Source organism: Paenibacillus brasilensis (assembly GCF_009363115.1).
Taxonomy (GTDB): Bacteria; Bacillota; Bacilli; order Paenibacillales; family Paenibacillaceae; genus Paenibacillus; species Paenibacillus brasilensis.
Map to the genome: position 1 here is coordinate 3,443,530 of NZ_CP045298.1, position 922,746 is coordinate 4,366,275.

At 45.8% G+C, this 922,746-nt stretch carries 890 protein-coding genes, 12 tRNA genes, 1 other RNA gene, 37 pseudogenes, 3 CRISPR repeat arrays, 7 riboswitches and 2 other annotated features (2 of these 952 cut by a window edge); of the genes and pseudogenes, 699 read left to right on the top strand and 241 right to left on the bottom strand.

Features of this window, described 5'->3' with window-relative positions; translation table 11 throughout:
• Positions 1–217, top strand: the end of a protein-coding gene (locus GCU48_RS16145; RefSeq protein WP_152380682.1) for a TrmB family transcriptional regulator. It extends 635 nt beyond the left edge of the window; only the last 217 of its 852 coding nucleotides appear in the window; its start codon lies beyond the left edge, outside the window; its stop codon occupies positions 215–217.
• 100 nt (positions 218–317) lie between these two features.
• On the opposite strand, the pseudogene GCU48_RS16150 reads toward GCU48_RS16145, so the two are convergent.
• From GCU48_RS16150 to GCU48_RS16170, 4 genes and pseudogenes are all read right to left on the bottom strand, one after another.
• Positions 318–1,475, bottom strand: a pseudogene (locus GCU48_RS16150) (DUF1593 domain-containing protein); the annotation flags it as partial.
• 239 nt (positions 1,476–1,714) lie between these two features.
• Positions 1,715–2,797 (bottom strand): bifunctional 3-deoxy-7-phosphoheptulonate synthase/chorismate mutase, encoded by a 1,083-nt coding sequence (locus tag GCU48_RS16155; RefSeq protein ID WP_025716236.1) that lies wholly within the window; start codon positions 2,795–2,797, stop codon positions 1,715–1,717.
• A gap of 86 nt (positions 2,798–2,883) precedes the next feature.
• Positions 2,884–3,156 (bottom strand) — a binding site (T-box leader).
• Positions 3,157–3,551: 395 nt separating this feature from the next.
• Positions 3,552–3,740 (bottom strand): hypothetical protein, encoded by a 189-nt coding sequence (locus tag GCU48_RS16165; protein ID WP_152380683.1) that lies wholly within the window; start codon positions 3,738–3,740, stop codon positions 3,552–3,554.
• Between the two features lie 74 nt (positions 3,741–3,814).
• Positions 3,815–4,045: a hypothetical protein gene (locus tag GCU48_RS16170; RefSeq protein WP_152380684.1), complete on the bottom strand. Its 231-nt coding sequence runs from the start codon at positions 4,043–4,045 to the stop codon at positions 3,815–3,817.
• A 428-nt stretch (positions 4,046–4,473) separates the two neighbouring features.
• On the opposite strand from GCU48_RS16170, the gene GCU48_RS16175 reads away from it, so the two are divergent.
• The gene (locus GCU48_RS16175) at positions 4,474–6,363 is read left to right on the top strand and encodes a sensor histidine kinase (RefSeq protein ID WP_152380685.1); all 1,890 of its coding nucleotides are present in this window, start codon (positions 4,474–4,476) and stop codon (positions 6,361–6,363) included.
• A 98-nt stretch (positions 6,364–6,461) separates the two neighbouring features.
• Here the strand turns inward: GCU48_RS16175 and GCU48_RS16180 are convergent, their stop codons facing one another.
• The 3 genes and pseudogenes from GCU48_RS16180 to GCU48_RS28885 form a co-directional block, all read right to left on the bottom strand.
• Positions 6,462–6,698, bottom strand: a complete 237-nt coding sequence (locus GCU48_RS16180; protein WP_152380686.1) for an NHLP leader peptide family RiPP precursor — start codon at positions 6,696–6,698, stop codon at positions 6,462–6,464.
• A gap of 75 nt (positions 6,699–6,773) precedes the next feature.
• On the bottom strand, positions 6,774–7,709 hold the full coding sequence (locus GCU48_RS16185; protein ID WP_152380687.1) for a hypothetical protein: 936 nt from the start codon (positions 7,707–7,709) through the stop codon (positions 6,774–6,776).
• 142 nt (positions 7,710–7,851) lie between these two features.
• Positions 7,852–8,797 (bottom strand): annotated as a pseudogene (locus tag GCU48_RS28885) (glycoside hydrolase family 11 protein).
• Between the two features lie 328 nt (positions 8,798–9,125).
• On the opposite strand from GCU48_RS28885, the gene GCU48_RS16200 reads away from it, so the two are divergent.
• Positions 9,126–9,638: a hypothetical protein gene (locus GCU48_RS16200; RefSeq protein WP_152380688.1), complete on the top strand. Its 513-nt coding sequence runs from the start codon at positions 9,126–9,128 to the stop codon at positions 9,636–9,638.
• 663 nt (positions 9,639–10,301) lie between these two features.
• Here the strand turns inward: GCU48_RS16200 and GCU48_RS16205 are convergent.
• Positions 10,302–11,528, bottom strand: a complete 1,227-nt coding sequence (locus GCU48_RS16205) for an acyltransferase (protein WP_152380689.1) — start codon at positions 11,526–11,528, stop codon at positions 10,302–10,304.
• Between the two features lie 213 nt (positions 11,529–11,741).
• Between GCU48_RS16205 and GCU48_RS16210 the strand changes: the two genes are divergently transcribed.
• From GCU48_RS16210 to GCU48_RS16240, 7 genes are all read left to right on the top strand, one after another.
• Positions 11,742–12,749, top strand: coding sequence for a substrate-binding domain-containing protein (locus tag GCU48_RS16210; RefSeq protein WP_152380690.1), 1,008 nt, complete (start codon positions 11,742–11,744; stop codon positions 12,747–12,749).
• Positions 12,730–14,808, top strand: coding sequence for a cache domain-containing sensor histidine kinase (locus GCU48_RS16215; RefSeq protein ID WP_370881037.1), 2,079 nt, complete (start codon positions 12,730–12,732; stop codon positions 14,806–14,808). Before GCU48_RS16210 ends, GCU48_RS16215 begins: the two co-directional genes overlap by 20 nt.
• Positions 14,783–16,039, top strand: a complete 1,257-nt coding sequence (locus GCU48_RS16220; protein ID WP_244315729.1) for a response regulator — start codon at positions 14,783–14,785, stop codon at positions 16,037–16,039. The genes GCU48_RS16215 and GCU48_RS16220 overlap by 26 nt, the downstream gene beginning before the upstream one ends.
• Positions 16,040–16,135: 96 nt before the next feature.
• Positions 16,136–17,428 (top strand): hydroxylamine reductase, encoded by a 1,293-nt coding sequence (gene hcp / locus GCU48_RS16225; RefSeq protein WP_025716246.1) that lies wholly within the window; start codon positions 16,136–16,138, stop codon positions 17,426–17,428.
• A 217-nt stretch (positions 17,429–17,645) separates the two neighbouring features.
• Complete coding sequence (locus tag GCU48_RS16230) at positions 17,646–19,757, top strand: ATP-binding protein (RefSeq protein WP_152380692.1); 2,112 nt, start codon at positions 17,646–17,648, stop codon at positions 19,755–19,757.
• Between the two features lie 2 nt (positions 19,758–19,759).
• Positions 19,760–21,274: a hypothetical protein gene (locus GCU48_RS16235; protein WP_152380693.1), complete on the top strand. Its 1,515-nt coding sequence runs from the start codon at positions 19,760–19,762 to the stop codon at positions 21,272–21,274.
• A gap of 119 nt (positions 21,275–21,393) precedes the next feature.
• The gene (locus GCU48_RS16240) at positions 21,394–22,656 is read left to right on the top strand and encodes a DNA cytosine methyltransferase (RefSeq protein ID WP_152380694.1); all 1,263 of its coding nucleotides are present in this window, start codon (positions 21,394–21,396) and stop codon (positions 22,654–22,656) included.
• Positions 22,657–22,699: 43 nt separating this feature from the next.
• On the opposite strand, the gene GCU48_RS16245 is transcribed toward GCU48_RS16240, so the two are convergent.
• Positions 22,700–23,821, bottom strand: a complete 1,122-nt coding sequence (locus tag GCU48_RS16245; RefSeq protein WP_152380695.1) for an IS4 family transposase — start codon at positions 23,819–23,821, stop codon at positions 22,700–22,702.
• Between the two features lie 225 nt (positions 23,822–24,046).
• Between GCU48_RS16245 and GCU48_RS16250 the strand changes: the two genes are divergently transcribed.
• The 5 genes from GCU48_RS16250 to GCU48_RS29280 all read left to right on the top strand — a co-directional run bounded on the left by GCU48_RS16250 (position 24,047) and on the right by GCU48_RS29280 (position 25,230).
• On the top strand, positions 24,047–24,352 hold the full coding sequence (locus tag GCU48_RS16250; RefSeq protein WP_152380696.1) for a transposase: 306 nt from the start codon (positions 24,047–24,049) through the stop codon (positions 24,350–24,352).
• Positions 24,349–24,657, top strand: a complete 309-nt coding sequence (locus GCU48_RS16255) for an IS3 family transposase (RefSeq protein ID WP_167518710.1) — start codon at positions 24,349–24,351, stop codon at positions 24,655–24,657. The genes GCU48_RS16250 and GCU48_RS16255 overlap by 4 nt, the downstream gene beginning before the upstream one ends.
• Positions 24,658–24,726: 69 nt before the next feature.
• Positions 24,727–24,930 (top strand): DDE-type integrase/transposase/recombinase, encoded by a 204-nt coding sequence (locus GCU48_RS16260; protein ID WP_167518711.1) that lies wholly within the window; start codon positions 24,727–24,729, stop codon positions 24,928–24,930.
• A 125-nt stretch (positions 24,931–25,055) separates the two neighbouring features.
• The gene (locus GCU48_RS29275; protein ID WP_425280872.1) at positions 25,056–25,184 is read left to right on the top strand and encodes an IS3 family transposase; all 129 of its coding nucleotides are present in this window, start codon (positions 25,056–25,058) and stop codon (positions 25,182–25,184) included.
• Positions 25,174–25,230, top strand: coding sequence for a hypothetical protein (locus GCU48_RS29280; RefSeq protein ID WP_425280873.1), 57 nt, complete (start codon positions 25,174–25,176; stop codon positions 25,228–25,230). Before GCU48_RS29275 ends, GCU48_RS29280 begins: the two co-directional genes overlap by 11 nt.
• Positions 25,231–25,376: 146 nt before the next feature.
• Here the strand turns inward: GCU48_RS29280 and GCU48_RS16275 are convergent, their stop codons facing one another.
• Positions 25,377–25,724 (bottom strand): helix-turn-helix domain-containing protein, encoded by a 348-nt coding sequence (locus GCU48_RS16275; protein WP_152380700.1) that lies wholly within the window; start codon positions 25,722–25,724, stop codon positions 25,377–25,379.
• Positions 25,725–26,257: 533 nt separating this feature from the next.
• Between GCU48_RS16275 and GCU48_RS28100 the strand changes: the two genes are divergently transcribed.
• From GCU48_RS28100 to mmsB, 8 genes are all read left to right on the top strand, one after another.
• Positions 26,258–26,551 carry a hypothetical protein gene (locus GCU48_RS28100; RefSeq protein ID WP_244315731.1) on the top strand — a complete coding sequence of 98 codons (294 nt, stop codon included), beginning with the start codon at positions 26,258–26,260 and terminating at the stop codon, positions 26,549–26,551.
• A gap of 106 nt (positions 26,552–26,657) precedes the next feature.
• Complete coding sequence (locus tag GCU48_RS16285) at positions 26,658–26,987, top strand: nucleoside triphosphate pyrophosphohydrolase (RefSeq protein ID WP_152380701.1); 330 nt, start codon at positions 26,658–26,660, stop codon at positions 26,985–26,987.
• Positions 26,974–27,804, top strand: a complete 831-nt coding sequence (locus tag GCU48_RS16290; RefSeq protein WP_152382184.1) for an AraC family transcriptional regulator — start codon at positions 26,974–26,976, stop codon at positions 27,802–27,804. Before GCU48_RS16285 ends, GCU48_RS16290 begins: the two co-directional genes overlap by 14 nt.
• A gap of 106 nt (positions 27,805–27,910) precedes the next feature.
• Entirely contained in the window at positions 27,911–29,128 is a 1,218-nt protein-coding gene (locus tag GCU48_RS16295; RefSeq protein WP_152380702.1) for a multidrug efflux MFS transporter, read from the top strand.
• 19 nt (positions 29,129–29,147) lie between these two features.
• Complete coding sequence (locus GCU48_RS16300) at positions 29,148–29,744, top strand: hydrolase (RefSeq protein WP_152380703.1); 597 nt, start codon at positions 29,148–29,150, stop codon at positions 29,742–29,744.
• 315 nt (positions 29,745–30,059) lie between these two features.
• A complete protein-coding gene (gene chvE, locus GCU48_RS16305) occupies positions 30,060–31,145 on the top strand; it encodes a multiple monosaccharide ABC transporter substrate-binding protein (protein ID WP_152380704.1) in 1,086 nt (361 codons plus the stop codon).
• A 34-nt stretch (positions 31,146–31,179) separates the two neighbouring features.
• The gene (mmsA, locus tag GCU48_RS16310; protein ID WP_152380705.1) at positions 31,180–32,730 is read left to right on the top strand and encodes a multiple monosaccharide ABC transporter ATP-binding protein; all 1,551 of its coding nucleotides are present in this window, start codon (positions 31,180–31,182) and stop codon (positions 32,728–32,730) included.
• Complete coding sequence (gene mmsB, locus GCU48_RS16315; protein WP_152380706.1) at positions 32,714–33,877, top strand: multiple monosaccharide ABC transporter permease; 1,164 nt, start codon at positions 32,714–32,716, stop codon at positions 33,875–33,877. The genes mmsA and mmsB overlap by 17 nt, the downstream gene beginning before the upstream one ends.
• 93 nt (positions 33,878–33,970) lie before the next feature.
• On the opposite strand, the gene GCU48_RS16320 is transcribed toward mmsB, so the two are convergent.
• Both GCU48_RS16320 and GCU48_RS16325 read right to left on the bottom strand, forming a co-directional pair.
• Positions 33,971–34,870: an SDR family oxidoreductase gene (locus GCU48_RS16320; RefSeq protein WP_152380707.1), complete on the bottom strand. Its 900-nt coding sequence runs from the start codon at positions 34,868–34,870 to the stop codon at positions 33,971–33,973.
• A gap of 61 nt (positions 34,871–34,931) precedes the next feature.
• A complete protein-coding gene (locus tag GCU48_RS16325) occupies positions 34,932–35,684 on the bottom strand; it encodes an MBL fold metallo-hydrolase (RefSeq protein WP_152380708.1) in 753 nt (250 codons plus the stop codon).
• Between the two features lie 161 nt (positions 35,685–35,845).
• Between GCU48_RS16325 and GCU48_RS16335 the strand changes: the two genes are divergently transcribed.
• Complete coding sequence (locus GCU48_RS16335; protein ID WP_025716259.1) at positions 35,846–36,274, top strand: Lrp/AsnC family transcriptional regulator; 429 nt, start codon at positions 35,846–35,848, stop codon at positions 36,272–36,274.
• 56 nt (positions 36,275–36,330) lie between these two features.
• On the opposite strand, the gene GCU48_RS16340 is transcribed toward GCU48_RS16335, so the two are convergent.
• Complete coding sequence (locus GCU48_RS16340) at positions 36,331–36,849, bottom strand: GNAT family N-acetyltransferase (protein WP_152380709.1); 519 nt, start codon at positions 36,847–36,849, stop codon at positions 36,331–36,333.
• Positions 36,850–37,072: 223 nt separating this feature from the next.
• On the opposite strand from GCU48_RS16340, the pseudogene GCU48_RS28890 reads away from it, so the two are divergent.
• Positions 37,073–37,162: pseudogene (locus GCU48_RS28890) on the top strand (EcsC family protein); the annotation flags it as partial.
• A gap of 141 nt (positions 37,163–37,303) precedes the next feature.
• Here the strand turns inward: GCU48_RS28890 and GCU48_RS16350 are convergent.
• Positions 37,304–38,572, bottom strand: coding sequence for an MFS transporter (locus GCU48_RS16350; RefSeq protein WP_152380710.1), 1,269 nt, complete (start codon positions 38,570–38,572; stop codon positions 37,304–37,306).
• Positions 38,573–38,855: 283 nt separating this feature from the next.
• Here GCU48_RS16350 and GCU48_RS16355 point away from each other — a divergent pair.
• Positions 38,856–40,238 (top strand): annotated as a pseudogene (locus GCU48_RS16355) (acid phosphatase); the annotation flags it as partial.
• A 125-nt stretch (positions 40,239–40,363) separates the two neighbouring features.
• Here GCU48_RS16355 and queF read toward each other — a convergent pair.
• From queF to GCU48_RS16385, 6 genes are all read right to left on the bottom strand, one after another.
• Positions 40,364–40,861, bottom strand: coding sequence for a preQ(1) synthase (queF, locus tag GCU48_RS16360; RefSeq protein WP_007429143.1), 498 nt, complete (start codon positions 40,859–40,861; stop codon positions 40,364–40,366).
• A gap of 430 nt (positions 40,862–41,291) precedes the next feature.
• Positions 41,292–42,173: a 7-carboxy-7-deazaguanine synthase QueE gene (queE, locus tag GCU48_RS16365; RefSeq protein ID WP_152380711.1), complete on the bottom strand. Its 882-nt coding sequence runs from the start codon at positions 42,171–42,173 to the stop codon at positions 41,292–41,294.
• The gene (gene queD / locus GCU48_RS16370; RefSeq protein WP_025716263.1) at positions 42,166–42,657 is read right to left on the bottom strand and encodes a 6-carboxytetrahydropterin synthase QueD; all 492 of its coding nucleotides are present in this window, start codon (positions 42,655–42,657) and stop codon (positions 42,166–42,168) included. The genes queE and queD overlap by 8 nt, the downstream gene beginning before the upstream one ends.
• Positions 42,650–43,333, bottom strand: a complete 684-nt coding sequence (queC, locus tag GCU48_RS16375) for a 7-cyano-7-deazaguanine synthase QueC (protein WP_152380712.1) — start codon at positions 43,331–43,333, stop codon at positions 42,650–42,652. Before queC ends, queD begins: the two co-directional genes overlap by 8 nt.
• Positions 43,334–43,467: 134 nt before the next feature.
• A riboswitch (PreQ1 riboswitch) is annotated at positions 43,468–43,511 on the bottom strand.
• Positions 43,512–43,598: 87 nt separating this feature from the next.
• The gene (locus tag GCU48_RS16380) at positions 43,599–44,303 is read right to left on the bottom strand and encodes an AIM24 family protein (RefSeq protein WP_152380713.1); all 705 of its coding nucleotides are present in this window, start codon (positions 44,301–44,303) and stop codon (positions 43,599–43,601) included.
• Positions 44,304–44,328: 25 nt separating this feature from the next.
• Positions 44,329–44,769 (bottom strand): SH3 domain-containing protein, encoded by a 441-nt coding sequence (locus GCU48_RS16385; RefSeq protein ID WP_152380714.1) that lies wholly within the window; start codon positions 44,767–44,769, stop codon positions 44,329–44,331.
• A 314-nt stretch (positions 44,770–45,083) separates the two neighbouring features.
• Here GCU48_RS16385 and GCU48_RS27000 point away from each other — a divergent pair, with 314 nt between their 5' ends.
• The 3 genes from GCU48_RS27000 to GCU48_RS16395 all read left to right on the top strand — a co-directional run bounded on the left by GCU48_RS27000 (position 45,084) and on the right by GCU48_RS16395 (position 47,287).
• Entirely contained in the window at positions 45,084–45,239 is a 156-nt protein-coding gene (locus tag GCU48_RS27000) for a hypothetical protein (RefSeq protein ID WP_167518712.1), read from the top strand.
• 225 nt (positions 45,240–45,464) lie between these two features.
• A complete protein-coding gene (locus GCU48_RS16390) occupies positions 45,465–46,205 on the top strand; it encodes a hypothetical protein (RefSeq protein WP_152380715.1) in 741 nt (246 codons plus the stop codon).
• A gap of 98 nt (positions 46,206–46,303) precedes the next feature.
• On the top strand, positions 46,304–47,287 hold the full coding sequence (locus GCU48_RS16395; protein ID WP_152380716.1) for a helix-turn-helix transcriptional regulator: 984 nt from the start codon (positions 46,304–46,306) through the stop codon (positions 47,285–47,287).
• Between the two features lie 40 nt (positions 47,288–47,327).
• Here the strand turns inward: GCU48_RS16395 and GCU48_RS16400 are convergent, their stop codons facing one another.
• The 4 genes from GCU48_RS16400 to GCU48_RS16415 form a co-directional block, all read right to left on the bottom strand.
• Positions 47,328–47,999 (bottom strand): 3'-5' exonuclease, encoded by a 672-nt coding sequence (locus tag GCU48_RS16400; RefSeq protein ID WP_152380717.1) that lies wholly within the window; start codon positions 47,997–47,999, stop codon positions 47,328–47,330.
• A 199-nt stretch (positions 48,000–48,198) separates the two neighbouring features.
• Entirely contained in the window at positions 48,199–50,100 is a 1,902-nt protein-coding gene (locus GCU48_RS16405) for a 5'-nucleotidase C-terminal domain-containing protein (RefSeq protein WP_152380718.1), read from the bottom strand.
• 195 nt (positions 50,101–50,295) lie between these two features.
• A complete protein-coding gene (locus GCU48_RS16410) occupies positions 50,296–50,721 on the bottom strand; it encodes an ImmA/IrrE family metallo-endopeptidase (RefSeq protein ID WP_152380719.1) in 426 nt (141 codons plus the stop codon).
• A gap of 11 nt (positions 50,722–50,732) precedes the next feature.
• Positions 50,733–51,206 (bottom strand): helix-turn-helix domain-containing protein, encoded by a 474-nt coding sequence (locus GCU48_RS16415; RefSeq protein WP_152380720.1) that lies wholly within the window; start codon positions 51,204–51,206, stop codon positions 50,733–50,735.
• 278 nt (positions 51,207–51,484) lie between these two features.
• Here GCU48_RS16415 and GCU48_RS16420 point away from each other — a divergent pair, with 278 nt between their 5' ends.
• The 25 genes from GCU48_RS16420 to GCU48_RS16540 all read left to right on the top strand — a co-directional run bounded on the left by GCU48_RS16420 (position 51,485) and on the right by GCU48_RS16540 (position 76,561).
• Positions 51,485–51,961 carry an ArpU family phage packaging/lysis transcriptional regulator gene (locus GCU48_RS16420; RefSeq protein ID WP_007429156.1) on the top strand — a complete coding sequence of 159 codons (477 nt, stop codon included), beginning with the start codon at positions 51,485–51,487 and terminating at the stop codon, positions 51,959–51,961.
• A 190-nt stretch (positions 51,962–52,151) separates the two neighbouring features.
• Positions 52,152–53,015 carry an aminoglycoside 6-adenylyltransferase gene (ant(6), locus tag GCU48_RS16425; protein ID WP_152382185.1) on the top strand — a complete coding sequence of 288 codons (864 nt, stop codon included), beginning with the start codon at positions 52,152–52,154 and terminating at the stop codon, positions 53,013–53,015.
• A 334-nt stretch (positions 53,016–53,349) separates the two neighbouring features.
• Complete coding sequence (locus tag GCU48_RS16430; RefSeq protein ID WP_152380721.1) at positions 53,350–54,318, top strand: hypothetical protein; 969 nt, start codon at positions 53,350–53,352, stop codon at positions 54,316–54,318.
• Positions 54,319–54,328: 10 nt separating this feature from the next.
• Entirely contained in the window at positions 54,329–54,547 is a 219-nt protein-coding gene (locus GCU48_RS16435) for a YqzN/YkzM domain-containing protein (RefSeq protein WP_152380722.1), read from the top strand.
• A gap of 2 nt (positions 54,548–54,549) precedes the next feature.
• Entirely contained in the window at positions 54,550–56,016 is a 1,467-nt protein-coding gene (locus GCU48_RS16440; protein ID WP_152380723.1) for a phage tail sheath family protein, read from the top strand.
• Positions 56,017–56,138: 122 nt separating this feature from the next.
• Positions 56,139–56,546 carry a phage tail tube protein gene (locus GCU48_RS16445; RefSeq protein ID WP_007429163.1) on the top strand — a complete coding sequence of 136 codons (408 nt, stop codon included), beginning with the start codon at positions 56,139–56,141 and terminating at the stop codon, positions 56,544–56,546.
• 100 nt (positions 56,547–56,646) lie between these two features.
• Positions 56,647–57,081 carry a phage tail assembly chaperone gene (locus tag GCU48_RS16450; RefSeq protein ID WP_007429164.1) on the top strand — a complete coding sequence of 145 codons (435 nt, stop codon included), beginning with the start codon at positions 56,647–56,649 and terminating at the stop codon, positions 57,079–57,081.
• A gap of 176 nt (positions 57,082–57,257) precedes the next feature.
• Positions 57,258–59,000, top strand: a complete 1,743-nt coding sequence (locus GCU48_RS16455) for a hypothetical protein (RefSeq protein ID WP_152380724.1) — start codon at positions 57,258–57,260, stop codon at positions 58,998–59,000.
• A 36-nt stretch (positions 59,001–59,036) separates the two neighbouring features.
• Complete coding sequence (locus GCU48_RS16460; RefSeq protein WP_152380725.1) at positions 59,037–59,678, top strand: LysM peptidoglycan-binding domain-containing protein; 642 nt, start codon at positions 59,037–59,039, stop codon at positions 59,676–59,678.
• Positions 59,675–60,652, top strand: a complete 978-nt coding sequence (locus GCU48_RS16465; protein WP_152380726.1) for an XkdQ/YqbQ family protein — start codon at positions 59,675–59,677, stop codon at positions 60,650–60,652. Before GCU48_RS16460 ends, GCU48_RS16465 begins: the two co-directional genes overlap by 4 nt.
• Positions 60,645–61,052, top strand: a complete 408-nt coding sequence (locus GCU48_RS16470) for a hypothetical protein (protein WP_152380727.1) — start codon at positions 60,645–60,647, stop codon at positions 61,050–61,052. Before GCU48_RS16465 ends, GCU48_RS16470 begins: the two co-directional genes overlap by 8 nt.
• Positions 61,045–61,509: a DUF2634 domain-containing protein gene (locus tag GCU48_RS16475; RefSeq protein ID WP_025718321.1), complete on the top strand. Its 465-nt coding sequence runs from the start codon at positions 61,045–61,047 to the stop codon at positions 61,507–61,509. The genes GCU48_RS16470 and GCU48_RS16475 overlap by 8 nt, the downstream gene beginning before the upstream one ends.
• Positions 61,509–62,660, top strand: coding sequence for a baseplate J/gp47 family protein (locus tag GCU48_RS16480; RefSeq protein ID WP_152380728.1), 1,152 nt, complete (start codon positions 61,509–61,511; stop codon positions 62,658–62,660). The genes GCU48_RS16475 and GCU48_RS16480 overlap by 1 nt, the downstream gene beginning before the upstream one ends.
• 7 nt (positions 62,661–62,667) lie before the next feature.
• Positions 62,668–63,276 carry a YmfQ family protein gene (locus GCU48_RS16485; protein ID WP_370881011.1) on the top strand — a complete coding sequence of 203 codons (609 nt, stop codon included), beginning with the start codon at positions 62,668–62,670 and terminating at the stop codon, positions 63,274–63,276.
• A gap of 1 nt (position 63,277) precedes the next feature.
• A complete protein-coding gene (locus GCU48_RS16490) occupies positions 63,278–65,860 on the top strand; it encodes a hypothetical protein (RefSeq protein ID WP_152380729.1) in 2,583 nt (860 codons plus the stop codon).
• Between the two features lie 16 nt (positions 65,861–65,876).
• Positions 65,877–66,488 carry a hypothetical protein gene (locus GCU48_RS16495; RefSeq protein WP_152380730.1) on the top strand — a complete coding sequence of 204 codons (612 nt, stop codon included), beginning with the start codon at positions 65,877–65,879 and terminating at the stop codon, positions 66,486–66,488.
• Between the two features lie 61 nt (positions 66,489–66,549).
• Positions 66,550–66,819 (top strand): hypothetical protein, encoded by a 270-nt coding sequence (locus GCU48_RS16500; protein WP_152380731.1) that lies wholly within the window; start codon positions 66,550–66,552, stop codon positions 66,817–66,819.
• A gap of 158 nt (positions 66,820–66,977) precedes the next feature.
• A complete protein-coding gene (locus GCU48_RS16505) occupies positions 66,978–67,424 on the top strand; it encodes a phage holin family protein (RefSeq protein WP_152380732.1) in 447 nt (148 codons plus the stop codon).
• Positions 67,425–67,588: 164 nt separating this feature from the next.
• Positions 67,589–68,554: a glycoside hydrolase family 25 protein gene (locus GCU48_RS16510; protein WP_152380733.1), complete on the top strand. Its 966-nt coding sequence runs from the start codon at positions 67,589–67,591 to the stop codon at positions 68,552–68,554.
• A 551-nt stretch (positions 68,555–69,105) separates the two neighbouring features.
• Complete coding sequence (locus GCU48_RS16515; protein WP_152380734.1) at positions 69,106–70,761, top strand: ABC transporter substrate-binding protein; 1,656 nt, start codon at positions 69,106–69,108, stop codon at positions 70,759–70,761.
• Positions 70,762–70,790: 29 nt separating this feature from the next.
• Positions 70,791–71,795 carry an ABC transporter permease gene (locus tag GCU48_RS16520; RefSeq protein ID WP_152380735.1) on the top strand — a complete coding sequence of 335 codons (1,005 nt, stop codon included), beginning with the start codon at positions 70,791–70,793 and terminating at the stop codon, positions 71,793–71,795.
• Between the two features lie 35 nt (positions 71,796–71,830).
• Positions 71,831–72,742 carry a nickel transporter permease gene (gene nikC / locus GCU48_RS16525; RefSeq protein WP_152380736.1) on the top strand — a complete coding sequence of 304 codons (912 nt, stop codon included), beginning with the start codon at positions 71,831–71,833 and terminating at the stop codon, positions 72,740–72,742.
• A 378-nt stretch (positions 72,743–73,120) separates the two neighbouring features.
• The gene (locus GCU48_RS16530; RefSeq protein ID WP_152380737.1) at positions 73,121–74,536 is read left to right on the top strand and encodes a deoxyguanosinetriphosphate triphosphohydrolase family protein; all 1,416 of its coding nucleotides are present in this window, start codon (positions 73,121–73,123) and stop codon (positions 74,534–74,536) included.
• Between the two features lie 68 nt (positions 74,537–74,604).
• Positions 74,605–75,549: an MsnO8 family LLM class oxidoreductase gene (locus GCU48_RS16535; RefSeq protein WP_152380738.1), complete on the top strand. Its 945-nt coding sequence runs from the start codon at positions 74,605–74,607 to the stop codon at positions 75,547–75,549.
• Between the two features lie 13 nt (positions 75,550–75,562).
• Positions 75,563–76,561, top strand: a complete 999-nt coding sequence (locus GCU48_RS16540) for a TRM11 family SAM-dependent methyltransferase (protein ID WP_152380739.1) — start codon at positions 75,563–75,565, stop codon at positions 76,559–76,561.
• 10 nt (positions 76,562–76,571) lie between these two features.
• On the opposite strand, the gene GCU48_RS16545 is transcribed toward GCU48_RS16540, so the two are convergent.
• The gene (locus GCU48_RS16545) at positions 76,572–77,528 is read right to left on the bottom strand and encodes a D-2-hydroxyacid dehydrogenase (protein ID WP_152380740.1); all 957 of its coding nucleotides are present in this window, start codon (positions 77,526–77,528) and stop codon (positions 76,572–76,574) included.
• 237 nt (positions 77,529–77,765) lie between these two features.
• Here GCU48_RS16545 and thpR point away from each other — a divergent pair, with 237 nt between their 5' ends.
• The 24 genes from thpR to GCU48_RS16660 all read left to right on the top strand — a co-directional run bounded on the left by thpR (position 77,766) and on the right by GCU48_RS16660 (position 109,065).
• Positions 77,766–78,404: an RNA 2',3'-cyclic phosphodiesterase gene (gene thpR / locus GCU48_RS16550; protein WP_152380741.1), complete on the top strand. Its 639-nt coding sequence runs from the start codon at positions 77,766–77,768 to the stop codon at positions 78,402–78,404.
• Positions 78,405–78,515: 111 nt separating this feature from the next.
• Positions 78,516–79,328 (top strand): cell wall hydrolase, encoded by an 813-nt coding sequence (locus tag GCU48_RS16555; protein WP_152380742.1) that lies wholly within the window; start codon positions 78,516–78,518, stop codon positions 79,326–79,328.
• A 154-nt stretch (positions 79,329–79,482) separates the two neighbouring features.
• A complete protein-coding gene (locus GCU48_RS16560; protein ID WP_152380743.1) occupies positions 79,483–80,166 on the top strand; it encodes a metal-dependent hydrolase in 684 nt (227 codons plus the stop codon).
• Positions 80,167–80,634: 468 nt separating this feature from the next.
• Positions 80,635–85,233, top strand: coding sequence for a glutamate synthase large subunit (gene gltB, locus GCU48_RS16565; protein WP_152380744.1), 4,599 nt, complete (start codon positions 80,635–80,637; stop codon positions 85,231–85,233).
• A gap of 326 nt (positions 85,234–85,559) precedes the next feature.
• Entirely contained in the window at positions 85,560–87,197 is a 1,638-nt protein-coding gene (locus tag GCU48_RS16570; RefSeq protein WP_152380745.1) for a sensor histidine kinase, read from the top strand.
• Between the two features lie 116 nt (positions 87,198–87,313).
• Positions 87,314–87,958, top strand: a complete 645-nt coding sequence (locus GCU48_RS16575) for a response regulator (protein WP_152380746.1) — start codon at positions 87,314–87,316, stop codon at positions 87,956–87,958.
• 277 nt (positions 87,959–88,235) lie between these two features.
• Positions 88,236–88,979 (top strand): YveK family protein, encoded by a 744-nt coding sequence (locus GCU48_RS16580; protein ID WP_152380747.1) that lies wholly within the window; start codon positions 88,236–88,238, stop codon positions 88,977–88,979.
• Positions 88,963–89,601 carry a CpsD/CapB family tyrosine-protein kinase gene (locus tag GCU48_RS16585; protein ID WP_152380748.1) on the top strand — a complete coding sequence of 213 codons (639 nt, stop codon included), beginning with the start codon at positions 88,963–88,965 and terminating at the stop codon, positions 89,599–89,601. The genes GCU48_RS16580 and GCU48_RS16585 overlap by 17 nt, the downstream gene beginning before the upstream one ends.
• A 42-nt stretch (positions 89,602–89,643) precedes the next feature.
• Positions 89,644–90,534 carry a UTP--glucose-1-phosphate uridylyltransferase GalU gene (galU, locus tag GCU48_RS16590; protein ID WP_025720577.1) on the top strand — a complete coding sequence of 297 codons (891 nt, stop codon included), beginning with the start codon at positions 89,644–89,646 and terminating at the stop codon, positions 90,532–90,534.
• 16 nt (positions 90,535–90,550) lie between these two features.
• The gene (locus tag GCU48_RS16595) at positions 90,551–91,249 is read left to right on the top strand and encodes a sugar transferase (RefSeq protein ID WP_025720579.1); all 699 of its coding nucleotides are present in this window, start codon (positions 90,551–90,553) and stop codon (positions 91,247–91,249) included.
• A complete protein-coding gene (locus GCU48_RS16600) occupies positions 91,249–92,184 on the top strand; it encodes a glycosyltransferase (protein WP_025720581.1) in 936 nt (311 codons plus the stop codon). Before GCU48_RS16595 ends, GCU48_RS16600 begins: the two co-directional genes overlap by 1 nt.
• A 10-nt stretch (positions 92,185–92,194) precedes the next feature.
• The gene (locus tag GCU48_RS16605) at positions 92,195–93,532 is read left to right on the top strand and encodes an O-antigen ligase family protein (RefSeq protein WP_152380749.1); all 1,338 of its coding nucleotides are present in this window, start codon (positions 92,195–92,197) and stop codon (positions 93,530–93,532) included.
• A 4-nt stretch (positions 93,533–93,536) separates the two neighbouring features.
• The gene (locus tag GCU48_RS16610) at positions 93,537–94,307 is read left to right on the top strand and encodes a WecB/TagA/CpsF family glycosyltransferase (RefSeq protein WP_152380750.1); all 771 of its coding nucleotides are present in this window, start codon (positions 93,537–93,539) and stop codon (positions 94,305–94,307) included.
• A gap of 5 nt (positions 94,308–94,312) precedes the next feature.
• Positions 94,313–95,755 carry an O-antigen ligase family protein gene (locus GCU48_RS16615; RefSeq protein WP_152382187.1) on the top strand — a complete coding sequence of 481 codons (1,443 nt, stop codon included), beginning with the start codon at positions 94,313–94,315 and terminating at the stop codon, positions 95,753–95,755.
• 5 nt (positions 95,756–95,760) lie between these two features.
• Complete coding sequence (locus tag GCU48_RS16620; protein WP_152380751.1) at positions 95,761–97,140, top strand: lipopolysaccharide biosynthesis protein; 1,380 nt, start codon at positions 95,761–95,763, stop codon at positions 97,138–97,140.
• 22 nt (positions 97,141–97,162) lie between these two features.
• Positions 97,163–98,002, top strand: a complete 840-nt coding sequence (locus tag GCU48_RS16625; protein WP_025720590.1) for a glycosyltransferase family 2 protein — start codon at positions 97,163–97,165, stop codon at positions 98,000–98,002.
• On the top strand, positions 97,989–99,176 hold the full coding sequence (locus GCU48_RS16630) for a glycosyltransferase family 4 protein (RefSeq protein WP_152380752.1): 1,188 nt from the start codon (positions 97,989–97,991) through the stop codon (positions 99,174–99,176). Before GCU48_RS16625 ends, GCU48_RS16630 begins: the two co-directional genes overlap by 14 nt.
• Positions 99,173–100,321 carry a glycosyltransferase family 4 protein gene (locus GCU48_RS16635; RefSeq protein ID WP_152380753.1) on the top strand — a complete coding sequence of 383 codons (1,149 nt, stop codon included), beginning with the start codon at positions 99,173–99,175 and terminating at the stop codon, positions 100,319–100,321. The genes GCU48_RS16630 and GCU48_RS16635 overlap by 4 nt, the downstream gene beginning before the upstream one ends.
• Positions 100,322–100,349: 28 nt before the next feature.
• The gene (locus GCU48_RS16640) at positions 100,350–101,450 is read left to right on the top strand and encodes a glycosyltransferase (protein ID WP_152380754.1); all 1,101 of its coding nucleotides are present in this window, start codon (positions 100,350–100,352) and stop codon (positions 101,448–101,450) included.
• Between the two features lie 5 nt (positions 101,451–101,455).
• Positions 101,456–102,784 (top strand): UDP-glucose dehydrogenase family protein, encoded by a 1,329-nt coding sequence (locus GCU48_RS16645; protein WP_152380755.1) that lies wholly within the window; start codon positions 101,456–101,458, stop codon positions 102,782–102,784.
• Between the two features lie 243 nt (positions 102,785–103,027).
• Complete coding sequence (locus GCU48_RS27005; RefSeq protein ID WP_167518713.1) at positions 103,028–103,180, top strand: hypothetical protein; 153 nt, start codon at positions 103,028–103,030, stop codon at positions 103,178–103,180.
• Between the two features lie 309 nt (positions 103,181–103,489).
• Positions 103,490–104,866 (top strand): sugar phosphate nucleotidyltransferase, encoded by a 1,377-nt coding sequence (locus GCU48_RS16650; protein WP_025720600.1) that lies wholly within the window; start codon positions 103,490–103,492, stop codon positions 104,864–104,866.
• A 156-nt stretch (positions 104,867–105,022) separates the two neighbouring features.
• A riboswitch (cyclic di-GMP riboswitch) is annotated at positions 105,023–105,103 on the top strand.
• A gap of 14 nt (positions 105,104–105,117) precedes the next feature.
• Entirely contained in the window at positions 105,118–106,719 is a 1,602-nt protein-coding gene (locus GCU48_RS16655; RefSeq protein ID WP_152380756.1) for a glycosyl hydrolase, read from the top strand.
• A gap of 48 nt (positions 106,720–106,767) precedes the next feature.
• Positions 106,768–109,065, top strand: a complete 2,298-nt coding sequence (locus tag GCU48_RS16660) for a PD-(D/E)XK nuclease family protein (protein ID WP_152380757.1) — start codon at positions 106,768–106,770, stop codon at positions 109,063–109,065.
• A 548-nt stretch (positions 109,066–109,613) separates the two neighbouring features.
• On the opposite strand, the gene GCU48_RS16670 is transcribed toward GCU48_RS16660, so the two are convergent.
• Positions 109,614–109,982, bottom strand: a complete 369-nt coding sequence (locus GCU48_RS16670) for a helix-turn-helix domain-containing protein (protein WP_152380758.1) — start codon at positions 109,980–109,982, stop codon at positions 109,614–109,616.
• A 331-nt stretch (positions 109,983–110,313) separates the two neighbouring features.
• Between GCU48_RS16670 and GCU48_RS16675 the strand changes: the two genes are divergently transcribed.
• The 16 genes and pseudogenes from GCU48_RS16675 to GCU48_RS16750 all read left to right on the top strand — a co-directional run bounded on the left by GCU48_RS16675 (position 110,314) and on the right by GCU48_RS16750 (position 127,138).
• On the top strand, positions 110,314–111,063 hold the full coding sequence (locus tag GCU48_RS16675) for a YveK family protein (RefSeq protein ID WP_152380759.1): 750 nt from the start codon (positions 110,314–110,316) through the stop codon (positions 111,061–111,063).
• Positions 111,044–111,730 carry a CpsD/CapB family tyrosine-protein kinase gene (locus tag GCU48_RS16680; protein WP_152380760.1) on the top strand — a complete coding sequence of 229 codons (687 nt, stop codon included), beginning with the start codon at positions 111,044–111,046 and terminating at the stop codon, positions 111,728–111,730. The genes GCU48_RS16675 and GCU48_RS16680 overlap by 20 nt, the downstream gene beginning before the upstream one ends.
• A gap of 87 nt (positions 111,731–111,817) precedes the next feature.
• The gene (locus GCU48_RS16685) at positions 111,818–112,516 is read left to right on the top strand and encodes a sugar transferase (RefSeq protein ID WP_152380761.1); all 699 of its coding nucleotides are present in this window, start codon (positions 111,818–111,820) and stop codon (positions 112,514–112,516) included.
• A gap of 31 nt (positions 112,517–112,547) precedes the next feature.
• Positions 112,548–113,486 (top strand): GDP-L-fucose synthase, encoded by a 939-nt coding sequence (gene fcl, locus GCU48_RS16690; protein WP_152380762.1) that lies wholly within the window; start codon positions 112,548–112,550, stop codon positions 113,484–113,486.
• A 23-nt stretch (positions 113,487–113,509) separates the two neighbouring features.
• Entirely contained in the window at positions 113,510–114,499 is a 990-nt protein-coding gene (gmd, locus tag GCU48_RS16695) for a GDP-mannose 4,6-dehydratase (protein WP_152380763.1), read from the top strand.
• Between the two features lie 152 nt (positions 114,500–114,651).
• On the top strand, positions 114,652–115,995 hold the full coding sequence (locus GCU48_RS16700) for a flippase (RefSeq protein ID WP_152380764.1): 1,344 nt from the start codon (positions 114,652–114,654) through the stop codon (positions 115,993–115,995).
• Complete coding sequence (locus GCU48_RS16705) at positions 115,982–117,202, top strand: hypothetical protein (RefSeq protein WP_152380765.1); 1,221 nt, start codon at positions 115,982–115,984, stop codon at positions 117,200–117,202. Before GCU48_RS16700 ends, GCU48_RS16705 begins: the two co-directional genes overlap by 14 nt.
• Positions 117,203–117,973: 771 nt before the next feature.
• On the top strand, positions 117,974–119,209 hold the full coding sequence (locus GCU48_RS16710; protein ID WP_152382188.1) for a glycosyltransferase family 4 protein: 1,236 nt from the start codon (positions 117,974–117,976) through the stop codon (positions 119,207–119,209).
• On the top strand, positions 119,206–120,447 hold the full coding sequence (locus GCU48_RS16715) for a glycosyltransferase family 4 protein (RefSeq protein WP_152380766.1): 1,242 nt from the start codon (positions 119,206–119,208) through the stop codon (positions 120,445–120,447). The genes GCU48_RS16710 and GCU48_RS16715 overlap by 4 nt, the downstream gene beginning before the upstream one ends.
• Positions 120,422–121,234, top strand: a complete 813-nt coding sequence (locus GCU48_RS16720; RefSeq protein ID WP_152380767.1) for a WecB/TagA/CpsF family glycosyltransferase — start codon at positions 120,422–120,424, stop codon at positions 121,232–121,234. The genes GCU48_RS16715 and GCU48_RS16720 overlap by 26 nt, the downstream gene beginning before the upstream one ends.
• A gap of 51 nt (positions 121,235–121,285) precedes the next feature.
• A complete protein-coding gene (locus GCU48_RS16725) occupies positions 121,286–122,626 on the top strand; it encodes a UDP-glucose dehydrogenase family protein (RefSeq protein ID WP_152380768.1) in 1,341 nt (446 codons plus the stop codon).
• A 14-nt stretch (positions 122,627–122,640) separates the two neighbouring features.
• Positions 122,641–123,618, top strand: a pseudogene (locus tag GCU48_RS16730) (LCP family glycopolymer transferase).
• Positions 123,619–123,742: 124 nt separating this feature from the next.
• Positions 123,743–124,240: a hypothetical protein gene (locus tag GCU48_RS16735; RefSeq protein WP_152380769.1), complete on the top strand. Its 498-nt coding sequence runs from the start codon at positions 123,743–123,745 to the stop codon at positions 124,238–124,240.
• A gap of 108 nt (positions 124,241–124,348) precedes the next feature.
• Positions 124,349–125,269: an ABC transporter ATP-binding protein gene (locus GCU48_RS16740; protein ID WP_152380770.1), complete on the top strand. Its 921-nt coding sequence runs from the start codon at positions 124,349–124,351 to the stop codon at positions 125,267–125,269.
• Entirely contained in the window at positions 125,262–126,044 is a 783-nt protein-coding gene (locus GCU48_RS16745; protein ID WP_152380771.1) for an ABC transporter permease, read from the top strand. Before GCU48_RS16740 ends, GCU48_RS16745 begins: the two co-directional genes overlap by 8 nt.
• A 206-nt stretch (positions 126,045–126,250) precedes the next feature.
• The gene (locus tag GCU48_RS16750; RefSeq protein ID WP_244315733.1) at positions 126,251–127,138 is read left to right on the top strand and encodes an AI-2E family transporter; all 888 of its coding nucleotides are present in this window, start codon (positions 126,251–126,253) and stop codon (positions 127,136–127,138) included.
• Between the two features lie 39 nt (positions 127,139–127,177).
• Here GCU48_RS16750 and GCU48_RS16755 read toward each other — a convergent pair whose 3' ends face one another.
• Positions 127,178–127,639 carry a bactofilin family protein gene (locus tag GCU48_RS16755; protein ID WP_152380772.1) on the bottom strand — a complete coding sequence of 154 codons (462 nt, stop codon included), beginning with the start codon at positions 127,637–127,639 and terminating at the stop codon, positions 127,178–127,180.
• A gap of 19 nt (positions 127,640–127,658) precedes the next feature.
• On the bottom strand, positions 127,659–128,690 hold the full coding sequence (locus GCU48_RS16760; RefSeq protein WP_152380773.1) for a M23 family metallopeptidase: 1,032 nt from the start codon (positions 128,688–128,690) through the stop codon (positions 127,659–127,661).
• 124 nt (positions 128,691–128,814) lie between these two features.
• Between GCU48_RS16760 and cls the strand changes: the two genes are divergently transcribed.
• Positions 128,815–130,245, top strand: a complete 1,431-nt coding sequence (cls, locus tag GCU48_RS16765; protein ID WP_152380774.1) for a cardiolipin synthase — start codon at positions 128,815–128,817, stop codon at positions 130,243–130,245.
• Positions 130,246–130,437: 192 nt separating this feature from the next.
• Complete coding sequence (locus GCU48_RS16770; protein WP_152380775.1) at positions 130,438–131,382, top strand: YitT family protein; 945 nt, start codon at positions 130,438–130,440, stop codon at positions 131,380–131,382.
• A gap of 67 nt (positions 131,383–131,449) precedes the next feature.
• On the opposite strand, the gene ligD is transcribed toward GCU48_RS16770, so the two are convergent.
• Positions 131,450–132,352 (bottom strand): non-homologous end-joining DNA ligase, encoded by a 903-nt coding sequence (gene ligD / locus GCU48_RS16775; protein ID WP_152380776.1) that lies wholly within the window; start codon positions 132,350–132,352, stop codon positions 131,450–131,452.
• Between the two features lie 223 nt (positions 132,353–132,575).
• Between ligD and GCU48_RS16780 the strand changes: the two genes are divergently transcribed.
• From GCU48_RS16780 to GCU48_RS16815, 8 genes are all read left to right on the top strand, one after another.
• A complete protein-coding gene (locus GCU48_RS16780; RefSeq protein ID WP_152380777.1) occupies positions 132,576–133,862 on the top strand; it encodes a sulfotransferase family protein in 1,287 nt (428 codons plus the stop codon).
• Positions 133,859–135,784 carry an asparagine synthase-related protein gene (locus tag GCU48_RS16785; protein ID WP_152380778.1) on the top strand — a complete coding sequence of 642 codons (1,926 nt, stop codon included), beginning with the start codon at positions 133,859–133,861 and terminating at the stop codon, positions 135,782–135,784. The genes GCU48_RS16780 and GCU48_RS16785 overlap by 4 nt, the downstream gene beginning before the upstream one ends.
• A 54-nt stretch (positions 135,785–135,838) precedes the next feature.
• Positions 135,839–135,967, top strand: coding sequence for a paeninodin family lasso peptide (locus GCU48_RS16790; protein WP_152380779.1), 129 nt, complete (start codon positions 135,839–135,841; stop codon positions 135,965–135,967).
• Positions 135,968–136,113: 146 nt separating this feature from the next.
• The gene (locus GCU48_RS16795; RefSeq protein WP_152380780.1) at positions 136,114–137,157 is read left to right on the top strand and encodes a phosphoenolpyruvate carboxykinase (ATP); all 1,044 of its coding nucleotides are present in this window, start codon (positions 136,114–136,116) and stop codon (positions 137,155–137,157) included.
• Entirely contained in the window at positions 137,144–137,446 is a 303-nt protein-coding gene (locus tag GCU48_RS16800; protein ID WP_152380781.1) for a lasso peptide biosynthesis PqqD family chaperone, read from the top strand. Before GCU48_RS16795 ends, GCU48_RS16800 begins: the two co-directional genes overlap by 14 nt.
• A 1-nt stretch (position 137,447) precedes the next feature.
• Positions 137,448–137,978, top strand: a complete 531-nt coding sequence (locus tag GCU48_RS16805) for a lasso peptide biosynthesis B2 protein (protein ID WP_152380782.1) — start codon at positions 137,448–137,450, stop codon at positions 137,976–137,978.
• Between the two features lies 1 nt (position 137,979).
• A complete protein-coding gene (locus GCU48_RS16810) occupies positions 137,980–139,506 on the top strand; it encodes a nucleotidyltransferase family protein (protein ID WP_152380783.1) in 1,527 nt (508 codons plus the stop codon).
• Positions 139,507–139,526: 20 nt separating this feature from the next.
• Positions 139,527–141,395, top strand: coding sequence for an ABC transporter ATP-binding protein (locus GCU48_RS16815; protein ID WP_152380784.1), 1,869 nt, complete (start codon positions 139,527–139,529; stop codon positions 141,393–141,395).
• A gap of 31 nt (positions 141,396–141,426) precedes the next feature.
• Here GCU48_RS16815 and ku read toward each other — a convergent pair whose 3' ends face one another.
• Positions 141,427–142,362, bottom strand: coding sequence for a non-homologous end joining protein Ku (gene ku / locus GCU48_RS16820; RefSeq protein WP_152380785.1), 936 nt, complete (start codon positions 142,360–142,362; stop codon positions 141,427–141,429).
• Between the two features lie 210 nt (positions 142,363–142,572).
• Between ku and GCU48_RS16825 the strand changes: the two genes are divergently transcribed.
• Positions 142,573–142,812, top strand: a complete 240-nt coding sequence (locus GCU48_RS16825) for a hypothetical protein (protein WP_152380786.1) — start codon at positions 142,573–142,575, stop codon at positions 142,810–142,812.
• Positions 142,813–142,871: 59 nt separating this feature from the next.
• Entirely contained in the window at positions 142,872–143,051 is a 180-nt protein-coding gene (locus tag GCU48_RS16830; RefSeq protein ID WP_152380787.1) for an H-type small acid-soluble spore protein, read from the top strand.
• A gap of 405 nt (positions 143,052–143,456) precedes the next feature.
• Here the strand turns inward: GCU48_RS16830 and GCU48_RS16835 are convergent, their stop codons facing one another.
• Genes GCU48_RS16835 through GCU48_RS16850 form a run of 4 tightly spaced genes read right to left on the bottom strand, consistent with a single transcriptional unit; the run spans position 143,457 to position 146,793 of the window.
• The gene (locus tag GCU48_RS16835) at positions 143,457–144,113 is read right to left on the bottom strand and encodes a 3-oxoacid CoA-transferase subunit B (RefSeq protein WP_025717335.1); all 657 of its coding nucleotides are present in this window, start codon (positions 144,111–144,113) and stop codon (positions 143,457–143,459) included.
• Positions 144,110–144,775, bottom strand: a complete 666-nt coding sequence (locus GCU48_RS16840; RefSeq protein ID WP_152380788.1) for a CoA transferase subunit A — start codon at positions 144,773–144,775, stop codon at positions 144,110–144,112. Before GCU48_RS16840 ends, GCU48_RS16835 begins: the two co-directional genes overlap by 4 nt.
• 38 nt (positions 144,776–144,813) lie before the next feature.
• A complete protein-coding gene (locus GCU48_RS16845; RefSeq protein WP_152380789.1) occupies positions 144,814–145,554 on the bottom strand; it encodes an acetoacetate decarboxylase in 741 nt (246 codons plus the stop codon).
• 54 nt (positions 145,555–145,608) lie between these two features.
• Positions 145,609–146,793 (bottom strand): acetyl-CoA C-acetyltransferase, encoded by a 1,185-nt coding sequence (locus GCU48_RS16850; RefSeq protein ID WP_152380790.1) that lies wholly within the window; start codon positions 146,791–146,793, stop codon positions 145,609–145,611.
• A 533-nt stretch (positions 146,794–147,326) separates the two neighbouring features.
• Between GCU48_RS16850 and GCU48_RS16855 the strand changes: the two genes are divergently transcribed.
• Positions 147,327–147,944 carry a DJ-1/PfpI family protein gene (locus GCU48_RS16855; RefSeq protein ID WP_244315735.1) on the top strand — a complete coding sequence of 206 codons (618 nt, stop codon included), beginning with the start codon at positions 147,327–147,329 and terminating at the stop codon, positions 147,942–147,944.
• Between the two features lie 36 nt (positions 147,945–147,980).
• On the opposite strand, the gene GCU48_RS16860 is transcribed toward GCU48_RS16855, so the two are convergent.
• Complete coding sequence (locus GCU48_RS16860; RefSeq protein WP_152380791.1) at positions 147,981–148,280, bottom strand: hypothetical protein; 300 nt, start codon at positions 148,278–148,280, stop codon at positions 147,981–147,983.
• Positions 148,281–148,474: 194 nt separating this feature from the next.
• Between GCU48_RS16860 and GCU48_RS16865 the strand changes: the two genes are divergently transcribed.
• The gene (locus tag GCU48_RS16865; protein ID WP_049825134.1) at positions 148,475–148,708 is read left to right on the top strand and encodes a helix-turn-helix domain-containing protein; all 234 of its coding nucleotides are present in this window, start codon (positions 148,475–148,477) and stop codon (positions 148,706–148,708) included.
• Between the two features lie 143 nt (positions 148,709–148,851).
• Here GCU48_RS16865 and GCU48_RS16870 read toward each other — a convergent pair whose 3' ends face one another.
• Positions 148,852–149,382 (bottom strand): cysteine hydrolase family protein, encoded by a 531-nt coding sequence (locus GCU48_RS16870; RefSeq protein ID WP_152380792.1) that lies wholly within the window; start codon positions 149,380–149,382, stop codon positions 148,852–148,854.
• Between the two features lie 134 nt (positions 149,383–149,516).
• On the opposite strand from GCU48_RS16870, the gene tsaE reads away from it, so the two are divergent.
• From tsaE to tsaD, 4 genes are read left to right on the top strand one after another with little or no spacing between them, the layout of a single operon-like run.
• Positions 149,517–149,996: a tRNA (adenosine(37)-N6)-threonylcarbamoyltransferase complex ATPase subunit type 1 TsaE gene (tsaE, locus tag GCU48_RS16875; protein WP_152380793.1), complete on the top strand. Its 480-nt coding sequence runs from the start codon at positions 149,517–149,519 to the stop codon at positions 149,994–149,996.
• 3 nt (positions 149,997–149,999) lie between these two features.
• Complete coding sequence (tsaB, locus tag GCU48_RS16880) at positions 150,000–150,836, top strand: tRNA (adenosine(37)-N6)-threonylcarbamoyltransferase complex dimerization subunit type 1 TsaB (protein ID WP_152380794.1); 837 nt, start codon at positions 150,000–150,002, stop codon at positions 150,834–150,836.
• A gap of 17 nt (positions 150,837–150,853) precedes the next feature.
• Positions 150,854–151,369, top strand: coding sequence for a ribosomal protein S18-alanine N-acetyltransferase (gene rimI / locus GCU48_RS16885; RefSeq protein ID WP_152380795.1), 516 nt, complete (start codon positions 150,854–150,856; stop codon positions 151,367–151,369).
• Complete coding sequence (gene tsaD, locus GCU48_RS16890) at positions 151,366–152,430, top strand: tRNA (adenosine(37)-N6)-threonylcarbamoyltransferase complex transferase subunit TsaD (protein WP_152380796.1); 1,065 nt, start codon at positions 151,366–151,368, stop codon at positions 152,428–152,430. The genes rimI and tsaD overlap by 4 nt, the downstream gene beginning before the upstream one ends.
• A gap of 551 nt (positions 152,431–152,981) precedes the next feature.
• Here tsaD and GCU48_RS16895 read toward each other — a convergent pair.
• Complete coding sequence (locus tag GCU48_RS16895; RefSeq protein ID WP_152380797.1) at positions 152,982–154,946, bottom strand: ABC-F family ATP-binding cassette domain-containing protein; 1,965 nt, start codon at positions 154,944–154,946, stop codon at positions 152,982–152,984.
• A gap of 271 nt (positions 154,947–155,217) precedes the next feature.
• Here GCU48_RS16895 and GCU48_RS16900 point away from each other — a divergent pair, with 271 nt between their 5' ends.
• The 7 genes from GCU48_RS16900 (at position 155,218) to groL (ending at position 160,373) form a co-directional block, all read left to right on the top strand.
• Positions 155,218–155,853 (top strand): 5-formyltetrahydrofolate cyclo-ligase, encoded by a 636-nt coding sequence (locus GCU48_RS16900; protein ID WP_152380798.1) that lies wholly within the window; start codon positions 155,218–155,220, stop codon positions 155,851–155,853.
• A 57-nt stretch (positions 155,854–155,910) separates the two neighbouring features.
• Entirely contained in the window at positions 155,911–156,399 is a 489-nt protein-coding gene (gene moaC, locus GCU48_RS16905) for a cyclic pyranopterin monophosphate synthase MoaC (RefSeq protein WP_152380799.1), read from the top strand.
• Between the two features lie 113 nt (positions 156,400–156,512).
• Positions 156,513–156,995, top strand: a complete 483-nt coding sequence (locus GCU48_RS16910) for a MogA/MoaB family molybdenum cofactor biosynthesis protein (protein WP_013369877.1) — start codon at positions 156,513–156,515, stop codon at positions 156,993–156,995.
• Positions 156,996–157,053: 58 nt separating this feature from the next.
• A complete protein-coding gene (locus GCU48_RS16915) occupies positions 157,054–157,305 on the top strand; it encodes a twin-arginine translocase TatA/TatE family subunit (protein ID WP_152380800.1) in 252 nt (83 codons plus the stop codon).
• Positions 157,306–157,405: 100 nt separating this feature from the next.
• Positions 157,406–158,170 (top strand): twin-arginine translocase subunit TatC, encoded by a 765-nt coding sequence (gene tatC / locus GCU48_RS16920; RefSeq protein WP_152380801.1) that lies wholly within the window; start codon positions 157,406–157,408, stop codon positions 158,168–158,170.
• A gap of 220 nt (positions 158,171–158,390) precedes the next feature.
• Positions 158,391–158,672: a co-chaperone GroES gene (groES, locus tag GCU48_RS16925; RefSeq protein ID WP_025685233.1), complete on the top strand. Its 282-nt coding sequence runs from the start codon at positions 158,391–158,393 to the stop codon at positions 158,670–158,672.
• Positions 158,673–158,744: 72 nt separating this feature from the next.
• On the top strand, positions 158,745–160,373 hold the full coding sequence (gene groL, locus GCU48_RS16930) for a chaperonin GroEL (RefSeq protein WP_010349766.1): 1,629 nt from the start codon (positions 158,745–158,747) through the stop codon (positions 160,371–160,373).
• 66 nt (positions 160,374–160,439) lie between these two features.
• Here groL and GCU48_RS16935 read toward each other — a convergent pair whose 3' ends face one another.
• Both GCU48_RS16935 and GCU48_RS16940 read right to left on the bottom strand, forming a co-directional pair.
• On the bottom strand, positions 160,440–161,636 hold the full coding sequence (locus tag GCU48_RS16935) for a tyrosine-type recombinase/integrase (protein WP_152380802.1): 1,197 nt from the start codon (positions 161,634–161,636) through the stop codon (positions 160,440–160,442).
• A gap of 15 nt (positions 161,637–161,651) precedes the next feature.
• Positions 161,652–162,578 (bottom strand): helix-turn-helix domain-containing protein, encoded by a 927-nt coding sequence (locus GCU48_RS16940; RefSeq protein ID WP_152380803.1) that lies wholly within the window; start codon positions 162,576–162,578, stop codon positions 161,652–161,654.
• A 177-nt stretch (positions 162,579–162,755) separates the two neighbouring features.
• Between GCU48_RS16940 and GCU48_RS16945 the strand changes: the two genes are divergently transcribed.
• From GCU48_RS16945 to GCU48_RS17110, 36 genes and pseudogenes are all read left to right on the top strand, one after another.
• Positions 162,756–163,037, top strand: a complete 282-nt coding sequence (locus tag GCU48_RS16945) for a hypothetical protein (RefSeq protein ID WP_019686451.1) — start codon at positions 162,756–162,758, stop codon at positions 163,035–163,037.
• Between the two features lie 20 nt (positions 163,038–163,057).
• Entirely contained in the window at positions 163,058–163,291 is a 234-nt protein-coding gene (locus GCU48_RS16950) for a helix-turn-helix domain-containing protein (protein WP_152380804.1), read from the top strand.
• Between the two features lie 13 nt (positions 163,292–163,304).
• The gene (locus GCU48_RS16955) at positions 163,305–164,045 is read left to right on the top strand and encodes a phage antirepressor KilAC domain-containing protein (protein ID WP_152380805.1); all 741 of its coding nucleotides are present in this window, start codon (positions 163,305–163,307) and stop codon (positions 164,043–164,045) included.
• A gap of 2 nt (positions 164,046–164,047) precedes the next feature.
• Positions 164,048–164,314 (top strand): hypothetical protein, encoded by a 267-nt coding sequence (locus GCU48_RS16960; RefSeq protein WP_152380806.1) that lies wholly within the window; start codon positions 164,048–164,050, stop codon positions 164,312–164,314.
• 2 nt (positions 164,315–164,316) lie between these two features.
• Positions 164,317–164,505 carry a hypothetical protein gene (locus GCU48_RS16965; RefSeq protein ID WP_152380807.1) on the top strand — a complete coding sequence of 63 codons (189 nt, stop codon included), beginning with the start codon at positions 164,317–164,319 and terminating at the stop codon, positions 164,503–164,505.
• 154 nt (positions 164,506–164,659) lie between these two features.
• The gene (locus tag GCU48_RS16970; protein ID WP_152380808.1) at positions 164,660–164,854 is read left to right on the top strand and encodes a hypothetical protein; all 195 of its coding nucleotides are present in this window, start codon (positions 164,660–164,662) and stop codon (positions 164,852–164,854) included.
• 1 nt (position 164,855) lies between these two features.
• Complete coding sequence (locus tag GCU48_RS27015) at positions 164,856–165,008, top strand: hypothetical protein (protein WP_167518715.1); 153 nt, start codon at positions 164,856–164,858, stop codon at positions 165,006–165,008.
• Positions 165,009–165,154: 146 nt separating this feature from the next.
• On the top strand, positions 165,155–165,391 hold the full coding sequence (locus GCU48_RS16975; protein WP_152380809.1) for a hypothetical protein: 237 nt from the start codon (positions 165,155–165,157) through the stop codon (positions 165,389–165,391).
• A gap of 45 nt (positions 165,392–165,436) precedes the next feature.
• Positions 165,437–166,315 (top strand): hypothetical protein, encoded by an 879-nt coding sequence (locus tag GCU48_RS16980; RefSeq protein WP_152380810.1) that lies wholly within the window; start codon positions 165,437–165,439, stop codon positions 166,313–166,315.
• Entirely contained in the window at positions 166,302–167,102 is an 801-nt protein-coding gene (locus GCU48_RS16985; protein ID WP_152380811.1) for a PD-(D/E)XK nuclease-like domain-containing protein, read from the top strand. Before GCU48_RS16980 ends, GCU48_RS16985 begins: the two co-directional genes overlap by 14 nt.
• Before the next feature lie 14 nt (positions 167,103–167,116).
• Positions 167,117–167,542, top strand: a complete 426-nt coding sequence (gene ssb / locus GCU48_RS16990; RefSeq protein ID WP_152380812.1) for a single-stranded DNA-binding protein — start codon at positions 167,117–167,119, stop codon at positions 167,540–167,542.
• Positions 167,543–167,560: 18 nt separating this feature from the next.
• Positions 167,561–167,896 (top strand): hypothetical protein, encoded by a 336-nt coding sequence (locus GCU48_RS16995; RefSeq protein WP_152380813.1) that lies wholly within the window; start codon positions 167,561–167,563, stop codon positions 167,894–167,896.
• An 8-nt stretch (positions 167,897–167,904) separates the two neighbouring features.
• Positions 167,905–168,774 (top strand): hypothetical protein, encoded by an 870-nt coding sequence (locus tag GCU48_RS27375; RefSeq protein WP_208811847.1) that lies wholly within the window; start codon positions 167,905–167,907, stop codon positions 168,772–168,774.
• Positions 168,775–168,904: 130 nt separating this feature from the next.
• On the top strand, positions 168,905–169,555 hold the full coding sequence (locus GCU48_RS17005; RefSeq protein ID WP_167518716.1) for an ATP-binding protein: 651 nt from the start codon (positions 168,905–168,907) through the stop codon (positions 169,553–169,555).
• 25 nt (positions 169,556–169,580) lie between these two features.
• Positions 169,581–169,856 (top strand): hypothetical protein, encoded by a 276-nt coding sequence (locus GCU48_RS17010; protein ID WP_152380815.1) that lies wholly within the window; start codon positions 169,581–169,583, stop codon positions 169,854–169,856.
• Positions 169,853–170,203: a DUF551 domain-containing protein gene (locus GCU48_RS17015; RefSeq protein ID WP_152380816.1), complete on the top strand. Its 351-nt coding sequence runs from the start codon at positions 169,853–169,855 to the stop codon at positions 170,201–170,203. Before GCU48_RS17010 ends, GCU48_RS17015 begins: the two co-directional genes overlap by 4 nt.
• A gap of 35 nt (positions 170,204–170,238) precedes the next feature.
• The gene (locus tag GCU48_RS17020) at positions 170,239–170,631 is read left to right on the top strand and encodes a hypothetical protein (protein ID WP_152380817.1); all 393 of its coding nucleotides are present in this window, start codon (positions 170,239–170,241) and stop codon (positions 170,629–170,631) included.
• Positions 170,628–170,789, top strand: coding sequence for a hypothetical protein (locus GCU48_RS27020; protein ID WP_167518717.1), 162 nt, complete (start codon positions 170,628–170,630; stop codon positions 170,787–170,789). Before GCU48_RS17020 ends, GCU48_RS27020 begins: the two co-directional genes overlap by 4 nt.
• The gene (locus GCU48_RS17025) at positions 170,749–171,126 is read left to right on the top strand and encodes a RusA family crossover junction endodeoxyribonuclease (RefSeq protein ID WP_152380818.1); all 378 of its coding nucleotides are present in this window, start codon (positions 170,749–170,751) and stop codon (positions 171,124–171,126) included. The genes GCU48_RS27020 and GCU48_RS17025 overlap by 41 nt, the downstream gene beginning before the upstream one ends.
• Before the next feature lie 11 nt (positions 171,127–171,137).
• Positions 171,138–171,731, top strand: coding sequence for a sigma-70 family RNA polymerase sigma factor (locus GCU48_RS17030; protein WP_152380819.1), 594 nt, complete (start codon positions 171,138–171,140; stop codon positions 171,729–171,731).
• A 66-nt stretch (positions 171,732–171,797) separates the two neighbouring features.
• Positions 171,798–172,010 carry a hypothetical protein gene (locus tag GCU48_RS17035; protein WP_152380820.1) on the top strand — a complete coding sequence of 71 codons (213 nt, stop codon included), beginning with the start codon at positions 171,798–171,800 and terminating at the stop codon, positions 172,008–172,010.
• 19 nt (positions 172,011–172,029) lie between these two features.
• Positions 172,030–172,425 carry a hypothetical protein gene (locus tag GCU48_RS17040; protein ID WP_152380821.1) on the top strand — a complete coding sequence of 132 codons (396 nt, stop codon included), beginning with the start codon at positions 172,030–172,032 and terminating at the stop codon, positions 172,423–172,425.
• A gap of 62 nt (positions 172,426–172,487) precedes the next feature.
• Positions 172,488–173,348 carry a DNA cytosine methyltransferase gene (locus GCU48_RS17045; RefSeq protein ID WP_152380822.1) on the top strand — a complete coding sequence of 287 codons (861 nt, stop codon included), beginning with the start codon at positions 172,488–172,490 and terminating at the stop codon, positions 173,346–173,348.
• 65 nt (positions 173,349–173,413) lie between these two features.
• Entirely contained in the window at positions 173,414–173,623 is a 210-nt protein-coding gene (locus GCU48_RS17050; protein ID WP_152380823.1) for a hypothetical protein, read from the top strand.
• Between the two features lie 34 nt (positions 173,624–173,657).
• Positions 173,658–174,134, top strand: a complete 477-nt coding sequence (locus GCU48_RS17055; RefSeq protein WP_152380824.1) for a hypothetical protein — start codon at positions 173,658–173,660, stop codon at positions 174,132–174,134.
• A gap of 58 nt (positions 174,135–174,192) precedes the next feature.
• Positions 174,193–174,378, top strand: coding sequence for a hypothetical protein (locus GCU48_RS17060; RefSeq protein WP_152380825.1), 186 nt, complete (start codon positions 174,193–174,195; stop codon positions 174,376–174,378).
• Between the two features lie 34 nt (positions 174,379–174,412).
• Positions 174,413–174,658: a hypothetical protein gene (locus GCU48_RS17065; RefSeq protein ID WP_152380826.1), complete on the top strand. Its 246-nt coding sequence runs from the start codon at positions 174,413–174,415 to the stop codon at positions 174,656–174,658.
• 64 nt (positions 174,659–174,722) lie between these two features.
• The gene (locus GCU48_RS17070; protein WP_152380827.1) at positions 174,723–175,034 is read left to right on the top strand and encodes a hypothetical protein; all 312 of its coding nucleotides are present in this window, start codon (positions 174,723–174,725) and stop codon (positions 175,032–175,034) included.
• 132 nt (positions 175,035–175,166) lie between these two features.
• Entirely contained in the window at positions 175,167–175,571 is a 405-nt protein-coding gene (locus tag GCU48_RS17075) for a hypothetical protein (RefSeq protein ID WP_152380828.1), read from the top strand.
• Between the two features lie 41 nt (positions 175,572–175,612).
• Positions 175,613–175,957: a hypothetical protein gene (locus GCU48_RS17080; RefSeq protein WP_152380829.1), complete on the top strand. Its 345-nt coding sequence runs from the start codon at positions 175,613–175,615 to the stop codon at positions 175,955–175,957.
• 79 nt (positions 175,958–176,036) lie between these two features.
• Entirely contained in the window at positions 176,037–176,408 is a 372-nt protein-coding gene (locus GCU48_RS17085; RefSeq protein ID WP_152380830.1) for a hypothetical protein, read from the top strand.
• Positions 176,405–177,031, top strand: a complete 627-nt coding sequence (locus GCU48_RS17090) for a hypothetical protein (protein ID WP_152380831.1) — start codon at positions 176,405–176,407, stop codon at positions 177,029–177,031. Before GCU48_RS17085 ends, GCU48_RS17090 begins: the two co-directional genes overlap by 4 nt.
• Positions 177,032–177,142: 111 nt before the next feature.
• Positions 177,143–177,352, top strand: a complete 210-nt coding sequence (locus GCU48_RS17095) for a hypothetical protein (RefSeq protein ID WP_152380832.1) — start codon at positions 177,143–177,145, stop codon at positions 177,350–177,352.
• 11 nt (positions 177,353–177,363) lie between these two features.
• Entirely contained in the window at positions 177,364–177,885 is a 522-nt protein-coding gene (locus tag GCU48_RS17100) for a sigma factor-like helix-turn-helix DNA-binding protein (protein WP_152380833.1), read from the top strand.
• 159 nt (positions 177,886–178,044) lie between these two features.
• Positions 178,045–178,983 (top strand): annotated as a pseudogene (locus GCU48_RS17105) (glycosyl hydrolase); the annotation flags it as partial.
• 147 nt (positions 178,984–179,130) lie between these two features.
• On the top strand, positions 179,131–179,382 hold the full coding sequence (locus tag GCU48_RS17110; protein ID WP_152380835.1) for a hypothetical protein: 252 nt from the start codon (positions 179,131–179,133) through the stop codon (positions 179,380–179,382).
• Positions 179,383–179,481: 99 nt separating this feature from the next.
• Here the strand turns inward: GCU48_RS17110 and GCU48_RS17115 are convergent, their stop codons facing one another.
• On the bottom strand, positions 179,482–179,709 hold the full coding sequence (locus GCU48_RS17115) for a helix-turn-helix domain-containing protein (RefSeq protein WP_152380836.1): 228 nt from the start codon (positions 179,707–179,709) through the stop codon (positions 179,482–179,484).
• A 626-nt stretch (positions 179,710–180,335) separates the two neighbouring features.
• Here GCU48_RS17115 and GCU48_RS17120 point away from each other — a divergent pair.
• The 22 genes from GCU48_RS17120 to GCU48_RS17225 all read left to right on the top strand — a co-directional run bounded on the left by GCU48_RS17120 (position 180,336) and on the right by GCU48_RS17225 (position 197,073).
• On the top strand, positions 180,336–180,863 hold the full coding sequence (locus GCU48_RS17120; protein ID WP_152380837.1) for a hypothetical protein: 528 nt from the start codon (positions 180,336–180,338) through the stop codon (positions 180,861–180,863).
• Between the two features lie 42 nt (positions 180,864–180,905).
• Positions 180,906–181,355, top strand: a complete 450-nt coding sequence (locus GCU48_RS17125; protein ID WP_152380838.1) for a terminase small subunit — start codon at positions 180,906–180,908, stop codon at positions 181,353–181,355.
• Positions 181,336–182,595: a PBSX family phage terminase large subunit gene (locus GCU48_RS17130; RefSeq protein WP_152380839.1), complete on the top strand. Its 1,260-nt coding sequence runs from the start codon at positions 181,336–181,338 to the stop codon at positions 182,593–182,595. Before GCU48_RS17125 ends, GCU48_RS17130 begins: the two co-directional genes overlap by 20 nt.
• Before the next feature lie 14 nt (positions 182,596–182,609).
• On the top strand, positions 182,610–184,079 hold the full coding sequence (locus GCU48_RS17135) for a phage portal protein (RefSeq protein ID WP_152380840.1): 1,470 nt from the start codon (positions 182,610–182,612) through the stop codon (positions 184,077–184,079).
• The gene (locus GCU48_RS17140) at positions 184,076–185,785 is read left to right on the top strand and encodes a minor capsid protein (RefSeq protein WP_152380841.1); all 1,710 of its coding nucleotides are present in this window, start codon (positions 184,076–184,078) and stop codon (positions 185,783–185,785) included. Before GCU48_RS17135 ends, GCU48_RS17140 begins: the two co-directional genes overlap by 4 nt.
• Before the next feature lie 166 nt (positions 185,786–185,951).
• Complete coding sequence (locus GCU48_RS17145; protein ID WP_152380842.1) at positions 185,952–186,578, top strand: phage scaffolding protein; 627 nt, start codon at positions 185,952–185,954, stop codon at positions 186,576–186,578.
• A gap of 17 nt (positions 186,579–186,595) precedes the next feature.
• Complete coding sequence (locus GCU48_RS17150) at positions 186,596–186,964, top strand: hypothetical protein (protein WP_152380843.1); 369 nt, start codon at positions 186,596–186,598, stop codon at positions 186,962–186,964.
• 18 nt (positions 186,965–186,982) lie between these two features.
• Positions 186,983–188,029: a major capsid protein gene (locus tag GCU48_RS17155; protein ID WP_152380844.1), complete on the top strand. Its 1,047-nt coding sequence runs from the start codon at positions 186,983–186,985 to the stop codon at positions 188,027–188,029.
• A 45-nt stretch (positions 188,030–188,074) separates the two neighbouring features.
• The gene (locus GCU48_RS17160; protein ID WP_152380845.1) at positions 188,075–188,389 is read left to right on the top strand and encodes a Rho termination factor N-terminal domain-containing protein; all 315 of its coding nucleotides are present in this window, start codon (positions 188,075–188,077) and stop codon (positions 188,387–188,389) included.
• Complete coding sequence (locus GCU48_RS17165) at positions 188,349–188,723, top strand: phage head-tail connector protein (RefSeq protein ID WP_152380846.1); 375 nt, start codon at positions 188,349–188,351, stop codon at positions 188,721–188,723. The genes GCU48_RS17160 and GCU48_RS17165 overlap by 41 nt, the downstream gene beginning before the upstream one ends.
• A 2-nt stretch (positions 188,724–188,725) precedes the next feature.
• Positions 188,726–189,097, top strand: coding sequence for a hypothetical protein (locus tag GCU48_RS17170; RefSeq protein WP_152380847.1), 372 nt, complete (start codon positions 188,726–188,728; stop codon positions 189,095–189,097).
• On the top strand, positions 189,094–189,357 hold the full coding sequence (locus tag GCU48_RS17175) for an HK97 gp10 family phage protein (RefSeq protein ID WP_152380848.1): 264 nt from the start codon (positions 189,094–189,096) through the stop codon (positions 189,355–189,357). The genes GCU48_RS17170 and GCU48_RS17175 overlap by 4 nt, the downstream gene beginning before the upstream one ends.
• Positions 189,358–189,444: 87 nt before the next feature.
• Positions 189,445–190,260 carry a hypothetical protein gene (locus tag GCU48_RS17180; RefSeq protein ID WP_208811849.1) on the top strand — a complete coding sequence of 272 codons (816 nt, stop codon included), beginning with the start codon at positions 189,445–189,447 and terminating at the stop codon, positions 190,258–190,260.
• A 107-nt stretch (positions 190,261–190,367) separates the two neighbouring features.
• Positions 190,368–190,616 carry a hypothetical protein gene (locus GCU48_RS27380; protein ID WP_208811851.1) on the top strand — a complete coding sequence of 83 codons (249 nt, stop codon included), beginning with the start codon at positions 190,368–190,370 and terminating at the stop codon, positions 190,614–190,616.
• 4 nt (positions 190,617–190,620) lie between these two features.
• Positions 190,621–191,046 (top strand): phage tail terminator family protein, encoded by a 426-nt coding sequence (locus tag GCU48_RS17190; protein ID WP_152380849.1) that lies wholly within the window; start codon positions 190,621–190,623, stop codon positions 191,044–191,046.
• Positions 191,039–191,287: a hypothetical protein gene (locus GCU48_RS17195; protein ID WP_152380850.1), complete on the top strand. Its 249-nt coding sequence runs from the start codon at positions 191,039–191,041 to the stop codon at positions 191,285–191,287. The genes GCU48_RS17190 and GCU48_RS17195 overlap by 8 nt, the downstream gene beginning before the upstream one ends.
• Positions 191,287–192,609 (top strand): phage tail sheath family protein, encoded by a 1,323-nt coding sequence (locus GCU48_RS17200; RefSeq protein WP_307498979.1) that lies wholly within the window; start codon positions 191,287–191,289, stop codon positions 192,607–192,609. Before GCU48_RS17195 ends, GCU48_RS17200 begins: the two co-directional genes overlap by 1 nt.
• Before the next feature lies 1 nt (position 192,610).
• Positions 192,611–193,084, top strand: a complete 474-nt coding sequence (locus GCU48_RS17205; RefSeq protein ID WP_064795248.1) for a phage tail tube protein — start codon at positions 192,611–192,613, stop codon at positions 193,082–193,084.
• Positions 193,085–193,113: 29 nt separating this feature from the next.
• Positions 193,114–193,536 (top strand): phage tail assembly chaperone, encoded by a 423-nt coding sequence (locus GCU48_RS17210; protein ID WP_152380852.1) that lies wholly within the window; start codon positions 193,114–193,116, stop codon positions 193,534–193,536.
• A gap of 232 nt (positions 193,537–193,768) precedes the next feature.
• Positions 193,769–194,395 (top strand): hypothetical protein, encoded by a 627-nt coding sequence (locus GCU48_RS17215; RefSeq protein ID WP_152380853.1) that lies wholly within the window; start codon positions 193,769–193,771, stop codon positions 194,393–194,395.
• Positions 194,396–194,458: 63 nt separating this feature from the next.
• Entirely contained in the window at positions 194,459–196,819 is a 2,361-nt protein-coding gene (locus tag GCU48_RS17220; RefSeq protein WP_152380854.1) for a hypothetical protein, read from the top strand.
• Positions 196,820–196,839: 20 nt separating this feature from the next.
• Complete coding sequence (locus tag GCU48_RS17225; RefSeq protein WP_152380855.1) at positions 196,840–197,073, top strand: hypothetical protein; 234 nt, start codon at positions 196,840–196,842, stop codon at positions 197,071–197,073.
• Here GCU48_RS17225 and GCU48_RS17230 read toward each other — a convergent pair.
• Positions 197,051–197,317, bottom strand: a complete 267-nt coding sequence (locus GCU48_RS17230; RefSeq protein ID WP_152380856.1) for a hypothetical protein — start codon at positions 197,315–197,317, stop codon at positions 197,051–197,053. The genes GCU48_RS17225 and GCU48_RS17230 overlap by 23 nt on opposite strands.
• 93 nt (positions 197,318–197,410) lie before the next feature.
• On the opposite strand from GCU48_RS17230, the gene GCU48_RS17235 reads away from it, so the two are divergent.
• The 19 genes from GCU48_RS17235 (at position 197,411) to GCU48_RS17320 (ending at position 211,405) form a co-directional block, all read left to right on the top strand.
• Positions 197,411–198,124, top strand: coding sequence for a LysM peptidoglycan-binding domain-containing protein (locus tag GCU48_RS17235; protein ID WP_244315737.1), 714 nt, complete (start codon positions 197,411–197,413; stop codon positions 198,122–198,124).
• 4 nt (positions 198,125–198,128) lie between these two features.
• Positions 198,129–199,127 (top strand): XkdQ/YqbQ family protein, encoded by a 999-nt coding sequence (locus tag GCU48_RS17240; RefSeq protein ID WP_152380857.1) that lies wholly within the window; start codon positions 198,129–198,131, stop codon positions 199,125–199,127.
• 3 nt (positions 199,128–199,130) lie between these two features.
• Positions 199,131–199,490, top strand: coding sequence for a DUF2577 domain-containing protein (locus tag GCU48_RS17245; RefSeq protein ID WP_152380858.1), 360 nt, complete (start codon positions 199,131–199,133; stop codon positions 199,488–199,490).
• Positions 199,487–199,894, top strand: coding sequence for a DUF2634 domain-containing protein (locus GCU48_RS17250; RefSeq protein ID WP_152380859.1), 408 nt, complete (start codon positions 199,487–199,489; stop codon positions 199,892–199,894). Before GCU48_RS17245 ends, GCU48_RS17250 begins: the two co-directional genes overlap by 4 nt.
• A complete protein-coding gene (locus GCU48_RS17255; RefSeq protein WP_152380860.1) occupies positions 199,887–200,954 on the top strand; it encodes a baseplate J/gp47 family protein in 1,068 nt (355 codons plus the stop codon). Before GCU48_RS17250 ends, GCU48_RS17255 begins: the two co-directional genes overlap by 8 nt.
• Entirely contained in the window at positions 200,947–201,495 is a 549-nt protein-coding gene (locus tag GCU48_RS17260) for a YmfQ family protein (RefSeq protein WP_307498987.1), read from the top strand. Before GCU48_RS17255 ends, GCU48_RS17260 begins: the two co-directional genes overlap by 8 nt.
• Entirely contained in the window at positions 201,479–203,995 is a 2,517-nt protein-coding gene (locus GCU48_RS17265; protein WP_370880997.1) for a hypothetical protein, read from the top strand. Before GCU48_RS17260 ends, GCU48_RS17265 begins: the two co-directional genes overlap by 17 nt.
• Positions 203,996–204,009: 14 nt before the next feature.
• Positions 204,010–204,525: a hypothetical protein gene (locus GCU48_RS17270; protein ID WP_152380863.1), complete on the top strand. Its 516-nt coding sequence runs from the start codon at positions 204,010–204,012 to the stop codon at positions 204,523–204,525.
• Between the two features lie 5 nt (positions 204,526–204,530).
• Positions 204,531–204,677: a CD1375 family protein gene (locus GCU48_RS29285; protein ID WP_370880989.1), complete on the top strand. Its 147-nt coding sequence runs from the start codon at positions 204,531–204,533 to the stop codon at positions 204,675–204,677.
• A 78-nt stretch (positions 204,678–204,755) separates the two neighbouring features.
• Positions 204,756–205,253, top strand: a complete 498-nt coding sequence (locus GCU48_RS17275) for a phage holin family protein (RefSeq protein WP_152380864.1) — start codon at positions 204,756–204,758, stop codon at positions 205,251–205,253.
• Positions 205,210–205,983, top strand: a complete 774-nt coding sequence (locus GCU48_RS17280; protein ID WP_152380865.1) for a M15 family metallopeptidase — start codon at positions 205,210–205,212, stop codon at positions 205,981–205,983. The genes GCU48_RS17275 and GCU48_RS17280 overlap by 44 nt, the downstream gene beginning before the upstream one ends.
• Positions 205,984–205,985: 2 nt before the next feature.
• Complete coding sequence (locus GCU48_RS17285; RefSeq protein ID WP_152380866.1) at positions 205,986–206,546, top strand: phage holin, LLH family; 561 nt, start codon at positions 205,986–205,988, stop codon at positions 206,544–206,546.
• A 289-nt stretch (positions 206,547–206,835) separates the two neighbouring features.
• Positions 206,836–207,378: a Panacea domain-containing protein gene (locus tag GCU48_RS17290; protein ID WP_208811854.1), complete on the top strand. Its 543-nt coding sequence runs from the start codon at positions 206,836–206,838 to the stop codon at positions 207,376–207,378.
• A complete protein-coding gene (locus GCU48_RS17295; RefSeq protein ID WP_152380867.1) occupies positions 207,371–208,024 on the top strand; it encodes a hypothetical protein in 654 nt (217 codons plus the stop codon). The genes GCU48_RS17290 and GCU48_RS17295 overlap by 8 nt, the downstream gene beginning before the upstream one ends.
• An 81-nt stretch (positions 208,025–208,105) precedes the next feature.
• Positions 208,106–208,552 (top strand): NucA/NucB deoxyribonuclease domain-containing protein, encoded by a 447-nt coding sequence (locus tag GCU48_RS17300; RefSeq protein ID WP_152380868.1) that lies wholly within the window; start codon positions 208,106–208,108, stop codon positions 208,550–208,552.
• A 65-nt stretch (positions 208,553–208,617) separates the two neighbouring features.
• Positions 208,618–208,872 carry a hypothetical protein gene (locus tag GCU48_RS17305; RefSeq protein ID WP_152380869.1) on the top strand — a complete coding sequence of 85 codons (255 nt, stop codon included), beginning with the start codon at positions 208,618–208,620 and terminating at the stop codon, positions 208,870–208,872.
• Between the two features lie 99 nt (positions 208,873–208,971).
• Complete coding sequence (locus tag GCU48_RS17310) at positions 208,972–209,187, top strand: hypothetical protein (RefSeq protein ID WP_152380870.1); 216 nt, start codon at positions 208,972–208,974, stop codon at positions 209,185–209,187.
• Positions 209,188–209,250: 63 nt separating this feature from the next.
• Positions 209,251–209,439 (top strand): hypothetical protein, encoded by a 189-nt coding sequence (locus GCU48_RS28105; protein ID WP_244315739.1) that lies wholly within the window; start codon positions 209,251–209,253, stop codon positions 209,437–209,439.
• Between the two features lie 550 nt (positions 209,440–209,989).
• A complete protein-coding gene (locus GCU48_RS17320) occupies positions 209,990–211,405 on the top strand; it encodes a helix-turn-helix transcriptional regulator (RefSeq protein ID WP_152380871.1) in 1,416 nt (471 codons plus the stop codon).
• Between the two features lie 205 nt (positions 211,406–211,610).
• Here GCU48_RS17320 and GCU48_RS17325 read toward each other — a convergent pair whose 3' ends face one another.
• From GCU48_RS17325 to GCU48_RS17350, 6 genes are all read right to left on the bottom strand, one after another.
• The gene (locus GCU48_RS17325; RefSeq protein ID WP_152380872.1) at positions 211,611–211,799 is read right to left on the bottom strand and encodes a hypothetical protein; all 189 of its coding nucleotides are present in this window, start codon (positions 211,797–211,799) and stop codon (positions 211,611–211,613) included.
• A gap of 12 nt (positions 211,800–211,811) precedes the next feature.
• A complete protein-coding gene (locus GCU48_RS17330; RefSeq protein ID WP_152380873.1) occupies positions 211,812–212,015 on the bottom strand; it encodes a hypothetical protein in 204 nt (67 codons plus the stop codon).
• A complete protein-coding gene (locus GCU48_RS17335; protein WP_152380874.1) occupies positions 212,015–212,440 on the bottom strand; it encodes a type II toxin-antitoxin system HicB family antitoxin in 426 nt (141 codons plus the stop codon). Before GCU48_RS17335 ends, GCU48_RS17330 begins: the two co-directional genes overlap by 1 nt.
• Before the next feature lie 29 nt (positions 212,441–212,469).
• Positions 212,470–212,664 (bottom strand): type II toxin-antitoxin system HicA family toxin, encoded by a 195-nt coding sequence (locus GCU48_RS17340; protein WP_152380875.1) that lies wholly within the window; start codon positions 212,662–212,664, stop codon positions 212,470–212,472.
• 122 nt (positions 212,665–212,786) lie between these two features.
• Positions 212,787–213,677, bottom strand: a complete 891-nt coding sequence (locus GCU48_RS28110) for a DUF3862 domain-containing protein (RefSeq protein WP_244315741.1) — start codon at positions 213,675–213,677, stop codon at positions 212,787–212,789.
• Positions 213,678–213,761: 84 nt separating this feature from the next.
• Entirely contained in the window at positions 213,762–214,121 is a 360-nt protein-coding gene (locus tag GCU48_RS17350) for an aspartyl-phosphate phosphatase Spo0E family protein (RefSeq protein ID WP_208811855.1), read from the bottom strand.
• Between the two features lie 247 nt (positions 214,122–214,368).
• Between GCU48_RS17350 and GCU48_RS17355 the strand changes: the two genes are divergently transcribed.
• Both GCU48_RS17355 and GCU48_RS17360 read left to right on the top strand, forming a co-directional pair.
• On the top strand, positions 214,369–214,749 hold the full coding sequence (locus tag GCU48_RS17355) for a helix-turn-helix domain-containing protein (protein ID WP_152382193.1): 381 nt from the start codon (positions 214,369–214,371) through the stop codon (positions 214,747–214,749).
• Between the two features lie 271 nt (positions 214,750–215,020).
• Positions 215,021–215,260 (top strand): oxidoreductase, encoded by a 240-nt coding sequence (locus tag GCU48_RS17360; RefSeq protein WP_152380877.1) that lies wholly within the window; start codon positions 215,021–215,023, stop codon positions 215,258–215,260.
• 783 nt (positions 215,261–216,043) lie between these two features.
• Here GCU48_RS17360 and abc-f read toward each other — a convergent pair.
• Positions 216,044–217,531 (bottom strand): ribosomal protection-like ABC-F family protein, encoded by a 1,488-nt coding sequence (gene abc-f, locus GCU48_RS17370; RefSeq protein ID WP_152380878.1) that lies wholly within the window; start codon positions 217,529–217,531, stop codon positions 216,044–216,046.
• A gap of 495 nt (positions 217,532–218,026) precedes the next feature.
• Here abc-f and GCU48_RS28115 point away from each other — a divergent pair, with 495 nt between their 5' ends.
• The 3 genes from GCU48_RS28115 (at position 218,027) to GCU48_RS28120 (ending at position 219,518) form a co-directional block, all read left to right on the top strand.
• Positions 218,027–218,236, top strand: a complete 210-nt coding sequence (locus GCU48_RS28115) for a hypothetical protein (protein WP_025721674.1) — start codon at positions 218,027–218,029, stop codon at positions 218,234–218,236.
• Positions 218,237–218,381: 145 nt separating this feature from the next.
• Positions 218,382–219,263, top strand: coding sequence for a glycosyltransferase family 2 protein (locus GCU48_RS17380; protein ID WP_152380879.1), 882 nt, complete (start codon positions 218,382–218,384; stop codon positions 219,261–219,263).
• A gap of 147 nt (positions 219,264–219,410) precedes the next feature.
• Entirely contained in the window at positions 219,411–219,518 is a 108-nt protein-coding gene (locus GCU48_RS28120; protein ID WP_231503783.1) for a YjcZ family sporulation protein, read from the top strand.
• A gap of 248 nt (positions 219,519–219,766) precedes the next feature.
• Here the strand turns inward: GCU48_RS28120 and GCU48_RS17385 are convergent, their stop codons facing one another.
• Positions 219,767–220,057 (bottom strand): hypothetical protein, encoded by a 291-nt coding sequence (locus GCU48_RS17385; RefSeq protein ID WP_152380880.1) that lies wholly within the window; start codon positions 220,055–220,057, stop codon positions 219,767–219,769.
• A gap of 12 nt (positions 220,058–220,069) precedes the next feature.
• Positions 220,070–220,714, bottom strand: coding sequence for a hypothetical protein (locus GCU48_RS17390; RefSeq protein ID WP_152380881.1), 645 nt, complete (start codon positions 220,712–220,714; stop codon positions 220,070–220,072).
• 261 nt (positions 220,715–220,975) lie between these two features.
• Here GCU48_RS17390 and GCU48_RS17395 point away from each other — a divergent pair, with 261 nt between their 5' ends.
• Positions 220,976–222,274 carry a helix-turn-helix transcriptional regulator gene (locus GCU48_RS17395; RefSeq protein WP_152380882.1) on the top strand — a complete coding sequence of 433 codons (1,299 nt, stop codon included), beginning with the start codon at positions 220,976–220,978 and terminating at the stop codon, positions 222,272–222,274.
• 238 nt (positions 222,275–222,512) lie between these two features.
• Here GCU48_RS17395 and GCU48_RS29290 read toward each other — a convergent pair.
• The 4 pseudogenes from GCU48_RS29290 to GCU48_RS29500 form a co-directional block, all read right to left on the bottom strand.
• Positions 222,513–222,882 (bottom strand): annotated as a pseudogene (locus tag GCU48_RS29290) (DDE-type integrase/transposase/recombinase); the annotation flags it as partial.
• A 15-nt stretch (positions 222,883–222,897) separates the two neighbouring features.
• Positions 222,898–222,963 (bottom strand): annotated as a pseudogene (locus tag GCU48_RS29295) (hypothetical protein); the annotation flags it as partial.
• A pseudogene (locus GCU48_RS29300) lies at positions 222,963–223,184 on the bottom strand (IS3 family transposase); the annotation flags it as partial. The pseudogenes GCU48_RS29295 and GCU48_RS29300, both read right to left, overlap by 1 nt.
• Before the next feature lie 132 nt (positions 223,185–223,316).
• Positions 223,317–223,604 (bottom strand): annotated as a pseudogene (locus GCU48_RS29500) (transposase); the annotation flags it as partial.
• Positions 223,605–223,766: 162 nt separating this feature from the next.
• Here GCU48_RS29500 and GCU48_RS27025 point away from each other — a divergent pair.
• Together GCU48_RS27025 and GCU48_RS17415 are read left to right on the top strand one after the other, a co-directional pair.
• On the top strand, positions 223,767–224,003 hold the full coding sequence (locus GCU48_RS27025; protein ID WP_167518720.1) for a hypothetical protein: 237 nt from the start codon (positions 223,767–223,769) through the stop codon (positions 224,001–224,003).
• A gap of 8 nt (positions 224,004–224,011) precedes the next feature.
• Positions 224,012–224,183, top strand: a riboswitch (M-box (ykoK) riboswitch).
• 311 nt (positions 224,184–224,494) lie between these two features.
• Positions 224,495–225,052: a DUF1003 domain-containing protein gene (locus GCU48_RS17415; RefSeq protein WP_025717171.1), complete on the top strand. Its 558-nt coding sequence runs from the start codon at positions 224,495–224,497 to the stop codon at positions 225,050–225,052.
• A gap of 396 nt (positions 225,053–225,448) precedes the next feature.
• Here the strand turns inward: GCU48_RS17415 and GCU48_RS29305 are convergent, their stop codons facing one another.
• Positions 225,449–225,655 carry an SRPBCC family protein gene (locus GCU48_RS29305; RefSeq protein ID WP_370880994.1) on the bottom strand — a complete coding sequence of 69 codons (207 nt, stop codon included), beginning with the start codon at positions 225,653–225,655 and terminating at the stop codon, positions 225,449–225,451.
• Positions 225,656–226,170: 515 nt separating this feature from the next.
• Here GCU48_RS29305 and GCU48_RS17425 point away from each other — a divergent pair.
• Positions 226,171–226,776, top strand: a complete 606-nt coding sequence (locus tag GCU48_RS17425; RefSeq protein ID WP_152380886.1) for a helix-turn-helix transcriptional regulator — start codon at positions 226,171–226,173, stop codon at positions 226,774–226,776.
• A 293-nt stretch (positions 226,777–227,069) separates the two neighbouring features.
• Here GCU48_RS17425 and GCU48_RS17430 read toward each other — a convergent pair whose 3' ends face one another.
• The 7 genes from GCU48_RS17430 to GCU48_RS17460 form a co-directional block, all read right to left on the bottom strand.
• Positions 227,070–227,741: a LysE family translocator gene (locus GCU48_RS17430; protein WP_152380887.1), complete on the bottom strand. Its 672-nt coding sequence runs from the start codon at positions 227,739–227,741 to the stop codon at positions 227,070–227,072.
• Between the two features lie 20 nt (positions 227,742–227,761).
• A complete protein-coding gene (locus GCU48_RS17435) occupies positions 227,762–228,193 on the bottom strand; it encodes an Lrp/AsnC family transcriptional regulator (protein WP_152380888.1) in 432 nt (143 codons plus the stop codon).
• A gap of 257 nt (positions 228,194–228,450) precedes the next feature.
• The gene (locus GCU48_RS17440) at positions 228,451–229,239 is read right to left on the bottom strand and encodes an SDR family oxidoreductase (RefSeq protein WP_152380889.1); all 789 of its coding nucleotides are present in this window, start codon (positions 229,237–229,239) and stop codon (positions 228,451–228,453) included.
• A gap of 49 nt (positions 229,240–229,288) precedes the next feature.
• The gene (locus GCU48_RS17445) at positions 229,289–230,542 is read right to left on the bottom strand and encodes an MFS transporter (RefSeq protein WP_152380890.1); all 1,254 of its coding nucleotides are present in this window, start codon (positions 230,540–230,542) and stop codon (positions 229,289–229,291) included.
• Positions 230,539–242,274 carry a non-ribosomal peptide synthetase gene (locus GCU48_RS17450; protein ID WP_152380891.1) on the bottom strand — a complete coding sequence of 3,912 codons (11,736 nt, stop codon included), beginning with the start codon at positions 242,272–242,274 and terminating at the stop codon, positions 230,539–230,541. The genes GCU48_RS17445 and GCU48_RS17450 overlap by 4 nt, the downstream gene beginning before the upstream one ends.
• Positions 242,262–243,464: an aminotransferase-like domain-containing protein gene (locus GCU48_RS17455; protein ID WP_152380892.1), complete on the bottom strand. Its 1,203-nt coding sequence runs from the start codon at positions 243,462–243,464 to the stop codon at positions 242,262–242,264. The genes GCU48_RS17450 and GCU48_RS17455 overlap by 13 nt, the downstream gene beginning before the upstream one ends.
• Positions 243,448–243,804, bottom strand: coding sequence for a cupin domain-containing protein (locus tag GCU48_RS17460; protein ID WP_208811857.1), 357 nt, complete (start codon positions 243,802–243,804; stop codon positions 243,448–243,450). The genes GCU48_RS17455 and GCU48_RS17460 overlap by 17 nt, the downstream gene beginning before the upstream one ends.
• Before the next feature lie 294 nt (positions 243,805–244,098).
• Between GCU48_RS17460 and amrS the strand changes: the two genes are divergently transcribed.
• From amrS to GCU48_RS17475, 3 genes are all read left to right on the top strand, one after another.
• Entirely contained in the window at positions 244,099–245,238 is a 1,140-nt protein-coding gene (gene amrS / locus GCU48_RS17465; RefSeq protein ID WP_152380893.1) for an AmmeMemoRadiSam system radical SAM enzyme, read from the top strand.
• Positions 245,225–245,518, top strand: coding sequence for a hypothetical protein (locus GCU48_RS17470; protein WP_152380894.1), 294 nt, complete (start codon positions 245,225–245,227; stop codon positions 245,516–245,518). The genes amrS and GCU48_RS17470 overlap by 14 nt, the downstream gene beginning before the upstream one ends.
• Before the next feature lie 491 nt (positions 245,519–246,009).
• The gene (locus tag GCU48_RS17475; RefSeq protein WP_244315743.1) at positions 246,010–246,246 is read left to right on the top strand and encodes an SRPBCC domain-containing protein; all 237 of its coding nucleotides are present in this window, start codon (positions 246,010–246,012) and stop codon (positions 246,244–246,246) included.
• Positions 246,247–246,357: 111 nt separating this feature from the next.
• Here GCU48_RS17475 and GCU48_RS17480 read toward each other — a convergent pair whose 3' ends face one another.
• From GCU48_RS17480 to GCU48_RS17500, 5 genes are all read right to left on the bottom strand, one after another.
• Positions 246,358–247,860, bottom strand: coding sequence for an oligosaccharide flippase family protein (locus GCU48_RS17480; RefSeq protein ID WP_244315745.1), 1,503 nt, complete (start codon positions 247,858–247,860; stop codon positions 246,358–246,360).
• Between the two features lie 75 nt (positions 247,861–247,935).
• A complete protein-coding gene (locus GCU48_RS17485; RefSeq protein WP_152380896.1) occupies positions 247,936–249,060 on the bottom strand; it encodes an amidase domain-containing protein in 1,125 nt (374 codons plus the stop codon).
• Between the two features lie 6 nt (positions 249,061–249,066).
• The gene (locus GCU48_RS17490; protein WP_231503595.1) at positions 249,067–249,717 is read right to left on the bottom strand and encodes a class F sortase; all 651 of its coding nucleotides are present in this window, start codon (positions 249,715–249,717) and stop codon (positions 249,067–249,069) included.
• Between the two features lie 92 nt (positions 249,718–249,809).
• Positions 249,810–250,121: a hypothetical protein gene (locus GCU48_RS17495; RefSeq protein WP_152380898.1), complete on the bottom strand. Its 312-nt coding sequence runs from the start codon at positions 250,119–250,121 to the stop codon at positions 249,810–249,812.
• A gap of 112 nt (positions 250,122–250,233) precedes the next feature.
• The gene (locus tag GCU48_RS17500; RefSeq protein ID WP_152380899.1) at positions 250,234–251,025 is read right to left on the bottom strand and encodes a polysaccharide deacetylase family protein; all 792 of its coding nucleotides are present in this window, start codon (positions 251,023–251,025) and stop codon (positions 250,234–250,236) included.
• Positions 251,026–251,367: 342 nt separating this feature from the next.
• Between GCU48_RS17500 and GCU48_RS17505 the strand changes: the two genes are divergently transcribed.
• Positions 251,368–251,757: a hypothetical protein gene (locus GCU48_RS17505; protein ID WP_152380900.1), complete on the top strand. Its 390-nt coding sequence runs from the start codon at positions 251,368–251,370 to the stop codon at positions 251,755–251,757.
• Between the two features lie 116 nt (positions 251,758–251,873).
• On the opposite strand, the gene GCU48_RS17510 is transcribed toward GCU48_RS17505, so the two are convergent.
• The gene (locus tag GCU48_RS17510) at positions 251,874–252,194 is read right to left on the bottom strand and encodes a hypothetical protein (protein ID WP_025717179.1); all 321 of its coding nucleotides are present in this window, start codon (positions 252,192–252,194) and stop codon (positions 251,874–251,876) included.
• A gap of 194 nt (positions 252,195–252,388) precedes the next feature.
• Between GCU48_RS17510 and GCU48_RS17515 the strand changes: the two genes are divergently transcribed.
• The 6 genes from GCU48_RS17515 to GCU48_RS17540 all read left to right on the top strand — a co-directional run bounded on the left by GCU48_RS17515 (position 252,389) and on the right by GCU48_RS17540 (position 259,157).
• Positions 252,389–253,351: a carbohydrate ABC transporter permease gene (locus GCU48_RS17515; RefSeq protein WP_152380901.1), complete on the top strand. Its 963-nt coding sequence runs from the start codon at positions 252,389–252,391 to the stop codon at positions 253,349–253,351.
• Entirely contained in the window at positions 253,348–254,169 is an 822-nt protein-coding gene (locus GCU48_RS17520) for a carbohydrate ABC transporter permease (RefSeq protein WP_025717181.1), read from the top strand. The genes GCU48_RS17515 and GCU48_RS17520 overlap by 4 nt, the downstream gene beginning before the upstream one ends.
• Positions 254,170–254,324: 155 nt before the next feature.
• Positions 254,325–255,692, top strand: a complete 1,368-nt coding sequence (locus GCU48_RS17525; protein ID WP_152380902.1) for an ABC transporter substrate-binding protein — start codon at positions 254,325–254,327, stop codon at positions 255,690–255,692.
• Positions 255,693–255,958: 266 nt separating this feature from the next.
• Positions 255,959–256,543 (top strand): TetR/AcrR family transcriptional regulator, encoded by a 585-nt coding sequence (locus GCU48_RS17530; protein ID WP_152380903.1) that lies wholly within the window; start codon positions 255,959–255,961, stop codon positions 256,541–256,543.
• 24 nt (positions 256,544–256,567) lie between these two features.
• A complete protein-coding gene (locus tag GCU48_RS17535; RefSeq protein WP_152380904.1) occupies positions 256,568–257,932 on the top strand; it encodes an HlyD family secretion protein in 1,365 nt (454 codons plus the stop codon).
• A 1-nt stretch (position 257,933) separates the two neighbouring features.
• Complete coding sequence (locus GCU48_RS17540) at positions 257,934–259,157, top strand: ABC transporter permease (RefSeq protein ID WP_152380905.1); 1,224 nt, start codon at positions 257,934–257,936, stop codon at positions 259,155–259,157.
• 91 nt (positions 259,158–259,248) lie between these two features.
• Here the strand turns inward: GCU48_RS17540 and GCU48_RS17545 are convergent.
• Both GCU48_RS17545 and GCU48_RS17550 read right to left on the bottom strand, forming a co-directional pair.
• Positions 259,249–261,841: pseudogene (locus tag GCU48_RS17545) on the bottom strand (glycine betaine ABC transporter substrate-binding protein).
• Positions 261,816–263,039: a quaternary amine ABC transporter ATP-binding protein gene (locus tag GCU48_RS17550; protein WP_152380906.1), complete on the bottom strand. Its 1,224-nt coding sequence runs from the start codon at positions 263,037–263,039 to the stop codon at positions 261,816–261,818. Before GCU48_RS17550 ends, GCU48_RS17545 begins: the two are co-directional and overlap by 26 nt.
• 515 nt (positions 263,040–263,554) lie before the next feature.
• On the opposite strand from GCU48_RS17550, the gene GCU48_RS17555 reads away from it, so the two are divergent.
• Both GCU48_RS17555 and GCU48_RS17560 read left to right on the top strand, forming a co-directional pair.
• Entirely contained in the window at positions 263,555–264,118 is a 564-nt protein-coding gene (locus tag GCU48_RS17555) for a GbsR/MarR family transcriptional regulator (RefSeq protein WP_025721148.1), read from the top strand.
• A 196-nt stretch (positions 264,119–264,314) separates the two neighbouring features.
• Complete coding sequence (locus tag GCU48_RS17560) at positions 264,315–265,796, top strand: carboxylesterase/lipase family protein (protein ID WP_152382196.1); 1,482 nt, start codon at positions 264,315–264,317, stop codon at positions 265,794–265,796.
• 187 nt (positions 265,797–265,983) lie between these two features.
• Here the strand turns inward: GCU48_RS17560 and GCU48_RS17565 are convergent, their stop codons facing one another.
• The 6 genes from GCU48_RS17565 to GCU48_RS17590 form a co-directional block, all read right to left on the bottom strand.
• Positions 265,984–268,014 (bottom strand): methyl-accepting chemotaxis protein, encoded by a 2,031-nt coding sequence (locus GCU48_RS17565; RefSeq protein ID WP_152380907.1) that lies wholly within the window; start codon positions 268,012–268,014, stop codon positions 265,984–265,986.
• A 268-nt stretch (positions 268,015–268,282) separates the two neighbouring features.
• Positions 268,283–269,230: a DMT family transporter gene (locus GCU48_RS17570; protein ID WP_152380908.1), complete on the bottom strand. Its 948-nt coding sequence runs from the start codon at positions 269,228–269,230 to the stop codon at positions 268,283–268,285.
• 176 nt (positions 269,231–269,406) lie between these two features.
• Positions 269,407–269,551, bottom strand: a riboswitch (FMN riboswitch).
• A gap of 75 nt (positions 269,552–269,626) precedes the next feature.
• Positions 269,627–270,322: an ABC transporter permease gene (locus GCU48_RS17575; protein ID WP_152380909.1), complete on the bottom strand. Its 696-nt coding sequence runs from the start codon at positions 270,320–270,322 to the stop codon at positions 269,627–269,629.
• Entirely contained in the window at positions 270,315–271,238 is a 924-nt protein-coding gene (locus GCU48_RS17580; RefSeq protein ID WP_152380910.1) for an ABC transporter ATP-binding protein, read from the bottom strand. Before GCU48_RS17580 ends, GCU48_RS17575 begins: the two co-directional genes overlap by 8 nt.
• Positions 271,239–271,339: 101 nt before the next feature.
• A complete protein-coding gene (locus GCU48_RS17585) occupies positions 271,340–272,284 on the bottom strand; it encodes a sensor histidine kinase (protein ID WP_152380911.1) in 945 nt (314 codons plus the stop codon).
• Between the two features lies 1 nt (position 272,285).
• Positions 272,286–272,993: a response regulator transcription factor gene (locus GCU48_RS17590; protein ID WP_152380912.1), complete on the bottom strand. Its 708-nt coding sequence runs from the start codon at positions 272,991–272,993 to the stop codon at positions 272,286–272,288.
• A gap of 887 nt (positions 272,994–273,880) precedes the next feature.
• A CRISPR array of direct repeats spans positions 273,881–274,436; the repeat unit is 30 nt; unit sequence CTTTAACCACAACATGAGATGTATTGAAAT.
• Between the two features lie 167 nt (positions 274,437–274,603).
• Between GCU48_RS17590 and GCU48_RS17595 the strand changes: the two genes are divergently transcribed.
• The 10 genes from GCU48_RS17595 (at position 274,604) to GCU48_RS29310 (ending at position 287,072) form a co-directional block, all read left to right on the top strand.
• Positions 274,604–275,452 (top strand): DNA-binding protein, encoded by an 849-nt coding sequence (locus GCU48_RS17595; RefSeq protein WP_152380913.1) that lies wholly within the window; start codon positions 274,604–274,606, stop codon positions 275,450–275,452.
• Between the two features lie 780 nt (positions 275,453–276,232).
• Positions 276,233–276,657: direct repeats of the CRISPR family, unit length 30 nt; unit sequence CTTTAACCACAACATGAGATGTATTGAAAT.
• A 305-nt stretch (positions 276,658–276,962) separates the two neighbouring features.
• Complete coding sequence (locus GCU48_RS17600; RefSeq protein ID WP_244316308.1) at positions 276,963–277,676, top strand: CRISPR-associated protein Cas6; 714 nt, start codon at positions 276,963–276,965, stop codon at positions 277,674–277,676.
• A gap of 21 nt (positions 277,677–277,697) precedes the next feature.
• Positions 277,698–279,719 carry a hypothetical protein gene (locus tag GCU48_RS17605; protein ID WP_152380915.1) on the top strand — a complete coding sequence of 674 codons (2,022 nt, stop codon included), beginning with the start codon at positions 277,698–277,700 and terminating at the stop codon, positions 279,717–279,719.
• On the top strand, positions 279,703–280,707 hold the full coding sequence (locus GCU48_RS17610) for a type I CRISPR-associated protein Cas7 (protein ID WP_152380916.1): 1,005 nt from the start codon (positions 279,703–279,705) through the stop codon (positions 280,705–280,707). Before GCU48_RS17605 ends, GCU48_RS17610 begins: the two co-directional genes overlap by 17 nt.
• A 34-nt stretch (positions 280,708–280,741) precedes the next feature.
• A complete protein-coding gene (cas5b, locus tag GCU48_RS17615; RefSeq protein WP_152380917.1) occupies positions 280,742–281,542 on the top strand; it encodes a type I-B CRISPR-associated protein Cas5b in 801 nt (266 codons plus the stop codon).
• A gap of 27 nt (positions 281,543–281,569) precedes the next feature.
• Positions 281,570–284,380 (top strand): CRISPR-associated helicase Cas3', encoded by a 2,811-nt coding sequence (cas3, locus tag GCU48_RS17620; protein WP_244315748.1) that lies wholly within the window; start codon positions 281,570–281,572, stop codon positions 284,378–284,380.
• Positions 284,377–284,871 carry a CRISPR-associated protein Cas4 gene (locus GCU48_RS17625; RefSeq protein ID WP_007429323.1) on the top strand — a complete coding sequence of 165 codons (495 nt, stop codon included), beginning with the start codon at positions 284,377–284,379 and terminating at the stop codon, positions 284,869–284,871. The genes cas3 and GCU48_RS17625 overlap by 4 nt, the downstream gene beginning before the upstream one ends.
• Positions 284,872–284,889: 18 nt before the next feature.
• Positions 284,890–285,903 (top strand): type I-B CRISPR-associated endonuclease Cas1b, encoded by a 1,014-nt coding sequence (gene cas1b / locus GCU48_RS17635; RefSeq protein WP_152380918.1) that lies wholly within the window; start codon positions 284,890–284,892, stop codon positions 285,901–285,903.
• A gap of 6 nt (positions 285,904–285,909) precedes the next feature.
• Positions 285,910–286,191 (top strand): CRISPR-associated endonuclease Cas2, encoded by a 282-nt coding sequence (cas2, locus tag GCU48_RS17640; RefSeq protein ID WP_152380919.1) that lies wholly within the window; start codon positions 285,910–285,912, stop codon positions 286,189–286,191.
• 176 nt (positions 286,192–286,367) lie between these two features.
• A CRISPR array of direct repeats spans positions 286,368–286,789; the repeat unit is 30 nt; unit sequence CTTTAACCACAACATGAGATGTATTGAAAT.
• Positions 286,790–286,976: 187 nt separating this feature from the next.
• Positions 286,977–287,072, top strand: coding sequence for a helix-turn-helix domain-containing protein (locus GCU48_RS29310; RefSeq protein ID WP_152380920.1), 96 nt, complete (start codon positions 286,977–286,979; stop codon positions 287,070–287,072).
• A 452-nt stretch (positions 287,073–287,524) separates the two neighbouring features.
• On the opposite strand, the gene GCU48_RS17650 is transcribed toward GCU48_RS29310, so the two are convergent.
• The 3 genes from GCU48_RS17650 to GCU48_RS28140 form a co-directional block, all read right to left on the bottom strand.
• Positions 287,525–288,604, bottom strand: a complete 1,080-nt coding sequence (locus GCU48_RS17650; protein ID WP_152380921.1) for an alcohol dehydrogenase catalytic domain-containing protein — start codon at positions 288,602–288,604, stop codon at positions 287,525–287,527.
• Positions 288,605–288,729: 125 nt separating this feature from the next.
• Complete coding sequence (locus GCU48_RS17655) at positions 288,730–289,548, bottom strand: helix-turn-helix transcriptional regulator (RefSeq protein ID WP_152380922.1); 819 nt, start codon at positions 289,546–289,548, stop codon at positions 288,730–288,732.
• A gap of 273 nt (positions 289,549–289,821) precedes the next feature.
• On the bottom strand, positions 289,822–290,187 hold the full coding sequence (locus GCU48_RS28140; protein ID WP_341874666.1) for a tyrosine-type recombinase/integrase: 366 nt from the start codon (positions 290,185–290,187) through the stop codon (positions 289,822–289,824).
• 526 nt (positions 290,188–290,713) lie between these two features.
• On the opposite strand from GCU48_RS28140, the gene GCU48_RS17665 reads away from it, so the two are divergent.
• From GCU48_RS17665 to GCU48_RS17675, 3 genes and pseudogenes are all read left to right on the top strand, one after another.
• The gene (locus GCU48_RS17665; protein WP_025718655.1) at positions 290,714–291,217 is read left to right on the top strand and encodes a DUF6933 domain-containing protein; all 504 of its coding nucleotides are present in this window, start codon (positions 290,714–290,716) and stop codon (positions 291,215–291,217) included.
• A 106-nt stretch (positions 291,218–291,323) separates the two neighbouring features.
• Positions 291,324–291,632, top strand: a pseudogene (locus tag GCU48_RS17670) (hypothetical protein).
• Between the two features lie 209 nt (positions 291,633–291,841).
• Positions 291,842–293,473: a formate--tetrahydrofolate ligase gene (locus GCU48_RS17675; protein WP_152380923.1), complete on the top strand. Its 1,632-nt coding sequence runs from the start codon at positions 291,842–291,844 to the stop codon at positions 293,471–293,473.
• On the opposite strand, the gene GCU48_RS17680 is transcribed toward GCU48_RS17675, so the two are convergent.
• Positions 293,409–293,738, bottom strand: a complete 330-nt coding sequence (locus GCU48_RS17680) for a hypothetical protein (RefSeq protein ID WP_152380924.1) — start codon at positions 293,736–293,738, stop codon at positions 293,409–293,411. The two genes, GCU48_RS17675 and GCU48_RS17680, sit on opposite strands and share 65 nt — an antisense overlap.
• 469 nt (positions 293,739–294,207) lie before the next feature.
• On the opposite strand from GCU48_RS17680, the pseudogene GCU48_RS17685 reads away from it, so the two are divergent.
• The 6 genes and pseudogenes from GCU48_RS17685 to GCU48_RS17710 form a co-directional block, all read left to right on the top strand.
• A pseudogene (locus tag GCU48_RS17685) lies at positions 294,208–294,584 on the top strand (class II fructose-bisphosphate aldolase); the annotation flags it as partial.
• Positions 294,585–294,770: 186 nt separating this feature from the next.
• On the top strand, positions 294,771–296,045 hold the full coding sequence (locus tag GCU48_RS17690; protein WP_025718661.1) for an outer membrane lipoprotein-sorting protein: 1,275 nt from the start codon (positions 294,771–294,773) through the stop codon (positions 296,043–296,045).
• A gap of 270 nt (positions 296,046–296,315) precedes the next feature.
• Positions 296,316–297,512 (top strand): alanine racemase, encoded by a 1,197-nt coding sequence (alr, locus tag GCU48_RS17695; RefSeq protein WP_025718663.1) that lies wholly within the window; start codon positions 296,316–296,318, stop codon positions 297,510–297,512.
• Positions 297,513–297,805: 293 nt separating this feature from the next.
• A complete protein-coding gene (locus tag GCU48_RS17700) occupies positions 297,806–298,087 on the top strand; it encodes a CopG family ribbon-helix-helix protein (RefSeq protein ID WP_007429334.1) in 282 nt (93 codons plus the stop codon).
• A 6-nt stretch (positions 298,088–298,093) separates the two neighbouring features.
• Entirely contained in the window at positions 298,094–298,444 is a 351-nt protein-coding gene (locus tag GCU48_RS17705) for a type II toxin-antitoxin system PemK/MazF family toxin (RefSeq protein ID WP_007429335.1), read from the top strand.
• Positions 298,445–298,623: 179 nt separating this feature from the next.
• Positions 298,624–300,828, top strand: a complete 2,205-nt coding sequence (locus tag GCU48_RS17710; RefSeq protein ID WP_208811859.1) for a Tex family protein — start codon at positions 298,624–298,626, stop codon at positions 300,826–300,828.
• 119 nt (positions 300,829–300,947) lie between these two features.
• Here GCU48_RS17710 and cmpA read toward each other — a convergent pair whose 3' ends face one another.
• Positions 300,948–301,082, bottom strand: a complete 135-nt coding sequence (gene cmpA / locus GCU48_RS17715; protein ID WP_007429337.1) for a cortex morphogenetic protein CmpA — start codon at positions 301,080–301,082, stop codon at positions 300,948–300,950.
• 143 nt (positions 301,083–301,225) lie between these two features.
• On the opposite strand from cmpA, the gene GCU48_RS17720 reads away from it, so the two are divergent.
• The 3 genes from GCU48_RS17720 to GCU48_RS17730 all read left to right on the top strand — a co-directional run bounded on the left by GCU48_RS17720 (position 301,226) and on the right by GCU48_RS17730 (position 301,924).
• Positions 301,226–301,714 carry a SprT family protein gene (locus GCU48_RS17720; RefSeq protein WP_025718666.1) on the top strand — a complete coding sequence of 163 codons (489 nt, stop codon included), beginning with the start codon at positions 301,226–301,228 and terminating at the stop codon, positions 301,712–301,714.
• Positions 301,715–301,758: 44 nt separating this feature from the next.
• A tRNA-Asn gene (locus GCU48_RS17725) sits at positions 301,759–301,834 on the top strand.
• Between the two features lies 1 nt (position 301,835).
• Positions 301,836–301,924, top strand: a tRNA-Ser gene (locus GCU48_RS17730).
• Positions 301,925–302,024: 100 nt separating this feature from the next.
• On the opposite strand, the gene GCU48_RS17735 is transcribed toward GCU48_RS17730, so the two are convergent.
• Both GCU48_RS17735 and GCU48_RS17740 read right to left on the bottom strand, forming a co-directional pair.
• Positions 302,025–302,900, bottom strand: a complete 876-nt coding sequence (locus GCU48_RS17735; protein ID WP_152380926.1) for a Cof-type HAD-IIB family hydrolase — start codon at positions 302,898–302,900, stop codon at positions 302,025–302,027.
• 68 nt (positions 302,901–302,968) lie between these two features.
• On the bottom strand, positions 302,969–303,727 hold the full coding sequence (locus GCU48_RS17740; RefSeq protein ID WP_152380927.1) for a DeoR/GlpR family DNA-binding transcription regulator: 759 nt from the start codon (positions 303,725–303,727) through the stop codon (positions 302,969–302,971).
• A 244-nt stretch (positions 303,728–303,971) separates the two neighbouring features.
• Between GCU48_RS17740 and GCU48_RS17745 the strand changes: the two genes are divergently transcribed.
• The 6 genes from GCU48_RS17745 (at position 303,972) to GCU48_RS17770 (ending at position 305,932) form a co-directional block, all read left to right on the top strand.
• A tRNA-Glu gene (locus tag GCU48_RS17745) sits at positions 303,972–304,043 on the top strand.
• A gap of 87 nt (positions 304,044–304,130) precedes the next feature.
• Positions 304,131–304,206 (top strand) — tRNA-Lys (locus GCU48_RS17750).
• A gap of 15 nt (positions 304,207–304,221) precedes the next feature.
• Positions 304,222–304,304, top strand: a tRNA-Leu gene (locus GCU48_RS17755).
• A gap of 163 nt (positions 304,305–304,467) precedes the next feature.
• A complete protein-coding gene (locus GCU48_RS17760) occupies positions 304,468–304,923 on the top strand; it encodes a MarR family winged helix-turn-helix transcriptional regulator (RefSeq protein ID WP_025715641.1) in 456 nt (151 codons plus the stop codon).
• A gap of 185 nt (positions 304,924–305,108) precedes the next feature.
• Positions 305,109–305,483, top strand: a complete 375-nt coding sequence (locus GCU48_RS17765; RefSeq protein WP_025715643.1) for a helix-turn-helix domain-containing protein — start codon at positions 305,109–305,111, stop codon at positions 305,481–305,483.
• Positions 305,484–305,548: 65 nt separating this feature from the next.
• Positions 305,549–305,932 (top strand): helix-turn-helix domain-containing protein, encoded by a 384-nt coding sequence (locus tag GCU48_RS17770; RefSeq protein ID WP_025715645.1) that lies wholly within the window; start codon positions 305,549–305,551, stop codon positions 305,930–305,932.
• A 136-nt stretch (positions 305,933–306,068) separates the two neighbouring features.
• On the opposite strand, the gene GCU48_RS17775 is transcribed toward GCU48_RS17770, so the two are convergent.
• The gene (locus GCU48_RS17775; protein WP_152380928.1) at positions 306,069–306,290 is read right to left on the bottom strand and encodes an XRE family transcriptional regulator; all 222 of its coding nucleotides are present in this window, start codon (positions 306,288–306,290) and stop codon (positions 306,069–306,071) included.
• A gap of 313 nt (positions 306,291–306,603) precedes the next feature.
• Positions 306,604–307,251 (bottom strand): urease accessory UreF family protein, encoded by a 648-nt coding sequence (locus tag GCU48_RS17780; RefSeq protein WP_152382199.1) that lies wholly within the window; start codon positions 307,249–307,251, stop codon positions 306,604–306,606.
• Positions 307,252–307,615: 364 nt separating this feature from the next.
• Here GCU48_RS17780 and GCU48_RS17785 point away from each other — a divergent pair.
• From GCU48_RS17785 to kdpC, 6 genes are all read left to right on the top strand, one after another.
• Positions 307,616–307,698, top strand: a tRNA-Leu gene (locus GCU48_RS17785).
• A gap of 549 nt (positions 307,699–308,247) precedes the next feature.
• Positions 308,248–308,420, top strand: a riboswitch (cyclic di-AMP (ydaO/yuaA leader).
• 115 nt (positions 308,421–308,535) lie between these two features.
• A complete protein-coding gene (locus GCU48_RS17790) occupies positions 308,536–308,931 on the top strand; it encodes a hypothetical protein (RefSeq protein WP_025715648.1) in 396 nt (131 codons plus the stop codon).
• Positions 308,932–309,112: 181 nt separating this feature from the next.
• Positions 309,113–309,163 (top strand): K(+)-transporting ATPase subunit F, encoded by a 51-nt coding sequence (gene kdpF, locus GCU48_RS29315; protein WP_425280874.1) that lies wholly within the window; start codon positions 309,113–309,115, stop codon positions 309,161–309,163.
• A 149-nt stretch (positions 309,164–309,312) separates the two neighbouring features.
• On the top strand, positions 309,313–310,989 hold the full coding sequence (gene kdpA / locus GCU48_RS17800) for a potassium-transporting ATPase subunit KdpA (protein WP_152380929.1): 1,677 nt from the start codon (positions 309,313–309,315) through the stop codon (positions 310,987–310,989).
• Between the two features lie 52 nt (positions 310,990–311,041).
• The gene (gene kdpB, locus GCU48_RS17805) at positions 311,042–313,072 is read left to right on the top strand and encodes a potassium-transporting ATPase subunit KdpB (RefSeq protein ID WP_152380930.1); all 2,031 of its coding nucleotides are present in this window, start codon (positions 311,042–311,044) and stop codon (positions 313,070–313,072) included.
• A gap of 30 nt (positions 313,073–313,102) precedes the next feature.
• A complete protein-coding gene (gene kdpC, locus GCU48_RS17810) occupies positions 313,103–313,837 on the top strand; it encodes a potassium-transporting ATPase subunit KdpC (protein ID WP_152380931.1) in 735 nt (244 codons plus the stop codon).
• Positions 313,838–313,959: 122 nt separating this feature from the next.
• Here the strand turns inward: kdpC and GCU48_RS17815 are convergent, their stop codons facing one another.
• The 3 genes from GCU48_RS17815 to GCU48_RS17825 all read right to left on the bottom strand — a co-directional run bounded on the left by GCU48_RS17815 (position 313,960) and on the right by GCU48_RS17825 (position 317,247).
• The gene (locus tag GCU48_RS17815) at positions 313,960–315,153 is read right to left on the bottom strand and encodes an MFS transporter (RefSeq protein ID WP_152380932.1); all 1,194 of its coding nucleotides are present in this window, start codon (positions 315,151–315,153) and stop codon (positions 313,960–313,962) included.
• A 13-nt stretch (positions 315,154–315,166) separates the two neighbouring features.
• On the bottom strand, positions 315,167–315,709 hold the full coding sequence (locus GCU48_RS17820) for a PadR family transcriptional regulator (protein ID WP_025716185.1): 543 nt from the start codon (positions 315,707–315,709) through the stop codon (positions 315,167–315,169).
• Between the two features lie 218 nt (positions 315,710–315,927).
• A complete protein-coding gene (locus GCU48_RS17825; RefSeq protein ID WP_152380933.1) occupies positions 315,928–317,247 on the bottom strand; it encodes an Nramp family divalent metal transporter in 1,320 nt (439 codons plus the stop codon).
• Between the two features lie 249 nt (positions 317,248–317,496).
• On the opposite strand from GCU48_RS17825, the gene GCU48_RS17830 reads away from it, so the two are divergent.
• Both GCU48_RS17830 and GCU48_RS17835 read left to right on the top strand, forming a co-directional pair.
• Positions 317,497–317,823, top strand: coding sequence for a hypothetical protein (locus tag GCU48_RS17830; protein WP_152380934.1), 327 nt, complete (start codon positions 317,497–317,499; stop codon positions 317,821–317,823).
• A gap of 131 nt (positions 317,824–317,954) precedes the next feature.
• Entirely contained in the window at positions 317,955–318,374 is a 420-nt protein-coding gene (locus GCU48_RS17835; protein WP_370880998.1) for a thiol-disulfide oxidoreductase DCC family protein, read from the top strand.
• 12 nt (positions 318,375–318,386) lie between these two features.
• On the opposite strand, the gene GCU48_RS17840 is transcribed toward GCU48_RS17835, so the two are convergent.
• Positions 318,387–319,178, bottom strand: coding sequence for a DUF3153 domain-containing protein (locus tag GCU48_RS17840; RefSeq protein WP_152380936.1), 792 nt, complete (start codon positions 319,176–319,178; stop codon positions 318,387–318,389).
• Between the two features lie 235 nt (positions 319,179–319,413).
• Between GCU48_RS17840 and GCU48_RS17845 the strand changes: the two genes are divergently transcribed.
• From GCU48_RS17845 to GCU48_RS17925, 17 genes and pseudogenes are all read left to right on the top strand, one after another.
• Complete coding sequence (locus GCU48_RS17845) at positions 319,414–320,436, top strand: metal ABC transporter solute-binding protein, Zn/Mn family (RefSeq protein WP_152380937.1); 1,023 nt, start codon at positions 319,414–319,416, stop codon at positions 320,434–320,436.
• Positions 320,397–321,162, top strand: a pseudogene (locus GCU48_RS17850) (metal ABC transporter ATP-binding protein). Before GCU48_RS17845 ends, GCU48_RS17850 begins: the two are co-directional and overlap by 40 nt.
• Positions 321,163–321,208: 46 nt before the next feature.
• Positions 321,209–321,529, top strand: a pseudogene (locus GCU48_RS28145) (metal ABC transporter permease); the annotation flags it as partial.
• A gap of 21 nt (positions 321,530–321,550) precedes the next feature.
• Entirely contained in the window at positions 321,551–322,435 is an 885-nt protein-coding gene (locus GCU48_RS17855; protein WP_244316312.1) for a metal ABC transporter permease, read from the top strand.
• 219 nt (positions 322,436–322,654) lie between these two features.
• The gene (locus GCU48_RS17860) at positions 322,655–324,982 is read left to right on the top strand and encodes a histidine kinase (RefSeq protein WP_152382200.1); all 2,328 of its coding nucleotides are present in this window, start codon (positions 322,655–322,657) and stop codon (positions 324,980–324,982) included.
• Between the two features lie 534 nt (positions 324,983–325,516).
• Complete coding sequence (locus GCU48_RS17870; RefSeq protein WP_152380939.1) at positions 325,517–326,674, top strand: P-loop NTPase family protein; 1,158 nt, start codon at positions 325,517–325,519, stop codon at positions 326,672–326,674.
• 23 nt (positions 326,675–326,697) lie between these two features.
• Positions 326,698–327,951 carry a TadA family conjugal transfer-associated ATPase gene (locus GCU48_RS17875; RefSeq protein ID WP_025716195.1) on the top strand — a complete coding sequence of 418 codons (1,254 nt, stop codon included), beginning with the start codon at positions 326,698–326,700 and terminating at the stop codon, positions 327,949–327,951.
• A complete protein-coding gene (locus tag GCU48_RS17880) occupies positions 327,941–328,738 on the top strand; it encodes a type II secretion system F family protein (protein ID WP_152380940.1) in 798 nt (265 codons plus the stop codon). The genes GCU48_RS17875 and GCU48_RS17880 overlap by 11 nt, the downstream gene beginning before the upstream one ends.
• A 12-nt stretch (positions 328,739–328,750) precedes the next feature.
• Positions 328,751–329,629 (top strand): type II secretion system F family protein, encoded by an 879-nt coding sequence (locus GCU48_RS17885; protein ID WP_152380941.1) that lies wholly within the window; start codon positions 328,751–328,753, stop codon positions 329,627–329,629.
• A 13-nt stretch (positions 329,630–329,642) separates the two neighbouring features.
• Positions 329,643–329,834 (top strand): Flp1 family type IVb pilin, encoded by a 192-nt coding sequence (locus GCU48_RS17890; RefSeq protein WP_025716198.1) that lies wholly within the window; start codon positions 329,643–329,645, stop codon positions 329,832–329,834.
• Positions 329,834–330,502 carry a TadE family protein gene (locus tag GCU48_RS17895; RefSeq protein WP_152380942.1) on the top strand — a complete coding sequence of 223 codons (669 nt, stop codon included), beginning with the start codon at positions 329,834–329,836 and terminating at the stop codon, positions 330,500–330,502. The genes GCU48_RS17890 and GCU48_RS17895 overlap by 1 nt, the downstream gene beginning before the upstream one ends.
• Before the next feature lie 32 nt (positions 330,503–330,534).
• Entirely contained in the window at positions 330,535–332,751 is a 2,217-nt protein-coding gene (locus GCU48_RS17900; protein WP_152380943.1) for a hypothetical protein, read from the top strand.
• Positions 332,720–333,700, top strand: coding sequence for a TadE/TadG family type IV pilus assembly protein (locus GCU48_RS17905; protein WP_152380944.1), 981 nt, complete (start codon positions 332,720–332,722; stop codon positions 333,698–333,700). Before GCU48_RS17900 ends, GCU48_RS17905 begins: the two co-directional genes overlap by 32 nt.
• Positions 333,701–333,728: 28 nt before the next feature.
• Positions 333,729–334,241: an A24 family peptidase gene (locus GCU48_RS17910; RefSeq protein ID WP_152382201.1), complete on the top strand. Its 513-nt coding sequence runs from the start codon at positions 333,729–333,731 to the stop codon at positions 334,239–334,241.
• Between the two features lie 64 nt (positions 334,242–334,305).
• Positions 334,306–336,117, top strand: a complete 1,812-nt coding sequence (locus GCU48_RS17915; RefSeq protein ID WP_152380945.1) for a DUF6382 and FHA domain-containing protein — start codon at positions 334,306–334,308, stop codon at positions 336,115–336,117.
• A gap of 210 nt (positions 336,118–336,327) precedes the next feature.
• Positions 336,328–336,537 carry a hypothetical protein gene (locus GCU48_RS17920; protein ID WP_244315754.1) on the top strand — a complete coding sequence of 70 codons (210 nt, stop codon included), beginning with the start codon at positions 336,328–336,330 and terminating at the stop codon, positions 336,535–336,537.
• A 14-nt stretch (positions 336,538–336,551) separates the two neighbouring features.
• On the top strand, positions 336,552–336,902 hold the full coding sequence (locus tag GCU48_RS17925; RefSeq protein WP_025716205.1) for a hypothetical protein: 351 nt from the start codon (positions 336,552–336,554) through the stop codon (positions 336,900–336,902).
• Between the two features lie 180 nt (positions 336,903–337,082).
• Here GCU48_RS17925 and GCU48_RS17930 read toward each other — a convergent pair whose 3' ends face one another.
• The gene (locus GCU48_RS17930) at positions 337,083–337,997 is read right to left on the bottom strand and encodes a TIGR01777 family oxidoreductase (protein ID WP_152380946.1); all 915 of its coding nucleotides are present in this window, start codon (positions 337,995–337,997) and stop codon (positions 337,083–337,085) included.
• Between the two features lie 206 nt (positions 337,998–338,203).
• Here GCU48_RS17930 and GCU48_RS17935 point away from each other — a divergent pair, with 206 nt between their 5' ends.
• The 4 genes from GCU48_RS17935 to ppnP all read left to right on the top strand — a co-directional run bounded on the left by GCU48_RS17935 (position 338,204) and on the right by ppnP (position 343,178).
• Positions 338,204–339,331 carry a deoxyribonuclease IV gene (locus GCU48_RS17935; protein ID WP_152380947.1) on the top strand — a complete coding sequence of 376 codons (1,128 nt, stop codon included), beginning with the start codon at positions 338,204–338,206 and terminating at the stop codon, positions 339,329–339,331.
• 22 nt (positions 339,332–339,353) lie between these two features.
• Complete coding sequence (gene purU / locus GCU48_RS17940) at positions 339,354–340,250, top strand: formyltetrahydrofolate deformylase (RefSeq protein ID WP_152380948.1); 897 nt, start codon at positions 339,354–339,356, stop codon at positions 340,248–340,250.
• Positions 340,251–340,608: 358 nt separating this feature from the next.
• Complete coding sequence (tkt, locus tag GCU48_RS17945; protein ID WP_152380949.1) at positions 340,609–342,654, top strand: transketolase; 2,046 nt, start codon at positions 340,609–340,611, stop codon at positions 342,652–342,654.
• A 209-nt stretch (positions 342,655–342,863) separates the two neighbouring features.
• Complete coding sequence (gene ppnP, locus GCU48_RS17950) at positions 342,864–343,178, top strand: pyrimidine/purine nucleoside phosphorylase (RefSeq protein ID WP_152380950.1); 315 nt, start codon at positions 342,864–342,866, stop codon at positions 343,176–343,178.
• 86 nt (positions 343,179–343,264) lie between these two features.
• On the opposite strand, the gene GCU48_RS17955 is transcribed toward ppnP, so the two are convergent.
• Positions 343,265–344,164, bottom strand: coding sequence for an NAD(P)-dependent oxidoreductase (locus GCU48_RS17955; RefSeq protein ID WP_152380951.1), 900 nt, complete (start codon positions 344,162–344,164; stop codon positions 343,265–343,267).
• 249 nt (positions 344,165–344,413) lie between these two features.
• Between GCU48_RS17955 and GCU48_RS17960 the strand changes: the two genes are divergently transcribed.
• The 3 genes from GCU48_RS17960 to GCU48_RS17970 all read left to right on the top strand — a co-directional run bounded on the left by GCU48_RS17960 (position 344,414) and on the right by GCU48_RS17970 (position 347,137).
• On the top strand, positions 344,414–345,769 hold the full coding sequence (locus GCU48_RS17960) for a glucose-6-phosphate isomerase (protein WP_025716212.1): 1,356 nt from the start codon (positions 344,414–344,416) through the stop codon (positions 345,767–345,769).
• A 148-nt stretch (positions 345,770–345,917) separates the two neighbouring features.
• Positions 345,918–346,550, top strand: a complete 633-nt coding sequence (locus GCU48_RS17965) for a YigZ family protein (RefSeq protein WP_025716213.1) — start codon at positions 345,918–345,920, stop codon at positions 346,548–346,550.
• Between the two features lie 5 nt (positions 346,551–346,555).
• A complete protein-coding gene (locus GCU48_RS17970) occupies positions 346,556–347,137 on the top strand; it encodes a TetR/AcrR family transcriptional regulator (protein WP_152380952.1) in 582 nt (193 codons plus the stop codon).
• A gap of 168 nt (positions 347,138–347,305) precedes the next feature.
• Here GCU48_RS17970 and GCU48_RS17975 read toward each other — a convergent pair whose 3' ends face one another.
• On the bottom strand, positions 347,306–347,707 hold the full coding sequence (locus tag GCU48_RS17975; protein ID WP_152382202.1) for a secondary thiamine-phosphate synthase enzyme YjbQ: 402 nt from the start codon (positions 347,705–347,707) through the stop codon (positions 347,306–347,308).
• Positions 347,708–347,929: 222 nt separating this feature from the next.
• On the opposite strand from GCU48_RS17975, the gene GCU48_RS17980 reads away from it, so the two are divergent.
• Positions 347,930–348,991: a sulfate/molybdate ABC transporter ATP-binding protein gene (locus tag GCU48_RS17980; protein WP_025716216.1), complete on the top strand. Its 1,062-nt coding sequence runs from the start codon at positions 347,930–347,932 to the stop codon at positions 348,989–348,991.
• A 167-nt stretch (positions 348,992–349,158) separates the two neighbouring features.
• Positions 349,159–349,929: an MBL fold metallo-hydrolase gene (locus GCU48_RS17985; protein ID WP_025716217.1), complete on the top strand. Its 771-nt coding sequence runs from the start codon at positions 349,159–349,161 to the stop codon at positions 349,927–349,929.
• 9 nt (positions 349,930–349,938) lie between these two features.
• Here GCU48_RS17985 and GCU48_RS17990 read toward each other — a convergent pair whose 3' ends face one another.
• A complete protein-coding gene (locus GCU48_RS17990) occupies positions 349,939–351,435 on the bottom strand; it encodes an aminotransferase-like domain-containing protein (RefSeq protein WP_152380953.1) in 1,497 nt (498 codons plus the stop codon).
• 133 nt (positions 351,436–351,568) lie between these two features.
• Between GCU48_RS17990 and GCU48_RS17995 the strand changes: the two genes are divergently transcribed.
• A complete protein-coding gene (locus GCU48_RS17995; RefSeq protein ID WP_152380954.1) occupies positions 351,569–352,480 on the top strand; it encodes a DMT family transporter in 912 nt (303 codons plus the stop codon).
• A 138-nt stretch (positions 352,481–352,618) separates the two neighbouring features.
• Here GCU48_RS17995 and GCU48_RS18000 read toward each other — a convergent pair whose 3' ends face one another.
• The gene (locus tag GCU48_RS18000; RefSeq protein WP_025716220.1) at positions 352,619–353,419 is read right to left on the bottom strand and encodes a Cof-type HAD-IIB family hydrolase; all 801 of its coding nucleotides are present in this window, start codon (positions 353,417–353,419) and stop codon (positions 352,619–352,621) included.
• A gap of 161 nt (positions 353,420–353,580) precedes the next feature.
• On the bottom strand, positions 353,581–354,582 hold the full coding sequence (gene lplA / locus GCU48_RS18005) for a lipoate--protein ligase (RefSeq protein WP_152382203.1): 1,002 nt from the start codon (positions 354,580–354,582) through the stop codon (positions 353,581–353,583).
• 162 nt (positions 354,583–354,744) lie between these two features.
• Here lplA and cobD point away from each other — a divergent pair, with 162 nt between their 5' ends.
• The 10 genes from cobD (at position 354,745) to GCU48_RS18055 (ending at position 365,229) form a co-directional block, all read left to right on the top strand.
• Complete coding sequence (cobD, locus tag GCU48_RS18010; RefSeq protein ID WP_152380955.1) at positions 354,745–355,848, top strand: threonine-phosphate decarboxylase CobD; 1,104 nt, start codon at positions 354,745–354,747, stop codon at positions 355,846–355,848.
• On the top strand, positions 355,838–356,809 hold the full coding sequence (gene cbiB / locus GCU48_RS18015) for an adenosylcobinamide-phosphate synthase CbiB (protein WP_152380956.1): 972 nt from the start codon (positions 355,838–355,840) through the stop codon (positions 356,807–356,809). The genes cobD and cbiB overlap by 11 nt, the downstream gene beginning before the upstream one ends.
• Entirely contained in the window at positions 356,797–357,558 is a 762-nt protein-coding gene (locus GCU48_RS18020; RefSeq protein ID WP_152380957.1) for a histidine phosphatase family protein, read from the top strand. The genes cbiB and GCU48_RS18020 overlap by 13 nt, the downstream gene beginning before the upstream one ends.
• Before the next feature lie 78 nt (positions 357,559–357,636).
• Positions 357,637–357,846: riboswitch (cobalamin riboswitch) on the top strand.
• Positions 357,847–358,048: 202 nt separating this feature from the next.
• Positions 358,049–359,056, top strand: a complete 1,008-nt coding sequence (locus GCU48_RS18025; protein WP_152380958.1) for an ABC transporter substrate-binding protein — start codon at positions 358,049–358,051, stop codon at positions 359,054–359,056.
• On the top strand, positions 359,053–360,099 hold the full coding sequence (locus GCU48_RS18030; RefSeq protein ID WP_152380959.1) for a FecCD family ABC transporter permease: 1,047 nt from the start codon (positions 359,053–359,055) through the stop codon (positions 360,097–360,099). The genes GCU48_RS18025 and GCU48_RS18030 overlap by 4 nt, the downstream gene beginning before the upstream one ends.
• Complete coding sequence (locus GCU48_RS18035; RefSeq protein ID WP_152380960.1) at positions 360,096–360,929, top strand: ABC transporter ATP-binding protein; 834 nt, start codon at positions 360,096–360,098, stop codon at positions 360,927–360,929. Before GCU48_RS18030 ends, GCU48_RS18035 begins: the two co-directional genes overlap by 4 nt.
• Before the next feature lie 45 nt (positions 360,930–360,974).
• Positions 360,975–362,045 carry a nicotinate-nucleotide--dimethylbenzimidazole phosphoribosyltransferase gene (gene cobT, locus GCU48_RS18040; RefSeq protein ID WP_152380961.1) on the top strand — a complete coding sequence of 357 codons (1,071 nt, stop codon included), beginning with the start codon at positions 360,975–360,977 and terminating at the stop codon, positions 362,043–362,045.
• Complete coding sequence (locus GCU48_RS18045; RefSeq protein WP_152380962.1) at positions 362,042–362,677, top strand: bifunctional adenosylcobinamide kinase/adenosylcobinamide-phosphate guanylyltransferase; 636 nt, start codon at positions 362,042–362,044, stop codon at positions 362,675–362,677. Before cobT ends, GCU48_RS18045 begins: the two co-directional genes overlap by 4 nt.
• Positions 362,674–363,555 carry an adenosylcobinamide-GDP ribazoletransferase gene (cobS, locus tag GCU48_RS18050; RefSeq protein WP_152380963.1) on the top strand — a complete coding sequence of 294 codons (882 nt, stop codon included), beginning with the start codon at positions 362,674–362,676 and terminating at the stop codon, positions 363,553–363,555. Before GCU48_RS18045 ends, cobS begins: the two co-directional genes overlap by 4 nt.
• 42 nt (positions 363,556–363,597) lie before the next feature.
• Positions 363,598–365,229: a cobyric acid synthase gene (locus GCU48_RS18055; protein WP_152380964.1), complete on the top strand. Its 1,632-nt coding sequence runs from the start codon at positions 363,598–363,600 to the stop codon at positions 365,227–365,229.
• A 104-nt stretch (positions 365,230–365,333) separates the two neighbouring features.
• Here GCU48_RS18055 and GCU48_RS18060 read toward each other — a convergent pair.
• Positions 365,334–366,940, bottom strand: a pseudogene (locus tag GCU48_RS18060) (methyl-accepting chemotaxis protein).
• A gap of 501 nt (positions 366,941–367,441) precedes the next feature.
• Between GCU48_RS18060 and GCU48_RS18065 the strand changes: the two are divergent.
• The 4 genes and pseudogenes from GCU48_RS18065 (at position 367,442) to GCU48_RS18080 (ending at position 371,066) form a co-directional block, all read left to right on the top strand.
• Positions 367,442–368,689, top strand: coding sequence for a PTS transporter subunit EIIC (locus tag GCU48_RS18065; protein ID WP_152380965.1), 1,248 nt, complete (start codon positions 367,442–367,444; stop codon positions 368,687–368,689).
• A gap of 167 nt (positions 368,690–368,856) precedes the next feature.
• Positions 368,857–369,326: pseudogene (locus GCU48_RS18070) on the top strand (CAT RNA binding domain-containing protein); the annotation flags it as partial.
• Positions 369,319–370,119, top strand: a pseudogene (locus GCU48_RS18075) (cation:dicarboxylate symporter family transporter); the annotation flags it as partial. The pseudogenes GCU48_RS18070 and GCU48_RS18075, both read left to right, overlap by 8 nt.
• A gap of 248 nt (positions 370,120–370,367) precedes the next feature.
• Positions 370,368–371,066 carry a queuosine precursor transporter gene (locus GCU48_RS18080; RefSeq protein WP_152380966.1) on the top strand — a complete coding sequence of 233 codons (699 nt, stop codon included), beginning with the start codon at positions 370,368–370,370 and terminating at the stop codon, positions 371,064–371,066.
• 68 nt (positions 371,067–371,134) lie between these two features.
• On the opposite strand, the gene GCU48_RS18085 is transcribed toward GCU48_RS18080, so the two are convergent.
• Complete coding sequence (locus tag GCU48_RS18085) at positions 371,135–372,223, bottom strand: M24 family metallopeptidase (RefSeq protein WP_152380967.1); 1,089 nt, start codon at positions 372,221–372,223, stop codon at positions 371,135–371,137.
• Between the two features lie 70 nt (positions 372,224–372,293).
• Positions 372,294–373,022 (bottom strand): MBL fold metallo-hydrolase, encoded by a 729-nt coding sequence (locus GCU48_RS18090; protein ID WP_152380968.1) that lies wholly within the window; start codon positions 373,020–373,022, stop codon positions 372,294–372,296.
• Between the two features lie 205 nt (positions 373,023–373,227).
• Between GCU48_RS18090 and GCU48_RS18095 the strand changes: the two genes are divergently transcribed.
• Positions 373,228–373,749 (top strand): GNAT family N-acetyltransferase, encoded by a 522-nt coding sequence (locus GCU48_RS18095; RefSeq protein ID WP_025718152.1) that lies wholly within the window; start codon positions 373,228–373,230, stop codon positions 373,747–373,749.
• Between the two features lie 105 nt (positions 373,750–373,854).
• On the opposite strand, the gene GCU48_RS18100 is transcribed toward GCU48_RS18095, so the two are convergent.
• The 3 genes from GCU48_RS18100 to GCU48_RS18110 all read right to left on the bottom strand — a co-directional run bounded on the left by GCU48_RS18100 (position 373,855) and on the right by GCU48_RS18110 (position 376,031).
• Entirely contained in the window at positions 373,855–374,289 is a 435-nt protein-coding gene (locus GCU48_RS18100; RefSeq protein ID WP_152380969.1) for a threonine/serine exporter family protein, read from the bottom strand.
• 20 nt (positions 374,290–374,309) lie between these two features.
• The gene (locus GCU48_RS18105; RefSeq protein ID WP_152380970.1) at positions 374,310–375,065 is read right to left on the bottom strand and encodes a threonine/serine exporter family protein; all 756 of its coding nucleotides are present in this window, start codon (positions 375,063–375,065) and stop codon (positions 374,310–374,312) included.
• A 111-nt stretch (positions 375,066–375,176) separates the two neighbouring features.
• Positions 375,177–376,031, bottom strand: coding sequence for a hypothetical protein (locus GCU48_RS18110; RefSeq protein ID WP_152380971.1), 855 nt, complete (start codon positions 376,029–376,031; stop codon positions 375,177–375,179).
• Positions 376,032–376,406: 375 nt separating this feature from the next.
• Here GCU48_RS18110 and GCU48_RS18115 point away from each other — a divergent pair, with 375 nt between their 5' ends.
• Entirely contained in the window at positions 376,407–377,183 is a 777-nt protein-coding gene (locus GCU48_RS18115) for an HAD family hydrolase (protein WP_152380972.1), read from the top strand.
• Between the two features lie 94 nt (positions 377,184–377,277).
• Positions 377,278–377,958, top strand: a complete 681-nt coding sequence (locus GCU48_RS18120; protein WP_152380973.1) for a protein kinase family protein — start codon at positions 377,278–377,280, stop codon at positions 377,956–377,958.
• Between the two features lie 83 nt (positions 377,959–378,041).
• Here GCU48_RS18120 and GCU48_RS18125 read toward each other — a convergent pair whose 3' ends face one another.
• Both GCU48_RS18125 and speD read right to left on the bottom strand, forming a co-directional pair.
• Complete coding sequence (locus GCU48_RS18125) at positions 378,042–379,460, bottom strand: NAD-dependent malic enzyme (protein ID WP_152380974.1); 1,419 nt, start codon at positions 379,458–379,460, stop codon at positions 378,042–378,044.
• A 272-nt stretch (positions 379,461–379,732) separates the two neighbouring features.
• Positions 379,733–380,539 (bottom strand): adenosylmethionine decarboxylase, encoded by an 807-nt coding sequence (speD, locus tag GCU48_RS18130; protein WP_025721663.1) that lies wholly within the window; start codon positions 380,537–380,539, stop codon positions 379,733–379,735.
• 659 nt (positions 380,540–381,198) lie between these two features.
• On the opposite strand from speD, the gene GCU48_RS18135 reads away from it, so the two are divergent.
• Positions 381,199–382,035, top strand: coding sequence for a hypothetical protein (locus GCU48_RS18135; protein WP_152380975.1), 837 nt, complete (start codon positions 381,199–381,201; stop codon positions 382,033–382,035).
• A 94-nt stretch (positions 382,036–382,129) separates the two neighbouring features.
• Here the strand turns inward: GCU48_RS18135 and GCU48_RS18140 are convergent, their stop codons facing one another.
• On the bottom strand, positions 382,130–383,143 hold the full coding sequence (locus GCU48_RS18140; RefSeq protein ID WP_025721661.1) for an RluA family pseudouridine synthase: 1,014 nt from the start codon (positions 383,141–383,143) through the stop codon (positions 382,130–382,132).
• A gap of 218 nt (positions 383,144–383,361) precedes the next feature.
• Between GCU48_RS18140 and recQ the strand changes: the two genes are divergently transcribed.
• The 3 genes from recQ (at position 383,362) to GCU48_RS18155 (ending at position 388,707) form a co-directional block, all read left to right on the top strand.
• Positions 383,362–385,260, top strand: a complete 1,899-nt coding sequence (recQ, locus tag GCU48_RS18145; protein ID WP_025721660.1) for a DNA helicase RecQ — start codon at positions 383,362–383,364, stop codon at positions 385,258–385,260.
• Positions 385,261–385,310: 50 nt separating this feature from the next.
• The gene (locus GCU48_RS18150; RefSeq protein ID WP_025721659.1) at positions 385,311–387,221 is read left to right on the top strand and encodes a B12-binding domain-containing radical SAM protein; all 1,911 of its coding nucleotides are present in this window, start codon (positions 385,311–385,313) and stop codon (positions 387,219–387,221) included.
• Between the two features lie 175 nt (positions 387,222–387,396).
• A complete protein-coding gene (locus GCU48_RS18155; protein WP_152380976.1) occupies positions 387,397–388,707 on the top strand; it encodes an alkaline phosphatase in 1,311 nt (436 codons plus the stop codon).
• Between the two features lie 209 nt (positions 388,708–388,916).
• Here GCU48_RS18155 and GCU48_RS29320 read toward each other — a convergent pair whose 3' ends face one another.
• Both GCU48_RS29320 and GCU48_RS18160 read right to left on the bottom strand, forming a co-directional pair.
• Entirely contained in the window at positions 388,917–389,006 is a 90-nt protein-coding gene (locus GCU48_RS29320; protein WP_370880996.1) for a putative holin-like toxin, read from the bottom strand.
• A 174-nt stretch (positions 389,007–389,180) separates the two neighbouring features.
• A complete protein-coding gene (locus GCU48_RS18160) occupies positions 389,181–389,471 on the bottom strand; it encodes a hypothetical protein (RefSeq protein ID WP_152380977.1) in 291 nt (96 codons plus the stop codon).
• A gap of 377 nt (positions 389,472–389,848) precedes the next feature.
• Here GCU48_RS18160 and GCU48_RS27035 point away from each other — a divergent pair, with 377 nt between their 5' ends.
• Positions 389,849–390,013 carry a hypothetical protein gene (locus GCU48_RS27035; protein WP_208811861.1) on the top strand — a complete coding sequence of 55 codons (165 nt, stop codon included), beginning with the start codon at positions 389,849–389,851 and terminating at the stop codon, positions 390,011–390,013.
• A gap of 14 nt (positions 390,014–390,027) precedes the next feature.
• On the opposite strand, the gene GCU48_RS18165 is transcribed toward GCU48_RS27035, so the two are convergent.
• The gene (locus GCU48_RS18165; protein ID WP_025721657.1) at positions 390,028–390,633 is read right to left on the bottom strand and encodes a DedA family protein; all 606 of its coding nucleotides are present in this window, start codon (positions 390,631–390,633) and stop codon (positions 390,028–390,030) included.
• A gap of 19 nt (positions 390,634–390,652) precedes the next feature.
• Positions 390,653–391,228 carry a class I SAM-dependent methyltransferase gene (locus GCU48_RS18170; protein ID WP_025721656.1) on the bottom strand — a complete coding sequence of 192 codons (576 nt, stop codon included), beginning with the start codon at positions 391,226–391,228 and terminating at the stop codon, positions 390,653–390,655.
• A gap of 147 nt (positions 391,229–391,375) precedes the next feature.
• Here GCU48_RS18170 and GCU48_RS18175 point away from each other — a divergent pair, with 147 nt between their 5' ends.
• The 23 genes from GCU48_RS18175 (at position 391,376) to GCU48_RS18280 (ending at position 407,214) form a co-directional block, all read left to right on the top strand.
• Entirely contained in the window at positions 391,376–391,780 is a 405-nt protein-coding gene (locus tag GCU48_RS18175) for a hypothetical protein (protein WP_167518722.1), read from the top strand.
• Positions 391,743–392,063 (top strand): hypothetical protein, encoded by a 321-nt coding sequence (locus GCU48_RS18180; protein ID WP_152380979.1) that lies wholly within the window; start codon positions 391,743–391,745, stop codon positions 392,061–392,063. The genes GCU48_RS18175 and GCU48_RS18180 overlap by 38 nt, the downstream gene beginning before the upstream one ends.
• Positions 392,064–392,153: 90 nt before the next feature.
• On the top strand, positions 392,154–392,582 hold the full coding sequence (locus GCU48_RS18185; protein ID WP_152380980.1) for a GNAT family N-acetyltransferase: 429 nt from the start codon (positions 392,154–392,156) through the stop codon (positions 392,580–392,582).
• A 186-nt stretch (positions 392,583–392,768) separates the two neighbouring features.
• The gene (locus GCU48_RS18190) at positions 392,769–393,260 is read left to right on the top strand and encodes an 8-oxo-dGTP diphosphatase (RefSeq protein ID WP_025721653.1); all 492 of its coding nucleotides are present in this window, start codon (positions 392,769–392,771) and stop codon (positions 393,258–393,260) included.
• 2 nt (positions 393,261–393,262) lie between these two features.
• Positions 393,263–394,270 (top strand): phosphotransferase family protein, encoded by a 1,008-nt coding sequence (locus GCU48_RS18195; protein ID WP_152380981.1) that lies wholly within the window; start codon positions 393,263–393,265, stop codon positions 394,268–394,270.
• Positions 394,271–394,309: 39 nt separating this feature from the next.
• Positions 394,310–394,831 carry a GNAT family N-acetyltransferase gene (locus tag GCU48_RS18200; RefSeq protein ID WP_152380982.1) on the top strand — a complete coding sequence of 174 codons (522 nt, stop codon included), beginning with the start codon at positions 394,310–394,312 and terminating at the stop codon, positions 394,829–394,831.
• 62 nt (positions 394,832–394,893) lie between these two features.
• Positions 394,894–395,391, top strand: coding sequence for a DUF1572 family protein (locus tag GCU48_RS18205; RefSeq protein ID WP_152380983.1), 498 nt, complete (start codon positions 394,894–394,896; stop codon positions 395,389–395,391).
• A 114-nt stretch (positions 395,392–395,505) separates the two neighbouring features.
• A complete protein-coding gene (locus GCU48_RS18210) occupies positions 395,506–396,540 on the top strand; it encodes an NAD(P)/FAD-dependent oxidoreductase (protein WP_025721647.1) in 1,035 nt (344 codons plus the stop codon).
• A 148-nt stretch (positions 396,541–396,688) separates the two neighbouring features.
• Positions 396,689–397,354, top strand: a complete 666-nt coding sequence (locus tag GCU48_RS18215; protein ID WP_152380984.1) for an HD domain-containing protein — start codon at positions 396,689–396,691, stop codon at positions 397,352–397,354.
• Between the two features lie 175 nt (positions 397,355–397,529).
• The gene (locus GCU48_RS18220; RefSeq protein ID WP_152380985.1) at positions 397,530–398,591 is read left to right on the top strand and encodes an SPFH domain-containing protein; all 1,062 of its coding nucleotides are present in this window, start codon (positions 397,530–397,532) and stop codon (positions 398,589–398,591) included.
• Positions 398,588–399,589 carry a diacylglycerol kinase catalytic domain-containing protein gene (locus GCU48_RS18225; RefSeq protein ID WP_152380986.1) on the top strand — a complete coding sequence of 334 codons (1,002 nt, stop codon included), beginning with the start codon at positions 398,588–398,590 and terminating at the stop codon, positions 399,587–399,589. Before GCU48_RS18220 ends, GCU48_RS18225 begins: the two co-directional genes overlap by 4 nt.
• A gap of 75 nt (positions 399,590–399,664) precedes the next feature.
• Positions 399,665–399,844 carry a hypothetical protein gene (locus GCU48_RS18230; protein WP_025721641.1) on the top strand — a complete coding sequence of 60 codons (180 nt, stop codon included), beginning with the start codon at positions 399,665–399,667 and terminating at the stop codon, positions 399,842–399,844.
• A 182-nt stretch (positions 399,845–400,026) separates the two neighbouring features.
• Complete coding sequence (locus GCU48_RS27040) at positions 400,027–400,176, top strand: hypothetical protein (protein WP_155983956.1); 150 nt, start codon at positions 400,027–400,029, stop codon at positions 400,174–400,176.
• Between the two features lie 186 nt (positions 400,177–400,362).
• Positions 400,363–400,758, top strand: a complete 396-nt coding sequence (locus GCU48_RS18240; protein WP_025721638.1) for a hypothetical protein — start codon at positions 400,363–400,365, stop codon at positions 400,756–400,758.
• A 107-nt stretch (positions 400,759–400,865) separates the two neighbouring features.
• On the top strand, positions 400,866–401,075 hold the full coding sequence (locus tag GCU48_RS28150) for a hypothetical protein (RefSeq protein ID WP_244315756.1): 210 nt from the start codon (positions 400,866–400,868) through the stop codon (positions 401,073–401,075).
• Between the two features lie 82 nt (positions 401,076–401,157).
• Entirely contained in the window at positions 401,158–401,328 is a 171-nt protein-coding gene (locus GCU48_RS27045; RefSeq protein WP_167518723.1) for a hypothetical protein, read from the top strand.
• A 33-nt stretch (positions 401,329–401,361) separates the two neighbouring features.
• Positions 401,362–402,075 carry an HAD family hydrolase gene (locus GCU48_RS18250; RefSeq protein WP_152380987.1) on the top strand — a complete coding sequence of 238 codons (714 nt, stop codon included), beginning with the start codon at positions 401,362–401,364 and terminating at the stop codon, positions 402,073–402,075.
• The gene (locus tag GCU48_RS18255; protein WP_152380988.1) at positions 402,072–402,680 is read left to right on the top strand and encodes a GNAT family N-acetyltransferase; all 609 of its coding nucleotides are present in this window, start codon (positions 402,072–402,074) and stop codon (positions 402,678–402,680) included. The genes GCU48_RS18250 and GCU48_RS18255 overlap by 4 nt, the downstream gene beginning before the upstream one ends.
• Before the next feature lie 251 nt (positions 402,681–402,931).
• Positions 402,932–403,432 (top strand): ribosomal maturation YjgA family protein, encoded by a 501-nt coding sequence (locus GCU48_RS18260; protein WP_152380989.1) that lies wholly within the window; start codon positions 402,932–402,934, stop codon positions 403,430–403,432.
• 60 nt (positions 403,433–403,492) lie between these two features.
• Positions 403,493–404,704, top strand: coding sequence for a rhamnogalacturonan acetylesterase (locus tag GCU48_RS18265; RefSeq protein ID WP_152382204.1), 1,212 nt, complete (start codon positions 403,493–403,495; stop codon positions 404,702–404,704).
• A 131-nt stretch (positions 404,705–404,835) separates the two neighbouring features.
• Positions 404,836–405,780 (top strand): class I SAM-dependent methyltransferase, encoded by a 945-nt coding sequence (locus GCU48_RS18270; RefSeq protein ID WP_152380990.1) that lies wholly within the window; start codon positions 404,836–404,838, stop codon positions 405,778–405,780.
• Positions 405,781–406,068: 288 nt separating this feature from the next.
• Positions 406,069–406,626: a hypothetical protein gene (locus tag GCU48_RS18275; protein ID WP_152380991.1), complete on the top strand. Its 558-nt coding sequence runs from the start codon at positions 406,069–406,071 to the stop codon at positions 406,624–406,626.
• A 27-nt stretch (positions 406,627–406,653) separates the two neighbouring features.
• A complete protein-coding gene (locus tag GCU48_RS18280; RefSeq protein ID WP_152380992.1) occupies positions 406,654–407,214 on the top strand; it encodes a GNAT family N-acetyltransferase in 561 nt (186 codons plus the stop codon).
• Positions 407,215–407,217: 3 nt separating this feature from the next.
• On the opposite strand, the gene GCU48_RS18285 is transcribed toward GCU48_RS18280, so the two are convergent.
• The 3 genes from GCU48_RS18285 to GCU48_RS18300 form a co-directional block, all read right to left on the bottom strand.
• Positions 407,218–407,559 carry a GIY-YIG nuclease family protein gene (locus GCU48_RS18285; protein WP_025721626.1) on the bottom strand — a complete coding sequence of 114 codons (342 nt, stop codon included), beginning with the start codon at positions 407,557–407,559 and terminating at the stop codon, positions 407,218–407,220.
• 32 nt (positions 407,560–407,591) lie between these two features.
• Positions 407,592–408,350: a DUF2087 domain-containing protein gene (locus tag GCU48_RS18290; protein WP_152380993.1), complete on the bottom strand. Its 759-nt coding sequence runs from the start codon at positions 408,348–408,350 to the stop codon at positions 407,592–407,594.
• A 1,661-nt stretch (positions 408,351–410,011) separates the two neighbouring features.
• The gene (locus GCU48_RS18300; protein ID WP_244315758.1) at positions 410,012–410,923 is read right to left on the bottom strand and encodes an IS4 family transposase; all 912 of its coding nucleotides are present in this window, start codon (positions 410,921–410,923) and stop codon (positions 410,012–410,014) included.
• Between the two features lie 92 nt (positions 410,924–411,015).
• On the opposite strand from GCU48_RS18300, the gene GCU48_RS18305 reads away from it, so the two are divergent.
• Both GCU48_RS18305 and GCU48_RS18310 read left to right on the top strand, forming a co-directional pair.
• A complete protein-coding gene (locus tag GCU48_RS18305; RefSeq protein WP_152380994.1) occupies positions 411,016–411,474 on the top strand; it encodes a hypothetical protein in 459 nt (152 codons plus the stop codon).
• 210 nt (positions 411,475–411,684) lie between these two features.
• Entirely contained in the window at positions 411,685–412,242 is a 558-nt protein-coding gene (locus GCU48_RS18310; protein ID WP_152380995.1) for a hypothetical protein, read from the top strand.
• A 171-nt stretch (positions 412,243–412,413) separates the two neighbouring features.
• Here GCU48_RS18310 and GCU48_RS18315 read toward each other — a convergent pair whose 3' ends face one another.
• A complete protein-coding gene (locus tag GCU48_RS18315) occupies positions 412,414–412,626 on the bottom strand; it encodes a helix-turn-helix domain-containing protein (protein ID WP_152380996.1) in 213 nt (70 codons plus the stop codon).
• Between the two features lie 323 nt (positions 412,627–412,949).
• Here GCU48_RS18315 and GCU48_RS18320 point away from each other — a divergent pair, with 323 nt between their 5' ends.
• Positions 412,950–413,315, top strand: coding sequence for a hypothetical protein (locus GCU48_RS18320; protein WP_152380997.1), 366 nt, complete (start codon positions 412,950–412,952; stop codon positions 413,313–413,315).
• 80 nt (positions 413,316–413,395) lie between these two features.
• Here the strand turns inward: GCU48_RS18320 and GCU48_RS18325 are convergent, their stop codons facing one another.
• Entirely contained in the window at positions 413,396–413,701 is a 306-nt protein-coding gene (locus GCU48_RS18325; RefSeq protein ID WP_152380998.1) for a hypothetical protein, read from the bottom strand.
• 130 nt (positions 413,702–413,831) lie between these two features.
• Between GCU48_RS18325 and GCU48_RS18330 the strand changes: the two genes are divergently transcribed.
• A tRNA-Pro gene (locus GCU48_RS18330) sits at positions 413,832–413,905 on the top strand.
• A gap of 309 nt (positions 413,906–414,214) precedes the next feature.
• On the opposite strand, the gene GCU48_RS18335 is transcribed toward GCU48_RS18330, so the two are convergent.
• Together GCU48_RS18335 and GCU48_RS18340 are read right to left on the bottom strand one after the other, a co-directional pair.
• Positions 414,215–415,486 (bottom strand): MFS transporter, encoded by a 1,272-nt coding sequence (locus GCU48_RS18335; RefSeq protein ID WP_152380999.1) that lies wholly within the window; start codon positions 415,484–415,486, stop codon positions 414,215–414,217.
• A 193-nt stretch (positions 415,487–415,679) separates the two neighbouring features.
• Positions 415,680–416,189 carry a CAT RNA binding domain-containing protein gene (locus tag GCU48_RS18340; RefSeq protein ID WP_244315760.1) on the bottom strand — a complete coding sequence of 170 codons (510 nt, stop codon included), beginning with the start codon at positions 416,187–416,189 and terminating at the stop codon, positions 415,680–415,682.
• A gap of 433 nt (positions 416,190–416,622) precedes the next feature.
• Here GCU48_RS18340 and GCU48_RS18345 point away from each other — a divergent pair, with 433 nt between their 5' ends.
• The 3 genes from GCU48_RS18345 to GCU48_RS18355 all read left to right on the top strand — a co-directional run bounded on the left by GCU48_RS18345 (position 416,623) and on the right by GCU48_RS18355 (position 421,468).
• The gene (locus GCU48_RS18345; RefSeq protein WP_152381000.1) at positions 416,623–419,514 is read left to right on the top strand and encodes a 2-oxoglutarate dehydrogenase E1 component; all 2,892 of its coding nucleotides are present in this window, start codon (positions 416,623–416,625) and stop codon (positions 419,512–419,514) included.
• Between the two features lie 5 nt (positions 419,515–419,519).
• The gene (gene odhB / locus GCU48_RS18350; protein WP_152381001.1) at positions 419,520–420,812 is read left to right on the top strand and encodes a 2-oxoglutarate dehydrogenase complex dihydrolipoyllysine-residue succinyltransferase; all 1,293 of its coding nucleotides are present in this window, start codon (positions 419,520–419,522) and stop codon (positions 420,810–420,812) included.
• Between the two features lie 125 nt (positions 420,813–420,937).
• Positions 420,938–421,468, top strand: a complete 531-nt coding sequence (locus tag GCU48_RS18355; RefSeq protein ID WP_152381002.1) for a YfiT family bacillithiol transferase — start codon at positions 420,938–420,940, stop codon at positions 421,466–421,468.
• Positions 421,469–421,529: 61 nt separating this feature from the next.
• Here GCU48_RS18355 and GCU48_RS18360 read toward each other — a convergent pair whose 3' ends face one another.
• From GCU48_RS18360 to mnmL, 4 genes are all read right to left on the bottom strand, one after another.
• Positions 421,530–422,471: an alpha/beta fold hydrolase gene (locus GCU48_RS18360; protein WP_152381003.1), complete on the bottom strand. Its 942-nt coding sequence runs from the start codon at positions 422,469–422,471 to the stop codon at positions 421,530–421,532.
• A 25-nt stretch (positions 422,472–422,496) separates the two neighbouring features.
• Complete coding sequence (locus tag GCU48_RS18365; protein ID WP_152381004.1) at positions 422,497–423,471, bottom strand: type I phosphomannose isomerase catalytic subunit; 975 nt, start codon at positions 423,469–423,471, stop codon at positions 422,497–422,499.
• Positions 423,472–423,601: 130 nt separating this feature from the next.
• A complete protein-coding gene (gene mnmM / locus GCU48_RS18370; RefSeq protein ID WP_152381005.1) occupies positions 423,602–424,183 on the bottom strand; it encodes a tRNA 5-(aminomethyl)-2-thiouridylate-methyltransferase MnmM in 582 nt (193 codons plus the stop codon).
• Positions 424,184–425,137, bottom strand: a complete 954-nt coding sequence (gene mnmL / locus GCU48_RS18375) for a tRNA modification radical SAM protein MnmL/YtqA (protein ID WP_025717916.1) — start codon at positions 425,135–425,137, stop codon at positions 424,184–424,186.
• 307 nt (positions 425,138–425,444) lie between these two features.
• Between mnmL and GCU48_RS18380 the strand changes: the two genes are divergently transcribed.
• Positions 425,445–425,642 carry a hypothetical protein gene (locus GCU48_RS18380; RefSeq protein WP_025717917.1) on the top strand — a complete coding sequence of 66 codons (198 nt, stop codon included), beginning with the start codon at positions 425,445–425,447 and terminating at the stop codon, positions 425,640–425,642.
• Positions 425,643–425,746: 104 nt separating this feature from the next.
• The gene (gene trmB, locus GCU48_RS18385; protein ID WP_025717918.1) at positions 425,747–426,460 is read left to right on the top strand and encodes a tRNA (guanosine(46)-N7)-methyltransferase TrmB; all 714 of its coding nucleotides are present in this window, start codon (positions 425,747–425,749) and stop codon (positions 426,458–426,460) included.
• Positions 426,461–426,506: 46 nt separating this feature from the next.
• Here the strand turns inward: trmB and GCU48_RS18390 are convergent, their stop codons facing one another.
• Positions 426,507–427,640 (bottom strand): MGDG synthase family glycosyltransferase, encoded by a 1,134-nt coding sequence (locus tag GCU48_RS18390; RefSeq protein WP_425280853.1) that lies wholly within the window; start codon positions 427,638–427,640, stop codon positions 426,507–426,509.
• Positions 427,641–427,691: 51 nt separating this feature from the next.
• Positions 427,692–428,219 carry a phosphatase PAP2 family protein gene (locus GCU48_RS18395; RefSeq protein WP_025717920.1) on the bottom strand — a complete coding sequence of 176 codons (528 nt, stop codon included), beginning with the start codon at positions 428,217–428,219 and terminating at the stop codon, positions 427,692–427,694.
• 602 nt (positions 428,220–428,821) lie between these two features.
• On the opposite strand from GCU48_RS18395, the gene GCU48_RS18400 reads away from it, so the two are divergent.
• From GCU48_RS18400 to GCU48_RS18440, 9 genes are all read left to right on the top strand, one after another.
• Entirely contained in the window at positions 428,822–430,060 is a 1,239-nt protein-coding gene (locus GCU48_RS18400; RefSeq protein WP_152381007.1) for a glycosyltransferase family 2 protein, read from the top strand.
• A gap of 317 nt (positions 430,061–430,377) precedes the next feature.
• On the top strand, positions 430,378–430,875 hold the full coding sequence (infC, locus tag GCU48_RS18405; RefSeq protein ID WP_007429515.1) for a translation initiation factor IF-3: 498 nt from the start codon (positions 430,378–430,380) through the stop codon (positions 430,873–430,875).
• A gap of 20 nt (positions 430,876–430,895) precedes the next feature.
• Positions 430,896–431,096 carry a 50S ribosomal protein L35 gene (gene rpmI / locus GCU48_RS18410; protein WP_007429516.1) on the top strand — a complete coding sequence of 67 codons (201 nt, stop codon included), beginning with the start codon at positions 430,896–430,898 and terminating at the stop codon, positions 431,094–431,096.
• Positions 431,097–431,149: 53 nt separating this feature from the next.
• Entirely contained in the window at positions 431,150–431,509 is a 360-nt protein-coding gene (rplT, locus tag GCU48_RS18415) for a 50S ribosomal protein L20 (protein WP_007429517.1), read from the top strand.
• A 371-nt stretch (positions 431,510–431,880) separates the two neighbouring features.
• Positions 431,881–432,918 carry a BMP family lipoprotein gene (locus GCU48_RS18420; RefSeq protein WP_152381008.1) on the top strand — a complete coding sequence of 346 codons (1,038 nt, stop codon included), beginning with the start codon at positions 431,881–431,883 and terminating at the stop codon, positions 432,916–432,918.
• A 137-nt stretch (positions 432,919–433,055) separates the two neighbouring features.
• Positions 433,056–434,594 carry an ABC transporter ATP-binding protein gene (locus GCU48_RS18425; RefSeq protein ID WP_152381009.1) on the top strand — a complete coding sequence of 513 codons (1,539 nt, stop codon included), beginning with the start codon at positions 433,056–433,058 and terminating at the stop codon, positions 434,592–434,594.
• Positions 434,587–435,666: an ABC transporter permease gene (locus GCU48_RS18430; RefSeq protein WP_025717924.1), complete on the top strand. Its 1,080-nt coding sequence runs from the start codon at positions 434,587–434,589 to the stop codon at positions 435,664–435,666. The genes GCU48_RS18425 and GCU48_RS18430 overlap by 8 nt, the downstream gene beginning before the upstream one ends.
• A gap of 1 nt (position 435,667) precedes the next feature.
• A complete protein-coding gene (locus tag GCU48_RS18435) occupies positions 435,668–436,627 on the top strand; it encodes an ABC transporter permease (RefSeq protein ID WP_025717925.1) in 960 nt (319 codons plus the stop codon).
• 271 nt (positions 436,628–436,898) lie between these two features.
• Positions 436,899–437,234 carry a hypothetical protein gene (locus GCU48_RS18440; protein WP_152381010.1) on the top strand — a complete coding sequence of 112 codons (336 nt, stop codon included), beginning with the start codon at positions 436,899–436,901 and terminating at the stop codon, positions 437,232–437,234.
• Between the two features lie 33 nt (positions 437,235–437,267).
• Here the strand turns inward: GCU48_RS18440 and GCU48_RS18445 are convergent, their stop codons facing one another.
• Positions 437,268–437,708, bottom strand: a complete 441-nt coding sequence (locus GCU48_RS18445) for a GNAT family N-acetyltransferase (RefSeq protein WP_025717927.1) — start codon at positions 437,706–437,708, stop codon at positions 437,268–437,270.
• A 609-nt stretch (positions 437,709–438,317) separates the two neighbouring features.
• Here GCU48_RS18445 and ilvB point away from each other — a divergent pair.
• The 15 genes from ilvB to zapA all read left to right on the top strand — a co-directional run bounded on the left by ilvB (position 438,318) and on the right by zapA (position 459,090).
• Positions 438,318–440,063: a biosynthetic-type acetolactate synthase large subunit gene (gene ilvB, locus GCU48_RS18450; protein WP_152381011.1), complete on the top strand. Its 1,746-nt coding sequence runs from the start codon at positions 438,318–438,320 to the stop codon at positions 440,061–440,063.
• A gap of 1 nt (position 440,064) precedes the next feature.
• Positions 440,065–440,550, top strand: a complete 486-nt coding sequence (ilvN, locus tag GCU48_RS18455) for an acetolactate synthase small subunit (protein ID WP_025717929.1) — start codon at positions 440,065–440,067, stop codon at positions 440,548–440,550.
• Positions 440,551–440,713: 163 nt separating this feature from the next.
• Entirely contained in the window at positions 440,714–441,706 is a 993-nt protein-coding gene (gene ilvC / locus GCU48_RS18460; RefSeq protein ID WP_007429526.1) for a ketol-acid reductoisomerase, read from the top strand.
• Positions 441,707–441,832: 126 nt separating this feature from the next.
• Positions 441,833–443,374, top strand: a complete 1,542-nt coding sequence (locus tag GCU48_RS18465) for a 2-isopropylmalate synthase (RefSeq protein ID WP_025717930.1) — start codon at positions 441,833–441,835, stop codon at positions 443,372–443,374.
• A 194-nt stretch (positions 443,375–443,568) separates the two neighbouring features.
• Positions 443,569–444,645, top strand: coding sequence for a 3-isopropylmalate dehydrogenase (leuB, locus tag GCU48_RS18470; RefSeq protein ID WP_152381012.1), 1,077 nt, complete (start codon positions 443,569–443,571; stop codon positions 444,643–444,645).
• Between the two features lie 339 nt (positions 444,646–444,984).
• Positions 444,985–445,524: a peroxiredoxin gene (locus GCU48_RS18475; protein ID WP_007429529.1), complete on the top strand. Its 540-nt coding sequence runs from the start codon at positions 444,985–444,987 to the stop codon at positions 445,522–445,524.
• A 254-nt stretch (positions 445,525–445,778) separates the two neighbouring features.
• On the top strand, positions 445,779–446,195 hold the full coding sequence (locus tag GCU48_RS18480) for a hypothetical protein (RefSeq protein ID WP_007429530.1): 417 nt from the start codon (positions 445,779–445,781) through the stop codon (positions 446,193–446,195).
• Between the two features lie 338 nt (positions 446,196–446,533).
• Positions 446,534–447,637 carry an ATP-binding protein gene (locus tag GCU48_RS18485; RefSeq protein ID WP_152381013.1) on the top strand — a complete coding sequence of 368 codons (1,104 nt, stop codon included), beginning with the start codon at positions 446,534–446,536 and terminating at the stop codon, positions 447,635–447,637.
• Between the two features lie 340 nt (positions 447,638–447,977).
• A complete protein-coding gene (locus GCU48_RS18490; protein ID WP_152381014.1) occupies positions 447,978–450,119 on the top strand; it encodes a bifunctional diguanylate cyclase/phosphodiesterase in 2,142 nt (713 codons plus the stop codon).
• Positions 450,120–450,225: 106 nt separating this feature from the next.
• Positions 450,226–450,296, top strand: a tRNA-Gly gene (locus GCU48_RS18495).
• A gap of 306 nt (positions 450,297–450,602) precedes the next feature.
• The gene (locus GCU48_RS18500) at positions 450,603–451,604 is read left to right on the top strand and encodes a polysaccharide lyase family 1 protein (protein ID WP_244315763.1); all 1,002 of its coding nucleotides are present in this window, start codon (positions 450,603–450,605) and stop codon (positions 451,602–451,604) included.
• A gap of 366 nt (positions 451,605–451,970) precedes the next feature.
• Entirely contained in the window at positions 451,971–452,921 is a 951-nt protein-coding gene (locus tag GCU48_RS18505; protein ID WP_152381016.1) for an ATP-binding cassette domain-containing protein, read from the top strand.
• Between the two features lie 429 nt (positions 452,922–453,350).
• The gene (gene pheS, locus GCU48_RS18510; RefSeq protein ID WP_269320821.1) at positions 453,351–454,382 is read left to right on the top strand and encodes a phenylalanine--tRNA ligase subunit alpha; all 1,032 of its coding nucleotides are present in this window, start codon (positions 453,351–453,353) and stop codon (positions 454,380–454,382) included.
• Between the two features lie 28 nt (positions 454,383–454,410).
• Positions 454,411–456,858 carry a phenylalanine--tRNA ligase subunit beta gene (pheT, locus tag GCU48_RS18515; protein ID WP_152381017.1) on the top strand — a complete coding sequence of 816 codons (2,448 nt, stop codon included), beginning with the start codon at positions 454,411–454,413 and terminating at the stop codon, positions 456,856–456,858.
• A 207-nt stretch (positions 456,859–457,065) separates the two neighbouring features.
• Positions 457,066–459,090: a cell division protein ZapA gene (gene zapA / locus GCU48_RS18520; RefSeq protein WP_152381018.1), complete on the top strand. Its 2,025-nt coding sequence runs from the start codon at positions 457,066–457,068 to the stop codon at positions 459,088–459,090.
• Positions 459,091–459,243: 153 nt separating this feature from the next.
• On the opposite strand, the gene GCU48_RS18525 is transcribed toward zapA, so the two are convergent.
• Positions 459,244–459,603 carry a phage holin family protein gene (locus GCU48_RS18525; protein WP_025716146.1) on the bottom strand — a complete coding sequence of 120 codons (360 nt, stop codon included), beginning with the start codon at positions 459,601–459,603 and terminating at the stop codon, positions 459,244–459,246.
• Positions 459,604–459,756: 153 nt separating this feature from the next.
• Between GCU48_RS18525 and GCU48_RS18530 the strand changes: the two genes are divergently transcribed.
• The 4 genes from GCU48_RS18530 (at position 459,757) to GCU48_RS18545 (ending at position 464,746) form a co-directional block, all read left to right on the top strand.
• Entirely contained in the window at positions 459,757–462,126 is a 2,370-nt protein-coding gene (locus GCU48_RS18530; RefSeq protein WP_152381019.1) for an endonuclease MutS2, read from the top strand.
• Between the two features lie 58 nt (positions 462,127–462,184).
• Positions 462,185–462,598 carry a DUF350 domain-containing protein gene (locus tag GCU48_RS18535; RefSeq protein ID WP_007429540.1) on the top strand — a complete coding sequence of 138 codons (414 nt, stop codon included), beginning with the start codon at positions 462,185–462,187 and terminating at the stop codon, positions 462,596–462,598.
• A 54-nt stretch (positions 462,599–462,652) separates the two neighbouring features.
• Positions 462,653–463,372, top strand: coding sequence for a hypothetical protein (locus GCU48_RS18540; RefSeq protein ID WP_152381020.1), 720 nt, complete (start codon positions 462,653–462,655; stop codon positions 463,370–463,372).
• Positions 463,373–463,492: 120 nt separating this feature from the next.
• Positions 463,493–464,746: an MFS transporter gene (locus tag GCU48_RS18545; RefSeq protein ID WP_152381021.1), complete on the top strand. Its 1,254-nt coding sequence runs from the start codon at positions 463,493–463,495 to the stop codon at positions 464,744–464,746.
• A 72-nt stretch (positions 464,747–464,818) separates the two neighbouring features.
• On the opposite strand, the gene GCU48_RS18550 is transcribed toward GCU48_RS18545, so the two are convergent.
• Positions 464,819–466,057 (bottom strand): NAD(P)/FAD-dependent oxidoreductase, encoded by a 1,239-nt coding sequence (locus GCU48_RS18550; protein WP_152381022.1) that lies wholly within the window; start codon positions 466,055–466,057, stop codon positions 464,819–464,821.
• Positions 466,058–466,172: 115 nt separating this feature from the next.
• Here GCU48_RS18550 and GCU48_RS18555 point away from each other — a divergent pair, with 115 nt between their 5' ends.
• The 12 genes from GCU48_RS18555 (at position 466,173) to GCU48_RS18610 (ending at position 474,860) form a co-directional block, all read left to right on the top strand.
• Complete coding sequence (locus GCU48_RS18555) at positions 466,173–466,409, top strand: hypothetical protein (protein ID WP_007429544.1); 237 nt, start codon at positions 466,173–466,175, stop codon at positions 466,407–466,409.
• 32 nt (positions 466,410–466,441) lie between these two features.
• A complete protein-coding gene (locus tag GCU48_RS18560; protein WP_152381023.1) occupies positions 466,442–466,828 on the top strand; it encodes a spore coat protein in 387 nt (128 codons plus the stop codon).
• Between the two features lie 141 nt (positions 466,829–466,969).
• On the top strand, positions 466,970–467,470 hold the full coding sequence (locus GCU48_RS18565) for an Lrp/AsnC family transcriptional regulator (protein WP_025716153.1): 501 nt from the start codon (positions 466,970–466,972) through the stop codon (positions 467,468–467,470).
• A 12-nt stretch (positions 467,471–467,482) separates the two neighbouring features.
• Entirely contained in the window at positions 467,483–468,694 is a 1,212-nt protein-coding gene (locus GCU48_RS18570; RefSeq protein WP_152381024.1) for an aminotransferase class I/II-fold pyridoxal phosphate-dependent enzyme, read from the top strand.
• Positions 468,695–468,808: 114 nt separating this feature from the next.
• On the top strand, positions 468,809–469,015 hold the full coding sequence (locus GCU48_RS18575; RefSeq protein WP_025716155.1) for an aspartyl-phosphate phosphatase Spo0E family protein: 207 nt from the start codon (positions 468,809–468,811) through the stop codon (positions 469,013–469,015).
• Between the two features lie 100 nt (positions 469,016–469,115).
• Positions 469,116–469,685, top strand: coding sequence for a type 2 periplasmic-binding domain-containing protein (locus GCU48_RS18580; protein WP_152381025.1), 570 nt, complete (start codon positions 469,116–469,118; stop codon positions 469,683–469,685).
• An 18-nt stretch (positions 469,686–469,703) separates the two neighbouring features.
• Positions 469,704–470,267, top strand: a complete 564-nt coding sequence (locus GCU48_RS18585) for a cob(I)yrinic acid a,c-diamide adenosyltransferase (protein WP_152381026.1) — start codon at positions 469,704–469,706, stop codon at positions 470,265–470,267.
• A 21-nt stretch (positions 470,268–470,288) separates the two neighbouring features.
• Entirely contained in the window at positions 470,289–471,245 is a 957-nt protein-coding gene (locus GCU48_RS18590) for an RluA family pseudouridine synthase (protein ID WP_152382205.1), read from the top strand.
• 7 nt (positions 471,246–471,252) lie between these two features.
• Positions 471,253–471,618, top strand: a complete 366-nt coding sequence (locus GCU48_RS18595) for an arsenate reductase family protein (RefSeq protein WP_152381027.1) — start codon at positions 471,253–471,255, stop codon at positions 471,616–471,618.
• Positions 471,619–471,691: 73 nt separating this feature from the next.
• Entirely contained in the window at positions 471,692–472,588 is an 897-nt protein-coding gene (locus GCU48_RS18600; protein ID WP_152381028.1) for a 5'-3' exonuclease, read from the top strand.
• Positions 472,589–472,809: 221 nt separating this feature from the next.
• Positions 472,810–473,688 carry an ROK family protein gene (locus GCU48_RS18605; RefSeq protein ID WP_152381029.1) on the top strand — a complete coding sequence of 293 codons (879 nt, stop codon included), beginning with the start codon at positions 472,810–472,812 and terminating at the stop codon, positions 473,686–473,688.
• Positions 473,689–473,852: 164 nt separating this feature from the next.
• Positions 473,853–474,860: an HRDC domain-containing protein gene (locus GCU48_RS18610; RefSeq protein ID WP_152381030.1), complete on the top strand. Its 1,008-nt coding sequence runs from the start codon at positions 473,853–473,855 to the stop codon at positions 474,858–474,860.
• 346 nt (positions 474,861–475,206) lie between these two features.
• On the opposite strand, the gene GCU48_RS18615 is transcribed toward GCU48_RS18610, so the two are convergent.
• On the bottom strand, positions 475,207–475,542 hold the full coding sequence (locus tag GCU48_RS18615; protein WP_152381031.1) for a MerR family transcriptional regulator: 336 nt from the start codon (positions 475,540–475,542) through the stop codon (positions 475,207–475,209).
• 239 nt (positions 475,543–475,781) lie between these two features.
• On the opposite strand from GCU48_RS18615, the gene GCU48_RS18620 reads away from it, so the two are divergent.
• From GCU48_RS18620 to GCU48_RS18630, 3 genes are read left to right on the top strand one after another with little or no spacing between them, the layout of a single operon-like run.
• Positions 475,782–476,990 (top strand): MFS transporter, encoded by a 1,209-nt coding sequence (locus GCU48_RS18620; protein WP_152381032.1) that lies wholly within the window; start codon positions 475,782–475,784, stop codon positions 476,988–476,990.
• Positions 476,991–477,010: 20 nt separating this feature from the next.
• Positions 477,011–477,556: a hypothetical protein gene (locus tag GCU48_RS18625; protein ID WP_152381033.1), complete on the top strand. Its 546-nt coding sequence runs from the start codon at positions 477,011–477,013 to the stop codon at positions 477,554–477,556.
• A gap of 33 nt (positions 477,557–477,589) precedes the next feature.
• Positions 477,590–478,222: a cysteine hydrolase family protein gene (locus tag GCU48_RS18630; protein ID WP_152381034.1), complete on the top strand. Its 633-nt coding sequence runs from the start codon at positions 477,590–477,592 to the stop codon at positions 478,220–478,222.
• Between the two features lie 85 nt (positions 478,223–478,307).
• Here the strand turns inward: GCU48_RS18630 and corA are convergent, their stop codons facing one another.
• The gene (gene corA, locus GCU48_RS18635; RefSeq protein WP_152381035.1) at positions 478,308–479,243 is read right to left on the bottom strand and encodes a magnesium/cobalt transporter CorA; all 936 of its coding nucleotides are present in this window, start codon (positions 479,241–479,243) and stop codon (positions 478,308–478,310) included.
• 555 nt (positions 479,244–479,798) lie between these two features.
• A riboswitch (SAM riboswitch) is annotated at positions 479,799–479,925 on the top strand.
• A gap of 115 nt (positions 479,926–480,040) precedes the next feature.
• Between corA and metA the strand changes: the two genes are divergently transcribed.
• From metA to GCU48_RS18670, 7 genes are all read left to right on the top strand, one after another.
• Positions 480,041–480,958 (top strand): homoserine O-acetyltransferase MetA, encoded by a 918-nt coding sequence (metA, locus tag GCU48_RS18640; protein WP_152381036.1) that lies wholly within the window; start codon positions 480,041–480,043, stop codon positions 480,956–480,958.
• A gap of 125 nt (positions 480,959–481,083) precedes the next feature.
• Positions 481,084–482,262 carry a PLP-dependent transferase gene (locus GCU48_RS18645; protein ID WP_152381037.1) on the top strand — a complete coding sequence of 393 codons (1,179 nt, stop codon included), beginning with the start codon at positions 481,084–481,086 and terminating at the stop codon, positions 482,260–482,262.
• A gap of 2 nt (positions 482,263–482,264) precedes the next feature.
• Positions 482,265–483,443, top strand: a complete 1,179-nt coding sequence (locus tag GCU48_RS18650) for an aminotransferase class I/II-fold pyridoxal phosphate-dependent enzyme (protein ID WP_152381038.1) — start codon at positions 482,265–482,267, stop codon at positions 483,441–483,443.
• A gap of 369 nt (positions 483,444–483,812) precedes the next feature.
• Positions 483,813–484,946 (top strand): cyclic dehypoxanthinyl futalosine synthase, encoded by a 1,134-nt coding sequence (gene mqnC / locus GCU48_RS18655; RefSeq protein ID WP_152381039.1) that lies wholly within the window; start codon positions 483,813–483,815, stop codon positions 484,944–484,946.
• Between the two features lie 290 nt (positions 484,947–485,236).
• Positions 485,237–485,527 (top strand): ArsR/SmtB family transcription factor, encoded by a 291-nt coding sequence (locus GCU48_RS18660; protein WP_152381040.1) that lies wholly within the window; start codon positions 485,237–485,239, stop codon positions 485,525–485,527.
• Positions 485,528–485,599: 72 nt separating this feature from the next.
• Positions 485,600–486,781, top strand: coding sequence for an MFS transporter (locus tag GCU48_RS18665; protein WP_152381041.1), 1,182 nt, complete (start codon positions 485,600–485,602; stop codon positions 486,779–486,781).
• Between the two features lie 19 nt (positions 486,782–486,800).
• Positions 486,801–488,135, top strand: coding sequence for an ISL3 family transposase (locus GCU48_RS18670; RefSeq protein WP_152381042.1), 1,335 nt, complete (start codon positions 486,801–486,803; stop codon positions 488,133–488,135).
• Positions 488,136–488,220: 85 nt separating this feature from the next.
• On the opposite strand, the gene GCU48_RS18675 is transcribed toward GCU48_RS18670, so the two are convergent.
• Positions 488,221–488,616, bottom strand: coding sequence for a hypothetical protein (locus GCU48_RS18675; protein WP_152381043.1), 396 nt, complete (start codon positions 488,614–488,616; stop codon positions 488,221–488,223).
• A 195-nt stretch (positions 488,617–488,811) separates the two neighbouring features.
• Here GCU48_RS18675 and GCU48_RS18680 point away from each other — a divergent pair, with 195 nt between their 5' ends.
• The 12 genes from GCU48_RS18680 to GCU48_RS18735 all read left to right on the top strand — a co-directional run bounded on the left by GCU48_RS18680 (position 488,812) and on the right by GCU48_RS18735 (position 501,502).
• Positions 488,812–489,693, top strand: coding sequence for a putative sporulation protein YtxC (locus tag GCU48_RS18680; RefSeq protein WP_025720537.1), 882 nt, complete (start codon positions 488,812–488,814; stop codon positions 489,691–489,693).
• A 61-nt stretch (positions 489,694–489,754) separates the two neighbouring features.
• Positions 489,755–490,330 (top strand): 3D domain-containing protein, encoded by a 576-nt coding sequence (locus GCU48_RS18685; protein WP_152381044.1) that lies wholly within the window; start codon positions 489,755–489,757, stop codon positions 490,328–490,330.
• Positions 490,331–490,414: 84 nt separating this feature from the next.
• The gene (locus GCU48_RS18690) at positions 490,415–490,729 is read left to right on the top strand and encodes a hypothetical protein (protein WP_152381045.1); all 315 of its coding nucleotides are present in this window, start codon (positions 490,415–490,417) and stop codon (positions 490,727–490,729) included.
• A gap of 196 nt (positions 490,730–490,925) precedes the next feature.
• Entirely contained in the window at positions 490,926–492,512 is a 1,587-nt protein-coding gene (locus GCU48_RS18695; protein ID WP_152381046.1) for a S1C family serine protease, read from the top strand.
• Positions 492,513–492,659: 147 nt separating this feature from the next.
• A complete protein-coding gene (locus GCU48_RS18700; RefSeq protein ID WP_152381047.1) occupies positions 492,660–493,349 on the top strand; it encodes a response regulator transcription factor in 690 nt (229 codons plus the stop codon).
• Position 493,350: 1 nt separating this feature from the next.
• On the top strand, positions 493,351–494,829 hold the full coding sequence (locus tag GCU48_RS18705) for a sensor histidine kinase (protein ID WP_152381048.1): 1,479 nt from the start codon (positions 493,351–493,353) through the stop codon (positions 494,827–494,829).
• A 111-nt stretch (positions 494,830–494,940) separates the two neighbouring features.
• A complete protein-coding gene (locus tag GCU48_RS18710; RefSeq protein ID WP_152381049.1) occupies positions 494,941–495,897 on the top strand; it encodes a 4-hydroxy-3-methylbut-2-enyl diphosphate reductase in 957 nt (318 codons plus the stop codon).
• A gap of 231 nt (positions 495,898–496,128) precedes the next feature.
• On the top strand, positions 496,129–497,166 hold the full coding sequence (aroF, locus tag GCU48_RS18715) for a 3-deoxy-7-phosphoheptulonate synthase (protein WP_025720550.1): 1,038 nt from the start codon (positions 496,129–496,131) through the stop codon (positions 497,164–497,166).
• 270 nt (positions 497,167–497,436) lie between these two features.
• Positions 497,437–498,861, top strand: coding sequence for a type I glutamate--ammonia ligase (gene glnA / locus GCU48_RS18720; RefSeq protein WP_025720552.1), 1,425 nt, complete (start codon positions 497,437–497,439; stop codon positions 498,859–498,861).
• A 266-nt stretch (positions 498,862–499,127) separates the two neighbouring features.
• On the top strand, positions 499,128–500,219 hold the full coding sequence (gene serC / locus GCU48_RS18725) for a 3-phosphoserine/phosphohydroxythreonine transaminase (protein ID WP_025720554.1): 1,092 nt from the start codon (positions 499,128–499,130) through the stop codon (positions 500,217–500,219).
• Between the two features lie 206 nt (positions 500,220–500,425).
• Positions 500,426–500,890: a tRNA (uridine(34)/cytosine(34)/5-carboxymethylaminomethyluridine(34)-2'-O)-methyltransferase TrmL gene (gene trmL / locus GCU48_RS18730; protein WP_025720556.1), complete on the top strand. Its 465-nt coding sequence runs from the start codon at positions 500,426–500,428 to the stop codon at positions 500,888–500,890.
• 363 nt (positions 500,891–501,253) lie between these two features.
• Positions 501,254–501,502: an AbrB/MazE/SpoVT family DNA-binding domain-containing protein gene (locus GCU48_RS18735; RefSeq protein ID WP_025720558.1), complete on the top strand. Its 249-nt coding sequence runs from the start codon at positions 501,254–501,256 to the stop codon at positions 501,500–501,502.
• An 86-nt stretch (positions 501,503–501,588) separates the two neighbouring features.
• Here the strand turns inward: GCU48_RS18735 and GCU48_RS18740 are convergent, their stop codons facing one another.
• Both GCU48_RS18740 and GCU48_RS18745 read right to left on the bottom strand, forming a co-directional pair.
• Positions 501,589–502,656: a phosphodiester glycosidase family protein gene (locus tag GCU48_RS18740; protein ID WP_152381050.1), complete on the bottom strand. Its 1,068-nt coding sequence runs from the start codon at positions 502,654–502,656 to the stop codon at positions 501,589–501,591.
• On the bottom strand, positions 502,653–503,060 hold the full coding sequence (locus GCU48_RS18745) for a hypothetical protein (protein WP_152381051.1): 408 nt from the start codon (positions 503,058–503,060) through the stop codon (positions 502,653–502,655). Before GCU48_RS18745 ends, GCU48_RS18740 begins: the two co-directional genes overlap by 4 nt.
• A gap of 274 nt (positions 503,061–503,334) precedes the next feature.
• On the opposite strand from GCU48_RS18745, the gene GCU48_RS18750 reads away from it, so the two are divergent.
• Together GCU48_RS18750 and GCU48_RS18755 are read left to right on the top strand one after the other, a co-directional pair.
• Complete coding sequence (locus GCU48_RS18750; protein ID WP_152381052.1) at positions 503,335–503,988, top strand: response regulator transcription factor; 654 nt, start codon at positions 503,335–503,337, stop codon at positions 503,986–503,988.
• 49 nt (positions 503,989–504,037) lie between these two features.
• On the top strand, positions 504,038–505,291 hold the full coding sequence (locus GCU48_RS18755; protein ID WP_152381053.1) for an aminotransferase-like domain-containing protein: 1,254 nt from the start codon (positions 504,038–504,040) through the stop codon (positions 505,289–505,291).
• Positions 505,292–505,385: 94 nt separating this feature from the next.
• On the opposite strand, the gene GCU48_RS18760 is transcribed toward GCU48_RS18755, so the two are convergent.
• Positions 505,386–506,222 (bottom strand): DUF2161 family putative PD-(D/E)XK-type phosphodiesterase, encoded by an 837-nt coding sequence (locus tag GCU48_RS18760; RefSeq protein ID WP_152381054.1) that lies wholly within the window; start codon positions 506,220–506,222, stop codon positions 505,386–505,388.
• 241 nt (positions 506,223–506,463) lie between these two features.
• On the opposite strand from GCU48_RS18760, the gene GCU48_RS18765 reads away from it, so the two are divergent.
• Complete coding sequence (locus GCU48_RS18765; protein ID WP_152381055.1) at positions 506,464–508,359, top strand: PrkA family serine protein kinase; 1,896 nt, start codon at positions 506,464–506,466, stop codon at positions 508,357–508,359.
• Positions 508,360–508,755: 396 nt separating this feature from the next.
• Here GCU48_RS18765 and GCU48_RS18770 read toward each other — a convergent pair whose 3' ends face one another.
• From GCU48_RS18770 to GCU48_RS18780, 3 genes are all read right to left on the bottom strand, one after another.
• Complete coding sequence (locus tag GCU48_RS18770; protein ID WP_152381056.1) at positions 508,756–509,628, bottom strand: arylamine N-acetyltransferase family protein; 873 nt, start codon at positions 509,626–509,628, stop codon at positions 508,756–508,758.
• A 254-nt stretch (positions 509,629–509,882) separates the two neighbouring features.
• Complete coding sequence (locus GCU48_RS18775; RefSeq protein WP_152381057.1) at positions 509,883–510,779, bottom strand: phosphotransferase; 897 nt, start codon at positions 510,777–510,779, stop codon at positions 509,883–509,885.
• 18 nt (positions 510,780–510,797) lie between these two features.
• A complete protein-coding gene (locus GCU48_RS18780) occupies positions 510,798–511,805 on the bottom strand; it encodes an aminoglycoside phosphotransferase family protein (protein WP_152381058.1) in 1,008 nt (335 codons plus the stop codon).
• Between the two features lie 372 nt (positions 511,806–512,177).
• On the opposite strand from GCU48_RS18780, the pseudogene GCU48_RS18785 reads away from it, so the two are divergent.
• The 10 genes and pseudogenes from GCU48_RS18785 to GCU48_RS18830 all read left to right on the top strand — a co-directional run bounded on the left by GCU48_RS18785 (position 512,178) and on the right by GCU48_RS18830 (position 523,558).
• Positions 512,178–513,786, top strand: a pseudogene (locus tag GCU48_RS18785) (OPT/YSL family transporter).
• A gap of 10 nt (positions 513,787–513,796) precedes the next feature.
• Complete coding sequence (locus GCU48_RS18790) at positions 513,797–514,858, top strand: S-methyl thiohydantoin desulfurase family protein (RefSeq protein WP_152381059.1); 1,062 nt, start codon at positions 513,797–513,799, stop codon at positions 514,856–514,858.
• A gap of 22 nt (positions 514,859–514,880) precedes the next feature.
• Positions 514,881–515,828 carry a DUF1177 domain-containing protein gene (locus tag GCU48_RS18795; RefSeq protein ID WP_152381060.1) on the top strand — a complete coding sequence of 316 codons (948 nt, stop codon included), beginning with the start codon at positions 514,881–514,883 and terminating at the stop codon, positions 515,826–515,828.
• Positions 515,829–515,883: 55 nt separating this feature from the next.
• Positions 515,884–516,432 (top strand): AroM family protein, encoded by a 549-nt coding sequence (locus tag GCU48_RS18800; protein WP_152381061.1) that lies wholly within the window; start codon positions 515,884–515,886, stop codon positions 516,430–516,432.
• Between the two features lie 140 nt (positions 516,433–516,572).
• Positions 516,573–517,523, top strand: coding sequence for an aminopeptidase (locus GCU48_RS18805; RefSeq protein WP_152381062.1), 951 nt, complete (start codon positions 516,573–516,575; stop codon positions 517,521–517,523).
• Between the two features lie 14 nt (positions 517,524–517,537).
• Entirely contained in the window at positions 517,538–518,197 is a 660-nt protein-coding gene (locus GCU48_RS18810) for an aspartate/glutamate racemase family protein (protein WP_152381063.1), read from the top strand.
• A gap of 224 nt (positions 518,198–518,421) precedes the next feature.
• A pseudogene (locus GCU48_RS18815) lies at positions 518,422–519,956 on the top strand (PucR family transcriptional regulator).
• Positions 519,957–519,991: 35 nt separating this feature from the next.
• A complete protein-coding gene (locus tag GCU48_RS18820) occupies positions 519,992–520,678 on the top strand; it encodes a response regulator transcription factor (RefSeq protein WP_152381064.1) in 687 nt (228 codons plus the stop codon).
• Positions 520,675–522,249 carry a sensor histidine kinase gene (locus GCU48_RS18825; RefSeq protein WP_152381065.1) on the top strand — a complete coding sequence of 525 codons (1,575 nt, stop codon included), beginning with the start codon at positions 520,675–520,677 and terminating at the stop codon, positions 522,247–522,249. Before GCU48_RS18820 ends, GCU48_RS18825 begins: the two co-directional genes overlap by 4 nt.
• Positions 522,250–522,376: 127 nt before the next feature.
• Positions 522,377–523,558 (top strand): TolB-like translocation protein, encoded by a 1,182-nt coding sequence (locus tag GCU48_RS18830; protein WP_152381066.1) that lies wholly within the window; start codon positions 522,377–522,379, stop codon positions 523,556–523,558.
• Between the two features lie 63 nt (positions 523,559–523,621).
• Here the strand turns inward: GCU48_RS18830 and GCU48_RS18835 are convergent, their stop codons facing one another.
• Entirely contained in the window at positions 523,622–525,067 is a 1,446-nt protein-coding gene (locus tag GCU48_RS18835) for a SpoVR family protein (protein WP_152381067.1), read from the bottom strand.
• Complete coding sequence (gene yhbH, locus GCU48_RS18840; protein ID WP_025715925.1) at positions 525,064–526,230, bottom strand: sporulation protein YhbH; 1,167 nt, start codon at positions 526,228–526,230, stop codon at positions 525,064–525,066. Before yhbH ends, GCU48_RS18835 begins: the two co-directional genes overlap by 4 nt.
• Before the next feature lie 289 nt (positions 526,231–526,519).
• Between yhbH and GCU48_RS18845 the strand changes: the two genes are divergently transcribed.
• From GCU48_RS18845 to GCU48_RS18860, 4 genes are all read left to right on the top strand, one after another.
• Positions 526,520–527,212 (top strand): ABC transporter ATP-binding protein, encoded by a 693-nt coding sequence (locus GCU48_RS18845; RefSeq protein WP_152381068.1) that lies wholly within the window; start codon positions 526,520–526,522, stop codon positions 527,210–527,212.
• A 239-nt stretch (positions 527,213–527,451) separates the two neighbouring features.
• On the top strand, positions 527,452–528,522 hold the full coding sequence (locus tag GCU48_RS18850) for a radical SAM/SPASM domain-containing protein (protein ID WP_244316315.1): 1,071 nt from the start codon (positions 527,452–527,454) through the stop codon (positions 528,520–528,522).
• A gap of 152 nt (positions 528,523–528,674) precedes the next feature.
• Entirely contained in the window at positions 528,675–529,514 is an 840-nt protein-coding gene (locus GCU48_RS18855; protein WP_152381070.1) for a hypothetical protein, read from the top strand.
• A gap of 527 nt (positions 529,515–530,041) precedes the next feature.
• A complete protein-coding gene (locus GCU48_RS18860; RefSeq protein WP_208811867.1) occupies positions 530,042–531,412 on the top strand; it encodes an ABC transporter ATP-binding protein in 1,371 nt (456 codons plus the stop codon).
• A 35-nt stretch (positions 531,413–531,447) separates the two neighbouring features.
• On the opposite strand, the gene GCU48_RS18865 is transcribed toward GCU48_RS18860, so the two are convergent.
• Complete coding sequence (locus GCU48_RS18865; RefSeq protein ID WP_152381072.1) at positions 531,448–531,777, bottom strand: AzlD domain-containing protein; 330 nt, start codon at positions 531,775–531,777, stop codon at positions 531,448–531,450.
• Positions 531,774–532,499, bottom strand: a complete 726-nt coding sequence (locus GCU48_RS18870; protein ID WP_025715935.1) for an AzlC family ABC transporter permease — start codon at positions 532,497–532,499, stop codon at positions 531,774–531,776. The genes GCU48_RS18865 and GCU48_RS18870 overlap by 4 nt, the downstream gene beginning before the upstream one ends.
• Before the next feature lie 167 nt (positions 532,500–532,666).
• Here GCU48_RS18870 and GCU48_RS18875 point away from each other — a divergent pair, with 167 nt between their 5' ends.
• A complete protein-coding gene (locus tag GCU48_RS18875) occupies positions 532,667–533,215 on the top strand; it encodes a helix-turn-helix domain-containing protein (RefSeq protein ID WP_025715936.1) in 549 nt (182 codons plus the stop codon).
• Between the two features lie 78 nt (positions 533,216–533,293).
• Positions 533,294–533,809 (top strand): acyl-CoA thioesterase, encoded by a 516-nt coding sequence (locus GCU48_RS18880; RefSeq protein WP_025715937.1) that lies wholly within the window; start codon positions 533,294–533,296, stop codon positions 533,807–533,809.
• Between the two features lie 129 nt (positions 533,810–533,938).
• Here GCU48_RS18880 and GCU48_RS18885 read toward each other — a convergent pair whose 3' ends face one another.
• Positions 533,939–535,405, bottom strand: a complete 1,467-nt coding sequence (locus tag GCU48_RS18885) for an RICIN domain-containing protein (RefSeq protein ID WP_152381073.1) — start codon at positions 535,403–535,405, stop codon at positions 533,939–533,941.
• Between the two features lie 227 nt (positions 535,406–535,632).
• Between GCU48_RS18885 and GCU48_RS18890 the strand changes: the two genes are divergently transcribed.
• Together GCU48_RS18890 and GCU48_RS18895 are read left to right on the top strand one after the other, a co-directional pair.
• Positions 535,633–536,331: a 4'-phosphopantetheinyl transferase family protein gene (locus GCU48_RS18890; RefSeq protein ID WP_152381074.1), complete on the top strand. Its 699-nt coding sequence runs from the start codon at positions 535,633–535,635 to the stop codon at positions 536,329–536,331.
• Between the two features lie 45 nt (positions 536,332–536,376).
• A complete protein-coding gene (locus tag GCU48_RS18895; protein WP_152381075.1) occupies positions 536,377–537,966 on the top strand; it encodes an amidohydrolase in 1,590 nt (529 codons plus the stop codon).
• Positions 537,967–538,037: 71 nt separating this feature from the next.
• Here GCU48_RS18895 and GCU48_RS18900 read toward each other — a convergent pair whose 3' ends face one another.
• The 3 genes from GCU48_RS18900 to GCU48_RS18910 all read right to left on the bottom strand — a co-directional run bounded on the left by GCU48_RS18900 (position 538,038) and on the right by GCU48_RS18910 (position 541,177).
• Complete coding sequence (locus tag GCU48_RS18900) at positions 538,038–539,663, bottom strand: S-layer homology domain-containing protein (RefSeq protein WP_152381076.1); 1,626 nt, start codon at positions 539,661–539,663, stop codon at positions 538,038–538,040.
• A gap of 155 nt (positions 539,664–539,818) precedes the next feature.
• Complete coding sequence (locus tag GCU48_RS18905) at positions 539,819–540,670, bottom strand: DegV family protein (protein ID WP_152381077.1); 852 nt, start codon at positions 540,668–540,670, stop codon at positions 539,819–539,821.
• A 33-nt stretch (positions 540,671–540,703) separates the two neighbouring features.
• Positions 540,704–541,177 (bottom strand): hypothetical protein, encoded by a 474-nt coding sequence (locus GCU48_RS18910; RefSeq protein WP_152381078.1) that lies wholly within the window; start codon positions 541,175–541,177, stop codon positions 540,704–540,706.
• Between the two features lie 219 nt (positions 541,178–541,396).
• Here GCU48_RS18910 and GCU48_RS18915 point away from each other — a divergent pair, with 219 nt between their 5' ends.
• On the top strand, positions 541,397–541,780 hold the full coding sequence (locus tag GCU48_RS18915) for a DUF423 domain-containing protein (protein ID WP_025715944.1): 384 nt from the start codon (positions 541,397–541,399) through the stop codon (positions 541,778–541,780).
• A gap of 106 nt (positions 541,781–541,886) precedes the next feature.
• Here GCU48_RS18915 and GCU48_RS18920 read toward each other — a convergent pair whose 3' ends face one another.
• From GCU48_RS18920 to infC (GCU48_RS18925), 3 genes and pseudogenes are all read right to left on the bottom strand, one after another.
• Positions 541,887–542,435 carry a hypothetical protein gene (locus GCU48_RS18920; protein WP_152381079.1) on the bottom strand — a complete coding sequence of 183 codons (549 nt, stop codon included), beginning with the start codon at positions 542,433–542,435 and terminating at the stop codon, positions 541,887–541,889.
• 414 nt (positions 542,436–542,849) lie between these two features.
• Positions 542,850–542,945, bottom strand: a pseudogene (locus tag GCU48_RS29325) (nucleotidyltransferase family protein); the annotation flags it as partial.
• A 37-nt stretch (positions 542,946–542,982) separates the two neighbouring features.
• Positions 542,983–543,498, bottom strand: coding sequence for a translation initiation factor IF-3 (gene infC, locus GCU48_RS18925; protein WP_152381080.1), 516 nt, complete (start codon positions 543,496–543,498; stop codon positions 542,983–542,985).
• Positions 543,499–543,726: 228 nt separating this feature from the next.
• On the opposite strand from infC (GCU48_RS18925), the gene GCU48_RS18930 reads away from it, so the two are divergent.
• The 9 genes from GCU48_RS18930 (at position 543,727) to GCU48_RS18975 (ending at position 553,481) form a co-directional block, all read left to right on the top strand.
• Positions 543,727–544,722: an ABC transporter substrate-binding protein gene (locus tag GCU48_RS18930; protein WP_152381081.1), complete on the top strand. Its 996-nt coding sequence runs from the start codon at positions 543,727–543,729 to the stop codon at positions 544,720–544,722.
• The gene (locus tag GCU48_RS18935) at positions 544,719–546,767 is read left to right on the top strand and encodes an iron ABC transporter permease (protein WP_152381082.1); all 2,049 of its coding nucleotides are present in this window, start codon (positions 544,719–544,721) and stop codon (positions 546,765–546,767) included. Before GCU48_RS18930 ends, GCU48_RS18935 begins: the two co-directional genes overlap by 4 nt.
• Positions 546,768–546,898: 131 nt before the next feature.
• Positions 546,899–547,210, top strand: a complete 312-nt coding sequence (locus tag GCU48_RS18940) for an ArsR/SmtB family transcription factor (RefSeq protein ID WP_025715949.1) — start codon at positions 546,899–546,901, stop codon at positions 547,208–547,210.
• A 76-nt stretch (positions 547,211–547,286) separates the two neighbouring features.
• Positions 547,287–548,462, top strand: coding sequence for an MFS transporter (locus GCU48_RS18945; protein WP_152381083.1), 1,176 nt, complete (start codon positions 547,287–547,289; stop codon positions 548,460–548,462).
• A gap of 368 nt (positions 548,463–548,830) precedes the next feature.
• Entirely contained in the window at positions 548,831–549,514 is a 684-nt protein-coding gene (locus GCU48_RS18950; protein WP_244315765.1) for a VOC family protein, read from the top strand.
• Positions 549,515–549,674: 160 nt separating this feature from the next.
• Positions 549,675–550,130 carry a GNAT family N-acetyltransferase gene (locus tag GCU48_RS18960; protein WP_025715952.1) on the top strand — a complete coding sequence of 152 codons (456 nt, stop codon included), beginning with the start codon at positions 549,675–549,677 and terminating at the stop codon, positions 550,128–550,130.
• Between the two features lie 220 nt (positions 550,131–550,350).
• On the top strand, positions 550,351–551,709 hold the full coding sequence (locus tag GCU48_RS18965; RefSeq protein ID WP_370881012.1) for a helix-turn-helix domain-containing protein: 1,359 nt from the start codon (positions 550,351–550,353) through the stop codon (positions 551,707–551,709).
• 536 nt (positions 551,710–552,245) lie between these two features.
• Positions 552,246–552,824 (top strand): hypothetical protein, encoded by a 579-nt coding sequence (locus tag GCU48_RS18970; protein ID WP_244315766.1) that lies wholly within the window; start codon positions 552,246–552,248, stop codon positions 552,822–552,824.
• Between the two features lie 36 nt (positions 552,825–552,860).
• Entirely contained in the window at positions 552,861–553,481 is a 621-nt protein-coding gene (locus GCU48_RS18975; RefSeq protein WP_152381087.1) for a hypothetical protein, read from the top strand.
• A gap of 74 nt (positions 553,482–553,555) precedes the next feature.
• On the opposite strand, the gene GCU48_RS18980 is transcribed toward GCU48_RS18975, so the two are convergent.
• Positions 553,556–554,844, bottom strand: a protein-coding gene (locus GCU48_RS18980; protein ID WP_152382207.1) for an IS3 family transposase whose coding sequence is annotated in 2 segments (ribosomal slippage) — positions 553,556–554,517 and positions 554,517–554,844 — 1,290 coding nt in all. Because the reading frame shifts where the segments join, the coding sequence is not laid out codon by codon here.
• Between the two features lie 183 nt (positions 554,845–555,027).
• A complete protein-coding gene (locus GCU48_RS18985; RefSeq protein ID WP_152381088.1) occupies positions 555,028–555,474 on the bottom strand; it encodes a YhfM domain-containing protein in 447 nt (148 codons plus the stop codon).
• A gap of 228 nt (positions 555,475–555,702) precedes the next feature.
• On the opposite strand from GCU48_RS18985, the gene GCU48_RS18990 reads away from it, so the two are divergent.
• From GCU48_RS18990 to GCU48_RS19000, 3 genes are all read left to right on the top strand, one after another.
• Positions 555,703–557,076: a helix-turn-helix domain-containing protein gene (locus GCU48_RS18990; protein WP_152381089.1), complete on the top strand. Its 1,374-nt coding sequence runs from the start codon at positions 555,703–555,705 to the stop codon at positions 557,074–557,076.
• A 174-nt stretch (positions 557,077–557,250) separates the two neighbouring features.
• Complete coding sequence (locus tag GCU48_RS18995; RefSeq protein ID WP_152381090.1) at positions 557,251–558,030, top strand: TetR/AcrR family transcriptional regulator; 780 nt, start codon at positions 557,251–557,253, stop codon at positions 558,028–558,030.
• A gap of 57 nt (positions 558,031–558,087) precedes the next feature.
• Positions 558,088–559,251, top strand: coding sequence for a glycosyltransferase (locus GCU48_RS19000; RefSeq protein WP_025715957.1), 1,164 nt, complete (start codon positions 558,088–558,090; stop codon positions 559,249–559,251).
• 42 nt (positions 559,252–559,293) lie between these two features.
• Here GCU48_RS19000 and GCU48_RS19005 read toward each other — a convergent pair whose 3' ends face one another.
• Together GCU48_RS19005 and GCU48_RS19010 are read right to left on the bottom strand one after the other, a co-directional pair.
• Complete coding sequence (locus GCU48_RS19005; protein ID WP_152381091.1) at positions 559,294–560,415, bottom strand: IS4 family transposase; 1,122 nt, start codon at positions 560,413–560,415, stop codon at positions 559,294–559,296.
• A 538-nt stretch (positions 560,416–560,953) separates the two neighbouring features.
• Positions 560,954–561,367 (bottom strand): MerR family transcriptional regulator, encoded by a 414-nt coding sequence (locus tag GCU48_RS19010; protein WP_152381092.1) that lies wholly within the window; start codon positions 561,365–561,367, stop codon positions 560,954–560,956.
• A gap of 479 nt (positions 561,368–561,846) precedes the next feature.
• Between GCU48_RS19010 and GCU48_RS19015 the strand changes: the two genes are divergently transcribed.
• The 16 genes and pseudogenes from GCU48_RS19015 to GCU48_RS19090 all read left to right on the top strand — a co-directional run bounded on the left by GCU48_RS19015 (position 561,847) and on the right by GCU48_RS19090 (position 575,458).
• On the top strand, positions 561,847–562,791 hold the full coding sequence (locus GCU48_RS19015; RefSeq protein ID WP_167518724.1) for an MBL fold metallo-hydrolase: 945 nt from the start codon (positions 561,847–561,849) through the stop codon (positions 562,789–562,791).
• A gap of 52 nt (positions 562,792–562,843) precedes the next feature.
• Positions 562,844–563,821 carry an aldo/keto reductase gene (locus GCU48_RS19020; protein WP_152381094.1) on the top strand — a complete coding sequence of 326 codons (978 nt, stop codon included), beginning with the start codon at positions 562,844–562,846 and terminating at the stop codon, positions 563,819–563,821.
• A gap of 274 nt (positions 563,822–564,095) precedes the next feature.
• A complete protein-coding gene (locus tag GCU48_RS19025) occupies positions 564,096–564,950 on the top strand; it encodes a tyrosine-type recombinase/integrase (RefSeq protein ID WP_152381095.1) in 855 nt (284 codons plus the stop codon).
• A 740-nt stretch (positions 564,951–565,690) separates the two neighbouring features.
• Complete coding sequence (locus GCU48_RS19030; RefSeq protein WP_152381096.1) at positions 565,691–567,088, top strand: helix-turn-helix domain-containing protein; 1,398 nt, start codon at positions 565,691–565,693, stop codon at positions 567,086–567,088.
• Between the two features lie 291 nt (positions 567,089–567,379).
• Positions 567,380–567,616, top strand: a complete 237-nt coding sequence (locus GCU48_RS29505; protein ID WP_167518725.1) for a hypothetical protein — start codon at positions 567,380–567,382, stop codon at positions 567,614–567,616.
• A 173-nt stretch (positions 567,617–567,789) separates the two neighbouring features.
• Complete coding sequence (locus tag GCU48_RS19035; RefSeq protein ID WP_152381097.1) at positions 567,790–569,013, top strand: WXG100 family type VII secretion target; 1,224 nt, start codon at positions 567,790–567,792, stop codon at positions 569,011–569,013.
• A 16-nt stretch (positions 569,014–569,029) separates the two neighbouring features.
• Positions 569,030–569,314 carry a contact-dependent growth inhibition system immunity protein gene (locus GCU48_RS19040; protein ID WP_071558868.1) on the top strand — a complete coding sequence of 95 codons (285 nt, stop codon included), beginning with the start codon at positions 569,030–569,032 and terminating at the stop codon, positions 569,312–569,314.
• Positions 569,315–569,530: 216 nt separating this feature from the next.
• Positions 569,531–570,085 (top strand): stalk domain-containing protein, encoded by a 555-nt coding sequence (locus GCU48_RS19045; protein ID WP_152381098.1) that lies wholly within the window; start codon positions 569,531–569,533, stop codon positions 570,083–570,085.
• A gap of 946 nt (positions 570,086–571,031) precedes the next feature.
• Positions 571,032–571,730, top strand: coding sequence for a WXG100 family type VII secretion target (locus GCU48_RS19050; RefSeq protein WP_152381099.1), 699 nt, complete (start codon positions 571,032–571,034; stop codon positions 571,728–571,730).
• Between the two features lie 113 nt (positions 571,731–571,843).
• Positions 571,844–572,224 (top strand): annotated as a pseudogene (locus GCU48_RS28155) (zincin-like metallopeptidase toxin domain-containing protein).
• The gene (locus GCU48_RS19065; protein WP_152381101.1) at positions 572,224–572,574 is read left to right on the top strand and encodes a hypothetical protein; all 351 of its coding nucleotides are present in this window, start codon (positions 572,224–572,226) and stop codon (positions 572,572–572,574) included. The pseudogene GCU48_RS28155 and the gene GCU48_RS19065 overlap by 1 nt, the downstream one beginning before the upstream one ends.
• A 140-nt stretch (positions 572,575–572,714) precedes the next feature.
• Positions 572,715–572,834: pseudogene (locus GCU48_RS28895) on the top strand (YunC family protein); the annotation flags it as partial.
• A 441-nt stretch (positions 572,835–573,275) separates the two neighbouring features.
• Entirely contained in the window at positions 573,276–573,767 is a 492-nt protein-coding gene (locus tag GCU48_RS19075) for a stalk domain-containing protein (RefSeq protein ID WP_152381103.1), read from the top strand.
• Between the two features lie 45 nt (positions 573,768–573,812).
• Entirely contained in the window at positions 573,813–574,106 is a 294-nt protein-coding gene (locus tag GCU48_RS19080; protein ID WP_152381104.1) for a DUF7352 domain-containing protein, read from the top strand.
• 36 nt (positions 574,107–574,142) lie between these two features.
• Positions 574,143–575,042: a hypothetical protein gene (locus GCU48_RS19085; protein WP_152381105.1), complete on the top strand. Its 900-nt coding sequence runs from the start codon at positions 574,143–574,145 to the stop codon at positions 575,040–575,042.
• A gap of 50 nt (positions 575,043–575,092) precedes the next feature.
• Positions 575,093–575,458, top strand: coding sequence for a cyclic-phosphate processing receiver domain-containing protein (locus tag GCU48_RS19090; protein ID WP_152381106.1), 366 nt, complete (start codon positions 575,093–575,095; stop codon positions 575,456–575,458).
• Positions 575,459–576,331: 873 nt separating this feature from the next.
• Here GCU48_RS19090 and GCU48_RS19095 read toward each other — a convergent pair.
• The gene (locus GCU48_RS19095; RefSeq protein ID WP_152381107.1) at positions 576,332–576,568 is read right to left on the bottom strand and encodes a helix-turn-helix domain-containing protein; all 237 of its coding nucleotides are present in this window, start codon (positions 576,566–576,568) and stop codon (positions 576,332–576,334) included.
• A 185-nt stretch (positions 576,569–576,753) separates the two neighbouring features.
• Here GCU48_RS19095 and GCU48_RS28160 point away from each other — a divergent pair, with 185 nt between their 5' ends.
• From GCU48_RS28160 to GCU48_RS19185, 21 genes are all read left to right on the top strand, one after another.
• Positions 576,754–577,101: a hypothetical protein gene (locus GCU48_RS28160; protein ID WP_244315768.1), complete on the top strand. Its 348-nt coding sequence runs from the start codon at positions 576,754–576,756 to the stop codon at positions 577,099–577,101.
• Complete coding sequence (locus tag GCU48_RS28165; RefSeq protein WP_244315770.1) at positions 577,098–577,388, top strand: hypothetical protein; 291 nt, start codon at positions 577,098–577,100, stop codon at positions 577,386–577,388. The genes GCU48_RS28160 and GCU48_RS28165 overlap by 4 nt, the downstream gene beginning before the upstream one ends.
• Before the next feature lie 45 nt (positions 577,389–577,433).
• Positions 577,434–577,880: a hypothetical protein gene (locus GCU48_RS19105; RefSeq protein ID WP_152381108.1), complete on the top strand. Its 447-nt coding sequence runs from the start codon at positions 577,434–577,436 to the stop codon at positions 577,878–577,880.
• Positions 577,881–578,312: 432 nt separating this feature from the next.
• Positions 578,313–579,023, top strand: a complete 711-nt coding sequence (locus tag GCU48_RS19110; RefSeq protein WP_152381109.1) for a zinc-ribbon domain-containing protein — start codon at positions 578,313–578,315, stop codon at positions 579,021–579,023.
• Between the two features lie 101 nt (positions 579,024–579,124).
• Positions 579,125–579,238 (top strand): putative holin-like toxin, encoded by a 114-nt coding sequence (locus GCU48_RS28170; RefSeq protein ID WP_013370228.1) that lies wholly within the window; start codon positions 579,125–579,127, stop codon positions 579,236–579,238.
• A gap of 461 nt (positions 579,239–579,699) precedes the next feature.
• Positions 579,700–580,017, top strand: a complete 318-nt coding sequence (locus GCU48_RS19115; RefSeq protein WP_152381110.1) for a hypothetical protein — start codon at positions 579,700–579,702, stop codon at positions 580,015–580,017.
• Between the two features lie 30 nt (positions 580,018–580,047).
• Complete coding sequence (locus tag GCU48_RS19120) at positions 580,048–580,665, top strand: hypothetical protein (protein WP_244315772.1); 618 nt, start codon at positions 580,048–580,050, stop codon at positions 580,663–580,665.
• Between the two features lie 49 nt (positions 580,666–580,714).
• Complete coding sequence (locus tag GCU48_RS19125; protein WP_244315773.1) at positions 580,715–581,497, top strand: peptide arginase family protein; 783 nt, start codon at positions 580,715–580,717, stop codon at positions 581,495–581,497.
• 45 nt (positions 581,498–581,542) lie between these two features.
• Positions 581,543–581,707 carry a hypothetical protein gene (locus GCU48_RS27060; protein WP_019687609.1) on the top strand — a complete coding sequence of 55 codons (165 nt, stop codon included), beginning with the start codon at positions 581,543–581,545 and terminating at the stop codon, positions 581,705–581,707.
• A gap of 103 nt (positions 581,708–581,810) precedes the next feature.
• The gene (locus GCU48_RS19130; protein ID WP_152381111.1) at positions 581,811–582,527 is read left to right on the top strand and encodes a hypothetical protein; all 717 of its coding nucleotides are present in this window, start codon (positions 581,811–581,813) and stop codon (positions 582,525–582,527) included.
• A 52-nt stretch (positions 582,528–582,579) separates the two neighbouring features.
• Positions 582,580–582,894 carry a hypothetical protein gene (locus GCU48_RS19135; RefSeq protein ID WP_152381112.1) on the top strand — a complete coding sequence of 105 codons (315 nt, stop codon included), beginning with the start codon at positions 582,580–582,582 and terminating at the stop codon, positions 582,892–582,894.
• A 362-nt stretch (positions 582,895–583,256) separates the two neighbouring features.
• On the top strand, positions 583,257–583,730 hold the full coding sequence (locus GCU48_RS19140; RefSeq protein ID WP_152381113.1) for a hypothetical protein: 474 nt from the start codon (positions 583,257–583,259) through the stop codon (positions 583,728–583,730).
• A gap of 944 nt (positions 583,731–584,674) precedes the next feature.
• A complete protein-coding gene (locus GCU48_RS19145) occupies positions 584,675–585,352 on the top strand; it encodes a Crp/Fnr family transcriptional regulator (RefSeq protein ID WP_063208297.1) in 678 nt (225 codons plus the stop codon).
• Positions 585,353–585,411: 59 nt separating this feature from the next.
• Positions 585,412–585,609, top strand: coding sequence for a YgaP family membrane protein (locus GCU48_RS19150; protein WP_142613176.1), 198 nt, complete (start codon positions 585,412–585,414; stop codon positions 585,607–585,609).
• 16 nt (positions 585,610–585,625) lie between these two features.
• Complete coding sequence (locus GCU48_RS19155) at positions 585,626–586,006, top strand: carboxymuconolactone decarboxylase family protein (RefSeq protein ID WP_063208301.1); 381 nt, start codon at positions 585,626–585,628, stop codon at positions 586,004–586,006.
• 266 nt (positions 586,007–586,272) lie between these two features.
• The gene (locus GCU48_RS19160; RefSeq protein WP_152381114.1) at positions 586,273–586,983 is read left to right on the top strand and encodes an alpha/beta hydrolase; all 711 of its coding nucleotides are present in this window, start codon (positions 586,273–586,275) and stop codon (positions 586,981–586,983) included.
• A 5-nt stretch (positions 586,984–586,988) separates the two neighbouring features.
• On the top strand, positions 586,989–587,219 hold the full coding sequence (locus GCU48_RS29510; RefSeq protein ID WP_152382209.1) for a DUF3102 domain-containing protein: 231 nt from the start codon (positions 586,989–586,991) through the stop codon (positions 587,217–587,219).
• 696 nt (positions 587,220–587,915) lie between these two features.
• A complete protein-coding gene (locus GCU48_RS19170) occupies positions 587,916–588,533 on the top strand; it encodes a recombinase family protein (protein WP_025721418.1) in 618 nt (205 codons plus the stop codon).
• A gap of 743 nt (positions 588,534–589,276) precedes the next feature.
• Positions 589,277–590,647: a helix-turn-helix domain-containing protein gene (locus tag GCU48_RS19175; protein ID WP_152381115.1), complete on the top strand. Its 1,371-nt coding sequence runs from the start codon at positions 589,277–589,279 to the stop codon at positions 590,645–590,647.
• Positions 590,648–591,259: 612 nt separating this feature from the next.
• Complete coding sequence (locus GCU48_RS19180; protein ID WP_152381116.1) at positions 591,260–592,519, top strand: WXG100 family type VII secretion target; 1,260 nt, start codon at positions 591,260–591,262, stop codon at positions 592,517–592,519.
• A complete protein-coding gene (locus GCU48_RS19185) occupies positions 592,520–592,849 on the top strand; it encodes a hypothetical protein (protein ID WP_152381117.1) in 330 nt (109 codons plus the stop codon).
• Positions 592,850–592,986: 137 nt separating this feature from the next.
• On the opposite strand, the gene GCU48_RS19190 is transcribed toward GCU48_RS19185, so the two are convergent.
• Both GCU48_RS19190 and GCU48_RS19195 read right to left on the bottom strand, forming a co-directional pair.
• Positions 592,987–593,862: an IS3 family transposase gene (locus GCU48_RS19190; RefSeq protein WP_208811869.1), complete on the bottom strand. Its 876-nt coding sequence runs from the start codon at positions 593,860–593,862 to the stop codon at positions 592,987–592,989.
• 38 nt (positions 593,863–593,900) lie between these two features.
• Positions 593,901–594,212: a transposase gene (locus tag GCU48_RS19195; RefSeq protein ID WP_152378781.1), complete on the bottom strand. Its 312-nt coding sequence runs from the start codon at positions 594,210–594,212 to the stop codon at positions 593,901–593,903.
• Positions 594,213–594,462: 250 nt separating this feature from the next.
• Here GCU48_RS19195 and GCU48_RS19200 point away from each other — a divergent pair, with 250 nt between their 5' ends.
• From GCU48_RS19200 to GCU48_RS19240, 9 genes and pseudogenes are all read left to right on the top strand, one after another.
• Positions 594,463–595,860 (top strand): helix-turn-helix domain-containing protein, encoded by a 1,398-nt coding sequence (locus tag GCU48_RS19200; protein ID WP_152381119.1) that lies wholly within the window; start codon positions 594,463–594,465, stop codon positions 595,858–595,860.
• Between the two features lie 181 nt (positions 595,861–596,041).
• Positions 596,042–597,242 (top strand): annotated as a pseudogene (locus GCU48_RS19205) (WXG100 family type VII secretion target).
• Positions 597,235–597,588, top strand: a complete 354-nt coding sequence (locus GCU48_RS19210; RefSeq protein ID WP_152381120.1) for a hypothetical protein — start codon at positions 597,235–597,237, stop codon at positions 597,586–597,588. The pseudogene GCU48_RS19205 and the gene GCU48_RS19210 overlap by 8 nt, the downstream one beginning before the upstream one ends.
• 492 nt (positions 597,589–598,080) lie before the next feature.
• Positions 598,081–598,794 (top strand): helix-turn-helix domain-containing protein, encoded by a 714-nt coding sequence (locus GCU48_RS19215; protein WP_167518729.1) that lies wholly within the window; start codon positions 598,081–598,083, stop codon positions 598,792–598,794.
• Positions 598,795–598,882: 88 nt separating this feature from the next.
• Positions 598,883–600,787: a CHC2 zinc finger domain-containing protein gene (locus tag GCU48_RS19220; protein ID WP_152381122.1), complete on the top strand. Its 1,905-nt coding sequence runs from the start codon at positions 598,883–598,885 to the stop codon at positions 600,785–600,787.
• Between the two features lie 599 nt (positions 600,788–601,386).
• A complete protein-coding gene (locus tag GCU48_RS19225) occupies positions 601,387–602,193 on the top strand; it encodes a hypothetical protein (protein WP_152381123.1) in 807 nt (268 codons plus the stop codon).
• A gap of 440 nt (positions 602,194–602,633) precedes the next feature.
• The gene (locus GCU48_RS19230) at positions 602,634–602,819 is read left to right on the top strand and encodes a helix-turn-helix domain-containing protein (RefSeq protein WP_013309546.1); all 186 of its coding nucleotides are present in this window, start codon (positions 602,634–602,636) and stop codon (positions 602,817–602,819) included.
• A gap of 98 nt (positions 602,820–602,917) precedes the next feature.
• Complete coding sequence (locus GCU48_RS19235) at positions 602,918–604,045, top strand: site-specific integrase (RefSeq protein ID WP_152381124.1); 1,128 nt, start codon at positions 602,918–602,920, stop codon at positions 604,043–604,045.
• Between the two features lie 69 nt (positions 604,046–604,114).
• Positions 604,115–604,321: pseudogene (locus GCU48_RS19240) on the top strand (YunC family protein); the annotation flags it as partial.
• A 149-nt stretch (positions 604,322–604,470) separates the two neighbouring features.
• Here the strand turns inward: GCU48_RS19240 and mtnA are convergent.
• Entirely contained in the window at positions 604,471–605,580 is a 1,110-nt protein-coding gene (gene mtnA / locus GCU48_RS19245) for an S-methyl-5-thioribose-1-phosphate isomerase (RefSeq protein WP_152381125.1), read from the bottom strand.
• Positions 605,581–605,585: 5 nt separating this feature from the next.
• Positions 605,586–606,809 carry an S-methyl-5-thioribose kinase gene (gene mtnK, locus GCU48_RS19250; RefSeq protein WP_152381126.1) on the bottom strand — a complete coding sequence of 408 codons (1,224 nt, stop codon included), beginning with the start codon at positions 606,807–606,809 and terminating at the stop codon, positions 605,586–605,588.
• 285 nt (positions 606,810–607,094) lie between these two features.
• Between mtnK and GCU48_RS19255 the strand changes: the two genes are divergently transcribed.
• The 7 genes from GCU48_RS19255 to GCU48_RS19285 all read left to right on the top strand — a co-directional run bounded on the left by GCU48_RS19255 (position 607,095) and on the right by GCU48_RS19285 (position 613,890).
• A complete protein-coding gene (locus GCU48_RS19255) occupies positions 607,095–607,565 on the top strand; it encodes a Dps family protein (protein WP_152382210.1) in 471 nt (156 codons plus the stop codon).
• Positions 607,566–608,006: 441 nt separating this feature from the next.
• On the top strand, positions 608,007–608,789 hold the full coding sequence (gene sufC / locus GCU48_RS19260; protein ID WP_007429648.1) for a Fe-S cluster assembly ATPase SufC: 783 nt from the start codon (positions 608,007–608,009) through the stop codon (positions 608,787–608,789).
• Positions 608,790–608,812: 23 nt separating this feature from the next.
• Positions 608,813–610,117 (top strand): Fe-S cluster assembly protein SufD, encoded by a 1,305-nt coding sequence (gene sufD / locus GCU48_RS19265; RefSeq protein WP_152381127.1) that lies wholly within the window; start codon positions 608,813–608,815, stop codon positions 610,115–610,117.
• Positions 610,114–611,337, top strand: a complete 1,224-nt coding sequence (locus GCU48_RS19270) for a cysteine desulfurase (protein WP_152381128.1) — start codon at positions 610,114–610,116, stop codon at positions 611,335–611,337. Before sufD ends, GCU48_RS19270 begins: the two co-directional genes overlap by 4 nt.
• A complete protein-coding gene (sufU, locus tag GCU48_RS19275; protein ID WP_152381129.1) occupies positions 611,327–611,749 on the top strand; it encodes a Fe-S cluster assembly sulfur transfer protein SufU in 423 nt (140 codons plus the stop codon). The genes GCU48_RS19270 and sufU overlap by 11 nt, the downstream gene beginning before the upstream one ends.
• 30 nt (positions 611,750–611,779) lie before the next feature.
• A complete protein-coding gene (gene sufB / locus GCU48_RS19280; protein ID WP_025717668.1) occupies positions 611,780–613,177 on the top strand; it encodes a Fe-S cluster assembly protein SufB in 1,398 nt (465 codons plus the stop codon).
• A 332-nt stretch (positions 613,178–613,509) separates the two neighbouring features.
• Positions 613,510–613,890, top strand: a complete 381-nt coding sequence (locus GCU48_RS19285; RefSeq protein WP_152381130.1) for a YmaF family protein — start codon at positions 613,510–613,512, stop codon at positions 613,888–613,890.
• 211 nt (positions 613,891–614,101) lie between these two features.
• On the opposite strand, the gene GCU48_RS19290 is transcribed toward GCU48_RS19285, so the two are convergent.
• Positions 614,102–615,166: an HD-GYP domain-containing protein gene (locus tag GCU48_RS19290; RefSeq protein ID WP_025717666.1), complete on the bottom strand. Its 1,065-nt coding sequence runs from the start codon at positions 615,164–615,166 to the stop codon at positions 614,102–614,104.
• A gap of 312 nt (positions 615,167–615,478) precedes the next feature.
• Between GCU48_RS19290 and GCU48_RS19295 the strand changes: the two genes are divergently transcribed.
• From GCU48_RS19295 to GCU48_RS19325, 7 genes are all read left to right on the top strand, one after another.
• Positions 615,479–616,933, top strand: coding sequence for a bifunctional metallophosphatase/5'-nucleotidase (locus tag GCU48_RS19295; RefSeq protein WP_152381131.1), 1,455 nt, complete (start codon positions 615,479–615,481; stop codon positions 616,931–616,933).
• Positions 616,887–618,047 (top strand): HD-GYP domain-containing protein, encoded by a 1,161-nt coding sequence (locus tag GCU48_RS19300; protein WP_152381132.1) that lies wholly within the window; start codon positions 616,887–616,889, stop codon positions 618,045–618,047. The genes GCU48_RS19295 and GCU48_RS19300 overlap by 47 nt, the downstream gene beginning before the upstream one ends.
• Before the next feature lie 97 nt (positions 618,048–618,144).
• Positions 618,145–619,275: a radical SAM/CxCxxxxC motif protein YfkAB gene (gene yfkAB / locus GCU48_RS19305; protein ID WP_152381133.1), complete on the top strand. Its 1,131-nt coding sequence runs from the start codon at positions 618,145–618,147 to the stop codon at positions 619,273–619,275.
• Between the two features lie 135 nt (positions 619,276–619,410).
• Positions 619,411–620,766, top strand: coding sequence for a hemolysin family protein (locus tag GCU48_RS19310; RefSeq protein WP_152381134.1), 1,356 nt, complete (start codon positions 619,411–619,413; stop codon positions 620,764–620,766).
• 191 nt (positions 620,767–620,957) lie between these two features.
• Positions 620,958–621,182: a spore coat associated protein CotJA gene (locus tag GCU48_RS19315; protein WP_025717661.1), complete on the top strand. Its 225-nt coding sequence runs from the start codon at positions 620,958–620,960 to the stop codon at positions 621,180–621,182.
• 1 nt (position 621,183) lies between these two features.
• Positions 621,184–621,663, top strand: coding sequence for a spore coat protein CotJB (locus tag GCU48_RS28670; RefSeq protein ID WP_280116408.1), 480 nt, complete (start codon positions 621,184–621,186; stop codon positions 621,661–621,663).
• Positions 621,664–621,696: 33 nt separating this feature from the next.
• Positions 621,697–622,266, top strand: a complete 570-nt coding sequence (locus GCU48_RS19325; protein ID WP_025717659.1) for a manganese catalase family protein — start codon at positions 621,697–621,699, stop codon at positions 622,264–622,266.
• Positions 622,267–622,419: 153 nt separating this feature from the next.
• Here the strand turns inward: GCU48_RS19325 and GCU48_RS19330 are convergent, their stop codons facing one another.
• Complete coding sequence (locus tag GCU48_RS19330; RefSeq protein WP_152381135.1) at positions 622,420–623,496, bottom strand: glycosyltransferase; 1,077 nt, start codon at positions 623,494–623,496, stop codon at positions 622,420–622,422.
• Positions 623,497–623,847: 351 nt separating this feature from the next.
• Here GCU48_RS19330 and GCU48_RS19335 point away from each other — a divergent pair, with 351 nt between their 5' ends.
• From GCU48_RS19335 to GCU48_RS19345, 3 genes are all read left to right on the top strand, one after another.
• Complete coding sequence (locus GCU48_RS19335) at positions 623,848–626,661, top strand: methyltransferase domain-containing protein (RefSeq protein ID WP_152381136.1); 2,814 nt, start codon at positions 623,848–623,850, stop codon at positions 626,659–626,661.
• 22 nt (positions 626,662–626,683) lie between these two features.
• Entirely contained in the window at positions 626,684–627,346 is a 663-nt protein-coding gene (locus GCU48_RS19340; RefSeq protein WP_152381137.1) for a class I SAM-dependent methyltransferase, read from the top strand.
• A gap of 84 nt (positions 627,347–627,430) precedes the next feature.
• Positions 627,431–628,132: an HAD family hydrolase gene (locus GCU48_RS19345; RefSeq protein ID WP_025717655.1), complete on the top strand. Its 702-nt coding sequence runs from the start codon at positions 627,431–627,433 to the stop codon at positions 628,130–628,132.
• Positions 628,133–628,256: 124 nt separating this feature from the next.
• Here the strand turns inward: GCU48_RS19345 and GCU48_RS19350 are convergent, their stop codons facing one another.
• Genes GCU48_RS19350 through GCU48_RS19375 form a run of 6 tightly spaced genes read right to left on the bottom strand, consistent with a single transcriptional unit; the run spans position 628,257 to position 635,007 of the window.
• Positions 628,257–629,435, bottom strand: coding sequence for a YheC/YheD family endospore coat-associated protein (locus GCU48_RS19350; RefSeq protein WP_152381138.1), 1,179 nt, complete (start codon positions 629,433–629,435; stop codon positions 628,257–628,259).
• Positions 629,417–629,932 (bottom strand): GNAT family protein, encoded by a 516-nt coding sequence (locus GCU48_RS19355; RefSeq protein WP_152381139.1) that lies wholly within the window; start codon positions 629,930–629,932, stop codon positions 629,417–629,419. The genes GCU48_RS19350 and GCU48_RS19355 overlap by 19 nt, the downstream gene beginning before the upstream one ends.
• A 20-nt stretch (positions 629,933–629,952) precedes the next feature.
• Positions 629,953–631,059 carry a YheC/YheD family endospore coat-associated protein gene (locus GCU48_RS19360; protein WP_152381140.1) on the bottom strand — a complete coding sequence of 369 codons (1,107 nt, stop codon included), beginning with the start codon at positions 631,057–631,059 and terminating at the stop codon, positions 629,953–629,955.
• Positions 631,056–632,426, bottom strand: coding sequence for a YheC/YheD family endospore coat-associated protein (locus GCU48_RS19365; RefSeq protein WP_152381141.1), 1,371 nt, complete (start codon positions 632,424–632,426; stop codon positions 631,056–631,058). The genes GCU48_RS19360 and GCU48_RS19365 overlap by 4 nt, the downstream gene beginning before the upstream one ends.
• A gap of 12 nt (positions 632,427–632,438) precedes the next feature.
• A complete protein-coding gene (locus GCU48_RS19370) occupies positions 632,439–633,593 on the bottom strand; it encodes a YheC/YheD family endospore coat-associated protein (protein WP_152381142.1) in 1,155 nt (384 codons plus the stop codon).
• A 43-nt stretch (positions 633,594–633,636) separates the two neighbouring features.
• Entirely contained in the window at positions 633,637–635,007 is a 1,371-nt protein-coding gene (locus GCU48_RS19375; RefSeq protein WP_152381143.1) for a YheC/YheD family endospore coat-associated protein, read from the bottom strand.
• Between the two features lie 161 nt (positions 635,008–635,168).
• Between GCU48_RS19375 and GCU48_RS19380 the strand changes: the two genes are divergently transcribed.
• The 3 genes from GCU48_RS19380 (at position 635,169) to GCU48_RS19390 (ending at position 637,405) form a co-directional block, all read left to right on the top strand.
• On the top strand, positions 635,169–635,513 hold the full coding sequence (locus GCU48_RS19380; RefSeq protein WP_025717648.1) for a YlbF/YmcA family competence regulator: 345 nt from the start codon (positions 635,169–635,171) through the stop codon (positions 635,511–635,513).
• A gap of 72 nt (positions 635,514–635,585) precedes the next feature.
• The gene (locus GCU48_RS19385) at positions 635,586–635,870 is read left to right on the top strand and encodes a hypothetical protein (RefSeq protein ID WP_025717647.1); all 285 of its coding nucleotides are present in this window, start codon (positions 635,586–635,588) and stop codon (positions 635,868–635,870) included.
• Positions 635,871–636,070: 200 nt separating this feature from the next.
• Positions 636,071–637,405 (top strand): DRTGG domain-containing protein, encoded by a 1,335-nt coding sequence (locus GCU48_RS19390; RefSeq protein WP_152381144.1) that lies wholly within the window; start codon positions 636,071–636,073, stop codon positions 637,403–637,405.
• 44 nt (positions 637,406–637,449) lie between these two features.
• Here GCU48_RS19390 and GCU48_RS19395 read toward each other — a convergent pair whose 3' ends face one another.
• Positions 637,450–637,947 carry a sporulation membrane protein YtrI gene (locus GCU48_RS19395; RefSeq protein ID WP_152381145.1) on the bottom strand — a complete coding sequence of 166 codons (498 nt, stop codon included), beginning with the start codon at positions 637,945–637,947 and terminating at the stop codon, positions 637,450–637,452.
• Positions 637,948–637,959: 12 nt separating this feature from the next.
• A complete protein-coding gene (locus GCU48_RS19400; RefSeq protein WP_152381146.1) occupies positions 637,960–638,289 on the bottom strand; it encodes a YtrH family sporulation protein in 330 nt (109 codons plus the stop codon).
• 136 nt (positions 638,290–638,425) lie between these two features.
• Here GCU48_RS19400 and GCU48_RS19405 point away from each other — a divergent pair, with 136 nt between their 5' ends.
• The 6 genes from GCU48_RS19405 to pyk all read left to right on the top strand — a co-directional run bounded on the left by GCU48_RS19405 (position 638,426) and on the right by pyk (position 646,738).
• Positions 638,426–642,094, top strand: a complete 3,669-nt coding sequence (locus tag GCU48_RS19405; protein ID WP_152381147.1) for a DNA polymerase III subunit alpha — start codon at positions 638,426–638,428, stop codon at positions 642,092–642,094.
• 192 nt (positions 642,095–642,286) lie between these two features.
• Positions 642,287–642,784 (top strand): phosphatidylglycerophosphatase A family protein, encoded by a 498-nt coding sequence (locus GCU48_RS19410; RefSeq protein ID WP_152381148.1) that lies wholly within the window; start codon positions 642,287–642,289, stop codon positions 642,782–642,784.
• Positions 642,785–642,937: 153 nt separating this feature from the next.
• A complete protein-coding gene (locus tag GCU48_RS19415; protein WP_007429680.1) occupies positions 642,938–643,126 on the top strand; it encodes a hypothetical protein in 189 nt (62 codons plus the stop codon).
• Positions 643,127–643,306: 180 nt separating this feature from the next.
• Positions 643,307–644,200 carry an acetyl-CoA carboxylase, carboxyltransferase subunit beta gene (gene accD, locus GCU48_RS19420; protein WP_152381149.1) on the top strand — a complete coding sequence of 298 codons (894 nt, stop codon included), beginning with the start codon at positions 643,307–643,309 and terminating at the stop codon, positions 644,198–644,200.
• Positions 644,201–645,184: an acetyl-CoA carboxylase carboxyltransferase subunit alpha gene (locus tag GCU48_RS19425; RefSeq protein ID WP_152381150.1), complete on the top strand. Its 984-nt coding sequence runs from the start codon at positions 644,201–644,203 to the stop codon at positions 645,182–645,184.
• Positions 645,185–645,307: 123 nt separating this feature from the next.
• Positions 645,308–646,738, top strand: a complete 1,431-nt coding sequence (pyk, locus tag GCU48_RS19430) for a pyruvate kinase (RefSeq protein ID WP_152381151.1) — start codon at positions 645,308–645,310, stop codon at positions 646,736–646,738.
• 98 nt (positions 646,739–646,836) lie between these two features.
• Here the strand turns inward: pyk and GCU48_RS19435 are convergent, their stop codons facing one another.
• The gene (locus tag GCU48_RS19435; protein ID WP_152381152.1) at positions 646,837–647,733 is read right to left on the bottom strand and encodes a LysR family transcriptional regulator; all 897 of its coding nucleotides are present in this window, start codon (positions 647,731–647,733) and stop codon (positions 646,837–646,839) included.
• A 206-nt stretch (positions 647,734–647,939) separates the two neighbouring features.
• Here GCU48_RS19435 and GCU48_RS19440 point away from each other — a divergent pair, with 206 nt between their 5' ends.
• From GCU48_RS19440 to GCU48_RS19470, 7 genes are all read left to right on the top strand, one after another.
• On the top strand, positions 647,940–648,863 hold the full coding sequence (locus GCU48_RS19440) for a phosphate ABC transporter substrate-binding protein (RefSeq protein WP_025720295.1): 924 nt from the start codon (positions 647,940–647,942) through the stop codon (positions 648,861–648,863).
• A 106-nt stretch (positions 648,864–648,969) separates the two neighbouring features.
• Entirely contained in the window at positions 648,970–649,905 is a 936-nt protein-coding gene (pstC, locus tag GCU48_RS19445) for a phosphate ABC transporter permease subunit PstC (protein ID WP_025720293.1), read from the top strand.
• Positions 649,902–650,798, top strand: a complete 897-nt coding sequence (gene pstA, locus GCU48_RS19450; RefSeq protein ID WP_152381153.1) for a phosphate ABC transporter permease PstA — start codon at positions 649,902–649,904, stop codon at positions 650,796–650,798. Before pstC ends, pstA begins: the two co-directional genes overlap by 4 nt.
• Positions 650,799–650,814: 16 nt before the next feature.
• Positions 650,815–651,657 carry a phosphate ABC transporter ATP-binding protein PstB gene (gene pstB / locus GCU48_RS19455; protein ID WP_152381154.1) on the top strand — a complete coding sequence of 281 codons (843 nt, stop codon included), beginning with the start codon at positions 650,815–650,817 and terminating at the stop codon, positions 651,655–651,657.
• A gap of 109 nt (positions 651,658–651,766) precedes the next feature.
• On the top strand, positions 651,767–652,927 hold the full coding sequence (pelA, locus tag GCU48_RS19460; RefSeq protein WP_152381155.1) for a pectate lyase: 1,161 nt from the start codon (positions 651,767–651,769) through the stop codon (positions 652,925–652,927).
• A gap of 133 nt (positions 652,928–653,060) precedes the next feature.
• On the top strand, positions 653,061–653,579 hold the full coding sequence (locus GCU48_RS19465) for an acyl-CoA thioesterase (RefSeq protein ID WP_152381156.1): 519 nt from the start codon (positions 653,061–653,063) through the stop codon (positions 653,577–653,579).
• On the top strand, positions 653,576–653,974 hold the full coding sequence (locus GCU48_RS19470; protein ID WP_010349074.1) for an FxsA family protein: 399 nt from the start codon (positions 653,576–653,578) through the stop codon (positions 653,972–653,974). The genes GCU48_RS19465 and GCU48_RS19470 overlap by 4 nt, the downstream gene beginning before the upstream one ends.
• A 24-nt stretch (positions 653,975–653,998) precedes the next feature.
• On the opposite strand, the gene ytvI is transcribed toward GCU48_RS19470, so the two are convergent.
• Positions 653,999–655,117 (bottom strand): sporulation integral membrane protein YtvI, encoded by a 1,119-nt coding sequence (gene ytvI / locus GCU48_RS19475; RefSeq protein WP_152381157.1) that lies wholly within the window; start codon positions 655,115–655,117, stop codon positions 653,999–654,001.
• Between the two features lie 344 nt (positions 655,118–655,461).
• On the opposite strand from ytvI, the gene citZ reads away from it, so the two are divergent.
• The 4 genes from citZ to GCU48_RS19495 all read left to right on the top strand — a co-directional run bounded on the left by citZ (position 655,462) and on the right by GCU48_RS19495 (position 659,658).
• Positions 655,462–656,574: a citrate synthase gene (gene citZ / locus GCU48_RS19480; RefSeq protein WP_152381158.1), complete on the top strand. Its 1,113-nt coding sequence runs from the start codon at positions 655,462–655,464 to the stop codon at positions 656,572–656,574.
• A gap of 151 nt (positions 656,575–656,725) precedes the next feature.
• Positions 656,726–658,021: an NADP-dependent isocitrate dehydrogenase gene (icd, locus tag GCU48_RS19485; RefSeq protein WP_152381159.1), complete on the top strand. Its 1,296-nt coding sequence runs from the start codon at positions 656,726–656,728 to the stop codon at positions 658,019–658,021.
• Between the two features lie 16 nt (positions 658,022–658,037).
• Positions 658,038–658,979: a malate dehydrogenase gene (mdh, locus tag GCU48_RS19490; protein ID WP_152381160.1), complete on the top strand. Its 942-nt coding sequence runs from the start codon at positions 658,038–658,040 to the stop codon at positions 658,977–658,979.
• Positions 658,980–659,244: 265 nt separating this feature from the next.
• Positions 659,245–659,658 (top strand): hypothetical protein, encoded by a 414-nt coding sequence (locus tag GCU48_RS19495; RefSeq protein WP_152381161.1) that lies wholly within the window; start codon positions 659,245–659,247, stop codon positions 659,656–659,658.
• A 121-nt stretch (positions 659,659–659,779) separates the two neighbouring features.
• On the opposite strand, the gene GCU48_RS19500 is transcribed toward GCU48_RS19495, so the two are convergent.
• Positions 659,780–660,868, bottom strand: a complete 1,089-nt coding sequence (locus GCU48_RS19500; protein ID WP_152381162.1) for a low temperature requirement protein A — start codon at positions 660,866–660,868, stop codon at positions 659,780–659,782.
• Between the two features lie 235 nt (positions 660,869–661,103).
• On the opposite strand from GCU48_RS19500, the gene GCU48_RS19505 reads away from it, so the two are divergent.
• From GCU48_RS19505 to GCU48_RS19555, 11 genes are all read left to right on the top strand, one after another.
• Positions 661,104–661,973: an SDR family oxidoreductase gene (locus tag GCU48_RS19505; protein WP_167518731.1), complete on the top strand. Its 870-nt coding sequence runs from the start codon at positions 661,104–661,106 to the stop codon at positions 661,971–661,973.
• 110 nt (positions 661,974–662,083) lie between these two features.
• A complete protein-coding gene (gene pnpS / locus GCU48_RS19510) occupies positions 662,084–663,886 on the top strand; it encodes a two-component system histidine kinase PnpS (protein ID WP_152381164.1) in 1,803 nt (600 codons plus the stop codon).
• A 129-nt stretch (positions 663,887–664,015) separates the two neighbouring features.
• A complete protein-coding gene (locus GCU48_RS19515) occupies positions 664,016–664,747 on the top strand; it encodes a response regulator transcription factor (protein ID WP_010349065.1) in 732 nt (243 codons plus the stop codon).
• A gap of 132 nt (positions 664,748–664,879) precedes the next feature.
• Positions 664,880–666,004: a methyl-accepting chemotaxis protein gene (locus tag GCU48_RS19520; protein WP_152381165.1), complete on the top strand. Its 1,125-nt coding sequence runs from the start codon at positions 664,880–664,882 to the stop codon at positions 666,002–666,004.
• A gap of 127 nt (positions 666,005–666,131) precedes the next feature.
• Positions 666,132–666,890: a phosphate ABC transporter ATP-binding protein PstB gene (pstB, locus tag GCU48_RS19525; protein WP_152381166.1), complete on the top strand. Its 759-nt coding sequence runs from the start codon at positions 666,132–666,134 to the stop codon at positions 666,888–666,890.
• 38 nt (positions 666,891–666,928) lie between these two features.
• Positions 666,929–667,588: a phosphate signaling complex protein PhoU gene (gene phoU / locus GCU48_RS19530; RefSeq protein ID WP_152381167.1), complete on the top strand. Its 660-nt coding sequence runs from the start codon at positions 666,929–666,931 to the stop codon at positions 667,586–667,588.
• 177 nt (positions 667,589–667,765) lie between these two features.
• Entirely contained in the window at positions 667,766–670,420 is a 2,655-nt protein-coding gene (polA, locus tag GCU48_RS19535) for a DNA polymerase I (protein WP_152381168.1), read from the top strand.
• Between the two features lie 71 nt (positions 670,421–670,491).
• Positions 670,492–671,322, top strand: coding sequence for a DNA-formamidopyrimidine glycosylase (mutM, locus tag GCU48_RS19540; protein ID WP_152381169.1), 831 nt, complete (start codon positions 670,492–670,494; stop codon positions 671,320–671,322).
• A gap of 108 nt (positions 671,323–671,430) precedes the next feature.
• The gene (locus GCU48_RS19545; protein ID WP_152381170.1) at positions 671,431–672,156 is read left to right on the top strand and encodes an MntP/YtaF family protein; all 726 of its coding nucleotides are present in this window, start codon (positions 671,431–671,433) and stop codon (positions 672,154–672,156) included.
• A gap of 11 nt (positions 672,157–672,167) precedes the next feature.
• A complete protein-coding gene (coaE, locus tag GCU48_RS19550) occupies positions 672,168–672,764 on the top strand; it encodes a dephospho-CoA kinase (RefSeq protein WP_152381171.1) in 597 nt (198 codons plus the stop codon).
• A complete protein-coding gene (locus tag GCU48_RS19555) occupies positions 672,761–673,324 on the top strand; it encodes a lytic transglycosylase domain-containing protein (RefSeq protein WP_025716672.1) in 564 nt (187 codons plus the stop codon). Before coaE ends, GCU48_RS19555 begins: the two co-directional genes overlap by 4 nt.
• Positions 673,325–673,443: 119 nt before the next feature.
• Here the strand turns inward: GCU48_RS19555 and GCU48_RS19560 are convergent, their stop codons facing one another.
• Positions 673,444–673,668, bottom strand: coding sequence for an alpha/beta-type small acid-soluble spore protein (locus GCU48_RS19560; RefSeq protein ID WP_013309613.1), 225 nt, complete (start codon positions 673,666–673,668; stop codon positions 673,444–673,446).
• A gap of 105 nt (positions 673,669–673,773) precedes the next feature.
• Between GCU48_RS19560 and nrdR the strand changes: the two genes are divergently transcribed.
• From nrdR to GCU48_RS19585, 7 genes and pseudogenes are all read left to right on the top strand, one after another.
• The gene (gene nrdR / locus GCU48_RS19565) at positions 673,774–674,241 is read left to right on the top strand and encodes a transcriptional regulator NrdR (RefSeq protein ID WP_025716671.1); all 468 of its coding nucleotides are present in this window, start codon (positions 673,774–673,776) and stop codon (positions 674,239–674,241) included.
• A gap of 125 nt (positions 674,242–674,366) precedes the next feature.
• Positions 674,367–674,442, top strand: a tRNA-Ala gene (locus GCU48_RS19570).
• A gap of 13 nt (positions 674,443–674,455) precedes the next feature.
• A tRNA-Lys gene (locus GCU48_RS19575) sits at positions 674,456–674,528 on the top strand.
• A gap of 399 nt (positions 674,529–674,927) precedes the next feature.
• Positions 674,928–675,260, top strand: a complete 333-nt coding sequence (locus tag GCU48_RS28175; RefSeq protein ID WP_244315775.1) for an AraC family ligand binding domain-containing protein — start codon at positions 674,928–674,930, stop codon at positions 675,258–675,260.
• 17 nt (positions 675,261–675,277) lie between these two features.
• A complete protein-coding gene (locus GCU48_RS28180; RefSeq protein WP_244316317.1) occupies positions 675,278–675,649 on the top strand; it encodes a helix-turn-helix domain-containing protein in 372 nt (123 codons plus the stop codon).
• Positions 675,650–675,657: 8 nt separating this feature from the next.
• Positions 675,658–676,308, top strand: coding sequence for an ABC transporter substrate-binding protein (locus tag GCU48_RS28185; RefSeq protein ID WP_244315777.1), 651 nt, complete (start codon positions 675,658–675,660; stop codon positions 676,306–676,308).
• Positions 676,309–676,505: 197 nt separating this feature from the next.
• Positions 676,506–677,307 (top strand): annotated as a pseudogene (locus GCU48_RS19585) (ABC transporter substrate-binding protein); the annotation flags it as partial.
• Here the strand turns inward: GCU48_RS19585 and GCU48_RS19590 are convergent.
• On the bottom strand, positions 677,273–677,668 hold the full coding sequence (locus GCU48_RS19590; RefSeq protein WP_425280875.1) for a helix-turn-helix domain-containing protein: 396 nt from the start codon (positions 677,666–677,668) through the stop codon (positions 677,273–677,275). The pseudogene GCU48_RS19585 and the gene GCU48_RS19590 overlap by 35 nt on opposite strands.
• A gap of 242 nt (positions 677,669–677,910) precedes the next feature.
• Here GCU48_RS19590 and GCU48_RS19595 point away from each other — a divergent pair, with 242 nt between their 5' ends.
• Positions 677,911–678,789: a radical SAM/SPASM domain-containing protein gene (locus GCU48_RS19595; protein WP_152381172.1), complete on the top strand. Its 879-nt coding sequence runs from the start codon at positions 677,911–677,913 to the stop codon at positions 678,787–678,789.
• A 175-nt stretch (positions 678,790–678,964) separates the two neighbouring features.
• Here GCU48_RS19595 and GCU48_RS19600 read toward each other — a convergent pair whose 3' ends face one another.
• Entirely contained in the window at positions 678,965–679,531 is a 567-nt protein-coding gene (locus tag GCU48_RS19600; RefSeq protein ID WP_152381173.1) for a TetR/AcrR family transcriptional regulator, read from the bottom strand.
• A 194-nt stretch (positions 679,532–679,725) separates the two neighbouring features.
• Between GCU48_RS19600 and lpdA the strand changes: the two genes are divergently transcribed.
• Positions 679,726–681,111 carry a dihydrolipoyl dehydrogenase gene (gene lpdA, locus GCU48_RS19605; protein ID WP_152381174.1) on the top strand — a complete coding sequence of 462 codons (1,386 nt, stop codon included), beginning with the start codon at positions 679,726–679,728 and terminating at the stop codon, positions 681,109–681,111.
• Between the two features lie 657 nt (positions 681,112–681,768).
• On the top strand, positions 681,769–683,463 hold the full coding sequence (locus tag GCU48_RS19615; protein WP_152381175.1) for a methyl-accepting chemotaxis protein: 1,695 nt from the start codon (positions 681,769–681,771) through the stop codon (positions 683,461–683,463).
• Positions 683,464–683,710: 247 nt separating this feature from the next.
• Here GCU48_RS19615 and GCU48_RS28190 read toward each other — a convergent pair whose 3' ends face one another.
• The 5 genes from GCU48_RS28190 to GCU48_RS19640 all read right to left on the bottom strand — a co-directional run bounded on the left by GCU48_RS28190 (position 683,711) and on the right by GCU48_RS19640 (position 686,932).
• Positions 683,711–683,953: a DUF4183 domain-containing protein gene (locus GCU48_RS28190; RefSeq protein ID WP_244316319.1), complete on the bottom strand. Its 243-nt coding sequence runs from the start codon at positions 683,951–683,953 to the stop codon at positions 683,711–683,713.
• Positions 683,926–684,063 (bottom strand): hypothetical protein, encoded by a 138-nt coding sequence (locus GCU48_RS28195; RefSeq protein WP_231503486.1) that lies wholly within the window; start codon positions 684,061–684,063, stop codon positions 683,926–683,928. The genes GCU48_RS28190 and GCU48_RS28195 overlap by 28 nt, the downstream gene beginning before the upstream one ends.
• Positions 684,064–684,152: 89 nt before the next feature.
• Positions 684,153–684,965, bottom strand: a complete 813-nt coding sequence (locus GCU48_RS19625; protein ID WP_152382211.1) for a DNA alkylation repair protein — start codon at positions 684,963–684,965, stop codon at positions 684,153–684,155.
• Positions 684,966–685,053: 88 nt separating this feature from the next.
• Positions 685,054–685,704 carry a peroxiredoxin-like family protein gene (locus tag GCU48_RS19630; protein ID WP_152381176.1) on the bottom strand — a complete coding sequence of 217 codons (651 nt, stop codon included), beginning with the start codon at positions 685,702–685,704 and terminating at the stop codon, positions 685,054–685,056.
• A 532-nt stretch (positions 685,705–686,236) separates the two neighbouring features.
• Positions 686,237–686,932, bottom strand: coding sequence for a Crp/Fnr family transcriptional regulator (locus GCU48_RS19640; protein ID WP_152381177.1), 696 nt, complete (start codon positions 686,930–686,932; stop codon positions 686,237–686,239).
• 488 nt (positions 686,933–687,420) lie between these two features.
• Between GCU48_RS19640 and GCU48_RS19645 the strand changes: the two genes are divergently transcribed.
• The 3 genes from GCU48_RS19645 (at position 687,421) to GCU48_RS19655 (ending at position 691,078) form a co-directional block, all read left to right on the top strand.
• Entirely contained in the window at positions 687,421–688,167 is a 747-nt protein-coding gene (locus GCU48_RS19645) for a DeoR/GlpR family DNA-binding transcription regulator (RefSeq protein WP_152381178.1), read from the top strand.
• 2 nt (positions 688,168–688,169) lie between these two features.
• Positions 688,170–689,081: a 1-phosphofructokinase gene (gene pfkB / locus GCU48_RS19650; protein WP_152381179.1), complete on the top strand. Its 912-nt coding sequence runs from the start codon at positions 688,170–688,172 to the stop codon at positions 689,079–689,081.
• Positions 689,082–689,149: 68 nt separating this feature from the next.
• Positions 689,150–691,078: a PTS fructose transporter subunit IIABC gene (locus tag GCU48_RS19655; RefSeq protein WP_152381180.1), complete on the top strand. Its 1,929-nt coding sequence runs from the start codon at positions 689,150–689,152 to the stop codon at positions 691,076–691,078.
• 134 nt (positions 691,079–691,212) lie between these two features.
• On the opposite strand, the gene GCU48_RS19660 is transcribed toward GCU48_RS19655, so the two are convergent.
• Positions 691,213–692,103 (bottom strand): LysR family transcriptional regulator, encoded by an 891-nt coding sequence (locus GCU48_RS19660; protein WP_152381181.1) that lies wholly within the window; start codon positions 692,101–692,103, stop codon positions 691,213–691,215.
• A gap of 111 nt (positions 692,104–692,214) precedes the next feature.
• Here GCU48_RS19660 and GCU48_RS19665 point away from each other — a divergent pair, with 111 nt between their 5' ends.
• From GCU48_RS19665 to GCU48_RS19700, 8 genes are all read left to right on the top strand, one after another.
• Positions 692,215–692,601, top strand: a complete 387-nt coding sequence (locus GCU48_RS19665; RefSeq protein WP_152381182.1) for a tautomerase family protein — start codon at positions 692,215–692,217, stop codon at positions 692,599–692,601.
• A gap of 49 nt (positions 692,602–692,650) precedes the next feature.
• Positions 692,651–692,992 carry a carboxymuconolactone decarboxylase family protein gene (locus GCU48_RS19670; RefSeq protein WP_152381183.1) on the top strand — a complete coding sequence of 114 codons (342 nt, stop codon included), beginning with the start codon at positions 692,651–692,653 and terminating at the stop codon, positions 692,990–692,992.
• Positions 692,993–693,148: 156 nt separating this feature from the next.
• Positions 693,149–694,051 carry a LysR family transcriptional regulator gene (locus GCU48_RS19675; RefSeq protein WP_152381184.1) on the top strand — a complete coding sequence of 301 codons (903 nt, stop codon included), beginning with the start codon at positions 693,149–693,151 and terminating at the stop codon, positions 694,049–694,051.
• A 122-nt stretch (positions 694,052–694,173) separates the two neighbouring features.
• Complete coding sequence (locus tag GCU48_RS19680) at positions 694,174–695,313, top strand: 5-methyltetrahydropteroyltriglutamate--homocysteine S-methyltransferase (protein ID WP_152381185.1); 1,140 nt, start codon at positions 694,174–694,176, stop codon at positions 695,311–695,313.
• A 353-nt stretch (positions 695,314–695,666) separates the two neighbouring features.
• Complete coding sequence (locus GCU48_RS19685) at positions 695,667–696,290, top strand: GNAT family N-acetyltransferase (RefSeq protein ID WP_152381186.1); 624 nt, start codon at positions 695,667–695,669, stop codon at positions 696,288–696,290.
• A gap of 82 nt (positions 696,291–696,372) precedes the next feature.
• Positions 696,373–696,642 (top strand): YciI family protein, encoded by a 270-nt coding sequence (locus GCU48_RS19690; protein WP_370881008.1) that lies wholly within the window; start codon positions 696,373–696,375, stop codon positions 696,640–696,642.
• Positions 696,643–696,840: 198 nt separating this feature from the next.
• The gene (locus GCU48_RS19695) at positions 696,841–696,963 is read left to right on the top strand and encodes a nucleotidyltransferase family protein (protein WP_244316321.1); all 123 of its coding nucleotides are present in this window, start codon (positions 696,841–696,843) and stop codon (positions 696,961–696,963) included.
• Positions 696,964–697,251: 288 nt separating this feature from the next.
• Positions 697,252–697,422, top strand: a complete 171-nt coding sequence (locus GCU48_RS19700) for an RNA polymerase sigma factor (RefSeq protein WP_244315779.1) — start codon at positions 697,252–697,254, stop codon at positions 697,420–697,422.
• Between the two features lie 333 nt (positions 697,423–697,755).
• On the opposite strand, the gene GCU48_RS19705 is transcribed toward GCU48_RS19700, so the two are convergent.
• The gene (locus tag GCU48_RS19705; protein WP_152381187.1) at positions 697,756–698,613 is read right to left on the bottom strand and encodes an SDR family oxidoreductase; all 858 of its coding nucleotides are present in this window, start codon (positions 698,611–698,613) and stop codon (positions 697,756–697,758) included.
• Between the two features lie 358 nt (positions 698,614–698,971).
• Here GCU48_RS19705 and GCU48_RS19710 point away from each other — a divergent pair, with 358 nt between their 5' ends.
• On the top strand, positions 698,972–699,565 hold the full coding sequence (locus GCU48_RS19710; RefSeq protein ID WP_152381188.1) for a TetR family transcriptional regulator: 594 nt from the start codon (positions 698,972–698,974) through the stop codon (positions 699,563–699,565).
• Between the two features lie 361 nt (positions 699,566–699,926).
• Here GCU48_RS19710 and GCU48_RS19715 read toward each other — a convergent pair whose 3' ends face one another.
• Positions 699,927–700,865, bottom strand: coding sequence for a helix-turn-helix transcriptional regulator (locus GCU48_RS19715; protein WP_152381189.1), 939 nt, complete (start codon positions 700,863–700,865; stop codon positions 699,927–699,929).
• 129 nt (positions 700,866–700,994) lie between these two features.
• Here GCU48_RS19715 and GCU48_RS19720 point away from each other — a divergent pair, with 129 nt between their 5' ends.
• Positions 700,995–701,444 carry a VOC family protein gene (locus tag GCU48_RS19720; protein WP_152381190.1) on the top strand — a complete coding sequence of 150 codons (450 nt, stop codon included), beginning with the start codon at positions 700,995–700,997 and terminating at the stop codon, positions 701,442–701,444.
• A gap of 124 nt (positions 701,445–701,568) precedes the next feature.
• On the opposite strand, the pseudogene GCU48_RS19725 reads toward GCU48_RS19720, so the two are convergent.
• Positions 701,569–701,851: pseudogene (locus GCU48_RS19725) on the bottom strand (helix-turn-helix domain-containing protein).
• A gap of 507 nt (positions 701,852–702,358) precedes the next feature.
• Here GCU48_RS19725 and GCU48_RS27390 point away from each other — a divergent pair.
• Positions 702,359–702,463 (top strand): YjcZ family sporulation protein, encoded by a 105-nt coding sequence (locus tag GCU48_RS27390; protein ID WP_208811871.1) that lies wholly within the window; start codon positions 702,359–702,361, stop codon positions 702,461–702,463.
• Positions 702,464–702,728: 265 nt separating this feature from the next.
• Here GCU48_RS27390 and GCU48_RS19735 read toward each other — a convergent pair whose 3' ends face one another.
• Positions 702,729–703,859 (bottom strand): phosphodiester glycosidase family protein, encoded by a 1,131-nt coding sequence (locus GCU48_RS19735; RefSeq protein WP_152381191.1) that lies wholly within the window; start codon positions 703,857–703,859, stop codon positions 702,729–702,731.
• A gap of 290 nt (positions 703,860–704,149) precedes the next feature.
• On the opposite strand from GCU48_RS19735, the gene GCU48_RS19740 reads away from it, so the two are divergent.
• From GCU48_RS19740 to nspC, 4 genes are all read left to right on the top strand, one after another.
• Positions 704,150–704,773: an SMI1/KNR4 family protein gene (locus tag GCU48_RS19740; RefSeq protein ID WP_152381192.1), complete on the top strand. Its 624-nt coding sequence runs from the start codon at positions 704,150–704,152 to the stop codon at positions 704,771–704,773.
• Positions 704,774–704,954: 181 nt separating this feature from the next.
• A complete protein-coding gene (gene htpG, locus GCU48_RS19745; protein ID WP_152381193.1) occupies positions 704,955–706,835 on the top strand; it encodes a molecular chaperone HtpG in 1,881 nt (626 codons plus the stop codon).
• A 430-nt stretch (positions 706,836–707,265) separates the two neighbouring features.
• Entirely contained in the window at positions 707,266–708,465 is a 1,200-nt protein-coding gene (locus GCU48_RS19750) for a saccharopine dehydrogenase family protein (RefSeq protein WP_152381194.1), read from the top strand.
• Between the two features lie 8 nt (positions 708,466–708,473).
• Entirely contained in the window at positions 708,474–709,613 is a 1,140-nt protein-coding gene (gene nspC, locus GCU48_RS19755) for a carboxynorspermidine decarboxylase (protein WP_016819677.1), read from the top strand.
• A gap of 86 nt (positions 709,614–709,699) precedes the next feature.
• Here the strand turns inward: nspC and GCU48_RS19760 are convergent, their stop codons facing one another.
• The gene (locus GCU48_RS19760; protein ID WP_244315781.1) at positions 709,700–710,251 is read right to left on the bottom strand and encodes a hypothetical protein; all 552 of its coding nucleotides are present in this window, start codon (positions 710,249–710,251) and stop codon (positions 709,700–709,702) included.
• Positions 710,252–710,495: 244 nt separating this feature from the next.
• Here GCU48_RS19760 and GCU48_RS19765 point away from each other — a divergent pair, with 244 nt between their 5' ends.
• A complete protein-coding gene (locus tag GCU48_RS19765; RefSeq protein ID WP_152381195.1) occupies positions 710,496–711,011 on the top strand; it encodes a hypothetical protein in 516 nt (171 codons plus the stop codon).
• 31 nt (positions 711,012–711,042) lie between these two features.
• Positions 711,043–711,549: a GNAT family N-acetyltransferase gene (locus tag GCU48_RS19770; RefSeq protein ID WP_152381196.1), complete on the top strand. Its 507-nt coding sequence runs from the start codon at positions 711,043–711,045 to the stop codon at positions 711,547–711,549.
• A gap of 105 nt (positions 711,550–711,654) precedes the next feature.
• Here GCU48_RS19770 and GCU48_RS19775 read toward each other — a convergent pair whose 3' ends face one another.
• Positions 711,655–712,089 carry an N-acetyltransferase gene (locus tag GCU48_RS19775; protein WP_152381197.1) on the bottom strand — a complete coding sequence of 145 codons (435 nt, stop codon included), beginning with the start codon at positions 712,087–712,089 and terminating at the stop codon, positions 711,655–711,657.
• A 383-nt stretch (positions 712,090–712,472) separates the two neighbouring features.
• On the opposite strand from GCU48_RS19775, the gene GCU48_RS19780 reads away from it, so the two are divergent.
• From GCU48_RS19780 to fabV, 3 genes are all read left to right on the top strand, one after another.
• Positions 712,473–712,557: transfer RNA gene (locus GCU48_RS19780), tRNA-Leu, on the top strand.
• Positions 712,558–713,152: 595 nt separating this feature from the next.
• Positions 713,153–713,479: an MATE family efflux transporter gene (locus GCU48_RS29330; protein WP_425280876.1), complete on the top strand. Its 327-nt coding sequence runs from the start codon at positions 713,153–713,155 to the stop codon at positions 713,477–713,479.
• 182 nt (positions 713,480–713,661) lie between these two features.
• Complete coding sequence (gene fabV / locus GCU48_RS19790) at positions 713,662–714,837, top strand: enoyl-ACP reductase FabV (RefSeq protein ID WP_152381199.1); 1,176 nt, start codon at positions 713,662–713,664, stop codon at positions 714,835–714,837.
• Between the two features lie 76 nt (positions 714,838–714,913).
• Here fabV and GCU48_RS19795 read toward each other — a convergent pair whose 3' ends face one another.
• The gene (locus GCU48_RS19795; protein WP_152381200.1) at positions 714,914–715,114 is read right to left on the bottom strand and encodes a hypothetical protein; all 201 of its coding nucleotides are present in this window, start codon (positions 715,112–715,114) and stop codon (positions 714,914–714,916) included.
• Positions 715,115–715,279: 165 nt separating this feature from the next.
• On the opposite strand from GCU48_RS19795, the pseudogene GCU48_RS19800 reads away from it, so the two are divergent.
• The 4 genes and pseudogenes from GCU48_RS19800 to GCU48_RS19815 all read left to right on the top strand — a co-directional run bounded on the left by GCU48_RS19800 (position 715,280) and on the right by GCU48_RS19815 (position 720,462).
• Positions 715,280–716,431 (top strand): annotated as a pseudogene (locus GCU48_RS19800) (sn-glycerol-1-phosphate dehydrogenase).
• Between the two features lie 196 nt (positions 716,432–716,627).
• Positions 716,628–717,725: a GntR family transcriptional regulator gene (locus GCU48_RS19805; RefSeq protein ID WP_025717487.1), complete on the top strand. Its 1,098-nt coding sequence runs from the start codon at positions 716,628–716,630 to the stop codon at positions 717,723–717,725.
• Between the two features lie 332 nt (positions 717,726–718,057).
• Positions 718,058–718,768: an L-ribulose-5-phosphate 4-epimerase gene (gene araD, locus GCU48_RS19810; protein WP_152381201.1), complete on the top strand. Its 711-nt coding sequence runs from the start codon at positions 718,058–718,060 to the stop codon at positions 718,766–718,768.
• Positions 718,765–720,462: a ribulokinase gene (locus GCU48_RS19815; protein WP_152381202.1), complete on the top strand. Its 1,698-nt coding sequence runs from the start codon at positions 718,765–718,767 to the stop codon at positions 720,460–720,462. Before araD ends, GCU48_RS19815 begins: the two co-directional genes overlap by 4 nt.
• 207 nt (positions 720,463–720,669) lie before the next feature.
• Here GCU48_RS19815 and GCU48_RS19820 read toward each other — a convergent pair whose 3' ends face one another.
• Complete coding sequence (locus tag GCU48_RS19820; RefSeq protein WP_007429779.1) at positions 720,670–721,254, bottom strand: helix-turn-helix domain-containing protein; 585 nt, start codon at positions 721,252–721,254, stop codon at positions 720,670–720,672.
• 295 nt (positions 721,255–721,549) lie between these two features.
• On the opposite strand from GCU48_RS19820, the gene GCU48_RS27395 reads away from it, so the two are divergent.
• The 15 genes from GCU48_RS27395 (at position 721,550) to GCU48_RS19895 (ending at position 731,682) form a co-directional block, all read left to right on the top strand.
• Positions 721,550–721,840 (top strand): hypothetical protein, encoded by a 291-nt coding sequence (locus GCU48_RS27395; RefSeq protein ID WP_152381203.1) that lies wholly within the window; start codon positions 721,550–721,552, stop codon positions 721,838–721,840.
• Entirely contained in the window at positions 721,774–723,390 is a 1,617-nt protein-coding gene (locus GCU48_RS19830; protein WP_152381204.1) for a hypothetical protein, read from the top strand. The genes GCU48_RS27395 and GCU48_RS19830 overlap by 67 nt, the downstream gene beginning before the upstream one ends.
• 71 nt (positions 723,391–723,461) lie before the next feature.
• Positions 723,462–723,743, top strand: a complete 282-nt coding sequence (locus tag GCU48_RS19835; protein ID WP_152381205.1) for a hypothetical protein — start codon at positions 723,462–723,464, stop codon at positions 723,741–723,743.
• A gap of 330 nt (positions 723,744–724,073) precedes the next feature.
• The gene (locus tag GCU48_RS19840; RefSeq protein WP_152381206.1) at positions 724,074–725,201 is read left to right on the top strand and encodes a polysaccharide deacetylase family protein; all 1,128 of its coding nucleotides are present in this window, start codon (positions 724,074–724,076) and stop codon (positions 725,199–725,201) included.
• 225 nt (positions 725,202–725,426) lie between these two features.
• The gene (locus GCU48_RS19845) at positions 725,427–725,852 is read left to right on the top strand and encodes a phage holin family protein (protein ID WP_152381207.1); all 426 of its coding nucleotides are present in this window, start codon (positions 725,427–725,429) and stop codon (positions 725,850–725,852) included.
• A gap of 81 nt (positions 725,853–725,933) precedes the next feature.
• Entirely contained in the window at positions 725,934–726,221 is a 288-nt protein-coding gene (locus GCU48_RS19850; RefSeq protein WP_025717480.1) for a Dabb family protein, read from the top strand.
• A 24-nt stretch (positions 726,222–726,245) separates the two neighbouring features.
• Positions 726,246–726,686: a DUF86 domain-containing protein gene (locus GCU48_RS19855; protein ID WP_152381208.1), complete on the top strand. Its 441-nt coding sequence runs from the start codon at positions 726,246–726,248 to the stop codon at positions 726,684–726,686.
• A gap of 8 nt (positions 726,687–726,694) precedes the next feature.
• The gene (locus tag GCU48_RS19860) at positions 726,695–727,342 is read left to right on the top strand and encodes a helix-turn-helix transcriptional regulator (protein WP_025717478.1); all 648 of its coding nucleotides are present in this window, start codon (positions 726,695–726,697) and stop codon (positions 727,340–727,342) included.
• A 97-nt stretch (positions 727,343–727,439) separates the two neighbouring features.
• Positions 727,440–727,766, top strand: coding sequence for a YtxH domain-containing protein (locus GCU48_RS19865; RefSeq protein ID WP_152381209.1), 327 nt, complete (start codon positions 727,440–727,442; stop codon positions 727,764–727,766).
• A gap of 206 nt (positions 727,767–727,972) precedes the next feature.
• The gene (gene racE, locus GCU48_RS19870) at positions 727,973–728,782 is read left to right on the top strand and encodes a glutamate racemase (RefSeq protein ID WP_025717476.1); all 810 of its coding nucleotides are present in this window, start codon (positions 727,973–727,975) and stop codon (positions 728,780–728,782) included.
• Between the two features lie 118 nt (positions 728,783–728,900).
• On the top strand, positions 728,901–730,157 hold the full coding sequence (locus GCU48_RS19875) for a M14 family metallopeptidase (RefSeq protein WP_152381210.1): 1,257 nt from the start codon (positions 728,901–728,903) through the stop codon (positions 730,155–730,157).
• Positions 730,158–730,293: 136 nt separating this feature from the next.
• A complete protein-coding gene (locus GCU48_RS19880; RefSeq protein WP_025715845.1) occupies positions 730,294–730,560 on the top strand; it encodes a hypothetical protein in 267 nt (88 codons plus the stop codon).
• 210 nt (positions 730,561–730,770) lie between these two features.
• Positions 730,771–731,073, top strand: coding sequence for an iron-sulfur cluster assembly accessory protein (locus GCU48_RS19885; protein ID WP_152381211.1), 303 nt, complete (start codon positions 730,771–730,773; stop codon positions 731,071–731,073).
• 23 nt (positions 731,074–731,096) lie between these two features.
• A complete protein-coding gene (locus GCU48_RS19890) occupies positions 731,097–731,318 on the top strand; it encodes a YuzB family protein (RefSeq protein WP_007429791.1) in 222 nt (73 codons plus the stop codon).
• 94 nt (positions 731,319–731,412) lie between these two features.
• Positions 731,413–731,682, top strand: a complete 270-nt coding sequence (locus GCU48_RS19895) for a hypothetical protein (protein WP_152381212.1) — start codon at positions 731,413–731,415, stop codon at positions 731,680–731,682.
• A 102-nt stretch (positions 731,683–731,784) separates the two neighbouring features.
• On the opposite strand, the gene GCU48_RS19900 is transcribed toward GCU48_RS19895, so the two are convergent.
• The gene (locus GCU48_RS19900; protein ID WP_152381213.1) at positions 731,785–733,767 is read right to left on the bottom strand and encodes an LTA synthase family protein; all 1,983 of its coding nucleotides are present in this window, start codon (positions 733,765–733,767) and stop codon (positions 731,785–731,787) included.
• A 239-nt stretch (positions 733,768–734,006) separates the two neighbouring features.
• Positions 734,007–735,167, bottom strand: coding sequence for a THUMP domain-containing class I SAM-dependent RNA methyltransferase (locus GCU48_RS19905; RefSeq protein ID WP_152381214.1), 1,161 nt, complete (start codon positions 735,165–735,167; stop codon positions 734,007–734,009).
• 173 nt (positions 735,168–735,340) lie between these two features.
• On the opposite strand from GCU48_RS19905, the gene GCU48_RS19910 reads away from it, so the two are divergent.
• Positions 735,341–735,985 (top strand): O-methyltransferase, encoded by a 645-nt coding sequence (locus GCU48_RS19910; protein WP_152381215.1) that lies wholly within the window; start codon positions 735,341–735,343, stop codon positions 735,983–735,985.
• 109 nt (positions 735,986–736,094) lie between these two features.
• On the opposite strand, the gene GCU48_RS19915 is transcribed toward GCU48_RS19910, so the two are convergent.
• Complete coding sequence (locus GCU48_RS19915; protein ID WP_152381216.1) at positions 736,095–737,315, bottom strand: MFS transporter; 1,221 nt, start codon at positions 737,313–737,315, stop codon at positions 736,095–736,097.
• A 231-nt stretch (positions 737,316–737,546) separates the two neighbouring features.
• Here GCU48_RS19915 and hemE point away from each other — a divergent pair, with 231 nt between their 5' ends.
• The 9 genes from hemE (at position 737,547) to GCU48_RS19960 (ending at position 747,934) form a co-directional block, all read left to right on the top strand.
• Complete coding sequence (gene hemE / locus GCU48_RS19920) at positions 737,547–738,593, top strand: uroporphyrinogen decarboxylase (RefSeq protein WP_152381217.1); 1,047 nt, start codon at positions 737,547–737,549, stop codon at positions 738,591–738,593.
• A gap of 33 nt (positions 738,594–738,626) precedes the next feature.
• Positions 738,627–739,568 (top strand): ferrochelatase, encoded by a 942-nt coding sequence (gene hemH / locus GCU48_RS19925; protein WP_152381218.1) that lies wholly within the window; start codon positions 738,627–738,629, stop codon positions 739,566–739,568.
• 7 nt (positions 739,569–739,575) lie between these two features.
• Positions 739,576–741,021 carry a protoporphyrinogen oxidase gene (hemY, locus tag GCU48_RS19930; RefSeq protein WP_152381219.1) on the top strand — a complete coding sequence of 482 codons (1,446 nt, stop codon included), beginning with the start codon at positions 739,576–739,578 and terminating at the stop codon, positions 741,019–741,021.
• A gap of 136 nt (positions 741,022–741,157) precedes the next feature.
• Entirely contained in the window at positions 741,158–742,645 is a 1,488-nt protein-coding gene (locus GCU48_RS19935) for a CapA family protein (protein WP_152381220.1), read from the top strand.
• 79 nt (positions 742,646–742,724) lie between these two features.
• On the top strand, positions 742,725–743,495 hold the full coding sequence (locus GCU48_RS19940) for a glycerophosphodiester phosphodiesterase (RefSeq protein WP_025715834.1): 771 nt from the start codon (positions 742,725–742,727) through the stop codon (positions 743,493–743,495).
• 39 nt (positions 743,496–743,534) lie between these two features.
• Positions 743,535–744,158, top strand: a complete 624-nt coding sequence (locus GCU48_RS19945) for a fumarylacetoacetate hydrolase family protein (protein ID WP_152381221.1) — start codon at positions 743,535–743,537, stop codon at positions 744,156–744,158.
• A gap of 238 nt (positions 744,159–744,396) precedes the next feature.
• Entirely contained in the window at positions 744,397–745,203 is an 807-nt protein-coding gene (locus GCU48_RS19950; protein ID WP_152381222.1) for a DUF92 domain-containing protein, read from the top strand.
• Positions 745,204–745,285: 82 nt separating this feature from the next.
• A complete protein-coding gene (locus GCU48_RS19955; protein WP_152381223.1) occupies positions 745,286–745,858 on the top strand; it encodes a TetR/AcrR family transcriptional regulator in 573 nt (190 codons plus the stop codon).
• Positions 745,859–745,984: 126 nt separating this feature from the next.
• Positions 745,985–747,934: an ABC-F family ATP-binding cassette domain-containing protein gene (locus tag GCU48_RS19960; RefSeq protein WP_152381224.1), complete on the top strand. Its 1,950-nt coding sequence runs from the start codon at positions 745,985–745,987 to the stop codon at positions 747,932–747,934.
• Positions 747,935–748,108: 174 nt separating this feature from the next.
• Here the strand turns inward: GCU48_RS19960 and GCU48_RS19965 are convergent, their stop codons facing one another.
• The 5 genes from GCU48_RS19965 to GCU48_RS19985 form a co-directional block, all read right to left on the bottom strand.
• On the bottom strand, positions 748,109–749,146 hold the full coding sequence (locus GCU48_RS19965; RefSeq protein WP_152381225.1) for a M42 family metallopeptidase: 1,038 nt from the start codon (positions 749,144–749,146) through the stop codon (positions 748,109–748,111).
• Positions 749,147–749,160: 14 nt separating this feature from the next.
• Positions 749,161–749,541, bottom strand: coding sequence for a LapA family protein (locus tag GCU48_RS19970; protein ID WP_049825025.1), 381 nt, complete (start codon positions 749,539–749,541; stop codon positions 749,161–749,163).
• A 114-nt stretch (positions 749,542–749,655) separates the two neighbouring features.
• Positions 749,656–751,452, bottom strand: a complete 1,797-nt coding sequence (gene pepF / locus GCU48_RS19975) for an oligoendopeptidase F (protein WP_152381226.1) — start codon at positions 751,450–751,452, stop codon at positions 749,656–749,658.
• A 200-nt stretch (positions 751,453–751,652) separates the two neighbouring features.
• Positions 751,653–751,841 (bottom strand): hypothetical protein, encoded by a 189-nt coding sequence (locus tag GCU48_RS28205; RefSeq protein ID WP_007429808.1) that lies wholly within the window; start codon positions 751,839–751,841, stop codon positions 751,653–751,655.
• 7 nt (positions 751,842–751,848) lie between these two features.
• Positions 751,849–752,082 carry a hypothetical protein gene (locus GCU48_RS19985; protein WP_013309704.1) on the bottom strand — a complete coding sequence of 78 codons (234 nt, stop codon included), beginning with the start codon at positions 752,080–752,082 and terminating at the stop codon, positions 751,849–751,851.
• Between the two features lie 171 nt (positions 752,083–752,253).
• On the opposite strand from GCU48_RS19985, the gene GCU48_RS19990 reads away from it, so the two are divergent.
• From GCU48_RS19990 to GCU48_RS20010, 5 genes are all read left to right on the top strand, one after another.
• Positions 752,254–752,451 (top strand): cold shock domain-containing protein, encoded by a 198-nt coding sequence (locus GCU48_RS19990; RefSeq protein ID WP_007429810.1) that lies wholly within the window; start codon positions 752,254–752,256, stop codon positions 752,449–752,451.
• Positions 752,452–752,658: 207 nt separating this feature from the next.
• Positions 752,659–754,074 carry an MATE family efflux transporter gene (locus tag GCU48_RS19995; RefSeq protein ID WP_152381227.1) on the top strand — a complete coding sequence of 472 codons (1,416 nt, stop codon included), beginning with the start codon at positions 752,659–752,661 and terminating at the stop codon, positions 754,072–754,074.
• Between the two features lie 190 nt (positions 754,075–754,264).
• On the top strand, positions 754,265–755,344 hold the full coding sequence (locus GCU48_RS20000; protein WP_152381228.1) for a tetraprenyl-beta-curcumene synthase family protein: 1,080 nt from the start codon (positions 754,265–754,267) through the stop codon (positions 755,342–755,344).
• 23 nt (positions 755,345–755,367) lie between these two features.
• A complete protein-coding gene (pfkA, locus tag GCU48_RS20005; RefSeq protein WP_152381229.1) occupies positions 755,368–756,339 on the top strand; it encodes a 6-phosphofructokinase in 972 nt (323 codons plus the stop codon).
• A gap of 117 nt (positions 756,340–756,456) precedes the next feature.
• Positions 756,457–756,666 carry a DUF3906 family protein gene (locus tag GCU48_RS20010; RefSeq protein ID WP_025715823.1) on the top strand — a complete coding sequence of 70 codons (210 nt, stop codon included), beginning with the start codon at positions 756,457–756,459 and terminating at the stop codon, positions 756,664–756,666.
• Here GCU48_RS20010 and GCU48_RS20015 read toward each other — a convergent pair.
• The 4 genes from GCU48_RS20015 to GCU48_RS20030 all read right to left on the bottom strand — a co-directional run bounded on the left by GCU48_RS20015 (position 756,663) and on the right by GCU48_RS20030 (position 760,790).
• Complete coding sequence (locus tag GCU48_RS20015) at positions 756,663–758,033, bottom strand: MATE family efflux transporter (protein ID WP_025715822.1); 1,371 nt, start codon at positions 758,031–758,033, stop codon at positions 756,663–756,665. The two genes, GCU48_RS20010 and GCU48_RS20015, sit on opposite strands and share 4 nt — an antisense overlap.
• A 167-nt stretch (positions 758,034–758,200) precedes the next feature.
• Positions 758,201–759,379 carry a putative glycoside hydrolase gene (locus GCU48_RS20020; protein ID WP_152381230.1) on the bottom strand — a complete coding sequence of 393 codons (1,179 nt, stop codon included), beginning with the start codon at positions 759,377–759,379 and terminating at the stop codon, positions 758,201–758,203.
• Positions 759,380–759,607: 228 nt separating this feature from the next.
• Positions 759,608–759,796 carry a hypothetical protein gene (locus GCU48_RS20025; RefSeq protein ID WP_007429817.1) on the bottom strand — a complete coding sequence of 63 codons (189 nt, stop codon included), beginning with the start codon at positions 759,794–759,796 and terminating at the stop codon, positions 759,608–759,610.
• A gap of 172 nt (positions 759,797–759,968) precedes the next feature.
• Positions 759,969–760,790 carry a YitT family protein gene (locus GCU48_RS20030; protein ID WP_152381231.1) on the bottom strand — a complete coding sequence of 274 codons (822 nt, stop codon included), beginning with the start codon at positions 760,788–760,790 and terminating at the stop codon, positions 759,969–759,971.
• A gap of 323 nt (positions 760,791–761,113) precedes the next feature.
• Here GCU48_RS20030 and cshA point away from each other — a divergent pair, with 323 nt between their 5' ends.
• From cshA to GCU48_RS20050, 4 genes are all read left to right on the top strand, one after another.
• On the top strand, positions 761,114–762,694 hold the full coding sequence (gene cshA / locus GCU48_RS20035; protein ID WP_025715818.1) for a degradosome RNA helicase CshA: 1,581 nt from the start codon (positions 761,114–761,116) through the stop codon (positions 762,692–762,694).
• Between the two features lie 224 nt (positions 762,695–762,918).
• Complete coding sequence (locus tag GCU48_RS20040; RefSeq protein WP_152381232.1) at positions 762,919–763,680, top strand: YesL family protein; 762 nt, start codon at positions 762,919–762,921, stop codon at positions 763,678–763,680.
• A gap of 58 nt (positions 763,681–763,738) precedes the next feature.
• Positions 763,739–763,933, top strand: a non-coding RNA gene (gene ssrS / locus GCU48_RS20045) — 6S RNA.
• A 216-nt stretch (positions 763,934–764,149) separates the two neighbouring features.
• Positions 764,150–764,542 carry a DUF1499 domain-containing protein gene (locus GCU48_RS20050; RefSeq protein WP_152381233.1) on the top strand — a complete coding sequence of 131 codons (393 nt, stop codon included), beginning with the start codon at positions 764,150–764,152 and terminating at the stop codon, positions 764,540–764,542.
• Positions 764,543–764,631: 89 nt separating this feature from the next.
• Here the strand turns inward: GCU48_RS20050 and tpx are convergent, their stop codons facing one another.
• Positions 764,632–765,150 (bottom strand): thiol peroxidase, encoded by a 519-nt coding sequence (tpx, locus tag GCU48_RS20055; protein WP_152381234.1) that lies wholly within the window; start codon positions 765,148–765,150, stop codon positions 764,632–764,634.
• 120 nt (positions 765,151–765,270) lie between these two features.
• Between tpx and GCU48_RS20060 the strand changes: the two genes are divergently transcribed.
• Both GCU48_RS20060 and gltC read left to right on the top strand, forming a co-directional pair.
• Positions 765,271–765,894, top strand: a complete 624-nt coding sequence (locus GCU48_RS20060) for a rhomboid family intramembrane serine protease (protein ID WP_025715814.1) — start codon at positions 765,271–765,273, stop codon at positions 765,892–765,894.
• Positions 765,895–765,991: 97 nt separating this feature from the next.
• Positions 765,992–766,930, top strand: coding sequence for a glutamate biosynthesis transcriptional regulator GltC (gene gltC / locus GCU48_RS20065; RefSeq protein WP_152381235.1), 939 nt, complete (start codon positions 765,992–765,994; stop codon positions 766,928–766,930).
• 87 nt (positions 766,931–767,017) lie between these two features.
• Here the strand turns inward: gltC and GCU48_RS20070 are convergent, their stop codons facing one another.
• Both GCU48_RS20070 and GCU48_RS20075 read right to left on the bottom strand, forming a co-directional pair.
• Positions 767,018–767,689: a zinc metallopeptidase gene (locus GCU48_RS20070; RefSeq protein ID WP_010348918.1), complete on the bottom strand. Its 672-nt coding sequence runs from the start codon at positions 767,687–767,689 to the stop codon at positions 767,018–767,020.
• Positions 767,690–767,730: 41 nt separating this feature from the next.
• Positions 767,731–768,162: a MerR family transcriptional regulator gene (locus tag GCU48_RS20075; RefSeq protein WP_049825024.1), complete on the bottom strand. Its 432-nt coding sequence runs from the start codon at positions 768,160–768,162 to the stop codon at positions 767,731–767,733.
• A gap of 296 nt (positions 768,163–768,458) precedes the next feature.
• On the opposite strand from GCU48_RS20075, the gene GCU48_RS20085 reads away from it, so the two are divergent.
• The 6 genes from GCU48_RS20085 to GCU48_RS20110 all read left to right on the top strand — a co-directional run bounded on the left by GCU48_RS20085 (position 768,459) and on the right by GCU48_RS20110 (position 774,045).
• Entirely contained in the window at positions 768,459–769,862 is a 1,404-nt protein-coding gene (locus GCU48_RS20085; protein WP_152381237.1) for an ammonium transporter, read from the top strand.
• 46 nt (positions 769,863–769,908) lie between these two features.
• Positions 769,909–770,991: a DUF294 nucleotidyltransferase-like domain-containing protein gene (locus GCU48_RS20090; RefSeq protein WP_025715810.1), complete on the top strand. Its 1,083-nt coding sequence runs from the start codon at positions 769,909–769,911 to the stop codon at positions 770,989–770,991.
• Positions 770,988–771,725, top strand: coding sequence for an exonuclease domain-containing protein (locus tag GCU48_RS20095; protein WP_025715809.1), 738 nt, complete (start codon positions 770,988–770,990; stop codon positions 771,723–771,725). The genes GCU48_RS20090 and GCU48_RS20095 overlap by 4 nt, the downstream gene beginning before the upstream one ends.
• Positions 771,726–772,101: 376 nt before the next feature.
• Complete coding sequence (locus GCU48_RS20100) at positions 772,102–772,413, top strand: transposase (protein WP_152378781.1); 312 nt, start codon at positions 772,102–772,104, stop codon at positions 772,411–772,413.
• A gap of 38 nt (positions 772,414–772,451) precedes the next feature.
• Complete coding sequence (locus GCU48_RS20105) at positions 772,452–773,330, top strand: IS3 family transposase (protein ID WP_208811873.1); 879 nt, start codon at positions 772,452–772,454, stop codon at positions 773,328–773,330.
• Between the two features lie 67 nt (positions 773,331–773,397).
• Complete coding sequence (locus GCU48_RS20110) at positions 773,398–774,045, top strand: TlpA family protein disulfide reductase (protein ID WP_244315787.1); 648 nt, start codon at positions 773,398–773,400, stop codon at positions 774,043–774,045.
• Between the two features lie 38 nt (positions 774,046–774,083).
• On the opposite strand, the gene cimA is transcribed toward GCU48_RS20110, so the two are convergent.
• Positions 774,084–775,700: a citramalate synthase gene (cimA, locus tag GCU48_RS20115; protein ID WP_152381239.1), complete on the bottom strand. Its 1,617-nt coding sequence runs from the start codon at positions 775,698–775,700 to the stop codon at positions 774,084–774,086.
• Between the two features lie 303 nt (positions 775,701–776,003).
• On the opposite strand from cimA, the gene GCU48_RS20120 reads away from it, so the two are divergent.
• The 3 genes from GCU48_RS20120 (at position 776,004) to GCU48_RS20130 (ending at position 779,266) form a co-directional block, all read left to right on the top strand.
• Positions 776,004–777,284, top strand: a complete 1,281-nt coding sequence (locus tag GCU48_RS20120) for a DNA polymerase IV (protein WP_152381240.1) — start codon at positions 776,004–776,006, stop codon at positions 777,282–777,284.
• Positions 777,285–777,445: 161 nt separating this feature from the next.
• On the top strand, positions 777,446–777,688 hold the full coding sequence (locus tag GCU48_RS20125) for a ferredoxin (RefSeq protein WP_007429833.1): 243 nt from the start codon (positions 777,446–777,448) through the stop codon (positions 777,686–777,688).
• A 159-nt stretch (positions 777,689–777,847) separates the two neighbouring features.
• Complete coding sequence (locus GCU48_RS20130) at positions 777,848–779,266, top strand: L,D-transpeptidase (RefSeq protein ID WP_152381241.1); 1,419 nt, start codon at positions 777,848–777,850, stop codon at positions 779,264–779,266.
• A 28-nt stretch (positions 779,267–779,294) separates the two neighbouring features.
• On the opposite strand, the gene GCU48_RS20135 is transcribed toward GCU48_RS20130, so the two are convergent.
• Positions 779,295–779,516 (bottom strand): hypothetical protein, encoded by a 222-nt coding sequence (locus tag GCU48_RS20135; RefSeq protein ID WP_049825023.1) that lies wholly within the window; start codon positions 779,514–779,516, stop codon positions 779,295–779,297.
• Positions 779,517–779,661: 145 nt separating this feature from the next.
• Here GCU48_RS20135 and GCU48_RS20140 point away from each other — a divergent pair, with 145 nt between their 5' ends.
• From GCU48_RS20140 to GCU48_RS20150, 3 genes are read left to right on the top strand one after another with little or no spacing between them, the layout of a single operon-like run.
• Positions 779,662–780,756, top strand: coding sequence for a quinone-dependent dihydroorotate dehydrogenase (locus tag GCU48_RS20140; protein WP_152381242.1), 1,095 nt, complete (start codon positions 779,662–779,664; stop codon positions 780,754–780,756).
• Positions 780,757–780,791: 35 nt separating this feature from the next.
• Complete coding sequence (gene yjbM, locus GCU48_RS20145; RefSeq protein ID WP_152381243.1) at positions 780,792–781,604, top strand: GTP diphosphokinase; 813 nt, start codon at positions 780,792–780,794, stop codon at positions 781,602–781,604.
• 1 nt (position 781,605) lies between these two features.
• Entirely contained in the window at positions 781,606–782,175 is a 570-nt protein-coding gene (locus tag GCU48_RS20150) for a DUF309 domain-containing protein (protein WP_152382215.1), read from the top strand.
• Positions 782,176–782,260: 85 nt separating this feature from the next.
• Here GCU48_RS20150 and GCU48_RS20155 read toward each other — a convergent pair whose 3' ends face one another.
• Positions 782,261–782,788 (bottom strand): thioredoxin family protein, encoded by a 528-nt coding sequence (locus tag GCU48_RS20155; protein ID WP_025715801.1) that lies wholly within the window; start codon positions 782,786–782,788, stop codon positions 782,261–782,263.
• A 163-nt stretch (positions 782,789–782,951) separates the two neighbouring features.
• Here GCU48_RS20155 and GCU48_RS20160 point away from each other — a divergent pair, with 163 nt between their 5' ends.
• Positions 782,952–784,562, top strand: a complete 1,611-nt coding sequence (locus GCU48_RS20160; protein ID WP_152381244.1) for an RsmB/NOP family class I SAM-dependent RNA methyltransferase — start codon at positions 782,952–782,954, stop codon at positions 784,560–784,562.
• Entirely contained in the window at positions 784,559–785,341 is a 783-nt protein-coding gene (locus GCU48_RS20165) for a pseudouridine synthase (RefSeq protein ID WP_152381245.1), read from the top strand. Before GCU48_RS20160 ends, GCU48_RS20165 begins: the two co-directional genes overlap by 4 nt.
• 90 nt (positions 785,342–785,431) lie before the next feature.
• Here the strand turns inward: GCU48_RS20165 and GCU48_RS20170 are convergent, their stop codons facing one another.
• Positions 785,432–786,592: a diguanylate cyclase gene (locus tag GCU48_RS20170; RefSeq protein ID WP_167518795.1), complete on the bottom strand. Its 1,161-nt coding sequence runs from the start codon at positions 786,590–786,592 to the stop codon at positions 785,432–785,434.
• 227 nt (positions 786,593–786,819) lie between these two features.
• Here GCU48_RS20170 and GCU48_RS20175 point away from each other — a divergent pair, with 227 nt between their 5' ends.
• Positions 786,820–787,944: a glycosyltransferase family 4 protein gene (locus tag GCU48_RS20175; protein ID WP_025720814.1), complete on the top strand. Its 1,125-nt coding sequence runs from the start codon at positions 786,820–786,822 to the stop codon at positions 787,942–787,944.
• On the opposite strand, the gene GCU48_RS20180 is transcribed toward GCU48_RS20175, so the two are convergent.
• On the bottom strand, positions 787,941–789,047 hold the full coding sequence (locus GCU48_RS20180; protein ID WP_152381246.1) for a YkvI family membrane protein: 1,107 nt from the start codon (positions 789,045–789,047) through the stop codon (positions 787,941–787,943). The genes GCU48_RS20175 and GCU48_RS20180 overlap by 4 nt on opposite strands.
• A 140-nt stretch (positions 789,048–789,187) precedes the next feature.
• Here GCU48_RS20180 and GCU48_RS20185 point away from each other — a divergent pair, with 140 nt between their 5' ends.
• The 5 genes from GCU48_RS20185 to GCU48_RS20205 all read left to right on the top strand — a co-directional run bounded on the left by GCU48_RS20185 (position 789,188) and on the right by GCU48_RS20205 (position 791,711).
• Positions 789,188–789,793 (top strand): DedA family protein, encoded by a 606-nt coding sequence (locus GCU48_RS20185; RefSeq protein ID WP_025720802.1) that lies wholly within the window; start codon positions 789,188–789,190, stop codon positions 789,791–789,793.
• A gap of 86 nt (positions 789,794–789,879) precedes the next feature.
• Positions 789,880–790,452: a xanthine phosphoribosyltransferase gene (locus GCU48_RS20190; RefSeq protein WP_025720801.1), complete on the top strand. Its 573-nt coding sequence runs from the start codon at positions 789,880–789,882 to the stop codon at positions 790,450–790,452.
• 103 nt (positions 790,453–790,555) lie between these two features.
• Positions 790,556–790,900, top strand: a complete 345-nt coding sequence (locus GCU48_RS20195) for a hypothetical protein (protein ID WP_007429850.1) — start codon at positions 790,556–790,558, stop codon at positions 790,898–790,900.
• Between the two features lie 138 nt (positions 790,901–791,038).
• A complete protein-coding gene (locus GCU48_RS20200; protein ID WP_025720800.1) occupies positions 791,039–791,263 on the top strand; it encodes a hypothetical protein in 225 nt (74 codons plus the stop codon).
• Between the two features lie 118 nt (positions 791,264–791,381).
• A complete protein-coding gene (locus GCU48_RS20205) occupies positions 791,382–791,711 on the top strand; it encodes a carboxymuconolactone decarboxylase family protein (protein WP_025720799.1) in 330 nt (109 codons plus the stop codon).
• A 157-nt stretch (positions 791,712–791,868) separates the two neighbouring features.
• Here the strand turns inward: GCU48_RS20205 and GCU48_RS20210 are convergent, their stop codons facing one another.
• Positions 791,869–792,408 carry a YhjD family protein gene (locus tag GCU48_RS20210; protein WP_152381247.1) on the bottom strand — a complete coding sequence of 180 codons (540 nt, stop codon included), beginning with the start codon at positions 792,406–792,408 and terminating at the stop codon, positions 791,869–791,871.
• 205 nt (positions 792,409–792,613) lie between these two features.
• Between GCU48_RS20210 and GCU48_RS20215 the strand changes: the two genes are divergently transcribed.
• From GCU48_RS20215 to GCU48_RS20230, 4 genes and pseudogenes are all read left to right on the top strand, one after another.
• Positions 792,614–792,697: transfer RNA gene (locus GCU48_RS20215), tRNA-Leu, on the top strand.
• A gap of 264 nt (positions 792,698–792,961) precedes the next feature.
• Positions 792,962–794,857, top strand: coding sequence for a squalene--hopene cyclase (shc, locus tag GCU48_RS20220; RefSeq protein WP_152381248.1), 1,896 nt, complete (start codon positions 792,962–792,964; stop codon positions 794,855–794,857).
• 203 nt (positions 794,858–795,060) lie between these two features.
• A pseudogene (msrA, locus tag GCU48_RS20225) lies at positions 795,061–795,573 on the top strand (peptide-methionine (S)-S-oxide reductase MsrA).
• Positions 795,574–795,697: 124 nt separating this feature from the next.
• A complete protein-coding gene (locus tag GCU48_RS20230; RefSeq protein ID WP_152381249.1) occupies positions 795,698–796,648 on the top strand; it encodes a divergent polysaccharide deacetylase family protein in 951 nt (316 codons plus the stop codon).
• Here GCU48_RS20230 and GCU48_RS20235 read toward each other — a convergent pair.
• Entirely contained in the window at positions 796,623–797,384 is a 762-nt protein-coding gene (locus GCU48_RS20235) for an N-acetylmuramoyl-L-alanine amidase (protein ID WP_152381250.1), read from the bottom strand. The two genes, GCU48_RS20230 and GCU48_RS20235, sit on opposite strands and share 26 nt — an antisense overlap.
• A 246-nt stretch (positions 797,385–797,630) precedes the next feature.
• On the opposite strand from GCU48_RS20235, the gene GCU48_RS20240 reads away from it, so the two are divergent.
• The gene (locus tag GCU48_RS20240) at positions 797,631–797,822 is read left to right on the top strand and encodes a YqzE family protein (protein WP_025720789.1); all 192 of its coding nucleotides are present in this window, start codon (positions 797,631–797,633) and stop codon (positions 797,820–797,822) included.
• An 89-nt stretch (positions 797,823–797,911) separates the two neighbouring features.
• Here the strand turns inward: GCU48_RS20240 and GCU48_RS20245 are convergent, their stop codons facing one another.
• The 4 genes from GCU48_RS20245 to GCU48_RS20260 all read right to left on the bottom strand — a co-directional run bounded on the left by GCU48_RS20245 (position 797,912) and on the right by GCU48_RS20260 (position 802,991).
• Positions 797,912–798,949, bottom strand: a complete 1,038-nt coding sequence (locus GCU48_RS20245) for a hypothetical protein (RefSeq protein ID WP_152381251.1) — start codon at positions 798,947–798,949, stop codon at positions 797,912–797,914.
• Positions 798,950–799,206: 257 nt separating this feature from the next.
• Complete coding sequence (locus GCU48_RS20250; RefSeq protein ID WP_152381252.1) at positions 799,207–800,169, bottom strand: YqhG family protein; 963 nt, start codon at positions 800,167–800,169, stop codon at positions 799,207–799,209.
• Between the two features lie 2 nt (positions 800,170–800,171).
• Positions 800,172–802,016 (bottom strand): DEAD/DEAH box helicase, encoded by a 1,845-nt coding sequence (locus tag GCU48_RS20255; protein WP_025720784.1) that lies wholly within the window; start codon positions 802,014–802,016, stop codon positions 800,172–800,174.
• Between the two features lie 135 nt (positions 802,017–802,151).
• A complete protein-coding gene (locus GCU48_RS20260) occupies positions 802,152–802,991 on the bottom strand; it encodes a helix-turn-helix transcriptional regulator (RefSeq protein WP_152381253.1) in 840 nt (279 codons plus the stop codon).
• Positions 802,992–803,151: 160 nt separating this feature from the next.
• On the opposite strand from GCU48_RS20260, the gene fabF (GCU48_RS20265) reads away from it, so the two are divergent.
• The 3 genes from fabF (GCU48_RS20265) (at position 803,152) to GCU48_RS20280 (ending at position 806,443) form a co-directional block, all read left to right on the top strand.
• Positions 803,152–804,390, top strand: a complete 1,239-nt coding sequence (fabF, locus tag GCU48_RS20265) for a beta-ketoacyl-ACP synthase II (RefSeq protein WP_152381254.1) — start codon at positions 803,152–803,154, stop codon at positions 804,388–804,390.
• Positions 804,391–804,636: 246 nt separating this feature from the next.
• Positions 804,637–805,590, top strand: coding sequence for a helix-turn-helix transcriptional regulator (locus GCU48_RS20275; protein WP_152381255.1), 954 nt, complete (start codon positions 804,637–804,639; stop codon positions 805,588–805,590).
• Between the two features lie 112 nt (positions 805,591–805,702).
• The gene (locus GCU48_RS20280; RefSeq protein WP_152381256.1) at positions 805,703–806,443 is read left to right on the top strand and encodes a zinc ribbon domain-containing protein; all 741 of its coding nucleotides are present in this window, start codon (positions 805,703–805,705) and stop codon (positions 806,441–806,443) included.
• Between the two features lie 105 nt (positions 806,444–806,548).
• Here GCU48_RS20280 and GCU48_RS20285 read toward each other — a convergent pair whose 3' ends face one another.
• On the bottom strand, positions 806,549–807,751 hold the full coding sequence (locus GCU48_RS20285) for an MFS transporter (protein ID WP_152381257.1): 1,203 nt from the start codon (positions 807,749–807,751) through the stop codon (positions 806,549–806,551).
• 197 nt (positions 807,752–807,948) lie between these two features.
• On the opposite strand from GCU48_RS20285, the gene GCU48_RS20290 reads away from it, so the two are divergent.
• Together GCU48_RS20290 and GCU48_RS20295 are read left to right on the top strand one after the other, a co-directional pair.
• Positions 807,949–808,536: a TetR/AcrR family transcriptional regulator gene (locus GCU48_RS20290; RefSeq protein ID WP_152381258.1), complete on the top strand. Its 588-nt coding sequence runs from the start codon at positions 807,949–807,951 to the stop codon at positions 808,534–808,536.
• Positions 808,537–808,577: 41 nt separating this feature from the next.
• Complete coding sequence (locus GCU48_RS20295; RefSeq protein WP_025720774.1) at positions 808,578–808,817, top strand: hypothetical protein; 240 nt, start codon at positions 808,578–808,580, stop codon at positions 808,815–808,817.
• Here GCU48_RS20295 and GCU48_RS20300 read toward each other — a convergent pair whose 3' ends face one another.
• Positions 808,818–810,002 (bottom strand): aminotransferase class I/II-fold pyridoxal phosphate-dependent enzyme, encoded by a 1,185-nt coding sequence (locus tag GCU48_RS20300; protein WP_152381259.1) that lies wholly within the window; start codon positions 810,000–810,002, stop codon positions 808,818–808,820. It lies immediately after the preceding gene.
• Positions 810,003–810,044: 42 nt separating this feature from the next.
• Positions 810,045–810,283, bottom strand: a binding site (T-box leader).
• 111 nt (positions 810,284–810,394) lie between these two features.
• On the opposite strand from GCU48_RS20300, the gene GCU48_RS20305 reads away from it, so the two are divergent.
• A complete protein-coding gene (locus tag GCU48_RS20305) occupies positions 810,395–810,670 on the top strand; it encodes a DUF1361 domain-containing protein (RefSeq protein WP_244315791.1) in 276 nt (91 codons plus the stop codon).
• 54 nt (positions 810,671–810,724) lie between these two features.
• Here the strand turns inward: GCU48_RS20305 and GCU48_RS20310 are convergent, their stop codons facing one another.
• Positions 810,725–811,654 carry an ArsR/SmtB family transcription factor gene (locus GCU48_RS20310; RefSeq protein WP_152381260.1) on the bottom strand — a complete coding sequence of 310 codons (930 nt, stop codon included), beginning with the start codon at positions 811,652–811,654 and terminating at the stop codon, positions 810,725–810,727.
• A 501-nt stretch (positions 811,655–812,155) separates the two neighbouring features.
• On the opposite strand from GCU48_RS20310, the pseudogene GCU48_RS28900 reads away from it, so the two are divergent.
• The 8 genes and pseudogenes from GCU48_RS28900 to GCU48_RS20350 form a co-directional block, all read left to right on the top strand.
• Positions 812,156–812,377: pseudogene (locus GCU48_RS28900) on the top strand (sugar ABC transporter substrate-binding protein); the annotation flags it as partial.
• Positions 812,368–812,682 (top strand): annotated as a pseudogene (locus GCU48_RS20320) (ABC transporter permease subunit); the annotation flags it as partial. The pseudogenes GCU48_RS28900 and GCU48_RS20320, both read left to right, overlap by 10 nt.
• Positions 812,683–812,763: 81 nt before the next feature.
• A complete protein-coding gene (locus tag GCU48_RS20325) occupies positions 812,764–814,149 on the top strand; it encodes an arabinan endo-1,5-alpha-L-arabinosidase (RefSeq protein ID WP_152381261.1) in 1,386 nt (461 codons plus the stop codon).
• A gap of 235 nt (positions 814,150–814,384) precedes the next feature.
• Positions 814,385–815,356 (top strand): glycoside hydrolase family 43 protein, encoded by a 972-nt coding sequence (locus GCU48_RS20330; protein WP_152381262.1) that lies wholly within the window; start codon positions 814,385–814,387, stop codon positions 815,354–815,356.
• Between the two features lie 256 nt (positions 815,357–815,612).
• Positions 815,613–817,700, top strand: a complete 2,088-nt coding sequence (locus GCU48_RS20335) for a class I SAM-dependent methyltransferase (protein ID WP_152381263.1) — start codon at positions 815,613–815,615, stop codon at positions 817,698–817,700.
• Between the two features lie 119 nt (positions 817,701–817,819).
• Positions 817,820–818,341 carry a GrpB family protein gene (locus GCU48_RS20340; protein ID WP_025720767.1) on the top strand — a complete coding sequence of 174 codons (522 nt, stop codon included), beginning with the start codon at positions 817,820–817,822 and terminating at the stop codon, positions 818,339–818,341.
• 99 nt (positions 818,342–818,440) lie between these two features.
• Complete coding sequence (locus GCU48_RS20345; RefSeq protein ID WP_152381264.1) at positions 818,441–818,866, top strand: VOC family protein; 426 nt, start codon at positions 818,441–818,443, stop codon at positions 818,864–818,866.
• Positions 818,867–818,918: 52 nt separating this feature from the next.
• Positions 818,919–819,551 carry a hypothetical protein gene (locus tag GCU48_RS20350; protein WP_152381265.1) on the top strand — a complete coding sequence of 211 codons (633 nt, stop codon included), beginning with the start codon at positions 818,919–818,921 and terminating at the stop codon, positions 819,549–819,551.
• A gap of 32 nt (positions 819,552–819,583) precedes the next feature.
• Here GCU48_RS20350 and nrdF read toward each other — a convergent pair whose 3' ends face one another.
• The 3 genes from nrdF to nrdI all read right to left on the bottom strand — a co-directional run bounded on the left by nrdF (position 819,584) and on the right by nrdI (position 823,194).
• Positions 819,584–820,549 (bottom strand): class 1b ribonucleoside-diphosphate reductase subunit beta, encoded by a 966-nt coding sequence (gene nrdF / locus GCU48_RS20355; protein WP_025720764.1) that lies wholly within the window; start codon positions 820,547–820,549, stop codon positions 819,584–819,586.
• A gap of 214 nt (positions 820,550–820,763) precedes the next feature.
• A complete protein-coding gene (gene nrdE, locus GCU48_RS20360; protein WP_152381266.1) occupies positions 820,764–822,848 on the bottom strand; it encodes a class 1b ribonucleoside-diphosphate reductase subunit alpha in 2,085 nt (694 codons plus the stop codon).
• Positions 822,835–823,194 (bottom strand): class Ib ribonucleoside-diphosphate reductase assembly flavoprotein NrdI, encoded by a 360-nt coding sequence (gene nrdI, locus GCU48_RS20365; protein ID WP_025720761.1) that lies wholly within the window; start codon positions 823,192–823,194, stop codon positions 822,835–822,837. The genes nrdE and nrdI overlap by 14 nt, the downstream gene beginning before the upstream one ends.
• Positions 823,195–823,580: 386 nt before the next feature.
• On the opposite strand from nrdI, the gene GCU48_RS20370 reads away from it, so the two are divergent.
• Together GCU48_RS20370 and GCU48_RS20375 are read left to right on the top strand one after the other, a co-directional pair.
• Positions 823,581–823,931 carry a DUF2500 domain-containing protein gene (locus GCU48_RS20370; protein ID WP_244315797.1) on the top strand — a complete coding sequence of 117 codons (351 nt, stop codon included), beginning with the start codon at positions 823,581–823,583 and terminating at the stop codon, positions 823,929–823,931.
• A 58-nt stretch (positions 823,932–823,989) separates the two neighbouring features.
• On the top strand, positions 823,990–824,550 hold the full coding sequence (locus GCU48_RS20375; protein ID WP_025720757.1) for a GNAT family N-acetyltransferase: 561 nt from the start codon (positions 823,990–823,992) through the stop codon (positions 824,548–824,550).
• Between the two features lie 113 nt (positions 824,551–824,663).
• On the opposite strand, the gene ahlS is transcribed toward GCU48_RS20375, so the two are convergent.
• Complete coding sequence (gene ahlS / locus GCU48_RS20380; protein WP_152381268.1) at positions 824,664–825,512, bottom strand: AhlS family quorum-quenching N-acyl homoserine lactonase; 849 nt, start codon at positions 825,510–825,512, stop codon at positions 824,664–824,666.
• A 173-nt stretch (positions 825,513–825,685) separates the two neighbouring features.
• Here ahlS and GCU48_RS20385 point away from each other — a divergent pair, with 173 nt between their 5' ends.
• Positions 825,686–826,069, top strand: a complete 384-nt coding sequence (locus GCU48_RS20385; protein WP_025720753.1) for a winged helix-turn-helix transcriptional regulator — start codon at positions 825,686–825,688, stop codon at positions 826,067–826,069.
• 144 nt (positions 826,070–826,213) lie between these two features.
• Here GCU48_RS20385 and GCU48_RS20390 read toward each other — a convergent pair whose 3' ends face one another.
• Entirely contained in the window at positions 826,214–827,905 is a 1,692-nt protein-coding gene (locus GCU48_RS20390; RefSeq protein ID WP_152381269.1) for an ABC transporter substrate-binding protein, read from the bottom strand.
• A gap of 282 nt (positions 827,906–828,187) precedes the next feature.
• Between GCU48_RS20390 and GCU48_RS20395 the strand changes: the two genes are divergently transcribed.
• The 3 genes and pseudogenes from GCU48_RS20395 (at position 828,188) to GCU48_RS20405 (ending at position 833,845) form a co-directional block, all read left to right on the top strand.
• Complete coding sequence (locus GCU48_RS20395; RefSeq protein WP_152381270.1) at positions 828,188–829,255, top strand: LacI family DNA-binding transcriptional regulator; 1,068 nt, start codon at positions 828,188–828,190, stop codon at positions 829,253–829,255.
• 212 nt (positions 829,256–829,467) lie between these two features.
• Positions 829,468–832,016: pseudogene (locus GCU48_RS20400) on the top strand (beta-mannosidase).
• Positions 832,017–832,447: 431 nt separating this feature from the next.
• Positions 832,448–833,845: a helix-turn-helix domain-containing protein gene (locus GCU48_RS20405; protein ID WP_152381271.1), complete on the top strand. Its 1,398-nt coding sequence runs from the start codon at positions 832,448–832,450 to the stop codon at positions 833,843–833,845.
• Between the two features lie 303 nt (positions 833,846–834,148).
• On the opposite strand, the gene GCU48_RS29335 is transcribed toward GCU48_RS20405, so the two are convergent.
• From GCU48_RS29335 to GCU48_RS20415, 3 genes are all read right to left on the bottom strand, one after another.
• A complete protein-coding gene (locus GCU48_RS29335) occupies positions 834,149–834,334 on the bottom strand; it encodes a transposase (protein WP_152381272.1) in 186 nt (61 codons plus the stop codon).
• Positions 834,295–834,450, bottom strand: a complete 156-nt coding sequence (locus GCU48_RS27080) for a hypothetical protein (RefSeq protein WP_167518610.1) — start codon at positions 834,448–834,450, stop codon at positions 834,295–834,297. The genes GCU48_RS29335 and GCU48_RS27080 overlap by 40 nt, the downstream gene beginning before the upstream one ends.
• Before the next feature lie 118 nt (positions 834,451–834,568).
• On the bottom strand, positions 834,569–834,976 hold the full coding sequence (locus GCU48_RS20415) for a hypothetical protein (RefSeq protein WP_152381273.1): 408 nt from the start codon (positions 834,974–834,976) through the stop codon (positions 834,569–834,571).
• Positions 834,977–835,659: 683 nt separating this feature from the next.
• Here GCU48_RS20415 and GCU48_RS28215 point away from each other — a divergent pair.
• The 8 genes and pseudogenes from GCU48_RS28215 (at position 835,660) to GCU48_RS20450 (ending at position 841,819) form a co-directional block, all read left to right on the top strand.
• On the top strand, positions 835,660–836,502 hold the full coding sequence (locus tag GCU48_RS28215; protein WP_244315799.1) for a hypothetical protein: 843 nt from the start codon (positions 835,660–835,662) through the stop codon (positions 836,500–836,502).
• A 269-nt stretch (positions 836,503–836,771) separates the two neighbouring features.
• Entirely contained in the window at positions 836,772–837,500 is a 729-nt protein-coding gene (locus tag GCU48_RS28220) for a hypothetical protein (RefSeq protein WP_244316323.1), read from the top strand.
• Positions 837,485–837,781: pseudogene (locus GCU48_RS20425) on the top strand (ABC transporter permease); the annotation flags it as partial. The gene GCU48_RS28220 and the pseudogene GCU48_RS20425, both read left to right, overlap by 16 nt.
• The gene (locus GCU48_RS20430; RefSeq protein WP_152381274.1) at positions 837,778–838,740 is read left to right on the top strand and encodes a sugar phosphate isomerase/epimerase family protein; all 963 of its coding nucleotides are present in this window, start codon (positions 837,778–837,780) and stop codon (positions 838,738–838,740) included. The pseudogene GCU48_RS20425 and the gene GCU48_RS20430, both read left to right, overlap by 4 nt.
• 34 nt (positions 838,741–838,774) lie before the next feature.
• Entirely contained in the window at positions 838,775–839,947 is a 1,173-nt protein-coding gene (locus GCU48_RS20435) for a hypothetical protein (protein ID WP_152381275.1), read from the top strand.
• A 190-nt stretch (positions 839,948–840,137) separates the two neighbouring features.
• The gene (locus GCU48_RS20440) at positions 840,138–840,878 is read left to right on the top strand and encodes a DUF1361 domain-containing protein (protein ID WP_025717209.1); all 741 of its coding nucleotides are present in this window, start codon (positions 840,138–840,140) and stop codon (positions 840,876–840,878) included.
• Positions 840,879–840,953: 75 nt separating this feature from the next.
• Positions 840,954–841,157: a YwbE family protein gene (locus tag GCU48_RS20445; protein WP_025717208.1), complete on the top strand. Its 204-nt coding sequence runs from the start codon at positions 840,954–840,956 to the stop codon at positions 841,155–841,157.
• A 101-nt stretch (positions 841,158–841,258) separates the two neighbouring features.
• Positions 841,259–841,819: a DUF2238 domain-containing protein gene (locus GCU48_RS20450; RefSeq protein WP_231503604.1), complete on the top strand. Its 561-nt coding sequence runs from the start codon at positions 841,259–841,261 to the stop codon at positions 841,817–841,819.
• 51 nt (positions 841,820–841,870) lie between these two features.
• On the opposite strand, the gene GCU48_RS20455 is transcribed toward GCU48_RS20450, so the two are convergent.
• Positions 841,871–843,040, bottom strand: a complete 1,170-nt coding sequence (locus GCU48_RS20455) for a glycosyltransferase family 4 protein (protein WP_152381276.1) — start codon at positions 843,038–843,040, stop codon at positions 841,871–841,873.
• A 261-nt stretch (positions 843,041–843,301) separates the two neighbouring features.
• On the opposite strand from GCU48_RS20455, the gene GCU48_RS20460 reads away from it, so the two are divergent.
• The 6 genes from GCU48_RS20460 (at position 843,302) to brnQ (ending at position 851,929) form a co-directional block, all read left to right on the top strand.
• A complete protein-coding gene (locus GCU48_RS20460) occupies positions 843,302–844,327 on the top strand; it encodes an FUSC family protein (RefSeq protein WP_025717205.1) in 1,026 nt (341 codons plus the stop codon).
• Positions 844,328–844,703: 376 nt separating this feature from the next.
• Positions 844,704–847,067: an RNA polymerase recycling motor HelD gene (helD, locus tag GCU48_RS20465; RefSeq protein WP_152382217.1), complete on the top strand. Its 2,364-nt coding sequence runs from the start codon at positions 844,704–844,706 to the stop codon at positions 847,065–847,067.
• Positions 847,068–847,190: 123 nt separating this feature from the next.
• Entirely contained in the window at positions 847,191–849,032 is a 1,842-nt protein-coding gene (locus GCU48_RS20470) for an adenine deaminase (protein ID WP_152381277.1), read from the top strand.
• A gap of 114 nt (positions 849,033–849,146) precedes the next feature.
• Entirely contained in the window at positions 849,147–849,728 is a 582-nt protein-coding gene (locus tag GCU48_RS20475; RefSeq protein ID WP_152381278.1) for a Crp/Fnr family transcriptional regulator, read from the top strand.
• Positions 849,729–849,810: 82 nt separating this feature from the next.
• Positions 849,811–850,152 (top strand): darcynin family protein, encoded by a 342-nt coding sequence (locus tag GCU48_RS20480; RefSeq protein WP_025719616.1) that lies wholly within the window; start codon positions 849,811–849,813, stop codon positions 850,150–850,152.
• Between the two features lie 460 nt (positions 850,153–850,612).
• A complete protein-coding gene (brnQ, locus tag GCU48_RS20485) occupies positions 850,613–851,929 on the top strand; it encodes a branched-chain amino acid transport system II carrier protein (RefSeq protein WP_152381279.1) in 1,317 nt (438 codons plus the stop codon).
• Positions 851,930–852,022: 93 nt separating this feature from the next.
• Here the strand turns inward: brnQ and GCU48_RS20490 are convergent.
• Positions 852,023–852,942, bottom strand: a pseudogene (locus tag GCU48_RS20490) (helix-turn-helix domain-containing protein).
• A 181-nt stretch (positions 852,943–853,123) separates the two neighbouring features.
• On the opposite strand from GCU48_RS20490, the pseudogene yicI reads away from it, so the two are divergent.
• Positions 853,124–855,447 (top strand): annotated as a pseudogene (gene yicI / locus GCU48_RS20495) (alpha-xylosidase).
• A gap of 142 nt (positions 855,448–855,589) precedes the next feature.
• Here the strand turns inward: yicI and GCU48_RS20500 are convergent.
• Positions 855,590–856,555, bottom strand: a complete 966-nt coding sequence (locus GCU48_RS20500; RefSeq protein WP_152381280.1) for a serine hydrolase domain-containing protein — start codon at positions 856,553–856,555, stop codon at positions 855,590–855,592.
• A gap of 166 nt (positions 856,556–856,721) precedes the next feature.
• Here GCU48_RS20500 and GCU48_RS29340 point away from each other — a divergent pair.
• Positions 856,722–858,436: pseudogene (locus GCU48_RS29340) on the top strand (methyl-accepting chemotaxis protein).
• Positions 858,437–858,526: 90 nt separating this feature from the next.
• Positions 858,527–859,837, top strand: coding sequence for an MFS transporter (locus GCU48_RS20510; protein ID WP_152381281.1), 1,311 nt, complete (start codon positions 858,527–858,529; stop codon positions 859,835–859,837).
• Positions 859,838–859,903: 66 nt separating this feature from the next.
• Here GCU48_RS20510 and GCU48_RS20515 read toward each other — a convergent pair whose 3' ends face one another.
• The 3 genes from GCU48_RS20515 to fsa form a co-directional block, all read right to left on the bottom strand.
• Positions 859,904–861,103, bottom strand: a complete 1,200-nt coding sequence (locus GCU48_RS20515) for an MFS transporter (RefSeq protein WP_152381282.1) — start codon at positions 861,101–861,103, stop codon at positions 859,904–859,906.
• A gap of 1 nt (position 861,104) precedes the next feature.
• A complete protein-coding gene (locus tag GCU48_RS20520) occupies positions 861,105–861,560 on the bottom strand; it encodes a MarR family winged helix-turn-helix transcriptional regulator (RefSeq protein WP_152381283.1) in 456 nt (151 codons plus the stop codon).
• A gap of 184 nt (positions 861,561–861,744) precedes the next feature.
• Positions 861,745–862,392, bottom strand: a complete 648-nt coding sequence (gene fsa, locus GCU48_RS20525) for a fructose-6-phosphate aldolase (RefSeq protein ID WP_025719599.1) — start codon at positions 862,390–862,392, stop codon at positions 861,745–861,747.
• A 184-nt stretch (positions 862,393–862,576) separates the two neighbouring features.
• Between fsa and GCU48_RS20530 the strand changes: the two genes are divergently transcribed.
• The gene (locus GCU48_RS20530) at positions 862,577–863,287 is read left to right on the top strand and encodes a CBS domain-containing protein (RefSeq protein ID WP_152382218.1); all 711 of its coding nucleotides are present in this window, start codon (positions 862,577–862,579) and stop codon (positions 863,285–863,287) included.
• A 21-nt stretch (positions 863,288–863,308) separates the two neighbouring features.
• A complete protein-coding gene (locus tag GCU48_RS20535; RefSeq protein WP_152381284.1) occupies positions 863,309–863,935 on the top strand; it encodes a TraX family protein in 627 nt (208 codons plus the stop codon).
• Between the two features lie 91 nt (positions 863,936–864,026).
• Here the strand turns inward: GCU48_RS20535 and GCU48_RS20540 are convergent, their stop codons facing one another.
• From GCU48_RS20540 to GCU48_RS20550, 3 genes are all read right to left on the bottom strand, one after another.
• Positions 864,027–865,025: a polysaccharide deacetylase family protein gene (locus GCU48_RS20540; RefSeq protein WP_152381285.1), complete on the bottom strand. Its 999-nt coding sequence runs from the start codon at positions 865,023–865,025 to the stop codon at positions 864,027–864,029.
• Positions 865,026–865,138: 113 nt separating this feature from the next.
• Complete coding sequence (locus GCU48_RS20545) at positions 865,139–868,834, bottom strand: non-ribosomal peptide synthetase family protein (RefSeq protein ID WP_152381286.1); 3,696 nt, start codon at positions 868,832–868,834, stop codon at positions 865,139–865,141.
• 143 nt (positions 868,835–868,977) lie between these two features.
• Positions 868,978–870,747, bottom strand: coding sequence for a methyl-accepting chemotaxis protein (locus GCU48_RS20550; protein ID WP_152381287.1), 1,770 nt, complete (start codon positions 870,745–870,747; stop codon positions 868,978–868,980).
• 465 nt (positions 870,748–871,212) lie between these two features.
• Here GCU48_RS20550 and GCU48_RS20555 point away from each other — a divergent pair, with 465 nt between their 5' ends.
• The 9 genes from GCU48_RS20555 to GCU48_RS20595 all read left to right on the top strand — a co-directional run bounded on the left by GCU48_RS20555 (position 871,213) and on the right by GCU48_RS20595 (position 878,132).
• A complete protein-coding gene (locus GCU48_RS20555) occupies positions 871,213–871,683 on the top strand; it encodes a GNAT family N-acetyltransferase (RefSeq protein ID WP_025719591.1) in 471 nt (156 codons plus the stop codon).
• A gap of 61 nt (positions 871,684–871,744) precedes the next feature.
• Positions 871,745–872,413: a ribose-5-phosphate isomerase RpiA gene (gene rpiA / locus GCU48_RS20560; protein ID WP_152381288.1), complete on the top strand. Its 669-nt coding sequence runs from the start codon at positions 871,745–871,747 to the stop codon at positions 872,411–872,413.
• On the top strand, positions 872,413–872,862 hold the full coding sequence (locus tag GCU48_RS20565) for a VanZ family protein (protein WP_025719587.1): 450 nt from the start codon (positions 872,413–872,415) through the stop codon (positions 872,860–872,862). Before rpiA ends, GCU48_RS20565 begins: the two co-directional genes overlap by 1 nt.
• A 207-nt stretch (positions 872,863–873,069) precedes the next feature.
• Entirely contained in the window at positions 873,070–873,519 is a 450-nt protein-coding gene (locus GCU48_RS20570) for a MarR family winged helix-turn-helix transcriptional regulator (protein WP_025719585.1), read from the top strand.
• Between the two features lie 587 nt (positions 873,520–874,106).
• The gene (locus GCU48_RS20575) at positions 874,107–874,976 is read left to right on the top strand and encodes a response regulator (RefSeq protein WP_244315805.1); all 870 of its coding nucleotides are present in this window, start codon (positions 874,107–874,109) and stop codon (positions 874,974–874,976) included.
• Between the two features lie 110 nt (positions 874,977–875,086).
• Entirely contained in the window at positions 875,087–876,343 is a 1,257-nt protein-coding gene (locus GCU48_RS20580) for an MDR family MFS transporter (protein WP_152381289.1), read from the top strand.
• Between the two features lie 15 nt (positions 876,344–876,358).
• Positions 876,359–876,913 (top strand): nucleotidyltransferase family protein, encoded by a 555-nt coding sequence (locus GCU48_RS20585; protein WP_152381290.1) that lies wholly within the window; start codon positions 876,359–876,361, stop codon positions 876,911–876,913.
• A gap of 89 nt (positions 876,914–877,002) precedes the next feature.
• A complete protein-coding gene (locus GCU48_RS20590; RefSeq protein WP_152381291.1) occupies positions 877,003–877,425 on the top strand; it encodes a GNAT family N-acetyltransferase in 423 nt (140 codons plus the stop codon).
• 68 nt (positions 877,426–877,493) lie between these two features.
• Complete coding sequence (locus GCU48_RS20595) at positions 877,494–878,132, top strand: GDSL-type esterase/lipase family protein (RefSeq protein WP_152381292.1); 639 nt, start codon at positions 877,494–877,496, stop codon at positions 878,130–878,132.
• 105 nt (positions 878,133–878,237) lie between these two features.
• Here the strand turns inward: GCU48_RS20595 and GCU48_RS20600 are convergent, their stop codons facing one another.
• From GCU48_RS20600 to GCU48_RS20615, 4 genes are all read right to left on the bottom strand, one after another.
• Entirely contained in the window at positions 878,238–879,119 is an 882-nt protein-coding gene (locus tag GCU48_RS20600) for a TetR/AcrR family transcriptional regulator (protein ID WP_152381293.1), read from the bottom strand.
• The gene (locus GCU48_RS20605; protein WP_244315807.1) at positions 879,116–882,139 is read right to left on the bottom strand and encodes an efflux RND transporter permease subunit; all 3,024 of its coding nucleotides are present in this window, start codon (positions 882,137–882,139) and stop codon (positions 879,116–879,118) included. The genes GCU48_RS20600 and GCU48_RS20605 overlap by 4 nt, the downstream gene beginning before the upstream one ends.
• Positions 882,123–883,061: an efflux RND transporter periplasmic adaptor subunit gene (locus GCU48_RS20610; RefSeq protein WP_244315808.1), complete on the bottom strand. Its 939-nt coding sequence runs from the start codon at positions 883,059–883,061 to the stop codon at positions 882,123–882,125. Before GCU48_RS20610 ends, GCU48_RS20605 begins: the two co-directional genes overlap by 17 nt.
• A gap of 500 nt (positions 883,062–883,561) precedes the next feature.
• A complete protein-coding gene (locus GCU48_RS20615) occupies positions 883,562–884,239 on the bottom strand; it encodes a tetratricopeptide repeat protein (protein WP_025716904.1) in 678 nt (225 codons plus the stop codon).
• Positions 884,240–884,513: 274 nt separating this feature from the next.
• Between GCU48_RS20615 and GCU48_RS29345 the strand changes: the two genes are divergently transcribed.
• Positions 884,514–884,681: a transposase gene (locus tag GCU48_RS29345; RefSeq protein ID WP_081752116.1), complete on the top strand. Its 168-nt coding sequence runs from the start codon at positions 884,514–884,516 to the stop codon at positions 884,679–884,681.
• On the opposite strand, the gene GCU48_RS20625 is transcribed toward GCU48_RS29345, so the two are convergent.
• Positions 884,678–885,712 carry a C40 family peptidase gene (locus GCU48_RS20625; protein ID WP_152381294.1) on the bottom strand — a complete coding sequence of 345 codons (1,035 nt, stop codon included), beginning with the start codon at positions 885,710–885,712 and terminating at the stop codon, positions 884,678–884,680. The two genes, GCU48_RS29345 and GCU48_RS20625, sit on opposite strands and share 4 nt — an antisense overlap.
• 587 nt (positions 885,713–886,299) lie before the next feature.
• Here GCU48_RS20625 and GCU48_RS20630 point away from each other — a divergent pair.
• From GCU48_RS20630 to GCU48_RS20640, 3 genes are all read left to right on the top strand, one after another.
• A complete protein-coding gene (locus GCU48_RS20630) occupies positions 886,300–886,719 on the top strand; it encodes a MerR family transcriptional regulator (RefSeq protein ID WP_152381295.1) in 420 nt (139 codons plus the stop codon).
• Positions 886,720–886,840: 121 nt separating this feature from the next.
• Complete coding sequence (locus GCU48_RS20635) at positions 886,841–888,037, top strand: MFS transporter (RefSeq protein ID WP_025720870.1); 1,197 nt, start codon at positions 886,841–886,843, stop codon at positions 888,035–888,037.
• Positions 888,038–888,521: 484 nt separating this feature from the next.
• Entirely contained in the window at positions 888,522–889,343 is an 822-nt protein-coding gene (locus GCU48_RS20640; protein WP_152381296.1) for a DUF2785 domain-containing protein, read from the top strand.
• 401 nt (positions 889,344–889,744) lie between these two features.
• Here GCU48_RS20640 and GCU48_RS20645 read toward each other — a convergent pair whose 3' ends face one another.
• The gene (locus tag GCU48_RS20645; RefSeq protein ID WP_152381297.1) at positions 889,745–890,953 is read right to left on the bottom strand and encodes an IS110 family RNA-guided transposase; all 1,209 of its coding nucleotides are present in this window, start codon (positions 890,951–890,953) and stop codon (positions 889,745–889,747) included.
• Positions 890,954–891,409: 456 nt separating this feature from the next.
• Between GCU48_RS20645 and GCU48_RS20650 the strand changes: the two genes are divergently transcribed.
• Both GCU48_RS20650 and GCU48_RS20655 read left to right on the top strand, forming a co-directional pair.
• On the top strand, positions 891,410–891,892 hold the full coding sequence (locus GCU48_RS20650; protein WP_152381298.1) for a DUF2975 domain-containing protein: 483 nt from the start codon (positions 891,410–891,412) through the stop codon (positions 891,890–891,892).
• 10 nt (positions 891,893–891,902) lie between these two features.
• On the top strand, positions 891,903–892,121 hold the full coding sequence (locus GCU48_RS20655) for a helix-turn-helix domain-containing protein (RefSeq protein ID WP_025716897.1): 219 nt from the start codon (positions 891,903–891,905) through the stop codon (positions 892,119–892,121).
• 284 nt (positions 892,122–892,405) lie between these two features.
• Here GCU48_RS20655 and GCU48_RS20660 read toward each other — a convergent pair whose 3' ends face one another.
• Positions 892,406–893,626: an IS110 family RNA-guided transposase gene (locus GCU48_RS20660; RefSeq protein WP_152381299.1), complete on the bottom strand. Its 1,221-nt coding sequence runs from the start codon at positions 893,624–893,626 to the stop codon at positions 892,406–892,408.
• Between the two features lie 382 nt (positions 893,627–894,008).
• Here GCU48_RS20660 and GCU48_RS20665 point away from each other — a divergent pair, with 382 nt between their 5' ends.
• Together GCU48_RS20665 and GCU48_RS20670 are read left to right on the top strand one after the other, a co-directional pair.
• Positions 894,009–894,446: a MarR family winged helix-turn-helix transcriptional regulator gene (locus GCU48_RS20665; RefSeq protein ID WP_152381300.1), complete on the top strand. Its 438-nt coding sequence runs from the start codon at positions 894,009–894,011 to the stop codon at positions 894,444–894,446.
• A 21-nt stretch (positions 894,447–894,467) separates the two neighbouring features.
• Positions 894,468–895,301, top strand: coding sequence for a DegV family protein (locus GCU48_RS20670; RefSeq protein ID WP_152381301.1), 834 nt, complete (start codon positions 894,468–894,470; stop codon positions 895,299–895,301).
• Positions 895,302–895,383: 82 nt separating this feature from the next.
• Here GCU48_RS20670 and GCU48_RS20675 read toward each other — a convergent pair whose 3' ends face one another.
• The 3 genes from GCU48_RS20675 to GCU48_RS20685 form a co-directional block, all read right to left on the bottom strand.
• A complete protein-coding gene (locus GCU48_RS20675; protein WP_152381302.1) occupies positions 895,384–896,016 on the bottom strand; it encodes a hypothetical protein in 633 nt (210 codons plus the stop codon).
• A 209-nt stretch (positions 896,017–896,225) separates the two neighbouring features.
• The gene (locus GCU48_RS20680) at positions 896,226–897,449 is read right to left on the bottom strand and encodes an MFS transporter (protein WP_152381303.1); all 1,224 of its coding nucleotides are present in this window, start codon (positions 897,447–897,449) and stop codon (positions 896,226–896,228) included.
• 96 nt (positions 897,450–897,545) lie between these two features.
• Positions 897,546–899,573, bottom strand: a complete 2,028-nt coding sequence (locus GCU48_RS20685; protein ID WP_152381304.1) for a beta-galactosidase — start codon at positions 899,571–899,573, stop codon at positions 897,546–897,548.
• 137 nt (positions 899,574–899,710) lie between these two features.
• On the opposite strand from GCU48_RS20685, the gene GCU48_RS20690 reads away from it, so the two are divergent.
• The 9 genes and pseudogenes from GCU48_RS20690 (at position 899,711) to coaD (ending at position 906,951) form a co-directional block, all read left to right on the top strand.
• Positions 899,711–900,547 carry an AraC family transcriptional regulator gene (locus GCU48_RS20690; RefSeq protein ID WP_152381305.1) on the top strand — a complete coding sequence of 279 codons (837 nt, stop codon included), beginning with the start codon at positions 899,711–899,713 and terminating at the stop codon, positions 900,545–900,547.
• A 191-nt stretch (positions 900,548–900,738) separates the two neighbouring features.
• The gene (locus tag GCU48_RS20695; protein WP_152381306.1) at positions 900,739–902,556 is read left to right on the top strand and encodes an APC family permease; all 1,818 of its coding nucleotides are present in this window, start codon (positions 900,739–900,741) and stop codon (positions 902,554–902,556) included.
• 82 nt (positions 902,557–902,638) lie between these two features.
• Entirely contained in the window at positions 902,639–902,743 is a 105-nt protein-coding gene (locus tag GCU48_RS20700; protein WP_081752081.1) for a sporulation protein YjcZ, read from the top strand.
• A gap of 176 nt (positions 902,744–902,919) precedes the next feature.
• Positions 902,920–904,037, top strand: a pseudogene (locus GCU48_RS20705) (acyltransferase family protein).
• 171 nt (positions 904,038–904,208) lie between these two features.
• The gene (locus GCU48_RS20710; RefSeq protein ID WP_025716283.1) at positions 904,209–904,841 is read left to right on the top strand and encodes a hypothetical protein; all 633 of its coding nucleotides are present in this window, start codon (positions 904,209–904,211) and stop codon (positions 904,839–904,841) included.
• Positions 904,834–905,349 (top strand): accessory gene regulator ArgB-like protein, encoded by a 516-nt coding sequence (locus tag GCU48_RS20715; RefSeq protein ID WP_025716282.1) that lies wholly within the window; start codon positions 904,834–904,836, stop codon positions 905,347–905,349. Before GCU48_RS20710 ends, GCU48_RS20715 begins: the two co-directional genes overlap by 8 nt.
• 6 nt (positions 905,350–905,355) lie before the next feature.
• Positions 905,356–905,478, top strand: coding sequence for a cyclic lactone autoinducer peptide (locus tag GCU48_RS20720; RefSeq protein WP_081330746.1), 123 nt, complete (start codon positions 905,356–905,358; stop codon positions 905,476–905,478).
• Between the two features lie 317 nt (positions 905,479–905,795).
• A complete protein-coding gene (rsmD, locus tag GCU48_RS20725; RefSeq protein ID WP_152381307.1) occupies positions 905,796–906,437 on the top strand; it encodes a 16S rRNA (guanine(966)-N(2))-methyltransferase RsmD in 642 nt (213 codons plus the stop codon).
• Complete coding sequence (coaD, locus tag GCU48_RS20730; RefSeq protein ID WP_152381308.1) at positions 906,430–906,951, top strand: pantetheine-phosphate adenylyltransferase; 522 nt, start codon at positions 906,430–906,432, stop codon at positions 906,949–906,951. Before rsmD ends, coaD begins: the two co-directional genes overlap by 8 nt.
• Here the strand turns inward: coaD and GCU48_RS20735 are convergent.
• The gene (locus tag GCU48_RS20735) at positions 906,914–908,209 is read right to left on the bottom strand and encodes a nucleoside recognition protein (protein ID WP_244315813.1); all 1,296 of its coding nucleotides are present in this window, start codon (positions 908,207–908,209) and stop codon (positions 906,914–906,916) included. The two genes, coaD and GCU48_RS20735, sit on opposite strands and share 38 nt — an antisense overlap.
• A gap of 210 nt (positions 908,210–908,419) precedes the next feature.
• Here GCU48_RS20735 and GCU48_RS20740 point away from each other — a divergent pair, with 210 nt between their 5' ends.
• The gene (locus GCU48_RS20740) at positions 908,420–909,451 is read left to right on the top strand and encodes a SepM family pheromone-processing serine protease (RefSeq protein ID WP_152381310.1); all 1,032 of its coding nucleotides are present in this window, start codon (positions 908,420–908,422) and stop codon (positions 909,449–909,451) included.
• Here GCU48_RS20740 and GCU48_RS20745 read toward each other — a convergent pair.
• The gene (locus GCU48_RS20745) at positions 909,441–910,676 is read right to left on the bottom strand and encodes a nucleotidyltransferase (protein ID WP_152381311.1); all 1,236 of its coding nucleotides are present in this window, start codon (positions 910,674–910,676) and stop codon (positions 909,441–909,443) included. The genes GCU48_RS20740 and GCU48_RS20745 overlap by 11 nt on opposite strands.
• Before the next feature lie 284 nt (positions 910,677–910,960).
• Here GCU48_RS20745 and GCU48_RS20750 point away from each other — a divergent pair, with 284 nt between their 5' ends.
• The 11 genes from GCU48_RS20750 to smc all read left to right on the top strand — a co-directional run.
• Positions 910,961–911,479, top strand: coding sequence for a YceD family protein (locus GCU48_RS20750; protein WP_152381312.1), 519 nt, complete (start codon positions 910,961–910,963; stop codon positions 911,477–911,479).
• A 188-nt stretch (positions 911,480–911,667) separates the two neighbouring features.
• The gene (gene rpmF, locus GCU48_RS20755; protein WP_007429979.1) at positions 911,668–911,841 is read left to right on the top strand and encodes a 50S ribosomal protein L32; all 174 of its coding nucleotides are present in this window, start codon (positions 911,668–911,670) and stop codon (positions 911,839–911,841) included.
• Positions 911,842–912,118: 277 nt separating this feature from the next.
• Complete coding sequence (fapR, locus tag GCU48_RS20760; protein ID WP_025717237.1) at positions 912,119–912,715, top strand: transcription factor FapR; 597 nt, start codon at positions 912,119–912,121, stop codon at positions 912,713–912,715.
• The gene (plsX, locus tag GCU48_RS20765; protein ID WP_152381313.1) at positions 912,699–913,691 is read left to right on the top strand and encodes a phosphate acyltransferase PlsX; all 993 of its coding nucleotides are present in this window, start codon (positions 912,699–912,701) and stop codon (positions 913,689–913,691) included. Before fapR ends, plsX begins: the two co-directional genes overlap by 17 nt.
• A gap of 8 nt (positions 913,692–913,699) precedes the next feature.
• Entirely contained in the window at positions 913,700–914,689 is a 990-nt protein-coding gene (locus GCU48_RS20770) for a beta-ketoacyl-ACP synthase III (RefSeq protein ID WP_152381314.1), read from the top strand.
• An 81-nt stretch (positions 914,690–914,770) separates the two neighbouring features.
• Positions 914,771–915,712, top strand: coding sequence for an ACP S-malonyltransferase (fabD, locus tag GCU48_RS20775; protein WP_152381315.1), 942 nt, complete (start codon positions 914,771–914,773; stop codon positions 915,710–915,712).
• A 42-nt stretch (positions 915,713–915,754) separates the two neighbouring features.
• Positions 915,755–916,504 carry a 3-oxoacyl-[acyl-carrier-protein] reductase gene (gene fabG, locus GCU48_RS20780; RefSeq protein WP_152381316.1) on the top strand — a complete coding sequence of 250 codons (750 nt, stop codon included), beginning with the start codon at positions 915,755–915,757 and terminating at the stop codon, positions 916,502–916,504.
• 109 nt (positions 916,505–916,613) lie between these two features.
• Positions 916,614–916,847, top strand: coding sequence for an acyl carrier protein (locus GCU48_RS20785; RefSeq protein WP_007429985.1), 234 nt, complete (start codon positions 916,614–916,616; stop codon positions 916,845–916,847).
• A gap of 190 nt (positions 916,848–917,037) precedes the next feature.
• Positions 917,038–918,276 (top strand): beta-ketoacyl-ACP synthase II, encoded by a 1,239-nt coding sequence (gene fabF / locus GCU48_RS20790; RefSeq protein WP_152381317.1) that lies wholly within the window; start codon positions 917,038–917,040, stop codon positions 918,274–918,276.
• Between the two features lie 12 nt (positions 918,277–918,288).
• Positions 918,289–918,987: a ribonuclease III gene (gene rnc / locus GCU48_RS20795; RefSeq protein ID WP_013309856.1), complete on the top strand. Its 699-nt coding sequence runs from the start codon at positions 918,289–918,291 to the stop codon at positions 918,985–918,987.
• A gap of 271 nt (positions 918,988–919,258) precedes the next feature.
• Positions 919,259–922,746, top strand: partial view of a chromosome segregation protein SMC gene (gene smc, locus GCU48_RS20800; protein WP_152381318.1) — the 5' portion only. It continues 82 nt past the right edge of the window; only the first 3,488 of its 3,570 coding nucleotides appear in the window; the start codon lies at positions 919,259–919,261; its stop codon lies beyond the right edge, outside the window.

A 922,746-nucleotide genomic window follows, 5' to 3' on the forward strand; every position in this document is an offset into this window, starting at 1 on the left:
TGACGATAGCCGTGCTGCATGGTCGTTGCATCCTGGCCTTGTGATGCCAATTACGGAAGTGATTATTCATGATATTTATATCATGGAAATATTGTATGAATTCCGTGAAGAGCTGGAGGCCAAGTTCGGCCCTAATCTGATCCATCTTCGCAATAAATTCGCCATGGGCCCGAATGGTAAAGGATATTATGTGCCTATGACTGAGAAAAAGCCTTGAACGTGTTGAGCATACCCGCAGAATGATAATGATATGCATAAATAAAAGGCTCATGGAATGCTGTACTTCCCATGAGCCTTTGTATTGGACGTTCGGTCTGTTATTTTACGGTTACAATCACACGTTGATAATGTTTTAAAGTGTGTTTTCCATTGTCCTGCACTTCTGCAATGATATGAATCGTATTTCCTGATTTAGCATCTGCAGGAACGGTAAAGCTTACTGTATTCGTGTCACTACCTTGCAAGTCAATGGTGTTTAACTTCTCACCCTTCGCTACTTCTTGATGAATTCCGAGCTGCATGTTACCCGCCATTTCAGGTTTAACCTGTGCTGGCTTTACTTTAGAATCTTCATACGTATCTGCTTCAAAATATCTCCACCACTTATAGGTTAATGAATTACCATCCGGATCGGACCCTTCAGCATGCAGCGTGATTTTTTCCCCTGGTTTAGCAGTAAGATCCAATCCTTCTTTAATGGTCAACGTTGGATTGTGGTTCGCATCTTTGTAGTCGGACGCAATCGCCCAATCCGCACGAGCAGCGAAGTCATTTTGAATATCATCAAACCATCGCATCAGCGAATATTCTGCTTCGAATCTTTTCGTATATACATCGTAATCTAGTACCGTATTTCTAAATAATTTATCGTTAACGACACCAAAACGGCCTCCCCAGCCTCCATAGGTTGGGTTTTCCATACTCCGCAAGCCATTATCAAACAGATAGAAGAAGGACGGAGAATCCCCTTCCGAAATAAAATCATACTTGTCGTATTGAGGATTTTTCTTTAAGTAGGCTTCACTGCCTCTTTGTTCTTCATCCAGTTCACCTTTAATGATTTTTCCATCACCCATCAAGGCGTACATATTCAGCAGCTTGCCGTGACCATCCTGGATATTTTTGAAATTCCATTCTCCATGCAGCTTGCTGTTTACTTCCTCCGTATGCATTTTCCAGGCATAGGCGAGATGCCAGAAGTTAGATTGATCATTGATAATTCTAATGTCAGGCCAATTTTTTGCAATGTAGTTATTGTAGCTATCGTCTTGGTCCAAAATGATATACAGCACGAGCTTATCACTTACTTTTTTTTGAATCGTTTCCCATTGATCTGTATTTTTATATTCGTCTTCAATGGACTTTAGAGCTCTGGCTGTGGTATTGGTTCCACCCCAAGTTTGAACGTATAAATCTCTTTTATCATCATCTAGGAATAGTGTTTTAAGGAAATCGGAGCCTTCCGTTTCTTTCTCTCATTTCTGTTCCCCTCTCTGAGTTTCTACTTGATGTTTTTGAGGATGATAACCATGTAGGCATTCCTTTTATTCGTAATTTGGATATAAAAAAAACCTAAATACATATATGCTTCAGAAAAAATGGAGCATACATATATCTAGGTTTTGCCTGCATGATCAGTCACAATCCTGTTTAGATTCTACATCATAACCAGAGAAAATGAAAGCGGTTTATGAATCCTTGCATAAAATTAGTTTTATGCTTTGAATAAACCGGATTCTTTTACTTCCGACATGAATTTATTGAACTCAGGAATGTTCAGCTGTTGCTGTGCATCGGACAGAGCCACTGCCGGATTCGGATGAACTTCCACCATAATGCCGTCAGCTCCGGCAGCCAGTGCGGCTTTGGCGCAAGGGGCAAGAATGTCCTTACGTCCCGTGGAGTGAGTCACGTCTACCAGTACAGGCAGATGGCTTTCCTTTTTCAAAATCGGTACAGCGGAAATGTCCAGCGTGTTGCGGGTCCATTTTTCATACGTGCGAATACCGCGCTCAATCAGCATGACCTGCGTGTTGCCGCGAGAAACGATGTATTCCGCTGCATGAAGGAATTCTTCCATGGTAGCAGCCAGCCCGCGCTTGAGCAGAACGGGAGTTCTGGTTTCACCCGCAGCCTTGAGCAGCTCAAAGTTATGCATGTTGCGTGCACCGATTTGAATGATGTCGATGTATTGGATGGCTTCCTCCAAATGTCTTGGATCGACGATTTCACTAATCGTCGCCAGCCCGAACTCATCGCCTACGCGCTTGAGAATTTGCAGACCTTCAATGCCCAGCCCTTGGAAATCGTACGGAGACGTACGCGGCTTGAACGCACCGCCACGCAGAATCGGTACACCTGCCTCTTTGAGAGCCGCTCCCACTTCGCGAGTTTGCTGGTAGCTTTCCACAGAGCAGGGACCTGCAACCATGATGGAGGCTTTGCCGCCCACCAAGGTATCTTTGACCTTAATGACCGTGCTGTCCGGCTGATTTTTGCGGCTGACGATCAGATGCTTTTTGTGCTCTTCTTTTTGATAGTTCAGAGAAGCCTTGAAAATATCTTTGAACAATTGGCGAATCGTAGCATCGTCAAAAGGTCCACGGTTAGCCGCGATCAGCTTATCCAGCATTTGCTGCTCACGTACCGGATCAAAGTCGGGTACCCCTTGCGCTTCCTTCAATTTTCCGAGTTGTCCCGCCAGTTCAGCACGTTGGGACAGCAGCTCCAGCAATTGCAAGTTTGTAGCATCGAGCTGTTCCCGCAACAGCTCCAAAGAATTTTCATTGGTTGACATACAGTACACCCTTCCCGAATTTAAATTTGTTTTTTCTGTTAGCTCATAGGCTTTTTGGCAGAAAATAACACAAAAAGGCACTCGTCGCAAGGGACGAATGCCGTGGTACCACCCTAATTACAGAAGTGTACATACGAGTCGTCAACGTCAATTCAGGCGACGGCAGTACTTCTGAGCTTGATGCCCGTAACGGGGGCTTCCGGAAACCTCTAATGCGGACAAAGGAATGAATCCTTTTGTCGGTTCAAGGCTCGACTCGGGAGTGAATTTCAACGTGGGATTACGGTACGCTCTCAGCAATTCGTACCTTTCTGTGGGAATCCGGTTAGACGTTTACTTGTCTCCGTCCATGTCTTTGTTCATGGTATTCAAAAGATTTGAATCTTATTTTAAACAAAGTAGGTGCAGAAGGCAAGCCCTGTTTATCCGGTACAGTTTTCGCCCTTGATTTGAATCGGTTATAATGTGTACAGCAACGGCTCGGCATAGGACGTTTTCATTGGACACGTCCTGAGGCCGATCTGCACGCGCTTGCCCAGGTTGCGGGGATGTTTGCGGAAATTTATGACCCTTACTGTGGTAATGATCATACCAAATCTGCAGCATGGAATGAGATGGTAGAGAGATTGGAAGCGAAGTCGACGGTAGCGTTGCTGCCATTGTAATATACGAAGCTAAAAAGGGTGCCCCTCAAGCCAAGTATCATCTGTGTGGCTTGTGCAGCACCCTTTTTGCATTCCCTATCCGCTTTTTCTTATCTGCCTCGATCTCTGGGCACAGGCTTTGTCGATGCGACTCCTCGTGGGTTGTCTTCGGTAAAATCCTGCATAGGTTCAATCGTAGTCGTCTTGTCCGCAGACCTGCGATCGTCTTCTTCCACAGGATTTAAGGCTTTGTAACGTTGGTACTCCATATCGGCCTGAGACATTGGATTTTTATACATAGGGACCAGTCAACTTCTTCCAGTGTTTACTCTTTATTACCCGTTTAGGAGGGGAGGTAAACGTTATCCTGGATCTAATCCTCATCCCCGTCGCTACCGTTTAACAAATCTGTACCATGCAGGAATTCGGCAGGAGCGGAAGGGTCGACGGTACTGCCTGGTGTCAGTTCATCAGCGTCAGGGATATTTTCCAGTTGGGTATCCGGTCCTGCGGTCAGATTCTCCCAGTTGGTTTCCGCGTTTTGCAGGGAAGGCTCAAAATCATAGTCATGCAGCTCAGTGGTGCGATCGTCACGTTTGGCCATGTTGCTCAGCTCCTTTACTTTTGATGCTTATTTCGACCTTACCCAAACAGTAGAAAGGCTAAACCTTGAGTTAGTGTGTCTGTCAAAGGTTAAAATCATGCGAAAGGGAATATGGCATTCACGATAAACGTTTTTTTCGTAACCGCTGTGATATGATAAAGAGGAGAGGGAGGGATATGAATTGGAATGGTCATGTCCGGGCCGATGATTAGCCATGGGGCTCAGAAAGCAGATGGAGTGCCACGAGCAAGAAATGATTATTAACCAATATAAAGATTTTACAAATAATGAGTAAAAAGAACATGATACCCTTCTTTTGAAGAAGGTATGCACATCATCGTATAGAATAATATTATTTCAGGACGTTTAAAATTGTGAAAATGCATACAAATTTGTAAATCCTACTTTGTAACTTTGAGGTGCTTAACATGAGGCATGTGCCCAAAGCTGTCGTCGCTCTGCTGGCGGTCATTGTGATGCTAATGTCGCTCAGCCACCCCGTCTTTGCGGCAAAAACGACCCCGGAAAGAAAAAGCAAGATACTTTCATGGGATATGAGATGGGGAGTGGAAGGGGAGGATGGCTCCTTAGATGAGGTAAGGGACCCTAGCAAGACCTGGATGCATATTCAGGAAGATTCACAGTTGCCCAAGCAGCCTGGCAATATCGGCTCTGCCTGGATTCGTATTCGTCTGCCTTCACTTAATGATGAAACGCCAGCGGTGCTTTTTGAAAATATCTATGGCCGGCATATTACGCTGTATAAGGATGGCATCAATTTTTACGAATCCTACCGTGGGTACAATTATGAAAATAATCGTATTCTGATTCCGTTGAAACCGGAAGATAGCGGTAAAACATTATACATATGGACGGAAAGCAGCCATAATAGACTGGGTATTATCGGAAATGTGATCACTGGTGATTATCGTGAATTGCTGGGGACTTTGGTCAGAATGGATGTTTTGGATATCGTATTGGGCAGCACGTTCATATTCATGGCTCTTGTACTGTTGATCTGCTCTTTCTTTCTGTTCCGTCCGAGCATGGCCATGTGGCTGTCCCTCAGCGCAATTGTACTGTCCATTGGTTTGATGATTGTGACGTATTCGCCTTTTCTGTATACGTTCTATCGCAGCTATGGCAAGCTGTATTTACAGCTCTTTGATGTGGGAATGTTCATCTTGTTGCCTTCATTAGCGTATTTTTTTGAACAAAATATCAGTTCGATTCTACTGATTCGCAAGTTTCGAAAGGTTCTAACTGCTTACTCCTTGTTCTGCTTTACCATGATGATTGTGAATTTGGGTGCACAGGAGCGGTTAAACGATGTATATTATTTTTTCAGTGTAACCGTCCTGAGCGTATTGCTCGTGGCTTTACTTGCACTGCTAGTGTTTGCTTCGGTTCGTATGGCGCTTAAGGGAGATCATGAAGCGATTATTTTATCGGTAGGCTTTGCTTTTTTCGCTGTCATCTCCGTTGGTGAACTGACCTGGTTCTTCATCCGGGAAGGGCGCTATAATATGTTCCTGTGGAAATGGGGCGTGTTCGGCTTTGTGCTGGCGTTGATTGCGATTTTGGGTAGAAGACTGGCAGAAAAGCATAATCAGGTGGTTCGCTATTCCAGAGAGCTGGAGATGTTCAATAATGAGCTTCAACGTTCGGAGAAAATGGAGATCATCAGCGATCTGGCTGCATCTGTAGCGCATGAGGTACGTAATCCGCTTCAAGTGACTCGCGGATTTCTCCAGCTCATGAGTAAGCAGGAGGATGGCAAAAACAAAGATTATCTGCATATTGCGCTGGAGGAGCTGGATCGGGCTTCCGCGATTATTACCGATTTTCTAACCTTTGCCAAACCGGAATTTGAACAAACCAAAACGCTGACTATATTGGATGAATTCAAGCATATTGAAGGAATCATTAGTCCGATGGCTAATTTGCAGGGCGGTAAAATTTCGCTGGATATTCCCCAGGAAATCAAAGTACGCGGGAATTCCTCCAAGTTCAAGCAGGCGTTCATCAATATTATCAAAAACAGCATTGAAGCGCTGCGAGATCAGGGTCATATTCATATATGGGCTTATGTGGATAATGGAGAAGCTGTCATTCATATTCGGGATAATGGCGAAGGAATGGATGCTCAGACCTTATCCAGACTAGGTGAGCCTTATTTTTCGAATAAGACAAAAGGCACGGGTCTAGGGATGATGGTGACCTTTCGGATTATTGAAACGATGAATGGTAAAATATCTTTTACAAGTGCAAAAGGGGTGGGAACAGAAGCGACCATCCGCTTCCCCGTAGCCGGATAATATCCGGCTTTTTGCGTTCGGAGAAAACGAAAGGAAGCTTGCTGAACCCACCCGTGTGTGATTAATAATTGTAATACGAGTATGTTACGAAAACCAAATTACCACATCGAGCGAGGTTTCCGGGATGAAGCAAGTACGCCGGAAGGGTCTGGAGGGATGACCAGATAAAACTGATCAGGTGTTTCCTCTAACGTTTTGACTTGGATATGATCGGGGATCACGACCCCTAACACATCACGGATTGCAGATTTGGGATCTGTCATTAGTTTTTCTCTAAAACTGGCATCCTCCCAAGCTTTTTGAATGACTTGTGTTTGAAGAACTTCAGTAGCCATCAAAAATCACCCTCTCATTCAATTGGTTATATTTACCCAGTCAGTATACCACGAAAGGCTCATCAAAATCTAGAATTATTTCATATTTCTGGAGAGCCAAAAATCGAGTCCGCCTCTTCTCAAATGCGAGCGTCCGCTTTCAATTTCTACGGCTTCTTCGGCCAGTTCTTCCGCGATGGAACGTGCAAACATACGCAGGCCGGGGATGGGAGGCTCCATAGATTCCAACTGCTGGACTGCCTGATCAGCAATTCCTGCATAACTGGTAAGCATGCCACGTACATATATCGCTTCCTGAATCATTTCTGGATTCAATCCGTCACGATAAGCCTTCTTTTGCTCGGCACTGATATGGGACAATAGGCAATTGTAGCTATTTTCGTCCCAGTCTTCCGACCAATCAGCCCAATCATCCGACATTTGGAGCACAAGCAGTGCCGTATCCGTCATAGCTGTAATGGTCTGGACTAGGTCGCCACGGCCTGCCAGCAGTAAAGCGCCTGTTCCGGCCATTTTTAACGGACTTGCTTTCAGCGCCACCCGATGTCGATTCCCTTGAAAATGGTCCTCTGTTCCCTCGGATGTCACACCAACGGCCCATTCTCCGACATAGGTTTGGGCATGTGACCAAAAAGGAGAGGACGCGGGAAAAAGGTCCCGATAAATGCTTAGACATTCGGTATAAAATAGCTGGCTTAAGGCGAGTTGCGATTTACAGTTGTCTGCTGCTGTGTCCATCACGTCATCCTGAATTAAATAGTGAGCCATGACAAACACGTTGCCAAGTGAGAGCTTTCGGCATATTTCGGGAGACAGTCCGGTGATTTCTTGCAGCCAAAAGGGAAGCAAGTAGCATATGTAGTTCCGTGTGCTGTCTTCACGCAATGGATTAAAACGAGCCAGATAGTCAAGACCCTGATGCTGAAACGGAGCAGGAAACGCAGCTGTTCGCTCCTCCGCTTGGCGAAACACGTCCTCTAATTCCTGTTTGTACGCAAAATACCATTCCATCGCTATCACCTGCATCTCTTATGAATATATTTATAGCGATTTCTAGTTGTTAACTGCCATTGTATAACAGATTGCAATTTTCAAGATGTTGTTATTTTTACAATAAGGAGTATGCAAAAAATATATAAAGTGCTTCGGGATTTTAGTTGATCTCCAAATAATCAATGTAAGCATCCCATGTCCCGTTATCGGCTGTTACAACGAGCTCAATCTCTTGATTTCCGGTTCCATGGCTGACATTGTTTAGAGTATAGACCGCAGGACTGCTTCCGCCGAAGTAGAAGGTGCCCTTCGTCACTCCGCCGATTTTTAAGTCGACTCTGGCCATGTTGGAGTTATTTGAAGCACCACGGAGTGAAAAACTATGGGTACCGCTGGAGAAATTCTGCGTATATTTCACCGAATCATTGTTGGCGTATAAAGCGACTCCGTTGAACGACGAACTGATATTCCCGGTGTACTGACCATCTTTGGTCATACTCTCGGCTTCCACTTTCGTACCTGTGCTTGGAGGAGGAGTAGTTCCGCCGCCGGAGTTGCCGCCGATCGTAATTGTATTACAGTCACAGTAGCAGTTCCACTGCTTTGATATCCCTCTACCGTAAGCGAAACTTCATACATCTTACCTATTTCCACCCCCCCAGGTTTTACCACCCTTTGAAGTGTTCGCCAACAGATATGGTTCCGCTCGTGCGCTTTGACGTCCGGACACTCCAATACTGCTTAAAAGTTGTATTGCCTTTAATGGAAGGTTGGTTGACTCGAATGGTCTCATAGATGTCATATGTCCCCCCGTCAACGGCAATGGTGCCCTTTGACGTTGCTCCCGGCGGACGACAGCTGCCCCAGCTATCGACGATGTAATATTCTACGAGCGAGTCAACCGTCCACCCATAGACACATAAATACGAATTGCCGTTTGGTTGGTAGTCGGCACTGAACGTGCCACCACTATCGAGAGTCATACTTGTGGTCCCGGAATCCTTCCATAACTCATAGTAGTAGCCGTCTTGGATACCACTTTGATTTGAGGTGATCGTTGTTGCCGCCTGTGCAGTTACCGCTGGCAATGTAAGCAAGAAACAAATTTATGATGCTTTGCAGCCCGTAGCAAACCAAAATGCATCATTTACTTCCATAAATTCAATTGTAAGCTGTTACTAAAATATTTTATCATAGCTTCCTTAATATTTAACCTGCAAAAATTTAAGTTCTACTGTAAAAAGTTTAGTTATTTAATTCCTGCTCACTCTCCATGACAAGGAGCCAGAGTAGATTGAAGAAATGTAATCATGATAGAAATTTGCATGAGATCGTTTTTTACCGTTTTATGGTTACTTAACAGGCGTGAAAACGAATAAAAATAGCGGAAAGAGAAAATATTAGATGAAAAAGAATGAAAGAAGGGTATGCAACATGAAAAAACAATGGAAATTGATCGCTGCTACTCTGTATGGAGGAGTGATGATGTATGGTAGTGCGGGGACGGCCGGAGCTTCTAGTATAGAAACGGGTCTCCAGATGCAAGCTCTTACTCCCAACAACTTGATTCAAGGTAAGGCTGGTCAAGGGAACACGGAGCCACAGGACTGCCATCGACAAGGGCATGCTCACAAGCATGGGCATGGGAAACGGCCTGGGGGCTGGAATCATCACCTGAACGAAAAAGTAGCCAAGCTTTTGGGCATCACTCCTGCCCAGTTGGAAAATGAGCTGGGACAAGGGAAATCGTTGGCCGATATCGCTAAAAGCAAAGGAATCAAAGAGGAGCAGCTCATTGATAAGCTGAAAAATGAAATGACCGTCGATCTGAAACGACTCGTTAACCGTAAAGGCCCGATTACATTTGACCGTAAGTCCGGGTCTCCACATGAAGCTCAATTGAAACAGGAGTCAGGGACACCTTCAACCTCGGTTCACGAAAACTAGACTAAAAAAGGGATGTCTGGTAGGTTTGAGCTATGGTCAAGCATGTGAGGAAAATTGGCAAAAAAAGGTAGGCGTTTCTGGAGTAATCCGGAAACGCCCTTGTGAGCTGGCCAAGTAAGAAATATAAGAAATTATATGAAAGTACGGATTTTGGCGGCGCGCAAAAATGCTGTATCTACTAATGAAAAGTTGGGATAACCAGTCTCTTGAGATCAACGAGCGACTGGTTATTTAGTTTTGCTGGAATGTGAGTTGAGCGATACCTATAACAGCTTTTAAGCTGGGAAATACGCCCTTGGGATACACCGAGCTATTCAGCATATTCGCCTTGCTTGGCTGTTGGATACTCGCGCATAATTCTTTTTAGCTTCTCAGCCAAATGTTTTGAAGACGACCGATTAACTCCTTTTTCTTTGTGTGTAGGTTTCCCATCCCCCATTCCTTTTATGCAAAACTGTGACTTCTCCCACATAACGTTTATGATTATTGTATAAAATGACTTATTTTAAAATAAAACACATGTTCATGTCATAAAATGTTAATAAGCCGGGGGATGGCGTGTTAGACCAAGTCAACAAAAAAGCAGAGCTCCATAAGAGAGCCCTGCAAAAGTCTTGATTTTGATTGAATCAGAACTCCGAACTGGAAAACGGCCCTTTTAGATCAGCCAAGCTCCTTCGTGCCTTTGGAAGCACGTTTGGACGAAAGAAACTGGAACCGAGGCGAGCGCCAGTTCAACCGCTGGCGACCTTTGGAGCCGACAATCCAGTTGCCTCCCGGCAGATGGGCAAACAGCCAGCTGATACCCAGAGAAGTACTTGCCACGACAATAAAAGTGATCAGCGTGGCTGTAAAATGATGATCGCCCAGTGAAAGCGGGCGTGTGTAATAGGATATGAAAGACAGCACGAGTGCATGTACCAGATATCCTCCGAAGGAATAACGTCCGATCCAGTTTAGCATGCGGCGAAACGGCTCGGAGCGCTTGTCTTTTTGCAAATGGAGCAGTAGTCCGTACAGCAAAAGCAGCTGCGAGACAATCAGCACAAAGGTGCTTGGTTTAAGATAGGTGGAGATATTAAGATTAATCGTATCGCCTGACTGGATCAGCATGGTGTGACCCATGAGCATGAACAAGCCAATAAAAACAAATACATTCCAAGGTAACGTCTGTTGGGCCAGTCCCCGCCACGTGTCCGTCATATAGGCGCACACTGCGCCCAGCATAAAATAGAAAAAGTACATGACAAAGTTATAGGTCCGGTAATCTAGCAGGGCCTGCCAAAAGGAAGGCAACCGGGTACTCCATGCAGACATGTCATAGTAGGACCACTGTAACAGCAGTGCATAGGCCGCAGCGGCTACCAGCATGACAGCCAAAACAAGCTGCTTGCGTCTTTTCATGCTATAACGACGTAGAAACGCTTGCACCTGCCCGGTCGCTTTTGCAAATAAGGGAAACAAAATATAAAACTGAAAAATCATCACCACAAACCACAAATGATATCCGCTGACAGGTATAATCATTTCCTTTAACATGCCCTTGTAAAAATAAATATTTCCCCACTGCGCAGTCGACCAGTTCTGATTACATAGCCAATAAACGACCGTCCAGCAGAGAAATGGAACATAAATATCTCGAAACCGTCTGCCAATGTAACGGGAATAGCCAATCGGTTTGTTACCATTATAAAAAAGCAGCGCCGCAGACAGGAAAACGAACGTTGGTGTACCGAAGCGTGTCAAATGGTACAGCATTGCGAGCATAACGGAATCTGGCTGCTGAATGTCGCTGCGATAAATATATTCGCCAATGCAATGCTGAAGCACGACAGCGAGGTAGGCAAGACCCCGCAGTTCTGTCCACTCCGCGATACGCGGCTTGCTCATCCATATCACTCCTTTTCCAAAAGAATCGTATAGGGTCAATAACACAATTGTAGGTATTGTAACGCAGGAACATTAGTGCAGGATTAACGTTACCTAAAAGTTGGAAGAGTGGAAGAGTGGAAGTGGTTCCAATTTGAGTATGATTGCGTTTACAATCTAGTTGAAATCACAGAAAATTCACAACTTGAGGAACCGTACGGAAGAGGTGGGCAAATGAAAAAAACGCTGCTGGTATATATGCTGCTGATTGCGGCCTTTGCGCTCTATGTGTTCAGGTATGAACAATCGGGGCCCTTGAAGGGAGCTTGGGAGGAAAAAGGGCTCCGAGGCAATATCGGAGAAACCTATATGATGATTACGTTCAAGTCTGGCTTGGAGTATTGGAAAAGCGGTCTCAAGGGTTTTGAGGATGCCGGCGATGCCTTGGGGGTGACTGTGGAGTATCGAGGAGCTACCGGTTATGATGCTCAGGAACAGACGACTGTCATTGAACAGGCGATTGCCCGTAAGCCAGCAGGGATTGCGATTTCCGCGATTGATCCTCACTCCCTGATCCCGGCGATTAATAAGGTACTGGATGCGGGCATTCCTGTGGTGTTGTTTGATGCAGGAGCACCGGGCAGCCGGGCGTATTCTTTTTTGGGAACGGATAATTATAAGGCGGGCGTAACCGCAGCGGATAAAATGGCAGAGCTGTTGGGACGGGAAGGTGAAGTCGCCGTTCTGACCCTGCCTGGTCAGCAAAACCATGAGGAACGCTCGCGAGGCTTTCGTGATACCATTCAGCGGCAGTATCCTGCCATGAAGGTGGTAGAAGTAGCAGATGGTCACGCAGACGCGCTGGTATCCCGGAATGAGTCGCTTCGATTGATGAAGGCTTATCCGAAACTGGCGGGTATTTTTGTGACCGAGGCGACGGGAGCTACAGGGGTGGGGGAAGCGGTGCTCAGCCAAAAGAACCGCCATCCGCTAAAAATCATTTCTTTTGATACGAACAAGGCGACATTGGATATGATTCGTGGAGGAACAATCTCGGCGACAATTGCGCAGGGAACATGGAATATGGGGTATTGGTCGCTTCAATATCTATTCCATTTGCACCATCATTTGACGATTCCGGCCCCCTCCTCCTCCGGTGATAACGCCCCGCTGCCCGTGCGGGTGGATACAGGCATTTCCGTTGTTACAAGGAAGAATGTAGATGATTATTATGCGAAATGACGATCGACAGAAGAGGAAAAAGCAAAGCTTGATTTCTGAAATATGGAAGCGCATCCACACAGAAATGGGCAAAAGGATGCAGCAGCTGCGATTGCGCAATATGCCTTTACGATATCAGCTGATGCTGTTGTTTCTGTTGTTTGGCATCGTGCCTTCATTGGGATTAGGTCTGCTCGTCAACTGGACGGTAGAACGGATTATTGAGCGGCAGGTGGAAGACCATACGATGCAGTTGATTGGCAAGGTGAACGAGGCGTTAGATACCAAAATGGAAAATCTGCAGAACATGACGTATCTGATTGGTTTTAACCCGGATATTGGGGAGTTTTGGCAAGGCCAGACGCTGGCCGACGACCATGCAGGTCGTGTCGATCATACGAGTGCAGTAAAACCGGAAGAGCAGAGGGGACGGGCGCAGAACTCGGCTACCTTACCCAATCAGGCAGCAAGCTCTGTACAGGCACAGGATACGCTATATGAAATGAAACAATTTCTGCAGGGCTTTACTACCTTATATCCCGAGATTGCCGGGATTCTAATTGTGAACGAGAACGGTGACTATATCAGCAACGAAATGTATGCCCGAAGCAAGCGCAGCCTGACCGAAGAGGATTGGTACCAACAGGCAGCGCAGCATGCCGGTATCTTCACCGTGCTGGGGCAGCCGAGCCACCGTAATGTGACTACTCATGTCCGGTATAAGGACAGTGAAATTGTATCTGTCGTCCGTTCGGTCACGGATTCGGAGACGGGACGCGTGCTGGGCGTGGTTATGATTGATCTCAAGCTGCGGGCTGTGTCGCAGGCTGCCAGAGACGTGACCTTGGGCAAAACAGGGTATTTAATGGTAACAGATGCCGAGGGACGCAGCGTCTATATGCCGGATATGCCGCTGATTGAGCGTATTCCCCCGGAATGGTTCGGGTCAGGTGACAGCGGGATGTTTACCCGTCAAGCCGGAGGTCGGAAGCTGCTGTTCATGTTCCGTGCTTCCGAATTTACAGGCTGGAGAACGGTTGGGGTATTCCCGGCAGGGGAATCGACGCTGGAGGTGCGGCAAATTAAATTCTACGTCGTCTGTTTTGTTTTCATTGTATGTCTGTTTGGCTTAACGGCATCCTTGCGCTTATCGCGTTCTATTGCGCAGCCGATATTCCGGCTGATGTCCTATATGCGGACGGCAGAGACCGGAGATCTTACGGTTCGTCAGTGGAGCGATCGCGGGGATGAGATCGGATTGCTGGGCCGGAGCTTTAACCGGATGCTGGAGCAAATTCGCCGTCTCATGTCGCTCAGCGAGCTTCGGGAACGGCAAAAACGGGATGCCGAGCTGCGTAGTCTTCAAGAGCATATTAAGCCGCATTTTCTATACAATACGCTAGATACGATTCATTGGATGGCCCGAAAAAATGGGGCAGACGACGTATCCGACATGGTCGGGGCGCTGTCAAAATTGTTCCGCCTCGGACTGAGCAAGGGAGATGACTTTATTCCGCTTCGCTCCGAGATGGAGCATATTTCAAGCTATATGCAAATCCAGCGAACCCGGTATCGGGACAGACTTCGCTGGGAATTGATCGTATCCGAGGAGCTTGAGGAGCTGTTTGTGCTAAAGCTAATTCTTCAGCCTGTGGTGAAGAATGCCATTTATCACGGCATCAAGGCCAGACGCGGCCCCGGTACAATTCGTGTGGAAGCGAAAGCTAACGGCGACAAGCTGCTGCTGACGGTTCGTGACGATGGTGCAGGCATGACGGCAGAAAGGCTGCGTGAGCTGCAGAATTTGCTGGAAATGCCGCTGGAGGCGACGGAACAACAGCAGAAGAAAAGCAGATCCAATGTGAACGGCAGAAGCTACGGCATGCTGAATGTACAGGCGCGCATCCGATTATCCTTTGGCGAGGAATATGGAATTGTACTGGAGAGTGAAGTAGGAACAGGGACCTGCGTTACGATCATTCATCCGTTGCTGCGGGATATGGGACAACTGAGGAAGCCTCATGAAAAAGGAGAGGATCAGGATGACAAATTCAATGACTACAGAAACGGAACAACGTAACACGGAAAAACGTTACCGGGTACTTATTGCAGACGATGAGCCGATCATCCGTGAAGGGATACGGGATTGCGTAGACTGGGCGGCTCTCGGCATGGAGGTTGCAGATGAGGCGGAGGACGGTGAAGAAGCGCTGGAGCTGGCGGTTCGGCTTGGCATCGACATTTTGCTGGTCGATATGAATATGCCGATCATGGATGGGATTGAGCTGATTCGGCATCTGCGGGAAGAACGTCCGGATTGCCGCTGCCTGATCATCTCCGGGCATGATGAATTTGCTTATGCACAGGAGGCTGTGCGGCTTGGTGTAGAAGACTATATTTTGAAGCCGGTGGATGCGGAGCAGCTTCATACTGTATTGTCACGGCTCGGTCATCGGCTCGACGAAGATCGCAAGCGTGCCGCTTATGTAGAGCAAGCTGCCGAGCAGATACAGCGAAATATTCCGTTGCTGCGCCAGCGCTTTTGTCTGGAATGGCTGGAAGGGCAGCACACGGGGAAAGACGTCATGGAGCAGCTGGCGTTTTTACGTCTTCCATCCGAGGCGCCTGTTCAGATCGGTGTGGTGCGGTGGCCTGTTATAGAGACACGACAAGCGATTATGCGCGGAAATGATCGCCAGTTGTTTCTTTTTGCCGCAGAAAATATCATTGCCGAGCTGCTGGAGGACCGGCCACGTGTACTGTTTCGCGATGCGAACGGGCTGATTGGTATATGCCTGTGGCGGGAGGCACCCGAGACGATCGGCGCTTCCATAGAGCAGGCGATGGGGCGCTATCTGAATATAGCGGTTCATACGCATGTGGAGCCAAATGCCGGGGGGCTGGAAGGTGCGGTGGACGCGTTCCGGGTGTGCCGTGACTGTGTGTACGGCGAATCGCAGCTATCTCCACTGGTGCGCCGGGCGCGGCAGCTCATTCAGGAAGGGTATGCCGATCGGGAGCTGACGTTGGAGGCTCTGGCCTCGCGTCTACAGGTATCCGCTGTGTACCTCAGTCGTGTGCTCAAAAAGGAGCTTAACGATAGCTTCGTGACCCTCGTCACGCGCGCCCGTATCCGCAAAGCGGTGCAATTGCTGGACTCGACAACGCTGTCCATTTACGATATAGCAGAGCGCACCGGATACGACAGCCAGCACTATTTTAGCACCGCTTTTAAAAAGGCCATGGGTGTTTCCCCGGTGCAGTACCGCAAAGGTGGTGGAATCGGGGTCAGCGTGTCGGATCAGGAGTGACCTGAAAAATGTGTGTGTAATCACACCTTATCATTTGGGGCTCTGTTACGCTAAGCATAACGAATAAGTATCTATCAATATTTGGAGGAAAACGATATGTTTTGTTATCAGTGTGAACAGACGCCAAGTGGTGGGTGTACTGTCGTTGGGGTATGCGGTAAAAATGAAACCATAGCAAGCTTGCAGGATACGATGATTTTTGCATTAAAAGGCATTGCTGCTTATGCGACCCACGCCAGACAGCTAGGCTATAGCGACCCCGAGGTGGATCGTATCACGCACGAAGCGCTATATATGACCTTAACCAATTCTAACTTTAATGTACAAGAGCATTTGGAAATGGCAATGAAGGTCGGAAATGCGGCTGTACGGATCATGGATGTGCTGGATCGTGCGCATACGGATCGTTTTGGCATTCCACAGCCGATTACCGTCAGCCAGAATAAAATCGAAGGTCAATGCATTGTCGTAACCGGACATAATCTGTATGCGCTAGAGGAATTGCTGCGGCAGACTGAAGGAAAGGGTATCAACATCTATACCCACTCGGAAATGCTCCCGGCCCACGGTTATCCTGCGTTGAAGAAATATGCGCATCTCAAAGGCAATATCGGCAAGGCCTGGTACGATCAACGCAGATTGTTCGAGGAGTTCCCGGGTGCGATTCTTGCCACGACGAACTGTGTCATGCCGATCAAAGGCACGTATGCAGACCGCTTCTTCTCTTATGAAGTAGCCGGGCTGGAGGGTGTCGCCAAAATTGTGAATGATGATTTCTCTCCACTGATTGAGCGCGCGTTGGCCCTGCCAGCCGCAGATGTAGAGTCTGAACAGGTGCTTACGACAGGATACCATCATGAGACGGTCATCGGGCTAGCTCCCGAGATTATTCAAGCGGTTAAAGATGGACATATCCGCCGTTTCTTCGTCATTGCAGGCTGTGACGCACCAGGCAAAGGTGGCAATTATTATCGCGAGCTGGCCACATCCTTGCCGAACGATACGGTCATTCTGACCACATCCTGCGGTAAATTCCGCTTTAATGATGTGGATTACGGCACAGTTGGAGATACTGGCATTCCGCGTTATATTGATCTGGGACAATGCAACAATTCCGGTTCCACGGTGAAAATTGCTTTGGCGCTTGCTGATGCTTTTGGCTGTACAGTGAATGAGCTGCCGGTCAGCATCGTGTTGTCCTGGTTTGAGCAAAAGGCGGTGGCGATCCTGCTGGGCTTGTTCAGCCTTGGCATTCAGGACATCCGCATCGGACCCAAACCGCCCGAGTTTATCTCGTCGGGGGTGTTGGATGTACTTGTGGAGATGTTTGGCTTGAAGCTGATTACGACAGCGGAGGAAGATATGAAGGCGATGCTGGCGTTGTCGTAGGAGTGATAGAAAATAGCGATTTGTTTTGGAACTATTCGTCCGTAATTAATTGCTTTGTGAGAGGTCGTGTGATTGCACGGCTTCTTTTTCTTCTTATCTATTATAACTGAATTCCCTAACATAAAATTTGATTTTTTATTGCTTGCTCCTTTGTGGTTCTTATGTAAAAATACAAGTAGGATTTTCCAAAAAAAATATAGAGGATAGGTGCTAGTTAATGAAACAAGCTATTGTCTTTAAACCAAGAGCAAGGCTAATGTCCCAGTTAGGAGAGCAATTGATTAAAGATGAGACTATTGCCGTTCTCGAGCTTATCAAAAATTCTTATGATGCTGATGCTCAGAATGTTCAAATAACAATGAGTCATGTGGAAGATTCGGAATCTGCGATAATCACTATTGAGGATGATGGAGATGGGATGTCTTATGATGTAGTCAAAAACTATTGGATGGAACCTGGTACTGATCATAAAGAAAAAAAATTAAAGGAAATGCTTGAAAAGAACCTACGTAGTAAGTTGAACAGACTTCCTATGGGGGAAAAAGGGATTGGACGTTTTGGTGTACATAAATTAGGTAACAGAATTACATTGATAACTCGATCAGAAAATCATAGTGAGGTTTATCTCAATATAGATTGGTCTATTTTTAATTCAAATCAATATTTATCTGACGTACCTATTGATATTATAGAACGAGACCCTTCTTGTACTTTTTTAAATAATAGCCCTTCTGGAACAAAAATTATTATTGAGAAACTTAAAGTTCCTTGGACAAGAGGTAAGGTCAGAGACTTACAGCGGGCAATTACCTCATTAAATTCGCCTTTTGAAGCCTTGGATTCTTTTCAAGTTGACTTTAAAATTGATAAAGAAGAATGGCTAACAGGGTTAATGAAATATGATGAGATTAAAGACTATGCATTATTTAAAGCAACTATGACTCTGCAAGGCAACAAAATAAAAAATTATAAATATGATTTTTACCCATGGAATTCTTTGGATAAGTTAGAAATGAGAACGAATGCTATTGGGGAAATAGAAATGCGTAGAGAAGTTAAAACAAAAATTAAGGGAACTAGAGAGTTTATACCTATCGATTTGAGTGAATTTCAAATTGGAAGTGTTCAAGTTGAATTATTAAGTTTTGATTTAGACTCAAGTTTACTTAAATTTGGAGATGTATCTGATTCCTCGGGTCTCAAAAGGTATTTAAAATCAAATGGTGGTATATTTGTTTACCGAGATAATGTTAGAATCTATTCTTCTGGTGATGATGACTGGTTAGATTTAAATGCTAAGAGAGTCAACAGTCCTGCTGATAAAATCAGCACCAACTTGGTTTTAGGAAGCATTCAACTAAATCGACACGAAAGCTTCGATTTAAAGGAAAAAACTAATCGGGAAGGGTTTATTGAAGATTCGGCATACATTTGTTTCAGAGATGCGGTTCTTTTTGCTATAGAAAAATTTGAACATGATAGGGCTCAAGATAAGTATCTAATAAGAAAATACTATGGTGCTACTTCGAAATCGGAACCTGTAGTAGCAGAAGTAGCATCTCTTAGAGAAAGAATCGACAAGAAAATTTCGGATAAATCACTTAAAAAGGAATTGTTTGGGTGTTTAGACAATATTGAGCGTGATTACCAACATATAACGGAAGTGTATCAGAAAAGTTCAAGTATAGGAATAAGTATGACAGTGGTTTTACATGAGATAGAGAAAGTAATTTCTGAACTTGAGCACGCTACCAAAGCAGATCAGGCTTCACAACATGTTATGGGGTTAGTAAAGAGATTAAGTAGTTTAACAATGGGATACTCTTCTGTCGTTAAATCTAAAAACATAAAGAATTTCGAGTTTAAAAGGTTAATTAACCAATCCTTATTTTTGGTTGATTTTAGATTATCTGCTCATGAAATTACTGTTGAGAAAAAATATTTGAGTAATCAAGATGAGTTTATTGTCAAAGGGAATGAGAATCTAATTGCAAGCACAATTATTAATATTATAGATAATTCTATCTGGTGGTTAAACTATGCCAATATTTCGAATAAGAAAATCTACTTGGATATCACAAGAGAAATTCCAGGATATAAGAGCATTATCATTGCAGATAATGGTAAAGGGTTTACAATACCTACTGAGATGATAACTAAACCATTTATCACAGACAAAATGGGTGGGATGGGATTAGGCCTTCATCTAGCAAGTGAGATCATGAAGCAACATAAAGGAGATATTTTCTTTCCAGAGTTTGATGATCTGGAAATACCATACGAATATAAACATGGGGCTATAATAGCGTTATCATTTAAGGAGGAATAGTTTTGGAATCACCAGTTATTAATAAAGTAATTATTATAGATGACCAATTTGAAGAAGCTTTGCCCATTATAAAAGCCCTGTCTTCTAATGGAGTTTACTCTGTATATTGGGATGGGCATTATGAAAATCAGCCAATAAAGCCACTTAATGGGGTTCGGCTTGTGATATTAGACATGAGATTCTCAGACGTAACTGATCCTCACTTAATTAATACTAATCTTTTTAATTTATTGAGGAAATCTGTAAGTGTAAGTAATGGACCATATATCTTATGTGTGTGGAGTAAACATGATAATGAATACTTTGAAGCGTTCAAACTTGACCTTAAGGAACAAACCACTGTTCCCCAACCTTATCTGATTACTAATATTGAAAAAAATGATTTTGTAGAAATAACTTATGGAAACAAAGAGATGTATGATCAAATTGCTTCTACGCTTGATGGACAAATCGAAATGCCATTTAAACAAGAATTATTTGAAATCTTGGAACAATATAATCCTATTCAAGTTAAGTATAAGCAGGGTTCAATAGAAAAATTATTTAATCACTTAAATAAAAAATTAGAGGAAATTAATTCTTTATCAACTCTACTGATATGGGAAAATGTAGTATTACAAGCAGCGAATTGTTTAGTTAATGATATCGCTTCGTTATCTGATTCTGGTAATGACTGGGATGATAACATAAAAAATATTATTCAACGTTTAGCTGTTGCTAATGCAGGAAAATCACTAGGTAAAACAGCAAAAGATTATATCACAAATGCATTTGCTTCCTTAAATCATATGTTACCTGACGAATTATGGAATCAATTAGAGAGAGTTACAATAGATGAAAGGAAGTTTCTTTTTCTAAATGATTCTACTATTAAAAAAACAATAGATGAAGATGTTTACTCTATATTTAAAGATAAAAAATTTATTGTGAAAAAGAACAATGTGGATTGTTGCACTTTTAAATCTCCAGAAGAAATAAGGGATTGTTCTGATAAAGATCTTTTTGAATCTTTACATAGTCAATATTTACATGTCTTAGGGCATACGAATCTAAAGTTGCTTTGTGAGAGTGAGCCAAGGTTTGATAGTCAAAAGCCTGGGAAGTTGTACTACGTTGATAATCATGATCTTTTAATAGAAGTAGCCCAGTGTGTCTTTAATGATTCTGATTTCCAATTAGATTCTGAAAGCATATTAAGGTTAGTTAAACTAGATGTTTCCTCAGCTTGTGATTATGCACAAAATAAGCTAAAGAAAACACGTATATTATTTGGAATTTTGGTTGGTAGTAAATATTTTTCTAAAATTCACAAAAATAATTCTATCTACTGCACTCCGGAATTGAAAATAAAAGGGGAGTTAACTAAAGTTGTTTTTAGTCTACATCATATAACTAATGAGTCATCAGATCACTTAAAATTAGCTAATCCGTTTCTAGGATTTAGAGAGCTTCTTTTAACAGATATCAAGCAAAATCTAACAGCTTTTATATCACGAGTAGGTATTATAAATATCTAAAAATAATCCCCATTCTTTATTAATTTTGAAGAGTGGGGTGTTTTCAATTTACAATGTTGCATTAACCTGGTATGATTTTTCTAGAATTTTTATTTGAGCCTAAGCAAGGGAGCAATATTATGAACTTTTTGGATTTATTTGCAGGGGCGGGGGGACTTTCGGAAGGATTTTTAAGGGCTGGTTTTCAACCCATTGCACATATTGAACGAGATGCATATGCTTGTAAGACTTTAGAAACAAGGTCTATTTATTATTATTTAAAAAGAAATAATGCGTTACACTTTTATAGAAATTATCAATCAACTTATAATTCACCTGCAATAGAAAGAGAGCAAAGGAGAACTGAACTTTTAGAAGCTGTTCCGGTAAATCAATTGGAACCAATAATGAATATTGAAATTTCTGAAAATACGCTTCCGTTAATCTTCCAACGAATTGATGAAAGGTTGGTTCATTTACCAGATAATCAGATTGATGTCATTATAGGTGGGCCGCCATGCCAAGCTTATTCATTGGTAGGAAGAGCCAGAGATGAAAATAGCATGGAAGATGATCCTAGAAACTACCTCTATAAACTTTATGTTCGTTTCTTGACCAGATATCAACCAAAAGCATTTGTTTTTGAAAATGTTCCCGGCATATTAACGGCATTCAAAGGAACATTATTCAAAAATCTTCAGGCGTATATGAAGCGAGTAGGATACAATATTGAAGCTAGACAATTAAATGCCAAAGATTTTGGGATACTGCAGAACAGAAAGAGAATTATTATTGTCGGTTGGAGAAAAGATTTGGAATTTAGATATCCTGAAATTCCGGTGCAGGATACAGATCATATTGTTAATGATTTACTAATCGACCTTCCACCTATTTCTTCAGGTATAGCTCATAGAGGAATAGGGTATCGATTGCCTAATAGTCTATTACTAAAAAACATGAAAATTAGAGATGATGATGATATTGTAACTCATCATATTGCTAGATCACATACCCAAAGAGATTTAGATATTTACAAGGTTGTCGTTGAAAAGTGGAACGAAGAAGAAATGCGTATTAAGTATACTGATTTACCAAAAAAACTTATTACTCACCAAAATTTAACTTCATTTCTTGATCGCTTTAAGGTTATTGCAGGTAATGAAAAATATTCTCATACTATCGTTGCACACATTTCAAAAGATGGACATCATTACATTCATCCTGATATTAAGCAAAATAGATCGATTACTGTCCGTGAAGCTGCGAGAATTCAATCTTTTCCTGATAATTATTTTTTTGAAGGTCCTAGAACTGCAAATTTCGTTCAAATAGGAAATGCAGTGCCTCCTCTTATGGCAGAGAAATTAGCGTTTTGGTTCAAAATACAATTAGATGAACTATAATAATAAAAAAGTTCACGCCTGTTGAATAACCAAAATAAGTAACTCAATTCATGAAACAAGAGGTGCACTGAAGAAGAACGCGCTGAATCTGAATCAGCCATTCAACAGGTAAGTTTTGAAGAAGAAATAGACGAGAAAATCGCACAAAGGAAAGAACGGCATGTTGGGGCCATGAAGTCTGAGCAGCAACAAATAGCCAATTGAGCAGGACATAGACGATTAGAGCACAGAATAATTGCCCATAGACCGCATTTTCAGTCGTACCAAACAGCGTTGGGATATTCAAATGTTGCTTGATCCAACGAAAGAAGACTTCAATCTGCCATCGAGCCTTATAGATCTGTGCGATTTGTTCTGCGGTCACCTGCATTAAATCGGTAACCACCCGAATTTCCCGACCTTCAAAATCCCGAAACATCACCACACGATGACGTTGTGTGGAACGACACTGAGGGGTTCCCAACTGGCAAGTGATATCCCGAATGACGGATGAATCTGGCTTCGTAAGGCGGCGTAGCGCATGAGGCTTTTCCAAATGGACGTTGTCGCGAAGCCGAATGACAAACGATTGTCCATGGGTTTTGAAGTGATCCAGACGCTCCAGTTTCCCATAAGCACGGTCCATCACCAAAATGTAGTCCGGTTGAGCCAACGCTTCACTCATGGGGCCATCATGCTTGGAGCCCAGCGTTTCGACCACCTGAAGGGGTTGCCCATTTTCTGCTCGTAAAGCGACATGAAGTTTAATACCTGCACGCTCCCCGTGATAAGGAGCCCAAGGCAAACGCGTTTTTCCCACCGTCATCGTGGTTGAATCGATGAGTAATAATTCTTTTGGGAAAGTCAGTTTCCGACGTGCTTCCCGGTTACATTTGCAAACAAGTAGATGGAAAAGTTCCTTAAATACGGAAAACGGGACTTCGGCGGCTTTGGTTGAAAAGCGTGAGTAGTGGACGACAGGCAAGCCACAGAGAGCCGCATAATCTACGCTGGATCGATAGCTACCCCATTGTTCCAACGCAGCCATGCACCAGTATTGGAGTAAATGGTACACCGTAAACTTGCGGGCTTTGTCTTCATAACCTATTAACTTCACAACCCTTTGAACTTCTTCAGGAGTCAGCATGGATTGAAGGATAGATGTAATCGTGATAGAATTTTTCATGAGATCGTCTTCTTTCGGATTCGTTTGGATGGTACCAACGATTCTACAGAAAAGACGATCTTTTTTCTACCATTTTGTGGTTATTCAACAGGCGTGAAAAAAGTTCTAACTATATCTTAAGGGCGAAGTAGTTAGATTAAAAAAAGCCCCAAAGTGTTATTATCCCTTTTGAGTAGACAGTTAGGAATAAGCCCCTTACTGTATATACTCAGGAGGGATTTTTTCATGGGGAAAATTAAAAAGACATATAGTCAGGAATTCAAGTTGGAAATTGTGAAAATGTACTTGGAAGAGGGAAAAACATCCTATCAACTATCCAAAAATTTGAATCTGGATGCGAAGATGATTCGGCGCTGGGTTCATGCCTTTCGGGAAGAAGGGATTACAGCCCTCAGCGAGCGTAGAGGAGGCAAAACCGGTGCAGGAAAAGGACGTCCCCGGACGAAAGAATTGAGTCTGGAGGAGGAAGTCGCAAGACTTCGAATGGAGAATGCATTCTTAAAAAAGCTGCGGGAATTCCAAAGGAGGTGAGCAACCATCAAACCTATGTCGCTGTATATCAAACGATTCAATGCCTATCCCAAGAATACCCGATCCAGCATTTATGCAGATTGGCTCACGTGTCTCGAAGTGGTTACTATAAATGGTTGCGTCGTTCTCCGGAAAAATCAAGGAAGCAACAAGAAGACGAACAGATCTTGGATTGGTTGAAGGAGGGCTACCACGCCGTGAAAGGGATCTATGGTTATCCACGAATGACGGCTTGGCTTCGTCGTCAGTACGCCTGCAAGGTGAATCACAAGCGGGTCTACCGACTGTTGAAGCAAGCGGGTTAACAATCCCGGATACGCAGAAAGAAACGCTTCTTTAAACCTGTCTGTGAAGGGAATAAGGCGGAGAATACGTTGAACCGGAAGTTTACGGCAGAGCGTCCCAATCAGAAGTGGGTGACCGATATCACTTATCTTCCTTATCGAGGGACATTCCTGTACCTCTCAGCGATTAAAGATCTGTACAGTAAGGAGATTGTAGCGTACCAAATCAGTCATCGTAACGATCTGGATCTCGTCTTGAATACCCTGGACCAAGCCATAAAAAAGAGGGGGTAACCGGTACCTTGATTCATAGTGATCAAGGATTCCAGTATACCTCCCACAAATACAAAAACGTACTTCAAGAATACAGGATGATTCGTAGCATGTCCAGACGGGGCAATTGTCTGGACAATGCTTGTATGGAAAATTTCTTTGGGCATCTCAAAGCCGAATGCCTGAACATTCAAAAATTCGGGTCTGTAGAAGACCTTACTCAAGCGATTCATTCCCTACATTCGTTTTTACAACCAGGAACGCATCCAGCTTAACTTGAACAACAAGAGCCCGATTGAATACCGGACTCAAGCTGCTTAATTTAAGAGCATTTTCTTTACTGTCTATTTGACAGGGGTAAGTTCAATAGTGGGGGCTTTTTTTATCCACAATTATCAACTATCTTAAGGTGTCATGAAAAGATAGTATCAAAGATACGCCCTTTTTATCTTACTTCCCTTTAGTATTCATCGTTCATCGAATCTTATAAATATGTCCGTAAGAACTTTTAAGGCCATTTCCGTATCTTTGGCTTCGCGCGTTCTCAGCAGGGACAAAATATGTTTGATACTCAAATCTTCTTCGGTAAGCTCATCATTTTCCTTCACATATGTAAGTAATTGATTGACGCTCACGTTCAATGCCTTAGCTATTTTCTCCAAATTTTTCAAGGATATATTTCTCTCCGCACGCTCGACAAAACCGATATAACTCGAATTGAAGCCTGCTTTTTCGGCTAAAGCTTCCTGAGAAAGCCCTTTGGATTTCCGAATATCGCGAATGCGTGTACCGACTAATTCCAGAAGTTCAGACATGGTTACACCTCTCTTTAGTAAGGATTTTACAAAATTCGATTCCAGTCGCTCCAAAGCGCAATATATTGACGAACTAGACTACTTCGATCTTAGATATTGTTTATTGAAGCATTGGATTTTTGCAAAACCCTCTAGTTAGAAGTGTAGAGAAAGTATTACATGTAATTAATGACTTGTAGTAAGTAAATTGATTTTAAAACTACTATGTAGTAATATTTGTTATGAATATTTACCGATAGATAGAAAATTATACATTTTTATGGTTTAGAATTGTAGTACGTACTCATATTGTTTGTGAATATTTCATTCAGGAGTTGGTTCCCCATGAAAAATTACTCCTTATGCTCACGCTTACACAGTGATTCAGATTACACATTCCACACCTATAGCGAATCCAACGTACTGAATTGCGTGTTGGATTTTCAAAAGCTTGCCCAATATCAGATGAAGCTTGCCCAGCTCATGGCAACCATATGCAGCTTTATAACTGCCTCATTCTTTGTGATCGAGCGATGTTTTCTATGGGGAAGGCTATGTATGTTCATCGAAATCAAATCATTCCTTTATCCATTAGCTTATCCATGAATGATTTGCTTAGATTGATTCGCACGGATGCTGAGCCGTGTTTAGATATGGTGCTGTTTATGGGTACCGTGCATTATCTCGTTTCCGGAGAGGATGAGGCATCCAGGGAGACGATGAAGCCGGAGGAAGTAGACTTGCTGCTTAATAAAACAGACCATATTTTAAAGCGTCTATCACGAAGAATGGTAGCTCGTCCAACCGAGCAGTATCTATCTATTTTTAAAGAAAAACCACTCAATTAAATCGTTGTTGATTATTGCTGCTCCTATCTCCTCCAGTGATATAATGGCGAGAAGGGAGATATCGGCCACGGCTTAAAAGCTCCACAGCAGAAAGGGTGCATTTCATATGCGTACATATAACAAGCTGGTGCGTGATAAGATTCCTCACCTGATTACAGCTCAGGGCAAGGAATGCAGCACGCGCATTTTGGACCCAGCGGAATATAAACAGGCGCTTCGAACAAAGCTTCGTGAAGAAGCGGAGGAATATTTTGAAACGGAAAAGGATCAGGATGCGCTGGAAGAATTAGCGGATCTGCTGGAAGTCATCCAGGCGCTGGCAGAAGTACATGGAGCGAATGCGGTAAAACTGGACAAGCTAAGAGCAGACAAAGCCGAGGCACGAGGTGGCTTTCAGGAGCGGGTGTTTTTAATTGACGTCGATGAATATCAATAAGCTTTTCTTTCACATTCACTACTGCAATAGCAGTAAATTCAAAGAAACTGGAAGATACCCGAGAAAGTTCACGAGAACCCTCTCGCATCATGAGTTCGTCCTTGTTACCGAAGGGGCGGGTAATATCGTCATCGGGGGGAAAACCTATCCGCTCAAACAAGGAATGCTGTTCTACATTAGCCCGGGTGTAATGCATTCTTTGGACCCGGATACGAAGGATCCTCCCTGTTTCCTAACCGTACATTTTAGCTATGCGCAAGTGAATTTCAATGATGGCCAATGGGACATTACAGACGAGCCTCGAATGCTTCCCCTGCATGCTGCCCAAGAATTAAAGGATGCTTATTCTGTCCAGGATCTTTTTCATAAATTAGTGGACTGCTGGGATGGAAAGCTTCCAGGGTACGAACTCATGAGCAGAACCTTGCTTCAGCAATTAGGGATTGCCATTTTTCAAAGCGTAAGAAAGCAACAGTGGAGTGGCTCCAATTCTCGAAAAATGGAAAAAATCATCCAATATATGCATCAGCATGTAAGCAGTAAGATTACCTTAACCGAATTGTCGGAGATGGTACAATTATCACCTACTTATCTGTCCCGGACTTTTAAGGATACGACAGGGTATGCTGTCATTGAATTTTTTAATAAGATTAAAATAGATAAAGCCAAAGAACTGCTGATTGAAGGAGATAAAAAAGTAAAGGAAGTGGCACAGGCGCTTGGATTTACGGATGAATTTTATTTCAGCAGATTATTTAAAAGAATGGAAGGGATAAGCCCGTCAGAATATTACAGCAAAAATGTCCATGGAGTTTAATATTGTGCATGGTATAAGGCCAAACTGCAAGCTAATATAAGGGTGTTATTGTTCATGATTGTTGTACAAGGACACTTGCATATGGCAGAGGGGGGGGGCTTTATTCATGCCGATGTGGAGACGGAATTTAATCGTTTGCTGGTTCGGAATGTTTGTAACCGGGGTTGGAATGAGCCAGGTTGCACCGATATTGCCGCTTTATATCGAGCAGCTGGGAGTTCATAATACAGCCTTAATTGCACAACTTTCCGGAATTGCGTTTGGGATTACCTATATCGTTTCAGCTGTTTTCTCACCCATTTGGGGGCAGGCCGCTGACAGGTTCGGGCGCAAGCCTATGCTATTGCGGGCAAGTCTTGGGATGGCTGTAGTCATAGGCTGCATGGGCTTTGCACACAATGTATATGTATTGATCGGGCTTCGAATATTGCAGGGTGCTATTACCGGCTATGGCACAGCTTGTACCACGTTGATTGCAACCCAGACGGACAAGGAGCACGCAGGTTGGGCCTTGGGTACACTTTCAACTGCCAATATTGCCGGTTCTTTGCTTGGACCTACGATCGGCGGATTTGTAGCGGAGCACTTTGGATTACAAGATTCATTTTTTATCACAGGTGTGCTGCTGCTGGTTGCCTTTTTGACTACCCTTTTATTTGTAAAGGAAACGTTTGTCCGTGAGCACCAAAAAACGCTTGGTATTAAGGAAACATGGCGCATTGTTCCTGAAAAGAGTTTGACGCTTACGATGTTCGTCACTTTTTTTGTATTAACAGTGGCCTTATATTCGGTAGAACCTATTATAACCGTGTATATAACAGAATTATCTGGTAATACCGGTCATATTGCTTTGCTAGCTGGATTGGCCTTTTCGGCATCAGGACTGGCGAATATCATTTCAGCACCAAGACTTGGAAAGCTCTCTGACCAAATAGGGGCACATAAAGTGATATTAGCAGCCCTTATAGTGGCAGGACTCATTTTTATCCCGCAAGCCCTGGCACAAAATAGCTGGCAGTTTATAGGTTTTCGATTTTTATTTGGAATAGCAGCGGCCGGCTTGATTCCCTCCGTTAATATCCTGATCAAAAAGATTACACCGGATGCTCTGACAGGCAGAGTTTTTGGTTTTAACATGTCGGCAGGGTATTTGGGCGTATTCGCAGGCTCTATTTTAGGCGGGCAGGTGGCAGCCTGGTTTGGGATCCGAGCTGTATTTTGGATTACAAGTGTGTTGTTACTGGTCAGTGCGGTCTGGGTTTATTTTAAAGTATATCAAAAGCTTAATAACCATGAATTGGCGTTAGGCCAAAATGCAGACTAGATGAAGGGAGAAAACAAATATGGAACATGTAAAATCAACGGAGGCGGAAAAGCTAAACGCAGAAAAGACGGCACTGGTAGTTATAGACTTGCAAACCGGGATCGCAAACAGCAGTCGTTTGCTAGCCCCTTATACGGGGGAGCAGGTTGTTCAGAAAGCAAGCAAATTAATTGAAGCCTTCGCACAGAAAGGCGCATTTGTAGTTTTGGTGCGAGTTTCGTCGGTGGATGGGAAGGATATGTTAAAGCCAAATACAGATATGGAAATGAATCAGATGCAATGGCCTGAAGGCTGGGATCGTCTGGTTCCTGAAATAGCCGACACCCCAAATGCCCATATCATCACCAAGCGTCAATGGGGAGCATTTTTTGGTACTGATCTTGACTTGCAGTTGCGGCGTCGTGGAATTGACACCATTGTACTGTGTGGTATTTCTACCTCCATTGGCGTGGATACTACAGCAAGAGAGGCTTACCAGCATGGATATCATCAGATTTTTGTGGAGGATGCCATGACAGCTTCAACGAACGAGGAGCACGATTATGTTTGTAAATACATCTTTCCGAGAATCGGCCGGATTCGGTCAACTGAAGAAGTCACTTTGTCATTAAGATAAAATAGAAAAGGAAGGAATAAAGGAGCTTTACCAGATCTAACCTGGTAAAGCTCTTTTATTTGCCTGCATTCCATACCATACCATGGTCTACCCTAACCAATCCATCCCTTCTCATCCCACACAAAGGTTAAAATTTTATAAAAAAGGTTCAAAACCAGCAAAGACCTTTCCCGGGCTGGAATGATACCATGTGGTTGCACATAAGAAAAGGAGAGGCGTTCGTCGCCGCTCCATTGTAAGCGCTATCTAATCTCTACTCTAATCAGCACTTACCTTCAAAATGACCCGCATCACATGAGGAAAGGGGAGCTTCACATGAAAAAAGGAGCTGTCGCTATATGGCTTCTGGTTTTAGCCTTAATGCTTTCGGCCTGTAATTTGGCGGAGAGTGGAACGGGCAGCAAGGAAAAGGGCTATGTGGGTATTTCCATGCCGACCAAATCGTCCGAGCGTTGGGTAGGAGACGGGGAGAATATGGTCCGGCTGTTTCAGGAGCAAGGCTATAAAACGGATTTACAGTATGCGGAGGACGTGGTGGAAAACCAAATCTCTCAAATCGAAAACATGATCACCAAGGGTGTCAATGTCATGGTCATTGCTTCAGTGGACGGAAACACGCTGACGGACGTTATCCAGAAGGCACATGACCGGGGGATTCAGGTGATTTCCTATGACCGTCTGATTCGGAACACGCCGTATCTGACGTACTATGCAACCTTCGACAACTTTAAAGTGGGTGTGCTGCAGGCGGCGTATATTGAGCAGAAGCTGGGACTTAAGGAAGGCAAAGGCCCCTTCAATATAGAGCTGTTCGGTGGTTCGCCGGATGACAATAACGCCTATTTCTTCTTTAACGGCGCGATGTCGGTTCTCAAGCCGTACATTGATTCAGGCAAATTAGTCGTACGCAGCAAGCAAATGACGATGGCGCAGATCGCTACGCTGCGATGGGACGGAGCCTTGGCCCAGTCGCGGATGGATAATCTGCTGAGTGCCTACTATTCGGGAGCCAATCTGGATGCGGTGTTATCTCCTTATGACGGAATTAGCATCGGTATCATTTCATCCCTCAAAGGGGTTGGCTACGGATCAGCGAACAAACCGCTGCCGATCATTACAGGGCAGGATGCGGAGCTGGCTTCGATCAAGTCGATTGTGGCCGGAGAGCAGACGCAAACCATATTCAAGGATACTCGCAAGCTGGCAGAGCAGACGGTTGTGATGGCCAACAGCATTTTACAGGGCAAGCAAGCAGAAGTGAATGACACTAAATCATATAACAATGGGAAAAAGGTAGTTCCTGCTTATTTGCTTGATTCAATCTCGGTGGATCGTACGAATGTCGAAAAGGATATTGTCGGCAGCCATTATTACACCAAAGAGCAAATTGGACTGAAATAAGAGCAGGCCATCTAAAGCGAAAGGAGTGTATCCCATGACTGGAATCATATTGGAAATGAAGGGAATTACCAAAACCTTTCCTGGCGTGAAGGCATTGGAAAATGTAAATCTCAAGGTCAAGGAAGGCGAAATTCATTCCCTGTGCGGTGAGAACGGTGCTGGCAAATCGACGCTGATGAAGGTACTGAGCGGTGTATATCCGCATGGAACCTACGATGGGGATATTGTTTTCCAGGGAAAAACGTGTGAATTCAAGGATATCAAGCAAAGCGAGGAATTGGGGATCGTCATTATTCATCAGGAGCTAGCGCTCATCCCGTATCTCTCGATTGCGGAAAATATTTATCTCGGCAACGAACGCGCCAGCGGCGGCGTGATTGATTGGAAAGAGACTTTTGTCGGCACACGCGAGCTGCTGTCCAAGGTCGGTTTGAGTGAGAATCCGAATACCTTGGTTACGAATATCGGGGTCGGGAAGCAGCAACTGGTCGAAATTGCGAAAGCGCTCTCTAAAAAGGTAAAGCTGCTTATTCTCGATGAACCGACAGCGGCGTTGAATGAGGATGATAGTGAAAATCTGCTTAATTTGATGCTGGAATTTAAAAGACAGGGCATTTCCTGCATTCTCATCTCCCACAAGCTGAATGAGGTCGCTAAGGTGTCGGATTCGATTACGATTTTGCGGGACGGGAAGACGATTGAGACGCTGGATATGAAAAAGGATGAGGTCACCGAGGACCGGATTATTAGCGGGATGGTTGGACGCGATCTGACCAGCCGTTATCCAGAGCGACATGCTGAAATTGGCAAAGTCATTTTGGAAGTAAAGGATTGGACGGTCTATCACGAGCATCATGCGGAACGCAAGGTGCTGGATCAGGTGAATTTGAACATCCGGCGTGGTGAAATTGTCGGTATTGCCGGATTAATGGGGGCAGGACGGACGGAGCTGGCGATGAGCATTTTTGGCAAGTCGTACGGACGCAACATTTCCGGTCAACTGATTAAAGACGGCAAGCCGATCCAGAATAACACGGTTACGGACGCGATTAACAACGGATTCGCCTATGTGACGGAGGATCGCAAGGAGTACGGCCTCATTCTGATGGATGATATCAAGCGCAATATTTCGCTGACCGGCCTGAACAAGCTGACGAAGGGCGCTGTCGTCAATGAGCAGGAGGAAGTCGTCGTTGCCGAGGATATGAAAAAAAGCATGAACATCAAAGCGCCGAGCATTTTACAGAAAACGGGCAATCTGAGTGGTGGCAATCAGCAGAAGGTGGTACTTAGCAAATGGATTTTTGCCGGGCCGGATATTCTGATCCTTGATGAGCCGACACGCGGCATTGATGTGGGTGCCAAATATGAAATTTACACAATTATTCACCGGCTTGCCGCTGAAGGCAAGGGCGTGCTGGTCATTTCATCCGAGCTGCCAGAGGTACTGGGCTTGTGTGACCGGATTTACGTCATGAATGCCGGGCGAATCACCGGAGAGGTTAGCCGTGAAGACGCGTCGCAGGAGACGTTGATGAGATATATGACCAAGTCAGGGGGCGTGAAGCATGGAAACCATAACTAAATTATTTAAAAATAACATCCGCCAGTATGGCATGATGATTGCGCTGGTCGTGATTATGATCCTGTTCGAGGTGCTGACAGGCGGCCTGCTGTTGAAGCCGATTAATATTACGAATCTGATTCTGCAAAATAGCTACATTTTTGTGCTGGCCATCGGGATGGTGCTGGTTATCATCACGGGGCATATTGATTTGTCTGTCGGCTCAATAGCCGCTTTTGTTGGCGCGGTTTCAGCCATTATGATGGTCGATTGGCAGCTTCCAGCGTGGATCGCTGTGATTGCATCTTTGCTGGTCGGGGCGTTAATTGGCGCATGGCAAGGGTTTTGGGTCGCTTATGTACGGATTCCGGCATTTATCGTAACATTGGCGGGGATGCTGCTCTTTCGCGGATTAACGATGATTGTGTTGGAAGGCCAATCCATCTCTCCTTTTCCGGGAGGCTTCCAAAAAATCAGTTCAGGCTTCCTGCCGGATTTTGCATCCTCCGGTTATAATCTGGTATCCATCATTATCGGCATCGCGCTCACGGTTTGGTTTATCGTTAATGAGTTTCGCGAGCGCCGTTCCCAGCTTAAATACGGTTTTGAGGTTCCGTCACAGACTTTATTTGTACTCAAGCTGATTGTGGTGGCTGCTATCATCAATCTGTTCACCTTTATGCTCGCAAGCTATGCGGGAATTCCGAACATTCTCGTATTGCTGTTCATTCTGATTGTCGTCTACTCTTTCGTGATGAATCGTACGGTTATGGGTCGTCATGTGTATGCGCTGGGTGGGAATGAAAAGGCAGCGGGTCTGTCCGGTGTCAAAACGAAAAAAGTAACGTTTTGGGTATTCGTGAACATGGGCGTGCTGGCCGCCATTTCCGGTCTGATCTTCGCTGCACGTCTGAATGCGGCTACGCCAAGAGCAGGTACGAACTTTGAGCTGGATGCCATCGCAGCTTGCTTTATCGGCGGTGCTTCGGCATCCGGCGGGATCGGAACCGTTTTTGGAGCGATTATCGGGGGTCTGGTGATGGGCGTACTGAATAACGGCATGTCCCTGATCGGTCTGGGTATTGACTGGCAGCAAGGGATCAAGGGCTTGGTGCTGCTGTTGGCGGTTGCCTTCGATATTTACAACAAAAACAAAAGATCGGCTTAGCGTTCCATGTCTGGCTATCGCTAAAGCTCATATGTAAACAGATAAAAGGAACCTCCAGTCCCACTCGAAATGTGGATGCTGGAGGTTCCTTGTTTAGGTCGTTACCATTTGTCCGCCATTGACATGCAGCGTTTGGCCAGTAATAAAGGAGCCGTCATCCGAAGCCAGCAGCACATAAGCGGGGGCCAACTCATAAGGCTGCCCGGCACGCTTCATCGGTGTATTGGTGCCGAAGGTGCGAATCGCTTCCGGTGATTGTGTGGCGGCATTCAGCGGAGTCCAGATCGGACCGGGAGCAACGGCGTTCACGCGAATGCCCTGATCGACCAGATGATTAGCCAGAGCGCGGGTAAAACTCACAATCGCACCTTTGGTGGATGCATAGTCGATCAGATTCTTTTGCCCGACATACGCTGTAACCGAAGCCGTATTGACAATGCTGGCTCCAGCCCGCATATATGGCAGTGCTTCTGTGGTCATATGAAAGAAGGAAATAATGTTTGTGTCAAACGTATCACGAAGCTGCTGCTCGCTGATGTCCAGATATGATTCGCGCACAAACTGAACACCCATGTTATTAATGAGGATGTCAATACGGCCGAAGTTTTCCATCGTTTTTTGGACAACCAGGCAGCAGTTGCTTTTTAGCCTCAGATCGCCCGGAATTAACAAACAGCGTCTGCCAAGCCTGTGAATCACATCGCGGGTTTCCATCGCATCCCGATGTTCATCGAGATAGGCAATGACCAGATCGGCCCCTTCTTTGGCAAAGGCCACTGCAACCGCACGACCAATACCACTGTCACCGCCGCTAATAATAGCTACCCGATCCTGAAGCTTTCCCGTGCCGATATATTTTGGATTATCAAAAATAGGGCGTGGAACCATCAGGTACTCGAATCCCGGCTGTCTGTATTGATGCTGGGGAGGAAAAGTAATCGGTACTTCTTTACACTGGGTTTCTGTACCGTAATAAGGATATTGCAAATTCATTGTTGATCCCTTCTTTAGGCGTTTTGAAACCCAATATATTCGAAATGGGCGCAAACGGTGACTATCCTGAAATCGTCGCTCCATCCGCCGGAATATGGACACGCTGCCTCAAACCTTCACGGTTGATATGTTCCGAAAGCTCGGAGCGAGATAGCAGACAATGATTGATCGCTTCCATGTGAATAGCCACGATTTGTGTGTAAGGGGCGTGCTGCGCTACCATCGTCACATCCTGGGCAGTCATAATAATGGGGTCACCTACCGTAAATCGTGCTCCTCCAGCATTCACAATCGTCCAGTCAGGACGGTATTTGTCGAGTGTTTCCGCGACTTCACTGCACCAGATCGTATCTCCGGCCACATAGACGACAGGCTCACCTGGAGCTTGAAACACAAAGCCTGATACTTGGCCCATCTGTTCCCCGATTTCTCCAGTACCGTGATGTCCGGTTGTGCGGATAATCTTAATTTCCCCCATAGACCCAACCACCCAAATCGGATTCACCTGTGTAAAACCGTCAGCAGTAATTTGCTCTTCATTACCGGGCTGACAGAAGACGGGAATTTGCTTGTCCAGCCATTGTACAGCCGCAGGGTCCCAATGATCCGGGTGCAAATGCGTAACGATCACAACGTCTGGCTGTCCGAGCGTTTCCCATTGTGGAGGCAAAGGAACTAGCGGATTGCGACGTTCATTCTCCGTATTTGGAACAGGTGGATTTACACCAGGCTCGCTCAGCATCGGGTCGATCAGAAATTTTACCCCACCATATTCCAGCCATAGGGTTGCATTGCGGATCAGTGTGATTTTCATATATGGACAGCTCCTTTTGTATAATCGAAAGAATTTTTTAGCCGGATATATTCAGCAGTTCGTTCTTTCTGTTACAATCATATCTGACGTAAAAGATGCAGGCTATGGCCTGCTGAAAGGAAAACAAGCATTCTCGTTTCACGATGAAAGGAAAAATGGCTATGGAACTATTTGTGCCCGATGAGATCGACCTGCGCATTCTTCATCACCTAATTGAAGATAGCTCTTTATCGCACAAGGAGATTGGTCTGCTCGTTCATCTTACGGGTCAAGCGGTAGGAGCGCGTGTTCGAAAAATGCAAGACGCGGGCATCATCGAAGGCTATACTCTACGCTGGAATCCTGAAAAAATTGGGCAGACCATTCATGCTTTTATTACGGTATTTTTGAATTCAGGAACCGTTCATAGTGCTTTTCTGGCTTTTGCTCGGAAGCATCCCTCTATTGTTGAAATTCACCGGGTTAGTGGGGAGGGCTGTTACTGGATGCGCTTGCGCATGTCGTCACAGTCAGAGCTTAATACCATGCTGGATGAATTGACGCAGTACGGTAATTACAAGCTAAGCTTTTCGTTAGGAGAAATCGAATGATAAAAACTCCCGGTGCTAGCACCGAGAGTTTTTTGTTTGGTGAGGGCGCATAGAGGTTAGCGATGCAGACTCATTTTCAAAATATGCTGCAATCCGTGCAGCCCCATCCTGGTGTCCCCCTCATCTTGAAAGCCACACATGAGATAAAGCTTTTGAGCAGGCCGATTGCGGGTATTGACCCCCAGTACAACTTCACGAACATCTGGAAAGTGCTTGAGAATAAATTGGGGCAGCTGCAGCAGCCCATGTTTAGCGTACCCTTGTCCTTGATCTGCGTAATGAATAGAGAAAGCACGCAGCAGCAGAGACTCGGAAGTATTCGTATAATCCGCCAGATCGTCTCCATCGTATAAAATGAAAAATCCAACAGGTCTTCCGTTAGCCGTAATGACGACAGGATGACGGTGCGGGTCCTGCTTGGCCAGTGCCAGCATTTCATCCGGCATTCCCGTAAACTGTCGCTGTTCCTCAGGCAGATAAAACGTATGTAAAGTGGCATCATGCTTACAATGGTAAGGAACAAGCTCTACGTCAGTGGTAGAAGCAGCCTGTGAGGTGTATGTGGATTTATTCATGGTTACACTCCGATCCGTATAATTTTTAACATACTATAACATCTCATGGGTTATACAAGCTAAACTTAAAAAATGTACAAAAAGAGAAACCTGAACTCACTTTACTTATGTATAACCCATACATAAACAAGCATGGTTAAAAAGGAGACGTGTACTTCTATGAAGCGGGCTGAACCATATCGTGAAAGTCAGGATCTATTGCGTCATGAGCTGAAAACCATTGAGGCGCGCCATTCGTGACGTAGCTGAGGCGGGTAAAATGCTATACAAAAAGCGTCGTATTCTGATGCGTTTGGCGGAAAAAGAGAGCTGACTGGATTATTTGGGATACAAGAGAGTATGATCTTGGTTGCTTGGGGATTCAGGTTATGCGACTACGAAGGTGTGAAGCGGCCGGGATGGCCGCCACACGAATTCGCAGATGGTGATATACGTAGCAGCTTTCGCTTGCCTGTTACACTCCGGCTCCATTTTCTTCGGCCCAGCGGTTCAGGGTTTTATCTGTAGGAAGCAGAAAGGTCAAAATCCCGAGCAGCGGCAAAAAGCCACACAGGAACATGATATTCGTGATGCCTACTTTGTCGATCCAGTTCCCGAGCACGAGCGCACCTACCCCACCAAGGCCAAAAGCGAGGCCTGTGATCAGACCGGAGACGGTTCCGATTTTGCCGGGTACGAGCATTTGGGCATATACGACCGTAATTGAAAAGCTCGACAGCATAATAAATCCGATGATCGGCAACAGGATAGCAGTCCAGAATTGGTTGGCATAAGGCAGCAATAGTGCGAGAGGCGCGGCCAATACCATGGACAGGAAAATCATGTTGCGTTTACCAAAACGGTCCGCCAGAGGGCCACCAAAGAAGGTGCCTAGTGCACCAGCTCCGAGGAACAGGAAGATGTACAGCTGTGCATCAGCCAGTGGCATTTTAAACACTTCCATCAGGTAAAACGAATAGTAGCTTCCGACGGAGGTAGAGTACCACGAACGCACGAATACCAGCAGAATGAGAACAATCATGGCAAACATAATGCGTTTGCGTACTTCGGGCTTCATGCGGCGAGCTGCCGCTTTTTTGCGCGCATAGCCTTCTGTGCGCAGGACGTTACCATACCAGCGGGCGATGAATGACTGGACCACAATCCCGGCTGCAGCAATACCTGTGAACCAGATGGCGCCAAATTGTCCTAACGGGATAAAAATCCAGCTCGTAAGCATGGGTGCCAGCGACTGGCCCGCATTGCCGCCAACCTGGAAAATGGACTGAGCCAGCCCCCGACGTGGTCCAGCCGCCATATGAGATACTCGCGAGCCTTCCGGATGAAAGGCGGCTGATCCCAGACCGACGAAGATCACCGCGAGCAGCACCGCTTTATAATCGGCTGCATAGGCGAGCAGCAGCATGCCTGTCAGCGTAAAGCCCATGCCGATCGGAAGGATCGCGGGCGTAGGTCTCTTGTCTGAAAACAAGCCAATGACCGGCTGCATGATCGAAGCTGTAAAATTAATGGCGAATGAAATCCAGCCGATCTGCGTGTAGCTCAGGCTCATGGATTCTTTTAAGATCGGAAAGATCGCAGGAATGACCGATTGAATCGAGTCATTGAACAGATGAACGAAGCTGATCGCAATCAGAAGCGCAAAAACGGTGCCCTTCGCTTGGGGTCCCGGCAGAGGGAGCGATTGACCCGCTTCTTTTTTTGTAGCAGATTTAGTAGTCATGACAACCTCCGATTATGTATGTATATTTTAAGATATAGGAAGCGATCCGTTTGCAGCAAATGGCTGAAAGGGGGGTAAAACCTGCCTTTACTCGGTACTGCTAATCCATACTGCTATATACTCTTCATTACATGATTTTCCTGGAGGTCAATGTTGTATGAGGTAATGGCGCTTCCAAAGAGGGTGTCTCAAGAGTCGCATAATCGGCTTTTGAGATGCCTTTTTCGTTATCAGCTTATCTGAAACAACGGTTGCACCTTTGTTTTACAAAACAAAGCTCTACGGTCTGGGTTCGCTTACCGATGTATATCGAAAGAACGCGAGGGCAAATACAACAATCAACGACATACCGGCAGATGCCTTGACTAAAAAATACGAAGATGAGGGAACCAATGCAGGCAGTACAAGCTCCAGTCTTGGCAATATCGTGAATTTGGTAAATACCTTGCGTGGGGATTACTCTTCGACAAGCTCAGCTAAGGCGTACTTTAGCTACCCTCGTCCGTTTCGCTGGAGCGATAATTCAGTTGTAGTTCCGACTTTGCTGCCAGCTCAAAATCCGGACCCGAGCAAGGATGGCGGCTTTCCTAGTGGTCATACCAATGCTGCGTATCTCAGCGCTATCGCTATGGCCTATGCTGTACCAGAGCGTTACCAGGAACTGCTTACACGAGCTTCGGAGCTGGGCAACAATCGTATTGTTGCTGGTATGCATTCGCCATTTGATGTGATGGGAGGGCGTGTCATGGCAACGGCGACGGCGGCTGCCATCCTGTCTGATCCGGCCAATAACAGTTTGAAGAAAGCAGCTTATCAGGATGCTCACAGCAAATTGTTAACGCAAAAGGGTACAGCGCCTGACCGGTTCAACAATTACGCTGCCAACAAAAAGAGCTACACCGAGCGATTGACATACGGATTTAGCCAGATTAATCCGACGACTACGCCAATGACGGTGCCTAAGGGAGCGGAGGTGCTGCTGGAGACACGTCTGCCTTACCTTGACAGCACACAACGCCGCTGGGTTTTGGCTACTACAGGTCTTCCTTCCGGTTACCCCGTGCTTGACGATGCCGAGGGATGGGGACGGCTTAATCTGTTTTCCGCCGTGGACGGTTATGGTGCTTTTGCCAATCATGTTACCGTGACTATGGATTCCTCCAAAGGCGGCTTCAATGCATTGGATCGCTGGCGCAACAATATCTCCGGCGTTGGAAAGCTGACTAAAAAGGGAACAGGTACGCTGAAGCTCATGGGCAGCAATACGTATTCCGGCGGTACACAGCTCGAGCAAGGCATTCTGGAGGGGAACTCTGAAACGGCCTTCGGAAGGGGTGATGTTACGAATAATGGAGGCACTCTCCGTACCAATACTTCTGGCAAGCTCGTTATTGGCGGTAATTACAAGCAAACAGCCAAGGGATCACTTGAGCTCAACCTGGACAGTAAAAATGACGTGCTTTATATTAAGGGAACAGCCCAGCTTAACGGAAAATTACGTCTGAATTTCTCTAACAAATATGTACCGGCTAACGGTGCCACAATTTTAACCTATGGTAAAAGAAATGGAGCATTTTCTTCCATTGAAACAGTAGGTTTGCCAAGTAAATATAAAGTAAAGATTATCTATAAAGCGGACAGCACTCAGTTAAAAGTCACAAAATAACCAAACAGGACGATTAAAAAGTGCACCTTTGGAATACACCGGATCAACCATGAGGTTATCCAGCGTCTATTCTGGAGGTGCACTTCATTGTTTAATGATGAGTAAGTGTAGCGAGAATAAAAATCTTAACGGTTATCTACCGTCTCCGGGTACATATCATGATTCATCATGCGGTGCTCCGCCATTTGCTCATACTTGGTTCCCGGTTTGCCGTAGTTGGTATACGGGTCTATGGAAATACCGCCGCGTGGCGTAAACTTGCCCCACACTTCGATATAACGAGGGTCCATCAGCTTGATCAGGTCATTCATGATAATGTTGACGCAGTCCTCATGGAAATCGCCGTGGTTGCGGAAGCTGAACAGGTACAGCTTGAGGGATTTGCTTTCTACCATTTTAATATCAGGAATGTAGCTGATGTAGATGGTTGCAAAATCAGGCTGTCCTGTAATCGGGCACAGGCTGGTAAACTCCGGGCAATTGAACTTTACAAAATAATCGCGGTACGGGTGTTTATTATCAAAGCTTTCGAGAATGGCAGGATCATAGGCAAAGGTATATTGTGTGCCTTGGTTGCCAAGCAGGGTAACGTCGGTCATTTCTTCGGGTTTTCTTCCGGTCATGTTGGGTTAGGCTCCTTAAGAGTAGTTTAAGAAAACGAGATGGGAGTTATGGTGGTGGGGAGGTTCGTGTCGCTCCGCGTAGGATTTGAGCTTCCGATCGCTGTTGAAATGGGATTCTTTCTGATAATTGACAGATGTATAGGTTAGAATCCCATTTCAAAGGCGAACGCTAACGCTTCTCCAGCTTCAAATCCTCCGCTCCGCTTCCGACCGCCGTTACCACCCTAAAGTCCCTACTCGTTTGCATGTGGGATGGGCAGAAGTGAAAAGTTCGCTCCTTCATAGAAGGAGCTTCATCTTGTGAGAAAACCCGTCCTCACGGACGAGGGTTTCTCTTATTTTGTAGCTTGGATGTCAAATGTACGCTTTAACGAATTTGGCGTATTTGTGTATCACATACAGCTCATATGGAATATATTACATTTATGTGCTATACGCCGCGTTTGTTGCCCCATACAAGGGTGTGGAGCTGTGGGAGTACTCTTACGTCGCTAAGTTGGGAATCGTCCATGACACGGTCGATAAGCCACTCATAACGATGGAGTAGGGATTCCGCGATCTGTTCCGTGTTCTCTGTGTTCACGTCTGGATTGCCAGTCTGGAGGAACAGAGGAATGTGCGGGTAGCGCTCGTGAACGGTGCGTGCATATGCGAGATCGGTGTCATCAAATATGACGACCTTCAAGCTGCATGCTCCATGGTAGGTTCTCACAGATTCATTAGCGGCTTCCTCTGTGCATGCTGCGGTTGAGATGTGTGTCGTAGACCTGGACTCTCCAACCGTTTTCCCATCAGTCCTCTTCCGATTCGACAGACGGGCGACGATACCATCCAGCACGTCCCAGTTGGTCGACATGCCAGAGCTGGGCGGCTTGGGGGATAAGGTCACCTCGTCGATATCGTACAGCCATTCCTGCCAACGGGAGCCTTGTGTTTCGACGGCGGTGGCAATGCCTTGACTGCGCAGCAGGGCGACCAGCTCCCCAAGCTGTGGCAGCAGGGCAGGATTGCCTCCGGAAAGGGTCACATGCGAAAACCGTTCACCGCCGATGGCTTTCAGCTCCTGCCAAATGTCTGCGGCATGGAGACGACGAATTTGATCCTTGGCACTGCCGTCCCAGGTAAAGGCAGAGTCGCACCATGAGCAATGGTAGTCGCAGCCTGCGGTACGAACAAACATCGTTTTACGCCCAATGACCATGCCTTCGCCCTGAACGGTGGGACCAAACACCTCCAATACGGGGATGGGAGCTGTTTTGGTCACACGAGAGGGCGTTGTTGTTTGGTGAGCTGTCACGGTATGATTATTCATCCAGCATCCACTCCCGTCGGAATTCGGCGTAGCTGGTAGGTGTCTCGAACAGCCGCACAAATTCGGTGCGTCCACCTTCCACGCGGGAGCGGTATGCCTCCGAGGTCAAGGCGGACTCCATTTGTTCAAAGATCCAGACGACCATGTTTTCCGCCGTTGTATTCATTGGGGGCAGCGTCTCGTTCAGGTAACGGTGGTCTAAATAAGGCTCGATCCGTTCTTTCCAGATTGTTTTGATATCGCCAAAATCCAGCGTTAGGCCTGTTTCGCCCGGTATGCCGCTTATGCCAAAAACTACAATATAGGTATGTCCGTGCAGATTTTTGCATTTGCCTTCATAGCAGTGCAAATGATGTGCTGCATCAAACGTAAATTGTTTGCTGACCAGTACACGTTTGCGGTGATAGCGCAGCTGAGCGTGTTCAATATCTGTCCCGAACTGCTGGAGCTTGTCGACAATATGAAAGGTACCCGGTTCACGCATGGCCATCAGCTCCTTGGGATGAAGCTCCGCGAACCGCGAGATACTGCTCCAGTCCGGCGCGGCGAAGTTTGCAGGCAGGGCATTCGCCACAGCCATCCCCGATGACACCGTTATAGCATGTTAGTGTACGGGTTCTTACAAATTCAAAAGCTTCCAGCTCATCGGCCATTTTCCAGGTTTCAGCCTTATTCAACCACATGAGTGGGGTGTGAATCACAAAGGGATAGTCCATCGAAAGGTTGAGTGTGACGTTCAGTGATTTGATAAAAGAATCCCGGCAATCAGGATAACCGCTGAAATCCGTCTCGCAAACGCCAGTAATGATGTGGCGCGCTCCTTTTTGCTTGGCGAGTACTGCGGCGAAGCTTAGGAACAGCAGATTGCGACCGTCTACAAATGTACTAGGCAGTTCGCCATCCTCTTGCGTAATGTCAATGTCGGTGCGCGTGAGGGCATTAGGGGCTAGTTGATTGAGCAGGCTCATATCCAGCACCGTTTGCGGAACATCCAGCTTGTGAGCAATTCCGGCGGCTACTTCAATTTCCTGCTTGTGGCGTTGACCGTAATCGAACGTCACGGTTTCTACTTCGGCAAAATGTTTTTTTGCCCAAAATAAACAGGTTGTGCTGTCTTGACCGCCGCTGAATACGACGACCGCTTTTTCGTTTGCAAACATAAAAAAACCTCTCGATCTTCTTGGAATCGTGTAAGACGCAGAGTCTTGTCACTTGGAAGAAGGAGAGTTCTTGAACCGACTTCAACAAAAAACAGGCCTTGCCCCGCGAGTTCATTTTTCATGCGGAGGACAAAGCATCGTTAGTTTTTTATAGAGGGAGTTCGCGAACCTCTCCCATGCAAGATGCACGGATTTTCTTCATTATAGTGTTGGCCACAGGGACCGACTATTTTGCTAATAGCATTGCCATTATAGCATGGCAGGGCTATTTGATAAACACTCCGCCAAAGGGAATAACTTCCCTTAAAAATCGTTTGATGATGCCATCGTCGTTCATATCCTGCTGGAGACGTCGATGATGCTCCCCGGCGTGAAAAAGCACAGTACCCTGTCCAGTCATTTTAAAATGATAGTTCATATGCTGGCTGGCGAGATGGTTGCCGTACACGGTCAGCTCCAGATTGGCGTTTTCGGGATAGGCGATGACACTGCTCGCATCGACATAGATCGGCTCTGTCGGATGAAGCTGCTCCTGACATACCAAACCCTGAGTCAAAAGACCAATTTGACCCACACCGTCAAATTTCATTTTAATAACATCGCGGCTGAACAGCATGTTTTTCATACTCAGCAGTTTGGTACGCATATGGATTCCAGAGCTGTACCAGAACAAATTGCGAAAATCGTATAGCAGATCATCGCCTCCTTCAAGCTCAATCATTTTTAGGCTAAAGCCGGGCGGAAGTGCGGCAATCAAACGGCAAGCCCCTGTGAAATCGGCCTGAATCAGCTTGTGCTTGCGATACATGCCCTTTATATTCATCAGCTTGTCACTGCGACCTGAGCTGGGGCCACGGTAAGCGATAATTTGCTGCGGATGCAGAACGTGCATCTTTTCTCCTTCCGCTAGATTGAGCGTTACAACCGAACCGATGCTCTCATCATGGTAACGTCCTGCTTGTATGTCCATTCAGACGTTTCATCCTTTCAGGCAGCTAGTATCTTCCCGAACGTCGACGCATCCCGTAACGCAACAGGCGGATGCCTATAAAATAGCCAGCCAGCAGAATTACAGCCGTGATCAAAAGCATCTTATTTCGGTGTGAAGCCTGATCGCGCTGGGCTTGAAGGTTTTTTAGCTCAGTAACGGTGTCGGTCAGCTTACGATTTTGCTCCAGCAGTTGGGCGTTTTGCTCTTGATAGGCTTCTATACTGCCACGGGCCTTTTGCAGCTCTTCCTGCGTTTGCCGGTAGCCTTCCTTGAGCTGATATACATCGCCGGGCAGGCGGGAAAATTGCTCAAAGCCTTGATATACATCGTCCCAATAGGCAGCATATGCCCCGGGCACACGAGTTACCCCAAAAATAAACAGAAGCGCTATAGCCGTGCAAACAACACGGCGGTAGAAAGCAATGCGACAGGTTTGTCGTGTCAAAAGACGTTCCCCCTTCTGATACACCAAGATGTAAGATAGTACCCATCATTTACCCATATCTCATGGTTACGTACAGTATACGGATTAGGATGCAGATTTCAGAATAAACGGACGATCATTATGGAAAAATGTTCTCAAAAAAAGTCGATATATAGGTTAAGTGTACCTCAAAACGGGTATATCAAGAAAGCATCTGCATTCCGACATTTTTCCCGCCAAGCGTGCCGAAGCCTTCAATTACTGATCAGTGCCTAAAAATGAATATCTGAACCGAAAATATAGGAAGAGTAGATTTATAGAAGGAGAAATGAAAGATGAACGAGAGAGAGCAAGATTATAAAATTTTAAAGATCACGGTCAATGGAAAACCATTAGCAAAGGAACTCATAGTGGATAGCACTACGTTTGCACCTATACCCGAAAATTACAAAAAGACGAAAGTTTCTTTAACAGAAACTACAATTTCGTAAGATATAAAATATGGAAGCAGACTATAATGTAGCTCGGCATAAGTCGGGCTATTTTTGCGTTTTTATGCAATTTTAATGGCTTAAATTGTTATTTGTCGAAGCAGGTCCCCCTTCATAAAGATTACCATGTATAATTTTCACAAGCAAACGTACGTTCCCTGACAGTATAGTGTCAGATAACACTGTTAATTTAGAGTTACATGTTCTTTTAGGGGGAAATTACCAGTGGTAAAGTCAATGGTCAATGTAACGTACACATGGGAAAAAGAGTCTATATCAGCGAATGGGGCCGAACAAGTAAATCTACTGATAGAATGGGGCTATGGAGCTATTCGTAAAAGAAAAGGGAATCTAATCCTGAAAACAGCGGGGTGTGACCTTCAACTCCAGTTCATTCCCGAAAACGGGGTAAGTCTACTAAAAGTCGAAGGGGTGAGACTCGGTTTCAAACGCTCAGAAGACGGAGATCGCATGGTCATCCACTGTGGGGATGTGCGGCGGGGAAACTACAGACAGGCTGCCTTGACGTTCTCTGTACCGGCTCACTCATCCGGAAGACATACCATTGGATTGATGGAGTGGAGCTGGCGTAAGCCATCTCAGGAAAAGCGAACGCTGGTTAGGTCGGACCAAATCTACATCAATTACACGCATCATCTGGGCCTGCTGAGCGTTCCACCCCATCCGATGGTGGAAAAATACATAAAGCTGAATGAGACGTCCATGATTGTAAAAAAGGCATTGCGTATGTACGAGAAAGGTGATCATGAGCGAGGTGCGTTTATCCTTAACAGACAAGCAGACGAATTGCTAATACGAGCAGCAAGAACCGATGATATGGATTACCTGAAGGAAGCTGAGTTACTTCTAGCCATACGTAATAAATGGAATGGGACTTTTGAATCAAATCACTATCATAGTTCTAAAGTTCTTTTTGATCAATCGAATTCGGTAGTAAACGTTTAGTTAAACGAAATTAATATTATGAAATAGGTGATTATGCTAGTTTATTTGTGTAACGTAGTGAGTCTAATTTACTATTTTTTTGTAAAGGAGAGACTTCCTTGACTGATCGGTTGATACGTTTAATGCGGATTATTACTATTGTTCAGGCAAATCCGGGGATATTGGCAAGAGAGCTTGCGGAACGTTGCGAAACATCAGAACGTACCATCTACCGAGATATGGAGGCGCTTAGTGCTATGCATATTCCAATTACGAACATGGGGCATGGCAAAGGGTACATATTTATAAGCAATTTTGCTTTGTATCCTCTGAATTGGACGGAAGAAGAGGCAGAGGCTTTTGCCAAGCTGGGAGATATTATGGAAACGGTGAAGCCTCTTTTGCCGCCGGCTTTTGAAAGTGCGTATGAGAAAGTGATGGCCTCTAGTCAGAAAAAAAAGATAGACCAGACGAGCTTCGCGCAGGAGATGAAAAATATCATTCGGCTCGGCTCGACACTTGATCGGGAAAACCAGCCCTATCTGCTCAGGCTGATTGTTTTGGCAAGTCTTACGCAGCAGACGATTGAAGCGGAATACAGCTCACCTCAAAATGAAGATGTGTCACTGGTTCAAGTAGATCCTTATTGTTTGGTTCCGCAGGATCGGCGGTTTTATATGCTTGGTTTTTGTCATAAGCAATCCGCCATGAGAACCTTTCGGATCAGCCGCTTTCGGAATATGAGAATTTTGCCGTATACGTTTCAAAAGAATACGACAGAGATGGAAATGTTTTTTAAAGGGACCTGGTCGGTTACCAAAGGAAATCAAAATATTCGGTTTGTGGTTCGATTTTCTGCCGAGTCTGTATATCGGGTCAAAGAAGAGGAATTATTCATCAAGCCATTACTCAAGGATTTGCCGGATGGAAGCTTGTTGTTTGAGGTGACGGTCAATCATGACCGTGAATTTCTGGATTGGCTCACCTCGTATGGAGCAGAGGCTGAGATTCTGGAGCCTTTGCGGTACCGCAAGCGAATGCAGGAAATGCTGCAGACCTGGGGGGCATTTTATTTCGATAAAAAGGCAGGAAATCAAGAATAACAGGGGGAGATCCCCCGGAACGGGCCGGGGAGCTATCTGCTTAATGGTCCTTAAACAGGTTGGCGAGATTGCCAAATGGACTGTAATGCTCCTGTTCTTCCTCCGGCGAGGAGTATACGAGCTTTGAGCCTCGGTTTTCCTCATCGTCAGCAGCGTTATTCACTAATGAAATACGATCAAAAAGATGTATAAAAACCTGAGCGGTGTTAATGGCATCGTCCAGTGCACGGTGCTGCTGACCGTCAAAGTCAATGTGGCACAATTCCAGCGCCTGAGACAGACTCAGCTGACGGTATTTACCGCCCGAACCAAACAGACGGGAGATTTGCTTCTGTATATCATTCGTATTATGAATCCACCCAAGATCTACATGATGGGTACGACAATGGGATACCAGCTTTTGACGGTCATCCGGCCCCCATGCACACAAATAATAGGGTGAATCCGTACCGAGCCAGGCAACAAATTGCTTCACAGCTTCGGGAAAGAGCGGGGCGGCATCAATATCTCGTTGAGTAATGCCCGTGAACTGAACGGTATCCGTGGACAGTACAGGTCGATTTGAGGGTCTTACAAAACTGTGAAACGTATCTGCAACGTATAGACCGTCGTCTCCCTGAACGACTTTGACAGCACCGATATCAATGATTTCAGAGGAATATCTGGCGTTACGGCTAACGGTAAATTCAAGATCATAAATAATGTATTGCATTTCTGGACTCCTTCCACACACCTGACTGGTCCCGATCAATACCGGGATGAATGTTCTCTGCTTGAATATGGCTCTTCTCCATCATACCTCTCGGTCCACAACTTGTCAGCGGTTTAAAGGCTTGCTTTATAAAAAAATATGCGATGTCCAAATAAGCTTGGACTATCGCATACATTAAATCTTCTGACAAACTGTTGAATTAGGCCGGGAGGTTCAACTTTTGTCCCGGATAAATGCGGTGAGGATTTTTCAACTTGTTCAACCGCCCCAGCTGTTGCCAGGTGGTACCGTGTTTGCGGGAAATGTCATATAACGTATCCCCGGATTTCACAACATACACATGGCTATGAGCAGCCTGGGCAGAAACGGAGGCCTGCTGTGGCTTGGCTGGTTGCGTTTTTGTCGGTGCCGGCTTCGCTGGTGCTGGTTTCGCAGCCGGTGTAGAGACGGCTTGCGGTTTTTCCTGCACAGGTGCTGGTGCTGCGATTGGTGCAGCTGGCACAGGCTGTGTGGCAGGGACGGTGGCTTTCACGTCTGCCTTGGCTTCTTGAATGCGGCCGTCTGCTTGTACTTTCAGGCTGGCGGAGCCAATTTTTTGCATATAGCGGATTAACGCCTCGTCCAGCGATCCGAACATTCCTGCCTGCTGGTATTTAGCGAACATCGTATATTGGTCACCGCCTACAGCAGTAAAGTCATTGGTGGCCAATGTGTACGTTGCCTCAGGATCAAGCGCCTTGCCGCCGATCAGAACGGAATGAACACGGCTTCCTTTGGCTGCTGAGGTGTCTATTTTAAATGAGATACCTGATACCTGCGGAAAGCCTCCGCTTGGCTCCGGATAGGAGGCTGTGCCATTTTCAAGTGCTGCCTGAATGTCAGAGCCTTTCACCTTCAGGGTAACAATCTGGTTTCCAAAAGGCAGCACGGTGATGATGTCTCCTTTGGTTACCGTTCCTGTCTTGATGGAAGCCCGGATGCCGCCGCCGTTAGTTAAAGCTACGTCTGCACCCGAAACGTCACGCATGGCATCGGTGAGCAAATCGCCAAGATTGGTTTCGCTCGCACGTACCTTTTCACGCGCTCCTTCCAAATCTACACTCGTTTGCGTTACAACTTCTTTGAGGATAGGTTCCTGATCCTTCTGAATGGAGGCGATCAATGCAGCAATTTCAGCGTTGGGCTGAACATCGGCAGCTTGAGTCGAGTCAATCAGCTTGGCTTGCTTTTGGGTAACCTTGCCGCCGTCGACCCATAGATCCACAACACCCAGATACTTGGTGTATTCGCCTGCGCTAGCGATCAACGTGCCGTTGTCACCGACCAGCCCTTTTTCGAGTACGGTGTGGCTGTGTCCATCAATGAAAATATCAATGCCTGGCACTTCTTTAACGACCTTGAGGCTGGTGTCCGTGCTGGATGCATCCTGTCCCAAATGACCAAGAACGACGACGACGTCCACTTTGCTGCGGATTTCGTCTACAGCTGCTTTGGCTTCAGCCGCAGGATCGGTGAATTGAAACCCTTCCACATTTTTGGGATTGGTCTTATATGCTGTTTCAGGCGTAGTCAGACCGATAATGCCGATTTTAACGCCATCCACTTCCTTAATGACATACGGTTTGAACAAACGTGTTCCGTCTGTTTGCTTAATGTTGGCACTCAGCACGGGGAACTGAATTTCCTTACTCAGCTCAACCAGATGCTTCCAGCCATAATTAAACTCATGGTTGCCCGGAACCATTGCATCATAGCGCAGCTTGTTGATCACTTTCACAATACTCTCACCGTTAACCAAAGTAGCGAAGGTCGTTCCATGAACGGTATCCCCGGCATCCAGCAGCAAGGTATTGGGATTGGAAGCGCGATACTGGTCGATGATGCCCGCCAGCTTGGCGAAGCCCATTTCCTTGTCGTTTGCGACCACGTGGGCATGGGTATCATTCGTATGTAGGATGGTGATGTGCTTGCCGCTGACCGGAGCAGTAGCCGTATTCGCTGTTCCCGCATTGGCTGCCGGGTCTGCTGCCGCCGTACCAAGACATCCGAACAGAAGCGCAGCGGTCGTCAAGAGTGACGAGATTTTTTTCCATGAATTCATGTTGTTCCTTCAACCCCCTATAAAATGAATGAATTAGAGCAAACGCTTACGTCCACATTTTATCAGATGATTGTAAAAATAACTTCTATTTTATATCAAAGCACTAAAAATTTTTGATATATCGGTTGTTAAAGCCGTCGTCAAATCACCTATATTGAGGAGGAAGCAATAAACAGTAAATAATCGAGATAAGAACTAATGTTCTGTTTTGCGGTTAAAAAAAAGAGCAGTCTCTTTGGGCAGCCCAATCCGGGGCAAATAGTGCTCCAGCGTTTCGTCAGCCAGCGGCGGTTTTCCTTCACTCAGCAAAAGTACAGCAAAACGGTTGGCTTGCTGTTCAAATTTTCCTGGAGAAAAGTAGGAATGCTCCTCTATAAAAAAGCGGCTAATGCCTTTATGCAGTCGGTCATGCCCCAATTCATGCGCACAAACAAACCGTTTCCATTCCGGTGTAAGACCATCGTGGATGACGATAAATTTTCTGCGCAGCTTGTGGTAATACAGCCCTTTGGTTGTGGAGCCCAGATCGGAATAACGAATATGGATACCCAGTGCTTTTGCAATATCAAAGGGGCAGTTGGTACGGTATTTTCGGACGAGTTTGTGAATGAGTTCTTTCATACGATCACCTGCTATCCTTGATCTCTGCCCGCCCGGGGCTTTTGCGGCTTCTTATGCTTGTTCATTTGCTTGGCTTCCCAGAACAGACCTGTTAACACATCCTTGATGCGCTGACGGTCTGTCTCATCCAGCGGAATGCCGTCGAACATTAATTCGTCGTCTTCCTCCAGCATTTTCTTGAAATCCCGGCGATCCTTGGAGGTAGCCCATTCCGGCACAGTAGAACGATCAGGTTCGTGTGAATGTTGCTCTATTGAATCGTCGTCTCCCCAATAGCCGGCAACTTTCATCATTTCGGTATAGGATACGCCGAGTGCGTCCGCTATTTTGCGGAGAGTAGAGGGCTTGGGGATACCGCGCAGCCCATTTTCAATGCGGGAAATTTGCGAATTGCTAATGCCTGCGGCATCTGCCAATTGGTTGATGCTCCATTGCTTTTGTTCGCGCTGCTGCTTTAAGTAGGTTCCGAATGCTGGCTGTTCCACAAAGGAGGCTCCCTTCTGCAATAGAATCATAGATTAGTTCCATTATACCATTAGGTAAAGAGGAAAAGCACGTAATATGCCAAAAGGCATAGAAAAATAAAGCGAACATCCTGTTTTTGGGACCCTACCGCTTTTTTTGACGATGGATAGATATCCTAAATAATGCTATGTTATACTCAAGATGCGAACAAAACACGAACAAAATGTAAACGAAGAAATTGTGATCGCTAAAAATTAAATCATTGTCAAAAGGCATAAGATAAGGAGTGCTGCTGTAAATGAAAAATAACTTACCCGAATTGGATCGTCGCAAAACGCAGAATGCATTGGAGGGCGTGTTTGAGAAGTACCGGATTTATAAAACGATTACCTTTATGGATCGGGAAAGCTTTATTACGGCTGGCTATACGGATCGACCGAACGGACCAACGAATGTGACCAGCGATCCGACGGCCCGGACAGCCGTATATAATGTAGATGCTCCCGCCGCCCGCCTGGCCTACTGCGAAATGGTAGATGCTGTAGTTAGTCGCTTGAATGAACGCGAACAGCTGCTCATCCGTGAGCGTTATTTAAAGGATGACGATGTGTTTGATTACAAGGTTTACAATTATGTACTGGACCCGCCGGTCAGCAAGGATACGTATACGAAGCTTCGCACGCGTGCTTTTTACAAAATGGCGCTTGCGCTGGCAGACCAAGGCGTTTTGAATCTGGCAGGCTTGCAGAAGGGCGCGGATCGAAAGCTCGGTTAGTAAATAGTATGGCTTACAGTACGTCTCCTCTAAAAGGCTCTGATTTCCTGAAATTAGGGGTCATAGCCTTGATTCCATTAACTTGGACAGCAGGGAGTATGAAATACAACGACGAATAGGAATTGAACAAGAAAATGAGGCTCATGACTAAAGGCTGGAACGGAGGACTACTGCATTGAGAAATGAAGTCTTGAGAAGTGAACAAGAAATGATGAATATACTTGTAGATTTTGCCATGAATGACGATAGAATACGATTGGTTACTTTGGAAGGATCACGTACGAACAAAAATATTCCCCCCGATACATTCCAGGATTATGACATTTCTTACTTTGTAACAGATATGGATTCTTTCAAGGAAAGCGATCAATGGCTTCATATTTTTGGGAATAGGCTTATGATGCAAACACCCGAGGATATGGAGCTTTTCCCACCAGAACTAGGTAACTGGTTTTCATATATCATTCTTTTTGAGGATGGAAATAAATTAGATCTGACACTGATTCCAGTAAACGAGGTAGAGGATTATTTTAAGAATAGCGACGGTCTAGTTGAGGTTGTGCTTGATAAGGATGCTCTTGTCCAAAATGAAGTGATCGCAAACGACCATCAATATTGGATTAAAAAGCCAACGGCAAGGGAATTTGATGATTGCTGTAATGAGTTCTGGATGGTCTCAACCTACGTAGTCAAAGGATTGGCGAGAAGAGAAATCCTGTTTGCGATTGACCATTTACATGAGATTGCACGACCTAATTTGCTCAGAATGATGACCTGGCAAATTGGCTCAGAGCAAGGCTATACTTTTAGCGTAGGGAAGAATTACAAATTTATAAATCGTTATCTTCCCAAAGAGGATTGGGAAGTATTGCTATCCACCTACTCTGAAAATGGCTATCCGGAAATGTGGCAGTCTTTATTTGCTTGTTATGAATTGTTTAGAAAATACGCCAAGGCTGTGGCAAAAAGCTTCGAGTATAAGTATCCGAATTACGATGAAGCGATCACCAGGTATGCTGTACATATTTATTATTCATTGAAGAAAACTAATTGACCGCCTTTTTAGAGGGCGGTTATTTTTATGCAACACCAACCATTAGATAGATTTAACGCAGTTTCAACAATACGAACATCCGTTCGCAAAACACCGTCTAACTTCATCCCTAGTCTCTGCTTTTATCGTCCATTTCTTCGGCAGCGTATTCGTTATTAGGGTGTAAGATTATATCATCGGGAATCAAGACAAGAGAACATACCGAAGACACACACAGTCAAACGTTAGCCGGCCAATAGGGCCGGTTTTTTTATGCGGTGATCGTCTCTGTTGATTCCCGGGAATTCGTTGTACAGAAAGGAGGAGTCGTGTTGCCTAAGCAAGGGATGCTGCAATGCATGAGTATGAGGCTGCGCCGGCTGAGAACACGAACGTGGAAAAAAGCATGGCTAGGCAGCCACAGCATGCGAGTGCAGTATGCGCAAAGGCGGCATGCTGCAGGATGAGACAAGCCTTTAAGCAAAAGCTCATTGAAATTGTTCCGGCACTGCAAGGGCGTGTATACGATGTTCAGCCACCGTCGCAGACGGCAGAGGAGCCGTATGCTGTTATGGCGCTGGGCGAGGAAATCTGGAAGTCTTCCTGGGCTGGCTATCGGCAGGTTGTACGTATCAAGCTATACGCAGGACAAGCCGGGCTGGCGCAGGCCGATGTATGGGCGAATGCCCTGATTGCCGGGCTGCACCGGGAACCGGTGACAGGCCAAGGTGAGGATACGTCGGCTTTTACCGCCCACTATTTGGGCGTGCGAGATGCAGAAAAGCTGGACACCGTCACAGGCAAAGCGTATAGAACGCTGCGTTTTGGCGTGTATGTGCCTGAAACGGAAGGAAGTTCAGCTATTCCGGCAAGTGGCGCCGCCCAGCCGGATGAATGGCTGGCAGCCTTGACCCGCTGGACGCAGAAGCAACTGGGCGAATCGTGGTCAGTATATGCCGATGCATGGCCTGCACAGCCGGGACGACACGCGGTTCTATGGCGGCTGAGCGGCTGCGAAACCCGGATGGCGGGAGCCTCCATGTATGAGCTACGCAAACGGTTCATCGGGCATATTATTGCTCCAGACAGCGCTGAGGAGAACCGCGCAGCTTCCGCGCTGGTCGAGGGCTTTGCCGCTCAAATTCAGCTTCCACTGGATCAGGACAAAGGCCGTTATATGTCTACGGACGAAGCTTCGGCCGATTTGCAGGCGGATGCGATTTTAGACGGTCAGCTCCGGCTGACGCTGGTACAGCGACGTATGCGCCCGGCTGAGGAAGCGGCGTTGATTCGCAGAGTGGAAATTCATCCTGTTTTGAAATGAGGTGGTCTGAGTGACCTTTGAAAAAAATGAAAATTCCCCGATATATGCCGGGCAGGAAGTAGGCGGCCCCCGCTATACGCTGGAGGAGCTTAAGGAACACGCGGAACCATTGTTTTCCGTGAAGGAAGAGGTGCTGGCAGGCGCCTTTTTTGGTGAACAGGACAAGCTGTTCACGGTAGCAGAAGCACACACTAAAATCGAACAATTTATGAAAGCGAAGGTGGACTAATTATGGCAGGCGGAACATGGGAAAACACGAATAAACCGGTATTACCGGGTTTGTATATGAACTTTCAGGCAGCAGCAGCTTCAGCGATTCAAGGTGGCTCACGCGGTACGGTGGTTGTACCCGTCAAGGCGAATTGGGGACCTGTACGTGAGTTTGTAGAGATTGGCAGCGAAACGGCGATTAGTCAAATCTTCTCCGGCGACAGTGAGGACGGTGCGACAGCCTATTCCACACTCTATCTGGCTTTGCTGGGCGGTCCGAAAAAACTGCTCGCTTACCGTTTGGCAGATGACACGGCTGCTGAAGCATCCGTAACGCTGAAAAGCGGCGGCGCGACACCAACGGACGTGCTGCGTTTGCAGGCGTTGTACACAGGTAGCCGTGGTAATGGTTTTGCTGTAACTGTACAGCCGACTTTGGGTGACGAGCAGGCACGTGAAGTACGCCTTTATGAGGGGACCAAGCTGCTGGGTACGTACAAAGGCAGTGACGGAACGGCTGCTTCGATTGCCGAGGCCCTGAACAAGAACAGTGAAAACGTATGGGTGAAGGCCGAGGTTGTCGGCAATGGCGGCATTCCAGCGGATGTCAGCGGCGTACACCTCACTGGCGGCAACAGCGGTAATAGCAAGCTGGTGAATGCCGATTACATCGCCATGCAGGAAGCACTCGAAGGACAGGAATTTAACGTGCTGGCGCTGGATTATGCAGCCGATATGGCATTGCTGCAAAGCTTTGCCGCCTGGATCAAGCGTGTCCGGGGCGAGGGCAAAGGCGTAATTGCTGTATTCGGCGGTTCTGCGGCAGATGATGTGTCCAAAACGGCTGTCAGCGTGGCCTCTGCGCGTTCCCTGGCCTTGAACCATGAAGGCGTCGTGAACGTCGGTACGGGTGTACGTCTGGCAGGTACGGACTACAGCTCCGCCCAAACGGCTGCCTATGTAGCCGGACTGATTGCAGGCCAACGGCTGAACCAATCGGCGACGTATGCGGTTACGCCTTTTGAGGACGTGACCCGCCGCTGGACACGCTCCGAGCAGGAGCAGGCTGTCCGTAACGGGGTCTTCCTGTTGTTCTTCGACGGCCGTCAGGTCAAAGCGCTGCGCGGGATCAACAGCTTGGTGAACCCGGCTGCCGGTCAAAACAATGCATGGAAGAAAATTCGCTCCATCCGTGTCATGGACGCCATTAACGCTGACTTGCAGCGTGCAGCCGAGGAAACTTACATTGGCAAAATCAACAACACGGTGGAAGGTCGCCTGGCACTCATCGGTGCGATCAAAGAATATCTGGCACAGCTGTCTTTGAGCAACGTGATCGAGGCGGATGGCTACGACGTCATTCTCGATCCGGCATACTACGGCGATGCTCCAGTGATCAAACCGGAGCCAGATCAAGTGTTCCTGCAATGGAACGTGAAGCTGACCGACGTGATGGAGCAGCTGTTCGGCACATTTTACGTGCAATAAATAGGCATTTTACGCGCATAAGCATTGTGCGGCAATTCAGCAGGACTGAATTCGTTTTTTAACAGCAAGGATTTTGGTAAATCCCAAACTATATTATGGATTATTTTGAGGAGGAAAAAGAAATGTTGGATGCTTCAAGAGTCATTTTAGGTACGTATGGTCAGGCGCATGTGGACGGGGTGTGGCAGACGAATATCAATAAGCTGGAAGCCAGCGTGGAAATGGAAAAACGCGAGCTGAATCTCGTAGGCAATGAGTGGAAGGTGCACAAGCGTGGTATCAAAAAAGGGACGGGAACGATGAGTGGCTACAAGGTTACGTCCGATATGATTCGTCGTGGTTTTAACCGTTTTGAGATTATTACCAAACTGGATGATCCAGAAGCCTTCGGACATGAAAGTATTCGTCTCATCCGTTGCACTCCCGACAAAATCCAGCTTGCCAACTGGACAGCGGGCGAGGAAGTACAGGAAGAAACAACCTTCACCTTCGAAGGCTATGAGCTGCTTGATCCGATTGTAGCGAACTAAATTGAAAAACGGGGGATGGGGTGCTGTCAGGCATTCCGTTCCCCAAATACAAATAAGGATTTTGCAAAATCCTGAAATTAAAAATAAGGGAGAATGACTTATGAGCTTGAATGAAAATATGACAGAAGAACAAATTTTGGACAGCCTGTTTGAAGCTGCTGAAAAGCTGCCGGAGGAAACGGTCCGCATCAAGCGTCTCGATATGAAAATTGTGCTGCACGGCCTCACCTCCAGCAAAGTAGACAGTATTCGTGAACGCTGCACGATTCGCCGGACCGTGAAGGGTGCGGTGGATGAAAAGGTAGATACAGAGACCTTTAATGCCCTGTTGATTTCCGAAGCTACTGGCAAGCTGGAAGTGAAGGGCTTGTCCCTTAATGGATGGGGCGATCCCCGGATTACAAGCCGTTTGAAGCTGTCCGGTGGCGAGCAATCTGTCCGTCGTATGCTGCTGGCGGGTGAGCTGGATGCAGTAGGAGATAAGGTGCTCGAACTGTCCGGCTTTGGCGTTGAGATTGCTGATCTAAAAAACTAATCGGCTCCGGGGGAATGACGACGATGCTGTACCACTTGTGGGTCCGGCACCACCTCCGCCCCGGAGACTTTTGGCGGCTTCCCCGCGGTGAGCGCATGCTGCTGCTGGCGTTTGCCGAGCAGGAAATGGACAGCATGGCAGCTTCAAAGGCATAAACAAGGAGGTGAACATGATAGATGGCAGAAGCATTAAATTACCGCATGAACCTTGTAATAGATCCTAAAAACGTCATCAAGGCGAACAGAGAACTGCGCGCAATGGAACGTTATTTTGAGCGGATTCAAGGGCGTGTGTTGAAAATCGGCCGCACCCGTATGGCCCCGGAAATTGTACTGAACGATATGGCCTCCAAAGGCTTGGATAATCTGTTGAACAAGATTAACCGGGTCAAATCCCAGATTATTAACGCCTCGGGGAATGTAAATGTGAAGGTAAACTCCCAATCTGGCTCAGGCTCCCCGAAGACTGATAACAATCCAAGTATCGTTTTGCTAAGCACTGCGGTGCAATTGAATACTATTGCAGTGAATGCTAACACGACTGCTATTGCAGCTTTAGGCACCAATTTAGCTTCTCTAAAGCTAGGCGGTGAGAAAAAGGAAGAAGAGCCTAAAGGTCCTGTAGAAAGAATTAAAGATGGTCTTGTGGGAGTAAAAAAGTTTGGTGAGGGATTGAAAGGATTCTCTGAAATTGGGACAAAGTGGAAAGATTTGGGTAAAGCGTGGCGTGATGCTGGGCCAGTTGGGGGAACCACAAGAAGGCAAAAGTTGGTTAATGGAGCAAAAAAAATATGGAATCATAGAGGTGCTTTGGGTAAGGCGACTGGTGAACTTATAGAAAGTGCTGGCGGTACAGGAGATATGTTAGAAGGCGGCCTGGATATTTTTGGAGCTTTTAAGGGCGGTGGCGCTGCTGATGCTGCTTCTAGTGCAGCCTCCAGCATTGTAAACCCAAGTAGTGTTGCTGGTGCGGCTGAGGAAGCTGGGTCAGGCTTATTCAAAAACCTTTTAAAAGGCGGCGCTAAAAAACTGTTGGGGCCATTAAGCTATGGGATGGATATTATGAATATCGCTCAGGCTACCTCTGGTAAAGAACGGGCAGAAGCTATTGGTTCCACTGTAGGTGGGACCGCTGGTACTGCGATAGGTGGAGCTATAGGCTCATTTTTGCTTCCGGGTATTGGTACTATGGTTGGATCTCAACTTGGAAGCATGGCGGGAGACTTTGTTGGGGGTAAGATTGGCGGATTAGTCTCAGATTATGGTCCAGCGATTATGGATAAAGCAAAATCCGCTGGTAAATTTCTTGGAGAAAAAGCTTCCCAGGTCACAGGCTGGCTTTCGGATAAGGCTGGAGACTTTGGTAAAGGCTTTTCTGATTTCTTTTCTTTTGGTAAAAAAGATGAACCTAAGAAAGAGCCAGCTAAGCCACCTGAAGTTCCTAAACCTGCAATCCCACCTCAACCTGCTGTAGCCGTGGCTACCAAACCATTAACACCCATGCCGCCTTTCCCTGGAACTCCAGTGATCTATGGGCCTCCACAACCGGGGGCAAAAGGTGTCCCTAACCCTTACGGACCTATGGCTATTACCAATCAAGGCGTAAATCCAAGCCCGATGCTGAATACTGCGGCTCATACGAACAATGGAGCCAAAGCTAAAGGCAAAGCCAATGGTAATCCTACACCTCAAGTAGTACAGATCAGTCCTGAACAAATGGGGACACTGTCAGGCTTTTTGAAGGATTTTAAAACCGAAACCACCAACCAATTCAATCTTCCTGCGGGGGCTGTACAGGTCACTGTGCATGAGAACAAGCTGGATGTGGATGGGCTTATTACACAAATTGGTTACCGTCTGAAAGCTGAAATCTTGCGGGCAACCCAGAATACCAAGCCTGCGGGCGCTGGAGCTATGTAATGCAGTGGATGGTAGCTATAGGGGAGGAGGAAAGAAATGGATTTCAGTTTGACGGATGGAAAAGGATTTAAGTTTGTTTTTCCGGTGAATCCCGAGGAAGTGACGATCTCACGGCAAAAGGGATTTGATACAACGACGATTTTATCCTATGGGGAGTTTGATTTTCCGCAAGGGGAGAAGGTGAAGGAAATCTCCTTCTCTTCTTTTTTTCCCAAGGAGTATGATGAATCATATTGTAAATATCAGGATATTCCCGATCCGCAGGAGGCTATGAATACGCTAAATGGTTTCTTGTTGTCACAGAAGCCATTACGCTTCATTATTAGCGGGACATCCGTGAATGTGCCTGTTATTGTAGCCTCTCATAATTCGACCTTTCGCGGCGGTGAATCCGGGGATGTGAATTTTGATCTTTCGCTGCGGACCTGGAGGGAAATGAAGGTATCCAAAAAAGCTGGCAGCGGGTCAAAGTCCGCGACAGTCAACAAAAAGCCTCGCACAGATATGAAAGAAAAGAAAAAAACATATACGGTTAAGTCCGGGGATTCCTTGTCCAAAATTGCCAAGCTGGAGCTGGGGGACAGCTCGCAATGGAGTCGTATTTATCAGCTTAACAAAAAGGTCATTGGGCAAAATCCGAATGCGATTAAACCAGGACAAAAGCTGGTGCTGTCATGAGCTATAAAGTCATTTTACAGGACAAATATGATTTATCTCCGCTTGTGGAAAATATCAATTTGCGGGACTCACTGGAGCAAATCGCTTATCAGGGCACAGTTAATCTGGTTGTTACGTCCGATATGCCTGTCATTTCTCCAGGGATGTCAATCCGGGTTAGCGGGATTCCGTATGGCAAAAAAGACTATGTCCCTTTGTTGTCACCAGCGGTGATCTGGGAAGTAGAAACCTCCAACAGCGGGCTTAAGCGTATGACGCTGACGTTATATGATCGTACGGTGTATTTGGACAAGTCAGAGGATGAATATTTACTTCCTGCCAAGCAGACAGCTACCCAGCGTTTTCAGAAATACGCGAGGGATTGGAAGCTGAAAATCGCTTCTTTGCCGGATACGAAAAAGCCGCTCGGACGCGCGGTATACCGGACACAGTCCATTTATTCCATGATGCTGGGCGATCTGCGGGAAACGGCTAAGGCGGGCGGCAAGCTATATCATCCACGGATGATCTCTTCCGGCTTGGAGCTGTACGAGTTGGGTACAAACAAAGAGCTGTATGTGCTCGAGAGAGTCACGGATACAACACAATCCCGTACGCTGGAAGGCGCAGCCACCAGAGTAAAGGTGCTGGCTACGGCGGCCAGTGAAACAGGCAAAGAGGTTCCCTCCAAGGTGATGGCGATTCAGGAAAAGGATATTGCCAAATATGGAACCTTGCAGGTGATTGTGCAGGATGACGAAGTGAAGTCCGGTGCAGCCGCACGTGAGTTGGCGAAAAGTAAGCTGAGAGGCATACAGCAAACGATATCCGTGAATGCGCCGGACATGAACACGATTCGAGCAGGAGACGCGGTGCTGCTGGGTTCCATGAAGCTGCTGGTGATTTCCGTGAGCAGGGAATTGGGGAATCCCGGCAGCATGTCGCTGGAGCTGGGAACATATGACGATGTAAAAAGGAGGTTTTACCTTGAATAAGGACCCCTACGGGCATTTGGTCACCGCTCTGCAATCCTCATTTCACAAGCATACCAAGCAGGCGCTGAGCGGAGTAGGCGCGGTACTGGGCACGATTACCTCCACCGGACTCAAGCTGGACGATTTTAAACATGAGCTTCAGGATTATCTGGTCGCTGAGCTGCCGGGATTGCTGTCTGTACCCCGTCATATGTATAAAGGGACCTCGACCACGGTGGAATCGGAGAATTGGGAAGACAAAGAGCTGAAAACCTCCTTTTATATCGGGGAGGACGAGCTGGAGGATGTGAATCTGAGCCTGAACGAAGGACTTAAGCTGGGAGATCGTGTACTTGCGATTCGGGTGAATAGCGGTAACGATGTCGTTGTCGTATGCAAGGTGGTGAGTGGACGTGGCTAATTTATTTCCAGAAACAGATGATATGGTCTGGACAGATACAGATATGACCGACCCGGATGTTCTGGAGGATAATCGGGCTGTATTTGGGCGAAGCTGGCGGTTTGATTTTGAAGCAGGAGAGTTTGTCATGAGTCCCAGTCGTAAAATCGTGGTTACAGGTGAAAAGGAAGCGTGGGTGCAATGGTGTGAAAAAGCAATTCGCACCTCTCGCTACCGTCATGTGATCTATTCTCCTGACTATGGCAGCGAGCTGGAGGAGCTGATTGGCAGCAGCTATGGGCATGGAGTGCAGGAAAGTGAAATTAAACGCATGGTCACGGAAGCGCTGCTGGCAGATGCTCGCACGGCCAGTGTGGATCAGTTTACATTTCGCTGGGAAGGTGAGGCATGCCATTTTAGCTGCCAGATTACGAACGTGCGGGATGAAACGGAAATTGTGGAAAGTGTGGTGATCTGATGGCAGACTTGCCGGAATATTTGGTAGACCAGACGGAAGAGAACATTTTAAATCGGATGCTGGAAAAAGTGCCTTCGGATATTGATAAGTCCGAAGGCTCTTTTATTTGGGATGCGCAGGCTCCGGTCGCATTTATGCTATCTGAAGCGGCCATCTGGGCGCAGGAACTGCTGCGGCGTGGTTTTGCCAGCACGGCAGCCAGCGACAACCCGGATTTTCGCTCGCCAGAGCTGGATTTGCGAACAGCAGAGCATGGGGTGACACGGCGAGCAGCGGTCGCCGCCTCAGGTATAGTCACGTTTACAGGCACAGCGGGAACGACCGTCCCGGCCGGAACGCTGGTAGCGACTCCGGCAGATGATGTATCCGGGGAAGCATCCATTGAGTATGCGACCACGGCATCGGTTACGCTGGATGAGCAGGGGACAGCTGTTGCAGCGATTCGAGCCATTAATCCCGGACGCAGCGGCAACGTGCCTGCGGGTGTCATCCAAGTGATGGCGACCCCGATTAGCGGGATTTCCTCCGTGATCAATACGGAGGAGACGAAAAGCGGCACAGACATTGAGAGCGACCAGCTGTTGCTGGAACGTTTTTATGCCAAGGTGCGAAACCAGGGTACAAGCGGTAATAAAGCACAGTATACCCAGTGGGCGAGTGAAATTGCCGGAGTTGGCGGTGTGGAGGTTGTTCCACTCTGGAAAGGGCCGGGAACAGTGGCTTTATATGTGCTGGATAGCGACAAGCGAGCTGCCAGTCCGGATATCGTGGCTGCGGTGCAGAAATATATTGACCCGACGCAGGATGGACAAGGGGAAGGGCTGGCCCCAGCGGGCCCTGTGGTGACGATCATGCCAGCGACAGAGGTGGAAATTAACATCTCGGTCAAGGTACAGCGTACCAAGGAGAAGCCGTCTACACTGGATGAAATCAAAAAACTGATCGAAAGCGGTGTGCGAGCTTATTTGAGGCAGCTTGCTTTTTACAAGGAAGACCCGTTGGTTCGGTATACCCGAATTTCTGCTGTTCTGCTGGACATTCCGATCATTATTGATTTTTCTGAGCTCAAAATTAATGGGCAGAGCAATCAGAATATTGAGATTGGATCAGGTCAGGTGGCCGTGCTGGGGACGGTGAGTGTCAGTGAGTAATGATGAAATGAACCGTAGTGCCAGCGCGTCCTTTTCTGGTCGAGCTATGGGAGAGGATATCCAAATCAACAGCTTGCGGGGACGCGAGCTGTTTTCTTTTTTACCGTCTTATTATGAAACCTCACGAGTGATGCGTTCCGATATGGATGCGAAGGGCAGCGAATTGGACGCTTTGTATCTCGCAATGGACGCAACGGTAGGACAGTTTTTCGTGCGTACTGCTACTTGGGGATTGGAACGCTGGGAAATGGAGCTGGGTATCGAAACCGACCTTGCGAAGCCATTGGACCAACGGCGTGCGGTGGTGGAATCGAAGCTGCGAGGAGCAGGGACTTTTTCTGGACGGCTTGTCAAAAGTGTAGCCGAGGCGTATGACGGGGGTACGGTAGATGTTACTTTTCACCCCGCCGAATGGGGATTCACGGTCAAATTTATAGATACCATCGGGATTCCACCCAACGTGGAGGATCTAAAGGCAGCCATTGAGGAGATCAAGCCCGCTCACATGGCGGTTGAGTACAAATTACGCTACCTGACCATTGCCGAAGTCGAGTCTATGACCCTCTATGAAAACGAACATACAACACAGGATAGATATTTAGGAGGTGGCGCATAACATGGCAAGTGAGAAGACACCAAATCTTGGCTTAAATCAAATTGATCGCACGTCGCCCAAAACAACGTATTTTGATCTGGATAAGTATCTGGATCAAAACTGGCGCGCTGTAGACGATTTTGCGGGTGATGTAAATGATGGTGTGAATGAGATCAAGAAGCGTCTGGATACGACGGAGCGTAAGGCGGTAACTCTGGAACCCGGGGTGCAGATTGTTCATGCAGAAAAGGCTGCACCGTTTTCGCTGACGGGGTTGAGCGGGCGTATGTTAGTGAATTTGGCGGGTAGAGATTGGGGATCATCGAAAACCCTCTCAAGGTTTGGACGCTTTCAATCTACGTTGAATATTGAATTTACAAAAAGCATAGCAGGAGGGGGCTCTTTAAAAATAACCTCGGAGCTTGCGAATGCTATTGCTGACGGTTTTGGTAATACAACAACAACAATAAAAGCAGGCAAAAAGTATATTGCTCTTGGGAACTTGTACAATGAATCTGGTAGTAATATGCAAATTGTTATTCAGAAAACTAGTTTCTCAACTCCGCTGGTTACTTCCAAGAACAAGTGGGAGTTCACTTATGTAGCATTCTCGCCCTCAGTAGATGTTAATGACATCCAGGCAATGGCGCGACTCAATGTTACAGCAGTCGGTCAGGTTGGCTATGCAGATGCTCTTAGATTATATGAGATTTCCGATGTGGAATACACAGCACTTGCCAGCATGACACCAGAGCAAATAGCTTCGAAGTATCCTTTCGTGGACAGCGTAATACCTGTGCGGAATCCATACGCAATCAGATATGGTGAGAATCTTTTGCCAAGCTTTTACGAGTGGTCAGCAAAACAAGGGAGTCCCGTAATTTCGAACCTGCAAAGTGTTTTAGTTACATCGGACAATAAGTTAATACACAGTGTTTCTCCAGTAGTCTCCGGCAAGACATATACCCTGTCAGTTGAATCGTCCGATGCTAATGGTCGGATCACCGTCACCAATAGCGTAGAATCTACTGTGCTTGCAGATAAAACGGGTTCTGGACTATTGAGCGTTACATTTACCGTACCTGCAGGAGAAACCAGCATTAACGTTCGTTTGTTAGGGGCAGCCAAGACGTCAGTGACTATCTCTAACCCTATGCTCAACATCGGCAGCACAGCTAAGCCATTCAAGCCACGTGAGGATTCTATGTTTGCGCTGCAAACAGACCTGTATGCCGATCCAGTGACAGGCTCGAACGCGGATACAGTGTTCGTGCGTGACGGTCAATATTCTAAGTCTAAGAACTGGCAGAGCTTTAGGCTGGACGACACATTCGTTTGGTCATTACCAGGTAACTATACAGGTTATAAAGTTGTAGGGATATCCGGTCTGCCCTTAGCTCAGGCTTATAATTCGCTGTACGTCACTAAATTTGACGGAAAAATACTTACTAAAAATGCAGGAATGACCGCCGCAGATAATGCCTATTTCCGTAATCAGCCAATTAAGGATTCGTTTGATATTTCTATTTCAAGCGTAGACAGCGGGTGGGGAGACAGCTACACACCGACAGCTGACGAGATTAAAGCCTATTTTATGGGCTGGACAATGTTTAACGGTGAGACGGGGGGGACCACTCCTGACAATCCTAGCGGTAATGTGTACAACGGGGTTGGCAGGAAATACTGGGCGCGTCGAAGTGATGGCGTTAGTCGTAATTCTTGGTTGAACGGAACAGACACGTTACCGACGACACAAGCGTTAAACTGGACACCGTACCAACTCGTATACCAACTTGCAACGCCTACAGTAGATCCTATCGAATCCGAGGGTCAGCTAACCTTTACCGAGGGTGATAATCAGGTAGAAGTAGGCACGGGGATTGTGTTGCGCGAACGAAACGAAACCTATCAACAACCAGTAGAAAAATTGTGGAATATCAATAACGCAAACTACACCGCTACGGCGTGGCTTAAACAAAAAGCTTCGGATATTTTGGTGATCTATAAAAATGGAAAACAAGATTACACATGGATGATAACCAACAAAATGGTTACAAGTGTTGGAGCCCTGGCGCAGCAGTTTGACTACAACCATGACACTGGAGCGTCCTACAGCGTCACATACCTGACGCTTGACCGTTCGCCTGTCGTCCCATTCGTTGGTTTATATGCAGCTAACGAAAAAACACTATTGCTTGACTTGGTAGATAGAATGCAACAAGCAACATCGCGAGTGTCAGTGCTGGAAAACAAGAAGGCCGAAAAGGATAATCAGTCGTGGATTACACCAACATTGCTTAATGGAGTTACGGCAGAAACATCATCAGTGGACATGCAGCCTCAGTACCTTAAAATGTCAGATAATCTAATTAAGATGCATGGGTCAATAAAGGTACCGACTTCTAATGCAACTGTCACATTCTTTAAATTGCCAGAAGGGTACCGACCTAAAATACTAACGGTATTAAACTGTCCTGCATCCGATGCGGTGTCTTCCGACAAAATAGCCGTAATTGCTATATCCCCTGACGGACGTGTGGAGGTAGTAGGAAGAGGGGGTTACGGCTGGGTACGTTTAGATGCCGTTCAATTTATAGCTGAATAATAAAGGGGGATAACACATGAAAGCAGTACCTAAAGTAAATACAGACGGCCTCTATCTGGAGGACGAGTTGGTGGACGATGCCTTTTCAGGCGTCGTCCCTTTTTATACTCCATCTTCGCTCACGCTATCTAATACAGAACAGCAGCTAAACACCAATGAGCTTACTACCGATAGCTCAAGTGCCATGGGTGAAGCGAATTCGGAAACCATCCCTGCTGGCTATAACGTGGGTATTCCAGTGCCACAGGGCTTCTATCATCCTCGTTTTGACATTCAAGGCTGGCTGACCTATGAAGCAGAATATAACGAAAAGCTGATAGAGGCCCAGAAGACGTATGAGCAGCTCAGCAAGGAATCTCAAGCTTCATTTCAGAAGCAACATGATGAATGGCAAGGCAAGGTAGACAACGAACGTGGGGACGAACCTGTATATTTTGCTCAGACATTTACGGCTCCAGAACGAAGAGACCCGACAACATTTTGGGGTGAAGGATTAAGTGACGAAGCGATCAAGGAACTGACACGAAAAGCGGAGCAACAGCCAAGTGGGGAAGAACAATTGAAGCAGCGTATAGCCGATCTCGAAGTGACACTGACTCAGCTCATGTTCGGTAGTACAGGAAAATGACTTGTACTAACTACTATATACAGCAGTAAGAAATTTATATAAAAGAGGTGAAGTCATAACCATGGCAGCTTTAACAGAGGCTCAATTGCGTATTTGTGCTCAAGTTTGTATTACCCGCTATGATCGGGGAGATGGCGATTTAGCAACCATCCTTGGAAGCTACATTTTAGATGAAGAACAGCGTGAACAAGTGATGAAATTTGTTTTATCCAATCGTTCTGATCTGGTACCGGGTAACGTAGATGATTCGTCATCTGCCGATCTTATAAACACACAGGCAGAAACGGTTAAATGGTATAACTCCATTTTCCGTAAAATAGGAACAAAGTAATCAATTTTTCAGAAGGTAAGGTCAAGTAGCACACAAATTAAGCATAAACACAGATAAAAGTAACAGACACGCCTTCAAACAGAGCGTGTTTTTTTGAATGCCCTTGAACAACCCAAGGGCATTCACTTTACACCTTGGTTCAAAAGGGGGGAACAAATATGCATGAAAAAATCGATCAGATTTGGCTGGGGCTTTCCACGGGGACCCTGATCGGTTATTTTTTCGGAGGGTGGACGACGATGCTGACGTTGTTGTTATGGATGGTCATTATCGACTTTTTCACCGGCTGGGCTGCAGCCTGGATTAACGGAGAACTAAAAAGTCGAGACGGCTATTACGGTATTTTTCGCAAGGTTACGGTTTTTTTGATGATTACAGTAGCTCATCTGATCGACGGTATTCTGGGGGATGAACATTACTTCCGGGATGCCGTCGTTTTCTTTTATTTGGCGAACGAGTTGCTGTCCATTATTGAAAATGTGGGCAGAATGGGGGTGCCGATGCCGGATATTTTACGAAATGCGGTAGCTATTTTTGAATCCAAGTCGAGCGGGGAAAAGAAAAAGCCAGCAGACCCTTCTGACAAAGGGAATAAAGCTTTATAAAGTGTCATCCATAACTCAGTACAAGGGTAGCGGTGGCGGAATCCTCTTTGCCCTATTTTCGGCACAAGATGGAAAAGCCCGGACCGTTTCAGTGGTCCAAGCATATGGATAACCAAGACATAGTTGGGATACATGATCACAAATAGATAAGGAGGGAGCGCCTTATGCAAAATCGCAGTCCTAACGCTGCTGAGGGCATTGACGTGTCCCGTTACCAGGGAACGATTGATTGGAAACGTGTACGTGCCGATGGCAAATCGTTTGCCTTTATTAAAGCGAGTCAAGGACAGACCTACGTCGATCCGACATTTGTCACGAATGCAAAAGGGGCAAGAGCAGCCGGGATTCTGCTGGGAGCTTACCATTTTGTTGATGCGACCAGTGTAAACGCAGCACAAGCGGAAGCAAGGCATTTCGCTGAGGTGCTGAATCAGGTGGGTGGCGCACAAGCGCTGGACTTTCCAGCGGTGATGGATTATGAAAACAATCCGGGCGGGCTTAGCTCAGCCGCGATTCATGAGGTTGCGCTGGCATTTTTAACGGAGTTTGAACGGGTAAGTGGGCGCAGGCCGATGGTATATACGGGCAATGCCTTTGCTGCCTATTTTAAAGCTCCGCTCGGCAGCTATAAGCTGTGGATCGCGCGTTATAGCACGCGGGTGCCCAGTGATACCACGGCATGGAAGCACTGGGATTTCTGGCAATACAGCGATAGTGGACGGGTTGACGGGATTCAAGGACCTGTCGACCTGAATGTATACGCCGGAACAGAGGCCGAGCTACGTCAGGCATTTGCAGGAGAAGAGGAGGATGAGCCGATGACAGCAGAGGAAAAAGCGGCATTTCAGGCCTTGCAGCAGCAGGTCGCCGCGCTTGAAAATAGCAAAAATGTGCTCAAACAGACATTAAATGAACAGAGTGCATATATTAAAAAGGTAGACCAGCGAGTAGCTGAACTGGAGGCCCGTCAGGCTATGCCTGTACCGAGCTGGGCGAAGGAAGCCATGGCAGCCGCTGTAGCCTTGAATCCGGCAAGCCCGATTGTGGATGTGAAGCTGCCAAGCAGCTACGATTTTTATCGTTTACTTGTAGTGCTGAACCGTCTGGGTGTATTTAAAACAGCCAAATAATTTTTTTGATAAACTCATTCACAGACGATCTCATTTTATATGAGCCAGGCCATACGCCTGAAACATAATAGACAGGCGGTTCAAGGCAACCGCCTGCCCTTATTGTAAAGTATGCCTTGTGTAAGCTCATTTGTAATATTAATTAACATGATGGTTAAAAACTTATCGTAATGTATAAAAAACACCCTTGTCTGCTTCCAAATTTTATAGTAAAGTATCCATTAATCAACTTTGTTTCAACATAATATTCACTGCTTGTGAGTATATGTCACACTTTCACCACGATCTAATATACCCCTCTTCGTTTGAATTACATCTACTCATTTACTCTAAGCATCTCAGCCAATAGATTATGAAAGCTTCTGTGCCCGTATTTTTCAACAAAAACCTGTCCATAGAAACTACATACTTGCCCTGCTATTACACCTATTTGATGAACTCGGAACTTGGGACCACAGCTTGAGGACAAGCTTGTCATGCCAGCCCATAGGATTGGCTTCCATCCAGTATCAACGATTTAACAATATATAGGTGTGAAAGGGGTTTGCTGCATGAGCAAAAAGTACGTAAAACACAAAATCTGGACTGTACTTCTGGTGCTTGCGCTGGGTGCTGTTCTGGCGCTTTCCGGTTGTGGGGGATCAGGTGAAGGAGCGAAGCCAGAGGCAGGACAACCGCCGGGCGGAGCGGGAAAAGGTGTGCAGGATACGCTAATTTATGGGCGCGGTGGAGATTCCGTGGCCCTGGACCCTGCCATTGTGACTGAAAGTGAGTCGTTAAAAATCGGAATGCAAGTGTTCGACACACTGCTGGAATATAAGGAAAACACAACAGAGATTCAGCCGGGGCTCGCAGAGAGCTGGGAAATTTCACCGGACGGACTGGTCTATACATTCAAGCTGCGTCAGGGCGTAAAATTCCATGACGGAACTGACTTTAATGCAGAAGCGGTTGTATTTAACTTTGAGCGCTGGTCTGATCCCAAAAGTCCATACAAATTTGAAGGTGACTCGTTTGATTATTATGATTCAATGTTCGGACCTGAAGGAAGCAGGGTGATTAAGAAGGTCAAAGTGGTAGATACCAACACCGTCGAGTTTACATTGAACAAGCCGCAGGCGCCTTTTTTACAAAATATCGCTATGCCTTCCTTTAGTATTGCTAGTCCCAAGGCTATTCAGGAGAAAAAGGCTGATTTCAAGAGCAATCCAGTCGGCACGGGGCCCTTTGTATTTAAGGAATGGAAACGGAACGATACCATCACGTTGGAGAAAAATCCAAACTATTGGAAAGAGGGACAGCCGAAGCTGTCCAAGGTCATTGTTCGTTCCATACCTGACAATACCGCGCGATTTAATGCTCTGCAAAATGGAGAAATTGATCTGATGGAGGATTTGAATCCGGATGATGCGAAGCAGTTGGAAGGTAACAGTGAATTGGTGAAAATTGAACGCCCTTCCTTTAATGTGGCGTACATTGGCTTTAATTTAAAGAAAAAGACATTTGCTAATCCCAAGGTGCGGCAGGCGCTGAACCACGCGGTGAACAAGCAGGCCATCATTGATGCATTGTTTGCCGGGCAGGCCAAGCCTGCGGTCAATCCGATGCCACCTACGTTATGGGGATATAACGATAGCATTCAGGACTATGCCTATAATCTGAAGAAGGCCAAAGCTTTGCTGGCAGAAGCGGGTTACCCTAACGGGCTTCCTGAGCCGCTAACCTTCTATGCCATGCCTGTGTCTCGTCCGTACATGCCTGATGGCAAAAAGGTGGCAGAGGCCATTCAGGCCGATTTTGAAAAAATAGGTGTCAAAGTAAACATTCAATCCCCGGAATGGGCTACGTATCTGGATGATCTTAAGAGGGGAAAGAAGGACGACTTGTATATGCTGGGATGGAACGGGGACAATGGCGACCCGGATAACTTCCTGTACACATTGCTGGACAAGGATACGATTCCAGGCAATAACCGCAGTTTTTATGTGAACGAGGAACTTCACAACATATTGGTGAAGGCGCAGGTTGAGGTTGATCAGGATAAGCGTGCGGAACTGTATAAACAAGCACAAGAGATTATTAAAGAGGATGCGCCGTGGATTCCACTGGTACACAGCATACCGCTAATGGCGGGCAAAGCGAACCTCAAGGGGTTTGTACCTTCTCCAGCAGGTATTGAGTCGTACGGAAATATTTATTTTGAATAGTCCAAACGCAGGCAGGCGGTGAATCTGATATGAATGCATATATTGTCAAACGACTGGCCGTGTTGATTCCTGTATTGCTAGGCATGACCCTCATCGTATTTTCAATTATTCATGCTATTCCGGGTGATCCTGCGGAAACCATACTGGGAGACAAGGCCACAGAACAGTCCAAACAGGCGCTGCGCGAGCAGCTGGGACTGAATAAGCCATGGCTCCAGCAATATGGAACCTATCTGAGCGAGCTGGCACATGGAGATTTGGGAGATTCCATCCGCACCAGACAGCCGATTGCCCGGGAAATGGTTCCTTATCTGGCGGCTACCCTGGAGCTGACGGTGGCGAGTATGTTTTTTGCCGTTGTGGTCGGGATGAATGCGGGCATCGTGAGCGCCTGGAAGCGAAATTCCTGGTTTGATTATGTCAGCATGGTCATAGCGCTTGTCGGGGTGTCGATCCCGATTTTTTGGTTAGGCTTAATGGAGCAGTGGATATTTGCAAATAAGCTGCATTGGCTTCCTTCCATCGGACGCATGAATTCCCGTGATCCGGTGGAGGCTGTGACGCATTTGGCGATTGTTGATGCGATCATAGGGGGACGTATGGATCAGGTGTGGACCGTCATCAAGCATTTGATTCTGCCGAGTATTGCACTGGGAACCATCCCGATGGCGGTTATTGCCCGTATTACCCGTTCCAGCATGCTGGAGGTTATGGATGCGGACTATATCCGCACGGCTCGGGCGAAGGGGCTGGCATCTTTTCAAGTGGTGTACAAGCACGCACTTAAAAATGCCGCCATTCCCGTACTTACCGTCATCGGTCTTCAAACTGGCTCGCTACTGGGAGGTGCGGTGCTGACGGAAACTATTTTTGCATGGCCCGGCATCGGACGGTATATTTTTGAAGCGATCAGCTCGCGTGACTATCCGGTGATTCAAAGCGGAATTTTGATCATTGCGTTTCTGTTCGTCATCATCAATCTGATTGTCGATTTGCTGTACGCGGTTCTTGACCGACGTATCCATTACCAGTAATCAAGTCGTCAATTGCTCAAAGGGGAGCTTGTCCGATGTCACAATTTTCGTTGGAACCCAACAACTTATCGACGACACGCACGGTATTGACAACTTCCCCCGTCGTGTCCGGTCCTTGGAGAGACGCATTGAGGGCATTTCAGCATAATAAAATGACGTTCGTCGGCCTGAGTATTATTGTCTTCTTTATTATTATCGCTTTGATCGCACCGTGGATTGCTCCTTTTGATTATAAAGAGCAAAACCTGGTTAGCCGCTTGCAGTCTCCTTCGGCAGAGCATTGGTTTGGCACGGACGATCTCGGTCGAGATTTGCTGAGCCGTACGCTGTACGGGGCCAGAATTTCGTTGTGGGTCGGCTTTCTGTCCGTTATCGGATCAATGATCGTCGGGACAGCTTTAGGTCTAATCGCAGGATTCTATGGGAAATGGGCAGACATGATCATTTCGCGGCTGTTCGACATTTTACTGGCATTTCCGGGGATTTTGCTGGCCATAGCTATTGTGGCCATTTTAGGGCCTTCACTGGAAAATGCGCTTTACGCCATTGCGATCGTAAATGTACCAACATATGGACGATTGGTTCGCTCCAAGGTGCTCAGTGTCAAAACGGAGGAATATATTACGTCAGCCAGAGCGCTTGGGGCGAACAATGCACGTATTATACTGCGTTATATTTTGCCTAATAGCCTGACGCCCATCATCGTACAGGGAACATTGGGTATAGGGACAGCGATCATTGAAGCAGCAGCGCTTGGCTTTCTCGGCTTGGGCGCACAACCTCCTGAACCGGAGTGGGGCAAAATGTTGTCTGATTCGCGCCAATTTATCCAGAATGCGCCGTGGACAGTTATTTTCTCGGGAATATCCATTATGCTGACCGTATTGGGCTTTAACCTGATGGGTGACGGGCTGCGGGATGTGCTCGCTCCAAGGGCGAAGCGTTAGGGCAGACATGGGGAGGTATATAAACTGAACTTAAGAGTTACTATTAAAGAGTTACTTTTAGCACCATTGCATATTTTTTAAGTTTTACTTATATACTTCAATTTAAATACAAGAAAAGAGGTGTTCCCTGAATCTAATGGCGGGGGAACACCCTTTTTGTATGATATTTCTCGTGTTAGATTAGAATTGAATAAGTACATAGAAAACGGAGCAGGCGAAATGGTGTTGTACAAGCGAAGCGGTGGCGATGGGAAGCACCATCCGACTGCGCAGTTGCGCTAAAAGCAACTTTTACAGCAGCTAAAAGGCATGTAAGCTTTCCTGCAACGTGAAAAAAATGTATAATCACTCCAATTGAGTACGTAGGGAGTGAGCTTTATGACATGGCAAAACAAAAGAGAGCATCGGCAATTTGCGGAACAGACACGAAGCGACACTTCGCGGGCAGCGTATGAACGGGATTACTCCCGATTAATCCATTCACCAACCTTTCGTCGGCTACAGGGCAAATCACAGGTATTTGGTGCAGGCACGGGCGATTATTACCGCACACGCTTGACGCATTCTCTGGAGGTAGCACAAATTGCGCGCGAAGCAGCCCGCAGCTTGCTGCGCCGCCATCCTGAGGTAGAGTTGGAGCAGGCGGATAACGCCGGACTCATCATTGACTCCGAAGTGGTGGAATGTGCTTCGATTGCGCATGATTTTGGGCATCCGCCCTTCGGGCATAAGGGCGAAGAGGTGCTGGACGGGATTTTGGATCAGCTGATTGAGACGAAGGTGGAAAAAATAGCCGCTGCAGGAGGCTTCGCACCGGAGTCCAAGCAGGGGCTGCAAGCATATGCGCGCGAGCGCCAAATCTATGAGCATTTTGAAGGGAACGCACACAATTTTCGCCTAATTATGTTTTTGGAAAAGCGGGAGAATGTGGACGGGCTGAATTTGTCGGACGCTGTATTATTGGGGATTAACAAGTACCCGTATCCGGGGATATTGAATAAAAAAGGGATGTACCTGCATGAGTGGGAATACATTCGTTCCATTCGCCAGGATTGGGGAATCCCGGACGGTAAAAAAACGCTGGAAGCCCAGCTGATGGACCTGTGTGACGATATTGCTTATTCCGCGCATGATCTGGAGGATGGGATTAAGGCAGGCAAAATTGAGGTGCACGAGCATTTTTTATACGATCCGTATTTGATCCGTCTGATTACGGAGAAAATCACTACTTTAGACGATAGTTTCTGGCAAGGCTGGCAGCTGGCTGAGATTGAGCAGAAGGTGGCAGCTGTGCTGAGCGAGTTTTTGAAGGTATGGAATGGCAAGATGCCGATATGTGAACACGATTATTCCCGCACACGTCGAGAAGTAAAGGCATATTGGGTCAGCTTGTTTGTCAGCAGTCTGGGTGTAATTGATGACGATAATTGGAAAAAGGTGACCTTTGTGCGGGAAGGAAGCGAGGATTTGGATATGCTCCGTACGGTGAGTGTGTTGAAAAGCTTTGCCTGGGTCACGATGATTCGCGATCTGCGCGTACAGCGGCTGCAAAAACGAAGTGAATGGATGCTCAGACGGCTATGGTTGGCGTTTCTGGACCCTGAGACGTCCAAGTCCATTATTCCGACCGACTGGCTCCAGCGCTATGAGCGCGACCAGGCCAAGGCGAAACCGATTTGGACATGGGAGCATATGGTCATAGACTATATTGCAGGCATGACCGACACTTTTGCTGAAAAAATCTATAATGAGTTATATGGCCTGAAGGTGGGTTCCATTTACGATCTGGACTGACCTTTAATTTACCCCTATATAGTAGAAGGAACTGGTTTGTAATGGGTAGCAGGGAGGGAGGAATGTATATGCAATCTCAAACTTTATCTATAAAATCGTTGAATCTCGGTGTGCTCGATATGGTGCCGTTGCTGCCCGGCAACCGTCCCGGGCAGGCGGTTCAACGAGCTGGTGAACTGGCGAGACAGGCAGAAGCTTGGGGGTATACACGCTATTGGACCTCAGAGCACCATGATATAGAGGGGTTGGCTTCCTCCAGCCCGGAAGTGCTGCTGTCGCATATCGGGGCGGTGACGAACACAATCCAACTGGGTGCGGGTGCTATTTTGCTCCCGCATTATAGTCCAGTCAAGGTTGCGGAATGGTTCCACCTGCTGGCTGCTCTATATCCGGGCAGGATCGAGCTGGGCCTTGGGAGAGCGCCGGGTGGAGGACCTCATGCTTCGATGGCATTGAGCGGCAACTTTCTTCAGCATGTGGCAGAGCTGCCACAGAAGATGGAAGCTCTGCTGGCTTTGCTGGAAGGCACCTATGCGTATGAGCAGGCGCCTGTGTTTGCCCGGCCGATGCCTGAGCAGCCGCCAGCACTGTGGATGCTGGGTACGAATCGTAAAAGCGCCGAATATGCCGCCCGGTATTCAACGGGCTATGTGTTCGGTCAATTTATGAGTGAGCAGCAAACGGTAGACATGCTGAACATTTACCGTTCCGGCTTTCAGCCGTCCAAACGTATGGATAAGCCACGTACCATGGTTGCTGTAGGGGCGGTATGTGCCTCGACGAATGAACAGGCGCAGCAATGGGCTTCCCAGATTTCATTGGGTGATCCAGCGATGCGAGCGAGTTGGCTGGTGGGAACGCCATCGGATATTGTCGAACGCCTGCATAGTCTGCAGGTTAAATACGATAATGATGAGTTCCTGTTGGTCACACCGATTCCTGATTATGAACAACGGCTTGACTCCTACCGACTTATAGCAGAGGCCGTACATGCTAGTTGTCATTCTAAATGAAAAGAGATCTTACATGAACAAATATGAAATGAACACGAACGAAACGAAACTCGAAACGAAACCAAAGTACATATATACCTATGCTTGTCATGAAACGGAGCGAGAGCTTTGTCTTCTGGAATTAAAATGCTTGTTCGGTCAGCCGCCTGTGCATGACTCCATTCTGTTGTCCCAAAGACGACTGGAGCCGGGGACCAGCCCATTTATCCATCTCCGGCTGGATACAGCCGTGGATGCAGGTTCGCTCGAAGAGCTATGCGAAGCAGCCTCCACGCTGCTACTAGAAGAGGGAAAAACCTTCAAGGTACTGTGTCTCAAGGAAGGCGACAACGAAGCCGACTATGACGAGCGGCGCAGGATCGAACGCCGGATTGGTTCACGTATTCAGGGACAGGCGCAAATGAAGGAACCGGATATCACTTTGGGTGTGATCAGGGCAGGACAACGGTGGTTCCTGGGCCAATGCGTGTATAGTGACCGTTCCTGGCTGGAGCGCCGCCAGAAACCGCAGAACTATTCTACGGGATTGCCGGTGTTCGTAGCCAAGGCACTTGTTAATTTGGCAGTTGGTCATGCAGCTGTGCATGAGGCAGATGCTGACAGACTGAAGCTGCTGGACCCGTGCTGTGGCATGGGCAATGTGATGATTGAAGCATTAAGCATGGGGAAACATATTCGTGGTTATGATATCAACCCGTTGGCGGTACGGGGAGCACGCGTCAATTTATGTCATTTTGGCTATGAAGAGAATCTGGTGAAGCTCGGGGATATGAATATGCTGGAGGGCACATACGATGCGGCGATACTAGATATGCCCTATAACCTGTGCTCCGTGCTCCCTGCTGATGAACAAAAGCAGATGCTGCGCAGTTTAAGACGTCTGGCCGCAAGAGCGGTGATTGTGAGCACGGAGCCGATGGAAGCATTGCTATCCGAGTCAGGTTGGACCCTTACGGAGCAATGCAGCATACGCAAGACAGGTATGGTTCGGGAAATATGGGTCTGTGAGTAATGTTGTTTTGTTAATACTGAGCTTTGTAGTTTACCAGATTCAGCGGCGGCTCCTGCTTAGCGGCATAGGCTTTCAAGTTGGTAAGGAAAATATCTACCGCCCGTTCAGCGTACCGATCCGTGTCACCTGCAATATGCGGTGTGATCAGAACATGGTCCAGACTCCATAATGGATGCGACGCGGGCAGCGGTTCTTCCTCGAATACGTCCAGTCCGGCAAAGGCAATATGCTTTTGTTCCAGTGAGCGTACAAGCGCATCCGTATGGACGGTGCCGCCACGGCCTACATTAATGAAGAAAGCTCCCTTACGCATGGCTGCAAACGCTTTTTCGTCAAAGAAGTGACGGGTTTCCTCCGTGAATGGCAAAATGTTCACCACGATATCCGCAGCTCCCAACGCATCATGTAATTGTTCATTTGTGTACATACGCTCTACATGTGGAGCTTCCTTGTCGGAACGCCGGATCCCGATCACCCGCATGCCAAAGGCTTGTGCAAGCCGGGCCGTTTCACGGCCAATTTCGCCAACACCTGTAATCAGCATTGTTTTACCACGTAATTCCGTCAGTTGACCTTCCGGTTGCTGCCATGTTTTCTGACGCTGCAAGATAGCTGCTTGCTGTAAATAACGTGTATGCGACAGCAGCATGCCGAAAATCTGCTCCGTTATCGGAATTGCATGTACACCACTTGTATTCGTAAGTAAAATATTGCGCTTTTCCAGCTCGGTAAGAGGCAGCTTGTCAATTCCCGCCGACCAGGTTTGTATCCACTTCAGCTTGCTGCCCGGATGCAGTGCCTCCTCGGCAATATGCTTGGACCAGCCTAAAATAACCTCGGCCTGCCGGATCTGTTCAGCCTCCAATTGCTGGGCTTTGCCAATGGTCAACCCGTAGCCCGGAGCTGCTGCCCGAACTTGTTTTTCTTGTTCTTCGGTTAGCTGGTGTAAACTTAAGATGTTTCCCATGATTCATAGCCTCCTCGACTTTTGATTGAGCTTGAAGCTTCCAATATCTTCTGCGAACCATTCTTTCAAGGATAACAGATTGTCGGAAAAATTGCATAAAGAGGGGGAGAAACAAGCTTTCCGTGTCACTATAAATAACAACGTCACTATAAATAACAAGAAATGGCTTTACCCAAATATAGGACACCCCAAACAGCAACTTGTCGGGTTACATACAAAAAAAGGAGCTCGAAGTGGATGGAGAACGATAAATTATCAAACAGACCGATATCACCAAACAGACCGATATCACCAAACAGACCTATATCACCAAAAACGCAGGCACAAAGACTTTTTACGGCTATTGCCCTTCCAGATGGGCATAAGCAGAAGCTGCGTCAATGGGCGGAGCAGGATTTGGAAGAACTGCCCTTTCGAAAATGGAGTGATTTCAGAGACTACCACGTGACACTTCAGTTTTTGGGTGATGTAGCGACTTCGGATATATCTAAGCTGGAGCAGGCCTTAGTTCAAGCTGCAGCCGAGCACGCCCCGTTCATGCTCCGGATTGGAGAAGCAGGCTTTTTTGGCCGGGAACAATTTCCACGTGTATTGTGGAGGGGAGTTACCGGACAGCGAGAGTCACTGGATCAGTTGTATCATTCCATACTTCGAGCTACCGAGCCGCTCGGCTTTAAACCCGAGGAACGACCTTATCGGCCCCATATTACCGTAGCACGTTCATACACAGGAAAGGAGCCCGTTCCGGTGTCAGTTTGGCAGCCAAATGACCGGATTGCCGAGCCGTGGGAAGTGGGGGAATTTGTATTATATGCAACCCGAATGGGGCAAAAACCAATGTACCAAATAATACAAACCTTCCCATTATTAAGGTGAAACCCTTGATCTATCAGCGAATTTAGTGATATAGTGTTTCAGCGTTATTCAAAAAGCGCATTTTAGGTTACATATCTGAGGAATGTGCTTAAAGTTAACGGGAGGAACATTATGGAAATTGTTAAAGAATATCGTTGGTTTGCACCTCTTTTGAGTGTGCTGCTTGTTTGTATATTGGGGATAGGCCTCTACACTGAGGTTCAGCAAACACAGAAAAATCATAAAAATGCACCTATGCAATCTCTGAGCTGGTCAGGGAACTCTTCGACTCCTTCACATGGCGACAGGATGGGGACCCATTACGGGTCAAACAGGACAAGTCCCATCTTTATCGCTGCTCACGGGCAGCCAAGCTGGAAAGATATCATGCCGACTCCGTTGCCTGCTTCTCAGATGAAGCAAATGGAACAAGCACACAATAATGTTGCCACAGGCAAGAAAAAGCTTGAAGTCCAGCACAGCAAGTCCGCAATCCTAACCCCTCCTACAACCATCTACTTTACGAAGACAAAAATGCTCACTCAGGATGACAAGGCGTTGTCTACCTGGAGCTATGTTGTCTCCGCTAAAGAACTGCTACTGCTGCAAAAAATAGTGATGGCAGAAGCAGAAGGCGAACCGTACGAAGGCAAAGTGGCAGTTGCCAACGTTGTCTTAAACCGGCTGCGGTCAGCCTCATTTCCCGATACAATTCAGGCAGTCATTTATCAAAAAGCGCAATTTAGTCCGGTTGCGAACGGGCGTCTTCGTCGTGTCCAACCGAACCAGGACAGCATCCGTGCGGTTAACGCAGCTTTGAACGGCCATAAAGCCGTGCCTGATAACACCTGTTTTTTCCTGTCGCTTACGTTGGCTCAGGACCTTACGGTTCATCATTCGCGGACCAAGGTGAAAACAATCGGACACCATACCTTTTATAAATAAAGGCAGTCTTCTCAAATAACAGCCCTTTCTAAACAACAGGGTCCAGCTTTGTGAGCGTATTTTGCGTAGAGGTGAAGCTTGCATGCAAAAAGTGGTATAATGGATAAAGGAAAGTAACCTAAATAATGAAAGTGACAATGGAGGCGCAGACGATATGAAAATCACCTATTACGGACATTCAGTTGTTCTAGTGGAAGAAGAGGGAAAGCGGATTATTATTGATCCTTTTTTGACCGGTAATCCAAAGGCAACCATACAAGCTGAAGATATTCATGTGGATGCGGTGCTTTTGACACATGGTCATGCCGATCATTTTGGAGATGCTGTTGAAATTGCCAAGCGCAATGATTGCCCTGTGATTGCGGTGGCGGAGCTGGCTGACTATTGTTCATCCCTGGGGGCCAAGGCGCATGGTATGAACCTTGGCGGTGGTCACCAATTTGACGGCTTCCATGTAAAATTCACGCTTGCGTTCCACAGCTCCTCTTTGAACGTGGACGGACAAACGATATATATGGGAGAGCCAGCAGGAATTTTATTGACCATGGGAGGCAAAACATTTTTCCATGCAGGGGACACCGGCTTGTTTGGCGATATGCGTCTTATTGGAGAAACCAACTCCATTGACGCTGCGGTATTGCCTATTGGAGATGGGTATACGATGGGACCGGAGGACGCCTTGCTGGCAGCAAAATGGTTGCGTGCAAGCCGCGTGATACCAGTGCATTACAATACATTCCCGGTGATTGAGCAGGACGGAGACGCCTTCTGTGACCGTCTGCACAAAGAAGGAATTGAAGGGAAAGCCTTAAAGCCCGGTGAAAGTCTCGAATTTTAATTCGCATCGACTGAGTTCCTAGCATACGTCTGATGGTCAGCATCTCTATCAGATATCCTTTGTCAGCCTTTTCTGTTCCCTGGTGGAATGGAAGAGGCTGATTTTTTTTAAAAAATGAATATTTATACATAAAAATGATATCTTCTTGCATTGATACGTTGATGCTGTAATGTAAAAGATTTATTATCACAATTATAAAAACTTTGAATTGCTAACATGGTAGGTCAATGATAAAATGATAGAACTAATTAGATTCATCAGTGGAATCGACGTATTTTTCAAGTCAAGCCATTGCATAATTATTGAAAAGCATGTGCATTCGGCGGACCGTACCGCCTTGAATACGTCATATGTTTTGTCCCCCAATCCTCGTTTTTGTTCTTTGATTTACCTCTTGTTGCCACTGTCTTCTATTCGGCCGCCTGTATTTCAGGCCAGCATGACTTTATAACAGAAAGGTTGCGTTCCATGAGACAGACAGGTTTACCACCCAAACAGGGACTATATGATCCCCAATTCGAAAAAGACGCCTGCGGCATGGGCTTTGTTGCCCACATCAAGGGAAAACCATCGCACGATATTGTAAGTCAGGCTTTGACCATGCTCGTCAATATGGAGCATCGGGGCGGCCAGGGAAGTGAACCAAACTCCGGTGATGGAGCGGGGATTATGATTCAGGTGCCCCATCTGTTTTTTCAAGAGGAAGCGGAGCGATTGGGCTTCAAGCTGCCTAAAGCCGGACATTACGGCGTAGGTATGCTTTTTGTATCCAATGATCCAGAGGTCCGTGAGGCACATGAGCAGAAGCTAAGAGAGATTATCGTGGACGAAGGCCAAAATTGTTTGGGCTTCCGCGATGTACCGACTTATGACGAAATGCTGGGCAAATCGGCAAAAGCGGCTAAACCGGGCGTGCGTCAGGTGTTCATCGGCCGCAGTAGCCATTTGAAGGAAGAGCTGGATTTTGAACGGAAGCTGTATATCATTCGTAAGCGTGCAGAGCTTGCTATTCGTTATAACCAAGAGGAGCAGAACGGCGAATCGTTCTATATTCCGAGTTTGTCATGCCGCAAGGTTGTATACAAGGGAATGCTGACAACCGAGCAGGTAGGCAAATTTTATTTGGATTTGCAGGATGAGCGGGTGACATCGGCGATTGCGCTGATCCATTCCCGATTTAGTACGAATACGTTCCCGAGCTGGGATCGTGCGCATCCATACCGTTTTATGATTCACAACGGTGAAATTAACACCATGCGCGGCAATGTGAACTGGATGCATGCGCGTCAGGCACAGTTTGAAAGTGAAGCGTTTGGCGAAGACATCGCGAAGGTAAAACCAGTCATTAACCCGGATGGTTCAGATACAGCCATGTTTGATAACACACTGGAGTTTTTGTATCTGAGCGGACGTTCCTTGCCGCATGTGGCTATGATGATGGTGCCGGAGCCTTGGAACAAGCATGAGACGATGGACCCGAAAAAGCGGGCATTCTATGAATATCACAGTACCATGATGGAGCCGTGGGACGGCCCGGCTGCGATGGCGTTTACGGACGGTATCCAAATCGGGGCGATTCTGGATCGTAACGGCCTGCGTCCTGCGCGTTACTATGTGACCAAAGACGATCTGATTGCACTGTCCTCAGAGGCGGGTGTACTGGATATCGCTCCTGAAAATGTGCTGTATAAGGATCGTCTACGTCCGGGCCGGATGCTGCTGGTGGATACCCAGGAAGGCCGCATCGTTTCTGATGAAGAGCTGAAAGAACGCATCGCCTCCGAGGAGCCTTATCAGCAATGGCTGGATGAGCACTTGGTTGATCTGGATGAACTGCCGGAGGCATTGGAGCATCCAGAGCCGAAACACGAAAATGTTAATCAACTTCAGCTTGCTTTTGGATATACGTTTGAAGAACTGCGCAAGATTCTGGAGCCAATGGCGCTCACAGGAGCAGAGCCGATCGGCTCGATGGGGTACGATGCTCCACTTGCGGTGCTGTCTGATCGTCCGCAACGTTTGTACAATTATTTTAAACAAATGTTCGCACAAGTTACCAATCCGCCGATTGATGCCATTCGTGAGGAGATTGTAACATCTACGGCAACTACGATTGGGCCAGAGCGCAACTTGCTGCATCCGGAGCCGGAAAGCTGTCGTCAGATTCGTTTGGATTCACCGGTGCTGTCCAATGAGGAATTTGCTAAAATCCGCCATGTACACCGTCCAGGCTTCAAGTCGATGACGATTCCGATCTTTTTTGAAGCAAAGGAAGGCGCAGAAGGCTTGCGTAAGGCACTGGAAGGACTGTTTGAGGCAGCTGACCGTGTCATTGAAAAGGGCCACAACATTCTTATTCTGTCCGACCGTGGAGTGGATGCAGACAATGCGGCCATTCCAGCGTTGCTGGCTGTTTCCAGCCTGCATCACCATCTGATTAAACAGGGTACACGCACACGTGTAAGCATTTTGCTGGAGTCTGGAGAGCCAAGGGATGTCCACCATTATGCGGTGCTGCTGGGCTACGGCGTAAGCGCAGTTAACCCGTATCTGGCTTTTGAAACGCTGGATGTCATGATTCAGCAGGGCCTGCTGCGTGGCATCTCGCATGAAAAAGCAGTTAAAAATTATATTAAGGCAGCCACCAAGGGTGTCGTAAAAATATTGTCCAAAATGGGTATTTCCACGATTCAGTCGTACCGTGGAGCTCAAATTTTCGAGGCCGTAGGTCTGAAGCAGGATTTTGTTGACCGTTACTTTACCTGGACGCCTTCCCGCATTGGCGGTATTGGCCTGGAGGAAGTGACTATGGAAGCACTGGCCCACCACAACCGTGCTTTTACCGACAAGGATGGCAACGACAAGGTGCTGGATTCTGGCGGTGAATACCAATGGCGTAACGACGGGGAAGAGCATTTGTTTAACCCGCAAACGGTGCATTTGCTCCAGCAGTCGGTTCGCTCGGGAGATTACCAGCTTTACAAGAAATACACCAAGCTGGTGCAGGGTGAATCAGAGCAGCATTTGACGATCCGCTCCATGCTTCAATTGAAACCTGTCGGTGAGCCTGTGCCGCTGGATGAAGTAGAATCTGCTGCATCAATTATGCGCCGTTTCAAAACAGGAGCTATGTCTTTTGGCTCAATCAGTCAGGAAGCGCATGAAGATCTGGCAATTGCGATGAACCGTATCGGCGGCAAGAGCAACACCGGTGAGGGTGGAGAGAACCCTGCACGTTTTATACCGGATGCGAATGGTGATTCGCGCCGCAGTTCGATCAAGCAGGTGGCATCTGGCCGATTCGGTGTAACATCGAATTACTTGGTGAATGCCGACGAAATTCAGATCAAAATGGCACAAGGCGCGAAGCCGGGTGAAGGCGGACAGTTGCCGGGACGTAAGGTATATCCTTGGGTCGCTGAGGTACGCGGTTCTACGCCAGGTGTAGGCTTGATTTCGCCACCGCCGCATCACGATATTTATTCGATCGAGGATTTGGCAGAGCTGATCTACGATCTCAAAAACGCCAACCCGCGTGCTGATATTAACGTGAAGCTGGTGTCAGAGGTAGGTGTAGGCACGATTGCTACGGGTGTAGCTAAAGGCCGTGCTGACATTATTCTGGTCAGCGGCTACGATGGCGGTACAGGTGCTTCTCCGCAAGGCTCTATCCGTCATGCGGGTATGCCTTGGGAGCTGGGTCTGGCCGAGACGCATCAGACACTGATGCTGAACAACCTGCGTGATCGCGTGGTACTGGAAACAGACGGCAAGATGCTGTCTGGCCGTGATTTGGTGGTAGCTGCCCTGCTGGGTGCAGAAGAATACGGCTTCTCTACAGCGCCACTCGTGGCATTGGGCTGTATTATGATGCGGGTGTGCCAAATGGATACATGTCCGGTTGGTGTGGCTACGCAGAATCCGGAGCTGCGCAAAAATTATATGGGTGATCCTGCCCATGTGGTGAATTTTATGCGTTTTATCGCAGAAGATGTCCGTGAAATTATGGCGGAACTTGGTTTCCGCACAATTCAGGAAATGATCGGACGTACAGATTGTCTGGATACCGTGAACGCCGATTCACATTGGAAGAAGAAGGGCATCGACCTGAGCTTGCTGCTGCATGTTCCTGAGCTGGAAGATGGAAGCGTGCGGTACCGTGTACAACGTCAAAATCACGGTCTGGAAGAAACTCTTGATATGCAGAAGCTCGTACCGATGGCTGCGGAGGCGCTGGCGAACGGAACGCCTGTAGAGGGTACCCTGCCTATAACGAACGTGAATCGGGCGGTAGGTACAATTCTGGGCAGCGAGGTCACCCGTAAGTATGGCGCAGCGGGTCTGCCGGAAGATACCATTCGCTTTAACTTTATTGGATCGGCAGGTCAGAGCTTTGGAGCCTTTATTCCGAAAGGCATTACGCTGAGTGTGGAAGGCGACAGCAATGACTACGTTGGTAAAGGACTATCTGGCGGTAAGGTCATTGTGAGAAAATCTCACAAAGCGACCTTTAAAGCAGAAGAGAATATTATTATTGGAAATACAGCCTTATATGGAGCAACCAGCGGGGAAGCTTACATTAGCGGAATTGCTGGAGAGCGCTTTGCCGTTCGGAATTCCGGGGCACGTATTGTTGTCGAGGGTGTCGGCGATCATGGCTGCGAATATATGACGGGCGGGCGTGTAGTTGTACTGGGCGGAACCGGACGGAATTTTGGAGCCGGGATGTCTGGAGGAATTGCATATGTCTATGATCCTGAGGGAACGTTCCTGAACCGTTGTAATCTGGAAATGGTATTGCTGGAAGGTGTGGAAGACCCTGCGGAAGCAGCGGAGCTGCGTGGCTTGATTCAGCGCCATGTCACTTATACGGGCAGTGAGGCGGGACAACGTATTTTGGATGACTGGAAGACTGCGGTTCAGCAGTTTGTACGGGTTATACCAAAGGATTACAAGCGTATGCTTGAACAGATACAAAAAGAAGAAGCAACTGGTTTGAGCGGGGACGAAGCCCTGCTGGCAGCGTTTGAAGCCAATATGCGTGAATTGGCGCGTGCCGGGGGCTAATGAAGACCCACCCAGTTTATTAAAAAAGGACTTGCTGAATACCGCTGTTATAATCACAGTGGTACCAGCAAGTTCCTTTTTTAGTTTGATGAAAAAATGTGATTTATACCCTTGACAAACGTCATGAATTCTGACATTACCCCGAAAATGGTTTCCTGAAACGGTAAATATGTTATAAAAAGTACCAAATTTTTTTAGAATGTAACCGTTTACGTAAGAGTTTATGTCTTGTTATTTATTTTTGGATTGGTTATGATTTTTTTATAGTGCACAAATCAAACCCAATACGCCCATCGTCCCTTCAAAACACAGAATAGGGTGACAGGATGAAGTTGAAGAAGTCAGCAGAAGACAAAATGATTTTTTTGTACCGTTATGTATCACTATCTTTAACGTCACTTGTTTTTCTGTTCGAACAATCCAGATTAATCGTGTGGCAGAAGCTATTACTGATTGTGTTTCTATTTTTTTCTGTTACATTATTTACGTGGATTTATCGCAAGTTCAGGCTTCATAATATGGTCTTGAAGTGCTGCATTGCGTTAGAAACCGCAGGGATCATTTTATTGCTGTTCCCGACGGGAGGGATGGATAGTCCATTCAAATGGTATGTTATAACCCCTATGTTGGTGGCTTGTGCCCACCTTTCTATGAGGTATAGTTGGACCCTCCTCCTTTCTTATATCGGCTTGGTGCTCACATTTTGTTATATCTTTTTTACACCAGGTCAATATTTTTTATGGGATCTTGCACTGCAAAACATCAATTTGTTTTTAGTACTGATTGTGACTATGATGGCTATGCAGGTTGTCGGTGTCATGAAAGACGAACTGAAGGTGGCAAAGGAACAAGCCAATGAGACGATGGATCATATCAAGTCGATTTACCACATCATGGAGACGACCAGTCACAATGACGCATTGAATCTGGGGCAAGTCATCTCGGACTATACCGTTAAGCTGACGAAGCAGAGCCGTGCATTCTTCTGGTTAGATAGTCAGGAGGAGGATGCGCCGGCAAGCAGCCAGACAGGCTGGACGGTAGAGGAAGAGGAGCAGCTGTTCGAGGTTCTGGGGAATTATCGGGAGGAATTCAGGGAAGAGCGCGAACCATTTTTCAAACACCTGCCGGAATGGGGCGATTTTCTGATGATCACAGTACCGATGACGACCCGTTTTGTAGCGACTATCGGTCTCCAACTGGGGCCGGATCAAAGTCTGACAGGAAGACGTTGGCTTGTACAACAACTGATTTTCCTGGCCGAGCTGAGTGCTGTGTTTCTGGAGCGCTACGAGCTGGAGCGTATTGAAAACCAGCTGATTGTGACGAATGAGCAAAACCGGATTGCGAATGAAATGCATGATAATGTGTCACAAAGTTTGTTTGGCATTGTGTACGCAACGCATTCTCTCCGGCAAACCTGGTGTCATCAGCCTAAGGAACAGGTGGAGGAGCAAATCGAGCTAATTCAGCAATCTGCCAACCAAGCGGTCAGGGAGCTGAAGGGGGCAATTCATAGCCTAAGCTCAAAGAAAAGCGGAGGCTCAACTTGGTTAGGGACGGTGAAAAGCCATCTGCATACGCTCTCCAAGCTGAACCATGTACAAATCGACTTTGATATTCATGGGGATCATTATTCTCTTCCGTACTTGTACCAAAAGGCTTTGTTCCGCATCATTTCCGAGGCGGCGGGGAACGCAATCCGGCATGGATTGGCCAAACGAATTGATGTGAAGTTAAAATTGACGCCCCAAGTGATTAGACTGTCTATTCATGACGACGGAGTAGGGTTTGAGACGGCGAGAATGGTAGCAGGAGGTGAGGTGGTCAGTACAGGCGGGGGCCTGGGCATGATGAATATGGAATATTTAGCTCAATCGATGGGAGGCGAATTTGATATTTCTAGTCGAATCGGAGAGGGAACACAAATCCGATTGTCCATTCCGGTAAATGCTTATGAATAGGGATTTTGCAAAATCCTTGAATAAGATGTGTGAACATTCTGCAATACACAATCTGCGGTAACAATCGGATACATAGGGATTATGCAAATCCTGAACTGTAGACAGGAGGCCGAATCATGAAAATTGTCATTGTCGATGATCATCCTTTAGTACGGAAAGGACTTGCTGCTGTTATATCCATGCAGCCCAATGTTCAGTTTGCGGGAGAGGCCCAGAATCAACAGGAAGCGCTTGTAGTGATCGAGGAAACGGACCCGGACCTGGTGCTGCTGGATTTAAAGCTAGCGGACGAATCAGGTCTGGATATTATCAAGGTCGCGCGCGGGCGCGGGTTCAAAAGCAAATTTATTTTGCTGACCTCTTCTGCAACACGTGAAGATTTTCTGAAAGCGGAGGAAGCTTCCGTGGACGGTTATGTGCTTAAGGAGGCTTTGCCTGAGGAACTAATTTACGCGATTCACCTTGTCAACAAAGGACGCAAATATTATGATCCGGCTATTCTCGAAAACAAGCTGCGCGAGGATGCGGGCAATCTAACGGACGATCTGACACCGAAGGAAAAGGAAGTGTTGGTCGAGCTGGGGCAGGGCGCCTGCAATCGCGAAATTGCATCCCGGTTATTTATCAGTGAGTTTACTGTCAAAAAGCATGTTAGTCAGATTCTGGCCAAGCTGCGGCTGGCGGATCGCACGCAGGCAGCGTTGTATGCCAATGCAATTGGTCTGGCGAAGTACGAGCCAACCAATATGATAATGCGCTGACATCATAAGCTGCGATGCACTTCCATGTGCGAGCAGCAGAAAAAAAGCCTCAAAATCACCAATTCGGGTGGTTTTGGGGCTTTTTTTCGATTTTTTTTTTCGTAATCGACAAAGCATGGTACAAAAGTATACCATGCCGTAGCCAAAAGTATACAATCCCCTTCCCCTGTAGTGAGGGAGAAAGTGCCGTTCAGTTCCATGTCGTCCACAAAGCAAATTGTTACAATAAAGTCATACTTAAAATAAGAAGAGAAATTGTATAGGAGGGAGGATTTTTGTGGAGAAAACCATTTTGGATTACCTGGTCCTGATCAAAAAAAAATTGTGGCTGATTGCGATTTTTGTCATCCTCTCATGTGTAACGACTTATATTGTGAGCGACAATGTCGTGAAACCAGTCTACTCTGCTTCAAGCCAGTTGCTGGTTAATCATATCTCCGGCAAGCAAGGAAGCAACAATCTGAATGACGTCAACACAAGTCTTAATTTGGTGGAAAGCTACAAGCAAATTCTCACTTCACCTAAAATTATGGAGGCTGTCGTAGCGACTCATCCTGAGTTCGGTTTGACGCAGGAAAAGCTGGCAGAGAAGCTCCAGATTAAATCCTCGGATAAAAGTCAGGTTATCGGCTTGACATTTGAGGCCGGAAGCTATCCAGAGGCCGCAGCTATTGTCAACGCGGTAGCCCAGAAATTCGTGCAGACGGTTCCGGGATTGATGGGATTGAATAATGTGAAAATTTTGAATGAAGCGGACCCGCAGGCCAATCCTGCCCCGACTAATGGAAGTCCGCTCATGAATATTGCGATTAGCTTTCTCGTATCGCTGATGATTGCACTGGGCACGATTGTGTTCCTTGAGAGCATTAACGGCACGCTGCGGTCGGAAAAAGAGGCAGATACAGACATCGGTCTTCCGGTGATTGGATCTATACCGGTCATCCGCAAGAAGGACACCGACGGGCCCACCGGAAATTTTAAAGAACGGGTAGGGGAGCGTAAATATGCTGCGATTGAATGACATGTTGATTACAGAAAGCAATCCTTCATCGTATATCTCTGAATCATTTCGTTCCCTCCGTACATACATCCGGCAGCAGGTAATGGGGCACAAGGACCGCGGAACGGTTCTGCTGCTGACCTCGCCGGAAAGCGGAGCGGGCAAAACAACGCTGCTCGCCAACATCGGAGTCACTTTTGCACAAGAAGGCAAGAAAGTGGCTTTGGTGGATTGCAATCTGCACAAACCGGCACTGCACGAGATATTCGGAATGGAGAATACAGGAGGTTTGTCGGCTTATTTGCGCGGCGGCACTTCTTCCAAAGCGATCGTTAGACATGGCGGACTGGAGTTGTCTATTGTTCCCGGTGGAGACACCCTGTATAACGCAGCAGATTTGCTGGGGAGCGAACGCATGACAGATCTGCTGGAAGAGCTTAAACGTGAATATGACATGATCCTGCTCGATTCGGCTCCAGCGTTGAACTACACGGATGCGCGCCTGATTGCAGGCATGACGGATGGTGTGATTCTCGTTGCCAAACACGGCCGGACCAAACGTGATGATCTACGCAAAACAAAGCAACTCATGGAGCAGGCCAGTGCGACACTGGTTGGCATTGTGATGAATCAGGTGAAGTAAGCAACACCAAAATTCGATGCAGCAAGGAGAATGAGTGCGATGATGAAGAGAGTGAAAAAAGCCATTATTCCAGCAGCAGGGTTAGGTACACGCTTCCTCCCTGCCACAAAAGCAATGCCGAAGGAAATGCTTCCAATCATCAATAAGCCCACGATTCAATATATCGTTGAAGAAGCGATTGCTTCTGGTATTGAGGACATTATCATCGTTACGGGTAAAGGCAAACGTGCCATTGAGGATCATTTTGACAACGCATTTGAGCTGGAATCGAAGCTTTTGGAGGACGGCAAGCTGAAGCTTCTGGAGGAAGTACAGCGCTCTTCGGGAGTGGAAATTCACTACATTCGCCAGAAGGAGCCCAAAGGTCTTGGACATGCGGTATGGTGCGCTAGACGTTTTATCGGGGACGAGCCGTTCGGTGTATTGCTGGGCGATGATATCGTAACAGGTCAGAAGCCTTGCCTGCGCCAGTTGATGGACCAGTATGAGGAAACCCAAAATTCCGTGATCGGTGTACAGCGGGTTCCGCAGGAATTCACGAACCGCTATGGCATCATTGAGCCGGATCAGCAGGACGGACGATTGTATCGAGTGAACAATTTTATAGAAAAACCGGCTCCAGGCACAGCACCATCCGACTTGGCTATTATGGGTCGCTATGTGTTCTCACCGAAAATTTTCAAATATCTCGATCTTCAGGAAAAAGGAGCTGGCGGCGAAATTCAGTTGACGGATGCAATCCAAAAGCTGAATCAGAGCGAGCGCGTGTACGCCTATGACTTTGAAGGCACGCGTTATGACGTAGGTGAGCGTCTCGGATATATTCTGACCACACTTGAATTTGCACTCGCCAGCGATGATCTGAAGTATCCGGTTATGGAGGCCATGAATGAATGGTTAAAAAAGACCGAGAAAGCAACTACAGCAGGTTGAGAGGAGGTACGTCAGCATGAGCATGGAAAATTTACCGGAGGACGGCGAGGCTGTCATGTCAGGTAAAGCGTTTTACATGCCATACGGAAATACCCAAATTCAGGATAAAACGTCTTACCTGGTCACAAAGCGTCTCCTTGATATGCTGCTGTCCTTTGTGGGCTTGATCATCCTGCTTCCGCTTTTTGTGGTGGTGGGCGTGCTGATTAAGCTCGAAGATCCAAAGGGAAGCGTGTTTTTCAAGCAAATTCGGGTGGGCAAGAATGAGAAGCTGTTCAACATGTATAAATTCCGTTCCATGGTGTCCAATGCCGAGGAACTGAAAAAGGACTTAATGGAGCTGAATGAAGTGAGCGGCGCCATGTTCAAAATTAAAAATGACCCTCGGATTACGAAGATTGGCAGCTTTTTGCGCAAGACGAGTATTGATGAGATTCCGCAGCTGTGGAATGTATTGGTCGGGGACATGACGTTGGTGGGTCCTCGTCCTCCGCTGCCCAGCGAGGTCGAACAATACTCTGATTACGACAAACAACGCCTGATTGTAACACCGGGATGTACCGGATACTGGCAGGTAAGCGCACGTAACAGCGTAGGCTTCGAAGAAATGGTGCAAATGGATTTGAAGTATATTCATGCTCGCAATACGTGGCTCGACCTTAAAATCATCATGAAAACAGGCGTTAAAATGCTGTTCTCCAAGGATGCTTACTGATGGATTCATTCAAGCGATGTCCCGCAGTATCCGTCGTTATTTGCACCTATAACCGGGCGGACCTGCTGGAAAAAACGTTAATGTCCCTGTTGGAGCTGGAGGACCTTGCACTGGCCGAGATCATTGTGGTCGATAACCGATCCACCGATCATACAGCGGCAACGATCAAAAAATTTAGTGTTGCACATGGTCAGGATATTCACCTCCGATATCATTATGAGCGCGAACAAGGATTGTCTGCTGCTCGTAATGCGGGCATTACGTTATCAAGAGCAGAAGTCATTGCTTTTCTGGATGATGATGCGATCCCGTGTGCTACATGGCTGCAAACAATTATGTCGGCCTTCGGGAACAATCCCGAGCTGACGGCTATGGGTGGGAAAATTGAGCCTATGTTTGAGACGGAACGACCGGGTTGGCTAACAGGTCCGCTTGAGCTTCCCTATACGATTATTGATCTGGGGAAAGCGGTCCGCGAATATCCGGTGGGACTGAATCCGTTTGGAGCCAATATGGCCATGCGTAAAACGGCCTTTGCTGCGGTCATGTTCCCGCTTCACTTGGGCAGAAAGGGAGATATCCTTCTGTCTGGTGAAGAATCGTGGGTATTTGAGCAAATTCGTAAAAATGGTGGGACGATCATGTACCATCCTCACATGGCTGTGAAGCATTTTGTTCCGGCTACACGGTTAACGAAGGAATGGATCATGAATCGCTATTACTGTCAGGGCATATCTAACGCTGCTCAGGCTGTGGGATTGCTCGGCAACGTAATGCTGATGGCAAAGACGGCAGCCAAAGTGTTATACATCACGGTGGATTCTCTGCTGGCACGTACTGAGGGCAGGAAGCTGTTGAACCGGTGCAGATTTGAAAGTATTCGTGGGACGCTGGATACATTGCGCAACCGGAAAAGCGAGTCAGCTGCGGGGTGAAAGATTGAACATGAGTAATTATCCTTGGACTTCCAGAATAAACACCATACAGCATGTTTTTATTTTTCTGCTGGGCGCTCTAGCTGTAGGAGTTGCGGCTACTTATCAGCCGGTAGTCAGTATTGCTGCGGTATGCTTGCTGCTTCTACTGGTCGTTTCGATCCACCACCCGGAGCGCATCAGCTATGCGGTTTTGCTAAGTACAGCGGTATCGGTAGATTCCCTGTATCAGGGTGGCGTGTTCGGCATCGAGATTTTGTCATTGTATAAATTGGGCATTTTGGTTCTGCTGGTGCCTTGCATGCTCGTGTATGGCATTCGTCTCAAGTTCAGCTATCCGGTCTGGGCATTGGTGATTATGCTGGGGATTACATTTGGATTTTCAGCATGGCTGCCTTTACTGACGAACTCGATTGCAGTAAAGGCGTTCGTCGGATTATCGCTCCCCTTTATTTTTCTATTAATTCAATGGAAAAAGGATGTAGCGGATAAACATATCCGGCTGATCAGTCTATTGCCGATCATCAGTGTGGTCATTGGGTTGGGCTTGCAGGCCGTAGGGCTGCATTCGTTTACCGATGTGGAATTTACGGGCGCGGTGAGAATACAAGGAGCGAACATACCGCCGCATCTGGCGATGCTCTCCTTTCTCGGAATTGCCGTCTCTCTGATTGAGGTCAAACGCAAACCGAAGCAGGCTGCCTTTTATTACACTGTACTGGCCTTGAATTTCCTGATTTTGATCGCCACCGGTACTCGTGGACCGATTCTGGCATTGCTGCTGATGTTTGCTGTGTATCTGTTTGATATTGCCCGTCAGTACCTCAAGGGTAGAGTCAATTATTTGCTACCGCTGGCCGGATCGTTTTTGGTTGCTCTGGGGGCGGTGGCCCTGCAATGGAACAATTTAAAAAAACGCTCCTTCGAGCGGGAGACCGATACAGGCATTGACCTGTCGGGGCGCTCGGAGGCATGGGAATATTTTTTGAAAAAAGTACATGAATACCCGTGGTCAGGCAGAGGACTTGGTGCCGTGACGGTCGCGAACGACGGGACACTATTCAATGGCTTTGTTGTACCGCATAACGAGTATATACGATTTTATTTTGACACGGGATATATCGGCTGCGGGCTATTAATGCTTTCATTGCTGGTCGTGTTCGTTCTCATTTACCGGTCGCTTGCCAAATCAATCAAACCTTATTTTGCAAGCTTAATTGCGGGCTTTCTGATCTATTCATTTTCAGATAACACGTTGTCGACAGTTCAGATGATTATTCCGTTTTGCTGGTATTTGAACGCGTTATACCAGACATCTACTCAAACCGATTTTCGTAAAGAGAAGTGATACGATGAGCAGAGTGAACATGTTCGATGTCAACTTTGATAATTATGATTTTAACGATTTACTCGAATTTATAGATACTTCGATTGTACATCGGCGTCATTCCTACATTTTGACCTGTAATGTCGATCATGTAATCAAGCTTCGCAAGGACGATGAATTCCGCAAGGTATATTTGGACGCAGGAGCTGTAGTGGCCGATGGAATGCCTATCATATGGGCGTCCAAGCTGCTGAAAAAGCCCCTCAAGCAAAAGGTGTCGGGATCGGATTTGTTCACCCGGCTGGGAGAGGCATTTGAAGATCGCGGCTACCGACTGTTTTTTCTTGGGGCAGCTGATGGTATACCGGAGAAGGCCATGCGCAATCTTCAGGAATCGTATCCGAATATGAATGTGGTGGGCTGCTATTCTCCTTCCTATGGCTTTGAGAAAAATGAGGAAGAGAACAAACACATTGTCCGTTTGCTTCAAGAGGCTCGCCCGGATATCGTTTTTGTAGGCGTGGGTGCGCCTAAACAGGAAAAATGGATTTACAGATATTATGAGACTTATCGCGCTCCGATTTCGATTGGGGTGGGGGCAACCTTTGATTTTTTGTCTGGAAATGTGAAGAGGGCACCGAAGCTGATGCAGAAGACGGGATTTGAATGGTTTTGGCGGTTGTCTCAGGAGCCTAGACGTTTGTGGAAAAGATATTTGATTGAGGATTCCCAGTTTCTTATTCTGCTATTTAAGGAAATGTTCAAACAGGAGCGGATGAAGGGAGGTCAAGGGTGAGAAATATGAGTCGGTTGGCAGATCAACAGATTTCCATGTTGTTGGGGAATCGGCGTGGAATCGGCATGATCGGCGCGGGGTTGCTGGCTTGCATGCTGCCACTCGCCATCGGATTTGTCAGCGCCAAGCTGAATCCCACCATGAGCCAGCAGGGAGCCATATTGCTAGCACTCGTTTTTCCAGCCTTCCTGCTGGCGATCTTTCAATCACGGCTGCTGATTCCTTATACATTGCTGGTGTGGGCAGTGGGACCGGAAATCCGTCGCATTGTGGACTGGATGGAAGGGACGTATCATTCGGTCTCCTTGTTGAGCCTGGCACCACTGCTAGTGAGCAGCATGTTGATTATTCCTGTGCTGCGGGGCATTCATGAGGTGGAAAAACCCCTGACCCGGATTGCTGTGTTCTTTGGCATAGAATTGGGCTACGGAAGTGTCGTCGGGTTGTTTAAAAATGGCATTGTTTTTGCTTATGACTTAGCTAACTATATAATTCCTTTGCTCTTGCTTCCTTATCTTGCGATTAAACCCATGAAGGCAAAGGAGCTGGACCGGCTGCTGTATTCATATGCCAATATCGCTGTTCTTGTGGCGATTTACGGCATTATTCAGTATTTGACGGTTCCTCCCTGGGATGCCTTCTGGATGAATCATGTTGAAATGAATTCCATTGGCATACCAGAGCCGCTTCAAATTAGAGTTTTCTCTTCCATGAACTCGCCCGGTCCCTGCGCTATTTTCCTGGCGATGGCCCTTGTACCGATGCTGATGGAAAAACGGTGGCGCGGTACATTGGGATGGATTGGCATCTTGCTGACGGTTGTGTGTCTCTTGGTCACGCTCGTACGCTCGGCCTGGCTGATTGCATTCGTCATGCTGCTGGCTTACATTCTCAGTTCATCCTCCAAAGGAAAGTGGAAGACCTTGATTCAACTGGCTGTCGTCGGTCTTCTTCTCTATACTATTGTTCCCAAGCTCCCGGGAGCAGAGGGTCTGGTGGCCCGCATGCAGACTTTGACGGATATTCAACAGGATCATTCGTACAATGAGCGCTTGGATCTGCTAAATACGATGCTTCCGGCGATTGTGGGCAATCCGGTCGGACAGGGGATCGGGAGTGTAGGAATTGGAACCAAGCTGGATAACGGCGGCGATCTCGGTGAACTTGGGATTATGGATAATGGCTATATTGCTATTTTCCTCACCTTCGGTATTTTCGGAGCATTCTTTTTCTTCGGTGGCCTGTTCGTTATCATCAAGTGCCTCCTTGTCCGTATTGCCGAGCGAGATTCCACTCAGCCTTACATCAGATTGGCGCTGGCTACGTGGGCCGGAGCTGTAGCCAGTCTGATATCGGATAACGGTTTTCCCGGTATGCGCGGCTATCTAATTTGGATGATGATCGGAATAGGGCTGTGGGCGAAAGATGTAATCGCGGAAAGAAGGTAAAGGCTGTGCAAAACTTACAAACAATATCCACACCTGTCCGGACACTGTGGTCTACGGTGATCCGCTTTGCCAAAAGCAAGGATAACAGCTCGGCAGCAGTTAAAACGATGATATTCAGCATGCTGATTCTCGTCGTGAATATGCTGACTGGCGTACTGACGGCCCGATTCTTGGGTCCTACCGGACGCGGGGAACAAACCGCAATGGTGAATTGGTCCCAGTTCCTCGCCTTCTGCATGAGCTTCGGTGTACCGTCTGCCTTGATCTACAATGCGAAAAGAAAGCCGGAGGAAACGGGCAAGCTGTATGGACTCGCCTTGCTGCTGGCTACGATGTTCGGCGGCTTGGCCACACTCGTCGGAGTGTTTCTGATTCCTTACTGGCTGCGCTCCTTTTCCTCAACGGTCATACTGTTTGCACAATGCTCCATGATAATGTGTCCGCTCATTGCGATTTCACAAATCAATAATGCACTGCTGCAAGTTCGATCGGAATACAAGCAGTACAATTTGTTTCGTTATCTCGTACCGCTCTGTACGCTGCTGGGTCTGGTGATCCTGGTTCTCACAGGTCATATAAGTCCGTACACCTCAGCACTGGCCTATTTACTGCCAGGTTTGCCGATTTATATCGGTGTTACGCTTCGAATGATCCGGCTGTACAAACCAAAGATAAAGAACAGCTGGACACAATTCAAAAATCTCTTTACTTACGGTATGGGGTCATACGGAAACGATCTGATGGGGCAGGTTTCTATTTATATTGATCAGATTCTGATTGCAGGCCTGCTCAGACCAGCTGATCTCGGTTTATATGCGGTAGCAGTCAGCCTGGCCCGCATGGTAAATGTATTTTCAACTTCGATTATTGTCGTGCTCTTCCCCAAAGCCTCCGGGCTGAATAAGGATGAGGCGGTAGCAATCACGTTTCGGGCATTTCGCGTGACTTCGACATTAACCGTTCTGGCTGCTGGAATGCTGATGCTGATTGCTCCATTTGTATTTACATTGGTATATGGTTCAGAGTTTAAACAAGCACTTACGGTATTCCGGTTTCTGGTGCTTGAGGTTGCTATCAGTGGAGGAACTATGGTACTGGCACAACAATTTATGGCGCTGGGTAAGCCCAAGCTGGTGACCATTTTACAAGGGGTCGGATTGGCGCTCGTTATTCCATTGTTGTCCATACTTGTTCCAAGATACGGCTTGACGGGTGCAGGGATAGCTATGCTGTCCTCGGGGATTCTACGGTTCGTTTTCATTTTATGCAATGTTAGATTCGTTCTGAAAATGAAAATTCCAAGACTGGTTATTTCCAAACAAGATTTCCAATGGCTCCGATCAACAATGTCACATTACATCCGGAAAAAGCCAGTTAACGGTTAGATAAAGAAGGAGGCACCCGCTAATGAACCACATGTCTAGCGTTCCCGCGGACAATCGGATATCCGTAGTTATTATCGCTCAGGATGACGGCATTCGCATCTCAGCTGCGATTGAATCCTGCAAGCCCTTTGCGGACGATATCGTCGTTATTGACGGAGGGAGCAAGGACAATACGATTCAGGTAGCAGAATCATTGGGCTGTCGGGTGTTTTCCAACCCGTGGCCGGGCTATGCAAAGCAGCGTATGTTCGGCGTTGATAAGGCGGAATTTGATTGGATTTTTCTGATTGATACGGACGAAGTGGTGGACGCAGAGTTGCTTGGAGATTTACTGAAGGTGAAGGAAGCACTCCATGATCCGGCCAAAGCATATTCCGTGTTTCGGATTGGCGATTTTCTCGGCAAATGGATGAACAAAGGCGAGTACCTGGTTCGTCTGTACAATCGGCGTATTTATGGCATTACGAACAGTCTTGTTCATGAAATGCCGGATGTAGCTTCTTCCCAGATCGTCCATCTGGACGGGGTATTATGGCACTACGGCTTCCGCAGCATCAGCGATCATATGACCCGTTTTAACAAATATACGGATCTGGAAGCGGAGACGGCTTTTAACAAAGGCAAATCCTTTCGGATTACCCGGCTGCTGCTGCGTCCTCCTGCCCGCTTTGTGCAGAAGTATTTTGTTCAGGGCTTATATCGCAAGGGGTTGGCAGGTTTTGCCGTAGCGGTCTTCTGGGTAATGTATGAATTTCTCGCCTGCTTCAAGCATTATGAGTTGACCAAGCGGCGGAAAAAGATAGAGATTGTGGATGACGAACAGACTGAGCAGAAAGGAGAAACCAGCTATGTCGTACAATAACGGATTTCGCATTGCGGCAACGGGGCTTAGCTGGCCGTCCCTGCAGCCAGGTGGTCTAAACACGTATTTCAAATCCATCTGTGAGCAGCTGACGGCAGAGCACAATACGCTGGATGCTTTGATCTGTACTGACGAGCAACCGCAGGCCCAAGGCCGTATCCGAATTCATTCGATTGGGAGCAATCGGCAATCCCTTTGGAAGCGTAGAGATCTGATGCAAAAATATGCAGCAGAGCTGTTCGACAAACAGCCTGTGGATGTGCTTTATTCCCATTTTGCCCCCTATGGTGTCGGGCCGGCGTTGGAGGCAAAAAAACGTGGAATTCCCGTAGTTACTACCTTCCACGGTCCGTGGACAGAGGAAATGAAGATCGAAGGGCAGGGCCTTAAGCATCTGCTGAAGACGACATTGGCAAAATCTATTGAGAAGAAGGCCTATGGTTTGGCGGACAAATTTATAGTGCTGAGTGAGACCTTTCGGGATATTTTGCATGAGCACTATAAGGTTCCGCTTAGCAAAATCCATATCATTCCCGGTGCGGCGAATGTAGAAAGGTTCCATCCGGCAGAGGATCGGGGAGCGGTGCGGGAACGGCTGAATTTACCACAAAATGCGACGATTGTGCTGACCGTTCGCCGTCTTGTTAACCGAATGGGCTTGCTACAGCTGCTGGAAGCATGGCGACGGGTAACCGAGCGTCATCCTGATCATCTGCTGCTGATTGGGGGGAAGGGCCCCCTGATGGAGGAATTGGCTTCCAAGGTAGCGGAATACAATCTTCATAACCATGTAAGGCTGCTCGGTTATGTATCAGATGAGGAGCTTCCGTTGTATCATCAGGCTTCAAATCTATTCGTGGTGCCGACACAGGCACTGGAGGGCTTCGGCCTGATCACGGTGGAGGCGATGGCTTCAGGGCTGCCGGTAATGGCTACTCCTGTAGGCGGCAACAAGGAAATTTTAAGAGGATTCCATCCCGAGCTATTGTTCCAGGGAACAGACAGCGAGGCCATTACTCAGGGACTACTGCGTGCGCTGGATCATCCTGAGCTTCTTCCGAATGCAAGGGAGTGCCGGGACCATGTGCTGAGCAAATATACGTGGGGACATGTAGCGGAGCAGGTGGAAGATGTGTTCCGGCAGGTCCTTGACAGAAAGGCGGCAGCGAAATGATGAGAGTGGCTTATATTGACCATACGGCAAGATGGAGCGGCGGCGAGGTCGCGTTGTATAACATACTGACGAACATCGGGGAACATATCGACCCGCTTGTCATTTTGGCGGAGGAGGGCGATTTGGCAGATCGGCTTCGGCAGCGTGATATTGACGTGCGTATTGTTCCACTGGACGATTCGATTCGCAATCGGGGACGGAACGCCGTGAATCTGGGTGCGCCTGCGGCAGCCTATCGACTGCTGGCTTACGGTAGAAAACTTGCGCCTTTGCTCCGCGAGGAAAAGGTCGTGTGTGTTCACACCAACTCGCTCAAGTCTGCGTTGTATGGTGCAGTGGCTGCCAAGTCGGCAAAGCTTCCGTTGATTTGGCACATCCGTGACCATATTGGTCCGCCTTACCTGAAGCCGATCGTAGCCAAAGGTATTCGGCTGATGTCGCGTTTTTTGCCTAATGGAGTCATTGCCAATTCCAAATCCACGCTGAGTGCGTTGGAGCTGCCCCCGGACAAAAAGACGCTCGTCGTATACTCCGCTTTTGCGAAAGCCATCACAGCTCGTGATACATCTGCAAGCTCACGGAGCGATGACTCGTTTAACGTCGTACTGGTCGGCAGACTGGCGGAATGGAAGGGGCAGCATATTTTACTGGAAGCAGCCCGCTCCTTTTTACCGGATAAGCGGGTGAAATTCTGGCTGGCCGGAGATGCATTGTTCGGTGAAGAGGAATATAAAAGCCGCTTGGAATCCACGATGCGCGAATACGGGCTGGATAATGTCAATCTGCTGGGACACGTCGACGACATTCAAGGTTTGATGCAACGCTGTGATTTGCTGATTCATACCTCTATTACGCCGGAGCCATTCGGTCAGGTCATCATTGAGGGCATGGCGGCAGGACTGCCGGTGATTGCCTCAAATGAGGGTGGACCCAAGGAAACCGTGGTACCGGGCGAAACCGGACTACTTATTGAACCGGGCGACCCAGCCAAGCTGGAGACCTCCATCCGCTGGATGCTGGAGCATCCACAGGAGCGTCAGCAAATGGGTGAGAAAGGGATGGAACGGGTCAAGCAGCATTTTGTCATCGAGAACACGGTGAAGGATATAGTTCATTACTATAAGGGTTTGTTGGCAGGAGTCTGACCGACATTCGCGTTAAAGGATGATTCAGATGAAAATAGCGATAGCACACGATTACTTAATCCAAATGGGCGGGGCAGAAAGGGTGGTAGAGGTATTCCACGATATGTATCCGGAGGCTCCGATCTTCACAACGGTGTTCAGCGACGACCGCCTGTCGAGCAACTTGAAGGATGCAGATATTAGAGCCACCTGGCTGCAGAACATCCCGGGAGTGAAGGCCAATTTCAAAGGAGTGCTGCCGCTGTATCCCATCGCTATCCGTGATTTTGATTTTAGGGATTTCGACATCGTTTTAAGCTCCAGCAGCGCATTTATGAAAAGCATCCAGGTACCTAAACATACGTTTCACATTTGTTACTGTCACACACCGATGCGGTTTGCCTGGGATTACGATACATATATGGCCCGGCAGTCCAAATCCAACCTACTCAAAAGCATGCTAAAGCTGTACATGAATCGGTTGAAAACATGGGATGCCAAAACTTCTCGCAACGTAGACCAGTTTGTCGCCAACTCTTCGGTCGTCAAACGGAGAATTCTGCACTATTACCAACGGGAGGCGGATGTCATTTTCCCTCCTGTTAATACATCCCGTTTCAAACGTGCTACAAGCATCGGTGACTATTACCTGATCGTATCCCGCTTAGTCTCTTACAAGCGCGTTGACCTGGCGATTGAGGCATTCAAGCGCAATGGACTCAAGCTGCGGATTGTCGGTGAAGGACCGGATCGTAAAAGACTGGAAGGCATGGCCTCCCCGAACATTGAGTTTCTTGGCAGACTTGGAGACGAAGAGGTCAACAAGCTGATGGCAGAATGCCGGGCGCTCGTTTTTCCGGGTGAAGAGGACTTCGGTATTACGCCATTGGAGGCGAATGCAGCCGGACGGCCTGTTATCGCTTTTCAGGGCGGAGGCGCGCTGGATACCATTGTCCCTAATGTGAACGGTGTGTTTTTCCGCAAACATCAGGTGGACGATGTGCTGGAGGCAGTCGCTAGGGTCGAGCAGCATGCATGGAATGTGGATGACATCATCTCCCATGCCCGTAAATTTGATGAAAATACGTTCAAGGATCAATTGAAAAAGTATGTAGAGCAAGCCTATGTGAACTTTCTAAAAGGAGGATGAATGGAATGAAGCTGGCTGTAATCGGTACTGGATACGTTGGGCTCGTCTCGGGCGTGTGTTTTGCACATAAAGGTAATGAGGTGATTTGTGTCGATCTGGAGCAATATAAAATCGACATGCTGAACCGGGCAGAATCTCCGATTTATGAACCTGGCATTGAGGATTTGATCTCGCTGAATCTGGAAGCTGGTCGTTTGGAGTTCACTTCGGATTTGGCCGATGCGGTACGTCGGTCGGATATCGTCATTTTGGCGGTAGGTACGCCTTCCCTGGCTAACGGTGAGGCAAATCTGTCTTACATTGAGCAGGCTGCTGCCGATGTCGGAAAAGCGATGAACGGGTACAAGATTATTATGACCAAGAGTACCGTACCTGTTGGAACGAACGAAAAGATCAAAGGTGTGTTGGCTCAGCATACGAATTTGTCCTTCGACATCGTATCCGCGCCGGAATTTTTGAGAGAGGGCTCTGCCATTAACGATACACTCCACCCGGATCGTGTCATTATAGGTCTGGACAACGAAGGGCTGCGTGAAACGATGGTTACGCTGCACCAGGTGTTCACAGATAAAATCTATGTGACGGATATCCGCAGTGCTGAAATGATCAAATATGCATCCAATGCATTTCTGGCAACCAAAATTTCATTCATTAACGAAATTGCTAATATTTGCGAAAAAGTTGGCGCAGACGTTACCTGCGTGGCTGACGGTATGGGGATGGACAAACGGATTGGCTCCTCTTTCCTGCAAGCAGGTATCGGGTACGGAGGCTCCTGCTTCCCGAAAGATACCAATGCGCTTATCCAAATTGCGGGTAATGTAGATTATGAATTTAAATTGTTAAAATCAGTGGTCGAGGTTAACACTGACCAGCGCTTCATGATCGTATCCAAGCTGCGTGAATCGCTGGGTCAGCTGCATGGCGTGCCGATTGGTATTTGGGGCCTGGCTTTTAAACCGAATACAGACGACATTCGTGAGGCACCTGCTCTGGAAATCGTAGAAACGCTCATTCAGGCAGGCGCTATTGTGAAGCTGTATGATCCGATTGCGATGAATAAGTTCAAGGAGCGTGTGGATCACCCGAATATTGTATGGTGCTCATCCCCGCAGCAAGCCGCCGAAGGAAGCGATGCCGTATGCTTGCTGACGGATTGGGAAGAGTTCAAAAAAGTCGACCTCGTACAACTGGCTTCCCTTTTGCACAAGCCTGTTCTGATTGACGGTCGTAATATATTCACAGAGGATCAGATTCAAAGCTCCGGGCTGGAATACTACTCTGTGGGTCGTCCGCGGATGAGCGGGTGGAATCGGGATAAAGTAGAAGCTTAAAAAGTGACTGTGGCGGTGTTGGAGGCGCTACGCGTGCAGATTGTTCTTCCGATTGCTGTTACCCCCGGATTTTTTTGATTGTATAAAACATTCAAAGGTTAAAATCCGGGGATAAAGGCAAACGCTGACGCTTCTACAGAACAATTCTGCCCGCTCCGCTGTTTACCGCCATGGAGTCACGATTTTTAATCTCCCACCTTATGGGGTGGGAGTAGGAAGGGCGTATCGTAAGAAGCGGAACGATTGAAGCCGCTCCTTACGAGCAAAGGCCTCGCGGCTGTACCGCGCCGCCCATGCGGAGCAAGCCTACCATGCGGATACGCTATGCTGCTCCTGCGACGCAAAGGCGTCATTGCGGTTGCCGAAGGCAATTTGGGCATAGCATGGCAAGGCTGACAGCAAGCACGGCAGGCAAACGCCGAGCTCGAACATTAACAGGCTGACCGGACTTAATAATGTCCGGTCGTGCCTTTTGCAATAAACGGTATGATCGGCATGATGCATTTTTGAGTAGCGCAGGGATGGATTTGAATCTGGAGAAGCGGAGCGTTCGCCTTTGGACCGGGATTCAAACCTTTATACGATTTTATACAATCGAATGAATCCCGGTCCAACAGCGATCGTAAGATCAAATCCATACCGTAGCGGGTAGTCAACTCATCATCAGAACGATCACCCACACATTATAGAGAGGAAGTGAGAGTTATGAAGCTCGTACTTTTGTCTGGTGGTTCCGGTAAAAGATTATGGCCTTTGTCCAATGATTCCCGTTCCAAACAATTTTTGAAGGTTTTGGAGAGCCCGGAGGGGGTTTCGGAATCTATGGTACAACGAGTATGGAGACAGTTGGGGGACAACCAGTTATCCCATTCCTCGTTTATTGCGACAGGGAGAGCCCAAGTCGAAATGATCCAGAGTCAGGTCGGACAGAATACACGCATCATCGTTGAGCCTGAACGTAGAGATACCTTTCCTGCCATTGCGCTGACAGCGACTTATCTGTATTCCATCGCTGGTGTTTCGCCTGATGAGGTTATTGCTATATTGCCTGTAGATCCTTATGTAGAGGATGCTTTCTTTGCTACAGTTGCCCAGTTGGAGCATACCCTTCAAGAGAGTGAAGGCAAGCTTGCATTAATTGGGGTCGTCCCTTCCTATCCCTCTGAGAAATATGGTTATATTATTCCGAAAAACGATGCCACCCAAGGTAGCACAGGCTACCGCGAAGTGAGCCATTTTCAAGAGAAACCCGACCGTGAGCAGGCGGAGCGTCTAATTGAACGCAATGCTCTATGGAACTGCGGGGTTTTTGCATTCAAATTAAGCTATTTGCTTGATATTTTGGCAGCCAAGGGCTTGCCGCTGAACTATGAAGAAATGCAAAAGCAATACGCATCTCTGGAAAAAATCAGCTTTGACTATGAAGTAGTTGAGAAGGAGAAGGACATTGTGGTTCTTCCGTATGATGGATTCTGGAAGGACTTGGGTACCTGGAATACGCTCACTGAGGAAATGTCCCATCAGCAAGTGGGCAGAGGAGTAGTCACGGAGGATTGCGTCAACACCAGTCTCATTAACGAGCTGGACATTCCTGTGGCCATTATCGGGACCAATGATCTCATTGTTGCCGCCAGCCCGGACGGCATTCTTGTGACCAATAAGGCGGAAAGCCCGCGTATTAAGGAAGTGCTTAAGGCTCATGATCAGCGGCCGATGTACGAGGAGCGTCGTTGGGGGCAGTATCGGGTTGTGGATTATGTTAAGTATGATGAAGGCAACGAGGTGCTGACCAAACGAATCCGCGTGCGAAAAGGTAAAAATATCAGCTACCAGCTGCATTTCAAACGCAGTGAGATTTGGACCATTATTAGTGGTGAAGCGGAAATTATTTTGAATGAAAAGCTGCACAAAGTGAAGGCTGGTGATGTCGTGCGTATTCCTGAAGGAACGAAGCATAGCATCTTGGCCGTGACCGATGTGGATTTGATTGAGGTGCAGACGGGGTCTGAGCTGGTCGAGGAGGATATTGTACGTTTTTGCATGGATTGGAATGAAATTTCCCGTCACCAATTTATTTCATAAATTTTTTCGTGAAAATGGAAAAGAAACAAAACTAACGAACGTTCATAACCCGAAATGTCGAAAATGCGCGAAAAGCTGTAAATTCATGCACTTGACCTATTAAATTTTGGTAAAAAAAAGTCGATACTTAGGGTAAGAAGGAATCCAAACTCCTTCCAACGATAAACGCAGCCCTGTCGAAAGGCAGGTACGCAAAGCTAAAGGGCCTTCCGTAGGAATGGCAGCCTGGCTACCGAAAGGAAGAGCAAAAAGTGAGATTCAAATTTATTCCTCTGTATCGACTGATACGTCATGCACTCCCCGTAGTTATGCTTTTTTCTTTGTTGCCTGTCGGTTTTGGTGAATCTCTGTCAGTGGCAAATGCAACTGCATTGCAACCTGTTAATTCGGACGCTTCTACTCAGGCCCGTGAACTATACAGCTATTTACTTAGCATCTCGGGGGAAAAAATAATCACCGGTCAGCATGATTATTTGGAGAGTCCGGATGAATTAAGTAATAGGGTCCAGGAAATCAGTCATTCGTATGTGGGTGTGCACGGCTATGAGATGGGAGCCATCTCCGGCCAATCTGCCGCTACAGAAGCAGCACAACGTAAAAATGTTGTCGATAGTGCGATCCGCTGGAGCAGATCCGGTGGCATTGTGACGATGACTTTTCATGAAGCGCTGCCGGGTAGACCACTGACTTGGGCCAATGTGCAGGCGAAAGTAAGTCAGACGGAGTTCAATAAATACGTGACGCCAGGCACTGCGCAGTATAACCTCCTCATTGCCGATCTGGATAAGGTCGCTGTATCGCTGAAGCAGCTTCGTGATGCGGGTGTTCCGGTTTTATGGAGACCTTATCACGAAATGAACGGTGACTGGTTCTGGTGGGGAAACAAAAACAATTTCAATCAGTTATGGAATATAATGTATGACCGTATGGTAAACACACATCAATTGAACAATCTGCTGTGGGTATGGAGCCCGAATGCTCCTAATTCGTATACCTTCCCGTATACCCCTAAATACCCGGGGGATGACAAAGTGGACATTTTGGCTGTAGACATTTACAACAATGACTTTAAACAAAGTCATTATGAAGGATTGCTCGAATTGGCACAAAACAAGCCGATTGCCATTGGGGAACACGGTGAGATGCCCAGCTCCGAGGTATTACAGACTCAGCCCAAATGGGTGTATTCCATGACTTGGGGAAAGATGCTGACCGAGAATAACACAACGGATCAAATTCAGGAGTATATGGATGATTCGAGGAGCTTGAATCGGGATGATGTGAAAAATGGACTGGCAGCAGTTCAACAGCCGGGGGCAGATGTACCCACCCTACCGGACAAGGGGCAAAGCGAGCCTATCCCGGCTCCGCCAGTAGTGATCGTTCCCCCATCTCCGGCTCCTCCTTCTGTTCCGGATATGGTTTATGCGAATGGGCTGCGGGGTGAATATTTTAACAACATGAATCTGGAGGGTAGTGCTGCTTTGACCCGTACAGATAGCAAGCTGGACTATAACTGGCGTGCTGCCGCAGCTGACGTAAAGGTGAACGCTGATCGGTTCTCGGTTCGCTGGACAGGTAAAATAAAGCCACAATATAGTGAGACCTATACATTTACAACGATATCCGATGATGGAATCCGTGTATGGGTAGACGGCAAGCTGATTATTGATAGCTGGTTTAAGCAAAGCTGGACAGAGCGCAAGGGCAGTATCACCTTGCAAGCAGGTAAAATGGTGGATTTAAAAATTGAATACTATGATGAATATGGCGACGCGATGGCACGTCTGATGTGGGAAAGTCAGCATGAAGCGAAAGCGGTGGTTCCCGGTAACGCTTTGTTTCTTCCTTAATAGATTCTCTTTCCCGGTCAAAAATTTTGAGGAGAGAGGGTGGATCATATGATGAAAAAATGGTTGACCCACCGGTATACGCCAGTATTATCCGGGCTGCTGGGGGTCGTAGCTATAGCGCTGATCGCTTGGCTGATTTACTACACGCCTTCAAGGATCACAGAACAGCCGACAGATAAAGTAGCGGCATCCAGTCCAGTATGGAAGCTAGGTCAGAGGGATGATTCTTCAGCGGAATTTAAAGGAGTGGTTGGTAGAGACAATATCAACATTCCTACAGCCTCTGCTTCTACCGAGTCGTCGGCTAAAGGAGTATCGTCTGCAACGTCCATAGCAGAGAATACAACGGCCCCGGTATTGCTCAGCAGTGGAGATATTCCTCCCGGCTTGAATGCGTCCACGAATCCTGAACTGTCGCTCCAGTATAAACTGGATCAAGTTCCTCCCAATGGGGTAATATTCCGTGTACGGATTTTGGATGCGGGCAAAGCTGTTCCGCAAATGGCTGTATTTTCAAATCATCAGCTGTCCGGTATCATTCAAATCGCTGGGGTTTCCGGTACGGGCAGTGCATATAATTACAAAAGCAACTACGAGTTGTATATCCCCAAAGAGCAATTGCAAAGCGGTGTTAACGTACTCAAGCTAAAGACAGCGCGCTGCCTATACTGCTCATCTGCAGAAGATAAAAATGTGTGGTGGACTTGGGATGACTTGAGCTTGGAGACGTTAGCTTCACCTGCAACCGAGCCGATACACGGTAAATATATACTGACCGGAACGAATGTGAACAACAAAGAATTTTATTATGATCAGGGTGCGGTTAAGCATTTACCATATGTTCTCAAATGGCTGGGAATTGCTTATAGCGGCAATGTCATGAGGGTCACCTGTGCCAGTAATGTGAGCAAGGCATGTACAGACGTGGATGATTACTATCACACGCTGAAGCAGTATAATATGCAGTCATCCGCCTTGTACTTATATACGGGAGATATCAAGCTGCAAAAGGATGGTTCTCTGCCGGAGACAGCCAAGCAAAAATTGCGCGATTATGTAAAAAAATATGGTTCATACCTTCAATATTATGAAGTAGATAACGAACCCGGATTATTTAATCGCTCGAAGGCAGTCGATCTGGCTGTGGCTCAGTGGTTGAATACGGAAGGCAAGCAATTGGTACCGCATCTCAAAACCGTAGCGCCGGGGTGGGCCTATTGGCCTAAGTACTCCACAAAGGCGTGCAAAAATCAAGCCGGAGGTACGCATAAATGCGGTGACCCGGATGGATGGGAACGAGATCCGGCCCAGCGCAAGCAGCTGGAGGACGTTACTGATCTGACCAACGGACATGCCTATGGCGAATCCTACAACGAAGAGGGCGGAGGCAGCTTCGTTCAAAATCTGAAAACCTTTGGCGGTTCGAGCAACGGGCTGGCCAAGAAGATGCTGAACACGGAGTTCGGTACGAACGATACGCATCGGGACAACCCAGATTACGGGGCTAGTCAGCCTCAAGCAGCCGCTTTTGACCGGATTATGCGTTCGCAAATCGGGTTTGCTGATATATTTATCCAGCATGCTGCGTTTTATGAGGATTATACGCTGTTTAAAACCGGCTTTGATCTGCAAAACCACAACCCGGCAAGCACAGAAATCTATCCGTTTGGGCAAGGACAGGACAGTCGTGTAAAGATCATGAGACGCTTGAGTCTGGCTTATGCCACCCACGGTAAGCCGTTGACTTATACGGTGCTGAATCCAGAGGATACCAAGGACAAGCTGGTCTATGTTCGTGCAGTGGACACATCCAAGCTTAAACCGCTGGCAGGCAGCGGTGCCACCTCGAACAAATTGCTGGTGAATCTGGTGAATTTCGAGGATTCAGCACAGACCATTCGTGTACGAGTAACGATGCCGAAAGCTGGTGTGTACATCGGTGAGCGTTTTGGGGCCGGGGCTACCTACAGTCAGGCCCGGCGTTCCATATCAGGACTCAAGGCTTCACCTGCTCTTGATTTTGAAGAAAAGCTGGGTCCTGGGGAATCGGTACAATATATTTTGGAATTAAAGAGTACAGACCAGTCTACAGCTTCAGCTCCGACAGGGGTAGAAGCCTTCCCTGTTCAGGATGGGGCAGTAAAGATTGACTGGCTTCAGGCAGAAGGCGTATCCTCCTATGATATATTGCGTGCGGACGGGACAGACGGGGCATATCAGGTGATTGCCTCGCAAGTAGCGGGAAGCACCTATACGGATCGTACGGTGAAAGCCGGTAGCCACTATGCATACAAAGTCCGAGCGACCGGAGGCACGCAGGTTTCGAGGGCGGCCGAGGTCGCTTAATTACACCTCCAGGCAGGATAGGACCTTGACTGAGGAATATCTGTTTTGACGTCGCAAAAAAGCAAAAGAGAACCTATCAGGAAAAATAGGACCTGACAGGTTCTTTTTTTATTCGTAAATCGTACTGAATTGGCAATACATTACGTATAATGGAGAAAAAAACACGAAAATCCTTTAATATTCTCGCCATAAGACGACAACATTACAGGTACGTATTCATATATAATAGATTTGTTCATGACTATACATACATGGTTTGTAGGGAATCTCTTTCCAGTGACCAAGAATAATAAAGTGAGGTTAGTGCTGAATGAACAAGGAGACAGAATCAAGGGGAAACAGCCCTCTTCTTCGAAACAACGCACGGAGAGCAGACAAACCTGTCATCCACCTGGACATCCGTGACATCTTGCTCCAATGCGGCATCACGATGCCAGAATGTCTAGAGAGCGACCCAGCTAAAACCAAGTACCGGAAGGACAAGCGCGTGTAAATTCCTTCCGGCTGCAAGCACTATTGAAAAGACATGAAGTGGCTGGCAGCCATTCTTATTCCATCATTCGTTCCATACGGACAAACGCAATAAAGCGCTTAGCTTCTTCCTCAGACAAGGTCCGTCCGTCAATCGTCAGGTTGAAACGTTGCAGAATATCCTTATCGGACAGTTCCAGCTGATCCACAAACTCTCTCACATCTGAATCCAATATCGCTGTAGGCTGACTTGTGCGTCCTACCAAGTAATCAATCGTAACCCCGAAAATATCGGCAAGCTTGTTCAGGATCTCAAAGTCTGGTTTGCGTCTATTTTTTTCATAGTGAGAAAGAGCCGCTCGCGTAATTCCGAGGGATTGCGCTAGTTCCTCTTGTTTTAATCCCTTATGTTCTCGTAATTCAGCGATGCGGGTTCCATAATTCATCTGTTTTTCCTCCTGAATCCAAGGTTAAGAAAGTTGCAATTTTACGCTTGACAGGATACAATTTGTATCATAAATTAGGTTATATAAGTTACAAAAGTTACATAACGTATCTATATTTCGTATTTTTTCCGTAAAACATGGTTTATATACCTTAACAGGCCACCGACAATTAAGCAGTTGTGCTTATTCGCTGGCTGGACCTTCTATGCGCTATTATACAACATTTTACTATAGATTAGAGGCTCATGCACCGTTCTTTTCCCCGGTATGCAGAGGATCAGTACAAGCGTTATCACATCGAAAACAAGTCAATCAGGGGAGGTCTGATCTTGTGCAGTTGAAAGAGTATATCCGTGTGATCCGAAAAAGAATGTGGTTAATTGGTAGTATCGTGCTGCTGGTGTGTGCTGTAATGGGCATAAAAAATGTATATTTTACCCCTCAGGTTTATGAAGCGACCGCAAAGCTCATTATCAACCAGACGCCGCGACCAGATCGTGCAGGTGTCGTCGATTACAGTGTCGTGCAAACGAATATAGCCTTAACGAACTCCTATAAGCAAATTATGATCTCCTCGGCGATTATGGATCAGGTGGTCGCCAGCTTCCCCGATCTTAAGGTTACTCCGTCAGTTCTGGCACAAGAATTAAGAGTGAACACCGCCAGTGATTCACAGGTCATGGATGTGACAGTCCGCGACTTATCGTATACGAAGGCTGTGAAAACCGTCAATGCGATAGCCAAAGTATTCAAACGACAAATTCCCTCTATCATGAAAATGGACAATGTCACTATTCTGAGCGAAGCCAGCTTGACTGACCCGGCAATTCCTGTGAACAGTAATCCTGCTGTACAGATGTTTATTGCCTTTGCTACCTCCTTGTTGCTGGGTATAGGTTTGTCGTTTTTGCTGGAGGTACTGGATGACACCTTTAAGAATGAAGAGGATATTGAAAAAGAACTTGGTCTGCCTACTCTGTCCCTGATTACGAAAATGAAAAAAGAAGATAAACGCTCTGACAGCTCCACAACAACCCCTAAACAGGTAGGTGAAGGACAATATGCCGCGATTAATCAATAATCAGCTGGTCACATCCCTGCATGCCCAGTCTTCCGTTTCGGAGGAGTACCGTATGCTTCGCACAAACATCCAGTTTTCCTCTATAGACGAGCCGATTGAGGTTATGATGGTGGCGTCTGCCCAGGCAGGTGAAGGGAGGACGGTCACGATTAGCAATTTGGCTGTAACCTATGCACAAGAGGGGAAAAAGGTGCTGGTAATGGATATGGATTTGCGTCGCTCCTCCTTGCATCATATGTTTGGCTTGCCCAATCATACAGGGCTGACACGGGTGCTTGCCAATCAACAGGCGTGGCAGGATGTGGTTCAGGAAACCGGGATTGACCAACTGCATGCGATTACAGCCGGACCGAACCCGCCTAATCCTTCCGAGATGCTCAGTTCCCGTAGAATGAAGGCTCTACTGGTTGAGTTAAAAGAACATTATGATGTGATCCTGATGGATACGCCACCCTTGCTGTCTTTTCCGGATGGTCTCATTGTTAGCGCTATGTGTGATGGTGTCATTTTGGTAGTGCAGGCAGGGAAAGTCAAAAAGGATATCGTTAAGAAGGCGAAGGCAAATTTGGAAAGAATCAAGGCGCGTATTTTGGGCGTAGTGCTCAACAATGTAAAACGATCGAATACCCGCATGCAGCGTGGTATGGAGGAACGGAGCTTGACATAACTAAAAAGATGGAGAATGAAAATATATAAAATTCTCTTAACAATGTATAAACAAAATTTATAAATTAAGAGAGCGAGGTGATGAGACGTGTCTTCTTCCCGCTCAAACGAGGCCGAAGCTTTGGGCGCGTCAGTGGATGTATATCCAGTCGCTCATGGGCTTGAACGGCGACAGGGATTGGGCCTATATCCGTTTGTGAAGCGAAGCATGGACATTATATTGTCTTTCATCGGCATCATCGTGTTATGCCCGGTATTTCTGCTTGTCATTTTGCTGATTAAGCTGGAGGACCCGAAAGGGGGCGCGTTATTTTATCAAATTCGTATTGGTAAAAATGAGCGTCCGTTTCGCATGATCAAATTTCGTTCCATGGTATCGGATGCTGAGGAAAAATTGTCTGCATTGCTGCTGGAAAATGAAATAGAGGGTGCAATGTTCAAAATGCGGAACGATCCCCGAATTACCCGTGTGGGCCGATTCCTCCGCAGAACGAGCATTGACGAGCTGCCGCAGCTGTTCAATGTGCTGCGTGGGCAGATGAGTCTGGTAGGCCCCAGACCACCGCTGCCAAGAGAAGTCCATGATTATACAGTGAGGGATAAGCTGCGTCTGACGGTTACACCGGGCTGTACCGGGCTATGGCAGGTCAGTGGTCGCAATCATCTGAGCTTTAACGAGATGGTAGAACTGGATTTGGAATACATATCCAGACGCAGCTTACGCACGGATATGATTATCATGCTAAAAACATTTCGTGTACTGCTGGGCTCCAAGGATGCGTTTTAAAGTTCTTAATGAAGAAGGGTAGGGGATAAGGATGGATTTTTATTCCAATATATATGTAGCAGGGCACAACGGACTGGTGGGTTCCGCTATTGTCCGAGCGCTTCAGGGAGCAGGTTATCAACACATTATTACTCGGACCAGTCGTGAGCTGGATTTACGCAACAAGGAGGCCGTAGACCACTTTTTTGCAGCAGAGCCTGTGGATTATGTATTCCTGGCAGCGGCCAAGGTTGGGGGGATTTTGGCGAACAACGAATATCCGGCCGATTTTATCCGTGACAATCTACTTATACAAACGAATGTGATTGATGCGGCATACCGGGCCAATGTAAGCAAGCTGTTGTTCCTCGGCTCCACGTGCATTTATCCCAAATTTGCTCCGCAGCCCTTGCGGGAGGAGTATCTGCTTACCGGTGAGCTTGAGCCTACCAACGAGGCTTATGCTATTGCCAAAATTGCCGGAATTAAAATGTGTCAATCCTACAATCGTCAGTATGGAACCCGTTATATTTCAGTGATGCCGACGAATTTATACGGTCCGGGCGACAATTTTGACCTCCAGACCTCTCATGTGCTGCCTGCGCTTATCCGCAAATTTCATGAAGCCAAGCTGAATCAATCTCCAACTGTAGAAGTATGGGGCTCCGGCACGCCGCGTCGGGAATTCCTTCACTCTGATGATTTGGCGGATGCCTGCCTGTTCCTGATGAACAACTATGAAGGAAATGAAATTGTAAACATCGGCGTGGGTGAGGATATTTCCATCCGTGAGTTGGCTGAACGGGTGAAGAATGTGGTCGGTTATGAGGGTGAAATTACCTTTAATACCTCCGCTCCTGACGGAACGCCACGCAAATTGGTAGATGTATCTCGAATTTCCGGTCTGGGGTGGTCGGCGCGTATTTCGCTGGAAGAGGGATTAAGGTCCGTGTATCAGACATTTCAAGGATTCGATCTGGTTGAACAATAAAAAAAAACGGTGGAGGAATTGGAATGAAAAAAGCGCTGATCACAGGGATTACCGGACAAGACGGATCTTATCTGGCTGAGCTGCTGCTGTCCAAGGATTATGAGGTATACGGAGTACGCAGACGTACCAGCACGCCGAATTTTGAAAATGTAGCCCATATCCAAAATGATATCCACTGGATTTCCGGTGATATGACCGATCTGGCCTCCCTGATTGAAGCCGTCCGTCAATCCGTCCCAGATGAGGTCTACAACCTGGCTGCTCAATCCTTTGTAGCGGCTTCATGGCCGCAGCCTCTGGCTACAGGGCAGATCACAGCGCTATCCGTTACCAATATGCTGGAGGCGGTTCGGATTGCCAAGCCGGAAGCGCGGTTTTATCAGGCGTCGAGCAGTGAGATGTTCGGTAAGGTAGCGGAGACACCACAAACGGAAACAACACCGTTTTATCCGCGCAGTCCTTACGGTGTCGCCAAAGTATACGGTCACTGGATTACGGTGAACTACCGCGAAAGCTTTGATATGTTTGCTTGCTCCGGTATTTTGTTCAATCATGAATCGCCCCGTCGGGGACTGGAATTTGTAACACGCAAGGTATCGGATGCTGTAGCCCGTATCAAGCTGGGATTGCAGCAGGAGCTGCGTATGGGGAATTTGGATTCACTGCGGGACTGGGGGTTTGCAGGGGATTATGTAAAGGCCATGTGGCTGATGCTTCAGCAGGATCAACCGGATGACTACGTCATTTCCACAGGAGAGATGCATTCGGTACGCGAGTTGCTGCAAATTGCCTTTTCTCATGTAGGTTTAAATTATGAGGATTACGTCGTTATTGATCCGCAATTTGTCCGGCCAGCGGAGGTAGACCTGCTGCTCGGTGATTGTGCCAAGGCAAAGGAGAAGCTGGGCTGGCGATTGGAAGTAGGCTTCGAGCAGCTCATTCATATGATGGTGGATACAGACCTGGAGCGGGTAAAAAGGCAGGCTGCAGTCGAAGCTTCCGTCGTCGTGTAAGACATGGAGGGGCCACCCGTGTAGCCGGGGAGGTCTCTTCGTTGTACATGATTGCAGTTCATCGACAAGTAGGCATGCTGTAAAGCCGTACGCATAGTTATTTTTCAAGAGTTAATTTCTCAAGAGTTAATTTTCAAGATGGAGTAAAACTTATGACATTAGTCAAAAACCGCGCCAAACCGCGCAGAAGTTTGCTGGTGAATACATCCTGGCTGTTCGGTGACAAAATGATTCGCATGGTGTTCGGGCTGGCGGTCAGCATCATCATGGCAAGAGTGCTGGGACCGGAGGAGCTTGGGAAGTGGAATTATGCGGAATCCTTTTTTGGGATGTTCCTGATTTTCACGACCCTTGGTTTTGATTCCATATTGGTACGTGATCTCGTTAAAGATCCCAAGGATGAGCACGAGCTGTTGGGTACGGCGGTTCTGCTGAAACTATCAGGTACTTTGGTAGCCATCGCACTGTCCTATTCCTTCATTTCGCTGCTCAGGCCCGAAGACAGTTCGGTACGGTTGATCAATCTGATCCTGGCCACGGCCTCGGTGTTTCAGCTGTTTGATATCATCGACTACTGGTTCCGGGCGCAGATGTTGTCCAAATATACGGTCATTGCCAAAAATACAGCCTTTGTCCTCAGCTCGACCGCCAAAATCATTTTGTTGTTAACCGGTGTTCCGATTTGGGTGGTGGCGCTGTGCGCTCACGGCGAGTTCCTGCTGGGGAGCCTGCTGCTGCTGTATTTCTTCCGCAAGGAAGGACAGCGTATGAACATGTGGACGTTCCGCCTGACCATAGCCCGGCGGATCATGAGTCATAGCTGGCCGCTTATTTTGTCATCTTCAGCTGTATATGTACAGGCACGGATTGATCAGGTCATTATCGGTGAACTGTTGGGAAATGCGGCAGTCGGACAATACTCTGTTGCGCTCCGACTTATCGAAGTGCTGGGCTTTATTCCGGTCGTTCTTACGACGGCCTATGCACCGGTGGTGACCCGTTCCAAGCTGAAAGGAAACGACGAATACAGACAGACATTGTCTAATGTATATCGGCTGATGTTTATCTGTTTTCTCGTGACCTCGGTCCCGCTATTTTTTTTATCCCAATGGGTGGTGATTGTGCTCTACGGGAGGGAATTCACCGAAGCAGGCTCACTGCTGTCCCTGTTTGCGATTCGTCTGTTTTTCACCAATTTCAGTGTTGCCAAAAGCTTGTATATTACCAATGAAAATTTGTTCAAATACACGCTGCTGACCTCGCTGGTGGGCGCGGTCACGAATATAGCTTTCAATTATGCGCTGATCCCGTTGCTTGGTGTGCGAGGGTCGCTCGTGGCGACGATTTTGTCTTTTACATTATCTGTATTTCTATTGGATCTGTTGTTTAAAGAGGTCAAAGCCAATCTGGGTTGGATGATGAAGTCGATTCTGACCTTCTGGCGTGTTCATATTACAGTACCGAAAGTTGGAGAGAACGATCATGATACCCATTAAACCGTTTGTTCGTCATGAGGGCCAGTGCCCGCATTGTGGAGGTCAGGTACGCGGTGGAGAGGTACTGTGGCAGGGAATCCACGTATGTGTCAGCACTTGCTGTGAGGGCTGTGGACGTGAGTATATCGAGGATATGCGAGTCGGTCATGCTACATATTCACCTTATCGAGTGGAAATGCCGGATTATATCCTGACCGGTGAGGCGAAGTCGAGAAAATGGCTCGGAGAGCCTTTGCGGCAATCGTTGATGAATCCTTCCTATGATTTAACAGTCGGCATGACCGTCCATAAAATGAAGGCTTTCGAGCGCGTAATTATCGTCAACACGGTGGATTATTTGTATGGTCATGCTTTGCTCAAGCTGCTCAATGTGCAGCGAGAATACGAACAATCGCCGGAACTGGGGATCATCGTCATTGTGCAAAAGCCGCTGGAGTGGATGGTGCCTGCTTATGTGGCGGAAATCTGGACGGTCGATGTGCCGTTCAGCAAGGCACGAAATTTTCATCCTGTGCTGCATCATCGAATGATTGAGGAACTGATGCGATTTGAAGAGGTATATGTCAGCCCGGCATATTCACATCCTAATCAGTTTGATATTGAGCAGTTTACGGGGATTCCGCGCTATGACGAGGAGCGTGAGTCGGAGCCGCGCATTACCTTCGTGTGGAGGGAAGACCGCTTGTGGAGCGGCAGCCATCATATTGCAAGGGCGGTGCAGAAATTTCCGCAGCTCAAGCGTGGATTGAAGCCGCTGATTTATCATCAGCGCAGTAAAATCATCCGGTTGTTCCGCAGACTGCGGGAATCCTTTCCCGATCATCTATTTACAGTCGCCGGACTAGGGCGTACCGGACGCTTCCCGGCATGGATTGCCGACGAGCGTGTTGCACGTTTTGACCGCGAAAGCGAGCTGCGAGTATGCCAGGTATATGCAGCCAGCCGATTGGTTATTGGCATTCACGGCTCCAATATGCTGCTGCCCTCTGCACATGCCGGTATGACGATTGATCTGATGCCCAAGGATCGTTGGGGCAATTATGCGCAGGATATTTTATTTCACGAAACGGATCATCGGCTAACGACCTACAAATATCGCTTTGTGCCGATGGAAGCGAGCGTGACTTTGGTGGCGGATATGGCAGCCGCTCAGCTTAAAGGGGCAGACCACTTCCAAATGCAGATGATGGAGGAAAAGCAGCGGTAGGGGGAACATTCGGTTTGGAGAGGGGAGGCTGCTTCGGGACGGATTTGATCTTGGATCGACTATTGTGGATTGAAGCCCGCTGCGGGACGGATTTGATCTTCCGATACTGTTGACGAGGGATTCCCTGGATTGAATAGGCCCTGTAAGAGGGCGGAATCCCTCGTCAAAGGCGAACGCAGCCGCTTCTACAGATTCAAATCCTACCCTCCGCTACGTCCCACCGCCGCCAAAAAGAATTTCCCCCAGCCCATAGGGTGGGGGAAGGGAAGAGCCGTCCGGCGATAGCTGCGCCCTATCGCCGCGAATTTCTCGCCGGGCATGCAATGCCGGCGTAGTGAACACTCAGCACAGTTCTCTGTCAGGGGGACAGAGCTTGATGAATAGCACTCCCGGTAGGCAACAATCTGGCCGTAGATAGGAACATGTGAAATGGTTCATGTTAGTAAATTGCTTACCGGCTATTGCACCAGCATACAAGGTAACGCAGTCAACACCTGTGCGCATTCACCCGTGCAGCGGGGCATTTAATGCCAAAGCTCCCTTTTTAAAAATAGGGTGACTTTATGGATACGGCGGTCAGCAGCGGAGTGAATGGAATCGTTCTGAAGAAGCGATAGCGTTCGCCTTTATCCCCGGATTTTACCCTTTAAAGGGTCTATATAATCAGATGAAATCCGGGGGTAACAGCGATCGGAAGAATGATCCCTCCACGTAGCTCCCTCACCCCGCACACCATAACTCACCCAATATGTAATGGCAGGAGCACTGATGATGATTCAAAAAATATTGTATCTTCGCAACTTTGCCAGCAAGGTGAACGGAGCCTCATACAATCTGCAGGAAGTCGGCTTGGGTAAAGCGCTCGTTCGTAAAGGCTACGATTGCGATATTGTCTACTACAACGATCACAAGGAAACCCGTCTGGAACAGGTCTACCGTCATGGAGACTGCACCTTGCGCATCATCTGGCTTCACGGACTTAAGTTCCTGAGCAACAGCATCTATCGGGATGTCCTCAAGGATTCGTTTTTGGCTGCTTATGATTTGGTTATCACCACAGAATACAACCAGATGATGACCTATCTGCTTTCCCGCAAATGTCCCGAGAAGCTGGTGCTGTATCACGGCCCATATCAGGATCATACACATGCACTGATCCGCAAGCTGTACGATGCATTAATGCTGCCGAAGGTAGCAAGGTCTGTTCGCCGTATCTACGCCAAATCCGATCTCGCCAAGCATTATCTGGAGAATAAAGGCTTTGACAACGTGGTTGCGATTGGAGTCGGACTGGATCGCAGCCAAGTAGAGAGAGCGTTCAATAGTGCCAACCATGAGAATAGTGACCACGACGGAAGCGACGAACATGATGAAAACCGCGAGGTCGCGGATGAGCTGAGACGAATCGGGAATCGCCCTGTGCTGCTGTACGTCGGTGTACTGGAGGAACGAAGAAATATACGTTTTATGCTAAGCATGTTCAAACAGGTACTCCAAAAGCATCCCGATTGCCTTTTGTTAATCGTCGGGGATGGACGGAAGGCGGATACAAATCGCTACTGGACCTATGCACATGAGTTGGGGCTGACGGACAGCATTTTGCATTTTTCAAGAGTCGAGCAGCGTCATCTGTGGCAGATTTACGGTGCGGCTGACCTCATGCTATTTCCGACCCACTACGACATTTTTGGGATGGTACTGCTGGAAAGCATGCTGTTTCGCGTCCCGATTATTTCTTCGGTGAACGGTGGTTCGGTTACCTTGATTGAGGACGGAGTGAGCGGTGTGATGCTGAGGAGCTTTTCAGAAGAGGAATGGGCTGGCCGAATATCTGCTTTGCTGGACAACACTGAGCTGAGACGAAGCATGGCTGAGCAGGCGTTTCTTACCGTTGAGCGTATGTCGTGGGACCGGATTGCGGATGAAATATTAAGCCATCAGCCGATGAAGCCGATGGATTCTGGACGTCCCCTACAATCAACGCAGGAAAGAGGGGCAACTATGTGAGTGAACAGGTCAGCAGACGAAAGAATCCTCCTGTGAGCAAGGTGCTAATCATACACAACTTTTATCAGCAAAGCGGGGGAGAAGACAAGGTTGTTGAGCAAGAGTCGGCCATGCTGCGCTCCAGAGGCATAGAGACAGAGCATTATTATGTGCATAACGACAACATTCAGAGCAAAGGGCTGGCGAATATGGCAAAGCTGGCAGTGGAGGCGGCATGGTCCCTGCCGGAGTTCAAAAAAATCAAAAAGCTGCTGTTGCAGGTAAAGCCGGATGTAGTGCATGTGCACAATTTTTTTCCGGTCATTTCTCCTTCGGTCTATCATGCCTGTGAACGGCTGGGGATACCGGTTGTTCAGACGCTGCATAATTACAGGCTGATTTGTCCGGCGGCAACCTTTATGCGTGGGAATGAGGTTTGTGAAAAATGCCTGCATGGCACCCTGCTGAACTCCATTCGTCATGGATGCTACCGGGGCTCGCAGCTTCAGACGATTCCGGTGGCGGCGATGATTAAGTTCAACGAGTTGATCGGTACATGGCAGCACAAGGTAAGTCGCTACATTGCGCTGACGGAGTTTGCACGGGACAAATTTGCAGAAAGCGGCATTCCGCTGGACCGCATCGCAGTCAAGCCGAATTTTATCCACCCTAAAACAGTGAAAGCCAAGTATGACCCCAATGATCGTTATCTGTTGTTTGTAGGGCGGATCTCACGGGAAAAAGGGGTGCGCAATCTGCTGCAAGCCTGGTCAGAGATGGGAGATCGGGGTGGATTGAGACTGGTCATCATTGGGGACGGCCCGGAAAAGGCTGAACTGGCCGCCGCTTACCCGCTGGAGGATATTCGGTTTCTCGGCAAGCAGGACGGAGACACGGTGCTGGATTGCATGAGTCGGGCCATGTATGTCATGGTGCCATCCATTTGGTATGAAGGCTTTCCCATGACGATTGTAGAGTCCTATTCGGTCGGAACTCCGGTGCTGTGCAGCCGGATCGGCGCACTGGAGGAAGTGGTGGAGGATGGCGTGACGGGTTTCCATTTTCAACATGATGATCTGGAAAATATAAAAACCGTGATTCGCCGTGCAGCTGCCTATGAAAACTATGCAGCGATGAGACAGAAGGTATCGGACATATATACTGCACGCTATACGGAGGAAGTGAATGTTAAGCAGTTGATGGCAATATATAGCGAAGCTATGGAGGAGCGTAATGATGAAGCAGCCGCCTCAGTATAGAGTTGGAAGGATCGCGGACGCAGAAATCGCGGCGCTTACGTTTCAGGAGACGGTGCACACGCTGGAGCAATGGGCAGTCGGACGAAAGAATAGCTATGTCTGTATTTGCAACACGCATTCGATTGTCACGGCGGGGAATCAGTCTGAGTTCCACGAAGCGCTCACTCATGCAGATTTATGTACCCCGGATGGTATGCCGCTGGTATGGGCGCTAAAGCTGTACGGATTTGAGCGTCAGGATCGGGTGGATGGTCCCAGTCTGATGCTCAAGCTGTGCGAGCGTGCGCCACAGATGGAGGTGAGCGTATATTTTTACGGCAGTACGCCGGATACCCTGGATAGCTTACAGGAAAGGATGAAGCAGGATTACCCTGGAATCCGTATCGCAGGCAGCTTTTCACCGCCATTTCGGGAGCTTCAGCCGGATGAGGAGGAACGGGTCATTCATGAAATCAATGCGTCAGGCGCGCATATCATATTCGTCAGCTTGGGCTGTCCGAAGCAGGAAATATGGATGTATCGCAACAAGGATCGCGTTCGTGGTGTGATGATCGGGGTAGGAGCAGCCTTTGACTATATTACTGGAAAGGTTCGCAGACCGCCGCTAATGATACAAAGGCTGGGATTGGAATGGCTGTACCGTCTGATCTGTGAGCCAAAGCGTTTATGGAAGAGATACGCCTATAACAATCCGGTGTATATCTATCGTTTTCTCAAATCCTATCGGCAAAATAAACAGCTCACGCTCTATCATAATCAGCATTCAGGGAGAGGCATAGAGAAGTGAAGCCGGACAAAGCAGGAAGTTAATGAGACAGCATGTAAAGGGGGAATTGCTTTGAAGTTATGTGTAATCGGGGCAGGGTATGTCGGACTGGTGTCGGGGGTCTGTTTTGCTGCACTCGGCAATACCGTCGTCTGTATTGATCAGAATGAGGACAAGATTCGGCTGCTGCGTACAGGGGGAGTGCCGATTTATGAACCGGGATTAAAGGCCCTAATTAAAGATAATGTCGAGCAGGGCCGACTGAGCTTTACAACAGATACATCCGCTGCGGTGAAGGACGCGGAGATTGTTATTTTGGCGGTCGGTACACCTTCACTGCCGAACGGTGAAGCCAATCTGTCCTATATTGAAGGAGCTGCCTGTGAAGTGGCAGATGCCATGAATGGCTATAAGGTGATTGTTACCAAAAGCACGGTGCCTGTCGGAACAAACGAGCGTATTCAAAATTGGATTGCGAGTCGCACGAGCTATCCCTTTGGTATAGCCTCGGTGCCTGAATTTTTGCGTGAAGGCTCGGCAGTCATAGACACGCTGCAGCCGGATCGCATCGTCATCGGAGCTTCCGACCCGCATGTGGCCGCAGTGCTGACTGTGCTGCACGAGCCGCTCACCACCAATATCCTAACTACAGATATCCGTTCGGCGGAAATGATCAAGTACGCGTCGAATGCTTTTTTGGCGACCAAAATTTCGTTTATTAATGAGATTGCAAACATTTGCGAAAAAGTGGGCGCAGATGTTACACGCGTGGCACACGGTATGGGGCTGGATCAGCGGATCGGCTCCTCATTTTTGTCAGCGGGTATTGGCTATGGCGGCTCTTGTTTTCCCAAGGATACACACGCGCTGATCCAAATTGCCGGCAATGTAGACTATGAATTCAAACTGCTGAAATCCGTGGTGGAAGTGAATCAGGGGCAGCGCTTTAATGTGATTCGCAAGCTGGAAGAAGCGCTGGGTGATCTGGAAGGAGCAACGGTCGGCATATGGGGGCTGGCATTTAAACCGAATACAGATGACGTAAGAGATGCCCCGGCGCTGGATATTATGCAGTCGCTGCTGGAGGCAGGGGCGCAAATTCGTGCATATGATCCGATCGCTATCGCTAACTTCCGCAAACTGCTGGACAGCTCGGAAGTAACGTGGGCGGATAGCGCACGGGAAGCGGCAGAGGGCTGCGATGCACTGTGCCTGTTGACAGAGTGGGAGGAGTTTGGTGAGGTAGGGCTCGGTGAGCTGAACGAGCTGATGAGGCATCCTATTATGATCGACGGACGCAATGTGTACAGCGAAGAGCAGATCAGGAAGTCAGCCTTTGCCTATTATTCGGTCGGCAGGCCGCAATTGAACAAGATGGATGTAGATTATCAGCGGTCCGTAGTGAATCCGTAAAGGGGAGGCTCCGTATGAAACGATGGCTGAAAATAACATTGGGTGCTGCGGCGTTGTTGTTCGTGAGTGCTGCTGCCTTCACCGCTTATATGTATCATTCCTTTAAAACGGCGGCCAATGCGATGTATCATCCGCGCAGCATTGCGCAGCCAGGGGTGATCTCTGCTGTTGCGACAGGCGGAGCAGGGCGCTCAGGAGGTATAGATACCGGACCTGGTGCACCCAATCCTGCAGCCATTTCCCAGTTCAAGCCGTTCACCGTGCTGGTGCTGGGTGTAGATCGGCGTCCTCATGATTTGGGCCGCTCGGATACCATGATCGTTCTGTCCGTAAATCCGGCGGCAGGCTCTATGCTGATGTTCAACATTCCGCGTGATACGCGAACAGAGCTGATCGGCAGGGGACGTGAGGACAAAATCAATCACGCTTTTGCTTTTGGCGGAGTGGATATGTCGATTCATACAGTAGAGCATTTTTTGAACCATCCGATAGATTACTATGTACAGGTGAACATGGAAGGGTTTGCGAAATTGGTGGATCTGGTAGGGGGTGTCACGGTTCATAATCCACTTGATTTTCAGTATGAGGGCCATCATTTTGCACAGGGGAATCTGAAATTGAATGGAACGGAAGCGTTGGCCTATGCTCGTATGCGTTTTGATGATCCGCGTGGGGATCTTGGGAGAAACGCCCGTCAGCGTGAGCTGCTCTAGCAGATTCTTGCACAGTCAGTTAGCAAGGAAGGATTATTGAAGGCAAAACCGATCCTGGAGGCAGCGGGAGAACAAATACGTACGGATATGACCTTTGATGATATGACAACCTTTCTGACCCGGATCGGCCCGTCCCTCAAGCAGACAGATACGGTCGAGCTGAAGGGGCACGGAAGTAAAATCAATGGAGTGTATTATTATATCGTGGATAATCACGAACGTCAGCGTATTCATGACCTACTGGAGAAGCATCTGCTCACCACGGCCGTATCACCTTAAGCAAGCTAAGTCCAAGGCGGGTGCACTTTAAGGAGTGGACCCGTTATTGTCTTCTAAACTCAGCTTGTCCCACATACATCTGTAGAGTATCCAGCAGATCGTCCAACAGAGGGAGGGACAATCGGTGTTATTTAGAAGGAGAGCCGCTTCAATATTCATGTTCATTCGCAAGCTGCTGTATTTTGCATTGATATGTGGACTGTTATGGCTGCTGTGGCTGGGACTGCGTGGAGTCATGTCTACGGAGGAGGATGAACAAGCGGTAAAAGTGCTGAACGAATTCTACACCATGGAGCAAGCGGGAAATTTCGGAGGCTCGTGGGAGCTTTTTCATTCACAAATGAAGAAAAAATTCGAAAAGTCTACGTATGTGCAGCAGCGTGCGCACGTTTTTATGCAGGATATGGGGACGGATACGTTTACGTTCGAGCTGGGAGAGCCGCAGGCTGAATATGATATTCGTACAGATCAGGATGGAGAAGGGGTAGAAAAGGCCTATCGTATTAAGGTCACCCAGCATTACAAGACCCGATTCGGCACTTTTGATATTGTACAGCCCTGTTATGTGACGCAGGAAGGTGAGGAGTGGCGGGTGCTTTGGATATACAAGGAAAAGGAATAGCCGTGACAAGGTGTTTTCGAAAGAATAAATATGGTACAATACTTCCAAAACCGGAAATGAACAGTAAAAAGCGTTGGGCTTCACTCCGGATGGAAGGAGTTTCATAGCATGCAGCAAACGACAGGACAGGTTCCCGTCATACGGATGGAGGGTGTGAGTAAAATCATTTCCTCGAAAGCGATTGTGGACGATCTGACGCTGGAGGTTCCGGCGGGACAGGTATTTGGTTTCCTCGGACCCAACGGTGCGGGAAAAACGACCACGATCCGCATGATGGTGGGTCTGATTTCGTTAAGCAAGGGCGATATTCATATTTGTGGAGACAGCATAAACACGGATTTTGAAAAGGCTATTTCTCATGTCGGTGCGATTGTTGAAAATCCAGAGATGTACAAGTTTTTGACAGGCTATCAAAATTTGCAGCATTTTGCACGAATGTCTCCGGGGGTAACCCAAAAGCGCGTGGATGAGGCGATACGCTTGGTAGGACTTGAAAACCGGATTCACGATAAAGTCAAAACCTACTCGCTCGGGATGCGGCAGCGCCTCGGGGTAGCTCAGGCGATTTTGCATCGACCGAAGCTGCTCGTGCTAGACGAGCCGACCAATGGTCTGGACCCGCAAGGTATTCGCGAATTGCGGGATTATTTGCGTCAATTGAGCCGGACCGAGGGAATTGCCGTATTTGTATCGAGTCACTTGTTGTCCGAAATGGAGCTGATGTGTGACCGTGTAGCCATTATTCAGAGTGGGCGGCTGGTTGACATCAAGCAGTTGAAGAGCGCTGATGGAGAAGTACAAACGACTGAAATTGCTTTTGAAGTAAATGATGCTAAGCAAGCCTATACACTTGCCGGGGCAGGGCGCGTCGAAGGCAATCAACTGCTGCTTCACCTGGAGCGGGAACAGATCGCAGAGATGAACAGCCTGCTGGCAGCAAACGGAGTTAAAGTATATGCGATTCGCCCGGTTGCCCATACGCTGGAAGATCAATTTTTGGAAGTGACGGGAGGCGGGTCCATTGGCTGATTTCTTCAAGCTGGTACATAATGAAAATCTGAAAATTTACCTGCGTGTGCGCACATGGATTATGCTGGGACTGCTGGCGGTCATCACTGCCGGGATTCCGATGCTGATTTCCCTGGTTTCGGATCAGGTCAGTGTGTGGGATGGGATTGCGTTGACGACGTTGTTTACATTTTTCCTCAATACGACGTTTACGGTTATTGTAGCTGCTGATTCGGTAGCCGGTGAATTTACTTGGGGAACGATTAAGCTGCTGCTCATCCGACCCTGGACGCGCAGCAAAATACTGTTGTCCAAGTATATATCCGTTATTTTGTTCAGTTTGCTTGGAACGATCATTTTGATTTTAATGGTTACACTGTCCTCTTGGCTGATGTTATCCAAGGATGCACCAGCAGGTTCTGTTCCGCTGTTTAGTGATCCGTTATCTTACGTTACGTTGAACTTCTTGTATAGCTATATCGCTTTATTTGTGACGATGGCCTTTGCCTTTATGCTGTCCGCTGTTTTCCGTTCCAGCGCCTTGGCGATTGGGCTGTCGCTGTTCATGATGTTTACCAAAACAGTCTATAACTCTATTGGCTTGTTTAAAACCGATCGTTTTGCATGGACCCAATACGTACTTTTTACACATATGGATCTGAAAAAATATCTTGATATGCCGCCGGGGACGGTAAGCTCTGGTCTTACCTTTTCCCTAACTGTGCTGGCCGCTTATTATGTGGTATTTATAGCCATTGCCTGGGTGGTTTTCATAAAACGGGATGTTTCAACCTAAATCCGTGACCTGAGAGGTTCCGGTTTTCATAACATCATAATTTTCGCAAAATGTTGAAATCACAAAAAGGACGTTCAAATGCCTGCCATTTGGACGTCCTTTTTTCTATGTTAACGCTATTTAATCTATTTTCAGCCAGGATCAATCAGTAGGGTCGTTTTGCGTTTAAAAGGGTAGAGAGAAACAGATTAGAGGGGGCCCGCGACATGCTGCAAAATATTCGTTTTTTTCGTTTGACTACAGGCATTGCCATGCTGCTGTTTATTTTCTCCTGGGGGGTGTGGCCTACGCTGCGGGAACAGGTAACCAATTTATTTGAAAATGCGCCGAAGCTCATTAAAAGTCTGGTTGATCAATTGAGCCAATGGCGGCATAATCAATCCTTGAGGCAAGTGCTGCCTCCGGGTGAAGACCCGCTGTCACGACTGTCGGATACGCTTAACGAAGCCTTATCTGCTCTGTCCGATTATTCGGTCAAGCTGGTATCATTCGTGTCCTACTTTTTTATCGTGTTGGCTACCTTTCCGATTCTGCTTTATTACATGCTGAAGGAAGGGAGCAAATTTAGTCCTAAAATGCTAAACTTCTTTCCTAAAAAATATCACAAGGATGCACTGGAGGTTATGGAGGATATTGACAGCGCGCTCAGCAGCTTTATCGTCAGTCGGGTGCTGATTAATGTCGCATTGGGTGTGATGATGTTCCTTGGATTTCTGATGATTGGCTTGCCTTATGCCTTGCTGCTCGCCATTATTTCGATTTTTCTTAATTTTATTCCCTATGTGGGGGCAGTGGCGGCTTCCATACCTGTGCTTGTGATTGGATTTCTCGAATCGCCTTCCATGGCGCTCTGGTCATTGGTCGTTGTCATCGCTGCCCAGCAAATTCAGGATAATTGGCTGTCTCCTATAGTTTTTGGCAAGCAGTTGGATATTCATCCGTTGACTGTTGTCATTTTGCTGCTGGTTGGTGGTGACCTGCTCGGTGTACTGGGTATTATTCTGGTCATTCCGCTGTATATGTGCGCTAAAATTGTCATACGCAAGGTATACCATTTATTTTTGGAGCGCAGAGTGGAGGATATAATGGAGTGAGTAGCGGATAGGGATTTTTTTAAGGCATGCAGCCAGCTGTTATCCCGCTTCTGATTGCAGGGGGGCTTGGTTGTTTTCCTGACTTTTGTCGGAATGGGTTAAGGATTCGTTGTTCGAATCGTTCGCCGAGGTCAATGGCTCAGCATCCTTCGTGCGGTTCATTTGACATGTGCCGTCCAGAACGCCGCCTTCTAAAATGACTAATGCGGCCGCCGCCGCATTCCCGTATAGTTCACCTGTCGGTGTAATGGTCAGCCGTTCCTCTGTGGTGATGCTGCCGAATACCTTCCCGGCAAGAACGACGTCCCGTGCCATGATGTCTGAACGCACAACAGCGGTTTCTCCAATGATGACGGTACGAGAGCTGCAGATATCACCTTGAAACTGGCCGTCAATCCGAATATTGGCCTCTGCCTCAACAGTACCTTCAAAGCTGGTGCCGTTAGCCAGCAGCGTATCTGTTACAGGGGCGGAGAGCTTTTTTTTCGATTCCTTGAACATGATGGTTTCCCCCAATCTTTTATTGTACATACAGTAATGGATCGACAGGCTGGTTATGCTTGACGATCTGGAAATGAAGATGAGGTCCCGTACTTCTTCCGGTGCTTCCCAGCAGCCCGATGGTCTGTCCTTTTTGGACACGATCCCCCGGAGCCACCTGCATTCCGCTCAGGTGCATATACCAGCTCTGGAGTCCGTCAGGATGCTGGATGATAATGCAATTGCCGCGGGCTCCGCTGGAATTGGCCTCCAGTACGGTACCTGCCCCCGCCGCATAGACGGGATCACCTGTTTGTCCGGCGATGTCTACGCCTGAATGGAAAGCCGATCTGCCCGTAAATGGATCGCTGCGATAGCCGAAGCTGGAGGACATTCGGCGTGAGCCTACAGGCCAAACGGAGGGCTTCCCTTGCTCGGCAAGAGCCAGCCTGCGGGTCTGAAGCAGTTGCGCAGCTTGTTTGCGCTCCAGATTCTGTTGAACGGCATTCGCCTGCTGAATAGAGCGGGGAACCGTGCGTTCCACCGTGTCCAGCAGGGATTCGATCTCCTGAAAATCATCCATGGCCTGACGAGCAAGCAGAGCTGTATTTTCATGAACTGCAATGAGTTCGCCCCCGGTATGGCTGGAGGCATCCCAGGAGAGCGGAGTTATGGTTGATTTATTGCTGCTTGCGTTAGAGGAATTTCCGTGTTTACGAATAAATTGCTGCATTTGCTGTTCCAATTCCGTTATGCGCTGGAGGCGTTCACGAATACTAGTCGCTTGATTCGTCAGCTCCATGACCTCGCGTCGTAGTCGCCCGATGGCTGCATCCTTGTCTGCTACCGTAACCTCCATCTGCAAACTCTGGACAGCAAGATTCGTTTCCATTTGGGAAATAATATGGGAAGAACGGATTTGCAGCCCGATCACGAGTGTAGAGATAGACGCGATCACAAGGGTCGGGACGAGAATGACAGCGGCTGTAGAGAATTGCAGCTGCTTGGGTGGTTGCTGTGCGTCCCGAATGACAAGCAAGGTCATCCGGCGATTTAGGCTTCCTTTTTTCATAATCGCTCCTTTCCGGACATCGCTTCTATAGTGCTTGGTTACTATCTATTCAGCTAAAGGGGCAAACATGTCAAAAAAATTAGAGAGCTTGGTATAAAACGTAGATATATAAGGAGGCTTGAACATGCTGTGGTTGCTGTTGGTTTTAATCGTTTTTATTTTTCAGACCGGAACGATCCTGCTCTTTGAATTCCGGAAGCCTTCCAAAGCAGTAGCCTGGCTATTTATTTTGTTCTGCTTTCCGCTTATTGGCTTTGTCGTGTACTACTTTGTAGCACAGGATTATAAGAAGCGCAAAATGATTCGAAAAGCAGGATCACAGCTGTTTCGTGAATTCCGTGAGCGTCTGTGGGCTCAATCGAGGGTGATTGAGCAGGTGGAACAAATGCGTAATCCTCATTTCAGACATCAGGAGCGTCTGTTTAACCAGTTGATTCGCATGTCTGAAAATCCGTTGACTGGATGCAATCGCACACGTGTTCTGACCAATGGAGAAGAGACCTTTGAAGCCATGCTGACCGCGATGGAGCAGGCGAAGCATCATATTCATGTGGAGTTTTACATATTCCGGGCGGACGAAATCGGAAGAAAGTTTCAGGAGGTCATGATCCGCAAGGCACGTGAGGGAGTAAAAGTACGATTTGTGGTGGACGGCGTGGGAAGCTACAATTTGCCCTATTCTTTTATTCGCGCCTGTGGCGAGGCGGGAGTGGAATTTCATTATTTTCTGCCTCCATTTTTTGCTACGCTGGATCGCCGGATCAACTACCGGAATCACCGTAAAATCTTGGTGGTGGATGGAATCATAGGATTTGTGGGCGGAATCAATGTAGGCGACGATTATCTCGGTAAATATCCTAAGGTAGGATTTTGGAGGGATACGCATTTGCAGATTGAAGGAGATAGCATCTATTTTCTGCAAAATGTATTTTTGAGCGACTGGAAGCTGGCCTCTGGGGAGAGGCTGATGGATGCAAATTTGTTTCCGCCGCATACCTGTTCAGGGGATGAGGAGGTGCAGATATTGAGCAGCGGTCCCGATCAGGTATGGGATACGATTCAGGAGATGTGCTTTGGAGCGCTGTCGGTTGCCAAGGAGCGGATCTGGATTGCGACACCGTATTTTATTCCTGATCCGGCTATTTATGAGGCGCTTAAGCTGGCAGCGGTTAGCGATGTGGATGTGAAGATTATTATTCCATATCAATCGGATTCGAAGCTGGTTCATCTGGCGTCTCTGTCCTATGTGCAGGAACTGCTGGAAGCGGGGGTGGAGTTCTACCAATATCGAAAAGGATTTATTCACGCCAAAGTGGTGATTGTGGATGACTTACTCGGCTCGGTCGGGACTGCCAATATGGACATGCGCAGCTTTTTCTATAATTTTGAGCTGACTGCTGTACTCTTTGCGCATTCAGCGCTGGAACATCTTTCGACCGATTTTGAAGAGGACATTTCCAACTCCTCACGCATAGATTTAAATGTATTCCGCAGACGGTCGCGAGCGCAGAAAACAGCTGAAATTCTAGCTCGCATGCTCTCTCCACTCCTTTAAAGACGATTTTCACCGTTTTTATCAATAAAATCCCTCTTTATTGAGATTTATGTGCTTTTTACTAACTTTCTTACGCAAAATCACAATTTTATGATATACTATTTATATAAATAGCGCGGTAAAGAAGAGGGGACTGCGGATGCAGCCCCTTTTTTGTCCAATATTATCATACTGTAATGGGGGGATTTATATATGAGTGTAGTGAGCAAGGAAGTCAAAAATGTATCTGAGATCACAGATGTGACCGGAGAGTTGACCAAGATCAGCAAAATTCCAGCCAATCCTAAGAACAATGCAAAACGCCTGTTGCAGCGTGCGGCCATGATTATTTTCGGTGCGGCGCTCATGGCTGTGGGCCTGGAAATATTTCTGGTTCCCAACGGTGTTATTGACGGAGGCGTTACAGGTATCTCCATTATGGCCTCCAAGCTTACTGGCTACCCGCTCGGTATTTTCCTGACCCTGTTGAACCTTCCATTTCTGGTTATCGGCTACAAACAAATCGGTAAAACCTTCGCTTTATCCACATTATTCGGCATTATTGTAATGTCCATCGGAACCGCATTACTTCACAATGTAAGTGCGTTGACTCCTGGCGAACCGCTGCTCGGCGCTATCTTTGGCGGTGTTATTCTCGGCGTTGGGGTCGGGCTTGTGATTCGGTCCGGCGGCTCGCTGGATGGAACAGAGATCGTAGCTATTCTCGTCAGTGAAAAAACTCCTTTCTCGGTCGGTGAGATCGTACTGTTCGTTAACATCTTCATTCTGGGCAGTGCAGGCTTTGTATTCGGCTGGTCGAATGCCCTCTATTCCATGATTGCTTATTATATTGCCATGAAAATGATTGATATAACGATTGAAGGTCTGGATCAGTCCAAATCGGTCTGGATTATTAGTGAAAAGTACCGCGATATCGGGGATGCCCTGACAGACCGTCTTGGACGGGGCGTAACCTATCTGGAAGGTGAAGGCGGCTTTACAGGCGAAAGCAAGAAAGTCATTTTCGTCGTTATTACCCGTCTGGAGGAAGCGAAGCTGAAGAACATCGTTGAAGACTGGGATCCCCACGCTTTTGTGGCGATTGGCAACATTCACGATGTGAAGGGCGGACGCTTTAAGAAAAAAGGAATACACTAGCTCAAGGGGACAATTCCTCAGCCGTTATGGTTGCGGGGGTTGTCCCCCTTTTTTGCATAGGCGGAAATCAGGTTGGATGAGCCTTGGCACGCATATGCTTTAGAATATCCTCGACAGGCTGTGGAGGAACCTTGCCGATCAAGTCGCCTATCTGATTTAGCCGTTCCTCAATATTCAACAAATGGTAATCAAGCGGTGATACATCCCGCCGTACCTCATCCCATGTAAGCGGAGTAGATACAGTCGCACCGGGGCGAGCCCGAGGGGTATAGGGAGCAGATAGCGTTTTACCCTGATAATGCTGTAAATAATCAAAATAGATAGCTGTTCCACGATCCTTCTTTAACCGTTCCAGTGTGAATAGATGAGGGTGTTTTTCCGTCACAAATTGTCCGACCAGCAGTCCGATGCTGCGAAGCTCGTCGAAGGTTACGCCTGTTCGAATCGGGACGATAATTTGCACTCCGGTGGCTCCGGATGTTTTGGGGACCGATTCCAAACCAAGCGAAGCCAGCACTTCACCAACGATGGAGGCAGCCTCCATTATGCGTGGCTCCACTTCTCTCGACGGGTCCAGATCAATCATCCATTCACAGGGCAAATGGCTTCCTGCTTGATGCAGGGAGGGGTGAAATTCCAGCGCAGCTTGGTTTCCGAGCCATAGCAATTGTGGCAGCTTGTTAAGCACGATATATTCAATATCGTCCTGCAACGTGGTTTCAATATAATCTGGCCGAGGCTGTGGAGCATTTTTCTGATAAAAAAATTTCCCGTGAATGCCATGTGGCCAGCGGATGACAGTCAGCAAGCGATGCTGACAATATTTGAGCAGGAAAGGCGCCAACACTGCAAGCTTGCGAAGATATAACGCTTTGGTCACACCGGCTTCCGGCCACAGCGGTTTATTCGGGTTAGTGATGGGAATTTCCTGACCTTCAATGGTAATCGTACCTTTAACAGCTTGTCCCATAGGGCTACGCTCCTTCTTTATTCCAAATAAGCTGAGCTGAAAAGTTACATGTGGCGACCGCTATCGTTTGAACAAGATGTACTTATGGATTAGGATGAGCGTCAGGTACACAATTTATCCATCAAAGGGATTGACAAGATACATTATGTATCATAAATTTATAATTAAAATACGAATTGTATCTATTAAAGTGTCTTGAGTCAGAGCTAGAGGAGGAGTATTCTTGATTGAAAAGCAAGGTGGGGGCCTGATATTTCTGCTGAGTGTCCCACGGAGCGGAAGCTCGCTGCTTACCACTATTTTGCAAAACCATTCACGCCTGTTTGCCACCCAGGAAATGTGGTTTTTGCTCAGTCTGCATGATCTTCCTCAGTCCCATACACGACCCTATGGAGGAACAGGAATTATTCGGCAATTTTTTAAAGGTATGGTTCCTCCACCTGTATTGGAGCAGGCCTCCCGTTCGTATGCGCTTGAAATCTATAATGGTCTGCTTCAAGGCACAACAGCAGATATGCTCATCGACAAATCTCCGCGTTACTATGCGGTGCTGGAATTTATAGACCGTTTGTTTCCGGCAGCCCGCAGGGTGTGGCTTATTCGCAATCCCTTGGCTATTGCCGCTTCATTCAAAAAAGTCAATCAGCTACGAGGTGGGCGTTTTCGTTTGCTGGAGGAGCTGAAAAGCCCCCATTTTAATATGAAAATGACGGATATTACCGTTGGTTTGCTCCGTTACGCCCATTATTTTGCCACACCTCATCCACTTGCATACCCGCTTGTATATGAACAGCTCGTATCCAATCCGGCGCTGGAGATCGAGAAGCTTTGCGGTTTTTTGGGGATCGAATATGAATCAGGAATGGAGAATTACGGAAACTTTGCGGATACTCCCAAATCCAGTTTGTTTTATAGCATGGGAGCGGGTGATCCATTCGTTGGGGAGCATGTACAGCCGCATCAGGATTCGGTACATAGCTGGCAACATCTGTTGAGTAAAGAGGAAATTGAGTTGTATTGCAGAAGCATCGGATCTCGTATATTTAGGCAGCTTGGCTACACGGAAGCGCTGGAGCAGGCTGAGCAGATTGCTGGAGTACGCTTTGAGGATGAGGCCGACGTGGAGCTGTTTAGTCGACGTACTCACCAGTTTCTCCAGCAAAGCGGATTTGAATGGAAGACTGCTTATCGAATGCTGGATGGGCAAGGTGCAGATAACGGCGAATTTACGAAAAACACAATAAATGTAGTGAATGAAGGATATCATGCGGCCCCTCATAATGCTGCAAGGGTGGGCATGGAACAGATCGTGAATGAACGACGGATTCAATCGCTGGAAAACAGGCTGACCCATAGTTATGAGGAGCGTAAGCGTCTTATCGCTCAGCTCCAAGCCTATCAAGACAGCAATCAAGGTCTTCGATCTCGCAGTCCGTTTGTCCGTAAGTTGGGACGCTGGGCGTCTATAGCGTTATCTAGTATAGGAAAAGAAAAAGGGGGGAGAACGTGAGTGCAATTGCCGGAATCTACAGCTTTGGACATGAGTCCGTAAGCGCCGAAGAAGGCGGTAAAATGATGCAAGCCCTGCGAAAATATCCAGCGGACCGCGTTTGTTCCTGGTGTGAAGGCTCCATTTTTTTGGGATGTCATGCCCAGCATGTGACCCCGGAATCTGTACATGAGCGTCTTCCCTTTTATGATGAGCAGCGAGAACTTGCTATCACAGCGGATGCAATTCTGGACAATCGTACCGAGCTGTTTGAACGGCTGGGGGTCAGACAAGAACGGCAGCAGGAAACCACGGATAGCGAGCTGATATTACTGGCATATGACAAATGGGGGGTGAATACGCCTCAATATTTAATAGGTGATTTTACCTTTGTCATTTGGGACGCCAAGCGACGACGCTTATATGGCGCTCGGGATATGACGGGAAGCCGGACGCTGTATACCTATCAGCATGACCGCGGCTTTGCATTTAGCACGGTCGTAGCTCCGCTCCTGGCCTTATCCTCTCTGCGAAAAGAACTGCATGAACCGTGGCTGGCCGAATTTCTGTCGATCCGCGCCATGCAGGAATCCGTCGATATCGGTACGACCGCCTACAAGCATATCAACCAGCTTCCTCCCGCACATTGGTTCACGATGGAGGAGGGAAAGCGAATTCTCCATAAATATGCATGCCTGGATGAGGTAGAGCCGCTGCGGCTCAAAACTGAAAGCGAGTATATAGAAGCATTCCGCGAGGTATTCTCACAGGCAGTCACTGCCCGATTACGGACGCATCGCGCCGTAGGAGCGGCCTTGAGCGGGGGACTGGATTCCGGAGCGGTTGCCAGCTTTGCCGCTCCATCGCTGCAATTGCAGCAAAAGCCGCTGTATGCATACAGCTATGTACCTGTTCAGGATTTTACGGATTGGACATCGCCTACACTGCTAGCGAACGAACGAAGCTATATTCAGTCTACGGCTCGCTATGTGGGCAACATTCACGAAAATTATATGGATTTTGAGGGGAAAAGCCCGTTTTCGGAAATTGATATTTGGCTGGAGCTTATGGAGGCTCCCTACAAATATTTTGAAAATTCCTTCTGGATCAGAGGTTTTTATGAAAAAGCACAGGAGCATAATGTCGGTGTACTGCTGACTGGGGCACGAGGCAATTTTACCGTTTCATGGGGCCCTGCACTGGATTATTATGCCCGTCAGTTTCGTCGTTTGCACTGGCTGCAATCCTTTCAGGGCTTGTGGCGCTACAGCAGGCTGACCGGAAGACGCATGTCTCGTCTAGTGCCCATGATGCTGAAAAAAGCGACCTCGCTTGATTCCCGTGGATCGTTATTTCGAGGCCAACGAAGTCCGGTGCCTTCGCTGATTCACCCCGAGTTTGCCAAACGGATGCATGTAGAAGATGTTCCGATGTTGAGTGGAACAGGCTGGATGAAGAATGCCGATCAGACGAGAAAAGAGAAATTTTCGAATTTGGCGATTGCCAACAAAAATGGTGTCGTTGCAACCAAGCTTTCCTTGCGTTATGGTCTGTGGGAACGTGATCCGACCGGAGACAGCCGGGTGATCCGCTTTTGCTTATCCGTGCCTTTTGAGCAGTATGTGCAAAACGGCCGGGACCGTGCGCTCATTCGTAAAGCAATGCAGGATCATCTGCCTGATGATGTTCGTTTGAACCAGCGTGTGCGCGGCGTGCAGCCTGCAGATTGGCTCCACCGTATGATTCCTTGCTGGGATGCGTTTATGGGGGAGCTTCAATTAATGTGTCATGATTTACGAGCCGCCGAATATCTCAATATAGAATTTATTAAGACGGCCATGTCGAAACTCCACCATCCTCGCCCCGATCAGGCGTCAGACCCCAATATACGACTGCTGATGCACAGTTTGATCGTGTACCGTTTTCTTTGTAGATCCAATTGATTTTGATGTGATCCCGTCGGATCGTTCAGCATTTGTTGGAGAGGAGGTGATAAGATGAGCAAAAAAGAATGGCAGGAACCAACGATAGAGGTACTGGATATTAACCAGACCATGGCAGGTAAAGGCTGGAAAAATATTGATTGGGTGTCCGACTTCGATGCCGATCTTTATAATCCAAGCTAACAGAGATCATACATTTGTAGCCCATGCGGGCCGGGAGTCATAAAGATAGACCTATTACGAGCCGTCTTTATTTCTTTTGGGCTAAATGTGCTGCTCAAGGAAATAAAGACGGGACTTTTTAAAAGGCAGAGGGAGTGAGTCCTATCGTGCATGACAGGAGTATAAGTGTCGGTTGGGAACAATATACAGCCTTTGGGCTCCGAATTGGGAGTGAACTGAAACTACCTGAGCTGGTACAGTCAGCACCGGGAGCGATAGAGGATGTGGTCATTCGCCAGGCAGATTTGACAGCATCGAGTGATCAGCTTAAGCAGACTAATTTTGTGATGCAGGGTGAACGCTTTATGTTTCAAATACCCGGCACAGCTATTTATGCCGTCAGGGAAGGCAGGTACATCGAGGTATGCATTCACCCCGGGGCCGATATGGACACTGTGCGGTTGTTTGTGCTGGGTACATGCATGGGCGTTCTTCTGATGCAAAGACGGATATTGCCGATTCATGGAAGCGCGGTAGTCATCAGGGACAAGGCCTATGCCTTTGTGGGCGAATCCGGTACGGGAAAATCGACACTGGCGGCTGCTTTTAGACAGGCAGGCTATCAGATGGTCAGCGATGATGTTATTGCAGTAAAAGCTACGGCATCCGAGCCTATTGTTTATCCGGCTTATCCGCAGCAGAAGCTGGGGCTCGACAGCCTGCTTCAACTGGAGGCTTTACAAGGACATAAGCGTGTACGCTCCCAAAAGCACAGGTTTGTTCTAACTCACGGCAATCCTGCGATGCCACAATATGGGGATCTGCGTAAGATTGCAGGTGAATTGAATAAATATGCTGTACCCACGGGAGACGAATTCTATAACGAACCGCTTCCCCTGGGGGGCGTATTCGAGCTTGTGACAGAGGCTTCGAACCGTAAGTTTCTGTGCGAGGGTGAGCTAACCGCGGTTATGGAGCAGCCCTTGAACGTACTGGAGTGCTTGCATACATTACTATTGCATACATATCGTAGGGGAACCATTCCGCGAATGGGTTTGGGTGAATGGTATTTTGGAACGGCGGTCCGGATGGCTCGGAGAGTGGAGGGCTGGCGGCTGCTCCGAAGCAGCTCGGATTTTACCGCGTCCGAGATGGTACAACGGATACTTGATATCCTTCATAAGGAGGAAAATAGCTATGGCAGCCATTAATTCAGCCAAGGACCACTACCGCGTCATGTACGGTGAAGAGGTCTATGTCAGTGATATGGACGGAGAAAAGGTTATGATGAGCATCAACACTGGAAAATATTATAATCTGGGCTTTACAGGAGGGCGAATCTGGGAGTTGGCGGAAACTAGTCCTTCACTCGGAGAGATCGTAGCTGTCCTGACGGATGAGTATGAGGTGGACGAGGAGCAGTGCAGGCAGCAGGTACACGCCTTTGTGGCTGAGCTGGAACGGGAAGGACTGCTAAAGCTCCTGCGGGAGACGATTTAGTATGTGGATACAACGGCTTCTTCTCCTGGCTCCAGAGGTCATGAGATTATTGCCGGAAGCCTGGTTGGCGCTGGGATGGGCGAGGCTTCGCCAGCTTCGTCCTTTTGAAGATTACTCAGGCCAATGGGGGCTGCGTATGGAGGAAACCTCCTGGAAATGTAATGGATGGCAGGAACAGTATATTCGCCATATTTCACACGCTGTGGAGCTGGCCAGCCGTTACACTCCATGGCATAGTAGCTGTCTTGTACAGGCCATTGCCGCGATGACGTTGCTGAGGCGCAGGAAGTTGGACTGCACGCTATATCTGGGCACAGCCAAAAATGCTGCGGGGCGATTGGCGGCACATGCATGGGTACGAAGCGGACCGATTTATGTTACAGGCGAACGGGAGATGGGGGCGTTTACTGTGGTGGGTATATTCGGAAGGCGAGCTGTGACGGCTACCCAAACGAAAATAGAGAATAAAGGCCGTTTTTTACATGAATGCGATGAGACCAAAGGATGTTCAAAGAATCGAAGGAGAATATAGCATGTTTACCAAGTCTCTTCTGGAACTTGCCCATTGGAAAGACGATCAGGAATTAACGCTGTTACTCTCTTTATTGCAAAAAGACGCTGCTCCATGGCAGCAGATATTTGCTGCTGCCCATATTCATGAGCTGGATTGGGCTCGCCTGTTGCGTCTGGCAGATCATCATCGGGTAGTGCCGCTCGTATATCTCCAACTGAAAAAGTCGAATCATCCGGTCATTCCTTCACAATTGCTGGAGAGTCTTCAGGCGCAATATCAACGAAATAGGCTGCGCATGCTTCATCTCCAAGCAGAGGCTGGGCGTCTGACCAAGCTACTTATGGCCCATGGTATCCGTGTACTTATGCTCAAGGGCCCTGCACTGGCGCAGAAATTGTACGGGGATGTTTCCCTGCGTACCTCCAAGGACGTAGATTTGCTTATTGCGCCAAATGATATGGATGAAGCCGAGCATTGGATACGGGAAGCCGGCTATGAGTCCAAAAGCGGAGAGGCGCGTGTTCTTGGCAGCTGGAAGTGGAAGGACCATCATACATCTTTCCTGCATGTGCAAAAGCGAGTGGAGGTGGAGCTGCATTGGCGTCTTCACCCGGATGCGGGCGGGGAACCTTCATTTGATGAATTGTGGAGCCGTCGACAACAAAGTGAATCCGCAGGAGCGAATGGGAGGGGACAGTCGGCAGCCGCTGACAACATGACAGCGATGACAACCAGCACGTACGTACTTGGCTGTGAGGATCAGTTCCTGTACTTGAGCGCCCACGGGGCCCGTCACGGCTGGTTCAGGCTGCGCTGGCTAGTTGACATTGACAGGCTTGCAGTACGCGCTGTCGATTGGGAGGCGGGGCTGCAGTTGCTGCGCCGCCATGGAGGACTGCCTGCGAGCGGGCAGGCTTGGACGCTCGCCGCTGCGCTGCTGGGTACACCGATACCGGAGCCGATGCGTCCGATATCGGCGACCCGGCAGGCACACAGGCTTGCGCTGAGCGCACTGGCCTTCATGCGGGCCAGCGTACCCGCACCGTACCCGGTTGCCAGCAGGCCAGGTACGAACAGAACGGCTGCGTCAGAGCTGTTGCAAAGCATAGCTTTGACGCAGCCGGTGGAGGGCATCTCTTCGATGGGTATCGCCTCAATCGGCGTTGCTTCAGTCAGCGATGCCTCTATCGAAGCCACCCTGCACGCCGTCAGTGAGGCTAATAGCACTGCGAACGACGCTAGTTACGTGACAGGTAACACGGTAAACAATGCTGTGAGCAGCCTCACCGAATCCATGGGGGCTACTTCAATCGCCTCAGGTTCTGCCGTTGCTGAAGCTACAGCTACAGCGGTCACCCCTCAGTCCGTTAGCCGAGCTTACTTGCTTTCCTTAAAGGAGCCGAGGCACAGATTACTTTATCTGATCAGCCGCTTGTTTCCTTCTACAGGTGATCCGGTTAGGTTGCCGCTGCCTCGCAAGCTGCATTTTTTGTACATCCCTTTACGTCCATTTTTATGGCTGAAACGACGATTTTCCAAGCACTGACCCCATAAGGAGTGTGCGTTATGGTTCACCTGCGATTGTATATAACCAAGCTGTACGCCGTGAACGGCGGTGCGTTATTTCTCAATATTGGATGCATGATGATCATCAGTTTGCTGGAGGGCTTTGGCATTTATATGCTTGTGCCTATGCTGGCGGCCATTGGTATATTTGCTGGTCATTCAGGGCTGCCGTTTCTGTCCGGTGGATTCGATCATTTCTTGTCGTACATTCCAAAAAGCTGGCTATTGCCGGGGATGCTGCTGCTATTTGTGGTGCTGCTTACCGGGCAGGCTCTGCTCCAGCGTTACCAATCGATTCTGAACTCACAGATTCAGCAGCGTTTTATGCGCTCGCTTCGAATAGACGTATATACCTCCTTTATGAAGGCGCAGTGGACCTTTTATTTACGCCAGCGTAAATCTGATTTTAGCCATGTGATGACGACCGAGCTGGCCCGTGTCAGTCAGGGAACCAATTTGCTTCTTCAACTTACCACATCCGTCATGTTTACGCTGATCCAGATTGCACTGGCTTTTTGGCTGTCCCCTTCCTTAACCGGATTAGTATTCCTGAGTGGATTGGGGTTGTTTGTCGTGTTCCGTCGCTCCATTCGAAATGCCAAGCAGCTAGGCGACCGTACCACTGAGCTTTCACAGATTTATTTTGCCGGCATTACCGATCATTTGAATGGAATGAAGGATATTAAAAGCAATTTGCTGGAGGCTGCCAATATAGATTGGTTTCGCTCCCTGACGCGTCGTATGGAGGATAATTCGACCCAATTTGTCCGGCAAAATGCCACCACACAGTTTTTGCATCGTACGGCGGCAGCTGTATTTGTCGTTTGTCTTATATTCGCGTCCCTGCAATGGCTGCATGTCTCACCTGAAAAGCTGATCGTCTTGATCCTCATATTTTCCCGCTTATGGCCAAGGTTTGCCCTGATTCAAGCGAGTCTGGAATATATCATGTCCATGATCTCTGCTTTTGAAAGTGTGACCAAAGTACAGCAGGAATGCGAAGCTTTCTCAGATCCGTCGTTAACTGCTCTTGCAGCCCCCCCAACCCGTGTCCCGTCCGATGTATCGGGACTTCATGAATCTCCATATACATCAGCATCTGCGCGGCACCCCTTGTTTCTGCGTAGCGGGATTGAATGCAATGGTCTGGATTATCGCTATGATAGTGCAGCAGAGCCTGCACTGCACCAAATTAATCTGTTCATACCTGCCAAGGGGATGACAGCCATTGTGGGAAAATCGGGAGCAGGCAAGAGTACGCTGGTCGATGTGCTGATGGGTTTTCTGCGTCCAACTGGGGGGCAGATTAAAATAGATGGACGTGTTTTGGATGACGAACTGCTGCCGCAGTGGCGGCAATCATTTGGATACGTGTCACAGGACCCTTTTCTGTTCCACGCTACCGTTCGTGAAAATCTGAAGCTGGCGGATAAAGAGGCCAGCGAAAAGCAGCTATGGGAGGCGCTGCATTTTGCTGCCGCAGACAGCTTTGTTGCCAGACTGCCCCAAGGGCTGGACACGGTCATTGGGGATCGGGGGATTCGCCTGTCCGGAGGGGAACGTCAGCGATTGGTATTAGCGCGGGCTGTGTTGCATCATCCTCCGGTACTCATTTTGGATGAAGCGACAAGTGCGCTCGATGGTGAGCATGAAGCTGCAATTCAAGCAGCACTGGAGCGGATGAAGGGTCAAATGACGCTGATCGTCATCGCTCACCGCCTGTCAACGATTCGTCATGCGGATCAAATTGTCGTACTGGAGCAAGGCGAGGTTATACAGCAAGGGAACTACAGGCAGCTGGAACAAGAGGAGCGGGGGGCGTTCAGCCAACTGCTGTCGTATCAAAGCAATGTCATCGCCACCCCTTAGCCTGTTTTTGTATTTATCCCAAGTTTTATTATCAAGTTTCATTACGTTTGGCGGTGCTTCTTCTTTTTTTGACTGGAGTCGGAGAGATGTCATCGCCTGCCGCAGCCTGCTGTGCTGTCGGGGCTGCTGGCTTACGTGCAGGGCGTTTTTTCGCGGCGGCAGGGCCGGGAGCAGCAGGACCGGGATCGGTAACAACGACGGGCTTCACAGCCTCAATACTGGCTTGAAGGGCAGCCATTAAATCCACAACATTCGTTTGCGGTTGTGTTGGGGCGACTCGCACCTCTTCTCCGGCCACTTTATGCTGAATGAGATCCAGTAGACGCTCGCGATACTGGTCCGTATACTTGGCTGCATCAAAAGGTGTAGATAGCTGCTCAATCAGCATTTTTGCCATCGTCAGTTCCTTCTCTTTAACCTCCTCCTGCCCCGGTAAATTAGGAACTTGAGCAATGGGACGAATCTCATCCGGGTAAAACATTGTCTCCACCGCCAAACATTCATCCAGCACCCGAATAGCTGCCAGGCTGCTTTTGGAACGGATAGAGATTTGGGCGATCCCGATTTTTCCGGTATCCTTCATCGCATTCATGAGCAGCTTATACGCATTCGAGCCGGCCTGATCCGGAGATAAATAATACGTTTTTTGAAAATAAATCGGATCAATTTCCTGCAGGTCCACAAAATCCAAAATGACGATATTTTTATCCGCTTGGCCGCTGACCTGTTCCAATTCCTCCTTGTCGAACATGACGAATTTTCCCTTCTCATATTCGTAGCCTTTTCCAATTTCCTCCCATTCAACCTCCTTATCACAAACGGGACATTTCCGTACATAGCTCAGTGGGCTTCCACACTCCTTGTGAATATAACGCATGGAAATATCCTTGTCCTCCGTCGCTGAAAACATTTTAACTGGCACATGAACCAGCCCGAAGCTGATCGCGCCTTTCCAAACCGTATGCATACCGCCAGTCCTCCTTTTTTAATCCGTATTTAGCATCCTTCGATTTCCAACGCTCGGGGCAGTGAGCATATCATTTTTTCACTTAGTATGCTTCTGAGAAAGGAATGTATGAGGTGTAAATGAAGGCTGCGAATTGCTTTCGCTTGCGCATGGCTGCTGCTTTTTTGGTGCATAGTAAGGCATATCCGATTCAAAAGGAGGTACACATTTATGCCCGGAAAATCCTATCGTCGGAAGATCAGTCATCGTGTGGGTCAAAGTCATATCGCCTTTCGGGGGCCTGCCGGAGGTGAACAGGATGCGTTGCCGCCAGAGTTTGCCCTTTCCCACGGAATCCGGCCGCCTTTTCCCGTCGCTGTGGGTCATGTAGATTTGGAGGCTGTGGTTTCAACTTCGCCTTCTCATAGCATCCCTTCATTGGACGTTGAACGGATTATAGATGAGGACTAGGTCAGCTATAAATTTTTAAATTAATGCACATAAAACACAATCAGCAGGAGGAGAACAACATGAATGCAGAACGAGCAAAAGCGATTTACGATTCGCCCGATACTATTGCCGTACAATTGGATGGCAAACCGATCTGGATTGAGCATGTAGACGAAGCGAACGGTATGGCCACTGTACAGATAGGCAGCAGACCCACCAATACCCAAACCGTCAGTGTGGAACGTCTGAAAGAACAATAGGAGGATGGGAACCTCTATGTTCCAGATTATTATTACGATGAGAGCATGAAGCTGATGCTGCAAAAATACTCGGTCCTTACGTTTCTTTGTTTGGCATGAGCCCCCGTGCTATCAAAAAGCTTCTCCCTGACCGGGGAGCTTACTTCACCAGCCGTGTAGTAGGCTCCCCAATTTGTGAAAGGCTAATGCCCCTCCCACTCCAACAAAAAAAGGCTCGCAAATGCTCAGTGAGCAAATTAGCGAACCCTACTTGTAAAAATAAATGCGGTCACAAAGGACTTGAGCCTCCACCGACTTTATCTAGCTTACTACGTTAAGTAGCTAGACTCAAACCAGTCGCCAATTGATTTTCGCCGACAGGCAGTCCCCATCTCCGCTAAAGGGCTTGATCCGTTCCCATGACCTTCACACTGCAATGGCCTTCAAATGTGGTGAAACTATCAGTTCAGCCTCTGTTGCCATTTGAACGTCTTTCACTGACAAACCTGGAGCAATTTCCTTTAGCATCAGCCCTTTACCCGGGATAACATCAATGACAGCCTTCTCGGTTACTATCGTCTTTACAACATTTACAGCAGTCAGGGGTAGCTTGCACTGTTTAAGTATTTTCGGCGCCCCATTTTTGTTGACATGCTCCATGGCTACAATCACTCTCTTGGCTCCGACCACCAAATCCATGGCTCCCCCCATGCCCGGAACCTTTTTCCCTGGGATCATCCAGCTTGCAAGGTTGCCTTTCTCATCGACCTCCAGGGCGCCCAAAACCGTGATATCCACATGCCCTCCGCGGATGATGGAAAATGAAAGCGAACTGTCAAAAAAGCATGCTCCTTTCATAGTTGTAACGTAGTTTCCGCCTGAATCGATACAATCGAGTCTTTCTTTTCCCTGGGCCGCTTTGGGGCCTACACCGAGGATTCCGTTCTCAGCCTGCAGCATAATATGAATGTTGTCGGGGATATAGTCCACTACCATTGTAGGCATTCCAACACCAAGGTTGACAACTTCGCCATTTTTGAATTCCTGGGCTATTCTTCGAGCAATGAATTCTCTGTTATTCATGCGTTTTCACCCACCTTTACAATTGCGTCGACAAATATTCCGGGAACGTTGACATGATTGGGGTCAATTTCTCCCGTCTTTACGAATTCGTCTGTCTGAGCAACTACATACTCTGCCGCTGTAGCCATAACCATATTGAAATTGCGTGAAGAGCCGTTGATGACAAGATTTCCCGCTTCATCTGCCTTATGGGCTCTGATTAGCGCCACATCCGCTTTGAGCGGCAGTTCGAGCAAATATTCTCTTTCGTCAATTTTGATTTTCTTTTTCCCTTCCTCTACAATGGTGCCTACACCTACAGGTGTTAAAATACCGCCCAAACCGGCTCCTCCTGCGCGTATTTTTTCAGCGAGTGTGCCTTGCGGGAAGAGTTGAACCTCCGCTTCTTTCGTCATAAGGAGCCTGCCTGTTTCCGGATTGGAGCCGATATAGGATGCAAAAATCCGCTTTACTCTACCGCTTTTTACAAGATTATAGATAGATAATTCCGGTGTACCTGTGTCATTGGAAATAATCGTAAGATTGCTTGCGGAATTTGTGTCGACAAGCGCACGCACCAGCTCCTCCGGAAAGCCTCCTGCCAGAAAACCTCCGACCATCACCGTGTCCCCGTCTTTGACCTTCTTAACTGCTTCTTCAGCGGAGATTACTTTGTTATTCATGGTTCCGTCTCCTTATATATTTTTTAGGAAAGCAAGCTTTATTGGAGATAATCGTAGAGAACTCTTCCGTATGGAAGCGTTAAATCGGCAATAAAATGTTTTCCGCCAATATAAGCTTTAACCGGCAAATCTGCCACAGGAGCGTTGACATGGGGGATCAGGTTTAATCTGGCAGGCCCTGACCAGGCGCCCTTTACAGAAATGTTTTCGAGATTATACGCCACTAACTGAGCAATTTTTGGGGTACCATCAACATCAGGAATTAATTTTAAGTTAACTTGCGTTTTTGCAATGGCTTTAGCCGTTTCCTTTTCATCAAGAATGTTATATTTGAAAGGCATGGTTCCCATGGCCACCAGGACGTTATTATAATGCAATGTACCCGTCAGCGTCTCCGTCTCCTCAACGATCAGGCGAGGCTTCGCCCATTTTTTAGGAAAGCCCCAGATTTCACGTCCCCCAAGAATAGCAGGTGCGTTATCCAAATACATTTGGGCAACAAAATTACAGGGTTCTCCGTGAAAAGTACAGGGAATGACAATACCGCTTTCCTCATAGCTTCCTAAACCGGATGAATCGGGCATCTTGATCCATTCATAGGCAACCGTATTGCTTCCATCCGGCTGTAGAGGTTCCGGGACCGCATGTCTAATCGCAGCGGGATCGGATTCATAGGTAATGATAAAAAATTCCCGGTTGATGAAGCGGCATGGCGGGCGCCCATAACTGCCGCTGGCCGCAGGCATGGATTGGAGTGAAAGTACATCTTTTTGATTCATAGCGATCTCCCTTCCTTTTTAGAGATAATTCAAAAGTCATCTTGAACGCGCACTTTAAATAAGTGCATTTTCAACCAGCATCGCTATTCCCATTCCCGTTCCGATGCATAACGAGGCTATGCCGTAACGTGAAGATCTTCGCACCATTTCATGAACCAACGTAACCAATACCCTAGCTCCGCTTGCACCGACAGGATGCCCGATCGCGATCGCGCCGCCATTGACATTCACCTTCTCCGGACTGACCCCAAGCTCTTTCAATACAGCTAATGCTTGTGCGGCGAACGCTTCATTAATTTCAAAAAGATCAATTTCATCAATGGATATTCCCTGTTGCTTAAGAAGGGACGAAATCGCTTTTACCGGGCCCATTCCCATATATGCAGGGTCAACGCCAACAAGTGAATAACCCTTGATATATGCCAACGGCTTTAACGCATGTTCCTTACATTTGTCTTCCGACACTACAAGCATAGCTGCCGCGCCATCATTGATTCCCGAAGAATTTCCGGCGGTAACCGTTCCGTTCTCCTTAAACGCAGTTTTTAAATGAGAAAGTTTTTCTTTCGTTGTATTTCCTCTTATGTGTTCGTCTTCCGTGAAATAAATAGTTTCTTTTTTGTTTTTGATCATGACCGGAACAATCTGCTCTTCAAAAACCTTCTTGTTTTTTGCTTCGACAGCCTTTATCTGGCTTTCATAGGCAAACTCATCCTGCTCAAGTCTTGAAATACCATATTTCTCAGCAACATTTTCTGCGGTAATGCCCATATGGTAATGGTTGATCGGGCATGTAAGGCCGTCGGCCACCAGAGAGTCTACCAATTCACCGTTGCCAAGTTTGTAGCCGTTTCTTGCATTCCTTAGCAGATAGGGGGCGTTCGACATGCTCTCCATGCCTCCTGCCAGGACGATGTTGCTTTGTTCCGCCAATATTGAATTGTAGGCTAAACCGATGGCATGAAGTCCTGAACCGCAAACCGTATTTATCGTTGATTCGGGTACATCAATGGGGATACCGGCTTTTAGTGCCGCCTGTCTGGCAGGATTTTGGCCATTGCCCGCCTGAAGAACATTTCCCAAATAAACTTGATCAATTAAAGAAGGCTCTAATTTACTTTGCTGAAGGCATGCTGTCATCACAATTGCTCCCAGTTCAGGAGCGCTTAGGGGCGCAAGGGTTTTGTTAAAAGAGCCGACCGCTGTTCTCAACGGGCTTACCAAAGCTACTTTTTTCATAAAAACTCACATTCCTTTCGCTGTGTTCAAGACACAATACATCCATGACTGCACTTCAATTCGTAATTTCCGCTCTTAACCTACGAAACGCAGCGACTGCAAGATACATTTGCTTGCGGGCATATCATGGTGCCTAAGACGGTGAGTGTGACGGTTCGATCGCCTTCTTTCGCTGGAAATAAAATACAGTTTTATCATAGTTCCAATGCAGATTTTGCTCAATGTTCAAATTTTTACATATATCTATATACAGATGCTTATGAAGCCATATTCTTTAAAATAAATAGGCCATTCTAATGTTTTCTGTTAATTTCTTGGTTTTTCTGAGATTCATGACTGTTAATTGAATCTTATGTTAGAAATGAAAATTTAAATCAACCCGTGAAAAAGTTTTCTCCGCAAATGGCATTCAGCTCATCGCTGAGAAATAAAAAAACTTCCCTATGCAGATGCATAACCGACTTATAGCACCTAAAAAAGCGCCCGAAAAGACGCCTTTTATATTGTCTAATTCAGGAAACGGGGTGTATAGTATGATTAAATATTTGAAGGAAGTGAGCCGTATGGACTTTAACATATGCTTGTTCGATGATTTTGAAACACTAGATGTATTCGGACCCGTTGAGATTTTTGGCCGCCTACCAGAAGTTTATGACTTAAAATATTTCTCTATAGATGGGGGAATTGTTGAGAGCCGACAAAAAAACAAGATTGTCACAGAACCCATTGCACAAGTAAAACCCAATGGCATATTCATGATCCCAGGCGGACAGGGGACAAGAAGCTTAATCCATGACGATACATTTATGAAGCAGATCACAGAGATTGCGGAACAGTCCTATTTTTGTATAACTGTCTGTACAGGTTCAGCGCTGCTTGCCAAAACAGGCTTGTTAAAACACAGGCGCGCCACATCCAATAAATTAGCCTTTGATTGGGTCAAATCCATCGACACGGAAGTTGACTGGATTCCAAACGCAAGATGGGTAGTAGATGGAAAGTTCTATACTTCATCTGGTGTATCTGCTGGAATGGACATGTCCTTAGGTTTTATTTCTGACCAATTGGGTCTTGAAAAAGCTAGGCAGGTTGCCAATCAAATTGAATACATTTGGAATTCCAATAAAGATGATGACCCTTTTGCGAGATAGCGAAAAACTTGTGAACTGGATCAAATAGTGCTTTATTTACTGCTTTTTTATAAAATTAAGTTTGATGTCTCCACGATTGTCCATAAGGTCACACTGAATGTTTTCTGCCAGTTGGAGTCCGCCACTGTCACCGTCGACGAATAAGTGGGTATGTTCAGGATGGTCTACTTTGAGTGCATGACGAAGCCACAAACGCCCGTCCTCCATGTAAAAGAAATATTGTCCGTCGTAAATGATCCCCTCAAATATCTCATAATTATGAGATTGGTCATAAGGTCCAAATACCATCGCTGCCCGTTCTAGTACGAATGAATTCGTTTTTGGTTTTATAAACATATGTTGACCCCCTGTTAGATAGTTATTGTATTTTGAAACGGTAACATATTGCTAATAACGAAAGGTTTTGCTACGATGAACAGAAGATAAAAAGTAGTCAACATATCAATATGTCAACATTTTGTGCGTAAATGAATAATATCTAATACTGTTCTATATGTCAACATTCTGTGCTTATTTTTTGGAGGAATTTTATGAACCCTTTAAGAATACGTTGTCGCCTTGGTGATATTATGCGAGAGCGGGGACTGCAAAACAAAGATGTAGTGGATTTAACGGGGGTGAGTCGAAACACAATTACTTCTCTTGCAGGTAACGCAACCAAACGGATAGATTACGATACGCTAGGTGCATTGTGTCGGGGATTAGGTGTAACCCCGGGTGATCTTCTAGAGTACATGCCGAATGCCAAAGAAAATATTGAATAAACCTATGTAGAATCCATATACCTGGGTTAGAAATAGCATTGACGTTATAACGTCAGTGTTTTTTTATTCTTCGTTTTTTTTGCAAAGAAGCCGGCTTGCTTGAAGGCAATCGGCTTGGAATGTAGAGGTTTCACTTTAACAACTCATGAAAAATGTACATCCGCTGTCGCAAGCAAACGCACAAAACGATTACCGAGCATCGCATTGTGATGAGCTACAATTTGTTCACCGCTCAGCACCTTGCTATCAAATGTACTATGCGCATCCGATACGAGCACGTTGTTCTGGTATCCCAGACTATAGGCGCTTCGGCAAGTCGTGTCGAGGCAGAATTCAGTCTGCATCCCTGCGATTACGAGCTGATCGGCTCCCAATCTCTGGAGTACCTCGCCCAATTCGGTTTGATAAAAGCTGTCCCAGGACGATTTACGCACAATTCGTTCATGAGGAAGAGGACGCACCACGTCGGCGATGGCCCAGCCTGTACTGTTCTCCCGGAAATCCTCATCCGCTTCCTCAGTATGCTGCACAAAAATCACTGGTGTGCCTGCCGCTCTGGCTTTGGCCAAAAGCTGCTGTAAATGTGCTATAATTTCCTGCTCACGATATAGCTTCTCATCATACATGAACATAGCCTGCTGTACATCAATCATGAGTAAAACGGTTTGTCCCATTGAATTGATTCCCTCCTTGTGTGTCTTGCTTAACATACAATAGCATGTTTTCATGCCTTGCGGCGACATAAGGTGAACTATATAATAAAGGACAAGTTGGAACGGTCCGATCGGACGAAAGGTGATTAAGACATATGACAATTTCGCAGGAACAGTTTACGTTTCGTTCTGTCGCAGAGGCGCAGACCGGGGCTTTAGCTGGTTTTTTGGCTGCACAAGCCGTCCCCGGCACGGTGATCGTGCTGGACGGAGATCTGGGAGCAGGTAAAACGGCCTTTTCCAAAGCTTTTGCCAGCCATTTGGGTGTCCCAGGTATAGTAAACAGCCCGACTTTTACGCTAATCAAGGAGTATGAAGGCCGATTGCCCTTGTACCATATGGATGTGTATCGCATTACCCAGGATGAGGCAGAGGATCTTGGACTGGATGAATATTTTTATGGGACTGGAGTATGTCTGGTGGAATGGGGGAGTATTATACCCGATATATTGCCGAAGCAGCGGCTTCACATGTATATAGAGACGACAGATGTCGGTGAGCGCTTAATTCATCTCACCGGATATGGCGAGCCTTATGAACAATGGTGCCGCAGTTTGCGGGAGAATGGAGTTTGAACCATGCAAAGAGAGCATACAGATGTGAATGTAAAGCCGCGTGAGCGGTTTTTGGTGTTAGATACAGCGACAACCGTGATGGCAGCTGCCTTGATGAACGGAAGAGAGCTGCTGGGAGAAAGCAATGTGTATGGCGAACGAAATCACTCGGTGCATGTCATTACCGAGCTGGAACGTCTCCTGAGTGAAGAAGGACTGACACGCGATGACGTGGACGGTATTGCAGTCGGTATCGGGCCCGGTTCTTACACCGGCATTCGGATTGCGGTGACTGCTGCCAAAACCCTTGCTTGGGCCTGGGGCGTCCCGGTGACATCCATATCCACTTTGCACGCCTTGGCATGGGGAGGGTGGAATCGTGGTGTCGCAATACAGGAGCAAGAAGGGAAAAGTGAGTCGGTGAGTGAAAGTCCAGCCGGGGTGAAGGCAGCAGACTGGATTGTGCCTGTGCTGGATGCGCGCCGTGGACAGGTCTACACGGGGCTGTTCGCCGTAAATACAGTTAACGGCACTGACAGCCCGCAGCGGCTGGAACCGGATGCGATCCGGCTGATGTCCACTTGGACAGAGGACCTGCTGCAACGACTGGAGACATTGCCTTCTGAAGAGCGGCCAGCAGCTATTTGGTTAGTCGGTGAGACAGCGATTCACGCTGAATCAGCCGAGCGCCTGCGTGCATGGAGCGAGCTTCATATTGTACCGTATGAACTGGAAGGAAAATGGGTTGGCCGCCTTGGGGCGGATAAGCTGCTTCGTCAGGAACATGACGAGCTGCATACGCTGGTTCCGAATTATACCCAGCTGGCGGAGGCGGAAGCCAATCTGCTTCGTCAGCGCTAAAGAGAGCGGTGAACAACATGGCAAAGAACATGCAACGGGAAGAGAAGCTTGAGTTTCGCTTGATGCAGCTGGATGATATTCCCGATGTGCTGGAGATTGAGCATGAAGCGTTCACGCTGCCGTGGACGGAAGAAGCATTCCGCAATGAGCTGACGATGAATCATTTCGCCAAATATATGATTATGGAACTGAACGGAAAAGCCATTGGTTACGCGGGCATGTGGACGATTATGGATGAGGCCCATATTACGAATATTGCGGTTCGTGAGGCTTTTCGCGGGCGTAAGCTTGGTGACAAGCTATTGGATGAGCTGATGCAGACCGCCTCATATTTGGGGATGGAACGTATGACGCTGGAGGTGCGGGTAACGAATCGGATCGCTCAGGGCTTGTATGAGAAAAAAGGTTTTAAGCCCGCAGGTGTCCGCAAAGGCTATTATTCGGATAATAACGAGGATGCCGTGATCATGTGGGCGGATCTTCCCGCGCATAAGGCATCCGATGAACAGGAAGGAAGCGTGCAGGAGCAATGACGCAAGAGGAAAAAGCAGGTACAGGCACCGCCTCCGGTGAGCCTTGCTATATACTGGCCGTGGAAACGAGCTGTGATGAAACGGCTGTTTCCGTCGTGAAAAATGGTACAGAGGTACTTTCAAATCTCATTTCCAGTCAGATTGAAACACACAAAGCCTTTGGTGGTGTGGTGCCAGAGGTGGCATCGCGCAAGCATGTGGAGAGCATTACGTACATGCTGGACGAAGCCATGCAAGCATCTGGTATTACGCCCCGCGAGCTTTCGGCAGTTGCCGTGACACAAGGACCGGGACTGGTCGGCGCGTTGCTGGTTGGTATTGTCGCCGCCAAGAGCGCGGCCATGGCGTTCGGCAAGCCATTGATTGGGACGCATCATATTGCGGGACATATTTATGCCAATCAGCTGGAGCATGAGATCGTATATCCATGTATCGCACTTGTTGTGTCAGGAGGACATACGGAACTGGTGCTGATGGAGTCCGAAGGCCAGTTTCAACTCATTGGCCGGACGAGGGATGATGCAGTAGGGGAAGCTTATGACAAAGTAGCACGAGCCATTGGCTTTCCGTATCCCGGCGGTCCGCATGTGGATCGTGTGGCCCATGAATCGGAGGAAGTCGTCACTTTGCCGCGTGCATGGCTGGAGCCGGATTCTTATGATTTTAGCTTTAGCGGTTTGAAATCTGCGGTGCTGAATGTGATTAACCAGACGAAAATGCGCGGAGAAACCGTCCAAGCCGGAGCGATCGCAAGAGGCTTTCAAGAGTCGGTTGTAGAGGTGCTGGTGGAAAAAGCGATTCGTGCCATGCGTGAATACCGGGCGAAGCAGCTTCTGCTCTGCGGCGGTGTCGCTGCCAATCGTGGACTGCGTACAGCATTGCGTGAGCGCTGCGAGCGTGAAGGCATCGAGCTGCTTGTACCGTCCATGAAATATTGTACAGACAATGCAGCCATGATCGGTGCTGCGGCCTATGCCAAGTGGAAGCGCGGGGAATTCACCTCACTCGACATGAAGGCAGATCCAGGGCTGTCTCTGGAGGAATGGTCTGTCCAATCTTAATTGAACAAGAATGTGTAAGACACGGCACAGCTGAGGCTGTGTCTTTTTTGTTCCATCCTGGTTAATATAAAAACAACATAAATTCAAGTGGTCTAATTACAGGAGTTTTTAGCTGATCAATGGTAGCATCTTATTCTCCCGCAGTGTTCGTCATAAACGTACACGGTTTTTCATGATTCACCAAAAAAACTCAGAGATTTTAATACTCCTCGAACAATGATATGATTTGTCAAGTTGTGAACAAAGTTATCCACATATACCGTTGAAAATGTGGATAACAATGCTCAAAGCAAGCAGGCCAAGACTTTTTGGAGGTAGCAAGTCAGGGGATATTTCGCACCTCTGACTTTGGTGAAAACTGTGGATAATGTGGATAAAGAGGTGGATAAATTTGGTTTTCATGTGAAAATGGCTTTTTGGCAATAAAAAAATGGCCTAAAAGGCCATTTTTCAATCTCACTCATACACATAAGTTGTGGATATCTCTGTGTACAAAAAGAAGGAAGAGGCAAATGTGAAATTTCTAGGGCTGAGATTTTATGCAGTAGCTGTCAATCCTCTAACAGTTCTTCCCATGCCGCATAGGTTTGAGCCAATTCCTGTTTATGGTTGTCGAGTTGTGCCTGAATTTCCTGAAGCGCCTCGTAATCCTGATAAATCTCGGGTAGGGTCATTTGCTCCTCTAGCCCTAAAATTTGCTCCTCCAACGCTTTGATTTGGTTTTCCAGGGCTTCCAGCTTACGCTGACGGCTGCGTTCCTCGCTCTTGGCTTGTTTGTCTGCTGCATAGGTAGCTGCGCGTGATTTAGGTGTAGTCTCGTCTGTTACGGATGCAGAGGCAGCCGATGTTTTGCTGCGGGTGGCCTGACCTGCCTCCAGAGCTTCCTGTGCTATCTCCTCCAGTTCCTGTTTTTTGGCTACATAGTCATCATAATTCCCCAGGAAATGTTGTATCCCTTCAGGATGAAGCTCAATGACACGCTCCGCCATTTTATTCAGGAAATAACGGTCATGGGAAATGAATAGCAGCGTGCCGTCATAGTCCATCAAAGCAGCTTCCAGCACTTCCTTGCTGAACAGATCCAGATGGTTGGTAGGCTCATCGAGAATCAGTACATTGGCTTCGCGAAGCATCAGCTTGGCCAGAGATACACGGGCTTTTTCCCCACCACTTAGTGTAGATACCTTTTTTAGTACATCGTCACCGCTGAACAGGAAATTACCCAGTACCGTACGTATCCGTGCTTCCTCCATATGAGGGTACTCGCTCCACAGCTCCTCCAGTACGGTATTGGTCGGGTTCAGATTCGTTTGCTCTTGGTCATACAGGCCGATTTTAATTTTTGTGCCCCAGTGAATGGAGCCGGCAGCAGGCTTTAGCGATCCGGTCAGGCACTTGAGCAGCGTCGATTTTCCAATCCCGTTTGGACCAATCAGTGCCACCGTATCTCCACGTTTTAAGTCAAAGGATGCATGCTGGAATAAAGGCTTTTTACCTTCATACGCTACGGAGAGGTCGCGTACCTCCAACACTTCCTTACCCGACATAAAGGCTGTTTCAAAGGAAAAATGTGCTTTTTTCAAATCGCCCATAGGACGATCCATACGCTCCATTTTATCCAGCTGCTTGCGGCGGCTCTGGGCACGTTTGGTTGTGGAGGCTCGCACAATATTGCGTTGTATAAAGGCCTCCATACGGGCGATTTCCCCTTGTTGCTTTTCGTAATGCTTGAGATTTGTTTCGTACTCGGCAGCCTTCAACTCCATATAGCGACTGTAGTTGCCTGTATAGCGGGTGGAGCGGTGGCGCTCGATTTCAATGATAGTCGTTACCAGTCGATCCAAAAAATATCGGTCATGTGATACGACCAGCAAGGAGCCGGAGTAGCCGCGCAAATAGTCTTCCAGCCAGGTCAATGTCTGGATATCGAGATAGTTGGTCGGCTCATCAAGCATAAGCACGTCCGGGGCAAGCAGCAGAATGCGTGCCAGTGCGAGACGTGTTTTCTGTCCGCCGCTCAATGTAGCTACAGGCGTCTCCGGTGCAAATGAACCAAAGCCCATGCCATGCAGCACGCTGCGAATACGGGTCTCCATTTCATAGCCGCCATGATCCTTGAACCAGTCTGAGCGTCGTGCATAGCGTTCGAGCAGATCAGCATAGCGCTTTTCGTTCTGCGCATTGGCCGGGTCAGCGATTTCCTGCTCCATTTGCCGCAGCTCCTGCTCAGCTTCAATCAGCGGAGCGAATACCAGCATCATTTCTCCCCAGATAGATCGGTCGGAATTCAAGCCGCTGTTTTGTGCCAGATAACCGATGCTGGTCTCCTTTGCTTTGAAAATTTGCCCACTGTCATAGGATATTTCACCAGCAATGATTTTGAGCAGGGTCGATTTGCCTGCACCGTTCACACCTACCAGTCCAATGCGTTCACGTTCCAATATTTGAAGGTTAATCCCGTCCAGGACGGGTTCAATTCCATAGGATTTTGTAATTCCGGTTACTTGCAATAGCATCGCGTATCGTTCCTCCATTACAATTTTTGCACAGTTTCCCTGCTTTCCCTGCAGGTGCCTTCCTTCCAGTTTACATGAAAATACCCACTATTGCACTGCTATTACCTCCTAAACCCTTGAGCCACGTGTAGTCAATTTGTATAAACAATGATAAACTTAAATGAGGACTGAAAAAGAATGAAAGAAACTTGGAACGTACAGCACTTACTGACAAATGAATCAGTTGTAACGTTTTGAAGCATTATCAACGATTGTGCGGGAGGGCGGATATGTGGATGTCTGTAGTGTAAAGAACGCGCTCCGTTTGCAACAACGAGAAGCACGGGACTCCATGGACCCGCTGACAAGGCAGAAGGCATCGGCTGTGGCCTGTCGGCATGCAATCGAGGCATGGGAGCAGCTTAGAATAAACAGAAACGGAGATAAGCTAACGTTATTTAGCTATCTCTCATTTGGCAGCGAGATTTCGACAGCTCCCCTCATTGAGCATTGCTGGTCACAGGGGGATCGTGTCCTGGCTCCGAGAGTGGACCCGGTAACCCGGACCATGGAGCTAAGAGAGATGGATCAGCACGGAGATATCGTGCCCGGCATTTGGAACATTCCTGAGCCTGCACCCACATGCAAGGAATGGACGCCTGAAATGTGGGCGCAAATTGATTGGGCTGTTGTGCCCGGCCTGGCCTTTGATCGTCGTGGGGGCAGAATCGGCTACGGCGGGGGCTATTATGACCGCTTTACTGTACAGCTTGAGGCAGGGAAGCGTAACAACGGCTGCGCAGGTCCGCTTTATGTTTCGCTGCTGCTTCCGGGACAATTGCTGGAGCAGGTGCCCATGGAGCCGGGGGATTTGAGAGTGGACGTTCTTTTTACCCCGGAAGGGTCTTTAGATTGTGATCATGCATAACTGACAAATGACTAATGAAACGAAGTTCTGGCATGTGAAAGGAGCTGTGAGGGAGTCGTGGATTCCTTTACTCATTTTAACGAACAGGGACGGGCTCGTATGGTGGATATTTCGGGCAAAGCGTCTACGGTTCGTACAGCAGTCGCTGTGACACGGATTACAATGAGTCCGGCAACATTGACGGCTGTGAAAGAAGGCAGGATCGGCAAAGGCGATGTACTCGCTGTAGCGCAGGTCGCAGGGATTCAAGGCGCGAAAAAAACGTCGGACTGGATTCCGATGTGTCATCCGCTGGCCCTGACAGGCGTGAATATTACTTTTTCCGATAATGGGCATGATGTGCTCCATATTGAAGTTGAAGTGAAGACCGAGGGTAAGACAGGTGTAGAAATGGAAGCTTTGACAGCGGCTTCAGCCGCAGCGTTAACCGTGTATGATATGTGCAAGGCGCTGCAAAAAGATATGATCATCGGCCCTACCATGCTGCAATCGAAAACAGGCGGCAAGCATGGGGATTTTCAAAGGGAGAACCACCGGGAACCTTGACATAAATAACATTGTCGCCGAGAGGGTACTGTGATGTGATGGAGGATGCAGCGTGCCTGTTTCTGATTTTCAGAAGAGAAAGTATTCTTTCATGATAGGAGAAGGGTGATCTTATGGTGTGGAAAACGGCGATCCTGACAGCCAGTGATAAAGGGGCAAGAGGAGAGCGTGAGGATACAAGCGCACAGGTCATCCGGGAGCTCGTCGAAGAAGAACTGGGCGGAGAGATTGTAGAGTACCGGATCGTTCCCGATGAACCGGATGAAATTATTGCGGCTTTAATCGAAATGACCGATTATTTTCATGCAGACCTGGTACTGACTACAGGCGGAACTGAACTGGCGATCCGTGATGTGACACCTGAGGCAACTCGGCGGGTCGTGGAACGGGAAGTGCCAGGTATGGCGGAAGCTATGAGAATGATTGTGATGCAGAAAAATCCGGCGGCTATGCTATTCCGAGGAATTGTGGGAATACGTGGGCGCACACTGATCGTAAATTTGCCGGGAACGCCCAAAGGCGTGCATGAAAATTTGGCGGCTATTATGGATCAGCTCCCGGAGGCGCTGCTTATGGTGACAGGCCAGTTCCGGTAGAAGGCAGCATTTGTGTGTGGTATGATACTCATAGGATGATTAAGGAGGATTGCTGCACATGCCCAATATTGGAGCACCGGGTTATATTTTGTTGATTATTCTGGCCCTGCTGCTATTTGGCCCGAACAAGCTGCCTGAGTTGGGACGAGCTGTGGGCCGTACATTCCGTGAGTTTAAAAACGGGGCACGCGATATTTTGTCTGAAGACGAACAGACAGAGCGTAAAGGTGCCAAAGATAGTGTGGTTCAAGCATCCCAGCCGACGTCTTCAGAAGTTCAGCCTCAGCCTGAGGATAAACGGTTGCCGTAACGTTATTTTTTAGTATGAACATGAGCCTCTTCTTTAGGGAAGGGCTTTATTTTTTAGCGTTTCTACAGTACGACGTTCCGTTCGGAAAGGAGGAGTGGGTTTGACCCCATCAGAGCATGAAATGTCGCTAGTGGAGCATCTGGGCGAGCTTCGTCGCAGAATTATTTATGTACTGATTGTATTTGTTCTGGCGCTGGTTGGCGGCTTGTTCGCGGCGGGGCCTGTCTATGACTGGCTTATTCGCTCCGGTTCGGCGCAAGCTTTCCAGCTGAATGCATTTTCCTTTTGGGACGGGATCGGTATCTACATGAAGATCGCTATGATTATTGGGATTGCGGTGGCGCTGCCGTTTGCATGTTATCAGCTATGGAGGTTTGTCAGTCCCGGCTTACGGCCGCAGGAGCGAAGTGCAACTTTGCGTTATGTGCCTTATGTACTGCTGTTGTTCATCATGGGCACAGCTTTTGCTTATTTCATTATTTTCCCGATGGCGATTCAGTTTACGTCGTCTGTCACCAAGAGCATGGGCTTGCATGAAACGTACGGTATTGCACAGTATTTCACCTTTATGTTTAATATTGTGTTGCCTGTGGCACTCTTATTTGAACTCCCGTTGCTAATCATGTTTCTGACAGGGATTCATGTTTTAACTCCGATGAGGCTTCGCAAATGGCGGAAAATTTCTTATTTTCTGCTTGTATTCGTCGCGGTTGTCATTACCCCACCGGACTTTATATCCGATTTTTTGGTGGCAATCCCGTTGCTGGTGCTATATGAGGTGAGCGTGTACTTGTCATCCATCGTGTATCGCAGGCAGCTGCGTGCACAGGAGGAACGTGAGGCCCAAATGCGTATAGAAAAATAAGCATTCGCCTAAGGCAACGGTTATTTTTAAGTCAGATGGAAATAATCGAGAAGGGCTATCCATAAAAATTCCCATAAAAAATACATTAGGGACTTGAAATTCAATCTCAAGTTGAGTATCATAAAGTTGGTTGTTAGCACTGATGACTGTCGAGTGCTAATACATACAACATAACAACCAAATTACAGTATAAAACACTTAATAAGGAGGCTATTTTTTCATGATCAAACCTTTGGGTGAACGCGTATTGGTGGAAGCAATTGAGCAAGAGCAAACGACTTCCTTCGGAATCGTACTTCCTGACTCTGCCAAGGAAAAGCCGCAAGAAGGCAAAATTATCGCGGTTGGCGCAGGCGCATTGAAAGACGGTGCCCGTATTCCTCTGGAAGTAAAAGAAGGCGACCGTGTTATTTTCTCTAAATACGCTGGAACGGAAATCAAATATGAAGGTAAAGAATATTTGATTATGAAAGAAAGCGATATCCACGCGATCATCGGTTAACCGGAATCCGGACAGGACCTGAATATAGGAATCGAACAAATCATTCATAATCCATAGGGAGGTTTTACACAAATGGCTAAAGACATTAAATTCAGTGAAGACGCTCGCCGCTCCATGCTGCGCGGGGTAGACGCATTGGCTAACGCTGTTAAAGTAACACTCGGACCGAAAGGCCGTAACGTTGTACTTGAGAAAAAATTCGGTAGCCCGCTTATCACAAATGACGGTGTAACGATTGCAAAAGAAATCGAGCTGGAAGACGCATTCGAAAACATGGGTGCTCAACTGGTTAAAGAAGTAGCAACCAAAACAAACGATGTAGCTGGTGACGGTACAACTACCGCTACGGTATTGGCTCAAGCCCTCATCACTGAAGGTTTGAAAAACGTAACTGCTGGCGCAAGCCCAATCGGTATCCGCAAAGGGATCGACAAAGCGGTAAAAGCGGCTGTTGCTGAACTGCAATCCATCTCCAAACCTATCGAAAGCAAACAATCCATTGCACAAGTAGCCGGAATTTCCGCTGCTGATGATGAAGTAGGCGAACTGATCGCTGAAGCTATGGAAAAAGTGGGCAAAGACGGTGTAATCACCGTTGAAGAATCCCGCGGTTTTGCAACAGAGCTGGAAGTCGTTGAAGGTATGCAATTTGACCGTGGCTACATTTCCCCGTACATGATTACAGATACGGACAAAATGGAAGCTGTACTGGACAATCCATATATCCTGATTACAGACAAAAAAATCACGAACACACAAGAAATCCTGCCGTTGCTTGAAAAAATCGTACAACAAGGCAAACCGCTCGTTCTGATCGCTGAAGATATCGAAGGCGAAGCACTGGCGATGCTGGTTGTCAACAAACTGCGTGGTACATTCAATGCTGTAGCTGTTAAAGCTCCAGGCTTTGGTGACCGTCGTAAAGCAATGCTGCAAGATATCGCTGCCCTGACAGGCGGTCAAGTGATCACGGAAGAGCTGGGTCTGGACCTGAAATCAGCTTCCGTAGACCAACTGGGTACAGCACGTCAAGTGCGTATCACGAAAGAAAATACGATTGTGGTTGACGGCGCTGGCAACAAAGCCGACATCGACGCTCGTGTTAGTCAAATCCGTACACAATTGGAAGAAACAACTTCCGAGTTCGACAAAGAAAAATTGCAAGAGCGTCTGGCTAAATTGTCCGGCGGCGTAGCAGTCATCAAAGTCGGTGCGGCTACTGAAACAGAATTGAAAGAACGCAAACTGCGCATCGAAGATGCCCTGAACGCAACCCGTGCTGCGGTTGAAGAAGGTATCGTATCCGGTGGTGGTGTAGCGCTCCTGAACGTATATAAAGCAGTTGCAGCTGTTGAACTGCAAGGTGACGAGCAAACAGGCGTGAACATCGTGTTGCGCGCTCTGGAAGCTCCAATCCGTACAATCGCTGCTAACGCAGGTGAAGAAGGCTCTGTAATCGTTGAGCGTCTGAAACGCGAAGAAGTTGGCGTAGGTTTCAACGCAGCTACTGGCGACTGGGTAAACATGATCGAAGCTGGTATTGTTGACCCTGCGAAAGTAACTCGTTATGCATTGCAAAACGCTGCATCCGTAGCAGCCATGTTCCTGACCACTGAAGCGGTTATCGCTGACAAGCCAGAACCAGAAAAGGCTGCAATGCCTGATATGGGCGGCATGGGTGGAATGGGCGGCATGATGTAAAAAATCCAAAAACCCTTGTTGTAGCAAGGGTTTAGGTGATTAGCGCGTCCATTTGTTAACAATTTGTTAACTCTGATCAGATTTTTTTGAGGCTCTCATTAGTTCGCTGAACTTTTGAGCAGCCTCTTTTCTTTTTGGCTTAGTTATATGAAGGTATATTCTGCGTGTTATCTCGTCGTTTGCGTGTCCAAGCCGCTGCATGATTTGTTCGAGAGTAGCTCCGGCTTCGGCTAATAGTGATGTATGAGTGTGGCGAAGTGAGTGCGGGGTGAGGTCAGGATTAAGCCCAGCTAGTTTTAGAAGTCGCTTCATCCGAAGTTCAACCATTTTTATTACCTGAGGATACCCAGCAAACTTACCGATTCTTGCGAATATGAAACCTTGGTCGTGATAAGTTTTTGGTCTTTTTGATTTCTCTATTTGTTGAATGGTCAGAAGATTTTGAAATCCTACAATAATTTCGTGATCCACATCTATTTCCCGAACTGATGATACAGTTTTAGGTGTGTTGAGTTTGTAAAGAGCGTAATTATTATTCGGGTTGTATAGTGTTTTTGTTACTCTTATTTTGTCGTCTTCGAAGTTGATATCTAGTTCTTTTAATGCACATAATTCACCGACTCTCATACCGGTATAAGCTAAGGTATTGAAGGTTTCAAAGTCATTATCCAGTCCGTGTTCTTGAGCAATCTGCAAAAAATGTACGAGTTCATCCCTTTCTAAATACTTTGGTAGCTCGTTATTTTGTTCAAGCTCGTGAACCGTTTTCTGACGCTTTGGCAAAAAAGAAGTTGATGTAGGATCTGTTTTCAAAGCCCCGATTTTTAACCCATATGAAAAAATCATTCTGCCAGTTGAATGTACACCTGATAGCGTATTGTCGGCTAATTTATTTTGTAGACTTATGAGTGCATCCTGATACATCTGCTCAGTGATCGAAGATGCATTGAGTTTCGCAAAGAACGGTAACAAGTTTTCTTTTTCATTAGTTCTGATTCGGATCGTACCATCTTTTTTTGGTTTTCCATGAGAACTATAATATTTCAGCCACTTTTCAGATAGTTCCTCAAAGGTCATTTTGTTTTCTTCTTTGAACACGCCTCGATTTAATTCTGAAAGCATATCTGCAGCAGCAGCTTGCGCTTCCTTTTTGGTTCTAAATCCGCCTTTTCCCTTTTGCTTTCTTTTACCTGTTACTGGATCTACACCTACACCGATCATAAATGACCATGTTGATCCTCGTTTATAAAAACTACCTTCCACTCTTGAACACTCCTTTTATTGTTTGAAATGCCCTACATAAACCCCACAAACTATAAACTCATTTGGTGTCACCTCCATGGACTGATAAGAATCATTTTCTGGCACAAGATTAAATTTCGCAGAACCTTCAGACCATTTCATTCTCTTTAAAACGCCTTCCTCGCCGTTAATGATAACCGCAACGATTTGTCCATTGAATTCGGCCCAGCTTTCTTTCCTCATGAAAACAATGTCGCCATCATTAATACCTGCATTGACCATAGAGTCACCTTTTACTCTTAGAGCAAAATCTGGTTGTTTTTGTTTCATAAATGGATAATTTATGTATTCTTCGATGTTATTTTCTGCAATTATCCCGTCGCCTGCACAGACTGACTCGATCAGAGGTATCGGTTTTGCGGTTTTAACTAAAGTCAAATACTCACCTAGTTTTGGAGAATACTTATTCAACATATTTTCGAGAGCGTTAATTACATCATTCTTTTGTTCAATGTTAAGATCGCCACGCAGATACTCGGCTTTAATATCTTCTAAAGTAGCATGGGAAAACAAATCAACGATCTGTGGATCGACGAATAAGCTAATTATTTCTCTATGTAAGTCTTTATCAATATGAGTAAACAAGAACACTTTATCAATTAGACCGTAAATTCGGTTGTCGAGCTCCTCGTTTTCGTTCATGAAATTAGCGAGAAACGTTTCATGATTCTCCTCTAACCCTTTTAAATAACCCGCTGCTTTCATTAATTCACCATATGTAACCCCATCCAGGTGGCGAGAAATTTGCATAAGTGTGTTCGGTGAAGGTTGCTGCGTATTCTTTTCGATTCGAGTGAGTGTGGCAGCTGAGATACCGCTTTTGTCAGCAAAGTCTTTCTTTGTTTTATAACCGCTTGCAAGTCTCTTTTCTTTAATGATGTCACCTATTGTTTTTTTGTTCATTGCCTTCAAAAATCTCCCTTCATCTAATGGCTAAAGAAACTATAACATAAATATTGCGTGTACGCAATTATTTATATAAAACGTATTGCGCGACCGCAATCGCTGTAATATACTTAAATTGCGAGGGCGAAATTACACAATAATAAATTGCGAGTACGCAATATAAGGGGTGATACAATGAAAAAATTCGTCGTCCGACTAAAAGTGAAAGAGTTAATGAAGGCGCAAATTGATAAGGACATTACTACAGACAGAGAACTTGCGGATCTGATGAATGTGAATCTTACGCAAATTTGGAGAACTAAACTCCCTGTAGATGATGAACGCCATAACGCACCTGGTAACCAGTTCATAGCTGGTGTGATGGAAGTCTTTGGCGGGAGATTTGAAGACTATTTTTACATTGAAGAAGTTGAAGATGTGAAAAAGAAAAAGAAGAGCGTTCCAGCATTAACCTAAGCAGAAATGAGGTGTGTGTAATGACAAAGACGAAAAAAAAGCATTGGGATGAACTCCCAGACAGTTTGACTGCTCAAGACATTGCTGATTTTTTTGGACTAACCCGGCGCACTGTTTATGACATATTCGATCTTAGTCCTTCACATGGTGGCATCCCGAATTATTTCATAGGCACTTCCCGTCGTGCGGATAAAGAAGATGTAAGAGCGTGGAAAGATAACTTAAAACAAAAACACCTTAAAAATTTTGCTTGAGGGGAGAAACAGTATGACTCAATTGGTTACGATCCACGGTGTCAGAGGATTTGTGGGTTCTGATGGAATGGCTCAATTAAACTTGGAAGACGTTGCTCGTGGGCTTGGATTCACACAACGTAAAAACGGCGTCAACTACATTCGATGGAGACGAGTGAATGGGTATCTGACTGAAATGGGCTTTTCTCCACTTGTGGGGAAAGAGTTCATTCCTGAAAATGCCTTTTATCGACTGGCAATGAAAGCTGATAACGAAACAGGACGAGCTTTCCAATCCAAGGTAGCGGACGAAATTTTACCTTCCATCCGCCGCACTGGCATGTATGCCACAGCCGAACTGCTTGATAACCCGGACTTGCTGATTGAAGCTGCTACACGACTAAAGAAAGAACGTGAGGAACGTTTAAAGCTTCAAGCCAAGATTGAACAGGACAAGCCTAAAGTAGTATTTGCAGAAGCGCTGGAGGTTTCAAAGGACTCTATTCTCGTCGCTGACTTAGCCAAGCTTCTCAAGCAAAACGGAATTGAGATCGGTGAAATTAGGTTGTTTGAATGGCTACGGCAAAATGGTTACCTCATTAAATCAGGTAGCGAACGCAACATGCCAACTCAACGATCCATGGAGCTTAAGATCATGGAAATCAAAATGGGGCAGCGAATGAGTTCCAGCGAGGGCAGCAAGATCACCCGGACGACGAAAATTACAGGCAAAGGACAGATTTACTTTATCAATAAATTCAAGGAGGGTGCTTGAACATGAAACTAACCAAACAAGAAAGTGAACTTATCCAATTTATCCGTACATTAGATTTTGACGACATGCTTAACGTCCTGGATGGTATTAAAGCTGTAGCAGAAGACTTGTCTATTAAATCTTATGACCAAATGGGCAAGGATAATATTATGGCTTCAGTGGGTTTCGAAAGCCAAGCAGAAAAGATGACAAAGCTTGAGCAGTTACTTGGTGATGCAAATGAAGAATACCGTAAGGAAATCTATTCTGTTTTAGAAGAAGGAGAATGAACATGATTAAAGTTGGACATGGTTTTGTGGTAGTCGGGGAGTTGGACAAAAAATATTTTTACAAACTGGTTGTAAAGAAAGGCGAAGTATCTAAGACCATGAATATTTTGGGCGAAGGCGTTGAAACAACAGTCAATAATTTAAAACAAGCTGGATACTATGTAAGCCGTCTAGTCCGTCTTGCGATTTAAGAAAAGAGGGCGAGAGTATGAACCCAATGTTTAGCGGTTTCGTTGCTGGCAAGCGAGTAAACGGCATACTGCTGATCAAGCGTGACGGTACCTGGTTCCAACTTAAAACTATGGCTAAATGGCAAGCAGAATCTATCAAAGGGAGTTGATAGGTATGATATGGCGGTGGTGGCGTAAACGGCCTGTAGTAGTCACCAAGGATTTAAAAGGGTTGAGTGTGCTGACTGACGAGCATTTGGATTACTTAGCTCAAGAGTACGGTCACAAATCTGACTATGGGCTTATCAAAAGCCGCATATCGTTTGGATGCTATGTAGAGCTTACACGAAAAATCTTGTGGGAGGGATAACATGGCGATCAAATGCGGATGTGGAGCAAAAGCCAAGTATTTGGTCTATGAAAATGAACAGCCCCATTGCAAAGAATGCATGCTTGAGGCAGTAGAGTGTAAAAATCAAGTCTTGGTGAGGGTGATAGATGATGCGTATGGGATTAAGAATTAAAGCCAGCGATGCGTTTGAAGATAAATTTGCTTTGGAGTTAGTCGGTGGAGAGCGCAAAGATGGTCCGCATCCAAAATTCGTGTTCAGTAGCGAAATGCAACGCCGCGAATATGATCGGATCAGAAAACAGATTAGGGAGGGAGAACATGCCGAACCTGCAGCAAGCCCAACAACACGTCCGGTCAGTTATCCGCAGATTAGAAGCAATCGCGGAAAACACGGATACCAAAACTAATTCCACGGCATCTATCTTAGAGGCGTTGATGGAAATGTATCGTTACGATGATATCCCTAAAATGGTGGACGAGCTTAAGCAAGTGGATTTATATCTGGACAGTAAAAAGACTCCGGTTGCCGCCGAAGTCCAGTTAGAAACTTATTAATAACAATTTACGGAAACAATATCACACTTTTGGGAGGATGTAAATATGAGTTTTGACGATCAGCAACCAATTGACTATCAAAATTACTTACCGGAGGCCCCGCCTTCTTTCCGATCTACTACTACGGAAATGGCGACAACGCGTCAAACGGAGGAAGTAAAAGCAGCTATTTTTATGGCGAAGCAGTTTCCCCGCGATCAGCAGGCATCTTTTAACCGTATCATGCTTTCCTGTCAGCGGAAGAAACTGGCGGAAGAGGCTGAATATGAATACCCGAAAGGCGGTAGCAAGGTTTCTGGTCCATCTATCCGACTGGCTGAGGTCTTGGCGCAGTCATGGGGGAACATTGACTATGGGTTGATTGAGCTGGAGCAACGAAATGGAGAGTCTAAGGCTATGGCCTATGCATGGGACATTGAAACGAATACACGTCGTCAAATCGTTTTTACAGTCAAGCACGAACGAAAGGCGGGGAGCACCACAAAGCAACTCACTGAAGCACGTGACGTTTACGAGGTTGTAGCTAATATGGGAAGCCGTAGGATGCGCGCATGCATCCTCGGGGTAATCCCGGGTGATATAGTGGATGCCGCTCTTGCAGAGTGCCGAAAAACGTTGGTAAACAGCTATACAGAGCCGCTTGCTGACCGTGTACGGAAAGCATTCCAACAGTTCCAAGAGAAGTATGGTGTCAACAAAGAAATGATTGAGAAGTGCATAGGATGCGCTCAAGACGCATTTACAGAAAATGATTACCTTCGTATCGGGAACATCTGGAAGTCGCTCAGAGACGGTATGGGCAAACGTGAAGACTATTTTGACTTCGGGGCGGTTCATGTTCCTAGCGCCGCTGAATTGGAATTTAAAGCGCAACAGGAAGCGGAAAAAGCAAAGGCGGACGGTGATCCTGATGCTGCTGAATGAAGAAAACTATTACTCTCAGGAAGCCAACCTAGCCTATTGGAGTAACAGCCAGTATAAGGAGTTCCGGGACTGTGAAGCCCGAGCTATGGCTAAGCTCCATGGGTGGACAGAACCAGTCACAGACGCGCTCCTGGTCGGATCCTATGTGCATGCCTATTTTGAGGGACCGGAAGCTTTTCAAAGATTCAAAGATAGTAATCCTGAAATAATTTCTTCTCGCGGCGGGACCAAGGGGAAACTAAAATCGCAATTCCAATATGCCAACAAAATGATAGAAACCATAGAGAATGATGCACTCTGTAAGTTTGTTCTTCAAGGGAAAAAAGAGGTTATTATGACCGCCAATTTTGCCGGGGCTGATTGGAAAATTAAAATGGATAATTACGCGCTGGAGCGCAACCGCTTTTCAGATATAAAAACCGTTCAGGAGATTCATAAGGAGTCTTGGGACCAAGAAAACGGCTATGTGTCTTTCGTGCAGCAGAACCATTATGTTACCCAGATGGCCCTGTATGCGGAAATCGAACGCCTTGTGCAGCGGCGTGATGGCTGGATCGAACCTATCATCGTTGCAGTGTCGAAGCAGGACCCACCAGACAAAGCGGTTATAGGGATAAATGGCTTTGACATAAAACGTGAACTTGAAGGTATAGCGGCGAACATGCCGCACTTGATTGAAGTTAAGGCCGGACTCGTGAAACCGAATCGTTGCGAACGCTGCCGTTACTGCCGGGAGACGAAACAACTTAACCAAATAATCCACTATTCAGATTTGATTAATAGATAAAGGGGCTAACCAAATTGTTAAACCGAGTGATATTGATTGGCCGTTTGACCAAAGATCCTGAGCTAAGATATACGCCGTCTGGTGTGGCAGTAACCCAGTTCACCCTGGCTGTAGACCGTCCATTTACGAGTCAAGGCGGTGAACGGGAAGCAGATTTCTTGCCGATCGTAACTTGGCGGCAGCTTGCCGAGACGTGCGCTAATTATCTGAAAAAAGGTCGCCTTACCGCTGTAGAAGGTCGGGTTCAAGTAAGGAACTATGAAAACAACGAGGGAAAACGTGTTTACGTCACTGAAATTGTGGCTGATAACGTCCGGTTCCTTGAATCTAGCAAGAATGATAGTGGAAGCAGACAGCAGCCTTCAACCAGAAACAACAATGATCCTTTTTCGGACGATGGCAAACCGATTGATATAGCAGACGAAGATCTTCCTTTTTAGAGATTGGAGGCATGCAGCATGATACAGTACGGATTTCATCCAGCTCCTAAGCCCAGCAAAGGAAAGCGCGTGAAGCTTACTCAGCGCCAAAAGGGAGATATAAGCCAACAGGTAGATAAGCAGCTTAAAGCGCGGTCACACGGACTCTGTGAGTTGTGTAACGCCGCCAGAGCAACAGAACGGTCGCATTTGACCGGGCGCCCTCACTTGGACGAGAAAACGAAGGTGACTGACTTAATACATTTATGCACTCCTTGTCATGATTGGTTAGACGAGACGCCTGAAGGGATTAGGTCGCGAAATTTTATTGCAAGAGCAATCAATACGGTGTTGGAACACCAAACAACTAAGTAGGTGGTGACATGGACGGATGGATCAAACTCCACCGTAAGATCCTAAAAAGTCCTGTGTACCGACTTTTAAATAGCAAGCAAAGGGACGTTATGATGACAATCCTTTTGCTTGCGAATCACGAGTCAAACACGTGGGAATTTAGGGGTGAAGTGTACGAAGTAGAGCCGGGACAGTTCATAACTTCTCTCGATAGTTTGAAGGAAACTTGCGCTTCTGACGTAACAACACAAAACATCAGAACCGCTTTGTTGAAATTAGAAAAGCATGGATTTTTAACAAACGAATCAACAAAGAAGAATCGGCTGATAACCGTTGTAAACTGGGGCTTTTATCAGGGTTCGTCTGTTGACTCTAACAAAGAGATTAACCGACAGCCAACAAACAGCCAACAGACAGCTAACAAACAGCTAACAACTAACAAGAATGATAAGAACTTAAAGAATGATAAGAATGATAAGAAAAAAGACAGTGTGCCCAAAATCAAATTTGCTGAGTTTGTAAAACTGACTCAACAAGAATACGACAAACTTGTTCTTGCTCATGGAGAAGACAGAACAAAACGAATGATAGAAATCTTGGACAACTATAAGGGCTCAAAAGGCAAAAAATATGCTAGTGATTACCGAGCCATTTTAAACTGGGTTGTCGAAAGAGTAGAAGAGGAGGAGCAGAAGGGTGGATATAGACAAGCTAAACCTTTCGCCGGAGGACAAGCAGCTTCTCAAGAACACGATGCAAACAGCCAAGTACAAGCCAACTCGAACGGTGGGGCGGTCACCGATAGCGGAAGCAGTCAACAAGATCGGGTCGGAGCGGGAGGAAATACCGACCGATCCACGGGAACCAGTTCGAAGTACGACATCTTTGTTCGCAGATAGCGAGTTTGAGGGAGTGTACTGCTGCTTGAAGTGCCGCCAGCAGATAAAACGGAGCTATTTCCCGCCTAAGAAGAAATGGGGCCTTAATAGGGCATGCAGATGTGTCCAAGAGGAACGGGAGAAAGAACAGTTGGAAGCCGAACGGAGATATCGCAGGGGGCAAATGGAACGGGTGTTTTCACGGTCAATCATGAATGATCGACTTAAAAAAGCGAGCTTCGATAACTTCCTACCCCGTACAGGCACAGAAAAGGCCCTCAGAGGCGCGAAAGAGTTTGTTAGCACCTTTGAGTCACGGGAAACCGGATTGCTCTTATTTGGGCCTCCAGGTAACGGGAAGAGCCATTTACTAGCCGCGGCGCACCATGAACTTAATCGACAAGGATTTGTTTGTCTCTTTTTGGATGTGCCGCAGCTTATGAAACTAGCAAAAACGGCTACTAGATTTGATTCAAAAGTAACGCTGACTGACGTTATCAATGGCGCGGTGTCGTGTGACCTACTCACGCTGGATGAATTAGGAGCCGGAGCGCTGCTGGTGGATGAATATAAAGACGTATTGTTCCCAATTATCAACGGGCGACAGGGCAAAAAGACCAACATTTCATTGAATTTGGATTTGGAACGACTGGAACAATGGCTGCTTCAAGATAAGTGGGGAAACATCATCGACGAAGAAGGACGGCTGTTTGATCGTATTTTGGGAAGCTCGGATATTTACCACAACACAGCAACATCAAAACGACGTGAAGATGCTATAAAACGCATGCAGCAAGGCTGACTCCAATAAGAAGGGAAGAAGATAGATGAATCAAGGTGAACGGGAACAGTTTGTAGCTAATAAGGTATTGGAAGCTACAGCATGGTGCAAGACGATGGGGGACTTTTCAGAGACGTTAGGCGCCATGAGCTACACGCTCGGCAGTTTGGTGGTCGAATTTCCTCAAGATGAAAGAGAGCATCTGTTTATCCAGCTGGTCGAATTCATGGCAAAAGGTCTAATGGCAACATCGAAAGCTGTAGGTGAGCCATGCAATTTAGAAATGACCAAAGGTTTCAGAACAGGAGCTGACAAACATTGACCAGAGATGAAGTAATAGCTAAATGGATCAGTGTGAATGAGCAGCTTCCAAAAACGGGACAAAGGGTTCTGGTTAGCTTCATAGCTCCGTCAGGCAAAAGATGGACAACATGTGCAGATTATATAGCACCAAAAAGCATTCTTGAAGCAGATTACATGGATGAACAGTACACGGATGGCGGGGAATATGACGAAGAGAAAGATTGCTATTGGACTACAAGCGGTTGGTACGAATTTAACTATGAGCCTGAAACGAATTGGAGATTAGGTGAAAAGGTAACTCATTGGATGCCTTTGCCGAAGGCCCCCGAAGCGACCGAACAGCCTAGCGAAGCGGCAGCCCAATAAAATCACAGCCCCTAAAGGGCAAGGAGAGGATACAAATGCTTGAACGTTTAGACGTTTACGATTGGAAAGAAGCTTTTGGATATGCAGGGAAAGAAAAAGGGACAAATGCAAACTATCAAGGGCTGAATCCGATTACCGTAGTACAGTTTGCTAAACCTGTTCCTACCACTCCATTTGATCGTGAAGACGTTGAAGAAATTATCGCAATGTCTGAAGGAGAGAATGATGGACCAAATTGGATTGGGGTTTTCAAACTCCAAGACGGTAGGTATGCAACGATAGATGCGGGGTGTGACTATACTGGGTGGGATTGCCGAGCTGACGGATTTGTAGAAGTCGCCGGGTCCTTGGACGAAATCATCAAATATGGTCTATCAAATGAGCAGAGAAATAGGCTTGGATTATTTCAAGGAGAGGATACCCCGTGAATCCAATAGACAACATGTCTGACGTTGAGTTAATCCTAGCAGTAGACAATCCGGTAGTTGACTATGATTATCGCATTGAGGCAGCCAAGGAAATCTACCGGAGGGCAGGTGCAATGGATGAGTCGGTTAATACTACCGGGACTGGCCCCAAGCGTTAACCATATGTACCGGAATGCGATGGTGAGAGGGCGGCGGATGCGGATTAAAACCGAAGTGGCTGAACGGTGGTTCGCAGATACGATTCTACGGGCTAAGGTGTGGCAACGGGGAAACAAGTGGTCTACAGCCACAGGGAAGGTCGTTGTAAGGCTTTGGTTCTATTTTCCTGACAAACGTAGGCGCGACACACACAATGCCTTAAAAGCCCTGCTAGACGCCTTAGAAGATGCAGGACTATATGAGGACGATAAGATGGCTTTGCCACAAATAATAGATTTTGAAATTGATCGGAAAAACCCGCGCATCGAAATTGAGTTTGAAAAAATGACAGGATAAGGGTGGGGAGTATGGATGAAACAAACGTAATTCGAATGGTGATGGAAAACCAAGGCTTAGTGCACAAGGCAGCTCAAAAATATTTTGAAGTATGCAAAACCAAACGGATCGACTATGAAGATATGGTCAGCGAGGGGAATATCGGTTTATTGCTTGCTGCAAGAAGGTTTGACGAAAGCAAAGGACATGCATTTTCCACGTATGCTACACGCTATATTCACGGGTATATGTTGGTATATATAAACGACAAAAGCGAATTAATCAGGGTTCCAAGAAACCAAAAAACACGCGGTAACATGGAGCAAAAATTCAAATATGTATCATTCAACAGGAAAATATACCGGGACGACAATGATGGAGATACTGGAAAGACGATGGGAAACATTTTATGCCAAGATGATGACGATAAAACAAGGATATATGTTGGGGAATTCTTGGATATGTTGACACCGAAACAACGGGTAATTGTCGAAGGCCTGATGCAAGGTAAAACACAGCAGACAATGGCTAAAATAACTGGTATGAGCAGGCAAAACATGTCTGACAATGTTATCAAAAAGATACGAAATAAAATGAAATTATACCAAGAGCTATCATCAAAATAGAGGCCAGTAAAACGGCAGAGAAATGACATTGTAATTCTTATAACAACGAGTAAAGGAGTTATTAAAATGGAAAACAAGACCCTAAAATATATCCCTGGCTATTATCCATATCGGATCGACGAAGACGGAAAAGTGTTTGCATCCCATCCAATAACGGGCTTTCCAGTGTTGGTAAAAGAAAATAAAGGCATGGTAAGTGTTCGACAGGAGTACAGGAAAAAGAAGGTAAAAGTATCGGAATTATACCGAAGAGCCTTCAATAAATTGCTTCCGGAATAAGCAGAGAGGATGGGGTGACATGGGGAAATTAAAGCCTGTTAGTAAAACCGACAAACGGATGTTGGATATCTCAATTACGTTAGATAACCAAGGGCGAATATGTTTGAACGCTGATTTTCGAAAGGAATTAAAACTAGAGAATAAAGGTCCGCTGTTCGTATTCCATGATGAAGAATATGGACGGATCGGAATTGCCCAAAAGTGCGATGAAGATGGTGTTGAACCACATATTTTCGATAGCAGGGGATACTGCCAAGCCAAAGCATTTTTGAGCTGGTGCGGATTCAATTATAAAGATGGAGCCATTCGCATGTTGTTCGAGGGAATGGAAGATGGAATCTATGTTTTCGCAGAACCAGGGCGGCGGCATGTAGAGCTGAAGCAAGGCAAAAACGGGGATTTGGAACGGAGATAATCTATAGCCCCCAAGGGCAGAGAGGACAGGCCCAGGGGATAAGAAGGAGGGACAGCAACAGAGTGATTACAGCGAAGAGTTACTTTAGCGGAGCTGGAGGCCTTGACCTTGGGATGATCGAGGCCGGGATAAATGTCATAGAGTCTTTTGAAATAGACAGAATTGCTTGTGAGACATTGCGGCAGAACTTTGATCATCAAGTAAATGAGGCTGATATAACCAAAATCACTGTATTGGACCAGCATGACGCAGATGTGTATATCGGAACATTCCCTTGCACCAAGTACAGCGCAATTGCGGATATCCATGGTACTCGGACTGGAGACAACTTATTTCTTCATTTCTTCCGGCATGTGGCATTGGCGCAACCAGAGGTATATGTCGTCGAAAATGTTCCAGGGATGAAGAAGTTCCAAGTTGTAATGGAGTGCCTTACTAGGCTTCCAAACTATTATGTGCGGGTTGAATGCCCGGTAAATGCGAACATGTGGCTTCCACAGGAAAGAAAACGGCTAATTGTGATCGGAACCAAGAAACCATTTGACAACCTGCCTTACCCGGATGAAAAACCATTAAGTATGAGAGATGTCATTGAGGTTGGGGCCGAAGTTTATACACCTGAATACGTCCAAAAGCGCTTGAATGGTAACTACAGGGACAAGCCCATTATCACCGACTTAGACGGCAAAGCACCCACGTGTGTGGCACATTATGCAAAGGATAGATCGACAAGGTTGATAGATGACGGTGTATCTATAAGGCCTTACACGGTCCGAGAATATGCAAGGTTACAAGGCTTCCCCGATTGGTTCAAGTTCGCTGGGACAGACAATGATGCTTACCGTCAGATAGGCAACGCGGTTGCTGTGCCAATGGGCAGATGGGTTGGTCAGGCGATTAAAAAGTATTTTCAAACAGCTTAATTTAGGAGGTAACAGCCCTCCAGGGGGATACACCCCCTACTACCTATACCAAAGGAGAGATAAGCATGGATTATAATTCACCTACCATAGAACGCCTACAAACGTGGCATGAAAGTACGGATGAGATAGGAATGCAAGCAGATTTTAGTAATGAGGTCGGTACGGAGTTGTTTATTTACATCTCGAACTGTCAACGGAAACAAACGAGCGTAACCCTATCTGGTTTTATCAAACATTTAGAAAAGACGGCGGACAGCTTCGGTGTTCTGAAATAGATCTGGCCTACTACCTATAAAGGAGAGATATCACATGGGATTGGATATTACAGCGTATAGAAAATTAGTCAAGGTCGAAAATCCAAAGTTTGATGCGGATGGCGAACTGGAGGATTACGAAAATCAATGGCAAACAGATGGGAGTATGCGATGGTCAGAAAGCTGCTGGCCTGGTCGCGCAGAAGGTGTGGAGTTCGATACTGTCTATACCTACGATGAAAGTTATGGTTTCCGCGCTGGTAGCTACAGCGGATATAACTTGTGGAGAAAGATGCTATCTGATTTTGCTGAGGCAAATGCTTTTCAAGAACTTATTGAATTTTCGGATTGCGAAGGTGTTATTGGTCCTGTTGTTTCTGCGAAACTTGCAAACGATTTTACCGACTACGAAGAACGAGCAAGGAAATATGCCGACACCTTTGAACGTGGAGAATGGTGGATTGAGAAGTATCAAGAGTGGAAAGAGGCTTTCCGGCTGGCGGCAGATGGTGGAGCGGTAAATTTCCGCTAATTCAGGAGGGTGAGGCATAACAGCCTCTTACCCTACCCAACAGAAAGGAGAAAGCAACATGGAACGGATATACAGAACTTATGCTGATACCGAAGTCACTCAATTATCTACATCTGTAAAATGCCCTTATTGCGGTGAAGAGTGGATGGAGCCGGATACGGACGAATGCGGAACGACTTATAAATTAAGATGTGAAAATGAGGACTGTGAACGGGAATTTGAGATGCACTTTGATGCTTCATAGCCTCTTACCCTAAACCAAAGGAGAGATAACGCACATGAAAACACCCAAGCATTCAAATTATATGGTTTGTTATGACAAAACAGGCGAAAAAAGATATGGGTTATACAAATATTGCGATTGTGCAGATTGTAAAAACAGAATGTTGAAAAGGGAACCCGTCAACTGGGTGTCGGCCACCACAAAAGAGATTTCAAAAGTGGATGATGTGGCTGAGTTTTTAAAAAAGTGGACGTGCGACACCGAGGGGAGATACGTAGGAGTAGTTTTTTTAAAATTTTAATATATATGAGGCATAACAGCCTCTTACCATATACCCCTATATACCTTAAAGGAGACGATTATAAATGGAATTAGCAGTACAGTCGTGGGCGTTTAACCCCAATTTGCGTTGGAAGCTGGCACGTATTTCCGGGAACGACGAGGGCGGCGATGAAATAGATGAAACAGGAATTATAACTAACGTTAAAGGAGATTATTTAGAGTTCGAGTTTATACGCGAAGGTCAAATAGTACGCACTCATTTTTATCTGGAATATTTCCGGAACGGAGGATTGATCCTGGCTGTATATGATCGACCGCCTGTAAGGGTTGAACTTCCTGACGCCTATCAAAGTAACTCTGCTTCCCAAGGAGGCGGTAAAGGTGAGTACACCTAAGAAGTGCTCGGGATGTGGAAAGACTCTATGCCAACTCTGTGAAGAGCATCATGCAGAACTGAGCATGAAGAACAAAAAGAACGGTAACGAGCTTAAAGTATGCCAATCATGTCATATGGAGGTATTTGGTAAATGAGTGAACGGAAATATGACCTATTGGACGGAACAATTTTGATAGTCGACGATGATGAAATCAAACCATGTAACGTAATGTTTAATGTGCTTGCCCTGATAGACTCACTCCAGCAGCAGGCGATTGAATGGAACGACAAAGCTGTTCAGCTCCGGGAGCAGCTGGCAGAGAGGGACCAGACAATATCTCTACAGGAAAAGAAATTGCAAGAAGCAACGCCATTCGGCTATGGAGAATTGGCCCTTATGTGGGATGCTCTTGGAAGGTTGCCGAAGGGTTTGGAAATAAGATACTCATCTGGAGAGATCAAATACGAACCTACTACTGTTGCATCACTTCGAGATAAAGTTTTGGGTTACCAAGGCCAGTTAATTCAAGTTCACCGAGACTCCATAGGGGAGTAACCACCAATACAATACGCTACAGGCGTGGAAGGATGATAGATATGTTGGATATGATAGACGAGAAATTAGATTTTGCTCTTGCTGGTTTGTTAGGCTGGGTAAATTGGTGGGATGGTGTGAGACTTATATGGGTTGATGGAGCCACAAAAGAGTTTCGACGTAAGGTTACGGATTGGCAACCATCATCCGACCCTGTCGCCTCTCTGGAGGTACAGGCAAAGGCGCTGGAAACTTCCTATGTGAAATACTGTGAAGAACTTAGGAAGGTTACGAATCCAACGGGCAAGTGGTATTCCGATGCCATCGAACTAGCGGCAAGTCTTCTCGGCGCAACAGCAAGGCAGAGGGCAGAAGCTGCTTATATGACATTATCAAGTAGGGATTAAACCAATACAGGGTGTAGGTAACACCTGCACCCGATCATATCGTGTAAGTGAACGTAATGATACCAAGGGAGGAACAACAATGACAGATAAACCACGCTTAATAGATGCAGATAAGTTGTTGAAGTGGCTGAATGGCAAAATAGAAGTGAATAGTGAACCTTACAATGATTATCGGATTGAACGGGCAATAGCGTATGAAGATTTGAAAGGCGAAGTAGAATCATGTTCTTTTGATCCAGACCCACTACAGCAGCCAAATATACAACCTGGAGATCGAGTGGTATCCATCTCAAAACCCGGGTTGGGAACTGGTGTTGTAGTTGATTTGGTAAAAGAAAACTTAGACAAATTTACTGACCGGACTTGGGTTCGATTCGGAAACGATGAACATGCTATGCACACCAGAACCTCTGATTTGCAACTCATTCAGAATGAAGGTGAAGAGGTATGACAGAACGTAACTGGCAAGAGGATATGAATGGATGCACTGGCCTGCCACCAACGCCTTGGGCATGGGTTTCTACAGAAGAAGCTGAGTGGATAGAAGATTCTAACCAGGAAATAGTCATTGGTAGTGAGGATGAGTATATTTTTGATGATTTGCTTGGTCCAAATGTCAGAAAGGAAGCATTCATGCGTTTCATGATTAATGCACCTGAAGCCCTTCCTTACTGGCTCCAGCAAGTTATGAAGTTGGAAAAAGAGCTTGAGGAATCTGAACTTGTTAACTGGATGAGAGAATGTAAGTTGGCGACTGAACGGCACGCCGCCGCTGACCGTGACCGTACAGGTGCATACAAAGCATTAGAACAGGCTGAGAGACGCAAGCGCATTGAAGAAGAAAAAAATGAAATATTGAAAAATAATATAAAAGTGATTAGTGATAATTTGAAACAGGCTGAATCCCTTATACAACAAAAGGATGCAGAGATAGCCGAATTAAAACGACTGGCTGAATTCTGGGAGTCGCAATATAGCGATGCTTCTACACATGGAGATGAAACAGAAGAGCGCCTGAATGCAGAGCTAAATCGGCTTAACTCTCTCCTGCAAGATGAAGGAGACACCCCATGATAAGAGCCTATACCTCTATATTATGCGCTGTGCTGGTTTATGTGGGTGTTGTGCAAGTAGATAGGTATATGATCATAGAAAGGGTAGATACAAGCGAGGTGAGGATTAAATATGGCAGATAACAACGGTATAACAGCAAATAGTTTTTGGGTTTGGACGAAAAAAGCGGAGTTGAAGAACCCGGCCCGATCCAGAGAAGGTGAACCGGTATGGGACAACTACCTATATACGGCCCCAAAGTGGATGCTGGATGATGGGCTAATACAGGACTCGGCAGATTCACCGCAGGAAGGGCAAACAAACATATTCGATTTTATCTAGGAGGTGCTAATATGATACCGGACGAGGATACGGAACAAACACCCGTTGTGACTGATCTGGGAGGGGCCACAGCGTTAAGTTACCGTAAGGCGAGGAATATAGCTGCACGTTTGTATAAAAAGGCTGACGCGGACGACAAGAAGGTTATATCCGGTATGGTGAGTGATTGTGAGTTCGTGGAAGAATGGCTGGTGACAGGTCGGCGCCCAGGGAATAAACGCGGTGTCGAACGATTGGCGGCTTACCAGCGAGAAAAGCTAGTAGATCCATTACGCATGCAGGCATACGTTAGTAATTCCAAGGCTGGCAGCTCCAGCAACTTATCAGACGGAGAACACTTTCAAATACAAGAGGCATTAAGAGTGCTGACCGACTTGGAGCGTGAATGCTTCTTGCTATCATATGGGCATTGTATGCCACATTCCTATATTTCGGATGTATTGGGATTATCTAGAGGTAATGTATCGACATTATTGCAACGGGCCAAAGAAAAAATAAAGGAAAATCGTAATAATAATCTGTTTTTATGCTAAAACACCTGTTTGCTGTGGGGCAAATGCCACCTATATATAGGGATAGCCTATAAACGATTGTTGTCTTATAGTTTAAGAGGAGATAATCCCATATTATAAACAAGCATTAGGACATCGACATACGGTGTCCTTTTTTGCTATGCACAATAGGGGGATTTTATGCAACCTGTTAATGAGGACGCTTCTACTCAGGTCCGGGAACTATACAGCTATTTACTCAACATTTCAGGGGAAAAAATAATCACAGGTCAGCATGATTATTTGGAAAGCCCGGATGAATTAAGTAACAAGGTCCAAAAAATAAGTCAGGCTTATGTAGGTGTACATGGCTACGAGATGGGGGCCATCTCCGGTCAGTCCGCCGCTACGGAGGCGGCACAACGTAAAAATGTCGTCGATAGCGCCATCCGTTGGAGCAGGGCCGGCGGCATTGTGACGATGACTATTCATGAAGCGCTGCCGGGCAGGCCGCTGACATGGGACAATGTGCAGACGAAATTAAGTCAGACGGAGTTCGATAAATATGTGACGCCGGATACTACGCAGAATAATCTTCTTATAGCCGATCTGGATAAGGTCGCTATATCGTTAAAGCAGCTCCGTGATGCAGGTGTTCCAGTGTTATGGAGACCTTACCATGAAATGAATGGGGACTGGTTCTGGTGGGGAAACAAAAACAATTTCACTCAACTGTGGAACATTATGTATGACCGCTTTGTAAACACACACCAATTGAACAACTTGCTTTGGGTATGGAGCCCGAACGCCCCGAATTCGTACACCTTCCCTTATCCCCCTAAATATCCGGGGGATGACAAAGTGGATATCTTGGCTATGGATATTTACAACAATGATTTTAAACAAAGTCATTACGAAGGACTGCTCGGACTGGCACAAAGCAAGCCGATTGCCATTGGGGAACACGGTGAGGTGCCAAGTTCCGAGGTGTTGCAGGCTCAGCCCAAATGGGTGTATTCCATGACTTGGGGAAAGATGCTGACCGAGAATAACACAGCGGATCAGATTCAGGATTATATGAATGATTCGAGGAGCTTGACGCGGGATGATGTGAAAGCAGGGCTGGCAGCCATGCAACAATAAGGGTAGTTGGGAACCATACCGCAAGTATAAGGGAGCGGCAGTGGCAAGCGCATGACGGAGGGTTAGGGCGCAACTAAATAAGCAAGCATGAGGGCATCGGTATACGGTGTCCTTTTTGTTTTGCACAAATAGGAGGAAACGACGATGGCACAGAATTATGCGTATCTCGATCAATACGGCATCCTGCATCTACACGATGAGGAACATGCCAAACAGCACGGCAAACATACTGCTACTGAGCTGCAAGCAGACGAAAGCGGTTATCCGATTGTAGAGGGCAGCGGTGTAGTCTACTACAGCAACGAGGATGCAGCATACATCAAGGGTAACCGTAAAGATGGACAACGTATCAGTACGCCAGCTGTAATTAAGCAGCTAGCCGATCAACTTAAATAACACCTTTTTCCCGGCTTAGTCCGGGGATATGACACATACAGGATTATAGCGGTTCGATTCCGCTGTGTGTAAAAAAAGAAAACCCACCTTTCGGCGGGTTCATTTCTTACGATTGTATATGCTGGCTTCATCTTTACGCTCCAGGACATCATCACGCAGGAATAGTCGTTCGCGGTTAGTCTCCTTAACAGGGACCAATTTACCGCGCTTAACAAAGCTGTGAAGGTTCTGCCGTGAGCAATCAAGTATTTCCATAGCTTCATTGGCGCTGACTAACTCGGATTGTATCCAAGCAAGTAATTCATCTTTATCTTTAAAGCTGTACATTCGTTTTCACCACTTTACGATGATTATGGTTATGGCGGCTAAGTTGATAATCATGGATGCTACACACATTACCATTGTAGCCTTGTTCATATTGGATGCATTCATACAATCAGCCCCTTTGTGTTATAATGTGAGTAAAGAAGAACGAACCTCGTGTATTTCACCAACCCAATGGGAAAGCCGCTTGCGCGGCTCCCCTTTCGGGTCGTCTGATTAGCGAACCAGAGCGGTGATGAGGGTGATGATAGAAGTTGTCAGGCTAATGATTGCAGTCACTAGCACGACTTTAGCAATTCTTTCATCACGTCGTTCTTCTTTTCTCGTTTTACGCATATTGTTCACCTCCTTTCTATACTTTAATTATACTATATATATTTACTTACGTCAACATATATTTAGATATTAGTCACTCATTTGAGTGGCTTTTTTATTTGCTGAAAGGGTGGTAGCAATGCTTGGGCCGATGATAACACAGGAATCAATAGATAGGTTACCTTGGTACCACAAGACATGGATATACGGATTCATGATTACTTACTTGGTAATCGGTTATTTGATTTATTGGCCTGTAGCTATTGTAATGTTGCCTATCATATGGATAAAACGAAAGTTGAGGAGGTCATAACATGAAACTCTATACAGACGGAACCATAGAGGGTACACCACAGGAGGTTGCACAGTATAAAGGTTTAACCACACATTCTATAACGATAAAGACTGCTGATATAAAATGTGACGCTAAGAAAATAATTGAAGGGATAGCCAAGGAACTATCCGAGGCATTATCTAATATTTCAGCCGTTGAAACTGGCGATTTAACTCGTGAGGCGCTCAGGAAATTAGGAATTAGAGACTTCAAAATCAATTTCAACGAGTATGTAAAGGTAAAACTCACTGAAACGGGCTTGAAGATACTCAGAGAGCAATGCAATGAACTGAATTCATATATTGGGCAGCGTGGTGGGAGCAAAGTGTTTGGAATCCATAATAAAACCGATGACGAAGGGTACACACGGTTTCAAATATGGGATCTAATCAACACATTCGGCACACACCTTACAATGGGTCTTCCTGAGCCTTTTGAATCGACAATGATATTCCTTAATGGCGAAGCGATAGGACCTGTTGGCAAACCTCCTGATTCTCCACAATAGCATACAGAGACAAGCAAACAGAAAGAGGGTGGGTGATATGACATGAAGCTATCAGAGAATCAAAAGAAGTTTGCAGATTACTTTATTGAGACAGGTAACGCTACTCAAAGCTACCAGAGGGCTGGATATAAGGCTACAGGTAAATCTGCTGAAGTAAATGCTTCCAGATTGCTAGGAAATGCTAAGGTGAGGGAATACATCGACTCAATAGTGGTGAAAAAGGACGAGGAACGAATAGCCAAGCAAGACGAGATTCTTGAGTTTCTTACATCGGTACTGCGTGGGAAGGTGAAAGAACAGTTCCCTTTGGGCATGGGTATGGGAGAGCAATCGCTCGTTAAAAAGGAACTGGACGGCAAGGATCGCATAAAGGCTGCTGAACTGCTTGGCAAGCGTTACGCTATGTGGACAGATAAACAGCAAATTGACGGTGCTGTAGGCGTGCAGATCATTGACGACTTAGGTGATGACGATGACAGCCCTCAAGGTTAGGTTATCCGAAAAGGTCACGCCACACTTTCAAACCTTCTGGCGGGTGTCCAACTCACATAAATACCTGAAGCACGTACTTAAAGGCGGTCGCGGGTCCGGTAAGTCAGCCCACATCGGACTGAAAATCATTAAGGACATGATGAAATACCCAGTAACTACCCTGTGCGTTCGTAAGGTCGCCCGTACACTTGAGGAATCGGTGTTTGAGCAGCTTAAAGAGGCGATAGAGATACTTGGGGTGTCTGAGTATTGGCGAGTGGTCAAAAGCCCGTTACAGCTTGTCTACATCCCTCGTGGCAATAAGATAATATTCCGTGGTGCGGATGATCCAGCGAAGATAAAGTCGATTAAAATGTCCAAGTTTCCGATAGCCTTTTTGTGGATCGAGGAAATGGCTGAATTTAAAAATGAAGATGAAGTATCAACAATCGAGAAGTCCATTTTGCGCGCAAAGCTGCCAGATGGTCTTTTTTATGCGTTCTATTACTCCTATAATCCACCAAAGCGCAAGCAGAATTGGGTTAACAAGCTGTATGAATCGCAATTTATACCAGCTAATACGTATGTTCACCACTCAACTTATTTAAACAATCCGTACCTATCCGAAGAAAGTATCGAAGAAGCGGAGGAAATGAAGCGTACGCGGTTCCAACGGTATGAGTGGGAATACCTTGGCAAAGCGATAGGGAGTGGTGTTGTACCATTTGATAATTTAACCTTTAGAACGATTACGGACGAAGAAATTAAATCATTCGACAACATCCGACAAGGTAATGACTGGGGTTACGGTGTTGATCCGCTGGCCTTTGTTCGCTGGCATTACGATAAAACACGGCGAAAAATCTATGCGTTGGACGAAGTATACGGCGTGAAGATATCTAACCGGGAGTTGGGCGAGAAGCTCAAGAAGAAAAAGTATGACCAGCAGCTAACAATAGCGGACAGCGCAGAGCCAAAGTCGGTGGATGAATTAAAAATGCAGTTACATTGCCGTTTCAAGGGAGCCAAGAAGGGTCCAGGTTCAGTAGAGTATGGCGAAAAGTGGCTTGATGACCTGGAGGAAATCGTTATAGATCCAGTTCGTACACCAAACATTGCCCGAGAGTTTGAAAATATTGACTATCAGACGGACGCAGACGGCAATCCACGGACTCGACTGGATGATAAGGACAATCATACTATCGATGCTACACGGTACGCCTTTGAGGACGATATGAAAGCTCCTACATTTGAATTTTAAGGAAGGAGGTATACATGACCACAACAGAAGAAGTAATCTACAACCTTGAAAAGAATGCTCCTATGACCAATAGGGAGATAGCGCAGCAAGAGGTTAATGACTTCAAACGATCCAAGAAACTAGAGTGGATGATTATTGGCGATCTATACTATCGAAATAAGACAGAAATACTCCAGCATAAACGATATGTTATCGGTGAAGGTGGGGCTAAAATCGAGGCGCAGAATCTTGCCAACAACAAGTTGGTATTCGGATTTGTACGAAAGCTGGTCGATCAAAAGACAGGTTATTTGCTGTCTAAGCCGATAAGCATTACAACGGATGGCCCTAAAGAGTATAAAGATGAACTGGATAAATACTTTGGTAAGCCTTTCTTGCGTCAGCTCAAAAACCTTGGAAAAAATGCTATCAACAATGGTATTGGGTGGTTACAAGTGTACTATTCCGAAACGGGAGAGTTGAGTTTCAAAGCCATTCCATCCAAAGAGTGCGTCCCACTCTGGAAGGATGGTGCTCATACAGAGCTTGATGCAATGATTCGCTTCTATCCAGTGGAAGTATACGAGGCCAAGACAAAAAAGACCATCCAAATCATTGAGTTTTGGGATTCTGACGGTGTGATGAAGTGGGTACAAAACTCTACATCCGAATATGTACCGTATGAGGATTTACAGGGGCATTTTTCGGCTGAGGATGTTAATGGAAAGGTTCAACAACTCAACTGGGAGCGTATTCCGTTCATCCCGTTTAAATATAACGACGAAGAAATGCCGCTGGTAGAAATTCTAAAGACATTGGTTGACGACTATGACAAACACGTCTCCTTCAACTCCAACAATCTTGAGGACTTGCCGAATGATATCATCGTGCTCAAAAACTACGATGGTACAGACTTGGGAGAAGCTCGACGCAACTTGGCGCAATACCGTATGACAAAGGTTTCGGGTGACGGTGGCATTGATACCATAAGCGTTAACATTGATACTACGGCGCTAACTAGCCATATAACTGAGTTGCGGAAAAGTATTTATGAGTTTGGACGCGGGGTAGATACGCAATCTGATAAATTCGGTAACAGTCCATCTGGTATTGCCCTGCGTTTCTTGTATGGTGACCTGGATATGGATGCAAACATCATAGAGACAGAGTTTCAAGCCAGTCTGGAACAGTTGCTATGGTTCGTGAATCAACATTTAGCTAACACGACGAGCAAGGATTACTCCAAGTTTGATGTAGAATTCATTTTCAATCGGGACATTCTCATTAATGAAACTGAAGCTGTAACGAATGCAAAAGACAGTGTAGGCGTTATATCGGACGAAACCATTGTGGCTAATCATCCATGGGTAACCAACGTGCAGGACGAACTGGACAGGCTCAAAAAGGAAAAGAGCGAGGCTATGACTGTGGCAGAAGATCAACCTTACGGTGGCACGGGTGGCGCGCCTCCTGAACCAGTACCAAAACAGGATGAACAGTCATGAGGTCCGAGGAATACTGGTCTAAACGCATGGATGCCTTGAACGAGGCACAACTAAGCAAGGGTGATGCTTATGTCCGCAAGATGGAGATTGAGTACGCCAAGGCTAATGCTTCAATACAACGTGATTTAGACACTTTCTATCAGCGGTTTGCCAAGAACAACGAAATAGGGCTGGCTGAAGCACGGCAAGTGCTCAAAGCGGGGGAGCTCAAAGAGTTTAAGTGGACCGTTGAGGATTACATCAAGGCAGGCCGCGAAAATGCAGTTGATCAGCGTTGGATGAAGGAACTTGAGAATGCATCCATCAGAGTGCGTATGACTCGCTTAGAAGCATTGCAAATGCAGATGCGCCAACACGTCGAAGTCCTAACAGGAAAGCGTCAGGCAGGCGCTAAAGAGCTTATGGGCGACATATACAAGGATGGGTACTATCACTCAGTGTTTGAGCTACACAAAGGTACAGGGCTGGGTGCTACATTCTCCAAACTGGACAAACGCCAGATAGAGGCTGTCATATCGAAACCTTGGGCTGCAGACGGTTCGAACTTCTCTTCACGGATCTGGAAGGACCGTGACAAGTTAGTCCATGAGCTTCAAACGGTGCTCACACAAGGGATGATACGCGGAGATACACCGGATAAGATGATTAACGCCTTATCTGACCGTATGGGAGTATCCCGATCAGCTGCAGCCAGGATCATTCAAACCGAATCAGCCTACTTTGCCGGGCAGTCTCGTATGGATGCCTATAAGGAGCTGGGCGTAGAGCAGTACAAGTTTACGGCTACCCTAGATAAACGTACATCAAGTATCTGCCGTCACATGGATGGAGAGGTATTTGCATTGTCCGAGGCTGAGGTAGGGGTTAATTACCCGCCATTGCATGCACATTGTCGCTCTACAACGATTCCTTATTACGAGGATAATGTCCAGGAGCGAATAGCCCGGGATGAGGATGGCAAGAATCAGGCCGTGCCGGGTGACATGACCTATTCTGAATGGGCTAAGGAAAATGTACCCGCTACTGACCATGTAACCGAGCCGATCAAGCCAGTAGAACCAGACAATAATGCTATTAAGACGGTTCCCCCAGAGTTGGAGAACCTACCAAACAGACCATACAACCCTAAAGCTTCTTATCACGTGGATATCTCTAATGTATCACCGGCTGCTGCAGACAAAATAGCAGACATTAGCCGGGAACTGGTACGAGAGGGCTCCAAAACTGGTAAGGGCTATTTGTCGTTCGCGGATTTTGATGGCAAGGAGCTGACGAGGGTCACAGGCAGCAAAGATAGCATCCCATTCACGCCTAAAGCACGGGATATGCTGCTGAGCGCTCCTGCTGGTAGCCTAGTGCTTGTTCACAACCATCCGAGGGGTAACAGGCTCAATGTTAAAGATGCCCGTTCTATGGCGCTGTATGCAGCTATTGGGGCTATGGTGGTAGCTGGACATGATGGCGGTACAAGTACACTGTCAGCACCAGACAAGCGCAACCCTTCGGAATTTGATAAGGTACTGCGCCGGGTGACTGCCGAGGTTGACGCGCAGTTGCAGGATGATCCTGCTTTTGCAGAGTTGTCGCCTACGGCTAAAAACGAGCGGTTTGATTATCTGGTACTCATGGCGATAGTAAGTGAACTGGGGTGGGAATATGCCGAAGACTACGAAGCGGCAAAAGACGGCGGACGGATTAGACGATAAGCCGATTGAGTTGGATTTTGATGGGCCAGCGGAGGAACGGGTGAATGATTATATCCGTCAAATAACTGGCGAGTAACAAATATCGCCGTTTGGTATTGTGGGCGTAAAACACAAGACATCACCGGGCGCGACCGGGAAAAAAGCGAAGATGAAGGAGCGGTATGTAATGAATAAAGAGCAATTTGTTGCATTGGGATTGACTGAGGAGCTGGCTACAAAGGCGGCGGAAGCTTCGGCAGAAGAGTTAAAGGGTTTTGTCCCAAAGACTCGTTTTGATGAAGTGAACGAGGCCAAGAAGCAAGCTGAGAAGGACAGGGACAGCGTAGGTGGTCAACTGGAGGAATTGAAGAAGTCTGCTGGAGCTTCAGAGGAATTAAAAACGCAGATTGAAAAGCTCCAGGGGGAAAATAAAGCTACCAAAGATCAGTACGAAGCCAAACTGAAAGAAATGAGCCTGAACACGGCGCTCAAGTTGGCGCTGAACGGTCAAGCACACGATCCTGATATTGTAGCTGGATTGCTGGACAAAACAAAAATCGAACTGGACGACAACGGCGCTGTAAAAGGCGGCTTAGACGACCAACTCACTGGCCTTCGCGAAAGCAAGGCTTTTTTGTTTGTGCCAAAAGAGGAACCAAAACCGGGATTCCAGCCACAAGGGGTTAAACCAGCAGATGGAGCAGGTGGAAAACAAGACCCTGGCAAGAAGGAGACCAACTATGGCAAGTTGGCTGCTCAAGGTAAAGCGGATAATGAGACATTAGCCAAAGCACGGGCTGACTATTTTCAATAAACAGGAGGTAAGAGAAGATGAAATTCACTGAAACGAAATATACGAATAAAAAGGAAATTCTCAAGTTTCCTGACCATTACGTAAACCTTGCTGTCACGGTAGATGACGATGGGATTGTAGCAAATGCTGACGGTCATAAAATCGTGCCAGCTGGGACTATAATCGGAAATGGAATTCTGAACGACTTAACCAAAAAAGCTAAAAAGGCTGTTACAACTACAGGCGTCTCCAATGCGGAAGGCGTTCTTTTTTATGATGTTGATGTCACATATGGTCCAGCGCCAGGCGCAATGTTGATTCACGGATTTATCGACTTAGGCAAGATTCCTACGGCTCCAACACCTGAGGAAATTACTGCACTCAAACAAATCACATTTTTGAAATAAGAGAGGATGAAATAAACCATGCCAGATATTTTTGATCTTGTAACCGCAGAGAACATTGCAACTTATTATCAGGAAACAGCATCTAATGCTATTCCTTATCTCGGGGCCACGCTCTTCCCAGCAAAGAAACAACAAGGTTTGAACCTGAGTTGGATTAAAGGGGCTGGCGGCTTGCCAGTAGCTCTTAAACCTTCCGCCTTTGATGCAAAGGCTCCGGTGCGGGACCGTATTGGACTGAACAAAGTTGATACAGAAATGCCTTTCTTTAGAGAAAGCATGCGTATAGGTGAAAAGGACAGACAAGAACTGTTGATGCTCCTTTCTTCGCCAAATGCAGCTTATTATCAAACGCTTCTTGCAAAAATTTATGACGACCAATCGAACTTGGTTAAGGGTGCGGATGTGATTCCAGAACGAATGATTATGCAGTTGCTTTCAACAGGCAAAATCGACGTATCTGCTGAACGTTTGGACTACACTTATGATTACAAAATGCCTTCTGAGCATCAAGTTACTTTGACTACTGGAGATAGATGGAGCCAACCAGACGCTCAAATCGTTCAAGATATCCAAAAATGGATGGATGATGTCGATGATGATACGGGTGTTCGCCCGGCTAGAGCAATTGTGACTCGAAAAACGTGGAACTACATGCTTAGAAACTCTGGCATCCGCCTTGACCTAAATCCAACTGGTGGGCAAAACATTATCATGACGGACACAATGTTGCGTCAATACCTGGAGACGAAACTGGGCATTTCTGTAGCGGTATACAACAAAAAGTACCAGCTTCAAGATGGAAGTTCCCACCTGTTCTTTCCTGATGATGTGTTCACGCTTATACCTGATGGCCCGATGGGTAATACATGGTACGGTACAACTCCTGAAGAGGCAGATTTAATGAGTGGCGCCACGAATGCAGAAGTACAAATCGTAAATACTGGCGTAGCGGTTACAACCATTAAAGAACCACATCCAGTAAACGTTGAAACCATTGTATCTGAAATTGTATTGCCTTCATTCGAACAAATTAACAATATCTTCATCGCAAATGTAAACGGCTAAGAAGGGGCGAACGCCTCTCTTTTTAATTTTGAAAGGAGTAACCACATGAAAGTGACATTGATTGCTGGTGCTAAATACAAGAAAGAGTTTTACCAGATGGGCGACGAAGTGGAGGTTGAGTCAATCCACATACCAGAGTTAATTAAGGCCAAAGTTATTAGTCCTGATACAGAAGTTCCCGAAGAACCCGTCGAAACGGATATCAACAAGATGAATCTAGCACAGCTGAAGGATCACGCCGAACAAAACTCCATTGACCTAGCTGGCGCAACCAAAAAGGAAGACGTGCTCGCAGCCATTCTGAAAGCGGGTGAAGGAAATGGAACCGAACCGCAGGGAAGCACTGCTGACCAAGCTTAAAATCCTACTTGGCATCCCAGTTACTGATTCAAGTAAGGATGTACAACTTGGATTTTCCTTGGATTTCACCATTGATGGCATCAAGAACTACTGCAACATATCCGACATACCAGAGCAACTGGAAAATACACTGCTGCTGATCGCCAAGGACTATTACCTCAATCAGTTCGTTGCTCCGGCCGCAGCTGGTGAGGGTGAAAAGAACGTCCAGAGCATCAAGCGCGGTGACGTGCAATTCACATTCTTTGCAGATGCTAAGCAGGGCGTTGAGGGTACGGCCTTTATTAAGGCGTATGGCTCGCAACTTAACGCATTCCGAAGGTTGAGGTGGTAGGCATGCAATTAGGTAGCCCATCTATGGAACGCAGGCTGCTTGAAATGACTTATACGGGCGTTTGTCGAGTCGAAGGGCAGATAACCCGCAAAGACCCCGTAACAGGCGTAGAGCGACCCACAAAGGGCATTATATTCGACAACCAGCCGTGTGCATTGTCTCAAGCGTCTTTGCCAAGCGCGGCCCAAATGGACACGAACAATGATGTCGCATATGACGGTAAGCTGTTTATTGCGCCTGATATTGTTATCCCGTCCGGAAGCCGTATTTTTGTTACGCAGGACGGCATGAGCTATGAGTTTCAGCAATCGGGAGAGCCCTTCATATACCCAACCCATCAAGAGGTAAAAATGAAGCGGGTTGGTAAGGCATGAGTTTTGCTGAGTTCGATTTTAGCGAGTTCGAGCAGTTAGGGAAGAGCTTGCGGAAGATGCAAGCCGATTACCCGCGATTCGTCGAGGACTGCATAAGAGAACTTGCCAGCAGGCTACTAGCTAAGACGGTGGCACGTACTCCAGTAGATACGGGTATGCTCCGGCGAAATTGGCAGTTGGGGCCTGTGGAGCGTGTAGGGGGCGGCTATAGCATTGAGTTATTTAATCCGGTTGAATATGCCTTAACATATGGGGCATAAAAAACTGGGCAAATACGGTGAACGCTAAATATCGAATAAAATTCCGAAATGTAATCGAGTATGGTAATATATCGTTGAGGTGATATAATGCCAGCCCCTAAAAATCTTATTGGAGAAACCTTTAGTAGATTGAAAGTCGTGGGAAAAGTTCTTGTTCCTAAAAACGGTCGTGATAGAGTTTATTGGGATTGTCTGTGTGAATGTGGTGAGAAAGCACTAGTCCGAACCGATTCCTTGACAAAAGGGTTGGTTAAATCGTGCGGATGCTTAAAAAAAGAACAAGATATGAAAAACTTAACGGCGAATCATTCCCATAAATCATCAAAAACGAGACTTTATCAAATTTGGTCGGGTATGAAAAAGCGTTGCTACAATCCTGGTGATTCATCATATGAACGATATGGAGCAAGAGGTATCAAGGTGTGTGAAAGTTGGCGTGAGGACTTCGGATCTTTTAAGGTTTGGGCTCTTGCCAATGCATACTCTGACGATTTGACAATTGAACGAATTGACAATGAAAAATGCTATACTCCTGAAAATTGTAAGTGGGCAGGAAATAAAGAACAATCCCGAAATAGAAGAAGCAATATCAAGGTTGATTTTCAAGGCGAACAAATTACTCTAATGGAATTGTCGGAGATAACAGGCGTCGGGTATAAGGTGCTTAATGCGAGGTATGATCGCGGAGACAGAAACGAGAGACTTTTACGTCCTCTCAATACTGATAAGAAAGTTCACCGTGGCTCACTACAACACTTAAGCAAACTTACAGAGGGCCAAGTCGTAGCGATAAGAAACTCCATCCAATGTGGCGCATTGCAAAAAGATTTAGCTTTCGAATACGGGGTTAGCTTATCGGTCATAAACTCGATTGCAAAACGTAGAACTTGGAAACATATTTGATACATGCCAACACCGTGGTAAACGAGATACCACTCGTCACCGTAGAGCGTAGAGGATGAGCGTTAAGGGAGCAATAATTCCTCCAAGAGTGCCCAGGGCATTGAGTCATGCTTTTAAAGTATGGCTTATTTGACATGATGTACGCCGAACTTATGGGAAACCGTAAGAACCATAGGATAAAAAGCCTGTGGGATAACAAAATTGTATATGTGGAATATGGACATCGCACAAGGCTGCACACCGGATGGGTGGAGGGGCGGTTTATGCTCACCATCTCTGAACGAGAATTGGAGCGTGAACTGCCTGCGCTCATGGATAGCAAGCTTAAACGCTTCATGGAGGACCATTTGAGGTGATGCTATGGAAGATGTTAAAAACGGAATATTGATGTACCTGAGCACCTTTCAAACGGGTGTCCCAGTGTACGACGAGCGAATCGAGCAGGGTTTCAAGGAACCTTGCTTTTTTGTGTTGCTTATAGACGGATCTCAGGCCCGAGAGCTAGATCGCCGTTATATGCGGACACACAGTTTCGACATTCACTACTTTCCAGACCCTGATAACCTGGAAAAACGCCGTGAGTGTGAGGCCGTGGCTGATCGGCTATATGAGGAACTGGAATACATCCAATGGGAAGGCAGTCTGTACAGAGCGGTGGGGATGAAACACCAAATCGTCGATGATGTGCTGCATTTCTTCCTAGATGTGAATGTCCATTTAATGCGTCCAAAGGGGCCGGAAACAAAAATGAGGACTTTAAAACAGGAGGCTGGTATTCGTGGCTGATACTGATAACCAAGAAAACGAAACTGGGGCAACGCCTGCGGCAGCGCCTACAAAGAAAGAGGCGGCAACGTCCACAGCTTCGGTAGAACCCCGTTTTGCCAAAGAACAATTTCAAGATTCACAGCAGTTTACACAGATTGAAAAGGATACACTGAACGTCCTACTAGAGGATGGCCAGGATTACACCATCGGTGAAGCTAAACAAATTCTCACTGTATGGTTGAAGAGGGAGGTTAAATAATGGCTGGTACATGGGTTACACAGAACAAGGATCTACCTGGCGTATATACCAACGTTGTATCTGAGCCTAAACCACTAGGCACATTAAGTGATCGCGGTGTTGTCACTCTGCCGTTGACATTAAGCTGGGGGCCTGTGAAACAGATAATCACAATAGATGCTGGCGATGACATTTCAAAAGCTTTGGGATATGACATCACACACCCAAGCCTCCTGTTGGTTAAGGAGGCTCTTAAGCGCGCGAAAACGTTGTTGGTGTACCGCCTAAATCAAGGGACAAAGGCTACAGTCACAAGCGGCAATCTTGTCGCTACGGCGAAGTATGGAGGCGTGAGAGGTAACGATATTTCAATCGTTATTCAGGCTGATATCGATACACCGTCTAGCTTCAACGTTCGGACTTTGGTCGATGGTCGGGAAGTCGATTTGCAGAAAGTTACCAATATTGACGGGCTGGTAGCTAATGAATGGGTGAGCTTCAAGGCTTCTGCTACAGATAAGACGTTGGCAGCTACGGCAGGAGCGCCGCTGACTGGCGGGGCTGACGGTACGGCAACCAACGCAGACCATTCGGATTATATGGCTACTATTGAGACGCAGGACTTCAACACAGTTGGAGTGCCTTATGATGATGCAACGCTGAAGCCTTTGTATACTACTTACGTTAATCGCTTGCGCGATGACGAGGGCAAAAATGTACAGGTGGTACTACCGAATTACAGCGCAGCAGACAGCGAAGGAGTAATAAACGTCACGAACGGCGTTATTCTTTCAGACGGTACAGTGATTGACAAGGTTAAGGCAGTTGCCTGGGTCGCAGCTGCAACAGCTGCAGCAAATGTAAACGAATCCCTCACTTACGCTGACTACGATGACGCAGTAGATGTGGACGTTAGGTTCACCAAGCGAGAAGCGATTGCAGGTGTGCAAAGCGGTCAGTTCTTCTTCATCTTCGAGGGCGGTAAAGCTAAGGTACAAGAGGACATCAACACCTTTCGCAGTTTTACGCCTACCAAAAACAAATATTTTCGGAAAAATCGTGTTGTCCGCACGTTGGATGGCGTCAAGACTGATTTGCAAAGGGTGTTCGCAAGATCGCACATCGGTAAAGTTGATAATAACGCCGATGGACGAAATATTGTAAAGAAAGAAGCTATCTCGCTTTTCGAACTCAATCAGCAGATAGGAGCTATCGAGGAGTTTAATTCACAAACAGACGTGACAATCGTGCCAGGCACAGATAAAGATGCTATTTACGCGGAGTATTACGTTAAACCAGTAGATAGTATCGAAAAAATCTATCAGTTAGTGAGGGCGAGATAATATGACACAGTGGTTGCAAGCGAAAGATACTATTTCCGGCCAACAGGGTCGATTGTACGCCACCATAAACGGTAGCGTGGAAGAGATGGCCTACTGCAAGAAATTCGAAGCAAAAATCGAGAAAAACATGACTGAAGTAAAAGTATTGGGATACTTGGGGGATCAGAATAAAGCAAATGGTTGGAAGGGAACAGGCAACATGACTTTTTACTATGTGACCTCGTTATTCAGACAAATGATGCTGGATTATGTGACCACAGGTAAAGATACCTATTTCGATCTTGTTGCCGTTAATGAAGACCCAACTTCCTCGATCGGCAAACAAACCGTGACTCTCAAGAATGTCAATATAAGCAGCATTATTATTGCTAAGTTGGACACTGAATCTCAGTTGTTGGACGAAGATTTGGACTTTACTTTTTCTGGGGTAGGATTGCAAGACAGCTTCACAAAACCTGTTTTGGGTGGTAACTAAAATAATCTAAATTAAGGGGATATGAACAAATGAGTCAATTTAGTGCGTTTTTTAAAGAGAATTCTTCAGTAGATATCACAGAAGAGATTATTGTCTCTGAGAGATTTAAAGATGAAGATGGCAAACCAATTCTTTGGAAGATCCAAGGTATTTCAGAAGAACGAAACAAAGCCATCAGAAAGTCTGCTACAAAAACAGAGAAGGGCAAAGGAGGAATGAAAATTCCTGAAATTGACCCAGACGATTACACCACTAAGCTGGTTTTAGAAAGCGTAGTTTATCCGAATCTGAAAGACGCTGAGTTGCAAGAGAACTACGGTGTTGTTGGGGCAGACAATTTGCTCAATAAAATGCTTTTGTCCGGTGAGTTCGCTACTCTGTTGGAAAAGGTACAGGAGCTTAACGGTTACGATCAGGATATTAACAAGGTTATGGATCAAACAAAAAACTAATGGAGGGCGGTGACGCAGATGCGAATTTTGCGTATTACGCCCTCCATAAGTTGCGTATACTGCCCCAGGACCTTATGAAAATGTCTGTAACTGAGCGTGGGGTTATATACGCGATGATCAGAGAACGAATAGAAAATGAGAAAAAAGAAGCGGCGCGATTAAATAAATGATTTACTCTTCCTGAGCGGGTTGATAGAATAATGGTAAAATATACCCACTCAGGAGGGTCATTATGTCTAATTACGGCGAGTGGCAAGAATCGAAAAAAGAATACAAAATGGAAAAAAGAAAGAAACGGCATAAAAGCCAATTGGTTCTTCTGGCAATCATATTGTTAATAGGAATTCCTTTGGTTATTATTGTCGGAATAACAAAAGGTTCAGAAGGCAGTAAAGCGCCTGTAAAGCCTATGACAGAATCTGCGCAAATAAAGAAGGAGTTTGATTCGTTTAAAAAACAAATTCTCAGTGAAACTACACAAATGGTTGAGAGTGAAGCAAATTTTAATGAATTCGTTAAAGCTTACTCAACCGGTTCGTTTAGTCAAGTCGAAGCATATGAAAATGTTAAAGAGTATCGGGATATAATTAATCAACATAGATCAAATTTAATTGAAATGAAGTTTGATGAAAGGTTTCCCGAGAAACTTGGAGCTCATTTAACGAAAGGAAAATCAAAGATTCTGGATGGAATAGCCATGAAAGACTCTGCGCTAGCATCGTTGCTTGAATATCTGGATGAAGGAAAAACAAGTGAATTAGCTGAATACCGAGAAAATTCCCCTTTGTATTTAGTTGGAGTAAAGGCAGGGTTACAGGAAATCAATGTAGTTGAGAAAATAGTAAATCCTAAAAAATAATTTGCAGATTAAGCATCCAATATAGGGTGCTTTTTTTGTGTATTTTTTTGGAAAGGAGGAAAAATGGCTACTGTTCAATCGACACTCCAATTATATGACAACTTTTCAAACAAACTTAATACGGTTAATCAGGCTCTCCAAAGCACAACACGGCAGATGGAAAGATTGCAATCGGCAGCACGCGCGAATATCCAAATCAATGTTAATGTATCCAATGCAGTCAGCGAATTGAATGCCATACAGAGAAGTTTACAATCACTTTCTGATGGAAACGTTCGGATAAACCTTGATGCAGCTAGTGCAATACGAGAGTTGGAAGTCGTGCGGAACCATATAAGGCAAATGGGATCAGGATCTGTTGTCAACATTGTGGTGAACTCGGCAGATATCTTGCGCGAGATTACGGTTATTCGTGACCGTATTCGCGGGATGTTTACTGCTTCAGTTGTAAATATAACAATTAACGCCACTGATGCAATCGCGCAGGCTCGGCATATTCGGCAACAAATTGATAACCAACTACGGAATATACAGGCCCGCATACAAATTCAATTGCCAGCTTCATTACAAGCGATGTTCGGCAATCTTCAAATGCTTGTATTGAGGCTCATTCGTGTTGTGCGACAACTCAGAACCAGTAGCGGAGCGAATGCAGCGGAATTACAAAATGCTTTGCAACGCATCGAGAGACTGGAACAGAAGATAAATGAGTTACAAGAAAGACTGAATCGACGTTTGCGTGAGGGCGGGCGGGCTTCCGAGAGTATGTTGAGCAACCTCAGAAACATTGCAGCCGTTTACGTTTCTATTGCAGCGGCAAAGGCTCTATTTGAAAAGGTTATGAGCGGGGCGATGGATCAACAATCATTTATTGACACATTTTCCTCTCGAGCTGGTGATCTAAATCTAGGGAATGCTATTTATGATTCGATCACTAAACAAGCATTAAAGGCTGGGCAAGATGTAAATGAAGCATTGTCAGGAACAATGAAGTTTATGTCTAACACTATGGACCCTCAACAGTTAACAAAGTTGAATATGCTTTCTATGCGGCTTGCGAAGCTAAACCCTGCTGAAGGTTTAGAAGGGGCAGCTTTTAGTATGAAGGAACTCCTTTCGGGGGATTACACTTCCATCGTGGAAAGGTTCGACATAGGAAGAAGTACGATTAAGTCAAGTGATGCGTTGAAGGCTGGTAAGGCAGGAAATATTGATGAATTCATAAAGGGAATGGATAAACTCCTTAACCAACAGAATTTGACGCAAAAGGCATTCGACAAAATGTTAGAATCCCCTGCTGCAAAATGGAAGAAGGCAGTAAACACTTTTGAGTTTAGTCTATCTAAAGCAGGGATGCAGGCATTAAAAGCCTTTGAACCACTGTTCGATATGATAAACAATGGTTTCCAAAGTGGTAAGTTTGATCAATTTTTTGGCAGTATTCAAGCTGGTATGTCCATGATTGCAAGAGTAACAACAAGTGTAGTTCAATTTCTTGTGAACAATTGGGATCTAGTGAAAAATACGTTGTTAGTTTTAGGCGTTGTAGCTGCTGCTGTTGCTGTCGGGTTTGCTATAGACTGGATTATAGCTGTTTGGCCATTAGCCCTTATTGTGGCTGCTATCGTAGGGATTATAACTATACTGAATAAATTCGGAATATCCACTGGGGAAGTTGTGGCTTTTGTCATTGGCGTATTCTATGCATTGTTTGCTCATTTAAACAATTGGATCGCTGGGTTCTGGAATGTAATTTTGGATTTCGTCGAGTTCTTCGCGAATATTTTCATTGATCCGGTTTATGCAATCAAAAAGCTGTTTTATGACCTGTGGAATGATATAGGTAAGTATTTCGTAGATCTGATAAACAAGCTGGTTGACGGCTTAAATTGGCTAATCGAAAAAACAAATTCGATCACCGGTTCTACTATTTCTGCTATTCAGTATATGAAGATGTCAGATGGTCCGCAAAAGCCAACATCGGATAAAGATGTTATGGATTTTAGCAAGTACCGTATGCAATCAATGGACGTTCTGAAGGCATTCAATAGTGGTAAGTCGATGGCTAATGACCTCACCAAATCAATCAGCAACTTTTCCTTAAAAGGAACCCAACAACCGTATACAGTGCCAAAGATGCCAAAACAAAATGGCGCTGGCGGTGCTGGCAATGTTGGTAAGGTTGGCAAAGTAGATAAAGTCGGAAAAATCGAGGACAAGGTAGATATCTCAAGCGAGGATCTGAAGGTTATGAGAGATATCGCAGAGATGAAGTCTATCCAAAACTTTGTTACTCTTACGCCTACCGTACAGGTCAAAACGGGTGACATCAATAACGGGGCTGATATCGACGTGATAATCAAGAAGATTGGTGACCATCTGGACGAGCAATTCACGTCCACAGCACAGAGAGTATATACGTAAAAGGGCAGGTGATGATGACAATGGATATTAAAAAGGTAGTGGATGTAGCAACTCAATTCCGAAATGAAAATCCAGGTGCTACTGCTGATGAGGTGAAACTCCATGTGCTTGAGTACCTGCTTTCGGAATTGAAACAGTCGAGCACTGAAGAACTCCTGCCTCATTTTCGTAGCCTAGACTTAAAAAAGACAGAACGACAAGTTGTGGTAACCTTATCGTTCCCTTGGGAAACTACATTTTCAAATATTGTTTAATGTATTCAACGCCTTTGACGGTGAGTGAATATTTAACCGGTTGAGAAATGACGAAAACATTGCTCTCATCTGGGTCAAAGTCTTCACTCACTGAAATGTAGCCTTCCTCGGCTAAATACTTAAGGGCCTCGGAATTATAAAGCCAGTCATCTCCATTTTTCATTTGATAAATCGTTCCCACAACTCCATTGTTTTGAAGGTTGTGGAACGCATTTTTAAGCAATTCAATTTCAAATTTGTTCATTTTTGAACCCTCTTTTCATCAAGTAATGGTCAGTCAGACAACTACCATTATTCGACAAAATGAGGGTTATTCCTTTTGTACGGAGGTGATACCTTGCCGACAGAACACGCCATATTGTTGAGTTATAACAACGGAGAAGAAGCATTCCGGATACCTGTTAACCCGCCAGAAATGAGCATAAAAGAAGCTGGCGACGGCTCCACGTATAAGATTGTGGGCGGCGATGAAATAAACGCTATCCAGGGGCGGAAGCTGACGGAGATTTCTTTTGACAGTTTCTTTCCTGGTCAGGAGTACCCTTTCGTCAATGGGAACGAATTACGGCCTATACCCGAATATATCGCTCTAATAAACAAGTGGATGGATGCCAAGCGGCCCGTCCGCTTAATTTATTCTGCAATCAGTTTTGACCCGGGCGCACAGAAGAGCCCGCAGGAAATTGCTATTAACATGCCAGTCACAATAGAAGAGTTTGAATGGAAACCCGTGGCTGGTACATCGGATATCGAGTACACAATATCATTTAAAAAGTACGTTTTTTACAACGCTGTGCAGGCCAAAGTTAAGAAGACCACAACCAAGGCAGGCACAAAAAAGACGACTACGACAAAAACCAAAGCAAAGCGACCAAGTGAGAGAGTTAAGCCTAAATCGGTCAAGGCGAAAGCAGGCGACACACTTTGGATTATCGCTAAGAAGAACTTGGGTGACGGGTCCCGTTACAAGGAGATTCAAACACTCAACAAGATTACAAATGCACAGGCCAAACGGTTAAAGGTTGGGCAAGTGCTGAGACTGCCGGGGTGATGGCATGGACATATTTATCGACAACCGCGATGGTAACGTGTGGCAGGTGTCCGGCGAGGCTATGGCCGGGAAAGAAAATGCGGCCGGGCTTGTGTCTGAATTAACTTGGAAGACTGAACGTACCGGGAGCCCGGGAAGCGTAGATATCACGCTTGTTAAGGATGGCATCTACCAGAACAAAAAATTCAAGGTTCAGAACGGGGATATCGTCCGGATTACCAAAGGCAAGTACAAGATATTCTACGGCTATGTGTTTTCGGTGGAGCAGTCGGAAAAGTCTGATATGAAGATCACAGCCTATGACCAAATCCGCTACTTGAACGCGAACGATACTTACGTATTCAAAAACCTGACAGCAGGGGCGGTCATTAAACGGATTGCAGAGGATTTTAAACTCAAGACAGGCATGATTGCTGACACAGGGTACAAAATCCCGGCCATGGTAGAGGACAACCAAAAGCTATTAGACATAATCTACAAGGCCATTGACCAAACGTTAATGTCTACCGGGACTATATATGTGTTTTTCGACGATTTCGGCGCTCTGGCCCTTAAACGGGCCGCTGACATGCTTGTATCTGTATCCGTAGGCGATGGCAGTCTCATGACCGGATACGCGCTAAAACGGTCCATAGACAGCGAGACGTACAACTTTGTAAAGCTAGTGCAGGACAATAAAGAGAGTGGTAAACGCGATGCTTACGTCTACCAGGACAGCAACAATATCAAAAAGTGGGGTAAGCTTCAACTCTATGACAAAGTAGACGAGAAGATGAATGCGGCTCAAATAAAACAAAAAGCGCAAAACTTGCTCACGTTACACAACCGAGAAAGCAAAAGCTTAAGCATAGATGCTATGGGGGATTTGAGTATTCGTGCCGGGTGCTATGTTCCTGTGTTTATTGATGATTTAAAAGTGAGTCAGGTTTATTTGGTAGATTCATGCACACATAAATTTTCAGGGCTTGAGCACACGATGAGCCTAGAACTGAAGGTGATCTAACTAATGATTAAACAGCTGCGGGATATAGCCTTAGGCAGTATAGAAGCATCCAAACCAAGCGAAAGCATGATAGGACAGGTAACGGGAGTAGATCCGCTTGAAATTACCGTTGATCAACGTCTAGTGTTGGATGCGGATTTATTGCTTGTCACGGAGCGTGTAAAGCGGTATGTGGTTAGTCTTACTCACAGCCATGTATACAAAGACGAGACTCCAACCGATACGGCTACCAAGACCACTCAGACAGCTTTGCCGGATGTGCTAGTGATCCGTGAAGGGTTAAAAATGGGGGATGCAGTTGTCTTGCAACGCATGAAAGGCGGCCAAGAATTCGTCGTCATGGATAAGTTGGTGAAACCATGATACCAGAGGGCGGCAGCATTGTGGATGAAGAGATTGAGGAAGAAGAAATGCCCACCAAGACATATGCCTTAGACTTCACGAATGGTCGCGCACGCGGCATTGTGGACGGTCTGGAGGCTATGCGACAGGTAGTGTACAAGATACTGCAAACACTACGTTACGAAAATCTCATTTACAGTGACGATTACGGCGCCGAAGTAGACCGGCTGCAAGGACAGAGCCGGTTATTCGTGCAAACAGAGCTTAAGCGGCTAGTGCGTGAAGCTTTACTGGCGGATGATCGGATTACGGACGTAAGAGATTTTCAGTTTACCTTTTCTAGTAGTGACGTGCTGGCAGAGTTTGAGGTCGTAACAACGCAAGGAAACTTTAGAGACGAAACGGAGGTGGGTGGAATTGTATGAGGCTCAGACGTTTGAGACCATTTTAGAACGTATGCTAGCCCGTATACCGGACAGCATGGATAAGCGGGAGGGCAGTGTCATATATGATGCGCTGGCCCCGGCCGCTTCGGAATTGGCGCAAATGTATGCGGAATTGGACACAAATATAAGTCTTATATTCCCGAACGCCGAAAACGAGGAATATTTAGACTCGGCGGTGGCGTGGTCCGGTATTGTGCGTAAGGCAGCGACAAAGGCGCAATGGCGCGGTAAGTTTTACGACAACCAGGGGGCGTTAATGGATGTGCCTATTGGTAGCCGCTACAGTATCGAGGATCTGAATTATATCGTGCTCAGTAAATTGGGTGTCGGACAGTTTACTGTGGAATGCGAAAGCGCTGGTGCAATCGGAAATAAATTCTCAGGTGCGTTGTTGCCCATTGATTTTATAAACGGCCTAGCGCGTGCTGAATTGGTCGATCTGTTGGTGTCTGGCGTGGATACCGAAACAGGAGAAGCTCTGTTTGACCGCTACCAAGACAAAGTGACAAAGCCGATTACGAGCGCAAACAAAAACCAGTATGTCGTGTGGGCGCGGGAGGTATCTGGAGTTGGGGACGCAAAAACTTTCCCGCTCTGGAATGGTCCTGGCACGGTTAAAGTAGTCGTCTTGGATAATAATAAGCGCGCTCCTTCGGCGGCAGTCGTCCAAGCCGCACAAAAATATATAGATCCTACGCAGGATGGACACGGCGAGGGGGCCGCTCCAATCGGACCAGTGGTTACGGTTGTAGGCGCTGGTGAAGTGCCTATTAACGTCAGTGTGCGGGTGCAATTGGCGCGTGATGCCACCACGGATGATGTAAAAGAACAGTTGGAAGCAAGCATTGCTAAGTATCTGGAAGGGCTAGCATTCAACGAAACCGATACACTGGTGCGGATCACCCGGATAGCAAACTTTATTTTGGACGTGCCGCCTGTTATTGACTACTTTGACCTGACCATTAACGGCGTAACCAGCAACATTCAGGTTCCGCTAGATTCGGTTGCAGTGCTTGGGACGGTGGATGTGCATGTCTAAAAAGCTAATGTCTTATCTGCCTGATTATTATCAGGAGATCGAAGAGTTCGTTCAGATAATGGACGCTGAAGATATCGAGTTCGACGAGCTGAATGCAGCAATAGTGGATACATTCCGCCAGTTTCACCCGGAGACGGCAACCTGGGGCATTAAGTATTGGGAGAAGGATCTGAAAATAGTCTCCATGCCTTCCAAGCCCATAGAGCAGCGCCGCAGCGTGGTTATCTCTAAGATGCGCGGGAGCGGCAAAGTGTCTGCAAGCATGATAAAAAATGTGGCAGATAGCTATGATCGTGGCGAGGTTGATGTCACTGTGTTTCCGTCTGAATATTATTTCGTGATCAGATTTATCGGGACTCTAGGCATACCGCCAAACTTACAAGATTTAAAGGACGCAATCGAAGAAATAAAACCAGCACATTTAGAAGTACGATATAAGTTTCGCTATCTTGTTATTCGCGAAATACACAATGTGATGAGAATCAATGAAATAAATAACACTAAATTAAACAAATTTGCAGGAGGTGTACGGATTGGCTAGTAATACACCTAATTTAAGTTTATATATGAAGGACCCAGTAGCAGACGGTAACGATTTCTTCGATGTGAAAACGATGATGAATGATAACTGGGAGAAGATAGACGGTTTTGCTGGTGGTATGGATGAGGTAAAAGAACGCCTTAATACTATATCCCGTCAAGACGTGACGCTACAGCCAGGCGTGCAGATCATCAATGCTGCCAAGTCAGCCTTATTTCAGCTTTCCGGGCTGACAGGTCGTATGTTGGTAAATCTGCTAGGGCGGATGGGGAATTGCGAAAACGTAGGGCTATGGTCGTCTAATACGACTATAGCAGTTGATACCGCCAATAAAACCAGCGGGACCAGCAGCTTTAAGCTTACACTTGGCTCTGTGCCTGCTACAGCTTCAGCAAGCTTTTTGACCACACCAGGTCGAAAATACATTGCTATTGCTGACGTAAAAAACGGCAATACCAGCAAGATAGCGATATCTATAAATGGCATTGCTGGAGCTGCGGGTAATGAGGTTACATCGTCCTCTGTTTTTGCGCCATCTGTTGTGCGGTTCGCCGCGACGGACTTTTTTCACATTGTTACGATCACGGGAACGGGTGCATCTGGTAATACGTTTAATATGGACAGCGTGCGCGTCTATGAGGTCAGTGATGCAGATTATGCAGCAGCCGCAAGTTATACACCAGCTCAAGTAGCCGCTAAATGGCCTTACGTAGACAGTGTAATGCCTGTACGCAATCCATATGCGATACGGTACGGGGAAAATCTTTTGCCGAGTTTTTATGAGTGGGAAGTAAGTGCCGCCGCTTCGGGGAAAGCGTCGATAACTGGCCCGTACAGCCTGAATATTACCACGACAACAATTAATAATTATGTTCGCTTCAAGACCAAAGTATTGCCAAACACCAATTATGCATGGTCAGTTACTCATTCGGGTCAAGTAGCGGTATCGGATAAAAACGACGCTAATCTTTTGGTTCCATACACCACCAATCAAATGGGGGCGTTCAACTCAGGCGCTAACGACGAAGTTTACTTCTATGTCAGCAACAACACTGTCTTCACAGGTACATTTACCTTTACTAACCCTATGCTCAACATTGGCAGTACAGCCAAACCATTCAAACCGCGTGAAGACTCAATGTTAGCGTTGCAAACAGACCTGTACGCCGATCCAGTTACAGGAGTTAATGCAGATACAGTATTCGAGCGTGACGGGCAATACTTTAAGTCCAAGAAGTGGCACGGGTTGACGCTTGATGGTAGTTTAGCATGGGTTTACTTTGAGTCGGGAACAGGTTATAAGGTTGTGCGTCTACCGATCACAAACGGACTATCTGACCGAGAACGTGTTTCTAAATATGACGGCAAGCTAATTACACATGCTTTCCCTGTTTCTGCTGCTGACCAGTCGCACCTTAGTGAATCCGCTGGCGTTTTAGGTTTATCCATCTCTGTTGCAGACAGTGGATGGGCAGACGGATACCAGCCTTCGCAGGATGATATCAAAGCGTACTTTTTTGGCTACAAAGCCTATGACGCTAATACCATTACGCCAGCACAGGCACAGGCGGCAACGACGGCGACATGGACAGGTACGGGTACTAAGTATTGGGTGCAGCGTGTGGGCGCTCCTAACTTCACTCAAACCGTACCGCAACAATCCTATGCAGGGTACACACCATACCAACTTGTATATCAGCTTGCAGTGCCTACAGTGGAGCCTATCGTATCCGAGGGGCAACTATCATTTGTTGAAGGAGATAATCAGATTGAAGTGGGTATGGGTATTGTATTGCGGGAAGCAACTAAACCAGCAGGTGATCCGGCTGGAGATGTAAACGTACAAATTAACCGTATCGACTACGGTACTGCTGTTAAATATAGGGTGAACAAATTTTTGGCGGTGTATGCGGGGAATCGCAAGGATAGCGGCTGGGAGACTTTATACACACCGGATGGGCAAAGCTTTGGTGTTGAGAGATTGCGTAAGCCCCGTAGCCAAACATTGATAACAGAGCCGTACAACGTTACGTACCTTATGCTTGATCGTTCGCCAGTTGTATCATTCACAGGTTCATACGCAGCCAACGAAAAGACGCTGCTGCTTGATTTGGTAGATAGCGTACAGCAGAATACGGCGCGTGTGAGTGTGCTTGAGAATAAGAAAGCTGACAAGGACACCTCCCCTGTGTGGATTACGCCTACGTTGCTTAATGGCTGGACGGGGGATGGGCAATATTCGCGCTTGTCAGATAACCTAGTGATATTAAGAGGCGGTATTAGGGACGGAGTTGCAACACCCGGTACGCACCTGTTTACTCTATCCACAGGCTATAGACCTAAAAAAGACATGGAGATACGGGTGCGAACCAGTGATGGAGCGAACGACGCGCCTAACTCTACGATTATAATTCGGGCATCGGGCGTGGTGTTTACGCAAAACGCTTGGTTTAATAAAGGCGCTTGGTTTGATGGAGTGTCCTTTCTAGCTGAACAATAAAGGAGGTCTGACACATGAAAGCAGTACCTAAAGTAAATACAGACGGCCTCTATCTGGAGGACGAGTTGGTGGACGATGCCTTTTCGGGCGTCGTCCCTTTTTATGCCCAGCCGGAAACCTCCGGTCAGGACACAGATATTGAGCCGACAACACCGGAGCCTGCCGGGTACACTGTCGGTGTACCGATTACAACGCCGGGCCTGTACAAGCCGTGCTTTGATCTGGCGGCGTGGGAAACGTACCAAGCATCCGTTTATGAGGCGAAGGAGGCATATATAGCTGCGTTGCATGACTGGCAGACCAAAGGCAAGGATGTTGGAGAGCAGCCTGTATATGTCGCGCCAGCGCAGCCGGAAGGATTGTGGAAAGAAGGACTTACGCCGGAGGAAATCGCGGAGCTGACCAAACAGCCAGAACCGCAGCCAAAGCTTCGTGAAGAACTTACAAACACACAGATGGCCATGGCTGATATGTATGAACAAATGCTTGCTATGCAGGCAGAACTTACAGCGCTTAAAGAGGGGAGGTGATTAACGTGGCAGCCACTTATGGATCGTTGATTAGAAAAGGTCTCAAAACGTTCGCCCAGGTACCAGACATACAGAAGGAGCCAGTTAGGGCTTACCTAGCAAGTTGGGGATTAGATGTGGATGGCAAACCATTGGTAAAAGAACAAGATTAGCCAGCGTATCCAATGGGATGCGCTATTTTTATGCCCTCGGAGTGGTCGGGGGCTTTAATTTTTAAGGGGGAAAAGGTAGTGAGCCAAATAAAAATGTTTGGCAGCACCGTATGGACCGCAATCGTCGGGACATCGGAAAAGGAGGCGGCGGCAGGGGGAGTGGCGGCGCTGACTGGTCTGATTGTTACATTTTTGGGTGGGTGGGACAAGCCGCTCCAGGTGCTGCTTACGATGATGGTATTGGATTATATTTTTGGAGTTACCGCAGCTATTAAAAACAAAAAAATGGACAGCGATGTGATGTTTTGGGGAGGTATCCGTAAGGCTACGGTGCTGATGGTGGTGGGATTATCCGCGCAATTGGATGATTGGTTACAACCCGGTGCGCCGATCTTCCGGACGGCGGCGATCTATTTTTATGCTGGCCGTGAAGGATTGTCGTTGGCAGAAAACTTGGGAGCAATAGGCATCCCACTACCGTTCAAATTAAAGAGCTTTTTGAAGCAGCTTAACGAGAAAGGAGATGGACAGGATGGCACAACTGACGCTGGAACAGATACAAAAAAAGTCTCTTAATCGACTTGTCGGGCTGCATCCGGTTTTCAAAATGGCCTTAGAAAAACTCATTGAGCGCTGCTATGCCCGTGGAGTATGGGTGCTAATTGTCCAAGGGTTGCGGACATATGTAGAGCAGGATGCTTTGTATGCTCAAGGTCGGACAAAGCCAGGACAAGTCGTAACGAAAGCACGGGGCGGATACAGCAATCATAATTTTGGGTTCGCAGCAGATTTCGCACTGTTGCTACGGGATGGGCGGACTGTGTCATGGGACACGCTGGAGGACGACGATAAGGACTCGCTGCCGGATTGGAGTGAAGTCGTCGAGGAAGCCAAGAAACTCGGGCTTGAGTGGGGCGGTGATTGGCGGAGCTTTAAAGATATGCCCCACCTTCAGATGGTCTTTGGACTCACGACGGCTCAATTTCGGGCAGGTAAGCGCCCGAGTCAGGCGCAGCTTGACACAGTTTTATCCAAGATTAATAAAACGGAGGATGAGGAAATGACAGCAGAAGAAAAAGCAGCATTTAAGGAGTTACAAAACACCGTACAGAAGCAGGCTGACCGCATTAAGGTACTGGAGTTTGCAGCGAAGCAACCGAAAGTACCGACATGGGCAGAACAAGCCTGCATCAACGCCAAGACCGCAGGGGTGCTGGACACGGCGAATGACGGTAGCTATGACTTTTACAGACTGGTCGCTATTCTTGATCGAGCTGGCGTGTTCAATAAGAAAGGGGATAAGTAATCATGCAAACAATTATAGAAACTGTACAACCATATGTAAGTACCATCGCTACAGCGGCTATAGGTGTACTCACAACCATCGTATTGGCTGGATTGAACAATGTTAAGGTAAAAGTAAATACATGGCTAGAGACACGTACCACAGCCGCACAGAGGGAAGTAATCCATAAGATTGCTGGAGAGGGCTTTGCCTTTGCACAAACAGCATTTAAAGAAGCTGGGGGAGAACGTAAGCTTCAGGAGGCTTTGCAGTATGCTTCACTTACTCTTTCCAGTCAAGGTATCGTAGTATCCCAAGTAGAGCTAAGATCCGCGATTGAGAAGGCATATCTGGAGTATAAGGCTAAGACAAAGACAGTGCTGGCTACCGAAGCACAGCCGAGTGAAGAGGTAACACAGGCAGCAGCTAAGGAAGCTGTATCTGGTCTTGCTGCAAAGTTGAATGATTTCTTGGCTCAAGCTACGGCGGAGGTATCCAATATTGTTCCTGTTCAGGTACAGTCTGAACCTGAGCCTATTCCGGTATCAACAGAAGCTACACAAACGCCTGCTACTACTGAATAAACTGTAAGTAAATACCCTGCTGGCTTCGGCTGGCGGGGATATTTTTTTGCTTGAAATACGAACATTTGTTCTGTATAATATAAGTATAAGCACAGATTATTGCGATATACATACTGTAAGGAATATTTACCCTGTTTTTTTAAAAAAACTAAATTTCAAGAAGGAATTAGTGTAGGCTATGTCGAAAGTTGTGTTTAATTTTATATAAATTAAATACAACCTGTTTAAGTAATAGCCTGAAAGCCGTGCTTATGATGTTTGCGTGTTCTTGTGTTTGGGAAAGTTGAGAATGTACTACGCAAAAGGCGGTGATGTCCAAATGGCTAAAATAATTTATTTAGAACAGGTGAAGACTATGAGTACAACTAGTACGACTTTCACAGAAACAACAGTTTTCGATGTAGCTAAAGCCTTTCTTAATTTAGAACCAATGACACCTAAGAAACTTCAGAAGCTTTGTTTTTATGCATACTCCTGGTATATGGTTTTTTATGAGGGAGATAAACTATTTGACGGTGAATTTGAGGCTTGGATTCATGGACCGGTTAACCCCGAGCTTTATCGTGAGTATAGGAAATATGGATTTAACGAAATACCGCAAGAAGATGTATTGCCGGATGAAATTTCGAACAATCCTCGATTGGTAGAATTTTTAGAGCATATTCATCAAACGTATGGTCACTTGGATGGTGATCAGTTGGAGTATTTGACCCATCAAGAAGATCCATGGCTTAATGCGCGTAAGAACTTGAAACCTTACGAACCATCTAATAATGTCCTTGATGATGATGATATTATTGAATATTACAGGGGCGAGCTTGAGAATGGCTAAAGAGAAAAGAAATAGAGCTCCTGTTTTGGGGAGTATTCCTAGACCTTCTGAGTCCACTCCGCGCGCTGGTGAAGAAAGATTAACTAAAGTAGCTCAACGTAATATTGAGGGTTTTAAAGAAAGAAACGTCATTTTTTCTTGGCAGTTTTTTGATCGCAGTAATCCATTGTTTAACTGTGGTGAAGTGGGTCCTGAATGGTTTGTGGACTTAATGGATTCCATGAAAAGCATTTCGCAAATGGAGTTCGAAAAATTCAGAATCCATAATGGCCCACCATTAAGAGTTCATTCTCATGAGTGGGACAGAGTAAGCGCTAAGTATCCACTTAACGAGATGTTGCTTAAGCAAATTGAACAAGATACCCTTCAGTTTGCTGTTTCGAAGGCAAGAGGGCGGGTTCATGGTTTTGTTATTTCTAATGTATTCTACATAGTTTGGGTAGATCCACATCACAACCTCTATCCAATGGAAAGACATGGTGGATTGGATTATTGCGATGCGCCTAGCAGCTGTTATGACTGCTTGGAAATTGAAAATGAGGAACTGAGAACACGATTAGACGAGTTGTATGCAGAATATGGCAGATTAGTGGATGAAAATGATAGACTTCAAAGTAAAAAAGACAACTTAGAAAAATCATCTTAAAAATTGCAATCCGAAAGCATCGGTGACACCCTACTGGCTAAGCTGGTGGGGTATTTTTTACGTTTATGGGGAGGAATACATATGTTTAGATGGATATTCACCGTACTAATTACAATCCTATTAGCTGGCTGCAGCATACAACAAGATGTTGTAAAGACCACTAAGAGCGACCCTGTAGCCGTTCCAGTAACACAGGTATCGGCAGACATGGCTAAGCTGGAATTTCCGTCATCAAAGTATCCCGAGACAGCGCAGCACATCAAGGAGGCCATAGCAGCCGGAAAGTCACCAGTATGCACCATAGACCGTGATGGAGCTGACCATAACCGTGAGTTGTCCCTTAAAGGTGTGCCGACACGCAAGGGCAAGGATCGAGACGAGTGGCCTATGGCCCTGTGTGCCGAAGGTGGAGAGGGTGCAGATATAAAGTACATATCACCCAAAGATAATCGTGGTGCAGGTTCATGGGTAGGTCACAAATTGGACGAGTATAAGGATGGAACGAAAGTTGAATTTATAGTTAAGTAACATTTCTTACAGCTTGACTACATTCGGCGTGTTACATTGCAATAAAAGTGCAGAGGAGCGCGGTTATGATAACACTGACAATCGTGGAGAGCGCCATAACACACAATGATGGAGAGTTTGATTGGTTTGCTCCAGTACCGACTGGAGAAATTGAGGTATTGTCATATATAAATCCCGTCACTGGGACGGACCAGACGGAAGAATTTATTAAAGCCAACGGTGGACTTGAAAAACTGGAGATAGAAAAAACGAATGACGGCGAATATAGATGTACGCGCGATACGCTCGACCGACTTAAAGCTGTATTGGGTGCCGTGTAATAAATAACAATCCCACGCTAAACCTTAATTGGTCGGCGGTTTTTTTTGTTGAAGGTATTACCACACAATTCACCGAATATCTATCCTGAGGTGATCAACATGAACCATACATATAAAGTGTTAAAGTCGGATATAGAACTATTTGCAGCTGCATTGAGCCAGGTAAGGGTGTATGTAGTTCAGCCATTGGGAGAGGATTTGATAGATATTGTGGACTATGGTGGCGCAGTGGAGAAGATTACACCAGAGTCGATTAAGATTAACGGATATTATTTTTTCCGCAATCAGTTTGAATTTAGAGTAGATCTTAAATGACCTACCAGATTGTAGTCGGTAGTCCCTTTAAGGTAGACCATATCAAAAAAATAGGAGGGGAAAATGATGAAGAAAAGAATATTTCTGTTCTCGATTTTATCTTTAGCTTTAGCAACTACGGTAGGTGCTGCTTCAGCTTCACCAAGTATAACTAGCAAAAACACCATAATTAATCAAAGATCGGGCGGAAGCGCAACTGTTAGAGAAGCCTTTAGTGTCCCAATAGGATTGGGTATGTTAAACTTCGTATGAAGAATCACTCTGATCATCTAGTAAAGGTAAGTTTAACTCACAGCGGTTCAGACAAAGTATATATTGAAGGATTAGTAATCGCTCCTCACGACACAGTTATCTGGAAAAGCACTGATAAAGGCTTCCCAGACGGTATGCGTTCTGGAGACTATAAACTTCAGTGGAGAGGCAGCGACTATAAAGTTAATGGGGAAACATGGGGAATAGCTGATTCACAGCCTGGAAACCTCTAACTTAACTAACTATACAACTTGAACCCCCTATCCATTGGGTGGGGGGTTCAAGTTGTTCAAGACAGCAAGTGAATTAATCTCCTTTATAGGTCGGCATAGCTTTTTTAGTTGATCAGTTTGAATTTAAAGTAAGGACTCTACTGGCATTTAGCTGGTAGGGTATTTTTGTTTATAGCGGTGGCCAAAGCATAAATCATGACAAACGGAGCTTTTCTACATGATTCGCAAAAAAAGATATTGACAACTGGTTGATTGCTGGACAAAAATAGTAAATGAATATAAAATACTGGAATTTTTATGCGAGGGGTGGCTATGGCATGGAACATACACCTACGATTCGAGCAGAATTAGACAGATTCCTAAAACAAGAGGGTTTGAGCTTAGCACGATTTGGGCAAATTGCAGGCATGAATAGGGGAGCGGTAAGTGCCATTGTGTCAGGAAATAAGCCTATGTCCATTAACCAGCTTGACCAAATTACTGAGGCTATGGGCTTACCAGAAGGTCATTTTTACGACTTGTTTATAGAAAACTTCATCATCGACTTACAACCGAATATGAGGCGGATCGAGCCATTTTTGTATCGCTGTGCGGAGTTGGACAAGTTGGATACGATCCGTCGAGTGGTGGGAGTCATCATGGACAATCTACTCTATTCGTCAAAACTATTTGACATTGCGGAAGATCTATTTGCACAGGGACGACATGAAGCGGCACTGATACTCTATGAGAATGTAGCAGAAGTGGAGAAGTACCAACATTCTGAACGTTTGGCAGTCTGTCAATATCGTATATTCACGATTCAAGTTGGAGACGATCAGGGTCTTAATCTCAAGGCTGCAACACTATTTGAACCCTTCGTGGAACGCCTAGATGAAATAGACCAGCTTGACGCATTGAAGGATTTGGCCAACGTGTATAGGTCTTTACGTAAATGGGACAAGGTAGACGAAATGGCAAGGCAAATGAGAGCTAAAGCCGAAATCCAATATACACTGAAACATCAACAGAATGGCCGAGAACGCCCTGAATCTACTGATAAGCTAAGCCGTCCTTTGTTTGTATACATTTCCTATGCTGACCTGCTGTGTGCAGGTGTCTACGAAGCCCAAGGCGATTACCACCAAGCTCTACAATATACATACGCCTACGATAATTTAGATTGGGTTAAAGAGACAGACGAAGATACCCAACACTGGATTGGTTTGTTTAAGCACTGGGCAAAAGCTAATATTATTGTCAATAAGCTTTTATCCGGAGATATAAAGGTGCTGCAAGAATATATTGAATACATCGATGCAGCGAAGGATACAACTCAAGAAGATCGGATTATTCAACTACTGAACATTATGATAACGGCTAACCGATATGATATCGACGTTAGTGATATAATTAAACGATTTGAAACGGACATTGTATCATTATCACAACACTCATCAAGTGATATATATACTCAACAAGTGGTACCAGATTATTTTGCATGGTGTGGTTACGAGTTGGCTCATTATTATTTACATCGAAATTCTTATGATGATGGTTTTAAACATTTGATGTATTCAATGGTAAGTTATCATACACTAAATAATGAGACTAATTTCATAAATTGTATGGGGCTATTTTTACATTTTCGAGAACATGCGACTCCTGAAACCAAAGCAAATTTTTTAAATCTTATTGAAAAGGTGTGGATGAACAATGTTAAAAAAAATGGCACTGGTGATCGTCGCGGCTAGCTTTTTATTAATTGTTACTGTGCCGGATCAAGCCTTTAACCACCATAGTATCCAACCTCAAGTACAACATGGAGGAGCTTAAACGTCAGTAAAGCAAATCCCCGCTAACCTTAACTGGTCGGCGGGGATTGTTTTTGTCTTGATACCGCTGTTTATAATACACCTGGAAAGCTCTGCTAACCTTATGGTCGGCAGAGCTTATTTGCTATTTTATACCCATTTGAACTCTCTCAAATATTTCCGCACTCTGCTGCATACCCAAACCGTGTGCGGCTCCTAAATGTCCTCTCAATATGCTTATGTCGTCATCGTTGGTTAGATCTAAGGTCATTAGGCCGTATTTGCAATGACGATCCAATATGGATTTTAGCAGGGCATCAAATTCATCATTCATCGTTTATCCCTCCTACTTGAACAATTTTCCGATCAGCTTAAACAAGTCAAACGTGCTGCGATTGTACACCTTATTGTAAGCCGCCTTGCGTGGGTCACGCAGCCATCCCCAGCCCCGTGGCATCTTAATGCCTGCGCGGTGTATAATCTGCCGTTTGAGGCTGGTACGGGCTGCTATACGCTTGTTTAGGCTGGGTTTACGTGGAACATATTTCATTATCTTTTCTCCAAAGGATTAATACCAAGACTCCGCTTCAATCCTTCCTGTAGAACCTGAGAGAAATTAAGGTGTTGCTGTTCAGCTTGATCATTGAGCCATTTAGGGACTGTCAGTGTCTTTTTAACGGCCTTACTTTCCATAGCTTCCCGAACTACAGGCATATAGACCTGAACGTCACACGCAGCCTCTGTTTCTTCCCGTTGTGCCAAAATAACATCAAGCGGGGAAGGATCAGGAATAGGATCGTTATCTTGTTCTAAAACATACATAAACCCCTCCAGCGCTTCCCGAGCTGCAGCATGCGCTTCTTCGGCGGTATCTCCAAATGTAAGGCAACCGGGTAGATCTGGAAAACGAACGGATATTCCATCCTCAGAATGATCGAGCAGTGCCCAATAGCGATAAACGTCTTTTTTACTCACTATAATTAACCTCCTTTGGGGAGGGCTGCTCAGCCCTTAATCCCCGCTGTTTTTAGGATACTTGCTTGTGTCTTCGGAGGAAAGCTTTTCTTAGGATGCGGAACCGTAACCTTACCGATTTTTGTCGGATGCTTGAAGTAATGGTGACTGCCATGTACTCCGATTATGTACCATCCGTCCTCTTCTAACAGTTTGATTAATTCTCTCGAACTGTATGATTTCAAATGACTACCCTCCTTACATTTATCATTATACACGTATATTAAATACGTGTCAACGTATAAATAACACGTATTGTTTTATGGGCATATAATATTAAAAACCCCGGATTGCTCCGGGGCTGGTTTTATTCAAGACCAAATTGGGCTTTTGCTTGTAGTTTGTTACCTTGGAATGTGAAATTGGCATTTGCACCAAGTCCGCCCTCGCCTTTATACGAATACATTACAGTATAGTATTTGTCTCCCTTTTCGCCAACCTCTGAGAGAGCCTCGCCAGGACCACCGATAATTTTAGCAACTTCCTCATAAGTCATTCCATTTTTAATTTTGTTATATTTAGCTTTGGTAATGGTTCCGGAATTTTGCGGCTCTGCTACTGTACGACCCTCAATTTTTCCGTTATATAGTTTCCAGTTAGATTCACCCTTAACGCCACGCGAACCAAGTTCACCACTGAATGAAACAATATCCCCTTGGTTCAGGCCGTTCAGTTCTGAACGATCAGAAACTTTTACGATAACAACATCTCCGAGTTTTTTCTTTTCAGCGCTAATATCTGACCATGATTCGCCGTTGTAATCTGCTGGTTTACCGTAAACATAAAGACTGCTTGAGCCAGCTTCAATGACTACACCTGACCATTTCACAACTTGATTTCTTACACTGTCGAATGTTTCTCCCTGCTTGGAAACTGGCATTGCAAAGAGAGTAGATGAAAACTTATCAAAAGGAAGAGATGTGTCAATCAATGGCTTTTTATCATCAGTCTGTTCCTTTTGCGCTGATTCATTGGTAGCTTCTTTCTCTTTAACAGGCGTAGTAGCTACTGGTTTAGAATTAGCTTCGGTTGATTTCTGTGTGTCTGCGACTGATATTCCAATAATAAATATTATGAAAGCAGCTAACCCAAAGAGAAACATTTTCTTAGCCTTGCCATTCTTTTTTATTAAAGCTATAGCCCACAAAACAAAAAACACAAAAAAAGCCAGCAAAGCAATCACAGCAATTGCAGTCATTACATAACCCCTATCTATTGGTAATATTGTTATATAATTAGTCTATCAGACCTAGGAATATTTATCCACAAAAAAGCAAGAGGATTATTCCCCTTGCTCCAACTTCTGTTCCAGATAATAAACATCTACCCTGGTACGTTTGGATACCTGGGCCACGGCAAAAGCAAATTTTTCAGCTTCAACATAAGAAGGCCTGAACCCTACATCTGATATAACGCCTTTGTAGTCTATCATGACCACGTACCCATCTTCCTGTGGCACGATTCGTACATGGTCGTCCCCCCTTTTTTCCTTGCCCTTCATTTTCTTGTTATACTCATTCAACGCGGCATCAAGCAAGTGACTCGCTGACACGACTTTTGGATCGTTTATTCCACGTTCATTTATGAGATTGTACATTCTCCGCCGTAATTCTTCTATTGTATTTTTTAACTCTTTTGTCAAATTACCCACCCTTTTTAGGGTTAAAATTCCCAAAAAGAAATATTATTATTCATTATTTAGTAATACTTTCGACAAAAAATAACGTTTTTTTTAGTTTTCATTCATTCCTTGTCGAACGATTTTTCTTTACCCTTGCGCAAATGCAAGGTACTATAGTCTCATTGTTACGTAATAACGACTAGGAATGACAGCCTAATAAGTATGGTTGAAATCCTGGGAAAAATTTAGGACGTCGGAGGAGATAATTCTGGGAGACCAAAGGATTTGTCAGCGAATTGAAGCCTTGATTAAGGATCGAGGAATGACGAAGAAGGCGTTTTGTGAAAAACTCAAAATCAGCGTGGGCAATCTTGGGGACTGGAGAAGTGGAAAAACAACGCCAGGAACGAAGCATTTAATCCAGATTTCGGACTTTTTTAATGTATCGCTGGATTGGTTAATGAAAGGCGTCAAGCCGGGTGAGGGCGTACTTCAGGAGCAGAAGGCAGCTTATTTTTTTGGAGTGATGGGGCCATTGAACTACCAGTGCGAGCAGCTTAGCGAAAAGGAAAAGGATTTTATACTTGAGTATATTGAATTTACCCGCTTTCGTAAAGAGAAAAGGCAGGAAGTTTTCGCTACGCAATAATCAGATGCATAAAATTAAAATTAACTAAAATCGCTAAGGGGTGCTTGATGGTTATTATCCATTGAGCGAAGGATCGTTATAGCCTAAAATGGGAACAAGTGTTCTTTTGGAGGAATGAGGAAATAAAAAACGCCTCTATATTAAGAGGCGAACAAGAACTTTGTGGGTTGGCATCCCTGCCAGGATAGCCAAATCAGACCCACAGCAAAGAAGTCGCAGAGAGTATACAGGAAATTTAGCTATCAGTAAAGACATCGGGGAGAGTGAACATATGACACGATTTGATGAAGGAAGAATAGCCGTAATTATGGAGGCGTGTGAGCGTAGCGAAGACTTGTTACATAAAAGGCTTGCGGTTATCCTGAACAATTTGCACGATGATCACAATGTAGGCGTGGACATCATCGAGGAAATTGAAAATTTGTATATAGAAAAGGGGGCCATTTATTGCAAAACTGGCTATCACTGTGGATATGAGGATGCTGGCAATAAAGTAAGTCGCATCTGTTAACACGTTAACGGAATGTTAACGCAACGTAGTAATTTCGGTTCTTATCAGTTCGTAAATAACACAGTAAAAACCCTTTATATTCGTATGTATTCATCAATAGCACATGTAAAAGCGGCATGGGCGGCATGATGTAATAAGGCTGATAAAGCCTTATACATCAAGGTTTGTTTTTATCCAAATGGTTAAGAGTAACATTTGGATAACATAAGAATGGATTTTAGAAGCCTCTCATGAGTTCTGCGAACTTGCGGGAGGCTTCTTTCTTTCTATGCTTAGTAACGTGTAGATGTCCAAGCCTATCCATTATTTATGCAATTCAGTGCCGGGTTCGGCCAACAGAGAGACATGTGTATGTCTAAAAGAATGCGGAGTTAGTTCCGTATTGAGCTCTGCCAGCTCCAGTAGCCTTCTCATTCGAAGCTCATATTGTTTTATGGTTCCTGGATAACCAGGGTGCTTGTCTTTGTTTGACATTACGCAAAGAGGTAAATTCCCCGATCCTGATCCCCGTATAAGCCAGCGTCAAGAACGTTTTATAGTCACCGTCTAACCCATGTTCCAATATGGAGGGCTTTTACTTTTATATAAGGCGGAATAAATATTAGACTCCCTCAATAATAAAAACAACGGCAGCCATGGACGAGAAAATAAAATCCTAGACTGCCGATGTTCTATTGAACTATCGTGTCACTTTAGTTCAATCTCTTCCCTTTTCATAAAAGTTGTTGTGCAAAGCTTTCTGCCGTTAAAATCATGCCTTACTCCAAGCCACTTTGTAAAATTCTAATCCCCACCGAGTACAATTGTTTTCGTGGCGACACGGTCATGAAATTCCCGATCATGTTCCACGAATACAATGGTCGGCGTGTACTCAAGCAGCAGCTCCTCAATTTGCATCCGGGAAATCACGTCGACAAAGTTGAGCGGTTCGTCCCAAATATGCAGATGAGCCTCCTCACATAGGCTTCTCGCGATCAGAACCTTCTTCTTCTGCCCGCCACTAAACGCCGATATATCCTTCTCAAACTGGATGCGGGCGAAATCTAGCTTACGCAACACGGCCTTAAATAAGCTTTCATCAATTCTGTGCTCTGCTGCATAATCGGAAAGCGTTCCTCGCAGATGAGAAGTATTCTGGGATACATAGGAAACGCGAAGCTGCGGCTCCCGCTGAAACGTACCTGTATAGTGTAGCGCCTCAGCGTTGAGCAGGCGGAGCAAGCTAGACTTACCTGAACCATTTGGACCTGAAATTGCAATCCGATCTCCTGGTTCGATCGTCAGACAAACGTTCTTGCAAGCCGGTCTTTCCCCGTAATAAATCGTGACGTGATCCAGCATCGCCAGTTCCGATTTGGGATACACGAGCTGAGAGATCGCAAGGCTTTCTGACTGTTCGATATTTCGGAGCAGTTTCGATTTTTCCTCTAAAGCGGCGTGTTGCCTCTGTTCGATGGATTTCGAGCGTTTCATCATTTTTGCTGCCTTATGCCCGACGTAACCCTTGTCAAGCTTGGAGCCGGAGTTTCGTGTGCCGTTTTTCGATTTTTCGGTCTCGAGAGACCAGCCGCTAGTACGTTTAGCAGAAGCAGATAAACGCTGTATGTCTTTGTACAGCTTTTCGTTTTGTGCCATTTCGAACGTATCCTGGCGAGTTTTGTTCGTCCACCAGCTGGAGAAGTTGCCTTTTTGGATTTCGATATTCGTTTTGTTGATCGATAGAATATGATCCACGCAGCGGTCGAGAAAAGCCCGGTCGTGTGAAACAAGAATAAAACCGCGCTTCGTATTCAAATAATCGGCGACAAGCTTGCGTGCGTGCAAGTCGAGATGATTGGTTGGCTCGTCGATGAGCAGAAATCGATTGTCTTGGATGAATAGCACGGCCAGCAATACCTTCGTCTGTTCTCCTTGGGACAGCGATTCGAATGGCCGATACAACACGTCTTCTGAAACCTTAAGCAGGTTCAGTTCGCGCATCAACTTCCAGCTCTCATAGCCTGGCACGATCTCTTCGACGACGTCTAAGGTCAAATACTCCGGGTGTTCGACGGGAAACGGAAAATAATCAAAGGCGACTGGTGTGGAGATCGTACCGCTGTATTCGTACTTCCCCTGCAGCAGGTTTAAGAACGTCGTTTTCCCCCGACCGTTTCGCCCCGTAAAGCCCAGCTTCCAGTCTGTATCAATTTGAAAATGAACATTTTCGAATATAGGGTCATAGCTGCCTGGATAGGCAAAAGTAAGATTGGTTACCTGAATGGCGGGCATGGCAATCATCCTTTCGTTTGGAAATAAAAAAGAGCCGCAAGAAAGGTGCTATCTTGCGGCTCTAATCCATACGAGGAAATACGGCCCCATTCCAAGGGGCCGTATGACTGTCCGGAGAGGGAGCGCAAACGAAACGCAGACCTTTCTTGCAGAGATGAAATAAAACGACCACAGCCGATCGCTGAGTCCGTTCTTTTCGTGATCTCGAAGCAAGAAAGTTCTACATGTATCCGTTCAACTCCCGTCATCAAATTACATTCAGTTTATCACAATAGTAATTTAACTACAACCTGCGTAGTCCCGTTTAGGCTGAAGCCTCGCGTAGGTCGACATGCTCCTTAGATTGATTCATATAGTATTTACGAATTCGCCCAAACCCATTATACTGATAACAACACATACGGAAGCACCGTTGTGCAATCCGAAAGCATCGGTGATACCCTGCTGGCATACGCTGGTGGGGTATTTTTCTGTTTTATAGGGGGAGGAATACATATGTTTAGATGGATAGTGACGTTACTGGCATCGGTTTTATTAGCTGGGTGCAGCGTGCAGCAAGATGTTGAAAAGACCACCAAAATGAGCTTTTGGGAAGCCTGCACCGCTCTTCTTACTAATGCTTTAGTAGCTAGTTGGTCTAATCAAAATCAAATTTATCATTTTTCTAGGACAGAAGCTTCCAAATTCATTCTCAAAAGGGCATAGCGTTTTACTGAGAAGCCGCTTCAAAACGCATTTTAAATACATACACTTAGAACAAGAGTAGGTAGAAGGAATGGCAATCAAAAAGTAGTTTTTATAATTATTAATTTCATTTCTACTTTTAAAATATAGAATGGAGGATAATTTTGTGCCAAAAGCGTCGGTTATACTACCAGTTTATAACAATTCTGATTTTGTTTTGGAAGCAATACACAGTATTTTAGTTCAGACCTACTCGGATTTTGAATTAATTATTATTGATGATGGCTCGACAGATGGATCTGCCTTTCTTATTTCGCAAATAGCAGACCCTAGAGTGATAAAGATCTTCCATGATACCAATCGAGGGTTGGTCGCTTCTTTAAACGAAGGATTAAACAAGGCAACTGGCGAATACATCCTTCGTATGGATAGCGATGATATTTCTACGCCAGATCGACTGGGCGTTCAAATATCATTTATGGATCAAAATTCGTTAATTGATGTATGCGGTGCTGCTTTTACTACTTCTAGTGGAGGAGTAATGAAGGTGAATCCGGCCAGTCATGACGAAATTAAAACATGGTTGTTATTTCATTGTTGTATGTGCCATCCTACTATAATAATGCGCACTAGCATGATCCATCAGCTTGGCGTTCAATATGATAGTAATTATCCTCATGCCGAAGACTACGAGCTGTGGAACCGACTAGTTTTTCAGGTACAAATGGCGAATCTCCCCATAAACGTATTGTATTATCGTCAACATAATGGACAAGTGTCCAACCAGCATAGAGCTATTCAAGATGCTACCGCTCGGAGAATTCGTCAAAGACAGTTTAGCCAGTTGGGCTTGGAATTATCGGAAGCAGAGAATCAGATTATGCTGGATATTCTTGAGTTTAAAATTAATCCCTACGATTATAGTAGTTACACCAAAGCTTTAGGCTTTGCTAACTGGGTGCTAGACCAAAACCGTAAGTATTGGGTTTATAATCAGGAACTATTAAACATGGCGTTTTCAAGATGCATATCCCATCTTCCTTATTAAACAAGATATCAGTAACGATCGGAAAATATCCTAGTACCCCGCTGGCATGCGTCAATGGGGTACTTTTTTTGTTTACCTGAACGCCCGGTCACAAAGTGCATTCACACATATATTAAGGTGACGACAAAGTAAAGGAGGGCAAAAACTATGAGTGGATGTGCAGGTCCAGCTGTTTGCGGTGTGTGGACTTCTACAGCGGCAATTTTGGTGCTTTATATCCTCTTGGTTATTATCCTTAAATCATGTTGGATTTAATGTTGTAAAAAACTATTGGATTGTACCTCTTCACTTCACCCAGTAAGTCTGATACTAACTCCTGAAAACGTGTAATGACCCTACTAGCTGGCTGGTAGGGTGTTTTGTCGATTGTTCGGGATTCAGATTTGATTGGTATGTATTACAAAAGCCCTCCATTAAAGGAAGGCTCTTTCTTTGGATGCTGTGTTATGAAATTTACAACAATTCAATTGTAATGTGATGTAGGGAAAGTCAATTTACAGTCCTCATCCTTTTTTTGTTTTATTACCGCTGCCTTTTCTCCAGCCATACAGGATGCGCCCAATAACAAGAGCAGAACCAAGAAAAACGACTGTCAAGTGCCAAGTCCACTCTTGCATACCACTGAGAACAACAGGAGTGATCCCTAACGCCAGTCCGATCACTAATCCTATAATTGTTACTACATCAGGCGCTTTGCTACCTTCTCCTCGTCTTTTCTTAAAGATATTAAATAGTATGTTGCCAGCAATGATTGCAATAAAAAGGACAAGCAAATACATATAATATATATTCATATATTATGATCCTTAGTTACTTGTAACTTCAAAGTATCCAGGGTGAAAATTAATAGTTACACCTCTTCCATTATCGTGATCCTTCAAACGATCTAGCACCACTGAAACTCCAGTAGTAAGTATCGTCGCTGGTACGATTGTTCCTTGCAAGCCGGGGATTGCCGCAAGAATTGAAAATACAAATGCAGAGGTGTCTCTTGTATTCTCAATAGCATTTATTTGTGTCTTTGTCTCATAATCCGAGAGTGTCAATGCATATCCCCACCAGTGCCAACTACCATACATATTCGTGCCAATCTCTTCGTGGTTAGGATTTGCGACAAGTTCCCCATTTTTTGTTTGCAGAATACCATTTTTCAGCTGATCATTTACAGATTCGACAGCTTTAGAATAGTTATTAAATACCCTTTCGCTTACCACTTCTTTTGCAGCAGGATCAAGGACATAATGATCCCCATCCAGCTTTATGAACTTTTCAATATCCGTGATAGCATTTAAGGTTTCGGTGTCTACGCTCAATTGTTTAACCTCTTTGTTTGCTTGTTCTGCACTCTGCTGGGTGGGAGCGGCGGATGCGGCTAATGGGGCTAATGGGGCTACTGCGGTAAGAGCCAAGACACCAGTAAGAATAATTGCTGTTTTCTTCAACTTTAACACTTGAAAGCACTTCCTATTCTATTTTTTTGGATTACTGCATAAAGATACATAAAAAAGACATATATTGTTTATTTCTTTTTAAGGTATCTGAAAAATAAAACTATAGAACTACTTTTTAAAAGTGTGCGACATTAATTTCACACCAAAAGCGAATACCTCACAAAAAGTTACAAAAGTTATTGACAACTGTTAAATTATGGACGACAATAGAATGCAATAATATAAAAATTTTGGAATTTTTATGTGAAGGGTGGATATGACATGAAGCATACACCTACGATTCGAGCGGAATTAGACAGATACTTAAAACAAGAGGGTTTGAGCCTTGCGCAATTCGGGCAAATGTCAGGCATGAACAGGGGAATAGTAAGTGCTATTGTGACAGGGAATAAGACTATGTCTGTTAACCAACTCGACTTAATCACTGAGACCATGGGTTTACCGGAAGGCCACTTTTATGACTTGTTTATAGACAACTACATCATCGACGTACCACCGAATATGAGGAGAATCGAGCCGTTTTTGTATCGCTGTGCGGAATTGGACAAGCTGGATACGATCCGTAAAGCGGTGGGGGCCATCATGGACAATCTACTTTATTCACCCAAACTATTTGACATTGCGGAAAACCTATTCGTACAGGGACGACATGATGCGGCACTGCTTCTCTATGAGAATGTGGCAGAAGTGGAGAAGTACCAGCACTCCGAACGTTTGGCAGTCTGCCAATATCGTATATTCACGATTCAGGTTGGAGACGATCAGGAGCAGAATCTACAAGCAGCGCTTCAATTCCAATCTTTTGTCAAACGCCTTGATGATATGGACCAACTACAAGGGCTAGTGGATTTAGCCAATGTATACCGATCATTGCGTCGTTGGGATCGTGTCATGGAAGTTGCTGAGGATTTAAGGACTTTAGCCAAAGCTCAATACTCCATGGCGCATTCTCTGAAAAGGGAACAACATAAGAAGCCATTGCGACCGTTATTTTTTTATATAGCTTTCAGTAATTTACTTATTGGAGGTGCTTATTATGAGCAAGAAAACTATGCGTTAGCCTTACAAGTAGCCAATGAATCTACTGATTTGGAATGGGTGAAAGAGACTGATGACGAGACGCTGCGCTGGAAAAACTTATTTCAGGAGTGGGGCGAGGCCAATATGTATCTGACTAAGCTCATGGCTGGAGATATAGAAGTACTTCCTTTATATGTTAACCTCATTTCAACGCAAAAAGATGAACTTCTCCCGGGCTTATGGAATATTATGATTGTAGCCAATCGTTATAACATAGACGTAGATGATATTCTCAATCAATTTGAGTGGGAAATTTCAAACATACATGATCAAGGAGGAAAACAAACCAATGACCAGCAAAATATTGACAATCAGCTTGTTGGTTTTTTGAGTGAATTGGCTGTCTATTATTTATCCAAGGGCAAGTACGAAGAAGGTTTCCGGATTCTGTTAGACAGCATGAGAAAATCAACTATACTAATTGATAAAAGCTTTATTTTTAAGTGTATGAGCCTATTACGTAGTCAGTTAACTCAATAGCTTTTATTAGTATTAGTAATAAGTGCACAAATGAGTAACCAAGTTGCAAGTATGCCAGAGGCATCTTCACATGGTCGTATTTAAGTGCAGGATTGGCATATGGGGTTTTAGTGCGCTTGGCTTAGATTGTATGGGGATTGTTTGTGCGTTTCCAAGCCTATGTAGGGTTTTTCATCTCATTGAAAAGGTTTCGTTAGATAATGTTGAAAAGAATGGTGCTGCATATCGTCTCGGCTAGTTTCTGTTGATATTGCCACCCTTGATCAGAGTGCAGAATGAGATTGTGTTGCTCTGGTAGCTTTTCTAAGGCTTTTTCGAGCATCTCTGTGACCATGGAGAGGGTAGGCCTTCTAAATACGGTGTAACTGATGATTTCTCGGTTATACAGATCCATTATCGGAGACAGATATATCTTTTGTCCAAACAAGTGGAATTCTGTGACATCCGTAACCCATTTCTTATTGGGTGCCTTCGCATTAAAATCCCTCTTCAAGACATTTGGAGCTATTTTCCCTTCGGCTCCTTTGTATGAACGGTATTTCTTCCTACGAACCATACAAATGAAGCCCTAATTCCTTCATCAAGCGCTGAACTGTCTTATGATTGATTAGAGTCGCTTTGCGGATCTCCCTGGTCATAGTTCGGTATCCTGCTCGACATTTTAATTCTTCATTAAATAAACGCCTCATTTCTGTTTTCACATCGGCATACTTATCAGGCTTGTTCCACTTTTTCACGTGATCATAGTAAGTGCTTCGAGGAATGCCTGCAATGTTGACAAGCTCTTTGACGTTAAAATCATGCCTTAGCTCGTAAATCACATGAGCTTTGTCGTCGTTTGTAATGAGTTTTTTTTCTGAACTAAGGCATTCAATTTTTTTAGGTACGTTACCTCCATACGAAGGCGTTGGTTTTCCTTAATTAGCTCGTCTATAACACTTTCATTTGCCTCCAGTTCTTTCTGTGGCTCTTTATTAGCTGTACGTCCTCGACGCTCCATATAGAGTCCTTCAGGTCCTTCATTTCGATAAATGCGCTCCCCATTCCGAATGAATCTATCTTGTACATCATGCTTCTTCGCAGCAGCTTTATAACTCAAATGGTTCTCATGCATATCTTCTAATATGTACTGCTTTTGTTCTCCAGTAAAAGTCCTGTGTGTTCCCTTATTGATCAATCCCGCAGCTCCATGCTTGGAGTATGCAGCTACCCATTCATTAACCGTTACATGGTTCATTCCATACTTACGTGCTGCTTCGTTCTCAGACAGCCCTCCTTCAAGTACATCTATAGCAACTTTTATTCGTATTTCTTCGCTGTATTTGACCATAAAGTAAAATCCGCACCCTTTCTTCTTAGAGGATTATATCATGTGTCTAAGATTTGGGGTGCGGTTCATAATTGGTAATGGGTATTTATTACATTGAAGGAATTTATACACAATTCATCGAATAGCTATTTGAGGTGATCAGCATGAAGCATAGGATATAAAGTGTTAAAGTCGGATAATGAACTATTTGCAGCAGCGTTAAGCCAGATAGGAATATGTGTAGTACAGCCGTTGAGTGATGATATGGTGGAAGTTGTAGACTACCTGTTTGCCGCACCTGCGCCACAGCAACTTTTTGTTTTGCATTATAAGGGGGAGTGGCAGCGTCGCTGTCACCAGGTGCAATATAGTAAATATATTTGGATTGACAGCACATTTAGACAGCAGTATGCTTGCTAGGGAAATATTGATGTCCTCGTTAGGTGAGGCTCCTATACGAACATAAGCCACTGCCCGGAAACCTCGAAAGATGCCAATGGGTATAACAGGAATTGCCGGATTAAGGCTCTTCTTAATGTGGCTAAAGAACTTTGGTTCTTTTACGTCGTATAGTGCCAAAGCTCAACTTGGGGGAAGCGGATATTTGCATGCTTTATCTTGCATGTAGAACGACGCCCCTTCAGTTGAGATGAGGGGCGTTTTTATTTTAATGTGGTAGGTATTGTGACATGGTTCCCGTGTGATCAGTAGAATATGGAGCCAATAACATGATAATGGGAGAGGGGTTGAACCATTCTATGAGTAGTGGAAGTTCGTCTGAACCGGATCCAGAACCAGTGAGTCTATTGGCAGTCGGGTTAAAACTAGATACCGTATTGAGTATGGTTGTAACTCCTCTCCTACAGGGGTAGTATTGAGCCTGACTGCCTTAAAACAAGGAGGCAGTCGACATGTCAAAAATGAATTTTTTTCAAAAAAAGCAGCAAAATAAAAGCACTGCTCATATTCAAGGCTTTGATATTGAATTGAATCAGGAAAATACTCGTCGTATTGATCGGCTAGTCGATAGTTACGAAAATAGCATTCTTTCCCATTTAGATGAAGCGTACCAAAGAACGACAAGCTGGCAAGATCGTCTTGCGGATCGGATTGCATCATTCGGCGGTAGCTGGAGATTTATTACTTATTTCGCTATCTTTCTGACCATCTGGATACTCTTGAACAGCTTGCCGTTTACTCGCTTTCATTTCGATGAACCTCCATTCATCTTGTTGAACTTGTGTTTGTCCTTTATCGCAGCATTCCAGGCTCCGGTCATTATGATGAGTCAGAACCGCCAAGCTGCAAGGGATAAGCATGAATCGATCATTGACTTCGCGATCAACTACAAAGCCGAACAAGAGATTGACGATATGCAGAGCCACCTTCATCGGATCGAAGGCGAACTGATTGAGATTAAAAAACTCTTACTTGTTCTAAACAACCGAATGAATGAAGAACACAAATGACCCTTTAGTTTAATGGATGCTCCGTAGAAAAGTTTTCGCCCGATATGATTAAGATTGCCGGAGTGTATTATATGCGGAACCAGTTTAATTTAGAGTAGATGTAAAGGGCTCGACTGGGGAACTGGTATGAGTCCATTTTTTAAATATTCGTTGAAATTAAAGTTTTGATAACTACAATAAAAGAAACAGCGGTAGGCTAGGATGGGAAAATAAAGCCCTAGACTGTCGCTGTTTCATTGAACTAACGTTCCCAGTTTGTTCAATAGCAAGGTTGAACGAAAAAAGCGATGGTTCTGTTCCATCACTATGCTCTTTCATTCTGTTAGCAGAATCATAACTTGCGGGAGGCCGTGAAGGCTCTTGCTGTCGTGTACTACTTCTGGTCACGAAGGTGCGTCAACAGATTGTCGAGCGTATGAGACCAGCCGTCGTACACGTACTGATCGCCGGGGTGACAAGCAATCCCCGTAGGTGGAAGATCATCTCGATGCGATCACCCTGTGCGGTGAGGGTTAGGGTCACGACAAGGGAGTCCTCGATGGGAGCATCGGGGTAACCCCAGGTGAAGACGAGCCGTTCGAAAGGAATGACGTCAAGGAACACACCTCCGGTGAGATACTCCTTATTTTCGAGAATATTAATTACTCATAAATATCATTGCTACTTTTATATCTCAATATACAATTGTAAGAAAGTTGTTGATGACCGATTTGATTGTGGCAACATAGTTATTTGAATCTCAAAAAATCACATAAAAAATCACAATCTCGGCGAATATGGACGAATATAAGCGAATGAAATTTTCTGAATAGGGAACAAAACTTGTTATAAAATAAGAAGTAAGTTCAGAAACGTTTTTTTACCACATAGCGTAAAACAAAAGGCTGATTATGGATACACTCATTAGCTTAGTTAAATGAATAGCATTGGGATTGTTACTGTTACGCAGGCGAAACCTAAGGAACAAAATGTTAAGATCCAAGGATCTTAACATTTTGTTATACTTAGGTTTTTTTGTTTGTCTATAGTGAGAGGAAGGTTAAAAGTATTGGTTTTGGTATTCCGCTGAATCTATTTTATTCCATTTACTATATTTACATCTGAGAGGAGCGACAAACTTGGAGTACAAATATGAGCTGGTCCAGGCAGACAATCATTTTCCGTTAAAAATTATAGTTCATTTCTCAAATGAACCAGTATATATACCTGGGCATTGGCACGACAGCATAGAAATATCCTATGTGCTTTCAGTGGGAGTAGATGATATTTACATTGATGGCACTAATTACAGCTCCAAAGAGGGAGATATTGTGCTTATCAATTCGAATGCTATTCATTCCTTTTCTGTGGCTAAGGGAAAAGGAAGGGAGGCCGTAACCGTTCTGATTCCTTCTATTCGTAGCTTTAACTCCAATAAATACTTAGAACGGCTGACGTTGATAACCGATTATATCCAAGAGAATTACGATCAAAGCTTATCCCTCGACTCCATAGCCCAGATTTTTGGGTTATCTCCCGAATATTTGTCCCGTTTTTTTGTCAAGCATGTAGGTATGACCCTATTTCAATATATCAATGCCATCCGTCTTGAGAGATCTTTTCGTGTTCTTATGAATACGGATCATTCCATCCCACAAATTGCGCTGGAGCACGGGTTTCCGAACGAGAAGTCTTTTGCCAGGGTATTTAAGAAGGTTTATCAGGCAACACCGCATCAATATTGAAAAGGGAACAAGGGGTATTCTGGGGCAAGGAATCAGTAATTGACCCTAATTAGGTTAATAAATGACAGGATGCAAATAAAAGAAATCTTTAAAATAAGTAATGTAAGCGCTTTATAAAAAGCCTGGGGGGTAATTCCAGCTTCCTGATATCTCAAGACGTATACATACTGCTTTGATCGTATGGGCATTGTGCCTGGCAGTTGATTCAGCTTATTCAGTACCAATGCTGTATCTTGCTTCTCTGCTGTGGAATAACACATACGATTCTTTTACGAGGGACAGTGTTTATTGCTCTATTCAAGATAATTAATAAAACCAAGGGAAAAAGGAAGGGAATTCAGGAGACCGAGAGATTGAATGAGAGCAATTAAGCCAAAATACAGCATAACCATTCCTGACAGTTTATTGAACAAGGAAAGCTTCGATCTCTCCACCGTCATATTGATTCTGAACAACGAAGCGGTCCCTGTCAGACAGACCCACCATAAGGCGGAACCTAGAAAGACACCAACGATCAAAAAAGGTATATCGGAGCTGGTATGCGACAGAAGGATGCCGGAAGCGCCGAATACGCCAAGGAAGAAAACAATCGTCATGGGATTGGACAATGTCAGGAGCAGGGTCCCCGCGTAGGAATTCAGTGAGCATTCCCTGGAATGTGGTTCCGATCTTTCTGTCGTGGGCGTATGTAGCAGCGACTTGATGCCCAGAAAGCAAATGAAAAGTCCGGCTATAGCCTGCAGTACCGTTTTGTATTCGATTAGAAAATTGGTCAAAGCGGATAATCCTAACCCCGCGATACTACCATAAACTGCGTCTGCCGTAGCTGCTCCCAAACCGCTGAGCAGTCCGGTTTTGAATCCAGAGATCATTGTTTTCTTGACGCATAATATACTAACGGGACCTAGAGGAGCGGCAATGGAAAGCCCCAGTAGAATTCCTTTTACCATCCATTTCCACGACATAAGAATCCACTCCTTTTTTCCTATTCTTCTTTCAACGTGGATAAAATAAAAAACGTATTCGATCTCATAACTTTAAGATTGGTCTTTAGCGTATTCGTGATAAAATCCTCCAATTCGGATAAATCTGGAAGCGCCACTTTCAGTAGATAATCGTATTCCCCCGAGGTATGATGACATTCTAATACATGCGGCGACTGAATAATAGTTTTGCGAAATAATTGAGTTTCGGCTGAACTATGTAGTTGCACAAAAATATAAACCACGTAGTTTTGCCCCATGGCCTTACGATTCAGCTTGACGGTGAATTGATTAATAATCCCCTTTTTTTCTAGTTTGCGGATTCTTTCAGCGATGGAGGGCACCGATAAGTGAATGATTTTACTAATGTCGGAACTAGTCATTCGGCTGTTGCTTTTCAACATTTGCAAGATCTGAAGATCGATGTTGTCCATAGTGTTTTACTCCTTTAAGTTAATTATATGATATGCATAAAAAAAGAAAATACATGAACATGAGTTTGTTTTATTTTTAACTTTTTCCTTTATAAACTTAAATTTTTAAAGTTGGCTTTGGTAATGGAGGTTAGAACTTTAAAATTTTAACCGCAAAAAAATGTATTTCCGGTCCATAGCATACAGAAAAAGCCGTCCCAAAGGCAAATTGCTCTGCCTACGAGACGACCTTTCCATATTCGGCGGGGTTGACGGGGTCAGATTGATTTCACCATACCGCCGTCAACAATCACTGTTTGACCGGTGGTGTATGAGTTCGCTTCTGAACAGAGAAAAACAACCATTTTCGCAAGCTCATCGGGCTGGCCATACCGACCTAGCGGGATTGATTTTTTGGACTGGGCTTGAATTTCTTCAACACTTGTATGCAGAGCGTCCGATTTGAGCAGATCCAGATAAAGCGTCCGGTCGGTCGCAATTCGACCGGGAGCCACTGTATTAATCAGGATGCCGTAGGGAGCCAGCTCGTTGGACAAGGTCTTGGTCAATCCGGCAATTCCGGCCCGAAGTGTATTGGAAAGAATCAGGCCGTCAATCGGCTGTTTCACCGAAGTAGAGGCAATATTGACGATGCGAGCGCTGTTCGACTGCTTCAGAAAAGAAAGCGAACAGCGGATTAGTCGGATCACGCTCATCAGGTTTTGATTGAAGGCCTGTTCCCATAACGTATCGTCCGTATTCTCAAAGGTCCCGCCCGGAGGACCCCCGGCGTTGGTGATAACGATATCGAGCCCTCCGAAGGCTTCAACCGCTGTCTGGACTAATTCCATGATATCTTCTTTTCTGGTCAAATCGGCAACCTTATCATAAATATTCGTGTCAAAGCGTCCACGTAAATCTTCGGCAGTCTCTTTCAGTAGATCCGCATTGCGGGAACAAATCATGACATTGGCGTCTTCGCTCGCGAATTGTTCGGCTATGGCTCTTCCAATGCCTTTACTCGAGGCGGTCACCAGCACGTTTTTATTCTTCAGATTCAAGTTCATGAAATCACACACCCCTTCAAATACAAAATAATTTTGTACTGTTTTATGCTCAAAGCTTTCGGATTGGCGTCACCAGCGCGATGACCACCTCCAAGATTTTGGCGCCCGCTGCTACAGCGAATACTGCACGTGGATCGGTCCATTCCGATAGGGCAGCTCCGGTCATCGCTCCCAAGGGCATGGCCAAACGGGTCAGCACTCTGGAAAAGCCGAGTACTCGACCGATCATATCGGAAGGAATGGTCTCTTGGCGTATGGAGGTAACAATCGTATTCCAAGCGACGTTACAGACTGTAACCGAGAAAAAAGCGATCCCGGGAGCAAGCCAGAAATGGCTGACTGAGGCAAAAAGGAAACCAACCGTTCCGATCCCCAGCAGCACGGGGATTAATGCGCCTCGGCGGAACCGCTTCTCCAGTGGAACAGCCAGAATGCTTCCGATGATGCCTCCAAATCCGAGCAGGGTATAATTGATGCTGCTTTGCTGGGTACTCAGATGGAGGGTGTTCAGCAGGTAGAACATCAACACGCCGAAGGCCGCGCTATAACCGAAGTTGCCGATCATTGCCTGAAAGGAGAAGGACAGATTAATTTTTGAACGAATAAGCCATTTGAAACCTTCACCGATGTCTTTAAAAATCTGCGACAGGCTGGCTAACGACTTGGGCTTGCTGAAGCTTGGCATGAGGATCAGAACGACAAGTGTTCCAACAAATGATATGACATCGAGCCAAAGCGTGTTGAATCCTCCAATGGCTACAATAATCAAACCAGCAAGTAGCGGTCCTGCCAGCTCCGCAATTTGGTTGGTCAACTGGTAGGAGGCGTTAGCCCGAGTCAACTGGTTGGGAGCAAGCATAGGAATAATGGCAACGATAGAAACATCGAACATTAGTGAAAGTACGGTGAGCACGAAGGTAATCGCATAAAGATGCCATAGCTGCAGAACGCCCGCAAAGTGCAGCAGGGGTATTAGTGCAACGAGCAGCGCTCTGAAGCTGTCGGTTATGATCATCAGCTTTTTGCGTTCCCATCGGTCGACCATACTGCCGACAACCGGACCAAACAAGACAATTGGCAAAACGCTCACCGCATACATGGATCCCATAACGATACTGGATTGGGTTAATTCGTAGGAGATCCAGGGAATAGCAAAGGTAAACAGAGAATCGCCGAGTCTGGAAATGAACATTCCCATCAAAAACCGAATATAGGAGAGGGGCAGTTCCAGGAGTTTAGGCGCCGAAACTGCATGCTCATCCTTCTCGTTTTGCAGAGATGAAGTCGTGTTTGAATTTGTCATCGATTAACCTCTTTCGCTTCGGGTAGGTAATTCAGGATTCGCTCCGCAAGTTGTTCAACATGGGGCTTCTGTATAAAGGAATAATGATCTCCCGGTATGGTTTCCGCCTGGAGATCGGCAGCCAGCTTGCTCCAGCCCAAAGCTGGATCATTGCCTGTCTTTTGCACGGTATTCGCTGCAGAAACGATGAGAAGACTACCGTTATACGGCTGCGGTGCGTAGTTCCACAGCATATGGATATGGTTCAGTAGAAGCTCCAGATGCCGCCTGATAAACATGGAATCGTTGTTGCCGTATCGCTTCCTAACCTCATCTTGGGTTAGGAGCCAATTCAACCTGTCCGACGCATTCATACCTAGAAATTTCTCCTCCCATGTCGGGATTCCTTCTTCGAATAAGTAGGCCAGTATATACTCAGCTTCATTAGCGAACCTAGGCCGGAACGCATCTTTATCCATAATGACAAGGCACTTTACTTCTTCTCTGCGCATCTGAAGCAGGCGAGCCATTTCAAAGGCTACCATTCCACCCATGGACCATCCCCCTAAATAGTAGGGGCCATGGGGCTGAACCGTTTGGATGCCCTCGATATAGTAGAGAGCCATATCTGTCATATCATCGAACAGCAGTCCTGGTTCATCAAGCGACGGTGCCTGAATGCCGACGAACCGATAACGGGATTGTATCATTTGGGCAAGTTCAAGGTAGCTGTGTACGTTGCCTGTAATTGGATGAACACAGAAGAACAGGGGCTTGCCAACGCCAGCGCCATTGAACGGCACGAGACTCGGATGTCGACATTCCAGCAAGGGGTCGGACTGTACTTCTTCCTTGGCTAACGACCGGATATTCTTCGATACTTCCACCGCCAACCTGATGTAGGCATCGGCAAGAAGCTGAATATCCTCCGGTGAGCTTTGTTCTTTGCTGTAAGTCCATTGCATCCGGAGCCTATTGTTCGTGACCATCATGTCGATGCAGATCGGATGTGATCTATTGCTCTCGGATGACCGATCCTCCGCTTCGTAATGATCACAAATAGTTAAGAGAGATCCCCCGCTCAGTGTGTTGAATTGGTCTAGGTAGTTAAATTTTATGCCTGGCTGCGGCAGCATCTGTGCTTTTCTCCGTATGGTTTTCTCGGGATGGGCATATTTCAGCCAGCCCAATATCCAACCCGATTCATCCGCTTGCTTCAGGGTCGCATCGATATACCGGACGGTTGAGCGAATCCCGTCTGGCGCGGACTTGAGAAGCACAGGAAGGTGTGTCGTAAACCAGCCTATGGTCCGATACAGATCCAATTCGGAATGCCCCCTCCCGTGACTTTCGAGATCAACCACGAGACAATCGTATCCACTCCACTGCTGATAGGCTTCAGTAAGGACGGCAAGCAACACCGCATTCACATGTACATCCCACAAAACAGGTGCCGTCCTAATTAGAAGGTCGGTCGTTTCTGGTTCCAGAGCTACGGTTATGGTTTCCGCGTAACGTTCCGTATTCTCAAGGATGCTATTGATCGGCAGCGACGGAATCTTCTCATCCCGCAGCCAGTTCCATTGTTCAAGCTCCTGTTTAGGGTCAAGCTTTAGGGCCTGTTCGTGCATATTCTTTGCCCAGACCTGGAACGGAGAGGTGGCTGCCGGAAGTTTCGGTTCTTGCCCAGTGAGCAGCAGTCCGCAGACCGTTTGTAAATCGTCGGTTAAAATTCTCCACGAAACTCCATCGACAATAAGATGATGGAGGATAATGAGAAGCATTGATCTGCCACGTTCTCCCCGGTAAAAGTAAATCATGCTGTACATGCTACTTCTTGTATGGGAAACTGACTGCTGATAGCGTTTGGCATGGTAAGCCAAAGCTTCTTCAGCTTCTTCAGCATCCATGTCCTGTAAATTGACGATTGCCACAGGATAATCCGGTGTATCGGATATAGTTTCCTGTATCCACTGGTGATCCCTGTCCTGTACGAAGCGCGTGCGCAGTGCCGGATGATGCTGGATAAGGACGGAGACAGCTCTGTCCAAGAGTTCATAAGACAGAGAGGGATCAAGCTCCAGAAGCAGCGACTGGTTCCAGTGGCCCTGATGTTCTGACTGATGCTCAAAGAACCAAGCTTGCATTGGGCTTAGAGGAGCTCCGTCTGTATTCGTTTCAGTTTCATGTGCTACCGATTCGGTTTGACGAATAAACCAGGCCAATTCGGCAATGGTCTGATACTGAAACAAATGCTTTAGTGTCAAATGCCATCCTCGGCTGTGAGCTTGCGCGATTAGTTGCATGCTTAATATCGAATCTCCACCGAGTCGGAAGAAATTATCATATATTCCGATTCTTTCTTGATCGAGGATGTTGGACCAAATGTCCGCTAATTCTTTTTCTACTTCATTCTGCGGAGTGTGGTATTTTTCTGGCAAAGTCCGGGTCTCTACCTCAGGGAGCGCGCTTCGGTTGATTTTCCCCTGCAGCGTACGTGGAAGTTCATCCATCCAGATATAGGCGTAAGGGAGGAAATAAGAAGGTAGAGCCCTTAGAATATAAGCATTTATTTTTTCGTCTGACGGTTTGTTAACACCTGCCCGAACCAGATAAGCGACCAGATGCTTCGCTCCGTCTTGTAAAGTCTTTGGCAAGACGACGACTTCTCGAACGTCCAAAAGCTCCGACAATACTCGTGTCAATTCGGCTGGTTCAACCCGGTAGCCATTAATTTTAACCTGATCATCCAGGCGTCCTAGAAATTCAATAGCTCCGTCCTGGAGCATGCGAACCCTGTCACCCGTTCTGTATACCCGCTCCCCGTTCATGCCTTCAAAGGAAGTGTAAGAATACTTCTCCCGGGTAAGACATCCCTGATTAAGGTACTCTCTGGTCACTGCAGCCCCTCCGACCCATAGCTCGCCTACAACTCCTTTGGGAACCAGACATCCGCTTGGATCCACGATATAAAAACGGATATTGGGTAGAGGATAGCCGACTGGAATACCGATGTCCGTTAAGTTATTTTCCGATTGAACGTAGAAGGTGGAAACCCCTACAGTGGTTTCGGTAGGACCGTAATGATTGTAAATCTGGCATACACCCTTGTGTTTCAGCAACTCCCGAATCCATTCCGAATTCGACGCTTCTCCGCCCAGAATCAGCCGTTTGCGCGGCATAAATGCCTGTATGCTTGACAGATTTTGCAGAGCCTGCAAGTGTGAGGGAGCTATTTTCAGACAATCGATTGGATTCTGGGAGAAATATTCAGCCAGACCGGGAGCGTTCAGCGCAAGCTCACGGGTGACCAGGTGAAGTGTTCCACCTGAGCAGAAAGCTGGGAACAAAACTGTTTGGCATGAATCCACAGCCAGCGGTTGCACCATGGCGAAGGTAGAGCATTCAGCTAGTTGTAGTGTCTCTGAGATACCTAGAACGTAGTTTATAATTTGCTTGTGCTCGACAACTACGCCTTTTGGCTGTCCTGTCGATCCGGTGGTATAAAGGATATATGCGGCCGATCCGGGCATCATGTCGGGTAGCCTGGTTTCCATAGACTCGTTTGTGATCAAGCTCCAATCTTTATCCACATTGACGATAGGACAATAACAATCAAGCTTGTCTGACAACAAGCTTTGACTCACAATCAGAGAGACACTGGAGTCCTCGAGAATGAAGTGAATCCGCTTAACCGGCATAGAAGGTTCAAGTGGGACAAAGGCTCCCCCCGCCTTCAGAATCCCTAAAAGTCCGATCACCATTTCTACCGAGCTTTCCATGTACACTCCCACAAAAGTTTCTACACCGATTCCCATGCGGCGCAGAAAGCGCGCCAATTGGTCAGACTTCCTGTTGAGTTCCTCGTAAGTCAGGGAGACATCCTCACATACGCACGCTATGCTTTCGGGAGTTTGCATCGCCTGGCGGGTGAACAAGTCATGCAGGCAAAGATTCTCTTCATAGTTGCGGCAGTTCCCGCTTCCCAGATATATCAATTCCGTAAACTGGGACGGAGCGACGAGAGCCTGCCCGTTAAGAACCGTTTTCGGGTTCTCTGTGATGCTCTGCAACAATATTCCAAAATTTTCCAACATCTTTCTAATGGTGGACGGAAGAAACAAGTCGGGATCATACGTGATTATCGCAGTCAACCGTTCAGGATGGTAGCTAACAGAAAGCGAAATGTCGCATTTTGACGCCTCTCCGTCCTGTGGTACTCGCTCCGCCCTCACTCCATTGAACTCCGGCAAATCGGTGGGCTGCTCCATCAGGAACATCGTCTGGAACAATGGAGTCAGGCTCAGTTTTCTTTCCGGATTTAGGACCGATACCAAATGCTCAAATGGAAGGTCTGAGTGATCCAGGGCTTCGAGCAGCGACATTTTCACCTGAGCAATGAGCTCCAAGAAAGACAAGTCGCCGGACACAGTGGAGCGGATGGCCAGCGTGTTGACGAACAGTCCTACCAAATGTTCAAGCTCTTCGTGGCTTCGATTCGTAACTGGAGTACCTACGACAATATCTTCCTGTCCGCTATAACGTGCGAGCAGAACAAAATAAGCTGATAGTAAAATAATGAAAAGGGTCGATTCCTTCTCCTGTGCTAACTCTTGCAATGAAACCATTAACTCTAGAGGCAGTTCCAGCGTTTCCGCTGCTCCTCGGTAGCTTTTTTCCGCGGGGCGCGGGAAGTCGAGTGGAAGCTGCAGGACATCGGTGACGTCTCTGAGCTTTTGAGTCCAATATTCAACTTGGTTTTGAATGTCGCCTCCCTCAACTATTTTTCTTTGCCAACTCGCGAAATCGGTATATCTGAACTTTAGATCAGGAAGATAGGATTCTGTCTTTCCTACACCTGCATTATATAGCTGCGACAACTCGTGGATGAGGATGTCGACAGACCATCCATCGGTAATCATATGATGCATTGTAATAATCAGTAGATTTACTTCGGATTCAACACGTATCAATTCGGCTCGAAACAAGGCTTCTTCATTCAATCGAAAAGGGTGCTTGACGCTTCCAGCTATCTTTTGCTGCCATTTCTTATTGGTGTCCTGTTCATTGTAATCTTCCAACTTCAGCTTCCTTAACTCGAAATCCGTCTGAAGGACTGTCTGAATGAGATGTCCTTTGCTCATCTGGAATGTGGTTCTCAGAGCGTCATGTCTTTCTACCAATTTGCGCAAACTGTTTTCGAGGATAGAAAAATCAAGCGGACCGGTAAATTTCAGGATGACAGGTACGTGATAGGTTCCGGTTCCGGGCTGCAGGGATTCGAAAAACCAGATGCGCTGCTGGGCGTATGAAAGGGGCGCGTAAGGCTGAATGTCTGTTCGTTCTAGCGTTAAAGCTGGTGATGCCGGCACATAACCCGTTATTTCTCTGGCAAGTTCGGCAATTGTTGGATTTGTGAAGAGCGTTTTCAAGGTCAATTCAATCTGTAATTTGGCTCGGATTCTTGCAAGGATTTTGAGTGCAGCTAGAGAATCGGCTCCAATATCGAAGATATTTTCAAGCACGCTGATCCGCTTGGTACCCAGTATGGCTGTAAAGATGGAAGTGAGCAGCAACTCCGTTTTATTTCTGGCTAGGATATAAGGAACCTCAGTCTTGATCGGAGTTCCTCCAGACGCCGCGACCCGGTTGCGGTCGATCTTGCCATTGGGATTCAAGGGCATTTGGTCCAATAGGAAAAAGGTGTTTGGCATCATATAATCCGGAAGTTTCCGTTTCAGTTCTTTTTTTACCAGTTGAATATCCTTTTTGCTGTTGTCGACAAAAACGAGATAGGCCTGAAGCTGAAAAAGGGAAGGTTCACTTTCGTAAGAGATAACGACGGCATCCTTTACACCCATCACCGACCGTAACGCCGATTCGATTTCACCTAATTCAACACGGTAACCCCTTACCTTTAGTTGATGATCCCGACGCCCAATAAACTCGATGTTGCCGTCTGGCCAGTACCTTCCCAGATCGCCCGTTCTGTAAAGGCGTTCTCCTGGCACAAACGGACTATCGACAAACTTCTCTTCCGTCAGTTCCGGACGGTTAATGTACCCCTGACCGACGCAGCTTCCACCAATGTATAACTCGCCAATTATACCCGGGTAGAGGGGCTCTAGATCGGGAGTCAGAATGTAGGAAGACATATTAGCGAAAGGACGACCGATCGGGATGTTGCCCTGCTCCAGTATGCGGCTACCTTCCCCCTCGAAGTAGATGCTGTCTACCGTCGCTTCCGCGACGCCATACGAATTGATGACTCTGGTGGCTGGTCCGCATACTTTTTGGAGATTATTGTATTCATGGGGAAACCAGTAGTCAGCGCCTACAATAATGACTTTAACGCTGGTAAGCTTCAAATTGCCCTCTTCGAGATACCAAACTAGATTTCTCATGACAGCAGGTAGAAAAAAGCCAAAATCGACCTGTTCTCGTACCATTAGAGTATGCATCTCCGGCGCGTTCATAAGACATTCCTGAGGGCAAAGTAGAAGCTTGCCGCCGGAACATAGCGTCCGGAACACATCCGCAGTGAACACATCGAAAGCAAAGCTTGTCATCTGTAGATTGCAACCGATATTCCGTAAATCGTAGGCCTTGTTCCAAGCGTCATAAGCCATGGAAAGTCCGATTTGCGTGTTCATGGCCCCTTTTGGCTTACCCGTTGAACCGGAGGTAAAAATGACATAGGCCAATTGATTATCTGCTGTAGAATGGACCGGGTTACTATAGTCCTCACATGCAAGGGCTTCTTTTAACGACAGTATCCGTATCCCTGAGTTTTCTTTCAGAATCGAAGCCTGATCTGTGATCAAGACCTTAATCGCAGATTCCGTTATCATATGATCCAGCCGTTCCTGTGGATAGTCGGGATCAAGCGGTACATAAGCGCCCCCGGCTTTGAGAACCCCGAGAATCGCCGCTACCGCCTCCCAAGATTTGTATAGCATGATGCCGACCAAGGAATTAGTTCCACTTCCAGAGCGATTCAAGCTGTGCGCGATACTATTCGCCTTTTGATTTAGGTCCTCGTACGAGATTCGGATATTGCCGTCGACGACCGCCGTTTTGTCAGGGGTGGCAACTACCTGACGCTCAAACATTTGGTGAACCGGAGTAAATTTGCAAGACGGCTCAGCACACCGATTCCATTCATAAAGAATCGTCTGCCGTTCGTTTTCAGTTAGTTTTGGCACTGATAGGCTGGACAGATGAGGGGTACGTGCAATTTCCGCCAATGTACGTATATATAAATTCATCATTGATTCTATCTGAATCCGTTCGAATTCTCGGCAGTCCCATACCAGAGCAAGCCGAAGGGTATCCGAGGCGACATCACGGAAAAAATCAACAACTAACGGATAAATGGGCGCCGAATAGTCGTTACTCTCCATAATGGCGATGTCTTTGTTGTTATCGAATTCATTGTAAACATGAAAGTGGGTGTAGTTGAACAAAGTCTCGAACAGAGATGCGCCTCCGTGATCCTGCATAATTTGGGACAGCGGATATCTGCGGTACGGAAGAAGCCTGTTTTCCTCCACCCACAGACTTTGGACAAAGTCAATCCAGCTTTGATGCTCCAACTTGTAACGGAACGGAAGTGTATTCAAAAATAGTCCAAGTACCTTGTCGCCGTCTATAGTTTCTGGTCTGCCGTTATATACGACGCCCGTAGTAACGTCATGTTCCCCAGTCAGCAGTGACATGATTTTAAGATGCGCCGCCAGCAAGACGCTGCGGAGAGGGACATTGAATGCCCGGCAAAAGTGATCCAGACCGGTTAGCAAGGGCTTTGGAAGCTCCTGTACCTGGCTATCGCTGAAGATCGAAGTCGGTTCTGATTTTAAGGCGAGCCGTGGAACTTTGGCAATCGAGCAGTCTTCTAGCCATTCTTGCCAAAATTCACGGCATTCCTGGGACTGAAGGAGCGCTTGTTCCATGCTAGCGTATTCCGCAAATCGGACGGATAAAGGAGTCGTCTGACTTAAGGCTTCTTCGGGATTTTTCAGCAAGAAAACGTAAGTATGCAGCAATTCCGTGAAAAACGAAGCCACGCTCCACCCGTCGATCAGCGCATGATGCGTGCACAGACTCAGTTGAAAGGTCTTGTCGCTTCGGCGGTGTGCCGTTAGTGTGAAGACCGGACCGTGGGACAAATCAAGCTTCAACACTTCCTGCTGCCACCATATGCGAATATAATTCTCCTGCTCTACTGGGCTTTGCTCTCGGATATCATATTCGTAAAAGGAGACCAACGTATAAGGCATCACGATTTGCAAAGGCTCCTTGAACCCTTCCATTGAGATCGTAGTCCGCAAAATATCGTGGCGTTTTACCAATATATTAAGAGACTTTTCTAACACGTGTCCATCGTAATCGGCACGTATTAGGAGGGAGTTCAAGACGTAATACATTGCTTCTTCGGGGCTATACTCGCTGTGAAATACCATGCCCTGCTGAAGCATGGTTAGGGGGTAAGCATCCACCGCTTCTTCCTGCAATATGGCGCGCTCCTCGCTGGAGATCTGGGAGAAGGGTTCGTAAGTCTGTCCCGCACTATGCTTCCTGTTATCTGATAAAAATTGGGCAGATAATTCCCTAATTGTGGGAAACTGGAAGATCTGTTCTACTTTCAGATCAATACCTTTTTTTTGTGCCAAGGAAACTAATTGGATGCAGCGAATGGAATCTCCGCCAATCTGAAAAAAGTTATGCTCCACGCCTACCGTTTGTACACCCAGCACTTGGGACCAGATCTCAACCAATTGCTGTTCGAGCGGAGACGAGGCTGCGACATAGGCATCTTCCGTATCCAGCTCCAGAACAGGTGCAGGGAGGAGGGACTTGTCTACCTTTCCGTTAGGGGTGACCGGAATAGAGGACACTTCCACAAAAAAAGATGGCGTCATAAAGGAAGGCAGCGTCTGTCTGATTTGTTTGTGCATTTCCGCGGTTGAAGCCGTCGGATCATTCGTTACCACATAAGCGATCAGACGTGGAGGAGCATCCTCATCAGTATGGGGAATAACAACGGCAGCTTTAACGCCGGCAAGCCCTCTGATTGCTGCCTCGATCTCACTGAGTTCTATACGATAGCCACGGATTTTCACCTGAGCATCCAGTCTTCCCCAGTACTCATAATCTTTATTCGCTACCTGGCGGACTTGATCTCCTGTTCGGTATAAACACCCGTGCTCCCCCTTATGGAAAGGATTCGGCAGGAATCTTTCCTCCGTAAGCGCAGATCTATGCAGATACCCCTCTGACACCCCCGGACCGGACACGTACAACTCTCCAGGTATTCCTTCGGCCACGGGATTCAAGTGCTCGTCAAGCACGTATAGTTTGAGGTCAGGAAGAGGTTCCCCAATTCGGCTGATGCTGCCTGGGGTAGTGTCAGCCTTTATTATTCTGCGAAAAGTATTGTGAACTGTCGTTTCCGTGATGCCATACATGTTAATCAATTGGGGAATATTCTCTTCAAAATGGCGGTACCAAGGCGCAAGACGTTCGAATTCCAGCTTTTCCCCACCGAATATGATCCCCCTAAGCTTTAACCGGTCTTTTGATTCTGAAGATAGGATGGCATCCATTAGCGGCCAGAAGGCGGATGGTGTCTGGTTCAGAACAGTCACTTTCTTCTGAATGAGAAGATTTAGGAAGCTACCTGGTGAGTGTGTAGTTTCTGAAGGAACAATCACCAGCCGCCCACCGTACAGGAGAGCTCCCCAGAATTCCCATACAGAAAAATCGAACGAGTAGGAATGGAAGAGCGTCCAAACATCCCTAGAATCAAATTGATACCAAGACTGCGTTGATTCAAAAAGGCGGATTACGTTCCGGTGTCGGATCAGGCATCCTTTGGGTTTCCCTGTCGAACCGGAGGTATATATGACATAGGCTGAATCTTCTGACGAAGAATCAAGCTCCGGATTACCGGGTTTGTCTTCCGCCACTGACATAAAAGGGTTAATTGATATGGGTACTGTATGGAGGCAGGGAAAGTTGACCAACAATTCATCTTGGACGACGAGAAACGGTACACCGGAGTCTTCCATTAAGTACTGCAGCCGGTCGGCGGGGTAAGCAGGGTCCATTGGAACGTAAGCCGCGCCAGCCTTGAGGATACCGAGAATGCCCACCACGAGTGCAGGAGAACGGTCTGTGCCGAGACCGACCAAGGTATTTCGGGTCACCCCTCGGTCTCTCAGATGATTTGCCAGATGATTGGCCATGATGTTGAGTTCTCCATAAGTCAAGGATTCACTGTTGTATTCGACGGCAATGGCCTGCGGAGCGCGTTCAACTTGCGCTTCAAAAAGTTTATGCAGGCTGGTGGACGTACCGGAAAAACGAATCATTGGCACGTTATGTATCTCCTCCGCAGCCACCGATTCTGTGTCCGTCAGTCGTAAAGAGACCAGAGATGCTTCCGGATCGGAGGTCGCACTCTCGGCAAGAACTGCAAACTGGCGAACTAAGCGTCCAATGGAGTTCGCTCGAAAAAGTCCGGCGTCATATTCTGCGATAATACGGATAGAGTCGCCTAAGTCGCAGACATTAAAGACCAGTTCAAACTGGGGGCTCCTACTTGATAGTTCTTCCACCTCCAGCGAAACTTGAGGAAGTTTATACATCTCTTGGCGATATTCTCTTTGATTGAATAGAACCTGGATCAGCGGACTGATAGCGCCTTCCCTCTCGGGCTGCAAGGCTTTGACCACCGCATCAAAGGGTAGATCGGAGTGGCTATATGCTCCCATGGCGGCGGTGTGCACCTGAGATAGGTATTCGCGAAACCCAGAAGTTTCGCATACTGAGGTTCGGATAACAAGCGTATTAACCAAAAAGCCAATAAGGTCAGAGACCGTTTCGTGGTTACGGTTAGCGTAAGGAATACCGATCAGGAGATCGGTTTGCTGAGTATAGCGATAGAGCAGCGTTTTAAAGCAGGTCAGCAGGGTGACAAACAAGGATGTTTTTTGCTGTTTTGCGAAAGCCTTGATTGTCCTACTGAGTTCCGGCGTCAAGCCATACGTATAGACGCCGCCCTGCTGTCTAGCTTGGACCGCAGTTCTATGTTTGTCGGTGGGGAGTAGTAATTTAGGGAGTTCGCCGCTCAGTTGTTTTTTCCAATACTCCGCTTGACTATCTAGGGAATTATCTCGAAACTTATTTTTCTCCTGTTTGAAATAATTCTTGTATTTCAGTTCTAAATCAACCAACCCTGTAGATAAACCTTCCGTCAAGGAGACATAGGTTTTTGTCAATTCTTCGAAAAAGACGGATGCCGACCAGCCGTCAAAAATACTATGATGAAAAGTTAGAACAAGTCGGTGAAGATTCAAGGATTGAACAAACAGGCGCATGCGGAAAAGAGGGGGGTGATCCATGACGAAAGGCTCCCCGACCTCCTGCTCAATTTTTGATTGGAGTTCAGCTTCATCTTGGACGATTTCCACCTTTATGTCCGCAGTCCCTTCCTTTTCAATGACCTGGACCAATTCTCCGCTAATCAGACGGAAAGAGGAACGAAGAACACAGTGGCGTTCGGTAAGCGACCGAAGAGATTGCTCCAAAGAGGTTATGTCTAGCTTTCCTTTAAATGTCGCCAAAAAAGGGACATTATAGGCGTTGCTGCCGGGGGTAAGTTGCTGAATGGTCCACAATCGTTGCTGGGCGGATGAAGCGGGGAGCGTCCACTGCCCTTCTCTTTCGACCTCCCATCCTAGGTTTTCCATACCACACCATCCCTTACTTTATGGTTTTTTATGATTTCTCCAAGTATGTGAATTCCTTTGCTAATTTCAGATTCGGTCGGATAGGAGAAAGTAATCCGGCATGCCGAGGACGCTCCTTCTCTGCCTAGATAAAACATAGGAGAGGCTGCGATTAGAACGCCCCGTTTGCGCGCTTCTTCCTGAAGTAACTCGCCCGATATGAATGTTCCCAATTCTAGCCAGGCAAAAAATCCACCCTGCGGCTCATGATAGCCTAGATCGTCTGATCGAATGCGCTTCACGGCGTCCGTCAGAGCATCTCGTTTGGAGCGGTACAGCTTTTGAGCACGTTGAATGTTGTTTTGAAGGTGACCGTTCAGATGAAGTCTATGGACGACCTGTTGTATGAATCCGTTGGAACAAGTATCTGCAATATGCTTGAAATGCAGACATTTCGAAATGACTTCTTCGGGAGCGGTGAGCCAGCCTACGCGGAAGGAGGGACACAGCGTCTTAGAAAACGTGCCCAGATGGAGGACCTGTCCGGTGTCTCCCAAATCAAGTAGCGTAGGTGGCGGTTCCGAGTCGAACCACAGCTCATTGTAGGGTGCATCTTCCACGATGGGGATGCTGTAAGTTTCAGAAATGCGGATGAGCTCAAGCCTTCTCTCCAGCGGCATGGTGGCGCCGGTTGGGTTATGGAAAGTGGGAATGGTATAGATCAGCTTAGGCTGGTTGACTCCGGAATGTGAACGCAAATAGTTCTCTAAAGCATCCACATCCATGCCCTGAGAGTCAACAGGAATGCTCACCACCTTAGCTTCGGCAGATTCGAACACCCATAGAGCTCCGTGAAAGGTCGGAGCTTCAACAATGACCGTATCCCCACGATTCAGTAGTAGCTTGGCTAGAAGATCCAGTCCCTGCTGCGATCCGTGGGTGACGAGAATGTTAGAGAGAGAGGTCTTTCTAGATTTTTCAGAAATTACTTCTCTCAGAGGTTCAAATCCTCCGGGCGAATTGTATTGAAGCACAGATGTGTCGTTCATATCCGAAAATGCTGCGGTGACCGCGTGCAATTCCTGAAGAGGGAACAGGGAAGGATCAGGATAGCCTGCCGCCAACTGGATGCTGAAGTCGCTGGAGCCGGATACCAGATTAGAATGGGTAAGGCGGCTGCGTTCCGAGTATAGGTTATTCCACGGAATCATGGAAATGCTCCTTTACTTCAGCGATATAATCCTCGCGGGCCGGGGCGAAGAAGTCAAGCGCGATGGATTCCTCCAAAGCAATAACCTGATGTACCACATTACCCGGAACGGCAAAGCTGTCACCAGCTTCGACGATATATTCTTGTTCATTGCACAAAATCTTCAAACGGCCTTTGGAGATATAGGCAAGTTGCTCGTGGGGATGGCTGTGGGCCGGAAACACTGATCCCGCCGCCATGACATGCTCAACTAGCATAATTTTGTCATTGTAAGCAAGCACACGCCGTTCTAAATTTTCGAAGGGGACACTAAATGGAACCTGATTTCGTTTGATAATCACCTTTGAATACCTCCTTTTTTTCTAACCAATCATTAAATAGATGTGGAATATAATGACTCTTCGTCTAACCTATCATAGTTTATTATGAAAAAAAGTGATAATTTTTACATAAAAAAGTCAAAAAAATAAAAAGAAAGTTTAATATAAAAAGAACAGTGTGACTTTTATCGCTGTAACAAAAAGGAATTTGTTTGATTAATTATACTATCTACTAGCTGAATCTCAGACATGGAATAGAAAGTCTCTAAAATTGCAGTCATTTTTGCCATTACATTGAATTGTGGAGGGATTTTCATGAGCAATGAGTATAGTAAAAATGTAAAAAGGTTCAATCTGCACAAAGAGTGGAAAGACCGGACTAAGGAAGCGTATTTATACACAAAATTGGAAAACAATAAAGTCCAATGCGGTCTGTGCCCCAGAGGGTGCGTTATTCCAGAGAATGGCGTGGGATTCTGTAAGGTGCGCAAAAATCTGGAAGGTACGCTCTATGCCCAGTCTTACGGGAAAGCTACGCATGTTACTGTGGAGAGGATCGAAACAGAGGCATTGTTCCAATTTAGTCCGGGAGCCAAAATATTGTCGCTGGGGAATTTCGGGTGTAACCTGGACTGCGATTACTGTCAAAACTGGAAATATTCGCAGTTCCAATATACGAGTCCGGAGCATATTCATGAATACACGAGCCAGGATATCATTCAAATGGCCCTGGAGAATAATGTGGATATTTTGTCCTGGACATATAATGACCCAGCTGTTTGGTTTGAATTTGTCATAGACACAGCGAAGGAAGCCAAAAAGCATGGCATCAGAAGCCTGTTTAAATCGGCTTTTTTTCTTAGCAAGGAGGCCGTGGAGCAACTATGCGAGGTTATGGATGTGTTTGCAATATCCATCAAAGCCATTGACGAAGACTATTATCACAAATTCACCAAAGGATGGCTTCAGCCTGTCCTTGACAATACCAAAGTGGTTCATAGTAAAGGTATCCACTTTGAAATTAGCAATCTGGTAGTAACCGGTCTTACAAATACGATCAAGGATTATGATAAAATGATCGATTTTGTTCTGAACGAGCTTTCCCCCGATATCCCCGTTCATTTCACGAGATTCCATCCGGATTATAAATATATGCAGTACGAGAAAACGCCAATCGAAGATGTGGTCACAGCCAGAAACCGAGCACTGGAGAGAGGCTTGAATTATGCCTATATCGGCAATGCTTTTGAAGGTGAAGCTTTAAATTCCTACTGTCCAGAATGCGATGAACTCCTAATTGAACGGTATGGGCTGCACACGTTTATTAAAGATTCATTGCATGAATCTGGAATCTGCGCCAAATGCGGATATCAGACGACCATCAAGCACATCGACAAATCCCTCGGTCAAGAATTTTGGGCCGAAGAGGAGGACACTCATTATGAAAAAATTTGAGCATTTGTGGACATCAGACTTTTTTCTTCTCCATGTTCAGGCCAACAATCTAACGGGAGAGGGCGGCATGCTGGAAATTGTGCGGGACATGCAGAACGGGAGAAAAAGTAAAGGACATGAGAAGTTGAGACATGGCGCTGACAGTCACCGTTTTATCATCTCACGTTCCCATCCTTCCGAAGTGAAGGTAAGCATTGAATATCCGAGCCATCTTGTTCTCGAGGTTTATAAAGTCGATGATCGGGCATATTATCCAACGGAATCCTTTTTTGTTCTTTGATATCTTGAGAGGGTGAAGTGGAGGTGAGGCAACCATCTTGTTGGAAACAGAAAGTATGGAGAACTGTTTGTTGTTGTGGTCTATAAAGTCAATTAACTAGTAAAAAGCGCTGGGCTGTTTGGTATTATCCCCTTGTAGTAGATAAGAGAAAAAAAGACATGGTAAGATGGACAGGCTGTCGAGAAAGTCTCGCAGCCTGAGGCTTTCGAAAGGGAGCCTTTTTTTATAAAGTTACGAAAAAGTGTCAGCAAAAAAATATGGAAAGATAGCCTAGCATGACGCTCCCACCTAGAAAAAAACAATAACACTATATAAATTAGCAGGTATTTTATGACTTACTTTCTGACCTGCCAGCATATATACCGAAATCGAGATTGTTCCTAGATAAAGACAGTCCATTTCCTATTAGTGCTTCTCTCGAAACTCCAATGTCTTCCCAAGCTACAATTATAGATCAGGTAACTGCTGCTATCATACAGAGTATCGTTAGTATGTTAACTCGTTCTTTAAAAGGGCAACGCCATCCGCATTACGAAAGATTTCTAAGACTTGAACCAGATCGCCTTATTAAACTGACCTGGGTTACTGGGGAAGGGGGCATGAAGGGGCATAAAACGGTGCTCACTGTTGAGCTTAAACTTAGCGGGAATGGCACACAGCTTCGCTTAACGCATGCAGGTTTCCCAGATGAGAACTGGCGGGACCAGCACGAGCAGTCAGGCCGATAGTCTTGACCAGTTCGACAAGAGGAAGATGGAAAATAGCTGATTTAGAGGTCGATATATTAATGAACCAGATCAGGCCTCGCACGAGTTGAATAAACTTGTGCGAGGCCTTGTCTATTCTTCGAAAACCCTCTTTAAGCGTACTTTTAAATAGAGAGCGCACCAAAAACAGTAATGAAGTATTTCTATAATGATAAGGCCTGTCTGCGGCCAGCCCAATGAGGATAGCAGCTTGGAACACAGTGTAACCATAATAAGAATGACTTCAAAAACCAGAATATCCACTAACAGCATAACGGCTGTACGGGAGTTGGTTCGCTGAAAGAGTTCCAGGGCTTTGAAATTCCAGGCTGTTGCGATCAGTTCCAGCATGATGATTCCCAGAGACATACCGGCATATCCAAGTCCGGGAATGGCAACTAAGGAATAAAGAATCATGAAGTTGACAAGAACTCCTGTGCCAAGCCCAATAAAGGGAGTTTTTTTCCGATTTTGTGCCCATAAGATGCTTGTTGTGATTTCCCGCAATCCGACGAGTAATGGTAACATTGCTAATGATTTTATGGGGATCTCGGCATTTTGTATACCAAAAACAAATAGTGAGATTTCTGAGGCATATTCAAAAATGAAAAAACCTGAGGCTAATCCCCAGACCCATGCTATCTGAAGGGCCGCCTGGTTTTTTTTGTAGAATAAGCTATAGTCCTTATTCTGCCAATCTGCGGTTATTTTCATTGTGAGTGTGTGTGTTAATGAGCCTGTAATCAAGGTAGGCATATATGCCACGACAAGAGCAATACCTGTGACAATACCGAACATCTCCGCTGCTTCTTTGGAAGAAACGCCAGCAACCTGTAATCGTTGAGGGATGATGATCGCGTCCATAAAGTCGGAAACCGGGTTAAGCAAGCGTGTAAGCGCAATAGCAAATGAAGCATGTACCACCAAAGGTAAATCTGTTCGTGTCGATGGGGGAGATATAGCGACAGAAGGACGATTGTACATAAAAATAGCAGTAAGCAAAGCGAAGGCTAACAACGCGCCTGTAAAAGTTCCCAATACCGCTCCGCCTACAGCAAGCTCGATGCCGGATTGAATAAAAATGGGCACTAGCCACATTAAAGTACCGATTCTGGCGGTTTGTTCTATGATTTCCGAAAGAGCAATCGCGGTGTATCTTTCAAGACCTTGCAAATATCCGCGCAGCAGACTTAGCAAGGGAACAGCCAGTATAGCAGGGGAAAAGCATCGAATTACAACATCGAGCTTCGGATAGCCAAGCAAATAAGCGATCGGCTTTGATAGCCAAAAGGTTAAGACACTGCATGCCAAACCTGTGATAATCAGAAATATTGCAAAAACTTTGAACAACCGCCAGCCTCTTGCTGTATGCTTCGCTGTAAACATACCCAAAGCTGTCGGCAATCCCCCTGAAATAATCATCAATATTAAACCATAGAAGGAATAGGCTAGCTGATAAAGACCTATTCCTTCAGCACCAACAAGTCGTGTCATGAATACTTTTCCAACCAGGCCGATGGCTTTTACGACAATCATCGCGTTAGCTCTCACCATGGTTTGTTTTAATATAAGAGGCAATTTCAAATTGTTTTTCACCCCAGTTAGAAGCTGTCCATATTATTAATATGACAGCAATCTCCGGGATATGAACAAGTCTTAAGTGTTATGTGCTTAATCGTGTATATGAATCAACAAATATTTAGTGTTTTTATCCCATCCCAGGTCAAAGGGAACTTTGAAACGGTCCGCGGTATGGGAGTTGACTAAAGGGTATCCACTTTGATCAAATCCGACTACAACAGAGAAGTGGTCAACATCTCCGTTTAATACGTAAGCAATTAAATCACCTGGAAGCAACTGGGGTTTGTCGAGATGCTGCTGCCGCTCGTTAACCGATTGGACAATATCGGAGAAGCTTCCTTGTCCTATAATCCTTCCATAGCCGGAGCGTATCAGAAAATTTTTAAATGCGTCTGTCTGAACCCAGGCTTGGCTTCCACCATTGCCATACAAGTAATGCCACCCTGATTTCATAGGAAGCCCACCGCCTTCCTCCTTGTCCCCGATAACTTGGGAGGAAAAGTTGGTACAGTCGCCACCTCTGGAGTTATAATCCAGGTATTTTTGGTTGTATCGCTGGCCATTACCTGCTCCCCATGTCGTTCCTGCATATTTGTTAGCATAATCAACGGCGCGTGCTCGGTTGTATTTATGAATTACCCTCTCTGGTGTTGCGGCATCTTTATGGGGAGTAAAAAATAAATCGGATTTTTGAATCTTTTTTGAATTCTCTTCCAGAGGATCTGAATACCATTCACGTTCCACGTACCAACGATTATCTTTTTTTTTCAATGTAATACCATGACGAGTTCCAATTCCAAAATCGTGCTGACCTGGATAGTTATCGAGATACTCATAACTCAATTTCAAGGATTGAACAAGGGACACTTTTGCTGTATCGCCCAATACTTCGGCTCGGGCTATCCGAATGGAGCTTTCCGCATTCACAATTTTCAGATTACGATGTTTGGCCCATTCTTGAATGTATTCGGCCCTGTTCATTTCATGAAGGTACGCGTAGTTGCTTCGTTTATCTGTTAACAAGTAATGGTCCTTGATATGTTTTTTATCCTGATCCATCAACAACCGGGTACGGTCAGCAAACAGCTCTTGAAGAAAGGGGACAACGTTATCTTGTTTAGCTGGCTCGGCTTGTGCACGAAATAAAGAGAAGCTGGAAGCAGGGATGAGTATTAAGATCATGCACAGCAATTGTAATTTTCTGATCCTAAGCACATTTATTCATTCTCCTTGAAAAATGATTGGGTTATTTTTGGAATTGTCCTTGTTTTGAAGCGTAAGTTTCTCACAGGCTGAATTCTTGTGTGCCAATTTGGTGAAGACGACCAGTCTCCCTTCATGTTCCTTCTTGCTTCGACTGTAGCGTCCGGCACAGGTAATCAAGTTTAAACGGTGCTCTTCTGTAGGGCCAAAAATCGTCTGAATCGGTGCTTCGGAGGTTAGGTAAAATTTTACCGACTCCACAACAAACTGAAGCTTACAACCGCCACCACCAGTCACATACACGAAATCTCCCCTTTGCAGTTTTTTAAGAGGATAAAAAACTGCTGGGCCCGTGTATGTATCAACATGCCCGTCCATAATTGCATTACCTGCTGCTCCTGGCAATATACCAGTAGATAAGTATCCTACTCGATCCGTATTACCTGGAACGCCCATTTGACCATTTTCTAAGTAGGTTACTGGTTCTATTATCGAATGAATACGAACCGCAGGAATATCGATTTTATGTGGAATGATCCCTGGAAAAGGTTTATTTGTAATCTGTATGGTCTTTGTCGTTTTAAGTTGTTGAATTTCAGGCTTAGCCGGGACGTGGATGGAGTTACCATGATGTTCAGCTGAAGACGAACAGCTTGTGTTACCCAGCAAAATCAATCCAACTATGATACGAATGATCCACTTATTGTTCATATGAAGAAAGAGAGAGGGTTTACAAGCTAACCCTCTCCTTTTGACCCTCCCTAATTCATTTGCTCGCTCGCGCCACCAAATCCGGTTTTTGGCAATTTAGTTGCCTTTGCTTTCATACTTTTCGCATGAATGCTTTTTCCTCCGATGATTTTGCCAGGTGCAGCTTCACGTGCATGCAGTTTATGACCTTTCTCATGCTTGCTCTTGGCGTGCAGCTTGTGTTCATGCTTCGCGTGAGCTTTAACTTTATGTTGGTGCATGTTGTGCTCTTGCTTTTCAGTTGCGGGTGCAGACGCAGATACCATCGATCCTGCTGACAAAAATACAGCCAGGGACGCTACAGTCAAAATTGCTTTTTTCATGTTGTTGCCTCCTTGAGATAGTGGTAATTCATAAATATATTTTCCGTACGAAGAACGTTTTATGTAGCCAATGATTTCATAGGTAATATTTACCTCAAACACTCCCTATTTTTCATTTGTTCACTTCAATAAGTCCTTCGGGCGTCTTACGATTGGCAAGTAGTTCGGATACGGTGACGAAGGCAAACCCTCTTTTTTTCAGCTCAGGTAAAATGATTTTGAGGGCTTCAACGGTTTGCGTACTTTTATATACATAATCGTGCATAAGGACGATATCGCCGTTGCGGGCATTGCGAAGTACCTTATTGACGATGCGGTGTACACCGGGTTTTCGCCAGTCCAGGGTATCCTGATGCCAGGACCATAAAATTATTTTCAGCTCTTTTTCTTTAGATAGTTTAACGAGCGTATCGTTATAGGAACCACCCGGTGGGCGGAAAAAATGGGTTTCTGTCCCCGTTGCTTGAACGATGCTGGCTTGGCCTTGATCCATTTCAGACAGAGCTTTATTACGGGAAATACGATGGAAGGATGGATGATGAAAGGTATGGTTGCCGACATCATGACCTTCTTCTCGTTCCCGCTTCACAATGTGCGGGAGTTTTTCTACACGGCTGCCGACGACAAAAAAGGTCGCCTTGGCGTCGTATTGCTTGAGCAAATCCAGAATGGCGGGCGTTTTACTCTCATCAGGGCCATCGTCGAAGGTGAGGGCAATCACCTTGCGAGGGGTAGGAACTTCCCATACAATATCCCCTCGTTCCTCATAATAGGCTCTACTCTTTGTTGGAGCAGGAGAGGCGTACGATGCGGCCTGTATTGTATCGGTATAGGGTGTCGGGCAAAAGCTGGCACAGAACAAGGAAACAGTGATACTTGCAGACAGTAATCGGTTAAATTTCATCTGGCATCTTCTCCGTTCTGACGTTTTCTCGCATTAGCTTGCCAAGAAGGAACGCATACCATTCCTTGTTTACGAAATTAGCACAGCTTTCAGCATGATCCTGACCATCAAATCATGCTCCAAAAAGAGTGGTAGCTTGCTTGTTGATTACTCCCCGTTACCATGTTAAATTGTACATATCCATCCTTGTTTCAATGAACAGTTGAGGTAGGTTTTTGTCCGTTCGTAAAACTCTTAATCTGGCTGAAAACGAATAAGGTTGAGGGACAAGCCGCAGAAGCTCACCCAATTCTTGATATACAAGCGACTCGTTCCTCAGCCTCGAACAGGAGATGAGACGGGATGAACACAAAGGAAGAGGAACTGCGAGCTATTAGCGAGATATTAGAGGCGGGCGAACATATCCGGTCATGCATTCGTTGTACGTATGATTGGCAACCGAGCCCGCAGGACACACCGTGCTGTGGGATATTGGCGGTGACGTCCAAACGGCTCATTTTTTGTTGTTTCACTGCTGGAACTCCATGGGTTAAGTTCATTAACTATCACCATATTTCATCGGCCAAGCTGGAAAGGGATCCGCTGGATTCAAGCGAAAATGTTGTTCTGATGAACCGGGATGAGCGTGAGGTATTTAGGTATCTTCCGCATACAGACACGTTGGAGTATTTTATAGCTGTCCTGGGACGGGAATCGGGTATAGAGGCAAGTAATCATTTATATCTTATGTAATGCTTCATTTATAAAATGTAAAATAAATATGTAAAACCTCCAGCTTCGTAATATGCCGATGGTCGGCTGTTCACGAATTTGGAGGTTTTTTGTCATGCAACTGGATGGATCGGTCATCAGCTCAGCAGTACTATCACCAGTAGCGTGTACAGCACCAGCGGCAGAATGACATTGTTGTAGGTATAGGAACGATAAGGGGTTGGGGTACCTGGGGAAGGCGAATGATGAGGCTGAGGAACCCTTATATACAGATGATCGGCGTCGATGTGAACAATCGTTCCTTCATACACATGATGATCCATCGTTTGTACGCGGACGGTCTGATTGATGTGTGGTTTGAGCCTTTGATGCAGGTGTTGCCGAACCTTTGGAAGCTCTGTCTGTAATTCCGGTCTGGCCTGATACAACGTTTGTGGACTGACGGTGCTGTACGACATTCGCCTCTAACCTCCATACCATGTAATGATGCATCGTATGCAGGAGTCTATGTCATTGTGCGTATACCTATGAAAAGGAGCTTTTTTTACAAAGAGGAGAAAATTAACATTATACTCCAGTCCACTTGATGTTCCCTTTACATCAAAACGATACACTTACTGAGGTTGGTTTGAAAAGAAAGGGGTGCTCCGTTTTGAGTGAGCTTAACAAATCAATGAGACTCGGGACGAGCCAGCAACTGGCTTCATCTAAGGCCCATATACGCACAGGTTCGCTAAAAATACAGAGACTGCGCGAAAATGCGCTCGCGTATACCTTTTTAGCTCCATCTCTCATTTTGTTTGCTGTATTTATGTTTTATCCGATGTTGAAGTCAGTTTATCTCAGCCTGCATTCCACAGATCCAGCAGGAAACGTTGCGGCTTATGTAGGTTTAGACAATTTTACTGTGCTTTTCAGCTCAGGGCAGTTTCTACAAGGGATCAAGGTCACGCTCCTGTTTGCGCTATTGACGGTCCCTGTAGGTATTTTATTGGCGCTCGTGCTGGCTGCACTCACCCATAGCAAACTACGCGGAATGCGCATTTTTCAGTTCGCGTTTTCACTACCGATGGTGCTGTCGGTTGGTTCATCCGCCGTCATTTGGAAGTTCCTTTTTCATCCGACACTCGGGATGTTCAACTACGTGCTTTCCCTGCTACATATCAATCCGGTTCCATGGTTGACCAGTCCAGATTGGGCGCTGCTCTCCGTAGCCATCATGACCATTTGGATGAATCTCGGCTTCAATTACATTATTTTATCCAGCGGACTGCAAGGGATTCCAGACGACATGTATGAGAGTGCCAAAATGGATGGTGCTGGTCCACTGGTCACGTTCTGGCGTATTTCCATGCCACTGCTATCGCCAACGATCTTTTTTGTGACGGTAGTCTCCATCATCGGGGCCTTTCAGTCTTTTGCGCAAATTAACATTTTGACCAAGGGCGGGCCGGTGAACAGTACGAATGTGTTCGTATATTCCATTTATCAGGAGGCCTTCGTTAATTTCCGATTCGGCACGGGGAGCGCACAGGCGATTGTATTGTTTGTCGTCATTCTGCTGCTTACGATGATTCAGTTCAAATGGGTGGAAAGAAAGGTGCATTACCAATGAAAGGACGCCTTAATTCAACATTGCTGTATGTACTGCTTACGATAGCGGCTGCTCTGATTCTATACCCAGTCATCTATACGTTTTTTATGGCGGTGATGTCGCCTGAGGAAGCGAGTGCCTATCCACCGCACTTTATTCCGCATTCCTTTCATTTGGCCAATTTTACCGAAGTGTTTGAAATCGTTCCGATAGCTGCCTTTATCGGCAACACCTTTCTCATTTCGGGCCTTACGATGATCGGTCAGCTCATTACAGCCAGCCTGGCGGCCTATGCCTTTGCCAAAATGGAGTTTAAGGGAAAAAATCTTATTTTCAGCATGTTTGTAGCCACGATGATGATCCCTTGGGAAGTGACCATTATTCCGAATTACCTGACGGTCCGCAGCTGGAACTGGCTTGATACATATCAGGGACTGACGGTTCCATTTTTGGCAACAGCCTTCGGAACCTTTCTGTTAAGACAATTTTTTCTCCAGCTTCCAAAGGAACTGTTCGAGGCTGCCCGCATGGACGGATGTGGACATATCCGTTACTTTCTGTTCCATGTGCTTCCGCTATCGCGCCCGGCACTCGGAACACTGGCTGTATATTCGTTCCTGAACATGTACAATTCATACCTGTGGCCTTTGCTGATTACGAATAGCGAAAATATGCGTACCGTACAGATTGGGATTTCCATGCTCGAATTTCAGGAATCCACTTCATGGAATCTTGTGTTTGCAGGTACCGCGCTTGTCATTTTACCGTCTCTGCTCCTGCTGATTTTTGGACTGAAGCAGCTAGTACGCGGAATGGCAGCGGGTGCGCTGAAAGGCTGACAAGCCCATATTAAGGTTCTGATTCAAAGTTAATATCCAAGTTAACAGCAACACCTGCGCAAGCAGCCTATATACAAAGCTTGATCACGAAAAAGCACCGTAAAAGATTTTCGTATGCGAGATTATGATTCAATCAAAGGGAGAGAAAAGAGATTATGAGATTTGTTCGTCTGAAAAGTACCTTGACCCTGCTTATTCTGACTGCGATGGTGGTTGCAGCAGGCTGCAGCAACAATACGGCGGCAGAGAAGCCGGATAATGGTAGTAATACTGGGGCAGCAGCGGGTTCTCCAGTAAAGCTGACTTGGTGGCATTCGATGTCCGGTAACGGTGAAAAAGCGATCAAGCAGATCGCAGCTGACTTCAACGCCAGCCACAAGGACATTCAGGTAGAGCCTGTATACCAGGGCAAATATGATGACAGCTTGAACAAGCTGAAAGCGTCGCTTGGTTCTGACAGCGGCCCGGATATCATTCAGGTATATGAAATCGGCAGCAAATTCATGATCGACTCCAAAATGATCACACCTGTTCAACAATTTATTGATGCAGACAAGTTCGATCTGTCCCAGCTAGAGCCGAATATTACGCGATACTACACGATTGACGGCAAATTGAACGCAATGCCGTTCAACACGTCAAACCCGATTTTGTACTACAACAAGGATGCGTTCAAAGCGGCGGGACTTGACCCGGCCAATCCTCCGAAAACCTATGATGAATTCGAAAAGGCTGCCAAGGCCTTGAGCAAGGATGGTAAATCCGGTGCATCCATCGCCATCTATGGCTGGTTTATGGAGCAATTGTTTGCCAATCAGAATGCGGATTATGTGAACAATGGCAACGGGCGCAATCAGGTTGCAACCGAATCGCTGCTAAATTCGGATGCAGGTGTGAAAACGCTGACGTGGTGGAAGAAAATGATTGATGAAAAGGTTGTATCCAATCTGGGACGTAACTCGGACGATACTGCTAAAGCCTTTTCCGCAGGACAAATTGCTATGACTCTGGATTCCACTGCTTCACTGCGTAATATTGTGGAACAGGTTGGCGATAAATTCGAAGTAGGCACGGGATTCCTGCCAAGAGCAAATGATGCTAAAGAAGGCGGCGTCGTGGTAGGTGGCGCGAGCCTGTACATTATGAACAACAAGCCTGAAGCCCAGCAAAAAGCAGCTTGGGAATTCATTAAATTTGTTGCTTCCCCGGCTGTACAGGCACAATGGAGTGTGAATACCGGATACTTTCCGATCACCAAAGCCGCTTATAACGAGCAGGTACTTAAAGACAATATGGTAAAATACCCGCAATTCCAGACGGCGGTGGACCAATTGCATGCATCGGCGCAATCTACCGCTACACAAGGTGCTGTGATGGGTGTATTCCCGGAAGCTCGTCAAATTGTTGAAGGTGCAATCGAGGCAGTTCTCAGTGGCCAACAACAGCCAAAACAGGCATTGGATCAAGCTGCACAAGAAATTACAGGAAAAATCGCGCAATACAATCAAACGGTCAAAAAATAATCGGCCTTCCCTGAAAGCGGCTGGTAAATTGTAATACGTCCCCCTTTATCGGCAGCTTTTATAAAATAACGGATTGAATGAGTGACCCCCTCACTGATTCAATCCGTTTTTTACGTTATATACAAAATGCTCTTTTAGAATGACTGTTTAGACGAAACGTCTAAAATGAATGATTTGCATTTTTCCTATTGCTGGATAACTAAGCATAGGCTTATAATGAATACATAATTTTTGTACTGGACGGTCAGTTCAAAAAAGGAGGAAGCATGAAACAGCAGACAAAGGAAATTATTTTTAACGGCGCACTCAAGGCTTTTTCCGAACGAGGCTTTAATGAAACGAATATGGAGGAGATCGCCAAGGTATGTGGCATCGCCAAAGGAACGTTGTACTATAATTTTAAAAATAAGCAAGAATTGTACATTTACATCTTGAAGATGGGGATGGAACGTTTTGTCCAGGATATCCATGAAGCGATGGCTCAAACTCCTAAGGATCAGGTAGAACTTAGGGTTCGCAAGCTGATCCAGGTACATATTGAGTTTATTGCGAGAGAGCCGGATTTTTGCCGTCTACTGGTCAGTAAAGGATGGGTTTCGCAAGAGCAGCATTTTAATATTAGGCAGGTGCTGGCTGATTATTTTGATTTTATGGAGGCAGAGATCGACTCTGGCAAGCTCTATGGGAAAATTTCGAGCAAGCTGGATGCGAAAACGACGGCAAATTGCCTGTTTGGCATTTACATTTTTGCTCCGATGCGGTCAATGGTTTGGGGCGAAACGATGAATGTGCAGGAAGTTCGCGAAAGTATTGAGTTATTTGTGTGTAACGCGCTGGGGATGCAACATTAATAGACAAGTGGGAGTGATGAGAACATGAAAGCTAAAAAATATTCGATTTACGCCGTACTTATTATTTTAATCGCTGTAGGTATTTATGCCTTAACTGCTTTTCCACGCGGAGGCAGCAGCTTGTCTGCGGATCAGTCTTCTTCCATTCCTACGGCTTATGTGGAGTCGGATACGCTCAATGCCAGCTTTAAAATGGCAGGACGGATTGACCAGATGCTTGTCAAAGAGGGCGATCAGGTGAAAAAGGGGCAGGTGTTAGCTCATCTGGAAAGTCGCGAGCTGGAAGATAAAGTGAAGCAGGCACAGGCGGCATTGCTGGCAGCCAAGAGTAATGTGTCCAAAGCGAAAGCCGCTGTACTGCAGGCTCAAGCAGGAGTAGGCCAGGCACAGGCTACTGTGAGTGCCGCTCAGGCCAAGAAAAGCCAAGGCACGACATCGGTCAGTGTGACCGCTGAGGCTTCCTCCAGCCAGATTGAACAGGCAAAAGCGGCTGCGAGCGCCGCCAAAGCAAAGCTGGACGCCCTCAAGAGCGGTGCAAGACCGCAAGAGCTTGAGCAAGCGCAAGTAGCTGTGAAGATAGCCAAGGAAACGCTGGACCTGACTGTTAAAAATCTGGAGCGTGCCAAAAAGCTTCAAGAAGCCGGAGCAGCAACCCAGGCATCTTTGGATCAGGCGACATTGGAACATCAACAGGCAGTGGCCAAGTATAACGTAGAATCTCAAAAATTGGATATGGCGCGGGAGGGAAGCCGCAAGGAGGAAATTACGGCGGCTGAAGCTCAATACCATCAAGCCTTGGCTGCAGTGAAGGAAGCACAGGCAGGAGCGGGCAAAGTTGCTCTGCAACAGGAAGATGTCAAAGCTGCTCAGGCTTCAGTAGAGCAAGCGCAATCCGCTGTGAAGGCGGCGCAATCGACGGTAGAGCAGGCACAATCTGCGGTTGAAGGTGCCAATGCACAGGTAGCACAAGCGGAAGCCGCCCTCCAGGAAGCGCAAACCTATTTGAGCTATACTACATTGCGTGCATCCGAGGATGGAATCGTGAAATCCAAATCGCTTAGCTTGGGGGAAATGGCTAGTGCAGGCTTCCCGGTCTATACCATCGAAACCTCAACACAGCGTTGGGCTAAATTCTATGTACCGGAAACATCTTTGAACGGTCTAAAAGCAGGGGATACCGTTCAAATTAAATTGCTGGCAGGTGGCAAGGAGCTGAAGGGTAAAGTGATTCTATTGGAATCCGCTGCTGACTTCGCCATTCAAAAGCCGAGCCAAAGCTCTGGCGATAAGGATGTCCGTTCCTTTGGGGTTAAGGTAGCTTTGCCGGACCTTGCTGCATCGGTTCCTACGGGCTCTACCGTTCTGTTTACAGGCAAAGGGGCGCAATAAGATGCAGGATCAACAGGAAAGACTTCGTATCCGCGATGTGTTTCGCGAGGAATGGCTGAGCATCTTCCGCGATCGCCGCTTTATGGCTATTCTGCTGATTACGCCGATTGTGTATACGATACTATTCGGCTTCCTGTATTCACATCAGCGGATTACCGAGATGCCTGTCACGGTGTATGACGGGGATAATTCGCAGCTCAGTCGCCAAATTATCCAGGCGTTCGATGCGACAGACTCATTTGCCGTTACATTGCAAGCGACCAATCAGGAGGATGCTGTCCGTCAGGTTGAAACCGGGGAAGCCAAGGTTGGGATCGTGATTCCCGACAATTTTACCACTCGGCTTAAGCATGGGGAGAATCCGCCGGTGCTAACCCTGATCGACGGCAGCAACATGATGTATTCCAATAGTGCCAGCCGGATCGCTAATCAGGTCATCAGTAGCGTAAGTGCCGGAGTATCTATCAATTCTATGAAGCAAAAGGGAATGAACGCGGATCAGGCGGCCTCAACGCTCAGTACGATCCCGTTCCGATCCAGAGTGCTATTTAACCCGGTTTATGATTATAAGCTTTTTATGCCATTAGGGGTTATTTCGGCGGCTCTCCAGCAATGCTTGCTGCTGGGTATTGCCTTATCCTGCACACGTGATAAGGAAGCAGGAACGTGGGGGAGATTTGGTGTATGGAAAAATACTCCCTGGCGCTTGGCTATTGCCAAGCTGGCACCATATTATGCAGCGGGAGCCTTCAATGTGCTGACTGTATTCAGTATCAGCGCGTTATGCTTTGATATTCCATTCAGGGGGCAGGTTCTCCCGCTGATTATGGTGTCGTTGGCCTTCAACTTTGCATTGTGCGGTTTAGGGTTTTTATTCAGTCTTTTTTCCAAGACAAGAGTGGATGCCACTCAAACCCTGATGCTGATTGCTGTTCCTTCCTTTATGCTATCTGGTTATACGTGGCCACTGGAAGCCATGCCCGGTTTCTTGCGGGGGCTTGCCGAAATATTACCGCTGACGTATTACCTGGATGCTGTGCGAAATATTACGCTCAAAGGACTGGATATCTCGTATGTCTTTAAGGATACGATTGCTTTGGGCGTCATTGGCTGTGTGAGTTTGCTGGTGTCCTTCGCTATTTATCCGCTATTCTTTAGACAGCACCAGACGGTAGGGCAGCAAGCCGATGTTCCCACTCAAGAAAGCTTTACGTTTAAAGGCTGAAAGTAACTCCAAATATTCGAAATAAAAAAGGCAGATCAGGTGTTACTCCTGATCTGCCTTTTGGTTATAAATATATAAATGAATCAACGTATTATTGCGTTTTTAGGTCTTCAATAGAATTAATCGGGACATAGGATGGAACGACAAGTCCGGACATCACCCCGGTCATGCTGGTTCCGATATCATCTACCTTATCCTTGTACTGAGCCCAGTAATCGGCATGTGTTAATGGCAGCCATGCTGCGGCGGTAGCATCTACACTTCCGCCGGCAACGCCGGTCCACATCGGACCAATTTCAACCTGGAGGGCCGTTACTTTGTAGCCCAGTTTTTGCTCCAACACATATTTCAATACATTCGTACTGGCAATTTCAGAATCCCAAGCAGCGTAGCCAGCTTCAAAGGATCGCCGTTGACGGGCTGCAATCCCTTGATCCATTCCTGCACCTTGTCTGGATGCTTATCGGCCCAGTTCTTAGCAGCCTGCTGCGGGGCGGTACCGTCCTGAATTGCGATCATGACTTCACCCATATCCTCGGCAGTCCAATTGAAGCGACTCAGAAATTCATGAGCAATAGGCGCATCCTGTTTCAAGCCTTTGCGGGCAATCGTATGGATTTCTTCTTTATCACCATATGCCTTCTTAGGGTCCTTCAAGTATTTCAGATCATACTTGTTAAACATCCAGTGAGGGGTCCAGCCCGTTACAACGATAGGTTGCCTGGCTTTAATTGCCTTGTCCAGAGTAGCTGTCATGGCAGCGCCAGAGCTTTCAAGCAGCTTCCAGTCGGACAGGCCATAGTTGTTCATGGCTTTGGCAGTCAGCTTCATCAAGCCGGCGCCGGGGTCGGTACCGACAATACGGTAGCCGACCTCCTTGCCGAAGTTCCAGCAGTGGCGGAAGCTGGAGCCGCAGCGGCTCCGTTATCCTGCAAATCAGTAATCGACTTAACATTCATATAAGCTGGAACGACCAATCCCGTTTTAACACCGGTCATATTAGCACCCAGATCGTCAAGCTTATCCTTATATTTAGCCCAGTAGTCCGCATGTGTTAATGGCAGCCATGCTGCTGGTGAAGCATCTACATCACCGCTGGCGACACCCGTCCACATCGGGCCAGCTTCAACTTGCAATGCGGTTACTTTGTAACCCAGTTTGTTTTCCAAAATATATTTCAGCAAATTTGTACTTGCAATTTCGGAATCCCAAGCCACATAACTCAGCTTAAAGGTGTCTCCATTGACAGGTTGCAGACCTTGAGTCCATTCCTGTACCTTATCGGCATGCTTCTCAGCCCAATCCCTGGCAGCTTGCTCAGGGCTGGTTCCGGCTTGAATGGCGACCATCATTTCACCCATATCTTCCGGTGTCCATTTGAACCGCTTCAAGAATTCGTAAGCGACTGGAGCATCTTTTTGCAGTCCTTTACGAGCAATCGTATGAATACTCTCGGCTTCACCGTATGACTTTTTAGGGTCTTCCAAATATTTGAGATCATATTTGTTGAACATCCAGTGGGGAGTCCAGCCTGTAATAATGATCGGCTTTTTCGCTTTAATGGCTTTGTCCAGTGTTGCCGTCATGGCTGCACCGGAGCCTTCTACCAGCTTCCAGTCGGACAAATTGTAGTCCTTAATCGCCTTGGCGGTCGATTTCATTATACCTGCTCCGGCATCAATGCCGATAATCTTGTAATCGACCTCTTCGCCAACCGGATTGGCGGCAGCCTTACCTTTGCCAGCTGCGGAATGATCCGCTCCAATAAAATATTGAGATGCGCCGGCGATCAGAATGACGGCTGTAACTGCAGAGGCAATCCACACTTTTTGTTTGCCAGATACACGGCTTTTGCTTCTTTTCGCTGGCTTGAACAGGTTTTGCGTGAAACGGTCAAGCACAATAGCCAGGACAACGACAGCCAAGCCGGCTTCAAAACCTTTACCGATTTGCAGCTGTGTCACAGCACGGTACACTACCGCACCGATGCCTTCCGCACCGATCATGGAAGCAATAACCACCATGGACAGTGACAACATAATCGTCTGGTTAATACCAGCCATAAGGGTAGGCAATGCCAGTGGAAGCTGCACTTTGAACAGCTTTTGCGCTGATGTGGAACCAAATGCATCTGAGGCTTCAATCAATTCACCTGACACCTGCATAATCCCCAAATTCGTCATACGAATGGTTGGCGGGATGGCAAAGATAACAGAGGCGATTACGCCTGGGACAACGCCCAAGCTGAAAAAGGTAACCGCAGGGAGCAAGTATACGAACGCAGGCATCGTCTGCATAAAATCAAGCAAAGGCGTGATAATGCGTGACGCCGATTTGCTGTATGCACACCAGATCCCGATAGGAATCCCGATAATAATGGATACGAGCGCAGACGTGATGACGAGTCCGAGCGTATTCATCGTTTCGCTCCAATAGCCGAGATTGTCAATCAGCAGGAAGCCGATGACGGTAAACAGCGTAAGCTGAACCCGGCCGATCATAAAGGCGATAATCCCGATGATCACGATGAACACCAGCGGGTGCGGGAGCATAAACAGGCCTGAGAAAAAGCCTACTACCGCTTCAATAACGGAAGAAATAATATTAAATAAACCTGCCAGATGAATACCCATCCAGTCTACAATGGATTGAATCCACTCAGCGATTGGCAGTTTCGGTATCATGGGCATTCACCTCCTTTGTAGTGTGTACATCTCCACTAAGTGCGCCCAGTAAAGCTCCACGGACGATAACGCCCAGCAGCTTCTGCTTATCATCGACGACAGCCAGCGGCACCTTGGACGAGCTTGTAATTTCAAATAAATCGTTAATGACATTATCAGCAGCAACCTGTGGCCCGTCTGTCATCAAAATATCTTCAATCTTCAAATGGTTGCGTAGTGCATGAACAGCATCCTCGGCATTGATAACACCCAGCAGCTTTTTGGCACGGTCAATGACGAACAGATTGGAAATCCCGCGTTCCCGCATCAATTCCAGAGCAACACGTGGGCCACGATCCATGGTAATGGTTTCTGGACGAAGCATGACATGGGCGGCCGTCAACACCTTGGACAGATCCACATCCTCGACGAAGCGCGCTACATATGAGTTAGCCGGTTGGATCATGATTTCTTCCGGCGTACCGATTTGTACAACCGCCCCGTCCCGCATCAATGCAATCCGGTCTCCGATCCGCAGCGCTTCATCCAGATCATGGGTGATAAACACAATCGTTTTTTTCATTTTATCTTGAAGCTCTAGCAGCTCATCTTGCATGTCGCGGCGAATGAGGGGGTCCAATGCGCTAAACGCTTCATCCATCAGGAGCACTTCAGGGTCGTTAGCTAGCGCCCGTGCCAGACCGACACGCTGCTGCATACCGCCACTCAGTTCATCGGGCATTTTATCGCCCCAGTTTTTAAGACCAACCAGTTCCAGCGCTTGCTGTGCCTTTTCCTGGCGCCTCGCTTTATCTACCTTTTGAATTTCAAGGCCATATTCGACATTTTCCAATACAGTCCGATGTGGAAACAGTGCGAATTTTTGAAAAACCATGCTGATGGTTTTACGGCGAACTTCGCGGAGTTGTTCTTTGTTCATCTTACGGAGATCCTTGCCGTGGACAAGTATTTCACCTGAGGTAGGCTCAATCAAGCGATTTAGCATTCGCACCAAGGTGGATTTGCCACTGCCTGATAGTCCCATAATCACGAAAATTTCACCTTGCTTAATTTCCATGTTGGCTCTATTCACACCAACAGTAATTTGCTTCTCTTTGGCCAGCCTTTCCTTGCCCCAGCCTTGCTCCAGAAGCGCAACACCTTGCTCTGCGTGAGGACCAAAGAGTTTGCTGACATTTTTGACTTCCAAAATCGTCATACATACACCTCTTCTTTCTATACTTTGCTTGGTATTAACCCCATGTTGCATGATGGATTGAGTAATAAAAAATCATAATTTTGGGCATCCTGAACGGTTAATGACAAATTTAATTGTAACAAAGCATTACTTACTTTTCAAACAAAAAAACTGTTCATAAAGTATGTACAGAAAAAACTGTACAATATTTACTGCGATATGCTCCTTCATTCTTTAGAATGCTCAACCATTCGGAGCTTTACAACCGATAGTGCTTTTTTTAAAATAGACAATGAAATATAACCATAAGAAAAAAGATTTATGTATATCCATAATTTTAAAAATCTACTATCATTAGCAATTTTGCGAATTATGATTTTGAACGACCATGCTGTTGTAATATGGACAGAAGCTTTGCTTTTGAAACATTTCATTTATAATAGAAAGAATTCATATATTGCGTAAAGCTTATCAGTTACGGGCAAATCGTTCATACTAAGTTGTGCAAAATGCTCTAAAATTAGGAGGTTGCAAGCATGAGCTTGTACCAGTTAGGTGATGAGCAGCAGGCTTCGCTGCAAAAAATTCGCAAACGTGTTATAGAAGCTATAGGCAAAAACATGGACTTATATGGAATCACTCTGTCTGCGGGGCATTTGTACGGTTTGCTGTTTTTTGCGGATAAACCGATGACGCTGGATGAGATGGGCCGTGAAATGGAAATGAGTAAAACGAGCATGAGCACGGGGGTCCGGACGCTATTAGATCTGAAAATGGTGAACAAGGTGTGGAGCAAAGGCTCACGCAAGGACCTGTATGAGGTCGAATATGATTGGTACCAAACGTTCACTGACTTCTTCGCTATTAAATGGAGAAAAGCGGTGGAAACGAATTTGCTGGTGCTGCGCAAAGCCATTGATGAATTGGACAGGTTGATAGCACAGGGGGGAGAATATGCAGAATTTAAGGCAATTCTTCAGCAGGACCGTCTGAAAATGAAGCAGGCCGTAGCTTATTATAAATGGTTAGACCGACTAATTGACTCTTTGGAGAGCGAAGAAATTTACAAGCTGATTCCGAAGGAAGAGGTTCAAGAGTAACTGCCAATGTTCTATCTTGTCTACAACATGCCGGAGCGCCCAAAGTGCCTCCGGTTTTTTGTATTTCACCTTATAAAGGATTGTTTGGCTTCATTCAATTTTTGGTTTGTCCCTGTACACAAGGTATAATAGAGATATGTAAGGATTGAAATTTTATACCGTTTTGTTAAACATATGAGATAAAGGGGGGTTCATGTTGGAGAGCATTATAGTACATACCCGTTTAGGTCAGTTACGCGGGGAATCGGGGAACGGATATCATGTATGGAAAGGTATCCCATATGCCCAGCCTCCTGTTGGAGCACTGCGTTTTCACGCACCGCAGCCTTTGAAGGCTTGGAAGGATGTGCGGGCTGCGACGAGGTTTGGGCCGATCTGTCCACAGCCTTTGCCATCAGCAGACAGCATGGCCGGAAATCTGGTAGAACCGCCTGAGCAATCGGAGGATTGTTTGTACCTGAACGTGTGGGCACCTGCTTCAGAGGCTCCTGTGGAGGGGCGTCCGGTGATGGTATGGATTCATGGGGGAGCCTTCGTCACCGGGTCTGGAATTATTCCTTTATATGACGGGGCGCGGATGGCGCAAAAGGGTGACGTTGTCGTCGTTACGATGAATTACCGACTGGGGCCATTAGGATTTTTGCATTTGACTCCACGGGGAGAAGGTCTGACCTCGAATGCGGGACTGCTGGATCAAATTGCCGCACTGGAATGGATCAGGGATCACATCGCTGCCTTTGGCGGTAACCCGAATGAGGTGACGGTGTTCGGTGAATCGTCGGGCGCGATGAGCATTGCCGCCTTATTGGCGATGCCAGCCGCTGAAGGCTTATTCCAGCGCGCGGTCTTACAGAGCGGGGCGTCGCAGGTATTGCCGACTTCACAGGCTGAGCAAGTGACGGCTATGTATCTTCAGCAGTTGGGTGTAGATACTCAGCATCCTGAGCGGTTGTTTACGCTGCCGACCGACGCGCTGATGCTCGCTATGGCGAAAACGCATGAAGTACTCCGACCAGGAATGGCGATGATTTACCAACCCGTTGTGGACGGGGTGACCTTGCCAGACGTACCTCTGTCTGCAATCGCACAAGGTTCAGCCAAGCAGGTGTCGGTTTTGATTGGAACGAACCTGCATGAAGGGGACTATTTCATCCGTAAGGAATCCCATCTCATGGACAAAACGGCAGCGAGCCAGGCATTGGAAATGATGACGGGTATGCCGGATGCCGCCGAGCTGACAGAACCTTTTCCCGTTACGATTGAGGATCAGGCGCAAATGCTGACCGATCTAATTTTTTGGCGCCCTGCCTTGGCTCTCGCGGCTGCACAGTCAGCATACGCGCCGGTATGGATGTATCGTTTTGACTGGACATTTCAGGGACATCCTACCTTTAGAAAAGCGGTTCATGGCGCGGAAATTGCGTTTGTTTTCGATAATCTGGAGCTGCTAGGCAAGCTCGGTTTAGATATTCAACCATCGATGCGGACGTTGGCTCATGATATGCAGCAGGCTTGGGTGACCTTTGCACGTATTGGAAAGCCTGTGCTGCCAGAAAGGGAATGGCCGACGTATGACAGGGAAGAACGGGCCACTGCCATTTTTCATCAGGATATCACGGTGGAGCATGACCCGCAAGGGAACAAACGGCGCCAGTTAACCGGGCAGATGAACATATAAGTTGACAACAAGATACGATCATTCAACATATAAAAACAAAGCCCTCGCTCGTAATGAGGAACTGACCTTGTTAGTAAGACAGGGGTCAATCCCTCGTATACGGACGAAGGCTTGTTTAGCTAAACAGAACCGATGGATCGTTGCCTATCCTTAACTTGCATGGAATCGCAACAATGTGATGTGGAAGTTAAATCTTGAATCGCTTCACGAGTTCTTGCAAATCCTGTGCCATTCTGGACAGCTCTTGAGATGAAGAGGCGATTTCCTCCATTGCCGCCATCTGCTCCTGAGCGGCAGCAGATGTAGTCTGTGAACTGTCCGCCGAGCTGCGGGACAGACTTGCCAAATGGGTCACCGTAGCCGAGACTTCTTCCGTGCTGGCCGAAATTTCTTCAGCAGCCGCGGATACGCTTTGAATTTGCTCCACGATATGAGATGTGGAGCGCTCAATATTCGCAAAGGCACTTTCTGCATCCTGGCTGATGCGCAATCCTTCGCCTACCTGGCTACGAACATTGCCGTTCATTGTAGCGGTAGAGCGTTGAATCAGATCCAGCATCTGCGTAATAATCTGACTGATGGAATCCGCGCTTTCCTTGGATTGCTCCGATAGCTTGCGTACTTCTACAGCGACAACGGCAAATCCACGCCCGGCTTCGCCTGCTCTGGAAGCCTCAATGGATGCATTCAGGGACAACAAGTTTGTTTGCTTGGCAATGGCAGCAATAGCACTATTCATCTGCTTGGCATCATCGGAGAGCTGTGACAGCTCATCCATCAGACTGGCCGTTTGGCTTACGGCTTCTAGAATACGGTCCATCTGTGTCCGTACATTGCTAATCATTTTGCTGCCTTGAGCAACATCATCCTCGGTATGTCCTGCTGAGTCTACGATGGAGCTTGCTGATTCGGCAATGGTGCTGACACCCTTGGCCATTTCTTCAACGGCATTAGCTGTTTGCTCGGATGCCTCGGCGCTGGTGGCCGCATTTTCGGCCGATTCCATGACGGTTTCCGCTACATGCTGTACAGATTCGGTCGTTTGCTCCGTGCTTTCCTTGATCATCAGGGAAGAGGATGCAAGTCGGGAGGACGTTTGATTGACCTCGGAAACCATGGTGTGCAGGGCATGTGTCATCTGATCAAAATTCTGTGCCAGCTCGCCGAACTCGTCCTTACTGGACAGATTAACACGCTCGGTCAGATTTCCATCACGGACGATACGTGTCCCTGCTTGCAGCTTGCGCAGCGGAATCAGGAACGAGCGAATCATGAGCGCGATGATAATAGCAGCGATCAGTACGGAAATAACAATCACAATCAAACTTTGCTTCAAAATCGGTCGGGCAGCGTCACTGTAATCCTCCAGATCCGACAGTGCGACAATGTTCCACCCGGTAACAGGGTCCTTGAGTGTAAAGGCCAATACGTCTCTATTCATAAATTTAATTTGTGATATGGAAGGAGTATCATTTTCAGCGTTTTTCTCTACTTCGGGAAGTCCCTCAATGGTGTCTGTCGGTTTTTTGCCTGAATTGTTAAAGGCTGCTCCAGCTCCAGACACAACTTTATGATTAGAATCAACAATAAAGAGTCCTCCGCGTTCACCAATCTTCACAGACTGGAGGTTTTGCCTCATTTTGTCCAAATTCAAAGCCAGGGAAATAGCTCCTTGACCGTCCTCCAGTGTTCTCGATAAATTAACCACTAAATTCCCTGTCGTGACGCTGACAGCTGGAACACTGACAAATACTTTGCCCTTCTCCTGCATCGCGTTTTTGTACCATTTTCTCTCCCTTGGATCATAATCGGCCTCCTTTTTATTCGGCGTACGAATGTATTGTCCTTTCGTATTGCCGAGGAGCGCAGCATCCAACTCGGGATGAGCCTTGACGATGACATTCAATTTTTTCTGAAGGGCATCTTCGTCGGAAGCAATGGAATCAGATTTGATTTCAGTGGCAAGCACGTCCACATCCTTCATAATGGGCGTTACATACTGATTGACATTGCTTCGGATCAGATACAGATTCGTGTACACAGAACCAGCTACTTGCTGTGTGAGTTGCGTTGTAGCCCCCTGATAAGAAAAGTATCCGATCAATATGCTTGGAATCAATAAGACAGCCAAAAAAGATACCATTAATTTTGTTCTCATTAAATAAAACGATCTGAGAAACCTGCTCCACCATGGAATTGTTTGTTTTGCGTTAGTCATAGTTCTTGCTCCTCTGTGTCTGTTGATCACTACATTGTTTTATTCGACAAAAAACTATGGATTTTATAGATGTAATGTGTGGAAAACGAGGAATTGTAGCAAATTTTAAACATTTTTATTTAAAAATAGTTCAAAAGTACTATGTGATACATTAATGCTTATACAAAAAAAACCAAATCGGAGACGCAAAAGCATCATCGCGATTTGGCTTGAATGATTTGACTTGAACAATTTGACTTAAATAAGTAATGCAAAGAGTATGAACTTGTTAATTTTTTTGCTGACGTGAAATCATAAACAGCGTAATCCAGATGAGCATGAAGCCAGTCAATTGCGCCACTGTAACGATTTGCTGGAATGCGATCCAGTTAATCACGACACCGACCATTGGAAAGCTTAATTCCGCCATGGTGGCATAGGACGCTTTGGTCGTGCTTAAGCCTTTGTAATACAGCAGCAGGCTGAGAAGACCCGGAAGCAGTGCCTGCAATAACAGATTGATAATTACGGCTGCGCCCGCCCATGTACCGGCAGGCATATTCCACGGCGCATGCTCCACAGAGGTGAGGACAATCAGCAGAGGGAGAGCCACCATGAAGCGCAGGGAGGTTACCGTCTCATATTTCATCGAGCGCAGCAAATAGCTTCCCATGACTGTCGAACCGCCCCATAGTACCGCTGCTCCTAGTGCCAGTAGACTACCGACATGGACAAAATCATGGACATGACCGAAGGGGAGCGACCAGCCGAAGGTAAGAAGATACGTCCCTAACAAAGCGATAACAATGAGAATTCCAAAATGACGCGGCAGCATTTCCTTCAAAATAATGCGTGCCAGAATAATAGCGACCAGCGGTTGCAGCTTTTGAAGTAAAAGAACGGCATTCAGATCACCGTTGCTGAGTGCCATGGTGAAAATCACGCTGGCCAAAGCTGAGCCGCCCCACGAGACGAACAAAATCGCCAAAACCTGACGAAGCCGTACTGCTTTAATCTCCTCACGATGCTTCCACAGGATCGGTGCCAAAGCAATAAAAAGCAGCACATGCTCCATCAGTACAATTTGGGCTGAGGTGAATGATTTTAACAAAATAATACGAAATAGCGGGTCAGCACCCCACAAGGCCGCTCCAATCGCGACAAGCCAAAAACCGCTTTTCATGTGGGAGCTGCGATCAAAACCTTTGGAAGTTAATACAGTTGTTGATTGACTCATATTCATCTAGCTCCTTGCGAATACAGGACCGGTGGCACAAAAACCCCCGTCCATGGCGAGAGGCCATGCAAGACGGGGGTTGATCAAATAAACTTGCCGCTTTATGCAAGTTAAATGAAGTTGCTACCAAACCAAAACACTCAGGCAGCACTCATCGACTCACGGCATGTTTATGCTTCGATCTTCTTCCATCCGGACTATACCGTCGGCTTTGGCCTCTCACCAAATCAGTCCGTATCCTGTTGCCGGATACAGAGTCGCGGGCTTAGCTCCATGAGCCATACCGCCGGTTGGGAATCACACCCTACCCCGAAGATCCTTATTCCGTTTTTTAATTTCTCCTATAGGATATACCTGTTTTAAAATGAAGTCCAGTGAAAAATGTGTGTACCCATATTACGAGGTAATATCCTTATACTCAATACGGCGGATTGCTGCATAAGCTACAAGCATTCCCAGCACAGAAAATCCGATTTGCACAGGCGCAATAGAGCTAAGTATAAAGCCGTTATTATTGGAGAAAAGCAATGCCACAATCAGGATGGAGGTTACAATGGTTGTGGGAACAGAATATTTTCGCATTCCCATATACAGCGGAACTAGTCCCATAAAGCTGGCGGCAACGGCATTCATCAGTGTCCGTGCTGATTGCTGGCCCAGTACGGCAAGCGTAAGTTGATCTGGTACAATAACGACAAACTGGTTAAGCAGATGGATGGCAGCCGTAAGGACAATTTCCGATACAATTATGGACAGGAATGTAAACAGTAACACGACCAGGAGTTTGGCAATCATCAGCTTTTTGCGGTGAATCGGATACATGAACAAGATGGTAATTGATTTGGTCTTAAATTCGCCTACAATAAAGCGGCACAGCAGAACAGAGGCAAACACGATAAAAGTGGCCCTGACCAAATTGTCTATGAGATCCAGAATCTGAGTGTACTGTGCAAATTCGTGTATACCTTCACTTTGGGTGTCGTGCGCAATGAGGCAGGTAAGCCCAAGAATGCAGACATTGGCGATCAGGGCTGAACGGATATATCCTGCCAAATGGAATTTTTTCAGCTCCAGCTGCATTAATTTAAGCATGGAGATCACCTCCATTTAGCAGACGCAAAAAGTAGTCTTCCAGCGTACTGTTTTTCTGATGAATAGAATCCACCTCTACATCATTTATAATGAGGGTTTTCGTAATTTGCTTTTGCGGTACACTTGTATCGTAAATACGTACACTTTGCTCGTTCAGCACCCGAATGTTATTCAGATCCAGATGATGGGAGAGGACGTAAACCGCCTTTTTGCAATCGTTGGTTGTAAATTCGATGTATTCCGTATTGTTTTCCCGCACCTGTTCCATCGTTACTTCCTCAATCAGCCGCCCGTGATTAATTACGCCCACCGTATCCGCAATCTGCTCAATTTCCGCTAAAATATGACTGGACACGAGCAGGGTCATCCCGTATTCCTTGCACAGCATGTGGAATAACTGGCGAATTTCCTTGATTCCCACCGGGTCCAGACCATTAATCGGTTCATCTAAAATCAGCAGCTCGGGCTTGGTAGCAATGGCTCGGGCAATTCCAAGACGCTGCTTCATCCCCAAGGAAAAGTCCTTAACCGGCTTATCACCCGCGTTGCGCAAGTTCACCAGCTCCAGCGCATCCCGAACAGCCTGCTTGTTGTAATAGCCCATGTATTCACAGTGTAGCTCCAGATTTTGCTGGGCTGTCAGCCTGTCATAAAAAATCGGGTATTCAATAATCGAACCCATCCGTCCGAGTAGATGGTACGATTTTGGTGTTAATTTTTCACCGAACAATTCAATTTCACCTGATGTCGGCTTGAGCAGGTTCGTAATCATTTTCATCATCGTTGTTTTGCCCGCTCCATTGGGACCGAGAAAGCCATAGGTTTCCCCCTTTCGGACATTCATACTGACCCCTGCTACAATTTCATTGCCCTTCAGGGCTTTGGTCAGCTGATGTGTGCGTAATATGTAAGTCATGGATGTTCTCCCTTCGTATACTGTTGATAGTTCAAGAATAAAGGGGGAAATGTTCATTTCTCTTTCGTGTTTCTTACAAATTTATTAAGTTCAATCAATAGTTAATAGCTGATTTTCCTCAAAGTAAAAGAGAAGACCGTCTGCTCGTAAGGCCTGCTGGTCAATTGAATTTCCCCGTTCATCGCCTCGACCAGGCGTTTGGCAATTGTAAGACCCAGTCCGCTGCCTTGTACCGCCTTATTGCGTGAGTCCTCCAGTGTATACATACGCTCAAAAACCTTGTCCTGCTCCGGTTCCTGTATGCCTTTCCCGCGATCCCATACTTCTATTCGTACAGTGTCCTGCTGTTCCGATAGGGTCAGTCCCAGCGTGTAGCCGTCTGCTCCGTAGCGAATCGCATTAGAAATCAGATTGTTCAGCACCCGTCCAATGGCTCCTTCATTCCCCAAGGCATGAACGGGGTGCTCCGGAACATCAATATGTACAGCAAACCCCTGTGCGGTCAGCAGATCATAAAAATCTAAAATGCTGCGTCTGCACAGTTCTCCTACCTCCAGCCGTGTCAGTGGAATGTCCGTATCATGGGCCTCCAGCTTCGCCAAGCTAAAAAAGCTGCCGATCAGCTCAATCGCTTCGTTTGTTTTTTGATGAATTCTGGATAGCAGCTTTGTGCGTTCTTCCGGCGAAATATTCGGATCACCATCCAGCATCTCGGCATATCCAAGCACAACCGTAAGCGGGGTCTTGAGATCGTGCGAAATGTTCGAGATCATTTTACGCATGGCGATTTGGCTTCGGTTGTAGTCCGCTGACACCCTCAGATTCAGATTCAGCAAACGGTTGATTTCGGTCATGAGCCGTTGCAGTTCAGCATCACCTGTGACATATAGCAGCTTCTCCGCATGGTTCACCGTCACAATCCGCTCTAGTAGGGTTCGGACATCCTTAATACTGCGTTTATAGGCCATACGCTCCCGCCAAAGCCATAAAATAATGACGGTCAGGACGACGACCACAATCCATTCAGAAAGGTTTTCGATATTCATATCAACCGTTCTCCCATTTGTAACCGATACCCCATAGCGTCTTAATGTGGATAGGGTGGGACGGATCTTCTTCAATTTTCTCACGCAGGCGGCGAATGTGGACGTTAATCACGTTCTCGTCGCCCATATAGTCCTCTTTCCAGATAAATCCGTATAATTGAGCTTTCGTAAATACACGGTTCGGATTAGTTACAAACAGCTTAAGAATATCGGACTCTTTGGCTGTTAGCTGGATTTCATTTTTATTGCGTATGACCGTAAAATGATCAAAATCAATATGCAGATTGCCGTAGCTCAAAATCTGTGCTTTCGGCTGCTCCTCCTGCCGCTGTTGACGGGCATAAGTAGTGGATCTACGGATCGCGGATTGAATACGTGCGGTCATTTCCAACATCGAAAAAGGCTTGGCGACATAATCGTCCGCACCAAACCCCAATCCGAGCGCTTTATCTACGTCGCTGTCCTTCGCTGACATAATCAAAATCGGCACAGCGCTGCTGGTGCGAATTCGCCGGATGACCTCCATGCCATCCACCTTCGGCATCATCAAATCCACCAGCACCAGATCATAGGTGTGACAAGCAAAGGCAAGCAGCCCTTCTACACCGTCAGAAGCGGTGGTGAGCTTGTAGCCTTCCTTGGTAAGTGCCTTGAGCATCATTTCGGCGATAGCTGTATCGTCTTCAATAAGTAATATGTGGGGATTCATAGGTGGGTGTAGCACCTCCTCAATTTGTTAGCAAGTTTATGAATTCGAATTGTTAGATGGAATGATTATATAGTGGTTTGGAGAGGATTTCCATATATTTTTAAAAAAAGAAATACAATGATCACAAAGATAAATATAAACAAAGAAGTGGAATGAAAATATCCAATAGGGAATGATTTAGATATCTGCAAGAGGAAACTTATTATAGAAAGTTTACAGGGGGAGGTTGGAAAGACATCAAATGTTATGGTTTAATTCAACTTTTTTTAGATTAAAAAAAGAATTACAAATTTAAATACACCAAGTGTTAATTTCATTGTATTTGAACTATATAAATCGAACTTAAAAGTTTCATATCGTGCCACTGCGCAGTTGGATAGTGCTTCCCATCGCCACCGCCCCCGGATTTCTTGAATAAAGCCTATGATCAGGGTAGAAATCCAGGGAAGTGATGCTTCCGAAGCGAGCTTTCCTACGGAAAGCTTTTAAAGCGATCGCTTCGCTTGTATAGCACTATTCCGCCTACTCCGCTTATTTGTTCATTTTCGAGTTCGGATTGTATAGCAAATATATTTACCATTATACCTTCAAGAAATCCATTACAATACAGGCTAAAGGTCTATTTTGAGGACGGAATCCAATTTTAATGATAATAAAATCATTGTCCTTGAAGCTACTTGAAATTTAAAAAAATGAGACGTGAAGGGTTCACTTTTTCCCAACCTCTAAATGGAATGATACAGGGAATCACTTAGAGCCACAAGCCATTTAGGCGTTTTTTTCTGAAATTTAGAATAATGACTCGAGGTTGGGAAAAAATTGCGAAACCCTTGCGGCTGTAGTAAAATATGCTCATTGTTAAAAATGGAACACTTGATTCTACTAGCCTTTAACCACAACATGAGATGTATTGAAATGTTGCTAATATTATAGCATAAGTATGGAGGAAAGTACTTTAACCACAACATGAGATGTATTGAAATCAATGTTGTCGTTTTGGCTATTTAACAAGATGAAAACTTTAACCACAACATGAGATGTATTGAAATAACTGTTACAGTACTTTGTTACTCCGAAGGGCTACCTTTAACCACAGCATGAGATGTATTGAAATCATGTACATACACTTTCGATGGTATGAAGCCCATAGCTTTAACCACAACATGAGATGTATTGAAATAAGCCAGAGAGGGCCAGGTCAGCTCCGCTTTCCTCCCTTTAACCACAACATGAGATGTATTGAAATAGTGCTGGTATATATCCAGCCAATGCCTCGCCAGTACTTTAACCACAACATGAGATGTATTGAAATTCTTTGGCATAGCCATGAACGGCAGACTCCGTTGGGCTTTAACCACAACATGAGATGTATTGAAATGAGCTGTCGCTGCCTCCGCTGATCGTAAACTGTACCTTTAACCACAACATGAGATGTATTGAAACACCCCCCTTTTGAACACTACACGATAATTGCTAGCCCCAATTATACTCCTTATTTTTATAATCCACTTAAATACGTTAATAATCGACAAAGATTCGGGAATTTTGATTGATATTTAGGAAGAGAACATATAAAATTGGATTAAAATGTAACGAATGAGGGGTTGCGTGTGAAAGCGTTTGACTTTGATGAAGTAACAGACCTTGATTCCATTGTCGGAATGCTAAAAATGGCTTTTTCGCTTGAGGAATGGGAGCAAATGATTCAAATTGCAGACCAACTGCATACTCAAGCTCATCGGGTATACGAACAACAGCAGTTGGAACTTACAAAAGGTGGACAGCCTAGAACTTTACATATAAAACGACCACTTGTATACTACTTAGGATTTAGTCAATTAACCAAAGGTATAGCTTTTCAAAAACAAGGTAAGTATGAGTCCTCTAGAGAGTGTGTTGAAAAGTACGCTGAACTGGGTTGGGTAGAAGGCCTGAATGAAGAGGGATTACAAGAGGTAGAAGACTACCGAACGTTAGCTAAAGCGAATACATACACCTTAGACTTATTACAGGGCAAAGAAGAGGTTTTACCGAATTATGTCCGATTTCTTCATGAAAATTCCTCGGAAGAGTTATTACCCGGAATGATTACCATCCTTGAATCTACGATCGTGCATAACTACAATATTAACGGCATATTGAGAGAATTTAAAACAAGACTTACTGAACTTGGAACTTTTTATGAAGAACCGGAAAATATCAGATATTACGTCACTTATTTATATTTATTGGCTGTATATAGATTTATTGAAGAAAAATATACTGTTGCCATTGAAGTCACTTTAAATGCCTTGGAATCTGCTGATAAAAAATGTGTAGCCCTGTTTGAATCATTCCGCAGCTATGCTAACAAATATCAGAAAAAGAAATACAAGTTTATTCAAAAAAACGTTTTGGAAAGGGAGTTGAAAAATGAGAAAAATCTTCTTTACGACGGTTATCGTATTCGGATTGTTTAGTTTTATTCTTCCATCCGTTTATGATGCAGGTAACATAACCCCACTTAATCATGGTATGAATCATTAATACATCTATCTACTAACTAGATTAAGTTCATAAAGATAAAGCAAAGACCTCCTAAGCCACTTAAAATGGTCAGGAGGCTTTTGACATTTGGGTGCATTATTTTGGCTCTAATATACTCTTTAAATCTCAAATTCTAAAAGGAGGATTAGTATGAAAGACCTCAGAAAAGTGGATTATATTTCTATTTTTATAATTATATTTGTAGGTTTTCTTGTAAATATCGTGGATATTCCAAATCAATCAATACTGCCTATTATTTTAAAATCGGTGTTGACTTCTTTTTTGGTAAGTTTGGTATTGGGGTCAATTACTAATTGGCTATTCAGAAAGAAGTAGCTCACAGCCATTAGTAAGAATATATCCGAACAAAAAGAAAAGAAACATCGGATGTTACGGTCATAGTCTAGTTTTCAGTATTTTAAAACTAGAATTATAAATTTAAATACACCAAGTGTTTCATTCATTATGAGCAATTTTTTCTGATGCATTTTACATTATACTCTTAGGTAAGCGATCTCGACTAGACCAAAGGTCTATGTTTTTCCCAACCTTATAACTGCTAGAGAGAGGAAATTCCTTAGAACCACAGGGGATATAGCTATTTTTCTTAAAACTTGGCAAGAAGCGACCTACGGTTGGGAAAAAATTGCGAAACCCTTGTGGCTGTAGTAAAATAACCACATTGCGATTTTGGAAAGCTTGATTTTACTAGCCTTTAACCACAACATGAGATGTATTGAAATATGCCTTTCTGTGAGACTGGCATCACCTGTTCGTTGCTTTAACCACAACATGAGATGTATTGAAATGGTTGCGAAAACGGAAGAAAACAGGGTATTTTCTTCCTTTAACCACAACATGAGATGTATTGAAATCATATACAGTCCCACATGCCGCCGCTTTGCCTACCTCTTTAACCACAACATGAGATGTATTGAAATTTTATGCGTGGATCAGGAAAGAATGTCGCCAGATCCTTTAACCACAACATGAGATGTATTGAAATAGGAAGTTCGAGTGCTCAACCGAGTCAGGGTACAACCTTTAACCACAACATGAGATGTATTGAAATGTTGCAGAACAGCATCCACCAATGAACCGTCATGTGCTTTAACCACAACATGAGATGTATTGAAATTAGTTGATCGTCCTAGCTTCTCTGGCGGCTTCATTCTTTAACCACAGCATGAAATGTACTCAGTCCTAAGCAGCGAAGCGGGCAGAATTGTTCTGGAGAAGCGTAAGCGTTTGCCTTTATCCCCGGATTTTAACCCTTGATGGGTTTATACAATCCATAAAATCCGGAGATAACAGCAATCGGAAGAACAATCTGCACGTGTAGCGGTCTAAGTACCGTCGAACCTTATTTTAAAATATAGAAATATAACGACAAAATATTTACAAATCATGGAGCAAGGTCTATACTCTATATCAAGTCAGGAGGTGAATATATTGTACTTTGAAATTCATGTAACAACGTTAATTAAACAATTTTCTCATCATCTGGAGATACCGGAGCGTATCGGAGCCTGGATTGGTCGGGCGGGGCTGAATGACGAAACGTTAAAGCAGACGCACTATGACAAGGACTACAAGCACTATACATTCGGATCGCCTTTTCCGCGTGAAAAGGCGGGGGTATACAAGCAAGGTCGTGTATACGTCATTACGATCCGTAGTTCCATAGAGATTACGTTACGTCGAATATCGGCAGCACTGCAAGCCTTACAGGAGGATGAATATTTCCAGTTTATCGCTGCATCTCCCGTGCAATCCAAAAAGCTGGTGCATATCACCGAGTTGACCACAGTCACTCCTGCTATTGTTACGATTGAAGGCAAACCGTGGGTGCCGGGTCTGAGTGTGGAGCTTTTACTGCAACGAATTCATGCTAATGCGGAGAAAAAATACAATCATTTATACCCTGACCAGCCTGTACGATTAGAACAACCTTTTATTGAAGGGATACAGGTGTTGAATCATAAGCCGATTGCCTTGGCCTACAAAGGACGTAAGCTATTAGGTAATAAGCTGCGACTGCTTGTCAGAGAAGATGAGTATTCACAGAAGTTGGCAAGTGTGGTGTTAGGCTCAGGAGCGGCAGAAAAAAATAGCATCCTTGGGGCAGGCTTTTGCATCGCCAAGGGATTGGAATAACGCGGAAAGGAGGCACAAGGGATGCTAAAGGATTTGACCAACAGCTATCTATTGGCAAAGAAAGAGTTTCCGAATATTACATTTGATCGGCACCGCCCCAAGGAAGGGCTTTATATTCGCCTGCGACTAGATCAAAGCTGGAATGAACAGGTCAGCCAGTTTGATAGCGAGTATATGATCATTACCAAAGAAGAACCCGATCTAACACACAATAAGCTTTTTGAATGGTTCCAACAAAAAGATTATGTGAGTTCTCTGATCTCCATGAACAAAGCCGTAGATCCCGGTAAGCAGCTCCATTCCAATAATCCATATACGCTATATGCCAAACGGGATGTATTTCTAGCCGAAACGCAGGCGGATGGAACTACGGCGATGCAAGCACATGTGGCCCGTTTTCTGGACAAGACTCAGGCAACAGAGGTACAGAAGAAGTGGGACGAACTCATCGGTGTGAAGAAGACGGGTTCCACAAGTTCTACGCAGCAATTTTTCTCCCAAACCGATTATGCTCCGGCACTGGAATATCTCGTAAGTGAGGAACGTCGGACAAGTATTGCACAGATTGAGCAATGGTATGCTACAAACCTGTCTGCTTTCATCGACCATATCCGAACGATTCCTTTTAAGAATTACGTTAAAATCTTTTTCACCCCAGAATCTATCTCACTTAACTCATCTAACAATAACCTATTTAACGAATCTTCCAGCTTGTATTCATGGGACGAAATATATGGCTATGAATATTTGCTATATACCATCCCAAAAATCTTTAATAGTAATGACTATAACCAAATGGTAGACGGAGCTTTGACAGGTCTTCCCGGTTTTAACATGAGCATGAACAGTAAGAAGCCATATTTGGAGCATAAAACAATGCGCGTTGGTGCGCCTGTCCGCTTATCATTGGAAGAAGCATTACGGGTAAAGGAAGCGACCGAATGGCTTATTTCTCAACCTAAGTTCAGAATGAATAAGTTTAGCTATTATACGGATTTTTCTAAAAGTATCTCGGACGCAGCAGAAGGCTACTTTTTTGTTTACGTGGAGGGCAAGGATAACGAAATACAGGACTATGAAAATGTACCTTTTTCCAAACAGGTTTATGTTAATATTCGGCTCAAGAATGCACTGGGTCTGATGACCAAAAATAACGATGGCGAAGCGTTTATGAAGGATTACGGCTATCTGGAAAATGTGGAGCAACTGCAAAAGGAAATCAGCAGACGCTTTTTTCGCGGACGGATGAACGGTGATTTTCTTCAAGATGAGCCGAAGGCGAGAGAAAAGGATTTTACCAGTGGGATGGTTGCACTATTTATGCAGAGCAAAAAGGGCTTCCATGACTGGTTTTTCAAGGGAACGACCGCCACGATCCGTTCTCAATTTGCACGGGTAACGCTTCGTCTGTTGGAGGAACAGCTACTGCGGGTAGAACCAGCAGGGCAAGAGAAGTCGAAGCTGGATCTGAGTGGGTTGGCCGATGCGATGAATGTAAGACTTTCGCTAATGGCTCATTTGGAAGGAGAGGAATACACAGCTATGGGAAATCGCCTGATTGCAGTGTCTAATAAACTCAAAGAAAAGTTGGACACCTTGGATAAGCGGAAACAGAAGGAAAACGCACATGGAGCAGGGCAAACGGAACAGACAGCCAATCCAGAGCCGGTCTATGTAGAGACGGATGATGAGTTTTATTATTTGGCAGGGCAGCTTGCTTTTTATTTGAAAAGTCAGTCTGAAGCCCAGCAGAAAAAAGGAGATTTACTCGGGCCTTTTTTCATGGCAAAGCGCAGTGGACAGCTTAAGAGACGTATCGAAGAAGCGTATCATTTGCATCGCCACAAAATACTGCTGCAATATACTAAATTAAATTGGGCTTTAGCGAATGTGAACGCCTACCAGCCGGATAAGGAATTCCAGCATGAAGATGCAAGAGAAATGTTCCTGGCGGGGTTATTTTCGGACAACTGGTTCTGGAAAAAAGGCGAGAACGAGAAACCAAGCAGCGAAGGGGAGAACGGACATGGCGAAGAAAACTAATCGTGTGGTAGGACTAATCGGGATTGTCAGCCGGATGGCGAACTGGAATGCAGACTTTAGCGGGCAGCCAAAGACAACCAGCACGGGCCAAATTTTTGGTAGCGACAAGGCGTTAAAATACAGCATTAAGCGCTTATGGGCAGAGGAAGGCCAGAAGGTGCTGTATATTCGTTCGTATAAAGTGAGCAGCGGCAAGGACAAGAAGGTGGACAAGGCAAAGGATGCGGACAAAGGGAAAGAAGAGAAGCTCCAGCCTCGTAATCTCGCAGAACGTTATGAATATCTTTTCGGTGAAGAAGTATCCAAAAATTCACGTGAAGTGCTGAGCAAGCTGTTTCAATGTGTGGATGTGATGAATTTTGGTGCAACGTTTGCGGTGAAGGATCAGAATATTGGTCTTGCTGGTCCGGTACAAATTGGTCAGGGCTTTAATAAATTTGACTGGTCGAATCTGGAGGTACAGGATATCTTATCTCCGTTTCGTAACTCAAATGAAAAGAGCGAGGACAATGACGCCACCTCGATTGGTAAAAAGAGAACGGTGGATGAATCCCATTATGTATATCCTTTTTCCGTCAATCCGAAGCATTATGATCACTATGTGGAACTGCTGGCAGCCGGGGGCTTTGAAGGGTATACGGAGGAAGCATATCAGGCTTTCAAAACGGGAGCTTTGACCGGGGCTACTTTGCAAAATACCAACAGTAAATCCGGTGCGGAAAATGCTTTTGCCTTATTTGTGGAATTTAAAGCGGGGAGCCCGGCGTATTTACCGAATTTGGACCCTTATGTGAAGGTAGATAAGGACAAGGATGGAGAGCAGACGGTTTATGATTTATCGGCCCTTGCACCGCTTTTGAACGATGTAAACGAGGAAATTGAAACGGTAGAATTATACGTTAATCCGTATGCATCGCGTGTAGAGCTGGATTTTCCGGGGCTGCGGACGTTTAACATCTTTACGCGCAGCGAGCTTCCTCAAGGCTAGAGGATGATTACATCGGGGAAGGAGGGAAGAAAGTATGCAGGCGTTACGATTTGAGTTGAGCGGAGAAACAGCGTTTTTTAAAAAGCCAGATGTTAACGTATATGCGTATTTTACATACAGTCATATTCATAAGGTTGCGTTATATGGCTTGCTCGGTGCGGTACTCGGACTTGGCGGCTATACGCAGCAGTATGAACGGAATATGGCGTTGGGCGGTAAAGCCAAACAGGATAATCCGGCGATGCCGTACCCTGAATTTTATGAGGTGTTTCGTGATGCATCGGTGAGCATCGTGCCACACGGAGATCGAGGATATTTTTCGAAAAAAATCCAGATTTTCAACAACACAGTCGGTTATGCCAGCCAGGAAGAGGGCGGTGTGCTGAATGTGCGAGAGCAATGGTTGGAGCGTCCACGCTGGACGATCTACGTGGCAGATGATGGGGGCGTAGATCGGGAGGTATTTGATCGGCTTGCAGATTATGTACAGCATTCCAAGGCTGAATACATTCCTTATCTGGGGAAAAACGATCATCCGGCTACGATATCCAAGGCTCGGTTGGTTGAGTTGGAGCCAGTAGATGAACCGGAATATATCGACTCCCTCCGGGCTGCGCATTTATCTGCGGATGTGGGAGGGTATGTGAAAGATGATCAGATGCAATCCTACTTGCAAGAGTACCTTCCCGTAGGGCTAAATGCAGCCAACAACGGTTACATTCTGGAGCCGCTTGTATTTTCTAATCAGGAAATAGATACAGATGAGCTAAAAGCCGAAGATCTACAAAAAATGTACCGGGATGCTGATAATGGCCGCACCTTGTATTTTATCTAGATAAGGGCGGGGTGGTTGCTTTCGTAGATGGAATCAACACCGGGTATTCTCCATTGTCAGGATGGGGAATACCCGGTTTTTTATATGGATTTTTTTATTGTACCCAAAGAAAAGAGGGAAGACGATTTGCCCATACATGTATCCATACAGCATTGGCTAACGGAGGAAGGGAAAGGGAGGCTGAAGGCGCACACGGCAATAGAAGAGGGGCTTCAACAGGATGAAATGCTGGAGGAGCATAGCGATCTGGTCATGCATCATGCTGAGATACTAATGAGGGATCATGGTGTGGAAGCTGCGGTACATAGGGCGCTGGATCGTCTTGGCATAGATGGTGAACCGCTGGATGAATCATTAAGGCAAATGATCATGTACTATTTTAGACAAGCCATTTATTTGCACGATCTTGGCAAGGTGAACCCGGCCTTCCAACGTATCAAAATGAAGAACAATGAAGTTAAAAGGAACGCTGAGTTGGGAGACAGTAACCATTCCATGCTGTCTGCTGTGCTTTACTTGCATATTCATTTGCGACAGGTGCAGGAATGGCATGATACAACAGAGCTGTATCCAAACCGTAAGAAGCATAAACGCAAAGTACTTGCATTCCTGCATCATCTTTTATATTCATTCGCGTATACGATCTCCCGCCACCATACATACCTGGGAAACATGGATGAAGATATGGGAGGGCAGATCAACGAATTTGAGCTGAAAATAAGAAATCAATATAACCGGATCAAAGAGAATCCTGATTATATTCGCTATTATCGTGATCAGCAGGACTTGCTACAAAATGATAACGTATTTGGATGCATCCGTCTGGAAGGCAATAAACGTCAGAATAAAATACACAGGCCCTTTCCTTTCTATGTGTTGGTCAAGCTGCTGTACTCCACGATGGTCGCATCGGATTTTCGGGCAACGTATCAATATATAGAGCAGCAAGTGCCGGAGATGCATTATTTTGGAGAACGTCTACCAGTGGAGCCCATGCTGGAGGCTTATCGTCAGACGGGAATTGTGCGGGGGATTGAGTCCTATCGCCAAAATCCTGATGCTTCTGGCTTGTCTGAGATGAATCAGCTACGGGCGGCGTTGTTTATTGAAACGGAAAGACGACTGTTGGAGCGACTGCAAGAGCCTGTTTTTTATCTTGAAGCCCCTACAGGTTCAGGCAAAACCAACATGTCTATAAATCTGGCATTGCATTTGCTGAATAGCGGCTTGGGACTGAACAAGTTAATTTACGTATTTCCGTTCAATTCTCTAATCGAGCAGGCGAGACAGACACTAAATGGGATTTTCCACAAGGAGCAGGTAAACGGCTATCGGGTGGAAGTTATGAATTCGATTACTCCGATGGTGACCGAGGAAGAACTAGAGGCAGAAGCTACTTTGGAAGGGAAGGACAAGGAGCCAGATAATACGGATTTCAAAAGAGTGCTGTTGGAGCGTCAATTGCTGCAATATCCGGTGACACTGACTTCTCATGTGAATTTTTTTAATTATCTATTTGGGACAGGACGAGAGGTCAATCTAGCATTCGCTCATTTATGCAATAGTGTCATTGTATTGGATGAAATTCAGAGCTACCGCAATGAATTGTGGAAGGAAATGATTCATTTTCTACGTTCTTTTGCGGATATTCTCAACATTAAAATTATTATCATGTCCGCTACCTTGCCAAATCTGGATTTGTTACTAGAGCAGCGAGATCATGAGGAAGCAATACAAACCTATACACTGGTGCAGAACCGGGATCGTTATTTTATCCATTCGTTGTTTAGAGAGCGCGTGAATCTGGATTTTAATTTGTTGAAACAGGGCAAGATGCAGCCAGAACAAGTATTGGAGCATGTTGAATCTGTAATCAAGCGGCGAAAGAGGGATGGGCAAGGGAACAGGGTGCTGATCGAGTTTATCAAGAAAAAGACGGCACGCCAATTTTATAACCTGGTGCTAGAGCAGGATACGGACATTGACGTCTATGAGCTTACCGGGGATGATAGCTTCTCCTATCGCCAAGAGCTGTTGCAGAAATTGGGGAAGGACGAACATGGGAGGTTTTATATGAGTGATGTGATCGTTGTAGCAACACAGGTGATTGAAGCCGGGGTAGACATTGATATGGATGTGGGCTTTAAAGATATTTCTTTGCTGGATAGCGAGGAGCAATTTTTGGGACGACTGAATCGTTCTTGTCTCCGTGACTACTGTCAGGCTTATTTCTTTAATTGTGACGAGGCAAGTAGTGTATATAAAAACGACTTGCGTGTTGCATTTGATCTCAAGGAAGAAGCATACCAAAAAATGCTTGAAAATAAGGATTTCAGTGGATTTTATGAGAATGTTATTCGTGAAATCAACAAGTCTCGTGAAAAACCGGATAAACAGCATTGGAGCGATTTTACCAAAAAAGTGCAGGAACTTGAATTTCCAGATGTACAAGAGCATATGAACCTCATTCCTGATCAAAGTGTGACGCTGTTCCTGAACTATACCTGTCCAATGAAAGACGCTCCCCCGCTGAACGGTCAAGATGTGTGGGATGAGTTTGTTAGATTGTCAGACAAGCGGTTGGAGATGGACTATTCAGAAAGAATGATTCGCTTGTCTTTGGTGCGTGCTCAAATGAATAACTTTACTTTTATTTATCCGGTTCCCCACATGTATGCAAAATGGGGAAAGGTAAAGCCAGGGATACACACCCGTTGTATAGGTACTTTGTATTTCGTGGAGCACGGTGAACAATATATGGATATGGACGAGAGGACGAATACCAAGAAGTTTAATCGTGCTAGATATGAGGAAGCTGAAAAGAGGCTTTTGCTATGAGAATTACCGGAACGATGGTGAACTATTATGTACACTGCCGTAGACAATGCTGGTTGTTTGCCAACGGGATGAATTTTGAGGATGACAGTGAGGATGTACGAATTGGCAAGGTCATGCATGAGCTGCAAAGTGAAGGGAAGAAAAATCGCGAAGTTGCAATAGAGGGCATCAAAGTGGACAAGCTGACCAGCGACTATGTGACCGAAATCAAAAAGTCTGACGCTGATGTAGAAGCAACGAAATGGCAGACGCTGTATTACATGTATGTACTCAAGCAAAAAGGGATGGAGCGCAAGGGAAAAATCCAGTTTAGCGAGCGCAACAAACAGGCTAGTAAAACGATAGAGTTGGAGCTGGATGAAGCGGCAGAACAGGCGATGGAGCAGTTGTTGGCTGAGTTGGAGCAATATTTGCAGCAGGAGCAGCCCGATCCGGCGATACGTGAGAAAAAATGTACCCGCTGCGCCTATCTTGCCTACTGCTTTTTATAAGAAAGGAGGACGACAAAAATGTCCAAAACAGCACCCTCTACCAGATATATTCGTACTCCGGGCACTTTGGGACGTGAAGATAATTCACTGACATTTCGGAGTGAAGAAAAAGGGATCATACACCTGCCGATTCATGGATTGAAGGAGCTATATTTGCTGAATGAGATAACGTTGAACAGCAAGCTCCTGTCTTTTCTGTCGATGGCAGGGATAACAGTCCATTTCTTCGATTACTATGGTCATTTTAGAGGCACCTTTTATCCGAAGGACGCAAGGGTGAGCGGTAAGGTTAAGCTATTGCAAGCGAAAGCCTGTTTGGAGAGAAGAATACCTATTGCTGCTGCTTTTATTGGTGCCATTGCAGCTAACATCCATGAAGTGCTGTATCACTATTATAAACATGGCAACAAGGAGATCAAACCATATCTGGACTGGCTAAAAAAAGATGTACCAGGATTATTAGATAAAATGGAGGATATTCCGAGACTGTTGAGTGTGGAAGGGGAGATTTGGAGACGGTTTTACGATACATTTAAGACGTTCCTCCCCGAAGACTTTAAAATGAATAAGCGGGTCAAGCGCCCGCCAGACAATCCGCTGAATGCACTAATTAGCTTTGGTAATACCATTTTATATACGAAAACGATTTCGCAAATTTATCATACGCATTTGGATCAGAGTATCAGTTTTCTGCATGAACCGAGCGATCGACGATTTTCCCTCAGTCTGGATCTGTCCGAGCCGTTTAAGCCATTGCTGGTGTACCGCACTATTTTTGAATTGGTGAACAACCGAAGAATACAGGTCAATAAGCATTTCGAAAAGGATTATAATTACTGTATTTTAAATGGGACGGGTCGCGATGTATTTATCACCGCGCTTGAAGATCGGATGAAGCAGGTGTTCGATCATGGCACACTTAAACGGAAGGTCAGCTATTTATCTGCTATTAAATATGATGCTTACAAGTTAAAAAAGCATATCGTCGAAGGAACGCCTTTTGTTCCCTTTTTGGAAAAGGAAAAGAGGTAGAAGGATATGGCGAAAAATTATAACTATGTCATTCTGGTGTATGATATCGGAGAAAAACGAGTGGGCAAGGTATTTAAAATATGTAAAAAGTATCTCGTTCATTTCCAGAAATCCGTATTTCGAGGTGAAATTACCCCCGCTAATTTAATTCAGCTACGCGCTGAGTTAAAAAAAGTTATTGATGAAGGGACCGACTTTGTTGCCGTTTTTAAGATGACAGGTGATTATGTTTTCGACGAGGAAATCATCGGTGTCCGTTTGAATGATTCGGAGTCCTTATTACTGTAATTTTCCCAACCGCCTTAATGGACAGATAGCTGGTTCTTCTTACTGCCCCAAGGGTTATCGAGGATTTTCTGTGCAATTAGCGTCACCCCTTTTCCGGTTGGGGAAAAATTGCGAAACCCTTGGGGCTGTTGTAAACTAGGCGCATTACTGAAATTAAAAAGCTTGATTTTACTAGCCTTTAACCACAACATGAGATGTATTGAAATAGGTATATTTCCATTCGTTCGAGGCCGCCGTTTGCCTTTAACCACAACATGAGATGTATTGAAATAGTGCTGAAAGATTTGAAAGCAAATGGTAAAGAGCCTTTAACCACAACATGAGATGTATTGAAATCGGAATTAAGCGGGGAGGCTGCAATGCTAATCCGCTTTAACCACAACATGAGATGTATTGAAATGCAAGTGGCAGGAAAGACAATTGAGGAAAGACTCACCTTTAACCACAACATGAGATGTATTGAAATTGAATGAAGCCCAGGCCAGCCAGCACCTCCAGCGATCTTTAACCACAACATGAGATGTATTGAAATTTTGGATAGTGTAACTCAGCGTTTAGACGTTCGAAACTTTAACCACAACATGAGATGTATTGAAATTAATGTTTATGGGGGAACCGAAGATTTTATTAAATCTCTTTAACCACAACATGAGTGCATCCAGGGTTTAAAGTCTTCTAACCCCCAGCTATATTTGCCAACAGACAATAAGAAGAGTCATACTACCAAACCGCGTAAGCAGCGTAAGGTAAAGGAAGAAGTTACTTTAAGCAAAATAAGAGAATTAATGCTTCAACGTCCAGGTATAAAACAAAAAGAGCTCGCTGAAATTTTGGGAATATCTCAAAGTCGGGTTTCTCAGCTCAAAAATAAATTGAACTGAACTATCAATTTTTCCTTTATCTTTGGGTAGTACCAGCGAAGCTGTCACCACCCGCACACCTAGAAAAGCTACGGGATTCATGAGATCATATGCGTAGCTGAAAGTTACGCGCGCACGTAAGTAGATGCGAGTTTAATTTTTCGACCGCGGCCGAAACGGGCAGAATAGCGCAATTCTATTCTCAGGCATAGAACTTGTGCCCATAATTGACAAGAACTTGTACCCATTTCCTGCAAAATCTTTTTGGTGGCAGAGTTTAAACAAAAAAGCATCATCTTTAACCTGACGATGCTTCATAAGCTTTAATTAGATTGTCTGCCGGTTTACGTTTTGATCAATATACGACTGGAGTGTTTTACTAAAAATCGCAGATCTAAAGACAGAAATACCTTCTCCTATGGGAATGAGACTACCGATCATTTCATCAATGCCGTCTCGCAGTGTCAGAATGATTAAGGCTTGATTACTGTCAACTTGAAAGGGCCTGGATTAGCGGCAGCATGTTCGATGGCTTCATTCGCATGGTCTAAGTCGAATGCCGTAATGTCAAACTGTTCTAATGCAATCAGGCCAGATTGGATAAGAGCGACCAAACGGCTGGGGGCTTCTGCAGGACACAACCATTGGCCGTGTATCGTGATGCAGTTTCTCATAATCCATGGATAAGGCAAATCCAACCCAGCGCCCCCCAACATGCCAACGCCTCCCATCAATACGGCTCTCCCGTAAGGCCGCACCGACATAACGGCAGCTCTCACCGCCGTTGCAGGGGCGAAGGGGGGCAAAATATCCAAGACGCAGTCAATAGGCCCAGGAGCCGCTTGCTGCATACGTTTGCGATCGTCATCCTCGTCGCCTGACAGCTTTACTGTACGTATACGAGAACCAAAACGACGTGACAAGTCTTCAAGCGTTTCTTCATTTCGGCCTGGTGCGACAACACAGCCGGCTCCCATCGCTAAGGCAAGTGCAATACATGCACTGCCAAAGCTCCCCGTAGCTCCGCTCACTAGAATCGTTTCCCCTGCTTGCAAGTTGGCTTTGAGCAGACCGCCATAGGGTACCGCCAGCGTGCCAAATGCACACCATTTCCCTGCATCCTCGTTATCCAGCGAGCCGACGCGGATGGCGTTTTCCGTCGGAATCAAGATCTGCTGCGCATAAGACCCGTGTCGGAAATGCTTCTGCAAATGTAACCCGCCTTCGCCTCGTGCGCTCAAGCCTTGTAACGTAATGTCGGGAGTCAACGCATCGTCGCGCGATCTTACGGTTGGATCACAGTAGACCCAGTCGCCAACGGCAAGTCGCGTCGAGTCCGGTCCAACGGCGCGTACACGGCCGATGGCTCCGGCACCGGGCGCCTGAGGCAAAAGCATCAAGTACTTTCGTTCTCCGCTGATGACCTCTTTCATATAGGACAGTACGGGAGCAGCTGCGACATCAACAATGACCTCTCCAGTACCCAGAATGGGATCAGGCAGGCTCTCAATCGCAAGCGGCATACCAAATTGTTTGAGAATTGCTGCTTTCATAATGAACACACTTCCTATTTGTGGGATTCCAGGGACTTTCCTTCAGCCTGGTTATTTCCCTCATCATACGCTTAAAAAGCATGTTCTGTAAGATTACCGTTTATACTCGTATAAAAAATAATACCCTAAACTTGCGACATCTGTACGTCAAGCAAAGGGATACACGGTATATAAACTGTAACCTTTAGATCGGGATGGTCAGCCAACGTCATGGATTGCTGATCGAATTCAAGTTCGCCCTTCACTGGATGTCGAATCCGTTTTGTTCCAGGTGGGATGCTCAACACTTCATGATTTTCCCACCAATCCTTGAACGTATCGCTCTCTTTCTTAAGCAGCTCAACCAACTCTTCAAACCAAGGATCACCAATATGCCGACCATAGCTGGATCGAAACTGGGCAAGTAGCCCCTTCGCTACCTTCGGCCACTCGGGCAATGAATCTGGGTAATCGGGACAGACGAACATTCGCCATAAGCTGTTTCGTTCCAGCGTGTTCATCCGATTAAAGTCACCAACCAGCTCGCAGGCTGCTTGATTCCAAGCCAGTACATCCCAACGTGGACCTGTGATGATGCTAGGGAAAGGTTCGAGTTTGTCCAGCATCCGTTGTAAAGAGGGTTCAACCTGGGTATCAGCTTGCAAATCATAGGGTGGGCGATGTTCGGCGAGCGTATATAAATACAGCAACTCGTGTCTGTTTAAGCGCAATGCTTTTCCCAGACTTTCAAGAACTTGAGAAGAAGGACGTATATCTCGTCCTTGCTCAAGCCATGTATACCAAATCGTGCTTAAACCTGCCAAATCTGCTACTTCCTCGCGCCGTAGCCCATTTGTCCGCCGATGAGGCGAGCTTTGAATACCGAATTCGGCGGGAGAAAGCCGTAAACGGCATGTTTTTAAAAACGCACCCAATTCTTTGCGACGCTTCGAGTCATCACCCATAACAACATCCCCTTAACAAACATAAGAAAATTTAATAATCATTTATATTATATTAGATTAGGGAACCGTTCAACCATCTAGTTTTAAATTATCTTTCCCCAATACCGTGCAGGTCGATCCGGTCAATGAGGTTCCAGACACGTAAAACGTCTACGGCCAAAAGTTCATGGACGATTCCGTACTTACATTTATGAAATCGCAGAGGGCAATCGGCCGTTATGGACCTCCAACGACTTACGGCTTTCGTGGCCCGAATATGGCTGTATAAGTGCGTCATCGATCATCGCTGCCCTGCTTTTTAAGCCAGGTCAAAAGGAAATGTCGCAGCTTATGCGGCGATAGATTTTGTATAAGACCAGCTTCTTCCGAATATTTGGCCAGAATCTTTCGTATTCCCCGATCCGTATATTTTTTCTTCCACGATGATTCGAACAGGTAAACCGCCTGCTTCTTTTTCATTGAATCAGCGTGCATGGCCAACATTTCTTTGAACGATTGAGGGAATGGAACAATGCGATCCTTGCTACCCTTGCCCTTGTTAATCCGGATCTGACAGTAATGAAAGTCTATATCGGAAAGTTTGATATTGATAAGCTCACTCACACGAACACCGGTATAAAGTAGCGTTTTGACGATCATAATACCCTGAAAATTTTTAGCCTGCCAAACCACATCATAGTACCGTTTAAGCTCCTCTTCCGTAGGGACATAGGGAAGCTTTTTGCTGTTTTCGGAATCTCATTCTAGCTCCGACCGGAGATGCTGGAATAAACTTTTGAGATAGGCATAATCAGGCCGTTCCCCCCGGAGATATTTGGACAATTCCTTTGCTTTTCGTTTCAGTGCGACTTTAACCACAACATGAGATGTATTGAAATTCGTCCCGGCACAATATCGTCTCTTGAATGATGGCTCTTTAACCACAACAAGAAATATATTTAAATCCGCTCATGAGAAGTAAGTGGGATTACCGAGGTCAACTCAACCCTAACACAAGATGTAATCAAATTACTGGCAGTTACAGTTCCCCTATATTATACTGAAAGAGTTTACAATCTAATCTTAGGAATAGGGTGTTATGATATCCGGGACATGCTTTAGGCAAGAGATCAGGCATGCCAAATCATGAGCTGCGGCACAGGACCGTCAATAAAGGAGAGCAACGATGTTTGTTATACGGGGAACACAAAAACTGCTGAAGGAATGGGCTGCCGAACCACTTCACGTTGATATTTATCCGCCTTTAAACAGTTGGCATGCCAGCTTGTTTTTACTGAATCGGAGAAAAAATATTGTGTTTATGCATGATGCATCCCGCTTGAGCATTACGCTGTTTGGGATTAAAAAATCGCAGTACAAACACCTGCCGACTCTTTTTGTCCAAGCCCTGAAGGAATTGATGATCAGTGAAGGTTTTGATGAGCAGATCGTAAAGGCATACACACAGGAAGGCGAGCAGATGCTGGCTACGACGACGAACAGCTATAGTGTGATGAGAACCTTGGATGAGATTATTTTCGTCATGAGGGAATTGGATATGGAGCATGGTTGCGAGCTGGAAAAAAATCAGTGGAACAACCGGATTGTATTTAAAACGGTGCAATACCAGTACCCTGTCGATGCTTTTAAAGAAGCGTTAGAAAAGCATTATAAGCTAGAAAGTGTTTGAGTGAATTGCTATTTTAGACAAAAAGATAAGTTCCACTTATTCCCTCTACGTTATATAATCTACTGTAGTTCCAAAAGACTATATATAGAGAAAGGAAAGGGGTAATATGAAAATTAAATTAAGAAATAAAACGGGAATGATCAAGGAGCGCAAAGTGGGATTTTCATGGACCACGCTCTTTTTCGGTTTTTTCCCTGCGCTGTTTAGAGGGGATTGGAAGTGAGCTGTTATTATTTTCCTGGTATCGATCCTTACGAGCGGGGCGTCCAGTTTTGTATTTTGCTTCATATATAACCGCTTACATATTAATGATCTGCTGACTCAGGGCTATGGCCCTGCGACCAAGAAAGCCCAAGCTGTCCTGATTTCTAAAGGATTTATTGCCGAAAATTACGCTGCTAACGCTGTAGGTTAATATAAGAGCCGGTCATTAAACGAGACACGCCCAAAGAGTATCCACCAAAGTCTACGTGACGGGGGATGCTCTTTTTTTATAGCTCACATGATGAAAACGGTTGCGATGAGATGAATCATAGCGCAATAAACGGCACACTTTGGTAAAATAACATATAGAGTGTTTGACACCATGGGTCTGACCTAAAAATGGGGGGTACATAACGAGGAATGAAGAGGATTATTGAGGTAGCCAAGGAAGCGGGAATTGAAGAGGAACATCTGGAGACGTATGGAAAATATAAAGCAAAGCTGAATCCGTCCCTGTGGGAGCAGTTGAAGGATCGCCCGAATGGAAAGCTGGTGCTGGTTACGGCGATGAATCCAACGCCGGCGGGAGAAGGAAAAACGCTAACGACGATCGGGCTGTCACAGGCACTGAATGCGCTCGGGCACAAAACCGTTGCTGCGCTGCGTGAGCCGTCCCTTGGACCCTGCTTTGGTATGAAGGGGGGAGCCACTGGGGGAGGAAAGGCCCAGATTGTTCCGGCAGAAGACATTAATCTGCATTTTACAGGGGATATACACGCGATTTCGGCAGCACATAATTTGCTGGCAGCGATGATTGATAACCATTTGTTTCATGGAAATGCTTTGCGCCTGAAGCCGGAACGGATCGTGTGGAAACGGGCTGTAGATATGAACGACCGGAGCTTGCGAAGTATTGTGACCGGATTGGGCACGGGTAATGGAGCGGTGAGAGAAAGTGGCTTTCTGATTACCTCGGCCTCGGAAGTAATGGCGGTACTATGCTTAAGTGAAAATATGAACGATCTAAAAGTACGATTGGGTCGGATGGTGATTGGTTATAACGAAGCAGGCGAAACGGTAACAGCAGGGCAGCTACACGCGGTGGAGGGCATGGCTGTGCTGCTTCGGGAAGCATTGAAGCCCAATCTGGTACAAACGTTGGAGGGAACTCCAGTCATTGTGCATGGTGGGCCTTTTGCGAATATTGCACATGGGTGCAGCAGTCTGATCGGAACGAAGCTGGCGTTGAAGCTGGGAGAGGTAGTCGTCACGGAAGCCGGATTCGGGGCTGAGCTGGGGGCAGAAAAGTTTTTTGACATCAAGTGCCGCCAGTCCGGGCTGCAGCCAGATGCGGCTGTATTGGTCATCACCGCGAAAGCACTGAAATATAACGGCGGAGTCTCTAAAAATGAGCTGGATGCGGAAAATCTGGAGCAATTACAGCTTGGTTTAGCCAATATGAACCGGCATGTACGGAATTTGCAAAAGTTTGGCGTGCCTGTACTGGTAGCGATTAACCATTTTGTGACAGATCATGAAGCCGAGCTGGAGCTGATTCTGGCGGAATGCCGCAGGCTGGGTGTACCCGCCGAGCTGTCGCAGGTATGGGCGCAGGGAAGCCGTGGGGGAGAACGCTTGGCTCAAAGCCTGCTAAATCTGCTCCAGGAGGACAAAGCCCGCTTTGCACCTTTGTATGATGCTGCACTTGATTTGCCAACGAAAATTGGCATGATTGCGAAGGAGATCTATGGCGCGGCAGAAGTAGTGTATACCGCGGAGGCTAAACGGGCGTTGTCCGGTATGGAGCAGCTTGGCTTCGGACAACTGCCTGTGTGTATTGCCAAAACCCCCTATTCCTTTTCAGATCAGCCATCTCTGCTAGGCGCACCGGAAGACTTTACAATTCACGTGTCCAGGGCTTCTTTATCCGCAGGCGCAGGCTTTGTAGTAGTGGAGACGGGCAATACCATGACGATGCCTGGACTGCCTAAATCCCCGGCCGCCGAGCATATGTCGCTGGAGGCTGATGGAAGCATTCAGGGTCTAATGTAGTATTTTTTTGGAAAATACGACCATCTTGTAATGATGCGCCAAGCAGCTTGGGCAGGGCAGTGAGCAGCTTTTGTCGGGTCATGGCATCGCTCCAGTTCCAGCGGTCTGCATCTGTGAAGTATACCCGGCCTTGACGCACGGCAGGCAGCTCGTTCGGCTCAATTTCTATGAAGCCGTGTCCCTCGTCGAGCACCTTTTGGATCGGCTCCACGGGCTGAAAGCCCTGCGGGTGGCAGAGGGCCGACGAGAAGCCGGACTTGCCCATGACAAACTACCGATCCCCATGGTCGAAGATGAAGGCGGAGGCTGTTTCCCCCGCCTTAACACCGTTTGCGTGAAGTTTGGTCTACATCTCTGCTTCCTTGATTTTATATTGGGCAAGCCAGTCTTCAGCAGCCTTTTTCTTGTTCACAATGTCTCCGAGAGATAGCAGGCGCTCGTTCAATGGAGCAAAGGTATCAGATCAGGTTGTAGAGCCGATGCTTTTTCTAAATCAATGGGAAACCTGAGGTCCGATAGATGCTCAACCTGTTTCTCATATACCTTGCCCTCAATCATAGAAGTCGATGTACCTGCAGCTTGTATGCCCAGAACGAGTAAATCACCCTAGTTTTTACCAAAATAGGCAATTCGCCCGGGAGCCGTAGGGATGTTAACCGCATGTCCCTCAACCCTCAATGGACAAACTTGGTCAACGAATATGATTTTGTACAAAATACAAAACACACGTATAGGAAACGGGAATCGACGCATTGGCGGCTGCCCTTGGTTCGGTTCATGGGCCGTATCAGGGAGAGCCAAAACTGGGCTTTGATGAAATGAAGCATATTTCGGAATTGACAGGCATCCCGCTTGTATTGCATGGGGGTTCAGGTATCCCGGAATATCAAATTATCAAGGCAATTGAATTAGGCCACGCCAAAATCAACGTTAATACAGAATGCATTCGGCTTGGACCTTGGCGGTTCGTGACGTGTTAAAGAGCAATTCTGATGTATATGATCCGAAGACGATTCTCACACCGGGTACGGCAGCGATTACTGCTATAGTAAAAGGGAAGATGCAGGAATTCGGCATGAGTCATAAGGCAGACATACGTTATACAGTGTAATGCTATAGAGACACAGCCTTCCAACTTAATGCAGAGCTGTTCCCTGCGCGGGAACGGCTCTTTTTCGTGATAGAGGAAGGTACAATAGATATGCCTCCAGCTTGTCTGCCAGTCTGCATAAATCGAACAAGTCCTTCATAGACATGTACTAATTCATTTAAAACATGTGCTGAAGGGGTTGATGACATGCGCCGGATTTCATGGATGCTTGCCATGGTCATGTGTGTAACGCTGCTGCTGGCCGGGTGCGGCAAGAAGAGCGCGGACGATGTGGTTAAAGATTTGAGTGACGTGGTGAGCGACCTGAACAGCTATCACGGTACAGCTTTGATGACGCTGCATACCGGCGATACGCCGCAGGAATACAAGGTGGATATCTCCTACCGCAAGCCGTCCTATTACCGAATTGCCATGACGAACGAGAAAAAAGATGTTACACAGATCGTGCTGCGTAATGACGAGGGTGTATTTGTACTCACGCCCAGCCTGAACAAGAGCTTCCGCTTTAAAAGCGACTGGCCGAACAACCAAGGCCAAGTATATTTGTATGAAACGCTGGTGCGCAGCATTATCGGAGATGCCTCACGCCAGCTGGCTACCGACGATAAATCCTATGTGTTTGATGTGGCGGCAAATTACAACAGCCACGCGCTGGTCAGACAAAAGATATGGTTGTCCAAAAGCAACTATGCACCCACTCAGGTACAGGTTTCTGATGCGAACGCCAAGGTCGTCGTTGATCTGAAATTCGATCAATTTGCTTTTGATACGAAGTTCGACAAGGACTCTTTTGATATGGAGCGCAATATGGCTTCGGGTAAAACAAATACGAAGAGTGAAGGGGCGCCATCTTCTGGAGCAGTGGATTCCAGCAGTCAGCTTAATCCTGGCGGTGCGATAGATGGGGCGACTGGCGTGAAGTCCAGCGAATCTGGGCAAGAGCAGGGAACAGCAGGAAACGCAGCTCAGCAGCAGTCTGGTAAAGCGAAGGTGGACGGAGCTGCCACAGACGATACTTCGAAATCCGATACAGCAGCCAGCACGGAGCAGAAGCAAAATCCAGAAGCATCTGATGCAGCAACCGGAACATCGGCTGGCACAGATGCTGCAGAAGCTATGATGGGTGAGTTTGGATTGATCGAACCGTCCTACACACCAGCCGGGGTGCAACTCAAGGATACGCCGGAGCTGGAGGAAAATGGAACACATGCGGTGATGCTGCGATATAGCGGAACGTACAACTATACGATTGTGGAGGCACGTCCGAAAGATCGGGCAGTCGCTCTTACCGCAGGTGAACTGGTTGATATTGGAGGAAGTTTTGCCGTTCTGACAGGAAGTGAGCAGCAAACCCTGACCTGGATGAATGATGGAATCGAGTTCCGAATCACCAGTGCTGACCTGCCTGTGAGCGAAATGATACAAATTGCCGCTTCTATACAGGATCAATCGGGTAAATAAAACCTTATAAGACGGATGCAGACGGTCTAGAGTGTACAATGCTCTGCTGCCGCCCGTATCCGTCTTTTGTTCATTCGCGGTCTAAGATGTGCATCGCTTGTATATCCTGTTCATTGCAGAGATGGTAGCGGAGGCTGGCAAAACGCCCCCTGTCATTTGACAGCCACGTTTCTGAACATTACCATTAACCTTTAGGAATAAGGACTTTGCAACATTCCGAATGGTAAAAGGTTATGTTACAGGCTAACAATTGAAGAAGGTGACTGGATATTGCAAGCACAATACAGATCGACCCGGGCCGAAATCAACCTGGATCACCTTGGCGCCAACTATGAGGCTTTTCGCAAGGCATTGCCAGCGGATAAGCTGCTGCTGGTCTGTGTCAAGGCTAATGCCTATGGACACGGTGCCGTAGAAATTTCAAAGGAATTGGAACGTCTGGGTGTGGATTATTTGAGCGTCGCTTTTTTGGACGAGGCTTTGGAGCTTCGTCATGCGGGGATTGAACTTCCAATCCTTGTACTCGGCTATACCCCACCGGAAGCTGTACAAACGGCATGGGAGCATGACATTTCACTGACGGTGTTCAGTGAGGAAGTGCTGGAGGGTATCCGCCGATTGGACCGCAAAGGAAGCGGACGCAAGCTGAAGGTGCACATCAAAATAGACAGCGGCATGGGAAGACTTGGGCTACTGCCTGGAGAAACGGCTATTGCCTTTATGCAGCAGGCCGGGCAGTTGGAGCAGGTGCTGCTGGAAGGCATGTACACCCATTTTGCCCGCGCGGATGAAGAAGACAAAAGCTATACACTGCTACAATATGATCGGTTTCGGGGCGTGGTGGAAGCGCTAAGGGAGCATGGTATTACCATTCCCATTATACATACGGGCAACAGCGCGGCTACCATTGATACCCCTTCGCTTTCCCCTAACTTGGTACGGATTGGCATCAGTATATACGGACTGTATCCGTCTGACGAGGTAAACCGGCAAGCCGTTGCACTGTTGCCCGTGTTGTCGTTGAAGACGGCGGTAGTTTATACCAAGACGCTGCCTCCGGGATGGGGGATTAGCTATGGTACCCGGTATGTGACCTCCAGTGAAGAGCGGATCGGTACCTTGCCGATCGGCTACGCAGATGGATATTCCCGCATGCTGAGCGGGAAGGTCGATGTGTTGATACGCGGTCGCCGCGTCCCGGTACTCGGTACAATATGCATGGACCAGTGTATGGTTTCCTTACAATCTTTCGCAGAGGATGCGGAAGAAATTCAAACCGGCGAAGAGGTTGTTCTCATCGGTCAGCAGTCCGGCGAGGCTATTGCGGCGGATGAGCTGGCATCCAAGCTTGGTACGATCCACTATGAGGTGATCTGCATGATCGCAGGCAGGGTACCGCGTGTATATACACGCGGCAATGCTCCTGTTGTTCGAGTGAATTCGCTTCTTCCAACCCGCTGGAATTAATTTCATAACGCAAATTACCGGATAAAAGCAGGAGTTTTCGCAGAACGTCCCGAAATATGTACAAAGGAAAGAAAAGAGGGCTATAGCTGTCAAAAAACGCACCAGGCTCCGCTGACACTTGTATTTCGGGGATCAAACGCCTGTACGAAAGCGAACTGTGTAGTTTATAATGGAATGCAGCATAGATGATATACGAATATCATATACATTCTCTTGTGTTCCGTTTGAATAAATTACCGGGAATAACGTTATAATGGTACAATGGCGACAAGGTTTTGGGGGTGGAAGAGAAGTTGGCCAATTTGCAGAACACCAAAAGAATAATGATCAGTTTGCCGGATCATCTCTTGCAGGAAGTGGACGGGATCGTAGCTATGGAAAATTCCAACCGCAGTGAATTTATTAGGCAGGCCATGAAGCTGTATGTAGGCGAACGTAAAAAACGTTACATTCGTGAAGCGATGCAGCGTGGATACATGGAAATGGCTAAAATTAACTTGACCATGGCATCCGAAGCCTTTCACGCGGAGGAAGATGCAAACAGCACCTTGGGCCGTACAGTTAGCGGGGTGTAATCCATATTGATCGTAAAGCGCGGCGACGTTTTTTTTGCAGACCTTTCACCCGTAGTCGGTTCCGAGCAAGGTGGCGTCAGACCTGTGCTGATCATTCAAAATGATATCGGCAATCGGTTTAGTCCTACCGTGATCGTGGCAGCCATCACTGCCCAGATTCAGAAGGCAAAGCTGCCCACACATGTGGAAATTGACGCGGCCACGCATGGCTTTGATCGCGATTCTGTCGTTCTTCTGGAGCAAATTCGGACGATCGACAAGCAAAGGCTTACCGACAAAATCACCCATTTGGATGAAGAAACCATGCGCAAAGTGAGCGATTCGCTACAAATCAGTCTTGGTTTGATTGATTTTTAGGATGTTGGAACGACGAGTGAAACGGGAAAAGGGCAGCGCTTGGGCGCTGCCCTTTTGCATGTCCAGGGAAAATGCAGGCAGGGCCTCACTCTAGCGTCACCTGCTGGCGCTTTGAATCGTTTTTTGTGATAATGAAAGACATGATGTATGACAAGAGCTGTAAGGAAGAAGGGATAGGTTTGTCTAACGAGGAAGCAAAGACGGAAATCGGACAGGAGCCGAACGAAGCAGAACGCCAGGAGCGGATTGTCAAACAAGTGGCGAGAGAGCTGTCGCTGGCACTCAAGCAAATTCGGACAACGATCAGTTTGCTGGATGAAGGGAATACGATTCCTTTTATCGCACGATATCGTAAGGAAATGACAGGAGAGCTGGACGAAAACCAGCTGCGTGAAATTGAAGACCGTGTGCTGTATTTACGTAATCTGGAGGATCGTAAGGTAGAGGTCATCCGCATCATTGAGGAGCAGGGCAAGCTGACGGAAGACCTGCAGACCGCTATCACCTCTGCGGTTAAGCTTCAGGAAGTGGAGGATCTGTACCGTCCCTATCGGCAAAAGCGCAAAACCCGCGCGAGTGTGGCGAAGGAACGCGGACTGGAGCCACTGTCTATCTGGATATGGAGCCAGCCTAAGCAGGGCGATGCCCTGAAAGAAGCCGAATCCTATGTGAATGCAGAGCTGGGAGTTGAGAGCGCTGAAGCGGCTATCCAGGGAGCTTTGGACATTTTGGCGGAAAATATTGCAGACGATGCGACGATTCGCCAATGGGTACGTCGATATACACTCGACCATGGCATGTTGACCTCCGAAGCGAAGGACGCGGAGCAAGAGTCTGTGTATGAGAACTATTACAGCTATCGTGAGCTGGCCAAGAAAATGCCGCCCCACCGTATTCTGGCGATTAACCGCGGGGAACGTGAAGGCATTCTTAAGGTCGGACTGGAGGTAGCGCCAGATTCGATTTACAATTACGTGGCAGGCCAAGTGATTAAAGGCTCGTCCGTTGTGGAAGAGCTGCTGCGCAGCGTCATTGAGGATGCGTATAAAAGACTCATTGCGCCATCGATTGAGCGTGAGGTGCGTGCCGAAATGACGGAGAAGGGCGAGCAGCAGGCCATCTCTATCTTTGCAGGCAACCTGCGCAGCCTGCTGCTGCAGGCTCCGATCAAAGGCCGCCGTGTGCTTGGTGTCGATCCGGCATACCGGACAGGCTGCAAGCTGGCGGCTGTCGACGACACGGGCAAGCTGCTGGAAGTGGCCGTGACCTATCCGACGCCGCCGAACAACAAGAAGCGTGAGGCTGCCGAGAAGTTCAAGCAGCTGATTGCCCAATACGGCATTGAGCTGATCGTCATTGGTAACGGAACCGCTTCGCGCGAGACAGAGCAGTTCGTAGCTGAAGTCATCGCGGAGATTGGCGACAGCAATCTGGCGTACCTGATTGTCAATGAGGCGGGCGCGAGCGTCTATTCCGCCTCCAAGCTGGCACAGGAGGAGTTTCCGGATTTGGACGTGGCTGAGCGCAGTGCGGCCTCCATCGCCCGTCGTGTGCAGGACCCGCTGGCTGAGCTGGTCAAAATCGAGCCCAAAGCCATTGGGGTAGGCCAATACCAGCATGATGTATCGCAGAAGCATCTGGATGAAAGCTTGAAGGATGTTGTAGAATCGGCCGTTAACCATGTCGGTGTGGATGTGAACACCGCTTCCTCGGCACTGTTGTCCTACGTAGCGGGAATTAACGCAACGATCGCCAAAAATATCGTGAAGTACCGTGAAGAGAACGGTAAATTCAGCAACCGTCGTCAATTGCAAAAGGTCCCGCGCCTAGGTGCAAAAACCTACGAACAATCCATTGGCTTTATCCGTATACCGGGTGGAGAAAATCCGTTGGATCGTACGCCAATTCACCCGGAATCGTATGCCGTGGTAGACCGCTTGTTGGCTGAGCTGGGCATCAGTGCCCACGATTTGGGTACGAAGGCAGCAGCGCAGGCACTGAACGTCTCCAGCACCGAGCAATTGGCCGCCAAGCTGGAGGTTGGTGTCCCAACGTTGCGGGATATTCTGGAGAGTCTTCAGCGTCCGGGGCGTGACCCGCGTGATGAACTGCCGTTGCCGGTATTCCGCAAGGATGTGCTGAAGATCGAGGATCTGGCACCTGGGATGGAGCTTCAGGGAACCGTCCGCAATGTTATTGACTTTGGCGCATTTGTTGATATCGGTATTAAAAGTGACGGGTTGGTTCATATTTCACAGCTGCGCAGCGGCTTCGTGAAGCATCCGATGGATGTCGTATCTGTCGGCGATAATGTCACGGTCTGGGTGTTGAATGTCGATTTGAAAAAAGGCAGAGTGGGTCTGACAATGAAGCCTCCAGCATAGGCACAATCGCAGGCATAATACTATAAAGTCGCATAAGACCTGCTTACAAGGATATAACAAAAGCCGGAATCTCCGAACCAATCGGAGACTCCGGCTTTCATTTTTTGATGCCTTCGTGTTCACCCGTTGTTGGCATCAAACTCCACACCAGGGGCTTTATGATAAAAAAACCAACAATCGTTCAACAGTTTGATTTGACGACGGTCCTTTTTGTAAAAGGCCCGCATGAGCTGGTTGCTGAGCCATTGAGGCAAGTCAATCTCCTCCTCCGTGTTACTTCTGTATGTTTAGCATATGGGATGAGTACCTAAAGTGTGCTTGTGAATTAGGGTTAGACTTCGATCGTTATTTTGTAATATGCTTGTCGGTATGGGACAAAGGAGGAGAACAGGTAAGGATGGAGTCCAGGTCCATGAGTAATGAAGAGCTTCAGGAGTGGGTGGAGCATATTTCGCTGGAAAGCTTCGGTGTGCCATTTCGGCATCAAGCCCGTTTTAATGCGCGCCTGTCTTCTACAGGCGGTCGGTATTTTATGAAAAGTCATCATATTGAAATCAATCCACATCAGCTTGCAGCCTTCGGACGCTCTGAGGTGGAAAAAATTATTAAGCATGAGCTGTGCCACTATCATTTGCATCTGCGCGGAATGGGCTACCGACATCGGGATGCAGATTTCAAGGCATGGCTGGCCCGTGTAGGAGGAAGCAGGCATTGCCAAACCCTGCCGGGAAGATTGGAACGGAAGCCGCAGCCTTATCGTTACAAGCTGGTGTGCGTTTCTTGTGGACAGGAATACTTGCGGAAACGTAAAATGAATCCGCAGCGTTACCGCTGTGGTAAATGTGGAAGTAAACTCCGTTTGTTAGCACTTGACGGCACCCCCTGAATCATGGTAAATTAACCATACTGTATGAATATTTACAGTAATGTTCCCTGATAGCTCAGTTGGTAGAGCACTCGACTGTTAATCGAGTTGTCACAGGTTCGAGTCCTGTTCGGGGAGCCATGGAGAGGTACCCAAGTGGCTATAAGGGGACCCTCTGCTAAGGGGTTAGGCTGCGAAAGCGGTGCGAGGGTTCGAATCCCTCTCTCTCCGTTGTGTTTTGAAACAGAAAAAGGCGCTCGTATGCATCAGTATGATGCTTGCGAGCGTCCTTTTTTGTCTATAATCCGTTTTGAACATAACAGTATGATTTCTAATTTAACGTATCAGCTTCGACAGTTTTGAGTATGTTCAACAGAGCATGTGCAACGCCATCCTCCACATTGGTCAGGGTAACTTCAGAGCATATGGCCTTGATGTCATCTTTTGCATTGCCCATGGCGATGCCCTTCCCCGCCATCGTCAGCATGGAAATATCATTATAGCTGTCTCCGATCGCCACGGCTTCCTGCATAGGGATGCTCAGATGATTTGCCAGGAAACGCAATGCATTACCTTTGGATGCATCCTTATGCTCGACTTCAAAGTTATGGTCTGAGGAAATGACCATGTTTAGGCCGCCGAGATTCCGGTAACGCTCACGGCCCTGCTCCAGCTTGGTTGGATCAAAGGAGAAACAGAGCACGTTATAAATCTCCACATCCAGTGGAATGTCCTCATATGAGGCGATACGGACAAGCCCCGTCTGTTCATATTGCTTTTCGGCTGCGTGTAATAAAGTATCCAGAGAAATATTCGGGTTGGCGCTTAACAGACGGTCCATCTCCACAGCAAGCAGCTGATGTCCGTTTTGTGGAGAATATATAGCGCGGTCTGTCGTGACCTCATAATAAAAATCGTTTGCGCGCAGCCAGCTCAGGACTTCAAAGGTTTCATCTCTGTCCATGGGTGTTGAGGTTAGCGGGCGCCGATGCACATCATGTACGGTGGCGCCGTTTGCTCCGATGACAGGGGCTACTAGTCCGGCTTCCTCCAGCTTTGTCCAGGCATCATAAGCGGCTCTACCAGTGGCAATTGCCACCTGAACGCCTTGCTGCTGCACTTGGCGTATAGCCTTCGCGTTCGCTTTGCTTATTTTTCCTTCCTCATTCAGCAGTGTTCCATCCATATCAATCGCAAACAGTTTCATTTCTCCATCTCCTGTCTTTTTTATATCTCTTGTATGGGTCTTGAACTACAGCAGATCGACTTCATTTTCTATGAGGGGACAATGACCTCAATATCATGATGTTGAAAGATCTCCAGCATTTCCGCGTCTGGCAAGCGGTCGGTGATCACAGTATTGACTTCGGACAGATCGGCAAAGCGGTAAGGGAATTTTTTTCCGAATTTTGTATGGTCCGCAAGGACAATGACCTGATCCGCCTGTTTCATCATTTGATGCATCAGCATACCGTCCTCCTCGTGATACACACTCAGTCCATGGGGGGCTATACCTCCAACCCCGATAAAGGCTTTGTCCACAAAATAGTGGGACAAGGTGGCGATGACGGAGGAACCATATACGTATCGGTGTTCTTTTTGCAGGCGGCCTCCCAACAGATGAATGGAGACACCTTCTTTTCCGGATAGCACGTCAGCTTGATTAATTGAATTGGTGATGACCGAGCATTCCTGTACATTTAGTTTTTCTGCACACGCCTGCACAGTCGTGGAGGAATCCAATATGATGCGATCCTTATCACGTATCATATTGGCGGCCAGTTGTCCGATCGCTTGCTTTTCTGCAGATAGAGTGAGCAGTCTTTCGTTATAATTTCTAACGGAATCGTGGAGTGAGGGGAGGAGAGCGCCACCGCGAGTGCGAATAATCTTTTGATGCTCCTCGAGCTTTACCAAATCCCGACGCGCTGTATCCCGTGAAACATTAAAAATTTCGCAAATATCGTCCACCGAAATGCGCTTATGAAGTTGTAAGTACTCAACGATCTGTAGCATTCGTTCTTCCTGATACATAAGCAAGCCCCTTTGATATAAAATGATTTCGATTTATGTAAGTAATTATAAGTAAATATAAGTGAATTTGCAATAAAGTATTCATACAACTGTGATTTTAAATGTAAATAGATGCATTTCGTAAGTGAATATGCGTTTTATAATTTAGTGAATGTTTTATTTGAAATTTTTAAAATTAAGTATTGCCATCCTCTAATCTATTTGATATACTCTTTCTTGTCGCCAAGTTGGTGTATAAAAATAAGGCCCGTTGGTCAAGGGGTTAAGACACCTCCCTTTCACGGAGGTAACAGGGGTTCGAATCCCCTACGGGTCATTGTTGTCTTTACAGACTACAATGTTGCATGCTTAAGGGGAATTCCTGAGGTCTGGTCTAATGGCGGACAGCTTGGATGAATAGCATGAGCCATTAGCTCAGTTGGTAGAGCACCTGACTTTTAATCAGGGTGTCGAAGGTTCGAGTCCTTCATGGCTCACCATTTATATTTTGTTATGCGGTCGTGGTGGAATGGCAGACACGCTATCTTGAGGGGGTAGTGAGCGTACGCTCGTGGAGGTTCGAGTCCTCTCGACCGCATCAATGGAATAAACGGAAAAGTCTCTCGCGGTAGAGGCTTTTTTTTGTTTGCTTAGTGATGTATAAAGTAATGATTATGAAGAAATAATGATTCCGTAGTATAATATAACGCCATAATGTTATAAAATGATAAGTATAAACTTATGAAGTGACGGTGAAAAATATGGACACTCAACTGTTAGGAAATATATCAGAAAATATTTTGGGCTTGTTTCCGATTGTGAAGAAGAAATTTTTCACCTACGGTCCGCTTGATTTCCCTTTACATTTGTCGCCGAACAACTTTCAGGTATTACTACTGCTGCGAGAAGTGCGCTCGTCTACCGTATCGGATTTGTCCAAACAGCTTAATGTCTCGCGTCCGAACATGACTCCTCTTCTGGATAAGCTGGTGGAGCATGGGCTGGCTGACCGCCAGTCGTGTGACTCGGATCGCAGAGTCGTGAATGTGGCTATTACAGAAGAAGGCGACGCTTTTTGTGAACAGGTATTTCATACCTTTTCCAATAAAATTCAAGAGAAACTGGTGTTTTTGCCAGAAGAAGAATTATTGCACTTGAGCGAAACTCTAAATGAATTGAAGCAGATTTTACTTAAAATCGACAACTCTACTCCGTAATTGGTGTACAAGAGCTGACTAAAGACCGCCGTTTTCTTCGGAAAATGAGCGGTTTTTGTTGCATATTGTGGTATAATGAAAATCAACATACATAATTCGGCAATTTTGTCACACGTGATCTTTGAAATGGGGACAGGGGACATGATATCGTTATTTGAGAGTCTGCTAGGGAGGAAGGAGCTTCTATGCAATCTATTTACCAACGTATTGAGCACCTTATCAAGGAACGGGGAATGACCAAAAAAGCGTTCTGCGAGCAGTTGGGTATTAGTACGGGGAACTTTGGAGATTGGAAAAGAGGAAAAACGACGCCGGGCACGAATAAACTCCTTGAAATCGCTTCGTTTTTTAATGCTAGTCTGGATTGGATCATGCTGGGGCGAGATGTGCGGGGTGAGGCGCTAAAGGAGTCGAAAGACCCTTATTTTTTTGAGGCTTCAGGGCAACTGAATTGCCAGGGGGAACCGCTAAGTGAGGCGGAAAAGGATTTTATACTTGAGTATATTGAATTTACTCGTTTTCGTAAAGAGAAAAAACACGGCAATTCAAATGCCGAATAATGATTTGCTTGAGGCTTTAGTTGATATTTCATAAGTAAAAGTTATGGTGTCGGAGGGGAAATATTGTGGGAGATCAAACTATTTATCAGCGGATTGAAGCTTTGATTAAGGATCGGGGAATGACCAAAAAGGCGTTTTGTGAAAAGCTTAAAATCAGTTCAGGGAATCTTGGGGACTGGAGAAGAGGGAAAACAACGCCGGGTACGATGCATCTAATTCAGATCTCGGACTTTTTTAACGTATCGCTCGACTGGTTAATGAAAGGGATCAAGCCGGGGGAAGGCGTACTCCAGGAGCAAAAGGCTGCTTATTTTTTTGGGGTGATGGGGCCATTGAATTGCCAGGCAGAAGATCTGGAAGCGGAGGAACAGAATTTTATTTTAGAATATGTTGAGTTTGCAAAATACCGTAAGCAAAAAAAAGAGAATAATAAAACAAAGCCAGAATGATCCTTTTACTGGAGAAGGAGACTACCCAGGATTGAAAACCCGTAAAACGGACTGGCGGGTTCGAATTACGAGTTTTTTGGGGTTGTAGGAATATATGGAGTGCCATATATGTAACTGGAACCCGTGCATGTTGGTTTTAGAGTGGTGGTGCCTCCTTATAGTCGTTATCGTCGATATTCAGAATTGCAGCAACTTGTTTTCTGTACCTTTGTGCTTTGCGGGTGCCATGAATCAGATTGGATAAACGTGAAGGCGGAATGCTGTGTGTCTCGCAAAATGTTTTCTGATCCAATCGGAGTTCGACAAGCCGTTGTTTGATGGCCCACCCGAAGGAGGTGACAGGCATTTTGTTATTCAAGAGAAATCGCCCCTTACGGATTCTTGCGGAATAATTGGTGTGTTATAATAATCATCAGTAAACATGTTAGAATTAACCATCTAAAACCATAATACACTTTTATACGTGTTTTTACAATCGTAAATACGTTATTTCATTAAATTAATCACTTAAATAAGTGGGGATTTGCAAAATCCTGAAGTATTAGATGACCTGAATCATTCATTTAGAGCCTGTTAATGGTGTGGAATTGCGGTTATGCTTGGATAAAAAGCACTCTGCCACTTGAGGAAAGCGGTAGAGTGCTTTTAGTGTTGGCGCTAGACTGGACTGGTCAAGCGATGCATCGGGGGGATGCTGGAAGGCGTTTGGGTAGGCCGGGGGAGGGAAACAGCCCTGCTTCATTCAGTCGGCTTTTACGGCTCATATAAGGCGGCTGAGTAATGTAGGAACTGGACCAATGTTTATGAAGCAGTTCGTGCTGAAATGTAGCTGACCCAGACACATTGAACTTTTTCCAGGTGGTGAGCAATTCGTCGGTCATGCGCTCGATGAGAGGATTTTTTTCCTCGTAAGGTGTATTTAGCAGCTTGGAAGCATCTTCGACACAGAAGGATACTGCTGCGGCAAGATAGCCGTGAATAGTCTGCTCCACATCATTTCCAAGGAGCAGGTTAATCCAGGTATGAATGGTAGCGAGTGTACCAATTGCGCTGTATTGAATAAGTATGGCTTCAAGCTGGTCAAATTCAAGCCAAGGATAGAGCGCTTTGGCAAGCTTGATCAGACGCTGACCAGACAGACGTGACTCTTTCGCGTGCTGTAGAGAGGAACGTTGGGTATGCAGCAGCTTATCAATAAGAGCGATACGCCAACCATCCTCCTGTTGAATGGCGACATACAGGCTTTTGATGGCCCTGCCGTCAAGCGTTGTGAATTGAGGATACAAGTCGTTCCGCATATAATGTTCCAGGTCTTGCAGACAGGTCAAGCGCCCGTTTCGGAATAGTTCCTCCAATCCGTAAGTACGGGTAAAGCCGCCGACGGGTAGGGAAGAGTCCAACAATAATGCGTAATTTAGTAAGCGATTGCCTTTATGCAGGGTGGTTCGCCTCCTTGAGATGAGTAATTATGTTATATTATTTAACATTAAAAACAGTTTATTAGAATTTATTAAAGTTTTGTGTAATATATATTCACATTTGTATTGCTGAAATGTCAAATTAAATATTTTTATAGCTTTTATATATTACTTAATATTACATATAAAATAATTATTAAAATTGGGTTTACAAATATAAGCTATGGGAGTATAATAAATCCGTTGCCTCAAAACATTATGATTTGCGGTCGTGGTGGAATGGCAGACACGCTATCTTGAGGGGGTAGTGGGCGTACGCCCGTGGAGGTTCGAGTCCTCTCGACCGCATTATATGTAAGACATGATTACAAATAGCAATAACCCAAAAAAGCATCCTGACACGTTTTGCGTGAAGGGGTGCTTTTTTTGTTTTAAACGAATCTTATTTATCCCGCAAGAGCTTTTCAATATCTTCTGCCAGCTTACCGGAGTTGCAAGTCGCAATAGATGTAACGTGTGTTTTGTTATTGTAAAATCGCATTTTGTTCAAAACGGTAAATTGCGCAGCAAATAGAGCGAATTGCTGTGCTTCTCATCGTAAAAGCAGGCTCAATCGGCGTTTATCTGGTGCATATAGCACATTTACTTTCGCTTTTACAATAAAAGGACAAAACTCGTCCCATTACGCCAATATTGACATGCCTTTCATTTTCAAAAAGGGGTGAAAAACAGAGATTCAAGGAGATGGGAGAAGCATAGTCATGTTGTAAGCGTTATTATTGATATTTTGTGCTCCAAAGAACGATTTATAACCCCACAGGTGAGCTTTACAGTGTTCCTTGTGCGGGTGTATGATTCAAGACGTAATTTCAATTAACAAGAATGAAGCAGCAACGAATTATTTAAGCGCTGAATTTTGCAAATGCAAGAGCGGGGGAACCAATCGGGATTAATTCGGCTCTGGAAGCCGTGGTCTCATGGGGTGAATTTTCTGGCCAAGTGCCAGAAATAGGGCGACTCTCACGTCCAAATCCGACAGCTAACCTCGTAAGCGTACAGGGAGAGGCAACAAACCGCCGTGTGCAGCCATGGTTTATTTTATCATGGATATGTAAGAAGCCGGAGGAAAGCCTTTTTCCTTCGGCTTCTTTTTGTTGTCTTTTTATACCGGGAGAGGAGCTACTGATGGAAGGTCGGTTAATTATTGTCACTGCACCGAATGAAGCGGGCAGAAGTTTTGTGAAGTTGCTCATGTTCAAAAAACTGGCGTTTGCGGTACTCACCAATAGCGCTCAGGAGGAACGACAGCTCAAAAAAATGGGTGTGGAGCACATTGTACGCATCAATACGATGCAAGCGGGAAAATGGAATTTTCCCAAAAAAGAAATTGGCAGCGTGTATTTGTTCGAAAACAGCTTGAATCTGACTTGCCGTTTCCTGCAAATATGTCGGCCACTGACATCAGATTTGATCTATGTCATCACGCACGGCTGCAATCCACAAGGAATTTATCGGGGATTGGGAGCGGATCATGTGATTTACACATTGAACGGAGAGGTGGGTTTTCTGCTGAACGGATAAGCGCTTATAACATAGTTGTTTTATGATTTTTTATACGGGAGGGCTTGAACATGATGGATATATACATGCTGCTCGTGCTGGCTGTGAGTTATGGAGCGATACTGCTATTTGTACGCTGGTGTGATGCGCAGACCTCTAAAGGAGGGCGAAAAGGATGATTGTTGTGCTTGCGCTCACGGCTATGGTGTTGGTGTATTTAATCTACGCGCTCCTGAACCCTGAAAAGTTCTAATCAGCTATAAGATGAAGCGGACAAGAACAGCAGATCATGGATCAGGCTTCACAGATGGCGGTTTGGCGCAAACGTGTGCATTCGATTGGTGGTCTGAGTCAGGTCTGTTGTTCTACACACGCAGGAGCATTTTGAAGGAGGAATAGAGGATGGAGCTGCTGCAAATTGGGATTGTGATTGTCATATTGCTGCTCTTGGTAAAGCCAGTGGGCACTTATATGTATCATGTATTTTCGAATGAACCGAATCGGACGGATCGGATTTTTGGCGGAACGGAAAAGCTAATTTATAAGATTGTAGGCTTGAAGAAGCTGGGGAGTATGCGCTGGACTACGTATGTTATGAGCTTTCTTGCTACCAATGTCGTGCTGGTAATCATCAGCTATGTGTTGTTGCGTTTGCAAGGAATGCTTCCCGGCAATCCGGCTGGAAACGGCAATATGGAAGCTTCATTGACTTTTAACACGGTGATCAGCTTTATGACCAATACGAATCTCCAGCATTATAGTGGAGAAAGCGGACTTACGTATCTGACACAGATGGCGTTTGTCACGATGATGATGTTCACTTCGGCTGCTTCCGGATTTGCTGTTGCTGCGTCCTTTATGAGAGGATTGACGCGGCGCGGTGAAGGAATGGGCAATTTTTTTCAAGATTTTATCAAGGCGATTATACGGATTTTCCTGCCGCTTGCCTTTGTGCTCACGCTGGTGCTGGTTGGATTGAAGGTACCGCAGACGCTACAGCCTACGGCGAATGTTACGACGCTGAGCGGAACACAGCAGCAGATTGCTTTGGGGCCGATTGCTTCCTTGGAATCCATCAAGCATTTGGGTACGAATGGAGGCGGTTATGCGGGAGCCAACTCTGCGCATCCTTTTGAGAATCCAAGTCCCTGGACGAACGTGCTGGAAATTTTGGCTATGTGGGTGATGCCGGCTTCGCTGCCGTATACCTTTGGATTGTTTGCCCGTAATCGCAAGCAGGGCTGGATTATTTTTAGCTCGATGATGGTATTGTTCCTCATTTTTCTGTCCATTACGTACGTATCTGAGAAGACGGGGAATCCACTGATACAGGCGCTGGGTGTGGATGCTTCTCAAGGAAGTATGGAAGGGAAAGAGGTGCGCTTTGGCATTGGACAATCGGCATTATTCACTGCGGTGACGACAGCGGCAACGACGGGCTCGGTCAATAATATGCATGACACTCTGACCCCGCTGGGTGGTATGGCTGCTTTGGGTGAAATGATGCTAAACGTCATTTTCGGCGGCAAGGGTGTCGGGCTGATGAACATGCTGATGTACGCGATTCTGGGTGTGTTTATATGCGGACTGATGGTCGGAAGAACCCCGGAATTTATGGGTAGGAAAATTGAAGGCAAGGAAATGAAGCTAATTGCGATTGCTATTCTGGTACACCCGTTTCTCATTCTGGCCCCGACGGCGCTCGCATTTATGAGTCATTGGGGATATGATGCGGTCACAAACCCCGGATATCATGGGCTGACTCAGGTGCTTTATGAATATGCGTCTTCTGCGGCAAATAACGGTTCGGGATTCGAAGGTCTCGCGGATAACAACGTGTTTTGGAACATTACGACAGGCGTAGTGATGTTCTTTGGACGGTATGTATCTATGGTTGCACTGTTGGCTGTTGCGGCTTCGTTGAATGCCAAAGCGCCGACTCCGGTGACGACGGGCACACTTCGCACGGACAACAAGCTGTTTGGGGCTATCCTGATCGGAGTTGTCCTGTTGATTGGTGCGTTGACCTTTTTGCCAGTCATCGTATTGGGGCCTGTAGCCGAATTTTTGACCATGTGATGAAGAATAGCATGAAGAAGAAAATGAGAATGGATGAACGGGGTGCTTGATCATGAAGGAACAACGTAAACGCATGCTGGATAAAAGCATCTTGAAGCATGCGATCAAGGATAGCTTTATGAAATTAAATCCGATGATCATGATGAAAAATCCTGTCATGTTCGTCGTGGAGATCGGTACACTGGTCGTGCTGCTCATGCTGCTGTTTCCTGGTTATTTTGGAACTGGCAACGAAATGGGCTTTAATCTAGCGGTTTTTATTATTCTGCTGTTCACACTGCTTTTTGCCAATTTTGCCGAAGCGCTTGCGGAGGGGCGGGGCAAGGCGCAAGCGGCCTCTTTGAAAAAATCCAAGCAGGATACACAAGCCAACAAGCTTGTCGGGGATGAGCTTCAGGTGGTCAGCTCGACTGAACTTCGCAAAGGTGACATTGTGATGGTGTCCCAGGGCGAGATGATTCCGAGTGATGGTGAGGTTATTGAAGGTCTTGCCTCAGTGGATGAATCCGCGATTACGGGAGAATCGGCTCCAGTGATCAAGGAATCGGGCGGTGATTTTTGCTCGGTAACGGGCGGGACACGGGTCGTGAGTGACCGCATTAAAGTGCGGATTACAACAGAGCCAGGCGAAACGTTTATTGATAAAATGATTTCGCTCGTGGAAGGGGCGCAGCGGCAAAAAACGCCGAATGAAATTGCGCTGAATACGCTGCTGATCAGCTTAACGATTATTTTTTTGATCGTGGTGGTCACGCTGGCTCCGATTGCCCGTCATTTTAACATCAATTTGCCTGTACCAGTCTTGATTTCGTTGCTGGTCTGTCTGATTCCGACCACGATTGGAGGGCTTCTGTCCGCTATTGGGATTGCCGGTATGGACCGGGTTACCCAGTTTAACGTGCTGGCGATGTCAGGCAAGGCGGTAGAGGCATCCGGGGACATCAACACGATGATTCTCGACAAAACGGGTACCATCACCTTCGGGAACCGGATGGCGAGTGAATTCGTGCCTGTAGGGGGCGTGGAGAAGGCAGAGCTAGTGAAGTGGGCAGCAATGAGCTCTATGAAGGATGAGACGCCCGAGGGACGCTCGGTGCTGGAATTGATGCGCAAGCAGGAGTACACGCTGGATGAATCTTTGGCGGCAGGCGGAGCCTTTATCGAGTTCAAGGCGGAAACCCGGATGAGTGGTCTGGATCTGGCTGATGGACGAAAGGTACGCAAGGGCGCGGTAGACTCAGTTCGGCAGTGGATCGTATCGCAAAACGGCAGCGTTCCAGCCGATCTGGAGGAAAAAGCCAATCAGGTGGCCTCTGAAGGAGGAACGCCGCTGGCAGTCGCGCTGGACGATCAGATATACGGGATTATTTATTTGAAGGACACGGTGAAGCCGGGTATGAAGGAGCGGTTCGATCAGCTCCGGGAAATGGGTATTCGTACGATTATGTGTACCGGGGATAATCCGCTGACCGCTGCTACTATTGCTCGTGAAGCAGGTGTGGACGATTTTGTAGCAGAAAGCAAGCCGGAGGATAAAATCGCAGTGATCCGCCGTGAGCAGGAGCAGGGCAAGCTGGTGGCTATGACCGGAGACGGCACAAATGATGCTCCTGCGCTGGCGCAGGCGGATGTCGGTCTTGCCATGAACAGCGGCACGGTCGCAGCCAAGGAAGCCGCCAATATGGTGGACCTGGATTCCGATCCGTCCAAAATTATTGAGGTGGTCGCTATCGGCAAGCAGCTGCTCATGACACGCGGCGCTCTGACAACGTTTAGTATCGCGAACGATGTTGCCAAATATTTTGCCATTATCCCGGCGATGTTCATGTTGGCCATTCCACAAATGGGCGCTTTGAACGTCATGGGGCTTGGCTCCCCGCTGTCTGCTATTTTGTCGGCGCTGGTCTTTAACGCGGTTATTATTCCGCTCCTGATTCCGCTGGCGATGAAGGGCGTAAAGTATAAGCCGATGAGCTCGGATCGTCTGCTCGGACGGAATTTGCTGATTTATGGTTTGGGCGGTATGGTGGTACCGTTTGTCGGCATTAAGGCCATTGATTTGCTGGTGCATTTATGGATTTAAAGCAGCCTGTAAAAGGATGCATTTCAGATAATGGAAGCGGAAAGGGTGAGCAACATGAGTGGGTTTTATCGGATGATGTCTGGTCGTAGATTTGCTGCACACGAAAAAGCCGGGTCTGCCGGACAAGGTGGCAGCAACCGTACAGAGACGGACGCTATGTCAGAGGGGCAGCCGGAGAGACAGGAGATGCGAGGAAGTACAATCGTTGGAGTCGCTTTGCGAACCTCGGTGCTGATGATCCTCTTGTGCGGCTTGGCATACCCGCTGGTCAGTACAGGAGTGGCACAGGTATTGTTTCCGCAGCAGGCGGGCGGCAGCATGCTACAGGATGCGGAGGGACGGATTGTTGGCTCTGAGCTGATCGGGCAATCCTTTGCCAATCCGGCCTTTTTCCAAGGTCGGGTGTCGAGCATTGATTATAATGGGGCTGGTTCAGGCTCAAATAACTACGCACCATCGAATCCGGCCTTGATACAGCGAGTCCAGGATTCCATTGCCGCTTGGCAGAAACAAAATCCAGATGTGCCGATTAGCCAGGTTCCGGTGGACTTGATTACGAACTCCGGTTCAGGCCTGGACCCGCACATCTCGCCACAGGCGGCACAGGTGCAAATTCCGCGCATTAGCCGCTTGACGGGAATCGCGCAGGATCAGCTGAAAGCACTGGTACAGGAGCAAACAGAAGGCCGTAGTGCCGGAGTGTTCGGAGAGCCGCGTGTGAACGTGCTCAAGCTGAACCTCGCGCTTGAAGCGCAAAGAAGGTAGAGCCTGTAAGGCCATAGATGGATCAAAAAAAGGTATTCCCGAGCGATAAGCTTGAGGGATACCTTTTTTACGGGATTGGAATTATCTGGGATGGATAAAGCTGCAAGGAAGCGCTTCATTCCTTATGGGAGATATGAATTTTTGGCTTTCCTTAAGGCTGAAGCGAGTACGAACATGTATATAAATACAATAATGCCTATGATTAAATAAGATAACTTAATATTCATTAGATCCGTAAGAGTACTGCTCAAAATAGGGCCGATCATTAGGCCAATCGAGTATGCCGTGTTATAGAGTGCAAAAGTAATTCCATAAGAATGAATTCCACTTCGTTGAGAAATATCAGCAAGTTGGGGTAAGCAGGGAGCAAGGACCATGCCCATGCTAACCCCTAAAACAGCTAAAATAATAGCTTGAAACGATAATATTTCTGGAAGTGCAGTCAGAGGAAGAGCAATGGATACCATAAGTAGACCGAGGAGAATTCCATTTTTATAACCAATCTTACTGGAAAACTGTCCTATAAAAGGTGTTGCCAGGCCATAAGCAAGTGTGGGAATGGCAAATAATAATCCAATAAGTCCAGGGTTAGCGCTAAAATTGTGCTGTAGGTGTAACGGTAATGTTGGCTCAAGTACGCTTGGGATGGATGCGCCGATAATCACAACTCCAATAACCAAAAGCAAATCTTTATTTTTCATGAACGAGAAAGGGGAAATATACTTTTCATTTTTTGCTTCCGGAATATCATGCAGCAGTATTAACCGAAGTACAGCATCAATGACAGCCAGGGAGATGGCAAAGTAAAAAGGAAGCTGGTAACTTCCCCATTGATACAACCAACCGCCAATTGTCGGTCCGAGAAGGGTTCCGGCGGCTTGACCGGATAATGCCAAGCCCATAGCTTTGCCACGTTCTTCAGATGGATATTGATCAGCCAAGAGAGCGAGCCCTGCTGTCCAGGTCATTGCGGCGGCGATTCCCTGAAGAGCACGTGCCAGTACAAGCAGCCAGAGGGTGTGGGCTATGGCGAACATTAAAGTGGAGGCTATGAGTCCAATTAACCCCCATAATAAAGGTGTCTTTCTCCCAATCCGATCCGTTAATAAGCCAAAAACAGGTGTAGCTATAAATAATGCGATTGCATAATTGCTGAATAAAAAACCGATTTCGGTTTGAGTTGCTCCCAAAGAATCTGCGTACCTTGGCAAAATGGGGACGACTAATCCATAGATTAACATATCAATGAATACAGCTAATCCAACAACAATTAGAGCAGCTTTTTGCTTATTCTGTGCTCCTTTACTCCGTTTCATGATTACATCCTCCTTATAAATTTCTTCTGATTTCCTCTTTAATTTGTTTTACAAATTTTAATTGAAGCTCGCATTGATCATAAATATTTCTGAAAATTAACATGACGTTTACGGGGATATCCATAAGTTCAGCTTTTTGTTCTTGCCCTAGTTTCATTTCTTTATAGATTTTTTCGATGGCTTGCTGCTGAAAACTTAAAGCTTCTTCAATTTCATGGAGCCCAGCCTCATCCATAAAAGTTAAAGCTGTGTACAGTGCTGTTGGAAACACAACAGAAGATTCTTTAAACGATTCGATTAAAAGCCGACTAAACTCACTTTTTCCAGCCTCCGTGATAGCATATATGGCTTTGGACCGGTTCCCTGTCTGTTCTAACGTTTCTAACTGTACAATTCCTTCTGAATCCATTTTTTTTAAGGCATGGTATATAGAAGCTGGTTGCACATAAGCCCATTTATCCGTTTGAGCGGATTGCATCTTTTGTTGTATCTCATATCCGGACATTGCTCCGTATTGTAATAAAAGCCCAAGAACCATTACACGTGTCGTACTCAAAATGATATCTCCTCTACATAGTTTGGTAATAAACATTTAATACTAAACATTTAGTATTGTGGTTTTACTGTATCATTACAAACTAAGGAAGTAAAGAATTTTGCATGAATGTACAGATATACGATTGGGAAAAGAAAAGAGATATCCTTACGCCTTTTATGGCGTTTTGGATATCTCCTTTTTTGGGTGTAGCCTAGGCATCTGCTAATGATTATTGTTCAACCTGAAATCGTCTGAATAATGAGTATCACATTCAAAACGATAATGACAGCGGTCACGATCCAGGTTAGTGCTTTTTGCCACGTTTTGTTCGCGAATTCACCCATGATCTTTTTGTCACTCGTAAAGAGCAACAGTGGGATGATGGCAAAGGGCAGCTGGATGGACAGAATGACCTGACTCAGTACAAGCAGTTCTTCTGCCCCCTTTTCACCGGCGATAGCAGTGACAATTACCGCTGGAATGATAGCGATGAGTCGGGTTATCAGACGACGCAGCCAAGGGGAAAGGCGGAGGTTGAGAAAGCCCTCCATAACGATTTGTCCGGCTAACGTACCTGTTACAGTCGAATTTTGGCCGGAGGCGAGCAATGCGATCCCGAATAGGATGCTTGCAAGTGTGGTTCCGAGCAAAGGCGACAGCAGATAGTAGGCATCGCTAATTTCAGCTACATCCGTTCTTCCGGCAGTATGGAACACCGCTGCTGCCACGATCAAAATGGCGGCATTAATGAAGAGAGCAAACATAAGCGCAATACTGGAATCCCAAGTTGCAAATTTAATAGCTTCCCGTTTACCTGCAGAAGTTTGCTCAAATTTGCGAGTTTGTACAATGGATGAATGCAGATAAAGATTGTGGGGCATTACGGTAGCACCCATAATACCGATAGCAATATACAGCATGCTAGGGTTGGTCAAAATTTGTGAATCTGGCACAAATCCGCCTAACACGCCGCCCCATGATGGCTGTGCCAAAATGAGATTGATGCCAAAGCACCCGGCAATTGTCGCCATTAGTACAATGACCAATGTTTCCAAAGCCCGAAAACCTTTGTTTTGTAGCAATAAAATGAGCATGACATCAAATGCGGTAATGATAACGCCATACAGTAGCGGTAGACCAAACAGCAGCTTCAATGCAATGGCTGAACCGATAACCTCGGCCAAATCCATGGCTGCAATGGCAATTTCGCATAAAAGCCATAAGCCGATTGCGACGGGACGACTATAGGCATCACGGCACATTTGTGCCAAATCTTTACCTGTGGCAATGCCAAGCTTGCCAGATAAGGCTTGCAGCAGAATAGCGATCAGGTTGGAGACCAGAATAACACTCAGCAGCGTGTAGCCGAATTTTGATCCGCCTGCAATGTCTGTAGCCCAATTGCCGGGATCCATATAGCCGACAGCGACCATATAGCCGGGTCCGGCAAAGGCGAGAAACTTCCGAAACCAGGTACCGTCTTTAGGGACGCTCAAGGAACGATTCACTTCCGACAGTGAAGCGATTTCCACCACGTTACCCTTCATATTTTTCATACGCTTCACCTTCTTTATTCATATTGAATTATAGTATTAGAGACATAACGATTACGTTATCCCTATTGTACACCTACAATAGTTTTTGTCCAGTGCAACTTTTGTGTGACCAAGCAAGTTAATCCTATTTTTTATGATTCATTGTGTGTGGTTCGTTTAAAGTACATACGGGAAGGAAATCATGTATTAACATGACGGTAGATCCCCGACCATTTGACATCAACGCCAAAATTCATTAAGATGGCTTAGGTGATTCTGGTCACCAGGTACGAAACAAATTTGAAAAATACGGGTGATACGATGTCTTACAGACCGAATATTGTTAATTTCACGCTGGCTGGCAGCAACGAAAAAGAAGGGCTTTATGAGTTTAAAATGAGTTTGGCCGATGGTACAGAGTGCCGCGTTTTTTCTCAACGTAATCCGGAGTGGACTTTGACGAATATTAGTCGACTGCTAACGACACCTTGCCCGGTATGCCATAAGGATTTTATCTGCAAGTGTATGGATCAGTTTCATGAAGAGCTTTTAGGGCAAATTCATGCCAAACAATTGTTCGAGAAAGCATTGAGCTAGTCCCCGAACAAGTAAAAGTCGATACCTTTCTAAACAAGCGTCGGATGATTTCGACGTTTTTTTGTTATATGGATTTTTGTTTTACGCATAAAGGCATGCAAGCTGTTGATTTCCTTGGAGGTGAAAGCATGATGAAGCAGTATGATCGTTTGGAGCATTCCATTGTGTTGGTGGATGGGGTATGCCATTTTTGTCAGGGGGCAGCCCGCTTTATTATCAAGCGTGACCCTGAGGGGATATTCCATTTTGGTTCCCTTCAATCCGAGGAAGGACAAAGGCTTTTACGTGCAGGAGGACTATCTACAGATCAGCTGGATACGTTTGTATTGATTGAAGACGGTATGTATTATACAAGGTCAACTGCGGCTCTGCGGATTGCCAGGCGTCTTCGTTTTCCATACCCGCTGGCCTATGCTTTCATTCTATTTCCCCGCTTTATGCGTGATGCTGTCTATAACTGGATAGCACGTAACCGATACCGCTGGTTTGGCAAGGATGAAGAGGATCAATGCCAGATCCCCCCACCAGAGATTCGGAAACGATTTTTTTAGCGATGTCAGGGTTTAAGATTCAGAGGGGGCAGCTTTCCTTTTGGAGTGATGACCACGAATCAGCCATATCACAATCACCACAATCAGTATCAAGCCCGCAATAGCTACATATACGATATGTCGTAGATTCGGGACATTGATGGATAATTTCAACTCATTGGATTCCAATGGGGCAATGTCCCAACGCAGTGTTTTTCCGTCCTTCGATACACTGTCCGCATTGCTGGCAGCAGGTCGGATTGGCAAGGACAGGCTAAAGTTAAGATCAAGCTGCCGCTCCAGTAATTTGCGCGCGAACACATTCATTTGCTGTAATTTGTCACTCAACCCCCTGGCTTCTTCAGGAAGCATTCGTGGCAGATCAAGCTTCATCGTAAGATCATAATTTGTTGTGAAAAAATGTTGGGTCACAGCGCGTTTTACTTCTAATCCCTCGGGCAGATTGAATTCCTGATTGGGATTTTTTTCGTTTGTGGCCCAATCTCCTTCATAATGCCCCTTGATTTGATATCCCTTTCTTCCCTGTTCAGCTAGCGGCTGAACATCCACATTATTGCTTTGAATACGCTTGGCTAATTGATCCAGCAGTCCGGGATTGTCCAACATCATCAGTGTCTGATTGTTCACACTGAACGATGCATCCATATCTATACTCCGATCAAGATGAACATCGACATGGATATCCCCCCGAGCACACGATGTAAGGGTAGCCAGACAGCACAGCAGCACAAAAATGTGCAGCATTGGCCGAATCCGATGTTGCTGACGTTTGTCCTGATATGGGCTGCGTCCTGTTTGCTTCATGATATGCACCTTCTTTATATACGTTCTTTATTTTAACGATTGGATGTCTTCTATATATTACACATTCAGAGAGCCAAAATCGAACGATCAGGCAAAAGGAATAAGATTTATTATTCTAAAAATGTTTCCCTAGGTAAAAATTTTAGTGTACACTCCAAAATATATTCCTTGTAAAAAATAATTGTCTTATGAAAATAGTTTGTCCCAATACAATATTCGAAGGAGGTTTTAAAGCATGAACAAGCAGTCTAAGAAAACTTTGCCGCGATGGGTAACGACGGTTGGAGTATTGTCACTGGTTTTGGTTCTTGCCAGTGCATGTAGTCAGGAGCAGAAGGAACAGGGAACGACAAGAGAGGCAGGACAAAAAATAAAGGCTACGACGACCATCGGCATGATTTCGGATATTGTGGGCAAGGTTGGCGGTGATCATGTGGAGGTTACAGGCATTATGAAATCAGGCGTTGACCCGCATTTGTACAAGGCTTCTCAGGGAGATATGCGCAAGCTGGATCAGGCCGACATTATTTTTTATAACGGGTTGCATTTGGAAGGAAAAATGCAGGACATTCTGGAGAAAATCGGCAAGCAAAAACCCGTCATACCTGTCTCCAAAAACATCACCCAGGATCAGCTGCGTACAGGCAGCCCGGAAATGGGGGCTGAGCATGATCCGCATATCTGGTTTAACGTACAAAACTGGATGTCTGCGGTAGAAACCGTCAGAGACGAATTGTCGGCGCTTGATGCTGTGCATGCAGAGGATTATAAGGCTAACGCAGAAACCTATCTAGCTGAGCTGCGGAAGCTGGATGATTACACAAGGGAGCAGATTGCCAGCATACCGGAAGCCCAGCGCGTGCTAGTCACGGCACATGATGCCTTCGGCTATTTTGGAGATGCTTACGACATTCAGGTTAAGGGACTTCAAGGCATGAGTACAGAGTCTGAAGCAGGCTCTCAGGATGTGACCAAGCTGCGAGACTATCTGGTGGAGCATAAAATCAAAGCCTTATTTGTAGAAACCAGCGTGCCGAGAAAGGCCATAGATGCGGTTATTCAGGGAGCCGCTCAGCAAGGCCATACGATAAGGATTGGTGGCGAGCTATATTCGGATGCCATGGGCAAAGAAGGCACGGAAGAAGGCACGTACATCGGAATGGTGAGGCATAACGTCAATACGATAGTTAAAGCGCTTAAAAAAAGGAGGCAAAACATATGGGGCATTCACCGCTTGTCGTTCGTGATTTATCTGTAGCTTATCAAAAAAAGCCTGTTCTGTTCGATGCTTCCTTTGAGGTGCCGGAAGGCAAGCTGATCGGTATTATTGGGCCGAACGGGGCTGGGAAATCTACGCTGATTAAGGCAGCGCTCGGACTGATTCCAAAGCTCAAGGGTGAGGTGCTGGTCTACGGCAAGCCCTACAAGCAGCAGCTGCTCAAGGTTGGTTATGTACCGCAGCGGGAGTCGGTGGATTGGGATTTTCCGACGAACGCGCTGGATGTGGTCATGATGGGACGATACGGCAGACTGGGCTGGTTTAAACGACCGGGAGCCGCAGATCGCATGGCAGCGATGGAGTGTCTGGACAAGGTAGGCATGAGCCCATATGCGGACAGGCAGATTAGTCAGCTGTCAGGTGGACAGCAGCAGCGTGTTTTTTTAGCCAGAGCACTCGCACAGGACGCTCAGCTTTATTTTATGGATGAACCGTTTGTTGGTGTGGACGCTGCGACCGAAAAAGCAATTATATCATTGCTCAACGATCTGAAGCGGCAGAGGAAAAACCGTGCTGGTGGTTCATCATGATTTGTCTACAGTGACCGATTATTTTGACCAAGTCATGCTGTTGAACGGTCATCTGACGGCGTTTGGAGAGACATCAGAGATGTTTACCGAGGAAAATCTGCAACGTACGTATGGCGGACGTCTGAGCATACTCAAAACAGGCCCGGGTTCCGGCACAATACTCGGAGTGAGGTGAGGGAGATGACAAGCTTCGCTACGCTTTTGACCGACCCGAACATGCAGTGGATTTTGCTGCGACCTTCGCCATTAGTGCGCTGATCCGGTATTCGAGAATCAAAAGCGATTCGGCGATTGCGGCGGTGCTGTCTGTGTTTTTTGGCTTCGGCATTATGCTGTTGACGGAAATTCAGCATAGTGGCGCGGGAAACCAAAGCGGATTGGATAAATTTTTATTTGGTCAGGCTGCGGCAATGGTATGGTCTGATGTTTATACGATGGCAGCAATTTCGGTGGTGCTGATCGGGATATGCATATTGTTCTTTAAGGAATTTAAGCTGCTTAGCTTTGATCCCGGCTTTGCCCGTGGGCTTGGTTTTCCAGTGGGGCTGCTGGATAAGCTGTTGATGCTGCTGATTGTAATCTTGACGGGAATGTTAGTGGCAGGGGGATGCAGCATTGTGGGCTGCTTTCTCGTGCTCCGAAAAATGGCTATGATCGGTGACGCAATCAGCCATGCGGTGCTGCCGGGGATTGTTATTGCTTTTTTAATCAGCGGGTCCAGGGATTCGGTATGGATGATGTTTGGTGCGGCCGCTCTGGGTCTTCTAACGGTGTACCTGATTCAGCTATTCCAGCAAGGTGGTCTGCAAAGTGATGCCGCCATTGGCGTAGTGTTTACGACATTGTTTGCCATCGGCGTTCTGCTGGTCAGCGTGTTTGCTTCTAATGTTCATCTAGATATGGATCACGTGCTGTATGGGGAGATTGCATATATGCCGTGGAATACGCTAGAAATTGCTGGTGTCGATGTAGGTCCGAGGGCTGTATGGACTACAGGTATGATGTTTTTAATCAATATGCTCGTGGTGTGGGGCTTTTTCAAGCAATTTAAGATCACATCCTTTGATCCCGCATTAGCAGCTTCACTGGGCATTCCGGTTGTTTTTTTTCATTATCTGCTGATGAGTCTCGTATCGCTTACGACCGTGGCGTCATTTGAGAGCGTGGGGGCAATTCTGGTGGTTGGAATGCTTGTGGTACCGCCACTTACGGCTTACCTGCTCACGGAGAAATTGTCCCATATGATTGTGTACAGCGTCGGATTTGGGGCTATCAGTTCGGTGGCAGGCTTCTACACGGCAAGTATGCTGGATGCCTCTATTGCAGCATGTATGCTGTGTGTATCGGGTGTGCTGCTGCTTATAGCTTTTCTCTTTTCTCCATCCCATGGTGTGGTGTGGCAAAAATGGCTTCAGCAGCGAGGGATGGTTGGCGAAGAACGCCATTAATTCGCAGGAAGCGACCACCTACAGGTTTACCAAAAAAGCGTGCAAACAGGCAGGAAATGCCTGAATTCACGCTTTTTTGCGTGTATACTGCCTTGTGTGGCTTTTTTCGGGGAAAGCCAGGATGCTCATCTTGAATTGTCTGGAACACCGGAGTACATTCATTACAACCAGACAAGAACGGACGCAAATGAGCTGTCGCGTGGCGGGGAGGAACAAAGGATGGAGAGCTTCAAACGCAAATCACCCGAGGAAATACTGGATTCGATTAACAAACTGCATCGGGGCAGACTCAAAATTTACATCGGTGCAGTCAGTGGTTCGGGCAAAACGTATCATATGCTCCAGGAAGGACAATCGCTTCAGCATGAAGGCATTGATGTGGTGATTTGTGCGGTCTCGACCATGCAGCGGCGTGAAACCGTGGAGCAAATCGGCACGCTGGAGCGAGTGCCCAGTATTCATTGGATGCAGGATGGTGTGGAGCAAAAAGATTTGAATCTGGAAGCTTTGGTGGAACGCAATCCCGAGGTGGTGCTGGTGGATCATTTGGCACATCGCAACCGGGAAGATGCCCGATTTCCAACCCGGCTGGAGGATATTCAATATTTGCTGGAGCTGGGGATTAGCGTCATTACGACCGTCAATGTCTATGAACTCGAAGGGATAACGGAGTGGGTTTATCAGCTGACAGGGATTGAAGCGGCATCCACGGTTCCAGTCGATACACTGGAGCTGGCGGATGAAATCCGTCTGATTGATGTCACACCGGAAACCATTTTGGAACGGCTGGCGAAAGGATACATGCATACGCCCAATCCTGAAATGTTCCATCGGGGAAATCTCGGTAAGCTGCGCGAGCTGGCACTGCGATTAGTGGCAGAGGATGTGAACGATTCGCTGGAGCGGCACCGGGAGGAATTAGGCTTACACGGGGCGTCAGGAGCCGCAGAGCGTATTTTGGTGCCTGTTCAGTATCATTGGAACGGGTCCATTTATGTTCGCAGAGGAGAGCAGGTCGCCAAGCGGTTGGGTGGAGATATGCTGGTGGTCTCCTTTGTCAGCCCGAAGCACAAGCTGTCCAAGGAATCAGCAGCCTTCAAGCGCTCAATTGTGCAGTTGGCTGACAAGGTAGGATCGACATTTGAAGAAGTCCCGCTTTTTTCCCGCAGAAGGTTGCCTCGTCAGCTTATCCATTATGCGGTAGCGCATAATGTCACCCGGATTGTCATGGGGCATTCTCGGCAGACCCGATGGCAGGAGCTGGTTAGAGGGTCGCTGGTGAACGGAATTTTTAAACGGATGAAAAACATGGACCTGCTGTTGATTGCAGATCGAGCCGAGCAGGAGGGTGAACGGATTTTGCCAACGATGAGACAGGAGGAAGGAGATAATGATCCATATCATCGCTTGAGCGATGAGGAAGCACAGGCTGAGGCAGCCAAAATTCGGCGCGGCAAGCTCAAGGTATACATTGGCGCTGCTCCAGGGGTCGGTAAAACATATACGATGCTGAGAGAAGGCAATGATTTGCTGGAGAGTGGAATTGATGTTGTAATCGGATTGCTGGAAACGCATGGAAGAGCAGAAACACTGGCACAAGTGGGTTCTCTGGATATGATTCCCCGTCAGCCCGTCGAGCGTCATGGGGTGCATTTGGAAGAAATGGACACAGAGGCCATTCTTAGGCGCAATCCTGAAGTGGTGCTTATTGATGAGCTGGCACATACCAACGTTCCTGGCAGTCCGAGATCCAAGCGCTATGAGGATGTACTGACTATTTTAGATCAAGGTATTTCTGTCATATCCACAATGAATGTACAGCACCTGGAGAGCTTGAATGACGCGGTAGAACAAATTACCGGCATTCGAGTGAGAGAGACTGTCCCCGATCATATGATGCGTTTGGCCGATGAGGTACAGCTTGTTGATGTGGCTCCAAAATCGTTGCAGCAGCGGATGCGTGATGGCAAAATATACGATCCTGCCAAGGTGGAACAGGCGCTTAGCCATTTTTTTAAATTAGGTAACCTGATTGCGTTGCGTGAGCTGGCTTTACGGGAATTGGCAGATGATGTGGATGAACGGCTGGAATCGTGGGATCGTCACGGATCGCTTCGGGGACCGTGGCGTAGGGAGGAAGTGATTTTCGTAGGCGTCACGATAAGCGAAAATGCTGAAAGGCTGATTCGCCGTGGTTTTCGTATCGCTTTTCGGTTGAAGGCCGTGTGGATTGTGACTTATGTTCATGTCGGTGAGAGTATACCCGAGGGGTTGAACCCTCGACTGGAACAATTAAAGATGTTGACCAACCGATTGGGAGGAAGCTTTGAAATTCGGCTTGTTTCCAGCCGACGGGAGATTGCCGACATTTTAATTGCTCCGGTAGAAGGATATACAGGTACGCAGCTCATCGTGGGCCAGTCTTCCCGAAGTAAGTGTTGGGGAAAGGTTACGGTCGTTCCGAGAATTCTTCGTCAAGCGCGTCATATGGATGTTCTAATCGTGGCGGACTATGAACCGAATATCAAGCTCGAGGAAGATGAGTGAATTACCCAATTCATACGTAAATAGTCATATGCTGGTTTCCGGTTGTTCCGTGCTTCCATAGTATATTCTATCTCAAAGAAATGGAGGCGAATTTGAATATGTTTAAACATCATCGGCATCATTGTCATTTCCCTAAGCCAAGAAAACGCGTTACTAAGAAAATCATTAAGGTGACGGTCATTAAGTTTAAACCTAGAGTCAAACATCATCGGTTTCATGAAGACTTTTTTGTGAAAAAATGTCACCATCATCGGAAACATCGTCATCATCGTCATCATGACTGTCATCGTCGTCACCACAAGTTCTTCTAAAATAAAGGTAGCGGGAGGCGGGGATTGTATCCCCGCCTTTTGCTCCTAAAAAGAATTTGAAGTCGTATTTGCATAAAAAGTACTTGCTCTAAAATAGGTGCTATGCTATTCTACCAGTAAATAGATAGCACGTGACGGAAGCACCGTTCACCAACCGTATGTATTTACGGCTTGATGAACGGTGCTTTTTTGCGTTGTTGTGTTGAGGAAAGGGGGTAGCGTCATGATTCCGGTGAAAGTGGTATTGGCTGTAGATGGCCGGGAATATATTGAGCCGTTGCTGAATTATGTACATGGAAGCGAGTACGCCAGAAGGCTGAGGATAACGGCATTTTCGCAGCCGGAAGCATTTTGTCAATACATGCTGGAAACGAATGGAATGAAAAGACCGGATGTCGTGGTGGGTGAAGCGGCTTTTTTGAGTCTGTGGACAGATCGGAAAGCTGCCAATATTCCTTGCTTGGTATTACATGAGGGAGAAGAAGTGAGCGAATATGGACAACCGTTATTGAAATACCAGCCTTTATCCGAGCTGGTAGGTTCTATTTTGGAAATGGCAAGACAGCAATCAAGCAGTCGACAAAGTGTAAACAGCCGCGAAGGCGGAATCATTATCGGCATGGTGGCGGTTTCCGGCGGGATGGGAAAGACAACAGCTGCGCTCAATATGTCCAAGCAACTGGGGAATGAGGGGTATTCCGTATTTTATTTGAATCTGGAAACGGTGGACTCAAGCTCGTTGTTCACGGGTTCAGGCAGTTCTAACAGCACAGAAGGAGGAGGGCTGTCCAGGCTGCTATATGACCTCAAGGCGACGGGAAGTGCGGGTGTGCCCTTATCCGTAGCTTCCTATTGTGTGCATCGCCCTGAAATTCAGGCCGATACTTTTCTGCCTGTCTATAATCGCAAGGAGCTAATAGATATGACCTGTGATGAAGCGGTACAGCTGATCCGGACGATTGCTGAATGCGGACAGTATGATGTAGTAATCGTAGATGGCGAATCTGAGAACGGTGACCGCGCTCAAGCGATGCTTGAAGCCAGTCATAAGCTGATCTGGCTGCTGGCTGACGATTTAATGAGCATGCATAAGTGCGGCCTATGGCTGGATTTTCTGGAGCTAACACAGCCCGAAGGGCTTGAAGCTATGCTGTCCAAAACGAGCTTTGTGGTGAACCGTTATATGGGAACTATGATCAATTCACTACCTCGAGACTTTATGGAGCTACATGGAGCGCTGCCGTATATTCCTTCATGGAAACAGATGCAGCATCGTGAATTATTGCTTAGTTCACCGATTTATCAGCGGGAAATCCGTCATCTGTGTCGCGAGCTGCTGAATGTGGAGAGTGCGGCACAGTTGCCCGCTGCTTGGTCTTAAAAGGGGGTGAAGGGCTGATGAGCATAAATGAGGAGCGATTTAAGGCGCTGCGAGCAGATATCCGAGGTGGGCTGGATGTGACGTCTTCGGTAGACGATACGGATTTGATCCGACATATTGAAAATCGAATTTTACACGATGCAGAGCTGGCGGGCTTAACTTCCCGTGAAAAGCATGCACTTGTACGTAAAGTTTTTAATTCGTTCCGTGGGCTGGATGTGCTTCAGCCATTGATCGACGACCCGACAGTTACGGAAATTATGATTAACAGTCACCGGGAAATATTTGTGGAGCGGGGAGGTGAGGTCATCCAGGTGACCGATCAATTTGAGTCCCGAGAGCGACTGGAGGATATGATCCAGACGATTGTAGCGGGGGTAAATCGAATTGTAAATGAGGCTTCGCCGATTGTGGATGCTCGTCTAAAGGATGGATCACGCGTCAATATTGTACTGCCGCCAGTGGCCCTCAAGGGGCCAACGATGACAATACGGAAGTTTCCCGAACGTCCCATGACGATGGAGGACTTAATACGAATAGGCGCGCTGGATGAGGAAGCTGCCGCAATGCTCAAGGACCTGGTACGTAGCAAATACAATATTTTTATAAGCGGAGGAACGGGTTCAGGTAAAACAACCTTTCTGAATGCGTTATCCCAGTTTATCCCACCGTCCGAACGGATTATAACGATTGAAGATTCGGCAGAGCTGCAAATCGTGACTGTCCCTAACCTCGTTTCCATGGAGACACGGAACGCGAATACCGAGGGCAAGGGGGAGATCACCATTCGTGATCTGATTCGCTCCTCCTTGCGTATGCGACCTAACCGGATTGTAGTGGGTGAGGTCAGGGGAAGTGAGGCGTTGGATATGCTGCAAGCGATGAACACAGGACACGATGGATCGTTGTCAACCGGCCATGCGAATAATATCCGTGATATGGTCAGTCGGCTGGAAACGATGGTGCTCGGTGGGGCCGATCTTCCACTTGGTGTAGTCCGGCAGCAGATTAGCTCGGCCATTGATATATTCGTCCATCTGTCACGGCTGCGTGACAAATCCAGACGGATACTAGAAATTAGCGAAGTCATCGGTTTTGAAAATGGTGAGGTGACGCTTAATCCGCTCTATCGCTTTCAAGAACACGGAGAAAGTAAAGGAAGAATTATAGGGGAGCTGAAACGTTGTGGTGAAGGTTTGCACCATACGTTAAAGCTGCAAATGGCCGGGATCAAGCCGGAAAGCTGGCATAGGGGGAAGCAGCGGTATGAAGATTGAAAAGGCGGCAGGGAAGCCGGAGCAAGCATCCCGTCAGGTCCCTTCTCTGCCTGACTATACGGTATATACATTAACGACAATACAAAAAAGTATGTGCATTCTCTTTAGTGGCGTGCTATTCGCAATGATTGGCTATCTATTTTATCACCAATGGATATTATCGTTACTGTGTGCTGTCGGAGCTCTGGCGACGCCCCGTTATTTCAGGCAATTTTTGCTGCAACGACGCAGGTCTGCTCTAAGCATCCAATTCAAGCAGGCTTTATATTCCCTCTCGTCTTCTCTTTCGGCGGGGAGGTCGGTAGAGAATGGTTTTCGTGAGGCTGTGGAGGATTTGCGTTTGCTCAGTCCGGATGGAGATCATGATCTGATTTTTGAATTTAACATTATTACAGCCTGTCTCGAAATTGGACAGCCCGTGGAGGCTGCCTTGCAGGATTTGGCCCGTCGGGCCCAAATGGAGGATATTACGAATTTTGCAGATGTATTTGCGGCTTGTAAACGAACCGGAGGTGATCTGGTGGAGGTCGTACGACGAGCTTCAAGTGTCATTGGGGAGAAGCTGGAAATTCAACAAGAAATCGGTGTGATGATTGCGCAAAAGCGTTTTGAATCGAGAGTTATGTTTGCTGCTCCTTTTTTATTTGTACTGTTTATGACAATGACCGCAGGAGACTACATGATGCCTTTATATAGTGGTACGGGTATGATTTTGTCCACCATTTGTCTGTTGGTGCTTGGTGGCTGTCTTGTGTGGATCAATCACATTATGAAGATTGAAGTGTAAGGAGAGATAAACATGGTCATGTTGGTTTGTCTGGTCATGCTGGTTCTGCAAGTGGGAGGTTGGGTGGTGCTGAACCGGATGTATGCTGCTCAGTATGCACATTTTCGCCATATGAAGCTGGAAGGACTGCGGCTGCAAAGACTTTCAGTTCCTTTTGTACACATGATTCATGTTTTGCGTGCTACTCATAGGCTGCCTGTGCTGATGTTCAAGCTCCAGCGTTCGGTGCAAAAGCTGTTTGGTATGCGAAACAGCGGAGAAAAAACGATACTTTTCCTGGCAGAAATGCTCGGTTACGGATATATGATGGTCGCTGGTGGAGCTTTAATATCACTGATGATGGGTGGAGATACAACCGGACTGGTGCTTGGTATGGGACTCGGTGTTCTGGTTCCAGTCGCACTGGCCAAGGATTTGCACGGAAAAGTACAGAAGCGGGATCAGCAAATTCTATTGGAATTACCTGAGCTGCTGAGTAAAATGATGCTTTTGGTTGGTGCAGGCGAGACGGTGCAACGGGCGTTGCTCCATTGTGTGGAGCGCAAAGGGGCAGATACGGTACATCCGTTGTATCGGGAATTGCGCCAGACTGTGGGGGAATGGGAAAGCGGTTATTCCTTTCAACAGGCATTTGAGCATTTAAGCAAACGTTGCGGTATTCAAGAAGTGACGGTATTTACAACAACGGTATTGCTGAATATGAGACGCGGTGGGAGCGATTTCGTGATGGCGTTACGTGAGTTGTCCCAGACGTTATGGGGCAAACGGACGTCGATTAGTCGGACAAGAGGGGAGCAGTCTTCATCTAAGCTCGTATTCCCAATGGCGCTGATTTTGCTCACGGTTATCGTGCTTGTGGGTGCTCCCGCTTTAATGATGATGAATATGTAGGGGGAATGAAACGATGTTGACATTAGTAACAGGCGGTATCCGTAAATTGTACAAAGAGGAAGAAGGTCTGGGTACGTTGGAAATGATTCTGATCATTGCGATTCTGATTGCAGTGGCAATTATTTTCAAGGATCAGATTAAGAAGATTGTGGAAGGCTTGCTGAAAAAGGCAGATAAAAAGAGTAACGATTTTATGGACTCATAATGCTGCGCATATTGGCACAAAAAGAGGACGGGAGCTTCTCATTAGAAGCGTCCCTCGTCTTTCCCATTCTGTTGTTGATCATTTTTGTGATGTTATTTTTCTGCCTGTACATATATCAAAAATCTATACTGGTGCAGGTCGCTTCAACCGCTTCGGAGAGAGCTGCTTACAGTTGGGATAACAGCTTCAGGGAGCCGCGTACAGGGGCTTTTGCACAAGGACAACGGGATTCGCTTTATTGGCGTTTGAGGGATGATGTCATGCTGGGCGCCTTGTTTGGCTGGGGCGGAGCCAATAATTTGGAATGTGTTCAGGTACCTGACGGCAGTGAGGGAGGCTCATTGCCTGCTCAGAAGCTGTCCAATGCCGAAAGCAGAATGCCTGCGGGGATGCAGGGACAGATGACATATGAGAACAATCTGATTCACCGCAAGGTGACAACGGAGCTGAATAAGATCGTGAAAGTGCCGTTGTTGAATCAGTTTCTGGACCAGACGGACCTACAAGGGAAAATGAGCTCGGGTGTGGTTGAGCCTGTGGAATGGATTCGTACGGTGGAAATGGTCAGATATTACGGTGCGAAGTTTATGGGCAGAGGCTCAGGCGAAAAGGTAGATCCGGCAGGTGCCGGACAAGTGTTGATGCAATATGGCCAGAACGGTAAGTAAGGAACGGGGATGGACTGGAAAGGAGGAAGCGGGTGTTTGGAAAGGGACGAAATACAAAGGATAGCGAGTCAGGTGCTGTCACGGTCTTCTTGATTTTAATTTTGGCGGTCATGTTTGGTTTTATTGCTGTCTTTATTGATTATGCGAGAATTGCAGCCCTGCATGTGCAAACCGAACGTCTGGCTCATGCGGCGGTTCGTTCAGTGATGTCTGCTTATGATCCGGTATTGCAACAGGAGTACGGTTTGTTTGCTTATGGTGAAGGCGGCGGAGAACAAATTATGGTCAAAGTGCTGAATGACAGCGCTAAGCGTACAGCACGTGCGCAAACGCTGCCGCTTATGAATACGAAGCTGGATTCGAGTTCTCTGCAGATGGAAAGGGAGCTTGGTAAATATTCCATATTTAATGAGCAGATTCGTGAAGAGATGAAGTATAAAGCGCCTGTCGATTTTACGTTGGAAGTGCTCGAAAAGCTGAAGCCGCTCTCTCAAAATATGAAGGAGGCTTCTCATACCGTTGATTTACTGAAACGGCTGCAAAAGCTGTATGACCAACGCGAGGCCAAGCTGGATGACATGCTGGCGAAGCAGCGTGAGGCTGGGGCTCGTATGGAAGAGATTCGCAAACGGATTATTAAGCAGCAGGGCGTATATATACCCAATCAGTATATTTGGGACCCACTCGAGGTTGTAGCCGATATTGCTGCACAATACAAGCATTACGTGCATGTATATGAGGATAATAAGAAAAGCGTGGATGACGTTAAAATCATGCAGATGGAGAAATATTCAAGAAGAGCGAGATCAGCGCTTGACCGACTTCGTCAGGCTAAGGTTCAGGCTGAAGAAGAGCATGATAAGTTGCTTCTGGAAGCCAAAGAGCCGTTAAATGAGGCTCGGCAGATTAATGAAGAGATGCGTAAAGTCATTGCGCAGTATAAGCAGAGAGCGGCTAATGCAGGCTACGATGAGGTTTCTGCTGCACCTACTCCCAGCGGAGAAGGCTCCAACGCCGATCCCTCAGTAGGAAGCGCCCGGCAAAAGGCGGAGGATCTATTGATTCCCGATAAGGAATTTGAGCAATGGGAAGTAGAAATCGAAAAGCAACGTGCTTCTATTAATACAGCTAACAACAGACTGACAGGAATGATGCGTACGTTATCCTTTTATACAGACCCATTTCTGAATGCAGATATGCTCAAGCAGGAAGTCGCCTCAGCGCTCAAGGAGATAGACAAATACTTGAATGCGTATGTCTGGTCGGGAGCCGCCAATGTACTCGACAGTGAAGCCAGAATGCTGGACACGCGACGCGGACCTGACAAAGAACGCAAGAAAATGGAAAAAGAGGCGAAAAACAAGCTTAAGCAAGCGTATCGCATCATTGAGGTTCTTTCCAAAGGTAAACAAAGTGCAGAACAGTTCCAAAAGCTGGAGCGGTATTACGATGAAAGTATTGCATTTAATCAGTCTACGTCCGGTTCATCTGTAACCGCTGATTTATCCTATGACACCTATGATGCGGCAGGGGCCTCCATGGATAGTATGGACGGTCTATATAGGGCTGCATCCGGCTTGCTGACTCGACTGGGGGATGAATTTTACCAGAACGAATATACGCTTTCTTACTATCATCATGTGGATTTTAGCCGATTTGGCAGTTTGGCTGGATCAGGTGCAAATGTGGGTAAGGCAGCACAGATTTTGGGTGATCAACTGGAGGTGAATAATCAGGAGGTTGAGTACATCCTGTACGGGTTCCATAATTCAACGGGTAATCTGGCATCCGCTTATGGTGAAATTTTCGCAATGAGACTTGCCATACGTACGATGGAGGGACTGGTCAAAAATAGCTCAAAGGGAAATCCGTTGGTCGTTTTGGCGGCAGCTTTGTTATATGGGGTGGAAAAGGCGATTGAAGATATGATTATGCTGGCGCAAAAGGGGTATGTGCCTTTGTCTGATTTTCTGAAGTTTCGAATGACGTACAAGGATCATTTGCGGTTGTTTCTGATGCTTCATAGCAATAATGAACGCAAGATGTCCCATATGCTTGCTCTGATCCGCCTAAATACAGAGGTCAATCCTGCTGAGCGGCAAACGTATGCAAAGGGTGAGGTCAAGAGCGGGATGCGGCTGTGGTTTTTACCTGGGGTAATGAAGATGCTCGGAACTGCCTCAAAGGAAGGTGAGAGTATTAAGGGAAGTGTGTACTATGTTACGAAAACAGCGCATTTTTCCTATTAATCGGTATCTACAGCGGGTTCGTGGACAGAAACGGCGTGAACAAGGAAGTATTGTTTTAGAAGCGTCACTGGTGTTGCCATTGTTCCTGTTCTTTATTGTTTTTCTCATTTATATGGTTCAGATGACGCTGGTATCCACGGCCTTGCAGACCACTGCTTCAGAAGCGGTTAAGCAGGTTTCCGCTAAAATCTATCCGGTATCTCTGGCGATAGATGCGGCGTCCGCCAAGATGGATACAGCCCGTGAGCCGCTGGATGAATTACCCAAGTTATCTATGAGTGAATATGCAAGCCAATTTGCTGCGCAACTGCCATCTCCGATTGGCGATTGGGTAGAAGGCGCTGTACAGGTCGGTCGAAAGCCCCTGAATGAGCTGCGGGGGCGCTTGACGGAAGCATCACTCGATCCTGTTCTAAAGCCGATGCTAAAGCCTTTTATGGAGGAGAGTATTCTTGAGTATGACCGTATTCATGTAACGAGTGTGCATGTGCCTTCTCTTACAGGAACCAAAGACCCTTATTTTAGGGTAGAGCTGTCCTATGAACTACCGATGAAGGTCCCATTTTTGTATCGCAGCATAGTGCTTCAGGCGGCAGCAGAGGAACGCCTTTGGATCGGCGACACAGGAGAGGGAACAGGTACAGGAGATGCTGCAGGTGATAAGGATACACAGCATGCCATACAGTTGCTGGTCAAGCCAGAGCCTGCCGTGAAGGGTGTGTACAATTTAATCAGGGCCAAGATTGAACCCGGAACGACTGCTAATCTGTCTGTGCTTTATAAGTCGGGTCAAAGCACGGCCCAGCATTTGGGCTGGACCTCAGCTAATGACGAGGGAATTATTGAATGGAATTGGTTTGTGGGAACAAACACGACACCTGGTCAATGGAGCTTTGTGATTGAAACGGAGGATGGACAACGTATCGAGGTTCCATTTTCCGTAGAGTAGACAATAGATGGGGAGGGGGAAGGTGGCATTGACTTGGATGTATATTGTATGTGGAGTTTTACTGGTGATTGCGCTGGTCACCGATTTACGGAGTATGAAAATTCCTAATAAGCTTACGCTGCCCGGCATGGTCGCAGGTTTGCTGATTAATACGCTGTTAGGAAGCTGGCATGGTTTTTTATTTGCTGCTGCTGGACTTGGGACAGGATTTGGCCTCATGCTGATTTTGTATTGGATAGGAGCAGTAGGTGCAGGAGATGTAAAGCTATTTGGCCTAATCGGTGCCTGGACAGGTGCTGCTTTTGCGTGGCAATCGGCTCTATATTCAATTTTTTTTGCAGGCATTATTGGTGTGGGCATCCTGCTATGGCGGAGGGAAGCCATCATGAGACTGCGGCGCGTTGCTTTTAATTTGGGAGGATTTTTCCTGTTTCGCAGCGGCAAGGCGTTGACCAGTGGGAGAGAAGCTCATCTCAGGTTTCCATTTATGACCGCAGTCATTCCGGGAGCGATCAGTGCTTATCTTTACTTTTTGCCATGACATGCCCGCCTGGATGGATCATGCTGCCTTATAGGGAGCGGGAAAATGCTAAGGAGGTCATGAATTGTTTGGTTTAAGCAGGGATTTTGTCCGGAACAGCGGGACATTTATGGTTTTAAATAAGGAAGGCGGACTCAAGACTGATGATTTAAATTCCGTGCAAACCGGAATGATGACTGGTAATCGGATTCCTGGTCTTCTGGAACTAAGAATAAAGGAAGTCGATTTCCAGGTTGAGTTGCATTACGATATTTCAGGTCAACGCATGCTTTCTCAGGTATGGAAGGGCGGAGGCGTTTTGGCTTCTGAGTTTTATCGAATTCTTTTTGAAGTGGTAGATGCTCTTCATCGCAGCCCGCAATATATGCTAGATATAAGGCAGTTTATTTTGCATGAGGATTATATTTTTATAGACGGTTCTGGTTCAAGAAAAGCTGTCAGTTTAACCTATGTTCCTTTACAGAGTGTATTGTATGAAGGACAAGCAGGCAGTCAATTTAAGCAGATGATTATTCGTTTGATGACTCGTGTGGCTCACTTTCAGGGAGAAAATATGCAATGCATACTTGAGCTATGTGATAGAAATGAGTTTGAATTGCGATCGTTGAAGGAGCTGCTTTTGCAGGGGATGAAGGCTAGTTCAGAGAGCTTTAGTGCTCAAGATGAGGGGATAGAAGAAATTCATAATAGAAATGCCTATTTCCCAAATGAGCCTCAAGGAAAGCGTGATGGACTGTCCTCATTGCACCATCATTCAGAACGTGGAGGAGTGTACGGACAAGAGAAGCGGGAGACTTTGCAGGAAATTCAGGAGCTTAAACGGATTAATCGGCTCAAGCATTCTGTGAAGCCAGAGGAGAGTACAGAGGTAAACGCCGAAATGGAAGAGGTGGAGCCTGCATTGCAAAAATATAAAACGTACATTGCTCTCGGGTGTTTGCTCGCTTCGGCCATCGTGTGGCGTTACATTTATCTGGATCATTCTGAGATCGGGCCGTTGATCATTTCCGTTGTGCTGACTGTGGTACTTGCTGTGGTCGCTTATATAAGCTGGACGGGAAAATGGGGGTGCAAGGGCGCTTCGTCTCATATCTACACTGATTCAGCACCTGTATTGGATTCAGAATGGTTAGGAGCTGCTACGCCGGCTCAGCGGAAGAATGACCGCTATCAGGTGGATAAGCTGACCGGATTTATAGCGGGTCGTCAGAATAAGGATAAGCGCTCTTCCAATCCAAGTGATCAAGAACAGGAAAGCTGGCGATGGTCTTTTTCTGACCCGGAGTCTGAGAGAACAGGAAGCCGAGTTGCTGAGGATAGTGGGATGGCTTCTGCACGTTATGACTTACACGAATCACCTAGGAATGGCACAGTTCAGGCAAATGAATTGGAAGCCAGTGAAACCAGCGAGGCTTATTATAAGTCTCTGTCTGGTGTAACGGAGCTACTAAATACAGCATCCAGGCAAGAAACGGTGCTGCTTCGTGCAAACCAAGAGACACATATTCTACACGTTCAACAATCACCGATTGCCTGTCTGGAGCGCAAAGCACCAGGAAGTGGAGCGACCGAGTGCATTCGGTTGCAGCCAGATCAGTTCGTTGCAGGCAGCTTCTTCATCGGAAGAGATCCGCAATTGGTTCAGTTTGTAGACAATACAGAGGGGGCATCCCGTTCTCACATTGAGCTTTGTATGGATGCAAAAGGAGAAGGTCACATCGTCAAGGATTTGTCCTCGACAAACGGAACTGTTTTGAACGGAGAGTCGATGGTGCCTTACAAGAAGTACGTTATGAAGGAGGGAGACACTTTTAAAATTGCCGGAGTGTCTTACACTTATCGGCAGGACTCTGCTAAATCCTTCGATGCTTCCTAAGGTGAAGGGTAATATATTTATGTATAGAAGAAAAAGAAGCCCATTTAAAGTATTGGGCTTCTTTGATGTTTATTTGCCGACACTCAGAGCTGAGCCTTTTGATACAGGTATAAAGAAACACTCTTTCTTTTAACAATTAGGAATTGAGACGATTTTCCATAAATTCGAATAATGCTATCATGTCATAACGAACTTGAACCGAGGTAAATTATGACAACCATTAAGGCTAAAGGATTTCCAAGTTTGGATGTAACATATGAATTCAAAAATAGAATTATCATGGAGCTTAGGGCTTATATGGTGGAGATAAAAGAAGCAGAGAGGATTGGAAATAAGGAGCTTGCAGAACATCTCTGGGGCAATTACAGAAGTGAACGGCAGTATCTTTTAGAGAATTTTGGACCAGTTAAACTAGATTGAATGGAGAGTGTATAATGAATCTACTCACTTTATCAAAAGAAATACGAGAGGGAAAGATAAGTGACGATAAATTAGTGGAGTGTCTGGATATTCATCATAACCAGGTTATGATGAATGCTATGAGTCAGATAGCAAAAAAGAAGCTCTGCAACGAAAAAATTATCGAAAAATTGAAGTATATTAGCCAGTTCAGAGATCCGGAAGTAAACAAGCTATTTGGTATTGATACTCTTGGACACTACAGTATTGCAGTACTTCGAGTATTGAACACCTCTGAATCTATAAAACAATATGATCTTTTAATGGCTGAACTAGATGATTTTGATAAGGAAATAGTTGAGAGGATAGCTGAAGGGATAAGTTAAGAGGCGTTACAAGAAGTTCGTCCTAGTGTTTGTACAGGAATCAGAACACATTCAAGAAATAAAGAAGGGTTCTATGGTTCGTATTAATTAAATTAAATTTTTTTGTATGAAAATAGATCATGTCTAAAAAAGGAACTCCGAGCTGATGAGATGCCGCCACATAGAGTTCCTCTTTTAATTTTAGCGCTGCTTTGGAGGAGAGTGGAGTTTCTCCAGCGCTTCCTTCAGTGAAGGATAGTTGAACTTAAATCCGTGCTCCACCGCTTTGCGCGGGAGTACTTTTTGCCCGTCCAATACAAGGGTGCTCATCTCACCGACAAGCTTTTGAACGAGAAAGCCGGGAACGGCAAACCAGTGTGGACGATGATACACTTGAGCCACGGTTCTGCCAAACTGGTCGTTTGTCAACGGGTGTGGTGACGAAGCATTTACTGCCCCGACGATCTCTGTCGTATGGATACAGTACGTGATCAGACGAACGATATCCTCAATATGAATCCAGCTCATCCATTGATTACCGCTGCCTATTTTGCCGCCGAATCCGAATTTGTAGGGCAATCTCATAAGTGGAAACGCCCCCTTTTTTCTGTCCAGCACGAGGCTGATGCGTAGCTTAATTAAACGGGAATCGGATGGATAGGCGCCCGCGGCCTCTTCCCATTGCTCGACCACCTGAGAAAGAAAATCTTTCGAACGACGCGGGCTAGTCTCATCGAACGTTTCGGTCAAGGAAGTACCGTATGCGGCAACAGCCGATGCCTGAATGATGACTTCCGGTTTTCTTTGCAGAGTATTCAGTGCCTGAGCCAGCCAGGCAACCGACAACAGTCGTGATTGAAGAATTCTTTGTTTGGACTTGTCCGTCCAGCGTTGATTCAGCGTTTCGCCTGCCAAATTAACGACCGCATCTGTGCCTTCCAGTAATTCAGGTCTTTGTTTCAATTCGTTCCAGCTCATGTATTGCAAGCGGGGGCTCGATTCGTGACCTTCTAGCGGCTTACGTGTAATGACCTTCACAGTGTATCCGTCGCCCAGCAGGCTTTTGACCAGCGCATTCCCTACCAACCCAGTACCTCCGCATACGATGATGTTCATGGAGCAAGCTCTCCTTCCGATTCGCAAAAATATATATGTTATAGAATATAACCCTTTTTAAGAAAAAAAACGTTTCCCAATGAAAGACATTCGATAGGGCTGTCATAAAAGCCATGTTGTTTGATTTCAATAATCACGTTAAAATGATTAAATTAAATTAAGACAAGCATAACAGGATAATAAGGATAAGGGGATGAATCAGGATCATGCTGAAAATTGGTTCTCATGTGTCCTTCTCGGACAAGGGTCTGCTCAGTGCTACAAAAGAAGCGTCTTCTTACGGGTCCAGCTCGTTTATGATATATACGGGGGCACCGCAAAATACGCGTCGTAAGCCGATGGAATCTATGTATTTGGAAGAGGGCAAGCAGTTAATGACCGAAAAAGGGATGGAGGATATCGTGGTGCATGCCCCGTATATCATTAATCTCGGTTCCTATAAAGAAAATACCTATGAGCTGGCGGTTAGCTTTCTTCAGGAGGAAATTCGTCGCACACACGCGATTGGTGTGAAAAATATTGTGCTGCATCCGGGTGCTTTTACCGATAAGGATGCAGAGTACGGAATTGGGCGTATTGCGGATGGCCTGAACGAGGTACTGAACGGCGTTAAGGAGACAGATGTTAATATTGCACTTGAAACGATGGCGGGTAAGGGTACCGAAATGGGACGCAGCTTCGAGGAAATTGCCTCCATTATAGATAAAGTGGAGCACAACGAGCGTCTTACGGTTTGTATGGACACCTGCCATATTCATGATGCGGGCTATGATATCGTGAACGATCTGGATGGTGTTTTGCAGCAATTTGACCGTATTGTTGGCTTGAATCGCATTGCAGTGGTTCACATCAATGACAGCAAAAATCCAGTCGGCGCTCGTAAAGACCGCCACACTCCGATTGGATCGGGCTGGATTGGCTATCAGACCATTCATAATGTGGTACATCATGAGGCACTTCAAGGACGTCCATTTATTTTGGAAACGCCGTGGATCGGAAAGGAAGCCAAAACGCAGCGCCCGATGTATGAGGTTGAAATTGCTTTGCTTCGCGGAAATGTGAAGGAGCGCTTTGGAGATGAATTTTTGGGTCAGGTCGAGCAATTGCATTCGTTTTTCAAAAAGCAGGATGTGGATGTACGAAAATTTGTGCTGGACACCTGGACTCTGCTGAAAAATGATGCCAAAGCGAGAAAAGCCGATCCACGTGAGCCGCTGGAGCGTCTGTATGACATGATCACGGAGGTAGCCCTGTTTCCAGAGCTGAGCGAAGAACATATTAATCAACGGCTGATTGCCTGGTTTGCCGGCAGTCATTTGCCAGTGACAGTATAAGCCAAGGGGGATTAGTAGCCACATGGAACTTCACGTAAAACATTCAAACAGCACTTTATCTGCACATGAAAACCGCGCACGTATGCTTGTATCCTGCCCTGATGGGCCGGGGATTGTTGCGGCTGTGTCCCGCTTTTTGTACGAGCATGGGGCCAATATCGTCCAATCTGACCAATATACAATGGACCCGTCCGGCGGAATGTTTTTTATGCGGGTTGAATTTGATCTGCCGAATTTGAGTGCAGCCCAGCCGCAGCTGGAGCAGGACTTTGTCGCTGTTGCTGAGCAATTCCGTATGGAGTGGACGATTTCTGCGGTCAGCCGCAAGAAAAAACTAGCCATTTTCGTTTCCAAGGAGGATCACTGTTTGGTAGAGCTGCTGTGGCAATGGCAGGCCGGGGATCTGGACGCAGATATTGCATTGGTGGTTAGTAATCATCTGGATATGAAGGAGTATGTGGAATCGTTTGGTATTCCGTATCATCATATTCCGGTAACACCTGATACCAAACCAGAGGCGGAGAGCCGTCAACTGGAGGTCATTGGTGACGACATTGATGTTATTATTTTGGCGCGGTACATGCAGATTATTTCGCCCAAGTTTATTGAGCACTACCGCAACCGGATTATCAATATCCATCATTCCTTTCTGCCTGCATTCGTGGGTGGCAAGCCTTATGCCCAAGCGTATAATCGCGGGGTAAAAATTATTGGCGCTACCGCGCATTATGTAACCGTGGAATTGGACGGTGGCCCGATCATTGAGCAGGACGTGCAGCGGGTAAGCCACGGAGACGATGTAAATGAGCTAAAACGAATTGGTCGTACCATTGAGCGGGTCGTTTTGGCAAGAGCCGTAAAGTGGCATGTGGAGGATCGAATTCTGGTTCATGAGAACAAAACGGTCGTTTTTAATTAATCATAAAATTTAGAGAAAAATTTTTGAGTATACACTTTTTAAAAACAAAGCCTGTCACTTCGACGGGCTTTGTTTTTTTGTGATATTTTTTCGTGATTTTATCATTTTTTAAATGAGGTTAATACATAACGGGTATATTGATATAAGGACTCTGTGCCACATTTCGACAACCATCTCTATAAACAATCTGGCAAACCTTCACGGCAAATGGTACAATACTTAAGAATGTATAAGTCATATTGAAACATTCAAGCAGATTCACTCACTCCAAGAAACACGGCTTCGGTATCGGACAGTAGTATTGGAGGGCATGACCGAATGCAATTGGTATACTTTTTACAATATGAGGAGGCAAACCATGACTGACCAGAATCAAGCGATTCAAAAGGATGAGAACTCCACAATCGACAATTTGTCCATCACAACTATTCGTACGCTGGCAATTGACGCCATCGAGAAGGCGAACTCGGGACATCCTGGTATGCCAATGGGCTCCGCACCAATGGGCTACCAACTTTTTGCTAAAACAATGAATCATAACCCGGATCATCCTACATGGATTAACCGTGACCGATTTGTACTGTCTGCAGGACACGGCTCCATGCTTCTGTACAGCTTGCTGCACCTGAGCGGCTATGATCTGCCTATGGAAGAATTAAAGCAATTCCGTCAATGGGGCAGTCTTACACCAGGTCACCCTGAGTTTGGACACACTGCTGGTGTAGATGCTACGACAGGACCACTGGGACAAGGCTTGGCCATGTCCGTAGGTATGGCAATGGCTGAAGCTCAACTGGCTGCAACATACAATAAAGATGAATTTAAAGTTGTAGATCACTTCACATATGCGATCTGCGGTGATGGCGATCTGATGGAAGGTATTTCCCACGAGGCTGCTTCACTGGCTGGGCGTCTGCAACTGGGCAAGCTGATCGTATTGTTCGATTCCAATGATATTACACTGGACGGTAAGCTGAACCTGTCTTCTTCCGAGAGTGTTGCCAAGCGTTTTGAGGCTTACAACTGGCAAGTGCTGCGCGTAGAGGATGGCAACGATCTTCCAGCGATCCAAAAAGCGATTGAAGAAGCGCAAGGCGATTCCACACGTCCTACATTGATTGAAGTGAAGACAGTCATCGGCTACGGAAGCCCGAACAAACAAGGTAAAGGCGGACACGGCGGTACTCACGGCTCTCCGCTGGGAGCAGAGGAAGCCAAGCTAACTAAAGAATTTTACAAGTGGGTATACGAAGAGGACTTCCATGTACCGCAAGAGGTTCGTGAGCATTTTGCAAAAGTAAAAGAGCGTGGTATCGCAGCGAACAAAGCATGGGATGAACAATTTGCGAAATACAAAGCGGCTCATCCTGATTTGGCAGCCCAGTTCGAAACAGCAATCAACGGCGATCTTCCAGAAGGCTGGGACCGCGATCTTCCTAAATACTCGGCTGGAGACAAAGCTGTTTCGACTCGCGTAGCTTCTGGTAATGCACTCAACGGATTGGCACCAAACGTACCTTTCCTGACAGGCGGATCTGCCGATCTGGAAAGCTCCACGATGACACATTTGAACAATCTGACGAACTTTACGCCAGAAGACTATGCCGGCCGTAATATCTATTTCGGTATCCGCGAATTTGGTATGGCTGCTGCGATGAACGGTATGGCACTGCATCGAGGCGTAAAAGTATTCGGCGGTACATTCTTTGTATTTACGGATTATCTGCGTCCGGCCGTTCGTCTGGCAGCTCTGATGGGATTGCCTGTAACCTACGTTCTGACTCACGATAGTATTGCTGTAGGTGAAGATGGTCCTACCCATGAGCCGATTGAACAATTGGCTTCCCTGCGCATTATCCCGAACCTGACGGTCATTCGCCCGGCAGATGGCAATGAGACTTCTGCTGCTTGGGCTTACACGCTGGAAAACAAGAAGAATCCGGTTGCACTGGTATTGACTCGTCAAAACCTGCCAATTCTGGCTGCAACTGCTGAGCATGCACGTGAAGGGATCCAACGCGGTGCCTATATCGTTGCAGATGCGAAGGACGGCAAGCCGGTTGCTCAAATTCTGGCTACAGGTTCCGAGGTACAACTGGCTGTTAAAGCACAGGAAGCACTGGCGGAGCAAGGTATCCAAGTACGTGTCATCAGCTTCCCAAGCTGGGATCTGTTTGAAAAACAAGACAAAGCTTATAAAGATTCCGTTCTGTTGCCTGAAGTGAAGGCTCGTTTGGCGGTGGAAATGGCTTACCCACTGGGCTGGGAAAAATATGTTGGCGACCAAGGCGATATTCTTGGTATCAGCACATTTGGCGCATCCGCTCCTGGCGACCGCGTCATTAAGGAATACGGCTTTACAGTAGAGAATGTTGTTAGCCGCGTGAAAGCTTTGTTGAAATAAAACAACATGTCAAGCAGACAGTCGTAATCTGAGATAGGCTTACGGCTGTTTGTTTCATACAACCGAGTTTTGTAAGAAATCATTTTTGAAAATCCAGTGTATAGGATACGGCGATGCAGTGTGTATTTTCTTACTGAATATGGAATCAAATCTATGTTATGATGCACAATATTCATTCAACCATTGATGAGCAGATGAGGGGATAAAAAATGTCACAGTTTGATGGAGTCAGCGTAGTTAAAAAAGCAAACATATATTATGACGGTCAGGTCACAAGCCGTACAGTCATCCTGGGTGACGGCAGTAAGGTTACACTGGGGATTATGCTGCCTGGAACATATGAATTCGGCACGGATTCCCGCGAGATCATGGAGATTTTGGCAGGGGATCTGAAAGTATTGCTTCCAGGTACTGAGGAATGGCTGGAAATACAGGGAACGGCAACGTTCCACGTACCTGCGCAGTCCTCGTTCAAACTTGAAGTACGAAGTGTGACTGATTATTGCTGTTCTTACCCTGAATAAACAGCTAAACAGGGTAAGAACACACGACTTCAAGCCAAGTGTGCTTACCCTTTATGCTAGCGTATAACTGCGAAGAAAAGTGCAGCTTATTCGAGTGGCTTGCCACCAATGGTGCGGCCAATCCATGCTTCGTATGTCTTCACGACAGCGGATAAGTCCTCGTCACCATAGCCTTGCGTTTGCCCGGCTTGAAACAGGCTTTTGGCAATGGCCAGCATGGGTGTCGGAATGGACAGGCTATCGGTCAAGGAGGAAGCAAGCTTCAAGTCCTTGAGCATCAAGGCAAGTGAGAACTGGTTGCTAAAATCATGCTCGATGATTTTGCGTCCCTTCAGGTCCGCAGCCTTGCTGCCAGCCGATCCGAGCTGAACCAGCTCAAGGAAGCTGTCTGCCGGAATACCGGATTTGGCGGCAATAGCGAAGCCCTCAGCCAGAGCGAGGTTGTTAATGCCGACCATCGTATTATGAGCGAGCTTGGCTACAGCTCCGCTGCCGTTTGGTCCCATATGCAGCACCTTCTTACCCAAGGCATCAAAAACGTCCGACTGTGCTGCGATGGCGTCCGCGTCTCCGCCGACCATGAACACGAGTGTTCCGTCAACAGCGGCAGGCTTGCTACCTGTTACAGGAGCATCAATGAAGGAGCAGCCCAGCTTGTCCGCTTCAGCAGCAAGCTGTTTGACCAGCTCAGGTGAAATCGTGCTGTTATCCATCACGGTCACGCCGGGCGTGAGACCGGCAAACACGCCGTCCTCACCGTAATAGATGTCACGAATTGAGCTATCATCGCTGACCATGGTAATGACCAGTTGCTGATCTTCAGCTGCCTCACGAGGCGTTGAAGCTGTACGAGCGCCCTGTTCTACCAGTGGCTCGCAGCGTGAAGCCGTACGGTTATAAACCGTGACTCCAAATCCCTGCCTCAGCAGATTGGATGCCATCGGGGCGCCCATGGTGCCCAGTCCGATAAATCCGATGTTTTTCATTGCTAATCACCTTTCTTGTTGGAGGATACTGTCCGATAAGATGCGAAATCGGCTTGAAATGAATGTTTAACAGGTTGATCTCAATTTATTGTAGCATGGGTATGCGACCCTATCTACACCGGGGTCTGTCAAGGCACACGACATACAGGTAACGCAAGCTTGTCAGGCCCTGCAAATTAAAGTATCCTATTCCTAAGTCCTTATGTTCGTATTGATGGTCTTAGTAATACCAAACAGGAGGTTCCAAACATGTCTAAAAAAGTTATTTTTGATTACACTAAAGCACTCTCCTTTGTAGGTCAGCACGAAATTGATTACTTTGCAGAACCCATCAAATTGGCTCATGAGCAACTGCACAACCAAACAGGTGTTGGCTCCGATTTCTTGGGTTGGATTGACCTGCCTACCAATTATGATAAAGAAGAATTCGCGCGCATCCAAAAGGCTGCTGCTAAAATTCAAAGCGATTCCGAAGTACTGATCGTCATCGGTATTGGTGGTTCTTACCTTGGAGCACGTGCTGCCATTGAGATGCTGTCGCATTCTTTCTACAATGCATTGTCTAAAGAACAACGCAAAGGTCCGGCTATCTATTTCGCAGGCAACAACATCAGCTCTACATATATGAATCATCTGCTGGAACTGATTGAAGGAAAAGACTTCTCCGTCAATGTTATTTCCAAATCAGGTACGACTACTGAGCCAGCTATCGCTTTTCGCGTATTCCGTGCTGCTTTGGAGAAAAAATATGGTAAAGAAGAAGCGCGCAAACGTATTTACGCAACAACGGATAAAGAACGCGGCGCTTTGAAAAAACTTGCTAACGAAGAAGGCTATGAATCCTTCATTATTCCTGATGATGTGGGTGGCCGTTACTCTGTACTGACAGCAGTAGGCTTGCTGCCGATTGCTACAGCCGGCATTAACATTGAGGAAATGATGCAAGGAGCGGCAGACGCATCCAAAGAATACAGCAACCCGAACGTAGCTGAGAACCAGGCTTACCAATATGCAGCCGTTCGTAACGCTCTGTACCGTAAAGGTAAAGCCATTGAAATTCTCGTAAACTATGAGCCTTCCCTGCATTTCGTATCCGAGTGGTGGAAACAGTTGTACGGCGAAAGCGAAGGCAAGGATTATAAAGGCATCTATCCTGCGTCCGTTGATTTCTCGACAGACCTGCACTCCATGGGACAATTCATTCAGGAAGGCAGCCGCAACATTTTCGAAACAGTTATCCAAGTCGAAAATGTGCCTAGCCACATCACTATCGAGGCAGATCAGGATGATCTGGATGGACTGAACTTCTTGGCAGGCAAAACCGTGGATTTTGTAAATAAAAAAGCATTCCAAGGTACGTTGCTGGCTCACACAGACGGACAAGTACCGAACCTGATTGTAAATATTCCTGACCTGAGCCCTTACTCCTTCGGGTATCTGGCTTATTTCTTCGAAAAAGCTTGCGGCATCAGCGGCTACTTGCTGGGTGTAAATCCGTTCGATCAACCGGGCGTAGAAGCGTACAAGAAAAATATGTTTGCCTTGTTGGGCAAACCGGGCTTCGAAAAAGAAAAAGCTGAGCTTGAAGCGAGATTGTCTGAATAAGGGAACTATAATCTCTGACCCAAAGCAGGGTTTTGAGCAGGGGGTTATAGGTTGTAGCCTCAGATAAAGTACAGGAAAGCAGTTCACCGGCTGCCAGAAGCGGGGGACTGCTTTCCTGTAAAATGAAGTAAGGAAGGGTATACGTAATATGTTGGAACAATACCGAACCGTACGAGGTTCCGGCAGCAAGGAAATTGTGATCCGTAAATCCCGTTTTATCGGTCATATCCAGCCTGTTCATACCGAGGAAGAAGCGACGGCTTTCATAGAACGCATCAAAAAAGAGCACTGGAATGCAACCCACAATTGTTCAGCTTACATGATTGGAGAAAGAGACGAAATCCAGAAGCAATCGGATGATGGAGAACCAAGTGGTACGGCTGGAAAGCCTATTTTGGAGGTGATCCGTAATCAGAAGCTGAAAAATGTGGCGATTGTCGTTACCCGTTACTTTGGTGGTATATTGCTGGGAGCAGGAGGTCTGATTCGTGCATACTCAGACGGTGCCGTTGCAGCAATCGAGGCAGGCGATGCGATTACGCGTGTATTGCATCGTGAAATTTTTGTGGAATTAGATTATACTTGGTTGGGTAAAGTGGAAAATGAATTGCGGAATCGCAGCATCCGTACTGGAGAAACCATTTTTACGGATAAAGTTACGTTAACCTGTCTGCCGCTGGCTGGTGATGCTGAATCCTTCAGCAACTGGATAACAGATTTGACACAGGGGCAATCACTTGTGTCGGAGGGAGAGCAGCTTTACTTTATTGAAGGGGAATAAATAATATGGCTAGAAGAGCAGTGGAACAGGAGTTGTCAAGAGGGCGGATTCTGGAAGCGGCCAGGCACTTGTTTATTACCAAGGGCTACCGTGCGATTTCAATGCGCAGCATTGGCCAGCATCTGGGTTACAGTCATGGTTCGTTATATTATCATTTTAAAGAGAAGGCTGAACTGTTCTACGCCATTGTAATTGAGGATTTTAATACATTGCGTGGAATTTTGCTGCAATCAGCAACAGGTACGCCTGAGGGCGGCTTGAGCAGACTGGAGTACTTGATGCTGGAATTCATCCGTTTTGGCTTGGAAAATCCATATCAGTACGAAATTATGTTTATGATGCACGATGAAGAATTGCTTGCATATTGTCGCACAGAGCAAAACCGTTGTGTGGAATTGTTTGCGTCTATGATCCTACAGGAATTGAGTGTTCAGGGACACTCGGAGGAAGATTGTTCGTGGGTACCGAAAAGTCTGTTTTTATCCATGCACGGCTTTGTGTCATTTTATATCCAAGATGGTTTAACCTTTGAAGAAATCAGACCTGCTGCTTTAGCACATGTAAAGCTGCTGTGTAGACACCTATGAGCGTACCTGCAATCATACGCCTCGGCCATGAGCTTATAGGGTGCTTTTCTGGGTATTTGCACTTCAAGACGGTGACTAATCATTACGTTACTTTGCGAAAGCGACTAAGAATTTAATAGACGATGATGAATCCAGGAGGAGAACATCATCGTCTTTTCTTTATGGCCGTCAGCCCTTCATGATTTTTACATAGTATTGTCGTCTGCGTGGTCCATCGAATTCACAAAAATAAATTCCTTGCCAGCGTCCTAGCAGCATCCTTCCATCATGGATGATGACAGTCTGAGAGGGGCCTGTTGTGATGGATTTAAGGTGGGACGCCGTGTTTCCCTCCATATGGCGATATTGGGGATGTTCCCACGGGTAAACCTCATCCAGTCTTAGTATCACATCATGTCTGACATCCGGGTCAGCATTTTCATTAATGGCAATTCCGGCCGTTGTGTGTGGACAATAGATGAGTACGGTTCCGTGTTGAACCCCACTTTTTTCGATCAATGAAGCAACCTCACGTGTAATATCACGTATTTCATCTCGCCGTGTAGTAGATAACTCTAAAGTATGCAGCATGATGATTTCATCTCCTTTCTTCTTCATATTTTACCCTTTTAGCTCTCAACCTAATATATAGAGTTGACGACAAAAGCTTTCCTTTGATAAAGTATCACATAAGAAAAACATAGTATATACATTGGATTAATTAAATGATCTCAAATGAGGTACGCGCTTTGCGAAAAGCAAGGCTGCTGCTGTTCCTGAACAGGTTCAGAAGCGGAAAGGAAGTGTACGGATATGCATGTGGAAGTAAAGGGATTAAACAAGCATTTCGGTAATTTTCATGCGGTAAAGGACGTATCTTTTGATATTCGGAAGGGCCATTTGATTGGTTTACTCGGTCCGAGTGGTGGCGGAAAAACCTCCATTTTACGCATTTTGGCAGGGCTGGAGCAACCAGATGCCGGAGAGATTCATTTTCACGGAAAAAGAGTGAATGAACTGGCCCCGCAGGAGCGCGGAATCGGATTTGTTTTTCAAAACTATGCTTTGTTTAAGCACATGAGCGTGTACGATAATATTGCCTTTGGTCTAAAAGTGAAAAAAAGCTCCAAAGCCCATATCAAAGAGCGAGTCACAGAGCTGGTCGAGCTGACAGGACTCAAAGGCTTCGAGCATCGTTATCCGCATCAATTATCAGGTGGGCAGCGGCAGAGGGTTGCTTTTGCGCGTGCCTTGGCGCCGGAGCCTCAATTGTTGCTGCTGGATGAGCCTTTTGCGGCCATTGACGCCAAGATTCGCCAAGAGCTGCGAAGCTGGCTGCGGGAGTTGATTGAGCGGGTGGGCATTACCTCCATTTTCGTCACTCATGATCAGGATGAGGCGATTGAGGTAGCGGATGAAATTATGGTTATTAATCAAGGAAGGCTGGAGCAGAAGGGAACGCCTTGGGATATTTATAAAAAGCCGGGGACACCGTTCGTTGCTTCTTTTATTGGTGAGTCGACAGTGATTGAACAAGCGTCCAGCCTTAAGGGCTTCGAGGAAGCTGCTGGATCAGGAGTACGTGCCTTGATCCGGCCGGAGTATATTGATGTCGGGCCAAGTGAAGAGTTTGCGCTTTTGTCAGCGACCGAAGAAGGCATAGTGAGGCATTTGCATTTCCGGGGAAGTGAATGGATGGTTGAAGTGCAGGTCGGAGATCAACGGCTTATGACGTACCGTTCGCTGGAGAAGTCTACTCTGGAGCCTGGTCAGCAGGTGCGAGTGCTGGTACATCGGGCCTATCTGTATAATGATCAGTCGAGCTGGATGGTGGAAAATCGCCTGAAGAAAGATCCAATGCCTATAGTGATTTAAACGTAGAATAATTACGCATGAGGGGATGTCCGGCCTGATTTCAGGGCTTAGGGCATGCTCCTTTTGGCGTTGGAGGTGGAAGAATTTACGCAGACGATTTACGCAGAATCGGTGTGTTCGCTATAATAGTAATACGACAACCATTCAGATAGATAGGAGTTTAATTCATGAATCGGCTTATTTTTCTTGGCACGGGGGATGCAATGGGTGTTCCGCGTGTATATTGTGATTGTCCCGTATGCACAGAGGCACGCTCGACTGGGGCGAATGTAAGGCTGAGATCATCTGTGCTGATCGAAAGCGATACGGAGGACTTTATGATTGATTGTGGTCCGGACTGGCGCAGACAGCTAGAATTACGGGGGCTTCGCTTTATCCGTACGATCCTCGTTACACATGCGCATTTTGATCATATTGGAGGATTGCCGGAATGGGCAGATGCCTGTCGCTGGACCGGGAATAGAGGCCGCTTGTATGCTCCACAGGAAGTGATTGACACAATTCTGCGTCAATTTTCCTGGCTGCCTGGACATCTGGACCTTATCCCTGTCGATCAGGGAGCGCAGCTTGCCGGGTGGAATATCCGAGGTTGGCGTGTAAATCACGGGAAGAACGGATATGCTTACGCTTATCGACTGGAAAAGGATGGTTTCTCGTGGGCCTATTGTTCCGATTCGATTGGACTGAATGAGGCAGAGATTCTGCCCTTGCATAATCTGAATCTGCTCGTGCTGGGAACGAGCTTTTATCATGAGGAGGCCGAGTATTCGACCCGCTCGGTATATGACATGCTCGAGGCTCAGGAGCTTATAGGCAGGCTTGAGCCTGATCGTACGGTATTTACACATATGTCCCATGATGTGGATGTCACACGCAACTACGGGCTTCGGGAAGGGATTTGCTTGGCACAAACCGGCATGAGTCTGCCGTTGGAATAGCAATTTCCATTACATCGACCGACTGATGCAGAGTAGTCTGGAGATGCCCTCTTTGATTTGCTGCTCGTTGGCGTATGAATAGGACAGCCGCACATGCGTTTTACCCTCCGCGCCAACGGGATCAAATACGTTCCCCGGTACAAAGGAGACGGACTCTTCTATGCTTTTGGCAAGCAGTTCATTGGGCTTCAACGCAAAAGGCAGCTGGAGCCACAGGTTGAGTCCCCCTGACGGGCTGGTCCATGTCCAGCCTGATTCGCGGAGACTGTCTTCCATCGTTTCCTTGCGAATCTGGAGCGCGATACATAGCTTTTTGATATGCTGCTGCATACGTGGAGATTGAAAGTATTGTAAAAACAACTTTTGATTCAGCAGTGGCGATCCATTGTCCACCAACGCTTTGACGCTCAGCAGGCTGGCCATAAGCTGACGTCGACAGGTCACGGCTGCGATGCGCAGACCGGGTGCTACATATTTGCTGTAGCTGCGAATGTAGACGACGCTTCCCGAGATATCATAGGCAAAAATCGGGGAAGGGGGCTTTTGCCCAAAGCTGATGTCATAGGTGCTGTCATCCTCGACAATGAGGCAGCCATAGCGCTCGGCCAGTTCAGGCAGTCGTTTGCGCTGCTCATCGGGTACCGTAAAGCCGGTCGGGTTGTGAAATGTCGGATTCATATAAAAGAGACGCGGCTTTTCTGTTTTCATGCACCATTCAATCTGATCCATATCATAACCTTCCGGGCGAATATCAGTTGTAGTCAGACGTGCACCTTGTCTACGGAATATTTCCATAGCGGGGCCATAGGCAGGACGCTCGATTAATACACGGTCCCCTGTACGCAGAAGAGATCGGGAAATTAAATCAATGGCTTGTTGTGCGCCGGAGGTAATCAGTACTTCGTCTGTTGATAAGGCAAAATGCTTATCCGCACTAAAATGCTGGGCCATTGCATCACGCAGTTCAGCATCCCCTTGTACAGAAGAATAGGTAGCCGCCACTTTCGGATGCTTTTCAAAAACCTGCATCATTAATTCTCCCCAATATCGGTTAGGCAGAAGGGAGGGATCAATTAATGATTTGGAAAATTGGAAATCGGCGTTCACAGATTGGACACGGGTAAGCCCGTCCATTCCCCTCCAGGCGGAAACAGACGGATCGTCTGCCGCGTAGGCAGATTCCGAGTGTAAGCCTTGTTTGGTGGATGAACGTTCCGAGTAGGCGGCTAATGGTTTCAATGTATTTGCATGGGAAGCATGAGCGTAGTACCCTGATTTATCCTTTACATAAATACGTCCCTGTTGCTTTAACTCCTGATATGCCCGGAAGACGGTTAACCGATGCACACCCAATTCCTGAGCCAAGCTTCGCACAGACGGCAATTTAACGTCGGCTGGCCAGTCCCCGCGATCAATCCGCACATTTACATAGTGAATGACCTGTTCATACAGCTTTAAGGCCTGATCGGTCGTCGAAAAGAGTAATTCGCTGTTGTTCCTGCCCATGCTGTCCACGCTCCTTTTGTGTGTATTGTACTATACATCACTTCAAAATCGCTTACAACTGTTCTGTGGTTACACATCTGTTCTGCCTGTCTCCTTGTATGCTTGTGAGTAACAGAAGGGAGAGGGAAGTATCATGATTGGTATTGCCTTTACAGTTATGTGTCTTATTTTTGGCACAACATTTTTGGCTATAAAAGTGGGGGTGGAAGCCGGGCTTCCGCCATTCCTATCAGCAGGCACACGTTTTCTGGCAGCAGGAGCGATCTTGTTTATTGCGATGAGACTATCGGGAAAGGTTCGGTGGTCGTTATTATGGCGTAAGGAAATGCTGCTGATTGGAGTTGGAACAACCTTCGGTACATTTTCAGCACTGTATTGGGCAGAGCAATATGTCAGCTCGGGGATCGGTGCTATTTTGTCAGCCACTGGACCGATGATGATTGTGTTGATGCAGTCCGCACTACTGCGGCAAAAAACGACGAGAATTACGCTTATTGGCTGCATGATTAGTTTTCTCGGGGTCGTGCTGGTGGTACTGCCAGGATTGGTGGTTCAGATTAGCGGTTTGTGGCTTGCGGGTTGCATAGTCATTTTGCTAGGTGAGCTATGTTATTCGGGAGGGGCCCTTTACTCCAAGCGAGTCATGGATGCGTTTCGTGATACGAATCCGATTGCCTTGAATGCAGCGCAAATGTTCCATGGTGGTTGGATGTTGCTGGTACTGTCAGCTTTGACAGAGCCTTGGAATTCTGGGGAATGGAATGTACTCCCTGCCATGGGTTCTCTCCTGTATTTGATCTTGTTCGGTTCAATGATTGCGCAGACGCTATTCTATTGGCTCATGGCTCGTACGAATCCACTCTTTCCGACAACATGGCTCTATATTTCACCACCGATTGCTGTAGGCTTGGGGGCTTTTTTATATGGAGAGCATGTAAGCTGGTGGATGCTGGCAGGGGTGCTGCTCATTGTGATCGGATTGATGTGTATGAACAACGGAATCATCCGTCTGGTGAACAGACGAAAGCTACGTTCGGCTATCTGATAATTTGAAGCCGTTAGTTATTATGTGATGTGACGTAAAGAGCCTCCAAACTGTCGTATGTTATTGAACATGCGACGTTTGGAGGCTTTGTTGTTGTGATCCTTTATTTAAGTATGTCGTTAAAAGTCACTTTTTTGCTTATTCAACATTGAGTACGAATTTGTCGATGGCATGCTTGACGCCGTCTTCATTATTGCTGGTAGTGATGTAATCAGCCAGCTTCTTCAAATCAGGAATAGCGTTCTCCATGGCTATGCCGAGACCAGCACATTCAAGCATTTCATGGTCGTTCCAGGAGTCGCCGATGGCAATCGTTTCCGACAGCTCACAGCCAAAATGTTTTGCCAGGAAGGTAAGAGCGTGGCCCTTGGTACCCTCATGATGCATAATTTCCAGAAAATGAGGCTTGGATTTTGTAATATGCACTTCATTGCCCAGCAGTTCGCGCAGCTCGGGAATCAATTCGTCCAATACTTCTGGCTCGTCGATAATCAGCAATTTAGGAGCAGGTTGCTCTATAACTTTACTGAACACAGGCTCTACAAAATATTCCGTGTTGTTCAGCTCGGTGTAATCTTTAATTTTCTGATTATCTTCACGTGTGTACAATTTGTCATCTATATACGTTTGCAGATGTAGATTGCGTTCCACGCAGAATTCATACAGGCGGCGTGCAGCCACGAGTGGAACATAACGCTCATACAGCACATTTTCGTCCAGTAGGTTTTTGACCAAAGCTCCCTGGTACGTAATGATCGGCACGTTTAATCCTGTCTGGCGGGCAATTTTATGTGCGGAAGCGTAAGCTCGTCCGGTGGCGAGCGTAACCACAACACCTTTGGCTACAGCAGCTTCCAAGGCCTGTTGTGTCGCTGGAGTAACTTCCTTCTGATCGTTAATAAGTGTATCATCAATATCAATAGCAATTAATTTATACATATCGGTAATCTCTCCTTTTTCTCTATCATGGGGCAATGCTAAAATTGTATCTCATAATATTCAAAATGACAATATCACAATAAAAGGGGACGACCCCTATAAGAGCCTGTCCCCTTATAACCACTGAAGTATTGGTTTGAAACGATAGGAAAAAGTAGCTGTTAGTCTTCCAAAAATACAAGCCCGACAAAGTCGTCCAGCTCAATATTACCAAAATAATGCTTCAAATCGAGAGAGGACAAGGCTTGACGAACCTCGTCTTCATCATAGCGTTTGCCACGCAGAATATTTTCAATATCGGCAACGTCGCCCACACCGAAGAAATCACCATAGATTTTAATGTCACGGATATGGCCTTCCTTAAGGTCCATGCGGATATCAATAATACCGACCGGGAATTTACGGGTGTGCTTGATATTGCTCTCCGGGGATTGACCATAATTCCAGTCCCAGGATTGATAGCGTTCTTTGGAAATTTCATGAATTTTAGCCCAATCGGAATCGGTGAGCTTATATTGGGGTACCTGATCCAGCTCTACTCCGAATATGAAACGCAGTAGTTCCTCACGAAATTGCTCTATCGTCATTTCACGATCCATCAGCTCGCTGATGTTAGCAACGCGGCTGCGGACGGATTTGGTGCTTTTGGATTTGAATTTTTCAGGGTTGGCATGCAGGGATGCAGCCACATTGTCCAGATTCAGGTTAAACATCAATGTACCGTGGCTGAACATGCGTCCGCGTGTGGCAAACTGGGCGTTTCCCGAAATTTTGCGTTCACCGACTTGAAGATCGTTGCGTCCGGTCATTTCGGCTTCCACACCCATTTGGCGCAGGGCATCAATAACAGGCTGCGTAAATTTGAGGAAATTATGAAAGGACTCCCCGTTATCCTTGGTAATGAAGCTGAAATTTAAATTACCGAGGTCATGATATACAGCTCCACCGCCGGACAGGCGACGAACGACCTGAATATGGTTGTCTCTGACAAACTCAGCGTTGATTTCTTCAATGGTGTTTTGATGCTTCCCTATAATAATAGAAGGCTGATTAATGTAAAACAGCAGATAGCTGTCGTCTAGCGGTAGATGCTTGAGCGCATACTCCTCAATGGCAAGATTAATGGCTGGATCGTGTATGCCCTGGTTGTCGATGAACAGCATGTCCATTCCTCCGTATACAAACTGTGTAATTTTACGTGTACCATTTTCTATTGTAACCCAAGTGAGCAATGTACACAAAAGCTCATTTGCATTGACGGAACGCAAAAAGCAGTCCCATAATGGAGCTAAATGATCAGGAACGGTCGGAAAGGATGATAGGCAATGATAGAGGTTTACGGTCATGGCGGGGACAGGGAAACGGCTGCGGCGACATTTGGCGGAGCTGCTGCGGATTTTGTGGATTTTAGCGCCAATATTAATCCGCTCGGTCCACCGCCCGAGGTGCTAGAGGTTCTGCAAAGCGCGTTGGATACTGTGATTCGCTATCCAGACCCGGGGCACCGGAATTTTAAAAATATGCTGGCACGGCGATTGCATGTTCCACCCGAGTCGCTGAGTGTCGGAAACGGTGCGGCTGAAAGCATGGCTTTATTGCTGTTGGGATTGGCTCCCCAACGTGTGGGTATGGTGGAGCCATGCTTTTCAGAATATGCAGAGCTGGCAGGCAAATTCGGGGCCGAGGTAAGCCGGGTATACGGCAAAGCCTCGCTGCAATGGAAGGCTGACGTGGAGGATATACTCCAGCTCATGGAGCAGGTAGATGTACTGTTTTTGGGGCAGCCCAATAACCCTAACGGTGTGCAATATGGCGAGCAGGAGCTGCGTGAGCTGGCAGAGGCGGCTGGCAAAACGGGCACCGTGCTGGTGGTGGATGAGGCTTTCATTGATTTTATCCCACTGGAGCGGCGAATTTCACTGCTGCCTGTGCTGGATCGGTATCCTCATGTGATTTTGATCCGGTCGATGACTAAATTCTATGCCATTCCTGGTCTGCGCCTAGGCTACGCAATTGCTCATCCAGACTATATCCGGCGAATGACAGACAAACAGGTGACCTGGAGTGTGAACGGATTGGCGTTGCTGGCTGGGGAGGCGTGTCTGCAAAGCGGGGAGGCCTACGAGCGGCGCACACAGGAGCTGATTGCTATGGAACGCAGCCGTCTGCTGACCGCGTTGGCGGAATGGGGCTGCGGCGTCATTCCCGGCGAAGCGAATTATGTACTGGTACGGGCGCCGGGAACGTGGAGTGCATTGGCTGTGCAGCAGGCGCTTGGACAGCGTGGAATTCTTATTCGTAGCTGTGCTATGTATCCAGGGCTGACGGCGAGCCATTTTCGGATTGCGGTCAAGGACGCGGAAGCCAACGGCTTACTGCTGTCTGCATTGGGTGAAGTGCTGGAGGAGGAGCGTTGGCGTGACAGTTAGCTTGATTATCTTGGCGGCCTATCTTCTGGACAGGCTGATTGGCGATCCGAGGTGGCTGCCGCATCCGGTCATCGGAATGGGATATGTCATTTCAGCGCTGGAAAAGGCGATTCGCCGTCAGGTCAGCAGCGACCGTGGACTGAAACGCGCCGGCTTGCTGCTGCCACTTATTGTGGCGGGAGGGGCCTTTGCGCTCGCTTGGGCGCTGCTGCGTTTGCTTGCCTGGGTTCACCCGTGGCTGTCTGTTGGTGCAGAAATCATTCTGATCGCAACCACGATTGCTTCCAAAGGACTCAAGGAAGCGGGCATGGCAGTCTACCGCGAGTTGCAGGCGGGTAATCTGCCTGCGGCACGCCGGGAGCTCGGTATGATTGTCGGGCGGGATACGCAGCAGCTGGATGAGCCTGAAATTGTACGCGGTACCGTCGAAACGGTCGCAGAAAACATCGTTGACGCGATTATTTCTCCGCTTTTTTATGCCCTGATCGGAGGGGCCCCCTTGGCGCTGGCTTATCGTGCCGTAAATACGCTCGATTCCATGGTTGGCTACAAAAATGAAAAGTATCTGCATTTAGGCTGGGCCTCGGCACGGCTGGATGATGTAGCTAACTACATTCCGGCACGCTTGACAGCGGTTATGCTTATGGTAGCGGCGTGGATGCATCGGCATGATGCTGCAAGAAGCTGGAGCACTGTCAAGCGCGATGCTCGTCTGCACCCAAGCCCGAATAGCGGCTTCCCGGAATCGGCTGTTGCCGGTGCGCTGGGGATTCGGCTTGGAGGCTTTAACGTCTATCACGGCGTCCGCTCCTTTCGTGCATACATGGGCGATCGGATACGACCGATGGAGTCGGAGGATATCCGGCACACAATCCGGCTGATGTTCACCGTGTCCAGCATGTTTGTTGGATTGTGTCTGCTAGGAGCGGCAGGCTGTTTTGCCTTGAAATGGACGCAGTGAGGAGTGACGGGACCTTGAAATACATTTTGAAGGAACAGGAGAAACAGGCATGCGGACATGTTAATGAAGATTCGCAATGGGATCTGGAGCTTGTGCTGGTACGTCACGGCACAACCCTGTGGAACAGGGAGCGTCGATATCTAGGACACACAGATATTGGTTTGCTAGCGGGAGCAGGGCAGGAGCTGGAGCCTTTGCGGGAGAAGCTGCAGGGTCGGTTCTTTGCTCGAATCTATTGCAGCGATTTGATGCGATGTCGCCAGACCCTACAGATCATTTTGCCAGAATCAGAATTAAAAGCTGGACGCACTCTATCCGCCAAGTCCCCTATTATGGAGCCACGCCTGAGAGAGCTTGATTTTGGTGAATGGGACGGAAAAACGTATGACATGCTTAAGAATGTGGCATTGTATCGTGCCTGGATTGATGAGCCGCAACGGATCACGCCTCCTGGAGGGGAATCTTGGGCAAAATTTGAGCATCGTTTGCACGAATTTCTTGACTCTCTGTATGAGTGGCGAATTGCTATGGAGCCTCAGCAATTAAGTTTGGCTGATGCCCCTCCCTCTGTTCTGGTCGTCACGCATGGCGGCGTCATTCGCCAGTTGGCTCATATGCTAATTCCGGGACACGGTTTTTGGAGCTTACATCCAAAGCCGGGAGAGGCATTGAGAATTCAGTTGAGGCTGATAGAGCCACACAAGTTCATGGCGAAGATACTTTCTCATTCGCTAGACGAGAACTGGTAAACAGGCTGTCTGGGTTGTAAGCAGTCTCTTTTTAACCTATAATCATCAAGTAAAAGAACGGCTTGACTAACACTACATCAAATATCCAGCAGACGAGGTCAGCGCAGTGTAATGGAAATTTCATCTACTCGCTGTTAAAAGGGAAGCCGGTGTGAATCCGGCGCGGTCCCGCCACTGTAAATGGTAATTGCCTATCAGCCCTGCTTTATGTGCCGTCAAGCATATAAAGGAACATAGGCTGCGGCAGCTTGCCATAAGTCAGGATACCTGCCCGTCCGCCTCTCACCATAATCCTTCGAGGAAAGGATGACGTGTTCGCAGTGACTGTCCATGCGGAAGAAGCTGCCGCCTGCGCATGATCTGTGCTAACGTGACCCCTGTGTCCTGATATAAGGATACGGGGGTTTTTTGAAGGGAAGGAAGGCTGGATTTAGAAGATATCGGATGAGGTTCAAGCGCTCTTACGATTTATTATGGAGGGGTGTAAATCATGTCAGGGAAAAAAATAAAGGTCTGGACAACAGGCCTATTGGCTCTAGTCTTGGCGGTTGTGCTGAGTGCATGTGGCGCGAATGGAAAAAACGCCGAAAATCAAGGGAATCAGGCTTCTTCGCAGCAGGCAGGACAGACAGCGACTGCACAAGAGCCTTCGGGTAAAACGGTTTACCCGTTAACGATCAAGGACGCAACAGGACAGGAGTTCACGTTCAAAAAAGCGCCGGACAAGATCGTTTCCGTCTCCCCGGCAGAAACCGAGGCGCTGTTCGCGATCGGGCTGGATAAAGAAATAGTCGGCGTATCCGACTACTCCGACTACCCGGAAGCGGCGACAAAAAAGCCCAAAATGGGCGGTATTATGAAGCCGAATGAAGAAGCGATTATTGCTGCGAATCCGGATGTCGTTTTTGCAGGGATATCCCTTAGTGAGCAGGCTACCACCAAGCTGCGTGATATGGGAATTATGATTTTTAAAACCGAACCGAAAACGGTTGAAGATGTCATAGCTAACATCGAATTATATGGGAAAATCACCGATCATCAGAAAGAAGCAAGAACGGTGACCGACAAGATGAGAGCAGATGTAGCGGAAGTGAAGGACGGTGTTAAAAATATCGGCAAAGGCCAGAAGCTGCGAGTGTATGTTGAGTTTTCACCTGGCTGGACGGTGGGCAAGGGTGAATTTATGGACGAGCTGATTACACTGGCAGGCGGCGAAAATGTAGGTGCGACCCAGAAGGGCTGGTACCAGATCAGCGAGGAAAATATTATTGCTGCAAATCCAGACGTGATTTTGTACAGCAAAAGTGTCAAGGACGACAAAACAGGTCAGACGCTTGGCGAGATTATCAAAGCCCGCAGTGGATGGGATCAAATATCGGCTGTTCGCAATAACCGGGTTTTTGCCGTAGATGATAATTTGATCAGCCGTCCGGGTCCGCGCGTGACAGAAGGTCTCAAGGAAGTGGCCAAAGGCGTGTATCCTGAAATTTTCAAATGAACCGTAGACTGATCGGCTTTGGAGGTGTAGGCCTGGCCTTGCTGCTGCTGACGTTGCTGCTCTGTCTCGGCATGGGCTCGGCCAAGCTTCCGGTCAGCCAAATCACAGGTATTCTGGTTAATCATCTACCGGGATTAGGTGAGACGTTTACACCCGATTGGAATACGTCCTCGGAGCAGATTATTTTGAAGGTCAGGCTACCACGGGTGTTACTCGGAATGCTGGTAGGTGCAGCGCTTGCGCTGGCGGGAGCCGGATTTCAGGGAGTGCTTCGCAATCCGTTGGCTGATCCATACACGCTTGGAGTGTCCTCGGGTGCCTCGGTAGGAGCGGCGGTGCTGATTTATTGGGGGCTTCAGTTTTCATTTGTTGGCATATGGACGCTGCCGCTGGTGGCGTTTTTCACCGGAATGCTCACGCTGTGGATGGTGCTGACGCTGGCACGGGAAGGTGGAAAGATTCCGACACAAAGTCTCATTTTGTCGGGTGTGGTGATGCAATCTTTTCTGGGTGCGGTTGTTTCCTTTCTGACAGCCATGTCGAAAGAAACAGTCAATGAAATATTGTACTGGACGATGGGAAGTCTCAGTCTGCGTGGTTGGTCATATACGGGAATTCTTTTACCTTATGTGGTCATAGGATTAGTGTTTTTGTGGAACCGGGCAAGGGTGCTGAATATTCTGGCCTTGGGTGAACGTCAGGCGGCTCACATGGGAGTTCAGGTAGATGCCACGAAACTATCTGTGCTGATCGTATCCACACTGCTGACAGCTGCCGCTGTCTCGGTATGTGGAGTCATTGGTTTTGTAGGACTCGTCGTACCGCATATCATTCGTCTGGTCACAGGTCCTGATTATCGGATGATTGTTCCGTTGTCCGCGCTGGGTGGAGCTATTTTTATGGCTTGGGCAGATACTGCGGCTCGCACGTTGTTGGCTCCAACGGAAATCCCTCTGGGTGTTATGACGGCCTTTGTCGGCGCTCCGTTCTTCGCATACCTCCTGTATCGGAACAAAAAGCTGCGCAGGGGGGAACTGCTGTGACAGAACAAAGTGGATCACAGAAGACGCGTATTTCGGCATTAGAGGCAACTGGCTTGACTCGTGCTTTTGGAGAGTTTCATGCGTTAGAGAATATAAGCTGGAGCGTAGACGAGGGATCGTGGTGGGGCATTATTGGTCCGAATGGCAGTGGAAAATCGACCCTGCTGCATTTGCTTTCCGGTGTAGATCAGCCCACCTCGGGCAGCGTTCATATCTATGGTAAAAAGGTTGGCAGCTACAGCAGAAAAGAGCTTTCCCGAATTATAGCCGTACTCCAACAGGAGGGGCTTCCTCCCGTGGGATACACAGTCAGGGAAGTCGTAGAAATGGGACGTTTTCCTCATCAGGACTGGCTGGGCAGGGAAAAGGGTGTGGATGTTGACCTTATCACGGATCGTGTGCTGGAGCGCTTGGGTCTTATTTCGCTGGCGGACAGAGCATTGGATCGCCTGAGCGGAGGACAACGGCAGCGTGTAGCTTTGGCAAAGGTGATGGTGCAGGAGCCACAAATATTGCTGCTGGACGAGCCTACAACCTACCTGGACCTGCGTTATCAGCTTGAGTTTATGGAGCTGCTGGCAGAATGGCGGCAAGAAATGGGTGTGACGATCATTGCTGTCCTGCATGATCTTAATTTGACAGCCCAATTTTGCGATAATTTGCTTGTGCTTAAGGATGGAAAGGTTGAAGGGGTGGGAGCCTCAGCGGAGTTGTTAACCAAGGAGCGAATTCACCGTGTATACGGCGTTGAGCCTGTGATGCTTCCTCATCCAGATAGCGGTGTACCACAGCTTTTGCTGCGCAGGAGTACTCGTGATGGCAGCAGATGAATAGGAGATTTTATAGCAATATAAAAGAAGCAGGGAGTGGAAGGTATGAGCGAAAGGCTGAATCAGCTAATTAATAGCATAACCCCGCCGGATGAGGTGGCTGCATCGGCCGCTGCTAAGCATTTGGACCAATTAACGAAGCCGCCGGGAAGTCTTGGAAAGTTGGAAAGTCTGGCCATTCAGCTGGCAGGAATTACAGGGGTAGACAAGCCTGAATTTGCTCGCAAAACCGTGATGGTCATGGCTGCGGATCACGGTGTATGTGAAGAGGGGGTCAGTGCCTTCCCGGCTGAGGTCACGCAGCAAATGCTGTATAACATGTTGTCAGGCGGTGCGGCCATTAATGTACTTGCACGCCATGCGGGGGCAGATGTCAGGGTTGTGGACGTTGGTGTAAATGCGGATGTCTCGCACCCGGATTTGGTCAACCGTAAGGTGCGCATGGGCACTTCAAATATGGCCAAAGGGCCAGCCATGCTGCGTATGGAAGCGGAGCAGGCGATTTTGGCCGGAGCTGAAGCTGTAGCCGAAGCATTCGAAGGTGGCACACGGCTATTCGTTACCGGCGAGCTGGGCATCGGGAATACGACAGCCAGTGCTGCGGTCGTATGTGCCCTTACCGGACTGGAGCCGGAAGTTATCGTAGGCCGGGGCACGGGGGTAGATTCAGCCGGACTTACCCGCAAAATAGCGGTGGTCTGCCGCGCGCTGGACGTAAACCAGCCGGATGGAAATGACGCCCTCGACGTGCTGACCAAGGTCGGCGGTCTGGAGATTGCCGCCTTGGCGGGCGTCATCCTCGGCGCAGCCGCACATCGCTGTCCAGTCGTGCTGGACGGCTTTATTTCCGGCGCAGCTGCCCTCGCTGCGCGCGCTCTGGCGCCTGCAAGTGCGGCGTACATGCTCGCCTCGCACGCCTCGGACGAGCGCGGGCACGCCGCGGTGCTCCGCCAGCTCAAGCTGGAGCCCATGCTGCATCTCGACATGCGGCTCGGGGAGGGCACAGGTGGGGCGCTGAGCCTGCACCTGATTGATGCGGCGTGCCGCATTATGCGCGAGATGGCGACCTTTGCCGATGCCGGCGTATCGGACGGTCAGGGAGCCGCGCAGCGATGAAGGCGCTCGTGACCGGGGGGGCACGCAGCGGTAAAAGCGGCTTTGCCGAGCGGTTATGCATGTCGCTCGCACCTCGCGCCTGCTATATTGCAACGGCACAAGCCTACGACACGGAGATGAAGGATCGCATCGACCTTCATCGGTTCCAGCGCGAGTCTGCCGGGTATGACTGGCAGACGCTGGAGGAAGCGCAGGCGCTGCCGGAGCTGCTGCGGCGGCTTGGTGGCCTCCCTGATATAGCACAAATAGAGGCATGGCCGGCTGTGCAAGGCAGCGATCCTGCCAGCCTGCACGCCAGTCAAGCATCGCCGCCATCACCCGCGCCTATGGTGCTGGTCGACTGCCTGACCCTGTGGCTGTCGAACGTGCTGCTGGCGGCAGACGAGGACGGCGAAGCCGCATCCCGAGCCGCCATCGACGAACTGGCGACAGCGGTGGCTCAGTATCCGGGTTCGCTCGTTATCGTCACCAACGAGGTTGGTGACGGGATCGTTCCCGAATATCCGCTTGGACGGCTGTATCGGGATTTGAGCGGAATCATGAATCAACGAATCGCCCATCTGTGCGATCAAGTATTTTTGGTGACGGCGGGCATTCCCATAGAACTTAAACAGTTGGAGTATAAGCTATGAGCCGCGAACGTCAAGCTGTTGCTGCGGCCTTTCAATTTTTATCCCGTCTTCCGGTTAAGGCGGAGCTGGACTTTTCCCCGGAATTACTTAAGCGTAGTGCAAGCTATTATCCCCTGGTCGGAGCAGTGATTGGCCTCATTGTCTGGTGCTTTGCAGTGCTCGCCTCTTTGGTGTTGCCGCCGTTGCCATGTGCGGTTCTTACTCTCGCCGTATGGGCTTGGCTGACGGGTGGACTGCATTTGGACGGCTGGATGGATGCGGCTGATGCGTTGTTCAGCTACCGTTCCCGTGAGCGGATGCTGGAGATTATGAAGGATAGTCGTGTAGGAGCAATGGGCGTCATTGCTTGTGTGCTGCTTCTCATGCTCAAGGCCTCTTTATTATATATTGTGCTGGATACCGTGCTGGTTGAGCGGAATCTGTCCAGCTTGTTGCTGCTTCCGATGGTTTGGAGCCGCTGGTTTATGGTGCATGCGATGAAGCGGTGGCCTAAAGCTCGTAACGATGACGGACTGGCAGCGCGTTTTGCCGATATGAGCGGTGGACGTGTCGGATTGGCTGTATTCTGGGCTGTTCTGGTGACTCTGGGTGCGGCCTTAGGACAATACTTCCTTGCCGGGTTACCTACAGGAACAAGTGGCATAGGGGATTCGTCGACGGCAGGGGCATACATACGGACGTTCCTTATGTATTCCAAGGACCTTCCCATCTGGATAGGCTTTGTGCTGCTGCCCTTGTTGGCTTACGGTGTTGGAACCTTTGCGGCTAATCGTGTCAACCGCCGTTTGGGCGGGCTGACGGGTGATATTTACGGAGCCTTGAACGAATTGCTGGAGACTGTTCTGTTGCTGTTTATTGTAATTTTGTACGGGCTGTGATGTGATCTGTTTAAAATGAATTCATTAAAGGGGAAGAGGCAATTGTCAACTTTCGAATCGTCCTGCACAAACTCGGCTGCTGTATTAATGCTTCAAGGAACAGCATCGGATGTGGGCAAAAGCGTGGTGACGACTGCCCTGTGCCGTATATTTGTACAGGACGGCTATCGTCCCGCACCGTTTAAGTCACAGAACATGGCACTCAATTCGTACGTCACTGAGGACGGCAAGGAAATTGGACGCGCTCAGGGTGTACAGGCTGAGGCCTGTGATATTGAAGCGACCACCGACATGAATCCAATTTTGATTAAGCCCGTCAAGGATATGCACTCACAAATTGTTGTACACGGTGTACCATATGCCTATATGAGCGCCTCCGATTACCGTAAAGACTTTTTGCCAAAAGCCAAGCAGACGGTCATGGATGCGCTAAATCGGCTGCGTGATACCTATGATATCGTGCTTATGGAAGGGGCGGGCAGCCCGGCCGAGATTAATTTAAAGGATCGCGATATTGTAAATATGAATCTTGCGGGCTGGGCGGACGCTCCTGTATTACTTATTTCAGATATCGACCGGGGCGGTGTTTTCGCTTCTCTGGTAGGAACGATCGAGCTGCTGGAGCCACATGAAGTGCAGCGTATCCGAGGATTTATTATTAACAAATTTAGAGGCGATTTGTCTCTGCTTCAACCCGGACTGGATTGGCTGGAGGAACGGACTGGTATTCCGGTACTCGGTGTGCTGCCTTTTCTGCCGGACATTCGCATTGAGGCGGAGGATTCCGTGGTACTGGACAAAAAGCCCCGACTGTCTGCAAAAGATAAGGAACTGGACATTGCGGTCATTCGATATCCGCGGATTTCCAATTTTACGGACACGGATGCTTTGGCCGCAGAGCCAGATGTGAGCGTACGTTATGTCACAGAAGTCGGGGAATTGGGCGTGCCGGATGCCATTATTTTACCAGGGACCAAGGATACCATCGGCGATCTGCTTGAATTGCGCGACAGAGGTCTGGAGGAAGACATCCGACAGGCCATGCAGACAGGACGTACGCAGTTGGTCGGCATTTGTGGAGGCTATCAGATGCTTGGTACGGCTTTGTTTGATCCTGAGGCAGTAGAATCAGGTTTGCCCCAGCAGGCAAAAGGTTTGGGATGGCTGGCTTTAACCACGACCTTTTTAAAGGAAAAACAAACTGTGCGCGTACAAGGAACCTTGTCTAATCATTGTCCACTGTTGCTAAACACTGCATCTGATTCAGATGCTGATCCCAAGCCAATCATTGAAGGCTATGAAATACATATGGGTGTTACGGAGTGTGTTACAAAGTATGTTACGGAACTACAACCACCTGGAGACGGAGCTTTAGGCATGGATCAAATGCGTACGCTATTCCATATCCGGCGTGGCGAAGGAACAGGCTTTGAGGAAGGCTGGGGTACGACAGATGGTAAAGTATGGGGAACCTATTTGCATGGTGTGTTTGATAATGATCGTTTTCGCCGCTCCTGGCTGGATGGACTGAGACAATCGAAGGGCTTGACACCGCTTGATAGCACCTTCACTGTACGGGAAGCCAAGGAACAAGAGTTTGACCGTGTTGCAGAGGTGGTCCGGGCTCATTTGGATATGGATCAAATTTATCGCATTATGGGGATGAAAATTTAACCATGATACGTAATACCTGGACTATTAATACGCTTTTTTAAAATAAAGAGGTGTCTCCACAGCCAGATTCATGACTGAGAGGCACCTCCTTTTCGTATGTTAGCTTACACTATTTTAAATTTTTGCACTGCTTTTTGCAGTTCAGTCGCTTGCTTGCTTAATTGACGTACTACCTCGCTGTGATTCTCCATTTCATTCAATTGCTCCTCGGTATTTAAACCGATTTCCTGAATCATATGCTGTGCATTGGCAGCAATAAGGGCTGTCTCCTCTACGGAAGCCGATACTTCTTCTGAGCTTGCAGATACTTGCTGCGTTGCTGCGGATACCGTCTGAATCGTAGCATTGATTTTTTGCATAAGCTCACTAAGCTGATTAAAGGCCGAACTTGCTTGTTGAACCATTTCCGTGCCCGAATGAATTTCACGACTGACCCGGGTGACGGATTCTACGGACTGCTGCGATACTTCCTGAATGGTAATCAAATAGTCGGAAATCTCCTGTGTTGCTTCCTTGGATTGCTCGGCGAGCTTGCGGACCTCTCCGGCTACGACGGCGAAGCCGCGACCATGTTCACCCGCACGGGCAGCCTCAATGGAGGCATTCAGGGATAGCATTTGAATTTGTTTCGTAATATCGAAAATAGCAGAAACGATGCTGCCAATGGCTTCGGAGCGCTCATTCATGCTATGAATGTATCGCAGCGATTCATCGGCGGCTTGTCCTACCTGTGTCATTTGGGCTACAGCATGTTGAGCGAGTGTATTACCGTTAACCGTTTCTTGGGTCGCTTCACTGATTTGGTCGGATACATCATTGGCAGAGGATGCAATATGCTGCACCCCTTGAGCGATTTCCTCCATGGCCTGTGCATTTTCGGCAGCAGCCGAAGCTATGCTGGTACTACCCTTGGCCACTTCCTCCGCAGCAACTGTAGAATCCTGCACTTTAACATTCATGACTTCAGTCCTGCGAAGCAACTCGTTGGAGCCTTCTACAACCGTACCGGATGTAGACAGCACATGGCCGATCATTTCTTTCAGGTTATGGGACATGGACTGGAAGCTGCGGGCAAGTTGTGCAATTTCGTTGTCACCGTGAACCTTAGCTTCCTGTGACAGGTCCCCTTGAGCGATTTTTTCACTATGACGAACCAACTCGGCAATGGGTCCCACAACCTTGCGTATGATCAGGGTAGAAATTACTCCGCCCAACAGGAGCGTTGCTACGGTAATACCTATGCAAATCCATAAAATTTGTTGGGATTTTTCCTGTACAAATCCGACATCTTCGTTCACACCAAGAATCAGATTACTACCCGATACGGCAAAGAAGGCGGTTTTGTGTACCCCGTATGCATCGCTGTACGTGCGACAACTTCGGCCTTACCATCCTTCACCACCGCGATATATGCCGATTCTAACTTGAGAGTATCGACCTTGTCCTGAAGATAAGATTCCATCTGTATGGCGGAGCCTGAATCAGAACTACTTCCTTGCCCAGCCTGAACAGCTAAAGAAATATTGAGATCCTGATACACATTTTTGGCACCAGTTTCCAAAATTTGATCCACCTGAGGTATGACACTGTTATTAATGATACTCATGGATACTGCATAGAAACTGATGCTGAACAGAAGGGACGCAAAGAGCTGAATCAATAAAAACATAACTCGCAATTTCGCGCCAATGGAACGATTAAAACGCTTCATGAAAAATCTCCTCTCACATGATGGTAATAAAAAATAGACGAATTCCCCCGCTTGATGCAGGTCGCTTGTCCACTGTGATACTAGACGCGCCATGATCTACTTGTTTTCTTTTCTTTGCTTGAAGGAAAGACTGAAAATGTTCGGATTCTATGTATATTTCAGCTATATTCAAGAGACAAGAATGAGAAAGGGAAGTAATCCATGATTTACTAAAAAGTAGGTTAGACCTATTTTACATAATTAACAGGCGGTTGAATAGTCATATTTGCCCAAAAACACACAAAAAATATATTACTATGGTCTTGGGTGTTTAGATGTAAGTTTGATGTAAATTTATCTGGAGCGTGTAAACGATTAACTCACCCCATCTATTAAAACTATTGTAAAAAAAAGTAATATAAGTAGTATAAGGAATGGCGATTTTTTCAAGCTTCTTTTAAGCTGGCTTTAGTAAGTTTGAATGTAGTCTTCAATATGCATATAAAGGAGAAAAAGGCTGTTATGAATCAGGAACTACTTTCCAAAGAAATAATTTCGCGGGTAGAAGTAGAGGATAAACAGGCGTTGACTTCCGGTAGCCCCCAAGCTCCTACAGGAGGAAATCCAATAAGTCGCTTGTTTGACTTTATATCATGCGTGTTCACTCCGATCTTGCCGGCAATGATTGGGACAGGAATGATCAAGGTAGTTATATATGTTTTAATATATGTTTTAATGTCCTTCGGTTTTTTGCTGTCTGATCCGCAGGCGTATCCTATTTTATTGGCTATCAGCGACGGGGTATTTTACTTCCTTCCTATTTTTGTAGCGGCAAGTGCGGCAAGAAAGCTGGGCAGCAATGTGTTTGTTGCGGCAGCCGTCGGGGCATCTGTATTCCATCCCCAACTAACAGCTTTGCTCCAGTCCGGAGAGGAGGTCCGTTTTGCTGGTCTGTCAGTTATTAACCCGCAAGCTGCTTCTTCCATAATATTAATACTTGTTGTCGTCTGGATGGCAGCGTATGTGGAAAAATGGTTAGACAAGCATACCCCTTCTTCACTTAAATTGATGGCTGTCCCGACTTTGACACTGGTGATCACTATACCTTTGTTGATGTTCGTTCTTGGACCCTTGTGGAGTTATCTTGGTCAATATATATCGGATGGACTCGCATGGCTATTTGATAATGCAGGAGTGTTTGCAGGGCTGTTGCTCGGGGGCACGATGTCTGTGCTTATTATTACAGGCATGCAATATATCATGATACCGATGATGATCAGCTCGCTTGCAGCCTTGGGCTACGATCATATTTTCCCTGTGGTCGTGGCAGCAGCACTTGCTCAGGCAGGAGCAGCATTTGGCGTGCTTTTTAAGTCCAAAAATGCCAAAGTGAAAACGCTGGCCTTTTGGACAGGCTTGCTTGCCATGATGGGGGTGATCGAGCCGGCGATGTATGGAGTCACAATGCGTTTTAAAAAGCCTTTTGTTGCGGCGTTGATCGGAGGGACCCTCGGTGGTGCATTTATGAGTATTTTTGAAACTGAATCAATGGCTATTGGTGGTGTATCAGGTCTGCCCAGCTTGGGATTATTCGGCGGTCCCACATTTATATATGCCATTTTGGGAATGCTAATTTCGTTGGTTACGGCTGGCGTCATTACGTATTTCATAGGCTTTGTGGATGAGAAAGAGGAGCTTTCAAAAGTAGCACCCGTCTGCGGCAGCAGCACTTCTTCGGATGTGACTGTAGAAAAGAGCTTAAATAGCTAAGGTGTGCCAATTGCTTAGAAGCACTATGAAAGTGTTTACAAAAAAATGTTGTCGGATCTGTGTTTATATATTGTTACTGAGCATATCGGGCAAAACCATAAGCAGACACTGAGTGTCAGTTTTGGTATTGCCCTTTTTTACTACTCCAAGCGGCTTAAGGTGATGGAATGAAGATAGCAAAGGTGCTGAACAATAATGTCGTGACGGTGATTGATGAACAACAGAAAGAACTAGTCATTATGGGAAGAGGAATTGCTTTTAAGAAAAGCACAGGCGATGAGATTGATGAGGAGAAAATCGAGAAAATTTTCAAGCTTGAAAGCACCGAGGTTTCCCGCAAGCTCATGACCCTGATGTCCGATATCCCTATTGAATACGTTGAAATTTCTGATGAAATCATTCAATTGCCAAAACGATACTTGGTGTAGAGTTGCATGACAGCATCTATATATCGCTGACGGATCATATCCATTTTGCCATCGAGCGTTATCGTTTGGGTATGGATATCAAAAATGCACTTTACTGGGAAATCAAACGAATGTACCGCAAGGAATTCTCAATTGGGACCAAAGCATTACACATGATTCAGGACAAGCTGGGAGTTACGCTTCCGGATGATGAAGGAGCGTTCATCGCTTATCGGGGTAGCCGTGCTTGGACTGGATCGTAAAAAACCGGAGCAGGCGCAAACCTTCCGCAATGTAATCGACGCCGTGTACGCTGTGGTGATGCGGATTGTGACGCTGGTGCTGAAGCTGACGCCTTACGGTATTCTGGCACTCATCACTAAAGTCGTAGCTACCACCAATCCGGATGAGATCTTGAAGCTGATTAAGTTTGTGCTCGCTTCTTATGTGGCTCTGTTGGTCATGTTCGTTATTCATCTTATTTTGCTGGCTCTGTTCGGCTACAATCCGGTGACATATGTGAAAAAGGTATTGCCTACACTGGTTTTTGCCTTTACTTCTCGTTCCAGTGCGGCGACCATTCCGTTAAATGTTGAAACACAAACGAAAAAGCTTGGTGTATCCGACGGCATTGCGAATTTGTCTGCGACCTTGGGAGCGACCATTGGGCAAAACGGCTGTGCGGGTATTTATCCGGCGATGCTGGCGGTCATGATTGCTCCAACGAGCTGGGATTTTATCCTCACGCTCATTCTGGTCGTTACGGTCAGCTCGTTCGGCGTGGCGGGTGTAGGCGGTGGCGCCACCTTCGCTTCCCTGATTGTGCTTTCTACCATGAACCTTCCAGTGGCTTTGGCGGGTCTGCTCATTTCAGTCGAACCGTTGATTGATATGGGACGTACTGCGCTGAATGTCAATGATTCTATTACCGCAGGACTTATTTCTGGCAAGGTGCTCAAGGAGAATGATCAGGACGTGTTCAACGACCATGGAATGGATTTAGATGCAACGGCACGCTCTTAAATAAACGATATAACGAATCGTGTACAGAGCAGCCGCTTATCATTCTGTAGTAGATACAGCACATGCAGCGTGCATCTCAATATTCAGAGTCGGCCATCAGGCCGGCTCTTTGTTTTTGTTTCATCGCAATGCAATTATGGCTGTTCACAAATTCTAATCTATGATACATTAAAATAATGTTTTTCCGGCTTGTTTCGGAGGAACCGCGGTTCGCAACCATCCCGCGCTATCAAAACTAGGAGGCTTTCATGTTTAATCTGTTATGGGGGGCAGTATTTGTCCTCGTCAACTTTATGTTCTTTTTGCTGTGTTATCGTTTGTTCGGTAAAAAAGGATTGTACGCCTGGATTGGTGTTGCTACCGTGCTGGCCAACATTCAGGTTACCAAAACCATTGATCTGCTCGGCATTACCACGACATTGGGAAATACGATGTATGTTTCTATGTATATGGCCAGCGATTTGCTGAATGAAAAATACGGGCCTAAAGAGGCGCGCAAAGCGGTGTGGTTCGGCTTTTTCACGCTGATTATGACAACAATCACGATGCAGATGGTACTGCTGTTCCAGCCGACTGCAACGGATTTTGCTCAGGCACCGATGCAACAGCTATTCGGATTGCTCCCAAGGCTTGCATTTGCCAGCTTGACGGCCTATGCAGTCAGCCAGTTGCTAGACGTGCGTCTGTATGCCTGGATTCGCAAGTTTTTCCCGAAGCGCCATCAGCTCTGGATTCGCGGTAATGGCAGCACGATGATCAGCTCGTTTATAGACACGCTCATTTTCTGTAGTATTGCCTTTTACGGTTATGCATGGGGGATATGGCTGGAACTGTTGTTTACCACCTATATTTTAAAATTCGTACTGACCGCGGCAGGTACACCGATTTTGTACATCGCACGCAATTTCCGCTTTATAGAAGAGGAGGAGCAAACGATCAAGCCATAATTGGCTTGGGTGTGCCCCTCCTTTTTTTCTTCCTTTTTTAAAACACAAATGAATGTATTGTATTAAGCTTATCCCAGCACCGTCAGCTCTTTTGGAAAAGAGGTCAATACTTCTACACCACCAGAGGTGACCAGAACGTCATCTTCAATCCGCACACCGCCAAGACCTGGCACGTAGATGCCCGGTTCTATCGTGAACACGAAGCCTTCATGAAGCAGGTCGTTATTGCTTCCGTGGACAGACGGGTATTCATGCACACTCATGCCAAGCCCGTGTCCAACCCGGTGGTTAAAGGCAGGGCCATATCCGGCGGCTTCAACCACAGCCCGTGCAGCCTGGTCTACAGATGCGCAGGTTACTCCCGGGCGAATGGCGGCAATCCCGGCTTCGTTCGAGCGGAGAACCGTATTATATATCGTTTCCAGCTCAGTCGACAGCTTTCCAAAAGCAAAAGTACGCGTAATATCCGAAGCATAGCCGTCGGAGTATACGCCCATATCAAACATGAGCAGATCGCCGTGCTGCAGCTTGCGGGTGCCTGGAACACCATGGGGGAGCGCTGTTTTGGGTCCAGACAGCACCGTGGTGTCAAAGGATGGACCGTCTGCTCCGATTTTTTTCATCTGGTATTCGATTTCAGCCACCAGCTCGACCTCTGTCACGCCTTCACGTACATGGGTTAGGCCATGACGAAGAGCATCTTCCCCCAAACGGGCAGCATGTTTGAGTCGTTGTACCTCCTCAGGAGTTTTTCTCACACGCATTTCTTGAAGCACAGGGCCAAGATCCACATATTGAGTGGCGCCAATGGCAGTATGTAGTTGCTCGTAACGGAGAACGGAGACGTGTTCCTTTTCCAGGGCGAATGCTTTCACTCCGCTGCCTGTGCGTTGGCGCAGCAGATCATATGGATTGTCCGTATCGGTGTGGGTGGATATGCGGGTTACGGAAGAAGCCGCTTGGGCGGCTTCTGCATCCAGGGCAGGCACGATCAGTTCAGGCTCTTGATCCCGAAGCAGTACCAGGCCGAGAAAGCGTTCATGCGGCTCGCTGGCAAAGCCTGTCAGGTAGTAAATGTGCTTGGGATCAGTCACGAGTAGACCGTCCCAAGCTTGTGACTTCAGCTCATCATACAGCCGGGTTATTTTATCATTCATTCAGATTCATTCCTTTCATGTACTGTTCATTATAGCTCTTATGACATAACGATTTATAGCTTAGAATCGTTTATCCTCGTTCCTGACTTAATACTTGCAGGCGAGCCTTCACATTCTGATCATAAAAACCGCCATGGTAGCAGATTACCTTCTCAGCATCCAATACAGTCAGTTTATCTAGGCTTTTCAAGGCCAGTGGCATATCCGGCGTAGCCGACTCTGCAGGACCAACCAGTTCACCTTCGACGACGCGCAGCTCATCCGCTGCCAAAAGCAGCTTTTGCGCAGGCACATACAAGCTGATATGCCCTGGTGTGTGGCCAGGTGTATGAATAATTTGTATTCCCCCGCCATAAGGTAGTTGCTCTCCGTCCTTAAGAATATGAGCAAAACGCAAGTCTGGCAGGCGACGAATCATATCCTCGGCTTGCTGCTTGAATACAGTATCCATCTGGTTGATCCGTTCCGGTGTCAGCTTCACAAACGGCCGTTCCCCTGTCATGTAAGGAATGTCATCTTTATGAGCCAGCAGGGCCGTATTTGGCAGCAAGTCCAGCAATGCGTGCACATTCCCGATATGGTCAATGTCCTGATGTGTTAAAATAATTCTCCTCAGATGGTTGATATCCTCTCCCACATCAGCAATAGCCTTGCGTAATAGCTCTAATTGACCGAGCATTCCTGTGTCAATGAGCGTAAGTCCATCCTCATCCTTGAGCAGTACAGGATAAATGGTCGTCTTTCCAAAAAAGGATTCTATAGGTACTTCCAGAATCAAGATTTGAGACCCAATATTCATATTAAGCTGCTTCAGAATCCTTTGAACTCTGAAGCATACCTCCTCATCTTATGTTGTTAAACGGATTGATCGGTCAAGCTGTTATGTGTCCTATCTTCTATTATAAAACCCTTTGTGTCTAATCCGCAAAACAACTCGATATGGCTGTTCCGGTGCTTGTCTTGTACAATGAATAAATCACCACATCAGGAGGCGGATATGAATGATGAATCAGGAGCAATCTTTTTCCATTGAATTTGCGCGCAGGGAGGATCTTCACGATATTGTGGATATTTATAATTCTACGATTGCGGGTCGAATGGTCACGGCAGATCTGGAGCCGGTGACAGTGGAAAGCCGTATTCCGTGGTTTGAGGCTCATCAGGAGAACCATCGGCCGCTGTGGGTTTTGAGGCAAAAAGGGGTCATTGCCGGGTGGGCCGGTCTCCAGTCCTTTTACGGTCGTCCAGCTTATAATGGTACGACAGAAATCAGCATTTATGTTCATGAGGATTTCCGTGGAACCGGAACCGGAAGTCGTCTGGTACAGCATATGCTAGAAGAATGCCCAAGACTGGGTGTTACAACGCTGCTGGGATTTGTGTTTGGTCACAATGAGCCGAGTATTGCGTTGCTGCGAAAATTTGGTTTTGAACAATGGGGTTTTTATCCGCGTGTCGCCATACTGGATAACATTGAACGGGATTTGGCTATATTGGGTAGACGAGTGGATGATGTTGAGGGATAACGAGAATAACAAGCGAGCGTGCAAAGATCGTTTAATTAAAAGGCTGTCTCCAAGTCTTATACGCTGTAAGGCGTGTGATTTTGGAAGCAGCCTGTTTCTTTACTTTTAACGGTGAGGTCTGAAACGAATACTGTGAAAAATTTGATTAAGCACCTCAGATAACACCAGACCGACAGCAATGGCTCCTGCGATCATCAGTGTGCTTATGGCCAGTTCCAATGCTTGGGGATAATTATGTTGTACAAACTGACGCATAGCATTATAGGCCATGCCTCCTGGAACGAGTGGAATCATGCCTGCCACGCTGAAAATAATCACAGGCATTTTGTACAGTCGCGCAAAGCCTTGACTGACAATGCCGATAAGGACCGTTGCCAAAAGGCTGGCGCTCACAGGTCCCATACCACCCGTGGTCGAATAATAGACAAGCCAGCCGAGCATACCGACAAAGCCGCATTGCAGCAGCGAGCGCCGGGGGGCGTGAAACAGAATGCCGAAAGCAGCGGTGGCAATAAAGCTTGTGAATAATTGTGCAAGCATAAGCTTGGATCTCCTCCGAATCACATATACGTAATGATAACTGCAACACCAGCTCCGATGCCAAAAGACGTCAGGCAAGCATCAGCACCCTTCGAAAGTCCCGAAACAAGGTGTCCGGCCATTAAATCACGGATGGCATTGGTTATTAACAAGCCTGGCACGAGTGGCATGACGGAGCCAATAATGATTTTGTCCATCATCTGCCCCCAACCTGCTATCGTGAGCAGAGCCGCCAGCAAGCCGATCAAAAAAGATGCGGAAAACTCTGAGAAAAACTTAACCTTAACAAGCCTGTGAAAATATTGCACGGATGCGAAGCCAATACCGCCGCACAACACGGCTGCAGGGAAGTCTCGCCAGACTCCACCAAACATAATCATAAAACAACTGCTAGCCAGGGCGGCGGCTGCCAGCTGTACATGGTTGGAATAGCGGAGAGGCCCACTTTCAATCTCTGAAAGCTCCTCTACCGCAGCGCGGGGAGACAAGTCACCTGTGCTGATTTTACGTGAAATGGAATTCACCGCAGTTACCTTGTGCAAATCGGTGGTCCGCTCTACGATACGAATGAGCTTGGCAGGCTCCGAGTTGTTAATGGCAAAAAAAATCCCGGTCGGTGTTACATAGCTATGGGACTCGGGGATACCGTAGGCTGAGGCAATGCGGGACATCGTGTCTTCGACGCGGTAGGTTTCAGCTCCATTTTGCATCATCAGCTTGCCGGCCAACAGACAAACCTCCACGATCTCAGGAGTAGGATAGGAATGATTATTCATGCTCGCTCTCTTTCATGCGTACGGGTCGTTTGGCCCTATTATTTTCATTTATTGTAGCACAAAGAGCCGCCTTTTTAGAGGCGGTGTTGTTCGAGAAATTCAAGAATTCGGTTAAGATTCCACCGTATCCGGAATAACTGTATAATAGGACTCTTCCAAACATGCTGCGGCCTCAGACAGGCCCATAGCTTTAAGCTGTCCTGCTACAAAAGCACGCAGGGCGGAATGGGTGAACAGATGCCGTGTCTGGGCATCCCGAATAAAGGCCAGTCTGGCTTCATACGATCCGCTGCGAAACAACTCACGCACAGCTTCACCTTGCTGTTCCCAATGGAAGGGCTCTGCCACGCTCAAAAGGGCACCCTTAGTAGAAGAGTGTTGCCTTGCAGTCGAATATCTTTGAATGCCCAAGCCGTTCAACGTAGGAGCGGCTTCATTTTGCTTCCGTTCCGATCGCAAATTGTCGATGTAGGCAGCCATATCCTGTATGGGCTGGATACTGAAGCGTTCTCGAAAGCATTCGCGTACAAATTGTGTACGTTCATCTGTGGCCTGAGGCGTTCGCTGACCTAGATGTCCAGAATAGTCCTCTCCATTGGCGTAGTACCGTTTTAATGAACTGTTTTCTGTATAAACCACGCTTAAAAAATCCTGCAAATGGCGGGCAACCACCCATACTCCTGTCCAATCAACGGGGGATACGCACACAATGGGAGCCTGCGAAAGATCCTTTTCAAGTCCAAAATCGGTTAAAAAACCATAATGTATTCCATCCACACCTGCATGGGCAAAAGGAATGACATCTGGCGGTGTAGCCATATATCGTGGTGCGCGACCCTGCTCCATTATCAATCCCAAATCAAAGCCCAGAGAATGCCGGTTCGCTTCAAGCTCCTGTTCAAATTCGATAAGTGCCTCAATCAAAGGTGTAGCTGATCCGTAGGCTAAGTTAGAACCGGAATCCATCGTGTATGCCTCCCTTTTCCAAATACATCCGTAAAGCATTCATTCCTAAAAGTTAAGTGATTTCACACGAAATGTAAACCTCTGTAACGAATCTTTTCAAAAATGTGACCTTCTACCTGTGTACTGAGGAATAAAACTCTTTCGGGTCAAGCAGGACAAGATACCTATGTTAGTTCAGTATATTAGTTCAGTACAGGAGTAAAGTGAATTTGCGAAAAAAAGTGGTCTTTTCAGAGTATGTTAGTAGCTGTGAAGCGTGAATGCGGGAGACGGATCATGAATGGGTAGGGTGCAACGCAACAGGTCAACGGGTATAATATCAGGACAAGGTGAAGATGAGCGTCATCCAAAGATTTTACAGAAAGAAGTGGGCATATGAATTTGCAAAAGAAGGCCGTTTTTTTTGATGTAGATGATACCATGTATGATCATTTGCACCCTACACGCGCTGCGCTGCGTACAGTATTAGGATTAAGTGAGCGTTTTCCTTATGAAGAAGCCTACCACCGCATTCGTTATTATAGCGATCTATTGTCTGCCCAAGGAGGATTATTGGAGGGGAAGGCAGGATCAGATGAGTTGGACGATATGAGGGAGGGCCGTTTCGTTCTGGCTTTACAGGAATTCGGAGTGGATATCACTCGTGAGCAGGCGGCACATGTTCAAAAAGTATACTTGGATCGCCAGTATCGGATCGCTCCTTTTGAGGGAGCCACATCCTTAATGGATGCATTGAGCTCGGCTGGATACTTGGTTGGCTTGATTACGAACGGTCTTGAAGAGCATCAGATGAGTAAAATCAAGGCGATGGCGCTGGAAAATCATGTTGCACCCGAGCATATCTTTGTATCTGGAACTGTTGGATATGCCAAGCCCGATCCACGCATTTTTGAGGTAGTGAACGAGCGGACAGGAACTTTGGCAGAGCATTGCTGCTATATTGGGGATTCCTGGCGGAATGATGTGGCCGGAGCCGTAGCCGCAAATTGGCGGGTGATTTGGTTCAATCACAGGAACGCTTCCCCGGAATCTGACGTGCTGGGAGCCTATGAAACAGCGGCAAGTTATGCAGAGTTGAAGAAATTACTGCTGCCTGATACTTTGAAGCCGGTGCATATTGCAGGTTCCAAAACCAATCCTGCATCATTTTGAACCCGTTCCTGAAGATGACCCGTAATACAACTTATCCGGCATATGTCTAACTTCATTTGAAATGTTTTAGAACAGGAGAAGGAAGGGATCGCACATGGTTGAACAATGGAGACAAGCAGACGACATCATAAGTCAAGTGACCGTTTACAGTACGGAGGATAATGACCCAGTTACTATTAAAACAGTCACCCAGGACGTCCGCTGTATTGGCATTGGAACAGATGCGGCCGTATTTACACTTGATTCTTTACCCGGCTACGCGTTCAAGGTGTATTCAGACATGGCGATCGAGAAGAAAGATGCGGAGGCCCAGGTGTATGAACGCTTGCAGGGGTCCGATTTTTTTCCTCATTATTACGGGAAGGGCGATAAATACATTGTGATTAGCTATGAATCCGGTATTACGCTGCTGGATTGTCTGCTGCAAGGAAGACCGGTGCCGGAGCAGGTCATTCTGGATGTGGAAGAGGCGAGGGAATTTGTCCGATCCAAGGGATTGAATCCGCGTGATATCCACCTCAAGAATGTGCTGATGCAAAATGGACGTGCCAAGGTATTGGATGTATCCGAATATGTCAAAGAAGGCGATGACAAACGATGGGAGCATCTCGTATGGGCGTATCACACGTTTTATTCAGGTATATCGGAGGTTAAAGTCCCGTCCTGGGTTTTGGATACGATCAAAAAGTGGTATTACAAGCTGGATAACTCCAGCTTCAATCTGGAGGAGTTTGCCCAGCGGGCCAGTCAATTGTTCTCTAAATGGAGATCATAACGGCTGTTGCGGTAGCCCATTTAGTACCTGGATTTTTATAAAAAAAGGATTGCACCCGCAATAAGGGGAGCAATCCTTTTCTTTTATCTGAAATCTCGGGGCACTCTTCTGGCGACACCGCTCGCAATTGCAGCTTTAATGACATTTTCCCGTACACGTTGAACAGCGCTCTCATTAAATACACCGGGGATAATATACAGCTTGTTTAACTCCTCGGGACGGATAGTGCTGGCGATGGCTTCTGCCGCCGCCAGCTTCATCTCCTCGTTAATTTCACGGGCACGGCAGTCAAGCGCTGCCCGAAAAATACCAGGGAAACAAAGCACATTGTTAATCTGATTAGGATAGTCCGAACGTCCTGTGGCGATGACACCTGCGATATCCTCGACTTCCTCTGGCGCAATCTCGGGAACCGGGTTAGCCATGGTGAATAGCACAGGAGCCTCATTCATGCGTTTCACGTCCTCTCGTTGCAGCAGTCCACCTGCCGATAGACCGATAAACACGTCAGCGTCCTTCAGAACCTCAGGCAGTGAGCCAGACAGCCGTTCGGGGTTGGTATGCTGCGCATACCAGTTCCACATCGAGTTCTCATAAGTCTCATCAGCTGTAATCGCTCCGTGACGGTCTACGCCAATGATGTTGACAGCTCCGGCAGATAGCAAAATCTTGCTGCAGGCCACACCCGCCGCGCCGATACCGCACACGACAATTTTGACCTCAGACAGTGATTTGCCGACGGCCTTCAGCGCATTGATCAGACCAGCATATAAGACGACAGCTGTGCCGTGCTGATCGTCATGAAAGACTGGAATGTCCAGTTCTTCTCGTAGCCGCTGCTCAATCTCAAAGCAACGTGGTGACGAAATATCCTCCAGATTAATACCGCCAAAAGCTGGGGCCATTTGCTTAATAGCCTTGATAATTTCCTCGGTGTCCTGCGTGTCCAGGCAAATCGGAAAGGCATCAACGGAACCGAGCTGCTTGAATAGCATGGCTTTGCCTTCCATGACCGGCATGGCTGCATAGGGGCCGATGTTGCCCAATCCGAGGACGGCGCTTCCATCAGAGACAACAGCAACTGTGTTGCGCTTGATCGTCAACCGGAAAGCTTTGTCCGGCTCCTCATGAATGGCCATGCATACGCGTGCCACATCCGGGGTATATACCCGGGACAAATCGTCACGATTTTGAATCGGAACCTTGGGCTGCATTTCAATTTTACCCCCAAGGTGTAGGAGAAAGGTACGATCAGAGATGGACAATACTTTTACGCCTTGAGCTTTTTTGATCCGGGTAATCATTCGGTCGATTTCTGCTGGATCGGCAATGGTCACCGTAATATCCCTCACAGTGACTTTCTCAGAGGTACGAATGACGTCAATCGCAATGACATCTCCGCCATGTTCGTTTACCAGCGTAATCAATTGACCAAATTGGATGTGCTCGGTGGAAATTTCCAGTCGTAAAATGATATTTTTACCGCCAATACCGCCTTGCATGCAAATTCCTCCTTTTTGTTGCATAACAAAATCAATTGATTGCGCTTACAAATGGAAGCGAGCCTCCAAATAGCTGCTGACATTTCAAATTACTAGTTTCTTTCCCTATCATATTGAACAATCTCCCATTTGTACAGATAAAGCTGGAAGATACCTATGACTCCGCAGCAAAAAAGGACAAAAGCCCGGCTATATTCCAGCCCAAACGATCATCCTCTTCTTCAAAAAAAGATTCAGCATTGTGCATCATTCAATGCCCAATGCTTATCTGGCTACGTCATATTTTTACCATAATAAATTTCGTCCATTTCAGCTTTGAGGCGTGTTGATATGTTCTGTTGCTCGTCCATGCTCATACTTTCCTTTGTATAGCCGAACAGATAATTGTCCAAATCGAATTGTTTTAGCTTGCATTTGGTATGGAATATATTTTCCTGATACACGTTCACATCTATCATGTCATACTGGCTGCGTACTTCGGCGGGAATATAGTTTTGAATGGAGACGATGTCATGGTCAATGAACAGCTTGTGTCCATTCGTATCACGCGTAAAGCCGCGTACCCGATAATCAATCGTCATAATATCTGTGTCGAAAGAATGGATCAAATAATGCAATGCCTTAAGCGGAGAAATTTCTCCACAGGTAGAGACATCAATATCTGCTCGGAACGTACTGATCCCCTCGTCTGGATGATACTCCGGGTAGGTGTGGACAGTGATATGGCTTTTATCCAGCTGTATCACGACTGAGTCAGGCAGGGGGCCTGGTGATTCGGTGTATGATTCAGTTGGTACCTCCACAATAGGGCCTTCCGATATAAGCACTGTCACGCTCGCTCCTTGAGGAACATAGTCCTGTTGGGCTACGCTCAGCACATGGGCGCCTATAATGTCGGACACATTTTTCAGGATAGCTGTCAGCCGGTCCGAATTGTATTGCTCATCAATATATTCAATATAGGCCTCGCGTTCTTCTTTGGTTTTGGTGTAACAGATATCATACATGTTGAAGCTTAATGATTTGGTCAGATTGTTAAATCCGTGCAGGGTAATCCGCTGTTCCGGTGTGATGGTCATAGGCTATTTCCCCTTATGGTCGCAGTATTCATACATAATATTCCCAACGAACCTGTTCATATACCGATTCATCCAATCAGTTCTGTAGCGATAAGACTAAGGCATGAACAAATATGTCTTACCCGTTAGGGCGAATTGCAAACAGGCAAGGGAACCCAAGGAGCCTCTGGTTTTAACATGTATGGAAATTTAATGCGCATATACTTTATTTCTTCCTTAGCGATTTTTAAGTAACAGGATTTATAATGTGGACTATGCAAATGAGGAAGAAGGCTATAAGGGCGTCTACTCAAGTGTGGGAAAGTCGTTGTTAGCGGATTAGTTGTTTTGGTGTTGGAACAAAATCGACAATGGACTCGTAGTAAACAGAAGATCCGGGTGATTGACCGCTCTATTCAAAGATGTACTTCATTATTTTTTAATGTTCAAAAAAAGTATATGTCATCTTCATAATATTTAAAACTTAACCGAATATGATTATAGACCCCGAAGATAGTGACTTTGTACATTGCGTGAATGAGAAAAGCAACTTCAGTTTATGATGTGCGTATAAACATAAAAAGCTAAGAATTATGAAGTTAAATGAATTTTGATAGAATAAGGGATTGCAAAATCTTATCCCACGTTTCTGTAAGAAAAACGGTGAAAGGAGTACCAAGATGCTGGCTTTGTCCGATCCGGTCTGGAATTTGCTCCAAGGCCCCTACGGTTCTTCTCAATACGTTCCGGAAATGTTGAACCAGCTCCAAGCCGGATATGACGGCGAAATAGCTGACACCTTGTATTGGGAGGAACTATATCACCAAAACACGTTGTATACTTGTACATTTGCAGCCGTACCTTACCTTGTAGACATTGCATTAAACAGCTCTGATGTAGGTATTCGCGCGGACATATATAACATCTGCGGAATATTCGAAGCGAAAAATTACAATCCTTCGCATACCAAAGTGCCTTTGGAATTTACAAGGGATCAAATAGAAGTGGATTCTAGTGTGGCTGAATATATTTATGAGCAATATCAGCAGGCCATTGTGAGGCTTGCACAGTTGACCGAAGAAATGGTGCTTTATGCGAAAGAACATGAGGGAAACATAGGCAAGCGTTATGTTTTGGCTGCTGCTGCTGCCTTTCAAGGCTATCGCAGTATAGCCAATATGCTTCAAAGTTTCGATACAGGGGATGAATATACGCTGGATTGTCCGCATTGCGGTGTCCCACTCTATATTTGGCCTGCTGAAGAGAGTGATGCCCTGATCGTTTACGATAAAGATCCTGTACTTTTAAGCAGCCTGACCCCCCACCCGATTCACCCCGGCTTAATGGATCATAGAGGTTCCGATATACAATGGTTACATGAGTACACCCAGAAAATCGAAGAGAACAAGCTTTTGACCCATTTGCCTTATTTAAACGGTTGGCTAAATTGTCCAGTCTGCAATACTCCCGTGTACATATGGGATGAACTGATGAAAATGGCTGACGGTGTTCGGTAACATACCGCTTAATCAACAAAACTTGGGGCTGACTCATACAGCCCCAAGCTTTTCATTCATAATTCCATCCAATCCCTGTATGCCCTGTACAATTTTAATCCCGAAACAAATTCAAAAAGGTCTTAGGCGTTTCGGATTCAAAACGCAGCAATACTCCAGTAACGGGATGAATAAATGACAATACTCGCGCGTGCAGGCCAAGGCGGCCGATCGACTTGGATTTGGAGCCGTATTTTTTATCTCCAACAATCGGATGACCGATATCCTCCATATGTACGCGAATCTGGTTCTTGCGTCCGGTTTCCAAACGTACTTCCAGCAAGGAAAAATGCCGATTAGCTTGGAGCAGCTTGTAATGAGTGACCGCGTGCTGTCCGTCATTCGGATATGGACTGGAGTACATTTTCAGCGTTTTGCTTTCCTTCAGCCATGAGGAGATCGTACCCTCCGTTTTTTTAATCTGCCCTTCTACGAGAGCGATGTATGTTCGTTCATACACCACTTCTTTCCACGCTTGTTGCATTTGCTGCTGAATGGCCTCGCTTTTGGCAAACATCATGACTCCTGACGTATCCCGATCCAAACGATGCAGCACAAAAATACGATTATACGGATGTTCTCGCCGTACATGGGCCGTAAGCTGGCGGTAGGCTGTCACTTCTTTTTCCTGCGCAGAGGCGACAGACAGAAGCCCGGCATCCTTATGAATGACAATGATGGCTTCATCCTCATGTAAAATACGCAGGCCAGTCAGCGGCACTTCGGGAGCGACTTTTTCCTTGGAGAGTGTGACGGTATGACCTTGCTCCAGCGGGAAATTGTGCACTGTGCGGGCCACGCCATCTACAGATACCTGTCCTCGGGCAAGCGCTGATTTAATGGAATTACGCCCCATACCAGTGACATGCTCTACCAAAAAGCTCAGCAGTTCGGCCGGCTCTTGGACGATATATGTTTTTGCAGGAGTTTTATCAAAAGTGCTCTTTTTTCCTCGTGTTTCCGGTCTATGTGAGCCAGGTTTTTCGGCAGATTTGTGGTTGCGTTTAGAGTCGCTTGTGTTAAACGTTGATTTTGTACGATTTTTTCGTTGGGGTTTCCGATTGTTCATGGATTCTTTCTCCTTCTTGGTACCGTATCTCATCATTGTGTACAACTGCGGTACCGTGTTCACTATATCATGAGAAAACAGCGAATGCCATGGGGAAGGAAACTTGTATAACGGTCTTCCAGCGGTTGAACATTACCTTGAACCCCGGTAAACTAAAGATAACGAAAGAAAAGCTGATATGCGTCGAGGACGCTGGAAATATGAGGGGTTTTAAATTTATGAGTGTACAAGCACCGACGCTGGAACGGGCGCAGGATTTACTACAAAAATTTTATGGCTATCCCGACTTCCGGGAGGGACAAAAGAAAATTGTCGCCAGTATGCTGGAAGGAAACGATACGTTAGGAATTATGCCGACAGGCGGTGGGAAATCCATATGCTATCAAATTCCTGCCTTATTGCATGAGGGTTTAACGATTGTTGTGTCACCACTCATCTCGCTAATGAAGGATCAAGTGGATGCGCTGACGACGATGGGGATAGCGGCTGCGTATATCAATAGCACGCTGAGTGGACGAGAAGTGAATGACCGCATCCGTGCCGCACGGAATGGCGATTTGAAGCTGCTGTATGTCGCACCGGAGCGGCTGGAGCTGGACTGGTTTCGCGATGAGATGACCCAGCTGCCGATTTCCTGCGTTGCGGTGGACGAGGCTCACTGTGTATCCCAGTGGGGCCATGATTTCCGCACCAGCTATCTGGCCGTGGCTCCGTTCGTGGAAGGGCTGTATGAACGTCCGATTGTAGCTGCGTTTACGGCAACGGCAACACCGCAGGTCATGGACGACATCGTGCGACTGCTTCGTCTGCGCAACCCGGAGACGTTCGTCACAGGCCTTGGACGACCGAATTTGGCGTTCAGCGTGCTGCGCGGGGAAGACAAGCGCAGCTTTTTGCTGAATTATGCCCGTGAGCATGAGGGTGATTCAGGCATTATTTATGCGGCGACTCGTAAAGACGTGGACGATTTGTACCAACGACTGCGTGATGCGGGGATGGCAGCTGGACGCTATCATGCCGGGATGACAGATCAGGAACGTGCAGATAGCCAGGAGGGCTTCCTGTACGACGATATCCGTGTTATCGTTGCGACCAACGCCTTCGGTATGGGGATTGATAAATCGAACGTGCGCTACGTCATTCACTACAACATGCCTAAAAATATGGAAGCTTACGTCCAAGAAGCGGGACGCGCAGGACGTGATGGCGATCCGAGTCAATGCATTTTGCTGTTTGGACCGCAAGATATCGTCACTCAGAAGTTCCTGATTGAGCAAAATCCGCAGGATGAAGACCGCAAGCGCAACGACTACCGCAAGCTCCAGCAGATGGTTGACTATTGCTACACAACTCGCTGCCTACGCACGGCACAGCTTGAGTATTTCGGTGAGGCAGAGGAGCATGAAGCTTGCGGCATATGCAGCTCGTGCACGGATGAGCGGGAGCTGGTCGATATGACCATAGATGCGCAAAAGATTTTTTCCTGCATTCATCGCATGCGGGAGCGTTTTGGGGTTTCGATGGTAGCCTCAGTGTTGAAAGGTTCACGCAACAAAAAGGTGCTCCAGTATGGTTTTGACAGTCTTCCAACCTATGGGGTGATGGGCAATCGGACGGAAAAAGAAATTGCCGAAATTATAAATGTTCTCGTATCGGAAGGCTATTTGGTGCTGTCTGAGGGCCAATATCCGGTCGTTCGTTTGCAGCAACTTGCAGTAGAAGTGCTGAAAGGTCAGCGTGAAGTTATGCAGCGTGTGGTTCGACATGCCACGGCTTTTGCAGGTGGGGCAGGTCCACGCGGAAGACAGGGACGCGATGCATATCCAGCGGCGGTCAACGAAACCGTATTTGAGCAATTGCGCCTGATCCGCCGTGATCTGGCCGCTCAGGAGCATGTGCCGTCTTATATTATTTTCAATGATGCTACATTACGTGAGATGAGTGTGGCGAATCCGCAATCCGAGGCGGATATGCTGCGGATCAAGGGTGTCGGTGAAGTGAAGTTTCGCAAGTATGGCAAGCTGTTTCTTGATTTTTTTCAAAACCAGGGGAATGTCGGTGGAACGGTGAACGAGGATGAGATTTATCCAGACGATGTGTATGAGGATTTTGAATAGCTATACTAAAGAATAGAAGCATCCATGCAAACTATAGAAGGTTGTGACCTATGAAAGTCATTTTATCAACGTTAAATGCAAAATATATTCATACCTCGCTGGCCATCCGATGTCTCAAAGCCTACAGTGAAAAGGATTTTGATATCGAGCTGGCGGAGTATACGATCAAGGACCCAGTGATGAACATCGTATCCGATTTATTTCAGCGAGGAGCAGATGTCATCGGCTTCTCCTGCTATATATGGAACATTGAAGAGACCATTAAAGTGATTGATGTGCTGAAAAAGATTATGCCCGAGGTCAAAATCATACTGGGTGGTCCGGAGGTATCTTACGATACAGAGCACTGGATGAAGCGCTTGGCGAATGTGGATTTTATCGTTGTTGGTGAGGGAGAAGAAACGTTCCATCAACTGCTCCAGGAGCTGGAGGGGGATCGCAAGTTCCATTTTGTATATGGACTGGCTTACCGCAAGGGTGAAGAGGTTATCCTGATGCCGGGCCGTCCGAAGGCGGATTTGAACGAGCTGCCGTCGCCCTATCGCTTTGCCGAAGATATACCGGAACTCGGGAAGCGGGTTGTTTATTTTGAAACGAGCCGGGGCTGTCCGTTCAGCTGCCAGTTTTGTCTGTCGAGCATTGAGGTCGGGGTGCGTTATTACGATATTGAGCGCACAAAGTCGGACATCCTGTATCTGATTGACAACGGGGCCAAATTGATCAAGTTTGTAGACCGTACATTTAATATCAAACGGGACTATGCGCTGGAGATGTTCAAATTTCTGATTGAAAACCATCGCGGCTGTGTCTTCCAGTTTGAGATCACAGCAGATATTATGCGTCCCGAGGTGTTGGATTATCTGGCGGAAAATGCACCGCCGGGCATCTTTCGCTTTGAAATCGGTGTCCAGTCGACGAACGACCCGACCAATGAGTTGGTTAAGCGCCGGCAGAATTTTGCCAAGCTTTCCCGCACCGTTACGAAGGTCAAGCAAAGCGGCAAAATCGACCAGCATCTGGATCTGATCGCTGGTCTGCCTTTGGAGGACTACAATACCTTCCGTAAAACGTTTAATGACGTTTTTGCGCTCGGCCCGGAAGAGCTCCAGCTCGGTTTCCTCAAAATGCTGCGAGGTACGGGGCTGCGTATTGACGCCGATAAATATAATTACACATACATGGATGTGGCACCTTATGAAATGCTGAGCAATGATGTCCTTTCCTTTGCCGATATCGTTCGGCTCAAACGCTTGGAAGATGTATTGGAGAAATACTGGAATTCCCATCGTATGGATCATACGGTGAACTATTTGATCGAGCGTGAATTTGTCTCCGCCTTTGATTTCTTTCAAGAGTTCGGAGACTACTGGGAGGGGCAAGGCTGGCAAAAAATCGGCCACCAGCTCGAGGACTTGTTCACGCGTCTCCAGTCTTTTCTGGTATCGCGCGGAACGAAGCGAATGGAGATCGTGCTCGGGCTCATGAAGCTCGATTATTTCCTGAACCATAAATACAAGCCGCGTAAAATCTGGTGGGAGCATACTTTGGAGAAGGATGACTGGTCCAGCTATATGAAAATGGTTCTTCAGCACCCGGATGCACTGTTGTCACCTGTGGTTGCGGACGCTGTGGCGGAGACGGTGAGAGAGGATTCGACACAGCATGCTGTACAGGCTTCTCCTTCTCCTGCTGCGGATGTCCATTCCGCTACGAGCAGCCAGCAGTCGCAGCCATATCGCGAGATGATCCCGGCCTTTGCTTCCTTGAAGCTGGGGGAAAAGGAGCTGCAAAAGCACGCTGTGCTCGATATTTTACCGTTCAGTCTGGACCATATCCTGAGTGGAGGTAGCCCATTGACTGCTGAAGGGCGAACACTGCTACTAGTCGTCTATCAGCAAAACGAACAGCAAAAGCCGCTGTACTATACCATGCCGATCGGCAAGGAAATTGCTGCGATTTAACTAAGAATAGCTTTTAAACTATAGAAGGCATCGAATCTTGCTTACAAGAATTGGTGCCTTTTTTGTGTTTTATGAACATAATTTTTACATTCGCATAATCTATTGCTTTATAAAATTTCACAAAACAAATATATGATTATTTCATCATATATTAACTTTATTGGAGTGTGACCTTGTGAAAAAGCATTCAGTGAAAAAGAGTCTTCTTGCTTTAAGCGCCCTTACCGTCTTGAGTGCGCCATTGTTATCCTCAGATATTCCTAAGGCCTTTGCAGCGTCAGCTACCAAATCCACTACCGCACAGGCATCGAAAGGACAAAATGCTGCATCAGCAAAAGCCACTGCTCCTAAAAATGTCATTCTTTTTATCGGCGATGGTATGGGAGAAGCAAGTCGCAACGCGATTCGCTTGGCCACGGTTGGAAAGTCGGGATTGCTTGAAATGGACAATATGCCGGTAACGGGCCTCGTTAGCACGAGTTCGGGGGACAACCTGGTTACAGATTCGGCAGCTGCGGCTACTGCAATTGCAACAGGTGTAAAAACATATAACGGTGCTATTGGGATGGATTTGAATAAAAAACCAGTCACAACGATTATGGAGTTGGCTAAAAAAGCAGGTATGTCAACAGGTGTCGTGACGACAAGCCAAGTGACAGACGCAACGGGTGCAGCTTTTGGTGCGCATGTTGAGAAGCGTTCTGCTCAAAGTGAGATCGCCAAGCAGTATCTGGAAAAGAGTAAGCTGGATGTTATTCTGGGTGGTGGTGAGGACTTCTGGTATCCGGTAGGAACAGCCGGTAAACATCCTGATGCCCCGGCAGAAGATCCTGAGGAAGCCAGTAAAGGAACTCAGGGAAATTTGGTGGAGCAGGCCAAGAAATTGGGCTATAGCTATGTGACAGATCAGGCAGAAATGAAGGCAGCCAAGGGCTCTAAACTGCTCGGATTGTTCGCCAATGAAGAAATGTTCCAAGCTCACAACAAGCTCGGCAACTCTTACAACCCAACGGTTTCTTTGCCAGATATGACAGCGAAAGCGATTGACGTGCTTTCCAAAAACAAAAAGGGCTTTTTCCTGATGGTAGAGGAAGAAGGAACGGATGAGATGGCGCATGACAATGAAGGCGAATTAACGATTAAGGCCGGGCAACAGCTGGATAAGGCTGTTAAAGTAGCTAAGGATTATGCCAAAGCGCATCCAGATACATTAGTTCTGGTGACGGCAGACCATGAAACAGGCGGTTTGGCCATTGAAGGCAAGGATGCGAAAGATGAAGCGGATGACGGTACAACAAATGAAGACGGTCCTTTCACCATTCATGGCACGGACGAAACGTTCTATATTGATTGGACGACAAAAGGACACACCGCAGTAGATGTGGCACTGACTGCAATGGGACCGGGTTCTTCTCAATTTACCGGGAATTACCCGAATACTGCCATTCATGACAAGCTGATTAAGCTGCTTCAATTGAAGAAGTAATGTGGTGTGAAAGCCGCGCCTTAAAAGATTTTCCATATTGGCAATATGGATTTTCCTGTGATAAACTAAAGCTAATAAGTATATACTGAAAAAGAGTAAGGATGCTGCCAACATCCTCACTCTTTTACAACAGCCGCTTATAAGGGCGGTGGCTGTTCAAAAAGTTTTAGTCATTGAAATATGACCGCATTCCTTTTCCAGAGGGCGGTCTATTTCTTTTTGTTGAAGGAAATAATCAAGATCACCAACGTTGCAAATTGAATCATCAACATCAGCGTATCTTTAACCTCCACAAGCATCACCTCCTTTGCAGGAGACTAGCCGACCGCCCATCTAAGCCATTCTGTTGTTAGTTTATAGTATATCATATGGATAGTATTGCTAAAAAGGACAAAAATGAAAACGCCTACCAACAGGCGTTTTTTGTTTTTTCAGAAGATATATTTTTAAAGTTGAAAATTAGTATGTAGTTCTTAACCAGTATAGGCGTTACGTAGCTCATCTAAAAATTGCATAGCATCTTTGAATCCCTGTAAATATATTTGGTTCTCCAGAATAGATTGTAGAGAGATTTGGGCATCTTCATATAAAAATAGGGTATGTTCGAGATGCTCGGGAACGGATTCACGGATTTGTTGAAAATACTGGTTGCTTTCCGTGGAAAATTGGTTGTATTCCGGTATGGTTTTAGAAAGATTACTATACAATGTTTCTAATCGGTTTCTGATTATGGGTTCAATTAATATTTCTAAAGAATTAGACATGATTTACAAACCTCCGGAGGGAAAATATTTTAATGTGGAATGACAAAATATCATGTAAATATTGTATCATTACATAGCGATTTGGTATACCGAAAGGTGACATCATAGTGACATCAAATCAATAGGAAATTTCAATAAATATCGAATATTTTGTGAACATTCTTGATTGGACTTAAAATTACAGGTAGGAAAAGGAAGCTATGTATTTTGCAGTCGATCATTTTTATCGTAAAGGATATAGCAAAAGATAAAGTGATTGAGTTTACACAATTGTATCCTTATTTTCTTCTATTTCGATGAAATGATCTTGGATATTGATAATTTATTCGTGGATGAAGAATACCGAAAACGAGGGATCTCCCAGCTGAACTACAAAAATGAACATGAAAAACGGAGTAGGCGGAATGGTGCTGTACAAGCGAAGCGGTCGCTTTTGTCCCCGGATTTTTACCGATGAAAGACTTTATTCCAAAAATCCGGGGGCGGTGGCGATGGGAAGCACCATCCGTCTGCGCAGTGGTACTGCAGTGGCACTAAGGTAACTTTTAATCTTCCTTTACTCCTCTGTTGTTTTCTTCCCCCAAACATATTTCATTGTAAAAAATATAATGGTCAGTACAATGACAAGCAGAGTAACCTTCAAGCCATAACGATGTATCAGTTCTCCAGCTGTCTCTACATGCTTGCCAAAGAAGCGTCCGAGCAGAAAGAAGATCAGCGTCCAAATCAAGCCAGTTGAATAAGAGAAAAGTGCATAGCGTTTGAAGCTTATTTTATTGATCCCGACAATGTAAGGAATAATGTGACGAACGATGGGTAGCAAATAGCTGATGCAAATCGTGAAATTTCCATACTTATGTACTAAATTTTCCGAAAATGCAATGTACTTGTCCATTCTTTTCCGTCGTCGCAAACGGTCCAAAACGGATATACCTAACAGTCTCCCCAGTACATATCCTAAGGATAAGCCTGATATAACCCCAAGATAAACCATTAAAAAAGCGGGTAGTGGATGAAGGATTCCCATGCTTGTTACAGCCCCGCCAGTCATCACAATGACTTCGTCTGGAATGGGCAGCCCCACGATTCCGAGCCATAGAGTAAAGAATAAGGCCGCATAGCCGTACTCTTCAATAATGGAAATTAAATGGTCAATGTCCATACCCATTTTCCCCCCTTACTTATGCTTTCTTCCGGCATACATAGACGAATGCAGGCGGAATGTTCATGGGCACAAACTTGATCTCTTCAATATCAAACCATTCACCTAACTGCTGCTTCATTTGTTTAGAATATTGAAAGGCGACGAACAATCCACCATCCCTGAGCGATAGATGAATTTGCTCTACGATCTGATTTCGCATGGCTTGTGGGAAATTAAAAAAGGGAAGCCCGCTTATTATGCAGTCAAGCTGCTCAATTTCGGCATTTTTTGTGGCAAGCTGAAGCTCACGTGAATCGGAATAACACAGATAATTCGGGAACCTTCTTTTTAAGCTCTCCTGCATAGTCTGATCCTTCTCAAACAGCAGAACCTTGGTTTGAGCTCTTGCCGCTTGAGGAATATACTGAGTAATTGCTCCCGTGCCAGCCCCTAGCTCTGCGACGGCATGAACTTCACTCCAAGGAATGGATTCAATCATGCTTTTAGCCAGAAATCTGGAGCTTGGTGTTACACTCCCCACATATGTAGGTGAATGCAAAAATTTAAATAAGAACATAAATCTTTCGTGAACCAAATGACTAATACGGATCATGAACCGTTCCCCTTCTTTCACTTTTCTAAATACGTTCGTTTATTCTCTGCTAAGAGTAACAAATTATCCCTATACTTACTCCTGTCCGGAGTAGGGTTCATATCCCCGTCCTACGGCGGGGATTTTCCTTGGCTATAGTCTAGGGAAATGGGGATTATTATTCACACAACACACAAGAAATCTAACGATTCACTCGAATTGAGCAAGGAATTTACAGAATACGCGGGAGGAATGCAAGCTCCCAGTGGTCTGGCTCCAATGATGCAAGCCATGGGCGGAATTATGCCTCCATTTGCATGGAATATCCAAGAAGCCTCCAACCAAGAGGATTACAGTACTGCATCTGAACAAGAGCTTACGGTAGATGAAAAAAGATCCTTGCTGAGTGATCTGCAAAGCATCTTGAATTCCAGTTCTGTATCCGGTTCGACCACTTCGGAGAATGATCAAGAAACAGATCTGCTCTCTGCCCTGAAAAACGCAATGGGAAATACTGACGAATCGAATGCGACAGATGAAGAAATATCGGCTTTATTTGATAAAAATCGCTAAGAATTTTGAGCAATCTGTTTCATCGCCATCCAGCACTAACGATACAGCCAGCCTGGAAAAGAGAAGGGCTCAACTTGAAGCTCAAATTGCGCAGCAAAGTTCTCAATCCAGCAGTACATCAACTACAAAAGTGGAAAAGTCCGTTCCAAGCAACACGGAAGCGCCCCGTAGCAACAATGATAGCACTAGCGATATTGCAGGAATTGGAAAACAACTGGATATTTCGGTTAAGCCATTCGTCACTACTCACATTTCTTCAGTGGGCGCTCTGGATAAAAAATGAAGTAAGTGACTAGGCATACAAAAATATATACAATAAATAACAGTAGAACCCCGTTTTAAGGACACATTAAAAAATTGGAGGATTTATGTCATGACGCTGAGAACTCAAATGAGTCGGAGCAGTAGAGATGAGGCGCGTTTTGTTAGAAACAAATTGATTGAATTTAATGCGAAACATGTACCTGAAGATGTTCGAAACCGATATGAAGAGATTGATCTTACCCTTAAAAATGAAGATGGTCAGATCATTGGCGGTCTCCTAAGTGTAATGTGTTGGAACTGGGTGGAGGTTGATATTTTGTGGGTAGATCAGCGTCACAGAGGAGCGGGCTATGGCTCGCAGCTGCTTGGTAAAATCGAACAAATCGCTAAAAACAAAGGGTGTACTTTTATTCAGCTCAACACGTTTACTTTTCAGGCACCCGAATTTTATGAAAAGCATGGGTACGAAGTGGTTGGCGTCATTGATGATGCTCCCCGAGGCTTTAAACACTATTATTACAAGAAAAATATCCTTTGAGGACTCTATAATATACTCGTACAGATCAAGGAATTATATAACGTGTCATGATTCTATTATTATTCGTCGATCCCTGGTTTGAGGAGATATTACGGTCGCCGTCGCAAAAGGGGTGTACCTCTGCTCAACTGGTGCTGGTATGAAAATTTAAAGCTAGATCATAGTGAAGAATGAATAAAGAAGGGTATGATCAAAATGACCACGGAAGTGACACACAAATTATATACCATGTGTATGATTCAGGACGGAACCAAGGTATTGCTTATGAACAGACCGGATAAGAAGGGTTTTCCGGGCTATATTGCCCCAGGAGGGAAAGTAGAGTTTCCAGAGAGTATTGTGAATGGGGCCATTCGTGAAGTAAAGGAAGAAACGGGGTTGACGGTTAAGGAAATTGTATTTAAAGGAATTGACGAATATTGTGACCCGAGCCAAGGGCTGCGATACATGGTCTTTAACTATTTGGCTACAGCAACGGAAGGTGAACTATTGAACAATCCCCCCGAGGGAGAACTGCTGTGGGTGGATATGAAGGAGGCGCTCAATCTGCCGATGCAGGATTGGTTTAAGCGGAGATTTCCCTTATTTTTCGAGCCGGGAACGTTCGAGGTTAGTTTTGTATGGCTGGCGGATACTGACGAAACCCTCGAAGCAACGATTAAAAATTATGGGGTGTAGAGATGACGACGAGGATTTATTTTTCATCTAACCGGCTAGGAGAGGTCACGAATGACCAATTGCAGAGAGTGCTGGATCGTTTCGATTTGGGGCGTCTGGTGTCTTCTGAAAAAACGGCAGAAGGAGTGATGGGACAAACCCACTATATTTCCTCAACGGCTGGACAGTTTGTGTTAAAGGGAAATCCACTTTTTTCAGGACAATGGGTGGAAGAAAGGTTTATAGTGGAGCAATTAGACACACGGACTTCAATTCCTGTACCGGCACCCTATTTGGTGGATGATACCGACGATATTTTCGGCTGGAGCTATGCTGTTATGCCGCGTTTGTACGGTGAGCACATACATACACCCGAGCTGCAGGCAAGACTGAGCTCACTGGATAAACAGCAAATGGCTGAAAGGCTTGCTGCTGCCTTGTTGGAGCTTCATAGCTGGAAGGTTAAGAACAGTGGGGAGCTGGATACAACGACTTTGGCCATTCGTCCTTTTGAAATCTCATATCGAGCATGGTTGTATGGACGAATTCGATACTGGCTAGAGGATGCCCAAAAATACTCAAACATTTCTGTAATGGATATGGAATGGGTAGAGGGAATATTGGAAGATTCACGTCAAGCATTTGATCAACTGGGGGCTGCCACATTTGTGATGGGAGATTTTAAACCGCAAAATGTGCTTGTGCAGAACGGAGAAAACGGCTGGAGAGTCAGTGGACTATTTGATTTTACGACAGCTTATTTTGGCGATGGAGTTGCAGATCTTCCGAAGATAACTACCATGTATCTGGAAAACGGCCAGGAAGAGCTGGCAAAACAGTTTCTCACTGTATACTTCAAAGGTATGGAGACCAAAGAAGGGTTTATTGAGCGATTCCGGGTGCATATGCTGTATCAACAAATTCTCAACTGGGGATGTGCCAAAGCAATGAAGCAAGTCACTTGGGATGACAAGCTCTCTTTTGCGGAATGGGCGCAAAAATTTACGGACGTTGAAATATATAAATCATAACAGACCAATCAAATACATAAAGAGAAGGAAGTGAGTGGTATGCAAACCGTCAGATTGGTAAAGCCGGCTCGGACATGGAAGGAAGCGTACCTTTCTTTTTATGAAGAATGGAAAAAGAGTCAGGAGCCAGTGGTGCCCTGGGTAATTTCTATAGAGCCGTATGATTTTGAAGGAATGCTGACGTTTTTAAGTAATCAGGAAAATGGAATTGACCTGCCTGAAGGCTGGGTCAAAAGCTCCACCTACTGGCTTGTGAATGCAAATGATCAGGTAGTTGGCGCGGTAAACATCCGGCATGATCTTAACGAACACCTGCTCAATGCAGGAGGTCATATCGGTTACGGTATCCGTCCTTCGGCACGAGGAAACAGGTATGCTGTTACCATGCTGACCTTGGCACTGGAGAAAGCAAAGGAGCTGGGTATTCCCAGAGCCTTGGTCGTATGCGACTCCGAGAATATCGCTTCCAAAAAAACAATCATACGCAATGGCGGAACACCGGACACAGATTACGTAGAGGAAGACGGAAATCTTGTTAATCGGTTTTGGATCGAGCTGTGAGTGAGAAAGAGGATAACGCGAGAAGATTAGATAGATGAAGCACTAAGGGGGCTATTGACCATATGAATCCTTCTATGCATGAATTTAAAATCATCTCCAAACACAGAATGTATGATCAATATTTAGTAAAGCTGCGGACATGCATCAAGCTTTTGGACGAACAGGAGTTATGGAACGCTGGTGAGGCGGAAACGAACAGTATTGGTGGGATCATCCATCATATTTTGGTGCATGTGCGTAGAAACGCATCCAAGCTCATGGATCCGACGATTACATACAAGCAAGGAATGGAGGATAGCTTCATACCATCCATGCAAAACAAGGAGCAGCTTATGGAGGAAGTAGAAGAAGCTTTTTCATCCTTCTGCGCAGCATTGGACAACACAGGCGCGATCAATATGCATGACGTTTACCATGTGGTAGAGCATACGGCTTATCATTTGGGACAGATCATAGACCGAGTACAAAGATTGGCAGATCACCGTTTTCAATTTGTACAAAATGGACTTAATGAAAGAGCGTTGCATGCGATAGTACAGCTATCCCTGAACGGAAAATGAGGAAAAGCTGCAATCTCCGTAAATGTCATATTTTTATTTCTTAATTGATATTGATAATTATTATCACTTATAATAGAAACAGGCAGATTATGCTAAGGTAGGGAGAGTTGCAGAGTGACAGAGTCCTTGGAATTATATGATGTAACGATCATCGGCGGTGGTCCTGCCGGAATGTATACTGCGTTTTATAGTGGCATGAGAGATATGAAAACCAAGCTGATCGAAGCCAAGCATGAGCTGGGCGGACGGATGCGCATATACCCGGAGAAGATGATATGGGATGTTGGGGGAGTCACCCCGATTTTATGTGAAAAGCTGATCGACCAGCTGGAGCAGCAGGCGCGAACGTTCGAGCCTACGATTGTGCTGGGACAGCAGATCACAGGTTTGAATCGGCAAGAGGATGGAACCTTCCTGCTTACCTCTGCAACAGGAGAGCAGCATTGGACCCGCACCGTTATACTGGCAGTAGGCTATGGCATTCTCAAAATGGCCAAGCTGGAGATTGACGGGGCGGATCGTTATGAGGTTACGAACTTGCATTATACCGTGCAAGAGCTGGAGCCATATCGGGATAAGCACGTCCTGATTTCCGGTGGAGGTGACTCGGCGGTGGATTGGGCGAATGAGCTGGAGTCTATTGCGGCGAGTGTGACCGTCGTACATCGTCGGGATCATTTTGGCGGACATGAGAAAAATGTAGCTCGGATGAAAGCGTCTTCGGTCCAAGTCCTCACGCCTTATGCGGTAAGTCAGCTACATAGTCATAACGGAGAAACGATTGAGCAGGTGACGATTAGCCATGTAGAGACGGGCGAAACTCAGGTATTGAATGTCGATGCAATAATCGTGAATCATGGTCTGAAATCCGACTTCGGTCCGATTCGGGATTGGGGACTGGATATGGGTGAGTGGCATGCCCGAGTGAGCGAAAAGCTGGAAACGAATGTACCGGGTATCTTCGCAGCAGGTGATTTTGTCGAGTACGGAAGCAAGCTGTATCTGATTGCAGGCACGTTCACGGACGCTGCCCTTGCGCTGAACAGTGCCAAGCTGTACATTGATCCCACAGCAGACAAAGCGGCTTATGTATCCTCCCACAACAGCCGTTTCAAGGAAAAAAATCGTGAGCTGGGTGTTGTAGAGTAGGTATATAAGCTCCCCTACTTGGATGATGAGGATGTGTATGACAGGAACGTGCGTGTATCCTATTGGGACATCATGAAGCAAATGGACAAGCGTTAAAAAATGATATTAGGCCGCCATAGCATTCGGGGGCGGGATTGGAAGGTGACTTATGGAGAAACGAACAGAGCAAGAGGTGGCTGTTTTGGCAGATATTATTCAAAAGGCAGAGCCCTTTGTACAACAGCAGTTGGAGCATGACCACAGTGGTCACGATTGGTGGCATATTGACCGGGTAAGAAAGCTGTCTCTTAAAATTGCTGCCAAAGAGGGCGCAGATTTGTTTGTTTGTGAACTGGCAGCACTGCTGCATGATGTAGCAGATGAAAAATTAAATGATTCCAAGCAAGCAGGGCTGGATAAAGTGGAGCAGTGGCTGCGTCTGCATGTAAGTGATCCGGATATGATTACACACGTGATGACCATTATTGCGACGATGTCCTTCAATGGCGGCAAAAATCCGCCTATGGAGACGCTGGAGGGTCAGGTTGTGCAGGATGCAGACCGGTTGGATGCTCTTGGAGCGATTGGCATTGCAAGAACCTTTATGTATGCAGGTTCAAAAGGCAGTATCATGCATCACCCGGATCAAGACTTTTCACAGCACGAATATCGTGCTGCAGGTAAAAGTGCTATATACCATTTTTATGAAAAGCTGCTGAAGCTCAAGGATTTAATGAATACTGCTTATGCCAAAGAACTGGCGGAGACTCGGCATCAATGGATGGAGATGTACCTGGAGCAATTTTATAGAGAATGGAATGTGGATGTTAAATAAGTGGGTGCAATAAGATAAGGCTGTTTCCTCTAACCGAGCGTATCGGAGAGGAAGCGGTCTTTCTTTTTTTATAAATGTCATATTGATATTATTGAGAAAGTGTGCTACTTTATTGTTAATAACAAAATGATAATAACAAAATATTATAAACTATAAAGAAAGTGAGGAAGCAACTATGTTTGGATTTAGTTTTGTTAAATTTCAGCCGAGTGAGTATGTGATGAAGGTGAAGAACGGTAAAGTGGTTCGAGAGGGGGTCGGGTTATCCTTTTATTATTACGCTCCAACGACCTCGGTTGTCGTCGTACCTGTTTCTTCGATTGATGTGCCGTTCATGTTTGAGGACATGACGAATGATTTTCAGGCGGTGACGGTGCAGGGACAACTGACTTATCGGATTGTGGATTATCGGAGAACGACGCAGATTTTAAACTATACGTATGACTTGAAGGAAAAACGCTATATTTCGGATGATCCGGGCAAGCTGGCGCAACGGGTAATCAACATCGCGAAGGTGCTTACCAAAAAATATTTGGAGCGTGTTCCGCTCAAGGAAGCTGTTCAGTCCAGTGAACGTCTGGCGCAAAATATGACGAAAGATATTGCTCAGCATACTGAAATGGAAAAGCTGGGGATTGAGGTTATGGGGCTGTCGATCTTGGCAATTTTACCGAATAAGGAGACGATGAGAGCGCTGGAGGCGCAGGCGAGAGAAGAAATTCTTCGCAATGCGGATCATGCGTTGTATGAGCGTCGTAATGCCTCCATTGAGCAGGAGCGGCGTGTGAAGGAAAATGAGCTGAACACGGAAATCGCGGTGGAGACGAAAAAGAGGCAAATCCGTGAAACCCAGCTCGATGCCGAGCGTTCTGTGAAGCAAAAGCAAAGCGAAATGAAGGAGGAACAGCTGCGGTTCGACACGGCTCTGGAGGAGAAAAAACGCGAGCTGATTGAGCTGACCGTAACCAATAAAAAGGCAGAAGCCGATGCCAAGGCCTATGAACTGACGGCAGTGATGAAATCGTTGCAGGATGTTGAGCCGAACGTGCTTCAGGCGATGGCCCATATGGATATGAGTCCAGATAAGCTGATCGCAATAGCATTCCAGGAGCTTGCAGAAAATGCAGGAAAAATCGGTCAGTTGAACATTACGCCGGATCTGTTGCAAGGCCTGATGTCAGATGCGGGAACAAGTGGGTCAGCAGGATCGAGAGGAGCTGGAGGCAGAACACGATGAACAGCCGAATGACAGAACGCAAAATTATTTTGGTGAAGCGTAAAACGCGACTGGAGGAGCTGATTGTCCGATATAATACGATCCAGCAGGCTCGTTTCTTTATGGAGCGGCTGGGTGCGGATTTCAGCGATTATGTACTGGAGGATGAGAATTACCGCAGGGCGGTAGCGACGACGACGTCGGAATTAACAGCCTTGGGTCGAGTCCAGATTGTGGAGCGGGAGCATGTGCCGAACTTTATTTTTGGTGAGCAGGATACGATAGTGGTGCTGGGTCAGGATGGGCTTGTAGCCAACACGTTAAAATATTTGAACGAGCAGCCGCTTATTGGTGTGAATCCGGACCCATTGCGCTGGGATGGGATATTGCTGCCGTTTACCGTATCGGATCTGCGCCGGGTGGTGCCGGATGTGTTCGTGCATAGGCGGCCGATCAAGGAAGTCACGCTGGCTAAGGCCCAACTGAATGATGGCCAGTCGCTGTATGCTGTGAACGATTTGTTCATTGGGCGCAAAACCCATGTCTCTGCGAGATACGAGCTAAGACTGGAGGAGCAGGTGGAGCAGCAATCGTCCAGCGGCATTATCGTTTCCACAGGGCTGGGGGCGACAGGCTGGCTGACCAGCGTGCTGGCTGGAGCAGCAGGAATTGTCGGCAGCGCTACGCGGCATCCGATGTCTTTGACTCCAGACCATCTGGTGTCAGATAAAGCCTTTGGTCAGGAAGCAGCAACCGAAGGATCTAGCCAAGATCCTCGTGCAGCTTGGAGTTTGCCATCGCTTTTTTTTACGGTGAGAGAACCGTTTCCCAGCCGGACGACGGCTACGGAGCTTGTGTTTGGTCAGGTAGCCGCCCAAAAGCCACTGCGGATTGCTTCGCAGATGCCGGAAAATGGAGTTATTTTCAGTGACGGAGTGGAAAGCGACTTTCTGGAGTTTAATGCTGGCATTGAGGCGACCATAGGTCCGGCAGAGAAAAAAGGCCATCTGGTCGTGTAGAGGTTTGTACAGGACGGCAATGGGTAATTATGAGTAAGGTACAACAATCAGATGAAACAAAAAGGAGGAATCAACATGAGCGACCACACTCAAGACGAAGCGAAAATCCGCAACAAGAAAAACGAGGACGGAGATTCCTTGATGGAAAAAACGAAGCTGGACAACGGCGTGGATATCGAGCCTGAGGCTGACGAATGGATTGCGAAGCCTTCCCCAGTGTCATACGATGATACGAAATCCTCTTCGAAGCAATAGGCTCCTGCGTCTCGATAGAGCAAATATGCAAAGACAGATGATCCTTACGAGGGTCATCTGTCTTTTTGGCATGTAAAAGCCTTGGAGCGATTTGGAGGCAGGTTAATTGAATCTGGAATATACCTTCCATACCAGCTCGCGACGGCTGCTTACTATTCGTATTCCTCAGCAGCTTCCTATGGATGTCTCCCAAACCCGATTCCGTCAATCCCTCCGTGGAAAGCAATGTATGCGGATTAACCGAGGTACAGCATGCAGCATCGAAACAAACCAAAGTACGCAAGCTGTCGATTAGGGCAGGAGTTGTATACGAGATTGGCTGGGAGAACTAATAGCCGTAGAGATTCAGGTGGACGGACAGCATGTTTAGAAGTTATATATTCTAATAAAAAGGTTTTTTCATATCATCCAAGCCTTATTCAGCAATGCACTGCGGATAGGTCTTGGATTTCTTTTCCTATTGGATTACACTAGAACGAGTACATATTTTTGGGAAAGACCGGAGGGGATGAGATGAAATGTGGAACCCCTATGAAAATAACAGACAGCATCCGCACGACTTTACGATAAAATATCAATTTTACACGCTGGAAGAAAGAGGGAGGAAAAAACTGCCTATTCAGGGTTACCGCTGCGATTTTGCCTATAAGGGCGACGATATCACGACGACGGGTATTTACGCAATGCATCCTGAGTTTGAAGATGAAGAGGGTCGACTGATCTTGGATTCCCAACGTCCGGTTCACCGGGAAGGACAGGCAAGAATGTGGATTTTGTTTGGAGAAATGAGGGAACAGATACATCGACATCGGATACAGGTAGGGACAAGGGGATATTTTATGGAAGGTCCGCGCCGTGTCGGTGAAGTTGAAGTTACAAGTCTGGTAGGCCTCTTGACCAATCCGGTTGACTAGCTGGCTTCCCATTGGCAAAAGCTTTATCCCTTGGAGAGATACATCTCCACAGCGCATGGATGTAATTCAGCAAAGGTTAAACTGGCCGCTGGGGGGCATGATTTTCGATGTCGAGCAGCATATATTCTGGCTGCGTGTACCCAAGCAAATCCCGCTTTATGGACACAGATATATTCCTGAGCAGCCAACCTGAGGCAGGGAATCCGGTATTTTCGGTGTATCAAACGGATATTATCGTGTATGGGGAAGGATTGCAGGATTACTTCAAGCTTGAGTTCGGGGAGAAGTCTTATGAACAGTCAATTTTGATGCTGTAAAAACAGTTCGCTTTTGGAGCAATTTATGTAGTTGAAGGGTCAGGAGAGTGAATAAGTCCAAACGAACGAGGGGGAGTATGACGTGAAGGTAGAACAGGATTTGGAAGAAATCAAACAAAGATTGGCTCAAATCGAGGCGAAGCTGGAACGCGGGTCGACTTCCGGGAGAATCATGAAGTACATGATTATCATCTTCTTGTCTATTTTTTTCTTGTTTTTGGTGATCGGAGTTGTTCAATTTGTTTCAGCCTAATCGGTGTAAGAGGAAGAAAGAAGGGAGCTGCTTATGCCTATAGAAGCGATTATTTTTGATTTGGATAATACGCTGATTCATCGTAAACGAGCGTTTGCGGCATATGCGGAGCGCTTTGTGGAACGATTTATTGTGGCCGAAGGCCCGGAGAAGCGAGAAGCTGTAATCGAACGGATACGTCTGGCAGATCAAGACGGATATCGGGACAAGAGGGAGCTGTATACCGAGCTGCATGCAGACTTGGAATTGAAAAATCGTGATACGACAGTACAAGAGATGCTGGGCTTCTGGTATGGTGAATTTCATAAGTTTACGGTACTGATGGACGGAGCGAAGGAAGTGCTGTCCGAACTGCGGTCACGTGGTTTGAAGCTGGGAATTATCACCAACGGCTCACTCCGTACGCAGCAAGCGAAAATCGACCGGGTTATGCTGAGGGATTATGTGGACTCCATTATCGTATCGGGTGGCGTGCACATTGAGAAGCCCAATCCTCGAATATTCGAGCTGGCTCTGAAGGAACTGGAAATTGCCGACCCTACTCATGCGTGGTATGTAGGGGATCATCCGACAAATGACATTCGAGGTGCGCAAAGTGCAGGCCTGCATACGATCTGGCTGGAAGGCTTTATGCCGTGGGAGGAAAAGGGCATCGTACCAGACTATAGAATTGGGAGTCTGGGAGAAATCATCACTTGGCTGGATCGTCAAAGCTATTCAACGAATATGGAGGAGGGAGCATCATGAATATAGAACATCATGAGCATGAAGCACACGATCAGACCAAACCTATCCTGTTATCGTTTCCAGAGCAATTTCAGACGGAGCGATTGACGATTCGCGCTCCACAGTGGGGCGATGGAGCGGTAGTGAATGCAGCGATTCGGGAGAGTGCAAATGAACTGCGGCCTTGGCTTCCTTTTGCGAGAAATCTTCCTACGCCGGAGGAATCCGAGATCAGGTCACGTCAAGCCAGACTTAAATTTCTGGAGCGGTCTGACATGATGCTATATATATTTGATACGGCTTCGGGAGAATTTGTAGCCAGCAGCGGCTTGCATCGCATCGATTGGGATACACGCAGTTTTGAGATCGGGTATTGGCTCAGAACCTCATGGACCGGCAAAGGTATTATAACAGAGGCTGTACATGGTATTACGGATTTTGCCATACAGCATTTGAAGGCTAATCGGCTAGAGATTCGTTGTGACTCCAATAATACACGTAGCGCCAAGGTGGCGGAACGGGCAGGCTTTACATTGGAGGGGATTTTAAGGAACACCGAATATGACGAAGAAGGAAAGTTGGCACACCAGATGGTTTTTGCAAAGGTCCGTGGTATTGAATTTTAGCATCAAAATTTAATTATCATTTTGTACAGCAACTAGACTTAAGATCATCTGATATACAAGCTGCGTTTGTACGATATGGTGGGGGCTTATTATGATTGATTATAAGATGAAAAATATAGTCAAGCTGGTGTGCATACAATATGACATCAGCATAAGGTTCGGCATTCATGCAAGCGTTATCCCAAGAGGGAGCTTAACGAATTTCCAGCAGCCTAACGGGTTTTTTCCAGTGTTAAGGCAGGTGATTTAATATGAGAAGCGTTCGTAATAGCGTCGGCAGGAGGGTGAATCGGGCAATACAGGCCAAATCTCGCTGGAAGAAACGCGTTGTGTATCTGGCTGCCGTATTGGCCGCTATTTTATTGGGCTTGGGGAGCCGAGTGTTCTCCTCCAGGTTGCCTGAATTCGTTGCCAGTCACTTTGGGGACGCCTTGTGGGCGTGTATGATTTACTTTGGGCTGAGAATGTTGTGGATAGATCGACAATTGTCCGTAGCCCTGTGGGGCAGCTTGCTGTTTTGCTTCGCCATTGAGTTCAGTCAGATGTACCAGGCTCCCTGGATTAACCACATTCGGGCGACAACATTAGGCGGGCTGGTGCTCGGCAAAGGATTCCTGACTGCTGATCTGATCAGGTATACGGTTGGTATTGCGATTTCTTGGGGGCTGGATCAAGGCTGTCAAAAGCTGATGGGGATCCATACACGAATAGACGACGACAATTCATTGAAATCATCCAAATTACTCAAATAACTTGAAAAGCGAGGGTTGCGCTTGAAACAGAAGGGTAAACGACGCAGGTTGTTCGGTAAGATGATTGGATTATGTGCGGGGTTCAGCTTGTTGTTTGCGACCGTACTTGTCCCAGGACAGGCACTGGCCGAAAAACAGCTTGCTGCGCCTATTCGTTTTGACTTTGGCCCGGGGAAGGTAGCTGACGGATACACCCAGGTTACCGCCAAGGATGCTTACACGCCTGAGCGAGGCTATGGGTTTATGGATCTGTCTAAGGTAAGTGAAGAGGATCGTGGCGGTAATGATGCTATTCGCTCGGATTTTGTCCGTGTTCAAGGCTCATCCTTTGTCGTCAATTTACCGCCAGCGGATTACACGCTTTCCCTGATTGCCGGAGATACAGCCGGAAACACAGATATTACTGTAAAAGCCGAATCCATTGTTAAGTTGGAGCCTACGACCAAAGCTGCAGGCCAATTTGTCGAGGCAGGATTTGAACTTGCCCTTATCGACGGTCAGTTGGAATTGTACTTCTCGGGAAATGATCCGAAGGTCAATGCTTTGATTATTACACCCAAGGAGGCTCGAACAGCCGGAGAACATCCTTCGGTATACCTTGCCGGAGATTCTACGGTTCAAACCTATAAATCCTCGATGAAGCCTCAGGCGGGCTGGGGTCAAATGATTGCTCCGTTTTTTACAAATGAAACTACTTTTGTGAATCGTTCGATAGGGGGGCGAAGCACGAAAACCTTCCTTGTGCAGGGACGACTAGATGATATTTTGAGGAATATCCGTCCCGGGGATTATCTGCTCATACAGTTTGGTCATAATGATGCGGCGATTAACAACCAAGAACGTTATGTTTCACCAGCGGATTACAAAGTTTACTTGAAAACCTACATTCAAGGAGCCACACAACGTGGGGCGACACCTGTGTTAATTACTCCTGTTGGCCGTCGGGATTATGACGCAGCAAGTGCTTCCTTTCGGATTAGCTTCCCGGAATATGTGCAGGCGATGAAGGAAACGGCAGCCGAGACAGGTGTCCCACTAGTTGATCTTAGTCGCTTGAGTATAGCATACTATAATACACTTGGTCTGGAAGGGACACGCCCGTTATTTTTACATGTGGAGCCAGGGGTGTATCCTGCATTCCCTGATGGGGTTAAGGATGATACGCATTTTCAGGAGTACGGCGCGGAGCAAATAGCCCGACTGGTAGCTCAGGGGATCCGTGAGCTGAATATTCCTTTATCCTCGTATGTACAGGAGAAGGATTTGCAATAAAACGCTATCTACTATACCCATGGTATACTTAGAAAATAAGCTGACCCTACCCAAGGATGGCATTGTTTCGGCTTGGGTAGGGCTTTCACGTTTGTGGACTCATCTATCTTGTTTATGGGGAGGAAGCGAAGATGACAGTTACCCAGCTCAGCAGACTCATTGACAGTCAAATGTTCTATAATCAGCAGCGAAGTTTGTTCTATATACGAGAGGGAAATGTTCTTATGGGCTCTTCACCAGAGTTGGCCTACTGGATGACACAAAGGGGACCGGATTTGATTTTCATGCTGCAAAACTTAAAGCGTCAGCATATGTATGCCGCTTTTGTTGCGGATGTAGCGTCCAAAACGCTGCACCAGTTTGTAAGCACCAATCAGTTTCTGCATTTTCACACCAATCATGCGAGGGAGCTTGCGGAGCTGTACGATCGCCTCTTCACCCGGATTCAAAAGCTGTTCCAAAAGCAATCTATCGACGAAGCAATACTGAGCTTTCTGCTTCAGCAGCATTATGGGCATTTGAGAGATTTTTTAATTCGTACCAACGGACGAGCGATGTTTGCCAAGTATGCCAAGAGTGAGTATACCTTTTGGATTCCTTGCGAGGAATATACGCCGGAGCTCCAAGCCAAACTGCTAGGATTGGATACGACACGTATGCAAGAGCCTGTTCTCGACATCGGTTGCGGATCGGAAGCACGGCTGGTCCTCTATTTGCGTTCTCACGGAATCAAGGCTTATGGGGCGGACCGGTTGGCTAAAACAGAGGGCTGCGTAACTCAGGGAGATTGGTTGGAAACCAGCTTTGAGCAAAACGCATGGGGAACGATCGTGTCTCATATGGCGTTTTCCAATCATTTTATACATCATCATCTGAAGACTGACGGTAATATTAACGAGTACGCACACAAATATATGGAAATCCTCAGAGCAATTCGGCCCGGAGGAAGTTTTATTTACAGTCCATGTCTTCCATTTATGGAAGAGCTTTTGGATGCCCGATCAGGTTATCTAGTAGAGTATATCCAATCTTCTACCGGATACAAAGCCACGAAAATAACGCGATTAGGTTCGTAGGGACTAAGGGTATTCAGAGGCGAAAAGCAGAGTATAAGGGAGGTATAAAATGAGTGTAGAAAAGTACAAGCAGGCGCTTTTAGTGCTTTTTGGATTGAATTTAGTGCGTTCATTTGTCAGATTTAATCTTGGAATGGTAGTATAAGGATAGATATTACTCTATTTGGGATTCTATTAATCTAAATCATATTTTCCTGAAAGCCGATATATGGGAATGAGGCGAGAACACACTGTTATTGTAGCCGCCCGAAAATAGATGTATACAATTGGGTTAGGAGAGTAGAAGAAGTGTCGGATTTATATACCAAAAAAGAAGTAAAGGAATATGTAACGGATGTAGCTCATGAACGGCCATTAGGTGTAAGTATTGCAGCCATTTTACTGATTTTTAATGGGGCCCTTCTGCTGGTAACGCAGCTATTGACGCTCAATGCATTAAATGAGGCTTCTACGTTGGTAGGGATTTGCAGGAGCATGTTTCAGGGCTTCATTGCTTTGCTTGGCTTGGCCGGGACGACTGCTGGTGTCGGTATGCTGTTTGGTAAGAAGTGGGCTTGGTGGTTGGCTGTATTTTATTTTACATATGAGACTATGCGTTATGCCTGTGCTATTCTGTTCATTCCAGATGTTCCGCCCGTATTGGGCGGTGTACAGCTAAGTTCCGCTTTATATTACATAAAGTACGGTATGCGTATTATCTGGAATTTGTCGTTTACTTTGTTCATGTGTCATAGTAAAGTGCCCGGATTTTTCCAAACGAATGAAGTCAACAAGTGGAGAGCTTGTATTGCATTATTACTAATTAATGGAGTGCTGGTTGCCATTGGCTGGCGGCTGCTTAATTAGATTTTTATGTGAGGAAGGAGATGGATCATGACAAAGGAAATATTTCCGTTGCTGCAAACCAAAAGGCTTCGTTTAAGACAGCTTACATTAGAGGACGCGCAGGATGTATTCGCTTATTTCTCCAGAGATGAAGTCACAGCATATTATGATTTGGAAAGCTTTACGGAGGTAAAACAAGCAGAACATTTTATTCGTTCCATGCAATCCAGATATGAAAAGCAGGAGGGCTTTCGTTGGGGGATCACGTTAAGAGAAGCTCCTGAGCGTGTAGTTGGTACGATTGGATTTCATAACTGGCACAAGGAGCACTCCCGTATTGAAATTGGCTATGAGCTGGCACCGGAATATTGGCGGCAAGGCCTGATGACAGAAGCGATGAAGGTGGTAGTTGATTATGGCTTTCATTTGCTGCAGGTTCACCGTATAGAAGCCTTCATTGATCCAGATAACGAAGGCTCCAGACGGCTGCTGCTCAAAAGTGGTTTTACCCAAGAGGGCCACTTGAGAGACTATTTTTATGAAAAAGGGCAATTCGTCGATGCTGTTATTTTTGGCTACCTTCGGAAGGAGCATTCCGTGGATCAATAATTTTTACAAATATCCTTTGTCTCCGTAAGGCTGGAGTCGATCAAGCCAAGTCTGCTCCAGCTTGGCTAGTGCATCTTTGACATCGAAGAACTCTGAGTCCTTTTTCTTCAAAATGTCCAGCACTTCAAATTCAAACGCATCTTCGCCATACTCATTCCATTCCTGTTGCAGCTTTTTATTTTTAGCTGCGCCCATTTGCAATTCAAAACGACGTCCATTTAACGACTTCAAATTCGGTGTAGCAGCGACAAACATTTTTCCGTTGTGTGTATTGCGAATGCAATAGATTCCAGCCTCCGTTTTGATTTCCATGTACTGCTGTACGAGTTCTTTTCTTCGGTTCATGTTGAATCCTCCTATTTTATAAACGTTACCCATCAATAATCCTTCAACCAATATTCACTGCCATCCGGCTTGCGATCCAATAGACCGTATTCAATCATATATCTTCGCACCGTGACAAAATCGTCATACACTTCCTGTAAAATCGCATTGACATCCTTCTCATCATACGTTTGCCCCTTTGCAAAATGTCCCGCAATTTCACGCAGCACAATCAGCTTGTGCTTTTCCTGCATTTTGAAGGTTTTCAGGCGCCCGTCTGTACCGTCCGGAAAATACTTCGTGAGTATCTTTTGCTTTTCGGCTTCCGTAATGTTGTAGCGTTCGTCCACCATCTGTGCCCGTACCGGCACTTCGACGATGGCGGGAGCGTGACGGTCCTTCTCCTTCAGCAGCTCCATTAATGTGAGAAATACCTTGGCCTGCCGTTCCTTTTCCTTGAGACCAAAGCGATGATTGCGTATGGTGGATGCGCTGCCGATTCCGGTTTCCTTTTGGATATCCGCATCGCCCATGCCTTGATAAAATAACTGAAGCAGCCGATTCTGATGATCCGTCAGCCCGGTCAGCTTTTTGTCCAGGCCGATCAAATATTCAAATACCGAACCATATGACCGCTCAATATGAAGACGCATGTACCTCTCCGCGTCATAAAATACCCCTTGATCCTGATATATGATGCCTTGCTCGTAACGCTGTCCGTCCAGCAAGCAGACCACCTGCTCTCCCTGACGGACATATCCGCGCTTCAGTTCCTCGATTCCAGCATTCCAGAATAGCTCGGAATGATCCATTTTAACAAACACCTCGATTAAATGATGATTATTTTTATAGACAATATAACATTTTGTTTATAATAAATCAATGGATGATATATATTAAATAATAATGCCTATAAAAGGGATATATATTATGTTCAAAAAAGGGATTTATTGTTTTAAGTATAATTAATGGTAACTGAAAAATATTTTTTCTTATTTTCTTTATTTCTAAAATATTCGCTATATACAAGGTAAATACGACATTTTTATCATATGAAATACAAATATATCCTTTTGAAGAAGGAGGAGCAGGAACTGAGATTTAGAAATATATTAATTTTTATATTCTTTTAACTTTGTGTTGTCACTATTTATTGGGGAGAGGGATTTTACAAATGAAATATCTTTTAATCGAATTAGGGAAGAAGGAGAGAAGAAAGAGAGAAGAAAGATAGCTAAGCCAGTCGTTTTAACGATGCTTGGCTTATTTGTTTTTATATCTCTATGGAGTACGGCTTTGCTTCCTCAGGAAGTATCAGCAGCTTTTACAGGTGGAATACCCATAAATATTTATCCACGACCAGACAAAGGAGGATCAATTGGACCTCCTGAAGAAAAGCCAACGCCCTCAGAGCCATCGTCTACACATGAAACAGTAGCTTTGTCAGATGGCTCGATTGTACATGTGCAGGCGAGTTCTCCCTACATCACTTTCACTCGCAACAATGTAGTTGTTTATACCAAAGATCTTGGAGCTGCCTTATCAGTTAAATTTTACAGTGTCTCGGTATCTTCTAATGCGATAAAGGTCAATTACTTTTATAAAGATGAGTGGAATGGAGCCAAATCCTCGGGCAATTTTACATACTCAGGAATTGTTCTAACCACTCCAGCCAGCCCGCAAATTAGTCCCAATATCACAGGGATGACAAATCAAAATATCCTTATCCAATTGAACGGTGTACCTAGTAATTATAAAAGTGAGTATAAAATTGGTGCGAACGGTATGTGGACTACATATAATAGCCCATTTCAAATATCCGACAACACGACCATTTTTGCTCGTTGTACAGATCATTATGGGAATATAAGCACTGTAAGTTCATTGGTGATCAACAACATTGATAGAACACCGCCTGCGCCGCCGTCATTCAGTCATAGTCCTGCAGGTGAAATATCCAATAATATCAAAGTGACAATTAACTATCCCTCTGACGCGACGTCAAGAGAATACCGTGTCAACCAAAGCGAGTGGAGGGCGTACAATTCACCTATTGATGTCAATGAGTATGGGACAAGGATACAGGCACGGGCAACAGATAGTGCTGGAAATGTTTCGCAAGTCACAGAATCGGTGCTGAATTTGATCAATAGAACACCAGTGGCGCTTAAAGGCATTCCAGCTACAACGATTGAAATGGATGAGGGAGCCTCAATTAAAGATTTATCGGAATACTTTACAGATCCTGACCAGCAGCAGCTTAGGTATTCTGCTGCGAATACAAATCCATCAGTTGTCACACATCAGTTGATTAAGGACTCAAAGGGAAATACCTCAATACTGAATTTGCAACCCCAAAGCTCGGGAGAATCGACGATAACGATAACAGCTACAGATCCGTTAGGTAAGTCTGTATCGCAGAATTTTGTTGTAAAAGTTTTGGATACCAAATATATAGAACTATTAGCCAAAGCTACAGCAGCGGTAGCACAAGCCGAGACAACCCAATTACAAAGTGATGTGAATGCAGCTGTAGAGCTAATAAATAAGCTGCGCGATCCAGTGCGATTTGTTCTGCGGTCACCTGCATTAAATCGGTAACCACCCGAATTTCCCGACCTTCAAAATCCCGAAACATCACCACACGATGACGTTGTGTGGAACGACACTGAGGGGTTCCCAACTGGCAAGTGATATCCCGAATGACGGATGAATCTGGCTTCGTAAGGCGACGTAGCGCATGAGGCTTTTCCAAATGGACGTTGTCGCGAAGCCGAATGACAAACGATTGTCCATGGGTTTTGAAGTGATCCAGACGCTCCAGTTTCCCATAAGCACGGTCCATCACCAAAATGTAGTCCGGTTGAGCCAACGCTTCACTCATGGGGCCATCATGCTTGGAGCCCAGCGTTTCGACCACCTGAAGGGGTTGCCCATTTTCTGCTCGTAAAGCGACATGAAGTTTAATACCTGCACGCTCCCCGTGATAAGGAGCCCAAGGCAAACGCGTTTTTCCCACCGTCATCGTGGTTGAATCGATGAGTAATAATTCTTTGGGGAAAGTCAGTTTCCGACGTGCTTCCCGGTTACATTTGCAAACAAGTAGATGGAAAAGTTCCTTAAATACGGAAAACGGGACTTCGGCGGCTTTGGTTGAAAAGCGTGAGTAGTGGACGACAGGCAAGCCACAGAGAGCCGCATAATCTACGCTGGATCGATAGCTACCCCATTGTTCCAACGCAGCCGTGCACCAGTATTGGAGTAAATGGTACACCGTAAACTTGCGGGCTTTGTCTTCATAACCTATTAACTTCACAACCCTTTGAACTTCTTCAGGAGTCAGCATGGATTGAAGGATAGATGTAATCGTGATAGAATTTTTCATGAGATCGTCTTCTTTCGGATTCGTTTGGATGGTACCAACGATTCTACAGAAAAGACGATCTTTTTTTACCATTTTGTGGTTATTCAACAGGCGTGTTACGAGATATATTTATCACCCTAGGAGAAATTATTGATCAGGATGCTCTAAAATGGTTTGAAGAGAATGTTCCTAAGGATACGCTTCCTCCCGCAAATTTTTTGGATAAAGGATGGTTTGAGAAGCTACAGAAATTTGTCGAGGTAAATAATCTGAACTTTAAAGATGAAAATTCATTAAAAACCATCGAAGCTTTGCTAAGTTCAGAACCGACGGAGGAAAACGTTCTGTTATCAAGCTATTTCTTAGGGGAATTTTTTATCCATACGTTAGATGGTGAGTGGTACTACGATCAAAATTATGGTCCTTCTATTAAAAATATAGGTAGAATTAGTAATTTTAATAGAGAGCCTTATCAAATCTCTAACAGTTTTGCTTCTAATCCTCAAAATAACTCAATTATTAATCACTATCAGGCCATTGCTGGAACTATAAAAAGTCTTCAAGGTAAATAGAAGATAACAAGGTTATATTGGGAGCAAGATGCATGTGCTGGTCCTAAGATAATTCTTTGATAGTGAGTTTGAGAAAGAACCACTCAGATTATTTTCTGTGTGGTTCTTTCTCTCTTATATAGTTTTAGGGGAATTGGACTACTAGATCGACTGAATAAGAATAGGTTTGCAGGAGAACTAAGGGCTATAAGAAGGAGAATAATAATTTAAATGGACTATAAATTAATGCAACCACCTATTGAGATGAAAGAATACTCAGAAATGAGTAAAAATGAAGCGAAAGAACATTTTAATTGGTTTAAAAAAGAAATACCTTCGCGTTTAGAACAACTTGGCACATTTTCACAGATACATCTGGATTATAGTGATCGTTCGCTAATAGATATTTGGGAATGGTATCTAGGGAGTGTACAGATTCAAAGTAAAAGTGCTTCGGAATTAGAAGAGGAGCATTCAGAAACCGAAGAATGGTTGAAGAGTTATATATATGAGAATAAACTCGACACAAAATCCCAAGCTTTTACACTGGATATTGCCATTTATCTAGGAGAGGTTGTAAAAAGTAATCACAGTGGGTTGGATTGGGGAGTTGTTTTTAAACCAAAGTCTTATATTAGCGTAAATCGTCCTGTTATCACTGGTTTGACTAAGGAAAAAGATATGGATGTGATCATGATCGTAACGAATAAAATGTTTGCAGTATTAAAGGGACAACGTAACCCAAATGCATTATTTGATATTTATCATACATGGGAAGAGTTTATTTGAAATCGCTGATTATGAAGGATTTAACGATGATCGAATCAAATTCAGTGGGAAGATTGGTTTGAGTATTATATAAAGAATGGAGAGCCGGAAGTGTGTCTACGGCTCTCTTCGTCGTCTTCCGGTAAATATTCGATCTGTTCACCAGGGAGCCTAAGGATTCTAGAAAGTGTATTAATTTGCATCATCCTCTACATACTCGATTACATCTTGAACATGGCAGTCTAGAGCTTTACAAATTTTATCTAGCGTATCAAATTTCACACCGTCTGTTTCTTCATTGTAAAGTTTAGTAATTCCGTTTCTATGTAACCCAGTCATGCGGGAAAGCTCGGCAATATTTACTCGTTTTTCACCCATAATACGGGAAAGATGAATCTTTATCATATTTTCCTCCAGCCGAATGCACTCTATAGTATTCAAAATTTACATCAAAGTATTGACAATACACATCACTAGATGTATATTAGAAATAACAAAAGTAACACTGTAGTGTGCTTTTTATTTACTAAAATATGCTTTATAAACGTTATGATAATATGCTCATCGTATCAAAACATTTTAAAATTAGCAATAAATATTGCACAGACATCTAATTTTAAAACAGCAATCAATAGAAGAAAGGACAGATAAATGCCCTAAATAATAATGCTCACAACTTCGATTAATATTCTCCTGAAAAAATAAGCCAACGAATGGAGCGGGGATTTATGCTGGAATCGGTATTGGGATTGGAACGGGTATCCATGGTTCAGGGGCCGTATGATTTACCTCATATGTATGAGATATGCGAAGGAGTTCTTTATGACCAACAGTATTTCTTTTACCTAGAAAATGGCATACTGTGCTTGCGCCATGTGAAGAAGGTAGAACAACCATATCATACGCATCTTTACCTGGATGGAGAGAGCGGAGGTCTGCAACTGGCAGAGGGGGTACAAGGGGAGGTTATGCAAGTTGTCATGGAGATCATCGAGCGCTTGCGCGCCAAGGATGGGCTGACATTTTTATTCGACGAGCTGCTGTGGCTATATGGCAGGGGACCTATTGAATTAAACCTTTTCAAAAAAGGATGAAGTGACTCCAGGTAGCCTACAACTTCTACGAAAAGTGATCCTTGTGCGCTACATTATTGAATTTTTCGAATAAAAAAAGCTTACTGTTTCAGCGAATGTACCAGTTGTTGACTGATAAATACGAGCGGATTATGAGTCAATTTTGCCAATTCCAGCATCACAGCACCAGCAGAAGGACTAAAGCCCCAATCACCTCCGAATAATATGTTTTGTTGCTGCTCTGATGTAAGTGAATGAGGCTCTTCCAAGCCATATTGCTCCGCTATTCTCTCTTTCGTTTCTTGGTCTATGACAAGGCTATCCTGTGCAAAGGTGTAGCATATAGGAACGCTTAACTGTATTAAAAGAAGTAAGGCTGCGGGTATGATTATTTTTTTGCTCTGCATGGTTAGCTCCTGTATCTCAAGTTATTGGGCGCTTATTTTTTGTATCAATCGATCTAAATAATCCCTTTACAGGATTTTACGACCAGATTATAATGGTAAATAACAGCATCGATCTACATACACTGGTTATCGGGGTATAGCGCAGCTAGGTAGCGCGCACCCTTGGGGTGGGTGAGGTCGTGGGTTCGAATCCCGCTACTCCGATTACAATCCAAATGTCCAGCTGACGCAGATATTGCGCCTGCCGGGCATTTTTTTATGGTTTGGAGCCCTGTTTACCAATAAGTACATACAGAAATAAGGGGAAACATGTACTTCATTTTTTGAAATATTAAAGACCTTATCAGCCTTTGTTTCTACTGGATTTTTCGTGTGTTGTTTTTGACGCGCTAGTCGTATGCAACGAATGTACGTGCTTGTCGAGCATGAGAAATTAGTTATCTCAGTTTCATGTAGAAGTGCTGATGTAGTGGATAACTTCAGTGCCACCATGTATGAATTCAATTAATTTGCCTATAAAGATTCCTGAAGGGCTTTAGAAGAAGTGCCGTAATCAGCATAACGGGGGAGCACAATAGTATAGTATATTCCTACAATAACGGTACAGACCCCAACTAATAAAAACAAGACTTCAATTGGAATAAATGAAGGAAAGCTTACAGCAATGAAACCCAATGTAAGAGATTGGGACAGCATCATTAACGGATTAATTAAACCTTGCACACGTCCCATCATTTGAGGATCTACAATACAAGGCAGCCATCCTCCTATGCCGATATTAATGAACGGAAGTACCAGTGCAATGGCGAAGTCGATAATCAAAAAAACATAGAGGTGATTAACAAATCCAAGTATGCATATACCAATTCCGGCGACCAGAACTCCAGCTGCAATCATTTGGTGTAGCTTTAGCTTGGCGGAGATAAGAGAAGCGATTAAGGTGCCAAGCAACACACCTGATCCAAAAATAATATTTGTCCATACCATATACTGCTCATAGTTGTCTGGAGCTAGCTTATATTTAAGAATAAACATTGGTAAAACGCTAAATCCTCCATTTAAAATGCCGAACATAAAAAAGCCTGAAACCAACAAAATCAATAGTTTGTTGCGTAATATGTAAAGAAACCCTTGTTTAAAGTCATGCATGACCAGTTTGAATTTTAATTGTTTAAATTGATGTGCCCCGTTCGGAAGGCGTACTTCCTTTTGAATTTTGCAGGAACGAATAAGCAATGCAGAAACAATAAAAGAAACAGCATCAATTAGGATGGCTCCAGTAATTCCAAAATGCCAGTAAACGACGGCACCCAGAGTTGCTCCAAATAACATGAAAAGACTCCCTATCATTTGATTGAGGCCTGCTGCAATGGTGTAATCATCTTTGCTTAAGATTCCCTGTATAAGGGCACTTTCGGCTGGGAAAAAGAATTTGGAAGCAGCACTACGGATGAAGAGGAAGGCAAATATCAAAGGAATAGAATCAACCCAAATAAAAATGAGCAAACATAAGGATAATAAAGCGCTGACCCAGTCACAATTAACAGCGATTTTTTGTCGGTCCATCCGATCTGCAAGTACTCCAACTATGAGAAATACTACCAGCATCGGGAGCGAATACATTAACTCGGCAAGCGTTGCATAGTATGGCTGATTCGTAAACCGTTTCAACAAATAAAACATGAATGCAGTAACCCCAATAATTCCTCCTAATTGTGAGGCGAACGTTGCCAGAAAAAGCCTGACATAATTCTTATTTCTGAGTATTTGTTTTAATCCAGTCACAGTTCCATCCCTTTCGCTTTCAAAGCGGTTTTTAGATGCCTAATTAAAATAATAGTGAAAAGTAGGAATATTGTACAGAAAAGTGACTTTAATGTCACTTTAAGTTTGAATTTGCATCGTATCAGACCCTCTGGCTTTTAAGAGCAACATAAACTAAACAGCCAGCCGCCGGTTGATTCCGACGGCTGGCTGTTTAACTTGCCAGGTGTTTTGATTCCTGATTCACTTGAAGGGCGATATTACAAATCTCTTCCTTTGGGAATTCAATGCCCAGACGTTCGCGCAAAAGTGTCAGTGATTCTTTGGCAGCGTCATACTCAGCTTTATAGAAATGCTGAATCTCCCATGACAGTGGATTGCGTGCAATCATGTCATGCTCCATACGCTGAATAGCAAAATGAATATGATCTGACAAGGAGACATAAATGCCATCACTTATTTTTTTGTTCAACTGCGTGCGCGCCAGACTAACAATGTCATCGATGACTTGTAAAATATCAATCGGAACTTCCATGACAGTGGCTTTAAACTTCTCATAAATATTTGCATCCTGCAGACAGAAAATTTTCTCAATCCGCTTTTCGTCAATCGGATCACCAGCACGGAAGTTAAACCCGATACCTCGGCCGAGGATAAGCAACTCCTGGTTTTTATCATCCACCGTGCTGACGATATTATTGTTGAAAATTTGTTTAATTATCACATCGAATCACCCATTTTGAGGAATAAAAAAAGGCAAAACTACAACAGAAAGAAATATCATCTCTGTTGTGGTTTTGCCCGCATTACTGGTAACAAGCCTCACGAGATAAGTTATCATGATCAGAAAACGTTGTCAAATTTTTTTGTGATTAGGATATCCTATTCTGCTACATTCTAATCTTTAAGTGCTAAAAGCTACTATAACCCGATTCATCTCATTTACGCATGGATATGTTGAGAAAAAGGAAATGCTCATAGCAAGAAAAGTTTATACAATGGAAGAGGAATAAGAACTGTGAAATTCGACTCTTGATGAAGGATTTCATATAATGTGAGCATATTGTGAACAACTTAAATTGAGGGTTTAACAAAAAAACAAATTAAAAATGATTTCCGTCCAGCTATGAATTTAAAAATTTGACGGAGGGAACGAGATGACAATGGAAGAGAGCAGCAGACAGGTACCTTGGCAGGCGTATTACGGACCTAATCTAGGTTATGTGCAGGACCAGTATGAAAAGTATGTAGCGGACCCCGGAACGGTTGATCCGGCTTACCGCGAGCTGTTTGATCAATGGGGTGAGCCACCGCAATCCGAATACTCGGCTGCTTCCATGATAGACTACAAATTGCAAGGACCCCCTGCAAGCGCTCTGGGGAGCCTCGATTCGAACACATTGCAGAAAGCGGTTACAGCGGGGAAAATGGTGTGGAACATCCGTGAATACGGGCATTTGGCCGCCCAAATAGATCCGCTGGGACTGGATGCCGAGCAGGATACTCGCTTGCTTGATCCAGCATCCTACGGTTTAACTGAACAGGACTTAAAGGCCTTTCCGGCCTCTTTAATATGGGATAACGCTCCTGCGGGAACACTTAACGGATGGGAAGCTATTCAACGACTGCGTGTTGCATATACAGGACCGATTGCCTATGAATTTAGTCACATTCATAACGAGGAGGAACGCCGCTGGTTGAATAGCTATGCAGAATCCGGCTGGTCCTCCAAGCCACTCACAACACAGGAACGCAAGGCCCTGTTGGGCAGATTGGTGGAGGTTGAACAGTTCGAAGAGTTTTTGCATAAAACGTTTGTCGGACAGAAGCGTTTTTCCATCGAGGGTAACGATGTGCTTGTACCCGTACTAGACGAGATCATTCGACTTACCACGAATGCAGGAGCAAGTCACGTCCTGATGGGTATGGCGCATCGGGGGCGTTTGAACGTGCTGGCTCATGTGCTGGGCAAGCCTTATAGCAAAATTTTCTCTGAATTTCATCATTCACCGAATAAGGATCTGATCCCGTCGGAAGGTTCCACTGGAATTAATTACGGCTGGACTGGGGATGTAAAATACCATCTGGGCGCGGATCGTTTTGTAAAAGATGGGGAAGCCGTACAGGCCCGTCTGACATTGGCGAATAATCCAAGTCACCTGGAGTATGTGAATCCGGTCGTACAAGGCTTTTCCCGCGCAGCGCAGGAAGACCGCAGTCAAGCAGGCTATCCGAAGCTGGATGTCAGCAAGGCTGCTACGATTATCATGCACGGCGATGCGGCTTTTCCGGGTGAGGGGATTGTGGCGGAATCACTCAATTTCACGAATTTGCGTGGCTTCCGTAATGGTGGTACGGTGCATATTATTGTGAATAATCGTCTGGGCTTTACGACAGAAAGTGTCGATTCACGTTCGACCCGTTATGCCAGCGATTTGGCCAAGGGCTACGAAATTCCGATTGTACACGTAAACGCGGATAATCCTGAAGCTTGCATTGCAGCGGCTCGTATGGCTGGTGAATACCGCAATCGCTTCAAGAAGGATTTCCTGATTGATCTGATTGGTTATCGTCGTTATGGTCACAATGAATCCGATGACCCGGAAACAACCCAACCGCTGGTATATCGCAAGGTGAAGAATCATCCGACAGTGAGCAAATTATATACTCAACATCTGATGAAGCAGGGCATTGTGGATGAAGCGTTTAGTTCCGGTCTCATTGAAAAGGTGCAAAGTCGATTGAAGGAAGCACATGAACATGTGAAGAATCAACCGGAAGAGGAGCCAGAAATTACTGCTGTTAAGGCCAAAAAAAATCAGGGCTCTGTAGTTCGTACTGCGGTGGAATTGAAAAAGCTGCGCCAAATTAATGAAAACCTGCTCAAATGGCCCAAAGATTTTCATGTATATCCGAAGCTCGATCGCATTTTACAGCGTAGAAAAACAGCTCTGAACGAGGGTGAAAAGGTAGATTGGAGCTTGGCGGAAACGCTGGCTCTGGCTACCATTCTTGCAGACGGTAAGCCGATTCGTATGACGGGTCAGGATGCGGAGCGTGCGACCTTTGCTCACCGTAATCTCGTGCTGCATGAGCCTGAAACCGGCAATACTCATTGCCCGCTTCATACACTGCCGGAAGCACGCGCCTCGTTCAGTATTCATAATAGCCCTTTATCTGAGGCTTCTGTCCTTGGCTTTGAATATGGGTATAACGTGTTTTCTCCTGAAACATTAGTGATTTGGGAAGCACAATTCGGCGATTTTGCGAACTGCGCACAGGTTATTTTCGATCAATTTATCTCCGCGGGCCGTGCCAAATGGAGACAGAAATCCAGTTTGGTCATGCTGTTACCGCATGGAAGTGAAGGACAAGGACCAGAGCATACGAGCGCACGGCTGGAGCGTTTCCTCCAGTTGTCTGCACAAAATAACTGGACTGTCGCCAATCTGAGCAGTGCCTCGCAGTATTTCCATCTATTGCGCCGTCAGGCTGCATTGAGCGAAAGTGAGGAAGCGCGTCCGCTTGTGATGATGTCGCCGAAAAGCCTGATTCGCAACAATCGTGTCGCTTCGCTTGCTTCTGAGTTCAGCGAAGGAACATTCCATCCTGTGCTGGAGCAGCCTGGCCTGGGTACACGTTCGGATCGTGTAGAGCGCATTGTACTTTGCAGTGGCAAAATTGCGATTGATCTGGAAGAGGCGTTGGAGAAAGATAAAAATGAGGCGGAGGAGCGTCTGCACATTATTCGTGTGGAGCAGTTGTACCCCTTCCCGGAAGAGGAAATTCGGAATATTTTCAGCCGTTTTCCGCAAGTTAAAGAATTCGTATGGGCTCAGGAAGAACCTAAAAATATGGGAGCATGGAGTTACATGGAGCCTCGTCTGCGGAATGTTGTGCCGCAAGGAGCGGAAATTCGTTACGCAGGCAGACCGGAACGTTCCAGCCCGGCGAGCGGCTATCAGCAAGTACACAGCCTAGAACAGCAGCGGATTATTCAATCAGCGTTGAAGCAGGATTCCAAAAATAATATTACACTGGGGAGGTAGCGGCTGTGAGCGATATTTTAGTGCCGGCAATGGGAGAATCTATCACGGAAGGAACAATTTCTAAATGGCTTGTCAAGGAAGGGGATTCCGTAGGCCAGGGGGATGTTCTACTGGAACTGGAAACGGATAAAGTCAATCTGGAAATTAGTGCAGAAGAAGCGGGAGTTGTCCAGAAAATCCTTCGTCAGGAGGGAGAGACTGTGTCCATCGGTGAAGCTCTTGGCTTGATTGAAAGCGGCGGCAGTGGTAACACAGGGGGGGCCGGTGCTGAAGAAGCAGCAGCGACCAAAGCGCCGGAAGCACCACCCGTAGCGACTACACCGGCTACTGCAGTAGCAGAAAAGGCTGCACCGCCTATTCCGTCTAATAGTAACGGGGGAAATCAGACGGCATCTCCATCCGCCCGCAAGCTGGCGCGTGAACGCGGAATTGATCTGGAGCAGGTACAGGGAAAAGACCCGCTCGGACGTGTGTTCCAGGGAGATGTTAAAACGCATACGAACAGCGCTGAGTTTGCGCGTGCGACATCGACTGCACCTGCATCTTCGGCTACCAACAAGCCTGCGGCTCCGTCTCCATCTCAAACGGAGTACAGTAAGCCTGTCGAACGGCAACGGATGTCTCGTCGTAGAGCGACGATTGCCAAGCGCCTTGTTGAGGCACAACAAACAGCCGCTATGCTTACCACTTTTAATGAAGTGGATATGACCGCCATTCTCGATGTTCGTAAACGCCGTAAAGATAAGTTCAAGGAGAAGCATGATGTAGGGCTCGGTTTTATGTCCTTCTTTACGAAAGCAGTGGTTGGCGCCCTCAAGCAATTCCCTACCGTGAATGCCGAAATTAACGGCGATGATATCGTACTGAAAAAATACTATGATATCGGGATTGCTGTGTCTGCCAAGGAAGGTTTGGTCGTGCCAGTTGTACGGGACGCTGATCGTCTCGGCTTTGCAGAAATTGAGAAAAGCATTGCAGAATTGGCTGGCAAAGCGCGCTCCAACTCGCTTTCTCTGGCAGATTTGCAGGGCGGGACCTTTACCATTACCAATGGGGGTATTTTTGGGTCCCTGCTGTCTACGCCAATTCTGAACACGCCGCAGGTGGGTATTTTGGGAATGCACAAAATCCAGCTTCGTCCGATTGCAATTGACGAGGAACGTATGGAAAATCGTCCGATGATGTATATCGCCTTGTCTTACGATCACCGGATTATTGATGGTAGCGAAGCGGTTCGCTTCCTGGTAACCGTCAAAGAATTGCTGGAAGATCCGGAATCTCTGTTGCTGGAGGGATAATAAATATCCAGGAATTTTGTGTAGGGAAAAGCAGGCTCTTGCGGGTCTGCTTTTTTTCCTGCATAGTAATACCATAAGATTCAGACCTAATAGGCACACAGATGCAGAGAAGGGTGGGGAATGTTTTGGATAAAGATTTGCGCTACCCGATTGGGCCGTTCGTCGTTCCAGATACCATTACAGAAGAGCAGCTTCTAGCATGGGTTCACGACATTGCTGAACTGCCTTCACGGCTCCGTCAAGCAGTCGAGGGATTGAATGAGCAGCAGCTTAATACGCCTTATCGTGAAGGGGGATGGACGATAAGGCAGGTTGTTCATCATTTGGCAGACAGCCATATGAACAGCTATATTCGTTTTAAGCTGGCGCTGACGGAGGATACACCGACGATCAAGCCATACGATGAGGGACGTTGGGCCGAAATACCGGATGCCAGAGAGCTACCACCGGAACCCTCGCTGCAATTGCTGGAAGGGCTTCATGAACGGTGGGTGACCGTGTTGCGATCGTTAGGAGAAGAGCAACTGCATCGAACGTTTATTCATCCTGAATCGGGTCAGACGATCCGGCTCGAACGAAACATCGGCATCTATGCCTGGCACGGCAAACATCATACAGCTCATATTACCTCCCTGAGAGAACGGAATGCGTGGTGATTTGCATAAAAAAAGAAACCTTCAAACTCACTTTAACTGTGGTTTTGAAGGTTTCTCTTTATTAAGAGGTCGCTGCCACGTTAACATGACGATCCAGCCAGTCAACAATGTCATTCATGACTTCATCGCGGTTGGTTTCATGCAGCATCTCATGGCGGCCATCAGGGTAGAGGCGGTATTCCACATCCTGAAACTCCAGGCTTTGATACATATCTACCAGCGACAATACACCTTTACCGAACAATCCTACCGGATCACGGTCCCCGGCAAATATGTAGACCGGCAGTTTAGGATTAATGTTTTCCAGTGAGGAAGGCCAATGGATTTCTTGCAGCAACCTGAAAAAATCAAGGAAGAAGCTTGTCGTACAGATGGCTCCACACAGCGGATCATGTACGAATTGATCTACTTCCTCTGGATCACGGGATAGCCAGTCGAATGCCGTACGCACCGGACGAAAGGCACGGTTAAAACCGCCGAAGACCATCGCATTGAGCAGCATGCTGCGATGATCCATTCCTTGCAGCTTGGCTTGCAGCAGGGCAACCTGCTCCCCGAGTTTCAGCAGACCACGCCGCCCGTTCGTTCCCGATAACATAAACCCATGATATACGTGCCTGTCGTCATACATTATTTTCTGGGTTAAAAAGGACCCCATGCTGTGACCCAGCAAAAAACGTGGCAGATCAGGGAACTCCTTAGCCACAATTTCGCCCAGCTCCAGCATGCCGTTTGCCATTCGATTGAACGCATCTGTTCCCGGCATACCAAGCTTATGGGGATCACCAGCTGTGCGCCCGTGACCGATATGATCGTTGGCATACACACCGTAGCCGGAAGCAGTGAGCTTCTCTGCCAGTCGGATATAGCGGTAAGACCTCTCACACATCCCATGTGAAATTTGTACAATCCCCTTTAGGGGCATCTGTTGATCGGGCAGCCAGCGGTAGGCAAAAAGCTCGGTTCCATCATTTTCTGCGATGGTAAAGGTGTATTCCCGCATAATTAGACATCACATCCTTTAAGCTTTAAGGAAGATAAGATCTAAGTACGGTCATTTGGCCATTCAATGTGTAACCGTTGAGATTGGCAGGCAGCAGGAAGCAATCTCCAGCTTTACAGGAAAGAGACTCGGCATTATCGTCCCACGCTAGGGTACCACTGCCTTCGCAAATGACGAGAATCATAAAGCTGTCTTTCGTTGTAGAAAGCGACCAGCTTCCATCTACGATACCCTTTTCCACGACAAAATACTCACAGGCTGCAAGCTGGAGCCATTCACCCGGCTGTAAACCGCCCGTTTTCATTGTTGTTGCGCCTGCACCTTCGTATGAGGTCACATTGAGGGAATCCTCAATATGCAACTCACGGGGCTTGCCATCCAAACCAGGACGGTTATAGTCATATAACCGATAGGTCGTATCCGAATTTTGCTGGATTTCAGCAACGACAACACCCGCACACAGCGCATGTACAGTTCCAGCCGGAATGAAGAATGTATCGCCTGCTTCAACAGGGACCTGACGCAGACTGCCGAGGATGTCTCCGCTTTCAAGAGCTGTACGCAAACTTTCGCGTGTTACACCTTCGGTCAGACCATAAATGATTTTTGCATCCGGCTTGGCATCAAGCACATACCACATTTCGGTTTTTCCAAGCTCTCCGGCCGGAAGTCCCTCATAATCATCAGTCGGATGTACCTGTACGGACAAATCATCATTGCAATCCAGCAGCTTGATCAGAAGCGGGAAGCGGCCACCTTTTTCCGATACTCCTTTGGCTCCAAGCCATTCCTGTCCATAGATTTCGCGGATTTCATCCAGCCCTTTGCCTGCAAGCTCGCCATTGATGACTGTTGTGGTTCCATTCGGATGATCAGCAATCATCCATCCTTCGCCAATATGTCCTTCTGGTGGGGTTAGACCAAATTGTTCCAATGCTCGTCCTCCCCAGACTCTTTCTTTAAATTCAGGTTGAAATTGCAGCGGGTATGGCTTTAGCATAATTTCTCTCCTCCATGAATGGGTATTGAGTGCACAACAGACATCTCTTACGACTTTCAAAATGATATATGTAAGGCGGCTGGAAAAAGCCGCTCATAACCTGGATAAGTTGGCTTGGAAAGCCGATACGCTATTTTTTTTCAATCGCCACCAAATATGGCGAGGTGTCCCGTTGTAATTGACGGTAAATAATACTTTGGCCGATAGAGACGGGAAGAGCAGAAGCCCATTGAAGGACGGCTTCAGCCTCTTCATTGCCTCCAGCGTGTCCTGGATATAGTACGGAGGTCAGAATGCCGCGTGGTCGCAGCAGCTGCAGGGCTGCTTCAAGCGCGGCGAGCGTAGTGTCCGTATGCGTGATGACAGATGAATCGGCGCCCTCGGAAGGCAAGTAGCCTAGGTTAAACATAACCGCAGCGACTTTGCCATGCAGCTCGTTGGGAATAGCCTTCCTCATTTGCTCATGACCCTGCAGCAGCAAGGATACCTCTGCTATTGAGGAGGAGACATTTTCTCCCAGCCGCCGCCGGGCGAGTTGCAATGCTTCCTGCTGAATGTCGAAGCCGTAAACACGGCCCCGTTTGCCAGCGGCTTTTGCCAGAAACAGTGTATCTGCCCCAGTACCGACAGTGGCATCTATAGCAGCATCACCTGGCTGCACACGCGCAGCCACCAATTGATGAGCATAGCTCAAGACAGATAGGAAACCCATTTAAGGCTGCCTCCAGTATTTGCCCTGCCACGTTTCACGTGATTTCAGCTCATCATCAATGGCGTTAAGCACTTCCCATTTCTTGAGCGACCACATGGGTCCCATCAGCAGATCGCGGGGAGCATCCCCGGTCAGCCGATGAACGATCATCTCGGGTGGCAAAAATTCCAGGGTATCGACGATCAGCTTAACGTATTCGTCCCTCTCCAGAAAGCGTAGCAATCCCGCTTCATACTGCTTGACCATCGGCGTTTTGCGCATGAGATGCAGCAAATGTATTTTAATACCTTGCACGTCCATAGCCGCTACTGCGCGTCCCGTATCGAGCATCATTTCATGCGTCTCCTGCGGGAGCCCATAAATAATGTGGGCACACACGCGAATATTGCGCTTGCGCAGCTTTTCCACCGCATCTAGATAGCATTGAGTGTCATGAGCACGGTTAATCAGCTCTGAAGTGGATTCATGGACGGTTTGCAGCCCCATTTCGATCCACAGGTACGTGCGCTCGTTCAATTCGGCAAGGTAATCCACGACATCGTCAGGCAGGCAATCAGGGCGGGTAGCGATGGACAGACCCACAACCCCAGGCTGCTCCAGAATAACCTCAAAGTATTCCCGCAATTCCTCGACGGGGGCATACGTATTGGTGTAGGCTTGGAAATAGCCAATATATTTGGCGTTTGGCCATTTTAAATGCTGACGATCCCGAATCGTATTGAACTGGGTGACCAGGTCATCACGGCGACGTCCGGCAAAATCACCTGATCCGCGCGCGCTGCAAAAAGTGCAGCCTCCTTTGGCAATAGATCCATCGCGATTCGGACAAGTAAAACCTGCATCCAGCATAACTTTAAACACTTTATTTTGAAATTGCTCGCGCATTTCGTAATTCCAAGTATGGAACCGTTTATCTCCCCATAGCAGAGGAGCAGGCAACAAATCTGTTTTCATGGGTGAACTCCTTTTTTTTACGATCACCTTATTGTAACAAAAATCAGTCTTAATTGGGAATCACTTGGGCGAGGAAGGCAATAAAAAGTGCGGATTTTATTGGATTCGGGATTGAAAAAGGTTACACGATGTGTTATATTGTAAGCGGTACCAGACATACAATATAAGGACTGTTTTCGAACCTGAAAATAAAAGTTATCCATTGGCTAATGATTATTTTCTGGGATACAGCTATGCTGTTTCTATCGCCTGCTTTAGGGGAAATGCACGTCGGTTCCATCACTAATAACCCGTGAGGTGATCTTTTATGAATGCGCAGGATAAAACACGTATGGATAAAGTTACTGTTGAGTTAACCTTTGATGAGGCGTTGGCGCTGACTGGTGTCCGTTTTGGACAGGATCGTCAGATTGGAACGGCTGCACGTCAAAAAATCAGAGCGGCTTGCCAAAAGACAATTGATTTTTCACCTGCTGATGGGGTAGACTATGAACAATTAAATTAGTTGGACCCCAATCCAAATATATTGAAAAAGGAATTTCATTTCCGTATCTTCAAGCGGGGGTGGAATTCCTTTTTCCTTGATAACAGAGTATATGGAGGAGTAACATGCGTTTACGCGGAAGAAAAGGAATAAGGGAAAGCCTGGAAGAACAACAGGATCTGGTCATCTTGGAGCCAGCACAGTATAAAGGAAAGTGGCAGCAGCTTTTCGGCAATGATCGTCCGATTCATGTGGAATTTGGCATGGGCAAAGGACAATTTATTAGCCAAATGAGCTTCCGGAATCCGGACATCAACTACATTGGCTTTGATATGTATGATGAGTTGGTGCGACGTGCAACGGAAAAGTCTCGCCTGGCCTGGAGCGACACAGAGGTCGGCACCCCACCCAATATCAAGTTGGCACTTGCAAACATTGAACAGATTGAGAATGTTTTTGAACCTGGAGAAATTGAACGCATTTATCTGAATTTTAGTGATCCCTGGCCTAAAACCAAGCATGCGCGCCGTCGTTTGACGCATCCGCGCTTTTTGGACAAATACCGTCAGCTTTTAAACAGCAGAGGACAAATTCATTTTAAGACCGATTCGGAGACACTGTTTGAGTTTTCCCTGAATTCATTTGCCGACAGTGGTCTGCAAATGACGAATATTTCGTTAAACCTTCATCGTGAAGGGATTAACGAGGAGCATGTTATGACGGAATATGAACAAAAATTTATGGGTAAAGGTATGAATATCCATCGTGTAGAGGTGCTGATTGGCAAAGACGCTTTGGAGGAGTATGGGAAAACGCGTCTTGAAAAGTACGGAAAGTAAAGCGAATAGCGATAAAACGATTAAAATAAAGCGGGGTGCTTCCTTTTTAGGAAAGCACCCTGTTTGGTTCCATTATATCCAAAATACTCTGTGCGCTCTGAAGAGGATAATATCGTGCTACATTATGGACGTGCTCCTGTCGCTTGCGAACGATTTCCGGAAAATCGTGTAGTAACCGATTCATCCATTTAACGACGACATCCAGCGAAGTAATCGGTTCTCCGAAGCCTTGAGCCGTAAAGTATTGACAATTTTCCTCCTCCTGTCCGGGAAGAGGTTTGTGAAACAGCATCGGAATCCCTTTGGCTAATCCCTCGGTACATGTCATTCCGCCGGGTTTGGTAATAAGAAGATTCGATACCTCCATTAATTTGTCGATTTCCCGTGTGAATCCAAAGATATGAATATTTGGATGATTGAAACGGGGGTCCATCTGCATTTTACGACGAATTTTATCGTTATGACCCAAACAAAAAATAAATTGAATGTTTTCTCTCCAATCGGTAAGCGAGCGATGAATAACTTCGTCGTTCATAAGGCCCCAGCCGCCACCCATAACGAGTACGGTCGGGATAGGTTTAAGGCCAAATTGTTCCCGAATTTCATCGTGCCCCGGATGTTCCCAAAAATTTGGATGAACCGGAATACCGGTCACCTGGATTTTCGACACGGGTACTCCGCGCGCGCGCAGCTTGCGCATGACTTCAGGCGTAGATACAAAGTACCGATCAACCTCGGGACTGATCCATGTTCCATGTGCATCATAGTCTGTGATGACAGTACAAAGCGGAACATGTAAGCCTAAGCGCTTTAAGCGTGAAATCACCGCGCTCGGGATAGGATGAGTACATACCACCAAATCGGGACGAAGCTGTCGGAGAATGTTTCGGGTCTGTGTGTAGAACAGACGGTGCAAAGCGAGCGTTGTAAGACGGTTTAATGATTTTTTGTACTGATGACGGTAAACCAATCCGACTAGGCGAGGCTGCGATACAACAGTCTTCTTGTATGCTGTAATAATAAGCGGGGCCATTCTTGGATTCAAAAAGCTCCCCAGCTCCAGCACTCGGGTCTGCACATTCGGAGATAGCTTCCGCAAGCTGCTTGAGAGCGCGTATGCAGCCTGAGTATGTCCGGCACCGAAACCTTCCGATAATAATAACACTCGTTTTTTAGCCACTCTCATTTCACCTGTTCCTGCTGGGATGTTCTCAATCATACCATAGCGGCTTTAAGGCCAGAATGCAACCGTTCCGATTGCTGCAGAAGTTCCAATAACCGCTCCAGCAAGTACATCCGTGGGATAGTGGAGTCCCAGGTAAATCCGGGAAAAACCTACAATCAGCGCTATAGGCAACAGCGGCAGGGTAAGCATTGGTGACTGAAGCATAAAAGGAACGGTAGCCGAAAAAATAGCGGTTGTATGTCCTGAGGGAAAGGAATGATCCGACAGGGGGTTGCGAAAGGTATTCGTACCCGGTAGCGCCAAATACGGGCGAATCCGCGGATACAGTTTTTTGACGATTGCTACGGGGATATGACTGACCCCCAAAGCAATGGCTCCCTTCATACCGGTATCCTTCCATGGATTCGGAGCGAGCCACCAAATAAGTAACGTAGAGGCTATTGTAAAGGTAGCCCCGCCCAGATGTGTGAGATAATAAAGCCAGAAGTTCAAAAAACGGTTGTGTAAGCGTCCGTTGATCCATTTGAACAACTGCTGCTCCAGATTTACAAGTTTTACGACTAGACGTTGCATTTGGTTTCCTCCGGTTGCCGTTTCAGGTAGGTCGGCAAATATTTTCAATCACTTTGACAGAATAAGGCCATAAGTAATTATTCTCTTGCTCCCATCATATTTTTAAACGCTATGCATTTCAAGAATCACCACTTACATGGTTCAATTCTACACAAAAATGTTTAAGAAATATAAGCTGAATTGTATAACTTTCTTTGCGTTCATCCGTCTAATAAGATAGAGTGGTTAGAAGTGGTTCCTAATTGGCCCACAAAAAGGAGGGACCAAAGAAATAAAAAGTTAGCAAATGGACGAAAATAAGACCTACGCGTTATGAATGAGAGGCTCAGCGTCGCATTCCCTGCTTAAACGGGAATTTGTCGTGTTTTTTTGCTGCTGAGACCAGTTTTAAGGCTTTGACAAAAGTTTGAAAACCAACGAAAATCGTAATGGCATTCCTGTGTCAGCCAAAAAGGGGGCTGCGCACAGCCAATGAAGAAAGCAAGGGTCGGGTCAAAATTACAGAAAAGGCGCACAAAAGCGCCGGAACTTGCGCTACACAGATAGAAAATAAATAAACGCAAGATTTTTAAAGGGGTATAAAAAGGGGGTAACAAGAGATTATGTTAGACGCTATTTTCGTGACGCTCCAGATTATACTGGCGTTGATCGCTGTCTATCAGTTTGCATTCTCCTTGTTCGGGTTGGTACGCAAAAAAAGAAAAGCGCATGCGGCTCCAGAAAAGTCATTTGCCATTTTAGTCGCTGCCCACAATGAAGAACAAGTTGTTGGAGCATTGATGGAAAACTTGAAGGAGCTTGACTATCCGAAGGAACTATACGATGTATTCGTGATTTGTGATAACTGTACGGATAAGACAGCGGACATCGTTCGCGCTCACGGTATGAATGCTTGTGAACGTACGAATCCGAATTTGCGTGGTAAAGGCTACGCCATCGAGTGGATGCTCAAGGAATTATGGGCTATGCCGCGCCAATATGATGCCATTGTCATGTTTGATGCTGACAATTTGGCGCATACCAATTTTTTGAGTGAAATGAACAATGATTTGTGCACAGGTGCCCGTGTTATCCAAGGGTACATTGATACCAAAAATCCTGAGGATTCTTGGATCACAGCCGCATACGGTGTATCTTACTGGTACATCAACCGTCTGTGGCAGCTGTCACGTCACAACCTGAATATGGCTAATTTTCTTGGTGGTACAGGCATGTGCTTTGAAACGAATTTGCTCAAGGAAATGGGTTGGGGTGCAACAAGTCTGGTAGAGGATTTGGAATTCACCATGCGTTGCACACAACGCAATGTATATCCAAGATTTAATTACGATGCCAAGGTATATGATGAGAAGCCGTTGACGTTCAAAGCTTCGTCCAGACAGCGTCTGCGCTGGATGCAGGGTCATTTTACGGTCGCTCGTCGTTATTTCTTCCCGCTGCTGTGGCAAAGTATCAAGCATAGAAGCCTGATTAAATTCGATATGGCTCTTTATGGTTTGAACGTGTATATCGTACTGTTCACCTTCTTGATGACAGTAGCGATGTGGGTAGATATTGGATTATTTGGTGGACCCAATATTGAAAATATCTATGTACAATTCCCTGCTTGGACCGGTTTTGTGGCTGTGAGTCTGAATATTATCACCTTTTTGATCGCCATGATCCTGGAAAAGGTCACGTTCAAAAAAGTATATCTTTACTTGCTGCTGTTCCCAGTCTATTTGGTTTCGTGGTATCCAATTACGTTCTATGCGTTCTTCACACAGAACAACAAGCAATGGAGCCACACTCAGCATACGCGTGTCGTTCGTCTGGAAGAGGTTCAGAGCAAGCAAGGATAGTTGCGGAGCGGGACCAATGTACCCGACCGGTGAGGTGTTACTTGTTTCTTGGAAAAGTGTTGACACCTCACCTGCAACATGATAGGATATATGAGTATGTTAATGAAAAATACGGATTAACAAGCAGAAGGTCCGACTTCTCACCTGTCCGGTATTGCCGGCTGGTCATGATCCAATGATTTGTGAATTGAACTTTCATGATGAATTGAGTATCAGACAGGGATGTCGGCTGCATAGTCGTCATCCCTTTTTTGTGTCTACACACAAAATACAAAAATAACAGGTTCTGGAGGTGGAGGGTTATTAGTAAGGAACATATGATCAATGATGAGATTCGGGTGAGAGAAGTACGTCTGGTTGGTGCGAACGGGGAACAAATCGGGATTAAACCGACTCGTGAAGCTCTGCAAATGGCGATTGACGCAAACTTGGATCTCGTGAACGTGGCGCCTCAAGCGAAGCCGCCCGTGTGTCGGATTATGGATTACGGAAAATTCCGCTATGAGCAACAGAAGAAAGAAAAGGAAGCCCGTAAGAACCAGAAGATCGTTGACATCAAAGAGGTATGGTTCCGTTCCAACATCGAGGAGCATGACTACCAGACCAAGTTTCGCAATGTGGTGAAGTTCCTGAATGAAGGCGACAAGGTGAAATGCTCCGTTCGTTTCCGCGGTCGTGAGATTACCCATGCTAATGTGGGACAAAAAATTCTTGAGCGTGTGAAAACGGAAGTTGCTGATCTTTGTACCGTGGAGCGCCAACCCAAGCTCGAAGGACGCAGCATGATTATGATATTGGCTCCAAAGAGTCAATGATAAATTAAGGAGGAAGTTCAATGCCTAAAATGAAAACACATAGCAGCCTTAAAGGCCGCTTCAAGATTACCGGTACTGGTAAAGTAACTCGTTACAAAGCTTATAGAAATCACCTGCTTTCCCACAAATCCAAACGCGCAAAACGTGTTCTGGGTACTAACCCTGAGATGGCACCTGGGGATGTTAGACGTCTGAAACAAGGTCTTGCTAACCTCAAATAGCATATAGCTCGGCAATGAATAAAGCATAAACATTATTTGGGAGGTCTTTTGATATGGCAAGAGTAAAGGGCGGATTCGTCGTTCGTCGTCGTCATAAAAAAGTATTGAAGCTTGCTAAAGGTTATTTTGGTTCTAAACACCGCATTTTTAAAACAGCTAACGAGCAGGTAATGAAATCGCTTGTTTACGCATACCGTGACCGTCGTCAGACGAAACGTAATTTCCGCAGACTGTGGATCGTGCGTATCAATGCAGCAGCTCGTTTGAATGGTTTGTCTTACAGCAAACTGATGCACGGCCTGAAATTGGCTGGTGTGGACATTAATCGCAAAATCTTGGCTGATCTTGCAGTCAACGATATCAATGCGTTCAATTCTTTGGCAACTGTTGCTAAAGGCAAAATCAACGCTTAATTATTGAGCGTGGAGACCGCGAATGTGGTAAAAAGGTATCCCAAGCAGTAAGCTGTGTAGGGATGCCTTTTTTTGTACCTATAAAGTGATACGAAAAGGCTTGTTTTCTCCAAAATACGAATAAATATGACGTGTAATGGCAGAATGTATGCTTTTTTTTAATTTTGTAACGCTTACATTTATGAAAATCCAAAAAAAATTGACCCCAGGTTATTAATTATCTAGATTTTAGCCGATCATAATTGTATAATCTCTAAAGTAAGTCTTCTGTACGATCTGTCTCGTCAGTAAATGACATGTATAGCATGTACCATTTTCAAAGAAAAAGAGACAGTTCCAGGGATCTAACACTAAGGGGGAACAGTATCAGCATGAAGAAAATGTTCAGTATGTCTTTGGTTATGCTGCTGGCGATCTCGGTCATTCTCGCAGGCTGCGGTAACAAAAATCAAGGTGCGTCCAACGCAAGTGGTGGAGACACAGGCAGTTCTGCCAAAACATCAAATGTCCAAATCGGCATGGTTACAGATGTGGGTGGAGTAAACGACAAATCGTTTAACCAATCTGCTTGGGAAGCACTGCAAGCGACTGGGAAAGATACAGGTGCTAAAGTTAAATACCTGCAAAGTAAATCGGATCAAGATTATATTCCTAACCTGAACCAATTTGTTAAGGGTGATTTTAACCTGACTTGGGGAATCGGTTTTAATCTGGCGAATGCGATTGGACAAGTAGCAAAAGAAAACCCGAACAAAAATCTGGCGATTATCGACAGTGTCGTGGATGCGCCTAACGTAAAATCGGTTGTTTTTGCTGAAAATGAAGGTTCCTTCCTGGTGGGGGTTGTAGCTGGAAAGCTTACCAAAACAAACAAAATTGGTTTTGTGGGTGGACAAGACAGCCCGCTGATCAAGCGTTTTGAAAAGGGCTTTGAAGCGGGGATTAAAGCTGTAAATCCAAATGCAAAATTGGAAGTAAACTACACAGGCGCATTTGATAAGCCGGATCTGGGTAAAGCAGCGGCTGCAACGATCTACAATGACGGTGCGGACATTATTTTCCACGCAGCTGGCGGATCGGGTACAGGCGTATTTAACGAAGCACTCGCACGTAAGCAACAAGGGCAGCAAGTATGGGTTATCGGTGTAGATAAAGACCAATCCCTTGAGTTTGGTGACGACGTAACGTTGACATCCATGGTGAAACATGTGGATGAAGCTGTAAAACGTGTATCTAAGGAAGTTGTTGACGGTAAGTTCAAGGGTGGTGTTGAAACACTGACTTTGAAGGATAACGGAATCGGTCTGGCGGATACATCGACGAAAAATGTCCCTAAAGACGTACTTGATCTTGTAGAACAATATAAGCAAAAAATTATTAAAGGCGAAATTACAGTTCCTTCGAAATAATTGGATTTGAAGAACATAGAGGTGGAGACAAGGCTGGTTCATAAGACTAGCCTTGTTCTTACGTCTGGAGTTATACGAATCATAAAGGTCAGTCAGCTCATTGGAGCACATACTATAAAGTGTATAAGGGTGATTTCATGGATGCAGCGACCCCCGTCGTTGAGTTGAAGAACATTACAAAACGATTCCCTGGCATCGTTGCCAACGACTCTATCAGCATCAAGCTGCATAAGGGAGAAATTCATGCCCTTTTGGGCGAGAATGGCGCGGGTAAATCTACGCTTATGAATATTCTTTTCGGACTGTATCAGCCGGAAGAAGGGACGATTGAAGTCGGTGGTAAACCAGTGCAGATTGATAGCCCCAATAAGGCGATTGATCTGGGGATCGGCATGGTGCATCAGCATTTTAAGCTTGTACAGCCGTTTACCGTTACCGAAAATATTGTCTTGGGCTCCGAGCCTCGTAAGGGTCTGAAAATCAATTATAAAAAGGCTGCCGCCGAAGTACAGAGGTTGTCTGAGCAATATGGCCTGCAGGTAAACCCGAATGCCAAAATTGAGGATATATCGGTCGGTATGCAGCAACGTGTGGAAATTATCAAAACTCTCTATCGCGGTGCAGATATTCTCATTTTCGACGAGCCTACAGCAGTACTAACACCACAAGAAATCACTGAGCTGCTGGACATTATGAAGCGCTTGGTAGCTGAAGGTAAATCTATCATTCTTATCACGCATAAGCTCAAAGAAATCATGCAAATTGCAGATACAGTTACCATTATTCGTCGAGGTCAGGTTATTGATACGGTCAAAACGTCAGCAACAACACCGAATGAGCTGGCCGAGAAAATGGTAGGTCGTCGTGTGTCCTTTAAAGTGGACAAGCAGCGTGCACAGCCAGGACAGACTGTACTGGAAATGAACAATGTGGTCTCTAAAAACAAGGATGGCATTAGTGTTCTGAATGAGTTGAACCTGAAGGTTAAGGCGGGCGAAATTTTGGGGATTGCTGGCGTAGACGGCAATGGACAAAGTGAGCTGATTGAAGCCTTGACAGGCTTGCGCAAGGTCGATGGTGGAAGCATTCAATTGCTTGGGCAAGAGATTACAAATCAGTCGCCACGCAAAATTTCCGAGGCAGGTGTTTCGCATATACCGGAGGACCGCCATAAACATGGGCTGGTGCTTGATTTTTCCATGAGTGAAAATATGGTGCTGGAGACGTATTATCAAGCACCATACAGTAAAAATGGCTTTTTGAACAAAGAAGCGATCGATAAACAGGCAAAAAGTCTCATCGAGAAGTTCGATGTAAGAACACCAGATATTCACACAAAGGCAAGAGCGTTGTCTGGGGGAAATCAGCAAAAGGCTATCATTGCGCGTGAAATTGACAAGAACCCGGATCTTCTTATTGCAGCGCAGCCTACACGCGGTCTGGATGTCGGAGCCATTGAGTTTGTCCAGAAACAACTGATTGCTCAGCGGGATCAAGGTAAAGCGGTCCTTCTTATTTCTTTTGAACTGGATGAGATTATGAATGTGTCCGATCGAATTGCTGTCATCTATGAGGGCAAGATTGTCGGGGAAGTGCTGCCGGAAGAAACGAATGACCAGGAATTGGGACTTATGATGGCAGGAAGTGCAGTGAAGAAAGGAGCAGAGAATGGCTAACCTATTGAAAATATTTACGAAAGACTCCTTTGTACTGGCACTGGTCTCTATTATTTTGGGTCTTCTTCTGGGTGCTGTTGTGATGCTGATTGGCGGGTACGATCCCATTGTGGCTTATTCCGCTTTGTTTAGCCGTGTATACGGAGATTCATACAACTTTGGCGAGGCTATCCGTGAAATGACCCCATTGATTTTGACGGGGCTGGCATTTGCTTTTGCAGCTCGCGCCGGACTGTTTAACATTGGTGGTGAAGGTCAGTTTCTGGTAGGCATGACAGCCGCTTCAATCGTAGGCATCAAGCTTCATGGACTGCCTGCTATCATTCATGCTCCGCTGGCTGTAATTGCAGGGGCAGTTTTCGGTGGCCTGTGGGCTGCGATTGCGGGCTATTTGAAGGCTAAGCGAGGCGTAAATGAAGTTATTACATGCATTATGATGAACTGGATCGGTCTGTATTTGGCCAACCTGGTCATTAATCAGTTCGCATTAATGGAGGGTGAAAATCGTTCGGTCGACATTCAGCCTTCAGCTTCCATTTCCATTGATTGGTTATCGCAGATGATGGGAAATGCCCGGGTCCATTGGGGTACGGTTATTGCTTTGCTGGCGGCGGTGTTTTTCTATATTTTCATGTGGAAAACAAAGCAGGGCTATGAGCTTCGGGCTGTTGGATTTAATCAGGATGCATCCCGTTATGCTGGTATGAACGTAAACCGTAATATCGTAAAAGCGATGTTTATTAGCGGTGTTTTTGCAGGATTGGCGGGTGCATTTGAAGTGTTAGGGGTATTCCATTACCAATCCGTCATGGCCGGATCACCAGGAACCGGATTTGACGGTATCGCCGTGGCTCTGATCGGAATGAATAATCCGTTCGGCGTGCTGCTGGGCTCTGTTTTGTTCGGAACGCTTACGTATGGTTCCGCGGGGATGAGCTTTAGCGCAGATGTACCGCCCGAAATTATCCGGGTGGTCATTGGCTCGATTATTTTCTTCATTGCGGCCCAAGGAATTGTGCGTTGGGTTGTGAAGCCGCTCTACTCCAAGCGGAAGAAAGAGAAGGTGTTGTAAAATGAGTTGGTTAACACTTGGTGAATTAATCCATACAACGCTCGTTTTTGCGACGGCGATTATATTTGCGTCTCTCGGCGGAGTTTTTTCAGAAAAATCAGGTGTAACGAACCTCGGGTTGGAAGGACTTATGGTATTCGGGGCGTTTGCGGCTGGTGTCGGCGGATTTTATGCCGAACAAGCGGGGCTGGGAGGGACCTCTGCAGCTTGGGTAGGTGTGCTATCGGCTGCGGTGTTCGGTATACTGGTTTCGTTGATTCATGCTGTAGCTTCGATTACGTTTAAAGCCGATCAAGTCATAAGCGGGATTGTCATTAACTTTCTGGCGGCAGGTAGTACGCTATACATGGTCAAGCTTTTATTTGAAGGTGATGGTGACACCGGTCGTATTCAGGGTTTTAACGAAATCTCCATTCCTTATCTTGTGGATATTCCAATTGCAGGGAAAGCCATTTTCCAGGCATATCCAACGACGTACCTGGCTATTTTGTTGGTTATTATTGGATATTTCGTCTTGTATAAAACTCCGTTTGGCTTGCGTTTGCGTTCGGTTGGGGAGCATCCAGGTGCAGCGGATACAGTAGGGATCAAGGTTAATCGCCTTCGTTATATCGGCGTTATGATCAGTGGTGCGCTGGCTGGTATTGGTGGAGCTACGATCACCCTGACTACAACCAATATGTTCTCGCACAATACAGTTTCAGGCCAGGGGTATATTGCTATTGCCGCCATGATTTTTGGTAAATGGAATCCACTCGGTGCTTTTGGCGCGGCCGTGTTTTTCGGTTTTTCACAAGCTATTCGCAACTATGTACAATTGTTTGCATGGTCGCAAAGTATTCCCCAGGAAATTATTTTTATGCTGCCATATCTCTTGACGATTATTGTACTGGTAGCAGCTGTAGGCCGGTCACGGGCTCCGGCTGCATTGGGTCAACTTTATGATCCAAGCAAGCGTTAGTAACGTTAATAACTCACCAACGGCTGACTGCGGTATGTTTTAAAACTGTAAATTGGACATCTGAAAATCTGGTATCTGCATCTGCAGGTACTAGATTTTTTAGGTTGTGCAGGCATTTAAACATACGCTTCTGGTATGAAGAGAATAGAATGTGCTATGCAGATTGGACGGACGCTCGGCCCCTGTCAGCTCCAGTCTATTTTGTGGTGGTGGTGAGCTATCAAGGAGCCGTTCAATCTGTCCATTCGTTGAGAAAGAAGGAGGAAATGCGATGAAACAGGCAGTAACCAGAAAGCAGGTGGAGAAGCTTGTCGGCAAAGTCATCTTCGCTACTCGCAAGGATGGTTCCCAGGTCAGCGGCAAGCTGATCCGCATTTCGGGTAACCGACTGGTTCTTCAACCCAACCGCAAGAAAAAGGTCAACACGAAGGCGATTATTCCCCTGGTGCTGTTTGACTTGCTTGCCATCGGTACGGCCCCATACATTGGTGCCTACGGAGGTGGATATAACGGTTACGGACCAGGTTATGGTGCATCGGGATATGGTCCTCAGTCTGGTCCTGGGTACCCCGGAGTAGGTTATCCGTATTACCCCAATTTATTTTAGGATAACAAGATCATGATCCAAAGAGGCCGCTTTTCACAGTGATTTTTCAAGTTCGTGGCATCGGCTCAGGGCTACGTATCGCAGCATATGATATTGGTGACGCAGATAAAAATGGATTCCCCGGATATTGTCTTCGTCCACCATGACTTTAGCCCGCTTGCAGCGTCGCATTCGTCCGTAGTGCTCGGCATACTCCAGTAATTTTTTTCCGTAGTGCTTACCTTGATGAGCTGAAGAAATTGCGATCAAATCAATGTATAACAGCTCTCCATGCAGCATAACATGAATGAAGCCAACAACCTGTGCATTATCCGGCCTGCAAGCCACAAAAGTGATGCCCCGGTTTAAGCGCCGGGGTAATTCTTTTCGTATTTGCTCCATGTCTTGGGCGCTTAAATGTGATAGGGGGACAAGCTCCTGCTCGATCAGACGGAAGATCACCGTATCATCCTGAGCAACGCGTTTGCGAATCATAAACGGGCCTCCTTTTCTACCCTGTTAACAAGACAAGACGTGGCTTTGGAGGTGTACACCCGTCTTACCGTGTGGTCTTTTTATAATATGCGGGTACCGGTTACATGCGTGCTACTATGAGGTGCTGCAAAAGATAAACATAAATTTTTATGAAATCTGGTATTGACTATCCCAGATGGGGGACATATAATGTGTCTAAACATTTGAAAGAATCATGAACTCAACGGCAATGAAGAGGACGAAGTGATTAGGGCTCTTTTGTTCAGAGAGTGAGGCATTAGCTGCAAGCTTCACCAAAATCCCTTTTTAACGAGCTCACCTTGGAGCTGTTTTCCTGAAAAGTATTTGGCCCCGATGAAATTTAACGGTCGCTAAATCCCTATTAGGGAAAATCGTACGGTCTACGTTACAGACGCCAGATATGGGAATCCTTTGTGATTTCTGTACCTGCCAAGGTTCGATATTGTGAGATATCGGGCAAACACGGGTGGTACCACGGAAGCTACAGCCTTTCGTCCCTCAGTAACAGCAAGTCTGTTCTAGGGATGGAAGGTTTTTTTGTTTTCACAAATGTCAGCTGTATGTAAATTTTGTAAAGGAGGATGACCAATGAGTGCACAAATTCCTGAAGTTCGGTCAACCGATGAATTACGTCAAAAGTGGATGGAACCTGAAGTGATTACAGGTTCGGAAATTTTGCTCCGTAGCCTGTTGCTGGAGGGAGTAGATTGTGTCTTCGGATACCCTGGTGGTGCAGTGCTTTATATTTATGATGCCATGTATGGCTTTGAGGATTTCAAGCATGTCCTCACCCGTCACGAGCAAGGAGCTATTCATGCGGCAGATGGTTATGCACGAGCAAGCGGAAAAGTTGGGGTTTGTATCGCGACATCCGGACCTGGTGCGACAAACCTGGTAACTGGTATTGCGACGGCTTTTATGGATTCGGTACCGTTGGTGGTCATCACGGGTAATGTTATATCCTCCCTGATCGGCACGGATGCTTTTCAGGAAGCTGATATCACGGGGATTACAATGCCGATTACGAAGCACAGCTATTTGGTAAGAGATGTAGAGGAACTGCCGCGGATCATCCATGAGGCATTTCATATTGCCAACACAGGCCGCAAGGGACCGGTGCTAATTGATATTCCGAAGGATATTTCGGCAGCCCAAACGCTGTTTGCCCCACAAACGGGACCTGTGATCATGCGGGGCTATAACCCGACAGTGCTGCCTAATAAAATTCAACTAGACAAGCTGACTCAGGCCATTTCCGAGGCAGAACGCCCGTTCATTCTGGCCGGTGGCGGGGTTGTATACTCTGGTGGACATGAGTCACTTTACGAGTTTGTTCGTAAAACGGAAATTCCGATTACGACAACATTGCTGGGGCTGGGAGCTTTCCCGAGCGGACACGAGTTGTGGACAGGAATGCCGGGTATGCACGGAACGTACACCTCCAATCAGGCTATTCAACAGTCGGATTTGCTGATCTGTATCGGTGCTCGCTTTGATGATCGGGTGACAGGCAAACTGGACGGATTTGCTCCACAAGCCAAAATCGTCCACATTGATATCGACCCTGCTGAAATTGGAAAAAACGTTGCGACCGATATTCCAATTGTAGGCGACGTGAAGGCGGTACTGGAATTGCTGAATCAGGATGTGAAACGCGCAGATCAGGCAGATGCATGGAGAGCGCAAATTCAGCAATGGAAGAACGAAAAGCCTTATTCTTACAAGGATTCCGATACAGTGCTCAAGCCACAATGGGTTATCGAGTTGCTGGATGAAACAACCAAGGGCGGCGCAATCGTTACGACCGACGTGGGTCAGCATCAAATGTGGGCAGCACAGTATTACAAATTCAATCAGCCGCGCTCATGGGTAACATCTGGCGGACTGGGTACGATGGGCTTTGGTTTTCCTTCTGCGATTGGTGCTCAGATGGCCAATCCCGACAGATTGGTGATCTCGATTAACGGTGACGGCGGTATGCAAATGTGTTCACAGGAGTTAGCCATCTGTGCTATCAATAACATCCCGGTCAAAATCGTAATCATTAACAATCAGGTACTTGGGATGGTTCGTCAATGGCAGGAATTGATCTATGACAATCGGTATAGTCACATTGATCTGGCTGGAAGTCCGGATTTTGTGAAACTGGCTGAAGCATACGGTGTAAAAGGCCTGCGTGCTACAAATAAGGAAGAGGCACGTCGGGCTTGGCAGGAGGCGCTTGATACACCCGGACCGGTCGTTGTCGAGTTTGTAGTCAGCAAGGAAGAGAATGTATATCCGATGGTGACACAAGGTTCGACAATTGATCAAATGTTGATGGGGGACGAGTAAAATGACGACTAAAAATACCATTGCTGTACTGGTAAATGATCATCCCGGCGTATTGCAGCGGGTGTCTGGCTTGTTCGGTCGCCGTGGCTTTAACATTGAGAGCATCACCGTTGGTCAGTCGGAAGAAGCTGGCTTATCCCGCATGGTCATTGTAACTGTAGGAGATGAGAACAACCTGGAGCAGATCGAAAAGCAGCTTTATAAGCTGATTGATGTAATCAAGGTCATTGATCTCAGTTCAAAGCCGATGGTTGCTCGTGAATTGGCGATGATCAAGGTAAAGGCAGAGCCACCTCAACGACCAGAAATCATGGGTGTGGTGGAAACATTCAGAGCAGCTGTAATTGATGTTGGAACGACGAGCCTGATCGTTCAGGTCATTGGTGATACCGAAAAAATAGACGCCATGATCGAGCTGTTGAAGCCATACGGTATTCGTGAACTCACCCGAACCGGGGTTACAGCGATGATACGTGGCAATGCTTAATATGGAGCTTTAACGGATTACCGCTTATAGCGCATTACATCAATAAAGAACCGCCCGCATAAGAGCGGGGGCTCGAAGGGATTTGGAGATACCGTTTGCGAGGTAAAGTCTCTTGGAGTACCCGCTCATTATGAAGGGTCCAATTAAAAGGAGGAAATTAACCATGGCAGTTACAACGTACTACGAAAAAGATGCAGAACTTAGCGTATTGAAAGGAAAAACAGTTGCCGTTATCGGTTACGGTAGCCAAGGACATGCTCAAGCACAAAACCTGCGTGACAGTGGTGTGAATGTTGTTATTGGTTTGCGTGAAGGCAAATCAGCCGATGTCGCAAGAAACGACGGTTTTGAAGTTCTGAACGTAGCTGATGCAACAAGCCGTGCAGATGTGGTTCAAATTTTGTTGCCGGATGAGACACAAGCTTCTGTGTACAAAAATGAAATTGAACCTAACCTGAAAAAAGGTGCAGCTCTTCTGTTCTCCCATGGTTTTAATGTTCATTTCGGACAAATCGTAGCTCCTAAAGATAGTGATGTATTGCTGGTTGCTCCAAAATCCCCAGGACATATGGTACGTCGTACCTATGTAGAAGGTTTTGGCGTACCGGGCCTGATCGCAATTGAGCAGGATGCAACGGGCCAAGCTAAGGAAATCGGTCTTGCTTACGCAAAAGGCATTGGCTGTACACGTGCGGGCGTAATCGAAACCTCCTTCCGTGAAGAAACGGAAACGGACCTGTTCGGTGAGCAGGCGGTATTGTGTGGCGGCGTGAGCGCACTCGTAAAAGCAGGTTTCGAAACACTAACTGAAGCAGGATATGCTCCTGAGATGGCTTACTTCGAATGCTTGCATGAGCTTAAGCTGATTGTTGACCTGATGTATGAAGGCGGATTGGCAACGATGCGCGATTCCATCAGTAATACAGCGGAATATGGTGATTATGTAACTGGACCACGTGTGGTAACAGAAGATACGAAGAAAGCGATGAAGGAAGTATTGACTGATATCCAGCAAGGTAAATTTGCTCGTGACTTTATCCTTGAAAATCAATCCGGACGCGCATTCCTGACGGCTACTCGTCGTAACGAAGCTAACCATCCGATTGAAGTGGTGGGCGGACAACTGCGTGAAATGATGCATTGGATCAAGAAATAATCTCTTTTTGTACAATGAATTCCATAAAATGATTTATTCATAAAGTTTAAATTACAATGCGGCCCTGCTTATTGCGTGAGCCGCATTGTAATTTAAAGGTCCTAATCCTGAGGGAGGTGCGTTACGTTGCGCAAAATATATATATTTGACACAACGTTGAGAGACGGAGAACAGTCACCGGGCGTGAATTTGAATACCCGTGAGAAAGTAGAGATTGCCCATCAGTTGGAAAAACTGGGTATTGACCGTATGGAAGCTGGATTCCCGGCTGCATCACCAGGGGATTTGGCCGCCGTTAATGCAGTTGCAAAGGCTGTCAAAAATTCAACAGTCATTGGCCTTTCACGTGCAAGGGAGCAGGATATTGACGCGGTTCGCGAGGCGCTCAAGGGAGCCCAGGACCCATGTATCCATATCTTCTTGGCGACCTCTCCGATTCACCGTCAGCATAAGCTGCGGATGGAGAAGGCACAGGTGTTGGAAACCGCACGTTCAGCCATTCGCTACGGGCTAAAGTATTTGCCCAAAGTGGAGTTTTCTTTGGAGGATGCAGGTCGTACAGAGCTTGATTTTGTAGTTGAAATGGTCACTATGGCTGTACAGGAAGGTGCGTCTGTCGTTAACATTCCAGATACAGTAGGCTACTTGACACCTTATGAATACGGCAATATTTTCAAGCATATCAAGGAAAATGTAGTTGATGTGGAAAAGATTCAGCTGAGTGCGCATTGCCACAATGATCTGGGCATGGCTACCGCTAATACGCTGGCTGCCATCCTGAACGGGGCCGATCAGATTGAGGGAACCATTAATGGCATTGGCGAGCGTGCTGGAAATACAGCTATTGAGGAGATTGCAATGGCGCTGGAAACGAGACAGGAGTTTTTCCAGGCCAAAACGTCTTTGCAATTGTCTGAAATTGCCCGTACGAGCCGTTTGGTCAGCCGTTTGACCGGGATGGTGGTACCGGGTAACAAGGCGATTGTTGGTGCGAATGCTTTTGCCCATGAATCAGGTATTCATCAGGACGGCATGCTGAAGGAAAAAACAACCTATGAAATCATGACGCCGGAAAGTATCGGTCTGAAGGAAAGCAAGCTGGTTCTGGGCAAGCACTCCGGACGTCATGCCTTCCGCGAGCGTTTGATTGAGCTGGGCTACGAATTGAGCGAGGAAGAACTGAACCGTGCTTTCGGGCAGTTCAAGGACTTGGCTGACAAGAAGAAGGAAGTATCGGATGATGATATCCTGGCGTTGCTGGAAGAAAAACTGGCAGATACACCTGAAGTCTTCAAGCTGAAAACGATTTTCGTAACTTATGGCAATGAGGCTACGCCTTCTGCCAAAGTGAGTCTGGTTAACGACACAGGTCAGATTATTGAGACAGAGGCTGAAGGGAACGGTTCTGTCGATGCGATCTACAATGCAATTGATCAAGCCAGCGGCGAGAGCGTTGTACTTTCGGATTACTCCATCAAGTCTGTTACCCATGGTAAGGATGCTTTGGGTGAAGTGCATGTGGTGTTGACTCAAAACGGGCTGTCTGTGCAGGGACGTGGCGTAAGCACTGATATTCTGGAAGCGAGTGCCCGGGCTTACGTGGATGCGCTGAACGGTTTGATTGACAAGCGTACAAACTACAGCAATCGCGTAGATTACAAGTCCTAAATTTGAAGTGATTGATATTACAGGATTGGGTGTTCCCGGTCCTGTTTTGTTATATGTAAATAGAAAATCCAGCTTATAGGCAAAGACTATTGAATTGATAGATTCTATATCTTAGTCAAAGTCCTGTCATATATGTTACAAAGAAGATATGAAAAATACGCCCATATGGCTGTATAACAAGAGGAGTGTACGTGATGGCAGACGTGAAAAAGATTGCGGTAATAGCTGGTGATGGCATCGGACCGGAAGTGGTCGCTGAGGCGGAGAAAATTTTGAAACGCACGGAAGAAGTGTTTGGTCTTTCATTTGAAACAGAGCATGCGCTGTTTGGCGGAATCGCTATTGATAAAAAGGGAACACCATTGCCCGAAGAAACACTGGCTGTATGTCAATCTGCAGATGCTGTATTGTTGGGGGCGGTAGGTGGGTCACAATGGGATAACAATCCTAAGGAACTTCGTCCTGAAACCGGCCTGCTGGGTATTCGTAAAGAGCTCGGCCTGTTTTCGAATCTTCGTCCCGCTGTCGTCTTTGATTGTCTTAAGGACGCTTCTACACTGAAGCCAGAGGTATTGGAAGGAACAGATCTGATCGTCGTGCGTGAGCTGACGGGCGGTATCTATTTCGGTGAGAAGTTCAGACGTGAGAGCGCTCAGGGTGAGGAGGCAGTTGATACCTGTGCATATAATGTAACGGAAGTAGAACGGATTGTTCGTCAATCTTTCGAGATTGCACAAAAACGTCGCAAAAAGCTTGCATCGGTAGACAAGGCTAACGTACTGGAAACCTCCCGTTTATGGCGCGAAGTAGTTAACCGGGTCGCTGTAGATTATCCAGATGTAGAGTTGGAGCATGTTTTGGTGGATAACTGTGCAATGCAATTGCTGCGTCGTCCATCCAGCTTTGACGTCATCGTGACGGAAAATATGTTTGGTGACATTCTTAGTGATGAAGCGGCTATGCTGACCGGGTCTATCGGTATGCTGTCCTCTGCATCACTCGGAGAAGGCAGCTTTGGTCTGTACGAGCCAGTGCACGGCTCGGCGCCGGACATTGCAGGACAAGGACTGGCAAATCCGATTGCAACGATTTTGTCCGTTGCTTTGATGTTCCGACTCACCTTCGGGTATGAGAAAGCGGCTGATGCTATTGAGAAAGCGGTAGCTGAGGTACTGGATGCAGGACATCGTACAGCGGATATTGCAGTGGATAAATCTCAAGCCATCTCGACAACTCAAATGGGTGACCTGATCGCAGCAGCTATTCGCTAAAAGCCCATAAGTGTACCTGTTTTGAAAAAAAGCTACCTATTATATAGTAAGCTTATACAGTCAATTATATAGTAATGCTATTACAGCAAATGTTAGCCCTGGGCAGCTCCTGAGTAATCAGGGGCTGCTTGTGTATGGGGAAGTGTAAGATACCAAATGTGTATAAATCATGAATTTTCCTTCTAGTTTAAAATAATTATAAAAAAGTAATGGTTACAATATTGACTTTGAATTGTGCGAGTGATAACATTTATCAAGTAAGCTGTTAATACAATACAGATGATTGAGGAGAACACAATTGGTGTTTTTCTTACATATTTTAAAGGAGGATTTCATGTTATGGCAGAAAGATTGGTAGGAAGACCTGCACCTGATTTTGCATTGGAAACAGTGAGTGGGGACGGTCAAGAATTTGGTTCGGTGAAGCTTTCCGATTACCGTGGCAAATGGCTCGTATTTTTCTTTTATCCACTGGATTTCACTTTTGTGTGCCCAACGGAGATTACAGCATTGAGCGATGCTGCTGACCAATTCAAAGAGCTGGATACTGAAATTCTGGGTATCAGTGTAGACTCTGTACACAGTCACAAAGCATGGATTAACACAGCTAAAGAAAATAACGGTCTGGGCAAACTGAACTTCCCGTTGGCCTCTGACATCACAAAAAAAACAGCAAGCGATTATGGCGTTCTGATCGAAGAAGAAGGCATTGCATTGCGCGGCTTGTTCATCATTGATCCAGAAGGCGAATTGAAATACCAAGTGGTTAACCACAACGATGTAGGTCGCAGTGTAGAAGAAACATTGCGTGTACTGCAAGCTCTGCAATCCGGTGGCTTGTGCCCAATGAACTGGAAACCAGGCGACAAAAACCTGTAATAACAGATATTGAATATTGAACAAGCAAGCCCCCAACAAACGGTTTTTATACCGATATTGGGGGCTTGCTTGCCTGTGTTATACAGTGAGAATATTAGGGTAAGCCGGTTTACATGGAGTAATACAGAGAAAAGTAACAAATAATTATGGAAATGTTGTTATGTCCTAGAGGAATTTTGGCTGACGAAAGCGAATAAGGTAGTGTAGAAGATAACAAGGCAGAACAGGTTTTGTTCAGAGGAGGCTGAGCCCGGATGAGTTATTGCTGTGGAGCAAGCATGGTAGGAACCAAGGGAACGCTGAAGCATTACCGTACCCAAGTCCATAATGTTCCTTTGCTGTTTTGCCCGGTATGTCGTCGCATTGAAGTTCATTATAAAGTCGAAAATGAGTATGAAATTTTGGCTGAATATGCACATGGAGATGGGGCAAGCGAGATTGACTTTCAGGATTATGTCATGGAAGATGATGATACTATATTTGAAAACTGTGTAAATCGTGAGAGCGAAGATGCATTTGAAATTGTGAAGCGTCAAATTGACATGTCGCTTGATTTATTGATGGTAGCCAAACAGATGAATGATGAAAAATGGCAGGGAGAGCTTAAGAGAAGACTGGCTGTTATGAGCCAAAGACGATCCCGGCTTCAACATAATAAGAGCGGCAGTTGACTTCCTACACACCAAAGAAGCTCTCGAGAATTGAGAGCTTCTTTGGTGTGTAGGGCGCCTATTCCTAACTTATTCTTTCGTTTTGGTAATGTTGCGCATATATTATGACGAAAGAAAACGGGATAAAAATTTGGATTCGACACTTTTTCCGATTGACTCGAATCCTTGATCTTGTCTATCATAAAATAAGACTCGAATTGGAAAGAGATGGTCGGATTTATGTGGATCTGTTTTCTACACCATTGAAGGGTAGTCGATAGATTGTCTTTCTCTTCTGCAAGAATGTTACGCGTCCGATACGGCCAGTTTATCATTCCGAAACAAGGGGGAAGCCTGGCATGATCAGTGAATTCCAAGAAGCCTTGCTTGATACCGTGGGAGCTTGCCCTCCCACACAGATCGCCAATAACAAGTATGAAAATGTGCTGGAGAACCTGGATAGTGGTATCATGCTGTTTGACAGTGACGGGGTACTGACCTTTATTAACGTTCAAATGGCGAAATTGCTGGAATTACCACGTAGTTCGCTGGCGGGTCGCAACCTGATGCAAATTTTGCATCATCCTGAGTTAAGTCGGTTTAAGAAGAAGAAAATTGTGCGGATTTATAAAGAAACTATCTTTCATAGAAAGCGCTATCACGAGTTAATTGATGAGTATGGTCGGCATTGGTTGATAACAGTGACCTACGGGGATCAGATGGACGGCAATTTTTTGTTTAGTGTCAAGGATGTGTCGGATTATAAGCAGATTGAACAGACGGCATACCAAAATGACAAGCTGGCGATGCTGGGACGCATCTCTGCTTCCATAGCCCATGAAATCCGTAATCCGCTTACTGCAATTCGGGGTTTTATTCAGTTACTTCGACCACATTTGATGGAGCTGGGCAGAGATGAGTATGCCCGCATTATTTTAACCGAAATTGATCGTGCAAACGACATTATTTACGAGTTTTTGAATTCGTCCAAGCCTTCGGCTCCGCAAAAAACGGCTGTATCTGTGATGGGATTGCTGAAAGAGGTTGTGATGCTGACAGAAAGCGAGGCATTGATGAAAGGCTGCCAGATCGCACTGGATGAAAATGAAGAGCTCATGAGGGTTTCCATTGATGTAAAGCAGATTAAGCAGGTTATTCTCAATATGATAAAAAATGCGATGGATGCCATTGAAAGCATCAGTGATGAACGAGAGGGATGCATTGATATCCATACGGTGCTTGAAGGCTCCTATGTCCACATTTGCATTGAAGATAACGGATTGGGTATGGATCACAATACATTGTCGCGTTTATTCGATCCTTTTTTTACAACGAAAGAAAGTGGAACTGGTCTGGGACTGGCTGTGAGCTATCGAATTATCAAAAATCACGGAGGTTTTATTCATGTAGACAGTAAGCATGGAGGGGGGACACAATTTAAAATCACGCTTCCTGTGGTTTAAAAATGTACAGTTTTCGCAAAGGAGTGCTGAGTGCAAATTCTTTTGTCTTGTGCTGCGCTGGAGTATAGGTATCACAATGTTGAAAAAGGTCGCCTGGAGCGCATAATCTGAAAAGATTATGCGCTTTTTTGGGACTGTAAGCTCGTTTTTTTTGCGTGAGTGCGAAAATGAATTCATGAATATAAGACTAAAAAAAGATTCACCTTTCACAGATTAAATGCTATTATATACCAGCATACAACATTATTTTTGATACCCTAGACTTAAACAACGGCTTCCAAAGTTGTCAAACGTCTTAGATGATCGGAATCTCCGATATGCAGGGGGCTGAAGAGGCTGAATGAGTATACGACTGGAAATAAAGAAAACGATTGGCATTGGTATTGCTGCGATAGGTTTGTTTATCTTGGTTCAGTTATTTCATGTAACTTTGGATAAGATATACTCTCATAATATTTATTTCTTGGCATATCCAGTTATAGGTTTTGCCTGCGCCGCGATTTGTTTTTCTATTTTTTATCAATCCTGGTCCGTTCTGCTGGAGCAACTATCCTTGCAGAGACTTTTTATTGCGCCCACATTTCTAGTGGCAGGAATGCTATACCTTGTTCATATCGTTTCGGTTAGTTTCCTAAGCCTGACAGATCTTTCTTTGTCTTCGAATATTTCGTTATGGCTTTTGTTTGTGAATCGAGCCTTTACTGCTATCATGTTCTTAATCATTTGTTTGCTCCCCTATAGAAAAACAAAGTCAGGATACAAGACAATTGCTTTGTGGGCAGGTATAAGCTGTATTTTGCTCATACTAGGGGTTATTAAGGCTTATGGTACCGAATTACCGGATCTTCGTATAAAGCCTGAATTTGAAAATCCCGGATGGATGCTGAATCTGGTGGTTATGTTGCTGCTCGTGTCTACTATTATCTTCGGTTTACGAAGATATCGCGAATTCCTCCCGGCGGAATATAGCATGTTTCTTATTATTCGTGGGAATGGACTTTGTGTTGTGAGCCAGTTGTTCTATATGTTTTCTGAGCAAATGAGCGATGTCAATCATCTTATGGGACTTTTGATCAATACGATGGCGTTTTATAATCTGCTGAACGGTTTGGTCCGGCAAATGGTTTTAGTTCCCTACCGGGAAAAGCAGGCGGCAGAATCTGAATTTAATTTCATTGCCTATACTGATGATATTACAGGACTTCCGAACCGCCGCCGACTGTCCCAGCGTCTGGATAAATTGTTGCGCGATTCGTTGAAATCGGAGGAGACCTTAGCGCTTTTAGTGCTGAATATTGATCGTTTCAAAACGATTAATGATTCGCTCGGACATATGGCTGGGAATTACCTGCTGTATGCGGTAGGTGAACGCTTGGGACATTTTAGCCATGAGGGGGAAGAGGTCTTCAGCATGGGTGGAGATGAATTTGCATTTCTTCTAACAGGGCACGAAGATATGGGAGCCATGAGGAATCGGATTGATGATATGGTGAAGCTGTTCGATCAGCCTTTTAATATTAGTGGAGAGTCTTATCATGTAATGGTAAGCGTAGGTATAGCTATGTACCCATTGGACGCCGATCTGAGTGAGAAACTTATTCAGCATGCGGATACTGCTGTTCATAGTGCCAAGGAGCAAGGAGTGAATTTTCAGCAGTATACCAGTGTGATGCAGATGCGAGCGCATGAAAGACTCCAATTGGAAAATGATCTGCGGCGCGCACTTGAAAATGAAGAATTTTCATTGGTATATCAGCCACGTGTTCATCTGCGAAGTGGCGAGTTAACCAGTTTTGAGGCATTAGTGCGTTGGAATCATCCCCAGCGTGGGATGGTGATGCCGGGAGATTTTATTTCGGTGGCCGAAGAAAGCGGTTTGATCGTGCCGTTGGGAGAGTGGGTGCTACGGGAGGCATGTCTACAAAACAAGCGCTGGCAGGAGGCGGGATACCAACCGATCCCGATATCGGTCAATTTATCCATGCGCCAATTTCAGCAAATCAAACTGGTGGATGTCATTCGGGGTATTTTGGACTATACAAAACTGGAACCGTGCTATCTGGAGCTGGAGATTACCGAAAGTATGACCTTTGACAAGGATCGGGCTTTTGAACAATTGAAGAAAATAAAGGCCATCGGGGTTGCAATCAGTATCGACGATTTTGGTACAGGCTACAGCTCGCTGCATTATTTAAAAAATCTTCCGATAGACCGTCTTAAAATTGATCGTTCTTTTGTAAATGAGGTACTGGTCGACAGCAAAAATGCAGCCATCGTATCTACCATTGCCTCCATGGCTCACCATTTGAAGCTGAAGGTTACAGCAGAAGGCGTGGAAAACGAGGAGCAGCTTCATTTTTTGCAGGCCCAGGAATGCCATGAAGGACAGGGGTATTACTTTAGCCGTCCCATTCCGGCAGAAGCCTTTGAAAAATTATTTTTGCGTGAGCCTATGAATTGGCTGTCTCAGGATAGTATGTAGTTTACTTGCATTTTACAGATAGGTGAGTTATACTATATAACATCCTGATTCAGTTGTTTGACAATAGCTTGAGCGTGTCCACATAAGAATTGAGATGTTTTAAAATGCGGGTGTAGTTCAATGGTAGAACTTCAGCCTTCCAAGCTGATAGCGTGGGTTCGATTCCCATCACCCGCTTTCTGTTTTAAGACATTAGAAACCCTTGTGAAGCAAGGGTTTTTATTTTGTTCGTAATTAGATGAACACATTTTAGCCAGGGGCCTTGGGCATCCCGGCTTTTTTGCGTTCTTATGAACTATTTTACAATGTTATACAAATAAAAATCCGAATATTTCGCTTATATGCTATAAATAAACAGATAAAGAGAATTATTTAGCATTTTATGAAAAATAAGTATAGTTATATAAATGGGATATAATATAAAAAAAGGATGATGTAACTGTAATAAGGGAAAATTATCTTCTTTTTTTAGTGTTAACGTTTGTGCTTTTTACCTTTCCGGTAAGCTCTGCGTTCGCTGCAGCTGACTTTCCGAATACGTCAACGAACGGAATGACTGGCTTTGCTGGACAGACTAAAAATGAAAATGGAGCTTCCAAGCCTAGTACAACCGGGGGCAAGAACGGTCAGGTTATCTATATCAACAATCTTAACGATTTGAAAAACCAGTTAGGGGATTCCACTCCAAAAATTTTGGTGATTGAAAAGAATATTTCTGCCTCCTCCAAAACCGTTGTCAATATCGGCTCCAACAAATCGCTCATTGGTTCTTACGCGCAAAACAAGCTGGTCAATATTCATTTGAAAACAACAGCTAATTCAGGAAATGTAATCTTTCAAAACTTAACTTTTGAACACAGTGCCAACATTAACGGTAACGATGACATCCAGTTATATCTTACTGCGGGGACTAACTATTGGATTGATCACGTTACTTTTGCGGGTCACAATTATGATCCGAATGGTTCGGATTTGGACAAGCTTTTGTATATAGGGCAATCGGCCGATTATGTAACCATCAGTAATTCGAAGTTTGCTAATCATAAATATGGTCTTATTCTGGGTTATCCTGATGACGGTAATAAAAATTATGATGGCATGCCCCATATCACAATTGCCAATAATTATTTTGAAAACTTGCTTGTCCGTGGCCCAGGGCTTATGAGATATGGATATTTCCATGTTAAAAATAACTATATTAATAACTTCCAACTGGCTTACACCATAGCTACGAATGCAAGAATTTATTCCGAGTACAACTGCTTTGGCAAAGGTAGTGAAAAAGGTGGTATTCTTGATGATAAAGCCAATGGCGAGTTTAAAGACGTGGGGAGTTTTCCCGCCATCAAAAACCAAAAATCGCGTGTAACCAGCTGGAATCCAAGCAAGAACTACAGCTACCAGGTTCAAACGCCTGAATATACCAAAGAGTTTGTAACTAAATATGCCGGTTCGTCCAATACAACCTTGGTATTTGGGAAATAACTCTCAATTTATTGCAAATGCATTTTTATCTGCTATACTGACTTCAAGCAAGCATCCCATGAAAAGGAAGGTAACCATACGTCCGATTAAGTAAGCACACTGATTTTCCCATTGAACTGCACAGTTACTGGCAGGCGGCTGCAAGCTGCAACGGGAGAAGTGTGTCTGAAATGAGAGTTGGGACGTATGCGTTTATTCCGGAACGGGAGTCGGTTTTTTCGTTCATGGTTTTATTTTTGCATAAGCGTATGTTCTGAAACGATCATAGTAGTCATTCTATTTTCCTTGTATGCAAGCCGCAGCCTTCTGCGGCTTTTTTTTATTGCTTCCGGCGTGAAGACCGGACTGGGAAAGGATGATGATGGTATGAAAACCATTTTACGTGTTCGCAATGTAGTAAAGGAATGGAACGGAATCCCTTTGTTTGAGAATATATCGCTGGAAGTGACGGAGGGAGAACGGCTCACGCTGTTTGGAAGAAATGGAGCGGGAAAAACGACGCTATTACGAATATTACTCGGAGATGAAGCGCCAACTTCTGGTCAAGTAGAGCATGATTTACCGCTGGAAGAGCGTGGCTGGCTGAAACAGCAGGATACGGTGAATTTGTCCCGGACGGCACTGGAGGCTGCACAGCAGGCCAGCCCACAGCACTGGCACCTCAAGCAAGCGTTGGGACAGCTGGAAGCTGACCTGGCCGATGCTGGAAAGGACGCGGAGCATCACCTGGAGCGTTACGGCGAACTGAGGGATGAATACGAACGCCTGCAAGGCTTTGCCTGGGAGTCTGAGGTGGAAAAGGCGCTTACCCGAATGGGAATGCCTGCGGAGACGTGGTCTATTGCCTATGGCGATCTGAGCGGCGGGCAAAAGACCAGAGTGCGGTTGGCCGGGCTGATGGTCAGCCAGCCGAAGCTGCTGGTGCTGGATGAGCCGACGAACTACTTTGATATTGAAACTCGAGAAATTGTAGAGGATTCTTTGCGCAGCTACGACGGGGCGCTGGTGCTTGTCTCGCATGATCGGGAACTGGTGCGGAGCGTGGCAAACCGCTTGCTCGATATGAAGCCGGGAGGCGGGTATGAAATCTATCAGGGAACAGCCGATGAAAAGCAAGAAGACGAGCGAAGCCGTCAACGGGAGCCAGAGGATCAGGAGCAACGAGAAGAGCGTCTACGATTACAGTTGCGACTGACGGAGCTGATGGGCATGACGGGTATAATGGACGGGAACGATGAGCATCTGAGCGAAATCAGACGCATTCGCGCCAGACTGGATCGGCTGGATTTTTCAAGTATTCATAAGAATGAAGTGTAGGCCCTGCTTGCCAAAGCGCGGTAGTTTGCATATAATAATGAACAATAGTTTGAAATTGAAAATGTCTTGATGGAGAAGAGTAGACAGTGTCCGATTGAACAGGGAGGAAGCGTCGTAGGATTGAGAGCGTTTCTGCAAATAATGGGCTGTTGAAGTTCGCTCCGGAGCAGTTCCTTGAACCTCAAGCGTCATGTAGATGACGAATGGGCAAGTAGAGGATACCGGTTCACGACCGTTACAACGTGCAGAGCGAGATGATGATGCATAGCGTGAATAAGCACCTGTATTGCCGAAAGGCAGAATAATAGGTGAGCTGAGCTTGATTGTCTAACGAGGGTGGTACCACGGTCTTTTCGTCCCTTACCGGGAGAAAGGACCTTTTTTTGTTGTCTGAAAAGCTGGAGATGAAGAAAGGGGACTGAACGGGCGATGAGCGAAACCATCCAAATGAAGGAACATTTGCTGGCCTTGAAGGAAGAAGCACTGGAAGTATTGGAGAAGGTGGCAACAGCCAAGGAACTGGCTGATCTGCGGGTTAAGTATTCAGGTAAAAAGGGTGCGTTGACTGAGATTTTGCGTGGTATGGGCAAGCTGAGTGCGGAAGAGCGTCCAGTGGTTGGGCAGGTAGCCAATGAAGTGCGTGAGGCGATTGAAGAAGTTGTCAACCGCAAACAGGACGAGTTCACGAAAGCAGAGACGAATGAGCGCTTGCAAGCTGAAAAAATCGACGTTACGCTGCCCGGGCGCGCACTGCCACAAGGTGGAGTTCACCCGCTCAACAAAGTGATTGAGCAAATAGAAGACATTTTCACAGGCTTGGGTTACCGAGTTGCAGAGGGGCCGCAGGCAGAGACGGATTATTACAACTTCGAAGCATTAAATCTGCCTAAAAATCATCCGGCACGTGATATGCAGGATTCGTTTTATCTGACCGAGGATCTGTTAATGCGTACCCATACGTCACCAGTTCAGATTCGTGCGATGGAAGCCATGAAGGGTGAAACACCTATTAAGGTCATTTGTCCAGGCACGGTTTTCCGCCGTGATGATGACGATGCAACACATTCCTTCCAATTCCACCAAATTGAGGGTCTTGTGGTTGGGAAAGACATTCGTATGAGTGATTTAAAAGGAACCTTGCTGCAATTTGCACGCGAAATGTTCGGGGAATCGACCGAAATTCGACTGCGTCCAAGCTTTTTTCCATTCACCGAGCCGAGTGCTGAGGTTGACGTTACCTTTGTGAAGAAAAATGGCGAACGCGTATGGATCGAAATTCTGGGCTGTGGAATGGTGCATCCAAAAGTGCTGGAAATGGGTGGTTTTGATCCCGAGGTGTACAGTGGTTTTGCATTCGGCATGGGTGTAGAGCGGATTGCCATTTTGAAATACGGTATTGACGATATTCGTCATTTCTATAATAGCGACCTGTCGTTCTTGAAACAGTTTGCACGTCAATAAATAACTATATCAAGGGAAGTGAACCCATATGAAAGTATCATTCGAGTGGCTGTCCGATTATGTATCGCTGGATCAGGTGAGCGCGGAGGAGCTGGCAGAGAAAATCACCCGTTCGGGCATTGAAATAGATGAAGTCGAACATCGCAACCAAGGGATTACTGGCGTTGTTGTCGGTTATGTCAAAAGCAAGGAAAAGCATCCGGATGCAGACAAGCTGAATGTGTGTATTGTTGATGCGGGTCAGGGAGAAGATCTGCAAATCGTGTGTGGTGCCAAAAACGTGGACGCAGGTCAAAAGGTTCCTGTTGCCGTTGTAGGTGCAAAGCTACCGGGAGATTTTCATATTAAGAAGGCCAAGCTGCGTGGGGTTGTGTCCATGGGCATGATCTGCTCGGCTAAGGAACTCGGTATGAATGATAAGCTGCTGCCAAAAGAATTGCAGGAAGGTATTTTAGTGCTGCCAGAGGATGCTGAAATTGGTACGCCAATTACGAAGCTTTTGGGGCTGGATGATTACGTACTGGATTTTGATTTGACACCGAACCGTTCGGACTGCTTGAGCATGCACGGAGCAGCCTATGAAGTAAGCGCCATTCTGGGTCGCGATATTTCATTGACTGACCCGGCGAAGGATCTGGTGGAAATCAGCGATGCAGCGGCAGACCATTTGTCCGTGAAAGTGGATACTCCTGAGCTGTGTACGCACTATGCAGCCCGTTATATTACAGGAGTAAAAGTGGGGGCTTCCCCATTGTGGATTCAAAACCGCCTGATGGCGGCGGGTATTCGTCCGATCAACAACATCGTAGATATTACGAACTATGTCATGCTGGAATACGGCCAGCCGTTGCATGCTTTTGACGCGGATAAGCTGGAAAATGGCAACATTGAAGTCCGACTCGCTCGCGCAGGCGAAACATTAATTACACTGGATGATCAGGAACGCAAGCTGGAGCCGCATATGCTGCTGATTACAGACGGTGTGAAGCCGATTGCATTGGCAGGCGTGATGGGTGGAGCCAATTCCGAGGTTACGGATGCGACGGTCAGCATTGCACTGGAATCCGCGAAGTTTGATGGCGGTACGGTTCGCAAAACCTCCCGTCAACTTGGACTACGTTCGGAAGCAAGTCTGCGTTTTGAAAAAGAGGTTGATCTAGGTGCAGTTATACCTGCTGTGAATCGTGCAGCTGCGCTGATTCAGCGCTACGCAGGGGGAACTGTACACCAGGGGATCGTGGAGGCTGCTTCTGCAAAAGCTGAAAATCGCATTATCAAGCTGTCGCTGGATAAAATAAACCGATATTTGGGAACCGAACTGTCGCTGCTTGAGGTTAAAACGATTTTTGGCAGACTGCATTTTGGCTGCGGAGATGCAGAGCCAGGCGTTATGGAAGTTGAAGTGCCTACGCGCCGCGGGGATATTACCATTGATGTGGATCTTATCGAAGAAGTGGCTCGTCTGTACGGTTACGATAACATTCCGACTACGCCTATTGAAGGGCCGACAACTCCGGGTGCATTGACGGCATCGCAATCACTGCGTCGCTCGCTGCGCAAATTGCTGGTGCATGGCGGCTGGCAAGAGACCATCAGCTATTCGTTTGTGCATCCGCAGAGTACAGGGATGTTTAATGCCCTGACAGAAGGCAGCCAGCCGGTTCGTTTGGCAATGCCTATGAGTGAAGACCGCAGCGTTTTGCGCACGAGCATTATCCCACAGATGTTGGATACAGCGGTATACAATATGAATCGGAAGCAGGAAAACCTGGCGATTTTTGAAACAGGCACTGTATTTTTTACAGAAGAGCAAACATTAACTCGTCAGCCGCATGAAATTCAAGTGCTCAGTCTGCTGTTGACTGGAGTGCGTCGTGAAAAACAATGGAATATTGGTGCTGAGAAGGTCGATTTCTTTGATATTAAAGGGGCGCTTGAAACGGTGTTCGACTATTTCGGGTTGAGTGGAAGCGTTCGTTATGTAGCTGATCAACCACAAAATTATCATCCGGGACGTTCTGCATCGGTATGGCTGGATGTGAATGGGAATTCCCGGCGGATCGGTACGATTGGGCAGATCCATCCGGAACTGCAGCAGTCTTATGGGCTGAATGATACGTATGTGGCGGAAATTGCTTTACAGCAAGTCATTGAACATGCCAACAGTCACATCCAATTTAGAGAGCTCGCTCGTTTCCCGTCTGTGGAACGTGACATTGCCCTCGTGGTTGACAAAGACGTTGAGGCAGGCGAACTGCTTCGTGTTATTTACGCTGCAGGTGGAGAGCTGTTGCAGGATGCACGGGTGTTTGATGTATTTACTGGCAGCAAGCTTGGTGAGGACAAGAAGAGCGTGGCTATTTCCCTGACCTACCGTCATTGGGAGCACACGCTTACGGATGAAGAGATTAATGCGGCGCATTCTCCTGTCGTTACGTCTCTGGAACAAACTTTTGGAGCGGAATTGAGAAAGTAGCAGGAAATGCGTGAAGCCGTATCGAATCTTAGTGACAGAGGTTCGATACGGCTTTTTGGCCTATCATCATTGAAGCTCTCTACTCTGATATTCACCCGCTGCGGGGAAGCCGGACTATGGGGTTGAACGCTTCACGAAGGGCGGGGTACCATAGAACCGGATACAACTTAGAATCGACATACAGTAGTATTGAAGGAGGGCATAATTGTGACTACACCGGATCGCACTCGCGTCACTGTAGAGATCTACGGTACTTCTTATAGACTCGTCGGCAGTAATCCCGATTATATGAAACAGGTTGCCAATTACGTGGATGAACGCATGCACAGTATTTCTCAAGCTCATTCGCGTCTGGATATGCCCCGAATTGCCGTGCTGGCTGCAGTCCATATGGCAGAAGAGGCCGTACAAATTCAGGAAATTCAGAGCCATATGAACCGATTAGCCGCAGAACGTGCAGAACTTCGGGGAGAGCTGGCACAGCTCCAGACAGCCCTTGGAGAACAGCAGCAGAAAAATACAGATATGCAGCAGTCTCTTATTCAATTGAAGGAAGAGAAGGAAGCAAGCCAGAAGAAATTGGCAGAAACCGAATCCATATCAGCCAAGGAAATTGCTGAATTGAGGAAAAGGCTGGAACAGCAGGAGAAAAAAGCAGCCGAGCTTGAAAATGAACAAAAGCAGGCTAAACGTGAATTAGAGGAGTCCCGTCAGGAAGCTTCCCGCAAATTGAAAGAGCAGCAGGAAGCCGCAAATGCACGTATGCGGCAAGTGGAAGAGCAATCGAAGAAGGATTTGGCTGAGGCAGCAAAACAGGCTGAAGCCAAGCTTTTGGCTGCGGAGAAGACTCATCAGGAACGTCAGCGTACAGAATTGGACAAGCTGCGTGCTGCTTTGCAGCAGGAGCATAGCCAGAAGGCAACTGAATGGCAAACCAAGTGGTCCGGGCTCAATGAGCAGCTGGAGCAGGAGCGTACACAGGCGCAGCAAGAGCTAAGTGAGAAAAATCTCCAGTACCAGGAAGCGGAGAAACGAGCCGAGGAAGCTGCACTGGAGCAGGAGATACGGATCGAGGAGCTTCAGGAGCAATTGGACGAGTTGCAGGCAGGCAAAGCAGAGCTGGCAACCCGCTTAAGAGAAGCGCAAGAGCAAGCAACCGTATTGAAGCAGCAGCAATCCGAGCTGGAATCCCAGCTGGAAACACAGCGGAAGGTCGCAGCAGAACGGGAACAGGCGGATGTGCTTGCGCGTGAAGAGCTGCAAGGCCGTTATGATCTTTTGGCTACGGAAGCCAAGGCTGTGCAGCAGCAAGCAGCTAAGCTAGAGGAAGAGCAGCGCCGGATGCAGAAGCTGCTGGAGCAAGCACATGTTTCCTCTCGCAAGTTGCAAAGCGAACTGGCTGCACTGGCTGAAAGCGAGAAGTCATGGCAGAAGCTTGCTGAGGAACGTCAGCATGCTGTTGATGAACTGAAGCTTTTGATACAGGAGGCACGTGAGCAGAAGGAAGTAACGCAGGAGCAATTGCAGCATGCGGAGGCTGAAGTAGAAGCTGTTAATAGCAAGTTTGCTGTACAACAGCAGCATCTGTTACAGCTGGAAGCCAAAATCAAGGAGCTTTCGTCTGAGCTAATACAAGTTCAGGATGAGCTGGAGCAGGCAAACGATCGTGAGCAGGAAGGAATTCGGGCGTACAACATGCTTCAGGAGCAGCACAGCAGCATAAAGAGCCGTGCTGAGCAATTAGAGCAGAACATAAAGAAACTCCAGCGCGAAGATAGCGAACGGCAAAGTGAATTGGAGCGTACTGAAGAGGAATTGTTGGAGTGGCAACTTAAATATGAGCAGTTGAAGGCCGAGGTAGAACGTTGGGAGGCTGAAGATGCTGTACGTAAGGAAGAATTTGCTGCGTGGGAACGTGAAATCGCTGTAACGGTTGAGCAAAGGGAGCAACTGCAGGAGGAGATTCGTTTGGCAGTTGAAGCTGCCGAAACGGCGAAGGCTGAACAGCAATCTGTAGAGCAGGAACGGCTTGCTCTACAGTCTGAGCTTAATGAAGTAGGGCAAAAATATGAAATGGCGGCTCATCAGCTTCGTCTTTTACAAGTTCAACAGGATGTAGATCGGGAAAATACAGAAAAGATTTCAACGGAATTGCATCAATTACAGGAAGAATACACTAAGCTTCAAACGGAGTACAATGAATGGATTGAGCTTATCGAACAGGATCAGTAGATACGGATTATAGATGTAACGCAAATCCCCGGCTGCTTATCGCCGGGGACTTATTTGTATATTGGATCACGTAAGTGTTGTGTACATGACAAAAAGCTGTCCTTTGGCAGAACAAATCTGCTTGGGACAGCTTTGCCGCAATGTAAACCGAAATTAATCCTTGGCCTTACGACCAGCTTCAAAAGGTGTCGTTACCGGAATGAACAGATCTATAATCCCGATAACCAATGCAGCGAGCAATGCACCCATTACAGAAACACTCACACTGGTCACAATATATTGAGATACCCAGATAACCAGAGCGCTCACCAGAAAACCTACGATACCGCGTCCGAATGGAGAAACGCGCCGACCGAACATGGCCTCAATGATATAACCAATCAAGGCAATGACAATCGCAAGGATCAGGGCGCTCCAAAAGCCGCCTACACTAAATCCGGGAACGATCCAGCTTACGACCATCAGAACCAGAGCGGCCACGATGAAACGTACAATGTGCCCAAGAATGCTCACGGAATAACCTCCTTCGTTTTTTTGAATTTACAGGGTTAGACAAAGGTTAGTGTGTGGCATAAGGAGCTTTCTTATGTGTAAAACAGTGTTGGCAAATAGCGTAAGTTTGCGGCTTTCGGTATAATATAGATATAAGTGAAAGGAGTAGTGAAGTTGGACTCTAAAATTTTTAAAACCCTTGAATACAAAAAAATTCTAAATAAACTAAGTCACTATGCCCAAACGGCAACGGGCCAGCAAAAAGTTCTTCAACTACAGCCCAGCGATGATTTGGAACATATCAAGAAAATGCTGAAAGGCACGGATGAAGCCTATGCCGCTGATCGGCTCAAAGGAGTGCCTTCATTTAACGGAGTGGTGGATATTACTCCGGCGGTAAAACGCGCCCGTATTGGCGGAACGCTAAGTCCGCAAGAGCTGCTAAGCATTCGGACTACAGTACAGGCTGCGCGTCGTATACAAGTGTACGTAGCAAGTCTGCATGAGGAAAATCCTGTCGAAACCTTGCTGTTTTGGAGTGAGCAGCTTTCTGAGCAGAGAGGCTTGGAGAACTCGATTAAAGGCTGTATTGATGAAAACGCAGAGGTGCTGGATTCTGCCAGTACAGAGCTTTCACAAATTCGCCGGGAGCTGCGCTCAGGTGAAGTGCGTATTCGTGAAAAGCTTGATTCCATGATTCGTTCCTCCACCGTCTCCAAAATGCTGCAGGATCAGTTGATTACGATTCGCGGAGATCGTTTTGTAATCCCGGTCAAGGCAGAATACCGTTCTTATTTTGGCGGAATCGTGCATGATCAATCCGGGTCCGGTGCTACGCTGTTTATCGAGCCTGAATCGATTGTAGCTATGAACAACAAGCTGAGGGAAACACGGCTGAGAGAAGAACGTGAAATTGAAGTCATTTTACAAAAGCTGACCGCACTTGTCGCCGAACAAGCGGATATGCTGTTGTATGATGTGGACATTTTGGGCAATCTCGATTTTATTTTTGCCAAAGCGCGTCTTGCCCGTGAAATGAAGGCTACCTTGCCTTTGATGAATGACCGCGGGTACTTAAAGCTGAAAAAAGGCAGACATCCTCTAATCCCGTTGGAGCAAGTTGTTCCCATTGACGTGGAACTGGGCAATTCCTATACCTCCATTATCGTAACGGGACCGAATACAGGGGGGAAAACCGTTACCCTGAAAACCATCGGTCTGCTAAGCCTGATGGCGATGTCGGGACTTTTTGTACCTGTTGAGGATGAAAGTCAGCTATGCGTATTTGATGCAATCTATGCGGATATTGGTGACGAGCAGAGCATTGAGCAAAACTTGAGTACCTTTTCCAGCCATATGACCAACATCATTAGCATCCTGAAAAATATGACACCTAAAAGTCTTGTGCTGCTTGACGAGGTGGGAGCAGGGACGGACCCTGCGGAAGGCTCGGCTCTGGCCGTATCTATTTTGGAGCATATGCATGCCATGGGTTGCCGCATGGTTGCGACGACGCACTATAGTGAATTGAAGGCGTATGCCTATGAGCGCAAAGGAATCATTAATGCAAGCATGGAGTTTGATGTCGCTACATTAAGCCCAACTTACCGTTTTTTGGTCGGTGTACCTGGACGAAGCAACGCTTTTGCCATTGCCGAGCGATTGGGCTTGCCGAGCCGTATTTTAGATTATGCCCGTGGCGAGGTAACGGAAGAAGACCAGCGCGTCGAGCACATGATCGCGTCACTGGAGCAGAACCGTCTGACGGCTGAGCAGGAGCGGGAAAAGGCAGAGCAGCTGCGCAGGGAAATGGAAGCTTTGCGCAGCCGTCACCAGACTGAGCTGGATAAGCTGGAGTCACAACGGGATCGTATGCTGGAAAAAGCCGAGGATGAAGCAAGAGTTCTCGTGGATAAGGCTCGAAGTGAAGCGGAGAAAATCATTAGCGATTTGCGTAAACTCGCTCAGGAAGAAGGAGCTTCAGTTAAGGAGCATAAGCTGATTGCAGCTCGTAAAGAGCTGGATGAGGCTGAACCAAAGCAACGCAAGAAGAATACAGTCAAACGTGCTGCTGCCACACGTACTCGTTCTATTATGGCCGGAGATGAGGTATCAGTTCATAGTCTGAACAAAAAAGGCCACGTGGTCGAGCTTGCTGGTAGCAAGGAAGCTGTCGTTCAACTGGGTATCATGAAAATGAAGGTCAGTCTGGATGATTTGGAACTGCTGCAGCCTGCTCAAACAACTGCACCAAGGGCTCAGAAGCCAGTGACAGGCGTCAAACGAACACGGGATGATAATATACGCAATGAGCTTGATCTTCGCGGAGCGAATGTGGAGGAAGCCCTGATCGAGGTAGATCGCTTTATGGATGAAGCGTTTTTAGCCAATCTGGGGCAGGTTCACATTATTCATGGCAAGGGTACGGGAGTTTTGCGCACTGGCATTCAGGAATATCTTCGCAAGCATAAGCATGTGAAAAGCTATCGGATTGGTAATTACAATGAAGGCGGCACAGGGGTAACTGTTGCTGAATTGGAATGAGTTACGCGTTCCCGGCTTCTGCCGGCAAGCTCTGTAGAACGGGAGGGATGAAGTGAAGATGGCGATTGATGAATTGCTGTCACATCCGTTGGGAATGATGCTGGGCTATTTCTCGGTGGCGGTGCTGGAGCTGATTGTATTTTTATCATGCTTTGAACTGGTAACCCGGTATAAATGCTGGGAAGAGATCAAACGTGGGAATATTTCGGTCGCGATGGCTACGGGCGGGAAAATGTTTGGCATTTGCAATGTGCTCCGCTTTGCTATGGAAGCCAAGTCCAGTGTATATGATACGATGATTTGGTCGTTCGTTGGCTTTTTATTGTTGCTTGCGGCGTACTTTCTGTTTGAGTTTCTGACACCGGTATTTTCTATCGATCAAGAGATTAAGGAGGATAACCGCGCTGTTGGCTTGTTCTCCATGATTATTTCGATATCGTTATCTTATGTCATTGGTGCTAGTGTGACTTGACACATCCTGTATACTAAAGCTTGGTATACGCTTGGAACGGAAGGATGATAAAGCTTGGAAATGACTATTTGTCCATGGTGTAACATGGAAATTATTTGGGATGAAGAACTGGGACCTGAAGAAGAGTGTCCTTACTGCCATAATGACCTGAAAGGATATTCAGACATAAATGATGATGAAGATGAGTCTGAGTCGGCTTCTGCGCCTGTACCCAGACATGCGGTAAAGCATCGGGATGACTATCCGCAGCATGAGCACAATCATGCGGCATCTGACAACTTGGTGCTCCATTCTCATGAGAAGGAAGCACTAAAGGGCTATCGAACCCTGAGCATTCAGCTTGGTGATGATGAGGAGCAGGATATTTTATATGAGGCAGAGGATGAAGCGGTAGTTGAAAAGCCAGAGGGCGCTCCATTGTTGCAGGACAATGAGCTTCATAAGCTGCCTGTGCTGCATACCTTGCAAAAATTTGAAGAAAGCGGTGCGGATTTGATGGCTTATGAGCAAGGTGCTGAACAAATACTTGACAGACAGGATGAGGTTCTTGAATGCTCCCAATGCGGTGAATATATGCTGCATGCGGGTACACAAACTGTAACCGGAGAAGGCTTTAACCCGTCGCTCTCTCCTGCGCTTGGCCAGCCTGTTCTGGACTTGCCGTTTGTTTTAAATGTTTATGTGTGTCCGAGCTGCTTCCATGTTCAGCAGACGCTTTCAGAAAATGACCGACTGCGGATGCTGGAGAAGCTCAGTGGTATTTCCAACAATTAAATAGCATTTCCCCGGATAGTCCCAAGCTTATTATGGGCATTTTAAATCGAAGAGATCCTAAAGAAAGCTGACTTGTATGTAATTAGCTGGTGGGTGATTTTCGGTTAGGGGGAACTGCATTTGAAATCAAACCTAAACGGACAATCCATTCTGCTGCTAAGCTTGAATGGATTGTTTGTGTTTGCAGCAGCTTTGTCCGGCACTTTTCTTAACGTATATTTGTGGAAAAGCAGGCAGGATTACGCAATGATCGGCTGGTTTAATGTCAGCCAGCAAATTGCGCTGGGAATTATGGTCTGGGTGGCTGGAAAATGGGTCAAGGAACATAATAAAATGAATGCTCTGCGCGTAGGGACAGCCATGTCCGGCTTATTTTATTTGATCGTATTATATACGGGACCGCAGGCTGTGAACTACATATGGCCGCTTGGGATGTTGTTAGGGGCAGCCTTGGGTTTATTCTGGCTGGCGTTTAATGTGATTTTTTTCGAAGTCACAGACCGGGTAAGCCGTGATCATTTTAACGGTTGGGTGGGTTTGCTTGGCTCGTTTTCTGGTATTGTGGGTCCTTGGCTGTCAGGCTGGATTATTGCCCGAATGGAGGATGATGCGGGCTATCGCGTAATTTTTAGCATTTCCCTGGCGTTTTATGTCGTGGGGGTGGTGTTAAGTTTCTTTCTTCGTAAGCGCAAGCCGACAGGAAAGTACAATTGGAAGGAGCCCAAGCAACGATTGTCACAAAAAGGAAGTATGTGGCGCCCGTTGTCGTTATCCCTTGTTGCACAGGGCATCCGCGAAGGCGTTTTTGCCTTTCTGATTACACTGCTTGTATATGTGGTTACACAGCAGGAGTGGAAGCTGGCGCAATTTTCACTGATTACGTCAGGTGTTTCGTTTTTCAGCTTTTGGGCTGCTGGCAAATGGCTCAAGCCACACTATCGCTCGGTCGGTATGCTGCTGGGTGCCGTGCTGCTGGTGATTGTATTACTGCCTTTATTGTGGCGCGTGGAGTATAGGACACTATTGATCATGGGGATTGGCACCGCCTTGTTCATACCTTTGTATTTAATCCCTATGATCTCTGCGAGCTTTGATCTCATGGGGACGAGTGAAGGAGATGCCAACCAGAGAGTCGAGCTTGTTGTATTGCGTGAGCTATGCCTTATGGTCGGCCGATTGACTGGAACGTTAATTTTTTTGGGTGTATTAAGTATTAGCAAGGCTCCTGCTGCGATGATCTGGTTGTTAATTGGACTAGCGTTAATGCCGGTGGGCGGATGTTTTTTTATGCGAAATGTGCTAAAAATGGAGCAAAAAACAAAGCAAGGCACATCTCATTCCAATACAAGACGCTGGCATAAGCAAACCGAATAGTCTGAAAAGACTATACAAAACCTCCAAATCCCGCTTTAGACGTGGATAGGAGGTTTATCGCGTTCCATATGATTAAGCCAGTGGCTTCGTTGTTTCGGGCGCCGGACGGGTGGTGCGGGTCAGTGAAAAAAGCTCCATTTCAGGTCGATGTGTGCCTGTCAGCTCATCAGCCAGCAGCTGTGCGGCTATCATGCTGGTAACCGCCCCATTTCCACCGTAGCCCTCCAAAAAGCAGCAGTTTGGAAAACGTGGATGTGGACCAATATACGGCAGACCGTCATGAGAGGAGCCAAATACAGCTGCCCATGCATAATCTATTTTAAACGGTACGTCGGGAAAATGCTCCTGTAACGCTTGTAACAGCTTTTTCTGCTGATGGAGCAGCCTGATTTCACGCTGATTCGAGTCCAGTACAGGCTCGTCCAAACCACCTGTAATGATACGTCCTTCCTGTGTTGTGCGCATGTACAGGTAAGGACGGGCGGTTTCCCAGATCAGACACTGCTCGTGCCAAAAGGATATATCTTCGACCGGAGTGGTGACGATAGCATAAGAACTTTCCAGTGTGGCTCCGCGATCTGCTTTAATCTCCTGTGTTTCATAGCCTGTTGCAGAAATAACTTTTTTCGCCCGGATGGTTCCTTCGCTGGTATGACAAACGACCTCATTTTCGCCGAATTCAAAATGCTTGGCATCCGTATGCTCGAATATACGTACACCGAGACGGCTGGCAGATTGAAATAGTCCTTGGGCTAACTGAAATGGATTAACCTCGGCATCTTCGTGTGTATATAGTGCTGCCGTTTTTCGAAAAGGAAACCTGGCAGCCACCTGCTGCTCATCCCAGTATTCCACTGGGAATCCAAACCGGGTTAGCTGTTTGTACTCTTCCTGGAGCACTTGCACATCCTCCGTTGTACTCGCATAGTACAGGCTGCTGCGTCGAATAAAGGAAGGATTGATATCCAGTGTGGCAGCCAGCTTTTCCAACTGATCCAGAGCGTCCTTGCACATACGGTAAAACAGCACACCGTTAGTCCCACCAAACGTATTGATGAATGAGGTCAAGGTCTTGTCATTGCTATATTGCAGCAATCCGGTATTCGCCGAAGAACTTCCATGTACCAGCTTGCGCTTGTCAATAACCACAGTGTCTACATTCCGTTCTCCCAACAGTCTGGAGCAAAGTGAGCCACTCATCCCGCCCCCGATGATCAATACATCACAATCCAAATCCTCTGCCAAAGGTGAAAAGTCCAGCGTCTGCTCCAGGGTACTCGGCCAAAACGTATTTCCACTAATTAGATCCATATTCATAGCACTCCTTATGAGGAATATGTAGTATCTCATATATGTCGTACATAGTATTTCGTGAAACGGACAAGATAACCAGCGTGCAACAAAACATTTTAAGGAGGCACAGACTATGCAATCTATGAACATGCAACCTTTGACTGGCAAAGAGCTGGAGTACATCGTGGACTCCATTTCTAATGAAGAACTTTTGCTCAAGCAATGTGCAGCGACAGCAGCGTCTATTCAGCAGCCAGCCATTCAACAAGTCTGCTTGCAGTTCGCGAGAACGCACGAACACCACATGAACCTGCTCTTAAATGCCCTTCAACAGCACCAGCAGCTTGCTCCTATGCAACCGCAGCAGTAATTTAGCACTCACCATAAAGGAGGTATGACAGGATGTATCCACAGAACAATATGTCATTTATGCCCGCAGAAGATTTGCTCTATGCCATTCTTGCTGATTTGAAACGTACAGTTGGGGAGTATACAACGGCGACTACCGAATCCAATTGTTCATCTGTACGCCAGATGTTCACTGACCTTACGAACGATACATTGCGCGCGCAGGGCGATTTGTATCGTCTGATGAGTCAGAACAATATGTATTCCACCTCGTCCAAGGCACTGCGCGTTGATTTGGACAAACAGATTCAAGAAGCTCGTAAGACACAACAGGAATGCCAGCAGTTCATTCAGCAAAAATCGTCCGCGGCGGGAGGATATGGTCAGCCTATGCATCAGCAGGGCCAATCTTCTTATCAACACAACCCTTACTATATGTAAACGGGATACTTTAGGTTTGAAGCAATTCCATTAACAGCCGTCCGTCTGCCGGGTTTACCGGGGCGGACGGTTTTTCTTTGCAGGTTTAAAGTACGTATTGTATGATGTATAGTAATCTCTTTTGATGGAGGCCTTATTATAATGACAGAACTGGATGATTTGAAATTAAAAGTACTGGAATTGTTAAAAGAAGATGCAAGAAGAACACCGACTTTGCTGGCTACTATGCTGGGGGTTGACGAGCAGGATGTACGCAAATCAATTAGAGAGCTTGAAGATCAGCATGTGATTGTCAAATACGCCGCTGTGGTCAATTGGGATAAAGTCGACGACGAGAAGGTTACTGCTTTGATCGAAGTACAGATTACACCTGAGCGTGGAAGAGGCTTTGAAGGCATTGCTGAACGGATCTATTTGTATCCGCAGGTTAAATCGGTTTATCTCATGTCCGGGGCATACGACTTGCTGGTGGAAGTTGAAGGCCGTAACCTCCGCGAGGTTGCGAATTTTGTGTCGGAAAAGCTGTCACCTATTGACTCGGTATTGTCCACCAAGACCAATTTTACGCTTAAAAAATACAAGCAGGACGGAATTATCTTTGAGGACCATCAGGATGATAACCGTCTGATGATTTCGCCGTAAAGGAAGATCATAATGAATCTCAAATCAGAAGCATTTACCGATAGCAACAAAGCCATGAGTTCCTATTTGTCTCCGCTGGTACGCGAAATTCCGTCTTCGGGCATTCGTAAGTTTTTTGATTTGGTGGGTAGCAACAAGGATATTATTACCCTTGGAGTAGGGGAACCGGATTTCACAACCCCTTGGCATATGCGGGAAGCCTGCGTCTATTCATTGGAGCGAGGCTTTACCAGCTATACGTCCAATGCGGGAACACCAGAATTGCGTGAAGCGATTAGTGAATATCTGAATGAGCAATTTGAAGTCCGTTATGATCCGAAAAATGAAATTATTGTGACGGTTGGTGGCAGTGAGGCGATTGATCTTGCCTTGCGTGCATTAATCGTACCCGGCGACGAAATTCTCGTTCCTGAGCCATGCTACATTTCATATTCTCCTATCACTGCGATTGGGGGCGGGGTTCCGGTAGGTATTGAAACGTTCGCCAAGGATGAATTTAAGCTGACCGCTGAGGCATTGGAGGCTAAAATTACGCCTAAGTCCAAGGTGCTGATTTTGTGCTATCCGAGCAACCCGACCGGGGCTACAATGACTTATGAAGATTGGCTTCCGATTGCGGAAGTCGTGGAAAAGCATGATTTAATCGTTATTTCTGATGAAATTTATGCCGAATTGAATTATGGAGAAAAGCATGTCAGCTTTGCTTCTATGCCGGGTATGATGGATCGTACGATTCTCGTCAGTGGTTTTTCCAAAGCCTTTGCCATGACGGGCTGGCGTATTGGATATACATGTGGGCATCCTGACCTGATTGCTGCTATGCTCAAAATCCACCAGTACACCGTTATGTGCGCACCCTCCATGGGACAAGTTGCGGCACTGGAAGGCCTACGGAATGGTTTGGGTGAGAAGGACCGGATGGTGGAAGCCTATAATCAGCGTCGCCGTTTGATGGTTGAGGGGTTTCGTGAGATTGGTCTGGAATGTCACGAGCCGCGAGGGGCTTTCTATGTTTTCCCTAGTATTAAAAGTACGGGACTGAGTTCGGATGAATTTGCGCAGCGCCTTTTGACAGAGGCAAAGGTTGCGGCTGTACCGGGGAATGTGTTCGGTCTGGGAGGCGAAGGTTACCTTCGTTGTTCCTATGCGACCTCTGTCGGTCAGCTGACGGAAGCACTGGATCGGATCGGTCATTTTGTAGAAAAAGTAAGAAGAGAAGGCTAAAATTATTTTTTTATGGTTAAATCATAGAGAATAGTCTTTTATTTCTAAATTTATATGCTATAATTTGAAATCGAAAGCAGGAAGTTCAATTTTTCAATTGCAGGAGGAGTGCTTATGTCATATGTTGGATATCATTCATCGCGTTCAATAGGACACGACATTTCCCTGGAAGATGAAATTTTGCTTCTGCGCAATGAGATGACACGGACGTTTCAGGAAGAGCAGTCCTTCACCTCTGATCTTGTTATCGAGATCAGCTGCAAGCTCGATTTGAAAATCAATGAATACATGAAGCTGTATGGTACGGAGTGCAAGGTGTGACCCTGTGCATTCAGCCGAAGGTATGAGAAGGCCGCAGGGCCTTCTTTTTTTGCGTTTACAACTTATGATATATTAGTGGCATGGAAGAGGGGACGTACAGATGAGAGCAGGGATAAGAAGACTGACACCATGGATGATCGGAATGCTGGCACTCGTACTATTGGCCGGATGTGGCGGTCGGGATAAGGACAGCTTTTCCATTTTTATAATGGATAAAGGGGATGCTTCAGTCGTTCGGGATGAGCTGACACAAAAGCTTAAGGCTAAGCTGGGCGAACAGGCTCCCAACATCGAGATTTCAGTCAGCCCGCTGTATAATCAGCAGAAGCTGGTCGTTGAATATGCTGCTGGAGAGCATGATCTGTTTATTTTACCGGAAGAGGATATGAAGCTGTACGGACAGAATGGTTCAAATCTGCCGTTGGATGACGCCTTTGACAAGAATACGTATACTCGGGGTGTGTTCGAAGGAGGCGTATTTAAGAAGAAGGCGCAGGGAGAAGAAGGAACAGATGTGATCATGGAAACTCATTTGTTTGGAATTCCGGTGGAGCAGATGAAGATGTTTAAGGATTTAAAATATAACTCAAAAACATTATTTGCTACCGTGCCGCCACACACCAGCAATAAGGAAGAAGCCATTAAGGTGCTGAAAGCACTTACGGAATGATAAGGGGGATGGAGTACGATGGGGATTTATACGAGAACAGGTGATGAGGGACAAACTTCGGTAATCGGAGGTCGGGTATCCAAAGATGATGACCGTGTGGAGGCATACGGCACAATCGACGAGCTGAACAGCTTTGTAGGACAAGCAATCAGCTTTGCCGAAGGAGAAACGTTTGCGGATATTCGGGCCCAATTGGAGGAAATACAGCAGGAGCTGTTTGATTGCGGCTCGGATTTGGCATTTGTCAAAATAAATGAAAGCAAATATAAGGTGAAGGACGAGCTGGCAGAGCGGCTGGAAGGCTGGATTGATGCATGTCAGGAGGAAAACCCGAAGGTGGAGCGGTTTATTATACCGGGCGGCAGCACATTGTCTTCTACGCTTCATGTTTGCCGTACAGTGTGTCGCCGTGCGGAACGCCGTGCTGTCACACTGGGTAAGCACACAGAAATTAATCCTGCGGTACGTCGGTATTTGAACCGTCTTTCTGATTATTTCTTTGTCGTGGCCCGCACAGCGAATGTGCGTCAGGGCGTACCCGATGTCGAATATGTGCGGAGCAAAAAAGTGTTCCGCAAATAAGGAGGCAACCGGGAATTTGTGATGAGCTTGTACTATGAACCTATCGTGTATATGATTCCTCCTGAAGAGGAAGGAATGCTGTTGAAGACGATTTTACAGAAAAGAATGAACATTTCACGTAAGCTGATTTCCAAGCTTAAGCTGACAGAGCAAGGGATTATGCTGAACGGGACACGAGTGTATATCAGCGTAAAGGTAAAGGCTGGAGATCGGGTGGAAATTCGGATGGAGCGCGAGCGTTCCGATGATATTTTACCCGAACCGATTCCTTTTGACATTTTGTATGAGGATGAGCATCTGCTGGTCGTAAACAAGGCGGCGGGAATCATTGTTCATCCGACTCATGGACATTACACCGGCACATTGGCTAACGGAGTTGTCCATTATTGGCAGTCCAAGGGAGAGCTGTTCCGGTTCCGCCCCGTTCATCGTCTCGATCAGGAGACGACAGGTGTGCTCGTTGTAGCTAAAAATCCGTATGTACACCAGCACATTTCTGAGCAGATGATTGCGGGAACGGTGGATAAGCGCTATACGGCCTTGGTGCACGGGCGCCCTGAGCAACAGGAAGGACGCGTGGATGGGCCGATTGACCGTAACCCAGATGATCCGCATTTGAGAATGGTGACCCCAAATGGTTATCCTGCTCTGACGCTGTATAAGCTGGAGGAAGCTTGGGATGAAGGAAGCCGTATCGGTCTAAAATTGGAATCCGGGCGTACGCACCAAATTCGTGTACATATGACGTACATCGGCTGTCCTTTGATCGGAGATAAAATGTACCGGGTTATACCGGATGACGCAGCGTCTCGTGAGCAATATGAGCAGCTTGATGCCCGGATGCCTCGACAAGCGCTGCATGCCTCAGAGCTGTCCTTGGTGCACCCTGCGACAGGGGAGCGACTAACGTTCTATGCTCCTCTACCGGCTGATATGGCCGAAATGCAGGGGCTGTTAAGAAACAAAATGGAGGATTAACCTAACGATGAGCCAACTAAAAATATACCAGTATTCCAAATGCAGCACCTGCCGTAATGCAGTAAAATGGCTGCAAAACAAGGGACATGAGACAGAACTGATTCCTATTTTTGAACAACCGCCCGGACCGGAGGAACTGGAAGACTTGATCAGTAAAAGCGGGCTGGAGCTCAAGAAATTTTTCAATACCAGCGGTGAGGTATATAAGGAGCTAAAATTGAAGGACAAGCTCAGAGACATGAGCCGTGAAGAGCAAATTTCGCTTTTATCCTCGAATGGAAGGTTGATCAAGCGTCCCATCGTAACAGATGGGAGCAAAGTAACGGTAGGCTTCAGAGAGGAAACATTTGAGGAGGCATGGGGGGCTCAATAACGCCCAATTCCGTTCCGCGATATGGTATACTGTTGGGGTTAAATAATATGAATGAATGGGAGCAATACAATCTGTGACACAACGTAATGAACAATCCATAATGCTGGTTGATGGCATGGCCCTGCTATTCCGCGCTTATTATGCAACTGCCGCAAACGGCTATATCCGTCGCACAAAAGCTGGAGTGCCAACGAACGCCATATATGGTTTTATTCGATATTTTTGGGATGCTGTCCAAACGTTTAATCCTACCCATGTTATCTGCTGCTGGGATATGGGCGGAACGACCTTTCGCGGGGAGCATTTTGCTGCGTACAAGGGAAATCGAGCCGACGCGCCGGATGATTTGATTCCTCAATTTGCATTGATTCGTGAAGTGACGGACAGTCTCGGTATTCCCAACATTGGAGAAGAAGGCTTTGAAGCGGATGATTGTATCGGTACGCTTGCGCGCCATTATACGCAAAATGAAAACATGGATGTGATGGTTCTCTCAGGAGATCATGATTTACTCCAATTGGTGGATGAGCGGACACGGGTCATCATTATGAAAAAAGGCCACGGCAATTATATGGTGTATACCCCAGAGACGCTGTTGGCTGAAAAAGGACTTAAGCCGCGCCAAGTGGTGGACCTCAAAGGCTTAATGGGGGATGCGAGCGACAATTACCCGGGGGTACGCGGTATTGGTGAGAAAACAGCGCTCAAGCTCGTACAGGAATATGACTCCATTGAAGGAATTCTGGAGAACCTGGATCAGTTGACGCCATCGGTGCGCAAAAAGATTGAGAGTGATCTGGATATGCTGCATCTTTCACGCAAGCTTGCTGAAATTCATTGTAATGTACCTGTAGCGTGTGCTTTGGATAGCTGTCTGCTGACACTGGATCATGTGCAAATTGTCGATAAGTTTGAGCAGCTTGAAATGAAAAGCTTATGTACGTTGATGGGTGTTGCCATCGGATCATAATGAGGCAGGTATGCTTCATATGTATATTCAGGAATAGTACATGTAAGGATGCTGACGTTTGAAACGTTAGCATCTTTTTTTTGTGTATATAGGCATTAGCAGAGATTCATTCATGTGAAGAATTATATACAATTGTGAACAGGGGATTGACCTTGGGAGCGTTTCAGGTGAATATAGTGTAGAGGGAAACGGACTACGATTGAGAGGGGACAACAGAAGCAATGACAGTATTGGGAGCAATTGAAGCAGGCGGTACCAAATTTGTATGTGGAATTGGCAATGAACGGGGAGAGGTACTGGAGCGTGCCAGCTTTCCAACAACCACGCCAGCGGAAACGATGGAGAATGTCATTTCATTTTTTGAAGGGAAGGGTATTGAAGCACTGGGAGTAGGGTCATTTGGACCGATTGATCCTATCGAGGGTAGTGATACATACGGCTATATTACGACAACACCCAAGCCGCATTGGGGGAATTACAATCTGATTGGCAAGCTGAAAGAGCATTTTGATGTACCTATGGGATTTGACACCGATGTGAACGGAGCAGCATTAGGTGAATCCATCTGGGGTGCAGCCAAGGGAATGGACAGCTGTCTGTATATTACGATAGGTACAGGCATTGGGGCAGGTGCTTTGGTTGGAGGTAAACTGATTCATGGATTATCACATCCGGAGATGGGACACATTCTGGTGCGTCGTCATCCAGAGGATACTTATGAGGGTACATGCCCTTATCACGGAGATTGTCTGGAAGGACTGGCAGCAGGTCCTGCGCTCGAAAAAAGATGGAAGGTTAAGGGACATGAGCTTTCTGTTGATCACCCGGCCTGGGAAATGGAAGCGTATTATCTCGCACAGGCTTTGATGAGCTATGTATTAATCCTGTCACCGCAAAAGATTATTATGGGCGGAGGAGTAATGAAGCAAGAGCAGTTGTTCCCGCTCATTCGTAGCAAGTTTCAAGAGCTATTGAACGGCTACGTACAGCATCCGAGTCTGACTGCGGACATTGAACAATACATCGTAAGCCCAGGATTGGGCGACAATGCCGGATTGTGCGGTGCTCTTGCTTTGGCAAAGGAAAAGCTAAATCGTTGAGAATTTTTGGGTTGACGACGCTCCAAGGTATGGTTATCATATAGTCAACAGCATAGTACGGCTCAAAAAGGGAAGCACCTTTCTTGCGAATACGCAGGATAGGTGCTTTTTTGTGTTTTTGCGTTGTGCGGACTGTAATCAACGATACACAGGGAGGAAAAATCATGGAGGTTGTATTTTTAAATCGCTTGTCCAAACGGAATGAACATGGCTATGAGAGCTTTGCCCAGGTATGGATTGGGCAACATGAAGGGATATGGAGTGCCGGCTGGAGTACGCATCATGGCTTGGATGAAAACACCGATGATCTATGGTATGAGGGAAGCTTGTGGCAGGAATTGCTGCATGTGTACCGCCATGAGCTGGCGCTCAAAATGGCTGAGGGCTACAGACCTTTGATCAATGGGGTTTTTCATGATCAAGGGGGAGGAGCAGGACGAGGACAAACCCGGCAAAAGCTGTATTGTTATAGCGATTTATATCCGCGTGATGATGTATATGAGCAATTAACGATGTGGAGAAGGCAGAAGGCAGCCGCCGAGCGCAAGGCCCCTTATTTTATCGCTACGAATCGCCTGCTTCGACTCATTAGCGTTTATCTTCCCCATACGGAAGAGGAATTGCTGGAGCTACCCGGTATGGGCCAGGGGAAGGTGTCGCAATATGCGAAAGAGCTATTGGCTATTACGACACAAAATGACCGGGCAACACCATTTCCACTGAGTTGGGTAACGGAGGCACTGGAAGAAGAAGTTTTTTTATCATGGATGTATAAACAAAAAGAAAATCAGTACAGACAGGAGCTGAATAAATTTAGCCTGACAAAAACGATTATTGAAGGTATTTCAGAAGACCTTTCACTGGAGCAAATCGGGATGAAAGCAGGCTTGCATCGTAGAGAGATGATCGAGGCTGTAGAGCATTTGGACAGGGATGGATTTGATATGGAGAAGTTGATTTGCAAGGAATTGATTAATGTATCCGAGGAAGAGCAGGCAGCCATCTGGTCCGCTTATGAAGAGCTGGGGGATACGCTGCTCAAGCCCGTCATGCTCCAAGTATACGGCGAAGAAAAGGCGGCAGAAACAGGACTGGATCAAGTTTATGAGCGCCTGCGTCTAATCCGTATCCGTTTTCGCCATCAGGAGGCATCAGATCGACATGTGGGATAAATTTCGCTGCTGATTGTTGCTTCGTCATTACTGCCAATTTCAACTTAAACGCGAACGTATTCACTGTTCCTATTCTGATAAGGCTTCGAGCGCTGTAATACCCTGTAATAACCCTGGAAATGCTCCAAGAACCGGTCGATTTTTCAGCAAACCTTCAACCCGTATTTTTAGCATTCTCTACTTGGGGGTAGCGCCAACCCAATAACGTAAAACCTACGCTAAGATAGTTCTTACCCGTAGAGGAGTCGGTCTTCCTGCGCTAAGGATTACCGACTCTTTGTATTTAGTTATCGTATGTGTTAGCTCAATGGTTTAATTGTTGCACCATCAAAATCTGAAGTGACCGCTACTCGTTAGCAGGTTCCGATCGCTCCCCAAGCTTTTTAAACACCTCATTGATTATCCTCATCCGCTCCTCCACTTTCTTCGCAGCCGCGTCCAATGTAAAGCCGTCGTCCAAAAGTTCCTTTACTAAAAGAATTTTTTTTATGCTGAGATAATCGTATTTTCTGGTTGTGCCTTCGCCTTCTTTAAACGATTGAATAATCTTTTTCTCTTCCCAGTAGCGAATTTGCCTCTGCGGAACGCCTGTAATGTCCGAGACTTCTCCAATACCAACAACTAATTTACTCAACAAATCAAAATCCAATAACGCATTGTCCAACGGTTCATTAGGGCTCATATGTTCACCTTCTACATCAATATTATTGAAAATATTTTACTACAATCGAATTTTATTTACAATAAAAAATATATTATTGACATAGATTGTAGATATGTTACAATCAAGGCGTGGAATTTACGGGATTGAATTTGCTCGAGGAGATGATGTTGCCCGAAAAAATCAACGTTTACAACTGTTGGAAGGTTTCTGGGGAAGTGAAACACAATGCCTTGAGACTAATAAAAGGAGGTTAAGGGATGACGGAATTCGTTGGGAAGGTCAAGCTGTCTTCCGAAAAAAATTATCCGTTGATGACGGCCATACTCGTATGGTGCGCACTGGTTGTAGTGTCAAGTTTATATATCACCCTGCCGATGGCATCCGTCTTTGCAAGCACATTTAAAGTCACGCCGGAGATAGCGGCATGGACAAGCAGCGCTTTTTCATTCGCTTATGCTGTAGGCTTTCTATTATTCGGCCCTTTATCTGATCAATACGGCCGAAAGCAACTGATGCTTTCTGGTTTAGTCGCGCTGCTATTCATTACGCCGTTACTTGGCCTCATGACCAGCCTGTCCGGGGTCATCGCACTCCGCGCTGTACAAGGCTTAGCCGCAGCGACTTTTGGCCCCTCAGCGCTTGCTTATGTTGTAGAAGTGTTCCCGCTGAAAAAAAGAGTAACGACAGTCGGCTTTGTCAGCACCGGTTTTCTGATGGCAGGGATTGCTGGACAAATTTTCAGCAGTCTTATTACTCAAAATCTGGGCTGGTCTTATGTGTTCTATATCCTTGGAGTCCTGTATTTCTTATCGATTATTCTGCTCAGTAACTTCCTTCCAAAAGGGGAGGCTCGCGGAACAGAAGCGAATGTGCTGACCCCATTCAAGCAAATGGTCACTGTGCTATTTCGGAAGCCGTTATTTTTCTGCTATTTAATTACCGTGACACTGCTGCTTTCGTTTGTCGGCATGTACACAACGCTTGGAAACTACCTGCCCCAAGCTCCGTTCGTACTAACTGCAAATCAAATGTTAACGGTACGGGCCGCAGGAATTTTGGGTATGATCTTATCACCGTTTGCCGGGCGGCTAGTAGCGAGGTACGGATTGAAACCGGTACTGCAGGCAGGGCTCATACTTGGCGTAGCAGGTCTTACAGCGATTGGAATTAGTTCCAACCTTCCCGTTCTAATTGGTATGAGCGTTGTGTTTGTTGCGGGGATTTCCATTACAGTGCCTACACTGATCTTGTTGATTGGGAATTTAGCGGGGGAAGCGCGCGGCGCAGCGGTCACTTTATACACGTTTATTTTGTTCATAGGAGCGACGCTTGGCCCCATTATCGCCTTGAACCTGCAAAAGACAGGAAATTACGTCCTAACTATGGAATCGTTCGCTCTTCTTTTGGCTGTGGCCTTTTGTTTATCGTATTTTGTCAAAATTCAAGGTCCTAGTGAAATTAAATAAACATAACGAGGAGGATCCCTATGGTTAAACTGCAAATCCCCGAAGGGTATACATTGAGAAACATGCATAACCAAAAGCAAAATCATCACAATGTTCAAGTATTTCGGTATGAAAAAGATTCCGGAGAGAACAACGGTCTGGGGGGCGAACACTTTTCCTATGTCGTGAACAAAAGCAATAATAAAATCATCGGGTTTACATGGATGGATCAAAGCTTATGCACAGGCGAGCTTCCAAGTAAAGAGGAGACAGAGGCCGCAGCTAAGGCATTTTTGGATAAAGTAGAACCAGGCTTGTTTAAAAAGCTGCAAAATCTATGGATTGACAAACACGACGAAATGATTGCCGTGGAGGACTACACGGGCCAAAGCCGCATGATCACGGTATCAGGTATGAAATACAAATGCTATCTAAAAGAACAGGACGACTACGCTTGGGTGATCGTAGGCCCTGGTGGGAAGATCATAACCTTTGAACAAGGAATCATATGGAACAATGGGCGAGTGACAGAAAAATGGCTGCATGACAGCTGGTTAAAAAATAATTGCCCAACCAGCCTACAGTAACGTATTTCATGTAAATTTAAGGAGGAATCTCAAATGTCCATTCAACAACAACCTCTCCACGTATCGACCGGTGAAAAAGAAGCTCTTGTTTTAATTGAATACCAGAATGAGTGGCTCTCAAAAGACGGAAAAATTCATCATTTGATTGAAGATCATCAGCAATTTAATGATTCGATTGAAAGCTCCAAAAGATTACTGGAGGCAGCAAGGAAAAGCGATATCCAAATTATTCACTGCGGTCTGTTCTTTGAGGAAAACCATGTTGAACTAGGCAGTACAACGTATGGTTTGCGTGCTGGCATTTCTACATTCAAAACATTTATTAAGGGGACACCAGGAAGCCGGTTCGGAGAAGCGTTCACTCCTGAACCTGGGGAGTTTGTTGTGTCGGGAAGAACAGGGGGCAGCGGATTTGCGGGATCAAATTTGGATAGCTTCCTTCGAAATCAGGGGATCAAAAAAATATACATCGCAGGTTATGCTCTTCACGTATGCGTAGAATCTACTCTCAGACACGGGCACGACCTTGGTTATGAAATGACGGTTATTGAAGACGCGACATCCGCTTTTACAGAAGAACAAAGAAAGCATGTCCTCGAACACGTAGTTCATCATTTTGGAAAATCGATTACCGTTGATCAATTCATTGAGAAGTATATTTCTTAGCAGCGTCAATTTAATAAGTATCAACAATACAGCAAGGCAGTAGCTATATCCTGAACGGATACGGCTGCTGCCTTGGCCACTCTTTTCAAACCCAGTCCTTCTTGCGGAAAATGCAGAACATACTGACACCTAGCGCCACCATAATACCTATGACAACAAAATAACCATAACGTGTATGAAGCTCAGGCATATTTTCGAAATTCATCCCATATATTCCGGTAATAACCGTCAATGGCATAAATACGGTCGTAATTGCCGTGAACACGCGCATAATTTCGTTAGCACGGTTGGCGATACTGGATTGATAAGCTTCTCGAAGGTTACCCATCAAGTCGCGATAAGTTTCGAAAGTCTCCGAAATTTTCACAGCATTTTCATAAATGTCGCTAAAGTATTTTTGCAATTGATCGTCGATGAGTCGTAAATCTCGTTTGTTCAGGGTGTTAATGACTTCCTTTTGCGGGCCCAGCACTCTTTTCAGCCACAGAATCTCACTGCGCAAGCCGATGATTTCATTCAAATGCGACTTTTTCGTATGCATTAGAATATCTTCTTCCAGCTTTTCAATGCGAACTTCAATCCGGTCACCAACCAAAAAATAATTATCAACAATCAAGTCGATCAACAGATACATAAAGCGGTCCGGCTGGCTTACTTCTTGCTCCCAAAGCATAGGCTTAAGGGTGCGAAGCTCATTGATTTTTTGCTTGGTCACCGTAATGATAAAATGACGGCCGAGAAAAATGTTCAAAGCACGCAAAAATATTTCTTCATCATCAAAACGAATACTGTTTACAACGATAAAATAATGGCTTTCATAAATTTCAATCTTCGGGCGCTGCTCTTCTTCACTCAAACAGTCCTCGACCGCAAGATCATGCATGGAGAATAAAGGCTGGAGCACTGCCAGATCATCGACATCAGCATCAATCCAATAAAAGCCTTCTGCTGGTGCAGTAAGCGCCATTTCAATTTCTTCGACAGGGGTAAAAACCCCGTTGTTTACCAAACGGATTTTCATATTTGTCACTCCTTATGCTCCGTCGCAACGGAAATACGTGTACCTTAAGCATAAGGAATGGACTCAGTTAGCCAGTTAGCCGGTTCGGGTAAGCGTGCATTCCCATCAAAAGCCGAGGGCTTTTGGAGCATGCAGAGCCTGGCGTCCCGTCTTTCGGCAAGCTGAAGTCATTCCTATGCTGTTGTTCAGGGATCGCCGCCTATTCGGACTCGGGTCGCCTTCCATTCCGGATTCACCTCACAAATGTTCTTTTTTAGGTTGCCACAGTATCGCAGAAAACACTCAAAATTTGCACTGTTGCTCTATATTTATGCCTATTAGCACTTGTATAGTATAACGCTCGGCCTACGGCCTTTCAAGCGCAAAATCATGGGCTGAATCAGCAGCAATGACAAGAGCTTCAATGATAAGAGTAGGATGATTTAACCTATGGAAAAGGCAGACAAAATGTGAATGAAGGACACAAATTTACAAGTCCCATCTTGACGAAGCCCAGCCGATGCATTAAAGTGTTTAAAAAAAAGAACTTTGTGAACCTAAAATGAATATAGCGAAATCTTATCAAGAGCAGGTGGAGGGACTAGCCCGATGATACCCGGCAACCGACGATTCTAATCGCACGGTGCTAATTCTTGCAGGACGTGCGCTTTGTATAAAAGCGTACTGCCCTGACAGATGAGAGAGGCGCATATGGATACAAATATGACCTTTCTCTAACTGAGAAAGGTCTTTTTATTATATGCCCGGCATCTCAACAGACGATTTTCGCAAAACTTACCGAACAAGGAGTGAGTTATATGCCGATTAAGATTCCGGACACACTACCTGCCAAGGAAGTGCTGGAGGGCGAAAATATTTTCGTAATGGATGAAAGCCTGGCCTATCACCAGGATATTCGTCCGTTGCGCATCGCCATTTTGAATTTGATGCCTACAAAAGAGACAACAGAAACCCAACTGTTGCGACTGGTCGGCAATACCCCGCTGCAAGTAGACGTTACATTGGTACACATGAAGTCCCATGTATCCAAAAATACATCACAAGAATATTTGAATATGTTTTATAAAACGTTTGACGAGATCAAGAACAGCCGTTTTGACGGCATGATTATTACGGGCGCCCCGGTAGAACAGCTTGAGTTTGAAGATGTGAACTACTGGGAAGAAATCCAGCAAATTTTTGAATGGACGAAAACACATGTCACTTCGACCATGCATATCTGTTGGGCCTCACAGGCAGGTCTATACCACCATTTCGGTGTTCCCAAATACGGACTCGACTTCAAATGCTTTGGTGTATTTCCACACACGGTTATTAAGCCTAAGGTGAAGCTGTTACGCGGCTTCGATGAACTTTTTTATGCTCCTCATTCCCGGCATACAGAGGTTCGACGGGAGGATATTGATCGCATTGCCGAATTAGAGGTTTTATCCGAATCCGAGGAAGCCGGCGTGTATCTGGTCGCCACGTGTGATGGTAAACAAATTTTTGTAACTGGTCATTCTGAATATGATCCGCTCTCGCTGAAATGGGAATACGATCGTGATGTGGCCAAAGGATTGGATATTGAAGTCCCCAAAAACTATTTTCCCAATGATGACCCTGAACGCACACCGCCCTCTATATGGCGTGCGCATGCCAATTTATTATTTTCTAATTGGCTTAACTATTATGTATACCAAGAAACACCTTACGATATCGGGCCCCAGATTTAAAAAGGGGCTTAAACTTTACCTTACCGCAGTAACACCTTGCAGTAGTGAAGCAGTATAGTGTTTGATTATCCATTTGTGTAGCGTAGGTTACAACATCCAATATGGAAGTTAATGGGAGGGTTCATATGAGTGAGAAGCAGTGGAAAATCGAAAGCAGATTGGCGCAGATCGGTTCAGTAGAAGAGCCAGTAACCGGGGCTATTAATTATCCGATTTATCAAGCTACGGCGTTCCGCCATCCTCGTCTAGGTCAAAGCACAGGTTTTGATTACATTCGGACGACCAATCCGACGCGAAAGATACTGGAAGAGGCTTCAGCTGCATTGGAATCTGGTGATGCAGGCTTTGCATGCAGTTCCGGCATGGCGGCGCTGCAAACGGTGTTTGCTTTATTTGGACAGGGAGATCATCTCATCGTATCGTTGGATCTCTATGGCGGGACATATCGTTTGCTGGAGCGCATTTTATCTAAATTCGGTGTGACGGCAAGTTATGTGGATACAAACGATCTTGAAGCACTCCAACAGTCATGCCGACCGAATACTAAAGCTGTATTCATAGAAACGCCTACGAACCCATTGATGATGATTACTGATATTCGAGCGGTGGCTGAATGGGCATCACAACGTAAGTTGCTTACCATTGTAGACAATACGTTGCTAACACCATATTTCCAGCGTCCCTTGGAACTGGGTGCCGATATTGTGGTACATAGCGCAACCAAATATTTGGGTGGACACAATGATGTACTGGCAGGTTTGATCGTAACCAAGGGCAGAGAGCTGTCGGACGAAATTTCCTTCCTTCATAATTCTATAGGAGCTGTGCTTTCCCCAAGCGACAGCTACCAATTAATGAAGGGCATGAAAACGCTGGCGTTGCGTATGGATCGGCATGAGCATAATGCGACGGTACTTGCTAACTATTTATTGACCCACCCTGCAGTGGCGGAAGTATTTTATCCGGGGCTCGAAGGTCATCCGGGTCGTGAGATACAAAACAAACAATCCAGCGGCAACACAGGTATTTTCTCCTTTAAATTAAAGGATGCTCGCTATGTGGAGCCCTTGCTTCGTCACATTAAGTTGATTGCCTTTGCCGAAAGTCTGGGCGGGGTGGAATCGCTGATGACCTATCCTGCGGTGCAGACACATGCCGATATACCAGCAGAAATTCGGGATGCAGTGGGGGTAGATGACAGGCTGCTGCGTTTCTCAGTAGGTATCGAGCATACAGACGATTTAATTGAAGATTTGCGTTCGGCCTTAGAAGCGGCACGTCAAGAAGTTGAAGGAGGGGAGTAGCAATGATTGAGGATGCAAGGAAAATCGAGCAAGCTCTGATTAAGGAGCGGAAATTCGCTACCAAGCTGCTGCATTTTGGCTCTGAAATAGACAGTGTAACAGGAGCTTCTAGTGTTCCCATCTATCAGGCTTCTACCTTTCACCATCATGATATCTTTAACCCACCACAGCATGACTATAGCCGTTCCGGTAATCCGACACGACAGGCTTTGGAAGACTATATCGCCCTCTTAGAAGGCGGAGCCAGAGGTTTTGCCTTTGCATCCGGCATGGCAGCCATTTCTACTGTATTTATGCTTCTGTCCGCTGGAGACCATGTCATTGTTTCGGAGGACGTATATGGAGGAACGTATCGACTGCTGACCTCTATACTGAAACGGATGAATATCGAAACGACCTTTGTCGATATGACGGACATCAACCTTGTAAAAGAGGCCTTGCAGGACAATACAAAGGCTGTGTATATAGAAACCCCGTCCAATCCTACACTCAAAATTACTGATATAGCAGGATTAGCCTCTTGGGCACAGGACAATGGACTTTTGACGCTGCTGGACAATACGTTTATGACACCTTATTATCAGCGTCCGATTGAACAGGGGGTCGATATTGTCCTGCACAGTGCGACCAAGTTTCTCGGTGGACACAGCGATGTGCTGGCAGGGCTTGCGGTAGCACGTACCGGATCGTTGGGAAGACAAATCAAGCAGCTCCAAAACGGGATGGGGACTGTGCTGGCCCCACAAGAGTCATGGTTGCTCATCCGCGGCATGAAGACGCTGGAAGCCCGGATGGCACACAGTGAAAAAAGCGCAGCAAAGCTTGCGAACTGGCTGAACGAGCGGGCCGATATTCAGGCAGTATACTATCCGGGGCTGGAGAATCATCCGGGGCGTGCTGTTCATGAGAGCCAATCCAGCGGCTACGGTGCCGTTATTTCCTTTGATGTAGGTTCTGGTGAGCGGGCAAAAGAAGTCCTCAGTCGTGTGCGTATTCCAATTGTTGCGGTGAGTTTGGGAGCTGTAGAAAGCATTCTGTCGTACCCGGCGATGATGTCACATGCGGCTATGCCGCATAGTGTACGTCTGGAGCGTGGAATTACGGACGGACTACTTCGTTTCTCTGTAGGACTGGAGGATATTGACGACCTGATCAGCGATTTGAACGAAGCGCTACGCTAGAGCATCAGTACCACAGCAGCATCTTGGCGTTTACATGCAAAGGAAGCGAATTATGTAAAGTCCTAAACAGCAAGTTTCCAGTATTTCAGGAGGCTTGCTGTTTTCTATAGCATGACATGAAGAACAGTGTGAAAAAACGCATATTTCTCAAGGTGAAAAGCAGAAAGAAGCGGGAATAAGTATGGTTCCTTACCTAAAGATATGTTAGTATTATCAATAGGTTTTACTATGTTAAATAGCACAGACAACATACAAGGCTAGTCATGAACATACATTACGGCAGGGTTGAACGCAGGTTTGTGAAAGCATTCTCGTTCATAAGTCCTGTCTTTCATTTCGTCGCCCTGTGAAAGCGAAGGAGGATACACCATGAGTGTAATCGACCATATTTTAGATAAAGCCCTGCGCGGCGAACGCCTGAATTTAGAGGATACCGTTGCTTTGTTCGAATCAGACGAGGTAGAGAAAATCGGTCATGCGGCGAATAAAGTCATGAATCGCATGCATCCGAATCCTGTAAAAACCTTCGTCATTGGACGAAATATTAACTACACGAACGTGTGCGACGTATATTGTCGTTTTTGTGCTTTTTACCGCAGACCGGGTTCAGATGAAGGTTACGTTCTACCGGATGAGGTCATCTTTCAGAAGATCAAGGAAACGCAGGATGTAGGAGGCACCGAGATTCTGATGCAAGGCGGTGTAAATCCGAATCTGCCGTTCAGTTATTATACAGATTTGCTGAAAGCCATTAAGGAGCGTTTTCCTGATATTACGATGCACTCCTTCTCGCCGGCTGAAATTCATAAGATGAAAGAAAAATCCGGCCTTTCCATGGAAGATACCATTCGGGCCATTCATGAGGCTGGACTGGATTCATTGCCAGGTGGAGGCGGAGAGATTTTGGATGATCGCACACGCCGCAAAATCAGTCGTCTCAAAGGCTCGTGGCGTGATTGGATGGATGTGATGCAAACGGCCCACAAGGTGGGTATGAACACGACTGCTACGATGGTTATCGGCTTTGGCGAATTGATGGAGGAGCGAGCGCTGCATTTGCTGCGTGTTCGTGATGCTCAGGACGAATGTATTGAAAATAAATATAATTCTGAAGGATTTTTGGCCTTTAGTCCTTGGACCTTCCAACCAGATAACACAAATCTGAAGAAGGAGCGCCAGACGCCAGAGGAATATTTGAAAACTGTTGCAATCAGTCGCCTTGTATTGGATAACATCAAGCATATTCAGTCCTCGTGGGTAACCATGGGACCCGAAATCGGCAAAAAATCGCTATACTACGGCTGCGATGATTTTGGTAGCACAATGATTGAGGAAAACGTCGTTTCCGCCGCAGGCGCAACGTATAAAGTCAACATCGAGTCCATTTTACAGTTGATCCGCGAGACCGGTCACATTCCGGCACAACGTAATACCCGTTATGATATTATTCGTACTTTTGACAGTGCCAGCAGTATTGAACATGACTTTATTATGCAAAATTAAGAATACATCCGTTCATATTTCGTAATCATTAAAAACGCTTATCTATCATTAATCCGTGTAGAGGGATTATGTAGATAAGCGTTTTTTGAATTGCAGGCAATAAGCAAATGATTAAAGATATTATTTCAAACTAACGTTTCTGACATTTACGATAGAATATACGCTAAAAAAAAGGGGTATACGGATTTTATGGTGGAGACAAAATCAAAATATTTCACTTAAAAATCGGAGAATATGGTGGTATTTTTCTAAAGACTTGATTTGTAGCGATATCTTAGTACAATGGTTTTATGACTAGTCGAAAAATAATAAATGATGAGCTCAGAGTCAAAATATTTAAGGCGTTAGCTGATGAAACAAGATTGGACATCATTCGAGCTCTATACATCAGCAAGAATGAGATGAATTGTGGAGAAGTCGGACACATTCGCGATACTACGAAATCGAATACTTCGTATCACTTGCGTACTTTAAAGGAGGCGAAATTGATCAAGGTACGAAAAGAAGCTCAAGCGAAGTATATGAGCATCGATTTGGAGACATTTCAAACTTACTTACCCGGATTTCTGGATACTTTGTAGAAAGAAATTCTTTTTTTCTTCATTAGTTCAGTAATATTTGAACTATAGAACTAACTACAAAGGGTGAATAGAATGATCAAATTAACTGCTTTATTTTTCCTCATCATGTTTGTTATCGGTACGGATACGTTTTTGATTTCTCCGCTCATCCCTACTCTTCAGAACTTGTTTCATATCCCGACCGAATATTCCGGTTGGATGGTGGGGGCTTATGCTTTAGGTTATGCCATTTTTGCACTGATTGCTGGACCGCTTTCCGATGGATGGGATCGCAAAAAAGTAATGCTTTCCGGCATGGTCTGCTTCTCGGTTTCAACCATGTTATGCGGTTTTGCCACAGGCTTTTGGTCGATGTTCTTCTTCCGTTTTTTAGCCGGAGTCAGCGCAGCATTTACGGCGCCTCAAGTCTGGGCCTCGATCCCTGCTCTGTTTCCAACGTCAAAAATCGCCAAAATATCAGGAATCGTCATGGCAGGCTTGGCTGCTTCCCAAGCGTTCGGCATCCCTATTGGAAGTCTGCTTGCCTCAACCCATTGGTATTATCCTTTTTTTACAATCGGTGCATGTGCATTATTGGTAGCAGTACTCATCTTCTATGCTTTGCCCGAAATGAAACCGAATCAAGGCCAAGAAACCAAGACTCCGATTTTCAGTAGATACATCCCCTTATTGAATAGCCGAATGGCGAGAAAGGCTTTCCTCGCTCATTTCTTATTTCAATGTGGATTCTTTGCTGCCTTTTCTTTCATTGGAAAATGGGTGACGGATCGCTTTCACCTTTCCATTGATCAAGCGGGGTACGTGATGTTTTTTCTTGGTCTCGGGAATATAGTCGGGAGCTTCGGCGGTGCCTATGTGATCAAAACGTTAAACCGTTTCAATACGCTGGTTGTGGGCTTTCTTGTCTCTATCGCATGTTTTATTGTTTTGCCTCACTTGCCATCAGTTGCGGCTTTCGAAAGTGTTTACTTTTTCATATTCGTTAATATGGGGATCGCTTTCCCCCTAATATTGGGAATGCTGAATTCATTAAATCCGACCATCCGCGGCACGATCTCCAGCTTGGCCAATTCAATCATGTACGCTGCGACAACGCTCGGTTCTTGGGTCGCAGGCCTGATTTACGCGACTTTTAACGGTTTTTCCGCCGTAGGCATGTTTGCGGCTATATGCTTTGCCGGTTCGTTGTTATCTTTCATATTCAGCGGTATTTTGACCAGTCACGCGAAAACAAAGAAGGAGTTTGCATCATAAATGCATAGAAGAAATTCATATGGATATTCTAAATCTTTCAAAATTCAACATCCTAAGTATTAGTGAGAATGAATTTGATTTTCTAATACAAGTGGTGACGAACTCTCCACCTTTGGCTTGCCCTCATTGTGGATGTATAGCCAACCTCTACAAACACGATATCAGGGAACAGATCTGTATGGACTTGCCTATTCACGGCAAGCGTGTAGGCCTTCTTATAAAGCGTCAGAGGTATCGCTGTAGAGACTGCAATCGAACCTTTTGGGAACACTTAGACCACACCATAGACGAAAAGCGAAACTGCACCAAACGATTATTGTCTTATATAGAGGAGCAAAGCATTAAACGTACGTTTGTCAGCATATCCGAGGATGTTGGATTGCATGAAAAAACGATACGTAACATCTTTCGTGATTACATCAATCGTCTTAAAGAAACGCATCGATTTGAAACTCCTAATTGGCTTGGGATTGACGAAATACACATTATTAAGCCAAGATGCGTTTTAACCAACATTGAGGAACGTACTTTGTTAGATGTTTTGCCCAATCGTAACAAGGAAACCGTTGTAGGCTACCTCTCACGCCTTCCAAATAGAGGACAAATACGATATGTCACAATGGATATGTGGCAACCGTATAAGGACGCCGTGAGGGCTATATTGCCAAAAGCTCTTATCATCGTCGATAAGTTTCACGTTGTCCGTATGGCAAACCAAGCATTAGAAACCATTCGTAAGCAGCTCCGAGAAGGATTATCGCCAAAAGAACGCCGCGGGCTGATGCACGACCGTTTTATCCTCCTAAAACGCCATATAGCGCTTACAGAGATGGATAAAATTACGCTTGACCTTTGGACAAAGAATCATCCTTCTCTCGGCACTGCTTATGACTTAAAGGAATCATATTTCGATATTTGGGAATGTGATAGCAGACAGACGGCATTCCTTAAATACAACGAATGGAAAGCTAAAATACCAACTGAACTGCAATCCGCTTTTGAACCACTTACAAAGGCTATGAAGAACTGGGAAGAGGAAATATTCGCCTACTTCGACCATCGCATTACAAACGCTTATACGGAGTCTCTAAACAGCCTTATTCGAGTCATTAATCGTTTAAGCAGGGGATACTCTTTTGAGGCCCTAAGAGCCAAAATACTCTTTACAGAGGGACTTAAAAAGCAACGTAAGCCTAAGTACCAGAGGCGGTTTGATAGCTACGATCTACGGGAGGAAAACTTCCCGATGTTTAATATGCCACCTATTGGAGTTGTTCGTGAGCCAGAAGAAATAATCTTGCTGGGAATCGATTTTTCCACCTTGATCGAGAAATTGGAGAAGGGCCAGCTATAAGCCCTTCTCCACCATAAAATCCGAATACCCAAAAAAATAAACAAATAGACATGCGAGTGTGTGATATGCATGTTAAAAGGGGAGATTAAGCCACATAACTAGAGGTGAATTTGATGGGAAACAAGCACAATTGCTTTTTTAGCTTACAAATGACAGGAATGAAAGGTAGACGGATCTTGGGGATGCTTAGCAGCAGCACAAGTGCTATCAAAATGATAAAAGGGAGTGATTTGACCGCAGCAACCACCAGATGAAGCAATGGGGAGGATTTACGAATAGCTGGTTTGGAGTGATGCTCCAGCTCGTGGGAGTCCGTTTCCAACGAGGAAGTGTCAGCATAAGGCATCAAAGAAGAGCCCGCAGTAAATTGCAGGGATTGAGTGGTGTCTTCCGCATGAAACGTCACAGGAAGGGACAAAATCTGAACGAGGCTCAATATGACGACCATACATGTACGCAGTATGTTCAGCATCGTTGACATCTTATCCCCTCCCTCTTGTGAAAAATTCATATTACTATAACCTTAGCATAACCCACCCTAAATATTCAAACGTCTTGCGATTTTTGAAGCCGATTATTCCCATATAAATACGACCTCCTGTTTCCAGTCGTTCACTTCGTATAACCCTACAGAGGCCGCCATATACTGAAAGCAGTGATCGAAAGGAGTGAGCCAATGGAACTGTTTACAGTGTGGACCAATACAGATGGGGAACAGGAAGCCGATCGTTTCTATGAGGTAGTCAAAAGTAGAACCAAGGGACTACATATGTCACGGCGCGGATTTCGATTCACTTTCAGACAGCTGGAAAACAAAGTGGCATGGACCTGCAAGGGCACGGAGAGCAATTCCGAGTTTGAAAGCTTTCTCCCCTGTGTATACAGCATCATGTCTTCAGCGATAGCGGATTATATTATTCAAGTTAAAGAGTGGGAAATGCTTGATCAAATTCTCACTAAAGCCTGTTCGCTGTTGGAAAAAGAGGATACGACCCGAATTCGCAGCATGGTTCACTCCCTCTTAAACGATGATGGCCAAAGAGGGCGTTTAAAGCGCCACGGTAAACTGACCACTCTCCTGGAAAGGGACTTCAAGGAGCTTCGTGTAATGAATTTGGAAGGGCTTATTCAATTCAGGCTGCATGCTTATAAAAAAGAACTTGAAGAAATCGTCGACTTTGCCATGGAGGAATTTTGGGCAGACCGGCAATATGAAGAATTTATGGGGCTGCTCAAATACTTTGTGTTTTTTCAGGAAAGTAAAGTTCCGCTTGTGCATGTGCTTCATCAAGGCGGGCACGATTTTATCATTCTCGATAGCGCTATGGTCCCTTTACCAACTCCCGATACAGATGACATCGTAGTGGAGATGCCGGGAATTGAGCTGGAAATGGAGGTTGAGGATCGAATCGTGAGCACCCTTATTTCAATTTCTCCTGCTTCCATTATATTGCATACACATGATGAGCACACCCCCATTGTTCGAACGCTGCTGCATATTTTTGAAGATAAGGTAAAGCTGAGCAGACTTTATCCAGATCAGGATGTTCAAAAATAATAAAATGTTTGTATAATCCAACGGATTTCTGGAAAGCCTTTGCCTCAAGGGGAGGTTTTTTATGAGATCCATGTTGGTATGGAAACGGATTTTGGGCACTATCCTCATTGCAGGCTGTATGATCCTGCCTGGTAATGAAGTATACGGTCACAAAGAACCGGTCCAGCACAAGAAATGGCAATCAACACCTGTTTTAGCCCCGCCCGAAGAACAGGTCATTACGACCATGACGGTCACGGCAACAGGATATACAGCAGGCTATGAATCCACTGGCAAAAGGCCAAATCATCCCGGTTACGGTATTACGTATTCCGGTGTAAAAGTGCGTCGTGACAAAAACACATTGTCCACGATTGCGGCTGATCCCAAGACGTTTCCCTTGGGCAGCATTTTGTACATTCCAGGTTACGGCTACGGCATTGTGGCAGATACAGGATCAGCGATTAAGGGCAACAAAATTGACTTGTATTTTAAAACAACCCGGCAGGTATACTCCGAATGGGGTAAGAAAGACGTGAATGTTCAAATTATAAAAAAAGGAAGCGGAAAATGTACGGAAAAGATGATACGATCGCTCCAAAAGGCGATAGAAACGCATAAATCCATTCCGAGCTCAACACTGGATGCTTCCATTTAATCCTTGAATATTGTCCTGTCTGACTTCACATAATATGTTGCGGGATGAGCTTATCCCACAAAATTTATTGGGAGGTTAGGAATTATGCCAAATCAAAATCAAGGCGGAAGTTCTTTCACGAACAAAGGATTCAAAGCAAACGTTGGTAACCAGTTTAAAGCGGAATTTGCGCAAGACAATTCGGTAGGTGTTGTTTCTCAAAAGGTGAAGCAGTCTGAACAAAATAAAATTCAAGACAACTTCCAAACACCAAATGAGAAATATGATGAAGAATTTGCGACAGATCAAGGCGGTACAAGCGCAGTAGCGCAAAAAGTACAAAACTCCAGTCGTAGCAAAATTCAAAGCAATGCTCAAACACCGAACCAAAAGTTCGATGAAAACTTTAACACGAAATAAAACAGCATATATAATCGACAATGCCTCGGAACTTTCCGGGGCATTTCGTATGAAGTGAAAATGATTAAATACATATAGGACTAAGGTTTTATCTGCTTTTTAATTTTTTTTAAGGTGGAATTAAGGTTTAAAGTGCAAAATAAAGTCAGTTAAACAACACCACCTTGAAGCACTAGGGTTTGAGAGGAGATATACAATGGACGAATTCAAAAATAATAATTCCGGACGCCGGAACGACAACGATCAGGTTGATGCCGATACAACAACTCGACAGAACGAATCAAATGGTTCCTCATATTATTATTCCTATGGTCCCTTTTCTTCAGTTCAATCGGACGGACAGCGCAAAGAAGGGCAGATGGTGGAGAACGACGTTGAGATTACACCACCGCAGGCGGTAAGATCTTTTCCTCCCTCCTACCATCGAGCCGAACCTGAGCAACAGGATGGTTCAGGACGGAATAATGGCAACTGGCAATTCAAGCCGAATAAGCCCAAGTCGCAGATAAAAACGATTTTCCTGTCTTTTTTTGCCGGAATGCTGGTTATTACAGTATTGATGTATACAGCTGACAGAACCAATATGTTTACACCGGAGACGGCAATGACTTCAGCGGTAGCGGAAAGCGGAGAAACGACTAATTCAGGAACAACGAATTCTACTCCAAGTGCAGTTCCGGCTGTGATGCCTTCAGGTACTGCTGATGTTCAATCCGTGGTAGCCAAGGCAGGGCCGGCTGTTGTCAAAATCGAAACGCTTGCCAAGCAATCCAGTGGTAGTGGCAGACAAAGCAGCCCTTATTTCAATGACCCATTGTACCAATACTTCTTTGGGAATCAATATGGAGATGGCGATGGGAACAGCGGTAGCAGTAATGGAAACGAAGGTAGCAATAGCGGACAACTGACCCCGCTTGGTATTGGTTCCGGTTTTATTTTTGATAAATCAGGTTACATTCTGACTAACAACCATGTTGTTGAAGGTGCAAACGTTGTTCAGGTTACAGTAGAGGGAACCAATAAGCCGTATGAGGCTAAAGTATTGGGCAAAAATGCAGACCTTGATTTGGCGGTACTTAAAATTGACGGTAAAAATAACTTCCCGACAGTAACGCTGGGTAACTCTGATAACGCTAAAGTTGGTGAGTGGATGGTAGCTATCGGCAATCCTGAAGGTTTTGAACATTCGGTAACAGCCGGGGTGCTGAGTGCGAAAGAACGTACAATCACCATTAATAGTGAATCCACTGGAAAACCAACCCAATACAAGCATCTCATTCAGACGGATGCGTCCATTAACCCAGGTAACTCTGGTGGACCGCTGTTGAATTTGCAAGGACAGGTTATTGGTATGAACGTAGCTGTGAGTGCAGACGCACAGGGAATTGGTTTTGCGATTCCGTCCAATACGATTTTGGAAGTTGTCGATAAGCTGAAAAATAATCAGCCGATCCCCAAAGAACCCGTACCTTTCATTGGTGCAAGTCTGTTAAATCTGAGCCCTGAAGTCGCCAAGGAATTGGGTACATCCCTAACCGAAGGTTCGGTTGTGCGCGATATTATTTACAAGTCGCCTGCTTATCAGGCGGATCTGCGTCCTTACGATGTGATTATCGGAGCCAATGGCACGCCTTATAGCACATCTCAAGAGCTGATTGAGTTCATCCAGAAACAAAAGGTAGGTACAGCACTGACACTTAACATCGAACGGGCCGGACAGAAAAAGGACATTCAGCTGAAAATAGGCAACAAAAATGACTTTAGCTCAACTCTTCAACAATAAGCTGATGACTTCTATATAGTGAAGTTGGAACTGGAAACGGAAGGAAGATTCCTTCCGTTTCTTGCTGTATGCGGCGGCAAGGTGCTACATGCGTCTACTCCTGCTACAATAGAGTGAAAAGAAGATGATAAAGGAGTTCGATCGTGTATGCGTTCTACCGTTCTGATTATTGATGACGATGAGAAAATTGTATCCATGCTGCGTAGAGGGTTGGCTTTTGAAGGCTATGAAGTGCTGACGGCCGCCAACGGAGCAGAAGGATTGAATAAAATGCTGACAGCTGAGCCTGATGTTGTCGTGCTGGATGTCATGATGCCGCAGGTGGATGGTTTTGAGGTATGCCGTCGCATGCGCGAGGGCGGAAGCACGGTACCCGTACTGATGCTTACAGCCAAGGACGAGGTGGAGAATCGGGTTAAGGGCTTGGATTTGGGAGCTGACGATTACCTCGTCAAGCCGTTTGCACTTGAGGAGCTGCTGGCACGAGTGAGAGCGCTTTTGCGGCGTAAAACCGAACAACAGGACAATAACGGAAACCGACTTACTTTCGAGGACCTGCAGCTGGATAACGAATCGCGTGAGGTGGTTCGTGGCAGTAAACGTTTGGAGTTGACAGCAAAAGAATTTGAACTGCTCCATTTGTTTATGCAAAACCCAAAACGCGTGCTGTCACGCGATTTGATTATGGACAAAATTTGGGGCTATGACTATAGTGGGGAATCGAATGTGCTGGAGGTGTATATTGCCATGCTGCGACAAAAAACGGAGCAGGATGGCGGTAAACGACTCATTCGCACAATTCGGGGAGCCGGTTATATTTTAAGAGGTGATATGTAATATGTCTATTCGGTGGCGGCTGACAGCTTGGTATTCGAGCATCTTGGCTATAGTGCTTGTCATTTTTGGTCTGGCTATTTACGGACTGGTTTATTATTACACATACAATGAAGTGAACAGCCAGCTTAAGACTCAGACGCCACAGATTAACAAGCAGTTATCGCTATCGCTTACGATCAAAGGTGGATTGTTTGAAGTTCCCAATCTGGATTTGGGCTTAAAGCAGGGACGTGGAATTGATGACTCGCAGCTATATGTACAAATTTATAATTACACGTCAGGGGTAACCAAAACGACTCAAAATATGAAAGACCTCAATATCACCTTTCCGGTGCCAGCTACAGGGGAAGGAGCAATTCAAAATGAGGGAATTCGACGTGTGAGCGTAGATGGGGATTCCTTTATGATTTATCAGCAGCCAATCAAGGCCGCTGACCTGGTAGTTGGAATGCTACAGGTGGGGCAATTCACAGGCTCTCAGGATCGGCTCATGAACAGGCTGCAAAGTGTGCTTGTATACGGTTCGTTATTTGCCTTACTCGCCGCTGCCACCTCAGGCCTCTTTTTGGCACGCAAGTCCATGAAGCCGCTGGTCAAGGTGATTGAGGGAGCAAATCAGATTCAATCCAGTAACGATTTGAGTGTTCGTATTGAATATGACGGACCGGCAGATGAAATTGGGCAGCTCATTGGGACGGTTAATAATATGCTAGGGCGTACAGAGGCGTTTTACAAGGAGCTGGAGGATGCATACGGTGCACAGCGCCGTTTTGTGGCCGATGCTTCCCATGAGCTGCGTACACCGCTTACGACGATTCGCGGCAACGTTGATTTTTTGGTTAAAATGTGGACTACCGAGCCGGGAGAGCGACCGAATATGGATGAAGCGATGATTCGTGAGCTGTCTATGGAGGCGCTGAATGACATGGCCGATGAAGGCCAGCGGATGAGCCGTTTGGTAAGCGATATGCTGTCACTTGCCAGAGCAGATACGGGGAAAACATTCGATAAGAACCCCGTCGCACTGGAACCGCTTGTAAATGAGGTTGCACGTCGTGCTCAATTTCTGGAGCGAACAGCCGAATGGAATGTGGGCGACTTTTCGCTGCTGAATGGCATTTATATGGAAGGCAGCAAGGATTATTTGCAGCAGATGTTATTTATTTTTATTGATAATGCGTTTAAGTATACTCCTGAAGGCACTGTCCGATTTGATGCTATTGTTTATCAGGGGCAGGTGGGTCTGCGGATCAGTGACACAGGCATTGGGATGGACAAGAGTCAGGTTCCCTTTATTTTTGACCGCTTTTACCGGGCAGATGAGTCGCGCGGTGTGACGGAGGGAATCGGTTTGGGACTGTCCATTGCCAAGTGGATTATTGATGAGCACCATGGGTCAGTGGAAGTGGTTACACGCCAAGGAGAAGGAACGACATTTATCATCTGGCTTCCAGTCAGCTTTTCCGCGCCTTTGGAATAAGTTATAATAGGAAGGCAACGACATCATAGAATTGGCCGGTAGAGGCTTGGATGCCCACCGCTACCCCGTTATTGGAGCGGTATACTGTGTCGAAGAAAGCGGGTGCTATTTTTGGATGTACTCAGGATTTCACCCCGGGGTTACTGCTATGGCGTAGTTGATGCCATGGTATTGGCTCGTCAGGCTGCCAGAAACCTGGACTTACCCCGGCCTATTTATATATTGGGCATGATTGTGCATAACAGCCATGTCACCAATTCCTTTGAAGATGAAGGGATTATTACATTGGACGGCCCGAATCGTATGGAGATTTTAAGCCAGGTAGAGAAGGGTACCGTTATTTTTACCGCCCATGGCGTATCCCCTGAGGTTCGCAAGCTGGCGAGAGACAAAGGACTGACTACAGTTGACGCAACGTGTCCGGATGTGACGAAGACCCATGATTTGATTCGTGAGAAGTCATCGGAAGGATACCAGATTATTTATATCGGCAAAAAGGGGCACCCTGAACCGGAGGGAGCTATGGGAGTTGCGCCGGATCATGTCCATCTGATTGAAAAGGAAGAGGAAATTGACACGCTTACGCTGTCTGAGGGCAAAATCCTTATTACAAATCAGACAACCATGAGCCAATGGGACATCAAGCACATTATGAAGAAGCTGCTGGAGAAGTTCCCGGGTGCAGAGATACACAATGAAATCTGTCTGGCAACGCAAGTGCGTCAGGAGGCGGTAGCCGAGCAGGCTGGGCAGGCGGATCTGGTAATCGTTGTCGGTGATCCGCGCAGCAATAACTCCAACAGACTGGCCCAAGTGTCCGAGGAAATCGCAGGCACTACCGCATATCGGATTTCCGATGTAACAGAGCTAAAGAGGGAGTGGCTGGAAGGCGTTACAAAGGTAGCGGTCACATCTGGAGCTTCCACACCTACGCTGATTACAAAAGAGGTCATAACGTATCTGGAGCAGTACGATCCGGCTAATCCCGATACATGGGAGATCCAGCGGACCATTGATATAAAGAAACTGTTGCCTCCTGTACGGGAAAAGTCAAAAACAACGAAATAACAGAGTTTGACCAAAGTCGCTATTCGAGGAATAATACCCGGATAGCCTTTTTTAATTGTTAAGGTAAAGATAACCTGGTAAAGATAAATGGAGTAATAATTAAGTATTGACGAGTAAAGTCAAAACAGGTATAGTTGCTTTAACGAATAAAAGCTTAAAAGCGAACAAGCGTTTAAGTGTCATAATATCATAAGTGATTAATAAAATAAGTTTATAAAGGGGAAGAAAAATATGATCGTTATCGCCGGTGTTCAAACACCTGAAGAACATATCCATGCCATTGTTGAGACTATCGAAAAGGAAGGCTTGCAAGCCCATGTTTCACGCGGATCGGATCGCACGATTATCGGATTGATCGGCAGCGTAGAGCCCAAGCTGGCTGAACACCTGCGCCAAATGAAGGGCGTAGAAAATGTAGTCAAAATATCGAAGTCCTACAAATTGGCGAGCCGTGATTTCCATCCCGAAAATACGGTCATTTCCATTAACGGTGTAAATATCGGCGGGGGCGAGCTTGTGATTATGGGTGGCCCATGTGCTGTTGAGTCTGCTACGCAGATTGACGAGATTGCCGCATTGGTTAAAGCTGCGGGTGCACAAGTCCTTCGTGGAGGTGCTTTTAAGCCGCGTACGGGGCCTTACAGCTTCCAGGGTACTGGTGTAGAAGGCTTGATCATGATGGCCGAAGCGGGCAAAAAACACGATCTTCTGACCATCACAGAGGTCATGACACCAGAATACGTGGACATCTGTGCGGAATATGCGGATATTCTGCAAGTAGGTACACGTAACATGCAAAACTTCGATTTGCTGCGTAAGCTGGGGACCTGTGGAAAGCCAGTGCTGCTTAAACGCGGTTTCAGCTCCACTTATGACGAGTTCCTGAATGCTGCCGAGTACATCTTGGCAGGCGGTAACCCAAATGTTATGCTGTGTGAGCGCGGTATTCGCACATTCGAAACCTACACCAGAAATACGCTGGATTTGTCCGCAATTCCTGTTTTGCAACAGTTGAGCCATCTGCCGGTTATTTCCGATCCAAGCCATGGCACAGGACGTCGTGAGCTGGTTGTTCCTATGACGAAAGCTTCGGTGGCTGCTGGTGCTGACGGATTGATTATTGAGATGCATACAGATCCCGACAACTCGATGACAGGCGACGGCGTGCAATCCCTGTTCCCTGATCAATTTGCGGATTTGCTGAAAGATTTGGAATTGCTGGCTCCTGCAGTAGGCAAAACATTCCATACCCCTAGTACTGTTTCCTAAAACGAATACTTAACATCATTGCATAAAAGTTTTGCCGCATTGCAGTAACAAGATTAAAATCGCTTAAAAGCCCGATGTTTCGGGCTTTTTGTGCTATTTAAATGTTATCAAGGGCGTAAGAATATCTAACATTAGTTTAAAAAATACCTTACATAGCTATTGACCCGTGTCATGTTTGAGATTTATAATGACGACAGAAAAAACATTCGATCATGAACATTTCAGGGTTGTATAAGACTTAATGTTCGGAAAAATTGGGAGGAAGAAGACATGTCCGTTGAAAACGTATTGAAAACAATTCAGGAAAATAATATTGAGTGGGTAGATTTTCGTTTTGTAGATTTGTCTGGTCGTGCTCACCATATTTCATTGCCAGCTTCCGAAGTAGATGCAGAAACATTTGTTAACGGTGTTGCTTTCGACGGTTCTTCCATTCCTGGCTATCGTGGCATCGAGGAATCCGACATGGTTATGCTGCCCGATCCAGAAGCGGTTTTTATCGACCCTTTCACTCAGCATCCTACACTGAATATTCTGTGTGACATTGCTACGCCAGATGGCGAAAAATACGACCGCGACCCTCGTGGTATTGCCAAAAAGGCAGAGGAATTTTTGAAATCGGCAGGAGTGGGCACAGCAGCATTTTTTGCACCTGAGTCCGAGTTTTTCATCTTTGATGATGTTCGCTACGAAAGCGGCATGAACAGCTCTTCCTTCTTCGTAGATTCCGAGGAAGCAGCTTGGAACACAAACCGTAAGGAAGAAGGCGGCAACCTGGGCTTTAAAGTGGGAGTGAAGGGCGGATATGTACCTGTAGCGCCAGTAGACACCCAACAAGACATTCGTAGTGAAATGTGCCGTCTGATTGAAGAAGCAGGTCTGAGAATTGAGCGCCATCACCATGAGGTAGCTACAGCAGGCCAAGCGGAAATCAACTTCCGTTTTGATACACTGAAGAAAACAGCAGATAACCTGCTCGTTTATAAATACATTGTACACAACACAGCTCGTCAATATGGTAAAGTGGCAACATTCATGCCGAAACCACTCTTCGGAGACAACGGAAGCGGTATGCACGTTCACCAATCCATTTTCGATGGGGACACTCCTTTGTTCTACGAAAAAGGTGCTTATGCTAACCTGAGCGAAATGGCTCTTCATTACATTGGCGGTATTCTGTACCATGCACCTGCGCTGATCGCTTTGACAAATCCAAGCACCAACTCGTTCAAACGTCTTGTTCCAGGCTACGAAGCGCCGGTTAACCTGGTATTCTCCAAAGGTAACCGTTCTGCGGCTGTACGTATTCCAGTAGCGGCTGTTACGCCAAAAGGCTGTCGGATCGAGTTCCGTACGCCGGATTCCACAGCCAACCCTTATCTGGCCTTCTCGGCTATGCTGATGGCGGGTCTGGATGGCATCAAGCGTAAACTGAACCCAATCGAACTGGGCTATGGTCCGCTTGACACGAACATCTATGAGCTGTCTGACGCTGAGAAAGGTAAAATCCGCAGTGTACCAGCTTCACTGGATGAGGCTCTTGACGCTCTGGAAGCTGACTACGAATTCTTGACTGAGGGCGGCGTATTCACGAAGGACTTTATTGATAACTATGTAGAGTTCAAGCGTTCTGAAGCTAAATCGGTGAACATCCGTGTTCATCCGCACGAATACAGCTTGTATTTCGACTGCTAATATATCGGCAGTCCAGCAACCTTGAAGAACAAACATTAGCCTACGGATAAAAGCTGTTGTTCAAGATAGGTCTCCGGTCTTATAGCCGGGGACCTTTTAACATTAAAATGAATATCACAAAGTGGAGATGTCAAATATGATAACATTCACAGTTCTGTCACATCATGAATGAATTCAAAAACATTTTTATACAAGTCTTGAATGCATTTATGAATACTGCTATCATAGCGATAATATCCACACCAGAGTAGAGAAGGGATGGGAAATTGTTGAGTAAGAGAGCCTACAATTTTAATGCAGGACCAGCGGCATTGCCGCTTAAAGTGCTGGAACGCGTACAAGCTGAATTCGTGGATTTTCAGGGGACAGGGATGTCTATCATGGAAATGTCTCACCGTGGAGCCGTGTATGAATCTGTTCATAATGAGGCGCAGGAACGTCTGTTATCTCTGCTGGGCAATCCGAAGGGCTACAAGGTGCTGTTCCTGCAAGGGGGCGCCAGTACGCAATTTGCAATGCTGCCCTTGAATTTTCTGAGCGAAGGACAGGTCGGAAGCTATGTAATGACAGGTAGCTGGTCCGATAAGGCATACAAAGAGGCCAAGCTGCTGGGCAAGACTCATATTGCTGCCTCCTCCGCTGATGAGAAATACATGCGTCTTCCGAATGTGGAAGCTTTGGACTTGCCTGATCATACCGCTTATGTACATATGACGTCCAACGAGACGATTGAAGGTACACAGTTCAAGCAATTTCCAGATACGGGTTCCGTACCGTTGATTGTCGATATGTCCAGTGATATTTTTTGCAAGCCGTTTGATGCTACTCAATTTGGGTTGATCTACGCAGGCGCACAAAAAAACCTCGGACCTTCCGGTGTAACGGTCGTAATTGCCCGTGAAGAGCTGTTGACATCCTCACCGTCCAACATTCCTACGATGCTTCGTTACAGTACGTATGAAAAAAATAACTCTCTCTACAATACACCACCATCCTTTGCCATCTACATGGTGAATGAAGTGCTGAAATGGATTCAGGAGGAAGGTGGCCTGGAAGGCATTGAGCGTGTGAACCAACAGAAAGCTGCTTTGCTCTACGATCGTATTGACAGCAGCGAAGGCTTCTATCGTGGCTGTGTAGACAGCAAAGATCGCTCTATAATGAATGTAACCTTCCGTCTCGCAAATGAGGATCTGGAAAAACAATTTATTAAGGAATCCGAGCAGGCCGGGTTTATCGGATTGAAGGGACATCGCAGTGTAGGGGGGCTTCGCGCCTCGATCTATAATGCTGTTCCATTGGAGAACTGTCAGGCCTTGGCGGAGTTTATGGATAGCTTCAAGCAACGTAACCGTTGATTTTACGGATATATTTCGATACACGCTATTTGAAATCGAAAAAGTAAAAGTAAAGCCTTCCCTGAACGTGTATAGGGGAAGGCTTTTAGTAGTGTGGGGGATTTGTTAAAATGTTAAAATGTATATGTATGTTTTCAGTATATACATTTGGGTTTAGCTGTAGATTATTTGCTAGGACCATTTAATGATGAAGGGAACGAAACGCAATGCCATTACATATTGTGCTTGTCGAGCCGGAAATTCCGGCTAACACAGGGAATATCGCCAGAACGTGTGCTGCAACTGGAACACATCTGCATCTGGTAAAGCCGCTGGGCTTCCGTACCGACGATGCCACGTTAAAGCGGGCCGGACTTGATTATTGGTATGCTGTCCACATTGAATACCATGAGTCTTTTGCTGAGGTACAGGAGAAGTATCAGGAGGGTCGCTTTTTTTATGCGACGACAAAAGCAAACCAGCGTTACAGCGATATTTCTTTCCGTGATGGAGACTTTCTGGTATTTGGTAAAGAAACGAAGGGGTTGCCTCCTGAGCTGTTAGCAGCGAATCCGGATACATGCATTAAAATGCCAATGTCAGATAAAGTAAGATCTCTAAACTTGTCGAATTCCGCTGCGATTATTGTCTATGAGGCGTTGAGACAGATGGATTTTCCAGGTTTATCATGAATAAAACCAATTGAATCACGAAGAAAGTACTAGGACCTTGGTTGCTGATAAGAGTTGAGCAATATTTACTAAATTGAATTTAACTGAGGGCTTGACGTTAGATTATATCGTCTTAATTTGCAAAATTCTCTAATATAGCTAATGATAATTGGCTTGCCGGTCGATAAAATATTATAGACATTCTGTGCCATACTTTGATATGGTTCATGATTTTTTGAAAAAATGTAATAAAATTTCCTGCGATCAGCAGGATTCGACAAAAAGACAGCGAATACTACATAAAGAATAGTGTCTTTGTACCTAGTTTTTCGCAGGGAAAGTAAACTGGAAGTTATTACTGAATAGGAGAGGTGTACGCTTACGATGAAACCTGCCGGTGTAGTGCGTAAAGTTGATCAACTGGGGAGAATAGTCCTGCCTAAATCACTGCGCAAAAGATATCAAATGAACGAGGGAGATCCTGTCGAAATTCTGGTTCAGGGTGACCATATTATTTTGGAGCGTTATCGTCCGAAATGTGTATTCTGCGGTTCAATAGAACAAGTGAACGATTTTAAAGACCGTTATATTTGTGCTCAATGTCTGACAGAAATGACACAGTACTCCTCCTAATGAGGCAAAAGCATCACGACATTCGTTCGTGATGCTTTTTTTCTAATGGAGCCGTACTTCCGGCAAGGCATATTCAATTTGGTTTATTATTTATAGAATAAAAAATGAGTAGGAACCGGACGCAGTTGACCATCTGATGGCTTGTTAACAATTCGACCGTTTAATATGAGCGATGAGGAGCCGCCTCCGTCCAAATTATAAGCATCCTGAACACCCAGATTGTACATTTTCCCTTGAAGTTCCTCGAGCGTTGCACCTGAACCCCCGCTTTCATTGTAGCCGTCTACGACGATAATGAGCAGTTGATCGTCTTTGTAGTTGCCGATGACCGTCCGCGGGGCCCGCAGAGGCGAGATTTTCCACTTCTCAGGAATAGGTATCTTCTGTCCCTTTTGGAGCAGAATGGGAACGAAGGTAGCCCCAAAGGCAGGCTTTAAGCTATCCAGAGCGCTTTGATTGTAAAATTTGCCCCCGATAAGTTTGCCATTGCTGCTTAGTCCGACGAATGACAAATCCTTGTAACTGGATTGAAAGCCGGTAAGGTAGTGGCCGTTCAGGACGGTAGTACTTAATGGGTAGCGTTTGCCGTCCCCATCCGCAAAGCCGCCTGCATTGATGCCAGCGACAGCTCCATGTCTCAAGACAGCACGCATCGTTGTTTCAGAGCCGCCCAATTTGTCGCTTCCTAGTGACATTTTCATTGCGGTAGGATCTTTTAACTTAACCTTCATGGCGTACCCGTGATAGACACCCGGGTTCACCTTGAACAATTCAATGGTAATCCGTTTGCTGTCTACACGCTCATAGGGAACCCCCAGCTTGGCGGTAATGCGTCGATCATAGATGATCGCGGGGCGCTTGGACTGGGTAGAGGTGGTTTGGACAAGCTGATTCATCGTTTGAGTCGTTCGCTTATACAACTCGGATGTCCGGTGAATCGTGGACAAGGTGTATGTTGCCGTTTGTTTGGCTTCATCAAGCTGCTTGCCTGCGACTTGCGTTTGTACAATCAATTCGGCTTTTTGCAGCCTCGGAGCAGTGGACCCTGGAAAGCTTAGGGGAGGATGCACTAACAAAATACACACTAATAAGCCGATAAAAGGAGCAAGGGCTAACATAAAGAACCGATTCACTTGTTTTGCATCTATATTCATTTTAGCAAGTCCATTTTTTTCTGAAGTATATTAATCTGCTGCTTGACTTCGTTTAATTGGGTATAAAGCTTATTGCTGTTATCGGTTTTGTTATTGGCATTGTCTTTGGTAAAGGTCAGCAGTTCATTGAAGGACTGTACTTTGCTTTGCAAGCCGCTAACTTCCTTGGAAAGTGTGGTTAGCTGCTTTTCATAGTCGGATTTGAGCGCTTGAATCTGTTGGTCTGTATGGGTTTGCATCTCGTTTAGCATCTGCTGTTTCAAGTGATTGCTATACAGATAGGTTGCGAGAGCACCTAGCATGATAAGAATAAACCAAAACAGCAGAAAAGCCTTTACGGGCAACCCCTTTCTTGAATTGCTCCGCCGTGCTTCGGCAAGAGGGTGTTCAGGTGAAACTTGCATATGATTTTCAACTCCCGTGTAAAGTCAAATTTCCAGTCTTTATTTTGCAGTTCCAATTCTATCATGGGCTTATTTATTTCGCAAAAGCGAAGTAAGAGTATAAGAATATTTGGAAAAAGAGATTGCATCGGAAGGAAGTCCTAGGATACAATTTTATTAAATCGTTTTCACTTCCTATACGTACACATTCGCGCAATTTCTACATATGCAATCCCTAATTTTAGATTCATTTTAGCTAACTATGTATTTTTTTGTAAACTCAGGAGGTTAAGACATGAGAAAAGTTTGGCAGGTGGTCATTATAGATATCCATCCTACAAGTATGCTGGGAACCAAGCTTATTTTGGAAGATCAGCAGGATTTACTTGTCAGAGGGATGTCCTCCTCCGGAACGGAAGGCCTTGAACTGGCTTGTTCCATTCAGCCGGAGATCATTTTAATGGATTACAGGTTGCCAGAGGGAACCGCGGAACCGTTTTTGACTCAAATGCGGGCCTTGTCTCCAGACAGCCATATTGTTATTATGACGGATGAGGATAATATTACGTTGTTTCAGCAATTAATTTCGCTAGGAGCGAATGGAATGCTATCCAAACAGGCGTCACCCAACCAGCTTATCCATCTGATCAACGGTTTACGCGAAGGATTTGCTTCTTTACCGATGGACTGGATTCGTTGCGGGAACTGGCCGTTTATGCCAGTAGCCTCTGAGCCTTTTGATGAATTGACAAAAACCGAAGTTTTCATTATGGAACGTATTGTACAAGGCATTACATATGACAAAATTGCTGTCGAGATCGAAGTAAGTCGACGCTCCATTGATAATTATCTACGTAAAATTTATGCCAAATTAGGCGTGTCCAGCCGGGCGCAGGCAATTGAACGTTATGCCTTATATGCACGTCAGATAAAGCAGCTGTATGCCTGACGCGTCAGCCCGGAGGCAATGACCTATTTTCAGGAGAAGGAGGATGTTCATGCAATATTCCTTTGCTTCACGAACGGCTGCAATGTTGGCTTCTCCAGTGCGTCATATCCGGGAAAATGCGAGAAGACACTCCTTTATATCTCTGGCTGAAGAATTGCCTGCACAAGAACTGTTCCCAGTGAAGCTGCTGGAAGAAGCAGCTCATGATGTGTTTGGTTCCGGCCCTGATGCCCTCCAGTACGGTGAACCGGAGGGCTATTTTCCTTTGCGGGCATGGCTTGCGGGAGAGTGGGAGCAGCGAAAAGGAATCAGGGTACCCCCGGGGCAAATCCTCCTCACAACAGGCAGTCAGCAGGCCATTGACCTGATCGTAAGGCTGATGGTGGATGAGCGTGATCCGGTGTTGGTCGAAAATCCGACCTCCCCCGGGTGTTTGCAGGTGCTATCTATGCAGGGGGCGCAGGTTGTGCCTGTTGAATCAGATGAGGAAGGTGTAATCCCCGACAAGCTTGAAGCTTTAATGATTCGCTATCGCCCCAAGCTTTTTTTTGCCACGCCGACGTTTACGAATCCGACCGGCTTCTTGTGGAGCGCAGCAAGACGGCAGGAAATTTTGGATCTGTGCAGGCACCACCAGGTGCTGATAGTAGAGGACGATTCTTATGGTGAATTGCATCTTAAGCAAAAAGACGCCGCCTCTGACAAGAGTCCACATGGACAGAGTCGGAAATTTGCAGAGGCATATCCTTCGCTGTTTGCATTGGATCATGCTGGTCAGGGCGGTCAAGTGCTTTATATTGGCTCCTTCAATAAAACGGTCGCTCCCGGGCTGAGAACTGGCTGGGCGGCTGGTCCTGCACCGCTGATTGAAGGGATGTATGCCTTGAAGCAGCTGGCCGATATGCAGTCCAGTACAATGAACCAGCGGCTGCTGTTCCAGCTGTTGACCCGTTCGCGTTTCCAATGGCACGAGCACTTGGCGATGCTGAACAAGGAATACTCAACACGGCTTCAGCTCATATTGGAGTTGCTCAAGCGTCCGTTTTGGAAGGACGTGACGTATCACATTCCGTCAGGTGGGATGTATGTATGGGTGCGGTTGCCAGATGGGCTGGACAGCGCATTGCTGTTAAAAGCGGCGTTGCCCAAGGGCGTAGCCTTTATGCCGGGGGCGCTGTGTGCAGTTGGCAGCGAGGGCGCGTCCCATATTCGCCTTAATTTTAGCCATCCGGGCCGCGAGCAGCTGCTTATGGGCATGAATCTGATCGGTGAGACGATCAGTGAATTTACCGCCCGAAGCTAGCAAGCGCAGAGGAGGCGGGGAATCTATCTGTGCCAACAGCAAATTACTGCTGAATGACACAGATAGGGCGTACTGACAACCTATCGCCCTGATTTTAGTCATCCTCCACATCCTCAGCAGCGGCGGAGGAGTAAGGGACTGGCGTTTCTGCGATTTGATGCAGCACGTCGCCTTCGTCAGGCTTTATGGTCTTTGCTGCAGCCGCTTCATTGCCCTGCTCTTGCAGCACCGCTGCATACTCACTCAGGGCCGCTTCGCCAAACGGGGTCAGCTTATAGCGGCCACGGGCTACGCGCTCAAACCAGCCGTAGTAGTTGTGCTGCAGGATGGCAGCCGCCCCGCTGACGGCCGCCGTACGGGCGAGCTGCACAGGGGCGGCCTCCCCCAGAACCTGCAAGGCTGCGGCTACACGCAGCGCTTTTTCCCGGTAGGCCGTGACCAGCTTGAGCCGGGTGCTGCCGCCGGTGTTGTAGTCACCGCTGCGCGCGTGAAATTCCCGCAGCAGTCTCTCCTTGCGCGAGCCGGGGCGGATCGCTGTCGTTTTGCGCTCATCACGGTTAGGGCCTTCAGGCTTGCACAGTACCTCAACAAGCGGTGGCTTGGTCTTAAACAGGGTGACGGTAAGCAAGCCAAGTCCCAATTGACGGCATAATCCAACCAGCTCGTTCCAGCGTTGATTCACAGCCCCTTTTTTTGCACGATTTCGTTCTACAGCCACATATACATTGCTGGTTAGCTTCAAACGCTGCATGCCTTGCAGCACAAGCGACAGATTAAACGTCTTTTTGATCTCCACAATCAGTGGCTCCTGCTGCTCTGGCTTGATACCCACCAAATCGCAGTTGCGCACCTCTCCTTTAATTTCATATCCCAAGCTTTCAAAAAAGGCTTTGATCGGAGCATATAGCTCCGTCTCATGCCGAACCGCCATTGCTTCTCCCGCTCCTTTATCCCCTTATTCCGAGCTTATATTGTACCATAATGCGTCAGGTCCGCGTTGTTGTTGTATATTTTAGCACACAAAAAATAGGTCAATTCTGAAATCAATCTGCATAGGTATGTATTACACTTTTTTTAGGGGGATTAGATCATATCCTGAAAGTCGTGACGAGTGTAGCCATTACCATCAGGAGTGGAGGATAGTCATTACGCAGTCATGGGAGGAACCGAGCATGAATATTTTTGAACGCGTTGCGGAGTACCGGGCGGAAAACAACCGTCTGGCCTGGAACGGCACTTTTAGAGAGTATATCGAGATACTCAAGAAAGACCCGACGCCGGCGATGACTGCTCATGCACGGGTTTATAAGATGATTGAATCTTTTGGTGTAGAAGAGGTTGGGGGACATAAGCGATATAAGTTTTTTGAGCAGGAGATTTTTGGGCTGGATCGTGCGTTGGAAAAGCTGGTAGAGGAATACTTTCATTCCTCTGCCAGACGGCTCGATGTGCGCAAGCGTATCCTGCTTTTAATGGGACCCGTCAGCGGGGGCAAGTCGACGCTGGTTACTTTGCTGAAACGTGGGCTGGAGAAATTTTCGAGAACGGATCAGGGAGCCGTGTACGCCATAGAGGGCTGCCCTATGCATGAAGATCCGCTTCATCTTATTCCGCATGAGCTGCGCCCTGAATTTGAAAAGGAGTTGGGGGTACGTATTGAAGGTAATCTCTGCCCCTCCTGCCAGATGAGATTGCGTACGGAATTTGATGGCGATATCGAAAAGGTGCGAGTGGAACGGGTATTTATATCGGAAGAAAACCGGATTGGCATAGGTACGTTCAGCCCTTCTGATCCAAAATCTCAGGATATTGCTGATTTGACAGGCAGTATCGACTTTTCCACGATTACGGAGTATGGTTCGGAATCCGATCCGCGTGCTTATCGTTTTGACGGAGAGCTGAACAAAGCGAATCGCGGACTGATGGAGTTTCAGGAAATGCTGAAATGCGATGAGAAATTTTTGTGGAATTTGTTGTCTCTGACCCAGGAGGGAAATTTCAAGGCCGGACGGTTTGCACTCATCAGTGCGGATGAATTGATCGTGGCTCACACCAATGAGTCGGAGTATAAAAGCTTTATTGCGAACAAAAAGAACGAGGCATTGCAGTCGCGGATGATTGTAATGCCGATTCCTTATAACCTAAAAGTGTCGGAGGAAGAAAAGATTTATGCCAAGCTCATTGAGCAAAGTGACATGCGGCATGTTCACATCGCTCCTCATGCGCTGCGAACGGCTGCCATTTTCTCCGTGCTTACCCGCTTGAAAGAAACGAAGAAGCAGGGGATGGATTTGGTCAAAAAGATGCGCATGTATGACGGTGAAGAGGTCGAAGGCTATAAGGAAGCCGACTTGAAGGAGATGCAAAATGAATTTCTCGAGGAAGGCATGTCCGGGGTAGATCCACGGTACGTCATTAATCGTATTTCCAGCGCACTAATTAAGCAAAATGTGGAGTCCATCAACGCCCTGGATATTTTACGAGCGATCAAGGATGGTCTGGATCAGCATGCTTCCATCACAAAGGAAGAGCGGGAGCGCTATCTGAATTTTATTTCCGTAGCCCGTAAAGAATACGACGAGTTGGCGAAAAAAGAAGTACAGAAGGCCTTTGTATACTCTTTCGAGGAATCAGCCAAGACGCTGTTCGACAACTATTTGGATAACATCGAAGCCTTTTGCAATTGGTCTAAAATCCGTGATCCGCTCACGGATGAGGAGCTCGACCCGGATGAACGGCTTATGCGCTCGATTGAGGAGCAGATCGGGGTGTCCGAAAATGCGAAAAAGGCATTCCGCGAGGAAATATTAATCCGGATTTCTGCGTATTCGCGTAAGGGGCGGAAGTTTGAATATCATCATCATGATCGACTGCGAGAGGCAATTGAGAAGAAGTTGTTTGCGGATTTGAAAGATATTGTGAAGATTACGACCTCGACCAAAACGCCTGATGCGAACCAGCTTAAACGGATGAATGAGGTCATTAAGCGGCTGATTGAGGAGCACGGCTACACAGGGGCCAGCGCTAACGATTTGTTGCGGTATGTAGGCAGTCTCTTAAATCGGTAGCTATTTGAGGTAAGCAAGGACAGCAGACAGCACAGTCCGATCAATGTACATCATATGTGGAAATCCGGTAAGCACAGGAAGTTTCAGGTGCTGCCGGATTTTTTTATCAGAGGGGAGGTATCACAAGGGGCTTTTATGATTGTGATGTGTGAAAAATTACAATTGATTCTCTAATTTTTTAACATTTTGTAAAAAGTAAGCCGATAAATATGATAATGTTAAATCGATGTAAACTATTTTGGTTGGAGGAAATTATGATTCATGTCGATGATACTGGCTTTCTCTTGCAGATGGAAAAATAGATGAGCAGTTTATAGCGCACCGGATGATAGAATGGTGACAGTGCTCTCCCTCCATGGCGGTCCAATCAGCAGCAACCGAGGAAGAGCGTAGTACCTACAAGGAAATGGTCGATTTCTTCCATTCGGCATGAGCCGCAAATACCCTTTTCCATAAATCGTCCCGTTCCTGGTGACTATAATGAACGAGCGGCTCGCCGAAAACATCTGCCAACACTTCCAGCCACTGCGATTTATGATTCAGCTCTATTTTTTCCAATCCGTTCAGCCCGTGTTTTTTCCATATGCAGCCTCTTAGCTCATTCGTCTCTAAGGCTTGTCTTTGCCGAATCAAAAACAGGTTGAACCATGGAGAATCTGCTGAGCGGCTATAGAAATGATGTTTTGGCATAAACTCCTCCAAATTCTGAACAACTGTAGGATCAAAATCAACCCCAACAAATGAAGCAAGCGAATCATGCTCTAACCGCCAGCCTTTTGCAGCAACCCCGGACTCCGCAACCTTATATTGAAGAGGAGCTTGTTCATAAGTACCCATACGGAGTGGGACAGGTTCATAGGGCATATCGCCTAAACCGACATCAACAATCCATACTTCATCTTCGTGCTGCTCATTTGGCAAGTGCACGGTTAGCCCAAGATGAAATGAATTGATGCGTGGCTCTGCTCCCAGAGGTTGAACCCCGGCTCGATGCAGGCAGACCTTGTAGCCCAGTGAATGTAGTAGGGTGCTGAACGCACCATTCAGATGAAAACAGTAACCACTTCTCCCCTGCAAAATCAGTTGAACAGATTCTTGAAAGCCAATAGCTGCCGGTTTTCTTGCAAAAATGTCCAGCGTTTGCCACGAAAGATGCTTCACATGGGCCTTATGCAGCTCAAATAAAAAGGATGGGGTAGGCGGCAGAATGTCTTGAATTCCGATTCTATTAAGATAAGCCTTTATTTCTTCTTTTGTCATCAAATACATACCGCATTCACCTCAATGATTAGTTTTCAAATTCCCCTCTTTAGAGCAAAGTCCCTTGAGTTATAGCATCATTGTAGTAAGAGAATGTGCTGAGTACAATGCTATAATCTTCAAGTGTACCGGTACAATCAGCAGATACATCCGGTTTGGTGACATACACTTTTCGCGTATATAGATATCAGAGCATAAAAAAACAGACCGTTTGGTTAGGTCTGTTTCTTGCTCTGTTTCTTGCCTGGCTCCAATTGTGCGAATTATAGCAGCGCTCTAAGCACCCGTCGGTATTTGTATAATTGCGCTAAAGATGGAATAACGTGCTTAGCAGAACGGATGCCGCCTATTCTGATGTTGCGGACCACGTGATAAGGAGAGATTAAAAGCGCGTGAAGCAAATGTAAATCACGGGTACTTAATGGGCGAAATCGCTGATAGTAGTCGATCGCGCGCAGCATCTTTGTCCCGTTCCAAAGACAATTTCGATGAAGAAGATGGGACAGGTCTTTCATTCTTACATGCAGGGAGCAATTTTCAAAATCAATTAAATGGATCCTGAGCTGTCTGTCTTTAACCAGATTGGGATAGTTGTAATCGCCATGTATAAAGGCGGCGGCTTTTTGCTCCGAGTCGATTGCTTCTCGAACCTTGGGCTGCTGTAAATAATTCGACACTTCTTCACAGAGAGCTACGAGATGTGCTGTGCCTCTGTAGGGACTAAGGCGTTTTTTGTATCCAGCAATTTCATCACCTAAAGCTTCGTAACGTATTCTGGCTGCCGGAGCTTCGTCGACAGGAAAGCCTACGGCGCTGGAGTGAAATTTGGCTAAGGTGGAAATTCCCTTTTTGAAATCTATTTTTTTTGTAAATTTTGGTCTTCGTCCATCAACCCAATTGGTTAACGTATACGAAATGCCTTCATGGGTCATATAAGCGGCTCGCTGCACCGTCGGATAGACCTTTTGGCTACGGGTAAACCCGCGCTCATCCAGGAAGGACAACACACGTGTAATAAAACGAATTTCCTCTTCAGGGAAATGGTAGGGTTTTAAACAATAAGTCATGTTGGCGGTCTCAATCTTGAGAATGTCCTTCTTTTGACGACTACGTTTAATTTTGATTCCGTACATCTGCTCAACGTTCGATAAAATCGACATTTTGATCCTCACTTTCTCTTATGCTTGGACCCATTCCTGCAAAACATGAATGATTTGCAAACGAAGGGGCCACGACTGATGCCAATGATCCAGGATCTCGCGGTCTCTTGAGCGATTGGGGTGCAGGGAGGCATGCCACGCTTCTCGTGGCAGTTTATACAGGGCTGTTACTATTTTTCGTTCGGTTCGGCTTAGTGGCTTGCGTTTTTGGTATCCCTTCAAAAATGATTTCACAAATTCAGGATTGAACTGGGTTGTATTCATAAGGGCTTTTGCCAGATCCGCATAGACTGAGCCGACCTTAACCCGATCCCAATCAATGATTTTGAGCTGACCACCATCAGAAATAATGACATTAGGGATCGTGATGTCACTGTGTATCAAAGAGGGGGAACGGTTTTCCTTCTGAAGCAGCTTAATAATGGAGGTGTCCTGCAAATCCTTCCATGCCCGCCTGGATAAACGTTTGCAGTCTTTGCCGAAAGCATTGTACCAGTTCCGGTATTTTGTGTCATGACGGCTGATTTGTTTTATTTTTCTTTGAAAAAGACGATCCTGGTTTTTCCATACCCGCAACTGCTGAAGCGTAGGGGATTTCACTCTTCCAATCCGATGCAAGCCGATGGACTTGGTATGAAGCGTGGCAAGTGCCCATCCAAGCTTTTCAAAGTCTTCAGCAGTCTCCAATCCCCGCCCTTTGATCCACTGACTCACATAAAATGGCGTTCCTTGATGTAAAGTCCATAGCTTCCCGGAATGTGTCGGAAGCCACGTGGGCATGTAGCGATACTTTCTCTTTTTCAACAAATTGATCATGCTTGCAGCCTGCTTCATCTGTTGAAGCGTATTTGAACGAACCATCTTAGTGCGGCTGAAGGGTTTTAATGCATAAGTTCCCTTTTTCGTTTTCACTTGGATTACTGCATTTTTGCGGTACAGTGACGAGACTAAGCTAGATTTTAACGGAATCAGGCCAAAACGACGGGTAATGTTGCGAATTTGTGCTTTGGTATAGGATTTCGCCATAAGAACCTCACTTGACTTGAGATTAATGAAAAAGATAATCCTCTGTTAGTTATCAGTCTATTCATAATGAGGTAATAGGTGCGGTTTTAAGGGGCTGCACATACCGAATTATACACTTCCACCACCTTGGTTGATCGCCAACGAAATCCTTGGAGGGAATGTGAAATTTAAATCATGTCATATTTTGTGACATTTAAAAGAGATATAATTCAATGAAAACGCTCTATACTTGTCTTTTTATCGTTAAAGCACAATAAACAAGACATTGTTTTGGTCAAGATGGACATTGTTTATGGGAGGAAAGTTGCAGTAAGATGAGTTAAACCTATTTAAGGGACGAAATACAACATGTCTAAGCCGCAGGAGGGTCATATGGAAAACGAACAAGAAAAGCGTCATCCGAAAACGTTTGAGCCTTTTTCATTTATTCTGATTGTAGCTACAAGCATTTTGGGGGGCAATTATCGGGATGCAGATTGTAACCAGCCTGGGTGTGACTCCGAATACGGCCATTATCGGAGCATTAGTGGCGATGTTGATTGCACGTATTCCGGTTAACTGGTTTTTACGGTATAAGTCTGTTCATCGTCAAAATCTGGTACAAACCTCCATTTCCTCAGCTACTTTCGGGGCGGCCAATAGCCTGCTGATTCCTATTGGAATCCCCTATCTTATGGGAACGCCTGATTTGGTTGTACCGATGCTGCTGGGAGCGGCGTTAGCCATGTTCGCAGATGCGACGATACTTCATAAAATTTTTGATTCCAAGCTGTTTCCAGCCTCGGGCACCTGGGCTCCGGGTGTTGCAAAAGCGGAGTCCATCAAAGCCGGAGATAAAGGCGGCAAACGTGCCGGTTTGCTAGGCATTGGGGCACTAATCGGGGGAGTCGGCTCCTATTTGAGCATCCCGATGTCTGCCTTTGGGGTCGCATTTATCGGCAATATTTGGGCATTGGGCATGTTTGGGGTCGGTCTATTGATTCGCCAATATTCCATGCCATTATTTCAGATTGATGTTAATGGGCTCTACATCGCCCATGGTGTGATGATCGGGGCAGGGATTGTAGCGTTAATTCAGGCTGCTATACTCGTGTTTGGCTTTTCCGGGAAGAAAAAGGGCGGCACAGCCATACTTGCGGATAAAGCCTCGGATGCGGAATACACTCGTCCAATTGCAGAGGCCCGTCGTACGCTTGGACTCGGTTTTATCGCTTATCTGGTTATTTCGCTGCTGATCGCCATTATCGGTGGATTGGTTACACACATGTCGGTAGGTATGTTGATCGGTTTTATCGTATTTGCAGCCTTTGCTGCGTTTGTGCATGAAATTATCGTCGGTATCGCGGCTATGCATTCTGGTTGGTTTCCTGCCTTTGCAGTTGCTTTTATCACTTTGCTTGGCGGAATGATGATCGGGTTTCCACCCGTGGCGCTGGCGCTTCTGGCCGGGTTTAGCGCAGCTACGGGTCCTGCCTTTGCTGACATGGGCTTTGATTTGAAAACAGGCTATATCCTGCGTGGTAATGGCAAGGATAAAGAGCTGGAACGGCAAGGCAGGAAGCAGCAGTATATAACGGCTCTGATCGCTTTTGCGGTTGCGCTGGTGACGGTCGCTTTGGCTTACCCAAGCTATTTTGCACAAAATCTGGTGCCGCCGATTGATAAAGTATACGTATCGACGATTCAGGCCGGGGCTACGCTGGGGATTGCAAGCCAGCTTTTGCTGTGGGCGATTCCGGGAGCGATTCTCCAGCTCATCGGTGGTTCCAAACGCCAACTGGGCGTCATGTTTGCAACAGGGCTGTTGATTGCGACAGCAAACGCATGCTGGGCCGTGCTGGTCGGCATAGCGATCCGTTTTCTCGTAACTCGTTTTGGGAAAAAGGAGACTGTCTCTTCTATGACGATTCTGGCTGCCGGCTTTATCGCAGGGGATGCACTTTATAACTTCTTCAACTCTGTATTTAAACTAAAAAAGTGAGATGATGCAGATGGACGCTTTAAAGCTGGATGAAAGGATTGTTGAATATGCCGTTTATGGCGGTGCTGTCTTGGGTGGCGGCGGCTGGATCGAGGAAGGGCTGCGGATCGGAAAGCTGGCTCTTGAAGCAGGACAACCGCTGCTAGTGCCCATAGACTGTTTTTCAGACGACGATCTTTTCGTCACTGTAGCTGTCGTTGGTGCCCCGGCTGCGCCGGACAAATATGTAAAGCCCGTTCATTATGTAAAAGCCCTGAATATGGTGTCCTCTATGACAGGAAAGGGCATCCGGGCTTTGCACACGAATGAAAATGGCGGTGAAACGACGATTAATGGCTGGTTTCAGTCAGCCATGACTGGTATCCCGGTAGTGGATTTTGCATGTAATGGACGGGCTCACCCTACAGGAGCGATGGGCTCGATGAATTTAACCGAGCTGCCGAATTACGTTAGCCATCAGGCTGCCGTAGGCGGACGCGGGGAGCACTATATAGAATTGGGCATTACAGGTTCCCTGGATCATGCCGCTTCGCTGGTTCGTAAAGCCTCGGTGGAAGCTGGAGGATTGGTAGCAGTCGCAAGGAATCCGGTGACAGCTGCTTATGCGAAAGCCAATGGCGCCCCGGGAGCCATTTCCCGGGCAATCGCTGTCGGAGAAGCGATGCTGACTCACCAGGGTGAGGCTGCGATTGCTGCTGTAACCGCCGAGCTGGGCGGCAAGGTTATCGCTACAGGTGAAGTAGCTGAATGCCGGCTTGAAACATCAGGAGGCTTTGACGCCGGGGTGGTTCATATAACGGATAGCGCCCGGGTCTACGAAATGACCTTCTGGAATGAGTACATGTCCCTGGAGCTTGACGGGGAACGATTAGCCACCTTTCCAGACCTGGTCATGACACTGGATATGGATACAGCTAGACCTGTAATCACAGCTGCCGTAGACAAAGGACAGAGGCTAGCTGTCATTGCAGTACCGAAGGAACGACTCTTACTGAGCACGACCATGTTTAACAGCAAATTGCTGCAATTGATTGAGCAAATGATCCATAAACCGATACTGTCCTACTTATAAAAAATACAGGAGGAACGGAACAATGGCACTTCAACAAACATTAACGGTATTCGAAGCGCTGGACAGCGCCTATGTGAATGGAGAGCGAGTGAAGCAGCTTTTTGCTGGATACAAGGATATAGAGGTAACTGTAAAACAGGTGACCGGCATGAAGGGCAGCACGGATTTTATCCATGTGCTTATTCCCGGTACAGAAGGTAAAAGCTCGGGAGGTATGGCACTAACATTCGGTATTGTTGGTCGCCTGGGCGGTATTGGCGCACGTCCCTCCCGAATTGGCCTCGTGTCCGATGCCGATGGAGCGATTGCTGCGGTAGCGGCTGCGCTAAAACTGGCAGATATGCAGATTAAGGGCGATAGACTGAAGGGGGATGTGGTTGTCACCACGCACATTTGCCCGGATGCCCCAACGCGTCCGCATGAGCCGGTTGATTTTATGGATTCACCTGTGGATATTGTGGAAATGAATCGCTATGAGATTGATCCGGGGATGGAAGCCATTTTGTCCATAGATACAACCAAAGGAAATCGTGTCATTAATCATAAAGGAATCGCCATTTCACCTACGGTAAAGGAAGGCTATATTTTGCGGGTCAGTGAGGATTTATTGCGCCTGATGGAACAGACTACGGCACAATTGCCTGTTACTTTTCCGGTTACGACGCAGGATATCACGCCGTATGGTAATGACCTGTATCATATTAATTGGATTTTACAGCCTGCTGTAGCGACGGATGCACCTGTAGTCGGTGTTGCGATTACAGCACAGGCGGCTGTACCGGGATGTGGTACCGGGGCAAGTCACGAGATTGATATTGCCACTGCCGTAAGATTTTCGATTGAAACCGCCAAGGAATTTACGAACGGAACGTGTATATTTTATGATCCGCAGGAATTTGCCCGAATCACCGAATTGTACGGCTCTATGAAAATATTGCAGACAGCAGGCAATGCTCAAAGCCATAGCTGATGCATAACAGGGCAGGCCGCAGGCTTGCCCTTTAGCGTCAGGAGCGTAAAATAAAATGAAACGAAGGCAGGGATTCAGGATGCATAAGCTTGGGATGATTACGATTGGACAAGCTTCCCGATCGGATGTGGCCCCTATTGTAGAAAGGGCCTTGGAAGGACGGGCAGAGCTGCTGCAGGCAGGTGCGCTGGACGGGCTTTCATTAGACTATATACAACAGCACCTAGCGCCGTCGCCGGGAGAATATGTATTGACCTCGCGTCTGACAACCGGGGAGTCGGTGGTCATTTCACGTGAAAAAATCCTGCCGCTGCTTCAGGACAAAATCACACGTATGGAGGAGCAGGGGATACGTACTATTTTACTGCTTTGTACCGGTGTATTTCCCGGATTGAATCCCAAGTTTGCAGCGGCCTCGCCTTACAGTGGCAGTGCGGAGGAATTTCGGCAGGCTGCCTTACAATTCAAAGATCAAGCTGATCTTATTGTGCTGGATTGTATGGGGTATACAGATGCACATAGAGAGCTGGCGGCACGTTATGCAGGGGTTCCAGTCATATTGTCGAATGCGTTAATCGGCAAGCTCGTATCGGAAATGGTGTAAGTGTATAAGCTGAATGAAAATTTACATGTTGTTCACTACACAAGCGGATGGTGCTTCCCATCGCTGTTGCCTCCGGATTTTCTGAATAAATTCCCAAAGGAAGAAACCCGGGAGCAAATAAAAAATAGGAGGTAAGAAGTATGAGTCGGCAGCGTGTTGAAATCAGTAAAAATGTATTGCAAAAATGTTTGGGGCTCACCGCCGAAGAGACACTTCTCGTTGTAACTGACGATGATAAAAAGGAATTGGGCGAATCCATATATGAAGCGGGTAAGGCACTGGGAGCGGAAGCGGCGATGATGACGATGAAAGTACGCTCCAAATCCGGTGAGGAGCCTCCAGCTCCTGTTGCTGAAGCCATGCTCCGCTCCGACGTTGTTGTATGTGTCACCCGATATTCGCTGACACATACAAATGCACGCAAGCAGGCTGCAGCCGCTGGAGCTCGCCTGGCGACCATGCCTGGTATGACAGATGATATGTTCATGAACGGAGCAATTGCTGCTGATTATCCCAAGGTCAAGGCGCTGACCGAAGAGGTAACCGCATTGCTGACGGCTGCCAAGCAGGTACGGATTGAAAAGGATGGGTACAGTTTGAGCTTTGCCATTGAGGGGCGCAACGGCGTTCCCAGCACGGGTATGTATTTGAACCCCGGGGAATCGGGCAACCTGCCTTCTGGTGAAGCCTATATTGCTCCACTGGAAGGCACGGCACAAGGACAGATCATGGTGGATGGTTCTGTGGCGGGAATCGGTGCATTGAAGGAGCCACTCCTGCTGACGGTGCAAAATGGCAGATTAATCGCCGCAGAAGGAGAAGCCGGGCAGCCTCTGCTGGATATGCTGGGCGAGGGTAATGGCAGAATGCTGGCCGAGTTCGGTATTGGAACGAATGATAAAGCCCGCATTACGGGCGTTGTATTAGAGGACGAGAAAGTTTACGGCACGATCCATGTCGCTTTTGGCAGCAATAATACCTTTGGCGGAACTGTTGCTGCGGGTGTGCATATTGACGGGGTCGTTCAAAAACCCGATGTATATCTGGATGATTGTCTGATTATGAAGGCTGGTCAATTGCTGGAGAGATAAAGGAGGGAATTATTATGCTTGGAATGATTAGAGTGCTCACCATGCAGGACGAAGCAGCTATCGGCCTCCACGGCCGAGTCATCGAGCAGCGCTACGGGCTGCCGGTTACCAGTGTATGTATCCCCGATCAGCCAAACGGAATCTACGATGATATCACGGACCGGGAGGCCGTGCCCAAAATTGTGCTAGCCGCGCAGCAGCTCGTTCAACAGGGCTGTACGTCTATCGGTATTAGCTGCGCGGCTGATCCAGCGCTAGAAGAAACTCGTCAGGCAGTAGCGGTCCCTGTCTATGGAGCCGGGTCCTGTGCGGCACATCTGGCACTGACATCGGCCAGCCGTGTCGGCGTATTGACCATTTTGGCCGAGGCTCCACCATTAATTCGCCATATACTGGGCGAGTCTTATATCGGTACGGAGCGTCCCGAGGGTGTGCGGACGACGCTGGACTTGAACACTCCTCAAGGCAAAGAGGCTGCCATGGCAGCGGCGCTGCGGCTTCAAGAGAAGGGAGCTGAGGTCATTGTGCTGGCCTGCACCGGTTTTGTAACAATGAACTTTGCACCAGAGCTGGAGCGTACGCTGGGGATTCGAGCCATTGATCCGATTGTAGCGCTTGGTGCGGCTGCTTCGATACGGTGGCAGTCCCATCATGATGAGGCACAGGCAGGATAGATTTTTAACATGATTATAAATAGCTTAATATCGAAACAAACCGTCTTTTAAAAAAAGGGCGGTTTATTTGTGTTCCACTAAGCTCTAAAAATAGGAATGGTCTGGATTGGAGACACATGAACCAGTGGTAAAAGGTTTTGTTTTGTAAGCTTTTTTGGTACACTATCCTGAAAATTAGATGAAGCAAGGATTATGCAAAATAAATAGCAGGGTGGTCTGTCATTATGAAAATACCGGGTGTAACAGTTCAGGAACTCATGGCAATCCCCGAGCTGAAGGAGGCAAAGGTATTAAGTGGAGAACAAGGGCTAAACCGGGTTGTCCGTTTTATTGACATTATGGAGGTACCCGATCTGAAAGGCTGGATTCGGGAAGGTGTATTGTTGATGACAACCGCTTATTCCATTCGTCATGAACCTGAGGTATTGTGTCAAATCATTCAATTGCTGCATCAGGGCTGCGCGGCTGCGCTTGCGATTAAGCCGACCCGCTTTCTCACGGAAATCCCCCGCAGTGCGCTGGAGGCAAGCAACGCCTGTGGTCTTCCTATGATTGAAATTCCAGCCGATATCCCATATACGGATATTACACAGCGTGTCATGGATATGGTGCTAAACCGACAAGCAGAGCTGCTGCGACGCTCGGAAGGAATCTATCGAACCCTAACCACAATGGTTCTGGAGAACAGTGGCATACAGGCTGTTAGTGACAATATAGCGGAATTGCTGAAAGCTCCGGTTGCCTTGATTGATAATGGAGGTCAAGCTATTGTCACTTCACCCCAAGGATGGGATTGGATGAAGGCACAAGATTCTCGTTATTTTCCTATCAATGTGGATAAACGCACGGTCGCCAAGCTGGTCATTGCACGCAATGAGCTGGATGATATGGAGCAGGTTGGCATTGAGCAGGCACGGCTGGTGATGCGTTGGAATTAATGCGTGAAAAGGCGGTAGAAGATACGGAGAGTCGGCTTCGGGGGAATTTCATAGACGAGCTAATGACACCTCCGGTACCGGTGCGCCATGAGGTTGAGCGAAGAGGGCGTCAATTGGGATTTAACCCGGCTTATGATTGGGAGGTTGCTGTCCTGGAAAGTGCGACGGCCCCGCCAGAAGAGATCCTTTCCGGCTTGCTGAGCCTGGAATCGACCCGACGGCGGTTGGTATCTCATATTGAGTTTCGTTCCAATCGGGCGGTATTATTTTTGCCTACGCTGAATTCAAGTGATTATTATGACGGGGCTAGCGCTGATCAGGAACGATCCTGGGCTGAAACGCTGAAGCAATGGGTAAGTGAAAAAGCTTTGGGCACGGGTGATTATTATATAGGCATCGGAAGTGCCAAAAAGCTGTGGGAGCTGCTCCAAAGCTACAATGAGGCACGACGTGCAATTACGGTATCGCAGCGGCTGTATCCCGATCAACGTGTATGCACATACGGTGATATAGAGATGCATTATATGCTTGGTGAAGCGATGGACACAGAGGAATTTTCCAATGTATTCGAACGTAAGCTGGGAAAGCTTCAGCAATATGATCGGTCACATGGTAGCGATCTACTTAAAACATTATTTTATTATTTGGAGAACAGGGGCAGTCTGATAGATACGGCGAATTATCTTTTTATACATCGTAATTCAGTAAAATATAGACTGGAGCGGATTCGCGATATGACAGATTTTGATCTTAACGATCCACGTGAGCAGTTTATATGCCATGCCTGTCTGATTCATTATTATTTGCGGGAACATAAGTAGACGGACGCTTTGCCTTGGGGCGGGGAGGGAAGAGCATGGATAAAAAAATACTGGTAGCGGACGATGAGTCTAGTATTCGGAATGCATTGGCCTATGCGTTAAAAAGGGAAGGCTTTTTGATAGAAACCGCCGTTGATGGGGAGGACGCATTGGAAAAGGTACGTTTGTTCCATCCGGATGTGCTGGTATTGGATGTGATGATGCCCAAATTGGGCGGATACGAGGTGTGCCGCCGTTTGGAAACTCGGAAGGGCATCGGTATTTTACTGCTGACTGCCAAAAACGATATCGTCGACAAGGTATTGGGGCTGGAGCTGGGTGCGGACGATTTTATGAGCAAGCCGTTTGACCTGAGAGAACTGCTTGCACGCATCAAGGCGCTGGTACGGAGGCTGGAGCGAGAGGGAGCGCCTGCACCAGAAGGAGCGGAAACGGTGCTTGGCCCGTTACGGGTACGTCCGTCCAGCCGAACGGCTGAAATCGGGGCAACGGCGCTGGATCTCACTCCCAAGGAATTTGATGTTTTGGCGCTGTTGGTGTCTCATGCCGGAAGAGTGTACACCCGGGACGAGCTGCTGGAGCAGGTGTGGGGCTTCGATTATGCGGGCGGAACACGGACGGTGGATATCCATATCCAGCGTCTGCGCAAGAAGCTTGAACCACATCAGGCGATATTTCAGACCGTGTATGGTATCGGCTATAAGGCAGAGAAGATGACGTGAACGAGCCTACATCCAATCAACGAGGAAGCTTGCCCTCCACTGACCAGCAGAAGCGCAAACGCAAGCGTACAGGCTTGAGTCTGCGTTGGAAATTTCCACTGGTGCTGGCAGCTTTGCTGCTGTTTACGGTCGGTGTGCTGAGCTGGCTGGTCCTTACCGGGATTCGCACCAGCCAGACAAATCAAATGGAGCGTGGGCTAAAGCGTCAGGCTGAAATTGTGGAAATGCGCGTAAAGCAGTCCTATCTGCTGGGAGTAAGCAAATCGCCTGAAGCGTTTATGAAGAAGCAGGCCCCCCAACTCGCAGTCGAGCTGGGCGTATCCAGCAATATGCGCGTTATTTTATATGATCGTAAGGGACATGAGGCTGGCAATTCGCTGCCGCTGGCTTTTAGAACGGATGTCAGTCAGGCGCTTTCTTATGCGCTCCAAGGCAAGATTGCTTACATTACGGAAGGCAGCACCATTATCTATTTGGCCCCGCTCCAAGGCCCGGAAGGCTTGTTGGGAGTGGTGCAGCTTCATAGCTCAATCGAAGCACAGCAGCAGCTCTATCAGGCCATTGCCCGCTTGTTTCTATGGACGGGCGGTGCGGTGCTGGTTTTGAGCTTTATTTTGGGCTTGGGCTATGTCAGCCGCCAAACGAGGGACATCGGGCGATTGACTCGCGCTTCCGAGCAGATATCGGAAGGGCATTATCTTGAAACGAGATTACTTCGACGGCAGGACGAGCTGGGAAGATTGGATGAAGGAATGCTCCAGATGAGTCATGTGATCCGGGAGAGCATTACCGCGCTGGAGAACGAAAAGCTCCGGCTGGAAGAAGCAGTTCAGCGTTTGCGGGAGTTGGAGCAGCAGCAAAAATCTTTTATCGGCAATATTAGCCATGAGCTGAAAACCCCGTTAACCTCTATCCAAGCTTACGCTGATTTGTTGGATATGTATGGGGACGACCCTGAACTGGTGCGTGTAGCCAGAGAAAGTATCCATAAGGAAACGAAACGCTTGTACGAGCTTGTAGAGGACTCGCTGCAACTATCTGTGCTGGATAAATATGATTTTGAATTGCATACGGAGGAAGTGGAGCTGCACTCGCTGCTCAAAGATGCTGGGAGCCGAATCCGGGGAAAAGCGGCGAAGCGTGGACTTCGTTTTTCGATAGATACTGTTCCGGCCAAGGTATGGGGCGATCCCAAGCATCTGATGCATATTGTACTGAATTTGCTGGATAATGCGGTGAAGTACAATCGGGACGGAGGCTGGATGACGTTATCGAGCCGGGTGGAACGGGATACCGTGGTCGTGTATGTACGCAATTCCGGTCCGTTGATTCCCAGGGAAAAATGGGAGATGATTTTCGAGCCGTTTGCTACCTTGAGCCGTGATCGTTCCCGTCAGGATAGCGGTACGGGGCTTGGACTTCCTCTGGCGCGCAGACTGGCGGAGCGCATGGGTGGAGAGCTGCATCTTACGGCCTCGGGCGATGGTGCGATAGAGGATGCCAACGAAAATGGGCAAGGGAATGAATTTTCGCTTAAGCTGCCTTTGTTGGTTTCCGATAGCTCGCTGTAAACGGACTAATTGTTAGCTATAAAGATAGAAATGCATTTTGTTTACAACTTGGAAACAATCCGATGTATTCATGAGACGTTAAGGTATTAAGCTGGGGATATCGTGAACAAGGAGGTCGTATGACGACATGATAAAGAAAAACAGAATGAACCATGTTCAAAAGAACGGCGTCCCTTGTGGCGATCATCCCCGAGCATGGCTTTTCCGACACAGAATCACGGGACTGCTCACGACGAGCGCAATAGCTCTTGTATTGCTCAGTGCTTGCAGAATGAACGACGCAGGGGAAGCCAAACCATCGTCTGGTACGAAGCCGGGACAACAGCTAACGGTGATTGACACCGATGCAGCCCGGCAACAGGTAACGGACGAGCTGGTGGTATCGTCCATCGACAAGCTGGGAGATGTCTACGCGAGGTCTTGGTTAAGCGACGAAGAACTGATTGTGGAGAGACAGACCCGGCTGTTGATTCATAATGTAAAGACAGGCAAGGAACGGGCTTTGCTACCGGATCGCAAGGCTCCGCAATTGCTGGCTGTTGTATCACCGGATCAGCGCCATGTCTTTTTTACCGAGGGCAGCACCAGCAGTAAATATGTTATCCGGGGCTATATACTTGAATTAAGCAGCGGTAAGGTTACACCGGTAGGTAAGCTGGATATGTCTAACGAAGTAAGCTGGGGGGATAAAGAACATCTGATTACAGGTGCACCGGACGGCAAAATATATCTGATCGGTCTGGACGGCAAGGCCAAAAAAATGAATTTTCAAGACCCGAACCGCTCTGAGCTGATCGCTCATGTCGAAAAAGTAGGGAACGCCATATTTTATACAGGCCATGATAAGCAAGGGGATCCGGTGCTGAATCGGTTCACCATCGACCACCCTCAAGCTGTAACCATTGCGAATGGCGCTATGTCCTTTGCCGTGTCTCCCGACGGTAAATGGATTGCAATTGAAAAGCGAAAATGGAACACATCCGAACCTGCCCGCATGGTCATTTTGAATGGCCAGGGTCAAGAGAAGGGGACTGTCGGTCAAGGGACTTTAATGAGCCGTGGAAGCTGGTCCAGCGACGGGTCCAAACTGGCTTTTTCCATTTACGATGAGGATCAGCAGGGGATGAGAGGGTTGTATGTGTTTGATCAGTCTACGGGGAAAACAACTCCGGTCACGACCAACATCCAATCCTATGACAGTCCTACAGTATGGAGCCCGTCAGCTCGGTTCTTATCCATGTACCAGAATATTTCCGAAGGTGGAAAACAGCTGAATCAAAGCTACATCGTTCAATTTAAGGAAAAGTAATAAAAAAAAGGTGCACATCCGCTGTCCCGGACTGCACCTTATCTTTAAATCATACCAAACTGGCTACACAAACTTGCGATGATGCTTTTTGCCATCGTATGAAAATAGGGCAAGCTTGCCCTCAACCATCGTTTCCAGATGAACGGCACGGCCCCACAGTTGATACACATATGGGAGTGTGCGCTCCATATATTTTAAATCCAGCTCAATGCCCTCATACTGGTGCTTCAGCTTCAGCTCGCCTGTATGCTGATAATCGCCGTCCTCGACGACGATATAAGGGGAACCCCCATTCACGCGCGAAAATACTAGCTGATCCCGTATGTTTTCCCAGGACTTATCGGTGATTTTCCAATCTGGTCCGCGTTTCTCAAACACATATAGATCCAAATCCTCCGTCAGTTTTTTGGTCATGTAATTGCGTATAAAAGAGGTGTCTGAGTCAAACTCCCGTACCTCGAACATTTTAGCGCGTCCTTCGCCCGGTTTGCGCCCTTGTCGCTCCTGTTCTTCACGGGTTGGGTTATCCCATCGCTTTTCAATATCCTCAAATATTTTAAGCCCCAAATAGTACGGATTCAGGCTTTGCTTGGAAGGCTGTACGACAGAAGCATTCAGCATCGCAAATTCAACGGTTTCATCCCCGGTCAAATCCAGTTCCCTGACAATTCGTTGATGCCAATAGGAGGCCCAGCCTTCATTCATGATTTTTGTCTCCATTTGCGGCCAAAAATACAGCATTTCGTCCCGCAGCATCGTCATAATATCCCGCTGCCAGTCCTCCAGCACCTCTGAGAATTCCTGAATAAACCAGACGATATCCTTCTCCGGTTCTGGTGGGAACTGTCGAATCTGGGTGCCTTCGCTTTCCGTCGAATCCGGCTGTGGCTTCACCGTATCCAGTGACCACAGATCATCATAAGGCCCAGGGGGACGCTGGTGCTTTCCAGGTTCTTTCTGCTCGCGGATTTTGAGCTCCATGTAGCGTTGTTTATCCAGATGCCTTGGTTTGATGAGCTGTGGATCAACATGCTCTTGTATCGCCAGTACAGAGTCAATGAAGGATTCCACGGCCTTTGAGCCGTATTCCATTTCATAGCTGCTGATTCGATCTGCGGTGGCGGACATACTCTCCACCATATTGCGGTTGGAAGCTGAGAAGCGGGCGTTATGCTTGAAAAAATCACAGTGTGCCAGCACATGGGCGACAATCAATTTATTTTGCACCAAAGAATTTCCTTCCAGCAGGAAGGCATAGCAGGGATTGGAGTTGATGACCAGCTCATAGATTTTGCTCAATCCAAAATCGTACTGCATCTTCATCTTGTGAAATGTTTTTCCAAAACTCCAGTGGCTGAAGCGTGTGGGCATCCCATAGGCCCCGAACGTGTATACAATATCCGCCGGACAAATCTCATACCGCATCGGATAGTAGTCGAGCCCGAATCCATCTGCAATCTCCATTATTTCTGATATCGCATATTCCAGCTCCTTCTGGTCGGTGCTCATCCCACCGTTCCCCCTTCCCGTTTGCGAAAAAAGGTACGTAAGGCTTGATATACCTCACCTTTTTCCTTAATGACATAATACATAAACTGATCCTTTTTAATGTTCTTGTAGGCTGACATCAGCGTGCTGCTGCGGTTATATTGATTCACTTCTCCATAACCAAACATATTGCTCCGCTTTATAAGTTCCTCGATTAGCTTTACACACCGTTCGTTGTCCGAGGTCAGGTTATCACCATCCGAGAAATGGAAGGGATAAATATTATAACTGGAAGGAGGATAGCGCTTGTCAATAATCTCCAGCGCCTTCAAATAGGCAGAAGAGCAGATCGTGCCGCCACTTTCTCCGCGGGTAAAAAATTCTTCCTCCGTAACCTCCTTAGCCTCGGTATGATGCGCAAGAAAGACAATTTCCACCTTTTCATACTGACGACGCAAAAAGCGGGTCATCCAGAAAAAGAAGCTGCGGGCGCAATACTTTTCAAAAGATCCCATCGAGCCTGATGTATCCATCATGGCTATAATCACTGCATTGGATTGGGGAATGGTTTTCTCTTCCCATGTTTTATAGCGGAGATCGTCCGGACTGATATGATGTATGCCTGGATTGCCCTCGCGAGCATTGCGACGCAAATTTTCGAGAATGGTTCGCTTCTTGTCAATGTTCGCCTGCATACCTTTTTTACGTATATCATTGAACACGATAGATTTAACCTCGATTTGATCCTTATCTTTTTGCTGCAAATGCGGCAATTCCATTTCCTCAAACAGCATATCTTCCAGCTCTTCTATACTAACTTCCGTTTCCACAATATCGTGTCCTGGCTGATCGCCAGCTTTCTCGCCTTTGCCTGGCTTCTGGGATGCAGGATCACGTCCGATGACATCTCCCACCTGACTGTCGCCATCCCCTTGGCCCACATGCTTCTGCTTTTGATAATTATAAATGAAACGATATTCGTCCAGACTGCGAATCGGCACTTTAATAATCTGCTGACCGTCTGACATGATAATATTTTCTTCCGTAATCAGATCAGGCAGATTTTGCTTAATCACATCTTTGACCTTCTGCTGATGACGTTGCTGGTCCTGGTACCCTTTGCGATGCAGCGACCAATCTTCGCGGGATACGACGAATGAATATGGCTGACGTGGTTCCGGCATTGTTAGGCACCCCCCAAGTGGATACACGGCACAGTTTGGCCTTGTTGGTTATTAAGTATATTCACGGGGATGTACGATATGTGATGGAACTCGATTTTAAATCGTGAATGTCATGGAATAAGTAAAGCACAGAATTTACGACAAAATCCTGCCAAAAAATCGATATGTTGATTTTTTTAAACAAACAGTACAATACAGTCATAAAAATACTTGTTTTGTTAAATATGAGAGGAAAGGATATCTTATAAGGATTATTGTAAGGATATGATTTAATGAAGGGGTTGAGATATTGGAACACATACTGGATTGTCACGGTGTTATAAAAAAATATGGGAAGAAAAAGGCTCTGGATTCGTTAACGCTTTCCATTAAGCCCGGCACTATTTTAGGACTTCTTGGTCCAAATGGCGCAGGGAAAACAACACTAATGAAATTAATTGTCTCTCTGCTTAGGAATTATAAAGGTGATATACGTATTAATGGTTCCAAACCTAGTTTTGAAACGAAGAAGATCGTTTCTTACCTTCCTGACAGGGAATTTCTTTATCAATGGATGAACGTTGAGCAATCCATTGCGTTTTTTGATCATTCATTCGTTGATTTTGAACGTGATAAAGCCTACCACATGGTAAAGTCATTGGGCTTGAATGTGAATGACAAAATTAAATCTTTATCCAAAGGAATGCAAGAAAGGTTAAGTATTTCCTTGGCTTTTGCAAGAAAAGCGAAGCTGTATGTCCTTGATGAACCCTTGGCCGCTGTAGATCCTTCAACACGGGATAAGATTATACAAATTATAATTGAAAATTTTGATCCAACCAGTGCGATTATTATCAGTACTCATCTCATTAATGATGTTGAAAAATTATTTACTGATGTAGCGTTTGTGAATGATGGGAAAGTTCTGTTACAGGGGAATGTACAAGAAATAAAAAATGAATATAAACAATCTATAGAAGAAATATTTAAATCCATGGTCTAAGAATAAGGGAGGATTAATCTTGCAAATTTCATCTTACAACGAGTACTTGCTATTGGATAAACTGATGGAGAAAAATATTTAATTTACAACAGCTTATCAAGTGGTTTTGGAGAAATACATAAAGAGTTATATAATGCTTTTGTCCAAAAAGGCCTCAATTATCTTGCCAATTGTATTGAAAAGATCGGTTATTGCAAGGTAAGTTCATATATAATGAGCCCATAAATGAATTGGATCAAATGGAGAATAGATTCAATGAAACAAGATACCAGAATCAAACGTTGAACCTTACGATTTTACCCACCTTCAGCTGTAATTTTAGATGTTCATATTGTTTTGAAAATTTGACTTCTAAATCAGGTAAGAGTTCTTTTTCTCAAAAAATACAAAATGAAATTTTGACTTTTATAGAAGAGTCTATTAAAAAGCTAAATATTAAACGCATTGTTGTGAACTGGACAGGTGGAGAGCCATTACTTGAATTTAAAAAAATCACTATTCTTATGGAACGGATTAACTTGATTGCCGATGAAAATAAAATAAATGTTGCTCACTTCATGGTAAGCAATGGTTACTTGCTCACTGTCGAACGAGCTAAGATATTAAGTGAGTTAGGTGTTCAAAGGATTCAAATCACAATAGATGGATCAAAAGCAAGTCACGATCAAAGAAGAATATTGGCTAATAAAGAGGGAACTTTTGATAAAATAATGAAAAATATTGAACACTCATGTGATTTTATTCACATTATGCTTCGAACAAATGTAGATTTGAATAATATTCAATCTATGGATGAGTATATGGAGTATATGGGAGGACAAATATTTAAAAAAAAGGTGAGTATTTATTTTTCTGCAACTACTGAATATAGCGCGGGTGGGTGTGTCAGCAATAGTTCTTGTTATGCAAATAAAGATTTTTCAAAAGTGATATTGAAACTATACGAGAAGGCATTAGAAAAAAACTTGAATATTTCTTATTATCCTCAATATGAGCCTGTGGCTTGTGCTGCAATTGCAGCTAATTCTATTGTTATTCAGCCTGACGGCGACATTCAGAAGTGCTGGAATACCGTTGGAAATAATGAGTATTTAGTAGGTCATATTAGTGGGAGTTTTAGTATGGATCAGCTTAATTCTAATAGATGGCTTGATTATTCGCCTTATAAATTTGAGAAATGTAGAAGCTGCAATGTTCTACCATTATGTGGTGGCGGGTGTGCTCAACAGGCATTTGAAAGTGAAGAGAAGCAGCCTGTATGCAGGGAATTTAAATATAATTTAGAAGAGATGCTTGAGTCTAATTTATGAATTAAAATGATTTGATAGAACACTATAATAAAAGGAGGCGAGCTACTATGCGGTGGATCGTACAACCCCAACAGGTTAAAAATTCAGTAACTCCTGCGTTTTGTCTTGTAGATAATGGGCGTTCTTGTGTTTGGTTTGGCTAAAGTTCTTATGTGTTTACCGCCTGTTTCTTTATTGGACAGGCGGATAAATTATTTGAAAAGGGGATCATTATGTTACTTTCTCATATATTCAAAGTGGAAGTCAAAAGGCATTTCACAGTGTTTGCGGTATTAACGATCTTAAGTGGTATATCTAGCCTTCATTTTTTATTAAATCATAATCAGGAACTTGCCTTTACTTATTTGCTAATCAATATGGTTATTGGAATATTGTTGCCCATCTATATCTTTATGGATTACTATAATGAGTTTTTTATAGGTAAAATGACACTTAATCATATGTTACCGATTAAAACATCCCATCTTTTCTTGATTAAATCAATCGTTTTTTTAATAGGAATTATGATGGTATGGGGCGCGACTCTTATTGAAATTTTCTTCAACCCTCAGGGCTTATATCATGCGCGTGTTATGCATTCAACTAATCTTTTGGAATGTATTTTGTATTTATTTGCTTCCAAGTTTTTTGGTATGTTAAGTGGATTAGCATTGATGGGATTTGCTATTTCTTTAGCAAAATGGATGAGTAAAAAGGTCGCTACAGGTCATGTATTAATGGCGGGGACTATTATTGCTGTCATCGGGATTCAATTTACTCTTATTAGAAAAGGGGCATGGCATTACGCTCTTGGTACCTCCTCATTGGAATCGTTTAAACAGTATGCTAATATGCTCTCGGTCAGTATCTTTTCCAATCAACCAACTTTTCCTGATATCAGTGAAACCATTAATTGGAATTCAGTTGTAATGAATCTCATAGTTTTCATAATTACAGGCAGTTTAGCCGCATTGATGTTGAATTCTAAAAAATATGAAGTGTACGGTAAATAGTTATGATTTTTTATTTGTAGTAGGCAACCTGATAGATATAAAAAAACTATCCTAATCATAGAAAATCAATCTGCTTGGCACATTATACACTGAATTTATTGAAAAAAGCACACAAATAGATTGGAGCCATCTAAGGCATAATTCATGTGGAACATGCTAAAAAATGGAGGCAGGGGAATGACTTCGTATTTATTTAAACATAAGTATAAGTTATGTGCCGCTATTTTTATGATCAGTCTCGCTAGTCTGCTTGACATCTATTTGGCCTTTATATTTAAAAGTTTAATATACAGCGTGATATCACAGGCGGAAAAACAATTTATTTCTGTTGCTTTGATTGCTCTAAGTTTTATTATTGTAAGTTCTTTTATAAAGCTGCTTTCTCATTTATTACAAGCTTCGTATCTTCGCAAAACCATGTTGTTTTTTAAAGAAAGCGTTTTTCAACATATTTTATACAAGAGTCATACTCAATTTACTTCCAGTCATAGTCAAAATACATTTCAATCATGAGTAATGACATTAAAATGATTGAAGATGATTTTTTGAAAAATTTGTTTTCTTTAATTAACACAGCGGTTTCGTTTTTAGCAGCACTTTTTGCGATGTTTGTTTTAAGTCCTAGTATTGTTGTTATGTTACTCGTCATGACGCTAATATCTATTTTTATCCCACGTATGTTTGAAAAAAGAATTAGGTCTGATAAAAAAAATATCGCGAATGCTCTAGAGAAGTTTACGATTAAAATGAATGATATTTTTTCTGGGTTTGCAGTTATTAAAAGTTATGGAGTAGAACACCATTTAGAGCAACAATTTCAGCAGAGTAATAAGGCTGTAGAAGATAATAAATACTTATTTTTTAAATTAAATGCTTTTGTCAGCTCGCTGAGTGATGTATTTGGAGGGATTATGTTTATTTCTGTATTTTTAATTGGCAGTTTTTTATCTATCCGAGGCGCTATTACATTAGGTACTATGATTGCTTGTGTACAGTTAACCAATAAAATTGTTAATCCAGTATATATGAGCATTCAATACATTACTCAAATCAGATCATTGCGTGATATTTCGACTAAAGTGTTAGAGATGATGGATGTTGAACATGCAAGTATCGAATACATAAATAAAACATCAATTGATCATTCTGTTTGTCTAACTGATGTATCCTTTGGTTATGCTGAAAATCATTTGAACTTATGTAATATTAACATGAAACTAAATAAAGGAGAAAAGTATGCTCTTGTGGGACCCAGTGGATCTGGAAAATCTACTTTGATCAAGCTTCTAATGAAGCAATATCATAATTATGAAGGAATTATTAATGTAGATGATTTGAATTTAAAGTTCATATCTGCTGAGGATTGGTGTCGGCTAGAATCGGTTGTACATCAGGATGTATTTTTATTTGATAGTAGTATTCGAGAAAATATTACAATGTATCAATCATTTCCAGATGAAGTGCTTTCCAATGTGATACGTGCATCTGGACTTGATGAGCTAATCGACAAGTTACCTTATGGTTTGGATACACAGGTTGGGGAAAAAGGAGGGATGCTATCAGGTGGGGAAAAACAAAGAATTTCGATTGCCAGGACCTTAATTAGGCAAACTCCGTTATTACTTCTCGATGAAGCAACTTCATCTTTGGATAGTGAAACGGCGAATGCCATTGAAGAGGCAATACTAAGTCTGGAAGCTACTACATGCTTGATAGTGACACATCGTTTGTCTAGAGCTACATTACAGCACTATGACAAGATATTTGTTATGGCCGATGGAAAAGTAGTAGAAAAAGGTTCTTTTAATCATTTGATAGAGAATGAAGGTTATTTTTATTATTTATATAAAATTGTAAATGATACTTCGACAAACCAGGCACATCTTATATACACTTGATTTGGTTGTATTTAGTTTTTCACGGTCTTTAACATCTAACCTCCCCACAATAGTCGAACTACAGCCATACTCACAATACCGACAACGACGGTAGCCAGCAGATTTTTGCTCCATAATGCAGTCACCAGCGTAGGAAGGACAGCTATAAGCACTTGCCCATTAAGAGTAACCGAATGTTCGGTTCGGACGAGCAGACTTTCCATTACGAGTGCTGTGAAAATACAAATGGGGATATAGGAAAGCCATTGTAGCACTGGCCTGGGCAGCTCCAGCTTTTGCAGCACGGCGAAGGGAATGATTCTTGGGATCGCCGTGACGATCATGCCGCCGATAATAATATACAGGACACTTGGATGAATGTTCATTTGTCGGTTAACACTCCAATCGTTGCAGTGATCATCGTAGCTACAATGACCGCGATATGTGATGGCACCCACCAAGACAAAAGGTACATCAGAACAGCCATACACACCACGAGCAGCAGACGGTGCTTGAGCTTGGAGGTCTGTACACTTTGGAGCTGGGAAATAAGCAGGGCAAGAAACATTGCTGGCAGGGCAAAATCCAGACCAAAGGCCTCTGGCCTGGAAATCCAGTTCCCGAGTATCCCTCCCGCCACGCAGGAAGCGATCCAGACAAGATATGCCGTTATATTAAGCCCGTTCATCCAGCGATCGCTTACCTGCCCGCCTTTAGCCAATTTGTCCGACGCTACCCCAAAGGATTCGTCTGTCAAAAGAACGCCGATGCCTATGTTTTTCCACAGTGAATATTTAGTAAAGTAAGGAGCCAGCGACGCACTTAATAGCAGGTGGCGGGCATTCACAATGAAGGTCGTTAAAATAATGACGGATGGAGGACTGCCTGTAGCCAGCATGGAACACATAATAAACTGAGACGCTCCTGCGTATACAAGTGCTGACATCAAAGCAATTTCCATCGTGCTAACCCCGGATGAGGCCCCCACAATGCCTGCTGCGAACCCAATGCATACATACCCGAGCAGTGTAGGAATACAATCTTTAATCCCTTGTAAAAAGCTGAGTGAATCGGGCTCCGTTCTGCTCAACTCCGATGCTATGGACATTTCAACCTTACCCCCAGTGTATAAATTTATAACAGTATACAACGGAAGCTCGAAACTAATCAATATATTATACGTATGTATGTTATAGTGAATATCTCCTGTGGCGAACAAGCCGTCTTTTGTGTATTCTTCTTATATAGACTTTTCGATACGAGGAGGCACAGTCTGTGGATTCAATGCAGTATATTATCGGCTCTAATTTAGCTCAAATCAGGAAGACTAGAGGACTTAGTCTGGATAAGGTGGCTGAATTGACAGGGGTCAGTAAAGGCATGCTGGCTCAGATTGAGAAGGGGAAGTCCAATCCTACAGTGACAACACTTTGGAAAATTGCGAACGGCCTACATGTATCCTTTTCCTCCTTTCTCAAAGAGGACCCGCCGCAAATCACGAAAATTAGTAGAAGTGACCTGTATCCGGTTATTGATGAGGACGGTAACTATTTTGTTTACCCTGTATTCCCGTATCATTCGGAAAAAAAGTTCGAGGTGTTCACGGTAAGTCTGAAGCCGGGCTTTACACACCAGGCAGAGAAGCATCTGGGAGAAGAATCGATTCTCATGATCCGCGGGGAAATGTGCTTTGAAATGCAGGGGCAGCAGCTTAGGCTGAGCGCAGGGGATGCTATACAATTTCAAGTGTCTGACATACATACCTACCGCAATGATTCGGATGAGGATGCAGATTTTTATGTATTGATTTATTATGCGGATTAGTGGGATGATGAGCATAGCCGCAAGCAGGCTTCCACATATAAAAAGACAGCCACAAGGAAAAGTGAGGAAAGAGAGCCCATGGAAAGCAAGTACATTCGAGAAACCTACTGCTTCAAGACGTCCCGTGTATTTCCCAACGATGTTAACAATCACAACACACTTTTCGGGGGCAAGCTGATGTCGTATATCGACGATATCGCATCGATCGCCGCTGCCAAGCTGTGTCGAGTAAACACGGTTACGGCTTCGACGGACTCGGTGGATTTTTTACTGCCTATCCATCCGAGCGATTCTGTCACGCTGGAGGCATTTGTAACCTGGACAGGCCGCAGCTCGATGGAGGTGTTCGTAAAGGTGATTCGCGAAGGGCTAATGACCGGTGACCGTAAAATTGCCGCTACGGCCTTTCTGACCTTTGTGGCACTGGACGAGCATAACCGTAAAGTAACCGTGCCACAGGTGATACCGGAAACAGAAGAGCAAATGCAATTGCACCAGACAGCTCCATCGCGCGCAGCCATACGGCGCCAGCGCAGGGAAGAAAGCAAGCAGCTTGCGAGTTTCCTGACGACAGATTACCCGTGGGAAGTGTAACATATCAGAGATCACCCAATTCATCATTCTTCATCATTTTGATGTAAAAAGGAGCCGTCTTTCCGTTGCAATCAGCTATGATCTGCTCGGAATACGGCTCCTTTTGAATGAACTGCTGAAATAACGGGGCTATTCTGTTTTAACTACACGGAAATGCTGATTCGTCCCGCCATTATCGCCCCATTGAATGGCTTTGGCTTCATCGGTAGTGGCGCCCTCGGAAATGTCAATCAATTTGCCGGTTGCCCGATTTTTTAGCTTGTAATAACCCCCGGTTACGGATACCAGCTGCCAATGCTGGCTGGACCAGCCTCCGTCGCTCCACTGCTCGATAACTGCACCATCGGTCGCCATGCCGCTTTCAACCCCAATCAGCTTGCCGCTGTTGCGATTCACAATTTTATAATATCCGCCGCCTGCATCCTTGAGCTGCCATTGCTGGCTTGCTGCTCCGGAATCTGCACGCTGCTCCAGGTCGGCACCGTCCGTCGTCGCATTGCCAATGATGCCCAGCGGCTTGTTGCTCTTGCGGCTTACCAGTTGGCAATAGGCATCCGGGTCAATGACCATTGGCGTGGTTACACCCTCTATGATACCACTGGCGGTGTCGATATTAATGCTGTCGAACCAGTCCATGGCTAATGAAGTCGCAGTTGGAAAACGCAGCGGCAGCCACACATATTGAGAATCCTGCACAGGACCACTCCACGCCCCCGCCCAACGGTCACCCAAATACAGATACGAAGTCGTCTGCGTACCTTCAACAGGAATGACGTAGGCCGACTGTGAACCATAGGTTGTACTGTCCCCGAAGTTCATCGTATTGCTCCAGGTTCCTTCAATGCTGGATGCCGTAGCATACTTGGCCTGATTGGGATTCCAGCCGGTTGCCCCGGATGTAATTAGGAAGTAGACATCTCCTTTTTTGAACATCGCCGGAGCTTCACGATATTGTCCCAGCCACAGTGTGGTCACCAGTGATTCAACTTGCAGAAAATCCGGTGTCAGACGATAAATATTCAAATCGGCATTCACACGGGTCGCCGAGATCAGGTAAGCCGTTCCGTTGTCATTGTATACCGTCATATCGCGGGAATCGTGATCCAGAGGACGGAAGCTGCCTTGATACGTATAATCGCCATCCACAGTATCGGAGGTGGCAACTGCAACTCGGGCCTCGTTGTAATTCACCCCGTTTTCCTTGTGCATCCACAATACGTATTTGCGTGTTTTTTCATTGTAAATCACCTTTGGACGCTCGATATTCGACACATTCAGCTCTGCTGCCGAGCTGCTGATTAACACGTTTTTGCGAAACTCCCAGTTTTTTAAATCTGAGGAACGGTAGGCGGATACCGCCTTGAACGTGCCGCCCAGATTGCGATTTTCACCAAACCAATAATAGTAACCGTCCACTTTAATCATACCGCCCCCATGGGCATGAACCACGTTTCCAGCAGTGTCTTTAAATTGAATGCCATTCAAAACATTCGCTGAAGCCGCAGAAGCTATCTTAGGTGAAAACATCTGGAATATGTTCAACGTCAGTAAAATAGAAAGCATTATACACAGCAAGCGGGCAAAATCATATTTCATTGTTTCGTCCTCCTCTATGCGTATTTTTTAAAGCGCTTTCATAATTTAGTTCTATACATAGCTTTAATAGGATTACTTATCCCAATTGTATCCATATTGAATTGAAAGTGCTAGAGTAGTATATTGACCATGTACACGGCACACGCCATCCATAGCTGACAGACTTCAATCGAACGGTGAGTGTTGCGAACTGGCTGATATCCATTTACGGCATACAGGAGGCGACCATGGAAATATACGCGATTGATACAAGCAAGCCAGAGGCTGAGACTTACTATGAGTTACTGTTAAATCGGGTTTCACTGGAAAAGCGGCAGAAGCTGGATCGTTTTTTACACCGAGAGGACGCCTTGAGGGGATTATACGCCGATGTGCTGTTAAGGTGGTTGGCTTGTCGGCAATTGAAGGTACCTAATGCCAGCCTTCAGTTTACATACAATGCTTTTGGTAAGCCTTCCTTGTTGAATGCGCCCGGCTTCCATTTTAATGTTTCTCATTCGGGAAAATGGGTGGTATGTGCCCTTGATGAGCAACCGCTTGGAATCGACATCGAACAGCTCCGTCCTATTGATTTTGAGGTAGGCAAGGTATGCTTTTCGGACACAGAGTATGATGCGTTAATGCGTCAGGACGCAGACAGTCGCTTATCGTATTTTTATGATCTATGGACGCTTAAGGAAAGCTTTGTGAAGGCCGAGGGGCAGGGATTAACACTACCGCTGAAGTCTTTTTCATTTGAGTTGAGGGCACATTCGTTCATAGGCTTCACGACAGAGGGCTTTACCACCGAATATTGCCATTTTAAACAGTATGCGCTGGATCAAGATTATAAAATGGCTGTCTGTGCAGCTCATGACCGTTTTGCCCGGCAGATACAGCAGGTAGATATAACTACACTACAATTGGAAGTAGCGACTCAGGCGTAACATGTAGGGGATAACGTTATTGCTGAAAAAGGGAGATGAATAGCGTTGACGTTCGTTTTGTTCAAGCACGGCCGGTTGTATGGGGATTGGGCTTCGAAAGGGGATTCAATCGTGGTACAGCATGGCCGTATACAGGCCATCGGATATGCGCGGGAGCTTGAATTGCAGCTGTCCGGTAAGGAATATAAAACCGTGGATTGGGAGGATGCTTATGTGCTGCCAGGTTTAACCGATTCACATATGCATTTGTCCATGCACGGTATGAAGCTGGCGATGCTGGATCTGACATCAGCTACCTCCAAGCAGGAGATGCTGGACATGCTGCGCAAGCGGGTCGCTGTAACACCGCCGGGAGAGTGGATTTTGGGACTCAACTGGAACGAAAATGCGTTTATTCCGGTTGAAATTCCGGGTATAGACGAGCTGGATGCCATTACAGACCAGCACCCGGTCTATTTGACCCGTACGTGCTTTCATACGTTCCTGGCTAATTCAGAGGCATTTCGACGTGCGGGTATTCATGATAACACCCCTGACCCGTCCTCGGGAGCCTATGGACGAGACGCTGAGGGACGATTGAACGGATTGCTTTATGAGGAAGCATCCTTCGCCTTTACAAATGTGCAGCCAGAGCCGGATTATGCGGTAAAAAAGGATACGATTCGACGGGCATGCCTGGATGCGCTACGTCTCGGTCTGACTGCTGCGCATACGGAGGATTTACGTTTTTTGGGCAGCGTGGAGACGATGCAGCGGATTTACAACGAGCTGAGGGAGGAAGGCCTTGCTTTTCGTACACATCAGCTCATCTATCATCCATTTTTGAAGGAAGCTCAAGCGCAAGGGCTATGTGCAGGAACTGGAAATGAGTGGTATAAAATCGGCGCTATAAAAATGTTTGCCGATGGCGCCATTGGAGGAAGAACTGCGTTATTGTCCGAGCCATACAGTGACGCTCCACATACCTGCGGCATGGCCATTCAACCGCAGCCAGAGCTGAATCAGATGGTGGCAGCAGCCAGAGCCGCAGGCTTTCCGGTGGCTGTACATGCCATCGGCGATGGGGCGGCACACATGATTTTGACAGCGATGGAGACTCATGCGCTCACAGAGAAAAGCGGTTTGCCAGATCGCCTGATCCACGGACAGGTGCTTACGGCTGATTTGGTCAAGAGAATGGCGAAGCTGCCGCTGATTGCTGACATTCAGCCGCGTTTTGTCGCGAGCGATTTTCCATGGGTACTGGATCGGGTTGGGAAAGAACGGACCGAATATTTATATGCCTGGAAAAAGCTGCTGAATGCGGGTATTCCGTGTGCAGGCGGCAGTGACGCGCCGATTGAACCGCTGAGTCCTTTTCTCGGGATGCATGCGGCTGTAACTCGTGCCAAGCCGGAAGAAATGCATGAGGGTTATCTTCCCGCTGAAAAACTGGATGTTCATGAAGCCATTCATCTGTTTACCACGGGAAGCGCAGTAGCAGCCGGGGAGACGGATGAGAGGGGATGGATTGCTGCAGGTAAAGCGGCTGACTTTACGGTCATTGACCGCGATGTAACGGAAAGCCCGCAAGCTTTACTGGATGTTAAGATACGAATGACGGTCGTGAACGGGAAAATCGCATATCAGTCGTAGGCTGGGCATATGAAGGTATGCCAAAAACCTTCAACTTCGCTTTTTTATGTGAGGTTGAAGGTTTTTCGCTTTTACAAGCCACGCTGTAGGAATCGGTCTGCATTTTTTATACTGGACCACAGATCAGAGCTTGCGCCGCCCGGATACCAGTAGGCGAAGCCTGCAAATCCTTCCTCCTGCCCCAATTGATACTTAAGGGTCAAGGATCGTCCTTCCTCCAGCCATAGCTTATGCAGCTGTGTGTCTTTGTAAGACACAGTATACTGCTGAACATCCTCATTCCACTTCGGTTTGGAGGAGGAACGGGACACTAGCTGATTTTGCTCATCTAGTGAAATATCAGAGGAAGCGACCGATTGGCCACTCGCATTGAGCGTCCAATTCCTTGTAAATAAAGGCAACGCCAATATGGCCTTACTGGGATCGGCAGTTTGCTCAAAGCGTCTCACGCTTTCACGGAGCCACGGTAATGAGGACACGGAGCCGGGAGTCGAGCTGCCTCCCCAATGCTCGTCGTATCCCATGAGGATCATATAGTCTGCCGCAGCACCTAGCTGCTTGTAATCAAAGGCGGCTGTCCAGTCCGTGCCGTAATCAGGCGATACGCAAATGGCCAGTACGGCATTCAGGCTTTTCAGCTTGGCTTTTAATTGCTGGATGAACAATGTGAGATTGGCTCGATCCTGACCATCCACATTTTCAAAATCAATGACAAGCCCGTCCAATTTATGGACAGATACGGCATTGGCAAGTTGGCTTATGGTTTTACTGCGTAAAGCCGCACTGGACAAAATTTGATGGGTCATCGTCAGATTGGAACGATTGCCGACCATAGCCCAGATTTTTTTATGATGCTGTTTGGACCAGGTGAGCAGTGACGAATTCGTATAGTCGCTGATCGTACCTGTTTCGTTCAGAAAAAACCAGCGTGGTGACAGAGTGTTCATGTTGGACTGCAGCACGGTGTTTTCAAACTGCTGAACGGTTTGGTCATATTGCCATCCTAGTCGGATAGAAGTGGCGGAGGAAGCGGTTGACCGAGCATGCTGCGTGGAATACGCCAGCAGACGTTCCAGTATGGCCGCTGTTTCTTCCCGGGTGAGGGAAGATGTGGGGTGAAAATACTTATTTTCACCTTTCATAAAGCCGTAACGATTCACGGTGGTTACAGCTTCAAGCGCCCAATCTGCAATCTCATCAGCATCTGTGAAAGAGGAAGTGGCTTCTCCTGATTCTCCCGAAGAGCGGATAAGACGTGCGATCATCAAGGCCGCTTCTTGCCGGGTTACAGGACTGTTCGGCTGGAATGTGGCGGACGTTCCTCCCTGAACGATATCAAGCTGGGAAGCAGCTTCGATCCAGCCGTAATACCACGCCTGTTTGGATACATCCCGATAGGAAGCAACGGCTGCCTTTACAGGCTCCAGACTGAGCATACGATCCAGTGCGGTAACCCACTCGGCTCTTGTAACTGCCTTCTTGGGGGAGAAGTAGCCGGGTTGTGTACCTGTCAAAATCCCTTTAGCGTGCAGGGAAATGATAGACTGATAGGCATAGCTGTGTGAAATATCCTGAAACGCTACGCCAGATGCTGCTGCCGGGGCAGCCAAATATGAAGTTGATGTAGTAAATATCGTTATGGCTGTCGTTGCTGCCAAGGTGAGCCGGGTTAACCAACGTGATCGCTTGGAACTCATACCAAATAACCTTCTTTTTTATGATAGATTGTAGATGCATTTGTCGTTACTCGACGAATAATACTATCAAAAATAGTAAAGTTATTCATTGCTAAATTGCTGGAAACACACCAAAAAACCCGCTACCTGTACGGTAAGCGGGGCTAGAATTGAATCTATGCTTTTTTGGCAAACATAATACCGATGGTCTGAGGTCCGCAATGACTCGATATGACGCACCCGGCTGTGGTTAACAGCACCTCTTGTGCCTTCGTTTCTTCCTTCAAACGAGCTTGCAGCATGAGCGCATCCTGCTCAGCCAAGGCATGTACAACAATGATGATGTCGTTATCCATCTGATCGCGCTGGTTCAGGGCATTTTGCAGCATCTGATCCAGTGCTTTTTCACGTTTGCCACGGACTTTGTATGCAGGTGTCATTTTTCCGTCAATGACTTTGATGACCGGACGAATTTTGAGCAGACTGCCGATCAGGTTTTGCATTCCTGAGCATCTGCCGCCTTTGTACAGGTATTCGAGTGTATCAATGACAAATTCCGTATCTATTAATGGTCGTGTTTTCGTCAGCATCTCTACAATTTGCTCTATCGTATTGCCATTTGCAGCCGCACGGGCAGCTTTCATCACAAGCAGGCCAAAGCCGCATGATAAATTCAGAGAATCAAAGACCGTGATGCGACCTTCCAGGAATTCAGAGGCAGCGAGCAGTGCATTTTGGTATGTCGAGGACAGCTCAGAAGACAGACTGATATATAGAATGTCGTCCCCTTGTTCTATGTAGGGTGCAAAGGCTTGAATAAAATCCGCTGGAGAAGGTGCGGCGGTGCGCGGCAATTGTCCCTCGCGGCTTACACGCTGAAATAATTGTTCCGGGTGAATGTTTACCCCGTCCTGTAATGCTTCATCACCAAACACGGTATACAATGGTACAATGCTAATCTCATATTGCTCGCGCCAATCGGAAGGAATATCACTGGTACTGTCCGCAAAAATTTTAATTTTGTTCATGACATAGAATCCTCTCTGCGTGATGCGGAAAAATTATAAAGATTGCACGGAGGAAGGATAAATATCCGCAGTGCTGTTCGGAATGGAAAGACCGATGGCAAGAAGTGCAATAAAACCCACAATAATGAGTGCATTAATGATCAATCCTGTGATAGCAAAGGCCTTCTTACGGTTTTTCAACGCGATTCCAATAATACCGACCACAAGTCCGCTACAATTCAACAACAGGCTGCCTAAAAAAATAAAAGGAAGCAGCGCCGTTCCGGTTTGTTGCAGAACAACTTCCGGATTCATCGTTTGATACTGGCTGAAATGAGCAAGCAGATTAATGATCATAATAGCCATAATAATATATCCGATCAGACTGACGAGCGACATAATAAAAGAAGCAATTCCGGGACCGGAATGCTTGAGCTTGACCGGAGGCTGGAACACAGGAGCTTCTGAAAAAACAGGATGCTCCTCAGACGCAGCAGGCTTTTGCAAATTAGGATCTTGATAATTCATTTTTTCAACTCCTTGAACATAGTCCGAACAGGTACTAATTTTCCACAAAATAAACAAAAAAGCAAGCCGCATTACACATTACCCTTCAAAAGACAGGGTTTAAACATCAAATTTTGTAGGAGATCTAACCATACGGGTTGGCTGGTAAACTTCAACCCGATTCGATAAAATAAGAAGAACATTCGGGTTAAAGAATAAGAAGCAAAGGAGTACATAAACATGCAACGTAGATGGATCATTGTGGGATCTATAATGATGCTGTTGGCAGTAGCCATTGGAGCGTTTGGAGCACATATTGTGAAAGCGCGAATCGACGCGGACGCTTTGGCCGTGTATGAAACAGGTGTAAAATATCATATGATTCACGCTGTCGGCTTGCTGATCATTGCATTGGCTGCCGGACAATGGGGGGCCTCGACCCGTTTAAGATGGGCAGCACGTCTGCTGTTGACGGGTATTATTTTGTTTTCCGGCAGCTTGTATGTGCTAAGTTTGACCGGAATCCGTATTTTGGGTGCTATCACCCCATTGGGGGGGATTTGTTTTATTGCAGGCTGGTTATTTCTGGCATGGGCTGCAATGGGGCTGAAGAAAGAGGGCTAGAGACTCGATTCTGGAATACGAAAAAAGAGAATTGGTGGAAAGACGTTACGTCTTTCCACCGATTCTCTTTTTTTCATACTTACTTTTTACTGCAAGGGATGTACAATTACGTTGTGATTTCATCAATTTCATTCATTTTAAAGGAGTACACCTGCTTCTCATCCACATGATACACACTCAGCAAGCTATTATCATGATCCAGGTTGAGTATGCGGCAGGGGATGCTGCGCTGTCCGCCATAACGATTCACAATTAAACGTACAAGCGTACTATCTTGTATATAGCGTTTGATCCATTCATATGTGCTAAGTTCTTGCTGTATTGCAGGCTTCGGCTGTGCATGGGTTTGTTTGATCTCTTGAACGGCAGCAGTTGACTTAGTCATAACTGCGGCAGACTTCCTTTTAGAGAACTTTTCTGCAAGCTTAGCGGCAGGGTCCGAGGAGTCGCTAGCAGACTGTTTTTTTAGATACAAAGCAGCTTCAATTAAATTACCAAGTTCAATGCCAGATTGAATCCGACTATCGGCAATTTGATCATGTTGGCTTAAGAGGTTAAGCAAGAACTGAAGGGCCTCTACGTTCGAACGACCTTTAACTAATACATCAACATTAAATAAATAACTGGTTTCGTCTTGATTTGATTCCTTTTTCATACATCCTCCAGCCCAAGCCCTGGGTATATAGTCTTTTGTAGTATCTATCAATATATCATTAAAATGCAATATGTCATAGTACCTTAGGCCCTGTTATTGGATATTAACAAAAATTCACTCTATATAAAGCCTCATACATCATTTAAAGCCCTATGCATAAAAATTTCTTGAGTATGCCCCTGAATTATAGGCTCCTGTATGTGTGAGCAACCAGATATAAATCAACCAAGTCCATTGTATACATATATTGAGAATAAATGAGGCGGAGGGTGAAATCAAGATATTTAAATTTTAAATATTTTACAGTTGGAAAAATAGGAAAAGACCCCTCAACAAAGGGGTCTTCAGCATATCCAAAATGTGGTGATATGATTGTGGTTGCTATCAAAGCGGAGTCGAATGTTATTCAAAACGGGATTCGTTTGATCCATATAGCACGCAGAACATTTCAATGTCCGAAAAAGGGCCGTCTGTACCCTTTGAAACAGACCCATAGACTCCTATATCCAGAAATTTGTCTTTACTCCCTAATATATCCATCTACACTTCAGCGTGGATTCAGTTTCACCTGTGAGCCCTTGCCGCCCGTCTGGATTCCAGTTTCCTTCATTCCGGCTTCCTTTAGGTCGACCAGCAGGCGCTCCAGCACTGCTTTGGCGACAAGAGCTTCCTTCGCGCCCGATGATTTGACAACCAACTGCACCGGCTTGCCGGAACGCAGATATTTGTCCGCCTGACGCAGCTTCGTATCGTAATCATGCTCCTCAATATGAGCAGTGAAGCGCAGTTCCTTGACCTTTTCTTTTCCGCTCTTTCCAACGGCTCTTCCGACATTCGTTTTGCGTGTTGCGGACTCTTTTTGCACGAGTGCTTTCCCTTTGCCCTTCGGAACAAGGCTGCAGGGCGGCGGACTGCTCATCAGTGAGGTACAGACCAGGTCCGCCCCTTTGGAGCGGGCCATAACCAAGGCTTCTGCCTTGGAGACTATACCGAACTGCTCCCCTCCGAGCCCAGTGAGCATCACCTCATCAGCCTTAATTTGCTCGTTGATTAATACTGCCACGTCAATGCAGCCTCCCTTAAAAACAATGATAAAGCTATCATATACGGAACCTGTTTACGATTCAATTTGGATTTTTGGCTCATGAGTAGCTGCACTTTTGCAAAAATATGCAGCTTATACTATTCGATAGAATCCTTATTGACAAAAATCACTAACCCCTATACTCTTTTACTGATAATGATAATCATTTTCTAATGAAACATATACATGCAGGGGTGAATAAGAGAGATGAAGAAGATGATAGATGGCTTATTGTTATTTATGGTTTTTGCTATTGTACTGGCAGGCTGCGGACAGGCGGGGGATACCTCAAAAACGGGGGCCAGTTCCGGATCGGAGCAGACAACCCAAGCAGCTGGCCCAGTAACGGTGCATGACGATCATGGAGAAGTCAAGCTGGACAAGCCGGCGGAGCGTGTCATTGTGCTCGAATGGACGTTTACCGAAGATCTGATTGCACTTGGGGTACAGCCTGTCGGCAATGCGGACAATGCAAACTACAAGCTGTGGGTGACGCCAGAGGCCAAACTGGCGGATTCCGCTACGGATATAGGTACACGGAGCGAGCCGAACCTGGAAGCAATCGCAGCGCTCAAGCCGGATCTTATTATCTCTAATGCAGACAATAATGCAGCCATCTATGCACAGCTTAAGGGGATCGCACCAACGATAGAATACGATCCTTATAAAGGGAACGGCTATGATTATGACCGCATGGTCGAAATCTTCAAGCAGATCGCTGTCGCTACCGGAAAAACCGAGCAGGCTGATAAAGTTCTAAGCGAACTTGACCAGCATTATGTGGAGGCAAAGGCTACATTGGAAAAAGCGGGAAAAGCGAACTTCCACTATGCGTTGACACAGGCCTTTACGGCTCAAAATGCTGCCAGTCTGCGAATGTTCAAGGATAATTCGGTTGTAGCGGGGACGCTGGCGAAAATCGGCATGGTGAACGACTGGCAGTCGGACAAGACCGAGAAATACGGCTTTAGCACCGTTGGCATTGAAGCTCTTCCAGCTGTACAGGACAGCAATTTTATCTATATTACGCAAAAAACGGACGATGTATTTGGAGCCGCCATGAAGACCAACTCGGTATGGAACGGACTGGATTTTGTCAAAGAAAAACGGACCTACCCACTGGACGGTACAACATGGACGTTCGGTGGCCCAATCTCATCCAAAGTGCTGGTTGATCAGGTAGTCGGAGCGCTGACGAAATGACCCGAGCAGGCGCAGGGGGTTTGTCGAAGACTTGGCGTGTAGCAAGCATCTTTGGGGGCGGCTTGGCCGTCCTTATTGTGCTTTTTTTTGTAAGCTTATGTTATGGAGAGACGTCAATACCGTTGCCTACGGTCATCGAGGCTTTGACCCAGCGTCAGAATACGCTGGACCATAATATGATTTGGGATCTGCGAATGCCACGCACGGTCATTGGAATCCTGGCTGGTGGTGCACTGGCAATTGCGGGTGCATTGCTACAGGCGATTACCAAAAATCCGTTGGCAGCTTCTGATACACTCGGAATCAACGCAGGTGCCTACTTTGTAGTTGTGCTGGGCACGGTGATGTTCCCTGGACTGCTGCATCAAGCGCCGTTTCTGTTCGCTGCTCTGGGCGGCCTGCTGGCGGCAGTGCTCGCTTACTTTATGGGTGGGGGGCGAACGGGGAGTCCGATTCGGCTGGCGCTTGCGGGCTTGATTGTATCTATAGTTCTCGGCTCGTTCACCGGAGCACTGCATATTTTTTATTCCTTTGAAACACAGGGGCTGTTTCTTTGGGGTTCCGGCTCGCTGGTGCAAAACGACTGGAGCGGCACGGCTTACGCTTGGCCCTGGGTCGTAGGGCTTTCTATGATTGCAGTTCTGCTGTCAAGGCAATTCGATGTGCTCGATCTGGATGAGTCCACATCCACGTCCCTTGGGCAAAAAGTGAGCTTGACACGGGCGGTGGGTATTGTATTGGCGGTACTGCTGTCGACAGTTACGGTAAGCGTCATCGGGCCTATCGGGTTTGTGGGGCTGGTTGCTCCGCATTTGGTACGTTTAAGCGGCCTGAAAATGCACCGTTGGATACTGCCGGGCTCTTTCCTGTGGGGAGCGCTGCTGTTAACGGGCGCTGACGTCCTGGCAAAAATGGTTCACCAATCAAGTATGAATCTGCCGACTGGAGCGATCATGGCATTGATTGGGGCTCCATGGCTAATTTGGCTGATTCTCTGGAAGATGAAGCTGCCTTCTGGCAGTGGCGGACATTCTTCTATGAATATAGGTGTCCGCTCACGGAAATTGCCGTTTGGCAGGCTGGCCACACTGTTCGCGTGCGGAGCTGTGCTGCTGACCGTATTCAGTCTGATGTTTGGGGGAATGCGTATTCCGGTAGGTGATCTGCTGTCCGGTCTGCTTGGCGGTGAGAATGCCAATTCGGCCTTGCTTCAGTTCCGTATTCCACGCACACTGGTGGCGGCTGGGGCTGGCATCGCGATTTCGGTCAGCGGCGTTTTGATTCAATTGGCTGTGCGTAATCCGTTAGCCGATGCCTCGATCATCGGGGTTTCTTCAGGAGCCGGATTCGGCGCACTTGCAGTGATTATCGTCTGGCCGAGTTTGCCCGTGTATATGCTGCCAATCGCGGCAATCGTCGGAGCGACAATCTCGGCGGCGGTGATTTTCTTTCTGTCCTGGAACAAGCAACTGAACCCATCTGTTGTAATATTACTTGGCATTGCCGTATCGGCGATCGGATCAGCCGGAATACAGGTGTTGATCATTCAGGGCTCACTGTGGGGCAGCACGGGTTATATCTGGCTGACGGGAAGTACCTACGCCCGAAGCTGGGGACAGGTGACGACGATTCTGAGCTTTCTACTTGTGCTGCTGCCAGTAGCCTGGTGGCTGGCTCGTCGCTTCGATCTTTTGGTATTTGACGATAGCAGCGCCATGGGGCTGGGGCTTCCAGTGCGCCGCACTCGGCTGCTGGCGATGGCAGTAGGCGTACTGCTGGCAGGGGGAGCGGTAGCCTGCGTGGGTACGATCGGCTTCATCGGGTTGATTGCTCCGCATATCGTGCGCACGCTGATCGGGCACCATGTACGCCGATCCATTATTTTATCAAGCATTTTGGGAGCGGTAATGCTGGTGCTGGCAGACACGATTGGACGGACGGTGCTCGCACCGACGGAGATTCCTTCTGGACTGCTGATCGCCCTGATTGGTGCGCCTTATTTCCTGTACTTGATGTATCGCTCCAATAAGAGTAAGTCATTGTAATGGAAGATGTACATGAACAGGCTGTTTCCAAGCGGATTTTCCGTAGGGAAGCAGCCTTTATTATTTATTTTCCTATGGAATCATCTGAATTTTATATTTACAAATCTAATAAAGTAGATATAATGTGGTTTATGGAACCGTCATTGATTTATAAAGCATTGTCAAACGAAACTCGTCGTCTAATTATGCTGTGGTTAAAAAAACCAGAAGAGTTTTTTGATGAACAGGCTTATCTAAAACAAGGGCTTAATTTTCAAATTGGCGTATGTGTGGGAGATATTCAGGCTAAAGCGGGACTTGCTCAGTCTGTGATTTCAAGTTATTTATTAACGATGCAAAAATCCGGTTTGTTAGAGTCTGAGCGTATTGGGAAGTGGACGTACTATCGTCGGAATGAAAAAACAATACAGCAATTTGCCGAGTACATCCAAAAGGAACTATAAACAAAAAGGAGGTTTTTTTTCATATAATATATCTACAAATCTATATATATAATTTAATTGGAGGCTTATACTTAAAATGAAAAAGGTTAACCCGTTACTTATTATCATTCTGGCTTTAGGTGTATTTGGCATTATAACAACGGAAATGGGAATTATAGGTGTCCTCCCCCAAGTAACTCAAAAATTTAATGTATCAACTTCCCAGGCTGGCTGGCTCGTCAGTATATTTTCTTTCGTTGTTGCCATTTCAGGTCCGTTTTTGACCTTACTTGTTTCTGGCATGAATCGTAAAGTCATTCTATTAACCGCTGTATTCTGTTTTGTCATTTCCAATATAGTCTATGCCTATACCACTCATTTTGAGGTAATGCTTATTTTTCGTGTTCTCCCTGCTATTTTTCATCCAGTCTTTTTTTCGGTTGCCCTCGTGACCGCATCTAATCTTGTCCCCTCTGAAAATAGCAGTAAAGCCGTCACGAAGGTTTTCGCTGGAATTACGGCAGGTTTTGCTTTTGGCGTGCCGTTGACTTCTTATCTTGCTGAAAGGATATCGTTACAGGCTGCTTTTTTGTTTGGAGCTGTCGTAAGCTTGATTGCATTTGTAGGAATCCTCGTTTGGCTTCCTTCCCTGCCTGTTCAGGAAAAGATGTCTTATGGAAAGCAGCTTGGTATACTACGTAAACCTCAATTGTGGTTCAACATTATGACTGTTATTTTTATCTTTGCAGCTATGTTTTCGGTGTATAGCTTCTTTGCTGAATATCTTGGACAAGTAACCCTAATGAACGGGTCATGGATCAGTATCATGTTGATGGTTTTTGGAACCATTATGATTTTTGGAAACTTTTTATTTGGAGGATTTTTACATGAAGATTTGACAAAGACCGTCATCATCTTCCCTTTGCTATATATGGTCATTTACATATTCACTTATGCTCTGGGTGCTTCTTTCCTACCGATGATTGTGGTTGTGCTCATTTGGGGGGCCGTGCATTCCGGGGGGCTTATTATTAGTCAAACATGGTTAACTACAGAAGCGAAAGAAGCTCCGGAGTTCGGTAACAGCCTGTTTGTCTCATTTTCTAATCTTGGTATTACGGTAGGGGCTGCTCTGGGTGGGTGGTTTATTTCTCACTTGGGAATACACCAGCTCATCTGGAGCGGAATGATGTTTGCATTACTAGCCTTCTTATCCATTATCATAAAAATAAAAATGTTCAATTCGAATGCAGAGGAAGTTAACGTGCGTTAAAATATGGAGAGACATTAGAAGAGTACTCTACATTATGACCATAAAATGATGGATGGGGTGATGTTGATTGCATTTCGTATGGAGTAATATTGTAATTACCCTCTTAATCTTCGGGGGCATTTTGGCGTTGTTCATCTGGGGAGTGATTTCCTTTATAAAGCGTTTTCGCTGATCGTAATGAATGCTCCAATGACCATTGGAATGGACATGGATGTGTTACTTCGATTCAAGACATTAGATGTAAATGCCAAACTTCGGAGCGATTTAAAGGCTGATCAATAACAACTGCATTCATCTCATTCAGGCTGGGATGAATGCTAAATTGAACATGAACTGGGAAGCAAAATAAATTATTTTTATATGGGAGGATGAATGAATTGAAATTAAGAGAAGTGCTTTTAGGCACACACAGTTTCGAAGCGTTGAAAGCTTTTTACGGTTCTCTCTTGGATATGGAAATTGTGGAGGAGAGCCCTTTACGTTTATCGTTTCGAGTAGGAGAATCAGTTCTTGCTTTTCAGGAATCCCCCCACATGAAAAATGAGTTCTATCACGTTGCGTTTATGATTCCAACCAATAAGTTCATAGAGGCAAAACAATGGCTCATTAACCGGGGAATCCCGTTGGTTTCAAGAAGCGGAGAAGATGAATTTTTCTTCGAACACTGGAATGCCACTGCAATGTATTTCTATGATCCCGATCATAATCTTGTCGAGTTCATCGCTCACCATACACTCGACAATGCGGCCGTTGAAGCTTTCGAGCCCGATTCCCTGCTTCGAATAAGCGAGATTGGTCTGCCGGTCGATAATGTCCCGGAAGTATCCAGAAAAATCACAGAAATGTTTCAGCTTGAATCTTGGGGAGGGGCCGGACAGCAATTCACCCCACTAGGGGAAGTGGAAGGTTTATTTATAGTTGTTGACAAGCAGCGGCCTTGGTTTCCTGATGATCGGATTCCGACCCTTTCCAGCATCAGTATCTTGTTTGAAGGACCATGTTCTGCCGGTCTTTCACTTCATAATGGTTTGTATGAATTGAGATCAAACTGAGTTAGGGCTTCGTAATATATATATAAGCTGAACTTAAGAGCTTCATATAGTGCACTGCGCAGACGGATAGTGCTTCCCATCGCCACCACCCTCGGATTTCTGGAATAAAGCCTGCGATAGGCGGAAATCCGGGGACCATAATACATTCAGGAGAGAATAAATGAATATTAGACTGCTTAATTCAAATGAAAATTATCCGATAGAGCTTTTGTTACTAGCTGATCCTTCTCGCCAACTAGTTGAGGAATATTCAAAAAAAGGGGATTGTTTTGTAGCAGAGATTGACCGTCATATTGTTGGAGTCTATGTTCTATTACCCACAAGACCTGAAACAGTTGAGCTAGTGAATATAGCAGTATCAGAAGGAATGCATGGTCAAGGAATAGGCAGACAATTAGTGACACATGCAATTGAAACAGCTAGAACTCAAGGTTATAAAACGATAGAAATTGGTACAGGAAACTCTAGCATTGGGCAGTTAGCCCTCTATCAAAAATGTGGCTTTAGAATTGTCGGTGTGGATCTAGATTTCTTTATCAGACACAATTATCCAGAGGAAATTTATGAGAATGGTATACAGTGTAGAGATATGATCCGTATGTCTCAAGATTTATAAAGCCAATTTCTATGTTAACCATCCAAAAAGGGAGCTTAAGTAAGGTTCTGAAAGGTATATGATGATGTTCCAAATGATGGTACAATGAATTGCGGAAAGGCTATACAATCATCGGATTGGAATAGTCCTTTTTTAATGAGTTGATGTCCTAACAAGTTCCTGATAAGGGGTGGTTATTTTGTACAATTCAACCACGATACTCACCGAGATAATGAAGCATATGAAAGATCATGAATTAATTCTAAGCGAGCTGGCCCGAGAAGCAGGAATGAATCCGGGTACCATGAGCAGTGTTATTAATGGGAATCGCACTCTGTCAGTGGATCAGCTAGATCGAATTACAAAAGCGATGGGGTATCCTGTCGGCTATTACTACGAACGTTATGTGTCAGAGTATTTAGCAGAGGCTAATCCAAATTGGCGTCGAATGAGTCCTTTTCTACATAATTGTGCGAAATTAAATAAACTGGATTGTATTCATGAAGTTGTAAATTTATTGATGGATAAACTGGGTTATTCAGAATCCTTATTTGAGCTTGCAGAAGAACTATTTTATGAAAAGATGTATCAGTCAGCAGCCATACTGTATGAAAATGTGGCTTTAAGTGAAAAGAAACAATACTCAGAACGTTTGGCTATGTGTCAGTATCGTTTGTTCCAAACGAGACAAGGAGACAACCAAGAGAAAAACTATGAAGCGGCGGTTCAATTTGAAATATATGTTGAACGGTTAGATGAGATAGATCAGCTAGAGGCGTTAAAAGATTTGGCGAATACATATCGTTCGTTAAGAAAATGGGACAAAGTAGAACTATTCGCTAAAGCACTAGGAGATAAGGCTAAAATTCAATACAAAATCGAGCAACAACGGCAGCATGTGAAAAAAGAGAATTCGAGGAAACCGAATTTTCCTTTGTTTGCTTATTGGGCATTCTCGCATTTACTTCGTGCACAAGCCTGTGACGAGAGGAAAGACTATGAAAAGGGACTGCAGCATATTAAAAAATATGCTGATTTAAGCTGGGTAACGGATACAGATGAGGAAACTTTGAAGTGGAAAAATAAATATGAAGACTGGGCGGTAGTAAATGCATATGTAAATAAGCTTCTTTCTGGTGAAAAGAGTGTACTTCCCAATTACGTAGCTTATATTTCTTCAAGAAAAGACGAAGTGCTTCCCGCACTTGATAATATCCTTGAGGCGGCTAACCGATACCATTTTGATGTGGACGAGATTCTACAACAATTCGAGGCGGACATTTCATTTTATCTGGAGGAACAGAAAGTTGAAAGTTTTTATACCCAACGCTTTATAACAGAACGTTTTATGCATTTTTCAATGGAATTAACAGTTTACTATTTGACCAAAGGAAGATTTTTTGATGGCTTTCGATTTTTATTAAATTGCTTGGAAAAATCTACATTAAGTAATAATAAATCGTACATAATTAAATGTATGAGGCTGTATGAGTTTTATCAGGAATATGCATCATCTGAGACGAAGACAGCTTACAGAAATTTGATTCATAAGGTGGATGCAGATGAAGCCAAGAATAATTCTGACCTTTTAAGCAAGTAGCTTAATGCTGATAACGATAGTGACTGTCCCTTTACATTTTCACAATCAAGGATCTGGCTATCATCCGAGTCACCATGGCGAAATGTAAGTATGCCTAAAGGGAGTAAAATGTTTTAATTTCAACTCAATTATTGGAGCAGAAAGCAAAGCAACAAACCATAGAATCATGGAGAAGGCTAGATGGAATGATCCGTCTAGGCTTTTTTTATACCGTTTGTTTTCCTGTACATGCACCATAAAGTAGCCGGGAATACATAGGGCAAGTATAGGAATAAAGAATCAAATTCATGTCGTATTGTGGAATATATTGTTTTTACTGTAGATAATAAGCAAAATAGTCGGTATATTGATAGGGGGATATTCCCAATGAAAAGGAGGAGTCGTTGAGAACAAAACGAAACCTGCAATGTCTCTGTTGGCCCTTTAAGTCTGGTGAATGCGTTTGAACTTGTCGGGCATCAAAATACGGACAATGATTATAGCAATTTTCTATTAGTTCAGGATGGATTATAAGATTTCCAAATTTCCTAAAAGGGGTGTTAACCTTGAAAAAACTATTAGCTTCCAAGAAAAAACTTTTTTCTATGGTCGGAATATTATCTATTGCCGTGATTTCTATTAGTTCAACTTCTTTTGCAACTAGTTTTACCGGAGGGAGAAGCTCAGCCAATTTTAATGCCTATTATGATTCCTCTGTTTCTACGAATGGCTATACGGGTGCCTATGATACCGCCCGTTCTGATTGGAACGCTGCGTCTGGGTCAGTAAATATTGGCAAAACGACATCGACGAGTGGGAACCCGGACAGATATTATGTCGGTTCTACAGCTACTTCTGGTTTATTGGGATTGACAACTCCGTATAAAACATCTGGTGGCGTTGCAGGTGTAAGCGATCAATGGGCATATGCTACGGTGGTGATTTATCATAACCAGATGCAGGCTTACGGTATGAATTCCGTACAGAAAACCTCCAACGCAACGCATGAGATCGGTCATACGTTATCTCAGGCGCATCCATCAACCTCTAGTAGTTCTGTTATGAAACAAGGTATACAGTCTATCGGTGTTCAACCCTATGACAAGCAATCCTTAATTGCTAAGTGGGGAAACTAATGAGCGTAAACACTAATTTGGGGAAGGGGTACTGTTATGACTTTTAATAAAAAAATAAAGTTGGGTATTTCTGTATTAGCGATAGGAGGATTCATTGCTTCTGGGAGTCTTTTTTTTACATCTACGAACGCGGCTCCAAAACTTTCAGAACTGAATACGCCAAGAATCTCATTGGAAGCTTCTTATATTGATTACAAAACGGTAAGCGAATTGGACTCAAATGCAGAGCTTATTGTGATTGGGACTCCTTTACAAGGGTTTGATGATCGACAACATATCGTTACAAGCTTTGATGATGGTACTCTACAAGACTTTTATACGCTTACGAATATAAAAATGGATAAAGTGATTAAATCACCCGAAGGGTCTTCATTAAACCTAGATGAGCCTTTGTCTATCGTGGAACCGATTTCTTATATTGATGACGCTGGAGGCAAGAAAAAAATAGCATATGAGGATTATACAGAATTAAAGCAAAATGAAAAAAGCATTATTTTTCTCAAAAAAAATACACAAGGACAGTATAGCGTAATCAATATGGATCTTGGCAAGTTTGCTATTGAGCCATCATCTCAATCTCCCAGTTCTTCGGTGGATAAACAAGACTCCAAAGAACAATTTAGAGAATCTGTGCTAGAGAAATATGGATTGAAATAAAACCAAAAAAGACCTGTTCTTTGAATGAATGAACTGTGACCCTATTTGTGGACACATAAAAGAAAAGAGTTAGATTATGCTGTTAATAGATGGTTCCTGTATTCATCAGGAGTCATCTTTTTTAATGTCCATTGATACCGATCGGTGTTGTAGTAATCCATGTATTCATTAATGCGTGCCCGTAATTCCTGGAGAGTAACGCTGTCCCTATACTCGAGTTCATCCTTCATATGACCGAAGAAAGACTCCATGGAGGCATTGTCCCAGCAGTTACTCTTTCGCGACATGGACTGCTGGAAGCCTATCTCTTTAACTCGAGCTTGGAACCTCGGATTCGCGTAGTGAAAACCTTGGTCAGAATGGATGATGGCTTCGGGGTGAATGTTGCCATCCAGTCGTTGAATCAACCTGTCCAAGGTTCGATCTACGATCGTCATTTCTAAGGACGAGGATACATAATGAGCAAGAATCTGTTTGCTTGCACCGTCCTTTACACAGGACAAATACGCGCATTGCCCCTGACCATAGTGCAGGTATGTGATGTCTGTGAGAAAGACTTTCTCCGGCTCGCCCTGGTCAAACTGACGTTTAAGGTGATTAGGGAGTGTCTGGTGCTCTTGTGTGGCCTTTGCAAGCTTACGGTACGGATTGGCCTGGCGTATCTTGGCCACCAACCCGTATTTACGCATGATACGGCGAATTTTCTTATGGTTCATGATGACGCCACTCTTATGCTCCAAGCACATTTTTAAAACAAGTGCTCCCACTTTCCCATTACGTTTTTCAAAATGTTCCCTGATGAGTAACAGATCCTGTTCGTCCGCTTCTTCTCTCAGCTGTCGTGCTTGTTCAGCGGCTAACCACCGGTAGTACCCGCTTTTACTGACATTCGCCATCTTACAAAGATGATGAGTCATCTTCTCAAGTTGATGCTTACGGAGGGTACGATTGATGAGTTCGAAGCGCTCAGAGGGTGTCAGCGTTGGTTCTGCTGGGCTTGTCTCTCGAGCGCCTCGAGCTTTTTTAGGAAGTCGTTCTCCGCTTCCAGAAGCTTTATACGTGCCGCAGCTTGTGCAAGCTTCTTCTCCATCGACTGTTCTGCTGCGGGCCTTCCCGTGCTGCCTTTTCCTCGTTGCTCTTCCAGAAGACCTGCTTCACCTTGAGAAGCAAAGGTTTTTCTCCAACGTTTTAAGCATCTATTCGGATTCTCCCGTCCGATCATATCTAAGTTGAATCCTGCCTCCCTGAAGATTTCCGCAGGAGTTTTCCCCTCCTGATAGGCCTTTAGAGCTGCCAACTTGAATGTGGGTTGGTAAGCAATAGAACGCTCTGTAATATGCAATACGTTAGCATGATCCTCCATCTGGCGGATCTGACTTTCACTAAACCTTTGTTCACCGGTAGCCAACGGTTCCCCATTTTGTATCCCCAACCTTTCGTGTATATCGATTATAAACGCAAAGAGACCCGAGAGAGGTCGCTTTTTTTTCAAAGTGTCCATCTTTCGGGTCACAGTTCATGAAACCAAAGAACAGGTCTTTTTTAGTCAGTTTTTAGTTTTCATGAGTAATTTTTTTATTGAATTTGTGGAGTTGACTGATAGCTTATATGCAGTATAGGGATCTTTCTTATTTATATACATTGCATTGCTAGTCGAATCGTTGGGGTTAACCCATAAATAATAAGACTCTTCAGTTCCATCCTTTTGGAAAGTAAGTTCGTAATTTGGAGAAGCTATATTAACAATACCTGATATTTTTTCTGATGTATTCATTGCATTGATAAAGATATTAGTGTCAGTTTTATCCTTGAATGTAGCAAGTACATCTTTTTTAGTTAGCTGTTGTAGTGTTGTGTCCTTTTGTAGTTTATAAACGATTAGCGTCTCCTGTTCCTGCGCTCTTTGAGCAATAACTTCTTTTTCTGCGTTAGAGCTGTAAGTGGTTATTAACAACAGCACGATAGTCAAAAATAAGATTCTACTTTTCCGCATAATAAGAGCTACCCCCTTTCTTGACTTTACCTATTTGCTTTATAGACGATCTATATTGGAAAAATGTTTCAGTTTGAAAAAATAGAAGGGCCTATAGCCCCGAATAGGTATCTAAAGTAAATAACTGAAAGGTATATGGCTTTGTTCCAAAAGATGGTAAAATTATGGGTGATAGAATGATTTATTCAACTACATATGGCGAGTCTACGTTGAAAGGGTGGTTTATTCATGGGAATCACACTTACGATTAGAGCAGAATTAGAACAATATCTAAAACAAAATCGCTTGAGTATGACCGAGTTTGGACACATCATTGGTTTAAATGTAGGTACGGTTAGCAGTATCGTTACTGGAAATCGTATTTTATCCGTTAACCAATTGGATCGCATTACTGCCGGGATGCAATTACCACCAGACTATTTTTATGATCGTTATATTGAAGAATGTATCGTAGGAGAACCGCTCAATTGGCGAAGAATTAGCCCTTTTTTGTACGGATGCGTGGAGCATGACCGACTTGATTGCTTGCAGCGCGTTGTATTTCTGCTATTGGATAATCCTAAATATTTGCCATCGCTCTTTGAAGTTGCTGAAAATGTATACAAAGACGGTTACAATGAAGCAGCGGCGTTCCTGTACGAAAATGTAGCAGTAAGCGAGAAGAATCAACATTCGGATAATTTTGCAGTTTGCCAGTATCGATTGTTTACGATTCGTATTGGAGACGATCAAGAGAAAAACTATGATGCAGCTGTTCAATTTGAGCCTTACGCTGAACGGTTAGATGAGATAGATCAGTTAGAGGCGTTAAAAGATTTGGCGAATACATACCGTTCGTTACGAAAATGGGATAAAGTAGAACTATTCGCTAAAGCTATGGGAGACAAGGCTAAAATTCAATACAAACTGGAGCAGCAGCGACACCCTGTGAACAAAGACAATTCGAAGAAACCCAATTTTCCGTTGTTTGCTTATTGGGCATTCTCCCATTTACTTCGTGCAGAAGCTTGTGAAGGGAGGAAAGACTACGAGCAAGCACTTCAGCACACTTATGCTTACGCCGATTTGAGTTGGGTGAATGCTACGGATGAAACTGCTTTGAAGTGGAAGAGGCAATATGAAGACTGGGCAGTAGTGAATACGTTTTTAATTAAGCTTCTTTCTGGCGACAAGAGCGTTCTTCCCAATTATGTAAATTATATTTCTTCAAGAAAAGATGAAGTTCTTCCTGCACTTGATATTATTCTTAGGGCGGCAAATCGGTATCATTTTGATGTAGATGTTATTTTAAAGCAATTTGAAGGAGAAATTGTCTCTTTTCTGGAGCAGAAAAAAGTGGAAGGGTTGTATACTCAACGATTCACAACGGAGCGATATACTCATTTCTCAAGGGAATTGGCAATCTATCTTTTGCGTAAGGGGAGGTTTTCAGACGGCTTCGCATTTTTGTTCAGCTGTTTGGAAAGGTCTGCTGAAGCTAATAATAAAATACAAGCAATCAGATGTATGAGGTTGTTTACACATTTTAAAGAACATGCATCAGCTCATACGAAGGCAGTCTATGGAAATCTGATTAAAGTGGTTAACGAAGATGAAGAGTAAGTTTATCAAAAGGTTAGATGGGATTACCCATCTAGCCTTTTTAGTGTGTTTAACAGGGGAAATGGTTATATGTAGTAACTCTGGCCCATTGAATAACGAAAAAAAAGCGTTATAATGTGAATGAATAATAAATAACCAATCAGAAAATATTCACAATAAGAGGACGTCATTCATATGAAGAATAACACTAAGGCAAAAATTAAAAAAGTTGCAGAGGAGCTGATTATAAAGAAGGGTTATAGGGATACTACCGTTCAGGATATTGCGACAAGCGCAAAAGTGGCTGTGGGGACAATTTACCGCTATTACAAAAGCAAGGATGACATCCTCATGGACATCGGCCGATTGGATTTGAAGGATGTTTCCTATTCTCAGGACATCCGGCGGAAGGAAATCATAGAGGCTGCTCTTAATGTTTTTGGGACAAAAGGGTACAGTCGTACAAACATTGAGGATATAACCAATGAAATAGGTATGTCCAAAGGAGCTATTTATCAATATTTCAAAAACAAAGAGGAACTGTTTATATCCACGATCAGGGAAACTTCACAGATGCAGCTGCTTTTTAAGCTCACAAAGCTGGAGCAAGAAACGGCAAGTATAGAGGAATTTCTAGTTGAAATTGGAATGGTATTTTTATCTGTGTTCGAAGACCCGCGAAAAATCAAGCTTATGCGGATTATCATTGGAGAAACGCCTAACTTCCCGGAAATAGGGGAACTGTTTTACCATGAAGTCGTCGAAAAAGCCTCCGAGCAGATCGGCAAAATGTTAAAGTCCCATGTATCTAGCGAGATAGATCCTGTCCTTTCGATTAGGCTGTTTATTGGTTCAATTTGGTCGTTTGTGATTTTCCAAGAGATGGTTCCCATGAAAGATAGAAAATATGAGAATGAAGCCATTATTCAACACGCCATACGTGTTTTTCAGCATGGCATCATACCAACAGCATAGCTCTAGCGTCCAGGTATTGATGATTATGTAACTCCAAGCCGATAAGGAGAGAGTATTATGAAAGTTCTAATTTCACCCATGTCAGCTATGGTAGAAACAAAAGGACCTTTTTCAAGAACAACCTTATTAGCAAACGAATGTATCAAAAGAGGCCATGAAGTAGCATTATGCGCGCCAGAAGATGCAAATTATCATAGTATTCATAAAGTGAAAAATTATTATGCGCCTGTTCCTTCACCCTTAGGGACACCTGTATTTATCGGCAAGAGTATGTTTAAAATATTTCAATCATTGGGAATTCAGCCCAAAAAGAAAGCTAACAGCTTTGAAGATGTTTTACATTTTATAGGAGCCATCAATAGACGATATTTTCTAAAAGATGTGTCTTCCATTAGAAAAGCAATTCAAGAATTTAAACCCGACGTTATGTATTCAGAATTTAGAATATCAGCTATTGTCGCCGCCCGGTTGGAAAAAGTGAAAATTGCCACGGGATTCAGTTATCCAGTTCAAAAAAGCTTTGCTTCCAACCCTGAATATAGTAAGGGCGTTAATAAGTACTTGAAAGACAATGGCTTAAATAAAGTGGAATCGGTTTTAGAAATCTTCGATTGGGCAGATGTAAAGATTATTCCGAGTTCTTATGAGTTGGAACCTGTGGGTGGGGAGGATATAGCTTTTGTGGGGCCTCTTTCCGCACCAGAGGGTACAGACGCTAAAACCGAAAAGAATAAAATCATAGCCTATATGGGGAATGGTGTGATTTCTCCAAAGCAGGTTATAAAAGAGTTAACTAAAGCTTTTGAAGGATCTGACTATGAAGTATATATTGCATCCGAGCAAGTAAAACCCTTTGAGAAAAACAACATCATTGTCAACAAAAAATTTGATTTTAGCAAGCTTATGCCGGAAGCCAGAGTTTATATAAATCACGGTGGGCAAAATAGTATTATGACTGGCTTGATCTATGGAGTACCTCAAATCGTATGTCCTGGTGGCGTGTTTGAACGGCGCTACAACGCCTCTTCAGTAGCCAAGTTAAACGCAGGTGTATTGCTTGAAGCACATCATTTCAACTATGAAACAATAAGAAGAATCGTTGATGATTTTAATGAGAATCCCATATTTGCTAGCAGTGCTAATATAGCCGGAGAAAAGTTATTAAGTCTCGGAGGAGTAAGAAATGCCGTTCAGGTTATAGAAAATCTTGTATTGAAATGATTTAAGCTATAACACGCCTGTTGAATAACCAAAATAAGTAACTCAATTCATGAAACAAGAGGTGCACTGAAGAAGAACGCGCTGAATCTGAATCAGCCATTCAACAGGTAAGTTTTGAAGAAGAAATAGACGAGAAAATCGCGCAAAGGAAAGAACGGCATGTCGGGGCCATGAAGTCTGAGCAGCAACAAATAGCCAATTGAGCAGGACATAGACGATTAGAGCACAGAATAATTGCCCATAGACCGCATTTTCAGTCGTACCAAACAGCGTTGGGATATTCAAATGTTGCTTGATCCAACGAAAGAAGACTTCAATCTGCCATCGAGCCTTATAGATCTGTGCGATTTGTTCTGCGGTCACCTGCATTAAATCGGTAACCACCCGAATTTCCCGACCTTCAAAATCCCGAAACATCACCACACGATGACGTTGTGTGGAACGACACTGAGGGGTTCCCAACTGGCAAGTGATATCCCAAATGACGGATGAATCTGGCTTCGTAAGGCGACGTAGCGCATGAGGCTTTTCCAAATGGACGTTGTCGCGAAGCCGAATGACAAACGATTGTCCATGGGTTTTGAAGTGATCCAGACGCTCTAGTTTCCCATAAGCACGATCCATGACCAAAATGTAGTCCGGTTGAGCCAACGCTTCACTCATGGGGCCATCATGCTTGGAGCCCAGCGTTTCGACCACCTGAAGGGGTTGCCCATTTTCTGCTCGTAAAGCGACATGAAGTTTAATACCTGCACGCTCCCCGGGATAAGGAGCCCAAGGCAAACGCGTTTTCCCCACCGTCATCGTGGTTGAATCGATGAGTAATAATTCTTTGGGGAAAGTCAGTTTCCGACGTGCTTCCCGGTTACATTTGCAAACAAGTAGATGGAAAAGTTCCTTAAATACGGAAAACGGGACTTCGGCGGCTTTGGTTGAAAAGCGTGAGTAGTGGACGACAGGCAAGCCACAGAGAGCCGCATAATCTACGCTGGATCGATAGCTACCCCATTGTTCCAACGCAGCCATGCACCAGTATTGGAGTAAATGGTACACCGTAAACTTGCGGGCTTTGTCTTCATAACCTATTAACTTCACAACCCTTTGAACTTCTTCAGGAGTCAGCATGGATTGAAGGATAGATGTAATCGTGATAGAATTTTTCATGAGATCGTCTTCTTTCGGATTCGTTTGGATGGTACCAACGATTCTACAGAAAAGACGATCTTTTTTCTACCATTTTGTGGTTATTCAACAGGCGTGATAAAGAATAAGTGTTTTATGAGCATAAGACCAAGTTTCACGATTGAGCTTCGATAAGGGTGTCGATGCGGCTTATCTCTATAGTGGGGTACCGCCAACAAAACGCGGAAAACGTACACTAAGGAAAAATAAAGCAGCATTGCATGAAAACGCGTACGCTAAGACACTTTGAAATAAATCTGCTTCAAGCTATAAGGTCCCGCCAACATTTATACGAAAATATACGCTAAGCCCCTCAATCCAGTCGAGCTTGGCCCTTGTGTAGCAATGGAACAAAATCATGCAATAAGCTAGCGGACATTAGAAACGATAAAAAATGACCAAAATCGTACGGATTTTTCATTAACAAGAGTATTTTTTAGTTGTATTTTCATCGTTTCTAATTTCAGAATGTCCGCTAATATTTATTGCGAAAAAAAGTTCCATTGCTACACAGACCCCATTATCTAGTATTTACCATGTTTTCTTTCGTAAGTTCTTGGTATAGGGCAAGCTTCTCTTTGGTGAGGGAAATAATGAACTCAAGTTCCTGCCGCTTGGCTTCCAGTTCCACCAGATGCTTCTCAAGAATTTCAATCCGGTTGTGTAAGGTAGGAGTAAAATTAGCAAGATCTTCCCCTTGTTGAATTTTATCCAGCACACAGCCGTCACGAGTAAATTCCGTAATCTCCTCAAGCGATAAGCCCAATTTTTTTAATCGATTCAAACATTGTATATACGAAACCTCACTTTCGGTATAGATACGTGCCCCTCCATTTCTTCGATTTGCTTCATATAACACCCCAATCTTTTCATAATAACGAATCGTATAAGGAGTTAGCCCTGTTCTTTCTGACACTTGGCTTATAGTAAGCATTGTTTTATGTCACTCCTTTTTTCTAAACCAATATTGAAAACTATTATACATCTTATAGTTAACTCGAAGTCAATATTTATATTCACCTCTGACTTCATCCTAAAAATTTTATTGACTTCGAGTCGACTCTAACTTGTAAATTAAAGTTGTTAGTTAATACGTGAACAAAAATATAGGAGAGGACAAATAAGAATGGAAATTGCCCTTGAAATCCTTTATGAGAAAGACAACTACAATTTGTATACAGTCTCCATTTTAACAAGTTATTGCGTTGTCTCTTCTATTCCAAAAGGAATGATTTTCAATTTTTCTCCTAGCAATTTTTGCTGAATTTGTTCTTAGCCTTTTATCATTAGTTAGCGCAACCTTTCGGAATTCCAGTTTTAATTATGTTCATGGCAGTCATTATTAACAAAATTGCTTCTTCGCCGTTATAAATGCGAACACCTATCAATACTGTTCTAAGGAGGCATAAAACAATGAACAACGAATATTTCACGATTCAACAAACAGCGGAAGGTATCTGGGGTGCCATTTCGGTTCCAGGTAGCGGTTCTCTAGGGAATGCAGCAATTATTGATCTTGGAGATTTGACCGTTGTGGTAGATACAACCAACCTCCCACATTCTGGTGCTTTCTTACGCCAAACGGCTGAACAATTAACAAACAAACCGGTTAAATATGTAGTGAATACACATTTTCATGGAGATCATGTTAACGGCAATCAGGAATTTATGAAAAGCGAATTTATATCTACCGTTTGGACAAGAGATTTGCTATCTGATATGGGCGAAGTGAATATTGATCTCATGCAACAAAACACTCAGAAGTTAATAAATAGCCTAATTCAAGTACGTTCACAACAAAGAGGTCCGCACATGCTTACCGAAATCGACTATGATCTTTCCGTGCAGAAAACCCTGTATGATGCTATCCCTTCCCTTCGAAGGGTGATACCCACGATAACTTTTGACGATAAACTAGTTATTAAAGGAACAAAGCGCACTATCGAAGTTTTATCCTACGGAGGCGGCCATTCTTTAAGCGATGCCGTTGTGTACGTTCCTGAAGAACGAACCTTGATTACTGGTGATTTAATAACCAACAAGACGATTCCGGTCATGCCACACGGTAATCCATACGCTTGGATACGCATCCTTCGGCGCATTCAAAAAGACCTCAAAGTAGATACTGTCATTCCGGGGCATGGAGATGTGTCCACTCCAGATAGAATTCCAGATGTCATTCGCTTTCTGGAAGAAATAATCAGTTATGTGTCTAGAGCTGCAACGAGCGGGAAATCAGAGTCTTACTGGTTGGATCAAGGCGTATTAAAAGACTATGAAGATTGGCATCTACCCCAATATTTCAGATGGAACTTTCGCTGGCTCTTCAATAGTATGCTTATTCAAAATAATAGATGAGATACAACAAGTACCACTCGTTTGCAAATGAAATATAGAAAAGAGGGTAAGTATGGAATATGTGAAGCTCGGCCGTACTGGTCTGGATGTATCCCCTATCGTACTTGGTTGCATGAGCTATGGCATTCCCGAGCGTGGAAACCATACATGGGTAATTGAGGAGACACATAGTCGCTCTTTTATTAAAAAAGCTCTGGATTTAGGCATTAATTTCTTTGACACAGCTAATATATATTCTGACGGAACGAGTGAAGAGATTTTAGGAAGAGCATTAAAAGACTTTGCAAAGAGGGATGAAGTCGTGATCGCAACCAAAGTAGGCAATCCCGTTCATACTGGACCCAATGGGCGCGGGTTGTCGCGAAAAGCAATCATGACTGAGATCGATAAAAGCTTGAAAAGACTCAACACCGACTATGTAGATCTCTATCAAATCCATAGATGGGATAGCACCACGCCGATCGAGGTAACGATGGAGGCTCTTCACGATGTTGTCAAAGCTGGAAAAGCCCGATATATTGGAGCTTCCTCCATGTATGCCTGGCAATTCCAAAGGGCGAATCACGTCGCCCAAATAAATGGTTGGACGCGATTTGTATCGATGCAGAATTACTTAAACTTACTGTATCGGGAAGAAGAACGTGAAATGCTGTCTCTATGTCAAGCAGATGGAGTGGCTGTCATACCATGGAGTCCTCTGGCTCGTGGACGATTGACTCGGAAATGGAACGAAATAAGTGAACGCTCACAGAAGGATTTCTTATTTAAAACTTTATCCTCAGCTATGGAGGAATCAGATAAAAAAGTCGTTGAAATAGTCGGTGAGATTGCAACAGAACACAACGTTCCCCCTGCTCAAATCGCACTGGCTTGGGTTATGCAGAAATCAGCCGTAACTGCTCCAATCATAGGTGTAACAAAGCTCCATCATCTTGATGATGCGGTTAAAGCGTTGGCAATCAATCTTACGCCTGAAGAAGTCGCACGTCTTGAAGCGCCTTATGTTCCTCATCCTGTGCTCGTAATCTGAGAGGAATCAAGGTCATTACATCGTAGCTCTTCTCTTCGCCTCATTCAGAGGTGGAAGGGGAGGGCTGTTGGAGTGTAGCTAATCTTTTAGCTACAATTATCGATATGTTCCTCAAAAATTTGAATACAATCCGATAACCAATTCCCATATTCGTGAAAGACCGTTTTTTTAGATTGAATCAAATACAACACAATATAAATTATGTTGCAAAGTGAATGGGATAACAGTATAATTAGAATATACAATGCAACATAATTGTATGGGAGTGGTGGAGATGATCCAAGCTTTTGAGGAATACTTACGTCAGGAAGAAAAAAGTCTGAATACAATTAAAAGTTACATACTTAATGTAAATGGGTTTATGAAATGGTTTGATGAGAGTAAGGGAATGGAGTTCAAGAAGCTGCATAGAGAGAATGTGAAGGATTACATAAGTTACCTTAAAACAGTGAAGAAGCTTGCTCTTGTTTCCATCAATGCTAAGATCAGCGCACTCATCAAATTTAACGATTACCTGATTGAATCAGGAGTGCAGACAGAAGTTGCGATTAATAAAAAGGATATGTTAAAGATTCAACGTCAATATGCTTCACTGGCTACTGTTGGACTTGCTGACGTTGAGAAGTTCAGACAATTGGTACTGGAACATGAATCGAAACGCAACTATGCTATCGTTTCATTACTGGCCTACTGTGGACTACGGATTAGTGAATCTCTTAATATCCGTATGACTGATTTCAATCTAACCTCAAGAGAATTAATTGTATCTGAAGGTAAAGGAAAGAAGACTAGAACTGTGTTTATGGGAGACAAGGCGAGGACAGCTATACAGAGTTGGATTAAAGAATGCTCAGACAAAGGCATTACAAGTAATTATCTGTTCCCAAGTAACAGAGGAGGCAAGTTAGACAGAACCGTGATCAATAAGCTTTTCAATAAATACTCAGCTATTGTAGGAAAGGAAATAACTCCACACGATCTGAGACATTTCTTCTGCTCTTATGCACTAGAAAATGATATGCCAGTCCATGAAGTGGCAAATCAAGCAGGGCACAGTAGCATTCATACCACACTCTTATACGCTAATCCTACAAAACAAAAGATGATAGAGAAAATGAACAGACTCTAAATTATATATGTGTACACTACGTACACACTCACAAACCTAGTGCGCTAGGTTTCTTTTTGTTAATAACCAAATATTATAATTTAATTAAAGTGGGGGGGATAGTTTACACCCAAAACGCCTATTTAATTTCCAAATAATGCTGTAGCACATCCATCTACACCGTATACTTATTTTATAAGCGAACGATTCAGCATTCGATAATTGTAACGACATTGTTTACATCACGCTATTGCTACATATAAGTAACCCATTCGATACCGATAAGGAAAATTTTCCGGAACAGGGGGGATAGTAAAAATCAATTGACCACTCAACTTTCACAAATATGGGCATAGCACATCAATTCCCCGACTCAGTCAAATTTTTGACTCGATACCATCCCGAATATCATGAAGGTTGCTTATATGCTATACATCCGATCTAAGCTCAATTCATAGATAAAATGCAAGGGAATACGAACATTACTATTCAATCTGGTAACTTTGTATTAGTTGAGTTGTATTCTGATTTTCCCAATAAATTATACATAAGCAGAATGATGATACCTTTAATCATAAAATCATTGCAATTCTATCCCATAAGGTATCTAAAGTACATATATGAAAAGTATATGAATTTATGCCAAAAGATGGTATGATATGAGCAATAAAACAAATATATTCTCCTACTTGTTTCACAATTACATAACTTTTTTAACTATGCATTATATAACGATTTCACGCTGAAAAGGTGTTTTATTCATGAAAATCACACCTACGATTCGGACAGAAATTGAAAAGTATCTAAAACAGAAGGGCTTGAGTATGACCGAGTTTGGGCATATCATTGGTTTGAATGTAGGTACAATTAGCGGGATCGTAACAGGTAATCGTTCTTTATCTATTAATCAACTGGATCGTATTACTATAGGCATGAATTTACCAGCGGATTATTTTTATGAGCGATTCGTTGAAGAGTGCATTATAGAGGTACCGCTTAATTGGCGAAGAGTTAAACCTTTCTTGCACCGATGTATTGAGTTAGGGCGGCTTGATTGCTTACAGCATGCTGTAAGTATGTTTCTGGATGATCCGATCTACAGTCCTTCGCTCTTTAAACTAGCCGAGGACTTGTTCCACAAAGGATATCGGGATACAGCAGCTTACCTTTATGAAAACGTGGCTGAGAGTGAAAGAAAGCAGCACTCAGAGAGATTAGCAATTTGCCAGTATCGATTGTTTACGATTCGTGTTGGAGATGATCAAGAGAAAAATTATAATGCAGCCGTTCAATTCGAGCCTTACATTGAGCGCCTAGATGAAATAGACCAGCTTGACGCGTTGAAGGACTTGGCTAACGTATACAGGTCTTTGCGTAAATGGGACAAGGTAGAGGAAATGGCAAGAAAAATGAAGGAGAAGGCGAAAGTTCAATATTTGATGAAACATCAACAGAAGAAGCGAGAGTGTGGCGAGTCTAAAAAGAAGCTAAGTCGTTCCTTGTTTGTGTACATCACCTATGCTGACCTGTTGTGTGCAAGTGTCTGTGAAGCCCAAGGCGATTATCAACAAGCATTACAGTTTACATACGCCTACTCCAATTTAGATTGGGTTAGAGAGACCGATGAGGATACCAAACACTGGATCGGTTTGTTTAAACACTGGTCACAAGCTAATATACTTGCATGTAGGCTTTTATCTGGTGATGTGAGTGTGATACATGATTATTTTGAATATATTAGTACATCATCAGATACAACAGAAGAAGATCGGGTTGTACAACTTTTGAATGTTTTAATAGCAGCTAACCAGCATCAGGTGAATGTGGATTATATACTTCAACGATTTGAAACGGAGATAGATTCTATTACCCGACAGCAAGCATCTGCTGATATGTACACTTATCAAGTGGTACCAGGACAAACAACGCTTTTTGAATATGAAGTAGCTAAATATTACTTAAATAGGGGTAGATATTCATATGGCTTTAAGTACCTGCTAGACGTTTTAGCTAAATCATTAGCTATTAATAAAGAAGACTTCTTCATAAGATGCATAAAATTATTTGAGCAATTTAAAGAATTTGCAGACATTCAAGCTCATGCAAAGTACGAAATTTTAGTTACTAAAGGGAAAAAATATAATTTTTTTTATTATTGATCGTCTAGGTTAGTTTTTTTGTTTGCCTTAACTATGCCTACTTATCCGAACAGCCATAATGAGGGAATCCAAATTTTTGCAACACATGGAGGAGCTTAGACGTAAATCAAAATTTAAATGAAAAAGGCTTTGAAATAATACACTCCTAAAACGGCTCTAATTATGAACCAACAGGTCATCACGGGGAATCTGAGAATAAAATGCTCTCAGGTTCAAGATCACAGTAGACCCTAGAAAATCAACTATTATCAAGAGGTTAGATGGTTATTCCGTCTAGCCTTTTTGTTATGTATGGAGTTGGAGAGGATTTATAGGATTGAACATGGAGGAGATAGGGGAAATCAGTATGTATCAAAAGAGGCAAAGTCAAATAATTTTACTTTGGCAAAAACGCAGGAGGATATTGCTCAGGAACTTGGTATCACGAAACAGCAGTTACACAACTACAAAAAACTCCTGACTCTTATTCCTGAATTGCAGGATATGGTTGAGGATCAAAATTGGAAAGCAAGGACTGCTACACCCTAACTTAGGCATCATCTAACAGCGATATACACTACTTTAGTCGTAGTAATCTCTGTTTTATTTCAGTTCAAATGTCACATCAATTTAAAAGGGAATATCAGGATAATAGATGGATGTCCCTAATTCACCCCTTCTGATAAGATTATTTCCATCAAAATTAAAGTGGGCGTGGTAGAATGGGGAGAATTTTAGTTCCACCTGACAAGCTGATGCAAGTGGCTGAACAGTTCTTGCACGGTAAACACAAAATGGAACGTATGCTGAATTTTTTGAGCGGGCGAATTGATTTTGTGCAACAAGGCTGGTCGGGGGCCACCCGAGAGAGATTTTTTCAGGAATTTCAGGTTTCTCGACAATCCATGAGTGTGACGATTGAACGACTATCGACAGTAGCACAGGAACTTATTTTTATCTCAAAAAACTTTACACAGGTGGATGGGGAAAAAGTGGTACTGGATGTGCCGGGAAATGGTGTACCTATTAAAACGGCATCCAGCGGTGAAGGTTGGTTACATAAAATCTTTGAACAGATCGGCAAAGCTGAGATAACAAAGGCTGAAGCCAAGATGGAAGCTAGCAAACTTCAAGGAGAAATTTTTTGGGATACTGTTCAGGGAGCAAAAGGAGCCATTCAGGAAGATTTAACCTTGGGGATGCTACCCGATAAAGACCGTGACTATGATCATCCCATGGCAGCAAAAGTAGGTGAAATTCTCGGTCACGTAGCTACGACATTGCAGGGGGCTGGTGAGGTAATCGTTGGAACAGGTGGTGAAGGATTATCAGTTGCTGTTTCAACTACGGGAGTTGGTAGTATAATCGGAATACCTGGAGTAATTGGCTCAGCGGCTTTAGCGGCACATGGAGGTACAACCGCAGTTAAAAGTGCAAGTGGAATAGGGAAGAGTTCTGCGGAACTGTGGCAGATGGCGAAAGGGGAAGGGAATTCTAAGACCGAAATCTTAAAAAATAAAGCCAATGATATACGTAAAAACGTAAATAATAATATATTAGATGAAATGGAGTCTAATGGCGGGCATCTGCTTCAAAAGCACGTTGGCAAGACAAATGAAGAATTAATAAAACGTGCCTCCCAAGAAGGAGTTCCTTCTACAACATTTTCAGATAAAAGTACAGCTCTCAAATCCACGCAAGAGAATATCAGAAGAAATGCTGATAAGATTGCAGAATGGATAGAGAACCCTAATTCTAGAGGATATCTCATAACAAAAGCGGATCACGAGTTTTCTATTGGGCGAGGCGTAGACGTAAAGAATGGAGGAAACTCATCTTCAAAGCATGTAACAAATGACTTATCAAAGTCCCAACTGTATTTAGTAAAAGATTCCTCTATGGCTACCGGTTATAGAATTATTACGGGTTATCCTGTATTTAAATAAAAGAGGAGAGTAATATATGAAACAAGAAGTGAGTTATGAAAATTTGAAATATTTTATAGAGAGTTACTTTAATTGGAGTATGGATTTCGCTGATTTAGAGAACTTAATTGAGGAGTTCAAAAGTAGGGAGTTACCCGCTTATGTTGAAGGTCTGACTCAGGAGATCGAAGAAATAAATGAACTAAAGACTTGGGATAGTGTACAAGAATTTGTTTATTTATATGGACAAAGAAATTTGAACATTAAAAAGATTGAGCGCATGATTGAGTTGTTACTGACAAAATTACACGGAGATAAATAAAAATTATCTTAGAGCGATAGGATAAAAATGCGAAAATCAGCTCACTCCTAAAAAGGGATGAGCTTTTTTTATAATTATCCAATCTGAATAAAGGGGGATGGTATTTGCATACACCTTGCTTCAAACGAAGGTGCATCAAAATTAACTCACCATGATCCACTATCAATCTTGAGTTATGTCAGTACCTATATCAAGGAAGGATTAGGAGGGAGAAATATGAGAAAAGTAGTTATGGTTTTATTGTCTTTTTCTTTGTTTTTTGTTTTTGGAGTAAGTATACAAGCAGTAGGTGTTAGTGATTCAATAGCCAAAAAAGCGGATCATGCTTACAACTCAAATCTAAAAAACACTGCTTTAACAATCTCGTATAAGCAAAAAGGGAAACAGTTTGATTATAAATCCCGATATATACCTCTAAAAGATTTGTTTAGTAGTTATGTGGATTCAGTTTCATGGGATGCTAAGAAAAAGGTAGCGCTTGTAGAAAATCAAGGTAAAGTGTTTGTTTTGAATGTCTCGGGGAAAGAAATAACTCCTTCAAGTAACCAGATAGTTGCACCAATAGAATGGACACGAATTTCAAAGGGGAGTGTTGAAATAAAAGCATCAGTTATCGCTTATGTTTTTGATAGATACGGTGACAGTTATAAAGATAAAGAAAGAGAAGCTTGGAGAGAAAAACTTAATTTTTTAGGTATAAAAGAAACGGATGGTTTGCCTGGTATAAGAGATGGTTATCTTCATGTTTCCCTAGCATACAATGATAAATAATATTTAATTAGGTGTAGTCAACTTCATGACCACACCTTTTTTGGATATTTGTGGAGTATTCGTCCTCCAGTTATATACATCATTAATTGTACATACAGTTTCGTTACAATTTTATCAAATAAATTTCACCTGAAAGACAGCTGTTTGACAGTTTTGAACTCTGGTATTCAAGCTAAGGGCCGGCATGTAGGAAGTTAGCACGTTTGTATAAATAGTATGGAGTGTTTGTTTGTCTCCTCTTGAAAAGGTGTGGTTAAACAATGTTGAAAAAAATGGCACTGTTAATCTTTGCGAGTAGTTTTTTGTTTATTGTTACTGTGACTGTTCAGTCGAATAGCCATGGAGTTACTCCATTCTATGATCCAATTGGTGGAGCATGAACCCTGTAACAAAATTTGAGTGAGAAGGGTTTGAAATAACCTACAAATGACTCTACTTACGAACTAGCAGGCCACCACTGGTAATGTAATTATTCCTAATATGAATCAAAGGGGAACAAGGCAGAATACTAAATTTAACAAATTCAGTGGAAGGTTAGATGAGATTTCCCGTCTAGCCTTTTTTGTATCTGCTGAAATTTGCTAAATGTATTGTTGAGTTGGAGAGGATCTATGGAGTAAGGGATGGAAGAGCCAATCTAGAAGGGAGCAATCAGTATACAAATGGAATTGGTGAGTCAAATAATTTTACTCACCAAAAAACGCAGACCGATATTGCTCAAGAACTTGATATCACGAAACAGCAGTTACATAACTACAAGAAACTCCTAGCCCTCATTCCTGAGCTACAGGACATTGTTGAGGAACAAGATTTAAAGGCAAGGGCTGTAAGTCTTTAGACGTAGGTAGAAAGGTTAATACTTCACATAACAATTAGGAATTAAGATAATTTTCCATAAATTTGAATAGTGTTATTATGTCATAACGAACTCAAACAGAGGTATATTATGACAACAATTAAAGTGACACCTGAGCAACTTATGACTGTCTCCAAGCAGTTTGAGTTAGCACAGCAAACGGCAACTCAAATGAATAGCAATTTAGTGCAACAAATTTCATCTATGGGACGATTGTGGGAAGGACTGACCAAGGAACACTTCTACTATTCCTTCCAGACCTCTCAGAAGAATATGAATGACTTTGTTACACTTACGGATTCCATTGCTAAAGAATTGCGTCATCATGCGGATAAATTTAGATTGGCAGATCTGATGGAAGCAGGTAATATTGACGCAAGTTGTTTACCACCTCCACCTAATTCATGTGCTGTTCCTGCTCCAGATACACGGAATGCGTTCCAGAAATCAGTAGATAGCTTAACTGAGCTAGGTCAGGATTTTGTAGACGCTAATTCAGTACGCTATGAGAAAAAATTCGATTCAATCTGGAGCTTCCTTGATTATATGACCTACGGTATTCCCAAGGGTATGTATGAAGGTTACATGGAACGGGCAGCCAAACAAAACGATTCATGGAATGACATGCTCAATTTCGGTACATTTGGAGTAACAGGTATGATTCAGAGGGCATTCAATCCCACCAATGCCTGGTCAAAGGAACACTGGGCTAATATGATCGGTACAGCCGGATTATTTGGAGGAGTCAGTTCAGTAATCAAGCCTAAAATTGGAATTGGTAATAAATAAAATTTAACGGTGAGGTTAGACCATTTCCCAAAGGGCATGAATTAGATTTGAAATCCTGGGAAGAGATGCCTGTAAGTGGTCAGAGAAGGTTAACACCAGATGGACTGAAAATTATGAATGTTAGTGAAATGAAAGCTTTTAAAAAAGAAATGAATGATATTGATGTAAAGGTTTTGATTGATAAAAAGGGAGCTATACTTCCTGAAAAGGCTGTAGGTGGCTTTAATCCTAGTACAGGACAGATTGTGTTACGGCCTGATGCTTCCTATTAAAGTGCGATTCACGAATCTTACCATGCAGAACACTTTGGAGAACTAGGAAAAGAAAAATATATGAAGTTATCGACTATAGAAAAAGAAGAGTATGTTTATAATGAAATTATGAAAAGTAAAGACAAATTTAATTCCTCCGAAATATACGAAGCACAGAGATATATTTATAAATTGAGAAACGGGCAGTGGCCTCTGCCTAGTTGGAAAGGATATGAAGAATAGTGGACGAAAGAGTAAATACTAATTTAACAGCTAAGCAAGCTAGAAAAATTGCTCAGGATTATCAAGAGAAATATAAGCTATACGGTGTAATTCATGATGACACTGAGAAGTCCGTAAAATTTTACCCGGAATTCTACAGAGTTGAGGGTGGTGCTTGGTTAGTTTTGGCTGATATCACACCAAAGAGTTATGAAGGTGATGATGAAATTACTTTTGTTGTTTCGGATAGAGATGGGATTGTTGATCATGTATTAGATCATAATGGACTTCCTCAGCGTTATCATGTGCCTAGCAATAGAGATTATACAGATGAAGAGTTTGAAGCTATTTTTAAGGATGAAGATAGTTAAGTTGTATTACAATTCGTCATATGTGTGCTGTACATAAATAAGCCCCAAATATTTTACAGGGCTCCACGGACGTCCACACCCACCCGTAAATGTTGCATAAGATATCCCGGATGAACAAAGAGGAGGTGCATGTAATAACCATGATACACATGGAACCCGTACAAGTGGGTGAGCATACATTTATCGGAGTTGAGGTCAAACTGCCTAAAACAACGCTGTTAACGATCTCCAACTCCCGTGGTTACATCATGTGTGGTGCGTCTAAGATGTATCGAATTTGGGGTAGTAAAATTTTTCGCTGTTTAAGCCATAAAGTCAAACGGGACAAGCTTTCATAGCAATTTTTAATTTACTGATCTGTACTGATTTATTCTATTAAAATCTTATAAATGACGGAATTTTGTGACCGCATTTGTGACCTTTTGAAGGGGAACAAGCATGTGACTGTGCATTTTACTCCTGTGAGGTCTGCTAAAATGGTTGTTTGAGTTGAGCCAAGATATGTGGGATGTATAAATGATTTTGAAGAATGATGGATTCATTGAACTTAAATGCTGGCCTTAAAACGAACATGAGAGCATATAAGGATTATGCCAGTATGAAGAGTTCAACATCAAAAAACTATACTCGAACAAGTGTGCTAACATATGGTATATTGTTCCTATTGCTAAAGGTTTATTTTATAGAAAAGAGTGATACAAATGAAGGATAAAGTTAAAGGTTTATTATTGGGTGTTGCAATCGGCACTATGTTTACAGGTGGTTCAGTATTGGCTGCAAACTATAAAGGCTTAGATGTGGTTTTTAAAGATATACAAATTTATGTTGACCAAGTTAAAAAATCAAGCAATTCAGCGATTATCTATGATGGTACTACATATATTCCTGCAAGAACAGTAAGTAAAGCTTTAGATAAACAGGTTTCCCTAGATGGAAATAACCTATATATCGGAAAGCAGCCAATTAATAAGAATATTACTAAAGCTCAAGCTGTTAAACTCGTCAAAGAAAAATACTTTCCTAAGGCACCTTCTCAATTAATTATTGAGGTTGATAATACTGAGGGAAACACATATCTTATACATGCGTATGAAGTTGTAATTGATGATCCTAACACTGGAGCAGGACATACAGCAACATGGGGATGGTACTATGTAGATATGAAATCAGGCAAAGTTACATCAATGTTCTAATCAAGTAACTATTTTATTTAATATATTGAGGAGTGAAAGTGTAATATGAAGACAATTTACAAATATAAACTTGATGGGACTGAGGTTCAATATATTAAACTGCCCTTTGAGTCGGAGATTTTATCCGCGGCTTACGTTGCAGGTGATGTTGTTGTTTATGCACTAGTTGATACTAAATCTGAGGGTGAAAAATTTATGGAAATCCTCGCGTATGGTACTGGTCATGAGATAAGCAAGAATATCAGCGCCCATAAGTTTATTAATACAGTTACGATTCCTGAGAGCGGTTTAGTCTTTCATGTATTTGCAAAGATGATTCGTAGTACTAACTTTTTTTAAATGGCTGTTTCAATATGTTTATAGAGGTGAAAAGAGTTGCCTATAACATCGCTAATAAGATATGACGCAGATATGAAACTTTTATTTAAGTCAGTTCCGAATTTGAAATCTTTGATTAAAATTAGTGATGACAGAAACATAAATTTTAATGAGGTTTTTATTCAAACGTCTTTAATAAGCGAGAATCCCCAATTGATTGGACATGCATATGATTATTTTTTACAACTGCTATGTGAACGTCTGAATAAATGCAACTCCAATATTTCTTCTAATATGATATTGTATGACGAGCTTCCGGAGTCATTTCAATACGATTCTGAAAAAAATATTGAGCTGTACACTAGTGGTCTGAAAGAATGGGATTATGATTTGACAAAACAAAGCATAGTATATGGCAAGCTAGATCAATATTATAGGTCTGGCGTTCCTCCAGTTGATATTATGAATGTTGACCGTGAGGATATTAAAGATTTACACAATCTAGTCACCTCAACCATGAAGAGTGAGAATATATTTAAAGCAAAACATAGATTCATATCTAATCCTCACTTTGGATCAAGCATTAGCATGTTAATGGGAGGTGCTGATGCTGATTTGATAATCGATGATTCCCTAATAGATATCAAAGTTAGATCAAAACTTAGATTTGAGAGTTACCCTTGGTATCAATTAATTGGCTATTATGTTCTAGGGCTATTGACTCCAAATATTGATTATAAAATCAAACGACTTTCTATTTGGAATCCGAGATATGAAATTCTAATGTATATTAATATAGATGATTTGTTTGATATCTTAAATATAAAAGAATTTGTGGATAATTTTATCGAAACAGTGATTGTAATCCATCGTAATAAAGACAGCTCACCAGCCTATTTGGACTATATAAAAGATGTACGTTCAGCGTGGGAAATCAATAGTAAAAATTTAGGTTGACGCAACTATGACTTATTAAAAGATGTGTTTCACTGGGAAGGAGCATAGCTGTGACTGATAAGATTGACCTATATGTTGACGACCTCAGAGACTGTCCAAATGGCTTTGTGGTCGCTCGTACATACTATGAAGCAATACATATCCTTGAAACCAAAAGTGTCGGCATTCTTACGTTAGACCATGATTGGGGAGAGGACGTAGATGGTAAAGAACTGCCTAACGGATATGACTTGGTGAAGTACTTCTGTGAACATGGATTGAGGGCTGATAAGATATATTTGCATACAGATAACCCTGTAGGACGCAAGAACATGTATGAAACGTTGTTAGCTGCTAGGCGGAGAGGATTCATCGATGAGGATATTGAAATTTACCATTATCCTATAACGGTGAACAAGTATTCTGGTAGCTGGTAAAAGGCATGTTTCAAATATTCTATAACAATACAAACACTCAAGTCTGTATAAAACACCAATTTTATCATCCAGTTGCCCCCATATTGACGGTGACTGGATTTTTCTTATCCAATTCTCAATATGCACTTTTTTTGTGCAGATTGATAGATACCTTGATATTGAGAAGCTTCTACGAAAATTTCGGGGAACCTTATTGGTGTCCTAACTGTCGCCATTACTAATACTTAAACAATTTCAGTATTAGAATGCTAACTCAAATGAAGAGAATCCAAAATTGGACTGTCCTATATAGTTGTAAAGGATGTGGGAAGCTTTCCACGGGGTCATAGCTGATAGTATTGTTTACATAACGAAATGGGTGTCATCAAGTGTCACCCAAAGGATAATTTTGCTGGTAACCTTAACTTTCCAACCTCCAACTTTGACGCTTCGTTTTGGGGAATCCCAAAGCAAGTTTACTTACAATTCAACCTCGCGCAATTTTGCGGAGACGGATAATAGTGTGACACCATGTAACGCTATAGTTATACACGTGTCCACAATGAACATTCGTTACAAATCCAGACATGGTGAATCGCATATCGGAATTCAAACCTTCTGATTAGAAAGCTAAATTCAATTATCGCGAAACGCGATATCCAAAATCCTATGCATATGGAACGAAATTTCGTTCCCCCTTGTTACATAGTGAAATTAACAAGGATACATCTTGTACCTCCCTCAAATTTGAGGGATAGCTAACAGGTGAAACAGCGTTGACTTGTTATGGTTAAGAGGTTAGTGACACGGCGAAATTGCCGACACGAAAAGAAGACCTCAGCTTTCGAGATCTTCTTTATTTTTTAGTATTCAAATTAGGATTAGCTATACTTACTATTCTACACGCTTACGGATTTCAAATAAATCATTTGGAGTTACATCGAAATAAACACAAAGTTTTGTGATTAACGAAGCAGGTATACGTTTATTTTCCATATCTTTATTATGAATTAAATCCGTGATAGTTGTTCTTCTATGATCAATATCTTCAGAAAGCTTTAATGCAGACACATCATGCTTTTCAAGTATTTCACCAAGCTTACAGTACAAAATCCACTCATTATTATCCACCGAAAAAACCTCCACATATCTGTTAAAGAATAGTTGCACATTAAACGTTCAATGTGATAGAATGGATCATATATTTGATCGTTAAACGTTCAAATAGTTGTTATCACTTAAACAAAGGAAGATGCAGTACTTTCTTTGGTACTTTTATCACCATTCTACCAATTTCTCAAGGAGGAATATACCCAGTGACCAAAAAAGCTAACAAGCAAGCTATCATCGACATTATACGCATGAATCTAGCTTGGGAATCAGAAGAAGACACCGAAAAAGAACTACACTTTTACCACATTACTGATGCACTAAATCGAAAATGGCAGACTATTGGCCTGAATGTCTCAGACGCTATCCAAGTATTTGAACAGGGTAATGATGACAATTGGACTCGCATTATTGAGCCAGCACCGTACAATCCTAACCTCTCCACAAACGATCTAATCAATATGCTCAATATTAGCCCTGAAGCAACAGGTATCCGTAATGATATGCAAATCATATTGAACACAGTTGAACGCCGCAATGAGTATGTAATGTGAATCGTGAAAGTAGATTTCTTCTGCTTCATCAAATGAAAGATGAATACCTTCAGCATGATCAACTTACAGATGAAAAGTTCATGCATTTGTACGCTCTGAATCCTGTGGAAGCTCTGACCATGTATTTCTTACAGTCCATTGATATTATCGCATATTGGGAATGGGCTAACGCTAACGGTACTGCTGAGAGGGCTATACAGTACAAACGTGAGGAACCTTTATTACCGTTTATTCAGGCTATCGAACGTGCTGAGGATGAAGCGAGAGGGATTGTTTCAGGCTTCTAATGTGTCACGTGTCACAACTATTTCCTAAAAGGAGAAGATACATATATGACAATCGCACTGAACAACCAAGAGGTAGTCAATTTGACCACTACGGAAATTCCGTACCACTCTGACCTCACGCTCGAACAAGTTTGCTATTTCCTTGATATCTCACCTAAAGCTGAAATTCTAATTGGATCAATGAAGTTCATGTTGACCACTGTCGAACGCTTAAACGAGTTTCTGAATCGCTCCACTTTTGCTAGGCATCCTTTGTCCCTGCTCACTAAAATGCGTAAAGAGTATATTGACGCTTACGGTTACACTGAGAAAACCGACTTCGTATACGATTACTATCGTGATAAGAAAGCCGCATTCGAAAAGTTGTTTCAGGAACCTGTACATGACTGGAAAATGGAACGATTCAATACAGATGATCCTGAACGTATTTATGACACTTATCTTGAACAAGGAAAGTATTCACATATGACACAAGTTGCCTTGTTCGCTTAGTTAAGTCGGTACATTAATAATCAAATGAACAATATGCATCTAACAATGTATTAATGACTTCGTGTAAAATTACCATTTCATCGTAACATCGTAATGTAACAGGCCACATTCTACTGGAATAAGCATTATAGCGTGACAATACATTCTGCCAAATCAACCAAGGAGCGATTACCAATGTATAGATGCGGACGACTCATTAAAGGAAAACTTTTCCTACAGACTTGGGATGGTCAATTAATCAGTTTGAAAGTGCTGGCTCAAGCCAATAGGTAGGGGGGATACCAAAGGAAGCTGAAACAAGAAGGAAATGCCGTATTATCCCCCTTTGATGTGTAACCAAGCGCCTAGCAATAGGCGTTTTTTTGTTACTATAGACCCATTACCCAAGACATGGTAAACTATTGGTATAATTTGAAAGTTGGAGGATTATAAATGAATATTTGTCCGAATTGTGGTAATCAACTAGAGGAGGAAAGTCGTTTTTGTAACAAATGCGGTACTAATTTGCTTGATGACAATGTTCCTTCAAATAAAAAGCCACGTAAAAGCAAACTTAAGAGATCTATGCTTATACTAACTACATTAATTCTAATTGTAGGATTAACAGGTGGTTTTCTTATTTACAAAGACCATCAGCATAAAGTTGCTTTGAATAACTACAAAGAGAATCTTGACAAGGCAGCAACTCAGATAGTTGCATATTCATTGGCTTCAGAAAAGGTTTGTGATTTATATTCAGATGTTTGGAAACGTGCAATTGATGCAGATTATTGGATCGAGGTAGACGGAAAAAAAGCCTATGATTTTAATGAGGCTATACAATATCAACGTGAAGCTTTGGAATCCAAAAATGTTTTATCGGAAATTGAAAAAGGAACAAAATCAGTAGACGATTTAATGAGTAAGTTGAAAAATCCTCCAACTGAGTTTCAGGCTTCATATGAAAAACTAGTGGAATTATATGGACTTTATACGCAATACGCAGATCAAGCAGATTCCCCTTCTGGGAGCCTAATTGAATTTAATAAGAAGACAGATGAGCTATCGTCAGAAATCGGCAAGGAATATAACCAGTTAAAAACTATCGTACCTGATATTAAAGACAGCAGTATTAAAAACTATTTTACTCAATTCAACATCTAGTACTATTATAGTCAATAGTCACATCAATAGGGTATGATATCCCTAACAACAGAATGGCCTAGATGGGCGGTCGGCTAGTCTCCTGTAAGGAGGTGATGCCTGTGGAGGTTAAAGATGCGCTGACATTAATGATGATGTTTGGTACGCTGATCGTAGCGTTGATCGGATTAATCGTCACGATTGTTATTGCATTGAACCAAAACAAAAAGAAATAGACCGCCTCACCCAAAGGTACGGTCTATTTCGCTGACCTAACGCTGACCGCTCTTCAAGGCGGTCGTTGCCAAAGAGTAGGGATGCGCTAACATCCTTGCTCTTTTTTAGTATATACTTCTTAGCTATATTTTATCACAGTAATAAGAGCCAAAGAAAGTATTAAGTAAAACGATGATTTTATACAGAAGGCGGTGGTACTAAAATGAATGAGAACAAGAAACGCGAAATTGTAATGTTTGTAATCAGAGAATTAAGGGAGTATTCCTGTTATTGTGGTAGAGGAAATATGAGTTTTTCAAAAATTCATTTTAACAATGACTACTGGACGATGTTGATATAAAATGCGAAACAAATACTTGTGATCATACAAGGACAGTTAAAATGTATTATCCAGATGAATTATGTCCAAATTATTGGGCTAGATAAAATAACACTTTTACTAGGAAACGAGGTGTAGCAAATGGATTCTCAATCAAAATATAACCGAAGTATGATGGATTACAACAATCTAAGAGATAGCAATAATTCATCAGGATATTTTTTAGAGCAAATAAGGAAAGGTGAAATAGTAAGAGCAGTGGACTTGTTTGTTGGGGGTCACTATGTTGTTTCACCATTGAATCTTCTGAAGATCAAACACAGAGATAGAAGGTGTGTTATAGCTGAATTTGAATTAGATGAGTTGGATAATCCCATAAGGGCTAAAGTTCGTTTTGATGACAATAATCGATCAGGTATGGTTGATTTGCATGATTTAGATATTATTCAAAGTAGCTGATAAAGCAATTCTTTTATAGGAGATGTCTATATGAAATTGTATATTGCTGGGATCAATCACAATGACCCTGTTTCAAGAACAGGGCTAATTCAATGGTTACATGAGATTAAAGCTGAAAACCAAAGTGAACCCGACTTTATTGCTTCAGAATGGGACGAGGAGGTATATACAAAGGTAGCCGCCCAAAGGTCATATCTTTCGCAATTAATAGAAAAGGAGTGGCCAGATTTAAATCAAAAACAAATTGAATCTATCTCAAAAACATTGGCTTTTGAAGGAGATAGCCACAAAGGTATCTTTGATAATGTAAATGTTCTATGGCTTGACCATTCAAGAGATGTAGATCAAGAAGCTGTTGACAAATTTGCGATTTTGAGACTTCAGACTTTGAAAATGCATTGTAACAACGATGCGAAGTTTAACTTTATTGAAGAACTGAGTCGAAATCTAAAAAAGAGCGAATGCCCAGATATTCCGACTACAGAAAGAGATATCAAGTTTGCAAGCACAATCTTTGCTTATGTTGAAAAGAATAAATGTGAGTGGGGAATTATCATTGTCGGTTCTTTGCATGCCTCTGAAGAAGAGGGAGCGATGAGAAATCAACTTGAACACAAGGGTTACGAATGCATTGTTAAGCATTTTTGATTTCATTATTTGTAGATCAGATCAGTCTTTCATGAGGTGGCGGGGATAATTGAATAACGAATGGGAAAATGATGTTAATTGGAAAGTTCATACTGACAACAAAAAAGTTTACATAATGAGAGAACATAATTGGGCTTTCGCAGCATGGGAGTTAGCAAAACTTGATGAACGAATAAAGGAACAATCCTTAGTTGTTCATGTTGATGCACACCTAGATGATGTTCCTGATGGTGTTTTAGTTAAAAACCTATTGGAAGCTAAAACAGAAAGTGAAATATTAAGCTTAAGCCAAGGCCATGACTACACGACTGGTTCTTTATCATCTGAGTCGTATTTAATGCGAATTGACAACTTTATTTGGGCATCTCTTGCTCGTAAAACCATTGAAGAAGTAATTTATGTTTCAAGATACAGAGACGACATTTTTACGCTGGAAGAACTGAGAGAAGAAGAAACCCAACTAAGCAAATTGATACGCTCTAAATTACCCATAAACTTTAACTATAAGCACCAGAGATTTAGAGAAATTGATGATTTTCTTCATGCATTTGATCAGGACTCATTTAGTAAAAAAGTCGGTAACAGATCTGCTATCCTAGATCTTGATTTAGATGTGTTTAATGAAGTTGACGATACAATAGAACCAGTTATTACCCCCTTATTTCAAGTAAGAGACCAGGTCGAAAGGTTACTAAATTTATATCCTTGGGATATTATAACAATTGCAATATCTCCAATATACTGCGGAGGACACTCAGAAGCAGAATTATTGCTAGATAATGTATTAAAGGTCATGAATATAGAGATAACGGATTTATCTAAATGGCAGTAAATCGAATCTTTGATTTGGGTAGCATCAATTAAAGGAGAGGGTTCCATGAAAAAAGGCATAAAAATTAGCGGAGCAGTTTTTGCTACTGAAGGAAACGTTGATCACGATGAATTTATTGATAAGTTTATAGAGTTTGTTGAATCTAATGGCTGGGAATTTGGTGGAGGAAGTAGATTAATAGATGAAGATGGAAATGATATTAAAGAATAGCTAGCTTAGCTAATAAAGTAGCTCTCAAGAAACTGGACGTTCTCTCGTTACTGTGTAATTAACGAACAAATGATTATGTAAGAAAGGGATACTAAATAAATTCATGAGTTATCACGAACTAGCTGTTGAGAGAATTAAGAATATTGACGCAAATCAATACATTGGAGTTTCCAATAAAAGATATTCTGAAGTCAGATCGAGAGGTGAATACGAAGTAGATGCTAGGTTGATTGCTGAGTATTACCGAAGGGTTGGTGTTTATTTACAGTTTATCTCTAAAGAAGTCACAAGTATTTATGCAGGAATGGATATGTTAATAGGCTATAAAATGGTCGATAATGAATGGGATGAGCTATTGGTAAAATGCCCAAACTTTGTAGAAATTGATTTTATGCTTATGAAATTAATAAGCATACACTATCTACGATGGTGCACTCTGCTTGATAATAACAACAATATTGCACTTCAGTTTCCAGACATATATGAACCGATGATAATATTGTTTGAAAGAGGTGGTGGACGGATTAGTACGCATCATCATGAGTTGGTTGGTGGATTTGGAGCATTTTCTCGTTCAATTGATGCAAAAAGAGGGGACATGAAACCTATTGATATTAGTGATAATGAGCTTAAAACAATAATTGAAGAGTTAGAACTAGCAGAAGCTTATCTGGTAGAGCATAAAAAAGGAAATCTAACAGAAAAATACTGCATTCGCTGTGGGAACAGATTAATTATCCATTCTAACAATAAATTTGGTCAACAATGGTACAAAATTAAGTGTGAAACCAAAGATTGTTTTGATATCAATTTCTCATGATGTACATAAAAATGAGGCTTATATTAAAAAGAGAAAAAGGAGAGCGAGTGCAATGAGAGAAGGGTTGGTACTACTAGAATTGTATGAGAACAAATTAATTTTTTTTGAATTTAAGAAAAAGGCTGTCACTTTGATACCTGATATTATTCGCGAGGAATTCAAGGATGCGCAAGTGATTAATGAACACAACAGTAAAGAAAAAGTGATTTATCAGGTATACCTTATTGAAAACCACGTTGAATTTACCATTCGAATAATCGCTTCATATTTGAATGATTCCGTCACTATTGTTGCTGACGAGGCGAGTATAACAATCAGAGCTTATCAAGCCTTGCATAGAAAACTTGCAAATGACGCATTAGATTAAAAGAAGACTAATTTGGACTAAATACATTAAACGATTGGTGAAAGTGCTAGATTACTACGTCAATATTTAAACGCCATCTCAATAATTTTGCCTTTTGATGGTAAGACATATTCAATTGACATAGATAGAAGTAGCCTGAATAATTTCTTAGGGTATAAAATCGAAAGTTTCAGCACCGAGGACAGATCTTGGAACGACAATTCTCTGATCCATATATCTATGATAAATGCAATCAGCAAAAATTCTTTGACACATTCGTCAAAATTAATTAATTGTAAGGGCGTGGGTCAACCGCGTCTTTTTTGTTTCCTATTTATAGTATAATGAACGTTATAAGATAGACTAAAGGAGCAGCTTCATATATGAATCTAAACCAGCATCACACAATGACCTACACGCTAAACAGCGGTATTAAAGGAACAGTCAATCTATCCAGCAAACAAATTCAAGACTGGATAGAATCTTATCGTGTAGGCAGTAAATATGTGACAACAGTAGGCAAAGAACATTTTGGATTGAATCCTGAGCTTGTTGCAGATTTTAAAGTACATAATGAATTTTCCGAGCAAAGGGAATATGTAGCAGCAATACAGCAACCAACAGTAGCGAGTAAGCCTAAAGAACAGCTAGCAGAAGAAAACAGCCAGTATAAAACATTAATTCAGGTAGAGTGTAAATGTGGAGCTTCCTATATAGAGGAATCAGCATACAAGAGGAACAAATGGGGCTGTAAAGAGTGTGGAGATATTGTATTCTTGGATAGAAAGAAGGGTATGGTTGATACAGAGAAGGGTAAGGCTTGGTATATGACCAACAGGTACTTTGTTGAGAGGTGAACATTTAACATAGCGTTAAACTCAGTGATATCAAGGGTTATGATATAATGTAGAAAGCTTGAGTTCCAGCTTCAGCTATTCTCATATTAACAGTTACGGGTAAGATACTCACGCAAAGCCCAGACACAGCGATAGGTGTTACCATAGATAAAATGGTCGGTATTGAATTTGATGATAGAGAGTGCAATCATGTAATTCTTGGGTGCTAACATCCTCCTGTGGGGCTATTTGCGGTTTGGTTTTTCTTACCATTGTAATATCATATGGTATAGCACTCAATTAAAAATTTCGGAATCGGGTGAAAGTATGGTACTGACAGACAAGACATGTGGAGTGCGTGGTGTTGATGAAATTAAGGTGTAGCCAAGCAATAAACTTTTGACATTCAAAATAAACATCTGACACTGACAGGGTAAATGATTGAGGAAAACGGGAAAACCAACAACCTCAAGTTTTCCCCTGTTTTTATTCCAATTCTTTATTCTCAAAATAATAATGTTTTGGTTGAAAAAATTGTTATGAAGAGTACGGCTTTAGCACTAAAGAAGAGAATACGAAAAGTTCATTATGGAAAGTTGTTTATACTTGAAAACGATGAAAATTGAGCGAAAAGGAATGGATGAAAATAAAGGATACGCTAGTTCTGTATATTTTAACCTTAGCTTATAGGCTGGAATGTGATGATGGTCACTAAACAGAGGTTGAAAATGGAAAAACATCTGCTAATCCTGTATTGTTGTAATTGCCACATCCTTGTTGTCAATAATACGTAATCCATACATGTGAAGTCGGTTGCTTTGCTGAAACGAGTAAGGTGAGATGTTTAACAAGAAGCATCGATGCCTAGTCCCTTTCTGCAATGACGGAAGGGTTTTTGTTTTTTAAATGGAATCTATCGTTTTTGCATATGTTTAAAAACAAACTATTAGGAGGTTTTGCTTTGCATGGATCCTGAGAAGTTCGCTAACATTGTATCCAAATTCCCCTGCTTCTCCGTAGTTCCTCTCGAAAAGTGGCAAAATACAGGGGCTTCCATCATAAGTCTTTCCGCCCAACCGGTTCTGGAGGAGGGACACATTTTCGAACATGCCTCTTTCGTGTTACGGGGGAGTGTGCGCATCTACAAAATAAGCCCGTCTGGGAGAGAATTGACACTGTATCGGGTGAAAAGTGGCGAAGTTTGCGTCATTATGATGGCCAGCATTCTAGGTGAAACAGGGTACGAAGCGTTAGCGGAAACGGAAGAAGAAACGGAATTGCTCGTACTTCCCGTCGCCTTGTTTAAACACTGGATGGATACATATAAAGAGCTAAACCAATTCATTTACCGTCTGTTCATTAAAAGAATGATTTCGGTTACTAGTCTTATTGAAGATATTACGTTCCTTCCTATGGACCGCAGAGTGGCGGAACTGTTACTACGGAAAACGAATACCAATACCAATTCAGAAGCACCCCTGTATGCTACCCATGAGGCATTGTCTTTGGAATTAGGCACAGCAAGGGAAGTAGTAAGCAGGGTACTGAAGGAATTTGAGAGGCTTGGATGGATTCAATTGGGACGAGGTAAAATTTATTTGCTTCAGCGCTTCGAGCTTGAACAGTTGGCTCAAGTAAAGTGATTATGTCACAGAAGCAAAGCGTTTTTATCCCTTAAAATGACCACAGGAGGGATGAAAACATGAAAAACGTCGGATATTTGGATCGAACTATACGATTCATAATTGGGATTGTTCTGGTATCAATGCTTGTATTTGTCGAAAGTACATGGAAATACGTGGGACTAATAGGTATTCCATTTATACTGACTAGTCTGCTAGGTACCTGCTTCGTCTATCGGATTCTTGGCGTCCGTACATGCTCTACCAAATCGTATTGAAAAGGAGGTAAATGATATGAAATCATACCTATCCCCAACTAATCTACAACGGATTCCGGAATTAATCAAATTAAGTCCCGAGACGGCCGCTTCTTATTTTCATTTCGAGCATCAAGTTTATCAAACAGCAAATACGTTACCCCAAAAGACAAAGGAATTAATTGCCGTAACAGTAGCCCACGTAACGGGATGTCCCTATTGCATCGATGTTCATGTGAAAAAATATAAGGCTCTGGGAGGTACCATGGAAGAAATAATGGAAGCCCTTCTTGTGGCAGCATCAACACGAGCCGGTGCCATTCTCAGCCACGGAGTTAACGCTCTGATATCCTACGAAGAAGGTGAGGAAAATAAGTCTCAAAAGGGATCTAATGATGTACCTGAGTGTTTTTGCTAAGTGTAGGAATTTTCTAGAGGATGTAAACTAAACTGAACTCCTATAATGCTTTGCATAGAATTATTGCAATAATCAAATCATAAAGCCTATGATTAATAGCAGATGCTCCAAGTGTACTTGCACTAGGGGGAAGTATCTATCTCAGTAGAAGGGAGCCGTGGTCAAGGCTCCTATTAGTTTTTATATGGGATAATTTTGTAATCACATCTTTTTGTTTTGAACAGGGAGACAACATACAACTGGCTGTTTTAAGCGAGGATAAAGTAATGATAAAACAAGAATTGAAAATAGAGGGTATCCCGGCAATTTTGTGGGGTGGTAAATCAGATAAGATATTTATAGCTATCCACGGTAATATGTCAAACAAGGCAGATGATGCGATCGTTATATTTGCTGAAGAAGCAACGGTACAAGGGTATCAAGTCATTAGTTTTGATTTGCCTGAACATGGTGACCGCAAAGAAGAAGCATACGCCTGTAAAGTTCAAAATTGTGTTCATGATCTTGACATAATCATGCGTTACACACAAAAGCAATCGGATGACATCAGTATCTTCGCTTGTAGCATGGGTGCGTATTTTAGTTTGCTTGCTTATAATAATTTCCCACTTAAACAATGCCTGTTTCTTTCTCCAGTGCTAGATATGGAGAGAATAATCAAAAATATGATGACATGGTTCAATGTAAGTGAGGATAGATTAAAAGTTGAAAGAGAAATATCTACACCCATTGGACAAACACTTTATTGGGATTATTACTGCTATGTTAAATCACATCCGGTTGATACATGGAATAAGCCAACTGCAATTCTTTATGGTTCTGAAGATGACTTATGTGAATATGATGTAATATCTACATTTGCAAGCCGATTTCATTGCCAACTAAAAGTGATGAAGCATGGAAAACATTATTTTCACACCAAGGAGCAACTGCAGTTTTATAGGCAGTGGTTGAAAGAACATTTATTCGCAAATTAAGCAAAATGGGAAGCAAGGAGTTTTATCTCACTGCTTCCCATTTTGCATACCATCCAGCGCTGTTTTCATCTTCTATAAGCTACAAGCAAATTGCTGGGCAGTCGTTATTTGAGATTGGGCGACGAGTGAAGCATGTGAAAGAGAATGACTTGGTACATGGTGAGTGGTATGAGTGGTTAAAGACAGTCGATTTTACTCCCATACCAGCATTGAGCTACGATACAAAAGCTAGATAAATGAACAATTTTTCAATTTTATATTTTTAGCAATTTAATTTATAAAAACTTAAAATCCCCTTGATACATCAAGCTTTTTTACGCATTACTTCTCGATACCTACGATTGATACCACGATGCAAAGCAATTCTTTATAAATCCCTTTATTTATCTATACTTTCACTATTTCTTCGATACGGTACGATGTAAATATATTCAGGCATAATTTTGAACCACAATGACTCAAAAAGCTATAAAGAATAAGTATTTTATGAACATAAGACCAAGTTTCACGATTGAGCTTCGATAAGGGTGTCGATGCGGCTTATCTCTATAGTGTCACCAAAGTTGACGATATCCCTATAATGGTTGATACAGCGTCAACCCCTTAAATACATAGCGACTTCGATATTTTCTAAGTTGATCATTGAATTGGACGCTTTGTCCAACTATCCATATGAGTGCTAACCAACTTGGATAATACTGTATTGAAATTCACGAAGGTTGATTTTTGACCGACCATTGTTCAGACAAAACGGTTCTAACTCTATGTCATAAAGTATACCTTTTGCAATAGTAGTTTAGTGTTTGTCATAAGTGGTTATGACACATGTCAAATAGTATATAAATAATTTTGAAATGTTTCATATATAAACATATACATTTTGACATAGTTTTGCTATAATATAATCAATGACATAGCAAAGGATGATCCATATGAGTGAGATTAGACACTACGGTTACATAAGAGTATCGACGAAAGATCAGAACGAAGCTAGACAATTGGAAGCAATGCAAGGCTTAGGTATCATGGAACGTGATTATTTTATTGACAAGAAAAGTGGCAAGAATTTTGACAGACCGCAATATCAAGCATTGAAGAGTGTGCTTAGGAAAGGCGACATTCTGTTCATTAAGGAACTGGATCGTTTAGGAAGAAATGCAGAAGAAATCAAACGTGAATGGCAAGATATAACGCACGAGATAGGCGCACACATCGTTATTCTTGATATGCCCATCCTTGATACTAGACAATACCATAATGGCTTAGAGAAAGTTATATCCAGTATTGTACTTGAGTTGCTTAGCTACATGGCAGAACGCGAACGTGAGAAGATTAACGGAAGACAGACTGAAGGCATAGCAGCAGCAAAAAATAATGGTGTGGTATTTGGTCGGCCTAAACAGGCAATAAGTGATGACTTCATTATGGTATATGAGGAATGGAAGGAAGGCAGCATAACAGCAGTTGAAGCAATGAGACGTGTAGATATGAAGCCAAACACATTTTATCGTAGGGTAAAGGAATATGAACAGCAGCAAGAAGTGGGATAAAATAATAATCATGTGAACACTACGTACACACTCACGGCCTAGATGATTTATGTCTAGGCTCTTTGTTTTTAATATACATATATTGTTGTTTAATTAAAGTAAGGGGGGATAGTTTACACCTAAAATTCCCATTTAATTTCCATAATTTACCCTAGCACTTCCATCTACACACTGAAGTTATTTTGCTTACGATGATTAAGCTTATGAACACATTTCTCCGATGCCGGGGAATTTAAGTAGCACAACCATAATATATTCTGAATTTATCCAATTCCTATATACCCCGGGGGTGATTAAAATCAAATTACCATTCATTTTCCACAAAATATGGGCATAGCACTTCTACTCCCCGACTCAGCCTAAATTTGCTGATACTATCCCGAATATCGTGAAGGTTTCTTATATGCTTACATCAAATCTAAGGTAAATTCATAGATAAATTACAAATGATTATGAGTATAACTATTCAATCTGGTGACTTTGTATACCTTAAATTGTATTCTGATTTTCCGCAATAAAACTATAATACATAAGCAGAATAGTGGTACCTTTAATCTCAAAATCAATGCAAACTATCGAAAAAGGTATCATGAATACAAATATGAAAGGTATATGATTTTATTCCAAAATATAGTACAATTATGAGCGATAAAACAAATGTATTTTACTACCTGTTTCGCAATTACATAATTTATATAACTATGCATTATATAACGATTTCATGCTGAAAGGGTGTTTTATCCATGAAAATCACACCTACGATTCGGACAGAAATTGAAAAGTATCTAAAACAGAAGGGCTTGAGTATGACCGAGTTTGGGCATATCATTGGTTTGAATGTAGGTACAATTAGCGGGATCGTAACAGGCAATCGTTCTTTATCTATTAATCAACTGGATCGTATTACTATAGGCATGAATTTACCAGCGGATTATTTTTATGAGCAATTCGTTGAAGAGTGCATTATAGAAGTACCGCTTAACTGGCGAAGAGTAAAACCTTTCTTACACCGATGTATTGAGTTAGGGCGGCTTGATTGCTTACAGCATGCTGTAAGTATGTTTCTGGATGATCCGATCTACAGTCTTTCGCTGTTTAGACTAGCCGAGGACTTGTTCCACAAAGGATATCGGGATACAGCAGCTTACCTTTATGAAAACGTGGCTGAGAGTGAAAGAAAGCAGCACTCAGAGAGATTAGCAATTTGCCAGTATCGTTTGTTCACGATTCGTGTTGGAGACGATCAAGAGAAAAATCTCAGGGCAGCTACGATATTTGAAGCTTTTGTTGAGCGCCTAGATGAAACGAATCAACTCGATGCTCTGAAAGACTTGGCGAATGTGTATCGTTCTTTGCGTGAATGGGACAAAGTAGAACAAATTGCTAAAGCATTGGAGATTAAAGCAGAGATTCAATACAAGTTAGATCAACAACATGATGCAAAGGAAGAAAACTCGAAGAAACCTGTTTCTCCACCGTTTGCTTACTGGGCATTTTCTCATCTACTTTGTGCTGAAGTTTGTGAAGCTCATAAAGATTATGAGAAGGCGCTTCAACATACATACACATATGCTGACTTAAGTTGGGTGAAGGAAACCGATGAAATCACCTTGGAATGGAAAAAGAGATATAAAGAATGGGCTGAAGCCAACACTTACGTAAATAAACTTCATGCTGGTGAAGTTAATGTTTTGGCTGATTATGTAACATTTTTTTCTGCACAGAAAGAAGAGACGCTCCCCGGATTAGATAACGTAGTTGAGGCTGCTAATCGACATCATTTAAATGTTGATCATATTCTAAAGCAATTTGAAACGGAAATTTTTGCTTTGCTAGATAAAACTAAGTGCGTAGGTGTGTACAATCAACAATTCATGACAGAACGTTATGTTCATTTTACATGTGAATTAGCGGTTTACTACTTTAACAAAAGAAATTTTGCAGAAGGCTTTACTTTTTTATTAAGTTGTTTGGAAAAATCTACATTAATCAATAATAAATCGCATATAATTAAATGTGTAAAGCTGTATGAGTCCTATAAGGATTATGCATCATCTGAGACGAAGGCAGCATACAGAAATTTGATTAATGAGGTGGATGAAGATGAAAAGTAAAGTAATTCTCTCTTTTTTAGTTACTGGTTTTATACTAGTAGCAATAGTAGTTCCCCCTCTTCAGCATCAAGACAAAGGATCTACTTACGAGCCGAATGGACAACATGGAGGAATGTGAAAATAAAATGGTCTCCAAGTTCAAGATCACAGTCGAACCTAGAAAATATTCTTTAGAGGTTAGATGAGATTTCTCGTCTAGCCTTTTTGTTATATATGGAGTGAGAGATGGAAGCGCCAATCTGGAAGGGAATAATCAATATACATATGGAATCGGTGAGCAAAATAATTTTGGTCACCAAAAAACGCAAGCTGATGTTGCTCAGGAACTTGGCATCACGAAACAGCAGTTACACAACTACAAAAAACTCCCAACTCTTATTCCTGAGTTGCAGGATATGGTTTAGGATCAAAATTTGAAAGCAAGGATTGCTATACTCTAACTTAGGCATCACTTAACAGCGATATACACTACTTTAGTCGTAGTAATCTCTATTTTATCTCAGTCCAATTGTCACATAATTAAAAAGGGAATTTCAGGATAATAGGTGGATATCCCTAAACATCTCCTTCTGATAAGATAATTTCCATCTAAATTAAAATGGACGTGATCAAATGGGGAGAATATTGGTTCCGCCTGACAAGCTTGTGGAAGTGGCTGACCAGTTCTTGCATGGTAAACACGAAATGGAACGTATGTTGAATTTACTGAATGGAAGAATTGATTTTGTCCAACAAGGTTGGTCTGGTGCTACCCGAGAGAGGTTTTTCCAAGATTTTCAGGTCTCTAGACAATCCATGGGCGTGACGCTTGAACGACTTTCTACGGTTGCACAAGAACTCATTTTTATTTCAAAAAATTTCACACAGGTAGATGGAGAAAAAGTCGTACTGGATGTGCCGGGGAATGGTGTGCCTGTTAAAACGGCACCAAGCGGTGAAGGTTGGTTACATAAAATCTTTGAACAAATCGGACAAACTGAGATAACCAAGGCTGAAGCTCAGATGGAAGCTAGCAAGCTTCAAGGTGAAATTTTATGGGATACTGCTCAGGGAGCAAAAGGAGCCATTCAGGAAGATTTAACCTTGGGGATGTTGCCTGACAAAGATCGTGACTATGAGCATCCTATGGCTGCTAAAGTAGGTGAAATTCTCGGCCACGTAGCTACGACCTTGCAGGGTGCTGGTGAGGTAATCGTTGGAACAGGTGGAGAAGGATTATCAGTTGCTGTTTCATCTACTGGAGTTGGTAGTATAATCGGAATACCTGGATTGATAGGCTCAGCGGCTTTAGCAGCGCATGGAGGTACAACCGCAGTTAAAGGCGCAAGCGGAATAGGGAAAAGCTCAGCAGAATTGTGGCAGATGGCGAAGGGAGAAGGTGGAGGTAAAAATTCAAAGCCTTCAAGTTCCCCCGTACATCATGAAGTGACAAGTCAATCGCCTTCTACGATAAAAAATCCAAAAGAAGTGGAGATTGTCAATAAAAAAGGTGAATCAATAGGAGAATTCGATGAAATTGATTTGAAAAAGAAAATATTCTATGAAGATAAATCTGCGAAAGGATTAGATAAAGTAAATCCTAAGACAGGTTTACCTGCTCAAACGCCCCAAGAATTTACGGATAAACAATTATTAAAGAAGACTCGAAATCGAATTAATGAACTAGAAAATAATGCATTTACTACAAGAGCAACAAAAAATAGTTCATCTGATATCCCACATCTCGATAGTATTAAAGATATTCGGGAATTTGTATTTAGATTAGATGGTGATACACCTGAATTGAGAAAAGCTGCCGAGAACAGCCTAAATCAGCTTAAAAAGGAGTTTCCAGATTATAAATTTAGTGTCCAGTTTGGAGGAGGAAAATAAATGTCAGTTAGCGTTATGATACTCGAACCACAAAATGAGTTTGAAAAAAGTTTTTTTCTTCCCGTTGCGTCAGAATCATTTTTTAATGAATGTTGGCAACCAGCTATCGAATCTTTAGGATTACAATGGATAGATTTATTTTCAACAGGAGTTGATGTTGAAGAGGAAGACCTACCTATTATTTTATCTGAGCTTCGACAACTTCAGAATTGGGCAGAAAGAAATTTAGGAGAGGATCACAAAAGTAAGCTCGTTGAACGAGTAACAACACTCATAGAAAAATTGCCTAGCGCGTTTCAGCGTAAGGAAGCAGTTGTTTTTATAGGGTAGTGATAATTTGGATTAAAGGGTGTATAAATCGAATACACCCTTTCTTCATGCAGGGGTCATTAGATTAGTTATATCGGATTAACCCCCTAAGTTTGGACACTAACTCTCTCTTGCTCATCCAGACTTCGTTTTTGAAATTATACACGAACTTCTCGGATCGGAATCGGTTTTGTCTGGTTTTTCTCATAAAACTGAGACGGCGACAAATCGCAAATGCTGGAATGAATTCTTCGTTCATTATAAAAATGAATGAATTCAGTGACGGCTTCATAAGCTTCGCTGTACGTTTCAAAGTCGTAGCGAGCCAAGCATTCATCCTGCAATAACCTATGAAAAGATTCAATATGTGCGTTCATATTCGGTGTTCGTGGAGGAATGCGTTCATGCTCCACTCCAAAGCTTTTACAGGCAGAAAACCCATGAGAAATAAACTGAGGGCCATTGTCTGAACGAATCACAGGTTTGGTTTGCACCTCAAATAATTGTCTCTTAAACAAGGCCGTTTGTAACGTTCGGATCACACCTTTGGCCTCGCACCGCAATCCTATATGGTAAGCAACCACAGAACGGTCGCAAACATCGAGGCAAGACTGAATGAAGAAAAATCGGTCTTCTCCTGCAATATAACCGTACTTAATGTCCGTCTCAAACAGTTGGTTCGAATTCGTAATCATCCGATTTCGTGCCAGTTTCCGTGGGTAAGATGAGTTCACTTTTCGCTGTGGTCGCAGGATGTTCAATTCTCTGCACAATCGGTAAACCTTCTTTTTGTTAATAATTAGGCCATCATCTCGGCGTAAAGCGACGGTTAATTTTCGGTATCCATACGCATGGCCGTCTGCAGAAATCAACTCCATAATCCGTTCCATAATCTGAGCATCCGGTACTTTTACGCCGTCCGAACGCAGCGAATATCCTGGCTTTTGTCGTCCCCCACTTGCTGTTTTCTCGATCAATTTTCTATTTTTATGGTAGTAGTAACTAGATCTCGGGATGTTGGCCAGTCGTAGCACAAGCGTGACGGCATATCCTTCACAAATGTAGTGTTCTGCTACTTCCACTTTTTCAGCAAATGAGGGTTTTTCTTTTTTATCAAGTCACGCAGTATCGCAATCTCTAGTGCCTGTTCACCCAGTAGTTTCTTCAATTGATCATTTTCTTGGGAAAGCACTTTGGAATCTAGTCCATGTATGGTTTCCAGTGAAGTTTCACCATATTTACCTTCTTCAAATTCCTTTACCCAACGGTGAAGCATATTGACGGCAATTTCATATCTCCGGGCTACAGCTGCCTTATTCCCGGTTTCGATGGCTTCCTTGACGATTTGGCGTTTAAATTCTCTAGAATGTTTATTTCGTGTCATTTTCTCAGCCCCTTATCACTAGTAGTGTAATCCATATACACTCTTAGTGTCCAAGTTCACTAAGGGGCTAAAGAGAAATCATCGCAAACTATCCCAAAAGGTATCTAAATCACATATATGAAAGGTATATGATTTTATGCCAAAAGATGGTATGATAAATTACGGAAAGGTTATTCTATCATATGATTGCAATAGTTTTCTTTTTATAAGTTGATATCCTACAAGTTCCTGATAAGGGGTGTGTTATGGCATGAAGCATACACCTACGATTTCGGCAGAGTTTGAAGATTATCTGAAACAAAATAACATGACGTTGGGTCAATTTGCGGAATATTCAGGTGTTCATCAAAGAACTCTTAGTAATTGGATTACTCAGCATCGTCCTGTTTCCGTGGAGCAGCTTGATCGAATCACTTTGGCTATGGGTCTTCCCGAAGGCTACTTTTACGAACTATATATTGAAAATTATATCATCGAACGTTCCCCGAATATGAGACGAATCGAGCCATTATTGTATCGTTGTGCGGAGTTGGACAAGCTGGATGCGATTCATCGAATGGTTGGACATATTATGGACAATCTACTCTATTCACCCAAACTATTTGAAATAGCGGAAACCTTATTCGCACAGGGGCGACATGATGCTGCTCTGCTGCTCTATGAGGGTGTAGCTGAAACGGAAAAGTATCAGCACTCTGAACGCCTAGCCATCTGCCAGTATCGTTTGTTCACAATTCAGGTTGGTGACGATCAAAACCGAAATGTCAGGGCAGCTTCGATATTTGAAGCTTTTGTTGAGCGCCTAGATGAAATAGACCAGCTTGACGCATTGAAGGACTTGGCTAACGTATACAGGTCTTTGCGTAAATGGGACAAGGTAGAGGAAATGGCAAGAAAAATGAAGGAGAAGGCGAAAGTTCAATATTTGATGAAACATCAACAGAAGAAGCGAGAGCATAATGAGGCTGCAAATAAGCTGAGTCGTCCCATGTTTGTGTACATTACCTATGCCGACATGTTGTGTGCAGGTGTATGTGAAGCCCAAGGCGATTATCAACAAGCTCTACAATTTACATACGCCTACGCTAATTTAGATTGGGTCAAAGAGACGGACGAGGATACCCGCCACTGGATCGGTTTGTTTCAACATTGGGCAGAAGGTAATACTTACGTATTTAAGCTTTTGTCTGGGGATACAAGTGGGCTTCTGGATTATGTTGAATATATTTGTACTTCACCTGATAAGTCGGAAAAGGAAATGGTTGCTAAGTTGATGAACGTAATGCTTGCTGCTAACCGATATCAGATTGATGTAGATAACATACTTCGGCGTTTTGAAACGGAGATTAATTTTATTACCCAACAGCAACCATCTGCTGATATGTATACTCATCAAGTAGTACCAGAACAATCTACGCGTTTTAAATATGAATTAGCTAAATATTACTTAAATAGAGGTAGATACTCAATTGGATTTAAATATTTGTTAGACGTTTTATCTAAATCAATAGCTATTAATAAAGAAGCTTTTTTTATTAGGTGTATAAGATTATTTGAGCAATTTAAAGAATCTGCAGACGTTCAAGCTTATTCAAATTACGAAACTTTAGTTAGTAAAGGGAAAAAATATAAATTATTTTATTATTGATTGTCGTAACTATGTCCACTTAAACAATTTATGATATGGTTGAGAATTATCATGGCACGTTTTAAGTCTTTAGATGTAGGTAGAAAGGTTAATTCTTCTTATAACAATTAGGAATTAAGATGGTTTTCCATAAATTTGAATAGTGTTATTATGTCATAACGAACTCAAACAGAGGTATATTATGACAACCATTAAAGTGACACCAGAACAGCTTATGTCTGTATCCAAGCAATTTGACCTTGCACAACAAACGGTAACTCAAATGAATAGTAATTTAGTACAACAAATTTCATCTATGGGGCAATTGTGGGAAGGACTGACTAAAGAACATTTTTACTATTCCTTCCAGACCTCTCAGAAGAATATGGCTGACTTTGTTACCCTGACAGATTCTATTGCAAAAGAATTGCGTCATCATGCGGATAAATTTAGATTAGCTGATCTAATGGAAGCAGGTAATATTGACGCAAGTTGTTTACCACCTCCACCTAATTCATGTGCTGTTCCTGCTCCAGATACACGGAATGCGTTTCAGAAATCAGTAGATAGCTTAACTGAGCTAGGTCAGGATTTTGTAGACGCTAATTCAGTACGCTATGAGAAAAAATTCGATTCAGTCTGGAGCTTCCTTGATTATATGACCTACAGTATTCCCAAGGGTATGTATGAAGGTTACATGGAACGGGCAGCCAAACAAAACGATTCATGGAATGACATGCTCAATTTCGGTACATTTGGAGTAACAGGTATGATTCAGGGGGCATTCAATCCCACCAATGCCTGGTCAAAGAAACACTGGGCTAATATGATCGGTACAGCCGGATTATTTGGAGGAGTCAGTTCAGTAATCAAACCCAAACTTGGGATTGGTAATACAATAAAGTTTAATGGTGAGATAAGACCATTTCCCAAAGGGCATGAATTAGATTTGAAATCGTGGGAAGAGATGCCTGTAAGTGGTCAGAGGAAGGTAACGCCAACTGGACACAGAATTATGAATGTTAGTGAAATGAAGTCATTTAAAAAAAGAAATGGATGCACTAGATATAAAGGTTTTGATTGATAAGAAAGATAAAATTTTGCCTGAAAGTGCTGCGGCTGGTTTTAATCCAGCTACGGGAGAAATAGTTTTGAGAAAAGAACCGACAAATTTGAGTGCAATTCATGAGTCATATCATGCCAAGCAGTGGAAGGAACTAGGGAAGGATAACTATTTACAACAAAGCACTCTTGAGAGAGAAGAATTCGTTTATAATGAAATCATGAAAAATAAAGAGCTATTTAATGATGGTGAAATTCTCTTTTCGCAAAAATATATCTATAAATTAAGAAACGGGGAATGGCCTCCACCGGGCTGGAAAGGTTTTGAAAATAATGAGTGAAAAGATAAACAAACATCTCACAGCAGAACAAGCTATGCAAATAGCTGAGAGCTACAAGGAGAAGTATGACCTTTCTGGAACAATAGACGGTACAAAGGAACGTACTGCAAAATTTTATAATCAGTTTGACGATTCCAATCTTCCAGTTTGGCTTGTAATGGTAAGTATCATTCCAACTATATTTGAAGCAGATGATGAGTATACAATTGTGATCTCAGATGCAGAGGCACAGGTTAAATATCTTATTGATCCTAATGGACATTATTATGCTCCTCATACAAAAGAGGATGGATTGACGGACGAAGAATTTGATAAATTATGGAATGAAGATTCAGAAAACAATTAATCCACGAAGCTTACTCCTTTAACAATAAAACGAGAGTGAGCTTTTTTATAGTTATCCAATCTCAATAAAGGGGGATGGTATTTGCATGCACCTTCCTTGAAACGAAGGTGCGCCAAATATAACTCACCATGCTCTAAACCGTGACAACTGTTGTACTTGGGTAGGCTAAAAAAGTCTATACATAATGCATATATATTCAAGGATGTGGCTGAGTCAATTGGTGAAAACGGATGGAGTAGGATCAATTTACCCAAATAATAGCGACTCGAATTTTTCGCTTCCTTTATATATGCATATTTGTCAGCTTCATATTAATTATGATGTAACGAATCATCGCGCTTAAAGTTTAAATAATCTCAGTTTAAATCTAACAATTCAGGTTTTTTATACTGTAATTTAGAATGTAAAAAAAACTATTGACTAATTGATTAGCCATCTGTTATATTGTGTTTAAAGGAAATGCCTAATCGATTAGTCAAAGGAGGGGTGGAATTGATTGGACTTGAACACATAGTCAAAGTTTACAATGGTACATATAAAAAACTAGCTGAGAAGCTAGGGATATCTTCTCCAACAATAATGGGATGGTTGAGCAAAAAAAGGCCAATTCCTAAGTCGAAATTGGAGGCACTTTCGAAAATGTTTGGAATTGATGAGGAGTATTTTCATAAAGAATTAAATGAAGTGGAGAAAGTCCAGATTGAATTAGAATATTTAAATCGACTCTCTAAAAAAAACTCAATGCTTATTCCAGATGTTGTTCAAGATGATGAAGGCATTCAACATGAAATAATGGTGATGTTCGATCCACATGAACATGAAATCCGAGCAAAGTACGAAGAACTAGCCATACAGAAACTTCTCTTGAGGCTGAAGGGAGTTCTATATAACGAGTCGTTTTCAAGTGATTTTTCTCTTGATTTTCATTTTAATTTACTGAAAGGAGTCTGTGACATTCTTGAGGAAGATAACTATTTTCAAGTTACTGACAGAGGTATAGAAATTGAAGGGAATTCAAGTCAAGTTACTGCTATTCAAACACTAGTATATATTCTGAATAACGAGAATAAACTGGCATTTGGACATAGAGAAGAGAACGCTTTTACTCTAGAATTAGAGGCATTACTCCATAAATATAAGTTACTTTCTCCAAGTCATGTCTTGGGAATTAAGGAAGATCCATTCTTTAAAGATGTGGATCATTAGCGAGAAAATAAGACTTTATGCGATTGTTCTTTGAAAATCAAACACGTTTTTTAAGTTTACAAATTAACGAAGGGAGTAGTATGTACTTTTGAAAGATAAATTTAAAATAATGCTAGATGAGCAGACATACACATCTAAACCAACGGATGCTGGTGGGATTGTTAATCGTATAGTGAAGAATCCAACAGATCTTACTATCGAGGAGCTAATCCTAGCGATAGAACAAGGTAGGACGGTACTACCAGCTTTTTTGGGACATGCATATAACGGAAAGATTAGAAAGTCTAAAGAGTGTTGGAGTAGCCAACAACTGGTTTTCTTGGATTTTGACAATGAAAGCGAAGTATTTGATCCTTTACCGGAGAAACCGAACAATAAAAAGAAGATAAAAGATATTCATATGACGTATGATGAAGCGATTGAGCATTTTAAGGATATTGCTTTATTCTTATATAAGTCGTTTAGTTGCACAGACGATCATCCTAAACTCAGAGTCGTTATTGCGTTGGACAGGGTAGTCTACAACAGAGATATAATTAGGAATATATTCACGAGATTTAAACAGTTGTATCCATACATAGATAGTAAGTGTTTAGAAGAAAGTCGGTTATTTTACGGTGGAACGGATGCATATAGATTTGATTTCGATAATCGACTAAACGTAGATCAGTTTTTGGAACAAGATGAGGGGAAGAAGGGGTTACATTATATCTTATCTTATAGTAATAATATTCCCCCCTTTTGCCTACCAAGTATCCAAGGTAAATCAATACAGACCACAGATAATAATATCGAATACATAATCAATCGTGATGTTAGCTACTTACAATCAGTCATTAAACCTGTTGCAATTTCATTATCACAGTATGATTTATATGAGTATCTCTATAAAATAGACTTCTCGACTTTACTAGGAGTCAATCATAAACACTGCTGTATGTACCATAATGACAACAGTCCTTCAGCCTTAATTAAGGTTAAAGAAGACACTGGGGATTATATGTATCATTGTTTTGGATGTGGGTTCTCAGGCAATATCATTACATGTATCGAAAAAATGTTTGAAGATAGGCAAATAGAGATCAGGCGTGGGCAGGTTGTAGAACTACTTAAAGAAATCTATATGATTGATGATCAGCTTTCTGTATGGGGAGAGCAGCAAAAACGAGAACTCGAATCCAATATAGCACTGTTGTTAAGCCGAGAATTAGAGGAACTGGAACCAAATCTACATAAACTGATTGTGAGGAATGTCCCCAATCTGGTGGCACTACACAATGTAGCAATACAGAATATTACAAGTGAAAACTACACAGATAATAAAGGAAACGTTCTTTTCTTTAAGGATTTAAAAAGTATCACGGTAGCTTTAGGTAAAAGTTCTGTTGATAAAGTGGCTAAGGACATCAATTTTTATACATATTTAGGAATGTTAAATAAGATCAATCCAAAAGAGCTACCTAAGAGTTTGAGGAAGAAAGCAGTTGAATTCCAGTTAAAGAATCATTATAAGTATCAGAAAAACTTTTATTCGTTCCCTTCTTATACTATCAGTGTGCGGAGATCTGCTGAGCAGAGAGCTGTGGAATGGAAAGAGAAGGGATACACAAAAAAGGAATTAACGCGAGAGATGATTTACAGAGGTCATGGAGAAGAAGTAGCAGATACAGTTTATCCTCAGATGAAGGGTGAAAAATTCTCTGAAACCAATGTAGCTGTAGCAGATGAATTAGTTAAGATTGGCTTATCGCTTATTGAACAAAAGGGCTGGACGACAGAAAAAGAAATCCAAGAGAATTTACATTTACATTGGAAAGGACAGTCTATATACAAAGCTGGGATGATAAAAACCATTCGGGCTGAATTTCTGGAGTCTTACGGATTGGTCAAGAAAAAGCTGAATAAAGAGTTATCCGAGAGACTAGGTATTGACGTTCCGACGAATGGTAAAGGGAATCCTTGTTATCCTCAGATTATCTATAAAGCGGATTAGTTATGGGCTGAGAAGGTAAAATAAAAAATCCTTCTCAGAGCCTTTCTTTAGTGCATCCTTTTCTCTGAATATTCTATCATGAAATTAAGATATTTCTTCATAGACAAGATATTTGTATGGGTAAGGACAACACCCATCATTTATAAATAAATCTATCGGGATTAGAGCGTCAGAATGGATATGAAAGGGGTGATGCGCTTGATCTAGTGCTGGATTGTTTTCACTATGAAGTAAGCCAGAATTATATAAAATAATACATATAAGAAGGAGCAGCAATTAAATGAATAGTACAATAAATATCCCTGTAAAAATGCAGGTCGATGCAGGTGTAATGTATGAATGATTCTTGAAAATTATCGAAAGAACAGAAGACGTTATGCAAAAGGTAGACTTTTCTATTAATGAGGAATTGCAAATGCTACGCAACAAAGGGAAACAAGTGGCAGAAAGCATGACAGTTCAGTTAAAGAAGATGATTAAAGGATCAATTGATTTAAATTTAACATGATTACTTAGATTTAATGAATAAATTTTGTAGAAAATAATTCGATAATCTAGGAAGTACTAGCAAGTAATATATACATATAAAGGGAGAAACTATGAACAAAAACTTTGAAATCAAACAAAAGCTCAACGAGATTGATGATTGTATGATGCAGATGATTAGTGCTTTTGAGGATTTAAAGGCAGATCGAAAGTTCGCAGTATCACAGGCTGGTTTAATCAGAACGTCCAAGGAAGCCATAGAATTAATGACAGATGTATCTTATAGAATACCAAAAATAAAAACGACAAGTGCCATCATTTATCTGAATAATAAGGTCAATAAGGTTGATCAATATGAAAGAGTATTTAGAAAGGCATCAAACGAAGCAAAGGCTATTTGTACATATGTACGCGACAATCTAAACGCTTTAACCAAACAGGTTAAGAATGATTTTGAGTCGAAGAAGGCTATGATGCTCGATATTGACTCCAGCTTAAAGGAAGCTTTTGAGAAGAATTATCCTAGTCTACAACACTACATAATCTTCTTCGATATGTGTCCTCTTACAAAAGATGAGTTCCTTGGACTGTTCTCCTTTAATCGGGATAAATATAGGGACGATTGGAGCAGAGTGAACTATAAAGGAACGATTGAAGCAATTGAGGATTTGCCGGATGTAATTGACGGAACTGCGTTCCTAGAATTTGCTGCTACGGATGGTGTTTTATTGAATGACAGTGCAGTTTCAGGATACCTCATACATGAATGTATTAAATTGATGAAACAACAGGGCTTTGATGTATTGGATATGGTTCAGGATATAGTTGGACAACCGTTGCCATCATTCACAAGTACAGTGGATGAGCTTGGGAATATCACAGACATGAAATTGAATAGACCAAATTTAAAATTAGTATAAGTATCTTGCACAAATTCTATATGATTTGGTTACTGATGAAAATTCAGGAGTAACTTTATTCTTAAAAGACGTACATGACAACAAAACATTCAGATAAGCATGAAATCCAAGCGTCCAACAATTGGGCGCTCTAGTCTTCTCCCATAGAAGAGAACAGCAGATAAAATCAACATTTTACAATCAGGTGTTGTATTTAAAGAGTGACCAGCAGAATTAGCATAACATAGAATGGCTTCACACAGGCGTAAATGTTGTTCTAGGGCGTATATGGTTTCGATTAGCACAAGAGGGAAGGACTATAAATTTGGAAGCTAAGAAGACAAGCTAGAGTCTATACATAAGAAGTTGAGAAATAGCACGGCAAGATTTATGAAGCAGTTAAACAAGGAATGGAATAGGACAAATTAAAACATACATAGGAGTATTTTGAGGTGAGCGTGATGACTAAAACGATGGAAAGTGGAAGAGTTATGATTGGTGTGACAGATATTATGCGTAAGATGGGAATCGGGCGAGATAAGGCATATGAGTTAATTAAATCCAAGCAGTTTTACACCATAAAATTAGGAACCAGATATCTGGTGCATGAAGATGTGTTTGAAGACTGGATGAAAGGTCGGTTATAGCTGATTACAAGTAGGTTAAGGGAGGCTTTCATGTGGTATGATTACTTTTAGTCACATGCTTGACCTCCTTTCTTATTGTCACAAGAAGGGAGTTTTAAATGGCAGAACCTTTTGTTAATGAGAAGACAAAAAAATGGGATTTTGTTTTTGGTTATTACGATGAGACTGGGAAGAGGCGGCAAATCCGCAGAAAAGGCTTTAAGACAAAACGTGAAGCAAATGATAAGATGATTGAGCTTCAGAATGATGTGAAGAATAAAGAATATATCAGGAAAGATAACACTACACTCAATGAGTTTATGGATTACTGGCTGGATAACATCCGGGTTCATGAATGTGGCGAAACAACGCTTTACAATAACAAGTTGTATTTCAAAAATCATATTAAGCCTAAATTCGGAAAAATAAAGTTGCAAAATTTTGATTTATTGAAATGTCAAAATTTCGTGAATGAGTTGCACAAGAAGAATTTTGCGAGGAATACAATAGATCGCATTACAACGATGGTCAAAAAAGTATTTGATAAGGCGATTGAATATGGCTTCATCAAAGAAAATCCCATGCGAAAAGTGACACTTCCCAAGCGAATAAAAAAAGAAATGTCTATTTGGACGCTGGAACAAGTGAATCATTTTCTCCAATGTACCAAAGAAGATCGTTATCATTGTGTTTATGGACTCGCTTTATTAGCAGGAATGAGACAAGGGGAGATTTTAGGGTTAAGATGGCAGGATATTGATTTTGAATCAAAGACAATTACCATTAGACAAACGCTTGCTCATTATGGAACTCGGATCAAATCTGGAGCTAAAACCACCGCCGGGGAACGTAAAATATCTATACCTAATAAACTGATTGGGATTCTTGAAGAACAGCGTAGGCTATATGAAGCTTACAAAGTGAAGTGGAAAAGAGAGTTTGGAGACGGTTTTGTCGATATGGATATTGTTATTTTCAATTTAAAAAATGGTAAAACAGTGTTCCCTGCTAATTTGTCCAAGGCTTATAAAAAGGATGTTATAAGTGCCAAGCTTCCGCATATCCGTTTCCATGATATGAGACATACCCATGCGACGATGCTGTTGGAAAAGAAAATGAATGTCAAAGTGATTTCAGAGAGATTAGGTCACAGTAAGATATCTGTCACGCTGGATACGTACAGTCATGTACTTCCTAGTATGCAACAAGAGGTAGCTGATGAGCTTGAGCAGATGATCATGTTGTGATTTTTGTGACCTTTTTGTGACCTCAAATGAGTTGTTGCTTAAAAACTGTTGATATAAAAGGCTTTTTTGAGGGTTCACATCATGTGTGGTGCACTGGATGTCGGATTGCTCAATGAGCGGCTGGGAGATCGGAAAATTCTCGCCGCACGAGCTGTGGGGGTAAAGACACTGAAGGAATTGCTGGAAGCGCCGATGGAATCGGTGACGACGGAAGCCGAGCAGCTGGGGATTAAGCCAGGTATGCCAGGATACGAAGCACTTTTGAAACTAGTCTAAATAAAGTTTATACACCATGCCGCATACAAAAGTAGAGGAGCAAAAAACGAAAAACCGGGGCTCCTTGGCTCCGGTTTGTTCTATGAGAAATCACTTTATCAATAAAACAATTCAGTCCTCATACGGGCAGATTGATCTGCAAGAACAGATCAATCTGCAAACAAGGCGGTTAGACTGTCGCTAAAGGGAGCCTGGACAATCCCTTTTTCGGTAATGATGGCGGTAATATACTCATGAGGGGTAATATCGAAAGCCGGGTTGTAGACTTTGATGCCCTGCGGGGCCGTCCTTTTGCCAAAGCTTTCGGTAATCTCCTCCGCAGAACGTTCTTCAATGGGAATATCTGCGCCTGTTGCAGTCTGCAAATCAATTGTAGATAGCGGCGAGGCTACATAAAAAGGAATGCCATGCGCCTTTGCCAGCACAGCCAGGCTATAAGTGCCGATTTTGTTGGCCACATCGCCGTTAGCGGCTACTCGGTCTGTGCCGACAATGACGGCCTGTACCCATCCTTTGGACATTACCATGCCCGCCATATTATCACAGAGCAGAGTTACGTCAATACCTGCCTGCTGAAGCTCGAAAGCGGTCAGGCGCGCACCTTGCAACACGGGGCGGGTTTCGTCGGCAAATACTTTCAGATGGATGCCATTCTCCTGTGCAAGGTACATAGGCGCGAGTGCTGTTCCGTATTTCGCTGTCGCCAATCCGCCTGCATTACAGTGAGTGAGGACGCCCATTCCGTCCTCGAACAAAGGTAAAGCATGGACGCCGATCTGGCGGCATACTTCCTCATCCTCTGCCTGAATGGCTACGGCTTCATGCTCCAGCCCGGCATTCCAGTCCTCGACCTGACCACCGCCAGCTTCAGCGATGACCTCCCCGGCTCGTTTTTTCATGCGGTCCAATGCCCAGAACAGATTCACAGCCGTAGGTCGTGACGTAGCCAAATGTCCGCAGACACCGTGTACATGCTCCAGCCACCCAGCCGCGTCTGTACCGTCATATGCGGAGGCACCCAGTACAACGCCGTAGGCAGCAGCCATGCCGATGGCAGGTGCACCGCGTACCTTCATAGCATGTATGCCATCCCATACTTCCTCAGCTGTGAACAAATCCAGCATGACAATCGTCTCGGGCAACAAACGCTGATCCAGCATGGATAACCGGTCGCCTTTCCATACTAGCGAGGACAGAGCCTGACCAGACACTGCGGCTTTTGCAGAGGTTACTGGGGTAGATCCCTTTTTTTTACTCATATCCACTATGCTCCTTTATTTGGGGCAGCCGTTGCTGTCCGAACAATGTCTCCCAGTTCCTGAATCGAATGCAGCTCGCGATTGCGGAGAACCAGGGCTTTACCAATAGATAACGCCAGACGTTCGGCGGCTTCCTTAAGGTCAGGATCGGCAATTGTATCAATATCCGCTACATGCGACAGGCTGATGATACGGCGAATCACTTTGCAGCCTGCAAAGCCAGCCGTATCTTGCAGCACTTTCTGGAGGTACAAATCCTGATAGCCGGTCGTACGTGCCATAGGGGCGGTGACATGCTCGTCCCATAGCTTGCGGAATCTGCTTTCAAATTGCTCCCATACCTGAATCGCTGTCTGCAAAAGCCAGTCACGGCGTTCCTGTACAGCCTTCTCGCCAGAAATCCAGCCGGGCTGGGCTGCGTAGTTTAATAGCAGGTTGGCAATGACCGCCCCGATATCAAAGCCCATCGGTCCGTAGTAGGCAAATTCGGGATCAATGACTTTTGTAGATTCTGTTGTGACAAAAATACTTCCTGTGTGAAGATCACCGTGCAACAGCGCTTCAGTCCGTGTCAGAAACTTTTCCCGCAGCAAAGCCACTTCCAGGTGAAGGGCCTGATCTGTCCGGAGTGCCTCCGCTTCGTCTTCAATGTACTCACCGTAGTTGTTATTATCCGAGAATCGATAGGGTTCATCCAGAATAAGATCCTCCGTTATTTTGCAAAGATCCGGGTTAATAAAGCGTTTAACCAGGTCTTTTTTAGCCTGCTGATTCATGCCCAAATCGGAAGTGAAAAAGAGCGTGCGTGCCAGAAATTCTCCGATATGATCAGCAAAATGCGGATAGGTATTCCCCTCTATTAATCCTTTGCGCATGATTGTGTATGTGCTAAGATCCTCCATCACGGTCAGCGCAAGCGCGTCGTCATAGCCTAGTACGGCAGGAACCAATTCAGGGCAAATTTGGTGCTCCTGTTGAAGTGCCTCGCGTTCAATGCGAGCACGATCCAGCGACAGCGGCCAGGATTCACCTACAATTTTCACATAGGGAAGTGCCTGCTTGGCAATGATACTCTTGTCAGATTCAGAATCTGTAATATGAAAAACCAGATTCAGGTTACCGTCACCGATTTCTCGGCATTCCAGACGGGCTTCCTGACTAAAAAATCCGGGGATGTTCTTCACGAATTCGATTGCTTCTTCTGTCGTTAAAGGATGATATTGGGACAACGAAGTCACCTCCATAAATTGTGCACGGTAAAATAAGAAAAAATATACAATATTAAACCAAGTATTTTGATAGGATAGAAAAAGTATAACGAAAATCGGTGAAGTTTTGTACATTTTTTTTCTTTTGTTTCATCGCGATATAGGAAGGGTAATGAATAAACAGATGTCCGGCAGGTGATCATGGCATATGATCGTTACGATGCCCGCTGGTGTCTCTCCGTCAGCATGGCGGTGGATAAAGATCGTTTATGAATGTCAATTTAATAAAAAAGGAAGGGATTTATGATGGCTAAAACAACAAGTAACTCGAAAAATACGCAAACCAATTCGGTGGAGGAACTTTTAAACCGTCAAGTCGCTAACCTGAATGTGTTATATGTGAAAATTCATAACTATCACTGGTATGTGAAAGGCTCCAGTTTTTACACTCTTCATGTTAAGTTTGAAGAGCTTTACAATGAAATTACATTGAAAATGGACGAGATCGCCGAGCGTCTGCTCGCATTGAAGGGTTCTCCTTCCGCAACGTTAAAGGAATATCTGGAGCTGTCCTCGATTCACGAGGCAACCGGCAGTGAAGATGCTCCGAAAATGGTACAAACGCTGATCGAGGATTTTGCAACTGTATGCGAAGAGTTTCAGGAAGGTATTGAGCTTGCAGAAAGCACCTCCGATCAACCTACCGCAGATTTGCTGATCGGCTATAAAGCGGATCTGGAAAAACATATGTGGATGCTGCGTTCCTATCTGGGGTAAATCAGAAGGAACTTCAGCAAAATGTCAATTCGGACAGTTTAATAGCACCCCATACAGATGGGCTGCTTTGTAATAAACCCTTTACATTTAAAAACGCTACTGACGTCATGCTGTCAGTAGCGTTTTTATGGCTAAAAAAGAAATCCTACACCTTCAAGTTGAGCAAAAATATAAGTGTATAATGAATCTGGAGGATGTATTTGGCTATTTGTGTGCAGGATAGAATGAACATTTTATGAAGAAAGGCGAATAACGTGCGTCTGTTGGTTGCACCCTTAAAGCTATTTATTATAAAATAGCTTGAGAATCATTGAGAATCAGTTTAGAATGATTATAAATAAATTTTTAACTATTGTTCTGCTTGAAATCAGGGGGCTCCCCTGTTTAGATATACTTTCTGATTTCGACACCACACTACAAATTTTGGAGGGTATTCCGAATATGGCTACAAACTTTAAGATTGAAGGTCTCAAAGCGACCATTGAAGGCAAGGAAATTTTGAAAGGTATTAACCTCGAAATGAAAGGTGGAGAAATCCACGCGATCATGGGTCCTAACGGTACAGGTAAAAGTACATTGGCTTCTGCTTTGATGGGTCATCCTAAATATGAAGTCACAGAGGGCAACGTAACTTTGGATGGAGAAGACGTGCTGGACATGGAAGTGGATGAGCGCGCACGCGCGGGATTGTTCCTGGCGATGCAGTATCCGAGCGAAATTGCAGGGGTAACGAATTCCGACTTTTTACGCAGTGCCATTAATGCACGCCGTGAAGAAGGACAAGAAATCTCTCTGATCAAGTTTATCCGTCAAATGGAAAGCAAAATGAAGGAGCTTGAAATGAATCCTGAGTTTGCTCACCGTTATCTGAACGAAGGCTTTTCCGGTGGTGAGAAAAAACGGAATGAAATTCTGCAAATGATGATGATTGATCCGAAAATTGTCATTCTTGACGAAATCGACTCCGGTCTTGATATTGATGCTTTGAGAATCGTGGCTAACGGTGTGAACGCTATGCGTTCTGAGGACCGTGGTTTTCTCGTGATTACCCACTACCAACGTCTGTTGAACTATATTAAGCCTGATTATGTGCACGTTATGATGCAAGGACGTATCGTTAAATCCGGTGGTCCTGAGCTGGCTGAACGTCTGGAAGCAGATGGCTACGATTGGATCAAGGAAGAGCTGGGCATCGTTGACGAAACTGTAGGACAAGAGGCGTAAGCCGGAAGCGAGGAGGAAAACTGATGAGTACACAAACAATCCTTCCGGTAGATTCCGAGCAACTGCGTGTTCTGTCTGAACGTAATGGCGAGCCGTCTTGGCTGACCGAAGACAGACAAAAAGCACTTGAGCTTGCAGGCAAACTGGAGCTTCCGGTATTTGAAAAAACCAAAATCGAACGTTGGAATTTGAACGATTACGGACAACATAAAAACAGTGAGGCGATTGCATCGCTGGGGAAGGTTCCCTCAGCTATTGCTAATCTGGTAAAAGAACAGCAGGAGGGCGGTCTGATCATTCAGCGCAACTCCGGCGCGATATACGTAAAGCTGAACGAGGAACTGGCAGCACAAGGTGTCATTTTCACGGATTTACAAACAGCGGTTAAGGAACATGGTGATTTGGTTAAAGCGCACCTCAACACAGTTGTTAAGGCTGAGGAAAATTCATTGTCTGCATTGCATGCAGCACTCTGGAACGGTGGAGTATTTGCTTATGTGCCTAAAAACGTAGAGCTGAACGTTCCGCTTCAGGCTGTTTTCCTGACGGATGATGCGACAGCGACGTTCGCGCCGCATGTACTGCTCATTGCCGAAACCCATAGCTCTGTAACCTATGTAGACAACTATGTATCTGCAGATTTGACGGCACCTGTTATTCATAACGGTGCAGTAGAAGTGGTTGCGAATGCAGGAGCCAAAGTTCGTTATGCAACGGTTCACCAGCTAGGGGAACAAGTAACAGATATTTCTATTCGTCGTGCTACATTGGGCAATGATGCCGCTATCGAATGGATTGTGGGCGAAATGAACAACGGCAACACAGCGAGCAATACCATGTCTGTACTCAAAGGCAATGGCTCCAACTCGGATGCCAAGGTCATTGCTGTAGGTTCTGGCTCACAAAAGCTGAACTATACGACACAAGCGCAGCATTTTGGCAAAAATTCTGCGAGCCAGATGATTACACGCGCAGTTATGCGTGAAGAAGCGTCTTCCATTATTAACGGAATTACAAAAATCGAAAAAGGTGCTACTAAAGCAGACGGCCAGCAAACAGAACGTGTTCTGATGCTTAGTCCGAAAGCGCGTGGCGACGCTAACCCAATCCTGTTGATTGATGAGGATGATGTAACAGCAGGTCACGCAGCATCGGTCGGTCAGGTTAACCGCGAACAAGTATATTACTTGATGTCCCGCGGGATTAGTCGTGCAGAAGCCGAACGTCTGATTATTTATGGCTTCCTCGCGCCAGTCGTATCTGAAATTCCGCTCGAAGGCCTTCAACAGCAGCTGCAAAGCCTTGTTGAAAGGAAGTTGGGCCAATGAATACTGCATTGATTCGTGAACAATTCCCGATTTTACATCAGGAGATTAACGGTCATCCGCTGGTTTATTTGGATAATGCGGCCACTTCGCAAAAGCCGTTGGCGGTCATCGAGGCGATCAAGCACTACTACGAATATGACAATTCAAATGTTCACCGCGGTGTGCATACGCTGGGCAGCCGTGCTACGGATGCTTATGAAGGTGCACGTGAGAAGGTAGCCCGTTTTCTGAATGCGAAGCGCAGCCAGGAAATTATTTTCACAAGAGGAACAACAACAGCGCTGAATCTGGTGGCTTCTTCCTATGGCAGGGCCAACTGCCAAACGAGTGATGAAATTGTCATCACTACGATGGAGCATCACAGTAATCTGATTCCATGGCAGCAGGTAGCCAAAGCCACAGGTGCGACTTTAAAATATATTCCGCTTCAAGAGGATGGCAGTGTTGATCTTGCTGACGTGGAAAATACCATTACAGAAAACACCAAAATTGTAGCCATTGCGCATGTCTCCAATGTGCTTGGCGTTGTGAATCCTGTCAAAGAGATTGCTGCTATTGCTCATCGCAAAGGCGCAATTATCGTCGTCGATGGTGCACAAAGCGTGCCGCATATGAAAGTAGACGTGCAGGACATAGATGCTGACTTCTATGCTTTCTCGGGTCATAAAATGTGTGCTCCTACAGGGATTGGAGCGTTGTACGGCAAGAAGGCACTGTTGGAAAACATGGAGCCGATTGAGTTCGGCGGGGAAATGATCGACGATGTGGGATTGTATGAATCCACATGGAAGGAGCTGCCTTGGAAATTCGAAGGTGGAACCCCGATTATCGCTGGAGCTGTCGGCTTGGGAGCGGCTATTGATTTTCTGGAAAGCATCGGTCTGGATGCAATCGCACAGCATGAAAAACGTCTGGTCAACTATGCTCTCGGGCGGCTTCGTGAAGTGGAGGGTCTGAAGATTTATGGCCCGGCAGATCGTCATGTGGGACTCGTAACGTTCAATTTGGATGATGTGCATCCGCATGATGTAGCTACCGTACTGGATAGCAAAGGGGTGGCAGTACGTGCAGGCCATCATTGCTGCCAGCCATTGATGCGCTGGTTGAAAGCCAGTGCAACCGCACGAGCCAGTTTTTACCTTTATAACACGGAAGCAGATGTCGACGCTTTGGTCAGCGCCTTAATCCAAACAAAGGAGTATTTTGGCGATGCAACTTGATGACTTGTACCGACGCGTGATTATGGATCATTATAAAAATCCGCGGAATCGCGGTCGTTTTGAGGATGATGCGGTCACGGTGGATTTGAACAATCCAACGTGCGGTGACCGGATTTCCCTTCAGCTTAAAACGAAGGACGGCATGGTTGAAGATGCTCGTTTTACAGGCGAAGGCTGCTCGATTAGTATGTCCTCTGCTTCGATGATGACGGAAGCGGTCAAAGGAAAAACGATTGATCAGGCACTGGATATGGCGAGTCGTTTCTCTTCTCTGATGAAGGGGGAAGCCGTAGAATTCGACGATTATGAAGAACTGGAAGCTTTGTCCGGCGTTAATAAGTTCCCGGCTCGCATTAAATGTGCAACCCTGGCTTGGAATGCGCTGCGCAAAGGAATTGATGAAGATAAATAATATAACTAGGATAGAGGAGGTTTGAGAAACATGGCCAAGAAAGCACCGGAAATGGAAGAGTATAAATATGGCTTTCGTGATGAGCACAAGTCCATTTTCCAAACAGGTAAGGGTCTCACTCCGGAAATTGTAAAGGAAATCTCCAAAATTAAAGGTGAACCGGATTGGATGTTGGAGTTCCGCCTGAAAGCATTGAAACAGTTTGAAAAAATGCCAATGCCAACCTGGGGCGGAGATATGGATGAGCTGGATTTCAACGATATCCAGTACTATGTAAGACCTTCCGAGAAACAAGGAAAAACGTGGGAAGAGGTTCCTACGGAAATTAAGGAAACTTTTGATAAACTGGGGATTCCCGAAGCGGAGCAAAAGTTTTTGGCTGGTGTATCTGCACAGTATGAGTCCGAGGTTGTCTACCACAGTATGCAAAAGGAACTGGAAGAGCAGGGCGTTATTTTCATGGACACCGATACAGCGCTGCGTGAGCACCCTGAGATTCTGAAGGAGTACTTTGCGACCGTTGTACCTCCTGCGGACAACAAGTTTGCAGCACTGAACAGTGCGGTATGGTCAGGTGGTAGCTTTATCTACGTACCTAAAGGTGTAAAATGTGAAGTTCCATTGCAGGCTTACTTCCGCATTAACTCGGAAAACATGGGACAATTTGAGCGTACGCTCATTATTGCCGATGAAGACAGCTTTGTGCACTATGTAGAAGGCTGTACGGCTCCGATTTACAGCACGAACTCGCTGCATAGCGCCGTGGTGGAAATCATTTGTAAGAAGAACGCACGCGTTCGTTATACAACGATTCAGAACTGGGCGCCAAATATCTACAACCTGGTAACTAAACGTGCAGTTGCAGAAGAAAATGCAACGATGGAATGGGTCGATGGCAACATCGGTTCCAAGCTGACGATGAAGTATCCCGCTGTTGTCCTGAAAGGCCGCGGAGCCAAAGGTATGGTCTTGTCCATCGCAGTTGCAGGTAAAGGCCAGCATCAGGATGCAGGGGCGAAAATGATCCACTTGGCGCCAGATACCACATCTACCATTGTATCCAAGTCGATCAGTAAACATGGCGGTAAAGTTACGTATCGCGGATTGGCTTCATTCGGTCGTCAGGCTCAAGGTGCAAAATCAAATATCAAGTGTGATACGTTGATTTTGGATAACCAGTCAACCTCCGACACCATTCCTTATAATGAAATCATGAATGATGACATTACGCTTGAGCACGAAGCAACGGTTTCCAAAGTATCGGAAGATCAGTTGTTCTATCTGATGAGCCGTGGTTTGACGGAAGCAGAAGCGACTCAAATGATCGTTATGGGCTTTATCGAGCCGTTCACCAAAGAGCTGCCGATGGAGTATGCGGTAGAAATGAACCGTTTGATCAAGTTTGAGATGGAAGGTTCCATCGGATAAGGCGCAGCACCCCTTGATACGACAAGGTTTTTTAAGATACTCTAAAGGAGTTAAATCCGAGTGGTGCCGATTTTGTGCCGACTCGGATTTCCTGCTAGATAGGAGACGAACTTTTTAAGTTCGTCTCCTTTTATTTTTCTGTAATGTTTACATATGTGTCAGCAGTTGAATCGTGAAAATTAGAAAGGAACGGGCTATGATTCGGTTTGTTTAAAACGGGGAGGCAGCATTAAAATTTTATTGTTGAGACTGTGGATGATTGCCTAGCACTTAAATATGTTTGCTTAATAGGATGTTTGTGAGCGACATAAACTTAAGGAGGCACACAATGGATGCAGAAGAAGAAAACTGCAGTAAAGAAGAAAACTGCAGTAAAGAAGAAAACTCTCTCTTCTCAACAGACACAGAGGCATGTACATGAATTTGAAGGTAGTACCAAACTGGCTGAAGAAGGCGCAGACCGACATAACCATCGCTTTGCAGGTGTTACTGGGCAAGCGATTCGATTAGGAAGAAGTCATGTCCATGAAATTGATCTTACGAAAACTGATTTCTTGAACCATTTTCATAATCTGAAAAAGATTAGAACAGGACCGGCTATTCCAGTCGGAAATGGCAAGCACGTACATTTTGTTACAGGTCAAACTACATTAAATGATGGTCATGTACACCAGTTTAATTTTGCAACATTGATTCAGTCACCTCTTATTTAATGTACAAATGTAGATGTCGAGCATATTCTATATAGTAGAAGCGTGCTTTTATTGTTTTGATGGCTCTTAATAATTAGATTTAAGCGTACGAAGAGGCTGTCCTTTGTAGGAAAATCCTACGGATCAAGGACAACCTCTTTTTATTCGTGTAGCCTGTGCTTTCGGTAAACCATTTCGTTCTACCGAAGTAACGCCGGGCAGCAGTTGCAGATCAGGATTCCAGATAAACTTCATCAATGGATACATGGCGTTCCTTGGACAAATCTACATACTCATTATCGCTAATCTTCACCAAAGGTCTGAAATAATCAACTGGATTATTCAGAATAATCGTCCCTGTCTGACCTGTGGTTAGAAGGACCTGCTTATTAATAAAATTGGGAAGCATGTGTCGAATGAAGACCTGGGTAGCTTCGGGGTTCAGGTGTCCAAAGCTCATGCTATGCAGCTCGCGTAACACGGCAAGCAGCTCTTGTTTTGTTTGATACACACGATTGGAAATCATAGCGCTATACACGTCGGCAATGGCCGTTATGCTGGCGAAAGGATGAATCTCTTCCTTAAAGAGTCCACGGGGATACCCGCTTCCATCTTCACGCTCGTGATGCTGCAGGGCGACGATTGCTGAAATTTCATCACTGGTCGAATTACGAATGATATCAAAGCCATATTGGGAGTGCTTTTTCATTTCGTGAAATTCTTCTGGCGTTAATTTATCAGGCTTATTCAAAATTTCATTTGGTATCATGGACTTGCCTATATCGTGTAAATATCCGGCTTTACCTGCGGCATAAGCCTCTTCCTCTGTATATCCAAGCCATGTGGCAATGTAATATGAGAGTACACCTACCTGGAGAGAGTGATTATACGTATACTGGTCTCCCCGTTCCATAATTAAAAGCATAGATACGACATCTTTTTGACGAGTCAGCTCTGAAACAAGGGGGCCGAATAGCTCATCAACTCGAGATTCATCAAATTTGCCAGTTGCGGAAGCTTCGAGAAACATGCTCTCAAAGCCACTGATGGTCTGCTCCATGAGGGGGACGGCGCGTCTGAGGGATTCGGGGGAAGTTGGGACATCGGGGGCAAAGTCAACCGGAACGCTCGTCGAACCAGTATCAATGTCAATATAGTCGACACCGTGCATGATAAGCTTGGAGATATCTTCATGCTGAAGCTCGGTGCCCTGAACCAAGACAGGTACACCGTGCCCGTTGTATGTATCGGATTTGAGGCGATCTCCTGGCTTGGCATCGGTAACGTGAACTCTCATGTGCTAACCTCCTTATTGTCGAAAATGTGTCGAAAATACGAAACAACCCTAATATATCAAGAATTATATGGGATGACAACGACTAATTTACTATTAATCCGAGTTGTAAAATAGGTACGAGGAACCCTTTCACCTCAGATACATACGGAAGCTAGTGTTAATGCTTTTTCAATGTGTTTATGATTTGAGCCTGTAGTAGAGCCGAATCGTTGGGGAGGTTTTCCCTTTCTCATATGTACCATAATGGTAAAGAAAATGGTATGCTTAAACATTAGAAGCTTCAAAGTCGATATATAAAGAAGGAGGGCGGTTATGGAGATGACGACTCAGCAAACGTTGACCATTTTGCATACGAATGATATACATAGTCGTTTTGGCAGCATGCCTTCGATAGCCGCAATGATTGATGAGCAGAGAGGCATATTAGGCGATGCGCTGCTTGTACTGGATATAGGAGACCACATGGATCGGATGGCCCCCGAAACGGAAGGAACGCTGGGTGGCGCAAATGTGGATGTGATCAATCTAACAGGATATGATGCGATTACGATAGGTAACAATGAAGGTCTGACTTTTCCCCCGGATATTATTGAACAGGCCTATGCGGGGATTCACTGCCCGGTTGTATGTGGCAATATGATAGATAGTGCGACGGGGGCAAGACCTTCGTGGATGAAGGAATCTCTGATTTTGGACAAAGCAGGGATCAAGGTTGGTTTGCTTGGCTTGACGGCCCCTTTTACAGAGTTTTATCAATTGCTCGGCTGGAATGCTCTCGATCCGTTTGAGGTGCTGGGTGAGCAGATTGCAGCACTGAGAAAGCAGGTTGATATTTTGGTTGTGATGTCTCATTTGGGTTTGCCTTCCGATGAGAAGTTAGCATCACAATTTCCGGAGATTGATGTTATTCTCGGAGGCCACACCCATCATGTGCTGGAGAAGCCGCTTTGGATAGGGAACACCGCTTTGTGTGGGGCAGGGAAGTTCGGGACACTGCTGGGTAAGGTGACACTAACACGTAGCGGGAATCATGAGCCGTTTCGAGTTGCGTCAGGCAGCGTAGTTCCTGTAGATCCCACGCTTCTGGATGAAAAAGTAGCCTCGGCCATCATGTTGCATCGCAGACATGCAGAGCGTGCTTTGGAGAGTATAGTAGCCGTAACGGATCGGGAACTGGGGATTGCATACGATCAGGAGTCCCCTTTCGGGAATTTGCTGGCACAATCGGTATCACATTTTACAGGTACAGCCATTGCGCTGGTTAATGCGGGGCAACTGCTCGGCCCGTTACCGCAAGGGGATATCAGCAAAGGAATGCTTCATTCCTTATGCCCATCGCCGATTAATGCCTGTGTTATGAAGTTGCGGGGAAGGGACATTCGGCTGGCATTGGAGCAGTCTTTATTGCCTGAATTTGCGGACAAGCCAATGATGGGATTTGGCTTCAGAGGTAAAGTGCTTGGCACGATGTGTGTGGAGGGTTTGGAGATACAGTATGACCCGGATCGCGCTCCTTATGATAAAGTCACACGTATTCGCGTTGCGGGTCATGTATTGGTAGAGGATGAGGAATATACAGTAGGTACACTGGATATGTTCACTTTCAGAGCAGGTTATGAGGTGCTTGCGAACGGAATGGAGCTCCGATTTATGCTTCCAGAATTTTTACGGGATTTGATTGAAATGGAGTTGAAGCGTCCGGGCGCGATGGAAGAGTGTTTTGCAGCTAGGTGGCTTCAGGTATCAAAACAATCGGGAGAGGATTAAGCTGCGACTGGTACCTGTAACATTATTGAGAGCCGGCATGAAGCTGGGCAAAAAAATATACAATGAAAACGGAATGGTGTTGCTCTCGGAAGGTGTTGAGCTTACTCAGCGATTGATTGAACGTCTAGGCCAAGTCGGTATTGGATATGTATACATTGAGGATGCGGTAACCGAAGATATCGTGATTCCTGAAATGATTCATGAACAGACAAGGGCAGCGGCGCTACAGGAGATCAAAAAGCAGTTTCAGGGTCTGTCATCCTATTCCGTAGATCATAAGAACAAATATTTTGGAAAGTCCTTTTATAAGGTGATGGAGTCCATTCTGGATGATATCGGAAGCAGCCAGGATGCCGTCATTATGTTGATGGATATTGGAGCAGCGGACCAGGATTTGTATCATCATTCATTAAACGTATGTCTGTATACGCTTGTACTGGGAATAGCCAATGGCTACGATCACAACCAGCTTATGGAGTTGGGAATAGGTTCATTACTGCACGATATTGGAAAAATGAAAATTTCACCTCAGGTGCTTTATAAGCCAGGCAAATTGACGGACGAGGAATACGAGCATATGAAAACACACACGGTGATTGGCTACAGGCTGCTTAAAGATGAACCTGGGATTCCTTTATTGTCAGCTCACTGTGCATTGCAGCATCATGAGCGTATCGACGGTAGCGGATATCCGAACGCTTGGAAGAAGGATCAAATCCACGAATATGCAAAATGGATCGGTTTGGTAGATTCATACGACGCAATGACAGCAAGTCGGATATATAAGCAGGCGTTGTTGCCTTATGAAGCAATGGAGGTGCTGTACGCGGGTGCAGGTACGCTGTATGAGCAGCGGATGCTGGAAGCCTTCCGTGACTGTGTAGCGATTTACCCTCTGGGGCTCTCTGTAGTGCTCAATACAGGGGAGGAAGGGGTTGTTGTACGTATACACCCCAAAATTCCGCAAAGGCCTGTTATTCGCATTGTGAGAGACCGGGACGGGCAGGAGCTGAAAGCACCTTACGATGTGGATTTGTCCGTATCCCTTTCGGTTATGATTACGAACACACTGGGGGCGGCCGCTGTCCCTTTCGGAGAAGTACGTGTGGATTAGCAGAAGGCGTTGTAGAAAGCATGCAGACGCTTTACAGGTCATGATATGATATTTATATGTCTTTTGAGGTTAATAACAGAAATAAGGTGAAAACATAATGACAGTTCTACAAAACAATATATTTCCCCCAATATCGCCATCATACGACCCGTGGGACCCAATTGTCTCACTGCGTACACATGGTCGTCATTTGCTGACAAGTGTGGAAATGACTGTGACGCATCTGTGCAATATGCGCTGTGAGCATTGCGCTGTTGGCGATATGCTGGTCATGAAGGAGGCTCCTTTTCTACCGTTAGATCTGATGCTGAAGCGGCTGGATGAGGTTGAGCATCTGGAGACGATCAGTATTACAGGCGGAGAACCTGCTTTGCTCGATAAAACGGTTGATGAAGTGATCGTACCGTTGCTGAAATATGCCAAGGAGCGCGGCATTCGCTCACAAATAAACTCCAACCTGACATTGGATATCCGCCGATATGAGAAGATGCTTCCTTATTTGGATGTCATGCATATATCATTTAATTATTTGAATGCCGACGATTTTTATGAGGTAGGTTTTGCGAATACCGGACGTCCGACTCCTCGCGCGGGTGCTGTTCGCCTTTATGAGAAAATGGTGGAGAATGCCCGTAAATTAAGCGAGATGGGCATGTTCATTTCAGCTGAATCCATGATTAATTATCGGACTCACACGAAGCTGGACGGTATTCATCAGTTAATTAATGAAATGGGATGCCGACGGCATGAAGTTCATCCGATGTATGCATCGAATTTTGCCTCTGCCCTGCCTGTGCTCTCACTGGGCGACATGCGCAGCGCTATTCATAAGTTGCTGGATGTGCGTAATCAGGATATGTGGATGTTATTCGGTACCCTGCCGTTCTTTGCTTGTTCTGATCGGGAGGAGGATCGCAAGCTGCTTCGCCGCCTGCGTCAGGAGCCGAATATTACGGTGCGTAATGACCCGGACGGTAGAAACCGCGTTAATGTGAATATGTTCACGGGTAGCGTATATGTGACGGATTTCGCAGACATTCCTGCTTTTGGCAACATTCAGGAGCAAGGTTTGGACGAAATTTTCGGGGAATGGCTGAATGAGCACCCGCTGAACCAGACCGTTAATTGTCATTGTGATGCCGCTACCTGCTGTGGACCGAATCTGCTTGTGGCGGACATGTATTACAAGGGAGTAGATTTTAAATCAAGAAAAGCATTACAACTATAAGCATGTTGCATGTTCTTATTTGCGACTTTCAATTCCATCTAGATTGCAAATGCTCTAATTCGTATAGAGAATTCACGATGAGGGTTGCAAGTCAAATGATGCTGAATGCCAACTATAAGAAATGGGGAGTTCGTATTGGAAGGTCATACCGAGTTTCATTGGGGATTGCTAGTTGTGAATCTCCTCTTGGTACTGCTGCTTGTCTTTCTTAACGGTGTATTTGTGGCTGCAGAGTTTTCGCTGGTCAAAATGCGCCAATCCCGATTGACGCAGCTCCAAAGCGAGGGTCATCGCCTGGCAGGCTATGCGCTGAAGGTGAACCAAAAGCTGGATGCTTATCTGTCCGCTACCCAATTGGGCATTACGCTGGCTTCACTCGGCTTGGGCTGGATCGGTGAGCCAGCAATATCCGGCTACCTGATAGAGCCACTCATGCACAAACTCGGTGTAACCGACGGTACACTGATTACAACAGTATCCATAGTTGTCGGATTTTGCGTAATTACCTTTTTGCATATTGTATTGGGCGAGCTGGCTCCAAAGTCTCTGGCCATTCAGAAAACCGAAAGGGTGGCGTTATTTTTATCGGCTCCGTTACTGCTCTTCTACAAGATTTTTCTGCCCGTGATCTGGGTGTTGAATGCCGCTGCCAATTTATTGCTGCGAACATTCGGTATCCAGCCGGCAAGTGAGGCCGAAGCGGCGCATTCGGAGGAAGAAATCCGGATATTGATGAATCAGAGCGCCAAAAGCGGGGTTATTGATAAGGATGAAATCAAGCTGATGGATAATATTTTTGATTTTTCCGACTTGCTTGCCCGTGAAATTATGCTGCCCCGTACAGATATGGATTGTTTGTACACAAACTTATCGTTCAAGGAAAATCTGAAAATCATCAGTGATACCAAGCATTCTCGCTACCCGGTAGCGGTCGAGGACAAAGATCAGATTATTGGCTTTGTTCATATTACGGATCTTCTGCTAGCTGAGCAGGGGGAGCAACTGGATCTGACCTCGGTTGTTCGTCCTATTTTAAATGTACCGGAGTCTATGGAAGTAAGTCATGTGCTCCGTCTTATGCAGAAAAAGCATTCCCAAATGACCCTCGTGGTGGATGAGTACGGCGGAACAGCCGGACTGCTGACAGCTGAGGAAATATTGGAGGAAATCGTCGGGGACCTCTATGATGAGTTTGAGGATGAACGTCCGAGCGTGGAAATAAAGGAAAACTTTATCTCTGTGGACGGCCGTATGCTCATTGAGGATGTCAATGATTTGACCGGTGTGAACATTGAAGATGACGAGGTGGATTCCATCGGAGGCTGGCTGTTCAAGGAATTGGAAGGCAGCCCGGTGAAGGGAAAGAAAATTGAGTTTTATAATCTGACCTTTGAAGTGGAGGAAGCAACCAGGCTTCGCATTATGCGGGTTAAGATTCATCGCAAGCCTGAACCTGTGATTGAAGATGAGCTTTCTACCGATGAATCCTGATCCCAATAGATAGGTGCGGTCAGTTCAGGTATGTAAGTTATTATAGAAGAATAGACAAGGAGCCTTTGATTCCACATTAACGTGGTTTCGAAGGTTCTTTTTTTATCTATAATTTTTTTGTTCGAGACTTGGGCGATGCGGCATATGTTGAATAGTAAAGCAGATGGATCAATCAAAGGAGGTCCCGGCCCGTGAAATTTCCCCAGCAAGGTGAGTATGCTCCGTTTGTCGGCCCGTTCGATCCGTGTCCGCCCATTCTATGCAAGACTTTTGTGCTACCGCCCAATTTGTTTGTGCAATTTCAGCCCCCCGGTCTGCCCCAATTCCGCCCGGAAGAGGCGCTGACGAAGGGAACACTATGGCCTTTGCTTTACAGCCCTTATCATCCCAATAGAAACCAGGGGGGAGGCGAGTAGAATGGAGCATCCAAATCAGGGTCAGTCCAACAACCAGTTTCAACAGCAAAACGAGCAAGAGAGTCAGTATCAACAGCAACAGCAGAATCAATATGATAGTCCCTATTCAAATTCGTACCAGTATCAATATCAAAACCAGTTCCAAAACCAAAACCAGTACCAGGGTCAAACACAGGACTACGATCAAGGCAGAAACCCGGCTCCGGGCTATACGCCCCAAACCAAACCGGGGGATGCACAGTTTTATGCGCTGTTGGAGAAGCTCCAAGCGGTGGATTTTGTGTTGGTAGAGCTTAATTTGTATTTGGATACGCACCCGGATGATTTGCAGGCCATTGAACAGTTCAACAAGCTCACACAGGAAAGAACAGTGATTGCTAACGAATACCAGCTTCTATATGGGCCTTTGCAAAATTTTGGCCGTGCCTATTCCAAATATCCTTGGGAGTGGAGTCAAGCCCCTTGGCCGTGGCAGGTATAGGCAGGTACAACCTTTTTTAAAGGAGGAACATGAATGTGGGTATATGAGAAGAAGCTGCAGTATCCCGTGCGTGTTAGCAAATGTGACCCTCACATGGCTAAGTTGCTCATGGAGCAGTATGGGGGAGCGGATGGTGAGCTCGCCGCAGCTTTGCGGTATTTGAATCAGCGTTATACCATTCCTGATAAGGTCATCGGTGTACTAAATGACATCGGGACAGAGGAATTTGCGCATCTTGAGATGATTGCCACGATGATTTACAAGCTGACGAAGGATGCAAGTGTGGAGCAATTGAAGGCAGCCGGTCTGGGCGAACATTATGCGGCGCATGATCGTGCATTATTTTACGAAAACGCGGGCGGGGTTCCTTTTACAGCGGCCTATATTCAAGCCAAAGGCGACCCCATTGCGGATTTATATGAGGACATTGCGGCAGAGGAAAAAGCAAGAGCTACATACCAGTGGCTGATTGATCTGACTGACGATGTGGATTTGCAGGATAGCTTGAAGTTTTTGCGTGAACGTGAAATAATCCATTCGCTCCGTTTTCGCGAGTCTGTGGAAATTTTGAAGGGGGAACGAGACCGGAAGAAAGTATTTTAAGGGAGTTTTTGAAACAGCTTTGGCTTTATTTGTTTTCTCATCCGATACATTATTAAAATAGGGAAGGCCATCTGCAAGCATCAAGTGCAGGTGGCCTTTTTCCTTTAACTGGTATGAATTTAAGAGAGACAACTTCCCAAGTGTTCGTCTTCCTCATCCCTGTTGTTCCAGCTTCGCAAAATATTGCTCGTTATATAAAACACTCGGATGAGTAGGATGATGTAACTGGGCCATGCGATGATGTAATTTTGCCTTTTCAATGTCTCCGATTCGGTCATAACACAGGCATAATTGCAAGTGCGGCAGCCAGGTGTGGTACGACGAATTGGTTAAGGCCATTGCATCTTGTGGAGGCTCAATCAGGGTAGCCTGCCTGAACCAATAAATGGCTTGTTCATACTGCTCGTCTTCAATGAGCAAATTGCCAAAGGCACAGCAGAACTGGGCGCGCGGTGCATCGAGGTTAAGTGTGCGAAGCAGCGCCGTCCGCTGCTCCTGCTTTTGACCTTGGCGACCGTAGCAATCTGCAAGCTTAAAGCAAGCAGCAATCCGGTCCTCAATCCATCCCTGGTTCAGCCCCAGATAGTGTTCATATTGCTGGATGGCTTCTATCGTCCGTCCGTTGTCATACAGTTCATTAGCAAAGTAATAGTGATCTCGTTCAGAAAATACGGTGCCCTGTTCCCGGTGCTTAAGGTATATGTGCAAATTACGGTCATTATAGGCGCGTGTTTTTTTGTGGGTCACCGCCATATTGCTGTGAATGATGCTGCCCGTCACATTCAGGAATTCGTGTACAAAACCGATCCATCTGAATTGACGATCCCGGCGCACAATCCGGTTTCTTTTCAGCTTATGCAGTGGCTGTCCCTGTTCATCTACGGATAACACATAATCCATCGTAATGCTGTCATAGGAGAGGGTTCCTTGTTTTTTCCAGTTAAGAAAGGATATCCGGTCTTTTTCTTCCAATATGTCGTCAGCATCCAGCCAAAATTGATAATCCTGTGTGGCTTGATCAAACGCATAGTTGCGGGCTGCCGAAAAATCATCACACCATGCAAAAGGGTATATCCGTGCGTTGAACGATGCAGCCACCTCCTGAGTGTGGTCGGTAGATCCCGTATCGACGATAATGATTTCATCTACCAGATCATGGACCGATTTCAGACAGGTGTGAAGCGCTTCTTCTTCATTTTTGACAATCATACATAAGCTGACAGTTACCATGCTCTTTGTCTCTCCCCAAAAAACTTGGTATACCCCCTATTTTATTGGGATAGCTCGCTCATTATGTAACAATTTCATAGAACGTGTGAAGGTATGCGATGATCATAAATTCATCCTCGCACTAATAAATTAGAAGATCAAAGTCTGATGCAGGGAGGAGGGCATGGATAGACCATTCATTTCACTCTGTAAGGGTTGTATTTTTGTACTGATGTCATTTCATTGATATTTCCAGGTGAAAGTCCGTTCATATCACGCTCACTCCCTTATCGCTTGATCGTAATTATGGTATGCGCTAGGACATGGAGGGAAACGGATAATGAGGCTTCCGCCTGATGGAGGCGTTGAATTATGCGTATACTAATCGGAAGTCCGATCCATCAGAAGCCCGAAACTTTGGTTTTGTTTCTTCAAGCATTGGAGCGACTGGATGCCCCTGACGTACTGCCGGATTATTTGTTTGTTGATGATAATGACAATCCAATCTCAAGCCAGTGGCTTGTTGATTTTGCCAATCGGCTGCCAGGACGGGTTTTGCCCTTGTTGAAAGGCTTGCAGCAAGTAGAGAACCGCAGCGATGAGCACACTCACTATTGGCCGCCTGCTCTCGTCTGGAAAGTGGCTGGCTTTAAAAATCGTCTCATTGACTACGCGCTGCAGCATCATTATGACGCGCTATTTTTGGTTGATTCAGACCTGGTTCTTCATTCCCGTACCTTGTGCAGGCTGGTAGAGACGGAGAAGGATATCGTATCCGAGATTTTCTGGACACGTTGGCAGCCGAATGGGACGCTGTTGCCTCAGGTATGGCTTAGTGACGAATATAATCTGTTTCACCGTGAAGAAGGCGAGGTATTATCGGCAGAGGAACAAGCGCATCGCGAGTTGCATTTTATACACCAGTTGCATGTCCCGGGCTTGTATGAAGTAGGCGGTCTGGGAGCTTGCACCTTAATTCGCAGACGGGCGCTGGTAGCGGGTGTTCACTTTGGCAAAATTAAAAACGTTTCCTTTTGGGGGGAAGATCGGCATTTTTGTATCCGGGCGGCTGCGTATGGATTCCCACTTTTTGTAGATACGTACTATCCGGCGATGCATCTGTACCGGGAAGCGGATCGGATCAAGGCAGAGCAACTGCTATCGACCTTAAATTATTTTACTTCGAGTGCAAGTACGGATCATCCGTATTATTTAAATCATGCAGAACACCCGGATACTCCTGACTATTCTCTGTCCTACAATCGTTCCACTCCATCAAGTGCTCCTAAATTCTCTGAACCTCCCGTTATACCAGATCATCTCCGTGAGTCTGCTGTCTTTGCCAAGTACACTGCGGATTCTTTTGCTGTGCCACAAGCATTTTCCGGACCACGTCAAAGTGAGCTTCATACACCCGCTGCCTCCAAGCCCAAGCTGACGCTGAGCATGACGGTATACAATGAGGCGGATTGCAAGCTCGCAGATGTGCTACGAAGTCATCGTGAATACATTGATGAAGCAGTCATTATTGATGATGGCAGTCATGACGGTAGCGGTGAATTGTGCCGGGAGCTGCTGAAGGGAATTCCACTGCGTTTGGTCCGTAATGAAACAGCTTCCTTTACTAATGAAGTCGAACTGCGGAAGCAGCAGTGGAGAGAGACTGTGGCATCCTCCCCGGAATGGATTTTGAATATGGATGCTGACGAAATGTTCGAATCCCGATTTGCTCAAGGAGTACATTCTTTGTTGGCAGGAACGAAAGCCGATACGATTTGCTTCAGGCTGTATGATATGTGGTCTTCCACACATTATCGTGATGATGACTATTGGCAGGCCCATCGGTACTACCGCCCTTTTCTAATTCGATACAAGGAAGAGTTCTCCTATAAATGGAAGGAGCAAGCCCTGCACTGCGGAAGATTTCCTGATAATGTGCTTGATCTTCCCAGCGAGATTAGCAATTACCGCATCCAGCATTGGGGATGGTATACACCTGCTATTCGCGCAGCTAAATTTGAACGGTACCAGCTGCTGGACCCGAATGCTCGTTATGGCTGGAAAGAGCAATATGAATCGATCTTGGACGCGAATCCCCGACTTACGCTCTGGGTAGATCAAGACAACAAAATTGTAGGGGACGAACCCGCCTCTGAACAGGAAGATATCGAACACGAAATCATCACGGAAGTTGCCAAGGTTGCCAGTGTTGAAGCTGTTACCGATCCCGAACCAGAAATCAAGGATGAAATAAAGGACGTATTTTATGGGAAGGGAAAAGGAGCAGAGCTGGGTATGAAGTGCAAATTGTGCGGTTCATCCGACACGGGTGTTTTCCATCGCTATGAACGTTTTACATTAATGGGATGCGGCTCCTGTGGATTGGTTTTCCGCAATGATGTGGATCGTATACAGCCTGAGGAGTTGATCGCAGAGATTTATAATGTCAATTGGGTTGCCATGCGTGATAGTGCTGCAGCTTCAACCTACGGGGATCATGCCCTTTTTGGGCTCATGCTGCTGGAAATGTTCAGTCCTGGTAAAGGGAGATTGCTTGAGATCGGATCGGGTACCGGGGAATTTATCCATGCTGCCCTTCAAAGTGGATGGAATGCTGTAGGGATTGAGCCTTCTATTGACTCACGTGCCTATGCCAAAGACAAATATGATGTAGATTTGATACCAGGCTACTGGAACGGTGAAATCGAAGAAGATGCTCAAACCCAGGAAATCAATGAAGCGCAAAATAATGAGGAAGATACTGATTTATCCTTGAGTCACCAATACGAGGCCGTTGCATGCTGGCATGTGCTGGAGCACATTGCCGACCCGATTGCATTTTTGACGGATTTACGCGAACAGCTTCAACCTGACGGGACGTTATATATGACAGTGCCCAACAAAAACTCGTTTACCAATGAGGCTTACGGCGCTTGTTCACCTTTATTCACGGAGGAAGATCATTTGTATCATTATTCGGAGCATACGCTGACACTGCTGCTGGCCAAGTCCGGCCTGCGTCCGATTGCGATGTTCACCCGTCAGCTTTCTTCCGGCTTGGATGACTTGCTACAAGCCCATCCGTTGTACGGTGAGCTTGATCTTACGGAACGAATGGGGCTGCTGGCCAAACTTCAAGGCGAGAAACGGGGTCATGAGCTGTGCTGTGTGGCAAAAGCAATCTGAGCTTTCGAGAGGAGGCTGATCCATGAACACTGCTGATCCGTATTTCTCCCGTTTTTTTGTATATTCTGATCCTAACTCCTCCAGCCTAATCTATAGGCTACCCCAAACCTGGTGGAGCCGTCCCTATGAGTATGAATGGTGTCTGCAATTTATGTCTGGGCAGGATACGGTGCTGGACGCCGCATGTGGTATCCCGCATCCATTCAAATTTGAGCTGGCTCGGCGCTGCGCTCAGGTTTATGCTTGCGATCTGGATATACGGATTATTTCCGTGGATGCCATTTTGGCCGAGGTACGGCGGGATATCGGAGAGGAGGCCGCCGAGCGCATCCAGGAAATTTTACCGGTTCGTCTCCAGTCCGCACATGCCAATCTGACGGCTCTGCCCTATGAGGATGCCAGTTTTGATAAAATTGTATGTATTTCGGTGCTGGAGCATTTAGCACCTGATGAATCGCTGGTAGCCTTGCGTGAATTTCATCGAACTTTACGGGATGACGGGATGCTTTTGTTGACGTTTGATTACCCTACGGTTGACCTTGCGGCGATGGAGCAGTGGATAGAGCAGGCGGGATTTTCGTATTGGAGCGGTGCTGATCTCAAGCTTCCACCTGATGCTTTACACACGAGTATGTGGGGTGGTTTGCATTGTTTTAGGACTGTTTTAAAAAAACATAAGAGCTAACGGTATGCGCAATGAGGTTTACACAAGCCTCTCTTATTGCTTATCATGAGAGGGGTTGAAGTTGTAAACCTACATAGGAAAGGAATGACTGATAACTACATGAACAATGCACCTGTGTTGAAGAAACCTGAGGCTATGGTATTTGATATGGATGGTACACTTTTTCAAACGGAGACGCTGCTGCTTCCTGCGTACCACAAGCTGTTTGATACGCTGCGCGCCGAAGGGCTTTATGAAGGAGAGACTCCTCCCGAGGAGCTTATTTTGAATAGTTTGGGCATGCTGCTGGATGAAATCTGGAGAAGAGTAATGCCAGAGGCCAGTGAGGCAGCCCACAGAAGAGCGGACGAGTTGCTGCTTCAACTGGAGCTAGAGGGATTGAAGAACGGAAGTCATGCGCTGTATCCACATGTAAAAGAAACACTCCAGGCCCTTCATGAGCAGGGCGTCCGATTGTTTGTAGCAAGTAACGGGCTGGAGGATTATGTAAAGGGAATCGCCGCCGCCTATGAAATGGTTCCCATTTTTGAAGGATTGTACAGCGCCGGGGAATACAGTACGCTTTCCAAAGTGAATTTACTGGAAATTCTGTTGAGCAAGCATGATATTTCGAACGTATGGATGGTTGGTGACCGTTCCTCTGATGTGGAAGCGGGTAAAAAGAACGGACAGACGGTTATCGGCTGCGCTTATGCCGGATTTGGCGTAAACGACGAGTTGAAGGGTTCGGATGCGATTATTACGGATTTCACGCAGCTGCTTACGCTTTATAAAAATGCTGAGTAATGATGCACCAGAGATTACTGGTTCACAGATTACTGCTTCTAGATACGCCTGACGCGACATATATATAAGACACAACACATGCAAGCGAGGTCGGGCAGATAATAAAGAAAGGAAGGCAACCACTTTACGCGGAGCCTTCCTTTGCCTTATTCTCTGTTTTATTTTCGGTTTTATCTTCTGTTTTTTGATCCGTCTGGGGCTTTGGATTAATCTGTGTATTGTAGACCCACAAGGCGTATTCCATAGGCTTGGCGATGGAACGGCGATAGGTCTCTTTTTCACCAATACGTGAAAATACCTCGCGAGCTGGCTTGGGATTGACCTCCAGCACGTAAATACGACCGTCCTTGTTGATTGCCAAATCAAGCGCAAGCTCACACAATGCCCCGTAGCTTTCCTCTAGATAAGCAGCAATATCCAGTCCAAGCTTTTCCCCCTGCTTGATGATTTTCTCTCTATGGTCTTCATCCTGAATCCATTGCGACAGCAGTTGTTTCATTGGTACTGCTCTGCCTCCACCATGGAGGTTGGAAGTAACGCTTCGATGTGCCCCGATTCGTCCGGCGCATCCAGTGACTTCCCATATCCCTTGGCTGTTTTTCTGTACCAGCATGCGATAATCATGGACCCTGCCATTCGGCAGCTGTACAGGAATGCCTTCCTGAACGATGTAGTTATCCATGTTCCATCTGCTTAAACGCGGCTCGAGACGGTCCAGACGCACCCGTTGCTGGGGAATAATATGACGCTTGTGATTGCGGCCCTCAATCAGATACAGGCCCCCTTGCCTGTTAACAGGCTCAATGCGTAAAATACCACGGCCCCCCGTACCGTTAATCGGCTTGAGATACACCAGTGAATTCTGTTTGAGCATCCGCTTTATACTATGAAATCCATCGAATAGCTCGGTTGAAGGCAGATGGGGGCGAAAGGCAGCCTTCCTCGCAAGCTGCTGATGAATGGCCCATTTATTGCTCAACGGCCGGTTCAAATAGACAAGGTCTGTATATTGCAATCGAAACTGCTTCAATTGAAGGTACCGCTCACTGCGCTGCACCCGGCAGCGGTCGAAAATCATGTCCGGGAATTCCCGCCATTTTCGGGTCCATCTGCCGCTGTGTGGATCATAGATTTGGGCAAGAAGCAGCCTGCGATCCTTATGCACATCTGCTGGAGTGAATACATACGTATCCAGTCCCAGTCTTTTCCCTTCTGCAATCATGCGCTCATAGATGTCGCGCTCCTCCAATTGCTTCTTGTTGTTCAAATACAAGGTCATGATGCCTAGGACAGGTTTTGGCACAGCATTCCACCTTCCTCTGCCGTCTGCTCATCTTGGGATAGCTCCCCGCGAAATATCAGCGTGGGTTTTCCGGTCGGTCCAGTCGTCATTTTATGCGCAACAAGTCCTGCGCGAAAACAGGTTTTGAGACTGGCTATATTGTCGGCGGCTACGCTGCATGTAAGGCGGTGCAGCTGTTTGAGCTGGGCGGACAGCAGTCTAGCACCCAGTCTGCGGCCCCGGTAAAGCGGACGAACGATCACGATGCCCGCATCCTTACCGTAATTCAGAACGAGGGAAAAACCTGCAATCCGCAGGCCCTTCTCTGTGCGCACATAAGCGCACAGGAGAGAGGAGCCGGGATTGTTCAATTGCTCCGGCGTTAAAATGGCCAACTGCCGCAGGGCATTGCGAGTAATGCGCATGCCGCCTGAACTGCGGGCCAGAAACAGCAACTGTCGTCGTCTCAGCAGCCAGCTCCGGGTGGGCAATTGTTGAACATCACTAATTTGCGGCATGATTCCACTTCCTTGATTCATTATTTCATTCGTCCAGCCAAAAAGGAGCTGTACTGGAATATGCGTCTAAGCGATTTTTGACGGATTTCCGGCTCGTCGAATTTCATCGGTTTGGCATTAGCTTCAAAAAACCAGAGAGTACCATTCGTATCTACTCCCAGATCCATAGACATTTCGCCGTGGGAGAGGCCAGACGCGCGTTCAATTTGACGTGCAATCTGAATGGCCGTGCTTTTAATTTTGTTCAGCAAATCTGTGCTGTCGTCAGGCCCAAACAGGGAGGAAAGGAGCTTGAACGGGTCCTCTACACTTCCACCACGCGGGACATGCGTCGTAATGCTTCCTTTACCTGCCAGCCTGGCGCCGACCCCGGTAATGCTCCACGAGCCGCGGACATTTTTTTGTACCAGAATACGCAGGTCGAAGGGCTTTTTCTGATAGGTTGCCAGATCAATCCCCTGCTGAATGATATAAGGTGAATTACCTGCTTCCCGACGAATACGTCCCCACAGCCGGGACAGCGACACAGATCTGTAGGTTACGCTTTTTTTATCATGCTGAATGGTTAGCCTGTAGGCCATTAGATACTCCGGCCGGAATTTAAGAATCATAATTCCCTTTCCGGCCTTGCCATTCTCCGGCTTGAGATACAGGTATGGAAACGCAGACAGCATCTTCCCCAAGGAAGACAGGTTGCTTAACCTTTTGGTTGCCGGAACAAACTGACGTGTAGATTCCGAGGTGCGAAGCCATTTGAACAGTTCCCACTTGTTAAAAAAGCCCGGATTGTACAGCTCAATCCCAGAGGTTTGTGTAATTTCCTCCAGTTTAGTGCGGACAGAGGTTTTGAGTTCATAATTACGGTTTGGGATGCGATTATAAATGACCTGTGGAAGCGGAAAATTTTGTTCCTCCCAAATCTGTGAGTCTTTGTTGAAGATATAGCCTTTGACCGCTTCAGCTCCCAGCTTTAGATCCCTGACGGTAACGATGTACACCTGATAGCCCATTCGTGTTCCCGTTTCAAGGATATCCCTAAAGTTACGCTGATTTCCCTTGAAGAATTGCCCATCGTCGTGCACGGTCAATACAGCAACGACCGGCTTTTGCTCCGCCCGGGTATTCATAGTTCCTCTTTTCTGCGGAATTTACTGAGGTAAAGACAGTGGTCCAAAATATGCTCCACGGATGCTTTACCCTCCGCACGCAACGATGGATGTTGAAAAATGGATCGACCGGGCTTGGAGTTGGCTTCAAACATCCATACCTTTTCCTGCTGATCAATACCCAGATCGAAGCCGATTTCACCCAGCAGATGCTGATGGTGGTTCTCAATGGCTTCTGCGAGCGTAATGGCTACATTCTTGGCACGTTGAAGTACCTCGCCCGCCCGATCTCCAAATACCCGGCCCAGTGCTTGCTCCGGTGTCATCAGGGAGCCACCGTTTTTAATATGAGTCGTGACACTGCCACGTCCGGCTTTTTTGGCTCCAATTCCGACGACGACCCATTGGTTGTTGCCGTCCTTGTGCATGTGAAACCGGAAATCAATCGGGCAATTGTCAATCTCGATCAGCTGAATTCCCTGTTGGATGACGTAGCCTTTTAACGTTTGGCCTTGATTGGATTGAAGCATACGGAGCATAGAGTTAAAAGAGTTGAAGCGCAGTAATACGTTGCTACTTTTTTTACGATACCTCACAAAATAGCCTTGCTTGGGAACATGGGAAAGCCGGTAGATTCCTTTGCCGAGACTGCCTCCACTTGGCTTGTAATAAGCAAATTGATGACGCTCCAGCATGCCTCGGATTCGTTCAGAGCTGGGATTCGTATACGATTCAGGGACATAGCGGTTGACTTCCGGATTACTTTCCAGCAGATAATAGATATCTGTTTTATTGAAAAAGCTCCAGTTAAAGAAGGGAATTCGTTTGCGGGAAAACCGCTCGCGCAGCTGATTGATCGCCGGGGAAAAATCAGAGCGACGACTCGGCAAACGATTATAAATCACATCCGGCAAAGGTACGATTTTACGTGTAAACTCCCCGCTGGATGAGAGGAAATAACCATTAATCGTATCATTTTGCCAGTTGATATCCCGCGGGGTGAAGGCGAAAATATAAGATTTCTTGCTGCCTTCCTTCAGCAGCTGCTTAATAAAGCCTGTGCGTGATCCGAAAGGGCGGGTGGTGGAGTTGGTACCGTCAGACAATACTCCAATCAACGGACCCAGCTGTATATCACCGTCCAGATTGCGCAAATAGATAGACCCGCTTTTGGGAACACGGATTGCATTACGCAAGCCGGAGGTCAGGTATAGATGACGCCCAGCCTTCTGAATCGGTTTCACTGTTGCGGGAATCTGATCCTTACCGAGCCGCAGACGAATGGACTTGGCTCCGGATAATTTAAGGCTCTTCAACAAGGCAGTGGATATATAAGCCACCTTGTCGGGCTGCTGTGAGAAATGCACATTGCAATGCGTTAAACTCATCTGTTTATCCTCCTATACCGTGTGTTCAAGGGAGGCGCCCGCGCCTTGTAGCCCCGTCGTTTTGGATTGGGTTATTAAATATCGGGCATACTCGAGCGGGCGGTTGATTGACCGGAAAGCGCACTTTGGCTGACGGATCTGAAAAAAGGAAGCCCGACCAGGCCGGGAATTAACCTCCAATAGCCAAATGTTCCCGTCCCGATCAATACCATAATCAATCCCCAGCTCGCCAAGGCGACCGTATCGTTCCTCCAGCGCCCCGGTAATGGTCAGGGACAGCTTCATCATCTGTCCGATGATGTGACGTGTGCTGTCCGCGCCAAATTGTTTACGAAGGTAAGGCTCTGCCGGATGCGCTTCGCCTCCGCCGTGCAGATTGGAGGTCAGCGTTCCTCTCCTGCCTTCTCTTACGGCAAAGCCCGTCAGGCACCAACAGCCGTGGCCGTCCTTTTGCATGAGTGCACGAATATCAAAGGGCCGGCCGCTTTGACTCGTTAATTTCAAATAAGGCTGCACGATGTAAGCGCGTTTGTCTGTAATTCCGTTGATCCATGACAAGCCTGCATCCAGTTCGGAAAACAAACGCCGGAACGGTCGGTTTCGGGAGTCTCTGCCTTGTATGAGCAGTCCCCGATCTCCTTCCGCCAGGCGGAGATACAGTGTCCCCTTGCCGTGTGTTCCGGCCTGAGGCTTCATAAACAGCCCCGAATGGCGTCGTAGCCACTCCACAAGCTGGGCCGTGTCCCGGTAAGGTGCCGTAGGCGGCACAAAGGGACGCACTTCATCTACCTTGTGCAGAGCGCGGTACACCTGCCATTTGCCAGGCAGGTTGCGCGACCAGTAGAGGAGCTTGCGCGATTTCAGCTCCGCCATTTCTTCCAATGTGTGTCCGACATTCTGGCTTTCATGGACATGGAGACAGCGGTTATACACAATATCCGGCAGGGGAAAGCGACCGGATGTCCACACTCCGTCATGATAAGCATAACCTCGTATGGAATGCTTTTCAGGTGAGACTCCTTCGGCGGTAAACGCCATTACGCTGAGACCAGAGCGCCTGCCCAATACACTCAGCCTGCGACAAAAATCGGCTTCGCTAATGGGGGGGATGGCGGCCTGATTTCGGCTAACGAGCACGCCCAGCGTGCCTGGCAAGACAAGAGACACCGACAACAGCTCCTTTGGCAGCCGGACCCTGGAAGAGAGGGATTCATTTGAAACCGGCTGAATGACGGCAGTATTCAATCATTTTTTTCACGGACGGACGGGTTTTCTGATCATTTAATGGTGTATTGTCATTCTTCGACGGCTTGGAGTTGACTTCCAGCAGCCAGATGTGTCCCGTGCTGTCAATGGCCAGATCAATGCCAAATTCCGCGAAATGGGCGGGAATCGCCTTCTCAACTCCGCTTGCGATGTTCAGTGCTGCTGTCTTGAGAGAGAGGAGGCCATTCGATTTGATGGCCGCGGGCAGCGTCGTTTTAGCCAGCGCTTCTTTGACCGTACTCAGCGTGCCGCCACGCGCCAGATTGGATACAAAGTGGCTACCTCCGGCAATCCGGGCGACAATGGATGTCACCGTCCAGGTCCCGGTTGCATTCTTCTGCACGAGCGCACGAAAGTCTACCGGACGCTTACCGTGATCAATCAGGGTAAGTCCCTGCTGGAGCTGAAAGCGTGTTGTTTTCATTTTTCCTGCCAGGCTTTTGTACAGTTTGTCGACATTGGCATACGTTTTCTTTCGGGGTGCACCCGCTGTCGTGGATAGTACGGAAAAGGTACCGTCCGTTTGCTTGCTAATGCGCATGATGCCTTTGCCCAGGCTCCCGCGAACCGGTTTAAGAAAAACAGTGGGATGCTGGTTACACATTTTTTTGAATACGGCAAAGGTTTGCAGCAGGTGAGACTCGGGTAAATACTTGCGCAGGGAAGAATTAGATTTAAGCGCATCAAACACTTCATTCTTATCCAAGAACTTTTCATTGAAAATAGTCGTACCGTACTGCGATTTTACTTCTTTCATGAAATGCTGTACGCTAGTTCTGTTCTCGAGTTTACGGGAGGTAAGCCGGTTATTGACGACATCGCCGGCGGGCATGACCGTCTTTTTCCAGCTTCCGTCGTACACCCATCCCTGAACCCGACCGGGCTGGCTTCCGATATGCTCCGGGGTGAAAAAATACACATATGCTCCTTGTCTACGACATTCCCCGACCAGTTCATGGCAGAACAGGGTGATCGACCCGAAAGGCTTATCAGGCTGTTCGGGATAGTCCCGGCTGACCAGCACGCTGATAAGTGGGCCCACTCGAAGTGTCCGGCGGCCTCGGCTGTAGGTTACTCGCAGTTGACAATTGGAATGAATCCCCATTTTACGGGCCAGCACGCTTCCTACGCGTAGGCCGCTGTAGCGGGGTACCGAAATGACGGTAACCTCTTGGCGGAACGAACCGAAGGCGAGCTGAACGGGGTGGCCTGCGGATATTTTCCATTTGCGAAGCAAGGACTCGCCGACCATGAGTACGTCATCCTGCAAGATGCCCGATCCGATGATTTGAATCGTTGTTTTTTTGATGGACATCGTGGATCTCCTTCCGGGCAGCAACTTGATGTCTTGAAGTAACGGGAAACGTAAATGGGTTGTAATAGCACTGATTCATCATATGAGGACATATATCCCTTGGTGATTGACGGACAATGTGAAATGTTGACACTATACTTGTACTGGAGGAATGAACAATCATGAATATCTATGACAAAGCACATGATTTAGCAAAAGCATTGAAGGAAAGCAAAGAGGTAGAGGAAATTACGGCAGCGATGAAGCTGATTGAAACCGATCCGGAAGCCAAACAAATGCTGGACGATTTCCGTCAGCGCCAAATGGAAGTTCAGCAGCGGATGATGAGCGGAGATATGCCGGCACAGGAAGAGATGGAAAAGATGGAAAAGCTGTTCGAGGTCCTTAGTCTGAACCTCAACATCCGTCGTCTATTCGACGCCGAGCGCCGCCTGAGCGTAATCATTGAGGACGTCAACAAAATTATTTCAGATAGCCTTCAGCATTTGTACGGTTCTTCTATGTAAGTTTGTTTCATATTCCTTCCTGTCCTCTCATAGACTAGATACATAGAGTCACAGGGAGAGGAAGGGATACGATTGGGTTCTCTTAAAAAATGGAAACACGGTTTGTACACACTGATTGCGTTGGCTATGGTGTTTGTTGCGGTGCCGCGCATCTCACTTGCAGGCGGTTTGAACTGGGTCAACGGCTTTGGTATCGTGTGGGTACTTTTTGCGTTGCTTGTCATCGGCGCGAACCTGCATTTTTTGCTGGGTGTAGATGAGGAAAAGCGTAAAACGCTGGAGCGTGTGCGGCGGGCCAAAATGCAACAGTGGCAAATGAAGTGGGATAATAAAACCGACAAAGGCAGCATGTTGTGAGCCTTTCACTATGATTTGTCCTGAGCTTGCTCCAATGCTACACATGAAGCACAGTTAAGAAGCGGTCCCTTGTAAAAAAGGGATCGCTTTTTGCTATTTCCGAGGTACGATATCGAAATGAACAAAGGTCTAAAATAAAGGGATTTTGTGCTATAATAGATACAGAATGATACAGATTGAACGTTGGGGGTGTAACAGAGTTGAACGGGCTAGATGAAGCAGTTACGAAGCATGAGCAGCTATTGCGTCATATCGAGCAGTTGAAAATAGGCTCCAAAATTTCCGTACGCAGGTTGGCTAAAGAGATGAGCGTCAGTGAAGGAACGGCTTATCGGGCCGTAAAGGAAGCTGAAAATCTAGGAATTGTCATTACCAAGGAACGAATTGGAACGGTACGGGTGGAAAAGCGTCCACGCGGTTTGTCCGAGCAGCTGACCTTTACAGATGTCGTGAATATCGTGGAAGGACATGTGCTGGGTGGAAGCGAGGGGCTGGAGAAGCCTTTGCATAAATATGTCATCGGGGCGATGCGCGAAGAGGCCATGGCCCGTTATATTGACGCAGGCAGTTTGCTGATCGTAGGTAACCGGGAGGATGCACATTCTCTTGCACTGGAGCAAGGAGCAGGCGTGCTGATTACAGGGGGATTTGGTACGAGTCGGGAGGTCAAGCAGCTGGCCGACCAGATCAGCCTGCCGATTATTTCCTCGCGCCACGATACCTTTACCGTGGCTTCCATGATTAATAGAGCGATATTCGACCGTTTGATCAAAAAGAAAATTATGCTGATTGAAGATATAGCGGCAGGCAAACCCAAGACTCTGACATTGAAAATCAACAGCACGCTCACCGAATTTGAAGAGCTTTCGAAGACGACAGGGCATCATCATTTTGCCATCGTGGATGAATGGAATCGTTTAATAGGCATCGTCAGCCGCAAAGATGTGGAGGGGCTCCTGCCCGAGCATACGATGGACAAATGCCTGATCCGTAATCCGGTAACGGTCACCTATCAGACTTCGCTGGCCTCAGCCGCGCAGATGATGGCATGGGAAGGTGTGGATTATTTACCAGTTGTGGACCGTAACCGCAAGCTGCTAGGGTCTGTTACACGACGTGAGGTGCTGGATGCGCTGCGCAATGCCCAAAAGCAGCCACAACTTGGCGAGACGTTCGATCAGTTGATTTGGAACGGGTTTGCCGAGGAGCGTAATGAGGACGGATCGTTGTTTTTTCGTGGCTTTATCATTCCGCAGATGGCCACCAATTTGGGTACGATCTCGGAAGGCGTGCTGGTCAACGTCATGACACAAGCGGGTTATCGAGCGGCTAGAGACATGAGCGGCAAGGATTATGTGCTTGATAATTTGACGACTTATTTTATCCGACCAGTACAGATTGAGGATGCAGTCGTCCTGCGTCCGTTGCTGCTCGAGATGAGCCGTCGTACCTGCAAGCTGGAAATTGCAATATCACGGGAAAATCATTTGGTATGCAAAGCGGTAATGACGCTTCAATCCATTGAACACGGATAAACGCCAATGGATTGGAGCGAGGGGGGGGGACAGAAAAGAACGGCTCAGTGACTCTCGGGAAGCTTTTCCTTCGCCTCCAGCCAAATTTGCAACACACCTTCCATTACAAGCATCGTTTTGACCTGGATTGTATACTCCTTGTCACGAACGGTGTATTTTTTTTGATGCAGCAGCATGCGTACCAGCTTGCTGTCGGAGTCAATCTCGAACATATCTCTGCCGCGCAGTACCTCCAAATCTCGAATGACACGGCGAAGTAGGTCCTTCAGGTTAATAGAGTCAATTTTTTCAGCCGACGTTTCCTCCGCGGTTAGCTTGATTTCTTTGATAACGGTTTGGCGTTTACTATATTTGCGCAGTGTTTTGTTGTCCTCCTGAGCTTGCTGGAGCTGGAATTGAAGATCCTGATTGTTTTTCCACAGCTCGTTGAAGCTGGCGTGCCAGATGGCATTATAGACCATTCCTCCGGTAATCATTCCGAGTACAAAGACGGAGGATAATTGCATAAAAGGACGTAGACGCTCAAAGGGGGGGACTCTCATGCTTGTTTCACCTCACGGCCGTCCGTTGCTACAAACCCATTTGACCAGCTCTGCACCCATGTGAGCGCCTAAAAAGGCGAAGATCAAATACAGAATTTGCTTAATGGCAGGTGACAAATTGCCATCCAACATATTGCTCTCAATGACCCGGATCGGGTCCATCGTTCCTCCCACAGCGGCGGCAAGTGCCCAAATTTTAATCCTCCCGGCAACCTCCAGCATCGTCTGGGTGGGTGGCTGAAGCGATACCACAGCTCCCATTCCGCCGAGCATAGCCCCCCCGAGCACGATGCCGAAGGCGATGAAGAAGTCGAGTATCGCTTTGGATATAAAAGTGCTCATGCTCTTTTCCTCCTGAGTGTGCGTATCAGGTCCGCGCTTGTCCGCCCGGGTCTGTACTTTTATTGTATGGGCGCTACTAACGCGGATATGATAAAATAGTTTGAAGAAAAACAAGCGGTGAAAGGAAGAGAAGCGCATGAGTTCATTTGTGCATTTGCATGTTCACAGCGAGTATAGTCTACTGGACGGCGCGGCTCGTACCGCAGAGTTGGTCAAACAGGCTGCAGCTTATGGAATGAAGGCGCTTGCCCTTACAGATCATGGGGTCATGTACGGCGCTATTCCTTTTTATAGAGTGTGTGTGGAAAACGGCATTAAGCCGATTATCGGGTGTGAGGCCTATATAACGGCAGGATCGCGCAAGGAGCGCGGTAGTCGAAAGGACCAGCCCATATATCATTTAATTTTGCTCGCCAAAAATAAAACAGGCTATCAAAATCTGATGAAGCTGTGCTCCATTGGCCATTTGGAGGGCTTTCACTACAAGCCGCGTATCGACATGGAAGCGCTGGCTGCCCATCATGAAGGCATCATATGCCTGAGCGCGTGCTTGGGCGGTGAAGTACCGCAGCATTTGCTGCATGGCCGGGAAGCCGAGGCAAGGCGGGCGGCAGAACGCTACCGGAGCATCTTTGGTGATGATTTTTATCTGGAGCTTCAGGATCATGGTCTTTCCGAGCAAAAGCGTGTAAATCCCCTTTTGATTGCGCTGGCAAAGGAATCAGGTATCCCACTGGTGGCAACGAATGACGTGCATTATCTGACTGAGCCGGATGCGGACGTCCAGGACGTTCTGATCTGTATTGGGACAGGCAAGACGGTTGACGACGAGGAACGTTTGCGTATACCGACACGTCAGCTGTATCTGAAAAGCCAGGAGGATATGGCCCGTTTGTTTCCGCATGTGGCCGAAGCCATCGCCAATACGGTGCGTATTGCTGAACAATGCGAGCTGGAACTGGAATTCGGTCAATCCATTTTACCTGAATATCGCCCGCTGCCGGAAGGCATGAACTCTTCTTCCTATTTGCGCAGTCTGTGCGAGCAGGGGCTGGAGCGTCGATATGGAGGCGATCCCGTATGGGAGCAGCCAGAGGAGCGGGAAAGGCTGGACCAACGGCTGAATTATGAATTGAATACGATTGACAGCATGGGCTTCAGCGATTATTTCCTGATCGTATGGGATTTTATCGCTTTCGCTCATGAGCATAAGATTGCAACGGGACCAGGGCGGGGGTCGTCAGCAGGCAGCTTGGTTGCCTATGTGCTGAACATCACGAATGTCGATCCGATGAAATACAACCTGCTCTTTGAACGGTTTTTGAACCCCGAACGCATCAGCATGCCGGATATAGATATTGATTTTAGTGACGAACGACGCGACGAGGTTATCGACTATGTCGTACAAAAGTACGGAAATGAGCATGTGGCGCAAATTATTACCTTTGGAACGCTTGCTGCAAGGGCCGCAGTCCGTGACGTCGGGCGTGTACTGAACGTGCCGTATGGCGAGGTAGACAAGGCGGCCAAGCTGATTCCGGCACAGCTCGGAATGAATATCCGTCATGCGCTGGAAATTACTCCGGAGCTGAAGGCGCTGTATGAAACAAAGCCCAAGACGCGTGAGCTGCTGGATATGGCGATCAAAGTAGAAGGGATGCCACGTCATGCTTCAACCCATGCGGCGGGTGTCGTTATTTCGCGGACTCCATTGACCGATGCGGTTCCACTTCAGGAGGGGAGCGAGGGGGTCCCCCTGACGCAATACTCGATGGAAAATCTGGAGCGAATCGGTTTGCTCAAAATGGATTTCCTTGGACTGCGTACGCTCTCCATTATTGAACGGTGTATGCGCTGGATTGCGGAAGAGCATGGAGAGACGCCTGATTTTAACCGAATCTCTGATAATGACCCGCATACCTATGACTTGCTGGGCAGAGGGGATACAGGCGGTGTATTCCAGCTGGAGTCGGCCGGGATACGCCGGGTGCTTAAGGATTTGAAGCCAAGTGTCTTTGAGGATATCATCTCTGTAGTGGCTTTGTATCGCCCGGGCCCCATGGGCTTTATTCCTAACTTTATACAGGCCAAGCATGGACAGATCGAAATTACGTACCCGCATCCTGATCTTGAACCGATCTTGAAGGACACGTACGGCATTATTGTGTATCAGGAACAAATCATGCAGATTGCTTCCCGCATGGCGGGCTTTTCCCTGGGAGAAGCTGATCTGCTGCGCCGCGCCGTGTCCAAGAAAAAGCGCGAAGTGCTGGATTTGGAGCGCGGTCATTTTGTGGAAGGCAGTATCAGGCAGGGTTACACAGAGGAGGAAGCCGGAAGGGTTTATGATATGATTGTCCGTTTTGCCGACTACGGCTTCCCGCGTGCCCATGCAGCTGCTTACGGCGTGCTGGCATTTCAGACGGCTTACCTCAAGGCCCACTATCCGGTACAATTCATGGCTTCCATGCTGACAGCCGTGATGGGAAGTCATCGAAAAGTGGCGGAATATGTCGTTGAATGCCGCCGTATGAATATAGCGGTGCTGCCGCCTGATGTGAACGAAAGCGGGGTGCTATTCACTCCCTTAGTGGAGGGTAACATCCGCTTCGGATTGGCCGCCATTAAAAATGTCGGCACACAGGCGATGGAAAGTATTCTCGCTGTTCGCAAGGAACGGCCATTTGACAGCCTGCTCGATTTTTGTCGACGTGTGGATCTGCGGGTGTGCAATAAAAGAGTTATTGAATCGCTCATTCAGGCAGGGGCCTTTGACTCGCTGACAGGTCACCGCGCACAGCTGCTTGCCATGCTGGATGAAACCGTAGACGCAGCCGTCAAATGGCGTAAGGAACGTGATGACCTGCAAATTGATATGTTTGGTTTTGTGGAAATGCCCAATTGGGATATCGAATATCCTGATGTACCGAGGTTCAGTGCCAGCCAGCAGTTGGAACTGGAACGTGAACTGCTGGGACTGTATTTGTCGGGCCATCCGCTGGATGATTTTGAGCCGTTGCTGGAAAGCAGCCATGCCGATCGTCTGATGGAACTGGGCGATGTACCGGATGAAACGGTTGTTGTGACCGCGGGCATGGTTGTGTCGCTCAAGACGATTACGACCAAGCAGGGCAAGGCCATGGCCTTCATAGAGCTGGAGGATCAGATTGAGCGCTGCGAGGTTGTATTGTTCCCTGAGGTATGGAAGCGAAGCCAGCAGTGGATTGAAAAGGGGGCGCTGCTGGCGCTGCGTGCCAAAATGCAGCAGCAGGACGAGCACTTTAAGCTCCTCGCGGATGAGACCGCGCCGCTAGCGGAGGACTCGCTGGCACGGCTTCTCCAGCGTCGGCGTGCCGGGGCGCGTCCAGCTGCCACAGCCGGAACATCCATGCCAGCAGCTGGTTCTTCCGCTGGCACCCCCGGCGGGGGAGCGCAGCGCGTGCCGTCAACAGCCGCAACGTCTGCTCCGTCGCAGCCCAAGCCGGCTCGCCCGGCTACGGGCGCTTCACCGAGCAACGCCGAAGCGGCTCACGGCGGGCAAGCCCCGGCTCCGCGCAGCCCGAGGCGTGAGGCTCATCAGCGGGTGTTTGTTAAAATCACCCGCGAGGCCGAGGAGGACGCCAGCTTGCTGGTCAGCCTCAAGGCGCTGCTGCAAGAGCATCCCGGTGCGTTGCCCACCGTACTATTTTATGAGAGCAGCCAGCGTCTATTGGCCTTGAGCGATGCTTACAGCATCAAGCCTTCGCCTCAGCTTTTTGATCGAATGGAGTCCATACTGGGTGAAGGTACGGTGAAAGTCAAATGATGGACATGCTGTAACCTGTCCTTCCTGCCTACTGCCCTTCCTGTCTAATAGTAACAATTTAATGAACAATTTCCTTCCCTCTCGCATACACTTGGAAAACTGGCGGAACAACAGCTTCATCACATAATCCTGCACACATGAGGCCCCGCACAGTGGAAGAATAGAACTGTACGGTGAGGCGGGAGGGAAATCATGTCCTATGAATATGCAGAAACTCTATTAAATCGTAGAGGCATTCGTATCGAGTCCATTGCGGACATCGTTTTTCAACTGCAACAAAAATATTATCCCCATTTGACTATGGAAGAATGTGTGGACAGTGTCAAAGCGGTTTTGCAAAAGCGCGAGGTGCAATATACTTTGCTCACAGGTATTGCACTTGATGAGCTAGCCGAAAAAAGACTTCTCCCTGAGCCACTGCAAGCCATCATGGAGGCAGACGAACCGTTGTATGGAGTGGACGAGACACTGGCTCTCGGAATTACGAGCGTATACGGCATGATCGGTTTAACCAGCTTTGGATATCTGGATAAGGAAAAGATTGGGGTTATTGAACAACTGAACCAAAAAAGTAACGGTATTCACGTATTTTTGGACGATCTCGTCGCCGGTTTGGCCGCTGCCGCTTCTTCGCGTATCGCCCATCGGAGCCTTCATGCCAAGCATTATCCTGCGTCCTTGGACGCTTGATTGGTCTGTATGAGCAGAGTGGATAAACTTTTAGGCCCTCCGAAGGATTCTGAATAAGCAGGAGGGCTTTTGTTGCGGGAAAAAAGTAAGGTATGTTATCATGAGTCTATTATATGGGCTCAAAACTTGAGGCTTAGGGGGTAGAAACAAGGCATGTGGACGGTGATTTATATCGCACCGACGGCCAGACTGGCTGACATGATTAAGCTCAAACTGTCTGAAGAAGGTTTTATGGTACAGACCCGGGCCATTAGCGCGTCCAAGCAACAGTTTGAGATACTTGTGCCTTCGGGGGAAGTCGAAGAAATACAGGAAGTGCTTAATTCGATTTTGCGCCCTTGAGTCCGGAACGGCGGAAGTGATACAGCAGCATGAATGGAACAAAGGATGCACGATCGGCGGTAATGTTTTGCAAACAAGCGTTGACGTGTGTATGAACATAATGCTTAGAGGTGCCGCACAGACGGCAGAGGACCTTGTATCGGTTACGGCTGACAAATAAACGGCTGGAGAGGTGTAGTTGTGTTTAAAGATTTATTCCAAAAGAAGCGTAAATACGCGACGATCCCTTCGGAACGTTCGCTGAGCGGCGATCAATCGGACATGCCGGATCGTCCCAAACGGGAAATTCCCGAAGGTCTTATGACCAAATGTGGCAAGTGCGGAAGCATTCAATACAGCAAAGAGCTGGAAAAGAATCTAAAGGTGTGTCCGGTGTGCGGATACCATATGCGTCTTAATGCCATGGAACGTATACGCATGGTGCTCGACGAAGACACGTTTACGGAATATGATGCTGATATGATTTCAGTAAATCCGCTGGATTTTCCGGGATACGCGAGTAAGCTGGAGCAGCAGACGCTGAAATCCGGCTTGCGGGAGGCTGTCGTTACGGGCGACGGCCTTATTCATGGGCTTCCTGTTGTCGTAGCGGTGATGAGCTTTGACTTTTTTACAGGCAGCATGGGTTCGGTCGTAGGAGAGAAAATTACCCGTGCCATTGAACAGTCGATTGAGAAGCGTTTGCCGCTTATTATTTTCTCCACATCCGGCGGGGCGCGTATGCAGGAGAGTATTCTGAGCTTGATGCAGATGGCCAAGACAAGCGCTGCTCTTGCACGCCTGGACGAGCAGGGATTGCTTTATATTTCGGTGATCACTGATCCGGCTTTGGGCGGAGTATCCGCGAGCTTTGCTACGCTCGGAGATATTAATATCGCGGAGCCGGGAGCCGTATTCGGTTTTGCAGGCCGTATTGTAATTGAGCAGACCATCAGACAGAAGCTGCCAGATGATTTTCAAACTTCCGAATTTAATTTGCAGCACGGACAATTGGATTTGGTTGTACACCGCAAGGAACTGCGTGATACCCTTGGGCAACTGCTTGATCTACACAGTGTGAAGGGGGTGGAATAGATGGCTGGCGAATTGCCTTATGAAAAGCCCCTGGTCGAGATGCGACAGAAGATAGAAGAACTCAAGCAATTCGGACAGGACAAGCAAATTGATTTTACAGACGAAATCAACCGCCTGGAAGAACGTTATCTCCAGATGGAAGAAGAAATATACACCAACATTACAGCATCGCAAAAGATGCATCTGGCCCGCCATCATCAAAGACCCACGTCTCTTGATTTAATCGAACAGGTGTTTACGGACTTCATTGAGCTGCACGGCGACCGATTGTTTGGAGACGATCTGGCGGTCGTGGGCGGGATTGCCAGGCTGAACGGTATTCCGGTAACCGTTATTGGGCAGCAGCGCGGCAAGGACACGAAGGATAACATTGCGCGGTTTTTCGGCAGTGCACATCCAGAAGGGTTCCGCAAAGGTCTGCGTCTGATGCAGCAGGCTGACAAATTTAAACGTCCTATCATTACATTTATTGATACGAAGGGCGCTTATCCGGGTAATACAGCAGAGGAGAGAGGTCAATCGGAAGCAATTGCCCGTAATTTGCGGGAGATGGCAAAGCTTTCGGTGCCTGTTATTTGTGTGGTCATCGGCGAGGGTGGAAGCGGCGGTGCGCTTGCATTTGCGGTCGGCAACCGGGTACTGATGCTGGAGCATGCCATCTACTCGGCCATTTCTCCAAACGGGGCGGCCTCGATTCTATGGAAGGATGCTTCCAAGGCAGATCAGGCAGCTGAAGCTATGAAGATTACAGCAAATGATCTTCTGCGCCTGGAGGTCATCGAGGACATTGTGCCGGAGCCGAAAGGGGGCGCGCATCGCGACTATGAAATGACTGCTGCTGCAATCAAGGAGCTGTTGGAACGTCATTTGGCCGAACTGATGAATATGAGCTGCGATGAATTGAGGGAAGATCGGTATCAAAAATTCCGGAAAATAGGTCAATACACCTTTTTGAAATCTACGGAAGCGGAGCCTATGTTGTAAAACACTGGAAACGGGTAACAATAAATATGACGAACTTCCTATACAAATAGGAAAAAGTGTAGTAGATTTAATTGTTGGAAAAAGATATAAAGTAGCACCTTTGAAAACGGAGGAAAAACCCAAATGCGCAAAACTAAGATTGTATGTACTATCGGTCCTTCCAGTGAGTCATTGGAAAATGTGAAGAAACTGATCTTGGCTGGTATGAATGTAGCCCGCCTGAATTTCTCTCACGGTGATTTCGAGGAGCATGGCAACCGGATCAAAAATATCCGTCAAGCTTGCAAAGAGCTTAACAAAAACGTTGCTATTTTGCTCGATACGAAGGGGCCGGAAATCCGGACAGGAAAGCTCGAGGTTGAACCTATTGAGCTTGTTCAGGACGAGTTCATTACGCTGACTACGGAAGAAATTCTTGGTACGAAAGACCGTATTTCCATTACGTACAAGGACCTTCCCGCTGACGTGGAGCCCGGCTCCACCATTCTGATCGACGATGGTCTGATCGGACTCACCGTTGTTGAAGTATCAGGCACTGAAATCAAATGCCGCATTGTCAATGGTGGAACGATCAAGAGCAAGAAGGGCGTTAACGTGCCAGGCGTAGCCATTTCTTTGCCTGGTATTACAGAGAAGGATGCTAACGACATCATTTTCGGTATTGAGCAGGACGTTGATTTCATCGCGGCTTCTTTTGTTCGTAAAGCAAGTGATGTACTGGAAATCCGTGAATTGCTGGCAAAGCACAACGCAAGTCACATTCAAATCATTTCCAAAATAGAAAATCAGCAAGGTGTTGACAACCTGGACGAAATTTTGGATGCCTCTGACGGCCTGATGGTTGCCCGTGGTGACCTTGGTGTGGAAATCCCTGCTGAAGAAGTGCCTTTGGCGCAAAAACTGATGATTAACAAATGTAATGTAGCTGGCAAGCCTGTTATTACGGCAACACAAATGCTGGATTCCATGCAACGTAACCCGCGCCCGACTCGTGCGGAAGCGAGTGACGTAGCTAATGCTATTTTTGACGGAACAGACGCAATTATGCTGTCCGGCGAAACAGCTGCGGGTAAATATCCGGTGGAATCCGTACTGACGATGTCCCGTATTGCAGAAAAAGCAGAGTCCTCTTTGAATTACCGTGATCTGTTCAAGAAACAAAGAACGGCGCAAGAAATTAGTATTACGGAAGCAATCAGCCAATCCGTTTCCATTTCTGCACTTGATCTGCATGCCAAAGCAATCCTGACGTCTACACAAAGCGGAACAACTGCGCGTATGATTTCTAAATACCGCCCAGAAGCTCCGATTATTGCTGTGACAACACAGGAAAGAACCGTTCGCCGCCTGGCTCTGATCTGGGGCGTACATGCAGTCCAAGGAAGACCAATTGTGGACACAACGGACAGTCTGTTTGACAATGCGCTGGAAGGCGGTCGCAATTCCGGTCTTGTTAAAGAAGGCGATTTGGTTGTGATCACCGCTGGCGTGCCGCTTGGTGATTCCGGTTCTACCAACCTGATCAAAATTAGCTGCGTTCCTGCACAAGCATAATTTTATCCTGTTTGGAGTATCAAACAGAACTATATCGTTTGGATACAGCAAGCAGAGCATCCAGGTCATTGCGACTTGGATGCTCTTTTTGGTTTTCTCTAGTTTTTAAATTTCTGCGCTTCTTGCCGCATGAAATTAAGGAATGCTTGTTGGATCATGCTTTGGTGTGTATCACGTTGATACACAATGTTTATTAGATAACAGTCGCTTTGTCTATCAACCTCAGTAGCCTCAGTATAAGGAAGCCATTCCACCGTAGGACCGCTGCTGTTGTCGTTCTGAACACCACAGGCAGGAAAGAAGGCAAGCGCTTCTCCGCCGCCTACTGCTTGCTTTACCGCCTCCCATGAGTTGGTCTCCAGATTGGGCTTAAGCAGAGAGGAATGTGCATCAATAGCAGATGCCCCGCTGTATTTTACCCACGTATGATTGTCCAGCATATCAGGTCTGTAGACATCCACTGCTTTGGAAGCATTATTTTTGCTCCTGATAATTCCAATTCGGTCCGAAGTTACCACCTCTGCCGCGGTATGCTCTGGTAGAGGATCTCTATCGTCCAGAAAAACAAAATCAAGTTCTCCCTGTTGCAGCATCTGTTTGATGGTATCTGGAGGTTGAATTTCCAGCCGAATCCGGCATTCTGGAAATTGTTGAGCAAATTTGGCAAGGATAGACGGGAGGAGATATGTGCCTGAGATCGACTCTGCGCCTAACTGTAATAGAACCTGCGATTCCTCTGCGAGTTCATCTACAGCTTGTCTTGCTTCTTGCTCGAGGGAGATGATCTGCTTCGCATAGGGCAGCATTCTTTTTCCGGCTTCAGTTAGCATAATTCTGCCTTGTTGAAGAGAGTATAGGGAAACACCCATTTCCTTTTCGAGGCTCTTCATATGAAAGCTGACGGTAGGCTGCTTGATTTGCAAAGCTTCGGCCACATCCGTCGCCTTATGGAATTTGTCGATCAGCATCAAAATACGTAATTTTAGAATATTCATGGAATTAGACAGACCTCCTTAAGTGTCTTGATGTATGAAGTTTAAACTATAGATTAATTTTATACCTTAAAATAATTTATCTATCAATATTTTATATTTGTTTTACAAAACCACGTCGTTCGTCTAACATTCCAGGCCTACAATGTAAAAGTGTTGATGGTCATAAATAAAAAACCGTCACTTAACTAAGGGGAGGACAATAAAAAATGTTGAAAAAATGGCCGTTCATTCTGATGACTCTTACCATGGTATTTGCACTCGCAGCTTGCGGGTCAGGTAACAATGCTGCACCACAAGGAGATGCTGCTAAAGGAACAGATAATAAAGCAGCTGCTGAACTGACAGGTAACATTCTGGCTGTTGGCTCCACGGCACTTCAACCATTGGTAGAGCAAGCAGGACAAAAATTTATGGCTGTCGATAAATATAAAGGCATTGCAGTTCAAGTACAAGGCGGCGGCAGCGGTACTGGCTTGACTCAGGTTTCCGGCGGACAAGCGGATATCGGTAACTCTGACGTGTTTGCCAAAGAAAAACTGGAGAGCGGCGCAGATGAGCTGGTCGATCACCAAGTAGCTGTTGTAGCGATGTCAGCAGTAGCGAATCCTAAGGTTGGCGTAACAGACCTGAAGAAAGATCAATTGGTACAAATTTTCACAGGTAAAATCACGAACTGGAAACAGGTCGGTGGTGCAGATCAAAAAATCGTTATTGTAAACCGTCCAAGCAGCTCCGGTACTCGTGCAACATTTGAAAAATATGCATTGGGCCAAAAAACGGAAGATCTGCCAGGCTCTATTCAGGAGGATTCCTCCGGTACTGTGAAAAAGCTGATTGCTGAAACACCGGGTGCTATTGGTTATCTGGCTCTGTCCTACATCGATAACACTGTAACAGCTTTGAAATACGACGGTGTTGAAGCCAACGTGGAAAATGTAGAGCAAGGTAAATATCCAGTATGGGCTTACGAGCATATGTACACTAAAGGTGAGCCAAAAGAACACGTCAAAGCATTTCTCGATTATATTCTGTCTGATGAAATCCAGAAATCCGATGTCGTAGATCTGGGGTACATCCCAGTATCCGGTATGAAAGTTAAACGCGATGCTGACGGGAACATTACGAAATAAGGAGATACATCTCCTGTTCGGATGAATGCAGCTAATGCGTAGTATATTCACGGAGAAGAGGCGGACTAGCGTCCGACCTCTATTCTTCGGTTAAAGGAGTTACAGTATGGAACCAATTGAAGGGAAGGCATACATGGAACAGAATAAACGTTCCCGAGTTATGAAAGAAAGACATTACTGGGAAGAATGGACCGGCCGCATTTATACGTCGGTTTGTGTCGTTTTTTTAGTTGCAGTCATTGTCTCCATCGTATATTTTGTTGCCTCCAAAGGTGTAGCTACATTTGCGATGAATGGAGTCAGTCTACGTGAATTTTTCTTTGGCACCAAATGGAGCCCAGACGGTGAACCCAAGTCCTTCGGTGCGCTTCCGTTTATTACGGGTTCTTTTGCTGTAACCATTTTGGCGGCTTTAATTGCCAGTCCGCTCAGTCTGTGTGCAGCTTTGTTTATGACGGAAATCGTGCCAAAATCGGGCAAACGTATCCTTCAGCCTGCGATTGAGCTATTATCCGGTATTCCGTCGGTAGTATATGGCTTTGTCGGCTTGACTGTGATCGTCCCGTTGCTGCGGAACGTGTTCGGAGGACAAGGCATCGGCATTTTGGCAGGCTGCCTTGTGTTGTCTGTGATGATTTTGCCGACTATTACGAGTATTATGGCGGATGCTCTGTCATCCTTGCCAGGAGGTCTGCGTGAATCCTCCTATGCTTTGGGGGCTACCCGCTGGCAGACCATTGCACGCGTCATTATTCCGACGCTGCTGCCCGCTCTTTTGACAGGAATTATTCTCGGTATGGCTCGTGCCTTTGGGGAAGCGCTGGCCGTGCAGATGGTCATCGGGAATGCACCGCACATACCAAGCTCCTTGCTGGAATCCGCTTCGACCTTGACCAGTGTTATTACACTTAGCATGGGCAACACAGCTATGGGCTCAGTTCATAACAACGCTCTTTGGAGTATGGCGCTTGTGCTTCTGCTCATGACATTTATCTTTGTGCTGCTGGTAAGGTTGCTTGAAAGGAGAAACCGGATTAGATGAGAGCTAAAACAACCGATAAGATCGCTACATTTGTAATCTGTTTCTTTGCCCTGTTCATTGTTGTCCTTTTGCTGGGATTATTGGGGTTCATTTTGGCCCGTGGAGTCAGTCACATTTCCTTTGATTTTCTAACCAGTGCTCCCCAAACGTTACGCGCAGGCGGAGGCATTGGCCCGCAGTTATTTAACTCTGTATTTTTGCTGATTTTAACTTTGATCATTACCATTCCGATTGGCTGGGGTGCCGGTATATACATGGCGCAATACGCAAAGCCGGGAAAAATTACGGACTTCATACGACTTGTCGTCGAAGTATTGTCTTCCTTCCCGTCCATCGTCATCGGTTTGTTTGGACTTTTACTTATCGTAAATACGTTTAATTTTGGTTTTTCTCTGTTATCAGGAGCCTTGGCCTTGGCAGTATTCAATCTGCCGCTGATGGTTCGTACAACAGAGCAGGCTTTCCGGGCTATACCCAAGGAGCAAAAGGAAGCCGGGCTTGCGCTCGGATTATCCAAATGGAAAATCATCACCTCCATTTTACTTCCAGCTGCGCTGCCAAGCTTGATTACGGGTACTATTTTGGCCGCAGGCCGGATTTTCGGGGAAGCCGCCGCGTTGCTGTTTACAGCAGGAATGAGTACGCCGCCGCTTGATTTTACCGATTGGAATCCATTGCATGCCAGATCGCCTATTAATCCGATGAGACCTGCCGAAACGCTCGCTGTGCATATTTGGAAGGTGAACAGTGAAGGCATTGCTCCTGATTCCAAGGATATTGCCGCAGGCGCTTCCGCGGTATTGGTATTGCTCGTACTTGCCTTCAACTTGAGTGCAAGATGGTTCGGAAGAGTTGTTTACCGCCGCCTGACAGCTGCCAAACGGATGGATTAGAAAGGGGATGGGGAATATGGAACAAGTGATTATGCGAACGGTAAAACCTGCAGCAACAACAACGCCCGTTCAGTCTACACGCTCGGAACAACTTGCGGGGCAACCGCCACAGCCATTTAGTACCGAGGATTTGAGTATTTATTATGGCAGCTTTGAGGCTGTAAAAAAAATAAATCTGGCCTTTCCCGAGCAAACCGTGACCGCCCTGATCGGTCCTTCCGGTTGTGGCAAGTCGACCTTTTTACGCTCACTTAATCGCATGAACGACGAGATTGCGTCTTCCTCTACAACGGGGCATATCTGGATGGACGGGCAGGATTTGACTGCGCCGGGAACGGACGTGATCAAGCTGCGTCAGCAAATTGGCATGGTGTGGCAACGTCCCAACCCTTTTTATAAATCTATTTACAATAATATCGCCTTCGGTCCCAAATATCGGGGGGTGCGCAAAAAGAAGCAGCTTGATGAAATCGTGGAAAGCAGCCTGCGTAAGGCAGCGCTGTGGGATGAGGTCAAGGATCGCCTTCATGATTCCGCACTGGCGCTATCTGGCGGGCAGCAGCAGCGGCTTTGTATTGCGCGTGCGCTCTCCGTCCAGCCGAAAATTTTGCTGCTTGACGAGCCGGCCTCTGCACTGGACCCCGTGTCTACAGGCAAGATCGAGGAGCTCATTACTGAATTGAAAAAAGAGCTGCGTATCGTGATTGTAACGCATAATATGCAGCAGGCCGCACGGATTTCAGACTATACTGCTTATTTTTATATCGGGAATCTGATTGAGCATGGAAAAACAAACGAGATTTTCACGAATCCTGAAAATGAACTGACCCAGGAGTACATTATGGGGCGCTTTGGGTAAGCCGTGCAGTTTTCGACAGCTTTACTATATATATAAAACAGGATAAAACCTCTTACTAATCAAGTATTAGCAAGAGGTTGAATCTGTCAAATGGATCGCCCTTTCCGGAATGGCGATTACGGTAACAACGGGACTTATTAACCCTTCATGGGCGGCAGCAGAGCAGGAGGCAGCTGATACGGGGGCGAGTGTTACTCAGGCTGTGTATAGTGATGCGGCCATTAACAAAAATGCTATTGTTCCATTCGCTAGCGTGAGTGCGAGCAGCCTGCTGGACAACTATCGTGATTTTAGTAAATTTTCTACAGGCGATGTATCCAAGGATACCAAACTGGCCTTGAATATCGTATCGTGGCAATTGCCGCATGGCGGATTCTTCAAAGCCATGGAAAAAAATTATAAATCCAAGTGGGATGACAAAGCTGCGCGCTCTACCTGGGTGAACAAGGATGGCGTGGAACTGGGGACGTTTGATAACGAGGCCACGACAACCGAGATTCGTTTTTGGGCGGATGTTTACAAAAAAACAAAAAATAAAGACATTCAGAACAGTGTACAAAAAGCTGTTGACTTCGTTCTAACCTCTCAATATTCCTCCGGTGGTTGGCCGCAAGTATACCCTAAACGTGGTAATTATTCTGATGCTGCAACCTACAACGATGATGCAATGGTTAGAATAATGGTTTTGGCTGATGATATTGTGAACAAGCGACAGCCTTTTGATAGCGATATTCTTGACAATACATATCGCTCCAGACTTCAGCAGGCTCTGAATAAAGGTGTACAGTATACGGTTAAAGCTCAAATTGTAAACAATGGTACGCCGACGATCTGGGGTGCACAGCATGATCCGGTTACTTATGCATCTGTGCCTGCCCGGGCATTTGAGCTTGCTTCCAAAACAACTACGGAATCGGTAGGCATCACGGCCTTTTTGATGTCCCAACCGCAAACGGCTGAGGTGAAAAAAGCAGCACTGAGCGCTTTGAAATGGTTTGACACGAACCGAATCGACGGAATCAAATACAATCGTCAAGGTCCAGAGTTCTTCCAAAAGGATGCATCAAGCGTTATGTGGTATCGCTTCTACAATGTGGAAGACAATAAGTATTTCTTCTCAGGCCGGGATGGCAAAAAGTATACAGACATTATGAAAATCAGTGAAGAGAGACGTCTCGGTTATGCTTGGGCAGGAAGTCAAGCAAAAAGTCTGTTGATTGCGGCTTCGGAAAGCGGATATTACAAATTGTCCAAGCCGTTGCCTAAATAATAAGCGATCATTTAACCATAGTTGAGAGGGCTGACCGTTCGGTCGGCTCTCTTTTTGTTCCCGGGCTGTAAATATGGTTTAATGGAGAGAGGGCAACGTAGAGATAAAGATGTACAAAGATAGGAGAGCTAGTATGACTCAAGAGGAGAAACAAACGGAATTACGCTGGTATGGTGCACCGCTACGAGTCCGTTATCAGGAAACAGACCAGATGGCGGTCGTGTATCATGCGAATTATTTGAACTGGTTTGAGATCGGGCGTACTGAAATGATCCGTCAGGCAGGCTTTAACTATCGGAGTATGGAGGAACGGGGAGTTTTGCTGCCAGTTCTTGAAATCAATGTGAAATATGGGAGTCCTGCTCGCTACGATGACATGATTACTGTTTATACAGCCATTACGGACTTCTCCAGACTGCGTCTAAACTATAATTATGAGGTTCGGCGTGTAACGGCTGACGAGCATCAAAGCAATGTTGGAAAGGTGTGGACACAGGCAGATACGTTGCCGGGAGAGCTGCTTGTCACAGGAACGACACGCCACGCATGGGTAAATACCGAATGGAAGCCCGTTAGGCTGGATCAGGCACTACCTGAGCTGTACACGGCGTTAAGGTCTGCTTTTACAGGCGGGGAGGGAAAGAGATCATGATGATGCGCAAGCGCCTGTGGCTGTTGCTGCTGCTCATTCCTCTGGCAGAGTTGTACGGGTTCATCTGGGTAAGTCACTGGATTGGAGCGGGCAAAACGATTCTGCTCATCATTCTGACGACCCTAATTGGTGCAGCCATGATGCAATTTGAAGGTCGCAAGGTGATCGCCGATGCGAAACATGAAATGAACCGTGGGCAAGTACCTGGCCGTAAAATGCTGGATGGGTTATGTGTTTTTTTTGGTGGAAGCTTACTGCTTATCCCCGGATTTTTAACCGATATCATTGGTTTTACGCTGGTATTCCCTTTAACACGTGCACTGTATCGTCGCTTTTTATTGAAGTGGCTGGAGAAAAAAATGAAAAACGGCAGTATTACGTTTCGACGGTTTTAACGTGAGACCGTTTTTCCTATCCACTTAACGCACTCTTCCGGCAAGAATATAATTTCGCAAGTCCTGAATGACATTCGCGCGATTCAGGGCATCGACGATTATGAGTGATACAGGACCGATAATCAGCCCCAAAATACCAAACAACTTGAGCCCGATGAACATGCCGATGAGGGTGGGAAGCGGGTTCAAACCCACACTGCTGGCTAACACCTTTGGCTCCACAATTTGCCGTCCAACCAACAGGATGATATAGAGGATCGATAATCCTACCCCTAATGCCAAATTACCTGACATATAGGCATACAGCAGCCACGGAATCATCACCAGGCCAACCCCCAAATAAGGTAGCAAGTCCACCAGTCCGATCATCAAACCGATGGTAAAGGCGGATTCCACACGCAATATGAATAGCCCAATAATGACCGTCAAGGCTGTAATGGAGATAATAATAAATTGTGCACGCAAATAGCCGAACAGTGCCTTGCGAAGATCGTGCCATACACCCGATAGTGGCTTGCGAATCGTATCCGGAATCATATTGGAGAGTATCCTGCTATGCTGGTTCCAGTCCTTACTGATAAAAAATGCAGCTACAACAATGACCATTAGCACGGCACCCATATTGGGCAGAGAGGTCAGCAAATTCAAAATGCCATTAAAAAATTGGGCGACCAGCGTAGTGACGGCCGAACTGACCGTTTGTGTGGTTTTGTCAATATTGCTATTTATAGTGTGCTGATAATCTGGATTGTCGCGAATGAAATGGTTGATTTCGTTAATTACATTTTGAATCAGATCACTCTGAGTCCAGTCGATGAACAGGCTTTTAAAATGCTCAATATGTCCGTCAAACGTCATGGTCAGCTTAATAACCTCTCGCACCATTCGGGTGATTGCCGCAGACAGGACAATTGCGATTCCGCCTAAATATACAAACAATGAGACCGTGACAGCCATCCAACGCGGCATGTGGGCCTTTGTGAGCAGAAAACCAACCAGCGGGTTCATGGCATAGGCCACCAGCCAGGCGAGCAGGAATGGATAAACGAGTGGGAACAGCACATATATGCCCAGCAACAGAGCTACTATCACAATAGTGACCCACAGAGCACGCAATATGCGGTTCAGGATCAATCGGCTCAAGCTCTCACGGCTCCTTTCTTTTACGATGGTATCCCACAAAATAAGTACTCTACTATACATATGCGGGAAGGGGGGAGACAAGACCTATGTAAAAAAGTGCAAACGGATTTTAAAAAAATGTAAGGGGTTTCAAAAAAATCTTTATAGAAGCGATAAAACATTTGAATCTGTCGGAATAGCCCTGAATGTTCACATAAACGACAAAATCCAGTATAGTGAAAGAAGATTTAAATATTGACATATGGCGTTAACATTACTTAGCTATTTAAAAGGCATATCTTACTTTTGAAAATGTTTACATTGCAAGTCCGTTCACAATGTTTTTACAGAGGAGAGATGTAACGATGACAGCGACTAAAGGTCTGGAAGGAATTGTGGCGACCACTTCCTCCATAAGCTCTATCGTAGATGGCGTTCTCACGTACCGGGGTTATAACATTGATGATTTGGCTGTTAACGCCGATTTTGAAGAGGTAGCTTATTTGCTGTGGTTTGGAAAACTGCCCGATCAGGCGCAATTGCAGGAGCTTCGCAATCAATTAAGCGAATATGCTGCTATTCCGGAGGAAATTATTACTCAGTTAAAGCTGTATCCGAAAGATTTGAGCACGATGGCCGCCTTGAGGTCAGCCGTGTCGTCTCTCGCTTTGTATGATCCAGATGCGGATGATATGTCCAGAGAGTCTAATGTGACCAAAACCGTCAAGCTTCAGGCGCAATTGCCTACCATTGTGGCAGCTATAGCGCGTATACGCGAGGGCTTGGAGCCGATTACGCCTAAAAAAGGTGTTTCCATCGCTGAAAACTTTTTGTACCAGCTTACTGGCAAGGAGCCAGAAGAGACAGCTGTCAAAGCGTTTAATCAGGCTCTTGTGCTGCATGCCGATCACGAATTGAATGCTTCGACTTTTGCTGCGCGTGTAACGGTAGCTACATTGTCGGATATTTATTCAGGGATTACGTCTGCCATTGGCGCTTTAAAAGGACCGCTGCACGGCGGAGCCAATGAGGCTGTTGCCAGGACACTGGAGGAAATTGGCGGTTTGGATCAGGTGGACTCGTATATTCAGGCCAAACTGGATAACCGTGAAAAAATCATGGGCTTTGGGCATCGTGTCTATAAAAACGGTGATCCGCGTGCCAAGCACCTGCACAAGATGTCCCGTGAACTGGGCCAAATGAACGGTGATACCACGTTGTTTGATATGTCGGTTCGAATTGAGGAAATTGTGACAGGACAAAAGGGCTTGAAACCAAATGTCGATTTTTATTCTGCCTCTGTTTATACCCAACTGGGTATAAAGCAAGACCTGTTTACACCGATCTTTGCTGTGAGCCGTGTATCCGGGTGGACCGCGCACATTTTGGAGCAGTATGAAAATAATCGTCTGATCCGTCCGCGTGCCGAGTATACAGGCCCGATGGATCAAAAATACGTGGCGCCAGAGATGCGCTAATTCCTTGTTGAAGGAATATCAAGGTTGTATATCCTGAATTTAAAAAATAAGGTACAATAAAGGGGACGGCGAGGGATAGACGTTTTTGTCTGTGATGAAGATCACTTCTTTCGCCATGTACCCATTCATATCTGAGGAGGAAAAGGAACTTATGGTGAAATTTGAAAAGTTTGAGCTCCCAACTGAAGGCGAAAAAATTACGATTGATAACGGTCAGCTACAGGTTCCGAACCATCCGGTTATTCCGTTCATCGAAGGTGATGGCACAGGACGTGACATCTGGAAGGCATCCAAGCGCGTACTGGACGCAGCTGTAGATAAAGCATATAACGGCACTAAAAAGATTGCCTGGTATGAAGTATTCGCTGGTGAGAAAGCTTTCAATACATACGGCGAGTGGCTGCCTAACGATACACTGGAAGCCATCCGTGAGTATATTGTAGCCATTAAAGGTCCGCTTACGACACCTATTGGCGGTGGCATTCGTTCCTTGAATGTGGCGTTGCGCCAAGAACTGGATTTGTACGTATGTCTGCGTCCTGTTCGTTACTTTAACGGCGTACCGTCTCCGGTAAAACGTCCTGAGTTGGTAGATATGGTTATTTTCCGTGAGAACACAGAAGATATCTACGCAGGTATCGAGTATGCCGAAGGCTCCGAAGACGTGAAAAAGGTCATTCAGTTCCTCCAGCAAGAGCTGGGTGTGAACAAAATCCGTTTCCCTGAAACCTCGGGGATCGGGATTAAGCCGGTTTCCTCCGAAGGTTCAAAACGTCTGGTGCGCGCAGCCATTCAGTATGCTGTTGATCACGGACGCAAGAGCGTAACGCTCGTACACAAAGGCAACATTATGAAATTTACCGAAGGTGCTTTCAAAAACTGGGGTTATGAAGTAGCTGAGGAGGAATTTGCAGATAAAGTATTTACTTGGGCTCAATATGATGCCATTAAGGAAAAAGATGGCGAAGATGCGGCCAATGCAGCTCAAAAAGCCGCTGAAGATGCAGGCAAAATCATCATCAAGGATGCGATTGCTGATATTGCACTTCAACAAGTGCTGACACGCCCATCCGAATTTGATGTTATTGCTACGCTGAACCTGAACGGGGACTATCTGTCCGATGCGCTGGCTGCTCAAGTCGGTGGAATCGGTATTGCTCCAGGTGCGAACATTAACTATGTAACAGGGCATGCCATATTTGAAGCTACACATGGCACAGCGCCAAAATATGCTGACAAAGACGTTGTGAACCCTGGCTCTGTGATTTTGTCCGGCGTCATGCTGCTTGAGCACTTGGGCTGGAAGGAAGCCGCTGACCTGATCTATAAAGGACTGGAAACGTCCATTAATCAGAAAATCGTAACGTATGACTTTGCCCGCCTGATGGATGGCGCTACACAAGTGAAATGCTCCGAATTTGCAGATACTATTATTAGTAACCTGTAGGAAGGGGAGATGCCACGTGACCATTCAACGTAAAAAATTATCTATTGTTGGCGCCGGTTTTACCGGTGCCACTACCGCATTGATGCTGGCTCAAAAGGAGCTGGGCGATGTCGTGCTGATTGATATTCCGCAACTTGAGAATCCGACCAAGGGCAAGGCGCTCGATATCCTGGAGGCCGGTCCGGTACAGGGTTTTGACAGCCTGGTCACAGGTACTTCCAACTATGAGGATGCAGCCAATTCAGATATTGTTATCATTACAGCTGGAATTGCACGCAAGCCCGGCATGAGTCGTGACGATTTGGTCAATACCAACGCAGGAATCGTAAAATCCGTGTGCGAGAACGTAAAAAAGTATGCACCAGATTCTATCGTAATAATTCTGAGTAATCCGGTCGATGCGATGACTTATACGGCATACCAAACGCTTGGTTTTCCGAAAAATCGGGTTATCGGTCAATCGGGTGTGCTGGATACAGCGCGGTATTGTACCTTTATTGCACAAGAATTGAATGTATCCGTTGAAGACGTGCGCGGCTTTGTTATGGGGGGGCACGGTGATGATATGGTGCCACTGGTACGCTATTCCAGTGTCGGTGGTATCCCTATTGAAGCTTTGATTTCGCCGGAACGTATTGAAGCAATCGTACAACGGACACGTGTCGGCGGTGGTGAGATTGTGAACCTGTTGGGGAATGGTAGTGCATACTATGCCCCGGCAGCCTCGCTTACACAGATGACAGAAGCGATTGTAAAAGACAAAAAGCGTATTATCCCGGTCATTGCCTATCTGGAGGGAGAGTACGGTTATCAGGACTTGTTCCTCGGTGTACCGACACTTCTCGGCGGCAATGGGATCGAAAAGGTGTTCGAACTGGAATTGACCGCTGAAGAAAAAGCAGCGCTTGATCAATCCGCCGAAGCGGTACGCAATGTAGTTAAAGTAGTCAACGTCTAAATATGTTTATCGTGTAATCTTTGTTTTCACTACTAAAGGGGTGTCCCATAAGCCATATTATTGGCTGCGGGCCCCCTTTAGTTTTTGAGTAATTCCTTTCTCTAATTACTGAAAATATCAGATTGGATTTGCTATCACCAGCGATGGTAGCAATGTTTCGTTCGCGGAGCCTCCCAAGCCCCCAATCTGAAACTTTCCTGCTTCTCTTTGTCCCTTTTGCCCGATATAATAGATTTGAGTTTTATACAAACGGAGGTAATGAGTAATGTTTTTTCTACACATGATCGGAACATTGGCACTGGGCTTTTATCTGGTATTGCCGTTTTTAGTGGGAAAGATCGGAAGCCTGTCTCCCGCGGCGCAGGAAGGTATGGTGTCAGCTGTTCAGCTTTTGAACCGTATCGCCCAATTTGCACTTATCATTCTACTGGTTAGCGGTATATTTTTGACTATTGGCGGCCCATATTCCGTGAAATGGATCGTCATCGTGTTTGTGCTGTTTTTGGCCATTTCCGCCATTGGCGGCATTATGGGCAAGCCATTACGTTTGGCGCTGGAAGCACTTCGCAATAATCAGCCGATTAACGGCTATATTGGCAAGATGCGCACATTCAGTACATTGCTCGCAGTATTCCTGATCCTGATTACCTTTTTAATGGTGTACAGTCACATTATTTAAAGGTATAAGTGAACGGATTTTACGAAGTCTTGAATTGCAATATAATGGCCTGTGCTTCTTTAGCACAGGCCATTTTGCGATATCAAGCTGCATAGCTGAATTTCAATAATTCCTATGCACATCATGTCGTTGCTTTGGCGAAAATGATAAAAAACAACATGAGTTCACCTACAATGAGATGAGGGGAGACTACAATTACGAGATTAAGGATGAACAAGACACATAATAGGCCCAATAATAAAAGCATTTTCTTGAAGCTTGGCTTGAGATGATGAAACCGATACTGATGAAATACAAGCATAACGGATAAGAAGTAAATCAAAACAGAGGCAAAAGTAAAACAAAGGATAAACAGATACGCCAATTGCTCCAGAAATAAGAGCTGTATCGAAGCTGCAATCATACTGAGTGAGAAATAGATAAACAAATGCCCGTAAATGATGGTTTGTCCTGCCGTTTGCTTTGTCTTATCTATACGTTTTTCTACATTTTCGAAGTATTGCCACCAAATCGCAATAACTAATACAAGGGTCAAAGCGGCGAAACCAATGGACGAAGGTGTGAATTTATCGGATTTTAACACTGACAGCATGCTGACGACCGATTCACCCAGTAAAATCAAAGTGAACAGCGCAAAGCGCTCTAATAGATGTGCTATATGGATTGGCGTTTTTACCAGATTTTTGCGACCTATTAAAGGAACAAGGATGTCAACCGCAATACCCGCATATAAAATGACATATCGAAGCGATGAATCAAAAAAGATGGAGCAGCATGAGATGATGATTCCAAGCCAGAAGTAGGTTCCAAAGAAGCGTGCAGTCTCCTGCCTATGATGCTTTTCTCTTCGAGCGGATACCAAATATTGAATCGCAGTTAAGCCCCTCAACCCGATATATCCAATCAGAAATGGTGCGAAATTAGCGTCAAAATCTGCATCCAGACTGGCAGTCATAATCAGAACAAAAAATAGTTCGAGGATCATGAAGATCCGGTGTGTCGTCGTATCTTGGCCATAACGGTTGTTATAAACGCTTTGTCCCACCCAAGCCCACCAAATGGGAATAAAAATAAGAACGAACTTTGCCAAATGCTCCATCGCAATACTACCGTGCTCCACGTGCAATAAAACATGAGTAGCTTTGGAAACTGCGGCCACAAAGAGCAAATCATAAAAAAGCTCCAGCCAGGTCACCTTTTTTTCCAGCATTCTATTCAACAATCCCCCTCATGCTATTCTCGTAATTTATTTTTTGCTGCTTATATACGTAGCTCCCTTCCATAGTCTAGCAGACCACAAGATGTTGGGATACCTTATTTTTTAACGATCTCCATATAATAATCATACATTCCGTTTAATCCGAAAGCTGTTGGGTAAATCAGGAGTAGAGTGAATGCAAATGTTGCATCCTAAGGGATATCTGATTCTAAAAGGAGTTTTTACCATGCCAAAAAGTAATCAAACCCAGCAAACCTTACCCCCACAGCATCAAGAGCAGCAACCGGGAATTGAGTCGAAAATGTCGCCTGCCCCTCAATTTGAAAAGCCGACTTACAAAGCGGCTGGCAAACTGACAGGTAAAGTTGCGATTATTACGGGCGGAGACAGTGGAATTGGACGAGCTGTAGCCGTAACGTATGCCAAAGAAGGGGCTGACGTAGCCATCGTTTATCTGAATGAGCATAAGGATGCAGAAGAAACGAAACGTCAGGTAGAGCAGGAAGGACGCAAATGCGTGCTGATCCCTGGTGATATCGGAGATGACCAATTTGCTAAAAAGGCGGTTCAACAGACGGTTAACGAACTGGGCAAGCTCGATATTGTCGTGAACAATGCGGCGGAGCAGCATCCGCAGCAAAAGCTGGAGGATATCACCAAAGAACAGTTGGAGCGCACTTTCCGTACGAATATTTTCGGTATGTTCTTCCTGACACAAGCAGCTTTGCCACATTTGAAAAAAGGGAGCGCCATCGTCAACACAACGTCAATTACTGCGTATGCCGGAAATAAGACGCTCATCGACTATTCATCAACCAAAGGGGCGATTACCGCGTTCACTCGCTCCCTTTCACTCAATTTGGTGGAACAGGGCATTCGGGTGAATGCTGTAGCCCCTGGTCCAATCTGGACACCACTAATTCCGTCTACGTTCGATGCCAAAACCGTCAGCGAGTTTGGTGGAACACAGCCGATGAAGCGTCTAGGGCAGCCGGAGGAACTGGCGCCAGCCTATGTATACCTTGCTTCAGATGACTCTTCCTATGTAAGCGGACAGGTTATTCATATCAACGGCGGTGAAGTCATTAACGGATAAGCAGAAGGTTGGGGCAGTCCATGCCCCGGCCTTTTTCCTTTTTGCAGTGGAACAAAAAGCAGGTAGCCTGTAGAATGGGACTTAACTTACATAAAGGATGGGCATATTTTATGAAATCGTTTCGTTTCAGGCTTACCCTGATTATGCTGATTTTGATTGGTGTATCTGTCCTTGCTGCGGGAATTACCATGGGACAAATTTTCAAAAATTCAAACATGAAGGTGCTTGAGGAGAACATGGGGCGGGAGATCGACCTGCTTCGCGCTACATTTCCCTTTGTCAATGCAGACGCTCTTTCCAGCACAGATTATGTCTCTTATTATTCTGAAAAGGCGAAGGAAATTGCCCGTCTGACGGAATCGCGTGTGACCTTCATTCGCAAGGATGGGACGGTGATTGGCGATTCGTTAAGCGATCCGCGCAAGATGGAAAACCACGCATCCCGCGAAGAAATTAAACAAGCCTCGACAGAGGGGATCGGACGCACGATACGCTACAGCGAAACCTTGCAGCGAAACATGCTGTACGTTGCAGAGCCTGTTGTGTCGGATAAAGGCTTTGACGGATATATCCGTTTGTCCATGAACCTGCAAGCGGTAGAGGAGGGAGTACAACGCGGCTGGACAGCCATTGGAATTGGACTTGTGCTGCTGTTTCTCGCTGCCGGGCTGGTCAGCTATCGTATTGCCCGCAGCCTAACCTCACCCATTGAGCATATTACGGGTGTAGCCAATCGTATTTCCAAGCTGGATTATGACGCCCGGGTAGGCATAGAGCGCAGGGATGAGGTAGGGCAACTGGGCGAAGCTATTAATCGCATGGCAGACAGTCTGCAAAACCAAATGAAAACGATCCGTGATAACGAGGATTTGCTCCAGAGCGTCATGAGCAATATGACTGGTGGCATTCTGATGATTGATGCCGGTGAGCGTATTGCGCTTGTAAACCGTGAATCTGAGCGGATGCTTGGTGTCGCGGGTAAACGGGTGACAGATAAACCTTATCATGAGCTAAAGAAGCATTACGAGCTGACCAAGCTGATCGAGGGCAGTATACAAAGCCGTGAACAGCTGCATGGAGAGGTGCATTTGTACAATCCTGAGGAACGACTGGTTTTGCTGGATGGTGTACCCATGTATGAGGATGACGGCGGATACCGCGGGATGCTGTTTCTTTTGCAGGATATTACGGCAATTCGCCGATTGGAAAATATGCGAAGCGAATTTGTGGCGAATGTTTCTCATGAGCTAAAAACACCGATTGCGGCGGTCAAGGGGTTCGCCGAAACGTTGCTTGGCGGCGGGGTTAAGGATGAAGAGACAGCCCGTTCATTTTTACAAATTATTTATGATGAAAGTGAACGGCTGAATCGACTGATCGGCGACATTCTGGAGCTATCCAAAATCGAGTCCAAGCGTTCTCCGCTCGATTGCTCTCCAGTGCATGTTTCGTCGTTCATTGAATCATTGCTGGAGAAATTGAACAATGTAGCTGCAAAAAAACGAATTACGCTGCATATGGATATTCCAGATGAGCTGTTTATGGAGGCAGATGAAGATAAGCTGCAGCAGATTTTTCTGAACCTTCTGTCTAATGGCATCAACTATACGCTGGACGGCGGCAAGGTCAAGATCAAGGTTATGACAGTACAGCGTGAGAACGACACGGAAAGAGTCGTCTTTACGGTCAGTGATACAGGCATCGGGATTCCAAAAAAGGATTTGCCGCGTATCTTTGAACGCTTTTACCGGGTAGATAAAGGACGCTCGCGCAACTCGGGCGGAACAGGTCTGGGGTTGTCGATTGTCAAGCATTTGGTTGACCTGCATCATGGAACACTTTCGGTGGAAAGTGAGCTTGGCATAGGTACTACATTTACGATTGAATTGCCATTATTGCAACAGGAAGAATGAACTATAATCGTTTTTACATTCTGTTAACAATGTCGTGATAAAATAAACGAGTGTCGCATGAGTATGGAAAAGCTTTCGGAATTTTGACCAATGCGCCTTTAACAGGTAAACAGGAGATGAAGTTATTTTATGGGACAACGCTTGCTGGTTATTGAGGATGAACCAACGCTTGCCAGATTGCTATCCTACAATTTGATACAGGAAGGTTTCGAAGTAGATACGGAGGATCATGGGAGTGCAGGGTTTGAAAAAGCCTCCAGAGAGTCCTACGATTTGATCCTGCTGGATTTGATGCTGCCCGGAATGAACGGACTGGATATCCTGAGCAGGCTGCGTCATCAGGGACTAACAACACCAATCATTATTTTAACAGCCAAAAATGGTGAAGCTGAGGTTGTTCAGGGATTAAAGTCAGGGGCGGATGATTACATCACGAAGCCTTTTGGCGTTTCTGAGCTGCTGGCCCGTGTTACTGCTGTGCTGCGAAGAACATCCGGCGGGGATGAGGGTGTGCTGTCCGATCAGAAAGACGGCTCCAAAATTCAACTGGGCGAGCTGGAGATTTACCCTGAAAAATATGAAGTCATTCTTGGAGGGCAGTCTATCAGCTTAAGGCCCAAGGAATTCGAGGTGCTTCTCTATTTGTCCCGCAAGCCAGGTGTGGTACTCACTCGGGATGATCTGATGAACGCGGTGTGGGGCTTTGACTATATTGGCGGTCAACGGACGGTGGATGTGCATGTCAGCTCATTACGCAAAAAGCTGGAGCTCGACCCCGACTCGGTTCATATTGACTCGATCCGCGGTGTAGGGTACAAACTGGTTGTAAATAAAAAAAGAAGCGCTTCTCATTTGCTATAATGAGTAGCGTTTTTCTTTGTGTCCAATTTGTGATTTTACATTCTGTTAACAAACATAGGCGTTACAATCAATAAATGACCGATATGATGTTCCCGTCACTCCAAGTAGTTAAAAAAAGGGGACTTCAGAACGATGATAACGGAACCAAAGACCCAGCCGAGTTCCACTGCCGTGATTGAACGTGATGTATACAAGCCGATTACTACTTACGTACCATGCCGGGAAGTTCCGATTATTGGTACGGACATGTCTTGTAAAGAACTGTTAGCTCTTATGAAAACGCAGGAAGACATCCCCTGTGTCATCGTCGTTGATAAAAATAGCCTTCCATTGGGCATTATTATGAGAGATGCGTATAATCGCCATTTTACTGGCAGGTTTGCTGCCGCCCTCTTTTATAACAAGCCTGCGGCCATATTTGCCGACCCCAACACACTCATTGTTGATCAGAAAAGTCCGGCATCGGACATTGTAGAGCTGGCGATGCTGCGCGATGATCAACGTTTTTACGATTGTTTGCTTCTAAAGGAAGGTACGCGGTTACTTGGTGTGCTCACGATTCGTGATATCCTGTCTGTCGTTCAGCGCATGCAAAAAGAAGCAGACGAGCACCGCGGTAATGTGGTTCGGCATAGCTATGACGGTGTCCATCGTATTCAGACGACAGTGCTGGATGCTGCCAAAGAGGCAGATGACAGTATGCGGCTCACTCGCTCGATGAGTGAATTATCGCGCCGCGGCAAAGTAGAGCTGGAGGATGTTCTGCTCTCCTATCGAGCAGTGACTGAGCAAATGCAGCGTCAGCATAAGCAGATGACGGCGCTAACTCAATCGCTGAATGACATTGCAGGCATGGCCTCGTCGATTCGAGCACTGGCAGATCACAGCGGACTGCTGGCGATCAATGCATCCATTGAGGCCGCACATGCTGGCGAACATGGACGTGGTTTTCAGATTGTGTCGCAGGAGGTGCGGAATATGTCCCTCCAGACGAAAGCCTTTTCCGAACAGATCACCAGCTTGCTAGCGGACATTGAACAAATGCTGCGTGACACCGCAGAGCTGACGGATACAAGTATGAAGCAGATTCATACAGGCTCCCAATATATATCCGCCGGAACCCAAACCTTTGCCCAACTATTGCAGACAGTTACAGAAATTGAGGTTAAAAACAAGCAAATGTCCCGTTCAGCAGAGGAAGCGGCCTTGAACGCAGCCGGAATAGCGCAGGAGCTTGAGCTGATGCTGAATCCCTGATCATTTTACATACCGTTAACAAATACACCACACTGGTTTTACACACAGCTTATATAATCTTCATATTGTGCAAATCAGGTGCAATGCTTGAGGACCATAACTGCAACACGAAGGAGATCATAAATCCATGAATGATTCCGTAATCCGGATTGATAAGCTGAATTTGTATTATGAGAAATTTCACGCCCTTAAAAATATAAACCTCGATATTCCTGAAAAAACGGTTACAGCCTTCATCGGTCCATCCGGCTGCGGCAAATCAACCCTGCTTCGTACGTTAAATCGGATGAATGATATGATACCGGGAACGCGTATTGAAGGCACCGTGAGTATTGCAGGTCAGGATATATATGGCGATACGATGGAAGTAGAAACGCTGCGCAAGCAGGTAGGGATGGTTTTTCAACAGCCTAATCCGTTTCCCAAATCCATTTATGATAACGTGGCCTACGGACCTCGTCTGCATGGAATCCGGCAAAAGGAAAAGCTGGACGAATTGGTCGAGCAAAGCTTACGGCAGGCAGCACTTTGGGAAGAGGTCAAGGATTTTCTGAAGCGTTCCGCTCTGAGCTTGTCCGGTGGACAACAGCAACGGCTGTGTATTGCCAGAGCGCTTGCTGTACAGCCGGATATTTTGCTTATGGATGAGGCGACATCTGCGCTGGACCCGATCTCCACGATCAAGATTGAAGAGCTGGTTCAAGAACTGCGGGACAGATATACCATCGTCATGGTTACGCATAACATGCATCAGGCGGCGCGCGTGTCCGGTCGGACTGCGTTCTTTTTGAATGGTGTTGTGGTGGAGGCGGCGGATACAGAGGCGATGTTTTCCACGCCACAGGATTCACGCACAGAAGATTATATTTCCGGACGATTTGGCTAAAGCCAACCAGATGATTAGGACGAAGGGGTGACTTCGAAATGATACGTAGAAAAGGTTTTGATGAGGGATTGGATGAGCTGAGAGCCGTACTGCGCGAAATGGGTGCACATGTTTCGAAGGCGCTTGATCAGGCTATTGAATGTTTGCAGACCAAAAATACAGAATTGGCTCAGCAGGTTGTCAAAAATGATGCATCCCTGAACGCGCTGGAAGAGAACATTCTCGACATGGGTTCCAAGCTCATCATTACCCAGCAGCCGGTAGCCAAGGATTTACGCCGGATTATTGTGGCATTTAAAATATCCAGTGATTTGGAGCGGATGGGCGATTTGGCACTTGATATTGCCAAGGTCACTCTGCGCCTGGAAGGGCAGCAAATCATGAAGACGCTGGTGGATATTCCACATATGGCTTCCATTGTTAAAGAAATGATTGACGATGCAATAACATCGTATTTGGATGAAAATACAGATCTGGCCTATAAAATGGCCAAAGAGGATGACCGTGTGGATTCCATGTACAGCAACATGATCAGCGATTTGTATGCCTTTATGGTAGAGAAGCCGGCAGAGGCCTCACAAGCCATGCTGCAACTACTCGTAGGGCGATATATTGAGCGGATTGGTGACCATGCTACGAATATCGGTGAAAGCACTGTATATCTCGTGACAGGGGAGCGGCCAGATTTGAATCAGTAGAGCGATCGAGTATATAGCGGTTGTTTCTGAACCAGACTTGTCTTTGAGATAAAAGGCAAATTTGGTTAGGAAACAGCCGTTTTTTTCTGAAAAAGGGGGCTTGTATGTTAAGATAGAAGAGGAATGCGTAAAACGTATGGACGTTTCAAATGTATTGATGAACTTGCGAGGTGCAAAATGGATAAACTCATGCTAATAGATGGTAACAGTATTATTTACAGGGCATTTTTTGCAATGCCGCCGTTAACGAATTCGAGCGGACAGCAGACGAACGCGGTGTATGGATTTACAACGATGTTATTGCGACTTCTGGAGGAGCACAAGCCGACACATATTCTGGTTGCCTTTGATGCTGGAAAAATAACATTTCGCCATAAAGGGTACGAGGATTATAAGGGGGGACGGGAAAAAACACCACCGGAGCTGTCCCAGCAATTTCCGCTGCTGAAAGAGCTGTTGACCGCCTTCGGCATTGCCCAGTTCGAGCTGGATGGCTATGAAGCAGATGATATTATAGGTACCCTGTCCAAAACAGCGGACGAAGCGGGTTTTAATGTGTTGGTCGTCACTGGGGATAAGGATATGCTCCAATTGGCTTCCGATCATGTTACTGTCGGCTTGACTCGCAAAGGGGTTACCGAGGTAGAGACATATGGACCTGAACAGATTCAGGAGCGCTACGGCTTGAAGCCGCTGCAAATTATCGACCTCAAGGGACTGATGGGTGATACGTCAGACAATATTCCTGGAATTCCGGGTGTAGGGGAAAAAACAGCGCTCAAGCTGCTGCATCAATATGGATCGGTGGAAGAAGTGCTGGCACATACGGACGAGCTGAAAGGCAAAATGAAAGAGCGCGTTGAAACCCATGCAGACGATGCGCGAATGAGCAAAGAATTAGCGACCATTTATCGAGATGTAACGCTGGACAAGCAACTGGAAGATGTCGTCTTTAGCGGACTGAGGGCAGAAACAGCCGGACCTGCTCTGGCGAAGCTGGAGTTCAAGTCCTTGCTGGAACGCTTATCCCTTGCGGGTGAGGTTGGCAGTGCGGGCGCAGACGTGGAGGAAGCCACAGCTGACGTGACCGTGCTGGATGAGCAGCGGATAAGCGAATTGGTAGAAGTACTGGATCATGTAGATGTGCTGCATGTGGAGACGCATGGTGACAATCCGCATCATGCTGAAATCGTCGGTCTGATATTTGCCGCAGCGGGACGACAGTTTTTTATGACAATGGACGTACTGCAAAGTGAAGCAGGAACGCCTGTACGCGAATGGCTTGCTGCCCCTGAACGCAAAAAACGCGGTCATGATCTGCATCGTACGGATTTGGCTTTGCATTGGCACGGAATAGAGTTTGCCGGAGCCGAGTTTGATGTGCAACTGGCCGGATACTTGCTGGACCCGACCGATGCGAACCAGACGCTCAGCGGGTTGGCAGCCAAATACGGTCTGTCCTCCATTCGTCCAGATGACGAAGTGTTCGGTAAAGGCGCTAAATATAAAGTCCCTGACGTGGATGTACTGTCCGATCATGTGGCCCGCAAGGCGGCGGTGATCGAAGCGCTGGTACCTGTGCAGCAGGCGGAGCTGGAAAAAACGGAAATGCACAAGCTATTCCATGAGCTGGAGATGCCGTTGTCTCGCATTTTGGCCGATATGGAAAAGCAGGGGATTTTGGTGAACGTAGAGGAACTGCGCGGATTGGGTAAAGAATTTGAAGCCCAGATTGCAACGCTGGTGGGCGAGATTTACAGCATTGCCGGTGTAGAGTTCAATCTGAATTCGCCCAAGCAGCTGGGTGAGATTTTGTTTGATAAACTGGGCTTGCCTGTTATTAAAAAGACAAAAACCGGGTACTCGACCGATGCGGAGGTGCTGGAAAAGCTCGCTCCTTACCATGATATTGTGCAAAACATTTTGCAGTACCGCACCATTGCCAAGCTCCAATCGACGTATGTCGAAGGATTGCTGAAGGAAATTTCGGAGAAAACGGGTAAAGTGCATACGTATTTCCGGCAAACGGTTGCGGCAACAGGGCGATTGAGCAGCCAATTTCCGAATTTGCAAAATATTCCGATTCGGCTCGAAGAAGGGCGCAAAATTCGCAAGGTATTTGTGCCATCAGAGCCAGGCTGGTCTATTTTGGCGGCAGACTATTCACAGATCGAGCTGCGGGTGCTGGCTGATATTTCGGATGATGAGCGTTTGAAGGAAGCCTTTGTCCACGACATGGACATCCATACGAAGACTGCATCCGATGTGTTCGGTGTCCAGGCGGAAGACGTGGACTCCAATATGCGGCGTTCCGCAAAGGCGGTCAACTTTGGGATTGTTTACGGGATCAGCGACTATGGCCTGTCGCAAAACCTGAATATCACGCGCAAGGAAGCGGCTCGCTTTATCGACCAGTATTTTGACGTGTTCCAAGGTGTTCGCCGTTATATGGATGATATTGTGAAGGATGCGAAGCGGGACGGTTACGTAAAAACGCTCCTGGAACGCAGACGCTATTTGCCGGAAATTAACGCCAGCAATTTCAACCTGCGTTCGTTCGCCGAGCGTACCGCAATGAATACGCCGATTCAGGGTACTGCAGCCGATATAATTAAGTTGGCGATGGTGCAGATGGATGCAGCGCTTCGAAAACGCAGCCTTCGCAGTCGTATGCTGCTCCAAGTGCACGATGAACTGGTGTTCGAGGTCCCGCCTGAGGAAATAGAAACGATGAAAGAGCTTGTCCCGACTATAATGGAGGCTGCATTGAAGCTGTCTGTGCCACTTAAAGCAGAAGTAAGCTACGGCTCCAATTGGTATGAAGCGAAGTAAGATTTTTCAATGAGCAGATAGTCCCATTTTGGCGCTACTTCCGCTATAATATAGGATGAGGTGAAGACATCATGCCGGAATTACCGGAAGTAGAAACAATTAAACGAACACTTAACGAGCTTATCGTCGATAAGCATATAGATCATGTGACTGTAAATTTGCCGCGTATCATTCAACGACCTGATGATATCCACGCTTTTGCGATGGAATTGGCCGACCACCGGATTACGGGGGTGGAGAGACGCGGCAAGTTTCTGCGGATTTTGCTGGACGGGCTGGTGCTTGTCTCCCATCTTCGAATGGAAGGACGATATGGATTGTACTCGCAGCATGATCCTGTGGAAAAGCACACCCATGTCATCTTTCATTTTAAAGATGGTACAGAGCTGCGTTATCAGGATGTACGCCAGTTTGGTACGATGCACTTATTCCCGGCAGGACAGGATCTGCTTGAAAAACCGCTGAACAAGCTCGGCTTGGAGCCGATGGACGATTCCTTTACACCGGAAATGCTTCGTGCCGCTGTCGGAACCCGTTCGACTTCGATCAAAGCCGCGCTATTAAATCAGTCATATGTTGTAGGTATCGGGAATATTTATGTAGATGAATCGCTATTTAAGGCGGGCATTCATCCGGTACAGCCGGCAAAAAGCCTGACTGGTAGCCAATTTCATGTTCTGCATGAAGCAATTGTCTCTACGCTGGGCGCGTCGATTCAGGTTGGAGGCTCGTCCATCAAATCTTTTGTCAACGGACAGGGTAAGACAGGTGGCTTCCAGCATCAACTGCAAATCTACGGACGTAACGCCAAGCCTTGTGTAAACTGTGGTACATTGATCGAAAAATCTGTTGTGGCCGGACGTGGCACGCATCATTGCCCGGTCTGCCAGCCTCTGCGTTAAACAGGCACATTCACGCCAAGCCCATCCTTCTCATATATTGTTCCAAGTACCAATACTGCGAAGGGCTTCGGCTGTAAGGCCCTTCCTTCGCAATGGGAGGGAATTGGAGTGGCTAATCATTGGGGAGCCCTGCTGTTACTGGCATTTGCGCTAAGTTTGGACAGTTTCGGAGTCGGTGTTACATATGGTCTGCGCAAGATGAAAATTCCATTGCTGTCGATTGCCATCATTTCAGTATGTTCAGGTCTGGTGATCGGCATATCCATGCAGTTGGGCGCATTACTATCTCGTGTCCTGTCTCCTGTATATACGACTGTTTTCGGTGCTGTTATTCTGATCTGTATCGGCTGCTATTCTTTGATTCAAGCCCTGCATCGCAAAGAGGATTTGACGGACGATCCTGTGCTCGGGTCTGTTCTGGACCAGAAGAAGGGTGCAGGGAGTACAGAAACAGCCAAGACTTCTCTGAATACTCCAGAGATACAGCAGGAACGAACGGTATTTTCTCTGGAGTTCCGCAAATGGGGGCTTGTCATTCGTATTCTTCGAAGTCCGTCTGCTGCGGATATGGACAGTTCCGGCAGTATATCCGCGATGGAAGCGGTTTGGCTGGGCATCGCCTTATCGGTCGATGCGTTTGGAGCGGGGTTAGGAGCGGCCATGCTTGGTTTCCAGCCCTTGTCTACCGCGCTGGCTATTACGTTATTCAGCGGGACGTTTTTGATTGCAGGTATGAAGGCAGGCTTTTTCCTATCGGCGTTTCGATTTATGAAGGCGCTGGGTGTGCTACCCGCATTATTACTGATTATGATGGGCATATTGAAGCTGTTATGAGGTGAAAGAGCATGAATATCGGATTAACCGGGGGTATTGCTACCGGAAAAAGCACCGTGTCGGCTCTTTTGGTCGCCAAGGGTGCGCTGCTGATCGACGCAGATGCCATTGCCCGGGAAGTTATGCTTCCGGGGCATCCGGTGCTGGCGGCGGTCATACAGCATTTTGGACAAGCTGTGATGAACAGCGACGGAACCCTGCATCGCAAAAAGTTGGGTGAGATTGTATTTGCAGACCCTGCCCAGCGACAGGCGCTTAATAATATTACTCATCCCGCGATACGTGAAGAGATGCGTCTGCGCATGGAGGCTTACGAACGGGAGCAGCCGGACAAGCTTGTTTTGGCAGATATCCCGTTATTGTATGAGTCTGGACTTGAGGGCCTGTACGAGGAAATTATGGTTGTTTATGTGCCACGTGATGTCCAGCTCCAGCGTCTGATGCTTAGAGATGGACTGACAGAGGAACAAGCCGGACTTCGATTGTCTGCGCAAATGGATATTGAACAAAAAAGAAGCAAGGCTGATATCGTTATTGACAATAGTGGAACACAGGCTGAAACGAAACGTCAAATTGATCTGCTTTGGCAGCGAAAGGGACTTTCATGAACATACTGCGTAAAAAAAGAGTCCTGCTCACTTTGTTTGTCGGTTTTGTCCTGATTCTGTTTTTTAGTTCCAATTGGATGTCGTGGTTTTATCCGATTCAGTACAAGGATGAAATTCGGCAGTATTCGCAGACATATCAAGTAGACCCTTTTTTGGTGGCGTCTATTATCCGTGTGGAAACGAATTTCAAAACGAGCAAGCAGTCAAATAAAGGCGCTTTGGGGCTTATGCAGATTATGCCTGATACGGCCAATTGGATTATGGACAGTGCTCAGGTTCAGAGGGTTCCATTGGATGACGTAAAGCACGAGCCAGGAGCCAACATTGAGCTGGGGACCTGGTATTTGCATAATCTGTCTGCCAAATTTCAAAACAACCCGGTAGCGATCGTGGCCGCTTACAATGCAGGACCAGGAAAAGTTCAGGAGTGGCTGGATAAGGGAGTGTGGGATGGAAAGGAAGAGTCCATTAAGCAGATTCCCTTTGGTGAGACACGGCATTATGTGCAGCGAGTCATTTACTATTACAGGCAATATACAAAAATTTATAATGAGTTTTGAATGACAAGTAAATGACAATATGGGCCTTCTCGCTTTAAAATGAAAAAAAGCGCTGGAAAGGCTGTTTTTAGCAGCCTATCCATACACTTTTTCTTATTACTTCTACATTATTACCGGGATTATTGGTATTGACCTGCCAATTGTTGTTCGGCGATCGTTACGAGGCGTTTTGTAATGTAGCCCCCGATCGAACCGTTCTCATAGGAAGTCATGTTGCCTTGGTATCCATCTTGAGGAATGCTGATACCCAGCTCTTGAGCGATTTCATATTTCATTTGCTCGAGAGCACCGGAGGATCTGCTGACTACCAGGTTGTTGGAGTTGCCATTGTTTCCTTGTGCCATTGTTGTTCACCTCCTCGCGACGTGGTAAACATATTATGATCCGTTTCGACAAAATTATTACTGTAAAGCATCGGGAATTTATTGGAAAAAGGAAGTGATGATATTATGAAATGTCCATATTGTGCTTACAATGGGACGAAAGTATTGGATTCACGGCCTGCGAATGATAATAAGTCCATTCGCCGCCGTCGTGAATGTGAGCAATGTGCCAGGCGTTTTACCACCTTTGAAATGGTGGAGGAGACCCCTCTTATGGTCATCAAAAAAGATGGAAGCCGCGAAGAGTTCAGTCGTGATAAAATGCTGCGCGGTCTCATTCGTGCCTGTGAAAAGCGTCCTGTATCCGTCGAGCATCTGGATATGATCGTATCCCAGGTTGAAAATGCTATCCGCAATACAGCCGCCACCGAGGTAGATAGCCAGCAGATCGGTGAGCTAGTCATGGAGCAGCTCTACCCTGTAGATGAAGTTGCTTATGTACGCTTTGCGTCCGTCTATCGGCAATTTAAAGACATTAACATGTTTATGAAGGAACTGAAAACATTGTTATCCAAAGATACAGCCAGCGACTGATCGCTGACTGTATCTAGGATAATGGTGGGCAGATAATTAATAATTTTTTTATAAAAGTATTGACAAAGGGTACAATATTTTATATGATATAGAAGTCGCTTGAAACGTTTCTAATTACAAAAAATGGGGCCTTAGCTCAGCTGGGAGAGCGCATCGCTGGCAGCGATGAGGTCAGGGGTTCGATCCCCCTAGGCTCCACCAAAGTTTTGATTATGGACTCTTAGCTCAGTTGGTAGAGCAGTTGACTCTTAATCAATTGGTCCAGGGTTCGAGTCCCTGAGAGTCCATCCTTTAAAAAACGGCAGAAATGCCGTTTTTTTTGTTGTAAAATGTTTTTTAAGCTATAGAGTGCTTTGAAATGCTCAGCAACCGATGCTGAGCATTTTTGTTATGTCTTCATATTGTTGTGTGAATGAAGAGATTGAAAACAGGGATAGGTTGACGCGTATTTGAAATGGGGTCGCTTTCTGATCCGCATTTCAATACTATAATTTGGTGCATCCGGGGATGGATACGAGTTCAAGGGGATGCCCATCGGCTTCTGGAGCTATAAAGATAGCATGAAACAGGCTTGATCATTTATAGTATAGTTATCGTTTTTGTGCTATATAATTGGACTTTTTTGCTTAAAAAGATGCAGGGAAACGGAGATCGCGTTTCTCACTTATGATAATGGGGGCTTTGTTGTGAATAACGTCTCGGAGTGGGCAGAGTCTCACTTTCCTTTATATACTGCTGACAGTATTCGTTCGCTGTACAGCACATCGAATCTTCCAATGTACAAGATTCATGAGAGTGTAGCCGTGCTGATTGCGATTGCCAGTGGCAAGGGCACACTTCGGATCAATGATCAAACTTACGAGCTTATAGAAGGGAGCGTTATCCTTCTCCCGGCGAATAACCATGCCGCTTTAATTACGAATCTCCTGCAACCGCTTCATGCTTATAAGCTTTCAATCCGTACACGAGAGGAGTCGAGTCCTCTGCCTGAAAGCGCAAAGCCGCGATTGCAGGCGTAAGCCGATCTCACTATTCTATTCAGTTTAAGCAGCTTACCGGCTTTTCTCCCAACGAATACTTGTCACGGCTGCGCGTTCACCGAGCCAAGGAGCTATTAATTAGCGGATCAGACACACTCCGGGAAATTGCGCTAAAGGTAGGTTACAAGGATGAATTTTATCTGAGCCGTCGTTTTAAGCAGTATACAGGAGCATCACCTTCAAGCTATAGCCGCAGATCATTTCAGCTTGTGGCCGTACTGCTTACACCTTACTCCAGCCATCTGTTGCTGCTTGGATTGGAACCTGCGGTCACCATTTCGGAAAGCAGCGAATATGTGAAGACGAATGGTTTGGAGCCGCCGCAAACGATGATGTTTATCAATACGAACTGTCTGCAGAACAGGTGAGCTCGGTATTGCTTGATACCAACGTTGAGTTGATTATTGCGGCCCATCGGCATTTGCACGAGTATGGGCTGAATCCTGAGCATTTGCGAGTTGTAGCGCCTATTGTGGAAATTTCATGGATGGAGATGGGATGGAAGGAACATCTGCGTCGTATTGCCCAGGCTATTCAGAGAAGTGATCGGGCAGAGCAGTGGTTGGCTGCTTTTGAACAAGAGGAGCAGGTGGCCCGTTCACTCATACAGCAATGTGAAGTCGCTAATGATATCATAACGATTCTGGTAATTAAGCCGGACGAGTTGCTCGTTTATGGAGCGCGGAATGTTGGATATGTGATCTATCAATCGCTTGGCCTCCAGCCTCCTGAATTGATCGGGCAGGAGATGAAGAGACTGGGGGATCAATTTCATTCCATTTCGATTGAAGTATCAGAGCTTGAAGATTATGCTGGGTCTCGCTTATTGGTTGCTGTGTTTCCAGATGAAAAGGGCTCCACTGCACATAGTGAAATGATATTCAAGTCTCTTTATTGGAGCAGGCTACCCGCCGTACAGCGGAAACGTGTTCACCTGCTTGATCGGGATGAATGGCTGCCTTACAACCCGGTTTCTATTCGTTTACAGCTTCAACGTGCGGTAGCTTTATTTACAAGTAACCAATAGTCCAAGTAATTTTCCAAACAAAAAGGCATGGTTGGGTATATATTCGATCCATATAATAGTTAGCACCAATGAGAATGAATTTCATAATCAATCAAAGGAGGCTGTTTTATTTTCTAATATAAGTCTAAAATTGGTATCCTTTGCACGATACGATTAATCATTGAAACATAGCGTTTTGAAAGGGAGAGAGTCATTTTATGAAAAAGCTTTTTATTCCGCTGGTATTTTTTCTGGTGGTTGTATTAAGTGCATGCGGCGGGAATCAAGCGAGCAATGCCGACAATGGTGAAAGTTCGTCCCCTGTGTCTTCTTCGGAAGGAAAATCCACATTTATCTATCAATCCGAGAGTGGACCCGTAGAGGTTCCGACCCATCCACAGCGTGTTGTCGTGCTTACCAGGTTCTTAACGGGGAATGTGATGGCGCTTGGTGTACCTCTCGTCGGTGTGGACGAAATGTCGAAGACTAATCCGAATTTTGAAGAGAAGCTAAAAGATGCCGAGGCTGTTACGGACGAAAGCCTGGAGAAGATCATCGAGCTAAATCCGGATCTAATTATTGGACTTTCAGATATTAAAAACGTCGATAAGTTCAAGCAAATCGCTCCTACGGTCACTTATACATATGGCAAAGTGGATTTCTTGACGCAGCAACGAGAAATTGGAAAATTGTTAAATAAAGAAAAAGAAGCGCAAGCCTGGATTGAGGATTTTACAGCCCGAGCCCAAAAAGCCGGAAAAGAGATTAAGGCGAAAATCGGTGCCAATGCGACAGTTTCGGTCATCGAGACGTTCAACAAGCAGCTTTATGTCTATGGGGATAACTTTGGCCGTGGTACTGAAATTCTCTATCAGGAGTTCGGACTCGCTATGCCTAAGAAAGTGAAGGAAGCGACACAGAAAGAAGGCTATTTTGCTTTATCGTCAGAGGTTATGAAAGGATTACCTTGGTGACTACGTCATTTTCAGTAAAAATGCGGATGAGGACAATTCGTTCCAGACAGCTTTAAATATCGGGGGCCTAACAGCCTGATCCGATACTCATTATCCTGCTGGATGGAGTTATGATGTTCATTTAGCACCTTGTGAATAAACTGTTCGAGCTGCTTCAAGTTAGCGATTTCATCCCGTACCTTTTCCAGCGAACTTTCTAAAAGCTGGTTGTAATCATCGGCCGTGTAGGAGGTCAGGCATTCTTCAATCTGAGCGACAGGGACATTTAATTTACGCAGCAATAAAATATGGGAAAGCTGATAAATTTCATCAAGCCCGTACATTCGATATTGATTTTTTTCTGTGTATGACGGATAGAGAATCCCTTTTTCTTCAAAATACCGCAGTTGATGTACAGATACATTCATAAGCTGTGAAAGCTGGCTGATTGTAATATGTTCTTTCAATGTCAGGACTCTTTACTGTGTAGTTGGATAAAACCACTATAAACCTTAGGTCGGACCTAAGGTCAATAGCAATTTGAGGACAGTATTAGCGCAAGTGAACGAACAGAAATGATTTACCTGCTGGTGATAACCCGTTATAATCATAGGACTTGGATTAATAGGCATTACAAGATGTTCAGGATGAAGGTTAGAATGGGGAAATCATGTTGAAAACTTTTAAAAAGGTATACATTGAGATCACAAGCATCTGCAATCTCGCATGCAGCTTCTGCCCTCAAACACAGCGTGTCAAAAAATTTATTGATCCAGAAGTCTTTCGAAATGTGCTTGACCAGGTCAAGCCGCATACGGATTACATTTATTTGCATGTAAAAGGAGAGCCGCTGCTCCATCCGAAAATTGATCTTTTGCTGGAGAGTGCTCATGAGAAAGGCTTAAAGGTCAATATTACTACCAATGGTACTTTGCTGCCCAAGACTGGACATAAGCTGCTTGGGCAACCGGCGCTACGCCAGATGAACTTTTCTCTTCACAGCTTTGACGGGCATGAAGGCTCCGTAGACAGAGAAGGATATTTGGGTAATATTTTCACGTTTGTCAGAGAAGCTGTGAAGCATAATGTCATTATTTCGTTCCGTCTCTGGAACCTGACGCCGGATAATTTGACCAATGCGGAGCGCCAGCGCAACCGGGTGACTCTTGAGCAGCTGGAGCGGGAGTTTGGACTGGATTACCGGATTGAGGAAAAGGTTGTACCTGGGAGTGGGATTAAAATTGCCCCCAATATTTATTTGAATCAGGATCACGAATTTGAATGGCCAAGCCTGAGCTCCCCAGAAGATGACGGCAAAGGTTTTTGCCATGCGCTTCGCAGCCAAGCGGCGGTATTAGTAGATGGAACGGTTGTTCCTTGCTGTCTTGATGGTGAAGGCGTAATTAATCTAGGTAACGTGCATGAGCAATCTTTTACCGACATTGTTGAAGGGGAGCGTGCAAATCGTTTGTACTTCGGGTTCTCCAGGAGAGAAGCGGTGGAAGAGCTGTGTCGCAAATGCGGGTACCGTAAACGATTTGGAACATAACAAACATTTGGCGAGTGCAGACTTCGAATCTCTGACAAATCGCAATTCCCGTTTTGAGCTTAGAGCCATAGGAAAAAGCCGCTAAACACCAAGGATTGATTGGTCTTTAGCGGCTTTTTGCGTACGTAAAACATGTTTACATTCAACTATGTCTATTAACGAAAAGGGCATTTGTTTAGGTGTTAACCAGTGCTTTGGCGTGTTGTTTGCCTGCCGAGAGAAGGCAATCGCTCAGTTCAGGATCATTAACAGAACGTGCAAGCACAAGAGAGCCGACCATACTGCTGAACAATGCACTACCCTTGGACAGATCCATTTCCGCCAAATTGGAAACAAACGTAATCATTCGTTCCAGCTCCTGCGTGAATATCTGCCGGATTTCTTCGGAAGAATGGGCTATTTCTACGGAAAGGGCAGGAATAATACAGCCAATTTCTGTTTGATCACGGTGATGGGTGCTTAAATAATAGTCTATGACAACATTGATTTTGGGATCTTGCTTTTCTTGGTCAGCGGCCTCCTGTAGAAGTGCGAGGGTGTCACTGACGGCATAGCGACAGGCTTCGGCTACCAGTTGTTCTTTGTTGTCAAAGTGTGAATAAAACCCGCCGTGAGTTAATCCGGCCCCTTTCATAATAAAGGGCACACTGACATTATGGATTCCGTTGGCACGAAAAGCCTGGGCAGCACTTTCAACGATCTTATTCCGTACTTTCATCTTATGACCTTTTGGATAAGGCATGGTAATCACTCCACGGGTTCATAATGCTAACTTCAAAATATTATAAGCATCATAATAAAACGTGTCAATTTGTTTTCCTGCAACGACAACTTCAGCATGGCTGATCACCCCTATTGACGCATTTAAAATATGATGATTATAATATATTATGATCATCATATTTTAAAACAGGTTATTTTAACAGGAGGTTAGTTATGAGTAAGCTTGAATCTGTAGATACATTGGTCATTGGATCAGGTCCGGGAGGTTATGTGGCGGCATTGCGTTCTTCTCAGCTTGGAATGAAAACTGCGATTGTTGAACGCAGTCAGCTAGGTGGAGTCTGTACGAATGTTGGCTGCATTCCATCCAAAGCTTTGATTGCTGAAGCGCATCGCTATGAGGTGCTCAGGCAGTTAAATCAGGCAGATGCAGCAGCGTCCTTCGTGAATGCTCAAGCTTTCAAACAGGAGATTGTAAATAAGCAGGCAGGCGGAGTCGGCTTTTTAATGAAAACGGCAGGTGTGAATATTCTGAAAGGGGAGGCCAGCTTGATTGACGAGCATACAGCGATCATCAAGCAAAATGGAGCGGAACAAACCATTTCCTTTAAGTATGCCATATTAGCAACCGGTTCCCGTCCAATAGAGCTGAAAGCATTTCCATTCGGCGGGCGGATTTTGTCCTCTACAGAGGCGCTTTCACTTCCAGAGGCTCCGACCAGTCTAGTCGTGATAGGCGGTGGATATATAGGCGTTGAGCTTGGACAAATGTATGCCAAATTTGGAACAAAGGTAACGATTCTGGAGGGAGGGGAAAGGGTACTGCCGGGATTTGAGGCGGATCTTGTGGCCCCTGTTGTCAAGCAGTTGAAAACAGATGGTGTAGATATCGTAACCAGGGCGACAGCCGAAAAAGTCGTGCAGAATGTGGATACCATTACGCTGCATTATTCAAAAGGTCAGGAGCAGCATCATGTTGCCGCAGAGTTTGTATTGGTTACTGTAGGCAGAAAACCCAATACGGATGGCGGGCTGGGACTGGGGCGCATTGGCTTGCCAGTGACGAGCAAGGGGCTGATCGAGACAGATGAGCAGTGTAGAACCGTTATTCCGCATATATTTGCCATCGGAGATATTACGGCGGGTCCAGCGCTTGCTCATAAGGCTTCCTATGAAGCAAAGATTGCAGCAGAAGCGATTGCAGGTCAAGCTGCTAAAGTGGATTATAAAGCTATGCCGCTCGTTGTCTTTTCTGAACCGGAGCTGGCTAGTGTTGGTCTAAGTGAAGCAGAAGCAAAGGAAAAAGCCTTACCGATTGTCATTGGCAGAGCTTCTTTTACGATTAACGGCAGAGCATTGGCACTCAGGGCAGCAGAGGGGTATATCAAAATTGTAGCAAAGCAGGACTCGGGAATCGTATTGGGTGCGCAAATCGTGGGTGTCGAAGCGTCAACACTCATTTCGGAGCTTGCTTTAGCTATCGAGATGGGAGCAACCGTAGAAGACTTGGCTCTAACCATTCACCCTCATCCCACACTGGGAGAAGTAATCATGGAGGCTGCGGAGAACGCAGTCAGAAAAATGGATAATACAAAGTAGAGGTTCCGTACAAAATCACTTCATTACCTGTGAGAATAATTATCAACTATGATGGGTTATAGTTTGAAAGTGAATGCGATCAGATACGTGGATGGTTTGGATCGGGGGCTGGACGACAGTATTTATAGGCTGGAACGTTTCCATGTACTGCATAGGGAAAAGGGATGTGCCTGAGTATATGGGGGATCATATCTTTGTATATGGTTCAGAAGTTGAAGGGGCCAATCAGGACAAGTCTATATGTACGGTTCATTCAGTGATCAAGGTGATGAGTTTGTCATGGAGGACCCTTATTCGCTGGAGCTCCAACTCGATACTATCGTTAATCTCTTATTAGCCAACAAAAAATAAAGCTGAATACAACTTTAAAAACATATAGCATACATTTTTGATGAATCCTTTGGTTCATAGAGAAATAAACTGCTAAAGACGGGGCAAACCCTGTGTTTGGTGGTTTTTTTTATGGTTATTTTATGATATGGATGAAACGATAAAAAACAATGAATTTTCTCACATAAAACGACATATTCCAGCACTAAAATGTCATATTCCGACACCAAAATACCATATTCCAACAAGTGTTGATAGGCTATAATCGTAGCAATGACAACTTATTGTCACTAAAATTTATTAGAGTCAGGATTGGTGGTTCACATAATGAAACTGGCAACAAAATTAACTTGGATGATGCTCGTCATGCTGTTTCTCGTAGGATCCTCCATTGGATACTTCGGATATCGTACCGCTTACCATCAAGTAGATGAAGCTGCAGGAATCGAGCTGGTGGGCTGCGCCAATATTACGACTGGCCTTATAGATCCTGCGGATATATCTGCTCTGGCCAGTGGAGATAACAGCAAACTTGCTGCCATTGAAGACCGGATCGGCTGGATTGTGGCACATAAGCCTATTTTTAAAGAGGCTTTCATTCTCTCTCTGGATGGAAAAATTCTCGCTGCCGATGCTAACTTCAAGCAAAGAGGCTATCGAGCTGGCGATTCCTTCTACTTCACAGACGAAGACAAAGAAATGATAACTACCATGAAGCATTCCGCATACTCCAAGGTTTATACATATGAAGGAACCTCGCTCAAAACCGGATATGGTCCCATCTATCAGGATCATGATCCCACCAAGCCCATTGTTGCACTGATGGCTATCAATTTTGATGGCTCGTTAATTCAGGAACGGACGTTGGATATTATTGTTCAGCCCTTCATTATTGGCGGTTCCATCTTCATCGTGGCTATCCTTGTCGCTTACCTGTTGATTCGCCGTATGGTAAGTCCGCTTACCAAGCTGTCAATCTCTGTGAACACCATTACCAAAGGTGACCTTACCCATGAACCAATTCTCTTCAAAAGTAAGGATGAAATCGGGAATCTGGCTCGCGACTTCAACGATATGACAATGAACCTGCGCAACCTGATTACTCAGGTCAATGACACCTCCATTCTGGTCGCCTCTTCCTCCCAGGAGCTGTCTGCCAGTGCCCAGGCAACAAACCGTGCCGGAGAGCACAGCGTGAATGTTACGATTGAGCTGGTTGATGGGGCGCATACCCAACTGGAGAACCTGGAAGAAAGCTATAAAGCCGTTCAGGATATATCACGCTTCATCAGCGATATTGCCGGCAATGCGGACATCGCAATGAACAAGGCCGCGGATAATGTCCAGAAAGCGCGTCTTGGCCGGGAATCGATGGATTCCGCCACCTCCCAAATAGGAGTAGTGAGCGAAAACATCGGCGATCTCTCAAGTATTATTGATACGCTTGGTAGCCATTCCAAGGAGATTGAGAACATCGTCGACACCATCACCAGCATAGCCGAGGAGACTAACTTGCTTTCGCTGAATGCGGCGATAGAAGCTGCGCGTGCCGGAGAAGAAGGCCGGGGCTTTGCCGTTGTCGCCGGCTCCGTCAGCAAGCTGGCCGAACGTTCTTCCATATCCGCCAGACAAATCAGCGAGCTGATCAGTCTGATTATCACCCAAATGGACAAGGCGGGTGAAACTATGAAACGTTCCACGGACGAAATGCTGCAGGGCAAGGAGCTGATCATATCGGCCGGACGCTCCTTCTCTGAGATCGAAATCTCCGTCTCCGATATGTCTTCCCAAAGCGAGCAAATTTCAGCCACAGTCCGGGAGCTGGCTCTGATCTCCGAAGGGCTCGTTGAAGCCATTCAGAATATTGTAACGGTCTCCAATCATACGGCTGAAGGGGCGGAATCCCTGTCTGCCTCTTCGGAGCAACAACTTGCCGCCATGCAAGAAGTGGAATCCTCCGCAGCGCTCCTCTCTTCACTGGCCGAGAAGCTGCGGGTTTTGGTGGAGAACTTCAAGATTTAAAAATTTATTTTTGTTATGTGACTGGAAGAACAATCTGTTTATTAGAAAACAAAAAATAAGGCTGAATACAACTTAAAAAACGTGTAGCATACATTTTTGATGAATCCTTTGGTTCATAGAGAAATAAACCGCTAAAGACGGGGGCAAACCCTTGTTTGGCGGTTTTTTTTTGGTTATTTTATGATATCTCAGCTCAGTCGCTAATTGTGTCGTCACTGTGACGTTATTGACAGAGGTTGAGGAGGCGCTAGTGTTGAAAGATAACCTCAATAACTACCGTCACACCAACAACCAAGCCTGTATTAATGATTAGATTAGCAGTGGAAAGCGTTGTTAACCCGCCTCGCAGAAATGTTCCATTTACAAATACATTGTAATATCCACTACTGGTCGAAACAATTAGACCGTTTGCCGCAACTGAAGTACCGCTATCATTCGTGAAACTTTGTGCCGGGATGGTGGTCACTCCTCCAACAATGTTGCCAAGCACAGCAATGGTGTGTAACGATTGACGGTCCGTGTGACATTTATATTCGTTGTGATAGCAATGTTTCCGGAAACGACGCTGTCTGCTTCCAAGTAGATTCGGATAATAGACATAGGAATCCTCCATTCCTAATATTCCAGATGTATCTCATAGTTTATGTAAATCAGCTGGGATATGGATTGGATGGGGAAGAGTCTCTGAATTACTGCTTTTTCATCAAGCTTCTTTTGGCTCGTGTGACTATTCGCCTCGTTTCTTTTGTATTCGAAGTCTTCAGCCACGCATCACAAACTCGAAGCACCCATTCCGGGTTGGTTTTACTGGCGTCATTCAGCCAATTGCCCACGGAGTCCTGAACATATTTGACCGGGTCGGATTGAACAGCTTCCAAAAGTGGAAGCGCCAGCTCTGGCTGTTCTTTCAGCTCAGGAATGTGCTTGGCCCAGACACCTTGTGGCCGAGTCAATTCGATGGCAAAACGACGTATATTGGCATCCTGATCCCGTACCCAATCGTTTAAAAGCGCCAGCGATTCGAGCAGTTGCATGGCAATGGACCCTCTTACAGCCATCCAGGAAATTTCACGCACTCCGAAATGGGGGTCAGCCGCAAAGGGACGAATGCCTGTCAATTTTTGCTCGACACTTAAACGAGGATCAATCCCGACGATATAGGCAGCCCAGCAGCGAATGCTGTCTGAGAGATGGGAGGCCATGGCGCTAAAGATCAGAGTACGTTCTTCATATGTTTGTTGCTCGAACAAGTTCAGCCATGCCTGCGCAATCGCAGGGAGTATTTTCATGATCTTCTTTTCCTTCAAATGATTCAATTCAGACAGGAAGACATCGCATGATCGCTGCAATCCAAAATCATCGAGAGCATGCTGCAGCAGTACAGCATGGTCGACAGCCAGCCATTCGGTGAGATTCACCGTTTGAAGCTGTCCTTGCTGTAGCAGTTGAAGCACATCTTCAGGAATATCTGTTCCCTTGCGAGCCCCTTTGCGTTGTAATATTGAATCTGGAATTAGGAAGTAATTTTTAGGATTCATATATTGCCCCCCACCTATGCAGATAGATAAGAATTATTTTTTAATAGTGACTCTAGAGAGAGCGTAGAACTTGTAATACGTCAGCAGGCTCCACTCGTTTTTTGTAGTCAGCATAAGCATTTCCTGCACGAATAATACCTTCTGAATCAATTACATATGTAGCGGGTACAGGCAGCTCCCAGGCGCTGTCGCCATTAAATGTATCCAGTGAAATGCCTAATGATCTGTAAATTTCATGTGCATATTCAGGAAGTTTAAATTTGAGGTTGTATTTTTCTGCTATTTGATTATGCAGGTCACTTAATACATGAAAGCTCAATTCGTTCTTCTGTTGCATGCTCATTGAGTGCTCGGGAGTTTGTGGACTCACGGCAATCAGTTGAGCATTGAGCGAAGTTATATCATTCATGTACCGTTGGTAGGCTTGTAGCTCCAGATTGCAGAACGGACACCAATGTCCTCTGTAAAAGATAAGAACAACAGCTCCCTTTGTTGTTTCTTCAGATAGTGTTATGGCTCGGCCTGTATAGTCCGGTAAGCTAAAATCAGGCGCTTTGGTCCCGAGGCTAAGTCCATTGGCGGTATTCGAATCACCAATTTCGTGGATCGTTTTTTCAAATATGTCCAGTATCTCTTGAGGGAGCATTTTTTCCACATGAGCTTTGGCAGCATTCAGTTGCCTTTGCAACTTTTGATTGTCCATTTCATTCACTCCATATCGTATATTTTCTGGTAGATATACGATACTTCTTTTGTCTGGAATTTAGATGTAATGTAGCTTACAACTTCAACCGGGTATTATGATGGAGATATTGATTTTGTTTTTTTTAATGTCTTATTTACAACGCCCAAAACTCCTTATATCGATAAAAATAATCGCTTCATGGTGCCTAATGTAACAGGGAAGAAGCTTAGTGAGGGCATTGAAGATTTAAATACCACTTTTATTTTTGATAATAGCACGGCGGGCGAAAATAGAAATCGTATAAGACCAAGTATAAATAAGGACGAAATCGTGACTCGTAACGAGGATATAACGTATTCGAAAATAATAAAGTTGTTAAAAATGATCTGGCATATACTCTCTTTAAGGGCAGAACACTAAAGTCATAAACTATTAAAAAAAGGCTTTTGAGTTATCATGGCTCTCGACTGGGAACTGTGACAACTCTAGCAGACTTAACTTTCTTAGATGATGCAGGGCATCTCATTAGTTATGCAGCTTCTGAGTTTCTTTATGGGTTCCACACATTTTTAGTATTAGACGATAGTTTGTCTTGATGGATATAAATCGTCTTAAAGCCGGTTTTAATGATCTTTTCTTTGACAAGCCCCTGTAGAGCAGTAGTTACAGTCTCACGGGTGGCCCCGACCAGATTCGCGATTTCCTGATGAGACAGGGGGAAATCAATTTTGTAATACTCACCATGACTTTGTAGGGTAAATTGATCGCTTAATTTTTGAAGAACATATAAAATTTTATCCTGTAAATTTCCCAAAGCCAGATGCTGGGCCAAACTGCTCATACCTGAGATTCGATCGCTTAACACCTTGATCATATTCATCATGAATCGAGGATGTTGGATTAAAAAATGCTCGAATCGGTCTTTGTCCATCCGGCAGATATCACATTCTTCGATGGTTTCTATGTACATATCCCGTGTCCCTAGTGAAATCATATCCATTTCACCAAATACATTTCCCTCGCTGAGGATATCCAAAGTAAATTGCTTCCCGTCGGCATTCAGCTTGTAAAGACGTACCTTCCCCTTTTTCACAAAATAAAGCCCGAAGGAGAAGGTATCGGGGGTTTGAATAAATGTGTTTTTCGGTAGGGTCGTAATGGAGGTCATTTGATCCATTTCAACCAAATCTTCTAATGAGAGATTATGAAGCAAATTAAATTGGGATAGATACTGAATGCTATTCATATATTCTCCTTTTCGTCGCTTGTGGCGTATAGAATCATAAAGCAATTATAGCTTTTCCAGGGAGCTTTGACCTTATGGTGCTCACCTGCTTGGATAAAAGTGTACATGAATTTTAGGGAATCAGGCGAATTTATGTAAAGGAGAGGTTGGTATAAAATAGAGATCATGAATATTAGATACATAAAGAGCGAGGGAATGGCAATGATCTGCGAATTGCCCGCAACAGCTTTTAGTCATGGTAAAATGGTGCGGGTCCTTTCAGAATGATTTTGAACGTTTTTTGCTAATTTCAAATGTAAGAAGAATGAATTTACATAAAAATGGATAAGCCTTCCTTACAATGTAAACGCAACCATAATGATCAGGGCAGGAATTCACCATTTTGTAAAAAAATGAACTTGAGGTGAAGTTTTTTGAATTTTTTTTGAATAAAAATGATTGTTTTTTGTGGGGTTTGTGATACGATATGAACAGTTGGGGGAATGAAGATGCTGACGGAAGAGAGATACAATTTAATAATACAGCGCTTACAAGAACGTGGTGTTGTAAAATTGAAGGAATTAGCTGATCTGTTGGAGGCATCTGAGTCAACGATTCGGCGTGATTTGATAGATCTTGAAGGCCGTCAGTTGCTAAAGCGGATTCATGGCGGGGCTACCCTGCTGAATCAGAAAAGTCAGGAACCTGGCATAGAAGAGAAAACATTCAAAAACGTTCAACAAAAAAATGTAGTCGCCCGTATGGCTGCCAAAGAAATTTTGGATGGCGAATGTATTTATCTGGATGCGGGAACAACAACGATGGCGATGATTCCTTACATTGAAGCTAAAGACGTGACGGTCGTGACAAACGGTCTATCCCACGTAGAAGCACTGGTAAGCAAGCGAATCAGAAGCTATCTACTGGGAGGGATGATGAAAATTCATACCAAAGCCGTAATCGGGAGTATTGCCCTGCAGAATTTGGACAATTTTCGATTCGACAAGTGCTTTCTGGGAACGAACGGGGTAGACGTGGAAATGGGGTATACCACTCCTGATCCTGAAGAGGCGCTGATTAAGCGACGAGCCCACCAACTGTCCGGCAAAACTTATGTGTTGGCGGATTCCAGCAAAATTGGAGAAGTAACCTTCGCCAAACTGTTCGAACTCAAGGAAGCTATTCTTATTAGCGAATCGGTGTCTGAACGCTCACGCCGATCCATTGCTCAGAAAACTAAGATAATCGAGGGATAACAATGATATATACAGTAACGCTGAACCCTTCTATTGATTACATCGTGGAAGTTGATGATTTGAAGCTTGGTGATTTGAACCGGATGAAACGAGATTTGAAATTGCCGGGTGGCAAGGGAATTAATGTATCCCGGATATTGTACCAATTGGGAGCAGACAGCACGGCGATTGGCTTTCTCGGCGGATTCACAGGCAGGTTTATCAACGATACATTGCGGGAAGAATCCATTAAAACTGATTTTGTAATCATCGAGGATGACACACGGATCAACATTAAACTCAAGCATGGCGATGAGACGGAAATTAACGGCTTGGGACCTGAGATTTGTGAGCATGAGGCGGATGCGTTGGTGCAAAAGCTGTCGGGTCTCCAGAAAAATGACATTGTTGTCTTGTCGGGAAGTATTCCGCCGTCACTTGGAGGAGACTTTTATGATCGACTGATTAGCGTATGCCAGCAAACCGGGGCTGAATTCGTCATCGACACCACAGGTGAAGCGCTGATGAAGGCACTGGTCCATAAGCCGCTGCTCGTCAAGCCGAATCACCATGAGCTGGCTGAATTGTTTGGCGTAACCATTCAATCAAAGGAGGAGATCGTTACTTACGGCCGTAAGCTGCTGGAAGCAGGTGCAAAAAATGTACTGATTTCCATGGCAGGAGAAGGGGCATTGCTCATTACGGCAGAGGAAGTGTATCACGCAAATGTACCAGCAGGAACGGTTAAAAATTCTGTAGGCGCAGGTGATTCAATGATTGCTGGATTCGTGGGTACGCTGGCTCTTCTTGGCGATCCGATCGAAGCATTCCGTGCAGGAGTGGCATCCGGAAGCGCAACCGCGTTCTCCGATGATCTGGCTACTAGAGAGAAAATTGAACAATTACGGCCGCAAGTCACGACTACAAAATGGTAATCCCCGCTACATCATGAGCTTATTATGCGTGTGTCCACACGCTGACCGAACTTAGGAGAGTGTGAAAAATGAGAATAACAGACCTGATGATTAAAGAAACGATGATTATGGATTTGCAGGCTACGACAAAAGACGGGGCGATTGAAGAACTCATCGCCAGTCTCGAAGCAAGTGGCCGTATTAATGACCGGGCATTGTTCAAGGAAATGATTTACAAACGCGAAGCAGAATCCAGCACAGGAATTGGTGGCGGCATTGCGATGCCGCATGCCAAGACCAAAGCTGTAAATGAAGCGACTGTAGTGTTCGCCAAAAGCAGTAAAGGCGTAGAATTCGAATCGCTGGATGGCGAGCCTGCGAAAGTGTTTTTCATGATTGCAGCTCCAGAGGGTGCAGCTAATACACATCTTCGTACACTTGCAGCTCTTTCCCGGCTGCTAATTGATACCGATTTCATCGACAAGCTGATGAAAACGCAAACACCGGAAGAAGTATCAGGGTTGTTTGATGCGAAGCAAGCGGAAGAGGAAGCAGCTAAAGAAGCAAAAGAGGCGAAGAAAGAGGCTGCCAAAGCACAGCAAACGCCGGGCGTTATCGTTGGTAACCCGAATTCAGACGAGTTTGTTGTTGCGGTGACTGCCTGTCCTACAGGTATTGCGCATACGTTTATGGCTGAAGACGCTCTCATTAAGAAAGCAACAGAGATGGGTGTAAACATCCGGGTAGAAACGAATGGCTCGGAAGGTGCGCAAAATGTACTGACAGCGGATGAAATTCGTCGTGCCAAAGGTGTAATCGTTGCTGCTGACAAAAAGGTTGAAATGGCCAGATTTGACGGTAAGCCTGTATTGCAAAGACCGGTAAGTGACGGTATTCGTAAACCTGAAGAGCTGATCCGCAAAGCGCTCAACGGCGATGCTCCAATCTATCGTAGTGAAGGTAAGGGGAACGCAGAGGAGACGAAAGCAGAAAAAATCAGTGTCGGCAGTAAAATTTACAAGGATCTAATGAACGGCATCTCTCATATGCTACCGTTCGTTGTAGGCGGCGGGATTTTGTTGGCCATCTCCTTCCTGTTCGAACAGATGGCGGGCGCAGAGAATCCAATCGTTAAGCTGCTGCAAACGATTGGCGGCGGAACAGGTGCGTTCCACTTTCTGATTCCGATACTGGCCGGATTTATTGCGATGAGTATTGGGGATCGTCCGGCACTGATGCCAGGTATGGTTGGTGGTCTGATGGCTGTAAACTCTAATGCAGGCTTCCTTGGCGGTCTGGCAGCAGGTTTCATGGCTGGTTATGTGGTTATTCTTCTGCGTAAAGCTTTGGCAGGTCTGCCGAAGGCGCTGGATGGTTTAAAACCAATCTTGTTATACCCGGTATTTGGACTCCTAATTACTGGTGCAATTATGTTCTACCTGTTCGATCCGATTTTCGGTGGTATTAATACATGGCTTGTCAATGTTCTGAACAATTTGGGTACGGGCAATGCAGTTATTTTGGGTCTGATTCTGGGTGGAATGATGTCGATTGACATGGGAGGACCTTTCAACAAAGCGGCTTATGCATTTTCAATCGGTGTCTTTACTTCCAGTGGTAACACGAACGGAGCTATGATGGCTGCTGTTATGGCGGGCGGTATGGTACCTCCGCTGGCAATCGCACTCGCTTCGACGTTCTTCAAAAATAAATTTACGGAGCAAGAGCGCAAATCTGGTTTGACGAACTATGTACTCGGTTTGTCCTTTATTACAGAAGGAGCAATTCCATTCGCAGCTGCTGACCCTCTGCGTGTCCTAACCTCTTGTATTGTGGGTTCAGCGATTGCTGGTGGTCTGACGCAGTTCTGGAAAATCAATCTCCCAGCTCCACATGGCGGCATTTTTGTAGCAGCGCTTGCCAATCATGCTTTGCTGTTCTTGCTTGCAGTGGCGATTGGCTCCGTGATATCTGCACTCATTCTGGGACTGTGGAAAAAAACGCTCGAAGCGAAATAACTGGCATCAACACATTTCCCTCTTCATAAAAGTAAAACCGCTAAACACATGTAAACGATGTGTTTAGCGGTTTTTTTGATGTTGATTTGGGTTCGGGAACTGGCTTGTATCCCCCATAAAAAAATCCGGTTTAATTAGACCTGGGTAGTCTGGATTGACCATTGCTCCTTAACCAGCTGCATAAACAGCTTTCGGGCTGAAGACATATATTGCTGATCCTGGTTGTTCTGTGATATTCCAATGGGAATATTCGGGTCTTTTAGCTGGAGGGGGATGGTGACCAGCTCATTCGGCAAAGGTAGTGACGATAAAACCACTCCAACTGAAGAGATTGTTTTTACGAATGAGGGTATAGACGAAATTTGGCTGATGGTATACAAAAACGGCATCGACGGGAAGCGGGAAAACTCTTTTTCCAGCCGCATAGAGTACAGGCAACTTCTACCTCCAGCTATAAGCGGGTATTCATACAAATCCTCCAGATGAAGCTCACTTTTTGCTGCGAAGGGATGATTACGGGACACGATAAAAGCGATTTGTTCGTGATAAATGGGTTCAAAGTGTAAGGAAGGAATCGAGTGAGGTTCCCCGCAGATTGCAAAATCCAGCGTATGGTCCATCAGAGCGTTCGAGAGCGTATCCGTGTTTCCAACTGTAAAATGGCACGTAATATTCGGCTTATGCTCCCGAAACCGCTGTAGAACCAAGGGGAGTATGGTAGCCGCTACCGTTTCAATCACACCGATATGGAGCGTGCCGACTTCCTCCTTTTTCAGAGATTTGGCCTGGTCCAGCACATAATTCCAATGCTGAATAAGCCCATCTACCTCTTCTGCATACACTTTGCCTGAGGCCGTTAATTCCGCATCCCAACCTCTTTTAAAAAGCTGAAATCCCAGCTCTTTCTCGAGCCTCTGGATTTGGTTTGTGACTGTAGACTGCGCGTAGTTTAATTTGGCAGCAGCTTTTGAGAAAGTTCCTTCTTCGATAATGGTACGAAATGTAGTTAGCTCCTTCAGATCCATGCATATCCATCTCCATCGACAAAAACGAATTTAATTATGATTATTTTCAATTATACAGATAAAGATAGAAGGAGTACAATCATCTTATTCCAATGGATAGGAGAGATGAACATGCCATTTGTACGCGTTGGTTACATGGAGCAGCAATACACAGAGCAAGAGCTGCCCTGCATTAGCCGCTGTATTTTGAAGGCCTTGATTGAGCATTTTCAGGTACCGGAAAAGGATTACTTTCAGGTTTTTCATGCTCATAAGCAAAGCGAGTTTTATTATAGCCCGGATTATTTGAATGTACCCAGAACAGACAAGCTGTTGTATATCCAAATTACAATGGGATCGGGTAGAACTACGGAGCAAAAAAAGAGTTTTTACCACAGGCTAGCCGAGCTCTTATCTATTGAATGTAAGATTAGGCAGGAGGATGTATTTGTAACACTGGTGGAGACTGAATTTGAAAATTGGTCCTTTGGCAACGGACTTGCCCAGATGATTTTATAGCTGGAAACTGCACACTGCACAATTAGGAAGGAAAGGAAGCGTTGAACAAATGAAGCACAAACTAATCACATCGAGCGCTCGGGAAACGCTAGGAGATTTAGCGCCTGCATTTGCAGACTATACGGAGAAGGTTCTTTTTGGGGATGTTTGGAGGAGAGAAGCATTGTCTCTCAGAGAACGGAGTCTCATTACAGTTGCCGCTTTGGTAGCGGGTGAGCATGTGAATCAGCTTCCCTATCATCTGTTTCTAGCCAAGCAGAACGGTATTTCCGAGGAAGAACTGGTTGAGGTCATGACACACCTAGCCTTTTATGTGGGGTGGCCCCGCGCAGCTTCAGCTATTCAGGTTGCCAAAGACGTATTTTGCAAAGAAAAAGAGACTGACGCATAAGCCTAAAAAAATCTTTATTTAATCGGACACCGTCCAAGGGTGTATTCGATCAGAGCCTATAAAAAGCCACTTTTTCGAAAGTGGTTTCTTTTATTTTTTGACGGATGCTCAAGTGTTATATAATAAAGAAAACACAAATCGAGGGGACATCAAGCATTGACCTTACAACAATTAAAATATGTCATCGAGATTGCCAATCGTGGCTCCATGAATGAGGCGGCGAAGCGGTTGTTTATTTCCCAGCCCAGTCTGTCGAACGCGATTCGGGATCTGGAGGAAGAAATTCATATTACTATTTTTGAACGAACCAATAAAGGAATCTCTTTGTCCAAGGAGGGCGTAGAGTTTCTCGGTTATGCGCGTCAGGTTGTTGAACAGGCGGAGTTATTGGAAAGTCGCTATCTGGATGCCAAGCCTTCACCGCAGCATTTTGCCGTGTCTACACAGCACTATGCTTTTGCTGTAAATGCATTCGTAAATCTGGTGAATGAATATGGACAGGATGAATATGAGCTGGCTTTGCGGGAGTCGAAGACTCATGAAATCATACAGGATGTCAAAAGCTTGCGTAGTGAGATTGGAATCCTGTATCTGAACGAGTTTAACGCGAAGGTCATTAATAAGCTGCTAAAAGATGCGAACCTGCAATTTAACAGCCTGTTTACGGCGAAGCCGCATATTTTTATCAGCAGCAAAAACCCATTATCCTGCCAATCCATTGTAACGATCGACCAGCTTCACCCCTATCCGTATTTGTCCTTTGAGCAAGGGGAGTATAATTCCTTTCACTTTTCTGAGGAAATTCTCAGCACGTTGTCGCATCCCAAAAGCATCCGTGTCAATGACCGGGCGACCCTCTTTAACCTGCTGATTGGCTTGAACGGGTATACTATTTCTACTGGGGTAATCAGTGCGGATCTGAATGGTAACGAGATTATTTCCGTGCCTTTGGAATGTGATGAGTCTATTAATGTGGGATGGATTTGTCATAAAAACGCTGCACTCTCCAAGCTGGCCACCGTTTATGTAGAAGCGCTGCATGAGGCGATAGGGGAATAAAAGGCTGGGTATAGCTTTAGACTATAACTAGCTATAGTTTATTGGAGTTACCTTATAGCTGAAAATGTATGTTATCTTTTTTGCAAGAACTTCATTACCGAAGTAAAAAGGAGATAACCCTAATGAACAGCATCCTTGACAATGCATCCCAACGTAAAGTGACCCCTTTTAGACATGATATCGTCGGTAGCTTTCTGCGCCCGCAAGCGATTAAAGATGCCAGAATTCAATTTCAAAATAACGAAATCTCTGCGGACGAATTGAGAAAGATTGAAGACAACGAAATTATTAAGCTGGTAGAAAAACAAAAATCAGTAGGGCTGAAAGCCGTGACAGATGGCGAATTCAGACGCTCGTGGTGGCATCTTGATTTTATGTGGGGCCTGGACGGCGTGGAAAAGGTACAGCTTGCGAACGGCTACCAATTTCAAGGCGTAGAAACAAGAGCGGAAACCGCACGCCTGTCCGGTAAAATCGGTCATTCCCGTCACCCTTTTATTGAAGATTTCAAATTCCTGAAGCAAGTAGCAGGTAAGGATGCTATTGCACGCCAAGCGATCCCTGCACCGGCACAATTTTTGGCCGAGCTGTTGCGTGGAGAGAATAAAGAAACCACCGATACCTATTACAGCAACCTGGATGAACTGGTTACCGATATTGCCAAGGCTTATAAATCCGTGATCCAAGCGTTATATAATGAAGGCTGCCGCAGCTTGCAACTGGATGATTGCACATGGGGCATGCTCTGCGATAAAAACTATTGGGAAGCCAGACAGCATGCGGATGAGAATATAGAAGAAACCAAAAAGCTGTTCGCTCGCGTGAATCAGGAAACTGTAAATGAACTTCCAGCCGATTTGGTCGTTACAACCCACGTATGCCGTGGTAACTACCATTCGACCTGGGCTTCCTCAGGCGGCTACGAGCCTGTTGCCGAAACCCTGTTCGGCATCGACAACATTGATGGCTACTATCTCGAATTCGATACTGACCGTGCAGGCGATTTTACACCACTCAAGCATCTGAAAGACCAGCAGCAGGTCGTATTGGGTCTCGTTTCCTCCAAAACGGGTGAGCTGGAAGACAAGCAGACGGTCATTAACCGCATTAAGGAAGCAACCCAATTCGTCGACATCAACCATATCTGCCTGAGTCCGCAATGCGGCTTTGCCTCCACGGAAGAGGGCAATATTTTGACGGAAGAGCAGCAGTGGAAAAAGCTTGCCTTCATTAAAGAGATTGCGGACGAGATTTGGAAGTAAGGGTTTAAAAGGAAACACGCCATTTGTGGGCGTGTTTTTTGTTTGGGAATCTATCTACAGCATTTATTTGCAATCTTTATTGCTAATATGTAGCTAGCGCTGTAATATCTTCTTCAGAAATACCAGATATACATTTTGCTCTAAATCATCCTTAATATATAAAATTGTGAAGAAGGGGCAATCCAAATGTTATTTAGCTTTTTTATAATCCGATGGACTGAAACTTCAGCAGGCAGCGTTAACCATAGAAAAAGAACTTGCTTGGGAACATGAAAGGATAATCCAGTTGGGTTATGGTGCCTTGGAATAATTAGAACGCCTTGGAAGATTTTTATGTACAGCTGGCATCCTATATGCTTAATGTCCAAAATGTCAGGAATGAATTTGAATGGCTGCAAGTATATCCTGCTTCATTATATTCAAAAATGGAAGCTATTTTGGGAAGCAATCTAATCAAAAAGAACCCGAATGAACCATATAAAAAATCATTGTTAGTGGAAGAAGATAACAAAGTTCTGGAATATCAGAGAATAAATTTTGGTTTTAATAAGGAAAAGTTTTTAGCGGTTAAAAAAAGACAAACGAATATGAACTACAAAATTGTAACAACATCAGAAGCTATTTTTAATCAATTGGATGGGAGCGTAGTGCCAAAGTACTTCTGGAATAATTACAATGATTTCATGAAAAACGGAATAGGCTTTACTATATTTTCGGAGAATGACCATCCTGCTTCTACTGCATTTGCAGCATTTATAATAGATGATCAGCTTGAAATAGGAATTGAAACCTGTGAAAGAAATCAAGGTTCAGGTTTCGGATCTATCGTATGTACAGAATTAATTGATTATTGCATGGCTAATGGCTATAAACCGGTTTGGTCATGTCATTCCGGAAATATAGGATCTAGGAAGCTTGCCCACAAACTAGAGTTTGAGGAAGCAACAAGAGTGCCCTATTACCGTTTGCCAAAATAGTGTTAAAATACGGTTTGAATTATGTATGAATTGATATTCATTTTGTTGATCAGAGATGCTAGATTTATATTACAAGGAAAATATGGAGGGGAAATCAGTGAGCTACTTTTTATTAATTACTACACGAACAAACAAGTTCGATTCTAATGATATCCAAGGGCATTATGACCATCTGGAAAAGCTAAAAAAAGAGGAGCTTCTCGAAATGTATGGTCCGTTTGGCGATGCAACGGGAGGAGCCTATTTAATTAAGGCAGCGTCAATTGATGAGGCGACAAAGATTGGGAATTTAGATCCGCTCATTCAAAATGGCTCTTCCACATTGACGATAAAGGAATGGCTATTGCGTTAAATGTCCATCGGGGAAGAGTAATAATGAGTTGGCTGATTATCAAAATTGTCTATGTATTCTTCTTGCATAGGCTTTTTTGAAATTGGAGGTAGGCTAAAAAAGGAATGTTATAGGTTTGCATGAAACTTATGAATAAGAATAGAACCAAGGGGGTTGGATTTCTGCTCCGGAAGATGGAAAATATACGCTCCATTTGGATTGAAGGACTTATTTACACTTACTCTAAGGCCAAATAAAAGGTTAATATCTGAAGATATCTATTATAAAAAAGTAGATAAATGGACAAATATATGGCCAGAATTGACTGTTATTAGATGGTAGTAAATTGAGACTTTATCGTTATATTGTTAACGGGACACAATAGCTGAACGAAAGGGCTGCTTAGCTTAACGCTGTAGGAGACATCGCTCTTTTAGCAGTAAATTGTTTTATGAATTAAGTGTCATACTCAAATCCAGTAGAACGTGCCTGCGATCCTTCTCTTTCGAGCAATCCTCGGGTTAAGTATTTATTGGTTTCGACTTCTAGTGCTGGACTCCAGAAAAAAAGTGAGTCATTTCCCACTTTGACTTGTCTATAATATATCCCGACAAGAAAGGAGTTCCAGAGGTGACCGAGCATGAACTATTCCATAATTATAACAAAAAAATCTACCGCACATGTCTGTATATGCTCAAGAATAGCCAAGACGCAGAGGATGTATGCCATGATGTCTTCGTTACCGTGTTCCGTCAGGACTGGAGCAGCGTGACGCATTTGCGAGCCTGGATCCGCGCATAACGATGAACCACTGCCTGAATGTAATTAAAAAGAACAAGACGAAGGTCGAGAAGCTGGATCAGCTGCGCATAGAACTTATAGCGAAGAAATAACATTTGAAGACCCCTTCTGTATTCATAATACATCTCCCGAAGTCTCACCTCACTGACCGCTATGCATAATATCCGCGAATTGGTTTTGAGAAAGCAGGGAAAGCATTTTTTAATACCGAGAGCAAAGTGAACATTGAACTAATGGGACACGTTAGTTGAATAAGAAAAAGTCGAGAACGGATCAGGGCATCCTTAGTGGACACCCCTCTTCCGATGTTCCTAAATAGTCAATGTTAAAGTGTTATTGAGAAATCGAGTCTTTTAAAAAATCCGTAAAATTCACTGGGGATCTGCCAATCAGGTTTTCCAAAGCGGGATTGGTTTGGGAGAAATCTCCCTGTCGACTTGCCTGAAACATACCCGTAAGCATGCCGACCATCGCTTCCGGCAGCCCTCGGGACATCAAGTGGTTCCGATATTCATCATCCGACACGACAATTCGCCGAATCGGTCGATCCAAGACCTTGGAAGCAATTGATGCGATCATATCCATGTCAATCGCTTCGGAAGCCGTAAGGTGAGGAGTTATACCGTCATATCTCTGCTCTGTCAGGATTACCGCTGTGGCTTCAGCCAGGTCGGAATGGATGGTCCAGGCAACAGGACCGTCTTCCGGAGCAATCAATTCCCCTGTTTTCAAGGCATCACCCATCCACATCATCGCTGATGCGGCATAAAAGCCGTTTCGCAGTGATGTGAAAGCCATTCCAGAAGATTTTAGCATCTCTTCTGTAGCAGCATGAACGTTCATAGGAGGAAAATGTGACGTTGCAGATGAAAACATTTGGCTAGTGTACAGCACTCGACTAACACCAGCTTTCTTTGCCGAGTCGATTGCGGTTTGATGCTGACGAACAGCAACTCCTCCCAAGGAGTGGGACGAGATAATAAGAACTTGAGACGCTTCCTCAAAGGCGTGAAGAAGACTTTCGGAATCATCGAAATTTCCTTGCCGAACACGAACTCCGCGTTCTTTTAGATCCTGTGACGTGTTCACATCACGGACACTTACACCAATATCCCCGGCAGGAACACGCTTGAGAAGTTCCTCTACGACCTTCCGACCTAATTTTCCATTCGCTCCTGTAACAACAATCATTTCTACACTCATCCTTTCGTTTGCAAATCAGATAAAGAGTTTCTTGTCACACAATTTTGTTTGTGCGATCATAATCGTATAAGTGTGTGTTCAAAAAAGTCGTTGAATCAGACACAAACAGATCAAGGCGTTTATTTTAAAATTGGCTGAATGTACATTTCTAGGTACGTGAGCAAGATTTTAGAATAAACAACGCAGAGGTATGCAGTGGATTTTCAGTGACTTTTTGAACAACCTCTTAAGTAAAAGATAAAAGGATTGAGTTGTGCGAACAACCTGCAAAAAGCAGTTTTTGTTGTATTCCCAACATTTTTGTCCTTTTGTCTGTTATTTGAGTTCAAGAGAAGGAGGGGGTAAAATGTCGGTAAATACCGAGGATCCGCGTGTTAAAAGAACCCGTCAATTGTTCGTGCAGGCTTTTAACGATTTGGTTGAGAAAAAGAGAAACGTCTATTCCATTTCTGTGCAAGATATCACGAATCAAGCAACCGTAAACCGAACAACATTTTATGCGCATTTTCAGGATAAATATGACTTTCTTGAATATTGGATGACGGAAAAGTTCCAAATGACTCTAAGGGATAGACTGCCGGAAGAACCAAGATGCACTGCAGACAATTTGCGAATCCTTATTCAAACCATATTCGATTTTCTTTTGCGGTTTCAACAATATAGTACGCCGGGAGACAAGCAGTTTGAAGCGATGTTTGAAAATGCCATGCATCAGGATCTTCAGCGACTCCTGCTTAAACGGATAAATGAAGTGGACACACAGGGCTTTTCGCAAGAAAAATTGGAAGCTATGGCACTCGTTATCAGTTGGGGCATATTCGGATCGGCTTTACAGTGGAGCCGGAATCCTCAAGATCGCTCAATGGAAACGATATTTGAAGAAGTCATTGAGGTTATATCGGTCAATTTGGCCCCTTTTTGGGAGCAAACAACCAGCTAAAGACACGCCTTTTTTCTCAATGCTTTGAAGCTACCATTTAAATGCGAAGATGGACTGGAATGATTCTTATTTCGAACTCCGTGATGAGCTATTGAGTTTAATATGATCCTTAGATAGTGACTCGTGGTTAAGGCTAACGGGAAACGATAGCTCAATAAAACCAAGAAGACAAATGATTAAACTCCCTCGAAATGATTCAGCAGTAAGCCATCCGCTTGCCTTTAAAACATAGAAAACAAGGACATGCAAATGTATTACTTGACTTATTTATAGGCACCATTGTTAAACGTAAGGATTCTGAAAGGAAACAGAAGGAAATTAATCTCGATATCATAATGAAAACTATAGCTCTCAAAGCACATTATAATTTTTGATAGTGATTTAAAAGATTCTCTACCCTATCTTGAATGATTTGCTTTAATGATTCAGGCTTCACTGATCTAACAAAATTACCGTATCTCATAAAATAGTTAGCTATAAACTCCTCTTCTCCTGGATTATAGAAGCCCTTAATGATTATTTTATGACCATGTTCTATTTTCATAGAAGGATAATGTTCTTTATAAAAAATATCCTTTGCTTGTTCTAAAATCTCCACTTCAAAGTCAATACTCTCCTCGGATTGATACAACTCTAATGAATGACTAAGGAGTTCATCTATAGAAAAGCGAGCATTGATCTCCTCTTCTTCTATCAAGGTGATTCGATCGCATCTGAAAACTCTATATTTATTCGTATGTAGCTCTATTCCAGCAGCATACCATTGACCAAACATAGCGGAAATTTTGAAAAATTGAATATGGTAACTTTTTTTCTGGCTGTTCTTTAAATATTGAATCTTGCAGTTACTTTCATTAAGAATGCTTTTTAGAATTTGATCTAAAAAACGACTAACATTATTATGCTGATACATTTCAAATTGTAGGACTTTTTTCATTTTGTGAATCTGCTTGATTTGTAGATTAGAAAGACAGTTCTCAAACTTTTCATTTAGTTGACTAACACTTAAATGAAAGGGTGTGGATTGATAGGATTCCAACGTCAACATTGCAAAGTACAGAGCATACACTTCATCCATAGTAAAAATAATGGGGGATAACAATCTGTTTTTTAAGATACCATATCGTCCATGCCTACCATGTTCCGAAAAAATAGGCATACCTAACTGCTCCAATGAACTAATGTCACGCAGTGCCGTACTTTTTGAAATATTGTATTGATCCATCAGGTCATTTAAATTAAAGAACTCTCGACTGTTTAAGTATCTGATCATGTGATTTAATCTTTCCGATTTTTTCATACCCGTCTCCTTATAAAGGTGTCATGTTTTGATACCTTTATATATGATAATGAGTTTAAGGGAATATATCAAATGTACAAATGTATAAGATATCTACCCAAAATCGTTATATAAAAGGAGATTGATACCATGAGTACAACACTGGAAGTGGCTATTTTCTTATCAATGAATGGAAAAGCCAAAGAAGCTATCCATTTTTACAAAAATCATTTCAACGCAGAAGAATTATTACTTGTTACCTATCAAGATATTGCAAAACGTGACAGCTCTATACAGCTTACTGATGAAAATAAGAATTACATTTCTCACTCTGTCTTATCCATCGGAAGAACAAAGGTGATGATAGCAGAGGATACGATGAACATCAGTGAAAAATATACAGTTGGGAACAACACTTCATTATGTATTCAAAGTGCCGATTTAGAAGAAATTGAACAGTTTTATAATAGCTTAATTACAGATAATCGAGTGAAAATTATTGTTCCTTTATCTAATAATATGTTTAGCAAAGCATATGGTATTATTGAAGACCCCTTCGGTATTCAAATACAACTAATGTTTGATGATCGATTACAATAGAAATATGGACTAGAACTCTGTACAATTCATGCATATTTTGAGTGTAGAAACACTAGAAAAACCCGCCTGTATTTTAAAAAAACAGGTGGGTTTATTTTGCACTTATAAATTTTTTGAAATCTTCTTAGTTGATAATTTCCCTTATCACATTCCTCGCCAAGCGCACTTTCTCTGGACTCGACTTTTTGAGCATCGCAATAATTTCTATAGAACTAAGTTTAGTCTAGTGCTTTTGCGATCTTAGCTACATTTATCAAAGAAACATTCTTTTCTCCACGTTCGATCTGTCCAATGTATGTAAAATGAAATCCACCTTTTTCCCCAAGAGCTTCTTGTGAGAGGCCTTTTTCTTTGCGTAAAACTCTTATTCTAGCCCCAACTAGCTTTAACACTTCTTTGTCCTGCATTCATCTACACCCCTTCATACTAAAAAGTGTAGACAAGATTTTCTTGAGTAAACATGAGATTAAGAATCGTATATTTAGTATTAAATATATCTATACTTACATAATTCCCTAACCGATTTTCACAGCCTAGCCCAATACCGCATGAAACTGGCCCGAATCCTGCAAAAACATAACCAGTCTCAATGCTGCATTATCCTATGTGACTGGGCGTTGACTTCAATGCTGAAAGCTCTATATATGAAAGAAAACAACACCCAGTTTCTATCATCCCAATTAGAAACTCCACTCCTACATAATATGAAGCATAAGGATGTGAGCAGGCTGCTACGTAGAACCGACGACATTCTCTGCCAGTTATCGCCACGAATCATTACTGATCCCTCCGAAACGTACCAGTCCATTTTCTGAGAAGTCTTACCATGTCAAATAAACTTTCCAATGTGCCCTGTCGTAAATCGTTTTTTTTTCATACCATAAGAGTATGCTTTAAGTAAGGAGGGATTAGACATGGGTGAAGTTGGCTACGGTGGCGGTGGAGCATGGACATCCACAGGCGCGATTCTGGTATTGTTCATTTTGCTGGTGATTATCACAAAATCTTTTTGGATCTAACAGTAGGTTAGTATCGCTTACTTCCACAACCTGGCCTTCTTTCACTACAGTGAGGGAAGGCTTTTTTGGTGCAGGATGGTAGCCCAATTATGTTGTCTGGTCTAACAAGCATTGCTATACTTTACATGAAGGGAGAATTTCCCTTAGCTATTTGGTATATAGGGATGGCGACACACGTGGAAAAATGGAAATTCGCTGTCCACAGCCTGTAGAAAAAAGGCGATCTCCACAGCTTATGCATCTGTAAAGACAGCCCATTTATCGTCTATTGATACCTTATAATAATGGCATTACTGATTTGACGGTCGGGTGTGGTGAGGTAAGAGCCGTTATGATACAGCCCGCTGGAAGCACCGCCGTCCAGATTCATGGCCTGATAAGCGCCCGCTTGCTTCATCATTTGGGCGAGCTGTGGAATGGTGGCTCCGCCTGTAGTCAGGAAGATCAGCTTATGATCCCGGGTAATTCCGAGGGCGCTTCTGGCTCCGCCGCCTGTTAATATTTTCGGGTCCTTGAAGCCTTCGGCTTTGACATTAAGGGACACCTGTCCATTCGTCACCAGACGAGGCCCGGCTTGAAGGGCACCTTCAACGTTGCCTTGGCTCAACCGCTGTTCAAAAGCAGAACCGGAAACCAGTTCGGCTAAATGATTAGCATCATAGGAGAAGACGGTTCGCTGGTCGCCAGAGCTTTTCTTTAACATTTTTCCGTGGCTGACCAGGTAGCCGTAAGGCGTTTTATAGGAGTCTTTGGTATAGGCGTCAAAGAATGTACCATTTATGGCTACAACTGCTTGATTACGTTTGGCGAGACTGCTTAAATCTTCTACTTTGCCGATAGTATTGCCTGCCAGCGCCACATCCAGACTAACCTTGGGATGGAGCATGGAGATGGTAACTATCTTCGCGGAAAAGGTGCGCGATCCGACCTTAAAGCTTTTGTGAGCTGTCGTGATCGGTGAGGTGCTGCCAGGGAGCTTGCCACTGAATACCGGCAGCGTGACGGACGTTGCGCCCTGTTTAATGCGTACGGCTGAAGCTTCCTTTTGCCATGAGACCTGCAGGTTTAAATGCTGGCTGATGAACTGCAAGGGGACATAGGTAGAACCATTATCGGTAAAAGGAGCATTTTGCATACGGATTGTCTGCTCATTCACCTTGGCATTAGTTTGTCCCGCAAATAATGTGAGCCGGGTATTGCCTTGCGCAATCTCTATCTTTTTGTTCGCTGCCGTCATGTTGAGCGTAATCCCTTCATAGCTGTTCAGGAGGCGAAGCGGGATAAAGGAATGGTTACTTTGATCCACATAGACCAGCATAGGGGCTGGTGCAGCAGCGTAGATCGGGGATACAAGTAATAGCAAGGACAGAATAACAAGTGCGGTGATTCTTTTCATGAATAGATCAATCTCCTTATGTAGTCTTGACACTTTACGAGGTGCTTGTACTTATATCGGGTTTTATGAGTTGCAAATGTATGTTATGCGAATTGTAAGTGTTCAGCTGATGTAGAAACTTATTATTTGGACGAGCAAGCGTTGGATCATCTGGCGTAACCAGGAGCCATTGCGCTGGTAAATACTAATATTCCGCAAATGATGATAATAGCAAATTCTGATAAGCTGAACTTAAAAACAAATAGTAGCACATCATATACTGTTAATAGAGAGGAAAGAGGTGCAAGGACATGGACAAGAAAGCGGATATTCGCACATCCATGAAGGAGTTATTTGCACAGATGGATGAAGCATTTTTTATGGAAGTGGTAGAAAATGTACCTTTCGAAATGCGTGACGGGGTCGTTGATAAGGAAGGGTGGATCAAGTGGAAGCCTCTTCCTTCAAAGATTACAGAAAAAGAGGTTCGAGAGCTGGAACAAACCTATCATTTTGAGCTGCCTCCTCTGCTGAGAAGCTTCATCATGTCCTACCATTATGTATCTTTACAATTCGATAATGAAGCCATACCGGGGGTATACTGGAGCGACTGCACTTTTGTAGAATTTCCACGCCTGCCTGTGGGCCAAGGGCTAAAGGCATTTTATGATTTGATCAATCAATGGTCACCTCTGCTGTCAGCAGGCTACATTCCATTTGCGATTGCAGAGGATGATCAGGGTCCTGTTTGCTTGAATGCAGGCAGTAGACATAAGGACGGCGATTATCCTATTGTTTGGTTCTTTCACGAGGACTTGCAGCATTTGGACGAGGACGAGCTACGGATCAGAAGAAACCTGCTCCCCCATGTGCAAGGATTGTTCCCGTCTTCTGTCGAAATGTTTAACATTATGTTTAAGCAGATCAGACACTAACCATTCCCTGCAATGGAATTTTACTGTATACTTAACTATGATATTGACATAAAAAATGAGGGATGTTATAAAAAAAGGTAGGCTGGCACTCAAATGGTGGGAGTGCTAACAAATTTGAATCGTTTGCATAGCTCATACCAGCTGGCCCTACATAGGTTCATATCTGAAAGGAGATATCAGAATGGAGAAAAAACAGTTTCAGGCTGAGTCCAAGCGTCTGCTCGAAATGATGATTAACTCGATTTACACGCAAAAGGAAATTTTCCTAAGAGAGCTGATCTCCAATGCAAGTGATGCGATTGACAAAATTTATTACAAAGCACTGACAGATGATCAACTGGTGTTTGACAAGGAAAATTACTATATCAAAGTCACTGCCGATAAGGAAAATAGAACGCTAACTCTACGTGATACCGGGATTGGTATGACTCAGGAGGAGCTGGAAAATAACCTGGGCGTCATTGCTAAAAGCGGCTCACTGGCATTCAAAAATGAAAATGAATCCAAGGACGGGCATGCTATCATTGGTCAATTCGGTGTCGGCTTCTATTCGGCTTTCATGGTCGCGGATGTTGTTACAGTGACCACAAAGGCCCTGGGTAGCGATACTGCTTACAAGTGGGAATCCACAGGTGCTGACGGATACACTATAGAGCAGGCTGAGAAGGACGAGGTTGGAACCGAGATTGTTTTGAAGATCAAAGCAAACACCGAGGATGAGTCCTATGATGAATATTTGGACGAGTATCGTTTAAAGGCCTTGATTAAGAAATACTCCGACTTTATCCGCTATCCGATCAAAATGGATGTTACAGGCAAACGTCTGAAAGAAGGCAGTGATAACGAGTTCGAGGATTACGAAGAAGAACAGCGTATTAACAGTATGGTTCCCATCTGGAGAAAGAACAAAAGCGAGCTGACCGACGAGGATTATCAAAATTTCTACGCGGAAAAACGCTATGGCTACGACAAGCCGCTCCAGCATATCCATGTTAGTGCGGACGGCGCGGTGGTGTACCAGGCTATTCTGTTTATTCCCGAAAATATCCCGTTTGACTTTTATTCCAAGGAATATGAAAAAGGACTGGAGCTGTACGCCAACGGCGTGCTGATTATGGAAAAATGTCCTGACCTGCTGCCGGATTATTTTAGCTTTGTTAAAGGTATGGTGGATTCCGAAAGCTTGTCGCTCAACATTTCCAGAGAAATGCTGCAGCATGACCGTCAGCTGAAGCTAATTGCCAAAAATATCGAAAGCAAAATTAAAGGCCAGCTGCTGACCCTGCTCAAAAATGACCGCGAAAAATATGATCAATTCTATAAATCATTTGGCAGACAATTGAAATTTGGTGTCTACAATGACTATGGCCGCCATAAGGAGACACTTCAGGACCTGCTAATGTTCTACTCTTCTACAGAGAAAAAGCAGGTTACACTGGACGAGTATGTATCTCGCATGCCTGAGGATCAGAAGTATATTTATTATGCTTCCGGGGAGTCCAACCAGCGTATTGAAAAGCTGCCACAGACCGAAATGGTAGCCGACAAAGGCTACGAAATCTTGTACTTTACCGACGACATTGATGAGTTCGCTATTAAAATGCTCTTGAGCTACAAAGAGAAGGAATTCAAATCCGTATCAAGTGGCGATTTGGGCATTGAGACTGACGAGAACGAGCAAGAAACAGAAACGGAGCAAAACGACAATAAGGAGCTGTTCGAGTACATGAAGAGCTTGCTGGAGGGCAAGGTATCCAGTGTCAAAGCCTCCAAGCGCTTGAAGACGCATCCGGTATGTCTGTCCGCAGACGGCGAAGTGACGATTGAGATGGAGAAGATCTTGAACGCCATGCCGAATAACGCCGATGTCAAAGCAAATAAAGTGCTGGAAATCAACGTAAACCATGCGGTGTTTAACTCTTTGAAAGAGGCTTTTGCCGAGGACAAGGAGAAGGTCAATCTCTATACGGCATTGCTGTATAATCAAGCCCTGTTAATCGAGGGCTTGCCGCTTCAAGATCCGGTAGAATTCACGAACGATATTTGCAAAATCATGGTTTAACAAATTTTTGTTCTGCACCAAGCCGTTCCCGTATCGGGGGCGGCTTTATTTATGATGGTAACACTTGGTTACACTATTCTGCCAATCATTTTGCCTCCTCATGCCTTCTTTATAAAATGGGGAGAGGGTGGTCTTTTATCTAGAAATAAGTTAATATTAACTTTTTAAGGCTTGGAGCTTTATAGCCAAAAAACTTCCGATAAATGTGCGCTGACTTCCCTTGAAGTGCATGGGAAAATGTTCTCTGTTTCCTTACTTACGGAATTTTTATTCCTGATTCTGGGGTTTGTAAAATTTTTGTGACATACTGGTGTGAAATTTAACACAGCAAATTGTCGTTTTTCTTGATTATTTGGTGGGATGTCTTTATAATCATTTTGTTTGCAAGAATGATTAGCGATTAGCGTATGGAATAAGGAGGTTATTTATTTTGGGAAAAGCATTGATTATTGGCGCCGGTGGCGTGGCCAGCGTTGTGGTGCATAAATGTTGCCAAAACCCAGATGTATTTGAAGAAATTTGTATCGCAAGCAGAACTGTTGAGAAATGCGATGCGCTTAAAGAGAAGCTGGGTGGAGGTCGTACTAAGATACAAACGGCTCAGCTGGATGCTGACAACACCGACATGGTCATTGACTTGATTCGAAGCTTTCAACCGGATGTAGTTATCAATGTGGCTCTCCCTTATCAGGATTTGACGATAATGGATGCTTGCCTTGAGACAGGTGTTCATTACGTTGATACGGCGAACTATGAACCGCCGGATACGCCGAAGTTTGAATACAGCTGGCAATGGGCCTACAAAGAAAGATTCGAAAAAGCGGGAATCACAGCTCTGCTGGGAAGCGGTTTTGATCCAGGCGTGACTGGAGTATTTACGGCTTATGCTCAAAAGCACTATTTTGATGAAATTCATACGATTGATATTGTGGATGCGAATGCAGGGGATCACGGATATCCTTTTGCAACTAATTTTAATCCGGAAATCAATATTCGCGAAATTACAGCGAAGGGCCGTTACTTTGAAAATGGAAAGTGGATTGAAACTGAGCCGCTGTCTGAGAAAAAGGTATACGATCTTCCTGAAATTGGACCGAAAAACATATATCTTTTGTACCATGAGGAACTGGAATCTCTTGCAGTGAACATTAAAGGCGTGAAAAAAATCCGCTTCTGGATGACGTTCTCGGACAATTATCTGAATCATTTGAATGTACTGCAAAACGTAGGCATGACTTCGATCGAGCCTATTGATTATGAAGGACAACAAATCATTCCACTGCAATTCTTGAAAGCTATTTTGCCGGACCCGGCTTCTCTGGGACCAAGAACAAAAGGCAAAACAAACATTGGCTGCATCATCCAAGGCGTGAAAGATGGAAAGCCAAAAACCTATTATGTTTACAACGTTTGTGATCATGAGGAATGTTATGCAGAGGTTGGCTCCCAAGCCATTTCTTACACAACAGGTGTCCCAGCTATGATCGGTGCAATGCTTATCATCAAAGGCATCTGGAAAAAACCAGGCGTTTACAACGTTGAAGAATTTGATCCAGATCCATTCATGGAAGCACTAAATAAACACGGATTGCCATGGCAAGAGAGCTTTACGCCAACGTTGCTTGATTGAGGTCTGCGATGAATATTGATATTACCGGACTCCCATCACCTTGTTATCTTGTTGACGAAAGACTCCTTGTCAAAAACCTTGAGGTTTTAAATTCTGTTCAAGAGCGCACAGGCTGTAGTATTCTGCTCGCTCTTAAGGGATTTTCCATGTTTTCGACCTTTCCTCTGGTTGGGAAATACTTAAAAGGCGTAACCTCCAGTTCGTTGTTCGAGGCAAGACTCGGTCGCGAAAAAATGGATAAGGAGGTTCATGTATATGCACCTGCTTATGTTGACAGTGAATTTGACGAGCTGCTGGAGTATGTTGACCATATCGTTTTTAACTCCTTTGATCAATTGAAACGCTTCAAAAGCAGAGTTCAGGGCGTAACTTCCAAAAAAATCGACATCGGAATTCGGGTTAATCCGGAATATTCGGAAATTGAAACTCCGTTGTATGATCCTTGCTACAACAACTCCAGAATGGGTGTGACTCTGGCTAACTTTAGACCTGAGGACCTGGATGGCGTGGACGGTATTCATTTTCATACGATGTGTGAACAGAATTCAGATACGCTGGAGCGCACCATTAAAGTTGTAGACGAGAAATTTGGGCCATACATTAAGCAAATGAAATGGCTCAATTTCGGCGGCGGTCACCATATTACCAGAGAAGACTATGATCTGGACACGCTGGTACGCTGTATTCAATATTTTCAGGATAAATACGGTGTGCAGGTTTACCTAGAGCCGGGTGAAGCTATTGCTCTGAATACCGGATATCTGGTTGCTACGGTCCTGGATACGATGAAGAATGGAATGGATATTGCCATTCTGGATACGTCGGCTGAATGTCATATGCCTGATGTACTGGCTATGCCATACCGCCCGAATATCATTGGTGCAGGTAAGCCTGGTGAGTATGCACATACTTACAGACTCGGTGGACTTACTTGCCTGGCCGGAGACGTGATTGGAGACTATTCCTTCAAAGAGCCATTGAAGCCTGGAGACAAACTTGTATTCTGCGATATGGCCCATTACACGATGGTCAAAAACCACATGTTCAACGGAGTCAACCTGCCAGCTATCGCCAGCTACAACGACGAAGAAGGCATCAAGGTAATCCGCCAATTTTCCTACGAGGATTTTAGCTCGCGTTTGTCGTAAGGCAAGTGGAGTTCAAAAATGTAAAAAAACGTGGTTCCTGTGAAAAGGATCACGTTTTTTGTTATGCTCCAAATTGGCTGTTTGATCTATTTAATCGTAGAAGTAATTTTATAGTCGAACAATTGTCCTTGCTCAGCACCGGGTGTCTCTACTACCAAGTAGTACCATTTTCCAGCCTCAAGATTTTTACCTAAAGAGTATTGACGATCTTCTGCGTATCTAATGAAGCTTCCGTTGCTGTCAGCCAAACCAAGTCTCAGCCATGTATTAGGATATATGTCCCCTTGAATATTAAATTGATACCAACCAGACTGAAAAGCTTTAAACTTATAATAATCGCTAGTGTCATAATAGCCTGCATAGCCTCCATCAAGGTGTTTTCCTATTTCCCCATAGATGTCAACTCCTGCCAGTATTTCACTGGCTTCATCAAACCAGTTATTAGGCTCTCTGTCAGTCCCATTTCCAGAAAGCTGGATAGGCTCCTTTTGTAGTGTGGGAGCTGCTTCTGAGCGGATGCAACGGCGGTGGATGTGCTTAATAGAAGTGCAAGGCCTAGTGTGGAAAAAATCGCTTTTTTCATATTTATAACTCTTCCCTTCTTTTATATTGGGATTTATATGAATACGTATAACCAATTTAATCCAGTATTATATAGTTTATTCCAATATATTGGAATAAAAAGGGATAATAATCAAAAATATTTTTTTTGTTACAATTGTGTGTTTTTACAAATTTCATCACTAAACTTCGACATAGAAATTGACCAACTTACTGTATACTATTTAAACTTTCAACTTAATATGTTTTCGTGAAAAGAGGCATCCTATTTTGGGAGTAACAGGTGCTATGTTATACTCAATAATTGGAGGTGAAATATATATGTTTGATCCAACCGTTTTTGATAATTTAAAAGTGGCTATGGAAAATGCAGTTTACGATCTGGATAATCTCGATTCACGTATTGACATCACGCAGCGGATCGACAGATTGGAAATGTCCGTGATGTCGCGTGAATTTGCTGTACAGTTCAGACTAAGAGAACACCCGGATGTGACGGCAGAAATTCACTTAAAGGCGGATTTAAGCAATCTGGCAGCAGAGATTTTAGAGATCGAAGATCAAATCCCGGGATGTAGCTTATTGCTTCGTTTTAATATGGAGATTCATGAGCTTGAGACGCAATGCAGCCGGGTAGAGAATGTACTGACCGGAATTTGGAAGCCTGATCTTCGGCCTGTACAGACACTCAGTCAGATTTATGGAGAGAAGACATCTACATACCAAAACAGGATTGAACTCCGGTTTTCCAGGCAAATAAACGAAGAACAGATGGAGGATATTCCAGAACTGTTGGAGCATATTTTGCTGACGCTTATAGAATTGAACAAGGTATAAAGTTTAGGGAAAGGAGCCTGGAGATAATAAAATGAATGAACATGATTTCTCTGAAATATATGCGATCATGGAGGCCTCTTTTCCAGAATCAGAATGCAGGTCATTTGAGTCACAAAAGGCTTTATTGAAGCTTCCTAGCTATCGCATAATTTCGGAAAAGAACGAGCAAGGCAATACGATTGCTTTTTTGGCGGGCTGGGAATTTACACATTTTCGGTTTGTAGAGCATATTGCGGTAGATTCGGGTATACGTGGTAGCGGGTTAGGTAAAAAACTCATGGTTAGCTTTATCTCAGAGTCTGATAAACCGGTGGTGCTGGAGGTTGAGCCGCCAGTGGATGAATGGACTCGGAGAAGAATCGGTTTTTACGAACGCTTGGGGTTTCATCTGAACCATTTTGAGTATGTGCAGCCTCCTTTAAGAGAAGGGCAGGCCGATCTGCGGCTTCAAATTATGAGTTATCCAGATGCATTGCCTGAACAGACGTTTGCTCCGTTTAAACAGATTTTATATACCGAGGTTTATGGGCTAAAATAAGTAAGACAATATAATCAGTTATTTAAAACGTAAAAGACTCTGCTTATACCGTATTCCTACGGGAGCAGAGCCTTTTACTTATTGGAATGGAGAGACTTAATTATGTTAGTGTTTTGTCCAAACCATAACAAACTCTTTCTCACCCGTCTCAGAATCATGAGCTTCCTCTTGAATGACAAATCCATTTTTAGTATAAAAGTTAAGTGCTTTCGTGTTCGACTGGTATACCTTTAATTGAATTTCGTCATGTTTCTTCTTGACCCAGTCCAGCAGCAACTTGCCATAACCATTTCTTTGAGAACCTACACGTATAAAAAGAGCCGCCAAATACCCATCGAGCATAGAAACGAAGCCGCCAATGGTATGATCATCCTGTAGTATAACGTAATTTTGAGCGAGAGGAAGGTATCTGTTTTCCATCTCGGAAACTTGTGAAGTCCAATATTGTGGAGCAATAAAATGATGGGCTTCTATGGAAGCATCCAGCCAAATGGCTGCCAGTTGCTTGAACTCTTCCACATTCGCTGGTCTAATAGACATGGTATCGCCTCTTTTCACAGTATGTACCTTAGTCATAATTAAGTATGATACTGAAAAATAAAAAAGGCCGTCCGTGGACGGCCTTTCTACCCGTGGCGCCTGGTTAAAGCCTTGATCCGTATCCCGCGCCTCCGTCAACTCTGAGAATTAGAGATTAACGGACCGGGTAAGGGATACGCTCAACATGTGATTACTAATGTTGACGCACCTCCTTTCCTGATGCGTTCATCTTACCATATATGGTGTGTGATATCCAGTTATTTTCGGATGATTTCAGAAAAAATAGATAGAAGATATAATATAAAAATGACTTGATTTTATGCTCCGTGGAAGATATAATCTTAATTACGGTGATTGAAATATCCCCGATGAATACATAATATGCGGTCGTGGCGGAATTGGCAGACGCGCACGGTTCAGGTCCGTGTGGGCTAACCCCCCGTGGAGGTTCGAGTCCTCTCGACCGCATCAATTGACTAAAAAAGGTTTATAAGATTGCTCTTGTAGCAATTTTATAAACCTTTTTTTATATTCCAAGCTACTGCTCGTGACCTTAGCGGGAGAGATTTTGAAGCTTTAATCAGGAGAACGAGGAAAGCGAATTTATATAAAGTTGGAATATTGACAGTTAGAATTCTAACTATATAACAAAGGAGTCGGGCATATGACAAAGCCAGTTTTAATTACACCATAGGGGCTTACTCCAGAAGAGGCTGAAACCTTAAAGAAGTTATTAATAAAAATAAAATCGAACATGTAATAAGGGCTTCTGCATATCCAATGGATGGTTTCTAATTCTATATCGAAAGAAGAGAGACTCATAATGGAAAATGAAAAAACAAGCCAAACCAATATTATTTGGAATTCGCGCCTATAAAACAGGCAATTTCCCATTTGTCCATTCCTATGATGATCGGGACGTCCGTCGGTACGATTTACAATGTAATTAATGTAGTGGCTGGGTTCGGTGTAACTTTGAGAATTGTCCAGGTTCAAAACTGGTTTGAAATATGCTTCGCTTTATATAGGAGGTATTACGACCATATTTGTCGGTCTGGTTTATTTGTTCAGAGAGCCAGTTATGCACCTATTCTCTAGTGATTCATCTGTTTCAAGTATCGGGATATACTTTGTAGCAGCGATGCTGATCTCGGCCTTGTTTAATGGATTTACAGGTCTGTTTACAAGTGTTTTTCAAGCAATCGGTCAGGGAATGCCGACTATGGTTATGTCCGTAACACAAGGAGTATTGTATATTCCAGTGATTGTTATATTACACTGTCTTTTCAGGCTGCACGGTGTAGTATGGTCGATGACGGTTACTGAAGTTATTACATGTCTCATGGGAATACTATTATTCATCCTACTTCATGAAAAAATGAAAGGATAAATACTAGTATAAAGGATTTGCAGAAACTAATTGAATGAAAATATATTAAATTAGTTATGGCTGGATAATGTATTTTCGTAACTGTAATCCAGGTTGAGCCGCAGGCTATTTTACTATATAGTTATGACTGAACAACCATACTATCTATATTAAATGAATGCCTAAGTAGGGGGACCCTTGCAATGATTATTAAACCGAAAATCCGTGGTTTTATATGTACGACTGCTCATCCTGAAGGGTGTGCGGCTCATGTCAATCGTCAAATCGATTACATCAAAGACAACACAGCAATACAAGGAGCTAAAAAGGTACTCGTGATCGGAGCATCCACAGGCTATGGGCTGGCTTCCCGCATTGCCGCAAGCTTTGGTATGGGGGCGGATACCATAGGTGTATCCTATGAGCGTCCCGCTTCAGAGGGACGCACGGCTTCAGCAGGCTGGTATAACACTGTAGCCTTTGAAAGAGCGGCCAGAGCAGCTGGCTACATAGCGGAAAGTATTAATGGAGATGCTTTTTCCCACGAAATTAAGCAGGAGACATTGAAGCTGGTAAAGGAAAAGCTGGGCAAGGTAGACCTGATTGTGTACAGTGTCGCCTCACCGCGGCGCACACATCCAGATACGGGTGAAACCTTCAATTCCGTTCTCAAGCCCATCGGGCAGCCTTTTACGAATAAAACGGTGAATACGAATACAGGTGTCGTGTCAGAAATTACGCTGGAACCGGCTACGCAGGAGGAAATTGATAACACCATCACGGTTATGGGTGGCGAAGATTGGTCCTTATGGCTAAAAGCACTGGAAGAAGCTGACCTGCTGGCTGATGGGGTAACCACACTGGCTTACTCGTACATTGGTCCGGAGATCACGGAGGCCATTTACCGTAAAGGAACCATTGGGCAAGCCAAAAACGATTTGGAGGCCACAGCGCATACGTTAACGAAGCAATTGGAGCGTTATCAGGGTAAAGCCTATGTTTCTGTGAATAAAGCCTTAGTTACACAATCCAGTTCGGCTATTCCTGTTGTACCTCTGTATATTTCCTTACTATTTAAGGTCATGAAAGAAAAGGGATTACATGAGGGATGCATTGAGCAGGCGCAACGTCTGTTCGAGAAGCTGTATAGCGGGTCAACTGTGGAAACGGACGAAGAAGGGCGCATTCGTCTGGATAACTGGGAAATGAGAGAAGATGTGCAGCAAGCAGTCAAAGCTGCCTGGTCCGAGATCACTACAGAAAACGTGTCTGAACGGGGGGATCTTGAACAATACCGTCTGGATTTCCTTCAATTATTTGGATTTGGGTTTGAAGAAATTAATTATGAGCTGGATGTCGATCCAGAGGTTCACGTTTAATTAGCAAATAGATATGATTCAAATAAAAACGGGTACTCTCAAGCGCTGCAAATGGCTTGTGAGTACCCGTTTTTTATCAGGAATTGGATGTAGACAGCGACTTACGGTGAAGCAAACGAAAAACGGCAATGGTAATGATGATTCCAGCAATGCCAAAGACGGTGACAGAAGTCAAAGCTCGATAGGCTTGCCAACCGAACAAAAAAGCAATACCGCTGCCAAGTGTAGTACCTGCCAGTAATCCAAGTGAGCAGGCAATGTCCGTTCTATATTTCATAATCATATTCCTTTCTAATATATGAATTAAACAGCAACTTGTACTTTTCTCTGGACTTGGACATGGACTTGTGCGTACAATTGAGTGGTAATCGTTTTCAAACTGAATTTTTTATCATTATGGGTCATTCTTATGCAAATTATTCCTTTTCAGGAGGCGGATGAAATGAATATGAATGAGCAGATCAAGCAGTGGAACGCAGAGGCGCAGGCAAGCAACGCTGATCACCCTCATCGAAAGGTTGAACTGTTGATCGAGGTTCGGGATGGAGCGCTTGAAGCTGTCGTCCCTTATTTGAACCGACAAAATTATCGTCATGTAACCCTGGTAGAGGATGAGTATACCTCGGCAGCGGCAGGCCAAAGGGTGGCTAAGCTGATACATGAGGCAGGGTTGACAGTTGATGTGGTCCAGCTGCCTCCAAATGCTGTGGGAGATGTCATTGCTGATGAAACCTACATTATGAAGGTGCTGCTGGGCGTGAAAGATAAGAGTCAGGCTGTACTGGCTGTAGGCTCCGGCACGATTCACGATCTGGTCCGCTTCGTATGCTATAAAATGAATCGTCCGTTCTTCTCCATACCGACGGCCGCTTCTGTAGATGGGTTTACCTCGGCAGGTGCGCCGCTGATCGTAGACGGCAGCAAGCAGACGTTTCAGGCGGTCCCACCGGAAGCCATCTTTGCGGATCTATCCGTGCTGGCGAAAGCACCACAGACGATGACTGCCGCAGGCTTTGGCGATATGCTCGGTAAATTCACCTCATTAGCGGACTGGCAGGTATCCAGAGATTTGGGAAATGAGCCGTATTCACCTGTGGCTAACCGGATTACCGAGGAGGCTTTACATGCTTGTGTAGAGCATGTCGATGAGATTGCGGCAGGCAGCAAGGCAGGCGTCGAGGTGCTGATGAATGCACTGATTGCATCCGGTATTTCAATGCTGATGATTGATCATTCGCGTCCGGCATCGGGGGGAGAACACCATATCTCCCACTGAATTGAAATGGATTTTATTGCAGAGGGACGCAAGCAGGTTTTGCATGGTGCCAAAGTGGGCGTAGCTTCCGCTTTGCTGTCTGGCATGTACAGGGAATTGGCTGCCAGCCAGGATGTGGAGGCTTTTAAAGTGTATCGGACTTTGCCTACATCGGAACAGATGCGTGCATGGCTGGTTAAGGTCGGTGGTCCGTCCACTATTGCCGAGCTTGGGGTGACGGAGGAACAGCTTGCTCGTGCTTTGCGCACGGCCCATACATTGCGTGACCGCTATACGGGGCTTAAGTATATGAATGAACATCGACTGCTTCGTTCGTAATATGCAGCATGAATACCAATCGTCTATAGATAGTTAGCCAAGCATATGTAGCAAGGAAGGGATTAGCGAATGGATTTCGCCTCCGGCAGCTATACAACGATGTCCTGCTCCCATAACATTTGTATGTACAAATGAACGATATGCTATAATCGTGGAATACGAACGGGTACACGATATTGCAAGTACGGAGGAAACTATGGCGCCCAAATATATACAAGTTAAACAGGAAATTTTATCATGGATTCATTCATCCAAACTGGAGCCTCAAAGCCAGCTTCCATCTGAACATGAAATGTCTGAGCAATTTGCGGTTAGTCGGCAAACGGTGCGTCAGGCGCTCGGCGAGCTGGTACAGGAAGGCTGGCTGTTTCGCATGCAGGGCAAGGGAACCTTTGTTGCGACACGGGATCGTAAGCAACCTGAAGATCCACGGACGATTGGGGTGGTTACGACCTATATATCGGATTATATTTTCCCCTCTATCGTACAGGGAATTGAATCCAAATTAAGTCGTCAGGGCTACAAGCTGCTGCTGTCCAGCACAGGGAATGACCTCGAGCAGGAACGCCAGTGTCTGGAAATGCTGCTGAGTCAGCCACTGAGCGGAATTATTATTGAACCGACCAAAAGCGGGGAACGCAATCCCAATTTGAATTACTACTTGACGGTGGAGAATCGCCAAATCCCTTATTTGATGATCAATGCCCGTTATGAGGAGATGGATGCGCCTTGTCTGCGTGTAGATGATGAAAAGGGTGGTTTCCTGGCGGCTGAGCATTTGATCAAGCTGGGACACCGACGGTTGGCCGGTTTTTTCAAAACCGACGATATGCAGGGAATATTGCGAATGAAGGGGTTTGTGGCTGCTCACCGCAAATATGGGGTGACATTACACCCGAATGCAGTCACTACTTACCGAACCGAAGAAAAAAATGAGCTTCCGTTACAACGTGCATCAGAGCTGCTGGCGATGGAAGCAGAGGAGCGCCCGACCGGATGGGTGACATATAATGATGAGCTGGCTGTTCGATTACTGGATATTGTACGTTCAACGGGTCTGAGCATCCCTAATGATTTATCGCTGGTTGGATTTGATGATTCATTTTTGGCGACAGCAACGGAAACCAAGCTAACGACTATTCGGCATCCCAAAGAAGAACTGGGGCTGCGTGCTGCCGAAACGATGCTGTCGATGATTGAAGAGAAGGGCTATCGTGAAGAGGATCGTCAGTGGATTATACCGCCTGAGCTCATTATTCGCGAATCCACCGGGCCAGCTCCAGAAAATACCTAGGGACATGTAAGGACAAGTCAGTGGATATACAGCTTCAAACCTGCATATTTTATCGTATGGTTCTCGCCATACTTCTCGTTACACCAAACAGCCTGTTTTCTGGATTGCAGAAAACAGGCTGTTTTTGCTGTGTTTTTTCTGGAACTAAGCGTAGAAATTGATCTGAAAAAGAGATAAAAAAAGGCTGGCTAAGTTGTACGTACAAGTATATAATGAAAGCGGAACCAAGGATGAAGGGTCGTTATGACCCTCCTGTCATTTTCCATTTGAAGTTGGGTTCAGTCACTTCCATTGCAGATTTCAGAAATGAGAGTAAAAGGAGTGTCTTATACATGTTAGAACAATTGAAAAAGGAAGTATGGGAGGCCAATCTGGCGCTTCCAAAGCATGGTCTGGTTACTTTCACGTGGGGAAATGTAAGCGGTATCGACCGCGAGCAGGGACTGGTTGTTATCAAGCCAAGCGGTGTGGCCTATGAAGATCTGAAAGCCGAGCAATTGGTTGTGCTTAATCTTCAAGGCGATGTTGTTGAAGGTGACCTTCGTCCTTCATCCGATACGCCTACACATTTGGCATTGTACCGTGCTTTCCCGCAAATTGGGGGCATTGTGCACACCCACTCTTCCTGGGCTACAAGCTGGGCGCAAGCAGGGCGCGCGATTCCGGCATTAGGCACAACTCAAGGTGACTATTTTTACGGCACGGTTCCATGTACTCGTGCGATGACTTCGGAGGAGATTGCCGGGGAATATGAGCTGGAGACAGGACATGTAATCATTGAGACATTTAAGGATATTAGTCCAACAGATATTCCAGGTGTGCTCGTGAATCAACACGCGCCGTTCACTTGGGGTAAAAATGCCAATGATGCTGTTCATAATGCAGTTGTGCTGGAGGAAGTGGCCAAAATGGCGTACCGTTCCCTCATCCTGAACCCGGAATTAACCTCGATGGATCAGGCGTTGCTGGATAAGCATTTTCTGCGCAAGCATGGGGCAAATGCCTATTATGGGCAAACGAAAAAGGAGGAGGCACACAAATGAGCAAGTATACCATTGGTGTCGATTATGGAACAGAGTCCGGCCGTGCGGTCATTGTTGACCTGTCGAACGGAGCTGAAATAGCTACGCATGTAACACCTTATCGCCATGGGGTTATTGATGAAGTACTGCCTGGTAGCGGACGCAAACTGGAAATGGATTGGGCGCTGGAGCATCCGGCCGATTATATTGAGGTGCTGACCACTTCTGTACCTGCTGTCATGAAGGAAACAGGAATTTCTCCAGACGACATCATCGGGATCGGAATTGATTTTACGGCCTGTACGATGCTGCCGATCGACGCACAAGGGCAACCGCTGTGCTTTGACGAGAAGCTGAAGGATAACCCACACAGTTGGGTAAAGCTGTGGAAGCACCATGCCGCACAGGATGAAGCGGATCGTTTGAATGAAATTGCTTCGCAGCGCGGAGAGACGTTTCAACCCCGCTATGGAGGGAAAATTTCGTCCGAATGGATGATCGCAAAAATTTGGCAAATTCTGAATGAGGCACCTGGCATTTATGATCAAACCGATCGTTTTGTGGAAGCGACCGATTGGGTTATTTCTCAGCTCAGTGGGGAGCTGAAACGTAATCAATGTACAGCTGGCTACAAGTCCATTTACCATCACCGCGATGGTTATCCGGACCGTGAATTTTTTAAGGCGCTTGATCCGCGTCTGGAAAATCTGACAGATACGAAGCTGCGTGGCGAGATTTATGACTTGGGTAGCCGGGCGGGCGGACTGACAGAAGAAATGGCCGCGAAATTAGGGTTGAATCCGGGAACAGCGGTAGCAGTAGGTAATGTGGATGCACATGCGGCTGTTCCAGCAGTAGGCGTAGTTACACCAGGCAAGCTGGTGATGGCGATGGGAACTTCCATTTGCCATATGCTGCTCGGTGAGGAAGAAAAAGAAGTAGAAGGTATGTGTGGCGTCGTAGAGAACGGAATTATCCCGGGCTACTACGGATATGAGGCTGGACAATCGGCAGTAGGAGATATTTTTGCATGGTTCGTGGAGCGTGCGGTTCCGGCTGAGGTGAAGGAGCAGGCTGCTGCAGAAGGCGTAAATGTCCATGTATGGCTGGAGCGTAAAGCGGCTGAATATAAACCGGGCGAAACCGGGTTGCTGGCGCTGGACTGGTGGAACGGTAACCGTTCTGTGCTGGTGGACACCAACCTGACAGGGCTGATTGTCGGGTATACGCTGCTGACGAAGCCAGAGGAAGTGTATCGTACATTACTGGAAGCAACCGCGTTTGGAACACGTAAAATTGTCGATGCGTTCCATCATAACGGTGTACCGGTAGACGTATTATACGCGTGCGGTGGATTGCCGCAGAAAAACCGTCTGTTGATGCAAATTTATGCTGACGTAACCGGACGTGAGATTAAGGTGGCAGCATCTACCCAAACTCCTGCGCTGGGCGCGGCAATGTTCGCAGCAGTGGCTGCGGGAGCTGAAGCTGGGGGATACGATGATATTGTCGAAGCAGCACGCCATATGGCACGTGTACGGGACGAGAGCTTTAAGCCGATCCCTGAGAACGCGGCCGTCTATGATAAGCTGTACGAGGAATACAGCCGTCTTCACGACTACTTTGGACGTGGAGGCAACCCGGTCATGAAAAAGCTGAAGGCTATCAAGGAAGAAGCCGGACATTCATCTGAAGCGGCAAGCACTCATTCTTAAGAAGCTAAGAACCTATAAGACAGGAGCTTGTAGGGCTGTTGTATCTAAAAAAGCACAGTACGCCGACAAATCGGCAGACTGTGCTTTTTTGCTTTTTTATATTGTGTGAATAACATGATGTGAAAGTCTCATTGGATGAAAGATGGTAATGCGTTCCTTTCAAAGACTTCCATGAGAAGTACAATTGTTAGTTTTCAGGGGACATTTTTACTTTTTCAGCATGGCATCAGCAAACAAAATGGATTTTGGAATACGGAAAAACTGTTCCGCCTGGTCCTGGAAGGTTTGAGAAGGAACTGTACCCTGGTGCAACCATTTTCGGAATGTGCCGGGATGAACGCCAATCCAATGACTGACATCGGTCACCGAAATATCATGAACCATGCATAGACCCGCCAAGATCCGATTTTTGACCGGAGAACGAGTTACAGTCCGTTTCATAAAACGGGACGGCGCTGGTTGACAGATAAGCGGTGAACGCCGAACAACCTCTTCGTTAAACAGAATATGGTGCGGATAACCAAGTGTATTACACGTCTTTTCCAGATTGGTGTTGCCGGGAATACGGCCCTCATATACCCACGCGCTGACGCTGCGAGAGGAGATGGAAAGCTCTTCGGCAAGTTGGGACAGTTTAATGTCATTAGCCATCAAAACGGCAAGCAAAACGCGATTGCGCACTTGACAGCGTGTTGGCTTGCGAAAACGTTTGACACGCACACCTTTTCCCAAATATTTGCGATTGATCAGAGACCACGCCTGAATGGAATGTTTATCTTGTTGTTTAGGCATATACCCTCCGATTTTTTTAACCACATACTACTATACCCGGAGGGGGCTTTGCAAGTGACTCTTCTCCTGATTTTCTTTTAATCCCATGGGCTTAACCGGTTTATGGAAAATAAGGTCCATTTGGCCTATGAAAATGGTAGTTTAAGGTGACGATATATTAAATTTTGACAATATTTTTGGAAATAGAGGTAATATGTTCTTCCCTTATGATTGTAAGAATGTACAGAGAGAAAAATGGGTCTTTGCAATGTAAAATGCAATTTTCCCGATGAGAAAAAGGAGGTTATACAGCTAGATGGTTTGTAAAAAGGTAATGGTATGGTTTCTGACGGCACTTTTGGCAACAAACACTTTGCTGTGCTTGCCTGGTGTGGCAGGTGCAGAAAAACAAGATGCAAGAAATGGAATGCAACTGGATCAAGCGGATACGAAACAGGAGGAGCAGGGGCTTTCAGATGGAACTTTAGTGCATCGGATCTTAATAGTATTGCTCACCCTACTTTGGCGGATGACGAAGAGATGGTTATTACAGGCTCAACTGCAAACGCGGTTAGCTTCGGTTTTCCGTATGGAAAATACAGTATAGAAAACACTGGGGAGCCGGCTTATGCGCGGGTTACCTTAAATCAAGGGAAAAGTTACCAGTTTATCAATGTGGGAACCAGATTGGACACGATTGAGAGCGATGGGACAACCAAGGATAAGCTTGACTTCGTTGTTTACCTGGCAAATGGAACAGAGTCTTCACGCGGTAGTGGCACCTCGGGGAAGCCGCAGATTGGTGTGGACAGATATGCGGTAATTACTCAGGTCACTGCCAATCCGGTTACATACGGCGCTCCTTATCGTAACTTTATTGCCCGTCCTGTGGGTGGATATGCGATCAGTCGCGTCGAGTCTGAGGCAGGCAAAAGCTACATTTTCCATAATAACGGCACGCTGCTGAATCCGATCTACAATAACTCCAGAAAGGCTGGAAATTTGTTCGATTATGTTATCTATAAGTCGGATGGAACGGTATACTCCTATGGTTTTAACAGCCAGGCAGGTCCTATGATCCCGGCTTCGGGATATGCCATTGTGACTGTGATTGGCCCGAGTCCCATTATCTTTGACTATACGGACGATTTTTCCTGGGAACCGAGTAGTGAACCTGCATTTTTACGCGTAACACTGTCGAAAGGTGAAAGTTACACGTATACGAATATCAGTAATCGTTTAAGGAATCTGCACAGCACCGCCAAAACCGTTAAAGGTAAATTTGATGCGGTCCTGTATAAAGCGGATGGTACAGAGCAATCCAGACGCAATGACACAAGTACAGCCCCTCAGGTTGGTGCTGGAAAGAAAGCACTTATTACGGTAACAAATGATACGCCGATTACATTTCTATCCGGCGGTGAGCAGGGAACATGGATCAATCGCGGAAGTCAGGAGGCCCCTGTCTTGACGAATGCGAAGGAAACTGGTGGAACGTATCAGTTCATCGTTGCGGATCAAACAGGAAAAGTGATTCGTGAACATAAAGAGGCGAAAGACAATCAGCAGCAAGTGCCAGCTAACGCCAATATTCATCTTGCCGTAACAGCAGCTACTCCTGCTGTTAACTTTGGAGCGCCTTATCGTGTGTTTGCTGTAAAAAATAAAGATGACAGCAAGCTGGACGAGCTAATTGAGCTTATAGAAAAGGAGGCTGGCTTTACAGCAGGCCAGCAAGGGAAATATTGGTTTACGCCCAAAGAAGACGGAATTTATCGTTTTGCAGTGAAAGAAAAATCCAACTTTGCTGAACAGCAACCGATTGTAGCCTTGTTTACGGACCCTGATTTTAGTAATCAACTGGTCTCTTCAACAGAGCAAGCGCAAATATATGGTTGGGATTATACGGTCTTAGAGTATGAGATGAAGGAAGGACAAACCGTTTGTGTGAAGCTGACTGAAACCAATAGTAGCGCATTACAAACCGTAATTATGGCAGCACATATGGCGCTCGGTAAGGATACCTCGTATGAATATGGGAAAGGGAACCGACTGAATAAAGTTATTTTGTTCACCGGTGATCAAATTCAACTGGATTATGACTTAAACGGAAACGTCATTAAACGGACGAAAAAAGTATTTCCTTTTACAGATTAAAAAGGTGTCTTTCCTTCGCCAGCAAAACAGAGAGCCAGATTTACAGGTAATTATTAAATAGGGGTGAGCGAGTGTTTAAACGTTATATTTGTAGTCTACTATGTATGGCAATGTTGCTGGGTCCATGGAGTACATGGGCATATGGAGAAGAAGGGAACGGTGAGGCAGCAGCTTCTCAGTCTTCCTCGTCTTCCACTCCACAGATTATTACCAGAGCTTGGCTTGCACAGCAAACGGGTAAGGATCAGGCTTGGATCAATGCACAATTATCCAAAGGCTATACTTTATATGATATTTATAAAGCATGGCAAAAAGATGGGGCGAATGATACTCCTATTCATTTCTTCCGGTAGTTCTAGTTCCACCAAAAGAATTTATTAATCGCTTGTATTCTTCTTAACTCAGTCGATTTATTCACAACTTTGTAACTTCTCTGGCAAGAGGAGTTGCGAGATTGTTTTCAAATTGTTTTACTATGTTTACTTACTATAGTCTGGTAATCTATTAATATATATGGGGGACGAAAAGACGTTCGGATTCAGTCGGTTGAGATGCGTTTATGTCCTGGATGTTGAGTGAATGTCTATATTGCCATGTCTATATCGTCATGTCTGTATAACTTCATAGACAAGCTAGAGATAGCTCCCACACATTATAAAATACAGTACAGGATGGTGTAATGAATGAAGCTTTTAAAAGTAAGATGGATGGCTGTATGCTTGATGGCAATCTGTTGTTTGGGTTTGCTAGGTATACATACGAATACAGCGAGCGCGCAAGCAAAGGCTCCTTTGCTGGGGGTCAATGATGTGTTACTTGATTCCAATACGATTCAGCCAGTGATGAAAAATGATAAGCTGTATGTACCTATCGTTATATTAGGGCAAAAGATGGGCATTTCTGCTTCGGCTAGCGGGAACACACTGATATTGACGGGACATAACCGCAGCTTTACGCTGAGTTTGACCGAGGGTGATGTTTTTGAACGTGGAGGACGTACGATGGTGCCAATCCGCACTTTGACGGATGCGTTTGGCTTTACTATTACGCTTCCATTAAGTAATTTGTATCGAATTCAGAACGTAAATGCAAGCTTGTCCGATGCACAATTTGTGGAAAAGTTTGCGGCAGAAATTAAGCAGCAGACAGCTGCCAAGCCAAGTAACGCAGGCAATAAAGGGAATGTTTCCTCATCCAGCCGTACGATTTATTTGAGCTTCGATGATGGTCCTACAGCGCACACTTCGCAGCTACTGGATATTCTGGACAAATATAATGCCAAGGCTACTTTCTTCATGCTAGGACCGGAAATTCGTCAACATAGTGCGGTGATGAAGAGAATGGTAGAAGAGGGGCACGCTCTAGGTTTACACGGAATGAGTCATCAGGTAAAGAAAATCTATGCATCTCCTGCAGCAGCACTTGCAGAAATGAATCAAGATAACGAAATTTTATTTCAGGCAACTGGGAAACGCACTTCTTTAATTCGTACGCCTTATGGCAGCAAACCGTACTTGAAGAAAGCTTACCGCGATCAACTGACGGGTGCGGGCTATCATATTTGGGATTGGAATATAGATTCTAATGATTGGCGTTATACCAAAAATCCCGAGCATTTTGTAAAAACCGTTCTAAGTGATATTCGAAGATTGAAAAACCAAGGCAGAACACCAGTCGTTTTGATGCATGATAAGCCATCCACAATCAAGGTGCTTCCACAAATCATGGCTGCTTTGCAGAAAGAAGGCTATTCGTTCGAGCCGTTGAATAACAACCTGACTCCGCTTAATTTTTGGAATGATCATCGTTAATTAAACAAGCGTTATGTTGCCCAACAGCAAGTCAAGGCACCTTTAAAACCATGTATTTAGGGTTTTAAGGGTGTTTTTTTGTTATGTCTACCTGGCGAGTCCATGATGTTCATAGCTTGTTTCATATGAATCTATGATTTCATATCCTGCTCAGGTCATATGACTTTACGGGTTGCTGCGTCACTGCATATATTACAGTAACCGCCCCGAGAAGGAGGAGCAGGTATGAATATTAATCCAAGTATGTTTAGTGTGTTTTGTGCTACCACCGGAGCCATTATTACGTTTGCTTTTGGGGGCTGGAATCAGCTGATGGTGCTATTCACAGTTGCCATGGCTGTGGATTATGTGACAGGAGTTGCCGCAGCGATTAAGACCGGACAAGGTCTGAGCAGCAAAGCTGGTTTTTGGGGGTTGACGAGAAAGGCTTTAATGCTCATGGTGATTTCTTTGGCACATCATGTGGATCTTCTGATGGGTACTGAAATCATGAAAGGGGCGGCGACGTATTTTTATTTATCCAACGAACTAATCTCTATTACGGAAAACTGTTCACGAATGGGTCTGCCGCTCCCACCGAAGTTCAAGAATTTTTTTGCCCTGCTGAAGGACAAGGAGTCTGACGGAAAAGATAGCGGAAAAGATCGCTAGAATTACAAAGCTTCTTTCCGTATGTGGGGCGTTATGATAAAATTTTCAAGAGAACATTTTTAAGACAAGGAGCCTATATGTATGATTAAACATATTGTTTTGTTCAAATTGAAAGACCGCTCCCCTGAAAGCATTGAGCATACGGCATCCATTTTGCGTAGCATGAATGGCAAAATCAAAGAATTGCTGTCGCTCGAAATAGGTACGGATGTGATTCGTTCTGAACGATCTTATGATATTTCCCTTACAGCTGTTGTCGAAACACTGGAGGACCTGCAAACGTATCAGGTACACCCTGTACATCAGGAAATCATTGCACACATGAATGAAGTGAAGGATGTTTCAATCGCAGTTGATTATGAAATCTAGAGCGATGAATGGAGGTGCAGTAACTTGTATTATGTCAACCGGGAACAAATTGAGCTTCGCCTAGCAGCCGTTCCCGACATTGCCGCAGGGCTCCGCCAAATATCTGCCACTTGGAATGGTGATTTGTTGCAAGGGTTGGTGCAGGAGCGCTGCCTTCATTTGGCGATCGAGACGGTAACGGACGTAGGAAGCTATATCATTGACGGTTTTATTATGCGCGACGCAAGTAGTTATGAGGATATTATCGGTATCATTCATGAAGAAGGCGTACTGGATGATATCGTATTTCATTCGCTGTTGGAGCTGGTATCCTTACGTAAACCCTTAGTTCAGGAGTACTTCCATTGGGACCGGACAAGCCTCCACCCGCTTACACCTAAGCTGCCTGAGTTGCTGGAGCATTTCGTATTCAGCGTGCACGACTATTTAAATAAGGAATTGGGTCCGCAGCCCGAGGGAGTGTAACGGCAAAAGTGACGGATAAGTATATCGTACCCGAAATGCCCACCAGGCGCATGATCTTGACACTATTGAAAACCCAGGGACCCGTGGGCGTCGGAAGCTTGGCAGCTCAATTAGGCATTACAGAAATGGGGGTGCGCAGGCATCTCAAATTGATGGAGCAGGATGGGTTGATCGTTGCTACGATTGTGAGACAGGCGATGGGACGTCCAACGTTTTTATACAGCTTGAGCGAGCAGGGAAGTGAGCAGTTTCCTCGCAATTATGATCATCTGCTGCTGGAACTGCTAGAGGAGCTGGATGAAGAGCAGGGAATGGAAGCCGTCCACTCTCTGTTTGATGGTAGAAAACGCAAAATGATGAAGCGTTACTCCCCACACATTAAAAGTGAGACTACCCTGGCTTCACGTGTGGAAAAGCTTTCAGGCATTCAGAACGCTTCCGGCTATATGGCAGAGTGGCGCGAGGAGAAGGATGGCAGTTACTCTCTTGTGGAGTACAATTGTCCCATCTCTCAAATTGCAGGCCGCTACCGCAAGGCTTGCGAATGTGAACAGCAAATGTTCGAGGAACTGCTTGATGCTGAGGTGGTCCGTGAGGATTGTTTGGCGGATGGAGGCCGTTGCTGCCTGTACCGTATCCGTGCCCGAAAAAAGTAAAAGTTTTTCTGGCTTGTTCCCTGTATCATGACAAGCTCTCCGTGCTTATAATGCACTAACAGATGGGCATTCGCCCGGGCACAAGGGAGAGATGATGATGAAGGAGAACTACAAAAGCTTTATCCGTGGCGCGTTGGCAGGTAGTCTTGCTGGTTCGCTTGCTGCGTTGCTATTAGCCCCCAAGTCAGGTCGCGAGCTGCGTCAGGATATTACAGATCAGGCGCGTCACGTGAGCGACAAGGGACAGGAACTTGCAGGTAAAATTTCAGATACCTCAATTGAGTATACCGACAAGATTAAGGAAGCCGCTTCAGCCGTCATTCATGAAATTGGGCAATGGCGTAAAAAAGATAGCGGAAATATTCAGGAGGTCAGCGTTTCATCTACTCCTGTTCAAGAGGATACAGAAGAAGATGCTCTGTAATGGTCTGTATGTGGTAGGAAAAAATAACTGAATATCGTTAGGTTTATGGCTTCTCCCGTTGGGGGAAGCCTTTTTATTGCTCACTTCATCGTTTTAGGGTAATCTTTTGGGGTACCTTTTACATGACTGCGACATAAGGTATGTAGCAACGGATAGCTTCTCGAGAGGGAACAACTTAATTTGAACAAAAAGGAAGCGGTGTGTACGTGCAGCAAGCGATTGCAATATTGGATTCCGGTGTAGGAGGTCTGACGGTTGTCAAAGAAGTCATGCGTCAGCTTCCGCGTGAAAAAATCATTTATTTTGGAGACACTGCGCGCACCCCGTATGGCCCCCGACCATCGGAAGAGGTTAAGAAATTTACGGAGCAAATGGTTGATTTTCTGATTCAGTTTGATCCGAAAGTCATTATTATTGCTTGCAACACGGCAACAGCCGCGGCATTGGATTATATAAGCCAAAAGGTGTCCATTCCGGTGATCGGAGTCATCCATCCCGGGGCTCGTGCTGCGATCAGCGCCACCGTCACCGGACATGTCGGGGTGATTGGGACTGTGGGTACCATCCGAAGCGGGGCCTATACGACTGCGCTCAAGCAGTTATCTCCCTATGTTGAAGTAGTGAGCCACGCTTGTCCTGCGCTTGTTCCTTTGGTGGAACAAGGACAATTCCGTTCGAAGCTGACATCGCAGATTGTAGAGGAGTCGCTGAAGCCCATTCAATCGTATCCAATTGATTGCCTGATTCTAGGTTGTACGCATTATCCTTTTCTAAAAGAAACGATTCAGGAAGTGATGGGCCCTGCGGTGAAGCTGATTAGCTCGGCAGACGAAACGGCCCGTGAGACGAGTACCATTTTGTACAACAAGGGCAGGTTGGAGGCAGGGGATGAAACGCCGGTGCATCAGCTTTTCTGCTCCGGCGATCCGGAGCTGTTTCAGCGTATAGCTGCCCAGTGGCTCGGGGAGCAAATTCGGCAAACGCCTGTTGTCTGGCAAGTGACCAATCTGGATTGACGAGACAACCGTCTTTTTTGTCATTGGACAAAAGAAGACGGTTGTTTTGCTTTTCGCTACATCAAGACACGCAGCATCTGCATAACATGCATTAAGGCAGATGGAAGGGGCGTAGAAGATGAGGGAATATATCGTTCAAAAAGGAGATACATTACACCGGGTCGCCTCGGCTTTTAAACTGACGGCGGATACTTTGATTGCAGATAATCCGTGGGCCGCCGCTCAGCCCTATCTGATTTGTGGTCAGGTGCTATATATTCGTCCGTCAATGGATCGTAAATACGTAATTCAGCCCGATGAGAACGCAAGACAGATTGCCAAGCAGTTTGGTGTGGAGCTTAATGAGCTGCGGCTGGCCAATCCCGGACTTGCGGAGTTTGAGTTTGTGAAGGGACAAACAATTGTTATCCCTGATGGCCATCAGGATCAGATTGTACGGTTGCGTGGAGAGTATGGATATGAGGATTTGCAGGAAGACCTTGCGGCCTTGGTCCGCAGGTATCCGTTTATTGAAGTTGGCAGCATCGGCACGAGTGTCATGGGGAAGGATATCCCCTATGTACGTATTGGGAGGGGAACGCGGAAAATTCATGCCAACGCCTCTGTACATGCTAATGAATGGCTGACGACGCCCTGTTTGCTGCGTTTTATAGAGCAATATGCGCGAGGAATTAGTGCTGCTGGGGAACAGGAAGAAAGGGAGCTTCGGGGTGAACGAGCGAAGCGAGCGGGGACTTCATCATGGGTGTATGGTGGCTCTCCGCAGGACTTGCTGGAGCACACCTCGTTATGGGTGGTACCGATGGTCAACCCGGACGGGGTTGAGCTGGTGCAGCAGGGTGTGCTTCCGACTCACCCGATGTATCAAGACCTCCGAAAATGGAATGAAGGCCGCGCTGATTATCGGGGGTGGAAGGCGAATATTCGTGGTGTCGACCTCAACGATCAATTTCCGGCGTATTGGGAAGAGGAGGTACGCAGACGTGGCAAAACAGGACCGTCTCGAAGAGACTATGCTGGGCCTGCACCTTTGTCTGAGCCAGAGTCCAGGGCGCTTGTCGATCTGACGGAACGCGAGCAGTTTGATATGGTGTTATCCATCCACAGTCAGGGACAGGAAATCTATTGGAATTATCGGGATCTGGAGCCCAAGGAGAGTAGAGATTTGGCCTTGCGGCTGGCTGCCGTGACAGGATACCGGGCGGTAAAGCTCGGAGGGAGCGATGCAGGCTATAAGGACTGGTTTATACAGCGGTTTGGTAAACCGGGTTTTACGGTTGAGGTCGGATTGGGCGTAAACCCGCTACCCATGCGTGATTACGACGACATTGCTGCAGAAGTGGGTATGTTAATGGCAGCAGTGTTGTCATGGTAAAAGACTAAGCCATCTGGAACGTAATGATTCATTCGTACGTATGTAGGGGGAACACGTTTTTTACAAGTGTTCCTCTTTATGTATCCCTTTAACGGGTAAATATACTTAGGAGCATTGGAAATGGAGTGAACAACCTATGAAGTGGAAAAGATTACTATCTCTCCGTCAATGGTCACATGTATTTCGGCGTATGCCCCGCTTAATTACCTCTTCAAGGATTCCTTGGAGTGAAAAATTACTTTTTGCCGTTCCTGTGTTGCTTTATTGGGTGCTACCTGATGTTATGCCCTTTATGCCCGTCGATGACATTGGGGTGACACTGCTGCTCATGAATTGGTTTGTAACCCGTGCCGAACGAAAGTATCCCGACGTGCTTGAAAAGCAGCATGCACGTGTTCGGTAGACGTAAACTTATGAATTTCGTGATTGCGATTTTACACGATTTTCTTTACAATAGGAATATTGACTTTTGTTATGCTGCCATTTATCTATTTTTTCTTTGAGATAGAGGATAATCATCTGTAGTTGCTGATTTTACCTGCTAGGTTGTGTGGTGTGATTGGTATCCCAAAGACCACATTTCATTTGATGAATATGAAGGAGATGAAGTTACATGAATTGCAAAATTACTCGTAACGCAGCTAAAGTATTAAAGCTTGAACTGGATAAGACAGAAAACCAAGGAAAGAGCCTACGCGTGGTCATTACGCATGCTCACGGAGATCATGCTCATTACGGGCTTGATTTGGACACGCCTAAAGAAACAGATACTGTAGTATCTACGGATAAAGGTATTGATGTTATTTTGGAAACCGGTCAGCCACTGCTGGATGGTGTGAAAATTGATTACTTGTACTTCCCCGAAGAAGGATTTGTCATTACTAACCCTTCCCAAGGTAATCACGGCGACCACTAAGCCGGAGCACGGAGGGATGAAAGATGGCCAATGATATTCGCGTATGTGATGAATGTAATCATATTCGCTTGAAAACGATCTTGCCCAAATTACAAAAGATGGCACCCGATGCCGAGATCAAAATCGGCTGCAAATCGTATTGCGGTCCTTGTGGAAAACGGGCGTTTGTGTATGTGAACGGACGTTACGTGAGTGCGGCCACAGAGGATGAGGTCTTGGAAAAGGCTGCGCGTTTTATAAAATAGCTCGGCGCACAGTATTCACAACTTTTTGCATAGTTCCCCTTCTTCTGATCCATGCTAATGGGTGTAGAACACTGCCCAGAAGGAGGAGTGACTCATGGCCCAGTATGATTCCAATCTCGACGATCACAGTGTCGAGGCTCAAACGCAAAACTCGGTGGACAAGCTCCACCATGCCGTGTCTCAAGCATTGTCACATCCGGCTGAGCAATTAATTGAGCAGGCGGAGCAGTCTCGCATTCATGCGGAGAATGCCATAGAACAGGCAAAGGATAGTCTTGGTGACGATGCAGTGGAAGTTGCTGAGGAAATGCTAGGTGAAGAGGTAGGACGGCTTGAGCAGGCGAAAAAGACGTTGCGTTCCTGAGCATTCGCCATTGCAAGTAAGTGCAGTCTAGCGGCTGTGAAAATAAAAATCCCGATCAACAGCACTTATAGGCTGATTGATCGGGATTTTTATTTTCCCTCGTTACTTGTTTGTTTGAGATTCCCACTGGCGAATGAGGTCGTACGTGATGACCTGATCGGAAATGTTTAACCGATTAAGAGCTTCAGTATAACCCGGTCCGCAGGCGTTCACATCCGTAGGCTGGCCTGTAGATAGGTTGTAACAGGTTCCTTTGGAGAACGTACCATCCTCAGATGGAATATAGTACACTCGACCATCCGTGAAAGCACCAGTGCGTAGTACAACCATGCGCGGCTTCCCGCTAAACAGATCGTTCCCCATAAAATGATAGGGCTCAGTAGAAATTCCGAGCAGATGCATCACAGAAGGCGTCAAATCCAGTTGGCCTGCCGGTTCCGTGTAGGTTCCCGCATGACTTCCGTCAGGAAGATGCACAAGCAATGGCACCTGATTCATGATCTTTTGCATATCCAAGTCTGTGAGTGGCTCGCCCAAAAACTTTTCATACAGTGTCTTATCTTTAATGGAATTGTCATGATCCCCGTAGAACATCAGGATCGTATTGTCCCACAAACCGTCTTTCTTCATTTGAGCTACCAATTCGCCCAGTGCCTCATCTACATAATGGACGGATTTCAGATAGTCTCCGAACATCGTGCCTTCAAACTCGCCAACGTCCAGATCTACTGCATCAGGGGACAGGTTGTACGGATGATGGCTGGAGATACCGACCATATAGGCATAGAACGGTTGTTTGACTTCGGTAGTGAGATCATTGAGCGTTTGCCGGAAGAAGGATTTATCTCCCAGTGACCAGCCCAGTGGCTCATCAATTTCAAAATCTTTTTTACTGTAGAACTTATCATAGTTCATTGCCTTATACATCGTGTAGCGGTTCCAGAAGCTGCTGTCGTATACGTGAAACGCATTTGGGCTATAGCCGGTATCCTTCAAAATGGAAGGCAATGTATCGAATTTATGGTCTGCATAACGGATAAATACCGAACCTGTAGGAAGCGGGTGCAGTGAAGCATGTGTAGAAAAGTCTGCGTCCGAAGTACGGCCCTGTGCAGTCTGGTGAAAATAATTGTTGAAATACATACTTTCCTTCATCAGCTTGTCAAAGTTAGGCGTAATCGCTTGGCCGTTGATCTCTTTGCCGATAAAAAAGTTCATAAACGCTTCAGCCTGAATGACCATCACATTTTTGCCCTTATACTTGCCGGACAGATCATTTTTCACCTGAAGCAGCTTCTGATGCTGATTAAACCATTGCTTGTCCTTGTCCGATTCGGCTTGAGCCAACGTAGGCTGAGTTCCAAGATGATCCTGACTATAGCGGTAGATATCATATCCGTGAAATCCGATCAATCCGGTTACGTTGTACAAGGCCATCGACCACCAATTACCGACAAATACGCCGGTTGCCCAGGTTGAGGTATAATATTTGATCGGTCCAAAGGTGAAAATATAGCCAATTACGAAGGCCAGTGCGCCTTTGGAGAAGCGGAGCAGGAATCTCTTGGCAAACGAGCTTCGGGACGTTTCCACGTAAGGATCAGTTGTTGTATACCGACGCCGCAAGAAAGCCACGAATATCACATATGGAATGAACAGAATCCAGTCTGCAAAAAAGAAAATATCCCACCAGTACATCAGGGAAACGATGCTTCCCCCCAGGGAATCAACCTGTCCGGCTTGAAGCAAGACGGGAATCGTAATGAAATCCTGAAAATACCGGTAATAAACCATGTCGGAATAAATGAGCGCGGTGAGCAAAATATCGAGCACCACTAGCGCAACCAGACGTCCGCGACGTGGTAGCCACAAGGTCCAGAAGCTTACAAGCAAGAGTGAACCCATTGCGATGACATAATCCAACAGATTCATATCAATATTTTGGGCATGCAGGTTATAATGAATCAATACGAGCTTGCCAATCATAAGTACAAAAAATAGACCCAACCCGAAATATCGGGACAGCAGTAATCTGCTGAACATGTTTCCAGTGCGACTTGCACTGGCCGTGCGAATAACCAACACTTTACCCCCTCCGGCAGAAATGTTCGGCTAGTATAAACTATAGATTAACATCATGTTAAAACCGAAATGCCTTTAATAATTATAGCGCTCATCTGGCACATTTCAATGATTAAGTAAAGAAAATACAGCATTTCCCTTTCGATAATAGAATGCAGCGGTACAGTTTATTAGGCTGAGCAAGCACAAACCAGGCCAGGAGTCGAACAGAGAGTCCGTTTCCTGGCCTGAGTTTTATCTATTTAGGACTGCGATGGCAAAATATCTTTGCGACGCGGAGGGAGAGGGCCTAGATACTGATAGTATTGGCATTCAATCCGGCCGTTAAACAGCTTGCGACGCTTATCCGCCTTGCGGCCCCAATAATGCTCAAATTGCTTGGTGGAGCTGATGGCAAAGAAGGACCAGGTCTTCATTTCGGCTGCCGTGCGTGCGAGTGTACGAATCAGCTTTTCCACTTCGGGTTGCTCGCTCAGTCTTTCGCCATAAGGTGGGTTTGTAATCATTACACCGTATTGGCCCTCGAGTCTGACCTTGCTTGCAGGCATCACCTTCAGTGAAATATCATTAGCGAAGCCTGCCGCTTTCACAGCCGCCTCAGCAACTTCGATGGCACTTGGATCAATATCGCTGCCTGCGATCTCAAAAGGAATATCATCGCGGGTCAAATCCATTGCCTCGTCGCGGGCTTGATTCCATAATTCTTTGCCAAGGACAGGCCAGTTTTCAGAATTAAAGGTACGTCTCAGCCCTGGCGCAATATTCCAGGCTTGCATGGCGGCTTCGACCAATAAAGTACCGGAACCGCAGCACGGATCGTAGAAGGGGCGATCCGGGCTCCAGCGGCTAAGCTGAATCAGAGCAGAAGCCATCGTCTCTTTTAGAGGGGCCTCTGTAACAAGTTTGCGGTAGCCGCGTTTGTGCAGCCCTGGCCCGGTTGTATCCAGCGTCAGCAATGCACGGTCATTCAGTAGAATGACCTCAATGACATAACGAGGGCCGTCCTCGGCAAACCAATCTGTGTGGTAGGTTTCCTTGAGCTTTTCTACAATGGCCTTCTTGACGATTCCCTGACAGGCCGGCACGCTGCTAAGCTGTGATTTGTGAGAACGTCCCTCTACGGGAAACTCACCATCTACAGAAATCCAATCCTGCCATGGCAATGCCTTGGTACCCTCAAACAGCTCGTCGAAGGTGGTTGCGGCAAATTCACCCATTTTAATAAGAACGCGATCTGATGTGCGAAGCCACAGGTTACATCGACATATATCCATATAATCTCCGGAAAAAACGACGCGGCCATTCTCGACGGTCAGATTCTCATACCCGAGTTCTCTGAGCTCCCGGGCCACGACGGCTTCAAGTCCCATCGGCGCAGTTGCAATTAGTTGCAGTTGAGTCATTAAACGTATTCACTCCGTCTCCATAATCATGTAAGCTTGGTTCAATCCCTATAGTATAGGTCATTGTACACAAAGAGACAAATTAATCAGGGTAAATCATTCAGACAAATTATTTAACGAAGGACACCGTATTCAACCTGCGTTATGATAAAAGCAAGAAGGAGAGATGGAACATGGAAATTACACCGAATATGACGCCTGAACAATATGTAGACCAACTGGTACAGGAGGATGAAGCGCTGCGCGCCATCAGGGAGGCCATCATTGGAGAGGGAATGCCTGAGGTGTCGGTTGCTCATCCCTATGGCAAGCTACTGACTTTTTTAATTGAGGTGTCCGGCGCCCAGGAGGTATTGGAAATTGGCGCGTTGGGCGGGTACAGCGGGTTATGTCTGGCTCGTGGGCTGGGGAAAAAGGGACGTATTGTATCCTTGGAGCTAAAAGAAGCGTATGCGCGACTTGCGCATAAGCATATGAAAAATAACGGTTACGGTGATTGTGTTGAATATCGTATTGGACCTGCAGCGGACAGTTTGCAGGCACTTCAGGAAGAGGGACGAACCTTTGACTTTTTTTTCATTGACGCGGATAAGGAAAATTACCCGGTATATTTGGAATATGCGATTGCTCTGGCGAAGCCGGGTGCCATTATTGCCGGCGATAACTGCTTCCTTCGTGGACGTACGCTGAATACAGATAAAAATGGTCCTGCCGTACAGGCCGTGAGACGCTTTAATGAAACGATCGCTACAGACCCGCGTCTGGTAAGTACGCTTTTGCCAGCCTATGATGGTTTAGCACTAGCGAGAGTAAAATAACACGCAGCCCCTATCTCCATAGCTCCACAAAAAGAACCTCCGTGTCCACAACAACGTGGAGCGGAGGTTCTTCAATGTTTCCAAAATGCTAATCTCACAGTAGGTTGTCTTACCTGAAATCATGCGCGGTCTTATCACTATAGAGTTTCATACGTACCCAGAATATGTTGACGATCAACAGGACACCCGACATAATGAACAATCCTTCGATGCCGATAAACCCGGACAGTACCCCACCAATAACTGCACCCAGCATATTCCCTAGCGCAAGCGAGCTAGTATTGAAGCCGAAAGAGCGGCTTTCCATGCCTTCCGGTGTATGCGTGCGAATCAGTGCATTTACACTGGGCAACAGACCGCCCATAAACACACCCATGAAAAAGCGGATAATGACAAGTTGCCAAACTTCATTGACAAAAGCCTGCGGAATGAGCATAACTGCTGTTCCGAGCAGGGAGATGGTCAAAATTTTGTGAGCTCCTATCTGGTCACTCAATCTTCCAAGCAGCGGTGCAGCCACCATATTGGATACGCCGGTAATGGCCGTAACAAACCCGGCAATCAGTGCAATTCCTTCTGCGGAGCCATATAGCTTCTGTACATACAAAGGTAGCAGTGATACCGTGCTAATCATGGCAAACTGGAGCAGGAAGGTCACGGTGAACAAAGCTGGAAGCTGAGGCGTATGGCTTAGCTCCTTTAGCCCGGCAAGTACCGAGATTTGCGGAGTACGTGCAGCTTCCGCTTTGCTGAAGTTTTCTTTAACCAGAAACATTGCAATTAAAGAGGCCAGGAAAATAAGAGATCCTGTAATGTAAAAGATTGGTCTGAATCCGACCAAGTCTGCCAAAAAGCCACCTAGGAGAGGGCCAAGAATTGTGCCAGCCATCTGACCAGATTGCATAATGCCCATCGCGAATCCAGTTCGCTCCTTAGGTGTGGTACCCGACACCAGAGAAATGGAGGCCGGATTGAAGCCCGAAATCGTACCGTTCAGCAGACGGAGTGCTAGCAGCTGCCAAGGATGGGTGACCAAGCCCATGCATCCGATCACTAGGGCCATACCGAAGCCTGAGCGAAGCAGCATGACCTTGCGCCCATATCGGTCCGCCAGCTTGCCCCACAAAGGCTGAAATATAAATGAGGTCAAAAAGTTTGCGGCAAAAATAACTCCGGCCCATAGACCGATATCGTGCTCTCCCTTTACATGGAGGTCATGAGCCAGATACAGGGCGAGGAACGGAGTTATCATTGTAATACCCGCATTGACCAGAAACTGACCGACCCATAGCACAATGAGGTTGATTTTCCATGTCTCCCACGATTTCAATGTGCGCTCACTTCCTTTCTGCCATTCTCATCCTGTTGTAATAAATGTTCATCCATATATAATTACCCGGAGCTTTAAAAAAGCCATCCCTTTAGTATAGCACACTTCATTGAAACTTTATCCAAATGTCATGGGTTTGTCATGGTTTGTTCGAGAGCGGCGGTTGTTACGACTCTTGAAAAAGGGCATAATAAAATATAGTATTTATGATTCGAACTGGAGGCTGAAGTCATGACCTACAATGATACCTTTATTCGCGCTTGCCGCAAGCAGGCTGTGGATCATATTCCCGTATGGTACATGCGGCAGGCCGGAAGGTATGACCCTGAGTATCGCAAAATTAAAGAAAAATATACGTTGCTAGAAATTTGCCGCCAGCCCGAGTTGGCCGCAGAAGTGACTTTAATGCCCGTGCGCAAGCTTGGGGTGGACGCTGCTATTTTATATTCTGATATTATGAATCCGGTAGCCTCGCTTGGGGTTGATTTTGATATTGTCAAAAATATTGGCCCGGTTATTGATAATCCGATCCGGTCAGCTGCGGATGTAGACAAAATGCGCCCGATTGATGTGGAACGCGATCTGGGTCATATCTTGGAAACGATTCGTATCCTGGAGCGTGAATTGAAAGTGCCATTAATTACGTTCGCTGGGGCGCCTTTTACAATCGCCAGCTATTTAATAGAAGGAAGACCATCCAAAGGATATATTCGTACCAAAGCGATGATGTATGGAGAGCCTGAACTATGGCATCGTCTGATGGATAAGCTGGGGGATATGGTGATTACATATGTACGTGCCCATATCGCTAACGGCGGTAAGGCATTTCAATTGTTTGATAGCTGGGTAGGCGCGCTTACGCCTTATGATTTCCAAACTTTTGTCCTACCGACCATCACACGTATTTTCCATGAGTTGTCCGATCTGAATGTACCTAAAATTTATTATCCAGGTGTAAGCTCCGGTGAGTTGCTCCCACATTTAAGTGAGGTAAAAGCCGACGTGATTGGGCTGGACTGGCGGGTAAGTATACCTGAAGGGCGCCGTCGTCTGGGGAACGATTTTGGTGTGCAGGGAAACCTGGACCCTTATGTGCTCACGGCCCCAATAGATGTGATCAAGCAGTACGCAAAAAAAATCGTAGATGAAGGAATACTGGAGCCAGGATATATTTTTAATCTGGGTCACGGGTTATTTCCTGAGGCCTCGCTAGATAAGTTAAGAGAGCTTACGGAATATGTACATGAGTATTCACGCTCCGTTATATCAAAGAATTAATACATTTAGAAATATTCAAGGGGTGATCTGTTAATGAAAACCAAAGTGGGTGTTCTGGTTATGTCCTACGGGACGCCGGAGAGTCTGGATCAGGTCGAGGCCTATTATACACATATTCGTCGCGGTAATGCCCCCTCACCGGAGCAGTTAAAGGAATTGAAAGATCGCTATGAAGCTATTGTGGGCGGTGTTTTTCCACTGCGTCAGAATACGGATCGTCAGGTTCAAAATCTGCAAGAAACCTTAAATCGGGAGAATCGCAACCCGGGCATTGAATTTATTTGTTATCAGGGACTCAAACATGCCAAGCCGTTTATTGAGGATGGTGTGGAAGCAATGGTGCAGGATGGTATCCGTACAGCGGTGGGTGTCGTGCTGGCTCCGCATTATTCCGTTATGAGTGTAGGTACTTACATTAAGCGTGCACAGGCCAAGGCACAGGAACTGGATCTGTCTATAACTTTTGTAGAGAGCTATTATCTTCATCCAAAGCTGATTAAGACGCTCACAGAGCGTGTGAATGCCAAGTTGGCGCTTTTTGAAGAAGCAGGGGCCAAACGTGATGAGGTTCGAGTTCTGTTCAGTGCGCATAGCCTGCCTGAGCGGATTGTGGCTATGGGTGATCCTTATGTGGAGCAATTAATGGCTACATCGCAGGCTGTTGCGGACAAGGCGGGAATTACCAACTGGCAGTTTACGTGGCAAAGCGCGGGTCGCACGGCAGAGCCTTGGCTGGGGCCTGATATTTTGGATACCATGCATAGTCTCAAGGAAGAGCAGGTAGAGTATGTGCTCGCTGCGCCGGTCGGCTTCGTATCCGATCACTTAGAGGTGCTATACGATCTGGATATTGAAGCGCAGGCTTTGGCGAAGGAGCTGGATATGCGTTTTCAGCGCATAGATTCGCTCAACAGTGATCCGCTATATATGGAGACGCTTAGTGATGTCATCATAGACCAATGGAAAAAGGGATGAGGACATAATGGAGCAAAAATTACGCAAAATTGTGATTGTAGGCGGCGGCTTGACCGGGCTTAGCGCAGCTTTTTACATACGGAAAATGTACAAGGAGACTGGCTACACACCACGAATTACACTGGTGGAGAAGGCTCCTGTGCTGGGCGGCAAAATTGAAACGTTGCATAAAGACGGGTTTGTGATTGAAAAGGGGCCGGATTCCTTTCTGGCCCGTAAAACAGCCATGATAGACCTGGCAAAAGAGCTGGAACTGGATCATGAACTGGTAAGCACGAATCCCGACGCAAAAAAAACGTACATTTTGCATGAAGGACAGCTTCATCCGATGCCTCCCGGTCTGGTACTGGGCATTCCTACGGAACTGAAGCCATTTCTGCGCAGCGGATTAATCTCCTTGGGTGGGAAATTGCGAGCTATGATGGATTTTGTCATTCCGCCCCGCCGCGAACCTGGAGATGAGGCATTGGGTGATTTCATCGAACGTCGACTGGGTAAGGAAGTGCTGGAAAATGTGACCGAGCCGCTGCTGGCCGGGATCTACGCCGCCAACATGAAGACGCTAAGTTTGCAGGCGACTTTTCCGCAATTTGCAGAGGTTGAGCAGCAATACGGAAGCCTCATTCACGGGATGATGACCGGGAGAAAACCAGCCGAGACACATACTGGTACAAAAAAAAGCGTCTTTATGACCTTCCGTCAAGGCCTGCAAAGTTTGGTGCACGCGTTACTGAATGATTTGTATGACTGTGATTTGCGCACGGGAATTGCTGTTACCGAATTCACAAAGACAGCAGAAAGTGAAGAAAGCGCCTATCGTGTTACTCTGGACAATGGAGAGACGCTGGAGGCAGACGATATTTTTGTAACGACTCCAACCTTTGCTGCTGCACCGCTCTTGCGAGAGCATGTGAATGTGGCTGCACTGGAGGCTGTAAATTATGTATCTGTGGCCAACGTGGTTATGGCCTTCGATAAAAAAGATATTGAGAATGTCTTTGACGGTTCTGGTTTTCTCGTTCCCCGTAAAGAGGGGCGCAGTGTGACGGCTTGTACGTGGACATCTGCCAAGTGGCTGCATACGAGCCCGGATGATAAGGTGCTGCTGCGCTGCTATGTAGGGCGAGCAGGAGCGGAGGAAAGCGTAGAATTGCCGGATGATGATCTGATTGCGCTGGTACGGCAGGATTTGAAAGAGATGATGGGAGTTACGGCGACTCCGCTGTTTACCGAAATTACACGTCTTCGCAATTCCATGCCGCAATATCCCGTAGGGCATCCGCAGGCTATAGCCGATCTGCGGGAAGAGCTGGGAACTGCCATGCCGGGAGTGTATGTTCTGGGCGCTGGCTATGATGCGATCGGCTTACCGGATTGCATCCGTCAGGCCAAGGAGTGGGCCGCTAATGCCGTCCAAGCAGCACAGCAGGAAGCGGTTAAGGTACAGTTGTAAAAGTTCGATGATGAACCCTTCGTGTTCTAGGCGAGGGGTTCTATTTATATTGAAATTTGATATATAATGGAGAAGGTGAAAAATTCGCCGAATAAAAGGAATTCATGCATATGCTATGGCATAGAAGGAGTGAAGAATGTACCCTCCCAGATCACAGCGAAATGAAGGTAGGAAGAAAACGAGAAAAACCAAAATAGGCAAGGCTTGGATCTTAACGAATCTTGTCCTGCTGCTAATGATTATAGGTCTTTTCGGTTATTATTACATATTTGAACGTGACAACAGTAGCTCACTTGCGGACAACGGAGAGCTTTCGCAATCAGAGAAGAAAATCCAAACGGGATCTACTGGGGAAGGAGGGGCTTCTGCCCCGGTGAGCAAGAATGTTACAGCCTTGTCCAGTAAACAACTGGACGAAGGTTCTGATGTAGATAAGCAAGCTACTGACGATGGAGCAAAGCAAGCTGCTGATGCTACGGCAAATACGGGCAACCGTTCGGAAAAACCGTTGGATACCAAAGATTCCGAAAATGATTTATTGGTATCTGATTCATCCTCAGAAAAAGATGGGTATGCATGGGGTGATTCTACAAACAAGAATACCTCAGGTAGCGAGCCATCTGCCCATAGGAGCGAAACGGCTGCTACAAATAAAGCTGAAACGGACGGTAACCCTTCATCCACAGTCACGCTTCACTTTGTAGGGGATGTGCAGTTTTCCGGTAAAGTTGAGCAGCGGCTGGAGAAAAACGGATTTGATTTCCCATATCAATATCTTGGCAACTTGTTTCGTAAAGACGACCTGACGGTCGCCAATCTGGAAACGCCGGTGACAACCGGTGGTGTTGGTGCGTTAAATAAAACGTATGTGTATAAATCTTCTCCCAAGGCGTTAACTGCGTTGGCCACCGCAGGGATAGATGCTGTAAATTTGGCTAACAATCATATTTTGGATCAGGGTACAGATGGCCTATTGGATACACTTAAATATTTGGATGAAAAGGGTATAGCTCATGCTGGAGCCGGACGTAATGCAAAAGAAGCGTATGCTCCGCACTATTTTGAACGTAAAGGCATTAAAATTGCTTTGTTAGGGGCTACACGTGTCATGCCAGAAGCCAATTGGAATGCAGGCGTCAAGCAGCCCGGTGTTGCTGGAGCGTATGATTCGACTGCCATCGTGGAATCCATCCATGAGGCCCGCAGGCAGGCAGATCTGGTGATTGTCATTGCCCATTGGGGGAAAGAGCGCGCCACTGCCCTGGAGCCGCATCAAACTGAGCTTTCACACGCTTTTATTGATGCCGGGGCCGATCTTGTTATCGGGGGTCACCCGCATGTGCTTCAAGGGATGGAGCAATACAAAGGCAAATGGATTGCATACAGCACAGGCAATTTTATTTTTTCCAAATCTATGGTCCCAGCCACTTGGGATACAGCGATATTTCAGGCAACCTGTACCCGAAGCGGGACTTGCGCTATGAAGCTGACTCCCTACCGGGCGGAGCTGGGTCAACCAATCCCATTGAAGGATGCGGAGGCCAACAAAATTTTGCAGAGAGTGGCAGCATTGTCGCCGGGAAATGTCTCAATAGGTGCGGATGGTACAGTAAGTGCTCACTAAAGTTTGGAAAAAAACCTCAATTGAGAATTATGGAACAATTATATGAAGAACTCCTTTGTGGATGGAGGTCATAATTGGGATGAATCATTTGTGCGTGGCTCACCGCGGCTTTTCAGGTATTGCTCCCGAGAACACGTTGGCGGCCTTTAGGCTTGCGCTGGAGCAGCCGTTTGTACACTGGATTGAGCTGGATGTACAGCTATCGAAGGACGATGTTCCGGTGGTCATTCATGATTTTACGCTAGAGCGAACGACGAATGGGACGGGACGGGTAAAGGACCTGAACTGGAAAGAGCTGCAACAACTTGATGCAGGTAGCTGGAAAGATGCAGAATATTGCGGAGAAAAAATCCCTTCTCTCGCGCAGGTCCTGGATATGTGTCGCGGCCGTGTATCACTCAATATTGAACTTAAAACAGCGGGCGATATGTATCCCGGCCTCGAGAAAGCTGTACTTCGTGAAATTGTGATGAGGCAGATGGAGGGTGAAGTGGTATTGACCTCCTTTGAGCGTACCGCTTTACGCCGCACCAAAGAGCTGGCACCTGAGATCCGTACCGGACTGATTATCGACGCGCGTCCAGACGATTTGGCAAAGCAACTGGAGAAGCTGCAATGCTCTTTTCTATCCATGGGCTATCCGCGTCTGGATCGAAACCTGATGAAGGACCTGACGGGACGTGGTATTACGGTTATGGCATGGACGGTGGATGACCGCCGCATCATGCGGAAATTGTCCGCACTGCATCCTGAATTGATGATTTGTACCAATTGGCCGGATCGCTGGGAGCAAGTTTTTTTGCTTTCCAAGCACCGATTGTGGCACTATATACGTAATCTTATTCGTTAAATCAACGTATTACACATGGGGGAAGGGTGGTTGGTCGTAATGAACGCGGAAATTCGTAATGTTTACTGTGTCGGACGCAATTATAAGCTGCATGCAGAGGAATTGGGGAATGATGTTCCTGCTGAACCGATGATTTTTTTAAAGCCTTCCCATGCGGTTTTACCGCTGGATGGTGCTACGCTGGAGCTTCCCCGGGATAAAGGTGAGGTTCATTTTGAAGCTGAGCTGGTTGTGGCTGTCGGGCGTAATTACGAGCCGGGGATGTCTGCGGATACGTGTTTGAGTGCTTTTGCATTTGGGATTGATTTTACCCTGCGTGATGTACAAAGCGTTCTTAAGAAAAAAGGCCATCCCTGGACTGCCGCCAAGGGCTTTAAGTCGGCTGCTCCTCTAACTCCCTTCCTGCCCTTGAAGCGCTTGGACATGCTGGAACAGCACGAGTTTAGCCTGCTCAAAAACGGACAGGAAGTACAACGCGGCCATATCAGGGACATGATTTTTTCTATTCAGCACATCGTTGACTACATAGCGACTCATTATGGGTTGGGTGAGGGTGATATCATTTTTACAGGCACGCCAGCGGGCGTTGGCCCTGTCACAAGCGGGGATCGCTTCGAGCTTTTCTGGGGAAGTGATCGTCAGGGAAGCTGCACCATCGCCTAACAGTCAGCGAAATACTACTAAGTAAAGCGGGGACTTCTTGGTAAATGCCCTATGGTTGGGCTAAGTGCTTGAACCTGGTTTGGTTGGTAATGAGTGAACTAAGCAAATAAGAATTGTGAAGGCCGTGTCCTCTGCCAAAGCATGGGGCACGGCTTTTATATCAGCGCAGAGCGAGGTACAATAATAGAAAGAACTGAAAAACGAAATCGGGAATTCCATTTAAAAGCGGGGGGATTGGATGGACTGGATTATCGGAATGCTTTGCGCTGCTGTAGTAGCGGGGGCTGCTTTTTATAAAAAATCTTTAACCTTATCGGGCTTTCTCGCAGCTGTATTGATGGGAACCGTGTATTATGGGGCGGGCAATCTGTTCTGGTTCGGCACCTTGCTCCTGTTCTTCATTACATCAACTCTCCTGTCTAGGTTCAAAAAGGACCGCAAGGCAGAGCTTGAAAAATCGTATGCCAAAACCGGTAATCGGGATGCAGGTCAGGTGTGGGCCAACGGGGGATTAGGCATGCTGCTATGCCTGGGGGATGCAGTATGGCCTCATCTGACCTGGCAGCTAGCATTTGTTGGTGTCATGGCTACGGTCACATCTGATACGTGGGCAACAGAATTCGGCAGTCTAAGTCGTAAGCCGCCACGTTCGGTGCTTAACGGAAAGGTGCTGGCGCCCGGAACCTCGGGAGGCGTATCTGTAATGGGAACGACTGCGGCCTTGGCTGGGGGCGTATTGATCGGAATAGGTGCATGGCTTTTCGGATACGCCATAGGAACGCCGGGCTTGCCGCTAACGCTGTGGGTATTGATTGGAGGCATATCGGGGAGTGCGGGGGCCTTTGCTGATTCCTATCTTGGTGCGACGGTGCAGCGGATGCGTTCCTGCACGGTTTGTGGACGGGAAGTAGAAGTAGACTCACATTGCGGACAAGCAACGGTGTATGAGCGTGGCTGGCATTGGATGAGTAATGATCGGGTGAATAGCATTAGTTCTATTTTCGGAGGCTTGGTTGCTCTTATAGGTATTTTCTTTATACTCTGAACACCGTGATGGAGATCGATACAACAAAATATCTGTTTTATAAATTGACCGTGCTTTAATCATTGTATAAGGAGGTGCGAAGATGAGCGGTATACACGGAGATAAATATGAAGCCATTTTGGATGCCGCTTACACAGTCTTCGGCGCCAAAGGCTTTTATGAGAGTAAAATTTCCGAGATTGCAGAGGATGCAGGTGTTGCCAAAGGCACGGTTTACTTGTACTTTAAAAGCAAGGAGCAGCTATTTACAGCAGTCACACGCAGAGATTGCGAGCAATATCTTGCCGAAATGCAGGGGGCACTGGTCCAACACAATTTGGCAGAGGGACTGCTGCGGATGGCCAACTTGCATTTGCATTACTATTACAAGCGCAAGCAGCATACCCAATTATTTTTTATGACTCCGAACAATAACCCTGATTTAATAGAATTTATGCGGGGGTTTATTCGGGACTATACAGATATGGTCACAAATAAATTGGCGTCAGAGGGTGTGCAGCAGCCCGAGTTCCATGCGAAGGCCTTTATCGGTATGCTGGAACGTATGAAAATGGATATTTTATGGAATCAGGATTTCCACGAATGTGACGTGGATCAGACGGCTGAATGGGCAGCACATTTATTTATGCACGGATGTAAAGCCAGGGTGCAGTAATTCTGACATTTTGTAGCTAAAAACCGTACTGATCTTGTTCAGGTAACGGTTTTTTTAATCATTAGCTGTGTCTGTGTTAAAATAAAAAGGATGCAGCACAAAACTGGGGAAGAGTAGGGAATCCGTATGAATATTATGACCGTTGAACATATAACGAAAAGCTATGGTGAAAAAGTGTTGTTCCAGGATGCTTCCTTTGGTATGGATGAACGTGACAAAATAGGAGTCGTCGGTGTGAACGGTACTGGTAAATCAACGTTTTTACGAGTGATTTCCGGACTGGAGCCACCAGATGATGGAAATATTGCAGTGAACAATGATGTACGTATTCAGTATTTGGCGCAAAATCCGGAGTTTGATCCTGAGATGAAGGTACTCCAGCATATTTTTCACGGCAACCAGCCAGAAATGAAAGCGGTGCGTGAATACACGGAAACCATGGAGCTGTTGGAGCTGGATCCGGGCAGCGAGGAGCTTCAAAGCCGACTGTTGCGAGCAAGCCAGCAAATGGATATGCTTCAGGCATGGCAGTTGGAGAGCGAGGCCAAAAGTATACTTACTCGGCTGGGAATTACTCAGTTTGAGGCGCGAATGGGCGTTCTTTCCGGCGGTCAGCGCAAGCGGGTGGCTTTAGCGGCGGCTTTGATCCAACCCTGCGAGCTGCTTATTTTGGACGAGCCTACCAACCATATTGATAATGATTCCGTGGAATGGCTGGAGCAATATTTACAAAAAAGACGCGGTGCGCTATTAATGATCACGCATGATCGTTATTTTCTGGATCGAGTTGCGAATGTCATGCTGGAGCTGGATCATGGCCGGCTTTTCCGCTATGAGGCTAACTACACCCGTTTTCTGGAGTTAAAGGCAGAGCGCGAGGAGCGAGAAGCGTCTTCGGAACAAAAAAGGAAAAACCTGCTGCGTAATGAGCTGGCCTGGATTCGCCGGGGAGCCAAGGCTCGTTCGACCAAGCAGAAAGCGCGCATTGAGCGCTATGAGCAGCTCAGGGATCAACAGCCAGAAGCTCGCTCAGGATCGGTAGAAATGTCCGTAGCCTCTACGCGTCTCGGTAAAAAGATATTGGAGCTGGAGCATCTGTCCAAATCGGTAGATTCTCGCAAGCTGATACAGGATTTGAGCTATATCGCCGTTCCAGGGGATCGTGTTGGTGTCCTGGGCCCCAACGGCAGTGGGAAATCTACCCTGCTCCAAATGATTGCCCAGCGTGTACAACCGGATTCCGGCAGTGTTGTGCTGGGACCGACTGTGAAACTCGGCTATTTTACGCAGGAACATCAGGAAATGAACGAATCACTGCGTGTCATTGAGTACATCAAGGAAGAAGCTGAGGTGATTCGTACAGCAGACGGATCAACGATTACAGCCGCGCAAATGCTGGAGCGTTTCCTGTTTGCGCCAAACGCCCAATGGACGATGATTTCGCGATTGTCCGGGGGAGAAAAACGGCGCTTGTATCTGCTGCGTGTCCTTATGTCTGCTCCGAATGTGCTGCTGCTGGATGAGCCTACAAATGATCTGGACATTCAGACCCTTTCCGTGCTGGAAGACTATTTGGATGACTTCCCAGGTGTGGTTTTTATCGTCTCTCATGATCGGTACTTTCTGGATCGGACGGTGGATAAAATACTCGCATTTGAAGGCGAAGGACAGGTACGAGTGCATGTGGGCGACTATAGCGAGTATGCAGAATGGATGAGCAAAAATGCTCAATCATCTGCGGCTACGTCTGTTTTGCCGGGCACAGCTTCTTCGGCTCGGTCTTCTGCGCCAAAGTCAGAAGGTGCTTCGAATTTGGTCAAGGAGACAAGCAAAGTCAAGCTTAAATTCACCTTTAAGGAACAGCGAGAATATGAGCAAATTGATGAGCTGATTGAACAAGCCGAAGAGAAGTTGGCCGACATCCAGCGACAGATGGAGGAGGCTTTCAGTGATTCTGCACGACTCCAGGAGCTTATGGCGGAGCAAACGAAGGCCGAAGAGCATCTGGAGTATCAAATGGAGCGCTGGACCTACCTGAACGAGCTGGCCGAGCAAATTGAACAAAGCAAGTCATAAGCTTTCAGATAGCACGTAACCAACATGGTGCAGAAGAGATTTTTTTTGTTGCTAGACTAAAAAAGCAAGTCTCCGTAAAGCCGGACGACTTGCTTTTTTATTTACTGATCTGTTTAGCCGATCTATTTTACTGACCTATTCTCCAGGGTAACAGGCCGGTTGTCATCATCCAGATTAAGCCGTCACATAAGCTGCAAGCAGGCGAGCCGTGTTCACCACGGCCTGCTTGTGCGTACGCTCCATCGCGTGGGAAGCGTGTACACCTGGGCCGATCAGTGCTGCCCGGATGTTGTTGCCTGCCTTCAGCGCAGCCGAGGCATCTGAACCGTAGTGCGGATAAATATCAACCGCATACGGAATATGGAGCTCTTTGGCCAAATCAATCAGCCGAGTCGTCATATGATAATCATAGGGCCCGGAGGAATCCTTGGCACAGATAGAAACATCTGTTTCCTTGCAGCTTAGATCTTCACCTATACAGCCCATATCGACAGCTATCATTTCAGTGATTCCTTCGGGTATGTATGCCGCTCCATGTCCCACTTCCTCATAGTTGGAAATGAGCAGTTTAACGGTATGCCGAGGCTTCCAGCCTTCGTGTATGGCGGATTCCAGTAAACCAAATAGTGCAGCTACACTGGCTTTATCGTCCAAATGCCTCGATTTGATGAAGCCGCTCGGTGTTACGACTGGGCGGGCATCAAATGAAATAAAATCGCCCACCGCAATGCCAAGCTGAAGTACGTCTTCCTTGGATTCAACTAACTCGTCAATCCGTATCTCCATATGACTTTCTGTGCGCTCAAAGCTGCGTGCATCGTCATAGACATGCACGGATGGATGACTGGACAGAATGGTACCTGTATACGTATGTCCGCTTCTGGTATGAATCAGACAGTATTCGTTCTCAATGCTGTTCATCATAAAGCCGCCAACGGATGTCAGACGCAAGGTGCCTTGACTTGTAATCGAGCGTACCATCGCGCCCAATGTATCCACATGCGCGCTCAGTGCCACCGTATAGCCTGTTTCCTGGCCTTCCAAAGTCAAGATGGCGCCGCCTTTAGCGTTCCATTCGATATGTACCCCAAGGCTTTCAGCTTCCTTGCGGATCAGTTCCATCACCTGATAGGTATAGCCACTGGGACTGGGCGTATTCAGCAGCCGATTTAGAAAGGTCATGATATAATTCTCATTCAATTGAATCGTCATTTTGTTGCTCCTCCTCATTTGGACAACCGATCAGGGTTAGAGGGCGGTTGCTCTGTATCTTTGTCGGATGTAGATAGCGTACTCGATGAATCAAGCATGTCATAGGTCATGCCATCGTCGTATGCTTCCATCGCGGAGTTGTGCTCTTCTTGAAGTGTATGAAGCTGAGCAGTCAAACGTTTAATCTCTCGCTGAAGCTTATATTGGCGGAAGATACCAAATGAACCGACGATAAGTCCGCCTAAAAGAGTACAGCCAAGAATAAGCAGGATCAAGGGGATACTCACCCTACTAAACAGAAGGTTCACTTGAACCGAGTTCACATTAATGACGGCAAATACAGCCGTTAACAAGGCGATAACAAGAGCGGCGATTAAAGACCATTGTGTTTTCAAAATGCCACCTCCTCCCGTTCCAATCTTACGGTACATTATAAAATCCCTTGCCCGTCATGGACAAGGGATTTATCCGTGCATCATTTTAATGCTGGATTTGATGCGTACACGGTTCTACTTTCCTTCAGTTAGCTTTTCCATTTCCGTAATGACTTCCTCGAATACGCTCATCGCCTCACGAATCGGCTGCGGAGAGGACATATCAACGCCAGCTTTCTTCAAAATATTGATCGAATAATCGCTGCCGCCGCTCTTCAAGAAGCCTAAGTAACGGTCAACGGCTGGCTGGCCTTCTTCGAGAATTTGTTTCGAGAAGCTAGTTGCTGCTGAGAAGCCGGTGGCATATTTGTAGACATAAAAACTGTTATAAAAATGAGGGATACGTGCCCATTCCATTTCAATGTCTTTGTCTACCTTCATGCCTGGCCCGTGATATTTCACATTCAGATCATAATAGATCTCTGATAAAAGCTGCGGTGTAAGGGACTCTCCCTGTTCTGCGCGTTCATGTACAATCTTCTCGAATTCTGCAAACATCGTTTGACGGAAAACAGTTGTACGGAATTGGTCCGCATAGTAAGTGAGAAGATACATTTTCTCTTTTGGATCGGTAGATTTCTTCAGCAGATAATCCATCAGTAATGCTTCATTGGTCGTAGAAGCCACTTCAGCTAGGAAAATGGTGTACTGTGCATCCCGATATTTCAAGGCGTTGTCAGAATAATACGAATGCAACGCGTGTCCCATTTCATGAGCAAGTGTAAACATGCTGTTCAGATTATCTTTATGATTCAGGAGTACATAAGGATGGGTGCCATAAGCACCCCAGCTGTAAGCGCCTGTCCGTTTATTTTCATTTTCGTAAACGTCAATCCAGCGCTCATCATAGCCTTTTTGCAGAGAAGCCAGATAGTCCTCGCCCAGTGGCTTAAGCCCTTTCTTCGTTTGCTTTTTGGCATCTTCATACGTTATGTCCATCTTATATTCGTCCACAAGCGGAGCAAACAAATCATACATATGAAGCTCATCCACACCTAACAATTTTTTGCGCAGCTTGATATAACGATGGAGCAGAGGGAGGCTTTCATGAATGGTATTAATGAGATTTGTGTACACTTCCTTCGGGATGTTGTCACCGTATAGTGACATTTCCAATACGGAAGGGTACTTGCGAACACGAGAATAAAAAATATTTTTATTCACATTGGCATTCAGTGTGGAAGCAATCGTATTTTTATTTCTGGCATACGTGTCATAGACCGCTTTAAAAGCACGCTCGCGTACTTCACGGTGCGGACTTTCGAGGAATTGAATATAGCTGCCATGGGTCAGCTCAACCTCTTTGCCGTTTTCATCCTTGATTTTAGGAAACTTCAAATCGGCATTGTTCAGCATACCGAAAATCGTTTGCGGAGCCTGAGCCAGATTGCCAACCTGAGCGAGCAGGGCTTCTTCTGCTTTGCCCAAAACATGCGCCTTTTCCCGCTTCATTTCTTGAAGGGTAAATTTGTAATCCGCCAGCTTCGGATCTTTAATGAAAGCATCAAGCTGTTGATCCGGCAGTGCCAAAATTTCTGGCGTCACGAAAGAAAGAGACTCGCCAACCTCAACGCCTAGTTTCTTGGCTTTTTGCGAAAGCCCTTGATATGTAGGTTCAGCCGTATCCTCATCATGATGCAGATGGGCGTACACATAGACTCGCTCGGTTTTGAGCGACAGTTCATCTTCCAGTTTAAAGCATTTGCCAATCTCTTCGGCTGAATTAAGCTTGCCTTGGAATTGTGCAGCCTTTTTGGCTAATTGTTTGACTTCTTCGTATTCTTGATCCCATGCTTTGCGGTCAGGAAACAGGTCTTCCAGTTTCCATGTATTTTCTACCGGTGCATCGGCGCGTTTTACAATTTTACTCATGGGGAGCCTCCTCTGATCGAACATAATGTGGGGTAGGGCTGCGGCGGTAAGGGACGGATGCCAAAACGAAGAAACCGCCACGCTTACCGTAAGCAGCAAGGCAAGAGGTTTTACGGGATGCATATAACGGCATATCCTCCTTATACCATGGCTTGTCATGCCATTAGTATGACCTCTTACCCCCGAAAGTATAATTTTTCTTACTGTGGGTTGGAACCTATATTTAATAAGCTGTATACAATAAGATAAAAGGCAAGGCAAACCATGATTACGGCAGTGAGGGCCATCCACTTTTTGAGAGGAGCCGGTATCGTATCACGTTTCATGATCAGCACTCCGCCCAGCGTGAAGGCCAAAATAATGAAGATGAGATAGCTGTTGGACACCATGAATCAGCTATACCTGTTTGAAAGCGTTCATGATCCGCTGCCACTCTTCCTCGTTATCTTGAAAGGACTGCTTGGGAAACCGATTTTGAGCCCAGTGCATCAGCGCCGGACGGCTCAAAAAGGTGTGGGCTTCCTCGCCCCAATCATCGGATATTTCCCGTAGAACGATGTAACGGCCCTGCACCTCGACAGTCATCATGTTCCAATTGTCTTTTTTGTATATTTCGTGTTTTTTCATCATATGCATGTCTCCGATAATAGATGTTTTGGTTCATGATACCGCAGTTTCCGCAGCAAAAGCAAATCATTCCAGCCTGAAAATTCATCAAAAACATCAATTGCATTGTGAAAAAGCATGAAGTATAATATGGATATTCGCCATAGATGGCGGTATTTTTAGGAGGTTGTTCACTTGAAAGGTACAGTTAAATGGTTTAACGCAGAAAAAGGTTATGGCTTCATCCAAGTGGATGGTGGCGAGGACGTATTCGTACATTTCTCCGCAATCCAAGGCGACGGCTTCAAAACTTTGGAAGAAGGTCAAGCGGTTGAATTCGAAATTACTGAAGGTAACCGTGGACCACAAGCAGCTAACGTTATCAAACTGTAAGTGTAACTGAATTGTAAGAATTGTTCCGTTACTACGGATGTCTTATATATTACGGTTAAACGATGAATTGAAAGCGCAGTTCCTTAAAATTTAAGGGGCTGCGCTTTTTTGCGTAAAAACGTTTATGATATGAAGAGGTTAAATTGGAATAGGGTATTATACGTATAAAGCCAAGCAAAAGTCACTTTAAATGAAGGAGCTGATTAAATGAGTGCAGCAGAGGCTAGTTCTAAGCCTTCCTTAATTGAAGGTCCCATTGCAAAAACGCTGTTTATGTTCTCTTTGCCGATGCTGTTCGGAAATATTCTGCAATCCCTGAATGGAACCATCAATTCGATCTGGGTCGGGAAGTTTCTCGGAGAGGCTGCATTGACTGCTGCTTCCAACGGAAATATTATTATGTTTTTTCTGATCAGTTCGATCTTTGGCGTCACGATGGCTGCTACCATTATGATCGGACAAAATATCGGAGCAGGAGACATTGCCGAAACCAAGCGTGTAGTAGGCACTAGCGCAGTTTTTTTTCTAGTGCTTGCTTTGGCTATAGGTATTATCGGTTTTGTGGGTGTTCCGTGGATTCTTCATGTGCTTAATACACCTGCCGAATCCGTGGATATGGCAATCACGTATACACGCATTATTTTCGCGGGTATGCCCTTTTTGTACGGATATAACTACATTATGACCGTCATGAGAGGGGCTGGAGATTCTAAGACACCGTTTTATTTTCTGATCGTTTCCGTCGTGCTGGATGTACTACTCAACCCGCTATTGATATTCGGATGGGGACCGATACCTGCAATGGGTATTGGAGGTTCCGCAGCTGCTACCCTGATCGCTCAAGGGATCAGCTTCGTACTGATTCTCATTTACCTTTATCGTGTAAAATACTTTTTGCGCATTACATCTTCAGAGCTTCACTTGTTAAGATTCGACTGGAAGATTATTTGGACCCTGATCCGTAAGGGAGTGCCAATGGGTTTGCAAATGATTGCTGTCTCTACCAGTGCAATTGCGTTAATGAACCTGATTAACGGCTACGGGACTGTGGCAGCAGCAGCTTATACGGCAGCGAATAATTTGTCAAGCTATGTGCAAATGCCGGCAATGGCTTTAGGTGCGGCTGTGTCTTCGTTTGCTGCTCAAAATATCGGGGCCGGACGTTGGGATCGAGTGAGCAGGACAACCTGGATTGGGATTGTGTACAATTTTGTGTTGACTGGCGGAGTGGTGGTATTAATTTACGTGTTTGACCGTCAGGCCTTGCTGATGTTTCTTCCTTCTACGGGAGGGGCAATGGAATTGGGGATGCGGATTAATCTGATTACCCTGTGGTCCTTTGTTATATTCGGCATTACCAATGTCATTACAGGCGTTGTTCGCTCTACGGGTTCCGTAATGATACCACTTTTAATTACCATTGTTTCATTATGGGGCATTCGTATACCTTTGGCCTATGCATTTGTCGATAAGTATGGTCTGGATGCTGTATGGTGGAGCTTTCCGGTTGGTTTTTCTATCTCTGCAGTGGCTGTGGTTGTCTATTATGCTTCTGGCAAATGGAAGCAAGCAAGTATGGGAGAGATTCCCCAGGATATGAAGCCAGTAAAAAATGAGGGATAAGTAGGACGTTTATGCTATTTTTGACTAACTAAACATTACAGGAGTAAGCTTTTTTGAAAATAGCCCATTTTCCTTGGATAACAAAGAAAAAAGTGAGGTTGTTCATTTGTGCTAAAAGGACGATCATATTATAATGAATATGGTTTGGATAGGTATAATTACGTAGACAACAATGTGGAGGCACCGTCATTTGAGTTATGTTGAGCAAGGACGTTATCAAGTACCGAGAGGCCCCATAGGTTTAATGAGCCGAATGTACAAGCATGTTCTCCCTGAAACAAAACAACAATTGAGCAACTGGAAGAGCAAGGCGGAGCAGATCCCGGACCCCGAGTTGAGAAGTCAGGCACTTGCGAGTATAGCGGAAAAGACGTTTCACTGTGTAGGAGGTGCGGTTTATGCCGCAGCCAATATGTCTGCACGACAGACGCTAATTCCGCTGATCGTGGCGTACCAGACCATTAGCGATTATCTGGACAACCTGTGTGATCGCAGTACGTCTATGAACCCTGATGATTTCAGGCTGCTCCATCAGTCTATGCTGGACGCGATTAATCCGGCGGCTAAACCAGTGAACTATTATGAATTGCGTCGGGAGCAGGAGGATGACGGTTATTTGACCGGGCTGGTGACAACCTGTCAGTCTTGTGTAAGCAGACTTCCGGGCTATGAGGCGGCAATGCCTTACGTTCAGGATTTAGCGGGATTATACACGGATTTGCAAGTATACAAGCATATTAAACCCGAGCTGCGGGAACAAGCGCTTTTGGACTGGTGGTCGTTACATAAAGACCGTACACCGGAGCTTCGCTGGAATGAATTTGCTGCGGCTACGGGTTCAACCCTGGGGGTCTTTATGCTGTTTCTTGCTGCCAGCGACCAGCATCTCACAGATGCGGGGGCTGCCTCAATACATGCATCGTATTTTCCACATGTGTGCAGTCTTCATATTTTGCTGGATTATCTAATCGATCAAGACGAAGACCGGAAGGGCGGAGATCTTAACTTTTGCAATTATTATAAAGATGCCGACATGATGCTGGACCGGATCGCCTACGTTGTGAATCGGGCGCGGGCTGATATTGCAGATGTCCCTGCCAGCTCCTTTCACCGGATGATTATCGAGGGATTGCTGGCTTTATATTTATCCGACCCCAAAGTTAGCGAGCAGCAGGATGTGCGCGCTGTTTCGAGACGTTTAATGAAAAACAGTCCGCTCATGCGTTTGTTTTTCTTATTGAACAGTCGATGGATAAGAAGGCTTATATGATTATTTTGAGGAGGTCATAAATCATGACAGCAGTTAAGAAAATTGCAGTATTAACAAGTGGTGGAGATTCACAGGGGATGAACGCCGCAGTTCGCGCCGTTGTGCGTAGCGGCTTGTATTTTGGACTGGAAGTGTTCGGGATTCAACGCGGCTACCAAGGTCTTTTGAACGATGATATTTTCCCGATGGATCTGAGAAGTGTTGGAGATATTATCCAACGTGGGGGTACGGTACTCCAATCTGCCCGTTGCCTTGAGTTTACGAATGAGGAAGGACAAAAGAAAGGCGCACAAATTTTACGTGACCATGGAATTGACGGCGTAGTCGTGATCGGTGGCGACGGTTCCTACCAAGGGGCTAACAAACTGACCAAGCAAGGCATTAAAACCATGTGTCTTCCAGGTACGATTGACAATGATATTTCCTTCACAGACTACACCATTGGTTTTGATACGGCGGTTAGTATCGTAGTGGATGCGATCAATAAGCTGCGTGATACGATGTCATCGCACGAACGTTCTTCCATTGTGGAAGTTATGGGACGTCATTGCGGCGATATTGCTTTGCATGCTGGGCTGGCTTCCGGCGCGGAAACTATTTTGGTGCCTGAGGTAGAGTTTAACCTGAACGAAGTATCGGATCGGATGAAGCAAAACTTTAAGCATGGCAAACGCCATAGTATCATTATCGTTGCAGAAGGCGTAGGAAAAGGTGAAGATGTAGCCAAGGTTATTCAAGAAAACTGTCCGGATTATGAACCGCGTGTTACGGTGCTGGGTCATATCCAACGTGGAGGTACACCAACCGCGTTTGACCGCAATCTGGCCAGCCGTTTGGGTGATTTTGCTGTTCGCCAATTGATCGAGGGCGTATCTGACAAAGCTTGCGGAATGATTGATGGCAAACTGGTAGCTACAGATATTGGCAAGGTAGTAAGCACGAAAAAAGAATTCAATATGGAACTTTACGAGCTGGCATTGCGTTTGTCCCAATAATAAGAGCCTTTATTTGTAGTAGATCGGTTCTAATTTTGGAGAAACGTAAAATCATGCGGATGACCCGAGTCATCCGCTATTTTTTTAGCTTTAAATACTGTGAGGAGGCTATAACGCATGTATTTGTTTAAAATCGAAGTGGACAGCTCAGAAGGAGCTTTAACGGTCATTCTCGCTGCTGAAAATGAAGAACAGGCATTTAAGGAGATGGATCAGCATGTAGAGAGACACTTTCTGTATCCTCCCAAGCTGAATGAGGTAGCTATTGTGGAGAAGAAAAGAATAACTGCAGGCGCAGCATATGTTATCGAGACACGCAAAGGCTAGACAGCCTCTGCGTGTTGTTTTTTATCGGTAAAACGACGTTGTACCAGCATTAGACGCCCGAGAAGTAAAATGGCGCCTATAGCCAAACCTGTAATCAAACCGATCCAGTAGCCGTAGGGGCCCCAGGATGTCCAGCGAGCGAGTATATACCCCACGGGAAGCCCAATGACCCAATAGGACAGGAATGTGAGCAGAAAGGCCGGATTGACATCTTTATACCCGCGTAGTGCCCCTTGAGTAGGCGTAGCGATGGCATCCGAGATTTGAAAGAAAATCGCATAGATAAGAAAATGCTGAGTCAACTGAATCACTTGCGGATCGGTTGAATAAAGTCGAGCCACTTGTTCACCCCAGATGAGCAGAACAATAGCTGTGATCAGCGACAGACCCACTGCGGTGCTGATGCCCAGTACACTATAGGTTTTGGCATCCCGCGAGCGATTAGCTCCTGTTTCATAACCGACGAGAATCGTAAGTGCCATACATATGCTAAGCGGAAGCATATACAGCGTGCTCGCAAAGTTCATGGCGGCCTGGTGAGCGGCGATGGTGGCCGTATTATAACTGCTCATCAAGAGAGTGACAGCAGAGAAAATGGCAGTTTCGAAAAATATAGCAAAGCCAATCGGTACACCAATATGGATAAGCTCTTTCCAGGCGCTGGAGGCAATTCCGTATATTTTGCGGAAGATTCGGTATTCGGCAAATTTCTTTCCTCGGTGCGCGGTGATGCCAGCGATCAGCATAATGATCCAGTAGGTGGTGGCGGTTGCAACCCCAGATCCCACACCGCCCAGACGTGGAAAGCCCCAGTTTCCGTAAATAAACAAATAGTTTAACAGAATATTGATGGGAAGTGACATCAATGTGATCGCCATTGTAAATCGAGTTTGTCCTAGAGCATCCATAAAGCTTCGGAGCACCGTGTAGGCGAATAATGGAATAACACCAAATGCCATCGCACAAAGATAGTACACTGCAACGCTTTGAACCCTCGGCTCCAATTTCATGCTATTCAAAATAGGATTGACGAGAAAAAGGCCTGCAATCAGAACAATGATGGATAAGGCAATAGATAGCCATAGCGCCTGAATGACATAATAGGAAACTTTATCTTTTCGCTGTGCCCCAACCAATTGGGACACAATCGGCGTAATCGCCATAAGTATGCCGTTGAGGCCTGTTTGCACGGGGATCCATAAACTGACTCCGATTGCTACACCGGCCAGGTCGGCAGGAGAAAAGTGCCCGGACATATTGGTATCAAAAAAAGTCATCGCGGATAATGCGAGCTGGGTAATCAGGATGGGTAGCAAAATATAAAAGAACTGTTTCCATTTCTGACTCATTGTATTTGTTAATTGCATTTTGTTTCCTCATTTACTAAAGAATTGTCACTCTGATATACCATAAGATATATCATAACATGTCAAGAATCATTGTAAGGGATGCAGTAACATTTGAACAGCAACAAAAAGGACTGCCCCCGTTATTTCAAAAGAGAAGGCAGCCTTTTAGTTCGGGATTCAATACATCATTTGTATGTTACTCCGCTCGTATAGCGGTTGGTTGCATTCCAGAGTAAATATTCATCCACCTGCATATCCTTAAGCGCTCGAATTTGATCCTCGACTTGGATTTTCCCATACTTGGCATAATGGCCGCTGCCTAACCAGCTTGCGGTAAAATCCTGAATCCACGGACGAATAATCGGCTTCAGCTTGCCTGTTGGATCAAGCTTTTTATGTGTATCGACCATGGAGCCTTTTATCGTCTGGTAAGGATTTTTATCCGGGTCCTTGACACCAAACCAGCCTGTTGTGTAATGGCTTGGATAGACCATTGGCGAAATGATGTCAACGTTTTCAGAAATTTTAGTGAAATCCTGTCCGATTCCCTCCGCAGCAGGAACGGATGCGGCATACCCGAAAATATCTACCGATACCCGCACACCCAATGGAGCAAGCTGTTTGCGGGCATATTGCACGAACTCAGCTACGGCATCCGAGCGTGATTGTTCCGATTTGGTATATTTCAGCTTATCAGCTCTTTTCTCAAACCCTTCAGGAAAACGTACATAGTCAAACTGAATTTCCTTAAAACCGAGCTGTGCTGCTTCCTTGGCGATGGCGATATTATAATCCCATACCTCCTTGTTATAAGGATTGACGAAACCGTCTCCCTTGCCGTTTTTCCAAACCGACCCGTCGGGATTGCGGAACGACATTTGGGAATTTTTGTTAGCCAGCACGGTATCTTTAAATACCACGATCCGGGCGATTGGATAAACCTTATGCTGTTTTAAACGATCCATCAGACCGGCAATATCGCGAATAAATTTTTGGGGCTTGCCCAATTTTAGCAGCTCAGGGTTGGTCGTTGGATAAGTTATGTAACCTGCATCATCTTTAATGTCAATGACCATTGCATTGAGCTCCGTTTTGTCGATTAAATCCAGCAGCTGATTCATACGCGAACCGCCTGCACTGTAAGCCGTCACATAGATGCCTTTGATGGCAGGGGTGGTCGGCTGCGGGTCTGATTTGACCGGAAGATTGGATGCATCTACCTTCATGCTATTATGCTGGGCCTGAATCATGGCGCTGCCAAGCGTTGTTGCTACCGTGTCTTTGACACTTGGTGTATTGGCTGTTTGGTCCCCATTACCACTCATCCCCATGGCGATTAACATAATTGCCCAAATCATATTCATTTCCCTGTTCTCTCCCCTATGTCTGACGCTTACCTGATTATACGTAAAGTCATGTATCTAAAAAATAACACCTTTGTAACCAAGTCTGGTGTAGCAATCGTAGTCATCAGGTATAGTCTTACATGATTAACCCAACGATCGTTCGATGAATCCATATCATGGCATAAATAATGCCGCTCTTCACGGCTGTAAGTACAACCGGAAGAAGCGGCACGGGGTAGTTCGGATTTATTGAAGATAATTATCGTTCTGGTGCTCACAAATACTGTACTGAATAATTTCTAGCGCATCCGTTGGCTTGAGTATGGACATCCCGTCCCGAAGAACAATCATCGAGTTCAGCTCATTCTTTTTGAGAGAAGGGAGCATTTCCGGATACCATCTTAAGACGATGTCGGACAGTTTTACCGTTTCCATTTCCACAAAAATCACCCTTTCCTGCTCGGAATCATTCCAATAGAATCATTCATTACGAATCGGAAAAGCAAAGTGCCTGTGAAATAGCAGGTAAAGCGGTCTTTTAAAGACTATGGGAACAGCGCACGTATAGTGTACCACATAAACTGCATTTTGACACTCGGGTACATGCTTATCTTCGGCGGAAGGAACCCATTACTCCGACGGTTTCCACAATATTAACAAAAGCGGACGGGTCCACTTCCTTAATGATACGCTTTAACTCAACCAGCTCATAGCGTGTCGTAACCGTCATTAGCATATCCTTTTCCTTATGTGAGAAAGCACCTTCAATTTTGATTTTGCTGACACCGCGTGGCGTGGCCAACATTCTGTTCAACAGTTTTTCCGTGTGCTCTGTAATGATGTAGACGGTGATTTTTGTATGGCTCACATAAATTTGATCCAATACTTTACCCGTCACGAAAATGGATAACATTGACGCCAGCGCAATATTCCAATCCCCGTTCAAATATCCTGCCGCGAGAATGACCAGCCCATTCAACCCGACAAGTACAGTTCCTACGGGAAAGTCACGATAACGGGTAACAATGGAGCCGATAATGTCAAAACCGCCAGTAGACCCTCCCACCCGGAAGGAAATCCCTGCTCCAACGCCAATCAGTACCCCGCCAAAGACGGAGGCCAGCAGCGTATCCGTTACGACAGCATGTACCGGGACCCAGGCCAAAATCCACGTTGTAACAACAACAGATAAAATGCTCAGACTAATAAATCGCTTGCCCAAGATAAACCAGCCTGCAATAAGCATCGGGATATTGATGACAAAATACATTGTGCTGATATTAAATTTTGTGAAATAGCCAATTAGCATGGAAAGCCCGGCTACTCCCCCGCTCAGCAGATGGTGGGGCACGAGAAACAAATTAAAACCGCATGCTATGGCAGCGGCCCCAAAGATGACAACGAAGCAGTTTAACACTATTTTTAACAACTTTTTTTCACCTCATTTAAATTATGCGGGAAGCAACTTGCTGGTATTCATGAATTGTTCTGTGCTATAATGCGATGTGGATATTCTTGAGTAGGGACCTATGTCCAGAGAAACACTTAAAATTTAAACTGTTTTAAAAAGGGTAAATTCGTTTAAGATGTATCGGATAGGGTTCCCTGATTCATTACAGAAGTTTGCAGTTGTAAGCCCAAATAAACTCACTGTATTGGGGAAAACTTATACAATATTATCGCTACTTAAGAATACAGACAACATTGTGGATTGTCCACCACATCCACCATTATGAAGGAGTATGAATAAATTTGACGACATTTGCAGAATTTGATCTTGAACCGAAAGTAATTCAGGCGATTACGGAGCTGGGCTTTGAAGAAGCCACACCAATCCAATCCCAATCCATCCCAATTGCACTGCAAGGCAAAGACATGATTGGCCAAGCCCAAACAGGTACTGGTAAAACCGCAGCCTTTGGTATTCCGCTTATCAACAAAATTTCTAAAAACGATGAAAAAATTAGAGCTCTGATTATGGCTCCAACACGCGAGCTTGCTATTCAGGTGGCTGAAGAAATCGAAAAACTGTCCCGCTTTAAAGGTCTTCGCACTTTGCCAATCTATGGCGGTCAAGATATTGTGCGCCAGATTCGCGCTTTGAAAAAGAAGCCTCAAATTATTATCGGTACACCAGGTCGCCTGCTCGATCATATTAACCGCAAAACCATCAAGCTGGAAGACGTAAATACAGTTGTTTTGGATGAAGCAGATGAAATGTTGGATATGGGTTTCATGGAAGATATCCAATCCATCTTGAAGCAAGTTCCAGACGAGCGTCAAACGATGCTTTTCTCGGCTACAATGCCTCCTAATATTAAAAGATTGGCTGAGCAATTCCTCAAAGACCCTGAGCATGTTTCAGTTATTCCTAAACAAGTCAGTGCTCCACTGATTGAACAGGCCTATATTGAAGTCCCTGAACGTCAAAAATTCGAAGCATTGAGCCGTCTGATTGATATGGAGTCTCCAGAACTTGCCATCGTATTTGGTCGCACCAAGCGTCGGGTAGACGAGCTGGCTGAAGCGCTGCAAAAGCGTGGATACTCTGCAGACGGTTTGCATGGTGACTTATCTCAAAATCAGCGCGATGCTGTTATGCGTAAATTCCGCGATGGAAGCATTGACGTGCTCGTAGCAACTGACGTAGCTGCTCGTGGTTTGGACGTTTCCGGCGTAACTCACGTTGTGAACTTTGACCTTCCGCAAGACCCGGAAAGCTATGTACACCGTATTGGCCGTACTGGACGTGCAGGTAAAGAAGGGGAAGCATGGTCTTTCGTAACGCCTCGTGAAATTGATCATTTACATTTCATCGAACGTGTAACCCGTCACCGTATTCCACGTAAGCCGCTTCCAACACTGGCTGAGGCTCTGGAAGGCAAACAACGCATCATCGCAGAACGCCTCTTGGAAGCTGTAGAAAAAGGCGAGTTGAACGAGTACAAAGGTTTGGCTATTCAAATGCTGGAGCAATATGATTCTGTACAACTTCTCTCCGCAGCTCTGAAGCTGATGACGGGTGAGAAGAGAGAAGCATCAATTGAGCTGACTCCTGAAGATCCAATCCGTGCAAAACGTCGTAAACCAGACATTCGTTCTGGCGGTCGCAAGCCGTCCAACTATAGCGGTCGCAGCAACGGAGGATATAATTCCAACCGTTCTGGCGGCAGTGGCGGTAAAGGTGGATATGGCGGTTACAACCGTGGTAAAGAAGGCGGTGGCTACAACCGTGATTCCGGAAGTCGCTACAGCGGAGATCGCAAGCCACGCACGAGCAACAATGGAGAAACACGTCGTCCTGCAAGACGTGAAGATTCCTCTTCCGAATAAGTAATAATATGTTTGAAAAGCCGAAGTGAATACCCGCTTCGGCTTTTTTATTATGTGTTAGTACATACTTAACAACTTTGTAGAACCCGCTTTGACGAACTACCTGTTGATTTCACTGGCGCATTGGGGATGAAATACGTTATGATATAGTCAACAGCCGGAATTTACAGGCATAGCAACATGGGGCTTGGAACTGTCAAGGCTCGCGGAGGGAGAGACTAGCATTGGAGTTTAAAGGAGCTATGGGTGGTATTTACCGCTTGACGGAATGGATTACCCGACTGGCAGCTACCAATTTATTATGGGTATTATGTTCGTCGCCTTTTATGATTTGCCTCATACTCAAATTAATTGCGGTGAATATGAATTTGGCTAATGAATCTCTAGTAATGAACTGGGCGATGGCTATTTTGGCACCGCTTACCTTATTCCCGGCTACATCGGCTATGTTTACCGTTGTTCGCAAATGGGTGATGGGTGACACAGATACCGGTGTGTTTCGTACTTTTTTTAAAGGATACAAGGAAAACTATAAGCAGAGCCTGATCGGGGGCATTTTTTACACGTTACTGTTTGTTATCATGTATGTGGATTATACCGTATATATGACACAGTTTAGCAACCTGCAAATTGTGGGCGTTATCATGCTTATTCTTATTATAATTTTACTGGTGTCTATGTTTAATTTCTTTTCGATGGTAGCTCATTACCATATGTCTATCGGACAAATTATGAAAAATGCGATTTTACTGACGCTGATTCGACCATTCCGTGTATTTTCCACCATGCTCGGCAGCGCTGTTATTATATTTATCGGGGTCAAATATCCCGTGCTTTTCTTATTCTTTATCGGCAGTATTGTTGCCTGGTTCGCTTTCTTTAATTTTTACGGAACATTCCTCAAAATGCAGGATCAAATGGAAAAGATGAAGCAGAAGGATGAGGAACAGGAAAGCGTTGAAGACAAGAAAAGTGATAGCCTCTAAAAATAAAACATATTTCTCCTAGCATTTACTTTCTGAGTGAGAAGCGCTATAATAAGGTCACATCCTGCGATGCGCGTTACGGTCATTTGTTGTTTTGAACCAATGACAATGTCTAGGGAGATCTATACGAATGAATAGCTGAAAAGCCCTGTCAATTTCTGACAAGGGGACTTCAAAAGTTTGTTCTGCGATCACCCACCTGCTAAAGCAGGTTCAGAAGACGCTATGGTCGGACGACATTTGCGGGTACTCTATAACGTAATGAACACACTCTGGTACTGCTTCGTGCAGAAACAGGGTGTTTTTTGTATGCAACAATGTTAAACTAAGACATGAGGTACTAAGGTCGCATACCACAGGTATGATCGGGCTCACTTTTGGTTGTTTATCGTATTTTATAAAGCGCTTGCAGCAAAAGAAGACCGATGTGCCATATGATGGCAACGATTATCGTGAAGGAGGAAATGTCTTGTCGTTGAAGAGGACTCTGGTAGGGATTGTGCGCAGCCAAGAAAGTACAAGCGACCGGGTCAAGGACCCCCAAATGAAGACACGCTATTATAACTTATCGAGAGACAAGGCTTGGGGAGAAATAACATCTATCTTAAAAAAGATTCCTGGCTATAAGGTACTCCATGAGGTAGCATCCGTAGGTGAGATTACGTTAGAGAAGCGAACGGCGTTCGGTAGAACCGTCGATATTACTGTTTCTATATTATCTGTTTCGCCAGTTCGGAGTGCAGTGGATATTTATTCTGCGTCACGCGGATCGCTGGGGGACTTAGGTGCAAATTATCGCATTATTTTGCAGCTGTTCACTATGATTGACAAGAAGCTGTCCACTTATAAGGTCGTACAGTAATTGAAATAAGTGAGCAGTGGTGAAAACAGACCCGTGTAAAAAAGCGAGGAAGGCAACCTTCACTCGCTTTTTTAATATTTGGTCTTGATTTAGACGAGCTTTCTCACCGCTGCAATTGCTTGATCATAGTCAGGATGCTCAGACATTTCGCTCAAGTATTCCACATAAGTGATTTTGTCATTTTGATCAATAACAAAAATAGCCCGATGATCCAAATGGAATTCCTTGATGAACACGCCGTAAGCTTCACCGAAGGAATGATCCTTGTAGTCGGACAATGTCAGTACGCGGTCAATGCCCGCAGCTCCGCACCAACGAGCCTGAGCGAACGGAAGGTCCACGCTGACAGTCAGTACTACGACTTGATCTCCAAGGGAATCAGCTTCCTGGTTAAAACGTCGAGTCTGTGCGTCACATACGCCTGTATCCAAAGAAGGAACAACACTGATTAGTTTGACTTTGCCTGCAAAGTCTTGAAGCGTAGCCGTCTCCAACAGGTTTTTCTGTAATTTGAAATCAGGTGCCTGATCTCCAATTTTCAATTCAGGACCTAAGAGAGTCAAAGGATTGCCTTTAAAAGTGGCAGCCGCTGTACGTTCTTGTGTCATATGTAATAGCCTCCTTGGTTTTTAGCATTGGTTATCGTTGCTGAAATCTATTATAATCTTTTATAAAAGACATTGTCCAATTTGAATAAGGTGGAGACACCCCATGAAGGAAGGATTGCCTTGATTTTTTTACGTTATGAGAACTGGAAAAGCTATTTGCGTTTTTACCCGGTAACCTGTCTGATTTTGCTCATCAATATTGTAATGTTTATTGTGCTCACCGTGCAGGGTGGATCGCAGAATAGCTTAACGCTGATCCGGTATGGCGCACTGATTAATGAGGCGCCTTTCACTGACCAGCTATGGCGTTATGTGTCCGCCATGTTTTTACACGCGGGGTTTGATCATCTTTTGTTTAATTCCTTCGCAATCCTCGTGTTTGCTCCACCGCTGGAGCGCTTGCTGGGCTCCTTTCGCTATGTGCTGCTGTATCTGGTCACAGGTATAGTAGGGAACGTAATGTCCATTGCACATTACAACATGGTAGCGGAAACGACGATTTCTGTAGGAGCCTCAGGAGCGATATATGGCATCTATGGTGCGTTTCTGTACGTTGCCCTGTTCCAGCGGTCGCTTATGGATGATGCTTCACGTAAAACATTGTACACACTGCTTGGGTTTGGTATCCTGTTTTCTTTCGCTGTGGCGAACATTAACTGGACTGCTCACTTTGGTGGCTTGCTTAGTGGGTTTTTCCTTTATGGATTGATGATTAGATTGACTGGCCAACGTAAACGTCACTAAAGACAGCTTTATCGTAAGTAAGCAGGGGAATAATGAGGAAGGTGTTCGATAACATCTTCCTCCGGATGTTGAAAAACAGATTGGAGCGAATATCGGAGTGGAATTACGACAGTTGCAATACTTCATGAAAGTAGCGCAAAAGGAACATGTTACTCAGGCAGCCGAGGAGCTACATGTGGCGCAGTCTGCGGTTAGTCGGCAAATTCATCAGCTTGAAGAGGAGCTGGGGGTTAACCTTTTTATGCAAAAGGGCCGCAATTTGCAGCTTACGCCGGTTGGACAGCTATTTTGCAAACGGGTTGAAACGATTATAAAGGACTTGGAACGAGCTGTTTTGGAAGTGCATGAGTTTTTGGACCCTGAAAGGGGCGAAATCCGCATCGGTTTTCCACACAGTTTGGGGATTCATCTTATTCCTACGGTGGTGGCTGAATTCCGTAAGCGGTATCCCAATGTTAAATTCAGATTTAAACAGGGGATGTATCCGAGTTTGATCCGTGATGTGTCAGCGGGTGAGGTGGATTTGGCTTTTGTATCTCCATTTCCAGATCGTCATGATCATGTTGAGGGGGACGTGGTATTGACAGAGGAGTTGTTTGCAGTCCTGCCACCTAATCATCCTTTGGCTACAGCCAAACATATCACGCTTAGCCAGCTTAAAGGTGAGAAGTTTATCCTGTTCAGAGACGGATATTCGCTGCGTCCGATTGTTTGGCAGGCTTGTCTGGAGGCTGGATTTACGCCAGATATCGCTTTTGAAGGCGAGGAGACGGATGCGATACGCGGATTAGTTGCAGCCGGTATGGGGGTCAGTCTTTTGCCTGAAATGGCATTGTTTCAGACCAACCCGCTTCAGCCTGCAAGAGTGTCGATTGTTGATCCGGAGGTGACGCGAACCATTGGCTTGATTCATCGCAGAGATGACAAGCTTCCGTTGGTTGCCAAATCGTTTCGTACTTTTTTGTTGGACTATTTTGGTCTTCAGGCCAGTGCGGCTGCTCCGAATGGGAGTATAAAGCGGATTGAACGCAATTGAGTATAGCGCATTGGCATAGATAGAAAAAAGGTTGTTCCTCTACCATCACATGGCGGAGGAACAACCTTTTTTTTGTAGTACAAGCGATTAGTCGCGACTGTTAAAAATACCGATCAAGCGGATCAACTCCAGCAAAGAAACGAGAGCTGCGGCCACGTACGTCAATGCAGCGGCATTCAATACCTTGGCGATACCCCGTTCTTCATCACTGCGGATAAAGCCTTCAGAAACCATAATTTCACGAGCGCGGTTGGAAGCATTAAATTCGACCGGCAATGTAATTAATTGAAAAGCAACCGTAGCCGAGAAAAAGATAATGCCCAAGCCGATCAGGTTCGTGAAGCTGAACAGGAAACCGGCAATCAGCAGAAACGGTGCGATACCGGATGCAAAGTTAACGATCGGAAAGATGCGGTGACGCAGTGCCAGCATCGGATAATGCTCTTTATGCTGAATCGCATGACCGACCTCGTGACAAGCCACGGCAACCGCGGAAATGGATTTTTCATAATATACTGGCTCGGACAGGCGTACCACACGATGTATCGGGTCATAGTGGTCAGATAACGCACCGGGTACAGGTTCGATAGGAACATCGTGCAAACCATTGCGATCCAGCATGTGCCGGGCGGCATCATAACCTGTTAGCCCATTTTCATTAGGAACGTCAGCCCACTTGTTAAAAGTACCTTTTACACGAAATTGCGCCCATAAGGATAAGCCGAACGCAAGAATAATCAATATATACATACCCATCATAAAGCAACCCTCCATTATTGTTTCATTACAGCCCGGGAAAACTACATCATAGAGCTATGCTCCAGCAAATACTTCAGAGCTTCGATACAAGCGGCACTTTGCGGGAGTAGACCAGTAAGCAGTTTACGTGCTTGAACGGGCTTAAGTTGCCCTAGGAGAGGCTGTAGCTCGTTGACTTCACGCTCCAGACGCTGCATGTGCATCTCCAGACTCGTCAGCTTGTCAGTGACGTGATCTTCCCCTGCAACCGAGCTCCATTTAATCAGTGTTTGTTTGATTTCCTCGAGGCTATATTTCTCTTGTTTCATTTGGTTAATACGTTCAAGCCTGTTTAAGGTTTCATCATTATAAAGCCGATAATTTTTCAATGATCGTTCTTCAGGTGTGATCAAACCGAGCTTTGTGTAATAATCAATGGTTCGTTCGCTGACACCAGCCGCCTTGGCTAGTTCGCCAATTCGATACAGCTTCATATCCCCATCTGTCCTCACCTCGTGCTCTTCATTCAACCTTCAAAATCATGATCTGCAAACCGAGTGCTTAATAAGAATATTTTACATGATTCTCAACCATACAGTCAAACGTTATACTTTTTTTCAGGACTAAAACAAGCTACTTTTATAGTTAGTAAATATGACATGGAAGGTTCGCCTCTTCATTTTTTCAACATAGCAAAAAAAATCTTGTCAACTTTCATGTATTCTGCTTATAATGACAATAAGAATTTCACGAAATGTAAAGAAACATAACATTCAAGGGGGTGGGCTTCATGAGAAAAAAGTGGTTAGTTGCATTATTGGCCATGGTGACGGTACTGGCTTTTCCGGTAGGTGCATTCGCTGCTGACGGTCCGACAAATATTCAGCTCCAAGCAGGTTTAAACACGGCATTTACCTTCTTGGCATTTATACTTGTGTTCTTCATGCAGGCAGGATTTGCGTTGCTGGAGGCTGGCTCGACACGAATGAAGAATGCGGGTCATGTCGCTGGTAAAACGATCCTTACCACAGGGGTTGCAGCTTTGTCCTTCTGGGCTCTTGGATTTGGTCTCGGCTTTGGTAACGATGGCGGCAACGGATTTATGGGACTGACGGGTTTCTTCATGAGTGGTACCGATGCTGCTGCATCGTTTGATTCTCTTTCCGCTCTGGACGTTCCGATTACCATTATGTTTTTGTTCCACTTTGCTTTTGCTGCGGTATCTCTTTCCATCGCTTGTGGAGGGATGGCAGAGCGTGCAAAATTAAGTGTATACATTATTTTCGGTATTTTGTTCTCCATCGTGATCTATCCGGTTGTAGCTCACTGGGTATGGGGCGGCGGCTGGCTTGGCAAACTGGGTATGCAGGATTATGCCGGTTCAACGGTAGTCCATCTGACAGGCGCTACGGCGGCACTCGTCGCTACGCTGCTGCTCAAGCCGCGTCTGGGCAAGTTTAATAAGGATGGCAAGCCGAACATTATTCCTGGTCACAATCAGGTGTACTCTATTCTGGGTGTAATTATTCTCTGGTTTGGCTGGTTTGGATTTAACCCGGGTAGTGCGGTAACGGCTATGAACGACGGATTTTTTGGATATGTGGCATTGACTACAAATATTGCGGCGGCGGCAGGCGGGGTTTTCGCTTTGCTCGTATCCTGGATGGTATACGGAAAAGCTGATATTCCTTCGATGCTGAATGGTGTGCTGGCGGCTTTGGTTGCTATTACTGGTTCTTGTGCTTTTGTAGCTCCTTGGGCAGCTCTGGTCATCGGTGCAGTAGCAGGGATTGTGACCTTCTTCACAGCACAATGGTTTGAGCGTGCAAGAGTAGATGATCCGGTATATGCTTTTTCCGTGCATGGTATTGCAGGGATGTGGGGTGCAGTATCGACAGGGTTGTTCGCTACGCCCGAGCTTGTAAAAGTAACAGGTGTAGGTCAAGTGGGATTGTTCTATGGCGGCGGATTTACGCAATTAGGAGTACAGCTGCTTGGACTGGTTGGTACTTTTGCCTTCGTGTTCGTCATTTCCTTCATTATTCTGGGTGCAATGAAAGCCATTATGGGCATTCGCGTTACAGAAGAGGAAGAAACGATGGGGCTGGATATTAGTGAACACGGTACGTACGGCTATCCAGAACAAATGAAGTTGGTTGCCGAGGCTGAAAAGCGTTCTGGAATTGTGAGCTAATATGTAAAATATAAAGACCAGTATGGAGAGCGGAGGAGATGGTAGTATGGAACTGCAAAATACGGCCCCTTGGGTGAGTTCCGCTGAAGCGATTGATCAAGCTGACACGCCTGAATCGCTAAGGCAGGCCAGGGTCGATTCTCAAAAATGGCTACTGGCTTCCCAAGCCTCCGCTCCGTTATCAGACTGGTTACAAACGGCGAATGAAATGCATGACCGCATCGCGGCCAGAGCTGTACAAATGTGCGAAAAAGGGATGGTTGAGGATGGCTTCGGCCCTCCTCCCGTCCCTTACGCATTTATAGCCTTTGGAAGCATGGGGCGCTCGGAATCAACGCTATGGAGTGACCAGGATAACGGTATGATTATCAGTGATACTGTATCTGCTGATAAAGAAGTGTATTTTAGAGAATTTGGTCGCAGAGTCTCTGCGATGCTGGAGTATTTGGGCTATCCCAAATGTGAGGGGAAAGTGATGTGTTCGGAGCCGTTGTGGTGTCGCACATTGTCTGAATGGCAGGAGCAGCTCGCAACATGGTCGGATGATTTCGCCTGGGAGCCGATTCGTTATCTGATCATCTCATCTGATATGAGGTATATTGCTGGAGATGAGCAATTGTCATGCGAATGGAAACGAAGCTTCTATAAGCTGTTCCGAAAACATCCCGATTTGCCTTCAGCGGTACTCAGGAACACAGTCAGGCATAAAGCGACACTTAATATTTTAGGTCAGATCGTCACCGAACGCTTCGGAGAGCATGCGGGCGATTTTGATGTGAAATACGGGTTGTATATTCCGCTCGTCAATGCAGTGCGCTTTCTGGCGTTGCAGCACGGAGTGGAGGAAACCTCTACGCTGAAAAGACTGAGGCGTCTGGCGCAATTGGAGGCTGCACCGCTTCCTTTGCTGGATGCTTGCGAGCGGGCCTTTCGGATTGCGCTTCAGCTTCGAACGGCTACTCCGGCACAGGAGAAGGATGGATTGCTGATCAGCAACGGCTATCTGGCCGTCAAGCCGCTGAAGCAAGGCAAGGGCTGGCATGAGCTGCGCGAGGCTCTGTCGACGGTTCGACGGTTCCATCGTGCGTTGCAAAGACAGCTGCGATTTATGGAAGGGAGAAGGTCATGAAGGAGCCAGCGCAGGGAGGCGGCTTTTGGAGCGCTCTTCGCAGAGGAGGAGTACCGTCTGCCATCGCTTCTGTCATGGGGGCTCCTACGGCTCAGCAGATGGCGTTTATTCGTTCCTTAACCCGGGAGCAACGTCGCTCTGAAGTATTGCGGACCCCGCTGGAGCGTTTGGAGACAGTTGTTTTTGATCTGGAGACGACGGGATTTTCTGCGCAGCATGGTGATGAGATTTTATCGTTCGGGGCGATTCGTGTAGTTGGAGATACGATTATGGAAAAAGAGCAGTTTTACACGCTTGTCAATCCACGTACAATGATTCCTGAGCATATTACGGAGTTAACCGGGATTACCCGGGAAATGACGGATGAGGCTCCCCCGCTTATGAATGGGCTGCATGACTTTATGTCCTTTGTAGGTGGGCGTGTACTTGTAGCGCATGCCAGTGCTCATGACAAGGCTTTTTTGAATGCCGCCTTATGGAAAACATCTAAAGTTCAGCTGACTCACCGTGTGCTGGATACGATGATGCTGGCCAAGTGGCTTGAGCCACAACAACACCAAACGTACAGCTTGGATGAATTGCTGACCTACCAAAGCATTCCGATTGAGGGGCGGCATCATGCGCTAGAGGATGCAAAAATGACAGCTAAGCTGTGGGTGGCGTATGTTCAGGAAATGCTTAACCGTAACGTGACTAATTTGGCAGATGTTTATGCACATTTAAGTCATGCCTGATTTCGTATACAGCGTGAGCACTTAAATTACACAAAAAAACAGTAAGCCCGCGATCATTCGTAGGTTTGCTGTTTTTTTGTGCATATATGTGCGAAGAAATGCTGTATAAAATAAGGGCAACTCAACTTATAGCTGTAATGATGAATTGAAGTTCCTGGAAATTGCGGTGGTATTAATTTTTCAGCCTAATACTTATTTTCTTTTGACAATATATACAGATCACAGGGTTAGAGATGGCAGCAGGCTGGGTATCCTATGGAGAAGTTTAAGGTGAGCCCAACGAAAGCCAGGTGATTGAATTCTCTTTAGCCCCTTAGTGAACTTGGACACTAAGAGTGTATATGGATTACACTACTAGTGATAAGGGGCTGAGGAAATGACACGAAATAAACATTCTAGAGAATTTAAACGCCAAATCGTCAAGGAAGCCATCGAAACCGGGAATAAGGCAGCTGTAGCCCGGAGATATGAAATTGCCGTCAATATGCTTCACCGTTGGGTAAAGGAATTTGAAGAAGGTAAATATGGTGAAACTTCACTGGAAACCATACATGGACTAGATTCCAAAGTGCTTTCCCAAGAAAATGATCAATTGAAGAAACTACTGGGTGAACAGGCACTAGAGATTGCGATACTGCGTGACTTGATAAAAAAGAAAAACCCTCATTTGCTGAAAAAGTGGAAGTAGCAGAACACTACATTTGTGAAGGATATGCCGTCACGCTTGTGCTACGACTGGCCAACATCCCGAGATCTAGTTACTACTACCATAAAAATAGAAAATTGATCGAGAAAACAGCAAGTGGGGGACGACAAAAGCCAGGATATTCGCTGCGTTCGGACGGCGTAAAAGTACCGGATGCTCAGATTATGGAACGGATTATGGAGTTGATTTCTGCAGACGGCCATGCGTATGGATACCGAAAATTAACCGTCGCTTTACGCCGAGATGATGGCCTAATTATTAACAAAAAGAAGGTCTACCGATTGTGCAGAGAATTGAGCATCCTGCGACCACAGCGAAAAGTGAACTCATCTTACCCACGGAAACTGGTACGAAATCGGATGATTACGAATTCGAACCAACGGTTTGAGACGGACATTAAGTACGGTTATATTGCAGGAGAAGACCGATTTTTCTTCATTCAGTCTTGCCTCGATGTTTACGACCGTTCTGTGGTTGCTTACCATATAGGATTGCGGTGCGAGGCCAAAGATGTGATCCGAACGTTACAAACGGCCTTGTTTAAGAGACAATTATTTGAGGTGCAAACCAAACCTGTGATTCGTACAGACAATGGCCCTCAGTTTATTTCTCATGGGTTTGAAGCTGCCTGTAAAAGCTTTGGAGTGGAGCATGAACGCATTCCTCCACGAACACCGAATATGAACGCACATATTGAATCTTTTCATAGGTTATTGCAGGATGAATGCTTGGCTCGCTACGACTTTGAAACGTACAGCGAAGCTTATGAAGCCGTCACGGAATTCATTCATTTTTATAATGAACGAAGAATTCATTCCAGCATTTGCGATTTGTCGCCGTCTCAGTTTTATGAGAAAAACCAGACAAAACCGATTCCGATCCGAGAAGTTCGTGTATAATTTCAAAAACGAAGTCTGGATGAGCAAGAGAGAGTTAGTGTCCAAACTTAGGGGGTTAATCCGAATTGTGATAAGAGTTGGTTTTATTCGATTAGGGATGGCTATGCTGATTGCGGGAGCGGTATCAGAGTTAGTTATTGCAAATACGGCTTATGCAACAAGCTTGCCCAATAAAAATGTACTTTCACAGGAGGAGCATAAAGATGAGGAGGGGCTTGGGACAGAGCTAGCTGTAGAGGCTGATTCAGATGCAATAGAAGTGATAAAAAAGCTGAAACCCGGTCAACGGCTTCCTTCCATGATTTTAAAGGATTTAAAAGGCAACTCCTACGATGTAGCGGCTCCACGCAACAAACCACTGGTTATTAGTTTCTGGGCTTCATGGTGCGATCCGTGCCGTTTGGAAGCGCCTATGCTGAATGAGCTGTATCGCCAGTACAAACATGATGTAGATGTGTATGGGATCAATGTAACTCGTTATGATCGATTGGAGGATGTGCAGAAATTTTCCCGCTCTTTGGGTCTGCAATTTCCGATTTTGCTTGATGAGCAAGGGACATTGTTTGAACGGTTTGGAGGAGCAGCTTTTCCGACTCATGTATTGGTTGATCATCATGGACTGGTGCACGAAATTATAATCGGCATGTTAAGTGAGCAGGAATTGGAACGTAAAATACAGATGCTTCAAAAAAAGAAGGTGTCTTTGAGGTTCTGATAGACCCTAAAGACACCTTTGATCACTCCATTATCTGATTAGTGGTTAACTAACCCCTGATGAGTAAGATCTGCCTGCTCATTTTTGGGAGTCGGTGCTTCCAGCAACGCATAACGGAAGCTGTCCAGGAGAGCTTCCCAACTGGCTTCAATGACATTTTCGGATACGCCTACGTTACTCCAGACGTCTTCGTAATTTTTGGATTCTATGAGCACTCGTACTTTGGCGGCGGTGGCATCTTTTTCGTCAAGCACACGTACCTTGTAATCAGCCAGGTGCATGTCCCGTAGCGCAGGAAAATATTGGGAAAGGGCCTTGCGAAGTGCGTTATCGAGTGCATTGACAGGACCATTTCCTTCAGCAGCGGTATAAACACTCGTCCCAGCGACATTTAGCTTCAAGAACGCCTCGGATACGACCGGTCTCCCTGCTGTTTTTTCTACCAGCACCTTGAAGGACTCAAATGAAAACATTTCCTTCACTTCGCCGCCTGCTTCCCGAATGAGCAATTCCAGCGATGCATCTGCTCCTTCAAACTGATAGCCCTGATGCTCCAACTCCTTGATGCGGCTAATGACGCCACGCGCTTCATCACTGGAAGGATCAAGGGTGATGCCCAGCTCCTGCGCCTTGGAAACAACGTTGCTTTGTCCAGCCAGTTCAGAGACCAGTACTCGCTGTTTGTTACCTACCAACTCAGGGGAGATGTGCTCGTAAGTTCGCGAATCGCGCAAAATTGCTGACACATGGATGCCGCCCTTATGGGCAAATGCTGCATTCCCGATGTAAGGCTGGTTCACAGGCATATTGACGTTAGCCACCTCGCTAACAAAGCGGGCTGTATTGCTGAGTTGCTTCAGCTTGTCATCATCCAGACAATCATAGCCAAGTTTGAGTTGCAAATTTGGAATGACGGAGCATAGATTTGCGTTACCACATCGTTCGCCGTATCCGTTAATAGTACCTTGAACCTGCCTTGCGCCTGCTTGAACCGCGCTCAGCGTGTTAGCTACTGCCAATTCACAGTCATTGTGTGTATGAATACCTAATTGTGATCTTGTCAGTTGACTATGCAGGGTAGTGACAATTTCCCTTATCTCATGCGGCATGGTGCCACCGTTTGTATCGCACATCACAAGCCAGTCCGCGCCTGCTTCTTCTGCTTTTTTCAAAACGGCGAGTGCGTATTCTGGGTTGTTTTTGTAGCCGTCAAAAAAATGCTCGGCATCAAAAATTACCTCCATGCCTCCTTGTTTCAAAAAGGCAATGGAATCATAAATCATGGACAGATTTTCCTCCAGTGTCGTCTGTAAAGCGGTGTGCACATGAAAATCCCATGATTTACCTACCAGTGTGGCCGCCTGGGCGCCGGATTCCAGAATTCGCTGCAGATTGACATCCTCTGCTGCAATACTATTCTTGCGACGCGTGCTGCCGAAGGCGACAATTTTGGCTTGAAGTCCTAGCTCTTGCACCCGTTTGAAAAATTCGATATCCTTGCTGTTGCTCCCGGGGATCCCGCCTTCAATATAATGAACACCGAGATCATCAAGTTTTTTGGCGATTTTCAGTTTGTCGTCAGCAGACAAGCTAATTCCTTCTCCTTGAGTACCGTCTCGCAGCGTTGTATCAAAGATAGAAATAGCGGTGGACATGAGGGACTCCTCCTTCGCGATTGCTCAGATTAATGTACTTTGCTTTTTTAGAAGATTTATTTAATTAATTAATTAATTAACGCTTAAAAACAGGAAAGCGTCAGCTCGCCTTGCTCATATGATACTCGATTATATCAACTAATGACTTCAAATGTAATATATAATTATCATTTTGTGGCCGCAAAACCTTTATTCTCATGTAAAATCTCATGTAAAATAGAAGGAGAATTCAGATCTAAACTTAAGCCAAGAGACATATTCCCGTAAGAGCGGGTGAATTTAAAGTTAAAAGAAGGGTTGAGCATGAAAGATGTCAGTGCTTATTATCCGGTCGGCGGGCGAGTTATTTTGCATGTGGATATGAATGCATTTTATTGTTCCGTTCATGCAGCGGAGGAACCGGAGAAATATAAGGGGGTGCCTACCGCCGTAGCTGGCAGTAGTGAGCTGCGCAAAGGTGTAATTGTAACCTGCTCCTACGAAGCTCGACGTTTGGGCATTTCAACAGGGATGGTCGTTCAGCAGGCACGCCGGATTTGTCCGCAGCTTATCGTAATACGGCCTGATTTTCACTTGTACCGTCGTTATTCCAAAGCGTTTATGAGCATTGCCTATTCGTATACCCCTATGCTGGAAGCCACTTCAATTGATGAATGTTATCTCGACATTACAGGTTCCAAGCAGTTTGGAACACCTCTGGAAATTGCAGAGGAAATTCAGCGCAGAGTAGAGGATGAGCTTGGCTTGCCTTGCTCGATCGGAATAGCACCCAACAAGCTGTTGGCGAAAATGGCTTCTGATCTAAAAAAGCCACGTGGGATATCCATTTTACGTCTGCGTGATGTGCCCAGCATCTTATGGAAGCTTCCTTGCAGTCAATTGTTTGGTGTGGGTCGCAAAACGGCAGACAAGCTTTTGCAAATGAACATTCGCACCATCGGGCAATTGGCTAAGGCGGATGAACATATGCTAATTGGTGCATTTGGCGTGACAGGATCGTGGCTCAAATTGGCGGCTAACGGGATTAATCATTCTCCAGTCAGCACTGAACGAGAGCCTAACAAATCCATCGGTCATACGACGACCCTGCCTATGGATGTGATGAAGCTGGAAGAGGCTCAGCGGGTACTTCTTAACATTAGCGACCAGGTAGCCCGGAGGCTACGACGACACGGTATGCTGGCAGGAGGTATTCAACTCACGATTCGGACGCCAGATATGAAGACCTTTACGCGTTCTCAGATGAGAAGTACTCCTACGGAAAGTGCTGAAGACATATATAAGGAAGCTTGTGCGCTGTATCGTCGTCATTGGGGAGAGGACAAGCCTGTGCGCTTACTGGGGATTACACTACAGCAGCTCATTCCGAAGGAGGAAGCGGCTGTTCAGCTGGATCTTTTTGAATATCAGGACCAGCCCAAGAAAGAAAGTCTATTGAAAACGATGGATGCGCTGCGCGACAAATTTGGTGAAAATGCAATTTTGACCGCCGGGATGCTGGGAGATGATCCTTCAGTGCTGCTTCGCAATTCCAAGCTGCGCGGAACTTCGCTGCAAAAAGACAATCTTCCGACTCCTGAGTGAATTTCCGCTTCATTTATGTAAAGCAGCGGAAGCTTGCAATATAAGCGTTTTTTACATGAGGGATAAAGGAAAATAATTTGTAATAATTTTTCGTTTGTATTAATATGTGAATAGAATGCAAAAGCTGGTTTGTTTGATTGTATAGGAGGAAGAGAACAGTTATGGCTAAATACACTTGGGTAGAAAAAGATACATGCATTGCTTGCGGAGCCTGTGGCGCCACAGCACCAGACATTTATGATTATGATGATGAAGGTTTGGCTGAAGTTATCTTTGAGGGAGATGCAAACCAAGGCATCAAGGCGATCTCAGAAGACCTGTATGATGATATGCAGGATGCTTGTGATGGTTGCCCTACAGATTCCATCAAAGTAGCAGACGAGCCCTTCAACAAAGAAGGTTAAGTGTAGGCTTCTTGGATGGTGACAGCACCGACAGCTTCCTTCACCGTATTACGGTTAAGGAAGCTGTCGGTGCTGTTTTTTTATGTGCTGTCCATCTGGTCCATTCCGACCGATATACATATTAGGAAGTACGTAAGATTACACGATCAGGAGGATCCGATGGACCATTCGCCTCATCTTAAATCGTATGTAAAAAAGCATCCTGATAATAAAATGGCTTGGTATCTACTCGGTAAAGAGTATGAGAGCAGCGGTCAGGAGGGCAAAGCAAATTATTGCTTTAATCGCGCGGGAGAAGTGTTCGAGGCCTTCGAGCATAAACAGATTCCGGCAGACGTATGGATGGAATATCAGGATAAACTCGTTCAGATGTCGAAGGAGAAGGAGCGGCGAACAGCCCGAGCACGCCATCTGCTAACTGCGCTCATGGTCCTCTTGCTCATATGGGTGCCTTCAGCCAATTCACCGAAGCATTCAAATGAGAATGCAGCCGTATCACCCGTAACCGAGCGTGCAGCCGCCGATAATGTGAAAACTGCGGAAGTACCGATTGTTGATCCAACAGGGACAGCTAAGATCGGTGGGACTAATGTTGGCGGTGTGTTTACTGCCCAAGGTCGAAAAGGAAGCGGAGCTGAGACGACGCTTGCTGATATGCTAACAAAGACGGATCGTTTGCCCCCCAAAACCACCGTGCTCGGCATGGAGCAGAGCGGCTCATGGCTACTTTGGAGAAATGGAATGCAGCCATTACTGAGTGTGCAAAACCAAGGGAATGGTGGATTAGCTGTTCAGTCTTACGATGCCGCTGCGTGTGCTTGCAAGCCGCCCGACAGGGAGAGTCTTCGCCAAGCAGGTCTGGAATGGGCAGCCGGTCAGGAGGAGCTGGCTGTGCTGAATAGCTCCATGCTTGCTTTTCGTTCGCAGCATCAACGTCTTCCCCAGAGTCTTGATGAGCTGACCCGCAACTTTCCCGATAACACGATGTATGGTACGACAGAGGGGATGAAGAAAGCTTTTATACCGATGCGCAGTTTACTTGCTTCACCGGGACAGGGAGCAGATCAACAGGCTCGCTCGTCGGCTGAAAACAGTCCTTTACTGGCATCGTCACTGCATGGACGACCTTTTCTGGGGCAGCCGCTGCGGATTGTGGTAGACAAATCCAAGCACAGGCTCGGATTGTTGAGTGGCAATGTGCTAATCCGAAATTATCCTGTTGGATTGGGTGGAGAAAAGACGCCGGAAGGGAAATTTGTAATTAGCGATAAAGTCGTCAATCCGAACGGCAAATCCAATGGTGAGTTTGGTAGCCGTGGAATGCAGCTGTCTGCAACGAATTATGCCATCCATGGTACGAACAAGCCAGACAGCATTGGGAAAAATGAATCGCTGGGCTGCGTCCGCATGGGCAAGACGGATGTGGAGGAATTGTTTGCTCTCGTGCCTTCAGGTACGGAGGTGGTTATTGGTACTGGGGGATTGCCTGAACAAGTACTTGTGCCTGGTTCGCGATTTATGAGTGAGCCGAAGCACGATCAGACGAATCCCCGCAAAACCTATCACTGGTTAAATTAACCTTTTCGCTGCATAAGCTACTTGTTGTTTAACGATTTCCCGCTTGTGCTAAAACAATGACCAGAACAATCACAACGATGAGGAGAACAAAGCTGACGGCGGTCCATACAATCGCCTTCTTGTTCACCTCGTCCTTTTTCTTTTGCAGACTGGGCGGCTTGCGCTTGGTCTTCATATCAGCAATCCCTCTTTTCTGACGGGCTAAGGAACCTGTCTTACTATGTCCATTGTAAATGGTTTGATTATACATTTTCAATGACATCTCCATGACAACTGAATTGTTCTGTTGTCGCACCTCGCAAATTACTTTCTTTTTGGTATGGAAAAAGCTAAACTATTTTGTAGAGATGTTTTTTTAGGATTGTGCAAGGGCATAGAACGGAGTGGATGAGAACGTGTTGTATCAAAGGATTGTAAAACCTGTTTTTTTCAAAATGAGTCCGGAGACGGCCCATCATGTAGTCATTGATGGCTTAAAGTATGCGGGGGCGCTTCCAGGTGGAGCAGCAACGCTGCGGGGGATGTACGGAGTCAAGGAAACGGAGGATCTTGCCGTTGATCTGTTCGGACTTCATTTTCCCAACCCGATTGGACTGGCTGCGGGGTTGGATAAAAATGCGGAAGCGGTTGCCGGCTTTTCCTCCATCGGGTTTGGTTTTATGGAAGTAGGCACGGTGACACCTGTCGGACAGCCCGGAAATGATCGGCCCCGCTTGTTCCGCTTGCCTCCCGATGAGGCATTAGTCAATCGGATGGGCTTTAACAATCTGGGTGCGGAGAGTATGGCTGAACGATTGGCTGCACTCAAACATCGGCCTGTTCCGGTTGCTGTTAATATTGGCAAAAACAAAATCACGCCCAATGAGGATGCACATAAGGATTATGAAAAGTGTATTTCCGCGCTATATCCGTACGCGGACTTCTTTGTGGTGAATATTAGCTCGCCGAATACACCGGATTTGCGAAAGCTCCAGCATGGCAGTGAACTGAAGTCATTACTTGAAGCGGTTCGGGCAGAGATGGGAGTGCAGGCAGCCAAATATGGCGAATCCAAATCTGTGCTGGTTAAAATTGCGCCAGACGTATCGGATGAGGAACTGGAATATATGACGGATGCGATCGCTGCCAGTGGAGTGGACGGTATTATTGCGACAAATACAACGATATCCAGGGCTGGCCTGACACATCGGAATGCGAGTGAAACGGGAGGCTTGAGCGGCAAGCCGCTGCGTGATCGTTCTACAGAGGTCATTGGGCGGGTATACCGTCAGACGGAGGGGAAGCTGCCTATCATCGGATCGGGAGGCATTTTCACCAGCCGTGATGCCTATGACAAAATTAAAGCAGGCGCGAGCCTGATTGAAATTTATACAGCATTGATCTACGAGGGACCGGAAGTGAATCGGGCTTTGCACGCCGGTCTGCGTGAGCTGCTTCGAAAGGACGGCTTTAGACACATTACCGAGGCTGTTGGTGCAGATCACAGATAAAAAATGTGGTGTCGGAAGAGACAGGAGGTACGGGGATGGACGGAAGAGACTGGGGAACATTTTTGCTGCCATACGATCAGGCGGTGGAGGAGCTTAAGGTCAAGTTCAAAACAATGCGTGCGGAGCTGAAGAAGCGCGAGGAATACGCTCCTATCGAATTCGTAACCGGACGGGTTAAAAAAATATCAAGCATCCTCGATAAAGCGAAAAGATTGCAGGTTTCTCCTGATCAGCTAGAGACGGGAATCGAGGATATTGCAGGCATCCGTATTATGTGTCAATTTGTTGAGGATATTCGGCGGGTAGCCGAGTACATTCGAAGACGCAAGGATTTGACTGTGCTATATGAAAAGGACTATATCACCAACTATAAAGATAGCGGTTATCGCAGCTTTCATATGATTGTGGAATATCCAGTGCAGACGGCATTGGGTTTAAAAATTGTGCTGGCGGAAATTCAGATCCGTACCTTGGCTATGAATTTCTGGGCCACCATTGAGCATTCACTCAGCTATAAGTATCGTGAAAGCTTGCCGGGTGAAATGCGGGCAAGGTTGAAAAAGGCCGCTGAGGCAGCCTTTGTATTGGATAATGAGATGTCTTCCATTCGTCTTGAAATATTGGAGGCACAGAAAAAATTTGAGGATGAAGCGAATATCGTTTCCAAAGTGCTAACAGGTATGCATCGCTTGTATTTTTACCATAAGATCAGCGAAACGATTGAGGCACAGCGCAGGTTTAATGAGCTGTGGGAGCAACATGATATGGAAGGAATCAAGCAGCTTCACGATGAAGTGAAGGAGATGCTGGAGTCCTCTACCAAGGAAGAAGACAGGGATGAACAATAAAATGGTGAACCTTTCCTATGAACCGTTGTACGTGACTTACCTGGTATACTTCAATCGGGATCGGGATTACTTTGAATGTCATGAGGTACTGGAAGAGCTGTGGCTTAGGCTGGACCGTGACCCTGTATATAAAGGTTTGCTGCAAATCGCTGTAGGGCTGTTTCATTTTCGTAACGGCAACTATCGTGGTGGGCATATGATGCTGGATAGTGCGGTGCATAGACTGGAGCATACTCCACCGCAGGCGCTGGGCATTAATATGGCGAAGCTGGTGGACGAGGCGCGCGCTTGTGCCCGCCAGCTTGCCGAGTTTGTTGCCGCTGGCAAGGAACAACTTCTGCACCAGCCGCCGGTTTATCGGGATTTGACGATTGAAATCGTCGACCCCGGGCTGCGCCGGGCCGTGAATAATGTATCACCGTCCATTCCAGCCAATGTCCCGCAGCAACGAAGACCTCAGCGTGGGGAGAAGCATGAGCAGCGTCAGCAGGCGCTGGAAGCCTCAATCAGGCGCAGACAGGCAGCCTATGATTCCTGCATCGCCTCGCCTGAAACGAAGGGCGCGACGTAACTCGAAGCGCGCATAATAAGCAAGCAGCCCGATCCATTTTGAGGGGATCGGGCTGTTTTATCGTTCCAGAATGTGCGAACATCTTTTAGGAGGTTACGTTCTTTTTATATTTCTCAAAAAAGGCTTTAAAATCGTCCAGCGTATAGCCGTTGTCAGATGGGCTTTCCTTCAAGCCACCAACCATGCGATCCTTTTCCACGCCTTTTTCGTAATAGACGAGCGTAGGGGTATATTCGATGTTGTACTTGTCCCAGCCGTCTTCATACTCACGCAGGTTAAACTCATGCATTGTGATGTTCTCCTGCTTGCTCAAAGGCATCAGCTTGGGAGTCGTGGCGCGGCAATGAACACAATCGGATGCGAAATGATAAACGAAAAAGCTTTCCTTTTTGTTAATTTTGCTTTGCAGATCTGCTGGTTTAATAATCTGCTGATAATTAGGATCATTCAATAATTCTTGAGTGGCTGGCTTCAAAGACGCTGTGGACACGCCGTATAACTCGTTTTTAGTACCAGAATTTAAAGCGAGCAGCACTCCAAGCAAGATGACCAGCACAACAAAAAAGCCGATGACAGGTATAAGCTTTTTTTTGTTGGATTTTTGGGCGTTCAATATAATCTCTCCTATCAAAATTCAAAATATGTAGCTAAGAATCTCATTATTATACAACATTACAGATTGTAGTGAAAGTTTGTAAATCACAGAGATATTGCGGCATAACGGGTTGATTATGGTACAATAAATTTTATTTTAACAGGACAGGATGATTACGATTATGGGTGTACAGCTTCCTACAGCATTTGTGAAGCGCATGGAGCAACTGCTCGGTGACGAATTTGAAGCTTTTATGGCTGCTTATGATCATACGCCACATGCAGGAATACGCGTCAATACGTTAAAAATTCCGATGGAGGCGTTTAAGGCGATTTCGCCATTTGAGCTGCGGCCGATTCCGTGGTGCAGTACAGGCTTTTACATTCCGTACGGTACGAAGCCTGGGTTACACCCTTACTATCATGCGGGACTGTATTATGTGCAGGAACCCAGCGCAATGTCTCCGGTAGAGCTGCTAGATGTAGCTGTGGATGAGGCTGTATTGGACCTGTGTGCTGCACCAGGGGGGAAATCGACTCAAATCGCTGCCAAGCTGCAAGGAAGCGGCGTATTGGTAACGAATGATATTAGCGCGGAACGAACCAAGGCGTTGGCCAAAAATGTGGAATTATACGGTGTTCGTAATGCTGTGGTACTGAATGAAAGCCCGGACCGAATCGCTGAAGCCTTTCCTCATTTTTTTGACAAGATTTTAATTGATGCACCTTGCTCGGGAGAAGGCATGTTCCGCAAGGATGAGGACATGGCGAAGCAATGGGAAACGCACTCCGTGGAAAAGTGTGTGGTCATGCAACGAGACATTTTGCGCGTAGCGGCTTCGATGTTGAGCGACGGAGGGCGGATCGTTTATTCGACCTGTACCTTTGCACCCGAGGAAAATGAGGGGATGATCGCGGAGTTTCTGGAGGCTCACCCTGATTTTGAGGTTATTCCTGTTCCTTTAGGTGCAGGCTTTGCATCAGGGCACCCTGAATGGGTGAGTGAAGAGGTTGCCTCAGCCCACCCTGAGTTGCGTGGAACGGCGCGTCTATGGCCGCATCTTGTAGAGGGCGAAGGTCATTTTATCGCTGTATTGCAGCATCAGGGCAGTCGGGCCGTTGCGGCTGAGAAGATATTGAACATGGATGCGCAGCGGCCGCGTGGGAAACAGCATTTGTCTGTCGTGGAACCGCTGACTCGAAGCGGACAGAGCAGACATGCTGTTGGCGAGTCCAAACGAAATAAAAAAGATGGGAAGCCAGGAAAAGGAGCGACTGCGCGCGGGTTTGAGGGCAGCAGGTCCCGTTCCGGCAAAGAGGGTTTAAAATCGGCTGCACGCGCATCGCATGATGTGATGGAATCCTATCGCCAGTTTGTACAAGAGCAACTGGAGATGTCGTTTGCTGGCTATACAGTTGTCTATGGAGATCGCATCTATCAGTCGCCGCTGTCCTCACATCGTCTGGACGGCCTTAAAGTGGTGCGTCCGGGCTGGTTTATAGGCACCGACAAGAAGGGTCGATTTGTCCCTTCGCACCCGTTGGCGGTAGCTTTGCGGCCGTCTGAGGCGGTTAGAAGCATAAACCTCTCTAGTTCAGATGCTGAAGCCATTCGTTATTTAAAGGGTGAGACCTTATCCATCCCGGTTCAGCGAATCACATTGAAGAACGACGCACAGCCCAAAGGCTACGTTCTCATATGTATTGATGGATATACTGCCGGATGGGGAAAGTGGCAGGATGGCATGCTCAAAAATGAATATCCTACAGGTTGGAGGTGGACATCGGTATGAGTGGAAAGGGCAGGCAAACACAGCGTTTGGACAAAATTTTAACCCACATGGGATATGGTTCACGCAGTGATATCAAGCGACAGGTAAAGCAAGGGATCATTACGGTGAATGGTCGAGCCATCAAGGATAGCGGCTTGCAGGTTCATCCATACAACGATCAGATTGAAGTGAACGGGGAACGTGTTGTTTTTCGGGAGTATATTTATATTATGCTTCACAAGCCGCCCGGTGTAATTTCTGCAACCGAGGATACGCGCGAACGAACGGTGCTGGATTTGTTGAGTGCGGAGGAACGGCATTTTGAGCCATTTCCCGTAGGGCGACTGGATAAAGATACAGAAGGGCTATTGTTGTTAACCAACGACGGCAAGCTGGCGCATGAACTATTGTCTCCACGACGTCATGTCCCTAAAACGTATGAGGCTACCGTATCGGGTCATGTTACGGAAGAGGATATTCAGCAATTTGCAGCAGGAGTGGAGCTGGATGACGGTTATGTTACGCTTCCCGCTCAATTGACCATTCTTCGGCATGAATATCCGCAGCAGACGGATGAAGAAGTCATTTCCTATATTTCGCTAGTGATCCATGAAGGGAAGTTTCATCAGGTCAAGCGCATGTTCGAGGCGGTTGGTAAAAAGGTGACCTATCTGAAAAGAACGGCCATGGGCCCGTTATCGCTGGATGAACAGCTGCCGCTGGGCAGCTATCGTGAGCTAACCCACGAGGAGTTGGCATGGATTGGGCGGGAGCTGGCGTCTGCAACGGCAGAGACTTAATGAGGATACACAATAAAATGACGCACAGGCTCTTATTAGAGTTCACTGTGTGTCATTTTAAATTTACATATAACGGATGGCGGATATGAATTATTGTGCCTGTGCTGTCCGGCTTTTTTTCACTTCCGCTGCCTTATAGGCTGTAACCTTGTTTTTACCTGTTGTTTTGGATATGTACATCGCCTGATCCGCCTGCTTGACCAGTTCATCCGGGTTTATTTCCTTTTTGACTGTACTATGACCGACACTGATGGTCACAATGCTTTCCTCGGCCACCCGTTCGCGAATGCGTTCAGCGACATGTTCGACCTTGGCTCGTCGATCCACAACCATCGCGACCAACTCCTCACCGCCGTAACGACCGGTCAGTCCGATTTCATCCAGCTCATCCTCCATAATCTGTGCAACCTGCTTCAATACTTCATCCGCGCGGGCGTGACCCTGTGTGTCATTCAGTTTTTTGAAATTGTCAATATCACAAAAAATAACCGACACCCGGATCCCCTGCTCTATATATCGTCGCAGTCGTCCCGAAAAGTATTTGCGGTTGTACAGGCCGGTCAGACCATCTGTGATGGAAGAACGGTAAATTCTTTGAAGCAGTTCCGCAATCCGTTCAAACAGGATGATAAACAGCGTGGTGTAATACAGCAGCGGCAAAAATGATATCCACAGAGCTGTACTTGTCGTGCCTTCCTCTACAGGGATATCGCTTCCCAGCCACAGGCAGCCGAGCCAGAGCAAATACAGAAGCAAGCCGACTGTAAATTTCTTGGGCTGGCCGATTCGCGGGGGAATGAACGCCATGCTCAGTATAAGCACCAATACTCGATAAAACAGAGTGAACTCCACCAGCTTTGCTATGCTGATCCAAGCGGGCAGCAAGCCGGCAGCCCAGGCGAGAATGGGGAGTAACAGTAACGCGCCCAGTAACAGGAGGGTCCATGTTTCCGTACGCTTTAGCTTTCGGTAGAGTTGAAATACGGCCCCGTTGATAAGCACGAAGGCTAACGCCTCAAGCGTGTTTTTCCACACGATTCCGTGCGTCTGCACCTTGCCTCCACTCGCCGAATAGAGATTCATCGCTTCATATGTCATAATAAAAATAGCGGCAATTGAAAAAAGAATATAGGCTTTTTTTCGTTGTCTGCTATATATGATTACGCACATAAGCGCCATCATGAGTATAATATACAAACCGCAGGCTGCAGTTACAGCCCCGGCCAAAGATGGGAAACCCCATGTTCCCATCAAGAACAATAACGTCAACGTCACCGACTCCATCTGTCTGGATAGTAATCTATTGAACGGGCGATATCGTTCCGATACAATAGACAGGATTAATTCCAATTAAAATGTTATAATTTTCTTTTGTACCTAACATTTATCCTCAATATATCATCTTTCAGAAAATCCGGAAACCTATACATATAACCTGTGTTCCGGTCAGTACAATTGCTTGAAAGGGGAAGCACGTCATGAAATTGCTACAGGCTCTCTTTTTCCCACCCGAGCAACCGGGCGGCGTATCTTCTATGATTCCATATCTGCAAGAGCGATTTTCATCTCCCCGTTGGGAAATGGAGCTATTTTCAATCCCTAAACGGATTCGTAACAAGGGGAGGGATGAAGTAATCTTTGATACCTTTGACTGGACGCAATATGCACAGTATCCAATTGTTCAAAAATATATCCAGACGTACCGTGACTATTTGTGGTGGACCCGGTTGCGTATTCAGAAGCCCTTTGATCTTATTCATGCTCATCATCCCATTGCCGGGATTGCTATGAAAAATGTTTTTCCTGACATCCCGCTCGTACAGACGATTCACTCTTCTTATGAGAAGGAGTTAATTCTAAACGGTAAAATAGAGGAAAATGGGCCTGAACATCAATTTCTGGTGTCGCTCTATCGAGAAATGGAGTATAAGGCAGACCGCCTGGTTGCGGTATCTCGTTCTTTCCAGCATTATTTAGCACCGTATGTACAAAAACCGGAAGATATTGTGGTCATTCCGAATGGATACGATGAAAAGCGTTTTAAGCCCATCCCGCACGAAAATGAAGTGACGCAGCTGATCACAGTCTGCCGCCTCGTTCCGGCCAAGGGGCTGGATATTTTGTTGAAGGCCTGCGCAGAACTGAAAAAAAGAAATCAGAGCTATGTCCTGCATATTATCGGAGATGGTCCGATTCGCCCTGAGCTGGAAGAGATGGCGCGTCAGCTGGATATTTACCATGAGACGATTTTTTATGGATATACTCTTCATCCGGAAGAGTTTATGCCTTTCTTTGATGTATTCGTTTTGCCTTCACGTGCGGAGGCCTTTGGTTCCGTATTTGCAGAGGCGGCGCTGAGCTGTCTGGCATTGGTCGGTACACAGGTGGGGGGAATAACGGAGCAAATCGAAGACGGGGTCAATGGTCTGCTTGTGCCACCCGATAATCCGAAGGCACTGGCAGACGCACTGGAAAAGGTGATTGCAGATCCTGCCTATCGTTATGAGCTGGCTAGATCAGCCTGCGATAAGGCTAAATCAAGCTACTCCTTGAGCAGGGCAGTTAATGAGCTGAAGAAAATGTATTTGAAATTTCCACATTAGCTATGGCGCTTATGGTCTGGCTTGGAATCGGAATGTCGAAAGCTGGAGTGAGGACGTGAGGAGCGGAAGGGCCTCCTGCGTCCTGCCATAATCAGTTTACTAACCCACATCAGACTGAGTATCCCGAAAATAGGATAGAGGACGGATAACAGTGAACTGAAGCCGAACTGACTGATTAGAAAACATGTGAGCATAATGAATAGTGTGATAAGCTTGGGCGAAACTTGGATATGCTGACGAATTTGCAGACTGGCTCCATAAATATCGGCCACAAAGGTACTGAAGATTTCCATAAAAATGAGTAAAATGTATATGATTTCGACCATCGAGCCCAACTGGTAAGCAATACTGCCCATCGGAATTTCAAATTGCTGAATGCCCGGCATATGTGCTGACATGACAAAATGTGCAGCCATCAGCATAAACCCGACACCAAGGCCACCGAAAATGCCGCCCAAACGGATGGTTCTGCGGGAAAAAGTCTGGCTGCCAAGCGGGACAAGCACGGCCTGTGCCATCGTTAGATTAAAGGACGTGTACAGGATTGGAGAAATCCATGTCCGTAATGTGCTGTGATCTGTCGTATTCGTAATAAAGCTCTGCGGATTTGGCATGGAAAGTGTGCTGTGAACGAGCAAAATAGATATGGTAATCATCAGTGGGACAACTATGGTATTCATATGCAGAATTGCTTTAATCCCTTTATTCAGCAGCAAGTAAGTTCCGATCAATGTAATGAGCAGTCCTGTCTGGTAGTGCAGATGAAGATGCTCTACAAAAACGGAGCCGGCTCCTGCGAGCATGACGCTGTTTACGCCGATCAGTACAGTAAGCGTGGACCAGGTGATCCATTTTCCGGCCTTGGCGCCAAAAAGGTGCTTGTTCAGATCCTCGTAGGACCTGGCTGAAATATCATGGGCGATTAGCATCATTTTTGTACCCAGCCATACAAATATGATTGTGGACAGCATTATAGTGAGTGTAGCCCAGCGTCCATACTGTGTGAAAAATTGCAATATTTCTTGTCCGGTAGCAAATCCGGCACCGACGATTGTACCGATGTATGTAAAAGCAATCTGCAAAACATGAATATTACGTTTCATCCCTAGTCCCTCCTTGCCTGCTTGAATAACCCTACAGCGAGCATATAATACAAACTATGTTCAACTGAAATGGGACATGACTGGATGAGACTGAAATAATTATAGTGAATTCAATGAATAGCTTGACGGGAGCGTAATTTATGGGTCAAATCCTTGCATGGATACTGGAATACGGATATTTGGCAATGTTCGGCTTGCTTGCCCTTGGAGTGGCTGGTATGCCGATCCCTGACGAAGTGCTGATGATTGCCTTCGGCGGGCTCGTGTCTCAAGGACACTACAACTTTATTGCTGCGCTGGCAGTTACATTTTTCGGAAGTATGACGGGGATGATGGTTAGCTACACGCTTGGTCGTCTACTGGGCAAGCCGCTGTTGCACCGATACGGTAAATGGGTGAGGCTTACACCCTCAAGAATTGCCTCTTCCGAAAATTGGTTTGGGCGCTACGGCACCTGGGGGATCTTGTTTGGTTATTTTGTCCCTGGCTTAAGACATGTGTCCTCATATTTGGCAGGTACAACCCGTCTAAGCGTTTTTCGCTATATTTGTTATGCATCAGCAGGAGCGCTGCTGTGGTGCGGTACGTTTCTGGGGATTGGACATGCGGTAGGTATGCACTGGGAACAGGTGGCAAAGCTGATGGAGAAGGTGACGCATCGGGTAGGTTTGGTCGTCATTCTTTTGATCGTTTTGGGAGGAATCACCGCATGGTTCTTGAACAAGCGTAAAAAAAATGTTACATGACCATATGGAAAAGCAGGATTTGGCTTGAAAGCGGCGGGTAAAGTATGGTACTTTTACCGCATAGGAATGCCTTGGGAGGTCATGGAATGGAAGTATTAAAGAAACGAATTTTAAATGAAGGTGTGATTGCGTCAGATCAGGTGTTGAAGCTGGATGGTTTGCTTAATCACCAGGTTGATCCGGAACTGACGATGGAAATGGGACGAGAGTTCGCAGCCCGTTTCCGGGAAGAAAAAATCACAAGAGTAGTGACCGTGGAATCTTCAGGCATTGCCGTCGGTTTTGCGACCGCGCTGGAGTTGGGTGTACCGCTGGTATTTGCTCGTCGTAAAAAGACTTTATTGGCTGCCCCGGATGCGCTGTGCGAACGCGTGCCTTCGTTTACGAAAGGTATTGTCACGGATATTATGCTATCCCGTCAATTTATTCACGAAAATGACCGTGTATTGTTCATTGATGATATCATCGCTAATGGCGATGCCGCCCGAGGTATGGTTAAAATCATCCAACGTTCGGGAGCAGAACTGGTTGGATTCGGAGTTGCAGTGGAAAAATGCTTCCAAGCCGGAGCGAGAACGATCCGTGAACAGGGCATTCGTGTCGAGTCACTGGTCAAGATCTCATCGCTGGCTGACGGTAAGATTGAGTTTGCTGAATAGTAACAATTCAGCAGCTCATGATCCGGATTTCTAATAATAACCTTTGCATGTGCCTCAATTTCGCTTATAATATAGTTAAGGTTTTGGGAGAGGAGGCAGCAACATGGGGAAAGAACAATTGACCGAACAGTTTTTTCTGGAAAAACTGGCAGCGGCTAAAGTACATTTTGAACGTGCCTTGGATTGTAAGCATACGGAATTCGACGATTTATATCCCTATATGATTGAACATCCTCAGTTTTTTTGGTATAAACGCTATGTGGCCTGGTCGGAGTTGTTGACGTTGGTTAACCTATGCGAGGAATTGTCCTTCTCTTGGAAAGAAGAATTTACTGCCCACCAAGTGGAGTATGTAGATCAGCGAGTGTTGTCTGCACAAGTGCTGGACTTCTGGTACGAGAAGAACGATACAAAAGAACACGATCACAGTGTAAATCAGTCGGGATAATTTGTCGCTCTGTTGGCAATCCATATAAGTAGTAAGAGAGAAGAGACCTAAGTGATTCGTTTAGGTCTCTTTTTAAGCTATTTAATTGCATATATTGCTGTTCGTTATACCAAATAAAGTGTGTAAGGGGGGACAAGGATGATTTTAGATGAAGAATTGGATGCCTATCGACTTTCCGGTGAGAAGGTACGTGTCGTGCGCGATGGATTGGAGTCCAACGATGTCATTGGCATTGTTTTAGCGTGGGATGATGAGCAAGTACTTATTCGCCGCCAGAATCGACGTGTGGTCAAGCTGGATCGCAGCTATACATATCAGCCGTTCAGTGAGCCGCGTTACAATCCGGTAGAACTGGATAATTAGAGGCATGTGCTTCGATAATTGGTTGAATATCATTGGTTGGTGGCTCATCAGCATACAGAAACTCCAAACCGGACACAGTAATGAAGAATAACTCAACATGAGAGGACGTGCTGTGTCAATGACTGTTATGAATGAAAAAGTACATGCTTACAAGGATCAAATCAGCCATTTGGAAGAAAAGCTGCCGGAGGTAGTCCATGCATATCATCGTTTCACTGGAGAGTGCTTTCAAGCCGGGAGTCTAGATGAGAAAACCAAGCAACTGATTGCGCTCGGCATTGGTTTATTTGCTAACAATGAGGTATGCACCTTTTATCATGTGGACGAGGCTCGATCCAAGGGAGCAAGTGACCAGGAGATTATGGAGACCATTGCTGTAGCTGCAGCGGTAGGCGGAGGACACGCACTTAGCCAAGGGGTTACACGTGTACAGAATGCACTGCAATAAAGCGAATGATTTATGGGAATTCTTTATACACCGTTCATAGCGGTTAAAATGGATAACGATAGCTGATGATTATGTAAAGAAGCTTCCGAGCACGTTATGGGGTTAGTCCTGTGGTGTGCCTGCGGAAGCTTCTTTTGTTTGTGGGCTGTTGCGGGGATTATGCACTTCCACTTGCGGCAGGAGCAGCAGAGCGAAGCGGTTTATGCTTATAGGCCGAGGAGGGGGTAACCAGACTCCGTTCAACGAACCGTAGGGGCTTGGAAGTTGAGCGGCTGTCTGGAGACTCGGGGTGATGTTTTTCGGGTAAAGGGAAGGCAGCTGTATGAGGCATAGAGGTTGAGAGCCCGAGATAAGCACGCATTCGTTCATACATTTCTTTGCGGAATGCGGGCATAGCCATACTGAACTGATTTTTGATCCCCTTACTTATATAGGTGGCGTGAACGCCTGAGTGGTTTTGTTGTATATCCAGAACACGAATATAACATTTATTGAATTCATGTTTTACTTCCGATAGTAAGATTCCGGTACGATCTACTCCTGCGTTGATCATTTCGACATAAAGACCAGGTGTTTTCAGGACACCGCTCTCTTCAAGAATCAGACTGTCCCGCTCAAATACTTTTTGAATAAAGGTCAGGAGCAGATAACTTTTTACAAGAGACAATTCATTCTGAACAGTAGCTGAAGAGATCATAACCATTCACCGCCTTAGGGAAATAGAATGATAAATCAAATCTGAATGAATAAATAGGGAACCTGTGTTCCTATTTTAACTCATTATTCCTTATTTATCAAGAAGAATTAAAAAACATAAAAGGTTTGACATCTTGATATGAGCATGGTATGATCTATCTTGTCGCTAAGAAAGTTATCTTTCGAAGACATACGACAACATATATGCGGTCGTGGCGGAATTGGCAGACGCGCACGGTTCAGGTCCGTGTGGGCTAACCCCCGTGGAGGTTCGAGTCCTCTCGACCGCATTATCTTAAGAATGAACAAGCTCTTGATTTCCTTATGTGGAGATTCAGGAGCTTTTTTGCATATCCGGAATCTGCAAAGCGGTGCTCATCACATGGGCCGAAGACATTTTCAAGCTGTAGATAAGCATAAATGTTCGCCGTAGTAGAATAATCGCTATGTCCCAGTCATTCCTGAATTTCCTTTAAGCTGATAAGCCGTACATCATTTCCTCATACCGACGTTCATATAATGTACATCATGACGTTATTTGGAGGTACAAGAGAATGGGTGATATACAGAGCGCGGTCAATGAGGGGTTAAGGAAGCTGAGGGACTTTTTCGTGCGACGTCAGCATCAAGATGGATCATGGCATTTTTGCTTTGAGAATGGGGTGACGATGGATGCTTATGTGATCATCCTCTTTAGGATATTGGATATACAAAATGAAGAGCTGATCCGGCGTCTTCATGATCGCATTCTTGCAGAGCAGCAGCCGGAAGGCTGTTGGCGTTGGTACCGGGATGAGCAAGAAGGTAATTTATCCGCTTCCGTTGATGCCTATTATGCCCTGCTCTATTCCGGGTACAGTGAACCGACGGACGAGTCAATGGAGCGGGCCAGACGTTACATTCAATCGCAAGGTGGACCGGGGAAATCGAACAGCATTCTGACAAAGTCGATTCTCGCTGCAACAGGGCAGCGCAAATGGCCTGCATCAATCTCGTCCATACCGCTGGAGATCATCCTTTTTCCTGCCTATATGCCTATCAATCTGTATGAATTCTCAGGTTATTCCCGCGTCCATCTGATCCCAATGCTGATCATGGCGGATCGCAATTTTTCTATATCAACGGATAAGGCTCCCATTGTATCCGATCTGTTTGATTCACGCTATCATGACGAAGAGCCACAATCCCGGGAGCATCGGAAGATTGCGGAAAGCATACGTATTGGTCTCAGCAGACTTCTCGGAACTCCCCGTTATATCCATGAAGCAGCTCTAAGCAAGGCGGAGCAATTCATGCTGAATCGCATCGAATCGGACGGCACTCTCTATAGTTATGCGAGTAGCACCATACTCATGGTTTTTGCTCTGCTTGCACTGGGCTATGATAAACGCCATCGGCTTATTTTAAAGGCCGTTCAAGGGTTGACAAAAATGCAGTATCGCTTTGACGGTAAAGCTACCATTCAGAATTCGCCCTCAACGATCTGGGATACGGCCTTGATCTCCTATGCGCTGCAGGAGTCCAGTGTCGGCGGGGATCATGAGGCCGTGCAGCGGTCGACAGCCTATCTCTTATCCAGACAACAGGACAAAGCGGCGGATTGGAGTGTTCATAATCCGGATACGGTTCCTGGTGGCTGGGGATTCTCTGAGACCAATAGCTTAAATCCCGATGTAGACGACACAACAGCCGCATTAAGAGCGATTCACAGTCTGTCCCGTACAAATCCTAAATATCGTGACTCATCCAATCGGGGGCTAAACTGGGTTATATCCATGCAAAATAAAGACGGCGGTTGGCCCGCATTTGAAAAAAACACCAATAGGAAAATGCTCACATGGCTGGCTATAGATGGTGCCAAGTCTGCCGCTATCGACCCATCGGGAGCAGACCTTACTGGACGCACATTGGAATACCTCGGAAATTGTTGCGGACTCGACATGAGGCAAGATTTTATCAAACGAGGGGTCAACTGGCTGATCTCCCATCAGGAGAAGGACGGATCATGGTATGGAAGATGGGGGATTTGTTACATTTACGGTACTTGGGCGGCACTGACTGGTTTAGAGGCTACCGGGCTCCCGGCGAACCATGCTGCGATTCGAAAAGGAGCGGAATGGCTCTTGCAGATTCAGAATTCGGATGGGGGCTGGGGGGAATCCTGCACCAGTGACCGGGTGATGCATTACATGCCCTTAGGGGAAAGTACGCCATCCCAAACTGCGTGGGCACTCGACGCACTCATCGCGGTTCAGCCGCAGCCGTCTGCTGCCGTCGATAGAGGAATATACAAGTTGATGGAATTGCTGCAAAACGATGATTGGCCGACCGCATATCCTATGGGTGCAGGGCTCCCGGGTAATTTCTATACTCATTATCATAGCTACCGGTACATATGGCCACTTCTGACCCTAAGCCATTACAAGAAGAAATACGGAGGATATAAATAGCCATACTGAACGAGCTCTTGAATTTCACCCTATGGAGATTCAGGAGTTTTTTTGTATAAATGCAAACTGGAGTAAATCCTTTTTTCGTTGTACATAAACAGTATACAGAGTGTGTTGCGGGTGAATTATGGAGCGACTTCGGATGGCTAGATATGATAAAATTAACACGCTTATGATGAAGCTATTGAAAGGTTGGATGATAGATGGAGAAAGCTACTTTTGCAGGTGGATGCTTTTGGTGTATGGTAACTCCGTTTGAGGAACTACCTGGCATTCAGGGTATTGTCTCAGGCTATACTGGAGGCACGATTCCCGATCCGACCTACGAGCAGGTTAAAACAGGAACCACAGGTCACTACGAGGTGGTACAGATTACGTTTGAACCTGAACTGTTTCCATATGAAAAACTGCTGGAATTGTATTGGCCGTAAACAGATCCTACCGATGGGGAAGGTCAATTTCAGGATCGGGGTACACAATATAAGCCTGCTATTTTTTATCATACGGAACAGCAACGGGAGCTTGCGCAACAGTCGAAGGAACAGCTGGGACAGAGTGGACGTTTTGATAAGCCCATTGTAACGGAAATCCTTCCAGCTTCGGTTTTTTATCCGGCAGAGGAGTATCATCAGGGTTACCACAAGAAAAATGTGAAGCACTATAAGGAAGATCGCGCCCAGTCGGGTCGTGATGAATTTATCAACAAGAACTGGTAAACGATTTTAAGTATACGTTTTTACGTCTCCGAGGCAGATTGTGATGAATTCATGGGTCTGCCTTATACATATTTAGACGAGGTTACTCACACAATGAAGGGACAGAGAAGGAGGCTGACCCGCAATGAGTAAACGACGGAAGCTGCGCATGAGAAATATCATAAAAAAGGCCATACAGTCATTTCGTAATCGGAACGAGCCCACGTGTGCGCCTATTTATCAACCAAGCACTAAAGTACGAAGAACCGTTATGGTCTGTATTTCGGTCTGTCTCATGTTTATGGTATGTGGAAATGCTTGGAGCATGGGAAGTGATTTGGCAAAAGCCTTAGATAAGCAGGAACAGCGGCAAAAGATGGTTGCCGTCATAATCGACGACATGGGAAACAACATGAAAGGGACAAAGCAGATTTTGGAATTACCTGTTAAAGTTACGGTGGCTGTGATGCCTTTCCTACCTACAACCAAACAGGATGCCACAGAAGCGCATATGCGTGGTCATGATGTCATCGTTCATCTTCCCATGGAGCCAAAGCAGGGAAGACCGGAATGGCTGGGACCCGGAGCGATTAAGGCCAATATGACGGATGACGAAGTGCGTGCCAAGGTGACGGCAGCCATTAAGGATGTACCTTATGCGATAGGGATGAACAACCACATGGGCTCCAAAGTCACTTCAGACAAGCGAATTATGTCCATTGTTCTTGATGTTTGCAAGGAGCATGGACTATTTTTTGTCGATAGCCGTACAAATTATTGGTCAGTCGTGCCTGAACTTGCCGCTGCAAAGGGTATGCCGCCAGTACGCAATGATATTTTTTTGGACGATGCTCATACGCTCGCCCATGTGAATCGACAAATTGCGAAGGTGATTGAATGGCTGGACAAGAACGACACTTGTGTAACGATTGGACATGTCGGCGTGTCTGGGATGTACACGTCCTCAGCTCTTCGATCGGCGGTTCCTGCACTAAAAGATCATGCCAAATTTGTGGGCATTAGCGATCTGGTGCATTCTGTTTGGGGATGGAAGGGGAAGCCAATCAACACTACCATACCGTCAGATGCGCAATAATGCCTTCGGCTATAGCCTCAGCAATGTCTTTTTGTCCGCGATCCGCTGAAAGCATAGCTCTGTCTTGTTCATTACTGATAAATCCGGTTTCCACAATTACCGCGGGCTGCTGGATTGTGTTCAGAAGATAAAAGGGTTTTCCGTAAACCGTTTCTTTATTCATGCAGAACAGGCGGTTTAATGAATGCTGTATCCGCTGAGCTAATAGATAACTGCTGCCTTCATCCTGATATAAAACGATCGGCCCCCGTTTCTCGGAGCGTTTGGCCCAATTAACATGGAGGCTTACAACCAGGGAGGTAGGCAGCTGCTCGGTGAGGCTTTTGCGCTGGGCCAGGTCTTTCAGGTGTCTGGATTTGGAGGGAAGCCAGCGGTTATCATCACTCAGCGCGTAATCCTTGTCTCGATTCAGAACAGCAGGATAGCCCTGTGAGCGTAAAATCAAGTACAATTTTTGACCGATGGCAAGGTTAACATCTTTCTCCAAAAGATTTTTGTGACTTGTTCCGCCATCCACACCGCCGTGACCGACATCTATCAGGACAACTGGCTTGGCAAACGCATGATAGGGTGGATATGGACTAGATCGACCATCTGTAGTCTTGTTCAGTTCAATGCTTTTTTCACTGGGCTGAGTAGCTGCATCAACATAGGCCGGAAATACAGAACTGCAAAGGATGCAAATACTCACCCCAAGCCCTGTCAGCCATAGCTTGTTCAATTTCTTATTTTGCACGTTCTATTCCTCCAGTAGACGGATTGATTGCAGCATAGCTGCCTCCCATAAATCATTAGCTATGGGAAAGATTATGTTGATGATAGTATGTTCCATTTAAGAGAAACCATGCATAGTTATTCCTGTTGGGATTAGACTTTTTGAAAAATGAGCAAGCTAGGTTTATCTGCACCTCATGTGTAAATCAGGTATCTCCAAGTAGCTTGAATGGAAATGCTAAGGAGCAGATTGAAGGAGGTTGTGAGGATGGCGAAGAGTGACGAGCTGGTGACATATATTACGCAGCGGATTGTTCGGTATATTGAAACACCGCGTGATGTACGACGCAGCCAAAGACAGACCAAAGAGCCGTGGATGAACAAATGGTTCGGCATGCTGCCGCTCGCTCTTAAAATGTGGATAAAATCTGCACGCATAAGACGAAGGGAGCGACATTGAACCTGCAAAAGAGACCACAGTAGGCATAGGGTATGCCGTTTGAGGTCTCTTTTTTAGGTTGCATATGGGATGACTCCGTAATTGTAATACTATGAGTCCAAACGATAGAATTCGCCAGCAGGCAACAACTGTTTTAGTGGTACAAATCGGGAGAGATCATGGTGCTGGGTTAACGCATATAAAATTGGATGTGACGGATCATCTGGGGATCTCCAGGCTTGATACCCGTTAATGGATAAGGGCCCACCAAATGCAAAGTTGATACTTGTGGCAGAAAAGATTATACGTGGTGATATACGCAGCGTATCTATAAATTGGTCTGTGTTATGGATGGAAAGCTTTTGCTTGGATTGAAGCCAACCAAGATCGTCATAGGGGCTGAAAGGATCAGCCGAGAAAGTAACGGATTGTGCCTGTGTTTGCAAAAAGTTTACTGTTGATGGGGGTGGATTATTGTGAAGCTTATGTTTCCAACTCCCATCTGCTACTTCTACCGGAAGTGGATCACCGGTCATTGCATCAATACATAATTCGCTGCCTGTTGAGGAACGTACCAGCCAATAGGCTAATAGCGGTTCCTCATACATGGGTGTGATTTGCAGCTTGTCGCTAGATGAAAGTTCGGTCTCTGCGAGTGACTTAAGAGATTGGCGAAGTACATCCATACTGTATGGCCCGCCTGGGCCGTTTCCGTATTCATTAAGTTGATAGACGCCATTAGTGTCTGTTCCGATAATCAGGTAGCCAATGGATTTTCCGGCACGGTTCACTTGAACAAGCCAGCTATGGGTTCCAGGTCCCAGTGGATGGTAGCTAAGCTCGGCATCCTTCCACTGGGAAAAAGGAGGCTGCGATGATAGGGATTGTATCATGTCGTCCGCAGTCTGTTTTACATCCGAAGGCACACCTTGCTCTTGAATAGGGGGATTTGCGGAAGCATCACCCGCCGATTCCTTCAATGGGGAATCCAAAGAACTTGATTTGTAGAGGAACTCTGAGCTAACATGGTTGCCCTGAGCGGCTGAGGAAGCCGCATGGATAGAAGCGAACGGACAGATTGCGGACAGGCCGATCAGAACAGCTGCGATCATGCCCACGCTATAGTGCCCGGAATGATTTTTCTTCAATGAAATCCACCTTTCTGCCGGCTGTCTTGTCCGGCGGAGGCATTCTTTTTATCCAGCATACAGCTTGTCCGGTGAAAAGACTGCTGCACCTTGTCGGCGCAAAGGTTCTGACCGTGTTCGCTTTTTGCTGTCGATAAATAGGGGCAGGCTCAGCGAGGCTTGTCGTTCCCATAGCGGAAATCGTTCCAGTCTGAGGCACGATGTTACAAGCTGGCGATACTTCTGTAAATAGCCTGCGAAGGAACGAGAGATATCGGTTACCGCAGGTGAAATATGCCGCAGTTAATGGCGGATACGAGTACCTTGGGCTCATATTGCCATACCATTTCTTTGCGACGGGCTTGATGCTGCTCCACGATGGCTTCTTCTTTGTCCTCTTCCTCTTTATCCTGATCCTTCTGCTCCTTGGTTAGGTCTTCGTAGTAGTGGTCAATGACCTCCAATTCCTCTCGCAACCGTTCCTTTGCTTGCTCAGCCCAACTATAATCCTGCTGCCGGAGCAGGTCAGTGAGGTAGTTTTTAAGCGAATTGGAAGCCTCGGAGACCGTTAGCTTGGCAGCTTGTACATGCATATTGCCCGCCAACAGTGGACTTAGTTGACGGGCTTCAATCATTTCGCCAAAGTCGGATATGATTTTGCCGCTCTTGAGTGAAATGCCCAGCCAATGAAGCTCCTCTCGCTTCAAGTCACAGGCAAATTCAACCTTATAGCAGACGCCGAGCCAGGCTTCATAGACTACCGGAGACCGGGCAGTCAGCTGACGGGCATCAGGCTGCTCAAACAAATAAACATATTTTCCCCCGTCCCGTGCAGCTTCAAAAATTTGATGCAGACGACGGCTTCCATAACGAAGCTCCTCTTGCAAAATACGGCCGGGGCCGAGCTGCGGTAATGCTGGAACATGGCCGAAGTAACGGCCCATCACCTGATCCTGAGCGGGATTGCCGGCTGTTGGAGCTGGCGGTGCCTGACTGGACAAGCGTTCCTGTTCCGCTCGGTAGGCTTCTCCATCAAAAATGAACGTGAAGGACATCGTTTGTGCTGGAACGCCAGTACGCTCTACATACCCCCAATAGTAGGGCCGGTTGGTTAAGGCTTTATCCGCTTCGGGAGAAAGCTTGACGGTTACATGGTTGGGCGACCTCTCGATAACGCTACATCCGGTAGCTTCCAAATAGGTGAGGACAAAACGCTGAACTTGCTGCGAATTCATGCTCAAATTTAGCGACCTCCTTTCACGCTGCGTCGAGCTTTGGTCGCAGGCACTGCATTGCCAGACAAGTTTAGCAACTCAGCGCCGCTTTGGTTTGTTCCTGCCGAATTCGAAGAGGATGGTCTGTCAGCACGCAGTTGTTCCATTTCCAGTTTGATAGAATCCAGTGAGTGGCCCAGCTCCTGCATTTTTCGGCGAATTTCATCATCATCGCTGGATTCGAGCATGATTTTGTACAGACTTTTTTCAATTGATTCTTTTTTCTCAAACTTTTCGAGAATGACGTCCAGCCCGCCAATGACCATTTCGAACATATTAATCTTTTCATGCAGGAGGTGAAGAATATGCTCCTCAATGGTTCCGGTTGTAGACAAGTTAAAAATATGAACATCATGCTGTTGTCCAAGCCGATGCACCCGCCCGATCCGCTGTTCCACCCGCATGGGGTTCCACGGCAAATCGAAGTTAATCATATGGTGGCAAAATTGCAGGTTAATGCCTTCACCGCCAGCTTCGGTAGCGATCATGACCTGAATGCGTCCTCGGAACAGATCCATCATCCAATCCTTGCGTCCCCGATTCATACCGCCCCGGTAAGGAACGGCAGACAGCCCGCGGTCACGGAAATAGTTCAGCAAATATTCCTGTGTAGCCCGGTATTCGGTAAAAATGATCACTTTTTCGTTCATCTGACGGATGAGTTCGAGCGCTTTTTCGGCTTTGGAATTGGCCTTGATCGCTTTAATATGTGCGACCAAATCCCAGACACGATCGCGTAGAGGAGAGTCCGGCGCCATTTTTTTGGATAAATTAACGAGCGTGACGAATACGGCATCCCGGCTGCTGCACACTTCCCGTTGAAGGGTAACAAGAGACAGCATACTGCTTAAATTTCCGCCATTCGCCTGATATTGCTCTTTGACAAAAGAGGTCACCCCATCGTACAGCGCCTGCTCCTCCGGTGAAAGCTCCAAATGAATGTTGGAAACATTTCGTTTGGTGAATTGAACCGGGCCTTCGCCGCGACGATTGCGGATCATGACTTTGGATAGCTCATCCTTGAGTTGATCCTCATTTTTAGGCAGACGCTTATCCACCACGAAATTGGCTGAAAAATCGCCTTGCCTGCCCAACTGACCGGGCTTTAGCAATGTAATGAGATTGAACAACTCTGACAAATCATTTTGGACAGGAGTTGCCGTCAGGAGCAAACAGTATTTTTTACGCAGCTTCATAATGAACTGGTAGTTTGATGTTTTTTTATTTTTCAGCTTGTGAGCTTCGTCGATAATGAGCAGATCATAATCAGTATCCAGCAGGATGCTGCTGTGTGGCTCACGCTTGGCGGTATCCATAGAGGCCACAACGACCTCGGATGACCATGAATATGCTTTTTTTTGGGCGACAGCGGGAATGCCAAATTTGCTGTTCAGCTCCCGCACCCATTGCAAGACTAGGGAAGCGGGTACAAGAATGAGCACTTTAGAAGCTAGTCCGCGAACCAGATATTCCTTGAGGATCATTCCGGCTTCGATTGTTTTGCCCAAGCCGACCTCATCAGCAAGAATGGCCCGACCGGACATTTGAAACAGTACCTTTCGAGCCGTATCCAGCTGATGGGGCAGTGGAGTGAGGTCCTGCAAATGCTGCAGACATTGAAGCTCATCAAAGCTCGGCACCAGCTTGGCTTTTTCGGCCTCGATTGCCAGCTGATACAGATCCCAATCTCCCCAAGGACCTCCCTTGTGCAGGCGCTGATCCAGCTCTTCCTGCCAGCTGCGGTCGAATTGCACCGGAACAGGCAATGGCGCTTGAATTTGTGTGTGCGGGGAACTTGTTGGCTTGGCTTTCATGATGATTCCCTCCCTCCTGGTAGTAGCACAGTTGAAGTTCTTGGCTCTGTCACATATATGACATCTATTTTGCACAGATCGTAGATGTAGTATGGACGGAAAAAGATATCTTCATAACAAGAGGGATAAAATCCGTTAGCTGTCCTCCATTAACTTTTGGAGTTTGCTTTCCGTAGAGGATTGCGCGTTGGGGGTGTAAATGCTGCAACGCAGATCGCCGCCTCCCTGTACCTGGAGAGAGGTTAGGTCAAACAACATCTTGCCAGCCTTGGCATGACGAAATTCTATGAGCACTTCCGGCGCAGAGCTTACTTCGCTCTGATTCCAAAGCTCGTTGAACTCCGGATAGGATTGACTCATATTTTGTATAAATTGTGCATACCAAGGGTCTGTCACGTATTGTCCGTAATATGCCCGGAAAATGGCCAGAAACCCTTTTACAAAATGCTCCCAATTTACGGCTAGACTTCTAAACTCCTTTTTGGTGAATAGCAGTTCAATCATATTGCGCTGCTCATGTGGCAGCTCGGCAAAATCCATAAAAACATGCGCCGCAGCGGCATTCCAGCCGACAATATGGCAGCGCCGATCTGAAATAATGGCAGGACAGTAGCGCAGCTCCTGCACAATCTTTTGCAGCGAGGAGGAAATGACCGTTTGTTCGGCAGAAGCAGGCGGGGCGTGAAAACCGGCTTCGAGCGCCAAATCATACAAATATTTGCGCTCATCCGTATTTAGCTGCAAAGCGGCGGCAATGGCGTCCAAGACAGAGGGCGACACCTTGATATCCCGTCCCTGCTCCAGCCAGGTGTACCAGGTCGTACTCACACCAGCCAGCTGAGCAACTTCTTCTCTGCGCAAGCCAGGTGTTCTGCGACGTGATCCTTGGGGCAGGCCGACCATATGCGGGTGTAGACGAGCTCTTTTTGTTTTGAGAAAAACAGATAATGCTTCCAGGCGTGCTTCGGTTTTCATAGGTATTTTCACTCCATTCATAGGTAAAGAAGGACTGAGCAGCTACTGCTCTCTCATAGTAGTGTTCATTATACCAGGATAAACAAACACTTGTAATAGGATAAAGTGAGGGTAAAATGAGGATTATAAGTAAGCTATCGAGCAGGAGGAATGAATAACTATGCAAAGAGTAGTGATTACAGGTATGGGTGTCGTGTCGCCACTGGGCAATGAAGTGGACACGCTGTGGGAAAATTTGCTGGAAGGCAATTCAGGTATACGTAAAATTGATACATTCGAAGTATCCGATCTAAAAGCACAAATCGCCGGGCTGGTACAGGATTTTGATGCAGAAAAGCGATGGGGACGTAAGGATGCCAGACGAATGGACCGGTTTACTCAGTTTGCATTATACGCGGCAGAGCAAGCGCTGAAGGATTCCGCTCTGGAACTGGATCAAATCAATCTGGAGCGTGTCGGAGTCTATGTGGGATCAGGAGTCGGCGGTTTGGACACGTTGGTGGACAATGTAGAGGTGATGCTTAACCGTGGTCCGGGCAGAGTTAGCCCAACACTGGTGCCGATGATGATCTCCAATATGGCTGCTGCTCAAATTAGTATCGCGTTCGGAGCAATGGGTCCTACTATGTCGCCCGTTACAGCGTGCTCTATCGGGAATACTGCGATTGGCGAAGCGTTTCGGACCATTCGTACAGGGGACGCGGACGTCATTTTTGCCGGTGGAGCAGAAGCGGCGGTTACCCGATTAGCCTTGGCCAGCTTCTCTAACGCGACTGCCTTGTCAACACGCAATGAGGAGCCTTCGATTGCAAGCCGACCGTTTGATCAGGACCGGGATGGCTTTGTCATGAGCGAAGGCGCAGGCATTCTGGTGCTGGAATCGCTGGAACACGCTGTGCAGCGCGGTGCACGAATCTATGGTGAGGTCATCGGCTATGGAGCGAGCTCAGATGCCTATCATGTGGTTGCGCCGCATCCTGAAGGAACTGGAGCTTATCTGGCGATGAAAGCGGCCCTCCATTCTGCACGTATCACTCCGGAAGAGGTGGACGTGATCAGCGCCCATGCAACGAGTACGTTGCCGGGGGATAAAGCTGAGACCCTTGCAATCCACAAGTTGTTTGGCGACTATGCCTACCAAATTCCTGTGACTGCGAATAAGTCCATGCTGGGTCATATGCTGGGAGCTGCAGGCGGTGTCGAAGCGATTGCGCTGGTACAAAGTCTGCGGGAGGGTATCATTCCGCCAACGATTCATCTGGACAACCCGGACCCCGTCTGCGATCTAGATTATGTGCCTCACAAAGCGCGCAAAGCATCATTAAATATCGGGCTATCTAATTCTTTTGGCTTTGGCGGTCATAATGCGGTCATTGTGCTGAAGCGCTACGAGTCATAAATGGAATGAGTGGTTAAAACCTCAGGTATTCTATCCAACTGGATGGGATACTTGAGGTTTTTTATTCGAGAAACAACAGATTCATTTTAGATAAGAGATAGAGTAAGATGAAGGAAAACAGTTGAAGGAACGGAAGTTAAGCTTTGAAACCTATGGTATAGAAAAGAATGCACTGGTATATCACGGTCAGGGATATGATGAGGAGCTAATGGCTTATTATTATTAATGGTGAAAGGTTTTGAAAAGATGAAAATTGACCGATTGCTTTCTATCGTCATTTTGCTGCTGCAAAGAAATAGAGTTCAAGCGAAGGAACTGGCCGATAAGTATGAGGTTTCAATACGGACGATCTACAGAGATATTGAAGCGATCAGCATGGCTGGTATTCCGGTGGTGACCTTTCAGGGAGCCAATGGGGGAATCGGCTTGATGGAAGGATACCGTCTGGATCGCAGTATGCTGACGGATCTTGATATAAAGGATATTGTGATGGGTCTGCAGAGCATATCCTCGTCGTTGGGTGGCCCCAATGTGTCACGGTTGCTTAACAAATTCGAGAGCATTATACCAGAGTCAGGAAGGGAACAATTTAGTGTCCGTGCTGCTCAGTTCATCGTTGATCATTCCGGATGGGGAAATCAGGCTGCGCAGGAAGGTAAATTGATAAAGGTGAAGGAAGCAATGAGCCAGGCGCGCACTGTCGCTTTTACCTATCGAAATGCGGAAGGAATAATCACGAAGCGGGATGTCGAACCGCATACGCTCGTTCTGAAAGGACAGCAATGGTTTGTGTATGCTTACTGTTCCGACAGGGAGCAGTTTCGTTTGTTCAAGCTTTCCCGCATGAGTGACCCTGTCGTAACAGAGACGGCTTTTACTCGCAAGGATCTTTCCTATGAAATACTTCCATGGAATGAAGGGCGGATGGCAGCAGCCAGGGCTGTACAGCCGTTTACATTACAATTTAACCGCAATTCCAGGCATCTGGCGGAAGACTGGTTTGGCGTGGAAGCGCTGATCGAGCAGACGGAAGGGATCTATACGGTTTCGGTCCCGTTTCCCGAGGATGCGTGGGCGTACGGATTTATTCTCAGCCTGGGACCGGATGTGGTTGTCAAGGAACCGGCCCATTTGCGGGACAAGATTCGGGAGATGGCGCTGCGTATTGCGTCTAATTATGAAGCGGGTCCGGAATCATAAAGGAATTCTTATTAGATATTCTAGGCTAAAGCAAAACGAACCTGACTGATAGCTGTCAGGTTTGTTTCGTTATACTGGTGGCATATCAGTTAGCGAAAGGGGATTGACAGAAATGGATACAGCTTGTCAAAGCTGCGGGATGCCGCTGGAGCATGAGGATCAATATGGGACAGATGCACAACATGGTGAAACGGATGAGTATTGCAAGTATTGTTACAAGGAAGGGGCATTTGTACAACCTGACTTGACTATGGAGGAGATGATTCAACAGTGTGTGCCTATCCTGGTAGAGGAGGGAATGCAGGCAGAAGAAGCGACTTCGATGTTGCGCAATCATCTGCCGAATTTAAAGCGGTGGCGTACTTCAGAAGATACTGAACTTCAAATGGACGGGCCCATTCGGGTGGAATACCGGGGTGACATCCATTTAATCGGACTTAAAGCACGTACAAGTAATCTAAAAGAACAAACATCGCATGGGATCATACCAGCCATGTGGGAACGTTTTTGGGCTGAGGGTGTGTCTGGTCGGATCAGAGGTCATGAGGGACAAGCTTCCGTCTATGGCTGTTACACCGACTATGAAAATGGTGCTTTGGGCGAGTACACTTTTTTTATCGGGAAGGAAGCGGCTGCGGATTTTCAAACCCCTGACGATCTTGAAGAGCTTGCAATTCCGGCTGCACGCTACGCTGTTTTCCAGGCAACCCAAGAGCCTTCTTCTGTATTCCGTGTATGGCAGACTATTTGGCAGTGGGCTGCCATGGGACATGCGGAGCGGACATACACAGGTGACTTTGAAGTGTATGGCAGCCCGGAGGAGCCTGTTTTGATTTACATTGCGATTAAGTGATGAATTTTGAGTGACAGAGAGAACCGCCTGGCCATGATTTGTGGAAGGGCGGCTTTTTTGATGCTTTAAACTTATAGTATGAGCTGTTCAAGACACTATAGCTGCTCAAGACGAATGGTGGGTTACCGCCCAAAAGATAAGAGCCAGAGCGCTGACACTAGCTCCCAATAGACATACCCCGTTCCACCCGGCATAGGTGTACATATGAGTCGAGGCAATGGCTCCGGTGGCGCTGCCAATCGAATAAAATATCATATAGCCTGCGGTAAGTCGACTGCGTGCCTCGGGGCGAACGTTGAAAATCATGCTCTGATTGGTGACATGTACGGCCTGTACGGCCAAATCGAGCAGGATTACGCCAAGCACCAAAGCAACCAGAGAATACTCGGTATAGCTGATTGGCAGCCAGGATAGCAATAGCAGTGCCAGCGCTATACCCGTTGTTCGCTGTCCCAGACCTTGATCGGCAAGACGTCCAGCGCGTGCAGCTGCTAAAGCCCCTGCGACTCCAGCCAGGCCAAAGGCTCCGATGGCAGTATGCGAAAGAGAGATTGGGGGAGCACTGAGAGGCAACACAAGCGAAGTCCACAATATGCTGAATGCCGTGAAAATAAGCAGCGCAAGGACAGCACGAATACGCAGAATTCGTTCTTGCACAAATAGTACGAGAACCGAACGAAGTAGCTGCGGATAGGAAAGCGTCGTACCTTTAGGCTCATGCTTCGGCAGCACCCAAAACAGAACTATAGCTATCAACAGCGTCAGTATAGCAGAAACGAGGTAAACGGTACGCCAGCCAGCGAGATCAGTCAACACACCAGCCACGGTTCGCGCCAGTAAAATACCGATCACCACTCCGCTTGTCACCAAACCTACGATTCGTCCACGTTCAGCAGGGGCGACCAAAGTTGAAGCGAACGCAACAAGCGTCTGGGTTACTACAGCCAGCATTCCAACTGCTGCCATGCTTAGGAGCAGCAGAGTGCGGCTGGGAGCCAGGCTGACCGCGATTAACGCCAGTACAGATAGCAGCATTTGTCCTGTGACCAATCGCCGCCGATTCAAAAGATCGCCGAGCGGGACGAGCAGCAGCAGTCCTAACGCATAACAAATTTGCGTGACCGTAATGACCACACCTATCGATGAAGGCGTAATACCAAATTCGTTCGCAATCGCATCCAGCAAGGGCTGTGCATAATAAATGTTGGCGACAGCCAGCCCGCAGGCTATGGCAAACAGGAGTGCTACTGAGCTGGACATGGAATGAGCGGCAACAGATTGCATAGGTCTGACTTCTGACATCTTCATTGCATACATCACGTCACTTTCTAGTCTTATTACATACTGATAAGTATAATATACCGATTGGTACATAATGATTTTAGGCCAATATAACTCGTATTCCAGTGAGATGTCAAGTATTTATCATATGCTTATTTGACAGCTGTTGCGGGTGATCATACAATCTTAATGTACTGAACGATACGAAAAAGAAGGGATTACTTATGGTTCGACCACGGGAATTTGATGAGGAACAGGCATTGGATGCAGCAATGCAAATTTTTTGGGAAAAAGGGTTCGAGGCCACGTCTTTAAGCGATTTGACCTCCAAAATGGGAATTCAGCGCCCCAGCATTTACGCTGCATTTGGGGACAAAAAACAATTATTTGAAGCTGCGCTGCGTAAATATACGCAATCTCATGCTGCTCGTGTGCGCACTAAGCTGCAAAGTCGTTCATCTGTAAAAGAAGCATTTTATCTTTTTTTTACAGGAGTTGTGGCGGAAGAATATGAGGGTGACTCTAACCGGGGATGCTTTTGCGTCAATACGATGGTCGAATTAGCCCCTCATGATGAAAAATTTGAAGTTTTGACCAGAGAGCACCAGATGTACCTGTCTGCCGTCTTTCAGGAAGCCATCGAACGTGGTATACGATCCGGGGAGTTGGAGGCTACTTTGGATGCACGAGCTCTGGCTCATACAATGGTCTCTTTGTTAATCGGGATTACCGTGATGATGAAATCACGTCCAGCGCGTTCTTTTGTGGATCAGGCGGTTGCAACTTTACTTCTATTACTGGATGGAAAATAAGATATAAAGCCATATGAAAAGTCCCCAACAGGAGGTGTACGATGCTGGCGAGGCTGATAAATAAAATCCCGAGGGATTGGCTTGTATTCATGTATAAGCATATGCCGTTCACCCGATTGAAAAATGCATTGGTGTATCCGGCCAAGCTCCGAAATCTCCGACATTTGTTATTGCCGTGTAGGGGAATGGCCGGAAGGTTTGCCAGCACACCAGAAAAAGCTTATTCAAGACCTGCTGAAGTAGCTTTGATTCAGTGTTTGTGTTCGTTTATGAAGGGCTGATTACAGGCGTTTCAAGAATTTGCCGATGCGCTCCAAAGCGATTTCCAGCTGTTCTCGTGACGATGCGTACGAGCAGCGGATAAAGCCCTCGCCGCCGGGGCCGAATGCGGAACCGGGTACAGTAATGACCCCCTCTTCTTCCAGCAATCGCTTGGCAAACTGCTCCGAGCTTAACCCCGTGTGCATAATGGAAGGAAAAGCGTAGAAGGCACCTTTCGGTTCATGACAGGGCAGTCCGGTCTGACATAGATTTTCAACGAACCATTTTCTGCGCAGATTGTAAGATTCCATCATACGATCTTTTTCCTCCAGCCCGTTGCGCAGGGATTCAATGGCGGCAATTTGCCCGATAATAGGAGCGCACATGGCGGTATATTGGTGAATCTTCAGCATGGCAGCGATTAACTCTCTTGGACCGCATACATAACCGACCCTCCAGCCAGTCATTGCAAATGCTTTGGAAAAACCGCTGATAAGCAGGGTCCGCTCTTTCATTCCCGGCAGAGCAGCGAAGCTTACATGCCGCTGTCCGTAGGTCAGCTCAGCATATATCTCATCGGATATTACAACCAGATTATGCTCCTCAACCAGGCGGGCAATGGGTAGCCAATCCTCATAGGTCATGATCCCGCCAGTCGGGTTGTTCGGATAACAGAGAATGAGCACTTTGGATCGCGGGCTCAGCTTGGCTTTAAGCGCCTCTGCTGTCAGCTTGAATTGCTGGTCAGCAGAGGCTTCGACCGTTATGGTATGCCCTCCACCCAGAAACGCAATAGGTGCATACGAAATATAGCAGGGAGCCGGGATGAGTATTTCATCATGTTCTGTAATCAGGGCACGTAGTGCCAAATCCAGCGCTTCACTGCTGCCGATGGTGACCATGATTTCATTTGCCGGGTCGTAGGACGTGTTAAAGCTGCTTTCCAGATATCCGGCAATCTCCTCACGAAGCTCGGGAAGACCGGCATTGGGTGTGTATGAGGTCTTTCCATTTTCGAGAGCTGTGATACAGGCCTTTCTGACATGCAGAGGGGTCACAAAGTCCGGTTCACCGACCCCAAGCGAAACGATATCATCTCTGCCCGCACTATATTCAAAAAACTTACGAATGCCTGAAGGCGGCATTGCTCGTACAGCTGGAGTCAAAAAATCGGTTATAGATGCTATTGTCGACACGTTAATCATGTTGATTTCCTCCTTTTTAAAAAACAAAAAAACCCGCCCCTGTAAAGGGACGAGTTTATACCCGTGTTACCACCCTAGTTTCATTCCATACGAAATGACACTCTGTTCACGTATCCATCAATACGTGTTCCGGTTAACGCTGGAAAGGCGGCAGAGCTTACTTCAGGTTCAGCCCGCTTCTCGGAGATGGCGTTCGGCTACCCTCGGAATGTTGGCTTTCACCTGCCCCAACTCTCTGCAAATCCGCTGTATAGCTTACTCGTTCTCGTCATTGAAATTTGTTGCCGTATCAAGTTAGGTGTAATTATAAGCACAACATTTCAGGATGGCAAGTCTTTTTTTTAGATTATAGAATTTACAAATTTTCAGCGGAGCTGAGGAACATCCACCGAATGCTGCAAAAAGCTTGTAATGGCTGGCTTGCGTGGGGCATCATTTTTATTTTGCTGTGGCTGGCCAGCGTGGGCGTATATATCGGCAGATTTGCTCGCTGGAATAGCTGGGATGCGATGTTAAAGCCCTTGGTCATCCTTACAGATGTTTGGAAATGGGTGAGCCTGGCAGGGGAAAGACAGCATTTGCTGTCCTTTAGCTGGCTGGTGTTTGGGATTACGGTCATTTTTTATCTAATGATGTATATCTCTTTAAGCGAGGAGAAGGAACTATAGGCCGAGGACACGTATTGAATGCATACGGTCTTCGGCCTTATTGCATGTGGCGAGCTAGTCGCTATCGTGGTCTTCAGCATGTACATCATAAAGCACGCGCACGAGCAAATCCTGACTAAAATTGCCGAATCTTTTGCCGAAAATAGTGAGCCCTCCTTTGTTCTCCGACTGATCGGATACGGATAAGCGGAGTGTAATGTCGCTTTTATAGTCAAGGCCAATTTCGTCTATTGTGACTTCTGATATACGGCAACCGTCAATGAAGCTGCCATGCTGATTGATGCGAATTAATTTGAGCATGCCATATTGATTCAAATGCGGTGGCCACCAATCGGGATTCAGGACTCCCGGTACTTCTCCAAAATCTCCGGGGCTGGTCCAGTACCCAATAGGGATACCATTGATGTGAAACCAAATATCGGAAGGATATTCCTCACAATAGCACGGTGCTTCTGAGCCCAGTTCTGCGGAAAATTGAATTTCCTTAAAAGATTGATTCGCTTTCAGATAGTTGGGGATGCGGTATTCCAAAAAGCCTTCGGCCATCCAGATCATTTCCGACTCGAGCCGTCCGGGATCTGCGAAATAGCGTGGATCGTCAAAATCGCCGATAATGCTGTCTCGGGTCACCAATCCGCAAGTGGGGACTGCTTGGTAGTTACTATAATGACCAATGCGAATCTCCACCTCATACACATTTTTTTGCTCTCTGCTGCGCAGATCTACCATTAGTTTTTCCTTATTCAAATAGCACATTTTTCGGATACCGTGTTTACCGCTCACAGTATTAATTTCCACAAGGCCGCACTCTTCCAGTTTGCGAATATGCATCGTAATGGTACCGTTGCTCAAATGGAGCTTGTTGGCGATATCGTTCATGCTTTGTCCCTGATAGGCAAGTAATTCGAGTATTTGAATGCGAATTTCTGAGCCTAGGGCTTTGAAAATGTCTAACCCAGACATCAAGTCCTTAATATAAATCATATCTATATACCTTCCTTATCTATAAAATATGTAATGAAAGCGTTTATATTATTACTTTGATTTATGTTAAAATAAAATTGGAAAGAAGTAAACTGCTTTTCTGTAACTATTTTTTACTAAAAAAGAGAGGAGCAAAATAGGCTCGAAAATAAATTTATTGCCGAAAATAAATCGTGTTTAAGTTATTTATTTGACTTTTATAATATAAATAAACTTTAATACGTCTACTTTTTATGCAGTTCAAATCAATGTTTTATATTTATTTAAAAAGATTTGTAAATGCATTGACGAACTGTAGAAGGGCGTGCTATATCTTGATTGTAAACGAATTCATTATTGATAAATCAAAATATAAATTATATGGTGCATGAGAGGGATGATAATCACAGCGGCAGTGAACAACGGTTTATGTACCGCACAAGTAAAGGATAAAGCCGAATCGTAAAAGGTTATTTTAATAACAAATGTATGCGGTTTCATTTAATTTTAGGAGGGGTCGCGTTGAAAGAGAAAAAAGGTTTTGCGATGACCATGGTTGTTCTGTTATTGATGGTTGCTGCATTGGCTGGCTGTGGAGGAGGAAGCTCCAGTAGCGATGGAACCAAGGAATTGACGTTCATGTTCCGTGGGGGTACGGATGAGCAGAAGGCTTATAAGGATGTTATCAAGAAATTTGAAGAGGAACATCCTGGCGTGAAGGTTAAAATGGTCGTGACGGCAGCTCTTATTTCCGCCTGTATTCGTCCATTACGTTCCCGCTCATTAAGCCGGCAGTGGCGGCACAGCTTATTTTATGGTTCATGGGAATTTGGAACGATTATTTGGCGCCGATCATTTACTTGAACTCACCGGAAACGCAGACATTACAGCTGGTTATCGCGAATTTTAATGCGACTTACGCCATTCAGACGTACTATCCGCTTATTATGGCAGCCTCCATTATAGCGTTGTTACCTGTATTAATTATATTCTTGATCTTCCAAAAACAAATCATTGAGTCGGTTGCCATTTCCGGTGTCAAAGGATAAGTGCGTCCATGGAAGGCACCGAGGAGCGATGGAAGATAGTCACGATATGTAATGAATAAAGGAAGGAGGAGAAGAACAGTTATGGTTATGCTGCTGATGCTAGGCCTATCCGGCTGTGGGGATAGCACCCCGGACCCGGTGTATCCGCAGGCTCCGCCTCCTGATCACTTGTATGATCAAAGTACGATAAACGATGAACAGCGCTGGACCATCAACAATGCACATGACCCGGCGATTATCAAAACAGATCAGGACTACTATGTCTATTCGACGGATGTAAAGACGGGTGGAGAGTTGAGGCCAGGTGTTATGGTGCGCAAATCGACCGACCTGATTCACTGGAACTGGGTTCAGTATGCATTGCCCGGCATACCCAAGGAAGCGGGAGCATGGTCATCAGCGACGAATCTGTGGGCACCGGACGTTATCAAGATGGGTGACATTTATCGGATGTATTACTCCGCCTCCACCTTTGGCAGCACGCGGTCAGCTATCGGATTGCAGACATCCAGCTCGCCGGAAGGCCCTTGGAAGGATGAGGGGCTGGTCGTTAAAACGGATGAGCATGACAAGCTGAATGCGATTGATGCCAATCCTGTGCTGGATGCGGATGGGAATCCGTGGATGGTGTACGGCTCTTTTTTTGGCGGTATCTACATTACTCGGCTTGATCCCCAAACGGGGAAGCTCAAGGAGTCCGGTTATGGGCAAAATATCGCTGCCAGAGACCGGGCAACTGAGGATGGTGCTGTGGAAGGACCCTACATTGTGTACAATCCAACCTTCCGTAAATATTACTTGTTCGTCTCGTATGATTCCTTGTTTGAGGACTACAATGTTCGCGTAGCCCGCTCGGACTCGATCACAGGGCCTTACGTGGATATAAACGGACATGATATGGCTGACACCAGTTATTTGCCTCAATACGAGATTGGCAACAAGATACTGGGCGGCTATCGATTCAGCGAAGGAGAGGGCTGGGTTGCGCCAGGCCATAATTCCGTGCTGAAGGACGAAGAGGATTATTATATGGTTCATCATGCGCGGGGAGAAACGGACAAGAGCTGGCCGTACCTGCATGTACGCAAAATATTGTGGACGGCTGATGGCTGGCCTGTCGTATCCCCGGAACGGTATGCAGGCGAGAAGGAACAGGATATACCTCAAAGGTTATTATCTGGCAGTTGGGAACGCATCGTGATGAAGCAGGAAGTGGACGGTCAGGTGCAAGCTGAACCACTCCGTCTGGAAGACGGAGGACGGGCGGCCAGTGGAGCTCTTGAAGGCCAGTGGAGTTTTGATGGCAAGCGTACTTTAACACTGGATTGGAGCGATACATCCGAAGGAACCCGGGAGCAACTGTTATTGCTTCCTTCATGGGACTGGGAGCTGGGTCGCCATACGCTAGTTTTTACAGGTATGAACAATAAGGGAATTTCAATTTGGGGTAAGCGTATCAGCCAATAACAAACCCAAAAATAGAGCTGAACTTTTGAAAATACATATGGAAACGGAGCAGGCGGAATGGTGCTGGACAAGCGGAGCGGTCGCCTTTGCCTCGGAATTTCCTCCTTTAATAGTACATTCAGGAAATTCGGGGGCAACAGCGATGGTAAGCACCATCCGTCTGCGCAGTGGCGCTCCATGTAAATCTTAAGTTCAGCTTACAAATCACATATTACACATAGAGGAGAGAAAAACCATGAATCAACCTGTACCTTTTATTAATCCGGTCATTGAGCAACGGGCAGACCCTTGGATCTACAAGCACAGTGACGGATACTATTATTTTACCGGCTCTGTGCCGGAGTATGACCGCATTGAGGTTCGACGGGCCCGTACCATTCAAGGTTTGAATACGGCAGAGCCTGTCGCAGTGTGGCACAAGTATGAAACAGGTCCATTAAGCGCGAATATTTGGGCACCGGAAATTCATTTTATTCATGATAAATGGTACATTTATTTTGCAGCAGCTCGTACAACAGAAACGAAGGAAGGTCTGTTCGACCACCGGATGTTTGTGCTGGAAAATGATTCTGCTAACCCGCTGGAAGGAGAATGGGTGGAGAAGGGACAAATCAAAACCCGATGGGAATCATTCGCTCTCGATGCAACAACCTTCCAGCATAATGGAGTTCTGTATTATGTGTGGGCTCAGAAGGACCCGGACATTGTCGGTAATTCCAATCTGTACATTTCTGAAATGAGTAATCCGTGGACGCTGCGTAGAGAGCAAGTGATGATCTCTACCCCTGAATATGAGTGGGAGGTCATTGGTTTTAAGGTGAATGAGGGAGCTGCGGTTCTGAAACGGAACGGGCGGATCTTCATCAGCTATTCAGCCAGCGCGACTGACCACAATTATTGCATGGGTCTGCTGACCGCGGACGAGAATGCGGATTTACTCGATCCGAAATCGTGGACGAAGTCTCCTATACCGGTATTCTGTACGAATGAGAAAACAGGTCAATTCGGACCAGGTCACAACAGCTTTACGGTTGCGCCTGACGGCAGCGATGTTCTCGTGTACCACGCTCGCAATTACAAGGAAATTACAGACGACCCGTTGTATGATCCCAATCGTCATACACGCGTGCAGCCGTTGAACTGGAATGAAGATGGAACCCCTGATTTTGGTATCCCTGTGCCGGATGGAGTTCCCGTGGATAAATAAGAAGTATAGTATTGATGCGTATAACAAGGTAAATAAGATATCTTCCAAGCTAAAGGCTTGGGGATATCTTTTTTCATTCGTGAATGCAAGGGGAATTCTGTTTTGTTCATCATTTGATTGATAAAAATGTTTAATATTTTCCACGGGATGGAAACTGCAAATGTATGGTAAAGTGTAGTTTATAAAGGAATTTATCCAAGAGTTTTTTCCAAAGTCTCATGTGCATACCGAATCCGAATCACACGAGGTGAGAAAAATGCTGCAATCATTAAAAGCCATTGCTAACTATCGGAAAGAAAATGATCTGGCCTGGGATATGCCGACTTGGCTGAAGCTGCTCGTTTCGGCTGAGGAGCGTATTGTCAATCTGGAACGTATCCGCTCCATTGGAGAGCTTAAGGATGCCAATCCTGTTCTGGATTATGTGGAGCGTACGCTGCTCATTTTGGACGGGCTTCCATTGTCTTTCTGGATTAAAGAGCTACTGGAGGATGTGCTGGTATGGTCTGAGACGGCCAAAGGGGGTACAGGCCGCGAACGCCTGCGCTGGCAGCAGGAGGGCATTAATTTATTTGTACATAATATCGGCTCTTCCCAGCTATATGTCAGACAGGCTCAAGCGGAGTCCCCTGCGTATCCGCGCAACAGCATGACCCGGATTTTGATTGAGACGCATGGACTTATCGGACAGTATATACGGGGCGAAATTCCTTTTTCGGAAAATCGGCCGTTGCTGGAAATTACTCGCAAGGGCTGGCTAAGCGCCGAGGAGCTGGAGCTTGTTTTACGTGCTCTGAACGAATGTATCATCGCCGGGGTAGATCCAGCTCTATGGGAGCAGGTACGTAGTGAAGTGGAGCAGTTGATCGGCTGGATCGCATGGGATAACGTGCCTGTGGTTTGGGGCGTAAAAGAACGGCTGCAGAGATTGCGGTCCGTTTCTATTCATGAAGGGGAGCCGTTTGAACAGGCTTATGCGGAGTTAAAGCGTGAGCTAAATGTGGAAAAGGCGCTTGCTCCGCTGGAGAATCGCACGCTTTGGTATGTAGAGTCAGCTTTGCAGGATTTTTCGCTTGAAGAGCTGGTAAAGGTGTTTTTACTCGCGCTGAGAGAGGGTACGGGACAGGAGCAGCCAGCTACGGTACGTCATATCAGCTTTGAATCTCTCATGAACACGATGTATTATGATTATCGTGGTATCAAGAAAATTAACGTATACAAAAAACGAATGATTGAAAAATACCTGAGTGCGCTGTCCTGGCAGGATCTTTTAAAAGGAAAGCGGAAACATAACCCTCATTTGAATGTGATCGTGGAGCATAAGGAGGAGCTGCCGAGCACCGTATTTTTTAATTTTGCATTTTCATCTGCGGCTGAGAAGCTGATTGACTTTTGTATTGAGGCAGAAAAAACGCCGCTGTATGATAAGGCCGTATTGCTGCTGTTCGATCTGTTCAGCTTACGGCGTGATGCTTATGATCGTTTTCACAATGAGGAAACGTATCTTACGGATATGAACCAGACTGTAGATTACAAAAGGGTCATTCTGGACTACGTGACCGGAACCCGCATTCTGGATATTGGACCTGGCGGGGGCGTGCTGCTGGATCTGATTGAGCAGGAAAGGCCGGATGCAAAGCCGCTAGGGCTTGATATCTCTGTGAATGTTATTGAAGCACTTAAACGGAAAAAGCAATTGGAGGGTCACCGTTGGGATGTGATCAAGGGGGATGCGCTCCGATTGGAGGAATTTGTGGAGACGGGGAGCATGGACACGGTCATTTTTTCTTCCATTCTCCATGAGCTGTATTCTTACATCGAACGAGATGGAACCCGGTTCAATCCGCAAACAGTGGAGGCTGCTCTGGAGAGCGCCTATCGTGTGCTGGCACCCGGCGGACGCATCATTATTCGTGACGGCATTATGACCGAACCGATAGAACAGCGCAGACGTATCCGGTTCCTGGAGCCGGACGGGATGGAATGGCTAATGCGTTATGCCGAAGATTTTGCAGGCCGCCAACTTGAAATAGAGCGTGTGAGTGAGTCTGAGGCTGTTTTGCCTGTGAACGATGCGATGGAATTTCTGTATACCTATACCTGGGGGGCAGAAGCCTATGTGCATGAAGTGCAGGAGCAGTTTGGTTATTTTACCCCTTCACAGTATGAGGAGTGTATTCGTAACACACTTGGACCACAGGCGATTATTCGGGTGAACCGCCACTATTTACAGGAGGGTTATACCAAGGCGTTGTCCAGGCGTGTTGAGCTGACAGACGAGCAGGGACAGCCGGTTCCTTTGCCAGACAGTACCTGTCTGATTGTGATTGAGAAGCCGGAATAGGGCTGGAATTATTAATAGTTGGAGTTGCTAGATATTTGTTGAACAAGAGGATGCCTTCTGATTTGCGTCATGCGCGATTAGAAGGCATTTTTAGAAAATAACGGAAGGTGTGTTCATGTATGTCCTCGCATGTAGAGATATCCGAATATGATCCGCAGTGGGCGAAGGAGTATGCGCGGGAGCGAACGAAAATTATAGAGGCTCTTGGAGAACTATGCATCGGCATAGAGCATATCGGCAGTACGTCCGTTCCTGGTCTGGGAGCCAAGCCTATTATTGATATCATGGCTGGGGTGGAGGATTTGGCCAATATTCAATCTGATCATCGTGAGCGCTTGCTTGGTAATGGATATGAATATGTACCTAAACCTGATTTTCCAGAGCGGGCTTTCTTTCGCCGTGGAGAATGGGGAGCAGGCACTCATCATTTACATATTTATAAGTATAAAGGAGAGCATTGGCAGAATCATCTGCTGTTCCGTGATTATTTACAGTCACATCCGGAGAGCTTGCGGGCGTACACTGACCTGAAAAAAGACCTGGCGCAGCAATTCACATATGATCGTGCAGCATATACCGAAGCCAAAGGGCCGTTCATTCGGCAGATTATTGAGCAGGCACGGCATGAAAAGCCTGTCTAGAAAGAAGAAGAAAAAACAGATCTGTTTTTCTTGACAAGTTTTGCATATAATACAGGAGAAGTAGCTGGGTGAACTTAATATAAAGGAGCTGTGTTGAAGATGTCAAAACGTTTGATTCCTTACATCACGATGAATGGAAATGCCAAAGAAGCAATCGAATTTTATGAAAAGGCATTGGATGCTCAACTGCTTTTTATTCAAACCTTTGGTGAAATGCCGGAAAACCCTGATTTTCCGATTCCCGCAGAGGTCAAGGAACGTGTTGGACATGCTACCCTTAAAGTTGGTGAGACCGAGCTTATGTTTTCCGATACCTTTCCCGGATCGCCGTTCAGCAGCGGGAACCAGGTGAGCATCTGTATTACAACCGACAGTGTGGAGCAAGCCCAAACAATGTTTGATGCTTTACAGCAAGGAGGACAGGTGGGTATGCCCTTGCAAGAAACCCATTTTAGTCCTGCCTATGGGAATGTCACAGATAAGTTTGGTGTCACCTTTCAAATTTTCACAGAGGCTCGATCATAAACAATGGAAAACGGTCAGATTTCGCTATTTAGGCGATCTGGCCGTTTTTTGCATGAATGCCCTCGTTCAAGAGGTTGCTCCATGTTGGCGAAGACATGATCCAAAAGGACTTGCACAGCGTCAGCATGACCGTAATGTGCTGCAAATCCCAATGAAGGAGCACCATGAGCGGTATGGGATTACAGGTAATTGTTTTGACTTAGCGATCTGGCTGCTGCACGAGTTTAAAAAAGAAGGAATTGAAGCTTATCCTATCGGCCATGATTTAGGGACAACAGAGGCACACGTCGCTGTAATCGCTAAAAATGAAGATGGCAGACGTTATTTATGCGACTTGGGAGAACAATGGTTGATTCCAGTATTAGTAGATGCAGATCATCCAAGCTTTACATCAGAGAGATTAACAGGCTTTTTTCCAGCAGCAGAAATTGAGGTCCAACCACATCAGGATACGGTTACAATCTTATATCACAGACCTAATGGTAAAATGAGTAGTCAGAAGTTCGATCTTGTACCCTTGGAACTCTCGTCATTTTGGAAGGCGGCGGAAATTTCTCAGAACACGATAAAAAAGTCGCCTTTGCCGGGGGATTCTAACCTTATAACTAATTCAAAAAGAATCCCCTGGCAACAGCGATCGGAAGAACCATCCACTCGCGGAATGGACCTCTTCAGCGTCACCTAAACAAATTATTTTCACATATACCTATCTATGATCTATACACCAAAATTAAAATCATCATCGGTCAGCGGCTCTACATTCATGGCACGCACATAGCCGTTTCCTTTTTTGGAGAAGAAGTCATGCTGCTTGGTGTGGGTGCTGATACCGTTGAATACAATCGGGTTAACCTCTTCGTCTTCAAACAGCGGATCAAAGCCCAAGTTCATCATGGCCTTGTTGGCATTGTAGCGCAAGAAGACTTTAACGTCGTCTACGAGTCCAATAGGAGCGTAAATCTGCTCGGTGTACTGTTCTTCGTTATTGTGCAAGTAGCGCAGCAAGCCTACCAGCGTCTGGTAGAGATCGCGTTGCTCTTCCTCGCCCAACTCCGCATAAATCTCCTGTGCCAGCACACCTACATATACACCGTGAATACTTTCATCTCGCAAGATCAGGTCGATAATTTCTCCGCTGCATGTCAGCTTGCCCTGACCTGCCAGATAGAGAGGGTAGAAGAAGCCGCTGTAAAATAAATAGCTTTCCAACAGCACCGAGGCGGCCATTGCGAGATACAGGTCTTTCGGTGTATGGATATTCATATAATACTGACGAATGGTTTCCGCTTTGGTTTGGAGATGCGGATTTTCTTCCACCCAGCGGAATACACCGTCAATTTCTTCCGTGGAAGCCAGTGTTGTAAAAATACTGCTGTAAGACTTGGCATGAATCTGCTCCATCATCGCCATAAAGCTGAGTACGGCTTTACGTTGCAGCCCGTCCACATGCTCCATAATTTGCGGCATCCCCACACCGCCTTGAATGGTGTCCAGCAGGGTCAAGCCGCCCAGCACCTTCATGTAGGCTTCTTTTTCGATATCACTGAGGGTTACCCAGGACATTTTATCATCAGACAGTGGAATTTCATCATCTGTCCAAAATTGCATAATGTTCTGGTTCCAGAACATCAGTGTGAAATCATCGTCCGAGCGATTCCAGTTTACAGCTTGTATACCTGTCATTGTTTAGCATTCTCCCTTCAGCTTGCGAGATTCCCTAGGATCTCAATAAAAGTGATGCAGGCGAATCATCGGATGCTTGACATACGGAAGCTGTATCCGCAAGGCTGTGACCCAATCATACCCGTAATGGGCCGAACGTCACTCTGGATACAGCTTCTAATGAAAAGCATTTTTATATCATCAAATTTCTAATCATCATGCTATCCAAAATGCTTTAGATCGAGCAGGTGAGACACTCTTCCACAGACAGCTTTTTGGTACGTGTGTAGTACAACGATTTAAGTCCTTTATGTGCAGCGTACAGGTAGCAACGGGCTAACTGACGTGTAGTCACATCACTGTTCACATGAAGCACTGTCGAGATTCCTTGATCCACGTGAGGTTGAATTTCCGCAATCAGGTCAAGCACTTTGAACTGATCCATTTGATAAGCGGATTTATAGAAGAACACATTATCTCTCTGCAAATAAGGCATTGGATAGTAGGTTGTCGAATTTGCATAAGTGCGTGTCTCAATCTGCTCAACAATCGGCATGACGCTGGATGTCGCATTTTGAATATATGAAATGCTGGCAGTTGGCGCAATCGCCATACGATAGGCATGGTACAGACCATTTTTCATCACGTCCGCTTTCAGCTTGTTCCAATCGGCTGGAGACGGAACATAAATACCGTTGAACAGCTCTTGCACACGTGCGGTTGTCGGACGGTAATCCGTATTCAGATAACGGTCAAAATACACGCCGGTCGCATAATCCGATTCCTCGAACCCGTAAAAGCTTTGTTCAGCCGCTTTCGCGATTTCCATACTTTTCTCTATGGAATGATAGTTCATCGTCATGAAGAAGGTACGGACAAAATCCTTCGCTTCGTTGCTTTCATAAGCAATTTTGTTTTTGGCAAGGTAGCCGTGCAGATTCATAACACCCAGACCAACGGAATGCATTTCACGGTTTGCTTTGGCAACACCCGGTGCATTAGCCACATGTGTCATATCGCTGACCGAGGTGAGCGCAATCATGCCCTCATGAACGGATTCGCGGATTTTGCCATGCTCCATCACATTGACAATGTTCAGGGAAGCCAGATTACAGCTCACATCGCGGCGAATGGTATCCTGTTGTCCATAATCGGTAATCTCGGAAGTTTCCTGCAATTGGAATATTTCCGTGCACAGGTTCGACATCTTGACTTGACCCACGTTTTTAAGAGCATGCGCCTGATTGGCGTTACTTTTGTTCATAATATATGGATAGCCGGATTCCAGCTGAATCATGGCAATTTTCGTCAGCATGTCACGTGCGCTCATCGCTACTTTTTTCTTCACTCGGTCATCGGCGAGCAGCGTATCGTACATTTCATCCAGATCCATGTCGTCCAGATGCGTTCCATAGGCTTTATACACACTGTACGGAGCAAATACGTGCAGCGGTTCATTATCCTGAGCCAGCTTGTAAAAGCGGTTCGGCACCAACAATCCGATCGAAAGTGTTTTAAGGCGCACTCTTTCGTCTGCATTGATTTTTTTACTATCCAGGAACTCCAGCACGTCCCATCCGAAAATGTTGTAATATGCCGCGCCTGAGCCCTTACGTTGCCCCATTTGATCGGCGTAGGAGAAGCCGTCTTCCATTAGCTTCAGTACAGGCATAATACCTTTTGCTGCGCCTTCTACGCCTTTGATCGCTTCGCCGCGTGCCCGCAGCTTCGACAGGTTCACCGCGACACCGCCGCCGATTTTGGACAATTGCATACAAGTGTTCAGTACATAGTTGATTGAGTTCAGGGAGTCGTCCATTTCGAGCAGGAAGCAGGATACCAGTTCTCCACGACGGCTTTTGCCTGCATTCAGGAAGGTGGGTGTGGCGGGCTGGAGGCGCTGCTCCATCATCGAGCGGGCCAACACGCGCGCCGTATCGGCATTACCGCGTCCCAAATGCAGAGCGACTGCTGCAACCCGGTCAGGATAATGCTCCAGATAGACCTTACGGTCATTACTTTTCAGTGCATAATCGGTATAAAACTTGGATGCTGCCATATAGGAAGGAAATTTAAAATGATAGCTATGAGTGATATGGAAAATATCATTAATTTCATCCGCTGTATAGCTATTATAGAAATTCTCGTAATAATCATTCTCAATCATGTACAGCACTTGAGCCGCTGTATCAGCAAACTTCAAGCTGCGTTCCTGAACTTCCTTCATAAATTCTGCTACAGCCTCTTGATCCTTTTCCAATTGGAAAAAGCCGTCTGTATCGCGTTTCATCAACATGTTGTTCAATTCAATATGCCGCAACTCGGCTCACCTCCTGTTTAAAACGCTCTACATCTCCGAACGTTCCAGATAATTCAAATTTACTAATCACGGGGACATTGTAATGATCGGCAATCAAATCTGCGCTTTTGGCAAAGCTCTCGCCCCAATTCCGGTTGCCGCTTGCAGCTACACCAACGAGGTTTTTAGCGTTTTTTTGCAAAAAGGAAGATACCCTCTCAGGTATCTGGCCAAACCCCGTTGTATATGTAATGAGTACGTAAGGTTCATCTATAGTCATTTGCTCCTGGATCTGAACTGCCGGAAGCTTGAGCTTTCCAATAAATCTTTTTACATTGCCGGTTTTAGAATCATAGGCAATCAGCATTGTAGGCATCCTCCTTAACAATTAACGAAAAAAAGAAAACGGTATTACCCGCTTTTTAAAATGTTGGACTCTATATTTACATGATTTTCATACCTGTATCTTCAAGATATCGGGCAAAAACACGTTTTTTACACTATATTTAGAGTACATTCTCTATTTTATATCTATATATAGTTTTGTCAATCGGTCCAGAGGGGAGCGGAGGGCCCAGATCCGGTATAAGTCCAAGCGGGGTGCGGAAAAGAGCGAAAGAACTTTTTTTTCGTAAGTATGTTAAAAAAGTATTGGAGTTTTTGAGGTTGAAGATGTACCATTTGTCAATGGGCAATAGAATGGAAAATTTACATTTTACTGTAGAAAGGATGAAGTAGATGGGAGGTAGCTATATGGATCAGACTGAATCATTTAATACAATCTTTTTTAGCGTGTTTGGTATTATTGCTCTTTTGATGATTATCGTTATTGGCAAGACGATAGGAGCAGGGCTTTCCAACCAAGCTGCCGAGCTGGTCCAACGTCCATGCAAGGTTGTGGATAAGCGCACGAGGGTACGCGGAGGGTCAGGCGATTTTTCGGCTTCGACTTATAATTATATTACCTTTGAATTTGACGGGGGTGAACGTAAGGAGCTGGAGGTGAAGGATAGGGACTTCGGTGTGATTGTGATCGGGGACCGTGGTGAGCTTCATTATAAAGGTACACGTTTTGTGGAGTTTGTGAGAATCATGGAAGCATAAAATGTGTTGGTAGAGAGCTGGAATACCTGAAAAAATACATACCGGAGGGCAGATGACGATGCCGCATATCATTGGGGAACGAATTGTATTGAGAGAGTACCGTCTGGAGGATATACCTGATATCCGAAAATGGGTCAATGACCCGGAAATTACACATGGTTTAAGCGATGTATTTATCTATCCGCATTCACAGTTCAATAGCGAATCCTTTGTACAGATGATGGTTGACGGTAGCTCCGAGATCAAAGGCTTTGTCATTGCGCATAAAGACACACTGGACTATATCGGGCAACTGGATTTATTTAAAATCAACTGGGTGAATCGGCACGCCACACTTGGAATTGTGATCGGATGTGACGGTGATCTGGGCAAGGGCTACGGACGGGAAGCGATTCGGCTAATACAGAAATTTGCATTTCATGCTCTGAACCTGCATCGGCTGGAGCTGGAGGTCTATGCGTTCAATGAACGTGCACACCGTTGCTATCTGGCTTGCGGCTTCAAGGAAGAAGGGCGGCTACGGGAAAAGCTATTCAGGGAAGGAAAATATTATGACATCATTCAGATGGGGATTTTGCGAAGTGAATATGAGGCTGTAGAGCAAGCGAAGGAATCCTGAAAGTGAAACCGTATAAGTTATTTTACTCGGTTTAATCCGGACAAAACGAGCGAATCATAGAAGCCCGCGAAATTGCGGGCTTTTGGGGTTGGATACCTGATATATTAAACTTTTTATTCGTAATATCCCTCGGTTGATTTGCGGAATTGTTTGAATTGATTAATATCATGTCCGAACCATACTTGAGAATTCGTCCGTGCAGCCAGTGTGCGAATTTTTTCCACCGTATCCCGGTAACCAAGCAGATCATAAATAATACCTGGCGGCTTGACGGGTGGACCGTAGCTTTCCGCTGAATAGATAGCGTCCGAAGCAAGGATGATCCCCCCTGTCTCCGGCAGTTCAATATGCAAGCCTATCATCCCCCAAGCATGCCCGCTGCCAAAGTTGAGAATGTTGATACCTTCAGCCAGTTCCAGGTTATCCTGATGGCGTTTGATTGTTTTCCACTGCAAGTGATTTTTGATCCATGCATCAATGTCCGCCCAGACATAAGCTCCTTCCTTTACATTACGGGCATAGTTCTGCAGCGCACCGTTCAACTCATCCTCATGTACGATAACGGTAGAATTCATAAACATTTCCAAACATCCCGCGTGATCCAAATGCAAATGGGAGGCAATGACGTACCTAATTTCCTCAGGTCTTACATTCAATTGCTCCAGCCGGTTATGCAGGTAACATTCCTCACTGGCCACCCAAGGGGATGCCAATTGCGTTGATTCGGCCCAACGCCCTTCGCTGCCCATCGAATTAGGATTACATGCTGTATCAAACAAAATCTTTCCCTCAGGGTGGTCGATCAATACTGTATAGATGGGGAATTCAGTGAACTCTGTTGAGGCATTAGGATTGTTAATCGTGGCCGGATTATGCATGGCGATTATCCAGTTCTTGTCCATGCTCATTCGTCCGTTATCCATCACATACAGCTTAGGCCGCGGTTTAATAATATTTGACATGTTCGTTTCCTCCCAATGAAGAGTAATTTCCAAGTGAATCTCTAGCTCCACTCTTGACGGTTACGCTGCCGTAGCGGCAGGTATAGACATATCCTAATATAAAATCTAAACTTACATAAGGAGGCACTTTAATGTGTCCAGGGTACTTTTAGGTGCATAGGAGGGGAAAGGATTTGACATCTTCAACCACAAATAAACAACCCGACATCACGCTGGCGGGTTGTGGCTATAGCAGAGTTCTTGAGATTATTTCCAACAAGTGGACGGCACTCGTCATTTACGCATTGGAGAATGGGCACATCAGATACGGGGATATTTCCAGAAGAGTCGAGGGCATTTCCAAAAAAATGCTGACACAAACGGTGCGTAAGCTGGAGCGGGATGGGCTAGTCCAACGCCATATTACACCAACAGTACCCCTTACCGTGGAATATTCGCTAACCCCTTTAGGCGAAACCTTACTTCAACCAATGAAAGAATTAAGACAGTGGGGCAGAACGAATTATTCGCATGTAGAAGAGGCAAGAGGCAATTATGATCTGAAATACAGTAAGTGAAGATTTGCAAAAGAATCTCTAATGAGTACCGTTCTACATAAAAACGGAGTAGTCGGATGGTGCTGTACAAGAGAAGTCCCATCCGACTGCGTAGTGGCACGAAGTAGTACGATAGGTAACTTTTAAGTACAGCTTATTTGATCGTTATTTCTCCCCGTACCATAGCTTCAGCCGATTTTGGATCAGGCCGGTGTAGACTTCTTCAGCCTTTGGCACACCCGCTTGATCCAGCTCCTGCAGCATGTGGTCATAGACGGTGTCGAACTGATCCGGCTTGGCAAGTACAGCCTCAGGAATCCGTTTTCGTACAATATCCTGCGACTTCTGATAAATGACATTGTAGTTCGTGTCGGTCGGAACAGGCATATTGTAGGCGGCACCCCATTCTTTTGCCGGAAAATCCTTTTCATTTGGAAACAGATCCTTCCACGTGTGGGCCTTGTATGCCTGAAGGGATTCTTTTTCAGCTTGACTATAATTCTCGGTAATCATCTCTGGATAGTTGATTGTGTAGTAATTGCCAGAGGGGTCCTTGACGCTGTCTCCATAATGAGGTCCCCATATCCAGTACAAACCGATACCCGACTCTCTGGTAAAGGAAGCATTATCGGTGTTTTTGCGCTGCTGTACGTCAGCCGGAATGACTCGTTTGCCGTTCTCTACATTGTAATGCTGGCCTTCAATTCCCCAGTTGCGTAAAATTTGTCCTTCGTCAGAGGCGAGAAAATCCAGAAACTTGATGGCACGCACCGGATTTTTGCACGAAGTTGTAATTCCAATGCCGTACGCAGCGTCAAATCCAACCGGCTGGAGGGAATGATCCTCATATTTTTCATTTAAAGTGACCGGAAAATGGGCGTAGGTGAATTCATCCTTGCCTGCTGCCTTGAGGGCGTTTTCGGCATCCTGATAGTTCCATTTCTGATCAATGAGTCCAATGACCCCACCTGCGGCGATCTTGGATTTGTACTGATCGCTTTTTTGTACAAAAGTATCCTTATCCAGCAGTCCTTCGTTGTACATACGATTCAGCCAACGGAAATATTCCCGTTCCTCTGGGCGCTTATAGTGAAGGATGGCTTTGTGTGTTTTGGGATCAATATAATACTCACCATCGTCCGGTCCGCCTGTAGCGGTCACGGCCGGATTCGTCACGGTAATTTGAAGTTTCCAGTCTTCGGCATCAAGTGAGAGGGGAATAGTAGGCTGTCCGTTGGTGGTGGGATATTTGGCGAGATAGTCCTTGAGTGCCTTTTCAAAATCCTGAACGGTACGAATTTTGGGGTATCCGAGCTTTTTAAGTGCCTGATGCTGGATTTCAAAGCCGGCCTGTGCATCAAATGCGATGTGATCTACGCCCAAATTGGTTGGAATCGTATAAATAGCAGGATCTTCATTGCTATATTTGATACGGTTAAAATAGTCTCCGTACACTTTCTTGATATTAGGACCGTATTTGTCAATCAGGTCGGTTAAGTCAATGAGTGCTCCTGCATCGACCATCTTTCCAACCTCCCCTTTGGGATAGACAAGGTCTGGATACTCTCCACTGGCCGCCATCAAAGCAAATTTTTCCTCACCTCGGCCATTGACTGCATATTCGGCATTGAGTGTAACACCCGTTTTTTTGATAATTTCCTGCCCGACCGCGTCTTTCATGTTGTTCCAGTTGGAGCTGGAATCACCGCCAAAAAAGGTTAAGGTAATGGGACTGGTGTCATCTGGGTTTTCTTTTGATGCTGTACTATTTGTTCCGCTTGCGCAGCCCGTTGTCACGAGCAGCAGCAAGCTCAGAAGCAGGATGGAGCTTTGGCGTACCGACCTGTTTTTGAACATTTGCAAATCCCCCTTATTAAGTATGATTCACATAATGTAAGTGCTTTCAATAGTGAATTGTAGGAAATAAATAACTCTGCGTCAAGTGATTTATGATGATTCGTTATGTGGTTTGTTTTTTTATTAGCAAACATATTTTGGTGGATGATATGGATTCGCGCAAATATATCGTTTGATGATCTAAAACAATGTATGCTACGATGGTACCAGTTTATGGGGTACACCCGTGTATTTGAAAAAAGGCAGAAGTAGACTAGATTCCGAATAGGGTTGGGTGAGAAAATGCGTGGAAAAGTAACGTTGCAGGAAATTGCCGATGCGGCGGGCGTTTCAAAATTCGCTGTTTCGCGTGCATTATCAGGCAAGCCCGGTGTAAGTGAAGAGACAAGGACGGTGCTGGTCAAGTTGGCTGCCCAGATGGGCTATTTTCGCAATCATCCAAAAGTGACCGGAGTAGAGCCGCGTGATACGGATGCCGGGGAATGGTCGGGAACTGTGCTGGTGTTATTTCCAAATATAAGACACCAAAACAGGGAATCCAGATACTGGGGGCCTGTATTTGAGGGAATATCCGAGCGTTTGAAGCGCAAGGGAATGGATATGGTCACGTTAACGGAGCCCTCGACTGAAGATATGTTTTCGTTGCTGAACCCGGAAGCGATCAAGGGGATTATTACGGTAGGGTCGGTTTCAACGCCGATGCTGCTGAATATTTATCGGATGGGTATTCCGGTCGTCATGGTAGATCATTGGGATGCTGCATTTTTAAGTGATACGGTGTTTACGGATAACCGCACATGTATGAGTGAATTAATGAAGGACCTGCTGCGCAGAGGCTATACACGTTTTCAATTTGTTGGTCATATTGCCGATGCTCACAGTTTCTATGAACGCTGGGAAGCTTTTCGCTCCACACTGGAAATGAGCGGCGTACAATTACAGCAGAACAAGACCTTTCTCCACGGGGGAGTGCAAGCACTGAATGAGGAATTGGACAAGCTGACCGAGAATGAGCTGCCAGAGGTGTTTGTGTGCGCCAATGATGTGACTGCTACGCAAGTGGTGGATGTGCTGAAACGGAAGGGAATTGACGTCCCGAGGCGCTGCGGGGTGACTGGATTTGATGATACGAATGAACAGATGCCGATTTATGCGACGGTAAGAGTGGATAAGGAGCTGCTGGGAATGCGTGCGGTAGATCAATTGTTATGGCGCATAACCAACCCCGATTCGCCTGTCGAAAAAAAGCTGCTGCACGCAGAGCTGGTTATTCGGGAGCGACATGCACCGCGAGTCAATCGGGAGAATGATGACCATGAGCGACCAATCAGCTCAATCAGATATAGCTAGTATTCGGATAACATTAACTTATCTCCATTGATGTGGAGAGATATAGATGTCGCTTTTTAGCCTGTTTAAGGCCAGAGAGCGACTTTTTTGGTTGTTGTGCCAATGTCTTGCAAAAAACAATTTGACTAATTTGTTAGCTTAATGTTATTTTTGTTATGTTCAAATAGAAAACCAGATGTTCCCAATCATCCTTACAGGGAGGCTTTGTGATCATGGTCAATGTGATAGTGTTGGATAGCTGGAGGTTTAGGGAAACGCAAAGTGATGAGTGGTTTCGTGCGCAAGTGCCGGGTTGTGTGCATACCGATCTTCTACGGCATGGGCTAATTCCTGATCCGTTTATCGGTATAAACGAGGCCGAGGTACAGTGGATTGACAAGCAGGATTGGATCTATGAAGCTTGCTTTCAGATCCATGCAGAACAGCTTCAATGTCAACGGATAGAATTAGTGCTGGAAGGCCTGGACACTTATGCGACTGTAAAAGCGAACGGACATTGTGTTTTGTCGACTCATAATATGTTTCGGCAATGGAGACAGGACGTGAGGGCTTTTGTTCAACTAGGGGAAAATCGGCTGGAAATTACTTTTCGTTCTCCGATTGCTGAAGATATCCCCAAGCTGGAACGGTTAGGTTATACGCTCCCTGCACCGAATGATCAATCCGAAGCTGGTGGCTTGGCAGACAAAAAGGTAAGCGTTTTCGCACGCAAGGCTCCCTATCATTATGGTTGGGATTGGGGACCGAGGCTGGTGACGAGCGGCATTTGGAGAGAGGTGCGGGTTGAGGCTTGGTCCGGTATGATCGTGAGAGACTTATTTATTCGACAGGACGAGGTGAGTGCAGAAGAGGCCAGGCTCACGGCGGTAATAGAAGTGGACAATGCGGGAGAGACAACGGAGGCCGAGCTGCGTATCCTCGCTGACAGCAAGGTGTGGTCGAAGCCTGTTCACCTGCTAAAGGGCAAGCGAACAGTTAAGCTGGAGCTAGCTATAGGTAACCCGAAGCTTTGGTGGTGCCGAGGGCTGGGAGAGCCCCATCTATATACGTTTGCAGTCGAATTGGTTGAGCTAGAGCAAGGAGCCGTAATGGCGAAAAAAAAGGTGAAAACAGGTCTGCGTTCGATCCGGCTTGTACGCGAACCGGATGCAGAGGGAGAGAGCTTTTATTTTGAGCTGAATGGAGTCCCGGTGTTTGCAAAGGGAGCCAACCATATTCCGAATGACAGCTTTGCCACTGAGGTGACGAAGGAACGATATCGGCATGAAATTGCCAGTGCGGCTGCCTCCCATATGAATATGTTGCGGGTTTGGGTGGTATTTATGAGGAAGACGTATTTTATGAGCTTTGTGATGAATACGGCTTATTGATATGGCAAGATTTTATGTTTGCATGCAGCATGTATCCGGGGGATAAGGCCTTTTTGGATAATGTGGCACAGGAAGCTGAGGACAACATCAAGCGACTGCGTAATCATCCCTGTATTGCGTTATGGTGCGGCAATAATGAGATTGATTCGGCATGGGCGCATTATGAGGAGAACGGAGGCTGGGGCTGGAAAAAGGATTACACGCCTGAGCAACGGGATCGCCTGTGGAGTGATTATGAAACACTCTTTCACCGGATTTTACCGGAGGCGGTACACACCTGGACTCCGCAGACAGCTTATTGGCCCTCCTCTCCGCTCATTGGCCTGACCGGAGATCGAAACCAGCATGCGCATCCGTCCTCGAAGGCCGGGGATGTTCACTACTGGGGGGTATGGCACGCATCTGAGCCATTTGAGCATTACCATGTACATGTGGGACGTTTTATGAGTGAATATGGTTTTCAGTCCTTTCCTGAATATAAGTCAGTGCGTGCTTATGCGGAGGAGAAGGACTTGGCGCTGGAATCTGCGGTAATGCTGGCGCATCAAAAGAACGGGGCAGGCAATCGCCTGATTAAAGAATATATGGAACGGTATATGCGGGAACCAAAGGATTTTACATGTTTTCTTCTCATGAGCCAGGTTTTACAGGCCGAAGCGATGAAAATGGCCATAGAGTCGCATCGCCGTCACAAGCCCTATTGCATGGGAACATTATATTGGCAAATGAATGACTGCTGGCCGGTTGCATCCTGGTTGAGTATGGACTATTTCGGTCGTTGGAAGGCGCTCCAATATACGGCGAAGCGCAGCTTTGCCGATGTGCTGTTAAGCGTGGCGGATACAGAGCAGGGCAATAAGGAGCTGCACATCGTCAACGATACGCTGAAGCCGATTGCTGGTACGCTGCGGTTGACGCTTTTGCATATTCGCAGCAGTAAGGTGATCCGTGAAGAGGACATTCAGGTAGAGCAGCCAGCCAATGGTGCAGGGATCGTACATATACTGCCAACCGCCCAATGGCTGAACGGCCTAAACCGTGCAGAGCATATGCTGGTCGCATGTCTGACACAACATGGTGAACAGGTGACCTCCTGTGAAGTTTATTTTGCAGATACGAAAGCGATGGATTTGCCGCAGACGAATATTAAGATAACCGAGGTACCGGGAAGCAGGGGCAGCAGCTTTATGCTTTGTTCGGATGTGCTTGCCAGACATGTGTGGCTGTCGGCTGAACGGGAGGGCATTTTCAGCGATAACCATCTGGATCTGGTCCCCGGTATTCCGAAGATCGTGGAGTTCATGGGCTTGAGCAGCGGCGCCTCAGCATTTGAGGCAGCTTCACCAGGCGCGTTGACGGTGCATTCGTTGGTAGATTGGATACAAGGTTAGGGCATGATACGTGGAAAAATTTCAGAGGAACAAAAAATTCCCGCCGACCAGTTATGAACTGACCCGTTCTTTTTATGGGAGATGTTATTGTGGCTTTTGATTTAATACCATTTATACTTAATATGCTAGTTATCCTTATTTCTATTGTGGGTGGAGTGCTGTTAATCGGAATATTGTATAGGGGATATATACTTCTAGGTATACTTCTTGCTGAGAAAAAGAATAAGAACAACAACACTGAGAAAAAAATATAGAGAATCACACTCTCCGTTGACCGCAAAGGTTAGCGGAGAGTTTTTTTTGTTTTATTTTATGCCAAAAATTGAATACTTATATTAGTTGCATAGTATATTGACAGATGGTTAATTATGGTGAAAAATGAAGTGTGTTTTTAAAAATTATGGAATATTTATGCGGAAGGTGGCTATAGCATGAAGCAAACACCTACGATTCGGATGGAATTAGACAGATTCTTAAAACAAGAGGGATTGAGTCTAATACAATTTGGACATATTGCAGGGATGAATCGGGGAATAGTAAGTAGTATTGTGACAGGAAATAAGTCTATGTCTGTAAACCAGCTTGACCGAATTACTGAGGCTATGGGTTTACCGGAGGGCCACTTTTACGACTTGTTCATAGAAAACTACATCATAGACGTACCCCCGAATATGAGGCGAATCGAGCCATTTTTGTATCGCTGTGCGGAGCTAGATAAGTTGGATACGATCCGTCGAGTGTTGGGAGCCATCATGGATAATTTACTCTATTCGCCCAAACTATTTGACATTGCAGAAGCGCTATTTACACAGGGTCAACATGCTGCTGCACTACTGCTCTATGAGGGTGTAGCTGAAGCGGAGAAGTACCAACATTCCGAACGCTTAGCCATCTGTCAATATCGTATATTCACGATTCAGATTGGAGATGATCAAAACCAAAATCTCAGGGCAGCTACGCTATTTGAACCCTTTGTTGAACGTCTGGATGAAATAGACCAGCTTGACGCATTAAAGGATTTGGCTAATGTATATAGGTCTATGCGTAAATGGGACGAGGTCGATGAAATAGCTCGGAAAATGAGAGGGAAAGCGGAAATCCAATATTCGATGAAACATCAACAGAACAGCCGAGAACGCAATGAGGCTGCAATGAAGCTAAGTCGTCCAATGTTTGTATACATCTCCTATGGCGATTTGTTGTGTGCAGGTGTTTGTGAAGCTCAAGGTGATTATCAACAAGCTCAACAATATACATACGCCTACGTTAATTTAGATTGGGTAAAAGAGACGGACGAGGATACCCAGCATTGGATCGGCTTGTTTCAACATTGGGCAGAAGTTAATACTTACGTATATAAGCTTTTGTCTGGGGATACAAGTGTGCTTACGGATTATGTTGAATACATTGCTACATCAACCAATAAAGCTGATAAAGAAATGGTAACTAAGCTGTTGAACGTAATGCTTGCTGCTAACCGATATAACATAGATGTAGATAATATACTTCTAAGGTTTAAAATGGAAATTGATTTTTTTGCTCAAATGAACCCATCTGCCGATATGTATACTTATCAAGTAGTACCAGAGCAAACAACACGTTTTAAATATGAACTTGCTAAATACTATTTGAATAGAGGCAACTACTCTTACGGCTTCAAATATCTGTTAGACGTGTTATCTAAATCATTATCCAATAACAAGGAGTCCTTTTTCATTAGATGCATAAGATTATTTGAACGGTTTAAACAATTTGCGGATGTTAGATCTTTTGAAAAGTATGAAATTTTAGTTAGTGAAGGGCAAAGAGAAAGATTATTTTACTATTGATATTTATTAATTGTTTTCAGTTTGAAAGCCCCACCGCTTCATAAAAATAATATTAAACAAGTCCGGTTAGACAATATAAAAAAGTTATTTGAATTGGTTAGTTTATTGTTAATGTGCCAGCCCCGCTAACCTTAATTGAACTGACCCCAAAAAGTTTAACACAGGACAGACTTAGGCTGCTACAGAGGACTGGATGCGGTATTCACCGGCGACAGTCCTCTGAGCTTTTGCTTGGTTCTTCGATGGATTCCAAAGAAATTCTCTATCACGGAGTTGTCCAGGCAGTTTCCTCTGCGTGACATACTAAATGCGTTCCCAATTCCGGATGGATCTATCTGGTACGTCATGCTTTTTAGCCGCAGCTTTATAACTCAATATATTCTCTTGCATATCTTCTAATATGTATTGCTTTTGCTCTCTAGTAAAAGTCTTGTGCGTTCCCTTTGTGATTAATCCCGCAGCCCATGCTTGAAGTATGTTGCTACCCATTCATTAACCGTTACATGGTTCATCTTATACTTCCGCGCTGCTTCGTTCTCAGACAGCCCTCCCTCAAGTACATCTATAGCAACTTTTATTCGTATTTCCCCGCTATATTTGACCATAAAGTAAAATCCGCACCCTTTCTTCTTAGAGGATTATATTATGTGTCTAAGATTTGGGGTGCGGTTCAGTTAAGGTTAGCGGGGATTTGCTTTGTTTTTATTCGTTTAGAATCCATAGCTAACCAAGTAGCTTTTGTTTCAGCTCAATGCTTCTATTGCTCTCAGCCAGCTTTTCAAGCACTTCCCTGGCATCCCACACATGAATGGGATGCTCTTTAAGTTGATAATCTTTTATAAATTTTTCAAACTCTTCGTAACTCAACTCAAAATCAGTAACCTTGAAATGTTCTTCAAAGTTTTTAGTGATTTTTCGGACATCGGGGTTATTTTGATCAGGATGCAAACGCATGCTGAATAGCATACACAGATTTGTTAGAAAATGCTGATCAGCAGCGCTTAATTCATTTTCTGCGCACCATTTATCAAACGGTGACAGCTCATCTTCTGCCAGCTGTAACAACCGAGATTTCCATTCTAACAAAATCTTTATTCGCTTTTCGAACTGAGTATTTTTCATGTTGTCCATAATGCACCTCTCTTTTCTTAGATCATTAAAGTATTAGTTTATCTTTATCAAAAACTGCCTCTAGTACCCAACGCGATACAGGATTATCAATCACATATCTGAGAGCGTATTAGCGTCCACTATCGGTGAAGTTCCATGTGTAGCAATTACAGATGATGTTTCAGCAAATGCAGCGAAAGGAGTTATAACTGTGAACAATAAAGAAGTAGCCATTGAACTTAAAACTGTTCTTTTGGCTAATCTCCATTTCATATATATACCTCTAATTAATGTATTTACAACAAAATAATATTATATTCTTGGTGTCGAAGTAAGGGAATAAAGGTAGAAAAATATAAATAGTAAAAAAAGACCTGGTATAAAATGCTTAAAATTATAGTATACATCTATGTTAAATATAAAACTTAGTGCTAATCCACAAATCCATTCTGATACTAGAATCTACTTTCACTCTTTCATGGTATGTACAGCGCTTTCATTGTGTTAATATATATAACAATAAACAGCTTAAGAGTGAATTGTTAACGGATAATTTGTAAGAATTCTATCTATTTGGCATCTAAATTTGGTAGAATAGGTTCAAAGTATAATCGAGAGTGCGCTAAAGCTGACATCATAAGTATGCTTATGTTGAATGAAGCTCTATAGAGAGGGGCGGAAGGCGTTAGGCGGCAAGGGGGGACATGATGCGAAAGAGCTGGTACAGGAGATTGCTTTTTTCCTATTTCCCGATTTTTATGTTGACAGTGTCGATTCTTATTTTCTTATCCTTCCTGATTGTGAACGAGATATCGCGCAATGAAACCGGCAAAGCAAATCGGATCACGACCGGATTTGTGATGGACAGTGTGGAAAATTCACTGACGAAGGTAGAGATGGATGTTTTAAATGAGGCTGAGACGAACAAGAGCTACAGCACCTTCCTGAATGGACAGGCTCAAAGCGGCAGCATGATGCTATATGATCTGGTAGGCAGCCTGCGTACGCTGAAGGATAATCACGAGCTGGTGCACTCTATTTATATTTACCGAACGAAGGATCATAAGGTATTGACCACGAGTGGCCTTCAGGATGCTTCGACGTTTGTCGATTATCCGTACATTGAGCAGGCGCTCCGGTCGGAGGATCGGCAGTGGTCGCCAGTGCGGGAATGGAAGGAACCGGGCAAGCATACATCAGAACGTGTGATTTCGACGCATAAGCGGCTCCCCTTGCCGTTTGGAGGACAAGGACTGCTGGTGATCAATATCGGTGTGTATCCCTTGGAGCAAGTGATTAGTCAAATGACGAATCCGGCTGTATCTGGAACCGAGGATGCTGTAAAAGCAGAGGACGGGCAGCAGCTGACTCATCTGCTCTCCCCCCGGCTGGGATGGAGCTTTGATAGCGGCATTCGTGCCGGGCAATTGTTCGAATGGGTATCTGTGATCTCTTATGACTGGATTGCGATTGGATTGGCTGTAGTGATATTGGCGGTGGTCTACATTATTTATGTGACCCGCAGAATTACAGACCAATTCAGCTGATGATGCAGCGTATCCAGCAGCTGCCCGACCGTCCGGGTGAGGAAAACAATAAGGATGAGCTGTGGATGATTGATCATGCGCTGCAAAGCCTGATTCGGCAAACGGTGGATTATGAACAGCAGGAGCATGCGAATATACTTATTCGGCGGCGGCAGCTGTTCCTTGATCTTATGGAAGGTACAGCCACGGAAACGGTAGAATTTCGGCTGAATAATCTTTCTCCTTTTGCAGATGGCGAGAAGGGGGAGGCTATTCCGGTCTATGCTGTTATGGTGGTAGAACTGCACGATCTGGACCTGCCGCAGGCACCGGACGGGGAATCAGCGGGCAGCGGACGTTCAGAGGATCACCGGGATGCGGATCAACGTTTGAGCCTGTCGCTGCTTGGTGTAATACAGGAGCTTGCAGCCACCTATGGATGGCAGGGCTGGGCAGAATGGATGAGCCGTGAAAGAATCTCCATTTTGCTGCGGAAAGAGGAAGGCGATGGGGAAGGTCTGCTGGGAGTGAAGCTGCAAGAGATGGCGCAAACGGGCTGTGAGTGGCTGCATGGGCATCTGGGGGTACAGCTTACAATTGGAATTGGCGGCCAAACTCACGAGCTGGAGCATATTCAGGATTCCTATCGGGCCGCTGTGTCTGCTCTGCGATATCGGTTAACGCTCGGGGTACGCGATATTGTGACCAGTGATCAGGTTCCGCAGGCGAATGAAATTCCGTTATATTCGTATCTGCCGTTGATTTCGGAGACGATTCGTTCGTTTCGGCTGGCAAACCATGATTGGCGTGTACAGCTGGAAGGACTATTCGGGGCGATGGAAACGGACAGGCTGGAGGATGGGGATACTTTAACGATAGTGCGGTGGCTACAGGAGCTGCTGGAACGGGAAATGCGCGAAATGAAGGATGTATCGGGCGCGCTGGATCGTTATTTTAACGGGTCAGAGGGACAGCGCTGGAAAGCTGAGGTTGAGTCGGCTTCCTCATTGCGACGTTAAGTCTGTTTTACGGTGTGGGACGCTGGAATGGATTTCAGGATACGCTGATGTATATCCAAAACCCTGATTTATTTCCGTTACAGCTCAAGCTGTATCAAATGATCCAAAATAACATGGTATCCGAGTTGACCAGGCTGGAAGGAGCCAGCGGCGCGAGGATTACGCCTGAAGGGTTGAAGGCGGCGAGTGTCATTTTCGCTACGGTACCGATTTTGTTGGTTTATCCGTGGCTGCAAAGGTATTTTGTTAGCGGCGTGATGGTCGGAGCGGTGAAAGGATGATGACAATGAAGGCGAAGGGGGAATACTCCTTTTCCACCTGTTGGAATATAAAAAAGCATACCGTCGGCCGAGAGCTTATTGAGGAAATCCGCGAGCTGGGCTTTAGCCGGGTGGAGCTGAATTATAACATTACCCGGGAAATGCTGACGACGATTGAGCCTATGATTGAACGGGGAGAAATCGGTATATCGAGTGTGCATAATACGTTTCCTCATACACCAGATCCGGATTACGGCACGGATTCCGTTCTGCTTGGGTTTGATGACAAGACGAAGCGAAAACGCGCGATAGAGCTACTGGTGCAATCTGCGGAATATGCGCATCATTACGGGGCGAAGGCAGTGGTTGCGCACCCCGGAGAGGTTCCGTTCCCTTACGATATCAGCGGTGAGCTGGAAATGATTTATCATGAGCAGGGCAGAGATTCGGCAGCTTATCAGACGCTGTGGGCACAAATGCTGGAACGCCGGAACTCACTGAGCGGGCATTATGCACAGCGTATTCGCGACAGCTTGGAAGAGGTGTGTGACCGTATCGTCTCCAAGGGGTATGATGTAGCCATTGGTATTGAAACGCGTTCACGCTGCTATCAAATGCCTACCTTACAGGAGGCGAAAACGATCATAGATGGCCTGAAAGACGCGCCTGTCTATCTATGGTATGACATTGGACACGGTATGATCATGGATCGAATGGGACTGTACGATAACGCCAAGGAAGCCAATGAAATGATCGACTATATTCTGGGTGTCCACATTCATGAAACGATCGGATTATCCGATCACTGGTGTCCTTATATTCATAGCGGTGATCTGGAGTTCTTTGATCGTTTTGTGAATATCATCCGGCAGGCCCCTATTAAGGTTTATGAGCTGAAAGCAGCTTGCCAGCCTGAAGATATTGAACGCAGTCATGAACTGTTGACAAACAAGATAACGCAGCTTGAGCCGCAGGGCTGATGAACGATTATGCATATTACAGGGGCTGAGAGGAATGTACAGTAAAATTGTAGCGATCAACGATGCCTGGGTGAAACCAGGCATGGACCATCAGGTGCTAGACGCCGACAGCCGTTATTACGGCGGGGTGAGCGATGATGAGAACGGGATCGCCTGGCCTAACCATTCGGTCGGTACTCCTGCGACGATGGCGATCTGGGCAGCTGCACTCGTCAATCCGAATTCTATCTACTATCGAAATGAGGATGTGCTTATCCGGCTGGAGCTGGCAGCGCAGTACATGCTGCGTGTACAGCATGAGGACGGCTCTATTTCGCCGGGCTGGACCAATTTTCACTCACCGCCGGATACAGCGTTCGTGGTTGTGGGCTACGCCCAGGTCTATCAGCTGCTGGTTGGGAGCGACTGGCTTGAGCTGCGCCGGGTGACGGATGCCATGCGCTTGTTTCTGGAGCAGACGATCCCGGTCATGCTGACCGGAGGCTGCCATACGCCAAACCACCGCTGGGTACTGTGTGCTGCCCTGGGATTTCTGCATGAATTGTTTGATCTGCCCGAGGCGCTTGTGCGGGCCGAAGCATGGATGGCAGAAGGTCTGGACGGGACGCCAGATGGCAAATGGACGGAGCGCAGCAACGGAATTTACAATGCCGTCAGCGATATTATGCTGATTCATGCTGCCCGTTTATTGAATCATCCAGAGCTGCTCGAGCCGGTACGCCGCAATTTGCACATGATGGTCTATCTTGTCCATCCTGATGGTGAAGTGGTCACGGAGTATTCAGGAAGACAGGATTTCGGTGTGAAACTGAACTTATCCTCCTATCTTCTTCCGTATGCCATGCTGGCTACCGAGGATGAAGACGTCATATTTGAAGCGATGGCTGTCGCCGCCATTCAAGTCTCAGAGGGTCCGGTGGACTGCATGACCCAGATCAGTTTTGTTTTTGGACGTGAGGGAAAATTTACTTGCGGAGAGTACAGGCTGGTGAATGAAACGGTACAATGCTGGACGGGTGGTACAGCACGTTATGAATCAGGGAATGCATGGTTTGAACTGACGGGAACAGCCATGGAACATAAGGCTACTTCGGTTCGGGGGGCTGCTCACCCTATGGATTGCTACACGTTGCTGGTCAACTGGATGGCTCCGTTTAACAAGACGATCAGCATTCGTATGTCGCCTTTGCCTGTGAGTGAAGTCTGAAGTACAGTAAGCATCTATTTTCCGGGGATAAGGCCAATTCTCGGAGAAAAGGTGCTTTTTTTGTGTCTTCATTTATATAGAGATGGAGCGCTTCCATTGAGCTTGAAGCCATTGTGGTGTACACTGTCCAAAACAGGTGTAAATTGGAATGTCAGGCAGACTGGACGGTTGCAAAGGAGGAAAAGCGCAAATGTATGCCCGTTTAAGATCGTTAAATTATCCTGTAAAAGGGTATGTATTTATGGTATTGGCCGTATGCTCAGTGATCAGCACTTTATGGATCATTAATGTGCAGTTGCCCTCAGGGGGACGCCCTTATTTTTTTATATGGTGGAATATGATGCTGGCCTGGATTCCCATGATTTTGACATTGCTGCTGGATGTAATTCATTGTTCCTGGAAAAGAGGGACGAGGACGTTTCTGCTGTGGGTAACAGGGGTGGCCTGGCTCGTGTTTTATCCCAATACGCCCTATTTAATTACAGATTTGTTGCATGTATTCGCCAAATATCCATTTCTTGAGGAGCAGCGCTTCTGGGGAAATCCATATTTCTGGAATCATGTACTGGGGATGCTGCTGGTAGCTGTTCTTGGCCTGACGATGGGCTTTGTATCACTTGAATCCATACGACAGTTGGTACAACGTGCACGTGGCGGGCTTGTAAGCTGGCTGTTTGTGGTGGTAGTCCTGTTGCTGAGCAGTCTGGGTATTTATATTGGTCGTTTCTTTCGCGGAAATACGTGGGATATTGTTTCTGGGCCTTCCCAACTGTATGAACAAGTATCTTCTATATGGGCAGATTCCCTGCAGCGGGCTCACTTTATAGAATTTAGCGGGCTGATATTCGTTATTTTGCTGGTCAGCTATGTGTCCACGATGTGTATCATCTGGATGGGAAACAGCCGTCGGGACGAATGGCGTAGCTGGTAATTTTGATGCCCTAAAGGGATGTCCTGTATGGATGCATAGGTCTTAACATGTAAAATCGAAAGGAGGAACAGTACGATGAACGGACAAAACCGATCCGATATCCATGCTGGTCTTAGAGTGGATATTGTACTTAAAAAGGATCAGCCCACCGGTAAGCTGACGCGAGGAACGGTGAAGGACATTCTGACCAATTCCCCGCGTCATCCGCATGGAATCAAAGTGCGTTTGACAGATGGGCAGGTTGGGCGAGTCAAGCATATAGTAACGAATGAAGGGTAGAGCTATGGGCAAAGGAGGGATGACGTATAAATCAGGTAATAATAAGCTACAAAAATGATCGCTACCCGCTTGTTTTGCTTGTATTGTTGGCGCTTGCTCTTATGTGGTCCTTGATTCGTCCAGCGGATTATTTTACATGGATACTGGAAGTTTTCCCAGCGGTTATAGGAACTGTGCTGCTGGCGGCTATTTACCGCCGATTCCGGTTTACAAACCTGGTGTACACCCTGATCTGGCTGCATGCACTGATCCTGATTGTCGGCGGACACTATACCTATGCCGAAATGCCGCTGTTTAACTGGATCCGGGACACCTTCGGGCTGGAGCGCAACTATTATGATCGGCTTGGGCATTTTGCACAAGGTTTTGTGCCTGCGCTCATTGTCAGGGAAGTGCTGCTGCGTAAAACGACCTTGGGAAGCGGCGGCTGGCTCACATTCCTCATCGTTAGTGTGTGTCTTGCGATCAGTGCTGCGTATGAGCTGATTGAGTTTGCGGTAGCTAAGGCAACCGGAACGGCAGCAGAAGCTTTTTTAGGGACACAGGGAGATGTATGGGATACCCAATGGGATATGCTGCTCGCATTGATCGGTGCCCTGACAGCTGTAATTTTATTAAGTGGGGTACATAACAAGCACCTCAAGCAGCTAAAGCATAAGTAGCATACTTTTTAGCTTTTTTTATCCCATCTGTAATTCCATAGCTTTAAAAGGCTATATTCGTGTTATGGGGTGGCTGTTGAGCTGGAGGGTGGCTGCGTCCATGTAGCTGTCCAGCAGCCGTTCAAAAATGCGATCCCATGTCTGCCCCAGGCTGTAGGCTCTACCTGCTCTGGACATAGAGCGACGAAGCGGGGCATCCTCGTACAACAGGTGTACAGCTTCAGCGAAGGCAGCAACATCCCCAGCAGGACACAATAGACCCGTTTTCCCGTGAATTAAATTATCTTTTACCCCGCCCTCATCGGCACCGACCACGGGTGTACCGCTTGCCATCGCCTCCAGTACGACGTTGCCAAAGGTTTCCGTGGTGGAGGGGAAGAGAAACACGTCGGCTGCGGCGTATAATTCAGCCAATTCTTGCCCTTTTACAAAACCCAGCCAGTGAACTGCATGCTCCGGCAACCCCATGTCTGCGGCTGTCTTTATCTTGTGTAATGGGCCATCTCCTGCAATGACCAATACCGAGGCTGCGCGGACATCGCCGGGCAACTGGAGATAGGTATCCAGTAGGGTGTCTATCCCCTTTTCCGGTGCAAGTCTGCCGACATACAATATGACGAATGCATCTGCACGAACGCCCCATTTGCCCCATACTGCATGACGATCCACTTTTGGCTGGAAGCGATCAGTATCAATTCCTCTGCCCCAGATTTCGAGTTGACCCATTCCCTTATTACGCAATAACTCCAATGTTGACCGAGAAGGAACATACACCCTTTCGCAATGTCTGTGAAACCAGAGCATATATTTCCATAAGGCAGGTTCAAGCCAGCGAAGCTTGTAGTATTCGAGGTATTTATCAAAGTGGGTATGGTATGAGGCGACGAGTGGAATATGGTGTTTGGCTGCGTAGCCCGTTCCATAAAGGCCAAGGTTAAACGGAGTGGCAACATGAATCAGATGTGGTGAAAAGGCTGATAAACGCTCATTGATTTGCTTGGCGTTGGGGATCGCAAGTCTGCATTCCCGGTACAGCAAAAAGGGAATGCTCCGCAGCCGCTCCACGCCCGGACCCGAGGACAGATCGTAGTCTGCCTCCGGTGCGAAGACGAGTGTGGATACCCCATGTGTCTCCAGATAGTCAATCCATCGTTCCAGTGTCAGGGCAGCGCCATTGACGTCAGGCGCATACGTATCGGTAAATAATGCGACTCGAAGCATGCCTTCATTCCTCCTTCGCCATTCTCATTTATCCTATGACGTTTCAAGGGAGTCCGCTTGGAGGCCCCGGCTTTAATTGTGTCATGATTTTGTTTACGGGCTTGCCGGGTTTTGTAAAAGTTGGCCCGCGGACAAGGCATTTTCATAAATATTTCTTGTCGCCGAGTGTTTTGGGTAATAATAAGGCATAGACTTTATTTTGAAATTTCATTATAGTAATTCGGTATGAATAAATTTGAAGGGTAAGCAGGAGGGATGGCTTTGGCTTTTGGAGCACGGGTGTTAAAAACGGGGATCGCAGTGACGCTCGCCCTTTTTCTGAGCATGCTTTTGAACACCCATTCGCCTGTGGGGGCAGCGATAGCCGCTATTTTTGCCATGCAACCGTCGATATATAGGTCGTGGCGTTATTTTCTGGATCAACTCCAAACAAGCACACTAGGTGCAATCATGGCGTTGCTGGGCGGAATGGTATTTTCGAATGAGCCGATTGCGGTCGGGTTGGTATGTGTGCTGGTACTTATGATATGTCTGAAATTAAATATGGCAGATACAGTAGGGCTAACACTGGTTACAGTTGTTTCTGTCATGGAAGCCTCGGATGACTGGAAATTTGCCGTGACCCGTTTTGCGCTTACTTTAATCGGGATTGTTTCTGCTTTTGTTATTAATATTACGGTGTTTCCTCCGAAACCGAAAAGACAGTTTATCAATCAGATTCAAAATGTATTTAACACGATGTCCTTGCTGCTGCGTACCGCCATTTCCGATGAAATTAAGGAGTCTGTCTTTAAAGAGGAAAAAGGGAATCTGGAGGGAGCTATTAAATCGCTGTCGGATAAATATCATTTGTTCGAGGAGGAGCAGAAGAAGCTCAAGCGCTCCCGATTCAGTCAGACAAGACAGATGGTAGTATACAAGCAAATGCTCGAAAGCTTGCACAAGGGGTACGAGGTACTGGATGCGGTGGAAAGGCATTATTTCCAATCGTTACGACCGGAGGGAACAGATGCATTTTTTGATCATCATCTGGAGCTGCTGATCCGGTTTCATGAACACGCGCTGCTGAAATTCGAAAACAAGCTAAAGCCGAACGAGGATGAGAGTGAAATATTCCAGCAGGCGAACAGTGAATTTATGAAGCATGCGATTACACGTTTTGACCATTGCCAGGAGGGGATGCTGCGTCTCTCCATTGTGGCTGCGGCCATGTACGATTATGGTCACCAGCTGGAGCGGTTGAGCAGACTGGCCGATCATATTCATCCTGTGGAAGAGAGCAAATAGCGATTACGAATAACTCAAAAAGCAAAAGCGACCGTATGCATCAATCAGATGAACGGTCGCTTTTTTATGTAATGAATTCAGCTATTGAAGAAACGACTACACGAGCTTATCAAACTCTATAAAAAGAATACAAAAAAAGCCCGCTGGTTGCGAACAGGGACTGAACTTGCTACAATATAGAATGCTATGTTTAGGATAAAACCATGATTGCAAATTGTGTACTACACTTCTTATGACAGTATAGCATACTTCAAAGGGTTAGTCAATTTTCTCGGATCAGAGGGATGCCGTAGGTATGCCTAAGTCCATAATAATGCATAGTTTGATGCAAGGGAGCCCTGCGGGAGCAGGAGGAAACGGAACAGGAGTGACGCCAATGGCTACTGAGCAGCAATGGAATGAGGAGCAACGAAGAGTAGAGGATGTGACCGCAGTCATTAGTGGGCGTATTCGGAAGCTGGAGACCGAGGTTGGCTCTGTGCGCGGAGATGTCGTAGATATGCGGAAAGATTTTTGGGATGAGGTAACGATCAATTTCAGTGAAGCGGATGATGTGGGCGAGACGTCTACCAGCTTGCGTCAGCAGTCTGAGATTTTGTCCGAACGGGAGCGCAGACACAAGCATTCTACTGAGGCGCTAGGGCGGTTAAAAAAGCTGCTCGAATCACCCTATTTTGCACGTATTGATTTTGCTGAGCAAGGTCACCCCGCAGAACGTGTTTATCTCGGGATCGCCTCCCTGTTGGATAATCAGGACGAGGAATTTCTGATCTACGACTGGCGTGCGCCTATTTCCAATCTCTATTATGATCATATGCCGGGTCCCGCTGCTTATAAAACGCCGGCAGGTGAGATGGAAGGAGAACTGACGCTCAAGCGCCAATTTTCGATCCGTGATGGACAGATTCGTTTTATGTTCGATACAGGGGTAACGATTGGAGACGAGCTCCTTCAGGCGGTATTGAGTCGAAGCTCGGATGCCCAAATGAAGAGTATTGTTGCTACCATTCAAAAAGAGCAGAATCGCATTATCCGTGATGATCGAAGCCGGATGCTCATCGTGCAGGGGGCGGCAGGAAGCGGCAAAACGTCGGCTGCGCTCCAGAGAGTGGCGTATTTGCTGTATAAGTACCGTGATCGCTTGCGGGCGGATCAGGTCGTGCTATTTTCGCCCAACCCGATGTTTAACAGCTATGTTTCGACGGTATTGCCTGAACTGGGCGAGGAAAATATGCTTCAGGCTACCTTTCAGGAATATTTGGAGCGGCGCCTGGGCCGGGAGTTTCAGCTGGAAGATCCTTTTGAGCAGCTGGAATATGTGCTTTCGGCATCGTCACAGCCTGGGTATGATGCGAGAATGGAAGGTATTCGCTTCAAGTCATCCAAGACGTTTTTGCGTGTAATTACAGGCTACAAGGCATATTTGGAACAAGAAGGAATGCATTTTAAACCCGTTCGCTTCCAGGGGCGCGAGGTGATTTCGGTAGAGCAGATGGCCCGTAAGTTTTATGAGTTTGACCCTGCTGTGCGGCTGGCGAACCGTCTGGAGCTGCTAAGGGAATGGATGCTCAAGGAGCTGGCCCGCTTCGGTAAGGAGGAATGCTCCGCCCCATGGGTGGACCAGCAGATGGATTTGATGGAGCCGGAGGATTATCAGCGTGCATATAATCGCATGCGCCGTAAATCGAAGAACAAGGGCGATACGTTCGACGATTTTACACGTGAGCGGGAAATATTGGCGCGCATGGTGGTTAGTGACCGCTTGAAGCCCTTGCGCAAATGGATCAAGGCGGTTCGTTTTGTAGACACCACCCGTTTATACGGAGAGCTGTTCCTGAATGAGACGCTGCTCGGCCAACTGGCAGATCACGCAGAGCTGCCTGGCAGCTGGAGTGAAATTAGTCGGCAAACGCTGGAGCGTATTCAGGCCGGGGAACTGGCGTACGAGGATGTGACGCCCTTTTTATACCTGCGCGAGCTGATGCTTGGCTTCCGTTCCAATAGCAACATCCGTCATGTGTTTATTGATGAGGCACAGGACTATTCACCCTTCCAGCTCGCTTTTTTCAAACGCTTGTTTCCACAGGCTAAAATGACGGCATTGGGTGATTTTAATCAGGCGATCTATGCCCATGCCTCGGTGCTTCAGGATGCAGAACCATTGTATGACCTGTATGGAGCAGAACAAACCGAGATGATTTCCCTCACACGCAGCTATCGCTCCACACAGGAAATTGTGGAGTTTACCCGCGGGATGGTAGCTGGGGGCGAGCATATCATACCGTTCAATCGTAAGGGTGAGAAGCCGCATGTAACCGAGGTGCATTCGCGTGAACAATTGCATCAACGGATTGTCGGGAATATCACGGAATTGTTGGCGGAAGGCTATGAATCCATTGCAGTCATCTGTAAAAATGCCGGTGAAAGCGCAGCAGCCCACGAGGCGCTGGAAGGACGATTGCCAGTGAAGCCAAAATTGATCAAGAAAACAACTCCTGCCTTTGAAAAGGGGATTCATATCATCCCTGCTTATCTGGCAAAAGGCGTGGAGTTTGATGCGGTCCTGATCTATGACGGATCGGCTGAGCAATATCGACGTGAAAGTGAACGCAAGCTGTTCTACACTGCCTGTACGCGAGCGATGCACTTGCTGCATGTCTATACACTGGGCGAGATTACACCCTTTGTAAGCTCGCAGGCATCGAATACGTATATGTACACATTGGAAGAAGAGAAGTGAGCCTGTAAAATATTACGCGCTGCCTGGATTCATCGAGGACCGACTAGCATTATGGAGCGTATTCCAGTAACATAAGCAAATAAGCAAATCAGGTAAGAAGCAAAAACGGAGGTAACAAACGTAATGGACATGAAGAGTGTATTTCAACGCCCGCCGCTGGCGGACTGTGTACCCGAACTGGTGGCTACAGCTAGAGGAGAACGCAAGGCATCACTGGTTATCCGCGGAGGAACGCTGGTGAATGTGGTATCGGGCGAGTTGCTGCCGGACATGTCTATTGCTGTGCAAGGTTCTCGTATTGCATACGTCGGTCGGGACGTCAGTCATACGATCGGCGACGACACTGTAATCATTGAAGCGGAAGGCCGTTATATGGCACCCGGATTACTGGATGGACATTGTCACATCGAAAGCACGCAGCTCACCGTAACTGAGTTCGCGAAGGCTGTCCTGCCGCTTGGGGTGACGGGCGGATTTTTTGATCCGCATGAAATTTCCAATGTACTGGGTCTAAAAGGGCTTCGTCTGATGCTTGACGAAGCGCGCACCACGCCGCTGGCTGCTTACATGCAAGTGGCTTCCTGCGTGCCGTCCACCGGGCCGGAGCTGGAAACGACAGGTGCCTCCTTCGGCCCGGCGGAAGTCGCAGAGGCGTTAAGCTGGGGCCCGGATATGATCGGACTTGGCGAAGTCATGAATTTCCCTGGCGTCGTCTATGGAGACGATGTGATGATCGGGGAAATTCAGGCCACGCTGCGCGCGGGCAAGGTAGCGGACGGCCATTTTACATGGGCCTCCGATGATTGGCGGCTGCCGGTCTATGCAGCCGCGGGAATTACGGGCGACCACGAATGTGTCACGCCCGAGGATGTAGCCGAGCGTATTCGGCTCGGCATGTATGCCAAAATGCGGCAAGGCTCCGCATGGCATGATGTGGCCGAGACAATTCGCGCCAGCACGGAAATGGGCCTCGATACGCGCCGCATGATGCTGGTGACGGATGATCGCAGCGCGGAGTCCCTGCTCCATGAGGGGCAGATGGATTTTGTCGTGCGTCATGCCATTGCGCAGGGCGTTAAGCCCATAACTGCGTTTCAAATGGCTACGCTGAATACGGCAGAACGCTTCGGTGTAGCCCGGGATATCGGCTCGATTATCCCCGGTGCGATTGCAGACATTATTCTGTTGGAGGGCCGACTGGCCGAGGTGAACGTGACGGCGACCATTGCAGCAGGCCAGCTGGTGGCTGAGTACGGCCGAATGGTCGCTGACTGGGAGGGCTTCGTGTATCCCGCGGAAGTGATGGACACGGTCCGTCTGGGACACGAGCTGAGTGCTGCGGATTTCCGCATTGCGGCTCCAGTACAGGAGGGGAATGTACCTGTACGGGTGATTCGTGTCACGGAAAATCACGTGGACACGAAGGAAGTACGAATGACCGTTCCGATCCGTGGAGGCGAAGTCACGGCAGATCCCGCGCAGGATTTGTGCAAAATAGCCGTTTTCGAGCGGCATCACGCCAGTGGCAGCCACGCGGTGGCGCTCGTGACAGGCGTCGGCTTCACCGAGCCGGCCGCGATAGCCATGACCGTGGCGCATGACAGTCACAATCTGCTCGTCATTGGTAACGATGACGAGCTAATGACCCAGGCGGCAAAGCAGGCCGTCGCCATGCGTGGTGGCGTGGTGGTTGTATCCGCCTCGGGCGAGACGCGCTTCCCGCTGCCGATCGCGGGCCTGATGTCCCCGGCCCTGTTTGCAGAGGTGGCTGCGCAGTCCGAGAGTATCAGCCGGGCACTTCAGCAATCCGGCTGCATGCTGAACAACGCGCTGATGACACTGTCGCTGCTCGCGCTGGTCGTCATCCCTGAAATTCGCTTGTCGGATCAGGGGCTTGTCGTGATTGGAGCGGATGGTATCCGCAAAGTATCTCTTTTCGTGGAAGAGGATGCAGCGGAAGCCTGATAGAACACGTAGCCGGGGGTTGTCCCACAAGGTCCAAAGACCCAGGGGATAGCCCCTATTTTCTGTATATAAAGTCTTCGATTCCTTAATAAATGCTCGAGGAGCGGTGAGCAGATGCATCCCTATTATCGTTCATTAGAAAAAATGGCTCATCAAGCCTCGATTATAGATCAGGATTGGGATAGATTTGTAGAACGAACCGATGTGAGGCATGTACAGCAGGGAACGTATCTTATCGAAACGGGTGAACCTGTGCAGCATGCTTATTTTTGTGTAGAAGGATTATTCCGTTTGTTCTATACATTGGCGGATGGCAGAGAATATAATGTTGGTTTTTCGCCTGAAGATGATTACGTAACCTCTTACGGGGCGATGGTCACAGGAGAAGCGTCGACCTTTACAATCGAGGCTATGGAGGATTCGGTAGTCATTGAAATTCCATATCTCGTGTTGAAGGAGCTTATGGATACAAGCCATATGTGGGAAAGATTCGTTCGCAAGAGTGTGGAGAGGCTGTACATTCGCAAAGAGGAACGGGAACGCGAATTATTGTATCTTTCTGCTAAGGAACGTTATCACGCCTTTCTTCTCAAATACCCCGGATTGGACAAGCGAATTGCACAATATCATATCGCTTCTTACATAGGTATATCCCCTGTATCCCTTAGTCGTTTGCTGCGCAGCGATCCGTATTAACCTATGTTAATGCGGCTTTGCAGACAAGCAGCGTACAATAACGATAAATTCATACAAGCTTCACTAAAAAGGAGACAGGTATATGCGGTATATGATGATTGTATTATTGGAATTTTATCCTTCCTGGTTGGCTTTGCCTCGGGAAGAACGTCGCAAACATGCGGGGGCCTTGCAAGCTACCATTCAAAAATACAGCGAGCATGTTCAGGTTCGTTTTTTTGATGCAGAAGCGCTGCCGGGCAAGGATTATACTGATTTTGTTATATGCGAAACGGAAGATATGAAGCAGTATCACTATATGTGGGAAGAAATTCGTGACTCCCAGCCGTATACCAAGGGGTACATGAAGATTAAGAATGTGATAATGGGCATGGAAAATGCTTTCCAGTCTTATGAATCAGAAATACTACAGATGGAAAAATAAACACCCACACCTCTTTCTATGTAAATTTAAAAGTTTAGCCTGTGGTGCTTTAAACAAGACGGGTTCCTATGCTGTTTATGTTCAGCTGGGAATTCGTCTTTTATCTTTTGAAGACGAATTTTCCGGTTGAGGTTTCGATGAATAATATCGCTTTTAGCGAGAAGCTATGATCAGTGATATAGCACCCGAACCAACTTGCTTTCACTAAATGCGAGTATAGAAGCAGCAAGGGTATGAGGTAATTCATTTTGCAAGTACAAAGTTACTTGAAACAGTGACCATATATAGAGTATTGTGTAATGATGGGTTAGACGAAACTCACTCATCCTAAAGGAACAGGTTGAGTGCTATTAAAATTGCTCGCAACAATTGGTTACGTCCCTATTAACATATACTATACAAAATTAAAAGAAAACGAATCAAAACAAAACGTTGTGAGTTCGTAGTTGGAGGATTTATTATGTCGAAAAGTGTTTCTACGTCCTTTATTATCATTATAGGATCAATGCTATTTGCTTTATTTTTTGGTGCAGGGAATCTAATCTTTCCACCTATGCTTGGTCAAATGGCTGGAAAGAATGTATGGATAGCCAATGCGGGCTTCTTGGTTACCGGAGTTGGCTTACCGTTACTAGCCGTCACAGCCTTTGTTTTTTCGGGCAAAAGCGATTTGCAAACTTTAGCGAGTCGTGTACATCCCGTATTCGGTATTGTTTTTACAACGATCCTGTATCTAGCCATCGGCCCTTTATATGCAATTCCTAGAACTGGTAGCGTGTCATTTGAAATTGGAGTAAGCCCTTTTTTTTCAAACGATGCAGATCATCCTGTCGCACTTTTTGTATTTACTATCCTTTTTTTTGGAGTTGCATGCTTGTTATCACTTAACCCTACAAAAATTATTGATGTAATCGGAAAGTTTCTAACACCCATTAAATTGACCTTCATTGGATTACTTGTGGTTGTATCTCTTATTCACCCAATAGGAAAATTCCAGGAACCTGCTGAGGGTTATACATCGCATGTCTTTTTCAAAGGCTTCCAAGAGGGTTATTTAACATTGGATGCTCTTGGAGCCTTTATTTTTGGAATTATCATTGTGAATGCAATTAAGGAAAGAGGAGTTACTACTAAAAAAGAGTTGATGATCATTTGTGCCAAAGCGATAACTATTGCGGTTATACTCTTAGCTTTTATCTATACGTCTCTTTCGTATATGGGCGCTTCTAGTGTTGAGAAATTAGGTGTTTTAGGAAATGGCGCTGAGGTGTTAGCCAAGGTTTCATCCTATTATTTTGGATCTTACGGTTCTATTTTATTGGGCTTAATGATTACAATAGCGTGTTTAACGACAAGTGTGGGGCTTATTACTGCCTGCTCTTCCTTTTTCCATGGATTATTTCCAAAAATCTCTTATAAAAGAATAGCTGTCATATTATCTATATTTAGTACCCTTGTAGCCAACATGGGTTTAACACAGCTCATTAAGGTTTCAACGCCAGTATTGATGGCAATATATCCTATTGCTATTTCTCTAATATTTTTAACGTTTTTACATCCCGTATTTAAAGGAAAGTCAGAAGTATATCAAGGCAGTTTGATATTAACTTTTATCATTAGTCTATTTGATGGCTTGAATGCTGCTGGAATAAAAATTAAAGTAATTAATGACTTTTTCACGCAGCTTCTTCCATTCTATGATGTAGGGTTAGGGTGGTTAATCCCCTCTGTTTTAGGAGGAGTAGGAGGCTATATATTTTATTATGTTAAGAGATGAAAAATAGTTCTAATATTTATAAAGCCAAAAAAATAAATGAATTGCTTAGCAGGCAATTTAGATATTTTCATCAATTCGGTCTGATTAAGCATTTCAGTCTGTTATATAAGGGACAGCAAGCGCCTGATCTGCTTCGTGCTGCTTGCGGTACTGCGAAGGAGTCAGGCCGTTCCATTTTTTAAAGGTCGCAATAAAATAGCTTAGATTGTCAAAGCCAACATCCAGCGCGATATCAACTACTTTGCGGTCACTTTGCTCCAGCAACCTGCAAGCTTTCTGAATCCGATGATAGTTGATATATTCAACCGGGCTTTTCTGAACCATCTGCTTAAAAAAACGGCAAAAATGCCCCTCACTCATCCCGATCTCATCGGCGACCTCACGCAGCCGAATGGGTTCATGGGCATGGCTGTTGATGTACGCCAGTGCTTTTTTGATCTGTTCGACCTTGCTGCGTTGCCCCGCCATAATGACGTCCGCTCCGTTAGCGGGTTTCATATGTGGATACAGGCTGGCGATTATGCCATAGAGCTGTGCTTTGGTCGTCAGCTCACGGGCAGGTGTGTTCTGCTCATGGCTGGTGATGATGCGCCGCAACGCGGTCAGCACCTCCTGCTCCCAAGGCTGCACGCCACGAATATGGGCAGGAGGGACGAGCTTTTTGCTGATCAATGGATCAATGAACTGCGTCTGCACGGTATCCTGTGTACGGCTGTGCAGCAAGTCTGGGTGAAACACTACAGCAGAGAATACACAGCGGGGACTTTTTTTCAAATATCCGGCGTGAAGCTCGCCACTATTGACAAAAAGAGCCTCGCCTTCACAAACCTCCGTATAAATCATATCCGTCTGAAAAACAGCGCCCCCTGCTCCACGATAATAAACTCCATCTCCTCATGCCAATGGGACTCCAGTATACTATTTCCATTCAACTGCTCTACACTCGGATACACGCTGACTGGATACATGGAATTGCCGTGAATGCGGTTTTCCCGCAGCATTTCCCTTTGCAATTTAACGACCTCTTTTCTGCAATTTGATTTGTATAGTAAATATCAAAATATTGATAAAAAACGTCAAAATAAAAGAAGTAAACCCTTACATGAATCAATATTATTATAGTAAGGATTTCAAAAAAATCCAACAGACATATTTGAGATCAAGGATATAATACCGAGACGGAGGAAGAGACAGATGAAATTTACGGATGGTTATTGGTTGGTTCGCAAGGGCTATGAAATACAAAATCCTGCTGAAATCCGTGATATCGTGACGGACGATGCTTCCATGACGGTATATGCAGCGACCCACCGGATAGAGCACAAAGGAGATACGCTGAATGGAGCATTGCTGAAAGCGACCTATAGCTCGCCCATGCCGAATGTCATTCGGGTGCGTCTGAACCATCATAAAGGGCGGTTGCATCATGGGCCGGATTTTGAAATTCACACCTTGCCGACAGAGGTGGATATTACGGTGGGTGAGGACGCAGCAGTGCTGAAAAGCGGCGATCTGAGTGTGCGAGTCGGCCGTGGAAAGAGCTGGGACGTAGGCTTTTATGTCGAGGATCGTAAAGTCACAGGCAGTGGACACCGGGGACCAGGCTATATTACAGACCCGCAGGATCAGCCTTTTTTCCGGGAGCAGCTGGAATTGGGCATCGGGGAGTATATCTACGGACTCGGAGAGCGATTCACTCCATTTGTGAAAAACGGACAGGTGGTCGATATATGGAATGAAGACGGCGGCACGAGCAGTGAACAAGCCTGCAAAAATATTCCATTTTATCTATCCAACAAAGGGTATGGTGTGTTCGTGAACCACCCGGAAAAAGTATCGTATGAGATTGCATCGGAAAATGTCTCGAAGGTGCAGTTTAGCGTCTCCGGCGAATCGTTAGAGTATTTTATTATTGGCGGAGCCAATCCTAAAGAGGTGCTGGATAATTACACCAGGCTGACGGGAAAACCTGCGTTACCACCAGCCTGGACCTTTGGTTTGTGGCTGACGACTTCTTCACGACAGATTATGATGAAGCAACCGTGAACCATTTTGTAGACGGCATGGCTGAGCGGGATTTGCCACTCTCGGTCTTCCATTTTGACTGCTTCTGGATGAAGGAATACCAATGGTGCGATTTCCAGTGGGATCAAGATATGTTTCCAGACCCGGAAGGCATGCTGCAACGATTGAAAGCGAAGGGCCTCAAAATTTGTGCATGGATCAACCCGTATATTGCGGAAAAATCCATTTTGTTCGATGAAGGCATGGAGCACGGCTATCTGGTCAAAACCGCCGATGGCAGCGTTTGGCAGTGGGATATGTGGCAGGCGGGAATGGGGCTGGTTGACTTTACAAATCCGGCTGCGGTGGCCTGGTATCAGGATAAGCTGAAGGTGCTGCTGGATCAGGGCGTGGATTGCTTCAAAACCGACTTTGGTGAGCGTATTCCTACGGATGTCGTCTATTATGACGGCTCGGACCCGGTGAAAATGCATAACTATTACACCTATTTGTACAACAAGGCTGTTTTTGATGTACTGGAGGAAAAGCTGGGGAAAAATGAAGCAGCGTTGTTTGCATGTTCTGCTACAGCCGGGGGACAACAGTTTCCGATCCACTGGGGCGGCGATTGCTCGTCGACGTATGAGTCGATGGCGGAATCACTGCGGGGCGGCTTATCGCTTGGTTTGAGCGGCTTTGGCTTCTGGAGCCATGACATTAGCGGCTTTGAACTAACGGCTGCGCCGGACGTGTACAAACGATGGGTACAGTTTGGACTTCTGTCCTCTCACAGCCGTCTACACGGAAATGAGTCGTACCGCGTGCCTTGGCTGTTCGACGAAGAATCGGTGGACGTAGTGCGCAGCTTTACCAAGCTCAAATGCTCGCTGATGCCGTACCTGTACTCGTCGGCGGTGGAGTCCTCGGTAAAAGGACTGCCGATGATGCGGGCTATGGTTTTGGAATTTCCGCAGGACCCAACCTGTGCAACGCTGGATCTGCAATACATGCTGGGAGATTCCATCCTGGTGGCTCCAATCTTTAATAAAGAAGGCGACGTGCAGTATTACGTACCAGAGGGTCAGTGGACCAACTTATTGACGAATGAAAGCGTAACAGGTGGACGCTGGGTCAACGAGCATCACGATTTTACAACCCTGCCTGTACTTGTGAAGCCGAATACGCTGCTCGCGATCGGTCATGAGGACAGCCGCCCGGATTATGATTACGCGGAGCAAGTGGCACTCCATTTGTTTGCGCTTGGTGAGGATCAGCAGGCACGGACCGTTATCGTGAATACGTCAGGGCAAGAAGAACTGATTGTCACTGCCAGCCGCAAGAATTTGACCATTACAGTGAGGGCAGAGGGGGCTGTTAAGCCTTGGTCGTTAGTTCTGCGCGGTGTCAACGAGGCTGTTCAAGTTGAAGGTGGCAGCAGTCGGTCGGGGAACCAGGGTGTAATCATTACACCTGCCTCCAGCGGACATCAGGAGCTTGTCATTCACTTGGGATAGGTAAAGGTGCTCGTTCACGGGTAAAAATTGCATAGTATAGCGATTGGATTGCAGAAAAGGGTTGGCCTGATTATACGGGCAGGCCCTTTTTTGCTCTTGGGTTGCTATAAGGGGATTTTCAATTATGACTTTGTTTTGCCGGCTATGCTTGCTGGAGCAGCAGCGGTACAATATACTGCCGGAAAATATCTACAGGGGTTCGTTTCTTTTTGAATTTATCAGCGGTAACGACAACTACCATTTCATATGACGGGACGACAACAATATATTGGCCACCAAAGCCGAGTGCGTAATAATACGCTATTTCAGTGTTTTTTGCTGTTTTGTCTAACCCTGTATCGTCCAAAAAGGAAGAGGTCCACCAGTGCCAGCCGTAAAATGCCTTTTGTGGTTTGGCAGCCGGAAGGTATGGGTGGGTGGCATTGCGGACTGTCTCCGCTTGGATGAGCTGGCGCCCCTTCCAGTTTCCTTCGTTCAAATAGAGCCGTCCGAACTTGAGCATGTCCATTGGCTTGAGGCGTAGCCCAAAGCCTCCGGTATGAGTGCCCTGAGGGTCGGTTTCCCAATAGTAGCTCTCGATACCGAGTGGTTGGAATAATTGCTGCTCGGCAAACTCAGCCACCTTTTGTCCGGAGGCATGACGCAGTATAGTGGCCAAAAGCTGGGAACAGCCAGAACTGTACTCCATTTTTGTACCCGGCATGTCTGATAGTGGCTGTGAAAGTACAAATTGCACCCAATCTGAAGTTTTGCTCATGGTCGGAAAAGAATTTTGTCCGCCAAATTCCGTCCAGCTAAAGCCTGCGGACATTGTCAGCAGATGCTCAATCGTAATATCACGCTTTTGAGGATCATTGTCCCCGGTCAGCCTGGGGAAAAATTCGAGGATCGGCGTGTCCCAATGCGGTACGATGTGCTGGTCCATGGCGATACTGACTAAGGCTGACAGCACGCTTTTGGTACAGGAATTTATTTTATAAAGTTCATTAGCGATTTCAGGCTCACGATAGTATTCCAATATCAAGTTCCCCTGTTGCTCAATCAGGCAACTACGGATTTCCAACTCGTGAAGCTCGTGAACAAGCGTGGCAAGCTCTAAACTTTTCATGCTGGTCCTCCTTGAGGCTTATGTCATATGGCATACAAATACATAGTATATCATTTTAAACATTTGCATCCGACAAATAAAAGTCTGAAAACTTCAAAAAAACGCTGAATTAAACGATATATAATAAGTTGGGCATTTTATTCAGACATAACTGGAGGACCGATTTATGAACTTAACAATCAAGGCCAAGATGATTCTTAGCGCGCTACTTATTCCAGGTGTGATTGCGGCCATGCTGCTGACAAATTACATTTTAAGCGTACATAGCGAGAACGAGTACAAGGATATTTTAAACCGTGAGGAGACGATTGCATATAACTCAAAGTCGCTACAATTTTTGTTGAACGGGATATCCAATGATGAGCGGGGATATCTGCTGACTCGGGACGAGCAGTACGGGCAAGAGATCGAAAAGAAACAGAGTGAAATTGTGAAGCTACTTCAGGAGACGGAAGCTTTGCTTAATACAGACAGTGAGGATATGAAGAAAAAGATGGCTGATCTCAAGACAGAGATCAATAGCTATATGAACCAGGTTCATAGCTTAGTGACTACAGCCGGGTATCGGAATACAAGAGACACATTCCCGCCGTTTTCCGATTTGCTAAATGAATTTGAAAACGAACGGGTTTTGCGCAAGCAGCTTGATGTAAAGGTGATAGCCTTCGTCAAAGCTCAGGATGACATGGTCGGGGCGAAAGTACAACAGGCACACCGAACGATGACGAACACAACCTTGATTACGAGCATCGTAGGATTTCTTATTATCATTTATAGTGTTGCACAATCCCTCATTTTGATTCGTTCCATTCGTCCGTTACATCATATGAATGAGCAGTTGTTGGAAATGTCGAAGGGCGGAGGGGATTTGCGAGGCCGACTTGATATTACGTCCAAAGACGAGATCGGCATGATTGCCAGCTCTTACAATAAGCTTATCGAGGGATTTCGCAATATTATAGTGGATGCTCAGGAGACGGCGCGTACATTAACCGTGACCGCCGAGCGGGTTAGCGTAAGCACCGAGGAAATGAACCAGGCCAATCGTCATACGTCCGGTGTCATGGAAGAGCTTGCATCCGGTATGGAGCATCAGGTTGATGATATTACACGAACCACAGATACTGTTAGGGAGCTTGCCCATGAACTGGAGCATATTGCAGTGACGAGCCAGCAGGTGTATGAGTTGTCTGATACGGCTGCTAAAGATGCAGAAGCAGGGGAGCAATCTATAGGTCAGGCCATGCGCCAGATGGAAAAAGTAGCGAGAGTGTAGATAGCTCTGCACGCGCTGTACGGTTGCTTAGTGAACAGGCCGAACAGATTGGAATGATCGGTTCTGTCATTACCGGAATTGCCAAACAGACAGGAATGCTCGCGCTTAACGCGTCCATTGAAGCGGCAAGAGCGGGAGAGCAGGGCAGAGGATTTGCGGTGGTAGCTTCAGAGGTGAGAAGGTTGGCCGAGCAGGTATCGGTCTCAGCAGCGGAAATCACACAATTTGTGCAAAATATTCAGGATCATGTCGCAAATGTGGCATCAAGTATGCAGAGCGGGACGGTTGAAGTGCAGTCCGGCGTAAAGGTCATGCAATCCGCCGAAACAGCATTTCGTCAGATTGGAAGCTCCATTCATCAGGTCAGCGAACAGATTCACGGTGTAAATCGGTCTGTGGAACAGATGTCGGGCAGCTCAGAACGGATGGTGGAAGCCGTAGAACGTATTCGCGAGGTTGCGGAGCGGTCGGCAGGGGGAACGCAGAGCGTCAGCGCAGCGGCTGAGGAGCAACAGGCTTCCATGGAGGAAATTGCATCATCCATTCACACGCTGGCGGATATGTCGCAGCTCCTGAATGCAAGGGTCGGAGGATTTAAGGTATAGCTGCATAAATCTACACCTATGTAAACACAATAATACCTGTTCCAAGAATCTCTACAGCTATGTTATTACTTGTAAAAAGGTGGTAACGGGATGCAACAAAATAAAGGAATTCTGCTTGCATTAGGTTCCATCCCGCTGATGATGACGCTGGGTAATTCGATGCTGATTCCTGTATTGCCGGAAATCGGACGTAAGCTGCATGTCAATTCTTTTCGCATAAGCATGTTGATTACGGTATATGCGGTGGTGGCTATTTTGCTGATTCCGATTGCAGGCTATCTCTCCGACCGATTTGGACGCAAAGCGGTGATCGTTCCCAGTTTGGTGCTGACGGTCATAGGAGGGGGGATTTCTGCAGCGGGAGCATGGCTGCTTCAAGATATGGCAGCGTATTGGACCATTATAGGAGGTCGCCTGCTTCAGGGCGCGGGAGCGGCAGGAGCTTTTCCAATCGTCATTCCGCTTGTGGGTGATCTGTACGAGGACGAGAATGAGGCCAGCAAGAACCTGGGTGTGGTTGAGACCTATAATACATTCGGAAAAGTGTTAAGTCCGATACTCGGTGCCGCATTGGGAGCAGTTCTGTGGTTTTTACCACTGGCGGTGATTCCGGTCCTCTGTCTGATTTCGCTTATTTTAGTGCTTTGGCTGATCCATGTGCCTAAGCGTAAGAATCAACCGATTACGTTTCGGGAGTTTGCTGGAAAAGTAAAGCAGGTGCTTGCCGAAAAAGGACGCTGGCTATACGCCATTTTCGCCATGGGCGGCATTTGTATGTTCGTCATTTTTGGCGTTCTATTCTACCTATCCGACATACTGGAAAGTCGTTACAACCTTCATGGAGTCTGGAAAGGCTTTGTGCTTGCCATCCCGCTGGTTTCCCTTTGTCTGTGCTCCTATTTGGGGGGCAAGATCATTGGCAAGCATAAGAAGCGCATGAAATGGATTGGCTTGAGCGGTTTGGTAATATTGACGATCAGCTTTGCTATTCTCGGATTTTTTGAACATATCTATGTGGTGATCGGCTTGTTTACTCTAGGGGGCGGGGGAATTGGGCTAGCACTGCCTTGTTTGGATGCCTTGATTACAAAGGGAATTGAAAAAGAAGAGCGTGGAACGATTACTGCCTTGTACAGCAGCATGCGCTTTGTTGGGGTGTCGCTAGGTCCACCAGTTGTATCCCTACTGCAGGGCCGCAGCGGACATGGTCTGCTCTTTGGCGTGATGGCCGGAGTAGGAGGGATTGCTGCTCTGTTGATGCTGCTGGCAGTCAAACCTGAGCAGGATGAAACAGCGGATGACCCATCCGTTAATCGTAGGAAAGCGACCGAAGAGCTGACAGGAGTTTCAAAAGAAAAGCCGCTTTCATCCAAGCTAAGACGCAAAACTCCTGCGAAATAAAAACAAATAGATTTCAAAATGAAAAAGCACCCGGGACCATGAAACATGGTATAGGATGCTTTTTCATTATCCCTCAAGAGGTATATGTGTTTTAGACTTGCGGCTTGCGATGATTTGAATGACATAGATCAGCAAGAACAGCACAATAAACAGCGAGGAAAGACGGTACATCCACGCATAATCACTTGCTTTGGCGATAATGCCGAGGATAAGTGCTCCGGCTGCAACCCCGAAATCGAGGGAGTTGAGAAACATACCGTTTGCCATGCCCCTCTGCTTGGGAGATACGACCTGAATCATCCAGGTTTGCAGGGTCGGTTGCATGACACCGAAACCGATGCCGTAGCAAAGAGCAGACAGATACATGAAGGCATCACTGTGAGCGTAGGAAAGCAGGATCAGCCCGCCAATCAGAAACAGGGAGCCAGGGATGAGTAGTGCTTTCGCCCCTTTTTTATCGTAAATACGGCCCGAGAAGGGACGCACGACCAGCACGGATATCGCATTGAACAGGAAAAAGTAGGCCGGGTGCGAAAGATTGGCTTCATCCCCGTAAAGCGCCATAAAGCCGATTAATCCGCCATACGTGATAGACATCAGCATGTTCAGTAAGGCAGGAATCCATAACTTGCGGTTCAATGCCGGTTTTCGTCCCTCTTCCAAAGGAACCATCGGCGGTTCGATATGCCCTTTGGGCAGCGTACGAACCAGCCAGTAGGCCAGTGGAAAAATAACAATAATCACGGCTGCTGTCGAATATACAAGCAGGTTAAAGCTGCCGTATTGCAGCATGGATATGCCTATGGTCGGGCCAATGGACATAGCCAAACTGGTGGACAAACTAAAAAATCCCATTCCTTCACCAAGACGTTTGGATGGAATCACGTCAGACGCCATCGTTGGAAAGGCGGTGCTGCTCATGCCGAAGCCGATCCCAAACAGCATACGCATGAGCAGAAGCACTGTAATCGTCGGTGATACACTGTATCCCAGCGTTCCTACAAGAGCAAACAGTAGTCCGACGAAAATCAGAGTGCTACGGTGTCCTTTTTCCAGCATGCGGGCAGAAAAAAGCCTTGCAGCAATTGCGCTCAGAGCGAACAGTGTCGTAACGAGACTGACCTGAATGGAGGTGGCGTGGAATGCATTTTTCACATAGGAAGGAATGGAAGATACGATCATTTGTAATTCCAGAAACAAAAATAGATTGGAAACCGTAAGAACGATAAATTCCTTGGTCCAAAAAGGTTGCTTGCCTTGTTGCATATTAATCGATCTCTCCTTGTTTCTCTGATTCGCTTATGTTGAAGTGAATTTGTAAAAGAGCTTGGCGGAACAGTTTCAAATCGTCAGAAGAAATTCCCTTTACAAAATCTTCGTTGGCATCACGTTCGACAGGAAGTGTCTTCTCAATAAGCTGTCGGCCTGCCTCAGTCAAGTGAAGCAAAAAGGCCCGGCGATCCTGTCGACTATTCACACGCTGTACCCAGCCCTTCTTGTCCAGCAAATCAATAATTCGGGTTGTGGTAGGCTGATCCTTGACGGCCTTGGCTGCAATTTCCTTCTGATTTAAACCCTCGGCCTGATAGATTTGGTACAGAACCGACCATTGCTCTGGGGAAATATCATACGGTTTAAGGCGATGTGTGAGCTGTTGACTCATTTTGCGATGAGTAATCCCCAGCAGCATGCCAATGGAACAATCGGGAGGCAAGTTATGCATAAGCAACCTCTTTCTGTTTTTCCTTAATATATATTTCGAAATTAATTAGTTGTCAAAACAATTATATGGTCAACAAGTTGTTTTGTCAAAAAAAGTTGTTCAGCCTTTATACAAGGCCAAAAAAACAGCCCGCAATATACGGGCTGTTTGTGTAACGCAATATCGTTTTGCCATGAATGGCGAATTAAGCCTTAGGTACAGTTTCCCAGTCCTTCAGGAAGCGTTCAATACCGCTGTCTGTCAGCGGGTGTTTCCACAGGGAAGGAAGCAGGGAACCTGGGATAGTGGCGATATGGGCGCCAGCCAGAGCAGCATCTTCCACATGCTTGATGTTACGGATCGAAGCCGCGATGATTTCGGATTTCAGGCCATGAATGTCCAAAATTTGTCTCAGCTCACGAATCAGCTTCATACCGTCAACAGCGATATCATCTAGCCGTCCTACGAATGGGCTGATAAAAGTAGCACCAGCTTTGGCAGCCATCAAACCTTGAGCTGCGGAGAAAATCAGTGTTACATTCGTTTTGATTCCGTTTTTGGTCAACTCGTTGCAAGCGTACAAGCCGTCTTCGGTCATAGGCAGCTTGATCACGACGTTAGGGGCCCATTTCGCAATGTCATAAGCTTCCTTGAGCATATCTTCAGCTTTCAGTCCAATAACCTCAGCGCTTACGGGGCCTTCAACGATACTGCAAATCTCCTGAATGACTTCCTTGAACACTCGGCCTTCTTTGGCAATCAGCGAAGGGTTCGTTGTTACACCATCAACCAGGCCCAAACGTTCAATACGTTTGATTTCTTCAATGTTACCAGTATCCAAGAAAAATTTCATTTGATTTCCTCCTCAGGGTTTTATATTACATAATACATATCAAAACATGTGCATAAAGCATATTTAAATGTAGCTTATTGCACACGTTAAACTTATAATTAGTATGTATTACATTTTTAATTGTGACACATTTTAAATTTGAAAACAAGCGGTCTATGATTAAAATTTGATGAATTGTCGGAAACTGCTGAAACATGCCGATCTATGTTTATCTATAATGTATACTACCCCATTTTATAAGGAGGTAATCATTATTCAACTGTCCGAAAGACAGCGTGAAATTGTTAATATTGTCCAGCGCCTGGCGCCTGTTACGGGGGATAAAATTGCTGAAGAGCTGGGGTTGACACGACCGACTCTCCGTTCTGATCTTGCTTTGCTCGTTATGCTCGGCCTGGTGGATGCCAAGCCCAAGGTAGGATACTTGCCAGGACAGTACCCAAAATATGATAGTCATGTTGGCAGCATGCTGAAAAAGCTGACTGTCGCTGATATACTTAGTGAACCGATCCTGATATCTGGCGATGCTACCGCCTATGATGCGGTGTTAATGCTATTTCAGCAAAATACAGGCACGCTGATGGTCACAGGGGAGGAGCAGGAGCTCATCGGCATTGTTACCCGCAAGGATTTGTTGAAGGTCATGCTGGGGGATACCGATCTTCACACCGTCCCGGTGACCATGGCTATGACGCGGCGGGCACAAATGACGACGCTGCTTCCGGGTGATTCTTTGCTGGAGGCCATATCAAGGCTGGTCCGTCATCAGGTCAATTGCCTTCCGGTTCTGGACGAGCAATGTACCTCCACAGCTCAAAATCAGGAACTGGTGGGACGGGTTACAAAAACGGATATCATGAACGCTATTCTAGGCTTGACGGAGGAAAGGACATAAAACCATATAAGGGGGCCTTATATGTACTGGTTGGCCATGCTGACGATGCTGATTGACCATGTCGGGCTTGTGTTTTTCCCGGCAGATCCGGCTTGGAGAATTGCCGGCAGGCTCGCTTTTCCCATCTATGCGTACGCCCTGTATATGGGGTATGACCGGACAAGAGATATGCGGAGCTACATGCTCCGTCTCCTTGGGCTCGCCCTGATTTCCCAACTACCCTATATGCTGGCATTTGATGTGTATAGGCCGAATGTAATTTGGACGCTGTTGGCTTCGTTGCTGGCGCTGGCTGCCGCGTCCCGCTTGAAGCATTGGGCCGCAATTACGTGCCTTTATGTCGTGACGGCTCTGGTGATGGAGCTTAGCCTGATGGATTATGGAGCCTATGGCCTGTTGCTTGTCCTTATTTATCGCTATACACGTACATATAGGATGGTTGGAGCCCATTTTGCCTTGAACGTGGTATATGATCTGGTGCACCACGCGAATATCCAGCATTTTAGTCTGCTGTCCAGCATTTTGATTGCATGCTTTGCATCCGAAAAGAGCGGATTTTATAGTCGGGTTCCACGTTGGTTGTGGCGCAGCTTTTACCCGGTGCATTTGGCTGTTATTGCGGTGATTCGCATTTGGCCCTCATTCTAATCTCATCAACCCAAAAAGGAACCTTTCAACCATAGCATACATGGTTGAAAGGTTCCTTTTTTATCTAAAAATGAGCTAGACAACGTTTGTGTTAGGATACCGTGTTGGGGCCTTGGGCAAAAGGCAACGGCCGAAGGGGAGCACCCTCCTTCATATATTGCACCAAGACTTCCGGAATGTTGTGGATTCCACCTGCATTAACGCGATAGCCATTCGTCTGTCCCGGCGAATTAATGCCAGGTTTTACCGTGAACGTAACGTCTATGCCCAAGGAGCGGCAAATATCCAGCGTTTCCTTGGTATATCCGCCATAAGGGAAGGCAAGTACCTTCTGATCATTGTGCAGATGCTTGAACAGCTTCTTGTCAGCCGTGTCCAGATCGGTGTAAACTCGCTGTTTAAACTCATCCTCGGTTTCCATCCGTCCCAGTTTTTTCGAATACACCGGAGCCATCAGAAGCGGCTTTTGCTTGGTGCGTGCTGTGTTGGAGTATCCGTATGCATGCTGGTCATTGGTATGATTATAAAAGTCAATCCCCTCGGCATGCATTTGTGCGATTTGATCCCATGTCAGCTTACGAATACCAATGTGCTTGGGATTGCTGATTGTGGATGTGATGAGAAAGTTGGTTGCCGGTACGCGGTATTCTTTTAACACGGGGAAGGCGCCCGTATAAAAGGATTCATAGCCGTCGTCAAATGTCATGAGTACCGCGTTATCAGGAACCTTGGCTTTATTTAAAATAAAGTTCGTATATTCTTTCATCGTAATCCAGTGGAAGCCGTTTGCTTTCATTTCGTCCAACTGCTTCTTAAAATTACTGAGCTTCAGTGCACCGGGATCAGGTGGAGACTTAGTCACCTCATGGTACATCAAAACAATGACTTTGTTTTGGTAATATACTTTATCCGGTGTAGGCGTCAGTGAGAATAGATGGCGTACCAGTCGATCCGCATTAGCCGTGCGTGTGCGGTGAGTTCCTTTGGCTACAGGCGTGTGATATATGGTACGTGCTTCATACACCAAAATTCCTAAAACAGCCATCAAGCCTATGATCAGTAGCGCTCTTTTGAAAAAAATGTGTTTCATGTGAATGACATCCCCCGCATGCAAAAAATTCTGAGAATAGAGGCAATGCTAAATTTAAAACTAAAATATAGTGTATCATACCTAACCCACGCGGGGGAAATATCACAACTTTGTTACCTCTGTGTTGCTTTTGCGGATATTTTGGATGAAGCCGGGAAATAACCGATCTCAACGGCGTGCTGGATCAGGTTCCGAATAAACTTCAGGTCGGTTGCCGGGCATTGAACGCCCGTCTGCTCCAGTATTGACGCGGTTACAGTGCATCCGTACCGATAAGCAGAATCTTTGGCTCCGTCGCCTTCGAGCTGTCCCATAGCAAGATGAAGCGCATCCTCCTGAATACCGGATGACGGGTTCAGCAGCCAAGTGCTGTAATCGTCAAAAGCCAGGGTTTCCACGACATAACCAAGCTTGTTTACCATAGCAATCAGCTCGTCATATGGAAGTGGGTTCGGATTGCAGATATGGAAAACGCGGTTCGCGCTTTTTGGATGAACGGACAGCTCTACAATCGCCCGGCTGGCATAATCAATCGGCGTGAAGTCTGTATGCCAATCAGCCTGTGGTGCCTTGCCCAGCAGCAACATAGCTTTCATCATACGATAGTATGCATTGCTGTCGATATTACGCTGGAAGCGCCCGTTTTCCGAGTGGGCCGTCAAATTACCTGCGCGATAGATGGAGACAGGCGTACCTGCTTGAGCCGCTTGGAACAACAGCTTTTCTGCCGCCAGCTTACTGTTCGTGTACAGGTTGTCCACGCTCAGCTCATCCGGGAAGGAGGACAGATCCAATACCGATTCCCATTTTCCCTCATTGGCTAGATCCTCCGGTATGCCCATTGTTGAGACATGATGGAAGGATACTCCTGGCTTCGCTTGGGCGATTTTCAGCAGCTCCAGCGTCCCGGTCACATTCGTACGATCAAAGGCTGCTGAATCACCAAAATGGCGAACGTCAGCGGCGCTGTGAATGATGCCGTCGATTTGATGCTCCAGCATATGACGGTCTGCAGAGGAGAGGCCAAGATCCGCCTGTTCCAGATCTCCATACACGAGTTTGACTCGTCCTTCGATCAAGTCAGAGATATGGGGTCCGAAATACCCTGTCATGACAGATTGAATACGCTCGATACCGGATGGTCCCTCCTGAGAAGGGCGTACCATCGCATACACCTGGGCTTCTGTCCGTTGAAGCAGTTCATATAGAATGTGTGAACCAAGATAGCCTGTAGCTCCGGTCAACAGAATAACACGCATGTCGCGCACTTCAGCCATATCCGAAGTGCTGGACAGCTCAATCGGATGCTCATTCAGGTCAGTTTTTTCTTGAGGAACCGCCACTGGTTTGCGTTGCGGAGCTTGTTCTGCACCTAATTGCTCCACGTATTCTGCAAGCTCACGAATGGTTTTATAGCGGAAAAAATCTCCGATACGCAATGCGCCATAACGCGGCTTCAAAATAGCCAGCACATGAATGACACGAAGTGAATCGCCCCCGATCAGAAAGAAATCATCGGTCGCGCCAATATTGTTTTTGCCAAGCACTTGTGCCCATGCTTCCGCAATGAGTGTTTCGGTCCCTTCCCGGACAGGCTCCCCGCCAAATGAAAGGTCAGATGCTTCAGGAAGCGGGCGCAGGGCCAGCTTTTTCCGGTCGATCTTGCCCGTTGGTGAAATTGGCATAGCCTCCAGATGCACGACATGGCTCGGTACAAAATAGGAGGGCAGCTTGCTCCCGATATAGGACTGAATTACATCCTGTGGGATGGATTGTCCATCCGAAGTGGTGAAATAGCCCACCAGCATATTTTGATCGGTATGATCCTTAACAGCTACGACAGCCACGTCCTGAACACCCGGATGCTTGGAAAAATGGTCCTCAATCTCTCCAATTTCGATCCGGTTCCCCCGAATTTTGAGCTGTGAATCCTTCCGGCTCACGTATTCAATTGTGCCATCTGGCAGCAGCTTGGCGATATCGCCCGAGCGGTACATTTTTTCACCCGGAACAAAAGGGTTGTCCACGAACGATTGAGCTGTACGCTCCGGCTGATGGAGGTAGCCATGGGCCAACGCAGGCGTAGCGATGCACACTTCACCTGGAATATTGACAGGACACAGCTTGTTGTCCTCGTTAACGATGTAGACTTTGTAATTGTAAATCGGTTTGCCGATCGGAATGTTAACGACATGCTCAGGCACAGCACCACGAACACGGTGGGTCGTCGTCGCTACGGTGCACTCGGTCGGTCCATATACGTTGACAATGTCTGTATCTGTACCGAATTTACTCTGGAAGGCTCGAACCTGTGAGCCGTACAGCGCTTCGCCTGCCACGGTAACAATCCGTACTTTGGCGAGTTTACGATAGCCTTCGTCTGATAAGTACGTAGACAGCTGATTAAAGAACACAGTCGGCAAAATCGTAATAATCGTCGTACCGGTGCGTGCGATGGCTTCTGCGAATTCTTCAACGGATACACGTTCTTCGGAGGACAGCAGGTACAGCTTTGCACCGTAGAACAAGGCTCCAATCGTATCCCAAACCGATGCATCGAAGCTATAGGTCGCGAATTGGGTCAATACATCCTGAGGTGTGATGTCGCAATCGCGTTGCACAACAGCCCCCAAGTTAACGACCCCGCGGTGAGCGATCAAGGCCCCTTTTGGTTTGCCTGTCGAGCCGGATGTGTAGATAACATAAGCGAGATCATCCGGGCCTACGTTAACGTTCGGGTTGCTTGCGGCATAACCCGCGAGTGGCCCGTTAATGGCTAAAATTTCTTTTACGGTATCAATAGACCCGCACAGTTCAGTCGCTTGCTCCATCAGTGCGGAAGTTGTCAGGACAAAGGGAGAACGCGTATCCTCAACAATGTAGCTGCTCCGGTCAGCGGGATGGGCTGGATCGACAGGTACGTACACGCCTCCGGCTTTCAGGATGCCGAGCAGGGAAATAACGGTCTCCAGGCTCCGTTCCATGAAGATGGTCACGAATTCGCCTTTGGCAAGACCCTTGGACAACAACACACGTGCGACCTGGTTCGCACGCTCGTTCAGCTCACGGTACGTATACTCTCCGGCGTGGGAAGCGATAGCTGGACGATCAGGATATTGTGAAGCCGCCTCCTCAAACATACCGTGAATGGTTTGATGCTCGGGGTACTTCACGACTGTATTATTTAAAGCTTCGTGAGCCGCCCGATCCGCATCAGACAATATATCAATTGAATTCACAAGAGCATGGCTGTGGGTTAGCGCGCCACGCAGAAGGATTTCAAAATATTCTGCATACCGGACAACCGTTGTTTCCAGAAGGAGTGAATCATCATACCGTATCTGTATTTGATAAGATCCATTATTTTTGCTGACAGCCCAGTCCATAATCCGGGATTCTGCGCCGCTGTCTGTGGGCAGATTTGTCGAAAATGACGTATCGGCCTGTGGTTCCGCCAGGTAAGCGTCAGACTTGCGAAGCATTTCCTGGAATAAGCCTGCCAGTTCATGAAAAGTCGTTTCCTTTTCCATCGTCAGTGAAGCTGTGAGCAGACCGGATTGAGGCACAAAAGTCGAAAAAGATACTTCTTCTTCTGCGGACAGGCGGTATACCCATGCGGTATACGCTGATAATAGCAACGCTTGCTTGTCTTCCGCCGCTGCTTGCTGGTTCAGATGCTCCGAGACGGACGGTTCTAGCTCTACCTGATAAGTAGAGTATGTATGCTTGCGTTGTGTACGTGCAAAATCCAAGGGAACCAGGAATGGGGATGGAGATGTTTGTGAACTGTTTTGTAGTAATGAAGCCATTACGCTTACCTCCTGAATGTTTGATGTCTTAATATTTAGGTAAAGTCAATAAATGCCTCCTATCCCTTCAAATGCATGAACAGGAGGGAGGCATTACAAAACGACTTACTTTTGAATATGAGCTTGAAGTCGATAGATGGTTGTTACGATTTAGTACGGCTGGTGTCCTTAATTTTGAAATAAGAAGTAATTTCCTGAAGCTCTTCAGACATGGACGTCAATTTATGGGACGAATCAATGATGGAGTCCAGAGAAGCCTTTTGCTCATCAACCGTTTGGGCAATATGAATGCTGTTGTTAGCAGTTTTACTCACGGTGGAAGAGAGATCGTCCGCGGTTGCTGTCATTTCTTGTGTACCTGCAGAGATTTCCTCCGTAGCACTGGATACTTCTTGAATTTGCAATGCTACATTTTTAGTTGCTTGCAAAATGTCATTGAACAGCTTACCAGCCTGTCCAGCTACAACGATCCCATTCTGAACTTCAACGGTACCTTTCTCCATGGATGTCACGGCTTGCCCGATTTCACTTTGAATTTCTTCTATTAAAGATGTGATTTGTTTGGTTGCTTCCGCAGATTGCTCTGCCAACTTGCGAACCTCACTGGCAACGACGGCAAAACCTTTGCCTTCTTCACCGACACGTGCAGCTTCAATAGAAGCATTCAAGGCAAGCAGATTAGTTTGGCTTGAAATACCTGAAATCGTACCAATAATGTTACCAATTTCTTGCGAGCGGCTATCCAGCAGTTTAATAATACGGGATGTATTGGTAACAGAGTCTGTAATTAAATGCATTTGCGAAGAAACCTTGCCTACAATTTCGTTACCTTCATTAGAGCGTTTCTCGACCGAATTTGCTTCTTCTGCAACAGTAGCAGAGCTGGCTGCGATATTTTGGATGACCGAAGCCATTTCAGACATGGCTCGTGCGCTGTCTCCTGTTGCTTTTTCTTGTGCGCGGATGTTATCCGTAATTTCATTGATATTCTGATTAATAATGTTTGAATTAACACCGTTTTGTTCGCAGATTGCGAGCAGCTCTTTCGCTGATTCATTGACTTCATCCGTTGTCTGCTTCACTTTGGTCATGATGCTGTTAATATGGCTCACCATGTCATTAAAGTTCTGATTCACCAATCCCAAATCATCTTGGCCTGCACGAATTTGAACGTCCAGATTCCCTCTGCTTACTTCACTGATGCCGTACATCAGTTGCTTAATCGGTGTCAAAGTGCGTCTTACTACCCAATATTGAAGCGCCAGACAGATCAGTAGGAAAATGACCAAAATGGTAGCACCACTAATGAGCAACTTGGTTAATCCGGCAGGTACAGCACCGGCATCTGCATCGACAGCAAAATATGCAAAGATTTTGCCACTAGGATCTTTAATCGGAGTCATTAAAGTGGTCCATGTACCAAAAGAGTCATCATAGAAGCTGGTAAAGGTTGGTTTGCCGCTGTCCAGCATATCGGTCAGGCTTACTGCCACGACATTTGGCTGCTGGTACATGGCGCCAACGCCCATTTTTTCTTTCTCAAATGATTCTCTCAGATCGGTCGGCATCGCAACAATGGATGTCTGATCGCCGTCTTGCAGCTCCGTTCCAAAAATATAGGCATGAGAGATATTTGGATTCGTCGCCATGATACTATCCAGATAAGCACGGAGTTTGGTTTGAACAGGTCCGTCATAATTTTTTTCTTGAACGGCTTGGGTTACTTCATCTGCACTGATGCCCTGGGCCCATTTCAATGTGATTTTCTCCACTTGCCCGTGCAACTGGTCTATCAAAATCGTACGTTGGATCAAATAGCTGGAGACGATGAGGACTAGCCCGATCAATACGATGTTGAAGAATGATAATAATAAGTTCTTGGTGAAGAATGATAAGCTACTCCACTTTTTCAAAATCTTCCACTCCCTGGTTGTATTTTTGTATATGGTGTTGAACCGCTTATCGAATGAGATAATCAAGTTCCCCTTACAAACGAAGAATAGAGATAATAGGAACTTGAACTTTAAGTAATAGGTCTTTAGTCCTTTTATGTACAAGTATGATATCCCTATATATATGTCGTACAAAATGCTCTTGAAATGAATACCTTACACAATGAAAAATTAATTTTAATAGGTAATCGCTGAGTTTGTTTCAGTATATTCCAATTTATACTTCAACTTGAAATTTGTATTCGGTTCAGTCTACAAGCAACTGTTCAACAGAAACCATCATACTTTATAATAGAGTCAATTGCACATGCCAATTTGGGACATTTTTCATATTTAGCGTTGCAAATGCTTGATTTGTCGCGGTTTTTGTGAATTGTTTGCGAAATGAGCCCATATATCCATGCATAGGGAAGAGAGATGAGAAGCATGTCGAAGCTTACGACTGTAAAGGTTAAAAGTGATCATGCAGATCTGCATGAATTAATTCAGAGGCTGGATGAGGACTTGCTGGAAAGGTATCCTGCCGACGAAATTTATCTGGTTGATTTTTCCAATCCGAAAGTAAAAGAAATGATTTTCGCTGTTGTGTATATGGATGGAAAACCTGTTGCTTGTGGAGGGCTTAGGCCTATAGATAAGGAAGAGATGGAGCTTAAAAGATTTTATGTCGATTCCTCTTATCGCAGGCAAGGAATTGGTGCCAGCCTGTTATCCTTTTTGGAAAATGAGGCTCAAAAGCAGGGAATTTTAAGGATCAAGCTGGAAACCGGCGCGGCTCAACCTGAATCAATTGCTCTCTATACCAAGCAGGGTTATGAACCCATTGAACGATTCGGCGAGTATGAACACGATGTAAACAGTCTTTGTTATGGTAAAAAGCTGCACCTGTCCTTATAAAACGGTTTCATGTAAAATGAATGGTAAATCAATACTAGCCTATATAGCAGGAGAGATGATCATGAATTTGAAGCAAAAAGCAGCTGAAAAAGCAGTAGAGGCGATTCAGGATGGCATGAAAGTAGGACTTGGTACAGGCTCGACAGCTTATTGGGCTATTCAAAAAATCGGTGAGCGTGTAGCACAAGGATTACATATACAGGCTGTAGCTACATCCCAAGCCTCGGAGGATCTGGCCAGAGAACTGGGAATTCCCATCATTCCGTTCGATCAGATTGGAAGGCTCGACGTTACCATTGACGGGGCAGACGAAGTGAATGAGCAGCTGGTACTGGTAAAGGGCGGGGGCGGAGCTCTGCTGAGAGAAAAAATTGTGGAAAGCAACAGTGACCGATTAATCATTATTGTAGATGAGTCGAAGGATGTAAAGGTGCTGGGCACATTTCCCTTGCCTGTCGAGGTTGTACCTTTTGCCAGTGAGTGGACGTTGGAGGCCTTGCGGCAGACAGGTTGCCAAGCGGAATGGCGTATACAAGACGGCGAGCGTTTCCTAACGGATAACGGTAATTATATTGCCGATTGCCGTTATGGGACGATTGAGAACCCGCAAGAGTTGGAAATCCGATTGAATCAAATTCCGGGGGTCGTCGATAACGGATTGTTCATTAATATGGCGGATCAGGTCATTATCGCACGAGCCAATGGACAAATCGACATTCGTAATAAGTAATGCCAGGTACTCGACTGCTTCGTAGTGTGGCATGTGTGCTACTTATTTTATATACAGCGCTTCTAATATACTGGATGTTTCTCGGATTTGGGCGTACCCTGCGACCGGGACCTCCGTATTCGTATAATATCGTTCCATTGGATACAATTAGACAATATTGGAGGGCAATGCATTCGTTCCCTTTTCGGGTATGGGGTGTTAATTTGTTTGGGAATATTGGTGTATTCATTCCCTTCGGCGTTCTTTTGCCGATCATTTGGGTGTCCATGCGCAGGATAGGCAGACTGCTGTTAACGGTGGTGGCCGCGCTGATCATTCTTGAGGTGTCCCAAATGCTGCTAGGCGCAGGTACAATGGATGTGGATGATATCATACTGAATGTTGTGGGTGTATGTTGTGGCCGAGTTGGCTATGTATTTTTACGAAAAAGACTAGGGATTGCATCATAAAAAAGTCCTGTTCTTCGTACCGTCACCACATAAACTGGTGACGGGTGGAGAGTGGGCTTTTTTACTTCATGAATGACAACGTTCACGTAATAATGGTGAATTAATTCATTATGATCGCAAAAGAAGTAGGGATAAACGCTTAAACTTGACAAAAGCATGCAATTAATATATCTTTGAATAAAGATATGACTAACGGAGGCTGTTACTATGTCTGTAAAACCAGATGATCAGGACTTGGCGCTTAATTTGTTTGTTGTGCTGGCTCGTGCCTATAATTCGGTCACGTCCCGCACGAATCGTGATATTCATAGTCATGGATTGAATACAACAGAATTTGGTGTACTTGATCTGTTGTATTATCGCGGACCACAGCCCTTGCAAAAAATTGGGGAAAAGGTGCTCATTTCCAGTGGGAATATAACGTATGTCGTGGATAAGCTCCAGAAAAAAAACTTGCTCACCCGACGTGCATCACAAGATGATCGGCGTGTGATTTATGCAGAATTGACCGACGAAGGACGCCATTTCTTTGAGCAAATATTCCCACAGCACCATCGTGTTATTATGGAGACGGTGGACGGTCTGTCTGTGGAAGAGAAGGAGCAGGCCATTCATTTGTTAAAAAAGCTTGGACTAACCGCTGAGGGACAGAGCTGAGGGATAGAAAAATAACGACTCATAGGCTGCACACGTTCGGACTGCAGGTTAAATATGTTTTTAGATAAAATACCGTATTTCCGGTATTTTATTTTTTTGTCGTAATTGGGGGAGTAGGGTTAATGTAGAGACGCAAATCAGGTATAATTATCTAATAATCACGCTCGGATGTATTCCCCAGTTCCTGCTTACAGTTACAAATCGTTCTTGTCTGGGAAGGAGCTGTACATGAGTATACAGCAATATACAGCAGGAGAGTCCCTGTTAATGCAAGCAGGAGACTTGGGGGAATTGGTCACCAATTAATGATGATAATCCATTCTCGATGGATGTACTTAATATTTGGAATATTTGCTTGCAGGTAACCGCAGACAGGCTTTGAACCAGATTGTCCATTTGCTGGATGAAGGTGTATTCGACACATCTACAAATATATTTTTCGAATTTCACAATATGAACTGGGTCGACTGTGGCATGAAGGCAAAATCACCGTTGGACAAGAGCATTTTTGTACGGCTGCTACTCAATTTATTATTTCCAGCCTGTATCCCAGCTGGATCGGTAATGGAAATAAGGGACTCAGCCTGGTGGCGGCTTGTGTAGGCAGTCAAGGCTCCACGTTCTGGTTTGAAATTCCTTTGATGAAAGGCTCCAAACAGGCAGACGAAATAGAAAAGCATAAAAATGCTGATTTAACGACGCTTGGCGAGTTGCTGCGTGAGCATAGTCATTCTCAAGCTATTTTGGTGGCTGAGGATAATCGGGTGAATCGCCAGGTGATACAATCGCAGCTTAACCGCTTGGGATTCCAGCATATTGATTTTGCAGAGGATGGACGTGCCGTGGTCGAAGCGGCCGCCAAACGATCCTACGCTTGCATTCTGATGGATCATCACATGCCCCTCCAAAATGGTAATGATGCGACAAAAGCGATCCGCCAGCGTGAAGCAAAAGACCAGCATCCACCGGTACCGATTATTTCCCTCACCGGAAATGTGTCCGAGGTGGATCGCGAACGGGGGCGTGAGGTAGGAGTGAACGATTATTTGATGAAGCCAGTAACAATTGAAAAGCTGGTCAAATGGCTTCCCAAGCCTGAAGCTGAGCCTATCCTGGATGAGGAAGTCATCCGTGAAATTATGCTGCTGGACGAGGATGGCACTACAGGACTACTGCAATCACTGGTCGATATGTATACTAGTGATACGCCTGCCAAAATCAATACATTAAGAGAGCTGGCTGCCTCCGTGGAAGCCGAAAAGGTAAAGGGGGTAGCCCATGAATTGAAATCGGGCAGTGTCAGTCTGGGTGTCGGGCGCTTGTCCACGCTGCTGTCCGATATTGAGCAGTTTGCACGCGAGAACCGACTCGCAGAAGCGGAAAGTAAGCTGGCAGCGCTCCAGTCTGTTTATCAGGCAACGTGCTTGGAACTGGAACGATATATCGGCCAAAACTGAGAGAGATTCCCCGCTTATTTGACTTGTAAACAACGCTTCTTAACGCCTCTATGATGGTGGGCAAGTTTTTTAAGGGGTTGGGACAGAGAAGGAGGGCATGAGGGACATATATGAAAGAACAGCTGCGTTCGATTCACCCATTGGCCTGGACGATTATCGCGGGTACTATTTTCGGCCGGATGGCCACATCAATGAGCATACCGTTTTTGTCCATTTATTTGACCACTCGTTTGGGGGTATCTCCCTTTCATACGGGAATCATCGTATCGGTCAGCTCACTAGTTGGCATTTTTGCCAGCTTTTACGGTGGATATATTTCAGATCGCATCGGACGGCGTAAAGTGATGCTGGTGTCCATCGCCAGTTGGGCGCTTGTATTTGTTGCTTTTGCGTTGGCTGAAGCGGCTTGGGCCTTTTTTGTCATTAATGCCTTAAATGGGCTGTGCAAGTCCTTGTTCGAGCCAACCTCGCGAGCACTGTTATCGGATGTAACCCCCAAGGAAAAAAGGCTGCTTATCTACAATATGAGGTATGCGGCCATTAATATAGGTGTGGTGGCAGGGCCTCTGCTCGGTTTGCTACTGGGCTCTGCATCCACGGGGACGCCGTTTATGGTAGCTGCTGGTGTGTACGCCTTGTATGGGGTGTTGCTGTTGATTCAATTTGCACGGTATGCCGCCGATCTGCATGTAGGGACCACGACGGGAGAAGCTCCGCTACGGATGGGAGAGGCGTTCCGTACAGCCAGCCGTGATCCGATATTCATGCCGATTTTGCTTGGAACCGTATTTTGCGTGATGGGCTATGCTCATTCCAATTCCACGATGCCTCAATTTTTATCGTTATCCTTCGCGGAAGGAACCCGGTGGTTTACATATATGCTCACAGCCAACGCGATTTGCGTATTGGCTTTCCAGTATCCGCTGGTACGGCTGGCAAGCCGCTTTTCCCCGGTAAATTCCTTGATTGCAGGCAATCTATGCATTGCGGTTAGCTTGCTCCTGTTCAGTGTGCTACACTCAGGCTGGCTGTTTATACTGGATATGGTGCTGTTTACAATAGGTGAAGTGTTATTGTTTACGATGCTGGATGTGCTGATAGATCAGATTTCAGATGCTCAATATAAAGGGACTTACTTTGGTACGATTGGCTTTAATAATCTGGGTAGTGTGCTAGCTCCTTTATTTGGCGGCTGGTTGCTGGATAGCTATGGTCAAACGGCACCGCTCGCCGTTTTTGTTCCGATTACGCTGTCGGTCGTATTGGGCATTCCGTTTTTACTGGTAGCTCGCAATCGTTTGGCTCAGCGTACATTCCGGATTGCGGCCGAGACTGGAGAGCCCGCAACAACTGTCATCTTAAAATAAGGAGCTGAATGCAGGATGAAGCCGGAAGAGGATACGCAGCGAATTATACACATGATGAATGATCCGCAGGTTCTTGAAGACTTGCGCTGCGTACGGGCTTTGGGGCTGCCTCAAGGCTGTATTGCCGCAGGCTATGTACGCAATCGGGTATGGGATAAACTGCATGGTTATACAACCGCTACACCTCTCAATGATATAGATGTTATTTATTTTGATCCGAAAAATACGCTGGAGGAAAGAGATGAGCATCTGGAGTTGTCCTTGAATCGTAAGCAGGCTGGACGTAACTGGTCTGTCAAAAATCAGGCGCGGATGCATATCCGCAACGGGGAAGTCCCGTATTCCTCGATAGAGGATGCCATGAGTCGCTGGCCAGAGACGGCTACGGCCGTAGCCATTAGATTAAATGGTGAGGATCAAATGGAGGTCATTTGCCCGCATGGATTAAACGATCTCCTGGATATGCGGGTACGTCAAAGTCCATTGTTCCGTCACACGACGGCTTTTCGTCAGCGTGTATTTGAGAAGCAGTGGCTGGATAACTGGCCGTTGCTCATTGTGGAGAATTAAATACTATAAGTCAGCAGGATAGATGCCCTGATACAAGGCTTAGCCCAAATGTGCCAAAGGATTCAGGATATAAGGAGAGACGACTAACGATGTTTAAAAATATGAAAAACGATTTGGATCAAGCGGAGGTTCTGGAGCTGCTAACCTATGCAGTGCTGGATCGTCCTGAACAAGGAGAGAAAGCTTTACGTTTCTACCAAACCTCGGATGAATGGAAGCTGTTCGGTGTGGAAGATGAAGGACTTATCGTAGGTGTCATCGGTTTTGAGGAGCGAGCGGATGGAACGATCGTGCTTCATCACCTGGCCGTATTGCCTGAAAATCGTCATAGAGGCTACGGCAGAGGTATGCTGCTTACGCTTATTAAGGAGCGTAGCCCGAAACGACTCACGGTAGAAACAGATGCGGAAGGAGCGGATTTCTTTCGTAATGTGGGATTCGCTGTGTACGGATCGGAGGATTTGCCAGGTGGTGGGCAATTCCATTGTGTATATGAAATAGACGAAGAATAAGCGAATCTCCGGGTCGCACGTCCCTTTTTCCACATAAGATAGATTATGTCGGAGGGAGGTGGGTTTCATTGGCGTACCACTACACAGCAATTGGGGATTCTTTAACGACAGGTGCAGGCACGCTGCTGAGCGGCGGATTTGTACCTATCTATCGACGAATGGCGGAAAGACATCTCCACACGCCAGTCAGCTACGAGAATTTGGGAATCAACGGACTGACTTCACAGGAACTGCTTTCGTTGATCCGCAACAATCCGCTTTTTCGGTCGGCGCTCAGCCGAGCTGAACTCATAACAGTGTCGATCGGTGGTAATGATTTGCGTCCATATATCAGCGCTCTTGCTGGAGGTCCCGGCTCGTCGGGTGCTTCCATACCGCAAGCCCTGAACCACACCAAAGAGCATGTACGCCAAATTGTACATGCCCTGTATCAGATAAAGTCCGGTCAGCGTGAGCCATTTATCATACGAATGGTAGGATTGTATAATCCTTTTCCAGGAGTCAGGGAAGCGGGGGTATATGTGCGCCAGTACAACTCGTTCCTCAATACGCTAGGTGGACCGAATTACCGGGTGGCGAATATTTATCCTGTGTTTGAGGGCAATGAACGGGCTCTGCTTTCGCTAGATCGGATACATCCGAACAGTCGTGGTTATCGCGTGATTGCCGAAGAGCTGAATCGGCTTGGTTATGCGCCATTACGATGAGCGTGGGAGGAAGCTTTTGATCGTACAATATGCATATTAAAAAAAGAGGTTCATGAGGGCAGCAGATCTGACTATCATGAACCTCTTTTTATGCATTTCGGCGTGCTAAACCTCCAATATAGCTTTCAGCTTGGTACAATCCTCCAGCAATTCAGGCAGCTGCCCCAAAAATAGAAGGAGGGCTTTCACGTGAGCTATTTCCACGTTTTGTTTTGAGAGTTCACCCTGTAATCTGCTTAGGATTTGCACATATTCATTCCGGGTAGCTTCATTTAATTTAGTTTGTTTCAGAACTGTATCCATACGCTGCAGCGCATAGGAGATTTGTTTTCCCTTGGTCCAGATTTGATCAGAATCTTCATGGAATATGGAATCACGGCCCCACATGATTTGATGTTGAACATCAGGGTCCAACATTCCTTGTGCCAGCATATCCGTAATGCTGACGATAAATTCAGCCAGTGTTTGATGCTCCGTCGAGGACAGTTCTGAATTGCTCATTCGGAAGGAATTAATAATGATACTTTTGATGACAAAATTGATATCGTGCGCATAGTCACGTATAGATTGTCCATAAGCATCAATTAAGAAATCAACCATCACGTTAGACAAATAATATTCAACACGATCAATGGCTTGTGCGATTTTTTCTTCCTTAGAACCGATTAAAGGGACGGAGTATACAAGCAAATGAACTTTATTCTTATAAATCCGGCCCAGCGCAATCAAATACAGTTGTCTCAACTTTTCACGGGAAGGTAGCTGGTGCTTCAAATAAAGTTCTTTAATATCTGCATCAAGAAGTTTTTCAATCAGGACGATTGTCCCCAGCAGCAACTCTTCTTTACTTTGAAAGTATTTATAAAAGGAAGCCTTGACCATCCCGCTTTCGCGGGCAATTTCATCCACCGAGGTGGCATCGTACCCTTTTTCAGAAAACAGGGAAAGGGCGGCATAGATAATATCTTCACTCGTTATTTTTTTCATTGTACCCCCAATTTTTTGCTCTGTCTCTTTAATTTCCAGCGGGCAATAACCATATACAGGGACGGAACCACAAACATCGTAAGAATGGTCGAGTACATCAATCCAAACATAATGGTATACGCCAGCGGTCTAAACATAAGCTCTCCAATAAGCGCAATCGGAATCAGACCGACAATGGCTGTCAGTGAAGTAAGCAATATGGGACGGAAACGCGCTTTGGTCGCTGCAATAACCGCCTCCTTCAGTTCGATCCCTTCACGTCTTGCATCCTCAATAAACTCAATCAGCACAATGCCGTTACGTACGACAATACCTGCCAAGGTCATTAAGCCCAACACGCCCATAAAAGTAATCGGCGTATTTAGAATGAACAAGCCAAGAAATCCGCCTGCTGCTGCCATATACACGGTAGTCAAGATGATGAGTGGAGTCGAGAAAGAATAAAATTGCAAAAAGATCAGCATAAAGATTAATAGGATGACGACAACATATAACCATTCTATTTCTGATAAAATGTCATCTTGTCCTGAAATCTCACCGTCAATTTCCCAAGTGTAGCCTGGAGGAAATTTAATGTCCTGCAATTTAAGCTTGACATCCTTCATGACTTCGGAAGCTGTACGCCCGTGAACTTCAGCTTCAACAGTAATCGAACGCTTTAAATTATAATGGTTAATTTTTTGTGTTGCAAAGGATGGCTTCAACTCAGCCAATTGAGATAAAGGAATCTGAACACCATTGGCATTGGTCACATTCAATTGCTGAAACAAAATTTCAGGATCTTGATCAGTTTGGCTTAGCTTCAGCTTAATATTGATCAAATCTTTCCCCGTATCAAATCGGCTAAAACTCACGCCATTACCCATTAACAAGAGTGTACGTGTCAGATCATTATTGCTGATCTGATATTGATCCATCGCTTGTTTATTGATTTGGAAATCCAACGTATAGCCTTCATTTTCCATATTGTCTTGTATGTCCTGTGTTCCTCTGGTAGCCATAATGCCTTCTTTTAACTGCTGTGACAACGAACGCAGCTGACCTACATCATTGCCTGAAATACGAATGGAGATCGGCTTACCGAGAGGCACCCCCACTTTGGCTATTTTCAAGGAAATGGATTGACCCGGATAACGATCCTTTAAGATGGAGGACCATTTGTCTGCCATTTCATCGGGATCAAATGCACCTTCTTCCCCAACAATAGCAATCTGACCCACGGTTGTGCCTGTTTTGGCGTCAGCGGTCATATCTTGAAACAACTGGGGAGCGTCACCGCCAGCCGCATAACTGATCGTTTTCACATGAGGCTGCTGCTTCACCCATTTGGCAATATCCTCGGTGACCCGCTTGGTTTCTTCTATAGAAGTGCCTATGGACATACGCACATTAATGCTTAATTGCGGATCGTCTGTTCTGGGGAACAGGTCGATCGGAATCAGAGCAAGTACACCGTATAGCGTGGTACTAATCAATAATCCTAATGAAGCATACAATGCAGGTTGCTTAATGACTTTGGGAATCAGCTTGCTGGTATATACGTTACGAAGAGCGTCAATTTGTTTTCCCAGCAGTCCCGGCGGCTTCATGGTGGAGTTGGGCGTTTTTTGACTTCGTTGTCCATACCATTCTCTAAAGATTGGGATGACGGTAAAGGACATGAGCATGGAAGCCAATAACGTAAAAATAACAGCAAACGGTAATGGCTTGATAAGGGAGCCTGCATCGCCTGATAAAAAGAACAGCGGGGCAAAGGAGGCTACAGTTGCCAGGGTTGCGGTCAAAATGGAAATGGAAACTTCTTTCGTTCCATTTAATGCTGCTGCTATCTTGGGGCTCTCACCCAAGGTCATCATTCTGCGTTCAATATTATCATTAATCACCACAGCATCATCGACTAGAATCCCCATTACAATAATGAGGCCGATGACAGTAACTTGATTCAGCGTTACGCCGAGTATAGGAAGAATAATGAAGCCTATGGCAATCGAAATGGGAATAGCCAGTGCAACAAAGGAAGAGGTCACCAGATTCAATCCCAATGTATATACGATCACAACTGCTGCAATGGCAAACAGCAATTCACGGGTCAAGCCATGAAAAATATGATCAATCCGCTCGGTCTGTGAAAATAACGTATTCAGTTGAAACGTATTAGGCAGATCTGGTTTTAACAACTGCATTTCTTGATTTACTTTGCTATAAATCGTGTCTACGTCAGAGCCGGTATTACCGTTAATCGTCAGTGTAATAGCGGGTTTACCGTTAAAAAAGGCCATGTAACTGCTGGTATTTTGCGTAAGTAAAACGCTGCCCACATCACTGAGATACACAGGAGCGCCACTTTCAGTTTTGGAAATAATGACCTTGCTCAATTCTTGAGCATTCTTGGACTGCGTCACATTCATTCGGTATGTGCGTTCGTTGTAATCCAGATTGCCTATCGGATATTGCTCATTTTCCTTCTGCACTGCACTCATGAGCTGTTCCCAACTGATATGGTACTGCTGGAGCTTTTGAGCATCAATCTGAATCTGAACCTCTTGATCCGGTAATCCCTTGATTGTTACTTCCGATACACCGGGAATGGTTTTTAATTGATCCTTCCATGATTTCACCGTATCATTTAGTTGATACAATTGCTCCACAGAGTCCCCTGTGATGGCGTAGGAATGAATAAATACCTTATTCAAATCATCGTTAACGACAGGCTTTTGAGCATCTGTGGGCAGAGAAGACTGGGCATCGTTCATTTTTTTGCGTAATGCATCCCAGGCTTCTGCGGCATTGGCGTTGCCTTCTGTCTCAATGATAATCATTGAAAGTCCATTTTCAGATGTAGAAGAAATCTTTTTAATATGATTGATTTCTTTCATTTTTTGTTCCAGAGGCTTCGTGACCGTTTGTTCTACCTTTTGGGGTGTAGCTCCAGGGTAGAGGGTCGTGACCACAGCGGTTTTCTTAATAATATCCGGCGTTTCCTGGCGGGGAAGCTGAGAGACACTATAACAGCCCGGCAACAATCGCCATGATAAAAATAAAGAGGGTCAGTTGTCGGCCTGCCTTTACGACTTGTCCTGGGGCCCAATCATGCTGGGTGTTAGGAACAATCACTTCCACATTGATACTGCCCGTATTGGTGTTGGTGGCCGGATAAATTTTGCTGACCGTTCCTTCTCTGTTCTCATCGTACAGTTGCAGTTGGACTGTCTGACCTTGCTTCCAGTTCGTGATTTCATGATCGGGAACAGGGAGCAGCACCTTGAGCTTGTCGATTTGTCCGATACGATATACCGGCTGTCCAGCGCTCGCCAATTGTCCCACCGTTGCCTTTTTCTCCAGAATAACGCCGGAAATGGGGGCTTTTAAGGCTGTCTTGGAGAGGGAAAGTTCGGCTTGCTTTTTGGCAGTGACCGCCTGTTGATATGCCGCAGTAGAGTTATCCTTGGAGGCTCCAGCCTGTTCCTTCGCAGCGATGGCAGCTTCTTTCCCGGCTTGGGCTTGCCGCAAGCTGGATTCTGCCGATTGCCGATCTTCTAATGTGGCTCCCTCTTGTATTAAGGAGAGGGCTTCTTGCGCATCCTCCAGATCCTTGGAGGCGTTGGTTAAAGCGAGCTGTGCATTTTCATATTCGTTTTTGGTCGCAGCTCCCTGGTCATATAAAAGCTTGGTGCGATCAGCGGTAGCCTGTGCTTTAGTCAAAGCGGACTGTGCTCTTTGTACTTTGGTGCGCACCTGTGTCCTTTCCTGCTCACGGGCACCCTTGTTCACTTTGTTGACTCCAGCTTGAGCTGCTGCTTTTTGCGCGTCGGCGGATTGAATGGAGGCATCTGCACTTGAAATGGCAGCTGTGGCATTTTTGATACCTGCCTGTGCTTCAAGAATGGCCGTATTGGCCTGCTCCAGTTGGAGCTGATAGCTGGATGGATCAAGCTTCGTCATTACCTGGCCTTTGTACGGAATCTCCCACGTTCACAAGTGTGTCACGTATCAGACCGGATAACTCGAACGATACAGTGGTGTCTTCATAGGGCTGTAGTGTGCCTGAAAGGTGAAAAGAAGTCAATAGCGGTTCTTTTTTACAGTCATTGCTTCCACCTTTTGCTTTTGTTGTTCTGCTGCATCATGTTGACTCAATCCTGTAGAGGAGCAAGCTGAAGTTAACAAAAGGATGAATATGAAAGGTATGTAAAGAGTAAATTTCAACAAGATGATCGTCCTTTCTGGTTTTATACCTTTGAGTTTATTTATAAACTCTAAAGTTTATAAGCGGATTATATGACCAGATTTGTGGCATGTCAATAACAGGTTACAAAATAAAACGCTGATCAGGAGGATCAAAATGATTCGATTCAGGTCGATGGAGAAGCTGTGTGGATGAAACGTAAAAACGACCTTTCTCAAAAAAAGAGAAAGGTCGTTAAGGTAAAATATAAATCCGTTTAGCCTATTAATTTACGGAATAAGCTGCGTACAGCCCACTTGCGCTCACTTCGTTTGCGGTATTTGGGCAGAGAACGATAGACGGCAATCGACTGGTTAAAGGCTGCAGTGGCCTCATGCTTGCGTCCCAGCATTCGGTACATCAAGCCTGTAAGATAATAGCCTTCGCTGGAAGAGGACTGAATTTCCTGGAATTGCTGCAGATAGTGCAGTGCCTTATTTACGTCGTGCTCCTTGAAAGCTGCGGCTAAATGCAAATAGGGCTCGCCGTATTGCACCCGCGGGTTAATGTCCAGTGCCTTCAGTAAATGCTGCTCTCCATCTTCCAGATGGTTTGTGTGTACTTCAGCCGTTCCTCGTGCGTTCCAATAGTCGGCGGAATCTTCATAGCGGGATTGAATTTCCAATAGAAGTTCCAAAGCCTGGTGGTATTTCTTGCTTTCGATCCAAATACGAGCCAAATCGAACTTGGCAGCCACATCGTTGGTATTTAGCGCAATCTGCTGACGCAGCCGTGCCGCGTTGCGTCTTCTTTTCCAGGGCTTGCTGATGCTGGGCAGTACACCCACAAAGCTGCGATCCAATATATAGATCACGATGAGCAGTACGATCAGTGCCAGAAACGGGTTGCCTAGCAAACTCCATAGTAGAGAAAAAATAAGAAATTTCCCAATCATTCTGCTCCCATCCTCCTGTACATGTAACCATCCATACTTTCCACATTATAGCATAGGTTACTTTAAGGGTCATTAGCAGGGTAAGGTTTCGAGGAGGATAGCTGAGGCGGACATTAGGGTAAATTTGAGAATGTCTTTTATCAGGCAATGACGTGTACTGATTTACTTCGTTCGACGGATATCGGTTCGGAATCTTTTTTCAGCCCGTATCCAATTTTGAATCCATGTCGCAGTACCTATATAAGCAGCTCGGATGGGGAAGAATTAATACCTTTTGCCGCCTGAACGCAAACCGCAAGGGAGGCGTCCGGCAAAAGGCAATCAGAAGATCATGAATGTGGTGCTCTGGGTGGCATCATCAGGAACACCATGGCGGGAGCTGCCTGACTCTACTACGGGCTATGGAATAGCCTGCTGTTATCCGCTGCCCGGTTTGTCCTAGAACAGTCGGCGTGCAGTTACGAAACGTTTCTGCCATTTACCGTCAAGCGTGTCAAAATGAACGCCGCGTTCTTTGGAGAATGTATGCAGCAATTTGTTATTCCCCGCATAGATAGCCACATGGCCGATCTTCAGTCCGCGTGCGCTAAAGAAGAGCAAGTCGCCTTTGTGCAGCTCGTTTAGCCCGACCTCCCGGCCTTCTTTAGCCTGATCGTAAGAGGCACGGGGGAGGTCGATGGAGAGCGTATGTCGGAACACTTCCCCCACAAAAGAAGAACAATCAAAGGTCGATGTCTGGCCGGTTGCTGCGCCGAATTCATAAGGGGTACCAATAAATTTCTCGCCGTAGGCGATCAGTTCATCTCCTTGCTGTTCCGCCAGGGATGGGCTGGTATAATCGCTGTATTTTGGTTTAGCCGATATGTAGCCGGTCAGGTTGTCTTTAGTACGCACTTCCAGCCAGAGGGCATTGACCTCGCGGATGACCTGAACCTTTTCGCCGCTTGGAATAAGCCGCAGGGAAGGGGAAGCTCCTGATGAATCCGGCTTGCTGCGCAGGTTGACCCCGGAAAGGACGGTTGTGAAAAAATCGTCCTTGGAGACAATCCGGATTGTCCGGGTTAGGGCGTCCCACTTCACTGTGCTCCCAAGCGCTTCGCTTACAAAGCGTAGTGGAACCATCGTGTTGCCCTTAATAATCTGTCCGGGAATATTCAGGGACAGCGGGTTGCCGTTCAGGGTTGCAGAAAGTTCTCCGATGCGGTAGGTCAGCACCGTGTTGCTTTTGGTTGCCGTTACGGTTTTGCTGGCTCCGTCCCAGGAGAGCCTGGCTCCTTGCGCCTCAAACAACTGGCGCATGGGGACGAGCGTTGTCCCACCTAGCAGCAGCGGCTGGGCGGCAAGCTGAAGCGGGCGGTCATCCACATAGACGGTCGTCACCGGATTCAGCGGCACCGACTCCGCATAAGACGGGTTCGCCTGGAGCAGCGATACACCCAGCAGAGCCATTATTACTCCCTTTTTCATTGTCATGCTGTCATCACCTCGTTGTTAATATGTTCATCTAAGTTGTACGAGACTGCCTTTGATTAGTTGTGTACCAAATATTGGGGTGATTCAAAAAACAAAATAAACAAAAATAAAACAAAATATAATCTGTGTTTTATTATTGACATCAAAATTAAATAAAGGTAAAATTATATATGTGAAATATTTCACTTTATAGAAATAATTCTTTTTTAGCGAGTCATGTTCAGTTACATTAAAGTTGGTACCTTTACGTTATAGTTAGTACTTTGACATTATAGTTGGTGTCTTAGCATTATAGTTGGTTCCTGATTTTTAAAACCGGTTGTCCTAGTTTAGGATGACCGGTTTTTTAGGTACTTGAATTTACCTGTGTTAAGAAGTGTTTGAGGAAAATAAAGTTCTAGACTGAGAAAATAGAGAATTAGACTGACAATGCTTCATTAAGCTAACGGGCAGTTTACTGCAATAATGCCCTTGGGGATGTAACGGAGGCAGCTGGCCAACAATCAGCTGCCTTTTTTCGTGTTAATGAAATTTGGCCCCAAAAAAAATCTTGCGTTCGAGTTTACTCGAAGGGATATACTGGGAGCATGAATAACTCACTAACCATTCGGCAAGTCGCCGCCCTTACAGGTCTTAGTGTCCATACGCTTCGTTATTATGAGCAAATAGGCCTCCTAACTTCCATTGATCGTAATGAACATGGACATCGTTGCTTTACTTCTGAAGACGTAACTTGGATCAAGTTTATTAATCGTCTTAAAGCTACCGGAATGACATTAACCAATATGCTCGAAATTGCGGAACTAAAAAGGAAAGGAGATCCAACTCTCACTGCAAGAAGAATTCTTCTAGAAGAACATTACTCAGAAGTTCAAAAAGCCCTCATGGAACTTCAGACTAATCTTCATTTACTAGCAGAAAAAATTACTACTTACAAGGAATTGGAGAACAGGCACGCATTAAAGCAAAAGTTAAATGAACAACCAACAGACCGTTCAACTGAATAATACCCTGACAGAATATGAAGAAGCTAACTTCTATTTAGCATTTGGGGTTAGCTTTACACTAAAACATAGTATACACATCCGTATAGTATAATATTTCCACAATCGAAAGGATGAAAATCAATTGCAAAGGAACAAGTCTTTATTCATCTTCTTTATCGCCCTTGGCGTATTTGGTATTGCCAATACGGAGCTTGGCGTAGTAGGGATTTTGCCTCAAATTTCTGAGCGCTTCCAAGTCAGTGCTTCTCAAGCAGGTTTGCTCGTTAGCATGTTTGCTTTGATCATAGCCATTTCTGGTCCGTTTATGACTCTTTTATTTTCCGGTATTAACCGAAAAAAGATTCTGTGCGGAGTACTTGCTGTTTTCGCCATTTCTAATCTGATTTCCGCCTTTGCCCCAACCTTTACTGCCTTATTACTGTCTAGACTGCTGCCTGCATTTCTTCATCCCGTTTATTTTTCTGTTGCATTTGTAGCAGCCGTCAGCTCGGTTCCAAAAGAACAAAGTACCAACGCAGTGGCCAAAGTTTTTATGGGGTTAACGGTCGGGATGGTAATAGGCATTCCGGTCACTTCGTATATTGGGGATCAGTTTTCACTTGAAGCCGCTTTTCTATTTTCTTCCGGAATAAATACGCTAGCCCTGTTCGGAATTGCTGCGCTCGTTCCATCGTTACCCGTACAAGGTAAATTGACCTATGGCCGACAATTACGTATATTGGCAAAGCCGCAGCTATGGCTTAACATTACTACGGCTTGCTTCATCCTGGCGGCTTTATATTCTGTCTATTCCTATTTTGCAGCGTATCTCGAGACGGTGACAGGAATGAACGGTGAAACCGTCAGTTTTATGCTCGTTCTTTTTGGCATCAGCGGCATAATTGGGAATCTGCAAACGGCAAAATATTTAAGTAAGGACTTGGTCAAAACCACCTTGTTTTATCCCATTGTGCTTATCGGTATGTATTTGCTGATATTTTGTCTTGGACGTTACTCTGTTCCGATGATTGCCATCGTACTGGTATGGGGAGCCGTCTTTACCGGCGGTCTCATTATAAGCCAAACATGGTTAACCTCGGAGGCCCGTGAAGCACCAGAGTTTGCTAACAGCTTATTTGTCTCCTTCGGAAATCTGGGTATCACACTCGGCACCGCCCTAGGCGGATGGTTTCTATCCCATATGGGAACACATAACATTACGTGGAGCGGAATATTGTTTCTGCTGATTGCATTGTTGTGTATTGGATTGAAACTTAAGTTGTTTGATCTGAAAGAGGACAAGAATTTAAGCGTTAAGAAATCTCCAAATGTTCAATGATACGGTTAGGGATTTCGTTAAGCTAACGGGAAAGGATAGCTCAAAAAAACAAGGAGGCAGCCGACCAACGTGATCGGCTGTCTTTGTTCAACTAAGGGGCAGTATACTACCAAACTCTGTATCAATACATTATTGTTCATTTATCACTGAGTGGTAAAATTAACCCTAATTGGTTCGCATGACTTAGAGTTGGGTTTCATGAAGTTAACCAAAAGTAACTTAATATTCTCAGTTGCATTCGTATTGCCTATTTTGATCGTTTATTTTTTAATCTATGAATTAATCCATTGATGAAGGTCAATTCTGGCCCCAAGCTTCATTTTAAGAATATTCAAACTAAGAGAACCATGTATAAGATTATTATGTCACTTTAAAGGAAGACAAGTTTAAGCGCGTACATATATCTTTGAATGCGAACTAGCTTGGATTGTTACTAAAATAGAGATGAATAAAAATTAATAGCAATATAGTAGGAGTGTGTAATATGAATCTAAAAGAAAAGTTGATATTGATAAAAGCAAATGACTACCAAGCACCTTCCGATACATTCCAATTGATACAAGAGATGATGAATAACATCGGTTCTTTAGATGCCCAATTACGTGATGAGCTAATTTATACTACCTTATCCAATTGGATTCCCGGTAATGCTCTAACTGTAAACGAACTGGAACAACTCCTACCCGTTATTTTGGATAAAAACCATTTGCTTTTCAGGCTTGATGAAATAAATACAGACTCTGTCTTCACTAGATCTTTCTCTATGCTAGTTATACCGCTTCTCCTTATGAGGCATAGGGAATCACCATTTCTCTCAAGTGAGCATATTCATCAGATCAAAGAGAAAGTATTTTATAATATACATAAGGAGCGAGATTACCGTGGGTATGATGAAGAAAAAGGATGGGCTCATGCCATAGCTCATGCAGCAGATGCTTTGGACGATCTGGCCCAATGTTCCGAACTGGACAAAAAAGACCTCTTAACTATCCTCGATTTGGTTTATGAGAAGATGACCATATCAGATCGAGTTTACTCCGATGGGGAAGATGAAAGAATGGTGAAATCCGTAATTAGTGTTTTAAATAGAAAAATACTTAGTCAGACCTATGTAGAGAAATGGATCCAAAGTTTTGGTGATGTGGAGAAAAATCCAGAATTTCTTCATGCCTTTAAGCAAAAAAATAATATAAAGAACTTCTTGAAAAGTTTATACTTTAGAGTTAAATTTCACAAAGTAGATGCCGAACTTTGTCCAACTATCGAGCATACATTATATAAAGTAGAACAAGTATACTATTCTTAGTTAAGAATAAAGTGAGGGGAACACCCCCTCACTTGTTCGTCTCACTTCAAGTGCAGTAAAAACAATAGCCCACAGAGAACACTTCATCTCCATATTTTTCACAGTTGATTTGATTGGTGGTTCAGATAAATCTCCATTGTTCAAGACATAAGTTATTCTGTCATCGAAGAACTCATTTTTTATAAGCGGCAATTATTAGACGATTGGGACGCATTATTTTAAATTTAAACGGAGCAGTTTGCTGTCAGCAACTGCTCCGTTTACATTAAGCTATACCAGCTAATAGCTTGTCAAGATTACCAGTAAAGTGATTCTAAATCATGTGGTATAGTTAAAATGAGCATGCCAAATAACCCTCCAATTTCCGTTGTGTCTTGGAAGGTTATGCCAATAATAATCTTTTAAATTGGACGAAATTCCTTTTTGTTTTTCAAGATTGCATAGAGCCAATGGACGAGCTTATTTGCACATGCGATTAGAGCTACTTTATGTGGTTTTCCTTCTGCTCTCTTGCGATCATAGAACGCTTTGATTCGCATATTTCGGGAGCGTATAAGCCCACACTGGACAGCCATTACCAGTGCGTAACGCAACTGCCTGGAACCACGTTTCGTGATTCGATTTCGAGTTGCTGTAAATTTACCGGAAGCAAAGACACTCGGGTCAATGCCTGCAAAAGCCACTAACTTTTTAGGATGATCAAATCGGTCGACTTCTCCAATTTCAGATAAAATTGTTGCAGCAATTTTATGCCCAATACCGGGAATCGACTGAATTAATTCATACTCTTCAATTTCTTCAGCCAGAGCATCTATGTTCTGTTCCAGTTCAGCAAGATGCTCTTGGTACTGAAGAATAAGGGTAATAAGAACTTCCAAATTGATTAAGTGGCTTGCATACATGGTTTGCTGAAATGGGTTTTGCTTTGCCGCGTCTAGCAGTCGCTGAACCCGTTGGTTAATCCAGCCCTCTGAACGCCCCCGTTTCGAAGAAAGTAGTTCTTTCATCTTAGCTTTGAGTGTAATTGCATCCGTCTGCAAAACTGAATATGAGGTTGGAAATTCACTTAAAAACCGTAGTGAAATACGGGAATACATAGCTCCAAAGACGCCTTTGTAAGCTGGGAAAACCTGATCTAAAACGGCTTGGAATTGCAGCTTCGTCTGTACACACATCTTTGAAAGGGACTCATACTGTCTTGTAAGATAGCGCAGATTGAGAAGTTGCACACCTCTTTTCTTAAAAGGTTCAAACTCTTCCTTGTAGTACAACTCTCCCAATAGGTAAGCGTCCGCAGCATCCGTCTTTACTTTACGAAGTTGAGACTTTCTAAGCCGATTTGAGATGAGCGGATTAATGACAATGTAAATGTAGTGATGTTCTTCTAGGAACTGAACAACGGGACTTTGGTAATGGCCGGTTGCTTCTAGAATAAGTAGAGGACGTAGTCTGGATGCAGTCTCAACATCCTTCAAAACTGGATGTAAATTTGCTAGGCCATCACGAGTGTGCTCGAAGTGGAATGTCCCTCTGAAGGGCTTTCCGCGCGCTAAAAAGGCTTGTCCATGACTTTCTTCTTTTGAAATATCTAGACCGACAACTGGATTCATTTCATCTCTCCCTGTAAGTTTAGATTCCCCGGCATCCCTAAGGTTCTTCTTGTCGCTCCATAGCATCGCTTGTTATACGGGATCTTACGTCCCAACCAGCCTCAATCATGGTCATGACAAGTAGGGCGAACACTATAGCGCTCGGGATCAAGTCCCACGGGCAGGTACGTTCGACCAGGCTACCTTAATCCTCTATGCAAATGAAAAAAGGATCAACCAGAAAGAACTGGTTGATCTCATAATACGAACGGGCAGTTTTGTTGAACAGGTTGAAAATTTAACATTTTAAAGTAAGAGCATTTCTTTGTAATGAGAAATGCTTTTTATTTTTTTGCTTAAAATAAAAAGGATATTCCATTAACAATAACAATATAATAAAAAACGATATTAATTTATTGTTAAACAATAAATTATGTGTTAAAGTCGTTTTATAATTAAATTAGCGAGGTGCTCTTAATGAAACGGAGAACAACACTCTTTTTGAAGATGGCTGTTATTCTTATTGGAATCCCAATTCTTGCTTTGTGCATATTTTTAGTGCCTAAGATCGGGAATTTTGCTGGAGAATTGTATCCAGATATCGCTTATATGAAATCTCTCGTTTTAATCGATATGTACGCAGCAGCGATACCTTTTTACTTTGCTCTGTATCAAGCTTTTAAACTTTTAAGCTATATTGATAAGAACCAAGCGTTCTCGGAATTATCCGTCAAGGCTTTAAAGAATATAAAATACTGTGCCATCACAATCAGTACCTTGTACCTGCTAGGTATGCCACTCTACTATCTCATGGCGAGGAGAGTTGACCCTCCAATTATCACAGTCACCGGATTGGTCATTATTTTCGCTTCTATGGTGATCGCCGTTTTTGCTGCTGTTCTCCAAAGACTTTTACAGGAAGCTATAAATATAAAATCAGAAAATGATTTAACGATCTGAGGTGAATAGCATGGCAATTATCATCAATATTGATGTGATGTTAGCAAAACGAAAAATGAGCGTAACGGAGCTTGCGGAGAGGGTTGGAATTACTATGGCCAATCTTTCCATTCTGAAAAATGGGAAAGCAAAAGCGGTTCGTTTTTCAACATTAGAAGCGATATGTAAGAATTTGGATTGTCAGCCAGGTGATATTTTGGAGTACAAAAGCGACGAAGACACTCAATAAAAACAGACAACAAATTTATTGAACTAACGGAGACGTTAGTTCAACATCGAAGGGGCAGCCGCGCGGCTGCCCTTCACTCAGCTAACGGGACACGTTAGTTCAATGGAATAGCGACAGTCTAGTCTTTATTTTCTCGTCCTTAGCTGTCGCTGTTCCAATTTCTAAGGTCAGTCTATCCTGAAAATATCGCTCCGTAGAACACCTAAAAAAGGCAACAAGAAAGCGACCCTCCGGCAAACAAAAAAATAGCCAGGGGCATTAGTAATGTATGGTTTGCATAACGATCAGGAAGCTGCCGTATTCACAGTAATTGATACACCTAATGACTCCAGTTTCTTAATGGAATGCTTGATGATCACATCCCGTTTTCGTTTCTCGTAGTAGGTTGGACCTAGCTCGATGTAGGGTTGTTTCCGCTTAAGAATATAGTAAACCATAGACAATATACTGTGTGCTACTGCAACCGTCGCTCGGTTAGCTCCCCGACGCGCGGAAATCCGATGATACTGGCTGGATAAATACGTTTCTTTTGTTCTAGCCGCAGCCTTCGCAGCTTCTACAAGCGTACTTCGGAGTTTCTTATTTCCTTTTCGCGTCTTGCCGGACAATCGTTTTCCGGCGCTTTCTTTCTGACCCGGACACAGCCCTGCCCAAGAACATAAATGGGCGGCGGAAGGATACTGATTCATATTAGAGCCAATTTCGGCTAGAATAGTCTCTGCTGTTCTTCGTGCCACACCTGGGATGGTGTCAAGCAGTTCCAAGTCTTCATCAAAAGGGAGCATGCGCTTTTTAATTTCCTCATCCAACCTGCCAATCTCTTCGTCCAAATAATCGACGTGACGGAGCTGAGCTCCCAGCATCAGTTTCTGATGAGGGCCCATTAAGCCGTTCAATGCTCGCTTCAAATCCGCTTTTTTGCTTTTCAACTTTCGTTTTGCAAGATCAGATAAAGCTTCAGGATCGGTTTCGCCAGCAATCATCGCCTCAATCATTGCACGTCCTGATTTCCCAAGCACATTGCTGGCAACCGAGGAAAGCTTGATGTTTGCTCCTTCCAGCACCTTTTGAATGCGGCTGACTTCCCGAGCTCGCTCTTCGATGAGACTACGGCGGTAGCGAATCAATTCCCTCAGCTCTCTTTGCTCGCGATTTGGGATAAAGCTACCCTTCAATAGACCATGCCGGAGCAATCCAGCAATCCATTCCGCGTCTTTGACGTCAGTCTTGCGTCCCGGAACATTCTTGATGTGCTGGGCATTCACAACAAGAGTCTCAATCTCCTCAAGCTCCAACAGGTTGTAGATTGGTTTCCAATATGATCCAGTGCTTTCCATCGCTACATGAGTGCATTCCTTGACTTTGAGCCAATCTACAAGCAAAATTAAATCGTCGGTCATCGTGCCAAACGTACGGATTTCTTTACCTTCAGGCGTGATGGTGCAGGCAACGATGTTCTTTTTATGAACGTCAAGTCCGCACACATGACTGTAAACAACGTCCATTCGTAGCCTTCTCCTTACGGCAGCAAGATTGAAGGGGCTGGTGCAACAACCACATATGGTTATTCTATCCTGCGTGCTTCCAAATTCGGAGCAACAATCTGTGGTGCACCTGGTCGTTAGGGTCAGTCTAATACTCGGGCTCGAAGCACCATTGACTGCCGACCTGCCTTCGCCAGCCGTAAGTAAATTATATCGCATGCCTACCATTTTCATCATCTGATGGTGCTGCGTTAGCGGCATGGGCGTCTAATACTTTATTTTCTGCTGACGCCAACGTCGGAATTTATTCACAAATAATTCATTGTTATTATCACTTGCGATTCATTATAGTACATAGTATTAATAGTTAACTATATGTATTATGCGTTATATGGAGGTTACTATGAAAGAAGTTGATTTAAGAGACCAACTAAGAGAATCAGTTCAACGGATTTATAGTATGGAATTATTCAGTAGTCTGACAGCGCTTGTCCAAGGTGAAAACCATGTACTTCAATATTTGGTTCAGCATCGAGAGGATGAAATTAATCCTTCCTTACTCAGCGACCATCTGCATGTATCCAGATCAAGAATTACGGCAGCGCTTACGGGCTTAAGAAAAAAAGGCTATGTCACTATGGAGATGTCTGAGCAGGACAGACGACGGATGTGTGTAAGGCTTACACCGGACGGTGAATCGTTGATTAAACAAAAGCAGGAGAGAATAGAAGGTTATTTTGATGCGCTTGTGGCCGGCTTGGGCGAGGATGATGTAAAAGAATTTATACGGTTGATTGAGCTTTCCATGAGCATTATGAATTCGGATTCCACTGGAAAATAACATAAGATGAGGGTGTACAGAATGAGGTATACAATAATAGCAGACAGCTGCTGCGACTTAACAACAGAACTTAGAGAGCAGCTGCAGATTACTACGATTCCGTTAAACATGACATTGGGAGAAAAATGCTTCATTGATGATGACGCGCTGGACTTGCCTCAGTTCATGGAAGAAATGAAAGCCTGTACAACCAAGATTGGATCTGCATCACCGTCACCCTTGCTTTACAAGGAAGCCTTTCAAGGCCCGCATACTTCCTTTGCCATTACATTATCCAGTAATCTGTCCAGTTCGTATGCCAGTGCATTGGTAGGAAAAGATATGGCGGAGGAAGAAAATGGGGCAGATGTCCATGTATTCGATTCGAAAAGCGCGTCGGCTGGACAAGTTTTGTTAGCTCTTAAGCTTCGCAAGCTGATTGACGAAGGATATCATAAAAGCGAAATTATCTCTTCTCTGGAAACCTTTATCATAAAGATGAAGACTTACTTTGTATTGGAAAACCTCGATAATTTGGTGAAGAATGGACGAATGAATAAAATTACGGGCAAGATACTATCACTTTTGCATATCAGACCTATTTTAGGTTCCGACGGTGACGGGAATATCGCCTTATTTACTCAGGCACGCGGTCAAAATCAAATCATCGAAAAATTGGCAGATACCATTGAGAAAAGTGGTAGGGATACCGTGGGGGAAAGCATCGTCATTACTCATTGCAATAATCCCGGTCTGGCGGAAAAATTAATGAATGCATTGAAGAATCGTTATCAATTCAAAGATATTCATATTGTGTCTACCAGAGGGATCAGTTCGATGTATGCCAATGACAAAGGAATTATTATGGCTTTTTAAGCTATTCAGGGTTTATTCCTCGCTCGAACGAGTGTGGGATAAACCCCGTTTTTATATGCTGGGGCTTTACAAAGGTTCAAGCCTATCCCAATTTTCTGATGATGACTGAAGCGTTTACGGTGGTTTGAGTTCCCCCAGCCAATGTTTGCAGAGTAACTGGAGTGGCAGAGCTATGGTTTCGCAGCGTGAGAACATCGCCACATGCCAGAGCGAGGATGGCTTGCCCTGTGTTCTGCTGCGTGCCGGCTCCTGAACCGTATAGGGTTCCTCCAGCCAGGGTGCCATTAATAAAGATGGCAAACTGGTTAGGCTCTACACCCGACACAGAAAAGTGAACCTCATAGTTCCCTGCGTCGGCGACAACAATCTGTGTCGTTCCGGGAACATGAGCAACTCCAGGCGTAAGTATACCATTTGTATCAAAAATAATATCTCCTTCAATCGGAACGACTTGAGGTCTCAGGTTGTAAACATAACCGAACTGCCTTACTTCGCCTGCAGCAGAATCCCGCTCCGTCCCTAATGCGTCATGAGGAATATTCACATGGACAAGTTGTTTTTTGACGATAATATCCTTGCCAAAAAATTTCCGTTTCGTGCGGATTTTTTTCTTTGGGGGCGTCTCATCAAACTTTTTTTCTAACTTATCAAACCAGGAACGGATAAAAACATCTTTTTTACGGCCTTTTTTTCGTTTTAATTCAGGACGACCCAATACAAACACCTCCATATGGTTTGTTGTATACTACTCCATTCATCTAGGAGAGGCATGGATATTTGTCCTGCGTTTTATAGGCAACGACCTATCTTTGGTTAAAAATAGGCCTGTGTACAAGGTACATTCGTCTAGTAAGTAAAATGGCGCCTGTGCTGTAGCCTTGCATTATACCAAGGAACAGTTGAAGGCGCCGAAAAAGGCATGTATCAGGATGAAGCGGTTTGAAGCCGCTTTTTGCGTACGTATAGGGCGTACAGAATCCCGCCAAGCAGGCACAGGATACAGGCCAAGCCTGCCAGCAACCATGCCGAAGCGACCGCTCCGCCACGGTCCATGCTGTTTCCAAGCCATAAGGGCAGGAGGGCGCCCCCGACTCCACCTGCACCGATAAGCAGGCTGGTAGTAGATTCTTCTGTGCCTGGCATCATTTTGCTGGCAAAAACGAGTGCGATGGAAAAAATGCCGGACATGCCCAGCCCCAGCAGTGCAATAAGGACAAAGGCAGCGGCAGTACCCTTAATCAGCGGGAATACACACATCAGCACGGTCGCCGCCAGTGAGCTCAGAGCGACAAAGACGCCGTAGCCGTACCGATCGGCAATGCTGCCTGTGAATAGTCGTCCGGTGGCCATCGCTAGCCAGAAGCAGGTAACACTGAGTGCTGCCTCGGCTTGCGTGAGTCCCAGGCGCTCAATAAACATGGACGGCAGGAAATTAGCCAGACTCATCTCTGTCCCAACATAGATGAAGAAAAAAAATACATTGAACAGGGCCAGCAGCCTCCAATTCCCTACAGGGCTAGCTTTAGAAGCTTTCATCTTCGGTGAATTAGAGGAGGAGGACATATGGTTGTTCCCTCGTTGTTCCTGTTCGTCCAATACAATGTCCAGTTTGCCGAAGGACCCCCGTAGCCAAGCTACGACCGCAATGGCTGCGAACATGGAGATCATGGGAAAAGCCAATCTCCACCAGCCGAGAGCAATGAACTGGCTGACGATAGCAGGCATAGCCAACGCACCAATTCCAAAAAAGACCTCCAGCCGGCTCATAGCAGCGCCCGTTCCTTGAGTAATACCACTAATAACGATGGTACCGATGAGCGCTTCTACCATGCCAAAGCCAAAGCCAGCTGCTGCCCCGACGGCGTATAGCCATCCCCAAGGGGGCAGCAGTGAGTACAGCACTTCTGCCGCACACAGCAGGAGCAGAGCGAATACCAGGCTTCGGCGTTTGCCGAAATTTCGTGCAAGCCACGGCGACAGCAGGACGCCAGCCAGAAAGCCGGAAAATTGAGCGAAAATCAGGCTTCCGCCCTCCGTATAGTTTCTGCCGTAGTGTTCCAGCAGCACAGGTAGCAGGGACCCTACAACCACGTGTGCCAGACCAATCAAAAAATAAGACAAGCTGCCAATCCATAGCAGTCGTTTCATGTTGAACTCCTTTAATACCTAATTTGCGCTCATACAGCAGACTGATCTGTAAACCAGAACTGTGAAATCAGGCCTGTATAAGTCGGATATATGTTGTTATGATAGCTCCAATACTTGAAAGCCGTAGCCGTCAATGGTGATATCTCCTTCCAGGAATTTGCCGCTAATCAGCTCTTTCCCTTTTTGGTCGTCCAGATGTACATGTTGTATCTGGGCGTTATGGTTCAGGATGAACAGATACGATTTTCCATCTTTGGTACGTACAGTAGCTTCTACGCCTGCAGGAGCACGTAGCAAGGATGAAATCCCTTTTTCCTCATAAATATAACCCAGCAGGCCGTCAAGGAAAGATTGCTCAGGGTCTGATGCGACATACCATGCCTCACCTTGACCGAAACGATTCCGTGTCAGTACGGGCATACCCTGATAGAAATCATCACCGTATTCAGCCAGCACCTCGGCACCTTCACTGTGCAGCAGATCGCAAAGCATGCCACATTCATATTCTCCATGCAATGCGCCTACCTTTTCTTTCATGATAATACGATTGTGTGATTCCGGCAGAAGCGTATCAATTTCTTCTACCCAAATCCCGAGCAGCTTACGCAGCTTGCCTGGATATCCTCCGGTTGTGGCCAGATCATTTTCATTGACGATGCCGCTGAAAAAGGTGGTAACGAACGTGCCGCCGCGTTCCGCAAATTGTTCCAGCTTCTCAGCAGTACCCGGCTTGACCATGTAGAGTACAGGCGCGATAATGAGATCATATTTCTGGAAATCCGTTTCTACGGAAATCAGATCTACCTGCACGTTGCGCTGGAAAAGGGCAGCATAATACTTATGCACCTGGTCGACGTATTTTAATGCAACCGAGGGTCCACTTGATTTTTCCAATGCCCACCAATTATCCCAATCGAACAAAATGGCTATTTTGGAGTCGACAGTCGCGTCAAGGAACCGGTCTCCTATTGCTCCAAGCTCGCTGCCAAGCTGCGCTACCTCACGGAATACACGGGTGTTTTCATGCCCGGCATGCTCAATCACAGCTCCGTGAAACTTCTCACAAGCACCAATCGAGCGGCGAAGCTGGAAGAACATGACGGTGTCCGCGCCATGGGCCACCGCTTGGTAACTCCATAGCCGCATGATGCCAGGCCGCTTGAGCGAATTGTACGCCTGCCAGTTTTGCTGGCTCGGTGTTTGCTCCATGAGCATAAAGGGCTGCCCATCCTTTAGGCCGCGCATCAGATCATGAGCCATCGCGGTATAGCTTACAGGCGTATTAGCCTGAGGGTAGCTGTCCCAGGATACAATATCCATGTGTTTAGCCCATTTGAAATAGTCCAGTTGCTTGAAAAATCCCATCAGATTGGTCGTTACCACAGCATTGGGAATATGCTTTTTAATCGCGTTATATTCCAGCAGATAGCAATCGAGCATACTGTCTGAATTAAAGCGTGCATAATCAAGGGAAATTCCTTGAAAGGAGGAGTGATCTTCTCCCCAATGCTCGCTCAGATTATTCGGGGGCACAATTTCATCCCAATCATAGAAGGTGTGACCCCAGAAGGAGGTGTTCCACACCCGGTTCAGTTCTTCCAATGATCCGTATTTTTGCTTGAGCCATACCCGGAACGCGGCAGCGCAGTTGTCACAATAGCAATCACCGCCGTATTCATTGGATACATGCCACACGAGGATAGCGGGATGATTTTTGTAGCGCTCGGCCAATCGGTCAGCCATATGCTCCGCGTATTTGCGATAGGTTGGACTGTTTGGACAGGAGTTGTGGCGGCCACCAAATTTCCGCTTGCGTCCGTCAGCATCGACCCGCAGAATATCTGGATAACGGGTAGCCATCCAGGCGGGGTGTGCTGCGGTGCTGGTTGCAAGACAAACGAAGATACCGCTTTCATATAGACTGTCAATCAATTGATCCAGCCATTCAAAATGATATGTGATTTCGTCCGACTGAAGTTTGGCCCATGAAAATACGTTGAGTGTGGCGATATCAATCCCTGCCAGCCTGAACATCCGTAAATCCTCCTGATGTGTGGCCTCATCCCATTGCTCGGGATTGTAATCTCCACCATAAAATACTTTAGGGAGTTTGCCGCTTATCATACCAATCACCTCTGTATATAAGAATAATTCTATCTTATAATACAAGTAACGGCTTTTAAATATAATAAAATGAACTTGGATATAACAATATGGATCTATAAGAGAAATACATACCTGCATACGTCGGAGGTGCTTTTATGATTTTGACTCCCCATCATTTGCGATTTTTTCTGACTACGCGTGAGCATTCTTTACCGCTTTTTATTGAGAGCATCGGATTTAACAGCAGGCAGGAGGATGTGTCCCGTCCAGAGGGATATCCGTGCTTTCACTGGATTCAGACGGTGACCGGTGAAGGGATATTTACATTTAAAGGGGGGACTTTCTGTCTGGGTGAGCAGTCCGGGGTTTTGCTGCTACCGGGCGAATCCCATGCATATAGACGTGCGACCAAGATATGGCGAACGTTATACATCACATTTGACGGGCCCATCGCCGCTGCTGTATTGACTGCTCTCGGATTGAAGCATACGCGTGGGTATCATTGGGACCCGGATAGCGAGCTGCATACTTTTGGAGAAGGTATCCTTCATTCCCTGGTTAGCAAACGTGATTTATCAGGATTAGATGCATCGGCCAATATATACCGCTTTCTGACGCTGTTGCGTAAATATGGGCAGCACAGCTCGATGCCTTCTCTGTCACATAATGTGGAACGTTTGGCGCCCGTACTGGCCTTTATGGAGCAAAATTACGCCAGTCCGGATGTGGGACTGTCTGATATGGCGGTCATGATGAATGTTAGCGCCCGTCATTTAAATACATTGTTCAAGCAGGCTTTTGGCGTGACATCTTATGCTTACCTGATTGTGATTCGGCTGCGCAAGGCTAAAGAAATGATGACAGAGTACCCGCATTTGACGGTTAAGGAGGTTTCGGAGCGGGTAGGTTTCCGGGATGTCAGCCATTTTGTGGCAACTTTTCGCCGTGCTGAGGGAATTACGCCGGAAAAGTTCAAATTACTATATACATAAGGGTATTTTATCGAAATACTCTTTCTTACTTGGGAATGCTCATTATATGAAGCATTCCTTATTGTTTTTTTCAGGGTGAGGGGGTATAAAATAATAGTTCATTTGTTTCATCAATCTGATGTGCAGGTGACATAATAAACATACGATCCAAAGTTCTTTTGTAAAACCCCGATCAAGAAGGAGTTAATGAAATGCTAAGCAAAGTCAAAAGATTACTAATCGGTCGTCCTCGAAAGTCGATGGCTCTTGAAGAGGAGAAACTAAACAAGCTCAAGGCTCTGGCCATTCTGTCCTCAGATGCTTTGTCCTCTGTAGCTTACGGCACTGAGCAAATTTTGCTGGTTTTAATTACAGCAGGCTTCGCTGCTCTATGGTATTCCATACCTATATCCATCGCGGTTCTAGGATTGCTGCTCATTCTGATCCTGTCTTATCGGCAAACAATCTTTTCCTATCCAGGTGGCGGTGGTGCCTATATCGTTGCTCAAGATAATTTGGGTAAGGCCCCGAGTCTGATTGCAGGCGGCTCCTTGCTGGTCGACTACATTCTGACGGTTGCGGTCAGCTCGTCAGCAGGTACAGATGCCATTACATCGGCATTTCCATCATTACACGATCATCGAATCGCGATTGCTCTGATCATGATTATCTTTTTGACCATTATGAACTTGCGCGGGGTGACAGAATCTGCCTCGGTGCTGGCTGTACCGATTTACTTATTTGTTATTTCCATTTTTGTTCTGATTATTAGTGGTGTCATTCATTACATTGCAGGGGGAGCCCATGCTGCGGCACCGCAATTTGGAGCCACGGTATCCAACGTCAGCCTGTTTCTCTTACTGAAGGCGTTTAGCTCGGGTTGTTCGGCGTTAACTGGGGTAGAAGCTGTCTCGAATGCCATTCCGAACTTTCGCAAGCCTGCTGCCAAAAATGCGGCAACCACATTGATGATGATGGGCTTGATTCTCGGGTGCATGTTTATCGGGATCAGTTTGCTGGCTTATTGGTATGGTGTTCGTCCGAATCCGCATGAAACCGTCATCTCACAAATTGCGAATGCCACTTTCGGACGCGGTGTCATGTATTACATTATTCAGGGCGTGACAGCGCTCATCTTGTTTTTGGCGGCAAATACGGCCTATTCCGCCTTTCCGTTGCTCGCTTTTATGCTGGCTAAGGACAAATACATGCCGCATATGTTCATGGTTCGTGGGGATCGACTCGGATACTCGAATGGTATTCTGTTTTTGAGTGTTTTCTCGGCATTACTGGTCATTGTTTTTGGTGGGAATACAGAAAATCTGATTCCGCTGTATGCTGTAGGGGTATTTATCCCGTTTACGCTTTCGCAGCTAGGGATGATGATTCGCTGGATTCGGCTCAAGCCGTCCGGCTGGGTCGTTAAGCTTGCCATTAACACGATCGGCATGCTGACCACGCTGTCGATTACGCTTATCTTTATTTTTACCAAGTTTAGTCAGGTTTGGATGGTGTTCATCTTCCTGCCTTTGGTACTGTATTTCTTTATGAAGATCAATATTCATTACAAAAATACGGCTGAGCAGCTGCGCATTGACATTATAAAGGATAAACCGATGGTCAAAGGCAATACCATTATTATTCCGGTGGCAGGCATTACTCGGGTCGTCATGAATACCATCAGTTATGCCAAGACGTTGTCGGACAATGTGGTCGCTGTATATGTTGGTGTGGATGATGATGCAATTCGTAAAATGGAGCAGAAATGGGAAGAATGGGATGTCGGTATCCGCTTGGTGGTCTTGAAATCCCGTTATCGTAGCATTATTAATCCACTCCGCAAGTTTATTGATACAGTGGAATGGAAAAAAGCAGACGAGGATCATATAACTGTCCTCATTCCGCAATTCATTACCAAGCACTGGTGGGAAAATATTCTGCACAATCAGACCAGCTTGCTGATGAGAGCTTATCTGCTCAATTATAAAGACGTCATTGTAACGACGGTTCCTTTTCATTTAAATAAATAAAATGCCTGCCGATTGGCCCATACGCAATGGTGTATGCTGCATATCGTATTTATGTACCATATATTAAAGGAGGAAATGACACATGGGTCACGTTGGAGGCTACGGCGGTGGAGCATGGACTTCCACAACTGCAATTTTGGTATTGTTTATACTACTGGTCATCATTTCCCGTTCGCTTTGGGTTTAACAGTCCTGCAAGGGAATAGGGAACAGCTAGCTATAGCTTAACAATCTGAACATCTTTTGGCCGCAGATCATGCGGCTGGGAGATGTTTTTTACATACGTAGTTATTTACTTTGATGATACGTTTTGTGTATTATAGATACAAAATGTATCGCATAAGATTACTATGGAGGGATAAGATGCCCGAAGCCCGGAATGAAATGGAGCATGACAAATTGAAGTTTGTAGATACGCTGAGAGCGCTGGCTATTATTGGGGTTTTGCTGGTGCATGTCAGTCAGCATGTGGACGGAATCAACGGATGGATTCAAAAAGGCTTGAGTATGGGCGCCAAAGGAGTCGCTTTATTTTATATGGCAAGCGCTTTTACGCTATTCCTTCTCTGAGCAGACGCTCGGGGGACAGGACAGAAGGAATTTCGGCTTATCTGATACGTCGTTTTTTTCGAATTGCTCCTTTATATTACGTAATGCTCGGGATCTATTTAATTGTGAACGGGACAGGTCCCCGATTTTGGCTTGGAGATCAGGAGAGGGTCACGGTCGCCAATATTGTAGCCCATGTCCTGTTTTTGAATGGCCTCAATCCGTACTGGATCAATAGCATTATCGGGGTGGAATGGTCCATAGCGGTGGAATGTATGTTTTATCTGTTTGTCCCCTTATTATTTAAACTAATCCGGTCAGTTCGTCATGCTGCCTGGTTTGTCATGATTATGCTTGTGCTAAGCTTCGGGCTGAATACGTGGTTTGCCCAACATCCATGGATTAGTGATCATTCCTTATGGGGGCATTATCTGTATTTATGGTTTCCCAATCAATTGCCTGTCTTTGGGCTGGGTATATTGTTGTTTTTTATTTGGAAGAACGAGCGGCATTGGAAAAGCATAGACCGGGTCAGTTGGGGCTTGCTGCTTGTATCTGTGCTATTTGCGTTTTTTGCAGGTATGACGGATTACCTTATAGGCGCTGGATTGCTGCTGGGGGCATATGCTTTGTATCATTGGCAGCCGATGTGGTTGCTAAATCGGGTATGGTCATGGATTGGCCGCCTCAGCTACAGTATGTATTTGACGCATATGCTGGTTCTGGGGCTGATCAGTCAAGTTAAATTCCCCTTTGCCCCGACGATCAACCTCATTATGATGTTTATGATAACGCTGCTGCTCACCACTGGACTATCCTGGCTCACTTATACGTGGATTGAACAGCCTGGTATCCGGTGGGGGAAAAGGCTCATATCGCGGATGAGGCCTACACGTGGACAGGGAGAATCGGTCAAGGGAAGCGTTGCTTAACCCTTACTCGAATCTTACATCTGATAACATTACGTTGAAGTGCTTGAAAAAATCTATGGAATCCTTGAAAAGACCTCTTGAAAAGTAACTTCCGGCCCTTTATATTCGATGTACAGCCAGGTTTTTAAATATACTGATGAGGTTTGTTGGAATTGTAAAGGAGATGCGTGCATGCTTGTGAAGCCGATCGGCTTTTTGCTTTTTTCAACGCTTGAGGGAGTGGCTGTTTTTGCACTGATTCTTAGTGTTTTTAAAATCAAAATGATTCCTTATCTATGGCAGGCCATTTTTGTAAATCTGATTATGAACCTGCAAAGCTATTTGCTCCGAGAAGAGTGGTCCCTCTCGTATTTGGTGCCTGTCATCAATATGCTGCTCTTTATTTTCTTACTTGCTACCATAGTGAAAATCCCGATTGTGTGGTCAGGCATTATGACTGTAACAGGTTATTTTGCGTATGCCGTTATTCAGTCGTTGCTCCTAAAAATGCTGTTCGGCAATTTGCCAGTTTCTGAGCTGCATGATGGGTCCTTGAAGGGTTATTTGCTGCAATCAATAAGCGCAGCCACAGGGCTGCTCATCTCATTTATGATGTATCGAAAGGGGATAGGCTTCTCTCCTAATTTCAAAAAGCTTAAATTCAAAGAGGAGTATGGCATTGTCATCACGCTGATTATCCTGTCGCTCATTTCAACTTCCATTGTGCTGTATTATAACGAAATATGGTTAAATATGATGTTTTTTGCGCTGGTTTCCGGTTTTTTCATCTATTATGCGCTCGGAAAGGAATACCGGGATGATTGAAATAATGGCTTCCAGGCTTGCCCACCAGATCAAGCGTACGGTGCCGGATCATCCCGCCTCCGTTCCGGTGCTTCAATATGCGCTTGCCCTCATTCTGAATGCATCCATGATCGTAGTGCTGACACTATTGGCCTCATTTTTCACTGGACGGACGGCAGCAGCTGCAACGATCCTTATCGCCTTTGCTCTATTGCGCCAAATATCAGGAGGCATACATTTGAAAACAGGAATGGCATGTGTGCTGGTGACCTCGGTCGCTTTTACATCTATATCCTGCATCTCTTTAGACAGTTGGTGGACAAACCTGTTTACCGGAATGGCTCTAATGCTTGTTTTATGCTTTGCCCCATCCAGGATTGAAAAGCAGTCGCGCATTCCAGCTCGTTTTTACCCTCTCCTGCGACTGTTATCCTCCATACTTGTGTGTACTAATTTTGTAATCGGTTCTTCTGTAGTGGCTGTAGCTTTTTTCGTCCAGAGCCTGACATTGATTCGGGGAAGGAGGTGAAGAGGAATGGTGAGAAAAATAGTATATGGTATAGCGACATCGCTGTCTATGTTTGCAGCATTTGCTGTATCGGTAGCGAGCTATGTGTATGTTTATCAAGGCGATATCCCAGAAGAGCTGCTTAAATGAGCAAATCCTAGAATAGAAAAAATGATACATAAAGCTGCTATGAGGCAGCTTCTTTTTATGCAAAAAAAATCAGGCGCTCCATGAAAGAAGCGCCCGAATGGGAGAGGAGAAACCGGACGAAGAGCTTATGGGGAAACGTAAGTCTTCTCCGCGGTTGTCTACGACATTGGTTGAATGCCGATATCCTAAGGATGCCCAGGGAAGGATTTTTTATACCTGCACAATCCTACGTTTTTCAAACGGCGGTGCATGTGGTACGATAACGTCATAATCTTTATATGGTTATGAACACATATAGAAAATAGGTGAGTTTCAGCGTGAGAGTGGTATCGGGTAGTGCCAAAGGAAGGCCGTTAAAGGCAGTTCCCGGCACAGGGACGCGACCGACCACGGATAAGGTCAAGGAAGCGCTATTTAGCATGATAGGTCCTTATTTTGATGGGGGAGTCGCGCTTGATCTGTTCGCTGGTAGTGGTGGCCTGGGCATAGAGGCGCTTAGCCGGGGGATGGACAAGGCGGTTTTTATTGATATGGAATCGAAAAGCATTGAAGTCATTAAAGAAAATTTACGAAAAACCGGATTGGAAGAACAGGCTGAAGTGTTCCGTAATGATGCCGGAAGAGCGCTCAAGGCGCTCGCAAAACGTGGAGCCCTTTTTGATGCTGTTTTTCTGGACCCGCCCTATCGTCTCAAACACGGAGATGAATTAATGAGCCGTATGGCTGAATTGGACTTGCTTCGTTCAGAGGCAATTATTGTGCTTGAGTATGAGTCTGGACATGAATACCCGGAAAGCTTCGGGCCGTTCGAACAGGTCAAAAAGGCAGTCTATGGTGAAACGGCGTTATCTATTTATAAATATGCAGCCGATGCTTTGTCGGACGCCGAAGAGCATACAGAAGCCGGAGTCACTAAATCCGGCATCACCGAATCAGGCGGGGAGGACCATCATGATTGAGCACAAACCACGTATTGCCGTATACCCGGGAACCTTTGATCCCGTGACGATGGGGCATCAGGATATCATTCAAAGAGCAGCCAGACAGTTTGATTTACTAATTGTCGCGGTTCTTAACAATATTAGTAAAAATCCGTTGTTCTCTCTGGAGGAGCGAATGGAGCTATTGCGGACTGTAACCCGTGATATTCCAAATATTGAGGTGGACAGCTTCCGTGATCTGACAGCCAATTATGTACGTCAAAAAGGGGCTCAGGTTATTGTTAGAGGAATACGGTCGGTGACCGATTTCGAATACGAGCTGCAATTGGCTTCTACGAATCATAAGCTGAACCCGGATGCGGAAACGATCTTTATGATGACGAATCCAGCCTATTCATATCTGAGTTCCAGTATGGTAAAGGAAATTGCCCATTTTGACGGCAAGGTCGTAGATTTGGTAGCTCCTGAGGTCGAGGACGCGCTGCGTTCCAAGGTCAACGCGATGCGTGGCGGCTCAACCATAAAGTCATAAAGGAAATGACCAGTAATATAAGCACAATCGTAATCAAGAGAGTGGCGGACAGCAGGGTGAGTTGCCAGGGATACATGGATGCACCTTCCAATTGTGTCAGAAGATTAGTGGCTTCCGTCATGACGGTTTGTGTGGCCCTGTCATATCCGCTTTCTGCAAAGGAAGAAGCCGAACTGCCGCTGATGTAAGCTGGAATTGTATTGTTGGAGATGCGAGTAAGAGGTGTCCATGCCACCAGTGTAAGCCCAAAGGCGATAAGCCCATGAAGCACTCGCGACAAGGTGAATGTGATGCCTTTGTCGGATGGTCTGGTGACTGCGGTAATTTGAAGCCAGCCGCATAGGCCGCCCCAACCCAGTACGGCGCTGATTAGTGCCGCTTGGGTGCGGAGATCATAAGGCAAACGGCTGATTTCATAGGAACCCAGATGAATCTCCATCCAGGCAGGCCATATGAAAGAAAGCGTTCCTTGGCCTGTATATATGGATATTAGTCGAATCAGTACGGAAAAGAAAATAATAAATCCACCTGTCACCATAAGCGTCTGTACAGCATGAGATACGGTTTCGCCCAGCAGCTTTCCGAAGCTGCGGCCGTCCCGTTCTCTGGCGGATTGCGCAGCATTCCATGCGGAGCGGATCAAGGTGGTGGAAGTACGGGAAACAGAAGTGGGCCGTAGGGCAGCTGGCGTTTCCCGTTTTTGCAATTCCTTTGAGGTTGCAGGCAGTCTGGCTGTAATCCAGCCTGCCAGTAATCCAGAGATCCAGTGAACAGCAAGTAACATTCCGCCTACAGTCGCATTGTGCAGCAATCCTGTTCCGATGACGAGCAGGATGGTGATCGGATTGCAGAAATGGGCGATGGCGGTCAGTCGGCTGAGCTGAGGCTCGGTCATATCCTCCTGCTGTGCCCATTGACGCACTGCCTCCACAGCCGCAGGGAATCCGGCGGTCAGGCCAAGGGCCAGCACCCAGCCGCTTCGTCCGGGCAGTCGAAACCAGAAGCGCATGAACGGCTCCAGCAGGACACCCAGTCCATGGACCAGGCCGAAGGCGATGAGCATTTCGGATAACATCAAAAAAGGGAGCATAGCCGGGAAAATAATACTCCACCACAGTTTAAGCCCTTGAGCAGAGGCTTTGAACACCTCTTCTGGAGAGGTGACAACAGCCAATACAAGCAGGATGGCTCCGAAGCCAAGTAGCAGGGTTGTCCAGTAAGGCGTGGTATGGGCTTCCTTTTGTGTCAAAGGGTTCACCTCTCATCCATATACTAAGGAAGGTCGAATGCTTCGGCAGCGATCTATTTACGATGTTGTCGGTATGGGTTGTTCATATACGTTGTTCATATAAGTTGTCTTGTCGTAAACAATGTATGCTTATTCGAAAGGCTTGAGAACAAGCAGGTGCGCAGGATTGATTGGCGGAGGTTAGGAAGTTAGGAAGTCGGGCTGAAAGGGGGAGAAGCGATGAAGCAAATCAGCCGCAAAAGTGCTCTTTTTTCAATCGGTTATGTTTTGATGCTGACCGCAATGGTCTATGTGCTGGTCTATATGCCAACCCCTTATCTGATCTATGGACCAGGTGGGGCCAACGAGATCAAACCGATGGTTACAGTCCGGGAAGGTGATCGCAACGAACGTGGCACCTTTATGATGACGACAGTATCGGCACGTTATGCCAATCTTGTCATGCTGGGCATGTCCAAGCTGGATAGCAATTCGGAGATTCAGCGCAAGGAGGATCGCCTGCACGGAAGAAGTGAGGACGAATATACAGCAGAGCAGGTATGGTATATGGGGGATTCCCAGTCCTCCGCCATGGAGGCTGCCTACAGCCGCGCCCGTATTCCGTATCGGATTGTGCCGGATTATGTGTATGTGTTTAAGGTGCCCCGATCAAACAGCGTATTTGAACCTGGAGATGAAATATTGGAGCTGAACGGCACGAGGGTAACGAATAATCGCTCCATTCGGATTGCCTTGGAAAATGAGAAAGCGGGGACCAAAGTACAGGTAAAGCTCAAGCGCAATGGCACCTTGCTGACGGTGCAGGCTCCGTTAACGACCATCAAGGACAGCGAGACGGGCAAACAACGTCCCGGCTTTGGCGTCAGCATTGCCACGGTGCAAAAGGTAGAGCCGAAGGATGGACGTAAAACGATTCATTTTACATCCACAGACGTTGGTGGCCCTTCGGCAGGTTTAATGTTTACGATGGAAATTTATAACCAGTTGACACCCGGTGATTTGAGTAAGGGATATCGTGTAGCCGGTACGGGCACTATTGATAAAGACGGCCAGGTGGGAGCGATCGGGGGTGCAAAGTATAAAATTATCGCCGCTGACCGTCAGGGGGCAGAATTGTTTTTTGTCCCGACGGATAATTATAAAGAAGCCAAGGCCAAAGCTGAGCAAATTGGAACGCGCATGAAGCTCGTTCCGGTGCGTACGCTTGACGATGCGCTGAATTATATGGAAAAGCTGCCCATCAAACCATAATGGGCGGTCGCAAGTAGTCGGCATACATATCGCGGATGGCGGGACGCGGCATCCCGGTTGCATGTATGGCGGCAGCGGCCGTATCCCAGTCCAGATGGGGATGTGATCCGGCGGATGGCTTGACCCATACAGGAAGGGTTGCTGTCTGCTTCATCCGTGCCAGCAACTCGCGTCCAGCCGTATTAAAGCCGAGCACACGGATATAACCGGGACCTTTCGCCAGCTCAGTGGGAGTCATATTGGCTTTGCCATGATTCAGCAAAATATGTGCAAGCATGCGCTGAAGCTTCGTATGAGTATACCGCCTTGTCTTGACGGCAGCGAGTAATGCCTCTACCGAGGGCTGGGCCAGCGTGTACAGCGATTGCCGCAGACGATACTCCAGCCCTTCGGTGACCTCATGCAGCTCCGCCAGCTGCTGCGGGCTGCGCGTGATCAGGGCGTTCAGCAGGGGCTGGCTGAACGCTTCCCATTGCAGCGGCGCGCGTCTGGCTTGCCACTCGCGCCGCAAAATCTCCAGCGTTGCCGCAGGTACATACGGCGACGCAGCCTCCGGCCCGCCGTCCAGCAGCAGACGGCGGATGGCCGTGGCGCTGGCGATGGCTCCGTCCGCAGGCGCCTCGGCTTCGTGGTAGCCCGATCCCGTGCGGGCTATGGTGAAGGGCTTGATTGTGCTGCCCAGCCGTTCCAGCGCAATCAAGTAATGCAGCCCGAGCGTATTGTTGGGCTGCTGCATAAGGGCGGCGAGCGCAGCACCGTTCGCCCCTTCGGTCACGAGCGCCGCTACGGCCCCTGCGTAGGCGGCAGGATAGCTCACGCCGCTGCGCAGGCGCTGTGCGATGCCGGCCTTAAGCTCGGCCGGCTCTGCCGCCAGCACGCGGGCCAGCGCGCGGAGCGGCGCAATGTCTCCGCTCTCGCTGCCGAAGCAGAGCGCGTCGACGACGCCCGTGGCGTGGAGCAGGGCGACCGCCCCGTGGGCAAACCATTCTGCGGGCTGGATGGCGTAAGCCACAGGCAGCTCTACAACGAGGTCTACGCCCATGGCGAGCGCCATTTCCGTGCGGGACCATTTGTCCGTAATCGCGGGTTCACCCCGCTGGAGGAAAGGGCCACTCATCACAGCAACCGTGCGCTCTGCACCAGTGATGCGAAGAGACTCCTTCCAGTGATGAACATGTCCGTTATGCAGCGGATTATACTCTACAATAACTCCAAGTGTTTTCAAGATGGATGTCAGCTCCTTTCTTTAATAGCTGTTCCAGTAACTATTCTGAACAAGGCCATTGAGACCTGGATCAAAAACCTTTATACTCGCATTATTGTACACGAAGAGTGGCGGGGGTACGAATGCTCAAAGGTACATGATCCGTACAACGTATTTTCGCTTTCGCAAAAAACGTGCTGTACCCATGGAAAACCAATGGGTTTGTATGTGGTGTAAAGTGAAAGGTGTTGACAAACGACTCGATCAGTCGGTATAATAATTTTTGTTTGTTTGGAGTGATAGCGATGCAACTATTTTTTCGCAAAGTAGCAACAAGTGACGGTCCTTTTCCTATCCGTGAATCTCTTAATGTGAGTGAATTGGTGGATGATCGTGCTGATGTTACGGCCGTTTCCCCGCTGGAGATTGATCTGGTCGCCGTTAGTCTGGATCAAGGCTTGATGAGCGTGGAAGGCACACTGACCGCAGGTCTGGACATGCTGTGTTCGCGCTGTTTGAGTCCGATGCATGAGGATTTGAAGATTGAATTCCGTGAACGGTTCAAGCAAACCTCTTCAAGTAATGAAGAGGAAGATGAAGATGGCGAATTTATTGCAGTGACGGAGGATTCCTTTGACATTGCACCGTATTGCAAAGAACTGTTTGTACTGAACGTGCCGTTTGCGCCTGTGTGCAGTGAGGACTGTCAAGGGATCGTACCGGCGGCTGGACAAAACTGGAGCATCGGCTCCGATGACAGTGACGATGGCAATACGGACAAGATTGACCCGCGTCTGGCAGGGCTTAAGGATTTTTTTAAATGAGAATTGAGTTCAATTCTGAAAAAAATCATCATCCACTTGTGCTGGAGAGTTACAGAACCATGCATGGATGTTGCAGGCTTGATTCACCGGCTGTAAAGTAACTGCTTCCGGTAGTTACCTTCAGTCTTGAATGAGATAAGAAGTCATACCCGCTTTGCGGGGGTGATCTGGTTAAGGAGGTGGGAATAATGGCAGTACCTCAACGGAGAACATCCAAAACTCGTCGCGACAAACGTCGTACTCACTTTAAACTGGCAGTACCAGGTATGGTGAAATGCTCCGAATGCGGCGAATTGAAACTTGCTCACCATGTGTGCAAAGTTTGCGGAACGTACAAAGCTAGAGAGATCATCTCTCAATAATGTCCGATAAGCGGATTCTTTGGAATCTTCGCAGGGAAAGTGGCGCTTCACTCCAGTGAGGCGTCACTTTTTTTATTTGCATGCTTTCTTTTTGTGCCAGCATGCTATATACTGTTTTAGTACCAGGTTCTAAGAAAGAAGGGCCGAAGGGGTTCCTTTATACATACAAAATGACAAATCGGCTTGAAGTTTATGCCGTTAGAACGTGAAGTAACCCGAACCGTCGGCTGAACGGCAGCTTATTGCAGGGAAAGGAGGCATCACTGACATCGAACGTTTGCCGAAGAGACAGAGACAGCAGCGGCTGACTCAACTGATTGATGACAATCCGTTCGTAACGGATCAGGAATTGACGAGACAATTGAAGGTAAGCATTCAGACGATTCGGCTGGACCGGATGGAACTCGGAATCCCGGAATTGCGAGAGCGGCTAAAGCTGATGGCTGAGCGCTCCTACGATCAGGTTCGTTCCTTGCCTTTACATGAAGTGATCGGGGATATCGTTGATCTCCAATTGGATCGAAGTGGTATTTCCATCTTTGAAATCAAAGAGGAGCACATCTTTTCACGCACCGGCATTGCACGGGGGCATTATGTCTTTGCTCAAGCCAACTCATTGGCTGTCGCCGTGATTAATGATGAGATAGCATTGACCGCTTCGGCGGATATTCGCTTTGTCCGCCCTGTTCATTTGGGAGAGAAGTGTATTGCCAAGGCATATGTACGCTCAAATCCTGAGCAAAAAGGGAAGGCCAAAGTGGAGGTATTTACCTACGTAGGGGAGGAAATGGTGTTCCAAGGGAATTTTGTCATTTATCGGTCTACGGAGGAAGAGTATAGCGAAGGAGGAAGTCAGCATGCGGATCGCCATTGATGCCATGGGGGGAGATCATGCCCCAGAGGCGACGGTAGAGGGTGCGCTATCTGCGGCGGCGGAATGGAAGGATACGGACATTACGCTGGTTGGTGATCGTGAACAGATTGAATCGGTTCTGAACGGCAGAGCGTTGCCTGCGAACCTCAGCATTCGTCATGCATCCGAACTGATAGATGCGCAAGATGAGCCTGTAAAGGCAGTACGGCGCAAAAAGGATGCCTCAATGGTCGTAGCTGGTCGAATGGTCAGAGAAGGCGAAGCGGATGCCATGATTTCTGCAGGTAATACTGGTGCGTTAATGACCACAGGGTTGCTGGTGGTTGGAAGAATGGAAGGGATTGAACGTCCGGCTCTTGCCCCGATGATACCGACGATTGACGATCAGGGTGTACTGGCACTGGACTTGGGAGCCAATATGGATGCCAAGCCCGAGCATCTTGCCCAGTATGCATTGATGGGGAGCTTGTATCGTCAGAAGGTTCACGGTATGGCTTCTCCAAGGGTAGGTCTGCTGAATGTCGGAACCGAAGCCGGGAAGGGCAATGAATTGACGAAATTAGCATTTCCTCTTATTGAGCAATTACCTGTCCATTTTGTAGGTAATGTCGAATCCAGAGATGTGTTAACCGGGAATTGTGATGTACTGGTGTGTGACGGATTTGCCGGAAACATCATGCTAAAATCGCTGGAAGGTACGGCCGGAGCGATATTTTCTCTCCTTAAAGAGAAGTTCACCAAATCATTAAAGACCAAGCTGGCGGCGGCATTGATTATGCCTGAACTTCGCAGTCTCAAGGATAAGCTGGACTATAAGGAGCATGGCGGTGCTCCCTTACTGGGGCTGAGCGGACTCGTCTTGAAAAGTCACGGTTCGTCTGACGGCGTTGCCGTAAAAAATGCGGTAAGACAGGCCCGTACGGCCTTGCAAAACCAACTGGTTGAAAGTATTTCCAAGGAAATCAGCAGGAAGTGAGTGACGATATGAATAAATTACGTCCGGTTGGTGTTATCGGAACGGGTAAATATGTTCCTGAGAAAATTCTGACCAATAAAGATCTGGAAGCAATCGTAGAAACAAGTGACGAATGGATTGTCAGTCGTACAGGGATTCAGGAGCGCCATATTGCGGCACCGGATCAGGCTACATCGGATTTGGCTTATGAAGCTGCGATAAAGGCGTTGAAGTCTGCTGGCATGAAGGCAGAGGATTTGGATCTGATTATTATAGCTACGGTTACACCGGATATGGCATTTCCGTCAACTGCCTGCATTCTTCAGGATAAGTTGGGAGCAAAAGGGGCAGCGGCTTTCGATTTGTCTGCAGCATGCTCGGGTTTTGTGTATGGGCTGGCAACGGCAACAAGCTTCATTAAGACAGGAATTTATAATAATGCGTTGATCATAGGGGTAGACTGTCTTTCCCGCATTACGGATTATACCGACCGCAATACTTGTGTTCTTTTTGGAGACGGTGCAGGAGCTGTAGTCATTGGTGAAGTACCTGAAGGTAGAGGATTTCAATCCTTTGATCTCGGTGCCGAAGGTGCAGGAGGCGGCTTGCTTAAGCTCGAAGCTGGCGGTTCGCGTTTGCCAGCGAGTGCGGATACAATAGAAAATAAACAGCACTACATCTACATGAACGGACGCGAAGTGTTCAAGTTTGCGGTCCGTGTGATGGGAACAGCTACGGTTGACGTATTGGAAAAAGCAGGATTGACTAAAGATGACATTGATCTATTCGTTCCACATCAAGCCAATATTCGCATCATCCAGTCGGCGATGCAGCGTTTGGACTTGCCAGAAGAAAAAGTAGTCATTAATGTTAATAAATATGCAAATACATCTGCAGCCTCAATCCCTCTTGCTCTTGTAGAGGCAGCTGAGGAAGGCCGTATGAAGGAAGGCGACCGGATATTAATGGTTGGCTTCGGCGGCGGGTTAACCTGGGGGGCGTCGGTTCTTGTCTGGTAAGAAGACGACGGGTTTGATACAATATTGAATTTGTCAGGTACTTTACAGGACAAGCATTGGGTATAGAGAGGTGCATACAAGATGGGTAAAATGGCATTTATATTTCCCGGTCAGGGTTCACAAGCTGTAGGTATGGCTAAAGACGCTTTTGAAGCGATTCCAACTGCAAAAGAAGTGTTTCGTCAAGCTGACGAGCGTTTGGGCTTCGCGTTAAGCACACTGATTTTTGAAGGACCAGACACAGCTTTGAAACAGACATCGAATACACAGCCTGCGCTGTTAACGGCAAGCATTGCATTATATGAAATGTTCAAGGAAAAAGGGATTCGTCCTGATTATATGGCTGGGCACAGCCTTGGGGAATACAGCGCACTTGTTGCTTCCGGTGTCCTCGCATTCGAGGACGCGGTTGAGATTGTACGTGCACGTGGCGAGTTTATGGAGCAGGCGATACCTGATGGACAAGGCGGGATGGCTGCTGTGCTGGGAGCTGACCGTGAAGCGCTGGCAGGACTATGCCGTGATATAACGGAGTCTGGTCAACTGGTTGAACTGGCGAATATCAACTGCCCCGGACAAATTGTTGTATCTGGCACGAAGGGAGGTGTTGCTGCGGTCGCTGAACGTGTGAAGGAAGCAGGCGGCAAGCGTGCTATTGCTCTGGAAGTCAGCGGTCCTTTCCATTCATCCTTGATGAAGGAAGCGGCGGCTAAGCTCTCCGGTAAGCTGGAGGGTGTGGATTTCTCCGAAGCTCAAATTCCGGTTGTGGCTAATGTAACGGCAAAACCTGTCCGTGAGGGTAACGAAATTCGCCAGCTGCTGGTGGAACAGGTCTATTCCCCCGTACTATGGGAAGACAGCGTGGCATGGCTGCTGGAACAGGGTGTTGACACTTTTATTGAGTTTGGACCGGGAAGTGTTTTAACCGGATTGGTTAAAAAGATCAACAAAACGGTTAAGCTGTATAATATAAGCAACCTGGAGTCGTTTACTTCTGTGATGGAGGCCTTGGAGCTCCGTTAAAAGTAATAGTGATTGCCAATATACTTGCAAGGAGGTACTATGATGTCTAAGCCATTAAGTGGAAAAACGGCACTGGTTACGGGAGCGTCGCGCGGAATTGGCCGTAGTATCGCGCTGGCGCTAGCTGAAGCAGGCGCTAATGTGGCGGTAAACTATGCTGGCAGCGAAAAGGCTGCGGCTGAGGTTGCAGAGCAGATTCGAGCCAAGGGCGTGGAAGCTATTACGATCCAGGCCAATGTCGGGCATGCTGACGAGGCAGATCGGTTAATCAAGGATGTAATTGACGCTTGGGGCAAGATTGACATCCTTGTGAATAATGCCGGAATAACAAGAGATAATTTAATCATGCGCATGAAGGAAGAAGAGTTCGATCAAGTGATCGAAACGAATCTGAAAGGTGTGTTTAATTGCCTTAAGGCGGCAACACGACCTATGATGAAACAGCGTTCCGGTCGAATTATCAATATCTCTTCTGTTGTCGGTGTACTTGGTAATGCAGGTCAAGCAAACTATGTAGCTGCTAAAGCGGGCGTGATTGGTCTTACCAAATCCTCTGCCAAAGAGCTTGCTTCGAGAGGCATTACAGTGAACTGTGTAGCTCCCGGATTTATTGATACGGAGATGACGCAGGTGCTGGCTGACGATTTGCGTGATAGTATGCTCAGCGGTATTCCGCTGGCCCGTCTCGGACGGCCTGAGGAAATTGCGAACGTGGTGCTGTTCTTGGCCACTGACGCTTCCTCATACATGACGGGCCAGACTTTGCATGTGGATGGCGGCATGTACATGTAGTTATGTGTTGCCGATCCGCATGCCCCGATGAAGAGTAATGAATGAAAACTCTCTTCTATGGCATTTTAATTGTAATTTTCGTATAATACCTAAGGAGGAGGTGAGCCGGATGTCCGACGTATTGGAGCGCGTAAAACGCATTGTCGTTGACCGTTTGGGAGCCGACGAAGCCGAAGTTACACTTGAAGCATCTTTTAAAGATGATTTAGGCGCTGATTCTCTCGATGTAGTTGAATTGGTTATGGAATTGGAAGATGAGTTTGATATGGAAATCTCTGATGAAGATGCAGAGAAAATTACAACTGTAGGTGAAGTTGTAAAGTACATACAATCTCATACCTAATTCATGTCAACAAAAGTCCCGTTCTGTTACAGGCGGGACTTTCTCCTAATTATACAGATTGAACTAAAGACGGAATTGCCGTGTGTTTGATTATATGGCATTACTAACTTTAGTTGATTCTATATTATTTCTGCGCACAAAGCGTGCGGCCTTAAAATACAATTTGCAGTAGACATAGAGGTGATTATCTTTGAAACAACGAGTTGTCATAACAGGAATGGGTGTAATCACTTCGCTGGGACAGGATTTGAACACACTGTGGGATAATCTGATGGCTGGAAAATCTGGCATCAGCCCAATCGAGGCTTTCGATACGACTGACTATCCTACGAAAATAGCCGCTTCCGTGAAGGATTTTAATCCAGAGGATTATATTGAACGCAAGGACGCACGTAAAATGGACCGCTTTGTACAGTTTGCGGTTGCAGCCAGTAAATTGGCGCTTAAGGATAGCGGACTTGTCATCGGAGAGAATGCGGAAGCTGATCGTGTAGGTGTATCTGTAGGTTCCGGCATTGGCGGATTAGGGACTTGGGAGGATCAGCATCGTACACTAATGGAAAAAGGACCTAAACGCGTAAGCCCTTTCTTTATCCCGATGATGATTGCCAATATGGGCTCCGGTCAAGTGTCCATTTCACTCGGTGCCAAAGGACCCAATACATCGCCAGTAACCGCTTGTGCCACAGGCAGTCATGCCATTGGTGATTCCTACCGTATGATTCAGCGTGGTGATGCTGACGTCATGATCTGCGGCGGAGCTGAGGCGACGATTCGTCCGATCGGTATGGCTGGATTTTGTTCCATGCGGGCGATGTCCACACGTAATGATGAACCTGAAAAGGCAAGCCGGCCTTTTGATACGGAAAGAGATGGATTCGTGATGGGCGAAGGCTCTGGTGTTCTAATCCTGGAATCGCTGGATCATGCTTTGGAGCGTGGTGCGCGTATTTACGGTGAAGTAATTGGCTATGGATTGTCCGGCGATGCTCATCATATGACGGAGCCTGATCCTGAGGGTGCGGCACGCTGCATCAGAATGGCGATCCGCGATGCTGGATTGGAGCCGGAGGAGATTGATTATATCAACGCTCACGGCACATCGACTCCAGTGGGTGATAAATCTGAAACGGAAGCAGTCAAGAAAACGCTTGGAGAGCATGCTTATAAGGTAGCGATCAGCTCAACCAAGTCGATGACAGGGCATCTATTGGGTGCAGCGGGCGGCGTTGAAGCTATAATCTGTGGTCTTGCCCTTCAGCATCAGACGATTCCGCCTACGATTAATCTGGATAATCAAGACCCGGAATGCGATCTTGATTATGTGCCTAACAAGCCAAGAAAAGCGGAACTGAATGTGGTTATGTCCAATTCCTTTGGTTTTGGCGGTCACAATGCTACGGTTATTCTAAAAAAATATGAAGCGTAAGGGGTCAGTTCGTTGAGTGGAGACTTGAAGCAATTACAGCAGAAACTTCATATTCAATTCAACAATCGGCAGCTTCTGAAGCAGGCCTTTACGCACGCTTCCTACGTAAACGAACATCGGTTCAGTCAGCATGCAGACAATGAGCGCCTTGAATTTTTAGGTGACGCTGTGCTGGAGCTGACTGTATCCGAGCAATTGTACAATCAATACCCTAATCGACCCGAAGGCGAATTGACCAAGCTGCGCGCAGCTATCGTTTGCGAGCCTTCTCTGGTGAAATTTGCTGTCGGGCTTGAGTTCGGGCAATATGTACTGCTTGGAAAAGGTGAAGAGCTGACGGGTGGGCGTACTCGTCCGGCTTTGCTCGCTGACGTGTTCGAAGCGTTCGTAGGCGCGCTTTATTTGGATCAGGGTCTGGAGGCCGTCCGGTCGTTTCTGGAACGTTATATTTTTCCTCAAATCGTGTTAAATGGTAAGCTCCAGATGAGTGATTTTAAAACAGAGCTTCAGGAACTGACGCAGCATCATAACATGGGGATGCTTGAATACAAGATTGTGGAGGAGCGCGGACCTGCCCATGAACGTGAGTTTGTAGCCGAGGTATATATGGACAGCGAACGGCTGGGGGCAGGTACGGGACGCTCCAAAAAAGAAGCTGAGCAGCAAGCGGCGGCAGTAGCTTTAAACCGTTTGAAGCTGGCGGAATCATAATCGGTACCTGAGCGGGCCCGGACGGGTTGCGCGAGCAGGGGACACAAAGTAAGAGCAAAGGGCAGTCCGCGGGGGAGTCCCGGCCCGCAAAGGCGAATGGACTGCGTTTTGCTCTTTTTTCGTGGCTTGGCTGCAGTGCGTTGAACGTCGATGTTGAACGTTGATAGTATGCTTATCCAAAGTAGTCTTGTGCTACAATAGGGATAATTCATGTCCATCAGGTAAACGGTGTTATACAAGCATATTTGAAATGTTAGAGGTGAGATTGAGCATGTTTTTAAAGCGCATTGAGCTGGCGGGCTTCAAATCGTTTGCAGATAAAACGGAAATGGAATTTGTCCGCGGCATTACAGCAGTCGTCGGACCCAACGGTAGCGGAAAAAGTAATATTTCCGATGGTATTCGCTGGGTGCTGGGCGAACAGAGCGCCAAATCACTGCGTGGTGGCAAAATGGAAGATATTATTTTTGCTGGTAGTGATGCTCGCAAGGCAGTTAATTATGGTGAAGTATCGCTTACACTGGATAATGAAGATCAAGCGTTGCCTCTGGATTTTGGCGAAGTCACGGTAACCCGTCGTGTGCATCGAAGTGGCGATAGTGAATATTTCATTAACCGACAGTCATGCAGACTTCGGGATATTACCGAGCTGTTTATGGACACAGGGATCGGTAAAGAAGCTTACTCCATTATCGGGCAAGGGCGTATTGAGGAGATTTTGAGTACCCGATCCGAGGACCGGCGCGGTATTTTTGAAGAAGCATCGGGTATCGTAAAATATAAATCACGTAAAAAAGAGGCGGTTCGCAAACTGGATGATACGGAGCAAAATTTGCTGCGTATTCACGATTTGGTCAGCGAACTGGAGGATCAAATCGGCCCGCTTAAGGAGCAATCGGAAAAGGCGATTCATTATAAAGAGCTGCGTAGTGAGCTGAAATCAAAAGAGATTTCAATGTACGTCTATCAAATAGAGCAAATTCATACTTCGTGGAGCGATGCAACTTCCAAGCTGGCTCTGCTAAAGCAGGAGCAGCTTCAGCTGTCTACGGTAGTATCCCGCCATGATGCTATGCTGGAGAGTGAGCGCAATGAGCTGCGTCAACTGGAGGAGCAAGTCGAGCGTTTGCAAAGTGATTTGCTGCAGTACAGTGAGGCTACAGAAAAGAGCGAAGGCTACGGTGAATTGCTGAAAGAGCGCACACGCAATCTGCAGGCTAACCGGGAACAGCTTATTCTATCGCTCAGCACGAGCGAGGCAAGGCATTCCGATCGCAAAAATGAACTGGATCAGCTGAATGAAAAGCTGTCTGCGTTAATTGTAGAGCTTGAAGAGCTGCGTGCGAGGCTATCTGATGAAGAGGCCAAGCTGATTGGTGTCACAGGCGGTATCAGTCAGGAGCAGGAGGAAAGCCTTAAAGGCAGCCTGCTGGAGCTGATGAACCAGATGGCACAGGCGCGTAACGAAATCCGTTATACCGACCAGCAGAAGGAAGCGCTGGAGCGGCGGGTGAATCGTGTCAGTGACGAATCCGGTAAATGGGAAGCACAAAAAGTCGAGCTGGATCAGCGCAAAAAGGGACTGGAAGCTGCCATTCAGAAGCTGGGACAGGAAATCAGTAGTCTGCGCAGTGGATATATTCAGGGAAGTGAAAAGTACCAGGCGCTGCAAAAGCTACTCGAAGAAAGCCAAGGCACCATTCGTAAATGGGAACAAAAACGTGAGGCTCAAATTTCACGCCGAGATACGATGAAGGAAATGCAGGATGACTTTGACGGCTTTATGCTGGGTGTCAAGGAAGTCTTGAAGGCTTCGCGCAAAGAGACCTTGCACGGTGTGCATGGAGCGGTAGCAGAGCTGATTCGAGTACCTGAGCATTTGGAGCAGGCGATGGAAACTGCTTTGGGCGCTTCCGTACAGCATATCGTAATGGAAAATGAATCGGTGTCCAGACAGGCCATCAGTTTTTTAAAGCAACGTCAATTGGGTAGAGCAACATTTTTGCCTATGGATGTCATTCGCCCGCGTCAAATCGGTGCGGGGGAGCGTCAAATTGTGGAAAGCGCTGAGGGCTTTGTCGGAATCGGTGCGGATCTTGTTCAGTATGACGAGCGGTATGCCGGAATTGTAGGCAGTCTCTTGGGGAATGTGGTCATAGCCCGCACGCTGGAAGATGCAAACCGGATTGCCGCCCGTTGCCAATATAGATACCGTGTTGTGACGCTGGAAGGTGACGTCGTCAATGCAGGTGGTTCCATGACTGGAGGTAGCCAGTTTAAGAAAAATGCCAATCTGCTTGGACGCAAACGTCAGCTGGATCAGTTGGATCAAGACATTTTAGATACAGAGCAGCAAATTGCGAGATTACGTCAAAGCGCTGTGGATACCAAACGCCAGCTGGAGGAGACACAGATCCAGTTGGACGAGCTGCGTCAGGCCGGGGATGTGAAGCGTGGAGAAGAGCAGCAGACGGCAATGGAGCTCAAGCAGCTGGAGCATGAACTGCGTCATGTCCTTGAACAAGTTGCTGCGTCCAGTCAGGAGAAAAAGGGTTTTGACCAGGAGATAAAAGAGCTGGAAGCTGCACGTGAAGAAGCGTTGGTAAAGCTGGCTGCACTGGAGCAGGAAGAGAAGAAAACTCATCAAGCCATTCATGCTGCTGAATTTGCTCGTAAAGCTAACGAATCTGCCAAGGAGCAGCTGCAAGGAGAACTTACGAATCTCAAGGTTAGAGAAGGCAAGCTGGATCAGGAGCGCTTTTCATTGGAAGAGCAGCTGCGCAGATTGCGTGGAGATTATGATACGCTTGGCAAGGATTCGAGGCAGAACAAGACCTTGCTTGCTTCCATTGAAGCTGATCTGCTGACTAATGAGCAGGAAAGCGTAAAGCAGATTGAAAATCTCAATCAATACCGTTTGAAAAAGGAAGAAGCCTCGCAGCAGCTGGAGTTTAAGCGGGCTGCACGCAGCAGCTTATCCAAAAAGCTGGAAATGGCTGAGAACGAGACAAAGGAGCAGCGAATTCAGCTTAAATCGGTCGAAGAGCTGCTTCGTCAAACGGAAATTGGAGTAAACCGGCTTGATGTAGAACTGGAAAACGTACTCAAAAAATTAAGCGATGACTATGAACTTAGCTATGAGCTGGCCAAGCAGCGCTATCCTGTACCGGAAGATATTGAAAGCACGCAGGCTGAAGTGCAAAGGCTCAAACGCGGTATTTCCGAGCTGGGCGAGGTCAATCTGGGTGCGATAGAGGAATATCAGCGTGTGCATGAGCGTTATACGTTTCTCGATGAGCAAAAATCAGATCTGGTGGAGGCCAAAACCACGCTCTATCAGGTTATTCGTGAAATGGATGATGAAATGTCCAAACGCTTCAAATCCACGTTCGATGCCATTCGACGCGAATTCGGCACGGTTTTCTCCAAGCTGTTTGGAGGCGGGCGTGCCGATCTGGTACTACTTGACCCGGAACGCTTACTGGAGACGGGAATTGACATTGTAGCTCAGCCACCGGGCAAAAAACTGCAAAACCTGCAGCTGCTGTCGGGCGGTGAGCGGGCGTTAACAGCGATGGCGTTGCTGTTTGCCATTTTACATGTTAAACCTGTTCCATTCTGTGTGCTGGATGAAGTAGAGGCTGCATTGGACGAAGCCAATGTGGTGCGTTTTGCACAGTATTTACGGGAATTCTCGGAGCAGACGCAGTTCATTGTAGTTACTCACCGCAAGGGTACAATGGAAGAATCCGACGTGCT

What these genes read in the sequence shown, in the direction of transcription:
- GCU48_RS19985 (WP_013309704.1), bottom strand. Translation starts at nt 752,082, where the DNA reads ATGATGAAAAAACACGAAATATACAAAAAAGACAATTGGAACATGATG.
- GCU48_RS18020 (WP_152380957.1), top strand. Translation starts at nt 356,797, where the DNA reads ATGGACGCAGTGAGGAGTGACGGGACCTTGAAATACATTTTGAAGGAA.
- GCU48_RS18430 (WP_025717924.1), top strand. Translation starts at nt 434,587, where the DNA reads ATGGCTAACCTATTGAAAATATTTACGAAAGACTCCTTTGTACTGGCA.
- GCU48_RS18200 (WP_152380982.1), top strand. Translation starts at nt 394,310, where the DNA reads ATGCAAACCGTCAGATTGGTAAAGCCGGCTCGGACATGGAAGGAAGCG.
- GCU48_RS17550 (WP_152380906.1), bottom strand. Translation starts at nt 263,039, where the DNA reads ATGACGATTTTGGAAGTCAAAAATGTCAGCAAACTCTTTGGTCCTCAC.
- cimA (WP_152381239.1), bottom strand. Translation starts at nt 775,700, where the DNA reads ATGTCCACCGCTATTTCTATCTTTGATACAACGCTGCGAGACGGTACT.
- GCU48_RS20200 (WP_025720800.1), top strand. Translation starts at nt 791,039, where the DNA reads ATGATTTTAGATGAAGAATTGGATGCCTATCGACTTTCCGGTGAGAAG.
- GCU48_RS17305 (WP_152380869.1), top strand. Translation starts at nt 208,618, where the DNA reads ATGATAACACTGACAATCGTGGAGAGCGCCATAACACACAATGATGGA.
- GCU48_RS18800 (WP_152381061.1), top strand. Translation starts at nt 515,884, where the DNA reads ATGAAACGAAGGCAGGGATTCAGGATGCATAAGCTTGGGATGATTACG.
- GCU48_RS17885 (WP_152380941.1), top strand. Translation starts at nt 328,751, where the DNA reads ATGGTCATGTTGGTTTGTCTGGTCATGCTGGTTCTGCAAGTGGGAGGT.
- GCU48_RS18905 (WP_152381077.1), bottom strand. Translation starts at nt 540,670, where the DNA reads ATGAACAAAATTAAAATTTTTGCGGACAGTACCAGTGATATTCCTTCC.
- GCU48_RS16835 (WP_025717335.1), bottom strand. Translation starts at nt 144,113, where the DNA reads ATGAATAACAGAGAATTCATTGCTCGAAGAATAGCCCAGGAATTCAAA.
- GCU48_RS17440 (WP_152380889.1), bottom strand. Translation starts at nt 229,239, where the DNA reads ATGAACTTGAATCTGAAGAATAAAAACGTGCTGGTGACCGCCTCGAGT.
- GCU48_RS19885 (WP_152381211.1), top strand. Translation starts at nt 730,771, where the DNA reads ATGAATTGCAAAATTACTCGTAACGCAGCTAAAGTATTAAAGCTTGAA.
- GCU48_RS27390 (WP_208811871.1), top strand. Translation starts at nt 702,359, where the DNA reads ATGGGTGAAGTTGGCTACGGTGGCGGTGGAGCATGGACATCCACAGGC.
- GCU48_RS29275 (WP_425280872.1), top strand. Translation starts at nt 25,056, where the DNA reads ATGGAAAATTTCTTTGGGCATCTCAAAGCCGAATGCCTGAACATTCAA.
- GCU48_RS19845 (WP_152381207.1), top strand. Translation starts at nt 725,427, where the DNA reads ATGAATATTAATCCAAGTATGTTTAGTGTGTTTTGTGCTACCACCGGA.
- GCU48_RS18990 (WP_152381089.1), top strand. Translation starts at nt 555,703, where the DNA reads ATGGGAATCACACTTACGATTAGAGCAGAATTAGAACAATATCTAAAA.
- GCU48_RS18100 (WP_152380969.1), bottom strand. Translation starts at nt 374,289, where the DNA reads ATGCTTGCACAATTATTCACAAGCTTTATTGCCACCGCTGCTTTCGGC.
- GCU48_RS20025 (WP_007429817.1), bottom strand. Translation starts at nt 759,796, where the DNA reads ATGGAAACGGTAAAACTGTCCGACATCGTCTTAAGATGGTATCCGGAA.
- GCU48_RS18670 (WP_152381042.1), top strand. Translation starts at nt 486,801, where the DNA reads ATGGATATTCTAAATCTTTCAAAATTCAACATCCTAAGTATTAGTGAG.
- GCU48_RS16215 (WP_370881037.1), top strand. Translation starts at nt 12,730, where the DNA reads ATGATTATTATGCGAAATGACGATCGACAGAAGAGGAAAAAGCAAAGC.
- pstC (WP_025720293.1), top strand. Translation starts at nt 648,970, where the DNA reads ATGGAACCAATTGAAGGGAAGGCATACATGGAACAGAATAAACGTTCC.
- GCU48_RS19875 (WP_152381210.1), top strand. Translation starts at nt 728,901, where the DNA reads ATGAGGGAATATATCGTTCAAAAAGGAGATACATTACACCGGGTCGCC.
- GCU48_RS16560 (WP_152380743.1), top strand. Translation starts at nt 79,483, where the DNA reads ATGAAAATCACCTATTACGGACATTCAGTTGTTCTAGTGGAAGAAGAG.
- GCU48_RS20120 (WP_152381240.1), top strand. Translation starts at nt 776,004, where the DNA reads ATGAAAGATGTCAGTGCTTATTATCCGGTCGGCGGGCGAGTTATTTTG.
- GCU48_RS19355 (WP_152381139.1), bottom strand. Translation starts at nt 629,932, where the DNA reads ATGCCGCAAATTAGTGATGTTCAACAATTGCCCACCCGGAGCTGGCTG.
- GCU48_RS17055 (WP_152380824.1), top strand. Translation starts at nt 173,658, where the DNA reads ATGGGATTGGATATTACAGCGTATAGAAAATTAGTCAAGGTCGAAAAT.
- GCU48_RS16915 (WP_152380800.1), top strand. Translation starts at nt 157,054, where the DNA reads ATGCCCAATATTGGAGCACCGGGTTATATTTTGTTGATTATTCTGGCC.
- GCU48_RS28115 (WP_025721674.1), top strand. Translation starts at nt 218,027, where the DNA reads ATGTTTAGATGGATAGTGACGTTACTGGCATCGGTTTTATTAGCTGGG.
- GCU48_RS16830 (WP_152380787.1), top strand. Translation starts at nt 142,872, where the DNA reads ATGAATGCAGAACGAGCAAAAGCGATTTACGATTCGCCCGATACTATT.
- tpx (WP_152381234.1), bottom strand. Translation starts at nt 765,150, where the DNA reads ATGACACAAGAACGTACAGCGGCTGCCACTTTTAAAGGCAATCCTTTG.
- GCU48_RS18590 (WP_152382205.1), top strand. Translation starts at nt 470,289, where the DNA reads ATGAGCTTGTACTATGAACCTATCGTGTATATGATTCCTCCTGAAGAG.
- GCU48_RS17085 (WP_152380830.1), top strand. Translation starts at nt 176,037, where the DNA reads ATGACAGATAAACCACGCTTAATAGATGCAGATAAGTTGTTGAAGTGG.
- GCU48_RS17170 (WP_152380847.1), top strand. Translation starts at nt 188,726, where the DNA reads ATGCAATTAGGTAGCCCATCTATGGAACGCAGGCTGCTTGAAATGACT.
- GCU48_RS17325 (WP_152380872.1), bottom strand. Translation starts at nt 211,799, where the DNA reads ATGAATGATGAATTTGATGCCCTGCTAAAATCCATATTGGATCGTCAT.
- GCU48_RS19560 (WP_013309613.1), bottom strand. Translation starts at nt 673,668, where the DNA reads ATGGCACAAGGAAACAATGGCAACTCCAACAACCTGGTAGTCAGCAGA.
- GCU48_RS18765 (WP_152381055.1), top strand. Translation starts at nt 506,464, where the DNA reads ATGAATATTTTTGAACGCGTTGCGGAGTACCGGGCGGAAAACAACCGT.
- GCU48_RS18320 (WP_152380997.1), top strand. Translation starts at nt 412,950, where the DNA reads ATGCTGGAATCGGTATTGGGATTGGAACGGGTATCCATGGTTCAGGGG.
- mnmM (WP_152381005.1), bottom strand. Translation starts at nt 424,183, where the DNA reads ATGGGTTTCCTATCTGTCTTGAGCTATGCTCATCAATTGGTGGCTGCG.
- GCU48_RS17815 (WP_152380932.1), bottom strand. Translation starts at nt 315,153, where the DNA reads ATGAAACGGAGTAAAGGAGCACAGAATAAGCAAAAAGCTGCTCTAATT.
- GCU48_RS17220 (WP_152380854.1), top strand. Translation starts at nt 194,459, where the DNA reads ATGGCTACTGTTCAATCGACACTCCAATTATATGACAACTTTTCAAAC.
- GCU48_RS19815 (WP_152381202.1), top strand. Translation starts at nt 718,765, where the DNA reads ATGAGCAAGTATACCATTGGTGTCGATTATGGAACAGAGTCCGGCCGT.
- GCU48_RS18250 (WP_152380987.1), top strand. Translation starts at nt 401,362, where the DNA reads ATGCCTATAGAAGCGATTATTTTTGATTTGGATAATACGCTGATTCAT.
- GCU48_RS20280 (WP_152381256.1), top strand. Translation starts at nt 805,703, where the DNA reads ATGGATACAGCTTGTCAAAGCTGCGGGATGCCGCTGGAGCATGAGGAT.
- GCU48_RS18290 (WP_152380993.1), bottom strand. Translation starts at nt 408,350, where the DNA reads ATGGATCATTCCGAGCTATTCTGGAATGCTGGAATCGAGGAACTGAAG.
- GCU48_RS16840 (WP_152380788.1), bottom strand. Translation starts at nt 144,775, where the DNA reads ATGAATAACAAAGTAATCTCCGCTGAAGAAGCAGTTAAGAAGGTCAAA.
- GCU48_RS20740 (WP_152381310.1), top strand. Translation starts at nt 908,420, where the DNA reads ATGAAGCAAATCAGCCGCAAAAGTGCTCTTTTTTCAATCGGTTATGTT.
- GCU48_RS16555 (WP_152380742.1), top strand. Translation starts at nt 78,516, where the DNA reads ATGGAAATTGTTAAAGAATATCGTTGGTTTGCACCTCTTTTGAGTGTG.
- GCU48_RS16245 (WP_152380695.1), bottom strand. Translation starts at nt 23,821, where the DNA reads ATGAAAAATTCTATCACGATTACATCTATCCTTCAATCCATGCTGACT.
- GCU48_RS20670 (WP_152381301.1), top strand. Translation starts at nt 894,468, where the DNA reads ATGAGGTATACAATAATAGCAGACAGCTGCTGCGACTTAACAACAGAA.
- GCU48_RS29505 (WP_167518725.1), top strand. Translation starts at nt 567,380, where the DNA reads ATGGAGTTGGAGAGGATTTATAGGATTGAACATGGAGGAGATAGGGGA.
- GCU48_RS17065 (WP_152380826.1), top strand. Translation starts at nt 174,413, where the DNA reads ATGAAAACACCCAAGCATTCAAATTATATGGTTTGTTATGACAAAACA.
- GCU48_RS17995 (WP_152380954.1), top strand. Translation starts at nt 351,569, where the DNA reads ATGATTGGTATTGCCTTTACAGTTATGTGTCTTATTTTTGGCACAACA.
- pstB (WP_152381154.1), top strand. Translation starts at nt 650,815, where the DNA reads ATGGAACAAGTGATTATGCGAACGGTAAAACCTGCAGCAACAACAACG.
- GCU48_RS18915 (WP_025715944.1), top strand. Translation starts at nt 541,397, where the DNA reads ATGCAACGTAGATGGATCATTGTGGGATCTATAATGATGCTGTTGGCA.
- GCU48_RS19200 (WP_152381119.1), top strand. Translation starts at nt 594,463, where the DNA reads ATGAAGCATACACCTACGATTTCGGCAGAGTTTGAAGATTATCTGAAA.
- GCU48_RS16940 (WP_152380803.1), bottom strand. Translation starts at nt 162,578, where the DNA reads ATGAACAAAAAAACAATAGGTGACATCATTAAAGAAAAGAGACTTGCA.
- GCU48_RS19805 (WP_025717487.1), top strand. Translation starts at nt 716,628, where the DNA reads ATGGCGCCCAAATATATACAAGTTAAACAGGAAATTTTATCATGGATT.
- GCU48_RS16950 (WP_152380804.1), top strand. Translation starts at nt 163,058, where the DNA reads ATGACAAAGACGAAAAAAAAGCATTGGGATGAACTCCCAGACAGTTTG.
- GCU48_RS16320 (WP_152380707.1), bottom strand. Translation starts at nt 34,870, where the DNA reads ATGAATTTGCAATATCCTTATTACGGTACAGAAACCCAGTGTAAAGAA.
- GCU48_RS19600 (WP_152381173.1), bottom strand. Translation starts at nt 679,531, where the DNA reads ATGCCTTATCCAAAAGGTCATAAGATGAAAGTACGGAATAAGATCGTT.
- GCU48_RS19160 (WP_152381114.1), top strand. Translation starts at nt 586,273, where the DNA reads ATGATAAAACAAGAATTGAAAATAGAGGGTATCCCGGCAATTTTGTGG.
- GCU48_RS20070 (WP_010348918.1), bottom strand. Translation starts at nt 767,689, where the DNA reads ATGATGGGTATGTATATATTGATTATTCTTGCGTTCGGCTTATCCTTA.
- GCU48_RS17565 (WP_152380907.1), bottom strand. Translation starts at nt 268,014, where the DNA reads ATGACTAACGCAAAACAAACAATTCCATGGTGGAGCAGGTTTCTCAGA.
- GCU48_RS18735 (WP_025720558.1), top strand. Translation starts at nt 501,254, where the DNA reads ATGAAACCTGCCGGTGTAGTGCGTAAAGTTGATCAACTGGGGAGAATA.
- phoU (WP_152381167.1), top strand. Translation starts at nt 666,929, where the DNA reads ATGATACGTAGAAAAGGTTTTGATGAGGGATTGGATGAGCTGAGAGCC.
- GCU48_RS16440 (WP_152380723.1), top strand. Translation starts at nt 54,550, where the DNA reads ATGGCAGGCGGAACATGGGAAAACACGAATAAACCGGTATTACCGGGT.
- GCU48_RS16770 (WP_152380775.1), top strand. Translation starts at nt 130,438, where the DNA reads ATGAGTGTAGTGAGCAAGGAAGTCAAAAATGTATCTGAGATCACAGAT.
- GCU48_RS16165 (WP_152380683.1), bottom strand. Translation starts at nt 3,740, where the DNA reads ATGTATAAAAATCCAATGTCTCAGGCCGATATGGAGTACCAACGTTAC.
- GCU48_RS16545 (WP_152380740.1), bottom strand. Translation starts at nt 77,528, where the DNA reads ATGGGAAACATCTTAAGTTTACACCAGCTAACCGAAGAACAAGAAAAA.
- tkt (WP_152380949.1), top strand. Translation starts at nt 340,609, where the DNA reads ATGACTGACCAGAATCAAGCGATTCAAAAGGATGAGAACTCCACAATC.
- GCU48_RS17310 (WP_152380870.1), top strand. Translation starts at nt 208,972, where the DNA reads ATGAACCATACATATAAAGTGTTAAAGTCGGATATAGAACTATTTGCA.
- GCU48_RS19680 (WP_152381185.1), top strand. Translation starts at nt 694,174, where the DNA reads ATGAACAGCATCCTTGACAATGCATCCCAACGTAAAGTGACCCCTTTT.
- GCU48_RS18775 (WP_152381057.1), bottom strand. Translation starts at nt 510,779, where the DNA reads ATGTCGATTTTATCGAACGTTGAGCAGATGTACGGAATCAAAATTAAA.
- GCU48_RS20255 (WP_025720784.1), bottom strand. Translation starts at nt 802,016, where the DNA reads ATGAAAGCCAAGCCAACAAGTTCCCCGCACACACAAATTCAAGCGCCA.
- GCU48_RS19415 (WP_007429680.1), top strand. Translation starts at nt 642,938, where the DNA reads ATGTGGACGGTGATTTATATCGCACCGACGGCCAGACTGGCTGACATG.
- cobS (WP_152380963.1), top strand. Translation starts at nt 362,674, where the DNA reads ATGAGCCGCGAACGTCAAGCTGTTGCTGCGGCCTTTCAATTTTTATCC.
- pelA (WP_152381155.1), top strand. Translation starts at nt 651,767, where the DNA reads ATGGCGATTACGGTAACAACGGGACTTATTAACCCTTCATGGGCGGCA.
- GCU48_RS19170 (WP_025721418.1), top strand. Translation starts at nt 587,916, where the DNA reads ATGAGTGAGATTAGACACTACGGTTACATAAGAGTATCGACGAAAGAT.
- GCU48_RS19960 (WP_152381224.1), top strand. Translation starts at nt 745,985, where the DNA reads ATGAATATTATGACCGTTGAACATATAACGAAAAGCTATGGTGAAAAA.
- GCU48_RS19025 (WP_152381095.1), top strand. Translation starts at nt 564,096, where the DNA reads ATGATCCAAGCTTTTGAGGAATACTTACGTCAGGAAGAAAAAAGTCTG.
- GCU48_RS20535 (WP_152381284.1), top strand. Translation starts at nt 863,309, where the DNA reads ATGTACTGGTTGGCCATGCTGACGATGCTGATTGACCATGTCGGGCTT.
- GCU48_RS20435 (WP_152381275.1), top strand. Translation starts at nt 838,775, where the DNA reads ATGTACAGTAAAATTGTAGCGATCAACGATGCCTGGGTGAAACCAGGC.
- GCU48_RS18310 (WP_152380995.1), top strand. Translation starts at nt 411,685, where the DNA reads ATGGACTATAAATTAATGCAACCACCTATTGAGATGAAAGAATACTCA.
- glnA (WP_025720552.1), top strand. Translation starts at nt 497,437, where the DNA reads ATGTCCGTTGAAAACGTATTGAAAACAATTCAGGAAAATAATATTGAG.
- GCU48_RS27035 (WP_208811861.1), top strand. Translation starts at nt 389,849, where the DNA reads ATGAACATGAAAAACGGAGTAGGCGGAATGGTGCTGTACAAGCGAAGC.
- GCU48_RS19225 (WP_152381123.1), top strand. Translation starts at nt 601,387, where the DNA reads ATGAACAAAAACTTTGAAATCAAACAAAAGCTCAACGAGATTGATGAT.
- GCU48_RS17905 (WP_152380944.1), top strand. Translation starts at nt 332,720, where the DNA reads ATGTTACGAAAACAGCGCATTTTTCCTATTAATCGGTATCTACAGCGG.
- GCU48_RS17675 (WP_152380923.1), top strand. Translation starts at nt 291,842, where the DNA reads ATGAAGAGGATTATTGAGGTAGCCAAGGAAGCGGGAATTGAAGAGGAA.
- GCU48_RS17720 (WP_025718666.1), top strand. Translation starts at nt 301,226, where the DNA reads ATGGAGTCCAGGTCCATGAGTAATGAAGAGCTTCAGGAGTGGGTGGAG.
- GCU48_RS16185 (WP_152380687.1), bottom strand. Translation starts at nt 7,709, where the DNA reads ATGGAATGGTATTTTGCGTACAAACAGGAATTAGAGGACGTGTTTCGC.
- GCU48_RS18700 (WP_152381047.1), top strand. Translation starts at nt 492,660, where the DNA reads ATGCGTTCTACCGTTCTGATTATTGATGACGATGAGAAAATTGTATCC.
- GCU48_RS20600 (WP_152381293.1), bottom strand. Translation starts at nt 879,119, where the DNA reads ATGAAAAAAATAACGAGTGAAGATATTATCTATGCCGCCCTTTCCCTG.
- GCU48_RS18680 (WP_025720537.1), top strand. Translation starts at nt 488,812, where the DNA reads ATGGAACTGTTTACAGTGTGGACCAATACAGATGGGGAACAGGAAGCC.
- pyk (WP_152381151.1), top strand. Translation starts at nt 645,308, where the DNA reads ATGCGCAAAACTAAGATTGTATGTACTATCGGTCCTTCCAGTGAGTCA.
- GCU48_RS19955 (WP_152381223.1), top strand. Translation starts at nt 745,286, where the DNA reads ATGAGCGGTATACACGGAGATAAATATGAAGCCATTTTGGATGCCGCT.
- GCU48_RS19360 (WP_152381140.1), bottom strand. Translation starts at nt 631,059, where the DNA reads ATGAATACCCGGGCGGAGCAAAAGCCGGTCGTTGCTGTATTGACCGTG.
- GCU48_RS17095 (WP_152380832.1), top strand. Translation starts at nt 177,143, where the DNA reads ATGGCAGATAACAACGGTATAACAGCAAATAGTTTTTGGGTTTGGACG.
- GCU48_RS20685 (WP_152381304.1), bottom strand. Translation starts at nt 899,573, where the DNA reads ATGATAAGCGGCAAACTCCCTAAAGTATTTTATGGTGGAGATTACAAT.
- GCU48_RS18220 (WP_152380985.1), top strand. Translation starts at nt 397,530, where the DNA reads ATGTTTGGATTTAGTTTTGTTAAATTTCAGCCGAGTGAGTATGTGATG.
- GCU48_RS18285 (WP_025721626.1), bottom strand. Translation starts at nt 407,559, where the DNA reads ATGAACCGAAGAAAAGAACTCGTACAGCAGTACATGGAAATCAAAACG.
- GCU48_RS28220 (WP_244316323.1), top strand. Translation starts at nt 836,772, where the DNA reads ATGGTGGTAGAACTGCACGATCTGGACCTGCCGCAGGCACCGGACGGG.
- GCU48_RS17450 (WP_152380891.1), bottom strand. Translation starts at nt 242,274, where the DNA reads ATGGAAAACCTAGGATGGGAGGTCGAAAGAGAAGGGCAGTGGACGCTC.
- GCU48_RS20720 (WP_081330746.1), top strand. Translation starts at nt 905,356, where the DNA reads ATGGTGAGAAAAATAGTATATGGTATAGCGACATCGCTGTCTATGTTT.
- ku (WP_152380785.1), bottom strand. Translation starts at nt 142,362, where the DNA reads ATGCATACGGTTTGGAAAGGCGCGATCAGCTTCGGGCTGGTTCATGTG.
- GCU48_RS18085 (WP_152380967.1), bottom strand. Translation starts at nt 372,223, where the DNA reads ATGAATGATAAAATAACCCGGCTGTATGATGAGCTGAAGTCACAAGCT.
- GCU48_RS20475 (WP_152381278.1), top strand. Translation starts at nt 849,147, where the DNA reads ATGCATCCCTATTATCGTTCATTAGAAAAAATGGCTCATCAAGCCTCG.
- GCU48_RS16605 (WP_152380749.1), top strand. Translation starts at nt 92,195, where the DNA reads ATGAGTAATTATCCTTGGACTTCCAGAATAAACACCATACAGCATGTT.
- GCU48_RS20450 (WP_231503604.1), top strand. Translation starts at nt 841,259, where the DNA reads ATGTGGTCCTTGATTCGTCCAGCGGATTATTTTACATGGATACTGGAA.
- GCU48_RS17110 (WP_152380835.1), top strand. Translation starts at nt 179,131, where the DNA reads ATGGCACAGAATTATGCGTATCTCGATCAATACGGCATCCTGCATCTA.
- GCU48_RS16570 (WP_152380745.1), top strand. Translation starts at nt 85,560, where the DNA reads ATGAAGTTGAAGAAGTCAGCAGAAGACAAAATGATTTTTTTGTACCGT.
- GCU48_RS19655 (WP_152381180.1), top strand. Translation starts at nt 689,150, where the DNA reads ATGAGAATAACAGACCTGATGATTAAAGAAACGATGATTATGGATTTG.
- GCU48_RS17665 (WP_025718655.1), top strand. Translation starts at nt 290,714, where the DNA reads ATGTTTGTTATACGGGGAACACAAAAACTGCTGAAGGAATGGGCTGCC.
- GCU48_RS17605 (WP_152380915.1), top strand. Translation starts at nt 277,698, where the DNA reads ATGCTAAAGGATTTGACCAACAGCTATCTATTGGCAAAGAAAGAGTTT.
- GCU48_RS19710 (WP_152381188.1), top strand. Translation starts at nt 698,972, where the DNA reads ATGTCGGTAAATACCGAGGATCCGCGTGTTAAAAGAACCCGTCAATTG.
- GCU48_RS18490 (WP_152381014.1), top strand. Translation starts at nt 447,978, where the DNA reads ATGAGTATACGACTGGAAATAAAGAAAACGATTGGCATTGGTATTGCT.
- GCU48_RS19005 (WP_152381091.1), bottom strand. Translation starts at nt 560,415, where the DNA reads ATGAAAAATTCTATCACGATTACATCTATCCTTCAATCCATGCTGACT.
- GCU48_RS20020 (WP_152381230.1), bottom strand. Translation starts at nt 759,379, where the DNA reads ATGAATATGATTTGGGCAATTATGTTAATCGCCATGGGGATGAGTGGT.
- GCU48_RS16155 (WP_025716236.1), bottom strand. Translation starts at nt 2,797, where the DNA reads ATGTCAACCAATGAAAATTCTTTGGAGCTGTTGCGGGAACAGCTCGAT.
- GCU48_RS18225 (WP_152380986.1), top strand. Translation starts at nt 398,588, where the DNA reads ATGAACAGCCGAATGACAGAACGCAAAATTATTTTGGTGAAGCGTAAA.
- GCU48_RS18445 (WP_025717927.1), bottom strand. Translation starts at nt 437,708, where the DNA reads ATGATTCGCAAACGCGTTGCTCAGGATGATACGGTGATCTTCCGTCTG.
- mmsB (WP_152380706.1), top strand. Translation starts at nt 32,714, where the DNA reads ATGGAAACCATAACTAAATTATTTAAAAATAACATCCGCCAGTATGGC.
- purU (WP_152380948.1), top strand. Translation starts at nt 339,354, where the DNA reads ATGGAACTTCACGTAAAACATTCAAACAGCACTTTATCTGCACATGAA.
- citZ (WP_152381158.1), top strand. Translation starts at nt 655,462, where the DNA reads ATGACAGCGACTAAAGGTCTGGAAGGAATTGTGGCGACCACTTCCTCC.
- GCU48_RS18830 (WP_152381066.1), top strand. Translation starts at nt 522,377, where the DNA reads ATGATAAAGAAAAACAGAATGAACCATGTTCAAAAGAACGGCGTCCCT.
- GCU48_RS27080 (WP_167518610.1), bottom strand. Translation starts at nt 834,450, where the DNA reads ATGGTCAAATATAGCGGGGAAATACGAATAAAAGTTGCTATAGATGTA.
- GCU48_RS18400 (WP_152381007.1), top strand. Translation starts at nt 428,822, where the DNA reads ATGTTAGACGCTATTTTCGTGACGCTCCAGATTATACTGGCGTTGATC.
- GCU48_RS19690 (WP_370881008.1), top strand. Translation starts at nt 696,373, where the DNA reads ATGGAGGGGAAATCAGTGAGCTACTTTTTATTAATTACTACACGAACA.
- GCU48_RS19705 (WP_152381187.1), bottom strand. Translation starts at nt 698,613, where the DNA reads ATGATTGTTGTTACAGGAGCGAATGGAAAATTAGGTCGGAAGGTCGTA.
- GCU48_RS16575 (WP_152380746.1), top strand. Translation starts at nt 87,314, where the DNA reads ATGAAAATTGTCATTGTCGATGATCATCCTTTAGTACGGAAAGGACTT.
- GCU48_RS17895 (WP_152380942.1), top strand. Translation starts at nt 329,834, where the DNA reads ATGCTGCGCATATTGGCACAAAAAGAGGACGGGAGCTTCTCATTAGAA.
- GCU48_RS16350 (WP_152380710.1), bottom strand. Translation starts at nt 38,572, where the DNA reads ATGACTACTAAATCTGCTACAAAAAAAGAAGCGGGTCAATCGCTCCCT.
- GCU48_RS16285 (WP_152380701.1), top strand. Translation starts at nt 26,658, where the DNA reads ATGCGTACATATAACAAGCTGGTGCGTGATAAGATTCCTCACCTGATT.
- GCU48_RS20260 (WP_152381253.1), bottom strand. Translation starts at nt 802,991, where the DNA reads ATGAAAACCGAAGCACGCCTGGAAGCATTATCTGTTTTTCTCAAAACA.
- GCU48_RS19080 (WP_152381104.1), top strand. Translation starts at nt 573,813, where the DNA reads ATGAAGACAATTTACAAATATAAACTTGATGGGACTGAGGTTCAATAT.
- GCU48_RS17590 (WP_152380912.1), bottom strand. Translation starts at nt 272,993, where the DNA reads ATGAATCCCCACATATTACTTATTGAAGACGATACAGCTATCGCCGAA.
- GCU48_RS18930 (WP_152381081.1), top strand. Translation starts at nt 543,727, where the DNA reads ATGAAGAAGATGATAGATGGCTTATTGTTATTTATGGTTTTTGCTATT.
- GCU48_RS20610 (WP_244315808.1), bottom strand. Translation starts at nt 883,061, where the DNA reads ATGACGAAGCTTGATCCATCCAGCTATCAGCTCCAACTGGAGCAGGCC.
- GCU48_RS18195 (WP_152380981.1), top strand. Translation starts at nt 393,263, where the DNA reads ATGACGACGAGGATTTATTTTTCATCTAACCGGCTAGGAGAGGTCACG.
- GCU48_RS20305 (WP_244315791.1), top strand. Translation starts at nt 810,395, where the DNA reads ATGCTGCAAAAAGCTTGTAATGGCTGGCTTGCGTGGGGCATCATTTTT.
- GCU48_RS17300 (WP_152380868.1), top strand. Translation starts at nt 208,106, where the DNA reads ATGTTTAGATGGATATTCACCGTACTAATTACAATCCTATTAGCTGGC.
- GCU48_RS17010 (WP_152380815.1), top strand. Translation starts at nt 169,581, where the DNA reads ATGAATCAAGGTGAACGGGAACAGTTTGTAGCTAATAAGGTATTGGAA.
- GCU48_RS18150 (WP_025721659.1), top strand. Translation starts at nt 385,311, where the DNA reads ATGAAAGTCATTTTATCAACGTTAAATGCAAAATATATTCATACCTCG.
- GCU48_RS17025 (WP_152380818.1), top strand. Translation starts at nt 170,749, where the DNA reads ATGAGTCGGTTAATACTACCGGGACTGGCCCCAAGCGTTAACCATATG.
- GCU48_RS18610 (WP_152381030.1), top strand. Translation starts at nt 473,853, where the DNA reads ATGGAGGTTGTATTTTTAAATCGCTTGTCCAAACGGAATGAACATGGC.
- fabF (WP_152381254.1), top strand. Translation starts at nt 803,152, where the DNA reads ATGCAAAGAGTAGTGATTACAGGTATGGGTGTCGTGTCGCCACTGGGC.
- yjbM (WP_152381243.1), top strand. Translation starts at nt 780,792, where the DNA reads ATGGACGGAAGAGACTGGGGAACATTTTTGCTGCCATACGATCAGGCG.
- GCU48_RS20015 (WP_025715822.1), bottom strand. Translation starts at nt 758,033, where the DNA reads ATGCAATTAACAAATACAATGAGTCAGAAATGGAAACAGTTCTTTTAT.
- GCU48_RS17155 (WP_152380844.1), top strand. Translation starts at nt 186,983, where the DNA reads ATGCCAGATATTTTTGATCTTGTAACCGCAGAGAACATTGCAACTTAT.
- GCU48_RS16510 (WP_152380733.1), top strand. Translation starts at nt 67,589, where the DNA reads ATGCAAAATCGCAGTCCTAACGCTGCTGAGGGCATTGACGTGTCCCGT.
- corA (WP_152381035.1), bottom strand. Translation starts at nt 479,243, where the DNA reads ATGAAAATCCGTTTGGTAAACAACGGGGTTTTTACCCCTGTCGAAGAA.
- GCU48_RS17970 (WP_152380952.1), top strand. Translation starts at nt 346,556, where the DNA reads ATGGCTAGAAGAGCAGTGGAACAGGAGTTGTCAAGAGGGCGGATTCTG.
- GCU48_RS18570 (WP_152381024.1), top strand. Translation starts at nt 467,483, where the DNA reads ATGAATCTCAAATCAGAAGCATTTACCGATAGCAACAAAGCCATGAGT.
- GCU48_RS18885 (WP_152381073.1), bottom strand. Translation starts at nt 535,405, where the DNA reads ATGAAATATGATTTTGCCCGCTTGCTGTGTATAATGCTTTCTATTTTA.
- GCU48_RS17575 (WP_152380909.1), bottom strand. Translation starts at nt 270,322, where the DNA reads ATGCTTAAATTAATGCAGCTGGAGCTGAAAAAATTCCATTTGGCAGGA.
- GCU48_RS20125 (WP_007429833.1), top strand. Translation starts at nt 777,446, where the DNA reads ATGGCTAAATACACTTGGGTAGAAAAAGATACATGCATTGCTTGCGGA.
- GCU48_RS18215 (WP_152380984.1), top strand. Translation starts at nt 396,689, where the DNA reads ATGGAGAAACGAACAGAGCAAGAGGTGGCTGTTTTGGCAGATATTATT.
- GCU48_RS19950 (WP_152381222.1), top strand. Translation starts at nt 744,397, where the DNA reads ATGGACTGGATTATCGGAATGCTTTGCGCTGCTGTAGTAGCGGGGGCT.
- GCU48_RS27060 (WP_019687609.1), top strand. Translation starts at nt 581,543, where the DNA reads ATGAAAAAAGGCATAAAAATTAGCGGAGCAGTTTTTGCTACTGAAGGA.
- GCU48_RS17930 (WP_152380946.1), bottom strand. Translation starts at nt 337,997, where the DNA reads ATGAACATCATCGTATGCGGAGGTACTGGGTTGGTAGGGAATGCGCTG.
- GCU48_RS16810 (WP_152380783.1), top strand. Translation starts at nt 137,980, where the DNA reads ATGTTTACCAAGTCTCTTCTGGAACTTGCCCATTGGAAAGACGATCAG.
- GCU48_RS18675 (WP_152381043.1), bottom strand. Translation starts at nt 488,616, where the DNA reads ATGTCAACGATGCTGAACATACTGCGTACATGTATGGTCGTCATATTG.
- GCU48_RS20175 (WP_025720814.1), top strand. Translation starts at nt 786,820, where the DNA reads ATGAAATTGCTACAGGCTCTCTTTTTCCCACCCGAGCAACCGGGCGGC.
- groES (WP_025685233.1), top strand. Translation starts at nt 158,391, where the DNA reads ATGATCAAACCTTTGGGTGAACGCGTATTGGTGGAAGCAATTGAGCAA.
- GCU48_RS20370 (WP_244315797.1), top strand. Translation starts at nt 823,581, where the DNA reads ATGGATCAGACTGAATCATTTAATACAATCTTTTTTAGCGTGTTTGGT.
- GCU48_RS17880 (WP_152380940.1), top strand. Translation starts at nt 327,941, where the DNA reads ATGAAGATTGAAAAGGCGGCAGGGAAGCCGGAGCAAGCATCCCGTCAG.
- GCU48_RS18105 (WP_152380970.1), bottom strand. Translation starts at nt 375,065, where the DNA reads ATGAATAATCATTCCTATCCTACTCCTGAGATCGTGGAGGTTTGTCTG.
- pfkB (WP_152381179.1), top strand. Translation starts at nt 688,170, where the DNA reads ATGATATATACAGTAACGCTGAACCCTTCTATTGATTACATCGTGGAA.
- coaD (WP_152381308.1), top strand. Translation starts at nt 906,430, where the DNA reads ATGATTGAGCACAAACCACGTATTGCCGTATACCCGGGAACCTTTGAT.
- nikC (WP_152380736.1), top strand. Translation starts at nt 71,831, where the DNA reads ATGTCACAATTTTCGTTGGAACCCAACAACTTATCGACGACACGCACG.
- GCU48_RS16275 (WP_152380700.1), bottom strand. Translation starts at nt 25,724, where the DNA reads ATGTCTGAACTTCTGGAATTAGTCGGTACACGCATTCGCGATATTCGG.
- GCU48_RS17760 (WP_025715641.1), top strand. Translation starts at nt 304,468, where the DNA reads ATGGACACTCAACTGTTAGGAAATATATCAGAAAATATTTTGGGCTTG.
- GCU48_RS18550 (WP_152381022.1), bottom strand. Translation starts at nt 466,057, where the DNA reads ATGGATCTAATTAGTGGAAATACGTTTTGGCCGAGTACCCTGGAGCAG.
- GCU48_RS16205 (WP_152380689.1), bottom strand. Translation starts at nt 11,528, where the DNA reads ATGAGCAAGCCGCGTATCGCGGAGTGGACAGAACTGCGGGGTCTTGCC.
- GCU48_RS20640 (WP_152381296.1), top strand. Translation starts at nt 888,522, where the DNA reads ATGAATCTAAAAGAAAAGTTGATATTGATAAAAGCAAATGACTACCAA.
- GCU48_RS27395 (WP_152381203.1), top strand. Translation starts at nt 721,550, where the DNA reads ATGGTTTGTAAAAAGGTAATGGTATGGTTTCTGACGGCACTTTTGGCA.
- GCU48_RS20335 (WP_152381263.1), top strand. Translation starts at nt 815,613, where the DNA reads ATGCTGCAATCATTAAAAGCCATTGCTAACTATCGGAAAGAAAATGAT.
- GCU48_RS18750 (WP_152381052.1), top strand. Translation starts at nt 503,335, where the DNA reads ATGAGAAAAGTTTGGCAGGTGGTCATTATAGATATCCATCCTACAAGT.
- GCU48_RS19295 (WP_152381131.1), top strand. Translation starts at nt 615,479, where the DNA reads ATGGAGATGACGACTCAGCAAACGTTGACCATTTTGCATACGAATGAT.
- GCU48_RS19175 (WP_152381115.1), top strand. Translation starts at nt 589,277, where the DNA reads ATGAAAATCACACCTACGATTCGGACAGAAATTGAAAAGTATCTAAAA.
- GCU48_RS18950 (WP_244315765.1), top strand. Translation starts at nt 548,831, where the DNA reads ATGAATGAATTGAAATTAAGAGAAGTGCTTTTAGGCACACACAGTTTC.
- GCU48_RS19640 (WP_152381177.1), bottom strand. Translation starts at nt 686,932, where the DNA reads ATGAATAGCATTCAGTATCTATCCCAATTTAATTTGCTTCATAATCTC.
- nrdF (WP_025720764.1), bottom strand. Translation starts at nt 820,549, where the DNA reads ATGACAGGTATACAAGCTGTAAACTGGAATCGCTCGGACGATGATTTC.
- GCU48_RS17050 (WP_152380823.1), top strand. Translation starts at nt 173,414, where the DNA reads ATGGATTATAATTCACCTACCATAGAACGCCTACAAACGTGGCATGAA.
- GCU48_RS19935 (WP_152381220.1), top strand. Translation starts at nt 741,158, where the DNA reads ATGTACCCTCCCAGATCACAGCGAAATGAAGGTAGGAAGAAAACGAGA.
- GCU48_RS20350 (WP_152381265.1), top strand. Translation starts at nt 818,919, where the DNA reads ATGAATGCCCTCGTTCAAGAGGTTGCTCCATGTTGGCGAAGACATGAT.
- GCU48_RS18900 (WP_152381076.1), bottom strand. Translation starts at nt 539,663, where the DNA reads ATGAGTTCCAAGCGATCACGTTGGTTAACCCGGCTCACCTTGGCAGCA.
- GCU48_RS18260 (WP_152380989.1), top strand. Translation starts at nt 402,932, where the DNA reads ATGAGAAGCGTTCGTAATAGCGTCGGCAGGAGGGTGAATCGGGCAATA.
- GCU48_RS20455 (WP_152381276.1), bottom strand. Translation starts at nt 843,040, where the DNA reads ATGCTTCGAGTCGCATTATTTACCGATACGTATGCGCCTGACGTCAAT.
- GCU48_RS17495 (WP_152380898.1), bottom strand. Translation starts at nt 250,121, where the DNA reads ATGAAAAAAGCAATTTTGACTGTAGCGTCCCTGGCTGTATTTTTGTCA.
- groL (WP_010349766.1), top strand. Translation starts at nt 158,745, where the DNA reads ATGGCTAAAGACATTAAATTCAGTGAAGACGCTCGCCGCTCCATGCTG.
- trmB (WP_025717918.1), top strand. Translation starts at nt 425,747, where the DNA reads ATGCGTTTACGCGGAAGAAAAGGAATAAGGGAAAGCCTGGAAGAACAA.
- GCU48_RS20555 (WP_025719591.1), top strand. Translation starts at nt 871,213, where the DNA reads ATGTCGAAGCTTACGACTGTAAAGGTTAAAAGTGATCATGCAGATCTG.
- GCU48_RS17925 (WP_025716205.1), top strand. Translation starts at nt 336,552, where the DNA reads ATGAATCTACTCACTTTATCAAAAGAAATACGAGAGGGAAAGATAAGT.
- GCU48_RS16490 (WP_152380729.1), top strand. Translation starts at nt 63,278, where the DNA reads ATGGCAAGTGAGAAGACACCAAATCTTGGCTTAAATCAAATTGATCGC.
- GCU48_RS16230 (WP_152380692.1), top strand. Translation starts at nt 17,646, where the DNA reads ATGAAACAAGCTATTGTCTTTAAACCAAGAGCAAGGCTAATGTCCCAG.
- kdpC (WP_152380931.1), top strand. Translation starts at nt 313,103, where the DNA reads ATGGAAGCGGAAAGGGTGAGCAACATGAGTGGGTTTTATCGGATGATG.
- GCU48_RS18175 (WP_167518722.1), top strand. Translation starts at nt 391,376, where the DNA reads ATGGGGATTATTATTCACACAACACACAAGAAATCTAACGATTCACTC.
- GCU48_RS17215 (WP_152380853.1), top strand. Translation starts at nt 193,769, where the DNA reads ATGTCTAATTACGGCGAGTGGCAAGAATCGAAAAAAGAATACAAAATG.
- GCU48_RS17445 (WP_152380890.1), bottom strand. Translation starts at nt 230,542, where the DNA reads ATGACAAATTCAAACACGACTTCATCTCTGCAAAACGAGAAGGATGAG.
- GCU48_RS18965 (WP_370881012.1), top strand. Translation starts at nt 550,351, where the DNA reads ATGAAAGATCATGAATTAATTCTAAGCGAGCTGGCCCGAGAAGCAGGA.
- GCU48_RS20230 (WP_152381249.1), top strand. Translation starts at nt 795,698, where the DNA reads ATGAGTAAACGACGGAAGCTGCGCATGAGAAATATCATAAAAAAGGCC.
- GCU48_RS16955 (WP_152380805.1), top strand. Translation starts at nt 163,305, where the DNA reads ATGACTCAATTGGTTACGATCCACGGTGTCAGAGGATTTGTGGGTTCT.
- ilvN (WP_025717929.1), top strand. Translation starts at nt 440,065, where the DNA reads ATGACGACTAAAAATACCATTGCTGTACTGGTAAATGATCATCCCGGC.
- GCU48_RS18230 (WP_025721641.1), top strand. Translation starts at nt 399,665, where the DNA reads ATGAGCGACCACACTCAAGACGAAGCGAAAATCCGCAACAAGAAAAAC.
- GCU48_RS17890 (WP_025716198.1), top strand. Translation starts at nt 329,643, where the DNA reads ATGTTGACATTAGTAACAGGCGGTATCCGTAAATTGTACAAAGAGGAA.
- GCU48_RS20700 (WP_081752081.1), top strand. Translation starts at nt 902,639, where the DNA reads ATGGGTCACGTTGGAGGCTACGGCGGTGGAGCATGGACTTCCACAACT.
- icd (WP_152381159.1), top strand. Translation starts at nt 656,726, where the DNA reads ATGGTGAAATTTGAAAAGTTTGAGCTCCCAACTGAAGGCGAAAAAATT.
- GCU48_RS16720 (WP_152380767.1), top strand. Translation starts at nt 120,422, where the DNA reads ATGATGAAGCAGCCGCCTCAGTATAGAGTTGGAAGGATCGCGGACGCA.
- GCU48_RS20570 (WP_025719585.1), top strand. Translation starts at nt 873,070, where the DNA reads ATGTCTGTAAAACCAGATGATCAGGACTTGGCGCTTAATTTGTTTGTT.
- GCU48_RS18125 (WP_152380974.1), bottom strand. Translation starts at nt 379,460, where the DNA reads ATGCAAGGCGGTATTGGCGGTAAAAATATCATTTTACGACTGGAAATT.
- GCU48_RS19140 (WP_152381113.1), top strand. Translation starts at nt 583,257, where the DNA reads ATGAATCTAAACCAGCATCACACAATGACCTACACGCTAAACAGCGGT.
- GCU48_RS17540 (WP_152380905.1), top strand. Translation starts at nt 257,934, where the DNA reads ATGCAGGATCAACAGGAAAGACTTCGTATCCGCGATGTGTTTCGCGAG.
- mqnC (WP_152381039.1), top strand. Translation starts at nt 483,813, where the DNA reads ATGAGTGTAATCGACCATATTTTAGATAAAGCCCTGCGCGGCGAACGC.
- GCU48_RS19395 (WP_152381145.1), bottom strand. Translation starts at nt 637,947, where the DNA reads ATGAGAGTCCCCCCCTTTGAGCGTCTACGTCCTTTTATGCAATTATCC.
- GCU48_RS19505 (WP_167518731.1), top strand. Translation starts at nt 661,104, where the DNA reads ATGCCAAAAAGTAATCAAACCCAGCAAACCTTACCCCCACAGCATCAA.
- GCU48_RS20690 (WP_152381305.1), top strand. Translation starts at nt 899,711, where the DNA reads ATGATTTTGACTCCCCATCATTTGCGATTTTTTCTGACTACGCGTGAG.
- GCU48_RS20100 (WP_152378781.1), top strand. Translation starts at nt 772,102, where the DNA reads ATGACACGAAATAAACATTCTAGAGAATTTAAACGCCAAATCGTCAAG.
- GCU48_RS16515 (WP_152380734.1), top strand. Translation starts at nt 69,106, where the DNA reads ATGAGCAAAAAGTACGTAAAACACAAAATCTGGACTGTACTTCTGGTG.
- GCU48_RS19735 (WP_152381191.1), bottom strand. Translation starts at nt 703,859, where the DNA reads ATGAAAAGAATCACCGCACTTGTTATTCTGTCCTTGCTATTACTTGTA.
- GCU48_RS17270 (WP_152380863.1), top strand. Translation starts at nt 204,010, where the DNA reads ATGAAAGCAGTACCTAAAGTAAATACAGACGGCCTCTATCTGGAGGAC.
- GCU48_RS16800 (WP_152380781.1), top strand. Translation starts at nt 137,144, where the DNA reads ATGGCAGCCATTAATTCAGCCAAGGACCACTACCGCGTCATGTACGGT.
- recQ (WP_025721660.1), top strand. Translation starts at nt 383,362, where the DNA reads ATGAGTGTACAAGCACCGACGCTGGAACGGGCGCAGGATTTACTACAA.
- GCU48_RS19940 (WP_025715834.1), top strand. Translation starts at nt 742,725, where the DNA reads ATGAATCATTTGTGCGTGGCTCACCGCGGCTTTTCAGGTATTGCTCCC.
- GCU48_RS16400 (WP_152380717.1), bottom strand. Translation starts at nt 47,999, where the DNA reads ATGCAATACATTATTTATGATCTTGAATTTACCGTTAGCCGTAACGCC.
- GCU48_RS16760 (WP_152380773.1), bottom strand. Translation starts at nt 128,690, where the DNA reads ATGAAAAAAGGAAGCCTAAATCGCCGGATGACCTTGCTTGTCATTCGG.
- GCU48_RS16520 (WP_152380735.1), top strand. Translation starts at nt 70,791, where the DNA reads ATGAATGCATATATTGTCAAACGACTGGCCGTGTTGATTCCTGTATTG.
- GCU48_RS16860 (WP_152380791.1), bottom strand. Translation starts at nt 148,280, where the DNA reads ATGTTTATAAAACCAAAAACGAATTCATTCGTACTAGAACGGGCAGCG.
- GCU48_RS18135 (WP_152380975.1), top strand. Translation starts at nt 381,199, where the DNA reads ATGCTGGCTTTGTCCGATCCGGTCTGGAATTTGCTCCAAGGCCCCTAC.
- GCU48_RS16640 (WP_152380754.1), top strand. Translation starts at nt 100,350, where the DNA reads ATGAAAATAGCGATAGCACACGATTACTTAATCCAAATGGGCGGGGCA.
- GCU48_RS16290 (WP_152382184.1), top strand. Translation starts at nt 26,974, where the DNA reads ATGAATATCAATAAGCTTTTCTTTCACATTCACTACTGCAATAGCAGT.
- GCU48_RS17070 (WP_152380827.1), top strand. Translation starts at nt 174,723, where the DNA reads ATGGAATTAGCAGTACAGTCGTGGGCGTTTAACCCCAATTTGCGTTGG.
- GCU48_RS17990 (WP_152380953.1), bottom strand. Translation starts at nt 351,435, where the DNA reads ATGGGCAGGAACAACAGCGAATTACTCTTTTCGACGACCGATCAGGCC.
- GCU48_RS20190 (WP_025720801.1), top strand. Translation starts at nt 789,880, where the DNA reads ATGGAAGTATTAAAGAAACGAATTTTAAATGAAGGTGTGATTGCGTCA.
- cobD (WP_152380955.1), top strand. Translation starts at nt 354,745, where the DNA reads ATGATAGAGGTTTACGGTCATGGCGGGGACAGGGAAACGGCTGCGGCG.
- GCU48_RS18185 (WP_152380980.1), top strand. Translation starts at nt 392,154, where the DNA reads ATGACGCTGAGAACTCAAATGAGTCGGAGCAGTAGAGATGAGGCGCGT.
- GCU48_RS17145 (WP_152380842.1), top strand. Translation starts at nt 185,952, where the DNA reads ATGAATAAAGAGCAATTTGTTGCATTGGGATTGACTGAGGAGCTGGCT.
- GCU48_RS17825 (WP_152380933.1), bottom strand. Translation starts at nt 317,247, where the DNA reads ATGAAAAATATGAAGGGTAACGTGGTGGAAATCGCTTCACTGTCGGAA.
- GCU48_RS19180 (WP_152381116.1), top strand. Translation starts at nt 591,260, where the DNA reads ATGGGGAGAATATTGGTTCCGCCTGACAAGCTTGTGGAAGTGGCTGAC.
- GCU48_RS16825 (WP_152380786.1), top strand. Translation starts at nt 142,573, where the DNA reads ATGCCCGGAAAATCCTATCGTCGGAAGATCAGTCATCGTGTGGGTCAA.
- GCU48_RS19345 (WP_025717655.1), top strand. Translation starts at nt 627,431, where the DNA reads ATGACTGATAACTACATGAACAATGCACCTGTGTTGAAGAAACCTGAG.
- GCU48_RS18755 (WP_152381053.1), top strand. Translation starts at nt 504,038, where the DNA reads ATGCAATATTCCTTTGCTTCACGAACGGCTGCAATGTTGGCTTCTCCA.
- GCU48_RS17130 (WP_152380839.1), top strand. Translation starts at nt 181,336, where the DNA reads ATGACAGCCCTCAAGGTTAGGTTATCCGAAAAGGTCACGCCACACTTT.
- GCU48_RS20630 (WP_152381295.1), top strand. Translation starts at nt 886,300, where the DNA reads ATGAATAACTCACTAACCATTCGGCAAGTCGCCGCCCTTACAGGTCTT.
- rpiA (WP_152381288.1), top strand. Translation starts at nt 871,745, where the DNA reads ATGAATTTGAAGCAAAAAGCAGCTGAAAAAGCAGTAGAGGCGATTCAG.
- GCU48_RS17935 (WP_152380947.1), top strand. Translation starts at nt 338,204, where the DNA reads ATGCTGAAAATTGGTTCTCATGTGTCCTTCTCGGACAAGGGTCTGCTC.
- GCU48_RS18665 (WP_152381041.1), top strand. Translation starts at nt 485,600, where the DNA reads ATGATCAAATTAACTGCTTTATTTTTCCTCATCATGTTTGTTATCGGT.
- GCU48_RS20390 (WP_152381269.1), bottom strand. Translation starts at nt 827,905, where the DNA reads ATGTTCAAAAACAGGTCGGTACGCCAAAGCTCCATCCTGCTTCTGAGC.
- GCU48_RS20580 (WP_152381289.1), top strand. Translation starts at nt 875,087, where the DNA reads ATGAAAGAACAGCTGCGTTCGATTCACCCATTGGCCTGGACGATTATC.
- GCU48_RS16325 (WP_152380708.1), bottom strand. Translation starts at nt 35,684, where the DNA reads ATGAAAATCACACTGATCCGCAATGCAACCCTATGGCTGGAATATGGT.
- GCU48_RS20480 (WP_025719616.1), top strand. Translation starts at nt 849,811, where the DNA reads ATGCGGTATATGATGATTGTATTATTGGAATTTTATCCTTCCTGGTTG.
- pnpS (WP_152381164.1), top strand. Translation starts at nt 662,084, where the DNA reads ATGAAATCGTTTCGTTTCAGGCTTACCCTGATTATGCTGATTTTGATT.
- GCU48_RS20195 (WP_007429850.1), top strand. Translation starts at nt 790,556, where the DNA reads ATGGGGAAAGAACAATTGACCGAACAGTTTTTTCTGGAAAAACTGGCA.
- GCU48_RS16430 (WP_152380721.1), top strand. Translation starts at nt 53,350, where the DNA reads ATGCATGAGTATGAGGCTGCGCCGGCTGAGAACACGAACGTGGAAAAA.
- GCU48_RS17500 (WP_152380899.1), bottom strand. Translation starts at nt 251,025, where the DNA reads ATGAAATTTAACCGATTACTGTCTGCAAGTATCACTGTTTCCTTGTTC.
- GCU48_RS17135 (WP_152380840.1), top strand. Translation starts at nt 182,610, where the DNA reads ATGACCACAACAGAAGAAGTAATCTACAACCTTGAAAAGAATGCTCCT.
- GCU48_RS16495 (WP_152380730.1), top strand. Translation starts at nt 65,877, where the DNA reads ATGAAAGCAGTACCTAAAGTAAATACAGACGGCCTCTATCTGGAGGAC.
- GCU48_RS18870 (WP_025715935.1), bottom strand. Translation starts at nt 532,499, where the DNA reads ATGTCCATAGCATCGGAGTTGAGCAGAACGGAGCCCGATTCACTCAGC.
- GCU48_RS18025 (WP_152380958.1), top strand. Translation starts at nt 358,049, where the DNA reads ATGTCAGGGAAAAAAATAAAGGTCTGGACAACAGGCCTATTGGCTCTA.
- GCU48_RS16595 (WP_025720579.1), top strand. Translation starts at nt 90,551, where the DNA reads ATGAGCATGGAAAATTTACCGGAGGACGGCGAGGCTGTCATGTCAGGT.
- mtnA (WP_152381125.1), bottom strand. Translation starts at nt 605,580, where the DNA reads ATGAGTAAAAAAAAGGGATCTACCCCAGTAACCTCTGCAAAAGCCGCA.
- GCU48_RS19380 (WP_025717648.1), top strand. Translation starts at nt 635,169, where the DNA reads ATGAATATCTATGACAAAGCACATGATTTAGCAAAAGCATTGAAGGAA.
- GCU48_RS18630 (WP_152381034.1), top strand. Translation starts at nt 477,590, where the DNA reads ATGTCCATTCAACAACAACCTCTCCACGTATCGACCGGTGAAAAAGAA.
- GCU48_RS20540 (WP_152381285.1), bottom strand. Translation starts at nt 865,025, where the DNA reads ATGAAACACATTTTTTTCAAAAGAGCGCTACTGATCATAGGCTTGATG.
- cls (WP_152380774.1), top strand. Translation starts at nt 128,815, where the DNA reads ATGCTGTGGTTGCTGTTGGTTTTAATCGTTTTTATTTTTCAGACCGGA.
- GCU48_RS19850 (WP_025717480.1), top strand. Translation starts at nt 725,934, where the DNA reads ATGATTAAACATATTGTTTTGTTCAAATTGAAAGACCGCTCCCCTGAA.
- GCU48_RS16985 (WP_152380811.1), top strand. Translation starts at nt 166,302, where the DNA reads ATGCTGCTGAATGAAGAAAACTATTACTCTCAGGAAGCCAACCTAGCC.
- GCU48_RS18180 (WP_152380979.1), top strand. Translation starts at nt 391,743, where the DNA reads ATGAAGAAATATCGGCTTTATTTGATAAAAATCGCTAAGAATTTTGAG.
- GCU48_RS19340 (WP_152381137.1), top strand. Translation starts at nt 626,684, where the DNA reads ATGAACACTGCTGATCCGTATTTCTCCCGTTTTTTTGTATATTCTGAT.
- htpG (WP_152381193.1), top strand. Translation starts at nt 704,955, where the DNA reads ATGGAGAAAAAACAGTTTCAGGCTGAGTCCAAGCGTCTGCTCGAAATG.
- GCU48_RS17035 (WP_152380820.1), top strand. Translation starts at nt 171,798, where the DNA reads ATGGAAAACAAGACCCTAAAATATATCCCTGGCTATTATCCATATCGG.
- GCU48_RS19375 (WP_152381143.1), bottom strand. Translation starts at nt 635,007, where the DNA reads ATGTCCATCAAAAAAACAACGATTCAAATCATCGGATCGGGCATCTTG.
- lpdA (WP_152381174.1), top strand. Translation starts at nt 679,726, where the DNA reads ATGAGTAAGCTTGAATCTGTAGATACATTGGTCATTGGATCAGGTCCG.
- GCU48_RS17030 (WP_152380819.1), top strand. Translation starts at nt 171,138, where the DNA reads ATGGATGAAACAAACGTAATTCGAATGGTGATGGAAAACCAAGGCTTA.
- GCU48_RS17245 (WP_152380858.1), top strand. Translation starts at nt 199,131, where the DNA reads ATGATTAAACAGCTGCGGGATATAGCCTTAGGCAGTATAGAAGCATCC.
- GCU48_RS18120 (WP_152380973.1), top strand. Translation starts at nt 377,278, where the DNA reads ATGGTTGAACAATGGAGACAAGCAGACGACATCATAAGTCAAGTGACC.
- GCU48_RS17510 (WP_025717179.1), bottom strand. Translation starts at nt 252,194, where the DNA reads ATGTCGTACAGCACCGTCAGTCCACAAACGTTGTATCAGGCCAGACCG.
- GCU48_RS18505 (WP_152381016.1), top strand. Translation starts at nt 451,971, where the DNA reads ATGAAAACCATTTTACGTGTTCGCAATGTAGTAAAGGAATGGAACGGA.
- pheT (WP_152381017.1), top strand. Translation starts at nt 454,411, where the DNA reads ATGAAAGTATCATTCGAGTGGCTGTCCGATTATGTATCGCTGGATCAG.
- GCU48_RS18690 (WP_152381045.1), top strand. Translation starts at nt 490,415, where the DNA reads ATGCCAAATCAAAATCAAGGCGGAAGTTCTTTCACGAACAAAGGATTC.
- aroF (WP_025720550.1), top strand. Translation starts at nt 496,129, where the DNA reads ATGATCGTTATCGCCGGTGTTCAAACACCTGAAGAACATATCCATGCC.
- GCU48_RS19910 (WP_152381215.1), top strand. Translation starts at nt 735,341, where the DNA reads ATGGAAATTACACCGAATATGACGCCTGAACAATATGTAGACCAACTG.
- hemH (WP_152381218.1), top strand. Translation starts at nt 738,627, where the DNA reads ATGAAAACCAAAGTGGGTGTTCTGGTTATGTCCTACGGGACGCCGGAG.
- GCU48_RS18140 (WP_025721661.1), bottom strand. Translation starts at nt 383,143, where the DNA reads ATGAACAATCGGAAACCCCAACGAAAAAATCGTACAAAATCAACGTTT.
- GCU48_RS17285 (WP_152380866.1), top strand. Translation starts at nt 205,986, where the DNA reads ATGCAAACAATTATAGAAACTGTACAACCATATGTAAGTACCATCGCT.
- GCU48_RS17790 (WP_025715648.1), top strand. Translation starts at nt 308,536, where the DNA reads ATGGAAGGTCGGTTAATTATTGTCACTGCACCGAATGAAGCGGGCAGA.
- GCU48_RS18365 (WP_152381004.1), bottom strand. Translation starts at nt 423,471, where the DNA reads ATGCTAAAGCCATACCCGCTGCAATTTCAACCTGAATTTAAAGAAAGA.
- GCU48_RS16965 (WP_152380807.1), top strand. Translation starts at nt 164,317, where the DNA reads ATGATTAAAGTTGGACATGGTTTTGTGGTAGTCGGGGAGTTGGACAAA.
- cobT (WP_152380961.1), top strand. Translation starts at nt 360,975, where the DNA reads ATGAGCGAAAGGCTGAATCAGCTAATTAATAGCATAACCCCGCCGGAT.
- GCU48_RS19145 (WP_063208297.1), top strand. Translation starts at nt 584,675, where the DNA reads ATGGATCCTGAGAAGTTCGCTAACATTGTATCCAAATTCCCCTGCTTC.
- GCU48_RS17975 (WP_152382202.1), bottom strand. Translation starts at nt 347,707, where the DNA reads ATGCTGCATACTTTAGAGTTATCTACTACACGGCGAGATGAAATACGT.
- GCU48_RS27015 (WP_167518715.1), top strand. Translation starts at nt 164,856, where the DNA reads ATGGCGATCAAATGCGGATGTGGAGCAAAAGCCAAGTATTTGGTCTAT.
- GCU48_RS17395 (WP_152380882.1), top strand. Translation starts at nt 220,976, where the DNA reads ATGAAGCATACACCTACGATTCGAGCGGAATTAGACAGATACTTAAAA.
- GCU48_RS19035 (WP_152381097.1), top strand. Translation starts at nt 567,790, where the DNA reads ATGGGGAGAATTTTAGTTCCACCTGACAAGCTGATGCAAGTGGCTGAA.
- GCU48_RS16405 (WP_152380718.1), bottom strand. Translation starts at nt 50,100, where the DNA reads ATGAATTCATGGAAAAAAATCTCGTCACTCTTGACGACCGCTGCGCTT.
- GCU48_RS19405 (WP_152381147.1), top strand. Translation starts at nt 638,426, where the DNA reads ATGAGTTCATTTGTGCATTTGCATGTTCACAGCGAGTATAGTCTACTG.
- GCU48_RS17570 (WP_152380908.1), bottom strand. Translation starts at nt 269,230, where the DNA reads ATGAGTCAATCAACAACTGTATTAACTTCCAAAGGTTTTGATCGCAGC.
- GCU48_RS19290 (WP_025717666.1), bottom strand. Translation starts at nt 615,166, where the DNA reads ATGAGAGTTCACGTTACCGATGCCAAGCCAGGAGATCGCCTCAAATCC.
- GCU48_RS20150 (WP_152382215.1), top strand. Translation starts at nt 781,606, where the DNA reads ATGGTGAACCTTTCCTATGAACCGTTGTACGTGACTTACCTGGTATAC.
- GCU48_RS19255 (WP_152382210.1), top strand. Translation starts at nt 607,095, where the DNA reads ATGGCTAAAACAACAAGTAACTCGAAAAATACGCAAACCAATTCGGTG.
- GCU48_RS17060 (WP_152380825.1), top strand. Translation starts at nt 174,193, where the DNA reads ATGGAACGGATATACAGAACTTATGCTGATACCGAAGTCACTCAATTA.
- GCU48_RS19015 (WP_167518724.1), top strand. Translation starts at nt 561,847, where the DNA reads ATGAACAACGAATATTTCACGATTCAACAAACAGCGGAAGGTATCTGG.
- GCU48_RS19465 (WP_152381156.1), top strand. Translation starts at nt 653,061, where the DNA reads ATGACTCAAGAGGAGAAACAAACGGAATTACGCTGGTATGGTGCACCG.
- GCU48_RS16980 (WP_152380810.1), top strand. Translation starts at nt 165,437, where the DNA reads ATGAGTTTTGACGATCAGCAACCAATTGACTATCAAAATTACTTACCG.
- GCU48_RS16945 (WP_019686451.1), top strand. Translation starts at nt 162,756, where the DNA reads ATGAAAAAATTCGTCGTCCGACTAAAAGTGAAAGAGTTAATGAAGGCG.
- nrdI (WP_025720761.1), bottom strand. Translation starts at nt 823,194, where the DNA reads ATGCTGATTGCCTATGATTCTAAAACCGGCAATGTAAAAAGATTTATT.
- GCU48_RS16995 (WP_152380813.1), top strand. Translation starts at nt 167,561, where the DNA reads ATGATACAGTACGGATTTCATCCAGCTCCTAAGCCCAGCAAAGGAAAG.
- GCU48_RS19130 (WP_152381111.1), top strand. Translation starts at nt 581,811, where the DNA reads ATGAGTTATCACGAACTAGCTGTTGAGAGAATTAAGAATATTGACGCA.
- GCU48_RS18095 (WP_025718152.1), top strand. Translation starts at nt 373,228, where the DNA reads ATGAATCAGGAGCAATCTTTTTCCATTGAATTTGCGCGCAGGGAGGAT.
- GCU48_RS18265 (WP_152382204.1), top strand. Translation starts at nt 403,493, where the DNA reads ATGATTGGATTATGTGCGGGGTTCAGCTTGTTGTTTGCGACCGTACTT.
- GCU48_RS19765 (WP_152381195.1), top strand. Translation starts at nt 710,496, where the DNA reads ATGTTTGATCCAACCGTTTTTGATAATTTAAAAGTGGCTATGGAAAAT.
- tsaB (WP_152380794.1), top strand. Translation starts at nt 150,000, where the DNA reads ATGCAAAGAGAGCATACAGATGTGAATGTAAAGCCGCGTGAGCGGTTT.
- GCU48_RS20470 (WP_152381277.1), top strand. Translation starts at nt 847,191, where the DNA reads ATGGACATGAAGAGTGTATTTCAACGCCCGCCGCTGGCGGACTGTGTA.
- GCU48_RS18650 (WP_152381038.1), top strand. Translation starts at nt 482,265, where the DNA reads ATGATTGAGGATGCAAGGAAAATCGAGCAAGCTCTGATTAAGGAGCGG.
- GCU48_RS19425 (WP_152381150.1), top strand. Translation starts at nt 644,201, where the DNA reads ATGGCTGGCGAATTGCCTTATGAAAAGCCCCTGGTCGAGATGCGACAG.
- GCU48_RS16630 (WP_152380752.1), top strand. Translation starts at nt 97,989, where the DNA reads ATGTCGTACAATAACGGATTTCGCATTGCGGCAACGGGGCTTAGCTGG.
- GCU48_RS18985 (WP_152381088.1), bottom strand. Translation starts at nt 555,474, where the DNA reads ATGCGGAAAAGTAGAATCTTATTTTTGACTATCGTGCTGTTGTTAATA.
- GCU48_RS17385 (WP_152380880.1), bottom strand. Translation starts at nt 220,057, where the DNA reads ATGAATATATATTATATGTATTTGCTTGTCCTTTTTATTGCAATCATT.
- queF (WP_007429143.1), bottom strand. Translation starts at nt 40,861, where the DNA reads ATGACCGGAAGAAAACCCGAAGAAATGACCGACGTTACCCTGCTTGGC.
- sufD (WP_152381127.1), top strand. Translation starts at nt 608,813, where the DNA reads ATGAGTACACAAACAATCCTTCCGGTAGATTCCGAGCAACTGCGTGTT.
- GCU48_RS20445 (WP_025717208.1), top strand. Translation starts at nt 840,954, where the DNA reads ATGAACGGACAAAACCGATCCGATATCCATGCTGGTCTTAGAGTGGAT.
- pstA (WP_152381153.1), top strand. Translation starts at nt 649,902, where the DNA reads ATGAGAGCTAAAACAACCGATAAGATCGCTACATTTGTAATCTGTTTC.
- GCU48_RS20340 (WP_025720767.1), top strand. Translation starts at nt 817,820, where the DNA reads ATGTCCTCGCATGTAGAGATATCCGAATATGATCCGCAGTGGGCGAAG.
- GCU48_RS16335 (WP_025716259.1), top strand. Translation starts at nt 35,846, where the DNA reads ATGGAACTATTTGTGCCCGATGAGATCGACCTGCGCATTCTTCATCAC.
- GCU48_RS19000 (WP_025715957.1), top strand. Translation starts at nt 558,088, where the DNA reads ATGAAAGTTCTAATTTCACCCATGTCAGCTATGGTAGAAACAAAAGGA.
- GCU48_RS20680 (WP_152381303.1), bottom strand. Translation starts at nt 897,449, where the DNA reads ATGAAACGACTGCTATGGATTGGCAGCTTGTCTTATTTTTTGATTGGT.
- queC (WP_152380712.1), bottom strand. Translation starts at nt 43,333, where the DNA reads ATGTTTGCAAACGAAAAAGCGGTCGTCGTATTCAGCGGCGGTCAAGAC.
- GCU48_RS20395 (WP_152381270.1), top strand. Translation starts at nt 828,188, where the DNA reads ATGCGTGGAAAAGTAACGTTGCAGGAAATTGCCGATGCGGCGGGCGTT.
- GCU48_RS28105 (WP_244315739.1), top strand. Translation starts at nt 209,251, where the DNA reads ATGATGAAGAAAAGAATATTTCTGTTCTCGATTTTATCTTTAGCTTTA.
- GCU48_RS18325 (WP_152380998.1), bottom strand. Translation starts at nt 413,701, where the DNA reads ATGCAGAGCAAAAAAATAATCATACCCGCAGCCTTACTTCTTTTAATA.
- GCU48_RS19595 (WP_152381172.1), top strand. Translation starts at nt 677,911, where the DNA reads ATGTTGAAAACTTTTAAAAAGGTATACATTGAGATCACAAGCATCTGC.
- GCU48_RS19155 (WP_063208301.1), top strand. Translation starts at nt 585,626, where the DNA reads ATGAAATCATACCTATCCCCAACTAATCTACAACGGATTCCGGAATTA.
- GCU48_RS18760 (WP_152381054.1), bottom strand. Translation starts at nt 506,222, where the DNA reads ATGGCGGTTCGGCATGAGACGGAGCTATATGCTCCGATCAAAGCCTTT.
- kdpB (WP_152380930.1), top strand. Translation starts at nt 311,042, where the DNA reads ATGAAGGAACAACGTAAACGCATGCTGGATAAAAGCATCTTGAAGCAT.
- yhbH (WP_025715925.1), bottom strand. Translation starts at nt 526,230, where the DNA reads ATGCCGGAACCACGTCAGCCATATTCATTCGTCGTATCCCGCGAAGAT.
- GCU48_RS17625 (WP_007429323.1), top strand. Translation starts at nt 284,377, where the DNA reads ATGAGAATTACCGGAACGATGGTGAACTATTATGTACACTGCCGTAGA.
- GCU48_RS18685 (WP_152381044.1), top strand. Translation starts at nt 489,755, where the DNA reads ATGAGATCCATGTTGGTATGGAAACGGATTTTGGGCACTATCCTCATT.
- ligD (WP_152380776.1), bottom strand. Translation starts at nt 132,352, where the DNA reads ATGGGACAAGCTGTTAAAGGTACGATTACCATTGAAGGTCAGGAAATT.
- GCU48_RS16625 (WP_025720590.1), top strand. Translation starts at nt 97,163, where the DNA reads ATGAACCACATGTCTAGCGTTCCCGCGGACAATCGGATATCCGTAGTT.
- GCU48_RS16975 (WP_152380809.1), top strand. Translation starts at nt 165,155, where the DNA reads ATGCCGAACCTGCAGCAAGCCCAACAACACGTCCGGTCAGTTATCCGC.
- GCU48_RS27040 (WP_155983956.1), top strand. Translation starts at nt 400,027, where the DNA reads ATGTCTCCCAAACCCGATTCCGTCAATCCCTCCGTGGAAAGCAATGTA.
- GCU48_RS20240 (WP_025720789.1), top strand. Translation starts at nt 797,631, where the DNA reads ATGGCGAAGAGTGACGAGCTGGTGACATATATTACGCAGCGGATTGTT.
- GCU48_RS28140 (WP_341874666.1), bottom strand. Translation starts at nt 290,187, where the DNA reads ATGATCGTCAAAACGCTACTTTATACCGGTGTTCGTGTGAGTGAGCTT.
- ilvB (WP_152381011.1), top strand. Translation starts at nt 438,318, where the DNA reads ATGAGTGCACAAATTCCTGAAGTTCGGTCAACCGATGAATTACGTCAA.
- GCU48_RS16500 (WP_152380731.1), top strand. Translation starts at nt 66,550, where the DNA reads ATGGCAGCTTTAACAGAGGCTCAATTGCGTATTTGTGCTCAAGTTTGT.
- GCU48_RS17960 (WP_025716212.1), top strand. Translation starts at nt 344,414, where the DNA reads ATGTCTAAAAAAGTTATTTTTGATTACACTAAAGCACTCTCCTTTGTA.
- GCU48_RS20135 (WP_049825023.1), bottom strand. Translation starts at nt 779,516, where the DNA reads ATGTATAATCAAACCATTTACAATGGACATAGTAAGACAGGTTCCTTA.
- GCU48_RS16220 (WP_244315729.1), top strand. Translation starts at nt 14,783, where the DNA reads ATGACTACAGAAACGGAACAACGTAACACGGAAAAACGTTACCGGGTA.
- GCU48_RS16750 (WP_244315733.1), top strand. Translation starts at nt 126,251, where the DNA reads ATGCTGCAAAATATTCGTTTTTTTCGTTTGACTACAGGCATTGCCATG.
- mmsA (WP_152380705.1), top strand. Translation starts at nt 31,180, where the DNA reads ATGACTGGAATCATATTGGAAATGAAGGGAATTACCAAAACCTTTCCT.
- GCU48_RS20405 (WP_152381271.1), top strand. Translation starts at nt 832,448, where the DNA reads ATGAAGCAAACACCTACGATTCGGATGGAATTAGACAGATTCTTAAAA.
- GCU48_RS16670 (WP_152380758.1), bottom strand. Translation starts at nt 109,982, where the DNA reads ATGAATTATGGAACCCGCATCGCTGAATTACGAGAACATAAGGGATTA.
- leuB (WP_152381012.1), top strand. Translation starts at nt 443,569, where the DNA reads ATGGCAGACGTGAAAAAGATTGCGGTAATAGCTGGTGATGGCATCGGA.
- GCU48_RS18975 (WP_152381087.1), top strand. Translation starts at nt 552,861, where the DNA reads ATGACTTTTAATAAAAAAATAAAGTTGGGTATTTCTGTATTAGCGATA.
- GCU48_RS17610 (WP_152380916.1), top strand. Translation starts at nt 279,703, where the DNA reads ATGGCGAAGAAAACTAATCGTGTGGTAGGACTAATCGGGATTGTCAGC.
- GCU48_RS17870 (WP_152380939.1), top strand. Translation starts at nt 325,517, where the DNA reads ATGATTCCGGTGAAAGTGGTATTGGCTGTAGATGGCCGGGAATATATT.
- GCU48_RS17835 (WP_370880998.1), top strand. Translation starts at nt 317,955, where the DNA reads ATGAAGCAGTATGATCGTTTGGAGCATTCCATTGTGTTGGTGGATGGG.
- cas1b (WP_152380918.1), top strand. Translation starts at nt 284,890, where the DNA reads ATGTCCAAAACAGCACCCTCTACCAGATATATTCGTACTCCGGGCACT.
- GCU48_RS19630 (WP_152381176.1), bottom strand. Translation starts at nt 685,704, where the DNA reads ATGGACAATCAAAAGTTGCAAAGGCAACTGAATGCTGCCAAAGCTCAT.
- GCU48_RS19880 (WP_025715845.1), top strand. Translation starts at nt 730,294, where the DNA reads ATGAAGTGGAAAAGATTACTATCTCTCCGTCAATGGTCACATGTATTT.
- GCU48_RS19840 (WP_152381206.1), top strand. Translation starts at nt 724,074, where the DNA reads ATGAAGCTTTTAAAAGTAAGATGGATGGCTGTATGCTTGATGGCAATC.
- GCU48_RS16660 (WP_152380757.1), top strand. Translation starts at nt 106,768, where the DNA reads ATGATGAAAAAATGGTTGACCCACCGGTATACGCCAGTATTATCCGGG.
- GCU48_RS17955 (WP_152380951.1), bottom strand. Translation starts at nt 344,164, where the DNA reads ATGAAAAACATCGGATTTATCGGACTGGGCACCATGGGCGCCCCGATG.
- GCU48_RS19770 (WP_152381196.1), top strand. Translation starts at nt 711,043, where the DNA reads ATGAATGAACATGATTTCTCTGAAATATATGCGATCATGGAGGCCTCT.
- GCU48_RS18790 (WP_152381059.1), top strand. Translation starts at nt 513,797, where the DNA reads ATGGACGCTTTAAAGCTGGATGAAAGGATTGTTGAATATGCCGTTTAT.
- GCU48_RS20275 (WP_152381255.1), top strand. Translation starts at nt 804,637, where the DNA reads ATGAAAATTGACCGATTGCTTTCTATCGTCATTTTGCTGCTGCAAAGA.
- yfkAB (WP_152381133.1), top strand. Translation starts at nt 618,145, where the DNA reads ATGACAGTTCTACAAAACAATATATTTCCCCCAATATCGCCATCATAC.
- fcl (WP_152380762.1), top strand. Translation starts at nt 112,548, where the DNA reads ATGGATTTTTATTCCAATATATATGTAGCAGGGCACAACGGACTGGTG.
- GCU48_RS19865 (WP_152381209.1), top strand. Translation starts at nt 727,440, where the DNA reads ATGAAGGAGAACTACAAAAGCTTTATCCGTGGCGCGTTGGCAGGTAGT.
- GCU48_RS16710 (WP_152382188.1), top strand. Translation starts at nt 117,974, where the DNA reads ATGATTCAAAAAATATTGTATCTTCGCAACTTTGCCAGCAAGGTGAAC.
- polA (WP_152381168.1), top strand. Translation starts at nt 667,766, where the DNA reads ATGGATAAACTCATGCTAATAGATGGTAACAGTATTATTTACAGGGCA.
- shc (WP_152381248.1), top strand. Translation starts at nt 792,962, where the DNA reads ATGGGTGATATACAGAGCGCGGTCAATGAGGGGTTAAGGAAGCTGAGG.
- GCU48_RS16845 (WP_152380789.1), bottom strand. Translation starts at nt 145,554, where the DNA reads ATGAATCAAAAAGATGTACTTTCACTCCAATCCATGCCTGCGGCCAGC.
- GCU48_RS16455 (WP_152380724.1), top strand. Translation starts at nt 57,258, where the DNA reads ATGGCAGAAGCATTAAATTACCGCATGAACCTTGTAATAGATCCTAAA.
- GCU48_RS17455 (WP_152380892.1), bottom strand. Translation starts at nt 243,464, where the DNA reads ATGATTCCGTGGAATAACCTATACTCGGAACGCAGCCGCCTTACCCAT.
- GCU48_RS16790 (WP_152380779.1), top strand. Translation starts at nt 135,839, where the DNA reads ATGAGCAAAAAAGAATGGCAGGAACCAACGATAGAGGTACTGGATATT.
- GCU48_RS19115 (WP_152381110.1), top strand. Translation starts at nt 579,700, where the DNA reads ATGGATTCTCAATCAAAATATAACCGAAGTATGATGGATTACAACAAT.
- GCU48_RS20210 (WP_152381247.1), bottom strand. Translation starts at nt 792,408, where the DNA reads ATGATCTCTTCAGCTACTGTTCAGAATGAATTGTCTCTTGTAAAAAGT.
- pepF (WP_152381226.1), bottom strand. Translation starts at nt 751,452, where the DNA reads ATGAGTAAAATTGTAAAACGCGCCGATGCACCGGTAGAAAATACATGG.
- GCU48_RS17740 (WP_152380927.1), bottom strand. Translation starts at nt 303,727, where the DNA reads ATGTATCAGGAAGAACGAATGCTACAGATCGTTGAGTACTTACAACTT.
- GCU48_RS16210 (WP_152380690.1), top strand. Translation starts at nt 11,742, where the DNA reads ATGAAAAAAACGCTGCTGGTATATATGCTGCTGATTGCGGCCTTTGCG.
- GCU48_RS29510 (WP_152382209.1), top strand. Translation starts at nt 586,989, where the DNA reads ATGGGAAGCAAGGAGTTTTATCTCACTGCTTCCCATTTTGCATACCAT.
- GCU48_RS19795 (WP_152381200.1), bottom strand. Translation starts at nt 715,114, where the DNA reads ATGAAATATAGAACGGACATTGCCTGCTCACTTGGATTACTGGCAGGT.
- GCU48_RS17680 (WP_152380924.1), bottom strand. Translation starts at nt 293,738, where the DNA reads ATGGGCAAGTCCGGCTTCTCGTCGGCCCTCTGCCACCCGCAGGGCTTT.
- GCU48_RS19665 (WP_152381182.1), top strand. Translation starts at nt 692,215, where the DNA reads ATGCCATTTGTACGCGTTGGTTACATGGAGCAGCAATACACAGAGCAA.
- galU (WP_025720577.1), top strand. Translation starts at nt 89,644, where the DNA reads ATGAAGAGAGTGAAAAAAGCCATTATTCCAGCAGCAGGGTTAGGTACA.
- GCU48_RS17140 (WP_152380841.1), top strand. Translation starts at nt 184,076, where the DNA reads ATGAGGTCCGAGGAATACTGGTCTAAACGCATGGATGCCTTGAACGAG.
- GCU48_RS20415 (WP_152381273.1), bottom strand. Translation starts at nt 834,976, where the DNA reads ATGGACAACATGAAAAATACTCAGTTCGAAAAGCGAATAAAGATTTTG.
- GCU48_RS17160 (WP_152380845.1), top strand. Translation starts at nt 188,075, where the DNA reads ATGAAAGTGACATTGATTGCTGGTGCTAAATACAAGAAAGAGTTTTAC.
- GCU48_RS16460 (WP_152380725.1), top strand. Translation starts at nt 59,037, where the DNA reads ATGGATTTCAGTTTGACGGATGGAAAAGGATTTAAGTTTGTTTTTCCG.
- GCU48_RS19740 (WP_152381192.1), top strand. Translation starts at nt 704,150, where the DNA reads ATGGACAAGAAAGCGGATATTCGCACATCCATGAAGGAGTTATTTGCA.
- GCU48_RS16250 (WP_152380696.1), top strand. Translation starts at nt 24,047, where the DNA reads ATGGGGAAAATTAAAAAGACATATAGTCAGGAATTCAAGTTGGAAATT.
- GCU48_RS16645 (WP_152380755.1), top strand. Translation starts at nt 101,456, where the DNA reads ATGAAGCTGGCTGTAATCGGTACTGGATACGTTGGGCTCGTCTCGGGC.
- GCU48_RS17475 (WP_244315743.1), top strand. Translation starts at nt 246,010, where the DNA reads ATGTTAACTCGTTCTTTAAAAGGGCAACGCCATCCGCATTACGAAAGA.
- GCU48_RS28205 (WP_007429808.1), bottom strand. Translation starts at nt 751,841, where the DNA reads ATGGTGTCCAACAGCTATCTCATCTTCATTATTTTGGCCTTCACGCTG.
- GCU48_RS18560 (WP_152381023.1), top strand. Translation starts at nt 466,442, where the DNA reads ATGTATCCACAGAACAATATGTCATTTATGCCCGCAGAAGATTTGCTC.
- helD (WP_152382217.1), top strand. Translation starts at nt 844,704, where the DNA reads ATGGCTACTGAGCAGCAATGGAATGAGGAGCAACGAAGAGTAGAGGAT.
- GCU48_RS20590 (WP_152381291.1), top strand. Translation starts at nt 877,003, where the DNA reads ATGTTTAAAAATATGAAAAACGATTTGGATCAAGCGGAGGTTCTGGAG.
- GCU48_RS27000 (WP_167518712.1), top strand. Translation starts at nt 45,084, where the DNA reads ATGAACGAGAGAGAGCAAGATTATAAAATTTTAAAGATCACGGTCAAT.
- mnmL (WP_025717916.1), bottom strand. Translation starts at nt 425,137, where the DNA reads ATGAAAACAGATTTGTTGCCTGCTCCTCTGCTATGGGGAGATAAACGG.
- GCU48_RS18890 (WP_152381074.1), top strand. Translation starts at nt 535,633, where the DNA reads ATGGAAATATACGCGATTGATACAAGCAAGCCAGAGGCTGAGACTTAC.
- GCU48_RS17985 (WP_025716217.1), top strand. Translation starts at nt 349,159, where the DNA reads ATGAATCGGCTTATTTTTCTTGGCACGGGGGATGCAATGGGTGTTCCG.
- GCU48_RS17920 (WP_244315754.1), top strand. Translation starts at nt 336,328, where the DNA reads ATGACAACCATTAAGGCTAAAGGATTTCCAAGTTTGGATGTAACATAT.
- ilvC (WP_007429526.1), top strand. Translation starts at nt 440,714, where the DNA reads ATGGCAGTTACAACGTACTACGAAAAAGATGCAGAACTTAGCGTATTG.
- GCU48_RS18835 (WP_152381067.1), bottom strand. Translation starts at nt 525,067, where the DNA reads ATGAGCACCGACCAGAAGGAGCTGGAATATGCGATATCAGAAATAATG.
- GCU48_RS16610 (WP_152380750.1), top strand. Translation starts at nt 93,537, where the DNA reads ATGAGCAGAGTGAACATGTTCGATGTCAACTTTGATAATTATGATTTT.
- GCU48_RS20715 (WP_025716282.1), top strand. Translation starts at nt 904,834, where the DNA reads ATGATTGAAATAATGGCTTCCAGGCTTGCCCACCAGATCAAGCGTACG.
- rpmI (WP_007429516.1), top strand. Translation starts at nt 430,896, where the DNA reads ATGCCTAAAATGAAAACACATAGCAGCCTTAAAGGCCGCTTCAAGATT.
- rimI (WP_152380795.1), top strand. Translation starts at nt 150,854, where the DNA reads ATGGCAAAGAACATGCAACGGGAAGAGAAGCTTGAGTTTCGCTTGATG.
- GCU48_RS20290 (WP_152381258.1), top strand. Translation starts at nt 807,949, where the DNA reads ATGGTTCGACCACGGGAATTTGATGAGGAACAGGCATTGGATGCAGCA.
- GCU48_RS17535 (WP_152380904.1), top strand. Translation starts at nt 256,568, where the DNA reads ATGAAAGCTAAAAAATATTCGATTTACGCCGTACTTATTATTTTAATC.
- GCU48_RS19335 (WP_152381136.1), top strand. Translation starts at nt 623,848, where the DNA reads ATGCGTATACTAATCGGAAGTCCGATCCATCAGAAGCCCGAAACTTTG.
- GCU48_RS17075 (WP_152380828.1), top strand. Translation starts at nt 175,167, where the DNA reads ATGAGTGAACGGAAATATGACCTATTGGACGGAACAATTTTGATAGTC.
- GCU48_RS17180 (WP_208811849.1), top strand. Translation starts at nt 189,445, where the DNA reads ATGCCAGCCCCTAAAAATCTTATTGGAGAAACCTTTAGTAGATTGAAA.
- GCU48_RS20500 (WP_152381280.1), bottom strand. Translation starts at nt 856,555, where the DNA reads ATGAAAAGTTTAGAGCTTGCCACGCTTGTTCACGAGCTTCACGAGTTG.
- GCU48_RS19895 (WP_152381212.1), top strand. Translation starts at nt 731,413, where the DNA reads ATGGCCCAGTATGATTCCAATCTCGACGATCACAGTGTCGAGGCTCAA.
- GCU48_RS20625 (WP_152381294.1), bottom strand. Translation starts at nt 885,712, where the DNA reads ATGACAATGAAAAAGGGAGTAATAATGGCTCTGCTGGGTGTATCGCTG.
- GCU48_RS16535 (WP_152380738.1), top strand. Translation starts at nt 74,605, where the DNA reads ATGCAATCTCAAACTTTATCTATAAAATCGTTGAATCTCGGTGTGCTC.
- GCU48_RS20285 (WP_152381257.1), bottom strand. Translation starts at nt 807,751, where the DNA reads ATGAAGATGTCAGAAGTCAGACCTATGCAATCTGTTGCCGCTCATTCC.
- gltB (WP_152380744.1), top strand. Translation starts at nt 80,635, where the DNA reads ATGAGACAGACAGGTTTACCACCCAAACAGGGACTATATGATCCCCAA.
- GCU48_RS18045 (WP_152380962.1), top strand. Translation starts at nt 362,042, where the DNA reads ATGAAGGCGCTCGTGACCGGGGGGGCACGCAGCGGTAAAAGCGGCTTT.
- GCU48_RS17100 (WP_152380833.1), top strand. Translation starts at nt 177,364, where the DNA reads ATGATACCGGACGAGGATACGGAACAAACACCCGTTGTGACTGATCTG.
- GCU48_RS18480 (WP_007429530.1), top strand. Translation starts at nt 445,779, where the DNA reads ATGAGTTATTGCTGTGGAGCAAGCATGGTAGGAACCAAGGGAACGCTG.
- GCU48_RS18535 (WP_007429540.1), top strand. Translation starts at nt 462,185, where the DNA reads ATGGCGATTGATGAATTGCTGTCACATCCGTTGGGAATGATGCTGGGC.
- GCU48_RS19820 (WP_007429779.1), bottom strand. Translation starts at nt 721,254, where the DNA reads ATGCCTAAACAACAAGATAAACATTCCATTCAGGCGTGGTCTCTGATC.
- GCU48_RS17175 (WP_152380848.1), top strand. Translation starts at nt 189,094, where the DNA reads ATGAGTTTTGCTGAGTTCGATTTTAGCGAGTTCGAGCAGTTAGGGAAG.
- GCU48_RS18565 (WP_025716153.1), top strand. Translation starts at nt 466,970, where the DNA reads ATGACAGAACTGGATGATTTGAAATTAAAAGTACTGGAATTGTTAAAA.
- chvE (WP_152380704.1), top strand. Translation starts at nt 30,060, where the DNA reads ATGAAAAAAGGAGCTGTCGCTATATGGCTTCTGGTTTTAGCCTTAATG.
- GCU48_RS18315 (WP_152380996.1), bottom strand. Translation starts at nt 412,626, where the DNA reads ATGATAAAGATTCATCTTTCCCGTATTATGGGTGAAAAACGAGTAAAT.
- GCU48_RS18435 (WP_025717925.1), top strand. Translation starts at nt 435,668, where the DNA reads ATGAGTTGGTTAACACTTGGTGAATTAATCCATACAACGCTCGTTTTT.
- GCU48_RS18485 (WP_152381013.1), top strand. Translation starts at nt 446,534, where the DNA reads ATGATCAGTGAATTCCAAGAAGCCTTGCTTGATACCGTGGGAGCTTGC.
- GCU48_RS17205 (WP_064795248.1), top strand. Translation starts at nt 192,611, where the DNA reads ATGACACAGTGGTTGCAAGCGAAAGATACTATTTCCGGCCAACAGGGT.
- GCU48_RS19325 (WP_025717659.1), top strand. Translation starts at nt 621,697, where the DNA reads ATGTGGGTATATGAGAAGAAGCTGCAGTATCCCGTGCGTGTTAGCAAA.
- GCU48_RS20205 (WP_025720799.1), top strand. Translation starts at nt 791,382, where the DNA reads ATGACTGTTATGAATGAAAAAGTACATGCTTACAAGGATCAAATCAGC.
- pfkA (WP_152381229.1), top strand. Translation starts at nt 755,368, where the DNA reads ATGACAGCAGTTAAGAAAATTGCAGTATTAACAAGTGGTGGAGATTCA.
- nrdR (WP_025716671.1), top strand. Translation starts at nt 673,774, where the DNA reads ATGAAATGTCCATATTGTGCTTACAATGGGACGAAAGTATTGGATTCA.
- GCU48_RS17040 (WP_152380821.1), top strand. Translation starts at nt 172,030, where the DNA reads ATGGGGAAATTAAAGCCTGTTAGTAAAACCGACAAACGGATGTTGGAT.
- GCU48_RS19285 (WP_152381130.1), top strand. Translation starts at nt 613,510, where the DNA reads ATGCAGAAGAAGAAAACTGCAGTAAAGAAGAAAACTGCAGTAAAGAAG.
- GCU48_RS18110 (WP_152380971.1), bottom strand. Translation starts at nt 376,031, where the DNA reads ATGGATTCCGGTTCTAACTTAGCCTACGGATCAGCTACACCTTTGATT.
- GCU48_RS17520 (WP_025717181.1), top strand. Translation starts at nt 253,348, where the DNA reads ATGAAAGGACGCCTTAATTCAACATTGCTGTATGTACTGCTTACGATA.
- cas5b (WP_152380917.1), top strand. Translation starts at nt 280,742, where the DNA reads ATGCAGGCGTTACGATTTGAGTTGAGCGGAGAAACAGCGTTTTTTAAA.
- GCU48_RS19905 (WP_152381214.1), bottom strand. Translation starts at nt 735,167, where the DNA reads ATGACTCAACTGCAACTAATTGCAACTGCGCCGATGGGACTTGAAGCC.
- GCU48_RS18935 (WP_152381082.1), top strand. Translation starts at nt 544,719, where the DNA reads ATGACCCGAGCAGGCGCAGGGGGTTTGTCGAAGACTTGGCGTGTAGCA.
- GCU48_RS17120 (WP_152380837.1), top strand. Translation starts at nt 180,336, where the DNA reads ATGAAACTCTATACAGACGGAACCATAGAGGGTACACCACAGGAGGTT.
- GCU48_RS16540 (WP_152380739.1), top strand. Translation starts at nt 75,563, where the DNA reads ATGAACAAATATGAAATGAACACGAACGAAACGAAACTCGAAACGAAA.
- GCU48_RS19830 (WP_152381204.1), top strand. Translation starts at nt 721,774, where the DNA reads ATGGTTATTACAGGCTCAACTGCAAACGCGGTTAGCTTCGGTTTTCCG.
- GCU48_RS18475 (WP_007429529.1), top strand. Translation starts at nt 444,985, where the DNA reads ATGGCAGAAAGATTGGTAGGAAGACCTGCACCTGATTTTGCATTGGAA.
- GCU48_RS18820 (WP_152381064.1), top strand. Translation starts at nt 519,992, where the DNA reads ATGGATAAAAAAATACTGGTAGCGGACGATGAGTCTAGTATTCGGAAT.
- ahlS (WP_152381268.1), bottom strand. Translation starts at nt 825,512, where the DNA reads ATGTCAAATATTATTAAACCGCGGCCTAAGCTGTATGTGATGGATAAC.
- GCU48_RS29335 (WP_152381272.1), bottom strand. Translation starts at nt 834,334, where the DNA reads ATGGGTAGCAACATACTTCAAGCATGGGCTGCGGGATTAATCACAAAG.
- GCU48_RS18090 (WP_152380968.1), bottom strand. Translation starts at nt 373,022, where the DNA reads ATGAATATTGGGTCTCAAATCTTGATTCTGGAAGTACCTATAGAATCC.
- plsX (WP_152381313.1), top strand. Translation starts at nt 912,699, where the DNA reads ATGCGGATCGCCATTGATGCCATGGGGGGAGATCATGCCCCAGAGGCG.
- GCU48_RS18360 (WP_152381003.1), bottom strand. Translation starts at nt 422,471, where the DNA reads ATGCGGGAATACACCTTTACCATCGCAGAAAATGATGGAACCGAGCTT.
- GCU48_RS18420 (WP_152381008.1), top strand. Translation starts at nt 431,881, where the DNA reads ATGAAGAAAATGTTCAGTATGTCTTTGGTTATGCTGCTGGCGATCTCG.
- brnQ (WP_152381279.1), top strand. Translation starts at nt 850,613, where the DNA reads ATGTCGAAAAGTGTTTCTACGTCCTTTATTATCATTATAGGATCAATG.
- GCU48_RS20750 (WP_152381312.1), top strand. Translation starts at nt 910,961, where the DNA reads ATGCAACTATTTTTTCGCAAAGTAGCAACAAGTGACGGTCCTTTTCCT.
- GCU48_RS19195 (WP_152378781.1), bottom strand. Translation starts at nt 594,212, where the DNA reads ATGACACGAAATAAACATTCTAGAGAATTTAAACGCCAAATCGTCAAG.
- GCU48_RS18945 (WP_152381083.1), top strand. Translation starts at nt 547,287, where the DNA reads ATGAAAAAGGTTAACCCGTTACTTATTATCATTCTGGCTTTAGGTGTA.
- GCU48_RS18920 (WP_152381079.1), bottom strand. Translation starts at nt 542,435, where the DNA reads ATGAAAAAGGAATCAAATCAAGACGAAACCAGTTATTTATTTAATGTT.
- GCU48_RS18595 (WP_152381027.1), top strand. Translation starts at nt 471,253, where the DNA reads ATGAGCCAACTAAAAATATACCAGTATTCCAAATGCAGCACCTGCCGT.
- GCU48_RS18080 (WP_152380966.1), top strand. Translation starts at nt 370,368, where the DNA reads ATGTTTAATCTGTTATGGGGGGCAGTATTTGTCCTCGTCAACTTTATG.
- GCU48_RS17415 (WP_025717171.1), top strand. Translation starts at nt 224,495, where the DNA reads ATGTCAAAAATGAATTTTTTTCAAAAAAAGCAGCAAAATAAAAGCACT.
- GCU48_RS28120 (WP_231503783.1), top strand. Translation starts at nt 219,411, where the DNA reads ATGAGTGGATGTGCAGGTCCAGCTGTTTGCGGTGTGTGGACTTCTACA.
- GCU48_RS20695 (WP_152381306.1), top strand. Translation starts at nt 900,739, where the DNA reads ATGCTAAGCAAAGTCAAAAGATTACTAATCGGTCGTCCTCGAAAGTCG.
- fabV (WP_152381199.1), top strand. Translation starts at nt 713,662, where the DNA reads ATGATTATTAAACCGAAAATCCGTGGTTTTATATGTACGACTGCTCAT.
- GCU48_RS20085 (WP_152381237.1), top strand. Translation starts at nt 768,459, where the DNA reads ATGAGAAAAAAGTGGTTAGTTGCATTATTGGCCATGGTGACGGTACTG.
- hcp (WP_025716246.1), top strand. Translation starts at nt 16,136, where the DNA reads ATGTTTTGTTATCAGTGTGAACAGACGCCAAGTGGTGGGTGTACTGTC.
- GCU48_RS20545 (WP_152381286.1), bottom strand. Translation starts at nt 868,834, where the DNA reads ATGGCTTCATTACTACAAAACAGTTCACAAACATCTCCATCCCCATTC.
- GCU48_RS17555 (WP_025721148.1), top strand. Translation starts at nt 263,555, where the DNA reads ATGAGCTTGTACCAGTTAGGTGATGAGCAGCAGGCTTCGCTGCAAAAA.
- GCU48_RS19030 (WP_152381096.1), top strand. Translation starts at nt 565,691, where the DNA reads ATGAAAATCACACCTACGATTCGGACAGAAATTGAAAAGTATCTAAAA.
- hemE (WP_152381217.1), top strand. Translation starts at nt 737,547, where the DNA reads ATGACCTACAATGATACCTTTATTCGCGCTTGCCGCAAGCAGGCTGTG.
- GCU48_RS16700 (WP_152380764.1), top strand. Translation starts at nt 114,652, where the DNA reads ATGACATTAGTCAAAAACCGCGCCAAACCGCGCAGAAGTTTGCTGGTG.
- GCU48_RS17125 (WP_152380838.1), top strand. Translation starts at nt 180,906, where the DNA reads ATGAAGCTATCAGAGAATCAAAAGAAGTTTGCAGATTACTTTATTGAG.
- GCU48_RS18440 (WP_152381010.1), top strand. Translation starts at nt 436,899, where the DNA reads ATGAAACAGGCAGTAACCAGAAAGCAGGTGGAGAAGCTTGTCGGCAAA.
- GCU48_RS20665 (WP_152381300.1), top strand. Translation starts at nt 894,009, where the DNA reads ATGAAAGAAGTTGATTTAAGAGACCAACTAAGAGAATCAGTTCAACGG.
- GCU48_RS17330 (WP_152380873.1), bottom strand. Translation starts at nt 212,015, where the DNA reads ATGAAATATGTTCCACGTAAACCCAGCCTAAACAAGCGTATAGCAGCC.
- GCU48_RS20650 (WP_152381298.1), top strand. Translation starts at nt 891,410, where the DNA reads ATGAAACGGAGAACAACACTCTTTTTGAAGATGGCTGTTATTCTTATT.
- GCU48_RS20660 (WP_152381299.1), bottom strand. Translation starts at nt 893,626, where the DNA reads ATGGACGTTGTTTACAGTCATGTGTGCGGACTTGACGTTCATAAAAAG.
- GCU48_RS16200 (WP_152380688.1), top strand. Translation starts at nt 9,126, where the DNA reads ATGAAAAAACAATGGAAATTGATCGCTGCTACTCTGTATGGAGGAGTG.
- GCU48_RS18065 (WP_152380965.1), top strand. Translation starts at nt 367,442, where the DNA reads ATGAATCAGGAACTACTTTCCAAAGAAATAATTTCGCGGGTAGAAGTA.
- GCU48_RS20300 (WP_152381259.1), bottom strand. Translation starts at nt 810,002, where the DNA reads ATGATTAACGTGTCGACAATAGCATCTATAACCGATTTTTTGACTCCA.
- GCU48_RS28110 (WP_244315741.1), bottom strand. Translation starts at nt 213,677, where the DNA reads ATGACTGCAATTGCTGTGATTGCTTTGCTGGCTTTTTTTGTGTTTTTT.
- GCU48_RS19400 (WP_152381146.1), bottom strand. Translation starts at nt 638,289, where the DNA reads ATGAGCACTTTTATATCCAAAGCGATACTCGACTTCTTCATCGCCTTC.
- GCU48_RS20515 (WP_152381282.1), bottom strand. Translation starts at nt 861,103, where the DNA reads ATGCAACAAGGCAAGCAACCTTTTTGGACCAAGGAATTTATCGTTCTT.
- GCU48_RS17530 (WP_152380903.1), top strand. Translation starts at nt 255,959, where the DNA reads ATGAAACAGCAGACAAAGGAAATTATTTTTAACGGCGCACTCAAGGCT.
- GCU48_RS17360 (WP_152380877.1), top strand. Translation starts at nt 215,021, where the DNA reads ATGACACGATTTGATGAAGGAAGAATAGCCGTAATTATGGAGGCGTGT.
- GCU48_RS16600 (WP_025720581.1), top strand. Translation starts at nt 91,249, where the DNA reads ATGGATTCATTCAAGCGATGTCCCGCAGTATCCGTCGTTATTTGCACC.
- GCU48_RS28195 (WP_231503486.1), bottom strand. Translation starts at nt 684,063, where the DNA reads ATGTCTATTATCCGAATCTACTTGGAAGCAGACAGCGTCGTTTCCGGA.
- GCU48_RS20615 (WP_025716904.1), bottom strand. Translation starts at nt 884,239, where the DNA reads ATGATTGGGAAATTTCTTATTTTTTCTCTACTATGGAGTTTGCTAGGC.
- GCU48_RS18620 (WP_152381032.1), top strand. Translation starts at nt 475,782, where the DNA reads ATGACGGAATTCGTTGGGAAGGTCAAGCTGTCTTCCGAAAAAAATTAT.
- GCU48_RS18395 (WP_025717920.1), bottom strand. Translation starts at nt 428,219, where the DNA reads ATGCAACGTCTAGTCGTAAAACTTGTAAATCTGGAGCAGCAGTTGTTC.
- GCU48_RS20185 (WP_025720802.1), top strand. Translation starts at nt 789,188, where the DNA reads ATGGGTCAAATCCTTGCATGGATACTGGAATACGGATATTTGGCAATG.
- abc-f (WP_152380878.1), bottom strand. Translation starts at nt 217,531, where the DNA reads ATGCCCGCCATTCAGGTAACCAATCTTACTTTTGCCTATCCAGGCAGC.
- GCU48_RS29320 (WP_370880996.1), bottom strand. Translation starts at nt 389,006, where the DNA reads ATGCTTGTGGAGGTTAAAGATACGCTGATGTTGATGATTCAATTTGCA.
- GCU48_RS18940 (WP_025715949.1), top strand. Translation starts at nt 546,899, where the DNA reads ATGGAACCGTCATTGATTTATAAAGCATTGTCAAACGAAACTCGTCGT.
- GCU48_RS19965 (WP_152381225.1), bottom strand. Translation starts at nt 749,146, where the DNA reads ATGACGATTCAATTGAATGAGAATTATATCATGACCTTTCTAAATCGG.
- sufB (WP_025717668.1), top strand. Translation starts at nt 611,780, where the DNA reads ATGGCCAAGAAAGCACCGGAAATGGAAGAGTATAAATATGGCTTTCGT.
- GCU48_RS17430 (WP_152380887.1), bottom strand. Translation starts at nt 227,741, where the DNA reads ATGTCGTGGAAATGGATGGTAAAAGGAATTCTACTGGGGCTTTCCATT.
- GCU48_RS28215 (WP_244315799.1), top strand. Translation starts at nt 835,660, where the DNA reads ATGATGCGAAAGAGCTGGTACAGGAGATTGCTTTTTTCCTATTTCCCG.
- GCU48_RS19685 (WP_152381186.1), top strand. Translation starts at nt 695,667, where the DNA reads ATGCTTAATGTCCAAAATGTCAGGAATGAATTTGAATGGCTGCAAGTA.
- GCU48_RS18585 (WP_152381026.1), top strand. Translation starts at nt 469,704, where the DNA reads ATGGGGATTTATACGAGAACAGGTGATGAGGGACAAACTTCGGTAATC.
- GCU48_RS17650 (WP_152380921.1), bottom strand. Translation starts at nt 288,604, where the DNA reads ATGAAAGCAGCAATTCTCAAACAATTTGGTATGCCGCTTGCGATTGAG.
- GCU48_RS18205 (WP_152380983.1), top strand. Translation starts at nt 394,894, where the DNA reads ATGAATCCTTCTATGCATGAATTTAAAATCATCTCCAAACACAGAATG.
- GCU48_RS16450 (WP_007429164.1), top strand. Translation starts at nt 56,647, where the DNA reads ATGAGCTTGAATGAAAATATGACAGAAGAACAAATTTTGGACAGCCTG.
- GCU48_RS20430 (WP_152381274.1), top strand. Translation starts at nt 837,778, where the DNA reads ATGATGACAATGAAGGCGAAGGGGGAATACTCCTTTTCCACCTGTTGG.
- GCU48_RS17190 (WP_152380849.1), top strand. Translation starts at nt 190,621, where the DNA reads ATGGAAGATGTTAAAAACGGAATATTGATGTACCTGAGCACCTTTCAA.
- GCU48_RS20010 (WP_025715823.1), top strand. Translation starts at nt 756,457, where the DNA reads ATGTATTTGTTTAAAATCGAAGTGGACAGCTCAGAAGGAGCTTTAACG.
- GCU48_RS16970 (WP_152380808.1), top strand. Translation starts at nt 164,660, where the DNA reads ATGATATGGCGGTGGTGGCGTAAACGGCCTGTAGTAGTCACCAAGGAT.
- GCU48_RS19670 (WP_152381183.1), top strand. Translation starts at nt 692,651, where the DNA reads ATGAAGCACAAACTAATCACATCGAGCGCTCGGGAAACGCTAGGAGAT.
- rpmF (WP_007429979.1), top strand. Translation starts at nt 911,668, where the DNA reads ATGGCAGTACCTCAACGGAGAACATCCAAAACTCGTCGCGACAAACGT.
- GCU48_RS20160 (WP_152381244.1), top strand. Translation starts at nt 782,952, where the DNA reads ATGGGTGTACAGCTTCCTACAGCATTTGTGAAGCGCATGGAGCAACTG.
- rplT (WP_007429517.1), top strand. Translation starts at nt 431,150, where the DNA reads ATGGCAAGAGTAAAGGGCGGATTCGTCGTTCGTCGTCGTCATAAAAAA.
- GCU48_RS19020 (WP_152381094.1), top strand. Translation starts at nt 562,844, where the DNA reads ATGGAATATGTGAAGCTCGGCCGTACTGGTCTGGATGTATCCCCTATC.
- GCU48_RS17080 (WP_152380829.1), top strand. Translation starts at nt 175,613, where the DNA reads ATGTTGGATATGATAGACGAGAAATTAGATTTTGCTCTTGCTGGTTTG.
- GCU48_RS18300 (WP_244315758.1), bottom strand. Translation starts at nt 410,923, where the DNA reads ATGAAAAATTCTATCACGATTACATCTATCCTTCAATCCATGCTGACT.
- GCU48_RS19945 (WP_152381221.1), top strand. Translation starts at nt 743,535, where the DNA reads ATGAACGCGGAAATTCGTAATGTTTACTGTGTCGGACGCAATTATAAG.
- GCU48_RS20375 (WP_025720757.1), top strand. Translation starts at nt 823,990, where the DNA reads ATGCCGCATATCATTGGGGAACGAATTGTATTGAGAGAGTACCGTCTG.
- GCU48_RS17845 (WP_152380937.1), top strand. Translation starts at nt 319,414, where the DNA reads ATGAACAAGCAGTCTAAGAAAACTTTGCCGCGATGGGTAACGACGGTT.
- GCU48_RS16300 (WP_152380703.1), top strand. Translation starts at nt 29,148, where the DNA reads ATGGAACATGTAAAATCAACGGAGGCGGAAAAGCTAAACGCAGAAAAG.
- tsaD (WP_152380796.1), top strand. Translation starts at nt 151,366, where the DNA reads ATGACGCAAGAGGAAAAAGCAGGTACAGGCACCGCCTCCGGTGAGCCT.
- GCU48_RS18865 (WP_152381072.1), bottom strand. Translation starts at nt 531,777, where the DNA reads ATGAACATTCATCCAAGTGTCCTGTATATTATTATCGGCGGCATGATC.
- GCU48_RS19135 (WP_152381112.1), top strand. Translation starts at nt 582,580, where the DNA reads ATGAGAGAAGGGTTGGTACTACTAGAATTGTATGAGAACAAATTAATT.
- GCU48_RS16505 (WP_152380732.1), top strand. Translation starts at nt 66,978, where the DNA reads ATGCATGAAAAAATCGATCAGATTTGGCTGGGGCTTTCCACGGGGACC.
- GCU48_RS17735 (WP_152380926.1), bottom strand. Translation starts at nt 302,900, where the DNA reads ATGAAACTGTTTGCGATTGATATGGATGGAACACTGCTGAATGAGGAA.
- GCU48_RS20165 (WP_152381245.1), top strand. Translation starts at nt 784,559, where the DNA reads ATGAGTGGAAAGGGCAGGCAAACACAGCGTTTGGACAAAATTTTAACC.
- GCU48_RS17115 (WP_152380836.1), bottom strand. Translation starts at nt 179,709, where the DNA reads ATGTACAGCTTTAAAGATAAAGATGAATTACTTGCTTGGATACAATCC.
- GCU48_RS28670 (WP_280116408.1), top strand. Translation starts at nt 621,184, where the DNA reads ATGGAGCATCCAAATCAGGGTCAGTCCAACAACCAGTTTCAACAGCAA.
- GCU48_RS16650 (WP_025720600.1), top strand. Translation starts at nt 103,490, where the DNA reads ATGAAGCTCGTACTTTTGTCTGGTGGTTCCGGTAAAAGATTATGGCCT.
- GCU48_RS19210 (WP_152381120.1), top strand. Translation starts at nt 597,235, where the DNA reads ATGAGTGAAAAGATAAACAAACATCTCACAGCAGAACAAGCTATGCAA.
- GCU48_RS19435 (WP_152381152.1), bottom strand. Translation starts at nt 647,733, where the DNA reads ATGAATATTCTAAAATTACGTATTTTGATGCTGATCGACAAATTCCAT.
- GCU48_RS18280 (WP_152380992.1), top strand. Translation starts at nt 406,654, where the DNA reads ATGACAAAGGAAATATTTCCGTTGCTGCAAACCAAAAGGCTTCGTTTA.
- GCU48_RS18960 (WP_025715952.1), top strand. Translation starts at nt 549,675, where the DNA reads ATGAATATTAGACTGCTTAATTCAAATGAAAATTATCCGATAGAGCTT.
- GCU48_RS16895 (WP_152380797.1), bottom strand. Translation starts at nt 154,946, where the DNA reads ATGCTATTGCAAGTAACCGGAATTACAAAATCCTATGGAATTGAACCC.
- GCU48_RS20510 (WP_152381281.1), top strand. Translation starts at nt 858,527, where the DNA reads ATGCAACAAAATAAAGGAATTCTGCTTGCATTAGGTTCCATCCCGCTG.
- GCU48_RS18030 (WP_152380959.1), top strand. Translation starts at nt 359,053, where the DNA reads ATGAACCGTAGACTGATCGGCTTTGGAGGTGTAGGCCTGGCCTTGCTG.
- GCU48_RS16740 (WP_152380770.1), top strand. Translation starts at nt 124,349, where the DNA reads ATGCAGCAAACGACAGGACAGGTTCCCGTCATACGGATGGAGGGTGTG.
- GCU48_RS17505 (WP_152380900.1), top strand. Translation starts at nt 251,368, where the DNA reads ATGAACACAAAGGAAGAGGAACTGCGAGCTATTAGCGAGATATTAGAG.
- GCU48_RS19120 (WP_244315772.1), top strand. Translation starts at nt 580,048, where the DNA reads ATGAAATTGTATATTGCTGGGATCAATCACAATGACCCTGTTTCAAGA.
- GCU48_RS18345 (WP_152381000.1), top strand. Translation starts at nt 416,623, where the DNA reads ATGACAATGGAAGAGAGCAGCAGACAGGTACCTTGGCAGGCGTATTAC.
- GCU48_RS16380 (WP_152380713.1), bottom strand. Translation starts at nt 44,303, where the DNA reads ATGGACATACAAGCAGGACGTTACCATGATGAGAGCATCGGTTCGGTT.
- GCU48_RS17435 (WP_152380888.1), bottom strand. Translation starts at nt 228,193, where the DNA reads ATGGACAACATCGATCTTCAGATCTTGCAAATGTTGAAAAGCAACAGC.
- GCU48_RS18615 (WP_152381031.1), bottom strand. Translation starts at nt 475,542, where the DNA reads ATGAGCCCTAATGAACCGTTGGACAATGCGTTATTGGATTTTGATTTG.
- fabD (WP_152381315.1), top strand. Translation starts at nt 914,771, where the DNA reads ATGGGTAAAATGGCATTTATATTTCCCGGTCAGGGTTCACAAGCTGTA.
- GCU48_RS16865 (WP_049825134.1), top strand. Translation starts at nt 148,475, where the DNA reads ATGAACCCTTTAAGAATACGTTGTCGCCTTGGTGATATTATGCGAGAG.
- mutM (WP_152381169.1), top strand. Translation starts at nt 670,492, where the DNA reads ATGCCGGAATTACCGGAAGTAGAAACAATTAAACGAACACTTAACGAG.
- queE (WP_152380711.1), bottom strand. Translation starts at nt 42,173, where the DNA reads ATGAATAATCATACCGTGACAGCTCACCAAACAACAACGCCCTCTCGT.
- GCU48_RS20075 (WP_049825024.1), bottom strand. Translation starts at nt 768,162, where the DNA reads ATGAAGCTGTATCGAATTGGCGAACTAGCCAAGGCGGCTGGTGTCAGC.
- GCU48_RS18795 (WP_152381060.1), top strand. Translation starts at nt 514,881, where the DNA reads ATGGCACTTCAACAAACATTAACGGTATTCGAAGCGCTGGACAGCGCC.
- GCU48_RS17580 (WP_152380910.1), bottom strand. Translation starts at nt 271,238, where the DNA reads ATGACTTACATATTACGCACACATCAGCTGACCAAAGCCCTGAAGGGC.
- GCU48_RS18805 (WP_152381062.1), top strand. Translation starts at nt 516,573, where the DNA reads ATGAGTCGGCAGCGTGTTGAAATCAGTAAAAATGTATTGCAAAAATGT.
- fabG (WP_152381316.1), top strand. Translation starts at nt 915,755, where the DNA reads ATGTCTAAGCCATTAAGTGGAAAAACGGCACTGGTTACGGGAGCGTCG.
- GCU48_RS18605 (WP_152381029.1), top strand. Translation starts at nt 472,810, where the DNA reads ATGACAGTATTGGGAGCAATTGAAGCAGGCGGTACCAAATTTGTATGT.
- GCU48_RS16340 (WP_152380709.1), bottom strand. Translation starts at nt 36,849, where the DNA reads ATGAATAAATCCACATACACCTCACAGGCTGCTTCTACCACTGACGTA.
- GCU48_RS19365 (WP_152381141.1), bottom strand. Translation starts at nt 632,426, where the DNA reads ATGAGTTTAACGCATTGCAATGTGCATTTCTCACAGCAGCCCGACAAG.
- queD (WP_025716263.1), bottom strand. Translation starts at nt 42,657, where the DNA reads ATGCGTGAACCGGGTACCTTTCATATTGTCGACAAGCTCCAGCAGTTC.
- GCU48_RS18860 (WP_208811867.1), top strand. Translation starts at nt 530,042, where the DNA reads ATGATTGAAGATGATTTTTTGAAAAATTTGTTTTCTTTAATTAACACA.
- GCU48_RS20295 (WP_025720774.1), top strand. Translation starts at nt 808,578, where the DNA reads ATGCTGGCGAGGCTGATAAATAAAATCCCGAGGGATTGGCTTGTATTC.
- GCU48_RS16420 (WP_007429156.1), top strand. Translation starts at nt 51,485, where the DNA reads ATGAAAAATAACTTACCCGAATTGGATCGTCGCAAAACGCAGAATGCA.
- GCU48_RS17655 (WP_152380922.1), bottom strand. Translation starts at nt 289,548, where the DNA reads ATGGGTGATGACTCGAAGCGTCGCAAAGAATTGGGTGCGTTTTTAAAA.
- pheS (WP_269320821.1), top strand. Translation starts at nt 453,351, where the DNA reads ATGAGCGAAACCATCCAAATGAAGGAACATTTGCTGGCCTTGAAGGAA.
- GCU48_RS19230 (WP_013309546.1), top strand. Translation starts at nt 602,634, where the DNA reads ATGACTAAAACGATGGAAAGTGGAAGAGTTATGATTGGTGTGACAGAT.
- ppnP (WP_152380950.1), top strand. Translation starts at nt 342,864, where the DNA reads ATGTCACAGTTTGATGGAGTCAGCGTAGTTAAAAAAGCAAACATATAT.
- GCU48_RS18910 (WP_152381078.1), bottom strand. Translation starts at nt 541,177, where the DNA reads ATGAATTATCAAGATCCTAATTTGCAAAAGCCTGCTGCGTCTGAGGAG.
- GCU48_RS17225 (WP_152380855.1), top strand. Translation starts at nt 196,840, where the DNA reads ATGGATATTAAAAAGGTAGTGGATGTAGCAACTCAATTCCGAAATGAA.
- sufU (WP_152381129.1), top strand. Translation starts at nt 611,327, where the DNA reads ATGCAACTTGATGACTTGTACCGACGCGTGATTATGGATCATTATAAA.
- GCU48_RS19330 (WP_152381135.1), bottom strand. Translation starts at nt 623,496, where the DNA reads ATGGTAACTGTCAGCTTATGTATGATTGTCAAAAATGAAGAAGAAGCG.
- GCU48_RS18575 (WP_025716155.1), top strand. Translation starts at nt 468,809, where the DNA reads ATGTCATATGTTGGATATCATTCATCGCGTTCAATAGGACACGACATT.
- GCU48_RS16240 (WP_152380694.1), top strand. Translation starts at nt 21,394, where the DNA reads ATGAACTTTTTGGATTTATTTGCAGGGGCGGGGGGACTTTCGGAAGGA.
- GCU48_RS19890 (WP_007429791.1), top strand. Translation starts at nt 731,097, where the DNA reads ATGGCCAATGATATTCGCGTATGTGATGAATGTAATCATATTCGCTTG.
- GCU48_RS19185 (WP_152381117.1), top strand. Translation starts at nt 592,520, where the DNA reads ATGTCAGTTAGCGTTATGATACTCGAACCACAAAATGAGTTTGAAAAA.
- GCU48_RS20585 (WP_152381290.1), top strand. Translation starts at nt 876,359, where the DNA reads ATGAAGCCGGAAGAGGATACGCAGCGAATTATACACATGATGAATGAT.
- GCU48_RS19590 (WP_425280875.1), bottom strand. Translation starts at nt 677,668, where the DNA reads ATGAATGTATCTGTACATCAACTGCGGTATTTTGAAGAAAAAGGGATT.
- GCU48_RS19520 (WP_152381165.1), top strand. Translation starts at nt 664,880, where the DNA reads ATGATAACGGAACCAAAGACCCAGCCGAGTTCCACTGCCGTGATTGAA.
- GCU48_RS20310 (WP_152381260.1), bottom strand. Translation starts at nt 811,654, where the DNA reads ATGATTTATATTAAGGACTTGATGTCTGGGTTAGACATTTTCAAAGCC.
- infC (WP_007429515.1), top strand. Translation starts at nt 430,378, where the DNA reads ATGATCAATGATGAGATTCGGGTGAGAGAAGTACGTCTGGTTGGTGCG.
- GCU48_RS19040 (WP_071558868.1), top strand. Translation starts at nt 569,030, where the DNA reads ATGAAACAAGAAGTGAGTTATGAAAATTTGAAATATTTTATAGAGAGT.
- GCU48_RS18880 (WP_025715937.1), top strand. Translation starts at nt 533,294, where the DNA reads ATGGAAAGCAAGTACATTCGAGAAACCTACTGCTTCAAGACGTCCCGT.
- GCU48_RS17855 (WP_244316312.1), top strand. Translation starts at nt 321,551, where the DNA reads ATGCTGCTGATTGTAATCTTGACGGGAATGTTAGTGGCAGGGGGATGC.
- GCU48_RS16870 (WP_152380792.1), bottom strand. Translation starts at nt 149,382, where the DNA reads ATGGGACAAACCGTTTTACTCATGATTGATGTACAGCAGGCTATGTTC.
- GCU48_RS18270 (WP_152380990.1), top strand. Translation starts at nt 404,836, where the DNA reads ATGACAGTTACCCAGCTCAGCAGACTCATTGACAGTCAAATGTTCTAT.
- GCU48_RS19235 (WP_152381124.1), top strand. Translation starts at nt 602,918, where the DNA reads ATGGCAGAACCTTTTGTTAATGAGAAGACAAAAAAATGGGATTTTGTT.
- GCU48_RS18660 (WP_152381040.1), top strand. Translation starts at nt 485,237, where the DNA reads ATGACTAGTCGAAAAATAATAAATGATGAGCTCAGAGTCAAAATATTT.
- GCU48_RS17280 (WP_152380865.1), top strand. Translation starts at nt 205,210, where the DNA reads ATGGCACAACTGACGCTGGAACAGATACAAAAAAAGTCTCTTAATCGA.
- GCU48_RS19075 (WP_152381103.1), top strand. Translation starts at nt 573,276, where the DNA reads ATGAAGGATAAAGTTAAAGGTTTATTATTGGGTGTTGCAATCGGCACT.
- GCU48_RS16485 (WP_370881011.1), top strand. Translation starts at nt 62,668, where the DNA reads ATGAACCGTAGTGCCAGCGCGTCCTTTTCTGGTCGAGCTATGGGAGAG.
- GCU48_RS20655 (WP_025716897.1), top strand. Translation starts at nt 891,903, where the DNA reads ATGGCAATTATCATCAATATTGATGTGATGTTAGCAAAACGAAAAATG.
- GCU48_RS19775 (WP_152381197.1), bottom strand. Translation starts at nt 712,089, where the DNA reads ATGTCTATTAGACCAGCGAATGTGGAAGAGTTCAAGCAACTGGCAGCC.
- GCU48_RS29310 (WP_152380920.1), top strand. Translation starts at nt 286,977, where the DNA reads ATGCTTCAACGTCCAGGTATAAAACAAAAAGAGCTCGCTGAAATTTTG.
- GCU48_RS20565 (WP_025719587.1), top strand. Translation starts at nt 872,413, where the DNA reads ATGCCAGGTACTCGACTGCTTCGTAGTGTGGCATGTGTGCTACTTATT.
- GCU48_RS18995 (WP_152381090.1), top strand. Translation starts at nt 557,251, where the DNA reads ATGAAGAATAACACTAAGGCAAAAATTAAAAAAGTTGCAGAGGAGCTG.
- lplA (WP_152382203.1), bottom strand. Translation starts at nt 354,582, where the DNA reads ATGCTGTTCATCGACAACCAGGGCATACACGATCCAGCCATTAATCTT.
- kdpA (WP_152380929.1), top strand. Translation starts at nt 309,313, where the DNA reads ATGGAGCTGCTGCAAATTGGGATTGTGATTGTCATATTGCTGCTCTTG.
- GCU48_RS19045 (WP_152381098.1), top strand. Translation starts at nt 569,531, where the DNA reads ATGAGAAAAGTAGTTATGGTTTTATTGTCTTTTTCTTTGTTTTTTGTT.
- GCU48_RS17525 (WP_152380902.1), top strand. Translation starts at nt 254,325, where the DNA reads ATGAGATTTGTTCGTCTGAAAAGTACCTTGACCCTGCTTATTCTGACT.
- GCU48_RS16410 (WP_152380719.1), bottom strand. Translation starts at nt 50,721, where the DNA reads ATGAAAGAACTCATTCACAAACTCGTCCGAAAATACCGTACCAACTGC.
- GCU48_RS17860 (WP_152382200.1), top strand. Translation starts at nt 322,655, where the DNA reads ATGGAGAGCTTCAAACGCAAATCACCCGAGGAAATACTGGATTCGATT.
- GCU48_RS20710 (WP_025716283.1), top strand. Translation starts at nt 904,209, where the DNA reads ATGCTTGTGAAGCCGATCGGCTTTTTGCTTTTTTCAACGCTTGAGGGA.
- GCU48_RS16680 (WP_152380760.1), top strand. Translation starts at nt 111,044, where the DNA reads ATGCCGCGATTAATCAATAATCAGCTGGTCACATCCCTGCATGCCCAG.
- GCU48_RS18190 (WP_025721653.1), top strand. Translation starts at nt 392,769, where the DNA reads ATGATCAAAATGACCACGGAAGTGACACACAAATTATATACCATGTGT.
- GCU48_RS18780 (WP_152381058.1), bottom strand. Translation starts at nt 511,805, where the DNA reads ATGGCGAAATCCTATACCAAAGCACAAATTCGCAACATTACCCGTCGT.
- GCU48_RS16585 (WP_152380748.1), top strand. Translation starts at nt 88,963, where the DNA reads ATGCTGCGATTGAATGACATGTTGATTACAGAAAGCAATCCTTCATCG.
- GCU48_RS20330 (WP_152381262.1), top strand. Translation starts at nt 814,385, where the DNA reads ATGAATCAACCTGTACCTTTTATTAATCCGGTCATTGAGCAACGGGCA.
- GCU48_RS20440 (WP_025717209.1), top strand. Translation starts at nt 840,138, where the DNA reads ATGTATGCCCGTTTAAGATCGTTAAATTATCCTGTAAAAGGGTATGTA.
- tsaE (WP_152380793.1), top strand. Translation starts at nt 149,517, where the DNA reads ATGACAATTTCGCAGGAACAGTTTACGTTTCGTTCTGTCGCAGAGGCG.
- GCU48_RS18695 (WP_152381046.1), top strand. Translation starts at nt 490,926, where the DNA reads ATGGACGAATTCAAAAATAATAATTCCGGACGCCGGAACGACAACGAT.
- GCU48_RS16910 (WP_013369877.1), top strand. Translation starts at nt 156,513, where the DNA reads ATGGTGTGGAAAACGGCGATCCTGACAGCCAGTGATAAAGGGGCAAGA.
- GCU48_RS19470 (WP_010349074.1), top strand. Translation starts at nt 653,576, where the DNA reads ATGATGATGCGCAAGCGCCTGTGGCTGTTGCTGCTGCTCATTCCTCTG.
- GCU48_RS20520 (WP_152381283.1), bottom strand. Translation starts at nt 861,560, where the DNA reads ATGCATAACTTGCCTCCCGATTGTTCCATTGGCATGCTGCTGGGGATT.
- GCU48_RS16170 (WP_152380684.1), bottom strand. Translation starts at nt 4,045, where the DNA reads ATGGCCAAACGTGACGATCGCACCACTGAGCTGCATGACTATGATTTT.
- GCU48_RS16705 (WP_152380765.1), top strand. Translation starts at nt 115,982, where the DNA reads ATGATACCCATTAAACCGTTTGTTCGTCATGAGGGCCAGTGCCCGCAT.
- GCU48_RS20325 (WP_152381261.1), top strand. Translation starts at nt 812,764, where the DNA reads ATGGTTATGCTGCTGATGCTAGGCCTATCCGGCTGTGGGGATAGCACC.
- GCU48_RS19995 (WP_152381227.1), top strand. Translation starts at nt 752,659, where the DNA reads ATGAGTGCAGCAGAGGCTAGTTCTAAGCCTTCCTTAATTGAAGGTCCC.
- GCU48_RS16480 (WP_152380728.1), top strand. Translation starts at nt 61,509, where the DNA reads ATGGCAGACTTGCCGGAATATTTGGTAGACCAGACGGAAGAGAACATT.
- GCU48_RS19720 (WP_152381190.1), top strand. Translation starts at nt 700,995, where the DNA reads ATGAGTACAACACTGGAAGTGGCTATTTTCTTATCAATGAATGGAAAA.
- GCU48_RS17840 (WP_152380936.1), bottom strand. Translation starts at nt 319,178, where the DNA reads ATGAAGCAAACAGGACGCAGCCCATATCAGGACAAACGTCAGCAACAT.
- gmd (WP_152380763.1), top strand. Translation starts at nt 113,510, where the DNA reads ATGAAAAAAGCGCTGATCACAGGGATTACCGGACAAGACGGATCTTAT.
- GCU48_RS17765 (WP_025715643.1), top strand. Translation starts at nt 305,109, where the DNA reads ATGCAATCTATTTACCAACGTATTGAGCACCTTATCAAGGAACGGGGA.
- GCU48_RS16855 (WP_244315735.1), top strand. Translation starts at nt 147,327, where the DNA reads ATGATTAAATATTTGAAGGAAGTGAGCCGTATGGACTTTAACATATGC.
- GCU48_RS19500 (WP_152381162.1), bottom strand. Translation starts at nt 660,868, where the DNA reads ATGCTGGAAAAAAAGGTGACCTGGCTGGAGCTTTTTTATGATTTGCTC.
- GCU48_RS17090 (WP_152380831.1), top strand. Translation starts at nt 176,405, where the DNA reads ATGACAGAACGTAACTGGCAAGAGGATATGAATGGATGCACTGGCCTG.
- speD (WP_025721663.1), bottom strand. Translation starts at nt 380,539, where the DNA reads ATGACCATCACACCGGAACAGCGGATTACCCTGCACGGATTTAACAAT.
- GCU48_RS18000 (WP_025716220.1), bottom strand. Translation starts at nt 353,419, where the DNA reads ATGTATAAATTAATTGCTATTGATATTGATGATACACTTATTAACGAT.
- GCU48_RS16805 (WP_152380782.1), top strand. Translation starts at nt 137,448, where the DNA reads ATGTGGATACAACGGCTTCTTCTCCTGGCTCCAGAGGTCATGAGATTA.
- GCU48_RS19440 (WP_025720295.1), top strand. Translation starts at nt 647,940, where the DNA reads ATGTTGAAAAAATGGCCGTTCATTCTGATGACTCTTACCATGGTATTT.
- sufC (WP_007429648.1), top strand. Translation starts at nt 608,007, where the DNA reads ATGGCTACAAACTTTAAGATTGAAGGTCTCAAAGCGACCATTGAAGGC.
- GCU48_RS17020 (WP_152380817.1), top strand. Translation starts at nt 170,239, where the DNA reads ATGCTTGAACGTTTAGACGTTTACGATTGGAAAGAAGCTTTTGGATAT.
- GCU48_RS17150 (WP_152380843.1), top strand. Translation starts at nt 186,596, where the DNA reads ATGAAATTCACTGAAACGAAATATACGAATAAAAAGGAAATTCTCAAG.
- GCU48_RS20130 (WP_152381241.1), top strand. Translation starts at nt 777,848, where the DNA reads ATGGACCATTCGCCTCATCTTAAATCGTATGTAAAAAAGCATCCTGAT.
- GCU48_RS19615 (WP_152381175.1), top strand. Translation starts at nt 681,769, where the DNA reads ATGAAACTGGCAACAAAATTAACTTGGATGATGCTCGTCATGCTGTTT.
- hemY (WP_152381219.1), top strand. Translation starts at nt 739,576, where the DNA reads ATGGAGCAAAAATTACGCAAAATTGTGATTGTAGGCGGCGGCTTGACC.
- fsa (WP_025719599.1), bottom strand. Translation starts at nt 862,392, where the DNA reads ATGAAATTTTTCTTGGATACTGGTAACATTGAAGAAATCAAACGTATT.
- GCU48_RS16465 (WP_152380726.1), top strand. Translation starts at nt 59,675, where the DNA reads ATGAGCTATAAAGTCATTTTACAGGACAAATATGATTTATCTCCGCTT.
- GCU48_RS17690 (WP_025718661.1), top strand. Translation starts at nt 294,771, where the DNA reads ATGCGCCGGATTTCATGGATGCTTGCCATGGTCATGTGTGTAACGCTG.
- GCU48_RS18770 (WP_152381056.1), bottom strand. Translation starts at nt 509,628, where the DNA reads ATGTATTTGATGACAAAAGAAGAAATAAAGGCTTATCTTAATAGAATC.
- GCU48_RS19270 (WP_152381128.1), top strand. Translation starts at nt 610,114, where the DNA reads ATGAATACTGCATTGATTCGTGAACAATTCCCGATTTTACATCAGGAG.
- GCU48_RS17240 (WP_152380857.1), top strand. Translation starts at nt 198,129, where the DNA reads ATGGACATATTTATCGACAACCGCGATGGTAACGTGTGGCAGGTGTCC.
- GCU48_RS18240 (WP_025721638.1), top strand. Translation starts at nt 400,363, where the DNA reads ATGTGGAACCCCTATGAAAATAACAGACAGCATCCGCACGACTTTACG.
- amrS (WP_152380893.1), top strand. Translation starts at nt 244,099, where the DNA reads ATGAGCAATGAGTATAGTAAAAATGTAAAAAGGTTCAATCTGCACAAA.
- GCU48_RS20770 (WP_152381314.1), top strand. Translation starts at nt 913,700, where the DNA reads ATGAATAAATTACGTCCGGTTGGTGTTATCGGAACGGGTAAATATGTT.
- GCU48_RS17165 (WP_152380846.1), top strand. Translation starts at nt 188,349, where the DNA reads ATGGAACCGAACCGCAGGGAAGCACTGCTGACCAAGCTTAAAATCCTA.
- GCU48_RS27380 (WP_208811851.1), top strand. Translation starts at nt 190,368, where the DNA reads ATGCTTTTAAAGTATGGCTTATTTGACATGATGTACGCCGAACTTATG.
- GCU48_RS18255 (WP_152380988.1), top strand. Translation starts at nt 402,072, where the DNA reads ATGAATATAGAACATCATGAGCATGAAGCACACGATCAGACCAAACCT.
- GCU48_RS16295 (WP_152380702.1), top strand. Translation starts at nt 27,911, where the DNA reads ATGCCGATGTGGAGACGGAATTTAATCGTTTGCTGGTTCGGAATGTTT.
- GCU48_RS20180 (WP_152381246.1), bottom strand. Translation starts at nt 789,047, where the DNA reads ATGAAACGTAATATTCATGTTTTGCAGATTGCTTTTACATACATCGGT.
- GCU48_RS20170 (WP_167518795.1), bottom strand. Translation starts at nt 786,592, where the DNA reads ATGGGAACATGGGGTTTCCCATCTTTGGCCGGGGCTGTAACTGCAGCC.
- GCU48_RS19410 (WP_152381148.1), top strand. Translation starts at nt 642,287, where the DNA reads ATGTCCTATGAATATGCAGAAACTCTATTAAATCGTAGAGGCATTCGT.
- trmL (WP_025720556.1), top strand. Translation starts at nt 500,426, where the DNA reads ATGCCATTACATATTGTGCTTGTCGAGCCGGAAATTCCGGCTAACACA.
- GCU48_RS18810 (WP_152381063.1), top strand. Translation starts at nt 517,538, where the DNA reads ATGCTTGGAATGATTAGAGTGCTCACCATGCAGGACGAAGCAGCTATC.
- nspC (WP_016819677.1), top strand. Translation starts at nt 708,474, where the DNA reads ATGAATATTGATATTACCGGACTCCCATCACCTTGTTATCTTGTTGAC.
- GCU48_RS18645 (WP_152381037.1), top strand. Translation starts at nt 481,084, where the DNA reads ATGAGTGAGAAGCAGTGGAAAATCGAAAGCAGATTGGCGCAGATCGGT.
- GCU48_RS17470 (WP_152380894.1), top strand. Translation starts at nt 245,225, where the DNA reads ATGAAAAAATTTGAGCATTTGTGGACATCAGACTTTTTTCTTCTCCAT.
- GCU48_RS16615 (WP_152382187.1), top strand. Translation starts at nt 94,313, where the DNA reads ATGAGTCGGTTGGCAGATCAACAGATTTCCATGTTGTTGGGGAATCGG.
- GCU48_RS18740 (WP_152381050.1), bottom strand. Translation starts at nt 502,656, where the DNA reads ATGAATATAGATGCAAAACAAGTGAATCGGTTCTTTATGTTAGCCCTT.
- GCU48_RS16755 (WP_152380772.1), bottom strand. Translation starts at nt 127,639, where the DNA reads ATGTTCAAGGAATCGAAAAAAAAGCTCTCCGCCCCTGTAACAGATACG.
- GCU48_RS18160 (WP_152380977.1), bottom strand. Translation starts at nt 389,471, where the DNA reads ATGTCTAATTCTTTAGAAATATTAATTGAACCCATAATCAGAAACCGA.
- GCU48_RS17210 (WP_152380852.1), top strand. Translation starts at nt 193,114, where the DNA reads ATGAGTCAATTTAGTGCGTTTTTTAAAGAGAATTCTTCAGTAGATATC.
- GCU48_RS17230 (WP_152380856.1), bottom strand. Translation starts at nt 197,317, where the DNA reads ATGAACAAATTTGAAATTGAATTGCTTAAAAATGCGTTCCACAACCTT.
- GCU48_RS28150 (WP_244315756.1), top strand. Translation starts at nt 400,866, where the DNA reads ATGTCGAGCAGCATATATTCTGGCTGCGTGTACCCAAGCAAATCCCGC.
- GCU48_RS19715 (WP_152381189.1), bottom strand. Translation starts at nt 700,865, where the DNA reads ATGAAAAAATCGGAAAGATTAAATCACATGATCAGATACTTAAACAGT.
- GCU48_RS19660 (WP_152381181.1), bottom strand. Translation starts at nt 692,103, where the DNA reads ATGGATCTGAAGGAGCTAACTACATTTCGTACCATTATCGAAGAAGGA.
- araD (WP_152381201.1), top strand. Translation starts at nt 718,058, where the DNA reads ATGTTAGAACAATTGAAAAAGGAAGTATGGGAGGCCAATCTGGCGCTT.
- GCU48_RS18165 (WP_025721657.1), bottom strand. Translation starts at nt 390,633, where the DNA reads ATGGACATTGACCATTTAATTTCCATTATTGAAGAGTACGGCTATGCG.
- GCU48_RS19150 (WP_142613176.1), top strand. Translation starts at nt 585,412, where the DNA reads ATGAAAAACGTCGGATATTTGGATCGAACTATACGATTCATAATTGGG.
- metA (WP_152381036.1), top strand. Translation starts at nt 480,041, where the DNA reads ATGCCGATTAAGATTCCGGACACACTACCTGCCAAGGAAGTGCTGGAG.
- GCU48_RS19105 (WP_152381108.1), top strand. Translation starts at nt 577,434, where the DNA reads ATGACAATCGCACTGAACAACCAAGAGGTAGTCAATTTGACCACTACG.
- GCU48_RS17250 (WP_152380859.1), top strand. Translation starts at nt 199,487, where the DNA reads ATGATACCAGAGGGCGGCAGCATTGTGGATGAAGAGATTGAGGAAGAA.
- GCU48_RS16960 (WP_152380806.1), top strand. Translation starts at nt 164,048, where the DNA reads ATGAAACTAACCAAACAAGAAAGTGAACTTATCCAATTTATCCGTACA.
- GCU48_RS20785 (WP_007429985.1), top strand. Translation starts at nt 916,614, where the DNA reads ATGTCCGACGTATTGGAGCGCGTAAAACGCATTGTCGTTGACCGTTTG.
- GCU48_RS17585 (WP_152380911.1), bottom strand. Translation starts at nt 272,284, where the DNA reads ATGAATATCGAAAACCTTTCTGAATGGATTGTGGTCGTCGTCCTGACC.
- cas3 (WP_244315748.1), top strand. Translation starts at nt 281,570, where the DNA reads ATGGAATCAACACCGGGTATTCTCCATTGTCAGGATGGGGAATACCCG.
- GCU48_RS16445 (WP_007429163.1), top strand. Translation starts at nt 56,139, where the DNA reads ATGTTGGATGCTTCAAGAGTCATTTTAGGTACGTATGGTCAGGCGCAT.
- GCU48_RS19515 (WP_010349065.1), top strand. Translation starts at nt 664,016, where the DNA reads ATGGGACAACGCTTGCTGGTTATTGAGGATGAACCAACGCTTGCCAGA.
- GCU48_RS18425 (WP_152381009.1), top strand. Translation starts at nt 433,056, where the DNA reads ATGGATGCAGCGACCCCCGTCGTTGAGTTGAAGAACATTACAAAACGA.
- GCU48_RS19645 (WP_152381178.1), top strand. Translation starts at nt 687,421, where the DNA reads ATGCTGACGGAAGAGAGATACAATTTAATAATACAGCGCTTACAAGAA.
- GCU48_RS16180 (WP_152380686.1), bottom strand. Translation starts at nt 6,698, where the DNA reads ATGGCTACTGAAGTTCTTCAAACACAAGTCATTCAAAAAGCTTGGGAG.
- GCU48_RS16635 (WP_152380753.1), top strand. Translation starts at nt 99,173, where the DNA reads ATGATGAGAGTGGCTTATATTGACCATACGGCAAGATGGAGCGGCGGC.
- GCU48_RS17200 (WP_307498979.1), top strand. Translation starts at nt 191,287, where the DNA reads ATGGCTGGTACATGGGTTACACAGAACAAGGATCTACCTGGCGTATAT.
- GCU48_RS18555 (WP_007429544.1), top strand. Translation starts at nt 466,173, where the DNA reads ATGCAATCTATGAACATGCAACCTTTGACTGGCAAAGAGCTGGAGTAC.
- GCU48_RS18625 (WP_152381033.1), top strand. Translation starts at nt 477,011, where the DNA reads ATGGTTAAACTGCAAATCCCCGAAGGGTATACATTGAGAAACATGCAT.
- cas2 (WP_152380919.1), top strand. Translation starts at nt 285,910, where the DNA reads ATGGCGAAAAATTATAACTATGTCATTCTGGTGTATGATATCGGAGAA.
- GCU48_RS19555 (WP_025716672.1), top strand. Translation starts at nt 672,761, where the DNA reads ATGAACATACTGCGTAAAAAAAGAGTCCTGCTCACTTTGTTTGTCGGT.
- GCU48_RS19495 (WP_152381161.1), top strand. Translation starts at nt 659,245, where the DNA reads ATGTTTTTTCTACACATGATCGGAACATTGGCACTGGGCTTTTATCTG.
- GCU48_RS28100 (WP_244315731.1), top strand. Translation starts at nt 26,258, where the DNA reads ATGTATGTTCATCGAAATCAAATCATTCCTTTATCCATTAGCTTATCC.
- GCU48_RS18705 (WP_152381048.1), top strand. Translation starts at nt 493,351, where the DNA reads ATGTCTATTCGGTGGCGGCTGACAGCTTGGTATTCGAGCATCTTGGCT.
- GCU48_RS20645 (WP_152381297.1), bottom strand. Translation starts at nt 890,953, where the DNA reads ATGAATCCAGTTGTCGGTCTAGATATTTCAAAAGAAGAAAGTCATGGA.
- GCU48_RS16530 (WP_152380737.1), top strand. Translation starts at nt 73,121, where the DNA reads ATGACATGGCAAAACAAAAGAGAGCATCGGCAATTTGCGGAACAGACA.
- GCU48_RS18850 (WP_244316315.1), top strand. Translation starts at nt 527,452, where the DNA reads ATGGAGAATAGATTCAATGAAACAAGATACCAGAATCAAACGTTGAAC.
- GCU48_RS17320 (WP_152380871.1), top strand. Translation starts at nt 209,990, where the DNA reads ATGGAACATACACCTACGATTCGAGCAGAATTAGACAGATTCCTAAAA.
- thpR (WP_152380741.1), top strand. Translation starts at nt 77,766, where the DNA reads ATGGAGAACGATAAATTATCAAACAGACCGATATCACCAAACAGACCG.
- GCU48_RS27375 (WP_208811847.1), top strand. Translation starts at nt 167,905, where the DNA reads ATGGACGGATGGATCAAACTCCACCGTAAGATCCTAAAAAGTCCTGTG.
- GCU48_RS18580 (WP_152381025.1), top strand. Translation starts at nt 469,116, where the DNA reads ATGAGAGCAGGGATAAGAAGACTGACACCATGGATGATCGGAATGCTG.
- GCU48_RS16850 (WP_152380790.1), bottom strand. Translation starts at nt 146,793, where the DNA reads ATGAAAAAAGTAGCTTTGGTAAGCCCGTTGAGAACAGCGGTCGGCTCT.
- GCU48_RS20345 (WP_152381264.1), top strand. Translation starts at nt 818,441, where the DNA reads ATGTCAAAACGTTTGATTCCTTACATCACGATGAATGGAAATGCCAAA.
- GCU48_RS20095 (WP_025715809.1), top strand. Translation starts at nt 770,988, where the DNA reads ATGAAGGAGCCAGCGCAGGGAGGCGGCTTTTGGAGCGCTCTTCGCAGA.
- GCU48_RS19010 (WP_152381092.1), bottom strand. Translation starts at nt 561,367, where the DNA reads ATGCTTACTATAAGCCAAGTGTCAGAAAGAACAGGGCTAACTCCTTAT.
- GCU48_RS19050 (WP_152381099.1), top strand. Translation starts at nt 571,032, where the DNA reads ATGACAACAATTAAAGTGACACCTGAGCAACTTATGACTGTCTCCAAG.
- GCU48_RS17260 (WP_307498987.1), top strand. Translation starts at nt 200,947, where the DNA reads ATGTCTAAAAAGCTAATGTCTTATCTGCCTGATTATTATCAGGAGATC.
- GCU48_RS17290 (WP_208811854.1), top strand. Translation starts at nt 206,836, where the DNA reads ATGTACTACGCAAAAGGCGGTGATGTCCAAATGGCTAAAATAATTTAT.
- GCU48_RS18745 (WP_152381051.1), bottom strand. Translation starts at nt 503,060, where the DNA reads ATGCAAGTTTCACCTGAACACCCTCTTGCCGAAGCACGGCGGAGCAAT.
- GCU48_RS18115 (WP_152380972.1), top strand. Translation starts at nt 376,407, where the DNA reads ATGAATTTGCAAAAGAAGGCCGTTTTTTTTGATGTAGATGATACCATG.
- GCU48_RS18380 (WP_025717917.1), top strand. Translation starts at nt 425,445, where the DNA reads ATGAATGCGCAGGATAAAACACGTATGGATAAAGTTACTGTTGAGTTA.
- coaE (WP_152381171.1), top strand. Translation starts at nt 672,168, where the DNA reads ATGAATATCGGATTAACCGGGGGTATTGCTACCGGAAAAAGCACCGTG.
- GCU48_RS16175 (WP_152380685.1), top strand. Translation starts at nt 4,474, where the DNA reads ATGAGGCATGTGCCCAAAGCTGTCGTCGCTCTGCTGGCGGTCATTGTG.
- GCU48_RS17980 (WP_025716216.1), top strand. Translation starts at nt 347,930, where the DNA reads ATGCATGTGGAAGTAAAGGGATTAAACAAGCATTTCGGTAATTTTCAT.
- GCU48_RS17295 (WP_152380867.1), top strand. Translation starts at nt 207,371, where the DNA reads ATGGCTAAAGAGAAAAGAAATAGAGCTCCTGTTTTGGGGAGTATTCCT.
- GCU48_RS17965 (WP_025716213.1), top strand. Translation starts at nt 345,918, where the DNA reads ATGTTGGAACAATACCGAACCGTACGAGGTTCCGGCAGCAAGGAAATT.
- GCU48_RS18170 (WP_025721656.1), bottom strand. Translation starts at nt 391,228, where the DNA reads ATGATCCGTATTAGTCATTTGGTTCACGAAAGATTTATGTTCTTATTT.
- GCU48_RS20090 (WP_025715810.1), top strand. Translation starts at nt 769,909, where the DNA reads ATGGAACTGCAAAATACGGCCCCTTGGGTGAGTTCCGCTGAAGCGATT.
- GCU48_RS19110 (WP_152381109.1), top strand. Translation starts at nt 578,313, where the DNA reads ATGAATATTTGTCCGAATTGTGGTAATCAACTAGAGGAGGAAAGTCGT.
- pstB (WP_152381166.1), top strand. Translation starts at nt 666,132, where the DNA reads ATGAATGATTCCGTAATCCGGATTGATAAGCTGAATTTGTATTATGAG.
- GCU48_RS16815 (WP_152380784.1), top strand. Translation starts at nt 139,527, where the DNA reads ATGGTTCACCTGCGATTGTATATAACCAAGCTGTACGCCGTGAACGGC.